This is a genomic window from bacterium (genome assembly GCA_026129405.1).
Taxonomy (GTDB): domain Bacteria; phylum Desulfobacterota; class Binatia; order DP-6; family DP-6; genus JAHCID01.
Genome location: JAHCID010000001.1, coordinates 454372 through 1372559, shown reverse-complemented (window position 1 = coordinate 1372559; position 918188 = coordinate 454372). Strand labels below are relative to the sequence as shown.

Sequence of the window (918188 nt, the reverse complement as noted above, 5' to 3'; positions counted from 1 at the left end):
ACGAGGTGAGGTGCAAGCAGGCGCAGGCCGCCCTGCTCGAGAAGGTCACCAAGGCCCAGACGGATCTCGAGCGCGCCCGCACCGATTCGGCCGTTGCCGCCGCCATGCGGGCGCAGGCAGAGCTGACCAAGCTGCGCGAGCTGCTGTCGACGACCACGACGACCAGCACGACCACGACGACCAGCACGACCTCTCCGCCTCCCGCATGATGCCAGACGCCGCCTCGCGCGGCGATCCGGTCGCCGTTGCGCCCCGGCGACGGCGCGTGGCGCAGCCGCCACGCCCTCGGGCCCCGCGCCGCCGCCGCCGCGGCGTCGCACGAGCGGCACGGCTCTTGGAACCCGATCCCCCGAACGTCCGCCACCACAGGAGGGATCATGACGCTCAAGCTGCTCGGCATCGGTCTCGTGCTCGCCGACTTCCTCGCCCTGACCGGCTATGCCGTGTACCACCACGGCTATCTCGCCTTCTTCGACTTCCAGGCGATGAACGCGATCCAGCTGCAGATCTTCGTCGACCTGGCGATCGCGCTCGGCTTCGTCACCGTCTGGATGTGGAACGACTCCCGGGCGCGCGGCATCGCGGTGATGCCCTACCTCGTCGCCACGCTGCTTCTCGGCAGCATCGGCCCGCTGCTCTACCTGCTGCGACGCGAGGCGCGGGCGACCGTGCCGGCGACCGTCGCGCCGCGCGTGGCCCGCGCCTAGGTCACGCCGCGCCGGTGCGGCGCAGGAGCGCCGTCAGCGCCGGCATGAGGTCCGGATGGGCCGCAACCACGAGCGGCGACGGCCCGTCCGCGACCTCGAGGCGCACCACCTCCGCGCCGGCCGCCGCGGCGATCACCATGCCGGCGGCGACGTCCCACTCGGCGAGCGCGGCCTCGTAGAACGCGTCGAGGTGGCCCGCGGCGACCCAGCACAGGTCGAGGGCCGCCGAGCCGCCGCGGCGCACGTCGCGCACCGCCGGCAGCACCGCGGCGACGGTCGCCGCCTGGCGCGCGCGGACGGCGGGCCGGTACTGGAAGCCCGTGCCGACGAGCGCCATGCCGAGGTCGGCGCAGCGGCGCACGCGGATGGGACGGCCGTCGCACGTCGCCAGACCGCCGCGCACGCCGGCGTAGCAGCGGTCGCGCGCCGAATCGTGGACGACGCCGACGGCGAGCTGGCCGTCGACCTCGACGCCGATCGAGACCGAGAAGGCCGGGAAGCCGTAGAGGTAGTTGGTGGTGCCGTCGAGCGGGTCGATGATCCAGCGCACGCCCGTCGTGCCGGGGCGCGCCGTGCCCTCCTCGCCGAGGATGCCGTCGTCCGGCCGCGCGGCGGCGATGCCGGCGACGACGACGCGCTCGGCCTCGCGATCGACCTCGCTCACGTGGTCGGTCGGCGAGGCCTTGGTCTCGACATGGAGCACGCGCCCCAGGCCGGCGCGATGCACCGCCGCCGCCTCGGTGGCGAGGCGGACGGCGAGATCGCGCAGCGGCTCGAGCGGAACGCGCATGGCGCGAGGGTAGCGGCGCCGGATGCCCCGCGCGAGCCTCGCTCAGGCGTATTTGCGCAGCTCGAGGCGCGCCACCATGCCGCGATGCACCTCGTCGGGGCCGTCGGCGATGCGCAGCGCGCGCCCCATCACCATGAGGAGGTTCAGCTCGGGGTCGGCCATGCCCTGCCCGCCGTGGATCTGCACCGCGGCGTCGGCGACCATCTGCAGCACGTTCGGCGCCACGACCTTGATCGCCGAGATGTCGGTGAGCGCCGCGAAGACGCCGTGGCGGTCGAGCGCCCAGGCGGCCTTCAGGGTGAGCAGGCGCGCCTGGTCGATCGCCATGCGGCAGTTGGCGATGATGTCGCGGTTGCCGCCGAGGTTCACGAGCAGCTTGCCGAACGCGACGCGCGACAGCGCACGCCGGCAGAGGCGCTCGCGCGCACGCTCCGCCGCGCCGATGGCGCGCATGCAGTGGTGGATCCGGCCCGGCCCGAGACGTCCCTGCGCGATCTCGAAGCCGCGGCCGGGGCCGGCGATGAAGGCGTCCTTCGGCAGGCGCACGTTCTCGAAGCGCATCTCGGCGTGGCCGTGCGGCTCGTCGAGCTGGCCGAACACGGGGACCATGCGCTCGATCACCACGCCGGGCGCGTCGAGCGGGCACAGCACCATCGAGTGGCGCTGGTGGCGCTCGGCGCTCGGGTCGGTGACGCCCATGAAGATGAGGAACTTGCAGCGCGGATCGCCGGCACCGCTGGTCCACCACTTGCGGCCGTGGAGGACGACGTGGTCGCCCTCGACCGTACAGGTCGCCTGCATGTTGGTCGCGTCGCTCGACGCGACCTCGGGCTCGGTCATCGCGAAGGCGGAGCGGATGGTGCCGTCGAGCAGGGGGCGGAGCCAGCGCTCCCGCTGCTCGGGCGAGCCGTAGCGCAAGAGGACCTCGGCGTTGCCGGTGTCGGGTGCGGCGCAGTTGAAGACCTCGGGCGCGAGGAAGCTGCGGCCGGTGATCTCGGCGATCGGCGCGTAGTCGCGGTTGTCGAGCCCCGCGCCGAACGAAGACTCGGGCAGGAAGAGGTTCCACAGCCCGGCGGCCTTCGCCTCGGCCTTCAGCTCCTCGACGATCGGCGGGATGCGCCACTGGCGCCAGTCGTCGCTGCGGGCGAGCTGGCCGACGTAGGTCGCCTCGTTCGGCACGACGCGCTCGGTGACGAAGCGCTCGACGCGGGCGATGTAGTCCTGGGCGCGGGGGGAATGCTCGAAGTCCATGCCCGCCTTCCTGCGCCGCCGGGGCGGGACGGTGCAACCCTTTTGCTACGGCGCGGTGGCCGGAAGGTCCGCGGGCGGCGGGGCCGGCGGCACGGGCTCCGCCGGCGCCGGGTCGTCGCCGAACGACCAGCAGGCCGGATTGAGCTTCTTCTCCATGGTGTCGAGCGGCGTGCCGCTCAGCCGGCAGGTGCATCCCGCGAGTGCGACGGCGAGGAGCGGCGCCCACCTCATATGCCGAGCACCTTCACCACCACGCGCTTTTTCCGCCGCCCGTCGAACTCCATGTAGAAGACCTGCTCCCAGGGGCCGAGATCGAGTACGCCCTCGGTGATCGGCAGGATCGTCTGGTGGTGGATGATGGTGCGCTTCAGATGGGCGTCGGCGTTGTCCTCGCCCGTCTGGTGGTGGCGGTAGTCGCCGACCGGCGCCAGCTTCTCGAGCCACTCCATGACGTCGTGCTTCAGGCCCGACTCCTCGTCGTTCACCCAGATCGCGGCGGTGATGTGCATCGCCGACACCAGGCAGAAGCCGTCGCGCACGCCCGACGCCGCCACCACGTCGGCGACGCGGTCGGTGATGTTGACGATCTCCTTGCGGCGGGAGGTCGTGAACCAGAGGTAGTCGGTGTGGGCGCGCATGACGCCGACCCTACCACCTCAGCGCAGCGCGGCCAGCGCGTCGCGCAGCACGGCGATCGTGGCCGCGGGCGCCTCCAGCTGCGGCTCGTGGCCGATGCGCGGCAGCACGGTGAGGCGTGCGCCGGGGATCGCGGCGGCGATCTCGCGGCCGACGCGCACCGGGATGACGCGGTCCTCGTCGCCGTGCACGACGTGCACCGGCATGCGCAGCCCCGCGAGCACCGGCGCCGGCTCGGCGCGATCGAGCGCGCGCAGCAGATCCCGGACGTAGGGCGGGCGGCCGAGCACGCGCCAGCCCTCCCAGTAGCGCTCCATGGCGGCCTCCGAGGGCACGAAGCCGCGGTGGAACGTGTCGCGCATGATCGTGCGCCGCAGGCGGCGGCGGAACGAGACGGCGGGCATGAGCGACGCGACGCCGGGGAGGCGCAGCATGCCGAGGCCCGCCGGCATCGGGAACGGCAGGCCGAGCGAGCAGATCGACACCGCGGCGCGCACGCGCTCCGGCTCGCGCGCGGCGAGCATCAGCGCGACCCCGCCGCCGAGCGAGTTGCCGGCGACGACGCACGGCCCGACGCCGGCGGCGTCGAGGTAGTCGCCGACCGCCGCCGCCATCTCCTCGACCCGCAGCGGCCGCGACGGGATGTCGGAGAGACCGTGCCCCGGCAGGTCGATCGCGTGCACGCGCGCCTCGGCCGCCAGCGCCGGCACGACCTCGTCCCAGCTCGAGCCGTTGTCGGTGACGCCGTGGATCAGCACGAGGTCGGGCCCGGCGCCCGTGACGCGCACGCGCAGGCGCCAGGTGCGCGTCTGCACCAGCTCCGCGGCGGGCACGGCGGCGCGGGCGTCGGCGAGCGAGCAGATCGCGGCGGTGGGCATGCCGGTCGCTAGCAGCCCACGGGCGGCGGCAACGCGCGCCGCATGCGGCGATGCGGACCCACGGTGGGCACGTCGAACACCTCGGATTCGACCGTCCAGCCGCAGCGGCGGTAGAAGTCGATCGCGGCGACGCGGGCGTTGCACCAGAGCACGTGCACGCCGGTGGCGGGCGGGATCGTCGCCTCCGCGAAGCGCAGCAGCGCCGCGCCGAGCCCGCGGCGCCGGCGGTCGGCGCGCGTCGCCATGCCGCGCAGCTGGTAGGCGCCGGCGCCCTCCCACGCCTGGCGCATGAACGAGGCGCAGGCGACGGCGGCCGCGTCCTCGAACGCCCCCAGGTGCCAGGTGTCGGGCGCGTCGTCGCCGTCGAAGCGGGCCGTCGCGAGCGGCAGCCCGGGCCGCAGCTCGACGTGGCGCAGGGCCAGGATCTCGTCCAGCGTCGCGCGCCGGATCGCCGGCGTCACGGGACGATCGCGTCGGCCTCGATCTCGATGAGCGCCGCGTCGTCGATGAGCTTCGCGACCTGGACGAGGGTCGTCGCCGGGCGGACGTCGCGGAACACCGCCCCATGCACCTCGGCGACCTCCTGCCAGCGCGCGATGTCGGTCACGTAGAGCCGCGTGCGCACGACGTGCTCGAGTCGCCCGCCGAGCGCCTCCAGCGCCGCGGCGATGATGTCGAGCGCGCGCCGCGTCTGCGCGCCGAGCGAGGGCGCGAAGGTGCCGTCGGCCTCGATGCCGACGGTGCCCGTGACGGCGATCGTGTTGCCGGCGCGGACGGCGCGCGAGTAGCCCATCTTCGGCTCCCACGGCGAGCCGGTGCTCGCATGCGTGCGGCCGCCCCGCTCCTCGGTGGTGATCTTCACGTCAGCCACGGCGTGCCTCCCGCATCGCCGCGCGCAGGCGGTCCGTCGCCTCGCGGTCGATCGCCAGCGTGAGCTCCCACAGGTCGCCGGTCAGCACGACGCCGTAGTCGCGGCGTGCGCCCTCGACGGAGACGTACTCGTCGAGCACGTCGTCCAGCACCTTCTCCGCCGGCCGCGCGAGCGGGTCGCCCCAGCCGCCGCCGCCGCCGTAGTGGTACTCGTAGCACTCGCCGGCGTCGTGCTGGATGTAGCCCGCGGTGTCGCCGACCTCGTGCCGATGTGCACCGCCGACGCGCACGTCGAGCTTGTTCGGCGCCCCGTTCTTGCCGCCCGCGATGCCGGGCATCGGGTACTCGCGGCCGACGACGTAGGTGTAGATGGTGGCCGGGACGAGCACCTGCTTGCGGTAGAGGCTGCCGCAGTTGCCGCGGAACTCGCCGGCGCCGCCCGAGTCGGCCTCGTAGTCGCGCCAGAGCTGGCGCACCGGGAAGATCGCCTCGTTGATCTCGGCGGTGGCACGGATCAGGTTGCCGAAGGAGACGTTCATGCCGCCCCAGCCGTCCTGGCCCTTCACCGCACCGCAGTACGCGGCGAAGGTGTCGACGGAGTGGTCGATGAAGAGCTGCCCGGTGGCCGGGTGCTTGCCGAAGATCACCGTCGGCATGCCCATCTTGTAGACCTGCGGGCAGCTGCGCTCGGGCACCGCGCGCTCGAGCGCCTTGGCGATCGCCTCGCCGACCTCGGTGCCGGGATGGTGCGTGCCCGCGGCGACCGAGCGGCCCTCGGGCGGGTTCAGGCAGCAGCCCTTCGGCACGACGAGGTCGATGGAGTCGAAGAAGCCCTCGTTCTTCGGGATCGTCGGATCCATCATCGTCGCGAGCTGCGCGACCACGTAGCCGCGCGTGTTGCCGAAGGTCGAGTAGGCCTGGATGTCGGGGCGGTCGTCCGAGCCGGTGAAGTCGATGGTGAGCCTCGGCCCGTCGACGGTCACCTTGCAGTGGATGTGGATGTCCTTCTTGCCGTGCGGATCCTGGTCGACGTAGGCGTCGGATTCGTAGACGCCGTCCGGCCAGCGCGCGACCTCGGCCTGGAAGCGGCGCTTGGCGTAGGCGATGACGTCGCGCACGGCGGCCTGCACCGCCTCGGTGCCGAAGCGCGCCAGCACCTCCTGCAGGCGGCGGACGCCGAGCTGCGCCGCGCCGACCTGGGCGCGGAGGTCGCCGAGAAAGGTCGGCGTGCGGTTGTTCACCGCCATCATGTACTCGACGTCGTCGCGCTTCACGCCGGCGTCCCAGATCTTCACCGCGGGGAAGCGCACGCCCTCGGCCCAGATGTCGGGCGCGTTGACGTTGTAGCCGCCGGGCGCGCCGCCGCCGGTGTCGGCGTGGTGGCACTGGATCGACGCGATCAGCACGCACCGGCCGTCGTGGAAGACGGGCGCGAAGACGTTGTAGTCCGGCAGGTGGCCGCCGCCGTGGTACGGGTCGTTGGCGACGACGACGTCGCCCTCGCGCAGCCCGTCCGCGCCGAAGAACTCGACGGCGAAGCGCACCGGCAGCGTCGACGACAGCATGAACTGCGGGATGCCGACCGACAGCGCCGCGAGCTGCCCGGCGGCGTCGAGGATGGTCGCGTTGCGCTCGTTCGACTGGTTCAGGATCGGCGTCGTGGCCGTGAGGCTCACGTGCGTCGCCATCTCGTAGCAGATCGTCTCGAACGCCCCGAGGACGATCTCGCTCGTCACCGGATCGCCCTTGCGCCCGGCGCCGCCGGCGCGGGCACGCGCGGGGGCTTTCCCGGACGCCCGTGCGGAGGCTTTCGCGGACCGCGAGCGGACGGAGCGCAGGGACGGACGCGGGGCCGGGGGCATGGGGTCGGCTACACCGAAAGCGCCGCGGCCGACAAGCCGCGGCAGGGCGTCACGCCGCCAGCGCGTCGAGCAGCGCCTGCACCGACGTCTGCGACGGCAGCGTGAAGCGCGCCTGCGTCGCGAGCACGGCGCCGCCGCGCTCGACGGCGCCGGCGAGCGGATCGACGAGCACCGGGAAGTCGCCGCGGCCGAGCGTCGCGAAGGCGTCCTCGTCGGTGGTGTCGTCGCCGACGTAGAGCACCGCGGCGCCGGGGCGCTGTCCCGCGAGCCAGCGCACGGCGTCGCCCTTGTTCGGCAGGCCCTCGGGACGCAGCTCGAAGACGCGCCGGCCCGGCACGACCTCCCAGCCCGCCGGACAGTGCGCCCGCACGGCTTCCTCGACGGCCGCCGTCGCCGCGGGATCGGCGCCGCGCACGTGCAGCGCGACGACCGGGCCCTTGCGCTCGAAGCGCACGCCCGGCGGGGCGCCGATCGCGACGTGCAGCGCCGCCTCGAGGACGTCGGCATGGCGCTCGGCGACCATGGTCCACGCGTGCGACACGGTGCCGTCGGGCTGCCGCCGCGCGGCGCCGTGCAGCCCCGACAGCCAGGCGCCGGCGACCCCCGCGAGCTCCTCGACCTGCGGCAGAGGCCGTCCCGAGACGACGCCGACGAGCGTGTCGGCCCGCTGCGCCAGCGTCGCCAGGCGCTCGAGCACCGCGGGCGCCACCTGCGCCAGCTCGGGGCGCTCGACGATCGCCGCGAGCACCCCGTCGACGTCGAACACGGCCACGAGCCCGCGCGCCTCGCGCGCGGCGCTCACCTCGCCGGGCACGAGGGGCATCAGTGGGGCCATCCAGCAAGATGTTGCGGAGGATCGTGCGGGCCGCAAGCCGTATTGACGCCGGCGCCGTGCTCCTGCACGGTCCGTGCGTGAGCCGGCTGCTGGTGGTGTCCAACCGTGCGCCGGTCGAGCTCGTGCGGGAAGGTGGGACGCTGCGCGCGAAGCGTACCGTCGGCGGTCTCGCCACGGCGCTCGACGACGCGCTCCGCAGCCGGCCCGGCACCTGGATCGCCTGGGTCGGCCCGGTCGAGGACGGCCTGCTGCCGCCCGCGCGCACCGAGCTGCCCTACCCCGTGCGCGCCATCCATCTGAAGGAGCGCGAGCTCGACAACTACTACGCCGGCTTCGCGAACCAGGTGCTGTGGCCGCTCTGCCACATGTTCCCCACGCGCTGCGTGTTCAACCCCGCCTTCTGGACCGCGTACCGCCACGCCAACGACCGCTTCGCGCAGGGCGTGCTCGCCGTCGCACAGCGCGACGACCAGGTGTGGGTGAACGACTTCCACCTCTGCCTCGTGCCGGGAATGCTGCGCAGCGGTCCGGTGCCCCTCCGCGTGGGGATGTTCTGGCACATCCCGTTCCCGCCGCCCGCGGTCTTCGGCATCTGCCAGTGGCGCGACGCGCTCCTCCAGGGGCTGCTCGGCTCCGACGTGATCGGGCTGCAGACCGAGGACGACGTCGACAACTTCCTCGCCTGCGTGCGCCAGTTCCTCGACCTGCCCGTACACGGCACCGTGGTGCGCACGCCGGAGCGCACGGTGCGCGTGGTGGCGCTCGGCATCGGCATCGACGCGTACCGCTTCGCCGCGCAGGTCCGCGAGCCCGACGTGATCGCGCACGCCGACCGCCTGCGCTCCACGCTCGGGGCCGAGGTGGTGATGATGGGCGTCGACCGCCTCGACTACACGAAGGGCATCGTCGAGCGCCTGCTCGGCTTCGAACGTTTCCTCGAGCGCCAGCCGAAGTGGCGCCGTCGGGTCTGCCTGGCGCAGATCACGGTGCCGTCGCGCTTTCGCGTCCCCCAGTATCGCGAGATGAAGCGCGAGATCGACGAGACCGTCGGCCGCATCATCGGGCGGTTCACCTTCGAGGGCCGCTCGCCGCTCGCCTACCACTACATCGGCTTCGACCACGAGCAGCTCGCGGCCTGGTACCTCGCAGCCGACGTCGCGCTGGTGACGCCGCTGCGCGACGGGATGAACCTGGTCGCGAAGGAGTACGTCGCCTGCCACGAGGATCGGGAGGGGATCCTGGTCCTGTCCGAGTTCGCCGGGGCGGCGAAGGAGATGCGCGAGGCCCTCCTGGTGAACCCCTACGAGCCCGAGGCCATCGGCCGCGCCATCGAAGAGGCGGTGCACATGGGGGCCAGCGAGCGACGCCGTCGCATGCGCGGGCTGTCGCGCCGGGTGGCGCAGCGCGACATCCGCTGGTGGACCACCACGTTCCTGGCCCTGCTCGAAGGCCGCGACGTCGCCCTGTAGCCCGCGCGGCGCGTGACGCCGCCGCCGCGACGGGCTAGAGAAGCCGGCGGACCATGGACCTCCTCGACCGGCTCCGCCCGCCGTGGCGCCACTCCGACCCCGTCGTCCGCGCTGGCGCCGTGCGCGCCATGGGCGACGACGAGGCCGAGCGTCTCGCCACCATCGCCGGGGAGGATCCCGACGCCCGCGTCCGCCGGGTGGCGATCGAGAAGCTCGCCGACCCCGAGGTCCTCGCCCGGGTGGCCGAGCGCGACGCCGACGAGAGCCTGCGCGCGCTCGCGGCCGATCGCCTGCGCGGCCTCCTCGTCGCCGAAGCCGCATCGGACGCGCCGGCCGAGCGTTGCGCGGCGGCGCTCGCACGGCTTACCGACGAGCGCAGCCTCGGCGCGGTGGCGGCGGGCGCGGCGCATGCGGCGATCCGCGAGGCGGCGCTCGCCCGTGTGACGAGCGACCGCGTCCTGCGCGACGTCGTGCGCCAGGCCACCGACGCCGCGCTCCGCCGCGCGGCGCTCGAGCGCATCGGCGAGGTCGCGATCCTGCGCGGCCTCGCCGTCGGGGACCTGCCGGCCGAGCTCGCCGTGCGGGCCGTCGAGCGCCTGGGCGACCCCGACGCGCTCCGTGCCGTCGCCGCCAACCGGGCCGCGCCCAAGGCCGCGCGCGAGCGGGCCCGGGCCTTGCTGCCCGATGCCCCGCCGCTCGACGACGAGGGCGACGTCGCGGCGCCGGGCCGTCCGGCCGAGATCGCCGGCGTGGTCGACCCGCGCGAGGCGGCGGCCCACCGCGCGCGTCTCGCGCTCGACGAGGCGCGCCGGGCCCGCGAGGCGCTGTGCGCGCAGGTCGCCGCCCTCGAGGGTCCCGACGCGCTCGCCGCGCTCGCCCGGGCACGCGAGACGTGGGCCAGGCTCGACCCCGTGCCGCCGGCGGAGCACGAGGCGTACACGCGGCGGTTCCGCGAGGCCTGCGACGCCTGCGTCGCGCGCGACCGCGACCGCCTGGCGGGGGCGGCGTCGCACGAGCGGCTGCTGCCGCTCGTGCGCGAGGCCGAGTCGCTCGCCGGATCGCTGCCTCCGCCACGCCCGAAACGGTGGAACGACCTCGAGGAGCGGTGGACGGCGGCGCGCGGCGCCGAGCCGGCCGGCGACGCCGTCGCCGAGCTCGAGCGCCGCTTCGCGGCCGCGAAGGAGCGCGTCGGCGAGCACCGGCAGCAAACCGACGCGGAGCGCACCGCCGCCCAGCAGGACAACCTGGTGCGGCTGACGGCGCTGCACGCCCGGCTCGAGGAGCTGGCCGCGGCCGAAGCGGTGAAGCCCACGACGGGACGCCGCGAGCTCGGTCTCGCCGACACGGCGATCGCCGAGCCCGGCCCGCTGCCCCCGGGCGAGGTGCGGGCCGCCTGGATCGCGCGGCTGACGCAGGCCCGCGACCGCCTCGGGCAACGCCTGCGGCAGGACACGGAGACCGAGGAGTGGCGCCGCTGGGCGAACGCCACTGCGCAGGAGGAGATCATCCAGCGCGTCGAAGCGCTGCTCGAGGCGAACGACCTGGCCGAGGGCGTTCGGCAGCTCGGCCGCCTCCAAGACGAGTGGGCGCAGGTCGCGACCGCGACGCCCGAGAAGTCCCGGCCGCTCTGGGAGCGCTTCCGCACCGCGCGCAACGAGCTGCGCCGCCGCTGCGACGCCTGGATGACCGAGAACCTCGCCCGCAAGCGCGCCCTCGTCGAGCAGCTGGCGGGGGTGGCCGAATCGACGAGCTGGAACGAGACGAGCGAGCTCGTCCGCCGGCTCCAGGCGGAGTGGAAGGCGATCGGTCCGGTGCCGGGCAAGCACGCGCGCGCGCTCTGGCAGGAGTTCCACGAGCCCTGCGACCGCTTCTTCGCGCAGCGCAAGGAGCACTTCGCGCGCGTCGACGCCGTGCGCGGCGGCAACGCCGAGCGCAAGACCGCACTCTGCGAGCGCGCCGAGGCGCTCGCCGACTCGAAGGACTGGGACGCGACCACCGCCGTGGTGAAGAAGCTCCAGGCCGACTGGAAGCAGCTCGGTCCCGCGCCGCGGGCGCAGGAGGAGGCGCTGTGGCAGCGCTTCCGCGCCGCCTGCAACCGTTTCTTCGACCGCCGCAAGCGCCGCGACGAGCTCGAGCACGAGGAGGAGCTGGCCAAGGGTCAGGCGCTGTGCGCACGGCTCGACGCCGTCGCCGAGGCGCTCGGCGGCGACAGCCCGCCGGCGGCGGACGGCGTGCGGACGGCCGTCGACGAGGTCTGGGGCGAGTGGCAGCGGCTCGACCTGGGCACCGGCAAGGACGTCCGGCCGCTGCGCGAGCGGCTGCACGCCGCCTGCGAGCGCCTCTTCGGCGCGGCCCCCGAGGGCCTCCGCGGCAGCCGTCTCGATCCCGCGGCCACGTACGCGCGGCGCGAGAAGCTGTGCCAGCGGATGGAGAAGCTCGTGCCTTCGGCCGACCCCGCGCCGAAGGCCGCGGCGTCGCTGGCCGAGATGGCGGCGGCGCTGCGCGATCGGCTCGCGACCAACACGATCGCCACCGGCCGCGGCACCGAGGCGATCCGCGCCGACGCGAGTCAGGAGGCGGAGCGTCTCGCGCAGAGCTGGGAGCAGCTCGGCCCCCCGCTCGACGACGCCGCGCGCGCCCTCGCGGAACGCTTCGCGGCGGCGCGGGCGAAAGCGCGGCGGGGCTAGCAGCCCCGCCGCGCAGCCGTCACCCCTTCTCGGTCGCCGCCAGGATCTCCTGGAGGCGCTCGGCGGTGTTGCCGGTGAAGCTCGACGACGCGAGCAGATCGCGCGCCACTGCGGGCTGCCGGATCACGAGCTCGGTGAACGCCGCCTTCAGCCCGCGGTACTGGAGCTGCGGATCCTGGATCGCCTGGGCGCGCTGGAATGCCGCCACCGGATTCTCCGGGGCGAGGTTCGCCACGACGGCGAAGAGCGCCGCATCGCTGCGCTCCGTCTCCGGCAGCTGATCGAGCCAGAGCGCGGCCCGGCGGGGCTCGTCTATCGACCACGTCGCCGCCACCGTCTGGATCGCGGCAGCGCGCAGCATCGGATCGCCGATCGTCAGCGCCGCCGCGGCTGCGGCGGCCGGAGCGGAGCTGGCCCAGACGTCGTAGACGGTGGCGATCATGTCCGCGTTGCCGGTCTGGTAGTTGACGGCGTACTCCGCGGCGGCCGCGGGATCGACGCGGCTCCAGCCGGCGAGCGCACCCCGCACGGCCGCCTGGCGCACGAAGTCGTTCTCGATCGACTCGGCGAAGGCGATGGCCGCCGTCGCCTGCTCGGCCGCGAGGCGCATGGCGGTGAGACGCGCGGCCTCGGCGAGCAGCTCGGCCTCGGGGCTCTTCGGCCCGACGACCTCGTGGCCACCGTCCTCGGCCGTCTCGGGCGCGTTCAGGAGATCCGCCTCGCTGATCCCCAGCTCGGCCATCGTCTGGTTGCGCCGGATGGTGTGCTCCTCCTGGAGCGTCCGCTCGGCGAGCACGAGCTGCGCCGCGGCGCTCTCGGGGTCGGTCTGCGCCATCGCCGACAGGGCGGCGTTGAGCGCCATCGCCTGCTCGGTCGGCTCCTTCAGGCCGGAGGCCCACGCCACGGCGGCGGTCGGATCCGACTTCGCCCAGATGCCCGCGACCCAGGCGAGCGCCTGCTGGCGGCGGAACGGCGAGGTGATCTGCTCGGCGAGACGCAGCCCCTGCATCGGATCGCGCTCGGCGAGCGTGCGCGCGACCTGCACGAGCGTCGACGCCTGATTGTCGTCTTCGAGGAACGTGGTGGCCAGCTCGAGCGCCGTTTCGGGATCCTGGCGCGCGAGCATGGTGGCGAAGCGCGTGACGAGATCGCGCACCGCCGGCGAGGCGACCACGCTCGGCGGCAGGTTGCCGAGCGCCTTCGCGAACGCGCCGGCGAGCACGTCGAGCTTGTCGAGCTCCCCGTTCACTTCTAGGGCCATGAGGTACTTGCGGATCGCGCCCGGGTCGAGCTGGAGCCATTCGTCCAGCAGGGCCGCGATCACCGCTTCGCGCTCGGCGGCGTCGTGGATGCGCATGGCCCGCGCCATCTTGCGACGGAACTCCGCCTGGTCGGGGAGACCGCCGTCCTCCGCCCCGGACGACGCGACGCCGTCCGGGGTGGCGGGAGCCGTGGCCGTCTGCTCGGCCACGGCTCCCGCCGGTGTCTTCGACTGCTGGGCCGGCTCGGAGAGAAGGAGGAGACCGCCCGCGATGACGGCGACCCCCGCTGCTGCTGCGAACCCGATGATCTTCTTGTTGCTCATTGTGTGATTCCCCCCCGAGCCGGTCCGAATCAGTCGACCTTCACGATCCTGGACGCCGATGCCATGTTGCCGGCCAGGTCGGTGGCCATGGCCAGAACCTCGATCGAGCTGGTGCCGCTCGAGAGCATCGTCGCCGAGTCCTGGGCCGACAGGACGGCCGTCCAGTCCTTGCCCTTCACCGTCGCCGACAGCAGCATGCCGCCGACGCTCACGTCGACCTTTTCGATGCCGCTCTTGTCGCTGACGGCACCGAAGAAGGAGACGATGCCCTTCTGGATCTTGGCGTTCTTGCCGACCGACAGTGCGGGCGGGATGTCGTCCGCCACGGCCCACTTCTTGAGGCGGCGGAGCTTCCAGTCGAACACCTCGCCCTCGAGCGCCGGCGCGAGCGGCGGATCGTAGCGGTGCCGCGTGCCCTGCTCGTAGGCGTAGGCGATGGAGAGAACCTTCGGGTCGTCGAAGAGGCGGCCCGTGACGTTCATCGTGAGCGGCTCCTTGTTGGCCGGATTCGTCGTGCTGTACTCGAGGACGCCCATCGGCACCGTGACCGCGGGCAGGAACATGAAGTTCACGAGGTCACGGCCGATGATGGTGCCGCCGGTCGCCGTCTTGTTCGGCCACATCGGCCACACGACCGCGTCGAGACCCTCGTCGTCCATCCAGGTCTCGAACGCGTTCTTCTGCTGGCCGCGTGCGGTGTAGTGCTCGACGCCCACTGGCGAGCCGAAGGGGATCGCCGGACCGTCGCTGTAGAGGCCCGTCGACGAATCGAGCGTGTACATTGCGTTGCGCACCGCCGCGCTGATGCTGCTCACCAGCGCCGCGCGCGCGATGACCTTCGGCGCCAGCGTCTGGTAGGTGTCGCCCGGGGCGGGCACGATCGTCTTGATCAGCTCGCGGTAGGAGTACGCCGCGACGTTCGTGCTGTGCGGGGAGTTGAGGAGCTGGGTGACCGGCGCACCCGCGCCGCGGTTGTAGGTCGTGCTGACCGGAGGCGGCATGAAGACGTAGTTGACGGTCGCGCCGAGCGCCTCCATCTCCGCCTTCGCCGACTCGACCACCGCGCGCACGAGCGCCGTCGTGGTCTGGGCCTGGGTCGTGTTCGTCGTCGAGCCCGGCAGCGACGGGGTCGGGTGCGCCATGCCGACGTAGGTGCCGATGATGCCGATCTTCTTACCGGCGAGGGTCGCGCCGTTGAGCGCGGCCGTGAAGCCCTTCTCCGGCACCGGCCGCTTGTCCTCGAGAATCGGCAGGATGGGCGACCAGATGTCCTGCGGATCCTTCTTGCCGACGACGTCGCGGACGATGGCGTTGTCGATCGCGGCGCGCGTCATCGGACCGATCACGTCGCGCTCGGGCGCGAGCGGAATGATCTTGTCGACCGTGATCGAGCCGCCGCTCACCTTGTAGGCGACGAGGCCGTTGCGGTCGCCGGGGTTGCGGATCGAGCCGCCCGTTTCACCGCCGAAGGTGAAGTGGGTGAGATACGCGCCGCTGGAGACACCCGAGCCGCCGCTGCTGCCGCCCGGCAGCGCGCCGGTGAGGTAGCAGCTGCGAACCGTGCCGCGGATCTGCGACGTCGAGCTGACCGCCGAGCTGGCCCAGGTGTCCATGTTCGCCTGGCCCATGAACAGGCCGCCGGCCTGCTTCAGCATCGTGATCACGTTCGACTGGCTCGGCGTGGTCAGGTCCCGCCAGCCGTTGTGGCCGCCCGTCATGTAGAAGTCCTTGATCGAGAACGACCCCTTCACGAGGTACGGGATGCCGTGCAGCGTCCCGAGCATGACGCCCTTCTTGCGCAGGCGGTCGGACTCGGCGGCGTCGTCGAGCACGTTGTCGTTCGAGTAGAGGATCGCATTGAGCGGCTGCGGCGGCGAGACCGGGCTCGTCACGTTGTAGGCCTGCTGGCGGCGCAGGAACATGCTGACGAGCTCGACGGCGCTGAGGCCGTTCGAGTTCATCGCGGCCTGGATCTCCGGGATCGTCGCCGAGCCGAGCTCGAACGTCTGATCGGGATCGCGGGGCGGGCGCGGCGGGCGCGGCGGCCGCGGCGGGCGCGGTTCGCGCGAGTCGTCCTGGACGACCTGCTCGCCGCCTCCGGGGCTGGGATCGTCGCTCCCGTTCTCCTGTCCAAAGGAGAGTCCCGGGTTGAGGACGAGTCCGAGGAGACACGTGGTCGTGACCACGCGTCCGGTTCGCTGCAAAAGTCTCGTGAGCTGCTTCGTCATGTCCATCTCCTCTGGATGGCGGAGTGCGGGTTGATCCACTGCGACGCCGTCGTCGCGTCGCTGTGCAAGGCACGGGCCACGGATGCCGCCGCATCGGGACTAACCGCGGACCGATCGGGCGCGCGCACCGCCCGACTCACGAGCATTGTGCTGTGCAGGATGGAGGCAGCGCGGTGCTGCGCTGCGCGCTCCGCGTCGGCGGCGGAGCCGCAACGAGACCGGGGGGGACGATCGTGCGTGCGATTCGTCGCGATCGAGTTGCGAAATGCGTGCCCCGGAAAAGCCCCAGGGAATCCGCCCCGCGCGAGCACCGACGACCAAACCGAGTTGCGGACGCCGACCACGCGGCGCCGCAGGCGTCTCCCATTCATGCGTCGCGACGCACGATCGCAGGAGATCGATATCTGACTTGCTGGCGATCAGCGGCGCCCGGTGCGGGTTGCCGCGCCCGCGCTACGCCCGCGGCCGGACCTTCGGGAGCGTCACCTCGTCGTCCACCTTCGCGAACGTCACCTCGACCGGGAGGCCGATGCGCAGAGCCTCGTTCGCGCAGTCGACCACGTTCGCGTGCAGGCGGATGCCCTCCTCGAGCTCGACGATGGCGACGTTGTAGGGCGCGTCCGCGAAGAAGCCCGGGTGCTGCGGGCGGTGGACCACGATGAACGACCAGATCGTCCCGCGGCCCGAGAGCGGCGTCCAGGCGTGCTCCTCGGCGAGGCACTTCGGGCACAGAACGCTCGGCGGGAAGCGGAGATGGCCGCACGCCGTGCAGCGCTGGACCGCAAGCTGGCCGCGCCGTGCGTGCTCCCAGTAGGGGGCGCCGTCCTCGGTGATCGCGGGCAGGGGCTTGTCGATCTGGAACATCAGGGGGCTCCGTGCTCGGGGCCTGCGTGCGCAGCGAGCGTGCCGAGGTAGACGTCGAGCAGGCGGACGAAGGCCGCCGGTTGCTCCAGCATGGGGAGGTGGCCGCAGCGCTCCAGCACGTGGAGCGTCGCGTGCGGGATGCGGGTGAGCAGCGGCGTGCTGCGCGCCATCGGCACCAGGCGGTCCTGGCGACCCCAGACGATCGCCACGGGCTGGCGCACCTGCTCGAGCGCGAGCGACGGCGCAGTCAGCACGCCGGTGAGGGCCCGCGCCACCGCGCGCGCGAACTGCGGGAAGTCGTCGGCGACGAGGCGCTCGGTGAGGATGCGGCCGCGCGTCGCGTGCAGCAGCCGGGCGCGGTCGTAGAAGCTCTGGCGCAGCGCCTCGGGCAACGTCGCGCGCAGGAGCTGCGGGGTGAGCGCCTGGAGCGCCAGGCCGGCGACGCGGTACGCCGGCGGGTAACCGTAAGCCGGCGCGGCGAGCGCGAGCGCCTGCGTGAAGCGCGGGTAGCCGACCGCCAGCTCGAGCGCGACGTGGCCGCCGAGCGAGCTGCCGACGACGACGGCCGCCTCGACGTCCAGCACGCGCGCCAGACTGCGCAGCACGCCGGCGAAGAAGTCGATCGTGTACGGCGCGTCCGGCTTGGCCGAGGCGCCGTGTCCCGGCAGGTCGGGCGCGATCACGCGCCAACGGTCGGCGAACGCCGGCATCACGTGCTCCCAGACCGCGTGCGACGCGCTGAGACCGTGGAGCAGCAGGAGGGCCGGCCCGCGACCGGCCTCGGCGACGTGGAGGCGGATGCCGTCGGCGACGACGTCGCGGTGGCGGATCGCGTCCCTCATCGCGGGCTCACGGTCGTCGCAGGATCGCGCACGTGTACGCCACCGTCGGCGGCGGCTCGTGCGGTGCCCCGCCGTACCCGGTGACGAGCGACAACGAGACGTCGGGAACCTGCGTGGTCGAGGTGCCGCGTACCTGCCGCACGGCTTCGGCGACGTGGTTCATGCCGGAGAGATGTCCTTCGGAGAGGAGCCCGCCGGCGGTGTTGCAGGGCAGCTTGCCTCCGACCGTGAGGCCGCCCGAGGCGGCCAACGGGCCGATCTCGTCCCAGTCGCAGAAGCCGTAGTGGACGAGGTCGTGCACCACGCGCGGCGTGAAGGCGTCGTAGAGCTGTGCCACGCTGATGTCCCCCGGCCCGCAGCCGGCCATGCGATAGGCCTGCTCGCCCGCCTTGCGGCCGCCGCCGCGGCCGTCGTCGTACGGCCGGATCACCTCCGACGAGTGCACCTGGCCGACGCCGGCGACGAGCGCGGGCGTCTGCTTCAGGTCGCGTGCCCGCTCCGCCGTGGTGACGACGAAGGCGCCGCCGCCGTCGGTGAACAGGCAGCAGTCGAGGAGGTGCAGCGGCTCGTTCACCCAGCGCGAGGTCTGGTGATCCTCGAGCGTCATCGGCTTCTGCATCTGGGCGTAGGGGTTCGCCTGGGCGTGCTTGCGCCACTGCACGGCGACGTGGCCGTAGTCGGTGCTCGCAATCCCGTGGTCGTGCATCTGGCGACGCGCCAGGTGCGCCATGAAGGTGATCGCGCCGACGTCGCCGTACGGGATCGCCCAGGGCGAGCCGAAGAGCTGCGGGATGATGCCCTGCGGGTTGGTCTGCGTGCCGAAGCTGCAGAGCACCGTCTCGCAGAAGCCCGCCTCGATCGCCATGACCGCGGTCTGGAGCATGCCGATGGGCGTCGCGCCGCCCATGTCCATGGTCGCGCAGTACGTCGGCGTGATGCCGAGGAACGCCGCGGCGCGCGAGCCCCAGCCGTGCTGCTCGCCCATCTGCGCCGGCATCATGACGAGCACGCCGTCGATGGCGTCGCGCGCGACGCCGCAGTCGTCGATCGCGCGCTTCGAGGCCTCGAGGCAGAAGCCCATCGCGCTCGTGCCCGGCACCTTGCCGAAGCGCGAGAGGCCGATGCCGGCGATGGCGTAGCGGTCCCGGAGCCGCGCCGGGTCGCGCATGCCTCAGCCCCTCGGGAGCGCCAGCGTGGCGCTGCCCACGACCTTGCGCTCGCCGGACTGCGTCTCGGTCCAGATGTCGCAGTCGACCACGCGCGTGCCGTTCTCGTCGCGCACCGCGGTGACGGTGCCCTTGCAGGTGACGACGTCGCCGGGCCACGTGAGCTTGGCGAAGCGGGCACGCAGCTTCTTCACGTTGCCGACCCCGGCGGCCTGCACCGCGAACTCGCCGAGGAAGCCCATCGACAGCATCCCGTGCGCGAACACGCCCGGGTAGCCGGCGTTCTTCGCGAACTCGTCGTCGACGTGCATCGGGTTCGGGTCGCCGGCGGCGGGCCCGTACTCCTTCAGCATCTCCCTGGTGATCGGCCCCTTCACGAGGGGCGGCAGCTCGGTGCCGACCTGAACCGTCTTGGGATCGAGCGCCATCTCACATCCTCTTCGAGATGATGACGTTGCGGGAGTAGAAGACCGGCTCGCCGGCGACGTCCCTGGCTTCGGTCTCGAGGACGATGAAGTCGAGGATGCCGCCGGAGCCCTGCTTCTCGTAGATGTCGCCGATACGGCCGGTGAGGGTCAGCGTCTCGCCCACCGCGAGCGGCCGCAGGTACTCGAACTCCTGCTCGCCGTGGACGAGGGTCATGAAGTTGAGCCCGAGCTCGAGGAACGTGTTCATGCCGCCGGCCATCGCCTGGGCCATGAACGCGATGGGATAGGTGGGCGGCGCGGTGGCGCCGGGGCCGCGGTAGGCCGGGTTGTCGTCGCCCAGCGCCTTCGCGAAGGCGGCGACGTGCTCGGCCTCGATGGTGGCGGTGCCCGTGGAGAGCTCCCGCCCGATCAGCTCTTTCGACGGTGGCATGGGATCGGTCCTCGTGGGTCGTACGATCGACCGACCGAGGTATGGCGAACGCCGTCGCGCGCTGTCAAGGCGACGCGGGCCTCCCGCCGCACCCCTGGGCATGGAGCACCTGCGATCTTGACGCGCGGAACCCGCCTGATCGAACGTCGCCGCCCGGAGGATCGTCCTCATGACCGCACGACGGATCGTCTCGGGCGTCGTCGGCTGCGCGCTGCTCGCGGGGATCGTCGCTCCCGCCGGCGCCCAGGTCCGCCGCCGCATCATCACGACCGAAGGATCGATGGCCGTCCAGTCGCAACCCTTCGTCGTGAAGGGCGACATCCGCTGCCCCGACGGCTTCGCCGTCCAGCTCCAGGGACGCGCCAGGACCGTCACACGCCGCCGCAGTTCGGCGGCGTCGACGAAACCTGCTGGGTGAACCCGCTGGCGGACGTCGCGGAGACGGTACGCTTCGTCCCGGTGGGCGACTGCGTGTTGTGTGCGCCGCTCCCGCCGGGCACGACGACGAGCGGCGGCGTCTCGCGCTCGCCCGCCGGCGACGCCGGCCGCAGCACCGCAGGTGGCAGCGGCGCCCTGCCCTCCAGCTCGGGACACGTCGGCGACTGACGCCGCCGACGCGGGCCGCGCGATCAGCGGGTCGGCCGCGTACCCGGGTCGCGGGCCAGGGCGATCACGACCGGGGCCAGCGCGAGCACACCGACCGCCAGCCAGAAGAACGGCCGAAGCAGGGTCGTCATGTCGAGCGGCATCGAAGCATCCTCCTCGTTCGAAATCGAACGTCTGTTCGATATCGAGGGTGCGGCCGCCAACGCCCTGTGTCAAGCCGTAAAAGCCGCGTCAGTCCTGGCTGGCGACGTCATCGAGAAACAGGATCGACTCGCGCTCCGCGGCCTCGCCGCGGCGCAGGTCGGCCGACGCCAACGCATCCCGCAAGGCGCGGTAGAGCGCGATCGACGCATACAGCGCGCGGATGCAGGCGTCGCGGTCGTGGCCGGCGACCGTCGCCTCGAGCGCCGGCCGCCAAGCCCCGGCGCGCGACTCGAGCCGCCGCACGCCCTGCGGCCGATGCCCGGTCGCGACGGCGACGAGCGGGCCGAGCGCGACGCGGCGCAGGAGCGCAAGCCCGTCGATCACCTCGAGCAGCTCGCCGCGGGCGATCTTGCCGGCGACGTAGTGCACCCAGACCCAGAAGCGGTCCTCGATCCACTGGAGATCGGGCGCCGGCCAGCGCGCGACGCCCTCGTCGAGCGCACGTCGCATGCGCGCCTCCCGCTGCCAGAGGATCAGCGGATCCTCGACCCGCGCCGCCAGCTCGGGCAGGGCGACGAACTTGAGGTCGACGTGCAGCAGCGGCGGCCCGTAGAGGCAGATCAAGAGCCGCGGCTCGCCGACGTGCTCGCCGGTGAAGGCGGCGAGCAGCGGCCCGAGCCGCGCAGCCAGCGCCGGGGCCTCGGCCAGAACGGCCGCGTGCGCAGCCGGCTCGACGGCGACGACGAGATCGAGGTCGGAATGCACGTCCACCCCGCCCTGCGCGAACGAGCCGCCGGCGGCGACGCCGACGACGCGCGCATCGTCCTCGAGGATCGGCAGCGCCTCTGCCACGAAGCGAACGAGCCGCTCGCGCGCGCCGGCATCGTCCATCAGTCGAGCCCGAGCGTGCGCAGGGCGACCTGGATGACGTGCTCGCGCACGCGCGCCGCGACGGCGGGATCGTCGAGACCCTTGCCGAGCATGCGGCGGTACACGCCGTCGTTGACGATGTGCCAGTGGACCAGCGCGTCGACGGTGATCATGAAGAGGACCGGGTCGATGTTCTTCACCTGTCCGCGCAGCTCCGCGGGCTTCAGCTGTCCCTCGGTGAGGCCGAGCCAGCGATCGGCGATGCGAGCGTCGGAGGCGGCACGCGGCGGGCTCTCGAGCATGGTACGGCAGCCGAGCTGCACGTAGGCGCGGTTCTCGACGAAGAGGTCGAAGAGATCGCCGAGCGCCTTGCGGGTCGTCGCGCGCAGGTCGCCGCTCTCGCCCAGCGCCTGCACGACGATCTCGCGCACCTGGGCGTGCACGCGCTGCTGCACCTCCTCGTAGAGCGCCTCCTTCGACGCGAAGTAGTGGTAGAGCGTCGAGACGCGGATGCGGGCCTGGCGCGCGATGTCGCGCACGGACGTGCCCGCGAGGCCGCGTCGCGCGAACGTCTCGGCCGCCGCCCCGAGGACGCGCTCGCGCGTGCGGTCGCCCGTCGCTCCCGCCGGGCGTCCGGGCCGGCGCCCGGGCCGCTTCGCGGCCTTCTTCTTCACCGCCGGCACGTTGCGGCTCCGTCGCTCATCGGGAGCCTCTCAGCAGGTCGCGCCGCACGCCGTCAAGGCGCCGCCGGACCCGTCTTGTCGGCCGCAGCGCACGGGAGTAGCGTCCGCCCAGACGTCTCGGACGTGAACGAGGAGGGCGTTGGCCATGATCTCCAACTGCTCGATTCATCGCCTCGCACCGCTCGACCCCGCGGTCGATCCGGCCTACACGGACGGTCCGCCGCCGCGGCCGCATCCGCCGTCGCACGCGGGCGAGGTTCGGATCGACTGGCCGATCGCGCGCATCCCGCCCCAGCTCGACGGCTTCACGACGATCTCGCTCGAGGTCCTCGAAGACGCGATCGAGCGCGAAGCGATGCGCGAAGAGCGGGTCTGAGCGGCCCACCGCGCGTGCGGGACGCGCGCGTCGCATCGGTGCGCGCGCCGCGTGACGCGGCGCGGTTGACGCCTGCGGCGCGGCGGTGTTACGCGCCGCGACCATGCGACTCGACGGCAAGGTCACGATCATCACGGGCGCAGCCCAGGGCATCGGCCGGTCCTACGCGGAGCGGTTCGCGAAGGAAGGCGCGACCGTCGTCGTCGCCGACCTGCGGGTCGAGGCCGCCGAAGAGGTCGCCGCCGCGTGCCGCGCGCAGGGGCGCGACGCACTCGCGATCGCGCTCGACGTCGGGGACGAAGCGTCGACGCTGGCCTGCGCCAAGGCCGTGCACGAGAAGTTCGGGCGCATCGACGTCCTCGTCAACAACGCCGCGATCTACTACGACCTCGACCGCACCGAGAACACGCTCGCCTACTTCAACAAGGTCATGTCGGTGAACCTGAACGGCGTATGGCTCATGAGCCGCGCCGTCGAGCCGATCATGAAGCGCCAGCGGCAGGGCAAGATCATCCACCAGTCCTCGACCGCGGCCTACATGGGCAACGTCGGCATGGTCGACACCGAGGACCCCGACCTGCCGATGCCGCCGTTCCACTACAGCGTCGCCAAGGCCGGCGTCTCGGGCCTGACCAAGTACATGGCCGGCGCCCTCGGGCCGTGGGGTATCAACGTCAACGCGATCGCCCCGGGCGTGACCATGACCGACGCCACGAAGAAGATCGTGCCCGACTACCTCCTCCAGGGCCTCGTCATGTACAGCGCGCTGCGCAAGCCCCTCCAGCCCGAGGATCTCGCGGGCACCGCCGTGTTCCTCGCCTCCGACGACTCGAGCATGATGACCGGGCAGGTGCTGGTGGTCGACGGCGGCATGATCATGCTCGGCTGACGGCCGAGCGGCGGCGGTCCCAGACCTACCGCTCTCAGACCCGCCGGTCGCGGCCCGCCCAGTACGGCTCGCGCAGCTGGCGCTTCAGCACCTTGCCGTTGGGGTCGCGCGGCAGAAGGGCCGTGAAGTCGATGCTGCGCGGGCACTTGTAGTCGGCGAGCCGCTCACGACACCACGCCTGTACCGCGTCGGCGTCGAGCCCGCTGCCGGGACGGGGCTCGACCACGGCCTTCAGCGACTCGCCCCAGCGGTCGTCGGGCACGCCGAAGACGGCGCAGTCGACGACGTCGGGATGCGCGACCAGGGCGGCCTCGATCTCGGCCGGATAGACGTTGACGCCGCCGGTGATGACCATGTCGTGCTTGCGATCGGCGATGAACAGGTAGCCGTCGGCGTCGAGCCAGCCCATGTCGCCGACGGTGAAGAAGTCGCCGCGGAACGCGCCCGCCGTCTTCTCCGGCGCGTTGTGGTAGCTGAACTTCCGGCCGCCGAGCGTCGAGAGATAGATCGTGCCGACCTCGCCCGGCGGACACTCGCGTCCGTCGTCGGCCAGGACCTTCACGGCGACGCCCGGCCACGGGCGGCCGACGCTGCCCGGCTTCCGGAGCCACTCGTCGGGCGGGATGATCGTGCCCGGCCCCTCGGTGGCGCCGTAGAACTCCCATACCGCGCCGTCGGGGAAGACGCGGAAGATGCGCCGCTTCACGTCCGGCGCACACGGCGCGGCGGCGTGGAGGATCCTGCGCACGCTCGAGAGGTCGTACCGAGCGCGCTCGGCCTCGGGCAGCTCGAGGATGCGGATGAAGTGCGCCGGCACCATGCACGACGTCGTCACCCGCTCCGTCGCGATCAGCCGCAGGCACTCGGCGGCGTCGAACTTCGGCATGATGACGACGGTGGCGCCGACGAAGAGGTGCTGCGCGCCGCCGGCGTTCGGCATCGTATGGTAGAGCGGTCCGACGACGAGGTGGACGTCGGCGGCGGTGAATCCCCACATCTCGACGATGCGCTTCTGCGACTCGAAGCCGAGCTTCGGGTCGAACGTCGGGTGCATGACGCCCTTCGGCTTGCCGGTCGTGCCCGAGGTGTAGACGAGCACGTTGAACCCGCCGACCGCGGCCATGGGCGGCGGCGCGTCGGACATGGCCGCGCACGACGTCTCGAAGCTGCCGGGCGAGGCGTCGGGCGACGAGACCAGCACGTGCTCGGGTGCCGGCCGCCCCGCCAGCGCCGACGCCGCGCGGGCCTCGTCCGCGAACGCCGCGTCGACGATCAGCACCGCCGGCTCGCTGTCGGCGAGGACGTGCGCGATCTCCTCGCGCCGCCAGCGGTGGTTGATCGGCACCGCGAGCGCGCCGAGCTTCGACGCCGCGTGGGTGCCGGCGTAGAACTCGGGCCCGTTCGGAAGCAGCAGCGCCACCCGCCCGCCGGCGCCGACGCCGTGCGCGGCCAGCACGTGCACCGTGCGGTTCACGAGCGCGTCGAAGGCGCCGTACGACAGCCGGCGCGCCCCACACACCACGGCCGTGCGCTCCGGCGTCGCGGCGGCGTGGGCGGCGACGCCGTAGATCATGCCGGCCGCCTCAGGCGGGGAACCACTTCTCGAGCGTCCCGTGCGCCAGCATGGCGACGTCGTGATCCGCGAGCTGGAGCTCGTCGCACACCTTCGTGAAGCCCGACACCAGCTCCGGCGTGCCGTCGTAGTGCGGCCAGTCGGACGCCAGCGCGACGTGGTCGGCGGGCAGGAAGTCGAGCGCGATCTTGATGTCGGTCTCCTCGCACGCCTCCACCGTGACCATCATCTGGCGCCGGAATATCTCCATCGGCGGCGTCTTCCACTGCGGCGCCTTGATCGCACCGAACATCTCGCGGTGCTCCTCGAAGCGCTCGAACATCGACGGGATCCAGCCGGCGCCCGCCTCGAGGACCATCGTCGGCATCTTCGGGAAGCGGTCGAACACGCCGCCCGACATCATGTCGTAGAGCGTGTGGATCATGTCGAGCGGGAAGCCGAGACACGATGCCGCCATGATGTCGGGCAGCCGGTAGCCGCGCGACGTCCCGAGCTGGTCCCACATCGGCAGCGGGTGCAGGCCGAGCTTAAGGCCGGTGTCGGTGACGATCTGCCAGATCGGATCGAACTGGGGATCCGAGTAGTGCGTGCCGTTCACCGGGTTCGTGCGGATGAACACCGCGGGCACGCCCATCGCGGCGACGCGCTTCACCTCGGCGACCGCCGCGGCGACGTCGGTCATCGGCAGCGCCGCGACGGGAATCAGCCGCCCGCCCGAGCCGGCGCAATAGTCTTTCGCGATCCAGTCGTTGTAGACCTCGCAGACCGCGGGCGCGATGTGCGGCAGGAAGGTGCCGCCGGAGAGCATGAAGGTCGGGAAGAGGACGGAGCGCGAGAGCCCGTGCCTGGTGTTGAAGGCGAGGCGCTCGGGGCCGACGATCGACCAGCTCGGCGCGTCGAGGATCGTGAAGCGCTCCTCTTCGCCCTCGGCGAAGACGCGCGCCAGCGGCTGCCCCATCGCGCACGCGAGGCCCATGCTCTGGAGCATGTCGCTCGGCCGGATGCCGCCGTACATGACGTCGAGATCGGCGATGTCGATGCCGTAGATGCGCTGGTGGAAGACGCCGCCCTCGTCCCGGTAGTAGCGCGGCGCCATGTCCCGCAGGTCCTTGGGCATGCGCTCGACCCACAGGTCGCCCGGTTCGATGACGTGGCCGTCGGCGTCGGCGAGCTCGGTGATCGTCATGGGCGCGGGCTACCGCGGTCGAGGTCCGGCTGTCAATCATCCGACCTAATCGAGCGATTCATGGCTGCCGGCAGGCCCCGGACCCGGCGCCGGCTTGTCGCGGCCCGGACCGTTCGCTAGCGGAGGGACGTGGTCGACGCGCGCACGCAGGTGAAGGCGATGAAGGAGATCGGGCGTTACGCGCTCGGTGTCGACTGGGCCGACGGCCACGACAGCATCTACCCCTACCGCACCCTGCGCCGCGCCTGTCCGTGCGAAGCCTGCGAGGCGGGCGGCGACGTCGCCCCGACGCCGGCAGAGGAGAAGCCGCGCGCCATCGAGCTCCTCGGCGACGCGAGCCTCTTCGTCTGCTGGAGCGACGAGCACGAGACGCTGCTCCTCACCACCGAGCTGCGCGCGCTCTGCCGCTGCGCCCGCTGCGCGGGCGAGCCGGACTACCCGATCTCGGGCGGCTGACCCGGGCCGCGTGCCCCGGGGCCTGCCCCCGCCGGCGCGGCGCCGCTCATGTGGTCGCGCTGGTAGAAGACGCGGTCGACGGCCGACAGCATGCCGACGCCGACCGTGAACAGACGCCGATCGCCCTGGCGCCGTGCGTAGACCGCGCCGCCGCTGCTCGTCATGGCGCCCAGGTCGAGACGCCGGCGGCGCTTGCCGGTCTCGACGGTGATCGTGGCACGGGGCGGATCGAGGCCCCAGTCCGACGGCTCGCCGGGCGTGAACGCGTCGACGGCACGCAGCTTCGCGAGCGTCGTGACGAGGTCGTCGAGCGCGCTCGCCGCCGCGGGCGTCGCCTGCATGCCGTCGAGGCGCCAGCCGCGGCCGCCCCGCTCGGCGCTGAAGGTGCGGTCGCCCTCCGCGACCACGACGCTCTGCACCGCGTGCGCCGCCACGCGCAGCACGCGCGGTCCGCGCATCGCCTGCTCGCCGGTACGCCGCGGCGGCGCCTCGATCACCGCGACCAGGCCGGCGCCGATCGCCACCAGCGCCAGCAGCACGAGCATGCGCCGCACGCGTCAGCCCCAGCGCCGGCGCAGCCCGACCACCACCGCGCCGGTCAGGAGGACGAGGCCGGGCAGCACGAGCACGACGCCGCCGAGGAGACGCCGCGCCTGCGCGTCGGTCAGCACGAGCGGCGACAGCGGTCGCGTGACCTCGGGCACCGTGCCCGCGCGCGCGCCGGCGGTCGCCTCCTCGCCGACGAGCCAGGCCACCGCGTTCAGCGCCACGTCCTTGTTGCCGAGGACGTCGAGGTAGGCGTCGGTGGCGAAGTCGGCGTCGCCGATGACGGCCAGGCGGCCGCGGCGCGCGTCGTTCCCGGGCTGGCTCCCGATCTCGGCGAGCACCATCACCGACAGCGGGCCGGGCACGTCCTTCGCGGCCCTGGTCGGCTCCTCGCCGCGGCTGGCGCGGCCGGCGTCGGCCATCGCCCATGCGCTCTCGCCGGTGCGCGCGATGCTTTCGGCGGCGACGCCCGGTACCTCACGCACGACGTCGACCGTGCGCGCGAACGGGAGGACGACGCCGCTGCCGATCGGGTTGGCGTCGGGCTCCGACAGCGGATTGCCGCGGCGGAACTGCTCGACCACCGCCGCCATGCCGTCGGTCCCGAGCACGCGCCGCTCGCGGTCGACGACGACGTCGTCGCCGAGACCGATGCCCATGGAGGCGAGCAGCCCGGCCAGGTTCGGCAGCGGCGCGGGATCGAGCAGGAGGAGCAGCCCGCCGCCGCCGCGCAGGTGGGCGGCGAGGCGCTCCAGCTCGACCGGCTGGAAGTCGTGCTCCGGCCCGGCGACCACGACGACGTCGGTCCCCTCCGGGACCGGGCCGTCGAGCAGCGAGACCGCGTCGGCGGTGAGATCGTCGGCGTCGAGCGCGGCGACGAAGCGGCCGAGCCCGCGCTCGCCGCCCCCCGGCGTGCGCTCGCCGTGGCCGACCGTGAAGGCGAGACGCTTCCGCTGCCCGCGCACGACGCCGAGGATGCCGCCCGCGAGCTGCTCCTCGGGCAGCGCCGGGACGACGCGCCGCCGGCCGTCGTACTCGACCAGCGCGCGACCGTACTGGGTCACGCCCGCGCTGCGCGCGCGCTCGGGGTAGCGGTCGAGGTCGAAGAGCTCGTACGTGACCTTCGGGTTCTCGGCCTGGACCCGTCCGAGGAGACCGGCGTACTCCTCGCGCGAGCCGCGCCGGTGGAAGACGGTGATCCGCAGCGGCCCCGCGACCTGCGCCAGCAGGTTGCGCGTCGCCGGCGCGAGCGACAGTTGGCGCTCGGCGGTGAGATCGAGGCGCCGGTTCGTGCGTTCCGCCACCACCTGGATCAGCCCGAGCGCGACCAGGAGCAGCCCCACCTCGAGCACGAGCTGCGACCAGCCGCGCGCGCTGCGCGAGGCCGTCACTTGAGCCCTCGCCAGCGGCGCGCGTCGAGCGCGAAGAACGTGAACGCGAGGAACGCCACCGTGAACAGCACGAGGTAGGCGAGGTCGCGCGTGTCGACGCCGCCGCGCATGAACACCGCGAAGCGGTCGAAGAGCGAGAACGGCACGAGCAGCCGCAGCGCGCCCTCCCCCATCGCCGCCTCGTTCCAGGTGAGGATCCAGAAGAAGAGCAGCACGCCGTAGGTCGCCGCGCCGGCGACGAGCTGGCTGTCCGTCAGCGCGGAGAGGAAAAGGCCGCAGGCCACGAACGCGGCCGCCAGCAGGAGGAGGCCGAGGTAGCCCGCGACGAGCGGCCCCGCGTCCACCGGGTAGAGCTGCGCGAGCAGGATCGGATGCACCACCGTGGCGAGGATGATCGACGCCAGGACGGCGAAGCAGGCGAGGAACTTCCCGAGGATGATCGCAACGTCGCGCACGGGATACGTCCACAGCAGCTCGAGCGTCCCCAGGCGGCGCTCCTCGGCGAAGAGGCGCATCGTCAGCAGCGGAACCAGCGCCAGCAGCAGCTGGCGCATGTCGTAGAACTGGTGCTGCCAGAGCCCGAGCGGCAGGTTCATGCCGCCGAAGCGCACGAAGAAGTCGAGGTTGGTGTAGAAGAAGTACCCCGAGAGCGCGAGGAACACCGCCGCGATGGCGTAGAAGAGCGGCGACGTGAAGTAGAGCGCCAGCTCCTTGCGCAGGATCGCCGTCACCGGGGGCGCACCAGCTCGAGGAAGACGTCCTCCAGCGCCCGCTCCTCCTGGCGCAGCTCGCGGACGCTCCACCCGCCCGCGCGCACGGCGTCGCCGGCGAGCCGCGCGAGGTCGAGGTCGGTCGCGGCGTCGAGCACGAAGGCGCCGTCGCGCGTCGTCACCTCGACGCCGGCGAGCGCGCGCAGCGCCGCGGCGACCGCGTCGGGCGGCCCGTCGACGCGCAGGACGACGCGCGCGCGGGCGCCGAGCCGCGTCGCCAGCTCGGCCGGCGTGCCCTCGCCCACCAGCCGGCCGCGCGCGATGACGACGACGCGCTCGCAGAGCGCCTCGACCTCCGAGAGGATGTGGCTCGAGAACAGCACCGTGCGCCGCCCGCGCAGCGCCCGCACGCGGTCGCGGATATCGACCACCTGCCCGGGATCGAGCCCGATCGTCGGCTCGTCGAGGATCAGGATCGGCGGGTCGCCGCAGAGCGCCTGTGCGAGCCCGACGCGCTGGCGGTAGCCCTTCGAGAGCGTGCCGACGCGGCGCCGCGCCATCTCCACGAGCCCGCAGTCGAGGAGCACGCGGCCGACGGCCTCGCCGCGCTCCGCGCGCGGCACCTTCTTGAGCCGCGCGACGAAGGCGAGATAGCCCTCGACGGTCAGCTCCGGGTAGTACGGCGCGAACTCGGGGAAGTAGCCGACCTGCCGGCGGCAGGCGAGCGGCTCGACGAGCGGATCGTGGCCGGCGATGCGCACGCGCCCGGTCGTCGGCGGAAAGATGCCGGCGAGCACGCGCATCGTCGTCGTCTTGCCGGCGCCGTTCGGCCCGAGGAAGCCGACGATCTCCCCCTCGCGCACCGTGAACGAGACGTCGTTCACCGCCTGCACGGCGCCGAAGCGCTTCGTGAGGTGCTCCACCTCGAGCATCGGACGCGCGGCGACCGTCATGCGTCAGGCGGCCGGCAGCGACGCCAGGAGAGCCGGGGTCAGCGCGTCGAGGTGCGCGAGGCGCGCGCTCGCCCCCGTGTAGTCCTGGTCGCGCGTGAGATCGCTCGGTACCACCACGACGCGCATGCCCGCTGCGCGCCCGGCCTGCAAGCCGCGCGGCGTGTCCTCGACGACGACGCACTCGGCCGGCGCGAGGCCGAGCGCAGCGGCGGCCGCGAGGTACGCGTCGGGCGCGGGCTTCGGCGCCGGGTAGTCCTCGCGCGCGACCACCGCGTCGAGGAGGCCGCCGAGGTCGCCGTGGCGCAGGATCACCGCGACCTCGGCCCGCGCGGTGTTCGTCGCCACCGCGAGGCGATGCCCGGGGTGCAGCCGCGCCAGCGCCTCGCGTGCGCCCGGCATCGGCGACACGCCGTCGGCGATGAGCCGTCGATAGACCACCGCCTTGCGCGCCCGCAGCGTCGCCGCGTCGAACCCGAGGCCGTACGTCGTGCACGCCCACTCGGGCCCGCCGGCGGCGGCGATGAAGCGCCCGCGGTAGGTCTCGAGGTCGATCGCGACGCCGTGCTCGGCGAGGACGCGCGCATACGCCGTCCATTGCAGCCGCTCGGTGTCCACGAGCGTGCCGTCGAGGTCGAAGAGGAGGCCCAGGACCGGCACGTCAGGCGAGCGACCACGTCTGCAGCGTGGCGTAGAGGTCGCGCCAGCGCCGGTAGCCGGCGTCGAACTCGGCCGCGAGCGCGGCGTCGGGCTCGACGGTGAAGCTCCGGGTCATCGCGGCGACCGCATCGGGGATCGACGGATGCAGGCCCGCGCCGACGGCGCCGAGGATCGCGCAGCCGAGGCTGGCGCTCTCGGGCACGCGCGCCACCGCGAGCGGCCGGGCGAGCGTGGTGGCGAGGACGCGCAGCACGGTCGGGCTCTGCGTGAGCCCGCCGCTGACGAGGACCGCGTCGGGCGACGTGCCGGCCAGCGCGAGGATCTGCTCGACGTTGCCGCGGATGGCGTAGGCGACGTTCTCGACGAAGGCGCGCAGCAGCTCGCCGCGGTCGGGACGGTCGATGTGCAGCAGCGGGAAGCGGAAGAGCACGCCCGCGGGCTGGAACGGGTTCATGTTGCGCAGGTCGAACACGGCCGGCCCGAGGTGGCAGAACATCGGGCGCGGGCCGCCGTCGAACGGCGCCATGGCCGTCTCGGCGGCGGCGTGCGCGGCGACGTCGTGGCCGCCGAACAGCAGGCCCAGCAGCCAGCGGTAGGCGCTGCCGGTGTCGCCGGCGTTGCTCTCCAGCACCCAACGGCCCTGGACGACGTGGCAGCTCGTCCACAGCGTGCCCGCCGGATCGAGGACCGGCGCCTCGGTGACGAGCTGCACGGGGCTCGTCGTACCGAGCACCGCGGCGAGCTGACCCGGCCGGTGCGCACCGCTGCCGAGGAGCGCGCTCTCCGTGTCGGCGCCGCCCGCGAACACCGGCGTGCCCGCGGGGATTCCCGTCGCCGCGGCGGCCGCCGCGGAGACGCCGCCCACGCGGGTGCCGGCCTCGCACAGCGGCGGCAGGATCGCCGCGGGGACGTCGAGCGTGGTGAGGATCTCGTCCGACCAGGCGCGCCGCGTGACGTCGTAGAGCATCGACTCGCCGGCGTTCGAATGCTCGCACACACGCGCGCCGCACAGCTCCCAGGCGATCCAGTCGTTCAACATGAGCAGCGACGCGACGCGACCCGCGTCGTGGTGCTTCTTGAACCAGTGCCAGCGCGCCAGCGGGAAGATGTAGGGCGGTGCGTGCCCGGTGATCGCGTGCAGCCGCTCCGACGACATCAGCTGCTGGAGCTCGAGCCCCTCCATGGCGGCGCGCGCGTCGAGGTTCGGGCCCGCGTAGAGCACCTCGCCGGCGGCGTCGAGGAAGACGCAGCCCTCGCGCTGGCTGGTGGCGACGACGCCGCGCACGCGCGCGTCGGCCGGCAGCTGCGCCAGGGCGGCGCGGGCGCAGCGCGCCAGCGCGCCCCAGAACTGCTCCGGATCGAGGTCGAAGCCGCGCACCAGCGGCAGCGCCGGATCGGAGAACGTCCGGTAGTGGAACGGCTCCTGCGCGCTCGCCAGCGGCTGGCCGCCGGCGTCGAACACGAGGCACCGGCCCGAGCCGGTCCCCGCGTCGAGCGTGACGATGCAGTCCACCCGTCACTCCCGGCCGGCGAGCAGCGCGGGGTTCGCGATCCAGCGCGGACGCCCGCCGGCGAGCCACTTCTCCATGGCGTCGACGACGATCTCGCTCTGGTGACGGGTGACGTCGAGCGTCGCGCCGCCGATGTGCGGCGTGCAGATGACGTTCGGCAGGGTGAGGAACCGGTTGCCCGGCTGGAGCGGCTCGTCGGCCAGCACGTCGAGTGCGGCGCCGCCGAGGTGGCCGCCGTGCAGGGCGTCGAACAACGCGTTCTCGTCGGTGAGCGCGGCCCGCGCCGTGTTGACGAGGAGCGCGCCACGCTTCATGCGGCCGAGCCGCTCGGCGTCGAGCAGGCCCTGCGTCTCCGCGGTGACGGGCGCGTGCAGGCTCAGGACGTCGCTCTCGGCGAGCAGCGTGTCGAGGTCGCAGAGCGTGACGCCGGGCGGCGGCGCGGTCACGAACGGATCGTGCGCCAGGAGCCGCGATTTGAACGGCACCAGGCGCGCGGCGACCTCGGCGCCGACGGCGCCGAGCCCGAGGAGGCCGACGGTGAGACCGCCCAGCTCGCGGCCCGTGAAGCGGGTGTAGAGCTGGAGGTAGTCGGCCGCCTGCTCCACGCGCCCATCGCCGCCGCGGTACGTCGCCTCGATGGCCGGCAGATGGCGCAGCAGCGCCAGCATGAAGCCGATCGTCAGGTCGGCGACCGCGTCGGCGTTGCGTCCGGGCGTGTGGAAGACGGGGATGCCCTTCTTGGTCGCGAGCTCGACGTCGACGTTGATCGGCTCCCCGCGGCAGACGCCGATCATCCGGAGCGGAACCGTGTCGAGCACGTCGGCGTGGACGAGGTCGGCCTCGACGATGAGGACGTCGGCGCCGACGGCGGCGATGTGCTTGGCGAACTCGCCGCCGTCGAACCAGATGTGGTGCCGCGCCTTCCAGTCCTCGTGCACCACGGACATGTGGCGCTCGAGGCGTGCCCTGGCGGCGGGATCGAAGGATGCGGTGATGAGGGCGCGCATGCGGCTCCTTGATGGGTCGTTCAGGCGCCGAGCAGCGTGTGCACGAGGTGCAGCACGTGGGCACGCACCTGCTCGCGCAACGGCGCTTCGCGCACGCTGCCGCCGAGCAGGCTGCGGTACGCCTGGCTGTCGAGGAGGTAGACGAGGACGACGGACTGCAGCGAGAGCATGAAGAGCCGCGACTCACCGGGCTGGCTCGCCTTGCCGAAGCGGGCGAGCCAGGCGTCGAACATCGCCCAGGCCGGCTGGAGGACGTCACGCTCGAGCCCGCCGTCGGCCTCCTGGTCCTCGACGATGCGGCGGACGAGGAGCCGGGTGACGTTGGGATGGTCGGCGAAGTAGTCGAACAGGTCGGACATGACCCGCTCGACGGCGCCGTGGCGATCGAGCTGGGCGTCGTGCACGCCCTGCACCGCGCGCCCGAGCAGCTCGGTGATGTGGTCGAAGACGTTGCGGAAGACGGCGAGGTAGAGCGTCTCCTTCGACGCCCAGTGGTAGTGGAGACTCGAGATGTTGACGCCGGCGCGGGCCGCGATCTCGCGCGTCGACGCACCGGCGAAGCCGCGCGCCGCAAACACCTCCTCGGCGGCGGCCAGGATGCGCGCCTTCGTGGAGCGGGGCGCCTCGCGCGCCTTGTCGAGGGCGGTCTTGCTCACGCCGGCCGAGTGCTTAGAGCGACCGACCGAGCGCGGTCAAGCGAACCCGGCCGGCAGGCGCAGGCGCACGCGCCGTGCGGCGTGCGTCGTCCCGCTCCTCCCCACGAGCGACGATTCTGCGGCGCTCCGCCCGCTGAATGACGTGCCACGCGGCGCGCAGGGGAGGATACCGCAGCGAATCGGCGGCGGTTTCGTGGCGCGGCATTTGCTGTTTCGCGTGGCGCGGCGTCTGCCCCGCCGCGCGAGTCATGGCGCGACGCTCGACCCGATCCAGCAGCGGCCACACCATCCTCGTCGTCGACGACCAGGAGGACACGCTGCTCTCCGTCCAGAGTCTCCTCGAGCGGGAGGGCCATCGCGTGCTCCTCGCCGACGGCGGCGACGCGGCGCTCGCGGTGCTGCGCGAGCACGACGTCGACCTGATGATCCTCGATTATCTGATGCCGCGCATGACCGGCGCCGAGCTGGTGCGCCTGGTCCGCCGCTTCGATCCGTACCTCCAGATCGTGCTCCAGACCGGCTACGCCGGCGATCGACCGCCGCGGGCGATGCTGGCCGAGCTCGACATCCAGGGCTACCACGACAAAGCCGACGACCCCGAGAAGCTGCTCACGTGGGTCGCGGTGGCGCTGAAGGCGCATCGCCTGGTGGCGACGCTGCGCGAGCGCGAGCGGCTGCAGAGCGAGCTCGTCGCCAACTGCTCGCACGAGTTCCGCACGCCGCTCAACATCGTGTCCGGCTACGCGTCGCTGCTCGCCAACGGCGACTTCGGCCCGCTCCCCACCGACGCGCAGGCGCCGCTCGCCTCGATCCAGCAGGCGGTCACGAACCTCAACGACCTCGTGAACGACTTCCTCGCGCACGCCAAGCTCGAGGCCAGCGTCGCGGCGGCGGCGCCGGACTGGCTCGACGTCGGCGAGCTCGTCCGCGAGCTGGAGACGCTCGCCAGCGTCCTGCTCGAAGACAAGCCGATCACGTTCCGCGCCGTCTGGCACGGGACGCCCGCCCGCCTCCTCGCCGACGGGACCAAGCTGCGCACGGTGCTGCGTAACCTCATCGGCAACGCCGCCAAGTACACCGACCGCGGCAGCGTCACGCTGCGCGTGACGGACGCGGGCGACGTCGTCCGCTTCGCCGTCGAGGACACCGGCCCGGGCATCGCACCGGCGCACCAGGAGACGATCTTCGAGCCGTTCCGTCAGATCGACGGCTCCTCCACGCGCACGCACGGCGGCGTCGGGCTCGGCCTCGCGCTCGCGCGCAAGCTCACGCGGCTCCTCGGCGGCGACCTCGTCGTGCACAGCACGCCGGGTGCAGGCTCGACGTTCACGCTGACACTGCCGGCCGCCGACGTCGAGCGCGGCTCGGTCGACCGCCTCGACCGCGCCGCCGCCGGCTGAACGAGGCGCGACGTGAGCACGCCCGAGGCGCGCACCCACCCCGGCCTGGCGGCGCGGCCGGTGGCCGGTGCGCGCGCGGTGCCGTGGGCCGCCGTGATCGGCGTCCCGTGCGCAGCCGGCCTCTACGTCCTGGCCTCGCCGCCGCACGCGTGGGCCGGGCTCGGCTGGCTCGCCCCCGGACTCCTCGTGTGGTCGCTGCGCGGCCTGCGACCGCGCGCCGCCGCCGGCGCGGGCTTCGTCTTCGGCATGCTCGCCGCGTGGGGCATCACGGGCTGGGTCGTGGGCGCGGCGCAGCGCTACTTCGACGCCGAGCCGCTGCGCGCCGGCGCCGTGGGCCTCGGGCTCTGGCTGTGGTGCGGCGGCCTCGGCTTCGCCGTCTTCGCCGGCGCCTGGGCGCGCGTCGAGGCGCGCACCCCGCTCGCGGCGCGCGGTCTCGTCGCGGCCTGGCTGTGGGTGGCGATCGAATGGGTGCGCGCGACCGCGCTGAGCGGGCTGCCCTGGGCGCTGCTCGCGCACACGCAGTTCCGCCACCCCGAGGTGCTGCGGATCGCGGACCTCGGCGGCGCCTACGCGGTGTCGTTCGTGATGGTCGCCGCCAGCGTCGCCGTGGCCGAGGCGACGGCGGCGCCGCGCCGGCGCGCGCTCGCACTGCTCGCCCCGGGCGTGCTCCTCGCCGCGACGCTCGCCTGGGGGCTCCGCCCGCCGCCCGCCGCCGCGGGACGGGAGCGGACGCTCGTCCTCGTCCAGGGCAACGTCGACAACGGGCTACGCTGGAACCCGACGTACTTCGCCCGCACGCTCGGCGCCTACGTCCGCCTGTCGGGCGACGCCACCGCCTCCGCGCGGCCCGACCTCGTCGTCTGGCCCGAGAACGCGGTCGATTTCTACCTCGACGCCGAGCCCGGGCTCGTCCCCGCGCTCCGCGGCGTCGCGCGCCGCACGCAGGGCGGGCTCCTCTTCGGCGGCCCGCGGCTCGCCGGCACCGCCGAGGCGCGCAACGCCGTCCATCACATGACGCCGGACGGCGCCGTCGCCGCGGTGCACGACAAGCAGCACCTCGTGCCGCTGGCGGAATGGATGCCGTGGGCCGCCGCCTCGGGCGAGGAGCCCGCCTACGCGCCGGGCAGCGACGCCGTGCCCGTCGCGGCGGGCGACGCGCGGCTCGGGGTCGTCGTGTGCATCGAGGCGATCTTCCCGCCGCTCGTGCGACGGCTGGCGGCGCAGGACGTCGGCATGCTCGTCGTCGTCGCCAACGACGCGTGGCTCGACGCCGGCGACGGCGCGGCCCTGTGGCAGCACTTCGCGGCGACGCTCCTGCGTGCCGTGGAGACCGGACGCCCGCTCGTCCGCGCCGCCGGCACCGGCATCACCGCCGCCGTCGAGGCGGACGGCCGCATCGCCGCCCTCCTGCCGCCGCACGAGGCGGGCACGCTGCTGGTGCGCCTGCGCGACCGCACGGGCACGACGCCCTACGTGCGCTTCGGCGACGCCTGGATCGCGCTCGCCGGCGCGGGCCTGCTCGCGCTGCACCTCGCGCGGCGGCGGAGGCCGACGTGAGCGTCCGGCTGGTCCGCGGCGCCGTGGTCGCGACGAGCACGATGATGCTCGCGCTGCTCGCCGTCGTCGGCTGGAACTCGACGCAGTGGGTGGGGCGCACGTTCCCCGGCTTCCTCGTCCTCGGCAACCGTGTCGTGCCGTCGATCGCGCTGCCCGAGTGGACGGACGGGCCGCCCTCGCGTTTCTTCCAGCACGAGGTCGTGGCGATCGACGGCCGGCCCGTGGCCTCGGCCGACGCGCTCTACGAGCACGTGGCCGCGTCGCCGACCGGCACCGCGTTCGTCTATCGCCTGCGGAGCCCGGACGGCACGGAGCAGGTGCTCCGGGTCGGCTCGCGGCGCTTCGCCGGACGCGACTACGTCTTTCTCTTCGGTGCCTTCGTCTGCCTCGGGCTCGTCTTCTTCGGGACGGGCGCGTGGGTGGCGTTCGTCGCGCCGCGCACCCCGGCGAGCGTCGGGCTCCTCAGCTCCGGCGCCGCGGCCGGCCTGTTCGCGCTCACCGCCGTCGATCTCTACGGGCCATGGTGGTTCGTGCGCCTGCACGTCCTCGCCGAGACCTGGCTCGCCGCGGCGTTCCTGCACCTCGCGACCGTCTTCCCGACCGATCGCTTCGGAACCCGGCGGCGGCCGATCCTGGTCGCGCTCTACGCCGGCTTCGGCGTCGTGGCGCTCGTCTACGAGGCCGCGCTCGACACGCCGCGCGCGTACTCGCTCATGCACCTGCTCGTCACGGCGGCGCACGGGCTGGCCGCGCTGCTCGTGATCGTCGCCGTCGTCCACGACTATCTGCGCAGCCCGTCGCCGCTGGTGCGCCGGCGCATCAGCGTCGTCGCGCTCGGCACCGCGGCGGGCATGCTGGCGCCGGCGGTGACCATGGGGGCGTCGGCGCTGCTCGGCGGCCGCGTCGCGGTGAACCTCGGCGTGCTGCCCGCGCTCCTCTTCCCGATCAGCGTCGGCTACGCGATCGTCAAGCAGGACCTGTTCGAGATCGACGTCCTGCTGCGCCGCGCGACCACGTACGTGATCGTCATCGCGCTCGCCGCCGGCGGCTACCTCGGCCTGCTCGCGGTGATGGCGACGCTGCTGCCGGGCAACGGCACGCTCGCCGCGGCGACGCCGCTGTCGGCGGTGGTGAACCTCGCCATGATCCTCCTGCTCTGGCCGCTCCAGCGGCGCGTACAGGCGGCGGTGGATCGGGTCTTCTTCCGCGGCGGCTACGACTCGGAGAGCGCGCTCGCCGCGCTCGGCCGCGGGCTCGCATCGGCGCACACGCGGCACGACGTCCTCGCGCAGGCCGAGCAGGCCCTCGCAACGACCGTCTGCCCGACGCAGTGGGCGACGTACTGGGACGACGGCGACGGCGGCTTCCGGCGCATCACGGGCCTCCACGGCCCCGAGCACCTGCTGCTGCCGCCGGCGCTCGCGGCCCGCGCGGCCGAGGGCCGCATCCTCACGCGATACGAATGGGACGACGGCGTCCGCACCCTGCCCGCCGTCTGGCGCGGGCAGGGCACCGAGCTGCTGATCCCCATCCGCAGCTGGGGCCCGCCGATCGCCTTCCTCGCGCTGGGCGGCAAGGCGTCGGGGCATCCGTACGGCACCTACGACGACGCGTTCCTGCGCGCGGCGGCGACCCAGCTCGCGCTCGCGCTCACCAGCGCACAGGCCTTCGCCGAGCTCGAGGCGCTGAACGCCCGGCTCGAAGGGCAGGTCCGCGACCGCACGCGCGCGCTCGAGAGCGCCAACGCCGAGCTCAACGAGTCGCTCGACGAGCTGCGAAGCGCCTACACGCAGCTCGAGAAGAACCAGACGAGCCTCCTGCGCGCCGACCGGCTCGCGACGCTCGGCCGCCTCGCGGCCGGGATCGCCCACGAGGTGAACACGCCGCTCGGCGCCGTGCACAACTCCCTGCGCGTCACCACGGACCTCGCCCAGGAGTACCTCGATTCGATCGACGACCCCGGGGTGACGCGCGACGACCACCGCGCGATCGCCGGCGAGCTCCTCGAGGCGGCCACGGCCGCGGCCGGCTGGGCACGCAAGGCGTCGAGCTTCATCGCCAAGGTGAAGCTCCACAGCCGCGAGACGCCGTCGGACGGGCGCAGCGTCTTCCGCGTCACCGACGTGATCGCCGAAACGGAAGCCCTGCTGTCGCACCGCCTGCGCGCCGCCGAATGCCGCCTGACGCACACCGCGGGCGGCGACCTCGCGCTGCGCGGCGACCCCGCGCGTCTCGGCCAGGTGCTGGTGAACCTCGTCGGCAACGCCATCGACGCGTACGAGGACCATGGCGTCCGCGACGGCGTGGTGGCGATCGCGCTCGAGCGGACGGCGGACGCCGTGCGGTGCACGGTCACCGATCGGGCCGGCGGCATCCCGCCCGACGTCCTGCCGCGCATCTTCGACGAGCTCTATACGACGAAGGAGCCCGGCCGCGGCACCGGCCTCGGGCTCTGGATCGCGCGCCAGCTCGTCGAAGAGACCTTCGGGGGCACGCTGACGGTGGTCTCCGCGCCCGGCGCGGAGACGCGCTTCACCATCGCGATGCCGGCGAGCCGCGTCGTCGACGCCGACGCACGCCCCGCGGCGTGAGCCCTGCGGGACGCCGTGCGCCGCGGCCCGCGCGGCCCGCAGCGTGTGCCATCGGCGCCCACCGACTGCGCCAGGCGGCACGTGCCACTCGCCGTCGTGGCACACCTCCGCAACCTCCCGGAGCCGATTTCCCCGAGAATCCGGCAGCGGCCCGCTCTGGCCCGGGGCGTGCAAAGTCGTCATGCAGCCACGCGGGATCGGGCAACCCCGCAGTGCGCACCGACACGGAGGACGACACGGAATGCGAACCTCGCTCGCGGCGCTTCTGATCACGACCATCGCCATGCTGCTCGGCCCGCAGGACGCGACTGCCGGCTGCGGGTGCGACAAAGCCCCCCCGCCGCGCGTCTCCATCCGCCCGTTCGTGGCCTATGCGGATCAGACGATCTCGATCTTCCACTCGTCGCTGAGCGAGGGGCGGAAGTACGACGTCCAGTTCGAGACCGCCTACGGCTGGGGCAACGCCTGGAGCCGCGCCAAGGCGATCAAGCGCAAGGACTTCGCGGATCGCCAGCGGAAGAACCAGATCCGCGTCCGCGTGCCGAATCTGCCCTTCGGCCCCTGCAAGGTGACGGTGTGGGAGGACGGCCGCCGGCTCGCGACGTTCACCGACGACAAGCTCACGATCACCGGCCGGCCGCTCCAGGTCCACGAGTTCACCGAGGCGGTGAACAAGCCGACGTACCGCGCCGGCGTGGACCGCTTCGGCACCATCTACATTCCGGTCGACGTGAGCCAGGTGTCGAACGCGACCCGCTTCACTGGCGCGGCGCTCGGCTTCCCGGTGACCTTCGGCGCCGTCGACGTCGTCATGTACAACGAGCAGGGCTTCCTCATGCAGATGCTCGACCCGAAGTCGCCCGGGCTATTCGATCTGTATCGCGGCGAGGGCGACATCAGCGACGTGCTGAGCTACTGGCGCCACGAGTTCCGCACCTACAAGGAGCAGCACCGCTGGGCGGACCGCTTCGCCACCAGCGACGACGAAGAGTGGCACGACGACGGCACGCCGCACATCGAGCACGACCGCGTCGTCGTCGCGATCACCGGCCGCATGGCGAACGGCTACCGGCCCGCGCCGGGCGCCACCCCGCCCTTCCAGCTCATCATCATGTCGGACCCCGAGGAGCGCAACTGACGACCGCGGGACACGGGAGGCGATCATGCCGCACGCCCGCATGCTCCGGCGCGCGCTCTCCATCGGCATCCTCGCGCTCGGGACGCTCGCGCTCGTCCAATCCCTCGCCTGGCGCGGCGCCGCGTTCCCCGGCTTCTTCGTGATGCCGAACCGGGTGATCCCGTCGGCGGGCCTCTCGGACTGGCCCGGCGTCGCGACGGGCCGCCCGCTGTACCAGCAGGTGCTGGTCGCGGTCGACGACCGGCCCGCCGCAGCCGCCGCCGACGCCTACCGGGCCGCCGGCGACGCGGGGCCGGGCGGTGCCGTGCGCTACACGTTCACCGACGCGGGCCGCGAGGAGACCCGCACGGTGCCGGCCCGCACGTTCACGCCGCGCGATCACCTGCTCGTCTTCGGCGCGTACTTCGTGACCGGCCTCGCCTACCTCCTCCTGGCGGCGATCGCGGGCGAGCGCTGGGAGCTGGGCGCGGCGTTCCGCGGCTTCGCGGTCTTCGGCTGGATCGCGGCGGTGTTCGCCTTCACGGCGATCGACCTCTACGGCCGCGGCACCTTCTTCCGCCTGCACGTGCTCGCGGAGACCGGGCTCGTCGCGGGCGCGACGCAGCTCGCGCTCGTCTGCCCGCGCGATCTCCTGGCCCGCCGGCCCCGCCTGCGGTCCGTGATCTGGGGCGGCACGCTGGGTCTCGCGCTCGCCTACGAGCTCTTCCTCTACGACCCGCGCGCCTACGTCGTCTTCCACAACGCCACCCAGGCGCTGGCGGCGATCCCCGTCCTCGCGTTCGCGACCGGCCTCGCGTTCTTCCTCGGCCGCGCCGCGGCCGAGGCGCGCCGCCGCGGCATGCGTGCATGCCTCGCCGGCGCCATGGTGGGCATCGTCGCGCCGGCGTTCGTCTTCGGGCTCTCCGGCCTGTCGGGCGGCCTGGTGTCGGTCACCGCGGCGGCCTGGCTCGGCTTCGTGTTCCCGGTGCTGAGCCTGCCGGCGGTGCGCAGCAGGAGCGTCGCGGCGGCATAGCGCGCCCGGTCAGGGCGCCGACGCCGGCACCGCGCGCAGGACGACGGTCGCGTCGGACATGGTCGGAATCCGCACCACGAGCTCCGCGCCACCGCCCGGCGGGATCGTCCACGACTCCGCGGCCAGCGCCGCCGACGCGTTGAAGCGCGCCGCCGGCACGTCGGCGAAGTCGGCGTAGCGATACAGCCGGTAGCCGACGGACGGATCGGGGATCGTCACCGTCGCCGTGAGGGTGATCGGCACCGGCGCCGGGGGGACGTCCGACGGATCGGGGATCTCGGGCTCGCCGTCGCGGTCCGAGGTCAGGCGAACCGGGATGGTCACGCCGTCGAGGTCGGCGACGCCCGTCACCGCGACGGCGTAGTTGGGCGGCCGGTCGCGCAGCGAGTAGACCGCGCCGTCCGAACGGTTCGCGGCGCGGCGTGACTTCGGCAGGCGCCAGAGACGGTAGCTGAACACGAACGGCGTCGTCTGCCCGGGCGCGCCGAACAGCCCGTTGTCGCTGAAGGTGAGCACGTCGCTCGCGAAGGCGCGGTCGGCGTGGCGCGCGAGCGAGCGTCCCGAGCCGACGCCGATCACGGGCACGATGTGGTCGTAGGTCCGATAGCCGGGCAGCGGCTCGCCGAGGATGCGCACGTTGTTGAGGACGCCGACGATGACCGGGCGCCCGCGCAGCAGGTTGCTCTTCACCCACGCGAAGAAGGACGGCACCGTACGCTGCGTGCGGTCGTAGAACGTCACGGTCTCGAGCCGCATGGCGCGCGCCGCCGCGACGTCGTTCACGCCGAGCAGCAGCTGGCTGTCGGGATTCGACTGCGCGACGCCCGGCGAGGCGATCGCCCGCGCCGTCCACTGGGACGTGTACTGCCCGAAGTAGAGGCCGGCGCTGAGGAAGCTCGTCTCGCCGCAGTACCCCGAGTTGGCGTTCCACTGCTGCCGCGGCGGGATGTCGAGCCCCTGCGCGAACCGCGTCGGGATGGGCGAGCCGATGCGAGCGCCGGCGCCGGACGGCCGGATCGCGGCGCCCGCGAGCGCGACGACCGCGAGCAGCAGCGTGACGCGGGGCGCACGACTCAATGGACGATCCCCTCGTGCATGGCGGCCATGAGGCCGGGGTTGTCGCGGTAGTCCACCGGCACGCCGACCACCACGGGTCCGGGCTGCGCCATCGCCGCACGCAGCACCGCACCGACGGCGTCGGCGGACTCGATGCGCATCCCGGCGGCGCCCATCGATTCGGCGAGCCGCACGACGTCGACCGGGCCGAAGCGCACCGCAGCCTCGCGCCCGTACGCCGCCACCTGCTGGATGCGCACCATGTCGTAGGCGCCGTCGATCCAGACGAGGTGCACGAGGTTGCAGCGCAGCCGCACCGCCGTCTCGAGCTCGACCGCGGAGAAGAGAAAGCCGCCGTCGCCCGACACCGAGATCACCGCCGCGCCGGGATCCGCGAGGCAGGCGGCGATGCCCCACGGGAGGCCGACGCCGAGCGTCTGCTGGCCGTTGCCGATCAGGATCTGGCGCGGGCGGTGGGCCACCAGGTGGCGCGCCATCCAGATGTGGAACGAGCCCATGTCGGAGCAGAGCGTGGCGCCGTCGTCGAGCAGCTCCTGCAGCGCATGCACGATCCGCAGCGGATGGACCGGCGTGCCGCCGTGCCTGGTGGCTTCGGCGGCGAGCGCGGCGAAGCCCGCGCGGATCTCGGCGAGCAGGGCGGCCTGCGCCGGCTGCGGCCGCGCGCGCACGCGGGCCGCGAGCGCGGCGAGCGTCGCCGCGACGTCGCCGAAGAGCTCGACGTCGGGTCGATACGCGCAGTCGGGATCGGCGGGCACGGCGTCGAGATGGACGAGCGTCCGGCGACGGTCGCAATTCCACAGCGCCGGGTCGTACTCGACGGGATCGAAGCCGACGGCGAGCACGAGATCGGCGTCGTCGAGCAGGCGATCGGCGGGCTGGTTGTGGAAGAGGCCGACGCGGCCGCCGAAGCAGTCGACGCGCTCGGGCGGCACCGCGCCCGCGGCCTGGTAGGTGCCCGCGACCGCGAGCCGCGCCCGCGCCAGCAGCGTGCCGAGCGCGGCGGCCGCGGCCGGCCGGCCCGCGAGCATGCCGAGCAGCAGCACGGGCCGCTCGGCCGCGTCGAGGAGACGCGCCGCCTCGGCGATCGCCGCGGGGTCGGCGGCGCCCGGCGCGGGTACCCGGGCCGGGGTGAGCACCGAGCCGACGGCCGGCGCCTCCATCACGTCCTTCGGCAGCCCCAGGAACGCCGCGCCCGGCCGCCCCGACTCCGCGGCGCGGAACGCCGACGCCAGCGCCTCGGACACCGCACCGGGTGCGTCGATCTCGGCGGCGTACTTCGTCACCGGCCGCATCAGGGCGACGGCGTCGAGGCTCTGGTGGGTCTGCTTCAAGCGCTCGGCGACCGGCACCGCGCCGCCGAGGGCGACCACCGGATCGCCCTCGGTGCTCGCGGTCGCGAGCCCGGTGACGAGGTTCGACACGCCCGGGCCCGAGGTCACCAGCACGACGCCCGCGCGGCCGGTGAGCCGCCCGAGGCCGCCGGCGATGAAGGCCGCGTTCTGCTCGTGGCGGCAGACGACGGTCTCGATGCTCGTGTCGGCGAGGGCGTCGACGACCGGGGCCACCTTCGCGCCCGGAATCGCGAAGACGTGCGTCACACCCTGCGCCTCGAGGCTGCGCACGAGGAGCCGCGCGCCGGTATCGGCCACGCTCACGACCGCCCTCCGGGCTCCGCCGCCGCCCACGTCCGACCCCACCGCATGCGCCGGCAGCGTACCGGCGCCCGGCGCGAGTCGAAAGCACCGACCGGGACGCCGAGCCGGCGCGGCCACGGCGAGCCGCAGCCGCGGGCCGGGCGGCGCTCAGTGGACGATCTTCTTGCGCACCGCGAAGCGGACCAGCTCGGCGGTGTTGTGGAGATCGAGCTTCTCCATGACGTGCTTGCGGTGCGTCTCCACGGTGTTGATGGAGACGTTCAGCAGGCTGGCGACGTCCTTGTTCGTCTTACCCTCGGCGATCAGCTGCAGGACCTCGCGCTCGCGATCCGTCAGCAGCGCGAGGTTGTCCTCGACCTCCTTGCCGGTCGGGTCGCCGAGGTAGCCGGCGAGGAGCACCTTCGACACCGACGGACTGAAGAACGAGCCGCCCTGCCCGACCGCCTTCACGGCCTTGATCAGGTCGAGGTCCTCGGAGTCCTTCAGGAGGTAGCCGCGCGCGCCGGCCTTCAGGCTCTGGCGGACGTAGACGTCGTCGGAGTGCATCGTCAGCACCAGCACCTTGGCGCCGTCGACGCGCTTCGTGATCTGCCGCGTCGCCTCGATGCCGTTCAGCTCGGGCAGCGCGACGTCCATGACCACGACGTGCGGCCGCATGCGCTGCACCATGTCGACGGCGGTGCGGCCGTCGCCGGCTTCGCCGACGATCTCGATCTCGTCGTCGGACTCGAGGATCTTGCGCAGGCCCTGACGAACGACGGTGTGGTCATCCACCAGCAGGACGCGAAGCTTCGGCATGGTTCGACTCCTCGGCGGACGGCGCCGCGGCGGCGGCCTCCGCGGCGGCGGTGCGCTCGGCCAGCAGACGCGCCAGCATGTCGGCGCGGGCCTCGTGGTGGCGGAGGGCGACGATCTCCTGCACCAGCTCGGCCAGCTTGCGATCGGCGGCGCGGCGCACCGCCTCGAGCTGCTTCGCGTGGCGCTGGCGCAGCGCCTCGAGCGCGGCCTCGGCCTGCTTGAGACGCCGCTCGAGCGTGCGGGCACTCGGCGCCTCCGGCGCCGGCGGTGCGACCTTGGGAGTCGCGGGCTTCGCCACGGTCTTCGCGGCGGCGGAACGACGGTTGCGCTTGCGCTTGCGTGCGGACATCGACGATCGCCTCAATAGATCTTCGGTTCGCCCGTCGGGCGGGTCTTCCAGCGCTTGTGCATCCAGAGCCACTGCTCCGGATGCCGGCGCACCATCTCCTCGAACACGCGCGAGAAGCGCTCGGTGTTGTGTCGGACGTCGGCGACCATGTCCCCCGTCCGCACGACGTCCATGATCGGCAGGACGTGGACCGTATGTCGAGCACGATGCCCGTCGCGCACGATGAAGACCGGCACGACGGGGGCGTCGGCGCGCAGCGCGATGCGGGCGATGCCCGAGTTGGTGCTGGCGGGCAGCCCGAAGAAATCGACGAAGACGCCGAGACCGCGGGTGGAGTTCTGGTCGAACGGCAGCACCAGCAGCTGCTTGTCGCGCAGCGCCTTCAGGACCTCGCCCGCGGCGCGGCTCTTGCGCACGAGGCGCGTCCCGGCGCGCGCCCGCAGCGCGTTGAACCAGCGGTCGACGAGCGGGTTCGCGATGGCGCGATGGACCATGGTCACCGGATGCCCGCGCCGCCCATGCGCGAACACCAGGAGCTCCCAGTTGCCGAAGTGCCCGCTCAGGATCATCACGCCGGTCGGGCGCTCCCAGCCGATCGCTTCGGACCACCAGGCTTCGTCGGCGAAGCGCACCACGTCGCGGAGGCGCGCGTCCGACAGGCGCGGCAGATGTGCGAGCTCCGCGGCCATGCGCCCGAGGTTCAGGAACGACGCGCGCAGGATGCGGCGCCGCTCGGCCGGCGTCTTCTCGGGGAACGCGATCGCGAGATTGATCGCGCCGATGCGGCGATGCGGAACGTCGAGCGCCCACGCCACGAAGGCGACGGCCTCGCCGACGCGCAGCCCGACCCACATCGGCAGCACGCCGAGGACGCCGACGACGACGCGCACGACGCCGTACTCGAGCCACTGGCGCCAGCGCGGCGGCTGGCGCAGGCGTCGCGACCGCCGACCGCCCGCCGGCCGACGGCGCTGCGGCGCGGACGTCGCGGGCGGCCGTCCCGCTGCCAACGCCATGGCGGGGCTCTCTATCAACGCCGCCCGGGTTTGCAAGTTTGCCTCGCGCGACGCGAATTGCCGTGCATTCGTGTTGCCTTTCGAGGAGACGACATGCTAGACCCCGCCGCGCTTCGCGGGCCGGGGGGCAGTTCCGTCGCACGGCACCGGAGTGTTACGCGCTTTCGCGAGAGAGAAGGAGACGGTCCCGTGGCTCAGGGCAAGGTCAAGTGGTTCAACGGGCAGAAGGGTTACGGCTTCATCACGACGGACGAGGGTGAGGACGTCTTCGTCCACTACTCGGCCATCTCCGGCAGCGGCTTCCGCTCGTTGGATCAGGGGCAGCGGGTGGCCTTCGAGGTCACGCAGGGGCCGAAGGGGCTCCAGGCGGCGAACGTCAGCAAGATCGACTGACGTCCCGCACGCGGGAGCGGCTGCACTGGCGCCGCTCCCGTCACGGTCCTTCGCGCGCTTCGGCGCGCACCGATGCGCCGCCTGTCACCGTCTTCGCGTCACCTTTTGGTGAGCGGCGCGTCCGCCAGTGGCGTCCGGCGTCCGCCCTCGCAGCGGCGCATCCAGCCGTTCGCGTCGGACTCCGTTGACACCTGTGGGGGGTCACGAAATCCTCCGGCGTTCCATCGCTTTTCCGGAGGTCGTCATGCCGCTTCGTCCGCTCGTCCCCGCCCTGGTCCTCTTCACCGGTCTCGCGCTCGGCACCGCCGGCGCCCAGACCTGCGCGCCCGCGTGCTTCGGCGGGGGCGGTCCCGCCGCCACCGACTGCATCGTCGGATGGGGTGGCGTCAGCGCGGCGACCACGATCTGCGTCGACGGCGAGGCGTGCGATGGGGACGGCGTCGCGGACGGCGTCTGCACCTTCCCGCTGACTGCGTGCCTCGACGTCGACGGCAGCTGCGGCGTGACCAGCGTCACCAGCGCGAAGGTGGCGCCGAAGAACCTCGCCGCCGGCGCGGCGCTCCAGAGCGCCATCCAGGCGCTCACCCCGGGGCAGTGTACGACGCCCGGCTTCGCGGTGCCCGTGAAGCGCTCCAACGGCCTCGGCAAGATCAAGGACGGCAAGGCGAAGCTGAAGGTCACGGTGGTCGCCGACGGCAAGAAGGACCCCGACAAGATGACCCTCGTCTGCAAGCCCGCGGCGCCGTCCTTCGCGCGCGACATCCAGCCGATCCTCACGGCGACCTGCACGAGCTTCACGGGCTGTCACGCCGGCCAGGACGTCGAGAACTCGACGAACGGCACGGGCGGCGGTCTGAACCTCGATCCCGACGTCGCATACGCCGAGCTCGTGAACGCCCCCTCGGCCACCGGCGGCAAGCTGCCCGAGGTCAAGCCCGGCAGCATCGCCAAGAGCTTCCTTGCCAAGAAGCTCCTCGGCATCGGCCTCAAGCCGCCGGCGATCGACATCAAGATGCCGCAGAGCTGCGGCGTCGAGCCGACGATCCCGTGCCTGACCGACGCCGAGCTCTACCGCATCCTGGCCTGGATCCAGGCCGGCGCGCCGGCCTGACGACGGCGCGTCACTGGAGCTCGGGACGCCACGAGCCGTCCCGGACCCAGCGCACGTAGGCGGCGAGCGCCGCGACGTCGCCGGCGGGCAGGAAGCGCCCGTACGCCGGCATCTTCACGCGCTGGCGCTCGAAGAACACCCCGCCGACGGGATGGTCGGCGATGCGCGGGACGCGGCCGTCGGCGATCCACGCGCGCAGCTCGGCGTCGTCGGCGACCAGCTCGTCGAAGTCCTCGCCCCAGAAGCCGGGGATATAGCCCTTGAACGAGCCGGGGTTCAGCACGCCGCCGGCGCCGAGCGGGCCGTGGCAGCCGAAGCAGTCGAGCTCGAGGGCCAGCTCGTAGCCGCGCTCCTGCGGCTTCAGGTCCTTGCCGTGCGGCAGCAGCTGGCCCGAGGTCGCGCGCAGATAGACGACGAGGTCCTCCAGCTGCGCGTCGGTGACGAAGCCGCGGTACGCCGGCATGTGCAACGCCGCGGCCTGCATCTGCGCGACGTAGTCGGGATCGTCGAGCCGGCGGCGCGGCGCGCCGTCGAGGACGTACTCGCGCAGGTCCTGCGGCGTCTTCACGTACATCATCTGCGTCTGCTCGGTGAACGCCGGAACCTCGCCCTCCTTGCTGCCGGGATTCGCGACCCCGCCGATGCCGTCGGGGCCGTGGCAGCCGAAGCAACCGAGCTGGCCTGCGAGCCGCCAGCCGCGCGCCGCCGCCGTCTCCTCGGACGGCGACACCAGCTCCCGCGCCCACGGCCAGAGCAGCCAGGCCGACTGCGCCGCCACCACCACGGCGAGCACCAGCGCGAGCAGCATCCAGCGGCGAGCGGGCGTCGTCATGCGTTCTCCTTGATCCGCGCGGCCGCCTTCACGATGATCCCCGCATGCCGCGCCACCAACATAGCCGGTGCCGGCGCGCGTTGCTCGTGCCGGCGCTCGCCGGCGCGATGCTCGCCGCCTCATCGGTCGCTCCGCCGCCCGTCCGGGCCGCCCAGGCGGACGACCTGCTCGCCGCCGCCGCCCATGCCGCCGCCGCGCCGATCCCCGTCCGCGCCACCGCCACCGTCGGGCGCGACGGCGCGAGCGACGCCGGTGTCGTGCTCCAGCGCGGCCGCGTGCGCTACGTCGAGACCAGGGCCGGCACCCGCGCGCTCGTGAAACCCGGGAAGGTCGTCGTGCGCGACGGCGCCCGCCTGCGCAAGGCCGCGCCCGACGCGACGCTCGACGGCAGCAACGTGCTGCTGTCCGACCTCGCCGTCGTGAGCCCGCTCACGCGCCGCACGCCCCAAATCAGCGACACCGGCCCGATGGGCACCGTCCTCACCTGGGCGCCGCCGCCGCCGTCGCCCTACGCGCTCGTCGTCGAGACCTTCGACCCGGCGCAGTCGGCGGTCACGCGCACGAAGTACTACGAGGAGTCGATCAGCAACCTCGTGAAGATGCGCCGCGACGCCGGCTACACGAGCGTCGGCGGGCGGCCGAAGCCCGGCGAGATCGTGATGGACACCGTACGGCCGGCGTCGACGACGACGATCGCGCTGGCGTGGAGCGAGGCGCCGCAGGCGCCGGCGCTCGGACTCGACCTGCTGCGCGGGCCGTCGCAGCTGGCGCCGTAGCCGCCGAGGCCGACGGTCGGCCGCCGCACCTTCCTGCGCCGCACCGGCGCGTGCGCCGCTGGCCGCCGCCGCTGGTACGACGTCGGCGTCGGCTGCGACCTCGATGCCGGCCGGATCGAGAACGGGCGCGCGCCGGTGGCCGACCCGGCGCTGAGCGGCCGAGCCCGCCGCTCAGACGCTCAGGTCGACGCGCAGCTCGGCCGCCACCTTCTCGAGCGCCTCGCGCAGCGAGCGCGGATCCCGATCCGGCGGCACCACGAGGCGCAGCCGCATCGTGTACATCGGCGTGCCCGTCTCGGGCTCCGGCCGCAGCTCGGACTGCAGATCGAGGATGTTCGCCCCCTGGTCGGCGACGATGCGCGCGACGCGCGCCACGATGCCTGCCTTGTCGACACCGGTGACCACGCACTCGAGCGGCGTGCCGCGCGGCGGCGTGGTGTCGGGCACCTCGTCGAGCGGGCGGAAGAACACCGTCAGGCGCTTCTCCCACTCGAGGCGCTTGCAGCCCGACGAGAGGCGTCGCTCCACCTCCTCGCCCTGCCCCGACAGCAGCAGGAGGACCGCGAACTCCGAGCCGAGGATCGTCATGCGCGAGTCCTCGAGGTTGCAGTCGCAGTCGTAGATCAGCTCGGCCAGATCGGCCACGATGCCGGGACGATCGCGACCGATCGCCGACAGCGCATACCAGCGTCGCATCAGGTGCTCTCCTCGTCGGGGTGCGGCAGCATGATGCGCGCCGCGGCGGCGGCCGCTCCGAACCCGTTGTCGATGTTGACGACCGTGAGACCGGCGGCGCAGCTCGAGAGCATGCCGAGCAGCGCGGCGAGTCCCTTGTAGCTGGCGCCGTAGCCGACGCTCGTCGGCACGGCGATCACCGGCCGCTGCACGAGCCCGCCGACGACGCTCGGCAGCGCGCCCTCCATGCCCGCGACCACGATCAGCACCGACGCCGCCCACAGCCGCTCGCGCTCCGCGAGCAGCCGGTGCAGGCCGGAGACGCCGACGTCCCACAGGCGCTCGACCGTGAGACCCATGGTCTCGGCGCACAGCGCCGCCTCCTCGGCGACCGGCAGATCGGCCGTGCCCGCAGCGACGACCAGCACCGTGCCGGTGGCGCCCGGCAGGTGCGGCCGCGCGCGCCGCACCGCGACGCGCGGCAGCGGTGCATAGGTGAAGCCGGGCACCGCCGCGACGAGCGCCGCGCCCGCCTCGGCGGCGAGCCGGGTCACGAGCACGTTCGCCTCGGTGGTCGCGAGCCGCTCGGCGATGGCGATCACCTGCTCCGGCGTCTTGCCCTCGCCGAAGATCACCTCGGGCACGCCGGTCCGCAGCCCGCGGTGATGATCGACACGCGCGAACCCGAGGTCCTCGAAGGGCATCGTGCGCAGGCGGGCGAGGGCCTCGTCGACGGGACACGTGCCGCGGGCGACCGCCTCGAGCAGCGCGACGAGTTGCTGGCGGTCCATGGGCGAAGGCCACCGTTAGCCCCGGGGCTCCGTACGGGCAAGCCGTCGTCGGGCGCCGTCAGCGGAAGTGGTCGAAGCCGCCCCGGCGGAGCCGCACGGGCCGGCCCTGCGCGTCGACCAGCCGCACGGCGGGACGCCCCGCGTGCACGCGGCCGACGGCCGTGAGCCGGCAGCCGAGGTCGCGCAGCGCCGGCAGGCGGCCGGGCGGCACCGCCGCGAGGAGCCTGTAGTCCTCGCCTGGCCGACGCGACGAACGCCGGCGCCGCCGCGTCGAGCGCGCGGCGGCACGCCGGCGCGACCGGCAACGCCGCCGCGTCGAGCTCGATCGCGACGTTGCTCGCGCGGGCCACGTGGCCCGCGTCCTGGAGCAGGCCCGTCGCTGACGTCGACGGCGGCGTGCGCGACGCGGGCGAGCGCACGGCCGGCCGCGAGCCGCGACGGCACGGCCGGCCGGCGCACGCGGCGTCGGCGCAGCAGCGCGCACGGCGAGCCCGGCGCCGCCGAGCGTGCCGGTGACGAGGAGCAGGTCGCCGGGCGCGCCGCGGCCTGCGTGACGACCCGGCCCGGGGCCCGCCGAGGAGCGCCACCGTGACGACGAGCCGCCGGCCTGGCGGCGAGGTTGCTGCCGACGACGGCCGCGCCGGCGCGCCGCGCGTCGGCGACGAGCCCGCGCATGACGCCGCCCAGCACCGACGCCGGCAGCGACGGCGGCGCCTCGATCGCGACCAGCGCCGCCACCGGGGTGCCGCCCATGGCGGCGAGGTCGCTGGCGTTGACGCGGAAGGCGCGCCGCCCGAGCGCGGCGGGCGTCTCCCAGCCGAGTCGGAAGTGTGTGCCCTCGGCGAGGGCGTCGATGGTCCAGAGGAGCGGGCGGCGGCCGGAACGGAGAGCCGCGGCGTCGTCGCCGGGTCCGACGAGGACGCGGCCGCCCGCCGCGTGCAGGCGCGGCAGCAGGCGGCCGAGGAAGCCGTGCTCGCCGAGGTCGCGGAGGCGGCGCGGCATCGGCCGTCTCAGCCGAGGAGCGACTTCACCTTCTCGAAGAAGCTCTTCGAGAGCGGGTGCACCTCTTCGCCGGATATCTTCGCGAACTCCTCGAGCAGCTCGCGCTGCTTCGGCGAGAGCTTGCGCGGGGTCTCGACGATGATGCGCACCACCTGGTCGCCGACGTCGTAGCCCGACGCCGGGTCGGGCACGCCGAGACCGCGCAGGCGAAAGGCCGCCCCGCCCTGCGTCCCCGCCGGCACCTTCACCTTGCGCGCGCCGTTCAGCGTCGGCACCTCGACCTCGGTGCCGAGCGCCGCCTGTGCGAAGCTCACCGGCACGTCGCAGACGACGTCGTTGCCGTCGCGCTGGAAGATCGGATGCTCCGCGACCTGACAGAGGATGTAGAGGTCGCCCGCCGGACCGCCGCCCGCCCCGGCCTCGCCCTCGCCGCGCAGCTTGAGACGCGAGCCGGTGTCGACGCCGGCCGGCACCTTCACGCTGAGCGTGTGCTGCGTGCGCTGCACGCCGCCGCCGCTGCAGTCGGGGCACGGATTCGCGATCACCTGGCCCTGGCCGTTGCACGCGCCGCAGGTCTTCGCGATCGAGAAGAAGCCCTGCTGGAAGCGGATCTGGCCGGAGCCGCGGCACTGGCCGCAGGTCTTCGCCTTCGTCCCCGGCTTCGCCCCCTGTCCGCCGCAGGTGGCGCACGGCGACATGCGCGGGATCTCGATCTGCTTCTCGGCGCCGCGCGCGGCCTCCTCGAAGGTGAGGTCGAGACGGTACTGCATGTCCTGGCCGCGGCGCGCACGCGTGCGCCCGCCGCGGCGACCGCCGGTGCCGAAGAAGTCGCCGAACAGGTCGTTCAGCATGTCGTCGAAGCCGGCGGCGAACCCGGCCCCGAAGTCGAAGCCGCCGCCCTGCTCGAACGCCGCGTGCCCGAAGCGGTCGTACGCGGCCCGGCGCTCGGCGTCGCAGAGCACCTGGTAGGCCTCGTTGAGCTCCTTGAAGCGCTCCTCCGCTTCGCGGTCACCCGGGTTGCGGTCGGGGTGGTACTGCAACGCGAGCTTGCGGAAGGCCTTCTTCAGCTCGTCGTCGCCCACGCCTCGGGAGACCCCGAGCACCTCGTAATAGTCGCGCTTCACGTCCACCCCGAATACACGGAAGGCCCCCACCCGCGTCTCCGCGAATGGGGGCCCCCGCCGGTCATCGGTCGCACGGCCGTCTCACCGGGCCGCGCACCTACTCCTTCACTTCTTCGAACTCCGCTTCGACGACGTCGTCCTTCGGCTTCTCGCCGCCGGCCGCGCCGTTGGCGGTGCCGCCGTCGGCGCCGTCACCGCCGTCCTTCGACGCCTTGGCGTACATCGCCTCGGCGAGCTTGTGCGACGCGCGGGAGAGCTCGTCGGCGGCCTTGCGGATCGGCTCGGGGTCCTGCGACTCCATCGCCTTCTTCGCCTCGGCGAGCGCCGTTTCGACCGTGGCCCGGCTCTCGGCGTCGAGGCCGGCACCGTGCTCACCCAGCGTCTTCTCGGTCTGGTAGACGAGCCCGTCGAGCTGGTTGCGCGCCTCGACGACCTCGCGCCGCTTCTTGTCGTCGGCGGCGTGCGACTCGGCCTCCTTCACCATGCGCTCGACCTCGTCCTTGGAGAGGCCGCTCGACGCGGTGATCTGGATCGACTGCTCCTTGCCGGTGCCGAGGTCCTTGGCGCCGACGTGGACGATGCCGTTGGCGTCGATGTCGAACGTGACCTCGACCTGGGGCACGCCGCGCGGCGCAGGCGGAATGCCGACGAGATCGAACTGGCCGAGCAGCTTGTTGTCGGCAGCCATCTCGCGCTCGCCCTGGAAGACGCGGATCGTCACCGCGGACTGGTTGTCGGCCGCGGTCGAGAACACCTGGCTCTTGCGGGTGGGGACCGTGGTGTTCTTGTCGATGAGCTTCGTGAAGACGCCGCCCAGCGTCTCGATGCCGAGCGAGAGCGGCGTGACGTCGAGCAGGAGGACGTCCTTCACCTCGCCCTTCAGCACGGCGCCCTGGATGGCCGCGCCCATGGCGACGACCTCGTCGGGGTTGACGCCCCGGTGCGGCTCCTTGCCGAAGAGCTTCTTCACCCGCGCCTGTACGGCGGGCATGCGGGTCATGCCGCCGACCAGGACGACCTCGTCGATGTCCTTGGTCGAGAGGCCCGCGTCCTTCAGCGCCGTGATGCAGGGCGCGTCGAGCCGATCGAGCAGGTCGCCGCAGAGCGCCTCGAGCTTCGAGCGGCTGAGCTTCATGTTGAGGTGCTTCGGACCGGTCTGGTCGGCGGTGATGAACGGCAGGTTGATGTCCGTCTCGCTCGCTGACGACAGCTCGATCTTGGCCTTCTCCGCCGCCTCCTTGAGACGCTGGAGCGCCATCCGGTCGCTGCGCAGGTCGATGCCCTGGTCCTTCTTGAACTCGTCGGCCAGGTAGTCGATCACGCGCTGGTCGAAATCCTCGCCGCCGAGGAACGTGTCGCCGTTGGTCGCCTTCACCTCGAAGACGCCGTCGCCGATCTCGAGGATCGAGACGTCGAACGTGCCGCCGCCCAGGTCGAAGACGGCGATCTTCTCGTCCTTCTTCTTGTCGAGACCGTAGGCGAGCGACGCCGCGGTGGGCTCGTTGATGATGCGCAGCACCTCGAGGCCGGCGATCCTGCCGGCGTCCTTCGTGGCCTGGCGCTGGCTGTCGTTGAAGTACGCGGGGACGGTGATGACCGCCTGCGTGACCTTCTCGCCGAGATGATCCTCGGCGGTCTGCTTCATCTTCTGTAGGATGATGGCCGAGATCTCCGCCGGGCTCTGCTTCTTGCCGCGGATCTCGACCCAGGCGTCGCCGTTGTCGCCCTTCACGATCTTGTAGGGCAGGACCTTGGCGGCCTTCTGGACCTCTGCATCGTCGTAGCGGCGGCCGATGAGCCGCTTGATCGCGAAGATCGTGTTCTCGGGGTTGGTGATGGCCTGGCGTCGGGCGATCTGCCCGACGAGCCGCTCCCCCCCTTCGGTGAACGCGACCACCGACGGGGTGATGCGCGCCCCTTCGGCGTTCGTGATCACGATGGGGTCGCCCCCCTCGAGCACCGAGACGCACGAGTTCGTGGTCCCGAGATCGATTCCAATCACCTTGGGCATGTACGGTTCTCCTCGTCGGGCGCTTTAATCACCACCCTGGGGGTTGGCAAGGTTGGGATTGCCCTTTGCGACGGTCACCAGCGCGGGTCGCAGCAGGCGCTCGTGGAGCCGGTAGCCGGGCTGGTGCTCCTCGATCACGGCGTTGGGCGGATGCTCCGCGCTCTCGACGTGGGCGACGGCCTCGTGATGGGCCGGGTCGAACGCCGCACCGTGGGACGCGATGCGGGTCACACCGTGGCGCTCCAGCACGTCGAGGAGCGACTTCACGACCATCCCGACCCCCTCCACGAGGGCGCCCTGGGCGGCCGCGCCCGTCGCCTTGAGTGCACGCTCGAGGTTGTCGACGACGGGGAGCAGATCCTTCACCAGCGCCTCGTTGCCGTAGCGCACGGCATCGCCGCGCTCGCGCTGGGCGCGTCTCTTCACGTTCTCGAGGTCGGCCCGCTCGCGCACCCAGCGGTCGTTGGCGGCACGGGCCTCCTCGCGGGCGGCCGCCAGATCGGCTTCGAGCGCGGCGATCCGATCGGGGGGGGCGCCGGCTTCGGCTCCGGCGGTCTCGTGGGGGTCCTTGCGATCGTCGTGATCCGTCATGGCATGGGTGCCCGGGCGCACGGCGGCCGGCGGGCGTCGGGGCAGCTAGGCACCAGAACCCTGTTTGTCAAGGTTGCGGTCGCAAAGATCGGGTGGTAGCCGGCGGGAATCAGCGTCCTCGAGATCGCCACGCCCGCGTACGTGCTGCGGACTCGCTCCTACGGCGAGTCGGACCGCATCGTCACCTTCATCACCCGCGACCACGGCAAGCTCACCGGGATCGCGAAAGGGGCGAAGAACTCGCGCAAGCGCTTCGGGGGGACGCTGGAGCCGTTCGTCAACGTGCGGGTCGTCTTCCGCCTGCGCCCCGCGTCCGACCTGGCGTTCCTGCTGCGCTGCGAGCTGATCGCCCCCCTGCGGGGGTTCACCGAGGACCTCGACCGCTGGGCGGCGGGAACCTACGTCCTCGAGCTGACCGACCGCATGGTGATGGGCCGCGAGCCGGGGGCGGAGGTGTACGGCCTCGTCGGCGAGGCGCTCGCGCTGCTCGACGCCGGCACGCCGCCGCCGCCGCTCCTGCGCGCCTTCGAGATGCACCTCCTCGCGGCCAGCGGCTGGGCGCCGGCCATCGACCGCTGCCGGGACTGCAACGCCCCGGCCCAGGACGGCGGCATGCTCTATCTCGACGCGCACCATGCGGGTCTCCTCTGCCGCGGCTGCGTGCCCGAGGATCATCCCGTGCGGCCGGTGCGGGGCGCGGTGGCGCTGGCGCTGGCCCTGCTCGCCGACGGACCGCTCGCGGGTGCGAGCCAGCGCGCCGCGGCGCTGTCCGACACCCGGCCGGGGGCGCCGTCGTGGGCATCCGAGATGCACGCCGTCGCCGAGCAGCTGGTGGGCTCCGTGACGCACGGTCCGCTGCGCTCGCGCGCGTTCCTGGGCGGCCTCGTGCGCTGACGTCCGGCGCGCCGATGTGCGTTGATTACCGCTACTTCCTCCGGTAGCAACCGTCCTTCCGCAGGGAGGACGCCGATGGCACGACCGCAGACCCGCGCCCGTACGAAGCCGAAGGGCACCGCCAAGCGCGCCGGCAAAGGCGCTCCCGGAAGGGCGCACGGCAAAACCCGCACGGCGGCCGCTAAGGGTGCCGGACGCCGCTACGTCTATGCCTTCGGCGGCGGCCGGGCCGACGGCCGGGCCGAGATGAAGGACCTGCTCGGCGGCAAGGGCGCCAACCTGGCCGAGATGGCGAAGATGGGGCTGCCCGTGCCGCCCGGCTTCACGATCTCGACCGACGTCTGCACCTGGTACTACGCCCACGGCCGCTCGTATCCCGGCGTGCTGCGCGCGCAGGTGCGCGAGGCGCTCGCCAAGGTCGAGCGCGCCACCGGCAAGAGGTTCGGCGACCCGCGCCAGCCGCTCCTGGTCTCCGTGCGCTCCGGCGCACGCGCCTCGATGCCGGGCATGATGGACACCATCCTGAACCTCGGCCTCAACGACACGACCGTGCAGGGGCTGATCGCCGAGACCGGCAACGCCCGCTTCGCCTACGACTCGTACCGCCGCTTCGTGCAGATGTACGGCGACGTCGTCCTCGACCTGAAGCCGCGCACGAAAACCGAGGAGGATCCCTTCGAGGTCGCGCTGCACGAGAAGAAGCGCCAGCGCGGCGTGACGCTCGACACCGACCTCGACGCCGACGCGCTGCGCGAGCTGGTCTTCGAGTTCAAGGCGCTCATCAAGATGCGCAAGGGCGTCGACTTCCCGGAGGACCCCGAGGAGCAGCTCTGGGGCGCCATCGGCGCGGTCTTCGGCTCGTGGAACAACGAGCGCGCGGTGATCTACCGTCGCCTGAACGCCATCCCCGAGAGCTGGGGCACCGCCGTCAACGTGCAGTCGATGGTGTTCGGCAACATGGGCGAGGGCTCGGGCACCGGCGTCGCCTTCACGCGCGATCCGTCGACGGGCGAGAACGCCTTCTACGGCGAGTTCCTCTGGGACGCGCAGGGCGAGGACGTCGTCGCCGGCATCCGCACGCCGCTGCCCATCGCGCAGATGAAGGCCGAGAACCCGAAGATGTACGGCCAGCTCGAGAAGGTCCGCAAGACGCTCGAGAAGCACTACCGCGACGTCATGGACATCGAGTTCACGATCCAGCAGGGCACGCTCTACATGCTGCAGTGCCGGGTCGGGAAGCGCACCGCGACCGCGGCGGTACGCATCGCCGTCGACATGGTGAAGGAGCGGCTCATCAAGCCGGCCGAGGCGATCGCGCGCGTCGACCCCGAGCGGCTGAACGAGCTGCTGCGCCCCGTCTTCGACGCCGACGCGAAGACGCAAGCCGAGCGCGGCGGCACGCTGCTCGCGAAGGGCCTCAACGCCGGGCCGGGGGCGGCGAGCGGCGTCGTCGCCTTCCACGCCGAGGACGCCGAGCGCCTCACCGCGGCGGGCAAGCGCGTCGTGCTGGTGCGCAACGAGACCTCGCCCGAGGACATCCGCGGCATGGCCGCGTCCGAGGGCATCCTCACCGCGCGCGGCGGCATGACGAGCCATGCCGCGCTGGTCGCGCGGCAGATGGGCAAGGTCTGCGTCGTCGGCTGCGACGCGCTGCAGATCGACTACGAGGCCGGCACGCTGCGCATCGCCGGGCGCGACGACGTGCTGCGCGAGGGCGACGCCATCTCGATCGACGGCTTCACCGGCCAGGTGTTCGCCGGCGACATCCCGACCCGCCCGAGCGAGGTCGTCCAGGTGGTGATCGACCGCACCCTCGACCCGAAGCAGGCGCCGACCTACCAGCTCTACGCGCAGCTCATGAAGTGGGCCGATCAGGTGCGCACGCTCGGCATCCGCGCCAACGCGGACCAGCCCGACCAGTGCGAGCAGGCGGTCGCCTTCGGCGCCGAGGGCGTCGGCCTCTGCCGTACCGAGCACATGTTCTTCGGCGAGGAGAAGATCCTGCCGATGCGCGAGATGATCCTCGCCGAGACCACCTCGGAGCGCCGCGCCGCGCTGGACAAGCTGCTGCCGCTGCAGCGGGCCGACTTCGAAGGCATCTTCCGCGCCCTCGCCGGCAAGCCGGTCACCATCCGCACCATCGACCCGCCGCTGCACGAGTTCCTGCCGCACAGCGAGGAGGAGCAGAAGGAGCTGGCGGCGGCGCTCGGCATCCCGTTCGAGAAGGTGCGCACGCGCGTCGAGGCGCTGCACGAGTTCAACCCGATGCTCGGCTTCCGCGGCTGCCGGCTCGGCATCGTCTACCCCGAGATCACCGAGATGCAGGCGCGGGCGATCTTCGAGGCGGCGGTGAACGTGAAGAAGAGCGGCGTCGCGGTCGCGCCCGAGGTCATGATCCCGCTCGTCGGCCACCCGAAGGAGCTCGTGCTCCAGGCGGCCGTCGTCCGCCGCGTCGCCGACGCGGTGATCAAGGCCGCCGGTGTGAAGCTGCCCTACCTCGTCGGCACCATGATCGAGGTTCCGCGCGGCGCGATCGCCGCCGGCGCGATCGCCGAAACGGCGCAGTTCTTCTCGTTCGGCACCAACGACCTCACGCAGACCACGCTCGGCGTATCGCGCGACGACGCGGGGCGGTTCCTCACGCCCTACGTGAACGACCTCGAGATCTACCCGCGCGATCCGTTCCAGTCGCTCGACGCCGACGGCGTCGGCGCGCTCATGCGCATCGCGGTCGAGCGCGGCCGCAAGACGCAGAAGGCGATCAAGCTCGGCATCTGCGGCGAGCACGGCGGCGATCCGGCCTCGATCCGGCTGTGTCAGGAGATTGGCCTCGACTACGTCTCCTGCTCGCCGTTCCGGGTGCCGATCGCGCGCCTCGCGGCGGCGCAGGCGGCCATCCCGCGCTAAAGATCGGCCGACCACCGGCCGACACCAACAGGGCGGTCGGCACGGCGTCTCCATGCGTGCCGGCCCCACGAGGAAGGCATGGGGTCCGACGTGCAGGCGCGGGTATTCGGGGTTCTCGGCGACCCCGTCGACCATTCTCTCTCGCCGGCGATGCACAACGCGGCGTTCGCCGCGCGCGGCCTGCCGCACTGCTACCTGCGCTTCCGCGTCGCGCCGGAGCAGCTACCCGACGCCCTCGACGAAGCCCGGCGGCTCGGCGTCCCGGGGCTGAACCTCACGGTGCCGCTCAAGGAGACCGTGCTGCCGCTGTGCGACGCCCTCACCGCCGCCGCGCGGCGCGCCGGCGCGGTCAACACCTTGACGCTGCGCCGTGGCCGTATCGCCGGCGACAACACCGACGGCCGCGGCTTCGTGCGCGCCCTGCCCCGCGGGCTGCGACTGCGCGGCTCCCGGGTCGTCGTGATCGGCGCCGGCGGCAGCGCACGCGCCGTCGGTGCGGCGCTCGTCGACGCCGGCTGCGCCCGTCTCACCATCGCCAACCGCACGCCGTCGCGCGGCGCCGCGCTGGCCGAGCGGCTCGCGGCGCTCGGCGACGCGACCATCGCCGCCGTGGGACTGGGCGGGCTGGAGACTCGCGCGATCCTCGGCGATGCTGCCCTGGTGGTGAACACGACCCCCGGGGGCCTCACGGGCGAGACCGTCGCCGTCCGTCACGCCCTCACCCCGCGGTCGTGCGTGTTCGTCGATCTCGTCTACGGCCCGCGGCCGTCGCGCTGGCTGCGTGCCGCCGCGAAGGCCGGACGCCGCACGCAGGACGGCGCCGGCATGCTCCTCCACCAGGGTGCGCTCGCCTTCGCCGGCTGGACCGGCGGTCCCGCGCCGGTGGCGGCGATGGCGTTGGCGCTGCGTAGTGCGGGGCTCGCCTTGCCGGGCGTCGCCGCGTCGCGCAGCGTCGGAGCGCACGCATGGCGATGACCTCGCGGCTCGGCGACCTGCTCACGAAGCGCGGCGATCTCTCCGCCGAGCAGCTCGCACAGGCGCTCGACGCGCAGCGCGAGCACGGCGGCGCGCTCGCCTCGCACCTCGTGAAGCTCGGGTTCGTCACCGAGGAGAAGCTGCTCTCGTACCTCGAGCGCGAGTACCGCCTGCCGATCGTCGACCCGCTCTCGCTCGAGATCCCGCGCGAGGTGCTGTCGATCATCCCGCAGGCGCTGGTCCAGAAGCACCACCTGATTCCGACCAACCTCGTGCGCTCGACGCTGACCATCGCGATGGCCGATCCGTCGAACCTGATCGCGATCAACGAGATCAAGTTCCTCACCGGCTACGACGTCAAGGTCGCGGTCGCGGCGCCGGCCGCGATCCAGGCGGCGATCGAGCGCCACTACTCGGGCGAGACGCAGTTCGAAGAGGTCCTGAGCGCCCTCGGTAACGAGAACGTCGAGGTCGTCAAGACCGACGACGACGTCGACCTCCAGGAGCTCGAGCGCGCCACCGAAGAGGCGCCGGTCGTCAAGCTGGTCAACGCCTTCCTCACCGACGCGATCCGCAAGCGGGCCAGCGACATCCACATCGAGCCGTACGAGAAGATGCTGCGGGTGCGCTTCCGCATCGACGGCGTCCTCTACGAGATCATGCAGCCGCCGCTGCGCCTGAAGAACGCCATCACCTCGCGCCTCAAGGTGATGGCCCAGCTCGACATCGCCGAGCGCCGCCTGCCGCAGGACGGCCGCATCAAGATGAAGCTGCAGGGCAACAAGGAGATGGATTTCCGCGTCTCCGTGCTGCCGACCATGTTCGGCGAGAAGGTCGTGCTGCGCCTCCTCGACAAGTCGAACCTCCAGCTCGACATGACCAAGCTGGGCTTCGAGGAAGAGGCGCTCAGGTGGTTCAAGGAGGCGATCTACAAGCCGTACGGCATGGTGCTCGTGACCGGCCCCACCGGCAGCGGCAAGACGACCACGCTCTACTCGGCGTTGGCCGAGCTCAACAAGGTCGCGAACAACATCTCCACCGCGGAGGATCCGATCGAGTTCAACCTCGTCGGCATCAACCAGGTGCAGATGCACGACGAGATCGGCCTCAACTTCGCCGCCGCGCTGCGCTCGTTCCTGCGCCAGGACCCCGACATCATCATGGTCGGCGAGATCCGCGACTTCGAGACCGCCGAGATCGGCGTCAAGGCCGCGCTCACCGGCCATCTCGTCCTCTCGACGCTGCACACGAACGACGCGCCCTCGACGATCAACCGCCTCCTCAACATGGGCGTCGAGCCGTTCCTGGTCGCGAGCTCGGTGAACCTGATCCTCGCCCAGCGTCTCGCCCGCGTCATCTGCCCCCAGTGCAAGGAGGACGAGCCGGTCCCGACGGAGATGCTGACGCAGCTCGGCTGGTCGGGTGAGCCGTTCGTCCCGCAGCACGGCGTCGGCTGCCCGAACTGCGGCGGCACCGGCTACAAGGGCCGCATCGCGCTCTACGAGGTGATGCCGATGTGGGACGACCTGCGCGAGCAGGTCCTCTCCGGCGCGACGGCGCTCGATCTGAAGCGCGCGGCGATCCAGGGCGGCCTCAAGACCCTGCGGCAGAGCGGCCTCGAGCACGCGGCGGCCGGCACGACGACCGTCGAAGAGGTCCTGCGCGTCACCATGGCCGATTGACGGCCGCGCGCGCGTTGCGGCGTCGCACGTGAACGCCGCGCAACGCCGTGCTGCACGCCGGCGCAGACGCCGTACGGCGGGTGCAACGTCCCTGCACCGTTTTGTCCCGCCCGTGGCGGCGTCGATGGCGCGCCGACGCTGCGATGACGGCCGGCAGCGGCGAAACCGCGCGGGCACGCGCCCCTGCGCGTGGCACGCGGCCTGCTTTCTGCGCTGCGATGCCGACGATCGAAGCGTTCCTGCGCGAGATGGTGGAGCGCGGTGGGTCCGACCTCCACATCACCACCAGTGCGCCCCCGATGATCCGCCTGCACGGCCATCTACAGCCGCTGGCGCATCCGCCACTCACGGGCACCGACACCAAGAACCTCAGCTACAGCCTCCTCACCGAGGCCCAGAAGAAGAAGTTCGAGGAGACCAACGAGCTCGACTTCTCCTTCGGCATCCGCGGCGTCGCCCGCTTCCGCGGCAACATGTACTACCAGAAGGGCGCGGTCGGCGGGGCGTTCCGCACGATCCCGCACGAGGTTCCGCAGCTCCATCAGCTGAACCTGCCGCCCGCGGTCTCCGAGCTGACGAAGCTCCCGCGCGGCCTGATCCTGGTCACGGGCCCGACCGGCTCCGGTAAGTCGACGACGCTCGCCGCGATGATCGACAAGATCAACCGCGAGCGCCACGACCACATCGTCTCGATCGAGGACCCGATCGAGTTCGTCCACGAGCACAAGAGCTGCCTCGTGAACCAGCGCGAGGTCTTCGCCGACACGACGGGCTTCGCGCCGGCGCTGAAGCACGTGCTGCGGCAGGACCCCGACGTCGTGCTGGTCGGCGAAATGCGCGACCTCGAGACGATCGAGTCGGCGCTGGTGGTCGCCGAGACGGGTCACGTCGTCTTCTCGACCCTGCACACCAACTCGGCGGTGCAGACGATCAACCGCATCATCGACGTCTTCCCGCCCCACCAGCAGGCGCAGGTGCGCCAGCAGCTCTCGCTGGTGCTCCAGGGCGTGATCTCACAGCAGCTGGTGCAGCGCCGCGACGGCAAGGGCCGCATGCTCGCCGCCGAGGTGATGATCCCGAACCCCGCCATCCGCAACCTCATCCGCGAGGAGAAGGTCCATCAGATCTACTCGCAGATGCAGGTCGGCCAGCTGAAGTTCGGAATGCAGACGATGAGCCAGGCGCTCGTCGCCCTAGTGCAGAAGAACGCGATCTCCCCCGAGGACGCGGTGTCGCGCGCGACCGAGCCGGACGAGGTGCGCCAGATGCTCGGCCTCGGCCAGGCCCAGAGCCTGCGCGCCGGCGCACGCGCCTAGCGTCTCCCGCGGAAAGGACGACCGATGGCGATGTACAAGTGGGCCGGGGTCTCGCCGAAGGGTGAGACGCTCGCCGGCGAGATGGAGGCGACCAGCCGCGAGGCGGTGATCATCCGCCTGCGCACGCAGCGCATCCAGCCGATTCCCGCCAAGATCAAGGAGAAGGGCAAGGGGCTCGACTACGAGCTCAAGCTGCCGTCGCTCGGCGCCGCGGTGAAGGGACGCGACATCGTCATCTTCACGCGCCAGTTCGCGACCATGATCAACGCCGGCCTGCCGATCATGCAGTGCCTGCAGATCCTCGCCGGCCAGACCGAGAACAAGGTCTTCCGCAAGACGATCAACGACCTGCGGGACGACGTCGAGTCGGGCAGCACGCTCGCCGACGCCGCCAAGAAGCACCCGACGGTGTTCAGCGAGCTCTACACGAGCCTCGTCCAGGCCGGCGAGATCGGCGGTATCCTCGACACGATCCTGCAGCGCCTGGCGCAGTACCTCGAGAAGGCCGCGCAGCTGAAGAGCAAGATCAAGGGCGCGATGATCTACCCGGCCTGCATCGTGATGGCCGCGGTGCTGGTCACGGCCATCCTGCTGATCTTCGTGATCCCCGTGTTCGCCGAGGTCTTCCAGAGCTTCGGCGCCGACCTGCCCGCGCCCACGCAGTTCGTGATCAATCTCTCGAACTTCGTGATCGCCTACGTCTGGTACCTGGCGATGATCCCGGTGATCGCCGCCGTCGGCTTCCGCATGGCCTACCGCACCGACAAAGGGCGCATGCAGATCGACCGCATCGCGCTGCGCATCCCGGTGTTCGGCGAGCTGATCCGCAAGTCGTCGGTGGCGCGCTTCACGCGCACGCTCTCGACGCTCGTCTCGTCGGGCGTCCCGATCCTCGACGCGCTCAACATCACGGCCCGCACGGCGGGCAACAAGGTGATCGAGAAGGCGCTGTTCGAGGCGCGGCAGAGCATCGCCAGCGGGCGCACGATCGCGGAGCCGCTGATCGAGGCGAAGGTGTTCCCGCCCATGGTCTGCCAGATGATCGCGGTCGGCGAGACCACGGGCGCGCTCGACGCCATGCTCGGCAAGATCGCCGACTTCTACGACGACGAGGTCGACAACACGGTCGCGAATCTCATGTCGCTGCTGGAGCCCGCCGTGATCCTGTTCCTCGGCGTGGTGATCGGCGGCCTCGTGGTCTCGATGTACCTGCCGATCTTCAAGCTCGGCTCGGTGATCCAGTAGCGGGGCGAGACGGTCACGATCATGGCACCCGTTACGACAGTGACGATGGCCGCGAGCCGTTCCGCACGGCGGGTGCGCGGCACGACAGGGAAAACCCCAACGGCCTCACGCGCAGGGCGCGATCGCCACGCGAATGGTCGATGGCACCGGGCTTGCTCCTCGTGGGAGCAGCGCCGGGACGGCGGTCTCGAACACTAGAGTCGGGACGATCATCAACACGAACGGAGGAAGAGCATGCGTAAGACGGTTTCCAAGTTGAAGAGGAAGAAGTCGAAGGGCTTCACGCTCATCGAGCTTCTGGTGGTGGTGGCCATCATCGGCATCCTGGCCGCCATCGCGATCCCGCAGTTCGCGGCGTACCGCGAGCGCGGCTTCCGCAGCCGGGTCCAGACCGACCTGCGCAACGCCGCGACCGGCCAGGAAGCCTACTTCGTGGACGAGAACGAGTACCTCGCCGGCGACTGCGGCGGTCTGCCGGGCGTCTCCGTGTCCGACGGCGTGACCTGCTCGTGCACGGCGACGGCTACGTCCTTCGACTGCACCGCCGAGCACGCGTCGGCCCCGGGCAGCTGCACCTGGACGAGCAGCCCCGCGGCAGGCTCGCCGAACATGACCTGCAACTGGACGAGCTGACCGACGTCACCTGACGCGAGCCGGGGGGGCGGGTTTCACCCGCCCCCCCGTTTTGCTTTTTGGGCGCGCACCCCGCCTTCAAGAACCGACGCGCGCGATCCGATAGAGCCCCCGCGACCGCAAGTTGACCCCCTGCCGCACGCCCGCTAGCCGTGACGCCGCATCTCGCCAGCATGCTCCCGCTTCCGGCCTCGCTGCCGCAGCCCACGTGGCTGACCATCGGGTTCGCCTTCTGGGTGGGCGCGGCCATCGGTAGCTTCCTCAACGTCTGCATCCACCGCATTCCCGAAGACGAGTCGGTCGTCACGCCCGGCTCGCGCTGCCCCTGCTGCCGGACGCCGATCGCCTGGTACGACAACGTCCCCGTCCTGTCCTGGCTGCTGCTGCGCGCCCGCTGCCGAACGTGCGCGGCACCGATCGCGGCGCGCTACCCGCTGATCGAGCTCGCCACCGGCCTGCTCGCCGTCGCCGCGCTCTGGCGCTTCGGCTGGACGCCGTGGGCCCTCGTCGCCTTCGCGCTGACGGCGACGCTGCTGCTCGTCACCTGCATCGACCTCGACCACCTCTTCATCCCGGACGAGGTGAGCCTGCCCGGCATCGGCATCGGGCTCCTGGTGTCGGCCTTCGTGCCCGGCGGCGTCGGCCTGTGGAGCGCCGGGCTCGGCGCGCTCGTCGGCGGCGGCGTCCTGTGGCTGGTCGCCTGGAGCTACGAGCGCGCGACCGGCGTCGAGGGCATGGGCTTCGGCGACGTCAAGCTGCTCGCCATGATCGGCGCGTTCCTCGGCTGGCAGGCGATCCCGCTGATCCTCGTCATCGCCTCGCTCACCGGCTCGGTGGCCGGCGTCGGCGTGCTCTTCACCGCCCGTGGCCGCGCCGAGCGACGGCGCGTCGTGCGCATGCTCGGCCGCCGCGCGTTCTTCCCCTGGGTGCGGCGCGCGATGCGCACGACGGCGATCCCGTTCGGACCGTTCCTCGCGCTCGGCGCGGTCGTGCTGCTGTACTGCCCCGAGCTGGGGCTGCCGTTGACGCTCGGCTGAGCGCGCGTCGCCGGCCCAACAATCCGCGCGCGCCCCCTCCCGTCGGCGCCGCGCCCCCGCTACTCCTCGTCCGTGCACGCGTCGCCCCGCCCCGGCGGCGTGCCCTCGGGAGGCGTACATGCTGATGCGGGGCGGGGGCTTCACCCTGGTGGAGCTGGTGGCGACGATGGCGCTCGCGGCCGTCGTCCTCGGGACGAGCGCGGTGTCGCTGCCGCCGCTGCTCGCGAGCGTGCGGCTCGGCGCGGCGGCGCAGCGTCTCGCAGCCACGCTGCGCCAGGCACGCGGACGGGCGCTCGAGCGCAACGTCCGGATCGAGGTGCGCCTCGACCCGGCCCAGCGCAGGTGGCGCGTACGCGAGTGGGGCGGGATCGACGTCGAGTCGCACCAGCTGCCGGCGGGCGTGACCTTCGCCGGCCTGCCGGCGAGCGGCCAGGTCCGCTTCGGCACCACCGGCACCTCGGACAACGCCACCATCACGCTCGCGGCGGGTAGCGGCGTACGCCGCGTGATCGTCAACCAGCGCGGCCGGGTGCGGGTCCTGTGAGCGGCACGCGCGGCGCATCGGTGGTCGAAGCGTTGGCCGCGCTCGTCCTCGCGGCCACCGCAGCGGCCGGGCTCGCGGCCGCCGCCGCGACGGCGGCGTTCCACGTCCGCCTCGCCCGCGAGCGCACGGCCGCGCTCGGGCTCGCGGTCGACGCGCTCGAGGTGCAGCGTGCCGGCGCGCGCGGCAACGGCGACGACGCGCCCGTCGTCGCCGGCACGGCGTTCGTGCGGCACTGGACGGCGGGCGACGGCCGCGGCGAAGCGACGCCGCTCGCCGCCGACGTCGGCTGGGCCGCCGGCGGCGTCGGGCTCACGAGCGAGGTCTTCCCGTGAGCCGGGAGCGCGGCATGACGCTCGTCGAGCTGCTCGTCGCCGCCGCGCTCGCCGGGCTCGTGCTCGGCATGCTCGCGCTGGCGATGGGCGGCGCCGCCCGGCTGCTCGTCGTGCTGGGCGCGCGGGTCGAGGCCGAGGACACGGCGGTGATCGCCACCGAGGCGTTCGCGTTCGACGTCCGCCGCGCCGGCTTCGATCCCGCCGCCGCGGGCATCGAGGCGCTCGCCGGCGCGGCGCCCGATCGCCTGGTGCTCCAGGCCGACCTCGACGGCGACGGCCTGCTCAACGCCTCCTCCGCCGAGGTGACGCGCTGGCAGTGCCTCACCGGCCCGCCACGCCTGAACCGCGTCATCGGCGCGCAGTCGTTGCCGCTCGCGGCCGACGTCCGCGCCTGCCGCTTCCGCTTCCTCGACGCGAGCGGCAACCAGATCGTCGCGCCGGCCGCCGGCCTGCCGGCGGCCGACCGTGCGCGCGTGCGGGCGCTGGTGCTGGAGCCCGCCCTTCCGGGCGGCCTCGCTGCGCTGGCGGCTCGGCGCGCGCTGTCGCGCTGCGGACGGCGCCAGAGACCAGGGCGCGCACACTGCCCCGCGCCGGGCGTCGCGCAGACGGATTCTCGGCGGGCGGCGCGGCGCCGCGCTGCCCGCCGCGCTGGTCGCCGTCGCCGTCGCGCGTTGCCCCCGGGTCGGCGGTGGCTGACCTCATGCACACCCAGGCGGTGCTCACCCGCAACTGCTGCGCTGCCGCGCGCGCGCTGGTGAAGGCCGACGGCTGCCTCGCGTCGGTGGTCGCGGGCCTGGCGCCGGGCTACGTTCGACGCCGAGCAGGCGGGGCCGGAGGCCGCCGGAACCCCGGACGATGGCGTCCTCGCCGCCCCCGCTGCACCGTCGTCGCCGACGCCGCGCCCGGCCCGGCCGTACCGGCGCGCGCACGCTGCTCGCCGTCGAGGGACGCGCCGGCGGCGGCCGGTTGCTCGACGCCGTCGTCCGCCGCGCCGACACGCCGGGCGTGCCTGCCGGGCCTGGCTCGACGCCGCGGTCCCGATCGATCGCCGGCACGCTTCGCTGGGCTCGACGGCCGCGACCCGGCACCCTTCGACCCGGCGTGGGCGGCTGTCGCCGCGGCGCTGCTCGCGCCCGCTGCACTGCTCGACGCCTGATCGCGAGCGGGGCGCCCACGACGTCTCGCCCACGCCGGCCGCCGATCGCCGTCGGCGGCCCGCCGATCGCGGCGCTCGTCGCCCGCGCCGTCGCCGCCGGAGCCGTCGCGGGGGCCGTCCTCGTCCCCACCCCGCCCGCCACCCCGGCCCTGGCGCTGGTGACGGGCGACCTCGTCGTCGCCGGGCCTGCGCACGGCGCGGGGCTGCTCATCGTCGACGGTCGCCTGGACATCACCGCGCCCTTCACGTTTATTGGCGCGGTCGTCGCTGCGGATGGGGTGCGGGTGACGCATGCGGGAAGCCTCGACATCGCCGGGGCGTTGTGGATCGGCGCCGGCTCTCCGGAGCCGCTCGACGTCGACGGTACGGCTCGCGTCACGGCGAGCGCCGCAGGCCTCGCCGTCGCAGACGCCATGCTGCCCCTGCCCCGCCGCGCGGTGGTCGCGGGCGTACACGACCCCGGATGAACGCCGGCGCGCTCAAGCTCGGCGGCAGCGCGGCCGATATACCTGCCGAAGCCCCCGGCCGGCACGGCGGAGCGGCACCACCCGACCATGAGCGAGCAGCGCATGACCGACGTCCAGCCCACCGCCTCCGGAGCCGTGAAGCCCCTCGTCCTGGTGGTCGACGACAGCGACGAGAACTGCCGCATGGTCGAGACGCTGCTGAAGGCCCGCGGCTTCGGCGTCGAGACCGCCCCGGACGGCCCGAGCGCGCTCCGCGCCCTGGAGCGCCGGCGCCCCGACATCATCCTCCTCGACGTCATGATGCCGGCCATGAGCGGCATGGAGGTCCTCGACCGCATCCGGTCGAACCCCCAGCATGCCAGCATCCCGGTGATCCTGGTCACCGCCAAGTCGGGCGACGAGGACCTGCTCGAGGGCTACAAGTTCGGCGCCGACTACTACATCACGAAGCCGTTCTCGCCCCGGCAGCTGCTCTACGGCATCGGCCTCGTCCTCGGTCGCGAGTTCCCGGACTGACGCGGCCGCTCGATCCGGCGCCGCCGGCCGGCGCCCCGCCGGTCCGTGAGCGACACGTCGCCGTCGAGCTCGAGCGCCCCTCGATCCGACACGTGATCCGCGCGAGCGTCACGAGCCGATAGCGGGCCGAACGGCGACGTCCGCGCGAGCACGAGGGCCCCGAAAGGCTTCGCTCTCCCCGTCCCGCCTTGCCCCTCTGCGACCGGGCCGGATACACGCGAAGGACCGTGTCGCTGTTCGTCACCTTCGAGGGCGTGGAGGGCTCCGGGAAGTCCACCCACGTCCGCTTGCTCGCCGAGCACCTGCGCGCCGCCGGCCGCACGGTAGTCGAGACCCGGGAACCGGGCGGCACGCCCGCCGGGGCGGCGATCCGGCGCCTGCTGCTGGGCGACGACGCCGTCCCGCTCGAGCCGCTCGCCGAGCTGCACCTCTATTGCGCCGATCGCGCCCAGCACGTCGCGACGGTGATCCGTCCCGCGCTCGCCGCCGGGCACGTCGTCCTGTGCGACCGCTTCTCCGATTCGACGCTGGCCTACCAGGGCCACGCGCGCGGCCTCGATCTGCCGACGGTACGCACGCTCGACGCCCTGGCCCGCGACGGCCTCGTGCCCGACGTCACGTTCCTGCTCGACTGTCCGCCGGACGAGGGCCTCCGGCGCGCGCGCGGGCGCGACCACGGCACGGACCGCTTCGAGAGCGCCCCGCTGGCGTTCCACGAGCGCGTGCGCACGGGCTTTCTCACCTTGGCCGCCGAGGAGCCGGGGCGCTTCTGCATCGTCGACGTCACGCGGGCGAAGGACGGGGTCGCCGGCGCGATCGCGCGCGAGGTCGAGCGGCGGCTCGGCGCCGGCGTCGCCGCAGGGACGCGCTCGTGAAGCTCGGCGACGTCGCCGGCAACGCCGCGGCCGTCGGCCGCCTGCGCGCGGCCGTGCGCGACGACCGGCCCGCCGCAGCCTACCTGCTGCACGGCCCCGCCGGACTCGGGAAGCGGCGGATCGCCGACGGCTTCGCGGCACGTCTCCTGTGCGCGACGCCCGACGGCGACGACGCCTGCGGCTCCTGCGCGCAGTGCACACGCGTCGCGGCAGGGACGCATCCCGACCTGAAGGTCGTCGAGCGCGACCAGGAGCGGCGCGACATCCGCACCGAGCAGGCACGCGAGCTGACGCGCTGGCTCGGGCTGCGGCCGCTGATGGCCGAGCGCAAGGTGGCGATCATCGACGACGCAGAGTGCCTCAACGAGCACGGCCAGAACGCGCTCCTGAAGACGCTCGAGGAGCCGCCGGGCGCGGCCGTTCTCGTGCTCGTCGCCACCCGTGCGACGCTGCTCCTGCCGACCGTGCGCTCGCGCTGCCAGCGCATCCGCTTCGACCCGCTCGAGCCCGCGGAGGTGACGGCGCTGCTCGTCGCCCGCGGCGTCAAGGCCGACGCCGCGGCCACGATGGCCGCCCGCGCCGAGGGCTCGCCCGGCAGGGCGCTCGCGCTGATCGACGACGCCGACGCCGGTCTGCGCACGACGATCCTCGAGCGGCTCGCCGAGCTGGATCGGGCGGCGGCCGTCGACTGCTCGGCGCTGGCGCAGGCGATGGCCAAGGGCGCCGTCGACGCCGCGCTCGACGTCGTCGTGGCCTGGTACCGCGATCTCCTGGCCGTCGCCTGCGAGGGGGACGCCGCTCGCCTCCGCAATCCCGACGTCCGGGCGGCGCTCGCCACGGCCGCCGCCCGCACCAGCGTCCCGGCCGTGCTTCGCCAGCTCGAATGCGTGTGTGATACCGTCGACGCCGTACAGCGCAACGCGAACCGGGCGCTCGCCCTCGAGACCCTGCTGCTCGATCTGCGGCGGATCGAGCGCGACCCGGCAGGTCAGGCCGCATGAACGAGGACGAGACCACTTCCCCGAAGGCGATCCTGGTGGTCGGCGTCCGCTTTCGCCCGGCCGGGCAGATCTACGACTTCGATCCCGGCCTGCTGCACCTCGAAGTCGACGACCGCATCCTCGTCGAGACGGAGCGCGGCGTCTCGCTGGCGACCGTCGCCGTGCCGCCGCGGCTACGCCCGACCGGGCGTGCGCTGCAGCGGGTGGTGAAGAAGGCCGACGGGCGCGACCTCGCACGCGAAGATCGCGCCCTCCAGCGCGAGCGCGATCTCCGCGCCACCGCGCTCGCGCTCTTCAAGAGCCGCCGGCTGCCGCTGAAGCTCGTGAAGGTCGAGAGCACGCTCGACGGCGGTCGCGTCACCGTGTTCTTCGCCGCCGACGAGAAGCAGGAGGTCCGCGACCTCGCCCGCGACCTCGCGCAGACGCTGCACACTCGCGTCGAGCTGCGCCAGATCGGTTCGCGCGACGAGGCCAAGATGGTCGGCGGGCTCGGCGTCTGCGGGCGCGAGCTGTGCTGCTCGTCGTGGCTGCGCGAGTTCGCGCCGGTGTCGGTGAAGATGGTGAAGGCGCAGGGTCTGTCGCTGAACCCGTCGAAGCTGGCCGGCCAGTGCGGTCGCCTGAAGTGCTGCATGCGCTACGAGTACGACACGTATCAGGAGCTGCGCCGATCGCTGCCGGCGATGGGCGCGCAGGTGGAGAGCGTGAAGGGCAACGGACAGGTCGTGGCGCAGAACCTCCTCAAGCAGACGGTCGTGCTCCGGCTCGCCGACGGCGAGCGCGTCGAAGCCGGCCTGGAAGACCTCGTCGCGCGCCGGGGGTCGGATGGCTGACGCGCCGATCTACTTCACGACCCCCATCTACTACGTGAACGCGGAGCCCCACCTGGGGCACACCTACACGACGGTGGTGGCGGACACGCTGGTGCGCTTCTGGCGCCAGCGCGGGCGTGACGCGTTCTTCGTCACCGGCACGGACGAGCACGGCGACAAGATCGCGCAGGCCGCGGCGAAGGCCGGCGTCACGCCGAAGGCCTTCGCCGACCGCGTGAGCGGCCTCTTCCGCACGACGTGGGAGCAGGTGGGGCTGACGCCGGGCTGGTTCGTACGTACCACCGACCCGTCGCACACGGCCTTCGTGCAGCGCGTGCTCGCCGGGATCCATGCGCGCGGCGACATCTACTTCGACCGCTACACCGGCCTCTACTGCTACGGCTGCGAGCGCTTCTACCAGGAGCGCGAGCTCGTGGGGGGCCTCTGCCCCGACCACAAGGTCGCGCCCACCGAGATCGCGGAGGAGAACTACTTCTTCCGCATGGGCCAGTATCAGGATCGCCTCGTACGGCTCCTCGAGGACGAGCCCGAGCGCATCCAGCCCGACGGCTATCGGCGCGAGGTGCTCGCGCTGCTGCGCGAGCCGATCGGCGACCTCTGCATCTCGCGCCCGAAGGCGCGCCTCACCTGGGGCATCGATCTGCCCTTCGACGACCGCTACGTCACCTACGTCTGGTTCGACGCGCTGCTGTCGTACGTGAGTGCGCTGGACGCCGCCGGCCGTCCCGAGCTGTGGCCCCACGCGCACCACCTGATCGCGAAGGACATCCTGAAGCCGCACGCGATCTTCTGGCCGACGATGCTGATGGCCGCCGGGATGCCGCTCTACCGCCGTCTGCACGTGCACGGCTACTGGCAGATGAACCAGGACAAGATGTCGAAGAGCCTCGGCAACGTCGTGCGCCCGCTCGACATGCAGGCGCGCTACGGCATGGACGCGTTCCGCTACTACCTGCTGCGCGAGATGGCGTTCGGGCAGGACGCGGAGTTCAGCGAGCAGGCGCTCGTCACGCGGCTCAACGCCGATCTCGCGAACGGCCTCGGCAACCTCGCGAGCCGCGTGCTGGCCATGCAGCAGCGCTACGTCGCCGGCGTCGTGCAGCCGGCCGCTCCCGAGGGACCGGACCTCGCGTTGCGCGCGGCGTTCGTGGTCGCCCGTCGCGAGCTCGACGAGCACGTCGCCGGGCTCGCGTTCCATCGCGCGCTCGAGGCGGTGTGGCGCGCGCTCGATCACGCCAACAAGTACGTCACCGAGACGGCGCCCTTCTCGCTCGCGAAGGATCCGGCGCAGAGGCCGCGCGTCGGCGCCATCCTGCGCGAGCTCTGCGAGGCGCTGCGGGTGACGGCGCAGCTGGTGGCGCCGTTCCTGCCCGAGACCGCGGCGCGGCTCGGCGCACAGCTCGGGCTCGATGCGGGGACGCTCGCGGACCTGGGCAGGCCGTGGGGCGAGACGTTCGCCGCAGGCCACCGGACGAGCAATCCGGAAGCGCTGTTCCCGCGAATCGAAGCCGTCCCGGCCTGACCGGCGCGCGGTCCAACCGAGCGATCCGGCAGACATTTCGCCCAGGTCGAGGGCGTCGCAGAAAGTGCTTGAAAACGATTTTCAAAATCGCTACTGTCCCGATCAGTCCAAGGGGGACGGCAGCAGATGATCCTGTGCGTGTGCCGCGGCGTTTCCGAGCATGAGGTGATCGAGGCCATCCGAACGGGTGCCCGCGATCTCGACGACGTCTCCAGGCGCTGCGACGGCGCCGGTACCGACTGCGGCTCCTGCCAGGCCCACATCGCCTTCCACCTGATCGACGGTTGCCCGCGCCGGAGCGCCGCCGCCTAGCGACTCGTTCTCACCCGGCTTTCCGCTTCGTCCACGATCGCCGATCGGCCGGACGACGCATGGGTGTACCCTGCTGGCCCAGTCTGGCCCCCTGTGGTAACGCGAGAGCCGACTTCGCACACCACGAGGAGGGCGGCATGAAGGGCAGCAAGAAGGTGATCGACGCTCTCAACGACGTCCTCTCGGGAGAGCTCGTGGGGATCAACCAGTACTTCCTGCACGCGAAGATGTGCAAAAACTGGGGATACGAGCGGCTCTACGAGGAGAATCGGAAGGAATCGATCGAGGAGATGAAGCATGCCGAGGATCTGGTCGACCGGATCCTGTTCCTGGAGGGCGTCCCCAACCTCCAGAAGCTCGGCAAGCTGAGCATCGGCGAGACGGTCCCCGAGCAGCTGAAGGCGGATCTCGCCCTGGAGATGGACGCGGTCGCGCTGCTGAACCGCTCCATCGCCACCTGTGTCGCCGAGAGCGACAACACCTCCCGCGAGCTGCTCGAGGAGATACTCGAGAGCGAGGAGGAGCACGTCGACTGGCTCGAGACCCAGCTGGGTCTCATCGCCAAGCTCGGAGAGACGACCTACCTCTCCGAGCAGATGCGCAAGTAGCCGGCCGCTCCGGACGCGCCCGCGGCCAGCGGCGCACCCCGACAGAGGAGGCGCGCGACGCCCGAGCCCCGGGAGGATCGGTGCTCCTCCCGGGGCCGCAGCGCCCAGGTGGTCGGCTCAGCCGACCTTCTTGAAGTAGTCCTTCGAGCCGGTCGGGTCGGGCTTCATCGTGTCGCCGCCCGGCTTCCAGTTGGCCGGGCAGACCTCGCCGTGCTTGTCGGCGAACTGGCCCGCCTGGACGACGCGCAGCGCCTCGTCGACCGAGCGGCCGATCGGCAGGTCGTTGATCGTGATCGAGCGCACGGTGCCCTTCGGATCGATGACGAAGAGGCCGCGCAGCGCGACGCCGTCGGGCAGCAGCACGCCGTAGTCGGACGCGATCTTCTTCGTCACGTCGGCGAGCAGCGGGATGGTCACGCCCTGGATGCCGCCCTCCTTACGGGGGGTGTTGGTCCAGGCGAGGTGCGAGAACTTGCTGTCGATCGAGGCGGCGACGACCTCGCAGCCGATCTTCTGGAACTCCGGCGCGCGATCGTTGAAGGCCAGGATCTCGGTCGGGCACACGAACGTGAAGTCGAGCGGATAGAAGAACAGGATCAGCCACTTCCCCTTGTAGTCGCTCAGCGACACTTCCTTGAACGCGCCGTCGACGACGGCCTCAGTCTTGAAGTCGGGGGCGGGCTGCTGGACGTGGGCGGCCATGGGTACTCCTCCTCGGGTGCCGTGGCGCGTTGGACCATGGAAGCGACGGTCTACACGCGGGTTCCACACGAAACGAGAATCGTTATCGGAAACTCGATGTGTGACGCGACGCCGCGTCCCTGTCAACGGGGCGGCAGCGCCTCGAGCAGCACGACGGGGATCGGCACGACGCGCGCGCGCACGTACTCGCCGAGGCTCTTCGCCTGCGGATCGACACGCAACGACGCGGCGACGCCATCGCCGAGCAACCCCTTCACGATGAAGTTCAGCGCCAGCAGGTTCGGCAGCGCGTAGCGCTCGACGGCGAGCCCGCGCGCCTCCGGCAGCAGCTCGCGAAGTCGATCGGCCGTCAGGTACCCGGCGAGCCAGCGGTAGGCGGGCTCGCTGCGCACCCAGAGGCCGACGTTCGCGTTGCCGCCCTTGTCGCCCGAGCGCGCGCCGCAGATGGTGCCGAGCGGAACGTCGCGCGTCGGGCCTGCCGGCACGTCGCCCGCCGGTGCCGCGGCCGGCGGCGGCGCGGCGTGGCGATCGGGCGGCAGCACGGGCGCGATCGGGACGCGCTCGTCGCCGAGCACGACGACCTGCTCCACGTCCGTCGACGGCACCAGCGCCGGCCAGTACACGCCGATCTGCGACTCGCCCTGCGGCAGCGTCGTCATGAAGAACCCGGGATAGCTCGCGAGCGCCATCTCGACGACGTGGTTCGAGAACGCCGCGCGGCTGACCTTCGCCGCGTCGGGATCCTTCACCGCGATGGTGAGATACGCGAAGGCGGCTTCGTTGCTCGCCGGATCCGGCCGATCCGCGCGCGACAGCGACACGCGCGTTTCGGCGAACTGCTCGCGCCCGCCCACGGCCGCCCACAGCGTCTCCTCCGCGAGCCGCGCCTTCTCCTCGACGTCGAGCCCGGTCAGCACGAACGTCATGCTGTTCTTGTAGCCGCCGGGGTAGTTGATGCAGACCTTCGTGGTCGGCGGCGGCGGCGTGCCGCGCACGCCGGAGACGCGCACGCGGTCGGGGCCTTCCTGCGCGAGCCGGATGGTGTCGAAGCGCGCGGTGACGTCGGGGTTCGGGTAGTCGAGGCCCTGGATCTCGTAGAGCAGCTGGGCCGTGACCGTACCGACGCTGACGAGCCCACCCGTCCCCTCGTGCTTGGTCACGACGAAGCTGCCGTCCGCGTGCATCTCGGCGATCGGGAAGCCCGCATGGCGCAGGTCGGGGACCTCGCGGAAGAAGCTGTAGTTGCCGCCGGTGCACTGCGCGCCGCACTCGATGACGTGTCCGGCGACGACGGCGCCGGCGAGCCGATCCCAGTCGTCGCGCTTCCAGTCGAAGCGCCATGCCGCCGGGCCGACGGTGAGCGCGGCGTCGGTGACGCGGCCGCAGATCACGACGTCGGCGCCGCGCCCGAGCGCCTCGGCGATCCCCCAGCCGCCGAGATACGCGTTGGCCGAGAGCACCGGCGAACGCAGCTCCGCGAGCGACGTGCCGCGATCGAGGTGCGCGAGCGGCTCGCCGCGCGCCTGGAGCGCGGCGAGCTTCGGCATGAGGTCGTCGCCTTCGACGTGCGCGACCACGGCGTCGAGGCCGAGCTTGCGGTAGAGCGCCCGCACGGCGTCGGCACAGCCGCCGGGGTTCAGGCCGCCCGCGTTGACGACGATGCGGATGCCGCGCGCCTTGCAGGTCGCCGCGACCTCCTCCAGCTGGCGCAGGAACGTGCGCGCCCAGCCGAGCGACGGGTCGCGCAGCCGATCCTTCAGCAGGATCATCAACGTCAGCTCGGCGAGGTAGTCGCCGGTGAGGACGTCGATCGGGCCGCCCTCCACCATCTCGCGCGCCGCGCTCAGGCGGTCGCCATAGAAGCCGCTACAGTTTGCGATGCGCAGCACGTCGGCCATGGGGAGGCTGGTCTTAGGCGCCCGGGACGCCGGGGGTCAACGGCCTCGACCTCACTCGGCCCACGCCGGCTTGCGCTTCTGGGCGAACGCCGCCATGCCCTCGGCGGCCTCCGGCGACGCGAACAGCTCGGCGATGCGCGCCTCGGTCCAGGCGAAGGCCTCGTCCATCCGCATCCGCGGGACCGTGCGCACCAGCCGCTTCGCCTCCCCCACCGCGATGGGGCCGCCGAGCGCGATCGCATCGACCTCCTCCTGCACCGCCGTCATCAGCCGGTCGATGGCCACGACCCGATGCAGCAGCCCGTAGTCGCGGGCCCGCGAGGCGTCGAAGCGCTCGCCCGTGAGGAAGAGGCGCATCGCGTGGTGCGGACCGATCTTCGGGAGCACCACGACGGAGATCATCGCCGGGATGACGCCGATGCGAACCTCGCTGAAGCTGAACATCGCCCCGTCCGCCGCGATGGCGATGTCCGCGGCCGCGACCAGCCCGAGCCCGCCGCCGAAGGCATGGCCGTTGGCGGCGACGATCACCGGCTTCGGCCCGTCCCACATGGTGCGCAGCACCCGCACGAACGGGTTCTCCGCGCCGCCGCCGATGGCGCCGCCCCCGCCGCCCTTCAGATCGGCGCCGGCGCAGAACGCCGGACCCGTCCCGGTGAGCACGACGGCGCGGACGGCCGGGTCGTCCATCGCCGTCCCGAGGTGCCCGAGCAGCTCCGTGACCATCGGTCCGGAGAGGGCGTTGCGGCGCTCGGGCTCGGCGAGCGTGATCCAGGCGGCGCGCCCGTGGACGTCGTAGCGGGTGACGGTCTGGGGAACGGGCTCGGAGGTCGACATCGCCGGGTTGAAGCACGCCGGTGCCCGTCCCGGCAACGCCGGTCCGGCCGCTCAGGCCTCGAGGGCGGGGTCGGCCTCGACGATCACCAGCACCGCGTCGGGATCGACCATCTGCCCGACCTCGACGCGCACCTCGCGCACGACGCCGTCGGCGTGGGCCGCCATCTCGTGCTCCATCTTCATGGCCTCGAGCACGAGCAGCACCTGGCCGCGCGTCACCCGCTCGCCGGCGGCGACGTGTACCGCGCGCACGACGCCGGTCATCGGCGCGACGCAGCCGCCGGCGACCTCCTCGGCCCGCGCGGCGGGGAACACGGGCAGCTCGCGCAGCTCGGTGGTCCCGAGCAGCGAGTGCACGACGGTGACGTCGCCCGAGGCGGCCGTCTCGTAGCGCCGCCGCAGGCCGTCCAGCTCGACGACGAGGCCGCCCGCGTCGCGCGCGACCACGGCGGCGCGCCCGCGCAGCTCGCCTGCTTCGACCCCGACGGTACCGTCGCCGCCGACGACGTACTGCACCGCGATCTCGTCACCGCCCACGCGCCACTCGACGCGCTGCGGCCGCCAGCGGTTGTTGCGCCAGCCCGACGGCACGCTCGGCGGCACGGGGCTCGCTGCGGCGTCGCGGCGGCGCGCATGACCCTCGAGCGTGGCGACGATGGCGTGCGTGCGCACGACCGTCGGATCGGACGCGGCGGTCCGCGCCGCCGGCGGCAGGTGCCGCTCGACGAAGTGCGTGTCGAGCGCGCCCGCCGCGAATGCGGAATGGCGCAGAACCGCGAGCAGGAAGTCGCGGTTGGTCGTCAGCCCGGCGACACCGAGCCGGCGCAGCGCCGCCTCGAGCCGCGCGATCGCCTCGGCGCGGTCCGCGCCGTGCGCGATCACCTTCGCCAGCATCGGGTCGTAGTGGACGCCGACCTCGGAGCCGACCGCGACGCCGACGTCCCAGCGCACGCCCGGCACGTCGGGCGCCGACCACAGCGTCACGCGGCCGCTCGCCGGCAGGAAGTCGTGCGCCGCGTCCTCGGCGTAGAGGCGCGCCTCGATCGCGTGGCCGTCGATCCGCAGCGTCTCGGGCCGCACGCGCAGCGGCTCGCCGCGCGCCACCTCGATCTGCAGGCGGACGAGGTCGAGCCCGGTGACGCACTCGGTGACCGGATGCTCGACCTGGAGGCGCGTGTTCACCTCGAGGAAGTAGAACGCGCCGTCGGGCGCCAGGATGAACTCGACGGTCCCCGCGCCGACGTAGCCGATGGCGCGCGCCGCCGTCACCGCCGCCTCGCCGAGCCGCGCGCGCAGCGCGGCGTCGACCGCGGGCGACGGCGCCTCCTCCAGCACCTTCTGGTGCCGGCGCTGGATCGAGCACTCGCGCTCGAAGAGATGGATCGCCGTGCCGTGCGCGTCGCCGAAGATCTGCACCTCGACGTGCCGCGGGGAATCGACGTAGCGCTCGAGGAGCAGCGTCCCGTCGCCGAACGCGTGCTCGGCCTCGCGCCGCGCGGCCGCGAGCGCCGCGGGCAGCGCGTCGGCCGCACGGACGACGCGCATGCCCTTGCCTCCGCCGCCGGCCGAGGCCTTCACGAGGACGGGGAAGCCGACGGTCGCCGCCGCCTTCACGAGCGCGGCGTCGTCGCCCTCGGCGCCGGGCACCACCGGCACGCCGGCCTTGGCCATGATGCGCTTCGCCTCGATCTTGCTGCCCATGGCGCGGATGGCGGCGGGCGTCGGCCCGATGAAGGTCAGGCCCGTGTCGGCGCAGGCCTGGGCGAAGTCGGCGTTCTCGGCGAGAAAGCCGTAGCCGGGGTGGACGGCGTCGGCGCCGGTACGCCGGGCGGCGTCGAGGAGGCGGTCGGCGACGAGATACGACTCGCGCGCCGGTGCCGGGCCGATGCGGACGGCCTCGTCGGCCTCGGCGACGTGCGGCGCACCGGCGTCGGCGTCGGAGTACACGGCGACGCCCGCGATGCCCATGGCGCGCAGCGTGCGCAGCACGCGGCGGGCGATCTCGCCCCGGTTCGCGACCAGGACCTTGGTGACGGGCGGCACGGCCGGCTTCCTACGCGAGTCCGGGCCGCGAGGCGAGGGATCGGCGTCAGATCGGGAGGCGGGCCAGGGCCCGCAGCCCGCGCCGCCGCGCCCCCTCGAAGACCGCCAGGGCGGCGACCGTCGCCAGGACGAGTCCCGCCGTCATGATCGCGAGGTCTGCGGGCGCCGGCGTGCCGCCGTGGCGCACGGCGCGCAGCAGGCGGCCCACCGGCCAGGCCTCGAGCGCGACGACGCCGGCGATGACGCCGAGACAGGACAGCATGTAGACGATCGCCCCGAAGCCGGTGGCGATCTGGGCCGCGTTGCGCGTGTCGAGCTTCGCGTGCACCGCGCCGAACGCCAGCCCGAGGCTCACGATCGCGGCGAGCATCGAGGGCAGCGTCAGCAGGAACGCGACCGTCACCACCCCCGGCACGCCGAGCAGCGCGTTCGTCGTCGCCACCAGCGCCGCCGCGAAGCCGACGAGCGGCAGCCAGCCGAGCCAGAACTTGCTCCACCAGAGCTTCGCGAGCCCGACCGGCGCGGTGCGCAGGATCCACCACGCGTGCCCCTCCATGCTCGGCATCGGGTAGACGAAGCGCACGGCGACGGCGGTGGTGACGAACGCGCCGAGCCCGAGGTTCAGCACGGTCGCCATCTCGCGCATCGCGATCGCGAGCGGCGTGTCGCCCTCGAGCGGCAGCGCGGAGAAGTTGAAGAGGTAGATGCCGACCAGCGCGCAGAGGAGCAGCAGCTGCGACCACTGGCTCGGGTCGCGCAGGAACACGGTCGCGTCCTTCGCGAGCACCAGCCCGAAGAGGCGCGGCAGCGGGCGCACCAGCACGGCCAGGACGCGGCCGAGCGGGCGCTCGGCGCTGCCGGCGCGCACGCGGCCCGTCTGCGCCGCCGACCACGCGCGCAGGAAGCCGAGCTCGACGACGGTGGCGCTCACGAGGAAGAGCATCACGGCCGTGCTCGCCAGCATGCCGAGGAAGAAGAGCGGCGTCCCGTCGCGCGCGCCGAGCAGCGGCAGCAGCACCTCGGCCGCCCACGTGCTCGGGAACCACGGCGACCCGGCGCTGCCGGCGCCTGCCAGGAAGGCCGCGAGCCCGACCAGTCCCGACGGATGCGCCAGCCGCTCGGGCTCGAGCAGCCGGATGGCGACGACCGCACCGGCGAGCAGCAGCCCGGAGGCGATGAGCAGCGCGTCGCGGGCGCCGCGCGCCGGGAACACCAGCACGAGCGCCGTCGTCACCAGGACGCCGATCGCCGCGGGGATGACGAGGAACAGCGCCAGCACGGCCAGCGCGGCGAGGTAGAACGTCGGCCCGGCACCGTAGACCACGCCGTATGCGATCAGCGCGGGCAACCCGACCAGCAGCACCATCCACGACGACGCGATCAGGGTCTCGAGGAAGCGCGCGTGGTGCAGGCGCCGCCACGGGAGCGGCGCCGCGAGCAGCGGCACGACGTCGCCCGAGAGGTAGAACGTCGTCAGCGCCGTCACCGTATTGCTGACGAGGAGCACGCCCAGGAACGAGAGGAAGAGCAGGACCAACAGGCGCTGCGTCAGCAGCGGGCCGAAGTCGCCCAGGGTGTGGAAGTAGCCCAGGACGCGCACGCACACGACGAAGCACGCGATCCAGAATCCGGCGGTGGCCCCCAGCAGGACCACGGCCCGCCAGGGATGCGCGCGCATGGCGTTGCGCGCGGCGAGCCAGCGCGGCGCGCACAGCGCCAGCGTGCCGGGGACGCTCATGCCGACGCGCGCAGCACCGGGGCACGCAGGATGTCCAGGAACACGGCTTCGAGCGTCGCGTCGCCGCGGTCGTGCGCACGGCCGGCCTCGGCCGCGGCGCGCGCCCGCAGCTCGGCGAGCGTGCCGAGCGCCACCAGCCGGCCGTGGTCGAGAATCGCGATGCGGCTGCACAGCTCCTCGGCGACGGCGAGGCTGTGCGTGGAGAGGAAGATCGTCACGCCCTCGCCGGAGAGCCGGCCGAGGCGGCGACGCAGCTCGAGCGCGCCCTCGGGATCGAGGCCGACCATCGGCTCGTCGAGGACGAGGATGCGCGGCCGGTGGATCAGCGCCGCCGCCAGCGCAAGGCGCTGCTTCATGCCGTGCGAGAACGTCTCGACCAGCTCGCCCGCCTGCGCGACCAGGGCGAATTCCTCGAGCAACGCGTCGCCGCGCCGCGCCGCCTCGGCGGCGCCGAGGCCGTAGAGGCCGCCGACGAAGCGCAGCAGCTCGGCACCCGTCAGCTTGTCGTAGAGATGCGGCCGGTCGGGCAGATAGCCGGTGATCGCCTTCGCGGCCTCGGGCGCGCGCCGGATGTCGTGCCCGCCGAGCAGCACCGTGCCCGCCGTGGGCTCGAGCAGGCCCATCATCATGCGGATCGTCGTCGTCTTGCCGGCGCCGTTGCGGCCGAGGAAGCCGAAGACCTCGCCCGCGCCGACGTCGCAGCGCAGGTCGTCGACGGCGACGAGCGCGCCGTAGCGTTTCACGAGACCGTCGAAGCGGATCACGAGGCCCCCTCCCCTGCCGGCGTCACGTCGTCGACCGAGATGAACGCGAGCCGGCCCACCACCTGCGCCAGCTCGAGATGGCGCTCGGGCCCGCCGTCGAGCAGCTTCACGTGCGTGGCGTCGGCCGGCATCTGATCGAAGACGGCGTCGGCGCTGATCCAGCGGCCGGACAGCCAGAGCTCGGTCCAGGCGTGGTAGTAGAAGCCGTCGTCGAGATAGACGGCCCCCGCGGCGACGCGCGCCGGAATGCCGGCGGCGCGCGCCAGCGCCGCGAGCAGCACCGCGTGCTCGTTGCAGTCGCCGCGCATGGTGCGCAGCACCTCGCGCGCGCTCGGCACCGTCATCGTCGGCTCGGGCGTCATGCGCGTGTGCACCCAACCGACGAGCCGCGCCGCCTGCCGCACGGCATCCGTCTCCTCGCCGACGATCGACCGCGCCCGCGCCACGATCGTCGGGTGGTCCGACTCGATGAACGGCGACGCCGCCAGCCACGGCCGCACGACCTCGGGGACGTCGGCCGGAGCGCCCTCGGCCGGCGGCGGCTCGCGCACGACGGTGAGCACGCCGGCGGCCATGCGCTGGCGCGGCGGTGCCTGCGGGATGCGGCTCGCGGCCTCGCCCGTGACCCGCAGCACGAGCCGTGCCCGCTCACGCGGCGCCGCCACCGTGCCGCGGAGCGGGATGCGGGTGGAGACGGCGATGTCGAGCGGCGCGGCGTCGTCGATGCCGGCGAGCGCCTGCGCGCGCGGCTCGGCGCGCAGCTGGAAGCCCATCTGCGCCTCCTCGCGCACGACGCTGCCGTCGTCGGCGACCCAGACGCGCGCCTTCATGCCCTGGTGCTCCTCGACCAGGCGCAGCACGCTGCGTCCGTCCAGCTCCTCGCGCGCCTCGACCAGCGTCGACACCGGCTCGTTGCGCAGGGTCATCGGGCTCAGCACCTCGTGCGCGTAGCGCGTGCCGGGCGCCGGCGACGCCGCCGCGATGCGCGGCCGGAGCATGCCGGGGAGATGGATCGGCTCGGCGAGCGGCAGGGTCAGCGTCTCGCCGCGGCCCTCGGCGCCGTAGCGGGCCTCGAGGGTCCGGCCGTCGCTCTCGCCGGTGGCGGCGAAGGTCGCTGCGGGCGAGGTCAGCACGAAGCGGAAGCGGCGCAGGGCGAAGGCCGCGTCGGTCTCGGCGTCGAGCGTCGTGGTCACGCGCTGGGGCGTTCCCAGCATCGCGAGCACGAACGTCGACTCGTCGCGGAAGCGCCAGCCGTCGTCGGTCCGCGTCGTCTGCCGGCGCGTGTGTCCGATCTTGTGCACGCCCTGGTAGAGCCCGAACCACTCGTCGCGCCCGCCCGCGGCCTCGACCGGCGCCGCCGCGAGGCCCGTGGCGTCGAGCCCGGGGGCAGGCGTCTGCCGGGCCACCAGCAGCGCCGCCATCGCGAGCCAGACGGCGACGGCGGTGAGGGTCGGTAGGTGTCTCACGCGGCGCGGCTCCGAGCCGACCCTTGGACTATAGCGGCGGTCCCGGATTCACTCGAACGCGCCGGCCCGCGCCCGCGCGGCCGCCACCACCTCGGGCGGCACCGGGTCGAAGCGGGCCGAGCCGGCGCGGAACGCCCCAGGCATGAGGATGCGGAAGAGCCATGCGAAGCGGTAGCGCCCGGGTACCCAGATCTCGTGCCGCCGCTCCTCGACGGCCCGCAGCACGGCCGCCGACACCGCCGACGCCGGCCACTTGCGGCCCTGAAACGCCGCCGGCTCGTCGACCTTCTCCCATATCTCGGTGTCGACCGGCCCGACGTGGATGACCGCCGCGTGCACGCCGGAGCCCTGGAGGTCGAGCCAGAGGCCCTCCGTGAACCCGGTCAGGCCGAACTTCGAGGCGGCGTACACCGACTCGCGCGGCGGCGGCAGCTTGCCGGCGACCGACGAGACGTTCACCACGCAGCCGCCGCCCTGGCGCAGCATGGCGGGCAGCGCCGCCAGCGTGAGCCGCATGGGCGCGAGCAGATTGACGGCGATCGTCTGCTCGAGGTCGCCGGGCGTCACCGCGTAGATCTGCTTGTGCTTCGAGATGCCGGCGTTGTTGACGAGCACGTCGAGCCGGCCGAGCCGCGCCGCCGCGGCGCCGACGATCGCCGCCGGAGCGTCGGGCGCGGCGACGTCGAGCGCCAGCGGCTCGATGCGCACCCCGCGCGCCCGGCACGCCGCGGCCACGTCGTCCAGCAGCGCCGCCCGGCGTGCGACCAGCACGAGGTCGGCGCCGCGCGCCGCGAAGTCGAGCGCCACCTGCCGGCCGATGCCCGACGACGCTCCCGTGACGACGACGACCCGCCCGCGATGATCCATTGCGAGCGTCTCGCCCGCCGCCGTCGCCGCGGTCAAGCCGCACGCCGCGCGGCGCGACCGGCTTGACCGACCGCGGGCGCACGTCTACCCCTCGCGGCGCGTGGAACGGCGGCGGCGACCCTGGGCGTGGCTCGTCGCCGTGACCGTCCTCCTCCTCGGCTACCAGACGGTCTCCCACGGCATCTTCGTCGGGCGCTTCTTCGCGCTCGACGACTTCTGGGTGCTGCACGACGTCGCCGAGCTGCGCGGCCTCGCCGACGTGTTCGCGCCGTCGCACGGCTGGCTCCAGTATCGCCCCCTCACGACGGTCGCGTACTTCGGCGTCCAGCAGGCGCTCTTTGGGCTCGATCCGACGCGTTGGCAGATCGTGCACCTGGCCGCGCACGCCCTCGCCGCCCTCCTCGTCTGGGCGATCGCCCGCCGGCTGCTGCGCGGCGACGGCCCGGCGCTCGCTTGCGCGCTCTTCTACACGGCCGCTCCGGGACACACGGTGGCGGCGCGCTGGCTGGCCTACTTCACCATGACCGGCGCGGCGCTGGTCGTGCTGCTCGGCGTGTGGCTGTGGCTGCGGGTACCGCCGCACCGGCGTGGGCTCGCGGCGCTCGCGACCACCGGGCTCGGGCTGCTCGCCAGCGAGCACGCCGTCGTGCTGCCGGCGCTGCTCACCCTGCTCGCGCTGCTCGTCGAGCCGCGCGACCGGTGCGCGGCCTCGCTGCGTGCGCTGCGGCTGCCGTGGCTGCTCGTCGCCGCGGTGACGGCGGCGAAGCTCTGGTGGGGTCACGTGGTCCTGCCGGCGCGCCATCCCGTCGGCGCCAGCGTCTTCTGGCAGCACTACGGCCTCGACTTCGACCCGGCGACGACGCTCGAGAGCCTCGGCCGTTACGCCCGGGTCGCCGCCACGGCGCTGTGGCCGTGGGCGTCCGAGGCGCCGGCGCTGCGGGCGCTGGGGGCGATCGTGCTCGCGCTCGCCACGGTGCTCGGCGCCCTCGTCCTCGTGCGCCCCGCGAGCGGCCGCGCGCTCCGCCTCCTCGCCTTCGGAGTCGCCGCCTTCGTGGTGGGGATCGCCCCCGTCCTGTTCCTGCCGCAGCACTTCGCGTCGGCCTACGTCGGCATCGGCGCGTTCGGGCTCGCGGTGGCGGCGGCGGCCCCGCTCGCCGCGCTGCCGGGGCGGCTCGCGACGGCGGCCTCGCTCGGCGTCGCGTTCCTCGTCGTCGCGTACGAGGGACGCTTCGTCCTGCCGGCCACGATCCTCGGGCCCGAGATCCGCGGCATCGAAGGCAGCGCGCGCGACGCCGCGGGCTGGCTGCGCGCCATCGACGCGGCGGCGGCGGGACGTGCGGACGTCCGCGAGGTCGTGATCCCGGAGAACTGGGCGAACCACCTGACGTTCGACCTCGGCGAGGCGCATCGGCTGTTCCTGTGCGCGCCGTACCGGGTGCGCACGGTGCTCGCGCCCGCGAGCGAGCCGCCGCGTCCGTGGCGCGCCGTCGTGACCTCGCTCGGCGACCGCAACGGGCCGCCGTGGCCGGACCGCCCGTGCCCGGCCGGCCCCCCGGCTCACATGCGGAACACGCCGTAGCCGCGCGCGCCGGCGATCGGCGCGGAGTGCACCGCCGACAGCGTGATGCCGAGCACCGTGCGCGTGTCGCGCGGGTCGACGATGCCGTCGTCCCACAGGCGCGCGGTGGCGAAGAAGGCGTTCGACTCGCGCCCGATCTGCTGCTCGACCATGGCGCGGAGCCCGCGGTCCTGCTCCTCGTCGAACGCCTGGCCCGAGCGCTCCGCCGCCTGCCGGCGCACGATCGAGAGCACGCCCGCGAGCTGCTCGGGACCCATCACCGCGATGCGGTGGTTCGGCCACGCGAACACGAAGCGCGGCTCGTAGGCGCGGCCCGACATGCCGTAGTTCCCGGCCCCGTACGACGCCCCGATCATCATCGTGAGGTGCGGTACGGTGCTGTTCGAAACCGCGTTGATGAGCTTGGCGCCGTCCTTGATGATGCCGCCCTGCTCGTAGCGGCTGCCGACCATGAAGCCGGTGATGTTCTGGAAGAACAGGATCGGCGTGTCGGTCTGGTTGCACAGCTGGATGAACTGCGCGCCCTTCTCCGACGACTCGGAGAAGAGCACGCCGTTGTTCGCGAGGATGCCGACCGGGTAGCCGTGCACGTGTGCGTAGCCGCAGACGAGCGTCGTGCCGTAGGTCGGCTTGAACTCGTGGAAGCGCGAGCCGTCGACGATGCGGGCCAGCACCTCGCGCACCTCGAACGGCCGGCGCACGTCGAACGAGGTCACGCCGAGCAGCTCGTCGGGGTCGTAGCGCGGCTCCTCTGGGGCGACGCGCTTCGACCAGCCGAGCTTCCTCCAGTTGAGCTGGGCCACGATCTCGCGGCCGAGGCGGATGGCCTCGCGCTCGTCGGCGGCGAGGTAGTCGCTGACGCCCGACACGCGGCTGTGCATCTCGGCGCCGCCGAGCGTCTCCTCGTCGACGTCCTCGTGGATCGCCATCTTCACCAGCGGCGGGCCGCCCAGGAACACCCTGGCGCCGCCCTTCACCATGACCACGTAGTCCGACATGCCGGGCACGTAGGCGCCGCCTGCGGTGGACGAGCCGAAGACGAGGCAGATGGTCGGGATGCGCTCCTTCGAGCGCCGCGTGATCTCGCGGAAGCCCTGCCCGCCCGGCACGAAGGTCTCGGCCTGGAACGGCAGGTCGGCGCCGCCGGACTCGGTGAGGTTGATGATGGGGAGCCGGTTCTGGGCGCAGATCTCCATCGTGCGCCCGCTCTTCTTCACGCTGTACGGATTCAGCGAGCCGCCCTTCAGCGTCGGCTCGTTGGCGGTGACGACGCACTCGACGCCCGAGACGACGCCGATGCCCGAGACGATCGACCCGCCGAGGCCGAAGTCGGTGCCCCAGGCCGCGAGCGGCGCGATCTCGAGGAAGGGCGAGTCGCGGTCGAGCAGCAGCTCGATGCGCTCGCGCGCCATGAGCTTGCCGCGCGCGTGGTGCCGCGCGACGTACTTCTCGCCGCCGGCGGCGCGGACGATCGCGAGCTGCTCGTCGAGGATCGCGAGCTGCTCGAGGAACGCCTCGCGGTTCTGGCGATAGCCCTCGGAGCGGGTGTCGGCGTGCGAGCGCAGGACCTCCATCGGCCCCGGGGGTGTAGCCCGCGGCGCCGGCCCCGCGCCAGCGCCGCGGGCGGCGTCACGATCCCGTGTCCACCCAGCCCACGATCTGCCCGTCGCCGAGACGCACCCGCGCGGAATCGGGGATGCGCCGGGCCGCGACGTAGTCGTTGGCGTCGAGATGGACGGTGGTCGTCCGCCCCGCGACGACGTCCACGGGGACCGTGACGGTCCCGTACTCCTGCGCGCTCGCGATCACGCGATAGCGTCCCGGCGGCAGGAGCACCTGGTCGGGCTCGGTACGTAGACCGTCGCTGTTGACGACGCGCCGCTCGAAGATTCCGTCCTGGCTGCGCACCTCGTAGGGCGTGTGCACGGCGACGTCCGGGTCGACCCGCGTCGGCGATTCGGTGACCTCGCGGCTCGAGTAGACGACCAGCATGCCCGTGTGGGCTTGCGCGGCGGCCACCTCGTCCGGGGCCGGGCCAACCACCCGATCGACCGTGGAGCCCGGCATGGAGGCACAGCCCGTCACGGCGACACCGAGAGCCACCGCGACGGTGAATGTCCGGTACATGGCGATTCCCTTCCGGCGTGCGATCACGCCTGCCCCCATGCCGATGCACGCCGCGCGCCAGCGCCGGGACGAAGACCGGTCGGGCTGCGGACGCCGGCGCGGCGGCGCCGCACCGACGGCCGCGGCCGCGGCGCGGGACCGCACGCCACACCTCGCTACTCGTCGCCCTCGGACCCTTCGTCGGATCCGCCGTCCGGGTCGTCGCCGGGATCGATCGGCTCGTCGTCGGGAGGGTCGGCCTCGCCCGCGAAGCAGAGATCCTCGGCGCGGTCGAGACCGAGGAGCGCCACGGGATAGCGATCGCCGTCGATGAGCACCACCCCGGAAAGGCCGGGGCACCTCGCCGGCCCCTCGAAGCGGGCGTGGAGACGCGGGCGCCCGAGCTCCGCGCAGCGCTCGGTGACGATGCGCATGCGCACCCGCCCGCCGCGCACGCGGACCCGCAGCCGGGAGATCGCGCAGCCGGCGAGCTCCCCGGCGTCCAGGTCGAGGAGCGGGTCCGTGTCCTCCTCGCAGGAGAACGTCCGGGCGTCGACGAAGACGGTCTCGTCGCAGGGGACCTCGTCGACCTCGCGTGCCGCCGCGCCCGCGACCAGCGTCAGGCACCCGAGGAGACCTCCCGCCAGGGCCATGGCGATGCGCATGGAGGCTCCATCGCCCCGATCGGCCCGGCCCGTCAACGGACTTAGGTCGTAGGCCGCCGTGACGTCTTCGTGACCGGGACCTCGGCGGACGCGGGCTTGTCACACGGGCCCGTCCGGGCAAAAGCTCGTCCCCATGACGGCGCTCGGGGACACCAATCAGCTGGAGCGGCTCGACCGGGAGCTGGAGACGATCCTCACGTCCTTCGACACGAACTACGCGTGGCGATACGGCAACGTGAAGGACGGGCTGCGCGACCTCTACGAGAAGGCGAAGCGCGACCAGTGGAACGGCACCACCCAGCTCAGGTGGGACACGCCGGTCGACCCCAGCGTCGACATCCTCCCCCGCCAGATCAACCCGCTGAACGGCTATGCGCCGTACGAGCGCCTCACCGAGAAGGAGAAGGCGCGCCTCCAGCACGCCTCGGTGGCGCTGCAGCTGTCCCAGTTCCTGCACGGCGAGCAGGGCGCGCTGATCGTCGCGTCGCAGCTCGTCGGCGCGGTGCCGTGGATGGACGCGAAGTACTATGCCGGCACGCAGACGATGGACGAGGCGCGCCACGTCGAGGTCTTCGGCCGCTACCTCACCGAGAAGCTCGAGTGGCAGTGGCCGGTGAACGAGAGCCTGAAGGAGCTGCTCGACGCCTGCATCACCGACAGCCGCTGGGACTTCAAGTACCTCGGGATGCAGATCATCATCGAGGGCCTGGCGATGGCGGCGTTCGGCAACCTCTACCACCTGACCTCCGAGCCGCTCCTCAAGGAGCTGATCCACTACGTGATGCGCGACGAGTCGCGCCACGTCGCCTTCGGCGTCCTCTCGCTGCGCGACTACTACGCCGACATGCCGGAGAACGAGCGCCGCGAGCGCGAGGACTTCGTCATCTACGCCTGCGAGCTGATGCGCAATCGCCTGGTCGGCGACCAGATCGCGAACGCGATGGGCTGGAACCGCGAGGAGGTGAAGCAGCAGGTGCTGGCGTCGCCGCCGGCGCTCGCCTTCCGCTCGATGCTGTTCGCGCGCGTGGTGCCGAACCTGAAGCGGCTCGGCATGCTCACGCCGCGCGTGCGGACGTCGTTCGCGGAGCTCGGCATCCTGCAGTTCGAGGACGCGGATCCGGAGGAGCAGGACCGCGCGCTGGGGCTCGCTTAGAACCCCACCATCTTCGCCACGTACTGCATCATCACCTCGTCCGCCCCGCCGCCGATGGAGATGAGGCGGGTGTCGACGAAGGCGCGCCCGGCGGCGCTCTCCTTCATGTAGCCGAAGCCGCCGTGCAGCTGGATGCACTGATCGGCGACGGCGCGCACGGTGCGGCCGCAGACGAGCTTCGCGAGCGAGATCTCCTTGGTGGCGTCCTCGCCGCGGACGCGCTTGCGCACGCACTCGTGCGTGAGCGCCTTCGCCGAGGCGATCTGCGCCAGCATCTCGACGAACTTGAACTGCGTCACCTGCATCTTCGAGAGCGGCTTGTTGAACAGTACCCGCTGATCGCACCACGCCTTGGTCTCGTCCCAGAGCTGCTCGGAGCCGGCGAGGCTGCTGACGCAGGCGACGAGGCGCTCGTCCTGGAACTGCATCATCTGCTGCTGGAAGCCGCGGCCGATGTCGCCGATCGTGTTCGAGACGGGGACGCGCACGTCCTCGAAGAAGAACTGGCCGGTGTCCGAGCCCCAGTTGCCGATCTTGTCGAGCAGCCGGTAGCTGATGCCCTTGGTGTCGGTCGGCACGACGATCTGCGAGAAGCCGCCGTAGCCGGCGTCGGGATCGTTCACCGCCAGCAGACACATCCAGTCCGCGGTCGCGGCGTTGGTGATGTAGATCTTGCTGCCGTTGATGACCCAGTGGTCGCCGTCGCGCACGGCGCGGGTCTTGATGCCGGCGACGTCGGAGCCGGCGTCGGGCTCGGTGACGGCGATCGCCGCCACCATCTCGCCCTTGATCGCGGGCACGAGGTACTTCCGGCGCAGCTCGTCCGTGCCGAACTGATGCAGCGAGGGCGTGGCCATGTCGGTCTGCACCGTGATGCCCATGGCGACGCCGGCGTTGTCGCAACGCCCGACCTCCTCGAACATCACCGTCGTGTAGCTCCAGTCGAGCCCGGAGCCGCCCCACTTCGGATCGTAGCGCAGCCCGAGCATTCCGAGCTCGCCCATCGTTCCGAAGAGCGCCTTGTCGATGCGGCCGCGCTCGTCGAACTCGCGTGCACGCGGGACGAGCTGCTCCTGGACGAAGCGGCGGACGGTCTTGCGAAAGGCCTCGTGCTCGGGGGTGCCGTAGATGTCGGCGGACATGGGCCGGGGTCTTAACCCGAGGCGTCCGGTCGTGCCACCCGCAGCACCCACCTGCTCAGGGCGAGGCGCGGCCCTTGAAGAAGCCCGGCTCGTTCTTGATGACGCCGCCGGTCTCGAAGATCGCCTCGAAGCAGACGCCGCTTTCGATCTGGAGCTGCGTGCGCAGCGGCAGCGCCATCGGCGGCGCCGGGATGCCGAAGGGACGGTTCGAGAGCGCGCCCCCCTTCCCCTTCAGCAGCATCTTCGCCTTGCCGGCGTTACCGCTCTTCAGCTTCATCGAGACGAGGCCGTCGCCGGTCGCGGCACCGTTGTTGTAGTCGAAGCCGCTCGCCCTGCCGCGCCAGCAGGGACGCGAGCCGCAGAGGCCGCCCGCGGGAGCGGTCGCGCGGAAGACGAGCTGCGTCGTCGGCGTGGACTGGTCGTAGACGCAGAGGGTGACGTCGCTGGTCGCGGTCGGGTTGCCGAGGTCGGCAAGGGTCGTGGCGGAGCCGGCGGGCCACTTCCACTTCACGATGTCCTTCGACGGCGGAATGCCGTCGGTGAACTGGAGCGCGCCCTTCTCCGGCTTGTCGGCGAGGCGGCAATCGAGCCGCGGTGCGGCGACGCACCCGAGCGCGGTATCGCACTGGAGGCACGGCGTGCAGACGACCGGGGCACCGCCCGTGCAGGTTCCCGCGACGCAGGTGTCGGGTGCCGTGCAGGCGTTGCCGTCCGAGCAGGACGTGCCGTCGGCGACGACGAAGCCGCCGCATACCGAGCTGGTGCAGACGTCGCCCGCCGTGCACGGGTTGCCGTCGTCGCACGGCGAGCCGTCGGGACCGCAGGTCGCGCGAACCGGGGACGCCGACACCAGTGCCGCGAGCACGGCCACCACGAACAGGCCAATCAACCGTCGATGCATGGCGCCTCCGGGCCGGAGACCCTAACCCCGACGCCTCGGAGGCGTCAAAGAATTTTCGCGCCCGCCTGCGCACTTGCAATGCGCTCCGCCAGATCCCGCGGATCAGATCGGCCGCAGCCGCTTCGGCAGGGGCGCGCGATGAAACCCATGCCACGGCTGCGAGCGGGCATGGGGCGGCAACGGCCACGGCTGGCGACCCTCCGCCGCCGCGGCCGTCGCCTCCGGCAGCAGTGCGGACAGCGGCGACGCCAGCTTCGCATTCGGGGCCGCGCCGTCGACGCGCAGCACCGAGCCGCTGACGAACGCCGCCGCAGGCGACAGCAGGAAGACGATCGCCGCCGATACCTCCGACTCGGTACCGAGCCGCTGGAGCGGGACGGCGAGCCCGAGCAGCTGGAGGAAGTGCTGCATCCAGTCCGGATAGGTGTCGAGGCCCGACGACGCGATCCATCCCGGCGCCACGGCATTCACCCGCACGCCGGACGACGCCCACTCGACGGCCGCCGTCTCCGTGAAGCTCACCATGCCCCAGCGTGCCGCGCCCGAATGGCCCATGCCCGGCATGCTGCCCCACATGTCCGCGACGATGTTCACGATCGCGCCGCCGTGATCGACCATCCACTGCGTGAAGCACTCGCGCGCGCAGAGGAAACCGCCGGTGAGGTTCGTACGCACGACGGTCTCCCAGCCCTTCTGGCTGATCGACGCGAGCGGCGCGGCGAACTGGCCGCCGGCGTTGTTGACGAGCCCGTCGATGCGCCCGGTGCGCGCCAGCGTCGCCGTCACCATGTCGCGCACCGCGCTCTCGTCGCGGATGTCGCACGGCATCGCGATGGCCGTGCCGCCGTCGTCGGCGATCTCCGCGCACACCGCCGCGAGCCGCTCCGCCTTGCGACCGACGAGCACGACCGCCGCTCCGAGCGACGCCAGCTCGTGTGCCGTGCAGCGCCCGATGCCGCTGCCGCCGCCGGTCACGACGTGGACCTGGCCGGCGAAGAGGTCGGGACGGAAGATCGAGTCGTAGGACATGCGCGCGCCTCCGCGGCGCTTCTAGCACCGGGACGTGCGGCCCGCGCCACCGGCGTCAGCCGGCCGCGAGCCGGGCGCGCAGCCACGCCTCCGCCTCTGGCAGCGTGGCGAAGACCGCGCTGGGACATCCGAAGCGGGCGCGCAGGGCCACGGCGCCGCTGCCGTCGAGACGAGCGGCCAGCGCCGGCGGCACGACGGCAGCGAGGCCGACGCAGCGGTCGGCCATCTGCGCACGCCGGGCCCGAATTTGCGCGCTCTCGAGCCGCACGACGGCCGGGTCGTGCCGGTGCACCGCGCGACGGCGATCGTGCAGCAGCGCGAAGCGCTCCGCCCGCCCGCACCAGCGCGCCACGTCGTCGTGGTAGCGGAGCGCCTCGAGGACGCCGACCGGGCCGTCGAGCGTCACCCGCACGAGCGGCCAGTCGCGCTCGTCGACGGTCACGCCGGAGTTGACTCGCACAGTTGAAAATGAAAATCAATTTCGTAAACGTACAACGGCCGAGGCGCCGGACGCCCGAAAGGAGAATCTTCATGTTCGGCGCTGTGTTACCTCCTTCCATCAGCGTGGTTCCGCTGCTTGCCGGGAGGCCCGAAGAGACCCTCTGGAGCACCCCCGTGGCGGTCGTGCTGGCGGCCGGAACCGCCGTCGTCGGCGCGCTCGCCTGGAGCGGACTGCGAACCCTACGCACCGCCCCCCCGCCACCACCACCGCGCGGCGGCCGCCCCACTACGGCGACGCGCCGCACGCGGGCGGGCGGATGACCGCCGCCGAGCCGATGGACGTCGTGATCGTCGGCGCCGGGTTCGCCGGGCTCGGGACCGCCGCCGCCCTGCGCCGGTTCGGCGTGCGCCGCTTCGTCGTGATCGAGCGCGGCTGGAACGTGGGCGCATTCTGGACCGGCGTCTACGATCGCCTCCACCTGCACTCGCCGTGGCACGATCTGCCCGAGGACGGCGGCCTCGTGCGCCGGTATCCGATGTACAAGTCGCGCGACGAGGTGCTGCACTACCTCGACGCCTACGCACACCGCTTCCGCCTACACGCGCGCGTGCGCTGCGGCGACACGGCGATGCGCATCGCCCGGGCGCCCGCGGCCGACGGCTGGATCGTCGAAACGGCGCAGACTGCCTACCACGCACGCTACGTCGTGCTGGCCACGGCGATGAACCGCGAGCCGACGATGCCGGAGGTGCCCGACCGTCCGGCCTTCCGCGGCCACGTGCTGCACGCGGCACGCTATCGCAACGCGCTGCCCTTCGCCGGGCAGCGCGTGCTGGTCGTCGGCAGCGGCAACTCCGCGGCCGAGATCGCGCTCGATCTCGTCGACCACGGCGCCCGTGCCGTCGATCTCTGGGTACGCGGGCCGCGCCACTTCCTGCCGCGCTCTCGCATGACCGCGCTGTTCCTGGTCTCCCGTCTGCTCGGCATGTCGTCGCCGCGGGCGCTCGATCGTTTTCAACGCGTCGCTCCGGGGACGCCGCCCTTCGCACGCGTCGTCCGGCAGCGCGACCGCCTCGCCGGCCGCATCGGGCTCGATCTGTCGCGCTACGGGATCCGGCGGCCCGCGGCAGGCCCCTTCACGGAAATGCTCACGCGGGGCCGCGTGCCCGTCTTCGACCGCGGCACCGCGCGCGCCATCGGCGAGGAGCGCATCGGCGTCGTCGACGGCACCGCGCGCCCCCTGCGCGGCTTCACCGCGCACGGCGTGCGGCTCGGCGACGGCGAGACGCACTACGACGCGGTGCTGTTCGCCACCGGCTTCGCGCCGCGCCTCGAGCCGCTGCTGCCCGACCATGCACGCCTGCTCGGCCCGCGCCCCGGCGGACGCGCACCGCGCATCGACGCGCAGACACGCTCGACGGTCGAGCCGACGCTGTTCGCTCCGAGCTTCGGGGTGTCACTGAACGGCGGAGCCGGCCTCGGCCGCTTCGGATGGGCGGCCGGGGCGCAGATCGCCGCCGAGCTGGCGGCCGGATCGCGCCTGGCGACGCCGCCGCTGGCTACGCCGGCGGCGCGTGACCGGCGTCAGCGCGCGGCCACGGCCCGGGCCGGCGCGGCTGGCCGGCGCAGCCGCGCCGCCGGCGCGAGCCCGAGCCAGACGTAGAAGTTCGCCGGCGTGCGCGCCACGTCCTTCTGCTTGTTCCAGGCCGCGACCTTCTCGCAGTAGGCGTCGCTCTCGCGGTCGCGCAGCCGATCGAGCACCGCCAGCGCCCGCAGCGACTGGCTGCCCTTCTCCCAGTCGTTCGGACACGACGTGACGAGGTGCCGCGTGAGCTTCTCGACCGCGCCGCTGTCGGTGAAGTGCACCTCGAGCGGCGTCGAGCGACAGACGAGGGGCCGCGACTCGTAGACCATGCAGCGGTTGGTCGGAGCGTCGAGATAGGCGCAGTGGCCGCGCTTCCACGGCAGCGCCATGACCGCCTTGGTGTCGCCGATCCTGGCCCACCAGCCGTGGCGCTTGTCCATTCGGATGTCGCCGAGCTTCACGAGCCGTACCAGCTCGGTGACCGGGCGCCCGGTGCCCTCGAGCATGCGCCGGACGTCGCCGTCGGTGACCGGGACGAAGGTGCCGCGGCAGCAGTTGCCGCAGCCCGAGCACTTGAAGGAGAGCAACCGCCGCCAATCCCGCTCCGCCATGCGTGCCGTTGTAGCAGCGATCGGGGACGCACTCACGTCCCGAGGCTCGCTTCGACGCGCCGGCGGAGCGGGAGCGACGTCAGTCGAGGCGCTCGATGATCGTGGCGTTGGCCATGCCGCCGCCCTCGCACATCGTCTGCAGGCCGAAGCGGCCGCCGGTGCGCTCGAGGTTGTGGAGCAGCGTGGTCATGAGGCGGGCGCCGCTGCAGCCGAGCGGATGCCCGAGCGCGATGGCGCCGCCGCTCGGGTTGACGCGGTCCATGTCGGGATCGAGCTCGCGCTGCCAGGCGAGCACGACGGGCGCAAATGCCTCGTTGATCTCGACCAGGTCGACGTCGCGCAGCTTCATCCTGCCGCGTTCGAGCGCGTGCTTCGTGGCCGGGATCGGCGCGGAGAGCATGATCACCGGATCGACGCCGCCGAGGGCGAAGGCGTGGAAGCGGGCGCGGGGACGCAGGCCGAGGGCCTTGGCTTTCTCCTTCTCCATCACGAGGACGGCGGCCGAGCCGTCGGTGATCTGGCTCGAGTTGCCGGCGGTGATGACGCCGTCGGGTTTGAACGCCGGCTGGAGCGACGCCAGCTTCTCGGGCGACGCGTCGGCGCGCACGCCCTCGTCGTGCGTGATGGTGTCGCGCGAGCCGTCCTCGCGCCGCACCTCGATCGGTGCGATCTCGGCGTCGAACCAGCCGTTGCGCGCCGCGGCCGCCGCCTTCTGGTGCGAGCCGACGGAGAAGGCGTCGAGCTCGGTGCGCGGCAGCTTCCACTTCGCGGCGATGATCTCGGCCGACATGCCCTGGTGCACGAGGCCGTGCGCGTCGTAGAGGTTCGCCTCTTCGTAGCGACGGCGCATCGTCGGCCCGAAGGGCTGGCCGCCGGCGGCGACGCTGGTCCCCATCGGGATGCGGCTCATCGACTCGACGCCGGCGGCGATGACGGCGTCGTAGGCGCCGGCGATCACGCCCTGGGCCGCGAAGTGCAGCGACTGCTGGCTGGAGCCGCATTGCCGGTCGACGCTGGTCCCGCACACCGTCTCCGGGAAGCCGGCGGCCAGCGCGGCGTTGCGCGCGACGTTGATGCCCTGCTCGCCCACCTGCCCGACGCACCCCATGATGACGTCCTCGATCACGGCCGGGTCGATCCCGGTCCGTTCGACGAGCGCTTTCAGCGAGTGCGCCGCCAGGTCGACGGCATGGACGGGGTGGAGGGCTCCGGTGTGCTTGCCGCGGCCCAGCGGGGTGCGAACGGCGCCGACGATGACAGCTTCACGCATGGGGATCTCCTCGCAGACTCATGATGGATGGCGGACGCGGCCGGCCTCCGGAACGGGACCGGTCCTCCTGGTTAGCCCGGCCGCTCGGCCGGGGAAAGCAACGCGGGCGGCCGCTCAGCGGCCCTGGAAGCGGGGCTCGCGCTTCTCGAAGAACGCCGCGACGGCCTCGCGATGGTCCTCGGTGTGGTGGGCCAGCGCCTGCATCGACGCCGACAGCTCCATGATCGCGTCGAACGTCTGGGTCACGCCCTCGCGCAGCAGGCGCTTCGTCATGCGCAGCACGTCGGGCGGCTGGCGGCAGATGCGGGCGGCGAGCGCCCGGGCCTCGCCCATCAGTATCTCGCCCGGCACGACCCGGCTGACGAGGCCCCACGCGAGCGCCGTCTCGGCGTCGATGGTGTCGGCCGTGTAGAGCAGCTCGGCGGCCCGTGCCATGCCGAGCACCCGCGGCAGCAGCCAGGCGCCGCCGTCGCCGGGCACCAGGCCGACGCGCAGGAAGGTCGCGCCGAAGACCGCCGACTCGGCGGCGATGCGCGTGTCGGCGAGACAGGCGACGTCGTTGCCGAGGCCGATGGCGGGCCCGTTCACGGCCGCGATCATCGGCACCTCGAGCGTCCACAGCGCCCGCACCATGCGGTGGATGTTGTGGCGGTAGCCGTCGCGGACGTGGACGCCCGGCCCTGCGAACGGCCCGCCGCGATCGCGCATCGCCTTCAGGTTGCCGCCGGCGGAGAAGGCGGAGCCCGCGCCGGTGAGGACCACGCAGCGGACCTCACGGTCGGCGTTGATGCGGGCAGCCGCGGCGGCGAAGCGGTCGCCGTCGCCGGGCTCGCCGAGCGGGTTGCGCTGCTCGGGCCGGTTGATGGTGAGCGTCACCACCGGCCCGTCCCGAGTGACGAGGAGGGAGTCGGCTTCCATGGGCCGGGACCGTAGCCCGGGCCGCCGCGGGTTGTCACCCGTGGGCCGGGACGCCGTGCGCGTCCCGGCCCACGGGCAGCGGTCAGAGGCTCTTCGCCAGGGCCTTCGTATCGTTGGCCAGCGCCGTGATCACGGCCAGGAGCTGGTTGCGCAGCTCGGCCGGGATGGTCTTGCGCCCCTTCAGCGAGCGCAGCGGCTTGCCCAGCGCCCGGTAGCGGGTGCTGATCTTGCGCAACAGCGAGCGCGCCTGCTTGCGGTTGCCCGCGTCGATCGCGGCCCGTGCCTTCTCCAGCAACCCCTCGATCTTGCCGAGCTGCTTCTGGAGCTTCGGAGCGGCGGCGCCGAGATCGGGAGAGCCGGCGATCGCGTCGCCGAGGTCGCCCACGCGGCACCCGATCGAGGCGAGCGTCGCGCCGCTGCCGCAGGACGGCGGCAGGGTGGTCGACGTCGTGGTCGGCGGTGCTGCCGTCGAGGTGGTGGTCGTCGCCTCGATCTCGGTGGTCGTGGTCGTCGAGGTGGTGGTCGTCGTGACCGTGGGCTCGGTCGTCGAGGTCGAGGTGGTGGTCGTCGTCTCCGTGGGCTCGGTGGTGGTCGTCGTCGAGGTGGTGGTGGTCGTGGTCTCGAGACCGGCGACCTCGATCGTCAGGAAGGGCAGCCGTCCGCCCGCCACGCCCGGCGGCGAGACGTCGTCGAGCGAGGTGCCGGTCGGCGAGTCGTCGGTCGCGAGGAGCACGCCGAAGGCGGGGGCGCCGCCGGCGAGCATGGCCTTCAGCACGTCCGTCACGTCGAGGTCGAACGACAGCGCGCCCGTCTCCTGCAGCGTGGCGTCGGTGACCACGCCCGGCAGGATCGCGCCGATCGGCGAGCTCGCGGGCGGTGCGAAGTCGGCCGTGGTCACGATGCCGTCGCCGACGTAGGCGAACGCCTGTATCTCGTCGGCGGCCGTGCCGTCGAAGGTCGCGCCCGGCCCGAAGGTGGTGAGCACGTCGTCGATGGTGACGGTGAGGGTGGCGCTCGTGATGTCGTCCGGATCCACCTCGGCCAGGGGCTCGAGCGGGAACTCCGCCATCGCCCGCAGCTCGAGCACGTTCTCGATCAGCGCCACACCGAGCGGCTGCTCGCCGGCGTCGCCGGTGCCGTCCGGCGGGGTCGACGGGTCCATGCCCGCGAAGAACCAGCCGTCGCCCACCGAGTCGTAGTCGGCGCCGGTGGAGCCGTCGAGCACCACCGTACCGGCGTTCACCGTGCCCGCGAGGCATGCCGCCGCGAGCAGGGTCGTCCATCGTCCGATCGTCGTCATCGTTCCCTCCTGGTGCGATTGGTCGTGCGTCTCTCTTCGCCCGAACCGGCCAGCACGACGCCGTGGACGCGCACGCGGATGCCCCACCGCGCGAGCCACGCCGCCAGCACGGTGCCTTCCGCACCGCCGCCGACGATCTCGAGCTGCGCCGACGTGCCGCGCGCGCGGTTCCCCCCGCGCATCGTCACCCCTCGACCGCCTCGAGGCCGCCGAAACGGGTGTCGTACGTGCTCCGATGCAGGAAGCGGAGCATGACCTGGTCGTCGAGCTTTCCGTGGAAGACCGCGTTGTGCCACCAGACGTTGTCGAACAGCGGCCCGCCGTCGTGGACCTCGGCCTGGCAGTTCAGCTGGAGACAGCGGAACCGCCCCTCCTCGGTGCGGTCGTCGAGGTCGAAGACGTAGAACAGGAGCGCGCAGCTCGGATTCGCGCGCAGCGCCTGCACCACGGCCGCGTCTTTGTGCAGCAGCGAGGTGATGCTGTAGGCGTCGAAGTCGGCTGCGGTCTCGTAGTAGCCCTTCAGATACTCGATGCCCGCGTCGTAGATGCCGCGCGCCCCCTCTTCGGCGTGCGACTCGTACAGGGCGCGGAACTCCTTCGTCTTCGCGTCGAGCCGATCGGGGTGCGGGAGCAGCCCGCAGATGATCGAGTGCATGGTGACGCCCGGCCCGACGCCGGGCTGCTGCACCGACACGATCGGCGCGACGCCGACGTGGGGCGAGCCGTGGCGGTTCAGCATGGTCCAGTGCCGCAGCTTCACCTGCCACTCGAGGAACTCGGTGGGCATCGGAGCGGCGCCGGACGTGAAGGCCTTCTTCAGCAGCATGGGGTTCTCCTAGAGGAAGCGCAGGGGGTCGCAAGACCCGAGGACGCGTACGACGAGATCGTCGCCGTCGCGGGCGACGCGGGCCTCGACGCCGAAGACGTCGCGCAGCATGTCGTCGCGAATGACGCGGTCGGGCGCACCCGCCGCGTAGAGACGGCCGCGGTGCATCACCGCGACGCGATCGGCCACCCAGGCCGCGTGCTCGAGGTCGTGGAGCACGACGACGATCGTCACCTGCCGGACGTCGCGCAGGTGGCGCATCAGCACCAGCAGCTCGCGCTGGTGGCGCAGGTCGAGGGCCGCCGTCGGTTCGTCGAGCAGCAGCAGCGGCGCCTCCTGACAGAGCACCATGGCGAGCCAGGCGCGCCGGCGCTCGCCGCCGGACAGCGTCTCCATCTTGCGGTGGCGCAGGTCGAGGACGTCGACCGCCCGCATGGCCTCGCGCGCCGCCGCGAGGTCGTGCTCGCGCAGCGGCTCGAGGAAGCCGCGGTGCGCGTGCCGTCCGCTGCGCACGAGCTCGCTCACGGTGAGGCCCTCGGGACACGCGGGCTGCTGCGGCAGGCGCGCGACGCGCAGCGCGAACGCACGCGTGCCGAGGCGCGCGGCGTCGTCGCCGTCGAGCTCGACGCGGCCGAGCCGCGGCTCGAGCGCGCGGCCGAGCGTCGCGAGCGCCGTCGACTTGCCGGAGCCGTTCGGCCCCACCAGCGCCAGGATCTCGCCGCGACGCACGGCGAGCGACAGGTCGCGCAGGGCGTCGCGCTCGGCGGTCGGATGCCGCACGTGCACGTTGCGCAGCGCCATCACCGGCGCCGGCGCAGCGCTCGCGGGCGCGCTCACGCCAGCTTTCTCCACAGCACGAACAGGAAGTACGGACCGCCGACGAGCGCCAGCAGCGCGCCCACCGGCAGCTCGAGCGGCGCCGCCACCATGCGCGCCGCCGTGTCGGCGAAGACCACGAGGGCCGCGCCGCCGAGGACGCACAGCGGCAGCAGGACGCGATGGTCCGGCCCGACGAGCACGCGCACCCAGTTCGGGATGACGAGCCCCACGAAGCCGACGAGCCCCGCCACCGACGCCGCGCCCGCGGCGAGGAGCGCCGCGAGGCACGACGCACCGACGCGCGCGCGCCGCACCGCGAGCCCGACGCCGCCGGCGCTGTCGTCGTCGAGCAGCATGAGGTTCAGCGTCCGCGTCGAGAGCAGCGCCAGGCCGCAGCCGACCACGACCGGGCCGAGGATGAGGAGCACCTTGTCCCAGCCCACGCCGTTCAGCGAGCCGATCGTGAACGAGACGAACGCCGGCGCGCGATCGGCGAAGAAGAAGGTCACCAGCGAGATCATCGCGAACAGGATCGCCTGCACGGCGACGCCCGAGAGCACGATGCGCAGCGGCCCGGTGACGCGGCCCCCACCCCACGCCGCGGTCAGGAGGGTCGCGACGGCGAGGAGCCCGCCGACGAACGCCGCCACGGGCAGGAGCGACGGATGCTGCGGTCGGAGGACGATCGCGAGCAGGCCGCCGAGACCGGCGCCGGCCGTGACGCCGAGGAGGCCGGGGTCGGCGAGCGGGTTGCGTACCGCGGCCTGCATGAGCGCGCCCGCGACGCCGAGCGCGGCACCGACGAGCGCACCGTTGACGACTCGCGGCAGCCGCACGCTCCAGAGGACGGCGTACGCCGGATGCGCCGGGTCGACGAGTGCGGCCGGCAGCTCGGCGAGCGGCACGTTGGCCGCGCCGAGCGCGCCGCCGAGGACGACCGCGACGGCGAGCAGTCCGGCCAGGACGAGCGTCCAGAAGCCGGGCCGGTCCCGCAGCCGCAGGAAGATCTGGCGGACGGTGGCGTACGCTCGTCTCAACGAGCGGCTCCCACCTTCGGCGCCGCCAGATCGTGGAGGTGCTTCGCCGCCTCCGGCATGGCGAGGCCCGGGTTGATGGAGAACATCGCCGAGGGCAGGACGTGCACGCCGCCGGTCGCGGCGCCGCGCAGCCCGGCCCACGGCCCGCCGCCCTCGAGGCGCTGCGTGAACGCGGTGCGGATGGCCTCGGGATCGCCGTGCGCCACCAGCATCACCACCTCGGGCCGCATGCCCGCGAGCACCTCGTCGCTCACCTGGACGAAGCCGGGGAAGCGCTCGCTGCCGCTCACCGCCGCCCCGACGTTGTCGTAGCCGACCTGCGACGCGAGATCGCCGATCCAGGTGCGATTCGAGACCACGAGGAACGAGCCCGGGGCACCGAAGAGCACCAGCGCCGGCGTGCGCTTCGGCAGCGCCGCATCGGTGACGCCCCTCTTCGCGGTCTCGACGAGCGCCGCCATCCTGGGCTCCGCGCCGACCTTCCGGCCGACGAGCAGCAGGCCCTCGAAGGTGTGGTCGAGGGTGTCCGACTCGACGAGCAGCACCTCGGCGCCGCCGCGCGCGAGGTCGTCGCGGCGCGCGCCGTGCATCTGCGCGTCGGCGACGACGAGCGTCGGCCGCGCCTCGACGAGCTTCTCGATGTTGGGATTGTGCGGGTTGCCGAGGTCGAGCCGCTTCGGATCGGGCGTCTCGTGCATGCTCCGGCGCACCGAGGCGACCACGTCGACGTTGCCGCCGATCTCGACGAGCGCGTCGGCGACGTAGGGAACGAGCGTCGCGACGCGCATGGGCGCGCCGGCGGCGAGCGCGCCGCTCGCAGCGGCGAGCAGCGCGAACGAAAGGGACACGAGCTTCATGACGACACCTCCGCACCGCCGCCGAGCACGCCGTGCAGCAGCGTGAACCGCGCCAGGCGCGGTCCGTCGAGCTCTTCGCGTTTGCCGCGATAGAGGTAGATGAGCAGGAAGGGATCCGCGCTCGCGGTCTCGCGCAGCGCGAAGTAGAGGACCCGGCGCCCGGAGCGCGCGTGCACCTCGTCGTGCGAGCGCACGTGGCCGAAGCGCGCCAGCGCGATGTGCCAGTGATAGGCGTCGGTGATCGCGTTCAGATGCCCCTCGGCGATGCCGTAGGCGTCGAAGTCGCAGATGGCTTCGAAGAGGCTCGGCCCGGCCGGCGAGATCACGCGCAGGGGGGAGAAGCCCCGCAAGGCGTCGAAGAACTCCCGGTGCGTCATGCGCATCTCCTTTCGTCGAGGCTCGTCAGTACTTGCCCTGGACGCCGAAGAGGTAGGCGGCCGGGCCGGCGAGCCGGCCGCCCGCGGTGACGGGGCCGAACTCCTGGTCGAAGACGTTCTCGCCCTGCACGAAGAACGCGAAGTGCCGGCCGATGCCGATCGCCGCCGCGAGCTGCTTGGGGCCGCCGTCGGGGATCCAGTTGAACGGATAGAGCGTCACCTTGAAGTTCCAGAGCCAGTGATTGCGGGCGATGAAGTCCTCGCTGTTCGCCACGTCGGTGAAAGCGTCGTCCTCGTACTCGCCCCAGATGCGGGCGGCAATGCCGTAGCGCTTGTGGACGTAGCCGAGCGACGGCAGCACGCGGTTGCGCGGGCGGAACGGCAGATCGTTGCCGTCCTCGCCGGGGATGCCGTTCTGGTTCTCGGTGTCGAGGAAGGCGTAGCCGAAGCCCGGTCGTACGTCGTGCTCGGTCTCGATCTCGAGGAGCTGGGGAATCGACACCTCGAAGCCCAGCTCGAGGCCCTGCGTGATCGCCTTGGCGAAGTTCTGCGTCTGGAAGCGCAGGCCGGAGCCGAGAAACGGCGCCGGGTCGGGACGGCAGCCGGGCGGGATGCCGGGACGCTGGCAGACGTTCACCAGCTCGAAGCCGATCAGATCCGAGAACTGGTGCCGGAACAGGGTGAGGAAGCCGTCGAAGCCCCGGAAGCGGAACTGGGCCTCGAGCTGGAACGCGAGGTCGGTCTCCGGCTGGAGGTCCGGGTTGCCGAGCAGCGCGTAGAGGCCGCCGGCGTTGACGTCGACGCCGTAGAGCTGGGTCAGATCCGGGGCCCGGAAGCCGCGGCCGACCGTGGCCGAGAGGCGCGTCCACCACGCCGGACGGTAGGTCACCGTCGCACGCGGATTGACGTCGAGCCCGTAGCCTTCGTGCACGTCGAAGCTCGAGCCGACGAGCAGGCTCCATTGCTCCGACAGCAGCACGTCGGACTGGAGGAACGGGCTCACCTGCCAGACGCTCTGGTCGACGTGCGGCCTCAGCTCACCTCCGTTCTCGTCGTGGACGACCTCCGTCGTCTGATCGAGCGTCTGGTAGCGACCGCGCGAGCCGACCGTGACGAGATGGCTGTCCCACAGCCCGCTCCACGGCCCCAGCTCCTTCGCCCAGCGCGACTCGGCCTCCCAGTCGACGTACTTCGAGTCCTCCTGGAAGCCGACGAGGTCGTTGTGGCGATCGAAGGCGTAGCGGTTCGCCCAGGTGGTGAGACGGGCCCCGGGCCCGGTGTCCCAGCGCCACTCGCCGCCGAGGATCCAGTTGCGGTTCTTGCTCTCGGGGTTCGTCTGCTGCTGGAACGACGGGAAGAAGGTGAAGCCGTGCTCGGGCGCGGCGTCCCAGTCGAGGCGCAGGTTCACCTGGTCGCGCTTCTGCAGCTCGTTCTCGTTCTCGCCCGAGAACTGCGCGCTGACGTCGCCGAACTGCTCGAAGAGCTTGAACTCGTCGTGCAGGCCCGAGAGGAAGTAGCGCACCGGCCCGAGCTGCCAGCCGTGGCTCACGGCATAGAACTGGCGATCGAACGAGCCCCACGACGCCACGCCGTCGGCGGTCGGCACCGGGCCGCCCTGGCGCGTGATGATGTTGATCACGCCCGCCATCGCGTCGCTGCCGTAGAGGCTCGAGGCCGGACCGCGGATGATCTCGACCCGCTCGACGTTGTTGGCGGGGATGTCGCGCAGGTCGACGACCCCGTCGATGCCGCCGCGGAAGCGGCGGCCGTCGGTGAGGATCGCGACCTTGTTCGGATCGGCGCCCTGCATGCGCACGGTGCTGGCGCCGAGGCCGAACTGCTCGTTGCGCCGGACGTAGATGCCCGGGATCTCGCCGAGCACGTCCTGCAGGTCGATGGTGGCGGTGTTCTCGATCCGCTCTTTGGAGATCACCTGCGTCGGGACCGTCGCCTCCCACTGCTCGGTGGCCATCTTCGTGCCGGTGACGACGACCTCGGCGAGCGGCGTGGCGAGGACGGACTCCGCGTCCTCGGGCGAGCGCGGGTGCGCGGACACCGGCTCGTCGTCGGCGGGACCGACCTCGGGCTCCGGAGCGAGGCCGGCGTCGTCCGGCGACGGGGGCGTCAGCACGTCCTCCCGCGCCGGCGACGGCTTCGTGCGCGTCCCGGTGTCGTCCGGCGCCGGCGGCGTCTGCGCCGCCACGACGGTCACCAGGGCGATCACGACGACGCTCGCACGGACGCTGCGGATCAAGAGGCCGGCAGGCACCCGAGGACTACCGTGTCCTTGTCCGGCTTGCCGCCGGCGGGCTTGGCGCGGACGACGAGCTTCGTCTTGCCGGGGCGCAGCTTCTTCCCCTTCTTGCGCAGCGGCACGTCGATGCGCACCGGCGCGGTGCAGCCGGGCGAGCTGACGCTCGCGAGCGCGGCGTCGAGGCGCTCGCGGTTCGCGCGATCGCGCTTCGAGCGTCCCGGCTTGCGCACCGCCGGCGCGAGGCTCGGCGTGGCCGAGCAGGCCGGCAGCCGCGCATCGGCGACGCCGAGGCACACGCCGACGTCGAAGCCGCAGACGCCCTCGGTGGGATCGGCGTCGCAGGCGGGATCGTTGTCGGTGCAGATCTGCTTCGTGGCGATGTTGCCCGACCCGTCACGCACGGGCAGGCCGAAGGCGATGCTCACGAGGCACTCCATCGGCTTGGTGCCGCCGAGCAGCGAGTCGTAGCGGCAGACGTCCGAGCAGCCGTCCACCGAGACGCGGTTGCCGTCGTCGCACTCCTCGTCGCAGGACGGCTCGACCACGCCGTTGCCGCACAGCGGCTCGCCGACGCAGATGCCTCCCGTGCAGACGTCGCCGCTGGTGCAGGCGTTGCCGTCGTCGCACGTGCCGGTGATCGGCGTGCCGAAGCACACGCCCGTGGTGCAGGCGTCGCCGGTGGTGCAGACGCTGCCGTCGTCGCAGCTCTCGCCCTCGTTGGTGGGCGTGTTCGTGCAGCCGGTCGCGGGATCGCACGCGTCCGCGGTGCAGATGCTGCCGTCGTCGCACACGGTCGGGCCGCCGGGGACGCAGACGCCGGCGCCGTCGCAGACGTCGCCGGTGGTGCAGGCGTCGCCGTCGCTGCACGCGCTGCCGGCGCTCTCGAGCTGGCAGCGGCGGCTGCAGCAGTCCCCGTCGTCGGTGTTGCCGTCGTCGCAGGTCTCGCCGGGATCGGGGACGCCGTTGCCGCAACCCGGCGGGGGCTGCTCGTTCACCTCGATGATGAGCTGCGGCATCTTCGAGCCGGCGGACGTCTCGCTCGGCTCACCCGACGCCGAGCCGCCCCGGCCGTCGTCGAGCGAGGTGCCGGTGGGGCTGTCGGTCGTGCGCCAGAGGACGCCGAGGTGCGTGCTGCCCTCGGCCAGCGCCTGCACCAGCCGGGCGCGGGCATCGACCTCGAAGAACACGGCACCCGTCTGCTTCAGGGTGGCGTCGGTGATGTTCCCGCCGATGCTCACCGTCGTGAATCCCTCGTTCGTGTTCTTGAAGTCCGACGTCAGCGCGACGCCGTCCCCGGCATAGAAGTAGACGCGGATGCTGCTCGCGGCCTTCCCGCTCAGCTCGGTGCCGGGGCCGAGCGTGGAGAGCACGTCGTCCACGTTGAAGCGCAGCGTCACGGCCACGATGTCGTCCGCCGCCACGTCGGCGAGGGACGCGAGCGGGAACTCCATGACGGAGCGCACCTCGGTCACGTCGCCCTTTAGCACCACCGAGAGCGGGTTCTGGCCGAAGTCGGGATTGCCGTCCTTCGGGACCAGCCCGGGGAAGCCGTCGACGATCCCGTCCCAGGCGGCTCCGGGTGTCTCGTGGTCGAGAACCAGTGTCGCCGCCGGCGCAGCGGCGACGACGGCGAGGAGCAGCGCGAGCGCGGTGGTGAGCGGGAGGAAGCGAGGCATCAGGTGTTCTCCGATCGATCGAGTGGAGTGGAGTGGCCGGCAACGCCCGCCCGGACGCGGCAGCCCGGGACGGTGGGTCGGGTGCGATCGCCCATCGGCGGCCGCACGGTCAAGTGCTGCGGCGGGCGACGGTTGGTCGTTCGCTGGCTGCTTCGATGGGAATCACGACGATGCGCTTGCAGCGTCGGCACTTCACCTCGACGCCCCGATCCGTCAGCCGCGCCAGGAGATTGCCGCAGTCGCACCGCGCATCACGCGCCTCGGGCCCGCCGTCACACGGCTCTGCCATCGTCTCCGCTCCTCGCCGCATGATCAGTGGAGGAGGCGGTCCTCAGCCGGCGCGTCGCCGCCGTGGAAGGCCACCTGCGTGCCCCATCGCGCCCGCAGCGCCTGGAACGCGGTCTCCTGGCGCGCGCGCGCCTCGCCCTCGGTCTGGTCGAGGATCAGGAGGAGGCAGGGAGCCCCGCAGCGACCGAGCAACCACAGGGACGGCCGGCCAGGATGCGCCTCGTCGCCGGCGTCGTGGAAGGCTGCCGCGGCCAGGGCCGGGACCTGAACGTGCAGATGGGCCGTGGGCTGGCGCACGTGGAGCCATCCCCCATGCACCTCGAAGGCATCGGCCGAGCAGAAGAGCTCCACGAAGCCGCTACAGCTTCGCAGGATGGCCCGTACCGGACCCAGTGAGGCGGCATCCGCCAGCAGGGCCGCCGCCGCGGACGGTACATCGAGGCGCTCCATCATCATCCGAATCCCCCGGTTGAAAGTGAAAACCATTTTCAATAACGTGCCTTTGTCGACAAGGGATGAAACGGAACATCGATTGGATTTTCTTCGCCCGGGCGTCCGACCACGCAGCCCGCACGGCATCCGCCTCTCCGGCCGCGGCCCGTACAAGAACACCGTTGAAACTGAAAACCAATTTCAGTATTGATGCCGGGCCCATGCCGCCCTGGAGCTTCGCGCGCTCGACCGTCGCTCGCCTGTCGCAGGCTCTGCGCTGCCGCGACGCCGCCGAGGTACTCGGCGCGGGTCGCATCGCTTCCACCGCCCTGGCCCGCGCGCACACCGATGTGCGCGCCGCGGCCCGCGCCGCAGCGTCCATGGTCGAGGCGATCCTCCTTGCGCCCGACGCCGAGCTTCCCGCGGCCGTGCGCGCGCGGCTCGAAGCCGCGAGCCGCGACCTCGCCGCGCTCGAGGGCGATTGCGCAGACGGCGGGCTCGCCTCCCTGGCGGCGCGGCTCGACGACGTCTGGGCCGACCTCGCCCGGCTCGTGGCTGCGCCGGTCGAGATGCGTCCCCGGGTCGACGACGCCGTGCAGGACTACCTCGCGCGCCACCTGGACGGCCAGGTGACGCTGGGTGAGCTGGCACGCGCGCTCGGCTACAGCCCGAGTCACGTCTCGACGGTCATCCGCCGGGTCACGGGCGAGCGCTTCACCGCCCTGCGCCGCAACATCCAGCTCGACCGCGCCTGCTTCCTGCTCCGCCGCGGCACCTCGGTGAAGGAGGCCGCGCTCGCCGCCGGCTTCGCCGACCCGGCGTACTTCAGCCGCGTCTTCGCCCGTCGCTTCGGCATGCCGCCGAGCCGCTGGGCCACCGCCCCACGCTGAGCGGCCGCTGGCGTCGCGCCGGCGCGCGGACGATCCTCGACGCGATGCCGCGCGCCCTCCCCGTCCTGCTCGCGGCGCTCGTCGGCGTCGCCGCCTGTCGGGCGCCGCGACCGCCCGCGCCCGAGTCGACGGGGCCCGGCGTCGACGCCGCCACGTGGCTCCGCCCGCGCGACCGTCGTGCGACGCCGGGCCCCGACGTCCTCGCGCAGGCGGCGCGGGCACGGATCGTCCTGCTCGGCGAGCACCACGACCGCATGGCGCACCATCGCTGGCAGGCCCAGGTGATCGCAGGCCTGCTGGCGCGACGGCGGCACGTCGTCGTCGGCTTCGAGATGTTCCCACGGCGCGCGCAGCCGGTCCTCGATCGCTGGATCGCAGGCGGGCTCGACGCCCCGAGGTTCCTCGCCGACGTCGACTGGGATCGCGTCTGGGGATTCCCGGCTCGGCTCTACCTGCCGCTCTTCGAGCTGGCGCGCGCGAACCGCCTGCCGATGGTGGCCCTCAACGTCGAGCGCGCGCTCGTCGGCCGCGTCGCGCGCGAGGGCTGGGAGGCGATCCCCGACGCCGAGCGCGAGGGTCTCGGGACGCCCGCCCCTGCGGCGCCGGCCTACGCCGCGACGCTGGCGGAGACGTTCGGCGCGCACGGACACGCGGCCGACCCCGATCCCGCCGCGGCCCGGCGCTTCGTCGAAGCCCAGCTCACCTGGGACCGGGCCCTCGCCGAAGCGCTCGCCGCGGCCGCCGCCGCATATCCCGACGCCGTCGTGGTCGGCGTCATGGGCAGCGGCCATCTCGAGCGCGGCTTCGGCGTGCCGCACCAGCTCGCCGCCCTGGGCGAGCGCGACGTGGTCGTACTGATCCCCTGGGACGTCGAGCGCGACTGCGGGCGGCTCGCGCCCGACGTCGCCGACTGGGTCTTCGGCATCGCCCCTAGCGCCGAGCCGGCGCCGCCGCGGCTCGGCATCGAGCTGGCGCCGGGCGACGGCGGCGTACGCGTCGTGCGCGTGGAGGCAGGCAGCGTCGCGGCGGCGGCCGGCCTGCGGCCGGGCGACGTGATCGTCGCGGCGGCCGGCGCCGTGACGCCGCAGCCGAGCGCCTTGCGCACGATCGTCGAGGGCCTGGCCCCGGGAACGTGGCTGCCGCTCGACGTACGGCGCGGCGGGCGCACGCAGACGCTCGTCGCGCGCTTCGGGCCGGCGTCGTGATCCGGCGCCTCGCCCTCCTCCTGGCGCTGCTCGCCACGCCGGCCGCGGCGGCGCCGCGCATCGATGTGCAGGCGGACGTCGACCCCGCTGCGCGCCGCATCGAGGGCACCGTGCGGCTCACGGCGACGGGACCCGCCCCGACGCGCCTCACGATACCCGCCGCGGTCAGCGTCGACGCCGTAACCCGCGACGGCGCCGTGCTCGACGTCGAGCCGGCCGCCGGCGCAACGCTCACGATCCCCGTTCCCGCCGGGACGCATTCGCTCGTCGTCCGCTACCGCACGGCGCTGGGCACGCTCAAGGGTGCCGACGGCGACGCGCCGGTCGCCGGACCGACCGACGCCTACCTGCCGCCGGGTACGTGGCATCCGCTGCCCGACGCGCCCTTCGCCTGGCGCCTCTCGGCGACGGTGCCCGCACCCCTGCGTGCCGTCGCCCCGGGCCGCCTGGACGATCACGCGACACGCGACGGCCGCGACGCCACGGTCTTCACCAGCGAGCACCCGGGCGACGACCTCGCGCTGTTCGTCGGCCCCTACGTCGTCGCCGCGCGCCGGCACGGCGCGATCGTGCTGCGAACCTGGCTCCATCCGGAGGTCGCGGGCGTCGCCGACACGTACCTCGCCAAGGTCGCCGGCTATCTCGACCTCTACGGCGGCTGGATCGGCTCCTATCCCTATCGTCGGTTCGACGTCGTCTCCGGACCGCTGCCGCTCGGCCTCGGCTTTCCCGGTCTCACGTATCTCGGCGTGCGCGTGATCGGCCTCCCCTTCATCCCCGACACATCGCTCGGGCACGAGGTGCTGCACGCCTGGTGGGGCAACGGGGTGCGCGTCGGCGACGGCGGCAACTGGGCCGAGGGGCTCACGACGTTCATGGCCGATTACACCTTCGTCGAGCGCCAGGGCGCCGCCGCGGCGCGCGACCTGCGCCTGCGCTGGCTGCGCGAGCTCGCGATCCTGCCCGCCGCCGACGATCGCCCGCTGCGCGACTTTCGCGGCCGCCGGCACACGGCGTCGCAGGCGACCGGCTACCACAAGGCCGCGTTCGTCTTCGCCATGCTGCGCGACACGATCGGCGCCGACGCGTTCGCCGACGGCATCCGCCGTTTCTGGACCGTCCACCGCTTCGGCGCGGCGACGTGGCACGACCTCGCGGCCGCGTTCGGCGCCGCCGCCGGCATGCCGCTGGGCGACTTCTTCGCGCAGTGGGTGGACCGGCCCGGGGCGCCGACGCTCGCCGCGCGCGACGTGCGACGCACGCCGGACGGCGTCGCGCTCACGCTCGGGCAGACCCCGCCGCCGTACGCGCTCGGAGTTCCGCTCGCCGTCGAGACGGACACCGGCGCGGCCTCGCGTCTCGCCCGCGTCGACGGCGAGCACACGCCGGTCGCGATCCCCACCGCGGCAAGCGCGCGCCGGGTGGTCCTGGATCCCGCGCTGCGCCTGTACCGCCATCTCCCCGCCGACGCCGTGCCGCCCGTGCTGCGCGCGGTCGCGTTCGACCCGGCGGCGGCGGCCGTCGTGGTCGGCGACGCCACCGCGCGTGACGCCGCGGTCGCCGTGGCACGCGCCCTCCTCGAGCGCGAGGCGTCGCCCGTCGCCACGCTGCCGGCGGGTCCCGCGCTCCTCGTCGGCGACACCGCCGCGATCACCAGGACGCTCGCGGTCGCAGGCCTCCCGCCGATCCCGAAGGAGGTCGCGGGCCGCGGCAGCGCGCGCGCCTTCACGCTGCGACGCGCGAACGGCGCGCCGCTCGCGGTCGTCGCGGGCGACGATGCCGCCGCGCTCGCCGCCGCCGCACGCGTGCTGCCGCACCTGGGCGCGCAGAGCTGGGTGGTGCTGGACGGCGGCCGCAGCACGGACCGCGGCGTGTGGCCGGCGGGCGACGGCAGCCCCGCCGTCGCCGTACCGTGAGCGTCAGACCTGGTGGACGCCGGACTTCGTGCGGGCGGGCACAACGCCGCGCCGGCCTTCACGGCACTCGGCGCAGATGCCGTACAGCTCCATGCGGTGGCGGCTCACCACGAAGCCGAGGAAGCGCGCGATGCGGTCCTGGAGCTTCTCGAGCTCCTCGCTGTTGAACTCGACGATCTTGCCGCAGCGCTCGCAGATGATGTGGTCGTGGTGCTGGTGCTCGGCGGCGGCCGGCTCGTAGCGCGCCTGGCCGTCGTCGAAGTGTCGCTCGTCGGCGAGCCCGCACTCCTTGAGGAGCTTCAGGGTGCGGTAGACGGTGGCGTAGCCGACGCGCGGATTCACCTTCTTCACCGCGGCGTGCAGCTCCTCGACCGAGAGGTGCTTCTCGGTCTGGAAGAAGATCTTGGCGATGTCGTCGCGCTGCGAGGTGGACTTGAGCCCACGCTCGCGGAGCGCCTGCTCGAAATCCTGCATGCGTCCGCGCTGGGCCACTGCCGCGTCCGTCAGGCCGCACCCCGCCGCTCGAGCAGGCGGCGCAGCTCCGGCGACACGTAGTGGGGCTCGAGGTCGCGGCCCGCGAGCCCGTCGAGCAGCACCTCGACGCGCTCCGCCGGCGTGGCATGACGGTCGAGGAAGACGACGTCCTGCCCGCGGACGACGGCGCGTCCGCTGCGTACGCGATAGCCGACCTCGCGAAGGAGGATCTCCTCCCGCACCTTCACACCCAGGCGATCGGCCAGGGTCTTCAGCTCGTCCAACAACGCCTCATCCCGCCGCGGCACGCCGCATATGTCGCCGGGCGCCCGAGGTTTTGCAAGATGCCCCGGGAGCTTGCGCGCCTACCGCCCGCGGGCTACAGCCGGCCATGAGGTCACGCTGGTGATCAAGACGATCCTGGTCGCGCTGGACGGCTCGCAGCACGCCGAAGGGGCGTTCGAGTACTCCGCCTGGCTCGCCGAGCGCCTGAAGGCGCGGCTGCTCGGGCTGCACGTCATCGACATCGTCTCGATCGAGGGCTCGTTCCTGCACGACGTCTCGGGGTCGCTCGGCTTCGAGCCCTATCTCGACTTCTCCTCGAAGATGCGCGAGGCGCTGCGCGAGCGCGGCCAGGTCCTGCTCGACACGTTCACCACCCGCTGCACGGAGCGCGGGCTCGCCCACGAGACCGCCATGCCGATGGGCATCGTCGCCAACGAGATCTGCGATCAGGCCCGTACCGCCGACCTCGTCGTGCTCGGGCATCGCGGCGTCAACGAGCAGTTCTCGACCGGGCTCCTCGGCGGCGCGACGGAGTCGGTGGCGCGCAAGTCGCCCAAGCCCGTCCTGGTCTCGCCCGCGCAGTTCCGCCCCATCACGCGCCCCCTGCTCGCCTACGACGGCTCGCCACGCGCCAGCGCCGCGATGCACGCGGCCGGCGAGGTCGCGTCCAGCCTGGGGCTGCCGCTCACCGTGATCCACGTGGGGCGCGACGACGCCTCGGCCGACGGCGACCGCGCGCTCGACGAGGCGAAGCGCTACCTGGCGCCGTACGAGCTCGACGTCACCTACCGCCGGCTCTCGGGCCCGCCGCACCAGCGCATCGTCGACGTCCTGCGCGACGGCGGCTTCGACCTCCTCTTCATCGGCGCGTACGGCCACTCCCGCATCATCGAGATGGTCCTCGGCAGCACGACCGAGTTCGTGCTGCGCAACAGTACGTGCCCGGTCTTCCTGGCGCGGTAGACGCCGGGGCCGCGGGCTACCCGGCGCGCGACGCGGACCGGCCCCCGGCGAGCGGCGGGGACCGGAAGCAAGCGTGGCGCGCAGTGCTCGTCGCGGGCGGAAACCCGGTCCCGCTCGGCGCCGCCCGGAAGGCGGAAGCCGAGATGGTCGTGGTCGTCGCGGAGGGGCCGGGAGCCGTAGCAGATGCGCCACGCCGAGCGCCCGCCCTCGCAGGGGGCGGCGGCAGGCCGACGAGCTGGTCGACTACCTCACGAAGCGCCTTGCATGCTTCTCAGCAACGGCGCACCCGGACCCCGTCGGGCGACCCGCGACCGGACGTGCAGCGGCGAGTGGGCGCGTCGGATCAGGGACGGTCGCCGTTGTGGGGCGGCTGCTCGTCGCCTTCGTTCCAGGGACGCAGGCGCGCGATCCGGGCCTCGAGCGCACGCGCGGTGCGCTCGATGCGGCGCAGCTCCTGCTGGAACGTCGGGTGGGTCGTCACCCGCTCGATCGACGACCGGACGACGTCGTCGACCTGCTTCTGGAGCGCGCCGAGGCGCTCGGCGACCTGTCCCAGCTGGCCGGTGCGCTGCGGCGCCGCCGCGCGGATCACCTCGATGCCACGGTCGACGGCACCGGCGATGCCCTGGAGCGCGGCTTCGCCGTGCTGGATGAGGTCACGCATGACGCGCAGCGAGAGGAGACCCGTCTTCTTGCGCTCCTCTTCGAGGATGATCTGCGCGAACGTGACGGCGGTGAGGTCTTCGCCGCTCTCGTTCTCGAGGATCTTGACCTCTTCGCCGGCCTTCACCCAGCGGGCGATCTCGTCGAGGGTGACGTAACGGCTCTCGCTCGTGTCGTACAGCTTCCGGTTGCTGTAGCGCTTCACGAGTCGGGGCATAGTGGGTCCCGGTTAGCACAGGCATCTCCGGGGGTAAACCGCTGAGACACACTGCGACAGGGCGCTGCGATGACTGCGGATCATCCGTTTGCGGATGGGTGGGCGCGCGCGCAGGTTCGAGGGCGAGGAGCAGCCGGGCGACGGCAGGCGTGGACCGGCACGCCGATCGCCCGGGCCGGGCACGCAGGCGTACGGACGCGACCTAGGCGCGCGCGCCGCTGCGGGCACGCGCCGTGAGGAAGCCGCGGGCCATGTCGGCGACGATCTCGCGCGCCGTCGCGAGCGGATCGGGCGCGTCGCGCACCGGCCGGCCGATGACGAGGTAGTCGGCGCCGGCGTGCATCGCCTCGCCCGGCGCCATGACCCGCTTCTGGTCGGCCTTCTCCGCCGACGGCGGCCGCACGCCCGGCGTCACGATGAGGAACGACGGGCCGCACTTCTTCCGGATCTGCGCGATCTCGAGCGGCGACGCGACCACACCGTCCATGCCGGCGCGGTGCGCGAGACGGGCGAGGCGCACGACCTGGCTGTCGACCTCGTCGGCGACGCCGACCAGCTTGAGGTCGCGCTTGCCGAGGCTGGTCAGCACCGTGACCGCGAGGATGCGCGGGCGGCGCAGCCCCTCGCGGCGGCACACGCGCGCCACCTCGGCGGCGGTGCGCTCCATCATCTCGAGGCTGCCCGAGGCGTGCAGGTCGAAGAAGCGCACGCCGAGCCGCGCCGCCTCGACGCCGGCCTTCGCGACCGTGTGCGGGATGTCGTGGAACTTGAGATCGAGGAAGACCTCGCGGCCGCGGCGGTGGATCATGCGCACGACTTCTGGGCCGGAGTGCAGGAACAGCTGCTTGCCGACCTTGAAGACGGCGATCTCGGGCGCGAGCAGGTCGACCAGGCGCTCGGCTTCGTCGAGCCGCTCGACGTCGAGCGCGAAGATGAGGCGGGTGCGGATGCCGTCGGGAGTCCGCGGCCCGCTCACCGGGGTCCCACCATCGCGGCGACGTGCGCCGCCGCCTCGCCCACCGGCACCTCGGTCGCCTCCTTCGCCGTGCGGGCCTTCACCTCGACGCATCCCTTCTGGAGCGATCGCGCTCCGACCGTCACCCGCACGGGCAGGCCGATCAGGTCGGCGTCCTTGAACTTGACGCCCGGCCGCTCGTCGCGGTCGTCGAGCAGCGTGTCGACGCCGGCCGCCTCGAGCTCGGCGCCGATCCTCTCGGCCGCCTCGCGCAGCGTCGCGTCGCTCGCCTGCACCGGCACCACGAGCGCACCGTACGGCGCCAGCGCCGCCGGCCAGACGATGCCGGCCGCGTCGTGGTTCTGCTCGATGGCCGCCGCGACCGTGCGCGTGATGCCGATGCCGTAGCAGCCCATCTCGATCGCGTGCTCGGCGCCCTTCGCGTCGAGGTAGCTCGCGCCCATGGCCTTCGAGTACTTCGTGCCGAGGTAGAACACCTGGCCGACCTCGATGCCGCGATGCGCGGCGTAGACGCCGGCGTCGCAGCGCGGACAGGAGTCGCCGGCGCGCGCCTGGCGCAGGTCGGCGAAGATGACGGACGGAAAGTCGCGTGCCTGCTCGACGCCGATGAAATGCGCCTCGTCGGCGTTGGCGCCGGTGACCGCGCCGCGCATGCCGTGCAGCGAGGCGTCGGCGACGATCGTGCCCGTGCGCAGGCCGACCGGCCCGGCGAAGCCGACCGCGGCGCCGGTGACGCGGCGGACGGTCTCCTCGTCGGCGAGCGCGAACGTCCCGCCGAGGACGGCGCCGAGCTTGGTCTCCGACACCTCGTGGTCGCCGCGCACGAGCGCTGCGACCGTGGCGCCGTCGGGTGCGACGTAGATCAGCGTCTTCACGAAGCGCTCGGCCGGAACGTCGAGAAAGGCGCTGACCTCGGCGACGGTGCGCTTGCCCGGGGTGGCGACCTGCTCGCGCGCGCCGCCGGCGGCGGCGGGCGGCGGCAGCGGCCGCACCTCGGCCTTCTCGACGTTGGCGGCGTAGCCGCACTGCTCGCAGGAGACGATGGCGTCCTCGCCCGACTCGGCCAGCACCTGGAACTCGTGCGTCTGCGAGCCGCCGATCGCGCCGCTGCCCGCCTCGACGGCGCGGAACGTCAGCCCGCAGCGCTCGAAGATGCGCGTGTAGGCGTCGTACATGACGCGGTACTCCCGCTGCGCGTCCTCCACGTCGGTGTGGAACGAGTACGCGTCCTTCATGATGAACTCGCGGCCGCGCATGAGGCCGAATCGCGGCCGTACCTCGTCCCGGAACTTCACCTGGATCTGGTAGAGATTCTTCGGCAGGTCGCGGTACGAGCGCACCTCGCGACGGACGAGGTCGGTGACGACCTCCTCGTGGGTGGGACCGAAGCAGAAGTCGCGATCGTGGCGGTCGCGCAGGCGCAGCAGCTCCTTGCCGTAGAGGTCCCAGCGCCCGCTCTCCTGCCACAGCTCGGCCGGAATGACGGCCGGCATCAGCAGCTCCTGGGCGCCGGCGCGGTCCATCTCGTCGCGCACGATGCTCTCGACGCGGCGGACGGCGCGCAGGCCGAGCGGCAGGAAGTCGTAGATGCCGCGCGCCACCTGGCGGATCATGCCGGCGCGCACGAGCAGCTTGTGGCTCACCACCTCGGCATCGGCCGGGTCGTCGCGGAGGGTGGGGGCGAAGAGGCGGCTCGTGCGCATCATGGCGGGCGGTCCCCTGTACACCATGCGCCGCCGCGGTGCACCGGCGGCGAGCGGGTCAGACGTCGCCGTCGAGCCAGGCGAGGATGGCGGCGCGGTCGCGGTCGAGCTCGGGCGGCGGACGGCGCTCGGTCCGCTCGGGCACGTCGCCCAGCTTGATCGGGTTGCCCGCGACCCGCAGCGCGCCGATCTGCGGGTCGGCGACGTCGAGGACCATGTGGCGGGCCGCGACCTGGGGCTCGCGCACGACGTCGGCGACGGTGTTGACGGGCGCGCACGGGACCCCGGCCGCCTCCAGCCGCTCCAGCCACTCGGCAGCCGGCCGCGTGGCGAAGACCGCCCCGAGCGTCGCGGCGAGGCCCTCGACGTGGACGCGCCGGTCCTCGGCGGTGCCGAAGCGGGGGTCGGCGAGCAGGTCGCGCCGGCCGACCGCGTCGCACAGACGCGCGAAGACCTCGTCGTGCCCCGCGCAGACGACGAACGGCCGGCCGTCGCCGGCCTCGAAGGCCTGGAACGGCGCGATGTTCGGATGCCGCGTACCGAGCGGCCCGGGGATCGCGCCGGTGACGAGGTGGGTCGTCAGCGCGTTCTCGAGGATGGCGAGCTGGCAATCGAGCATGGCGACGTCGACCATCGTGCCGCGCCCCGTCTCGCGCCGGCGCCAGAGCGCCGCCTGGATGCCGAGCGCCAGGAACAGGCCGGCGGTGATGTCGCCGATCGACACCCCGACGCGCGCCGGCGGTCCGCCGGGATGGCCCGTGAGGCTCATGACGCCGCCCATCGCCTGCACGACCATGTCGTACGCCGGCCGGTGCGCCAGCGGACCCGTGTGCCCGAAGCCCGACGTCGCCGCGTAGACGAGGCGCGGCCAGCGCGCCGCGAGCACGTCCGGCCCGAAGCCCAGCCGCTCCAGCGTCCCGGGACGGAAGTTCTCGACCAGCACGTCGGCGCGGCCGAGCAGCCGCTCGAAGACGACGCGGTCGGCGGCGGCCTTCAGGTCGAGCGCGATCGATTCCTTGTCGCAGTTGAGCGCCGAGAAGTAGAGGCTCTTGCCGCCGACGAACGGGCCGATGTCGCGGGCGTCGTCGCCGCGGCGCGGGCGCTCGACCTTGACGACGCGGGCCCCGAGGTTGGCGAGCACCATCGTCGCGTAGGGGCCGGCGAGCACGCGTGTCAGGTCGACGACGACGATGCCGGCGAGCGGGCGCGCGTCGGTGGGGGTCACGGCTTGGGTGCGGCGGCCTTCTCGTGCTCGGCCAGGCATTGGAGCGCGAGCCCGCCGTGGCTCCAGGCGGCGCCGGAGGCCATCGCCATCGCGACGAAGATGGTCTCGGCGATCTCGGCGGGCGCGCAGCCGGCGGCGGCCGCCTTCTTCACGTGCGCGTCGATGCACCACGGGCACTGCGTGATCTGCGCGATCCCGAGCGCGATCAGCTCCTTCGTCTTCTTCGGCAGCGCGCCGTCGGCGAACGCCTTGCCGTCGAACTCGAGCCAGGCGCGGTAGGCGTCGGGCACCAGCTCGCGCATGCGCCGGAACACGGTCTTCACGTCGACGTCGTGGAACTGCATGGGCACCTCCTCGGAGATCGGACTCGGCCTCGTTGTGCCTCGTCCGCTCGGGCGAGCGCCAGCGCAGTTTGACGGCCGCACGGGGAGCGTCTAGCGCCGCATGGCATGGACGGCGACCTCGACGCAGTGCTGGATCGCCTGGAGAAGCTCGACCGGGACGGCGACGCCGAGGGGCTGCGCCGGACGTTGGCGACGGCGCGCAAGCGCTACCCGCAGGCCGTCGAGCTGCGCGAATGGGAGGCGACGGTCGCCTCCGACCAGGGCCGCTTCGCCGACGCGCTCGCGATCCTCGACGAGGTGCTGGCGGCGGAGCCCCAGCGGCCGTGGGCGCGGCGCGAGCGCGCGGCGGTGCTGCTCGACCTCGGGCGCTTCGCCGAGGCGCTCGCGGGGCTCGAAGCCCTGCCCGCCCGCGGCGCGCGGCGGCGGCAGGACCGCCTCGACCAGGCGAGCATCCACGCCGACCGTGCCGTCTGCCTCGACCGTCTCGGGCGGCCCGGCGAGGCCGACGCGCAGTACGCCGAGGCCGCCCGCCTCGACCCCACGGGACATCCGCTGCCGCTGCGCCTGGGGCGCGCGGAGTTCGAGCGTCTGGTCGCCGACGCGCTCGACGACGTGCCCGAGCGCTTCCGCAGGCTGCTCGACCAGGTCGTGGTCACGGTGCAGGACTGGCCCGGTCCCGACGAGGAGGATCCGCTCCAGCTCGGGGTCTACGTCGGCGTCGCGCGGACCGAGCGCACCAGCGCCACCGCCGACCACCTCGACCACGTCGTCGTGTTCCAACGGCCGCACGAGCTCACCTGTCGCGACGCCGAGGCCCTGCGGCAGGAGGTGGCGCGCACGGTCGTGCACGAGATCGCGCACCACTTCGGCATCGAGCACGAGGACATGGGCGAGTACCGCTGACGTCCGCGTTGACCGCGGCGACCGCGGCGCCCACTGCGACGCCGTGGCGAGCGCGACGATCGTGGTCCACGGCGGCGCCGGGCGCGACGACCCCGCGTCGCGCGGCGCGCGCCGGGCCGGCGTCCTCCGCGCCGCCGAGGCCGGCTGGACCGTGCTGGCCGCGGGCGGCAGCGCGCTCGACGCCGTCGTCGCGGCCACGGTCGTCCTCGAGGACGACCCCGCCTTCAACGCCGGGCTGGGGTCGGTGCTCACCGACGACGGCCGCGTCGAGATGGACGCGTCGCTCATGGACGGCGCCAGGCTCGCCGCCGGTGCCGTGGGCGCGGTCTCCGGCGTCGCCAACCCGATCCGCCTCGCCCGGGCCGTCCTCGCCGAGGGCCGCGAGGTCCTGCGCGTCGGTCCCGCCGCCGCGGCGATGGCGGCGCGGCACGGCCTCCGCGTCGTGGCGCCGGAGGCGCTCGTCACCGAGGCGGCCCGGGCGCGCTGGCGCAGCGCCGTGCCGGCGTCGGGCGGGACGGTGGGCGCCAGTCGCCTGCGACGCCCGCGGCCGCCTCGCGGCCGCCACCTCGACCGGCGGCGTCGCGGGCAAGCGCGCCGGCCGCGTCGGCGACTCCGCCGTCATCGGCGCCGGCACCTGGGCCGACGCCCACGCCGCGATCTCCTGCACCGGCCCCGGCGAAGCCATCATCCGCCTCGCCCTCGCCCACCGCGTCGCCGGCACCATCGCCACCGGCGCCACCCCCGACGCCGCCGCCCGCGAAGCCCTCGCCACCCTCGGGTCGACCCTCGGCGCCGCCGCCGGCCTGATCGCGCTCGATCCCACCGGCCGCATCACCGTCCACCACACCACCCCCTCGATGCCGACCGCCTGGCGCAATCCGACGCACGCGGAGGCACGACCGTCGTCCACCTGATCCGCACGCGCCTGCGCGGTCCCCACCCCCCACGCGGCGCCACCCGCCGCGAAGCGGGTGCCCGCGGCCGGCGCCTGCCGTCAGCCCGCCTTCGCCGCGTCGAGCAGCCGCGACAGGTGCGACGCCGGCGTGGCGATGTGACACCGCGCCCCGCCGTGCACCAGCCCCACGACCTGCGCCGCCCCGTCGACGAGCGGCGACCCGGAGTCGCCCGGCGTCCCCTGGATGCTGGTGAAGAGCGCGTCCGCCAGCGACGGCAGCGATTCGCAGGTGCCGATGCGGTCGACGCGCGAGTCCTGCCAGCGCGGGTTGTCCGGGTTGCCGGCGAAGTAGAGCACGGTGCCGACGATCGGCGGCCGGCGCGACGGCGAGCGGCGCCACCGTCGCCGGGCGGTCGAGCGCCAGGATCGCCTGGTCGGAGACCTCGTCGATGCGCGTCAGCCGCGCCGCCCGCGTGGTGCCGTCGGCGAAGCGCACCTCGAGCCCGTGCTCGCTCTCGACGCAGTGGAGGGCGGTCGCGACGAGGTCGGCACGCTCGGCGACGACGCCGCCGCAGCCGGCCGGCAGCACGACGACGGTCGCCGCCGTGACCGTCTGGCGCACGCCGCGCGGCACCGGCAACGGGTTGGCCGCGGCCGGGCCGACGCCGAGCCCGGCGACGAGCGCCAGCACCGCCGCCCGCATCACCGCTCCGCGAGCCAGCGCGCCAGCGCCGGTCCGGTGCGCTTGCGCAGCTCGGCGTTCAGCCGGAAGCGCTCCAACGCCTGCTTCACGGCGCGCGCCGCCTCGGGGACGGGATGCGCCGCGAAGAACTCGCGCACCTCGCGGGCGTAACGCGGCTCGCGCAGCGACGGCGTGGCCTCGACGAGGCGCGCGAGCATGAGCGGGGGGAGGCGCTTCTTGATCGCCGACCAGCGCTTGCAGAGGAAGCTCCAGGCGGCCTCACGCGCGTTGGGGTTGCCGAGGAGGCGCATGATCACGAACGCCATGTCCTGGGTCGGGATCTCGGCGCCGAGGAGCGCGTCGAGCGTACGCTTCACCTGGGCCGAGCCGCGGAAGGACGCCAGGTGGATCAGGAAGCGCCGCTGCTCGTGCGGGGTGCGCGCGACGGCCACGACGTCGCGGTACCTCTCGTACAGCGCGGCGTCGCCGACGCGCGCCGCGAGCGCGACCACGGGCTCGGCGAGGTTCGGCTCGAGCGCGCTGCGGTCGGCGAGATACGCCTCCAGACGACGCCGCGCCTCCTCGAGCACCGCCGGCACCTCGGAGATGCCGCCGACGAGGCGCACGAGCGCGGCGCGGCGCAGGCGCACCGGATCGGGCTCGTCGGGCTCGGCCGTCCACCCGAGCTCCTCCAGCGCCGGCCCGAAGCGGCGCGCCACCCAGCCGCGGAGCTGCGCCTGCACGAGGCTGCCCGGCGGCACCACCTGCTCGTCGAGTGCCGCGAGCGCACCGGACACGCCGTCGAGCACGTCGTGGTCGGGCTCGGCGCCGAGCGCGTCGACGATCTCGAGGAAGCTGTCGATCGGCGCGCGGCCGGCGCGCACGAGCGCCCACTGGTCGCCTCCGAGAGCCATGCGCTCGACCGCCGTCAACGTGCCGGACAGATCCGCGAGCAGCGCGGCGCGGGTGGGCGCGTCGTGCAGCACGCGGTAGAAGCCGCCGGCGGCGGCGTTGCCGAAGATCCACGGGACGCGCCCGCCCTCGAGCGCGAGCGTCTGCTGTGCCCTGTCGGCGAGCGTGCGCTGCCGGCGCTCCTTCGGCAACTTCAGCACGAGCGGCACCGGCCAGCGCACGCGCCGCTTCGCCGCCGGCACGCGCGGGTCGACGAAGAAGCGCTCCTGCTTCACCTTGAGGCTGCCGCCGTCGGCGGCGAGCGTCACGAGCGGGAAGCCCGGCTGCGCGATCCATGCCTGGGCGACGCGGGCGACGTCCTGCCCCGACGCCTCCGCGAGCGCGTTCCACAGGTCCTCGGCGACCGCGTTGCTCTCGCGATGGCGGTCCATGTAGAGGCGTACGCCCGCGCGGAACGTCTCGGGCCCGAGCCAGTGCTCGAGCATGCGCACGACGGCCGCGCCCTTCTCGTAGGTGATGAGGTCGAAGTTCTCGGTGGCCTCGGCGACGCTCCGCACCGGGGCGTAGATCGGGTGCGTGTTCGCGAGCGCGTCGAGCCCGAGCGCGCCGGACCGGCCGTGCTCGAAGCTCAGCCACATGCGCCACTCGGGCTTCCACTCGTCGACGACGCGGTAGGCCATCCAGGTGGCGAACGCCTCGTTCAGCCAGAGGTCGTCCCACCACGCCATGGTGACGAGGTCGCCGTACCACATGTGGGCCAGCTCGTGCGCGATGACCTCGGCGGCGCGCTTGCGCTCGGGCAGCGAGGCGGTGGCGGGATCGAGGAGCAGCAGCGTCTCGCGAAAGAAGACGGCGCCGGGATTCTCCATCGCCCCCGCCTCGAAGTCGGGCACGGCGACGAGGTCGAGCTTGCCGTACGGGTACGGGATGCCGAACCACGCCTCGAGCCGCTCGAGCGCCGCGGCACCGGCCTCGAGCGCGAACTCGGTGAGGTGCCCCTTGCCCGGCACGTGCCAGATGCGGATCGGCGTGTCGCCCGACATGCGCACGGCGCTCGCCTCGAGCGGCCCGACGCCGACGGCGAGGAGATAGGTGGAGAGCGGCGGCGTGGTCGCGAACTGGAGGCGCCGCCGGCCGCCGCCGAGGGCCTCTTCCGCCTCGAGCGGCGCGTTCGACAGCGCCGTGTCGCCGGGCGCGACGGTGACCGCGATGCGTAGCCGTGCCTTCCACGCCGGCTCGTCGAAGCACGGCATCACGCGGCGCGCATCGGCCGCCTCGCACTGCGTGAAGGCGTAGCGCCGGTCGCCGGAGGCCGCGGCGTAGAAGCCGCGCAGATGCCGGTTCAGCGGCGCGTGGTAGCGCAGCACGACGCGCGCCTCGCCGGCGGGCACGGCGGCGCGCGTCGCCAGCGTCACCGTCTCGTCGTACTTCGACGCCCGCACCCGCGCAGGCATCGTCGTGTCGCCGGCGTGGACCGTCGCCTCGTCGACGACGAGGTCGGCGGCGTGGAGCGTGATCTCCTTGCGCGGCTTCGCGAGCGACAGGGTGATCGTCACCTCGCCGCGAAACGTGCCGGCCTCGAGGTCGGGCTCGAGGTGCAGGTCGTACAGGCTGGGCCGCACGTCGCGGGCGAGGCGGAAGCGGGATGGACGCGTGGCCGTCGGCATGCCGACTCGACTACCGGCGGCCCCGGGGGAAGGCAACGGCGGGCGCCGGCTTGTCGCACCGGGCACGCCCTGCCACACAGGCGACATGCCGCGCGCCATCGCCCTTCTCCTGCTCGCTCTCGCGCTCCCGGGCGCGGCGACGGCCGACACCGTCGTCGGTCGCGACGCCCGCACGGCGCTCGCGCTCACCGTCTACTCCGGCCAGGACCTCGCCATCGTGCAGGAGACCCGCACGGTGGCGCTCGCCGTCGGCGCGCAGGGCCTGCGCTTCGACGACGTCGCACCGCAGATCGACCCGCGCACCGTCGCGGTGACGCTGCCGGACGGCGTGCACGTCCTCGAGCAGAGCTTCCGCTGGGACCTGCCGACATCGCAGGCGCTGCTCGCGCGCTGGATCGGCCGCGAGGTGGAGCTGGTCGAGACCGACGAGCGCCTGCGCACCCGCGTCACCCCGGCGACGCTGCTGTCGCTCGACGGCCCGACGCTGCGCCTCGCCGACCGCATCGCGATCGCGCCCCCGGGCTCGCTCCGCCTCCCGCCCGTGGCCGGCGAGGAGGTCTTCACCCGCCCGACGCTGCGCTGGCGGCTCGACGCCGCGCAGGCCGTGAACGGCCCCGTGCAGGTGTCGTACGCGACCGCCGGGCTCGGCTGGAGCGCCGACTACGTGGCCCAGCTCGACGCCGAAGAGACCCGTGCCGACGTCACCGCCTGGATCACGCTGCGCAACGACGGCGGCACGGCGTTCGACGACGCGCGCGTGGCACTCGTCGCCGGCGACGTCCACCGCGCCGCCGAGCCCGAGCGCGCCATGTTCGGCATGGTCGCGCGCGACATGGCGATGGCCGCGGCGCCGTCGGCCAAGGTCGCCGAGACCGGCTTCACGGAGTACCACCACTATGCGCTCGAGCGGCCGACGAGCGTCGCCCCGGGCGAGACCAAGCAGGTCGAGCTGTTCGTCGCGCGCGGCGTCGGCGTCGCGAAGCGCTACGAGACCCGCGGCGCGGCGCAGTGGCTGCGCGGCCCGCAGCGCGATCAGGGCAGGGACGTCCCGGTGCGCGTGATCCTCGACGTCGCCAACACGAAGCCGAATCAGCTCGGCCGCACCATGCCCGCCGGCGTCGTACGCTTCTACGCGCCCACGGCCGGCGGCGCGCCGGCGTTGGTCGGCGAGGACCGCATCGGCCACACGCCCGACGGCAAGACGCTCGAGCTCGAGGTCGGCGACGCGTTCGACGTCACCGCGACGCGCACGCAGACCGACTTCCGCCTCCTCAGCCAGGAGCCCTGGCAGGCGGAGAGCGCCTACGAGGTGGTGCTGAAGAACCGGCGCACCACGGCGGTCACCGTCACCGTACGCGAGCCCGTCATGGGCCAATGGGAGGTGCTGTCGTCGAGCCTGCCGGCGAAGAAGCTCGACGCCACGACGCTGGCGTTCGACGTGCCCGTGGCCGCCGGCGGCGAGACCACGCTCACCTGGCGCCTGCGCGTCGGCGGCTGAGCGATGCTCCTCCTGGTTGACTACTCGAGCCTCCTCTACCGCGCCTTCCACTCGCTGCCGGAGTCGCTGCCGGCGCGCGGCGTGTACGGCATCCTCGGCATGCTCGCGCGCCTGGTGCAGGACCGCCGCCCGCGCGGGCTCGGCATCTGCGTCGACGACGACTGGCGACCCGCGTTCCGCGTCGAGGCGCTGCCGTCGTACAAGGCCCATCGCGTCGCCGAGGTCGAGGCCGAGGCGGACCCGGTCGCCGCCGACGAGGCGATCGGGCGCGCGGTGCTGCAGGCGATCGGGGTCGCGGTGCTCGGCGCCGAGGGCTACGAAGCCGAGGACGTCATCGCCACGCTCGCGGCGCACACCCGGGCGCGCGTCGAGGTGGTGTCGGGCGATCGCGACTGCTTCGCGCTGGTGGAGGATCCGCACGTGTCGGTGCTCTACCCGGTGCGCGGCGTCAGCGAGCTCGCGGTGATCGACGAGGCGGCGGTGACGAAGCGCTACGGCATCCCGGGGCGCGCCTACCTCGACTTCGCGCTGCTGCGCGGCGACCCGTCGGACGGGCTGCCGGGCGTCGCCGGCATCGGCGAGAAGACGGCGGCGCAGCTCGTCGCCCGCTACGGCTCGCTCGACGCCGTCCTCGCCGCGCTCGACGCCGGCGACCGCGCCCTCAGCCCGGCCGTCGCGCACAAGCTCGCGGCCGGCCGCGACTACCTCGCAGCGGCCCGCCGCGTCGTGCCGCCGTGCGGGGCGGTCCCCCTACCGGCGATCTCCCTCGACCTGCCGACGGCGACCGCGCACCCGCGTACCCTGGCCCGCCTCACCGCCGAGCACGGGTTGCAGACGCCCGTGGAGCGATTCGCCCGCGCATTGGGTCTCGCCACCGCGTCCGCGTGACGCGACGGCGGCACCGGTGTAGCGTCGCCGTGCCGTGGCGCGCGAGGATCGCTGGCAGCATCTGGTGACCGGAGCCTTCCAGATCGACGACGAGCTCGCCGTCGCCCCGGTACCGAACGCGGTCACCCGCCGCCGTCTCGTCGCCCGCTACCTCGACAGCGTGCTCGAGGTCTTTCCCGCCGATCTCGATCCGGTCGAGGATTTCGAAGGCTACGCGGTCCGCCGGCTGGCGCAGTCCGTGCGGCGCGCGCTCGGCCTGGTGCCGCCGGCGCGTGGCCGGCGTCAGCGCGCTGGGGACTCGCCGCGCAGCACGGCGCCGAGCTCGCCGGGTGCGAAGCGGATGCCGATGAAGAAGGGTCCGAACAGCGCGAACCGCGAGCTCGCCGGATCGAAGCGCATCTCGTAGACGAGCTTCTTGAAGACCAGCGGGTCGTCGGCGAACAGCGAGACGCCCCATTCCCAGTCGTCGAGCGCCACCGAGCCCTGGATGATCTGCTGCACCCGGCCGGCGTACTTGCGCCCGATCTCGCCGTGCCCCTTCATGAACGCGCCGCGCTCCGGCCCCGAGAGGTCGTACCAGTTGACCTGCTCCCCGCGCCGCTTCGACATCGGGTAGAAGCAGAGGTAGCGGCGATCGGGCACGGCGGGGAACAGGCGCGGGCGCGCGAGCTTCGTCATCTCGGCGTGCAGCGCCTCGTCGAAGCCGTCGCTGCCCGGCGTCCTGCCCTGCCGGGCGAGCGTCGCGGTCGCGTGCGCGGTGAGCTCGTAGGTGCCGAGCTCGACGACGGCGAGGTAGGAGTAGGTCGGCACGAGGAACGCGCGCAGGCGCGTGCGGTTCCACGCCGTCTGTACCGCGCGCAGCGCCTCGAGGTCGCGCCGGAAGTGGACCAGGCAGAGGTCGCCCTTCTGCGAGACGAGGGCATACGGCGCGCCGTGGCCGTCGCCGGGCGCGGTCAGCGCGGCGAGCGTGTCCGTCGCCTCGGCGGTGATCGCGTCGCGCTCGGCGTCGGGCAGCGCGTTCCAGCGGCCCCAGTCGAGCGCGAACATCTCGTGCAGCGTGTACCACCCCTCCAGGGTGACGGGCGCGTCCGCCATGCGTCGGTTCTAGCCGGGCCTCCGCGCGGTTTGAAGCGGCCCGGGAATCGGGGCAAGAGCGAACGGTCCCATGCGGCTCGTCCTCTCCTGGCTCGCGACGCTCGTCTTTCTGCCCGCGTTCGGTCTCGTGATGGTGGGATTCGACGTCGCCCAGCGCATCGCGCGGCTCTTCGGCCAGCGCCCGCAGGAGTACGTCGCGAGCGCGCTCCAGTGGACGCTCGTCCACACCTTCGGCATCTGCAACGCCCGCCTGCGCGTCGAGCGCGATCCGGGGGTGCAGCCCTGGGCGTCGTACGTGATCGTCTCGAACCACCAGAGCATGTTCGACATCCCGATCCTGGGTTCGCTCTTCTTCTCGAACTTCCCGAAGTACGTCTCGAAGCGGTCGCTCGGGAAGTGGATCCCGTCGGTGTCGTACAACCTGCGCCAGGGTGGCCACGTGCTGATCGACCGTGGCGACGCGCCCGGCGCCGTCGAGGCCATCCGCGCGCTCGGGCGGCGCGTGGCCGCGGGCCGCGCGTCGGCGATGATCTTCCCCGAGGGCACGCGCGCGCGGCACGGGGAGCTCGGCCGCTTCAAGCCGGCGGGCACGCTGGCGCTGCTCGAGGAGACGCCGGCGACGCCGATCGTCGCGGTCGCGATCGACGAGTCGTGGCGGCTCCTGCAGCACAACTTCCTGCCGGTGCCGTGGGGCGTGCGCGTGCGCGTCTACATCGGGGCGCCGATCGAGCGCGCGGCGGGCGACGACCCCGCGCGGCTGCTCGAGCGCGTGCGGGACGAGATCGCGGGGGTTCTCGCCCGCTGGCGCGACGAGCGGGTCGAGACGCGCCGCGCGTCGTAGCCACGCATGCCCGAGCTGCCCGACGTCACCGTGTACGTGGAGGCGCTCGAGCGACGCGTCCTCGGCGAGCCGCTGCGCGGCGTGCGCCTCGCCAGCCCCTTCCTGCTGCGCTCGGTGGAGCCGCCGCTCGGCGCGACGTCCGGCAAGTCGGTCATCGGCGTCCGGCGTGTCGGCAAGCGCATCGTGCTGGGGCTCGAAGACAATCTCTTCCTCGTGCTGCACCTCATGATCGCCGGCCGGCTGCGCTGGCGACCGCCCGACACGAAGCTCAACCGCAAGCTCGGCCTCGCCGCGTTCGACTTTCCCGCCGGGACGCTCGTCCTCACCGAGGCGAGCACGCGCAAGCGGGCCGGCCTGTGGTGCGTGCACGGCGCCGAGGCGGTCGCGGCGTTCGACGCCGGCGGCGTGGAGCCGCTGGACGCCGACGTCGCGACCTTCGCCGCGGCGCTGCGGCGCGAGCGCCATACGCTGAAGCGCACGCTCACCGACCCGCGCCTCTTCGCCGGCATCGGCAACGCCTACTCCGACGAGATCCTGCACCGCGCCCGCCTCTCGCCGGTCACCCTGAGCGACCGCCTCGGCGACGACGAGGTCGCACGCCTCCACGCCGCCACGCAGACCGTGCTGCGCGAGTTCACCGCCCGCATCCGCGCCGAGGTGGGCGACGGCTTCCCCGAGAAGGTGACGGCGTTCCGCGACGACATGGCCGTGCACGGCCGCTACCGCCAGCCCTGCCCGGTCTGCGGCACGCCGGTCCAGCGCATCGTCCACGCGGAGAACGAGACCAACTACTGCCCGACCTGCCAGACCGGCGGCCGGCTGCTGGCCGACCGCTCGCTGTCGCGGCTCCTCAAGCAGGACTGGCCGCGCTCCCTCGACGAGCTCGAGGAGCGGCGGCGCGGCGGCTGAGCCGGGGCGCTTTCCGGTTGCCGGCCCGCGCCGGCCCGTGGGATCACACCGCCGTGCGGATCACCCGACGCGACCTGCTGCGCACGGGCGGCGTGCTCGCCGCCGGCCTTGCGGCCCCGCGCGTCGCCCGCGCGACCCCCGACCTCGGCCTCGCACGCGGCGGCGCCGTTCCCCACCGGCGTCCTCGCCGGCGACCGCCGGCGCGCCATCACGCTCGTCGCGCGCGTCGACGGCGTCCCCGACGGCGGCCGCATCGGGGTCGAGGTCGCGCGCGATCCCGGCTTCGCGCAGGTGATCGCCCGCCGCCGCGTCCCCGTCCGCGCCGACGCGGCGTTCGTCGCGCGCGCCGAGGTGGCGTCGCCGCGGCTGCGCGGCGACGCGCCGTTCTGGTACCGCTTCTTCACGCGCGACGTCGCCTCGCCCGTCGGCCGCTTCAAGCTGCGTCCCGCCCCGGCCGCGACCGCGCCGCTGCGCCTCGCGTGGTTCTCGTGCCAGGGCTGGCCCGCCGGCTACTTCGGCGCCCACGCCGCGATGGCCGCGGAGGACCTCGACGTCGCGCTGTCGCTCGGCGACTACGTCTACGAGCTCACCGACGACCGCGGCCCGCGCGTCGACACGATCGGCCCCGACGGCGACGGCTTCGCGCAGACGCTGGACGAGTACCGCGCCAAGTACCGCCTCTACCAGAGCGACGCGGACCTCCGGGCCATGCACGCCGCCCACGCCTTCCTCGCGATCTGGGACAACCACGAGCTGGCGGACGATTCGCCCGGCCACGTGCAGGGCAAGCCGATCCGCGTGCCGCTCGCGACGCGCATGGCGTACGGCAAGCGCGCCTTCTTCGAGGCGCTGCCGATGCGGCGAGCGCACCTCGACGCCTTCCACCTCTATCGCTCGATCCGCCTCGGCGCCCACGTCGAGCTGTTCCTGCTCGACATGCACTCCTACGCCGACCCGCCGACGCAGGGGACGTATCTCGGCGCCCGCCAGCTCGGCTGGCTCCTGCGCGGGCTCTCGCGCTCGCGGGCGACGTGGAAGATCGTCGCGTCGACGACCGTCGTCGCCGGCACGGACCTCACGCCCGGCAACCCGATCAACCTCGGCCAATGGGACGGCTATGCCGCCGAGCGCCGCACCATCATGGAGCACGTCCTGCGCGAGCGCATCACGGGCGTCGTCACGCTGTCGGGCGACCTGCACACGTTCATCGCCGGCCAGGTGACGACGACGGGCCGCGCCGACGGCACGCCCGCCGCGGTCGACTTCACGGGCGGCGCGATCACCTCGCAGGGCCTGCTCGACACCTGGCCGCCGCGCCCCGACCGCGAGACGCTCGCCGCGCAGCTCGAAGCGCAGGGCCGCGCGGTGAACCCGCACCTGGCGTTCCTCGACCTGCTGGCCAAGGGCTACGGGCGCCTCGAGGCCGACGCCCGCGAGCTGCGGGTCACCTTCCGTGCCGTCGGCACGGTGCTGGAGCCGTCGAGCCCGGTGCGCGACCTCGTCCGCTTCCGCGTCCGCCCGGACGCGCCCGTCATCGAGACGCTGGCCTGAGCCGACCCGCGCCGCGCCCGGCGCCTCAGCGCCGGACGACGACCTCGAGGTCGCCCTCGCGACCGGTCACCTCGACGGCGGCCCCGAAGCGACGGCGGTGGACCGAGAGATCGACGCGGGCGTCGCACACGCGCAGGCCGACGACGTCGACCCGATCGAGCCAGGGGGGCAGGGTCGCGTGCGTCAACGTCACCCGGCGCTGCCAGGCGTCGACCTCGAGCCCGAGCGCCGCCTGGAGCAGGAGGAGCACGCTCGCCGCCGCCCACGCCTGCGGCTTGCAGGCCACCGGATACGGCACCGGACCGCTGCGCTCGCCACGCGCGAAGCCGCAGAACAGCTCCGGCAGGCGGGGGCCGTCGAGCGCGAGCCCCGCGTGGAAGAGTGCGTCGAGCAGCACCGCGGCGCGCTCGGTCGCGCCGTAGCGCGCGCAGCCGGCGGCGACGAGCGCGTTGTCGTGCGGCCACACCGAGCCGTTGTGATAGCTCATCGGATTGAAGCGCGGCGTGCCGGCGCCGAGGGTGCGCACGCCCCAGCCGCAGAAGCTGTCCTCGCGCAGCAGGCGCGCCATCACGCGCTCGGCGCGCTCGGGCGCCGCGATGCCGGCCCACAACGCATGCCCCGCGTTCGAGGCGACGACGCGGCACGGGCGCTTGTCGCGATCGAGCGCCAGCGCGTAGGTGCCCTCGTCGTCGAGCCAGAAGGCCGTCTCGAAGCGGGCACGCAGCGCCTCGGCGCGGGCTCGCCAGGCGTCCGCCGCGGCGACGCGGCCCGTGCGCAGAGCCAGCTCGGCCATGTCGCGCAGCGCCGCGAAGACGTACGCCTGCACCTCGACGAGCGCGATGGGCGGCTCGGCGAGCCCGCCGTCGGCGTGGGAGATGGCGTCGTGCGAGTCCTTCCACCCCTGATGGACGAGCCCGCTGCCGGCCCGGCGGGCGTACTCGACGAAGCCGTCGCCGTCGCGATCGCCGTACGCCTCGATCCAACCGAACGCCGCCTCCGCCGCCGGCCACAACGCCTCGACGAGGGCCAGGTCCGCCGTCCGGCGCGCGTAGGCCGCGAGCAGGCAGAGGAAGAGCGGCGTCGCGTCGACCGTCCCGTAGTAGCGCCCGAACGGCACCTCGCCGGTCGCCGCCATCTCGCCGCAGCGCAGCTCGTGCAGGATCTTGCCCGGCTCCTCGTCGCGGCGGGCGTCCTCGTGACGGCCCTGGAGCGCGGCGAGCGTGCGCAGCACCGCGGCGGCGAGGTCGGGACCGAAGGCGAGCGTCTCGAACGCGGTGACGAGACCGTCGCGACCGAACACGGTCGCGAACCACGGGATGCCGGCCTGCACGTAGCCCGCGGCCGGCGTGTCGGTGCGCAGCATCGCGAGGTCGTCCAGGGAGCGGCGCATCCAGGCGTCGAAGGCCTCGTTGCTGGAGCGGATGCGGGCGAGCTCGCCGACCCGGTGGCGGCGCTCGGCGCGCAGCCGGGCGATCGCCGCGTCGGGCCCGCAGGGCTCCGCCGCCTCGCCGCCCGTGACGCAGCCGATCGACACCACGAGAACGGTCTCGCCGCGCGGGGGCAGGTCGAGGAGGAAGTGCACGCCGCCGGGGCGTACGTCGGCGGGCGGCGGCTCGCAGGCGAGGCGCATCTCGCGCGTCACCCCGTCGAGCCCCAGGTAGCGGACGCGGATGCCGTCGCGGCGCACCTCGGGCTCGGCGAGCGTGCCATGGCGCGCGCGCTCGACGCCGCGCACCTCGAACTCGTCGGCGAAGTCGGCCGCCACGAGCAGGGAGAGGCGCACGCGGAGCGGCTCCGCCGCGTAGCTGCGCACGTGGACGCGCTCGTGCAGCACGGCGTCGCACAGGACCTTCGTGCGCTCGAGCGCGACGACGTCGCGTTCGAGCACCACCTCGCCGTCGCGGCGCTCGTCGCCGTTGGCGAGATGCGAGACCAGCGTCGAGCCGCGGGCGCCGGGCGCCGAGCTGAGCAGGACGGGCAGCCCGTCGTTCAGGCGCAGCTCGAAGCGCGACAGGAAGCGGGTCCCGCGGTGGAACAGGCCGTAGGGCTCGACGCCCGCCGGCGGCACGTCGCCGGCGTCGTCGAAGATGGCGAAGCTGTCGCGGTGGCTGAGGACGAGGCGCGGACGGCGCGCGGCCAGCGCCGACGCGAGCAGATAGTAGTCCGTGCCGATGCGGATGCGTTCCGGGGTCGGCATGTCGGGACCTCACATGGGGGCGAGGGTCGCGCCGCCGCGGCCGGCGGCGCGCGGCCGACGCCCGCTCGGGGCGGCCGGCGCCCGGACGCGCGCGAACAGGTCGAGGTAGCGTTGCGCCATGATGTCGTCGGTGAAGCGGGTTTCGAAGGCGGCGCGGCAGCGCGCACGGTCGAGCGCCGGCAGGCGGTGCACCGCCGCGACCAGCTCGTCGTCGGTCTCGCGGACGAAACCGGTGACGCCGTCCTCGACGATCTCCGGCACGGACCCGCGGCGGCGTGCGACCACCGGCGTGCCGCAGGCGAGCGCCTCGATCATCACGAGGCCGAACGGCTCGGGCCAGTCGATGGGGAAGAGCAAGGCGGCGGCACCGGCCAGGAGCGCGCCCTTGCGGTCGTCGCCGACCTCGCCGAGGAACTCCACCAGCGGGCCGTCGAGCAGCGGCCGGATCTCGGTCTCCCAGTAGGCGCGATCCACCGCGTCGACCTTGGCGGCGATCTTCAGCGGCACGCCGGCGCGGCGCGCGATCGCGATCGCGGCGTCGGGCCGCTTCTCGGGCGAGATGCGGCCCATGAAGACGAGGTACGATCCGGACGCGAGGGAGGGTGCGTACAGGCGGCGCGGCAGCCCGTGGTGGACCGTGCCCATCCAGGCCGCCGCCGGCATCGGCCGGCGCTGGGCATCGCTGATGGAGACCAGCCCGACCTCGGGGTAGTCGGCGTAGAGCGGCCATATCTCCGGAATGTCGAGCCGGCCGTGCAGCGTCACCAGCGTCGGCGTCCGCACCCAGCGGGTGAACGGCAGCCCGAGGTAGTCGGTGTGGCAGTGGATGACGTCGAACGCCGGGGCCCGGCGGTAGACTTCGCCGAGCATGCGCACGTGCGGCGCCAGCGGGTCGCGGTATGCGGCGTCGAGGCGCAGCGCGCGGCGACAGGGCGCCCACAGGGCCGCCCCCGTCCGCGAGTCGCCGCTCGCGAACAGCGTGACCTCGTGCCCCGACCGCACCAGCGCCTCGGTGAGATACGAGACCACCCGTTCGGTTCCGCCGTACAGAACCGGGGGGACCCGTTCGTAGAGAGGCGCCACCTGAGCGATCCGCATGGGAAGCCCGTCCGCAGGTCGTCGTCCCGCAGCAAACGGGGCCGGCGGGCCGCCGTCAAGCCGGGTCGATCACCGCCTCCGCGAGGCCGGGCGCAAGTTGACCCTCGTCCGCCGCCGCGTCAGGATGCGCGATTCCCATGAGCACGCCGCAGCGCCGTACGGACGTCCGCAACATCGCCATCATCGCCCACGTCGACCATGGGAAGACGACGCTCGTCGACGCCATGCTGCACCAGTCGGGCGTCTTCCGCGCCAACGAGCAGGTGGCCGAGCGCGTGATGGACTCGAACGCGCTCGAGCGCGAGCGCGGCATCACGATCCTGGCGAAGAACACGACGGTCCACTTCCGCAGCGTCCAGATCAACATCGTCGACACGCCCGGCCACGCCGACTTCGGGGGCGAGGTCGAGCGCACGCTGGCGATGGTCGACGGCGTGCTGCTGCTGGTCGACGCCTCGGAGGGGCCGCTGCCGCAGACGCGCTTCGTGCTCGGCAAGGCGCTCGAAGCGGGGCTCGAGCCGATCGTCGTGCTGAACAAGATCGACCGCGCCGACGCCCGCACCGCCGAGGTGCTCGACGAGATCTACGGCCTCTTCATCGACCTCGGCGCCGACGAGCACCAGCTCGAGTTCCCCGTCCTCTATTGCATCGCACGCGACGGCACCGCGACGCGCGACCTCGCGTCGCCCGGCACCGACCTGCAGCCGCTGTTCGAGACCATCGTCGCGCACCTCCCCGGCCCGATCTCGGAGGCCGGCGCGCCGACCCAGTTCCAGGCCAACAACCTCGGCTACGACGACTACGTCGGCCGCCTCGCCATCGGCCGCCTGCGCGGCGGCGAGCTCGTCGCCGGCGGGCAGTACACGCTCTGCAAGGTCGACGGCCGCCAGCTGCCCGCCAAGGTGACGCGCCTCTACGGCTGGCAGGGGCTCAAGCGCACGGAGATCCCGAAGGCCGTCGCGGGCGACATCGTCGCCATCGCCGGCGTCGAGGAGATCGGCATCGGCGACACGCTCGCCGACAAGGAGAGCCCGGTCGCGCTGCCGCCCATCCGCATCGACGAGCCGACGATCGCCATGCTCTTCGGCATCAACACGAGCCCGTGGGCCGGGCGCGACGGCAACCGCGTCACCTCCCGCCAGGTGCGCGACCGCCTGCTGACCGAGATGCACCGCAACGTCAGCCTGCGCGTCGAGGAGACGGAGACGACCGACACCTTCCGCGTCCTCGGCCGCGGTGAGCTCCAGCTCGCGGTGCTGATCGAGACCATGCGCCGCGAGGGCTACGAGCTGCAGGTCTCCAAGCCCACGGTCGTCGTGCGCGAGCACGAGGGCGTGGTCGAGGAGCCGATGGAGCTGCTGCTCGTCGACGTGCCGGAGGAGTACGTCGGCGTCGTCACGCAGCTCCTCGGCGTGCGCAAGGGCGTCATGACGAAGATGGAGCCGGTCGGCAGCGGGCGTGTGCGCTGCGAGTTCTCGGTGCCGTCGCGCGGGCTCATCGGCTTCCGCTCGCAGTTCCTCACCGAGACGCGCGGCACGGCGACGATGAACGCGCTCTTCGGCGGCTGGGCGCCGTGGCACGGCAACATCCCGGCGCGCACGAACGGCGCCATGGTGTCCGATCGCGACGGCGTCGCGACGCCCTACGCGCTCTTCCACCTCCAGGAGCGCGGCGTGCTCTTCGTCCCGCCGGGCACGCCCGTCTACGAGGGCATGGTCGTGGGCGAGTACTCGCGCGACGTCGATCTCGAGGTGAACGTCTGCCGCGAGAAGAAGCTCACCAACATGCGCGCCTCCGGCCACGACGAGGCCATCCGCTTGACCCCTGCGCACCTCATGGGGCTCGAGGACAGCCTCGCCTGGATCGACGACGACGAGCTCGTCGAGGTGACGCCGAGCACGGTACGGCTGCGCAAGCGCGAGCTGCGCTCGAGCTTCCGCCCGAAGGGCCAGCGCAGCAACCGCGAGCAGCAGCCGCCGCTGCCGCGCGCGGCGGCGGCGCGATAGGCTGCCGGCGCTCTCGCTCGCGGCCGGGGTCGCGGTCGGCTGCTCGGAGGTTTCTTCGTGGACGGACGCCGCGCCCGAGCTCAACGTGCGCGCGCGACGAACACCACTTCGCCGCAGACGAGCCACGGGAAGTGCCGCAGCGCCGCGTGCGCCAGCCGGCCGCGCACGCCCGGCATGACGAACAGCTGCTCGGGTCCGGTCGCGCGGAAGGGGCTCACGACGAGGTTGTCGGCGTCGACCCACAGCCCCATGATCTTCGGCGGGCGGAGGTCGTTCGGATATTCGCCGACGACGTCGAAGCCGGCGCGATCGAGGAAGGCACGCAGCTCGGGGCGGGAGAAACGGTACTCGGCGAAGCCCAGCTTCATGCCGAGCCGTCGCCGCCGCCAGGTGACGAGACGCAGCAGGTGGTTCACCACCAGCCGCCGGAAGAGATTGTTGAACGGCACCGCGCAGACGAGGATGCCGCCCGGCTTCAGCATGCGCCGCAGCTCGCGCAGCCCGGCGTCCGGCCCGGCCTCCTCGTGCTCGACGACGCCGAGCGAGATCACGCCCGACGCGCTGCCGGTACGCACCGGGGCGCTGCGGGTGTCGGACTGGAGGATCGGCAGCGCGGTGTCGACGCCGCGTGCGAGGCCGATCGCGTCGTGGCTGATCTCGAGCCCGACGCAGCGGTAGCCGAGCCTACGCAGGTAGATCGGCCAGCGCGCCGTGCCGCAGCCGGCGTCGACGATGACGCCCTCCCTCGGCAGGTGGGCCATCATGACGTCGTGCAGCATCTCCTGCCGGCAGGTGCTGGTGCCGTCCTCGCCCTCGATCCGCCATGCGGCCTGGCTCCACTCGATCGGGCTCAGCGCGTCCCAGAGGTAGACCTTGAAGCTCATCGCAGACGACTCACCGTGGAGCCGCCGGGTCGTATCCGCGGCCCCTCCGCGCTGTCAATCGACGAGCCCCGCGAGCGCCGCCGCGATCTCACGCAGCGGCGGCAGGCCGGTGAGACGGCGCAGGAACGCCGCGAAGTGCCCGGTGTCGTTGGGCGCGAACCCGAGCAGCGTGACGGTGAACGTGCCCAGCACGAAGGTCCCCGCGATGCGCATGGCACGTCGCACGGGCGACGGCGACGGCGGCCCGACGCGGCGGCGCCACTCCCCCCAGCCGATGACCGCCGCCGCGTTGAGGACGCCCCAGCACAGGACGGGCAGGAAGTGGATGAGCGCGGGCTTCCCCGACAGGAACGGTATCCCGGCCCAGTGCCACAGCACGCTCACCCCGAACGCCCCCGCCACCGCCACGCTGCGCCGCTCGCGACCGCCGAGCGGGATGTAGACGTAGCGGATCAGCCAGTTCGTCATGGTCGCACGCCACGCGCGCCAGAGCTGGGCCGGATTCTCCGCGAGCAGGGTGCGCGGCCAGTTCGGCCGCAGCGTGACGCCGTAGAGCAGCGCCGCCCCCTCGGCCATCATCCAGATGGACATGAGGTAGAGCGCGCTGCGCAGGTAGGCGAGCCCGCACCAGCCCCACAGCGCCAGCGTCTCGGTCGTGGCCGAGCCGGTGGCCGGAACCACCGGCAGGTGCATCGCCGCCGCGACGCCGACGATGCCCCACGCCAGCCGGCGCTGCGCCCCGCCGAGGTCGGCCTGCACCGGGCCTGCGAGGTTGCGGCCGTGGAACTCGTCGTACACCTCCACCGCGCCGAGGCTGTTCGTGTAGAAGCCCTGGTAGCAGGCCCAGTCGGCGAGCGACGCGGGGCGGCCGCGTCGCGTCTCCACGACCAGGCTGATGTGGCGCAGCGCCACGAACGCCAGCGGCCCCTGGGCGGAGAGGCCGGCGAGCACGTTGTCGCTGCGGATCACGAAGCAGGTGGCGTAGCCGGCCAGAAGGACGCCGCCCTGGACCAGCGTGGTGACGACGTCGCTCCAGCCGAGCCCGACCCGCAGCAGGAGGAACCCGACCAGCGACGTCCCGAAGGCGACGGCCATCGGCAGCGGACCGAGATGCGCCAGCAGCACGACGAGGCTCACCGCCGCGAGCCCCGCGACGCGCCACGGCGTCGGCAGGCGGACGAGCACCTGCCCGGCCGTCACCGCGAAGACGAGGTGATCGAAGCGGCTCATGAGGTCGAGCGGCTCGCGCGACGGGTGTTGCACGAGCCAGACCGCGAGCCCGACGGCGACCAGCGCCGCCGCCGCCAGCCCCGCACGCCCCAGCCGCTCGATCAGGGCGACGAGGGGGCGGATCGCCGCCACCGCCAGCGCGAACGCCAGGAGGAAGACCGCCGTGGTCGCGAGCCCTCCGCCCCGCTGCGCAACTGCCTGGGCGAGCCATGTGACGGGCGCAGCGAGGAGGTCCTGAGCAGGCATCGCCGGTGGGTCTCGCGCACTAGCACGGCAGCCCGCGGGACGAGAAACTACTTGAGCTTCCTCGTTCTTCCGGGTTAGGTGGATCCTCCCGCCGGAAGCGCCGCAATAGCGGAGCTGTGTCCGGCGGCCGTCAGGAGGGGATCGATGGCTCGGATCGCGTTGGTGAAGCTCTTCACCGGGCTCAACCTGGCAGTGTCACAGCTGTCGGGAGAGCTGCAGCGCGCCGGCCACGACAGTCGCATCATCTACTTCAAGGACTTCCTCGTCGTGCCGCTCGAGGAGGCCCCTCGCTACGAGGTCAGCGACTACCCCGGCGTGCTCGTCGGTGCGCGCGCGCGCGAGTCGGTGTGGAACTGCTACCGGCCGGTGTCGGAGCAGGAGTACCAGCTGCTCTTCGCCGAGCTGCGCAAGTTCGATCCGCAGATGATCGGCCTCAGCCTCACCTCGCTGCCGATAAAGCCGGCGGCCGAGGTGACGCAGCGCCTCAAGGCGGAGTTCCCGAACGTGCCGATCATCTGGGGCGGCTCCGGGCCGACGCTCGAGCCCGACCGCTGCATCGCGTTCTGCGATCTCGTCTGCGTCGGCGAGGGCGAGCAGGCCCTCCTCGACCTGGCGCAGCGCCTCGACGCCGGCGCGCCGCTGACCGACGTTCCCGGCGTGTGGGCGAAGGCGCCCGACGGCACGGTCGTCAAGAACCCCGGCCGGCCGCTGATCGAGCTCGAGGACCTCGCCATCCCCGACTTCGATCCGGTGCGGACGATGCGCATCAACGACGACCGCATCTCCTACGACGTCTACCCGCCGAACCTCGGCACCCAGTACATCATCATGACCACGCGCGGGTGCCCGTTCTCGTGCTCGTTCTGCATCGAGAGCGTCTACCAGGACAAGTTCGGCAAGAAGAACCATCTCCGCCGTCGCTCGGTCGACGTCGTCATGAAGGAGCTGGTCGAGGCGAAGAAGAAGTTCCCCTTCATCCGCTCGGTGATGTTCTACGACGACGTCTTCACGACGCACCCGCGCTGGCTGAAGGAGTTCTGCGCCCGCTACAAGCGCGAGGTCGGCCTGCCCTTCTGGTGCTACACATATCCCACCACCACCAAGAAGGACGAGATCGAGATGCTGCACGACGCCGGCTGCGTCTCGATGACGATGGGCATCCAGTCGGGCAGCGAGGAGATCCTGACCAACGACTTCAACCGCCCGGTCGCGCGCACGAAGGCCGTCGAGGCTGCGCAGATCCTGCTCGACGTCGGCGTCGAGTGCTACTTCGATCTCATCACGCGCGTGCAGTTCGAGAGCGAGCGCCACGCCCGCGAGACGTTCGAGTTCCTCTGCGACCTACCGGTCGGCATGAAGACCGTCGGCTTCGGGCACATGACCGCCTTCCCGACCTACGGCTACACCAAGAAGGTCGAGGCCGAGAACGCGCGCGTCTCGATGAGCGACCGCGAGTACGCCTACTGGCATCGCCTGTACCTCCTCACCCGCACGCCGATGCCGCGGCCGCTCGTGCGCCTGGTCGGCAAGGTGCCGCTCTTCCGCCGCTTCCCGCGCCTCATCGACCCGATGCTGCCGAAGGAGCTGCCGAGCTTCTTCCTCGGCGGCGACGACGGCCAGGAGTCCGAGATCATGAACCTGCCGCACGCGCAGGCGGTGATCCCGGGCGGCGAGCTCGACCGCGGGCTGCCCGGCGCGTCTTCGAGCCTCCAGTAGGCGGCGCGGACGCCCCGCGCCTCGACGACGGGACGCGACGTGGAGCCGGTGGCCGAATCGCGCCTCGGGCGCGTGGTCGTCGGAGCGGCGCCCGTCGTCCTCGCCGGGCTCGCCTATCACGGCCTGCGGCTGACGTTCTTCAACGCGGACGACTTCTTCCACCTCTACCAGGTCGCCGACGGCCACACGCTCGAGCGCCTCTTCCAGCCGCACGGGGGCCATCTCCTCGCCGTGTGGCACCTCGTCTTCGCGGGCTTCTTCCACCTCTTCGGCATCGACGCGACCCGCTGGGGGCTCGCGGTGCTCGCCACCCATCTCGTCAACACGGCCCTCCTGTGGGACGTCATCCGCCTCCTCACGGGCGCGCCGCGCCTCGCCGCGGTGCTGGCGACGTGCTGGGCGACCGCCGCGATCCAGGACGGCACGCTCGGCTGGTACTCCGTCTACGGCCAGGTCCTGGCCACGACGTTGCTCCTGCTGACGCTGCGCTCGATGCAGCGCCGGCGCGAGGCGCGGCCGGTCCCCTGGCCGACGCTCGCCGCCTGGTGGGCGGCGCAGATGGCGGCGGCGATGTGCTTCGGCATCGGGCTCGCGGTGGCGATGGCCCTGCCGGTCGTCGCCCTCGTCTTCCTGCCCGCGGGCGCGCTCGACCGCCCGCGCCGCCTGGCCCTGTGGTCGTTGCCGGTGGCGCTGATCCTCGTCTGGATCGCGGCCATGCTGCCATTCGTGGGGCCGGGCTCGGCGACGGCGGCAGCCGGACCGAAGCTGCTCGGCGTAACGCTGCTCTACGGCCCGCGCTTCCTCGTGGAGCTGATCGGCACGAGCGCGTCGACCGTCGTGCTGGCCCCGTTCACCCGGGCGACGCTCTTCCCCGCGCCGATCGCGGTCGCGGCGGCGCTCGCCTGCGCCGCGCTGGTCGGCGTCACGGCCTGGCGCCGGCCTGCGACCCGGCGCACGCTGGCGGCGCTGCTGGTCGTGATCGTCGTCGGCTACGGCTCGATCGCGGCGGGGCGCGCCGCGCTCTATGCCGCCTTCTCGCAGGTCGTCCAAAGCGGCGCGTACGGGCCGATCGAGCCGCGCTATCACTATCTCGGCACGGCGGTGCTCGCGGCGACGCTCGGCACGGCCGTCGCCCCATGGCTGGCCGCGGTCCCGGTCGCGCTGGCGAGCGGCGCGTTCATCGTCTTCGCCGGGGCCACGGCGGCGGCCCTCGTCCTGGCACCGCTGCCGCTCGATCACCACGACGCCGCCCGCCGGGCCGTCTGGCGCCTCTTCGTCCAGCTCGGCCAAGCGGCCAAGGACGCGCCGCCCGGGGCGACGATCCGGGTGCCGAACAAGCGCTTCACGCCGGTCGGCGTCATGGTGGTCCGGGACGACGCGGCCTTCCCGGGCATCGCCGCGGTGTTCCTCACCTGGCGCCCGGACGGGACCCTCGCCGACCACCGCATCCTGTTCGAGGTGGCCGATCCCGCCGTCCTCGCTCGGCTCCAGGCCGATCCGGCGGCGCCGATCGCGCGCATCGTGACCGCGCCGGCAGCCCCCACGCCGCCGCCCCCGCGACCCTGACGGCACGGGGCCCCGCACGGCGCAACGCGTGGCGTCCGCGCTTGCCGCAGCGCGGCCGGGTCCGGTAAAGCTTCCGCCCCTATGGCGGAGCAGAAGGCCACCAACATCGTCTGGCATCAGGGCGCGGTGACGCGCGACGACCGGCAGAAGCTGAACGGCCACCAGGGAGCCACGATCTGGCTCACCGGGCTGTCCGGCTCCGGCAAGTCGACCATCGCGGTCGACCTCGAGAAGCGGCTCGCCGAGCGCGGCGTGCGCACCTACATCCTCGACGGCGACAACATCCGACACGGGCTCAACAAGAACCTCGGCTTCTCGCCCGAGGACCGCACCGAGAACATCCGTCGCATCGGCGAGGTCGCGAAGCTCTTCACCGACGCGGGCGTCGTGGCGTTGACGGCGTTCATCTCGCCCTACCGCGCCGACCGCGACCAGGTCCGCGCGATCATGGGCGACGGCGACTTCGTCGAGGTGCACGTCGACTGCCCGGTCGAGGTCTGCGAGCAGCGCGACGTGAAGGGTCTCTACAAGAAGGCCCGCGCCGGCGAGATCAAGGAGTTCACCGGCATCTCGGCGCCCTACGAGGCCCCCGAGAAGGCCGAGCTCAAGATCAACACCGCCGGCCAGTCGGTCGAGGACAGCGCGAAGCAGATCCTCGCCTACCTCGAGTCGAAGGGCGTCGTCCCCAAGGCCTGACCGTCGCGGCCGCTAGCGCGGCTGCATGTTCATCAACGCGCCGCCGCCGGGGGAGAGGAAGACCTTTCCCCCGGGGGCGAAGCGCACCACGGGCTGCTCGGTCTTCGCGTCGAGCACCGCGACCGTCCCCTGCGGGACGCTCGCCTGCCACTTCTCGCGCCAGGCGACCGCCGCCTCGCGGCGTGCGTCCTCCGACTTCCGGTACCAGTCGGGATCGACGCGGACGACGAGCACGCGCGGATTGGCGCTGTCGCGCTCGACCTCGGCGACACCGAGCTTGCCGCGCGCATCTGCGGCGCCCAGCTCCGCCACCACTTCCTCCGGCGTCGCGGCCGCGCGCAGCGGCGGTGCTGCCGCCAGCAGCGCGAGCACGATCGCCACCCAGAGACCCGACGCCATGGCGCTGTTCATGTCGACCTGACGCCATGAATCGACGTCGGATTCGATACCCTTCGTGAGCCGCGACGTGTCATGGGCCCCACCGGGGGGACCAGGCCATTCGACAGGACGCACGCTCAGCCTAATGACCCGTTGACAGGGTACAAACACGCTGGCTATTCGTTCGGCTCCCCCTGGGGGTGTGCCTCATGAAATTCGGAAGCCACGCAGACGCCGAGTTGGATGACATCGACCTGCGCATCCTCGCCGCGCTCCAGGAGGACTGCCGCACGCCGCTGACGCGGCTCGGCGAGCGCGTCGGCTTGAGCGCGCCGTCGGTGCTCGAGCGCATCAAGAAGCTCGAAGCCGCGCGCGTGGTGACCGGCTACCACGCCGCCCTCGACGCACGGCGTCTCGGGCTCGACGTCACGGCGTTCATCGGCGTGCTGGCGAGCAGCGCCGACCTCATCGCGCGCTTCGAGGAGTGCATCACGGCGATGGACGAGGTGCTCGAGTGCCACCACGTCACCGGGGAGTTCACGCTGCTCCTCAAGGTGAAGACGGCGGACACCTCGAGCCTCGAGCGCCTCATCAGCCGCATCCGCGCGCTCGACGGCGTGTCGCGTACCGATACCAGCGTCGTGCTGTCCACGCTGGCCGAGCGCGCCCAGATCCTGCTGCCCGCGGCGACCGAGGCCGCGACGCCGCCGATGCCCAAGCGACAGAAGCGCAACGGAGAGCGCAATCAACTTCTCCGCGGAGCCTGATCCCATGAGCTACCTTCGCGATCCCCGCATCCACCACGACGCGTGCGGCGTCGGCTTCGTCGCCAACGTGAAGGGCGAGCGCTCGCATCAGATCGTCGAGCGCGGCCTCCTGGTGCTGCGCAACCTCACGCACCGCGGCGCCTGCGGCTGCGATCCGCTCACCGGCGACGGCGCCGGCATCCTGATCCAGCTTCCCGACGCCTTCCTGCGCCGCGAGGCGAAGAGCGCGCGCATCCACAACCTGCCCGGACCCGGACGCTACGGCGTCGGCATGGTGTTCCTCCCCGAGGAGGTCAACCAGCGCAACGAGTGCGAGCGCATCCTCGAGAAGGTCATCCGCGAGGAGGGGCAGACGCCGCTCGGCTGGCGCAAGGTGCCGGTGAACGTCGAGGCCCCCGGCCCGCAGGCGCGCAGCGTGATGCCGAAGGTGCGCCAGATCTTCGTCGGCGCCGGCCGCGACGCCGACACCCAGGAGCAGTTCGAGCGCAAGCTCTACGTGATCCGCAAGCGCGTCGAGCACCTGGTGCGCACCTCGACCATGCCCGAGGCCGATCGCTTCTACGTGCCGAGCCTGTCGTCGCGCACCATCGTCTACAAGGGCCTGCTGCTGCCGGAGCAGATGCCGGCCTTCTACCACGACCTGGAAGACCCGCTGTGCGTTTCGGCGCTGGCGCTCGTCCACCAGCGCTTCTCGACCAACACGTTCCCGTCGTGGGACCGCGCGCACCCGTACCGCTACGTGGCGCACAACGGCGAGATCAACACGCTGCGCGGCAACGTGAACTGGATGAACGCGCGCCAGGCGATGTTCGCGTCGGACGAGTTCGACGACGTCACCAAGCTCTTCCCGATCTGCGACCCCGCCACCAGCGACTCGGGCAACTTCGACAACGCGCTCGAGCTGCTCGTGCACACCGGCCGCTCGCTGCCCCACGCCGTCATGATGATGATCCCCGAGGCGTGGCAGAACCACGAGGGCATGAGCGCGACGAAGAAGGCGTTCTACCAGTACCACTCGTCGCTCATGGAGCCGTGGGACGGCCCGGCGTCGATCGCCTTCACCGACGGCACGGTCATCGGCGCGATCCTCGACCGCAACGGCCTGCGGCCCTCGCGTTACGTGGTCACGAAGGACGGCTTCGTCGTCATGGCGTCCGAGGTCGGCGTGCTGCCGATCGCGCCCGACAACGTCGAGCACAAGGACCGCCTGCAGCCCGGCCGCATGTTCCTCGTCGACACGGCGCAGGGGCGCATCGTCGGCGACGAGGAGCTGAAGGAGTCGATCGCGACGCGGAAGCCCTACCGCACGTGGCTCGACATGCATCTCCGCCTGGTGGGCGACCTGCCCGCGCCGGCCGACGTGCCGCCGGCCTACATGCCCGACACGCTGCTCACGCGGCAGCAGGCCTTCGGCTACACGATCGAGGACCTCCGCATCCTCATGACGCCCATGGCCCTCAACGGCCAGGAGGCGGTGGGCTCGATGGGCACGGACACGCCGCTCGCGGTGCTGTCCGACAAGCCGCAGCTGCTGTTCGCATACTTCAAGCAGCTCTTCGCCCAGGTGACGAACCCGCCGATCGATCCGATCCGCGAGGAGCTGTTCATGTCGCTCGAGACCACCGTCGGTCCCGAGCAGAACCTCTTCGAGGAGACGCCGGAGCACTGCGGCCAGCTGCGCCTCACGAGCCCCATCCTCACCAACGAGGAGCTGGCGCAGGTGAAGGCGCTCGACGGCGTGCCGCTGCGCGCGACCACGCTGCCGATCCTCTTCCACGCCGGCCTCGGCGGCGAAGGCCTCGAGGCGGCGCTCGACGAGCTGTGCGAGCGCGCCTCCGACGCCATCGCCCAGGGCTACACGATCCTCGTGCTCTCCGACCGCGGCGTCACCGACCGCAAGGTGGCGATCCCGAGCCTGCTGGCGACGGCCGCCGTGCACCATCACCTGATCCGCGAGGGCACCCGCATGCGCTGCGGCATCGTCGTCGAGTCGGGCGAGCCGCGCGAGGTGCAGCACTTCTGCCTGCTGCTCGGCTACGGCGCGGGCGCGGTGAACCCGTATCTCGCCTACGAGACGCTGCGTGACATGGAGATGGAGGGCGTCATCCGCGGCGTCGACCAGGACGAGGCGCTCTACAACTACCGCAAGGCGATCGACAAGGGCGTCCTCAAGGTCATGACCAAGATGGGCATCTCGACGCTGCAGAGCTATCGCGGCGCCCAGATCTTCGAGGCCATCGGCCTCGGCCGCGAGGTCGTCGACCGCTACTTCACGCGCACGGCGTCGCGCATCGAGGGCATCGGGCTCGACGTCATCGCCGAGGAGGCGCAGCAGCGCCACGACCACGCGTTCAAGGTCTCGCCGGCGCTCGACGGCGAGCTCGACGCCGGCGGCCAGTACCAGTGGCGCCGCCGCGGCGAGCACCACATGTACAACCCGAGCTCGATCGCCAAGCTCCAGCACTCCGTGCGCGCGGGCAACTACCGCATGTTCAAGGAGTACTCGACGATCGTGAACGACGAGAGCCGGCGGCTGTGCACCATCCGCGGCCTGCTCACGTTCAAGCCGGGCAACCCGATCCCACTCGACGACGTCGAGCCGGCGTCGGCGATCGTGAAGCGCTTCAAGACCGGCGCGATGTCGCTCGGCTCGATCAGCCGCGAGGCGCACGAGAACCTCGCCATCGCGATGAACCGCCTCGGCGGCAAGTCGAACACCGGCGAGGGCGGGGAAGACCCCGTCCGCTACCTGCCCGATGCGAACGGCGACTCACGCCGCAGCGCGATCAAGCAGGTGGCATCGGGCCGCTTCGGCGTCACCAGCTACTACCTCGTCAACGCCGACGAGCTGCAGATCAAGATGGCGCAGGGCGCGAAGCCCGGCGAGGGCGGGCAGCTCCCCGGCCACAAGGTCGACGAGTACATCGCCAGGATCCGCTACTCGACGCCGGGCGTCGGCCTGATCTCGCCGCCGCCGCACCACGACATCTACTCCATCGAGGACCTGGCGCAGCTCATCCACGACCTCAAGAACTCCAACGACCGCGCGCGCATCAGCGTGAAGCTGGTGGCCGAGGTCGGCGTCGGGACGGTCGCGGCGGGCGTGTCGAAGGCGAAGGCCGACGTCGTGCTCATCAGCGGCTACGAGGGCGGCACGGGCGCGTCGCCGCTGACGTCGATCAAGCACGCGGGCATCCCGTGGGAGCTGGGGCTCGCCGAGACGCAGCAGATCCTGGTCGCCAACGACCTGCGCGGCCGCATCCGCGTCGAGACCGACGGGCAGCTGAAGACGGGCCGCGACGTCGCGGTGGCGGCGCTGCTCGGCGCCGAGGAGTTCGGCTTCGCGTCGTCGGCGCTGGTGGCGTCGGGCTGCATCATGATGCGCGTCTGCCACCTGAACACCTGCCCGGTGGGCATCGCCACCCAGGACCCCCGCCTGCGCAAGAAGTTCGAGGGCAAGCCCGAGCACGTCGTGAACTTCATGACCTTCATCGCCGAGGAGCTGCGCGAGATCATGGCCGAGCTCGGCTTCCGCAGCATCGACGAGATGGTCGGCCGCGTCGACATGCTCGACGTGCGCGACGTCTCGGCGCACTGGAAGGCGCGCGGCGTCGACCTGTCGGCCATCCTGCACCAGCCGGACGTGCCGGCGTCGGTCGCGATCCGCTGCGTCGGCGAGCAGGACCACGGGCTCGCCACCGCGCTCGACAACACGCTCATCGCCAAGGCGGCGCCGGCGCTGGCGCGGCGCGAGCCGGTGGTGATCGAGTCGCCGATCCGCAACGTCAACCGCACCGCCTGCACGATGCTCTCGGCGGAGGTGTCGCGGCGCTTCGGCGAGGCGGGCCTGCCGCCCGAGACCATCAAGCTCGAGTTCAAGGGCTCGGCCGGCCAGAGCTTCTGCGGCTGGCTCGCGCCGGGCATCGCCGTCGAGCTCGAGGGCGACGCCAACGACTACTTCGGCAAGGGCCTCTCGGGCGGCCGCGTCGTCGTCTACCCGCCGAAGGAGGCGACGTTCGTCCCCGAGGACAACATCATCGTCGGCAACGTCTCCCTGTACGGCGCGACCGGCGGCGAGGTCTTCCTGCGCGGCCAGGCCGGCGAGCGCTTCTGCGTGCGCAACTCCGGCGCGACGGCCGTCGTCGAGGGCGTGGGCGACCACGGCTGCGAGTACATGACGAAGGGCCTGGTCGTGGTGCTGGGCGCCACGGGTCGCAACTTCGCGGCCGGCATGTCCGGCGGCGTCGCCTACGTGCTCGACGCCGACCAGCTGTTCCGCTCGCGCTGCAACGCCGGGATGGTGAGTCTCGATCCGCTGAGCGACGCCGACGCCGCCACGGTGCACGAGCTCATCCGCCGGCACTACGAGTACACGCGCTCGGGCGTGGCGTGGCGGTTGCTGTCGGGGTGGGAGGACGCGCGAGCGCAGTTCGTGAAGGTGCTGCCGACGGAGTATGCGAAGATCCTCCAGCAGCAGCACCTCGACGCCGAGGCCGCGCGCCTCGCCTCCATCTGAGTAGAGCGAGCAACCAATGGGAAAGATCACGGGATTCCTCGAGTACGAGCGGCAGGGTCCGCACAAGGAAGCGGTCGCCAGCCGGCTGAAGCACTGGAAGGAGTTCGAGGAGCCGACGCCCGAAGAGACGCTGCGCCTCCAGGGCGCGCGCTGCATGGATTGCGGCATCCCCTTCTGCCACAAGGGTTGCCCGCTCGGGAACGTCATCCCGGACTGGAACGACTTCGTCTATCGGAACCGCTGGCGCGACGCGATCGAGCGCCTGCACTCGACGAACAACTTCCCCGAGTTCACCGGCCGCATCTGTCCGGCGCCCTGCGAAGAGGCCTGCGTCCTCAACATCAACGACTCGCCGGTCACCATCAAGAACATCGAGAAGCACATCATCGACGTCGCCTGGCGCGAGGGCTGGATCCAACCGCTGGTGCCGCCGCGGCGCACCGGCAAGCGGGTGGCGATCGTGGGCTCGGGGCCGGCCGGCCTCGCCTGCGCGCAGCAGCTCGCACGCGCCGGGCACCTCGTCACGGTGTACGAGCGCGCCGACCGGATCGGCGGGCTCCTGCGCTACGGCATCCCCGACTTCAAGATGGAGAAGTGGCTGATCGACCGCCGCATGGCCCAGATGCAGGCCGAGGGCGTGTCGTTCGTGCCGAACGCCCACGTCGGCGTGAACATCTCCAGCGAGCAGCTGCGACGCGAGTTCGACGCCATCGTCATCGCCGCCGGCTCGACGCGCTCGCGCGACCTCCCCGTCCCGGGCCGCGAGCTGAACGGAATCCACTTCGCCATGGACTTCCTGCCGCAGCAGAACAAGGTCGGCGCCGGCGACACCGTCGAAGGCCAGATCAAGGCGACGGGCAAGCGCGTCGTGATCCTCGGCGGCGGCGACACGGGCTCGGACTGCCTCGGCACCTCGAACCGCCACGGCGCCGTGTCCGTGCACCAGTTCGAGCTGCTCGCCGAGCCGCCGAAGAACCGCCCCGCGCTCACCTGGCCGAACTGGCCGATGATCCTGCGCACCTCGACGTCGCACGAGGAGGGCGTCACGCGCGACTTCGGCATCAACACGAAGGGCTTCAGCGGCGACGCCGACGGCAATGTGAAGAAGCTCCACGGCGTGCGTCTCGAGTGGAGCAACGACAACGGCCGGCCGGTCATGAAGGAGATCCCGGGCAGCGAGTTCACGCTCGACGCCGACCTCGTGCTGCTGGCGCTGGGCTTCGTCGGTCCCGAGGCCGACTCGGTGATCGGCCAGCTCGGCTGCACGCTCACCGACCGCGGCAACGTCCAGGCCGGCCCGGACTACCAGACGAGCGTCCCCGGCGTCTTCGCCTGCGGCGACGCGCGGCGCGGGCAGTCGCTCGTCGTGTGGGCCATCTGGGAGGGCCGCGAGGCGGCCCGCGGGGTCGACGCCTACCTCATGGGCGAGACCCAGCTCCCGGCCAGCCCCGATCTGTGATCCGGACGCGCGGGCGGCCCCGTCGCCCGCGCATCCCGCACGGCGCCGGCGGCCGACGGCCCGGCGCCACGGTCATTCCGGCGACTGCGTCTCAGCCGCGGCGGGGCTGTGCCAGGCGCGGCACAAAGCCCCGGGGCGAGCGCGAAGGCGCCTGCTCGTGGCGACGGCACGTCTTTTGCGTCGAGCGGCTGCACATGGCTCCCCGCACCGCCTCCCAGGTCCTCATCGCCCGCCGCTATCTCGAGCGCGGCTTCCTCGACACCGCGATGCGCCTCATGGTGCGCAATGCCGCCTCGGTGGAAGCCGGAGACTGGGCCTTCCTGGTCGAGCGCCTGATGGAGCGCGGCCGCATCGTCGACGTGGTGCAGGTCTGCGCCCTCGGCGGCGTCGAGCTGCCGCGCGAGCAGCTGCTCGCGATCGGCGACACCCGCCTCCGTGCCCGCGACTTCGACGGCGCCAAGCTGCTCTACGAGATCGCCGACGCCGACACCCCGCGCTGGGAGCACTTCGTCGACGTCCTCACCTCCCTGCCCGGCCAGGAGCGCCTCGCGCTGCAGCTCGCGGAGCGACATCTCGTCTCGCTGGCGCGCGCGAGCTGAGGGTCGCGTCTCAGTAGGGCGTACCGCCGCGGCGCTCGTTGCGGAGCGCGCGCGCATACCACTCGAGCTCGTCGACGAAGCGCTTCGTGCGGCGCTCCCAGGCGGGATCGGTGGGCGTGCCGTCCTCACCGAACGCGTCCCGCACCTTCGGAACCGGCAGCGTCGACGGGATGCTCGGCATCCCAAGCTCGGCCAGCATGATGCGCAGCTGGATCGCGGCACGCACGCCGCCGAAGGAGCCGGCCGAGTACGAGACGATGGCCGACGGCTTCCAGAACCACTCCTCGAGGAAGTGGTCGAGGAGGTTCGCGAGCCCTGGCGGGACGCTCTGGTTGTACTCCGCGGTCACGAGCACCACGCCGTCGGCGCGGCGAATGTCCCCGGCGAGCCGCTCGAGCACCGGGGGCGCGCTGCCGCGGGGCCACTCCTTGTACATGCGGTCGAGGAGCGGCAGCGCCAGCTCCTTGGCGTCGAGCAGCACGACCTCGTGGCCGCGGGCTTCGAGCGTGCGCACCATGAAGCGTGCAGCGCGGATGCCCTGGCGCGCGGTGCGCACGGAGCCGTAGACGACGAGAAAGATCACTCCGTTCCGGCTCGCACGCGCCGGAGTCCCAATCAACCGCTGCCGAGGCCGAGACCCGCGACGAATGCCGGCAGCTCCGCCAACGTCGCGAGCCGCGCGGGGCTCCAGGGCGCGTCGCCGACGGCGACGAAGGCGACGCCCGCCGCCTCGGCGGCGAGCAGGTCGCCGCGCGCGTCGCCGACGTAGAGCGCAGCGGCGGGCGCGACGCCGAGACGCACGAGGCACTCGGTGATGACGTCGGGGTGCGGCTTCGGGCGCGGCACGTCCTCGATGCCGACGGCGGCATCGAGGAACGCGCCGAGGCCGAAGTGCTCCACGACGCCCGTCACCGTGCGCCCGCGGTTCGTCGCCATGCCCAGACGATGCGATCCACGCAGCGTGCCGAGCACGTCGAAGAGCCCGGCCGCGGGGGCCATGAGCGCGTAGAACGGGGTGTAGTCGATGGTGCGCCCGAGCTCGCGGGCACGCTCGAGCCGGGTGGGATCGTCCGCGAACATGCGCTCGATCACCTCCGGCCCGGAGAGGACGTGCGCCGCCGCCTCCAACGACGCCTCCATCGGCCCCAGACCGAGGGCCGACCGGATCGCGTTGTAGTAGGCGACGTTGGCGTCCCAGGAATCGAAGAGGACGCCGTCGCAGTCGAAGACGACCGCCGAGCGCACGCTCGGCGGTCTAGTCGTAGTCGAAATCTTCGAGAGGGGGCTGTGGCCCGGGCACGATGCCCGCGATGTCCGGATCCTCGCCGTTGGCGACCTGCGGACGATCGAGCTTGGCGGCGTCGCGCTCCCGCCGCTTCTCTTCCTTCTTGGAGCGCTTCTCCGCGCGCCGCTGCTCTTTTTGTCGCTTGGTGACCGACGGACGACGGCTTGCAGCCATTTACCCTCCTGGACGGATCAGAACCTCGGACGCCCGCCGCCGCCCCCGCGGCCCCCGCCGAAGCCGCCGCGGCCGCCACCGCCGCCACCGCCGCGGCCGAAGCCACCGCCACCAGGGCCACGTCCGCCGCCACCGCCACCGCGGTCCGGACGCTCCATCGCCTCGCTGACGCGCAGCCGGCGGCCGCCCAGCTCCTGCCCGTCGAGGGCCGTGATGGCCGCCTGGGCATCACGGTCGGAGCCCATCGTCACGAAGCCGAAGCCCCGCGACCGTCCCGTCGCCCGGTCCATGATGATGGCGACCTCGCGGACCTCACGCCCGTCGCCCCCGAAGGCATCCTTCAGCTCGTCCTCCGACAGCTCGAAGGACAGGTTCCCGACATACAGCTTCGTGCCCACTCGACGTTCTCCTCTTTCCGTTGCCAATGCCATTCGCTGGAATACGTCCGAGCGGGCGGATCCAGAAACTGGCGTGGGGCTTCGTTGCCAGTAGTGCGGCTATCATCGGCAGGGTGGAGCCGCAAGATGGACTTTTCCGTCCATTCACCCGGGTTTACAGGTTCGCGGCAACGGGTGTAGGGCGACGGGGAGTCCGAAGGGAGGTCCACCATGAGCCCCGAGATCGAGGAGGAGATGGACGTCGCCAGCGTCGATCTCCCACCGCGGTTGGGCCCCGTGCTCGACAAGCGCGCCGTCCACGAGCCGATCCGCCGCCTGAACCCACGCTCGCCGCTGACCGTCGCGCCCGACGCGAGCCTCGCCGAAGCGGTGCGCATCATGCGCGAGCGGCACGTCGGATGCGTCCTCGTGGTCGAGGCGGGATCGGGGCGCGTGATCGGCATCCTCACCGAGCGCGACCTGCTCCTCAAGCTGGAGGCCGCCGACCTCGAGCGCCCGGTGCATCTACTGATGACGCCGAACCCGGAGACGCTGAGCCCCGACGATCCGATCGTCTACTGCCTGCACCGCATGAGCGTCGGCGACTACCGGCACGTGCCGCTCGTCGACGCCGCCGGGCGCGCGGTCGGCATCGTCTCGGTGAAGGACATCGTGCACTACCTGGTGAGCTTCTTCGCGGGCGACGTCCTGACGCTGCCGCCCGACCCGGTACGCGACGAGGGCTGGCTGCGGCGCGACGGGGCCTGAGGCACCGTCACTCCCAGGGATAGCCGTCGAAGGGAAAGTCGGGGCAGCGCACCGCGTAGTCGTCGCGGTCGGTGCCGCGTCCCCACACGACCAGCTCGTGGTGGATGCGGCAGCGGTCGCGCGGCGTGGCGAGGCGCGGATCGCGCGCGACGGCGTCGAGCACCGCGGTGCGCGTCACCTCCTCGCTCACCATGCGCAGACCGCCGCCCGCCGGCGTGTCGAGCACGAGGCAGCGCGGGGCGCCCGGCGCCGGGTCCCAGCGCGTCCACGCCGTCGCGCTGCCGTCGCGGCCCTGGCCCGGATCGCCGCCGACGGCGAGCTGCGTCCAGTACGACGCCATCTGCGCGCCGAGGACGTTGCGGCCGCCGAGGTTGTCGTCGTCGAACACCGCGTTCGCGGCGCGACCGAGATCCCAATGCCCGAAGACGAACGGGATCTCGAAGCCGTGCGCGGCGCCGAGCAGCTGCGAGAGATCGGTACCGAAGACGGTCGGCTCCTCGTCCCAATCGAAGCGATAGACCCACACGGGGGTTCCCGCCGCGGCGAGGCGCGCAGCCGGCTCGTCGGCGCCGGTCGCCTTCCACATGCGCGAGTGGTACTCGGCGCTGAGGTCGTACCAGCGCGGATCGCGGATGCGCGGGAAGAGCCCGAAGAGCTTCCACACGCGCGCCGGGTCGTTGGCCATGAAGAGCTTCATCTCGTCGCGGTTCGTGCCGACCATCACGGGTACGGCGGCATGACCGCCGGCGCGCGCCAGCAAGTCGAGCGGCTCCTCGGTGGGGATCACGGTCCCCTCACGGATCACGAGCGGCATCTGGATGAGCCCGCTGCCGCCCTCGCCCGGCGGGTAGGCGCGCATGATCGACGCCGCGGGCAGCGCCCGCATCGCCGCGCCGAGCGCGCCCGGCGCGGCGGCGTCGACCAGCGCCCGCGCGGCGGCGGGGTCGGCGGCCTCGTGCTCGGCGACGAGAAGCCGCGCCAACGCGTCGGCGCTGCCGTTCGCGGGGCCGGGCGAGGGCGCGGCCTGGCGCCCCTCCGCCGCGTCGATGGTGGCGAAGTGCAGGCCGCCGCTCTGGGCGATCGCCCGGTGGAAGAGACCGCGTGCGGGCGGCGCCACGAGCAGGCCGAAGACGTCGGTGGCACCGGCCGACTCGCCGAAGATCGTGACGTTGCTGGGATCGCCGCCGAACGCGGCGACGTTGTCGCGCACCCATTCGAGGGCGCGAATCATGTCGAGCGTGCCGAAGTTGCCGCTGCGGTCCTCGGGGCTCGCGTCCGGCGACTGCACCGCGGGATGGCGGAACCATCCCATCGGACCCAGGCGGTACTGGATCGCGACGACGACCACCTGCTGCGTCTGCGCGAGATGTCCACCGTCGTAGAAGCGCGTCGTGCCGATGGTGTTGCCGCCGCCGTGGATCCAGACCATCACCGGCCAGCGTGCGCCGGCGATCGCCTCGGAGGCGACGCGCGGCGCCCAGACGTCGAGCGTCAGGCAGTCCTCGTCGCCGACCACCTCGCCGGCGCCGCCGGTCACGCCGCCGAAGATGCTCGCGTACTGGACGCACGCCACGCCTGGCGCCAGCGCCTCGCGCACGTCGCGCCACGGCGCCGCCGGCGCCGGCGCGCGCCAGCGGCGCGCACCCGTGGGCGGCTCGGCGTACGGCAGGCCGCGCCAGGCGTGGCTGCCGTAGCGGCCGGTGAAGCCGACGACCGGGCCTGCGGGTGGCGTACGCTGCGAGGTGGGATCGACGCTGATCGGCGGCGCGCCTCGCCCGCAAGCGAGCAAGGCAGCGAGTCCCAATGCCAGCAGCGGGCCACGTCGCATGCGCCCGTGTCGCACGCCGCGCCGCCAGCCGCCAGCCGCCAGCCGCGCGTTGTCCTCGATGCGACGCCTCTGGTACTCGGCGCGACGGAGGTTCGTCGGATGTATCAGGAGATCGAGTACGCGGTGGACGACCCGGTCGCCACCATCACGCTCCACCGCCCGCAGGCGCTGAACGCATGGACGATGCGCATGGGCGCCGAGGTGAAGCATGCGCTGGCGGCGGCCGAGAACGACCCGCGCGTCGTCGGCATCGTGATCACCGGCGCCGGCCGCGGCTTCTGTGCGGGGGCCGATCTGAACGACCTGCGCAGCATGACCGAGGGCCAGGCACCGGCCGATCCCTCCGCCGAGCTCGCCGCCGACCCCGGCGACCCGGAGGCCGGAGCGTCGTTCCGCGGCACCTACACCTACGTGATCTCGGTGCGGAAGCCGGTGATCGCGGCGATCAACGGCCCGGTCGCCGGCATGGCGATCCCGATCGTGCTGGCCTGCGACCTCCGCTTCGCCTCCGACCGCGCCACCTTCACCACCGCCTTTTCGCGTCGCGGGCTGATCGCCGAGTGGGGCGTCAGCTGGCTGCTGCCGCGCGTCGTCGGCACCGCGCACGCGCTCGATCTCCTCTTCTCCGCCCGCCGCGTCGACGCCGAGGAGGCGGCGCGCATCGGGCTCGTCAACCGCGTCGTGCCGCACGACGAGCTGCTTGCGGCAACGCGCGCCTACGTCGCCGACCTGGCCGCCAATTGCTCGCCCGCGTCGATGGCGGTCATGAAGCGGCAGGTCTGGCAGCACTGGGAGAGCGAGCTCGGCCCGGCCGAGAAGGAGGCGATCCGCCTCATGCTCGACAGCTTCAATCGGCCCGACTTCCGCGAGGGCGTCGTGTCGTTTCTCGAGAAGCGGCCGCCGCGCTTCCGCCGCATCGGCGAGACCGAGGCCTGACGCCGTCTCCGGAGGCCGGCCGGCGGTGCACCGACGGTCCGGCGCCGGCGCCGGCCGTCAGTGCGGCTCGCCGGCGGCGCGGGCGCGGGCGAGCCGCGTCGCCTCGTCGGCCGCGAGGTGGCGCGCCGCTGCGGCGAGGCAGGCTGCACCGAGCAGGCCGGCGACGAGCGCGAGCAGCAGCGCGGTCCGCAGGTCGCCGGTCGCGACGCTCAGCCGGCCGACGACGTAGGGCCCGAGCGCCAGACCGATGAAGGTGACGACCATCAGATAGGCCGCCGACGCCGTGCCGCGCATGCGCGGCATGACGAGGTCCTGCACGGTCGTCGCGCCCGGCCCGATCCACAGGCTCGATGCGGCGGTGGCGAAGAAGCTCAGCACGAGGCCGAGCGTCGTATGCTCCGTCGTCAGCATCCAGGCGGCGAGCGGCGCGCCGAGGAGCCCGCAGGCGACACCGACGTGGAGCCGTCCCGCCGGCCAGCGACGGCGAAGCCGATCGGCCCACAGCCCGCCCAGGGTCGTGCCGAGCCAGCCGCCGGCGGCGGCCGCACCGCCGAGGACGAGCCCCGCGCGGGCCGCGTCGAGCCCGTGCACGCGCATGAAGAACGCCGGTAGCCAGAAGCCGAGCGCGTAGCCGACGAAGGCGAGCAGCGCGAAGCCGAGGCCGGCGAGGACGAGCGACGGCGTGCGCGTGAGCAGCGCGAACGTCGGCCGATCGCGGCGCGCGAGGGCCTGGAGCCAGGAGACGCCGGCATAGACGCCGACGCCGAGCGCCAGCCATTGCGCCGGCGTCCCGAGCCAGGCGACGAGGCCCCACGCCGCGGCGGTGACGAGGACGGCGACGGCGAGATTCACGGCGAGCGCCCGCCCGCCGAGCCGCGCCATCGTGAGCAGCGTGAAGGGCGGCAGCACCGCGAGCAGCTCCTCGCCGCAGGCACGGAACGGATGCGGATGCGGCGGCACGACGATCCCTTCGCCCTGCCCCCGCAGCGGCTCGCGCAGCGTCGCCACCCAGCCCGCGAGCAGAAGCCCGGGCAGCCCGACGACGAGGAACGCGACCTGCCAGCCCCGCAGCCCGAAGGGCGTCGGTCCGCCGCCCCAGGCGGCGTCCCAGCGGTCGACCACGAGGCCGCCGATGCCGAGACCGAGGCCCGCGCCGATGTAGATGCCGCTCGAGTAGATCGCGAGCGCGGTGGCGCGCCGCTCGGGAGGGAACCAGTCCGAGAGCAGCGAGTAGGCGGCGGGCGCCGCGCTCGCCTCGCCCACCCCGACGCCGATGCGCGCCGCGGCCAGCTGCCCGAACGTGCGCGCGAAGCCCGAGAGCATCGTCATGCCGCTCCAGGCGGCGAGCCCGACGGCGATCAGCCGCCGCCGGTCCCAGGTATCGGCCAGTCGCCCGAGCGGGATGCCGAAGACGGCGTAGAACACCGCGAACGCGGTCCCGTAGAGGAACCCGAGCTGCGCGTCGGAGATACCGAGGTCGGCGCGGATGCGCTCGGCCAGGATCGCGAGGATCTGCCGATCGAGGAAGTTGAAGACGTAGACGAGGACGAGGATGCCGAGGACGTAGCGGGCATAGCGCCGATCCGGGGTCATCCGGCGGCCCGCACGACGAGCCGGTCGAGCCCCCAGAACGCCCGGCGCAGCACCCCCGGCGGCCGCTCGTTGCGCCGCAGCCGGGCCGCGAGCCGGCGCACGACGCGGGCCCGCGCCGCGTCGTCGCCGCACAGGCGCCGGACCGCCTCGTCGAGCCCGTCGTGCGCACGGGTCGGGAAGAGGATCGGCACGCCCTGCTCGGTCGGGAACGCCGTGCCGCAGGGCGCACAGCGCAGCGCCATCGGCGCGGGCGCGAGCGGGCCGCGGCAGTCGGGGCAGCGCAGGCACCCCAGGAGCGCCGCCGCGACCCGACGGTCCGGCGCCGGCGGCGGGGTCGCCGGTCGCAGCTCGGGACGCAGCGTCCACGCCGCGTGCGAGGCGAGAAGCTCGTACGACTCCCGCTCCAGCTCCGCCTCGGTGCCGATGAGCCAGCGCGCCAGCGCCCGCTCCGCATCGGCGTCGAGCGGCGGACGCAGCGTCGTGCCCGGCTGCACCTTCACCAGCAGGATGCCCATCGTGCCGGGTCCGTGCGGGCGCGGCGTCGCGGCGCGCACGAGGGCCGCCACCAGCGCGTCGACGTCCTGGATCGCCGCGAAGGCGGCGTCGATCCAGGCACGCGGCCAGAACGGGCTCGCGGGCGCGTCGAGGTACGAGAACAGCGCCTCGTGCCGCAGGTCGGCGCCGAAGAAGGCGTGGAACTCGCGCGCGAGAAAGAAGTTGCGCTCGACGTGCGGCACGCGGGTGTCGATGCGCAGGTGTGCCAGCAGGCGGGCCAGGCGGCCGGGGGCGAGCGCCTCGAGGCTGGTCATCACCACCGCGCGGCGCGCGACGCGCACCAGCTCGGCGAGCGCCTCCACCGGGCGCACGAGGTGCTCGAGCACCTCCGAGGCGAGGACCACGTCGAAGGAGTCGTCCGCGAACGGCAGGCGGCTGACGTCGAGCGTGACGCCGTGGTCGAGCTTGCCCAGGCGCTCGGTGCCGCCCGGCAGGGTCACGGCGTGGTTGACGTCGGCGTAGTAGGCGTCGGCCCCGTGGCGCTCGCGGACGAGGCACGGGACGTGGTCGAGACCGGCGCCCACCTCGAGGAAGCTCTCCACCGGCAAGCGCTCGAGCCAGCGCAGTATCTCGAGCTTGCGCACGAGGTGCTCGAAGCCCTCCTTGCCGAGGCGGGCCGGGCGGCCGTCCGGGCCGTAGACGAGGCTCGAGGCGTCCACCGCATCGATGCCGGCACCGGCCCCGTCGCGCAGGTAGGCGAGGGTCTCGGGCGCCGCGGACGGCTGCGCGTCGGCCATGGGGCGCCGAGGTTCTGACACAGCCGAGCCCATGAGGGCCAGCCGCGCTCAGCGCAAGGTGACGTCGAGGGGGTCGGGGAACCCGGCCTGATGCATGAACGGCTGCGCCGCGCCGGCGAGGGCAGCGGCGATGAGCAGGACGCGAACCACCTCGTAGACGACGCGCATGCCGCCGGTCGGGCGTTCCAGGAGGCGGAGTCCCCCTCCGCGCGCCGGCCGCGCCGCGGCGCCGTGCCCGTTCGCCGACATCGCCCGTGCGGACGCGTCGAGGCGCATCGCTGTGTCGTCAGGCCGCCGCACGCGCGACGCCGGCCTCGCGGACGACCGCCGCGTACAGCTCCACGAGGCCCGCCACGATCGCCTGCTGCTCCTCGGGAGACAGCGTCGCGAGATGGGCGCCGGGCCAGGTGCCGTACGGCGGGTCGCCGATCGCGACCCAGATGCGGCGGAAGGCGTCGCACACGGGCCCCGCGGGCGGCTCGCCCTTGAAGGCGCGCCGGAACAGCGAGAGGGCGCGGTCGAGGCGTTCCTGCGGCTCCTGATCGAGCGCCGCCAGCGCAGCGAGCGCCGCGCTCAGTCGCTCGATCCGATCCTCGGTGGTGATCTCGAAGTCGACGAACATCCGACGACACCTCCCCGGGGCACCCCGCCCGGGGCGCGCCATCGTTCGGTCGCGTAACAATCCCCGTGCCGCGAGTGCGCGTCGTGCGGACGTGGATTCCGTCGCGCGCCGCCGTCAGGAGGATGCCGAGGCGGCGCTGCCCTGACGCCGTCCGTGCCCCGGCGCTGGTCGACTCCGGGCGACCGATGCCGCATCCGGCATGCGGCGTGCCGCCGGCGGCTATGGGGGCGAGCGGCGCGCGCGTCAGCCGTTGCGCAGCGCTTCGGCGGCCGAGCGCAGCGCGACGATGAAGGCGGGACGGCGCTCCGGCGGCAGGCTGCGCCACGCCGTCAGCACGCGCACGAGGAGCGGATCGGCGCCTGCGGCCATCGCCACGGCGTCGTAGATCGGGACCGGATCGGTGAGGATGCCGCGCTCGAGCAGCTGGCGCTCGTCGGCACCGAGGTCGTCGCCCGCGAGCCGCTCCAGCTCGGCGCGCAGGGCGCGCTCGACCCGTGCGACGACCAGCATCGGCGTGTGGCGGGCGACGCCCTGCTCGAGCCGGCTGATCGCCCCCTGGCTGCACCCGGCCAATCGGCCGAGCGTCTCCTGGGACATTCCCAGGGAGGTGCGGACACGTCGCACCCGGCTGCCCAGCGCGCGGAGCCAGGCACTCCAGTCGAACGCCGGAACCTCCGGCCGCAGTGCATCGAACGACACGTCCCTACCTAAAGAGGGGAGTGTCAAAACCCACGGCCGATTACAAGGGAATGGGGTATCTCACACCATCAGGCCGCGCGCCGTGTAAAGCGGCAAGTCGAGCGGCGAGAGGAGCCCCGGCCGGGCGGCACATACCGCCGGAATGGCGTTGAGGAGACGGAGCGCCGTCGCCACCAGACCGCCGGTGTTGTGATCGCCGTCCTCGCCCTCGAAGGCGAGATCGCAGACGAAGCGGGGCGAGCCCTCGACGACGACCCGGTAGCATCCGCGGCTGTCGCCGACCGGCTGCGGCCAGTCCGGCGCCAGGTCGTCGCGCAGGCGCGTGACGTGCTCCAGGACGATGCGCGGCCTGCCGCCGACGAGGCCCTGCACCTCGAAACGCAGCGCCGCCATCGTGCCGGCCGGAACGTGGCCGGGGCGAATGTCGAAGGCGCGCTCGGTCGGGATCTTCTCGTAGATCTCCCGTATCTCCTCGACCTCGACCCCGAGCCCGGCGGCGAGGATCTTCACCACCGAGCCCCAGGCCAGCGTGAGGACGCCGGGGATCAACAGCAACGGGGTGTGATCGAGGGGCTTCGCGAAACCCATCGTCTCGAAGAGGACGGTCGGCTGGTCGTAGGTGTCGTAGTTGACGATCTCCATGACCCGCACCGAGTCGACGCGCTCGCAGGCGCTCATGAGGAGCAGCGGCAGCGCGTCGTTCGCGAAGCCCGGATCGATGCCGGACGTGTAGCAGGAGGTGTTGCCGTCGCGGCACGCCTGCTCGAGCTGCTCCACCATGTCCGCGGGCGCCGCCGGCGGATAGACGAGGGGGACGAACGAGGACGACACCACGTTCTTTCCCGCGCGCAGGATGCGGCAGATGTCCTCGATCGCCTCGGCCGGCCGCAGATCCGCGGTCGCCGTGTAGCAGACGCAGTCGGCGTCCTGCGCGAGCAAGGCCTCCGCGTCGGTGGTGGCGCGCACGCCGACCGGCGCCAGACCCGCGATCTCACCGGCGTCGCGCCCGGCCTTGGCGTCGCTCGACACCCACAGCCCGACCAGCTCCAGCTCGGGGTGATTGATGATCGCGCGCAGCGCGAGCTTGCCGACGTTGCCGGTCGACCACTGGATCACGCGGTAGGGCATGGCCGGGCTGTAGCGCGGCACCGGCGCCGCCGACAACCCGCCTCGGTGCACGAACCCAACCTTGACAGGGTAACGCGCCGTTCCGTAGGGTCGCGAGTCGCTGTGCATCCCTTCCCGGCGCCGCACGCCGCGACGGCGAGCCCCATCGCCTACTCGGCTCCCGCTCCCGTGAGCGTGCGCGCCCTGCAGCCGCGCTCGCGCCGAAGGGCGCGACGCGGCACCGACGGATCCAGCGCTCGTCCCCGGTCGGGGGGCCGGCCGAGCGCGGCGGATCTGCGGAGACGCCGATGTCCATCAACGTGGCCCTGCACCATGCGACGCGGTACCGCTACGACCGTCAGGTCCAGCTGTACCCTCAGACGATTCGGCTCCGACCCGCCCCGCACGCGCGCACGCGCATCCTGAGCTACTCGATCAAGGTCGAGCCCGAGCCGCACTTCCTCAACTGGGTGCAGGACCCGCAGAGCAACTGGCTCGCGCGGGTCGTCTTCCCCGAGCTCGTCGAGGAGTTCACCGTCGACGTCGATCTCGTCGCCGAGATGGCGGTGATCGATCCGTTCGACTTCTTCCTCGAAGACGCGGCGGAGCAGGCGCCCTTCCGCTACTCCGAGGCCGAGGCCAAGGACCTGCGCCCGTACCTCGAGACCGAGCCGGCGGGGCCGCGCCTCCAGGCGCTGCTCGCCTCGATCGACCGCACCCCGCGACGCACGATCGACTTCCTCGTCGACCTGAACCAGCGCCTGCAGCGCGAGATCGGCTACGTCATCCGCATGGAGCCCGGCGTCCAGTCGACCGAGGAGACGCTCGGCCTCGCCAGGGGCTCGTGCCGCGACTCGGGCTGGCTGTTGGTCCAGGTGCTGCGCCACCTCGGCCTCGCCGCGCGCTTCGCGTCGGGCTACCTGATCCAGCTGAAGGCCGACGAGAAGGCGCTCGACGGGCCGTCGGGCACCGACCACGACTTCACCGACCTGCACGCCTGGGCCGAGGTGTACCTGCCCGGCGCGGGCTGGGTCGGACTCGATCCGACCTCGGGCCTGTTCGCGGGCGAGGGACACATTCCGCTCGCCTGCACGCCGGATCCGTCGTCGGCGGCGCCGATCAGCGGCATCGTCGGCGGCGACTTCGAGTGCGACTTCGGCTTCGAGATGAAGGTGGAGCGCATCCACGAGGATCCGCGCGTCACCCTGCCCTACAGCGAAGCGCAGTGGGCCGCGATCAGCGCCGCCGGACATGCCGTCGACGCGCGCCTCGCCGCCGGCGACGTGCGCCTCACCATGGGCGGCGAGCCGACCTTCGTGTCGATCGACGATCCCGACGGCGACGAGTGGAACGTCACCGCGCTCGGGCCCGACAAGCGCCTCCTCGCCGGCGACCTCGTGCGGCGCCTGCGCGACCGCTTCGCGGACGGCGCGCTGCTGCACTTCGGCCAGGGCAAGTGGTACCCGGGCGAGCCGCTGCCGCGCTGGGCGCTCGGCTGCTACTGGCGCCGCGACGGCGAGCCGATCTGGACCGACAAGTCGCTGGTCGCCGACGATCGCGTCTCCGACGGCATGACCGCCGCGCACGCCGAGCAGTTCATCACCGCGCTCGCGGTGCGTCTCGGCATCGAGCCCGAGCGCTCCATCCCGGCGTGGGAGGACATCTGGTACTACATGGCGCGCGAGCGCCGGCTGCCGGTGAACATCGATCCCCTCGACCACAAGCTCGACGACAAGCTGGAGCGCGACCGGCTGGCGCGCGTTTTCGAGCAGGGGCTCGGCAGCATCGTCGGCTACGCGCTGCCGCTCGCGCCGACCGGCTGGACCTCGCACGTCGGCTGGCAGACCGGCCGCTGGTTCCTGCGCACCGAGCGCATGTACCTCCTGCCCGGCGACTCGCCGATGGGCCTGCGCCTGCCGCTCGACTCGCTGCCCTGGCTGCCGGAGGGCGAGCGCGCCTTCGCATGGGAGACCGATCCGATGGCGCCGCGCCGCACGCTGCCGCCGCGGCTCCAGCTGTCGCGCAAGCCGGGCGAGAAGAAGGACGCGCCGGCCATGGAGCCGCTGCCGCCGGGCTTCCTGCGCACCGCGCTCTGCGTCGAGCCGCGCGACGGCCGCCTGCACGTCTTCATGCCGCCGGCGCCGTGGGCCGAGGCGTATCTCGACCTCGTCGCCGCGGTCGAGGACACCGCGCGCACGCTCGGCATGCGCGTGCTGATCGAGGGCTACCAGCCGCCGCACGACTTCCGCATCCGCAAGCTCGAGGTGACGCCCGACCCCGGCGTCCTCGAGGTGAACATCCATCCCGCCGACCACTGGGGCGAGCTCGAGGAGCACGTCGTCGGGCTCTACGAGGAGGCGCGCCTCACTCGTCTCGGCACCGAGAAGTTCATGGTCGACGGGCGTCACAGCGGCACCGGTGGCGGCAACCACGTCACCATCGGCAGCGCGTACCCGTGGGACAGCCCGCTCCTGCGGCGGCCCGATCTCCTCGCGAGCCTGCTGGTCTACTGGCAGCACCACCCGGCGCTCTCGTACGTCTTCTCGGGCCTCTTCATCGGCCCGACGTGTCAGGCGCCGCGCATCGACGAAGCGCGCCACGACCAGCTGCACGAGCTCGAGATCGCGATCGCCGAGCTGCCGCGCGAGGGCACGCCGCCGCCGTGGCTCGTCGACCGCATCTTCCGCCACCTGCTCGTCGACGTCAGCGGCAACACGCACCGCGCCGAGTTCTGCATCGACAAGCTCTACGATCCCGAGAGCGCGCGCGGGCGGCTCGGGCTCCTCGAGCTGCGCGCGTTCGAGATGCCGCCGCACGCGCGCATGAGCCTCGTGCAACAGCTCCTCCTGCGCGCGCTGATCGCACGCTTCTGGGAGACGCCGTACCGGCGGCCGTTCGTCCGCTGGGGCACGATCCTGCACGACCGCTTCCTGCTGCCGCACTTCCTCGCCCAGGATCTGCGCGACGTGCTGGCCGAGTGCCGCGACGCCGGCTTCGACCTCGATCCCGAGTGGTTCCGCCCGCATCTCGAGTTCCGCTTCCCGCACGTGGGCAGCGTCGCCTACGCCGGGCTCGAGCTCGACCTGCGCACCGCGCTCGAGCCCTGGCACGTCCTCGGCGAGGAGGGCGGCACGGTGCGCTACGTCGACTCGTCGGTCGAGCGCCTCCAGGTGCTGGTGCGTGCGATGACCGACACGCGCCACGTCGTCACCTGCAACGGCCGCCCGCTGCCGCTGCACCCGACGGGCACCGCCGGCGAGTTCGTCGCCGGCGTGCGCTATCGCGCCTGGCAGCCGCCGTCGTGCCTGCACCCGACGATCGGCGTGCACTCGCCGCTCGTGTTCGACGTCGTCGACATCTGGGCGGGCCGCTCGATCGGCGGCTGCGTCTACCACGTGGCCCATCCCGGCGGACGGGCGCACGAGACGCGCCCGGTCAACGCCTACGAGGCCGAATCCCGCCGCATCGCCCGCTTCTTCCGATTCGGGCACACCCCGGGCACCATGGTGGTGACGCCCGAGCGACCGCATCCCGACTTCCCCCTGACGCTGGACCTTCGACGTTGAGCCGCGACACCGCCCGCCCCGCCGCCGAACCCGCGCTGCGCCTGCGCTACGCGCCGCCCGAGCGCGCGTACGACGAGATGCTCGCGGGCGCGGACCAGCCGCGCGAGCACTGGACGACGTTCGTGCGCGCGATCGAGGGGCTCGGGCCGAACGCGCTCGCGCGGCGCTGGGACGAGGCGCGGCGCCTCCTGCACGAGAACGGCGTCACCTACAACGTCTACGGCGACCCGCGCGGCGTCGAGCGCCCGTGGGAGCTCGACCCGCTGCCGCTCGTCCTCGACGGCGACGCCTGGCGCACGCTCGAGGCGTCGCTGGCACAGCGCGCGCTGCTGCTCAACCTGATCGTCGCCGACCTCTACGGCCGCCAGCGCCTCCTGCGCGAGGGGGTCTACCCGCCCGAGCTGGCGTTCGCCCACGCGGGCTATCTGCGCCCGTGCCATGGCCTCGAGGTTCCGCAGGGCACGTGGCTCACGCTGCACGCGGCCGACATCGCGCGCGCGCCCGACGGCAGCTGGCGTGCGCTCGCCGACCGCACGCAGGCGCCGTCCGGCGCCGGCTATGCGCTCGAGAACCGGCTCGTGCTGCGCCAGACGCTGCCCGAGCCGTTCCGCGACTGCCGCGTGCTCCGCCTCGCGAGCTTCTTCCGCACGCTGCGCGACACGCTGCGCGGCCTCGCCCCGCGCCACCGCGAGAACCCGCGCATCGTGCTGCTGACGCCGGGGCCGTACAACGAGACCTACTTCGAGCACGCGTATCTCGCGCGCTATCTCGGCTTCGCGCTGGTCGAGGGCAGCGACCTCACCGTGCGCGATCGCGCCGTCTTCCTGAAGACGCTCGGCGGCCTCCAGCCCGTCGACGTGATCCTGCGCCGCCTCGACGACGACTTCTGCGATCCGCTCAGCCTGCGCGCCGACTCGTCGCTGGGCGTCCCGGGCCTCGTCGAGGCCGTGCGCGCCGGCACCGTGACCGTGGCGAACGCGCTCGGCAGCGGCGTCGTCGAAACGCCGGCGCTGATGGCGTTCCTGCCGCAGCTCTGCCGGCGCCTGCTCGGGGAAGACCTGACGCTCGCCTCCGTGCCGACGTGGTGGTGCGGCACGCCGGACGGGCTCGCATACGTCGAAGCCAACCTCGAGCGTCTGGTCGTGAAGCCGGCGTTCCCCGGCGGCGGGCAGGAAGCCGTGTTCGGCGCGGCGCTCACCGCGGTCGGTCGCGAGGCGCTGCGCGTGCGCATCCGCGCGCGACCGTACGCCTGGGTCGGCCAGGAGGAGATGGCGCTCTCGACCGCGCCGGTGTGGACCGGCGGCGGCGTCGAGCCGCGGCCGATCGTCCTGCGGACCTTCCTCGTCGCCAACGACGGCCGCTACGAAGCGATGGCGGGCGGGCTGACGCGGGTCGCGCCCCAGGCCGGCTCGCTCGTCGTCTCGATGCAGCGGGGCGGCGGCAGCAAGGACACCTGGGTCCGCTCGCACGGCCCGGTCCCGCCCGTGACCCTGCTCCGGCCCGCGGGCGCGCCCATCGAGCTCACCCGCGGCGGCAGCGAGCTGTCGAGCCGCGTCGCCGACGACCTCTTCTGGCTCGGCCGCTACACCGAGCGCGCCGAGGGCCAGGCGCGCCTGCTGCGCGCCATCCTGTCGCGGCTCGGCGACGAATCCAGCGCCGGCGCGGAGGTGATGTCGCTGGTCGACGCCTACGCCGACCAGGCACGTCTCGCGCCGAGCTACGCCTACGAGGCGAGCACCGACGGCCCGCGCCTCAGCGAGCGCGCGCTGGTCGCGGCGGCGTTCGAGCCGCCGCGCGGACGCTCGGTGCGCGCCGCGGTCGCGGCGGCGCAGCGGCTCGGCGCCGTCGTGCGCGATCAGATCTCGCTCGACACCTGGCGCACGCTCGGGCTGCTCGAGCGCGACGTCGCGCAGCTGGCGTCGGGCGGCCCGTTCGCACCCGGGGTCGCGCTCGCGGTGCTGAACCGTCTGGTCCTCGGCCTGGCGTCGTTCAGCGGGCTGGCGATGGAGAGCATGACGCGCGGCCAGGGCTGGCGCTTCGCCGACATGGGTCGGCGCCTCGAGCGCGCGCTGCACACCGCGGGGCTCCTGCGCACGACGCTCGGGCGCCCGCGCGACACCGAGGGCCCGCTGCTCGACGCCCTCCTCGACGTGCTCGACCTCGGCATCACCTACCGGCGCCGCTACCTCGGCGCCCTCGAGCTGGTGCCGGTGCTCGACCTCGTCCTCCTCGACGAGACCAGCCCGCGCTCGGTGGCGTTCCAGCTCGTCGCGCTCGAGAAGCACGTCGGCCGCCTGCCGCGCGACGAGACGCGCGCCATGCGCAGCGCCGAGGAGCGCCTGGCGCTCACCAGCACCACCCGGCTGCGCCTCGCCGACGTCGGCGCGCTCGCCGTCGTCGATCCGACGGGACGCCGCGCCCACCTGACGGGTCTGCTCGCGGCGCTCGACCAGGACCTGACGGCGCTCTCCGACGCCATCACCCGCAGCTACCTCAGCCATGCGGAGACCTCGCGGCCGCTCGGTGGGGGCACGTGAACTACCGCGTCACGCACACGACGACGTACCACTACGAGGACGTCGTCTCCGTCTGCCACAACGAGCTGCGCCTGACGCCGCGCAGCGGCCGCAGCCAGACCGCCCGGCGCACGCAGCTCCTCGTCGACCCGGCGCCGGCGGTGCTGGCGTCGCATCTCGACGTCTTCGGCAACGTCGTGAGCTTCGTCGCCGTGCAAGAGCCGCACCGCAAGCTCGTCGTCACCGCCAAGAGCGACGTCGAGGTCACCGCGCGCCCCCCGCTCGATCCCGACGACGCGCCGCCGTGGGAGCAGGTGCGCGACCGCATCCGCACCGACCGCACGGCCGAGGGGCTGTCGGCGTATCAGTTCGTCTTTCCGTCGCCGCAGGTCACCTGGGGCGAGGAGCTGGTCGACTGGGCCCGCGTGTCGTTCCGGGCGGGCCGCTCGCTCCTCGACGCCACGCTCGACCTGGTGCACCGCGTCCACGCCGACTTCGCCTACGACCCCCACGCGACGACGGTCTCGACGCCGGTCGCGGAGGTGTTCGCCGCCCGCCGCGGCGTCTGCCAGGACTTCGCCCACCTCGCCATCGCCTGCGTGCGCGCCATGGGCCTGCCCGCGCGCTACGTGAGCGGCTACATCCTGACGACGCCGCCCGAGGGTCAGGAGCGCCTCGTCGGCGCCGACGCCTCGCACGCCTGGCTCGGCGTCTACATCCCGGGCGGCGGCTGGATCGACGTCGACCCGACCAACGACTGCATCGCCGGCGAGCAGCACGTCACGCTGGCGTGGGGCCGCGACTACGGCGACGTCGCCCCGCTGCGCGGCGTCGTCCTCGGCGGCGGCGCCCACACGATGCAGGTGTCGGTCGACGTCGTGCCCGCACCCGAACGCGCGGCGTGATCCGCGCCGGCGCACCGCCCCAAGCCGCAGGCCGCGCGCGCGGCTTGGCTGGCGGGGCGGCGTCTGCCAGGAAGCCTCGTGTCCCGGACGCAGGCGATCGCCCGTGCCCGCGAAGCGGCGACGGCGCCGCTCACCGCGGGGCTCGTTCTCACCGTGGCCGCGGTCGCCTTCGAGGCGCTCGCCGTGCCGACGGTGATGCCCGCGGTCGTCGGCGAGCTCGGCGACCTCGACGCCTACGGCTGGATGTTCAGCGCGTTCTTCCTCGCCAACGTCGTCGCGTCGGTCGCGGCCGGCCAGGGCATCGATCGCCTCGGCCCGCTGCCGCCGTTCGCGGCCGGCATGGGTCTGTTCGCGCTCGGGCTCGGCGCGGCCGGCAGCGCGACCGGCACGCCGACGCTGATCGCGGCGCGCGCGATCCAGGGGCTCGGCGGCGGCGCCCTGTGGGCCGTCGTGTACGCCGTGGTCGCCCGTGCCTATCCCGCCGACGCGCGGCCGCGCATGCTCGCCGTGCTGTCGACGGCGTGGGTCGTGCCGGGCCTCGTCGGGCCGGCGCTCGCAGGCGTGGCCGCGGATCATCTCGGCTGGCGCGTGATCTTCGTCGGACTGATTCCGCTCCTCGGCGTCGCGACGGCGCTCGCGGTGCCGGCGCTGCGGCGCGTGCCGCGCGCGGTGCCGACCGAGGCCGACACCGCCCGGCGCGTCGCCGCCGCCGTCGTGCTCGCGGCCGGCGTCGTGCTGCTGCTCGTCGGGCTCGAGCGCCGCGGCCCGCTGCTGCCGTGCCTGGCGGGCGGCGTGCTGCTCGCGCTCGCCGGGCTGCGGCCGCTCATGCCGCCAGGGGTGTTCACGCTGGCGCCGGGGCTGCCGGCGGCGATCGTCGTCGTCGGGCTCGTCTGCGTCGCGTTCTTCGGCGCCGAGCCGGGTGTTCCGCTCCTGGCGACGGCGCTGCTGGGGCAGTCGGCCACGGCGGCGGGGCTGGCGCTCACCGGCGCGACGCTCACCTGGACGGCCGGTGCATGGCTCCAGGCCCGCCTCGTGCGCACACGCAGCCGGCGCGCGCTGGTCGCGAGCGGGTGCGCCGTCATCGCGCTCGGCGTCGCGGCGGCGGCGGCGAGCGCCGCCGGCAGCGCGTCGATCGCGTTCGTGTGGGGGGCGTGGAGCCTCGCCGGCCTCGGCATGGGGCTGACGCACGCGACCGTCAGCCTCATCGTGCTCGAGGAGGCGCCGGAGGGCGGCGAGGGCACCGCGTCGGCGGCGATGCAGCTCGCCAACGTCATCGGCGCGGCGCTCGGTGCCGGCGTGCTCGGGGCGATGGTCGCGACGGCGAACGACACGCGCGAGGGACTCGTGCGCGGGTTCGCCGCCGTGGGCGCCGCGGCGGTGCTGGCGACGGCGGCGGCACGCCGCCTGCCCGCGTCGCCCGCCCGCAGCAGCGACGCCGCCTGACACGACGGGCGCGGTCGTCGCCCGGCGCCTCGACGCCGGCCGGGGCACACGAACCGGGCGTGGACGACCGCCGAGCACCCCGGGCGGCATGGCCCGAGCGATCCGTCGCTGCTAGCTTCGCGCCATGGCCTACGGCTCCGCCAAGCTCCGCCTGCCCACTCCCGAGGAAGCCCTCCCCGGCCGCGCCGCGCGCATGCGCGTGCCGGCGAAGCACTACGTGCTCGGCACGCCGCTCGAGCCGCCCTACCCCGGCGGCATGCAGCAGGTGCAGCTCGGCATGGGCTGCTTCTGGGGGGCGGAGAAGATGTTCTGGCAGACCCCCGGCGTGTACTCGACCTCGGTCGGGTACAGCGGCGGCGTGACGCCGAATCCGACCTACGAGGAGGTGTGCAGCGGCCGCACCGGCCACGCCGAGGTCGTGCTCGTCGTCCACGACCCGACGCAGGTGAGCTTCGACGACCTGCTGAAGGTCTTCTGGGAGGGCCACGACCCGACCCAGGGCATGCGGCAGGGCAACGACGTCGGCACCCAGTATCGCTCGTCGCTCTACTGGACGACCGAGGCGCAGCGCGAGGCGGCGGAGGCGTCGCTGGCGGCGTACCAGGCGGCGCTCGCGAAGGCCGGTCTCGGGACCATCACCACCGAGCTGCGCCCGGCGCCGACGTTCTACTGGGCCGAGGAGGACCACCAGCAGTACCTGGCAAAGAACCCGTGGGGGTACTGCGGCCACGGCGGCACCGGCGTCGCCTGCCCGGTCGGCCTCGGAGTCGCGCAGTGAGCGACGTGCTGACGCCCACCGAGCCGCTCGTGCCGAGCGACGGCATCTCCCTCGCCGCCTGGACCGCCGGTCCCCCCGGCGGCCCGCTCGCCCTCCTGGTGCACGCCAACAGCCTCTGCGCGACCACGCTGACCGAGCTGGCGCGCCCCCTCGCCGCCACCCATCGCGTCGTCGCCTGGGACATTCGCGGCCACGGCCGCTCGAGCGTGCCCGCCGACCTCGACGCCTACGCCTGGGAGCGCTTCGCCGACGACCTGACGGGCGTCGTGCGCCGGCTCGGCCCCGTCGACCTCGTCGCCTGCCACTCGTTCACCGGCTCGTGCGCGCTGGTCGCGGGCGCGAAGTCGCCAGGGCTGTTCCGGCGCCTCGTGCTGATGGACCCGGTCCTGCTGCCCGCCGATCCCGAGCGCGCCGCCGCGCTGGCGAGGGGCACGCGCGAGAAGGCGCCGCGTACGTTCCCGGGCCCGATCGACGAGGCGGTGGCGACGCTGCGCCGCAACCGCCTGTTCGCGCGCTGCACCGAGGAGTCGGTGCGGCACTACGTCGAGGACGGCATGCTGCTCGGCGCCGACGGCACCCGCACGCTGCGCTGCTCGCGCGACGTCGAGGCGGCGGTGTACGAGCGCCGGCTCGGCGGCGAGCGCCTCGTCGAAGCTGCGGGCGCGGGCCGCATCCCCGTCCTGCTGCTCCATGCCGAGGAGCGCCGCGTGGTCGAGCTGGCGCCGACGGAGCGGCGCTACGCCGAGCAGGTGGTCGCGGCGAGCCCGGGCTCGACCCTGACGGAGGTCGCGGGCGTGGGCCACTTCATGCCGCTCGAGGCGCCCGAGCGCACCGCCGAGCTGATCCTCGCCTGGGGACGGTGAGGCTCGACGCCCCACACCCCGACTGGTAGAGCCCGCGCCATGCGACACCTCGCCACCGCCGCCCTCCTCGCGCTCGTCACGGCGCTCCCCGCCCTCGCCGACGACCTCGTCATCAAGCAGCGCACGACCATGGGCTCGGGCGGCGAGCAGCGCACCCGCGAGGAGACGCAGTACGTCACCGACACGCTCGTGGTGGTCGAGAGCCCGGACTCGCGCACGCTCGTCGACCTCGACGGCGAGCGCATGACGATCGCCGACAAGGACAAGAAGAGCTACTTCGAGATCACCTTCGCCGAGCTCCAGAAGCAGGGCGAAGCGGTGCAGAAGAAGATGGCCGAGCTGCCGCCCGAGGCCCGCCAGCAGATGGAGGGCATGTTCGGGAAGGGTGAGCCGGTGGTGGTGACGCCCACCGGCAAGACCGAGAAGATCGCCGGCTACACGGCCAAGGAGTACGCCCTGAAGGGCGGCCCGTTCAGCGGCACGGTGTGGTCGACGGAGGACATGCCGGTGCCGGTGGCGATGACGAAGTGGCGCGAGCTGTCGTCGAAGTCCGCCGCGCACCAGGGTCCGGCCGAGCAGCTCACGAAGGCGCTCGCCCAGATCAAGGGCGTGCCGCTGCGCACCACGCTGACGACGCGCATGGGCGGCGGTGAGCTGCTGAACGCCACCGAGGTGCTCGAGATCTCGAAGGCGTCGCCGCCGGCGGACGTGAAGAAGATCCCCGACGGCTTCACGCAGACTCCCGCGCCGCGCCTCGAGTAGGCCGCGGAGCGGCCTTGGGGTCAGGGGGCGACGCTACGCGTCCGGCCGCGCCGCCCGCAGCGCGAGGCCGGTCGCGACCGTCGTCAGCTCCTCGCCGCCGCGCAGGCGCTCGGCGCCGAAGCGCGCCGCGAAGATGCGGCGCACCGCGGGCACGAACGCCGAGCCGCCGGTGAGGAACACGACGTCGACGTCGCGACGATCGACGCCGCCCGCCGCCAGCACGCGATCGACGCACGCCGCGATCGCCTCCAGCTCCGGCGCGATCCAGGCCTCCATCGCGGGGCGCCCCACCTGGGCCGCCAGCGCGACCGGCGGATCGCGGAACGCGAAATCGGCCTCGCCGTGCGCCGACAGCGCGCGCTTCGTGCGCTCGACGGCACCGTGCAGCTGGAAGCCGAGGTCGTCCTCGACGAGGTGGCGCAGCGCCGCGATCTTCTCCGGCTCCAGCGCCTCGTGCTCGAGCGCACGCAACGTCTCCTGCGTCTCGCGCGTCTTCAGGAACGAGAGCCGGTCCCAGCGCTCGACGTCCTCGAAGATCCACGTCGGCATGGGCAGCTCGCGCCCGAAGGCCGTGCGCCGCAGCGAGCCGAGCCCGAGCCCCGGCGCGGCGAGGTGGCGGATCAAACGCGCGTCGAAGGCGTCGCCGGCGCGCGCCACGCCCTCGACGCCGAGGATCTCGCTCGCCGACGGGCCGAGGCGCACGAGCGAGAAGTCGCTCGTGCCGCCGCCGAAGTCGCCGATCAGCACCAGCTCGTCGTGGTCGAGGCGCTGGCGGTAGCGGTGCGCGGCGGCGAGCGGCTCCAGCTCGAAGCTGACCGGGCCGAAGCCGGCCTGCTCGACGGCGAAGCGCAGCCGGTCGCACGCGAAGCGATCGTCGTCCGGCTCGTGCGCCCCGGCGAAGCGCACCGGCCGGCCGACGGTGACCGGGCCGTCGACCGCGGCGCCGAGCTGCTCGCGCGCCGCCAGCCGCAACGGCCGCAGGAAGAGCGCGATCAGGTCCTCCAGCCGGTACTGCACGCCGAAGAGGCTCGTCGCCGTGAAGCGGCGGCTCGCGAGGTGCGACTTGATCGACTGGATGAGCCGCCCGCGCCCACCGGTCTCGAGGTAGGCGCGGATCGCCGCCGGCCCCGCCGAGACCCGCGGCGGCAGGCCCGTCTCGCCCGGCAGCTCGGGATCGACGTAGAGGATCGAGCGGAACGTCGCCGTGCGCGCGTCGCCGTCGCCGTGGGTGGCGAGGATCGGCTGGCCGTCCGGACCGACGACGGCGACGGCGCTGTTGGTGGTTCCGAAGTCGAGGCCGAGCACGGGGGGAGCATTCGTCCCCCAATCCGGACCCGCCGGCAACCTCGACGGGAGGTGCCTTCTGCTCTGGCGCCCAACGATCGCCGATGCGACAACGGTCGGGACGCTCCGGCGTCCCCGCCCCGCATGCACACATCCCTCGCTGCCGCCGCCCTCCTCCTCGCCCTCACGACGTCCGCCGCCGCGCGCGACTGGACCAGGCCCGGACCCTACGCCGTCGGCGTGCGGACGCTCACGTACACGAAGACGTCGGTGACGACCGGTGCGCCGCGCGTGCTCGCGACGCGCGTCTGGTACCCGACCGTGAAGCGCTCGGGCACGCCGTCGCCGCTCGGACTCGTCGACGCGAAGGTGAAGAAGGGCCGCTTCCCCCTCATCGTCTACTCGCACGGCAGCTGCGGCGATCCGGACGAGGCGACGTACCTGACGATGGCGCTCGCCAGCTGGGGCTTCATCGTCGCCGCGCCGCCGCATCCCGGCAACACGCGCGCCGACGGCTTCGGCGCGTGCCTCCAGGCCTTCGCCGACTCGGCCCGCAACCGCGTGCCCGACGTCCGCTTCACGCTCGACAGCGTGCTCGCCGAGAGCACGACGCGGACGTCGCCCTTCGCGAAGCGCATCCGGCCGACGGGCATCGGCATCACCGGCGGCTCGTACGGCGGTTTCACGACGCTGTGGTCGGCGCAGCAGGACACGCGCTTCACCGCGGCGATGGCCAACGTGCCGGGCGGCGCCGACGTGATCGCGCCGCTCGGCATTCCGCTCATGGTGCAGGGCGCCGAGAAGGACGAGATCGTCCCGTTCACGCCCGAGTCGGAGAAGGCCTTCGCGAGGGGGGCGGGGCCGCGCTACCTCGTGAAGCTGCTGGACGCCACGCACCTCAGCTTCTTCGACGACTGCAACGGCTGTCCCGCGACCAACGTGCCGCAGGGCGAGGCGCATCGCCTGATCGTGCGCTACGCGGTGCCGTTCTTCACGCGCTACTTGAAGAACGGGCGCGCCGCCGGGCGCGCGCTCACCAAGCCGGTCGCGGGCGTCGAGCTCACCGCCGAGCCGTGATCGCGGCGGGCGGCCGCGCGCGGGCTCAATCGGCCGGCAGGACGTTCGAGTGCCGCGCGTCGTGCTGGTACATGGGCCAGTCGGCGAGCAGGGGACCGGGCGTGCCCGGGACGTTCCAGATCAGCAGCTGGTGCTCGATCGGGTCGACCCAGAGGATATCCTTCAGCCCGTCGCCGTCGAGATCGGCGATGGCGGGCGTCGAGAAGCGGCGGTCGTCGACGGCGGGCGGGATCGGGAGCGTCGTGCTGCGCTGGTCGCCGCTCGGGTCGACCACCGGGATGGGCTTCGGAAAGCCCGGGAGGAGCGAGCCGTCGAGTCGCTGCACGACGACGGCTTCGCGCAGGCGCCGGCCGGCCGGCCCGCAGCGCCGGCAGGTGTCGCCGACCACACCGGCGACGAGCTCTTGCACGCCGTCCCCGTCGACGTCGCCGATGGCGACGCCGCCCACCAGCGTCGCAGCGGTCTCGAAGATGGTGTGGCGCAGGGGGAAGCGCATGTCCGGGGTGCGCTGGCGGTACGAGACGAAGGCGCCCGTCTCGGCCTCGCCGCCGGCGAGGCCGCGGACGTAGGCGTAGGCCTCGGCGGCACCGTCGCCGTCCAGGTCGGCGAAGCTGAGCGCGCCGCTCGACGGCCGCTTCGGACGCGCGAACGGCATCGCCCGCAGGGCCTTGCGCCGCCCATCGATCGCCACCGAGCGCGGCTTCAGCTTCACCTGCTTGCGGTCCTCCTCGAGCCACACGACCTCCAGGCGCCCGTCGCCGTCGAGGTCGGCCATGGCGACGTGCCCGAGGGGTTGGATGGGGCCGGCGAGCGCCGTGAGGACCCTGCCGTCGATACGTCGCAGCTCGGCCATCCCCCGCGCCCGCACCTTGCCGTTCGCGCTGCGCTGATGGTCGACGCGCGCGATCTCGGCGACGCCGTCGCCGTCGGCGTCGCCGACCGCGCTGGCGTGCGCGCCGAAAGACGAGACGATGGGCGCGCCCACGAACGATCCGTCGCCGTCGATGACGCGGATGCCCGTGAGCCCGGTGCAGACGATCTCGTCGACGCCGTCCCCGTCGACGTCGCCGGCGGTGAGCCAGTCGTGGGCGCCGGCGGCGAACACGTCGACGGCGACCGGGAAGCCCGGGAGCAGCTCGCCGGCCGCGCTCCAGGCGAAGACGTCGGTGCGGTTCGTGGCGATCACCTCGGGCGCGCCGTCGCCGGTGATGTCCGCGACGATCGGCGAGCCACGCGTGGTGACGTGCGGAAGGGCCAGCGTGGTCACGCGCTGCGGCCAGCCGGGGCGCACGCTGCCGTCCGGCTCGAACACCACGACCTCGTCGCCGGAGCCGACGAGGATCTCCATCACCCCGTCGCCGTCGAGGTCGGCGACCGTCAGGTACTCCGAGTCCTCGACCGGCACGAGCTGCCGCGGCCAGCCGGGGCGCAGCGTCGGGTCGATCACCACGCCGTAGCGGACCTTCTCCACCGTGCCGTCCGCGCTCTCCACCAGCAGCCGGAAATCGAAGCGGTCGCCCTGCACCAGCGCCGAGGCGTCGAGCGTCGCCAGGACGCCGTCGACCACCGGCGTCTCGGCGACGGCGGGCGACAGGCCGACGGCGGTCCACTGGTTCGGGTCGATCGCCGGCCGCCGGTACAGGACCCGGTAGCGGACGAAGCCCGGGCCGCCGGCCGTGCCGCGGATCTCGACCGGGCCGGCGGGCACGCCCGCGAGGAGCCTCGGCTCGGTGATGGCCGCGTACTCGACGTCGACGCTCACCATGTCGACGAACGTCTCGGCGCCGCGCTGGGCGGTGAGGCGCAGCACCCAGCGGCCGGCCTGGAGCGCACCGGCGTCGAAGGAGGCGAGCACCCCGTCGTCCACCTCGGCCGTGATCGGGCCCGCGATCGGCACCCAGCCGTCGGGGTCGCCGTCGGCACGATAGTCGAGCCGGTACGACTCGAAGCCCGGCCCGCGCGCCGTGCCGACGACCTCGATGCTGCCCGGGGCGACCAGCGTCACGAGACCGGGCGAGGCGATGTGCGCCTCGAGCGGCGGCGCGGCCGCGAGCGCCGCCGCCACGTCGAGCCGCCCGTAGCCGGCGGCGACGTCGAACCCCGGCGGGCCGGTGTCGAGCGCCGTCGTGCGCAGCAGCTGGCGCACCTGCTCCACACGCAGCCCCGGATCGTACGCCAGCAGCAGCGCCGCGGCGCCGGCGACGTGCGGCGCCGCCATGCTCGTCCCGGCGAGCCGCAGGTATTTGAGACCGCCGTGCGTGAGGGTGAGCGCCTTGTCGCGTGCCGCCGCCGGCACGATGAACGCGCTCTGCAGCGACAGCACGCTGGAGCCCGGGAAGGCGGCGGGGGGCGGCGGGTCGCCGCCGCCGGGCGCCGCGACGTCGACGCCGATGCCGAAGTTGGAGAAGTCGGCGCGGCCGTCGAGGCGGTTCGACGCCGCGACCGCGATGGTGGCCGTCGACGCCGCGATGAACGCACGGCGAACGTCGGTGCCGCCGTTGCCGGCCGAGGCGACGATCACCACGCCCGCCGCGTGGGCGTCGGCGAGGGCGGCGGCCAGCGCCTGCGTGCGCGGCGCCGTGAGGCTCAGGTTGAGGACGTCGGCGCCATTGTCGACGGCGTAGGCGACGCCGCGCACCAGGTCGGACACGAAGCCGGTGCCGAGCGGGCCGAGCACGGCCACCGGCATCACCGTCGCTTGGTGGGCGACGCCGATCACGCCGATGCCGTTGTCACCGGTGGCGGCGAGGATGCCCGCGACGTGCGTGCCGTGGCCGTTCTCGTCGAGCGGGCTCGGGTCGTTGCCGTAGAAGTCCCAGCCGCGCACGTCGTCGACGTAGCCGTTGCCGTCGTCGTCGATGCCGTTGCCGGGGATCTCGCCGGGGTTCGCCCACACGTTCGCGGCGATGTCCGGATGGGTGTGATCGATCCCGGTATCGACGATCGCGACCACCACGCCGGCTCCCTTGGCGACGTCCCAGGCGGCGGGCGCGCCGATGCGTCTCAGGCCCCAGAGATCGTCGAAGGGCTGCCCCCAGCTGCCCTGGCTGGCGAGGAACGGATCGTTCGGCAGCGCGGCGATCTCGACCACCGCGTCGGGCTCGCAGCTCGCGACCGCGGCGTCGCGCGCCAGCTCCGCCGCCACCGCCGCCATGTCGGGGTCGCGTCGCAGCTCGACCACCCAGGTGCGGCTCCAGTCGGTGACCCGCGGCTCCGCGACCGATCGCCGCCGCCGCTCCGGGAAGCGCGCCTGCGCGGCACGACGCCGCGCGCGTGCCGTCGCATGGGGCTCGGCGTGCAGGTCGCCGCGGCGAACCGGGATCAGGGGGCGGATGCCGCGCACGCCGCGCGCGCGCAGCAGCTCCGCGAGCCGGCTGCCCGGGGGCAGCCCGGTGATCGACTGCCCGGCCGCCCAGCGACAGGCGAGACAGACGTCGACGCCGTCGCGCAGGCGCAGGATGACCCGATCCGGCGTGCGGGCGACCCGGCCCGCGACCCCGTCCCGGCTGGCCTCGGCGGCGGCGCCGGCCTCGGCCGACGCGCGGCCGGGAGTCGCGCACGGGGAGACGAGAACGAACAGCAGCAGCGCGACGCGACCACCCAGCATCTCGGACCTCTCTCGGGCAGGGTGACCGTAACGTGTCGCGTCATCCCCTGTCCATGGGATTCTGCGCCGCAGCGACGAAATGTGCGCCTGCGGGAGCGGAGGCTCCGAGGGCGGAGACTCGCCGCGCCCCGGGACGGTCACCGGCCGTCCCGGGGCGATGGGCCCTGGAGGGGTTCAGGGCCCGTGACGACTAGCGATCATCCTGCGCCAGCCGCAGCTCGAGGGGGCCGTTACGGAGCGCATCGAACCAGGACGTCTCCCAGCAGGTGCCGTCGGACGAGCGGATCTGGGCGAGCACCCCGAGCGCCGCCGGAAGCGGGCCGGGATCGAGCCCCTCACCGCGCGCGCGCAGCTCGACCCGCGCTTGGCCGGCCGTCCCCGCCTGCAGCGTCATCGACCGGACGCCGTCCTGTCGCCCGACACGATCACCGTAGCGATAGCCGCGGCGCAGCCCGCGCCAGCAGGGACGGCCGTTGCACCGTCCGCCGGCAGGAACCCGAACGCTGGCGAGAAGCCTGCCGAATCCGAAGCCATCGTGGACGCACACCTCCCACTCGGTCGCCCGACGTGGATCGCCCAAATCCGAGATGTCGACCGACGTGGCGGGCACGAAGCGCAGTCGCAGCGCGTCGTCGCGATCACGAACGGCGTCGGCGACGCGCAGCTGCGAAGCCGCCGGGATCGGCTCGCAAGCGAAGCTGGCCCGATCGACGCAGCCCTGGAAGAAGTCGCACGACCGGCACGGGCCGCAGTCGATCGGCTCCCCCTCGTAGCAGAAGCCGCCGAAGCAGGTTCCATCGCCGGTGCAGGCGTCGAAGTCGTTGCACCGGGTGCCGTTCGGCGCCGTAGTCCCGATACAGACGCCGGCGATGCAGGTGTCGTCCGTGGTGCAGGCCTCGAAGTCGTCGCAGGGACCGGACACCTCGGTACGCTCGCACGAGCCGGCACCGTCGCACACGCCGTGCATGCACACGTTCCCGTCGTCGCACGTGCTGCCGGCGGGATCGGGCCGGCAGCTGCTCGAGCAGCAGTCGCCCGCGTCCCGATTGCCGTCGTCGCACCCCTCACCGGGGTCGAGTCTGCCGTTGCCGCATCGCGACCCGGTGACGAAGAGCGTGAAGGTGGACGAGGAGCAGCTCATCGTCCCGGTGAAGCTGGCACCGTCCGGTGCGACCACGCCCGCCAGCTGCGCGGGGCGGCAGAAGCCCTCACCGCCCTCGACCACGAATGCCCCGGACACGGAATCGACGCTCCCCGCCAGGGTGCCGGCCGACAGCACGCAATCGCCCTCGACGAATAGGCTGGAGCCGGCGGTGGTGAACGTCATGCGACAGGCGAAGAGCGGGCTGTTGGACGTGAAGCCGATGCCGACGTGCCACGGACCGGAGACGTCGATGGCTCGAGCCACGGCCGGTAGGAACAATCCGAGCACGGCCACCATCCATGTCGTTCGTCGCATCGTACCCTCCCTCCTTCTCGCCGCCCCACCGGCGGCATGCGTGATGCGGGTGAGGCTACGAGAGCGACGCGCGACGGTGGAAGGCCGTGCGGTGCCCGCGGACACGGATCCTCGGGCGGCGTCACGCGACCTCGTGCGCCACACCGGGCAGCATGAAATGCCCGTCTTCCACCGCCACCTTGCGCTCGTCGGCGAGCCGGCCGAGGGCGCGGCACACGGCGCTGCGGGAGCTGCCCGCCAGGCGGGCGAGCTGGCCGTGCGTGAGTCGGATGCTCAGCCGAAGCCCATCCCCGGACTGCTCGCCGAAGTCCCGCCCGAGCCCGAGGAGGGCAAGGCGCACGCGCGCCGCGAGCGGCATGGTCGCGAGAACGGTGCGGTCGTGCAGATGCCGCGACAGCGCCCGGGCGCTGTGCGCGAACAACCGCAGCATGCCGGACGCAGGCAGCCGGCCGAGCGCGGCGGTCACGGTCGCCCGGTCGAAGCAGGCGACGGCGGCATGCTCGTGCGCAACGGCGCGCGCAAACGCCACGTTGCCGCCGGTCAGCCGTACGAACTGTCCGGCCGCGACGATCTGCACGATCGGCCCGGTGCGCGGCACGCCGACCTCCACGCGCACGGAGCCCTCGAGGACGAGCCCGACGTCATCGCCCTCGATCAGATCGTCTCCGCGTGCGGCCCAGACGACGCGGGCCGAGCCGACGAGGAGGTCGACGGCCTCGGCCGTCAAGCTCAGGCTCGCGCAGAGCCCCATCAGTACCTCGCGTGTCCGGGCCCGCAGCACGGTGGCGCTGCGCGGCCCGTGGCTCGGGCGCACGAGGCACGACGCCGGGGGGGCTGCGGGACCGTCGGGCGTCGGCACGACGAGATACCCTCCGCACCTGGCGAGACGCCCGCGCGCCCGCAGGCGGATCATCGCGTGGCGTACCGAGGTCGGTGCGGCCGCCACGAGCTCACCCAGATCCTGCGACCTGAGGCGCACGCCGATGCGCGTGCGGCCGTCCCCATGCGGCACGCCGTGGGCACTTGCCAGCACAGCCAGCCGGTGCTCGAGGCGATCGTCGAGCCGTCGCACGAGATCGAGGCAGCGGTCCACGAGCAGCCCCGACACCGCGCGCCAGCCGTGCGAGACGAGGCGCAGGCGATGCGCGGGCGACAGGATCGCCAGCACCCGCTCCACCACCTCGCGGCCGATGGTCGCCACCCGGGCCGGTCCGTGCGCGACGGCCCGGAACTGGCGTCGTGCGGCGGCGTCGAACGACCAGGGGACGCCGCAGATCCCTCCGGGCTCGACCAGCTGCACGGCGACGCAGCGGCGGTTCCAGCCCCGGCACGCGAGCTTCACTGCCCCGCGCACGACGAGGTACACGCGATCGTGGGCGTCGCCCGCCCCGAAGATCTCGCGCCCGGCCCCGAAGGGGACGGTACTGCGCACGCAATCGACGAGGACGTCGGTTGCAGGCCCGGGAAGACCGACGCGCCGGGCGAGCGTGTGCAGCGCGGCGAGCAGGTACGGGTCGGTGGGACGTTCGAGGCGAGTCGTCATGCCCAACGGGAGTGACTTTCGAGGGCACGCGGGGACTCCGGACGTCACGCGACGGCGTCATGGATGATCCAACGGACGGGCCGCTTGGCGTCGGGACGGTAGACGAGGCACCGGCCGTAGCTCAGCGAGCGGTCGAGATGTGCTGCCAGATCTGGAAGCGCCCTGCGGAACGTGTCGACGACCCTTCGGATCGACTTGCGGGCGGCGAGGCGCGCGCACTCGCTGCCAGCGCCCGCCTGCCAGGGCTTCCCGCGCCGTCCTCTATCGCCGGACAGCCGCGCCGCGATCCGGGCCGCTTCGTGCCGCGCCGCCTCGGCCGCGTCGATGTCGCCGCATTCGGCCGCGGCGCGGGCCTCCTGGGCGAGCCGCCGTTCCTCCTGGCGGAGACTCCTCGCGGCGCGGGCATCGCAGCCCGACGGCACGCCGGGCGACACTTGTGCCGATCCCCCGCACAGCTCGACGGCATCGATCTCGATACCCGGCTGGCGCAACAGCTGCACGAGGCGATGGAGCCCGGCGGCGTCCTTTACGACACACCGCTGGCGATCGAACTCGATCTCCCAGCAGGAGCCGGGCCGCATGAAGCCCACGACCAGCGATTCGAGGCCGGGCTCGTGCAGCGACACCGCCGGCAGGGCCTGCTGGATGCGTTGCACGCGCGCCGCGAGCGCCGACAGCCCGAGCTGCGCCGCAGTAGCCGCCGCGGCCGTCAGCAGCGCGCGGACACCCGTCGGCGGATTGGCAACGCCCCGGTCGAGGAGCATGCCGGCGTAGGCGACCTGCGTACGTGCCCGCCACTGCAGGAGGCCGCAGCTCGCCTCGAACGCCAGCGCGGCGTCGAAGTGCTCGGCGGCGTCCTCGTGCCGGCCGAGCGTCGCGGCGAGCAGCCCGAGATAGTGCCGCACCGGCGCGTACACGGCCGCCGGGGGCAGGGTGACCAACGAGGACGCGAACGGGAGCATCGCCACGTAGAACTGCGCTGCGCGCCCGCGGTCGCCAAGGAGGGTGCAGGTCTCCGCCAGAAAGGAGAGGGCAGCAAGCCAGGTCGGATTGCGGTCGGCGTTCCAGCGTCCGTCCTCCAGGACCACCTCGTAGACACGGCGCGCGTCGTCGAGCCGGCCGGCCTCGGCGTACGTGACCGCGAGCGCACTGTGCGCTGCAGGTGCGAGCGTGGGGAACGCGGCCGCCAGGTCGTGCAGCGCGTGCACCAGCTCGTCGTGCTGGCCGAGCATCCACTGCAAGGCACCCACCTGGACGCCGAAGAACAGCACCGCGTTCGGGTTGTGGGCCTGCTGCCCCTGGCAGAGCGCCTCGTCGGCCCCGCCGCGCACCGCGGCGAGCTCGCCGCCGGCAGCGGCGAGACAGGCGGCCGCCGTCGCGACGAGCCAGCAGTAGTACGGCTGCGGCTGCGCACTCGCGGCGTCGCGCGCCGCCGTCAGGGCGAGGCGGGCAACCTCGAGCTCGCCCCCCTCGAGCGCAACCAGCAGCCGGAACATCTGGCCTTCCACGACCCGACCCGGATCGCGCAGGCATTCGCCCAGCGCCGCCAGCTCGTAGGCGAGGGCGCGGCGCTCCCGCATGCTCTCGGGAGTCCACAGCGCCCAGTGCGTCGAGCGCAGCACGCCGGCCAGCACGTCGGGGCGGCCGAGTCGGCGCGCCATCGCGAGCGCGGCGCTGGCGAGCGGCACGCGCTCGGCGGCGCGCGGCGAGAACGTGAGCTCCTCGGCGAGGCGCGCCATCGCGAGCGCGCGCTCGGCCGTAGGCCCCTCGGGCAGGATGTCCAACACCTCGGTCAGCAGCGCGACGAGCGTCTCGTTGGCGCTGGTGACGCCGAAACCCTGCAGGCTGCCGGCAAACCCCAGCACGGCGCGCGCCAGCACGAATGGCGCTCCGGCACGGCGGGCACTCTGCACCGCATCGAGCGCGAGGCGATGGGCCGAGGCCGCGTCACCTGCGCGCCAACGCGCGTGGGCCAGCGCCGTCGTGAGCTCCGCCCGCAGCGCCTGCGCGCCGGGCACCTCGCCGGCGACCATCTCGAGAGCGGCGTCGAGTCGGTCCACGACGTCCCCCCATCGCCGGCCGCGGACCGCCGTAGCGGCGTCGTCGACGGCGAGCGCCACCGCCGATCGCGCCGGCGGCGAGAGCGGCGCAGCCGCCAACGCCGTCGCCAGCACGGCTTGCTCGTGCGCCCATGCGTCGTAGCCGCGGGCGCCATCCAGAATCCCGACCATTTCGACTTGCATACGAGGAAGATAGCCGTCGCGCTCGACGACGTATCCGGTCGCCCCGTCGCACGAGATCTCCGCGCCGACCGCCTCCGACTCCGGACCGACCACGACGATCAGCGGAATCCGGGATGCCCCGCTACGCAGCGCCGCCAGCAATGCGCGACCTTCGCCACCGCGAAGGCGGTGGTCGACCACCACCGCCCCAAAGCCACCGTGCGTGACGCAGGCGAGGGCGGCATCGCCGGTGTCGACGCGGACCACGTGCAACCCGAGCCCGCCGCCGTCGAGCGCCTGCTCCATCGCGCGCCCGGCTACGTCGTCGTTTGCGACCAGCAGCACCCTGGCGTCCATGGCCTCTTAAGGCCCGCCTGTCCGCAACCTCCGCGGGCAGCGACGAGCCTCCGCTCCCTGCCGAGGAGCCTGCCCGCTCCAGCGGGAACGCGTCAACAGATTTCTGCGCGTATTGCATCCGTCCCGATCCAATCCGCTCGCACATAGCACCGCACGCGCGCGTGGGATGCGCGCCGGCCTCCGCCCGGCGCGGAGCGAGCGTCACGCGCCGTCCGTGCGCGCGGACGCGACGGCGCCGACGCGGCCCTGGTGCACGGAGCGGGCGCGGAGCCGCCCGGTGCGCTCGCGGATCGCTACTCGCGCACGAGGATGTGCGCCGCGCAGACGCTGCCGCCGCCCATCATGTGGCAGAGGCCGGCCTTCGCGTTCGGCACCTGGCGCTTGCCCGCCTCGCCGCGCAGCTGGAGCGTCGTCTCCCAGATCTGCGCGAGGCCGGTGGGACCGCCGGGATGGCCGCGGGCGATGAGGCCGCCGTCGGTCGAGAACGGCACCTTGCCGCCGGGACCGAACCAGCCCTCCTCGATGCCCTGCTCGGCCTCGCCCTCGCGGCAGAAGCCGAGCAGCTCGTAGTACTCGAGCTCCTCGATCGCGAAGGCGTCGTGGACCTGGACGAGATCGATGTCCTCCGGGCCCAGACCGGACTGCTCCCAGAGGTCCTTCGCGGCGTCGCGGCTCATCTGGGCCGGTCCGACGACGGGGCCCATGAAGAGGTGGCCGCGCTCGTACTTCTCGCTGCCGAGGTGCGAGGCGGCGATGGTGACCACCGGACGGTCCGGCTGGTACCTCTTCGCCAGGTCGGCGCGGCAGACGATCGCCGCGGCGCCGCCGTCACCGATCGGGCACGACATCATCGCGGTGAGCGGCCAGGCGACCATCTTCGCGGCGAGGACCTTCTCCGGCGTCACCGTCTCCTGCGCCTGGCGCTGCGCGAACGGGTTCAGCGCGCCGTAGTTCCAGTTCTTGGCGGCGATCTTCGCGAGGTGCTCGGGCTTGGTTCCACGCTCGTGCATGCGGCGCGTCGCCCACATCGCGAAGAAGCCCGCGGGCAGGATGGCCTCGTCCATGTCCTGCGGGTTCGGCATCGAGCCCATGACGTTCGTCATCTTGTCGAAGCCGAGGACGAGGACGCGGTCGTACCAGCCGGCGGCGACGGCCATGTAGGCCTCGCGCAGCGCGCACGAGCCGGTCGCCGAGGCGTTCTCGATGCGCTGCACCGGCACGCCGGTGACGCCCAGCTCCTTCACCGTGCGCACGCCGGCCATGGGGGTGAGGAAGATGTGGCCGACGTAGACGGCGTCGATGTCGGCGAAGGTCATGCCGGCGTCGTCGAGCGCGGCGAGGCCGGCGTCGCGGCCCATGACGCTGTGATGCGTCTCGTAGTTCATGCCGAAGCGGGTCATCCCCACCCCGAGGATCGCGACCTTGTTCCTGTCCATCGTGCTCAGCTCCCCGCCGGCTTGAACCGGATGATGACGACTTCCTGCCCGTTCTCCTCGCGGAGGCCTTCGAGCTCGCCGGTGAGGGGCATGCCGATCGTGTAGTCGTCCCGCTTGCCCGCGAGCGGCACCTGGAGCCGCGGCCCTTCCGGCAGATCGATCTGCCCGACGCCGTAGCCCTCCATGTGCTCCATCTTCATGGAGCCGAAGAGCGGCATGTGCACCCAGGTGTAGGCGTAGAGCGTGCCGCGGGCGGGTACGCGCGCCTCCTTGGTGTTGCGCGAGAGGCACTTCGCACACACCAGGCGCTGCGGGAAGAAGTACTCGCCGCAGTCCTCGCACCGGGTGCAGATGACCTCGGGCGCGGCGGCGTGGTCGTCGGGGATGGTGAAGTACCCGGGCTTGATCGGCACCCGGAGCGTGGCCTGGCTCATGGCGGCGGGGAAACTGACACGGCCCCGGCCGCGATGTCCAGCGCTGGGCGAACGCTCGTTTGGGCGGCGGACCCGCATGGCTCGGCGGCCCGCCGCCGCGTATCGTCGCGGCGATGAGCATCGCGCAGGAATACGGCGCCGTCGCCGCCCGCTACTACGATCCGGCCCACGGCGACCTCCGCGGGCGCCACGACGTCGCGTTCTACGGGCGCCTGGCGCGTGAGGCGGGCGGCGCCGTGCTCGAGGTCGGCTGCGGCACGGGTCGCGTGCTGCTCCCCATCGCCCGCGACGGCGTCGCCTGCGTCGGCCTCGACGCCCACGACGCCATGCTGGACGTCCTGCGCGCCAAGGAGCCGCCCGCGAACCTGCGGCTCGTCCGCGCGCCGATGCAGGGCTTCGACCTCGGCGGCGAGCGCTTCGCCCTCGTCTACTCGGCGTTCCGGGCGTTCCAGCACCTCTACACGGTCGACGACCAGCTCGCCTGCCTCGCCGCCGTGCGCCGCCACCTCGCCCCCGGCGGCCGCTTCGCGTTCGACGTCTTCAACCCCGACCTGACGCGTCTCGCGGCGCACAGCGAGGACATCACCGAGGACGCGAGCTTCGCCGACGGCGACGACACCATCGGGCGCTGGATCGGCATCGAGCGCGACTACGCCACGCAGGTGCAGCAGGTGACCGTCCGCTACCTGCGCACGCGCGCCGGCCGCCCGCTCGATACGGAGGAGGAGACCTTCGGCATGCGCTGGTTCTTCCGCTTCGAGCTGGAGCACCTGCTGGCGCGGGCGGGGTTCGCCGTCGAGGCGCTCTACGGCGACTTCGACCGCCGCCCGTTCGAGGGCGACAGCCCGGAGATCGTGCTGGTCGCGCGCGCGGCCTGACCCGTTCCGGTTGACCCGGCGGGTCTGCCGGCCGTATGCGCGCCGCGCATGGGGCGCCTGCTCGCGCTGCTGGACGACGGCGACGCGGCCGGCCGCGCGCTCGGACTGCGCGCCTTCGAGGTGATCCTCGTCCTCGTCGTCGCGGCCGAGTACTGGGCGCGCGCGATCCCGAAGTGGGGCCTGCTCGCGCCCGCGTACCACGGGCATCTCGCCCTGGCGTCGGTGCTGTGCCTCGTGGCGCTGCGCCGCGCGTGGCGACGCCCAGCGCTGGCGGCGCTGGCCGCGAGTCACGCCATCCTCGTCTGGCGCGAGTTCCCGGCGACGGGGAACCACGCCTACCTCGAGGTCGTCTTCTTCGCGCTGGCGGCGCTGTGCGCCACCGGTACGCGCGACGACGACGCGCTCGCGCACCGCGCGATCCGCTGGCTCGTCTGCGTCGTCTTCTTCTGGTCGGCGGCGCAGAAGCTCGCCTACGGCTACTGGACGAACGGCGCCTACCTCGCCTTCTCGCTCGACAGCGCCGGCTTCCGGCCGGTGCTGGCGTGGCTCATCGACCCGGCCGAGCTGGCACGGCTCTCGACCTACCGCGGCCGGCCGGGCGACGGTCCGTATCTCGTCGCCGACTGGCGGCTGCTCGGGGTCTCGAACGGCACGTGGGTCGTCGAGCTGGCGCTGGCGCCGCTCTTCCTGTGGCGGCGCACGCGGCGAGTGGCGGCGCTGCTCGGGCTCGGGCTGCTCCTCGGCATCGAGGTGGGCGCGCGCGAGATGTTCTTCGGGCTCGTGTTCGCGAACGCCATCGCCCTCTACCTGCCGGGGACGTGGCATCGCCGGGCCGTGCCGCTCGTCGCGGTGCTGCTCGCCGCGCTGACGCTCTCACGTCTCGGCGTCCTGCCGGAGATGGTGTTCCATTGAAGACCCGCGTCGTGCACGCGGCGCTCGCGCTGCTGAGCCTCTGGCCGCTGGCCCAGATGGGGCTCGTGGCCCGCTGGGACGTGAGCCCGTGGAAGCTCGCGGGCTGGGGCATGTACGCCACGCCGCGCTTCGACATGGTCGGCATGGAGGTCTACGGCCGCCTGCCGGACGGCGGCGAGCAGCAGCTCACCGACGCCGCGCCGGCGCTGCGGGCGCAGGCCACGGCCTTCCTCGAGAGCTACCGCTGGCTGCGCGACCTCGCACCGCACGCGCGCTTCGCGCGCGCGGTGCTGGCGGCGAACCCGCAGTGGACGGCCGTCCGCCTGGTGCTGTTCCGCCCGACGTTGGATGCGCGTACCGGCATGGTCGAGCTGACCCGCGCCGAGTACGCGCACCCCCGTCGTTAGCGGTTCGTCAGGCCGTCCTCAGGGATTGCACTGGACGAAGTAGCGGGACGTCGCCGAGCCGTTCAGCGCCGCCGAGCAGGACGGCCGGCCGTTGCAGCACGACCCGATGCCGAGCGGCGGGCACGACACCGGCTGGCAGCCGTCGCCGTCCTCGCCGCCCGTCCCGAAGCAGGTCGAGTAGCCGGTGAAGCTGTTCACCGAGTACGGCGCCGCGAGCGAGCAGACCAGGTCGACGTTGTTGTTCGGCCGGTTGATGGTGACGCTGCACCCGGTCGGACCGTTCTGCGCCGCGGTGCCGCCCGGCCACTCGGCGGAGTCGAAGGGACCGCCGTTGTTGCTCGTCACGGTGAAGGTGAACATCTGCCCGGGGCACTTGCAGAGGCCGCCGTTGCAGGAGTTGGTGAGGCAATCGCCGTTGCTCAGGCAGGAGCGGTTCAACGCGCAGTGGGCGCAGCTCGGCCCGCCGCAGTCGATGTCGGTCTCGCTGCCGTTCTTCACGCCGTCGGTGCAGGTCGGCGACTGGCACAGATTGCCGATGCAGATGCTGCTCGCGCAGTCGCCGGCCACGTTGCAGGCGCCGCCGGGGCCGCAGCCCGGACACCCGCCGCCGCAGTCGAGGCCGGTCTCGGTGCCGTTCTTCACGCCGTCCGAGCAGGTCGGCGCCTGACAGACGTTGCCCGTGCAGACGCCGCTCAGGCAGTCGGACGCGCCGACGCAGCCCTGGCCGGCGGGGCAGGCGCCGCAGAGCGGACCGCCGCAGTCGACGCCGGTCTCGGCGGCGTTCTTCACCCCGTCCGAGCAGGTCGGCGCCTGGCAGACGTTGCCCGTGCACACGCCGCTCGTGCAGTCGCCGCCGTCGAGGCACGACCCGCCCGGACCGCAATCCGGGCACGAGCCGCCGCAGTCGACGTCGGTCTCGCTGCCGTTCTTCGCCCCGTCGGTGCACGTGGGCGTCTGGCAGACGTTGCCGGTGCAGACGAGGCTCTGGCAGTCGATGTGGAACGTGCAGCCGAGCCCGTTGCCGCAAGGCGGGCAGGAGCCGCCGCAATCGACGTCGGTCTCGCTGCCGTTCCGGGTGCCGTCGTTGCACGCCGGCCCCTGGCAGACGTTGCCGGCGCAGACGCCGCTCTGGCAGTGCGCCGCCATGCCGCAGCCCTGCCCCGCCGGGCACGGCGGGCAGACGCCGCCGCCGCAGTCGACGCCGGTCTCGCCGCCGTTCCTGATCGCGTCGCCGCACGTCGCCGCCTGGCAGACGTTGCCCGTGCACACGCCCTCGACGCAGTCGGTGCCGACGAGGCAGCCCTGGCCGGTGGCGCAATCGGGACAGGTCTGGCCGCAATCGACGTCGGTCTCGCTGCCGTTCTTCGTGCCGTCGTTGCAGCTCGGCGCCTGGCAGACGTCGCCGGTGCACACGCCGCTCGTGCAGTCGGTGAAGGCGCCGCAGGCGCTGCCGGGACCGCACGGCGGGCAGACGCCGCCGCCGCAGTCGACGTCGGTCTCGCTGCCGTTCTTGACGGCGTCGCCGCAGGCGCCGGGCTGGCAGACGTTGCCGGTGCAGACGCCGCTCACGCAATCGCCGGCGCCGTTGCAGCCCTGGCCGTCGGCGCAGTCGCTCGGACACGCGCCGCCGCAGTCGACGTCGGTCTCGCTGCCGTTCTTGACGGCGTCGCCGCAGGTGGGCGCCTGGCAGACGCCGCCGGTGCAGACGCCGCTCTGGCAGTCGGCGGCGACGATGCAGCCGGCGCCGGCGCCGCAGGCGCCGCACGAGCCGCCGCAGTCCACGTCGGTCTCGCTGCCGTTGCGGGCGCCGTCGCTGCAGCTCGGGCAGGTCGTCGGCACGCCGCGCTTCAGGATCAGCTTGTAGCCGCTGCCGTTGACGCGGTGGAGGACGCTGCTGCCGCTGCCGGTCGCGTACCGGGAGCAGAGGCGGTGGGTGGAGCCGTCGGCCGCGTTGGTGATCGTCAGCACGGTGACGACGCCGCCGGGGCCGGGAGGCGTCGCGATGTCGAGGCCGCCGAGGCCCCTGGCGACGATCTTCGCCAGCTTGCCGCCCTTCACGACCGCGGACTTCACCGCCGTCGGGCCTGCCGGCGCCGAGCCGTTGGCGAACTTGAGCGTCGTCGGGCTGGCCGACTTCCAGGGCGACGGCAGGACGAGGACGGCCTTGTTCGCCGGCGTATCGACGTAGTGGACCTCGAGCGAGGCGCCGATCTGCGCCGGCGTCGCCGACGCGCCGAAGTGCACGTTGGGGTCCTTCTGGAGCGACTTCAGCGTGTGCTTGCCCAGCGCGGACTGGCTGATCGAGACGCTGGAGCCGATCACGCCCACGTCGGTCGCCCACGAGCTGACGGCGACCCACAGACCCGCCGCCGCGATCGTCGTCGCGGCGAGCACCCGGACCATGCTGCGATTCTTCTGCACGCGATTCCCCCTGGCTGCGATCATTCGAGACACTGGACGAAATAGCGGGCACGGGCGGAGCCGTTCAGCGCGGCCGAGCACGACGGCCGGCCGTTGCAGCACGAGCCGATGCCGGCGGGCGGACAGGACACGGGCTGGCAACCGTCACCGTCCTCGCCGCCGGTGCCGACGCACTGCGAGTAGCCGGTGTAGCCGGCCACCGAGAACGGCGCCTGGATGGTGCACACGAGGTCGATGTTGCCGTTCGGGCGGTTGATGGTGACGCCGCAGCCGGCCGGGCCGGACTGCGACACCTGGCCGCCCGGCCACTCGGCGGAGTCGAACGGGCCGCCGTGGTTGCTGTCGACGGTGAAGGTGAACGTCTGGTTGCCGCAGCTGCAGCGGCCGTTCGGTGCACAGCGGCCGCTGGCGCAGTCGGTGCCCGCCTGGCAGGTGCCGCCGAGCCCGCACGCCGGGCACGACGGCCCGCCGCAGTCGACGTCGGTCTCGGTGCCGTTCTTCGCACCGTCGGTGCACGTCGGCGGCTGGCAGGTCCCGGCGGTGCAGATGCCGCTGACGCAATCGCTCGGCGCGTGACAGCCGAGACCGTTGGCGCAGCGCACGCAGTTCGGCGCGGAGCCGCCGCAGTCGACGTCGGTCTCGGCGCCGTTGGCGACGCCGTCGGCGCAGTTCGGCACGCGGCAGAAGCCGCCGCTGCAGACGCCGCTCGGGCACTCGGCGCCCGTCGAGCAGGGCGGCTGGCAGATGCCGCCCGAGCAGCCGCCGACGAGGCAGTCGGTGCCGAGGAAGCAGCCCTGGCCGGTGGCGCAGCCGGGGCAGCTGCCGCCGCCGCAGTCGGTGCCGGTCTCGGCGCCGTTGTGGACGCCGTCGAAGCACGTCGGCGCCTGACAGACGCTCGCCAGGCAGACGCCGCTCGGACACTGCGTCCCGGAGGTGCAGGCCGGCGTCAGGTCGGCGAAGATCGAGTAGTACTGCCCGTTGCGCGACACCTCGAGACCCGAGAGCGAGAGGCCGACGAACTCCGGCAGCGGGAAGCTCTCGAGCGCGCCGGCGATGTCGGGCAGGAACGACGCCATCACGCCGGGGATGAACGCCTGGAGCGCCGCCTCGGCGACGCCGAGCGGATTGGAGAGCAACGCGACCACGACGTCGGTCGCCTGCGGCGGCGTCAGCACGAAGCCGATGCCGCCCGGTTGGAACGCCAGCTCGAGCCCGAGCCGCGTGTCGACCGCGAGCTCGAGGTGGATCGTCTCCGTGGGCAGGCCCGCGTCCTGCACGAACTCGACGCGCACCTGCGCCATGCGCAGCTCGCCGAGCTCGCCCGTCGGGCCGGAGGCGCCGGTCAGGATCGGCGCGAGCGTCGGGGCGACGCGGATGGTGAGCGGCGTCGCCGGGGGCAGCGTCGCGAACGGCGGGAACGCCGCCGCCAGCAGTCCGGCGCTGACGGGCACGGGCCCGCCCCCGAGGTCGATCGTCGTGACCGCGGTCTGCAGGAGCCCGCTCTCGATCTGCGAGCGCAGCAGCTGGTTGAAGCCCGACGTCGAGATCGCCAGCCCGAGGCCGTACGGCAGGTGCTGCACGGGCGTCGTCGCGGCGAAGGCGGGGAACGGCTCGGCCACGTGATAGGTGGCCGTCAGGCTCGGCGCCGACGGATGCCGCACGAGCGTCGTCGCGGTGAGGTTCGCGGCGAGCGTGATGCCCGCGGGATCCTCCACGATCGACGTGAACGGCGCGTAGAGGTCGATGCCGAGGCCGCTGCCGACGGGGCCGGCGATGTCGATGCCCGCCAGCGCGGTCTCGATCGCGCCGGCGATCGGCGTGTTGCCGTTCGCGTCGACCTGGTTGAGGAAGGTCTGCATGCCGTCGGCGAAGAGCGCGCCGACGTCGCCGATGGCGCTGCCGATGAGCGACTCGGTGAGCGCGCCGAAGAGGCCGCTGCAATCGGTCTGGTAGGTCGTGCCGCTCGCCTGCACGGCGACGGGGCCTACCTGGCTCACGTCCACCTTCGTCGGCTGCGAGGCCAGCGGGGAGAGGTCGTAGTCGCCGAAGATCGTGATCGTCGGCACGGTGAGGTGCAGCTCGCAGTGGATCGGGATGCCGCTCGCGCTGTCGATGTTCACCGTGACGCGCAGGTCGTGGATGGTGATGTCGCCGTCGATGGCGTTGGTCTGCGAGTCGAGCGCGATGCCGACGGGACCGATCTGGGGCGGCGGGGTGCCGCTGATCGAGACGTCGACCGAGCCGAAGCAGAGGCTGCCGAGCGGCGCGTAGCAGTAGTCCTGCATGACCGGCGTGCCGGGGGTGACGAGCGTCGACGGATCGATCGCGACCAACGTCGTCGCCATCGGCTCGATGGCGTCGAGACCGCGGTCGTTCAGGCGCAGGCCGACGCCGTTCGGCGACGGGCTGCCCGCGGGGATCGACACGCCGCGGATGACCACGACGCGATCGAAGGCGGTGCGGCCGTCGTGGTTGCGCACGAGACGGGCATGGATCGGGTTGAAGACGGCGGCCGCGGAGAGCGGCACGCTGGTGGCGAACGTGCCGCCCGGCTGGAGCGTCACGGGCGCGCCGTTGATCGTCAGCGCGGCGCCGGCCGGGCCGACGCCCGTCGTGTGGCCGGTGACGCCCACCGAGCCCGCGCCCGAGAAGACGCCGTGCACCGGCGCGTCGATCGTCACCGTGAACGGCACGCAGGCGGGGCAGCTGCCGCCGCCGCAGTCGACGTCGGTCTCGGCGCCGTTGCGAATGCCGTCGGCACACGTGGGGACCTGGCAGACGCCGCCCAGACACACGCCGCTCGCGCAGTCGGCGGGCACGGTGCAGCCGCCGCCCGGGTTGCACGGCGGACACGGACCGCCGCAATCGACGCCCGTCTCGGCGCCGCTCTGGAGGCCGTCGGTGCAGCTCGGGACCTGACAGACGCCGGCGGTGCAGATGCCGCTCAGGCAGTCCGTCGGCCCGCTGCAGCCCTGGCCGGTGGGGCACGCGCCACACTCACCGCCGCCGCAGTCGATGCCGGTCTCGTTGCCGTTGCGCGTGCCGTCGGTGCAGTTCGGGCACGGCATGGCGACGCCCTTCTTGAGGATCAGCTTGGTCGTGGCGCCGCTGGCGCGGTGGATGACGCGGCTGCCGAGGGACCCGCGATAGAGCGAGCACATGCGATGCCGCGAGCCGTTGCCGGCGTTGTCGATGGTGAGGACGGTGTAGACGCCGCCGCTCCCCGGCGCGGCGCCGATGTCGAGGCCGCCGAGCCCGGCGCCGAGGAGCTTCGCGAGCTTGCCCTGCTTGATGGTCGCCGCCTTCACCGGCGACGGTCCGTTCGGCGCGAGCCCGTTCTTGTAGGTCGCGACGCTGCCGCTGTTGCCGAACCACGGCGCGGGCATCGCCAGCACGCCCTTGTTGGCGGGCTGGTCGGCGTACCAGATCTCGAGGCGCCCGCTCAGCTCGCTCGCACCGCTGCTCGGTCCGAACTGGATGCCTGCGCCCTTCTGCAACGACTTGACGAGCTGCCGGCCCGTCGTCGTGCGGCTGATCGAAACGCTCTGGCCAGTGACGCCGGCGTCACCGGCGAGCGCCCCGGGTGCCGCGACCGCGCTTCCCAGCGCGACCAGGGCTGCGAGAAGGATCCGCCCGACCATTCACATCGCCTCGGGCCCCGGATTCGAGCGCGGCCGCGCCCGGTGGGGCGGCGCGGGTCTACCAAGTGGGGTACGGGATCCGCAAGCAATTTCGCACCTCCCACACAAACGCCCGTTTGTGCAGGCGCCGCAGCCGGTGGGTGCGCCCGGAGCGGGCTCAGCCCGCCCGGCGCCCCGCGCCGGCGGCGACGAACTGCGTGGTCGTGCGCTCCAGCTTGTCGCTGAGGATACGCGTGAGGTTCAGGAACACCTTGGACGCGATGCGCGGGTAGCGGCGTTGGATGCGCTCGAGGAATCGCTGGTCGACGGCCAGGACCTCGACCTCGCCGTCGGCGACGACGTCGGCCGTGCGCTCGTTGTGCCGCACGAGGCCCATCTCGCCGAAGACGTCGCCCCGGGCCAGCTCGGCGACGCGCCGGCGCTCGGGATCGCCGGCCCAGACCTCGGCGCGGCCGTTCAGGAGCACGAACATCGCGTCGCCCTCCTCGCCGCGCCGCACGATCGGCTCGCCGGGCCGGTAGCGGCGCAGGTCGCCCATCAGCACGACGACGCGCGCCTGCGACGGCCGCAGCCCGCCGAAGAGCGGGATCGTGCGGGCCGGGTCCTCGCCGAGCTTCACGCCGACGAGGTCCCAGAGCGTGATGATCTTGAACGTGGCGAGCAGCGCCGGCAGCAGCACCAGGTTCGCGACCAGCGCCGCGCCCAGCGTCACGCTCGAGAGCACGCCGAAGTTCTGGATGGGCACGAAGTTCGAGAAGGCGAAGGTGAGGAAGCCGAGGAGCAGCGCGACGCTCGTCGACACGATCGGCACGCCCACCGACGTGAGCGTACGTGCGATCGCCGCCGCCTGGTCGGTCTCGCCGCGCAGCTCACGGTTGAGCCGCGCCATGTAGTGGATGGTGTTGTCGATCGCGATGCCGAGCGTGATGGCGGCGATGAGGCTCGTGCCCTGGTTCAGCAGGATGCCGAGCCAGCCCATGACGCCGAAGAAGAGGACGATCGGCAACACGTTCGGCAGGATCGCCAGCGCGCCGATGCGCACCGACAGGAACATCACCGACATGACGACGAAGATCGTGCCGAGCGCGATGGCGAGGCTCTCGACCTGGCCCTGTACGATCGCCGACGTCGTGCCGGTCATGAGGACGAGGCTGCCGGTCAGGTGGACCTGGAACTCGGCGGGAAAATGTTGCGCGACGAAGGCACGGATCTTCGCGAGCGTCGCCTCCACGGCGCGCGAGCCCGAGAGGCTCGTGCGTACGAGGATGCTGGTGCTCGCGAAATCCGGCGTGACGACGCTCTTGAAGGTGTCGGGCGTCTGCCGCACCAGCTTCAGCGCCGGCTCGAGCATCGCCGGGTCTTCCCAGAACGACTTCGGTTTCTCCGCCGGCTTGATCTGTCCGTGCTCGTCGACGACGAGGTCGTTGCCGGCGGTCGACGCGAGCCCTGCGTCGAGCAGCTCCAGGTAGTCGACGAGCGAGATGGACGAGCTGATCCCCGGCAGCGTCCGCAGGTACGTCTGGAGCTCGTTCACGAGCCACAGGCTCTGCCAGCGCGCCATGGACCCGGAGCCGTTGCCCTCGATCACGATGTAGAAGGGGTTCGAGCCGACGATGTCGTGGTTGATGACCTCGTTGGCCTGCCGCACGCTCGAGCTCGGCGTGAAGTAGTTGAGGAAGTCCGAGTCGACCTGGATGCGACGCATGCCGGCGAGCGCCACGACCGTCACGACCAGCGCGCCGACGGCGATCGCGCGCCGCGAGCACGAGACGACGCGCGCGACGCGCGTCAGCACGGCGACCAGCGCGGGCGAGCCGTCGGCGGCGCGCGCGGCGGCACGCTCCGTCGGCACGAGCGCCAGCACGGCCGGCACGAAGAACAGGCACACGATCAGCAGGAAGACGGCGCCGACGACGGAAAACAGGCCGAACTCCCAGATCGCCGGGATGCGGTTCACCATGAGGGCGCCGAAGCCGATCGTCGTGGTGAGGACCGAGATCGACAGCGGCATGGCGACCTGGCGCAACGCCTCCTGCACCACCTCGCTGCGCGGCCGGCCGCGCTCCGCCTGCTCGTAGTACCGCGCCATCACGTGGATGGCGTACGAGCTGCCGATCACCAGGATCAGCGGCGGCAGCACGAAGGTGCCGAGCGAGATCGCGTGCCCGGTGGCGACCATCACCCCGAGCGTCCACACGAGCGCCATGCAGACGGCCGCGAGCGGCAGCAGGACGCCGCGCTTGGTGCGGAACGAGAGCCAGAAGACGAGGACGATGAGGCCGAGCGCGAGGGGCGTGAAGCGCAGGAGATCGCCGCGCATGAGCGCCACCGCCTCGGCCTTCACGTGGGCCGCGCCGGTGAAGTACCAGCGCTCGGGTCCCTGCTCCGCCGCGAGGATCTCGTCGATCCGGTGGTCGAGGCCGTTGGCGAGGTACTGGGCGTCGGTCATGGGCGCGAAGAACACGTTGATGGCGGCGCCCTTCGCGTTCGGCGCGATCAGGTTCTCGCGATACAGCGGCATGGCGAGGAGCTTCGCCTGGAGCGCGGCGACGTCCTCGGGCGTCGGCGGCAGGCGCGGCAGCAGCGGCGGGGGCGTGAAGACGTCGGCGGCGATGTCCTTCGCGTTCGTGATGCTCAGCACCGACTCGACGCCCGGCAGCTTGCCGATGGCGGTGGTGACGCGGCCGATCTTCTCGAGCGTCGCCGGCGCGAAGACGTCGGCGGCGACGACGCCGACCACCCCGACGTCGTCGCCGCCGAAGCGCTGCCGCACCTGGTCGTAGAAGGCGACCTGCGGATCGCCAGCGGGGAGCACGCTCTCGAGCGAGCTTTCGATGCGGATGCGGGCCGCGAACGACCCGAGGACAACCGTGAGCACGAGGACCGCGGCGACCACCCGCCGGGGATGCGCCACGATCCAGCTTGCCAGCCGGTCCATGTCGCGGCGGACTATAGCGGAGGACGCCCAGCCGACGCACACGGTGCGCCTTGCATGCCCCCGGCCGCCCCCGGACAACCGCCGTCGTGCCCCGCGTGTCCGTCCTCCTCCCCGCGCGCGATGCCGCCGCCACACTTCCGGCCGCGCTCGCGAGCCTGCGCCGGCAGACGTGCACGGACTGGGAGTGCGTCGTGGTCGACGACGGCTCGACCGACGGGACGGCCGCGTGCGCCGCCGGCGACGCGCGCGTCGTCGTCCTGCGCACCCCGGCCCGCGGCCTCGTGGCCGCGCTCGCGACCGGGCTCGCCGCGTGCCGGGGGGAGCTCGTCGCGCGCTTCGACGCCGACGACCTCATGCGCCGCGACCGCATCGCGCGTCAGGTGGCGGCGCTCGACGCCGACCCGGGCCTGGCCGGCGTCGGCGCCTGGGTGCGCTTCTTTCCGCGCCGGGCGATGAGCGACGGCCTGCGCGCGTACGAGGCCTGGCTGAACGGTATCGACGGCCCGGCCGCCGTACGGGCCGAGGCCTACGTCGAGTGCCCGCTCGCGCATCCCACCTGGATGCTCCGCCGCCCCGTCCTCGCTGCGTTCGGCTGGCGCGCCTGCGCCTGGCCGGAGGACTGGGACCTCGTGCTGCGTCTCCTCGCCGCGGGCCATCGCCTCGGCGTCGTGCCGCGCCGCCTGCTCGCCTGGCGCGACCACCCGGCGCGGCTCACCCGCACGCACCCCGCCTACACCCCGGCGGCCCTCACCGCCTGCCGCGCCCACTTCCTCGCCACCGGCTTCCTCGCCGCGAGCCCGCGCTACCACCTGTGGGGCTACGGCGGCACGGGCCGCGCCCTGCGCGCCGCGCTGGCTGCGCACGGCCGCACGCCGGCCGCGATCGTGGAGCTGCATCCGGGGCGCCTCGGCCAGCGTATCCACGGCGCCCCCGTGGTGGCTCCCCCGGCGCTGGCGACGCTGCCGCGCCTGCCGCTGGTGGCGTCGGTGGCGGGACCGGCGGCGCGCGCCGAGATCCGCGCGTTCTGCATCGCGCAGGGATGGTGCGAGGGGACCGACTTCGTCTGCGCCGCGTGAGCATCACGGCGACGCCCGCTATGCTGCCGGTCGTGATCGCCTCCGCCGGCCGGGCGATGCCGTGGCTCTGGATCGCGGCCGCGCTCCCGCGTCGTCGTCGCCGAGCCCACGGCGAGCGGATGGTTCGCGGTGCCGGTGCGCATCGTGCGCTGGGACGTCCTGCGCGAGTGAGCGAGACGGCCTCGCCCGACGCTGCGCGGCATGGCGTCCGCGCGGTCGTATCGGGAAGTTCCTTATGGACGCTCCCGCACACCCGTTGCTACGACCGTCGACGTGGAGTGCCCGCCCCGACGGCGGGCGATCGAAGAAGGGGGACCCCGTGAAAAGTTGGATTCGGTCCGTCGCGGCGGTGCTCGCCGCGCTCGCCGCCTCGCCGGCGATCGCCGCGGACATCGCGCGCTACATCCTGCCGCCCGGCAACTTCGGCGGCGTGCCGTTCACCGTGAACTCCACGGACCAGCTGGCGCTGTACGCCGGCCTCACGCCGCTGCGTGACAACATCACCAGGGCGGACATCGACCAGTACTTCCTGCCCGAGGACTTCTCCCCGATCGGCGCGACGCACGTCGAGAACACGGGCCGCCCCGGGCTGACGCTGATCTACGACGCCTGGGGCATCCCGCACGTCTACGGCGAGACGCGCTACGACGTCTCCTTCGGCGCCGGCTGGACGACCGCGCGCGACCGTGGGCTGCTGATCCAGCTCGGCCGCGGCCCGGCGCGTGTCGCCGTCGCCGACGTCCCCAACATCGACGCCTTCGGCCTCGTGACGAGCCTGCAGACGTTCACGCCGAGCCCGGAGGCCGAGGCGCTCGTCACCGCGCAGCGCAAGCTGCTGCTCGACGTGTACGGCGCGAAGGGCCAGGAGATCCTCGACGACGCACAGGCGTACGCCGACGGCATCAACGCCTACTGGGCCGCCAACGGCATCTCCGAGCCGACGGCGACCGTGAACGACGTCATCGCGGTGACCGCGTTCATCGGCTCGATCTTCGGCGCCGGCGGCGGCGGCGAGGCGGCCAACGCCGATCTGCTCGCGCGGCTCCAGCAGCAGCTCGGCGACGAGGTCGGCCACAAGGCCTGGGAAGACGTGATGCTGGCCGACGACCCCGAGGCGCCGACCACGATCAAGAAGCGCTTCAAGTACGGCCCGCTGACGGGCGGTCCGGTGAGCGGCTCCGTGGTGCTCGACGCCGGCTCCATCCAGAGCGTCAACCCGCGCGTACCGGCCGCGACGGCTGCCGCCGCGCCGGCGCGCCTGCGCGCGTCGAACTTCCTCGTCACCGCCCGCTCGCGCTCCGCGAACAAGCACACGCTCGCGGTGATGGGCCCGCAGCTCGGCTACTACTACCCGGAGATCGTGCAGCAGATCGATCTCCACGGCCCCGGCTTCCAGGCGCAGGGCGCCGCCGTCCCCGGCCTGGCGATGTACATCCTCATCGGGCGCACGCCGAACTACGCGTGGAGCCTCACGTCGGCGGGGCACGACGTGCGCGACGTCTTCGTCGAGGAGCTCTGCGTGCCCGGCGGCGGCGCACCGACGCGTGCCACCAAGTCCTACCTCTTCAACGGCGAGTGTCGGGCGATGGAGACCTTCAACGCCGGCCGCCTCGGCACCAACGACCTCGTCTACAACCTCACGGTGCACGGGCCGGTGTTCGCGACCGCCACCGTCGGGGGCAAGCCGGTGGCGCTCTCGCGCAAGCGCTCGACCTTCGGCCGCGACGTGCTGAACCTCGCCGCCCTGAAGGACATGACCGAGGGTAAGGCGCGCACCCCGTCGCGCTTCTACCGGGTCGCGAACCAGTTCGGCTTCACGTTCAACTGGGCGTATGTCTCGCGGCGCGCGACGGCGTACTTCAGCTCCGGCTACCTGCCGATCCGCGCCAAAGGCCTCGATCGCCGGCTGCCGACGCTCGGCACCGGCCAGTACGAGTGGGGCAAGAAGTTCCTCAGCCGCGGGCGGCATCCGCACGCGACGTCGGGCCCCGAGGGGCTTCTCCTCAACTGGAACAACCGCTCGGCCCCCGGCTTCATGCACGGCGACGACGAGCCCTACGGCTCGGTGCAGCGGGTGGAGAACTTCGACAAGTGGCCGGAGCGCGTCGCGATCACGGACAACGTCGGCATCATGAACCGCGCCGCGACCGAGGACGTGAAGTCGTCGGCATGGCCGGTCGTCAGCCGCGTGCTGCGCACGGGCCCCGCGCCGACGCCGCGCGACCAGGAGATCCTGGATCTCATGGACGACTGGATCGCGCGTGACGCCCCCCGCATGGACGTCGACGGCGACCTCCTCTGGGACGAGGCCGGCCCCGTCATCATGGACGCGATCTGGCGTCCGATCGCCGACGCGGTGATGTCGCCGGTCTTCGGGCCGCTGATCCCGAACCTCGACAACGTCCGCAACCTCGACGGCCTCGAGGGCGCGTCCTACGTCGACAAGGATCTGCGCAAGCTGATGAAGGAGCTCGTGATCGGGCCCTTCCACCTGTCCTACTGCGGCGGCGGTGATCTCGACACCTGCCGCAACGCCATCTGGCAGGCTATCCACAACGCCGCGAACGCCACGGCGACACAGCTCGGCCAGCCCGAGCCGTCGCTCTGGCGCCGCAACGCGCAGCGCACGGGCTTCAGCCCGGGCCTCCTGCCCAACACCTTCCCGACCACGAACCGGCCGACGTTCCAGCAGGTCCTGGACTTCGAGCCGAAGTGACCGGCACGGCCGGCGTTCGCTCTTCTGCGGCGAACGCCGGCCCGCCGCGGTCCGCGACGCCGCACCGACCACCCTTGTCCGCTCCCGCGGGATCGGGCTACCTGTGCCGGTCCGCGACCTCCATGCCGGCGGTCGCCGCGAGGAGTTCCCATGCGAGCCGTCGTCGTCGATCAGTGGATGGAGCCGTCCGCGCTCCGCGTCTCCGAGCTGCCGTCGAAGCCCTGCGGCAGTGGGCAGCTGCGCGTCGCCGTGAAGGCCGCGGGCTGCAACTTCTTCGACATCCTCATGGTGCGCGGCCAGTACCAGATGAAGCCGCCGTTCCCGTTCGTACCCGGCGCGGAGCTGGCGGGCGAGGTCATCGAGGTCGGGCCCGGCGTCGAGGGGTTCCGGGTCGGCGATCGCGTGCTCGCGTCGGCCGGGCTCGGGGGCTTCGCGGACGAGGCGGTGATCCCCGCGGTCGCCGCGTACGCGATGCCCGGCGGCATGTCGTACGCGGCGGGGGCGGCGTTCCCGATCGTCTACCCGACGTCGTACGCGGCGCTCGTCTTGCGCACCACGCTGAAGCCGGGCGAGACGCTGCTCGTGCACGCCGCCGCCGGCGGCGTCGGCATCGCCGCGGTGCAGATCGGCAAGGCGCTCGGCGCCCGGGTGATCGGCACCGCGGGCGGGCCGGAGAAGCTGGAGGTCGTACGCCGGGTCGGCGCCGACGTCGCCATCGACTATCGCGCCGACGACTGGGCCCTGCAGGTGAAGGAAGCGACCGGCGGCAACGGCGCCGACGTCATCTACGATCCCGTCGGCGGCGAGGTCACCGACCAGTCGCTGCGCTGCATCGCCTGGAACGGCCGCCTCCTCGTCATCGGCTTCGCCAGCGGGCACATCCCGGCGGTGAAGCTGAACCGCGTCCTGTTGAAGAACATCGCGCTGATCGGCCTCCACTGGGGCGCGCACCAGATGTACGAGCCGCAGCGCATCCCCGAGACCTTCGACGCCCTCTTCCGCCTCTACCGCGAGGGCCGGGTGGAGCCGGTGATCTGGAAGACGTTCGGGCTCGAGCATCTGCCCGCGGCGCTCGAGGCGCTGGGTTCGCGCCAGAGCTTCGGCAAGGTGATCGTGACGCCATGACCACCGCGCGCTTTCCCGAGGGCTTCGTCTGGGGCACCGCCACCGCCGCGCACCAGGTGGAAGGCGGCAACTGGAACAACGACTGGTGGCAGTGGGAGCACACGCCCGGCTCCCCCTGCAGCGAGCCGAGCGGCGACGCCTGCGACCACTTCCACCGCTACCCCGACGACGTCCGCCTCGCCGCCGCGCTCGGCTTCGGGGCCTATCGCTTCTCCGTCGAGTGGAGCCGCATCGAGCCCGAGCCGGGCGAGTTCTCCGTCGCCGCGCTCGACCACTACCGGCGCATGTGCGCGAGCTGCCTCGAGCACGGGCTGCGGCCGATCGTCACCTTCCACCACTTCACGACGCCGCGCTGGCTCGCGGCGCGCGGCGGCTGGATCGAGATCGACACCGCCCAGCGCTTCGCCGACTTCTGCGATCGCGTCATGCGCCACACCGGCGACCTCGTCGACCGTGCCTGCACGCTGAACGAGCCCAACATCGTCGCCACCTTCGGCTTCCAGTGGGGCGTGTTCCCGCCCGGCCAGCGCGACCGCGCGCTGCGCCTGCGCGCCAACGAGGTCTTCGTCGCCGCGCACCGTGCCGGTCGCGCCGCGATCAAGGCCGCACGCCCGGCGCTTCCGACGGGCCTCACGCTGGCGATGCAGGACCACCAGGCCATCCCCGGCGGCGAGACCGCCCGCGACGCCGAGCGCGCGGTGATGGAGGACGTCTACCTCGAAGCCGCGCGCGGCGACGACTTCATCGGCGTGCAGACCTACACGCGCATCCGCTTCGGGCCGGACGGGATGCTCGGGCCCGAGCCGGGCGTACCCGTCACGCAGATGGGCTACGAGTTCTGGCCGGAGGCGCTCGAGGCGACGATCCGGCGCGCCTGGCTGGTCGGCGAGGGCACGCCGCTGCTCGTCACCGAGAACGGCATCGGCACCGACGACGACGCGGCCCGCGTCTGCTACGTGCGCCGCGCCCTGCGCGGCGTGCTGGCGTGCCTCGCGGACGGCATCGCCGTCCAGGGCTACGTCTACTGGAGTCTGCTCGACAACTTCGAGTGGGTCTTCGGCTACCGCCCGACGTTCGGGATCGTCGCCGTGGATCGGACGACCCAGCTGCGGACGCCGAAGTCGAGCGCCCACTGGCTGGGAGCGATCGCCCGTGCCAACGCGGTCACGGACGATTGAAGAAGCTACTCGCTGCGAACCGGCGCGCCCATCAGCGTCAGGGCGTTGAACAGCAGGTCCCAGCTTCCTGCCGCGGCATAGGCCGTCAGCTCCTCGGGCGTACAGCGAAACGGCAGGTCCGGGTTCTCCCAGTATTCGATCGCCTCACCGTCGACGTACAGGCGATGGGCTACGGCTGCTGCGGTCTCCATTGTCGAGCCTCCTACCAGGGCGACGTATCCGCCACGGAATTCGTGTCGAACCGCACACCGCGGAAATTCCCGCAGAGGCGGACGGCGCCCGAGTTGACCAGGTGGACGATCGTCGCCACGACTTCCTCTTCGGAGCGGGCGGCTTCACCGACCGCCGTCACCAGATCGAGCAGCGTGACCTCGTGTCCCATCGCCATGATCTCCTCGTCCTCGCTACGCGGAAGTCAGCAATACGGGTGCCAGAAGGCCGGAATCGTCCCCGCGCGCGCGATTCCGGAACACGGGACACAAAATATGCCGAAAGTTCGTGCACCCGGCCGGTGCTGCCGCTCAGGGAGGCAGCCGGCGGGACGTCGTGCGCGCCGACGCAGTGTAACCGCCTTGGCACCTGGGTTGGCCACGTGCGACGCATGCGCGTAGCAGGCTGGTTGCGCGGTCGTTGCCACCCGTACCCCAAACGGCTGAGGGGCGTGGGGTGTGTCGTCGGGTAGGATCCGGACATGGTGCATTCAGAACGCTCGGAGGCATTGGTGGGGCGGAGCGAGGGGATGGCGCTGACGGCAGTCGGCGCGTGTGAGACGTGTGGCGTGACGTTCCTGGCACAGCCCGGACACGCGAGCAGCGTGCGCGAGATACTGCGCGTGCACCGCAACGTGTGCCCCGGCGGCGACCGCTCCACCGAGGTGGTCGCACCCGCGGAGACGCTTCCGCCGACGCTGCGTCGTAGCTAGCCTCCCGCGACGCTGGCGTCCTGCCGGTGTGCGGCGACGGCGGCCGCCCGCCGCGGGGGTCCGGTTGCACCCACCGGTTGCACCCACCGGGCCCATCGGGGATGTAACCGCGATGTCCACCCCGACCGGCCCCGCGTTGATGGAGAAGCTGGTCGCGCTGTGCAAGCGGCGCGGCTTCATCTTCCAGTGCTCCGAGATCTACGGCGGCATCAACGGCTTCTGGGACTACGGTCCGCTCGGCGTCGAGCTGAAGAACAACCTGCGCGACGCCTGGTGGGACGTCATGGTCCGCAACCCGCCGCCGGGACCGGACGGACGCGAGGTCGAGATCGTCGGGCTCGACTGCTCGATCATCTCGCACCCGAAGGTATGGGAAGCGAGCGGCCACGTCGGCGGCTTCGCCGACCCGATGCAGACCTGCCGGCATTGCAAGCGCCTCTTCCGCGCCGACCACGTCGACGAGCTGCTGGACGAGGCGCCGTGGGTGGCCGCCCTTCTGGAGCAGGCCGAGCCGGGCCCGAACCCCGGCACGTGGATCCCGCGCCGCGACGCCTTGAAGCGCTGGGCCGACACGCGCGGCAAAAAGCTCGCGCCGGGGCTCGCGCTCGTGCGCAAGCCCGCCGAGGTGACGGCGCTCCTCAACGAGGACGACGCCGTCGACGCCAAGACGCTGCTGCGCATCGTCGGCAGCGAGACCTACCTCGGCGGCGACGGTGCCCTCCCCTGCCCGAACTGCGGCGGCGACCTCACCGAGCCGCGGCAGTTCAACCTCATGTTCGAGACCTGGGTCGGCGCCGTGCGCGACGAGGAGAACAAGGCGTACCTGCGTCCCGAAACCGCGCAGGGGATGTTCTACAACTTCAAGAACGTCCTCGACTCGACGCGCGTGAAGGTGCCGTTCGGCATCTGTCAGGTCGGCCGCAGCTTCCGCAACGAGGTGACGCCGCGGAACTACATCTTCCGCTCGCGCGAGTTCGAGCAGATGGAGCTGGAGTTCTTCTGCCACCCATCCGAGGCGACGCGTTGGTACCAGTACTGGCGCGAGGAGCGGTACCGCTGGTGGTGCTCGCTCGGCCTCGCCGGCAGGAACCTGCGTCTCCGCGACCACGAGCAGGACGAGCTCGCGCACTATGCGAAGGACTCGGGCGGCTGCTGCGACGTCGAGTACGCCTTCCCCTTCGCAGGCGAGAAGGGCTTCACCGAGCTCGAGGGCATCGCCTACCGCTCGAACTACGACCTCACGCAGCATCAGAAGCACAGCGGCGTGAAGCTCGAGTACTTCGACCAGGAGAAGAACGAGCGCTACGTGCCGCACGTGATCGAGCCGGCGGCGGGCCTCACCCGCGGCCTCCTCGCCGTGCTCTGCGAGGCCTACACCGTCGACGAGAGCCGGCCGTCGCCCGAGCTGATGCGCTTCCACCCGAAGCTCGCGCCGATCAAGGCCGGCGTCTTCCCGCTCGTGAACAAGGAAGGGATGCCGGAGATCGCGGAGAAGATCTACCGCGACCTGCGCCGCCACGTCGGTCCCTGCCAGTTCGACGCCAAGCAGAGCATCGGCAAGCGCTACGCCCGCATGGACGAGGCCGGCACGCCCTTCTGCGTCACCGTCGACGGGCAGACCGTCGCCGACCAGACGGTCACGGTGCGCGACCGCGACACCGGCGCGCAGCAGCGCGTGGCCGCCGATCAGGTCGTCGCCTACGTCGCCGAGCGGGTCCGGTAGGCGTCGGCGCCGGCGGCAGGTTCCTCCGCGTCCCGGCGGGTTCCACCCGGATGCGCTCCGCCGGGCGTACCTCCGCGCAGGAGGTGCCCGCATGCGTTCCCCCCGGCACCTTGCTGCGTGGGCGCGATCAGCCCCAGCGTTGCCGCGCGAAGCGCCCCGCCAGCCATCCGCACACGACCAGCTGGAGCGGATGGTAGAGCATGATCGGCAGCAGGATGACGCCGAGCGCCGGGTCGGCGCCGAAGATGAGGCGCGCCATCGGCACGCCAGAGGCGAGCGTCTTCTTCGAGCCGCAGAACAGGCCCGCGATGCGGTCCGGCAGCTCGAAGCCGAGCGCCCCGGTCGCCGCCCAGGTGACGCCCATCACGACGGCCAGCAGCACGACGGAGAACCCCGCCGACGCCCCGAGCGTGACCGTCCCCGACGACCACACCCCCGCCTGCACCGAGTCGCAGAAGGACGTGTAGACGAGCAGCAGGATCGTCAGCCGGTCGACGACGCCGATCCGCGCCTTGTGGCGCGCCGCCAGCTCGCCCAGCCAGGGCCGCAGGAGCTGCCCGACGGCCAACGGCACGACGAGCCAGCGCACGAGGTCGAGCATCACCTCCGCGAGCGGCAGCGTCTGCCCCGCCTTGCCGAGCGCCAGCTCGAGCCAGAGCGGCGTCAAGACGATGCCGAGGAGGCTCGACAGCGTCGCGTTGAAGACCGCCGCGGGCACGTTGCCGCGCGCCGCCGCCGTCATCGCCACCGAGGACGATACGGTCGACGGCAGCGCGCACAGGTAGAAGAGGCCGACACGCAGGTCCGGGGTCACGCGGCTTCCGAGCAGGGCGAGCGCCAGGAGCCCGACCAGGGGGCAGAGCAGGAACGTCGCCAGCTGCACGACGAGGTGGAGCCGCCATTTCAGCGTCCCCGCCGCGAGCGCGCGCAGCGGCAGCCCGAGGCCGTGCAGGAAGAAGATCAGCGAGACCCCGAGCTTGTTCACGAGCTCGGGATGGAGCGACCCGCCGCTGGCTCCCGGCTCCGGATGGATCCACGCCAGCACGACGGCGACGACCATCCCGATCAGGAACCAGTCGACACGCGGCACCAGGCGGCTCCTACACACGTCGCGAGCCTGACGCACGGGGGGGCCGGCCGCGTCGCGGCGACGACGGGGCCGGCGGCGATCACGCGGGCTTCAGCGACGCCATGTCGATCACGAACCGGTACTTCACGTCGCTGCGCAGAAGCCGCGCGTAGGCCTGCTCGATGTCCTGCATGCGGATCATCTCGACGTCGGCGCGACGGCTGACGCGTCTGGTCTTGACGGTTCGGCGGCACGAGGTGAGCCTCCGGGCATGCGCACCGTCCTCCTCGCCGTCCTGCTGACGCTCGTCGCCGCCGCGGGTCCGGCCCCCGCCGCCACCCGGGCCGAGAACCCCTACCCCGGCTACCAGAGCGCCGTCTACGGCAACCCGGCCAACTGGCTCTGCCGCCCGGACACGGACGACGTCTGCGACCACGACCTCGACGCCAGCATCGTGAAGGCGAACGGCAAGGTGTCCGTCCAGCGCTGGAAGGCGGCGCGCAAGCCCAAGTTCGATTGCTTCTACGTCTACCCGACCATCTCGACCGACCCGACCGGCAACAGCGATCTGATCCCGGGCGCCGAGCAGGAGCTGTACGTCGTCCGCCAGCAGGCGGCGCGACTCGGCAGCGTGTGCCGCGTCTTCGCCCCGGTCTACCGCCAGGTCACGCTGACGGCGCTGATCTCCATCCTGGGCGGCAACCCGATCCCGTCCGATCAGGCGCTGGCCGCCGCCGACGTGCTCGACGCCTGGAAGCACTACATCGCCAACGACAACCAGGGACGCGGCGTGCTGCTGATCGGCCACTCGCAGGGCGCCGGCCAGCTGACGACGCTGCTCCAGAACGAGATCGACGCCAGCCCGCTCCTGCGCCGCCGGCTGGTGTCGGCCATGCTGCTCGGGACGAACTTCCAGGTGCCGATCGGAGCCGACGTCGGCGGCTCGCTCCAGAACATCCGGCTCTGCCGCCGCGACGCCGACGTCGGCTGCGTGATCACCTACTCGTCCTTCCGCGACGGCGCGCCGCCGCCGTCCAACAGCCTCTTCGGCCGCCCGCTCCAGCCCGGCTGGGAAGCCGCTTGTACGAATCCCGCCTCGCTGCGCGGCGGGACGCGCGCGCTCCACCCGTACCTGCCGCGGGACGGACGCTCGCTCCCGTCGCTCCCGACGCCGCCGCCGATCGAGTGGGTCGATCCGGCGCGCGGCGGCCCCATCACCACGCCCTTCGTCACGCTGCCGCGCTGGATGGAGGCGACCTGCAAGAAGCGCGACGGCTTCGTCTACCTCGCCATCGCGAGCACCGGCAACGACGCGCATCGGGTGGACGACCTGCGCGGCGCCGAGCTGACGCCGGACTGGGGGATGCACCTCGTCGACGTCAGCGTCGCGATGGGCGACCTGGTCGCGATCGCGAAGCGCCAGGGCCGCACCTGGTGCGCGGCGAACGGCTGCCGGCGCTGAGATCCCGCCGGCCGCGGCGACGTGGTCCGGCGCGCCGTCAAGCGGCGGCCGCCGCTGGGGCCATCGTGAGCGGCAGCGTGGCGACGCCGAGGTCGTGCGCGAGGCGTGCGGCGAGGGCATCGCGGGCCGCCGGGTCGCGGGCGACGAGCTGGGCGCAGCCGTCGCCCTGGGAGCCGACGCCCTTGCCACCGTACGCGAGCTCGGTCACGGCCGGGTGCTCCAGGACCGCGTGCAGACGCGGCGCACGCAGCTCGGGACACGCCGGCGCGACCCGAGCGTCGAAGAGCGCCTGCGCCTCGGCCATCGTCGCGCCGAGCGCGGCGGCGTCGCCGGCCGCGAGCGCCTCCTCGGCGCGTTCCACGAGGTCGAGGTTGCCCGGGCCGAGGGCGTCGCGCACGCCGGCGGCCAGCGTGCCCGGCGCCGCGGGGTAGCAGGCGTTCAGATCGGCGAGGATGCGGCGCGTGTCCTTCGCGGCGCGGAGGTCGACGACGAGGAGGTGCAACGGCGCGCCGACCGGGATCGGCCGCACGTCGAAGGCGGCGCCGTCGAAGTCGAGCCGCGTCGTGCGCCGGCCGAACGCGCACACCTGGTCCATGAGGCCGCAGGCGGAGCCGGCACGTCGCTCGCCGGCGTAGGCGAGCCGCATCTCCTCGCGCACGTCGACGTCGAGCCCCCAGGTGCGGGCGAACGCGCGCGCCACCAGCACCGACACCGCCGCCGACGACGACAGCCCCTTCCCGAGCGGCAGGTCGTTCGCGACGATGCGCAGCCGCAGCCCGCCGACGTCCCAGCGCTCGCGCACGATGCTCGCCACGCCGGCCGCGTAGCTCCAGAAGCCGCCGGCGCGTGCGGCGTCGGCGAGCGACCGGAGCGGCAGGCGCACGGGCTCGGCGTGCGTGCCGTCCGGGAGCATGCTGGCGAGCTCGAGCGCGTCGTCGAGCGGCTCGGCCTCGGCCCCGAGGCCCTGGTCGGTGGCAGTGACGAGGCAACGGCCCGGCACGATGGCGGGATGCGTACGCCGGTATGCGCCGGCCCAGTCGGAGTGCTCGCCGAGGAGACACAGCCGCCCCGGCACGAAGAGCGACGTCATCCCGGCAGCTCGAGCCGCGTGCCCGCCGCGAGCGCCGTCCCGGGCCGGTCGTGGGTCGCGCCCGGGAGGACTATGCGGTCGACGACGACCGGCTCGCCGAAATGGCGCACGACCGCGAGCGTCGTCGCACGCCCGGGCGCGCGGTCGAGCATCGCCCAGAACCCCGGAAACAGCACGGGACAGCGCAGCCGCTCCGGCTGCGGCGCGAGGCGCAGCGCGCGGCCGGGCACGTCGAGCGCGGAGCCCGCCAGCGCGTGCGGGATCGCCCAGGCCACGGGATGCGTCATGTAGATCGACTCGGGGTCGCCGCGCAGGCCGCCGCTCCACGCCCAGCCTTCGAGCCAGAGGCGATCGTAGAGCGTGCGCAGCGTCTCGAGCCCGTCGTCGACCAGCCCGAGGTAGAGCTGCGCGCAGGCCTGGTAGGAGACCACCTGCCAGACGTAGGTGAACTCCTGCCCCGCCGGCAGGCCGGCACGGAAGGGGTGCTCGACGAGCGCGCCGTCGAACGTCGCCTCGGCCCATGGCAGCGCGGGGCGCGCAGGATCCGTCTGCGCCGCACGCACCAGCACGCGATGCTGGTGACGCAGATGGCTCGCCGCCCGCGCCGGGTCGACGACGGGATCGAGGCCGATCCAGCGCGCCGCCCAGTCGCCGGCGAGCGCCGCGGTGAAGAGCGTGTCCTTCGCCGGCGTGCTGCGAAAGAAGCCGCGCGCGTCCCACAGCTCCTCGTCGACGACGCGGCGGCACGCGGCGCGGCGGGCCGCGTACGTCGCCGCGCACGCGGGCTCCATGTGCACCGCGAGGTCCTCCATCGCCGCGCAGGTCGCGAGGTAGAGCGTCGCCGTGTAAACGAAGGCGCCGGGGAAGTCCCAGACGTCGTACGTCGTGCCGCCCTCGGGCACCCCGTGCGGCGCGATGCCGGCCAGGTAATCCATGCCGCGGCGGAGCGCCGGCCAGAAACGCTCGAGGACGTCGCGCCGGCCGGTGACGCGCCAATGGCGCGCGACCTGGAGCACGAGCGACATCGTGAGATCGGTCCACTCCTTCGCGGGCAGGAAGTCCTTGATGAACATCGGCCAGCCGTAGGGCACGTCGGTGGTGCCGAGGCCGAGGTCGCAGTTGCCGTTGCCGTGCGGAACGGCGCCACGGGCGTCGGCGAGTCGGCGGAACGCGTCGAGCTCGGTCAGGTCGAGCTCGGAGAAGAAGGTCGCGGTGTACGGGTGGGCGGCGAGCCGCTGGTCGTTCGTGCCGGTGAGACCGCCCATCGGCCAGTGCCAGTCGACGCCCTCGATCGTGTAGAGCGTGCCGTCCTTCGGCACGACGGTGTTGGCGAGCGTCGCGTCGAGCGCGTTCTCGAGCGGACGCACGAGCCATGCCGGCAACGTACCGTCGCGCAACACCGCGCCGAGCTCCCCCGACGCCGCGGCCAGCCGCGCCTCCTCGCGCAGGACGTGCGCGGCGACGGCGTCGGCCGAGTCGAACCAGCGCTCGTAGACGTGGCCGACGCGGACGCCGTCGTGCGGCCCGGCGCCGCGATGGCGCCACAACGACGGCTCGGTGACGTGGTCGGGCATCCACCACACCAGCACCCAGCGCACCACGCGCGTCGCACCGGGCGGCACGACCAGGCGCGCGGCGACCGCGGCCGCGGGGCGCCAGCCGCCGTCGGCGCCGCGCCGTCCGCGATGCGGCGAGCGCAAACGGCCGTCGAGGGCGAAGTCGTCGAGGACGCTGGCGGCGGCCGCGCCGGCGTCCCAGCCGTCGCAGACGGTGATCTCGACGCCGTCGTCCTCGGCCACGAGCAGGAGGTGCTCGCCGACCACGCCCGCGCGGTGCGAGCGCGCGTCCCAGCGCTGGTCGGTGCGGAAGCGCACGCCGCGTGCGCCAACGACCCGTGCCGGCTCCTGCCAGTTGCCGGCGACGCTGTCCCACACCACGCGGCGCCGGACGCCGCGCATCTCCTGCTCCGGCCCCAGCTCGGGCCCGAGGTGCCCGCTGCCGCCGCGGCCGAGGACGTTCTCCCACGACAGCAGCACCGCCGCCGGGGCGGCGTCGGCCCCCGGGTTCGTCAGCGCGACGCGGAAGGAGGCCGCCGGCAGCGTCGAGTCGCGCAGGTCGTGCGGCACGTGCGGCGTGAAGCCGGAGACGACCGGGACGACCGGTAGCGGATCGTCGATGCGCAGCGTGAACGACGGCAGGGTGCCGGTGAACGTGGTGCCGGCGACGTTACGGGCGTTGGCGTACTCGCCGTCGTGCCGGCGGCGCAGCATCGCGACCCCGCCGGGCCGGGTCCACAGCGCCTGGAAGGCGCCGCGCACGCCGCGCAGCGGGTGCATCCAGTCGTTCTGGCAGCGCAGCTCGCCGAAGCCGCCGTCGGTCTCGAACGAGACGCCACCGCTGCCGATGCCGCCGAGCGGGAAGCCGCGGGCGGCGCGGGTGTCGACGTAGGCGCCGGTGGCGGGGTCGAACCCGGGGGTACGCGGCATGGCGCGGGGGCGTAGCGCCGCGCGTGGGGAAGCGTCAAGGACGGGGCCGACGATCGCCGGCCCCGTCCCCGCGGGCGTCAGGGCGCCTCTCGCGACGTGCCGTGGCTACTTCGCGTTGGCGAGCTCGTCGTCGATGACGGCCTTGAACTGCTCGAAGGGCTGCGCGCCCACCAGCAGCCGGCCGTTGATCACGAACGACGGCGTGCCCGTGATGCCGAGCGCCTGGCCCTCGGCCATCTGCGCCTTCACCAGCGCCTGGGTCTTCTTGTTGTCGTAGCAGTCGTCCCACTTCGCCTTGTCGACGCCCATCGGCGCGAGGATCTCCCAGCTCTTCTCCTTCACGTTCTGCGGCGTGAAGTCCTTCTGCTTCTCGAAGTACGAGTGGTAGAGCTTCCAGTACGCGTCGGTCTTGCCCTGCTGGAGCGCGCACTCCTGCGCGATCGACGCCGGCTCGGCCCACGGATGGAAGGCGAGCGGAAAGCTCTTCACGTAGAGCTTCACCTTGCCGTCGTAGTCCTTGAGGACGTTCTCCTCGAGCGTGGTGTAGCCGCGCAGACAGAAAGGGCACTGGTAGTCGGTGTACTCGACGATGGTGACCTTCGCGTCCTTCGGCCCGAGGAACGGACGGTCCTTCAGGTCGATCTTCGCCATCACCGCCTTCGACGGATCGACCGTGACGTCCTCGATGGTGCCGAAGATGACGTACTTGCCGTCGGCCGACGCGATGAACTGCTCGGTGCGAACCTGCGGCGCGGTGCCCATCTCGAGGGTGCCCTGCTTCGCACCGCTGAGCGGCGCGTCCTTCACGTCCTTCACCGTGATGTTCACGGACGGGGGCACGTTCTTCTTCTTGCGGTAGTACTTGACGATCTTGTCCGTATCGAGGCCGGCCTGCTGGGCCAGGACGGGCCCGACGGCGGCGGCGAGCCCGAGCACGGCGGCCAGGGCGAGGAAACGGGTGCGCATCGAGAGTCTCCTTTCGAGATGGGCGACCGTCCCTGCCTGCCCGCGATCCCCTTGAGGGTCAAGCACGGGGCCTTGCTGGGCTCGGAGGGCGATGGCTAGGGTGCCTGCATGCCGCGTGCGCTGCGCCTCTCCCTGCTGGCCGCCTTCCTCGTCGCCCTGCCCGCCCTGGCCGGGCTCACCCCCGCCCTGCACGACAAGCTCGAGCGGGCCCAGTACGTCTACATCCAGTCCGAGCGGAAGGGCGGCGGCTGGTCGCTGCCGTCGGAGATCTGGTTCTTCGTCGACGGCGACACGGTCTACGTCGGCACGCGGCCGACGTCGTGGCGGGTGAAGCGCATCCAGGCCGGGCGCACGAAAGCGCGCATCGCCATCGGCAACCCGAGCGGCACGGCGTTCGAGGCGACGGGCGCCCTCGTGAAGAACCCCGCCGTCGAGAAGCAGCTCATGGAGGCCTTCGCGAAGAAGTACCCCGCGGGATGGGCGAACCACGCCAAGGGCTTCGAGGAAGGCTTCAAGAGCGGCGAGCGCGTGCTGGTCGGCTACACGGCGAACTAGCGATGCCCGGCGCGCTCGATCCCACCGCCGTCTCGCTCGCCGGCCGCGTCGCCGCCATCACCGGTGCGGGGGCCGGGATCGGCGCCGGCATCGCCCGCGCCTTCGCGGCGTTCGGCGCTGCCGTCGTCGTGCTCGAGCGCGACCCCGCCACCGCGACGCGCACCGCCGACGCCATCGGCGCAGCGGGCGGCACGGCGATCGCGATCCCGGTCGACGTCCGAGACGGCGACGCCCTGCACGCGGCGCTCGACGCCACCGTCGCCCGTTTCGGCGCGCTCCACGTCATGGTCAACAACGCAGGCGGGACGTTCCACCAGCCGTTCCTCGAGAGCGGTGAGAAGGGCTGGGACGCGCTGCTGCGCCTCAACCTGAAGACCGTGCTCGCCGGGACCCAGCTCGCGGCGCGCCATATGGCGGCGACCGGCCACGGCGGCAGCATCGTCAACGTGGTCACGATCGAGGCGATGCGCGCCGCGCCGGGCTACGCGGCCTACGCAGCGGCCAAGGCCGGCGTGGTCAGCTTCACGCGCACGGCAGCGGTCGAGCTCGGCCCGCACGGCATCCGCGTGAACGCGCTCGCGCCGGACATCTGCCTCACCGAGGGGCTCGCCGCGATGGTGCCGGCCGAGGAGCAGGCGCGCTGGCCGCACATGATCCCCCTCGGACGCGCGGGGTCGCCCGACGACCTCGCCGGGGCCGCGGTGTTCCTCGCCTCCGACCTCGCGCGCTACGTGACCGGCGTCACGCTCCACGTCGACGGCGGCACGCACGCCGCCGGCGGCTGGTGGCGCGAGCCGGCCGACGAGCAGTGGCTGCTCGGTCCGCCGCGCCGCCGCGCGTGATCTACGCGGCGGCCCGCCCCGGCACCGTCACGATGCGCGCGAGCTGATCGAGGACGGCGGGGACGCTGTCGACCACCCTCGTCGCGCCGAGCCGGCGCGCCCGCCGCTGCGTGCCGGGACGCGGCGAGTAGACCACGGTCGGCGCGCGCTCCAGCACGGCCACGACCCATCGATCGCCGCTGCCCGTGACGTCGTGGGCTTCGGAGGTCGGCTCGGGATCGAGGACGACCGCTTCGGCCGCCCCGCCGCCGCGGAAGAACGCCAGGGCGTCGCCGGCGGTCTCGACGCCCTCGGCGAGGCAACCGGCGGCGCCGAGGACGCCGATCAGGGACGCGCGCCGGACGCGATCGGGCTCGACCACGAGGACGCGCGGCTCGGGGGTGCCGCGCACGATCTCCATGAGCATCTCCTTTGTCGACTGCGCTCCCGGCTCGCGCCCCGGGTCGCGACCGCCTCGAGCGCAAGCCGTGTGCCACCGATCGACGTCCGGAGCGCGGAGAAAATTCCCGCCCCGGCACCTGCGACGCGGGCCGAGTCTACAAATCGACTTCCGTCGCCTTCCCGCCTACGACCTTCGGGCCGTGCGTCTTGACCCCGCCGACCCCGGCGGTTACCCCCGGGCCCCATGTTCGATCCGCAGGAGCTGCGTCGCGTGATGGGGCTGTTCGCGACCGGCGTCACCGTGCTCACGACGCGCGACGCGCACGGCCGGCCCTACGGCCTCACCGCGAACGCCGTCAGCTCCCTCTCGCTCGAGCCGCCGCTGCTGCTCATCTGCATCGACAAGAAGGCCGAGACGCATCCGCACTTCCTCGACTCGAAGTGCTTCGTCGTGAACATCCTCGGCGAGCACCAGGAGGCGATCTCGACGAAGTTCGCCAAGTCGGGCGGCGACAAGTTCGGCGACCTGCCGTACGCGACGAACCAGAACGGCGTGCCGATCCTCGAGGGCACGCTCGCGCATCTCGAGTGCTGCATCGTCGAGACGCACGAGGGCGGCGACCACGTGATCCACATCGGCGAGGTGCACCACGCCGAGAGCCGCGGCGGCGATCCCCTGCTCTTCTTCCAGGGCCGCTATCGCCGCGTCGCCGAGTAGGCGGAACGTCAGCCCATCAGGCGGACGATGAACGACTGGCTGCCGGTCGCGAGCAGCCGCCCGTTCTCGCCCCACAGGTGGATCAGCCCGTGGCCGAAGCCGTGCTCGATGGCGAGCACGCGGATGTCGCAGAGGATCCACTCCGACGGGAACACGTCGACGATGCGGATGGTGTTGTCGAGGCTGTTGCCGCCCGCCCAACGGCCGAGCGCGTGGCTGATGCCCGACGGCATCCAGTCGGCGATGATGGCGAGCGCCGCCGCCGAGGTCTCGAGCCCCTCGGGGATGCGCACCCACAGGGCAGAGCGGCCGTCGCTGCTCGGCGTGCCGTCCTTGTCGGCGCCGTAGCGTCCGAGGGCGACGCGCAGCTCGACGCGCGCGTGGATGGTGCGGTCACCGCCGTCCATCATCGGCGCCGGCCGGCACTCGCCGGGCGGCGGCACCTGCGGCATGCGCGCCCAGGTGCCGTGCACGTCGAGCGTGCGGCGGCCGAGCGAGGCGTTGACGGTGAAGATCTCACGGTCGCCGACGTGACCGGTCGCACGCGCCTGGGTGTTGTGCTTGCCGCTGACCGGCACCGTCACGTCGAGGTCGAGGATCTCGGGCGGCCGCGCGTACGAGAGGTACTGCGCCGTCGCCCACACGAGCTGGCGTCCCGTCACCGCCTCGAGCGCCGTCACGGCGGCGCCGAGCCCGCAGCCGCCGAAGAGGAACCCGGCCCAGCGCACGCAGACGCCGGGCTCGACCGGCAACACCCAGCGGTGCGGGTTGTGGGTGGCGCGGAGGCCGAGGAACTCCTGGGCGTTCATCGCCCGGGCGAGGTTCCGGGACGAGACCCCCGAGTCAAGGGTGCGCGCCGGGTGCACGCCGAGGCGGCCCCGCGGGCAGACGCCGCGGTCCGTCGGCTCGTGCGCGCACGGCGGCGTCACTTGCCGGTCGAGCCGAGGCGCTCGAGGGCGAACACGCTCGGCGCGATCGGCACGCGGCGCTGGTGCACGGACCGCCCGGGCGGCGCCGTCCCTGCGATCGTGGCGCGGCCGGCCTTCTGGTTCTCGGCCAGGACGTAGCCCATCGATGACGACGGCAGGATCAGCTGCTCGCCCCCGGCCTCGATCGGCTGGCTCGCGTAGGCGAGGAACTGGAGGCTGCGCAGCAGCCCGCCCTGGGCGTCGAACTTGCGGCTGGTCGCGCCCTGGAACGTCTCCTGGTCGACGCCGAGCTCGATCTTGGCGAAGAGGTAGTAGGGATCCTTGGGCGTCGCCTCGACGACCCACAGCTTGCGCCGCACCAGCACCGGCGCGACCGGCGCCCACGCGAGGCCCTTCCAGGCGGGGTCCTGGTAGCCGACGACCTTCTGATCCGCCGGCCAGTCCTCGTCGATGCCGCCGTCGGGACGCGCCGTGCGAGCGGTCTTGCCCGCGAGACTCGCCGGATCGGCGAGCACGAGCGCCTCGCGCTCGCCGACCAGCTTCCAGGTGAAGTCCTCGGGCTTGCCGTCGAAGAACGAGCCGTCGTCCTGGCTCAGGTCGGAGCCGAGGAAGCCGTCGGAGCGGTTCGCCGGCGAGATCTGCCGCACGCGGCGCAGCGCCGGGACGTAGGTCCAGGCCTGGTCGCGCTTGTCGGCGTCGCGGAAGCGCCAGGAGAGGCTGGCGGTGCCGTTCAGGTCGGCCGGCGAGCCGACGATCGCGCGCTGCTGCGCCGCGAGGTCCAGGGGATTGTCCTTCGGGGCGCGTGAGGGCGGCACGCCCTCCCAGAAGAGGATGTCGCTCTCGAGCACCGCCTGGCGCTCGAGGCCGCCCTTGCCGACGAAGTCGAGGGCCAGGAGGTCGTGGCTGCTGCCGATGCGCCAGAACGCGTAGTAGGCGTTCCAGATCGCCTTCACGCCGGCCTGCGGATCGGCGGCCTCGACGCGGAACGGAAGGCCGTAGAGACCCCGGGCGGGCTTCTGGGTCGCCGTCTCGACGATCGTGCCCCGCTCGTCCACCCCGAGCCTGGCGGCGTTGCGGCCGGACGCCTCGGCGAAGGCGGCCTCCCAGGGCGGACCCGGGGGCCAGGCGGCGACCGCATTCGTGTACTCCCCGGCCGCATAGCGGGCGAGGACCTCCGGCGGGAGCAACCCCTCGGCCGAGGCCGCAGTCGCCTCGTCGAGGCTCTGTCCCGGCTCCGGCCCGGCGGCGGAGACGCCTCCGCCGGCGGCGAGGATCGTGAGGGCCACGAGGGTCGGGGCGAGCCGTGCGCGCATCGGGCCCTGATAAACCGGGCGAGCCCACGGGGCCAGGACGCGCGCGCTTTGACATCCCGGCCGGGGGAGCGTTAGCACCCGATCGCCATGAGCAACGCATGCCTGCTTCTGCTGGCCCTGGCCACGATCGAAGTCCTCGTCTTCGCCGTCATCGTCGGCCGGGCACGGGGCAAATACGGGGTCCCCGCGCCGGCCACGTCGGGGCACCCGACCTGGGAGCGGCTCAACCGCGTCCACCAGAACAGCATCGAGCATCTGGTGGTCTTCATGCCGCTCTTCCTCCTGTACGCGACGGCGGTCGACCAACGACAGGCGGTGGTGATCGGCATCATCTTCGTCGTCGCCCGGCTGCTCTACGCCGTCGGCTACGCGCGGGAGGCGAGCAAGCGGGCGGTCGGATCGCTGCTGACCTTCCTCGTCGAGATCTGGATGGCGGTCCTGGTCGTGATCGCGCTGCTCCTGCGGCTCGCGCGGTAGACCCTCGTGGCCCTGGTCGAGGTCACGCGGCCGCGGCCGCACGTGGCGGTCGTCGAGCTCAACCGGCCGGAGCGCCTGAACGCGCTCTCGTTCGACACCGTCGTGCCGCTCCTCGAGGCACTGGCGGGGCTGCGCGGCGAGAACGACGTCTGGGTCGTGATCCTGGCCGGCGCCGGGCGCGGCTTCTGCTCGGGCCTCGACCTCGAGGACCACGGCATGCCGCCCGGCTGCGACGGCCTGCCGATGTCGCGCATCGCGATCCGCGCGATGGAGACGTTCTCGAACCTGGTGCCGACGCTGCGCAGCCTGCCGCAGCCGGTGATCACGGCGGTGAACGGCCCCGCCTACGGCGGCGGCCTCTGTCTGGCGCTCGGCGGCGACATCCGCATCGCCGACGCCGCCGCCCGCTTCCGCAACGCCGGCATCAACAACGGCCTCACCGGCACCGAGCTGGGCATCAGCTGGCTGCTGCCCCGGCTCATCGGGGCGGCGCACGCGTGGGACCTCATCCTCTCCGGGCGCGAGGTGCTCGCCGACGAGGCGCTGCGGCTCGGCCTGGTGTCGCGCGTCGTCCCCGAGGCGGAGCTGCGCGACGCGGCGCTCGCCCTCGCCGAGCAGATGTGCGGCTACAGCCCGCACGGCCTCGCGATGACGAAGAAGACGCTGTGGTCGAACCTGGAGGTGGGCAGCCTCGAGGCGGCCATCGACCTCGAGAACCGCAACCAGCTCCTCGTCCGCATGACGACCCAGAACCTCCAGGAGGCGATCACGGCGCGCCGCCAGAAGCGGCCGCCGCGCTACGAGGACTAGGCCGGGAATGGGTCTTGCCGGCTCTGGGGGCCGGCGCTAAGAGCCCGCGCCAGGAGGACCCTCGTCATGCGCCGCTTCACCCTCGCCCTCACCCTGCTCGCCGCGCTCGCGGGCGCGGCGGCCGCCCAGACCGCCATCGAGCTCAAGAAGGAGCTCCTGCCGCGCATCAAGAAGGCGCAGGCGGAGGGCAAGGATCTCGGCCCGGCCGCCGAGTACTTCAAGCAGGGCGACGAGGCCCTCAAGAACGGGCTCCAGGAGGAAGCCGAGGAGGCGTTCAAGAAGGCCAAGGAGGCGATGCCGCCGGAGTGAACGCCGGCTTCGTCTATCGCGAGCGCATCCGGCCGGCGGCCGCCGGCGTGCGCGTCGACGCCTGGCTGGCCGCCCGCTACGCCCATTCGACGGCCGACGAGTGGCGGCGTCGGATCGCCGAGGGGCGCGTCGAGCTCGACGGAGCGCCGACCGCCCCGGACGCCCGCCTCCGTCCCGGACAGGAGCTGACCTGGCGGCGCCCGCCCTGGATCGAGCCGCCCGTCCCGCTCGGCTTCGCCGTGCTCGCGGCCGACGCCGATCTGCTGGTCGTGGCGAAGCCGGCCGGCCTGCCGACGGCGCCCGCCGGCGGCTTCCTCGCGCACACGCTCCAGACGTGCGTCCAGCGGCGCTTTCCCGAGGCCACGCCCGTGCACCGGCTGGGCCGCGGCACCTCGGGCCTGGTCATGTTCGCGCGCTCCGACCGCGCCCGGCGGCAGCTCGCGCGCTGCTGGCGCGAGGGCGCCGTCGAGCGTGACTATCGCGCGCTGGTGCGCGGCGACCTGGCGGCGGCGCTCGCGATCGACGTACCGATCGGCTCGAGGCCGCATCCGCGGCTCGGCCGTGTCCACGCCGCCGACCCCGGCGGCCGCGCCGCGCGCACCGAGCTCCGGCCGCTGCGACACCGCGACGCCGGCACCGTCGTCGGCATCGCCATCGCCACCGGCCGGCCGCATCAGATCCGCATCCACTGCGCCGCCGCCGGCCATCCCCTCGTCGGCGATCCGCTCTACGGAACGGGCGGCGTCCCGCCTCCCGACGCGACGGCCCTCCCCGGCGACGGCGGCTACCTGCTGCACGCGATCCGCCTCGCCTTCCCGCATCCGGCCGACGGGCGGCCCGTCGTCGTCGAGTGCGCACCGCCGCGCGCGCTCCGCGTCTGACCGCCGTGCGCACCCTCGTCCCCTCGATGGTCGCGCTGCCCGACTTCGGGGTGGCCGCCGTCTTCCTCATCACCTGGATCGACCCGACCTTCTTCGGCGAGAAGATGGTGACCAGCCTCGTCATGGTGATGCTGCTCGAGTTCCTCGTGGTGCACTCGGCGGGGTTCATGGGCGCCATCGTCCACGGCGACGGCAAGCGCAGCACGCGCATCCTCATGCTGCTCGGTCTGACGCTCGTGTACGGCCTCTTCGCCGCCGGCTTCGCCGTCGGCATGGGTAGCTGGTGGCCGGTGCAGGCGATGGTGCTGCTGACGCTGAACCGCATGACGCCGCTGCTCATGGGGCCGGCGCCGGACGCAAGCGCGATCGATCCGGTGATGGCGTCGTGGGCGGCGAGCGTCGTGTTCTACCTGTTCAGCGTCCTCGTCGGCGTGACGGCCGACGTCCCGCCGCTCGGCATCACCCCGGAGGTGATCGCGGCCCAGGGCATGACGACCGGCGGCGAGTGGCCGGAATACCCCTACAAGCCGATCGCCTCGGGCACGATCTACTTCACGCTCCAGGGCATCTGGGAGCTGCTGCTCGGCTGGTGGGCGTCACGGGGCGTGGCGGCGGGCGCCGCGGCGCGCCCCGGCCGGCGGTGGCGCTAGCGTCCCGGCTTGGCGTGCTCGGCGGCGTCGAGCGCGGCGGCGGGGTCGTGCGACAGATCGGCGCGCAGGAACGCCTCGTTCGCCGGCAGCGCCACACGCAGGTCGTCGAGCCGCTGCACCGCGAGCTCGAGCGGACCGGCGGCGACGGCACCGAGCAGATGGCCGCCGGCCGTGTGCTCGTCGGTGATGAAGTGCAGGTGGTAGCCGGGCACCTCGAACGCCTTCGCGTAGGCCGGCGACCAGAAGCCGACCGCGGTACCCACGACGTCGCGCAGGTGGAACTCGGGCTGGTGCGCCGCGGCCTCGGCCAGCGACACGCCCTCGGCCGTGCGACACATCGCGCGCGTGTGTGCGTGCGCGAAGCGGCCACGGACGCGCAGCGCATAGAAGAGGTTCGCGGAGTCGCGCAGGGCGTCGAAGGCGGCGAGGAGCGACGCGAGGTCGGGCGCGGCGGCGAGCGTCCGCGTCCGCGCGGGGCGGAAGTGCGTCACGACCGCGAACGGGCTCGACGCGTCGTCGCCCGCCGCGTGGACGGTGCCGTCGGAGCGCACCTGCCAGAAGCCGCCGTCGACGACGACCATCTCGCCGTCGATGCCCTCGAACGTGCCGAGGCCGAAGTCGCCGTGGCGGCGCAGCTCGCCGATCGTCACCGCACCGCGGTAGATGCCCTCGACGAGCGCCGTCGAGGTCGACACCTGGAACAGCGTGTGCTGGCCGAGGCCGAGGTGCTCGGCGAGCGCGCTGCGCACGATGTGCTCGAGCGGCTCGCCCGTCTCGCGCCGGCGCGCCTCGAGGGCGCTCCACAGGGCCGGCGAGAGGCGCAGGTGCAGGCCGCGCACGCGGGGCTCCGTCAGCCGCGCTTGCGCAGCACGAGGTACGCCGAGCACGGCGTCGCCGCCGGATCGGACGCCAGCGCCTGCTCACGCGCGTGCAACCGCTCGAGCAGCTCGGGCGCCTCGCGCTCGATGGCCGCGACGTCGAGGTGGACGAGCAGCGGGAACAGGCGTCCGGCGTACGTTTCCTGCACGACGTCGAAACGCGCCCGCGCGGCGGCGACGATCTCGTCGGAGCGCGCGGCGCGGAACGGGGCGATCTGCTCCGGATCGCTCGCCTCGATCGCGGTGGTGCCGTGGCGGAAGCGCTCCGGTATCTCGCGCAGCGCCTGGCCCACCAGCGCGAGCCGTGCCGGCGCGTACGCCTGCCGGCGCTCGCCGACGTAGCAGCCGATGCCCAGAAGCCCGCCCGGGCGGAGCGCCAGCGCCACCTCGTCGAGCACGAACTCGAGGTTCAGCACGCGCGAGAGGCCGCCCGCGAGCAGCACGACGTCGTAGTGGCGCCGGTGCAGCTCGAGGAAGTTGAGGTCCTGCTGGAGGAAGCGGACGCGGTGTGCGCGCGCGGCGAGCCGCGTACGCAGGCGCGCGATGCGCGCCGGGCTCGAATCGACGACGTGCAGCGACTCGCTGCCGCCGGCGCGCAGCCACGTCTCCGCCTCGTCCTCGTCCTCGCCGCCGACCAGGAGCGCGCGCTCGAACGGGCCGCGCGCGGCCATGTCGTCGAGCCACGAGCGCGCGGCGTCACCGGTGAGCGCGCGGTTGGCCCAGGGCTTCGCGGCGCGGATGCGCGCGGCGACGATCGGTGCGTAGCCCCAGCTCGCCTCCCACTCGAGATCCTCGCGGGTGCGACGCTGGTAGATCGGATCGGCCGGCGTCACGCGCATCGTCTCCACACGACGCGGCGGCAGCGCGGGGCGGGCGGCGGTGACGCGCGCGAGGGGCGGCATGGTGCGCAGGCCGAGGCCGATCGTGTCGTCGCCCGTGCGCGGACGCCACACCATGAGGACGAAGTCGGCGAGCCCAGGCATGCGGCGGGCGACCTTGTCGAGCGTGTCGAGCGTCTTCATCGCGCGGTTCCAGTGCAGCCGCTCGAGGAAGCGCGACCAGCCGGGCGTGCCCCACAGCATCGATACGCCGACGGCGCGCTCGAACTCGAGGTACTGGCCGCACAGCCGGCCGATGTTCTTGTACGTGCACTCGAACGTATGCTCGTACGGCACCGGCGTGTCCCAGAAGCGCTTCTCCTCGAGCGCGCGCGGGCTCACCGTGCGCTCGAGCCGGTAGACCGCACGGCTGAGGCGCACCGCGAGGCTGCCGTAGTTGACGAAGCTCACGACGAAGCGGCCGTCGGGCTTGAGCACGCGGATCATCTCGCGCAGCCCGGTGTCGGGCGCCGCGAGATGGTCCATGGCCGAGTCGATCAGCACGCGGTCGAAGGTGTGGTCGGGATAGGGCAGCGCCTCGGCGATGCCGCGCACGAGGTGCAGGTCGACGCCGAACTCGCCCATGTGCTCGCGCGCCTTCAGGAGCATCCCCTCCGACGGCTCGAGCACGTGACACTCGAGCCCCTGCGCCGCGAGCCGGCACGAGTGCACCGCCTCCGCCGCCGCCACCTCCAGCACCTTCCCCGACGCCCCGAGGAGCGTCTGCTCCACCGGCACGCGCATGAGGCGGTCCATGATGAAGTGGTTGTCCCGCCCCATCGGCCACTGCTCCCGCAGCGGCACCGGGTCCCAGGCCCCCTGGATCTCGAGCTCGTCGGCAGTCGGCGCGGACATCAGTCGTCGGGATGGAGCCGCGCGGCAGCGCAGCGAACGCGAACCCTAACGCCCCACCACCCGGCTAGGCAACCCCGCACGCCATCCCCACCCCGAGCAGCGCACGGGAGCCCGCGCGCAAGAGCCACTCAGCGGATCATCCGCAGCCGATCCCAGATCTGCGTCGTCGCCGAGTTCATCGCCTGCCGGTTCGCCTGCCCCAGCGCGCTCTGCGCGAACGCGTTGCTCGCCTTGCCGATGCCGAAGACGCTGAACCCGCTCGCCGCCGTCACCGCCGTGAAGCTGCCGTTGGCGACGACGCTGCCGGCGAGGCGGCCGTTCTGCGGGTTCACGATCTTGATGTCCATGGCGACCATGCCGGTGCGCTTCGCCTTCTTGTTGTCCCAGGTGGGATTGGCGAGCCCGAGCGCCGTGCCGGCGATCGCCGCCTCGGAGCTGCCCGCGATGGCGCCGGCGATGCCGACCGCCGCGCCGAGCGCACCGAGCGAGCCGCCCGAGCCGCTGCCCTCGGCCTCGGCGACCTCCTGGAACTCGGTGATCGAGCCCTTCAGCACGAACGGCCCGACCTCGCCCGCCTTGCGGTCCACGAGCTTCGCCGGGCTCGAGCGGTTCTGGAAGTAGTGGTCGTAGTCGATGATGATGACGTTGCCGACGTTGCTGAGCGCGGTCGTCAGCTGATTGGCGACGGCGTTGCCGACGTTGCCGGTGACGCCCGCCGGCGGCGGGTTGTAGGCCTCGGCCTTCGGGCCTTCGGGCAGGAGACCCCACCCCCACGGCCCCCAACCGTAGCGCTGGCCGGGCACGCTCGGCGCCGAGCCGCCGCCGCCGCCCTCGGCGTCGAAGGTCATCGGCTCGACCGTGACGACGTAGCGCGGGAACGCCGCGTCGTAGGGAATGCGCACGACCTCGACCTGCGACGCCTCCGGCGCCTGATCGGTCGCGCGTGCCGACTGCTTGTCGACCGTCGCGTTGCTGCACGCGCCCGCCACGACCACCAAGCCCATCAGGAACAGATTCCGCATGCGAGTTCCTCCAGTCACGGCGCCCACCGATAGCAGACGCCCCGCGGGGTTTCGAACCCGGCGCCCCGGCTTGTCGCGACCGCGCCACCCGCATACAGCCGCCGCATGCGCGCTCTCTTCGTCGCTCTGCTGCTGGCGTTCGCGCTTCCGGTCGCGGCCGCCGATCCGCCCACCCCACGCCTCCGCTTCGGCATCCAGACGCCGCCGCAGAACACCACCTGGGACGACCTGCGCGCCATCTGGCAGGAGGCCGACCGGCTCGGCTTCCACAGCGCGTGGCTCTACGACCACTTCATGCCGATCTTCGACTCGAACGAGGACGGTCCGGTGCTCGAAGGCTGGACGACGCTGGCCGCGCTGGCGCGCGAGACGACGAGCCTGCGGATCGGCCTCCTCGTCGACGGCAACACGTACCGCAACCCCGCCCTGGTCGCGAAGATGGCGACCACGATCGACCATCTCAGCAACGGCCGCGTGCAGCTCGGCATCGGCGCGGGCTGGTTCGAGCGCGAGCACCAGGCGTACGGCTTCCACTTCGGCACGGCGCGGGAGCGCGCGCGGCGCCTCGACGAGGCGCTGCAGGTGATCACCAAGCTCTGGGACGAGAAGCACCCGACCTTCGCGGGCAAGTACTACACGCTCGACAGGGCGCCGTTCGCGCCGGCCAACGTGCAGCGGCCGCATCCGCCCATCGTCATCGGCGGCCAGGGCAAGGAGTGGATCGTGCCGCTCGTGGCGCGCTACGGCGACGCCTGGAACGCCGTGACCGGCGTCACCCTCGACGGCATCCGCGAGCGGCGCGCCATCATCGCCGCGGAGTGCGCGCGCATCGGCCGTGCGCCCTGCCCCACCGAGGTCTCGGCGCTCGTGCCGCTGGTCGCGATCACGAACGTGCCGCTCGCCGGGCCCGCCGTGCGGCTCGGCGCCCGCCTTCTCGTCGGCAAGGACGTCGCCGACGCGGTGATCGCCGACGCGCCGGAGACGATCCGCGAGCGCCTCGCCGCCTATGCCGACGCCGGCGTCACCGAGGTCGTCCTGAGCCTCCGTCCGCCTTTCGATCCGCGCCTGCTCCAGCGCTTCGCGGAGGAAATCATGCCGGCTTTCTCGCCGCCGGAAGGCCCGAAAAACCGGCGTTGACAGGGGTTCGGGGGGACGTGTAGTCCGTCGGGCCCGGCGCCAAACAGGGGGCCATCGGGGGCTCCCAGACGGGCGGCGCCGAAGCGAGGGACCAGGCACCTGCCATGCGGATCAACATGCCGGGAATTCGGGACCGCCGGGACGTCGACCGGCTCCTCACCACCTTCTTCCGGGACCACGACCAGGAGCCGGCGTTCAAGCGCGCCATGTCGTCGATCAGCCGCTTCTACGCCCTGCGGCCTCCCCGGGTGACCTGGTTCGAGTGGCTCGACTGGGGCAAGACCGGCGGCCGCTGCTACGAGGACGGCAAGATCCACCTGGTCCACCCCGAGAACTGGAAGCGGGGGCGCAAGTACAACAGCGAGCGCCAGTGGATCCAGACCGTCTACCACGAGATGGGCCACTACGTGCTGTGGGCGGACGCCGAGCGGAAAGCCGACGGGTTCGCCTACAAGTTCGTGCGCGGGGTGTCGGCGGGGACCCGAACCAACGGCGCGTCGGGTCGGCCGGCCGCTAACCAGTCACGTCCTCGCCGCCGTCGACGCCGATCACGTTCCCGCTGATCCAGCGCGTCCCCGGCAACGACAGCGCGACGATCGTCCCGGCGACGTCGTCGGGCTCGGTGAGGCGCCCGCCCGGGTTGCGCCGTCGCGCCTCGGCGAACATCACCTCGGCGACCGGGATCTTGCGCGACGCCGGCGTGTCGGTGACGCCCGCACGGATCGCGTTCACGGCGACGCCCTCGCTGCCCAGCTCGAGCGCCAGCTGCCGGCAGTGCGACTCGAGCGCCGCCTTCGCCGCCGACACCGCGCCGTAGAACGGCATCACCCGCGTCCCGCCCGAGCTGGTCATCGCGAAGACCCGGCTGCCGTCGCCGACGAGCCCGCGCGCGTGCAGGTCCTGCACCCAGTAGACGAGGCTGTGCGCCATCACGTCGAGCGTCATCTCGAGCTGGGCCTTCGTCGTCTGCTGTCCGGGCACGCCGCTGACGAACGCCTTCAGCGTGCCGAACGCGAGCGAGTGCAGGAGGACGCGCAGCGGCCTGCCGCCGGTCAGCTCGCGCAGGCGGTCGCAGACCCAGGTGCGCTTCTCGGCGTCCGCGGCGTTGACGTTCCATAGATGCGCCTCCACGCCGGCGGCGCGGCAGTCGGCGGCCACCGCCTCGGCGAGCGGCAGCGTCGCCTTGCGATCGAGATGGACGCCGGCGACGTGCATCCCGTGCCGTGCGAGCGTCCGCGCCGCCGCCGCCCCGAAGCCGCTCGACGCCCCCAGGATGAGCCCCCACTCGCCCGCGAACGGCCGCCACGCCTGCATCGCGGCGGAGCCTAACCAACGGTTGTCCGCGCGGCAACGTACGCGGTAGGGTCCGGCGCGTGGGAGGCAAGGGAGATCGGCCGGCCGGCCTCGAGAACCGCTGGTGGGTCGATCAGCAGCGCGATTCGAGCGGCTACGTGATCGAGACGCCGCGCGTCCCGCTCAAGTTCTTCCGCACCGGCATCGGCTACGACCAGGATCGCGCTCAGCGCCGGCTCACCGATCTCAACCTCAAGTGGTTCGACGAGGCCGAGTGCCCCGAGAGCGGCTGGGGAATGCTGCACCTGCTCGAGAAGCAGCGCGTCCCCGAGCCGCGCGTCGAGAAGGTGAAGAAGGCGTTCACGATCCCGACGGGCGCGCGCGCCATCCTCGTCGATTCCGGCGACGCGCTCCGCGCGATCGTGACCATGCTGCCCCTCGGCGCGCGCCTCGTCGAGGTGCGCATCGGCACCGACTCGTCGTTCGACGCGTGGGTCGCCGGCGAGTGGGTGCGCGAGGTCACCTTCCGCAACGCCGAGGAATGCCTGCGCAAGGCGCCGCGGCTGGTGACCGAGTACCTGACCACGGCGCGCGGCGCGCCGATCGCGTAGCCGACCGCACCCGGCGCGCCTCGCCGCCGCCGCGGCATGGGCGCCCCTTGAGCCTGCCGCAGCCTTTGGTCTATGAGCCGCGAACAGCGTTTCACACAGGGGGGGACACCCGTGGCGACAGACGACGAACTGGCGAAGCAGCGGGTCCAGGAGGCCGTGTGGGAGTGGACGCAGCGCCTGCTGGTCCTCGCCGTCACCTTCGGCTTCGGGTACTTCGCGGCGTGGGTGTTCTACGGCTACGGGCCCGACGGCGCGCCGGCGCTGCGCGACCTGCGCACGAAGCACGAGGCCGAGATCGTCGACCGCAAGAACCGGCAGGTCGACATCGAGGGGCAGCTGACCGTGGTGCAGGGCAAGCTGACGGGCTGCCAGTCCGACCTCCAGAAGGCGCGCACGTCCCTCGCCGCGGCGCAGAGCGCCGCCCAGGCCGCCGGCCGCCCGGCGGAGTAACGACCGTCCCCGGGCCCGCCACGGTGGCGGGCCTGCGCTTCAGACGACCTGCCGCGCGCGCAGACCGGCGATCGCGTCGGCGTCGAGCCCGAGCAGGTCGTGCAGGATCTCGTCGGTGTGCTCGCCGATCTGCTCCGGCCCGAGCCGCCGGACCTCGCCCGGTGTCTCCGACATCTTCACGACCACGCCCGGCGCGACGACCTCGCCGAGCTTCGGGTGCGGCAGGCGACGGATCATGTCGCGCGCGAGCAGCTGGGGATGCGTCAGCAGCTGGTCGACGGTGTAGATCGGCGCGCACGGCACGCCGGCGCCGTCGGGTCCGAGCGCCGCGACGACTTCGTCGACGGTGCGCGCAGCCACCCACTCGGCGACGATGCCGTTGATCTCGTCGGTGTTCGCGAGTCGCCCGCTGACGCCGCGGAAGCGGGCATCCTCGCCCAGCTCGGGGCGGCCGATCGCGGTCGCCAGCGCGCGGAACAGCTTGTTCGACGCCACCGCGATGACGAGCCAGCCGTCCTTCGCCCGGAACGAATCGTACGGCGCCGTCCCCAGGTGACGGTTGCCCACCTGCTTCGGCATGCGGCCCGACGCCGCGAAGATCGCCGGCCAGCTGTCGAGCAGCGAGAACATCGCGTCCTGGCTCGACACGTCGATCGCCTGGCCGCGCCCGGTCGCCGCCCGCGCGACCAGCGCACCGAGGACGCCGACCGCACCGAACAGGCCCTGCACGTAGTCGCCGAGCGAGCCGCCGCCGCGGGTCGGCGGGTTCCCCGGGAAGCCCGTCAGCGACATGAAGCCGCTCGAGGCCTGGGTGATGATGTCGTAGGAGGGCCGGTCCTTCCACGGTCCCGTTTGCCCGAAGCCCGACAGGCTCGCGACCACGAGCCGTGGATGCTCGCGGCAGAGAGCCTCGGGCGCGAGGCCCCAGCGCGCCAGCGTGCCGCCGGCGAAGTTCTCGACCACGACGTCCAGGTGCGGCAGGAAGCGGCGGAAGAGCGCGCGCCCCTCCTCGTGCCGGAGGTCGAGGGTGATGCCCTTCTTGTTGCGGTTGAGCGCCAGGAAGAACACCGGCACGCCGTCGACCGGCGGATAGCCGTAGCGCCCCTCGTCGCCGCCCTTCGGCGCCTCGACCTTCAGCACCTCCGCGCCCATGTCGGCGAGGATCGAGGTGCAGTACGGCCCGGCGAGGAAGCGCGTCAGGTCGAGGACGCGGATGCCGTCGAGCGCGCCCACTACTGGCCGTCCTTCAGCTGCCGCTTCCAGTCGAGGATGCGCGCCTTCGCGCCCTCCGCCTCCGCCTCGGGGACCATGTCGGCCTGCTGGTAGAGCCGCGACAGCGTCGTGTGCGCGAGGACGTCGTCCGGCGTCAGCTCGACGAGCTTCTTGCCGGCCTCGATCGCCTCGGGATGGCGACCGAGCTCGGCCAGGGCCAGGGCCAGGCCCTGCCAGGCGTCGGCGAACCCCTCGTCGAGCGCGATCGCCTCCCGGTACCTCGCGATGGCGTCCTCGGTGCGGTCCTCGGCGACGAGATCCACCGCGGCGTCGAACAGCTCGTACTTGTCGGCCACGGGCTCGACGTAGCCCGCCGTCGCGGGATCCGGCAAGCGGGGTCGCCCGCCGGGGGTCGCTCGCATTGACAGGCCCGAAGCCCGCTCCCTACCCTCGGGCGATGTCCCTCGAGGCCGCGCTGGCGGCGGCGATCCGCGCGACGGCTGCGGGCGCCGCGCTCGACTTCGAGTCGTGGGCGCTGCGCGTCTTCGCCCACCAGCTCGCGCACGACCCGCCCTACCGCGACTTCTGCCGCCGCCGCGGCGTCACCCCGGCGACGGTCGCGCGCTGGCAGGACGTGCCGGCCGTGCCCGCCGCCGCGTTCAAACGGCTCGAGCTCGCCTGCGGTGCGCCCGAGGCGACGTTCCGCTCGAGCGGCACCACGCAAGGCCCCGACGCGCGCAGCCGCCACCTCGTGCCGCACCTCGACCTCTACCGCGCTTCGGCGCTGACGGGCTTCGCCCGCGCCGTGCTGCCCGACGGCGAGCGCCCGCACGCGCTCTTTCTCCTGCCGCCGCCCGACGTCCGCCCCGACTCGTCGCTCGTCCGCATGTGCGCCTTCGTCGGCGAGGCGCTCGTCGACGGGCACGAGTGGCTCGCCGACGCCGGCGGCCTCGCGCTCGACCGCCTGACCGAGCGTCTCGCGGCGCTGTCCGCCGACGGGCGCGCCGTCCTCGTCGCCGGACCGACCGCGGCCTTCGCGCGCCTGTTCGCGACGGACCGCCGCTTCCGCCTCGGCCCCGGCAGCCGGATCATGGACACGGGGGGCGCCAAGGGGATGGATCGGCCGTTGTCACGTGCCGGCTTCCTGCGCGCCTGCTGGAGCCACCTCGGCGTCGCCGGCTACTGGTGCGTCAACGAGTACGGCATGACGGAGCTCTGCTCGCAGTACTACGACAGCGCGCTCGCCGACCGGCTCGCCGGCCGCAGCCTCGACGCGCGCCGGCTCGTGGCCCCGCCGTGGCTGCGGACGCGCGTGCTCGATCCCGACACGCTGGACGAGGTGCCCGCCGGACGCCCGGGCATCCTCTGCCATCACGACCTCGCCAACGCCGGCTCGGTGTCGGTCGTCCTCACCGAGGACCTCGGACACACGGTCGGTGACGACGGCTTGGCGGTGACGGGGCGCGTACCCGGCGCCGTGCCGCGCGGCTGCGGGCTGCTGCTGGCCGAGCTGGCGGAGGGTGCCGCGACGTGACCGCCGCTTCCCCGCGGCCTGGCGCGCTGCACGCGGCGATCGACCGCGCCGTCGTCGCGCGCGCCGCGCTGCGGACGCGGCCCTTACGCGAGACGGCGACGGCGCTCGCGGCCGCCGCCCGCCGCTGGGCCGGCGACGACGCCTGGCGCGCGCCCCTCGCGGACGAGGCCGCGCTCTCGCCCGCCAACGTCGACGCTGCCGTCGCCATCGCCGCGGCAGCGCTCGATGCCGACGCGCTCGCAGCGCTCGCCGACGCCGAGGGGCGCGAGGGAGCCGCTCCAAGGCTCGTCGCCGAGGTGCTGGCGTCGAACGTCCCCGCCCTCGCGCTCCCGGCGATCGCGCTCGGCTGCCTCGCCGGCGGCGCGACGCTGGTCAAATCCGGCCGCGCCGACACCTCGTCCGCCGACGCGTTCCACGCCGCGCTGGCCGCGGTCGACCCCGAGCTGGCGGCGACCGTCGTCACCGCGTCGTGGCGCGGCGGCGACCCGGAGGGCGCGGCGGTGCTGGCGCGCGCCGACGTCGTGGTCGCGAGCGGCCACGATGCGGCCATGGCCGCGCTCGCGACGCGGCTCGGCGACCGCCTGGTGGCGAACGGCAGTCGCACCAGCGTCGTGGCCCTGGGAGGCCCGGCGCGCGACGACGTGGCCGCGGCGATCGCGCGCGACACGGCGCTGCACGACCAGCGCGGCTGCCTGTCGCCGACGACGGTCTGGGTCGCCGGCGAGGTCGCGGCGTGGGCCGAGGCGCTGGTCGCAGCCCTGGTCGACGCCGCCCGCGTGCTGCCGCCGGGCCGGCGCCGCTCGCGGTGCGCGCGGCCGTGCGCACGGCGCTCGCCGCGGCCGAGTTCGCGGGCGCGCGTCCTCGCGGCGGGCCCCTGGGGCGCGGTGCTCACGGGCGGGACGCTCGACCTGCCCGGCGCGCGCACGCTGCACGTCCGCCCCCTGCCGTCGGTCGACGCGCTGCCCGCGCTGCTCTCGGGCGTCGAGTGCGTCGGCGCGCACGGCGGCGGCCTCGACACCGAGGCGCTGCGCGCACGCGGCGTCGCGCGCGTCTGCCTGCCGGGCCGCATGCAACGGCCGCCCATCGCCTGGCCGCGCGGCCAGCGCGCGCCGCTGGCGACGCTGCGCGGCCGCCCGGGAGCGCCGCGCATCCTCGTGGAGGCGACGTGACGGATCTCGCCGCGCTCTTCCGCCGGCACGTCTGCCAGACCTCGGACGCCCCGATGGGCCTGGTGGTAGGTGAGGCGCGCGGCGCGATCGTGTGCGACGCCGGCGGCGGCGAGTGGCTCGATCTGCTCGCAGGCATGGGCGTCGCCAACGTCGGCCACGCGCATCCCGCGGTGGTCGCGGCGATCACGGCGCAGGCGGCGCGGCACCTGCACGTCATGGTCTACGGCGAGATGGTGCAGGACGCGCAGGTACGGCTCGCGACGCGCCTGGCGACGCTGCTGCCCGCGCCGCTGTCGGTCACCTACTTCACGTCGAGCGGCGCGGAGGCCGTCGACGGCGCGCTCAAGACCGCGCGCAAGCACACCGGGCGCCGGCGCTTCGTCGCCTTCGAGGGGGCGTTCCACGGCGACACGTGGGGGGCGCTGTCGGTCGGCGGCAACCCGCTCTACCGGGCGCCGTTCGAGCCGCTGCTGCCCGAGGTCGCGTTCCTGCCCTTCGACGACGTCGCCGCGCTGGAGACGATCGGCGACGACGTGGCCGCGGTGATCGTCGAGCCGGTCCAGGCCGAGGGCGGCGTGCGCATCCCGTCGCCGGACTTCCTGCCGGCGCTGCGCCGCCGCTGCGACGCCACCGGCGCGCTGCTCGTCTTCGACGAGGTGGTGACGGCGTTCGGGCGTACGGGGCGGCTCTTCGCCCTGGAGCACTCCGGCGTGGTGCCCGACCTGCTCGTGCTCGCGAAGGCGCTCGGGGGCGGCATGCCGCTCGGGGCCTTCGTCGGCTCGCCGGCGATCCTCGGCACGCTCGCGCACGATCCGCCGCTGGCGCACGTGACGACGTTCGGCGGCCACCCCGTGTCGTGCGCCGCGGGCGGCGCGGCGCTCGACGTGCTGCTGCGCGAAGGCCTCGTCGCACGCGCCGCCGCGCTCGGCGAGCACCTGCGGACCGCGCTGGCGGCGCACGTTCCCCGCGGCGGCCTCGCCCGGGTGCGCGGCCTCGGCATGCTGCTCGGGCTCGAGTTCGCCGACGCGGCCGCGTGCGCCCGCTTCGTCGCCCGGGCGCGCGACGCGCGGCTGATCCTGGGCTGGACGCTCCACCGCGACGTCGTCGTGCGGCTGGCACCGCCGCTCGTGCTGACGGACGACCAGGCGGCCGACGCGCTCGGGCGCATCGCCGCCGCCCTCGGCTAGATCAGGCGGGCGGCGCGCCCTTGAAGTTGGTGCGCAGCACGAGGTCGGCGAGCGGCACCGTCACGTTGAAGTTCCACTTCTGCATCAGCTCCGGCGTGTGGTGCAGGGCGTGGAAGCGACGCAGCCAGCGGATCGCGGGGCTGCGGCCGATCGGGTTGTCGTCGGCCAGGTGGTACGAGAGGTGCAGCCACTCGTACGCGACCGTGTAGCCCATCGTCGACGCCACCCAGAGCAGCGCGACGTTGTGGCCGACGAGGAACCAGAGCGCGAGCGTGATCGGCAGCGTCGTGAAGAAGATGGCGACGATGCCGTAGAATGGGATCAGCACCAGCCGGAACTCGCGCGTCGCGCGCATGGCCATGTCGTTGCGCACGAAGATGACGTGGTGCTCGGGCGTGTGCCGCCAGAACAGCACCTCGAGCGGCCAGGTGCGGCGGTGCAGGATGTTGCGGTGGATGTACCACTCGTTGAAGTTGATCAGCACGAGCACGATCGGCACCGTCAGCCACTCGCGCCAGCTGGGCTGCTCGAGCAGCGCCAGCGACGCGACGATCGCCCCGATGCCGACCAGCGAGGGGAACGCGAGGTGTCCCCACGGGCTGTACCACCACGGGATGCGTGCGACGGCCTCGGCCCGCACCCGGTCCCGCTTCGTCGGCGGCTGGGTGATCTCGAATGCGCGGGTGTCCGTCCTCTTCGTCAGCACCGGGCGATACTAGGCCGGAGGCCCCGCGGCAGACAACGCCTGTCCGGGGCCTCCGGCCCGCGAGCGGGCGGCCGTCAGGGCGGGCAGGACACGGCGGGAGGGGCCTTCGTCGCGGTCCACTTCTTGCCCGCCTTCCACCTCACGCGGCCACCGAACGCGAAGCAGTAGCGCCGCCCGCCGATGCGCAGCTCGGCCTGGACGGGCTGGACGTCGGCGTCGAGCGCCACCCCGAGGTCGCCCCGGGCCGCGATCTTGATCTGCTTGCCGGGCTTCAGCACGACCGCCGTCACCGGCGCAGCGCCCCTCAGCCGATAGCCCTTCTCGGGCTTCTTCCTCGAGAGCGGCCCCCACGCGCCGGCCGGGAGCGTGAACGTGCGGTCGAAGCCGGTGCCGCGCAGGCGCAGCGCCCCGCCGACGAGCGTGGGGTCGTCCGCCGTGCCGAGACCCCTTCCTGCGGTCACGCTGCGATCGTTCGAGAGCAGCGCGAGGCGCGTGGGCAGGAGCATCAGCTTCTGGCCCGAGAGCATCTCGCTCGGCAGCGTCGTCGACGTGGTCGAAGTGGACGTCGTCGACGTGGTGGTGGTGGTCGTCGTGGTCGGCTCGACCACACTCGCGATCTTCGCACCGAACGTGAAGCCGAGCAGCTGGCACCCGTTGCCGACGTCGTCGGGATACTGGTAGCTGCCGTCGGAGCCATACGTCGTGCCGCCGTCTTCCCCCGCTGCGTCCTGCACGTAGACGCCGATTCCAGTAGCGCCGGGAAGGGCTGGGGCCCCGATCGTCACGGTCACCGTGACCACTGCGCCGGCAGCGAAGTCCCCCTGGACGCCGGTGACGTAGCTCCCGTCGTCCCAGAGGTTGACGGCGTACTGCCCCGCATCCTCGACCTGGAACACGACGTCGAACGTACACTGCATCTCTTCGCGATCGATCGAGAGGATGGTCGCGTTCTTCTCCGCCGCAGCCGGCGTCGCCAGTGCCAGCACGCACGCCGACGCAATCCCGAACCGCCGCAGCTTCCACCACTCAGCCATCGCACACCTCCCGATACCGGGTATGGTATCGGCGAGGCGTTCCGGGTGTCGAACGGCTGCCCGGGGCGCAGCGCCCCGGGCAGCCGCCATGGCGTCAGTCGTCCTCGTGCTCGAGGACCTCGGTCTTCTTCTCGATCACGCGCGGCGGGGGCGGCGCCGCCCGCTCGACGTTCGAGCGGGTGGACTCGTAGGTGGAGTGCTCCTCGACGCTGCCGTCGCCCGTGCGACGGGTCGTGTGCTGCTCGACCGAGTTGGTCTGCTTCTCGGTCGCCGGGGGCGGCGGAGGCGGAACCTCCACCGCCATCGAGCGGTGCTCGTACGTGCGCTGCTCGGTGACGGTCTCTCCGGCGAGTACCATGCCGCCGCTCAGTGCGATGGCGGCGGCGCTCAGGATGATCGTCTTGCGCGGCATCACTTGTCCTCCCTGTCGGTGGTCGTGGAGTCGTAGCTGCGGCGGATCACGGTCGAGCTGTCCGTCGTGTCCGGGCTCGGGGCCGCCATCGTCTCGGTCGTCGTGGTGCGCCGGACGATCGTGCGGTCGTTGGAGCAGCCTGCGGCGCAGATCGCCGCGAACCCCACGAGCAGTGCCGTGGCCTTCAGGTTCATGGTGTCCTCCTGGGCAAGGGGGACGGTGCAGAAGGCGTGCCGTCGCTACGACTGCGACTTTCCAGGCCTGCCGCAGGCGGCGGCATGCGCAGTTCTACAAGCGGGGACGCGCGGAGGCGCTCAGCGACCGGACAGCCGCGCGAGGATGACGTCGGGACGGATCACCGCGTCGGTCGGCGGCATCGGCACGCGCACGGCGAGCGTGATGGAGCCCTTCGGCCCCCAGAAGAAATAGCTGAACGACAGCAGCCGCGGCGGGCCGGGGAGGAGCTCGACGCCGAGGAAGCGCGGAATGCCGCGGTCGTGCGGCCACAGCTCGCCCGCATGATAGAGACCACGATCGGCGATGCAGATGACGCCTTCGCGGCGCGCGAGGCGACGCGTACGGCCCCGCTCGCCGGACTGGATCGCGAGCCCGACGAGCCCGAAGAGCAGCGTGACCCCGCCCCCCAGGGCGGCCGCGGGAACGAGGTCGCCGCGCACGTCGCCGCCCTCGGCGACGCGGATGCCGAGCATCAGCGCGACGACCAGGCCCGAGATGGCGGCCCCCGCGATCGTCGCGATGCGCGCCGCAGCGGGCTGCGCCGCGAGCTCCTGCGCGAGGTGCGCACGCCAGACCTCGGGTGGCACGATCCAGAATGCGATGTAGTCACCCGCCGCCATCGCGTCGACGACCGAGCGATCCTTGCGCACGCCGAGGTGACGAGCGGCGGCGAGGAGGAGCGCGACGATGCCCAGCGTGAGGCAGACGCCCGCCACCGCGGGCCCCGGCCCAGGCCCGAGGTACGTCGCACCGGCGACCGCGCCGGCGAGAAGCACGAGCCCTGCGAGCGCCCAGCGCCATGCCGTGCGCTCGGCGGCGAGCGGCAGCCGAGACGGCAGCGGCTCGGACAGGCTCATGCGGAGGCGCTCCCGACGGCGCGGTCGCCGACACCGCGGCGCGCGGGCTCGGCGGCCACGGGGATGTCCACCCGCCCCGCGCCGACGATCGGGAGGACCGTCACTGACAGCCTTTCGCCTTCTCCACGCCGGTACAGACGTTCCTGCCGCGGTGGCCGACGGCGCGATCGGTGCCGGAGCCGCCGTGGAGCGTGTCGTCGCCCTTACCGCCGAGGAGGACGTCGTCGCCGGCGCCGCCGTGGAGACTGTCGTGGCCCGGACCGCCGACGAGGACGTCGTTGCCCGGTCCACCGTGGATCTCGTCGTCGCCGCCGCGGCCGAAGATGCGGTCGTTACCGCCGCCGCCGAGGAGGAGATCGGGGCCCTTCGTGCCGACGATCCTGTCGTTGCCGGGGGTGCCGATGCGGACGGAGGTGATCGGGTTCTCGCAATCGCCCGCGATCGGCCCGGCCTTGTCCCATGCGACGTTCCACGCGCCGGCGTCCGGGTCCTTGCCGTCGGGGAACGGCTGCGCCTTCGGCCGCGGATCCGGGCTCGGGTCGACCGCGAACGCGGACGACAGCGTCACCGCGAAGCCGGGGCAGCCGCCCTCGGGGCAGTCGACGTCGCGCCCCGCCCAGCCGCAGATGGCGGAGTCGTCGGCCATGCACTCGGCGTGCATCGGATCGCTCTCCGGCAGGCTGCACTGGCAGCGGTCGTCCTTCCAGGCGCAGAAGCTCGGCGGCTGGCACTTCTTGCGGCGCACGTCGCCGAAGGCCTGCCCGTACGCCGTGAGGTCCACCGTCACGGTGAGGATGCCGGTCCGCGCGTCGTAGATGCGGGTCCAGCCGGCGGGCCATGCGACCGGCGTCGGCGCGAGCGGCGAGCTCGCGACCGACATGCCGAGCGCCGAGACCTTCTGCGCGGCGTCCCAGCTCGGATCCTTGCCGACGTACATCTGATACGCCTGCCGCGTGCTCGGCTTCGCATAGAGCAGGAACACGTTGTAGGTCTGCCCCGGCTCGAAGACCGTGAAGTTCGTGATGCCGCCCGCCGCCTCCTGGCGTGCCTGCGAGACGGTGGTGTCGATGTAGTAGACGCCGTTGTTCACGGTGAGGCTGTTGCGCTGCCACATCGCCTCGCCCATGAGCTGGATGCTGCGCGAGCGGTCGTCGAGCTTCTTCGCCTTCTGCTCCGCCTTGGTCAGGTACTGGCGGTAGAGCGGTACGCCGTAGCACCGCTGGTTCGTACACACCCGGTTCCACGTCCCCGGACAGGCCTCGGTCACCGCGCACTGCGGATAGACGACGGTCGACACGTAGTCGTACGGCGTCGTGCGCGACGTCAGGTCCGACCGGCACTGGATGGTCTCGACCGGCGCCGCGAAGAAGGAGTCCTCGTTCACCGTGGTGGTGCCGACGAGGCCGGTGAGCGAGCCGTCGTCGTCGTTCAGCACCGTCTGGCGGTCGACGTCGGTGAAGCCCGTGAACATCCCGCCCGAGCGCGTGCAGTAGCGGTCGACGACCGCCGCAGGATCGGTCTGGAAGGTGCCGGGCAGGAACGACGGCTCGATCACGAAGTGCCGGATGTCGACGTCGTCGAAGAACAGGTTCCGCGAGCGGAAGGCGGGCGGATAGTAAAAGCCGTTCGGCTGCTTCCAGCCGATGGCGGCGTTCGGCAGATAGCACGCGTCGCCGCGCCGCGGGACGCCGAGCGTGCGGCCGTACGCGGGATAGTCGCCGGCGGGACAGTTGCCGTTCACGAGGTCGCAGCCGACGAGCGGCGTCGTCCTCACGTCGAGATAGGCGTTCGACTCCTGGTAGGCCGGGCCGTCGTAGATGTTGAAGAGGCGCTGGCCGGCGCCGAAGTTGCTGATCGGGAAGGCGACGCCCTCGGCGCGCGACAGGCAGTTGTCGCCCTGCCCCGTGTCGCAGGCGAGGCCGCCCTTGGTGTTGAAGGGGCCGCCGGCGCCGGCGAACGGATTGTCCGGCTGCGTCTCGCCGATGAAGACGTTCTTGCGCGCCAGCGCCCAGTGGCCGCCGATGGTCGAGGCCTCGGTGTAGTCACCGCCCGTGATGAAGGTGAGGCCGCCGTTCTGCACGTCGGAGATGACGCTGTTGACGACGAGATACCACTGCGGGCGCAGCCAGATCGCGGCGAAGTTCGTCTCCGTCCAGTTGAAGGCCGAGGTGTAGCGGTCGAGGACCGTGACGGCGCAGTTCTGCTGCGCGCCGTTGCCGCACTTCGCCACCGTGGCGCAGTCCTCGCCGGGACGGCACAGGGTCGCGAAGCGGCCGCCGCCCTGGTCGACGACCGGATAGTAGCTCTGGCCGGCCGGGCTCGACGCCGACGGCGCCAGCGAGTTGGCCACCGCCGGGATCGACGTGTCCGGGCTCTCGTTGATGCCGTGGCACACGGCCGTGTTGCCGACGACGTTGAACGAGTTCATCGCCGTCGAGCAGAAGTTGCCGTGGAAGCGCTTCAGCGGCGTGGTCGCGGCGCGGTCGAGGTTCGCCTGCATGGCGGCGTACGAGTCCCACGTCTGGTGGCGCGAGCCGCCGCTGTTGGCGCCGGGCACCAGCCAGTAGCAGGCGCCGCACGAGGTCGCGCCGACGGCCATGTTGCCGACGAACTCGTTCCAGCCGTTCATGATCCAGAACACCGACGGGTGGTCCCAGTCGGAGTGGTAGGGCACGTACTCGCCGGCGCCGTCGGGTGCGGCGAGGATGCCGGGCACGCGGCGCGGGTTCTGCGCGTTGTCGATCGCGGCGCGGGCGAGAACGCCGAGGTTGGCGTGGAACCTGTTGTCGATCTCGGTGCCGTCCTCGATGTAGTAGCCGTGCCCGATCGACTTGTAGCCGACGTTGCGCTCGAGCGTGACGCCGTGGGTCGCGTGCACCACGTAGAAGCGCGTCATGGAGTCGTGGACCGAGCAGTCGCGCACGAAGGTATCGCCCGGCACCTTGCGCGCCATGTGGAAGTGCACCGGGTAGTGGCCGAGGCGACCGCCCTGGCCGAGCTGCTGGAACTCGACGCCCTGCACCTGGAACTTCTTGAAGCCTGCGCGCGCGATCGTGTGGCCGCCGAAATACTTGCCCGGCGCCTCGGCGTAGAACGCGTCGCCGTAGGCGTCGCCGGCCGAGACGATGCGGATGCTGCGCGTGAGCAGCCCGACCGCGGCGCGGGTCTCGGCCTCGTCGAAGTCGATGCCGATGCGCGCCGGCACGGCGGCGAGCGAGTACTTGGCGCCGTTGTGCGCGTAGTCGAGCGGGCGATCGAGGGTCAGCGTGGTCTTGTCGGCGGACACGCCCGTGATCGTCCGCTGCTCCGAGTGGCCGGGAAGGTAGTCGGTCGTGGTGACGACGATCTCGCTGCCCTCCGCCCAGTCGACGGCGCGATCCACCTTGATCGACGGCGCGCCCTTGGCGACGGTGCCGTCGAGGCGACGCCAGCTCGTGCCCGAGTCGGTCGGGTCGAGCGGCGTGTAGGTGGCGCCCTGCTTGCCGAAGAGCTGCAGCGTGCCGCCGTAGCCGACGCCGAGCACCTTGTAGCCGAAGAAGCCCTTGGTCACGCCGCCGTCGTCGTAGGGCAGCGGGTGGTACTGGTAGAAGTAGTCGGTGACGCCGCCGGGCAGCGTCTGCTCGGACCCGCCGTTCGTCGCCCACACCGTCGGATCGACGCCGCAGATGCCGCCGGGAGATTTGCAGATGGCGCCCTGTCCGCCCTGGCTCTCGGTACCGAACGGCTCGGCGCCCTGGTCGGGGCCGTAGAGATGGATCGTGAGCCTGCCGCCCGCGGTGCCGATGGGCTGCGGCACGCCGGCGATCAGCGAGCCTTCGTTCTCGACGATGATCGACGACGCCCAGAACGCGATCACCTCGTCGGCGAAGGTGAGCGTGCCGCCGCCGTACACGTTGACGTTGCCGTAGTGGTAGGTGCCCGCCCCCACGGTGCACGGCCCGACCACCTCGAGATCCTCGCCGCTGCCGGCCGGCAGCGCTTGCGGCGTATCGCCGCCGCCGGCGGGACATTGCACCGCACGCGCGACGTCCCCCCCAGCGCACAGAGCCAGAACCCACACGCCCATCAGCCAACGCCGCACGCGAAGCATCGCGACCCAGCTTGCCGCACGGTCCGTTCCGGCTTCAAGCAGCGCGCCGCCGCACAGCCGCCGCGCCGCCGCCACCCGCATGACCGCCGCGCATGCAGCAGGCACGCACGGCCGCGAGGATTCGGGCGCGGATCGCCCAGGCCTGCTATGGAGCCCGCATGGAATGTCGCCGGCTGGCCGCGTACGTCCTCTTCTTCCTTGCCGCCCTGCACGCCGGGGTGAGCGGCGCCGCGGGCCGCACGCTGACGATCCCGGACGCCTTCACGCCCGTGCTGGTCGGCTTCGTCGGCGACCGGACGGCGCCGGTGAAGGCCACCGACGGGCGCTGGCACGTCGTCTACGAGCTCTGGCTGACGAACGCCCGACCGGTGCCGGCCACGCTGACGCGACTCACGGTCCTCGACTACGACCAGCAGAGCCGCGTGCTCGCGACCCTCGAGGGCGCGACCCTGCGCGAGGCGATGCACGACCTCGCGACCCGCCCCGTCACCGACCTCTCGCTCGCGCCCAACGAGTCGAAGCTCGCGTACGTCGCGCTGGCCTTCGACGCCCTCGCCACGGTGCCCGATGCGATCGTGCATCGTCTCGAGGGCACCGGCGCCGCCAGCCCCGCGGCGCGTGCACCGGCGCCCATGCGCTATCTCGCCGCCCCCTGGGACATCGCCGAGACGACGCCGGTCGTGCTGGGGCCGCCGCTCGCCGGCGACGCCTGGGTGGTCGCGAACGGCTGCTGCAGCGGGCGCGGCGCGCATCGCGGCGCGATCCTCCCCGTCGGCGGCCGCCTGCGCGACGCGCAGCGCTTCGCGATCGACTGGATGCGTGTCGACGCCGAGGGCCGCCTCCTCCGCGGCGACCCGGCCAAGGTCGAGAGCTACCTCGCCTACGACCAGCCGCTGCTCGCCGTCGCCGACGGCACCGTCGTCGAGGTGGCAGACCGCTTCGACGATCAGCTCCCGGGCTCGCTCCCCGACCCGCAGACCGTCACCATCGAGAACGTCGACGGCAACCACGTGATCCTCGACATCGGCAACGGGCTCTACGTCTTCTATGCCCACATGAAGAAGGGCAGCGTGCGCCCGCAGCGCGGCGAGCGCGTACGGCGCGGGCAGGAGATCGGCCGCCTCGGCAACACCGGCAACTCGTCGGCGCCGCACCTCCACCTGCACGTCATGAACGCCCCCTCGGCGCTCGCCGCCGACGGCCTGCCCTACGTGTTCGACCGCTTCACCCTGCGCGGCACGCTCGACGCCGAGCGCTGGTACGACGCGAAGAGCACGCTCGAGGAGACGTATCGTCTGCTGCCGGCCAGCGGCGGCGCAGGCCCGCGCCAGGACGAGCTGCCGCTCGATCTCGACGTCGTCGACTTCCCCGCCGCACCGTAGCGCCCGCCCGCGCGGGCGCCGCGCTCAGCTCGGGAAGGCGACGTCCGGGAACGCCCGCCGCAGCTCGCGCTTCATGATCTTGCCGTTCGCGTTGCGCGGCAGCGTCTCGGGCCAGAACGCGACCCGCACCGGCACCTTGAACGCCGCGATCTTCTGCGACACCCAGTGCCGCAGCTCCTGCTCGTCGGCCTTCGCGCCGGGCTTCAGATGCACCACCGCCGCCGGCTCCTCGCCGAGCGTGTGGTGCGGCAGGCCGACGACCGCGGCGTCCATCACTGCGGGGTGGTCGTAGAGCGCGTTCTCGACCTCGACGCAGTAGATGTTCTCGCCGCCGCGGATCAGCATGTCCTTCGCGCGGTCGACGATGTAGAGGAAGCCCTCCTCGTCCATGCGCGCGAGGTCGCCGGTCTTCACCCAGCCGTCGACGAAGGTCTCGGCGGTGGCCTGCGGCTTCTGCCAGTAGCCGCGCACGACGATCGGGCCCTTGTACCAGAGCTCGCCCACCGCTCCGACCGGCAGGCGCTGGCCTTCGGGCGACATGATCATCGCCTCGCCGGTCATCGACGGCACGCCGCAGCTGGTCGGGCGCAGCAGGTAGTCCTCGGCGTAGTTCGAGACCGCCGTCGCCGAGGTCTCGGTCATGCCCCAGCCCTGTCCCGGCTGCACCTTCGGGAAGCGCTCGCGGATGCGGCGCACGAGGTCGCCCGCCGCCGGCGCGCCGCCGTACGACAGGGTCTCGAGCGACGACAGGTCGTAGGCGTCGAACCTCGGATGCTCCAGGATCTGCCAGGCGATGGTCGGCACGCCGCCCGCGCTGGTGACGCGCTCGCGCTCGATGAGCCCGAGCGCGGCGTCGACGTCCCAGCGCCGCTGCATGACGAGCTTCGCACCGCCCATCGCCGACGGCAGCATGACGGCGAAGCACCCGGTCGCGTGGAAGAACGGCACCGAGAGGAGGATCGCCTTCTGCGGCGCGTCCGGATCGGGCAGCGGCGGCCGCTCGCCGCGCCGCAGGTACGTTCGCGCCTGCGCGTTGGCCGCGTTGAGCATGTTCGAGACGATGTTGCGGTGGCTGATGACGGCGCCCTTCGGCTTTCCGGTCGTGCCCGAGGTGTAGAAGATCGTGACGTCGTCGTCGGGCTCGATCGGCAGCTCCGGCGGCGCTTCCTCGCGCAGCCCCGCCCAGTCGTTCGGCCGCCCGAATACGGCCTCGAGCCGCTCCACGCGCGGGTCGGCGACGTCGTCGGTCGTGCGCGCGACGTAGATCCTGCGCAGCGCCGGGCAGGCGTCGACGTGCTCGCGCACGCGCTCCCAGCGCTCGACGTCCATGATGGCGATCGAGGCGCCGGAGTCGACGAGGCCGTACTCCAGCTCCGGCCCCGTCCACCAGGCGTTGAGCGGCGTCACGATGGCGCCCGCCAGCACCGCGCCCCAGAAGGCGATCGGCCACTCGGGCAGGTTGCGCATGAGGATCGCGACGCGGTCGCCCTTCTGCACGCCGTCGGCGACGAGGCGCCGGGCGAGCGTCACCGCCGCGGCGCGATAGGCGGCGTAGGTGACGCGGTCGTTCTCGTAGACGAGGGCGTCGCGGGCCGCATGGCGCGCGGTCCCGGCAAAGACCTCGCGCAGCGTCGGCGGCGCGTTCTTCCACACCTTCGTGCGCACGCCGCGGATCGTCGCCTCGGTGATCTCGAGCGGGCTGCCGGGCTGGTTCAGCAGCGCATGCGCGTCGGCGATCGACATGGCCGGAAACCTGGGCGGCGTGGCGGAACTCGGCTGATCCACGAGCGGACCTCCTCGGGTGCGGGCGGTGGGGGCCCATAATGGAGCGGGCGAGCCCCGGATGGGAAGCGGGTATGCGGGTCCGCCGACGCGGCGAAGGACCGGTAGACGGCGGCGACGCGATTGACACCCGGACGCCGGCCATGTGCAGGTTCGCCGATGCGGCGCCCCGCTCCCATCACGCTCTCGACCCGGCGAACGCTGCTGGCGTGCGCCGGTGCGCTGGCACTGTGGCTCGGCACCGCCGCGGCGACACGCGCCGCGACCTGTCCGACCAGCGTCGACGCGGCGGCCTTCGCGAGCGCGGCGCAGCTGCGCGCGTGGGTCGAGGCGGTGAACGCCTACGGGCCGCGCATCCTCGGCAGCCCCGCGCACGACAAGGCCATCCGCTGGCTCGCACGCGAGGCGAAGTCGATCCGGGGCGCCACGACCTCGTACGACCGCTACCGCATCTGGCGCTGGCTGCCGCGGACGCGGATGCAGAAGGGTCCGGGGCTCGACATCGCGCGCGCCGGCGGCCTCACGATCACGCCGGCCGGCGGCGCGACCGTGCGGGTGCCGGTCGCGGGCGCGGTGCACTGGTCGAGCCCGACCCGCAAGCAGGGCCGGCGCGGACCGCTCGTCCGTCTCGACGCCGACGCGCCGATCACCGCGGCGAACGCCCGGGGAAAGATCGTCCTCGTCGACTTCCCGAAGAGCGCGATCCCGTACGTCCTGTTCCAGTTCGTCGGGCTGTACATCACGCCCGACATCCTGAACGACCCCGGATCGTACGACCGGCCCTATCTCGGGGGCGGCGTCCTGCACGACACGCTGCTCGCCGCCGGCGCAGCCGGCGCGGCGGGCGTCGTCTTCGCCTTCGACGTTCCGCGGGAGCAGGTCGCGGGCTACTACGATCCCCACACCGGGACGATCTACGGCGTCCCGGCGGTGTTCGTCGGGAGCGCGGAAGCCGAGCAGCTGCGGGCCGCGGCGGCGCAGGGCGGCGCGGCGGCGATCACCGTGCGCGCCAAGGTCGGCCGTGGCTCGACGAAGAATCTGGTCGCGACCGTGCCCGGTACGAGTCCCGAGAAGATCTCGCTGATGGCGAACACCGACGGCAACTCCTGGGTGCAGGAGAACGGCATCGTCGGGATGCTCGCGCTGGCCCGCTACTACGGCAGCCTGCCGATGGAATGCCGCCCGCGGACGCTCGAGCTGGCGTTCACCAGCGCCCACGACGCCATCGTCCAGGACGGTGGCGAGCGCTACGTGCGGACGCTGAATGCGGAGTACGAGCAGGGCCTGGTCGCGTTCGGCTTCGCGATCGAGCACCTCGGCACGCGCGAGATCCTCGCCGTCGGCGAGGGCGCCGACCGCCATCTCGCCTTCAGCGGCCTCGGCGACGTGCTCCTCTTCGCGGCGGGCGACAGCGACGTCCTGAAGGAGGTCGCCGTCTCGGCGGCGCAGCGCCGCAACCTCGATCGCACGGCGGTGCTCCGCGGCGTCGACGTCCCCGACGAGAGCCGCGTGCCGCCGCTCTGCTCGCTCGGCGGGCTCGGGAACTTCTACCACCGCAATCTGATCCCGACCCTGGCGATGATCTCGGGACCGTGGTCGCTCTACGATCCGGTGTTCGGCGCGGAGGCGATCGACTTCGAGCGCATGCGCAGCCAGCTGCTCGCGGCGGGCGACGCGATCCTGGCGCTCGCGGCGCTGCCCCGCGACGAGATCGCGGGCGACTATCTCGCGTTCCGCACCCGCGTGGCCCAGGGGGCGCCGACCTGCGCGCCCGAGATATATCCCCAGTTCGGACCGCGTCCGTCGAAATGACCGCCGCAGCCGCGCGGCTTCAGCTCGCGGGCGGCGTCCCGCGCAGCTCGGCCGCCGCGTCCTGGACACGCCGGGCGTCGACGGCGGGGTCGACCTCGGGCCAGACGCGCGCGACGTTGCCCTCGGCGTCGACCAGGAACGTCACGCGGTCCGTCAGCACGACGAACTTGCTCGGCACGCCGTACGCCGCCGCGACGTCGCCCGACTCGTCCGCGACCAGCGGGAACGGCAGATGGTGCTCCGCACGGAACGCGCGATGGCGCTCGGCGGAATCGCGCGACACGCCGAACACGACGATGCCCGCCTGCGCCAGCTTGTCGAAAGCGTCGCGGAAGGCGCACGCCTGCGTGGTGCACCCGGGCGTGCCGTCCTTCGGGTAGAAGTAGACGACGGCGAGCTTGCCGCGCACGTCGGAGAGCCGCACGGGCTTGCCGTCGGCGTCCTCGCCGACGAGGTCCGGCGCCTTGGCGCCGACCGGCAGCAGCCCGACGCCGCCGTCCGGGCGCCGCGTCTGGCCGCAGCCGGCGACGAGCAGCACCGCGACGAGGGTCGCGGCGACGAGGGAATGCGGGCGCGGGCGATCCATCGGCACCTCCGCGAGCGCACATCGCCGAGCCGCGGCGCGCTGTCAACGCGGCTCGGCGCGCGGATGGGCCTGCGACACGCGGATGCGCCACTGCCCGTCCGGCTGGCGCTGGAACACGTCGAGCCCCTGCTCCTCGTCGACGCGCTCGCCGGCGATCCCCGCGCCGGTGCTCCGCGCCGTCCAGACGAGGCGCACGGCCGCGAGGTCGCCGTCGACCATGATCTCGGTGATGGCCGGCGGATCGTAGCGTAGGGTCTCGTCGGTGCGTGCGAAGAGCCTGCGGAAGCCCGCGCACATGGCCGCGTGGTCGCGGTCGGGTCCGCCGGGGAAGGTCAGCACGACGTCGGGCGCGAAGAGGTCGCACACCGCGCGCAGGTCGCGGGCGTTCCAGGCCTGCGGCCACGCCGTCAGGCGGGCGCGGATGGCCTCGGCGTCGCGGGCGGGATCGTGGCCGCACGCCGCGAGGACGACGAGCAGGGTGCAGGCGGTCGCCAGGTTGCGTCCGTTTCCCATCGCGTTCGACCCTAGCGCTTCGCCCCCTGGATCAGCCACGTCCCGTCGCGCCGCACCAGCGCGTTGCTCACCCGCAGCTCCATACGGACCTCCTGCCCGGTCGCGGCGTCGCGGAAGGCGTCGCGGCGGGTGAACGTCGCCAGCGCGGTGTCGCCGTCGATGGCCACGACGACGTCGCTGAAGTCGACGTCGAGGTGGTCCGCGTTCGCCAGATAGCGCGCGAGCGCGCCGCGCAGCCGCGGGTCGTCGGCGACGTGGATGCGATCGAGGCGTCGCATGTCCTCGGCCTCGAGCGCCTGGCGGTACTCCTCCAGCAGGCGGCGGATCGCGTCCTCGTCGGGGCTCGCGGCCGCCGCGCTGGCCGGCGCCAGCAGGTGCCAGCGCCCCTCCTGGTCGCCCGGCGGCGGCGCCGGCTCGTCGGGAAACTCGCCCATGCTCTCCATGAGGCGGCGGAAGTGATCGGCATCCGCCATGGGCTGGAGGCGCACCAGCTCGTCGATCTCGGCGGCCTCGAACTTGACGCCGAGCCGGCGCACCAGCCTGGCGGCGAGGCGATTGTGCATGACGGCGAAGGTCTCCTCGGAGCCCTCCTCCTCCTCCGTCTGCGTGAGGCTGCCGCGCGCCGGGTCGACGACCTCGACCATGAGCTTCCAGCGCCGGCCCACGACCGAGAGCGTTCCGGAGATCATGCGCTCGATGCCGAGCCGGCGTGCCGCCTCGATCTCCGAGACCTCGTCGCGGTCCTGGACGAAGGCGATCTGCTGCTTCGACATCACCTCGATGGCGCCGAAGCGGTTCAGGATCGCGTTCAGCCGATCGCGTGTGACCACGACCGCCCATCCCGGGGCGTCGCCCTCGGCGCGCACGTTCATGACTCCGACGACGAGGCGAGTGGGGTCGTTGGGCGGCACGATCGGGAGGAAGTCGAAGACGTCGATGCTCGACGAGAGGATCTGCCCGACCAGGGCGAGCCCGCCGGCGAACGTCGCCACGCGCCGATAGACCCGGAGGCGCCGCGACTTCACCCCCGCGAGACGCGGAGCCGCATCGGCGACCGCCTCGACGGCGCTCGCCGCCGCAGCGGCGAGATCCATGCCGCCGCCGTCGGCCGGCGACGCCAGCGCGGCGGAGTCGGCCGCGTCCGGAGGCGCGGCGCCGGCGGGGCGTCCGGTGGCCTCGAGATCGAGCGGCGGCCACGGCTCGTCGCCCTGCGCCAGCGCCGCGCCGATGCCCGCCCGCAGCGCCGCGATGCCCGGATGGCGTCCGCTGCCCGTCCAGTCACGCAGGTCGATCGGGGCCGCCGCCCGCGCACGCACCGGCGGCAGCACGTCGTCGAGCAGCACGGAGACGAGGACCTCGCGCCGTGCGCCCTCGCGTGCGACCGTGCGCATCCACGGCAGCTCGACCGAGCACGCCGACCACGCCACCACGACGCAGCGGGCGCGGCGGGCCGCGTCCGGCCCGCGGGCGGTGTCGTCGGCCGCGTCGACGTCGACGGCGGCGGCACGCAGGAGGCGCAGGAGCGCCTCGGTCCGGGCGTCGTCGCACGGCGAGCAGGCGAGCACGACGTCGCTCATCGCCGCGTTCCTTGACTCCGGGTCGAGGCGCGTCCTACGCGGGGGCGCGCGAGCCAGGGAGGGCACGCGGTGCGGGACCATCGACCCGAGGAGGAACGACGCCGGCCGCGGGCGACGGCCGCCCTGCCGCTGCTCGCCTTGCTGCTCCTGCTCCCCGCCACGGCCACGTCCTCCGGCGCGACGTCACTCGTGGGCGAGATGGCGCGGGCGTTCGACCGCCGCATCTTCCCCACCCCCGGCGGCCGCTTCACGCAGCTGGTGACGCCGGTCGTGCAACGGCTCGCCCTGGCGGGCATCGACCTGCCGCCGATCGCGACCAGCCCGTCGTTCTACTGGAGCTACGACGCCGACGGCGTCCCGACCCGCTCGCGCGGCGCGCTCGGCTCGATGTTCGCCGAGCGCGCGAGCACGCTCGGCGCCCGCCGCTGGGACGTCGGCCTCGCCGTGCGTCACGCGGACCTCGAGAAGTTCGACGGCGCGCCGCTCGCGAACCAGCTCACGGTCACCAGCCGGGTGCCGTTCGGCGACGGCGTCGTGCGCCAGCGCTTCGCGGCGGCGGACTTCCGGCTGCGGCTCGACATGCTCGACGTCGCGGTCACCTACGGCGTCACGGATCGCTGGGACGTGAACCTCCTCGTCCCCGTCGTGGTCTCGGACCTGACGCTCGCGGGCGAGGCGACGGCACAGGTCGCGGGCTCGTTCGCGGGCCCGCCGGTGCACGAGGCCGTCGGTGTCGACGGCACCCGCGCCGGCGTCGGCGACCTCCTCCTGCGCACGAAGTATCGCTTCCTCGACCACGGCGCAGGCCGGCTCGCCGCGCTCGCCACGCTGCGCCTGCCCTCCGGCGACCCCGACGACTTCCACGGCACGGGCGACACCCGCCTCGGCGCCGCCTTGATCGCCTCCCGCGATTTTCGTGGCAACGATCTCCACCTGAACCTCGGCTGGGTTCTCGATGCGACCGACCTCCAACGCTCCCGCGCGACCTACGCCCTCGGCGTCGCCATCCGCGCGGCCGAGCCGGTGACGCTCCTCCTCGACCTGCTCGGCGCCTCCACCGTCGTCGACGACGAATTCACCGTCGCCGACGGCCGCTTTCCCCAGCAGTACGGCTTCGACGAGCTCGTCCGCGGCCGCGCCAACGGCGTCGTGTACGCGGCCATCCCCCGCGCCGACGTCGTCAACCTCGCCGTCGGGACCAAGATCGCCCTGGGACCGTGGTTCGTCACCGCGGTCTCCGCGGTCGTCCCGCTGACGCGCGATTCGCTGCGCCCGGACGTCATGGTGGCGTGGAGCCTGGAAGCTGCGTTCTGAGCTTCTCGCTCGGGAGGAGGACGAGCTCGCGCATCACCGTGACCGTGCCGCCGTCCTCGAAGCGGAACTCGACGCAGACGAGGACCGAGGACCGCTCCTCGGCCCTGAACGCCGCCATGATCGCCTTCCGGGCCAAAGCGTTGAACCGCAGCTGGACGTCGATCTCCTGCGTGCCGGCGGGCGTCGCGGCGAGGCGACGCACGCGACGCCGAACCTTCTTGGCCACCAGCGCCCCGGGCACCTCGAGGCACGCGGCCGGCTCGCCGGCCGCCGCCCCGGGCAGGAGCGCGCGCGCCGAGCAGCTCACCGCACGGCGAACCGTCGGGTCGGTGTTCGTGCACAGCACGCTCGCCGCCCGTGCTCCCGGTGCGAGGCCGCGCCGGCCGACCGTGCGCGCGCGGCGGGCGAGCGTCGCCTCGCAGAAGCGCACGCTGCTGCACGCGCCGGCGCGGCAGGCGTCCATCGTGCAGGGATCGCCGTCGTCGCAGGCGGTGTCGGGCGGCGCGAACACGTCGCCGGGGCAGACGGCCGAGGCGCCGTCGCAGGTCTCGGCGACGTCGCACGCGCTGGAGGCGGTGCGGCAGATCTGGCCGGGGCGAGCGAACCGGCACCCCGTGCAGCAGGGTCCGTCCGGCAGACCGGGCTCGCCGCACTGCTCGCCCGGATCGGCGACGCCGTTGCCGCACGCGTCGGCCCAGCACGCGCACTCCCCACGCTCGCAGAACGCGGCGCCGTCGCAGCCGGCCAGCGCGCACGGCGTGCGGTCCGGCTTCGCCGGGCCGGCCGGACAGACGGCGGCGCCCGCCGCGCACTCCGCCGCCTCACGACAGGCGTCGGCGGCGCGGCAGGTGACGCCCGCGTTGCCCGGCAGCGCACGGCACACCCCGTTGCCGTCGCACTGATCGCGCGTGCAGGGATCGCCATCCGCCGCGCACGGCGTCCCCACGGGGGCGAACGCGTTGGTCGGAGTGCACACCCGATCGACCTCGACGTCGGGTCCGTTGCACGGGTTGCCGTCGTCGCAGGGTGGCCCGTCCGGCGCGTCGCACCTCGCCGTCTCCTCGTTGCAGACCCCGCTCGAGACTCCGGACGCGGCGGCCTCTGCGCACGGTGTCCCGGCGTGCAGGGTGCAGCGGCCGGCGGCGTCGCAGCGATCGCGGCCGTTGCAATGGACGCCGTCCGTACACGGCGCACCGGCTTCGGCCAGGCGACACCGGGCGTCGCAGCAGCAGCGGTCCTCGGGCCGCGCCCAGTCGCACTCCTCGCCGACGCCGACGACGCCGTCGCCGCAGGCGCCCGGCGCGGTGGCGATGCCGTAGACCGTGCTCGTGGTCTCGCCGGCGACGAAGACCCGGCCGTCGGCGCCGACCGCGAGGCCCCGCGCGCGCTTCAGGACGGCGTTCTGCGCGCCGAGGCCCGGGGTCGCGACCTCGGGCTCGCCCTGGACGAGGACCACGTGGGTCCAGCCGTCGGCCGTCGGCGTGAGACGGACGACGTTGCTGCTCAGCTGCCCGGTCACGTACACCCGCCCAGCCGGGTCGACGACCACCTCGCGGGGAGCGTCGAGCGGCGGGCCGCGGAGCAGCTCGGTGATCTCGCCCGCCGGCGACACCCGCAGCACGTTGTCGCTCGCGACGCCGGTCACGAAGACGTTGCCGGCGGCGTCGACCGCGAGGCCGAACGGCTGATCGAGCAGCGCCCCGGCGGCTTCTGCCCGCGCCTGGTTCACGATCTCGCTGCGCACACCGTCGGGCGTGACGCGCAAGACGTTGTCGCTCGCCTCGCCTGCGGCGTAGAGGGTGCCGGCGGCGTCGACGGCGAGGCCGCGCGCGGCGGCGAAGGTCGCGCCCGCGCCGTCCCCGCTCGCGTCGAGCACGGTGACGGGCGTACCGCCGGCGGCCGGAACGCGAACCACGCGGTCTTCGGTCTGGAGCGAGACGAACACGTTGCCGGCGGCGTCGATCGCGGTCGCGTACGGCCGCGAGAGATCGGCGATCTTCCGGCGCACGCCGGCTGGCGTCACGCGAAAGACGGTGTTGCCGAGACCGTTGGCGACGACGAGCGTGCCGTCGGTGCTCACCGAGAGGCCGCGGGCGCCGTGCACGGCCACGCCCCCGCCGCCGGCCGCGTCGAGCACCGTGGTCACGCAGCCGCCCGGACTCACGCGCAGCACCGAGCTGGTGGGGTTGGAGGCGACGAAGAGGTTGCCGCGCGCGTCGAGCGCCAGCATGAACTGGAGCCCGCCGAGGAAGTCGGCGCACGCCGCACCGCCGCGATCGCCCTCGAGGCAGACGCCGGCGGCCATGCCGCACCCGTCCGCACCGGAGACCGCCGTCGAGCCGCAGCAGCGCTCGGCTTCGCACGCGCCGCAGGCCCCGACCCCCGGGCCGCAGCAGCACCGCTGGAGCACCTTGGTCGGCGTGGCTCCGACGGCGGCCCAGGCCAGATCGCTGTGCAGAAATGACACTATGACAGCGATCATGGACCAGACCAGCACGATCATGTCGCCGACTAGTCCAACCCCGCGCCCGAATGCAAGGTTGGCTGTCGCGCGTCAACGGAACTGTGCGACCACGCTGCGTCCGCCGCGTGGTCAGGCGTCGCGGGCGGCGAGGAACTCGCGACCTTTGCCGACCTCGGTGTTCACGACGACGCCGTCGCGGCAGAGCGGGCATGCCTCGGCGGGCCACGAGTCGAGGGCGAGCGTGACGAGCGCACTCAGCGCGGGCACGCCGAGCTGCTCCGCGGTCACGTCGCCGCGATTCACGAGCGCGACCACGCCGACGACCTCGCCGCCGGCGGCGCGCACGGCGGCGATCGCCTGCGCCACCGAGCCGCCGGTGTTGAGGATGTCCTCCACGACGAGCACGCGCCGGCCGCGCACCAGCTTGTCGTAGCCGCGTCGCAGGCCGAGCCCGCCCTCGGGCAGCTTCTCCGCGTAGACCGCAGGCAGATCCAGATGATGTCCGATCCACTGCGCGAGGATGATGCCGCCAAGCGCCGGTCCGCAGACGATTTCGGCGTCCTGCGGTCGCGCCCGTTCGGCGAGCAGCGCGCACAGCTCCGACACGCGCCGGGTGTCGGGATACACCGCGTCCTTGTTCACGTAGGCGCTGCCGTGGCGGCCCGAGGTGTAGACGACGTGGCTGCCGCGGATGACGGCGCCGGCGTCGGCGAGGATGCGCTCGGCGCGCGTCACGCCGGCGCTCCGGCGCCGTCGCCGCGCTCGGCCGTCAGCTGCGAGCGCAGCCAGGAGTCGATGAACGCGTCGAGATCGCCATCGAGCACTGCGTCGGTGTTGCCGATCTCGGCGTTCGTGCGGTGGTCCTTCACCATCCGATAGGGGTGCAGGACGTACGAGCGGATCTGGTGGCCGAAGCCGATCTCGGTCTTGCCCTTCTGGAGCTGGGCCACCTTCTCCTCCTGCTTCTGCCGCTCCAGCTCGTAGAGCTTCGCACGCAGCATCTTGAACGCCGTCGCCTTGTTCTTGTGCTGCGAGCGCTCGTTCTGGCAGGCGACGACGATGCCGGTCGGCAGGTGGGTCAGGCGAACGGCCGAGTCGGTCTTGTTGACGTGCTGGCCGCCGGCGCCGCTCGAGCGGTAGGTGTCGATGCGGAGGTCGTCGTCCTTGATGTCGATCTGGATGTCGTCGTCGAGCTCGGGCATCACGAGCACCGACGCGAACGACGTCTGGCGGCGGGCGTTGGCGTCGAAGGGCGAGATGCGCACCAGCCGGTGCACGCCCGACTCGGCCTTGGCGTAGCCGTAGGCGTAGGGCCCCTCGATGGCGACCGTGGCACCCTTGATGCCGGCACCCTCGCCGGGCTGGACCTCGAGCAGCTCCACCTTGAACCCGCGCCGCTCGCCCCAGCGCAGGTACATGCGCAGCAGCATCTCGGCCCAGTCCTGGGCCTCGAGACCGCCCGCGCCGGGGTGGATCTCGATCAGGGCGTTGCCGGCGTCGTGCTCGCCGCCGAGGAGCTGCTGCAGCTCCAGGGCATCGAGCGACGCCGAGACGGCGTCGACCTTGGCGCGCAGCTCGGCCAGCGCGTCGGCGTCGCCCTCCTCGGCCATCTCGAGGAAGATCTGCGCCTCGTCGACGTCGCCGCGCTGCTTCCTCCAGCCGTCGATCGCGGCCTGGACGCGGGCGTTCTCGCGGGTGACGGCCTGGGCGCGCTCGGCGTCGTTCCAGAAGTCGGGGTCGGCCGCCTGGAGGCTCAGCTCGCCCGCGCGGCGCTCGAGTTGGGGGAGGTCAAAGATGCCTCCCGAGCTCGGCCACACGCTCCTCGAGCGTGCGAACGGACTCACGCAGTGTCGCCAGCTCGACGGCGGGATCCACGACCTTGCCCTGTTCCATGACGGGGCGTTGTAGCGGGGAGCGCACCGGGACGCGAGGGCCGCCGTCTTTGACTGCGCCCGGCTGACCGACTACGCACTCGCGCGGAGGTCTCCGCCGATGACCCGACTCGTGGTGGCCCTGCTCGTCGCCCTCTCGCTCGTCGCCCCGCGGCCGGTGCGGGCCGCCGAGGAGCTGCTCGTCTTCGCCGCCGCCAGCCTGACGAACGTCCTCCAGGAGGTCGTGCAGGCGTTCGAGAAGACGAGCCACGATCGCGTCACCTTCAGCTTCGGCGGCTCCAGCGACCTCGCACGCCAGATCGTCGCCGGCGCACCGGCCGACGTGTTCTTCTCGGCCGACGTGGCGCAGATGGAGCGTGTCGTGAAGGTCGGCGCCGTGCAGCAGGGCGACGTGCGCGAGCTGCTCACGAACAGCCTCGTGGTGATCGTCCCGACGAACGCGACCACCACGATCGACGGCGCCGGCGACCTCGCGAAGGTGAAGCGCCTGGCCCTCGCCGATCCGAAGGCGGTGCCGGCCGGCGTCTACACGAAGCAGTGGCTCGAGAAGGCCGGCACCTGGAAGGCGACCGAGCCGCACGTCGTCCCCACCGTCGACGTCCGCGCCGCGCTCGCCGCCGTCGCCACCGGCGCCGCCGACGCCGCCGTGGTCTACAGAACGGACGCGGCGATCGAGCCGCGGGTGCGCATCGCGTACGCGGTCCCCGCCGCGGACGGGCCGCGCATCGTGTACGCGGTCGCGCCCGTGCAGTCCTCGCACAAGCTCGACGAGGCCAAGGAGCTGGTCGACTTCCTCGCCTCACCGGCGGCGCGCCCGGCCTTCGAGCGCGCGGGGTTCGGCGTCCTGCCGTGAGATGACCGCCGGCGACATCGGCGTCGTCGTCTTCACCCTCGAGGTGGCGGCGCTCGCCACGCTCGTGATCCTGCCGCCCGGGGTCGCCCTGGCGCTGCTCCTGGCGCGCTGGCGCGGGCCGGGCACCGGCCTCGTCGAGACGCTGTGCTCGCTGCCGCTCGTGCTGCCCCCGACGGCGGTCGGCCTGGCGCTGCTCGAGGTCTTCGCCCGACGCGGCGTCCTCGGCGGCTGGCTCGAGGGGCACGGCATCACCATCGCCTTCACCTGGAAGGGCGTCCTCGTCGCCACGGCGGTGATGGCGTTCCCGCTCCTCGTACGCACCGCGCGCACCGCGTTCGAGGAGGTCGACCCGCGCCTCGTCGGCATCGCGCGCACGCTCGGCTGCGGGCCGGTGTCGGCGTTCTTCCGCGTCACGCTGCCGCTCGCGTGGCGCGGCGTCCTCGCCGGTACGGTGCTCGCGTTCGCGCGGGCGCTCGGCGAGTTCGGCGCCACGGTCATGCTCGCCGGCAACATCCCCGGACGCACGCAGACGCTGTCGCTGGCGATCTTCCAGGCCGTGCAGATCGGCGACGACGAGCGCGCCCGCGCGCTCGCGGGCGTCACCGTCGGGCTCGCCTTCGCGACCCTGTGGGCGGTCGAGTGGCTGGTGCGGCGACGGGAGCGGCGGCCGTGATCGCGCTCGACGTCAGGCTGCCGCTGGCGCGGTTCACGCTCGCGGTCGACGTCACCCTGGGCGGCGACGGCGTGACCGCGGTGATGGGCCCGTCGGGTGCGGGCAAGACGTCGCTGCTCGAGGCGGTCGCGGGCCTGCGCCGCGCCGCGCACGGGCGCGTCGTCGTGGGCGACGCCGTCTGGCAGGACGGCCGCACCCGCCGCCCCCCCGAGCAGCGCCGCGTCGGCTACGTGCCGCAGGACGCCGGGCTCTTTCCGCACCTCTCGGCGCGCGCGAACGTCGCCTTCGGCGCCCGCGTCGACGCCGCCCGGCTGGCGGAGATCGTCGACACGCTCGAGCTCGGCCCGCTGCTCGCGCGGCGCCCGGGCACGCTCTCCGGCGGCGAGCGCCAGCGCGTCGCCCTCGCCCGGGCGCTGGCGCACGCGCCGGCGCTGCTGCTGCTCGACGAGCCGCTCGGCGCGCTCGACGTCGCGCTGCGCGAGCGCATCGTCCCCTGGCTGCTGCGCCTGCGCGCCTCCTGGCAGGTGCCCGTGCTGTGGGTCACGCACCAGGTCGGCGAGGCGCTGGCGCTCGCCGACACCGCGCTCCTCCTGCGCGACGGCCGCGTCGTCGCCCAGGGCGCGCCGGGCGATCTGCTCGGGATCGCCGCCGGCGAGCGCGATGGCGGCGTCGAGAACCTGCTGCCGGCGACGATCATGGAGCACGACGTCGCCGGCGGCATCTCGCGCGTCCGCCTCGGCGACGGCCTCGGGCTCAGCATTCCGCTGCACGCCGACCGCCCCCCGGGCAGCGCCGTCACGCTCGGCGTGCGCGCCGAGGACGTGCTGATCGCGATCGCGCCGGTGCAGGGGCTCTCGGCCCGCAACGTCGTCGCCGCAACCGTGCTCGACGTCACGCGCGCCGGCGCGGACGCGCTGGTGCGCTGCGTGCCCGCCGGCGGCAGCGCCTGGCTCGTGCGCTGCACCCCCGCCGCCGTCGCCGATCTCCGGCTGCACACGGGACGCCCGGTCTGGCTCGCGCTGAAGAGCCACTCCGTGCGGGTCGCTTGAGCGAGCTCAGCTCCCGCGTCCGCCCGCGGCCGCCGCGTCGATGACGCGCCGGGGCAGCGTGCCCCAGCGGCTCCGCCCCCGCGGCTCCGCGAGCAGGCGGCGCCGCAGCGTGTCGGCGTCGAGGTCGAGCGCCGCACACGCGTTCAAGAACGAGAAGGGATGTTCGAGATCGTCCGCCGCGCACCAGGCCACGGTCTCCTCGAACAAGCGCTTGCCCGCCTTCGAAACCCCCACGTCCCGCCGCTTCAGGATCGACACCGCGTCGTCGAGCACCGCCGCCACCAGGGCCCGGGCGGGATGCACCCCGATCCGCCGCGATCCCTGCACCGGAGGAATCGCCTCGTCGCCGCGCACGGCGTGTCGCGTAGTGAACATCGTGTCCCTCCCGTCGGATGAGCGTCGGTCGGGACGAAAGGCAGCAAGGGGCGTGCCCCGGTCGGCGGGGCATCATGGTCCGGGGCGGGTGCGTGGGCGCGTGGTACGGCGAGCCGCGGGTGGAATGCGGACGACTACCCCGCCCGCCGCCGCGCGCCCACGCCCAGGAACGCCACCAGCACCGCCGCACACGCCCACACGAACACGTTCCCGTACTGCGCGTAGAACGTCTTCACGCCCGGCCACGTGACCTCGTCGACGTACCAGAGCGTCTCGTACAGCGGGCTCGCCCAGCGGATGTGGCCGGTCGCGTCGATGAAGGCGCTGATGCCGGTGTTGGCGGCGCGCACCATCGGGGTGCGGTTCTCGATGGCGCGAAAGGACTCCTGGACGAGATGCTGCCACGGGGCGGAGGTGCGACCGAACCAGGCGTCGTTGGTGATGTTGACGAGGACCTGGGCACCCGCGTCCACGAAGCGGCGGGGCAGCTCGGGGAAGATGCCCTCGTAGCAGATGAGGGTGCCGAGCTTCGCCTGCGGGATCGTGAACACCGTCGGGTCGATGCCGGCGCCGATCTGGCCCACCGCGGTCACGATCTGGGGGACGAAGAAGAGGATGCGGCGGAAGGGGACGTACTCGCCGAACGGCACGAGCTGGATCTTGTCGTACGTGCCCTGCTCGCTGCCGTCGGGGCCGAGCAGGAAGGCGCGATTCAGCTGCTCGATCCTGCCGTCTTCCACGCGGAAGGCGGGGCTGCCGAAGAGCAGCGGGATGCGGACCTCGCGCACCAGCTCGAGGAGGTCCTGGCGCCACGGCGACGGCTCCTGGAAGAAGAACGGCGCCGCCGTCTCGGGCCACACGACGAGATCGGGCTTCAGCCGCGCCGCCTCGCGCGTGAGCGTCGCGTAGCGCGCCATGGTCTCGGCCTGGAAGGCCGGATCCCACTTGCGGTCCTGCTCGACGTTGCCCTGCGCCACCGCGACCGTCACGCGGCCCGCGGGCGGCATGGCGGCGAGCTGCCCCTTGCGCCAGGCACCGACCGCCGGCAGGACGCCGACGAGAATCGTCAGCACCGCGAGCGGCGGCCCGACGCGCAGGACGCCGCGGCCGCGCTCGCGCAGCACGCCGGCGACCACGACGTTGAACAGCACGAGCACCGCCGACACGCCGTAGACGCCGGTCACCTCGACGATCTGCACCAGGTTCGAGAAGCGCCACTGCGAGTAGCCGAGCGCGGCCCAGGGGAAGCCGATGAAGAACCAGCCGCGCACCCACTCGAGCGTCACCCAGAGCGCCGGCGCGAGCCACAGCGCGGGCAGGCCGCGGCGCTCGAAGAAGCGCAGCCCGGCGGCGAAGGCGCCGTGGTAGCACGCGAGCACCGCCGACATCGCCACCAGCAGCACGACGCACACCACCGTCGGCAGCGGCGTGTAGTGCGAGATCGTGTGCACGATCCAGTAGCAGGTGGCGAGGAAGAACGTCATGCCCGCCACCCAGCCGAGCGCGAACGCGGAGCGCACCGAGCGGCCGTGGGTGGCGAGCAGCAGCGGCACGAGACCGATCCACGCGAGCGGCGTGACGTCGAGGCTCGGGAACGACGCCGACAGGAGGAGGCCGCTGCCGGCGGCGTAGGCGAGGCGGCGCCAGCGGCCGTCGGGGACCGGCGTCTCGAGCTGGGCGACGAGGGGCCCGCCGGCGCCGTTGCGGCCGACGTGGACCGTTTCGGCGCCCGACTGGCGTGCGGGCTCCGCCGTCACGCGGCGCTCCGGTGCGGCGGCGCGAGGATGCGCCGCAGCGCGCGCTCGCGCCGCTGCATGCGACGCGCCTCCGCCGGCGAGCCCTCGTGGTCGTAGCCGAGGAGATGCAGCAGCCCGTGCACGAGCAGGCGATCGGTCTCGCGGCCGAGCGTCGCGCCGCGCTCGGCCGCCTGCCGGCGGGCGGTGTCGACCGAGATCACGACGTCGCCGAGGAGCCCTGCCGGCCGCGCCCCCTCGCCTTCGCCCTGCGCGAACGACAGCACGTCGGTGGGACGGTCGCGGCCGCGCCAATCGCGGTTCAGCCCATGGATGACGGCGTCGGAGCAGAGCACGATGGACAGCTCGGCGTCGGGCAGCGCGAGGGCGCGCAGCAGCCGGCGGGCGTTGCGGCTCACGCGACCCGCCAGCTCCGGCACGCGCCGCCCGCGCATCGCGACCACGACCTCCACGCCGTCACTCGGAGCGGTCGGCGCCGTCGTAGGCGGTGATGATCTCCTGCACGAGCGGGTGCCGCACGACGTCGCGCTCGGTGAAGGTGACGAAGCGGATGCCCTTGATGTGCGCGAGCAGGCGCGCCGCCTCCTTAAGGCCCGACGCCTTGCCGGCCGGCAGGTCGACCTGGGTGACGTCGCCGGTAATGACCGCCTTCGAGCCGAAGCCGAGGCGCGTCAGGAACATCTTCATCTGCTCGCTCGTCGTGTTCTGCGCCTCGTCGAGGATCACGAACGCGTCGTTCAGCGTGCGGCCGCGCATGAAGGCGAGCGGTGCGACCTCGATCGTGCCGCGCTCGATGAGCTTGCGCGCGCGGTCGTAGTCGACCATCTCGTTGAGCGCGTCGTAGAGCGGGCGGAGATACGGGTTCACCTTCTCGGCGAGATCGCCGGGCAGGAAGCCGAGCTTCTCGCCCGCCTCGACCGCGGGCCGCGTCAGCACGATGCGCTGGAAGTTGTTGCGCATGAGCTCGGCGACGGCCATCGCCATGGCGAGGTACGTCTTGCCGGTGCCGGCGGGGCCGATGCCGAAGACGATGTCGAAGTGGCGGATGGCCTCGATGTAGCCCTTCTGCGCCAGGCTCTTCGGCGTGATGGTCCGCTTGTGGGCGGAGATGAAGACGGTGTCGAGGAAGATGTCGCGCAGGCGCGCGCCGCGGTCGGCCGAGAGGATGCGCGTCGCGTAGTCGACGTCCGAGGCGTAGATCGGATAGCCCTGCTCGAGGAGCCCGTAGAGCTGCTGGAGCACGCGGGTCGCCAGCTCGGCCTCGACGGCGTCGCCGTGCACCGTGACGGTGCCCTCGCCGGCGTGGAGGCGCGCGCCGGTCGCCTTCTCGACGATCTTCAGGTGCTCGTCGTGATGGCCGAGCAGCTCCCGGAAGAGCGCCGGATCGTCGAAGCGCAGGGACGCGGGGGCGACGGCGGGTTCGCTCAAGTTCGCAATCCGCTTCAGCGGGCGCCGAGCAGCTCGCGCGCGGCCGCGATCGCCGAGTCGATCTTGCCCGGCTCCTTGCCCCCTGCCTGCGCGAAGTCGGGCCGGCCGCCGCCCCCGCCGCCGACGAGCGGGGCGAGCTGCTTGATGATGTTGCCGGCGTGATAGCGCCCGACGAGATCCTTCGTGACCGTCGCCAGGAGGATGGCCTTCTCGCCCTGCGCGGCCCCGAGCACGACCACGCCCGAGCCCAGCTTGTCGCGCAGGCGGTCCGCCATCTCGCGCAGGCCCTTGTCGTCGAGCCCCTCGACCTTCGTCGCCAGCACCGTGATGCCGTCGACCTGCTTCGCGTCGGCCATGAAGTCGCGCGACGCGCCGCCGGCGAGCTTCGCCTGCAGCTCGCCGATGCGCTTCTCCTGCTCGCGCAGCTGGCCGAGGATCTTCTCCAGCTTGGCGCGGGCCTCGCCCTCGCCGGCCTTGAGCAGCGACGCGAGGTCGCCGAGCAGCTCCTCCTGCCGGCGCACCGCCGAGATCGCCCCGGCGCCGGTGCTCGCCTCGAGGCGGCGCACGCCGGCGGCCACGCCGCTCTCGTCGCGCAGGCGGAAGTAGCCGATGTCGCCCGTGCGCTGCACGTGCGTGCCGCCGCACAGCTCGACCGAGAAGTCGCCCATGCGGATGACGCGCACACGGTCGCCGTACTTGTCGCCGAAGAAGGCGAGCGCGCCCGCCTTGATGGCGTCGTCGTAGGACATCTCGTCGACGGCGACGTCGGCGTTGGCGCGGATCATGGCGTTGACGTCGTCCTCGATCGCCTGGAGCTCGCCGTCGTCCACCGCCTTGTGGTGGTTGAAGTCGAAGCGCAGGCGGTCGGCGCTGACGAGCGAGCCCGCCTGCTTCACGTGGCCGCCGAGCCGGTTGCGCAGGGCGGCGTGCACGAGGTGGGTCGCGGAGTGGTTGAGGCGCGTGGCCTCGCGGCGCTCGGGATCGATCGTGAGGCGGACGCGGTCGCCGACCGCGATCGCTCCCTGCCGCACGACGCCGCGATGCGCGACCACGGTGGGCGCGACCTTCACCGTGTCGTCGATCTCGACGCGCGTGCCGGCGTCGGTGACGACCCAGCCGCGGTCGCCCGTCTGGCCGCCCGACTCGGCGTAGAAGGGCGTCTCGGCGACCACGACGTCGACGTGGGCGCCCTCGCGCACGGGTCCCGTCGCGGTCTTGCCGTCGACGAGGAGCGCGAGCACCTCGGACTCCCACTCGGGGATGCGATCGCCGACGAAGCGCGTGCGCACGTCGCCCGCGGTGGCGATCTCGGCGCTGCCGGTGGCGTCGGCGAAGCGCTGGGCGCCGCGGGCACGCTCGCGCTGCGCCGCCATCTCGCGATCGAAGGCGGCCTGGTCGACGGTCATGCCTTCGCCCGTGAGGATGTCCGCGGTGAGGTCGAGCGGGAAGCCGTAGGTGTCGTAGAGCTTGAACGCGACGTCGCCCGCCAGGACCGTGCGGCCCGCCGTGCGTGCCGTCTCGATCTCGCCGGCGAGGAGCGCGAGGCCGCGGTCGAGCGTCTGCGCGAAGCGCTCCTCTTCGGTACGCACGACCTCGGCGATGCGCGCATGCCCGTCGACGATGGCCGGATACGCGTCGCCCATCGCGTCGCCGACGGCGCCGGTGACGTCGAACAGGAACGGCCGGTCGATGCCGAGCAGCTTCCCGTGCCGCGCCGCGCGCCGCAGCAGGCGGCGCAGCACGTAGCCCCGACCCTCGTTCGACGGCAGGATGCCCTCGGAGACCAGGAACGTCACCGCGCGGGCGTGGTCGGCGATCACGCGCAGCGAGACGTCGCTCTTCTCGTCGCCGCCGTAGCGCACGCCCGAGAGCTTCTCGGCGCGCGCGATGATCGTGCGGAAGAGGTCGATGTCGTAGTTGCTGGCGACGCCCTGGAGGATGCCGGCGATGCGCTCGAAGCCCATGCCGGTGTCGACGTGCTTCGCCGGCAGCTCGGAGAGCACGCCGGAGGCGTCGCGATTGTTCTGGATGAAGACGAGGTTCCAGATCTCGAGATAGCGCGCGCAGTCGCCGTTGACGGCGCAGCGATGCGGCTGGCCCTGCTTGTCGCAGGCGGCGGGGCCGCGATCCACGTGGACCTCGGAGCACGGGCCGCACGGGCCCGTGTCGCCCATCTCCCAGAAGTTCTCGTCCTCGAAGCGCGAGATGTGCTCGGGCGCGATGTCGGTCCGGGTGCGCCACAGCGCGTCGGCCTCGTCGTCGGTGGTGTAGACCGTCGCGTAGAGCTTGTCCTTGGGCAGCTTCCAGACGCCGGTGAGGAGCTCCCACGCCCAGGTGATGGCCTCGGCCTTGTAGTAGTCGCCGAACGACCAGTTGCCGAGCATCTCGAACAGCGTGTGGTGGTACGTGTCGCGCCCCACCTGCTCGAGGTCGTTGTGCTTCCCGCTGATGCGAAGACAGACCTGGCTGTCGGCAGCACGCACGTAGGGCCGGGTCTCGCCGCCGAGGAAGACCTGCTTGAACGGGACCATCCCCGCGTTCGTGAAGAGGAGGCTCGGGTCGTTCTGCGGCACCAGCGGGGCGCTGGGCACGATGGTGTGGCCACGCTCGCGGAAGAACTCGAGAAACGCCTGCCGGATCTGGCTCCCGGTCACGTTGCTCGGTTTATCGGCTCGTCCGACGAGCGGCAACCGCGACGGCCGCGTGAATACCTCCGGCGCAGCGTCGTCCCAGGCACATGGCGATGGCGGCAGCGCGGTGGCTGGTGCTGGGCGCGGTCCTGGCGGCTCTTCCGGCCTGGGCCGGACCCGAGCCGACAGCGACCGCATCGCCGGACACCCGTCCGGTGCTCGGCGCCGGGCATTCCGCCACCCTCGCTCCGGACCACCCCGTGCCAAGCGCGGACGTCGTTGCCCCCGACGACGTCTCCTCGTGGGCCGTGGCCCGCCCCCTCGGGTTTCGGCTCACGGCGCGGGGTGGCCCCGGAGCGAGCGTCCCGCCGAGCGCTTCTCTCGCGCCGAGCACGCGGCTCGCCTGGACGTCGTTCCGGCGCAAGCAGCCGCCCGTCGGCGACGGCGACGACCCCGCCTGTCCCTCCTGACCCGTTGGTGGCCGCCCCTGCGGGCGGCCCGGTCGGTACCAGACGCCACCTTCTCGATGCCCCTGGAGGGACAGTCCGATGATGCACGCAGTCATCCGCAACGGCGTCGACGCGCTCCACCTGATCGGCGCCGTCGACGGCTACACGCTCGAAGCCCTGAAAGAGCACACCAGCGCGCTGGCACGCGGTACGGGCACCGCGCGCTTGGAGATCGAGGTCACGCCCGAAGACGAGGTCGCGCTGGCGCGCCGCGCCGGCCGCTGGCTGCTCCGCCTCGCGGCACGCGGCGTCGCGGTCGAGATGCGCGAGCACCCGCCCAGCTGACGGCTCAGGCGAAGCAGCCGCCGTCCACCCGCACCTCGGCCCCCGTCATGTGGGCGCCGTCGTCCGACGCGAGCATCGCGACGACGCCCGCGACGTCGGCCGGGGTGCCGGAGCCCTTCGGCGCCATCACGCGCTTCACCAGCTTCCAGTCCGCGCCCTCGGGCGGCTGGAACTGCGCGAAGATCGGCGTCGCGATGTCGCAGGGCAGGACCGCGTTCGCGCGCAGGCCCTGCTTCACGTAGTCGATCGCGATCGACTTGGTGAGCGCCAGCACGCCGCCCTTCGAGGCCGCGTAGGCGCCGGCGTAGGGCTGGCCGTGGACGGCGGCCGTCGAGGCGACGTTGACGATGTTGCCGCGCGTCGCGAGGAGGTGCGGGATCGCGGCGCGGCAGGTGAAGAACGTGCCGGTGAGGTTCACGTCGATGATGCGCTGCCAGTCGGCGGTGCGCACCTCGTGCAGGCGGTCGGCGCGCAGGATGGCCGCGACGTTGACGAGCGCGTCGAGGCGACCGTGCCGGGCGAGGCACGCCGCCAACGCGGCCGCCACCGCGGCCTCGTCGCTGACGTCGCAGACGTGCGTGTCGGCAGCGAGCGTCCCGCCGAGCGCGGCGAGCCCGTCGGCCTGGACATCGAGGAGGAAGAGCGTGGCCGCCTCGGCCGCGAGCCGCTCGGCGACGGCACGGCCGATGCCCGAGGCGGCACCGGTGAGGAGGACGACGCGATCCTGGAAGCGATCCACGGGGCGGGACCATAGGGGAGCGGGCATCCGCCGCTCAAGCCCGCGCCGTGTCAGCGTCCTGACAGCGCCCGCGGTTGAGACCTCGACGCCGCCCTGGCGTCGTGGACGGGATGCGCCCGCTTCCCGCCACTGCCGTGCCGCCGCCCGTCGCCGCGCCTGCGGCGCCGGCCGAGCCGGCGACCGTCCCGACCGCCACCCGCCGCCGCACCATCGTCGCCGGCATCGCCGGCAACGTGATGGAGTGGTACGATTTCGCGGTCTACGGCTACTTTGCGCCGACGATCGGCGCGCACTTCTTTCCCGCCGACAGCCAGGTCGCCTCGCTGCTCTCCGCGTTCGGCGTCTTCGCCGCCGGCTTCCTCATGCGGCCGTTCGGCGGCATGGTCTTCGGGCACGTCGGCGACCGCTTCGGCCGCAAGACGGCGCTGCTCGTGTCCGTCGCCGCGATGGCGGTGCCGACGTTCCTCATCGGCGTGCTGCCCGACCATGCGCAGATCGGCATCGCCGCGTCGGTGCTGATGGTGGCGCTGCGGCTCGTGCAGGGGCTCGCCGTCGGCGGCGAGTACACCTCGTCGGTCGTCTATCTCGCGGAGGGCGCGCCGGCCGCGCGCCGCGGCTACATGGCGAGCTGGAGCGTGTTCGGGGCGGTCGCCGGCATCCTCCTCGGCTCCGCGGCGGGCGCGCTCGTGACCAGCCTGCTCTCGCCGGCGGCGATGCACGCGTGGGGCTGGCGCGTGCCGTTCCTGCTCGGCATCTCGGTCGGCTTCGCGGGCGTCGTCATCCGGCGCCACCTCACCGAGACGGCGCCGCCCGCCGTCGCCGGCTCGACGTCGCCCGTCGTCGAGGCGCTGCGCGCGCACTGGCCGGCGATGCTGCGCGTCGCGGGGTTCAACGTGCTGAACGGCGTCGCGTTCTACCTGCTCTTCGTCTACGGGGCGACGTGGCTCACCGAGGTCGTGCAGCTCGACGCCGGCCGCGCGCTCCAGATCAACACGATCAGCATGGTCGTCCTGCTCGTGCTGATTCCGCTCGCGGGCGCGCTCTCGGACCGCATCGGCCGCAAGCCGCCGCTGGTGGCGGCGTGCGCGCTGCTGTTCGTGCTGGCGTGGCCGCTCTTCTGGCTGATGCACCATCCCGATCCGCAGCTCGCGCTCGCGGGGCAGGTGGCGTTCGCGCTGCCGATCGCGCTCTTCCTCGGCGTCGGGCCGGTGGCGATGACGGAGCTGTTTCCGGCGCGCGTGCGCTGCAGCGCGGTGTCGATCGGCTACAACCTGGCGCTGGCGATCTTCGGCGGCACCACGCCGCTCGTCGCGACGTGGCTCATCCACGCCACCGGCGATCCGCTCGCCATCGCCTGGTACCTGATGGCGGCGGCCGCCGTATCGCTCGGCGTGATCCTCGGGCTGCGCGAGACGAAGGGGCTGGAGCTCGGCTGACGCCTCAGCTCGGCGCCATCCCGCGCAGCAGCATCTCCATCAGCTCGAACGGCGCGCCCGTCGGCAGGTTCATGAGCGGCAGCGCGACGCCGTGCCGGCGCCACTCGGCGAGGCGCTCCTTGCAGTGCTCCGGCGGGCCGCAGATGGCGATGGCGTCGATGAGCTCGTCGCTGACCGCGGCCGCGGCCTGCTGGCGCTCGCCCTTGTCGTAGAGGTCGCGCACGAAGTCGGCGTTCTCGCCGTAGCCGTAGCGCGTGAACATCTGGTGGTAGTAGACGCCCATGCCGCCGATGTAGAACGACACCGTCGGCTTGATCATCGCGCGCGCGGCGGCGACGTCGGGCAGCGGGATGATGGCCACGAACGGCGCGATCTCGACCGCCTTCGGATCGCGGCCCGCGGCGCGCGCGCCCTCGTCGAGGAGCGTGCGCCCGTCGCCGAGGTGCTGGTACGGCCAGAACGTCGGCACCCAGCCGTCGGCCTTCGCGCCGACCACCTCGCGGATCGCCTTCTCCTGGAGCGACGCGACGTAGATCGGGATCTCCTTTCGCAACGGCGTCATCTCGAGCTTGAAGTGGCGCGCGTCGAAGAGCGTGCTCAGCTCCGGCGACAGCCGGCCACCGCGCCAGAGCGTGCGGCAGATCTCGATGGTCTCCTTCAGGCGCGTGAGCGGCTTCGCGTACTTCTGGCCGTGGAAGTTCTCGATCACGACCTTGCCGCTGGTGCCGAGGCCGAGGATGGCGCGGCCCTCGGATATCTCGTCGAGCGTCGCGACGCTCATCGCGAGCAGCCCTGCCGAGCGGCTGAAGACGTTGGCGATGCCGGTCGCGAGCTTGATGCGCTTCGTCCCCAGCGCGATCTCGGTGAGCAGCTGGAACTGCTCGTAGGCCCACGCCTCCGGGATCCAGATCGAATCGTAGCCGAGGTCGTCGGCGAGCTGCGCGGCGCGCAGGATCTGCTTGCGGTCGTAGCTCTTCCAGAAGGGGACGATGCCGATGCGCTCCATGGCCGGGACCATGCCGCCCCGGGACCGACGAAATCAAGGTGTGCTCGCCCCGGAGGCGCGTGCTAGCGTCCCCGGTCGCCATGACGGACATCCCCCGCCGCGTCGACCTCGCGGGCTGCCTCAACTTCCGCGATCTCGGCGGCTATCCGACCGCCGACGGCCGCCGCGTCCGCTGGCGCCAGGTCTTCCGCAGCGACGGCCTGCATGCCCTCACCGCCGAGGACGTCGCCCGGCTGCGCGACGAGATCGCCCTCGGCGACGTGATCGACCTGCGCTCGACCCCGGAGCTGCAGAGCGAGGGCCGCGGCCCGCTCGAGAGCGAAGCCATGCGCTTCCACCATCTTCCGCTCTTCGACGGCGCCATGGCCGAGAGCCGCGAGGCCGCCGCGAGATACACGCTCGCCGACCGCTACGTGCTGATGGCCGAGTTCGCCCGCGGGCCGATCGCCCGCGTGATCGACACGCTCGCCGCCACCGATGCGCCCGCCGTCTTCCACTGCGCCGCCGGCAAGGACCGCACCGGCGTCATCTCGGCGCTCATCCTCGGCCTGCTCGGCGTCGACGACGAGGTGATCGTCGCCGACTACGTCGCCACCCGCGAGAGCCTCGACGGCATCGTCGACCGCCTGATGGCGCTCGAGGGCTACCGGCGCATGCTCGATCTGCTGCCGCCCGACACGATGCACGCCGATCCGGAGACGATGCTCGAGTTCCTCTCGCGGCTGCGCGCGTCGCACGGCTCGTTCGCCGGCTACGCGCGGGCGGCGGGGCTGTCGGGCGAGACGCTCGGTCGCCTGCGGGCGCGGCTCGTGGAGTGAGGCGGGCGACGCCTACGCCAGCACCGCGTCGCGGAGCGCCGGCAGCACCACCTCGACCGGCCCGTCGAGCTTCCAGTCCGCCACGGCGTCGTACGGCGTCTCGCTCGCCGTGAGGATCGCCGTCCTGGCGCCGCCGTCGCGCGCCGTCGGCAGCATGACGTTGATCGGGCCGACGACGAGCGACGTCCCCGCCGCGACGAAGAGGTCGCACGTGGCCGCCGCGCGCAGGGCGCGCTGGAGGTCGGTCTGGACGAGCGACTGGCCGAACGAGATCGTCGCCGGCTTCCACGCGCTGCCGCACGCGCACCGCGGCACGGCGACGCCCGCCTCCCACTGCCGCTGCGCGGTCGCCCGCGGCGCGCGGGCGCCGCAATCGAGGCACTCGACGGCGGAGTCGGTGCCGTGGATGTTCACGAGGCGGTCCGCCGGCATGCCGCTGCGCTCGTGGAGACCATCGACGTTCTGCGTGACGAGGAGCACGACGCGGTCGGCCGCCGCGAGCGCGGCCAGCGCCAGGTGCGCGGAGTTCGGCTGGGCGGCCTGGATGACCTCCCAGGTCTCGCCCTTGTAGCGCCAGTAACGCGCGCGGTCGTCCTCGCTGGCGACGAACTCCTGGATGGTGACCGGGCGGTAGCGGGCCCAGCGTCCGCCGGGCGAGCGGAAATCCGGGATGCCCGACGCCGTCGACATGCCGGCGCCGGTCAGCACGACGACGCGACCGGCGCTCCGCCAGGCCGCCGCGAGCGCGTCGAAACCCGGCACGCCTCAGCCCACCCGACGGCGGGCGCCGAGGGCGCGGAGCCGATCCTGGAGCATCATGCTGTTCGCGATCACGATCGCGCGTTCGGTCGACGACAGCCCGCGCCAGACTCGGCGCGTGGCGGTCGACGAGGGCCCCGAGCGCGGCGGCAGCTGGAGCGAGATGCGCGCGCCGGCACGGGCGGCGAGCATGCACTCGTCGAACGCGAGGCTGCGCGTCGGCGGCGGCTCGGCGGGGCGCTGGAAGATGCGCGCGTAGGGGTTGGCGCGCAGCGCGAAGCGCGACCAGACGCCGTTCCGCGCGACGAGCAGCCGCGCACCGACCTCGTGCTCCAGCATGCGGAGGAGCGCCTCGCGGTCCTGCGGCATGACGCTGGCGAGCACGAGGACCAGACGCGGGAAGAGGCGATCCTCGTGCATCTCCGCGACCATGCGGCGCGCCTCGGCCAGCGCCTCGCGCAGCCGCTCGAGGTCGGCGGCGGCGATCACGCGTCCGCCTCCTCCTCGGCCGCGAGCTCCAGGATCTCCTCGTGCACGGACAGCAGCGCCGCCGCTTCCTCGGGCGTCAGGAGATCGACGGCCTCGCCCATCGCCGCTTCCATCTCGCGCAGCAGCGGCTCGGGGAAGCTCGCCATCAGCGCCGTGGCCTGGATCGTCGACTGGGTCATCTCGTCGCGCGACACCACCGGCAGCGGCCGCTCGGCGTCGAACACGCGCACGTACAGGCTGGCGAGCGGGTTCGCCTCGCCCACGCGGCCGTCGCCCGCTTCGACGCTCAGCCGGCGCGCTTCGACCTCGCGCTCGAGGACGCCCAGCACCGCTTCGCGGTCCTGCACCGGGAGGCGGCGAAAGAACTGGAGAAGGCGCGGCAGATAGGTCTGGGCGGACATATCCGTCAGGACGCCGCTGGCGGCGTCGATCAGCGTCGCCAGCGTATCCAGAGGATTCACGGATCCGGGACCGCGACCCCTCATGGACACGCGGTCTCCAGCAGATCGAGCTTCGAGTCAAGACGACATCACGAACCGGCATCCCTACTCACGGCAGCATGGCGTACGCGGGCACGGTCAGGAACTCCGCGAAGGCCTCGCTCGTCACGAGACGATCGAGGAGCGCCGCCGCCTCGTCGATACGGTTGCCCGCGGGACGCGGCAGCTTCGCGACCTCCTCGTCGCGCAGGGCGCGATAGAGGTCGAGGTCGAGCACGCGGCCGTCGGCGAGGCGGGCACCGTACTTCCGCCACTGCCACAGCTGGCTGCGCGCGATCTCCGCGGTGGCGGCGTCCTCCATGAGGTCGTACAGCGCGACGGCGCCGCTGCCGCGCAGCCACGCCTCGACGTACTGGACGGCGACGGCGACGTCGTTGCGCACCCCCGCCTCGGTGATCGTCCCGCCCGGTACGCGCAGGTCGAGGAGCCGTGCGGCGTCGGGCACGACGTCGTCGCGCTGGCGATCCTTCTGGTGCGGCCGCGTGCCGAGCACACGGTCGAAGGCCTCCTGCGCGATGGGCACGAGATCGGGATGGGCCACCCACGTGCCGTCGAAGCCCGCCCCGGCCTCGCGCTCCTTGTCGGCCTTCACCGCGGCCATCGCCCGCGCGTTCACCTCGGCGTCGCGGCGGCTCGGGATGAACGCGGCCATGCCGCCGATCGCGTGCGCGCCGCGGCGGTGGCAGGTCGCGACCAGGAGATCGGTATAGGCGCGCATGAAGGGGACGGTCATGGTGACCTGCGCGCGGTCGGGGAACAGGCAGTCGGGCCGGTCGCGGAACTTCTTGATGGCGCTGAAGATGTAGTCCCAGCGGCCGGCGTTGAGCCCGGCCGCATGCTCGCCCAGCTCGTGGAGGATCTCCTCCATCTCGAAGGCGGCGAGAATCGTCTCGATGAGGACCGTCGCCCGCACCGTGCCGCGGGGGACGCCGAGCGTCTCCTGCGCGGCGACGAAGACGTCGTTCCAGAGCCGTGCCTCGAGATGGCTCTCCATCTTCGGCAGGTAGAGATACGGTCCGCTGCCGCGCCGCCGCTGCTCGGCCGCGTTGTGGAAGAGGAAGAGACCGGCATCGACCAGGCTCGCCGACACGGGCTCGCCGTCCCGCAGGAGGTGCTTCTCGACGAGGTGCCAGCCGCGCGGCCGCACGACCAGCGTCGCGGGCGTGGGGCCGAGCGTGTAACGCTTGCCCTCGGGACTGACGAAGTCGATCGTGCGGCGCAGCGCGTCCTGGACGTTCGCCTGGCCCGCGACACAGTTGCCCCAGGTCGGCGAGTTCGCGTCCTCGAAGTCGGCCATGAAGACGCGCGCGCCGGAGTTGAGCGCGTTGATGATCATCTTGCGATCGACCGGACCGGTGATCTCGACGCGCCGGTCGTCGAGGTCGGCCGGCGCCGGCGGCACCGTCCAGCTGCCGTCGCGGACGGCGCGCGTCTCGGCGAGGAAGTCGGGACGCTCGCCCGCGGCGAGGCGCGCCTGCCGCGCCTCGCGCTGCGCCAAGAGCTCGCGGCGGCGGGCCTCGAAGCGCACGCAGAGTCCCTCGACGAACGCGAGCGCGTCCGCGGTGAGGACGCGCGACGCCTCGGGCACCTCGGGCCCGCGCACGACCAGCGTCATCGTCCCACCCGCAGCGCCGCGAGGCCGGCTTCGGCGACGACGACGTCCTGGTCCTGGGTGCCCGAGCCGACGCCGATCGCGCCGATCACGTGGCCGTCGGCCACGATGGGCAGGCCGCCGCGGACGTTGATCAGCTGCCCGTCGGTGGCGACCGCGAGCTTCGCGCCGAGGTCCTCCGGCATGCCGCCGCTCGCGGCACGCGACGACGCGGCGGTGACCGCCTTGCGCGTCGCCGAGCGCTGGCTCAGCACCTTGGCGCCGTCCATGCGCACGAACGCGAGCAGGTTGCCGCCCGCGTCGACCACGGCGATGCACTGCGGGACGCCGATCTCGGTGGCCTTCGCGACCGCCGCCTCGAGGACGGCGAGGGCACCGGCGTGGGTCAGCTGCAGGGTGGACTGGACGTGGGCAGCCATGCCCAGAGGCTACGACGAAGGCGGCTCGAGTACCACCGCAAGCGCCGTGACGCCGACCGCGAGGCGGCGGTCGGCGGCGATCACGACTTCCCGCGGTACTCATCCCACATGACGCGCGCGGGCGTGCCGTCGAGGAGCGACGTGGGGCTCTGCTTGTCGATGTGGCCGATGAGGCCGTTGTAGATGCCGTAGCCGACCAGCTCGCGCAGCCGCGGCGCGAAGCCGCGCGCGATCTCGCGCGGGATGCCGAGCTGCTGGTTCTCCTGCTGGCGGATCCAGCCGGCGCAGTAGTTCATGGCGATGCCGGTGCGCCGCGCCTCCGTCCCGTTCGCCCCGCCGCCGTGCCAGAGGCTGCCGTGCCAGACGAGGACGCTGCCCTTCGGCATCTCCGCGGCGATGCTGTCGTAGCGCTCGCCGAAGCTCGGCGAGTGGTCCCACAGGTGCGAGCCGGGGATGATGCGGGTCGCGCCGTTCGCCGCGGTGAAGTCGGTGAGCGCCCACATCGTGTTGCAGACGGTGGGCACGTGCGGCTTCGGGATCGGCAGCAGCTGGTCGTCGGCGTGGATGGGCTGGGCGCGCTCGCCGGGCAGGATGCCGATCGACGACAGCGACGACACGAGGCAGCCGGGGTCGAGCACGCCCTCGACGATCGGCAGCACGGCGGGGTGCACCGGGATGCGCTCCCAGAGCGCGCCGTGGACGAGCAGGTTGTAGACCCGCAGCGTCTTCGCGCCCTCGAACGGATTGCGCGCCGGCCTGACGTCGCGCTCGCGCTCGATGCGGTGGAGGTCGGCCTCGAGGGCGTCGATCAGCTCCGGCTCGACGGCGCGTTCGAGGATCGTGTAGCCGTCGCGGGCGAGGCGGTGAAGGTGGGCGGAGACGTCCATCGCCGCCTTCTAGCCCAGGTCCGCCCGGCGGCGGTATCCCGCCCGCCAGGATCGCCCGTCGTCGATGGCGTCGCCGCCTGGCCGCCGCGCCGAGCGCAGGGCGTTGTCGGCGGGGACGCGACGGCACTATGGTCGCCGTGTGCCCGCTCTCGACGATCGCCCCTTCGACGCCGACAACCACTACTACGAGGCCCTCGACGCCTTCACGCGGCACCTCGATCCCCGCCTCGGGCCGCGCACGGTGCAGTGGGCGGAGATCGGCGGCCGCCGCTACCACGTGATCGCCGGCCGCGTGAGCCGTGCGGTCGTGAACCCGACGTTCGATCCGATCGCGAAGCCGGGCGCGATGCACGACTACTTCCGCGGCAACCCCGAGGCGCGCTCGCCGTTCGAGTTCCTGCGCGACCGCGAGCGCATCCGCCCGGAGTACCGCGACCGCGACGCCCGCCTGCGCGTGCTCGACGAGCACGGGCTCTCCGGCGTCTGGCTGTTCCCGACCCTCGGCGTCCTCTACGAGGAGCTGCTGAAGGACGACCCCGACGCCGTCGGCATCACCTTCCGCGCCTTCAACCGCTGGCTCGAGGAGGACTGGGGCTTCGCGTACCGCGATCGCATCTTCGCCGCGCCCTACCTGACGCTGGCCGATCCCGGCTGGGCGGTGGAAGAGCTCGAGTGGGCGCTCGCGCGCGGCGCGCACGTCGTCTGCATGCGCCCGGCCGCACCGGTGACGCGCAGCGGCCCGCGCTCGCCGGCGGACCCGATGTTCGACCCGTTCTGGGCCCGCGTGAACGAGGCCGGCGTCACCGTCGTCGCGCACGCCGGCGACAGCGGGCAGACGAGCCACGGCTACGCGCGCGACGGCTTCAGCTCCTCGTTCGAGGACTACCTCGGCCCCAACGTGAAGCTCTTCCACATCGAGCGCGCCATCCACGACTTCCTCGCCACCCTGATCTTCGAGCGCCTGTTCACGCGCTTCCCGAACCTCCGTCTGGCGTCGGTCGAGAACGGCTCCGACTTCCTCGGCGACCTCTTCCGCAAGCTGCGCGCGACGGCGCACAAGTACACCGGCTGGTTCGCCGAGGACCCGGTCGAGACGTTCCGCCGCCACGTCTGGGTGAACCCCTTCTGGGAGGACGACGTCGGCGAGGTCGTGACCCACATGGGGCCCGAGCGCGTCATCTTCGGCTCCGACTGGCCGCACATCGAGGGCATGCCGAAGCCCCTCGACTACGCGAAGGAGCTGGCGGCTTTCGATGCCGCGACGCAGCGACGCATCCTGGGCGAGAACGCCCGCACCCTCAACGCGCTGCGTCCCGGCTGAGCACCCGGCGAGCCGACCCAAACGGCCGTTTGCGCGCGCGGCCCGTTTCCGTGTTTGAGGGACGGCGTGACGATGAACCTCGCCGACATGTGGGAAGCCGTCGCCGCCGAGCTGCCGGACGCGTCCGCGCAGATCCACGGCGACCGGGTCAGCACGTACCGCGAATTCGAGGACCGCGCCGCCCGTCTCGCCGCCGCCTTCGCCGCGCACGGCGCCGGCGTGGGTACCAAGGTGGGCATGTACCTCTACAACGCCCCCGAGTACCTCGAGACGACCTTCGCGGCGCTGAAGCTCCGCGCCGTCCCGGTCAACGTCAACTTCCGCTACCTCGCCGACGAGCTGCACTATCTGCTCGACAACGCCGACGCGGAGATCCTCGTCTACCACGGCGCGCTCGCCGAGCGCGTGCAGGCGGTGCGGGATCGACTGCCGCGCCTCCGGCTGCTGGTCCAGGTCGAAACCGCCGACGCCGACCGCCTGCCGCTGCCGCCGGGCGCGGTGCGCTACGAGGATCTGATCGCGGCACACGCGCCGGCGCCGCGCATGCCGCGCGACCCGCACGATCACATCTTCCTCTACACCGGCGGCACCACCGGCCTGCCGAAGGGCGTGATGTGGACGCACGCGGACCTCTTCAAGCAGTTCTCCGCCGGCTACATGGCGCTCGGCGGCGACGTGCCGACGACCGTCGAGGGCGTCGGCGCGGCGGCGAAGACGATGCGCGACATGGGCGTTTCCGGCCCGCAGATCGCCGGCCCGCCGCTCATGCACGGCATGGCGTGGTTCACGGCCATGAGCCGCCTCATGACCGGCGGCACCGTGGTGACGCTGACCGACCGCTCCTTCGATGCGCACGAGCTGTGGCGCGCCGTGCAGGAGCATCGCGTGAACATGTGCGTGATCGTCGGCGACGCCTTCGCGCGCCCGATGATCCGCGCGCTCGAGGAGGCGGAGGCGCAGGGCAGGCCCTACGACGTCTCGTCGCTCATGGTCCTCGTGTCGGGCGGCGTCATGTGGACGCCGCAGAACAAGACGCCGTTCCTCGACCGCGGCATCGGCATGCTGATGGACGGGCTCGGCTCCAGCGAGGCGACCGGCATCGGCATGATGATCTCGACCGCCGGCGACGATCCCGCGCTCGGCCGCTTCATGCCCAACCCCGGTACCCGCGTCCTCACCGAGGACGGTCGCGACGTGCAGGCCGGCTCGGGCGAGATCGGGCTGCTCGCCGTCACCGGGGCGCTGCCGCAGGGCTACTACAAGGACCCGGCCAAGTCGGCGAACACCTGGAAGACGATCGACGGCGTGCGCTACTCGTTCCCCGGCGACTGGGCGCGCATCGAGGCGGACGGCAGCATCACGCTGCTCGGCCGCGGCTCGGTGTGCATCAACACCGGCGGCGAGAAGGTCTTCCCCGAGGAGGTCGAGGAGGCGCTGAAGCTGCACCCCGACGTCGAGGACTGCATCGTCGTCGGCGTGCCGGACGAGCGCTGGGGGGAGGCCATCGCCGCGGTGGTGCAGCCGCGCGGCGGCGCCGCCCCGGACCCCGCGGCGCTGGTCGCCTTCACGCGCGAGCGCCTGGCGGCGTACAAGTCGCCCAAGCACGTCGTCACCGTCGCCAAGCTCGTGCGCAGCCCGGCGGGCAAGGCGGACTATCGCTGGGCGCGCGACACCGCGAAGGCCGCGCTCGGCGCCTGACGCGTCCCCACCGGGCGCCGCTCACCACCCGCGAGGGGCGGCGCCCGTCCAGGCGAGCGCGAGCAGCGAGTCGCCGCGCGCGGGATCGACGGCGGCGAACAGCGCCTGCGCGTCCGGCGTCACCGGCGTGGCGCGCCGCGGCGCTCCGATCGGCCGGCCGCGGCCGCGACACACGAAGGTCGCGGGATCGAAGCGCTCGGCGCCGTGCACGGTGGCGAGCGCCCGGCCGACGTCGCGATGCCACGCCGACGGCACGCGTCCGACCTGCGGCACCGCACCCGGCAGCCGCGGCAGATCGCCCAGCGCCGTCGGATGGGCGACCCGTCCGCACACGAGCGCGGACACGGGCGACGGCTCGTCGCCCGCGACGACGCGCGTGCCGAGCGCGCGCACGAGCCCGCGCCGGCGGTGGGCCTCGGCGACGCACGCCAGGCCGACGAGCTGCACCTCCTGTGCCGGCAGGCGCGGCAGATCGAGGCGGCGCCGCTCGCCGAGCGCGAAGCCGACGAGCACTCTGCCCTCGAACGCCAGGGCGACGCGCCCGAGCCGCCGGAGCAGCGCGCGCGGATGATCGGGATCCGCGTCGTGGTGGGTCGCGGCGAAGAGCGCGACCATGGTGTCCTCGAGCCCGCTCGTCACCCGTCGCGACGACACGACGTGCACGACGGGCTCGTCGGCGCGACGTCCCGACACGGGTTGCCGACTAGCAAGATTGGTCCGGTGACTGCAAGCGGCGCCGTATCCGCCGACGGCACGCTCAGACCGCATGACGCTGCACCAACGCCAGCACGTCCGCCCATCGGCCGACGAAGCAGCTCCCGCACGCCAGATGGTGCGTCGCGAGCACCGCGTCGGCGGCCGCCGGCTCGACCGTGCGGGGGTCGCATGCCCGCCCATCGGGGGAGACGAGTCGCGGCCGTTCCTGCCAGGGCCGAACGCGACCGATCCGTTCGTCGCACACGGCACAACGCCGCGACTCCCACCAGCGCCGATCCGGCGCGCGCTGCCCTCGTTCCATCTGCTGCTCCACTCGCTCGTCGGGGTGCGGGCGACGCCCGCACACGTGGGTGGGCGAGACGGGCGACGCTAGTGGCCGGCGTCGGCGACGACGTGGGCGCGACCCGGACGGAGACGCTGCCGCACGCCGGTGCAATCCCTCGCCTGGCAACGCCAGCGGGCGACCAGGCGCGGCGCCCGCGCGGCCGGGACCGCGCGAACGATCGGCCGGCCCGGCTCCCCCGGGAGGGGTGCGAGGTCCGCCAGTCGGGAGCCGAGCGCGACCCCGGAAGCCGCGAGGCCGACCCGCCCGACGTGCGCGCCGGGGTGGTCCCCCGACGTGAGCCGCGCGAGCACCAGCCCGGGCGCCAGCCCCAGGAGGAGCGCGATCAGCAGGCCGAGAAGCGCACGCACCACGTCGCCTGGTGCCCTACTCCTGCCCGTGTACCCCGGCAACGGTCCGGGCGCCCGCGGGCCGCGATCCGGCTTCTGCCGACCGCCTGCTTGCACTCTGCGCGCCGGCATAGATGGTGGTAGGGTCGTGACTACTCGCCTGCTGTTCATTCTGAGCTCCGAGCGGTCCGGGTCGACCCTGACCCGGGTGATCCTGGGCGCCAACGGGCGCGTGGTCGCGCCCGCGGAGATGTTCCTCATGCGCTACCCCGACTTCCACAGCTTCCTCGAGCTCAAGTCGGTGGCGATGGAGAGCCTGGTCGAGTTCTTCGACCTGGTCGGCCAGCCGAAGAGCGCCGCCGAGATCACCGCCCACTGCCGCGATCTCGACATGCTCGAGGTCTACCGCTGGCTGCTCTCGTTCCTCGGTCCCGAGCAGATCCTGCTCGACAAGACCCCCGCCTACGCGAACGACGGCGAGACCCTGCGCCGCTCGCGGCCGCTCGATCCGTTCTACATCTGGCTCGTGCGCCATCCGCTCGCCGTGATCGAGTCGCACGTACGCCTGAAGCACCGCGAGCACCACGACGGCTCGCCGCGCGGCTGGGCCCGCTGGGCGCGCGACAGCGTCGTCGAGGGCTTCGACCAGTATCTCGCGGGGGGCCTCTCGCCGCTCGCCCGCCAGCGCGAGATCAAGTGGGTGCTCCAGCAGACGATCATCCGCGAGTTCCTCGCCTGGGTCCCCGAGGATCGGCAGTGCCGCATCCGCTTCGAGGACCTCGTGACCGATCCGGAGCGGCAGGTGGAGCGGCTGTGCGCGGCGATCGGCGTGCCGCTCGAGCCCGCCATGCTCGAGGCGTGCGGGGCCCGCAAGGTGATGAACGTCCACCTCGGCGACCCGAACTTCCACAAGCACGACCGCATCGACCCGGCCATGGCGAACGGCTGGCGCGAGCTCTTCTCCGAGGACCAGCTCACGCTCGAGACGCGGCGCCTCATGGACGCGATCGACGTGGCCCGCTGAGCACGGGAGGGGGGGCGGCGTGAGCGCGCAACGACACGCGGAGAAGACGTACTCGGACGGGCACCCGCTCGATGCGGTGCACTACCGTGAGTTCAAGATCCTCCTGAAGCCGGACCACTTCACCGAGGCGCACCACTTCAAGCAGTTCGGCAAGCTGCTGCGGCACGCGGCCGAGGAGCTCGAGGTCGCGCTCTTCACCGATCAGGTGGAGTCGACCGAGAACCAGGTGCGCGAGGTCGTCTTCTACGACACGCACGATTTCGACCTCTACAACCAGCACTTCATCCTGCGCCGCCGCACCCGCTTCGAGGACGGCTTCCCCATCGCCACGCCCGAGCTGGCGCTCAAGTTCCGCCATCCCGACGTCGACGTCGCCGCGGCGGTCGACGTGCGGCCGCACGGCGCGGGCGAGGCGCGGATCAAGTTCAAGGAGGAGCTGCTGCCGCTCACCGACCGCCTCGGCGGCATGCGCTGTCTCTACTCCCACAACGCCGTCCTCGAGCTGCCGCACGACGACGTCGACGCCGCGGTGAAGCACCCGACGACCACGTTTCCGTGCCTGCACGGCGTGCAGCTCTGCGAGCGCACGCTGGCGCTCGTGAACGACGTCGCCGTCGAGGAGGTGCTGCACGACCTCGGCGAGCTGCACTTCGGCCACGGCATCGCGGCGAAGGCCAACGTCGCGGTCTGGCGGCGCCGGGCCGACGAGAAGCCGCTGGTCGGCGAGTTCGCCTTCCAGTGCAAGTTCGCGCGCGGCGACGAGCTGCACTCCAAGGCGAGCCGGCGGGCCGAGAAGTTCTTCGTCGCCCTCCAGCACGGCGTCCGCGACTGGGTCCAGCTCGGGACCACGAAGACGCGCATCGTCTACGCGATGGGCGCCGGCGGCGTGCGCAACCGTGAGTGACGGTTCGGCGGCGCCGGCGCCGCCGCCGTCGCTCGCCGAGATCTTCTCGGCCTTCCTCGTGATGGGCGCCACCAGCTTCGGCGGCGGCGTGGTGGCCTATCTGCGGCAGGGGCTCGTCGTCCAGCGCCGCTGGCTCGACGACGACGCCTTCATGTGCGCGCTGGAGATCAGCCAGACGCTGCCCGGGCTGAACGCCACCAACATGAGCATCCTCGTCGGCAGCCGGCTGCGCGGTGTGCCCGGCGCCGTCGCGGCCTTCCTCGGCATGTGTCTCCCCGGCAGCGCGCTGCTGTTCGTCCTGGGAGCGCTCTACGGCGCACACGGCGCGAAGCCGGCGGTCACCGCGGCGCTCGCCGGCGTCGCCGCCGCGGCGACGGGGCTCCTCCTCGCCACGACCTATCAGCTCGGCCGCAAGGAGATGAGCGGCGTCGCCGACGTCGCCTTCGTGGCGGCGACTACGGCGGCGGTCAGCGTCTTCCACGTCGCCCTGCCGATCGTGCTCTTCACGCTCGGCCCGCTCGCGATCTGGTGGTACCGGCCCCGGCGCGACGCATGAGCACGCTGCTCCAGATCGCCGGCGCGTTCGGCGTCCTCTCGCTGCTGGCCGTCGGCGGCGGCGCCGCCGTGCTGCCCGAGATGAAGGCTTCGGTGGTCGCGGCGCACCACTGGCTCACCGCCGACCAGTTCGTCGAGATATACAGCCTCGGCCAGCTCGCGCCGGGGCCGAACATGCTCATGGTGCAGGTGATCGGCGAGCGCATCGCCGGAGTCCCCGGCGCGTTGGTGGCGCTGCTCGGGTTCTTTCTGCCGGCGAGCGTCCTCACTTACGCCACCGGGCGGCTCTGGGACCGGCTCGAGGGCTGGCCGTGGCGCGAGTCGATCCAACGCGGTCTCGCGCCGATCTCGATCGGGCTCATGCTCGCCGGCACCATCACGATCGGGCGCATCGCCGTGAACGACCCGCGCACGATCGCCATGGCCGGCGCCGTCACCGTGCTGCTGCTGTGGCGCAAGCCGAACCCCGCCTGGCTGATCCTCGGCTGCGGCGTTCTCGGCTGGGCCCTGCTGCGCGGCTGAGCGCGACGCCCGCCGGGTCAGGGCACGGGCGGGGGCGGCGCGCTCGCCGTCGCGTCGACGTACTGCGGCGCCGTCGCGACCGGCGGCTCCTCGGCCTCCGGCTCCGGCTTCGGGATGCGGACGCGCGCGAACTCGGTGGGCTCCGTGCCCTGCACGAAGGGCTCGAGGCGCGCGGGCGTCCCCGCGGTCGCGCGCAGGCCCGACCAGGGCTCGACGTTCACGAAGAGCACGTCCTGCGGGACGGTGAAGTCGCCGATGGGGACGTCGGCCAGCGCGCGGGCCATGAAGTCGGTCCAGATGGGCGTGGCCGCCCGGCCGCCGGTCTCGCGCGCCCCCATCGGGCGGGCGTCGTCGTAGCCCACCCACACGCCGGCGAGCAGCTCGGCCGTGTAGCCGATGAACCAGGCGTCCTTGGCGTCGTTCGTCGTCCCGGTCTTGCCCGCGGCCGGCCGCCCGAGCGACGCCGCTTCGCGCCCCGAGCCGCGCGTGACGACGCTCTCGAGGAGGCTCGTCATCACGTAGGCCGGGGCCGGGTCCATGACCTTCGTACGGCGCTCGCCGAGCGTGCCGGGGAACGGCACGCGCTCGCCGGCCGCGTTGCGCACCTCGGTCACGAACACGGGCTCGACGCGCTCGCCGAGGTTCGGAAAGACGCTGTAGGCGGCGACGAGGTCGAGCAGGGTCACCTCGTGCGTACCGAGCGCGATCGACAGGTTCTTCGGCAGCGGACCGGGGATGCCGAACTTCACGAAGGTGGCGAGCGCATCGTCGAGGCCGATGCCGTCGAGGAGCCGCACGCTCACCGTGTTGAGGGAGCGGGCCAGCGCCTCGCGCAGGCTCACGCGCCCGTAGTAGCGGCCGCCGTAGTTCTGCGGGCTCCATGCGCCGCGCCCGCGCCCGAAGGTGATCGGCCCGTCGAGGACGCGCGAGGTCGCCGTGAAGCCGTGCTCGAGCGCCGCGGCGTAGACGAGCGGCTTGAACGCCGACCCGGGTTGCCGGCGCGCCTGCGTCGCGCGGTTCCACTGGCTGCGGGCCGGATCCCAGCCGCCGACGAGCGCCGTCACCTCGCCCGTCCCGGGCACCATGGCGACGAGCGCGCCCTCGATCGTCGGCTCGGCGGCGCGTGGGCGGCCGCGCCGGTGCGGCTGGCGCCGGTCGACCACCACCAGCCCGTCGCGCAGCGCCGCCTCGGCCTTGGCCTGCATGCCGAGGTCGAGCGCCGTCCATACCGTGAGCCCGAGCTGGCGGGCGGCGTTGCCGTAGTGCTCCTCGAGGACGCGGCGCACGTGCTCGACGTACCAGGGCGCGGCGAGCACCGCGGGCGGCGTGCGGCGCGGAGCCAGCACCGTCGGCTGCTCGCGCGCCGCGAGCCACTCGACCGTCGAGAGGAAACCCGCGCGGTGCATGCGCGCGAGCACCCACTCCTGGCGCGCACGGGCCCGCTTCGGGCGACGGTCGGGGTCGTAGTGCGTCGGCGCGCGCGGCAGCGACGCGAGCAGCGCCGCCTCCGCCGCGGTCAGATCGGCGACGTCCTTCGCGAAGAACGCCTCGGCGGCGGCCTGGACGCCGTAGGCGCCGCGGCCGAAGTAGATCTGGTTCAGGTAGAGGGCGAGGATCTCGTCCTTCCCGAGCACGTGCTCGAGGTGCAAGGCGAGGACGAGCTCCTTCGTCTTGCGCGTCCAGCTGCGCTCGGGGCCGAGGAGCAGCGCCTTCACGATCTGCTGCGTGATCGTGCTGCCGCCCTGCGCGACGCCACCGCGCTGGAGGTTCACCCACGCCGCGCGCGCGACGCCGCGCACGTCGATGCCCCAGTGGCCGTAGAAGCCGACGTCCTCGGCGGCGAGGAACGCCTGCCGCACGTGCAACGGCACCCGCGCGAGCGGCACGGGGAGACGCCGCTCCTCCCACAGCTCGCCGACGAGCGTGCCGTCGGCCGCCAGGATGCGGGTCACGCCGGGCGGGTGGTACTCGCGCAGCTGCTCGACCTCGGGCAACGCCTGGAGGGTCGGGGACAGGAGGGCGCCGGCAGCCGCGAGACCGCCGATCGTGCACGCTGCGACCACCCACGTCCCGGCGATTCGCAGCGCACTCCTCTGCCCCAGCCGCGCCACCGTGGAGGATCCTTCGGGAGCGGTACGGGGTCGGCCGCCTCTTGGCAAGACGTTTGTTCGACGTCTGCCGGCGGGCGGCGGGCGCCCCGATGGGCCGAGCTGGGATCAGGCGGCGCGGCCGACGGCGCCGTAGCGTGCGAGCACGCGATCCAGCTCGGAGAAGTCTATGGGCTTGGCCAGATAATCGTCCATGCCGGCGGCGAGACAGCGCTCGCGATCGCCCACCAGGGCGTTGGCGGTCATGGCCACGATCGGCACCCGCCGTCTCGAAGCGGCCTCGACGGCACGGATGGCGGCCGTCGCCTCGAGCCCGTCCATCTCCGGCATCTGCATGTCCATGAGGATCAGGTCGAAGGGCTCGGCGCCTGCACGCTCGACGGCGACGCGACCGTCGTCGGCGACGACGACCGTATGGCCGCGCTTCTCGAGCACACGTACGGCGACCTGCTGGTTCACCCGGTTGTCCTCGGCCAGCAGCACGCGCAGCGGCCGCACGGCCGGCGAGGGAACGACGGGCGCGGCGGTCGCCGCGGCGACGTCGGCGCGGCCGAAGTGGGCGGTGAAGTGGAACGTGCTGCCGCGGCCCGGCGTGCTCTCGAGGCCGATGGCGCCGCCCATCAGCGTCACCAACTGGCGCGTGATCGCGAGGCCGAGCCCGGTGCCGCCGAACCGCCGCGTCGTGGTGTCGTCGGCCTGGGTGAACGCGGCGAACACCCGGTCGACCTGCTCCGGCGGGATGCCGATGCCGGTGTCGGCGATGGCGAAGCGCAGCGCGACGCCGTCGGCGTCGGCGCCCGCGCGCTCGACGCTGACGCGCACGGCGCCCTCGGGCGTGAACTTGACCGCGTTGCCGAGGAGGTTGACCAGTATCTGGCGCAGGCGGCCGGGATCGCCGGCGAGCCCGTCGGGCACGTCCGCGGCGACGTCGCAGCCGAGGGTGAGGCCCTTCTCGTCGCAGATCGGCGCGAAGGCGCGCAGCGTGTCGTCGAGCAGCGGGCGCAGCGCGAACGGCAGCGTCTCGAGGCTCAGCTTGCCGGCCTCGACCTTGGAGAAGTCGAGCACGTCGTTGATGACGGTCAGCAGCGCCTCGGCCGACGAGCGCACCGTCGCGACGTGCTCGCGCGCCTCGTCGCTCATCTCGCTCTCGAGCGCGAGCCGGGTCATGCCGAGGATGCCGTTCATCGGCGTGCGCAGCTCGTGGCTCATGGTCGCGAGGAACACGGCCTTCGTGCGTGCCGCGTCGAGCGCAACGTCGCGGGCGCGCTTGGTCTCCTCGAGCGCCGCCTGCCGGTCGGTGACGTCCACCGCCGTGCCGATCCAGCCGAGGCGGCGGCCGTCGCTCCCGCGGCGCGGCAGCGTCGTCACCAGGATCCAGCGCCACGCGCCGTCGGCACGCCGCAGGCGGACCTCGCCCCGCCACACCTCGTCGGGCGCGGCCGCGCGCGTGCGCAGGCGTGCCAGGCCCTCGGCGTCGACGTGCGCCTGCCAGGTGGGCGCGGGGACCGGCGCGTCGAGGCCGAGGAATTCGCGCGTCGCGCGGTTCGCGAAGACCAGGGTCTGCGCGAGGTCGGCGAACCAGATCATCACCGGCGCCGACTCGGCCAGCGTGCGGAAGCGTGCCTCGCTCTCCGCGACCGCGGCCATCGCCGCCGTGCGCGCCGCACGCTCGCGCGCCAGGGTCGCCGCGGTGAGGATCGAGAGCGGCATGCCGATCAGCACCGCGACCCCGAAGTTGGCGATGCCCGAGTCGACGCCGCGCACCAGCATCACGTTGGCGAGCGCGCAGGCGGTCGCGGTCGCGGCGACGATCGCCTGCGGGCCGACGCCCCACGGAAACACGCTGGCCGTCAGGAAGGGCAGCGCGGCGGTGATCAGCACCGGGGTGAAGACCACCTGCCCGACGATGCCGATGGCCATGTTGGCGACCAGCGACAGGGTCGTGCCGAGGACCGCCAGCCGTACCACGGCGTCGTCCGCCAGCGGGCGCCGCAAGCGCAGCGCCACCGAGAGGCCGACCAACGCCGCGACGGCGCGCACGGCGGTGATGCCCGCCAGCCCCGGGCGCCCATTCACGAGGTCGATGGCCTCGAAGAGCGTGTTGCTGCCGACGGCGCACCACGCCAGCATCGAGACCCGGCGGATGAACGACGCCGGATCCGGGGCGACCGGCGCGACGGCGGCTGGCTGGACGGGACTCGGCGACATGGGAGAACGGATGGCCCACGGCTCGGGGGGCCTCGGCTCGCTTTCGGCCGTCCGGCGACCGGACTTGAGGCCCACCCGGGGCCGCCCGCGTCACGAATCGGGCGGAACGGCGTTCCACGGCACGGAACGTCGCACGACGAGCGCCATGCCCGCCCGCGGGCGGCGCCGGAGGAAGGTCTCCATGGATCGCACGCTGTCCCCCCGTTTCCCCATCCGCCTCGTGATGGGCCTCGCCCTCGCGACCGCCGCCCTGCCGGCCGCCGCGGCCGCACGGATCGCCTGCGGCGACGTCCTCCCGCCGGGCACGACCGTCGTGCTCACCCAGGACGTCGGCTCCTGCGACGGCGGCGACTGGGCCCTCGCCGTCGACGGCGCCGTCCTCGACCTGAACGGCCACACCTTCTCCTGCGCCGACACGGACGGCGACGGCGCGGTTCCCGACGGCATCGTGCTGTTCGGGCGCGGCGCGGTCCTGCGCAACGGCACCGTCCGCGGCTGCTACGCCAACGTCTTCCTCGCCGGCCGCGGCGGCCATCTGGTCGAGGACGTGGTCTCGACCGGCGCCGCCGAGGACGGGGTCCACGTCCAGCCGCGCAGCAATCGCAGCCGCATCCAGCGGACGACGTCGAACGCGAACGCCGACGACGGCTTCGAGCTGCGCGGCAGCCGCAACCGCGTCGAGGGCTGCGTCGCCGACGACAACGGCGAGGACGGCATCGACGTCGCCGAAGGCGCCCGCAACACGGTCGTGTCGAGCGCCGCCGCGCGCAACGTGCAATCCGGCATCGACGTCGGCGCCCCGGCGACGCGGGTGCTCGCGAACACGGTGCGCGACAACGGCGGCTTCGGCATCGAGGTGCGCAGCCGGCGCAACCGCGTCCTCGGCAACACGGCGAGCGGCAGCGGCGGGGGTCCCGACATCGTCTCGCGGCGCTGCCGCGGCAATCGCTTCCGCGACAACGTCGTCGCCGCCCCGGGCGTCTGCGTGCGGTGACCCCGCGCGCCTCGCCGCGGAGCGGAGGCGATGTTATGGGGCTCGCCCATGCTCCCTGCACATCCGCTTCGCGGCGCGGCCATGGTCGCGCTGCTCGCCCTCGTCGCGGCCACCGGCTGCTCGATCTCGGCCAGCTCGGTGAGCATCTCGGAATCGATCGGCACCTCGTCCGAATCGATCTCGGGCTCGAGCGCCAGCTCGTCGCGCAGCGACACCGACCGCTACCGCGAGGACGTCGCGGAGTACACCAAGGCGTACGTGCAGTCGGGCGGCCAGTACGACGCCTTCCAGCGCACCCTCGCCGACCTCGCGCGCAAGCGCGGCATCAGCGACTGGGAGAGCAGCAAGGCGACCTGGGTCGGCGTCGGCCAGGGGCTGGCGCGCGCGAAGGTGTCCGAGGTCGCGCTCGACACCTGGAAGACGAACCTCGCGGGCGACGACGACGCCAAGCGCCGCGCCATCGAGAGCGGCTACCGCCACCCGGGGGACTAGCGATGCGGGCGGCGCTGGCGGCGGTGGGCGTGCTGGCCCTGTGCGCGGGCGCCGCCGCCGGCCCCACCGTCGACTGGCTCTACGTCGAGGGCAACGAGGGCGGCTCGAGCGGGGGACACGCCGCGCTCACGGTCGGCGACGAGGCGTTCCACTTCCAATATGCACGCGGGCTGCTGCGGCTGGTGCGCGAGGACGCCGCGACCGCCGAGCGCCGCTATCGCCTGCTCGAGAACCGCCCGATCCACCGCTACCGCGTCGCCCTCGACGGCGCCGCGGCGGTCGCCCTCCGCGACGCGCTCGTGCGCCGCGAGCTGGCGCAGGACCGCCAGCTGGCGCGGCTCGACGCCCTCGCCGCCGATCGCGCGCTCCTCGGGCGCCTCGTCGCCCGCGCGCGGCGAGACGGCGACCACGCGTGCCCGGCGTCGGGCTCTTCGTCGCGCGGGATCCGGCGGCGGAGACGCCGAGCCCGCCCTGGTCACGCTGCGGGCGACGGTGGCCGCGCGGCTCGGCCCCGGCGCCGTCGCCGAGCGGCGCGCCCGCCTGGCCGCCTGGCGGGCGGCGCTCGCGCCCGACGCCGCCGTCGACCTGCCGCCGCCCACCCCCGACGACCCCGGCCCCGCGCACTGGACGTTCGCGCAGCGCTGGCAGGACGCCACCGCCGCCCGACGCGCGCTGCGGGCGCTCGCCGCCGCACGGCGCCTCGATCCCGCGGCCGTCACCGACACGGGCGTCCCGCTCGGCCCCGGCGACGCCGCCCGCGTGGCCGGGCTCGAGCACGTGCTGGCCACGCGCCTCGTCGTGCTGGTCGAGCGCGCGCGTCCGGAGCAGGCCGGCGCGCTCGTCCTCGGGCTGGCGCGGCTGGCGACGCTCGAGCGCTCGCGGCACAGCGGCCGCTGGATCGTGCTCGACGGCTTCCCCGCCGACGCCGCGGTCTTCGACGCCGCCGCCGTCGCCGCTCGGCGTGCCGATCTGCTGCCGCTCGCCGCCGAGGCACGCCGTCGCTTCGAGCACGCGCACGCCGCCCTCGTCGCCGCCCCGTCCGACGGCGGCTTCCCGGAGGCCGACTTCGCCGCCTTCGAAGCCGCCGCCATGCGCCGCACCGAGCTGGCGGGCGCCGTCGCCGACGGACGGCCGCTGCGGGTGCGCGGCGGCCCGCTGCTCCCCGACCGCGCCGCGGACGTCCGTCTCGCGCCGCCGCCCTGGCCCGCCGATCGCCTGCAGGCCGCCCTCACCGCCGCCGCGGCGCGCGAGCGCCGATACGGCGCGGCGCTGCAGCGCCAGCTCGACTACGACCTCGTGGGACACAACTGTGTCACCGAGCTGCTCGCGCTGGCGCGCGCCGCCGCGCCGGCGACGCGGCTCGACGCCCCGCTCGCCTTCATCCCGTTCGTCGCGACCCGCGCGGTGGCCCGGCAGTGGCCGATCACGGCCGCGACCACCCTGCCCTCGCGCCGCCAGGCGACGCTGGCGGCGCAGGCCCCCGGCCCCCGCCGCTGGCTGCGCGAGGGCAACGTCCTCACCGCCACCGCCTACCGGCCGAGCCCGGACGACTCGCTCTTCCTCTTCTTCACGGACGACGTGGTGGCGGCGCGGCCGCTGCTCGGCGCCGCCAATCTCGTCGTCGCGCTCGGCGGCGCGGCCCTCGCCCTGCCCCTGGCGCCCTTCGACGGCGGAGCCCGCCTCGGCGCCGCGCTGCGCGGCGCGTTCTGGAGCCTGCCCGAGCTCGCCTTCTGGAGCGTCCGCAAGGGCTCGTACCCGCTCCTGCCGCCGGAGCCGTCGAACGCGCTTCAGTCCGGCGCCGAATCGACCGAGATCTCTGCATGCGGCGGCTTCGCGCCCACGGCCTCGTGCTCGTCTGGGCCCTCGTGACGTCCGCCGACCCGGAGCGCTCGCTCGACGACTGGCAGACGCTCGGCGAGTTCCCCACCGCCGCACGCTGCGAGCAGGCGCGCGGCGCGGCGCTGGACCAGGAGGCGACCCGCCGTATCGGCGCGCTGGCCCTGACCGAGGTGCAGAATCCGGTGCGTGCCTCGGCCTACGCGCGCGCGCTCCAGCGCGTCGACCGGCGCTTCCGCTGCGTCCAGCGCTGACGCGCGTCACCCGGCGCGCGTGCCGCCCGGCGTGCGCCGCGCCAATCAGACGCCCGAGCTCACACCCCGACGATCGACACGAAGCTCACACACCGCCCCGGCGCGCCGCCGAGGTTGTGCGTCAGCCCGAGCTTCGGGGCCTTGATCTGGCGCGGGCCGGCCTCGCCGCGGAGCTGGAGCCACATCTCGTACATCATGCGCAGCCCGCTGGCGCCGATCGGGTGGCCGAAGCTCTTGAGGCCGCCGTCGGGGTTCACCGGCTGGGGGCCGTCGCCGTCGAAGCGGCCGTCCATGACGTCCTTCCAGCCGTGGCCGCGCGGGGAGAAGCCCATGTCCTCCATCAGCACGAGCTCGGTGGGCGTGAAGCAGTCGTGGACCTCGGCCATGCTGATCTCTTCGCGCGGGTCGGTGACGCCGGCCTGCTTGTAGGCGTCGGCCGAGCTGGCGACGACCTCGGGGAAGGTCGTGAAGTCGTAGTCGGGCGAGTAGTAGCCGTGCGCGGGGCCCGCGGCGAAGGAGAGCGCCTTCAGGAAGATCGGGTTCTTCGAGTACTTGTGGGCGTCCTCCGCGCGGCAGAGGACCGCCGCGGCGGCGCCGTCGCTCACCCCCGAGCAGTCGAAGACGCCGAGCATGCCCGCCACCGGCGGCGCCTTGGTGATGGTCTCCATCGGCACCTCCTTCTTGAACTGCGCCTTCGGGTTCTTGGCGCCGTTCTTGTGGTTCTTCCATGCGATGCGGGCGAGCACCTGCTTCAGCTCGGCCTCGTCGACGCCGTACTTCTTGGCGTAGGCGGGCGCGAGCAGCGAGAAGGTCGCGGGCGCGGTCATGTTCGAGAGCGTGCCGTCGTTCGGCGGGTTGCCGATGACGAGACCGGAGAAGCCCGAGTCCTTCAGCTTCTCGACGCCGATCGCCATGACGAGATCGTAGGCGCCGCTGGCGACGGCGTAGGCGGCGTTGCGGATCGCCTCGCTGCCGGTGGCGCACATGTTCTCGAGCCGGGTGACGGGGCGGTACGGGATCTTGAGCGCCTCGGAGAGCATGAGGCCGGACGTGCCGCTCGCCATGGTGCCGAGCCAGTAGGCGTCGACGGCGTCGGCCTCGACGCCCGCGGAGCGGTAGGCCTCGTGGGCGGCGTCGACGAGGAGGTCTTCCGGCCCCTTGTCCCAGTGCTCCCCGAACGGGGTGCAGCCCATGCCGACGATGGCGACCTTGTCCTTGATCCCGTTGCTGGCCATGCGGGCTTTGTAGCCCGCGCCGCGCCGGCGGCGCCACCCTGCCCGTCAGCGTGCCGCGGCGCGGGCGCGGGCCACCATGAAGGCGACGGCGTCGTTCATGCCCACCGGCTCGAGCGTCACCCCGGGGTGCGCACGCGCGAAGACCCGGAAGACCTCGTCGCAGAAGCCCTGGCCGACGACGTCGACGCCGGTGAAGTCGAGCGTCACGTGGGTGAACTCGGGCAGCCGCGCGACCAGGCGCTTCGCCTCGGAGCGGGCGACGAGCGTCTTGCCGAAGGCCGCCAGCCGGATCGTCGCCCGCGTACGCAGGAACGCCAGGCTCTCGGGATCGGTGAAGGCCGCGAAGACGTCCTGGAGCCGCGGCACGTGCCCCGGGACGAGCACGAAGCCCACGCGGGTCCCGCGGCGCACTTCGCTGCTGCCGATGCCGCTGTCGCCCGCGACGTTGTCGACCACCCACGCCACGCCCTGGCTCTCCAGCCGGAAGCGCGACACCGCCTTGGAGGTGAAGAACAGCCCTTCGCCGCTATGGCGCGCGGGGTCGCTCGTCAGCTTGCCCTGCTCGAGCTGGACGATGGCGTCCGCGGGGGTGGCGTAGCCGAACTCCTCCGCGACGCGGCGGAAGACGCCGACGCCGTCGTCGGTTATCGTCATCGCGGTCGCGCCCCCGGCCTCGAAAGCGACGGTGACCGCGGCGCCGCGGCCGCCCGAATGGTCGATCGCGTTGTTCAGCATCTCCGAGGCGGCGTACGCGAAGGTGTGCGCCTCGTCGGCGCCCAGCGGGCGGATCGCCGCGATGTCTGCGGCGATCGCGTCGATCGCCGCGTGCTCGTCGAGACCGGCCAGGCGGAACCGTCGCCGGATCGTGCGCAGCCCGTAGCGGGACGCGCGCCCCTTGCCGCGCCGCTCGAGGACGCCGGCGAGCACGAGGGCCTGGAGGAGCCGGTGCGCCGTGGCGGCCGACACCCGCAGCGCCGCCGCCACGTCGCGGTTCTGGACCTCGCCCCGGCGGGCCGTCAGGTCACGGACGCGGTCGGTCGGAGACGGAGGCGGCATGAGGCGATCCTTGCAAAATCACCTCACACTGTCGAGGCGATCATTTCGTAATCACCTCACGCCAGGAGCTCGCGGGCCAGGGTCAGGATCTGGATCTCCGTCGTGCCCCCGCCCAGCTCGATGAGCTTGGCGTCGCGCGCCAGGCGCTCGACGACGTACTCCTCCATGTAGCCGTTGCCGGCGAGGATGTGGATCGCCTCGAAGGCGACGAACGTCCCCATCTCGGCGCAGTAGAGCTTGCCGGCGCAGACGTCGGCGACGGACTCGCGCAGCGGGCGGCCGGCGAGCCAGTCGGCGTAGACGATGCGCCGGCTGTTCGCCACCGCCACCCACATACGCGCGAGCCGCTGCTGCACGAGCTGGAACTCGGCGATGGGCTTGCCGAACTGCCGCCGCTCCTTCGCGTAGTCGCGCGCGATCTCGAAGCAGCGCTCGGCGATGCCGTACGACAGCACCGAGAGGCCGCCGCGCTCCTGGGCCAGGCTCGACTTCACGTGATCGCGCTTGCGCACGCCGCCGCCGAGGACGCGGTCGGCCGGGAGGCGCACGTCGTCGAGGAAGATCTCGCCGGTGGGCGAGCCGCGCATGCCCATCTTCTTCATGGGCGGGCCGGTGGTGAGACCGGCGTCGCGGCGGTCGACGAGGAAGGGCTGGATCGTGCCGTCCTGCTCGCCGCCCTGCACGCGCGCGTAGACGAGGAAGACGTCGGCGAAGGGGGCGTTGGTGATGAACGTCTTGCTGCCCGCCAGCACGTAGTGGTCGCCGTCGCGCCGCGCGGTCGTCTGCATGCCGCCGAGGGCGTCGCTGCCGGCGCCGGGCTCGGTGAGGCCCCAGGCGCCGATCTTCTCGCAGCGCATCACCGGGATCGCCCATTCGGCGACCTGCTCGGGCGTGCCCTTGCCGATCACGTTGGCGCCGAAGAGGCCGGTGCTGGCGCCGTAGCTGAGCGCGAACGACGGGCTCACGCGCGCCATCTCGACCACGAAGGTGGTGCGCGCGAAGCGGGCGACGTTGGCGTCCAGCCCGGCGCCGCCCTCCCCCGGCTCGCGCGAGCCCGGCCGCGGCACCATGGCCTCCAGGCCGAGCGTGCGGTGCATCGTGCGCATGAGGTCGTAGGGCAAAAGCTCGCCGCGCTCCATGGCGGGCACGTGCGGCTCCAGCTCGCCCGTGAACCAGCCGCGGAAGGTGTCGCGCAGCATGCGCTCGGTGTCGTTCAGCTCGAGGTCCATGGTTCGCGTCTCCTTGTGCGGCGCCGACCCTTAGCCGGCCCCGGGCCGCGGTGCCACGGGCGCGCGTCGGGCCGCTCGGCTACGGTGCGCGCATGCTGCGCACGACGGCGCTCTTCCTCGTCACCGCGGTCGCCGAGATCGTCGGCTGCTACCTCCCCTACCTCTGGCTGCGCGCGGGCGGCTCGGCATGGCTGCTCGTGCCGGCCGCGGCGAGCCTCGGCCTCTTCGCCTGGCTGCTGACGCTCCACCCCGAGGCCGCGGGACGGACCTACGCCGCGTACGGCGGCGTCTACGTCGCGACGGCCGTTTGCTGGCTCTGGCTGATCGAGGCACAACGACCCGACCGCTGGGACGTGCTCGGGGCCGGCATCTGCCTCGTCGGCATGGGCGTCATCTTCTTCGGCCCCCGAACGCCCTGAGACGCCCCGCCCGAGGATCCATTGGACGCCCCTGCCCTGCGCGTCGAGCAGCTCGTGAAGACCTACCGCCGCGGCGTGCGTGCGGTCGACGGACTGTCGTTCGAGGTGCCGCGCGGCAGCATCTTCGGGCTTCTCGGTCCGAACGGCGCCGGCAAGACGACGACGCTCAAGATCCTGAACACGCTGATCCCCCCGACGTCGGGCCGGGCGAGCGTGCTGGGCTTCGACGTGGTGGCGCAGGGCCTCGAGGTGCGGCGGCGCATCTCGGTGGTGATCCAGGAGTCGGCGGCGGAGATGTTCCTCTCGGTACACGACAACCTCCTCACCTATGCCCGCTTCCACGGCGTCGACGCGCGTCTGGCGAAAGCCCGCGCCGCCGACCTGCTCGAGCGCTTCCAGCTGGCGGCCGAGGCCGAGCGCAAGGCGATGGACCTCTCGGGCGGCCAGCGCCGGCGCGTGCAGGTGGCGAAGGTCTTCCTGGTCGAGACGCCGGTGATCTTCATGGACGAGTTCTCGACCGGCATGGACCCGATCCTGAAGCGCGCGGTGATGGAGATGCTGCGCGGCGAGGCCGCCCGCGGCCGCACCATCGTGCTGACGACGCAGATCCTGAGCGAGGCCGAAGAGCTCTGCGACGACATCCTCATCATGAACCACGGCCGCCAGGTGGCGCGCGGCGACCTCCACGCGCTGAAGCTGCTGTCGAGCGGCATGAAGGAGGTCGCGATCACCTTCGAGCGCGTGCCGCCCGGGCTCGAGGCCGAGCTGCGCGCGCTCGCGCCGCTCCACCTGCGCATCACCGACACCACCGTCGAGCTGGGCGTGCGCATGCCCGAGGCCGAGATCCTGGCGCTCGTCAGCCGGCTCGCCGCTCGCGGCAACGTGCTGCATCTCGAGATGGGCGGCGCCAGCCTCGAAGACGTCTTCGTGGAGCTGATGGCGAAATGATGTCCGCGATCGCCGCCGTGGTGCACCGCGAGTCGCGCATCCGCGTGACCAACGCGACCTTCATCTTCTGGGACCTGCTCTCGCCGCTCGCCTACCTGCTCGTGTTCGGCGTCGGCATCGACGCCGCGCTCGGGCCGCCGGCGGCGATGGGCGGCGTCGACTACAACGCCTTCTTCCTCGGCGGGGTGCTCGGCATGGCGAGCTTCACGATCGCGTCGAACACCGCGTGGTCGTTCTTCATGGATCGCGACAACGGCATCTTCTACGAGATGCTGACGTATCCGCTGAGCCGCTCGCAGTATCTGCTCGGCAAGGTGCTCTTCAACGTCGGCGTCGCGCTGCTCCAGGCCGCGATCGCGGTCGGGCTCGGCGCCGTGCTGCTCGGCATCCCGATCGTGTGGAGGTACCTGCCGCTCTTGGTCGTAGCGGTCGCGGTCGGCACCGCGGGCTGGTTCTTCTTCTACGCGATCTTCGCCCTGCGCATCCGGCGCAACGACGCCTTCAACACCGTCACCTCGATCTTCTACTTCGTGTTCCTGTTCGCGAGCTCGATGTTCTACCCGCTGGAGCCGTTGCCGGCGTGGTTCCAGGCGGTCGCGCTCGCGAACCCGATCACCTGGCACGTCGACGTGCTGCGCTTCGCGACCATCGGCATCGGCGCGCCGGCGGCGCTCTGGTGGCAGGGAGCCGCCTTCACCGCCTTCGCGGTGGCGTGCTTCGCGGCGGCGACGCGCATCCTCGACCGCCAGGAATAGCGGTCAGAGGTCGTCGGCCGGCAGGTAGCGGATGCGCTTGTGCACGTCCGTGTTGATCGAGTGGTACGGCTGCGAGAGGTTCGCGGCGGCGAACAGCGTCACGCGCATGTGCTCGGCGTCGTCGTTACCGATGGCGTCGGTGAAGATCGGCAGCAGGTACTCGACGCCGAGCCGCGACGGCTTCATCAGCTGCGGGTCGTACAGCTCGGGGTGCACGCTGCGGGCGTGGATGTGGCCCCAGCGATCGCGGAAGCGGTTGGCGTCCCAGTCGGCGACGTGAAAGCCGTTCTCGGCGTCGTACTGGAGGATGGCGACGGCGTTGTTGCGGCCCTCGGCCAGCATCTCGACGGACTTGGCGCCGAGCAGCGCGGCGTAGAAGCGGTCGAAGAGGATCGGCCGACCGCCGCGCTGCGTGTGGCCGACCTTACGAGTGAAGACGGCCTCGCGCGCCGAGTTCCCGCGCCGATAGCGCTGGAAGTACTTGTCGCCGATCATCTGGATCAGCTTCGAGCGCAGCGCCTCCGCGGCGCCGGAGAGCACGACGTTGCCGGCCGGGTCGGCCGTCCGCGTCTCGGCACCGAGCTCCCGCCCCTGCTCGTCGACGATGCCCTCGCCGCACACGATGACGACGTTCTTCTGGAGGTCGTAGAGGTGCTTCACGCGCTCGCACAGGTGCTCCAGGTCGAGCGGGTGCTCGGGGATGAGGACCATGTCCGGGCGGCCGTAGGCGCTGCCGAGCGCGATGTAGCCGGCGTGCCGCCCCATCACCTCGACGATGGCGATGCGGCGGTGGCTCTCCGCCGTCGTGCGCACGCGATCGACGCCGGTGGCGGAGACGTAGACCGCGGTCGCGTAGCCCGGGGTCACGTAGTTGATCATCTGGCCGAGGTCGAAGCGCGTCGTGGCGCGGGTGCGCTTGTAGCGCACGCCGTGCCGGGCGGCGGGGTCGTGGCTGCGCACCCACTCGTCGGGCTCGCTCGGGTAGTTGAGGCCGAGATCGTTGTCGATCGTCTTCGGCGTCAGCACCACGGGGAAGCGCTCGGCGATCGGCTGCAGGCCGTTCAGCGTCCCGTCGCCGCCGACGCAGATGAGCCCTTCGATGCCGAGCCGAGCCAGACGCGTCGCGACGAGGTCGATGTCGTCGCTGCGGCTCGAGTCGACGAAGTCGCGCGACGAGCCGATCAGCGTGCCGCCCTTGGTCGGATCGAGCTCGGGGATCTCCTGGAACAGCGGGTTCAGGTGCACGTGCGGCACGCGCGGATTGAACAGCGAGTTGAACCCCTTGATGAGCCCGTAGATCTCGATGCGCAGCTGGTTCGCGCGCACGACCGCGCCGTGGATCGTGGCGTTCAGGGCGGGCGTGTCGCCGCCCGCCGTCAGGATGCCGATGCGCTTCATGCAGGGATCGAATGCCGGTCGCCGTCACGATCCATGAGCAAGGGTCGTGCCCCGGCGCGGGGACGCGCGCAAGCCCGCACGCTCGACCGGCGGCGGGAGCGGCAAGCGCCCGCTGCCCAGCGTGCGGGCAGCGGCTGCAATCGGCGCGGGCGCCGGCGCGGGCTCAGCGGCCCGGCCGCGCCTTCCAGAAGTAGTTGTGCACGCCCTGGGCGGTGAAGAGCCGCCGGAAGGTCATCTCGAGATGGTCGCCGATCGCGACCGTCTTCGGGTCGACGTCGGTCAGCTCGCAGGAGAAGCGGCCGCCGCCCTCGTAGTCGACGAACGCCGCCACGACCGGCGGCTGGAGCGTGTAGGCGAGATGGTCGAGGGTATAGGTGGCGATCCGGCACGAGGTGTCGGCGAAGCGCTCCTCGCGCATCTGGTCGACGGCGCCGCACTTCACGCACACCCGCTGCGGCGGCAGATGCCCCGCCTGACATTGCGTGCAGCGCGAGCCGACGAAGGCCAGCTTCCAGCGCTCGTGGCGGCGCATCGGCGGCGCCGCCGGCCGCTCCGGATCGGGCCGCCGCGGGGCCTCGAACGGCAGGATGCCGCGCCACTTGAGGTAGGACTGGTACGGCAGGTCGTTGCGCTTCGACGCGATCCAGCGGTCGACGCTGCGCACCGGCGGCTTGTCGGCGATGCGCGGCGTCGCCTCGAAGACCAGCGCGTCGGCGCCGTCGGCTTCGCAGACGAGGAGGATGCGGTCGCCCGGCCTGGCGCCGTCGAGGGCGCGCGCGAGCAGCAGGCCGGCGTGCGCCGTGCCGGTGCGGCCGACGCTCGCCGCCAGCGTGTCCGCGAGCTGCTCGGGCCGAAGCCCGAGGGCCTTCGGCAGACCGGCCATGCTGCGCGGATTCGTCCCGTCGAGGATGACGGTCGTCAGCGCGCCCGGCTCGACCCCCGCCTGCGCCAGCGCGCGCTTCGCGACGTCGAGGATCGCGGGCGCCATCGTGTCGGCGGTGAAGCGCTCCTCCCACTGGCGCGGGAAGCGGTCGTCGGGAAGCCGCCAGGCGTCGAGGATCTCGATCGTCGCGGAGGCGCGCCCGGTGCAGCGCGCGATCGCCTCGTCGTCGGGACCGGTGACGAACGCGACCGCGGCGTCGCCGCCCTGGCTCTCGCGCCCGCCGCCCGGCGCGCCGACCGCGACGTCACCGGCACAGACCAGCGTCCGGCGGCGGCCGCCCGCGAGATCGAGGCCGAGCAGCAGCGCCGCCGTGCCCATGCGCGACGAGGTGCCCAGCTCCGCCGAGAGCATCGCCTCGGGCAGGTCGAGCGCCGCCTGGATCGTCGCCGCGTTCAGCTTCTCGGCATACGGCGGGCTCAGCGTCGCGAAGAGCAGCGCATCCGGCACGACGTCGCCCCGCACCGCGTCGCGCCCCGCCTCGACCGCCATCGACACCGCGTCCTCGTCGAAGCTGGCCACGGCGCGCTCGCCCTTGCCGCCGCCGAGGACCGCACGCGTGAGCCGGAAGAACGGGACGTAGCTGCCGTAGCGGACGATGCCTGCCATCGGCGGGGTTCTAGCTCGATCGCACCGAGAGGCGCCACCGATGTCGCGTCGGTTGCCCACCTCCGTTCCCTGTGGTGTGCTACCCGCTGCTCGATGGCCCGAACCCTGTTGGACAGGTGGTCGCGCGCGTCGCGCGTGGCCGCCCTCCTGGCCTGCACGACTCTCGCCTGCGGCAGCGATACGCGCTCGACCCCGATGGAGTGTGACGTCGTCCCGTCCGCGCGCGAGACGTCCGTCGATCCCGATCAGCTCCCGCGCTACGCGCTGTCGTCGCTGATCCACTCGGCGGCGCAGGGCCGCGACGTCGAACTCGCGTGGCGGGACGGCGACGGCCTGACGGCGCACCCGCGCGGACCCGCGCCGGCGGTCGTGCTGCCCGCACCGCTGGCCTTCGGCGCCGGCGGCGACGACCGACTCGTCGTCGACGTCACCACCGAGCGCGACCTGGAACTCGAGGTCGCATGGTCCGACGGCGCGTGTAGCACGCCCGGGCCGCCGTGCGTGGCGCGGAGGCGCCTGCCCGGCCCCGGACGACACCGCGTGCCGGTCGACCTCACCGGCCGCACCGGCGCGCCGCGCGACCTCGAGGTGCGTCTCCCGACGGACGCCGGCCCGGTCACGCTGCACGGCATACGCGCCGGCACGTACGACCCGGATCCCGACCCGGGCACGAGCGCCGCCGCAGTTCCGCTCATCGGTCCCGACGACGAGGTCGACGTCTTCGCCACCGCCGAAACGACGACGCCGCGCCACGACCCGGGTGACGGGCTGCGCCTCCTGCCGCGCGAGCACCACGCCGGCACGCCGTACCGCGCGTGGTTCGCGTTCGGGCTCGAGCGACCGGCAGCGGAAGCCCGCTACCTCGTCGCAGAGCTGGACACCCCGCCCGGCACACGGCTGGAGGCGTACTTCGCCGGGTCGGTGTGCAGCTATTTCATGGAGACGTGTCGTCTCGGGATGGTCGAAACGGCTCCGGGAACGTTCGTCGTCGACCTGGGTGCGCACCCGTGGTGGCACGGCACGATCGCGGCTCTGCGCCTCGATGTCACCGCACCGGCCCCCACCCCCCTCTTGGTTCGCCGCGCGGCATTCGTCCCCCGCGACGAGTATCGTGATCGCCTCGCTGCCCAGACGCTACCGCTCACCCTGCTCGGCGGCGAGCACCCGCCCGCCATCGTGACCACGAATCAGGCCGCGGTCACGCCGCGCCCGGACGGCACCGTCGAAATCCGGCTCGACGAGCCGGCTGCCGGCGTGCCGTTCCAACCGTGGCTCTTGCTGCCCGTGGACGCGACGGCGGACGTCGCGCGCCTGCTCGTCCTCGAGGGCGACGACGTGCCCGACGGCCCGCTCACGGTGCACTTCGCCGGATCCGGCTGCCCGACCCTGTCGGAGGACTGCCGGGCCACGGTGCCCCGCAACATCTTCGGCGAGCCCGTGATCGACCTATGGGACGCGCCCCGCTGGCGCGGCACGATCGAGGCGCTGCGCTTGAACCTCCCCGGCGCACCCGGGAGCCGGTTCGTCGTCCGCTCCCTGCGCTTCGCGCCGCCGCTCACGACGACGACCTTCACCGCAGGCGACACGGATTACCGCGGCCCGCGCGAGCTGGCTCGGCTCGACGGCCTGCACCTCGGATGGCGGATTCCGGCCGGCCAGACCCTGGAATGCCGCTTCCGCGCGCTGCAGGCGCGTGAGGTCGCACCGGACACCGTCACGCTGCGCATCCCGGCCCTGCCCAGCGTGCTCGACTTCGCCCGGGCCCAGGTCGGGTGGATCGGCGAGGACGGCACGATCGAGCCGGCCGCGGACTACACCGACTCCTTCGCCACGCCGCGCGCCGCGTCCTGGATGCCGATCGTGCTGCGCCGCCCGACGGGTCGCGTGCAGGGCCTCCGCGTCGTCGTCGCATGCAGCGAGAACTGCGACTCGCGTGCGCAGCCGGGACGCGTCGTGCAGCTCGCGCGGCCGCTGTACCATGTTCCCGCCGACGAGCCGGCCGCACGCCCGCGCCATCTCCTCCTGGTCTCGCTCGACACCGTCCGCGCCGACCTCCTCGCGCCGTACGGCGGGTCCGCGGCGCTGGCCCCGTTCCTGAACGGGCTGGCGACGCGCGCGACGGTCTACGAGCAGCTCTACGCGGTCGACACCTGGACGCTCCCGACGCACGCCGCCATGCTGACGGGGCGTCACCCCGCCGACTTTCCGGCGCGACGGCATGCTGGTCTTCCCGCCGACGTGACGACCCTCGCGGACCACCTCGGCGCGCGCGGTTGGAGGTCGGTGGCGGTGGCGGACGGCGCCCTCGTCGCCGCCACCTTCGGGCTCGACCGCGGCTTCGAGGTGTTCGACTCGCGTCACGAGCCGTTCGAGCGCAAGCACGAGGCGTTCGTGACCCGGGTCGCCGACGCGACGGCGAGCGGCGCGCCGGTATTCGCCTTCCTGCACACCTACGCCGTACACGATCCCTACTCGGTGGCGCCGGGGCCCGGCCTCGACTGGCTGACCCGCGCCGGCGTGGGCACCATGGCCGTGCCGTTCCTCCAGATCGGCGCGCTCCTCGACCAGGCGGGCTTTCTCGCGCATGCCGAGGAAGGCGCGCGGCGTCTGCGCGCACGCTACGAAGCCGCCCTGCACACGCTCGACCGCCAGCTCGAGGCCGTCTTCGCCGACCCGCGCCTCGCGGACTTCCTGCGCGACGCCGTCGTCGTCTTCACCTCGGATCACGGAGAGCTCTTCTACGAGCACGGGGGACTCGGGCACTTCACGCAGATACCGTACCCCGAGCTGACCCACGTGCCCCTGATGGTGCACGTGCCCGGGCAGTCCGCGGGACGGCGCGACGCGACGCTCCGCTCGCAGATCGAGATTCCCGGCCTGGTCCTCGAGGCGCTCGGTCTGCCGAACATGCTGCCGGCCACCGCGCCGTGCGCGGAGCACGGGCACCCGGTCGCCGTCGGCACCGGGGTCGGCGTCGCGCCGTATCCCGCGAGCACGCATCTCGCGACCGGCGTGTTCGCCGACGGTTGGGAGCTGATCCGCATCGTCGAGCGGGCGACCGGCACCCTCGCACACGAGGAGACGCTGCCGCTCCCGCGCTTCGCGGGCGCGGCCGCCACGGCCCCGCTCACGGCGATGCGCGAGACCGCGACCTGCCTGGAGCGGCGGATCCTCCAGACCCCCGCCCAGGCGCCGGCGCAGCCGGCGCTGCCCCAGGAGCAGAAGGACCGGCTGCGCGCGCTGGGCTACGTCTTCGACTGAGCCGCTACTTCTCGCCGAGCTCCGCGTCCATCGTCGGCGCGCGGAGCCACTTGCCGATGTCCTCGCCGAGCACCTTGATGCAGCGGCCGAGGACGGCGCACGAGCCCTTCCAGTTGCCGAACGCGCCGCCGCCGGACGAGCGGCGGGCGCGGAAGGTGCCCTGCACCTGGCCGTTCTCGAGCAGGCGGCCGCGCAGCGAGACGAACTTCGCGTGGCCGATGAAGGCGTTGCCGGAGCTGACGGCGTCCTTGATCTCGACCAGCAGCACGCGGCCGGGCGTCTTGTCGGTCACGTCGGCGGCGAGCTCGACGGTGATCCCCTGGCCGGCGGCGCCTTCCTTGATGAAGTCGGCGAGGCGCGTGTCGAGCTCGCACTCGGCCTTCACGTTGGCGGCGATGTCGTTGTCGACCGCGTAGGGCACGGGCTTCGGAACGATGATCGTCTGCGCCGCGACCGGCGCGGCGAGGACGGCGAGCGCGAGGGCGGCTGCCCCGAGGCGGTGGTGCATGGTCGTGTGTCCTTCCCCCCGTGCGATCGTCGAGGACCGCAGGGCGCCGCCGCTCTAGCAGGCGACCCGCGGGCACGCTACACCGCACCGCCATGACGTTTCGGGCGCTCCGCCGCGCGCTCGCGGGCGCGCTGGCCGGCGCCGTCCTCGGCTCGACCCCGACCCTGCGCGCCGCCGGGCCGACCGACGGTCCGCTCTTCCCCGCGCCGACGCGCGACAAGACGGGCTACGTCGACCGCTCCGGGCGCATGGTCATCGCGCCGCAGTGGGACGACGCCGAGCCCTTCGCCGAGGGGCTCGCCGCGGTCGGCACGCGCCACCGGGAGACCGACGACGGCGTCTCGCGCACGGTGTCGCGGCAGGGGTGGATCGACCGCAGCGGGCGCGTCGTCATCCCGCTGCGCTGGGACGGCGCCGGCGACTTCTCCGACGGCCGCGCGCGGGTGAAGCAAGGGGCGAAGTACGGCTACGTCGATCGCAGCGGCGCCGCGGTCGTGCCGCCGCAGTATGACGACGCCGCACCCTTCTCCGAGGGCCTCGCGGCGGTGAAACGCGACGGCCGCACGGGTTTCATCGACACGAGCGGCAAGCTCGCCATCCCCTTCCGCTTCATGCGTGCCGCCTGGATCGCGAGCTTCAAGGACGGCCGCGCCTGTGCGTTCGAGGGCGACTACGACGACGACGCAGCGGGATACGTCGACCGCACCGGCGCCATGGTGATCCCCGCCCGCTACGCCTGGGCGCAGCCGTTCGCGGAGGGGCTCGCGATCGTGCGCACGACGCTCGACGCGCCGATCAGCGTCATCGACCGCGACGGCCGCACGGTGATCGAGACCGGCGCCGGCGACGCGCTCTCGTTCAGCGAGGGCCTCGCAGCCGTCCGCACGCCGGCGGGCTGGTCCTACATCGACCGCAGCGGCGCGGTCGTCATCGGGCCGCTGCCGTACCGCCACGTCGGCGTCTTCGTCGACGGCCGGGCGGGCGTCTGCCGGGGGAGCGCCTGGGGCTTCATCGATCGCGCCGGCCGCGAGGTGATCCCCACCACCTGGGCGGGCGTCTCCCGCTTCCGCGACGGGCTCGCGCGGATGGAATCGGGCAGCCTCTTCGGCGGGCTCCGCGTCGAGTACATCGACCGCGAGGGCCGCACCGTCTGGCGCGCGCGGTAGTGTCCCGATCTTCGGCGACGAGCTTCGGACTCCGGACACCACCAAGCGCGCACGACCCGTATTCCCAAGCCCCCGAGTTCCGGCTAGCTCGCGAGCAGGACACCACCGGCGCGGCATGCGGGCCGCCCGGGCAGCGGGCCGCGCGCGGCCCAAGGAGACACCATGCGCAGGATGCTCGTTTCGCTGGCGCTCGGCTTCGCGCTGGCTTCGGCCTCGTTGGTCTCGGCGGCGGACGAGAAGGCCGACGCGACGGTCTCGTTCGAAGGCGGCTCGATCGCGGTCGGCATCGGCTACAGCTGGGGGAGCGGCACCCTCCACTACAAAGGCGCCAACCACGCGCTCAAGGTCGAAGGGCTGTCGGTGGGCGACGTCGGGATCACCGACGTGTCGGCCTCCGGCAAGGTCTACAACCTGAAGAAGCTCTCCGACTTCGCGGGTACCTATACGGCCGTCAGCGCGGGCGCCGCGGCCGGCGGCGGGGGCGCCATCAGCGAGATGGTGAACCAGAACGGCGTGCGCATGCGCGTCGAGTCGACGACCCAGGGCGTGAAGTTCAAGCTCGGCGTCGATGGGCTCAAGGTCAGCCTGAAGTGACGCGCGATGCGCGGGGCGGCCGCCCGTCCCGCGCACCGGCGCCCGATGCGCCGAAGGATGAATCCTCGCGGCCTCTAGCCGAAGCGCACGCGACGATGCTAGCGGGGGCCACCACGCACACGACCGGCGTCCGCGCGCGCGGGAAGCTCCGGTCCGGGAGGCAGACATGCGCTGGTCGGCATCGATCCTGGTCCATGCGCTCCGCACGGCGGGGCTCGCGCGCGCCGTCGCGGTGATGAACGGCATCGAGTCGATCACGCCGAGCCGGTGATGCGGCTCCGACGCCTCGCCGCGGCGCTCGTCGTCGTCGCCGTCGCCGCCTTCGCCGCGGCGACGCCGGCGCGCGCCGCCGACGATCCGCTGCCGTCGTGGAACGACGGGCCACGCAAGCAGGCCATCCTGCGCTTCGTCGAGGAGACGTCGCGTCCGGGCCCCTCGTTCGTGCCCGTCCCCGAGCGTATCGCCACCTTCGACAACGACGGCACGCTCTGGGTCGAGATGCCCTTCTACACCCAGCTCGCCTTCGCGATCGCGCGTGTGAAGGCGCTGGCGCCGCGGCATCCCGAGTGGACGACGAAGCAGCCGTTCGCCGATCTCCTCGCCGGCAACGTGAAGGGCGCGCTCGCGGCGGGCGAGCCGGCGATCGTCGAGCTGGTGATGGTGACGCACGCGAACACCACCACGGCCGAGTTCGAGCGGATCGTCACCGACTGGATCGCGACCGCCAAGCATCCGCGCTGGGACCGCCCGTACACCGAGCTCGTCTACCAGCCGATGCTGGAGCTGATGGCCCACCTGCGCGCGAACGGCTGGAAGACCTACATCGTCTCCGGCGGCGGCGTCGAGTTCATGCGGCCGTGGACCGAGCGCGTGTACGGCGTGCCGCCGGAGCAGGTCGTCGGCAGCTCGGCGGTGACGAAGTGGCAGGTGGAGCCGTCGGGCCCGGTGCTGTTCCGCGAGGCGAAGATCTTCTTCGTCGACGACGGCCCCGGAAAGCCCGTGGGCATCAACGCCTTCATCGGCCGCCGCCCGCGCCTCGCCTTCGGCAACTCCGACGGCGATCAGCAGATGCTCGAGTGGACCGCCGCCGGCGACGGGCCGCGCTTCATGGGCCTCGTCCACCACACCGACGCCGCGCGCGAGTACGCGTACGACCGCCGGTCCGACATCGGACGGCTCGACGAGGCCCTGGGCGAGGCGACCGCAAAAGGGTGGAGCATCGTCGACATGCAGCACGACTGGAAGCGCATCTTCCCGTTCGAGTGACCGAAGCAGGAGGGACCATGACACGTCACACCGTCGTCACCACCGCACTGCTCGCGGCGCTGGCGCTCGCGGCGCCCGCCGCCGCGCAGCAGGCCGCGGCACCGTCCGGCAAGAAGCCGAACATCCTCGTGATCATGGGAGACGACATCGGGTGGTTCAATCCGAGCGTCTACAACCGCGGCATGATGGGCTACACGACGCCCAACATCGACCGCATCGCGCACGAGGGAGCGATGTTCACGGACTGGTACGGGCAGCAGAGCTGCACCGCCGGCCGCGCCGCCTTCATCACCGGCCAGTCGCCGATCCGCACCGGCCTCACGAAGGTCGGCCTCCCCGGCGCCGACGTCGGCCTCCAGCCGCAGGACCCGACCATCGCCGACATCCTGAAGCCGCTCGGCTACGCGACCGGCCAGTTCGGCAAGAACCACCTCGGCGACAAGGACGAGTTCCTGCCGACGCAGCACGGCTTCGACGAGTTCTTCGGCAACCTCTACCACCTGAATGCCGAGGAGGAGCCGGAGAACCCGGACTACCCGAAGGATCCGGAGTTCCGGAAGCGCTTCGGCCCGCGCGGCGTCCTGAAGGCGACCGCCGACGGCAAGATCGAGGACACCGGCCCGCTCACGAAGAAGCGCATGGAGACGGTCGACGAGGAGTTCCTCGGCGCGGCGCTCGACTTCATCGACCGGCAGCACAAGGCCGGCAAGCCGTTCTTCTGCTGGTTCAACTCGACGCGCATGCACATCTGGACGCACCTGAAGCCCGAGTCGGACGGCAAGACCGGCCTCGGCATCTATCCCGACGGCATGGTCGAGCACGACGCCCACGTCGGCCAGCTCCTCGAGAAGCTCGACGAGCTCGGCATCGCGAACGACACCATCGTCGTCTACACCACCGACAACGGCGCCGAGGTGATGAGCTGGCCCGACGGCGGCACGACGCCGTTCCGCGGCGAGAAGGCGACCAACTGGGAGGGCGCCTTCCGCGTGCCGATGCTGATCCGCTGGCCGGGCACCATCCCGCCGAACACCGTCCGCAACGAGATCTACGCGCACGAGGATCTGCTGCCGACGTTCGCGGCCGCCGCGGGCGAGCCCGACGTCGTCGCGAAGGCGCTGAAGGGCTACGCGTCGGGCGGCAAGACCTTCAAGGTCCACCTCGACGGCTACAACCTGCTGCCGTTCTGGAACGGCGAGACGAAAGCCGATCCGCGCGAGCAGTTCCTCTACTGGAGCGACGACGGCGACCTCATGGCCATCCGCGTCCGGAACTGGAAGCTGAACTTCCTCGAGCAGGAGGCCACCGGGCTCGCGGTCTGGGAACGCGAGTTCACGAAGCTGCGCGCACCGGACATCTACAACCTCCGCGCCGATCCGTTCGAGCGCGGCAAGGAGAGCTTCTTCTACGGCAAGTGGAAGGCCGACCGCATCTTCCTCCTCGTGCCGGCGCAGGCGATCGTCGGACAGTGGCTGGCGAGCTTCAAGGAGTTCCCGCCGCGCCAGAAGCCCGCGAGCTTCAACCTCGACGAGGTGATGGCGAAGCTCTCGAAGCCGACGAAGGACTGATGCCCGCCCGCGACGCGATCCAGGACCTCCAGGCCCGCATGGGCCGCTCGATCATCGGCCAGGAGGCGGTGATCGAGCGGCTCGTGATCGGGCTCCTCGCCGACGGGCACCTCCTCGTCGAGGGCCTGCCCGGCCTGGCGAAGACGCGCGCGGTGAAGAGCCTGGCCAGGCACCTCGATGCGCCGTTGTCGCGCATCCAGTTCACGCCCGACCTGCTGCCCTCGGACGTGACCGGCAGCGAGGTCTACGTCGAGGCCGGCGGCGGCGGCGAGTTCCGCTTCCAGCCCGGCCCCGTGTTCAGCAACCTCGTCCTCGCCGACGAGATCAACCGCGCGCCGGCGAAGGTGCAGGCGGCGCTGCTCGAGGCGATGGAGGAGCGGCAGGTGACGGTCGCGGGCAAGACGCACCCGCTGCCGCCGCTCTTCCTCGTCATGGCGACGCAGAACCCGATCGAGCAGGAGGGCACCTATCCGCTGCCCGAGGCGCAGATGGACCGCTTCCTCATGCACGTCACGATCGGCTACCCCGACGAGGACGCCGAGCAACGGATCGTGCGCCTGGTGCGCGGCGAGGAGGCGGCGGCGCCCGCGGTCGAGAAGGCCGCCGAGGCGCCGATCCCGCAGCAGGCGGTGTTCGACGCCCGCGCCGAGGTGCACGCCGTCGCCGTCGCGCCGGCGATCGAGCAGTACGTCGCCGACCTGGTGTTCGCGACCCGCTACCCGGAACGCTACGGCGACGAGCTCCGGGGCTGGATCCACGTCGGCGCGAGCCCCCGCGGCAGCCTCGCGCTCGACCGCTGCGCGCGCGCCAGGGCGTGGCTGGACGGCCGCGACCACGTGACGCCCGACGACGTGCGCGCGGTGCTCGGCGATTGCCTGCGCCACCGCCTGATCCTCTCGTACGCGGCCCGCGCCGACGGCCGCACGACCGACGACGTGCTGAAGGAGATCGCGGCCCGCGTCGCCGTCGCGTGATCGCCATGGACGCGCCCGGCGTCTACACCTCGCTCGACGAGCTGGTGCGGCTGCGGCAGTACACGCGCGGCTTCTCCTTCCTGCCGCGCCAGCCGCTGCATTCGCTCCTCGCCGGCCGCCACGCCTCCCGCCTGCGCGGCCGCGGGCTCGACTTCGCCGAGCTGCGCCGCTACCTGCCCGGCGACGACGTGCGCACCATCGACTGGCGCGTCACGGCGCGGACGCGCAGGCCCTGGGTCCGCATCTACACCGAGGAGCGCGACCGCCCGCTGCTCCTCGTCGTCGACCAGCGGCGCCACATGTTCTTCGGCAGCCGGCGAGCGATGAAGTCGGTGGCCGCCGCCGAGGCGGCGGCGCTCGCCGCCTGGCGCACGCTCGGCGCCGGTGACCGCGTCGGCGCGCTCGTCTTCGACGACGCCGAGGTGACCGAGCTGCGCCCGCAGCGCAGCGAGGCGCAGGTGCTGCGCATCCTCAACGCCGTCGTGGCATGCAACCGCGCGCTGCGCGTCGACGCGCCCGGCGACGCCGATCCGGGCATGCTGAACCGCGTCCTCGCGCAGGCCGCACGCGTCGCGACGCACGACCACCTCGTCTGCCTCGTCACCGACGGCGACGGCACGGACGCCGCGACGGCACGCCTCGTCACCCGCCTCGCCGCGCACAACGACGTGCTGCTGGTCGCCATCCACGACGTGCTCGAGTGGACCCTGCCCGACGCCGGCCGGCTCGTCATGGGCGACGGCGGGCGCGAGCTGGAGGTCGACACCGGGGACGCGGACCTGCGGCGGCGCTTTGCCGACGAGTCGACGACCCGCCGCGCGGCGCAACGCACCCTGGCGCGGCAGCGCGAGATCCCCGTCCTCGCCGTCGACGCGGGCGAGGACGTGCTCGCACAGGTCCGCCGCCAGCTCGGCCGGGCCGCGCGATGACCGACGCGACCAGCCTCGATCGGCTCGCCGACGTCGTGCTGCCGCCCGCGGTGGCATGGTGGCCGCCGGCGCCGGGCTGGCTCGTCGCCGGCGCGGTCGTGGTGGGGCTCGTGCTGCGCGCGGCCTGGACGGCCCGGCGGCGCCGGCAGGCGAACGCGGCTGTATCGCCGCGCGGCGCGCCGAGTGCCGTCGCCTGCGCGCGGCGGGCGCGCCGGCCGAGCTGCCGGCGCTGGTGAAGCGCACCGCGCTCGCGGCCTTCCCCCGCACCACGGTCGCGGCGTCGAGCGGCTCCGCCTGGCTCGCCTTCCTCGACGCCACCGGCGGCACGCAGGCGTTCACCGCCGGGCCGGGCGCGGCGCTGGTGCCGCTGGCCTACGATCCGCGCGCGGCCGTCCGCATGGAGCGCGCCGACGCCGACGCGCTCTTCGACACGGTCGAGCGCTGGATCACGGAGCACCGGCCGTGCTGACGCTCGCGCTGCCGTGGCTGCTGGTGCTGCTGCCGCTGCCGCTCCTCGTGGGCCGCGTGCTGCCGCCGCACCGCCAGCCCCGCCGGGCGCTCGCGGTGCCGTTCCTGGATCGTCTGGCGACGCTGCTGGGACGGCAGCCCGCCGCCGGCGCGGCCGTCGTCACGGGTCCAGCGCTCCAGCGCGTGCTCCTCTGGCTCGTGTGGGTCTGCGTCGTCCTGGCGATGGCGCGCCCGCAGTGGCTCGAGCCCGCGATCATGAAGACGGTGCCCACCCGCGACCTGCTGCTGGCCGTGGACCTCTCGGGCTCGATGGAGACGCGCGACTTCACCGACGCCTCGGGCGCCACCGTCGATCGCCTGACCGCCGTGAAGGAGGTCCTCGACGACTTCCTCGCCAGGCGGCGGGGCGACCGCGTCGGCCTCGTCTTCTTCGGGTCGGCGGCGTTCGTGCAGGCGCCGTTCAGCGAGGATCTGACCGCGCTGCGCGCCCTCCTCGGCGAGGCCCAGGTGCGCATGGCCGGCCCGCAGACGGCGTTCGGCGACGCGATCGGGCTCGCGCTCACGGTCTTCGAGCAGCACGACGGCATCCCGGACAAGGTCCTCATCGCGCTCACCGACGGCAACGACACCGGCAGCCAGGTGCCGCCGGCGCGCGCCGCCGAGATCGCGAAGGCGCGCGGCGTCATCATCCACACCGTCGCCGTCGGCGATCCCGCCGCCGCCGGCGAGCAGGCGCTCGACGAAGCGACCCTGCGCGCGGTCGCGGCCGCGACCGGCGGCGAGTACGCGCGCGCCGACGACCGCGCCGGGCTCGCGGCGATCTACGCCAGGCTCGACGCCCTGCGCACGCGGCCGGCGGAGCGCGTCAGCCACCGCCCGCGTGTCGACCTCTTCTGGGTGCCGCTCGGCGCGGGGCTGCTCCTCGGCCTCGCATATCACCTCGCCTGGGTGGTGCGCCGCGGCCTCGCCGTCCGTCGCACGCCGGCCCCGGTCGCCGCGGCGCTCGCGGCGCTGGCGCCGTTCCACTTCCTGCGTCCGTGGTGGCTGCTCGCGCTCGTCGCCACCGTCGCGCTGTGCACGGCGATCCGCGCGCGGCTCGACGAGCGCCGCGCCTGGCGCGGCGTGATCGCACCCCATCTCCTGCCCCATCTCCTCACCGGCGCCGACAGACGGCGCGGCGTGCAGCCGGTGCACCTGCTCCTCCTCGTCGGCGTGGTCGCGACGCTCGCCGTCGCCGGGCCGACGTGGCGGCGCGAGCCGTCGCCGTTCGGCGGCGACGAGGCGGCGCTGGTCGTCGTCCTCGAGGTGACGCCGACCATGCTGGCCGAGGACGTGCAGCCGTCGCGGCTCGCGCGCGCCGCCCACAAGGTGCACGACCTCCTCGCCGAGCGGCCAGGCACCAGGACGGCCCTCGTCGCCTACGCCGGCAGCGCGCACCTCGTCCTCCCGCTCACCACCGACGCCGGCCTCGTCGCCGGCTTCGCCGATGCGCTGTCGCCCGACGTCATGCCGGTCGACGGCGAGGCCACGGGCGAAGCGCTGGCGCTCGCCGACCAGCAGCTGCGTCGCGCCGGCGTCCCGGGCTCGATCCTCCTCGTCACCGACGGCGTGCCCGAGGGCGAGACCGCACGGCTCGGGCGCGATCACGCCCCGGTGCAGATCCTCGCCGTGGGCGCCGACGCCGGCACGCCCGCGCCGCCCGCCGGCCCGCCCGCCCCACCGCTCGATCGCGCCGCCCTCGGCCGCGCCGCGCAGGCGCTGGACGCCACGGTGACGAGCGTCACGCCCGACGACGGCGACGTGCGCGCGCTCGCCCGCCGCGTGCAGACGCGACTGGTGTCGCCGCCCGGCGCGCCCGCACCGGGCGAGCGCTGGCACGACGCCGGCTGGCCGCTGTCGTTCGTCGTCGGTGCGCTCGTGCTGGTGTGGTTTCGGCCGGGATGGGTGGTGCCGTGGCGCTGAGGTGGCGGGCGCGGCTCGCCGTCGCCGGTGTGGTCGCGCTCGGGCTCCTCTGGGCCCGCCACGACGCCGGCTCGCTCGGCGCCATGTGGCTGACGCCCGACCAGCGCGGCGCGCTGCTCCTGGGTCGCGGCGACGCCGCCGCCGCAGCGGGCCACTTCCGGGATCCGGCCTGGCGCGGCGTCGCGCTGTACCGCGCCGGCGCCTTCGCCGACGCGGCGGCGGAGTGGGGCCGCGTGGGAGGCGCCGACGCCGCATTCGACCGCGGCAACGCGCTCGTGATGAGCGGGAAGTACGACGGCGCCATCGCGAGCTACGACGCCGCCCTGGCGATCCGGCCCGACTGGAAGGCGGCGCGCGCGAACCGCGCCGTCGCCGCCGCCCGCCGCGACGCCCTGGCGCCGCCGGCGGACGACGAAGGCGGCACGGGCGGCCGGGAGAAGCCCGACGCCATCGTCCTGGACGGCCCGAGGAACGCGGGCGGACCGGCCGAGCCCTCGGATGCGAGCGCCGGGGCCGACGACGCCGGGCAGCAGGCGCTCTGGCTGCGCCGCGTGCAGACGACGCCCGGGGACTTCCTGCGCGCGAAGTTCGCGTTCCAGGCGAGCCGCCGGCCGGCGGCAGGCACGCCACCCGCGGAGGCTGCCCCGTGAGACGGCGGCGCGTCCGTGCGGGATGGCTCCTCGGCGTGCTCCTCGCCGCCGGCGCGGCGCATGCCGACGACGGCGTGCGGCTCGAGGCCGCGCTCACGACGACGGCGCCCGTCCTCGTCGGCCAGCAGGCGACACTGGCCGTGACGCTCTCCGCGACCGCACCGTTCGCCGGCTCGCCGATCTTCGCGCTGCCGCGCATCCCCGGCGCCGTGCTGATGCAGGCCGATCCCCACCCGGTGCTCGGCTCGGCCACGATCGACGGCACGACCTGGCTCTCGCAGCGCCTCGAGCTGGCGTTCTACGCCCTGCGTCCCGGCGCGTTCACGATCCCTGCCGTCACCGTCCGCTTCGGCACGACCGGCGCGCCCGGCGCCGCCGCGATCCCGCACGAGCTCGCGACCACGCCCGTCGCCGTCACCGCCGCGCTGCCGCCCGGCGTGGCGGCCGGCGACGACGTGGTCGCGACCACGCGGATGACGATCGACGAGCAGTGGACGCCCGCGCCCGGCAAAGCCCGCGTCGGCGACGCGTTCACGTGGACCGTGACCCGCACCGTCGCCGGCGTCCCCGCCATGCTGCTGCCGCCCCTGCCGATCGGCGAGGCCGGCAGCCTCGCCGCCTACCCGAAGCCGCCGCAGGTGACCGACCGCAGCGAGCGCGGCGACCTCGTCGGCACGCGCATCGACACGATCACCTACGTCTGCACGCGCGCCGACCGCGTCACGCTGCCCGGGGTGACGTTCCGCTGGTGGGACCTCGGCGCCGCCGAGCTCGCCGAGCGGACGCTGCCCGCGGTCACGTTCGAGGTCGCGGGCGCGCCGCCGTCGCCGGCGACGTGGGCCGTATGGGCGGCGGCGATGGCCGGGCTCGCAACGATCCTGTGGTGGCGCCGGCACGCGCTCGCGGCGTCCTGGCGGCGGCGGCGTAGCGCCTGGGAGGCGAGCGAGCCCGGCCGCTTCCGAGCCCTCGAGCGGGCATGCCGCAGCGGCGGCGCCGCCGCGATCTGGAGCGCCCTCGTCGCCTGGCTCGCGCTTCGCCACGCGGGTCCCGGCTGCGCCACCGTCGCCGACGACCTGCTGGCCCACGACGCCGACCCGGAGCTCCGCCGCCAGGTGACGGCGCTCCTGGACGCGCTCGCCGCGGGACGCACGCAGGTCGGCGGCGCGGCGCTGGCCGCGGCGCTGACCCGCCATCGTCGCACCCTCGCACAGCGGCGCCCGGCGCTCGCCACCCTGCTGCCCGACTTGAACCCGTCCTGACCCGCGAGGCACACAGGGCGCGGTGCCGCGCCTCCTCCTCGCTCTCGTCGTGGCGCTTCCCGCCGCCGCCGCGCCCGTGCCGGGGCGCGTGGACGCGCCGGGCTGGGTCGGCGGCGCCGCCTGCGCGCGCTGTCACGCGGTCGAGACGAAGGCGCGGCAGGGCTCGCACCACGACCGCGCCATGGAGACGCCGACGCCCGAGACCGTCGAGGGGCGCTTCGACGGCGCCAGCTTCACGAAGGACGGCGTCACCAGCACGTTCTCACGGCACGAGGGTGCGTACATGGTGCGTACCGACGGTCCCGACGGCGCGCTGCACGACTATCCCGTCGCGTGGACGTTCGGCGTGGAGCCGCTCCAGCAGTACCTCGTCGCCATGCCGGGCGGACGCCTGCAGGCGCTCGGCATCGCCTGGGACGCGCGACCGAAGGAGGCGGGCGGCCAGCGCTGGTTCCATCTCTACCCCGACGAGCACATCGACCACCGTGACGAGCTGCACTGGACCGCGGCGCAGCAGAACTGGAACTTCACCTGCGCCGAGTGCCACTCGACCAACCTCGTGAAGGGCTACGCGGCCGCGACGGACGCGTTCACGACCACGTGGACCGACGCCAACGTCGCCTGCGAGGCGTGCCACGGCCCGGGCGCGGCCCACGTCGCCTGGGCCGAGCAGCGCGCCGGCGGCAGCGAGGCGAAGGCCGCCGGAGGCGACGCGCCGGCAGCCGCTCCGAGCCCGGCGGCCGCTCCTGCGAGCCCGCCGCCCACCGGCACGCCGCGCTACGGGCTCAGCGTCGCACTGCGCGACGACGCCACCTGGACGTTCGCGCCCGGCGCCGCGATCGCGCACCGCAGCGCGCCGCCGTCGCCCGTCCAGCTCGAGACCTGCGGGCGCTGTCACGTCCGCGGCGCGCAGCTCTGGCCCGACGACGCGCCGGGCACGCCGCTCGCGCAGACCCACCGCGTGTCCCTGCTAGACCCGGGGCTCTACCACGCCGACGGCCAGATCGACGGCGAGGTGTACGAGTACGGCTCCTTCGTCCAGAGCCGCATGCATGCGGCCGGCGTGCAGTGCAGCGACTGCCACGATCCGCACTCGGCGAGGCTGCGCGCGCCGGGCAACGTCCTCTGCGCGCGGTGCCACGCGGCGCCGACCTTCGACGTCCCGGCGCACCACCACCACGCGCCCGGCTCACCGGGCGCGCAGTGCGTGTCGTGCCACATGCCCGAGAAGCTCTACATGGTGGTCGACGGCCGCCGCGATCACTCGTTGCGCGTGCCGCGGCCCGACCTCACGGCGGCGATCGGCACGCCGAACGCCTGCACCGCCTGCCACGGCGATCGGCCGGCGACCTGGGCCGCGGCGCAGGTGGCGGCGTGGCGCGGCCCGCAGAAGCCGGCGCCGTGGCATTGGGGCGAGGCCATCCACGCCGGACGCACCAACGCCGCGGGAGCGCTCGATCTCCTGCTGCGCGCAGCGAACGACCGCGGCGTGCCGGCGATCGCACGCGCGACGGCGGTGGGGTTGCTCGGCGGCCAGCGCGGCGGGCCCCGCCTCGGGCCGGCGCTCATGCAGGCGAGCCGCGACGCCGACCCGCTCGTGCGCCGCGCCGCCGCCGAGGCGGCGCCGATGGTCCTGGCGCCGCCGGAGCGCGTCGCCCTGGCCGGCCCGCTGCTGCGCGACCCGATGCGCAGCGTGCGCTTCGAGGCCCTCGGCAGCGTGCTCGACGTCCCGGCCGCGCAGCGCACGGGCATCGCCGCCGCGGACCTGGACCGCGTCATCGCCGAGTATCGCGCCAGCCAGACGTACAACGCCGACCGCGCCGAGAGCTGGTTCAACCTGGGGCAGCTCGACGCCCGCCTCGGCGACGCCGCGGCGGCGGAGAAGGCGCTCGGGACCGCCATCCGGCGCGCGCCGGCCTGGGCCGCCCCGTACGTGCAGCTCGCCGACCTGCAGCGCGGGAGCGGACGCGAGGCCGCGGCCGAACCGCTCCGCCGCGCGATCGCCGCGGCGCCGGGATCGGCCGAGGCGCAGGCCGCTGCTCGGCCTCGCGCTCGTGCGCCGGAAGCGCGCCCACGCCGGGCGCCCGCGCTGCGCCGCGCCGCGGAGCTGGCGCCGGACGAGCCGCGCCACGCCTGGGTCTACGCCATCGCGCTGCACGACGGCGGCGATCCGAAGGCGGCGATCGAGGTGCTGCGCCGCGCGCAGGCACGGCACCCGAACGTGCCCGACCTGCTCGCGACGCTCGCGCAGTACTCGGCCGAGACCGGCGACCGCGCCGGTGCGCTCGCGTGGGCACGGCGGCTCGCCGACCTGACCGGCGACCCCGCGGCGCGGCGGATGGTGGAGATGCTCGAGCGCCGGCCTTGAGGGGCGTCAGCCGCGCGCGGCCGGCGCGACCTCCTCGGCGAAGGCCTGGAGCTCGTCGAGCACGTACGGCGCGAACGTCATGAAGACGAAGTGCGTGACGCCCGCCTTGCCGTAGCGTGCGATGGTCTCGAGGCACTCGTCCTTGCCGCCGATCATGATGCTCTCGCGCGCCGCCTCGGGCGTCGTGCCCCGCATGCCGGCCACCAGCTGCTGCACGAACGCCTCGCGCTCCGCCGAGGCACGGTAGCAGAGCGGCAGCATCACGCTGTGCTCGATCCGGGCCGGATCGCGCCCGACGCGGTCGCCGTGGCGGCGGATGACCTCGATCTTGTGCGCCATGACCGACGCCGGTCCCGCCATGTTCCACATGTCGGCATACTGCGCGACCAGACGCAGCAGCACCTTCTCGCCGGTGCCGCCGATCAGGATCGGCGGATGCGGCGTCTGCACGGGACGCGGGTTCCCCATCGCGTCCTCGACCGTGTAGTGCTTCCCGCGCAGCGTCGTCTTCGGCTGCGTCCACATGCCGCGGATGATCCGGAGCGACTCCTCGAGCGCTTCCAGCCGGCCGCGCACGGTCTCGAAGTCGATGCCGAACGCGCGATGCTCGGGCTCGAACCAGCCGGCGCCGATGCCGAGGACGAAGCGCCCGCCGCTGGCGTGATCGAGCGTCGCCCCCATCTTCGCCGTGAGGCAGGGGTTGCGGTACGTGTTGCCGTTCACCATCGCGCCGAGACGCGCGCGCTTCGTCACCTGCGAGAGGGCGGCCAGCGTCGTCCAGCCCTCGAGACACGGCCCCTCGGGATCGGTGAAGATCGGGAAGAAGTGGTCGAACACCCAGAGCGAGTCGTAGCCCCAGGCGTCGGCCTTCGCCCACGCCTCGGCGAGCTGCGCGAAGGTGACGTTCTGCTGGCCGGTCTGGACGCCGAAGCGCAGGGGTTGGGTGGTCATGCCGCGGGCGTAGCCGCGGGCGTCGCGCGACACAACCCCGCGCGCCGGCGGCCGCGCCGTGATCTCGGCTCAGGGCCGCTCCCAGGTGCACACGTCGCCCTCCTCCCCGGCGATGAGGCGGCTCAGCTGCTTCGCGCGCTCGTTCGTGAGCTCCTGCTGGGTGCGGCACGTGCACATGGGCGCGACGGAGCCCCGCGCCGGATCGCCGGCCGGGTACAGCAGCGCGATCTGCGCGTCGCGGAACGCGACCCACGCCCGCTGCGCCGCCTTGATCCGCTCGCTGAGCGCCGCGTCCTTCGCGGCACGGGCGAGCGCGTCCTCGTAGACGCGGTTCAGGAGGATGTCGGTGGCCTTGGCCAGCTTGCAGGCCTGGGCGGTCGCCTCGTCCTCCGCCTCCGCGAGGGCCGGGGCGGGGAGGAGCGGCACGAGGGCGAGGAGAAGGGCGCGAGCGACGCATCTCATGCCCGGCGGGTAGCGCAGGGCGGTGGTCGGCGGCAAGCCTCCGCGGGCCGCTGGCATCGCACGGGCGTGCACGGTAGCCGTGAGAGCCATGACCCGCCGCACCGTCGCGCTCTGCCGCCTCCTCGTCGCGCTCGCCATGCTCGTCGCCGCCCGCCCGCTCCTCGCCGGCGAGGCCGTCGACCCCAACGCCTGGACCGTCGGCATCGACGGCATGATGTGCCCCGACGGCTGCGGCCCGACGGTGAAGAGCAAGCTCGAGGACGTCGACGGCGTCGAGACCGTCCGCGTCGATTTCGAGCACAAGGCCGCGATGGTGACCACGAAGCCCGGCGTCACGCTGACGCAGGCCGCGTGCGCCGAGGCGCTCGAGGGCACCCCCTACACCGTCTCGCGCGTCGATCCGCCGGCGGCGCAGTAGGCCGCCCACGCCGGCGGGTAGCGCCGGTCAGAGCTGGCGGCCGGCGCGATCGGGCACGCGGCGCAGGGCGGGGACGTCGGGCGCGCCGACGCTGCGACGACAGAAGCGCACGAGCGTCGCCACGATCTCCTCCTCGCTCGCGGTCTGCCCGGCGACGGGCGACAGCGGCCCCACCAGCGCCTCGGCGATGGCGCCCACGACGGCGGCGGCGCTGAGCTCGACGTTCTGCTCGGGGATCTCGCCGGCCGCGACCGCCTGGCGCAGCAGGCCCGCCATGTGCCGGCAATACGTGCGCCGGTAGGCGAGCCGCTCGGCGTCGACGAGCGGCTCGACCGGCTCGTGCAGCAGCGCCCACGCCAGGCGCCGGTGCCGCAGCGCACCGCGCGCGTGCGCCGCGACCGCGGCTTCGAGCCGCGCGACGCAGCCCGCCGTCGACGCCGCCTCGTCGACGGCGGCCATGTCGCGCTTGGCGGCGTCGCGAAAGACGTCGACGAAGAGATCGGCCTTCGACGGGAAATGCCGGTACATGGCCCCTGCGGCGACGCCGGCCCGCGCGGCGATCGCCTGCACGGACGCGGCGGCGTAGCCGCCCTCTTCGAGCAGCGTGCGCGCGGCGTCGACCAGGCGCGTGCGGGTCGGGACGCGCGGCGACCCGCCGCGGCGCGGCCCCCCCCCCCTGCCGCCCCCCCCCCCCCCCCGCCCGCGCGGCTGCGAGCGCGCCTTCACGCGCCCGCGCCGCCGCCACACCGGCGCGCCCGCGCCGCGCGTCGTGCCGCCGCCGCGAGCGCTCACGCCGGCGCTCCCGGCCCGTCGATGAGCGCGTGCAGCGTCCGGTGGAAGTGCACGATCGCGGCCTCGAAGAGCCCGAACGTGAAGACCTCGTTCGCGCCGCTGGCCAGGCCGCGCTGGATGGCGCAGGCCACCTCGCGGTCTTCGGCGCCGCCGCGCTCGACGAGCGCGCCCGCCTGCGCGAGGTAGGCCTGCGCCGGCGCGTCGTCGGCGGCACGATCGCTGAGCAGATACGTGGCGAAGCGCGTGCGGTCGACGGCGAGCGGCTCCAGCATCACGACGAAGATGCGCGCCGGGAACGTCGCCACCATGACGTTCGGGAAGAGGTGGTAGACGTAGGTGAGCTTGCCGTCGGCGGAGCGCTCGGCGGGCGACACGGCCCGCAGCTTGTCGATCGCCCGGAACGGGAAGGCGACCCGGCTGTTCGGCCCGAAGCGCTCGACGACGTTCACGTTGTCGAACTGGAGCGGGAAGAACGTCCCGGGGTGCGTCGAGCGGATGTGATAGCCCTCGAGGAAGCCCTCGACGACCACCTTCCAGTTGGCCGGCACGTCGATCTCGCCGAAGCCGAGGAGGCGGAAGCGCGACGGGATCAGCGTCGGCAGGTCGCCCGGCTCGGCGCCCGGCGCGTCCTGGGTCACGAAGACGAGGCCCTCGCGCTCGACGGCGGCGACGGGCACGAGGCCCATGGCGCGCTCGTCGAGGCCGGGGAAGCCGTGCCGGTCGGGCACGTGACGGAGCGCGCCGTCGAGCTCGTAGGTCCAGCCGTGGTAGCGGCAGACGAGCGCCCGCTCGCAGCCCGCGCCGTCGTCGGCGAGCGGCGTGCCGCGATGACGGCAGGCGTTGCGAAAGACGCGCACGCGGCCGTCGTCGCCGCGCACGGCAACGAGCGGCGTGCCGGCGGCCGTGCGCGCGACGTAGGAGCCGGGCTCGGGCAGCGCCGCCGAGGGACAGAACGGGGTCGGATGGCGGCGCAGCACGCGGGTGCGCTCGGCCGCGAAGCGCGCCTCCGAGCGGTAGTGCGCGACCGGCTCCCGCCAGACCGCGTCGCCGAGATCGGTCGTCTTGCGGTCGAGGTGATCGAGCAGGCGCTGCACCACCGTGGGGTCGTCGGCGAGGGGCGTCATCGCGTCACGCCCCCGTCCCGCTGCGCCAGGCGCCTGCGGCATACGCGTCGAGTCCGCCGGCGAGCTCGCCGCTCGCGATCGCGCGCACGCCGTGGTGGTACTCGGCGAGGAGCGCGGCGTCGAGGTCGAGGCTCCACTGCTCGTGGGCGGAGCGCCGGTCGGTGCGCAGCGCCGCCTGCGGCCGCGCCGCGATCTCGCGCGCGAGGGTCACCGCTTCCGGGAGCGCGCGGCCCGGCGGCACGAGCCGATTCGCGAGACCCATCCGCAGCGCCTCGTCGCCCGAGACGCCGCGTCCGGTGAGGATCAGATCGAGCGCGTGGCTCTGCCCCACGAGGCGCGGCAGGCGGACCGTGCCGCCGTCCATCAGCGGGATGCCCCAGCGCCGGCAGAAGACGCCGAACACCGCGTCGGTCGCGGCGACGCGCAGGTCGCACCACGCCGCCAGCTCGAGCCCGCCCGCGACCGCGTAGCCCTCGACCGCGGCGATCACCGGCTTGTCGAGCAGCATGCGCGTCGGGCCGACGGGCCCGTCGCCGTCCGGCGCGACGCGCGTGATGCGGGCGGCGTCGCCCGCGCGCATCGCCTTCAGGTCGGCGCCGCAGCAGAAGCGGCCGCCGGCGCCGGTGAGCACCGCGACGGCGAGTGCGGGATCGGCGTCGAAGCGGCGGAACGCGTCGGCGAGCGCGTCGGCGGTGGGACGATCGACGGCGTTGCCCACCTCGGGTCGATCGAGCGTGACGACGACGATGGCGCCGTCGGCTTCGTAGTGTACCGGCATGGTCGCGCCCTCCTGGTTGGCGGTGAACCGCGATTCACATCGGTAGTGAATGCGGATTCACGAGTCAACCGGGACGCAGCGCGGCGCGGTCCCCGAACCCACCCGCCCACGCGCGAGAAGCGCCGGCCGACGTCCGGCGGCGCCGACCGCGCGGCGCCGCGCGCGACGCGGCGACGGTCGAGCCCGCCGCGCGCGCCCGCGGCGCTTCCGTTGGCGGACCGGATCATGTCCGATGACGCCATGGGAAGCCCCCGCGACGAAGCGAGCGGAAGACGCGGCACCAGCGATGCACGCCGGCGCGGCGGCGGTGCGCCGCCGCAGGGTCGCTGACGATGGCGGTCCTGCGCGAGATCGCGTCCGACCTGTGGGTGGCGGAGCGCCCCCAGCGGTTCTTCGGCCTGGAGGTGGGCGCGCGGATGACCGTGATCCGCCTGCCCGAGGGCCGCCTGCTGCTGCACTCGCCGCTGCCGCTCGACGGCGCGTTGCGCGCGGAGCTCGACGCGCTCGGCTCGGTCGCGTACGCCGTCGCGCCGAACCGCGTCCATCACCTCTACGCCGGCGACGTCGCGACGGCGTATCCCGGCGCGCGCCTGTGGATCGCGCCCGGCCTCCAGCTGAAGCGTCCCGACCTCCGGTACGTCGATCTCCTCGGCGACGAGGCGCCGGAGGAATGGCGCGGCGAGGTCGACCAGACGTTCTTCCGCGGCCGGCCCTACGAGAACGAGGTCGCCTTCTACCACCGCGCGAGCCGGACGCTCGTCACCTGCGACCTCGCCTTCAACTTCCGCGAGCGCACCGCGACGGCGACCCGCCTGCTGATGTCGCTGGTGCGCAGCTACGGCTACTTCGGACCATCCAAGCTCGATCCGCTGCTCATCCGCGACCGGGAAAAGGCGCGCGCCAGCCTGGAGCGCATCCTCGCATGGAACTTCGACCGCGTGATCGTCGCCCACGGCGACGTGCAGGAGCGCGACGGCAACCGCTTGCTGCGCGAGGGCTACGCCTGGTTGCTGCGCGGGTGACGCCGGCGCATCGCGCGCCGGCGTCCCCACGCGTCGTCCTCAGAGGAACGCGCCGCTCGGCGAGCCGAGGGCGCAGGGGAACGGCAGCACGCCGCTGACGTTGGCGTCGACCGTACCCGTCTCGACGGCGTCGACGAGCCCGGCGGGGTTCGACATGGCGCCGCCGACCCAGTCGCGCAGCAGGACGCCGGCGGCGGTGCCCGTGTTCCAGTCGGCCTGGTTGAGCTCCCCGTGGATGTGGGTGTGCACGCCGCGGATCCAGCTGAAGATCCCGGGCGTGCCCTGCACGCTGCAGTAGTTCGCGCGCAGCGCGTTCACGAAGGCGCCGTTCGACGGGAACAGCGTCGTGTTCCGCTGTGTGTTGTCGATCTGGTTCGAGACGTTGAGCATGCGCTGCTCCGGCGTGCCGAGGAGGCGCGGCGACGTCGCCAGCTCGAGGTTGTCGAATATCTCGGCGCAGCTCGGGTCCTTGCAGTACGGTGGCAGGAACGGGAGCGTGTTCCAGCCGGGGTACGTCGCCGGCAGCGTAACGGCGCCGATCGCGATCACGCCGAGCGGCGTGCCGTTGTCCATCGCCAGCGCCGCGTCGGGCACCGAGGTCGAGTGGATCCAACCGAGGTCGTCGAGCACCCAGTGGTAGTTGTAGGCGGCACCGTAGCCGCCCGCCGAGCTGCCCGCGAACACCATGCGCGGGCGGTCGGCGCGGTAGCCCTGCGGGTCGTCGGCGTCCATCACCGCCCAGATCACGTCGCGCACGTAGCCGAGCGCGGCGCGAACGTTCAGCGCGCCGTAGCGGTGCACGGTCATCTCCGGATACGCGGTCGGCACGCCGCCGCCGAGGTGCAGGTCCTGCGTGCAGTACGGCAGGCCGACCTTGGTCCAGTTCTGGAACGGGTTCGTCGCTTGCGTGCTCGACATCATGCCGCCGTTCGGCAGCGTGTCGCTCATCGCCTCGAAGAGGTCCGGGCTCCTCGCCGCGCAGCTCGGGCCGTCGGCGCAGAAGCCGCCGCCCGACATGTGCACGACGACGTTCTCGACCGGGAAACCCACGGGGGCGAGGCGCATGTCGAAGGCGTAGTCGCTGCCGTTGCCGCAGCGCGAGCCGAAGACCGCGTGCGGCAGGACGACCTTGACCGCGACGCCCCGCGCGGGCACCGGCACCGCGGCGCGCGGGCCGCAGTCGAGCGCGAGCGGCGTCGTCACGCCGTGCGCGGTGGCGACGAGGCAGCGCGACTGCGCGAGGGCGCGCGACGCGTACACCGCCGCGTCGGTGGCGACGAGGCTCGCGAGCGGCGTCGGGCAGCGGCCGCCGATCTTGGCGACCGACCTGGCTTCGCGTGCCGCGATCTTCGCGGCCACACCGGCCGCGTCGCACGGCCTGCCGGCGCCGGCGTTGCGGATGCAGGTGCTCTGCTGCTTCATCGCGTAGTCGATGAGGCCCTGGCCCTCCTTCCACGCGCCGTCGAGGCACTTGCGATCGCCGGCCGACGCCGAGCCGTACGCGGCCCCGTGCGGGCCGCCGACACTGCGCGCCGCGAGGCTCGCCACCGCGCGCGTACAGGCGCTCGCGAGACGCTCGACGAGGCCGGCCGGCGTCAGCACGGGCCCGTAGCTCGCGGCCTGCACGGTCGCCGGGTCCGGACACTTGGGCAGCACCTTGCCGCCGATGCGCGCCATCTCCTTCACCAGCTTCGGATCGGTGTCGGGACAGGCGGCGCTGGCCGTCTGGTAGCACTTCTGCGCCAGCTTCGACGCCTTCTTCACGCAGCTGCGCAGCGTGTCGCCGGCGGTCTTCTCACACAGCTGGCCGGGGGTGAGGCCGGCGAAGGACGCGGCCGGGGCCGCGAGGAGGGCAAGGAGCGTCACGACGGGCGGCGTTCGCATTCGGGTCCTTTCACGTCCGCGGAGGCGCCGCGGGCTCGAAGGGGCGAAGCCTAGACGCCCGCCTTCGATGGCCGCAACGCAATTCCACGCCATGCACCGATCGGCTGCCGCGCGGCCGCCGGCAGGCCGTCCGATCGGGGGCGTCTCCACGCCCACATGCGCGATGGGACGGCGCCGGCGCGGAGCGCCGGGCGCGCTGGTCAGTGCCCCGAGTCGGGGAGCGGCACCACGTCGGCAACGACCTCTTCGGGGAAGCCGCGCGACAGGAGCAGCCGCCAGGCCCGGGGCGGATCGGCGGCGCGCGCGTGCCCGAGCGCCCGCCGCGCCCAGACGGCCTCGGACTCGCCGCCCCGCGACTCCGCCACCGCCGCGTCGATCAGCGCCGTGGCGACGCCGCGCGCCTCGAGGTCGGCCGCGATGCGCAGGCTCCCGGCTCCGCGGCGGCGTAGGGTGCGCGCCCGGTCGAGGGCGAGCTGGGCGTCGTTCACCCAGCCGAGCTCGGTGGAGCGCGCGACGGTCTTCGCCGCCGTCTCCACCTGGTAGCCCTTCGCGACCAGGCGCTCGGCGAGATCGGCCGCGGACCGCGGCGCCCGCCGGAGCACGCCCGCCGCCACGTCGAGCGGCGTGGGCGTGCGCCGGGGCGCCTCGCGATCAGAAGCGGTCGACCTTGATCGACTCCTCTTCGACGGCATTGGTGTCGTGGTCGAAGTCGTCCCAGCGCGAGTCGCTGGTGGACGAGATGCCGCGCGCCTTCAGCGCGAAGTCGTCCGGGTTGGTCGCCTGCGCCATCGCTTCCTCGAAGGTGATGAGGTTCTCGCGCCAGAGGCCCATCAGCGACTGGTCGAACGTCTGCATGCCGTAGGTCGTGAAGCCGCGCGCGATGACGTCGCGCAGCTCGCGCGTGCGCTCCGGGATCTGGATGCACTCGCGCACCAGACCGGTGGAGACGAGGACCTCGACGGCGGGCACCATGCCGGTGCCGTCGGCGCGCGGCACGAGACGCTGGCTGATGATGCCCTTGATGATGCTGGCGAGGATCAGGCGGGCCTGACCGCGCGCATGCTCGGGGAACGCGGAGATGACGCGGGTGACGGTCTCCGTCGCGTCGAGGGTGTGCACCGTGGACATGACGAGGTGACCGGTCTCGGCCGCGAGGATGGCGGTCTCGATGGTCTCGAGGTCGCGCATCTCGCCGACGAGGATGATGTCGGGGTCCTGGCGCAGCGCACCGCGCAGGCCGGCCGCGAAGCTCGTGCAGTCGGCGCCGATCTCGCGCTGGGTGATGATCGAGAGGTCGTCGCTGTGCAGGTACTCGATCGGGTCCTCGATGGTGATGATGTGCTTGTCGGTGGCACGATTGACGTGGTCGATCATCGCCGCGAGCGTGGTCGATTTGCCGCTGCCGGTCGTCCCCGTGACGAGGATGAGCCCGCGGTGCTCCTCGGCGATGCGCTCGATGACCGGCGGCAGGTGCAGCTCGTTCACGCGCCGCACGCGCGCCGGGATCAGACGCAGCGCCGCCTGGAGCGCACCGCGCTGATAGAACACGTTGACGCGGAAGCGCCCCAGCTCGGGGGTGCCGTAGCCCACGTCGACCTGGAGGTTCTCCTTCAGCCGACCGACGTGGTAGTCGTCGAGCAGCTGCTGGGTGAGCGCCACCATGGCGTCACGATCGATGTGACCGCCGTCGTCCCAGCGCGTGAGCGTGCCGTTGATCCGGAAGATGGGCGCCGTGCCCGCCTTCAGGTGAATGTCCGACGCGTTCCGGGTGACCGCCTCGCGCAGGATCGCATCCAGCTCCACGTGTGCTCAGTCCTTTCCGCCCCTCCCCCGCCGCGCGGCACCCTCTGCCGCGCGGCCTCCTTCTGCACCGTTGGACTCCTCGATCGGCGCCCCAGCCGATCCGTTCCCCGTGACCACGTCGGCCTTGAGACCGTACTTCTCGCGCACGCGCGCCTCGATGGTGGCGGCGACGTCCTTGTGCTCGCGCAGGAACTCGCGCGCGTTCTCGCGGCCCTGTCCGATGCGATCGCCGCCGAACGCGTACCAGGCACCCGTCTTCTCGACGATGCCGTGCTCGGCGGCGATGTCGAGCAGCTCGCCTTCCTTCGACACGCCGACTCCGTAGAGGATGTCGAACTCGACCTCGCGGAACGGCGGCGCGACCTTGTTCTTCACCACCTTCACCTTGGTGCGGCTGCCGATCACCTCGTCGCCGTGCTTGATGGCGCCGATGCGACGGATGTCGAGCCGGACCGAGGCGTAGAACTTGAGCGCGTTGCCGCCGGTCGTGGTCTCCGGGTTGCCGAACATCACGCCGATCTTCATGCGGATCTGGTTGATGAAGACGACGATGGTCTTCGACTTGGAGATGGTGCCGGTGAGCTTGCGCAGCGCCTGCGACATGAGGCGGGCCTGGAGCCCCATCTGCGGGTCGCCCATGTCGCCCTCGATCTCGGCACGCGGCACCAGCGCGGCGACGGAGTCGATCACGAGCACGTCGATGGCGCCGGAGCGCACGAGCGTGTCGGCGATCTCGAGCGCCTGCTCGCCGTGGTCGGGCTGCGAGATCAGCAGGTCCTCGCTCTTCACACCCAGCTTGCGGGCGTAGCCGACATCGAGCGCGTGCTCGGCGTCGACGAAGGCGCAGATGCCGCCGCGCTTCTGCGCCTCGGCGACGAGGTGGAGCGCCAGCGTGGTCTTGCCCGACGACTCCGGCCCGAAGATCTCGATGACGCGACCGCGCGGGACGCCACCGATGCCGAGCGCGATGTCGAGCCCGAGCGACCCGGTGGGCAGGGCGGCGATGTCCTGCTGCGCGAGGCCGTCCTCGCCCAGCTTCATGATCGCGCCCTTGCCGAACTGCTTCTCGATCTGGCTGAGCGCGAGGTCGATCGCCCGCTCGCGGTTCACGTCGATGCCCATCTTGGAAGTCCCTCCCCGCCGCCGTCACGTCCTGTGACGGGTCTCGAATGGCGCCCACTCTACTCTGCGCGTTTCGGAGTCTCCAGCCGTGGCCGTGCCTTTCTCCGGAGCATTCGCGCCCCACGCGGTCAGCCGCTGACGACGCCGAGCGGCACATGTGCCAGCGGCTCGTAGGTCGAGCCGCCGGCGCCGAGATGGCTGCGGAAGAGCGTCAGCGCGTCCGCCGTCCAGGCGCCGAAGGGAGCCGTCCCGACGGCCGCGAACGCCGCCGTCACCCGGGCCACGCCGCGCGGCGAGCGGACGCGGGCGAGCGTCAGGTGCGGGCGGAACGGCCGCGCCTCGTGCGGGAAGCCGAGCGGCGCGAGCGTGCGCTCGACGTCGGCCGCGAGCAGCCCAAGGTCAGCGCAGATCGCCGCCCACCCCGGCCCAGAGGACGCGCGGCCGCGCTGGGGCCGGGGAAGCGGCGCCGAGGCCGCCGGCCGCGAGCGCGAGCGGCCCGTGGCGGGCGGCGACCAGGCGCAGCGCGTCCTCGATCGACGCGATCCGTGCGGACACCACCTCGCCGAGGAAGCGCAGCGTCAGGTGCAGCTTGGCGGCGTCGCTCCAGCGCACGTCGGCCCGCGGCGCGGCGGCGCGCAGGCGCTCCTGCGCGCACGCCAGCGCGGCGCGGACGTCCTCCGGGACCTCGACGGCGACGAAGCAGCGCATCGGACGACGGCGCCGCGCTAGCAGCCGCGCCGCCCGCCGGCAACGCCGAACGCGCGCCGTTGCGTCGCCCGCAGCATGCCGGCCAAGGTGCGCGCCAGAGGAGGCCCGCATGTCCGTCGCCCTCGTCCGCTCGCCCCCGGCGGCACGCTCGCCCGCCACCATCGCTGCGCTGTGCGGCGGCGCCGCCGTCGCCGGTGCCGGCGCCATCCTGCTCGGCCTGTCGGCCGGCCCCACGCCGATCGACGGCTGGCGCCTCGCCGCACGCTGGACGGCCCGCGTGTCGTTTCTGCTCTTCATGCCGGTCTACGTCGCCAGCGCCTGGTACCGGCTCGCGCCGGGCGCGGCGTCGCGCGGCCTCATGCGCCGGCGACGTGCCGCGGGGCTGGCGTTCGCGACCGCGCACACGCTCCACCTGGCGGCGCTCGTCACCTTCGTCGTCCTCAGCGGGAAGCCGCCCGAGCCGATCACCATCGTCGTGGGCGGCGGCGCCTACCTGACGATGTTCGCGATGGCGGCGACGTCGACCGACGCCGCCGTACGCCGGCTCGGCCGCTCCTGGAAGCGGCTGCACGCCTTCGGCATCCACTACCTCTGGTTCGTGTTCGCCTTCTCGTACTACGGCCGCGTCGCCAAGGGCGACGCGACCTACGTGCCGCTGCTGGCGCTCGCGCTGGGCGGGCTCGGGCTGCGCGGCGTCGCACGCTGGCGCGCCGGGCGCGGCTGAGTGCCGAATACGCCGCGGCGTTACGGAAGTGCGCTGGCCTCGACTCCGGCAAAGGCACGCGCCAACCACAGGGTCACGATCATGAGCACCCCGTAGAAGCCGATCGCCAGGAGCGTCGGCACGATCCAGTTCGTGAGGGCATAGAAGAAGCCGCGATAGTACTTCGACGTCCGCGTCCGGTAGAGCAGGCCGTGAACGACGGGCGATCCCATCCGCTGGGCGAGAACCGCCGGATCCCAGAGCTGGCGCATCGCATTGTTTATGCGCCCCTCGAGATGCCTCCCGCTCTCCATGAGGACGACGAGCAGGGCGACGACCAACGCGAACCGGATGGGCGTAGCCACGAGCGCATTGGCCCAGGGTGACAGCGGGCCGGGCACGAGTTCGGCCAGGAGGTGCGCCTTCGACCCCACGGTGTCCCCGCCCAAGCCCCGCTCGGCGATCGGCCAGTTGGGATCGACCCACGGCAACGCGAGCAGGACGAGCGACGCCAGCAGCGTGGCGAAGTACACGACGCGCCTCGCCCAGACCCAGTCCCAGGCCAGCTCCTGGTGCTCGGCCCGGGCCGCAGCGAGCGCCACGTCCGGCGGCGTCAGCGCGCGGACGCCGCCCAGTGCGCTCGTCTCGCGATAGACGCCGGGCAGCACGATCGGCGCGTAACCGTCGGATCGCGAGCGGATGCGCTCGAAGACGCTCTCGTGAATCATCGGACCGCTGTTCGAGCCGTGCGCGGCGGCGACCGGCAATCCGCCGCGAAGCGAATGCATCATGTGGGCGAGGTCGCCGCGAAGCGTCGCCTTCTTCGCGTTCCGCGCGAGGATGTCTGCGATCCTGCGGGGCTTGTACCGATAGTAGCCACCGACGACGCCGCGGCGTGAGTCGTTCATCCGATCGAGATGGCGCGCGCGCTCCCGGATCCGCTGCCGCTCGGACGCCTCCAAGTGGAGGCCGTAGACCGACGCCCGATCGATCATCCAATCGAGGGCCTTGTAGGCGAGCCCGTCCTGCGCGTACCCCCCGCCGACGTCCGAGTGCATGCCTGTGAACCAGACCTGGCTGATCCGCTGTTGGTCGATCGGGGGAAGGCTCGCCCCGGGCGGTGTCCAGGACCCATGCTGGTCCAACGGTGGGCCGTTCTCGTGGTCGAGGTGCTCTTCGTCCCAGAGAAGGGGATGGAAGGAGTTGCGCTCGTCGTCGAGGGCAATCGCATGGCATCCTCGCCGGACTCTGCTCGACATGAAGCGATCGGGCATCGACAGGGGCCACACCCAGTGGTCGACGGCGCGGGTGATCTCCTCGATCGGCCCGCCGTACGCCGCCACGGTATCCCAGACGCCGACGAACTCGACGGTCGCCGGCACGTTCCCGCTCGGAGGATCCCGCAACACCCAATCCCGCAGCCGACGCAGCGGGCCGACGAGACCCAGGCTGACGTCGAAGCGCTTGCGGAAGCGGCGATACGCGGCGGCACTGGCCTTCACGAGCGCCGCCTCGTCGCCCGCGTACGGGACGATGCCTTGGTCCGCGATGAAGCCCGCCAGCACGCGGGCGGTGAACGCGCCGCGGCTGAACCCGAAGCAGTAGATGCGGTCGCCCGGGGCGTGGTTCCGGCAGAGAAAGCGGTAGAGGTCGAGGACGTTGCGCTTGAGCCCGATGCCGAAGATGCCGGTAACGGCCGCCAATGGCCGAAACGACGACGTACCGATTCCGTCGTCGTAATATGCGACCTGCGCCGTCGGATCGCTCCGATCGAGCGCTTCGTAGAGCCTCCACACGTTCGTCCGGAAGAGCTTGGCGGCACTGTTGCCAGTTCCGTCGGACAGCAGGACGATGTTCTTGCCCATCTCGCCCTCCAGGCTCGGATCTCCCGTGCGGAACGCCACTGCAATCCGGAGGCCGCCGATCGGACCGACCATCGCGCCCGGGGAGCGTCGATCTCTCGCTCCCCGCGTCCAGGAACACGGAGCGCCGGTCTGCGAAAACGGACGGCCGAGCGGAGCGCGCGGCGGTCGCGTGTGATTCGGACCGATCCGTGGCAGAGCGATGTCATGCCGATACCGCCGTCCCGTGCGCTCTCCGCCCGCTCGTCGTGGCTCGTGCTCGCACTCCTGCTGGCTCCCTGGACAGCGGCGCCCGCCGCGGCTCAGGCGACACGCACCTGGGTTTCCGGGGTCGGCGACGACGCCAACCCGTGCAGCCGCACCGCACCCTGCAAGACCTGGGCAGGCGCGATCTCGAAGACCGCGAACGGCGGCGAGATCAACGCCCTCGATCCCGCCGGCTACGGCGCCGTCACGATCACCAAGAACATCGTCATCGACGGCGGCGGCGTGCACGCTTCGATCCTCGCCTCGTCGACGACCGGCGTCATCGTGAACGGCACGAACGTCCGTGTCGTCCTGCGCCGGCTCAGCATCAACGGCGCCAGCGATGCGCCGTCGCCGGGGGTCACCGGCGTGCGCTTCCTCCAGGGCGCCGAGCTGCACGTCGAGGACTGCGTCATCGAGAACTTCTCGCAGCTCGGCATCTCCGCGGAAGGGTCCGGCAACCTCCACGTCGCCGACACGGTGATCCGCAACATCGGCGGGGCCGGGATCCGGGTGACGCCCGGCGGCGGCACGCCGCGCGTCACCGTCGAAGGCTCACGCCTCGCCACGGTGGGGATCGGGCTGCGCGTCGCGGGCTCGCTCGTCGCCCTCGCGCACGACACGAGCGTCACCGATTCCTCCGCCGCCGGGTTCTGGGCCGAGAACGGGGCCGAGCTGCACCTGCACGACGCGGTGGTCGCGCACAGCGGCGTCGGGGTACAGGCGAGCGGCGGCGCGGTGATCAACACCGCCGGGCTCACCGCCGTGAACAACGCCGGCGGCGCCTTCCTCGCCGAGGCCGGCGGCGTCATCGTGCCGTTCGCCGGCGAGCTCATCACCGGCAACCCGGCCGGCGGACCCTCGACGTGCGAGATCGGCGGCGCCTCCTCGCCGGTGGCCTGCCTCGGCGGCGGGGATCCCGTGTGCCCGACCCCGGTCTGCCCCACCCCCGAGTGCCCTGCGCCCGTCGTCCAGGCGTCGCTCGGGAACTGCAAGAAGTGCAAGACGAAGGGGACGAAGATGGTGTGCACGGGGTGCGGGATCGACCTCCAATGAGCGCGCCCCGCCCCCGCGTCACCGCCGGTTGCGGAAGAGCGCCATGTCGCGCACGGACATCCCGAGCACGTGGCGACGGATCCACTCCAGCGCGATCTGCGACGACAGCAGCTTCACCCAGTCGCGCGTGCCCCACAGCTTGTACTGCGCGGTGACGACTCCGTCGGCGGTCGCGAGGCCGAAGCACACCGTGCCGATCGGCTTCTCCGCCGTGCCGCCGTCGGGCCCGGCGATGCCGGTGATGCCGATGCCAACGTCCGCGCCGAGGGCGCGGCGCGCGCCGGCGGCCATCTCGCCCGCCGTCTCCTCCGCGACGGCACCCACGGCGGCGAGCGTCGCCGCCGACACCCCCAAGAGCGACTCCTTCGCCTCGTTCGAGTAGGCGACGACGCCGCCGCGGAACCACTTCGAGCTGCCGGGCACGTTGGTGAGGCGATGGCCGACGAGGCCGCCCGTGCAGGACTCGCCGAGCGCGACGGTGAGGCCGACGTCACCGAGGAGGCCGCCGACCACCTGCTCGAGCGTCGTCGCCGCGCCCTCGCCGTAGCAGAACGGGCCGATCGCCGCCTTCAGCTGGTCGCCGATCTCCTGCAGCTGCGCCGCCGCCGCGGCCGGCTCGCCGTGCACCACGAGCCGACACGAGATCTCCGGGAAGCTGGCGCGGAAGGAGAGCCGCCCGCGGTCGGACGGAACCACGCCGGCGACCAGCTCGTCGAGTCCCGACTCCGTGATGCCGAAGGTCTGGAAGACGCGCGCCAGGTACACCGCCCCGCCCCGCTGCGCGCGGATCCACGGCAGCACGACCTCCTCGACCATCGCCTTCATCTCGCGCGGCACGCCGGGCAACACCACGATCGACGCGTCGCCGACCGCGATGCGGTAGCCGGGCGCCGTGCCGAGCGCGTTGGGGACGATCGTCGCGCCCTCCGGGACCAGCGCCTGCTTCAGGTTGTTGAGCGGCATGTCGCGGCCCGACGCCGCGAACCACTGCCGCATCTTCGCCGCCGACGCGGCGTCCTCCACGAGCGGCACGCCGACCACGCGCGCGACCGTCTCGGTGGTGAGGTCGTCGGCCGTCGGGCCGATGCCGCCGGTCGAGATCACGACGTCGCCGCGCTCGAGCGCCTGGCGCCAGGCCCACGCGAGGCGATCGGGGTAGTCGCCGACGGCGAGGATCGTGGTCACGTCGACGCCGACCTCGAAGAGCTTGTCGGCGATCCACGCGGCGTTGGTGTCGGCGATGCGGCCGGTCGTCAGCTCGTCGCCGGTGGAAAGGATGACGGCGCGTTCGATCACGGGAGAACCTCCAGGAGCAGGCGGGCGACGAGGCCCGCATAGACGCCGGCGACGAGGTCGTCGCCGACGACGCCCAACCCCCCGGGCCAGGAGCGGTCGACGACGCCGGCGGGAAACGGCTTCCAGACGTCGAAGAGGCGGAAGAAGACGAACACCACGGCCGCCGCGGTCCAGGTGGCCGGTACGAAGCACGACGCGACGATCATGCCCGCGATCTCGTCGATGACGATCTTACCGGCGTCGTGCCCGAAGAGCGGCTCGGCGCGGCCGGCGGCCCAGATCGCGATCGCGATCAGCGCGGCCACGGCGGCGGCCCAGAGCCCCGGGCCGCCGCGCGCGTGGACGAGCCCGAGCAGGGGGATCAGCGGCACGGCGACCAACGAGCCCGCGGTCCCCGGCGCGACGGGCACGTAGCCCGCTCCGCCGCCGGTCGCGAGGATCACCACGAGCGCGCGCACGGCCGATGGCTACGGGGTGCCCTCCGCGCGGTCAAGGCATGCCGGACGCGACTTTCCAAACCTGCGCGGAGTTGATACCCCGCGCCCCATGCTGACGACGCGGCAGGTCGCGTGGATGGTGGTGCGGAGCGCCGCCCGGGAGCAGGGATGATGAGCGGGCTCGCACGCGAGCGCGACGTCGCGGTGGAGGCGGCACGCGAGGCCGGCGCGCTGATCCGCCGGTACTACGACGGCACGGTCGAGAACCTGCGCACCGAGGACAACCCCCTCACGCTGGCCGACCGCGACGCCAACGACTGCATCCACCGGCTGATCTCGCAGGCCTTCCCCGCCGACGGCTGGCTCTCCGAGGAGACCGCCGACTCGAAGGAGCGCCTCGAGCGGCCGCGCGCGTGGATCGTCGACCCGCTCGACGGCACCAAGGAGTTCACGCAGCACATCCCCGAGTTCTGCGTCTGCATCGCGCTGGTCGAGAACGGCCGGCCCGTCGTCGGCGTCGAGTACAACCCCGCCGCCGACCGTCTCTACGTCGCGGTGAAGGGCCAGGGCACGACGGTCAACGGCGCGCCGGCGCGGGTGAGCACGCAGGCCGACGTCGCCCGGGCCGAGGTGCTCGCGAGCCGCTCCGAGGACAAGCGGGGCGAATGGGACGTCTTCAAGCCGCTGTGCAAGGTCGTGCTCACCGGCAGCGTCGCGTTCAAGCTGGCGGAGATGGCGACCGGCGCCGGCGACGCCACCTTCACGCTGACGCCGAAGAACGAGTGGGACATCTGCGCCGGCTCGATCCTCGTCGAGGAGGCGGGCGGCAAGGTGACCGGGCTCGACGGCCAGCCGCTCGTGTTCAACCAGCCGTCGCCGCTGCGGCCGGGCATGGTGTCGTCGAACGGCGTGCTGCACGACGCGCTGATGCGCCTCATCGCCGAGTACGGCGAGCAGGCGAAGCCGAAGAGACGCTGAGCCCGCGCCGCGCGCCCGTCCGCTCTCCGTCGTCGCACGCGCCGCGGGCGCGCGCCGCGTTGCTCCTCGTCCTCGCGCTCGGCTGCTCGTCGCGGACCGAGGGGCCGCCGCGCGATCCGCAGGCAACGCGTGCGCCCGATCTCGTCGACGTCGCGAGCCTCGATCCGACGCTCGAGCTCGACGTCCGCTACGCCACCGCCAACAACTTCGTCGGCCGGCCGGTCTATCCCGCCGGCACGCGCGTCTGGCTCCAGCGCCCGGCGGCCGAGGCCGTGGTGCGCGCCCATCGGCGTCTCGGCCAGTACGGCTACGGTCTCGTGCTCCTCGACGGCTACCGCCCGTGGTCGGTGACGCGGCTCTTCTGGGAGATCACGCCGCCGGCGCAGCGCGCCTACGTCGCCGACCCGGCCCAGGGCTCACGGCACAACCGCGGCTGCGCGGTCGACGTCACGCTGTACGACCGCACGACCGGCCGCCTGGTCGGCATGCCGAGCGAGTACGACGACTTCTCCGGCCGCGCGCACCCCGACTACGAGGGCGGCACGCCCGAAGCGCGCGCGCGCCGCGAGCTGCTGCGCCTCGCCATGGAGAACGAGGGCTTCACCGTCTACCCCGCCGAGTGGTGGCACTACGACTGCGACGGCTGGGAGCAGTGGCCCGTGCTCGACGTGCCGATCGAGACGCTGGGACGCTAGCGCAGCCGGCGGCGGCGCATCACTTCCATCGCGACCGCCGGCAGGTCGGTGATGAGACCATCGACCCCGAGCTCGAGCAGACGGTGCATCTCGACCGGCTGATTGACGGTCCAGACGTGCACCTCGAGCTCGAAGCGGTGCGCGGCCTCGAGGAACGGCGTGGTGACGATCTCCATCCCGTCCCAGGCCGGCGGAACCTGGAGCGCGACGGCCGGGGGCACGTAGCCCTCCCACCGGTTCTCGCGCAGGCGGCCGACGAAGTCGGCGACCTCCTCGGCCGAGAAGCTCGTCAGCATGTCCGGCGCGGCGGCGCGGATGCGCGTCCCGATGCGGGAATGCTCGGCCGCGAGCAACGTCTGCCTGCGCGCGCCGTGACGGTCGAGCACCGCGAGGACGGCCGCTTCGATCGCCGGCTCGTCCTGCTTGATCTCGATGTTGAGCGGGACGCCGGGATGGGCCGCGAGGAGCGCGTCGAGGGTCGGCACGACGATGCCCTTGCCGCGGTGCGGATGGCTGCCGTCGGGCGCGCGGTGCTGCCAGCCGGCGTCGAGCGCCTGGAGCTGCGCCAGGGTCATGGTGCGGACGGGGCCGCTGCCGTCGGTGGTGCGATCGACATCGGGGTCGTGCAGCACGACGACGTGACCGTCGGACGTGGCGTGCACGTCGAGCTCGAGGCGATCGGCGCCGAACGTCAGCGCCGCCGCGAATGCCTCGAGCGTGTTCTCGGGCCACGTCCCCGAGGCTCCGCGATGGGCGAAGAGGCGGGGACGGGGCCCGTCGAGATAGCGCAGGGGCCTACTCCGCGCGGCAGGCGCTGGGCGACAGCGCCACGCGCACCGGCGAATCGGTCTCGGGGAGAGCGGCCAGGTGCTGCGTGACCGTGCCGCGCACGCGCTCGAACGAGCGCCGGAGATGCGCCGGCACCGCGGCGTCGCGGGCCAGGCGGATACGCATGGGATCGAGCTGCTCGCCGTCGAGCGCGACCTCGTAGTGGAGGTGCGGACCGGTGGCCAGGCCGGTCGCGCCGACCCAGCCGATCACCTGCCCGCGCTCGACCGTGCGGCCCTCCTGGATGCCGGGGGCGATCTCGCTGAGATGGCCGTACGTCGTGGTGACGCCGTCGCCGTGGGTCAGACGCACGGCGATGCCGAGGCCGCCGCTGCGCCCCGCCTCGATCACCGCGCCGCCCGCGGCCGCCCGCACGGGCGTGCCGCTCGGCGCAGCGAGATCGACGCCCAGGTGCGGGCGGGTGCGGTGGAGCACGGGATGGAAGCGCTCCCACGAGAACTCGGAGCTGATCTCGGTGAACTCGACCGGATAGCGCAGGAAGGTACGGGCGAGCGACTCGCCGTTGGGCGCGTAGTAGTTGCTGCCGTCGTCGTCCTCGAACAGCACGGCCGAGTAGGTCCGGCCGCGGGTGACGATCTCGGCGCCGAGGATCTGGCCGGTGAGCGGCTTCTGGCGGCCGACCTCCCAGATGTTCTCGTAGATGACGCGGAACTCGTCGCCGGGATCGAGCCGCTCGATCTCGACGTCCCAGCCGAACACCTCGGCCATCGACGCCGCGATGCTCGGCGGCACGCCGGCGTCGATCGCGTCGTCGCGCAGGCCCTGCGAGATGCGCCCGGCGATGCCCTGCACCTCGCGCACGTACGGCAGCGCCTCGACGCGGGCTTCGAGGGCGCCGTCGTCCTCGCGCTCGAGGACCAGGAGCGAGCTGTCGTCGATCTCGTAGCGGATCGAATCGAGCGTCCGGGTGGCGCGATCGAAGCGCAGCGTCAGGCCGCGGCGGGGACGAATCTGCCGCAGGTCGTAGACCTCCTCGGCCGCACCCAGCCACTCGCGCGCCGTACTGACGCCGATGCCGCGCATGTAGAGGAGACGCTCGACGCTGTCGCCACGGCGCACGTGGACGTGCTCGTCGATGACGCCGCGCGATCCGAAGCGCGGCGGCTCGGGCGCGCGCACGACGCGCCGGGCGCTCTTGCCGGCGTAGCGACGCCGCCACGCGGTGCCGGTACGCGCCGTGGCCTTGCGACCCGCCGATGCGCGCGCCGTGGCGCCGGCGCTCGTCCTCGGGGCGGGCTTGCGCGCCGCAGACTTCGGCGCGACCTTGCCAGGCCCTTTCCCGACGGGCTTGCGGGCGGTCTCCCTGGCGCTGGCCTTCGTCTTCGCTTTGGCCGGGGCGGCCTTCTGCGCGGGCTTCTTCGGGTCGGCCTTCTTCGGGTCGAGCTTCTTCGCCGCCGGCTTGGACGACGGGCGGATACTCTTCGACGCACGCGCCAGCGATGGGAAACACATCGCGACCACGCACAGGATCAGGATCACGGGTCGCACCATGTGCGACCGCGTCCCCATCAGGTTTCGGCGTCTCGACACGTCGTCGGTCCTCCGATCCCGCCGCGCTGGGGAACGCGACGAACTCGTCACTGGAATTTCGCTGCGGAGCTTGCGGCGCGCGCAAGCTGCCAAAGGGCCTCCCGGAAGTCAATCTTCGGCGTTGCAACAAACGCGGAAACCTGCACCCAGAGCGCCTCCGCCGCACCCCACCACGCCGTCTTCCACTCCGGGTCCCGCGTCGCCACGACGCGAGTCATCGTCTCTTCCATCACCCGCAGCCGTGCGTCGAACGCGTCGAACGTGGCTGCGATCCGTTGCACGTCGGTGCCAACGGCGACGAGCCGCTCGCCGTCGGCCGTCGCGCGCCGCTGCGTCGCGGACGCGATCTCGGCCGCGCTCGCGAGCTCGTCGCGCAGGCGGTCACGCGCCTCCGCGAGGCCGTCGAGGTCGCGGCTCGCGTCGTCGAGCCGGCTGCCGAGCCCCGCCAGACCGCGCTCGAGGGCAGCGCGCAGGCCGGCGGCTTCGCGGTGGACCAGGTCCTCGATGCGACGCCGGTCCGTTGCGCCGCCCTCCGCGGCGGTGCGCACTGCCGCCTCGGCGGTCTCGGCGGCGCCCTGCAGCTCGCGGCGCACGCCGGCGACGGCGTCGGCGGCGACGGCCGCCGCCTGCCGGGCCGCCGCGGCGTCCGCGCAGGCCCGGGCGACCTCGTCGCGCAGCGCCGTACGGTCGCCTTCGACGGTTTCGACCCGCGTCCCGATCGCCGCGACGGCGCTCTCGACCACCGCGAGCGCCTCGCGCGACACGGCCTCCCCGGCCCGACCGGTCAGCCCCTCCACCGTGTCGCGCAGGCGCTCGAGCTGCACGCGCAGGGACTGCTGGCCCTGCTGGAGATCGTCGACGCCGTCCGCGAGCGGCCGCTGCCCGGCGACGACCGCGGCCAGCGCCGCCTCGAGCTCGCGGCGCGTCGCCGCCAGCGCCTCGTCCCCGGGGCCGGCGACGAGGCCTTCCAGCTTCGCCGCGGCGTCGCCCTGCGCCGCGGCCAGGCGGGCCATGGCGCCCTCGGTGTCGGCCTGCGCCGCCGTCAGGCGGGCGACGACGTCGCTCAGCGATTGGCGGCGGGCGGCGTCGTCCGCGAACGTCGTCTCCCACTGCGCCTGCACGGCGCCGAGCTGCTCCACGAGCCGCGCCAGCCGGGCCACCTCGTCGCGCAGGCCCTCGAGCTCGGCGGCGGCGGCCGCCGCTTCGAGCGGCGCGATCGTGCCCACACCGCCGCCCGCCTCCAGGCGTTCGACCGCGGCGCGCAGCGAGGCGACGTCGTCGGCCGCGCCGTCGGCCGCGAGGCGGGCGATCTCGACCCCGAGACGCTCCAGCACGGCGTCGACGTCGGCGGAGGCTCGATCGGCCCGCTCCATCGCCTGGATCGCGGTCGTGCGCACGGCTTCGACCAGGCTGCGCAGGTCGCGGGCGGCGCGATGGCCGTCGGCGGTGACCGTCGTCACCTCGTCGCGCAGGAGGGCGACGGCGGTCTCGAGCTCGTCGAGCCGCTCGGGGCTCGACGCCGGCGAGGGGCCGCCCATCGACAGACCGTGCTCGTCGAGCCGACCGACGAGATCCTGCACCCGCTCCTGGCACGCGTGGACCTGCGCCAGCATGGCGTCGCGGTCGGCGGTGAAGCGGGCGATGAGCCCGCCCAGGGCCACGCCCTTCGAGTCCTCGCGTCCGGCCGCCATCAGAGCGACTCCGCCGCCGCGGGCGTGCCGGGTGCCGCGGGCACGGCGTCCCTCCCGAACGTACGCTCCAGCAAGGGGCGCACGCGGGCGAGGAGCGTCTCGCGCCGCACCGGCTTGGGCAGGTAGTCGTCCGCGCCGGCACCGCCGCCGCCCGCGAGCAGCTCGGGCGCGTCGGGCCTCGTCAGCATGAGGATCGGGACGACGGCCGTCGCCGGGTCGGCGCGCAGCCGCCGGCGGACCTCGACACCGTCCATGCCCCGCGAGCCGCCGTCGAGCACGACGACGTCGGGACGCTCGAGCGCGGCCATCGCCAGGGCTTCCTCGCCGTCCTGCGCGGTGAGGACGACGAGCCCGAGCTTCGCCGTCTCGAGCATGAGCCGGACGACCTGGCGCAGGCTCGGCTCGTCGCCGGCGACGAGCGCCCTGAACGTGCGCGCCGGCCGCTGGGCCGCAGCGCGGGAGGCCGCCGGCGCCCGCGGGGGATCGGACACCGGGCCGGCAGCGGGCACGGCCGATCGCGGCGCCGCCATCGGCTCGGTCGGCGCTGGCTCGTCGGCCCCGTCGGTCGGGACCTGGACGACGCGCAGGACCTCTTCGGGCGTCGTGACGCCGGCGGCGATCTTGGCGATCGCGTCCTCGCGCAGCGTGCGGCGCGACTCGCGCCGCGCCTGGCGGCGCAGCTCGCTCTCGCCCAGGTCGCCGGCGATGATCCTGCCGATGGCCGGGCCGACGGGGAGCACCTCGTGGACGCCGATCCGGCCGCTGTAGCCCGTGCCGCGGCAGCTCCGGCAGCCGCGGCCGCACCGCAGCCGGCCGCGCTGCGCCTGGAGGCCGAGCATGTCGAGGACGTCGTCGGGCACCTCGTGCGGGCCGGCGCAGTCGCGGCACACGCAGCGTACGAGTCGCTGGGCCATGAGCAGCGTCACCGACGAGGCGACCGCGGACGGCGAGATGCCGAGGTCGATGAGGCGCGTCACCGCGGAGGCCGCGTCGTTCGCGTGCAGCGTGCTCAGCACGAGGTGCCCCGTCTGCACCGCCTCGAAGGCGATGCGCGCGCGCTCGGCGTCGCGCATCTCGCCCGCGAGGACGACGGCGGGATCCCGGCGCAGCACGCCCGCGACGGTGAGGCCCCGGCTCTCGTCCGCCTCGACCCGACGCATCCCGTCCCGCTGGTACGCGATCGGGCTCTCGAGGGCGACGACGGCGCGGGCCGGCGAGACGATCTCGCGGGCGAGCGCGCACAGGGTCGTCGTCCTGCCGCTGCCGGTCGGCCCGGTGACGAGCACCATGCCCTGCGGCTGGGCGATGGCCTCGCGTACGAGGCCGAGATCGCCGGACGGGAGGCCGAGGTCCTCCATGCTGCGCACGGCGCGCGTGGCATCGAGGATGCGCAGCGTGACCTCCTCGCCGTGCGGCGTGGGCAGGCTCGAGACGCGGACGTCGAGCGTTCGTCCCTGCCACCGCACCTGGAGACGGCCGTCCTGCGGGACGCGGCGCTCGGTGAGGTCGAGCTTGGCCATCACCTTGAGGCGCGCCATGAGCGGGCTCTCCACCCACTTCGGAAAGCGCAAGCCCTCTTCGAGGATGCCGTCCACGCGGTAGCGCAGCGTCGGCCCGTCGGGGCCGGACTCGAGGTGGACCTCGCTGGCGCCGGCCCTCGTGCCCTCGATCAGGATCATGTCGGCGAGCTTCGCGACCGGCGGGAGGTCGGCGTCGCCCGCGATCGTGCGCAGATCGGCGCCGGCCTCGTCCTCGAGCGCGACGAGCCCAGGCTGCTCGGGCTCGGATCCGCCGCTCCCGAACCGCTCGCGCGCGTCCTCGATCCGATAGGCGGCGGCGATCGCCTCGCAGAGCGCGCCACGGGGTGCGACCAGCGGCGTGACGCGCTTGCCGGTGGCGAACTCGACCGCCTTGATGGCGTCCAGGTCGAGCGGGTTCGCCATCGCCAGCTCGACCCTGCGGTCGTCGAGCGCGATCGGCAGGACCTCGTGCTGGAGCGCCAGGGCGTCCTTCAGGATGCCCACGGCCGCGGGCGCGAGCGTCAGGCCCGCCGGCTCGACGCGGCGGAGCTTCAGCGCGTCGGCCAGCACCGTCGCCAGGTCGGCCTCGGGCACGAGGCCTTCGCGCGCGAGGAGGTCCGCGACGGCGAGGCCCTCGGTCTCGGTCGCCTGCTCGAGCCGCTGCGTATCCACCGGGGTCAGGTGCCCGCGCCGCTGAAGGAAGCGGAGCAGCGCCCGCCGTCCGTTCAGCCCCGGTCCCATGAAAACCCCACCCGCATCCGAGGCCCTCCATCGGCCGTTTCCGGGCCGAACTTGAGCCCGGCCGCCTCGCCGAACGGGGCCTCCGTATCCAACCTCGACTCGCCCGGACGTGTCCCGGCAGCCGTCGCGGGCGGACGATTTGCCGCCCCCCGGGGCCCGGTGTTAACCACCGGGCCATGCGGCTGGCCGCGCTCGACGTCGGCGACGTCCGCATCGGCGTAGCGGTGAGCGACGAGCTCGGGCTCACGGTCCGGGGCGTCGCCACCATCCGCCGGGTCGGCGGGCAGCGCGACCTCGACGCGATCGCCCGCACCCTCGCTCCGTTCGCGCCGTCCCGGGTCGTCGTCGGGCTGCCCTTCAACATGGATGGCAGCGAGGGGACGCAGGCGGCCCGGGTGCGGAGGTTCGTCGCCAAACTCGAGCCCCACCTCGGCATCCCGATCGCACTCTGGGACGAACGGCTGACGAGCGTCGCCGCCGAGGAGGCGCTGCGGGCCGCCGGGCTGCGCCGGGACCGGCGCAAGGCGCTGATCGATCAGGAGGCGGCGGCGGTGATCCTCGAGTCGTACCTCGCCCGCGCCACGTGAGCCGCGCCCGCCGCATCCTCCTCGCCGCGGCGGCGGCGGTGGCGGCGCTCGCCGCCAGCGCCGGTACCGTGGCGGTCCTGCTGCACCAGCCCGGCCCGCCGCTGCCGGCGCCGGTGATGGTCAGCGTCGGCGAGGGCCGGCGCTTCCGCGACGTCGCCCAGGACCTCGCGGCGCGCGGCGTGCTGCGCCACCCGCTGCTGCTCGTGCTGTGGGCGCGCGTCACGGGGCGCGACCGCGCCGTGCGCTGGGGCGACTACCGCATCGGCGCCCCGCTGACGCCGCTCGAGCTGCTCGCGCGCCTCGAGGGTCCGCCCGATCCGGTGCAGGCGGTGACGATCCCCGAGGGGCTCACCGTCGACGAGGTCGTCTCGCTGCTCGCCCTGCACGGCTACGGCGCGGAGGAGAGCTTCCACTGCCTGCTCGACGACCCCGCCTTCCTCGCGGCCGAGGAGCTGCCCGCCGAGGGCGCCGAGGGCTACCTGTTCCCCGACACCTACGTCCTACCCCTGGCGACGCCGCCCGAGCGCATCCTGCACACGATGCTCGAGCGTTTCCGCGCGGTCTTCACGCCCGAGATGGAGAAGAAGGCGGCGGCGCTCGGGCTCGATCGGCAGCAGGCGGTGACGCTCGCCTCGCTGGTCGAGGAGGAGACGGCGCGGCCGGAGGAGCGCCGCCTGGTCGCCGCCGTCTTCCTGAACCGGCTCCGCCGCGGCATGCCGATGCAGTCCGATCCGACGGTGCTCTACGGACGCGCGCCGGGCGACCGCCGCATCACGCGCGCCGATCTCCGCCGGCCCACGCCGCACAACACGTACACGATCCGCGGCCTGCCGCCGACGCCGATCGCGAACCCCGGCCGCGCCGCGCTGGAGGCGGCCGTCGACCCGGCCCCGGTCCGCCACCTCTACTTCGTCGCCCGCGGCGACGGCTCGCACGAGTTCAGCGACGACTTCGGCGCACACCAGGCCGCCGTCGCGCGCTGGCAGCGCCGCTGAAGCGTCTCAGTGGGCCGTCCCGGTGGTGCGCATCTGGTCGAGGACGAGGGTGGCCTTGCGCTGGAGGTTCGCGTCACGCGAGTGCACCGAGAGGTACTCGACGATCTCGACGAAGCGCTCCCCCGACTCGCCCGCCATGATGCCCTCGAGCGCCGGTGGGTCGAGCCGGTAGAGCGTGCGCAGGAACGAGCGGCGCAGGCGGCTCTCGCGCTCGAGCGCGCTCAGCACGACCTGGGTCGCCTGGTTGCGCATGGTGCCGTCGTCGTCGAGCGTGGCGACCTCGAGCAGCTCGGGGAAGGTGGCGGTGCCGTCCTCGAACTGGAGCGTCCCGCCCTCGGGCAGCTTGACCGGACGATGCTTCGTGAAGGCGCGCGACAGCTCGAGCGGGAACGCCGCCTTCGCGGGCAGCGTGGTCGTGGTCGTCGTGCTGCCGGTCGCCACCGCGGTGGGCGGAGTGACGTCCGGGCCGCCGAGCAGCACGATCGCCAGCAGGCGGCCGTCCTTGGCGTAGCTCAGGGTGAAGTTCTGCGCGCCGAGGAGACGCGGCAGCGCGTCGGTGAGCGGCACGGCGTCGAACTCGGTCGTGACGTCGCGCGGCTCGCGGACGCTGCCGCGCACCACACCGCCGCCCGCCTGCGCGATCGCCGTCAGCGCGTCGGCGAGCGGCACCTGCTCGAAGCGCACGGTCAGGCGATCGTCGCGTAGCGTGACCGCCGGGGGCGTCGCGGCCGCCGCCACCGACGCCAGCAGGACGAGGCCCAGCAGCGCACGCGCCATCGTCATTGGCCCCCCCCGGACTGATTCAGCTGGCGCAGCAGCGCGAACCCGCGCGTGCGCACCTCGTTGATCTTGGTGAACGTCGACACCTGCGCGACGAGCTCGCGCGCGTTGTCGCGGGCGACGGCGCGCACGACGTTCTCGAGCGTATGATCGTCGATGTCGCCCAAGGCCTTGATGGTGGCCTCGCGCAACGTCGGCTCCGCCTCGACGCCGCCGAGACCGGCGCGCAGCGCCTCGCTGCGGATGCCCGGGTCGCTCTCGCGCAGGCTGGTCTCGAGCAGCTGCTGGAGGCTCGCCGAGTCGCCGCCGCCGAGATGCTGCGAGAGCCGGCTGCCGGGCAGGATCGGCACCCGGTGCTGCATCAGCTCGGCGGTCGAGAGCGCGTTCGGCGCCGCGTCGCCGGCGCGCACGACCTGCGTCGCCGGCACCGGCTCCTGCGGGCCACCCAGCAGGCGCAGCGTCTTCACCGAGCCGTCCTCGCGAAACGTCAGGGTGAAGTTCTGCTCCCCGAGGAGACGGCTGAGCCCTTCATAGAGCGGCACGTCGGCGAACTCGGCGCTCACCTGCCGCGTCCCCACCGGCGCGCCGCGCACCTCCGCGCCGCTCGCCGCACTGAAGAGCGCGATCACCTCGTCGAGGGAGACGTCGTCGAGCTGTGCGGTGAGACGCTCCTCGCGAAGCTGGATCACGCGGCCGGGCGGCGGCGTGGGCGCAGGCGGCGGGGCCGCGGCGGCGGCGCGGCGGCGGGAACGGAGCGGGCGCCGGCGCGGGCCTGCCGCCGCCCACCGGTGCGGGACGCGAGCTCGCTGCGGCGTCCGGGGCGGCACTGCCGCGTCGACCGCCGGGCGGCGCGGCCGGCGGCGGAGCGGCGGCCGGGGACGGTGGGAGCGCGGTGACGGCGTCGGGCGCCGCCGGTGCCTGGTGCGAAGCCGGCGCGGTGGCCCCGGCGAGCGGCTTTCCCCGCCCGCAGCGACGGGCACGTCGCCCGGCTTCGCGCCCGCCGTCCCGGACGGAGGCGCTTGCGGCGTCGCGCCCGGGACCACGACGGGAGACTCGTCCGGGCTCGCTGCTGCCGCAGGCGCCGCGCCCGGCTTCGCCTCTGCGACGGGGGCTCGGCTCGGCCCGGCCGCGCCCGGTGGGGCGTCGGCAGGCGGCGCCGGCGCGGGTGCCGGCACCGGCGCGATCGGCTGCGCGCCGGGAAGACCGGGGACGCCGGGCGCGGCCGCACCCGGAACCGCGTCGGTCGCGCGCGACGGGCTCGCCGCCGCGACGACGAGCCCGAGCGCGAGCCAGCGGAGCGCAGCGGTCAGGAGCGACCTCCGGACTGCACCCGGCCGCCGATCAGCCGGCACGCGGTGCGCGCCCGCACCCGGACGCGGCGCGGTCGGGACCGCACGTTCAACACCACGCAGAGCGGCCGCGCGGGCGCGCCGTCGATCTCGACATCGACGCAGCATCGCACGCTTCGGGCCTTCCCGGATACCGCCGCATGGGCGGTCCCGGTCACGACGAGCGGCAGCGTCAGCGCTCCGAGCACGAGCATCGATCCGATGAATCCCATCTCGCCTCACCTCCCCGGGCGGGGCCTGCACAGCATGCGGGCGGCCCGCCCGGCGGGCAAGATCTTGCCCCGGAGGGTTTGCGCTTCGCCCGCTCTTCGCCTAGGACGAAGGCCGTGGTGACGCCCCGGCAGAAGCAGGTGCTCGACTACATCCGACAGTACAACGCCCGGCACGGCGTCTCGCCGACGCTCGAGGAGATCGGCCAGCATCTCCACCTCGGCTCGCTCGCCACCGTGCACAAGCATCTCCGCGGGCTGGAGGAGCGCGGCGCCATCCGGCGGCTGCCGCGGCAGAGCCGGGCGCTCGAGATCGTCGAGCCGGCGGCGGCCGACGGCCGCGCCGTGAAGGTGCCGCTGCTCGGGCGCGTCGCGGCCGGGACGCCGATCGAGCCGATCGAGGAGCGCGAGACGGTCACGCTGCCCGAGGAGCTGCTCGGGCGCGGCGAGACCTTCACGCTGCGGGTGAAGGGCGACTCGATGATCGACGACGGCATCCTCGACGGCGACATCGTCATCGTCGAGCGCCGCAGCGAGGCGGCCAACGGCGCCACCGTGGTGGCGCTCGTCAACGGCGAAGCTACCGTCAAGCGGTTCCAGCGCAAGCGCGGGCGCATCCACCTGATCCCGGCCAATGCCGCGCTCGAGCCGATCGTCGCGCGCGAGGACGAGGTCGAGCTGCGCGGCATCGTGATCGGGCTGCTGCGCAGCTATCGATGACGCCGTTCGCGCTCTACGTGCACGTGCCGTGGTGCCGGCACGTCTGCCCGTACTGCGACTTCAACGTCCACGCCGCCGCGCGCGCGCCCGAGACCGCCGACGTGCCGGCCTACGTCGCCGAACTCGCGGCCTGGGCCGGCGATGCGCGCCTCCGCGGCCGCACCGTCGCGAGCGTCTTCTTCGGCGGCGGCACGCCGTCGCTGCTGTCGCCGGCGGCGATCGCCACGGTGTTGGGCGCCGTCGCCTCGCGCTTCGGGCTCGCGCCCGACGCCGAGGTCACGCTCGAGGCCAACCCGGCCACCGTCGACGTCGAGCGGCTCAGCGGCTGGCGGCGCGCCGGCGTGAGCCGCCTGTCGCTGGGCGCGCAGTCGTTCTCCCGAGCGCTCCTGCGCACGCTGGGACGCGATCACGCACCCGACGACACACATGCCGCCGTCGCCGCCGCCCGCACCGCCGGCTTCGTCAACGTCAGCCTCGACCTCATCTACGCCGTCCCCGGCGCCACGCTCGCCGACTGGAGCGCCGACCTCGACGCGGCCCTCGCGCTCGGTCCCGAGCACGTCTCCTGCTACGCGCTCACCTGGGAGGAGCGGACGCCCTTCGCGACCTGGCGCGAGCGCGGGCGTCTCACGCCGGTCGACGAGGACGTCGAGGCCGCGATGGCCGAGCGCGCCGACGCACGCCTCACCGCGGCGGGCTACGCCCGCTACGAGATCTCGAGCTGGGCGCGGCGGGGGCACGCGTCGGCGCACAACCAGCGCTACTGGGACGGCTCGGACTACCTCGGGATCGGCCCGGGCGCGCACTCCTTCTGCGCCACGCCGGCGCCGGGCCGGCGCTGGTCGAACCACCGCCCGCCCGACGCCTGGCGCACCGCGGTCCTCGCCGGCGGCACGGCGATCGCGGACGACGAGACGCTGACGCCGGCACAGGCGCGCGCCGACTTCGTCGTCACCGGCCTGCGCCGGCTCGCCGGGCTCGATCTCGGCGAGTTCCAGCGCCGCTTCGGCACCGAGCTCGCGTGCGTGTTTCCACACGTCACGGCGCTCGAGCGCGACGACCTCGTCCGGCGCGACGCCGAGCGCCTGCGCCTCACGCCGCGCGGGCTCCGCTTCGCGGACACGGTCGCGGCGACGTTCGTGTGAGCCGGGCGGCGCGCGCCGCCGCGGCTCACACCGTCGTCGCTCAGTAGCGGTAGTGCTCGGGCTTGTACGGCCCCTCGACCGGCACGCCGATGTACTCGGCCTGCTTCTCGGTGAGGACCGTGAGCTTCACGCCGAGCTTCTCGAGATGGAGGCGGGCGACCTCCTCGTCGAGCTTCTTCGGCAGCATGTAGACGTTCTTCTCGTAGCTTGCGTTCCGCTCCCACAGCTCGAGCTGCGCCAGCACCTGGTTCGTGAACGAGGCGCTCATCACGAACGACGGATGGCCCGTGGCGCAGCCGAGGTTCAGGAGGCGTCCCTCGGCGAGGATCAGGACCGAGTGGCCGTCGGGGAAACGCCACTCGTCGTACTGCGGCTTGATGTTGATGCGCTCGATGCCCGCGATCCTGCCGAGGCCGGCCATGTCGATCTCGTTGTCGAAGTGACCGATGTTGCCGACGATCGCCTTGTCCTTCATGCGCGCCATGTGCGCCGCGGTGATGATGCCGAAGTTGCCCGTGGTGGTGATGAAGAGGTCGGCGCGCTCGACGTAGTCCTCGACCGTGGCGACCTCGTAGCCCTGCATCGCCGCCTGGAGCGCGCAGATCGGGTCGATCTCGGTGACGATCACGCGGCAGCCCTGCCCGCGCAGCGACTCGGCGCAGCCCTTGCCGACCTCGCCGAAGCCGCAGACGACGGCGATCTTGCCGCCCAGCATGACGTCCGTGGCGCGGTTGATGCCGTCGATCAGCGAGTGGCGACAGCCGTAGATGTTGTCGAACTTCGACTTCGTCACCGAGTCGTTCACATTGATGGCCGGGAAGAGCAGCGTGCCCTTCTTCGCCATCTCGTAGAGGCGGTGGACGCCGGTGGTCGTCTCCTCGCTGACGCCCTTGATCGCCGGCGAGATGCGCTGCCACACGCCCTTGTCCTCGCCCTGCACGCGGCGGACGAGATCGAGGATGACGCCCCACTCCTCGGGGTCGTTCGCCGGATCGAACGCGGGCACCGCGCCGGCGCGCTCGAACTCGAGGCCCTTGTGCACGAGCAGCGTCGCGTCGCCGCCGTCGTCGACGATGAGGTCGGGGCCCTTGCCGTCGGGCCACACGAGGGCCTCGTACGTGCACCACCAGTACTCCTCGAGCGTCTCGCCCTTCCACGCGAAGACCGCGGCGCCGGCGGGCTTCGCCTCCGTGCCCGTGCGGCCGACGACGACCGCCGCGGCGGCCGAGTCCTGGGTCGAGAAGATGTTGCACGAGACCCAGCGGACGTCGGCGCCGAGGTCCATCAGGGTCTCGATGAGGACGGCGGTCTGCACGGTCATGTGGAGGGAGCCCATGACGCGCGCACCGGCGAGCGGCTTCTTGTCCGCGTAGCGGGCACGGATGGCCATCAGGCCGGGCATCTCCTGCTCGGCGAGGCGGATCTCCTTGCGGCCGAGCTCGGCGAGGGCGAGATCCTTCACCTTGTAGGGAAGGCGGGACGCGGCAGTGGCCGCGCGGGCGGGCTGGCTCATCGTGGGCTCCTTCTTCCGACCGCGAGGCCGGATCATCCGTTCATCCGGATGAACGCTTGTCACCGCTTTCCTCTGTGATGTCAAGGTCCCAGAGGACGCGACACGGTCCCGCGCGTGCGCTACATCCGCCGCATGACCTGTGCGGGATGTGATCGGATCGCCCGGATGCGCGAGGGCAAGGACGAGGACTTCGTCGCCGAGCTGTCGGAGTCGTTCGTGGCGCTCGCCGACGAGCAGGCCTATCGCGGCTACTGCATCGTCTTCCTGCGCGACCACGCCGACGCGCTCGACGAGCTCTCCTACGAGCGCCAGCAGAAGCTGTTCGAGGACGTGATGCGGGTGGCGAAGGCGCTGCGCGCCGAGGTCGCACCCGAGCGCATCAACTACGCCTGCCTCGGCAACTTCCTCACCCACGTGCACTGGCACGTGATCCCGCGCCAGGCCGACGATCCGGAGAAGCAGCACCCGATCTGGGTGCGGCCGCTGGCGGAGCGCCTGAAGCCGCTCGCCGGCGGCGAGAAACGCACGCTGATCGCGGCGCTGCGCAAGCGGCTGGGCCGCTGACGCCCCGGGCGCGCGTCGGCGCGCGCCCGGAACGCACCCTCGCTACTTGACGCCGGTGGCGCTCTTCAGCGCGGCGACGCGATCGATCTTCTCCCAGGTGAAGCGGTCGCCGTCCGGCACGCGGCCGAAGTGGCCGTAGGCCGCGGTGGGCCGGTAGATCGGCTTCTTCAGGCCGAGCTGCTGGATCAGCGACGCCGGCTTGAAGTCGAAGACCTCGCGCGCGGCGGCGGCGATCTTCTCGTCCGGCACCTTACCCGTGCCGAAGGTGTCGATGAGGACGGACACCGGATCGGCGACGCCGATCGCGTACGCGACCTGCACCTCGCAGCGCGCCGCGAGCTCGGCCGCGACGATGTTCTTGGCGACGTAGCGCGCGTAGTACGCGGCGCTGCGGTCGACCTTGCTCGGATCCTTGCCGCTGAAGGCGCCGCCGCCGTGACGCCCGTAGCCACCGTAGGTGTCGACGATGATCTTGCGGCCGGTGAGGCCGCAGTCGCCCTGCGGGCCGCCGACCACGAACTTCCCCGTTGGGTTGATGTGGTAGACGGTGTTCTTGTCGAGGAACTCCGGCGGGATCACCCGCTTCACGACCTCCTCGACGATGCCTTCCTTGATGGTCGCGTCCTTGACGCTGTCCTTGTGCTGGTTCGAGACGACGACCGTCGTCGCGCGCACCGGACGGCCGTCCTTGTACTCGACCGACACCTGGCACTTGCCGTCGGGCAGCAGCCACGGCAGGTCGCCGCTGCGGCGGGCCTCGGCGAGGCGCTGGCCGATGCGGTGCGCGGTGTAGATCGCGAAGGGCATGTACTCCTTCGTCTCGTCGCACGCGTAGCCGAACATCATGCCCTGGTCGCCGGCGCCCTGCTCCTTGTGCAGGCCCTCGCCCGCGGTGACGCCCTGGGAGATGTCGGGCGACTGCCGCTCGACCGCCGACACGACCGCGCAGCTGTCGACGTTGAAGCCGCTCTCGGGGGTCGTGTAGCCGATGTCGCGGATCACCGACTTGGCGATCTCGCCGAACTCGGCGCGACCCTTCGAGGTGATCTCGCCCGCGACCACGACGAGGCCGGTCTTGATGAGGGCCTCGCAGGCCACCCGGCTGTCGGGGTCCTGCGCCAGCAGCGCGTCGAGGATCGCGTCGGAGATCTGGTCGCAGACCTTGTCGGGATGGCCTTCGTTCACCGACTCGGAGGTGAACACGTAGTCCTTGAGCATGGCCGGGCGTTGTAACCCGGCCCCCTCCGGGTCGGCAAGCCGGTCTGCCGTGCGGTCCGCCGTGCCGCGGCACGGGCCGCGGCTACTCGGGCTCGTTGAAGCGGGCCTCGATGAGCGCCCGGATGGCCTCCATGGCCTCCACGGCCTCCGGGCCCTGGGTGGTGACGTCGATCGTGCTGCCCTGCTCCGCCGCCAGCATCATGATCCCCATGATGCTACGGCCGTTGACGACCTGGCCGTCCTTCTCGACCGTGACCTCGGCGTCGAAGCGGCTCGCCGTCTGCACGAGGAGCACGGCCGCCCGGGCGTGCAGCCCGAGCCGGTTCTGGATGGCGAGCCCGGCCCGCAGCGGCATGCCGTCGCTCACGACGCTGCCGTGACGCAGAAGATGTGCTCCTGCCCGTAGCGGCGGATGAACTTCGCCAACGCCGGCGCCTCCATCTGCACGCGCGCGCTGGAGAGCTTCACCAGCATCGGCATGTTGACGCCCGCCACCACCTGCGCGCCGGTCTCGCGCGCGACGGAAACGCTGAGGTTCGTCTGCGTGTCGCCCAGCATGTCGGTGACGATGAGCACGCCGTGTCCCTGATCGACCTGCTGGACGGCCTCGACGATGCGCGCCCGGATCGTCTCGGGGCCGTCCTCGGGGGCACTCGTCACCGCTGCGACGTGCTGCTGCTTGCCCACGACGCTCTCCAGGGTGCGCAGCAGGGCCTCGCTGAGCTCCCCGTGGCCGACGACCACCAGACCGACCATTCGACCCGATCCTAGCCTCCGGGCGCGCACCCCTTCAAGGCGAAGCACCGCGGGCGCAGGCCGCGCCGGTGCTCAGTGGGCGACGTCGCGGTGGCGGACGAGGACCCGGTGCCCGTGCTGCTGGAGGCGGTCGCGCAGCTCCTCGACCAGCGCCACCGAGCGGTGCCGGCCGCCGGTGCAGCCGACGGCGATGGTGAGATAGCTCTTCCCCTCCCGCTGATAGCCGGGGAGCGTGAACTCCAGCAGCGACATGACGCGCTCGAGGAACGTCTGCGTGTCGACGCGGTCGAGCACGTAGTGCGCCACCGCCGGATCGGTGCCGACCTTCGCGCGCAGCTCCTCGACGAAGAACGGATTCGGCAGGAAGCGACAGTCGAAGGCGAGGTCGGCGTCGGTCGGCAGGCCGTACTTGTATCCGAACGAGACCAACGAGATGGTGAGGCTGCCCTCTTCGGGGCTGGCGAGCCGCTGGCGCAGGGCGTCGCGCAGCTCGTGGACGGTGAACGCGCTCGTGTCGATCACCCGGTCCGCGACCTCGCGCAGCGCGCGCAGCTTCTCCCGCTCGCGGCGGATGCCGTCGGCGAGCGAGCCGCCTTCGGCGGCCGGGTGCGGGCGGCGCGTCTCGCTGAAGCGACGCTGGAGGACGTCGTCGCTGGCGTCGAGGTAGAGCACCTCGAGCCGCACGCCGGCGTGGCGCAGCTCGTCGAAGACGCGGGGGAAGTCGTGCAGGAAATGCCGCTCGCGCGCGTCGATGCCGAGAGCGACGCGGCGCACCTCCTCCATCGACGTACCCCACAGCTCGACGAAGCGCGGCAGCAGGGCGACCGGCAGGTTGTCGATGCAGTAGAAGCCGAGGTCCTCGAGGACGTGCAGCGCCGTCGTCTTGCCGGAGCCCGACAGGCCGGTGACGACGATCGCGCGCAGGCCGGCGTTCATGCCGCGATCATTGTGCCCGTCGACGCCTGCTCATGCACGCTGGACGGGCCGTCAGGTCCGATCCCGGCCCCCGCCTGCCGCTCGCGCGTCGATGCGGGCGGCGAAGTCGGCGGCGCTGTGCCGTCCCCGCCAGCGCAGGAGCTGGTTGCGGGCCGCGGTCTCGATCAGCAGCGCGATGCTGCGGGCCGGCTGCACCGGCAGCCGCACGACCGGGAGCGCCACCTCGAGGAGCGAGATCGTGTCGTGGGCCAGGCCGAGCCGGTCCGCGCCGGGCGCCCACTCGCTCAGCTCGACGACCAGGTCGATCCGGTGCTCGTCGAGCGTCGCGAGCGTGCCGAAGAGGGCCTCGACGTCGATGACGCCCAGGCCGCGGATCTCCATGTGATGCCGGAGCAGCTCGGCGGCCCGGCCGCGCAGGACGCTCGGCGAGATGCGGCGCACGAGGACGGCGTCGTCCGCCACCAGGCGATGGCCGCGGGCGACGAGATCGAGCGCCGCCTCGCTCTTGCCGATGCCGCTGCGGCCGGAGATCAGGATGCCGAGGCCGTGCACCTCGACGAGGTCGCCGTGCATCGTCGTCTCCGGCGCCAGCTGCTCCTCGAGCCACGCCGCGGCGAGCCGGATGAACTCGCCCGTCCGCAGCGTCGTCGTCAGCACCGGAACGCCGGCTGCCGTGGCCGGCTCGACGAGCGCCGCGGGCGGGAGCGTGCCGTTCGTGACGACGAAGCACGCGACGCCGGCGGCAGCCACGGCCGCGACTGCGGCGCGCGCGCCCTCGGGCGTCAGCGTGGCGAGATAGGAGACCTCGCTGTTGCCGAGCACCTGCACGCGATCGGGGTGCAGCTGCGGCAGGTAGCCCGCCAGGGCGAGGCCCGGCTGCTGGAGCCGCGGCTGCGCGATCGCTCGCCCGAGGTCGCGGTCGCCGGCGACGAGCCGGAGGTCCATCCCCGCCTCCGCGGCCGCGAGCAGCCCGGCGACGGTGACCATCTCAGTACCGCGCGTCCTCGTCGCGGATCGTCTGGTAGATCGCGGCCGCGTCGCCGGCGGCGAGCAGGCGCTCGCGGAAGCTCTGGTCCTTCAGGAGACGCGAGATGCGGGCCAGCGCCTTCAGGTGCGCCCCGGCGGAGTCCTCGGGCGCGACGAGCAGGAAGAAGAGGTGCGTCGGCTTGCCGTCGAGCGACTGGAAATCGACGCCGGCCCGGCTGCGCCCGAAGGCGGCGAAGACGCGGCGGATGCCGGGCAGCTTCCCGTGCGGGATCGCGACGCCGTCGCCGAGCGCCGTGCTGTTGAGACGCTCGCGGTCTTCCAGGGCCTGGACCAGGCGGGTGCGGTTCAGCTCAGGGTACTGGGCGGCGACCCGCCCCGCCAGCTCCTCGAGGACCTCAGACTTGGACCGGGCCTCCAGCTCCGGGACGACCAGCTCCTCGGGGAGGATGTCCTCGATCTTCATGGGCGCGTACTAGCGCCCCGGAACGGGCTTGACGAGACCCAGCCGCCCGTCGGGCCGCCGGTAGACGATGTGGAGGCGCTCGTCCGCCTCGTTGGTGAAGCAGATGAAGACGGGCTCGGTCTGCTCGAACCGGGCGATGGCCTGCTCGACGGTGAGCAGCGGCAGCATGACGCGCTCGGTGCGCGGCAGCGTCTTCTTCGCCTTCGCGGGCTTCGTCGCCTTCGCGGCCTCCGGCTCCGGCAACACCTCGCGCACGCTCGCGACGCCCTTACGGTCCGCACGCTTCGCCTTCAGCTTCTGCGCCTGGTGCGCGAGCTTGGCGACGGCGAGGTCGATCGCCGAGTAGAGATCGTGCGTCGTCTCCTTGGCGACCATCGACACGTGCTGCGCCTGGAGCGTGATCTCCGCCAGGTGGCGCGACTTGATGACGCTCAGGATGACGTGCGCGTCGCCCGGACGCCGCAGGTACTTCTTCACCATGTGCGTGACCTTGCGCTCGGCATGGTCGCGCAGCGCCGGCGTCGGGTCGACGTGGCGGAACGTGACGGTGACTTGCATGCAGCCCCTCCCGCACCCCGGGCGCGGATCTCGCGCTCAGTACACCTGCTTGCGCTTCGACGACGGCAGGATGCCCATCAGCTCGCGGTACTTCGCCACCGTGCGGCGCGCGATGTCGATCTGCTCCTTCTTGAGCAGCTCGGCGATGTACTGATCGCTCAGCGGCTTCCGCGCGTCTTCCTTCGCGATGATGCCGCGGATCTTCTCCTTCACGCTCTCGGCCGAGATCTCCTCGCCCTGCCCGCTGCGCAGGCTCGAGGTGAAGAAGTACTTGAGCTCGAAGGTGCCCTGCGGCGTGTGCACGTATTTGCCGGCGGTCGCGCGGCTGACCGTGGACTCGTGCATGCCGATGTCGTTCGCGACGTCTTTCAGCACCAGCGGGCGCAGCATCGACACGCCCTTCTCCAGGAACTCCTCCTGGAACTTCACGATGCTCGAGGTGACCATGTAGAGCGTCCGCTGGCGCTGGTGGATCGACTTGATGAGCCACGCCGCCGCCCGCATCTTCTCTTGGATGTAGCTGCGCGCCTCGGACGTACCGCCGTTGCCGAGCATCTGCTTGTAGAACGACGACACCCGCAGCCGCGGCAGACCGTCCTCGTTCAGCGTCACGACCCACTCCTCACCGACCTTCTGCACGTAGACGTCGGGGGTGACGTAGCGGGTCTCGCCGTCGTGGTAGTCACGGCCCGGCTTGGGCTCGAGCACCGAGATGATCTTCGTCGCCTCGGCGATCTGCTCGACGCCGACGCCGAGCTCACGCGCGAGGCGGTCGAAGCGGCGGCTCTCGAGCATCGGCAGGTGGTCGCGCACGATGCGGGCCGGCAGCGAGTCGTCGTCGGAGCCGAGCTGGCGCAGCTGGATCAGCAGGCACTCGGCGAGGTCGCGCGCGGCGACGCCGGGCGGATCGAACTCCTGCACGCGGCGGAGCGTCTGGTCGACGAGCGTGGTGTCCGGCCACACGTTGCAGAGGAAGGCGATCTCGTCGACGGACAGCGTCAGGTAGCCGTCCTTGTCGAGGCTGCCGACGATGAGCGCGCCGATCTCCTTCTCGTCGTGCGACATGTCCGAGAGGCGGAGCTGCCACATGAGGTGGTCGGGCAGCTGCGTGCGCTTCACGAGGACGTTCTCGAGCGCGGGGCGGCGCTCGTCGTCGTCGTCGGCCGCGCCGCCGCTCATCGAGCCGTGCAGGTCGTTGCCGTAGTTCTCCGCGAAGTCCTTCCAATCGATCTGGTCGATCGTGGAGGCCTGCGGGATGTCGTCGCTCGTCTCCTTCGACTGCTGCTCGACGGCCCACTCTTCGGTGGCCGGCGTCTCGAGCCCGTCGACGGTCGGAACCTCGGTGTCGATCTTCTCCTCGGTGAGATTCTCTTCGAGGACCGGGTTCTCGGTGAGCTCCTGATCGATCAGCGACTCGAGCTCGGCACGCGACACCTGGAGGATCTTGATCGCCTGCCTCAGCTGCGGCGTCATCACCAGCTGCTGCGTCAGACGATGTTGGAGCGCGATCCGGGTGTCCACGATCTCGGTTACCTGAGGCGCAGCATACTACAGTCGGAATTTCTCGCCGAGGTATATCTCCCGCGCGCGCCGACTCGCGGCGATGTGCGCGGGCACCCCTTCTTCGAGCACCGCGCCTTCGTTCACGATGTACGCGCGATCGCAGATTCCGAGCGTCTCGCGCACGTTGTGATCGGTGATCAGGACTCCGATGCCTCGCGTCTTTAACTGGGTGACAATGCTCTGAATGTCAACCACGGCGATGGGATCGATGCCTGCGAATGGCTCGTCGAGGAGCATGAACGACGGGCTGATGACGAGCGCGCGCGTGATCTCCAATCGGCGACGTTCTCCGCCCGACAGCGAGTAGGCCTTGCTCTTTGCCAGGCGCGCGATGCCGAGCTCGTCGAGCAGCTGCTGGAGGCGCTTGCGACGCTCGACGGCGTCGAGGTCGAGCGTCTCGAGGATCGCGAGGATGTTCTCTTCGACGGTGAGCTTGCGGAACACCGACGCCTCCTGCGGCAGATAGCCGATGCCGCGCCGGGCGCGCTCGAACATCGGCAGCTCGGTGACCTCCTCGCCGCTCAAGAGCACGCGGCCGGCGTCGGGACGCTGCAGCCCGACCATCATGTGGAAGCTCGTCGTCTTGCCCGCGCCGTTCGGACCGAGGAGACCGACGACCTCGCCGGCGGCCACCTCGATGCTGATGCGGTTCACCACGCAGCGGCCGCCGAACGACTTGGTGAGTCCCTCGGCGCGCAGCAGGGCCGCGCCGGCGCCGTTCACGGCGTCGTCCCCGCCGCCGTGGTCTGCGCGCCCTTCTTCCGGCGCCCGTCGCCGCCCCCGCCGTTCTGCTTCTCGTCGGGGTAGAGCACGGCCTTCACCCGCCGCCGGCCGCCCTCGACCACGCTGCGGTCCTCGTCGAGGTAGACGATGACCCGATCGCCCGCGACCTCGTTCGGTCCGTCGTGCAGCACGGGGTTCTCGGTGAGGACGAAGGTGCGCGCCGCCTGATCGTAGACCGCACGCCCGCCGACCGCCCAACGCGTGCCCTGGTCGATGCGGACGCTGCCCTGCGCGACGATCTCCTTCACGCGCGGATCGCCGGTCGCGGCAGGCCCGGGCGCCGGCGGCGCCCGGCGCGGCGGCGGCCGGGGCCGGGTCGGCGGCCGCGTCCTCCGGCCTGGCCGCCTCCTTGCTGCCGCCGAGCTTGCCCGCGGGCCGCTCGTCGTCGGCGAGCGTGATCGTCAGCGTGTCGCTCTTCAGCTTGACCTCGCCCTGCACCACCTCGACCAGGCCGCGGTAGACGACGACGTTCGCCTTGTAGTCGTACTCGAGGCGGTCGGACGTGACCGTCACCGGCCCCTTGCCGCTGCCGAAGCCGCCGAAGCCGAGGAGACCGCCCCCGGCCGGCGCCGCCTCGCGTGCGGGCTGCGCCGCCGCGGAACAGACGAGCACCGTCACCGCGAGCAGCAGTCCGATCTCAGGACCGCTTCGCATCGTCCTTCAGCACCGTGCGCACGTCGCCCTGGAAGCGGACCAGCTGCGGCGTCACGTCGACCTCCATGCCGTGCGCCGTGAGATCGAGGTCGCTCCCCGTGATGGTGACGTCGCCCGGCACCGTGATCAGGTCGCGGGTGCGATCGTAGGTCGCCTCGTCGGCGTTGAGGACCATGTCGTCGAGCTTCAGCACCACCGAGCCGCGCAGGACCATCGACTCGAGCTCGCGATCGACGAGCACGAGGCGCCCTTCGGTCCCGGTGAGCTCTCCCCGGCGCTCGCCGTCGTCGATCGAGAAGGTGACGCGCGGCCGGCGCACGACGACGGCGTTCTGCTTGTCGAAGTACTGCGCGTCGTCGGCCGTGATCTCCCACACCGTCCGGCCGTCCTTGACCTTCACACGCTTGAAGAACTGCATGCGCTGGGCGACGTCCGGCAGAAGACCCGCGCCCAGCTCCGCGATCGACTTCTCCGCCCGGCCGACGCTGCGCCACACCTGGACACCGAGGCCCAGGAACGCCAGGGCCACCACGACGAGGAGACCGGTGCGCAATCGCGAGCGTGACAAGGCGGCTCCCAAGTCGGCCGAGCTACCACGGGGTCCACGGGGAGTAAAGGTTGCACGCGCGCACAACCCCGCGGATCCACGGCCTTCGAGGCCGTGCGCTCTCACTCCTCGTCGGTCTGCCGCCGCCAGCGTTCGTGCCACCACACCCACTCCGCCGGCGCGCGCCGGATCGCGTCCTCGATCGCCGCCGTGAAGCGTGCGGTGAGCCCGACGATCGCCCCACGCCCGCTCTCGCCGGCCGTCGGGATCGGTCGGATCGTGATGACGTGGCCGCCGTCGACGCGCCGGCGAATGAACGCGCCGACGACCGGCACCCGCGTGCGCAGCGCGATGATCGCCGGCCCGGGCGGCGTGTGCGCCGGCCGCCCGAAGAACGGCACGAAGACGCCGGCACCGCGGCTGTCCTGATCCATGAGGATGCAGACGATGCGATTGCGCTCGAGCGCGGCGCGCACCTGCGGGAGGAAGTCCGGCGCGTCGCGCAGGAGTATCTCCATGCCCTGCTCGCCGCGGAAGCGGCGGATGAGCGCGTCGAAGCGATCGTCGTTCACCTTGCGGGCGACGACCGACAGCGGGTAGCCGCGTGCGGCCATCGTCGCGGCGAGCAGCTCCCAGTTGCCGCAATGCCCGGTGATGGCGAGCACCCCGCGGCCGCCGCCGCGGAGCGCGTCGAGCTCGGCGAGGCCGTCGATGCGCACGTAGTCGGGCGCGGCCGCGAGGCGGCGCGCGAGGCCGAGCTCGGCATACGACTGCCCGGTGTGCTCGAAGGTCGCGCGTACGAGGGCCGCGCGGGCGGCGGCGTCGAGCGCGGGGAACGCGAGCGCGACGTGCGCGAGCGCGAGCCGCCGCGTGCTGCCGAGAGCCCGTGCGCCGCGCGGCCGGGCGTCGAGCGCCAGCCCGACCTCGGCGGCAGCGCGCCGGCCCTATGCGCGACGCCGCCGATCGCGCGCGCGAGCGGCGTTTGCGCGGGCCGCGGGTCGCGCGCCGGACGCGTTTCCACAGCGAGCGCCGCCGCTTCGGGGGGGCGACGCGCATGCTCGGCTGCGCGGGCAGGGCCGTGTCGCCGGGGTCTCGCACGACGCCCGTCGCTAGCACGCGTCCGCGCGCAGCGGCCAGTCGCCGCGACCCGCCCGGGAGTCGGAAATCTGCTCGCACCCCGCACCCACGGCCGAACCGGCAGCCGCGGCGTCGCGCTCGTGCGCCCGACGCGGCGGCATGCGCCGCGTCGGCTGCACGTCGATCACCCCGCCGGCCGGGCTTCGCGAGCCGGCGGGGGGCTCGACGCCGCGTCGTGCGGCGTCACCGTGCAGAGCAGCTCCCAGACGCCGTCGCGCCCGCAGACCTCCACCTCGATGCGGCGCTCGCCCGGCCCGAGCCGCACGTCGAGCACGAAGCCGGCCCACGCCGCCTCGGGCAAGGTCGGGAACGCCGCGGCGACGTGGGGCGGTGGCGGCCGCGCCGCGCGACGAACACGGCGCCGTCCCGCGTGCGCGTGCGCAGCCCGGCGAAACGGCGCACCGTCGCAGCGCGAGCACCAGCCCGCGAGGCGGACGTCCTCGCTCGCGCGCAGCCAGACGGACGAGGGCGTCGATCCAGAAGAAGTGCGACGCCGACGCCGGCGTGACGCCCGGCACGCGGCCGCCGCCGCGTGCGGTGCGGCATCGGCGGGCGGGCGCACGCAGCTCGTCGCGCTCGGCGCGCAGGCGGATCGTCCACGCCACGGCGTGCGGCCGCGCAGCTCGCTCCACACAGGCCTGCCGACCGTGCGCAGCGGCGGCACGCGGCGTCCGGCAGCTCCCACTGGCACGCGAGGAAGGCGGAATAGTCGCGCAGCGCGAAGCCCGGCGCGCGCGCCGGCGCCACCGGCGCGCGAACAGCAGCGTGCGGCGCGAGCCGCTCGCCCGCACGATGCGGCGCCATGCGCACGCGGTGCGCCCAACGGTCGCGCCGGCGCGCCGGCGCGCCGATCATGCCCGCGAGCGCCGGCGGCAGCGCGAGCCCGAGGGCGTCACGCAGCCAGCCCGCGGTCTCCGCCACGGGCGCGACGAGGCCGCGCGCGCCGGCGATCCGCCGCAGCCGCTCCGCGTCGAGCTGCGGTCCCGCCGTCGCACAGATCGTGGCGACGTCGGCGAGCCAGCGCACCGGCGCCACGGGGCTCCAGCGCAGGCCGTGCCCACAGGCGAGGAGCAGCTCGTCGGTCGCGCAGAGGGCGCGCGTGTCGCGGCCGGCGAGACGCAGCGGCTCCGCCGCGTCCCACGACGCCGCGTCCTCGTCGAGCGTCCCGCCGAACTCGTTGAAGACGCGCCAGTGCAAATCGACCGCGCCGCCGTCGGCGTGCTGGAGATCGGCCGAGTGCCGGAACTGCAAGCGACGCTCGACGTCGGGCCGGCGCGCCGTCCAGCCGTCGCCGCGGAGCAACGCCACCGCCGCGGCGGCGTGCGCGGGCGGCACGAGGACGTCGAGGTCGTCCATCGGACGCACGCCCTGATCGCCGTAGTAGCGCGGGCCGACGGCGCCGCCCTTCAGCACGAGCGTCGGCACGCCGGCGGCGGTGAGCCGATCGAGCACCTGCGCCGCGGCCCGCACCTGCAGCTGCGTGCGTACCCAGTGCCAGCGGTAGACGCCGGCGAGGCGCGCGAGGTCCGCGTCGGCGACGCCGTGCTTCGCGAGCGTCCGGTAGAGGAGCGGCAGCAGCCGAAACGATGCCGGGTCGACGTCGTCGAGATCCACGCGGCGGCGCCAGCGGCGCCAGGCCGAGATCGCGTCCGACCCGCCGCGCAGACACGCGCCGAGCAGCAGCTCCTGATCGGGCGTCGGCCAGCAGGACGACGTCATGGAGACCCCGTCATGGCCGTCGTCCCGCGACGCGCTCGCGCGCGATCCGGAGGTAGTCCGCGGCGACACGCGGATCGACGCGGGCGCGGTTGCGATCGTGCAGGCGACGGCGCAGCACGAGCGTATCGAGCACGCGCCAGCGCAGCCCGCCGTCGCGCGCGCCGACGAACCACGCGACGAACTCCGCGCCGCGGGCGGCGAAGCCGGCATGGCGCGCGAAGGCGTCGCGCCAGATGAGCATGCCTCCGGGCAGCATGGCCGCGCCGAGGGGCTTGCAGCGCATCGTCGCGGCGACGGCGGCGTCGAGCTCGGGGGTGAAGAACTCCTCGACCAGCCCGAACACGGCGTCGAGCTCGGGCGCCGCTTCGAGCACCGCGCACAGCCCCGCGAGCCGATCGTCGGGCCAGAGATCGTCGGCGTCGAGGAAGGCGAGCAGCGGATGGCTCGCCGCCGCGGCGCCCCGGTTGCGCGCCGGGCCGACGCCGGACGGCGGCTGCGCGATCACGCGCACGAGCGGGCCGCGCGAGCGCGCGACGGCGACGGAGTCGTCCGACGAGCCGTCGTCGACGACGACGATCTCGCCGACGCGATCGCCCTGCGCGAGCACGCTGTCGAGGGCCGCGCCGAGGTGACGGGCGCCGTCGCGTACCGGCACGACGACGCTCACGCGCGCGCCGGGTGCGCGGGTCACGACGCGCCCGCGTGCCGGCGCGCGGCGGCGCGCGCGACGCGCAGCATGGCGGTGGCGTGACGCTGGACGTCCGTCATGTTGCTGGCGTGGATGCGCCGGCGCACCGACACCTCGGGGAGGATCGCGCGGCGCATGCCGGCCGCCTGCGCGCGCATCATCCACTCCGTGTCCTGGCCGTAGCGGTAGGTCGCGTCGAAGTCGCCGACGCGCGCGAACACCGTCCGGCGTATGGCGAGCGCGCTCACGAACGCGACCAGCGACGGCCCGTCGAGCAGCGCCGGGCGCAGCCAGGAGGGTCGTTCGCAGCCGGCGTCGAGGAATATCTGCGTGTGGCACAGCGTCCAGGCGACGTCGGGCTCTGCCGCGAAGCGGGCGGCCTCGCGGGCCAGCTTCTCGGGAAGCCACACGTCGTCGGCCTCGAGGAAGGTCACGATCTCGGCCGTCGTCTCGCGCACGCCGCGGGCGAGCGCGGCGGCGACGCCGGCGTTCTCCTGGCGCACGAGGCGCGCCTGCGGCGCGCGCGCCGCGGCGAGCGCGCCGGAGCCGTCGGTCGAGCCGTCGTCGACGACGACGATCTCGTCGGGCAGCAGCGTCTGGGCGCGGAGGCTGGCGAGCGCCTCCGCAAGATACGTCCCGCCGTTGTAGATCGGCATGACGACGGCGACGGTCGGCCGCGTCATGTCGCCGCCAGGATCGCGTCGAGCGCGGCGGCGACGCCGGGGAGCGTGGTTCCGAGCTGCAGCTCCCAGACCGGCATCGTGCGCACGAGACCGGCGAGCGCGGCGAGCTCACGACCGCCGCCGCCCGGCAGCTGGAACACGGTGCTCGGCGCCAGCGCCGCGAGCGCCGCGCCGGCCGTGCCGCGCTGCGCCCGCGTCTCCGGCGTCCCGGTGATGCGCGGCAGGACGACGCCGGCGATCGGCAGCGCGTGCGGCAGGCGCGCGGCATGCCGCGGGCGCAGGTCGACGAGGGCCTTCTCGTCGCCCCGCGGCGCCACGACGACGTCCGGCGCGAGCGCCGGCAGCCGCGCGAGGCCGTCGGGCGTGAGCTTGCCGAACGAGTAGAGCGCGTGCGCGGTCCGCGCGGGCGCGTCGACGACGACGTAGTCGTCGCCGAGGAGATCGAAGCCGGCCGCGAGCGCCGCGAGCGCGGTCGTCGATTTGCCCGAGCCGCTGCGCCCCGGGAGCAGCACGCAGCGGCCGCCGCGGCCGACGGCGGCGGCATGGGTGAGCGTCAGGCCCGCGTCGGCGAGCCACGCGTGCAGCAGGTCGCGCAGCGGCGAGCCCTGCTGGTGCACCGGCAGCGCGGCGGCGGCGGCCCACCAGACGGCGCGTCGCTCGACGCGATCGACGAGCCCGAGACAGCGATCCTGCGGTTGCAGCGTCGCGCCGATGCGCGCGCTCGTGGCGCCGGGCAGCTCGCCGCGCCGGAGATGCGACGGCAGGCTCCACGGAAACGGCGGCGGCTCGAGGCCGCTCGTCGCACCGTCCCAGCACTCGACGACGAGCGCCGGCGCGGCGGCGGGCGCGCTTCGCCGCTGCGCGAGCGCGCCGCCGAGCAGATCCGCCAACGCCGCGCCCGCGGCGCGCACCGTGACCGCATGCCCGGCGATCGCGTACGTGCGCTCGACGGCGCCGGCCGCATCGATGGCCGCACGCGCGACCCGTCGCGTCCGGGCGAAGAAGGCCAGGGACGGATCGTCGGCTGCGTGCGCTTCCACCCGCCTCGACTCAGCGTGCGACGGGCTTCACGTGCGGCCAACCCGCGTCCGCCACCTCGTGGATCGGATCGGCCAGCAGCAGCTCCTGCATGTCGGTGAAGCGTCCCAGCTCGGGCGCGCTCCATGGCCGCCGCGCGCCGTCGGCGACGCCCGCGACCGCGAGGGGCAGCGCCGGCGCGACGTCGTCGGCGGTCACGAGTTCCTCCGCGACGAGCGTATCGAGGAGCGCCGCCACGACCGGCGCGGCGTCCTCGGGCGCGACGTCGTACGCCGCGGTCACCGCCGCCACCGCGTCGGCGACGTCGCCGCCGCGGACCACCACGTCCCACACGCACGCGCCCGCCTCGGTGAGGCTGTAGTAGGTGCCGTACTCCAGGTGGATCAGGATCGCTTCGCGCTCCACGGTCTCGTGGACGACGTTGGGCCCGTTCACCCGGTAGCGGCTCCCCATGGTGTTGCGCCTCTACCACACGGCCGGGGAGGGCGCACGGCGGGACGGCCCCCCGGCGTCCGCGCCGTCCCACGGGACACGGACGATGGACACGCCTCGCGGGCGACCGGGGAACGCGTTGGTCGTGACGAGAGCGGGCGCCGCGGCTCGTGCTCATGCTCAGGCACTTGCGAAGCCCCGCGGTGCTGGACGTGTGCGCGACGGATCGGGATGCTCGCGCCCGACCATGTCCATCGTCCGATGCCTCGCCGGAGCCGCGCTCGCCCTGCTGATCGTGCTCGGCGCCGGCCCCGCGTCCGCCGCCTGCGTCTGCGGCGACCGCGACGGCTGTCTGTCGGCCGGCCTCTGCTTCGGCAGCACGCCGGGCGACGGCTGCTTCGACGCGAAGACGTGCAAGATCGTCGTCGGCAGCCATCTCGACGAGACGTGCTGCTGCGTGTGCAGCCGGCCGATCGGGCCCATCGGCTGCAACTACGGCCGCGTCGGGCTCGCGCTCTCGCTGTCGTTCGGGTGCGGCTCGATCACGCTGCCGGAAGAGGTCGACGCCGTCCGGGCCGAGGTGCTGGCGAAGCTCGCGCGCGCCGACCTCGCCTGCCGGGCGCAGAAGAACGCGGCGCGGCGCGCGAACCTCGCCGTGCGCCAGATCGGGCTGTTCCGTCGCAAGCTCTACCGCGCCGCGCGGCGCGGGAAGATCACCCGCGACTGCGCGGACGGCGCCGCCGCGGCCATCGACGCGTTCGTGCGCGGCGTCCGCCAGGTCGAGCAGGGCGAGGCGCCGGGATCGACCACGACCACCACGCTCCCGCCCACCGCCTGCCTCGTCACCTTCGGCGCGACGTCCTCGCCGAGCGAGGTCGACGTCCGCGTGCGCTGCGACGGCAGCGGCGGCCCGTTCCAGCGCTTCCAGGTCGTGCTCGGCGGCGGCCGCGCGCTCACGAACTCCGTCGCGCCTCCGCTCTTCACGTGCGCCGCCATCGAGAGCCCCGCCGGTGAGGCGATCCTGTCCTGCCGCGGCACGTTCGCGCTGGGCGAGGAGATCGTCGCGCGCATCCGGACGGGCCCGCCGCCGGCGCCGGCCATGCCGGCGCAGCTGTTCGTGTTCGACGCGGCGGACGCCCGGCTCGGGCCCTTCCCGGCGACCGGGCCGTGAGCGCGCGGCGCGTGCGAACGGCGCCCGGGCCGACTATGTGATCGGGCGCGGGCAGCACGGGTCGCCGCAGGGGGGGGGGGGGGATGATGCAGGGAAATTCGCCGGGCCGGGTGCTGTTCGCGAGCCTCATCGGCACCACGATCGAGTTCTTCGACTTCTACATCTACGCCACGGCGGCGGTGCTGGTGTTCCCGCACCTGTTCTTCCCGGCGACGGATCCCGCGTCGGCCACGCTCCAGTCGCTCGCCACGTTCGCGCTCGCGTTCTTCGCGCGGCCGGTCGGCTCGGCGGTCTTCGGGCACTACGGCGACCGCATCGGCCGCAAGGCGACGCTCGTGGCCGCGCTGCTGACGATGGGCCTCTCGACCGTGCTCATCGGCCTCCTGCCGACGTACCAGACCGCGGGCCTGCTCGCGCCGGCGCTGCTCGCGCTGTGTCGCTTCGGCCAGGGCTTCGGCCTCGGCGGCGAGTGGGGCGGCGCCGTCCTGCTGGCTACCGAGAACGCGCCGCCCGGCAAGCAGAACTGGTACGGCATGTTCCCGCAGCTCGGCGCGCCGATCGGCTTCATCTTCTCGTCGGGCGTCTTCCTCGTGCTGACGCACTACCTCAGCGACGAGGCGTTCCTCGCGTGGGGCTGGCGGGTGCCGTTCGTCGCCAGCGCTGCGCTGGTCCTCCTCGGGCTGTGGGTGCGGCTCAACATCGAAGAGACGCCGGCGTTCCGCCGCGCGCTCCACAACCACGAGCGCGTGCGCGTGCCGGTCGCCGAGCTGTTCCGCCGTCACGGCGCACGGCTCGTCCTCGGCACGTTCGCCGCCGTGGCCACGTTCGTCGTGTTCTACCTGATGACGGTGTTCACGCTGTCGTGGGGCACGAGCGAGCTCGGCTACTCGCGCCAGCATTTCCTGCTCCTGCAGATCGCGGCCATCGTCTGCTTCGGCCTCACGATCCCGCTGTCGGCCCGGCTCGCCGACCGCTTCGATCCGCGCTCGGTGCTGATCGCCGCCGCCGCGAGCCTCGCGCTCTTCGGGTTCGTCTTCGCGCCGCTGCTGGCCGGCGGCACCGACGGCATGGTGCTCCTCTGCCTGTCGCTCGGCCTCGGCCTCATGGGCCTCACCTACGGGCCGCTCGGCGCCGCCCTGGGCGCGCTCTTCCCCACCGCGGTGCGCTACACGGGCGCGTCGCTCACGTTCAACTTCGCGGGCATCGTCGGCGCCTCGCTGACGCCCTACGCGGCGACGTGGCTCGCGCAGGCGTACGGGCTCGCGGCGGTCGGCTGGTACCTGTCCGGGATGAGCGTCCTGACGCTCGTCGCCCTGCTACTGCTGTCGCGCGGGGCGATGTCGGCGCGTCACTGAGCGCGCGGCGCGATGCGCGGCCGCGCCGGTTGAGACCGCGCGTGCCGCCCGCAATCATGGACGTCGCTATTTTGCGATCTGCCATGGAGCGCCCCATGCCTCGCGTCGTCGCCCTGCTCACCGTCCTCGCAGGTCTGCTCTCCGCGGCGACGTCGGGTGCAGCGAACGTTCCGATCGCCGGCGGCAAGCTGACCGTCGTGAGCAAGGGCGCCGCCGGCAAGGCGAAGGTCGTCTTCGTCGTCAAGGACGCCGCCGTCGCGAAGGGTCCGGGCCGCGATCCGGCCCGGATCGCGGCGACGCTCGACGTCGCCTACGACGGCGCGAAGGGCGTCTTCCGCATGCCGCAGGGCGCGGGCTGGATCCTCAACGGCCCGCGGGTCGCCAAGTACGTGAACAAGGCCGCGCCCGAGGACGGCGCGGTGAAATCGAGCCTGCTGAAGCCTGGGGCGCTGCTCAAGATCGTCGCCGGCAGCCTCGGCGACACGCCGCTCGACGTCGCCGCCGCTCCGACCGGCAGCGTCTTGGTCGCGACGACGATCGTGAACGACGGCGAGGAGACGCGGCTCTGCACGCGCTTCACCGGCTGCCGGCACAAGGTCAGCCCCGACGGGCGCCAGCGCAAGCTGGTGTGCACGCTCGGCACCGGCGACCCGGACTGCCCCGCGGCCCTGCAGGCCTGCCCCGCCGCGCCGCCGCCCGCGGGCGGGTCGTATCCCGGCTGCACGACGAGCGTGCCGAGCGGCGAGACCTGCACGCTCGTCTGCGCCGACGGCTACACGAAGCTCGGCGTGACGGACCCCGCGTGCTTCGACGGCAGCTTCACGGGCGCCGACACGTCGTGCGAGCCGGCGACCTGCGCGCCGCTGGATCTCCCTGCGATCGCCAGCGACTGCGTCACGGCACCGACGGGCAGCGAGTGCACCGTAGGCTGCGCGCCCGGCGCGCACCGCACCGACGGCGGCACCGGCGACACGACGACCGCGACGTGCACCGGCGTCGGGCCGGGCACGTCGACGTGGAGCTTCGCCACGTTCACGTGCGGTCCCGACCCCTGCCCGACCGCACCGCCGCCGCCGGCGGGCGGGTCGTTCCCCGGCTGCACGACGGACGTCCCGAGCGGCACCACGTGCACGCTCGCGTGCGCCGCCGGCTACACGAAGACCGGCACGGCCGATCCGGCCTGCACGTCCGGCGCCTTCGCGGGCGGCGACACGACGTGCGTGCCGGCGACCTGTGCGCCGCTGACGCTTCCGCTCGTCGTCAGCAACTGCGGGACGGCCCCGACCGGCAGCCAGTGCACGCTGGGATGCGCGCCCGGTGCACACCGCAGCGACGGCGGCGGCGGTGCCACGACGACGGCGACCTGCGCCGGCGTCGCCACCGGCGCGTCGGCCTGGTCGCACGCGACCTTCACCTGCGAGGCCGATCCCTGCCCCGCCGTGCCGCCGCCGCCGACGGGTGGTGCGTATCCCGGCTGTGCCGCGCCCGTGTCGAGCGGCCAGACATGCGCACTCGCGTGCGCCGCCGGATACTCCAAGTCCGGCGCCAACGATCCGATCTGCATCTTCGGCGCCTTCACGGCGATCGGCGAGACTACCTGCGTGCCGGCGACGTGCGCGCCGCTGAACGTCGCGCACGTCGTCAGCGACTGCGGCACGGCGCCGACCGGGAGCACCTGCGCCGTGCAGTGCGCCCCCGGTGCGGTTCGCACCGACGGCGGCGGCAGCACGTCGGTGAGCGCCACCTGCAGCGGCGTGAGCGCCGGCGCGTCCGTGTGGAGTCACCCGACGTTCACCTGCGCGCCGGAAGACTGACGTTCGTCAGCGCGCGCTTGCTGCGGGCGGTGCGCGTCGGCGCCGGCGCCGCGGTATCCTCGTCCTTCGGACGCAGCCCGACGCCGAGGCAGCGGCCTTCGCCGTCGACCGCCGTCGTCGCGCCGACGCAACTTCCGCTCGCCGACAGGCCCGCACCGACGCCGAAGAGATCGACGCGCGCCGAGACCCCGCGCTCCTTCTGCTTCGCGTCCTGCTTCGCGTCGATCCTCGGCGACATCGCGAGGTACTCGCGGCCGTCACTGCGGGAGGCCAGCACCGGCGGCTGCCGCTCGGCGGGCTCGTTCTTCTTCTCGGGCTCGTCCTTCTTCTGGACGCCGACGCCGAGGCAGCGCGCGTCGCCGTCCACGCCCGAGACCAGTCCCGTACAGCGGGAGCCCATCGAGAACCCGAGCTCGAGCCCCATGATGCTTCCACCCGCCGAGAAGCCGGTCGTGGCGAGCTCGTCGCTGCGCACCGACGGGACCAGCCGCAGATCACCGGCGCTGCCGACCGGGATGCTGCAGCCCGCAGTCACGAGCGAGAGGATCGCCAATGCCGTTCGACGATTCATCACCGCCTCCTCGCCGCCCCCGAAGGGACCGACCGACTTCGACCCTGCCGGATCCTCCCGACGCGACAACCCCCAAAACCGACGAGGCGATGCGTGGGCGGAGGACGTGGCGTGTGGGCCAGGCGCCGCTATACGACGCCGGCGCGCAGCAGGTCGTGGAGGTGGATAACCCCCGCCGGGCGGCGCGTCTCGTCGAGCACGAGGAGCGACGTGATCGAGTGCCGCTCCATCAGCGCCACCGCCTGGCCCGCGAGCGCGCCCGCGGCGATCGTCTTCGGGTTGCACGTCATGAGGTCGCCCGCGGTGAGCGCGCGAATGTCCGCGGCGCGCGAGAGGCCGCGGCGCAAGTCGCCGTCGGTGACGATGCCGAGCAGCTCGCCGCTCGGGTCGACGACGGCGGTCATGCCGAGGCGCTTGCCGCTGATCTCGCCGATCGTCTCCTCGAGCGACGCGGCCGCCGGCACGCTCGGGAGCTGCGCGCCCTTGTGCATGAGGTCCTCGACGCGCGTCAGGCGTCGGCCGAGCGCGCCGCCGGGGTGCAGGAGCGCGAAGTCGTCGGCGGAGAAGCCGCGCTCCTCGAGCAGCGCGACGGCGAGCGCATCGCCGAGCGCCATCGCGACCGTCGTGCTCGACGTGGGTGCGAGGCCGAGCGCGCACGCCTCCTCCGGCACACTCACGTCGAGCGTGACGTCGGCGACGGCGCCGAGCGTCGACTCCCGGCGTCCCGTGATCGCGATCAGCGGCAACGACAGGCGGCGCACGACCGGCAGCAGGCGCACCAGCTCCTCGGCCTCGCCGCTGTTCGACACCGCGAGCACGACGTCGCCGCGCGCGACCACGCCGAGATCGCCGTGGCCGCCCTCGCCCGCGTGCAGGAACAGCGCCGGGGTGCCGGTGCTGGCGAGCGTCGCGGCGATCTTGCGGCAGACGATCCCCGATTTGCCGATGCCGGTGACGACGACCTTGCCGCGGCACGCGAGGAGCAGGTCGAGCGCGCGGTCGAAGCCGGCGTCGAGACGGTCGCGCACGGCCTCGAGGGCGCGCAGCTCGACGTCGAGCACGCGGCGGCCGCGGCGCTGGCGCTCGGACATCACGCGCGTACCACGCGGGCGAGGGCGGCAAGCTGCGCGAGCAGCGCCGGCACGTCGGCGAGCCGCAGGCTGGTCGCGCCGTCGGACAGCGCGCGCTCCGGCTCCTCGTGTACCTCGAGGAAGACGGCGTCGCAGCCGGCGGCGACGGCCGCACGGGCGAGCGTCGGCACGAGATCGCGGTCGCCGCCCGACGCCGTGCCGAGGCCGCCCGGCCGCTGCACGCTGTGGGTGGCGTCGAACACCACCGGGCAGCCGGTCGCGGCCAGCACCGGGATCGCGCGCAGATCGGCGACGAGGTCGTTGTAGCCGAAGGCGAAGCCGCGCTCGGTGACGAGGACGTCGGGGTTGCCGGTCGCGCGCGCCTTCTCGACGACCTTCGCCATCTCCCAGGGCGAGAGGAACTGCCCCTTCTTGACGTTCACCGGCTTGCCCGCGCCGGCGGCGGCGAGCACGAAGTCGGTCTGGCGGCAGAGGAAGGCGGGCGTCTGCAGCACGTCGACGACCGCGGCGACCGGCGCGATCTGCGCGCTCTCGTGCACGTCGGTCAGCACCGGCAAGCCCGTCTCGTGGCGCACGTCGGCGAGAATGCGAAGCCCCTCGTCCATGCCGACGCCGCGGAACGAGCCCAGCGACGTCCGGTTCGCCTTGTCGAAGGACGACTTATAGACCAGCGGCATGCCGGCCGCGGCCGCCATCGCGGCGAGCGCCTCGGCGTGGCGCAGCGCCGCGTCGCGCGACTCGATGACGCACGGACCGGCGATGCAGGCGAGCGGCGCGCCCGCGCCGATGGTGATCGCGCCGACGCGCGCGGTGCGGGCCACTACCGCTTGACCACCTTGAGGCCGCCCAGGAGCGGCGTGTCGCGCCGGTAGGCGCGCTGCTGGAGCGCCGCGCGCACGAAGCCCTTGAAGAGGGGGTGGCAGTCGACCGGCCGCGACTTGAACTCGGGGTGGAATTGGCTGCCGAGGAACCAGGGATGGTTCTTCAGCTCGACGATCTCGACCAGCGCGCCGTCGGGCGACACGCCCGAGCACACGAGCCCCGCCTGCTCGAGCTGCTCGCGGTACGAGCTGTTGAACTCGTAGCGATGGCGGTGGCGCTCGCTGATCTTCGACTTCTTGTACGTCTTGCGCGCCAGCGTGCCGTCGGCGAGCGTGCACGGGTACGCGCCGAGGCGCATGGTGCCGCCCTTCTGCGTCAGCCCGCGCTGATCGAGCATCAGGTCGATCACCGGGTGCGGCGTCTTCGGGTCGACCTCGATCGAGTTGGCGCGCTCGAGCCCGCAGACGTGGCGCGCGAACTCGATCACCGCCATCTGCATGCCGAAGCAGATGCCGAAGAACGGCACCTTCTTCTCACGCGCGTAGCGTACCGCCGCGATCTTGCCCTCGGTGCCGCGCGGCCCGAAGCCCATGGGCACCAGGATGCCGTCGGCCTGCGTGACCGCGTCCGGAATGCCGTCCTGCTCGATCTTCTCGGAGTCGACGTGCGTCACCTCGACGCGGCACTCGTTGGCGATGCCGCCGTGGACGAGCGCCTCGTTGAGGCTCTTGTACGAGTCGGTGAGCTCGACGTACTTGCCCACCATCGCGATCTTCACCGTGTCCTTCGGGTTCTTCCACGCCGTCGCGATGCGCCGCCACTTGGACAGGTTCGGCGTGCCAGTGAAGCAGTTGAGCCGCTCGACGATACGCTCGTCGAGGCCCTCGCTGTGCAGCGTCAGCGGCACCTCGTAGATGTTGGCGACGTCGGGCGCGCTGATGACGCGGTTGTCGTCGACGTTGCAGAAGAGCGCGATCTTCTGCTTCACCTTCTTCTCGAGCGGGTGCGTCGCGCGGCAGAGCAGGATGTCGGGCTGGATGCCGTAGCCGGTCAGCTCCTGCACGCTGTGCTGCGTGGGCTTGGTCTTGAGCTCGCCGGCCGAGGAGATGAACGGCACCAGCGTCAAGTGCAGGTAGAGCGCGTTCTCCTTGCCGACGTCCCAGCCGAGCTGGCGGATGGCTTCGACGAAGGGCAGGCTCTCGATGTCGCCGACGGTGCCGCCGACCTCGCCGATGCAGACGTTGTAGCCCTCGGCGGCGGCGCGCACGCGGCGTTTGATCTCGTCGGTGATGTGCGGGATCACCTGCACCGTGCCGCCGAGGTAGTCGCCGCGGCGCTCCTTCTCGATGACGGTGTGGTAGACGACGCCGGTCGTGAAGTTGTTGACGCGGCCCATGCGCGTCGAGACGTAGCGCTCGTAGTGGCCCAGATCCAGGTCGGTCTCGGCGCCGTCGTCGGTGACGAAGACCTCGCCGTGCTGGAACGGGCTCATCGTGCCGGGGTCGACGTTGATGTACGGGTCCATCTTGACCATCGTCACGGTCAAGCCGCGCGCTTCGAGCAGCGCGGCGATGGACGCCGACGCGACGCCCTTGCCGAGCGACGACACCACGCCGCCGGTCACGAAGATGTACTTCGTCTTCGACGCCTGCTGCTTGCTCATGCCGCCCCCCCGTTCGTCAGCAAGGCCCGCGCGCGCTCCAGATCCGCGGGCGTGTCCACCTCGACGAGCGGCGCGTCCGCCGGCCACTCGACGACTCCGATCGCGATGCCGTGCTCCAGCGCCCGCAGCTGCTCCAGCGCCTCGCGCCGCTCGAGCGGCGACGGCGGCAGCGCCGCCAGCCGCAGCAGCACGTCGCGCCGGTACGCGTAGAGCCCGACGTGCCGCCAGCCGAACGGCTCGCCGGCGCCGCGCACGCCGTCGCGGTCGTGCGGGATCGGCGCGCGCGAGAAGTAGAGCGCGCGTCCGTCGGCGCCCCAGACGACCTTCACGACGTGCGGCGAGCACCACTCGGCCTCGTCGTGGATGGCGCTCGCGAGCGTGGCCATGGGCAGCGCCGGCTCCGCCGCCATCCGTGCCGCGAGCCGCTCGACCATCGCGGGATCGAGCAGCGGCAGATCGCCCTGGACGTTCACCAGCACGTCGGCGTCGAGCCCGCGCGCCACCTCGGCCAGGCGATCGGTGCCCGACGGATGCTCCGGCCGCGTCAGCACGACCTCGACGCCGATCGCGCGCACGGCGTCGGCGATGCGGGCGTCGTCGGTCGCCACCAGCACGCGCGCGATGCCGCGCGCCCGTCCCGCGCGCTCGGCCACGTGGCACACCATCGGCCGGCCGCCGAGGTCGGCGAGGGCCTTCCCGGGCAATCGGGTGGAACGGTAGCGAGCGGGGATGATGGCGACGGTGACGGGTTCCATGTCGCGGACCTGTGGCCGAGCAGCGACACGGGACGACCGCTCGCCGCCCACGCGCGACGCCCGGCACGCCTCGCTCCCGACCCGGCTACGGCGGCGGACTATAGGAGCCGGTCGGGGGAGGGTCAATTCGGGGCCCGCGGGTTGTCTCCGGTGCCCGGAGTGCGCACTACTCGACGTCATGGCCAGCTCTCCGCACGTCATCGACGTCGCCGACGCGGACTTCGAGCGCGAGGTGCTCGAACGCTCGAAGGCGACGCCCGTCCTCGTCGACTTCTGGGCGCCCTGGTGCGGACCCTGTCAGGCGCTGGGGCCGATGCTCGAGCGGCTCGCGGCGCAGCACGACGGCGCCTTCGTGCTCGCCAAGGTGAACGTCGACGTCGCCCAGGAGGTCGCCGCGGCGTTCGGCATCCGCAGCATCCCGGCGGTGAAGGCGTTTCGCGACGGCGTCCTCGTCGGCGAGTTCGTCGGCGCGCAGCCCGAGCCGGTCGTGCGCCAGCTGATCGACGCGATCCTGCCGACCGAGGCGGACCGACTGGTCGCCGCCGCCGCGAGCCTGCCGCCGGCCGAGGCCGAACCGACGCTGCGCGCCGCCCTCGAGGCCGACCCCCGGCATCCCCGGGCCCTCCTCGCCCTCGCCGAGATGCTCGGGGCCCGCGACGCCACCGACGAGGCCCTCGCGCTGCTCGAGCGCGTCGCGCCGCCGTCGCCGCTGGTCGCCGACGCGGAGCGCCTCTCGCCGCGGCGCTGCGCACGCGCCGCGACGGCGCCGGCGACGAGGCCGCGCTGCGGGCGCGCATCGCCGCCGATGCGAACGACCTCACGGCCCGGCTCGCGCTCGGTCGCGCGCTCATCGCCGGCGGCCGCCACGAGGACGGCCTCGCGGAGCTGCTCGTCGTCGTGCAACGCGACCGCCAGCTGGAGGACGACGGGGCGCGCAAGGCGATGGTCGACACCTTCGCCGTGCTGGGCAACGATCACCCGCTCACGGAGCGATTCCGCGGCGAGCTGGCGAAGGCGCTGTTCCGGTAGCCGGACGCGTGGCCGCCGCGCAGCCATGCCGGGAGGCGGCCACGTCTTGTCGCCGTTTCGGGGCTCGGCTACAGCCCCCGGCATGCGCATCTCCGCCAGACTGATTGCCGCCCTGGCGTTGCTCGCGGCTCCGGTCGCGAGCCAGGCCCACATCACGGCGTTCCGTGCCACGCTCGACACGGCGCAGGAGGTGCCGCCGGCGAGTGCACCTGCCACCGCCGGCGGCACCGCCTTCCTCGCCGTCGACGAGGCCGCGGGTACGCTCTCGTACGTGGTCACGCTCCGGAGCCTCACCGGCAACCCCGTGCTCGGACACGTCCACGTGGGCGCGCCCGGCGTGTCGGGTCCGGCGGTCGTCACCCTGCCCGTCCTGCCGCCCGCGAACGGTACGGCCGAGGGCCTCGTGTCGCTCACCTCCAACGACCTCGACCGCTTCGCGGCGATCACCACGCCGGGCAACGAGATGTACGTCAACTTCCACACGGCGGCGAACCCGGCCGGCGAGGTGCGGGGGCAGATCGAGGCCGGCGGCTGCAACTGCGCCATGCTGGGCTGGAAGAACTTCAAGGAGTGCGTGCGCGAGGCCTGGAAGGCGCTGCCGAAGGACCAGCGGCGGGCCGCGAAGGCGGCGAAGGCGTTCGCCAACAAGGCGGCCTGCGGCAAGACGAAGGGCAAGAAGAAGGCCGTCCGCTGCTGCGCCGCGGCCTCGAGCGATCCGGCGAACCTGATCGGCGGCAAGATGTGCGCCCTCGTCCCCGCGAAGCAGTGCACGAAGCTCGGCGGCACGGCGACGACGCCCGCCTCGTGCGCGGCCGGCTGCTCGGTCTCGGGGGCCTTCCTCGCGCCGGAGATCGACTGATGGACCTGACGCTCGGCCCCGACGAGCGCGCGCTCCAGCGCCAGGTCCGCGCCTGGCTCGGGAAGAACGTCCCGCAGCGCGAGCCCAAGACGGCGGCCGCGGTCGCGGGCGGCGCGCCCGACGCCGCGCGCCGCGAGCAGGCGCGCATCGCGCGCGCCAAGGCCTGGCAGAAGAAGCTCTACGCCGCGGGCTACGTTGCCATGGGCTGGCCGCGCGAGTACGGCGGCCAGGGCGCCGACGTCATGCACCAGACGATCGTCAACGAGGAGCTGGTGCGCGCCCGCGCGCCGCAGCTGATCGGCGGCATGGGCATCCAGATGGTCGGCCCGACGTTGATCGCGTACGGCAGCGAGGAGCAGAAGCGACGCCACCTGCCGCCGATCCTCAGCGCCGACGAGATCTGGTGTCAGGGCTACTCGGAGCCGGGCTCCGGCTCCGACCTCGCCTCGCTGCGCACGCGCGCCGTGGTCGACGGCGACGACTTCGTCGTGAACGGCCAGAAGATCTGGACCTCGGGCGCGCAGTACGCCGACTGGATGTTCTGCCTCGTGCGCACCGACCCCGACGCGCCCAAGCATCGCGGCATCTCCTACGTGCTGATCGACATGAAGTCGCCCGGCATCACCGTGCGCCCGCTCGTCCAGATGACCGGCGACCCGGGCTTCAACGAGGTCTTCTTCGAGGACGTGCGCGTGCCGCGGACGAACCTCGTCGGGCAGCTGCACGACGGCTGGACGGTCGCCAACGCGACGCTCCGCCACGAGCGCAACATGCTCGCCTCGACGACGCGCACGCAGCAGCTCCTGAAGGAGCTGCTCGCCCGCGCCAAGCGCGAGACGCGACACGGCAAGCCGGCGTCGCAGGACCCGCTCGTGCGCCAGCGCCTCGCCGACCTCGCCATCCGCGTCGAGACGATGAAGCTCGAAGCCTATCGCCAGCTGACCGACGCGCTCCGCAAGCGGCCGGCCGGCATCAACGCCTCGGTGAACAAGCTCGTCACCTGCGAGCTGAACCACCAGCTCGCCCGTGCGGCGATCGAGCTCATGGGCGACTACGGCTGGCTCGACAAGCGCGACTCGCGCGTGCGCGACGACGGCAGCTGGCCCACCGACTACATGTTCGCGCTCGGCCTCATCATCGGCGGCGGCACCGCACAGGTGCAGAAGAACATCATCGCCGAGCGCGGCCTCGGCATGCCGCGCGAGCCGCGTCCCCGGGCCGCGTCGTGATCGACTTCGGGCTGTCCGAGGAGCAGGAGGCGCTCCAGCGCGCCGCCCGCGAGTTCCTGGCGCGCGAATGCCCGCCGGAGCTCGTGCGCACGACGGCGAGCCTCGACGACGGCGTGCCGCGCGGCCTCTACCGTCGCATGGCCGAGCTCGGCTGGCTCGGCCTGGTCGTGCCCGAAGCGCACGGCGGCCTCGGGCTGGGCACGCTCGACCTCGCCCTCGTCCTCGAGGAGCTGGGCCGCGCCGCGGCGCCGGGCCCGTTCCTCGCGACGCAGCTCGCGATCCGCGCGCTCCTGCTCGCCGGCACGCCGGCACAGAAGAAGAGCTGGCTGCCGCGGCTCACGGCGGGCGAGGCCTTCGCCACGCTGGCGCACGTCGAGGAGAGCGATCGCCACGATCCCGCGGGCGTCCAGCTGACGGCGCAGAAGGTGCGCGGCGGCTTCCGCCTGCGCGGCACGAAGCTCTTCGTCCCCGAGGCGCCGGGCGCCGATCTGTTCGTCGTCGCGGCGCGCACGCGCGCCGGCGCCGGCGAGACCGGCGTGTCGCTCTTCCTCGTCGAGCGCGGCACGAAAGGCGTCGGCGTGAAGCCGCAGCACGGCGTCGACGTCACCCGCCGCACCGGCGAGCTCGTGCTGCGCGACGTGAACCTGCCGGCCGACGCGCTCCTCGGCCGCCTGCACGACGGCTGGCCGGCCCTCGCCCGCCTGCTCGATCTCGCCGCGGTGGGCATCGCCGCCGACTGCCTCGGCGGCGCCCAGCGCACGCTCGAGATGGCGGTCGCCTACGCCGGCGTGCGCGAGCAGTTCGGGCGCACGATCGGATCGTTCCAGGCCATCAAGCACATCGCCGCGGAGATGGTCGCCGACGTGGAGCCGGCGCGCTCGCTCGTCTGGTACGCGGCCCACGCCTGGGACGCGCGGCCGCGCGACGCCGCCCGCGCGGCCGCCATGGCGAAGGCCAGCCTCGCCGAGGTCTACACCCGCACGGCGCGGCGTTCCGTCGAGATCCACGGCGGCATCGGCTTCACCTGGGAGTTCGACCTCCAGCTCTGGTTCAAGCGCGCCCACGCGAACGAGCTGGCGTTCGGCGATCCCGCCTGGCACCGCGAGCGCGTCGCCGCGCTGATCGGGCTGTAGCCGGCGGCGTCAATCCGCCGACACCCCCGAGCGGCGGTCGAAAGACATCCCGCCGATCGACCGATACTCCCCGGAGATGGGAGCGCCGTCGCCAGCCAACGTGTCGTCGGACGCCCGTGCGACCGCCCGAGCCGTGCTCGGGCCGACCGGCATCCTGTGCGCGTTCCTGGGGCTCGTCTACGTGGTCGCGCCCCCGCTGGTCCCCGGCTGGCCGTACGCCGCGGCGCTCCTCGTCACCGGGCTCGCCCTCGTCGCCGGCGCGACGGCCGTCGTGCGCGTGCCCGCGGCCGGCGTCCCGTTCCTCATGGGAGCGTGCGGGCTCCTGGTACAGGCGATGGCGCTGGTGTTCGTGGGTCAATCCGGTGACCCGGCACAGACCGTGGTCCTGGTCGTCACGCTGCTCGGCGCGGCGGCCTGGCTACCGAGCGTCGCGGCGACGGTGATCACGATGGCGGCCGGCATCGGCGGTTGGGCGGTGCTCGCACGTGCCTTCCCGCCCATGGCGCAGCTGCACTGGGGCGCGAATCTCACCTCGACGGCGGCGCTCGGCATCGCGATGACCTGGGCCCGCTGCCGCGAGCTGCGGCGCGAGCAGGCGGCGCTGGCCGAGGCTCGCGACGCCGCAGCCCGCATGCGCCGCCTCGTCGAGCACCTCCCCGCCGGCGCGATCCATCTCGAGGGCGAGCGCCTCGTGCAGAACCGCGCCACCCAGGCGATCACGGGATGGTCCGCCGACGACCTCCCCACCCTGGACGAATGGTTCGTGCGCGTCTTTCCCGAGCGCCCGCACGTGATCCGCGCGATCTACGAGCGCGACCGGGCCGCGGGCTTCCCGGAGTCACGCGTCCTGCCGATCACGCGGCGCGACGGCGCCGTGCGCATCGTCGAGTTCGCGGGGCACGAGAACGGGCGCGACGAGATCTGGCTGCTGCACGACGTCACCGAGCGTACGACCGCGGAGGAGAAGTTCCGCGTGCTCTTCGAGCAGTCGTCGGACGCGATCCTGCTCTTCGACCGCGGCCGCATCGTCGACTGCAACGACGCCACCCTGCGGACGCTCGGGCTCACCGACCGGCGACAGCTGATCGGCCACCATCCGGCCGAGTTCTCGCCGGAGCTCCAGCCCGACGGCAGCCGCAGCGCGGATCGCGTGATCGAGCTGCGGGCCCGGGTGGCGGCCGCGCAAGGCCCCGTGCGCTTCGAGTGGCTGTACCTGCGGGGCGACGGCGGCACCGTTCCCGTCGAGGTCACGGTGACGCGCGTCACGCTCGGCGACCGGCCGATGCTGCTCGGCGTGTGGCACGACCTCACCGAGCGCAAGCGCACCGAAGAGGTGCTGCGACGCTCGCTCGACGACGTCGCCGCCGCCCGCGGCCGCGCCGAAGAGCAGGCCGACGCGCTCGCCCGCCAGGCGCACGAGCTCGAGCTGGCGCGCAACGCCGCCCTCGAAGCGACGCGGCTCAAGTCGGAGTTCCTCGCGACCATGAGCCACGAGATCCGCACGCCGATGAACGGCGTCATCGGCATGACCGGCCTCCTGCTCGAGACCGATCTCGACGACGAGCAGCGGGACTTCGCCGACACCATCCGTCGCTCCGCGGAATCCCTGCTGACGATCATCAACGACATCCTCGACTTCTCGAAGATCGAGGCCGGCAAGCTCGCCGTCGAGCTGCATCCGTTCGAGCTGCGGCCGGCGGTGCTGGACGTCCTCGACCTCATGGGCCACGACGCGAGCCGCAAGTCCCTCGCGCTCGACGTCCGCCTCGATCCGTCCCTCCCCGCCTGGGTGACGGGCGACGCGGGCCGCGTGCGCCAGGTGCTCCTGAACCTGGTCGCGAACGCGGTGAAGTTCACCGAGCACGGCAGCGTGCACGTCGAGGTGGCGCCGGCCACGTCGACGAGCAACGGCTGCGTCGTCCGCTTCGCGGTCACGGACACCGGAATCGGCATCGACCCGCAGCAGCAGGACCGGTTGTTCGAGGCATTCACGCAGGCGGACGGGTCGGCCACGCGGCGCTATGGCGGCACCGGGCTCGGCCTCGCGATCTCGAAGCAGCTGGTCGAGCTGATGGGCGGCACGATCGGCGTCACCAGCGCGGTCGGCGCGGGCAGCACGTTCTGGTTCGACGTCCCGTTCACGCTCGGCCCGGCGCGCGAAGCGTCGCCGGCGCTCGCCGTGCCGGAGGCGCCGCGCAGCGCCGGGGTGCGCGTGCTCGTCGCCGAGGACAACCCGGTGAACCAGCGGCTCGCGATCGCCCTCCTGCAGCGCATGGGCTGCCAGGCCGACGGCGTCGGCAACGGGCGCGAGGCCGTCGAGGCGCTCGCCCTGGTCCCCTACGACCTCGTGCTGATGGACTGCCAGATGCCCGAGATGGACGGCTTCGAGGCCACCGCGGCGATCCGCGCGCGCGAGGCCGCCGGCGCGCGGCGCACGACGGTCCTGGCGCTCACCGCCAACGCCATGCAGGGCGACCGCGAGCGCTGCCTCGCCGCCGGCATGGACGAGTACCTCGCGAAGCCGGTGCGCTACGAGGCGCTGCGCGAGCTGCTGGGACGCTTCGTGCATCTGCCCGAGCGTCCGGACCCCGCGGCCGAGCCCGCCCGCGTCCCGGCGCCGCCGTCCGTGCCCGACGCGTGAGGCCGTGCCGGCGCGCTCAGAGCGTGACCGCGTCGACGTAGCACCAGCCCCAGCCCTCGCCCGGCTCCAGGGAGCGCATGATCGGATGGCCGCTCGCGTGGAAGTGCGCCGTCGCGTGCTTGTTCGGCGACGAGTCGCAGCAGCCGACGTGGCCGCAGCTCTGGCAGAGGCGCAGGTGGATCCAGCGATCGCCGCTGCGCAGGCACTCCTCGCAGCCGCGGGCGCTCGGATGGACGGTGCGCAGCTGGCCCACGTGCTCGCACCCCGCACCAGCCGGCGCGCCGCCTGGCCGTAGCCGGCGACCACCACGTGGTTCGCCAGCGACGGATGCTCGGCCGGCAGCGGGGGCGCCGCGTCGTCCTCCGGCAGGCGCGCCGGACGTCCGAGCCGCGCCGCCACCCTGCCCCCGACCGCCGTGAGGAACGGCGTCGCGACCATGAGGACGACCGTGGCGGCGATGAACGCCTGGGCGCCCGCGCCGCCGAGACCGGCCGGGGTGAGTCCCAGCCCGCGGCCCGAGCGCTCCAGCACGAACGAGAACTCGCCGACCTGCGCCAGCATCAGCGCCGCCGCCGCCGCGACCGCGGGCGGCTGGCGCAGGACGCCCACCGCGACCCCGGTGGTCGCGACCTTGACGAGGAGGACCGCCGCGATCGCCGCCAGCACGAGCGGCAGGTGCTGCGCGAGGAAGCCGAGGTCGAGCAGCATGCCGACCGACACGAAGGACGTCGCACTGAAGAGGATCTGGAGCGGCAGTATCTCGCCCAGCGCATGCCGGCTGAAGCGGCCCTCGCTGACGACCAGCCCGGCGAGGAAGGCGCCCAGAGACAGGCTGACGCCGGCCAGGTTGGTGAGGAAGGCGGTGCCGAAGCAGATCGCGATCACCGTCAGCAGGAACAGCTCCGGCGAGCACGTGCGCGCCACCTGCTCGAGCACGATCGGCATGCCCTTGCGCGCCACCACGAGCACCAGCGCGATGATCGCCGCTGCCTTTCCGAGCGCGACCAGCAGCTCGGTGATCGAGCCGCTCTGCCCGCCCAGCATGGGAACCACGAGCACCATCACGACCACGGCGAGGTCCTGGAACACGAGCAGCCCGAGAGCCACCTGTCCCTGCGGCGAGCTCGTCTCGTTGCGGTCGGCGAGCAGCTTCAGGACGATCGCGGTCGAGCTGAGCGCGACCAGGAACCCGGTGAACAGCCCCGTCGCCCAGTCGATGCCGCACGCGAGCAGGAGGAGCATGGTCGCGAGCGACGCCAGCACGACCTGGAGCCCGCCGCAGCCGAAGATCACCCGTTTCATCGCCGCGAGCTTCTCGAGGCTGAACTCGATGCCGATGGTGAACAGGAGGAACATGACGCCGATCTCGGCCGCGGTGTCGACGGTCGCGTGATCGCGCACGAGGCCGAGCGCGTTCGGGCCGATCAGCACGCCGGCGACGAGGAAGCCGACGATGGGCACCAGGCCGAGTCGGAAGCAGACGTAGGCGATGCCCGCGCTCGCCAGCACCAGCGCGATGACCTCGGTGAGGACGTCCTGCGACATCAGGCGGGCGGCGCGAACTGTGCGCGGTACGGATAGCGCGTGACCTCGACCCAGCCGAGCCCGCGGTAGACCGGCTCGCCCATCACCGACGCCTGGAGCGCTCCCACCTGCGCGCCGAGATCGAAGCCCGCGTTGCCCGCGAGCGTCGTGACCAGCGCCGCGAGCCCGCGCCTGCGCGCCGCCGGGACGGTACCGACCCAGTACACGCCCGAGACGCCGTGCGTGACGATGGTGAGCGCGCCGGCGACGGGCGTCTCGCCGTCGAGCGCGAGGAAGGCGACGATGTGCGGCGCGACGGCGGTCTCGAGGCGCGCGAACAGCGCCGGCGCCACGTCGAGCGGCATGCCGTACGTGGCGTAGGCTTCCGCCTGCACCTGGGCGAAGGCGGCGACGTCGGCCATGGTGACGACGCGCCGAACCGTCACGCCGGCGGGCGGCACGGGATCCGGCAAGCGCGCGTGCAGAACCATGCCGGGCGGATCCCCCATCCCGACCATGCCCGCCGCTTCCGCGACGGCGTCGAGATCCGCGTCGGCCCGCCCGCGGGCGAGGACGCTGAAGCCGCGCCGGTGCGCGCGGAAGAAGCGGCGCGCGCGGTCCAGCACCTCGTCGGCCGGCACCCGCGGGTCGATGCGCATCACGCCGTTCACGAGCACGGGCATGGGATGCCCTCCGGCGAAGCAGAGCACACCGCCCTCGTCGAGCACGACGCCGCCGGCCCGCCGTGTGAAGTCGCGCTGCGCCTCGGCGTAGTTGAGGTCGGCGCGTCCGACGATCTCCTCCGGCGTCACGCGCATCGGCTATTTCAGGCGCGGGGTCGGAGCAAGGTAGGCGATCGGGGTAGCCAACGTTCCCGGCGCCCGGAAAAGCGCGGGGGCGCCGCCGCGGCGGGCAGCAGGCTGACCACGGCGCGGGCAGCGGGCGTCGCTGGATGCCGCCAGACCGCGCAGGACCGGCACCTGGGCCCTGGCAACGCTCTTGCAGTGCGGGAGGTCATGCCACGCGCACGCAGGAGAAGGATCTTCGTCGACGGCGAGCCTCTGACCTCGACCGTCCTGCCGTCCCAGTACTTTCGCGGTGACCGCCGCGCGGAGCTCCAGCCGGAGAAGCGGCTCATGCTGGCCGTCCTCGAGGACGCCATCACGCTGTACATCCGCCACCCGGAGCTGGCCGCGGAGAGCGTCGCCTGGGTCGAATCCGACGACATCGGCTGGCCGTACGCCTTCGGCAACGTCTGCGACGCGCTCGGACTCGATCGCGACGCGGTCCGCACGGCCCTGCGCCGGCGCCGCGCCGAGCGCACGGCTCCGCGCTTCGCCGCCTGATTTCCGCGCCATCTTGACGGAGTATGCCGCCGCGGCATGCTCCCGTCATGGAGCGCGGAAAGAAGCCGGAGGACGTGGTGGACGATCCGGTGGCGGAAGCGTCCGACGAGTCGTTCCCGGCAAGCGATCCGCCTGCGTGGACGCCGGTCGACGGCGTCGCCCGCAACGGTGAGCTCGCGGACGAGGCGGACGACGAGCCCGCCGACGAGCGCTGACCTCACGTGCCCCGTCCCCTCGTCCTCGTCCCCACCTACGACGAGCGCGAGAACCTGGCGCCCCTGGTCGCCGCCATCCGACACGCCGGCGCGGCCCGCTGGCCGTTCGCGGTGATGGTGCTCGACGACGCGTCGCCGGACGGCACCGGCGCCGTCGCCGACGCGCTCGCTGCTTCGCACCCGGGCGAGGTGATCGCCGTGCATCGGCCGGCCCGCGCCGGCCTCGGGCGTGCCTACGCCGACGGCTTCGCCCGCGCCCTCGCTGGCGGCTGGGATCCGGTCTTCCAGATGGACTGCGATTTCTCGCACGACCCGGCCGTGCTGCCGGCGCTGGCGGCGGCGCTGCACGACGCCGACGTCGCCATCGGCAGCCGCTATGTGCCCGGCGGCGCCATCCCGGACTGGCCGTGGCCGCGCCGCATGCTGTCGGCGGCGGCGAACCGCCTCGCGCGCGCCGCTCTGGGCGGCGGACTGCGGGATTGGACGAGCGGGTTTCGCGGCTTCCGGGCCGAGGCGCTGCGCGCCCTCGACGTCGGCGCGCTGCGCAGCGACGGCTACGGCTACCAGATCGAGCTCGCGTGGCGGAGCCTGCGGGCCGGGCTGCGGGTCGCCGAGGTGCCGATCGTCTTTCGCGACCGCACGCGCGGGCGCAGCAAGCTTTCCCGCCGGACCGTGATCGAGGCGGCCTTCCTGCTCGCCCGCCTGCGCACGGCGTCGTCGGGTCTGGCGCCCCGAGCGGTGACGGCATACGGTTCGGCCGTGACCGCCCACCGCCAGCGCGCGTCCACGCCTCCGTCGTGAGCGATCCGCTCGCCGACGATCCGCGCGTCGCCCTCGCCCAGGAGCGGACGCTCCTCGCCTGGGTGCGGACGGGCCTGGCGCTCATGGGCTTCGGCTTCGTCGTGGCCCGCTTCGGCGTCTTCCTGCACGAGCTCGGCGCCGCGCGGCCGGCCGGCGTCCCGCCCGGCGGTCACTACTCGGTGTGGTTCGGCTCGGCGCTGGTGGTCCTCGGCGTCGGCGTGAACGCGCTCGCGGCGGCGCAGCACGTGCGCCGCCTGCGCATGCTGTCGCGCGGCCAGCTCTTCGCCCCGCGGCCGCACTTCGGCGTCGCGGTCGCGCTCGGCCTCGCGGTGGTGGGAGTCGGCATGGCGCTGCATCTGCTCGTCCTCGGCTGACGCCGGCCGCATGACGCTCGTCTATCTCCACGGCTTCGCCTCGGGCCCGGGCAGCACGAAGGCGCAGTGGTTCCGCGCCCGGCTCGCCACCCGCGGTGCGACGCTCCAGGTCCCGGACCTCGCACCCGACTTCCGGGCCATGACGATGACGAGCCAGCTCGCGATCGCGGAGGCGCTCGTCGGCGACGGCCCCGCCATGCTGATGGGCTCGAGCCTCGGCGGCTGGCTGGCGACGCTGGTGGCCGCGCAGCGGCCCGACGCCGTGCGCGGCCTCGTCCTCCTGGCGCCGGCGTTCGGCTTCGTGGCGCGCTGGACGGAGCGCCTCGGGGCGACGGCGATCGCACGCTGGCGCGCGGCCGGGACGCTGTCGGTGCCGCACTACGGCCTCGGCCGGCACGCCGACCTCGGCGTCGGCTTCCTGGACGACGCCGCCCGCTGGCCGGCCGAGCCCGATCCCGCCGCCCCCGCGCTCGTGCTAGCCGGCCGCCGCGACGACGCCGTGCCGTTGCCGGCGGTCGAATCGTTCGCGCACCGCCGCCCGCAGCGCCGCCTCGTGGTCTACGACGCCGGCCACGAGCTGACGGAGGTGCTGGAACCCATGTGGGGCGAGATCGAGGCTTTCCTGGTCGCACACGGCGCGCTGGCCGCGCGGGCGTAGCGAGCCGCCCGCGGCGCGGACACGGCGTCCTACCGCCCGCGCGCACCGCGCCAGAGCGCCGCGAGCCCGTCGCGCCGCACGACGCCCAGCGCCCGGCGCAGGACGCGCGCCGGCGTGCCCGCGACGCGGCTGCGGCGCACGACGAAGGGCTGGTGCGTCCACTCCGGCAGCGCCGGCAGCGTCGCGACCTTCTCGAACACGGCCGCCCGCTCGGCGAACTCGTCGCGCAGCCGCCACGCGGGCTCGGCAGCGAGGAAGTCGCGCAGCACGGCGCCGGTCCACAGGTGGACGTCGTCGACGACCAGCGTGCCGCCGACGCGCAGCCGATCCGCGGTGTAGAACCAGTCGATGAACGGGGTCGGGAAGCCGTGGCCGCCGTCGATCAGCACGACGTCGAGCGGCGTCGCCGCGAGCCGCGGCAGCGCGGTCTCGGAGCGCTGCGTACGGAACGTCGTGCGCGCGAGGTCGACGCCGTGCCCGGCGCACCAGGCGCGGATGCGCCCGACCTCGCCGTCGGCCGGCGTGACGCAGGTGTGCACCGCGCCGGCGGCGGCGAAGACGACGGTGCTCATGCCCGCACCCGTCTCGAGCGTGTGCATGCCGGGCCGGACGGTCGCCGCGAGGAGATGCAGCACCTCGTCGGACGCCTGCAGCGACACCGGATTCCAGCCCTCGTCGGTGTGGAAGGCCGGCGCCTCGCGCAGCAGCGCGGCGAGGTCCATCAGCTCTTCTGATCCGAGGGCCGCACGAGGACGTCGTGCACCTGCACGTGCGGCGGCTGGCGCACGATCCAGAGGATCGCCTCGGCGACGTCCGCCGGCTGGAGCGCGCGCATCTTCCGGTACGACGCGGCGCCCGCCTCGGCGTCGCCCGACCAGACGCCCGCGAACTCGGTCTCGACGTGCCCCGGCGACACGCAGGAGACGCGGATCGCGCTGCCCTCCGCGCGCAGCTCCTGGCGCAGCGCCTCGGTGAGCGCACGCACCGCGAACTTCGTCGCCGGGTAGACGCCCGACTGCGGCGACGGCACGCGATGCCCGGCCATCGACGAAACGTGCACGATGTGGCCCGCGACGCCGCGCCGCTCCATGTCCTGCACCGCCTCGCGGGTGGCGATGCAGAGCCCGAGCACGTTGACCTCGAGCATCTCGCGCCAGAGCGCCGTCGCGCCGGTGGTGAGCGGCGCCTGGCGGCCGAGCCCGGCGTTGTTGACGAGCACGTCGACGCCGCCGAAACGCTCGCGCGCGAGGCCGATCATGGCGACGATCTGCGCCTCGTCGCGCATGTCGGCGACCGCGACCGCGACCTCCGCGCCCCCGGCCCGCAGGTCCGCTGCGAGCGCCTCCAGCCGATCGGCGCGGCGCGCGGCGAGTGTCACGCGGGCGCCGGCCGCAGCGAAGGCGCGCGCGACGGCGTCGCCGATCCCGCTCGAGGCCCCGGTGACGACGACGCTGCGGCCGGCGAGGTCGGTGGACATCGTGGGGAACACTAGGGCGGCGTCGGCGGCGGGGTCAATCGGGCCGGGCGCGGCTTGACCTCCCCCGGCGAATCGGATGACTCTCGCCGCTTTCGAGGAGGATCCATGCCCATCGATCTGAGCGCCATCGGCAAGAAGCTCGGCTCCGTCACCCACACCTACACGCAGCGCGACGTCATGCTCTACGCGCTCGGGGTGGGCTGCGGCACCGACGACCTCAAGTTCACCTACGAGCGCGAGCTCGAGGTGCTGCCCACCTTCGCGGTGATCCCGTCGTTCCCCGCGATGCTGAACCTGGGCGGCGCGCTGCAGGTGAATCCCGCGATGATCCTGCACGGCGAGCAGGGCATCGAGGTGCCGGCGCCGATCCCGACCGAGGGCACCGTCGTCACCACGCCGACGATCAAGGCCGTGTACGACAAGGGCAAGGGCGCCGTCGTGGTGGTCGAGACCGAGTCGGTCGACGAGAAGGGCAAGCTGCTCTTCCGCGCCAGCTCGTCGATCTTCGCGCGCGGCGAAGGCGGCTTCGGCGGCGACCGCGGGCCCAGCGGCCCGAAGAACGTCCCGCCCGGCCGCGCCCCCGACAAGGTGATCAGCTACCAGACGCTGCCGCAGCAGGCCCTCGTCTACCGCCTCTCGGGCGACATGAACCCGCTGCACGCCGACCCGCAGTTCGCGGCGATGGGCGGCTTCGACCGTCCGATCCTGCACGGCCTGTGCACCTACGGGCACGCCGGGCGCGCCGTGCTGGCCGCCTACTGCGACAACGATCCCAAGCGCATGACGAAGTTCGAGGTGCGCTTCTCGGGCGTCGTCTTCCCGGGCGAGACCATCACCACCGAGATGTGGGAGGTCGAGAAGGGCAGGGCCATCGTCTTCCAGGCGAAGACCGAGCGCGGCGAGGCCGTGCTGTCGGGCGCCTCGGCGGAGATCACGGCCTGAGACGCGCGGCGGGCCTCCTCGCCGCCGGAGTGGCGCTGGGCGCCTGCGCGAAGCAGGCGCCCGAGCCGCCCCCGCCGGTCCGGTTCTCGGACGAGATGCAGGAGGAGCGCCTGCCGCCGAGCACGACGGCGGACTTCTCCATCGGCCGGATTCGCGATACGCGCAGTGCCGACGGCATGGCGCTCTTCGTCGAGGGGACCGTCCGCAACACCGGCTCGCGGCCGAGCCGCGACGTCACCGTGTCGGTGGCGGGCGTCGGCGCCGGCGGCAACGTCATCGTGCGCGTGAAGACCCAGCCCACCCCACAGCTCATTCCCCCCGGCAGCAGCGCGAGCTGGCTCGTGCGGCTGCCGAACGACCCCGGCATCCGGACGTTCCACGTCGAAGCCATCGGGAGGTGACACCATGAATCCACCAGCCGGACGCATCCAGCTCGGCGAGCGCGTGACGATCCCCGGCGGCCAGCAGGGCCGCGTCAGCACCGAGCGCCTGATCGCCACCAACGGCGCCTGGAAGTACGACGTGATCCTCGACGACGGCGCCGTCGTCGAGTGCCTCGACTACGAGCTCCGCCGCGCGCCGCAGGCCTGAGCCGTGGAGCTCACCGAGCTGCGCTACGAGGTCGCGGACGGCGTCGCGACGGTGACGCTCCACCGTCCCGACAAGCTGAACGCGTTCACCGTCCGCATGATGTCGGAGATGCTCGACGTCTTCGATCGCATCGACGCGGACGACGACGTGCGCGCCGTGATCGTCACCGGCGCCGGCCGCGGCTTCTGCGCCGGCGCCGACCTCTCGAGCGGCGGCGACACGTTCGACTACGGGGAGCACGCCGAGCGCGACGCCCATCGCGACGGCGGCGGGCTCGTCACGCTGCGCATCTTCGAGTCGAAGAAGCCGGTCATCGCCGCGATCAACGGGCCGGCGGTCGGCGTCGGCGTCACCATGACGCTGCCGATGGACATCCGCATCGCCTCCACCGCCGCCCGCTTCGGGTTCGTGTTCGCCCGCCGCGGCATCGTGCCCGAGGCGGCGTCGAGCTGGTTCCTGCCACGCATCGTCGGCATCAGCCAGGCGGCGGAGTGGTGCTACACCGGCCGCGTCTTCCCCGCCGAGGAGGCGCTGGCCGGCCGGCTCGTGAGCCGCGTCGTTGACCCCGAGGCGCTCATGGACGCCGCCCGCGGCATCGCCCGCGAGATCGCGGACCACGCCGCGCCCGTCTCCGTGACGCTGACGCGCGCGCTCCTGTGGCGCATGCTCGGCGCCGACCATCCGATGGCGGCGCACGAGATCGACTCGCGGCTCATCTACGAGCGCGGCCGCTCGGCCGACGCGGCCGAGGGCGTCGGCGCGTTCCTGCAGAAGCGTCCCGCCGTCTTCCCGATGCGTCCCAGCACCGATCTGCCCGACGTCTGGCCGTGGTGGCCGGAGCGGAAGTTCAGCTAGCTCGCGAAAGGAGCCTTCCCCATGGCCGTCACGCTCACCGACTCCGACACCGGGGCCACCATCGGCACCATCACCGAGGAGCAGCTCGCACAGCTCGTCGAGCACCTCGAGGAGGAGACGCCCGAGGACCAGGACTACTGGATCGACGGCGCCACGCTCGACGCCCTGGAAGAGGAAGGCGTCGACGCCGCGGTGATCGGCCTCCTGCGCGCGGCCGTCGGCGACCGCGACGGCCTCGAGGTGCGCTGGACCAAGGGCTGACGCGCCCGCCGGTCGTGCCGGGGCCGCCCCCCGTTGGCCCCTCCGGCACGACGCCGATTGGCTCCCGACGGCCCTTCCCTGGGCCAATTGGCTCCTCCTATGCTCGGGGCGTGTTCGACGTCGCGTTCCACCCCGATCGGCAGGGCCCGGCGCCGATCGCGCGCCAGCTCGCGGATCATCTCGCGGGGCTGATCGCGGCAGGGCGGCTGGCGGCCGGCAGCAAGCTGCCGGCGTCGCGCGAGGTGGCGACGTCGCTCGGCGTGGCGCGCAACACCGTCACCGCCGCGTACGAGATGCTGGCGACGCGCGGCCTCGTGACGGCGCACGTCGGCCAGGGGACCTTCGTCGCCGTCGCGACGCGCGGGCCGGCGGCGCCGGCCGCCGCGACGCCGCGCGAGTTCGCCTGGGACGGCCTCCTCGCACGCAGCGCGCGCCTGCGGCTGCCGGACATGCTGCTGCGCTCGGAGAGCGGCCCGCCGCTGCCCTTCGACTTCCGCGGCGGCCGCGTCGAGCCGTCGCTGCTGCCGGCCGCGGACCTGCGCTGGGCGTTCGCGCGCCCGTTCCAGCAGCGCGCGCGGCTCGCGGCGCTCGCGGGACACGCCGACGCGCACGGCTGGCCGCCGCTGCGGGAGGAGATCGCCCGCCACCTCGCCGGCCGCGGCCTCGCCTGCGACGCCGCCGACGTCGCCGTCGTGGGCGGACTCCAGCATGCGATCGACCTCGTCGCGGGCCTCCTCGTCGAGCCGGGCGACGCGGTGGTCGTCGAGCAGCCGGGTTACTTCGGCGCGACGCTGGCCTTCGCCGGCCGCGGCGCGGACCTGCTCGGCGTCGAGGTCGACGACGAGGGGCTGCGCACCGACCGGCTCGCCCGCGTGCTGCGCCTGCGCCGGCCGAAGCTCGTCTACGTGACGCCCGCGACGCAGAGTCCGACCGGCGTCGCGCTGAGCCCGGCGCGGCGCGCCGAGCTGCTCGCGCTGGCCGACGAGCACCAGGTGCCGATCTTCGAGGACGACTACGACAGCGACCTCCGCTACCGCGGCCCCGCGCTGCCGGCGCTGAAAGCGAGCGACCCGGCGGGTCAGGTGATCTACGCTGGCACGTTCTCGAAGATCCTCTTCCCGGGGCTGCGCGTCGGCTACGTCGTCGCCGCGCGGCCGCTGCTCGCGCGGCTGGTGACGATGCGCTGGCGTGCCGACTTCGGCGGCGGCGTGGTCGAGCAGGCCGCGCTGGCGACGCTGCTCACGACGCGCGGCCTCGATCGGCATCTGCGCCGCGTGCGCCGGCTCTACGCCGAGCGGCTGGAGGTGCTCGCCTCGACGCTGGCGCGCACGATGCCGCCGGGCGTCCGTTGGCGCGCGCCCGCGAGCGGGCATCACCTGTGGGTCGGGCTGCCGGCCGGCGTCGATCCCGACGCGCTCCACGAAGCGGCGCGCGCCCGCGGCGTCGCCTACACACGCGGCGAGGTCTTCTTCGCCGACGGCCGCGGCGGCGATCAGCTCTCCCTGGCGTTCAGCGCGCTCGACGCGGCCGCGATCCGCGAGGGCGTCGGCCGCCTGGCGGCGGTGCTGCGCAGCCTTCTGCCCGCGGGCGCCCGGGCGACGTCGCGCCGGGCTGCGCACCGGCCGGCCGCGCACACCCCGACCCGGAGGCGACATGGCGCGCACTGAACCCATGGATCCCTGGCGCTGGGGCCTCGCCATCGCCGCGGTGGCCAATCTCGCCAACGCCGCCTGGATGCTCGTCGAGCCGGCGGACTGGTACGCGCGGCTGCCCGCCGGCGTCCCCGACACCGGCCCGCTGAACGTGCACTTCGTGCGCGACATCGGCAGCGCCTTCGCGATGATGGGCGTCGCGCTCGGCTGGGCGGCGTTCCGCCCCGCGCTGCGCGCACCGTTCCTCGCGCTGACGGCGCTCTTCTACGTCCTGCACGCCCTCGTCCACGTCACCGACACGCTCGCCGGGCGCCTGCCGCCCAGCCACTGGCTCGTCGACACGCCCGGCGTCTACGCGCCGGCGGTCGTCATGATCGTGCTGGCGGTGCTCGCGACGCGCGGCGCGGAGCGGACATGACGAACGCGCTGCGCCTCGGGCTCGGCCTCGCGCTGGGCGCGCTCCTCGCGGCGCTCCCCCTGCTGCACTTCGGATGGGGCGGCAGCCACCACGCCGCCTCGAAGGAGGACTCCCATGCATCCCACGCAACGTCTCACGTCCATTGAGACGCCCCCCAGCCTCGGCGTCCGCTTCGTCTACTGGCTGCTGAAGCGGAAGCTCGGCAAGGTGATCACGCCCTGGAAGGTCGTGTTCGCGCGCCTGCCGCACGCGATCCCCATGCAGCTCGGCCTCTACTGGGCGATGGAGCGCCTGCCGCTCGACCCCGATCTGCAGCTGCTGGTCCAGATGCAGACGGCCCAGTCGAACGACTGCGCGTTCTGCGTCGACATCGGCCGCGCCATCGCGCTCCAGCGCGGCCGCAATCTCGAGAAGCTCGACGCCGTCGCCGACTTCCGCACCGACCCGCGCTTCACCGAGCGCGAGCGTGCCGCCCTCGCCTACGTCGACGAAGCCACGCGCCGCCGCACCGTCGCCGACGAAACCTTCGCGACGCTGCGCCGTCACTTCGACGACCGCGAGATCGCGGCGATCACGTGGATCAACGCGGTCGAGAACTACTTCAACATGATCAACGTCCCACTCGGCATCGAAAGCGACGGCCTCTGCCTTCTGCCACGGCAGGCTCCGACAGCAGTCGCAGGCTAGGTCCAAAGGCGCGGTCGTAAGCCCAAAGGAGCCGCAGCGCGAGCGCGAAGCGCAACGCGCCGCCCCCCCGGTGCGGTGTTGCGAGCGGGGGCGGCGGGGCGCGGGCGAAGCGCCTGGTGATGTTCCCGGCACCCTCGCCCAGCCGGAGACGTACCGACCGCCGGGACATCGCCCGAAGCGAAGCCCGCGCCCCGCCGCCCCCCGCGCCCCCCGCCGCACCGGGGCCCCCCTGCTTGTGACTCGCGACCCGATGCCGGATCCTCCCCCCCATGCAGGCGGTCGTGCGGGCGGAGACGGAGACCGCGGCGCCGTGGGGCGCGGCGGTGCGGGCGGTGGCGCTGCTCGAGATCGCGGTCAGCGCCTGGACGGCGATCGGGGCGGCGGCGTTCCTCGCCACGATCGGATGGCCGGAGCTCTCGCGTGGGGCGTGGGGGCCCGGGGTCGCGTGGGTGATCGTGGACATCGGGCTCGCCACCCTGACGGTGCTGGCGGCGCTCGGGCTGTCGCAGCGGCGCGGATGGGCGCGCTCCTGGATGCTCTGGCGGTCCGCGACCGACGTCGTCGCAACGCTCGCCTGGTCCGCGGCCGGCCGCCACACGGCGTCGCTGCTCGCGCTGCTCGCGGGCGGCGGCCTGACCCCGCCCGGCGGCCACATGCTGGCCGACGCGCGCCTGCTGGCCGGCGTCGCGGCGATCGCCGTGCTGGCGTGGCCGCCGGCCGGCGTGCGCTTCACGCCCGCCGGCCTGGCGCTGCGCGTGGCGATCCCCGCCCTGCTGGCAGCGCGCACCGCGGCCGGGCTGCTCCAGCCGCTGGTGCGCTGAGCGCCGGCGTCAGGATTCGACGCCGCGCAGACCGTCGATGCTGCGCGCGTTGCGCTCGCGACGATACGCGGCGATGCCGTCCGGTCCCTTGCGCTCGGCCCACTGCGTGAGCTGCGTGCGCTCGCCCTCGTAGCGCATGCGCGGCACGCCGTAGCCGCACGAATCGGCGATCCGATCGAGCTCGACGACGATGACGCTGCGCACGCCGGGATGCGCGGGGAAGCGCGCGAGCAGCTCGGTGAAGCGGGCGTCGGCCGGCTCGATCACCGTGCCGCTACCGTAGAGCCGCAGGATCTTCGGTGGCCCCTCGAAGGCACAGAAGAGGATCGTGACGCGGCCGTCGTCGCGCAGATGGGCGATGGTCTCGACGCCGCTGCCGGTGAGGTCGAGCCACGCGACCGTCGTCGGCCCGAGGACGGCGAAGGTGTCGAGGCCCTTGGGCGACACGTTCACGTGGGTGGCCGGATCGCACGACGCGGTCGCGACGAAGAAGACGTGCTGGCGTGCGATGAAGGCGCCGAGATCGTCGTCGAGGGCGTCGAACGTGCGTCCCATGGCGGTGGGTTCTAGGAGAGCGTGCCGGCCAGGGGAACCGAGCGGCGCCGCCCGCTTGACCGCAGGCGAAGAAAGAGCGAATAGAGTCGCGCGTCGTCAGCGGCCGCACTCCTCCACCACCTGGGCCGTCCCGGGGCCATACGCCTCGGGACGGCCCCCCGGGCCGAGCGGCTGTGTACCGGGGTCGTCGGGCTCGACGCGGCGCGGCCTCGTCGAGCGTACCGTGGCCCGGCTCGCGCTCGACCTCGACGACCGCAGCCGTGACGTCCGCACGCTCGGGCTGATCGCGCCGACGCGCGACGTGCGCACGATGCTCGGCTGCCTGCGCGTCGAGCTCGAGGCGCAACCGCCGCGCGCCGCCATCCGCCAGGTGCTGGTGCGCGCCGAGCCCGAGGTCATGCGCCCGACGCAGCTCGGGCTGTTCGCGCCGCCCGGCCCGGCGCCGGAGCGACTCGCCACCACGCTCGCGCGGCTCGGCGTGCTGTGCGGCCCCGATCGCGTCGGGGCGCCGGGCGTGGTCGACACGCACCGCCCGGGCGCGGCGGCGATCGTCCCGTTCGTGCCCCCGGCGCCGGCCGTCGCCCCGCCGGCGGAAGTCACCTGTCGCCTCGTCGTGCCCCTGCGCCCGCCGCGCCGCCTCGACGTGTTCACCGAGCGCGAGCGCCCGACCTTCGTCCGCGGCCCGGGGCGCGGCGGCCGCGTGGTCGGCGTCGCCGGCCCGTGGCGCGTGCAGGCGGCCTGATGGACCGACGCGCCCTGCGCACGCGACTACTTCGACCTCGAGCTCAGCGACGGCGGGCTCTACCGCTGCTACCGCGAGCTCGGGCCTGGCGCCTGGTGGGTCGACGGCGTCTACGACTGACGCCGCCGCGGTTCCGTCGTCAACGCGTCGTCGTCGGCGCAGCGCCGGTGAAGACCTCGGGGCGACCCGGGCCCCAGATGGCCTCGCCCGGCTTCACCCTCTTGGCCTTGGCGTCGCGCGTATAGGGCACGTACACCTCGACCGCGACCCCGCCGATGTGCTCGATGCGACCCTGGACCGCGTCCATCAGCGCGGCCCCCTCGGTCGGCGCCATGCGGCCGCCGGCGACGATGCACGTGGCCTTGATGCGCTTCGCGGCCGCCTCCTCGCGCAGGCCGGCGACGAGCTTGCCGATCACCTGCTCGGAGGTCGGGTGCTCGACGTTCTCGGGCTTGGCCACGGCGCCCTTGAACTCGCCGTCGGTCATCATCATGCCCGCGAACGGATAGAGCTCTCCCGTGTCCTCGATCTGTTTCAGGGCGAACGGGATGCAGCGGTTCGCGAGCTGCTCGATGTCGTTGCGGGTCGCCTCGTCGATCTGCGGGTGACCGCCGGGTCCGGCCGAAGCGCCGATCGCCCCGGCGGACGACGTCGATGCGGGCGGCGGCGTCGACCTGCTCTCGGACTTCGCGCCCCCTGTCGCCCCGCAGCCCACCAGTAGGGCGCTTCCCAGCGCCACGGCCATCACTCGTCGCATCCTTGCTCCTCTTCCTGGCTGCTGCCGCGACGGCGCGCTCAGGAACCCGACTGACCGTAGCTGCCGAACGTCTTCTCGCTCTCGAAGTACAGCACCTTGCCGTCCGGCGTCGCGCCGATCACGGCCTTGGCCTTGTCGACCGCGTGACCCGTCACCGGGTCCTTGGCGCTGCGGACGGCGGCATCGGTGCCGAGCCGCCCCTTACACATCTCGCAGCACCCGTAGTAGGTGCGGCCGTCGACCTGCACGGGAATCTGGTCGCGCTCGAAGACGGTGTCGTTGACCATGCACACCTTCTGCGGCTCGACGCGCTGGAGGCTGGAACCTGCCGCCGCGGCGACTCCCGCGAAGGCCACGAGGGCCACGAGCGCGGTCGCGAACACGGATCGACGGTGGACGATCGTCATGACGTGCTTCTCCTTGCTGCCTCTCTGCCGTGCTGCGGGCCGGGGATCAACCCGGGACGCGCAGCGTCAGTCGTCGTCCTCGCAGTCGTCCTTGCAGCTGTCGTAGGTGGAATGACAGCCGGAATCGCAGTCGGCGTAGCTCTGCGACTCCTGCATGTCGCCGGAATCGCGCACGAGCTGACAACCGGACTTGCAGGAGCGCAACTCCTCCTGACAACCCTGCTTGCAGTGCTCCTTCGCCTGATCCGCCGCCGCCGTACCCACCGCCGCGAGCAGCAGACCCAGGACCATCGCCAACCCCGGTACACGTCGCATGGCCGCATCCCATCGCGAAACCCGGGGCGCGGTGCAAGCAGATGCGCCCTCGCGGCCCGCGCAGGCCTTCGATAAGCGTCCGCCATGCGCCTGCGTCAGGTGGTCATCGCCGCCCGCGACCTCGACGCCACCGTCGCCGATCTCGAGGCGGTGCTCGGCCTGAAGGTCGCCTACCGCGATCCGCTGGTCGCGACGTTCGGCCTCGTCAACGCCGTGCTGCCGGTCGGCGACGCCTTCCTCGAGGTGGTCTCGCCGACCACCGCCGGCGCCCCGGCCCGCCGCTTCCTCGATCGGCGCGGTAGCGACGGCGGCTACATGGTGATCCTGCAGTCACGCGACCTCGACGCCGATCGCCGCCGCGTGGCCGCGCTCGGCGTGCGCGTCGTCTGGCAGGGCGACCTGCCCACCATTCGCGGCACGCACTTGCATCCGTCCGACGTCGGCGGCGCGATCCTCTCGCTCGACGACGCGACCCCGCCCGCGTCGTGGCACTGGGCAGGGCCGTCCTGGGAAGAGCACGTACGCACGGACGTCGTGCACGACGTCGTCGGCGTCGAGCTCGAAGCGCCCGACCCCGCCGCGCTCGCCGCATGCTGGAGCCAGATCCTCGGCCGTCCGGTCGCGAGCGACCACACGATCGCCCTCGCCGGTGCGACGCTCGCCTTCGTGCCCGGCCCGACGACCGGCGTGCGCGGCTACGCGCTCGCCGCGACCGACGCGCCGGCGGCGCGGGCCCGGGCGCGGGCGCGCGGGCTCACCGCCGACGGCGACACGATCGTCGTCGGCGGCACCCGCCTGCGCCTGCTCGACGCTCAGCCCGGCGCGACCAGATAGCGTAGGATCGCGTTCACGATGGCGAGCACGATCGCCCCGATGAACGCGGCACCGAAGCCGTCGATGTGGAAGCCCGGGACCAGCGCCGAGGCCATCCACAGGAGCAGCGCGTTCAGGATCAGCAGGAAGAAGCCGAGCGTCACGACCGTGAGCGGCAGCGTCAGCACGAAGAGCACGAGTCCGATCGTCGCGTTGACGAGCCCGATCACCACCGACGCCAGGAGCGCCGTCCCGAACCCCGCCACCCGGAACCCGGGCACGACGTGCGCGACGATCAAGAGCCCGAGCGCGCTCACGAGCCAATGGACCAGGAACCGCATCGCCCCTCCCCCGCGGGGCGTCCATGCCCCGCTGCCGGCGCATGGGAGCACCCGGGGCGGGGGCGAGGCAAGCGGCGCGGAGCCTTCCTTGACGACACGCGGCACGACGCCGTATCGCCTCAGCCCGCGTGAGCTCCGACCCCGAGTCCCTGCTGCGGGTCCGCGCCGACGATCCCGCGTACCGCGCGCAGGCCGAGGCGGAGGGCCGCTTCTGGCAGAACGTCCACCCCTTCAGCCTCGAGGCGTTCGAGGGCCACTTCGGGGAGGGCCACGCCGACCGCTACACCAACCTGCGCTTCACCGGCGATCGCGCGGTGCCGTGGTGCGACGTCGTCGTCCGCTACGGCCCGTTCCACGACGGCCTCGCGCTCGGCACCGGCGAGCTGCACGTCGAGGCGCGCATCCTCGAGTCCAACCCGACGCTGCGCCTCACGTTCGTGGACCTCAGCGCCGGGGCGCTCGCACGCCGCGAGCGCACGCTCGGCGCGCGCTTCCCCGGCCGCGTCACGACGCGCCTCGCCGATCTGAACTTCCTCGACCTCGCGCCCGAGAGCCTCGACGTGGTGGTGACGTCGGGCACGGTGCACCACGTGACCAACCTCGAGTACCTCGCCTTCCAGCTGAACCGCGCGCTGCGGCCGCGCGGACACGTGTTCCTCCAGGACTACGTGGGCGAGAAGCGCTTCGACTTCTCGCCCGCGAAGCGCCGGCTCTACGAGATCCTCTACGACCGGGAGCTGGCGCACACGCCCGGTCGCGGGCGCGACGTCGTCTGGAGCGACCAGAGCGATCTCTCCCCGTTCTGCGGCGTACGCTCCGACGAGGTGCTGCCGGTGTTCCGTCGCTTCCTCGACCAGATCCACCTCGGCACGTCCGGCACGTTGCTCGTGCCGCTGATGCGCTCGCGGCCCGCGGGTGCCGCCGGCATCATCGAGTCGGCTTCACGCTGGCAGATCCTGCGCGGGCACCTGCATCGGCTCGTGCGGGGCAAGCGGCGCTCGTTCCAGGCGCTCGTCGCCGACCGCTTCCTCGACGAGCTCTTCCTCGTCGGCGAGGCGGCGAGCGACGCCGGTCTGGTCCCGCCGGGCACGGCGTTCGCGATCTACCGCAAGCGCACCGGTTGACACTGTCTACATCGCGACGTAGACACCGTCTACATGGGAGTCGCCGCCCGCGTGCTCGCGCCGCGCGACCAGCTGGTCGCCGCCGCGCGCCGCCTCCTCGACGCGGACGGCCTCGAGGGCATCGGCCTGCGGCAGATCGCGCGCGCCTGCGGCGTCTCGCACGGCGCGCCGCTGCGGCACTTCCCGACGCTCGCGCACCTGCTCGCCGCCGTCGCCGCGCAGGGGTTCTGCGAGCTCCATGCGTCGGTGGGCGCCGCGGTCGCCGCCGCCGGCGCGCGCGCGACGTCGCTCGCGCGCCTGCGTGCCGCGAGCCGCGGCTACGTCCGCTTCGCGCTCGCGAATCCCGGCGTCTTCGGCCTCATGTTCCGGCCCGAGCGCTTCGACGCCGACGATCCCGACCTGGAGCAGGCGGGCGCGGCGGCGTTCGGCCAGATCGTCGAGCTCGCCGCCGCCGCCCAGACCGCCGGCCTGCGCCCCGACGTCGCCGCGACCGAGCTCGCCGCCGCCTGCTGGGCGTCGGTGCACGGCCTCGCCCAGCTCTGGATCCAGGGCTCGCTCCAGGGCGCGACGCACGACGGCGCCCGGCTCGACACGCTCCTCGACCTCACCCAGGACCTGCTCCTCGACGGCATCGGCGCGCCGCGCACGACGAAGAAGCCCGCGCGACGCAGGAGGACCGCACGATGACGACCAACGTCTATCTCGCCGACAACTTCGCCCCCGTCCCCGACGAGCGCACCGACACGGTGCTGCGCGTGACCGGCACCATCCCGCCCGAGCTGCAGGGCCGCCTGCTGCGCATCGGCCCGAACCCGCCGCCGGGCACCGCGGGCGAGAGCTACCACTGGTTCACCGGCGCCGGGATGGTGCACGGGCTGCGCCTGCGCGACGGGCGCGCCGAGTGGTACCGGCGGCGCTACGTGCGCGACGACAAGGTCTGCGAGACGTTCGGATGGCCCGCGGCCCCGCGCCCGGAGAACGCCCCCAACGACGGCGCCGTCAACACCAACGTCATCGCGCACGGCGGCCGCGTCCTCGCCATCGTCGAGGGCAGCAGCCTGCCGATGGAGCTGACCCCCGACCTCGAGACCGTCCGCCGCACCGACTTCGACGGCACGCTCGGTGGCCCGTTCACCGCGCACCCGAAGCGCGATCCCACGACCGGCGAGCTGCACGCCGTCGTCTACAGCTGGGAGTGGGACACGCTGCGCTACCTCGCCGTCGGCACCGACGGCCGCGTCCGCCGCCGCGTCGACGTGCCGGTCACGGGCCGACCGATGGTCCACGACTGCGCGATCACCGCGACGCAGGTCCTGCTGCTCGACCTGCCCGTCCACTTCGACATGGAGATGGCGATGGGCGGCGCGTCGTTCCCGTACCGCTGGCATCCGGAGTACGGCGCCCGCGTCGGGCTCCTGCCGCGCGACGGCGACGCGAACGCAGTGCGCTGGGTCGAGGTGCCGATCGGCTACGTCTTCCACCCGCTGAACGCGTGGGACCTGCCGGACGGGCGCGTCGTGGTCGACGTCGTGCGCCACCCGAGCATGTTCGACAATGACCAGGCCGGCCCCAACGACGGTCCGCCGCACCTCGTGCGCTGGACGCTCGATCCGGCGAGCGGGCGCGGGACCGAGCGGCCGCTCGACGATCGCGGCGTCGAGTTCCCGCGCCACGACGAGCGCCGCGTCGGCCAGCCGATCCGCTGGGGCTACGCCGCCACCTTCGATCGCCTGCAGCACGGCCCCGCCTACCAGTACGACCTCGAGACGGGCGCGGTCGCCGTCCACGACTACGGCAAGGGCCGCGCGACGCTCGAGCCGATCTTCGTGCCGCGCACGCCGGACGCGGCGGAGAACGACGGCTACGTGCTCTCCTACGTCTACGACGCGACCGCCAACACGAGCGACGTCGTCATCCTGCACGCGCAGGACTTCGCCGGCGTACCGGTGGCGACGATCCACCTGCCCGACCGCGTCCCGTTCGGCTTCCACGGCAACTGGGTGCCCGACCCGGCGTGACGCCCGCGGCGGGCGGTCGTCGTGCCGACGGCCGCCCGCCCGTTGCCCCACGCCCTCGCGATCGCTAGACCGCCCGCATGCGACGCTTCCCGGTGGTCCTCCTGCTCGCGACCCTCGCCGCAGCCTGCAGCACGCCCACGCCGAAGGAGAAGGGCGAGTGGAAGGCCACACGGCCGTCGGCGGAGGCGCTCGCCGCGGCACGCGACGAGTGCACCGACGAGGCCACCCGCGAGACCTCGGTCAGCGGCGGCAGCGGCACGCTCAGCAAGGCCGCCATCGGCTTCTTCCTCGACTGCATGAAGAGGAAGGGCTGGGCGCTCGACACCGTACCGGCGACGACGCCTTGAGAGCGCGACGGGTCGCCGGGCCCACTCGCGACGACGTACGCAGGCGGGGCGTCGGGAGCGCGCGGGAGCGCGGGCCGCCTTGAAGCGCATCCTCATGCGCACTACCATGCGCATCGTATGCCTCCAGGGCGCAAAGGGCGGCCGGGCGGCGCCCGCAAGGCCCCCACCAACCTCTCGCTGCGAGCCGATCTCGTCCGGCAGGCGAGAGCGCTGCAGCTGAACCTGTCGGACCTCCTCGAGCGTGCCCTCGAGCGGGCGATCGCCGACCGCCTGCGTGAGCGGTGGCTCGCGGACAACCGCGAAGGGATTCGCAGCTACAACGCGCAGGTCGAGCAGCGGGGCGTGTTCAGCGACGGGTGGCGGCGCTTTTGATGGCCCAGTTCGACGTGTTCCGGAACCCGCGCGGGGGAACGTTTCCGCTCCTGCTCGACGTCCAATCCGAGCTCCTGTCCGAGCTGGCCACGCGAGTCGTCGTGCCGCTGGCCCCGGTCCGCCAGTGGCCGGCGACACCCCTCACCCGGTTGAACCCGATGGCGAGGCTCCGGCAGGTCGACTACGTCCTCGTCTTCCAGGAGCTGGCGGCCATCCCGAAGGCCGCCCTCGGCCCCACGGTCGGCTCGCTCCGCGCTCGGCGCGACGACATCGTCGGCGCGCTCGACCTGCTCTTCACCGGCATCTGACGCCTCCGCTCGCCCGCACGACGAGCCATCGCACTCACCCGGCGAGCGCCACGTCGACGACGATCGGGAGATGGTCCGAGCCGTAGGCCGCGCCGACGCGACGATCGAGCACCCGCAGCGACGGCGACGCGAGCGCGTGGTCGATCGGGATGCGCAGCAGCGGCCACGCGCCGGCGGGCCAGCTCGCCTGGAGGCCGAAGCCGACGCGGCTGTCGCGCAGGCCGCCGTCGCGCAGCAGGCGGCCGAACCACGGCGACCACGGCGTCACGTTGAGATCGCCGAGCACGAGCGCCGGTCCCGACGCCATGCGTGCCACGCGCGCGAGCGCCGCGAGATGCGCGTTCCGCTCCGCGAAGGCCGCGAGGCCGACCGGCGGGATCGTATGAGTGGCGACGAGCGTCAGCGCACCGCCGCCGAGCGGCAGCTCGGCGATCACCGTCGGCATGTCGAGGTCGTCGAGCCCCACCACCTCGCCCCGCACCAGCGCCACGCGCGAGAGCAGCGCGATGCCGAAATCGTCCTCACGCGGCTCGGCGAGCGTGTGGCGATGGTCCGGCAGCCCCGTCCGCAGCGCCTCCCACCACCCCGCGTCGACCTCCGCGGCGACGACGACGTCGGCGGCGGCCGCGCGGATGACCTCGAGCCCCGCCACGTGCGCCGGGTTCACGCGCAGGACGTTCGCGAACAGCACACGCAGGCGCGGCGCCGCCGCGTCGGCGACGCCGCCGGGGCTCGCCGGCGACGCCGCCACGACGGCGTTCACGAGCGCACCCGCCACGAGCAGCACGACCGGCTTCCAGCGGCGCATCGCGGCGGCGATCAGCGCCAGCAGCGCGAAGCCGGTGGCGTACTGCACGCGGAAGTGGGTCGTCAGCTCGAGCGGCCAGGGCGACGCGGGAACGAAGGCCGTCGCCGTCACGAGCGCGAGCACGGCGGCGACGACGTCGAGAACGCCCCGGAGCGTCGGGCGGGAGGCGCGGGGCGACATCCGTGCCCGCGAGGCTTCCCGTCGGATGCGCCGCGGTCAAACGCTCCGGGCGCCCCAGGCACACCTCCCGCCGGGCGCGCCGCGGGCGGGGTCGGCGCGCCGGAGCACGACGACGTGTCGCAGGGCGCAGGGCATCGACGCCCCCTACAGCCCGAGCCGCGCGCGCAGCTCGCGGCGCGCACCGTTCAGCCAGCCCTGCTCGTTGATGTTCCCGCTCGCCGCGAGCAGCGCCTCGACGGCGGCGAGACGCGTCGCCAGCGCCTCCTGGTCGTCCGGATCGGCGGCGAGCACGACGTCGGTCAGACGTATCGCCTCGGCGTGCCGATCCTCCGCGACCAGCGCGGCGGCGCGCACCGCGATCGCGCCCGTGCCGCCGAGCAGCGTCACCAGCTCGCGGTACGTCGCCGAGGGCGAGACGCCGTACATCGTCGCCGGGTTCTCGTCGAACCAGCCGAGGTAGCCCTCGTAGATGCCGCGCACCGTCCACGCGACGGCGCCGTAGCCCTCGCCGACGGCGAGGTGGGGCGGCAGCGTGATCGCGTCCATCAGGGTGTAGACGTCGGTGCCCGCGTTCATGCCGCGCACGGTCGCGTCGTGCACGTAGAGGAGCGCGTCGCGGTACTGCTGGATGCGCGCGCGCACCGTGTCGGTGCCGTAGATCGGCCCTTCGTGGCTCGGCGCCAGCACGGCGGGCTGCCACGACTGCACCAGGTCGAGCGATTCGACGTAGTCGAGCGCCCAGCGCGGCTTCGTGCCGCGCAGCGTGTAGAGGTTCGGGAAGGAGCCGTAGATGTTGTCGCCCGGGAATGCGATGCCGGCCTCGGGAATCCATACCGACAGGTGGTCGTAGGTCTCGCCGGGGGTGTGCACGAGCTGGAACGTGAGGCCGCCCAGCCGGAACTCGCAGAAGCGCTCGAAGGTCGTCGTCGCCAGCAGGGGCGCGGCGTAGTTGTCGACCGGCGCGTCCGGGGCGAGGAACGGCACGCGCGGCAGCCCGAGCAGGACGGAGAACTGCTCGGCGCTGCGATGCCCGAGCACGCCGTTCAGCCGCCGCTGGTAGTGCAGCATCTCGGTCTGCTCGGCCTGCGCGATCACCTGCGTGCCCTCTTCGCGCCACAGCGCCACGCCGCCGGTGTGGTCGCTGTGGCCGTGGGTCAGGATGACGTAGCGGATCGGCCCGTCGGCGACGGCGCGCAGCGCGGCCACGTGCGACGGCGCGAACAGCGACAGCGAGGTGTCGATGACGACGTTGCCCTCGGGCGTGGTCACGAGGAACGTGTTGCCGAAGCCCGGCGCCATGTAGACGCCCTCGGCGACCTGGACGACGCCCGCCGAGCCGACGGGCGTCGGGCCGGTGGGAATCGGCCGCGTCGGCGGCACGCCGACGACGAGGCGCCCCGGATCCTCGGAGCAGTGGAGCCGCCCCTGCGTCGTGGCGACCAGGCCGTCGACGAAGCGATGCGTCGCCGCGCGCACGATCGCGACGTCGCCACGGCTCGGACAGGCGTCGGCGAAGCGGCGCTCGACGCGCGCCATCTTCGCCTCGAGGCGCGCGTCGCACGCGGCGTTGGACGGCGCCCGGCCGGTACGCGCGGCGCGCGTCTCCGCCGCGACGCGACACCCGGCGTGGGCGGCGGCGAGGGCGAGCTTGCGCAGGCGGCACTCGGTGGCGGCGTCCTTCGCGGCGCCGGCGACGGTCGCGACGAGGAGGAGCAGGGTGACGGCGAGGGTCCGGACGGAGGAGGCACGCATGCGCGCCCAGCCTTAGGACAGGAGCCCCAGAACGGTCGACCGGAGCGGCCCGAGCCGCAGCGCCAGCCCCGTCACCGGTCGCTTCCGGGGGCGGAAGCACGGCTTGCCAGAAGGCGAACACAAGGCGAATATCACCCCATGCCCCCCGCCGACTACGTCGAGCTGCGCTGCCGCAGCGCCTTCAGCTTCCTGCGCGGGGCGTCGCTGCCGGAAGACCTCGTCGCGCGTGCCGCCGACCTCGGCTGCGACGCGCTGGCGCTGGCCGACCGCAACGGCGTCTACGGCGCGCCGCGCTTCTTCCAGGCCGCGAAGCGGGCCGGCCTGCGGGCGCTGGTCGGCGCCGACGTCACCGTCGCCGGTGCCGGCCAGCTCCTGCTGCTGGTCGAGGACCGCACCGGTTACCGCAACCTGTGCCGCCTCCTCACCGAGGGGGCGCTCGGCCGCGCGAAGGGCGACGCGCAGGTCGGCTGGGACGTCCTCGAGGCGCACGCCGCCGGGCTCCATTGCCTCGCCGGCGGCGCCGACGGCCCGCTCGCCGGCGCCGACGCGGGCACACACCTGGGCCGTCTGTGCGACATCTTCGGCGCGCGCCTCGCGGTCGACGTGCAGCGCACGCGCGAGCGCGACGCCGAGCGCCTGGCGCGTCGCCTCGCCGACCTCGCCGACGCGCGCGGCGTGCCCGTCGTCGCCACCGGCGACGTGCGCCACGCCGAGCCCGCGACCAAGGCGCTGCTCGACGTGCTCACCTGCATCCGCCTCGGCACCACGCTCGACCGCGCCGGCCGGGCGCTGCTCGGCAACGCCGAGCGCCACCTGCGCACGCCGGCCGCCATGGCATGACCGCGCACGGCATCGCCGGAGCCGCGCAGGACGAGATCGTGCTGGCGATCACCTCGTTCGCGCTCTACGGCTTCCCCGAGTCGCACGCCGCGAGCTTCGCGCTGCTCGCCTACGCGTCGGCGTACCTGAAGGCGCACCACCCGGCGGCGTTCGCCTGCGTGCTGCTGAACGCCTACCCGATGGGCTTCTACCACCCGGCCACCCTCGTGCAGGACGGCATGCGGCACGGCGTGCCGTTCCTGCCGGTCGACGTCGCGCGCTCGGCGTGGCGTTGCGTGCCGGAGCGGAAGGAAGGCGTGCTCGGCGTGCGCCTCGGCCTGCGCTACGTCGCCGGGCTGCGGCGCGAGGCGGCCGAGCGCATCGTCGCGGCGCGAAGCGCGCATGGGCCGCTCGCCTCGATCGCCGCGGTGGCGCAGGCGGGCGCGCTCCGGCGCGACGAGATCGAGGCGATGGCGCACGCCGGTGCGTTCGCGTCGCTCGGCATGACGCGGCGGGAGGCGCTGTGGCAGGCGGGCGCCGTGGAGCGCGACGCCGGCTCGCTGCTGGCCCGCGTGCGCCCTTCTGCGGCGGCCGCGCCGCTGTCGCCGATGACCGCCTACGAGGAAACCGCCGCCGACTACACCGCCACCAGCCTCACCACCGGCCCGCACGTGATGCGCTGGCTGCGCGCAGAGCTCGACGCCCGCGGCGTCGTCCCGGCCGCCGACCTCGCACGACGGCGCGACGGCGGCGCCGTGCGCGTCGCCGGCCACGTCATCGCGCGCCAGCGCCCCGGCACCGCGAAGGGCATGTGCTTCCTCACGCTGGAGGACGAGACCGGCACCGCCAACGCCTTCCTCACCCCGCCGCTCTTCGAGCGCTGGCGCCTGCTGCTGAACACGTCGTCGCTGCTCGAGGTGCAGGGCCTCGTCGAGCAGCGCGACGGCGTCACCCACGTGCGCGCGCTGCGCCTGCGCCGGCTGCACGCGCCGGAGCACCTGCCGGCGGGGCACAACTACGGGTGAGACGGCGCGCGACCGCCGCTACGCGGCGACCAGCACGGTCGTGTAGAGCGCGTCGTCGCCGTGCCGTCGCACCTGGGTCGACAGCCGCGTGCGCGGCCGTGGGACGGCGACCCCTGCGGCGCCGAGTCCGTCGATGTGCAGCACCACCGCCGCCGCACGACGCTGCGGCCCGGGCATGCTACGCAGCGATCTCGTGCGCGTGCATCGATCGCTCTCGTTCGTCCTCGGCCTCCTCGCCCTCGCCGGCTGTGCCGCCCGCGGCGCCGCGCACAAGCAGCCGCCGACGGCGCCCGTGCCCGCCCCGGGCAACCCCACGCCCGTCTATCCCGACGAGGCCCGGCGCCGCGGGCTCGAAGGCGTCGTCGAGGTCGAGGCCGAGGTGCTGCCGACGGGATCGGTCGGCAACGCGCGCGTGCGCACGGGCGGCGAGCCGCTCGGCAGCGCCGCGCTCGCGGCGGTGCGCCAGTGGCAATTCCAGCCGGCGCGGCGCGACGGCAAGGCGGTCTCGGCGCGGGTCGTGATCCCGGTCCGCTTCCGCCTCGAGATCCGGCCCTGGCGCCTCGTCGCCTCGGTGCCGGGGCACGACGGCACGCTGCGTCCCGCCGACGCGACCTTCCCCACCCGCCGCGCCTGCGAGGACGCCGCGCTCGCGACGGCGGGCGACGTCCGCGGCTGCGTCATCGACGTCGGCGCGCCCGACGAGGCGGTGGTCCCGATCGCCCAGGTGACGGACCCGCCGCCGCCCGGATGGGTCGTGCTGCTGCTCGCGCCGGGCGCGACCGGCGGCGTGCCGCTCACTGCGGCGCCGCTCGACCAGTGGCGCGTCGTCGGCAGCTTCGTCGGCCAGCGTGTGTGCGACGGCCAACGGACGCTCGAGCACGCCACCCCCGCGGTGCGGGGCGTGGCCAAGCGCAGCCTCCGCTGCGCGCCGCCGCCCGCCCCGCGCGTGGCTCAGTAGAGCCGGGCGAGGTCGTCGCCGTAGCGCTCCATCACCTTGCGGCGCTTCAGCTTGAGCGACGGCGTGAGCAGACCGTTCTCGGTCGTGAAGTCCTCGCTGACGACGGCGAACGCCTTCACGCGCTCGAAGCCCTTGATGTCGCCGCTGTGCGCCTCGAGCTCGCGCTCCAGCAGCTCGACGACGCGCGGGTCCTGCGCCAGATCGCCCAGCGTGTGCCGACGCTCCTCCGCCCAGCGGCGGAGCGCGTCGGGATCGGGCACGATCAGCGCGACGTTGTGCGGCCGGTTGTCGCCGTAGACGAAGATGTTGGCGATGAACGGCGACAGCTTGAGCTTCTCCTCGATCGCCGCCGGCACGACGTACTTCCCGTTCTCGAGCTTGTACTGCTCCTTGATGCGGCCCGTGATCCAGAGATAGCCTTCCTCGTCGAGCCGCCCGAGGTCGCCGGTACGCAGCGCGCCGTCCGGGCGCAGCGCCGCCGCGGTCTCCTCGGGGCGCTCGTGGTAGCCCTGCATCACGTTGGGCCCGTGGACGATCACCTCGCCGTCGGGTCCGCCGCCGGTGACGCTCGCGTCGATCTCGATGCGCACGTGCGGGATGGCGCGGCCGACGCTGCCGAGCTTGCGTGCCCCGGGGTGGTTCGCCGTCGCGATCGGGCTCGTCTCGGTGAGGCCGTAGCCCTCGTAGACGGTGATGCCGAGCGCGTCGATGAGCTCGCCGACCTCGCGCGCCAGGGCGGCGCTGCCGCTGACGGCGTAGCGCAGCCGCCCGCCGAAGCGCGCCCGCACGGTCGAGAAGATCAGCCGGTCGGCGAGCGCCAGCAGCACCTGGTCGCCGACGCCGGGCGACTCGCCGCGCCCGCGCCGGATCGCCGCGTCGACGCCGCGCGCGAACAACCACTGGATCGGCGCCGGCCGCGACGCGATCTGCGCACGCACCCCGTCGTAGATGCGGTTGAAGATGCGCGGCACCGCGAACAGGACCGTGGGCTGCACGGCCGCGAGATTCGGGATCAGGTGCTTCACGTCGTCGTTGACGGCGATCGAGCAGCCCATGCTGACGAGGCCGTGCAGCTCGCAGGTCTGGCCGAACGAATGCGCCCACGGCAGGAAGGCGAGCGAGCGGTCGTCGGGCGAGAACGTGAAGACCTCGTGGATGGCGTTGATGTTCGAGGTGATGTTCGCGTGGCTCAGGATCACGCCCTTCGGCATGCCCGTGGTGCCGGAGGTGTAGATGAGCCCCGCCGTGTCGACCGGAGCGGGGAACACGGGCGGAACGGGGCGCGCGCGGCCCGCCGCCAGCAGCGCCCCCCACGAGTCGGACCGCTCCGCCGGCGCGTCGAGCGCGACCACGTGCTCGAGCGCCGGCAGCTCGTCCCGCATGGCGCGCAACCGCGCGACCGCGCCGTCGGTGGCGGCGAGCACCACCCGCGCGCCGCAGTCGCGCAGGATGAACTGCCACTCCGACGGATGCTGCGCCTGGTACATCGGCACGTATGCCGCGCCGCGGCCGTAGGTGGCGTAGCACGCCGCCGCCCACTCGACGCGGTTGTCGGCGACGATCGCGACCGTGTCCCCCGCCCGCACGCCGAGCGCGGAGAGCCCGCCGCGCGCCGCCGCCACCTGCGCGTGGAAGTCGCCGTAGGTTAGCCACGACCACGACTCGCCAGCCTTCACGCCGAAGAGCGGCCGCGCCGCGAAGGTGCTGCAACTGCGCTCGCAGAGCTCGACGAGCGACGCGAGCTGCGTCCCGCTCACGTCGCGCGCCCCCCGTCCACGCTCCAGATGCCGGGCCCGCGCGCCGCGACGTAGAGGAAGACGAAGCAGTACAGCGCCGCCAGCTCGCCGCCGTTCTGGATCGGCAGCAGCGCCTGGAGGCCGTGCGCCATCCAGTACGCGCAGGCCATGAGCCCGCTCGACAGGAAGGCGGCCCAGCGCGTCTGGAGGCCGATCATCACGAGGAGCCCGCCCACGAGCTCGATGAGACCCGCCGTCCAGATGATGGCGGCCGGCGGCGGCGGGTCGACCGGCGGCATGGGCGGGACCCCGAGGATCTTCTGCGAGCCGTGCCACATGAAGAGGAATCCGACCACGATGCGCATGAGCGCGTAGGTCTGGGGCTCCCAGGGCCGCATGAACGTCGCCATGCGCCGCTTTTCGACGGCGACGGCGGCGCAGTCAACGTCCCTCGCACCACGCGGCCGTGCGCGCCCGTCGTTGACGCGCCCGACGGCGCCGGGCCTAAGTGGCGAGGTGCCGCCCGAGACGCCCATCGCGCCGCCGTTGGCCGCGCTGCTGGCCCTCGAGATGCGCGCGGGCCTCGAGCTGCTCGGCCTGCTGCCGGCCCTGCCCTGGCTGCGGGCCGCCCATCGCGGCTGCGGCAGCCCGGTGCTGGTCCTGCCCGGCTACCTCGCCGACGACGTCGCGACGCGCGCGCTGCGCTGGTTCCTGCGCGACCGCGGCCACCACGTCCACGGCTGGCGGCTCGGCCGCAACTTCGGGCCGGCCCCCGAGACCGTGCAGGGTCTCGCGGCACGCCTCCTCGCGCTGCACGCGCGGCACGAGCAGCGCGTCGCGCTCGTCGGCTGGAGCCTCGGCGGCATCTACGCCCGCGAGCTGGCGCGGCACTTTCCCGACCACGTGCGCCAGGTCATCACGCTCGGCTCGCCCTTCCGCGATCCCAACGCCACGACCGTCGCCCGTCTCCAGCGGTTCGGCATCGGGCCGCGCGCCGACGAGCGCTTCGCCGCCTTCGTCGACCGCCTGCGCGAGCCGTTGCCCGTGCCCTCGACCTCGATCCTCAGCCGCACCGACGGCATCGTCGCGTGGCGGAGCTGCGTCGAGGTGCCGGGGCCGAACCGCGAGACGATCGCCGTCGAGTCGAGCCACGCCGGCATGCCGCACCATCCCGCGGTCCTGCTCGTCGTCGCCGAGCGGCTCGCACAGGCCGACGGCGCTTGGCGGCCCTTCGACCCGGACACCGCGGCCCGGTGGCCGCTGCTGCGCGCCTGGCCGCTGCCGGCATGACTGCGCCGCTGCGGCGTCGCTTCGGCAGACGACATGCGCGACGCGCATCTTTCATGCCGAAACGAATTACGCGCACACCGATGCTCCACGCGTGAGTGGACCGGGCGCCGCGGCGGGCACGGGCACGGTCGCTCAGCGCGTCCAAATCGCCGTTGACGCAAGGTTCCCATTGACGCCGAGGGGTCCGGCGCGGGAAGCCGGGCGGCATGATGGGACGTGTCCGTCGCGCTGCGCTACTCGCCCTCCTCCTCGCCGCCGCCCCTGCCGCCGCCTTCGTCACCTTCGAAAGCGGCCCCGTTCGCCCGCTGGCTCTGTCCGCGGATGGGACCCGGCTGTACGCGGCGAACACCCCCGACAACCAGCTCGAGGTCTTCGACGTCGGGCCGGGCGGTCTCACCCACGTCGCCTCCGTGCCGGTCGGCCTCGAGCCGGTCGCCGTCGCCGCGCGGTCGGCCGGCGAGGTGTGGGTCGTCAACCACCTCTCCGACAGCGTCAGCATCGTCGACGTGGTCAGCAACCCGCCGCGCGTCGTGCGCACGCTGCTGGTCGGCGACGAGCCGCGCGACATCGTGTTCGCCGGGCCGGGCCGCACGCGCGCCTTCATCACCACCGCGCACCGCGGCCAGCACCGCACGCACGCGTCGATCTCGGCGGTGCCCGGCGCCGGTGACCCGCAGCTGACCACGTCCGGCGTGGGCCGCGCCGACGTCTGGGTGTTCGACGCCACGAGCCTCGGCAGCGCCCTCGGCGGCGTACCGATGCGCATCGTGACGCTGTTCGGCGACACGCCGCGCGCGCTCGCGACCAGCCCCGACGGCAACACCGTCTACGCGGCGATCTTCAAGTCCGGCAACGGCACGACGATCATCGCCGAGCCGATCGTCTGCGACGGCTTCGCCGCCGCCGGCCCCTGCGTCGAGGACGGCGTGACGCTGCCGGGCGGCCTGCCCGGCCCGAGCACCAACGTCGAAGGCAAGCGGGCGCCCGAGACCGGGCTGATCGTGAAGCACGACCCCACGACCGACCAGTGGCTCGACCAGCTCGGCCGCGACTGGGGCGCCGCGGTGCAGTTCGACCTGCCCGACGAGGACGTCTTCGCGATCGACGCGAGCACGCTCGCGCAGACCGGCGTCTACACCGGCGTCGGCACGACCCTCTTCAACATGGTCGCCAACCCGGTGAGCGGCGCGGTCTACGTCTCGAACACGGACGCCCGCAACGAGGTGCGCTTCGAGGGGCCCGGCATCTTCGGCGGCACCACCGTGAACGGCCACCTCGCCGAGTCGCGCGTCACCGTGCTCTCCGGCAACGACGTCACGCCGCACCACCTGAACCCGCATATCCCCTACGCCACGCGCCCGGCCCCGGCCGGCGTGAAGCAGCACAGCCTGGCGACCCCGGTCGACATGGTCGTCTCCCCGGACGGCGCCACGCTCTACGTCGCCGCGTTCGGCTCGGCCCGCGTCGGCGTCATCGGCACGGCCGCGCTGGAGGCCGGCACCTTCGATCCGACGACGGCGAGCGGCGGCTACATCCCGCTCTCGGGCGGCGGCCCTGCCGGCCTGGCGCTCGATCCGTCGTCGCCGCGGCTGTTCGTCCTCACGCGCTTCGACAACGCGGTCTCCGTCGTCGACCTCGGCAGCCGCGCCGAGACGCAGCGCGTGTCGCTGCACAACCCCGAGCCCGCGAAGGTCGTCCAGGGGCGGCCGTTCCTCTACGACGCGCAGCTGACGTCCAGCAACGGCGAGGCGGCATGCGCGAGCTGCCACATCTTCGGCGACATGGACGACCTCGCCTGGGACCTCGGCAACCCCGACGCGCTCGTCAAGACGAACCCGATCCCGATCAACCTCGGCATCGCCGTCACCTCGGGCGTCTTCACGCTCGACTCGCCGATCAACGGCACGGGCAACCTGAACGACTTCCACCCGATGAAGGGGCCGATGACCACGCAGACCCTGCGCGGCATGGACGGCAGCGGCGCCATGCACTGGCGCGGCGACCGCGCCAACCCGCCCGGGACCCCGGGCTCGGCGTTCGACGAGGTCGTCTCGTTCAACAACTTCAACGAGGCGTTCCCCGGGCTGCTCGGCCGTGAGGACGAGCTGCACCCGGCGGACATGCAGAAGTTCACCGACTTCGCGCTCGAGATCATGCTGCCGCCGAACCCGATCCGGCCGCTCAGCAACACGCTGACGACGGCGCAGCAGAACGGCCGCAACTTCTACTTCGGGCCGCGCCTCTCCGACGGCATTCCCGGCAACATCCTCGGCGTGCCGCTCGGCTTCACCTGCGAGGGCTGCCACCGCCTCGACGCCGCCCAGAAGTTCTTCGGCACCGACGGCCGGGCGAGCTTCGAGAACGAGGTGCAGATCGTCAAGATCCCGCACCTGCGCAACCTCTACCAGAAGGTCGGCATGTTCGGCGGCCTCGACACGCACTTCACGCTGCCGCTCGACACGCCGCACCAGGGCCCGCAGGTTCGCGGCTTCGGCTTCCTGCACGACGGCTCGGTCGACACGCTCTTCCGCTTCTTCAACGCGACCGTGTTCTCGAACACGAGCGTCGGCGGCTCCGCCGTCGGCTTCCAGAACGCCACGCAGCGCCGGGAGATGGAGCAGTTCATGCTGGCGTTCGACACCAACTTCGCGCCGATCGTCGGACAGCAGACGACGCTCGACGCGAGCAACGCGGCGATCGTCGGGCCGCGGCTCGACCTGCTCGTCTCGCGCGCCGCGGCGGGCGAGTGCGACGTCGTCGTGAAGGGCGTCGTCGCGGGCGAGGCGCGCGGCTTCCTCCGCCAGGCGGGCGGGCTGTTCGTCTCCGACCGCGCCGACGACCTCGCCCTCAGCGACGCCGCCGTGCGGGCTCTGGCGGCGCCCCCGGGGCAGGCGCTCACCTGGACGTGCGTGCCGCCGGGTGAGGGCCTTCGCGCCGGCGTCGACCGCGACCTCGACGGCTACCTCGATCGCGACGAGCTCGACGCCGGCAGCGATCCCGCCGATGCGAGCAGCTTCCCCGGCCAGGCGCCCAACCTCGCGCCGATTCCGACGAAGAAGCTGTCGCTCTCCGACGCCTCGGCGGCAAAGCGCGGCATGTCGTTCGCGTCGTCGACGAAGGGCCTCGCGCCCGGGGCGCAGATCGCCCCGCCTGCGCGCGGCGGCGCCGGCGATCCGACCGTCCACGGCGGCGCGCTGGTGGTCTACAACGCCGCCGGTCTCACCGCCGACGAGGCGTCGCTGACGCTCCCCGCCTCGGGCTGGACGGCGCTCGGCAGCGCCGCGAACCCGAAGGGCTGGCGCTACCGGAACCCGAACGGCCCGGTGCGCAACCTGGTCATCAAGGCGAACACGCTCACCGCCAAAGTGCGGGGGGCGACGTTCGGCTACACCCTGAACGAAGCCCAGCAGGGCAAGGTCGGGGTGCTGGTCCGCCTCGGCGCGGACGACGGCTGGTGCGCCGCCGCACCGGCGCGGGCAGCCGGCAACCCGCCGTCGACGGCGAAGTTCGACAAGCCCGGCAAGTTCGTCAGCGCCAAGCTCGTGGCCGCACCGGCCGAGTGCGCGGCGCTGCCGAGCGGCGGCTCGCCGAGCGGCGCCTTCCTCGAGTGACCGTGGGCGCGCGGCCGGGGGAGCCGTCCCCCGGCCGCGCGCGCGGCTTCCGCTCCCGCGCGCGGCGACGGCTCTCCCGGCCGCGCGCATCCCGCTTCGGCGCGCTACCCGCGCCTACGACCGGCGCGTCGCGCCCGCCCGGACCCGGCGCCGCGGAAGCGTGTGGCGCTCACTCGAAACGCAGCGCGCGGCAGGCCGCCTTCTGCTGAAGGCGGCGCGCCAGGTTGGCGACGTGCTTCCTGCCGTTGTCGACGTTGACGACGACCGTGGCGGAGCGCGTACCCTGGCGGTTCGCCACCGCGAACGTGCGCCAGCCCGGGATGCGTCCCGTGTAGCCGTACACGAGCCCGCACGGCAGGCGATACGCGAAGATGCCGAGCCCGGAGCGGCTCGTACCCGGCCCGGGCGGAAAGCCGTCGCCGCGCACGAGGCTCGCGAGGCTCTGCTCGACGAGGGCGTCGGGGAACAGGCGTCCCGCCATGCGTGCGCGCAGCACACGTCCCACCTCGACCGGCGTCGAGATCATGCCCGCCGCCGCCCAGGTCCACGACGGCGAGATCGCGTCCGTCACCTTGCGGATCGGTCCGTACTCGGTGCGCTTGAAGTGATAGCCCTCGGTGCGCGGCGCCGGCAGCTCGTTGCTCGCCGGCAGCGCGGTCCGCTCGAGGTCGAGCGGCGCGGCGACGCGGGCCGCGATCACCGCCTCGAGCGACATGCCGGTCGCCGCCTCGACGATGAGCCCGAGCACGATGGCGTCGGTGCGCGAGTAGCCGAACGCGCTGCCCGGGGGGAACAGCAGCGGCAGCTGGGCGACGTAGCCCGTCAGCTGCTGCGGCGGCACGTCGGCGAGCGGATCGGCCCTGACGTCGGCCGCGAAGGCGTCGGTCGCCGTGTAGTCCGGGATGCCGCTCGTCTGCTGGAGCAGCTGGCCGACGGTGACCACCGCGCCCGGTCCGAGGAGGCCGGGGACCCAGCGCTCGACGGTGTCGCCGAGCGCGAGCACGCCGTCGCCCACCAGCGCGAGGACGACGGACCCGGTCACGACCTGGGTGACGTCCGCGAGACGGACCTGGGCGCCGACCTTCAGCCGCTCGGCCTTCGGCACGTTCGCGTAGCCGTGCAGGATGTTCTCCCGCTGCGCGGGCGTGACGATCTCCACGGCGGCGCTCGGCGCCCCGCCGTCCACGACGGCGCGTGCCGCCTTGAAGACGGCCCGATACGAGGGTGCACCCGCCCATGCCGGCGCGGCGTGTGCGGCGATGGCGCCCAGCAACGCGAATCCCGTCCGCCCCCACCCGGTCCGCATCGCCCCTCCATGCCGGCGGGCCCCGGCGAGCGCAAGCCGATCAGTCCATCAGGCGACGCAGCGCGCGGCAGCGTTCGGCGATCTGCGCCTCGAGCGCGACGAGCGTCTCGGCGCTCCCCGGCGGCGTCGCACGCGCGACCGCCTCGCTCAGCCAGACCGGCTCGGGATCGCCGCCGAGCAGACGTTGCCACTCGCCGCTCGCGCGCAGGCCGCTCCATCGCGCCCAGGCGAGCGCGGCGCCGAGCGGACCGTGCGCCCGGCCCTGCGCGCAGGCGCAGAGGACCTGCGCGATACCGGCGGGCAGGCCCCACTCGTCGAGGAGCTCGGGCAGGCGGGCGAGCGCGGGCTGTCCGAAGATGGCGCGCTCCGCGTCGTCCCAATCCGTCGTGCCGGCGACGACCCGGCCCACGACCCGGCGATAGCGCTCGGGCTCCGCGCTCTGGAGCGCGACCGTCGCCATGTTGTGCAGGAGGCCGCAGAGATAGCCGTCCTCGCCGCCGCCGTGGCCGGCCCGCTCGAGCACCATCTGCGTCCCCGCGGCGGTGCCGAGCGCCTGCTCCCAGAGCATCTGATCCACCGGCTCCCAGCGAGCGAACAGCGTCCGGGCGAACTGCCCGACGGCGAGATTGCGCACGCCGCGCATGCCGAGCAGGCCCAGCGCTTCGGTGATCGAGCCGACGGCCCGCCGCCGTCCCAGCGCCGGCGCGTTGGCCGCGCGCAGGAGGTGGGGAGGTAGGAGCGGATCGAGCGTGACGGCGTCCGCGAGCGCCGCGAGGTCTCCCCGCTCGTCGTCGGTGGCGGCCACGATGCGCGCGAGCGCGGGCGGAAACGTGGGGACGACGAGACGACCGGGCTCCGCGCCCGGCGACGCGGCGGGCACGGGGGACGGCGCGTCGGCGGGCGCCGCCAAACGGATCGCGGGCACCGGGCGCGTCGCGCCGGCGTCCGGGGCCGGCCCGCGAGCGCGCCCGAAGCGCAGCGCCGTAAGGTCGGCCAGCGTGTGGACCAGCTCCACTTCACGCAGGCTGAAACGCCGCCCGCGGCGGCGGCCGACCCACAGCCAGCCCACCGGCCCGCTGGCCGTCGAGACCGGCCAGGTGCACGACGTGCCGGCGAGGCCTTCCAGTCGGGTGAGCAGATCGCTTGCGCGCAGCCCGCACGGCAGCGGACAGGCTCCCCAGGTGCTCGCCAGGACGTGGCACCCGCCGACCCGGAGGCCGAGGCCGGCGGCATCGCCGTCGGCCAGCACCCCAAGCGCCGAGACCACGCCGTCGACGGCGGCGCGGGCGTCGCCGCGACCGAGGGCGGCCATCGTCTCGCGAAGCAGCTCGGCGGCGTACTGGGGCTCTGCGGAGGTCATGCCGGGGGCGGGCGACGAGGCCGGAGGACGGGAACGGAGGGCAGCGACCCGTCCTTGGGACCCGGCCTCGTCGCCGGGGTGTGTGGTGTGGCCGCTCGCAGGTGCAGCGCCCATGCCGGCGCGGACATGGCCTCCCCTGCATCCGGGGCCGGCGTCTGCCGCAGCAGGCGATCGGGTGCCGATCCAACCCATCGTGCTTCCGGCTCCTTTCGCGCCTCTCATGCGGTGCCGCGTGGAGGAGGTGCGACGGGCTACCCCGTCCCGGCCGAGCGACATCACCTGTCGCCGTCGCCGCCGCGGAGCCCGCGCACGCCACCAGCGGGCGCGCCGCCGGCCTATGGGCGTCGATTCCGTGCCGCAGCGTCATCGCCGTGCCGGCCGGCGTCCAAGTCGGCGATCCGCCGATCCGGCCCGTCGCACGGCCGCGTACGGCGCGCGGCGCCGCACCGTCCCGGGGGTCAATCCGCGCCGGCGAACGCCGCCGGGTCCTGGGCGTAGAACACGCGCAGCTCTTCGTACAGCTCGGGATGCTTGGCCCGCAGCTGGCGCGACTTCTCGAAGAAGCATTCCGACGCCACCGCGAAGAACTCGGCGGGATTCGTCGCCCCGTAGTGGTCGAGGACCGACACGCGCCCGGCGGCCGCGTCGGCGCGCAGGGCGTCGTACTCGGCCGAGAGGACGCGCGCCCAGGCGACGTACATGCTCCGGCGCGGCAGCGGCGGTGCGCCGTCACCGGCGCCGTCCTCCTGGTCGAGCTGGTGCGCGAACTCGTGCAGCACGACGTTGTGGCCGTCGTGCACGTCGGCGGCGCCGGCGAGAACGTCGTCCCACGACAGCACGACGACGCCGCGCACCCAGGATTCGCCCAGCCGGGCACTGGCTCCCTCGTGCACGATGCCGTCGGGCCCCAGCTCCAGTACGGGCGCGACGTACGCGTGGGGATAGACGAGGATGCTGGAGCACTCGGGATAGTAGTCGGTCTCCCGGTGCAGGAGCAGAACGCACGCCTGCGCGGCGATGGTGACCCGGATCTCGTCGCTCAGCTCGAGCCCGCCGCAGCCCTCGAACCGCTTCTCGGCCAGGAATACCTGCACGTGCCCCAGCAGCTCGCGCTGATCCTCCGCCGACAGCCGCCGATGGATGGCGACGTTACGCGCGATGATCTCGCGCCACGCGTCGGGCACCGGGGTCGCCCGCAGCCGCGCGCGACGCCGGCGCCGCAAGCCGAACATGCCTGCGTGCTACCACGGAGCCGTCGGGCTCACGAATCGCGCGGCCCGCGTCGTGACGCCAGCCACGCGAGCCCTGCACCCGGCGCCGTGAATGCGAGCGTCACGAGCAAGACCGCGGGGGGCGGCCATCGGCGCGGCGGCCGCGCGCAGCCGAGGGCCGGAAACCCCGGGCCGCAGAGCGCCTGCATGACGAGGACCGAGCCGACGGCGTTCCAGGCGACGTGCTGCCCGACCGCGGCGGCGATCCCGACGGCCCCAACCGCGATCCGCGCGACGGAACCCGCCGGCGCCGCGAGCGCCCAGCCGAGCCCGACCCCGGTCGCGGCCGCGAACACCGCATGCACCGGCCCGCCGACGAGGCCGCGCACGGCGATGCCCTGCTCCAGGCCCGGCCATCCGCCCTGGAGCGCCGCCAGTGCGAGGTACTGGAGGTTCTCGTGCCAGGTGAATCCGAGGCCGACGAGCGCGCCCCAGACGAGGCCGGCGCGCGGCCCATCGAACGCCTCGCGGCGCAGCGCGACGACGAGCGCGAGGACGAGCCCCTTCGCGGTCTCCTCGACGAGCGGCCCGACGAGGATCGGCACGCGTCCCGCGCCGAGCGCCCCCCGGGCGAGCGCGACCTCGTTCGCGCCCGCGGCCAGCGACGCGGCCAGCACGGCGCCGCCGAGAAGCGTCGCGGCGACGACGTCCCATGGGGGGCGCCGCCGCCCCGCCGCGAGCAGTACGACGAGCGTCCACGCCAGCGCCGGCCCACTCGCCGCCGCCAGGACGAGGCCGGGGGTCGACGCCGCGCCGAGCGCCGCGCCCGCCGCCAGCGCGGCGACGAGGAGCCGGAGAGCGATGTGCGGGGGGCGAGGGGGCATTGACCTGAGCCGGCGAACTGGGCGACTCCGGTACCCGAACATCGGTCGCTTTCCCACGCTGCTGGGGAGCGACGTCGCCGTCCAGGCACTCGATCGACACGGGAGGCCACGATGGGATTGATCGACTTCGTGATGAGCGCCGGCGAGAAGCTCTTCGGCGGCGAGGCGACGGCGGCGGCTCCGCCGCCCGACGAGGCCGTGCTCTCGAAGCGCGCCACCGCCCTCGAGGCGCACGTGCGCGGCCTCGGCCTCGCCGCGGACGACCTCAAGATCAAGGTCGCCGGCGACACCGCCGTGGTGAAGGGCCGGGTCGCCAGCCAGGAGGTACGCGAGAAGATCGTGCTCGCGATCGGCAACACGGCCGGCATCGCGCGCGTCGACGACCGGCTCGAGGTCACCGCCGCCGCGCCCGAAGCCCGCTACGTCACCGTGCAGAAGGGCGACACGCTCTCGAAGATCTCGAAGACCGTCTACGGCGACGCCAACCGCTACCAGAAGATCTTCGAGGCGAACCGCCCGATGCTGAAGGACCCGGACAAGATCTATCCGGGTCAGGTGCTGCGCATCCCGGAGTGACGGCCCCGGTCAGAGCTTGGCGATCACGGCGTCCGTGAAGGCGGTGCACGTCGCGCTGCCGCCGAGGTCGCGCGTGCGCACACGGCCGTCCTCGAGCACGGCATTGTAGGCGCTCTTGATGCGCTCGGCGATGGCCTCCTCGTGGAGGTGGTTCAGCATCATCACGCCGCTCATGAGACAGGCCAGCGGATTGGCGACGTCCTGCCCGGCGATGTCGGGCGCCGAGCCGTGCACGGCCTCGAAGACCGCCGCGTCCTCGCCGATGTTGGCGCCCGGCACCACGCCGAGACCGCCGACCAGACCGGCGCAGAGGTCGCTCACGAGATCGCCGTAGAGGTTCTCCATGAGGAGGACGTCGAAGCGCGTCGGATCCTGCACGAGCTTCATGCAGCCGGCGTCGATGATCGTCTCCTCGTAGGCGATGTTCGGGTACTCCTCCTCGTAGATCGTGCGCGCGCAGTTGAGGAAGAGGCCGTCCGTCAGCTTCATGATGTTCGCCTTGTGGAACACCGTGATCTTCGCGCGGTGGCGGCGGGTGGCATAGCGGAACGCGAAGCGCGCGATGCGCGTGCAACCCTTCTCGCTGGCGACCTTGAGCGACGTGACCACCCCCGGGATCACCTCGTTCTCGATGCCGCTGTAGAGGCCCTCGGTGTTCTCGCGCACGATCACGAGGTCGACGCCGTCGTAGCGTGACGCCACGCCGGGCAGGTTCCGGACCGGGCGCACGGCGGCATACAGGTCGAGCTTCTGGCGGAGCTGGACGTTGACGCTGCGGAATCCCTTGCCCACCGGCGTGGTCACCGGCCCCTTCAGCGCCACCTTGTGGGTGCGGATCGCCGTGAGCGTCTCGTCCGGCAGGACGTCGGCGTGTCCCTGCTCGACGGCCGTGGCGCCGGCCGGGACCTCGATCCAGCCGGCGTCGAACCCGGCCGCGTCGAGGACGCGCCGCGTGGCCTTCGTGACCTCCGGACCGATCCCGTCACCCGCGATCAGCACCACCGTATGCTTCGCCATGGCTCTCCTCTTTGCCCCCGGGCAACCGCCGCTCACCATACGCGCGTCGTGTTCCACGGAACAGCGCACGGCAACCCGCAGGGCGTCGCGGCACCGGGCGGGGAGGGAAGCGTCGCCCGAATGATGGCGCCCGACAGATTTGTCCGCCGCCACGCGCAGGGCTCACGGCAGGTGCCTGTGCGCCGGCGCGCAAACGTGCGTCGCACGCGGGAAATCCGCAGCCTCCGCAATGGCACGCGTCTTGGACTGGGCCCCTCCGGCGCTCGCAACACTTCATCGACGGAGGAGAACTCGAATGCGCAGGACGTGGAAGACGCTCACGATCGGATTGGCTCTGGGGCTCGGCATCAGTGCGGCACATGCGGCGGAGGAGCCCTTCGCCGATCTCGACAACAACGGTGTCTTCTCGGAAGGCGACGTTCGGATCGGCAAGGCGCTGGCCAACGACGGCCAGTTCTCGACCGACAGGGCCGAGGCCAACTACAAGCCCCCGCTCGGCCCGGTGAGTGTCGTGTTCCCTGGAAAGTTCGTTTCCAAGAAGCGGGCGCTGATCGTCAAGGCGTCCGGCAACATCATCGTCAACGGCGACCTCTCCGCCTCGGGCTCCGGCGGCGTCATCTTCCTCGTGTCGAGCGGCGGGTCCGTACGCATCGGCGACGGGGTTCGCTTCACGACGGACAGCATCCTCCAGGTGGTCGGCATGCAGGACGTGACGGTCGGCGGCCGCTGCAACCTGCGCAGCAAGAGCGGCTCGTTCGCGATGGTGTCGATCGCCTCGCAGGAGGGCGACGTGACGGTCGGCGACGGCTGCCAGCTGGGCGCCGGGGGCATGGTCGAGGTCACCACCGGCGACCTCACCGGCGGCAACGTGCGCATCGGCAAGGGCTCGCGCCTGGTCGCCGGCAGCGGCTCGCTGCGCGTCACCGCGGGCGGCGACCTCCAGGTGACGGACTCGACGCTCAACGGCCGCGACGTCCTCATGGGCTCGCACCGCAGCACGCGCACCAGCCGCAGCGCCGGCAAGGCGGGTCCGGGCTACGCCTCGATCCGCGGCAGCCAGATCCGCAGCAGCGGCGACGGCTCGGTGCACCTGTTCGCGAGCGGCGGCAACGGCAGCACGCTCGACATCACCAAGACGTCGGTGAAGTCGAAGTCCCGCAACGGCGTGCGCTACGACGCCGACGTCATCGTGCGCTGACCTCCGTCCGAACGTCCCGAACGCCGCCGGCCGCCGGATCCGTACGGATCCGGCGGCCGCGTGCGTTCTACCGGGACGCCGCTAGCGGATCTGGCGCGAGGCGACGACGACCTCGCCGCTGGCGGCGAGCAGCGTCATGCGGAATCCCGACGAGACCTCGCTGCGCTGGTGGGCGCGGTCGACCTCGAGGATGAAGCGCTGGAGCGCGGCCTGGAGCTGCCCGATGCGCTTCGGGAGCTTCCGGCCTCCGCGGCGCAGCTCGTTGCGCGTGAGCGCCGCGAACTTGTCGCACTTCTTGAGCGCCTTCATGAGCGGCGAGCGGCGCTTCTTCAGGCGCAGCGACAGGTCGACCGCCGGCGCACCGACGACCGTCGCCCGTAGCGCGTCGAGCTTGCACAGGACGCCGTCGATCGAGATCGCGTCGGTGTAGGTGCAGCCGATCGCGGGGATGCAGGCGTCGGTCGTGCAGGCGTTGCCGTCGTTGCAGTCGAGCCGCGAGCAGGGGCAGCCGCTCGGGTCCGCGCCCTCGCCGGGGTCGGCGGGGCAGAAGTCGCAGGCGTCGCCGAGCCCGTCGTGATCGCTGTCCGCCTGGTCCGGATTCGGCGCCGAGGTGCAGTTGTCGCAGGCGTCGCCGACGCCGTCGCCGTCGCCGTCGTGCTGGCCGCCGTTGGCGACGCCGGGGCAATTGTCGCAGGCGTCGCCCGCGCCGTCGTCGTCGCTGTCGGTCTGATCCGGGTTGGCGACGCTCGGACAGTTGTCGAGGAACACGATCCGGCTCGGATGGCTCGTGGCGTCGTAGCGCAGCGAGACCTGCTTGGCGCCGCCGCAGCGGTTCAGGACCGTCACCTCGAACCCGAGCTGGTCGCCCACGGCCAGCGTGCGGCTTGCCGGCGTTCCCTGGATCGCGATCGGAATCTCCAGACGCGGCGACGGGCTGCTGTTCTTCGGCGGCAGCGAGGCGTTGGTCAGCGCGCCCGAGCCCAGCACGACACGCTCCCCGCTGGCCGTCTTGCGCAGCAGGGTCACGGTCACGTCCGCGCAGCCGGAGATGCCCTGCGTCCCGCTGCCGAGGAAGACGGTCACCTGCGCCTGCCCGACGTTCACCTTGAGCGGACCGGCCGCGGGGAGACCGAGGAACGGCCCGAGCACGAGGTTGTTGCGGTCCGACACCGAGGTCGCGATCTCGTACGCGTTCGACCGCGTGGGCGCGGTCGGCAGCAGCTGGAGGATCGAGGACGTCGCCCCACGCCGCAGGTACAGCGTGGTGTCGTCGGGCGCGGCGTGGACGGCGGATGCGAGCCCGGCGAGGGCCAGCGTCACGGCGGAGGCGAGGACGCGCTGCTTCATCGGGGCCGGAGGAGAGCAACGGGCATGCCGCATGGGCCCGTTCGGCCATCTGTGATTCCGCGACCTTGGACGTACGCCATCTCGCCCCGATCGTGCATGATCGCCCGACCGGGAGCCGCTGACCGTGCGTTGCAGCGAGCTCTCAGCTGCTGGAGCGCAGCCCGTCGAGCGCCCCGCCCACCCGCAACGTCAGCGCCTGCAGGACTTCGGCGAGGTCGGCCCGCACCTTCCCCTTGCGCGCCGCCTTGCGCACCGCGCGCTCGAACGCCCGCAGCTGGCTCCGCGCCCGCCGCAGCTTCGGCTTCGGCTTCTTCGCCGTCGTCGCCTGGCCGAGCGCGCTGTCGGCGCGGTCGAGGAGCTTCCCGAGCCTGGTCACCAGCCGGACGCCGCCCAGCTCGTCCGCCGGGTGCGTCGCCAGCACCTCGTCGAGCGCGACGAGCCCGCAGCGCGCCGCCTCCTGGTTCGTGACCGGGGCGTCGCACGGGTCGGGCGGCAGCGTCGTCGTGGTGCTCGCGGGCGGCGCGGTGGTGGTGGTCGTCGTCGCCGGCGTCGTCGTGGTCGTGGGCTCGCCACCCAACGTGGTGGTGGTCGTGGTCGCGGCCGGCGGCTCGGTCGTGGTCGTCGTCGTGCCGCCCGGGGGTGCGGTCGTCGTCGTCGTCGAGCCTTGCGGCACGGTGGTCGACGTCGTCGTGGTCTGCGACAGCGTGGTGGTGGTCGTCGTGATCGGCGGCGCGGTGGTGGAGGTCGTCGTCGGGGGCGGCGCGGTGGTCGTCGTGGTGGTGCCCGGCGGCAGCGTGGTGGTCGTCGCCTGGCAGGCGGCGCCGCAGCAGGGCAGCTCGGGGAGGTCGTCGTCCACGTAGGTGAGGGGCGGGTTGATCTCGAAGGTGGCCCCGTTGACCTGACAGCCGGGAACGCCGTCGCGCCGCAGCACGCGGTTCTCGCCGGTGGGGGCGAGAAGCCGGCCGCCGATCTCGCAGCTCTGTCCGACGCGCAGCACGTTGTTGCCGAACGGCTGCTCCGGGTCGGTGGCGAAGCCGCCGTTCGTCGCTTCGCTGCGCACGGCTACGCTCGTGCCCCGCATGCGCACGATGCACGCCTGGAGGTCGAGCGCGCCGGCGCCGCCGGCCGAAGTCGTCCCGCCGGCCACGCGCAGCTTGCCGGCCGGCATGACGTCGATCGTGCCCGTGGCGTCGAGATCGATCGTCCCGCCGTAGGCGGTGCTGCTGGCGTCGACCACAGCCGACACCTCGAGAAGGCTCCCCGCGTCGACCCCGAGCCGACCGCCCTGACTGAACGGGCCCGGCCCCTGGAGCGAGACGGCAGCGCCGATGCGGACCTGCCCGCTCGCGGCGATCGCCAGCTCCCCACCGGTGCCGTCGGGGATGTTCGAGGATTGATGCGCGACCAGATCGACCGGCGCGGTGATCGTGACGTCGCCGCCGGCATCGATCGTGACGAGTGCCCCCGAGCCGCCTTCCTCCTGGCTCGCCGAGCCCCGGCCGGCGCCGAAGATGGGGCCTGCGAGCGTGGTGCTGCCGCCCGAGCGGAGCTCGATCTCGCCGCCGGCGCCGTAGGTGCCCGTGGCGTTGACCTCCAGTCTGCCGCCCGGCGCAGCGAGCGCGACGTTGCCCGACTCGCCGATCAGGCTGACCGAGCAGAAGCTGCAGTCGCCGCCCGTCGCCTGGACGGCCGCCGCCACGGTGACCCCGCCCGCGGCGAGGAACGCCACGCCGCCGCCGCTGCCCTCCCCCGAGTCGTTCACCTGGTTGCCGCCGCGGGCGTCGATGCCGCCGGCGACGGTGAGCGATCCGGTCTCGGCGAGCGCCGAGACCTGCCCGCCGAAGCCGAGGCCGTTCGAGGCCCGCACGTTGATGATGCCGAGCGCGATGTAGGTCCCGGCGCGCAGCTCGATGTCCCCGCCCTCGTGGCTTCCGGGCGCCTCGATGCGCGCCGCGGGATGCATGTCGATGCGCCCGCTCGCCGTGACGTCGATCTCCTGGCCGCGCCGGTAGGCGAAGCCCGGGCTGCTGTCGTCGAACTCCGCCGCGGTGATGCGCGCGTCGTTCTGGAAGACGACGTCGTGCACGTTGGTGATGGCGATGCCCACCGGGGTCGTGCCGGGGATGGTCACGCGAGCGCCTGCGGAGAACGTCAGGTCGCGTCCCCCGAGATCGAACCTGGCGCCGCTGGTCAGCGCGCAGGAGCCCGAGACCACGCACGGGTTGGCATTCGCCGCGCACAGCTGCTGCCCGCCGCACTGCGCGCGAGCCGGATCCGCGAACGCCACGCACACGACCACGATCGAAAGCACGAGGGCCCGCAGAGCGCCGATCCGCACGCGCGCATCCCGAGCAACCCGCATGCCCGAAAGCGTACCGCGCACGGGCGTCCGCACGAGGCGGTGCGCTGCGCCGTTGCGCCATCGCGCAGGTCTGCGCCGCGGCCGGGACGATGGGGCACGACGGCTACGACCATCGGGCGACGTCGCAGGCTGGTCCTCCCGACTCGGAAGTCCGTTGCCAGAGGGCGGGTGGGATCGCGTCGTCCGGCGAAGCGCGACGTCGCCGCAGGCGGTCGCCATGGCGAGCAGGAACGCAGCCGGGCGACGCGGGATCAGCGCAGCGTCGCGCGGAGCGAGCCGATCTCGGTCTCGGCGCCGGTCACGAGCACGACCAGCGGCGCCGCGACCGCGGCGGTGATCCTGCCCTTCCGCTCCGCCTTCGAGAGATCACGGGCGAGCATGCGCAGCTCGCGCACGGCGCGCTTGAGGCTCGGCGACACCTTGCGACCCTGACGCGCCCGGTCGAGGAAGCGGCGCGCGCGCGACACGCGTCGTTCGAGTCTGTGCACTGCGCGCGTCCCGCCCAGCTCCTGGGGCGGAGTCTCGACGAAGGTCGCCGACACGAGGTCCAGGCGGCACCCGACCGCGTCGAAACCGACGAGCGGCGCGTCGAGACACGACACCGGCGGTGCGGTGGTGGTCGTGGTCGGGACGGGCGCGGTCGTCGTGGTGGTCGTCGCCGGCGGCGCGAGCGTCGTGGTGGTGCTGCTCACGGTCGTCGACGTGCTCGTCGGGCTCGTCGTCGGCGTCGTGGTGCTGCTCGTGCTCGTCGTGGTGGTCGTCGTCGGGCTCGTCGTCGGCGTCGTGGTGCTGCTCGTGCTCGCCGTGGTGCTCGTCGTACTCGTCGTCGACGTCGTGGTGCTGCTCGTGCTCGCCGTGGTGGACGTCGTCGGGCTCGGGGTGAGCGTCGTGGTGGTCGGCGGCGGCAGCGTGGTCGTGGTCGTCGTCGACGGGGCGACGGTCGTCGTGGTGCTGGCGGGCAGCGTGGTGCTGGTGGTCGTGCTGGACGTGGTCGTCGTGGTGGTGGACGCGAGCGTCGTCGTGGTCGTGGTCGGCAGCGTCGTGGTCGTCGTCGGGACCGGGCAGCCGACGCAGCACGGCAGGTCCGGATTCTGGATGATGATCCGTTGCGGCGACGACGCCCCGGTGACGGTGGGGAACACGTCCCGGTACTCGATCCGGTTCATGGCCGACGCCGTCAGCTTCCCGGCCATGAGCATCGCCGCGCTCGCACGCAGCCGGATGCTGCCGGACGGGAACGGCAGGGTCGGGTCGCCGGTGGCGAGGATGGTCGCGCCGGCCTGCATGGTCAGCGTGCAGCCCGTGACGGCGACCAGACCGCCGATGCCGGTGGACGCCGCGTCCGCGCGGATGGAGCTCGTCGCGGCCAGCGTGACCGCACCGTCGCCGCGGAGGTCGACGTCGCCCGCGAAGTAGCCGCCGCGGGCGTCGGCCGAGCCGGCGAAGGTGAGAGAGCCCGCCGAGGCCACGTCGATCGCGCCGCCGGAGGCCTCCGAGCTCATCCCGCGCGTGGTGATGGCCCCGTTCAACGTCACGGCGGTTCCGCCCTCGATGGAGAGCCCCCCGCCGTCGCCCACCGTCCCGCCGGAGAGATCGACCTTGCCGACCACGGTGACCGCCCCGCCGGCGACGATGCTGAGATCGCCACCGAAGCCGCTGTACTCGAGCGTCCCGTTGGTCGCGCTGACGACGTCGCCGTCGAGAACCACGTCGCGCAAGGCCGCCACCTCGACGATGCCGCCGGCCCCGCCGAAGGACATCGCGGTCGCGTCGATGTCGCCGGCGGCGGTGGTCTTCACGTCGAGGCCGGCGTCGAGCAGGAGGCTGCCGCCTTCCTGCCCGCGCACGTCGATCGGGCTGCGCAGCGTGATGCTCCCGTTCGCCGTGATGTCGACGCTGCCGCCGTAGGCCGAGTCGCCGGAGCCGGCGGACGCGTTGATCACGTTCGGGATCCCGCTCGTCCCGAGATCGACGTCGCCGCCCGCGACGATGGACACCTGGCCGCCGTCGGCGGTGCTCACGCCCCCGTTGTTCGCGACCAGACGTCCCACGGCGAGCACGTCGCCTGCGAGCGTCGCGAGCTCGATGATGCCGCCCCCGGACCCCGAGGCGACGTCGATGCGACTGCTGGCGGCGAGGGTGATGCTGCCGAGCGCACGCAGCGTCACGCTGCTCGGCCAGCCGCCGTTGTTCAGGATGCGCGCGTTCTGCTCCAGCGTGATGCTCGCCGCGTTGACGATCTCGAGGGCGCCGCCGCCGCTCACCTGGAGCTGACGGCCGGACGCGATGGTGAGCGCGCGACCGCCGAGATCGCAGGTCGTCACCGGCGCGGTGAACGTCACGTTGGCGTTCACCACGCAGGGACCGGCGCCCGCGGCGCAGAGCGAGGTCGCGCCACACTGCGCAGCCGCAGAGCGCGCCCCGAGGAGCAGCACCATGACGAGCAGGGCGACGAGCGGGCGGAGCGGGCGCATGGAAAACGAAATCGCGCTCTCCGTAGCGCCCCGATGCGTCCGTGCGCAACCCGTTCGCAGCCGCCTTGGGGTCCGCCGCGGCGCTCGCCCGTCCGTCCCCGGATGGCCGTGGTTCGGCGGGATGCGTACGACGCGACGCGGCCGGCGCCCGGACCTCTTGTCGCCGCGCGGCCGGTGGCGCTAGAGGGCCCCATGGCGACGGCGACGCTTCCCACCCCGCGCGAGTTCCTCGACGAGTGCATCGAGTTCAAACGCACGCAGCCCGCGCCGGGACGGCTTTTCATGGCCCTGCTGCAGGGCACGCTGACGCGCCCGCAGCTCGTCGCTTGGGCGAAGGACATGTACCACTTCGTCCAGCCGGGCATCCCGGCGCTCACCGCGTGGCTGGCGCACGCGCCGACGACGGTCGAGCGCGACAGCGCCCGTCTCATCGCCCGCAATCTCGCCGGCGAGCTCGGCTTCCTCCAGGAGGCCGACCACCGTGACCTCTACGTGAAGTTCCTCGGCGGGCTCGGCGTCGGCGAGGACGAGGCACGCGCGCACCTGCCGCTGCCGACCACCATCGGTGCCGCCTGCGCGCTCGGAGCCTTCTGCCGCTCGTCGTTCGAGGAGGGACTCGGCAGCTTCGGGCTGGGGCTCGAGCTCCAGGTGCCCGGGCGACCGAACGGCGCGGCGATGATCGCGCGCGGCCTCGGCCGCTACGACATCCCGGAGGACGCCCTCGAGTTCTATCGCATCCACGTCGAGGCCGAGGAGGAGCACGGCGCCAACGCCGAAGCCGCGCTGGCGCCGTTCGTGCAATCCGCCAATCAGCAGGCGCTCATCCGTCATGCGTTCCGCTGGACGGCCACCGCGCTCTCCGGCATGCAGCGCGGTTTCGACGCCTATCTCGACGCTTGAGACATCTCGTCCTTCCGCAGGTACGCGCGACACGCTAGGGTCGTTCCCGGAGCCGATCCAGCGGCGACGGGGGCGGTGGCGATGGGACGGGCGGCTCCGCGACGACGTGCCCACCCCCACCGCAACCCGCTTCCGCGATCAACGCCTCGACGTCTGGCGCGGTCTCTGTCTCGTCGACGTCGTGCTCGTCCACCTGGCGTTCGCGGGCATCGGCTTCCCCGAGCCGCTCGACAGCGCGGTGAAGCACTGGTTCCGCTTCGCGGCGGGCGGCTTCGTCTTCCTCGCGGGGATGACGGTCGCCACCGTCTTCGCGCCGCAGGTGCGGCGCTCGCCCGCCGATCGCCGGCGTGCCTACCAGCGACTCTGGCGCCGCGCAGCACTGCTGGCGGCGCTCGAGATCGGCGCCGCCCTCGCCTACCGGCTCATCGACCCGCTGCGCTACTATCCGACCTCGCCCGCACCCTTCTCGCTCGACGACGTCGTGGCCCTGGTGCTGTGGCAGCGGCCGGGCGTGACCGGCGGCATCCTCCTCCTCTACGCGCTCATCCTCGGCGCCATGCCCGCCGTGTTCGAGGTCTGGCGGCGCTTCGGCAACCTGCCGATCGCGCTCGCGAGCGCCGGACTCTACGTCGCCGCGGTGGCCACCGACGGCGCGCACTGGCCGCGCGGCGAGTTCCCGGTGATCTGGTGGCAGCCGATCTTCTTCGCCGGCTTCCTCTCGGCCGACGTCTACGCGAGCATGCGCGCGCGGCCGCGCCTGGCGCTCGCCTGGGCGATGGGCGGCACCGCGGCGTTCATGGTGGCGTTCCTCGGCTACAACGGCCCGAGCCTCGGGATCACCATCGTCGCCGAGCGGCTGCCGCTCGACTTCGCGAAGAACCCGCTGCGCCCCGGGGCTCTACTCTGGTACCTCGCCATCACCCAGGTGGTGCTCGCCTGGACGCAGGTCGCCTGGCAGCGTCTCGACGGCGGCCGGGTGGCAGGGGTCCTCGCGCTCCTCGGACGACACAGCCTGCTCGTCTACACCGCGCACGTGTTCACCGAGGTGCCGGTGCTCGAGGTCGCCTGGGTCTGGTGGCCGTCGGCGGCGGTGCGCACCGCCCTGGCCGGCCTCGACCTCGTGGCGCTCGTCGCACTCTGCGTCCTGGTCGAAAGCCGCGTCGCCCTGCCGTCCCTGGTCGCATGGTCACGCGAGCTGCCGTGGGCCCGCCTGGCTCGCGTGGGCGCGACGGCAGCCGCCGGCGCCGCGATCGTCTCGACGATCTGGCTGCACGACCCGAACACCTCGGGCCTCCAGCTCACCGACCTCGACCCTGCGGCGGCGCCCGAGCTGCGCGACGAGCCCGCCGTCTCCGTGGAGCCGGGCGACGCCGTCTCCGAGGAGCCGAGCGAGGTCCTGTCCATGAATCTCGAGGACGCCGTCGGATAGCTGCGACGCGAACCGGACCGACCGCCGCGCGCCCGCGTCGACACGACCGAGCTCACCCGGACGGACGGCGGTGTGCCGACGCATCCCCCGCGTCGCTCGCGAGCCGCTTCGGCCTCGCGAGCGTCGCCGGCGGCCGTAGCGTCCTCAGAATAGCGACAGCTGTCGCCGCAGCCCCGCCAGGTCGTCGAAGTCCGGGCCCTCGAGGAAGCGCAGCACCGCGTCCGCGATCGGCTTCAGCTGCTGGGTCACGTAGTGATCGTGGTCCGGCGGCGCCGTCAGCGCGCCCTCGGGCTCGGGGCCGTTGCGCGTCACCACATAGGTCACGATGCGGCCGGCGTCACCCTCGCTGCGCTTGCGGGCGGCCTTCACGTGGGCGGGCGTGATCTTGGTGTAGCTCTCGAGAGGCTTGCGCACCGCCTTTCGATAGGTGAGGCGGTCGTCGAAGGTGCCGGCGCGCAGGTCGGCGACGAAGCGGCGCACGAAGTCGGCCGGCGGGCGGTCGCGCAGCACCAGGCCGAGCAGCTCGCGCTGGAAGTGGCGGGCGACCTCGCTCCAATCGCGACGCACGGCCTCGAGGCCGACGATCTCGAGCTTCTCGCCGGTGAGGCCGGCGTAGCGCTTCTTGCTGCCGGTGGCGCCGCCGCGGATCTCGGGCATGAAGAAGCGGGCGTAGACCTTCTCGAACTCCAGCTCGAGCCAGCTGCGGACGCCGAAGTCGCGCTCGAGGCTGCTCGCGACGGCGGCTTCGATGGTCGCGCGCAGCGCGGTGCCGCGAGCGGTGGCGGCGGCCGTGTCGGGCTCGCCGACGTCGAGGAAGAGCGAGTCGGTGTCGCCGTAGACGACGCTCGCGCCCGCGGCCTCCGCCGCCGAGGCCGCGAGGCGGATCACATGCTGGCCGGCGACCGTGATCGCGTTGGCGACGGCGGGCGAGAACAGGCGCGACGCCGGCGCGCCCAGCACGCCGAAGAGCGAGTTCATGAGGATCTTCGTCGCCTGGGCGCCGATCGCGTCGCCGGCAGCGCGGGCGGCGGCACGTTCCTCCCAGAGACGGGCGACCAGCTCGGGCAGGATGCCGGGCTCGTCGCAGCGGAACGCGGCGCCCGACGGCGTGCGGCGCAGGTCGGCGCCGGGTGCGGGATCGGCGACGTGGGTAAGCGGATCGATGTCGAAGGTGCGGATGAGGCTCGGGTAGAGGCTCTTGAAGTCGAAGACGAGGATGTTGCGGTAGAGGCCGGGGCGGGACTCGAGGACGAGGCCGCCGGTGATGCCGGCCGCGTCGGCGGCGCGCGAGCCGTCGACCGACGGCGCCACGCGGCCGCGTTTGCGCAGCGCGCGCAGGTAGAGCGAGTCGACCGCGGCGATCTGCGCGCTGACGCGGTCGAGCTGCATGCCGGTCATGGCGCTGCGCCGCACCGTCAGCTCGACGAGGTGCGTGCGGCCAAGCAGCTCGAGGACGAGGCGGGCGTCTTCGAGATTGTACGCCGCGAGGTGCGCGGGGTCGGTGGCGTAGGCGTCGGCGATCGCGGCACCGCGGTGGTCGGGGCCGAGCAGCTTGCCCTTGCCGAGCAGCGTGCGGGCGGCGGTCTCGAGGCGGTAGTCGTCGAGACGCAGATAAGCGCTGCGCAGCAGCGCGAGGCCGTCGAGGACGACGCGGCCCTCCAGCACGGCGCGCGCCTCGCGCGTGAAGCTCTGGTCGCGCTGCAGCACCAGCTCCTCGTCGCCGCGGCCGAGCATCAGCGTGCGGCCGTGCCGATGGGCGATGCGCAGCAACACGGTGAGGTCGAAGTCGCAGACGTTCCAGCCCGTCAGCACGTCGGGATCGACGGCGCGCACGTGGGCGAGGAAGCGGTCGAGGCACGCCACCTCGTCGGCGACCACCTCGGCGCCGGCGACCGGACGGTCGTACACCATCCATACCCGCTCGCCGCCGTGGCCTGCGACCGCGATCGACCACAGGCGGCTGCCGTCGAGGCTGGTCTCGATGTCGAGCGAGAGCGTGCGCAGGGTCGGGAGGAACTCGGCGGGCGCGAGCGTCGGGTTGGTGTAGACACGGCCGACGCCGGGGCGGGTCTCGAACGGACCGTCGACCGTGAACGACCCGCGCAGGTCGCGGTCGATGAGGAAGCGGTAGGCGAAGCGGAGGTCGGCCTCGAAGCACTCGACGCCCACGCCGGCGAGACGGCGGCGCAGGTGCGGGAGGTCGGCCGGCGTCGGCACCTCGAGGCGCGACATGGGCGCGCCCGCGAAGCTCGTGAGCCCGGTCGCGACCACGGTCGCGCCGCGCACCGCCGTCGCGTCGTCGGTGCGGACGAAGCAGTACGGCGTCAGTCGATCGTCGACGATGAGCGCCGGCTCGCCGTCCTCGAGGACGCTCCACAGGTGGACGGCCGGCCGGCCCGCGCGCACGCGGTAGGTGGGCGTGAGGACGAAGCCGCGCGCGGACACGGCGCGATTATCGGGGGCCGTCGGCGCCGGCACCAGTGGCCGCGGCGGGAGCCGTCGGCGGCGGTGCGGCCGCGGGGACCGGCACGACGGGCGCGGCAGCGGCGGCGGCCGCGCCCGCGTCGATCGCCGCGTCGCCCCGCTCCGCCGCGGCGATCAGCGCCGCGGCGATGGCGTCGTAGTCGCCGCCGAAGTGGTGCCCGCCCGGCAGCGCGACGACGGTCGCGAGCCCGGGCGGCAGCTCGGGGCACAGGCTCTCGTCCTCGTCGCTGCCCTGGACGCACAGGATCGGCAGGCCGCGCAGGCGCAGGACCTCGGGGCCGACCGGGTAGGCGTCGTCGCCGCCGCCGCCGAGCCAGTCGCTCAGGTGGAACGTGAAGTCGGTGTGGGTGCCGGGGCCGAGGAGGGCCACCAGCGCGACGCGGGCGCGCAGCTCGTCCGGCAGGCGGGCCACGAGGAACGGCAGCACGTCGGCGCCGCGGGAGTAGCCGGCGAGGATCACGCGGCGCTTCTGCTTCGCCGCGAGGTAGTGGCGCAGCAGGCGCGCGAGATCGGCGGCGGCGCCGTCGGGCGTACGCGGCGTCCAGTAGTACTCGAGCGAGCTCCAGCCGACGACGGGGATGCCGTGGCCGGCGAGCGCGTTGCCGAGATCGCGGTCGATCGTCGCCCAGCCGCCGTCGCCGGTGAGGATGACGGCGAGGAGATCCGTGCGCGGGCCGACGGCGGGGACCTCGACGAGCGGCAGGTCGGCGACGGAGGCGCCGGCCGACTGCGCGACCTCGCCGAACTGCGCCAGCGCCAGCGCGGCGACGCCCGTCACCAGCCGGGTGGCAGGCTCACGCTTCGCGTGCGGCACCGCGCGCACGAACGCGTCGGCGGCGCAGTCGCGCGGCCCGTCGACGACGAGCCACGGCGCGAACAGCTCGGGCGCCGGCGCGAGCTGCCACTCGTCGGCCGCGGCGCCGGGCGTGGTCACGAGCCCGCGCAGCGTGCCCGGGCGGCGCGGCAGGGAGAGCGTCGGGCAGAAGCCGACGCTGACCGCGCCGGCGAACATGCCGGGATTGCCCTGCGCCACCGCCGCGTAGACGAAGGCGCCGCCGGCGCCGATCCCGACCAGCACCGGCCGGCGGTACGCCGGCAGCCGCAACGCCCGCTGCACCACCTGGCTCAGCACCTCGAGGTCGGCGGCGATCCAGGCCGCGTCGCCGGGCGTGTCTCGGAGCCCCCGGCGGTACGACGGCAGATCGATGCCGACGACCGCGGCGCCGCGGGCGGCGAGCTTGCGCGCCGTCTCCGCCAGCCCCGGCCCGAACCCGGCGTCGTCCGAGACCAGCAGCACCACGCGCCGCGCCGGGCTCGACGGCATCCACAGCGCGACGGCCCCGAACGGCGCCAGCTCGAGCTGCGACGGCGGGCCGCAGGAGAGGAGCGTCACCGCGAGCGTCGCGGCGAACGCCGCGCGCCGGATCATCGCGCCACCACGCCCGTGATGCCGCCCGAGACCAGCGTCGCGACGTCGGTGAGGACCCGCGGCAGCGCCAGCCCGCCGGGCGACGCCAGGTAGCGCGGCTCCCATACCGGATCGAACTTCTCCTTGTACTGGCGCAGGCCCTGGAAGTTGTAGACCTGCGCGCCGTGGCGGAACAGGTACGCGCCGGCGCGCGTCCACAGCGGCGCGAGCCGGCGCGCCTCGAGCCCGGAGAGCGGCGCCATGCCGAACGCGAACCAGCGCCAGCCGTCCGCCTTCGCCCACAGCAGCAGCTCGGTGAAGAGGAAGTCCATGAGGCTCGGCGGGCCGTCGGGCCGATGGCGCATGAGATCGACCGACACCTCGTGCCGATCGGCGCCCTGCCACAGCGTCGCGAACGCGACCAGCCGGCCCTGATGGTGCACGAGCGCGTGCGGGAGCTGCGCCAGATAGCGCTCGTCGAAGCGGCCGAGGGAGAAGCTCTTCTCGCGCGTCCGCTTCGACGTGAGCCACGCGTCGGACACCTCGCGCAGCGCGGGCAGCAGCGCCGGCACGGCGTCGGGCGCGACGATCTCGAAGGTGCAGCCGTCGCGCCTCAGGCGGTTGTAGGTCGTGCGCAGGCTCTTGCGCGCGCCGCCTTCGAGCCCGAACGCGGCGAGGTCGACGCGCGCGAACTCGCCGAGCTTCTGCAGGGCGAGGCCGAGCTCGAGGTAGACGGGGAGCAGCGCCGGCCCGACCTCGTAGAACGCCGGCAGGGCACCGTGCCGGTCGCAGAGGTCGCGAAAGCGCCACGCCAGCTCGCGCGCGTCGCCGCGCGGCGCCACCGGGTCGCCCATCGCGACCAGCGTGCGGCCCGACGCCGCGTACATGACGAAGCCGTCGCCGCGCTCGTTCCAGCAGAAGCGCTTGTCGCCGAGCAGCGCGAGATGGGCGTCGGGCGCCCGCGACGTGCGCACCACCGCCCGCACGCGCTCCGCCTCGTCCGCCGCCGCCACCGGCGCGGGCATGCCGGCGGGGCGCAGCAGGCGCAGCCCGCCCCACACGAGGAGCGTCATCGCCGCCGCCACCGAGGCGCGCAGCGCCCGCGACGCGCCGGCGTCGAACGCGAACTGCCACCAGAGGTCGTGCGCGTACTCGACGTGGCGCCAGGCGACGAGGAGCAGCCAGCCGGTCCCGACGACCACCAGCGCCACCGCGACCAGCCACGGGCGCGTCAGGGTCTCGGCGCGCAGCGCGGCCCGGCGGTGGAAGCGCCGATGGCATGGCAGCAGGGCGCCGAGGACGAGCGCCAGCGCGAGCGCCGTCTCCCAGTCGAGCGCACGCAGGAGCGCCGTGACGACGCCCGCGGCGAGAAGGCCGACCGTGAGGCTCCAGGCGACGTCGAGCCGCTGCTGGAGCCCGCGCGCGAGCAGCATGAGGAGCACGCCGACGACGCTCGCCGCGAGGTGGGAGAGCTCGACGACCGGCAGCGGCACGTGGGCGCCGAGCACCTCGAGCCGGCCGTGCGTCGTCGGCAGCGCGCCCGTCGCGACCAGCACCGCACCGACCATGAAGGTCGCCGCCGCGAGCGTCGGCGGAACCAGCGCCGACGCCGCGGTGCCGAGCGCCCCTCCCACGCGTCGCACGGCGCCGGCGTACGGCCGCGCCTCGTGGATGCCGAGGAGCAGCACGCCGACGGCCAGCGGGATCAGGTAGTAGGCGACGCGATAGACGACCAGGCTCGCCAGCACGGCCGGGCTCGCCGCCGCGTCGCCGAGGAGGAAGAGCAGGCTCGACTCGAAGACGCCGAGCCCGCCCGGCACGTGGCTCAGGAGCCCGGCCAGCTGCGCCAGCACGAAGGCGCCGAGCAGCGCCATGAACGACGGCGCCACCCCCGCCGGCAGCAGCACCCAGAGCACCGCCGCCGCCGCGATCCAGTCGGCGCACGAGAGCACGACCTGGGCCGCGGCCATGCGCAGCGAGGGCAGCCGCAGCTCGTAGGTACGCCAGCGCAGCGGCGCCCGCACCACCGCGCACGCACCGAGGTAGAGCACGAACGCGAGCAGCAGCACCGTCCCGAGGACGCGGCTGGCGACGAGCGGCACGACCGACCCCGGCAGCCCCTCGAGCAGCAGCGCGACGCCGGCGATGGGCAGGAAGCCCATCCAGAACGTCAGGCTCGTGAAGACGACGACGGCGCCGATGTCGGCCGCCGACAGCCCGAAGGCGCCGTAGAGCCGCAGCCGGATCGCGCTGGCGCCGAGGAACGCGGGTCCGATGTTGTGGCTGACGACGTAGGCGACGAACGACGCGAAGGCGGTGCGCCGGTACGGCAGCGGGCGCCGGATCCAGCGCAGCGCAAGGACGTCGTAGCCGGTGAGGAGGACGTAGGACACGGCGCCGGCCGCGAGCGCGAGCGCGAAGCGCGCCCACGGCACGGCGCGCACCTCGGCCACGATCTCGTGCCAGTGGTACTGGCGCAGCTCGTGGTGCAGCAGGAGCAGGACGAGGGCGAACAGCCCGACCGACAGGGCGGTTCCCGCCTGCTCGAGGCGCCGGGTCACGCGCCGCGGAGCTCGAGGACGGCGCCACGCACGGCGGCGAGGCGCGGGGCGAGATGCACGATGCGGAGCTCGTCGGCCAGCTCGGCGGCGCGCTCGACCCCGCACGGCGTGGCGCCGCGGGCGAGCGCGACCTCCGCACCGCCGAGCAGCGCACCGACGAGGCCGCTGCGCGAGCCGATCAGCTCCGCGAGGTTGCGGGCCTCGGCGAAGCAGCCCGCCGCCTCGCCCAGCCGGCCGCGCCGCACGAGGACGTCGCCGCGCGCGAGCAGCACGAGCAGCTGGCGGAGCCGGCCGCCGAGCCGGCCCACCAGCCCCGCGGTGATGCGGTCGGCGCGGTCGACGTCGCCGATCGCGAGCAGGGCTTCGCCGACGAAGCGGGTGTTCAGCTGCATCGTGCCGGCGGCGGCGAGCCCCTTCTCGATGCGATCGACGTAGGGCGCCGGGTCGAACGTCTCGCCGAGCCGCGTGCGCGTCAGCATCGCCAGCGAGGCCGCGGTGGCGTAGGCGTTGACGTTGGCGATCTGCTCCGCGAGGTCGAGCCCGAGATCGGCCCAGCGGCGCGCCTCCTCGTAGTCGCCGCGCAGGTAGTGGATCGGCGCGAAGAGCGTCGCCATCGCGGTGCGCATGGTGCGGTTTCCCGACTGCAGCGCCAGCGCGTTGGTGTGATAGCCGTTGTCGAGGACCTCGTCCCAGCGGTCGCTCGCGTAGCGGGTGATGTCCCGCACCCAGAGCGTGCTGAGGTACATCTCGCCGGTCGTGAGCCCGTCGCGCTCGAGCTCGGCGAGCGTCTCGGCCACCGCCGCCTCGGCCTGCGCGAAGCGGCCGTCGGCGGTGTAGTTCATCGCGACGCCGCGCACGATGCGCTGGACGACGTCGCGCAGCCCGAGCCGCCGCGCCAGCGCGAGGCCCTCCTCGGCCATGTGGAGCCCGGTCTTGTAGTCGGCCTCGGGGCCCATGATGGTGAGCACGCCGCGGAAGTAGCGCAGGTTCGCGACCTGGGCCGGCTGCCCGAGCATCTCCGCGAGCTCGACGCCGCGGCCGGACGCCCGCTGCGCCTCGCAGACGTCGTCGCCGCCGAAGAACACGGTGAGGCGGGCGAAGCCGGCGGCGCCCGCGAGCGCAGCGCGGTGGAAGTGCCCGTCCTCGCGCTCGCCGAGCACGCTCTCGGCGAGCTGCCATGCCTGGCGGTAGTACTGCGAGGCGACGCGGTACGACGGCAGGCGCTCGGCCTCGGTCGCGGCGCGCAGCAGGGCGTCGACGGCCTTCACGTGGTCGTCGCTGTGCGCGTAGTGGTGTGCGAGCAGCGCCGCGTGCTCGGCCGGCCGATCGGCGTCCTCGCCTTCGAGCATGCGGCCGATGCGCTCGTGCAGCTGGCGGCGCTGGCGCAGGAGCAGGGTCTCGTAGGCGATCTCCTGGGTGAGGCTCTCGCCGAAGCGGAACTCGTCGGCGGCGAGGAGGTTCTTGCGGTGGAGGAGCCCGCGCCGCTCGAGCTCCTCGAGCTCGCGCGGCACGTCGAGCTGCTCGCCGGCGAGCAGCTCCTCGAGCTGGCTGCGGCGGAACTGGCGGCCCAGCACCGCCGCCACCTGCACGATGCGCTTGGCCGCGGCGCTCAAGCGATCGAGGCGCGCGGCGATGACCTCCTGGATCGTGCCGGGGATCGGCATCTCGCGCAGCGCCCGCGTGAGGCGCACGTGGCCGTCCTCGCAGACGAGCGTGCCGTCCTCGCACATCCCGCGCACCAGCTCCTCGGCGAAGAACGGACTGCCCGCCGCCCTCGCGACCAGCACCGGCGCGAGGTCGGCGGGCAACGTACCGCCGGCGACCGCCTCGGCGATGCGCCGGACGTCGGCCTCGTCGAGGCGGCGCAGGAGGAGCTGCGAGAACGCGGTCGCGATCTGGAACGTCGGCGCCGTCTCCGGGCGATGCGTGAGCAGCACCAGCACGTGGGCGCTGTGGAGCCGCCGCATGAGATCCTCGAGCAGCTCGCGCGACGGCTCGTCGATCCAGTGCAGGTCCTCGAGGACGATCACCACCGGACGCCGCGCCGCCTCGCCCATGATGAGGCGCGCGACGGCGTCGAAGGTCTCGCGCTTCAGCTGGTCGGCGGGCTGGTCGGCGAGTTGCTCGATCGGCAACGAGAGGAAGCGGCAGAGGACGGGATACGTGCGCTCCACCTCCTCGTAGGGAACGCCGAAGCGGCGCGAGACCTTCTCGCAGGCGACCTCGACGTCGTCCTCCCAGTCGAGATCGAACCAGGTCCCCATCATGCTGAGGAAGGGGTGGTAGGGCAGCCCGTGCAGCATGGAGGCGCAGCGGCCCTCGAAGAGCGCGGCCGACTCACCGGCGAGCCGCTGCCGGAACTCGTGCACGAGGCGCGACTTGCCGCTACCGGCGTCGCCCACGACCGCGATCACCTGCATGCCGCCGTCGCCGAGCCGCAGGTAGGCGTCTTCCAGCCGCGCCAGCTCGCCGGCGCGGCCGACGAACGGGGTCAGCCCGCGCGCCTCGGCGATCGACATCGCCGCCGCCGGCCCCCGCCAGTCGCGCACCGCGTAGGCCGCGACCGGCTCGCTCTTGCCGCGCAGCGCGAGCTGGCCGATGGGCTCGACCTCGAAGTGCCCGCGCACGAGCCGGTGCGTCGACTCGCTGATGAGGATCACGCCGGGCTCGGCGGCAGCCTCGAGCCGGGCGGCGAGGTTCGTCGTGTCGCCGATCGCCGTGTACTCCATGCGACGGTCGTTGCCGACGGTGCCGGCGACGACGGGCCCGGTGTTGACGCCGATGCGCAGCTCCAGCCCGGCGTCGTGGCGCGCGCGCAGGCGCTGCGACAGGGCCTCGACGGCGTCGCGGATGGCGAGCGCCGCGCGCACGGCGCGGTGCGGGGCGTCCTCGTGCGCGACCGGCGCGCCGAACAGGGCCATCACGCCGTCGCCCGCGAGCTGCGTCACCACGCCGCCGCGCCGGTAGACCTCGGACACGGCGACGTCGAGGTACTGCTCGATGAGCTCGTGGAAGTCCTCGGGGTCGAGACGATCGGCGATCGCGGTCGAGCCGACGAGATCGCAGAACAACACCGAGACGACCTTGCGCTCGCCCTCGACCGGCCCGGACGCAGCGACGACGGTGGGACCGCCGCCGGCGTCGCGACGTCGCGCCAGCACGCGAGCGACCGGATCGGCCGGGGACGGCGCCGCGTCCCCTTCGACCCCGGCGCCGCAGTCGGGGCAGAAGCGCCACCCTGCCTGGAGGATCGCTCCGCAGCTCCCGCAGTGCGACGCGACGCGAGCTCCACAGGCGTGGCAGAACGGTTTGCCCGCGATCAGATCGACGCCGCACGTGACGCAGCGCATGGAGGGCGGGTACGCCGCGTCCCCGGGCAAGTCAACTTGCGATGAGGACAGGGGCGCCATTCGTGCGCGCGAGCGTCGACGTCGTGACGCTCGTGGGACCGCGAGCCCAGGGCGCACGGTCGCCGGATGCTGGCATGGCGGTTGCTGCCCGCAGCACCGATGGCCCTTCCAGCAGCCGCCGTGTCCCAGGTGACCCGCCGGCGCACGTGGGACACGCCCCAGCGGTCGCCCGTCCTCGAGCGCTTCTACCGCGAGCTGATGGCCGTCGAATCGCTGCCGTCCGCACCCGAGGTCGCGCAGCGCATGCTGGTGGCCATCAACCGCGAAGACGTCAACCTGCGCGCCCTGGCGCAGCTCATCGAGCGCGATCAGTCGCTCGCCGCCCGCCTGCTGCGCCTCGCGAACAGCGCGCTGTTCGCGGTGCGGACGCGGGTCACCGGCATCTCGCACGCGGTGACGCTGCTCGGCTTCGCACGCGTCCGCGACCTGGTGCTCGGCCTCAGCGTCTGGGGCGCCCTCGAGGGCTCGACCGCGGACAGCCGTCGCTACCGCAAGAAGATGTGGCATCACACCTCGATGGTGGCGTCGGCGGCGAAGCTGCTCGCCGAGCGCATGCGCGCCGACGGCGGCCAGGCCTTCACCGCCGGCCTCCTGCACGACGTCGGCAAGCTCGTCCTCGGCCTGCGGCTCGGCGAGACCTACTGGTCGCTGCTCGACGATGCCGGCGAGATGGGCGGCGCCGCCGTGGCCGAGCACGAGGCCTTCGGCTGCAACCACGCCACCGTGGGCGGCTGGCTGCTCCAGCTCTGGGGCATGCCGCCGGCGCTCGTCGAGCCGGTCGCGCTGCACACCGAGCCGCTGAACCCCGAGTTCGGCCTCGACCTGCCGGCCATCGTGGCGATGGCCGATCGCCTCGTGCACTCGACCGACGCGAGCGGCGACATCTCCCGCCAGGACATCCTCGACGAGCTCCGCGCCTTCGCGCCGGGCCTGCTCGACGCGGATTCGTGGAAGGAGATCTGGACCGCGCTCCTGAAGGAGCAGTCCTCGCTCGGCGGCATGTTCGAGGACTGACCCGGACTACGGGTTCGCCGGTGCCGCGCCCGACGCCGCCTCGCGCAGCTTGCGGCCGGCCTCCTCGAGCTGCTTCCCGAGCGACTCGCCGATCGTCCGCAACGCATCCCCGGCCGCCGCGCCCGCCGCGCGCATGCCGGTGTCGACCGACTCACGGCGCAGGTCGCTCCGGCGCGCCTCGAGCCGGGCGATCTCGGCGTCGAGCGCGGCCCGATCGTCCTCGTCCTCGCGCAGCGCCTCGGCACGCATCGCCGCGATCTTCGCGTCGAGGCGGGCGAAGGCCGCCTCGACGTCGGCCGCCGCCGCGGGCGACGGGTCGTGACGGTAGGCCGCGAGCGCCTCCTCGACGTGCTCGACGTCGCGCGACGCGCGCTCGCCGCCGCAGCACCCGGTCATGACGAAGGCGGCCAGGAGGCCGCTCAGGAAGGCGATCAGGACTCGCATGGGCGGGATGTAGCACGCAGGCGCGGCCGGGCGAACGACTCTCATGGCGTCGCGACGCGGCCCCAGACCTCGGCCAGCCCGCGGCGCGCGACCCACGTCTCCAGCGCGGTACGATCGACGTCCGGGCCGGACACCCGGAGCATCGCGTGGATGTCGCGCACGTGCTTCTCCGAGCCACCCTCCCGGTCGTACTCGAGCGTACGCACGATCACGTACTCCGGCGGCGCCACCCGGACGACCTCGGCGTCGACGGCCGGCTCGCGGGCGCGCGCCAGGTGTCATCCGTCGCAGGACCGCCTCGTACTCGGGCGTCCAGGACGTGTCGTCGGGGCGCACGATCGACGCATGCGACGGGCCGCGTACGACCGCCACCGGCCGCGGGTGGCGTCGGCCCGGCGACCGCGCGCCGCTTGGCGCGGCTCACGCCCCGGCGACGTCGGCCCGCTGCGCCCCCGTCACCGCCAGGAGATCCGCGACCCGGAGCTCCAGATCGAGGCCGCGGACGCCGGCACTCACGTGTACCGTGCCCAGCAGCTCGACGCTGTCGTCGATCCACACGTCGAACGGCTTGCCGACGAGCATGAGCGCCGAGATGCCGCCCACCTGGAGCCCCGTCAGCTTCTCCGCCTCGCGCTGCGACGCCATCCGCACCGCCTTCGTCGCCACGGCGCGGGCGCAACGCTTGAGATCGAGGTGCATGGCCGCCGGGATCATGACGAGGCACGGCCGCCCGCCGTCCTCGCGCAGCACGACCAGCGTCTTCCACACGCTGTCGAGCGGCGCCCCGAGGAGCGCGGCCACCTCGACCGCGTCGTGGAACTTCCGCCCAGCGTCGTACTCGACCGCGCGGTACGCGATGCCGCGCGCGTCGAGCAGGCGCATGGCGTTGGTGCGCGTGGGCATGCGGCCCTGCCCGCCTTACGCCAGCCCGCGCGCCTCCATGCCCCGCTGTTTCGCCCAGCGGTAGTCCGGCTTGCCGCTGGGACTGCGGACCATCTCGTCGACCACGACGAACGTCTTCGGGAGCTTGTAGCGGGCGAGATGCTGGCCGGCGAAGTTGGCGAGCTCGGCGGGCTCGAGGCGGGCGCCGGGGCGCGGCTGCACGACCGCCGTCACCTGCTCGCCGAAGCGCTCGTCGGGCGTGCCGACGACGACGGCGTCGTAGACCTGCGCGTGCTTGCGCAGCACCTGCTCGATCTCCTCGGGGTATATCTTCTCGCCGCCCGAGTTGATGCAGACCGAGCCGCGGCCGAGGACGTTGATCGAGCCGTCGGGGTTGTACTGGGCGTGATCGCCGGGGACGGCGTAGCGCGTGCCCGCGATCGCGACGAAGGTCTTCGCGGTCTTCGCCGCGTCCTTGAAGTAGCCGAGCGGCATGTGGCCGACGCGGGCGAGCCAGCCGGTCTCGGTCGAGTCCTGCGGCAGCTCGCCGGAGAGGTCGCTCGTCAGGATGAGCGTGTTCGACATGGCGAACTTGCCGGTCTTGGCGTCGTCGCCGGCACGGGTGGCGAGCGAGCCGTGGGCGCCGGTCTCGGACGAGCCGAAGCCGTCGACGACCATCGCGTGCGGCACGAGCTCGAGCAGCGCTTCCTTCATGTGCGGCGACAGGATGGCGCCGCCGGAGCCGATGACGAACAGGCGCGACAGGTCGTAGGCCTTGCGCCGCAGCTCGTCGACGATGGGGCGCGCGAAGGCGTCGCCCACCAGCGTCAGCGTGTTGCAGCCCTCGCGCTCGACCAGCGTCAGCACGTCGACGGGATCGAGCTTCTCGGGCTTGCCCTGCAGGACGACGGTGCCGCCCTTGTGCAGCGACCCGAAGGCCAGCCACTGCGCCGCGCCGTGCATGAGCGGCGGCGTGGTCAGCGTCCGCATGAAGCCGCCGCTCGAGACCGCCTCCTGCGCGAGATCCCCGACGCTCGCCGCCCCCGGCATGCCCGGTGCGCCGCCGGTCATCGCCGCGTGGTAGATGTCCTCCTGGCGCCAGAGGACGCCCTTCGGCGCGCCCGTCGTGCCGCCGGTGTAGAGGATGTAGAGGTCGTCGGACGACGGCTCGACCGGCGGGCGCGTGTCGGGCGCGGCGGCGAGGGCCGCCTCGTAATCCTGGGCTCCGGGCAGCAGCGGATGGCCGGACTCGTCGGCGACCTGGAGCAGCAGGCGCAGCTTCGGCAGCCGGTCGCGCAGGCGCGCCAGCACCGGGGCGTAGCGGGCGTGGTAGACGAGCGCCGTGCACTCGGCGTCGGCCAGCAGGTAGAGCAGCTCGTCGTCGACGTAGCGGTAGTTGACGTTGAACGGCGCGACCCGCGCCAGGTACGCGCCCAGCATCGACTCGATCCACTCGGGGCAGTTCAGCATGTAGATGCCGAGGTGGTCCTGGCCCGACTCGTGCCCGGCCAGCTCGCCGCGCTCGCGGCGGCAGCCGAGGCCGGCGGCGTGCAGCACGTTGCCGAGCCGGCGGGCGCGCCCGGCCAGCTGGCCGTAGGTGAGACGTTGCGTCGGGGTGACGATGCACTCGCGGTCGGGGGCTCCGGCTGCGATGGCCTGCTGGGCGAGTCCGAGATTCATGGACCGGGTACCAAGCATCGCCCGGCGCCGACGGCAACCGCGCAGCGCGTCGCCGGGGCGCGGACTCGTTGAACCGCTGCGAGCCCGGCGCTATGGGCCCACGATGCGCTCCGTCTGGATTCCCAAGGCCGGTCCGCCCGAGGTGCTCGAGCTACGCGAGGCGCCCGATCCGGTCCCGACCGCCGGCCAGGTGCTGCTGCGCGTCCGCGCCGCCGGCGTCAACTTCGCCGACGTCTCCGCGCGCATGGGCTTCTACCCCGACGCGCCGCCGTTCCCCTGCGTCGTCGGCTACGAGGTCTCCGGCACGATCGAGCGCCTCGGGCCGGGCGTCGAGGGCTTCGCGCCCGGGCAGCGCGTCCTCGCGCTCACCCGCTTCGGCGGCTACACGGACATGCTCGCCGTTCCCGCCGCACAGGTGTTCCCGATGCCCGACGCGATGAGCTTCGAGCAGGGCGCCGCGATCCCGGTGAACTACCTGACGGCGGTGCTGATGCTCTACCGCTTCGGCAACCTGCAGCCGGGCGAGACGGTGCTCGTGCACGCCGCGGCGGGCGGCGTCGGCCATGCGGCGCTCCAGCTGTGCAAGGCGGTGGGCGCCCGCGTGATCGGCACGGCATCGGCGTCGAAGCACGCGGGGCTCAAGGCCGCCGGCGTCGCCGAGTGCATCGACTACCGCAGCGAGGACTTCGAGCAGGCCGTGCGACGCATCACCGGCGGGCGCGGGGTCGACGTCGTGCTCGACGCCACGGGCGCCTTCCGCAAGAGCTACCGCTGCCTCGCGCCGCTCGGGCGTCTCGTGTGCTTCGGACTGTCGTCGGCGTCGAGCGGCACCGAGCCGAGCAAGCTGCGCGCGCTGGCGGCGATCGTGAAGCTGCCCTGGTTCCATCCGATCAAGCTGATGAACGACAACAAGGCGGTCATCGGCGTGAACCTCGGCCACCTCTGGGAGCACATCGACATGCTGCGCCGCGAGATGCGGACGCTGATCGACGGCTTCGAGAAGGGCACGATCGCGCCCGTGGTCCACGCGGCGGTGCCGCTCGCCGAGGCGGCGAAGGCGCACCGCATGCTCCAGGAGCGGGTGAACGTCGGGAAGGTGCTGCTGGTCTCGTAGCACGTGGTCTTGTCGGCCTGCGGGAACGCCGATACGGTTCGCGCGCCGAGCCGTGCCGACAGCGTCCCGTACCGTCGTCGCGAAGAGTCCGCTGTCCTACGCGGCAGCGCTCGGCTCCGCCGCGGCGGCGCTCGCCCTCCGCGTCGCGCTCGATCCGCTGCTCGAGGACCGGCAGCCGTACGTCACCACCTACGCCGGGATCGCCTTCGCCGCCTGGTTCGGCGGGGCCCGCGCCGGACTGCTCTCCGCGGCGGCCTCGTTCGCCGGCGTCGGCCTGCTCTTCGTCCCACCGCGCGGCGTCTTCGGCTACGCCACGACCGGCGACCTCGTCGGCGCCGGCGCGTTCTGCTTCACCAGCACGATCGTCCTCCTGGTGACGACCCGAATGCGCGCCGCCCAGGCCGCGGCCGAGGACGCCGCGGCGCGCGCGCTCGCCAGCCAGGCCGCGCTGGCGACCGAGATGGAGGAGCGACGGCGCGTCGAAGAGGAGCTGCGAGCGAGCCAGGAGGGCCTGCTCGTCGCCCAGCAGGCGGCCGAAGCCGGCACCTGGGACCTCGACCGCAGCACCGGCCACCTGCGCTGGTCGGAGCACCACCGCGTCCTCCTCGGGCTGCCGCCCGGAACGCCGCCCGCGGTCGACGTCTGGCTCGAGGGCGTCGATCCGCGCGACCGCGCCGCCGTCGCGCGGGTGCTCGGCAGCGAGGCGAGCGTCCTGCGCGTGACGTTCCGCATCCACCACCCCGAGCGCGGCGAGCGCTGGCTCGCGAGCTGGGGCCGCACGTGGACGCCGCGCCACGGCGGCCCGCCGCGCATGGCCGGCATCACGCGAGACGTGACGGACGAGAAGCGCGCCGCCGACGCGGTCCAGGCGGGCGAGGAGCGCCTGCGCCTCGTCGCCAAAGCGGCGCGCATGGCGATCTGGGATCTCGATCTCGCGACCGGCCGCATCGAGGGCTCGGCCGAGACCGGCCCCCTCTTCGGGCGTCCCCCCGACCGCCTGCACGACGACGTCGCCGGCTGGGCGCGTCAGATCCATCCCGAGGATCGCGCCGAGACGGTGCGCAGGCTCGAGGGCATGCGCCACGGCCGCGAGTACCACGCACGCTACCGCATCCAACCCGACGACGGCGGCCCCGTGCGCTGGCTCGAGGGCGTCGGCGCGCCGCTCTGCGACGAGGAGGGCCGGCCGGTGCGCGCCGTCGGCTGCGTCTTCGACGTGACCGAGCGGATGCAGGCCGAGACGGTCCTGCGCGAGCAGACGGCGCTGCTGCAGACCATCGTCCACCGCCTGCCCGTCCTCATCGCCTACCTCGACACGGACCTGCGCTACCGCCTGAACAGCGAGAGCTACACCGACTGGTTCGGGCTGCCGCTCTCGGAGGTCACCGGTCGCCACATCGGCGACGTGGTGGGACCGACGGCGATGGAGACGCTCGGGCCGCACCTGCGGCGGGCCCTCGACGGCCATGCCGTGCGCTTCGAGGCCGAGGTCGCATACACCCGGGGCGGGGCGCGCTGCATCGAAGCCGCCTACGTCCCGCACGTGGTCGACGACCGCGTCCTCGGGCTCGTCGTCTTCGTGCACGACGTCACCGCGCGCCGCCAGGCCGAGGACGCGCTCCGCCGTGCCGATCGCGCGAAGGACGAGTTCCTGGCGATGCTGGGGCACGAGCTGCGCAACCCGCTCGCCTCGGTGCGCAACGCCATCGTCACCGCCCGTCTCGATGAGGCCCACCGCGAGCGCGCGCTCGAGATCGCGGACCGGCAGACGGACCAGCTCCGCCGTCTGGTCGACGACCTCCTCGACGTCGCGCGCGTGACCCAGGGCAAGATCACGCTGCACACCGAACCCGTGCTCCTCTCCGAGGTCGTGCAGCGCGCGGTCGAGGCCGCGACGCAGGCCGTCGAGGAGCGTGGCCAGACGCTCGCGGTGTCGCTGCCCGCCGAGCCCGTCGTGCTCGAGGCGGACGTCGCCCGCATCCAACAGGTGTTCGGCAACCTGCTCGCAAACGCGAGCCGCTACACGCCGGCCGGCGGACGCATCGAGATCAGCGCCGCCACCGGCGCCGAGGTCGTGGTCCGGGTGCGCGACACGGGCTCCGGCATCCCCGCCGACGTGCTGCCGCACGTCTTCGACCTCTTCGTGCAGGCCGAGCGCCCGCTCGACCGCGCCCACGGCGGCCTCGGCGTCGGGCTCACCGTCGTGCGCCGGCTGGTGGAGCTGCACGGCGGACGGGTGACGGCGCACAGCGCCGGGCGCGACGCCGGCAGCGAGTTCGCCGTCGTGCTGCCGGTCATGGCGTCGCACCCGGACGAGCACGACCCGCCTCGCCTGCCGCACGGGACGACGCACGGCTCGCGCGTCCTTCTCGTCGAGGACAACGCCGACGCCGCGGACGCCGTGCGTATGCTGCTCGAGCTGCTCGGGCACCAGGTGCGCGTGGCGAGCGACGGGCCCTCGGCCCTCGCACAGCTCGCCGCCTCCCTACCGGACGTCGTGGTGCTCGACATCGGGCTCCCGGGCATGGACGGCTACGAGGTCGCGCAGCGCATCCGCGCCGACGCGAGGACGCGTCACCTGCCCATCGTCGCGCTCACCGGCTACGGGCGGACGGAGGACGCAACGCGCGCCGCCGCCTCGGGCATCGACCGCCACCTGGTGAAGCCGGTCGATCCCGACGCGCTGCATGCCCTGCTCCTCCGGCTGCGCACGGACGCGGCGGCGGCGAGCTAGTTCGGCCACGCGACCCAGTCGGAGTCGGGCCGCTCCGGCATGCCGAGCGGCGTGTCGATCACGATCGCGCCCTCGATGAGCGACGGCCAGTCCGGCGGCACCATCTGCGCCTCCTGGGCGGCGAGCACCGCCTGCATGCGGCGCAGCTGGTCGGGGCGCGCGGCCGAGAGGTCGTGCTGCTCGGTCGGGTCGCTCGTCAGGTCGAAGAGCCAGGTACGCGGCGGATGCTCCGAGACCTGGAGCTTCCAGCCGTCGGCGAGGACGCTGCGGTAGTGGCCCGAGCGCCAGAAGATCGCCTCGTGCGTGCGCGCGCCGGGCTCGCCGCGGGCGAGCGCGACGAGGTCGATCCCGTCCATCGTGCGGTCGTCCGGCAGCGGCGCGCCCGCCGCCGCGGCGGCGGTGGCGAAGAGGTCGACGTGCGCGACCGGTGCGTCGACGCGCGTTCCCGGCGCGATCTTCGCCGGCCAGCGCGCGAGGAACGGCGCGTGCACGCCGCCCTCGAAGAACGTCATCTTCCACCCCCGATACGGATGGTTCAGATCCGGCAGGCCGAGGTAGCTCGCGCCGCCGTTGTCGCTCGTGAAGACGACGAGCGTATCCTCCTCGAGCCCGTTCGCGCGCAGCGCGTCCAGCACCGTGCCGACGGCGCGATCGAGCGCGCGGATCATCGCCGCGTAGACGCGCAGCGTGTGGTTCTCGATCTGCGGCAGCGCGTCGTAGTCGCTGCGCAGCGCCTGGAGCGGCGTGTGCGGCGCGTTGAAGGCGAGGTACATGAAGAACGGCCGGTGGCGGTTCGCGGCGATCGCGCGGGCCGCCTCGTCGGCGAGGTAGTCGGTCAGATAGGCGCCGGGCGTGAAGCGCGGACCGTCGTCCTTGCGGACGTTGAAGGACAGGTTCGCCCACAGGAAGCGGTCGATCGGGTCGAAGTCCTGCACGGAGCTCACGCCCGAGGGATCGTCGACCGGCAGGTAGAGGGCCGCGCCCTGGTAGAAGCCGAGGAACTCGTCGAAGCCGCGGGCGGTCGGGCGCATCGGCGGCGCCTCGCCGAGATGCCACTTGCCGAGCGCCAGCGTGTGGTAGCCGGCGTCGCGCAGGAGCTCCGCGATCGTGATCTCGCTCGCCGGGATGCCCTGCTGCGCCAGCGGGGGCACGTCGGCCTCGCGCTCGCCGTAGTAGATCGGCGGCCGCGGCTGGTCACGGTTCATCCAGGCGACGAGGCGCATGAACTGCTTCGGCGCCGGCGTGAACTCGAAGCCGAAGCGGGTCGGGAAGCGGCCGGTCATGATCGCGGCGCGCGACGGCGCGCAGGTGGCGTTGCCGGCGTAGCCGTTCGCGAAGGTGACACCCTCGCGCGCGATCGCGTCGATGCGCGGCGTCGGCACCGCGCCGTCCGCGACGCCGCCGCCGGCGACGGTGAGGTCGTTGTAGCCGAGGTCGTCGGCGACGATGAGGATCACGTTCGGCGGCCGCTCGGCGGGCGGGGTGGCCGGCCCCGGCTCCCAGGTCACCGCCGCGGTCGGACCGATCGGATCACGCCAGCGATCGAGCCGGCCCGGGAGCGGCAGAAGCAGCGTGTCGCTCTTCAGCCAGACGACGGCTCCGGCGACGACGACGAGGCCGGCGGCCGTGGCGAGGAGGCGCCGCCACCTCATCGCGACGTCCGCGGCGCCGCCAGGGCCAGCACCGCGCGCTCGACGACGGCCGCCGCCCGCGGCACCCCGAGGCGGCGATCGACGCGCAGGTCGTCCCAGGTCTCGAAGCTGGTGAGGAGGTCGACGGCCTCCAGCCGGTCGGCCGGCGCGCGCCGCAGCTCCGGCAGGCGCGTGCACAGGTCGTCGCGCAGCACCCGGCGCATCCGCTGGTGCCGCTGCTGCAGGAACGGCGACCGCCAGCGCAGCAGGTTCGCCGAGCGCTTGTAGGGCGCGATGCGCTCGAACAGCGCCACCCGCTGCCGCACCAGGGCCCGCACGCGCTGCGCCAGCGTGCCGGTCGCCGCCGGCGCCGTCAGGATCCGCACCGCCTCGCCTTCGAGCCGTCCGTCCATCGCCCGGTACAGCGACTCCATCTCGGAGAAGTGCCGGAACACGCTGCGGATGCCGACGCCCGCCCGGTCGGCCACCTGCCGCGCCGTAGGCTGGAGCACCCCCTCGCCGATCAGGTCGAAGAGGGCCCCGACGATGGCCTCGCGGCTGCGCTCGCTGCGGCGCACGCGCCCGTCGAGGGCCGGTGCCGAGGGGGTCGCCCGGCGGCTCACGGCCGCCGCACGGCCAGGGGGAAGCGTGCGAGATACGCGCATATCGCCACACGGTATGCCATATCCCGCGAGCGATGCTCGCCCCCTCGACGAACGACGCCTACGCCGGCGCCCCGTGGGCCGCGCACCTGCTCGCGATCCTGGGCATCCTCGCCATCCTCCCGGGCATCGTCCACATAGCCCTGCCCGACGGCGGCGCCGGAACGATCGCCGGCATAGACCTCGGGGCCTGCCGTCCCGCCATCGTGGGCTGCTTCGCCTGGGCGGGTGCGACGCAGATCGTCTTCGGCGCGACCATGCTCCTCGTGGCGCTCCGCTACCGCAGCCTCGTGCCGACGCTGTACGTGCTGGTCCTCGTCGAGCGCGGGCTGCACGCCCTGAACGGCTGGGTGCTGAAGAGCTCGGGCCATCATCCCCCCGAACACTACGCCGTCCTGGTCGCGCTGCCGATCCTGCTCGCCGGCCTGGTCGCGTCGGCCCGACCCCGCGTCGCCTGAGACGCCCTTGCGGGCTCCCCGGCCCGCCGCGTACATCCGGGGCGCGTCGGCCCGCCGCCGCGACGGAAGGAGACGATCTCGAATGCCCACCGCGCTGCGCGTCCTCACGCTCGTGATCGGAGCGGGTTTCACGCTCCAGGGGCTCGGCTGGCTGGTGGCACCGTCGCGGGCCGCGGAGGGCCTCGGCATGCCGCTGCTCGACGGCATGGGGCGCAGCACCCAGGTGGGCGACTTCGCCGCCTTCTTCCTCGTCGGCGGCCTCTGCATGGTGCTCGGCACACGGCCAGGCGGCCGTCGCCTGCTGCACGTCGCCGCCGGGCTCCTCGGCGCGGCGGCGGTCGGGCGCACCGTCGCCTGGGTGGTGCACGGCGCCGCCTTCGCGGCGCTCTTCATCACGGTCGAAGCGCTGGTGTGCGTCCTCTGCCTCGCCGCTGCCCGGAGGACGGCGTGACGGATCCCGAGCGGGCGCGGTGGAAGCAGCGTCTCGAGGCGCTGCGCGACGAGACCATCGGCCGCGACCCGGCGCGCATCGAGCCGAACCGCACCGACCACGCCTCGACCAGCGACGAGGACGCCCAGGCGCTGAGCGAGATGCACCAGGTGCTGGCCTCGAAGCGCAACCAGGGCCAGGCGGAGCGGCTGCGCGAGATCGCCGGTGCGCTCGACCGGCTGGCGCGCGACCCGGACCTCTTCGGCCTCTGCGCCGACTGCGAGGAGCCGATCCTGCCGGCGCGCCTGGAAGCGATCCCCTGGACGAGCCGCTGCGCCTCCTGCCAGGAGCGCCTCGACCCGCGCCGGAGCGCGACGCGCAAGTCGCTCACCGACTTCTCCTGAGCACCGCTAATCGTCGCGCCGCACGCGGCCTTCGAGCGCGTCCCACAGGGGCGCGAACGCCGCGTCCGGCGCGAACCGTCGCCGTGCGTGCGCCGCGGCGGCGCCGGCGGCCGCACGCCAGGCGACCTCGTCCTCGAGCAGCCGTCGCGTCGCCGCGACGAACGCCTCCGCGTCCGCCGCGACGGCGACGCCCGTGCCCTCCCCCGCATCGACGCCCGCCGCGCCCGCCGGCGTGGTCACGACCGGCCGCCCGTGGCACAGCGCTTCGACCAGCTTCACCTTGAGCCCCGTGCCGCTCGGCACGGGCACGAGGACGACGCGGCTCGCCGCGTAGGCGTCGTCGAGCGACGGCACCACGCCGCGGAACGCGACCCCCGCCGGCCGCACGCCGATCTTCGCGATGACGTTGCCGCACACGACGAGCTCCGCGGCCGGCAGCGCGGCGCGCAGGCGCGGCCACACCTCGCGCAGCAGCCATTCGAGGCCGACGACGTTGATGTCGTTGTACGACGCGGCGACGAGACACTGGCTCGTCGCGGCGGCGAGCGGCGCCGGCGCGACCGGCTGCGCGTGCGGCACCGTCAGCACGGCGTCCGGCCGCACCAGGGTGCGGAGGACGCGCGCGTCGTCCTCCTGGATGGCGAGCACGAGGTCGGCGCGCGCGAGCCCGCGGCGCTCGGCGCCGCGCGTGGTGTGGAACCATTGCGCGCGCAGCCCGGCCTCGCCGTAGGCGGCGACCCGCCGGTGCATCAGGTCGTGCGTATCGATCACCACGCGCGGCGGAGACGCGAGCGCGCGCAGCGCGGGGATGCAGGCGGAGAGGAAGACGTACTCGACGAGGACGACGTCCGGCCGCCACGCCGCCGCGAAGCGGGCGGCGCGGTCGCGGAACGCCGGCGGGCACCAGCCGTCTGGGCGATGCGGCAGCGTCGGCGCCAGCCGTCGCAGCAGGCGCTCGGGCCGGCTCGGCCGCGGCGGCGCGATCTCCTCGGCGATCTCGAAGGCGTCGAGCCCGGTGCGCATCGCCGCGACGTCCCACTCGCCGCGATCCTCCGCCGGCAGCATCAGCATCGCGACCGCGGCGCCGCGCGCGCGCAGCCAGGCGAGCATGTCGTGGATGCGGCGGCGGTTGCCGGCCGTCGGCGGGGCGAACGGCGTGTTCGAGAGGACGAGGATGCGCATCGCGCCCGGCGTCCCTTCGCATCTCGGCGGGACGCGATCCAGCCGTGGCGGTCACCCCCGCCGGGCGCCGCGCAGCAGCCCGAGGCCGTAGGCGAGGTCGTGTCGCGCCTGGCAGGCGGCGAGGAACGCGGCCGGATGCGCCGACGCCGCGCCGCCCGGGCGCCAGCCGCGCAGCGCCGGCAGGAGGCCGCGGCGCATGCCGCGCGCGATCCGGCGCCACGCGGGGCGGCGGTCGTCGAGCGTCTCCAGCACCGCGTCGGAGACGCCCTGCCACCAGAAGCGGTCGAGAAACCAGCGGCGGTCGAGACGGCTCGCCGGCACGTGGTGCGCCACCGCGGCGGCGGGGTGGTAGTAGCAGGTGTAGCCGCGCCGGCGCAGGCGGCGCTCGACCAGGATCTCCTCGTTCGACAGCAGCACCGAGCCGACGCGCCCGAGCTCGGGCGCGAAGCCGCCGACCGCCTCCAGCGCCGCACGCGCGAAGGCGAGGTTCGCGCCCGCGATGTAGCGCGGCTCCTCGAGCACGCCCGGCGCCGGCGTCCAGTCGACCACCGTCAGGTACGGCAGCAGCGCGTCCGACAGCCACGCCGGGCGCGGCGCCTCCCAGATCGGGTCGACGCGGCCGCCGGCGCAGCCGGGCGTCGGCCGCTCCTCCTCGAAGACGGCGAGCAGCGTTGCGAGCCAGGCCGGCGAGGCGATCGCGTCGTCGTCGAGATAGGCGACGAAGGGCGCGCCGGCCGCTCGCAGGCCGGCGTTGCGTGCGTGCGCGAGGCCGCGCCGGGCCTCGTGGACGGCGATCAGCGGCACCGCGCCCCGCGCCGCCGCGGCGATCACGGCCGGGGTCTCGTCGCGCGAGGCGTTGTCGACGACCACGACCTCGTAGGCGTCCGGGACGAGCGTCTGCGCGGCGAGGCTGCGCAGGGCCTTCGCGAGGTACGCCGCACGATCCTGCGTGCAGACGATGGCGCTGATCCGCGGCGGCATGCGCGCGTCAGCCCGCCCGCGACGGGCGCAGGCCGGTCCGGGCCAGGAGCAGGCCGCTGCGCAGCAGGATGCGCCAGGTGTCGCCGTCGAGCGGGCGGCGGCGCAGCAGCGCGGCGGCGTGCTTGCGGGCGAGCGGCGCGTTGCGCCAGCGCAGCGCGCTCTCGGCGTGGCGGCGATGATAGCTCGCGAGCAGCGTCTCCGGCGCGGCGCCGCTCGCCCGCGCGAGCCCGGCGAGCACGCGCTCGACCTCACGCTGCTCCTCGCCGCTGCGCGCCGCCGTCGCGCGCACGCTACCGCCGTGCCAGCGCCAGAGGTTCAGCGGCTCGGCCACGAAGCCGACGTCGGCGAGCCGTGCCATGCGCACCCACAGGTCCCAGTCGCCGGCGAGACGGAACGACGGGTCGACGCCGCCGGCGGCGTCGTACACGGCGCGCCGGAAGACGACGCCGCTGGCGCTCGAGATCACGTTCCAGCACGCCAGCCAGCGCAGCTCCTCGGCGCCCGGCGCGACGTGGTCGCGGCGCCAACGCTCCGCATCGAGGTCGCGCCACCAGACGCCGGACAGGTCCTCGGCGACGCCGCGCGCGTCGAGCCGCCGGAAGGCGCAGTGGACGAGCCCGACGTTCGGGTGGGCGTCGAGCACGCCTGCGCAGCGCGCGAGCAGCCGCGGATCGGCGCTGTCGTCGGCCTCGGCCATCCACACGTACGCGCCGCGGGCGAGCGCGATGCCGCGCGCCCACTGCCGGAACGGATTGCCGCCGTTCTCCGCGTTGCGCACCAGGCGGACGCGCGGCGGATCGACGTACTGCTCCAGCACCGCGACGCTGTCGTCGGTGGACGCGTCGTCGAGCAGGATGACCTCGAAGTCCCGGCGCGTCTGCGCGAGGATGCTCCGCATCCGCTCCGGCAGCAGCGCCGCGTAGTTGTAGTTCGGCACGACGACCGAGACGCGCGGCGCGGCGGCGGACACGACGCGCCACCATAGCCCACCGCGCCGGGGCGGCGCGACGGCCGGGCGGCCGCCGCCCGGCATGGCGCGACGATGGTCCTCGCGGCGGCGCCGTGCGGGCCGCGCCGCCTGGCAAGGCGGCGCGGCTTCTGCGAGGAGGCGTTGCCGTGCCGGCCTCCCATTCCGCCGCCCGATCGGGCCTCGCCTCCCGCCGACCCCTCGCCGCCACGCTCGCGCTGGTCCTCGCCGTCGCCTGCGATCGCTCCGGGCCACCGCCGGCGACGCCCGCGGACGGCGTCGCCGACGCGCGCGGCCACACGGCACCCACCGACCGCACCGCGGCCCGCAACGCGGCCGTCGCCGCGGCACTGCCGCTCGACGACCAGCAGGACTTCCTCGACGCCCGCCGCGGCCTGGTCGCGAGCGATCCGGAGGTCGAGATCACCGGCGCGGACGGCCGCCGCATCTGGAGCACGCGCGACTACGCCTTCGTCACCGGCGAGGCGCCGCCGAGCGTCGACCCGAGCCTGTGGCGACAGGCGAAGCTGAACGGCATCCACGGCCTGTTCGAGGTCGCGCCGGGCATACACCAGGTCCGCGGCTACGACCTCGCGAACATGTCGATCATCGCGGGCAGGACCGGGTGGATCGTCGTCGACCCGCTCGGCTCGCACGAGACCGCCGCCGCCGCGCTGGCGCTCGCGCGCCGCCACCTGGGCGAGCAGCCGATCCGCGCCGTGATCTTCACCCACAGCCACGTCGACCATTTCGGCGGCATCGACGGCGTGCTGCCCGACGCCGCCGCGCGCGCCGGCGTGCGCCTCATCGCCCCCAAGGGCTTCATCGAGGAGGCGACGAGCGAGAACGTGCTCGCCGGCCTGGCGATGGGGCGGCGCGCGACGTTCATGTACGGCATGCCGCTCGCGCGCAGCCCGCGCGGCCACGTCGACACCGGGCTCGGCAAGCAGCCGTCGCGCGGCGGGCTCTCGATCGCCGTACCGACCGACCTCGTAGACCGCACGCCGCAGGCGATGGACGTCGACGGGGTGCCGTTCGTGTTCCAGTACACGCCGGCGTCGGAAGCCCCCGCGGAGCTGACGTTCTACCTCCCCGGCGCGAAGGCCTTCTGCGCAGCGGAGATCGCCACGCACACGATGCACAACCTCTATACGCTGCGCGGGGCGAAGGTGCGCGACGCGCTGCGCTGGAGCGGCTATCTCGAGGAGGCCATCGAGCTCTTCCCCGACGCCGAGGTCGTGTTCGCGAGCCACCACTGGCCGGTGTGGGATCGGCCGCGCGTGCGCGCGTTCCTCGAGCAGCAGCGCGACATGTACCGCTACATCCACGACCAGACGCTGCGTCTCGCCAACGCCGGCGCCACGCCGCTCGAGATCGCCGAGCAGATCGAGCTGCCGGCGTCGCTGCGCACGGGCTTCGCCACCCGCGGCTACTACGGCACCGTGCGCCAGAACGCGCGCGCCGTCTACCAGAGCTACTTCGGCTGGTACGACGGCAACCCGGCCAACCTCGACCCGCTGCCGCCGGTCGAGGCCGCCACCCGCTACGTCGCCGCGATGGGCGGCGCCGCGGCGGTGCTGGAGAAGGCGGACGCGGCGTTCGACGCAGGCGACTACCGCTGGGCCGCGACGCTCCTGAACCACGTCGTCTTCGCCGAGCCCGACGACGCGACGGCACGCGAACGCCTGGCCGCCGTCTACGACCAGCTGGGCTACCAGGCCGAGTCGGGCCCCTGGCGCGACGAGTACCTCACCGGCGCGCTCGAGCTGCGCCACGGCCCGCAGGGCTCGGCCGTCGATCCGGTGGAGGCGGCGAACCTCCTCCTGCACCTGCCGCTCGCGGACTTCTTCGCGTCGCTGGCGGCGCGCGTCGTCGGCCCCAAGGCCGACGGCGCCGACACGACCCTGAATCTCACCTTCACCGACCTCGACGAGACCTGGGTGCTGACGCTCGCGAACGCCGTCCTGCACGCGGCCCGCCGCGACCCCGATCCGGCCGCCGCGGCCACCGTGCGCCTGACGCGGCCGTTCCTGGTGCGCCTGGTGACCGGTCAGTCGGGGCTCCGGGAGCTGGTGTTCTCGGACGAGTTGAAGGTAGATGGCAGTCGAATGGCGCTTCTTTCGTTCCTGATGCTGCTCGAACGGGCGGGCAGTACGCCCTTCCCGATCGTCACTCCATGACGCCGCGGCCCGCCACGACGACCACACGTGAGGCGGGCCGACTTCGAAGGTGGTGGGACGACCGCGGCGTCCGGCTGGAGGTCGTCGTGCTCGGCACGCTGGGGGCGATCAACGCGCTCCAGGCGGTGGTCCACCGGCGCTGGTACGCCGACGGCAGCGCCTTCCTCCTCACCATCCTGACGACGGGATCGTTCTTCGACTTCGGCTGGACCCGCATCGCCGCGCTGGACGTCACCCAGCTGCCGGTGGTCGTCGCCCGCCGACTGCTCGGGATCGACGATGTCGCGACGCTGTCGGTGCTGCTCGGGCTCGGTCTGTTCGGCCACCGCGTGCTCGCGCTCGCGCTGTGCGCCGTCGCGCTGGGACGCCGGTCGGCATGGCTCTGGTGCTTTCCGGCCTTCTCCCTGCTCGTGACCGATCCCGCGACCTCGTTCTTCGTCGTGTCCGAGGCGCACTTCGCCGCATCGGCCTACTGGGTCACGTGGTCGGCACTCGTGCGCCGCGAGCGCTTCGGGATCGTGCACGGCGCCCTGCTCGTCGTGTATCTTGCGTTCTTCGCTACCCGTCGACGGTGGTGCTCGGACCGCTCCTCGGCTGGCTCACGCTTCGTCGTCTCGCCGCCTGCCCGCGCGCGCGGCGCGCCGAGCGGATCACGCTGCAGCTCGGGCTCGGCCTGGAGGGCCTCGCCGTCGCGGTGGGCGCCGTGGCGGTGGTCGCGCCCCTCACGCCCCGGGAACCGGAGCGACTTCTTCGGGGCCGCCGTCGTGCTCGCACGCAACCTCCCTGCCTGGAGCACCGCCCCTGGGCGCCCGACTGGGTCCCGACCTATTGGATGCACCATCCGGGGCGGCTGTTCCTGCTCCTGGCCCCCATGGTCCTGTCGCTCGCCGGCGCGCTCGCCAGCCGGCACGAGCCCAGCCGCGCGGCCGCGCGGCGCATGGCCCTAACAGGTGCTCGTCGCCCTGATCGCCGTGGTCGCGTGGCAGGTGCACGGTGCGATGACGTGGCGACGCTACCTCGCGCAGTATCGTCTCGACCTGCAGACGCGAACGGGCTTCGTCGCCTTCGAGGACACGGCGCTGGCGCGCACGCCGCTGCGCGCCCTGTCGTGGGGCTGGACGCACCCGCCCACCAGCGTGCTCCTCCAGGCGATGGACGGCGAGCCGGTGCGCACCGTGATCGAGAATCCTGCCGGCCAGCCGCACCAGCTCTTCGATCCGCGCGACGCCGCACAGTGGCCCGACCTCTCCCCCCTCGGCGTGGAGACGCCCGTCCGCCCCGGCGCGACGCCGGCACCCCGTTGACGCCCACGCCGCCCGCACATAGCCCGGAGGTCATGGGCACCTCGTACGATCGCAATCTGGGCATGGATCGACGCGGCTTCCTGCGTGCCGGCACGCTGGCCGGCGCCGGCCTGCTCGCGACGTCCACGCGCGCCGCGACGCCGTCCGACACCGAGCCCGCACGGGTCCGCGCGCAGCGGGCGCTCGGCAAGACCGGGCTCCGCGTCTCCGACGTCTCCTTCGGCGGGAGCCGGCTGCGCGAGGGCCAGGAGGACGTCGTGCGGCACGCGCTCGACCGCGGCATCACCTACTTCGACACGGCCGAGAGCTACGGCGACGGCGTCTCGGAGCGCGTCGTCGGCAAGGGGCTCGGGGGGCGGCGCAACGACGTGATCGTCGGCTCGAAGGTGACGGCGGCGGCGACCGGCAGGAAGGCCGAGTTCATGCAGGCGCTCGAGGGCAGTCTCCGCCGCCTCGGCACCGACCGCATCGACCTCTACTTCAACCACGCGGTGAACGACGTCGCCCGCATGCAGAACCCCGAGTGGCAGGCGTTCGTCGCGGACGCGAAGCAGCAGGGCAAGATCCGCTTCGCGGGCATGTCGGGCCACGCCGGCAACCTCGTCGAGTGCCTCGACTGGGCGCTCGACCACGACCGCGTCGACGTGATCCTCGTCGCCCACAACTTCGGCCAGGACCCGGCGTTCTACCAGCGCCTGCTGCGCGACTTCGACACCATCGCCGTCCAGCCCGAGCTGCCGCGCGTGCTGGCGAAGGCGCACGCGAGGGGCGTCGGCACGCTTGCGATGAAGACGCTCATGGGCGCACGCCTGAACGACATGCGGCCGTATGAGACCGGCGGCGCAACCTTCGCCCAGGCGGCCTTCCGCTGGGTGCTCGCGGGCGCGAACGTCGATGCGGTCGTGGTCTCGATGACCGGGCGCGAGCAGATCGACGAGTATCTCGGGGCGTCGGGAGCGACCGCGCTGCGCCAGGGCGACCTGCCGCTGCTCGCGCGCTACGCCGGCGCCCGCCGCGACGACTGGTGCCGCCACGGATGCGGTCTCTGCGAGACCTCGTGCCCGCAAGGCGTACCCATCGGCGAGGTGCTGCGCACCCGCATGTACGCGCGCGACTACGGCGACGCCGATTTCGCGCGGCGCGAGTACGCGCTCCTCGGCGCCGGCGCCGCCGCCTGCCTCTCGTGCGCGGCGCGACCCTGCGCCGGCGCCTGCCCGCACGGCCTGGCGCCCGAGGTCCTGGCCGGCGCGACGCACCGCCTCCTCGCTTGAGGGGCGCCGCAGGACGCGCCGGATCGGCGCAGCGCGCGTTGACGGTCCGGAAGCCCGTGCGCTACGCCCCGCCGCATGCGGACCTCCGCCTTCGTCCTTCTCCTCGTCGTGCTCGCCGGCGTCGCGACGCCGAGCGCCGCCGCTCCCAAACGGGGCCTGCGCTGCAGCGACGGCCAGTTCGTCTCCGACGCGCCGCTCTTCGCGGGCGGTACCGCGCCGGCGGTGATCGACGTCGCGGGCCGCTTCGTCACGATGGACGGCTGCGGGCGCGCCACCGCGCGCGTGAAGCGACGGCCCGACGGCTGGCACGTCCGCGCGCGCTGGCGCCGCTGCGGCGACGTGCGCCGCGTCCGCCTGCACGGCATCGTGCCGCCGGGCGCCTGCGCGAAGATGGGCGGCACGGTGAAGGCGCGCAGCCCGGTGACGACGACGTCGCTCGCCGCCGAGCGCGCCGTCCGGCTCCTCGTCTTCAGCCGCACCACCGGCTTCCGCCACCCGTCCATCGCCGACGCGCATCGCGTGCTCGGCGCGCTCGGCCCGCGCGATCGCATCGTCCCGACCATCAGCGAGGACCCGACCGTGTTCACCGACGAGGGCCTCGCCGCCTTCGACGTGGTCATGTTCGCGAACACGACCGGCGACATCCTGGACGACGAGCAGCAGGGCGCGCTCGAGCGCTTCATCCGGCGCGGCAAGGGCTGGGTCGGCGTCCACGCCGCGGCCGACACCGAGTATACCTGGCCGTGGTACGGCCGCCTCGTCGGCGCGTACTTCACGCGCCATCCGCTCCTGCCGGTCGAGGTCGAGGTGACGACCGAGGACCACGACCACCCGTCCACGGCGCACCTCCCCGAAACCTTCGTCTTCACCGACGAGATATACAACTTCGACCGCAACCCGCGGCAGGACAACGCCATCCTGCTCACCGTCGACGAGGCCGGCTTCATCTTCCCGAACTTCCCGCCGGGACCGAACATGGGCGAGGACCACCCGATCGCCTGGTACAAGGAGTTCGAGGGCGGACGCTCGTTCTACACCAACCTCGGACACCGCCCCGAGAGCTGGAACGACCCGCGCTTCGTGCGCCACCTGCTCGAGGGCGTGCGCTGGGCGGGACGGCCGGTGTCGTGGAGCCGCATGATCCTCACCGATCGTGCGGCGAATCCGATGTCGATGGCGGTGACGCCGGACGGACGCGTGTTCTACGTCGAGCGCACCGGCGAGGTATGGGTGTGGTCGCCGGCGACCGGGCGTGCGACGCTCGCCGGCACGCTTCCCGTCGACACCAGGGCCGAGAACGGCCTCCTCGGCATCGCCGTCGATCCGCAGTTCGCAAGCAACGGCCGGCTCTACCTCTACCACTCGGCGCCGGTCACCGATCCGCCGCCGCCCGGCCCGCGCGGACGGAACACGCTCTCGCGCTTCACGGTGCGGGCGGACGGCACGCTCGACCTCGCCTCCCGACGGGACATCCTCGAGGTGCCGAGCGAGCGCGAGTGCTGCCACGAGGGCGGCGGTCTCGCCTTCGGCCCCGACGGCTCGCTGTTCCTCTCCGTCGGCGACAACACCGATCCGTTCCAGGCGAACGGCTACGCCCCGCTCGACGAGCGCCCCGGCCACGAGCGCGAGAACTCGCAGCGCACGGCGCAGAACCCCTTCGACCTGCGCGGCAAGATCCTGCGCATCCGCCCCGACGGCTCGATTCCACCGGGCAACCTCTTCCCCGCCGACGGCAGCGAGGGCCTGCCGCAGATCTACACCATGGGCTCGCGCAATCCCTTTCGCATCGCCGTCGACCAGGTGACCGGCCGCCTCTTCTGGGGCGAGGTCGGACCCGACGCGTTCGTGGACTCGTCGCGCGGGCCGCGCGGCTACGACGAGATCAACGTCGCGTCCTCGCCCGGCAACTACGGCTGGCCGTACTGCATCGCCGAGAACCTCGCCTACGCCGACTGGGACTACGTGACGAGCTCTTCCATGGGCGCGTTCTCCTGCGACGGCCACCGGCCGGCGGTGCTCGCATACGACTACACGACGGTACGCTACCTCCCGCTCGGCAACGCGCTGCCGGCCGAGGGCGCGTTCTTCAGCGGGCGCACGGCGATCGCAGGCACGTTCTATCGCCGTCCTTCGGGCGACGCCCCGTGGGCGCTGCCGGCGCCGTGGGCCGACACGCTCATCATGACCGACTGGACGCGCGACGTGATCGCGTCGGCCGACATCGGCGCCGACGCCGAGCTGCGCTCGCTGCGCCGCCTGCTGCCGTGGGAGCAGTTTCTGCGTCCGATCGACGTCGAGACCGGCCCGGACGGCGCGGTCTACGTGCTCGAGTACGGCAGCGGCTACTTCGGCGACAACAGCGACGCGCGCCTGTCGCGCATCGAGTACTCCGACGACGGCGACCTGCGGCCGGTGGCGCAGGTGAGCGCGTCGGCGCGCTACGGCGCCGCGCCGCTCGCCGTCACGTTCTCGGCCGAGGGCTCACGCGCGCCCGGCCAGGGCGACGAGATCGCCCGCTACGAGTGGGACTTCGACGGCGACGGCCGCGTCGATGCGCGCGAGCCCGTCGTCCGCCATACGTTTCGCAGGAACGGCGCCTACGCCGTGTCGCTCGTCGTCGTGACCGACACCGGCCGGCGCAGCTTCCCCGTCGTCACCGATCTCATCGTCGGCAACACGGCGCCGGTGGTCGAGATCCTCTCGCCCGTCGACGGCGCCACGGTCCGCAACGGCACGCGCCTGCAGCTCCAGGGTCGCGTCGTCGACGCCGAGGACGGCACGCCCCCGTGCAACAGGCTCGGGTGGGACATCCGTCTCGGTCACAACGCGCACACGCACCCGCTCAGCGTGCAGCTCGGCTGCGCCCCGACGATCACCGTATCGGTGCCGCCGAGCCACGGCCAGGCGACGAACCTCTTCCTCGCCGTCGAGCTCAGCTACACCGACGGCGGCGGCCCCGGCGGGGAGCCGCCGATCACCGGACGCGACGGCATCCGCATCAACGTACTGCCGGCGTCGCCGAGCGGCGCCTTCCTCGAATGAGCAGCCGCCCGCGTCGTTCGATCCGCCGGCGGCGCTCTCGACGGCTGCCGCGAGAGAGCGAGCGCGCTCGATTCGACGCTCGATTCGAGAGGAGGGGCGGCTCGAGACCGCCCTGCATCATGGGATGAGGGAACGCCCGGACGCTGCCCAAGGCATGCTCACCTGGGCCGAGCGCCGGGCGCCCCGTTGGTCGCTCAGCGTTCCTCGGGATTGGCCGGACCGCCGGCCCGGGCGAGCAGCTCGCGCAGGGCCTTCCAGGCGAGCGCGCTCGGGCGAGCGTGACCGTTCTCCCAACGGCTCACGGTGGACACCGTGGCGCCGAGCTCATGGGCCAGCTCCTCCTGCGTCATGCTGAGCTGCGCGCGGATGCCGCGAACGACTTCCGCCGCGTTCGACGTAGGGGGGCGCCGGGTAGCGGTCTCGAGGTTGGTGGGGGTGGTCTCGGGTGTCATCGCTTGTTCTCCATTGCACGCCGTTCCAGGGTGCACTCCGCCAGACGAAACCTGCGCGGATGATGTGTCAACGGCGTGGCTCGCCAAAGGTAACGCTCGTCCCCTGCGCTCGACAGCTTCCGTTCATTAGACCGGTCGGTCGATCGCCCGAATTGCCGGTCCCAGTCGCATCCGCCCCGCGCCTGACGGCCCAACCGACCATGTGGGTTCGATGGCGAGCCGCGTGATTTCCTTTACCACCGCGACGCCGCACCGGAAGCCCGGTCGTCACGCGACCAGGATGGGCCGATCCGGGGGCACACGAAGCCGAGTCGGTGCCTAGCGCTGCACGTACTCGGCGACGCGATACGGCCCGGTCGTGCCGATGAAGCGCGCGATGTCCTCGCGCACGACGCGCTCGCCCTCGGGCGAATCGAAGAGCCCCGTCCGCCAGGCCTCGTCGGACGGGAAGTGCAGCGCGGCGAAGCCGTCCCACTCCTCACCCGTGTCGCCGAGGCGGCGCTCGACGACGCTCGTCACGTAGCGCGACATGCCGGGATGGTGCCGCAACGCCAGCGGGACGTGCGTGCCGAGCCAGTGCGCGACGAACGCCTCGTGCGTCATGTCGGGGCGCCGGCGCAGCGGGCAGAGCATCTTGATGCCCGGCGAGCGCGCGCCGCGCGGCGTCGCGGGCGCCGGCGCGCGCTGCACGTGCTCGGTCGTGAGGTAGGTGTCGGCGCCGGCGAGGAAGCGGGCGACGTCGCGCCCGATGGCGCGGCGCCCCTCGTCGGAGTCGTAGAGCCGCTGCTCGTAGTCTTCCAGCGTGTCGAACGAGAGCTCGCCGACGCTGTCGTACGCCGGGAACCCCGCCGGCACCTGCTCGACGACGTTGACCACGTACCGTCGCATGGTCGGATGATGACGGAGCGCGAGCGGGACGTGACCTTCGAGCAACAGCTCGGCGTAGCGCGCCGGCGTCAGCTCCGGCCGGCGCCGACAGCAGAAGATCAGCTTGACCACGACGCCAGGGTGTCCTGGTAGAGCCGCTCGACCTCGGCCATGAGGCGGTCGACGTCGTGCACCGAGAGCCTGCCGGTCTCGATCGGCGGGTGCACGACGACGTCGATCTCCGACGGCCGCGCGATGATGCCGTGCTTCGGCAGCGCGTCGACCGTGTTGCGGAAGACGATCGGCACGATCGGCACGCCGGCGGCGATCGACAGGTGGAAGGCGCCCTTCTTGAAGGCACCGAGCTTGCCCGTCGCGCTACGCGTGCCCTCCGGCGCGATGGCGAGCGACAGCCCCTCGCGCAGCGCCTGCACCGCCGGCGCCAGCGCCTGGATCGCACGCTCGCGGTTGAAGCGGTCGATGAAGACGACGCCGGCGAGCGCGAACACCGGCCCGAAGAACGGGTTGCTCTTCACCTCCTGCTTCGCGATCGCGACGAAGTCGCGGCGCAGGAGCCGACACAGGAGCAGCGTCTCGACCGCGCTCTGGTGGTTGAACGTGAACACGGCCGGCCGCCGCGCCCAGAGGTGCTCCTCGCCCTCCACGTTGAGGTGGATGCCGGCGAGACCCGTGCCGAGCTCGCCCCAGATCGTCGCGGCGACGTTGATCGCCGCGCGCCAGCGTCCCTCGAGCACTGCGACCGGTACACCCATCAGCAACGACGGCACGAGGCTGCCGAGCGCCAGGCCCGTGCGCACGACCTCGACGGGTCCGGGCAGGCCGCGCGTCGTGAACGTGCGCTGCGGCCAGCCGCGGCGCACCGCCTCGGCGGCGAGACCGCGGTTCGGGTTCGTGGGCCGCGGCCTCCCCACCGCCTCGAGGAGCGGCAGGTCCTCGTCGCTGTCCGTGTAGAAGAAGCTCTCCGCCATCTCGACCCCCCGCTCCCCCGCCAGCGCCTCGGCGGCCACCCGTTTCCCCACTCCGTAGCACGGATCGCCCGCGATCCGTCCCGTGAACACCCCGTCGGCGACGCCGAGCCGCGTACAGAGGACGTGCTCGATGCCGAGCTCCCGCGCCACCGGATCCGTCTGGTAGGGCGTCGCCGAGGAGACGATCGCCACCGTGTGCCCCTTGCGCCGGTGCGCCGCCACGAGGACGCGGGCCTCGGGGTAGAGGTCCGCCGCGAGCCGCTCTGCGAAGACGCGGTCGCCCAGCTCGCGGAACGCCGCCTCCGATTCGCCCCGCAGGAGGGCGAGCGTCTCGGTGACGAAGTCGCTGAAGGGCAGCTGCCCGAGCTGGAAGCGCAGGCCCGCGAGCATCGTCAGGCCGAGGCCGGTCGCGCCGATCCGCCCGGTGACGATGCCGTCCATCACGAAGGTGAGGACCGAGAAGCCGGCGATCAGGGTACGATCGAGATCGAAGAAGGCGCCCACGTGCGATCCCGAGGGACTCGCCTCGATCTCGCGCACCAGATCCGCCATCGTCGACACGGTGCGGCGAACATAGCGCCGGCCCGCGCGGACGGTCCAGCGCTACCACTCGACGGCGGGTTGGGACTAGACTTCTGGCGGCGTGGCCATGGGGATCCCGCAGCTTCGCAGCGAGCCCGAGCAGGCGCGTCGCGTCGTGTTCCTGCTCGACGCCTCGAGCGGCATCGAGCGCCGTCTGCTGCTCGAGCACATCCACGACAATCCGCCGCCGGGCCCGTTCGAAGCGATCGCGATCCCACCCTCGCGCCGGCACCGGCGTCGGCGCGATCTCGATCGCCGGCTCGAGGCCGCGGTCGCCGCCGACGACGATCCGCTCTTCACGCCCCTGCGGGTCGCGTGGATGGCCGTCAAACGCCCCGGCGGCCCGCGGCGCCGGCTGCTGCGGCTCCTCATGACCGGCGATCCGCGTGATCCGGGCGCGCTGCGCCAGATGCTCGTGAAGCACAAGCCCGGCCGCTGCCAGGTCGTCTTCGGCGACGCCGCGCGCCTCTCCGAGCTGCGCGAGCGCTGGCGCAAGGCCGGCGGCGCCGGCGGCAGCGAGACGACGGGACTCGCCGACTTCGTCGCGCGCCAGGCGGCGCTGGCGCTCGAGCGCGCGGAGCGCCGCATGCGCGGGCTGCGCTACAAGGTGCCGCGCTTCGTCCACGAGGACATCCTCGCCCGCCCGAACTTCGCCGGCGGCGTCGCGCGGCTGGCACAGCAGCTCGGCCGCCCGCCCGCCTCGGTGCGGCGCGAAGCCGAGAGGTACCTGCACGAGATCGCGGCGACGCACAGCCCGTACGTCATCGACGTCGTCGCGCAGCTGATCCGCCTGCTCTACACGCAGGCGTACGGCGAGGCGCTGCACTACGACCGCGCCGAGCTGGAGCGCGTCTACGCCCTCGCGCAGCGCTATCCGGTGGTGTTCCTGCCGTCGCACAAGTCGAACCTCGATCATCTCGTGCTCCAGTACGCGCTGCACGAGAACGGCCACCCGCCGAACCACACCGCCGGCGGCATCAACATGAACTTCTTCCCGGTGGGACCGCTCGTGCGGCGCAGCGGCGTGTTCTTCATTCGCCGCACCTTCAAGGACAACCTGGTCTACAAGCTCGTCCTGCGCCTCTACATCGACTACCTCATCGAGAAGCGCTTCCCGCTCGAGTGGTACATCGAAGGCGGGCGCTCGCGCTCGGGAAAGCTGCTGCCGCCGCGCTTCGGGCTGCTCGCCAACGTCGTCGACGCCTACCGCCGCGGCCGTAGCGAGGACGTGTTCCTGATCCCGGTCGCGATCGCGTACGACCAGATCCAGGACGTCGGCGCCTACACCGCCGAGCAACGCGGCGGCACGAAGGAGCGCGAGAGCTTCGGCTGGTTCGTCGGCGTCGTGCGCGGGCTGCGCCGCCGCTTCGGCGACATCTACATCCGCTTCGGCGAGCCGCTCTCGCTCGCGAAGCTCGTCGGTCCGGTCGATCCGCTCGCCGACCACGACACGCAGGCCGATCACGACGAGGACACGCTGGCGATCCAGAAGCTGGCGTTCGAGATGTCGGTGCGCATCAACGCGGTGACGCCGATCACGCCGACCGCGCTGATCGCGCTCGCGCTGCTCGGCCGCGGCGACCGCGCCATGAGCGTGCCCGAGCTGGTCGTCGCGCTCGGCAACCTCGTCTTCTACGTGCGCCGCCGCGGGCTGCCCACGACGGTGCCCCTCGACCTCGACACGCCGGCGGGCGTGCAGGCGATCCTCGACGAGCTGGTCGCGAACGGCGTCGTCACGGTCTACACCGGCGGCCCGGAGCCGGTGTACGCCGTCGCGCCGCAGCAGCACCTAACCGCGGCGTACTACCGCAACACGGTGATCCACTTCTTCGTCAACGCCGCGATCGCCGAGCTCGCGCTGCTGCGCGCCGCCGAGGACGACGTCGGCGACCGGCGCACCGCCCTCTGGGACGAGGCGATGCGCCTGCGCGATCTCCTCAAGTTCGAGTTCTTCTTCCAGGAGAAGGACCGCTTCCGCGTCGAGCTGCGCGACGAGATCGTGCTGCACGACCCGAAGTGGGAGTCGGCGATGCTGGTCGGCGCCGACGCGATCCGCACCGTCGTGCGCCGCTTCCGGCCGTTCAACGCCCACCGCGTCCTGCGCCCGTTCCTGCACGCGTACCTCGTCGTCGGCGACATGCTGGAGCGCGAGGATCCCACCGCGGCCTTCGACCAGAACGCCTTCGTGAGCCGCTGTCTCGGCCTCGGCCAGCAGTACCTGCTCCAGCGCCGCATCGGGAACGCCGAGTCGATCTCGAAGGTCCTGTTCGAAACGGCGCTGCGCCTGGCGAAGAACCGCGGCCTCCTCGACCCCGGTCCGCCCGACCTCGCGGTCCGGCGGCGCGCGTTCGCCGCCGAGATCCGCGCCGTCGTACGACGCGCCGACGCGATCGAGGTGCTGGCGCAGTCGCGCGTCGCCGGCCTCATTCCCTGACACCGAAGCGAGGATCGCATGTCGACCACCATCCGCCCCGCCACCGCCGCCGACCGCGACTTCGTCGCCTGGACCATCCTCGCCGCGTCGCGCTCGCACCTGCCGCGCGGCGCGTGGGACATCAGCCTCGACGCGCCGGAACCCGACGTGCTCGCGTTCATCGAGCGCCTGACGCGCGTCGAGCCGGCGACGTTCTGCCACTGGCGCGGCTTCCTGCTCGCCGAGGTCGACGGCACGCCCGCGGCGGCACTGTCGGCGTACGACGCGGCCCGCGTCGCCGACGTCGACGCCGCGGTGGCAAGCGAGCTGTCGGCGATGGACTGGACGCCGGAGCAGATGCTCGCCGCCGACGCGCGCTTCAAGCCGTTCCTCACCTGCGTTCCCGACCAGCCCGCCGGCACCTGGATCGTCGAGTGGGTCGCGACGCGACCGGAGTTTCGCCGCCGCGGCCTGGTCGACGCCCTGCTCGAGGAGATCCTCGCGCGCGGCCGCCGGGCCGGCTACCGCGACGCACAGATCTCCATTCTCATGGGCAACGACCCGGCGCGCCGCGCCTACGAGAAGACCGGCTTCACGCTCCAGCGCGAGCGCACGCACCCCGAGTTCGCGGAGCTCATGGGCTGCCCGGGCATCGCACAGTACGGCCGCACGCTGTAGGCGCGGCATGCGCCGCCGAGCGGCGTCGACTCCCCGCGGTTTGACGGCCGGCCCGCCCCCGCACTAGTCCCCCGGTCCTCGGAAGGAGGACCGATGGGACTGCTCGATGGAAAGGTCGCGATCGTCACGGGCGCCGGGCGCGGGCTCGGCCGCGAGGAGGCGCTGGCGCTCGCCGCGGCCGGCGCGAAGGTCGTCGTCAACGACATCGGCACCTCGCTCGCCGGCGAGGGCACCGACGCCTCGCCCGCGCAGCAGGTGGTCGACGAGATCGTGAAGGCCGGCGGCACCGGCGCCGTGAACGGCGAGGACGTCGGCTCGTGGGACGGCGCGCGGCGCACGATCGAGCAGGCCTACGACACCTACGGACGCCTCGACGTCGTCGTGAACAACGCCGGCGTGCTGCGCGACCGGATGATGTTCAACATGACCGAAGAGGAGTTCGACCTCGTCATGCGCGTCCACTGCAAGGGCCACTTCGCCATGACGCACCACGCGAGCACGCGCTGGCGGGCGGCGGCGAAGGCGTCGGGCAGCGTCTTCGGCCGCATCGTCAACACCTCGTCCGAGGCCGGGCTCATGGGCACCGCCGGCAACAGCAACTACGCCATGGCCAAGGCGGCGATCGCGGCGCTGACGATCAGCACGGCGCGCGAGATGGGCCGCTACGGGGTCACCGCGAACTTCATCGCGCCGCGGGCGCGCACGCGCATGACCGACTCGATGCCGAACAGCTCCATGTTCGACAAGCCGGAGAGCGGCTTCGACGCCTTCCATCCGGCGTGGCCGGCGCAGCTCGTCGTCGCACTCGCGAGCGAGCAGGCGGGCGACGTGAACGGCCAGGGATTCATCGTCTGGGGCGGCAACGTGACGCTCGTCCGCGGCTGGCACGTCGTCGGCTCGATCGCGCGAAACGACGCGTTCAGCGCCGCCGACATCCTCGCGCGCAAGGACGAGCTGTTCGGCGACAACCCGCGCGAGCCCGTGTTCATGTAGCCCCGGCGCCGCCGCCCGTCACGTCGTCGAATGCCAGCCGCGGTTCGAGCGTCGAAGGGATCGTGCCCCCTCCCCTCCGACCAACGGGCGGTCGCGCGCATCGTGGCGCGCGGCCGCCCCGGCGATGATCTCCCGAAAGGAGGGTCGGCGCCGCAAGACGGTGCTCGCCGTCTTGTGCCTGCTACTGCTCCTCGCGGCGCTCGTACTGCGCGGACGACGCGCCTGGTTGGGATCCCCTGCAGCGCACGCGCCCCGTCCTGCGCCGGTGAGCGCGGGGTAGCCGCGCGCTCACGGCAGCCTCCGTCGCCGCGCTCCGTCAGGAGCCGGCGGCGAGGGCGGCGTCCGCCGCCTGGGCGACGGCGCCGAAGACGAGGGCCAGCGCGCCCGGCTCGATCGTGCGCGCCGGCACGCCGTCCGGCGTGTGGAAGAGCGGGAACGTCCCCGAGAACGACAGGACCGGCGCGCCACGGCCCTGCCGGAGCGCGCCCTCGCCCGCGAACGTACCCGACGACATCGGCACGAACCCCGCCGGCGCCAGCGCCGCATGCACGGCGGCGCGCGCCGCCGGATCGAGATCGTCGGCAACCAGACGCAGCGGTGCGAGCACGCGGCCGCCCTTCCCGTCGTCCGCCATCGCCGCGAGGCTCGCGCCGAGGTGGATCACGAGCCGCGGCGCCGGGCCTCGGGGCGGCGGCGAGCAGCGCCGTCCCCTCGACGGCACGACGCAGAAACGTGCGGCGCGTGAGCAGCCGGCGGTGGCCTCCCATGCGGGAGCGCTATCACGATCGCCCCCGCGAGCGGCACACGCGGTGCCGAGCCCATCCCGAGCACGCGCGGGCGTGGCACAGCGGCGGACCGGGTGCTACGCAGCCGCATGGCCTCGTCGATCCCGCGTCGCGCACCGGCGCGCGCCCCCGGGAGGCCGGCCTGAGCCTGCGCGCCGATGTGGTCGTCGTGGGCACCGGCGCCGGCGGTGGTCCGGCGGCGGCCGTCCTCGCCGAGAAGGGCCTCGACGTCGTCGTCCTCGAGGCCGGGCCGCGCGTCGAGGCCGGCGACTTCACGGGCGACGAAGCCGAGATGACCGCCCGCCTGTGGGCGCTGGGCGCGACCGACGCCGGCATGACGCTCTACGCCGGCGCCTGCGTCGGCGGCTCGACGGTCATCAACGACGCGCTCTGCTTCCGCCCGCCGCCGGAGATCCTCGCCGCGTGGCGCGACCGGCACGGGCTCGCCGGCTTCACCGAGGCCGCGATGGCGCCGTTCGTCGACGCCGCCTGGGCCGACGTGCACGCCGAGCCCACCGGCTCCGACCACATGAACCGCAACGCCCGCCTGCTCGAGCGCGGCGCCAAGCGGCTCGGCTGGGCCGCCGGCGCCGCGCCGCGCAGCGTGCGCGACTGCGTGAACCTCGGCCTGTGCAACTTCGGCTGCCCGAGCAACGCGAAGCAGTCGACGCTCGTCACCTACGTACCGCGCGCGGAGCAGGCGAAGGCGCGGGTGCTGGCGTCGACGCGGGTCGAGCGCCTGCGCCTCGGCGCGGGCGCCGTCAGCGCGGTGGAGGCCCGCGGCGCCGACGGCCGGCCGCTCGTCGTCGAAACCCCGCGCGTGTGCCTCGGCGCCGGCGTGCTCGGGACGCCGCCGCTCCTGCAGCGCAGCGGGATCGCGGCGGGCGACGGGGTGACGGTGCATTCGAGCACGCACGTGTCGGCGCGCTTCCCCATGCCCGTGCACGCCTACTACGGACCGACGATGGCGTTCGTCGTGCACGAGTTCAGCGACGTCAACGGCAACCGGGGGCCGGGCGTCATGATCGAGAGCGTGGCGGCGTCGCCGCTCGCGACCGCCACCGCCCTACCCGGCTTCGGCCCCGCCCACGCCGACGCGCTCGCGCAGCTGCCCCACCTCGCCCGCGCGCTCGTCGTCGCCCACGATCGCAGCCGCGGCCGCATCGACGCCGAGGGCCGCGTCGCCTACGCGCTGCTGCCCGAGGACATGGAGCGGCTGCGCGTCGGCATGCGCGAGTCGGCGCGCGCCTACCTGGCCGCGGGTGCCGACGAGGTGTGGCTGCCGGTGAACGGCCTGCCGCCCGTCCGCAGCGAGTCCGACCTGGTCACGATCGACGCCGCCGCCCGCCGCCCGGGCGACTTCGCCCTGCTCTACGCCGTGCACCTCTTCGGCGGCGCCGCGATGGGCGACGTGTGCGACGAGGCCGGCGCCGTGCGCGGCGTGCGCGGCCTGTGGGTGGTCGACGCCTCCGGCCTGCCGACCAACACCGGGGTCAACCCCCAGATCACGATCATGGCCAACGCGCTGCGCGTGGCGCAGGGGATCGCGTGACGCCCGCGGTGGCGCACGCCGCGGCGGCGCTCGACCGCCGCACGTTCCTGCGTCTGGCGGGTCTGGCGGCCGCGGCGGGGCTGGTGCCGACCGGCTGCGGCGGCGGGCAGGCGCCGGCCGCAGGCACGACGCTCCAGGTGCTCTCGTCGCGCCAGTACGCGACCCTCACCGCCGCGGCGGCGCGGCTCGTCGGCCCGCGCGGCGCCGCGCTGATCCGCGATCGCGCCGTCGACCCGGCGGCGGCGGCCGACGCGCTGCTCGCACGCTCGCCGCTCGTCGGCGGCCTCGTCGCACAGGCGCTCACGGTGCTCGAGTTCGGCGTCTGGCCGCTCCTGCCGAAGCTGCGTCCGTTCACCGCGCTCGACGACGACGCGCAGGACGCCCTGCTGCGCGACTGCATGACGTCGTCGATGGACCTCAAGCAGGCGCTCTTCGCCGGTGTGCGCGGCATCGTGATGGGAGCGTTCTACGGCCAGGCGGCAACGCAGCCGCTGACGCACTACCCCGGGCCGTTCGGGCTCGGCGCCGTGACCATCGCCGACGCGATGCAGCCGCTCGACGAGCCCGAGTAGCCTTGCGGCCGCCGGCGCGACCCCCCTCGCCAGGTAGCGGGACCTCTGCTAGCTCCGGACGATGCTCGACGCGGCACAGCGCGCCCACTGGACCCGTCACGGATGGCTCCACGTCCGCGACTTCCTCGCGCCGGACGAGACGCGCGCGCTCCAACGCCACACCGAGGAGATCACGGCCTGGCCGGAGGAGCCGGGACGGTGGATGCGCTACTACGAGCGCCGTGCCGGCCAGACCGACGGCAAGATGCTGGCGCGCATCGAGAACTTCGTTCCCTACCATCCCGAGCTCGCCGAGATGGTCGCGGGCACGCGCATCCGCGAGCTGCTCAGCGACTGCCTCGGCGAGCCCGTCGTTCTCTTCAAGGACAAGATCAACTTCAAGCTGCCGGGCGGCGCCGGCTTCGCGCCGCACCAGGACGCTCCCGCGTACAAGGACTTCGGCGTCGAGCACCACCTCACGGTGATGGTCCCGGTCGACGCCTTCACGCTCGACAACGGCTGCCTCGAGATGGCGCGCGACGGCGCGTCCCGCGTCCTACTGCCGCAGAAGCCCGACGGCACGCTCGCCGACGGCGTCCTCGAGCGCTACGAGCTCGAGCCGCTGCTCGCGACGCCGGGCGACGTCATCGTCTTCGACGCCTGGGTGCCGCACCGCTCCGGTCCGAACCGCTCGGCGGGGCCGCGGCGCTCGTACTACCTGACCTTCAACCCGGCGGCGGCGGGCGACCACCGCGCCGCCTACTACGCGCGCAAGCGCGAGTGCTTCCCGCCCGAGTACGAGCGCCGGCCCGGCGTCGACTACGGCGCCCTCGGCGCCCAGTTCAACCTCGGCAACCCGTTCGATTGAGCGGCCACGGGCACGCGCTCCGGAGCGTCTCGCGCCGCCGCCCGGGCGCGACGCGGGGCCGTGCCGCGGCCGCGAGCCCGCGGCAGAGCCCGCGGCCCGTCGCACTGAGTTTCCTGGCAGCGCCGGATGCCTGGTTATGGATCGCGCCGGAGCCCCGCGCGGCGCCGCCCGCCGGGCGCGGCCGGCTCGTGGTCGCGGTCCTCGTCGTGGTCGCGGTGGTGGCGGCGGTGCGCCTGCTGCCCGTGAACGCCTGGCTGCTCGCGTTCGTCGGCTGGATGCGCGACGCAGGCGCCGCCGGCATGGCGGTCTACGTCCTCGCCTACGTCGCCGCCTGCGTGCTCTTCGTGCCCGGGCTGATCCTCACGCTCGGCGGCGGCTTCGCCTACGGCGTCGCCGCCGGCGTGCCGCTCGTGTGGGTGGCGGCCAATCTCGGTGCGGCGGTGGCGTTCCTCCTCGGGCGCACGCTGCTGCGCGAGCGCATCGCGGCGCGGGTCGCCGGCGACGCCCGCTTCGCGGCCATCGACCGCGCCGTCGGGCGCGAGGGCTTCAAGGTCGTGCTGCTGACGCGCCTGTCGCCGGCGTTCCCCTTCAGCCTCTTGAACTACGCCTACGGGCTGACGACCGTGTCCTTCCGCGACTACGCGCTCGGCTCGCTGCTCGGCATGATCCCGGGGACCGCGATGTACGTGTACCTCGGCTCGCTGTTGACGAGCGTCACGCAGATCGCGGCGGGCGCGCCGGCGGGCAATGCGGCGACGCAGGCGCTCACCTGGCTCGGTGCCGCGGCCACCGTGGCGGTGACGGTCGTCGTCACCCGCCTCGCCCGGCGCGCGCTCGACGAGGCGACGGCGGCGTCTCCCGGCGGCGCCGCCGTCCCCATCCATCGCACGCCCCACGACCCCGCCCGGCCTCTCGTCCTGCCCGACGACACGCACAACCGCGCGCTCGTCGCATGCGTGCACCCGCCCGGACGGCGGAACCCGACGCCGAGCGGCCGCTACAACCTCGTCGTCGTGGGCGGCGGCACGGCGGGGCTGGTCGCCGCCGCGGGCGGCGCCGGGCTCGGCGCCAAGGTGGCGCTGGTCGAGCGCGCCCTCATGGGCGGCGACTGCCTCAACACCGGCTGCGTGCCGTCGAAGGCGCTCATCGCCTCGGCCCGCGCCGCGGCCGCCGCCCGCAGGGCCGACCGGCTCGGCGTGCGGGTCGGCGCCGTCGACGTCGACTTCCCCGCCGTCATGGCCCGCCTGCGCGCGCTGCGTGCCCGCATCGCGCGCAACGACTCCGTCCAGCGCTTCGAGCAGCTCGGCGTCGAGGTGCACCTCGGCGACGCCCGCTTCACCGGCCCGCGGACGATCGAGGTCGACGGCCGGACGCTCGCGTTCTCGTGCGCCGTCGTCGCGACCGGGGCCCGCGCCGCGGTGCCGCCCATCCCCGGCCTCGCCGAGGCCGACTTCCTCACCAACGAGACCTTGTTCGAGCTGACCGAGCTGCCACGCCGCCTGGTCGTGCTCGGCGGCGGCCCGGTCGGCTGCGAGATGGCGCAAGCCTTCGCCCAGCTCGGCGCGACGGTGACCCTCGTCACCGACGCCGCCCATATCCTCCCGCGCGAGGACGCCGACGCCGCCGCGGTCGTCGCCCGCCGCATGGCCGCCGACGGCGTGCGCCTCGTCACCGGGGCCACCGTGACACGCGTCCTCCGCATCGACGGGGCCACGCGCGTCGACTGGCGCGCCGGCGACGTCGCCGACACCGCCACCGGCGACCGCCTGCTCGTCGCCGCCGGTCGGACGCCCAACCTCGGGGGCCTCGGCCTCGAGGCGGCCGGCGTCGCCTACGGTCCACACGGCGTGACGGTCGACGACCACCTCCGCACCACGAACCGCCGCGTCTTCGCCGCCGGCGACGTCGCGTCCCGCTTCCGGTTCACGCACACCGCCGACGCCCTCGCGCGCATCGTGCTCACCAACGCGCTCTTCCTCGGGCGGCGGAAGGCGAGCGCGCTCACCGTGCCCTGGTGCACGTACACGTCGCCCGAGCTCGCGCACACCGGGCTCTCCGCCGCCGAGGCGCAGGCACGCGGCATCGCCACGACGACCCTCACGCTGCCGCTCCACGACGTCGACCGCGCCATCGTCGAGGACGACGACGAAGGGTTCCTGCGCGTCGTCGTGCGCAAGGGCAGCGACGCGATCGTCGGCGCGACGCTGATCGCGGCGAACGCGGGCGACGTCGTCTCCGAGCTGACGCTCGCCATCGTCGCCGGCGTCGGGCTCGGCACCGTCGCCAACGTCATCCACCCGTATCCGACGCAGGCCGAGGTCGTGAAGAAGGCCGGCGACGCCTACAACCGCACCCGCCTCACGCCGACGGTGAAGTCGCTGTTCGCGTGGTGGCTGGCGCGCAATCGCTGACCACATCCCCACCCGAGGAGCCGTCGATGCAGGCCGTCGCCGTCCATCCCGCCACGCGCGAGGTCGCGCTGATCGATCATCCCGAGCCGCGGCTCGAGTCGCCGACGCAGGTGAAGCTGCGCATCCTCGAAGTCGGCGTCTGCGGCACCGACCGCGAGATCGCGCACTTCCAGTACGGCACGCCGCCGGCGGGCAGCGAGTGGCTGGTCATCGGCCACGAGTCGCTGGGCGAGGTCGTCGAGGTCGGGCCGGACGTGCAGGGGCTCGCGCCCGGCGACCTCGTCGTGCCGATGGTGCGCCGCCCGTGCCCGCACCCGACCTGCCTCGCGTGCACCGCCGGCCGCCAGGACTTCTGCTACACGGGCGACTTCACCGAGCGCGGCATCAAGGGCCGCCACGGCTTCATGACCGAGCTGGTGGTCGACGAGGCGCGCTACATGAACCCGGTGCCGCGGGCGCTGCGCGACACCGCGGTCCTCGTCGAGCCGCTGACGATCGCCGAGAAGGCGCTGATCCAGCTCTGGCAGGTGCAGGAGCGGCTGCCGTGGGCATGCCCGGTCGTCCCGGGCCAGGCGCCGGGGCACTGTCATACGGCGATCGTGCTCGGCTCCGGGCCCGTCGGCCTCCTCGGCGCGCTGGCGCTGCGCGCGGCCGACTTCGACGTCCACGTCTTCTCGCGCGCCGCGGCGCCGAACCCGGCCTCGGAGCTGCTGGCGCAGGTGGGCGCGCACTACGTATCGGCCGCGGACGAGCCGATCGCCGCGCTCGCGCAGCGGCTCGGTAACGTCGACCTCGTCTACGAGGCGACCGGCGCCGCGCAGATCGCGTTCGACACCCTCGCCGTGATGGGCGCCAACAGCGTCTTCATCTTCACCGGCGTGCCGGGACGCCGCGGGCCGATCACCATCGACGCCGACGGGCTCATGCGCGACCTCGTGCTGAAGAACCAGATGGTCTTCGGGACCGTGAACGCGAGCCGGGAGGCGTTCGCCGCCGCCATCCGCGATCTCGGCGTCTTCGAGCACAAGTGGCCGGGCGTGGTGCGCCGGCTGGTGACGGCGCACTGGCCGGTGACCGCCTTCCGCGACCTGCTGCTGTCCGATCCCGCCGGGATCAAGAACGTGGTCTCGCTGGCGGCCTAACGGTCGCCCGCGGGCGCCGCCGCCGCCGGCGTGCAGGTGACGTCGGTCTCGCCGTGCCGCCCGAGCACGGCCTCGTCGCCGAGGATGCGGAAGGTCAGGGTGCGGCCCTGATAGCGCATGCCGCGCACGCCCGGGCGCGAGACCGCGATCTCTTCGGGCGCCGACCCCACCTGCACGACGGCGGCAGGCAGCTGGGTCAGGTCGTAGAGGCGTACCGTCACGGGGCCGGCTGCCCCACAGTCCCAGGCCGTCGGATCGGGGACGCGGAAGAGGCCGGCCGCGACCTGCAGCGTGGTGATGCGGAGGTCATAGGTCGTCTGCACGCAGCGGACGAGGTCGGGCGCGCTGGCGCAGGCGTCGCGCGTGCGGAGCCACTGCTCCTGGGCCGCGATCTGCGCGCTGCGCTGCGGCTCGGAGAACGCCCGCAGCGCGTCCGCGTACACCTGGCTCATGCGGCGATCGAGGTCGGCGAGCGCGCCGTTGTGACAGAGCAGCGTCTCGACCGGGCCCTGGGCACGGTCGCAGTCGAACGACGGCGTCGCGGCCGGCGCCGGCACCGGGACGAGGAGCGCGAGCGCGACCACGAGCGGGCCGAATCGTTCGCGACGCCGTTGCCCTTCCGCCACGCCCGACGTGTCGCGCGCCGGGCCGTCCCCTTCAAGCCGCGGCGCGTCCCGCTTCCGGCCTCTCGGAGCGGACGCCGCTCGCGGGATGCAGGCGCGGGAACCGGCCACCCTCCCGGGGGCGGCCCGACCTGGTGCGCCGCTTGCTGCGGACGTGCGTCATGGAGCGCGTTCGCCACCGGCTGTGGTCGACGCTGCGCCGCTTGGCGCACCACGTCATCCCGCATCGCTACCGCCCGCGCTTCGTGCGTCGCATCCACACGGTGTGTCCGGCGACGGGCGAGGTCGCCCAGATCGACATCGAGCTGGCCGTGCAGCCGGGCGAGCGGCACGTGATCCGCTGCTCGCTCCACCCCGACGGCACGGTGCCGTGCGACGAGGCCTGCCGGCGCAATCCGCGGATATGGGAGGGGCCGGCGGACGTGCTGCTCATCCTGCCCCCGGGCCGCGGCGTGCCGAACGAGAAGGACTGACGCGGCCTACGCGCCCGCCGCCGCGGTCGCCCCGGCGCGCACCGCCGCCACCAGCTCCAGCTCGGGGCAGTGCTTGGCGACCCAGGACATCTCGAAGTCGCTCTTGAAGAGCATGAGCGGCTTGCCGTCGGCGTCGAGGCAGACGGCGACGTTGCTGCGCCGCGCGACGTCGTCGAGGTCGACGCCCGGATTCGCGATCCAGCGCGCGTGCCGGTAGGGCAGCGGCGAGAACGTCGCCTCGACGCCGTACTCGTCGCGCAGGCGGTGGCGTACGACGTCGAACTGGAGCGGCCCGACGGCGCCGAGGATCGGGTCGGGATCGCGCAGCGCGTGGTCGGACAGGAGCTGCACGGCGCCCTCCTCGGAGAGCTGCTCGAGCCCCTTGCGCAGCTGCTTGCGGCGCAGGGCGTCCGGCAGGCGCACGCGCACGAAGTGCTCGGGCGAGAAGCGCGGCAGCGCTTCGTAGCGGATCGGCTCGGCCTCGTAGAGCGAGTCGCCGACGGCGAGCTGACCGCCGTCCCACACGCCGACGATGTCGCCGGGGAACGCCTCGTCGACCGTCGCCCGCTCGCGCGACTGGAGCTGCATGACGCGGTTCACGTTGAGCGGCTTGCCGGTGCGCTCGTGGACGATCGTCATGCCGCGCTCGAAGCGTCCGGCGCACACGCGCACGAAGGCGATGCGGTCGCGGTGCTTCGGGTTCATGTTCGCCTGGATCTTGAAGACGAACCCCGAGCAGGCGGGGCCCTCGATCGGCACCGGACCGCCGTCGGACTTGCGCGGGCCGGGCGGCGGGCACAGCTCGACGAAGCGCTCGAGGAACGGCTCGACGCCGAAGTTGGTGATGGCGCTGCCGAAGAAGACGGGCGTCACCTCGCCGGCGAGGAACAGGTCCTGGTCGAACGGGTAGCCGGCGGTCTCGAGGAGGTCGAGCTCGGCGCGCAGCGTCCTGCGTGCGCTCTCCGGCAGCGGGCTCGCGGCGTCGGCGGCGAGGCTCGCGACCGTCTGCGGCACGCGACGCGCGCCGCCGGCGCCGCGGTCGAAGAGCAGCAGCGACTCGCTCCAGCGGTCGAAGACGCCGCGGAACGTCTCGCCCATGCCGACCGGCCACGTCGCCGCCGTCGCCGGGATGCCGAGCACCTCCTCGATCTCGTCGAGCAGCTCGAGCGGCTCCCGTCCCCAGCGGTCCATCTTGTTGACGAACGTCACGATGGGGATGCGCCGCATGCGGCACACCTTGAAGAGCTTGATCGTCTGCGGCTCGACGCCCTTGGCGGCGTCGAGCAGCATCACCGCGCAGTCGGCGGCGACGAGCGTGCGGTAGGTGTCCTCGCTGAAGTCGTCGTGGCCCGGGGTGTCGAGCAGGTTCACGCACAGCCCCTGGAAGGGGAACTGGAGCACGCTCGTCGACACCGAGATGCCGCGCTCCTTCTCTATCGCCATCCAGTCGCTGGTGGCGTGCTTCGCGGCGCCGCGGCCGCGCACCGAGCCCGCCTCGCGGATGACGCCGCCGTAGAGCAGCAGCTTCTCGGTCAGCGTCGTCTTGCCCGCGTCCGGGTGCGAGATGATCGCGAACGTGCGCCGCCGCGCCGCCTCGCGGGCGACCTGGGCCTGCTCGGGCGTCATCGGACCGGGGACCTCGGGGAAGACGGGGGAGACATCGGGTGGAACCGGCAAGGGATACCTGCGGGCCTCCTACCGGGCAACCGCGCGGTTTGCGGCGCCGCATCCGCCGGCCCACACTCCGCCCACACCGCATCACGGAGGAGGGCCACGATGCTGAAGCTGTACCACGCGTCCCAGAGCCGATCGGTCCGGCCGCGCTGGCTGCTCGAGGAGCTGGGTGTCCCCTACGAGGTCGAGCGTCTCTCGCTCTCGGCGGGCGACCACAAGAAGCCCGCGTACCTGAAGCTCAACCCGAACGGCCAGGTGCCGACGCTGGTCGACGGCGACCTCGCGCTCTTCGAGTCGGCGGCGATCTGCCAGTACCTGACCGACAAGTACCCCGAGAAGGGCTTCGCTCCGCCGGCCGGCACGCCGGAGCGCGGCCGCTACTACCAGTGGATCCACTACGCCATGTCCGGGCTCGAGCCGCCGGCGGTGACCATCTTCCTGCACACGATCATGAAGCCCGAGGCCGAGCGGCTGCCGCAGCTGGTCGGGCCGGCGCGGGAGACGCTCGTGGGCGCGGTCGGCGTGGTCGACGCCGCGCTCGCCGGCCGCGAGTGGCTCGTCGGCGACCGCATCGGCACCGCCGACGTCATGGTCGGCTCGACGCTCGTCTGGTGCGCGATGATGGGGCTCCTCGGCGACGACACGCCGCACGCGAAGGCCTACCTCGAGCGCATCGCGCAGCGCCCCGCCTACCAGCGCGCCGGCGCCGACTGACGCGACACGGGCGGCTCTCCGCGCCGGCGGGAGCCGCCCGTCTTGTAACAGGCCCGGCGTCCCGGTCATGCAGAACGCGTGACCACGTGCCCGCTTCCCGATCGCAGCGCCGAGTGGCTCGAGGCCGACGGCCTCGGCGGCTTCGCGTCCGGCACCGTCGACCAGATCCGCACACGGCGCTACCACGCGCTGCTGCTCGCGGCGACGGCCCCGCCGACGGGCCGCATGGTGCTCGTGAACGGGCACGAGGCCTGGGTCGACACGCCCCACGGCTCCTTCGCGCTGACGAGCCAGCGCTACGCGGGCGACGTCGTCGCCGGCGACGGCGCGACGCGGCTCACGGCGTTCACCACCGAGCCCTGGCCGACGTGGACCTGGACGCTGCCCGACGGCACCCGCGTGCGCCAGGAGCTGGTCGTGCCGAAGGGCACGGCCGCCGCGGTGCTCGCCTGGTCGCTCGTCGCCCCCGCCGACGACGTGCGCCTGCGCGTCCGCCTGCTGCACTCGGGACGCGACCACCACGCGCTCCATCACGAGAACCCGGCCTTCCGCTTCGACCCGACGACGGAGGACGGCGCCCTCGTCTGGCGTCCCTACGACGGCGTGCCCGCCGTCGCCGTGCGCGCGAGCGGCATCTACGAGCACGCGCCGGACTGGTACCGCCGCTTCCTCTACACCGAGGAGCGCGCGCGCGGGCTCGACTGCACCGAGGACCTGGCGACGCCGGGCGTCTTCCACTTCGCGCTCTCGCCCGGCGAGGCGACGCTGGTCCTCACGACCGCAACGACGCCGGCGCAGGATTCCGTCGCCGTCCGCCACGCGGAGCGCGTCCGCCGCGTCTCCCTCGGCCCGCGGCTCCATCGCGCCGCCGACGCCTACCTCGTCGCGCGCGGCAACGGGAAGACGATCGTCGCCGGCTACCCGTGGTTCACCGACTGGGGCCGCGACACGTTCATCGCCCTGCGCGGGCTGTGCCTGGCGACGGGACGCTTCGACGACGCGCGCGCGATCCTTTGCGAGTGGGCGCATCAGGTGTCGGACGGGATGCTGCCGAACTGCTTCCCCGATCACGGCGACGCCCCGCAGTGGAACACCGTCGACGCGGCGCTGTGGTTCGTCGTCGCGGTGCACGAGTATCTGCGCCGGGCGCCGACGATCGATGCGCGTGACGCGCGCCTGCTCCGCGGTGCCGTGGCGTCGATCCTGGTCGGCTACGCCACCGGCACGCGCCACGGCATCCGCGCCGACCAGGACGGCCTCCTCGCCGCCGGCGCGCCCGGGCTCCAGCTCACCTGGATGGACGCGCGCGTCGGCGGGCACGTCGTCACGCCGCGCATCGGCAAGCCGGTCGAGATCCAGGCGCTGTGGCTGAACGCGCTGCGCGTCGGCGCCGGCTTCGACGACCGCTGGGCGGCGCTCGCCGTGCGCGGGCGCGCCAGCTTCGAGGCGCGGTTCTGGAACGAGGCGCGCGGCTGCCTCTACGACGTCGTCGACGTCGACCATCGGCCCGCCACCGCCGACGGCAGGCTGCGGCCGAACCAGATATTCGCCGTCGGCGGCCTGCCCTTCTCGCTGCTCGAGGGCGAGCGCGCGCGGCGCGTGGTGGAGGTCGTCGAGGCGTCGCTGTGGACCCCGCTCGGCCTGCGCACACTCGCGCCGGGCGAGCCGGGCTACGTCGGGCACTACGGCGGCGGCCCGGAGGCGCGCGACGCCGGCTATCACCAGGGCACCGCCTGGCCGTGGCTCCTCGGCGCGTTCGTCGAGGCCTGGGTGCGCGTCCGCGGTGACACGCCCGAGGCGCGGGCCGAGGCGCGGCACCGCTTCCTCGCGCCCGTGCTCGCGCACCTCGATCAGGCGGGGCTGGATCACGTCTCGGAGATCGTCGACGGCGACGCGCCGCACACGCCGCGCGGCTGCCCGTTCCAGGCGTGGTCGGTCGGCGAGACGCTGCGCCTCGCCGAGCTCGTGCTGGCCGACGACACGGCGCGCGCCGGCGTCGCCTGCTGACGGCGGGGCAGCGTCCCCGGCGGATGCGCCGTCACGCCCCGGTCCCCCTCCCCGGCGAGCCGTGCTAGCGTCGACACCCGATGCCGCGTCCCCGACCGATCGAGGATCACGGAGTCATCGGCGACCTGCACACCGTCGCCCTGGTCTCGATGGACGGCTCCATCGACTTCCTCTGCGCGCCGGCGTTCGACTCGCCGTCGGTGTTCGCGGGCCTGCTCGACGCCGAGCGCGGCGGGAGCTTCCAGCTCGCGCCGGTGCTCGACGACCCGACGCACAAGCAGCTCTACCTGCCCGACACGAACGTCCTCTTGACACGTTTCCTCGGCGAGGACGGCTCCGCCGAGATCTCCGACTTCATGCCGGTCGAAGACGCCGGCATGGCCCACAACATCGTGCGGCGCGCGAAGGCGGTGCAGGGCGACGTGCGCTTCCGGATGCGCTGCGCGCCGCGCTTCGACTACGCGCGCGCCACACATACGGCCGAGAAGCGCGGCAAGACCGTCGTCTTCCGCAGCGGCGGCCCGCAGGGCGGCCTGGCGCTGCGCCTGCACGCCGACGTACCCGTCGAGCTGCACGACGGCGACGCCGTCGCCGAGTTCACCCTGCGCGAGGGCGACGCCGCGGCGTTCGTGCTCGAGGAGCTGATCGACGGCGACGACACGCCGTGCGGCGGCTCGGACTACGCCACCGACGCGTTCAAGAGCACCGTGAATTTCTGGCGCCGCTGGATCGGCCGCGCGACCTACGGCGGCCGCTGGCGCGAGATGGTGCAGCGCTCGGCGCTGACGCTGAAGCTGCTGACGTCGCGACCCTACGGGTCCATCGTCGCCGCGCCGACCTTCGGCCTGCCCGAGCAGATCGGCGGCACGCGCAACTGGGACTATCGCTACACCTGGATCCGCGACGCGTCCTTCACGCTCTACGGCCTCATGCGTCTCGGCTTCACCGAGGAGGCCGCCGCCTTCATGCGCTGGATCGAAGCCCGCTGCGACGAGCTCGCGGCCGACGGCTCGCTCCAGATCATGTACGCGATCGACGGCCGGCGCGTGCCGGACGAAGAGGACCTGCCGCACCTCCGCGGCTACATGGACTCGCGGCCCATACGCATCGGCAACGCCGCCGCCGACCACCTGCAGCTCGACATCTACGGCGAGCTGATGGACGCCGTGTACCTCTACGACAAGTACGGCGCACCGGTGTCGTTCGACCTCTGGCGCAACCTGCGCCGGCTGGTCGACTGGGTGTGCGCCAACTGGCAGCAGCCCGACGAGAGCATCTGGGAGGTGCGCGGCGGACGGCGCGAGTTCCTCTACTCGCGCGTGCTGTGCTGGGTGGCGGTCGACCGCGCGATCCGGCTCGCCCGCCGGCGCTCGCTGCCGGGCCCGATCGCCCGCTGGCACGAGGTCCGCGACACGATCTACGAGAGCGTCTTCGCCTCGTTCTGGGACGCCGACCGCAAGACGTTCGTGCAGTATCCCGGCGCCCGCACCGTCGACGCGGCGTCGCTGCTGATGCCGCTCGTGCGCTTCCTCTCCCCGACCGACCCGCGCTGGGTGTCGACGCTGCGTGCGATCGAGCAGAGCCTGGTCGCCGACTCGCTCGTGTACCGCTATCGGCTCGACGCCGAGTTCAGCGACGGGCTGCCGCCCGGCGAGGGGACGTTCTCGATGTGCTCGTTCTGGTACGTCGAGTGCCTCTCGCGGCTGGGCGACCTGCCGAAGGCCCGCTTCTTCTTCGAGAAGATGCTGGGCTACGCCAACCACCTCGGCCTCTACGGCGAGGAGCTCGGCCCGCGCGCGCGGCACCTGGGCAACTTTCCCCAGGCGTTCACCCACCTGGCCCTGATCAGCGCCGCGTTCGACCTCGACCGCCGGCTCTCGGCCGCAGGACACCCGGGCTGACACGACCGTCGCGCTTGAGACTGCCGGCGGTTCGACCGTAACCCGGACGGAGGACCGACATCGGAGCGGGCGGACCGGGAGCAGCGAGGGGGGGGACAATGGCGGATCGCACGACGGCCGAGCGCCGGCGCCTCGACGAGGACGCCCGCCGCGAGAAGGACTGGAAGCGCTGGGGGCCGTACCTGGCCGAGCGACAGTGGGGCACCGTGCGCGAGGATTACTCGGCGACCGGCGAGTGCTGGGACTACCTGCCGCACGACCACGCCCGCAGCCGCGCCTATCGCTGGGGCGAGGACGGCCTGCTCGGCATCACCGATCGCCAGGGCCGCCTGTGCGTCGCGCTGGCGCTGTGGAACGGCCGGGACCCGATCCTGAAGGAGCGGCTCTTCGGCCTCACCGGCCCCGAGGGCAACCACGGCGAGGACGTGAAGGAGTGCTGGTTCCATCTCGACGCGCTCCCGAGCCATGCCTACCTGAAGGCCGTCTACCGCTACCCGCAGGCCGCGTATCCCTACGAGCACCTCGTCCAGGAGAACCGGCGACGCACCCGCCAGGACCCCGAGTTCGAGCTCCTCGACACGGGCGTCCTCGACGGCGGCTGCTTCTGGGACGTCACCGCCGAGTACGCGAAGGCCGCGCCCGACGACGTCCTCCTGCGCGTGACCGTCGCCAACCGCGGCCCCGAGGAAGCGACGCTCCATCTCCTGCCGCACGTCTGGTTCCGCAACACCTGGAGCTGGGGGCGCACGGGCGAAGGCTACTGGCCGAAACCGCACATCGCGCGCGTCGACGAGGCCACGCTCGACCTCGAGCATGCGAGCCTCGGCCGCTTCCGCTTCCACTGCGAGACGCCGCCACGCGACCTCCTCTTCACCGACAACGAGACCAACCAGGAGCGCCTCTTCGACGCGCCCAGCGCGTCGCCGTGGGTGAAGGACGCGTTCCACCGCTGGCTCATCGACGGCGAGCGCGGCGCCGTGAACCCGGGCGGCGTGGGCACGAAGACCGCGGCGCACTACGTGCTCACCGTGCCGGCCGGCGGCGAGACCGTGCTGGCGTTCCGTCTCGTCGCCGAGGGCGAGGCGCCGGCACGGCCGTTCGGCGCCGAGTATCGGCAGGTCTTCGCCGCCCGCCTCGCCGAAACCGACGCCTTCTACGACGAGCTGCTGCCGACGACGATGACCGACGCCGAGCGCCAGGTCGCACGCCAGGCCTACGCCGGCCTCCTGTGGACGAAGCAGTTCTTCCACTACGACGTCACCGCCTGGCTCGAGGGCGACCCCGCGCAGCCGTCGCCGCCGGCCGCGCGCCTCACCGGCCGCAACCACGAGTGGCGCCACCTCTACAACCGCGACGTCGTCTCCATGCCCGACGCGTGGGAGTACCCCTGGTACGCGGCGTGGGACCTCGCCTTCCACATGATCCCGTTCGCGAAGCTCGACCCCCACTTCGCGAAGGAGCAGCTGATCCTGTTCCTGCGCGAATGGTACATGCACCCGAACGGGCAGATCCCGGCCTACGAGTTCGCCTTCGGCGACGTGAACCCGCCGGTGCACGCCTGGGCCGCGTGGCGCGTCTACAAGATGACCGGGCCGCGCGGGGCGCGCGACCGGCGCTTCCTCGCGCGCGTCTTCCAGAAGCTCGTCCTCAACTTCACCTGGTGGGTGAACCGCAAGGACGTCGAGGGCAACAACCTCTTCGGCGGCGGCTTCCTCGGGCTCGACAACATCGGCGTGTTCGACCGCTCGCGACCGCTGCCGGACGGCGGCTACCTGCAGCAGGCCGACGGCACAGCGTGGATGGCGTTCACCTGCATGATGCTGCTGTCGATGGCGCTCGAGCTGGCCGACGGCGATCCCGCCTACGAGGACATGGCGTCGAAGTTCTTCGAGCACTTCATCGCCATCTCCGACGCCATCAACAACGTCGGCGGCACGGGGCTGTGGGACGAGGAGGACGGCTTCTACTACGACCAGCTGCACTGCAACGGCCGCGCGATCCCGTTGCGCGTGCGCTCGCTCGTGGGCTTCGTGCCGCTGATCGCAGTGAGCTCGCTCAAGACCTCCACGATCGAGAAGCTGCCCGGGTTCAGGAAGCGCATGCACTGGTTCCTCGAGAACCGGCCCGAGCTGGCGTCGCAGATCACCTGCCTCGACGTCTGCGCGACCACCGGCGACCGCCTGCTCGCGATCCCGTCGCGCGCCCGACTCGAGCGCATCCTGCGCTACCTGCTCGACGAGACCGAGTTCCTGTCGCCCTACGGCGTGCGTTCGCTCTCGCGTCACCACCGGGAGCACCCGTTCACGTTCGGCACCGACGGCAGCACGCAGTCGGTGCGCTACGTGTCGGGCGAGTCCGACACCTGGATGTTCGGCGGCAACTCGAACTGGCGCGGGCCGGTGTGGTTCCCGCTGAACTTCCTCATCATCGAGGCGCTGGAGCGCTACCACCACTTCTACGGCAGCGGCTTCACGGTCGAGCTGCCGGCGCGCTCGGGACGCTACGTCGGTCTCGACGTCGTGGCGCGCGAGCTCCAGCGCCGCCTCGCGGCGCTCTTCCTTCCCGACGCCAGCGGCCGCCGGCCGTGCCACGGCAACGACCGGCGCTGGGCCGACGACCCGAACTGGCGCGACCTCGTCCTCTTCTACGAGTACTTCGACGGCGACGACGGCCGCGGCTGCGGCGCCAACCACCAGACCGGGTGGACGTCGCTGGTGGCGCCGTGCCTCGAGGACCTCGCCCGCGAGCGGGAGGCCCAGCGGTGAGCGACGCCGCACCCGTCGCGCGCCGCGGGAGCTGCGAGCCGACACCGGCCGTCTCGGGCGAGACCCCGGCGGCGCGGGTCAGAAAAGCAGGAACGGCGCGACCATCGCGCCCAGCGAGACCCCGGCGCCGAGCAGCGTCAGGGCCATGCCGGCCGCCTGGGCCTCGGTCGCGGGCGCGTCGTCACCCACGGCCGGCGCGCCGGCGTTGCCCGGCAGCCCGTCGAACTCGGCCAGCGCGCGCGCAGGGCTCGTCGTGGCAGGCGGCGGCGCCGCGTTGCCGGCGGGGGCGGTGACATGATCGGCGTGGAGCCCCTCGCGCGGTCCGCAGGCGACGAGCGCGACGCCGAGCAGCCCCGCGGCGACGGCCGCACGGGCAGGCGTCGTGCGACGCCGGCGCAGGGCAGCGGATCGAGCGGTCATCCGTAGATCTTCCGGTAGAGGGTGCGGCGGTTGATGCCGAGCGCGCGTGCCGCGGCGGCCTTGTTGCCGCCGGTGGCGTCGAGCACCTGGCGCACGTAGGCGCGCTCGATCTGGTCGAGCGGCACGATCCCGTCCGGCCCGCCCTCGGCACCCGCGACGATCGCCGACGGCGCGCCGAGCTCGATGTCCTCGGGCAGGATGCTGTCGTGCTGGGCGAGCGCGACGGCGCGCTCGAGGACGTTCGCCAGCTCGCGCACGTTGCCGGGCCAGTCGTGATGGACGAGCCGGCGCATGGCGGCCGCCGAGACGCCGACGATCTCGCGCCCCCGGTCCTCGCGCCGCGAGGCGGCGCGCCCGAGGAAGTGATCGACGAGGGCGACGACGTCCTCGCGACGCTCGCGCAGCGGCGGCAGGTCGATGCGGATGACGTTCAGGTGGTAGTAGAGGTCCGGTCGCACCCGGCCCTCGCGCAGCAGCGCTTCGAGCGGCCGGCTGGTGGCGACGATCAGGCGCGGCGCCGCGTCGGCCTGGCCCGCTCCCGACTCGAGCGCGTCCCGCAGCCGCGCCTGCACGCCGAAGGGCAGCTCGCTGATCCCGTCGAGCAGCAGCGTGCCGCCGCCGGCGGCGGCGAAGGCCCCGCCGCGCCCGGCACCCGCGGCGTCCGGCTCGCCCTCGGCGCCGAAGAGCCGCTCGCCGGCGAGGTCCGGCGGCAGGGTGGCGCAGTCGATCTCGACGAACGGCCGCGCGGCATCGCCGCCGGCCGCGTGGACGAAGCGCGCGAGCACGCTCTTGCCCGCCCCGGGCTCGCCGCAGAGCAGGACGGTCGCGCGCGACTGCGCGGCCCGGCGCGCCGTCTCGACGACCTTGCGCATGGCCGGCCCCTCGGCCACCAGCTGGCCCGGCCCCTGCGAGGGCCGCGTCGTACGCAGGCGGACGATCTCCCGTCGCAGCTGCTGGTCCGTGAACGCCCGCTCGATGGCGAGCAGCAGCACCTCGAGCTTGAACGGCTTGGCGACGAAGTCGCACGCGCCGGCCTTCACCGCCGACACCGCCATCTCGATGGTGCCGAACGCGGTGATCAGGAGGACGAGCTGCGAGGGCCGCCGCGCCAACACGGCCTGGAGGAGATCGAGGCCGCGGAGCTCCGGCATCTCGACGTCGCTCACGAGGAGGTCGAAGTGCTCGCGGGTGATGCGCTCGAGCGCCTCCGTCGGCGACGTCATGCCGACGGTCTCGTAGCCGTGCTCGTCGAGGCTCTCGCAGAGGAAATCGACGACGCCGGCGTCGTCGTCGAGCACGAGGATGCGGCGGCCGGCCCAGGTCTCGTTCATCCCACGACCTCCTTCACGCCTCCGGTCTCGCCGAGCGGCAAATGCACCTCCACGCGGGTTCCCGCACCGGGGGTGGAGCGCAGCGCGATCGTGCCGCCGTGATCCTCGACGATCGCCTTCACCACCGCCAGCCCGAGGCCGGTGCCCTGCGCGTCGGGCCAGCTGCTGAAGAACGGCTCGAACGCCCGCGCCGCCGCCACCGCGTCCATGCCGGCGCCGTCGTCGTCGACCACGAGGCGGACGCTGTGCCGCTCCGTCGTGCCCCTGGCGTGACGAAAGCGCGCCGCCGTGAGCGTGAGCCGAACGCTGCCGCCGGGTCTGGCCGCCTTGAGCGCATTGCCGACGAGGTTCAGCACCACCTGCTGCACGCGATCCGGATCGGCGCGCACGGCGGGGAGGTCGCGATCGTACTCGAACGCCAGCGTCACCCGGCGGCGCCGGGCTTCGGTCTCGAGCAGGTCGAGGACCGCGTGGGTCGCGGCGGGGAGGTCGGCGTCGGCCATGCGCGGCGCGCTGCGCCGGGTGACGCCGAGCAGCTGCTCCACGATGCGCGTGACCCGCTCCGCCTGCGCCACGATGATGCCCGCCTGACGCTTCACCTCCGGCGACGAATCGGCACGCTCGAGCAGGCTGCGCGCGCGGCCGGCGACCACCTGGAGCGGCGAGCCGATCTCGTGGGCGAGCCCGGCCGACAGCTGCCCCACGGTGACGAGCTTGTCGGCCCGCTGGAGTCCCTGCTCGAGCGCGCGCCGCGATTCCGTCTCCGCGGCCAGCTTCGCGCGCGTCGCCTCGAGCTCGGCGGCCATGGCGTTGAACTCCTTCGCCAGGGCGCCGATCTCGTCGTGCCGCGGGACCGGGACGCGCGCGCTCAGCTCCCCCTGCCGTACGGCCCGCATCCCGCCCGCCACCGCGGCGAGCGGACGCCGCACCCAGGCGCGCACGAGCCACCACACCACGAGCGCGAGCGCCGCCACCTGCGAGGCGAACGAGACCAGGATGGCCCGCCGCGTGGCCGTGAGATCGGCCCGCAAGGCGTCGAGCGGCCGCGCCACGGCGAGCGTCCCGAGATTGCGGCCGGCCTCCGTCCGTAGCGGCAGCGCGGCCGCGAGGAACTCCGTATCGCCGACGAAGCGGACGATCGGCTGGGCGTCGACCTGCACCGCGCGGATCAGCGGCTCGACGACGCCGCGGCTGGCGTCGCTCCCCGAGGAGTGCTGGGTGACGCCCCCCGCCGCGTCGAGCACGAAGATGTCGATCGTGTCGTCGCGCAGGTCGATGCCGTCGAGGACCGCCTGGACGTCGCCCGCCTGGGCGTCGCGCAGCGCCTGCTCGATGGCGACCTGGAGGGCCGCGGCCAGCACCCGGAGCTCCTGCTCGGCCGTCGTGCGCAGCTCCTCGCTCTCCTTGCGCATCTGCTCGACGCCGCTGGCCGCGATGACCGCCGCGCAGGCCAGAATGACGCCGAAGGCGAGTCGGGTGGCGAGACGCACCCCGCTTATGTGGCAAAAATGCACATGTGCGTCAAGATTAACCTTTTCGGTATGGACTCCGCACGGTGCCTCGTGTAACGCCTCGGTCCCATCACCATGTCCAAGCAGTGGTTCAGGCAGTGGACGGCACCCTTGCTCTCGAGCCTCGCCCTCGCGGCGTGCTCGACCCAGCCCCCGCCGGAGACGCCCCAGAGCTTCCCGGTGGCGGCTCCCGGCCGCGCCACCGCGACCTGGCAGCGCGAGTACGTGGGCGAGGTGCAGGCGATCCAGCGCGCCGACGTGCTCGCCCGCGTCAAGGGCCGCATCGAGTCGGTGGCGATCGACGAGGGGCAGCCGGTCGCCGCGGGTCAGCTGCTGTTCTCGATCAGCGACCGGGAGCTGCAGCAGGAGCTGCGCCGCACGCGGGCCGCGGTCGCGAGCGCGGCGGCCGAGCTGAAGGCGGCGGAGACGGAGCGCGCCAGCGCCCGCATGCTGCTCGAGAAGCGCATCGTCGCGCCCGCCGAGGTCGCCCTCCTCGACGCCAGGATCCAGGCCCTGGCGGCCAAGCTCGAGGAGGCGAGGGCTTCCGAGGGCCAGGCGGCGATCAACCTCGGCTACGCCGAGGTACGCGCCCCCTTCGCCGGGGTGGTCAACCGCCTCGCCAGGAAGGCCGGCAGCCTGGTCGACGACGGCGACCTCCTGACGACGGTCACCGACGCCTCCGAGGTGTTCGTCTACTTCCGCGTCCCCGAGAGCGAGTACCTGCGCTACGTCGCCACCAACGGCGAGGGCCGCTCGAAGGAGGTCGCGTTCGTGCTCGCCGACGGCACGCGCCTCCCGGCCGCCGGCGTCGTCGACACCGTCGAGACCGAGGTCGACCGCAGCACCGGCACCATCGCCTTCCGGGCGCGCTTCCCCAACGAGCGCAACCTGCTGAAGCACGGCAGCAGCGGCAAGGTCGTCGTCACCTCCTTCGTGAACGACGCGATCACCATCCCGCAGAAGTCCACCTTCGAGGTGCAGGACCACCTCTACGTCTACGTCGTCGACGCGGACGGCACGGTCCGGGCCCGCAAGATCGTGCCCAAGGTGCGGCTCGACGGCACGTTCGTCATCGAGTCGGGCATCGACGCGAGCGAGCGCTTCGTCGTCGAAGGCATCCAGAAGCTGAAGGACGGCACCAAGGTCGCCGTCCGCCCCGACGCGCCCGACACGGCGCCGGTGCTCTGAGGCGCATCGCCCATGCGGGACACGTTCACGCGCCGGCCCGTCCTCGCCATCGTCATCTCGATCGTGGTCGTGCTGCTGGGGGCCATCGCCATGGTGCGCCTGCCGGTCGCGCTCTTCCCCAACGTCGCGCCGCCCGAGGTCAACGTCACGGTGGAGTACACCGGGGCGAGCGCGGAAACCGTCGCCAAGGCCGCCGTCTTCAAGCTCGAGCGCGCGATCAACGGCGTGCCGGGCATGAAGTACATGAGCAGCGACATGGGCAACGACGGCGTCGGCATCGTGCAGGTGCTCTTCCAGACCGGCACCGATCCCGACGTCGCGGCGATCAACGTGCAGAACCGGGTCAACGCGGTGATGGGCGAGCTGCCCGCCGAGGTCATCCGCAACGGCGTCAAGATCGCCAAGGAAGAGAACGCGATGCTGCTCTACTTCAGCATCACGAGCTCGAATCCGGAGCACGACCAGAAGTTCCTCTACAACTTCGCCGACCTCAACGTGCTCGCGGAGCTGAAGCGCATCCCGGGCGTCGGCTACGCCGACATCCTCGGGGCCAAGGAATACGCGATGCGCATCTGGCTGAAGCCGGACCGCATGCAGGCGTATCAGGTCGCCGCGGAGGACGTGCTCACGGCGCTCGAAGCCTACAACGTCGAAGCCGCGCCCGGGAAGATCGGCGAGAACAGCGACCGCGGCCACACGCCGCTCCAGTACACGATCACCTACGCGGGCAAGTTCGGCAGCGAGGCGCAGTACGGGGACATCCCGCTGCGCGCGACCGCCGACGGCCAGATCCTCCGCATCAAGGACGTCGCCGAGGTGGAGTTCGGCACGACCTACTTCGACGTCGAGGCCAAGTTCGACGGCCGGCCGGCCGCGGCCATCCTGCTGAAGCAGCTGCCCGGCTCCAACGCCACCGACGTCGTCGCCGCCGTCAAGCAACGGCTCGCCGAGCTGAAGGCCGAGGTGTTCCTGCCCGGCATGGACTACCACTTCAGCGTCGACGTCAGCCGGTTCCTGGACGCGGCGCTGGCGGAGGTGGCGCGGACGTTCGCCGAAGCCTTCGTCCTCGTCGCCATCGTGGTCTTCGTGTTCCTCCAGGACTGGCGCACCACCTTGATCCCGGCCCTCGCCGTGCCGGTGGCGCTGATCGGCACCTTCCTGTTCCTCCAGCTCCTCGGCTTCTCGCTGAACCTCGTCACCCTCTTCGCGCTCGTCCTCGCCATCGGCATCGTCGTCGACAACGCCATCGTGGTGGTCGAAGCCGTCCACGCGACGATGGAGCGCGAGGGGCTCGGCCCGCGCGCGGCCACCGAGCGCGCCATGGGCGAGGTCGGCGGCGCCATCGTCGCCATCACCCTGGTGATGGCCTCGGTGTTCCTGCCGATGGCGTTCATCAGCGGGCCGGCGGGCATCTTCTACCGGCAGTTCGCCCTGACCATCGCCGTCGCCATCACGCTGTCGGGGATGGTCGCCCTGACGCTCGCGCCCGCTCTCTGTAGCGTGATCATGCGACACCGCGACCGCACCGCCGCGCACGGCGGCGGACGGCTGCGCCGGGGGTTCGCGTGGTTCGACCGGACCTACGCCCGGATCGAGGACCGCAGCTGCGACCTCGTCGGCCGCGTCGCGCGCCATCGCCTCGCCACGACGGCGATGCTCGGCGCCTTCCTCGTGGGCGCCGGCGTGGTGTCGATCATGGTGCCGCGCGGCTTCATCCCGACCGAGGACCAGAGCTACTTCTACGGCAACGTGACCACGCCCCCGGGCGCGACGCTCGAGCGCACCAAGCAGGTGATGGACGCCATCGAGCAGGCGGGGCGCGGCGTCGAGGGCGTGGAGAGCATCGCCACGCTGGCAGGCACCAACGTCCTGTCCGACGGGACCGGCGCGAGCTACGGCACCGTGCTCGTGAACCTCCGTCCCTGGCACGAGCGCGCGCGCAGCGTCGTCGAGGTCATGGCCGACGTCGAGGCGCGCACGCGCGACATCACCGGCGCCGAGATCGAGTACTTCCAACCGCCGCCGATCCCCGGCTACGGCAACGCCGGCGGCTTCGAGGCCCGGGTGCTCGACAAGACGGGTACCGGCGACCTGCCGCGTATGGACGAGGTGGTGAAGGGCTTCGTCCGCGACCTCGAGGCGAATCCGCAGATCGCGAGCGCGTTCACCATCTTCGACGCCAGCTATCCGCAGTACGCGGTGCAGATCGACATGGACAAGGCGGCGCAGAAGGGCGTCACGATGCAGAACGCCCTCGGCACGCTCCAGACGCTGCTCGGCAGCGAGTACGCCACGAACTTCATCCGCTTCGGCCAGATGTACAAGGTCATGGTCCAGGCCGAGCCCGAGCAACGCGCCGTCCCGGAGGATCTCTTGAGGCTCCAGGTGCGCGGCGCCCACGGCGACATGGTGCCGCTGGCGGCCTTCGCGACGCTCCAGAAGACTTACGGCGTCGATCAGCTCACGCGCTACAACATGTATCCGTCCGCAGAGGTGAACGGCGAGGGCCGTCCGGGCGTGAGCAGCCGCCGCGTGCTCGAGGCGGTGCAGGAGACCGCGCGCGCGACGCTCCCGCGCGGCTACGCGATCGACTGGGCCGGCATCTCGCGCGACGAGATCAACGCCGGCGAGCAGGGCCTCGTGATCTTCTGGATATGCCTCGTCTTCGTCTATCTGGTGCTCGCGGCGCAGTACGAGAGCTTCCTCCTGCCGTTGGTCGTCGTGCTCTCGCTGCCGCCGGGCGTCTTCGGCGCCTTCCTCGGCCTGCAGCTCGCCGGCCTCGACAACGACATCTACGCGCACATGGCGCTCGTCGTGCTGATCGGGCTGCTCGGCAAGAACGCCATCCTGATCGTCGAGTTCGCCGAGCACCGCCGGCGCGACGGCGCCGAGGCCCTCGCCGCGGTGCTCGACGCCACCCGCCTGCGCCTGCGCCCCATCCTCATGACCTCGCTCGCCTTCTTCGCCGGCCTGCTGCCGCTCGCGATGGCGACGGGCGCCGGCGCGGTCGGCAACCGCACCGTCGGCACGGCGGCGGCGGCCGGCATGCTGCTCGGCACGGTGTTCGGCGTGGTGCTCGTCCCCGGGCTCTACGTGCTCGTGCAACGCTTCGCCGCCTGGCTGTCGGCCCCGGCCGCCGCACCGGCGCACGAGGGCCGCGAGAGCCACGAGGGCCTCGCACGTCCCGTCGAGCCGCTGCGCACATGAGCCGGCTGGTCCCGATCCTCGTGCTGGCGCTCGCGTGCGCCGGCTGCGCGCTGCGCGCGCCGGACGTCGCGGTTCCGGCGCCGCCGCTGCCCGCGGCGTTCGACGGCGACACGGGCGGCGTCAGCGCGGCGCGCACCACCTGGCGCGACTGGCTCGGCGACGACGATCTCGCCGCGCTCGTCGCGGAGGCCCTCGCGAGCAACCAGGATCTGCACATCGCGCTCCAGCGTATCGAGACGGCGCGCGCGGCCGTGCGCGCCGCCACCGGCGCGCTGCTGCCGCAGGTGGGCCTCAACGTCGGCGCCGGCATCCAGAAGTTCGGCCTCTACACGATGGACGGGGCCGGCAACCGCGGCACCGAGATCGCCCCCGGCCGCCTGATCCCGGTGCGCCTGCCGGACTTCACGCTCGGTCTCGAGGCGTCCTGGGAGGTCGATCTGTGGGGACGGCTGCGCAGCCAGCGCGAAGCGGCGCTCGCCCGCCACCTCGCGAGCGTCGACGGCACGAACCTCGTCCTCTCGGCGCTCGTCGCCGACGTCGCCTCGGCCTACTTCGACCTGCTCGCGCTCGATCAGATCGTCGCCGTGCTGCACACCTCGGCGTCGCAGCAGGCGGAGGCGCTGGAGATCGTGCGGCTCCAGAAGGAGGCGGGGCGCGCGAACGAGCTGGCCGTGCAGCAGTTCGAAGCCCAGGTGGCCGACACGCAGGCGCGCGAGCGCGACGTCGTCCAGCAGGTGGTCGAGACCGAGAACCGGATCAACGTGCTGCTCGGGCGCTATCCGCAGCCGGTGCCGCGCAAGCGCGAGCTCCTCTTCGCCGATCCGCCCGCGCCGCTGTCGACCGGCGTGCCGTCGGACCTCCTGCGCAACCGCCCCGACGTCCGCGCCGCCGAGCTCGCGGTGCGCGCGTCGGAGCTCGACGTGCAGGCGGCGCGCGCGGCGTTCTTTCCCACGCTCACGATCACGGCCGGCGCCGGGTGGGACGCCTTCAACACCGCCTTCCTCTTCCGCACGCCCGAGTCCCTGGCCTGGTCGGCGGCCGGAGGCCTGGTGGCGCCGCTCGTCAACCGGCTCGCGCTCGAGGCGCAGTTCATCGGCGCCCGCGCGAACCAGATCGAGGCGCTGTACGAGTATCAGCGCACGCTCCTCGTCGCCTTCACCGAGGTCGTGAACGCGCTCTCGAACGTCCGCCAGTCGGACGAGCTGCTCGCCTCGCGGCGGCGGCAGAAGGCCGCGCTCGAGCAGTCGATCGACACCGCCGACGCCCTCTACCGCGCCGGCAAGGCGACCTATCTGGAGGTGCTGCTGGCGCAGGAGAACGCGCTCCAGGCCGACGTCGATCTGGCCGAGGCGTTCCGTCGCCGGCGGGTGGCGAACGTCGCCGTCTACAAGGCCCTCGGCGGCGGCTGGCGGTAGGCGTACGCGGGGCCGCAGGGCACCAGCTCGACGGCGCGGCCCTCGGTCGCGACCGCGCGGCAGGGGCCTGAAGACGCTTTCAGGCGGGACCCGCCTCGGCTAGTACTCCGCGCCGTGCGGGCTCTCCTCCTGGGTCTCTGCGTGGCGATCGGCCTCGGCCTTCGCCTCTGGAGTGCCAACACCACTCTCGCCCACGGCGACGAGTACCACTACGTCGGCGATGCCGGCTGGTCCGTGGTCGCCGTCCCGGGCGACTGGCGCTGGGACTTCGTACGCTCGCACGCCGTCGAGCATCGCTACATCGACTGGAAGCGCAGCGTCCTGTGGCCATGGGCGAACGAGCGCACGGCGCGGGCGGGGCATCCGTTCCTCTTCCCGCTGGTCACCGGCACCGTGTTCGCACTGGCGCCGCCGGCGACCCCGGACGTGGCGCTCCACCGCGGGCGCGTGGTCAACGCCGTCGCCGACGCCTCCACGATCCTGCTGCTGCCGCTGCTGACGGGCGGGCTCGGCGCGCCGCCCGCCGCCGGCCTCGTCGCGGCCGCGCTGTACGCGATCTTCCCGCCGGCGGCGACGTACGCCGGCCTCGCGCTGCTCGAGCCGATGGCCGCCCCGCTCGTCGTCCTGGCGATGGCGCTGCTGCTACGCCGGCGGGATCGGGTCGGGCCAGCCGTCGGCGCGGGCGTGGCGACGGGGCTCCTCGTCAACACCGAGACCTGGAACGTCGCGCTGCTGCCGGCGATCGGCGCGGTGCTCCTCCTGGAGCGGCCCCGTCGGGTGCGCGACGCCGGCGCCTGGCTGGTGGGCGCCGCCGCGACGTTCCTCGCGGTGACGACGCCCACGGCATGGACGGCGGCCGCCACCAGCGACGCGTTCCGCGTGCTCCGCTGGGACGTCGCCGCGACCCTGCGCCACAATCTCGGCTTCCTCGCCGACACGCAGGGCTACTACTTCCTCGGCTTCGCCAAACACGGCTTTCCGCCGGCGCGGGCGTTGGCGAGCGTCCACGGCGTGCTCACCCCCGGCATGCTCGCGCTGTTCGCGGTGTCGACGCTCGCGACCGTCCTGCGCCGGCGCGGGCGCGAGCTCGTCGTGCTGTATCTCCCGGTCCTGCTGCTGCTCGCGCTCACCCCACCGAGCGACGGGATCTTCCGGCTGTACGCGGCGTTCCCGCTCGCCTGCGCGGCGATGGGGACGGCGCTCGCCGGCCTCGGTGCGCTCGGTCGCACGGCGCTCCTCGTGCCCGCCACCGCCGTCGGCCTGCTGCCCATCCTGCCCGATCGTCTCAACGACATCGGCCAGGTGAACCTCGCCAACATGCTGCTCGTGAACCCGAGCGTGAAGGCACCCTACAACTTCTACACCGCTACGAACCCGCTCAGGATCAATCTCGCACCCGGCATGGAGATCACGCGGCGCCTCTGGCTGCCGCCGGGACGCTACGACGTCCGCGTCCTGGTCGACGGATGGCCCGAGGTGAAGCTCGACGACCACGAGATCATCGCGGCGGACGTCACCTTCGGCCCGCGCAAGCGCGGCGACACCGTCGATCTCGACGGCTGGATCCACACGCTGCGCCTCTCGTCGCCCGTCGCCGTGTCGAAGTACGGCGCGGTCGTCATCCGGCCGACGCCGCCCGAGAATGATGCGTCGAGCCCCACCACCACCGCGCCGCCGACCAACGCGCCGTCGTCCGACTAGCGCGCCGCGCACGTGCACGTGCACCTGCGAGTAGACAGGTGCGCGAAGCGAGCGTATGGAAAAGTCATGGCTCCCGATCGAGGCACACACAGGCCTCTCCGGCGCGAGCCGGCGATCGGGGTCGGGGGACGGCACCGGCGGTCGCCTCCCGGCGGTGGGTTGGGACCCGCCATTCCGCGTGCGCCGAAGGAAGGAGGTGATCCAGTGACGAAATACCCTACGGTGATCTGTGAGGTGGTGACCTCCTAGGGTCGATCCGCTTCAGCGTCGCTGGGTCATTCCTACGGGGACCCAGTCACCACCGAACCCCGACGGCGCCCGCACTCACCGGCGGGCGCGGCGCATCCCGCGCCGCGATGGGCCGTCGGGGTTCTTTTTTGCCCGCGTTTCGGGGCCTGCGCTTTGGCCCTGCTCTTTTCGGCCCGCTCCCTTCGGCCCGCTCCTTGTCGCCCGCGCGCCCGTGGGCTACGCACCCGTCCCGGGCATGTCGCTCGAAACGCTCACGACGCTCTCGACGACGTTCATCGTCTCGAGCGGCGTCCTGCTCCTGGTCGGATGGGCGCTCATCCGCGGGCCACGCGCCGTGAACGCACATCAGGCGGTGATGCTGCTCGCCACCGCCTGCGCCGCGCTGTTCCTCGTCGCGTACGTCTCGCGTTGGGCGCTCCACGGCTCGAAGCCGTTCGACGGCACGGGCGCGTGGCGTGCGATCTACCTCGCCATCCTGATCCCGCACGTGATCCTCGCGATCGCCGTCGGCCCGCTCGCGCTGCGCCTCATCTGGCTCGCGCGCTCGCGGCGCGACTTCGCCGCGCACCGTCGCCTGGCGCGCGTGACGCTGCCGATCTGGCTCTTCGTCGCCGGCAGCGGCTGGGCGATCTACTGGATGCTCTACCACATGACCTTCTGACGGAGGCCGCCATGGCGCTCTCGACCGCCGCACCCGACCCCACCCGACTCGTCGTCCTCGACCCGGCCCGCGGCGACGCCATCGAGGAGCTGGCGATCGACGACGTCGGCGCGGTCGACACGGCCGTCGCGCGGGCGCGGGCGGCGCAGCCGGGATGGGCCGCGTGCGACCCGCGCGCGCGCGCCCGCATCCTGCGGCGGGCGCGACGCGAGCTGGCGCGTGACCGTCGCGCGATCCTCGAGCGGCTCGAGCGCGAAACGGGCAAGGCGCGCTGGGACGTCGTGGGCGAGCTGATGGGCATCTGCATGGACCTCGGCTGGCTCGCGCGCCGCGCCCCGCGCTGGCTGCGGCGGCAGAAGGTGAGCACGCGGCCGCTGTTCGGCAAGCGCGGCTACGTCACCTGGAAGCCGCGCGGCGTGGTCGGGATCATCAGCCCGTGGAACGCGCCGCTGAACCTCGCCCTCGGCGACGCGATCCCCGCGCTGCTCGCCGGCAACACCGTCGTCATCAAGCCGTCCGAGCTGGCGCCGCTGGCGGTGCGGCGGGCGGTGGAGGCGATGAACCGCGCGCTGCCGCCGGGCGTCCTCCAGGTGCTGATCGGTGCCGGCGAGACGGGGGTGGCGCTCGTCGACCGCGTCGACCTCGTCTGCGTCACCGGCTCGCCCGAGACGGGTCGCCGCGTGATGGAGCGCGCGAGCCGGCGGTTGACGCCGGTCCTGCTCGAGCTCGGCGGCAAGGACCCGATGATCGTCCTGCGCGACGCCGACCTCGACCGCGCCGCATCCGCCGCGGCGTGGGGGGGCTGCATGATGACCGGCCAGGTGTGCATGTCGGTCGAGCGCGTGTACGTCGAGGCCCCGGTGGCGGCGGCGTTCACCGAAAAGCTCGTCGCGCGCATGCGCGCGCTGCGCGTCGGCCCGAACGGCGCTGACGCCGACATCGACTACGGCCCGTTCACCCACCCGCGCCAGGTCGACATCGTCGAGCGCCAGCTCGACGATGCCCGCGCGCGCGGCGCCCGGGTGCTGACCGGCGGCAAGCGCCTCGAGACGACGGCGGGCGTCTTCTTCGAGCCGACCGTCCTCGCCGACGTCGACCAGTCGATGGCGATCATGCAGGAGGAGACCTTCGGCCCGGTGATCCCCGTGCTGCCCGTCGCCGACGCCGAGGAGGCGATCCGCCTCGCCAACGACAGCTGCTACGGCCTCAACGCCAGCATCTTCACGGGCGACGTCGAGCGCGGCATGGCCCTCGCCGCCCGTCTCGAGAGCGGCAACGTCTGCGTCAACGAGTGCGTCCTCTCCGCCGGCGTCCCCGCCCTCCCCTTCGGCGGCGTCAAGCAGAGCGGCATCGGCACCCGCCACGGCGGCGCCCCCGGCCTCCACCAGTTCTGCGTCCCCCAGGCGATGCTCGTCGAAGCCCGCAAGCGCAGGCACGAACCCACCTGGTTCCCCTACTCCCCCAAGAAGGCCAAGCAGATCGAACGTCTGATCGGCCTGATGTTCAGCTGGCGCTAGAACGCCACGCCGCAGGGGGCGACGCCCCTCCGGGCCTCACCGGAAGAGCGACACGTACTCCCCGTACCCCTCCTTCTCCAGATCGGCGACCGGGATGAAGCGGAGCGACGCGCTGTTGATGCAGTAGCGGAGCCCATCCGGACCAGGCCCGTCCGCGAACACGTGCCCGAGATGGCTGTCGCCGTCCTTCGAGCGCACCTCGGTGCGGCTCATGAGCAGCCTGCGGTCCTCGTGCTCGACGATGCGGCTGGCGTCGACCGGCTTGGTGAAGCTCGGCCAGCCCGTACCGCTGTCGAACTTGTCGCGCGAGCTGAACAGCGGCTCGCCGCTGACGACGTCGACGTAGAGCCCGTCGCGCTTCTCGTCCCAGAACTCGTTGCGGAACGGCGGCTCGGTGCCCTCGTTCTGCGTCACCTCGTACTGCATGGGCGTCAGCTTCTTGCGTAGCTCGCCGTCGCTCAGCTCCGTCCGGCCGGCGGCCGGCGTCTTCGGGTCCTTCTCTGCCTCGTCGCGCACCGTAACCTCCCGCTCCGCGCCCCACGCTTCGTCGAGGAAGCGGTCGCGCCCGGAGCCGTAGCGATAGTAGCGATACCGGATCGGGTTCTTCCTGTAGTAGTCCTGGTGATACTCCTCTGCCGGCCAGAAGCGCTCGAACGCGACGACGTCGGTGACGATCGGCTTCGCGAACCGGCCGCTGGCGGCGAGGCGCTGCTTCGACGCCTCGGCGAGCCGCCGCTGCTCCCCGTCGTGCACGAAGATCGCGGAGCGGTACTGGGCGCCGCGGTCGACGAACTGTCCGCCGGCGTCGGTCGGATCGATCTGCCGCCAGAACACCTCGAGCAGCGTCTCGTACGAGACGCGCGCCGGATCGTAGCGCACGAGCACGGCTTCGACGTGGCCGGTGCCGCCCGCGGAGACCTCCTCGTAGGTCGGGTCCTGCTGCGATCCGCCGGTGTAGCCCGAGACGACCTCCAGCACGCCGGGCAGCTTCTCGAACGGCGGCTCCATGCACCAGAAGCAGCCGCCCGCGAACGTCGCCTCGCGGTGATCGACGGTCGCGGCGGGAGGGCGTGGCGCGTCGGAGGCGGCGCCGGCGGTCACCGGAGCCACGAACGCCACGACGAGGGGCAACAGCAGCGCGGATGCGGAGCGCATGAGCGGCACGACCTCCTCCATGAAGCCCACGGCCGCAGCTTCTGCAACGGCCGCCGCAACGGTGCGACGCCGGGGACGGGAACGCGTCACGCGCTCGCGCCACCGGAGGGCGACGGCTAGAACCTCGCCGTGATCGATCGCTTCCGCGAGCCGGCGCTGCTGCGCCACGGCCGGCTCCGCATCCTGCACGAACCCATTCCCGGCCCCCTCACGGCCATCGCCGTCGCCGTGCGCGCCGGCTCGCGCTTCGACGGCGCGCATCCGGGCATCGCCCACATGGCCGAGCACATGCTCTTCCAGGGCACGCACCGGCGCGACCAGGCCGCCATCAACCGCCATGCCGGCGACCTCGGCGGCGAGCACGACGCGGACACCGGCTACGAGGACATGTCGCTGCACTGCGAGGTCTTCAACGACGACGTGTCGCACGCGCTGACGCTGCTGGCCGAGCAGCTGTTCCACTCGACGGTTCCGCCCGAGCGCTTCCGCAAGGAGCGCCGGGTGGTCATCGACGAGATCCGCGGCCGCCAGGAGGACCCGGCCAACGCGCTCCACGAGAGCGCCTGGGCGCGGTTCTATCCCGGCGCGCTCGGGCATCCGATCTGCGGTACGATCGGCAGCATCCGGCGCATGACGCCGGGCGCGGTCCGCGGCTTCGTCGCGCGCCACTTCACGCCGGCCAACATGGTCGTGTCGGTCGTCGGCGGCATCGACCGGCGGCAGCTGCAGAAGGCGATCGCGACGGCGTTCCCGGCGCGCGGCGGCGAGGCGCGCCCGTGGCCGTCGCGCCCGCGCCCGAAGACCACGGGGCTGCTGCGCCTGCGGCGCCGCGACCTGTCGCAGACGTATCTCGTGCGCATGTCGGCCGCGCCGGCCGAGGCGCGTGACGTCCTCGCGCTGTCGCTCGCGCTCGAGATCGTCGGCGCCGATCCCGACGCACGGCTGTTCCAGGAGGTGCGCGAGCGGCACGGCCTCGGCTACGACGTCGGCGCCAGCGTCGAGCACGGGCCCGACTGGGCGGTCGCGGTCGTCTCGGCGAGCGCCGCGCGCGCACACGAGGACCGGCTGCGCGAAACCGTCGAGCGCACCTGCCGCGAGGCGGCGGAGGGCTTCTCCGACGACGAGCTGGCCCGCGCGCGCAAGAAGGTGCGCTTCCGCTTCGCGCGCCTCGCCGACTCGCGTCTCGACCGCGCCGTCTCTCACGCCACCCGCGCCGTCTGCGGCCTGCCGACGCTCGCCCATACCGCACGGCTGCTGGCGCACATCCGGCATCACGAGGTGGAGGAGGCATGGCGCCGCACGCTGGCTGCGCCGACGCTCACCGCGGTGCTCGCCGGCTGAGCGCCGGCGGCCGCGCGCGGGTCTGCGCGCTCGTCGCGGCCGTCGTGCTGCTGGCCGCGCGCGGCGCGGACGCAAGTGAGCCGCCCGTGCCGCTCGGGCCGTGCGGCCCCATCGACCGCCTGCACGCCGCCGTCGAGCTGCGCGCGATGCAGCTGCGCCGCCTGAAAGGTACGCCGCTCGCGCACCTCGGCCTCGTGGCCTGGCGGGACGGCGTCGCCGTCCCGATCCCGTTCCAGGTCGACGAGCGCCGCGGCAGCTGGATGGCCATGTCGAGCGGGCCCGAGCCGAGCACCGACGACACGCCCGGCAGCGTCGACGCCGACGACGTGCTCGTCTTCATGGCCTGCGACGCCGGCGGGCGCGCTCCCGGCGGCACGCCGGCCGCCACCGCGGGGCGCGAGATCCGTATCGACGATCCGCGCACCGGCACGACCGCGTGGGCCTACCTCATGGTGGCCGACGATCCGCCGCGCACCACCCGCCGCTACGTCGACTACGACCCGCAACACGACATGGTGCGCACCGCCGGCTGGCGCATCGGCATGATCCAGGCGCTGCCGGAGTACCTGGCACTCGGGCTCGGCGGTCCGCTCGGCCCGAACATCCTCGACGGCCTGCGCCTCCGCGCCGAGGCGCGCCTGCGCGGCAACCTCGCCCGCTTCACGCTCTCGGAGCGCGACGGCGAGCACGCGCTCGCGGCGTGGACGGCGGGACCGGTGCGCGTCGTGCGGCGCTCGCGCCACGCGATGCAGATCGGGCTCGGCCTCCACCTCGCCGCCGGCTACGCACACACCTACTTCTACGCCCTGCACGCGTACGGGCCGGGCAAGCTGAAGCTGCCGTTCTCGCCGTCGGTGTTCTTCAACGACATCCGCGCCTTCGCCGGCGCCGACCTGCACGACCTCGAAGGCTGGCGTTATCTCGCCGCAGGCGTACCCGCCCCGGGCTTCGCGATCGACGGCACGATGGATGCCGCCGAGCGCGCGTTTCGCGGCGCGGGCTCGTGGTTCGCGCTCACGCACCCGGGCGCCGCGGTGGTGGTCTCGCTATGGCTGTCGGACAACCTGCGCGCGGCGATCCCGCTCGACCTCGTCTACCGCGACGACGCGGCGACGGCCGCACCGCCCGAGCGCGTGCGCGGCTCGGTGCCGTTCGTCGGCATCGAGGGCCGCGAGGCCCAGCGCCTCCAGGCCGGCCGCTACGAGTTCGCGCTGCGCGTCTATGGCATCCCCGGCTGGAAGCCCGGCGACGAACGGCGGCTCCTCGCCGATCTCGACGCGCCCCTGCGCGTCCACGTCACCCGCCCAGTAGAGTTCGGAGCCGGGCCCGGCGCGCGTCGCTGAGGTTGCGCACCGGCTGGCGATCGCCGCTCGACAGGTCGGCGATCGTCCCCGCCTCGAGGTCGAGGCGCAGACGGTGGCCGGTCACGAACGTCGCGGGCGCGTCGACCTCGAGCGGCGGTACGCCCGCCGCGAGGAGCGCGTCGTCGAACCCGTCGGCGAAGCTCGCGGCCACCGCCGCGACCACGCCGGCCGCGCGCAGCGCCCGCGCCGCGAGCTCGCCGCCCGGACCGAGGCCGAGCAGCTGGCCCGCGACGAGGACGTCGCCCGGCGCGAGCAGCGCAGCGAGCGACGGATCGAGACCGGCGAACAGCAGCGCGGTCGCTTCGGCAGGCGCGCGGTCCGCCGCGTGCGCGGGTAGGACGTCGTGCGCGCGCAGCCGATCCGCGAAGCGCCACGCCCGGCCCGTGAGGACCGGCAGGCGCGGCTCGTCGCTCACCGCCCGGCCGGGGCGGCGAAGGTCCAGCGCGGGCCGGACCGCACCGAGACGAGGCGGTCGGGGTTGCGCAGCATGACGCGGGCCTCGTCGGCGGTGATGGCGCGGCCGAAGATACGGTAGCGGCCGTGCTCGCCCACCTGGTTGTTGGCCCAGTCCGCGAGCTCCTCGGGGGCCGGCAGACGCCCCAGGCGACGGGCACACTGACGCACCACGAATCCGAGCATGATGCGCAGCTGCGGGGCGTCCCCCGGGTTCATCGGGCGGAGCTTGTCCCACGGCCCTCGCGCGGCCGTCAAGACACTCCGGCGCCGTAAGACGCTCCGGCGCCGTCGCTTGACTCCCCGGGGGCGCGCCAGCATGGGACAGGGGTGAGTAACGAGACCCCAGCGGCGGAGCCGCGGACTTTCGCGAGCTTCGACCTGCCGGAGCCGGTGATGGCCGGCATCGTTGCCGCCGGATTCACGCACTGTACCCCCATCCAGGAGAAGGTGCTGCCGATCTCCCTGGCCGGCCGCGACGTCGCCGGTCAGGCGCAGACCGGCACCGGCAAGACGGCCGCCTTCCTGATCACCGTCTTCACGCGGCTCGTCCAGGGGAAGCGCCGCGGCGGGACCGGCCCGCGGGCGCTCGTCATCGCGCCGACGCGCGAGCTGGTCGTGCAGATCTCCGAAGACGCCAAGCTGCTCGGCTCCGGCACGGATTTCGCCATCCAGGCGGTGTTCGGCGGCGTCGACTACAAGAAGCAGCGCGACAACGTGCAGGCCGGCGTCGATCTCCTGATCGGCACGCCCGGCCGCCTCATCGACTACCACAAGCAGCGCGCGCTCGATCTGCGCCACGTCGAGATGCTGGTCATCGACGAGGCCGACCGCATGTTCGACATGGGCTTCATCAAGGACCTGCGCTACCTGCTGCGCCGGCTTCCGCCCTTCGACCAGCGCCAGTCGATGCTCTTCTCGGCGACGCTCAGCTACGACGTCATGGAGCTCGCCTGGGTCTTCATGAACGAGGCCGAGAAGGTCGCGATCCAGCCCGAGCAGGTGACGGCCGAGAAGATCGAGCACCTTCTCTACCACGTCGGGCTCGACGAGAAGCTGCCGACGCTGGTCGGGCTCCTGCGTCGTCTCGGCGAGAGCGCCCGCGCGCTGGTGTTCGTCAACATGCGACGCACCGCCGAGCGGCTCGAGCGCGTCCTCGAAGCGAACGGCATCGCGGCGGCGGCCATCACCGGCGACGTCGAGCAGCGCCGCCGCCTCAAGATCCTCGCCGACTTCAAGGAAGGTCGCCTGCCGATCCTCATCGCCACCGACGTCGCGTCGCGCGGGCTGCACATCGACGGCGTCACGCACGTCTTCAACTTCGACATCCCGCTCGACGCCGAAGATTACGTCCACCGTGCGGGACGCACGGCGCGGGCGGGCGCGTCGGGTCACGCGATCAGCCTCGCCTGCGAGGACTACGTGCAGGGCCTCGAAGCCATCGAGGGCTACATCGGCTTCAAGCTGCCGCACGACTTCCCCGACGAGGAGCTGCTCGCCACGGCGGTGGTCCTGCCGCCGCGCCGCGAGCGCCGCGAGCGCGGATCGGGCGCCCCGTACGATCGCGGTCGCCCCGGCGGCCGCGGCGGTCCGATCCGGCGGACGCGGCCGCAGCGGCGGCGCGGCGCGCGGGCGACACCACGCCGGCGAGCGCCCGGCGACGCCGCTCCCGGCGACCGAGCCCGCCGCCTCGCTCCGGCGAGACGGCGACTGCCACCGCCGCGGCCGAAGGCGGGGCGGCGAAGAAGCACCGGCGCCGGCGCGGCCACCGGCGCGGGGCGGGCGCTGCCGCGACCCCGGCCGGCGGGAGCCCAGCGCGGGCGGCGCGCCCGAGCGCGCCGCCGACGCCGACCACTCCACCGGCGAGTGAGCCCGGCGCCTGCGGGCTGTCCCGCCCGCGGACCGCAGTGTAGGACCGGGGCATGCTCCGTGCCCTCCTCACCGTCGCCGTCCTCTGCGCGCTCGTCGCCTCGACGCGTCCGGCCGGTGCCGTCGTCGAGCCCTGTCGCGACGACGCGCGCAAGCTCTGTCCCGACATCGAGCCGGGCGGCGGCCGGGTCCTCGCCTGCCTGCGCCCGAAGCTCGACAAGCTGTCGCCCGGCTGCGCCCGCGTCATCAAGGGCTCCCTCGCGGCCGTGCGCGCCGCCTGCGAGAAGGATACGCAGCGCCTCTGTGCCGGCCTCGCGCCCGGCGGCGGCCGCATCGCGACCTGCCTGCGCGAGCATGCCGCCGAGCTCGACCCGACGTGCCGGCGCATGCTCGACATGCGCAAGGACGGCACGCCCCGCGCCGCGAACAAGAAGGACGCCGCGGCCAACTGACTACCAGGACACGCGACGCGGCCGCGGAGGTCGCCCCCCGCGACCGCGTCCGGCGCACGCTCGGGTGGTCCCGTCACGCACCGTCCGTCCGTACGGCGGCACGAGACCGCCGCGCGACCGGACGCTGGCCAATGGCTCGTCCACAGTATCGGCGATCCCGCTCGGATCCTGAAGCGAAATCTCGTCGAGGCGTCCACTTCCTCGCCTGCGACGCCCGGAGCGCGACGGGGTTCCGGCGTCCCCCCGGACGATGCTCAGCGGGTACGCCCGAGCCCGTTCGCGTGATCGCGCATCATGCAGCGGTCCATCACGACGAGCAGGCCGGCCGCGCGCGCCCGCGCCGCCGCCGCCTCGTGCACGACGCCGTCCTGCATCCAGATCGCCCGCGCGCCGACGGCGATGGCGTCGTCGACCACCGGGGGCACCAGCTCGGAGCGACGGAAGACGTCGACGACCTCGATCGGTCCTGGCGCCTCGCGCAGGCTCGGCCAGCAGCGGAGCCCGAGCACCTGCTCGACGTTCGGGTTCACCCCGACGACGTCGTAGCCGACCGCCACGAGATACGATGCGACCCGGTGCGAGTCCCGCTCCGGGCGGGGGGAGATGCCGACGACGGCGATGCGGTGAAAGTCACGCAGGATGCGCGATGCGACCTCGACGCTCATGGCACCTCCTCGGGCTCGGCGATGACGCGATGCTCGATCGCGCCGATGCCGGCGATCGTGATGCGTACCAGATCACCCACCCGGAGGAAGGCCCCGTCCGCCACCCCGACGCCGGCCGGCGTGCCGGTCGTGACCACGTCACCGGGCTCGAGCGTGCACACGGTGGAGAGGATCTCGACCAGCGTGAAGCAGTCGAAGATCAGATCGGCCGTGGTGCCCGCCTGCCGCACGACGCCGTTGACGCGGGTCTCGAGCGCGAGCGCGTGCGGGTCGTCGATGGCGTCGGTGGTGACGATCCACGGCCCCATCGGCCCGTGGGTGTCGAACGACTTGCCGAGCGTCAGCGTCGGCGCCCTGCGCTGCCAGTCGCGCACGCTGACGTCGTCGACGATCGTGAAGCCGCCGATCACCTCGCGCGCGCGGCCCCTCGGCACGTGCCGGCAGCGCCGGCCGATCACGAACGCCAGCTCGCCCTCGTAGTCGAGCTGCGTCGACACGCGCGGCAGCTGGATCGGATCGAAGGGCGGGTTCACGCAGGTGACCTGCTTGTTGAAGAAGACCGGGAACGCGGGCGGCTCGCGCTTCGTCTCCGCCGCGTGCGAGGCGTAGTTGAGGCCGACGCCGAGGAACTTGCCCGGGCGCGGGATCGGCGCCTCGAGATGCACGTCGGCGAGCGGCAGCCGCGGCGCCGTCGCCAGCGCGGCGCGCACCGGCGCGAGGTCTACGAGCAGTGCGGCGACGTCCGGGGCAACGCCGGACGCGCCGGCGAGATCGGCGATCGTGTCGTCGTCGACCACGACGCCGGGACGGGTCCGGCCGCGATGCGTGAAGGTCGCGAGGCGCACGCCGCCTCGTATGCCCGGCGTCCGCGCCGGGTCAAACCCGTTGCGCCAGGCGCGCGAGGCGGACGTCGCCCGCCGGGAAGCGCGCCAGCGTACGCGAGAAGCCGCGCACGAACTCCGCCGCCATCGAGGTGCGCAGCCCCCACTCCTCCGGCGTCTCCTGGCGCTGCCGCCAGGCCGCGAGGCCGAGGCGGCGCACGGCGCGCGGGAAGCGGTCGGGCGTCTCCCAGTCGAGCCAGCGACACTCGAGATAGGCGAGCGGCGCGCCGAGGCCGGCGAGAAGCGCCGGCCACTCGCCGTAGAGGCCGGCGTCGCGGGCACGCGAGCGGCGCAAGAGGAGCGCCGTCGCCTCGCGGTCGAGCACGAACGACGGCACCAGCCAGTCGACGCGGCCCTGGAGCCCGAGCTGGTCGGCGAACAGCCGGTTGACGATGCCCTCGGTAGCGACGAGCGGGCGATGGTGCGTCTGGTGCGCCTTCGGCGTGCGACCGAGCAGGAGGAGACGGCGACGCAGCGCGGCGCGGAGGACGGCGTCGAGCTCGCGCCGTCCACGCAGCACCCAATGGATGGCGCGGTCGAAGTCGAGGTAGTGCACGCGCCCGGTGCCGGCGACGAGCGCCCGCCGCAGCGCCAGCCGATAGAGCGGCCCGCGCAGGTTCGCCGGCGGGGCTCCGGCCCAGACCCCGGCGTGCTCCAGCTCGGCGACCAGCCGCGGGCTGGTCGGGGGGCTCGTCGTCACCGCGACCTGCGCGTAGCGGGTCTGGAGCCAGGGGAGCGTCCGGTGGACGAGCGGCGACAGGGCCCCGGTCGGGTCATGGAGGGTCGCCGCGAGCGCAACGTCGCGCGGCGATTGGGGGCGGCGGGCGACCATGCGCGGGCGGGGAGAAAACCCTGCCGGCCCGATGCCTGTCAACGCGACCGACACGGCGGGTGCTCCTCATTCGGGGGTCGGCCCGTCACAATGATGGCCGGTGCGGAACCCGTACGCGATCGGCGAGACGATCTACCTGCGGCCCATCGAGCCGGCCGACGCGGCGGAATGCCACTCCTGGCTGAACAACACCGAGGTCCGGCGGGGGCTCGCGACCCGGACGACGCCGCACACCGAGGCCTCGTCGCGCGCCTTCATCGCCAGCCTCGACCCGGCCCGGGACCAGGTGTTCGCGATCATGACCCGGGGCGACGGCATCCACGTCGGTACCTGCGGGCTCCACGAGATCGACGCCACCAGCCGTCACGCCCGCCTCGGCATGGTGATCGGCCGCAAGGACCACTGGGGCCGCGGCTTCGCCACCGAGGCCATCGTCCTGCTCTGTCAGCACGCCTTCGAGACGCTGAACCTGCGCCGCCTGTGGCTGTCGTGCTACGCCACCAACGATCGCGCGCTGCGCCTCTACCGGCGCCTCGGCTTCGAGGTCGAAGGGCGCCTGCGCGAGCACGCGTTCATCGAAGGGCAGTACGTGGACGAGCTCCAGCTGGGGATGCTGCGCGGCGAGCTGCGTCCGCTCGTGTGACCAGCGCCGCCCACGCGAAGAGCGCGAGGGCGATCCACTGGCTCAGCGTCAGCGGCACCACGGCGATCGGATAGGCCGCGGCGTCGTAGGCGCGCACGCCGTCGAGCGCGAAGCCGACCGGCAGCCACAGCAGCAGGAAGGCGCGGAAGAGCGCACCCGGTCGCCGCGGCGTGCGGTCGAGCGCGTGCAGGGCGGCGAAGATGGCGAGGCCGGCGACCGCCGCGTAGAGCTGCGCCGGATGCCGCGCGACGCCGTCGCCCGGCATCGTCACCGCCCAGGGCACGTCGCTCGGCGTGCCGAGACAGCAGCCGGCGAGGAAGCAGCCGAGCCGCGTGCAGGCCATGCCGAGCGCGATCCCCGGCGCGCCGGCGTCGAGCCCGCGCCACGGGTCGATGCCCCAGCGGCGGAAGGCGAGAAACGCCGCGAGCACCGCTGGGATCGCGCCGCCGTACATGACGAGACCACCGCTGCTCCACGGACGCAGGATCGCGGTCCAATCGCCGGCGAACGCGGTGGGGTGCTGCGCGACGTAGAGGAGCCGCGAGCCGATCACCGCGACCGCCGCCGTGACCAGCGCCACGTCCTCGAAGCGGCGCGGCGGGATGCCCCGCCGGGCCGCGAACGGACGCACCGCGAGCGCTCCGGTCACGAACCCGATGCCGAGGCAGAGGCCGTAGGCGGACACCGAGAGCGGCCCGAGGTCGAGATGCGGATGCATGCGGCCCCCCACGACTACCCAAGCTCGGGTGTGGTTGCGAGCAAGCCATCTGCTTGAGAGTCGCGCGCGGCGCCCACACGATCGACGTCCATGCGCCTACTCCTGTTGCTCGCCCTCGGCCTCGCCCTCCTCGATTGCGGTCCCAAATCGCAGCAATGCAGTGACGCCACCGACGGTGGCCAGGCCTGCTCCAGCCGCATGCCGACGTGCAGCGGCATCGACCGATGCGGCCCGACCTACGAAAGCGATCCGAGCGAAAACTGTATCTGCGTCGAGGCGCCGCCGTGCGATCAGCAGGACCGTCTCTCCTGTCACGAAGGCGGGTGCGCGGCGGGCGAATTCTGCGGCGCCGTCGGTACCGACGGCGCGGACTTCCAGATGTCCGCACAGGCGAGCCCGTTCACCGTCCCGCCCGGGGTGGCGACGGCGTTCACGAACCTGGCGCTCGACGAGGTGATCATCATCACGGCGGGCGGCTACACGCAGTACGGCAACGAGGGCGAGGCCGGATGCAGCGGTACGCCCGACGTCCTGCCCGACGGCACGCGCAGCGTCTCGGGCGTCCCCTGCACCCCGGCGAAGAAGGCGTGCAGCGGCGGTTGCGCCGTGAACGACGCGCACATCGGCGAGCCGATCGCGAAGATCGGCGACGGCCCGTGGTTCGCCGTCGGCTACGGCGTCATCCACAAGGTCGGGCACAACGGCCCGAGCGAGCACGGCCAGCTCTGGGTCGCGTACAACGACGAAGGCGACTTCAGCGGCAACGGCGGCGAATACTTCGTCCACGTCGAGCGCGTGACCGGCTGCGGCTGCCAGTCGATGGGCCCGATCACCACGGGCCAGACGAGCGCCGTGTGCGGCGGCGTGCCGAACAGCATGCCCGTCACCGCGGCGGCGTTCGCGCCGCCGCCGGGCGCGACGTTCGCGCTCAGCACGACCACGCCGGGCCAGAGCGCCATGCACACCGCGACCTTCGACACCGGCGTCGACCAGACGCAGGGCTACTCGGCGACGATCACCTACCCCGACGCCTTCGCCTTCAACGGCTTCACGGCGCTCGGTCCGGTGAACACCCGCGTCGGCACGTACGCGATGGACTTCGACTTCGACGGCCGGCCCGACTTCACCACCTGGATCCGCTCGACCGGCGCCGACACCGCGTATGCCGACATCGACCTCAGCGGCTCGCCGACCGCGGCCGACGCCATAATCACCCGCGCCGGCAACGTCTTCAGCGTGGTCGCGCCGAACGGCGGCGACGAGGACGCCGGCCAGTCGCTGACGCCGCCCTCGCGCGTCACGGTGAAGCTCCTCGCGGGCATCCTCGTGAACCCGCCCGGGCCCGGCGATTTCGGCATCTCGGTCACCGTGACGTCGGTCGACCCCGACACCGGCGGGGCCGACGACGGCCAGGGCACGGCGCCGGAGTCGTTCACCGTCGAGCAGATCGTCGCGGTCGGCTGCAAGACCGACCTCGACTGTGACGACGGCCGGGCCTGCACCACCGACACCTGCGGCGGCGGCTTCTGCAGCCACACGCCGATCAGCGGGTTCGCGGGCGCCCTCTGCGCCCTCGACGACCTCCTCGCCGACGGCCTCTGCGGCGCCGACCCGGTCGACGCCGGCCTCGACGGCGCGATCGACGCGAAGGTCGGGAAGGCGAAGAATCTCCTCGCCGCGGCCGAAGCGCAGACCAAGGCCAAGAAGCGCCTCGCGGGGATCAAGAAGGCGGAGAAGCAGCTCGCCGCCGCGGCCCGCGCCGTGAAGAAGGCCGCCAAGAAGAAGAAGATCACGACCGCCTGCCGCGACACGCTCGCGGCGATGATCACCGCGCGCAAGAACGTCGTGAAGGCGCTGCGCGCCTCCTGACCCCGCTCGACCGGTCCGCGCCTCTACGACGGATTGCCCACGAGCTCGCCGTACGAGGCGCGGATCAGGTCGGCGTCGCCGAGGCCGAACGCGGCCAGCAGCTCGGCGACTTGGGCGCGACAGCGCACGTCGTCGTGGTCGGCGTCGACCACGGCCTCCAGCTCGAGGAACGTGCCCAGGCCCTCGACGTCGTCGAGATGGATGCGGACGTTGTCCAGCAAGAGGATGCGACGCCGCTTGCGGACCGTGACGAGAGGATCGGTCTTCGGCACGAGACAGCGGCCGGCCTCGTCGTCGCGCACGGGCGTCCGCGTGTAGTCGCTCGACCGCACGCCGGCGGTCTCGGCGCGGTCGTAGTGGATCAGGTACGCGCCGTCGCGACTCGTGCGCAGCTTCACGCGACGGCCGCCGTCGAGCGCGTAGTAGCGGTCGACCTGCGCGTCGACGCCGGTGTCGCGGGCGCCGAGCCGCAGCGCGATGGCGCGCGCGGCTTCCAGATCGGCGACGCGCGCCTTCGCCTCGACGTTGCGCGGCACGGCTACGGCACGAAGCGGCGCAGCGCCGCGGTCACGGCCGCGGGGTCCTCGAGCGGCGGCCAGTGCCCGACCTCGGCCAGCTCGACGCGCGGGGCGTCCGGCAGGCGCTCGGCGACGCGCGCGATCATGTGCGCGCCCGAGACCGGATCGCGCATACCCCACACGAAGCCGCGCGGGATCGGCGTCGTCTCGAGGGCGCCGACCCAGCGCACCTCGTGCGTGCGGCGGTCGCGGATGTACTGGATCAGCCGGTGGCCGAGGCGGTGGCCGTCGCGCCGCGCGACGGCCACCCATTGCGCGTGCAGCGCCGCGGCGTCGGGCTGGCGCGCGTAGGTGGCGCGCATCGCCTGCGCCCACGGCTCCTCGGACACGACGGCCGACAGCTGCGGGCCGTGCTCCGGATCGAGGAGGAGGAGCTGGCCGGGCTGCGGGCGGTGGAGCGCGGGATAGAGGCCGCCGTTCAGGAAGACGACGTTCGTGATCCGCGCCGCCCCCCTGCCCTCCGCCTGACGCGCGAGCAGCTCCTGCGCCACCGAAACGCCGTAGTCGTGGGCGACGAGCGCCGTCTCGGCGACGCCGAAGCGGCACCACAGGGCTTCGGTGGCGTCGGCCTGCTCGTGGATCGTGTAGTCGTGGTCGGCCGGCTTGTCCGAGTCGCCGAAGCCGAGGAAGTCGAACGCCAGGACGCGGCGGCGGCGCACGAGGTCGTCCCAGAGCGCGTGCCAGTCGTGCGACGAGGTCGGGAAGCCGTGCAGCAGCGTGCACCAGGCGCCGCGCCCGGCGGTGCGCACGAAGAGCGCGCGGGGCGAGTCGTCGAGGTCGACCGCGAGGCGCTCGCCGCGGGCGAGCCAGTCGTCGAACGTCATCGAGGCCGGATGCTAGTCGCGCGCCGCGCGAACGGGAAGACGCACCGGGATGGAGCCGCCGGCCCGCGCGGGGGGAGCGCGGACCGGCGGCCGTCATGAGGGGGTTTTACTGGGGTGTCGGCGTGCCGCTCTGGGCCATCGCCTTCTGGATCTGCTGCGCCGCGGGGCCCATGACGCGGCCCTGGGGCAGCTGCGAGATGTCGACGCCGAGGCGCGACATCAGCACCGGGTAGGACTCGACCGGATCGACCTGCGGCGTCGCGTCGAGGGGCGGGATTTTCGCCATCGCCTTCTCGATGTAGGGCGCCAGCTCCTCGGCCTTCTTCTTCGCGCGGGCGTCGTGGCGCGCCTTGAAGTCGGGCTGCACCTTCTGCGCGAAGAGCTCGAGGGACGAGCAGATGTCCGCGTGGCGGTTGTTGCCGCCCTGCTGGATGAAGATCGTCTGGTCGACGCCGACCTCCTCGAACGTCTCGAGGTTCCGACGCACCTCGTCCGGGTTGCCGATGCCGCCGGTCGGCATCGCCGGGAACGGCGGCGCCGCCTTGAAGGCCTCCCAGACGTTCGTGTGGCCGGGCGTGTGCGTGCCGGTGATGTAGTAGTGCGCGAGGGCGAAGCCGAAGAACTTGAAGCCCTCGAGGCCCTGCGCCACCGCGGTCGCACTGTCCTCGTGGCACATGAATCCCGTTACCATGGCGATGTTCGGGTTCACGCTGCGACCGATCGGCGTGCACTCCTTCTTGAAGGTCTCGTAGTACTCCTCGACCCAGTACTTCGCGTCCGACGGGTCGATGAAGGCGAAGGTCAGCGCGCCGATGCCCAGCTTCGCCGCGAGGCGGATGGTGTCGCGGTTCGAGCACGCGACCCACAGCGGCGGGTGCGGGCGCTGGAGCGGCTTCGGCACGACGTTGCGCGCCGGCATCGAGAAGTGCTTGCCGTCGTAGCCGGGGTACGGATTCATCGCGAGCATCCGGCAGGATTCGCGCACCGCCTCCTCCCAGGCCTCGCGCTTCTGCATGTAGCCAACGCCGTAGCCCTCGAGCTCGATGCGCGAGCTCGATTCGCCCGTGCCCCACTCGACGCGGCCGTCGCTCACGAGGTCGAGCGTCGCGATGCGCTCGGCGACGCGCGCCGGGTGGTTGTAGCCCGGCGGCATCAGCGTGATGCCATGGCCGAGACGGATGCGCTTCGTGCGCTGGCTGCACGCGGCGAGGAAGACCTCGGGTGCCGACGAGTGCGAGTACTCCTCGAGGAAGTGGTGCTCGACCTCCCAGGCGTAATCGATGCCGAGCCGGTCGGCGAGCTCGACCTGGTCGAGCGCTTCCTTGAAGAGGCGGTGCTCGTCGCCGTCGTTCCAGGGACGCGGGATCTGGTGCTCGTAGAAGATGCCGAACTGCATCGTCAGGTCTCCCTTCAGCCGCCGGCGCCGAGCAGCTTCTCGATCGCGACGCGGCTCTGCTCGCGACGCATCTCGCTGAAGACGGCGAAGCGCTCCTTGGCGGTGTCGAGGGCCATCTTGACGAAGGCGCCGTTCTCGCCGGTCTGGACGCGCTCGAGCTCGTGCTCGACGTAGCTCAGGTGGAACTTCTCCTCCGCCATGACGCTCTCGAGGAGCCGGACGTCGTCCGGGCGGTCGAGGGCGCGGAGGTGGGTTTCGAACTGGTTGAAGGCGATCTTCTCGATCGCGTTGATGCCCGCGAAGACGATGATGCGGCGGAGGTCGGGCGGCAGCTGCTCGACGAGCCGGCGCTGCTGCTCGAACTCCTCGGGGCTGTTGGCGAAATAGCCCTCGACCTCGGCGGGCAGCGGCTCCGGGGTGACGCCGAGCCGGTAGATCCAGTCGGTGAAGACCTGCGAGTGCCGCTCCTCGTCGCGGAAGTGGATCTCCATCGCCTTGTGGAGCTTGCCCTCGGGCTGCATCTCGGCGAGCAGGCGCTTCAGCGCGACCACACCCGCGTACTCGCCGACGCGGTACTGCTGCAGGATGTGGGCGTGCGCCTTCGGATGACGCGTCACCTCGCGGAAGGCGGCAATGCCGTAGTCGACCGCGTTCTCGGGGGCGCTGCTGGACTCATCGGCCATCGTCGGAAGGTCCTTTCCGTCGCGTCTCACGCTGCTGGTCGCGCCGGGCACGGGTCACCAGGTCGCGCAGCTCGACGTGCAGGGCGTCGAGGTCGAAGGCGTCGGGGTCGAGCAGCCACTGGAGGAAGATGCCGTCGAGCGCGGCCACCGAGATGGCGGCGAGCCGCGAACGCCGGGCCGCGTCGGGGATCTCGGTGCGCAGGCCGGCAGCCCACAGATCGCGGATGTTGCGGTACAGCTGCTGGAGGCGCTCGCGCAGCTCCGGGCGTCCCTCGACGCTCTCGAAGATCAGGTAGAGCGTGACCCGGCGCAGCGCCGGGTGGTGACGCATGGTTTCGGAGAAGAAGCGCCAGCTCGCCTCGGCGCGCGCCTCGAACGAGGGCAGGTCGAGGATGTCCTGGATCGGCCCCTGCGCGACCTGCTCGAAGACGCGCTCGGCGACCCGCAGGAGCAGCTCCTCCTTCGAGCCGAAGTGCCAGAGGATGCTGCTCTTCGCGACGCCGACCCGCTCGGCGAGGACGTCGAGCGAGGTGCCGTGGATGCCGCGGGTCGCGAGCAGCTCCATGGTCGCGGTCAGGATCGCCTCTTCGGTACGAACGCCGCGCTCCTGGCGCGCACGCCCGCCGCGGCGGGCGGCGGTGGGCTCATTCGGGACGGCGCGGCGGGCATTCATTGAACTGACCGTTCAGTACAATTCCAACGGCGCGCCTGTCAATCGGAATCCGGACGGGACGGCGCGAGGCGGTCACGCCCCGCGCCGTCCCGGGACTACTTCACTTGGTGTAGGTCCCGTCGCAGCCGGCGAAGCCTTCGGCGCAGTAGTAGCTGCCGAGGAGGATGAACATCTCGTCCTCGGTGGTGACGCCGCCGCGCAGCTGGCAGGCGTCGCAGACGCCGTCGCCCGCGCCCGGCGAGCTGTCGCACTTCGAGTTGAACGCGGTCACCGGCTGCGAGCAGGTCGGCGTGCCGCACCCGCAGGCCTGCCCCTTCTTCGGACCGCCGAGGCACATGATGCCCTCGTCGCGATACTTGCCCCCCGACTGCGGGTAGTAGCACTTGCCGCCGAGGAAGTTGCTGTTCGGCGGCGAGAGCGAGTTGTGCTTCACCTCGGCCGGATCGTCGGCGCCGTTGTCGAACACCGCGCAGAACTTGAAGCGCCGGCTGGCGGGATCGTTGCCGTCGAGCGCGAGGGGCGGATCGAAGCGCAGCTGCGCCGGATCGTTGTACGACGTGGTGATCATGATCGGCGGCGTGGGCTCGGGGTTGCAGACCTCGCCCTGACGGCTGCTGCACGACACCGGGATGCCCGGTCCCCAGACCTGGAAGAGCTCGCCGCGCTTGTGCGTGTGCGAGCTGAGGTCGGTGATGCGCGCGCCCTTGTCGAAGGTCACCGTGCGGCAGTACGTGCGCTTCTGATACGGCGGCACGTTCTGCACGAAGATGTCGGTGGCGTCGAAGATACCGAGCAGCGGGTACTTGCGCTCGGTCTGACGCGCGAAGAAGAGGTTCAGCCACTGCTGGTTCGTCACCGGCTTGTCGGTGACGTTGAAGGCGTGCGAGTTCCACACGATCACGCCCTCGATCGGCAGCTGCGAGAAGACGCCCTCCGGATACTGGCGCTCGAGGTACGGCTGCTGCGAGCCGCTGAACTGCGGCGCGGTCGGACCGTCACCGACGCCACCGCCGCCGTTGAAATCGGGCGGCCCGTAGCTGAAGTCGCCGTCGGGCGAGCTGGGGTCGAACGAGCACGCGAGCGACGTCTTCACCTTGCCGTGGCACTCGCCGCCGTCCGCGCAGCTGCCGCCCGTCGGCGCCGAGACGTCGGGCTGCGTCGGGTTGCAGGCGACGCCGTGCTGCGAGCCGCCGTGACACTGGAACTCCCAGAGGCCCGCGTTCTCGGCGAGCTGCTCCGGCGTGTAGAGGCCGCCGCCCGAGTAGAGGTCGTAGGCGCCGGTGTAGATGTGGATGATGCTGTGGTGCGAGTTCGGGTCCTGCGTCAGCTCCTGACGCTTGTAGTGGATGCACTGCTTGCTCGGACCGCCGAAGAAGGGCGAGCACGGCCCGACGACGTCCGCGGGGAAGACCCCCGCCTCGAGCAGCGGCCGCAGGTTGTAGTAGGTCGGGTAGCAGACCTCGTTCTCGCCGTTGTAGCCCTCGACGGTGTTCTTGGCAGCGACCGTCCACGGCGGCGCGAGCAGCTGCACGCCCACCGCCGGATCCGGCGCGGCGGGCGGCTCGATCTGCGGCGGCGACGGCGGCGGCAGGCACGAGTCGAGGAGATCCTCGGTGTTCGGCGTGCTGACGTCGCGCTGGGCGCCGTACTGGATCCACAGCCGCAGCGCCTCGAGCTCCTCCTTCGAGATCGGCGGCAGGCCGGACGGCATCGGCGAGCCCTCGTCGCCGTCGATGCCGACGGTGGCCAGCTTCGCGGCCTCGGGACCGAGCGTCGCCGTCGCCAGCTTGCGGTACAGGAAGCTGTTCTTGGGCGAACCGGGCTGGACGCGCTTCTCGCCGCTCAGGGGCGACACCACGTTCACGAGATTGTCGTAGGAGACGTCGTCGGTGAGCTTCAGCCCACCCTGTGCGGCGGCGCCGTGGCAGGCGGCCTGCGTGCACCCGTTGCGCTCGAAGACGACCGCCTGGATCGCCTCGAACGTCGTGTCGTAGGTCTCGCAGGGACACGCGGCGGGCGCCGGGCTGCCCTTGCCCAGGACCTTGGCCTTCTTGGTGGAGACGGTGCCGAAAACGGCGCAGAAGCGAGCCTCGCCGATGCGCAGCGTGACGGTGACGACGCTCTGCGGCCCGCTGACCTCGTAGGCCATGCGCTCCTTGCCGCCGACGATCGTGATCGCCCCGCCGCTCTTGCGCTGTTTGAGGACGATCTGACGGATGCCGCCCGCGACGCCCTTCTTGTCGGTGTATCGCCAGCCCTTGCCCTTGGGCAGCTGGCGCCAGTTGCTGCCGAGCCGGATGAGCCCCGAGTTGCCCTCACCCGGGCCGCCGGTGATGCGCAGGGTGCTGCCGGCGAAGTTCGGATCGGGGATGCCGTCGAGCGAACCGCTCCAGGCGCCCTTGAAGCTGACCTTGCGCTTCTTCGGGTTGCTGCTGCCGGCAACCTCGATCTTCGCGCCGGCCAGCGGGTACTCGGGCCCCGCCGCGAGCACGGGAGCGGCGACGATCAGGGACGCCAGGAACGACAGGGACAGGACACGGGCTCGACGCATGAACGATCTTCCCCCCTCTGAGATATCGGCTACCCGAAAGCGGTGAGACGCCTCAACACGAAAGCGCCGAGGCGACCTCAATGCGGTGCATCCGGCAGCCCGCGGGCATCCAACGGCGAACACCGCCCGACGCACTGCGGCGGGCGCCCCTCCTCGAGCCGGCGCTTTCCGGCCGCCGGCCTTCTCATCGGCCGGCGCGTACCCGCTCCGCCAGGAAGTCGCGCGTGCGCGCCGAGGCTCCGGCGTCGCCGTCGACCGGGAACGGGGCCGCGAGGAAGTCCGTGGCCCCGGCGGCGACGAGACGCTCCAGCTGCTCGCCGACGGCCGCCTCGTCGCCGACGAGGGCGACGTCGGCCGGACCGCCGGCCCCCTCGCGGTCGAGCATGGCGCGATACGACGGCAGATGCCCGTAGATCTGGAAGATGCGGGACGCCGACTCGCGCGCCGCCGCCACCTCGCGCGTCACCGCGACCGGCAGGCCGACGACGATCCGAGGCGCCGGCCGGCCCGCGGCGGCGGCGGCCTCGCGGATGCGCGGAGCGGTGTGCTCGCGGATGGTCTGCGGACCGGTCATCCAGGTGACCGTCCCCTCGGCCTGCCGACCGGCGAGGGCCAGCATCTTCGGGGCCAACGCGGCGAGCAGGATCGGCGGTGGCGTGGCACCGGGCAGCGCGAGCGGAGCGTGGACCCGGTACTGCGTGCCGTCGAAGTCGACGCGGCCCTCGTGCAGCAGCGGCCGCAGCACGGCCAGGTACTCGCGACAGTGCGTGTAGGGCTTGTCCCACGACATGCCGAGCATCGTGTCGATCACCATCTGGTGCGAGAGCCCGATCCCGAGCGTGAAGCGCCCGCGTGCCGCCGCGGCGGCCGAGATCGCCTGCTGCGCCATCGCCACCGGATGCCGCGGATAGGTGGGCACCACCGCGGTGCCGACCTCGATACGCTCCGTCGCCCGCGCGCAGAGGGCGGCGCCGAGGATGGCGTCGAGGTCGAAGATGTTGGCGAGCCAGCAGCTCGCGAACCCGTCGCGCTCGGCCGCCTGGGCCTGGGCGATGACGTCGTCGAGGGTCGCGGGGCCACCGGAGAGGGAGCCGATCCCGATGCCGATACGCATGGGAAGCGCGTACCCTGGATCGACGCCCCAGGAAACAGCCGTCACGGGCGGCACGGCGAGCCGATCGCCGTGCCGCCCGCACGGCGATCAGAGCAATCCGACGGTGCAGCTGAAGCCGGGGAGCGGAATGGCGACTCCCTGCGGCGTGTATGCCTGCTCCACCGTGCAGCCGTACTCCGCCGCGGTCGGCGCAGGCTGCCCAGTGCAGAGATCGAAGCTGGCGCGGAACAACTGCGTGCCGCCGAGCACGTTGCCCGGCAACGACGGCGTGATCACTTCGCGAATGGCGTAGTCGAGATCGTTCGCGGTGTGCACGAACCCCGTCGGCAGGTTCGTGATGCGCGCCCGCACCGTCGCCTGGTTGCCGAAGCCGGGCAGGCTCGCCCTGCCGTCCGGGTAGTCCACGAAGACGACGATCGAACCGACGTTCACCCCGCCCGGCTTCGCGTAGGTGATCGTCGTCGCCTGCTGCGCGCCGCTCGGGCTACAGAAGCCGATGCGACAGTTCGACGGGCAGGCGTCGCCGTCGTCGGTGTTGCCGTCGTCGCAGGTCTCGTCGCCCTCGACGCGGCCGTTACCGCACACCGCCGGCTCGATGGTGCAGGTCGAGGAGCACCCGTCCCCGTTCTCGGTGTTGCCGTCGTCGCATTGCTCGACGCCCGAGTGGAAATACCCGTCACCGCAGCGCGCGTTCCTGCAGCCGGCGACGCAGGCGTCGTTGTTGTCGTCGTTGCCGTCGTCGCACTCCTCGCCCGCTTCGGGGATACCGTTGCCGCAGACGGGCGTGCCGCCGATCGTCGTGGTGGTGGTCGTCGTCGGCAGCGGCGCGATCGTGGTGGAGGTGATGGTCGTGGTCGTCACCGGCCCGCCACCGTCGAGGGACGCGACGACGAGGGCGACGCACTGGTCGACGATGGCCCCGAGCGCTGCCGAGTCACCGACGGTCGTGCAGTCGTTGCCGCTCTTGGCTTCGAGCTTCGCGAAGCAGCCCTTGGCGGGGTCTGCGCCACCGGTGAACTTCGCCGTGGCCTTGTCGACACAGCTCTTCGCGTTCGGATCGACGGGCTTACCGGGCGTGAGCGCCAGCTGGTGGCACTTCAGCAAGCCCGTGGCCTTCGTCGCGACGCACTTCCGCTTGCCGACTCCGCACTTGCCCTGCGTGATCGGCGCAGGATCGAGCGTCGAAACGAGCTGATCGACGCAGGCGTCGACCAGCGCCTCCACCGCGGCCGTGTCGTCGGTCGTCGCACAGTCGTTCGACGCCTTGCCCTCGAGCTTCTCGAAGCAGCCCTTCGCCGGCTCGCTGCCGCCGTCGAACTTGCGCTTCACCTTGTCGACGCAGCCCTTGTCGTTCGGATCCGGCACCTTGCCGGGCGTCGCCGCGGTCTGCTCGCACTTGAGCAGTCCCGCGATCTTGCCGCTGACGCACTTCACCTTGCCCGCCCCGCATTTGGTCTGCGCGGCGAAGGCTGGCCCGGACGCTGCCGCGAGGGCCAGCAGCGTGAGCGTCGTGACGAACGAAACGCGAGTCGTCGAAGCCATGGGTCTTCCCCTCCCTGGGAAGCGACCCGATAGCAGTCCGGCGTTACCTGGCGGTGTCGGCTCGGCGAACCTTGCCGCCATCCGTCATGGGATGGTCACCGTGCACGTGAACCCCGAGACGTCGTAGCCCGAGCCCTGGGGGTTGAAGGCCTGCTCGACCCGACACTTGTAGTCGCTCGCCACCGGCAGCGTCTGGCCGGAGCAGCCGTCGTAGTTGATGCGGAAGAGCTGCGCGCCGTTCAGGATGTTGCCCGGCAGCGTCGGCGAGAGCACCTCGCGGATGGCGTAATCGAGGTCGTTCGCGGTGTGCACGAAGCCGGTCGGCAGATTCGTGACGCGCGCACGGACGGTCGACTGGTTGCCCATTCCCGGAATGCTGACGCGCCCGTCCGGGTAGTCCACGAACACGACCATGGACCCGATGTTCCCCACCCCGGTCGGCTTCGTGTACGTGACCGTCGTCTGCTGGCTTCCCGAAGGGCTGCAGAAGCCGATGCGGCAGTTCGACGGGCAGGCGTCGCCGTCCTCGGTGTTGCCGTCGTCGCAGGTCTCGTCGCCCTCGACGCGGCTGTTGCCGCACACCGCCGGCTCGATGGTGCAGGTCGGGGAGCACCCGTCGCCGGCCACGGTGTTGCCGTCGTCGCATTGCTCGACGCCCGAGTAGAAGTACCCGTCCCCGCAGCGCGCGTTCTTGCAGCCGGCGACGCAGGCGTCGTTGTTGTCGTCGTTCCCGTCGTCGCACTCCTCGCCCGCCTCCGGGATGCCGTTCCCGCAGACCGGCGCGACGGTCGTCGTGGTGGTCGAGGTGGTGGTGGTCGTCGACGTGCTGGTCGTGCTCGTCGTCGACGTGCTCGTGGTGGTCGGGATCGTGGTGCTCGTGGTCGTGCTCGTCGTCGACGTGCTCGTGGTCGTCGGGACCGTGGTGGTCGTGGTCGTGCTCGTCGTCGACGTGCTCGTGGTCGTCGGGATCGTGGTGCTCGTGGTCGTGCTCGTCGTCGACGTGCTCGTGGTCGTCGGGATCGTGGTGCTCGTGGTCGTACTCGTCGTCGACGTGGTCGTCGGGACGGTCGTGGTGGTGCTCGTCGTCGAGCTCGTGCTCGTCGACGTGGTGGTGGTCTGCTCGAGCGTCGTCGTCGTCACCGGAGTGCCGGGCGCGAGCGCCACGGTACACGTGACCTCGGGCACGGGGTTCGCGTTCGCATCGACCGGATCCTGCACGAAGCAGCCGACCGCACTCGCCGGCGGCTGGCCGGCGCAGTCGAACTGCACCTCGAAGACGACGCCGGGCTGGATGCCGTCGCCGAGAATGCCCGGCTCGTCGGCCAGGGACACGATACCGACCGTGAGGGTCTCGTCGACCGCGTCGGCATCGAGATCCTTGTCGTTGCCCAGCACGAGCGAGTCGGGTGCGATCGCGAAGATGCGCTCCTGCACCGAGGCGTCCATGCGGGAGCCGGGGATCGAGAGGGTCGGACCGTACGTGAGGTTCACCAGCGCCGCGTTGAGATCACGGCCGAGGTTGTCGTAGCTCACGCGCACGGACGCGCGGATACCGAGCGCCGGATCACAGAGGCCCGGCTCGGTCGTGGTGGTGGTGGTCGTCGTCGAGGAGGTCGTCGACGTCGTCGTGGTCGTCGTGGTCGGCAGGGTCGACGGCACCGTGGACGACGTGGTTGTGGTCGAGGTGGTGCTGCTGGTCGACGTCGTGCTCGTCGTCGGGACGCTCGGCGGCACGTTCGTCGCCTTCACGCCGTCGGCCCGAATGGTGCGAGCCGCGAAGACGCCGGCGAGGGACGCCCCCTGCGTGATCGAGAGCCGCGCCTGCGGCGCGCAGAAGAACGCCGAGACGGTGGCGCGGCGCGAGAACCGCGAGCGGTTGCCGGCGGCGACGATGCGTACGTCGGAAGCGGACACGATCGCGCCCGGGGCCGGCCCGGTGACGCTTCCGGTGCCCAGGTCCACGCTGCCGACCACCGTGACGGTCGCCGCGCCGGCGAAGAGGAGCCCGGCGCGGCGGCTGGTGCGAATGTCGCAGAACACGTAGTCGCCGCCGCTCAGGACCGCGCGGCCCTTGCCGGCTCCGCCGCCCTCGATGCGCAGCGAGCCGTAGACACCGGGCGGCAGCGTGCGGGTCTCGTCGTGACCGACGATGATCGGATTCGAGCGATCACAGGCCGGGATCTGGTCCGGGATGCCGCAGGCCTCGGCCACATCGGGCATGATGCGCCCGCCGAGCGGCATGCCGAGCGCACAGCCGGCCCCCGTCTCGGCGACGGTGTCGGCGACGAGCGCCCCGCAGCGGGACTTCGGCGACAGGCGCACGCGCGACGCGGCGACGGTGCCGCCGGGCGCGACCAGCGGACCACGCACCCACAGGATGCCGTCGTTGACGCCGACGTCACCGGTCTGCAGCTCGAGCGATTTCGCGCGCAGGGACTTCTCGGCGAAGAGCGCGTAGCTGCCGAGGTCGGTGCTCGGTCCCGCTGCCGCGACGGTGGAGATGCCCGCGAGCACGAGCAGCGCCGTGCCGGCCGTCCGGAGTCCTGTCCTCATGTCCTGTCCCTCCTACCTTCGCTCGAACCTGGATCTGGTCACTGCTTCGCGACGCGCACCGTGCAGGTGATCGCCAGCGGATTGCTGTGGATGTCGTTCGACGACTCCACGCGGCACGTGAAGTCGTCGGCCGCGATGCGCGCGCCGTCGGTGCAGTCGAACTGCACGGCGGCGGTGTCGCCCGGACGCACGCCGTCGTTGAACTCGGAGGGCGTGTCCGCGAACGATGCGACCACCAGGTAGAGATCGCGCGCCCCGGCCGCGTCCGCGTCGTGGGCGACTACGCGCACGTCGCCCGGCTGCTTGCCCTGGAGCGCGCTCACGCGCTGCCGAACCGTATCGGCGGAGCCGGTCCCCGGCAGGCTGACGCTCGCCGGATACACGACGACCAGCTTCGCCGCGTTGAGGTCGTAGTCCGTCTCGCGGACGTCGTAGTCGATCGAGACGACGGCGCGCACGCCGTCCTTTCCGACGCAGACCGAGCTGGCGTCCGGGGCGGCCAGGGCCGCCCCGGACGCCAGCAGCACGAGTGCCACGGCGCGGATCATCATGCTCAGTTCGCGCTGACCCGCACGGAGCACGCCGCAGGCACCTCGCTGCCGTTGATGTCGTTGGCGCTCGTCACCGCGCAGGTGAAATCGGATCCGGCGAAGTTGGCGCCCTCGGCGCAGTCGAACCGCACCTCGACCTGGTCCCCCGGGGGGATGCCGTCGCCCTTGATCTCCGGCGTGTCGGCGAACGACAGCAGGCCGACGGTGAGCAGGTCGTCCGTTCCGTCGGAGTTCACGTCCTTGTCGTTGCCGATCGCGATGAGATCGCCCTCGTTCCCGCTCAGGATGGTGATGCGCGCCTGCACGGACGGCTCCTGCGCCTTGCCGGGAATGCTGACACCGACCGGATAGCCGAGATCGAACGTGATGGCGTTCAGGTCGCGCTCCGCGGGATCGTAGGCGACCGATACCGTGATGCGGTACCCGACCGCCGGGTCGCAGGAGACCGCCGCTACCTTGCACGCGTCGCAGCCGTCCGACGGATCGTCGTTGCCGTCGTCGCACTCCTCGACGCCCTCGTGCACGAAGCCGTCGCCGCACGTCGCCAGCTTGCAGCCCTCGACGCAGGCGTTCGTGTTCGACAGGTCGGCGTCGTCGCACTCCTCGGGCGCCTGCACCACGCCGTCGCCGCACGCGGAGACGGTGCACGCGTTGGTGCAGCCGTCGTCGTCGATGTCGTTGCCGTCGTCGCACTGCTCCGAGCCCTGCACCACGCCGTCGCCGCACACGATCGGCGTGCTGTAGAGCGACTCCGCGAGCAGGGCGGCCGTCTGGCGCGCGGAATCGATCACGCAGTCCGGGAACGGCGAGCAGGTGCCGATCCGCTCGAGATCGACGCCGCTGCACGCCCGCGTGAGCGCCGCCCGCCGCGCATCGGCACCGGCCGACGCGGGCTGGATGGCGCTGAGACACGCCGTCGGCCCGAAGGCACACTGGCCGACGTCGCCGACCTTCTGGCACACCGTCGCCTGGCGGAGCATCGCCTTGACGAGCGCGGTGTGCGCCTTCGCGATGGCCTTGTGGCACTTCACCAGCGCCTTCTCGCCGCCGAGCGTCGGGCTCCCCAACGCGGTGCCCGCGCCCTCGCTCAGCGCCGTGCCGATGGACGTCGACAGCGACCCGACCGGGTCGTTGTTGCGGAACAAGCCGCGCACGGGCTCCGTTGCGGCGCAACGCTTTTCGATCAGGCCCGCGCCCTTCGACATGAGCGACGCGCCGTCGACCGCGTTGCAGTCGGCGGTGGTCTTACCCGCGTCACGGCTCTTGTGACACTTGTCGACCTGCTTCAGCCCGGCCTTGATGGCCTTGCCGGAGCGCGACACGATCGCCGTCCGACACTTCTTCGACGCCTTGCACTCCTTCGACACCTTGGCGTCGCTGGACGTCGGAACCACGAGCCCGACGCTCGCCACGAGCGCGACGATCGCGATGACGTTACGCATGAATCCCCCTGTTCTTCTGGGTCTCAGTCACGGGTGTAGGACACGAACTTGAAGGCGCCGTTCGCCTCGATCACCGATCCCATCTGGAGCCGACGCTCCTCGCCGCCCTCGTCGGCCAGGGTCAGCAGGATGCGGCCGTGGCTCGTGTACCAGGCGTACGACTTCACGCCCTTGAGGAAGGTGACCTCCTTGACGGTGAAGCGACGGCCACCGTAGTCGTTCAGGAGCGCGAGCTCCGTGTAGAGCGACTTGCCGTCGAGAAGGTTCCACCAGAACTCGGACTCCTGCTTGTCGACGATGCGCGGCGGCGCGCCCGGCTCGACGAAGCCGGGCATGATGATCTTCAGGTACTCCCGCCGCGTGACGCGCAGCTTGCGCACGCCGTCGGCGTCGTTCGCCTCGAACGCCTTCAGCAGGCGCACGATCAGATCGTCCATCGACGGTGCCGCCGCCCGATCGAGCCGTACTCGATCGGGCGGGGGCACCGCAGCCGGTGCCAGCGCGGACGAGAGACAGACACCACTCAACAGGGCGGCCACCACGAAGGTCCTCATAGCGTCTCCATGAATCGTCAATGTTTGCAATGCGACTTTCGTACTAGCGTTGGCGCGAAGAACGCGACGGCCGGGGAGGGCTGCGCCCTCCCCGGCCTGCGTTACGGCAAGGCGCTCGACGCGCTCAGTTGACCGGGAACACCGCCCAGGGCGCGAGCGCCCAGCTGGTGCCACCGGGCTGGAACGCGCCGCGGTAAGCCGTGTTCTGGAAGAACGCGTCACCGAACTGGGTGGCGCAGTTGATGCCGCCCGCCGACGCCGGGCTGGCCGCCGGCGGCACGGTGATCATGCCGGTCGGCGTCGCGCAGTCGACCTGCGGATCGATGCCCGTCGTCACGTTGCGGCCGCTCGTCCACAGGCCGAGGAGGTCGGCCGCGGTGCAGGTCGACCCGGTGATGTTCGCCGAGTCGAGGGTGACCACGTTGTTGAAGAACATCGTGCTCCAGAGACCGGTGTTCGAAATCAGCGAGCACGAGCCGGTGTTGCCGGTCGCGAAGCGCAGCGAGGTCTCGTTGTGCTGGATACGACCGCCGGCCGCGCGGAAGCCCTCGACGATCGTGTTCGCGATCCGGCCGGAGGTGCCGCGGCGAAGCAGCATACCGAACTGGTTCACCGGCCCGCCCGGCGGCAGCGTCTGATCCGCCGTGCCGCAGAGCGTGACGTTGCAGAACGCCGGGTTCGACACCGGCGTCGCGTTGAAGTTGTTCTCGTTGTTGTCGGCCTCGATGCCGTTCGAGCCACCGCTCTCGACGCGGTTCGCGTCCTGCCACACGGCCGCGAACTGCACGGCGCCGGTGAAGCCGAGCTGCCAGTCGAGGCCGTCGTCGCCCTGCGCCGACGCCAGCAGATAGCGGCTCTTCACGTTGCCGCCGAACCACTCGTGGGCGTCATCGAGGCCCGCGTGCGCATGCACGTGGTCGATGACGGTGCCCTGGCCGAGCGCGTTCATGGTGAAGAGGTTGAGCTCGTTGTCGATGCCGACGACCTTGCCGGCGAACTCGACGCGGACGAACTGGACGACGCCGCTCGAGTCGTTGTCCTCGAGGCCGCCGAAGGGCACCGCGTCGAGACCCTCGGAGAGACCTTCGCCGCCGGGCACGTTCACGCGGGCGCGGCCGTTCAGAACGATACCGCCCCAGTCACCGACGCCCTTCGGGTTACCGACGGTCCCGACGATCGCCTCGTTCTGGTCGCTGGTGAAGGTGATGGGCGCGGCCTGCGTGCCGGTCGCGTTGATCTTCGAGTCGCGCAGGAAGACCAGCGCCGAGACGGACGCCGGCGCCGTGGGCGCCTTCTTCGCGATGACCTTGACGCCGCTCTGGATGCTGAGCGTGACGCCGGGCTGCACGAAGATCACGCGGTCGATGCGGTAGGTGCAGCCGCTCAGCCACACCTGCGACGTGTTGATGTTCGACGTGATGTCCCGGAGACCGCCCGGGCAGGTCATCTGCTGCGGAGCGCCGCCGCAGAGCGGGAACACCGTCTCGCCGCCCGACACCGTGAGCAGACAGGCCGAGACGTCGGCCGTATTGATCACGCCGTCACCGCCGGCGAGGTCGCCGCACTGGAGCACCCCGAGGCCGCCGCAGAGGCCCACCGGGTCGGGCGGGCCGACGGCGACGTCGAGGAGCAGCGTGCAGTCGCCGGCGTCGATGCCGCCGTTGTTGTTGAGGTCACCGCAGGTCGCGGCCTGCGCGATGGGGGTCCATGCGGCCAACATGAGGGCCGCCGTCCCCGTGAGGATTCCCTTGACGAGAGTGTTCATGTCTTCAGTTCTCCTTGGGGAACGCTTACTGGACCACGTTGACCGAGCAGGTGACGTTGACGGGGTTGCCCACCGCGGTCACCGCGTTGCCGATCGAGCACAGCGTCGCACCCACCTGCGTCACGCAGGCGTTGTCGGCGGGGCAGCAGTCCTCGGGCGTGCCGGCGCCGATGGAGCCCATCGGGAACGACGTGCAGACCGGCGGCGTGTAGGCACAGTCCTCGCCACCCGGATCGTCGCCGTCGCCGTTGCAGCAGCCGATGACGTTCTGGTTCCGGTTGCAGATGTTCTCTTCCAGCGCGAGGCAACCATCGAAGGTGATCGTCAGGAGGAGGCCGGTGTTGAACTCGTCCTCGCTCGACGCGAGGCCCATCTTCAGGTCGGTCTCACGGTCGTTGGCGAGGAACAGGTAGTTCCCGGGCGTCCCCTGGTTGACGACGATCGCGTTCTGGATGAGCGACGACTGCCCGGTGCCGAACAGGCCGCTCTGGAACTGCGGATAGTCGAGGTTGATGTCGGCCGCCGCGAAGGGCTGGTCGGCGGTGACGGAGATCGTCACGGTGCGGGTCGCGAGGAACGGCGAGCAGGTGTTGCCCTCGAGCTCACAGGCGCTGTTGCAGCCGTCGCCCGAGATCGTGTTGCTGTCGTCACACTGCTCCGGGTAGGTGATCGAGCCATCGCCGCAGACGGGGCTCGCCGGCGTGCTGTAGATGTCGCGCGCGATCGTCTGACCGGCCTGGATCGCCGAGTTGATCGCGCACGCCGGGAAGGGCGTGCACGTGCCGAGCGTGGCCGGATCGACGCCCTGACACGCCTTCGCGATCGAGAGCTGCGCCTTGGCCACGCTCTTCGCACCCGGGTTCACGCAGCCGGCGTCGATCGCACCGAAGGTCGTCCCGACCTTGTCGATGCCGCCCTGGCACTTCGTGGAGCCCTTGATGATCTCGTTGATGATGCCCGCGCGGCTCTTGGCGACGGTCGCCTGACACTTCTGGAGCGCGGGCGCCAGCGTGCCGTTGCCGAGCGTCAGAACCGCGTTGCCGATCAGCACGGTCTCGCCCGCGGCGAACAGGGCGTTCGAGGCATCGTCGCCGGGGTAGTTGCCCAGGACCGGATCACCCGCGAGGCACGCCTTGGTGATGCTCCCGGCGATCTTGGTCTTCGACGCCGGGTACTTGCCCTTGGGATCGAAGGCGCTCGTAGCGACGTCGTTGCAGGGGCCATGCGCGAGGCCCGCCTTGGTCTGGCCGGCGTGACACTTGTCGACGTTCTTCAGCACCGTCTTCGCGAGCAGCGCGCCGCTCTTCGCGATCGTGCCCCGGCACTTCCGCGACGCCTTGACGTCCGCGGACGCCGGAGCCGCGAGGCTCAGGGCGAGCGTGCCCATCGCGAGCACGGCTGCGGTCCGCCCCAGGGCGGGCCGAAGCCTCCAATGGATGTTCATGCGCTTCCTCCTCCGTTCAGCGTGGTGGGGTGGTCGACCCAGCGGGTTCGACCTGTTGGGTTGAGTGACGGAAGGCTAGCTAACATCCCGATGTTGCCCCCACGTGTCCCGCGAGCGAATTTGCGTCGGGCACGACGTCGACGACGGGAGCTCGCATATCCGGCGATCGTTGCTTGCGTGTTACGAGGCCTTGTAATCGCCGCGACACGGCCCGGCCCAATCCGCATCGCGCAAGGTTCGTCGGCGCGTAACGCAGGCGAAACACAAGCCGACTAGTAGAGCCGCGCTCATCCGAGAGGAGTCGACATGGTGGGATTGATCGCGCGGGCGGCGCTGTGCCTCGCACTGGCACTCGTGCGCCCTGCGCTGGCGCAGGACGCGCCGACTGAAGCACCGGCGGCCGGCACGGGCACGGTCTCCGGCACGATCATCGACAGATCGTCGGGTGAGCCGCTGATCGAGGCGGGCGTCGAGGTCTTGGGCACCAAGGCGAAGCTCGTGACCGACCTCGATGGGAAGTTCTCGGTGAAACTCCCTGCGGGAACGTACCAGCTACGCGTCTACGCGCCGCTGTATCAGGGCGTCCGCCTGGAGAACATCCACGTGAAGCCCGGCGCCACCACGCGTGCAGACGCCGCCCTCGCGCCGGCGGCGGCCGCCGGCACCGAAGTGGTCGAGGTGGTGGCGCAGGCCGCGAAGGCGGCGGAGGCCACGCAGCTCATCAAGCGCCAGAAGGCCGCCACGGTGCAGGACAACATCAGCGCGGAGATGATCAAGAAGTCGCCGGACTCCGACGCCTCCGAAGTCGTGCAGCGTGCGCCGGCCGTCACCGTGAAGGACAACAAGTTCATCGTCGTGCGTGGGCTCGGCGAGCGCTACAGCACGGCGCAGCTGAACGGCAGCCGCCTGCCCAGCACCGATCCGCAGAAGCGTGTCGTGCCGCTCGACCTCTTCCCCGCCGAGTTCCTCGACGCGCTGTCGATCGTCAAGTCCTATACGCCCGACCTCCCGGGCGATTTCTCCGGCGGTCTGGTGGAGATCGACCTTCGTGAGTTCCCGGAGGAGCTCGAGTTCAACCTCGGATTCGGCACCGGCGTGAACACGTCGACGACCTTCAAGCGCTTCCGCACCTACGAGGGCGGCAAGCTCGACTACCTCGGCTTCGGACGCAGCTTCCGCGACATCCCGAACACGATCGGCGATCAGCTGCTTCCGGCCGGCCTGGGCCTCGGCGAGCAGAAGCTCTACGGCGGCTCGTTCCGCAACATCTGGGACGTGGACTCGATGACCGCGCCCCCGAACGCGGGCATGAACTTCTCGGTCGGCAACAGCTGGGGACCGTTCGGCTTCGAGCTCGCCGGCACCTACGGCACCGAGTACAAGACGCGACGCCGCGTCATCGACCGGCTCTTCGTCAACGCCGCCGCGCCGGATGCGACGCCCGAGATCCGTCTCGAAGACGATTTCGTCTACGACTCGAGCACCTTCGAGACGACGCTCGGCGGCATCATGACGTCGGCGTACAAGCTCAACGACAACAACAAGTTCACCCTCCGCACGCTGATCAACCGCAACTCGTACGACAACGTGCTCGAGGGCAGCGGCGAGTCGACGCAGTTCGGGCCGACCGTCACGGTGCTCAACACCCGCCTGCGCTACACCGAGGAAGAGCTCGACTACGGGCAGCTCGGCGGCGAGCACAGGCTGGCGCCGTGGCTGGAGATGAACTGGCGGACCGCACTCGCCCGCACCACGCAGTACATCCCCGACAGCCGCTCCTACAGCTACGCGCAGCAGCTCGGCCTGCCGCCGACCTACCTAAACGATCCGACCAGCGGCCTGCGGCTGTTCTCGGAGCTGGCCGAGTACATGACCGACACCCAGGTCGACTTCCGCATCCCGTTCACGACCGGTCTGCCCCGCACCGACGTGTGGAGCGGCCTGCCGGCGTCGTTCAAGTTCGGCCCCGCCTACACGTATCGCGATCGCACCTACGCGCTGCGCCGCTTCCTGTTCCGCGCCGGCGCGCCCGAGAATCTGACGTTGCCGCCGGAGCAGCTCTTCGATCCGGACGAGATCGGGCGCGGACTCGTGTTCAGCGAGCTGACCGAGGCCCGCGACAGCTTCGGCGCGACCCAGGAGATCATCGGCGGCTACGGCATGTTCGACCTGCCCATCGTGCGTGACCAGCTACGACTGATCGCGGGCGTGCGCGTGGAGTATTCGCTGATCCGCCTGAACACGGCGTCCGACATCAACGGCCAGCCCACCGTCATCACGAAGAAGAACCTCGACCCGCTGCCGGGCATCAACCTCGTCTACAGCCCGCGCTTCGACATGAACGTGCGCGCCGGGTACAGCCAGACCGTCGCGCGGCCCGAGTTCCGGGAGCTGAGCCCCGTCCTCTTCCCCGAGCCGCGCGGCCTGCGGCAGTTCCAGGGTAACCCGGGCCTCGTCCAGACCAACATCACGAACTACGAGCTGCGTTGGGAGTGGTTCTTCACCCCCACGGAGCTGCTCTCCGCCGGCTTCTTCTACAAGCAGCTCGAGCAGCCGATCGAGGCCACGGCGATCACCGTCGGATCCGGCGTCGTCGACTCGTTCGCCAACGTCGACTCCGCCAACCTATGGGGCTTCGAGTTCGAGTCCCGCAAGGACTTCGGTTTCCTTACCTCGTGGCTCCAGCCGCTCAGCCTCACGGTGAACGTGGCCTACATCAACTCGACCGTGACGCAGGCCACCGGCGAGTTCGAGGTGCAGACCGCCGCCAACCGCGCGCTCCAGGGCCAGTCGCCGTTCGTCGTGAACGCCGCCCTCGACTACAGCCCGAGCTGGATGACGGCCCGGCTCTTCTACAACACCGCCGGCAACCGCATCCTGAACGTCGGCGCCTTCGGCCTGCCGGACCTCGTCGAGCTGCGGCGCGACCAGCTCGACGCGGTGTTCGTCTTCCCGCTGAACGACATCGTGGGCGCGCCGATCAACGCCAAGTTCGGCATCGAGAACATCCTCAACGATCGCTACGAGATCGTGCAGGGCTCGGCGTTGCAGTCGCGGTGGCTGAACGGGACGAAGTTCTCCCTCGGCGTCAGCTACTCCTACTGACCCGGTCACGCGGTTTTTACACTCCCGTAATCGAGTCGTCGGCTCGTTCTGGCACAGTACGTCGAGGTTCTGGCTCCAATGCAGGATGACACTTTCTCCGCGTTCAGCGGGTACGGCGGATCAGAGCAGGAGCAGCGGAACTGGCTGCGCTCGTTCGCGGCTTCCTCGGTCGTCTACGTCGCCGTCGGCGTCCTCATCGCGGTCCTCTCGACGAAGACGATCATCGAGCAGCAGAAGCCCGTCGAGCTCAAGTTCGTCGAGAAGGTGGTGAAGGAGCCGCCGCCGCCGGCCGCTCCTCCCGCACCGGTCGCGGCTCCACCGCCGGCGGCCGCCGCTCCGATCGTCCGCCCCGACCAGAAGATCCGTCGCCTCGACAAGCCGCCGCCGCGCAAGGAGCTGACGGCGCCGAAGGAGATGCCGAAGACGCCCCCCAAGGAGGCGGATCCCAGCCAGGACAAGGGCATCGCCGTCTACGGGGACGCGACCAAGGGGGATCCCGCGGGGCTCGAGGGCGGCCAGCAGGGCGGCATCGCAGGCGGCACCGTGGGCGGCGCCATCGCCCTGCCCGAGGACGCCGTGCCGCCGATGCCCGACGGCGGTAACGTGAAGCCGGCGTATCCGCAGGAAGCGCGCTCCACGGGCAAGCAGGGGACGGTCATCCTCAAGGTGACGATCCTCGCCGACGGCTCGGTTTCGAAGGTCGAGGTCCTACGCGGCGACGAGCCCTTCGTGAGCTCCGCCATCGCCGCGGTGAAGACCTGGAAGTACAAGCCCGCACTGCACAAGGGACAGCCGATCACCGTGTACCGGATCATCCAGATTCCCTTCAAATTGACCGCCTGACCGCGCCAGGCACCGCAGACCGCCAAGAAAGGATCGGATCATGGGTTTCGATTTCTCGGAGATGTGGGCGCACATGGGATGGCCGGCGCTCATCGTCGCCGCCGTCCTCCTCGTCATGGGCATGGCGTCGCTCACCGTCTTCATCGAGCGGATCATCACGCTGCGCCGCTCGCGTGCCGCCTCGAAGAAGTTCGCGGCCGAGAGCGGGAGCCACCTCCGCGCGGAAATGGTCGATCAGGTGATCGCCGAAGCGTCGGAGTACGAGCACGGCCACCTGCCCCGCCTCGTCCGCACCGGGCTCGCGACCTACAAGCACGCGCGCGAAACGCTGGACGTGTCGGCGCTGTCGCCGGCCGAGCGTACCCGCCGTCACATGGAGCGCTACCTCGAGGACACCGGCGCCGATCTGCGGCGCGGCCTCTCGGTCCTCGCCTCCGTCGGCTCCGTTGCGCCGTTCGTCGGTCTGCTCGGCACCGTGCTGGGCATCATCTCGGCCTTCCAGGGCATCGCGTCGAGCGGCTCCGGCGGCCTGTCGTCGGTGTCGGCCGGCATCTCCGAGGCGCTGATCGAGACCGCGCTCGGCCTCGCCGTCGCCATTCCGGCGGTGCTCGCGTTCAACTACCTCTCGACGCAGATCTCGCGCGACGAAATGATCCTCAACTCCGCAGCGGGCGAGCTCCTCGACTCGATCGAGGGCTGGGCCGAGGCCGAGGCGCACCGCCAAGGGACGCAGCGTGAGCTGGTGGCGTAGGAAGAAGCGTCACGGCGCCGAGGTGGCGCCGGACATGAACGTCACGCCGCTCGTCGACGTCGTCCTCGTCCTCCTCATCATCTTCATGGTCGTGATGCCGCAGATGGACAAGGACGTGAAGGTCGAGCTGCCGGGCATCTTCAATCCGGATCCGGACGTCGAAGGGAACCTCGATCCGTTCAAGGTCAGCGTCCCGAAGTGGGGCGAGTTCCACTTCAACGGCGAAGAGTACGACCTCGACGGGCTGATGGCCGTCCTCGGCTCCGAGCGCGCCAACGATCCGTCGCGCCGGCTCGTGCTGCGCGGTGACGCCACCCTCAAGTACGGCGACGTCCGCCTCTTCATGGCTCGCGCGCAGCAGATGGGCTTCCCGGGCGTGAACTTCATGGTCGGCGAGAAGCACAAGGCCGGCACGCGCCCGAACGCGGGCTACGGCGACCAGCCGACCGCGCCGCCCGCGGCGGAAGGCTCGGCGGCGGCGCCGCCGGCCGGCACGGAGGGCTGAGCCATGGCGATGACCATCGGGAGCGGCGGGCCGAGCAAGACGCCGACGCCCGCCATGAACGTGACGCCGCTGGTCGACGTCGTCCTCGTGCTGCTCATCATCTTCATGGTGATCACGCCGCTGCTCACGAAGAACTTCTGGATCCATCTCCCGAAGCAGGAGAAGGAAGAGATCGAGAAGCAGGACCTGCCCGACGATCCCGACCCGCCGCTCGTCCTCAAGATCCTTCCCGAGAGCAAGATCCAGGTGAACGGCGTCGACGTGGGCTACGAGGAGCTGCCCGAGCGCCTGAAGCGCATGTTCGCCGCCCGCGATGACCACATCCTCTTCTTCGACGCCGCCGACGACGCGGAGTACGGCTTCGCGGTCCGCGTCCTCGACCAGGCCCGCGAAGGCGGCGCCGTGACGATCGCGCCGCTCACCGTCGCGCTCAGCGAGAACGCCGCACTCGGAACGCCCGCCGATGCCGGCGCCCCGCCGGCGACCGCCGCCCCCTGACGCGTTCGGGCGGCGCATCGCGCACCGCCCGGCGGCGGCGCGCGCTTGACGCCTTCGCGAGCCGCGGGCTAACCCCTCGGCCGCGTCATGCGCGGCTCCCTGCACGGCCTTCGCGTCCTCGACCTCACCGGCGAGCCCGGCTTCCTCACCGGGATGCTGCTCGGCGAGATGGGCGCAGACGTCGTGAAGGTCGAGCCGCCCGCCGGCGATCCCGCGCGACACCGCGGGCCGTACTGGGGCGAGGTCGCCGACGTCGAGCGCTCGCTCGTGTGGCTCGCGATGAACGGCTCGAAGCGCGGCCTGACGCTCGATCTCGACGCGGCGGCGGGCGGCGACCTCTTCCTGCGCCTCGCCGAACGGGCCGACGTCGTGCTCGAGACCGAGGCCCCGGGCCGCCTCGCCGCGCGCGGCCTCGGGTGGGATGTCCTCCACGCACGCAACCCGCGCCTCGTCCTCGCCTCGCTGACGCCGTGGGGCCAGACCGGACCCTACGCCGGCTGGCGCGGCTCCGACCTCACCGTCATCGCGATGAGCGGCAACCTCCACTGCACCGGTGATCCCGACCGCGCGCCGCTGCGCTGCTCGCTGCCCGTGTCGCACTTCCACGGCAGCATCGAAGCCGCCGTCGGCGTCGCGTTCGCGCTGCTCGCGCGCGAGCGCACCGGCGAGGGGCAGCACGTCGACGTCGCGATGCAGGAGGCGATGGTCATGCCGAACATGGCCACGGCGTCGATGTCGATGATGACGGGTAATCGCGGCGCCCGCGCGGGCGCGTTCTTTCGCCAGACGAAGAGCGTGCAGCGCGAGATCTGGCCGTGCGCCGACGGCTACGTGTCGTTCGCGCTGCGCGGCGGGCCGGCGCGCGTGCCGGGCCTCGTCGCCATGACGAAGTACATGAGCGAGCACGGCATGGCTTCCGAGAAGCTGCGCGCGACGGACTGGAAGGCATACAACCACAACCTCCTGTCGCAGGACGAGGTCGACGCGCTGTCCGCCGAATTCGGCGCCTTCTTCCGCACGAAGACCATGACCGAGCTGTTCCAGGCCGCGTGCGAGCGCAACCTCATGCTCGCGCCCGCGAACACCTCGCGCGAGATCGTCGCGTCGGAGCAGCTCGCGGCGCGACGCTTCTTCGTCGACCTCGAGCATCCGGGCCGCGGCGTGCTGCGTCTGCCCGGCGCCTTCGCGCAGATCACCTCGGACGATGCCGACGCCACGACCGTCGCGGTGCGCGGGCCGGCGCCGCGCCTCGGCGAGCACACGGCGGCGGTGCTCGGCGAGATCGGCGTCGATGCGGCGGTGCTGGCGCGCCTGCGCGCGGAGGGCGTCCTGTGACGACGACACCGCACGGCGGCCTCCTCGACGGCTTCACGATCCTCGAGTTCGGCGGCGGCGCCGCCGGCCCGGTCGCAACGCGCTACTTCGCCGACCACGGCGCGACGGTGATCCGCGTCGAGTCGCGCCAGCGCCCCGACTTCCTGCGCATCCTGAAGCTCACGCCCGACACCAAGGGCGGCCTCGACGGCGGCGAGCACTTCGCCGTCCTGAACGCCAACAAGCGCTCGGTGGCGCTGAACCTCGGCAAGCCCGAGGCGGTGGCGATCGCGCGGCGTCTCGCGCTCGTCGTCGACGCGATCGCCGAGAACTTCGCGCCCGGCGCCATGGCGAAGTGGGGCCTCGACTACGCCTCGCTCGTGCGCGAGCGGTCCGACCTGGTCATGATCAGCACCTGCCTCAACGGGCAGACCGGGCCGCAGCGCTTCTACCCCGGCTTCGGCGGCCAGGGCTCGGCGCTGTCGGGGTTCAACCACCTCACCGGCTGGCCCGACCGCGAGCCGCTCGGCCCCTACGGCACGATCACCGACTCGCTCTCGCCGCGTTTCGCCGCGCTGCTGCTCGCGGGCGCCCTCCTCCACCGCGGCCGCACCGGCCGCGGCCAGCACATCGACCTCTCGCAGGTCGAGGGCGGCATCACCTGCCTCTCCGAAGCCATCGCCACCTTCACCGCCAACGGCGAAGTGCTCGGACGCATGGGGAACCGCTCGCGCCACGCCGCCCCGCACGGCGTCTTCCGCTGCGCCGACGAGGACGGCCGCGAGCGCTGGATCGCGATCGCGGTGCACGACGACCTGGCCTGGGCCCGGCTCGTCGACGCGCTCGGCTCGCCCGGCTGGGCAACGCCTCCCGAGCTGGCGACGGCGGCAGGGCGCCTCGCGGCCGTCGACGGGCTCGAGGCGGCGCTGGCGGAGTGGACGCGCCCGCAAGCCGCGCGCCCGCTCGCGGAGCGGCTCCAGGCCGCCGGCGTCGACGCCGCCCCCGTCCTCGACCTCCGCGACGTGCACGACGACCCGCAGATCGCGCATCGCGGGCACTTCGGCACCGTCCGCCACCCGGTGCTCGGCGACCATCCCGCCGAGACGCACGCCATCCGCTTCTCGGCGATGGCACCCGCACTGCGCACGCCGGCCCCCCGCCTGGGCGAGCACACCGACGCCGTCCTGCGCGATCTGCTCGGGCTGCCCGACCACGAGATCACGAGCCTGCGCGAGGCCGGCGTTCTCGAATGACGCAGGCGCCAGGGAGCGGCGTCGAGTTGACACCGACGGCTCGTCCCCTATTAACCTCGTATTCCCATGGCGGAGGAACGGATCATCACGGAGGCGCGCCAGGAAGCACGGCGTATCATTCACGAGCTCGCGCGCTCCATCGACCGCCGCCTCGGGGTCGAGGTGCGGGACGTCCCGGGGCAGGAGCGTCTCCAGGTGTCGCTGACTCATGGGGCCAAGCACGGTCACATCGAGCTGGCCATCCCTGCCGTCCTCGCCTCGACGGGTGACACCGTTGCCCGCAACGAGCTGCGCCTGAAGATCAAGCGGGCGTCGGACTCGTTGCTGTTCCGTCCGATGCCCGACCACCGCCTCTCGGTGAAGCCCATTCCGCCTCCGGGCGGCCAGGGCGGCCAGGGCCGCGGCGGACACGGCGGCCCGGGCCGCGGGCGCCGCTAGCCGACCGGGGCGCAGGCGCGGCCGTGATCCTCGCCGGCGACATCGGAGGCACCAACACCCGGCTCGCGCTGTTCGGCGATCCCGCGGGCGAGCCGGAGAATCTCCAGACCTTCTCCAGCCGGGCCCACGCCGGCCTCGGTGAGATCGTCGCCGCCTACTGCGCCGGCCTCGCGCATCCCCCCGGCGCCGCCTGCTTCGGGGTCGCGGGCCCGGTGCGCGACGGCGTGGGCCGGGTGACGAACCTGCCGTGGACGGTCGACGCCGCCGCGCTGGCGACGCAGCTCGGCACACGCGCCTGGGTGATCAACGACCTCGAGGCCAACGCGCACGGCGTGGCCGTGATGCCGCCCACCTCCCTCGTCGAGCTCCATGCGGGACGGCCCGAGGCGTCGGGCAATCGCGCCATCATCGCCGCCGGCACCGGGCTCGGCGAAGCCGGCTTGTACTGGGACGGCGTCACCCATCAGCCGTTCGCCTGCGAGGGAGGCCATGCGAGCTTCGCACCCGGGTCGCCGCTCGAGGACGAGCTGCTCGTCTGGCTGCGCGCGAAATACGCCGGGCACGTGAGCTGGGAGCGGGTCGTGTCGGGCATGGGCATCGTCAACCTGCACGACTTCCTGCGCCAGCGCGCCGGCCAGCCCGACCCCGAGTTCATCGCGGCCGTCCGCCGCAGCGGGGGCGATCCCGGCGCGGCGATCTCGAACGCCGGGCTCGCCGGCACCGACCCGATCTGCGTCGAGACGCTGGACTGGCTCGTGGCCCTCTACGGCGCCGAGGCCGGCAACCTGGCGCTGAAGCTCATGGCGACGGCCGGGCTCTACGTCGGCGGGGGCATCGCGCCGCGCATCCTCGACAAGCTGCGCGACGGGCGCTTCGCCGAGGCCTTCCTCGCCAAGGGCCGCATGCGCGCGACGGTGATGGAGGCCATCCCGGTGCGCGTCATCCTCGACGACCACGCGGCGCTGCGCGGCTCGGCGCGCTGCGCCGCGCTGCGGCTCGGCGGCAGCTGAGCGCGCGTCAGCGCTTGCTCCTGCCCGCCGCGGCGGCCGGCTTGCCGCCCTTCGCCGCCGGGGCCGCCGCGCGCGCGACGGCGGCCGCCTCGGCCGCCGCCTTCTGCCGCAGGTAGTCCTCGTAGTTGCCGTGCCAGCGCACGGCCTGGCCGTGGCCGACCTCGATGATCTGCGTCGGCAGGCGATCGAGGATGTAGCGATCGTGCGCGACGATCACCACGGTGCCGCCGTACGACAGCAGCGCGTCGAGCAGCACCTCCTTCGCGGCGAGATCGAGGTGGTTCGTCGGCTCGTCGAGCAGCAGGCAGTTCGACGGCTCGAGCAGCAGCTTCGCGAGCGCGAGCCGGCTGCGCTCGCCGCCGGAGAGCACGCCGACGCGCTTGTCGACCGCGTCGCCGGAGAAGAGGAAGGCGCCGAGAAGACCGCGCACCTGCGGCGCGGTCTCGACGTCGGATACGCTCAGCATCTCGTTCAGCACCGTGCGGTCGCCGTTCAGCGACTCGGCGTGGTCCTGCGCGAAGTAGCCGAGACGCACGTTGTGCCCGAGCTCGCGCGTGCCGCCGTCGAGGGCGAGGACGCCGGCGAGGAGCTTCAGCAGCGTCGTCTTGCCGGCACCGTTGGGCCCGACGAGCGCGACCTTCAGCCCGCGCTCGATCGCGACGTCGATGCCGCCGTATACCTCGCGCTCGCCGTACTGCTTCTTCGCCCCGTGCAACGTCAGCGTGATGCGGCCGCCGCGCGGCGCCTCGGGCAGCTTGATGCGCAGGACGCGCTCGGCGTGGCCGTCGGGCGGCGGCAGGCGGTCGATCCTCTCGAGCTGCTTGATGCGGCTCTGCACCAGCGCCGCCTTCGACGCCTGGTAGCGGAAGCGCGAGATGAACGACTCGATGCGCTCGATCTCCTCCTTCTGGTTCTCGTACGCCGCCCGCGCCAGCTCGAGCCGCGTCTCGCGCTCCTCGAGGTAGCGGCTGTAGTTCATCGCGTAGTCGGTGACCTTGCCGTGCAGCACCTCGGCGATGCGGTCGACGGCGACGTCGAGGAAGTAGCGGTCGTGCGCGACGAGGACGACGGTGCCCGGGTAGCTCGCGAGGAACTCCTCGAGCCAGTTGCGCGCCTCGAGGTCGAGGTAGTTCGTCGGCTCGTCGAGCAGGAGCACGTCGGGCCGCCGCAGCAGCACCTGGGCCAGCGCGACGCGCATCTGCCAGCCGCCCGACAGCGCGCCGACGTCCTTGTCCATGTCGCCGTCCTGGAAGCCGAGCCCGCGCAGCACCGTCTCGGTCTCCGACTCGAGGTCGTAGCGGCCGCGCAGATCCCACTCCTCGCAGACGGCCATGTAGCGGTCCATGATCGCCTGGTAGTCGTCGGCCGACGGATCGACGGTCGCGAGCTGATGCTCCAGATCCTCGCGCCGGCGCTCGAGCTCGTGCAGGTCGGCGAACGCCTCGAGCGCATGGTCGAGGACGCTCGTGCCGCCGAGGCCGAGGATGTGCTGCGGCAGGTAGCCGACACGGGCGCCGCGCGGCATCGCGATGGTGCCGGCGTCGGGCTCGAGCCGGCCGGCGATCATCTTGAGCAGCGTCGACTTGCCGGCACCGTTCGGGCCGGCGAGGCCCACCCGGGCGCCGTCCGGGATGCTCCAGACGACCTCGTCGAGCACCACCTGCGGCCCGTACCGCTTGCTCACGCCGGCGAGAGACAGCATCGAATCCGCGAGGATGCCCGCCGGGCCCGACCCGGGCAAGCCGGCGGGCGCCGGCGCCGGCCCGGGCGCACCGGCGACCGCGGATCACGCCGTGGCGGCGTAGGCGGCCACCGGCTGGGCGATGCCGCGCAGCGGGACGGCACCGACGGGACGCAGGGTGACGCCGGGCAGGTCGCCGACCGCGTCCCGCGTCGTCTGCGTGACGAGGATCGCCGTGCCGAGCTCGCGCGTCTTCACCTGGAGCCGGGCCGCCTGGTTCACGGCGTCGCCGACGATCGTGTAGACGACGCGCTGCCGGGCGCGGATGTTGCCGGCGATCATCTCCCCCGTGCAGATGCCGATGCCGGCCTCGAGCGGATCCGGGCCGGCGGCGAGCGCCCGTTCGACGTCGATCGCCGCCAGCACCGCGCGCCGCGCATGATCGGGCAACGGCCGCAGGGGTCCGCCGAACACCACGACGACGCCGTCGCCCAGGAACTGCGTGATGACGCCGCCCTCGCGCTCCGTCACCTTCTCGACCGCCGCGTAGTAGCGATTCAGCACCTCGACGACGGCGCTCGCGGCCATCCGCTGCGTCATGTCGGTGAAGCCGCGCAGGTCGACGAACATCGCCGTCGCGTGCACGAGCTCGCCGCCCCGCCCGACGCCGCGCTCGAGCGCCGCCCGCGCGACCATGGGGCTCACGTAGCGACCGAACAGCTCGCGCGCACGGGCGGCGCTGCGCAGCTCGTCCACCATGGCGTTGAAGTGCTGGTTCAGCTCGCCGAGCTCGTCGGTGCTGCGCACGGGCACGCGGACGTCGAGCTCGCCGGCGGCGACGGCGGCCATGCCGGTGCGCAGCGCCTGCACCGGACGGTTGATGAAGCGCGCCACGAGAAACGCCATCACCGTCGACGCCAGCGTCGTGATGGCGACGAGATACAGCTGCGCGCGCACGACGTCGTCCCAGATCGGCGCCAGCCGGTGCGCCCAGCGCAGCTCGACGGTCAGATCGACGAACAGCATGAGCAGCAGCGGCAGCACCGCGGTCAAGAGGAACGTCGCCGCGAGGCGCAGCCGGATCGGCACCCGCAGCACGCCTTCGCGCTCCAGGCGGCCGTCGGGGAAGAACAGCGGGATCTGCCGGCGCCAGTGGAACTCGCCGACCAGGAACGCGAGCGCCGACGTCACCGGCCCGCCGACCAGCCCGATGCCGACGAGGATACGCAGGCTCTCGAACAGCCCGACCCCGAGGATCAGCTGGTTGACGAAGTAGAAGACCGCCGCGACGTCCCAGGCGACGAGGCTCAGGATCGCGTTGGCGAGCGCGGCGTTCAGCACGCGGCGGCGGATGTCGAGGGGAACCTCGGCGGGATCCGCCCCCGCGCGCAGGCGTTGCTCCCACTGGCGGATGGGGCGCGTGAAGCGCACCCCGAGCCACCAGTTGCCGACGACGAGCGTCGCCGTCACGCCGACGAAGACGACGAGCGCCTGCGTCGACCCCGGCGCCGGCCCACCGCCGAGCGGGTCGACGTAGTTGAAGTAGAGATAGACGGCGATCGCGCCGACGAGGTTCGCCGGCACGATCGAGAGCGCGGTCGTCCGCCGGAGCAGCCCCGGCGGGGCGTCCGCAGGGACTGCCACGGCCACGGCGCTCAGCTACGGCAGGTAGGCGCGGATCTCCAGCAGGCCGGCGACGCCGGAGAAGTTCGCCGAGCCGTTCACCTTCCGCTTCCCGACCTCCTTCACCGTCGTGTCGGCGTCCGGATAGAGATAGAATGGCACGGAGACGCCGAAGCTCAGGTTGTGGTTCAGGAAGTACTCGAGCCCGAGCTGCACCGAGCCGGCGACGCTGGGGCTGTCGATGGTGACCTTCGGCGTGGCGACGCTGCGGGCCGCGGTCCCGGTCGAGTTGATGACGTCGATCCAGCCGCGCTTGTCGTTGATCGTGAACTGGGCGTAGCCGACGCCGGCGCGCACCGACGGCACGAGCCGTCCGCCGAGGAACGGCCAGCGGAAGCGCACCATCGGCAGCACGGTGAAGTTCGAGACCTCGGCCATCTTGCCGTAGGGCGACCCCTCCATGTTGGGGTCGGTGTTCATGAGCTGGACCTCGGCGCCCCAGTGGCGGTCGAAGTTGAGGCCGAGCCCGCCGCCGAGCGTGGCGTTGAAGTCGCCCGGCGCCTCCAGGGTGAGCGGCCCGCCGAAATCCTTGCTGAACTGCTCCGTGTGGCCGCCGAAGAAGTAGAGGTAGAAGCGCAGGTCGCTGGTGTCGAAGGGACCTTCGTCGGCGAGCAGGAACGTGCGCTTCTTGGTGCCGTCGGGCGAGCCCTGCTGGCCCGGGAAGAGCCGGATGTGCGCGAGCGTGTTGATCGACGACAGGTTGAACTCGTCCTGCGCGCGCCGCACCACCTTGCCGTTGGCGTTGCGGTAGGTGAACTCCGCCGTCTGGTTCGGATAGATGAGACCCTGCACCGACAGACCGACCGCGACGTTGGGCGACACGAAGTAGTCGAGACCGATCGCCACCGAGCCCGCGATGGTGCTCTCGTCCGCTTCCAGCTTGACGCGCGAGTTGCCGTTGTCGTTGACGTCGTTGATCGACCAGCCGAGGCCGGCGCTGGCCCACGGAACCCAGGGGCCGCCGTCGATCGGCAGGCGGAAGCGGGCGCTCGGCAGCAGCGTGATGTTGCTGTACTCGCGCACCTTGCCGAGGCTCTTCGAGCGTACGTCGGGCTCGGTGCCGTGGCCCTGGAACTCGACGCTCCAGTGCTCGTCGATGTTGTAGCCGCCGCCGCCGCCGAGCATCACGTTGATGCCGTTCGGCGTGTCGAAGAAGAGATCGCTGACGATGTGCGTGTCGACGATCGCGGTCTCGCCGCTCTGGAACCAGAAGTAGAAGCGCTCCGCGTCCCAGAAACGCGCGACGTTGCTCTCCGCGCGCTTCTGCGTGGCCGCCTCGGACCCGGCGTCGTGGTCGTCGGCGCGGACGCCGTCCGCACCGAGCAGCGCCATCGCCGCCAGCACGAGCACCCCCGCTCGACTCCACTTCCGCTGCCCAACCCGCCGCCGCATACGACCCCCCCTCGGCAAACCGACGCGCCGCAGCTCGACTACCAGACGGGCCGCGGGGTGGACAAGCTCGGAACCGCACCGCCCCCCGGCGGGGCAGGGCGACGCTCAGTCGGCGGGCCGCAGCCGCAGCCCCGCGGGCAACGCCTCGTCGAGCAGGCGAGCCTGCTCGCGCGCCTCGAGGGCCACGGGCTCGCGCACGATGCGGGCGTTGCGCGCGCCGTCGGGTAGGGCCTCGAGCCGCGCGGCGACGCGCTCGCGCAGCGCGGCGTCGAGGTCGCGCTCGCGGTCGCCGGTGGCGCGCGCGATCTGCGTCAACGCGAACGCGGTCGCACCCGGGCGCGTCCACTCGGCGCGGAGCAGCCGCTCGGCGAGCGTCGCGGCGACGTCGCGCGGCACGATCGTGTTCTGCGGCCCGTAGATCGGCACGCGGGCGGCGAGCCGGGCGAGCGCCCACAGCTCCTGATCGGTCGTCCTGCCGCGGGCGGCGTTCGCCGCGAGCACTTCGGAAAGCTCACTGCGGGTCGCCGCCGCGAGCCGCTCGCAGGCGCCGATCGCCTGCCACATCTCGCGCAGCTCCTGCGGCCCGGGCCGCGGGCCCTTCGTCTTCTTCTTGAGCAACGCCGACGCGACCTGCTGGTACAGGTGCTGCTGCTGGCGCGCGGCGAGGCCGCCGGCGGCGCGCTTCCACAGGTTCCACCACTCGGCGCGGCCCTGGACGGCGCGCGGGTGGCGGAGATCGGCGCCGAGCACGCGCCACAGCCGGCCGACGCGGATCTCGTCGCCGGGGTCGCCGAAGCCCGGCCGCAGGAGGAAGCCGGCCAGATTCAGCCAGCGCGTCTCGTGCTCCGGCGTGCGGGCGCGCGCCGACTCGAGCTCCCACAGCACGTCCCAGAGGGCGCGGATCGCGGCCAGCGGCCAGGCGTCGCGGCCGGCGTCGAGCGCGCCTTCGAGGCGCCGCATGAGCGTCACCGGGTCGTCGCCGCCGGCGAAGGTCGCACGCAGGATCGCCGTCGCTTCCTCGAGCCGCGCGGGCTCGACGACCAGCACGCCCTCCCCGCCCTCGGCGTCCGGCGGCGGCGCCTCGGCCGCGACCACGTCGCGCAGGCGGAACTCGAGCCGCCAGCGGTGGTCCGTCTCGCGCGAGCGACACCACACCTCGAGCGTGCCGATCTCCGTCAACAGCACTTCCAGCTGCACGGGCAACGCGCGCTCGACGAGCTTCTTGCCGAAGCGCAGCACGGTGCGAATCGGCGGCAGCGCCCGCATGGCCTGCGCGTCGATCGCGACCAGATCACCGGTGCGCTCGCCGCTGCGATCGACGGCGGTGAAGAGCGGAAAGGAGACGGGACGGTTCGCGAGCATCTCGAGGTCGTGGCCCTCGATCGCCACGCGCTCGCCCGCGTCCATGCCGCGCGGCACGAGGCAGAGCGCCTGCTCCCCGGACAGCCCGAGGTAGTAGCTGCGCGCCGCGCCGCTGCCGATGCGTACGCCGTCGCCGCGGCGCACGAGGCCGAAGTAGGCGGCGCCTCGCGCGACGGCGAGCTGGAGCGACTGCCCTTCGAGCACCGCCGGGCGCCACGCGCCGTCCGGCGCGTGCCAGCGGCCGATCACGTCGGCGACACGGTCGCGTACGACCTCCGGCTCGCAGGCGCCGCCGTTGAAGAGGATCGCGTCGGGCCGCACGAGCGCGCGCTCGGCCTCGCCCGCGGCCTCCCGCTGGCGCTCGAGGAAGTCGGCGACGTGGCGCGTGATCTCCGGATCGCTCGCGAACGGCAGACCCCACTCGCGCAGCGCGAGCCCCGTCTGCCGGCGCGGCCGGGCGTCGCCGCCGACGGACGGGAAGAAGCCGTCCAGCACCGTCGCCTCCACCTCGGCGCGCGCCAGGTCGTCGTGCAGCGTGCCGCCGACGACGGCCCCGCTGCGCCCCGGCACGGTGACGCGCACGGCGCCCAGCGTCGGATCGTCGAGCAGCCGCTCCTTGGCGGCGCGGCACTGGCTGACGAGCGCGTGGAAGCGGCCGGAGTCGAGCGGCGTGCCGCGCGCGAGCCGCGCCTCCGAGGCGCGCGCGAGCGCGATGTCCATGTTGTCGCCGCCGAGCAGCAGGTGATCGCCGACCGCGGCGCGCTCGAGCGTCAGCTCGCCGCGGCCCTGGCGCGCGGCGATGAGCGAGAAGTCGGTCGTGCCGCCGCCGACGTCGACGACCAGTACGAGCGGCGTCGCCGTGACCCGCGCCTTCCAGTCGGCCTCGTGCGTGCCGAGCCAGGCGTAGAACGCCGCCTGCGGCTCCTCGAGCAGCACGACGTCGGGCAGCCCCGCCTGGCGCGCCGCCTCCAGGGTCAGCTCGCGCGCCACCTCGTCGAACGACGCCGGCACCGTCAGCACGACGGCCTGCTCGGCGAGCGACGCGGGGAAGGTCGCGTCCCACGCCTCGCGCAGATGGCCGAGCACGCGCGCCGACGCCTCGACGGGCGATATCTTCGCGACCTCGTCGCCCGCACCCCACGGCAGTATCTTCGCGGTGCGGTCGACGCCGCCGTGGCACAGCCACGACTTCGCCGACGCCACCAGCCGCCCCGGCACGCGGGCGCCCTGCTCGCGCGCGAACACGCCGACGCACCAGTCGCGGTCCGCCGCCCAGGGTAGGTCGAGGCTTCCCGGGGGCACGTCGTGCGCGCCGGCGAGGTAGACGAACGACGGCAGCGTCGGCCGCGGCTCGACGCGTCCCGCGGCCACCAGCTGCGGCACGTCGAAGACGTGGATCGTGCGGCCGCCCTGCGTGTCGACGTAGGCGCACGCCGTGTTGGTGGTGCCGAGGTCGATGCCGACCAGATAGCGCGCCGCCATCGCCGGCCGCCCCGGCGCTAGGCGTCGGCCTGCTGGCGGAGGTTGAACTCCACCTTCCAGCGGCCGCCGCCGGCGCGGGCGTCGCACCAGATCTCGAGCGTGCCGATCTCGGTGACGTGGGCGCGCAGGCGCACGGGGACGCTGTGGCCGGCGTCGCCGTCGAGCGTCGCCTCGAGCGGCGCCAGCTCCTCCAGCTCGCCCGGCTGCCAGCCCTCGACGACCGTGCCCGGCACGTCGTGCCGCCGCACCGACGAGCCGAAGAAGCGGAACTCCGCCGGCTCGCCGACGACGAGGCCGAACTCGGCGTCGGGCAGGACGGCGTCGCTGCCCTCCTCCATGCCGAACGGCGCCACGCACAGCGCCTTCACCGGCGGCGCCATGCCGGGCACCGCCGGCATCGCCGTCTCGACGCCGACGTAGTACGCGCGCGCCGTGCCGCCGCGGATGCGCACGCCGCGGCCGCGGCGCGCGAGCCCGTACACGGCCGCGCCCTGGGCGACGGCGAGATCGGCGTGGTTGCCTTCGAGCACGCGCACGCCGTCGCCGCGCCACGACGCCAGCGCGTCGAGCATGCGGTCGCGGAAGCGTGCCGCATGCGTGACGCCGCCGTTGAACAGCACCGCGCTCGGGCCGTCCGGCGCCAGCTCGCGGTGGCGGCCGAGAAAGCCGGCGACGTGGCGGGTGACGGCGGGATCGCTGGCGTAGTCGAGACCGATCTCGCGCAGACCCGTGCGGCGCGCGGCGCGCGGGCGCTCGTCGCGACCGCAGAGGGGGAAGAAGCCCTCGACCAGCGTCTGCTCGACCTCGTCGCGCAGCACGTCGGTGCGCACCGCGCCGCCGACGACCTTGCGCGAGCGGCCGAGGACGACGATCGGCGCCTTCTCGGGCGCACCGTGCGCGAGCAGCTGCTCCTTGGCCGCACGGCAAGCGTGGATCAGGCCGCGGAACTGCCACTCGTCGAGCGTCGTACCGGCGTCGGCGAGCCGCTGGCGCACGACGTGGGCGAGCGTCAGGTCCATGTTGTCGCCGCCGAGCAGGATGTGGTCGCCGACCGCCTTGCGCTCGAGGACGAGGCTGCCGTGCTCCTCGCCGACGGCGACCAGCGTCAGGTCGGTGGTGCCGCCGCCGAGATCGCAGACGAGGATGACGTCGCCGACCCGGACCTTCTCGCGCCACCCGCCGCCGCTGGCGCCGAGCCAGGCGTAGAACGCCGCCTGCGGCTCCTCTATGAGATGCGCGCCGGCGAGCCCGGCCTGCTCCGCCGCCCGCACCGTCAGCTCGCGCGCCGCCGCGTCGAACGACGCCGGCACGGCCAGGTGGACGTCCTGCTGCGCCAGCGGCTCGGGCATGGCCGCGTCCCAGGCGGCGCGGAGGTGCGCGAGATAGGCCGTCGCCGCGTCGACGGGCGAGCGCTTCGGCACGTCGTCGGGCGCGCCCCACGGCAGGATCGGCGCCGTCGGGTCGGCGCCGGCGGCGCCCAGCCAGGACTTGGCCGACGCGATCACACGCCCCGGCACCTCGGCGCCGCGGGCACGGGCGAGCTCGCCGACGACGTCCGTCGCCTGAGCCCAGGGCAGCGCCAGGCCCTCGGGCTTCATCTCGCCCGCCGCGGGCAGGTACACGAACGACGGCAGCTGCGGCCGCTCGGCGACCGTACCCGCCGATACGAGCTGCGGGATCTGCAGCACCTGCACCGCCGGCGCGTCGACGTCGCCGTCCTCCGCCCGGGTGTCGACCCAGGCGAGCACGGAGTTGGTCGTGCCGAGGTCGATGCCGACCACGTAACGGGCGTCGGCCATCACGCGTCCGTCAGGCGATCTCGACCTCGGCCGGGGCGATGATGCGCGGGTCGAGACCGGCGCGCGGCGGGATCGTCGCGCTCGCGGCCTTCCAGCCGGGGTGACGCAGCACGCCCTTGAACGGCGGCTGCCCCTGCACGTTGCCGGTGAGGCGGATGGTGGCGGGATCGAAGCCGGCGGGGACCGTGACCGTGTCCTCCTCCTTGCCGGCGAGAACGGGCTCGAGGCGGACGTAGCTCTGCAGCGCCTTCGCGCACGACGCGTGGATGCCGCGCGTGGCGGCGCCGACCTGCTCGTCGGAGTAGGGGCCGATGTCCTCGGTGAGGAAGTCGACCAGGCGTCCTTCTTCCTGGAGGGCGGCGAGAAGGCGGAGCGCGGTGTGCTCCGGCGGCTCGACCGGCTTCGGCGACGGCTTCGCCGGCGCGAGCGCGGCCTTCGCGGCCGGCTCGGGTGCGGCGCCCGCGGCCGCCTTCGGGGCGGTGAGCGCGGTCAGCAGCGTCGCCAGCAGCGGCGCCCCGCAGATGGCCGCGACGAACGGCATGGCGGTCTGCGGATCGACGCCGAGCTGGCCGAGGGCCCACCAGTTGCCGCCGCCGACCACGACACCGAGGAGCAGCGCCACGACGATCGGGGACATCCGTCAATGCCTACGACACGATCCCCGCCCCGGCAAGCCGCGCGGGCCCGCGGCTCAGGCGTGCGCGACGAGGTAGGCGAAGGGACGATCGTCGAGCGGGCGCTCGATGCCGGCGCCGCGGAAGCCGGCGGTCGGCAGCATGCGCAGGAGCACCCCCACGGTCTCGAGCGGCAGCTCGGGCGGCGCAGGCGACTCCACTCCGGGCACCGCGCAGCGCAGCCCGATCACCAGACGCCCGCCCGGCGCCAGCACGCGACGCAGCTCGCGCAGGCCGTCGAGCGGCCAGTCCCAGAGGTGGAGATCGTTGACGACGAGCGCGCGGGTGAACGTGCCGTCGGCCCAGGGCAGCGACGCCACCGCTCCGACGCGCAGGTCGACGGCCCGGTGCCCGACCTGGCGATGCGCCGCCCGCACCACCCCCTCGGACGCCTCTACGCCGGCGACGAAGCGGGCGCCGCGCGCCCGCGCCAGGGCGAGGCCGAGGCCGGCGCCGAAGCCGACCTCGAGAACGTCGTCGTCGAAGCCGACGTCGAGGAGGTCGACGGCCCGCCGGCTGAGGATGCGCTCGGCGGCGCCGGGGGGCGCGGCGGGCGCGCAGTGCGGCCCGACCGGCCACCGGAGGTCCATCGGTACGGCGTGATCGGCGTCGAACGACGTGGCGGCGCAGCCCATGCGTGCGGAAGAGCAAGGCGGGTGCCAGCGGCGGGCGGTGCCCGGACGCCGTGGATCCGGGGCGCCGATACGCAGGCCGCAAGATCGGCGTGGCGGTGCCGCAGCGTCGATGCTGCACGTCGGCCACGGGGCGCGATGGCACGCCGGCGCCAGCCGCGTCATGGGCCGGGGTGACGATCGAGGCCGCACCGCGCCGCTCGGTTCGCGGGCGCCACCCCGGCCGTCGACGACACACCGCCGCATGGCCCGTCGGTCCGGCTTGCATTCGCCCTGCGTTCCCGACGTGATGCCCGGTCGATGCCTCTCTTCGAGCGCTACGTGCGCTGGCTCGTCCGTCGCGCCTGGCTGGTCCTCGCCCTCGTCGCCGTCGCGACCGCGCTCGTGGCGAGCGGGCTGTCGAAGCTGCGGACCGAGTTCTCGGTCGAGGCGAGCCTCCCCGAGGAGCATCACTTCGTCCAGATCGACAAGACCATCCGCAAGGAGTTCGGCGGCCGGCACGCGCTGATCGCTGCCGTCGTGCCCAGGCAGGGCGACGTCTGGACGCCCGAGACGCTCGCCGTCGTGCGCGACTTCACGCTCGGGGCCCTGAAGCTCCCCGACGTCATCGCGCAGAACGTGGTCAGCCTCGCCGCCCCGTCGGTGCGCCACGTCGAGGATCGCGACGGCAACATCACCGTCGACTACCTGATGCGCGACGTCCCGCAGACGCCCGAAGAGATCGCGGCGCTGCGCCGGAACCTCGAGTCCGATCCGTCGCTCCGGGGCATGCTCGTCACCGACGACCAGAAGGCCGCGATCGTGGCGATGGACTTCTGGGAGGGGCCGCAGTCACAGGACATCGCGCAGCGCGTGCTCGACCTGATCGCGACGTTCGAGGGCCGCGGCGTCGACATCTACGCCGCCGGCGAGCCGATCGTCGCCCTCACCGACCTCGGCCAGTCGGCGCTGATCGCGAAGCGCATCCCGGTGACGTTCATCGTCATCGCGCTGATGCTCCTGGTCTCGTTCCGCAGCGTCCAGGGCATGATCATCCCGATGCTGACGGCGACGCTCAGCACGGTGTGGGCGCTCGGTCTCATGGGGCACACGGGCATCGTGATCGACACCTGGAACGTCGCGGTGCCGATCCTGCTCATCGCCGTCGCCGCGGCGCACTCGGCGCAGATGCTGAAGCGCTACGTGGAAGAGGTCGTCCGCACCGGCGACAACAAGCAGGCGGTGATCCGCTCGACGGTGAAGATCGGGCCGGTGATGATCGCCGCCGGCGCGACCGCGGCGCTCGGCTTCATGTCGCTGGCGCTGTTCGGCGTCCGCTCGATCGCCAACCTCGGCCTCTCCTGCGGCTACGGCATCGCGAGCGCGGTCCTGCTCGAGCTGACGTTCATCCCGGCGCTGCGCGCCGTGCTGCCGGCGCCGAGACGCCTGCCGCCCGAGGGCGGCCTCACGGCGAAGCTGCTCGAAGCCATCCATCGCGGCGTCGTGCGCGCCCAGGGTCGCGCGGTGCTGATCGGAACCGGCGTGGTGCTCGTGCTGGCGGCGATCGGCATCGCCAACATCCGCACCTTCGGCCCGACGCGCGAGTACATGCCGCACGACAGCCTCTCGCGGCAGAACCTCGAGAAGATCGAGGAGCACTTCCAGGGAACGGTCAACATGACCGTCCTCTACGAGGGCCCTCCCGGCACCACCAAGTCGCTGCCGGTGCTCCGGCACATCGCGGCGCTGCAGGAGGTCCTGGAGCAGGACCCGATCGTGCTGCGCACGGCGTCGATCGCGGACATCGTGAAGACGCTGCACCAGACGTTCAACGCCTCCGACCCGAAGCCGTACCGCCTGCCCGACGACCAGGAGCTGACCGCACAGCTCATGTTCCTCGGCGAGTCGCCGGCGTTCGAGCGCTTCAGCGACCGCGCCCAGACGAAGACCCTCGTGGTCGCGTACCTGCACGACGACGACTCCGCGCAGGTCGGCCCGCTCGTGCGCCGGCTCGAAGAGTGGGTGGCGAAGAACCCGCCGCCCGACGGCGTGGAGGTGCTCATCGCCGGCGGCTTCGCGCCGACCGTCCTCGCCGTCAACGAGCACACGACCTACGGCAAGATGCTCAACATGCTCGTCGTGCTCGCGGTGATCTACCTCGTGTCGTCGGCGATCATGCGCTCGGCGGTGGCCGGCCTCTACGTGCTGACGCCCATCGTCATCACGGTGCTCGTGCTGTTCGGCGGCCTCGGCTGGACCGGCGTCCGCCTCGACATGGGCTCGTCGTCGGTGATCGCGATGGCGGCCGGCGTCGGCGCCGACTACGCGATCTACTTCCTCTTCCGCCTGCGCGAGGAGCACCAGCGCTTCCCCGACGACCGCGACGCCGTCCACGAGGCGCTGCGCACGTCGGGCCGCGCCGTCATCTTCGTCGCCGCGAGCATCGGCGCCGGCTTCGCCGTCATCGCGGTGTCGCCGTTCCTCGGCATGAAGCTCTTCGGCACGCTGATGCCGGCGGCGATGGTCGTCGCCTGTCTGGCGTCGCTCACGGTGATGCCGGTGATGGCGCTGCGCCTGCGGCCGCGCTTCCTCTTCGGCGATCCGGCCGAGCACGTGGACGTCGCGAGCGCCGCCGAGCCGGCACCGGCCCGGTAGCGCGGGCGCGCAGACGCCCGGCGCCGGCCCGACCCGCCGGCGTCGGTGAAAGTTCCGTGACACGCGCCCGCCCGGAGGCGATCGCGCGGCGATCGTCCTTGCCCGGCGGAAACGAGCGTCGCACAGTGCCTCCCGCCCGCCGCGGGCACCCGATGACCACCGCCCCCCGGCCGTCGTCCGCCGCCGTCGTCCGCATCGCGGGCGGCGTCGCCCTCGCCCTCGCCGTCGCCGTGCACGGCGCCGAGCCGGGCCCGCTCGTGCGTATGGACGGCGACCGGCTCAGCGCGCGGCTCGCCGACGTGCCCCCCGCCGAGATGCTGGAGCTGCTCCGCAGCGCGACCGGCGCCGAGGTACGCGGTGCCGGCGCCGACCCGGCGCCGGTGAGCGTGGCGTTCGACGACCTGCCGCTGGACGAGGGGCTCGTGCGCCTGTTCGGCAGCCGCAACTTCACCGTGGTCTTCGGCGACGACGGCCGCGTGCGCCGGGTGACGCTCCTCGGCGCGACCGCCGACGAGCCGCCACCCGTGATCGCACCGGCGGTCGCCGCGGCCCCCCCGGCCGTTCCGGTGGTGCCCCCGTCGCCGCACCGGCTGCTGAACCGCTCGGTGGCGCTGCCCGTCGGCAGCCGCATCGCCCGACACATGGGCACCGCGCAGGCGACCCTCCAACAGCTGCTCGACGTCGCGCTGCACGACCCCGACGCGTCGCTACGCGCCGAGGCCGTCCGTGCCGGGCTCGGCGGCGTCGAGCTCCAGGACGACCTGCGCGCCACGATGACGCAGGCCCTGGCCGGCGTCGACGACGACACGCTGCGGGAGCTCGTCGAACGCCTGGCCCGCGAGCGCGCCCCCGAGATCGCCGAGCAGGTGGCGACGACGTCGCGCATCCCCGAGCTGCGCGAGCGCAGCCGCGCCGTCCTGCGCGACCTCGCGGCGATCCCGCCGGCCGCCCCCTGATCGAGCCGGCCGCGGCCTACCCGCCCAGCAGCGCCCGCTTCAGGTCGGCGTCCACCGGATCAGGCCCGAGCCATACCGCGAGGAGGGCGCGGCCGAAGTCGGCACCCTCGATCGTCCCCCGCCGGACGTCGTTCACGGCGACCTCCGTATGGCCGCCGGCCACCGTGAGGTCGATGCGGTCGCCCACCTCCGCGGCGGGGAAGAGCGACTCGAGGCGGGTGAGGCGGCTCTGGAGGGCCGGCAACGCGTCGCCGGCGTTGCGCGCGAAGGCCTCCGAGACGGCCTCCGCGATGCGCGACGCGCCGAGCGCCCGCAGCATGTGGAGCCGCACGCGGCGCGGCCCCGCGCCGTCCAGGACCTCCGCGGCCGTGTGCGCCGGGTGCGGCAAGTAGAGCGCGGCGACGTAGACCTCGAAGAACCACCGCGTGCGCACGCCGGCGCCGGAGAGGTGCAGCGTCTGCCCGGCGACGTCCGTCGTGTCGGCCACCGCGACCCCGGCGACGTCGCGCGCGGCGGCCGGCGCCGCCGCGAGGGCGAGGCACATCGCGAGGAGCAGCCGTGCGAGTGGGAGCGCCACCGGCACGACGAGCATGGCACGGTCACGCGGCCTTGCCAGCAACCCGTTGGCGCGCCCATGGCCCGGCGTCTCGACAGGACCGCAGGCCCCGGCGTAGCAGGGCGCATGACCCACGCCCGTCTCGGCCACACCGGCCTCAAGGTCTCCCGCATCTGTCTCGGCACCATGGTCCTCGGCCGCTGGGGCAACGCCGATCACGCCGACTGCGTGCGTATCATCCACCGCGCGCTCGACGAGGGCGTGACCTTCATCGACACCGCCAACCGCTACGGCATGGGCGAGTCGGAGGAGATCGTGGGCAAGGCGCTGCGCGGCCGGCGGAGCGAGGCGGTCGTGGCGACGAAGGTCTTCATGCCGGGACCGGGCGGTCCGCTCGATCGCGGGCTGTCGCGCCGCCACGTCATGATGCAGGTCGAGGACAGCCTGCAGCGGCTCGGCACGGACTGGATCGACCTCTACCAGATCCACCGCAACGACAAGGACACGCCGCTCGAGGAGACGCTGTCGGCGCTCTCCGACCTCGTGCGTCAGGGCAAGGTCCGCTACCTCGGCGTGTCGACGGGAACGCTCGCCGAGTCGCGCTCGATGTACTTCGGCGGCTGGAAGATGGTCGAGTCGCTGTGGATCAGCGAGCGGAAGAACCTCGAGCGCTTCGTCTCGACGCAGCCGCCCTACTCGATCCTGCGCCGTGAAGCGGAGCGCGAGATCTTCCCCGTCTGCCGTGCGCACGGGTTCGGCGCGATGGTCTGGAGCCCGCTCGAGGGCGGCTGGCTCGCGGGACGCTACCGCAAGGGCCGGCCGGCGCCGGACGACTCGCGGGCGAAGAACCAGACCGAGTTCGGGGCGTTCGTCGCCGAACAGTTCGACCAGACGTCGGCGCGGGGCCAGCGGCGGCTGGAGATCGTCGAGACGCTGGCCGGCCTGGCCGAGGAGCTGGGCGTGCCGCTGGCGCATTACGCCCTCGCCTGGGTGCTGCGGAACCCCGACGTCACCTCGGCGATCGTCGGCGTGCGCGAGATGCGACACCTGGAGGACGCGATCAGGGCCGAGTCGGTCCGTATCCCCGACGAGCACCTGCGGCGCATCGACGCCCTGGTGGGGTTCGGGGAGAACGCGTAGCCGCTCGCGCCCGGCGGCTACCCCGTCCTGTCCAGGGCCCGCGGGCACACCGCGGGGCGGAGGCCGGCGCCCGGGGTCGCACCCGGGACTGGAGTTTTCGCGCCCGGGCGCTTAGAGCAACCGACGCCGATCGGATCCTCCCCCCCCCCCCGGAGGCCACCCCCGATCGCCCCCGTGTACATGGCCAAGCCGAAGCGTCCCCCCGAGGAAGTCCCCGCCCCCAAAGCCAGCCCGGTGCCGACCCTTTCGGACCCCCTGGCCGAGTCGACGGACGCCACGCGAGCGCCCGCCGCCGCGACCGGCCCCTACGACGAGGCCGTGCGCGCCGGCGCGGAGCTGCGCCAGAAGCCGTACGCCGCCTCCCCGACCATCCAGGTCATGCGCCAGCACGCCAAGGACCGCATGACGGTCTGGGAGCGCATCGACGTGGTGAAGGACCCCGGCACGCAGCCGACGGTGCTGTGGCAGAACTGGGGCAAGAACCTCGACGGCGCCTCGCTGGTGACGACGGTGGTGAAGGTGCGCGGGCGCGACGTCGCGCTCTACGGCCACGACTTCACCGTCCGCGCCGGCTCGATGGACGCCACCAACGGCCGCAAGCTCGCCAACCTCATCTACATGGCGGGCGAGAAGGGCATGCCGCTCATCGGCATGAACGACAGCGCCGGCGCCTTCGTGCCGGCGGGCATCGGCGGCCTCGACGGCTACGCCGAGGCGTTCACGGCCCTGCGCAAGATCAGCGGCGTGGCGCCGAGCATCATGTGCATGTTCGGCTACAACGCCGGCGGCGGCTCGTACCTGCCGCGCCAGGGCAGCTTCATCATCCAGGCGGCGAACACGTTCTTCGGCCTCACCGGGCCGGGTGTCATCAAGAGCGTGCTCGGCGAGGACGTCACGCCCGACGATCTCGGCGGCCCGAAGGTCCACGGCGCGAGCGGCGTCGCCGACCTCACCGTCCCCGACGAGGTGGGCGCGCTCAAGACCGCGGTGCGTCTCGTCGGCTACCTGCCCGACTCGAACGCCGTCCCGCCGCCGTTCCAGGAGACCAGCGACCCGATCGCCCGCGAAACCGGCGAGATCGACACGCTCCTGCGCAAGGCCTTCAACTCGCCGACCGGCTTCAACACGCCGGTCGACGTCTCGATCATCATCGAGCGCGTCTGCGACCACGGCGACTACTTCGAGATGCAGCCCGACCGCGCGCGCAACGCCATCACCGCCTTCGGGCGCCTCGGCGGTCACGTGGTCGGCTTCATCGCCAACAACAGCGCCGTCGCCAGCGGGCAGATCGACGTCGACGCGGCCTACAAGATCGCGCGCTTCGTCCGCTTCTGCTCGATCTACAACACGCCGGTCATCTTCATCGAGGACACGACGGGCTTCCTGCCCGGGCGCGACCAGGAGACGCGCGGCATCGTGCAGGCGGGGCGCGCCATGCTCGACGCCATCATCGACATCCGCACGCCGCGCATCCTGCTCATCCTGCGCAACGCGTTCGGCGGCGCCTACGCGGCCTTCAACAGCTACGCCACCGGCGCGAGCCTCGTCCTCGCCCTGCCGACGACGCGCGTCGCCGTCATGGGCACCGCCGGCAAGGAGTTCGTCTACAAGCAGGAGCTGAAGGACGTGCGCGACGAAGCCGCGCGCATGCGGAAGGCGGGCACGCCGGCGGCCGAGGCCGCCGAGTGGCTGAAGGCGAAGGAGACCGATCTCAACCAGCGCTACGAGCGCGAGCTCATGAACCCGCGCGAGGCGCTCAGCCTCGGCTCGATCTCGGAGATCGTCATGCCCGGCGACCTGCGCCAGGTGCTCGCCACGAACCTGGCGTTCTTCCTCCGTCACTACGTCCCCGGACCGATGCAGTCCGTGCAGCGGGAGTTCCACTGATGCCGGCCACGAAGCCCGCTCCCACCCCGGGCGCGAACGCCCTCGTCCACCGCGACCGTCGTCTCGCCGCCGCCGCCTCGGCGTGGGTGCGATCGTTCGCCTGCGAGGACATGGGCGTCCTCATCGTGTGCCGCGGGCCCATCCGCAAGGAGGCGATCGACGTCTTCCGCGAGATGGGCATCACGCGCATCGGCATGTTGCTCTCCGAGAAGGACAGCATCGTCTTCCCGCGCGCGCTGTCGCCGGAGCTGCGCATCATGAGCCCCGAGCACGTGCATCCCGTGCCGGACTACACCGGGACGACGCGCGAGGAGCGCGTCCAGCGCATCGAGCAGATGATCGCCATCTGCCGCGAGCACGGCTACCAGTGGATCTTCGCCGGCTACGGCTTCATGGCCGAGGACGCCGACTTCGTCCGCCGCCTCGAAGAGGCCGGCATCGGCTTCATCGGACCGTGCTCGTACACGCAGATGGCGGCGGGCGCGAAGGACGAGGCGAAGCGCACCGCGATCGCGAACCAGGTGTCGGTCACGCCGGGCATGAACGACGCGACGGTGCGGACGCTGCTGCGGAAGTACCCCGACCGCGCCGCGCTCGCGAACGCGGCGCGGGACGCCGGGCTCGACGTGCCTGCGCTCGCCGACCAGAAGCTCGAGCCGGCGGCGCTCGCCGAGAAGGTGCTCGAGGCGTCGTATCGAACACGCGTCGACCTCTTCTCGATCGAGGAGCTGGGCGAGACGCTGCGCCTCGAGGCCGAGCGCCTGCTCGCCGACCAGCCCGGCCGGCGCTTCCGCTTGAAGGCCATCGGCGGCGGCGGCGGCAAGGGCCAGCGCATCCTCTCCGACGCGGCGCAGGTGCCGGCGCTCGTGCGCGAGGTGCTGAGCGAGGTCAAGGCGACCGGCGTCGGCGACAACAAGAACATGCTGCTCGAGCTGAACGTCGAGCAGACGCGCCACAACGAGATCCAGATGCTCGGCAACGGCACCTGGTGCGTGACGCTCGGCGGCCGCGACTGCTCGCTGCAGATGCACGAGCAGAAGCTCGTCGAGGTGTCCGTCACCGTCGAGGGGCTGCAGCAGGCGGTCGCCGCAGCCGAGCGTGAGGGCAACGCCACCAAGGCGAAGGCGCTGCGCGACGACCTCGACGTCCTGGGGCGCATGGAGGCCGAGGCCGAGCGCTTCGGCCTCGCCGTGAAGCTCGACTCGGCGTCGACCTTCGAGTGCATCGTCGACGGCGCGCGCCACTACTTCATGGAGGTGAACACGCGCATCCAGGTGGAGCATCGGGTGTCCGAGCTCTGCTACGCGCTGCGCTTCGCCAACCCCGACGACGCGGGCGACTTCTTCGACGTCCATTCGCTCGTCGAGGCGATGGCCATCATCGCCAGGCACAAGACGCGGCTGCCGCGCCCGACGCGCGTCCAGCGCGAAGGCGCCGCGCTCGAGGCGCGTCTCAACGCGACGGACCGGGCGCTCTCGCCCGCCGCCGGCGGCGTCATCATGTCGTGGTCCGACCCGATCGACGGCGAGATCCGCGACGATCAGGGCATCTGCCTGAAGAACCCCGACACCGGGCTCTTCATGCGCTATCGGCTCGCGGGGGCGTACGACTCGAACGTCGCGCTGCTGCTCGCCACGGGCGCCGACCGCGTGGAGAGCTGGAACCGGCTGCTCGAGGTGTTCCGTCGCACGCGCATCCGCGGCCTCGACCTCGCGACCAACCAGGAGTTCCTCTACGGCATCCTCTCCTGGTTCGCGCACCGCGATCCGTGGGCGAAGCCGACGACCCGCTTCGTCGTGCCCTACATCACGCTGGTCGGGCTGCTCGAGGAGCAGGCGCAGTCGATCGACCTCGACTGGGTGTTCCAGCAGCTCGCCCGCCGCGCCGTCGGCGCCGCGGCACCGGCCGCCCTCGCCGAGACCCAGCGCATCATGGCCCTCAAGGAGACGCTGCTCGAGCGGCCGATCCACGCGCTCTTCGACGAGCCGCACTTCCTGTCGGCATGGCTCTCCCAGCATCGCGCCGACTACGCGATCGACGACGGCCGCGTCGTCTGGAAGCGCAACCCGATCGAGATCCTCGCCGCCACCTATCACCTGCTCGACCTCGATACCCCGGACGCGGCCGCCGCCCACCGCATCTGGGACCACGACCGCGAGCTGCTCGACACCGCGCTCGCCTTCTACCGGCGCCTCGGCGCACGCCTCCCCGCGGGCACCGACTGGCGATCGCTCGACGCGGCCCTGGCCGACGCGGCGCCGGCCTTCGGCCTCGACGCCGGCACCTGGGAGAAGGTGCGGGCGGCGCACGCGGGCCATCAGCTCGGGCTCGAGATCCTCGGCCTCCTGCCGCTCATCGGCGCGCGGGTGGGCTTCGAGGACCTGCGCGTCGACGACGATCTCACGATCGATATCCCGGAGCGGCTGCTCGACCCGAAGCTCCAGGACGCCACGCGCAAGGTGCTCGTGCCACCGCCGGCGACCAAGAGCGACGAGATCGTCGCCGCCATGGGCGGCACCTTCTACGATCGCGAGGCGCCGCACCTGCCGCCGTATCTCGCCGCCGACAGCGAGTTCGAGAAGGGCGACGCGCTCTACATCATCGAGGTCATGAAGATGTTCAACAAGGTCTACGCGCCGTTCGCCGGGCGCGTGGACGCGGTGATGGCCGAGAACGCGACCGTCGTGCGCAAGGGCCAGCCGCTCTTCAAGATCACGCCGCGCGAGGTCGTCGTCGAAGAAGACCCCGTGGAGCGGGCGAAGCGCATCCGGGCCGCGACGGACGCCTATCTCGAGCGGCTCTGAAGCGCCGCCGCCCGCAACGGCGATTGGTACAATCGCGCATCCGGGCATCGGGCCGGACCGCCGCAGGGCACAGCGGTCCGGGCTGGCACGCGAGCGGCTATCCCCGCATGTCGCGTCGATCCTCCGCTCGCCCGCCCCACGCCGGGCACGCCCCGGACGCGGCGCGCCCCGAGACCCCGTCCCGGGATCGCCCCTCGACGAAGCCGCCCGTACGCGTGCCGCCACCAGCCGAACCCGTGCACCCGCTGCCCGACGCCCCCGTCGGCGAACCGATGCCGCGCCGGCCGGGCCACTGAGCGTGCATGCGCCTCCTCGGCGATCCCGCGGACCCGGTGAAACGTCCGCCCGACGAGCCCTCCCGCAGGGGGCCGATCGACGAGCCGCCGGCCCCACCTCCCGGGACGCCGGACGCCCCGGCGGGGGACCCGCCGCCGCCTCGCCCCGGCCGGTGGGCAGCCGGACGGTCGAACCCGGTTGCCGCGCGGCGCCCGGGCACGGTAACTCCCGCCCTCGACGCCCGATGCCGCCCAGCCTCGAGAGGCTCCGCGAAGACACCACGCCGCTGCTCGTCGATCGTGCGCGCGCGGGGCTGTGGCTCTGCCTCACGTCGATCTCGCTGTTCGCGATCGCGGATCAGTTCGTCTATCCGACGATCGTCGCGCAGCTGTACGGGGTGAAGAGCATCCAGATCGCGACGGCGATCGCGGCCTTCGGCGCGTTGCACGGCCGCCCGAGCCGCCGCCGCGCCGTCGCCACGGCCGCCGTGACGGTCTCGATCCTCTGCATCACGTCCGCCTGGTCGGGCGTCATCACGCACGACGCGGCCACCACGCCGGTGCTCCTCGTGGTCCTCGCCATGGGCGCGGCGACGCTCCTGCCCTGGGGCATGGGACCGCAGCTCGTCGTGCTCTTCGTCGCGCTTGCGAGCACGCTCTGGAACCAGCGCGTCGTCACCGGCTCGCTCGACCTGACCGGGCTCCCGGTGGCGCTCGTCATGGGCTCGATCGCCGCGCTCTACGCCGCCTACGCCTCCGAGCGCTACCACCTGGAGCGCCGGCGCGCGGAAGAGGCCGAGGCCGAGGTGCGCGCGCGGCAGCATCAGGCCGAGCTGGCGCAGGCGGCGCGGCTCAGCACGCTCGGCGGCATGGCGGCGGGCCTGGCCCACGAGATCAACCAGCCGCTCGCCGCGATCGTCAGCTACGCGCGCGGCTGCGCGCGCCGCATCCAGGTCGGCGACGCCCGGGACGCGGCGTTGCTCGAGGTGGTCGACGAGATCTCGACGCAGGCGCTGCGTGCGGGCGAGGTCCTGCGCCGCATCCGCGAGTTCGTGCGGCACACGCAGATGCCGCGTCTCCGCGTCGACCTGAACGCGCTCGTGCGCGAGGCGCTGCACTTCGCCGCCGTCGAGGCGAACGAGCTCGGCATCGCGCTCGAGCTCGACCTGGCCGACGAGCCGCTCGACGTCGAGGCCGACGGCATCCAGATCGAGCAGGTGATGCTGAACCTCGTGCGCAACGGCTTCGAAGCCATGGCGCAGACCGCCGGCGAGCGCCGCCTGCGCATCCAGACCCGCGAGACCGACGACGGTGCCGCCGAGTTCGCCGTGCACGACACCGGCGAAGGTGTCGCCGCGGCGATCGCCGGCCGTCTGTTCGATCCGTTCTTCACCACGCGACGCGATGGGCTGGGGCTCGGGCTCGCGATCAGCCGGACGATCGTGGAAGCGCACGGCGGCCGGCTGTGGACGACGCCGAACGATCCCCGCGGCTCCACGTTTCGCTTCACGCTGCCCGCGGTATCGGGCAACGCAAAGGACGCGGCCTGATCATGCCGACCGACCCCACCGTCTTCGTCGTCGACGACGATCCGGCCATGCGCGATTCGTTGCGCTGGCTGCTCGAGTCCGTCGGGCTCGCCGTCGTCACCCATGCGACCGCCACCGACTTCCTCGGCGCGCGCGACCCGGACGCGCCCGGCTGCCTCGTGCTCGACGTCCGCATGCCGGGCATGAGCGGCCTCGACCTCCAGACCGAGCTGGTCCGCCGCGGCGACGAGATCCCGACCATCGTCATCACCGGACACGCCGAGGTGCCGATGGCGGTGCGCGCGGTGAAGGCGGGCGCGCTCGATTTCATCGAGAAGCCGTTCAGCGATCAGCTGTTGCTGGACCGCGTGCGCCAGGCGATCGACGTCGACCGGCGGCAGCGCGAGCAACGCGCACGACGCGACGAAGCCCGCCGGCGGGTGGCGCTGCTGACGGCGCGCGAGCGGGAGGTGATGGACCTCGTGGTCGCAGGCCGCGCCAACAAGGAGATCGCCGCCGCGCTCGGTCTCTCGCCGAAGACGGTGGAGGTTCACCGCGCTCGCGTGATGGAGAAAATGGATGTCGATTCTCTAGCCGAGCTGATTCGCGTGGCCCTCCAGGCGGCCGGCGATCGCTGACGGACGCGTCAGAAGAATGGGTCAGGGAAAACCCCTATTGCGATCGGGAATCGTCTGAATTGCTCCGCGGTTAGGTGCCGTGTCAGTGGGGTGGTCCTACGCGGAACGTCCAGGGATTGTCAGGCACATCGCATCAGGTGACCGACGAGCGGATCGACGTCTTCGCCCACGTCGCCGCAGCCTCCGACGAGCTGATGCTCGACGAGACGCCGGAGCCGATCGCCGACCAGAGCCTTCTGCCCCCGGCCACGGACGACGACACGGATGTCGACGCCCCGCCGGCCCGCAGTGACGCCGGCGCCGAGACGCACCGCGGCATCGAGATACTCGACCCGGTACGTCTCTATCTTCGTCAGGCCGGACGCTCGCGTCTGCTGAGCCGCGACGAAGAGGCGGCGGTCGCGCGGACGATCGAGCAGGCCGAGCAGGATCGCGACCGTCTGGTGCTCGGGTCGCCGTTCGCGCTCCGCTGGGTGCTCGACGCGGCCAACGCACTGCGGCAGGGCACCATCTCCGCCGACCACGTGCTCGCACCGGTCGAGGAGCCGAGCGCCGCCAAGGCGATCGAGCGACGGCGCCTCTTCCTGGCCCGCGTCTCGCGCCTGCGCCGCCTCGTCCGCGAGCGGGCCGCCGCCCCGGCGCGACGTCGTACCGCTCTCGGCGAGCGCGTGGACCAGGCGATGCTCGGGCTCGGCATCGCGCGGAGCCACGTCGACCGCCTGGCGACCGACCTGCGGCGCATGCACGCGTCGGCGGACCGCGACCTCTGTCTGGCCGACGTCGACGTGCGCGGGATGCACCGCTCGCTCGAGCACACGGCGGGCCTCTCGCCGGAGGCCCTCGGCCGCCTCGTCGCCGGGGTGGAAGACGCCGAGGCACGCGCCCGGCAGGCGCGCGAGTCGCTCGTCGAGGCCAACCTCCGTCTCGTGGTCTGGGTGGCGCGGCGCTACATGCACCTCGGCCTCCAGCTCCTCGACCTGATCCAGGAGGGCAACATCGGCCTCATGCGTGCGGTCGAGAAGTTCGACTGGCGGCGCGGCCATCGCTTCTCGACCTACGCGACCTGGTGGATCCGCCAGGCCATCACCCGCGCGCTCGCCGATCAGGCGCGTACGATCCGCGTCCCCGTCTATCTCGGCGAGCTCATGAGCAACCTCGCCGGCGCGGCCCGCGGCCTCGCACAGCAGCTCGGGCGCGAGCCCGGTGCCGACGAGCTCGCGGGTCGCATGGGGCTTCCCGAGGACGAGGTGCGCTGGCTGCTCCGCGTCGGCCACGAGCCGGTGTCGATCGACGAGCCGCTCGGCCCCGGCGACGACCGCCAGCTCGCCGACACGATCGCGGACGAGGACGCGACGGGGCCCTCCGACGTCGCCACCCACAGCAGCATGCAGCGCGCGATCGCGAGCGTGCTGCAGACGCTCTCGCCGCGTGAGGCGCAGGTCCTGCGCATGCGCTTCGGCATCGGCGAGCGCACGGATCACACCCTCGAGGAGGTCGGCGCGCGCTTCGCCGTCACACGCGAGCGCGTCCGGCAGATCGAGGCGCAGGCGTTGCGCAAGCTGCGCCACCGTACGCGGGCCATGCTGCTGCGTCCCCTGTACGACGACTGACGGGCTGGCCCCCGCCCCGCCGGCCTGTCAGCCGGGCTTCGCCGATCCGTAGCGGGGGTTCGCGACCGCGAGCTTCTCCTCGGTCGTCGCGCGCAGGTGGGCGCGCACCGCCTCGCCGAACGGTCCAGCGTCGGCGTCGCCGGCGCGAATGCGCTCGGCGAGACGTTCATTCGCCCCGCGCACGGCGTCGCGCAACGCCGCCAGCGTGCCGTCGTGCGCCGCTGCGCCGAGAAGCGACGCCAGCCGTGCGTGCTCCGCGCGCAGGTGCGACTCGCCCTGCGCCATCTCGCGCTCGACGATCGACAGCACGTTGGCCGCGACCAGCGCGTGGAATCGCCGTCGGCCCTCGAGCTGCGGCAGGAGGTCGTCCTCGAGAAACGCCCGCACGGCGGCGAGCAGCTCGGCGGCGGAGGGGCGGTCCTGCATCAGGCTCCCATCAGGTCGAGTAGCTCGAGCTCCATCTCGACCGTACGGCGACCGAGGCTCGCCAGCTCGACGTTGCGCACGCCGTTGAGGAACGTCTGCGCCTGCATGATGCAGATCACCGCCCACTTGAGGTTGCCGAACACCTCCCACCAGCGCGCCACCGCGGGATCGACGGCATCGCCGCCGGCCGCGGCGTAGGCGGCCCAGAAGCGCTCGCGGTCGCAGAGCCCGCCGACGGGACGCTCGTCGGCGCCGAAACGCCACGAGCGCACGCATAGCCAGCCGACGTCCTCCATCGGGTCGCCGAGATGCGCCAGCTCCCAGTCGAGCACCGCGCGCAGGCCTTCCGGCCCGAACAGCACGTTGCCGATGCGGTAGTCGCCGTGGACCAGCGCGACGCGTCCCGCCGGCGGCAGGCGGCGGCCGAGCCAGCGGATCGCCAGCTCGAGCACCGGGTGCGGATCGGGCGCCATGCCGTGCAGTATCTGCGCGAAGCGCTCGAGCTCGGCCTCGGCCGGCGTCGCCCCCTCGACGGGACGCGCGAGGCCGGCGTCGGCGCCGGCGTCCATGCGGTGGATCGCGGCGAGCGCCTGCGCCAGCTGCTCCGGCAGCGCCGCGCGCGCGCCGGCGTAGGCCTCGTCGCGCAGGAGCCGGCGCGCGAGCGCCTCGCCCTCGACGAAGTCCATGAGGAAGAAGGACGAGCCGAGAATGGCGGGATCGTCCTCGCACCAGTGGACGCGCGGCACCGGCACGCCCGCGTCGGCCGCGGCACGGAGCAGCTGGAACTCGCCCTGGCGGCTCGACTCGATGACGTGTCCGGGCGGATCGCGGCGCAGGACGAGCCGGCTCGGGTCGGTCCCCGCGAGGGTCACGAGCCACAGCTCGCGCGACGCGCCGCCGGCGAGCCGGCGCACGCCCTCGATGCGGGCCGCGTCGCCCAGCTTCGGCCGGAGATACGCGGCAAGCCGCTGCTGCAGCTCAGCCGACGTGGTCGAGATACTCCGACCAGCCGTAGCCGACGCGGTCGCCCCATCTCCACTCGGTGAGGCCCTCGGCGATACGCGTGGTCACGCCGTTGCGGCGGTTGCGCAGCGGCACCATGGCGAGCACGCGGCCCTCGACGATCTGCGGCGCGCCGCCGTCCCCGGGCTGGAGCGTGGCGCGCAGCGTGCGGTGCAGGCTCTCCTCGCCGAGCTCCGTCTCGACCTCGACCGACGCGATGAACCGTCCCTCGACGCCGGGCTCGTAGAGAAACCCGCCCTGCACGACGCTGCCGTCGCGCTGCACGGTGCGGGCGGCGGCGATGCCCGCGTCGAGGCCGAAGTTCATCGTCAGCCAGCGGTAGTGGTCGGGCGCCTGCCAGTAGCGCGGTCCCCACGAGCGGTCGCGCAGGCCGTAGCCGTCGATCGCCGTTTCGACGCCGTCGAGGACGAGACGGCCGACCGCATGCCCGTGCTGCTCGAGGTGGCCGCGCGCGAACTCCTGCCCGGCGCGCTCGCTCCTGACGCTCACCCACCGGCCGTCCGCGTCCTGCTGCCGCGGCTCGCCGCCGTGGGCGCGCGCGACGGCCGTGTACGTCAGCTCGAGCGTCGCCGGGACGTGCGGGTTCTGCGTGAACGCGGCCTTCGGATCGAGGAGCTCGAGCGGCCGGGCGAGGAGGCAGACGTTACCCTCGTAGCGGATGCGGTGCTCGCGCATCGGCGCCCGCACCTCGAAGCGCAGGCCGCCGCCCTCGAAGCGCGCGTTGTCGGCGATCTTCGGGCGCGCGTACATGAAGCCGACGTGGCCGTCGGGGAGGTACAGGCAGATCGTCATCTCGGCGTAGTGCTCGTTCGGGCGGTTGCCGAGACGCACGAAGCCGCCGAGACGCGCGCGCGGATCGTAGAAGTTGTAGTAGGCGCTCTCGTTGTAGTTCTCTTCGCCGGTGTTCGGGTGCATCAGGTCGTCGGCATCGAGGCAGACGAGTCGCGCCTTGGCCATCTCCAACTCCTCTCGCGGCTCCGTCAGCGGGGGAAGGCTTCGAGGACGCCGCCGTCGACGGGGATGACGGCGCCGGTGGTCGGCGTCTGGTTCGAGGCGAGGAACACGACCGCGTTGCCGACGTGCTCCGGCAGCACGCGGACGCGCAGCAGGTTGCGCTGGCGGTAGTAGTCCTGCAGCTCGCTCGGATCCATGCCGCGCGAGCGCGCCCGCGCCGGCCCCACCTCGGCCCACAGCCCCGACGGCCGGCTGCCGTCGCCGAAGACGGCGTCGGCGTTGATGAGGTTCACGCGGACGCCGATCGGCGCCAGCTCGAGCGCGGCGACGCGGCCGAGCTGGTGCGCGCCCGCCTTCGACGCGCTGTAGGCGCCGAAGTCTGCGCCGGGCGCGAACACGTTCTTCGACGAGTTCACGATCACGTTGCCGCCCGTGCCCTGGCGGCGCAGGAGCCGGGCGCCCTCGCGCAGCACGAGGAAGTAGCCGACGGTGTTGACGTCGAGCACGCGCCGGAACGCCGCCGGGTCGAGCTCCTCGATCCGGCTCACGTGGGCGACGCCGGCGTTCAGCACGAGGACGTCGACGCCGCCGTAGCGCCGGCAGGTCTCGGCGAAGCCCGCCACCACCGAGTCCTCGTTGGTGACGTCCATCGGGATGCCCGTCACGAGCCCCTTGCCCTTGGGGTCGAGCTCGCGGCACCCGGCCGCGAGCCGCTCGGCGTCGATGTCGGTGAGGACGACGTGCGCGCCCGCGGCGACCAGCTGGCGGCAGATGCCGAAGCCGATCGCGCCGACGGCGCCGGTCACCAGCGCGACCTGGCCGGCGAGCGGCGGCTCCTTCGCCTTGCCGAGCTTCGCCTGCTCGAGGACCCAGTACTCCATGTCGAAGAGGTCGCCGTCCGAGAGCGCGGTGTAGCGGCCGACGTCGTTGGCCACCGCCTTCGCGCGCACGGTGTGCTCGGTGATGTCGGCGGCGATGCGCGCGTCGGCCTTGGTGCGGCCGGCGGTGAAGATGCCGACGCCGGGCACCAGCACCACGCGCGGCGTCGAGTCGAGCTTCGTGACGCGGCCGCCGGCGCGGCCCTTCTGCGCCTCGACGTAGGCGTCGTAGCCCTCGCGGAACTGGCGGACCGCCGCGAACACGCGCTCGCGCAGGGCCGCGTCGTCGTCGAGCGGCAACGACGGCTCGAGCACCACCGCCGTGCCCTTGGTGCGGATCACGTGGTCGGGCGTCAGCGGGCTGGTCGCGGCGAGCGCCGCGGTGTCGGGGCGGGCCAGGTGGCGCAGCGTCGACTCGTCGACGCGGTAGTCGAGCACCCAGCGGCGCCACGGGCGGTCGTCGTCGCCGCTCGGCTCGGCGAGCGCGCTGCGCAGCACCGGCGCCAGGCGCGCGGCGGCGGCCTTTGCGCGCTCGAGGTCGACCGTCACCTGCACCGTCGTGCGCGCCTTCGCCTTCTGCTGCTTCGCCACGAAGCGCTCGGCGCGGTCGACGCCGGCGATCATGCGCTCGTACGCGGTGCGGGCGTCGTCGGCGAAGGTGAAGAGGCCGTGGTTCAGGAGGACCAGCCCCTCGACCGACGGGTCGCGCTCGTAGACCTCGGCCGCGAGCTTGGCGAGCGCGAAGCCGGGCATGACGTAGTCGACGACGCTCCAGCGCGGCCCGAACGCCTCGCGCACCATGGCCGCGTTCTCGCCGGGCGGCTGGTTCGTCACCACGAGGGCGATGTCGGCGTGGGTATGGTCGATGAAGCGGTGGGGCAGGAAGGCGTGCAGCAGCGTCTCGACCGACGGGTTCGGCGCCCCGGCGTCGAAGAGATGCGTGCGCAGCTGATTCACCATCTCCTCGTCGGAGAGCGACGGCAGCCCACGCAGGCGGCGGAGGTGGCGGAGGTCGACCGCCGGCAGGCCGGGGGGCTCGATGGAATCGAGGTCCCAGCCGCTCCCCTTCACGAACAGCGCCGGGATATCGTCGCCGACGAGCGTCGTCACGGTGCCCTTCAGCGACGTGTTGCCGCCGCCGTGCATGACGAGGTCGGGGTCGCGCCCGATCAGGCGCGACGTATAGACGCGCAGCGCCAGCTCCTCGCCCCACGTCGGCGCGAAGCGATCGCGGAATTCCTCGGCTTCGCGGTCCGACCAGCGACTCTCCATGTCCCGTCGAGACTAGGCGGGCTTGCGGCGCCTTTTCAAGCTGCGCTAGTCCCAGGCGCACTCGCGAAGGAGGTCCCGTGGCCGCACTCACCGCCGACGATCGTCTCGCCATCCAGGAGATCATCTCCCGCTACTGCTGGATCATCGACCACGGCCGCTGGGACGAGATGCCGGGGCTGTTCACCCCCGATTGCGTCCTCGACTTCGGCAGCCTCATGGGACGCCACGAGGGGCACGACGGCGTGCGCACGCTCGCCGGCATGATCGGCGGCACCGGCCTCATGATGCGCCACTACGTGACCAACGTCGTCATCGAGGGCGACGCCGAGCGCGCCCAGGCCGACACCTACGTACTGGCGCTCACCGGCCCCGGACCGGGCAGCTTCATGCAGACGACCGGCCGCTACGCCGACGACTTCGTGAAGCGTGACGGTCGCTGGCTCCTGCACCAGCGCGTCGCCGTCATCGAGATGCCCGGCGCGCGCTGAGCGCCGGCGTCACTCCTCCGCGGTCTTCTTCTTGCGGCCGGAGCCCGGAGGCCGGCCGGGGCCGCGCTTGCCGACGGTGCGGGGGCGGCCCGGGCCGCGCTTCTTGCGCCGGCCGTTCGTGGTCGCCTTCTTCGCCGAGGCCTTCGATCCCGTGAGACCGGCGAGCAGACCGGACAGCGCCGTGCCGACCTCCTTCTTCACCATGTCCCGGATGACGGTCACGAGGCTCTTCTGTCGCGGCATGCAGACCTCCCTTGGGGCGATGCTGTCGGCGTCGTAGCCCAGTCCTTCCGATCGTACAATCCCGCTCGTCACCCGAGCAGCAGGCTTTCGAGGAACACGAACAGCGAAAGCAGCACGAACAGCATCCCCAACGTGGGCGTCATCGCGCGAATCCACTGGAACGGGGTGTAATGCTCGTCGATATCGCGCAGAACGAACGCGTACGCGACGACGGATTGCGCACACCCGATGTGCGTCCAGCAACCGCCGAGCGCGTAGCCGGCGATCTGCGCCATCGCGAAGTAGTGGATGAGCTCGACCGGCAGATGCTCCAGCGCGCGGGCGGCGAAATCGGCGACGACGTTGTTGTCGAGCATGGCCGACAGCAGCGTGGCAGCGGTGAACTGGATCCAGGCGACGATCGCGGGGCCGATGGTGGCGATGCCCCGATCGAGCAGCGCTGCCATCTGCGCGAAGAATCCTGCCGCCTGCAGCAGCGTGATCGAGAGGAACAGCGGGAACAGGAAGTAGTACTCCGCGAACTCGTGCCGTGCCTCGCGCAGGGCGAGCGCGCGCATCCCCGGGAGACTCGCGATGCCGAGAAACGCCACCGCGAATCCGGCGAACGAAGCCCAGAACAGGGGCACGTGATGATCCTGACCGTGCCACACGAGGAGGAGCAGGAACGGCAGGAACGCGAGTCCGCCGACGCGCTGGGCGAGGACGCGCCGGCGACGGGTGGCTGCGAGCGCGGCCTCGACCGGATCGTCCGCGCGCTCCGCGGCGGCGCGGCCGCCACGGGCTTCCGCGACGTAGTGTCGGTCGAGCGCGCTCGCGAGGTCCTCCGTCAGGAAGCTGCCGAGGAGCCGCCGGCGCGTGCCGGCCTCCACGCCTTCCGCCACGAGCGCCGCCCCGAGGGGCTCGCCCCGGCGCAGGCGCGCCAGCACCGAGGCATGATGTGCACCCAGCGCCGCCGCGTTGCTCTCGACGTGCTCGACCGGGGTGGGCACGTCGCCGTGGCGCGCAGCCTGCAAGAAGCGCACGTCGGCGGCGTGGCGGTCGACGACGTCGAGGCCGGCGAGATCGACCTGCCGCCCGCGCAGCGCGCGGCGCAGGCTGAGCGCCACCACGACCCAGCTCGCCAGCGCGAGCGGCGCGCAGTAGCGCAGGAAGAAGGCGTCGTCGAGATGCGGATGCAGGTTGGCCTTCATGATGAGGTTCGGCGGCTCTCCGTACGCGAGCCACATCCCGCACACGGTCGTGACGACCGTGGAGATGATGACGGAGTAGATGACGTCGGGCGTCCCTGCGCGTGCCAGAAACAGGATGATGACGAGCGTACGGATCGTGAGCCCGATCATGGACACGCCGTCGAGGATGCCGGACGAGAACGCGACCAGCGCCGTGATCGCCGCCACCGTCGGCACGACCGCGCCGCGGAAGCGCGACAGCAGCGCGAAGCTGACCGTTTCCAGGAGACGCGTCTGGGAGATCACCGCGACGAAGTAGGTGAGCCCCAGAATGAACAGCATCGTGTGCGCGTGCACGATGCCGTCGAGCCCCTCGAGCGTGAGGGTGTGCTGCGCGAGCGCGCGCCAGAACGGCGTCCAGCCCTCCTGCGCGACCGTCGCCCGCATCGCGGACCCGGGCCACCAGACGCCCCAGAACGTCGCCAGCACGACGAGGACACCGCCGTAGGTGAGCGCGTTCTTGTCGATGCGCCAGCGGATCGAGCCGAACACGAAGAGGCCGAGGATCAGCGCGAACACCTCGGCGCCGAGGAGCCACAGCGGCAGCGGACCCAGCCGGGCGACGCCCAGGACGGCGAGCGCCGCCAGCACGCAGCCGGCGACGAACTTGGGCGAGGAGACGTCGACGGTTCCCGAGGCGGCGGACTCGCTCATGCAGGCATAGCTCCCGTGGCGATGGTGGCGGGTGACGTGCCGAGTACGCGCCGGCCGCCCGTCGGGCAAGCGTTCCGCCCGGTCGCGTGCGCTTGCCGCGCGAAGCGGCCCCGGGTTAAGCCAGCGAACGACCGATCGTCCGCCGATGGAGGTCCTGCGCCCGTGAATCTCAGCTTCAGTCCCGAATACGAGCGGTTCCGCGAGGAGGTGCGCGCCTTCCTGCGCGAGAACTGGACGGCCGAGGACGCGGCCGCCGGTCCCGACCCCGACAGCCCCATGGCCATGATGGGCGCCGGCATCCGCACCGACGAGCGCGCCACCGCGCTGCGCAGAAAGGCGATCGAGCGCGGCTACCTCTATCGCGCCTTCCCGCGCGCCTACGGCGGCTCCGAGCAGCCGCCCGACCCGCTTCGGGCGACGATCATCGCGGCGGAGTTCAAGAAGGCGAAGGCGCCGTTCGAGATCATGGGACAGGGCCCGAGCATGCTGGTCCCCACCCTGCTCGAGCACGGCACCGAGGAGCAGAAGCGCTTCTTCGTCGAGAAGACGCTGCTCGGCCACATCCGCTGGTGCCAGGGCTACAGCGAGCCCGGCGCGGGCAGCGACCTCGCCTCGCTGCGCACGAAGGGCGTCCTCGAGGGCGACCACTGGGTCGTCGACGGCCAGAAGATCTGGACGTCCAACGCCAACGACGCGCAGTGGATGTTCGCCCTCGTCCGCACCGAGCCGGAGGCGCCGAAGCACGACGGCATCACCTACATGCTGATCGACATGCAGACGCCCGGCCTCGACGTGCGCCCGCTGCGCCAGATGACCGGCGACGCCGACTTCAGCGAGGTCTTCTTCGAGAACGTGCGCGTGCCGGCGAGCAGCATCGTCGGCAAGCGTGGCCAGGGCTGGCAGGTAAGCCGCTCGACGCTGAAGCACGAGCGCGCCCTCATCGGCAGCGCCTCGCTCCAGCGCCGCACCTTCGACGGCGTCCTCATGATGGCCCAGGCGCTCGAGCGGGGCGGCCAGCCCGTCATCAAGGACCCCAACATCCGCGCCCGCATCGTCGACATCGAGGCGCGCATCGTCACCGCCGAGCGCCACGGCGACCGGCTGCTCACCATGGGCGCCCGCGGCGAGGACCCGGGCATGGCCGCGATGGTGACCAAGCTCTACGGCACGCAGCTCGGGTACGACGTCGCCAAGCTCGCGATGGACGTCATGGGCGACAAGCAGATGCTGTCGCCGGGCGAGCCGAACGCGCCGGCCATGGGCATGTTCACCGTCGCGTACATGTGGTCGCTCGGCATCCTCATCGCCGGCGGCGCCGCCAACATCCAGCGCAACATCATCGCCGAGCGCGGGCTCGGCATGCCCCGCGACCCGAGGAAGTAGCGTCATGGATTTCGGACTCTCCCAGGACCAGGTCCTCCTGAAGGACACCATCCGCCGCTGGCTCGACGACGAGTGCCCGACGACGCGCGTGCGCGCCGTCATGGAGTCGCCGGGCGGGCACGACCCGGCGCTGTGGCGCGGGCTCGCCGAGCTCGGCGTCGCGGGGCTGCAGATCCCGCCGGCGCTGGGCGGCGCGGGGCTCGAGCTGCTCGACGTCGCGCTCGCGGCCGAGGAGCTCGGCTGGGGCTGCACGCCGGGGCCGTTTCTCGCCTGCGCCAGCGCCGTCGCGGCGCTGCTGTCCGTCGGCGACGCCGAAGCCCATCGTCGCTGGCTGCCCGGCGTCGCGGCCGGCGAGACGATCGCGACCCTGGCCCTGGGCGAGGACGGCGACGTGTGGGAGCCGTCGCAGCTGAAGGTGCGCGCGGCGGGCGGCACCCTCGACGGCACCAAGGTCCTGGTCCCGGCGGCGACGATCGCCGACGTGTTCGTGGTCGGTGCGCAGGACGCCGACGGCCCCGGCCTGTGGACCGTCGAGCGCGGCGCCCCCGGGCTCACCGTCGAGGCCCTGCAGGCGACCGACATGACGCGGCAGGTGGGCAACGTCACCTTCGCGAAGACCCCCGCGACGCGCGTCGCGAGCGGCCGCAGCGCGCTCGATCGCGCCCGCGACGCCGCCGGCATCCTCCTCGCGGCCGACGCCTACGGCGGCTCGCGCCGCTGCATCGACATGACGACCAAGTACGCCCTCACGCGCGAGCAGTTCGGCCAGCCGATCGGCGCCTTCCAGGCCGTGAAGCACCAGCTCGCCGACCTCGTCATGGAGGCCGAGCCGTCGATGTCGCTGTGGTGGTACGCGGCGCACGCCTGGGACCACATCCCGAGCGAGGCGCCGCGCCACGCCGCGATGGCGAAGGCGCACCTCACCGACCTCTACGACCGCGTCACCCGCATCTGCACCGAGCTGCACGGTGGCATCGGCTTCACGTGGGAGTACGATCTGCACCTGTGGTTCCGGCGCGCCATCTTCGATCGCGCCTACCTGGGCTCGGCGACGTCGCACCGCCTGCGTGCCGCCGACCTTTCCGGGTGGTGATGTCGCTGCAGACGATCCACCCGAGCGCCTGGATCGCGCCCAGCGCGCAGCTCTACGGCGCGATCACCATCGGCGCCGGCTCGTCCGTCTGGCACAATGCGGTGATGCGTGCCGAGTGCCACGACATCCGCATCGGCCGCGCCACCAACGTGCAGGACTTCGTCATGATCCACGTCGCCTACGAGGGCGGCACGGCGATCGGCGACTTCTGCTCGATCGCCCACCACACGACGCTGCACGGCTGCACCGTCGAGGATGAGTCGCTCGTCGGCATCGGCGCGACGATCATGGACGGCGTCGTCATCGGGCGCGGCTCGATCGTCGCGGGCGGGGCCTTCGTGAAGGAGCGCACGATCGTGCCGCCGGGCTCGATCGTCGCCGGCGTCCCCGCGAAGGTGATCCGCCAGCGCGACTCGGCGCGCGAGAACCGGCTCAACGCCTGGCAGTACCACCGCAATGCCGCGCACTATCGCAGCGGCATGCATCGCGCCTGGGACGGCGACGAGTATCTCGCCTGGCTCCAGGAGATGCAGGCGGCGATCGCGTCGGACGCGGACCTGGCGCTTCCGCTCGACTGACGCAGCCTCGCTGGACGCCGCAGCGCGACCGTCAGCCGCGCAGGCGCGGATCGCTCGACGCGTCGGCCACCGCGACGGCCCGCGCCGCGAGCGGCGCGGTCACGCGCATGCCGGAGAGGTCGGGCGTCAGGTCCGTGCCCATCAGCGCCCGCTTCAGGATGCCCTCGGCGATGACCGCGAGCTTCGTGTAGGCGAGCACCAGGTAGAAGTCGACGGCGCCGACGTCGCGCCCGCTGCGCTCGGCGTAGACGCGCACGAGCGTCTCGCGCGGGCCGAAGCCGTGATCGGCCGTCACGTGCGGAATGCCGGCCACCTGCGTTTCACCCGGCTGCGGCCAGTACATGAGGAGGTAGCCGAGGTCGGCGAGCGGATCGCCGAGCGTCGCCATCTCCCAGTCGAAGACCGCGACGATGCGGCCGGGATCGGCGGGATCGAGCGCGACGTTGCCGAGGCGGAAGTCACCGTGGACGATGGTCGCGGGCGGCGACACCGGCACGGCGGCGCGCAGGCGCCGCAGCGCCTCCTCGACGTCGGGCAAGGGCGCCGTCCGGTTGCCTTCCCACTGCTTGCCCCAGCGCTCGACCTGGCGCGCGAGATAGCCGTCGGGCTTGCCGAAGTCGGCGAGGCCGGCGGCTTTCCAGTCGACGGCGTGCAGCTTCGCGAGCGTCCCGGCCAGCGCCGGGCCGATGCGGGCACGGTCGGCGTCGGCCTCGGCGAAGCCGGCGGGCAGCTCGTCGTGGACGACGATGCCGGCGCGATGCTCCATCACGTAGAACGGCGCGCCGTTGACGTCGGCGTCGCGGCAGAGCGCGATCGGGCGCGCGACCGGCACGGCGGTGTCGGCGAGCGCGGACAGGATGCGGAACTCCCGCGCCATGTCGTGCGCCGTCGGCAGCACGTGGCCGAGGGGCGGCCGGCGCAACACCCACGTCCGCGCGCCGCCGCGCACCAGATAGGTGAGGTTCGAGCGGCCGCCGCTGATGAGCGTGAACGCGAGCGGCACGTCGCCGTCCGGCACCCGGGTGCGGAAGAAGTCGGCGACCCTGGCCGCGGCGATGCCGGGAACCTCCGCCGTCATCCCGTCACCTCGTCGCCGACGACGGCGCCGTCCTTCATCGTCACCGTGCGGTTGCCCCAGCCCGCGGCGCGCTGGTCGTGCGTCACCATGACGATGGTCGCGCCGCGCGAGCGGTTCGCGTCCTGCACCAGCGACAGGATCTGCTCGCCGGTGCGGGTGTCGAGGTTGCCGGTCGGCTCGTCGGCGAGGATCAAGAGGGGATCGACGACCAGCGCCCGCGCCACCGCCACGCGCTGCATCTCGCCGCCAGACAGCTCGTCGGGGCGATGCCGGCGGCGGTGGCCGAGGCCGACCTGCTCGAGCACGGCTTCGACCTTCGGCCGCACCTCGCGCTGCGCGCGACCGTCGAGCAGCAGCGGCAGCGCGACGTTCTCCTCCGCGGACAGCGTCGGCAGCAGGTTGAAGAACTGGAACACGACGCCGATGTGGCGACGCCGGAAGATGGTGATCGCGTCGTCGCTCATGCGCGCGATCGAGGTGCCGTCGATGAGGATGTCGCCCGCCGACGGCTGATCGAGCCCGCCCATGAGATGCAGCAGCGTGCTCTTGCCGGAGCCGCTCGGGCCGACGACCGCCACGAACTGGCCGGGCGCGATGTCGAGCGAGACGTCGGACAGGGCGCGAACGTCGGCGTCGCCCTGCCGGTACACCTTCTGCACGCCGCGCAGCGAAATCATGCTGGGAATGGTCGCACCAGGACTCGAACCTGGGACCTCCTGCGTGTGAAGCAGGCGCTCTAACCAACTGAGCTATGCGACCACAGCCAGAGGAGCCCGGGGTCGTACTCGAATCGCTCCGGGCGGTCAACGCAGCGACGGTGCCGTGACGCATGGAACCTGCGCGCTTGTGACCCGCGGGAGGCGTCCCTAGCCTCGACGACGACCCATGCGTCGGCCGCTGCTCTTCGTCGCGCTGCTCGTCGTCGCCGCGACGACGTCCGCCGATCCGGGCGGACGCCGTCCCAGCCGCCCGCCGGGTCCCGGGCCGGGCTACGGCAACGGCCTCGACATCTGGGTGCCGATCGATCCCTACGAGCACGAGCGCACCTGGTTCATGCACCGCTCCGACCGCTCGCTGGTGCCGCCGGCCGTCAGCATCGATCGTGATCCGTACGTCTGCGATCTCGACCAGCGTCGCTTCGCCGATCGCGAACGCTTCGTAGCGCACCTGCGCGGCGAGCACGGCATCCCGCGCGACGACATCCGTCGCGGCATCTACCAGGTCGACGGCCTCGTCCACTTCGCCGCGGAGTGACCCCGATCGGAGGCCGATGCATGCCCGACTCCGGGGCCTCTCCGGGTCCTGAAGGTGGTTGACCGTTGACGCACCGCGTAGTACCTCGGGTCTCCTGGGGACGGCGCAGGCCGTTCTCGACCACCGCAGAGGAGGAGAACATGGCAGAGAGCATCACCGCCCGTCTGACGTCCCTCGACGTGCGCGCCGCCGCGCAGCGCGTGCAGGCCGAAGGAGAGCGGCTCGTCACCCGCATCGGCAAGGACGCGCGCGACCTCGTCACCGCCGCCCGCACGCAGCCCACCGAGCTGATCGCCGACGCCCGCCAGCGCGCCACGCGCGCGGTCGAGACCTTCGCCAGCGAGCGCGCGCGCCTGCGCGAGCTGCTCGTGCAACGCCTGGGCGAGCTGGGCGACGTGTTCGCGCGTCGGGTCGGCGTCGCGTCGACTGAGCAGGTCGAGGCGCTCGCACAGCGCATCACCGAGCTCGAACGTCGCATCGACACGCTCGGCAAGCACGAAGCCGCCTGAGCGCGGCCCGGAGCGATCCGGGCTTCACGACCCCCGCGTCGGCCCGCCCCGGCGGCGTCCGACGCGGGTGCGGCGGCGACGGACATGACCGAAGCCGCCGCCCCCCGGCGTCTCGACACGCAGCCGATCGCCGGCGCGCACGTCGAGGCCCACCTTGCCGGGCAGCGCGATCCCGCGTCCCCCGCGTACGAGGACGTTGCGCCCCCGCGATCCCGGCCCACCGCCGGCGAGCCCGTACGGGCACTCGGTGCGACGCTCGGTCAGCAGCGTCACGTGCGCCGGCACGAGGAACTCGATCTCGCGCACGATGCCGTCGCCGCCGCGGTGCCGGCCCGCGCCGCCGGAGCGCGGCCGCAGCGCATAGCGACGCACGCGCAGCGGGTAGTACGCCTCGAGCGCCTCGATCGGCGTGTTCATCGTGTTCGTCATGTGCGTGTGGACGCCGGACGCGCCGGCACGCGTCGGCCCGCCGCCCGCGCCGCCCGCGAGCGTCTCGTAGTAGGCGAAGGCACGGTCGCCGACCGTCCCGCCGAGCGCGACGTTGTTCATCGACCCGCAGCTCGCCGCGGGGATGCGGTCGGGCAGCGCCGGCGCGAGCGCGCGCAGCAGCACGTCGACGATGCGCTGCGAGGTCTCGACGTTGCCGCCCGCGACCGCCGCGGGCGGGCGGGCGTTCACGATCGAGCCGTCGGGCGCGACGATCGTCAGCGGCCGCGCGAGCCCCTCGTTGGGCGGCACCGCTTCGCCCGCCAAGGCGGCGAAGACGTAGAGCACCGCCGAGCGCGTCACCGCGAGGTTGGCGTTGAGCGGTCCGCGCGACTGCGGCGCGCTGCCGCTGAAATCGACGTGCGCACGGCCGCCGCCGAGCCGCACCGCGACGCGCAGCGGGATGCGTGTCGCCCCCATGCCGTCGTCGTCGAGCACGTCGTGGGCGCGGAAGGTGCCGGCCGGCAGGCGGCGGAGCGCCGCACGCAGGACGGCCGCGGTGTAGTCCTTGAGCGCGGCCATCTCGCGTGCGAGCCGCGCGGTGCCGCCCGGACGCGCCGCAAGCTCGCGCAGCCGCTCCGCGCCGACGCGCAGCGCGGCCCACTGCGCGGCGAGATCGCCTTCGCGCTCACCCGGCACGCGCGTGTTCGCGAGGAACAGCGCCAGCACGTCGCGCACCATGCGGCCGCCCGCGACGAGCCGCACCGGCGGCAGGCGCAGGCCTTCCTGGAAGACGTCGGTTCCGAGCGGCATCGAGCCGGGGGCCATGCCGCCGATGTCGGCGTGGTGCGCACGGTTGGCGACGTAGGCGAACGGCCGCCGCGCCCCGCGGGCATGGACCGGCATGACGACGGTGACGTCGGGCAGGTGCGTGCCGCCGGCGAACGGGTCGTTCAGGACGACGACGTCGCCGGGCCCCATCGGCATCGCGGCGATCGCCGCGCGTACCGACAGCGGCGTCGCCCCGAGATGCACCGGGATGTGCGCCGCCTGCGCGACGAGCCCGCCGCCGGCGTCGAAGACGGCGCAGGAGTAGTCGCGACGCTCCTTGATGTTCGGCGACAGCGCGGTACGGCCGAGCGCGACGCCCATCTCCTCGGCGATCGCCGCGAGACGATGGTTCGCGACCTCGAGCGCGACCGGATCGAGCTCAGCCACGCGCTGCCTCCGCGCCGGCCCGCGGGGACGCAGGCGCCTCGAGCAGGAGCCCGCCCGTGCGGTCGAGCGACGCCCGCCACCCGGGCGGCACGACCGTGGTCGCGCTGTACTCGCAGACGATCGCCGGCCCGCGCTGCGTCCATCCGGCGGGCAGCGTCTCGCGGCGCAGCACCGGCGTGCGCACGGCGCGGCCGTCGAACACGACGCGCCGCTGGAGTCGCACCTCGGGACGCCCGCGCCGGCGCGGTCCGTCCGCCGGCGGCCGTCCGCCGCCGCCATGCGCACGCACGCGCAGGGTGACGACCTCGAGCGGACGGCTCGCGTCGGCGTGCCCGAAGCGGCGCTCGTGCAGCCGGTGGAACGCCGCCCGCCAGCCGCGTCCGTACGGCACCGCGATCTCGTACGACTGGCCGGCGTAGCGCACCTCGAGCGTCGCGGTGCAGCGCGCCGCGGGCACACCGTCGCGGGCCAGCGCGGCGCGCGCCTCGCGCTCGAGGGTCACGAGCCCGCGGCGCAGGACGGCGTCGGGCGGCTCCACCCGACGCAGCGTCTGGCCGACGTCGCGGATGAGATCGGCTGCGACCATGCCCCACGCCGACAGCAGACCCGGATGGGGCGGCACCCACACGCGCCGCATGCCGAGCGCACGCGCGAGGTCCGCCGCGTGGAGCGCGCCCGCGCCGCCGAACGCGACCAGCGTGAAGAGCCGCGGATCGAGCCCGCGCTCGACCGTGATCACCCGCAGCGCGCGCTCCATGGCCGCCGTCACCACGGCGACGACGCCGGCCGCCGCCTGCTCCACCGTGCCGCCGAGCCGGCGCGCCAGCGGCGCGAGCACGCGGCGTGCGCGCGCCGTCTCGAGCCTCATGGCGCCGCCGAGGAACTCGGTCTCGACGAGCCGGCCGAGGACGAGGTTCGCGTCGGTGACCGTCGGCCGCTCGCCATGTCCGTAGCAGGCCGGGCCCGGATCGGCGCCGGCGCTCTCCGGGCCGACGCGGAGCGCGCCGCCGGCGTCGATGCGCGCCAGCGAGCCGCCGCCGGCGCCGACGGTATGGATGTCGATCGTCGGAATGCGCACCGGCACGCCGCCGGCGACGGTCTCGGTGCGTGCCGCGAGCGGACCGTCGACGACGCTGACGTCCGTCGACGTGCCGCCCATGTCGAGCGTCAGGATCCGCACGATGCCCGCGCGGCGCGCGCGCGTCGCCGCACCGACGACGCCGCCGGCGGGTCCGGAGAGCACCGTGCGCACGGGCTCGGCGACGGCGGTCGCCATGCCGATGAGGCCGCCGTTCGACTGCATGACGCGCAGCCCGCCCGGAACGCTGCGGCCCAGCGTCCCGAGGTGCCGCGCCATCAGCGGGCCGACGTAGGCGTTCACGACCGTCGTCGCGGTGCGCTCGTACTCGCGGTACTCGCGCAGCAGGCGGTGCGACGCCGTCACGTGCAGGCCGAGCGGAGCGAGCGCGCGGCGCAGCCGCTCCTCGTGTGCCGGGTTGGCGTACGCATGCAGCAGGCAGATCGCGATCGCCTCGGCGCCCGCCCGGCGCACGTCGGCGGCGAGCCGCGTAGCCGCCGACGCGGCGAGCGGGCGCTCGACGCGGCCGTCGGCCAGCATGCGCTCGTCGACACCGAGCCGGCGCGCCGCCGGGACGAGCGGCTCGGGCAGCGCCGGCTCGAGCGCGTACAGCGCGGGCCGCGTCTGACGGCCGATCGCGAGCACGTCTTCGAAGCCCGCCGTCGTGAGCAGCACGACGCGCGCCCCTTTGCGCTCGAGCAGCGCGTTGGTCGCGACCGTCGAGCCGTAGTGCAGCACGGTCGCGGCGTCGGCTCCGAGCCGGCGCAGCCCCTCGCGGACGGCGCGCGCCGGATCGTCGGGCGTCGAGCGGACCTTCACGACGCGCAGGCGACCGCCGGCGACGGCGACGAGGTCGGTGAAGGTGCCGCCGGTGTCGGCGCCGACGAGGACGACCGGGCTCAGGCGGCGCTCGAGCTCTTGCTCTCGGACTTGCTCGGCTTGGCCGGCTTCGTCTCCGCCTTGGCGGACGGGGTGCTGTCGGACTTCGACTCCGAGGACGACGTCCCGCTGCTCTCGCTCTTCGCGGACGACTCGCCGCCGCCCTTGCCGGAGCGGGCGTAGTCGGTGACGTACCAACCGGAGCCCTTCAGCTGAAAGCTGGTGCTCGAAATGAGCCGCTTGACCTTACGCTTGCACGTCGGACACTTGCCGATCGGGTCGTCGGTGATCCGCTGAGTGATCTCGAAATCGCCGCACTTCTCGCACCGGTACTCGTAGATCGGCATGCGGCGGCTCTAACCACCGGCCTCCCCCCTGTCAACGCGAAGCCGCGGCGCGAGACGCGCGCGCACGGTCGCCGCGTCGAGCCCGGCCACCCGCCATCGCTTCTCGCGGCCGCGCGCCCCGGACTCGAGCACGACGTCGCGCGGCGGGACGTCGAGGAGCCTCGCGATCAACGCCTGCACGGCGGCGTTGGCCGCGCCCTCGACGGGCCGAGCCCGCACCCGCAGGCACAGGGCCGTGCCATGGAACCCCGCAAGCTCGTCGTGACGCGCGCCGGGCCGGACGTGCACGCGGAGGATGCACCCGTCCGCGTCCGCCAGGACCCAGTCGCCGGGATCAGGCAAACGGCAGCATCGCCGGCACGGCGGAGATGCGGTCCGCCAGCTCGTAGAGGCTCTGGACGACGAAGATGCGCAGGAACTGGATCGCCAGGATCACCACGAGCGGCGAGAAGTCGATGCCGGCGGCATAGACGAAAGGCAGCCAGCGCCGCACCTGGTAGAGGACCGGCTCGGTGACCGCACGCAGGAAGCGCACGATCGGGTTGTACGGATCCGGGTTCACCCAGGAGAGCAGCGCCGAGATGATGAGGACCCAGAAGTACAGGGTGAGCAGCGCGTCCAGGATGGACGCCACCGCGAACGTGAACTGACGCAGCAGGACGCCGGGCACGAACGGCTCAGGCCGCCGCCAGCTCGCGGGCGCGACGGGTGGCGGTCTCGACCGCCGTGATCACCGCCTCACGGAAGTGCAGATTCTCGAGCGCCCCGAGTCCCGCCAGCGTCGTGCCGCCCGGCGAGGTGACCATGTCGCGCAGCTCGCGGGCGGAGAGCCCGCTCTCGCCGAGCATCGCCGCGGCTCCGCCCAGCGTCGCATGGGCGAGTTGGGTGGCGAGCGTCTGCGACAGCCCGCCGCGTACACCGCCTTCGATGAGACACTCGGCGAAGAGATAGACGAAGGCCGGCCCGCTGCCCGACAACGCAGTCACCGCGTCGAGCAGGTCCTCGCCGGTGATCGCCACCGCCTCGCCGACGGCCTTGAACAGCTTCAGGGTGGCCTTCATGTCGGCCGGTGTGGCGCGGGCGCCGGCGACGGCGACCGAGATGCCCTTCCCGACCAGCACGGGGGTGTTCGGCATCACCCGGACGACCCGCCCCTGTCCCCCGAGACCCGCCTCGAGCCGCCGCAGGGGAAAGCCGGCCGCGATCGAGATGAAGAGCTTCTTCGGGTTGGCCTCGGCCCGGATCTCCTCGAGGACCTGGGCCATGGCCTGCGGCTTCACTGCCAGGATGACCGTCTGCGAGCCGCGGACGAGGTCGCGGTTGTTGCGCGTGCCCTCGATCTTGTGGGCGCGCTTCAGGCGACGCACCTGGGCGTCGACCGGGTCGCTGACCCAGAGATCCGCAGGCTTGTAGCGCTGCGCGTCGAGAAAGCCCCGGATGAGGGCCGAAGCCATGTTTCCCGCGCCGATGAAGCCGATCTTCTTCATGAACCCTCCCGCCACGGAGCGCTCCTCCGGGGACCGAAGAGCGCGCGACCCAGCCTCACGAGCGTGGCTCCTTCCTCGATGGCGAGCGAGAAATCGTCGCTCATTCCCATGGAAAGGTGGGGCATTTCAACCCCGAGCGACCTCGCGGTCGCGTCCCGCAGCGCCCGGACCGCAGCGAAATGCGCCCGGACCGCCTCCGCGCCAGCCCCTGCCGGTGCGATCGTCATCAACCCGAGCAGCTCGAGGGATGGCATCCCCACGACGACGCGCGCCAGCTCCGGCAGCGCTTCCGGCAAGACGCCCCGCTGCCCCGCGCGGCCGGCGGCGTTCACCTGGATCAGGACCGGCAAGCGGCGGCCCGCGGCGGCGGCCTCCTCGCCCAGCGCCCGTGCCACGGCCGGGGTGTCGAGCGACTGGATCACGTCGAACACCGCCACGGCCGCGCGCACCTTGTTGCGCTGGAGGCCCCCGACGAGATGCCAGCGGCCGGCGCCGACCTGCAGGCGCTTGGCGCGGGCCTCCTGGACGTAGTTCTCGCCGAGGTCCGTCAGGCCGCCGGCGAGGGCCTCACGCACCACCTCGGGCGGCATCGTCTTGGTGACGGCGACGATGCCCACCTCGTCCGCCTTCCGCCCAGCGCGCCGCGCGATTGCGGCAACCTCCGCACGCACCGCCGCGATGCGATCCACCGCGGCGTCTGGCTCGGCAGGCACGTGCGCATGCTCGTGGCGGGTCGGCTGCGAGTCAAGTTGCCGGCACCGGGGACGCATGGTAGCGCCGGAGGGGCGTCATGTGGCGCCGTACGGCGTGGTGGGTTGCTGGGCTCGTGGTGGCGGCCGGCTGCCTCGCTCCCCGGCCAACACCGCGGAGTCCGAGAGAGGAGGCCGGCCCCGCGCAGGGGGTGGTAGGTCGTGCCTCTGCCGCACCGCGCCAGGCGACGTCCGCACGCTCGCCGCTGCTCGCCGCGGTACGCCAGCGGCCCGAGCTCGGCGACCTCGCGCTGCACCTCCGTGCGACGCAGGCGGCAGCGCGCGACGACGCCGACACGGCCAGCAGCTTCGCGCGGCGGCTACGCGCCAATCACCCCGATTCGATCTGGCTCGGCTCCACCGCGGTGACCGTCGGCCGAGTTCGACGTCGAACCGGCGACCTGCCCGGGGCGGCCGAGTGGTTCGTGCTGGCGCGCAGCCGTCTCGCCGGCAGCGACCCACGCGCGACGCTGGCGACGCTCGGTCTTGCCGAGATCGCCTACGCCCGCGGCGACGATGCCGACGCCCTCGACCTCGCAAGCCAGGTCCGTACCGCCCGCCCGAAGAGCCTCGCCGCACGCCGCGCCCGACGCATTGCCGAGCGCGCCCGGCAGCGCCAGCCGGCGCTCGGCCTCACCCCGCAGGCACGGATCACGGAAGCCGGCCTGCGACTCGACGAGGGCGACTCCCGGGCGGCGCTCGACGCGGCGATGGCGGTGATCGCCACCGATCCGCCGCCCCGCCTGCGTGCAGAAGCGCTGTGGGTGCGGGCCCGAGCCGAGCGGGCGCTCGGGGGCCGCAACGTCGCCGAGGAGATCTGCCGCGAGCTCGGCGCACACGCCCCGGCCGACCTCGGCAGCCGCGCGCTCGCCGCCGCCGCACGCTGGCGCTGGAACGACGACGACGACGCGGGCGCGCAGGTGCTCTTCCGCGAGCTGCTCGCACGCTTCCCGGACGGGCGCGAGGCGCCGGAGGCGCTGTACGCGATCGGGCGCATCGATCAGGAGGCGGGACGCTTCGACGCCGCCGGCGCGGCCTACGGCGAGGTGGCCGAGCGCTGGCCGGCGTCCCGCAACGCCGACGACGCGCGCTGGCGTGCCGGCTGGGTACAGTATCTCGCCGGCAACCCGGCCGCCGCGGCCGAGCACTTCGCTGCACTCGCGGACGACAGCCCACGCGCGACGCGTATCGCCGCGGAGTACTGGGAGGCGCGCTCGCTCGAGGTGCTCGGCGATCCGCGCGCGCCGGCGCGCCTCCAGCACGTCGCCGAACATCATCCGACGACCTACTACGGCGCCCTCGCCCGTCTGCGACTCGGCATGCCCGCGCCGGTCGCCGACCCGGAGCTGGTCGTCGCCGCGTCGCGGCCCGCGTTTCCCGAAGACCTGGGCGGTCCGCACGCCGACCGTGCACGGGCCTTGTGGGAGCTGGGCTATTTCCGCCTCGCCCGGCTCGAGATCGACGCGCTCGCGGACGCCGCCCCCGCCGAATCGGTTCTCGCCGCCTACGCCGCCGTCGACGCGCCAGGCGCCGCGTTGCGCGTCGCCCGCAGCCGCGTCCTCGGCTCCGACCGCCAGTACCTCTACCCGCTGGGATACTGGGACGTCGTCCGCGAGCAGGCGGCGGCGCGCAACCTCGACCCGCTGCTGGTGACCGCGCTGATCCGCCAGGAGAGCCTGTTCACGCCCGACGCGGTCTCACACGCCGACGCCCACGGGCTCATGCAGCTCCTGCCGGGGACGGCGCGCGAGGTCGCCGCCGCCACCGGCATGCCGCCGCCGGACCGCGCTGCGCTCCACCGCGTCGGCACCAACGTCACGCTCGGCACGGCGCTGCTGCGCCGGCTGCTCGACCGCTACCAGGGCTCGCAGGTGAAGGCGCTGGCCGCCTACAACGCCGGCGTCGACGCGGTGACCAAGTGGGAGCGCCGCTACGGCGAGCGGCCGGAGGACGAGTTCGTCGAGCTGATCAGCTTCCGCGAGACACGCGACTACGTGAAGTCGGTGCTCCAGCACTATGCGACCTACCGCGACCTCTACGTGCCGGCCCCGAGCCCGCTCGCGACCAGCGACGGCAGCCCGCCGAACGCGCCATTCGACATGATGACGATGACGTCGCCGGGCGTCGCCGATCCGACGAGATAGTCGCGGATCGCCGGTACGCCGTCGAGCGTGCGCGCGGGGATGCCCCGCTGGCCGAGATCGCCCGCCATCGTCTCGGGATCGAGCCGCTCCTCGACCGGGATCGGGTCGTTCGCCTTCGCGAACACCGCGGCCAGCACCACCTCGTCGGCGGTGCCCAGCGCCTCGGCGTACTCCCGCTGGAACACGCGGCGCCGGCTGGTGTTGGAGCGCGGCTCGAACACGGCGCGCAGCCGGCGTCCCGGATAGCGCAGCCGCAGCGCCGCGAGCGTGCCCGCGACCGCGGTCGGGTGGTGCGCAAAGTCGTCGATCACCGTGATGCCGCGCCGCTCGCCGACGACCTCCTGCCGGCGCTGCACGCCGCGGAACGCCGACAGCGCCTCCGCCGCCGCCGCGAAGCGCACGCCGGCGCGCTCGGCGAGCAGCGCGACACCGAGCGCGTTGCGCGCGTTGATGACCCCGGGCACGCGGAGCGCGAGCTGGCCGAGGACGGCGGCGCCGTCGCGTACCGTACAGCGGGTGATCGTCCCGTCGTCGGTGAGATCGGTGATGCGGTAGCGGTTGTCGGCGCCGAGCCCGTACCAGCCCACGTCGGCGGTGGTGTCGCGTGCGACGTCGCGAAGGTGCGGGAAATCGCCGCAGGCGACGAGGAGCGCGCCGGGCGCGAGCAGCCCGAGGAGCTTGCGGAACGCGGACTTCACGTGGTCGACGTCGCGGTAGATGTCGGCGTGGTCGAACTCGACCGCGCCGATCAGCACCGCCTCGGGGCGGTAGTGGAGGAACTTGGCCTCCTTGTCGAAGTAGGCCGAGTCGTACTCGTCGCCCTCGATGACGAACCAGGGGCTCGCACCGAGGCGTGCGTTGGCGCCGAGATCGCGCGGCGCACCGCCGATGAGCCAGCCGGGATCGCGCCCGGTCTGCTGGAGCACCCACGCGAGCATGCTCGCCGACGTCGTCTTGCCGTGCGTGCCGGCGACGACGAGCGGCTTGCGCGTGACGAGGAAGAGCTCCTCGACCGCCTGCGGGAACGACATCGTGCGCAGGCCCTGCTCGCGCGCCGCCGTGGCCTCGGGGTTCGTGCTGCGCACGGCGTTGCCGCACACGACGAGGTCGACGCCGCGCAGCCGCGCGGGATCGAAGCCGCTCTGCACCGGTACGCCGAGCGCCTCGAGCAGGGTGCTGGCCGGCGGATAGACCTGCTCGTCCGAGCCCGTGACCTCGTGCCCCGCCTCGCGCAGCAGGCCGGCGAGGCCGCTCATACCGACGCCGCAGGCCGCGATCAGATGGACCTTCATGTGCCCCTTCGTCGTTGGCCGTCAGGCGTCGAGCGCCGCCCAGATTGCGTCGTGGATGCGCGGGCGCACTTCGCGGATCTTCTCGTTGTTGCGCGTCGGGTGCACGCGGTTCGTGAGGAAGACGACGTGCGCGTCGCGCTCGAGGTCGACCCACACCGACGTGCCGGTGAAGCCGAGGTGGCCGACGGCGTGCCGCGAGACGCGCGCGCCGGCGCTCGAGCCGGTGGCCGACGGCGTGTCCCAGCCGAGCGCCCACGTCGAGCCGGGGACGGACGTCTCGCGCGTCCACATCTCGCGCACGAGCGCGGCGGGCAGGAAGTCGTCGTCGCCGTGCAGGCAGGCGCGCAGGCGGGCGAGCAGCGTGTGGACGTCCATCGCCGTCGAGAACAGGCCCGAGTGGCCGGCGACGCCGCCGATCGCCCAGGCGTTGTCGTCGTGCACCTCGCCGCAGAGCACCTTGCCGCGCCAGGGGCAGCGCTCGGTCGGCGCGATCATCTCGGTCACCGGCACGAGCTTCTGCACGCGCAGCTTCGAGAGGTCGACGAAGCCGGTCGCGCCGAGGCCGAGCGGCCGGAAGATGCGGTCGTGGCAGACGCGGTCGAGGCTCGCGTGCGACAGTAGCTCGATCAGCTCGCCGAGCAGGATGAAGCCGAGGTCGCTGTAGACCGCGCGCGTACCCGGGTCGTACTCGAGGCGCTCGCGGTGGATGCGCTCGTAGACCGTCTGCCGCGCCCCCTGGCTGCCCATGTAGTTGAGGCGGCCGTGCCGGGCGTCCTTCTGCACGTCCTTGAAGAACGGCCGCCAGGCCGCGAGTCCCGAGGCGTGACAGAGCACCTGCCGGATGGTGACGTGGGTCTTGCCGTGTACGCCGAAGTTCGGGACGAAGCGGGTGATGCGGTCGTCGAGCCGCACCTTGCCGTCGCGCACGAGGCGCATGAGGGCGACGGTGGTCGCCAGCGGCTTGGTGAGCGACGCGAGGTCGAAGACCATGTCCGGCCGCATCGGCATCCGCTCGGGATCGAGGCTGCGGTGGCCGAAGGCGGCGTGCCAGACGATTTCGCCGCCCTGGGCGACCAGGATCACCGTGCCCGGGAAGGCACCGGCACGGACGGCCTGCTCGAGCACCTCGGCGGCAGCGCCGAAGTCGCGCGGCCGCCGATCGGGTCGGGGAGCCGGCATCGTCATGCGACCGCGCCCTCGAGGGCGCGCAGACGGCCCGCGTCCGCGTCCAGCTCGACGAGCGTGCCGAGCGGGAGGGCGAGGTTCTCGACGTCCGACTCGGCAGGGTCGTGGCCCGCCGGCAGCCCGAAGGCGACGGGGAAGTGGGCGCCGGTGAAGGCGTCGCGGGCGACCGCCAGCGCGTCGAGCCCGTCCTGGGCCCGACAGGCGGCCATGCTGCCGAAGACCACGCCGGCGATGCGATCGAAGCTCCCGGCCTGCCGCAGCTGGGTGAGCAGGCGGTCGAGGCGGTACGGCCACTCGTGGACGTCCTCGAGGAAAAGGACGGCCCCGTCGAAGCGCGGCGTCCAGGGCGTGCCGAGCAGCGTGACCAGCACCGAGAGGCAGCCCCCGAGCAGCGGGCCCCGCGCGGTGCCGGGCCGGATCGTGACCGGCGCCTCCATCTCCCAGCGGTAGTCGGGTTCGGTGAGGAGGCGATGCAGGTGCTGGAGGGAGCGAGGCAGGAGGCCGCGGGCGACGTCGGTCGAGATCATGGGGCCGTGCACGGCGCCGACACCAGCCTCGACGAGCGCGCTCAGGAGGGCGGTCGCGTCGCTGTAGCCGACGACCGGCTTCGGTGCTCGGACGAGGGTCTCGAGGTCGAGACCTGGCACCACGCGTTGGCTGCCGTAGCCGCCGCGCGCACAGAACACCGCGTGGATACCCTCGTCGTCGAGCATGCGCTGGAGGTCGCTGCGGCGATCGTCGTCGGAGCCGGCCAGGTAGCCGCGGCGCGCGAGGACACGCTCGCCCACGACGACCCGGAATCCGAGCCCTTCCAGCACCCCCACACCCACCGCCAGCCGTTCCGCGTCCACCGCCCCCGAAGGCGCCACCACGCCCACGGTATCGCCGGTCCGGAGTCTGCCGGGTTTTCCGATCGGCGATCTCCTCAACCTCGCGCCCGTGTATCGACAAGGCGATGGGGAGTCAACGCGTGAATCGGCGCTATTGCAAAACCAACTCCACGCATCTAAGTGACCGATCGTGCGGCCGTCTCCGGCGCAGATCGCTCGCGTGGTGGACGCCCTCGTGCGGCGCCTCGTCGAGGCCGACGTGGTCGCGCTGACCGCCGGGGAGACGGTCGTGCGGGAGCGGTTCACCGCCCTCCTCAACGCCAACTTCGACACCGCGGAGGAGATCGAGAACCAGGCCCGCGCCGAAGCCGAGAAGCTGGTCCGGCAGGGCGCCCCCGGCGTACGTCGCGAGGATCTCGACCTCCGCCGCGTCGAGCAGCTCGTGAAGCAGCGCATCGCCAAGGCCCGGGGGTTCGACCTGTGACCCTGTCCGAGGGACGCCTCTCCCATCTGGCGCAGTCGATCCTGAAGGCCGTCGTCGGCGGCAAGCTCGGCACCGTGCGCAACGAGCACCGCTTCCTCGTGGAGGTCAAGAAGATCCTCCTCGAAGCCTTCGACAGCGATGGGCGGCTCGACCAGGCGGTGCGCGCCCGCATGCCGAAACGCGTCCTCCCCGGCAGCCGGGAGTGGGACGTCCTCTATCAGAAGTACCTGGACGAAGAACGACGCAAGCTGTCGGGACGCTGAACCGCCTCGGCGCTTGACTCGCGGGGCGCGGTGATTAGTTTGCGCGCGCCGCGCGGGCGATTCCGTGCGGTGCTGGGCCGCGTCCGCGCCCCGGCGTTCCCGGGAACCCCCGCATTCGACGAAAGGAGCATTCGGCAATGAAGATCAGGCCTCTTCACGACCGTGTGGTCGTGAAGCGACTCGAGCAGGACCTCGAGAAGACGAAGGGCGGCATCATCATCCCCGACACCGCGAAGGAGAAGCCCCAGCAGGGCAAGGTCGTCGCGATCGGGAAGGGTAAGGTCAACGAGGACGGCAAGACGTTCCCGCTCGACGTCAAGGTCGGTGACACGATCCTCTTCGGCAAGTACTCGGGCTCCGAGATCAAGGTCGACGGCGAGGAGCACCTGATCATGCGCGAGGAAGACATCCTCGCGATTCTGGAGGGCTGAGCAATGGCTGCGAAGATCATCAAGTTCCACCAGGACGCGCGTGACCGCATCCTGCGCGGGGTCAACGTGCTCGCGGATGCGGTGACGGTCACCCTGGGGCCTCGCGGCCGCAACGTCGTCATCGAGAAGTCCTTCGGCGCGCCGAACGTCACCAAGGACGGCGTGACGGTCGCCAAGGAGATCGAGCTCGAGGACAAGTTCGAGAACATGGGCGCGCAGATGGTGAAGGAGGTCGCCTCGAAGACCTCCGACGTCGCCGGTGACGGCACCACCACCGCGACCGTGCTCGCCCGGGCCATCTTCACCGAGGGCCTCAAGATGGTGGTCGCCGGCCACGACCCGATGGCGCTGAAGCGCGGCATCGACAAGGCCGTCGCCAGCGTCACCGACGAGCTGAAGAAGCTCTCGAAGCCGACCAAGGAGCAGAAGGAGATCGCCCAGGTCGGCACCATCTCCGCCAACAACGACCCGACCATCGGCGACATGATCGCCGAGGCGATGAGCAAGGTCGGCAAGGAAGGCGTCATCACGGTCGAGGAGGCCAAGAGCCTCGAGACGCAGCTCGAGGTCGTCGAGGGCATGCAGTTCGACCGCGGCTACTCCTCGCCGTACTTCGTGACCGATCCGGAGCGCATGGAGGTCGTCTTCGAGGACGCCCTGCTCCTCATCCACGAGAAGAAGATCTCGTCGATGAAGGACCTGCTCCCGCTGCTCGAGCAGGTCGCCCGCTCGGGCAAGCCGCTCGTCATCATCGCGGAAGAGGTCGAAGGCGAGGCGCTCGCGACGCTCGTCGTCAACAAGATCCGCGGCACCCTCAACACCGTCGCGGTGAAGGCGCCCGGCTTCGGCGACCGCCGCAAGGCCATGCTCGAGGACATCGCCATCCTCACCGGCGGCAAGGTGATCGCCGAGGAGCTGGGCGTGAAGCTCGAGAACGTGACGCTCAACGACCTCGGCCGTGCGAAGCGGGTCGTGGTCGACAAGGACAACACCACGATCGTCGACGGCGCCGGCAAGAAGGCCGACATCGAGGGCCGCATCAAGCAGATCCGCGCCCAGATCGAGGAGACGACGTCCGACTACGACCGCGAGAAGCTCCAGGAGCGCCTCGCGAAGCTGGTCGGCGGCGTGGCGGTCATCCGCGTGGGTGCCGCGACCGAGATCGAGATGAAGGAGAAGAAGGCCCGCGTGGAAGACGCCCTGCACGCGACCCGGGCGGCCGTCGAAGAGGGCATCGTCCCCGGCGGCGGCGTGGCCCTGATCCGCGCCAGCGCCTCGCTGGAGAACCTCGAGACCTCCGAGGAGGAGCAGTTCGGCGTCCGCATCATCCGCCGGGCGATCGAGGAGCCGCTGCGCTGGATCTCCAGCAACGCCGGCAGCGAGGGCTCGATCGTCCTCGACAAGGTCCGCGGCGGCAAGGGCGGCTTCGGCTACAACGCCGCCACCGAGACCTTCGAGGACCTCCTCAAGGCCGGCATCATCGACCCGACGAAGGTCGTCCGCACGGCCCTCCAGAACGCCGCGTCGGTGGCGAGCCTCCTGCTCACCACCGAGGCCATGGTCGCCGAGAAGCCGAAGGACGAGTCCGTGCCGGCGATGCCCCCGGGTGGTATGGGCGGCATGGGTGGCATGGGCGGCATGATGTAGGAACGAAGCCGCGCGGGCCGGGAGCCCGTGCGCATTGCGCGAGGGCTCCCGGCCGCAGGGTCGGGAGCCCCCGCCGTTTCGGGGGCCCGTTCGGGACCGCGCGACGCCCGGGCGACCGAGGCCGCGACCCGCCAAGGCTTTTGTTGACAGCCCCGACCGGCCCCGATAGCGTCGCCACCTTCCTCCTTCTTGGCTGGCTGATTACCGATGTTCGACTCCCTGGGTGAGAAGTTCGACCGCCTGTGGCGCAAGCTTCAGGGCCAGGGACGGGTCACCGAGAAGAACATCGAGGAGGCGCTGCGCGACGTCCGGCTCGCGCTGCTCGAGGCCGACGTCAACGTCGGCGTCGTCCGCGAGTTCGTCGAGGCGGTCAAGAAGGACGCCCTCGGCCAGGAGCTGCTGCGCAGCCTCACGCCCGAGCAGCACTTCATCAAGCTCGTCCACCGCGAGCTGCAGCGCGTCCTCGGCGAGCAGCCCGTCGGGCTCGAGCTGGGCGGGCAGTCCCCGGTCGTCATCATGCTCGTCGGCCTGAACGGTGCCGGCAAGACGACCACCACCGGCAAGCTCGCACGCTGGCTGCGCGACGAGCGCGGCCGCCGGCCGTATCTCGTGCCCGCCGACGTCTACCGTCCCGCCGCGATCGAGCAGCTGAACCTGCTCGCGGCGCAGCTGAAGCTGCCGGTGCACGCGTCGACGCCCGGCGGCGATCCGGTGGCGATCGCGCGCGGCGGCGTCGCGGCGGCCCGGGTGCAGGGCGCCGACGTCGTCCTCGTCGACACCGCCGGCCGCCAGACCGTCGACGAAGACCTCATGGGCGAGCTCGAGCGCCTGCGCGGCGTGCTCGAGCCGCGGCAGATCCTGCTCGTCGCCGACGCGATGACCGGTCAGGACGCGGTCGCCACGGCGCAGGGTTTCGCCAAGCGCCTGCCGCTGACGGGCGTGATCCTCACCAAGATCGAAGGCGACGCCCGGGGCGGCGCCGCGCTGTCGCTGCGCGCGGTGACCGGCAAGCCGATCGTCTTCGTCGGCACCGGCGAGAAGATGGAGGCCCTCGAGCCGTTCCATCCCGACCGCATCGCTTCGCGTATCCTCGGCATGGGTGACATGCTGTCGCTCATCGAGCGCGCCGAGAAGGCGTACGACAAGAGCCAGGCCGAGGCGCTCCAAAAGAAGCTCAAGAAGAACTCCTTCGACCTCGAAGACTTCCGCGATCAGCTGCGCGCGGTGAAGAAGATGGGCTCGGTCACCGAGCTGCTCGGCATGATCCCCGGCATGAAGAAGATGCTGAAGGGCGCCGAGCTCGACGGCGCCGAGGACGAGCTGAAGCGCGTCGAGGCCATCATCGACTCGATGACGCGCGAGGAACGGCGCGACATCCACATCCTGAACGGCAGCCGCCGCAAGCGCATCGCGATGGGCAGCGGCACGTCGGTCGCCGACGTGAACAAGCTCCTGAAGCAGTTCCAGCAGACGAAGAAGGTCCTCCGCAAGCTCGGCTCCGGTGGACCCATGATGGGCGGCATGCCTCCGGGCCTGCTCCGCTAGAAGAAGGAAGACGACGGCATGGTGAAGATCCGGCTCGCCCGGCACGGCAGTAAGAAGCACCCGTTCTACCGCATCGTGGTGGCGGCCTCGGAGTCGCCGCGCGACGGGCGCTACATCGAGCAGGTCGGGCTCTACGACCCGACCAAGACGCCCGCGTTCGTGCGGCTCGACCACGCGAAGATCCAGGCCTGGCGCGCCAAGGGCGCGCAGCCGACCGACACCGTTCGCGAGCTGATCGAAAGCTCCACACCGGCACCCGCGACCCCGGAGGCCGCTCCCGCATAACCCGACAGGTCTCCGGCCGACTCCAGAGGAGCGGCGATCCCCATGAAGGAACTGGTCTTGTTCTTGGCCAAGCACCTCGTGAACCATCCCGAGGCCGTAGAGGTGAAGGAGACCGAGGGGGACGCCGCGTCGATCCTCGAGCTGCGGGTCGCGAAGGACGACATCGGCCGGGTCATCGGGAAGCAGGGACGCACCGCGAAGTCGATCCGCACCATCCTGAATGCCGTCGCGTCCCGCACCAACCGCAAGGTCGTCCTCGAGATCATCGAAGAGAAGTGATCGGCCCGCGGGCATGACCCCGGCTCTCCCGGGAACCCGCGTCGACGCCGATCCCGACGCGGTCGCGGTCGGCGTCGTCGCCAACGCGCACGCGCTGCGTGGTGCGATCCGCCTGCGACCGTATCAGCCGCCGGCGCCCAGCCTCGCCACCGGCCCCGAGGTGCTCCTCGAGCGCAACGGCGCCTGGAGCACGGTGCGCGTCGCCAGCGCGGCACCGCAGCCGAACGGCACGCTGCTGGTGCAGCTCGACGGCGTCGCCGATCGTGACGCGGCCGAGGCCCTGCGTGGAACCCGGGTCCTCGTCCGCGCCGCCGACCTGCCCCCCGCGGACGAGGACGAGTTCTACTGGCACGAGGTCGTCGGCTTTCGCGTCGAGACCACCGACGGCGAGACGCTCGGTACCGTCCGCGAGACCCTGTCGAACGGGCTGCACGACGTCTGGGCCGTCGATGCGGGCGGCCGCGAGCACCTCGTGCCCGTCGTCGCCGACGTCGTCGACACGATCGACCGCCCGCGACGGCGCATCGTCATCCGGCCGCTGGCCGGCATGCTGGACTGACCCTGCGCGTCCACGTCGTCAGCGTGCTCCCGGAGCTGCTCGGGTCGCCCCTGTCGGGCGGCCCGCTCAAGCGTGCCCGCGAGCTCGGCGTGCTCGAGGTGCACCTGCACCACCTGCGCGACTTCGCCGGCGGCAAGCATCTCCAGGTCGACGACGAGCCGTACGGCGGCGGCCAGGGCATGGTGCTGAAGCCGGAGCCGCTCGTCGCCGCGATCGAGCACGTCATGGCCGCCGATACGCCGCGCCGGATCCTGCTCGCCGCACGCGGCCCGCGGCTCGATCATGCGCGCCTCGCGGCGCTGGCGCAGGAGCCCTCGCTGCTCCTCGTCTGCGGGCGCTACGAGGGCGTCGACGAGCGCCTCCTCGACTGGATCGACGAGGAGCTGTCGATCGGCGACTTCGTCCTGAGCGGCGGCGAGCCCGCGGTCGTCGTGCTGCTCGACGCCATCGCCCGCCTGCTCCCGGGGGTCCTGGGCAACGCCGCCTCGGCGCCGGACGACTCGTTCGCCACCGGCCTGCTCGAGCACCCGCAGTACACCCGCCCGGCCGATTTCCATGGACGCACGGTGCCGCCCGTCCTGTCGTCCGGCGACCACGGCGCGATCGCGCGCTGGCGCCGCGAGCAGAGCCTGCGCCTGACGCTCGCGCGCCGCCCGGACCTCCTCGCGACGACCACCCTGTCCGACGCCGATCGCGCCTTCCTGCACGGGCTCGGATGGCGCGCTCCCGAGGAGGGCCGCCGTGGCTGACCTCTACGTCGCCCTCATCCACCACCCGGTACAGGACAAGAACGGAGCCGTCGTCACCACGGCCGTGACGAACCTCGACGTCCACGACATCGCCCGCTCGTGTCGCACGCTCGGCGTGCGCGCCTTCTACTGCTGCACCCCGGTGGAGACCCTGCGCCGCCTGGTCGACCGCATCCTGCGACACTGGGAGGTCGGTCCGGGCGCGATCTACAACGAGAATCGCAAGGACGCGCTGTCCCTGGTGCGGCTGGCCCCAGACCTCGACGCGGCCATCGCCGAGATCGAGCGCGAGACCGGGCAGATGCCACGGCTGGTGGCCACCAGCGCCCGCCCCGGCCCCGACCGCCTCGGGTTCGCGACCATGCGGGAGCGGCTCGAGCGCCCCGGACGGCCGGAGATGCTGCTGCTGGGGACGGGCTGGGGGCTGGCGCCGCCGGTGCTCGACCGGGTCGACGATCTCCTCGAGCCGATCGCGGGGGTCGACGGGTACAATCACCTGTCGGTCCGCGCGGCGGCGGCGATCATCCTTGACCGTCTCCGCCACGGTCGCTAATAGTGCCGGTTTCCATGACTCCCATCGACCGGATCGAAGCGGAGCAGCTCCGCAAGGACGTCCCGGTGTTCAAGCCCGGTGACACGGTGAAGGTCCACGTCCGGGTCGTCGAGGGCGACAAGGAGCGCATCCAGGTGTTCGAGGGTACGGTCATCAGCCGTACCGGCACCACGAACCGCGAGATGTTCACGGTCCGCAAGACGTCCTACGGCGTCGGCGTCGAGCGCATCTTCCCGGTGCACTCGCCCCGCATCGACCGCATCGACGTGGTGACCCGCGGCGCCGTCCGGCGCGCCAAGCTGTACTACCTGCGCGAGCTCACGGGCCGCGCGGCGCGCGTCGCCGAAGACGTGCGGGCCACGGCGCGCGCCAAGGCCGACGAGACGGCCAAGTCCTGACGCCACGGCGGCGCGCCCGCGCCGCCCGCCGCCCCGACGTCCGGAGCCGCGCCTCAGGCGCTCATGCGCGAGGCGCCTTCGAAGCTGGCGCCTTCGCGAATCACCAGCGCACGCGTCTCGACGTCGCCGAAGAGACGCCCGCCGGCGCAGATCTCGATCCGGCTCGCGCCGACGATCTCGCCGCGCACCTCGCCGAGGATCACGAGCCGCTCGGCACGCACCGTCGCCTGCACGACGGCCTGCGGTCCGATGATGAGCAGATCCGACGAGCGGATCTCGCCCTTCAGCTTGCCCTCGATGCGGGTCGGGCTGACGAAGGACAGCTTGCCCGTCACCTCCGCGTCGGGCCCGAGCGAGACGCGCACGTCCTGCCACTGATCCGGAGCCCGTCCGCCCTGAGGTGCCGTACCCATCGTCATGTGCGGAGGCGGAGTATAGGGAGGCCGCGCCTGGCTGTAAACGCAGCGCGTAGCGGACGCGTGCTCAGCTGGTCGCGACCGGATGCACGTGACACGCCACGGCGTGCCCGCTGCGCCCGGCCTCGAGCGGCGGCACCACCTGACGGCACACCTGGATCGCGTCGGGACAGCGCGGATGGAAGGCGCACCCGGGCGGCGGCGCGACCGGGCTCGGCGGCTCGCCGCGCAGCGGCGGCGGCCCGTGCCGGCGATGCGGATCGGGAAGCGGCACCGACGACAGCAGCGCCCGCGTGTACGGGTGATGCGGATCGCGATACACGCGCTCGCGCGGCCCCACCTCGACGATGCGGCCGAGGTACATGATCGCGACGCGATCGCTCACATGCTCCACCACGCGTAGATCGTGGGAGATGAAGAGCATGGTGAGACCGAGACGACGCTTCAGGTCCTGGAGCAGGTTCAGGATCTGCGCCTGGATCGACACGTCGAGCGCCGACACGGCCTCGTCGGCGACCACGAATCGCGGCTCGACGGCGAGGGCGCGCGCGATGCCGATGCGCTGGCGTTGCCCGCCGCTGAACTCGTGGGGGTAGCGGTCGATGGCCTCCGCCGGCAAGCCGACGAGCGCCAGCAGCTCGCCGACGCGGTCGCGTCGCCCGGCGCGCGTGCCGATGCGGTGGATCACCAGCCCCTCGCCGACGATGTCGCCGACGCGCATGCGGGGGTTCAGCGAGCCGTACGGATCCTGGAAGACGATCTGCATCGCCCGGCGCATGGCGCGCAGCTCTCCCGGCGGCAGATCGAGCAGCGAGCGGCCCTCGAAGCGCACGTCGCCGCTCGTCGGCTCGAGGAGCCGCAGGATCAGCCGGCCGAGCGTCGACTTGCCGCAGCCCGACTCGCCGACGAGCCCGAGCGTCTCGCCCGCGCGAATGGTGAGCGTCACATCGTCGACGGCACGCACGGCGGGACGCTCGCGACGCCAGAACGGCACGCGCAGCGGGAAGTACTTGCGCAACCCGCGGACCTCGATGAGCGGCGTCACGCCCGGATGCATGCGACCTCGTGATCGGGGGCGTGGCCCTCGAGCGGCGGCACCACGTCGGCGCAGGCAGGGACGACGTCGGGACAGCGATCGCGGAAGGCGCAACCGGATGGCAGGTGGCGCAGGCCCGGCACCTGGCCCGGGATCGTCTCCAGCCGGTCGGTGTGACGGCCGAGCGCGGGCATCGAGCGCAGCAGGGCGCGCGTGTACGGATGGCGCGGCCGATCGAAGAGGTCGACGACCGGCGCGTGCTCGACGATCCGCCCCGCGTACATGATCGCGACCTCGTCGGCCTGCTCGGCGACCACGCCGAGGTCGTGCGTGATCAGCAGCATCGCCATGCCGCGTCGCTCGCGCAGCCGGCGCAGCAGCTCGAGGATCTCCGCCTGGATCGTGACGTCGAGCGCCGTCGTCGGCTCGTCGGCGATGAGGAGCGCCGGCTCGCACGAGATCGCCATCGCGATCATCACGCGCTGACGCATGCCGCCCGACAGCTGATGCGGATAGTCGAGGGCACGCCGCGCGGGCTCCGGGATGCCCACCTCGGCGAGCAGCGCCGTGGCGCGGTCCCACGCCGCACGACGCCCGAGGCGGTGGTGCAGCCGCACGGCCTCGGCGATCTGGCTGCCGACCGTGAGCACGGGATTCAGCGCCGTCATCGGCTCCTGGAAGATCATCGCGATCTCGGCGCCGCGCACGCAGCGCATCTCGCTCTCGCGCAGCGCGAGCAGATCGCGGTCGCGAAAGCGGACGCGCCCGCCGGCGATGCGGCCCGGCGGCGGCAGCAGACGCAAGATGCACAGGGCCGTCATGCTCTTTCCGGAACCCGACTCGCCGACGAGCCCCAGGACGCGCCCGGGCTCGAGGCGAAAATCGACGCCGCGAACCGCGACCGCCGGCCCGTCCGGGCCGGGGAACTCCATGCGTAGATCCTCGACCGCGAGCAGCGACATCAGCCGGGCGTCGCCACGCCGTCGAGCGGCTGCACCGCCGGAACGACCGGCGGCGCGAACAGGTTGGCGTCGATCTCCGCGTTGCGCTCGATCTGATCGTAGGCCAGCGACGCCGTCGCACCCGACAGCGGCGCGGCGACCTCGATCGTGTGCGGGAAGCCGTCGCGATGATCGCCGAACGCGAGCTGCATGCTGACGACCCCTTCGCGCGCCTCCTCGGCGCGGACGAGATCGAGCGTCGCGCCCGAGAACCACAGCGTCTGTACCCCGTCGGCGAAGTCGAGCGTCACGGCGTATTCGTCGCCGCGCAGGGCGAGCCGCGGCTCGGCGATCGGCTCGCGCGCCGGTGCGACGCCGAGCAGGATGTCGACGAGATCGGGCACCGTGACCGGCGCGCCGAGGAAGCGGGCGAGATTCGCCGGACTCGCCTCGCCGTCGTAGCGCACGCCGCGCGACGGCGGGTAGACCCACAGCAGCGGACCATCGGTGCCGACCGCGAGCGCCAGGCCGAACGGCGACATCACGTCCATGCGCACCGACTCGGGCCGACGCACAAGCACCGCCTCGCGCGTCCACACGCCCGCGAGGCCGGCCTTCACGCGCGCGCGCGCACGCAGCGAGGTCGTCGCCGCACGCCGGGCGGCGAGCGACTCGAGCAGGGCAGGGGCCGACGTGGCCTGGACACGGCTCGGGAGCGGGCGGAAGAGCGTGCATCCGCCGACCAGCGCCGCCATCGCCACGAGCCCGACGGCCCGTCCCGCCCCCCGCCCGCGCACCGCGCTCAGAGCCGCCAGCCGCCCGTGGCGACGGAGCCGCCCAGCAGCTGGATCTTGCCCTTGATGCGCTCGATCTGCGCGCTCTCCTTGGAGCGGCCGAGCGCGTCCTTGTAGACGCGGAGCGCGTCGTCGTTGCGCCCGAGACGATGGTAGGCGTCCCCGAGGTGCTCGACGATCGTGGGATCGTCGCCCGCCAGCTCGACGGCGCGCTCGAGATGCTCGACCGCCTGATGGTAGTCGCCGCGCTGGAAGTACACCCACCCGAGGCTGTCGATGTAGATGCCGTCGTTCGGCTCGAGCTCGAGCGCGCGGCGGATCAAGACCTCGGCCTCGTCGAGCCGCACGTTCATGTCGGCCCAGGTGTAGCCGAGGTAGTTGAGCGCCGCGGCGTTGCGCGGATTGATCTCGATCGCGCGCTGCATCTCGGCGACGGCACGGTCCTTGTCGCCGGCTTCGTCGTAGGCGGCGCCGAGCGTGAAACGATAGCGGTCGTTGTCGGGCGCCGCCTGCACCATGCGCTCGAGCACCGCGACGGCGTTGTTGTAGTCCTTCTGCTCCCGATAGAGCGACGCCAGGTAGCTCATCAGCTCGGGGGTGTCGGGACGGACCTTCAGCGCCTCCTCCACGATCTTCACGGCAGCCGCCATGTCGGTCTTCTGTACGAGCCACGCGCGCCGGATCTGCGCGTCGGTCCAGTACTCGGACTCGGGCGGAACCTTCGCGAACTGATCGATCGCGCGCTGATCCTGATCGAGCTCGGCGTAGACGGCGCCGAGGTAGTAGCGCACGCGGGTGTTCTCGGGCTCGGACGCGAGCACGAGGTTGAACTCGGTCACGGCACGGTCGAGCTCGCCCTTCTCGAAGTAGATGAGGCCGATCTTGGTGCGCGCCTCGCGCGGATCGTCGTCGACCTTCTCGAGCTCGCGGAACTGCGCCAGCGCCTCGTCGAGCCGCTTCTGGCCGACGTAGAGCCCGCCGAGGCGACGGCGCACCAGCACGCTCTGCGGGTTCATGGCGAGGATGCGCTCGTAGAGCTCGACGGCGTCGGGCGTCCGTCCCTGGAGCTCGTAGGTGACCGCGAGGTCGGTGAGGATGAGCTCCGACTGCGGGCTCAGCTTCAGGGCCTCGAGGTAGTACGTCTCCGCCTTGTCGAGCTGCCCCGACGCCGCGTGCACGCGCCCGAGGTAGTAGAAGCCGAGGATCGAGCCGGGGTTGCGCGCGATCAGCCGGCGCAGCGTCGAGACCGCCTTCTCGGTGTCGCCCTGCTTGCCGTACAGCGCGCCCAGGTAGAGGTAGGCCTCCTGGCTCTCGGGATCGAGCTGGAGCACGCGCTCGTAGGCGGCGACCGCCTCGTCGTCCCGGCCGAGCGACGACAGCACGCCGGCGAGGAGTGTGATCGCGTCGACGTTGTCGGGCTCGGCGGCGACGACGTACTCGCACTCGGCGCGCGCGTCTTCGAGCCGGCCGGCGCGCACGTAGAGGGTAGCGAGGCGCAGCCGCAGCATCGGCGTCTCCGGATCGGCCTTCACCGCCGCCTGGAACGCCTCGAGCGCCGTCTCGACGTCGTTGCGCTGGAGCGCGACCTCGCCGCGCAGGAAGGCCCCCATCGCGGCGGCTTCGGGCGGCAGCGGGACGGCTGGTCCCAGGCCACCCGAGCGCCGGATCTGTGCGCAACCGCTCGCCAGGGCGACGGCCAATGCACACGCGGCCGCGGTACGGGTTCTCATCGGCCTCGTTCGTCTACCATGTCGCCCAGGTTCCGGAAACGCAAACCCCGTGCCGACCGTCGCCGCACTCGTCATCGCCGCCGTTTCACCCGCGCGGCGACCGCGGTGCGGGCGGCGCGGCGAGGACTCGAAGGTCCGCCCTGCTGCGCACCGATCCACACCGTGCCGCCGCGGAAGTGCTCCTTCTTCCAGATCGGAACGATCTCCTTCAGGCGATCGATCAGCCAGTGGCAAGCCTCGAACGCTTCCGTCCGGTGGCCGCCGCTCACTGCGATGCCGACGCTCGCCTCCCCGATCGGCACCACGCCGATCCGGTGCACCATCGCCACCTTGCGCAGCGGCCAGCGGCGACGTGCCTCGCCGGCGAGCGCCCGCATCTCCTTCACCGCCATGCGCCCGTACGCCTCGTACTCCAGCCGCAGCACCCGGCGACCGACGTTGACGTTGCGGGTGGTGCCGAGAAACAGCACCGATGCGCCGGCGCGCGGGTCGGCGACCGCCGCCAGCAGCGCGTCCGGAGCGATCGGGACGTCGACGACGGCGAACCGGCTCATGCGCCTCCGCTGACCGGCGGGAAGACGGCCAGCTCGTCACCGTCGGCGAGCCGCTCGCTCGGCTCCACGTAGCGCTCGTTCACGGCGAAGCGGACGCGCGTGCGGCGCAGGTCCGGGTGCTCCGCGATCACCGACGCCCACAGTGACGCCGGAGTGCTGCCCGGGGCGACCGCACGATCGTCGCCGGGACCGAGACGCTCGCGCAGCGACGCGAAGAAGCGAAGCCGGATACGCACCCCGTCACCCCCGCACCAGCGCGACCATGTGCTCCAGCTCGGGCACGAGCAGCTTCTCGAGCGCCAGGGCGACGGCTGCGGTCGAGCCCGGCAGCGACGCGACGATCGTCCGCGCCGCGACGCCGGCGACGGCGCGCGACAGCATCGCCGCCGGGCCGACGTCGGCGTACGAGAGCTGCCGGAACAGCTCGCCGAAGCCGTCGATGCGTTTGTCGAGCAGGCCCGCGACCGCCTCGTAGGTGCCGTCGCGGGGCGCCAGCCCCGTGCCGCCGTTCAGGATCACGGCCTCGACGGTGTCGTCGGCGAGCAGGGTCCGCACGTGCTGGCCGACGAGCTCCGGCTCGTCCGGCAGGATGGCGTAGGACACGATGCGATGCCCGGCGGCGAGGAGCAGCTCGCGTGCCCGCGCGCCGCTGGCGTCGGTCTCGGGCGTGCGCGTGTCGCTCACGGTCACGAGCGCACAGCCGACGGAGCGCCGGGCATGCGCCCGGTGCGAGCCCGTGCTCACCGCCGCGTCCTCAGTAGCCCGTCCGGCGGGCGGCCGGCTCGAGCTTGGTGCCGCAGGTCGTGCCGCACTGCTGGCAGACGTACTCGTGCCGCTCCCCGTCGAGGAGCACGAGGAGCAGGCGCTTGCGCACCGGCATCGCCTGCCGGCAGCGCGGACAGTGGAGCAGGCTGGCTTCCAGCGAGCCGTACGCGTCCGGCGGCTCCGGTCGCCGAGGAGGCCTGCCCAGCATGGGGTCCGTCTAGCGCGCCTTCCGGGCACCGGCAATCCACGACGGAGGCTCATGCATCCGTGGTTGCACCCCTCCAGACCCGCTGTTACCAGTTGCCGTCCCGTGCCCACCGTCTACATCGAGACCTACGGCTGCCAGATGAACGTGGCCGACACGGAGCTCGTGATGGGCACGTTGGGTGCGCGTGGATGGACCCGCGTCGCGCAGCCGGAGCGGGCCGACGTCATCCTGCTCAACACCTGCGCCATCCGCGACCACGCCGAGGCCCGCGTCCTCGGGCGCCTCGGCGACCTCGGCCGCTACAAGCAGGCGCGCCCCGAGGTCCGCATCGGCGTGACGGGCTGCATGGCGCAGCATCTGCGCGGCAGGCTGCGCGAGCAGGCGCCGCAGGTCGACCTCCTCGTCGGGCCGGACGGCTACCGCCACCTCCCCGACCTGCTCGAGGCCGACGCCAGCGACCCGCACGTCGGCCTGCGGCTCGATCCCGACGAGACCTACGCCGGCCTCCCCGTCGCCCGCGCGCAGGGCGTTCGCGCCTGGGTGACGGCCATGCGCGGCTGCGACCGCTTCTGCACCTTCTGCATCGTGCCCTACGTCCGCGGCCGCGAGCGCAGCCTACCCGGGCCGGTGCTGGTCGAGCAGGTGCGTGCGCTCGCCGCCGACGGCGTGCCCGAGGTCGTCTACCTGGGCCAGACGGTCAACGCGTACCGCCACGCGGAGTGGGACTTCGCTCGCCTCCTGCGCGAGACGGCGGCGGTGCCGGGCATCCGCCGCATCCGCTTCACGTCGCCGCACCCGACGGAGATGTCGCCGGCGGTGATCGACGCGATGGCCGAGTGCCCGCAGGTGATGCCGCAGCTCCACCTGCCGGTACAGTCCGGCTCGGACGCCGTCCTCGCCCGCATGCAGCGCGACTATACCGTCGCCGAGTACGAGCGTCTCGTCGACACGCTGCGCGCCCGTATCCCCGGCCTCGCCCTCTCGACCGACGTCATCGTCGGCTTCCCCGACGAGACCGACGCCGACTTCGCCGCCACCGAGGCGCTCATGGCGCGGGTCCGCTACGACAGCGCGTTTCTGTTCCGCTACTCGCCGCGCGAGGGCACGCGCGCCTGGAAATGGGACGACTCGGTACCCGACGCCGAGAAGGGCCGTCGGCTCGAGCGTCTGATCGCGCTCCAGGAGGCCATCGCCGCCGAGCGCAACCGCACGCTGATCGGCTGCGAGCGGGACGTGCTCGTCGAGGGACCGGCGAAGCGCCCCGACGGCTGGATGACCGGCAAGACCCCCGACTTCCGGACGGTCGTCCTCCCCGGTCCCGTGGCGCCGGGCCAGGAGGTTCGCGTGCGGATCGAATCCGCCACGTCGCACACGCTCACCGGGAGACCCGCATGAACGCCCGCCTCGTCACCGCCGTCGTCGGCACGCTCACGATCCTGTTCGGCCTCGCCGGGCTCTTCTACCCGGCGATCGTGATGAGCTTCGCGAACCTCTCGCCCGTCACCGAGTCCATGCGCGCCGCCGCGCTCGGCGAGGTGCGGGCGATCTACGGCGGCACGTTCACCGTGCTCGGCGCCTTCACGCTCCGCTGCGCCACCAACCCGAGCCTGCATCGGGGCATGCTGCTCATGATCTCGATCCTGTGGCTGGGCATCTTCGGCGGGCGCATGGTCGGCGTGGTGATCGACGGCAACCCCGGGCTGCTGCCGTGGGCGGGCGCCGCGCTCGAGATCCTGGCCGGCGGGCTCCTCCTGATGGCCGCAATGAGCCCCGCCGAGCCCGACCCCGCGCAGGGACCGCCGCTGTGAGGCGGGCCCGCGCCGCCGCCCTGGCGGGGCTCCTCGCCGGGATCGCCCCGACCCCAGCCCCGGCGGCCGAGAACCCGGTCGCCTTCGAGGCCGCCGCCTACACCCTGAAGGGCCGGACGGCGGCCGGCACCTGGACCCGTCGGGGCGTCGTCGCGGCCGATCCCCGGGTTCTCGCCATCGGCACCCACATCCGGATCGAGGGCGCCGGCCATCTGTCCGGGGTGTACCGGGTCGAGGACACCGGCTCGGCCGTGCGCGGGCGCGAGATCGACATCTACGTCCCCACCGCCCGGGAGGCGCGGAGCTTCGGCCGCAGGACGGTCCGGGTGCACGTCCTCTCGCGCGGCGACGGCGACCTCGACTGAAGCCTCGCACCGAGCACGGCGACGCTCACGGCGTTCTCGGTTGAACGCCCGGTCCGGCCGCGGCTATGGTCGATGCTCCATGTCCACTACGCATCGCGCCCTCGCCGCCTGGGTCGACGAGGTGGCACGTCACACCGAGCCTTCCCGCATCCACTGGTGCGACGGATCGGACGCCGAGAACGAGCAGCTCATCCAGCAGATGCTGGGCGACGGGACGCTGCACCGCCTGAACGAGCGTGCGTACCCGAACTCGTACCTGCACCGCTCCGACCCCTCCGACGTCGCGCGCACCGAGCACCTCACCTTCATCTGCTCCGAGCGCCAGGAGGGCGCAGGCCCGACCAACAACTGGATGTCGCCGGCCGACGCGCAGGCGAAGGTCGCCCCGCTCTTCAAGGGCGCGATGCACGGGCGCACCATGTACGTGATCCCCTACGTCATGGGACCGCTCGGCTCGCCGCTCTCGAAGGTCGGCGTCGAGATCACCGACAGCCCGTACGTGGTCGCGAACATGCGCATCATGACGCGCATGGGGCAGAAGGCGCTCCTGCAGCTCGGCAGCGACGGCGAGTTCGTGAAGGGCCTGCACTCGCTCGGCGATCTGTCGCCCGACCGCCGCTTCATCTGCCACTTCCCCGAGCGCAAGGAGATCTGGTCGGTCGGCTCGGGCTACGGCGGCAACGCGCTCCTCGGCAAGAAGTGCTTCGCGCTGCGCATCGCCAGCGTGCAGGCGCGCGAAGAGGGCTGGCTCGCGGAGCACATGCTGATCCTCGGCCTGGAGAGCCCCGAGGGCGAGACCACGTACGTCGCCGCCGCGTTCCCGTCGGCGTGCGGCAAGACCAACCTCGCGATGCTGGTGCCGCCGGCGAGCCAGAAGGGCTGGAAGGTGTGGACGGTCGGCGACGACATCGCCTGGCTGCGTCCCGGCCCCGACGGCCGCCTGTGGGCGATCAACCCCGAGGCCGGCTTCTTCGGCGTCGCGCCGGGCACCTCGTCGAAGACCAACCCGAATGCGATGGCGAGCCTGCGCGGCAACTCGATCTTCACCAACGTCGCCGTCACCGACGACGGCCAGCCGTGGTGGGAAGGCATCGACGGATCCACGCCCGAGCATCTCGTCGACTGGCGCGGCAAGGACTGGACCCCGGCGTCGGGCGAGAAGGCCGCGCATCCCAACTCGCGCTTCACCGCGCCGGCGCGCCAGTGCCCGTCGATCTCGCCCGAATGGGAGAATCCACGCGGCGTGCCGATCTCGGCGTTCATCTTCGGCGGTCGCCGCGCCCGCACCGCGCCTCTCGTCTTCGAGTCGTTCGACTGGAACCACGGCGTGTTCGTCGCCTCGGCGGTGGCGTCCGAGACGACCGCGGCGCAGAGCGGCGCGGTCGGTGTCGTGCGCCGCGATCCCATGGCGATGCTGCCGTTCTGCGGTTACCACATGGGCGACTACTTCGCGCACTGGCTGCACATGGGGACCGCCGTGCCGAAGCCGCCGCGTATCTTCCACGTCAACTGGTTCCGCCAGGACGAGAACGGCAGGTTCCTCTGGCCCGGCTTCGGCGAGAACCTGCGCGTGCTGAAGTGGATCGTCGCACGCTGCAAGGACGGCGGCGACGCGGTGGAGACGCCCATCGGCCTCGAGCCGGCGGCGAACGCCATCGACACGAACGGGCTCGCGTTGCACGACGGGACGCTCGGCAAGCTGCTCCAGGTGTCGCACGACGACTGGCGGGCCGAGGTCGATGGGCTCGGCGAGTTCTACGGCAAGCTCGGCGGGAAGCTGCCCGACGAGCTCGCGTCGCAGCGGCAGGCGCTGGCCAAGCGGCTCGGCTGATCGGGCAGCGCGGCCGCGACCGCCGCGTCTCGCGATCGGTCATAGCTCAGCCGTCGGCGCGGCCGCCGCGCGCGATGCGGAGCTCGCGCTCGAGACGGGTGAAGATCGCCATGCCCTCGCTGCCGAGCGCGGGCCCGATCTGGACGGCCACGGCGCCCTTGGCGAGGGTACGGCCGACCTCGTAGCCGGAGGGGAAGGGGCCCGTGGCGACGAGATCGACGGCGGCGCCGATCGCCAGGCGCAGCTTCTCGAACTCCGTGAACTCGTTGCGTACGACGATGGCGCCGACGCCGGCCTCGGCGAGCAGCGGGCCGACGAGATCGTAGCGCAGCGGCCGATCCGGCAGGCGGATCCACACCGGGATGTCGCTCGCCCCCACCAGCGTGGTCGCGAAGTGGGTGAGCTGCTCCGGGCCTTCGAGCGGCGCCAGCGTCGCATCGACCCACGGTTCCGCGAGCTGCACCTCGACGGCCGCCGCGCCCGCCGCGTTGAAGGCGCGCGCCAGCTGCACGAGCTCCTCGACCGTGCTGCCCGCGATGCTCGCGATCACGGGCCGATCGTCCTCGGCCGTCAGCTCGCGCACGAGCGGCATCAGCTTGTCGAAGCCCGGATTGTGCAGCGAACGGAACTCGGGATGCACGAACGGATGCACGGTCGTCGTGCGCAGGACGAGGGCACCCGTGCGCGAGCGTACGAGCCCGCGCAGCTCGCCGGCGGTGATCGCCGTGCCCACGGCGTTCATCACGCAGAACGGCAGGATGACCCCGCCGACGCTGGCGCTCAGATCGACGTCGCTCACGCGCTACTTCTTCTTCACCCGCGCGCGCGCGGCGGCCGTCTTCTTCGCCGGCGGGCGCTTCTTCGCCGCGCTCTGGGAGACCGCCTTGCGGGCAACCGCCTTCGCGGGCGCGCTCTTGCGGGCAGCGACCTTCTTCTTCGCCGCGCCCCTGCTCGCCGTCGCCACCACCCGCTTGGCCGTGCTCCTGGCCACCTTCGGGGACGCCTTCTTGGCCAGCTTCCTGGCCGCCTTTTTGGCCGCCTTCCCGCGGGCGGCCTTCGTCGTGGGCAGCGGGCGCGAGCGTGTCCGCATCGAGCCGCCGGCGGCCTTCTTCGCGGCCGCCGTGGGGCTGGCGGCCTTCTTCGTACGCGGTTTCGCGCGCGGCTTCGCGACGGCCGGTGGGGACGCCGGGCCGTCCGGCGGCGTCGCCGCCTTGCGGACCGGCGACGCCGCCACGGCCGCCTCGCGCGCGAGGTCGGGCCCGGCCGCAGCGGGCTCGCGCACGTGCACCTCGCGCTCGACGAAGTCCAGGCTGGCGTCGTCCCAGTGGAACGCACGCGCCTCGCCCTCGATCCGCGCGTCGGAGACCACGAGGTAGGCGACGTCGGGATAGGCGGGCTCGTCGCCGAACATGGCGCGCGCGCGGTCCTCGCCCGAGAAGTACGAGCCGGTGATCGGATGCGAGTGATAGAATACGGCGAGCCGCGCCCCCGGCTCCTCGCCGGCATGGAGCACCGCGAGCAGCTCCTTCGGCTCCGGGGTGTAGCCGCGCGTGCCGTCGCGCGGGTTGTTCACCGCATCCTCGGCATGGAGACGGCTCTGGATGTTAGTGAACCGGTGGACCACGTCGGCCCCGTCGCGCGCGACGATCGCGCCGCAGCACTCTTCCGGATGGGTCTCGCGCGCGTGCGCCAGGATGGCGTCGAGCGTCGCGCGATCGATGCTCAGCGGCTCCATGCAGCGTCTCCTTCGCGCCCGCGTCGGACGCGGGCGCGGATCGTGCCCGCGAGCGTGGCGTTGACGGGCGTCGGAATGCCGTGCGCCGCGCCGCGGGTCGTGACGTGACCGTTGATGGCGTCGATCTCCGTCGGCCGCCCGCGCTCGAGGTCCTGGAGCATCGACGACCGGTGCGCCGCGGTCGACGGCACGAGCTTCGCGTAGAACAGCTCGCGATACCCGGCCGCGTCGGGCCACGGCAGGGCGACGCCCTCGGCCTGCGCGACCGCGAAGGTCTCGGCGATGACGGCGTCCATGATGGCGCGGGCGTCCGGGTCCCGGGCGAGGTGTCCGTATGGGACGCCCAGCAGCGCGCCGAGCGGATTCAGCGCGGCGTTGTAGAGGACCTTCGCCCACAGCTCGGTGGCGATCGCGTCGGTGGCCGCCGCGGGGACGCCGGCCGCATCGAGGATCGCGGCCCAGCGTCGCGCGGCCGCCTGGCACGTGCCGTCGCCGGACTCGGGGCTGCCCAGCAACGTCGGGGCGGCATGCACGGTGACGCGCACGTGCCCCGGCGCGGTGACCTCGGCGCCGAAGATCACGCGCCCGCCGATCACCCGCGACGCGCCGACGCGCGCCGACGCGCGCTCGAGGTTCCCGAGCCCGTTCTGGAGCACGACGAGCATCCCGATGGGCGCGAGCAGCGGAGCGACCGCCGCCACCGTGGCCTCCGTGTCCCAGCTCTTCACCGTGAGGAAGATCGTCGGGAACGGCCCGCGCAGCGCCGACGCCTCGGTGACGCACTCGAGGTCGCCCACGTGATGGGTGCCGTAGAGGCCGTCGATCGCGAGCCCGTGCCGGCGGACCGCGTCCAGATGCTCGCGCCGGCCGAGGAGCGTCACCGGCCATCCCCGGGCGGCGAGCAGACCGCCGAGCACCGACCCGAGCGCGCCCGCGCCGGCGACCAGCACGGGCGACGGACGCTCCGTCCCCGCCATCGCGCGCACGATACGCGTCCCCCTAGGGGCGAACAAGGTGGACGGCGCGGACGGAACGTCCGCGCTACGCCACGGGCTCGGGCACCTCGCGCTCGGCCGTGCGCAGCCGCGGCAGCTCGGCGCCCGAGGCGAGGAACACCGCGCTGCCCACGAGCCCGCCGAGCGCGGTCACCGCGAACCACAGGAGTCCCATCGTCACCGCGATCGAGTCCTCCACGTGGACGTGCGTGAGGAAGTAGAGGTAGCCGCCCTCGCGCACGCCGAACCCGCCGATGCTCACCGGCAGCGCCATCATGAGGCTCAGGATCGGGTGGATCACGAGGCAGTAGGCGAACGGCAGCTCCGTCCCCGCCGCCCGCGCGAGCAGCCACTGCACGAACACCTGGAGCAGATGGAAGACCAGCGACACGGCCGTCACGCGCAGGAGGAGCCCCGAGTCGCGCCAGAAGGGGGCGAGGTCGTCTTCGACCTGCCGGCGGAGTCGGTTGTGCACCGGCAGCACGCGCACGAGGCGCGGGCACGTCCACCACACCGCGACGAGCACCAGCCCTCCGGCAATGCAGGCAGCGCTCAGCAGCCAGGGGAAGTCGTAGCCGGGAAATGCGATCAGCGCCGCCGCGCCGAGGGCCATCAGGATGGCGAGGCCGCTCAAGCGATCGAAGATGACGGAGTTCAGCGCCAGCACCGGACGCCGGCCGCCGCCGAGATAGAGCCCGCGGGCGAGGTCACCTCCGATCGTGCTGAGACCGAAGACGTTCAGGAACATGCCGATGTAGTAGTAGCGGACGTAGTCACGGTACGGCGCGTCGAGTCCGACCGAGCGTCCCAGCAGCGACCACCGATAGGCGCTGACCGTCTGCCCGGCCAGGTAGACGAGCGTCGGCAGGACGAGGGCGCTGGCATCGACGGCGCTCAGGGCCTCGAGGAGGTCGGTGCGATCGACGTCGTAGAGGATGTAGGCGATTACGCCTGCGCTGACGCCGATTCGCAGCGTCCAGTCGGCGACCGTTCTCACACGTGACACGACACGATTGTCGCGATTGTCGGCGCATTTGCAATGACGCTCGGGTCCAATCTTCCTTGACTGCGTTGGGCGACCCCAGCTAAGGCGCAGGCCCGATGACCGAGGCTGGACGGGACACGACCGACCTCGTGGTCGTCGGAGGCAGCGTCGGTGGCATGGTCGCCGCCATCCTCGCCGCGGACCGCGGCTGCCGCGTCGTGCTGGTCGAGCGCCAGAAGGAGCTGGGCGGCGGCGGCGGCGCCGGCGAATCGCTGGCCGCGCCCGGGAGCCGTTTCCAGGCGGCCGCCGGCATCGACGACGGCCCGTCGTGTCTGGTGTCCGATCTGGAGTCGGTGTCGGCCCATCATGCCGACACGAGCCTCGCGGCCGCCCTGGCGGGCGAAGCCGCGCCCCTGCTCGCCTGGCTCGCCGATCGCTGTGGGCTCGCGGTCACGCTGGCGCCGGGAACGCCGCCCGGCCACACGGCTCCGCGTCTGCACGCGCTGGGCGCGCAGGGAGGGGCCGACCTGGTCGCCGCGCTGGTGCGCGTCGTCACGCGCCATCATCGTCTCCGCGTGCGGCTGGGAGCCGAGGTGCTCGACCTGGAGCGCGGCGACGACGGGAGCGTGCGCGGCGTCGTCCTGAAGCCCGAGCGTCGCGGCGCTCCCGCCCTCCACGGACGCGTGCTCCTCGCCTGCGGCGGGTTCGCCGCCGACGATGCGGCCATCGCCGCCCACTGCCCCGCGGTCGCCGCGCTACCGTACCTCGGACCCGACGGCGCCCGCGGCGACGGCCTCCGTCTCGCACGTGCCGCCGGCGCCGCGACGCGCGGTCTCGACGCCTGCGAGATCGCGCCCTTCCTCTCGCTGCCCGGTCGCCTCACCGTGCCGCCGGCGCTCGCCGCCTGCGGCGCCATCCTGGTCGATCAGAGCGGACGCCGCTTCGTCGCCGAGACCGCCGAGCCGCTGGCGCTCGCGCAGCGGATCCACGCGCTGCCCGGCCACGTCGCCTACCTCGTCTTCGACGACCGCGTGGCCGCCGCCGTATCGGCGAGCGATCCGTTCTTCGAGCACGTGGTGATGCCGCGCACCGCGCGACGCGGCGGCTCCGTCGGCGATCTCGCGAAGCAGTTCGAGCTCGACGCCACCCACCTGGCGCTGACGCTCGAGAACTACGACGCCAACGTCGAGCTGGGCGGCGATCCCTTCGGCCGCGAGCGTACCGACGCGCTGGAGCCGCCGCTGCACGCGATCCGCGTCACCCCGGGCCGGCGGCGGACGCTCGGCGGCGTCGTGGTCGACGGACGCGGCCGCGCGCTGCGCGAGGACGGCACCGCGGTCCCCGGCCTGTGGGCCGTCGGCGGCGTCACGGCTGCGCTCGCCGAGGAACCGGCGCTTCCCGGTCTCGAGGCGCTCCAAGCCCTCGCCCTGGGACGTCTCGCCGCACTCGACGTCGTCGCGGCGGCGGACGCCGAGTGAGGCTCAGTTCCGGCTGGCCTGTCCGAGGACGCCGCCGGTGACGGTCAGGTTGACGAGCGCGAAGAACAGCTCGTCGATCGACGCGTAGACGAACCGTCCCGGCTCGCCGCCCTGGCGGAAATCTTCCGCGCGCGGGCTCCAGCCGCGCAGCTCGTCGCCGTACACGGGATAGACCGCGCGTCCGACGCGCAGCCAGGTGCGCGCTGCCGCCGGCATCGTCGGGGAGACCTGGGAGTTCATCCGAAGAACACCGACTTACGTCGCTGCTTGAGCCGCGTCACCATGGCCTGGAGACGGCGGCGCAACGCGACGGCTTCGATACGTGCCCGCAGCACCCGACCCTCCTCCTCGACCGGACCGAGCCGCAGCGGCTTGCCGAAGCGGATGAACCACTTCGTCGGCAACGGCACCGCGCCGAGCAGGCCGAGGATGGGGAAGAAGGGCGTGATGGGTACGTACGGCATGCCCATCAGCCGCCCGATGCCTTCGGCGCGTCCGACGAGCGGATAGATCTCTTCGGCGCCGACGACCGCGACCGGTACGACGGGCACGTCGAGCGACAACGCGAGCCGCGCGAACCCCGGGCTGAACGGCCGCAAGCGATAGCGCTCGCTGAACGGCTTCGCCACGCCGGCGACGCCCTCGGGGAACAGCAGCACCGCTTCGCCCGCCTCGAGGAGCCGTCGCGCGTTGTCGCGATCGGCGATCGCGCCGCCGACCTTGCGGTAGAACGCGTCGACGGGTGCGACCTTCGCGACGAAGCGGTCGTAGAGGAAGCGCAGCGGACGCCCGCAGTGGATGTCCGCCGCCGTGACGATCATCGCGCCGTCGAACGGCACGGCACCGGAGTGGTTCGAGATGAGGAGAACGGGGCCGTCGCTGGGGAGATTTCGGGCCCCGCTGACCTCGATGCGCCAGTAGCGATCGTGGAGGAACTTGAACACCGGCGTGACGCGCTCGCGGAACGCGAGGTCGAGGCCGAACGTATCCACACCCGACCTGCCGTCGGGTCGGCCGACGTCGAGCGAGATCGACGATGCCATCCCGCGCACGCCCCTGCCTCCGCCGCGCACCGGTTGCTGCTCCTCGCGCGCTCTATACTCATGCCCCGTGCCGAGCACAAGGCGGCGACGCTCACGCGAGCGCGACGGTCGCCGTGCCGATGACGAGACGATCGCCTTCATCGCTCTCGATCCACACGTCGAGCTCGACGGTGCGCGCGTCGTCGTGCTTCTCGGTGACCGCACCGCACAGGCGGAGCCCGCGATCGGGCCGCACGATCGCGCGAAACGTCGTGCCGAGGCGGCGCAAACCGCCCGGACCTGCCCAGCCGTCTATCAACGTCGTCAGCAGACCCATGCTCATGTTGCCCGGGGCGATCATCCCCGGCAGGCCCTCGCGCTTCGCGGCCTCGTCGTCGGTGAAGCGCGGAAAGTGGATGTCGGCGGCGCGGGCGTAGGCCCGTACCTGGTCGGCCGGGAGCTGCAGCGCCATCGGGCCCAGCTCGTCGCCCTCGAAGACCTCGTCGTACGATCGCGTCGCGGCCATGGTCACACCTTGTAGAGGAAGCGGTTGTCCACGTGCGCGACGAGATCGCCGCGCTGGTTCGTCAGCGTGAGCCGCAGGACCACGAAGACCATGCCGCCGCTGCGCCCGGTCTTCTCGTAGACGTCGTGGATCGTGGAGACGATCGTGATGCGGTCGCCGGGGCGGATGGGCGCGCCGAGGTCGACGTCCTTCCCCGCGTCGAAGCTCATCTGCCCGCGGAAGAAGGCGGGCATGTCGTCGGGGAACATCTTGTGGCCGCGGTACGTGACGACCCAGGTGGGGTGGGCGACGAGGTCGGGCCCGTCCTCGACGTAGCAGGGGTCGGACGCCCCGAGGGAGCGGGCGAAGGCGATCAGCGTCGCCGCCTGCACGGGCTCGTGCTCGGAGCGGTCGAACTCGCGGCCGAGCAGGGAACGGTCGAAGTCCAGCGCCATGGCGCCGCGAAGCTAGGGCAGCCCCGGCGACGTGGCAAGGCGCGCGGCTACCGCCGGACCACCCCCTACGGCCGGATCACATAGAACGCGTTCACCGGATGGCCGAGCTCGAGCGGGTCGACGCGCGCGAAGCCCGCCGCCGTCGCCATCTCGCGCAGGAGCGGCTCCGGCAGCCCGAGCGTACCGAGGCCGGCGCCGCCCGGCTCCGAGAGCGCCGACGACATGCACGACAGCACCGAGACGCCGTACATCATCGGCGCCATCGGGTTCTTCGCGACGTTCTGCTCGTACGTCGGCAGCGCTCGGATCTCGGCCACGAGCCAGACGCCGTCCGGCGCCAGCGCGGCCCGGAGGCGCCGCGTCATGCCCGCGGGATCGGTCATGTCGTGCAGGCAGTCGAACGTGGTCACGAAGGCGAGGCTGCCGTCGGCCGGCAGCGGATCGTGCCGCGCGTCGTGCCAGTGCACGTTCGTGACGCCGGCCTCGCGGGCGTTCTCCGCCGCGCGCGCGAGCGCGAACTCGGAGATGTCCCAGCCGTGGAAGGTCGAGCGCGGGAAGGCCTTCGCCATTTCGACGAGCGCGACGCCGCCGCCGCAGCCGACGTCGCCGGCCGCGCACCCGGCCTCGAGCCGCGGGACGAGGCCCTCGATGCCCGGCAGCACCAGCGGCACGAGCATGGTGCGGAACCAGGACGCGAAGTTGCGCTCGATACCGCGCGCGCCGCCGGGTCCGAAGGCGTCGTAGGGCAGGCCGCGGCCGGTGCGGAAGGCCTCGGGCAGACGGTCCACCACCGAGAGCATCTCCGGGAGGTTCCCGAAGAAGCCGCCGCCGAACGCGGGCGACTGCTCGTCGGCCAGCACTGCGACGCCCTCCGGCGAGAGCGCGAAGCGGTCGTCGCCACGGCGGTCGAGGACGCCCGCCGCGCCCTGCTGGTGCAGCCACTCGCGCACCCAGCGCTCGTCGAGCCCGGCACGCGCCGCGAGCTCGGCGCTCGTAACCGGCTCGCCGTCGGCGAGCGCGCGATAGAGGCCGAGGCGATCGCCGAGGTGGATCATGACCGACGTCATGGCGCCGCCGAAGGCGTCGAAGACGTGCTTCGCGAAGCCCTTCAGCCGCTCGAAGTCGAGCGCCTCCATCAGCCCTCCAGCGTGAAGTAGAGCGCGCAGCCGACGCTCTGCCCGGCGCGCCAGGTCATGCGGCCGAGATGCAGGCCGGGGCCGAGCTGACGGATCTCGCCGAGGATCGCGCGCAGGGGGAGGAGGTTCTCGGGCACGTCGTAGTCGAGCAGCAGGCACGGGCCGGTGCCGTCGTGCGCCATGCCGGGCTCGAGGCGATAGGCGGCGAACGCCAGTTGTCCTTCGCCGACCCCCCAGCGGTTGGCGCCGTGGTCGCCGTCGAACGACTTGCCGCGCCAGACGTTGAGCGGCGTGCGCAGCACGGCGTACACCAGCTCGCGCAGGCGGGCCGGCAGGCGATCGATGCCGATGACGCCGCAGAGCGCGCCGTGGTAGCGGCCGCGCAGCGAGGCCGCGTCGGTGGCCGCCATACCGGCGAACAACGCGTCCAGCTCCGTGCGGGTCATGGCGCCGAGGGTGCGGGCGTCGACGGCCTCATCGCGGGCGGGCCGCGGCGAGACGGGGATGCGAAGGGCATGCTCCATGACGTCACTCCATCATGACGGCGATGCGTTCGGCCAGTGCGGCGATGGTCAGCGAAGGCGGAATGCCGGGCGCCCGCGGGTAGACCGATCCGTCGGCGACGTAGAGGCCGGGGTGTCCGAAGACCTGACCACGATGGTCGACGACGCCCGTCTCCGCCGACGTCGCCATCGCGGCGCCGCCGAGCGGGTGCACGGTGGCGATGCGCGGCGCACCGCGGCCGTTGGGAGGGTTGGTGAAGAGCCAGCGCGGGCCGTAGTGGCGCGCCACCTCGGCCAGCCGGTCCTCGATCTCGGCGAACAGCGCCGGATCGACCGAGCGGCCCATGTCGGTGCGCAGCCCGCGGCCGTCGAACTCGAGCCTGCCGCGCGACGCGTCGCGGCCCATGGCGAGGAGCCCGACGGTGCGCGCCAGACGCCGGCGAAGCGGGCCCGGGATGGGCAGGCCCGCGAGCGGCGTGCCGACCTCGCCGACGATGTATCGCTGCCCCGCCTCGCCCGTGATCGGGACGAAGGCGTTCAGCGCCGGACCGCGGCTGGCGTCGGCGAGCATCGACGCGCCCGTGCCGAGCGCGAGCAGGTCGCCGTTGGGCGAGAAGCCGCGGCCGAGCGCGGCCGGGACGCCCGGCAACGTCCGGTGATGATCGCGGGCACGGAAGAGCAGGCGGATCGTGTTGAGCGACCCGGCCGCGAGGACGAGACGCGGCGCCGTGACGTTCAGGTCCTGGCCGCTGCGATGATCGTGGTAGCGCACGCGCCAGCCGTCGGCGGTGCGATCGAGCGCGCGGACCTCGCACAGGGGTCGCAGCTCGGCGCCGTGGCGCAGCGCGACCTCGACGTAGGTCAGGTCGAGCGTGGTCTTCGCGCGCGTCTCGCAGCCGATGATGCAGCAGCCGCAGTGCGTGCAGGTCGATTGCGCGACGCCGGCGGCGTTCACGACCGTCTCGGGTGCGTCCGGGTCGCGGCCGAAGACCACGCCCAGCTCGGGATAGCGCGGCGCCCCCAGGCCGGCGGCGACGGTCGCGCTCGCGAATGCCCGGTTCTTCTCGGGCAGCTGCGACGCCGGCAGCGGCGTCGGCCGCAGCATGGCCCGCACGCGATCGACGTGCCCGCGCATCTCGGCGGCGTCGATCTCGGGCGGGAACGCGCCCCAGAAGGCGTCGTCGGGCGCCTCGAGGACGTTCGTGTAGATCAGCGAGCCGCCGCCAACACCGCTGCTCGTCACGACGTCGAGGTGACGGAAGGCGTGCACCTCGTAGAGGCCGCGGCGCGACAGCAGCCACTCGCGCGCCCGCACCCCGCGCGTCCAGCGCACGCTACGCAGCGCGCTCGCCCAGCCGCCGAGGCCGCGCGGGAACTCGCGCCGCTCCCGGGCGTCGTGCGCGCGGCCCGCGGGACCCCACCACGGACCACGCTCGAGAACGAGGACGCGCAGCCCGCGCTGGGCGAGGCGCGCCGCGATGACGGCTCCGCCGAAGCCGGAGCCGATGACGAGGACGTCGGGCGTCATGGGCGCCCCAGGGTGGCCCGAGCCGAGGGGTCCGGGCAAACGCCTCGAGGGGCGGCGCATGCGTTCCGTCGCCGGGACGCGTATGAAACGAGGCGTGCCGTCGCCCGTCCGTCCCGTCCGATCGCGCTCCGGTGCGCGCCTGGGCGGGTGGCCCGGCGCGGCGCTCCTCGTGCTGCTGTCGGCGTGCGGGAGCACGCCGCCTCCCGGGTGGCTCCTCGTGACCGCGGTGACGATGCACGAGGCCGTCGTCACGGGCTCGGGCCGCGCGCCGCGCGCCGTGTCGTGCACCGGCCCGGACGGCGCGAGCGCGCGAGCCGCGATCACCGAGCCGACCGGCCGCGTATGGCGGGCGCGCGTGGGGGGCCTCACGCCCGCCACGCGCTATCGCTGCAAGGTCACGCGCAAGCAATCCTCGTCGCGCCTCGTCCGCTTCCGCACCGCGCCCGGCGCCGACGACACCGTCACCTTCGCCGTCGTCGGCGACACCGGCGACGACAGTCCCGAGGCGACGGTGCTCGCCTGGCAGCTGGCGCGAAACCCGCCCGACTTCGTCCTCCACGTCGGCGACCTCGCCTACCCGCACGCGACCGCTGCCGCCCTCCAGCAGCGCTTCTTCCGCATCTACCGCGCGCTCCTCACCCGCACCGTGTTCTACGCCACCCCCGGCAACCACGACTTGTCCACCGCCAGCGCCTTCCGTCCGATCTTCGCGCAGGAGACGCTGCCGCGGAGCCCGCACGACGCCCAGTACGCGTTCGACTGGGGCCCGCTCCACCTGGTGGCGATCTCGTCGCGCGAGGTGGGACCCGACGCAGACGCCGAGCGCCAGTGGATTGCCGCCGACCTCGCGCAGGCGCGCGAACGCCCCTGGCGGATCGCCTTCCTCCACGACCCCGTCTACTCGCCGGGGAGCAAGTACACGGTACGCGGCCTGCGCCGGACGCTCGTCCCGATCCTCGAGGCCGGCCGCGTCGACCTGCTCATCACCGGCCACGAGCACCTCTACGCGCGCGCCGACGCCTCGTGCGTCCACGACCCCGCCGCACGAATGCTCCAGATCGTCACCGGCGGCGGCAGCGCCGATCTGGACCACGCGGATCCTGGTCCGGCGTTCCCGGTCGTCGTCAGCCGCACGCAGTACCTGCGCGTGCGCGCCACGCCGCGCACGCTCGACGTGAAGGCGATCGACCTGGCCGGCCGCATCGTCGACCGCTTCCGGCTGCACCGTGACCGCTCCGGCCCCTGCCGACGCGACGGCTGGCCCCCGTCGCGGGTACCACGGCAGTAGCGCAGCGCCGGAGCGCACGCTACGAGCACACCATGGCGGGCGTCCACCACGTCTTCCTCAGCGTCAAGGACATCGAGCGCTCGCGTACGTTCTACGCCCGCCTCATGCCGGCCCTCGGTTACGGCGGCCGCTGGGACATGGAGACCGGCACCGGCTGGCTGAGCCCCGGCGGCAGCTTCTGGATCAAGCAGGCCGCCGCCCGCTACGCCGGCGACACCTTCTCGAAGGATCGCGTCGGCCTCTGCGAGGTCGCGTTCCGCGCCGACGACCGCGCGCACGTCGACACCGTGGCCCGCGACGTCGTCGCCTTCGGCGGCACGATCCTCGATCCGCCGCGCGAGTACCCCGAGTACGTGCCGGGATACTATGCGGTGTTCTTCGCGGATCCGGACGGCATCAAGCTCGAGCTGGTGCACCTGCCGGGCTGACGGCGTGCGGGTCGCGGCCGCAGCGCAGCCACGTCGATCGAGGTCGCATGCGCCGAACGTGCCGTCGCTTCGCAGATCGGGGCTATGCTCGTCGCATCGTGGCTCAATCGTGAACGAGGTTCAGCTCACGTAACCGGTGCGCATAGTCGAAGGGGAGGTCGGGCACCTCGCATCTCGATGTCCCATCGAGAAAACGCCTGGCAGCCTCGGACAACGCCACCCGCGTTATCCCCGAGACCTTCGCAACGACCGCGTCCGCCTCCATACCCGACCCGCCGTCCACGCCTGCCTCGACTCGGACTGCACATAGGCACGCACGACATCGGCGAAGGCACCCGGCGGACCATCGTCCCGAAAGAACGGCTCCAGCGCCTTCGTCACCGTGATGGCCTCGGGCTCCGTGAGATGCACCTCTCTCCGAAGTGCGTCGCGCAGGGCTGCGCGATAGCGAGCACACGCCGCCTCGAACTCATCGACCGCATCCATGATCGGGCCCGTATGCGTGCGCCCGGGGGGGTCGGAGCAAGCCCCGCGGACACCCGGCCGGCTCGCGGCGATCCATACGCGTGCATCTCCACCCCGGCGAGAAACTGGTCCTGCACGCACACGATGCGCGCGTGACGCGAAAAGCGCGGACCCGTTGGCATGCTCACCAGAGGCGTTCGCCCCCAGGTTTGCGGTGGCCCCCTCACCGGTCGGCGGGGAAGTCGGTCCGCGCTACAACGGGTCCGCGCAGTTCGGAGGGCACGCCCCATGCGCGTCGTCCTCAAGGCCCGATCGCTATGTGGGGGGGGGAGGGCCGCTGGCGAGACATCCTGCACAACGAGGTCGCTGGGGTTGCTGCACAATGAGATCGCCGGCGGGCTTCAACGGGGCCGCGACCATGCGGTCGCGGAAAGTGCATCGTCGTCGTCCGGCAGTGCTGGAGCACCTTGCGGCTTCAACGGGGCCGCGACCATGCGGTCGCGGAAAGCCGGCGCGACGCTGTGGCACACCGCGCGCCTGGACGAGCTTCAACGGGGCCGCGACCATGCGGTCGCGGAAAGGTGAGCTGGGCGCCGCCGAAAAGGACCGAGGTCGTCCCGCGCTTCAACGGGGCCGCGACCATGCGGTCGCGGAAAGAGGCTCGAGCGCGGCCATCCCCCATCCACCCACGCCGAGCTTCAACGGGGCCGCGACCATGCGGTCGCGGAAAGGCGAAGCGCGCCATCGATGCCGCGCGCGACGCGGTGAGGCTTCAACGGGGCCGCGACCATGCGGTCGCGGAAAGGCGTAGAGGTCGTGGACGGTCTGGTTGCGCATCGCGACGCTTCAACGGGGCCGCGACCATGCGGTCGCGGAAAGGCGACCAGGCGGCGGTCGGCACGATGACCGCCGCCTCGCTTCAACGGGGCCGCGACCATGCGGTCGCGGAAAGCGGGGCAGGATGCCTCTCCGGCAACTCGTGCCGGGATGCTTCAACGGGGCCGCGACCATGCGGTCGCGGAAAGGCGGCGCAGTGCAGTTACCGGCGACGCCAGGCCAAGGTGCTTCAACGGGGCCGCGACCATGCGGTCGCGGAAAGCCTCCTGAATCTTGACCGGGTCGAGCTTGTCGGGGCGGCTTCAACGGGGCCGCGACCATGCGGTCGCGGAAAGGGGCGAGGCGACGGCGTATCGTGCGCTCATCGACCCCGCTTCAACGGGGCCGCGACCATGCGGTCGCGGAAAGCTCGCGCTCGAGGCCCTGGGCGAAATCGAGCGCGGCCTGCTTCAACGGGGCCGCGACCATGCGGTCGCGGAAAGGCGATGAGCGCGGGTCCCGAGGCCGCCTCGCAGACGTTGCTTCAACGGGGCCGCGACCATGCGGTCGCGGAAAGTCGAGCTGACGGTGATGGTGAAGAGCGCGGTGAGCGCGCTTCAACGGGGCCGCGACCATGCGGTCGCGGAAAGCTCATGGCCCGCGAGGGCCTCTCGATGCGGGCCGCGGCGCTTCAACGGGGCCGCGACCATGCGGTCGCGGAAAGCAGCACGAGATGGCGCTCGCGCGTGTCCGGGCGATCGCTTCAACGGGGCCGCGACCATGCGGTCGCGGAAAGCCGCGCACGCGACGCTGCGCGAGACGTACGCCGCGCTGCTTCAACGGGGCCGCGACCATGCGGTCGCGGAAAGCGCAGCCGACGAGCGGCTGCGACACGAACCCGAAGTCGCTTCAACGGGGCCGCGACCATGCGGTCGCGGAAAGTCATACCGACCGTTTCGCCGATCCGCTCCCCAATCGGCTTCAACGGGGCCGCGACCATGCGGTCGCGGAAAGGAGGTGCCGTAGCCGGCGAGCATGTCGGCCGAGCCCGCGCTTCAACGGGGCCGCGACCATGCGGTCGCGGAAAGATGACGTTCCAGTCGCGGCCCTGGCCGGCGCCGTCGCTTCAACGGGGCCGCGACCATGCGGTCGCGGAAAGCCGCGCACCGCTGGCAGCGGCGCGCCCTGCGCTCGGCGCTTCAACGGGGCCGCGACCATGCGGTCGCGGAAAGGCGGACCATGCGGCGGCGACGGCCCGCGTCGAGTGCCGCTTCAACGGGGCCGCGACCATGCGGTCGCGGAAAGCGGGATCGGCCGCGTGCCGTGCGAGGGCGCCGTTGAGGCTTCAACGGGGCCGCGACCATGCGGTCGCGGAAAGCCGCGTCCCGGAAGTCGGAGGCAGAGAGACCTTGGTCGCTTCAACGGGGCCGCGACCATGCGGTCGCGGAAAGCTGACATGCCGGGCAACCACTTCACCAAGTACGACCGGCTTCAACGGGGCCGCGACCATGCGGTCGCGGAAAGCAGCTCGTCCACGGCCACCCGCAGACGAAGTTCGTCGTGGCTTCAACGGGGCCGCGACCATGCGGTCGCGGAAAGAGGCCGCCCGGCAGTCCGACCGCCCGTACGGGTTGTCGCTTCAACGGGGCCGCGACCATGCGGTCGCGGAAAGGAGCCCGACGTGCCGGTCCTGCACCGCTTCGTGCGGGAGCTTCAACGGGGCCGCGACCATGCGGTCGCGGAAAGGCGCCGCCGAGATCCCGGACCTCGCCGTCGCGCTCGTGCTTCAACGGGGCCGCGACCATGCGGTCGCGGAAAGTCACCCGGGGCACGGTCACGACGCAGGCGTGGGCGGGGCTTCAACGGGGCCGCGACCATGCGGTCGCGGAAAGGCGCTTCGCCGGCGTCGTCCTCCAGACGCCCATCGCCGGGCTTCAACGGGGCCGCGACCATGCGGTCGCGGAAAGGCGAGATGGTGGGCCGCGCGCTGCACCAGGTGCTCGCGCTTCAACGGGGCCGCGACCATGCGGTCGCGGAAAGGCCGCGACGCTCTCCGTGCTGATGACGCTGCTCGCGCAGCTTCAACGGGGCCGCGACCATGCGGTCGCGGAAAGGCGTGCGCGGCGCGGGCGGTCTCGATGCCGAGCGGGGCTTCAACGGGGCCGCGACCATGCGGTCGCGGAAAGACGCGCACCGCTGGGACGATCCCGACGAGCCGGGCGTGCTTCAACGGGGCCGCGACCATGCGGTCGCGGAAAGGCGGCCCGTGCTCGCGTCCCGCACGCCCAGGTCCTCGCTTCAACGGGGCCGCGACCATGCGGTCGCGGAAAGACGATCGTGCGAGGGGACACCGTGCCGCTGCGGTTCGCTTCAACGGGGCCGCGACCATGCGGTCGCGGAAAGGTCTGATCGACTGGCCGATGACCGAGCGCGAGTACGTGCTTCAACGGGGCCGCGACCATGCGGTCGCGGAAAGCTGCGCCAGGACGCGATCCCCTCGACCGGGAAGTTGCTTCAACGGGGCCGCGACCATGCGGTCGCGGAAAGACGCGCTCACCGTCGAGGGCGTGTCTCTGACGGCGCTGCTTCAACGGGGCCGCGACCATGCGGTCGCGGAAAGGCGGTCGGCCGGACGTAGACGTAGACCTGGGGCGTGCTTCAACGGGGCCGCGACCATGCGGTCGCGGAAAGACGCGCTCGGGCGCGGCGTGCCGTTCGTCATGGCCGAGCTTCAACGGGGCCGCGACCATGCGGTCGCGGAAAGATCGACCTCCTCGACCAGACGCGGCACACGTTCCGCTCGCTTCAACGGGGCCGCGACCATGCGGTCGCGGAAAGCGGATCGCGTGCACCTGGTCTCCGCCCTACGGCGGGACGCTTCAACGGGGCCGCGACCATGCGGTCGCGGAAAGCCGCCGACCACGCGACGAGTCGCCCGCCGTCCAGTGCGCTTCAACGGGGCCGCGACCATGCGGTCGCGGAAAGCCCGACAACGTGATGGAGGCGCTCCGTCAGTCCTATGCAGCTTCAACGGGGCCGCGACCATGCGGTCGCGGAAAGGTGGCTGATCGGAGCCCGCTCCTCCCGCCGATCGCCTGGCTTCAACGGGGCCGCGACCATGCGGTCGCGGAAAGGAGGAGATCCCGCCCGTGCACCCGGACCAGGTGCTCGCGCTTCAACGGGGCCGCGACCATGCGGTCGCGGAAAGCGCGCCCGCGCGGGGAGGACGACGAGGGCGGCCCGGCTTCAACGGGGCCGCGACCATGCGGTCGCGGAAAGCCTCGCCGTCGAGCACGAGCGCCACCCGCTCGCGCTCGCTTCAACGGGGCCGCGACCATGCGGTCGCGGAAAGACCTCGACGTCTACGACGACGCACAGATCGAACGCCAGCTTCAACGGGGCCGCGACCATGCGGTCGCGGAAAGTCGAGCGCCTCCAGGCGACCTTCCGGTCGATCCTCGCCGCTTCAACGGGGCCGCGACCATGCGGTCGCGGAAAGTCGCGCGGGATGGTCGGATACTTCGCGAGCTGGGCGACGCTTCAACGGGGCCGCGACCATGCGGTCGCGGAAAGCCTCGTTGACCGTCGTGTCGACGACGTCGAAGGCGTCGCTTCAACGGGGCCGCGACCATGCGGTCGCGGAAAGGCTTGTCGCGGTACTCGGTCTCGTTGTCGACGGAGACCTTCAACGGGGCCGCGACCATGCGGTCGCGGAAAGCTGCCAAGGCCGACCTCTACCAGGGGTCCCCGAAGCACCTTCAACGGGGCCGCGACCATGCGGTCGCGGAAAGCGGCGCGTGAAGCTCAGCACCGGTCAGTCCGGATTGACCTTCAACGGGGCCGCGACCATGCGGTCGCGGAAAGGCCATGCTCGCGGCGTTCCTCGTGGCCGGCGTGCCGTTCCTTCAACGGGGCCGCGACCATGCGGTCGCGGAAAGTGGACCAGCCGCCGTCGGTGCGCTGGCCCGAGGAACTCCCTTCAACGGGGCCGCGACCATGCGGTCGCGGAAAGGCCCACGACGCGCAACCCCTCCGGAACCCAGCGACCGGACCTTCAACGGGGCCGCGACCATGCGGTCGCGGAAAGCTGCTGTGCTTCCGGGCTCCGCGACGGCCGTGATCTCCCTTCAACGGGGCCGCGACCATGCGGTCGCGGAAAGGATCTGTTGCTCGCGATCCGCAACCTGGGCATCCCGCTCCTTCAACGGGGCCGCGACCATGCGGTCGCGGAAAGATGTCCGTCGTGGGGCGCGCATACGTGCGGCTTCAAGCCTTCAACGGGGCCGCGACCATGCGGTCGCGGAAAGGAGTGCGACGGCGGCGCGTGGCGCCTGACGGCCATGCACCTTCAACGGGGCCGCGACCATGCGGTCGCGGAAAGCGGGGACACGACGTGGACCGCCACCTCCTGCGGCTCCCTTCAACGGGGCCGCGACCATGCGGTCGCGGAAAGACCGCGAGGGACTGCGCGCGCTCGAGGAGCCACCCTTCCCTTCAACGGGGCCGCGACCATGCGGTCGCGGAAAGGATGCCCAGGGCCCGTGACTGCTTCTCCACCTCAACGCCTTCAACGGGGCCGCGACCATGCGGTCGCGGAAAGGGAGGTCGTGGCCGCATGGGTGTCGCTTCAGGGCACGCCCTTCAACGGGGCCGCGACCATGCGGTCGCGGAAAGGGGGCCTGTGGGGTACCATGCCGGACGTCATGATAGCCCTTCAACGGGGCCGCGACCATGCGGTCGCGGAAAGTTCGGGAAGGCGAGCCGATCGCTCAGACGATCACGTCCCTTCAACGGGGCCGCGACCATGCGGTCGCGGAAAGGTCCCACGGGCTGCAACCCGTTCACCGACTCCCACACCCTTCAACGGGGCCGCGACCATGCGGTCGCGGAAAGGGCCCTTCTTGCCCCCCGGCACGCCCACGCCGAGGTTCCTTCAACGGGGCCGCGACCATGCGGTCGCGGAAAGCTCGTAGGAGTCCTTCCAGTCCCACAGCAGGACCGAGCCTTCAACGGGGCCGCGACCATGCGGTCGCGGAAAGGCGGGGAGTTCACGCGGCTCTTTGCCGTCATCGGCAACCTTCAACGGGGCCGCGACCATGCGGTCGCGGAAAGGGGCCCTGACGGAACCCACTGATTGTCAAAGACCGGAGGGCGACTTTGCGAGCGACCCCCGTGCGGACGCCGCAGTCGTCGTCCCAGGCCTGGCCCCTCGCCGTCAAGAGTCTCCTCATTGCGCGATATTGGGAGGCCGCGAGTGCCCACCGGCGAATTGCCGTCACCTCGCCGCTCGTGCGGGTCTACCGCGTCTCGAAGCCGGGATACGTCACGATTTCGCCCATCAGCACTCGCGCCAGGAGCCGAGCCTGAATCTCCAGGATGCGGCGATAGCTCACTCGATAGCCAAAGAGCGGGTGCGTCACCAGGGTGTCGATCCGTTGCTCGTATGCCCGGATCATTCCCTTTCGGCCCGATGGCGTGAGGCCGACGGCTCGTCCGGCCTGGATGAAATCGTCGCGTCCGACCATGCGAGTGTTGATTGCGCTCAGCACGGCGGAGTCCGCGATCAACGGGCGGAACATCTCCATCATATCCAACGCGAGTGCCGGGCGGCCGAAGCGCGGCTGATGATAGAAGCCCACGAACGGGTCGAAGCCGATCGTGGCGCACACGATCGTGACGTCCTTGACCAGCAGGCTGTAGGCGAACGACAGGAGCGCGTTCACCGGGTCTCGCGGCGGGCGCCGGTTGCGGCCATCGAGATCGAGCGGCGGTAGACCGTCGCCGTCTTCCTGCTTGAGGAGTCCCCCGAACTCCTGGAAATACATTCGGGCCGCGGTCCCCTCGATCCCGAGCAACTCGGCAAGGTCCTCGGCCTCCCCCGCGTCGGCTGCGAGGCGGCGCATCCGCTTCAGGACGAGCGCCGGCGGCTCGATGTGGTTGCGCTGCAGCAGGGTGCGCTGGTTTCGAATCTTCGACGCGACGATCGCGCGCGCAATCCGCAACGCGAAGCGTCCGTCCTCGGATCGTCGGAACTGCTCGCGGCGCAGGAAGACGTTCTTGAGACCGATTCCCTGAGTGAGGCCGTAGAACCAGCCGCCAAACGAGAAGTGTGCGATCGGGCGATCGGCCCAGCACAGGCCCTGGACGGCAGCCGCGGTGAGCTGAACGTTGCCGAATACGTTCACCTGCGAGATCTCTCCCACTCGTGCCTCCTGGACGAGCTTCCCGCGCTCGCGAACCTGGAGTACCTCGCCGCTCTTCCCGATGCTGAGCCCATGACCGGTGACATAGAGCGGACGCAGATCGTCGCGGGCCGGGACGAGCCGCCGGACCGGATCACTCGACGCCTGGTGGATGTCCCCACCGGAGACACCCGCAACGTCGAAGAGCGGTAGCTGCTCCGCGTGGTCGAGCTCGCGCAGCCTTGCGGCCGCGGCGGTCTCGTCCGGGAGGCACACGGGCACCAGCGAGCATCGAGGGCACTTCGGACTATCGACGAGCGGGGGCGGGATCGCTCCTCGGCTCGCCACCGACCGCGCCGCCGCAGCGGCGGCGCGGACATCGGCTTCGAGCTGCTCATCGATCCGAACACGCACGCGCTGGCGTGTTCCGTCGTAGTATAGAACCGCCTCGTCGCATTCGTAGCCGTTCGCACGGAGGATCAGTGCCTGTGCACCGACCTGGATGCGATCCGCATCCCATGGCTCCGGCCCGTCGATGCCGTCGCGCGGCCTCCCCTTCTTGTAGTCGACGGGTGTCACGCGTGAGCCGCTCCCCTCGACGACGTCGATGACCGCGATCAACTTGAGCTCGTCGCTGGCCACCGAGACCGAGCGCGAGCGCACCGGGCGGTCGTCACCGTCGCCGGCCGGCGGCAGCGGGTCGGCCTTGCGTTCGAGCTTCTCGTGGCGCTGCGAGCCCTCGACCGTGTCGACGCTCTCGACGAACACCCGCTCGACCCATTCGTAGAAGAAGAGCCGCGGGCAGTACACGAACTCGTTGAGCATCCGGGCGGGCAGGTACTCCGGAAGCTCGACGGTTCGGGCGGGCGACGCCGCCAGCGGACCTCGCCGCTGCATCTTCTCGCCGGGAGGCACCGCGCGCGGCGAGCCCATCATCGCCCCCCGGACGGGCGGTCGACGACGATGCACGGGCTGTCGATGGGCGAGTACGCTTTACCCAGTGCGGTGATGACGCGATCGCCGCGCCCCTCGACGGGCCCCAGATCGACGAAGAGCACCTGATCCTCGCGATGATCGATGATCTCGCTCAGCGCGTGCCGGCATCGCACGAGGTCCGTCGGCGTGAACTGACACTCGAAGATCGAGTACTGCAGGTGATCGCCGAAATCGCGCATCGTGCGGTAGACGAGGCGCAGGCGCCGATCCTCGCAGATGTCGTAGCAGACGAGATACGTGTTCCTCATCGGGATCCACCGCGGGCCAGCAATGCCCACCGGGTCACGATCCGTTGTAGGGCTGCGTGGCAGCGAATGGCAAGACCAGTGTCTTCTCGCATTCGGTAGATAGAGGGGTGATGCGCCAGAATTGACGTCGTAGCCCGGAATGCCCTATGCCGACCCGCGCCGTCAGCGGCTGTCAAGCCTGCGTGCTAGGACGCCTCGCGGTTCGACGATGCGCATCACATTCGGTCTCGCCCTCGATGTCCCGAGCCACCCCGAGCCTCTCGGCGAGCGAGAGGCCGCGCACGGCGAGCTTCGCGTGGGGCCCCTCGGATTTCTCACCCTGCTCGAGACCCACTGCAGCCTCGGGGGGAGCGAGGGGAGCGATCCAATCCGCATCGGGGAGTATCGCAGGTGCCTGGAGCGCGCCGACGACGGCAGGCGATTCTACTCGGCATCCCTTGCCGCAGACCCGCTCGGCGTGGCCTGGACGCTGTTCCGCTGGCGCGAGGAGATCCTGCTTGCCGGCTGGGACGGCAGCGCGACGTCCGCTTCGCCGCCGCGCCTTCGCGACTTCGCGGCCGTCGAAGCCGTCCGCTCCGCCTTGCCACCGGACCCGAGCCCGGCCGAACGTCTCGCGCGGCTGGTCGACGAAATCCCCCGGCGGTCCCTGCCGATCGCAGGCGTCGAGATCCTCGACGATCCCGCCGGCCTTCCCGCACTCTGGCGCCGGGCGCTCGATGCTCTCGCCGCCCGCGGCATAGCCATCGAGCCCTCCCGCGCGCCGTCGGGGAACGCGCCCGGCGACCTCGGGCACCTGCAGCGCACGCTGTCCGGGGCGAGCGGTCCCGCGCCAGCCCGGGGCGACGGCTCGCTCCTCCTGCTCGCGGCGAGCAGCGACGTCGAAGCCGCCGAGGCGACGGCGAGCTGGCTCGCCTCGCAGAGCGGTCCCGCCGTGGTCATCGACGCGGCGGGCGATGCGCTCCTCGACCAGGCGGTTCGTCAACGCGGGCTGCCGTCGGCCGGCGCCTCGGCGTCGTCGCGGCTCCGACCCGCCCTCCAGGTGCTGCCGCTCGCGCTCGCACTCCAGTGGGAGCCGGTCGACCCCAATCGGGCCCTCGAGCTGCTGTCCCTCCCGGTCGGTCCGGTGCCGCGTGCGGCGGCGCTGAGCCTCGCGCGCGCGATCGCCGGGAGCCCGGGCATCGGCGGAACGCCATGGCACACGACGCTGGCGTACGTCGCCGAGCGGATGCGCGAAGCCGGCGCGGCCGCCCGGAGCATCGACGCGCTCATGCAGGAGATCCGGGAGTGGACCCAACCCGTGCGCTTCCGGACCGACGACGGGATGCCACGGGAGGTCGTCGCCGCTACCTGCGCGCGGGTCGCGCGGTGGCTCGCCGGACGCATTGCGACGAGCGGCGACGACGACGTGCTCTGGGTCGCCCTCGGCGCAGCCCGCGAAGCGAAGCGGCTGGCGGAGACGGACTCGCAGCCGCGTCTCACCCCGCCCGCCCTGCGCCGCCTGCTCGATGCGGCATCCCAGGCCGGAGCCCCCCACCCCGGCGCGACGGCCGAAGCGGGCCACGTACCGTGCGTGTCGTCGCCCGCCGCGATCCTTGCCTCGGTCCCTACCGTCGTCTGGTGGGACTTCACGGCGGCCGGCGTCCCGCCCGTCGCACCATCGCCGTGGTCGATCGCGGAGCGCGCGGCGCTCGCGCGCGAAGGCATCGCGCTGCTCGACCCCGCGGCGGACAGGCTGCGACGCACCCAGGCCGATCTGACCCCGCTTCGCGCCGCGAGCGCGCGCGTCGTGCTGGTGGCGCCGGAGCGTCGCCGCGGAGAGCCGGCCACACGGCATCCCCTCTGGGACCGCATCACCAGCGGGTTCGGGGGCGACTACGCCGCGGTCGTGGTGCAGGCGCGAGACTGGCTCGGCGGCACCCTGCCCTCGGCCCCCGTCCCCCGACGACCCCTCGCGCGCCCGAAGCGCTGGTGGCGCCTGCCCGCCGGAGCCCTGTCGTCGTCACACGAGCATCACTCGTTCACCAGCCTGAACGCGTTCATCAACCACCCCTTCCAGTGGGCGCTGCGATACAAGGCACGCATCAAGGCCGGCTTCACGGCCCGGCTCGCCGACGACAACCTCCTGCTGGGCTCGCTGGCCCACGGCCTGATCGCCGAGGCCGCCGGCGATCCGACCCTGGCCGGCGCCGGGATCGACGCCATACGTGCCGCACTCGAGAGACGCCTCGACGTCGCGCTGGCGGGCGAGGGCGCGGTGCTGCTCTTGCCCGGACGCGGCGCCGACCGGCGCAAGCTGCTCGATCGCAGCGCGCGCGGTGCGCTCGTCCTGCTCGACGCGGTTCGCCGCGGCGGCTGGCGCATCCTCGGGTTCGAGCACGCACTCGACGGCGCATTCGACGGCGGCGCGCTCGAGGGACGTCTCGACGTGGCGCTCGAGCATCGGGACGGCCGGCGCGGCGTCATCGACGTCAAGTGGGGCGGGCGCAAGTATCGCCGCGCCGAGCTGCGCGAGAACACCGCCCTGCAGCTCGCGCTCTACGGTCACCTGCTCGCACGCAGCGGCCAGCCGTGGCCGGCATCGGCCTACCTCGTGCTCGACCCACCGACGCTGCTGAGCGCCGACGCGAGCGCGTTTCCCGGCGCGGTGCACGTCACCGACACGGCCGGCGCTCCAGCGGACCTGTGGGCCACCGTCGGCCCGACGTGGCGCTGGCGCCGGGCATTGCTCGAGCGCGGCTGGATCGAGATGACCGCGGGCACCGAGCCCGACGACGATTCGGCGCCGCCGATCGGCTGCCGCCTCACCCAGACCGAGTGCCGCTTCAACGACTACGCGTCGCTCACCGGCTTCGTACCCGAGGAGCACCCGTGATCCGCATCGTCAGTGCGGGAGCGGGCAGCGGCAAGACGTTCCGCCTGACGCAGGAGCTCGTGGACGCTCTCGACCCGTCCATGGCAGGCACCGCGCGGCCCGAAGGCGTCGTCGCCACCACGTTCACGCGCAAGGCCGCCGCCGAGCTCGGCGAGCGGGCACGGCGTGCCGCGTTCGCGCGAGGCCTCCCCGAGCAGGCCGATCGCCTCGCCGGCGGGATGCTCGGCACCGTCAACAGCGTGTGCGGCCGGCTGCTGGCGCGCTTCGCGTTCGAGGCCGGTCTTTCGCCCGAGCTGCGGGTGATCGAGGAGCACGACCAGGCGCTCCTCTTCCGGCAGGCGCTGCACGAGGTGCTCGAGCCCACCCTGATCGACGACCTGCTCCGGCTCGACCGCGCCTTCGGCTTCGACCGCTCGCCGCCGGGCGAGGAGCGCAAGGACTGGCAGCATCGCGTCCGAGCCATCATCGACGCCGCCCGCTCCAACGCGCTCGACGCCGCTGCGGTGCGCGCCTCGGGGCGGCGCTCGTGCGAGTCGCTGCTGGCGCTCCTTCCGCGCACGGATGCCGCGGGAGACGCCGCCCTCGATCGCGAGCTGCGCGACGCCGTCGAGAGCGCCCTCGCAGCTCTCCCCGCCCCGGGCGACGAGACCAAAGCGACGCGGGACTATGGCGACGAGCTGCGTGCCGTCCTGGTGTCGCTGCGGCGCGGAGAAGCCCTGCCGTGGAGCACCTGGGCACGACTCGGAAAAGCCGAGCCCGGTCGCAAGAGCCAGGCGAGCTCAGCGCCCGTCCGACTCACCGCCGCACGCCACGCCGAGCACCCGCGACTCCGCGACGACCTCACGCGCTACGTCACCCAGGTCTTCGAGCTGGCAGCACGCAGCCTCGACACGTACCAGGCATGGAAGCGCGAGCGCGGGCTCGTCGACTTCGTCGACCAGGAGGCGCTCGTGCTGGGCCTCCTCGGGCGCGCGGAGGTCCGCGCCGTGCTGGCGGCGGAGCTCGACGTCACCTTCGTCGACGAGTTCCAGGACACCAGCCCGATCCAGCTCGCCGTGTTCCTGGAGCTCGCCCGCCTCGCGCGACGCTCCGTCTGGGTCGGCGATCCGAAGCAGTCCATCTACGCCTTCCGGGGCGCCGATCCGCTGCTAATGGACGCGGTGGTCGGCGCCGCCGGTCGGGTCGACCCGGCGGACATCCTCGCACGCTCGTATCGCGCCCGGCCGGCATTGGTGGCCTGGACGTCGGAGCTGTTCGCCGGCGCGTTCGGCGAACGCTGGCCGCGCGAGCGCATCGTCCTCGACCCCGTGCGGGACGAAGCAGCCGGTCTACCCGTACCGCTCCAGACCTGGGTGCTGCCCGCGAAGAACACCGAGGGGGAGTCGGCCGCGCTAGCCGCCGGCATCGCCGTGCTGCTCGGCCTTCGGGATGAGCCCCCCGTCCACGTGGTCGATCCCGCAACCGGCGCGGTTCGCGTCGCGCGTCCCGGCGACGTGGCCATCCTCTGTCGCACCAATGACAGCTGCGCCGAGGTGGCGGCCGCGCTGGAGCGAGCCGGCATGCGGGCGGCACTGGCACGCGCCGGATTGCTGCGCACACCCGAGGCGATCCTGACGCTCGCCGCCATGAAGCTGCTCCTCGACGCCCACGACACGCTGGCGCTCGCGGAGATCGTCTCCCTCACCCGCGACGATCCGGAGCCGGAAGCCTGGCTCGTCGATCGGCTCGCCCACCTGGCCGCCGGACGGCCGTCCGAAGCGTGGGCCGCCGACCATCCCATCGTGCAGGCTATCGCGGCGCTGCGAGCGGAGCTGCCGTGGCTCACGCCCGCCGAAGCGCTCGATCGCGTCGTCCACGTCATCGACGCTCCCCGGGTCGTCCTCTGCTGGGGGAGACGCGATCAGCGCCTGGGCAATCTCGACGCGCTCCGCCGCCTCGCCGGCGCATACGAGGAGCGCTGCACGCGGCGCGGAGCCGCGGCCACGGTCGCGGGGCTCCTAGCCTGGCTCGACGAAACGGCACGACAGCGACTCGACGAGCAGAGCGAAGGGCTCGGCGACGACGCCGTCGTCGTCTTCACGTGGCACGGCGCCAAGGGGCTCGAGTGGCCGATCGTCGCGGTGGCCGACCTCGACCAGAAGCCGCGGGAGCGACTGTGGGACGTCGGCGTCACCAGCGACCGCGAGACGATCGACCTGGGCGACCCGCTCGCCGGTCGCTGGATCCGCTTCTGGCCGTGGCCGTACGGCGGACACCGCGTCGGTCTGTCGCTCGCCGACGCCGTCACCGCGTCCGGCGAGAAGGCCCGGGCCGAATCGGCCGCGCGCGACGAGTACCTGCGCACACTCTACGTCGCGCTCACCAGGGCACGCGACGTCCTCGTGCTCCCCGTCCGTCCGGGCGGCGCGGCGCGCCTGCGCCACGCGGGCCTCGACCCGCTCTTCGCGCCGGACGGCATCGTTCGCTTCGGCCTGCCGCGCGAGCCCGGCGTCCACGTCGTCGCGATCGGCGACGGCGACGTGCGAGTCCCGGTCGAGACGCGCACCTTCGCCGCGGTCGCGACGAGCCCGCGGTCCGACGACGCCTCGGAGCTCTGGTTCGCACCCGCGGCGGTTCCGGCCGCCGGCTCGCGGCCCGCTGCGCGCCGGCAAGCCTCGGCACTGCCGCCGCTCGCGGTGACGGCAACCGTTTCCGAGACGCTGCTCGTCGGCCGGCGGCTCACGCTGAACGGGGATCCCGACGAGGAGCCGCTCGGCAACTGCCTGCACGGCTTCCTGGCCGCCGACGACCCGTCGGCGCCCGACGCCCAGCGCCTCGCGCTCGCCGCGGGGCTCCTCCGCCGCCACGGCATCGCCGGCGCCGTCCCGGAATCCGAGATGCTTCGGCGCGCCACGGAGCTGCGCACGACCCTGGGGAAGCGCTACCCGGTCCGACGCTGGCTGCGCGAGTGGCCGATCCGTCTCCGTCAGGGCGAGACGATCGTGTCCGGGTTCGCCGACCTCGTGCTCGACACGGACGCCGGCTGGGTGGTCGTCGATCACAAGTCGTTCAAGGGCGGCCGGGAGCAGTGGGCGGCGAAGGCGGCGGAGCACACAGGGCAGCTCGCAGCGTACGCGGGGGCGATGCGGGCGGCGTCGGGGCGGGCGGTGGTCGGCGTGTGGCTGCACTTCGTGGTGGGCGGGGGGTTGGTGCGGGTGGAGGTCGGCGGCGGGGAAGACGTGCCCCGCCACTCGCCGGAGCCCATTCGGCACTCGCAACTTGCCAAGCAAGGATGAATCAGCCATAAAAGTGCCGTCGCATGAGCTAGCAAGAATCGCTGATAAATCAGCGCGATGCGCACTTGCATCCAACAAGGGAGTGATCCTTACGGGACCTGCTCAGTCCGGGAAAACGACCCTGGCCCGTCGCCTCCTTCGCGACAGACCCTACTGCTCCCTCGAGGACCCGGACGAGGAGCAGCACGCCGCCAGCGACCCACGCGGCTTCCTCGCGCGATTCCCCGACGGCGCCGTTCTCGACGAGGCCCAGCGCTGTCCCGACCTATTCCGCTACCTCCAGGCGATCCTCGATCGCGACGCCCGGATGGGCCTCTTCATCCTCATCGGCTCGCAGCAGATCCAGCTCCTCGAAGCGATCACCCAATCGCTCGCCGGGCGCGTCGCCATCCTGGAGCTACTGCCGTTCTCCCTGGCCGAGCTGCAGGACGCGGGGCGGGAGCCGGCGAGCCTCGACGAGCTGCTGTTCCGCGGCCTCTTTCCGCCCGTCCACGACCGGCCGGTCGATCCGCGGCGCTGGTACCTCGACTACCTGCGCACGTACGTCGAGCGCGACGTTCGCCGGGTCGCCAACATCCGCGACCTCACGACCTTCGACCGCTTCTTCCAGGCCTGCGCATCGCGCACGGGCCAGCTCGTCAACGTCACCTCGCTGGCCGCGGATTGCGGCGTCGACCAACGCACGGCGCTCGAGTGGCTGTCGGTCCTGGAAGCGAGCTACGTGCTCTTCCGGCTGCCGGCGAACGAGCCCAGCTTCCGCAAGCGCCCGGTCCGGACGCCGAAGCTGTACGTGATCGATCCCGGCCTCGCGGCTGCGGTCATCGGCATCCGCAGCGCTCGCGACCTCGCCCGTCACCCGGCGCGCGGGGCGCTCTTCGAAACCTGGGTCGTCACCGAGCTCCTGAAGGCCCGCTACAATGCCGGGCTGCCGGCGAACCTTTCGTTCTGGCGGGATCGTGCCGGCAACGAGATCGACGTCCTGATCGACGAGGGCGAGCGTCAGGTGCCGGTCGAGGTGAAGGCGAGCAGAACGCCGTCGCCGGCCTGGCTGACCTCGCTGCGCGCGCAGGTGGAGCGCTCGACGGCGAGCTTCGGCCCACCAACACTCGTCCATAGCGGCGACGTGTCGAGCGAACGCTCGGGCGTGCGTCTCGTGTCGTGGCGCCGGATCCGCACGCTGGCGCCGGATGCCGACCCGGAGGAGCCGTCGTCGGTCCGGGAAACTCCGAGGGCCCACGACATGGAAGCAAACCTCGACTACGCCACGTTCTTCCGCACGCTCACCGGCACCGAGCCGTATCCGTATCAGCAGCGTCTCGCGGACGGACCGTGGCCGGAGATCGTCGAGATACCGACCGGACTCGGCAAGACCGCCGCGGTGATCGTCGCCTGGCTGCACCGGCTGCTCCGCGCCGACGCCGCCACGCCGCGCCGCCTCGTCTACTGCCTGCCGATGCGCGTCCTAGTCGAGCAGACCGCGGGCACCGCGCGCCGCTGGCTGGACGCCAGCCGCGCGCTCTTCGACGACGCCGGCATCGCACCGCCGCAGGTGTACCTCCAGATGGGCGGCGCGCGCGACGACGCCTGGACGGGGCAGCCCGAGAGCCCGGCGATCATCGTCGGGACGCAGGATCTCCTGCTGTCGGCCGCGCTCATGCGCGGCTACGGCGTACCGCGCGCACGTTGGCCGGTGCCGTTCGCGCTCCTGCACACGGATGCGCTGTGGGTCTTCGACGAGGTCCAGCTCATGGGCCCCGGCCAGGCGACGTCCGCACAGCTCGAAGGCCTGCGGCGGTCGCTCGGCATCCCGCACGACACGCGCAGCCTCTGGCTCTCCGCCACGCTGGACGAGCGCTGGCTGGCGACGGCCGACTTCGCGGCGCATCTGCCGGGCGCGGTCCGGCTCTCGCTCGACGACGCCGACCGCGCCCACCCCGACGTACGGCGGCGCCTCCATGCACCGAAGACGGTGGCGCGAGCCCGGACACGGCTCGACGTCGAGAGCGCCAAGCGCGACGCCGCGGGCTACGTCACCGCGCTCGCAGCCGAGGTGCTGAAGGCGCATCGCCCCGGAACGCGCACGCTCGTCTTCCTGAACTCGGTGGCGCGCGCGCAGGCGCTGTACCAGGAGCTCGACCGCCAGAGCCTCGAGCCCGACCTCGTGCTGGTCCACGCCCGCTTCCGCCCCGGCGATCGCCTGGCCGCCGAACGACGCCTGACGGCGCCGCCGCGCGAGGCGGGCACGATCGCCGTCTCCACGCAGGCGCTCGAAGCCGGCATCGACGTGAGTGCCGCGACGCTCTTCACGGAGCTCGCGCCGTGGCCGTCGCTGGTGCAGCGCTTCGGCCGCGCCAACCGCTACGGCGAGCTCGACGACGCGACGGTGCGCTGGATCGACGTCGCGAGCGAGGAGAAGCTGCCGCTCCCGTACACGGCCGCAGAGCTCGACGACGCCCGCGCATGCCTGGCGTCGCTCACGAGCGCGAGCCCGTCGGCCCTCCCGCCCGCTCGCACCGAGCCGAAGCCGGGCCTCGTGCTGCGACGCCGCGATCTGCTCGATCTCTTCGACACCCAGGCCGACCTCTCCGGCTTCGACATCGACGTCTCCCCATACGTGCGCGACGCCGACGAGCTCGACGTCGCGGTGTTCTGGCGCGACCTGTCCGCCGCCACGCCGGCCGAGGCGCCGGCTCCCGAGCGCGACGAGCTGTGCCGCGCCGGGCTCTCGGAGCTCGAGACGTACCGCAAGCGCATCCGCGTCGAGGTTGGCGCGATCCGCCGTCGCGATGCGCTCGACGGCGCATGGGTGCCGCTCGATCGGCGCGCGCGGCCGGGCGAGACGCTGCTCCTCGACGCCGCGCTCGGCGGCTACGATCCGCGCCTCGGCTTCCTGGCGTCGAGCCGCACGCGCGTGGAGCCGATCGCGCCCGAGGAGCCGCAGCCCGCCGAGGACTACGACGCCGACTGGCGGAGCTGCCAGATCCATCCCGTCGCCCTCGAACGGCACCTCGTCGACGTGGAGGACGAGGCGCGCGCCCTGTGCGACGCGCTCGGCGCCTCTGTGGAGCGCGCGGCGGTAGAGCGCGCCGCGCGCTGGCACGACGTAGGCAAGGTGCATCCCGTCTTCCAGAAGACGCTGCGGAGCTGCACGGCGGTCGCCGGCCTCGCCGCCGGCGCGCTCGCCAAGTCGCCCTGCTCGGGGCGACACGAGCGCCGCCACTTCCGGCACGAGCTGGCCTCCGCGCTCGCCTGGATCGATCAGCACGACGGCGAGCCCGACGCCGATCTGGTCGCGTACCTGGTCGCGGCCCACCACGGGAAGGTGCGCATGGGGCTGCGCGCGCTCCCCGACGAGCGCGCCCCCGAGGATCCGGCTAAGCGCTTCGCGCGCGGCGTCTGGGACGGGGATCGCCTGCCGGGGCTGCAGATCGGGGAGCGCGAGACGGTGCGCTCGGCGGTGCTGCGGCTCGACGTCGCCGAGCTGGGCGGCGGCGCGGCGGGGCGGTCGTGGGCGGAGCGGGTGCAGGGGCTCGTCGCGCGGTACGGGCCGTTCCGGCTGGCGTGGATGGAGGCGCTGGTGCGGGTGGCGGACTGGCGGGCGTCGGCGCGCGAGCAGGTTTGGGGGGATGAGGGGGTGGATCTGCTGCGGGTGGGGCGGGCGGATGCGGCGTGAGGCGATGCGGCCACGCGGTGGTCCAATGATGCTCGTGCGAATCGAGCAAGCGATTCTGCTCGTCCGCGGCCACAAGGTGATGCTCGATGCAGATCTGGCGCTCCCCTACGGCGTCGAGACCAAGGTGCTCGTCCAAGCCATCAAGCGGAACCTGAGGCGGTTTCCTTCCGACTTCATGTTCCGTCTCACGACATCGGAGCTCGACGATTTGAGGTCACAGATTGTGACCTCAAAGTTCGTGGGGCGGGCGCTGGTATCCGCCGTATGCCTTCACCGAGCAGGGTTTGGCGATGCTGTCGAGCGTCCTCCGCAGCGATCGGGCAGTTCACGGCAACATCATGCGGACGTTCGTGAAGCTGCGCCGCTTGCTGGCTACGCACGCGGACCTTGCCCGCAAGCTCGACGCGCTGGAGCAGAAGTACGATCGGCAGTTCAAAGTCGTGTTCGACGCGATCCGCGAGCTGATGACGCTGCCGGAACCGAAGCAGCGGCGGCGGATCGGGTTCGGGGCGGAGGTGAGGGCGTGAAGCTGCAGGACGATGACCGTCGTCGAGGCGAGCAAGTGAACGCGCGTTGGACAGACGAGAGCTGACGTGACGAGAGCGCACGAGCGTGACCGAGGTCGGAACAGGGGGAGTGGGCAGAGTGAAGGCGACTGACTCCCGCGCGGACAACTTCACCGCGTTCTTCAAGACCGCGACCGGCGGGTTCACGCCATACGACTGGCAGCTCCAGGTTGCCGTCGATGGCTTGCCCGACGTGCTTCGCGTTCCTACGGGTCTTGGAAAGACGGAGGTCGCGCTCGCGTGGGCGTGGCGCCTCCTGGTCGACAAACAGCCCGAGCCCCTGCACCTCGTAGTCTGTCTGCCAATGCGCAGCCTCGTGATGCAGACCGTGCAGCGCTTGAAGGGCTACTTCGAGGCGCTCAGAGCCAACACGCCGGAGATCGAGATCGGCGTGTATCAGCTCATGGGCGGCACGATCGACGAACAATGGGCGCGATGGCCGGACACGCCGTGGGTCCTCGTCGGGACGCAGGACCAGCTGCTGTCGCGTGCGTTGAACCGCGGCTACGCCATGAGCCGCTTCGAGTGGCCGGTCCACTTCGGCCTTCTGAACAACGACTGCCGATGGCTCATTGACGAAGTCCAGCTCATGGGGCCGGGCCTGTGGACGACCTCGCAGCTCGACTGGATGCGAAGGAAGCGGTTCCGGTCGTTGAGGCCGTGCCTAACGACGTGGATGAGCGCCACCGCAGGCACGTCGTTTCTTAGCACCACCGACCGAACGCGCGAGGAACTTGGCGAGCCGTCGGCGGACCAAGTTGCATTCGAGAGCAAGCTGAAGGCCGCGCTCGTCGACGACCAGGGTCTCTCGTGGTGGCGAGCCGCGAAGCGCGCTGTCGAGTGGTGGAGCGGCACGTCGCCGAACGTGAGCGGCAGCAAGAGGTCAAGGACTGCGAGGGTGTCGACCGAGAACGCAGTCACACCCGACACCATCGCCAGGGCTGTGGTGGAGAAGCATGAGCGGGGCGCGCTTTCCCTCGTCATCTGCAACACCGTGGACATGGCGCGTGAGGTGTTCCGCGCGCTGTCGGTGACGCACAAGGTGCTGTTGACCTCACGGTTCCGGGGCGAGGACCGCAGCCGACATGAACAGCGACTCCTCGAGTTCGACGCCAACCGGAAGGCAGGCAAGCTACCGAAGGACGACCCGGGACTCATCTGCGTAAGCACGCAGGTTATCGAAGCGGGCTTGGACATCTCCGCGCATCGCTTGTGGTCGGAGCTCGCGCCATGGCCTTCGGTGCTCCAACGTCTGGGTCGTCTCAATCGAAAGGGAGACGATCAAAACGCCCGTGCGTGGGTTTGGGAGACACCGCAGGAGGGCGGGCGCGGGAAGGCCGAGCGCATCGGGCCCTACGAGAGTGCTGACATCGACCGCGCGAAAAAGCTCGTCGGCGCGCTCGCGCCCGCTACCCAGCAGAAGGCCTTCGCAGCGGCGATCGACGACCTGAATGAGAAGGACGTGCGCGAGGCGCTGCAGCCGAGACCAAGCCCGCTTCCGCGCGCGCTCGATGCCCACGGGCTGTTCTCCACGGAGCGCGACGTCCACGGCGGGTTCACCGACGTCAGCGCTTTCGTGCGTGGCACCGATCCAGACCTCGACGTGACGGTGTTCTGGCGCGACTGGTCGGGCGACGTCCCTCCACCCAGCGACGACCTCGACGGACCTTTGCTGGAGCCGGCGAACGAAGGGTGCCCCGTGTCCTTCGTTCGCGTCCAGAAGATGCTGGAGAACGACAAGGGCAAGGCTTGGCTGTGGGACGACGAGGCGGACCACTGGGTGCGTGTGAACTACTGGGACATCCGCCCCGGCATGCTCGTCATGCTGAAGCGCGAGATCGGCGGCTACGACGTTACCGAGGGCTGGACCGGAGACAAGTCGAACGTCCTCGCCGAAGTGCCGCGCGCCGGGCGTGGAGCTTCCCTGCGCGACGATACCTGGACCGAGGTCGGCTACTGGTCGCGACTCGAGGACCATCTCGCCGACGCACGGCGCGAGGCAGAGGCGCTGTGCGAGACGCTCGCGCTGAACGGTCATACGCGCACCGCGGTCATCGAAGCGTCCGGGCTTCACGATCTTGGCAAGGCACATCCCCAGTGGCAGACCGCGTTGGCTGATCGCTCCGGCATCCCCGATGAGCCGCTCGCCAAGAGCCCACGCGTGCTGGCCGTCGACGTGGTGGGCGAAGCCGTTGCGGTTCGAAGTCAGATCCTTCGGCTTCGGCCGGCAGCGCTTTCGCTGCCTGATGAAGCGCGACGACGCGGCCGGGAAGATGTCGTCCGACTTCGCTGGGCCATCGACGACAAGCTCGGAGAGGACGAGCTGAATTCGCTGCGAGCGATATCCGGCGTTCGCTGGGCAGGTCACATCCAGTTCCGCCCCGGCCTGCGCCACGAGGTGGCCTCCGCGCTCGCGATGTGGCGAAGGTACCGCGACGGCGGCGCCAACTACCCAGCCCTCGCCGTCTACCTGGCAGCGACGCACCACGGGAAGGCGCGCACCGTGCTCAGATCGACGAGTGGAAAGGGTGATGACGTGTTCGGCGTGCGAAGCGAGCCTCGCACGCTGGTGCTCGGCTCCGACCAGTGGCCGCTCGACTTCTCCGTCGCGAAGGACGGAGCCGAGGGCCGCTGGGAGGGCAACGAGTTCGTGCTGACGGGGCAAGGCTGGACTGGCCTTGTTGCCGATCTGCTCGGCCCATGGCGGCCCGAGGACAAGGGCAGTGCCGGCGTCGTGCCGGAAACCGAGCCGCGCCATCTCGGCCCATTCGCCCTGGCCTATCTGGAGGCGCTTGTTCGTGTCGCGGACAGGCGTGCCAGCGAGAAACCTAGCGCGAGCGTCAAGCCAAGCGAGGTGCGTCGTGGCGGCTGAGCTTCGACTTCCAGTCGTGGCACTGCCTGGCCTGTCGCCCGACAGCCTGGGCAACTACCTTGCGTCCCTCGGCCTCTCGCGTGTGCTCAGTCGGAAGTGGCCGCCGACTCGCATCGCGTGGCGCGACGAGGTGCTCCAGATGGTCGGTGGGCCCTCGACCCTGGACGAGCTGGTTAACGAGCTGCTGCAGGTCGCGAGCGACCGGGCGTGGACCCCGTACGACAAGGCTTGGTCCAACGCTCAGCAGAAGGGCACGAAGACGAAGTCTGGCGAGCCACTCGCGTTGTGGCAGGCCTCGGCCCCCGAAGGTCTCCTCGCGCTGTCCGCCGCTCACGCGGTCCCACATGCGCACGTAAGCCTCAACCCCCTTCTCCGTAGCAGCGGCGGACGGAGGGACTTCGAGAATGGGTGGAAGGCCGCCGTGGATGCGCTTGCCGGACCGCCGAAGAAGGGTGCAGACCCCAGGCGCGACTCGCTCTCGGCGTTGCTGATGGGGCTGCCCGTTGATTGGCTATTGGACAAGCTCAACGCCGGCTCATGGTTCGCTGACGCGACGAAGCTCTACAACAGCGGTCAGACACCAGCCCGGGCCAGCCAGACCTCCCCCTGGGCGATGGCGCTCGCTTGTGAAGCGCTGGCGCTTCTCGCCGGTGGGGCGTCCCGAAGGCTCGGCGCGCGCACGCGGGCCGTCGGCGCGTTCCCTTTCGTCACGCAGCCTGTCGCCGCGAGCGCCGAGAACGAGGCCGATCGCCTCCGCTGTGAGATCTGGGCGCCGCTCTGGGCCCGCCCGATGACGGTTCCCGAGGTGAGCGCGCTCTTCCAGCGCGGCCGCGCCGAGTTGGCCGGGCGAGGTGCCCTGACGCCGGCCGCGTTCGCGACGGCCATCCACAAGCGAGGCGTGGACGCAGGCATCGACCAGTTCCGCCGCTTCACGCTCGGTAGGACGACGAGCCGGAAGTCGGTCGAGCCTCGGCTGGAAGGCCGGTTCTCGCTCGCCGCAAGCGCCGTGAGCGCGTCGATCTCGCTCGTGCTGGAGCGCGCCACCATGCTGATCGAGCAGCGCGGCTTCCCTCGCGATGGCAAGCGGTTCGCGGGGCTGCGAGGGCCCATCGAGTCCGCGCTCCTCGACGTCGCCGCCGCGCCTGATCGCCCCGATGCCGGCATTGCTCTGCTCGACGCGGTCGTCTTCGCGCTTGATCGCATCGATCACAACCGCAGCTTCCGCGAGAAGCGGGTCCAATGGCAGCCCCTGCCCATCGAGTGGCTCCCCTCATTGTTCGAGGACGAGGCACCCGGAGTCGAGGCCCGCCTCGCGTTGGCGCTGGTGTCGGGCTTCCCCGAGGCGCTGCCCTTCACCGCCTTCCGCTTCGGCGTTTCTTGGACGTTGGATGGCGAGGTCGATGGACGCGCGCGCCCCCGCCGCTTCGAGCACGCGAAGGTTGCACCGCCTCGCTGGGTCTGGAGACCGGGCGATATCTCCCGCGCCATTGGCGCTGTGCTCGCTCGAAGGCTGCTGGAAGAGCCGAAGCTGGACTTCCCTGGTACGCGCTGGCGCGGTCGCGCGCCGCTCCCAGCATCGGCGGACCACCTGCGCCGCTGGCTCGCGGGCGACGTCGACGAGCCCCTCCTGACGGCCTGGCTCTCCCGCCTCGCGCTCTTCGACTGGAAGCTTGTCCCGAACGAAGTCCGCGCGCTCGCGGCTCGAGCGCCTGCGTCCCGGAGCGCTGACGGTGAACTCGCGTTGCTCGGGCTCGTACAACCCCTCGTTGACCGGCGCCGCCTCGTCGTCGACGCGGTCTCGCCTGAGGACCTCCTCGACGACGAGCGCGGCGCCCGCACGCCCGGGGCAGCGCGCTCCCTCGTCACGCTCGTGCGGTCCGCCAACCTTGATTCCGCCGCGCGCCTCGCCGCCAGCCGCTACGCCATGGCGGGAGTCCGCCTCGCCACCTTCGACGCGAGCTGGCGGACCCACGACCCGGACCGCCTCGTCGCGGCTCTCCTCTTCCCCCTCTCGGGCCGCGAGCGCGCGACCCTGGTCGAACGCTGGCTGCGTCCCCGACGCCGCCCACAAGGAGACGTTCATGCCCAAGACGCTCAACCCCGCTGATGTCCTGAAGGGATACTCCCCGCTGATCCTGACCGCGACGCTCGAACCCGTCGCGGGTGACCGCTTCCAGCCAGCGGGTTTCCCCGAGATCGGCCACGTCATCTACAAGGCGCCCCGCAAGAACGGCACCGTCGAGCAGGTCTGCATCGTGGACAGCGCGGCGAGCATGGCGAATCACCTCGAGTCGGTCTGCCAGCGCGGCGCGCACGACCTGGACTTGGTCGAGGAGCTGAACGGCCTGCCCCACATCCGCTGCGTCACGAACGCGTCGGAGGGGGCTGAACCGACCCAGCATCGCGAGGTCGTCGTCACGAGCCTCACCGAAGGGCACCGCATCGCGTCCTCCTACTTCCTCGACGGCTACCCTTTGGCGGGAGACAAGAAGGCAACCGGCAAGTTCGACCAGGACCTCATTTCGAAGTTCGGGATCGTGCTTCCGAATCCGAAGGGTAAGAAGGCCCACCCCCCGGCCAGCCAGTGGTGGAAGGTCTTCAAGACGATCTTCGCACTTGACCCCAACTCCCTCGTCCACGGCGTGCTCTTCCCGCAGTGGCAGATCAAGATACCTCGCGCGCTCACCGCCCACCTCGAAGCGTTCGGCGCGGGGCGCGTGGATCGCTCCGGCGTGAAGTTCGATCGGCTCCGCAAGACCACCTCGGGCCAGCCGATCTTCGCCGCCGATGACGCCACCGCGGAGTCGATGCGAGCCACCTTCGTGCTGGACGTAAGCCTCATTCGCTCCTTCGGGCGCAGGAAGGGCGCCGAACAACTCGGCATCTCAGACAAGCATCAGGAGCTGCTCGTGGCACTCGCGCTCTGGAAGGTTCAGAAGCTCCTCGAGCAGCCGTTCCGCTACCGCTCGGGCTGTCACCTTCGTCGCACGGCGCTCCAGAGCGAGGGCGAGGATATCGTGCTCGCGGTGAACATCCAGGACGCGATCACGGTGGCCGGCTTCGGCGAGCAGGGCATCACCGACGTCTTCTGGCCGCGGGAGGAGCTGTACCGCGAGGGCGCCGAGAGCGGAGACAAGCCCCAAGAGGACGATGACGGCTCCGAGGGTGAGGACGACGAGTAATGCGCGTCGTCCTCCGCCAGGCGTTCCCACTCGGTCGCTTCCACGCAACACCGTGGCGGGTGAATCCTTACGACGATCCGCACGGGGAGTGGCCGCCGAGCCCGTGGCGTCTGGTCCGTGCGGTAACGGCCCGCTGGTACCAGTGGGCCCGCGAGATGGGCAAGGATCCAGAGCGACCCCAACACATCGCGGATCTCGAAGGTCTCCAGGCTGCGCTCTGCAAGAGCACGTATGCGTTCCACCTCCCACCGTCGGCGGGGAGGGGTATCCCATTGAGGCAGTACCACCCCACCACCTTCGGCTGGAACCCGGCCGGGAGGAAGAAGCCTGGTACCCGCAGCTACGGCATCAGCCTCGTCCAGGACAACTACTGGTGCGTCCCACCCGATGAGCCCGTCTGGTGGTTCATCGAGAGCGACGCTTGGACCGACGACTTGGTGGCGGCGCTCAGCGCATGCGTCGAGCGACTGACCTGGTTCGGTCGCGCCGAGACGTTCACGCGCGTACTCGTCACACTCACGGAGGACAGTATTCCGGAGCCGAACTGCACGCTTCGTGACGATCGCATGGCTGGCGCCATCCCTGTCCTTGTGCCGCTTCCGAACGCGACGCGCGAAGACATCGAGCGCACGACCGACGACGACAAGGCGAAACAGCGCAGCGTCCCGCCCGGAGCGATCCGGCGCTACGCCGATCGGCCCCCTCGGCCGCCCGTCCGCGAGCGGCGACGATCACCTGCCCACCAGGAGAACCTCCACCTAGTGCAGCTCGCCATCGGGTGGAACGTGGCCCCTCAGGCACGGGCCGTCGCGCGCCTCACCTCGCGCTTGCGGGGCGCGGTGCTGCGCGAACTGCTGCGACTCAAGACCGGAGACCCGAAGGCGACCTGGAGCCGCACGAGCCGCGACGTGCGCGAGACGATCGCCCATATGGTGGGAAAGCACGCCGACGGCACACCGCTTTCGGGGCACCGCCACACCGAGTTCTTCGCCTGGTGCGAGGACCACGCGCCGACGCGCCTGTTGGTGTGGCGAGGCTCAGCCGCGCTCGACGCGGACGAGCAGGAAGCGATCTTCCGGGCCGCCTCCCGCGACGTATCCTGGGCCGCGCCCGGGATGGACGCCGATGAGTGGAAGGTGCGGCTGATCCCGCTGGATCGTTCGGTCCCACCTCCTCCCGGCTTTGACGAAAGGGCGTCGCTCGTCTGGGAGTCGGTCACACCATACGTCCCGCCGAGGCACCACCTCCGGGGCGGCAAGGAGCGCGAACGCGAAACGCTCGCCGCGCAAATCCGGCGCGAGCTTCAACAGCGAGGGATCCCCGAGGACATCGCGTACGAGCCCATCGGCCCTCCGTGCTGGGTCTCCGTTCATCTACCGCGACGAGACGCGAGCCAGCGCGCGTTCATCGGCGATCGCCTCGGCCAGCGCGTGCGACTGACCTTCCCCGAGCCGATATCTGGGCCCCTCCGCCTCGGGCACTCCAGCAGCTTCGGCCTGGGGTTGTTCCGGCCGGTGGCTCAGCATGAAGGTCTTCCACGCTCGGTAACGCCAGTCACGGCTGCCCAACAACAGCATGCAGCGGACGGCGCTGCGGGCCGCCGCTGATGCTAAGCGTTGGGCGGCGTAGCGACAGGAGGCGATGATCGACGATGCAGAAGGTGGCTGCGTATCTCTTCGAGCACTCGGGGTGGTCGGCCTTAGCTGCAGAAGAGCGGAAGCGAGTAGAACAACTCGTGAACGACCGGGTGGCCACTTGGCTGCGATCGAAGGGTGGCGATCCTGCCGTCACATCTGGAGGCTACAAGCCGGAGGATGGGAGCATAGGAACCTATCGCGTCGCCGATGCGGCAGATGGCGACAGCACTTGGTGGATGCTGGAACTGCACGAGGATGCCCCAGCCGGTCGCCGTTTTTCTGTCGCTGTATCGGTCGTGCGAACCAATGAGCGGGTCGTTGTTTACGTTACGCTGGAGACCGGCTGGACCACGACCCACATCATGCCGGTGGAAGTGGACCCGAAGTGCCCACGGATCGTTCGCGATCTCCTCGCTCTGCCAGTGACTTGGCGCCATGGCTCGTCGGTCCTGCAAGGGTGTCAGCGCGCTAACAGCTTCGACGCGGGTGAGCTTCTCGCCAACACGATTTCCGATCCACAGCGAACCGTACCAATCGTTCTCATCAGTACCCATGGCGGCTACTGCTCGCTCCCAGACCTCGACGTCAAACTCAGCCATGACCTTGTCGGGCTCGCGAACGTCTTCATCGTGAACGATGAAGCGTCCTGGGCTCTCAGGGATGCTCTCGGGCCTCAATGGGGCTGCTACCGGGGCGCGGTGCGTCTGTTTTGGCCGCACTTTTCGAGAGTGGACGATCGTTATCGTCACCCGCTTTGGACCGCGGAGCGCCTCGTCTCCGCGTCGGATGATGCGGTGCAAACGCGGGAGCGTTTTCGTCGGCAGCTTCGCGCACTCCTGTTCCGTACGTCTGCTGTAAGCGTCATCCGCCCGCCGGAGATCGACGCGATACGGGATGCAGGTAGCCGAAGGGCGCTGCTGGAGCACAAGGAACGCGCCCAGTCGCTTGAAGAATACAGGGCCCTGGCGGACCTGTATGCTGTCGAAAACGACGCCCTCCGACAGGATCGCGATGAACTGCGAAGCAGGGTGGAGGAGTTAGCGGCGGAGGTATCCCGCCTGGACGGGGATCGTCAGGCTTTGTTGAGCCATCTCAACGCCGCGAAGGCGAAAGAGGCTTCGGGCCTTTCCCCCGATGATATCGCGCCCGACAGCCAGGAGCAGGGCGAGACCACGCCCCCAGAGCCGGGTGAGATCCGTTTCTACAAGAAGACGTACGCCAAGCCTGGGTACGACGTTGTTGTTCCCGTTGGCGACTGCGGCCACAACAAATGGGAGGGCGCTCACGCGGCAGACAAGGCACGCAAGGGCATCGCGCGCCTCGAGGGGGAACGAAGCTGGCAGACCCTTCAGCATTGCGCGTCGTGCACTGGCGGGGGCATGTGGAGGGTCCGCTGGTAAGGTGTGCGACTCGACACCTGATCTGACACCGCCGGGTCCCGGTGCCCCATCCCGATCGCTGTCTAATGGCATCACCATGCCGCCAGCGGCAGGCCTAGGACACGTTGCCGAGCTACTTCGCCAGCTCCAGCAACCCGACCTTTGCCTCGATGAGTTTCTGGTCCCTCCTCATCCCCATTCTCCTCTTGCCCCGCCGCCCGCGGGCAAGGACACCGGGACCCTGCAGTACGCTGTCAGGTCAGGTCGTAGCTATCGCACGCCATGAGCGCCGTTTTGCTGATCGGCGCCGACGTTCGCGCGATCGAGGGCGTCAGCGACGCGTCGACACGAGTCTCCCGCCTCGGCCAACAATTCGGCGCGCATAGCTGAGCGCCACCATGCACGACCTCCACCTCCCCGGCCTCTCCCCCACCCCCATCGCGCGCTACCTCGCCGCGCTCGGCCTCCTCCGCCTCGTCGCCGAGCAGCACGACCCCGACGCCCGCGCCCTCTGGTCATCCGACACCTTCGTCCTCCGCAGCACCCTCGACGCCGACGCCCTCCGCCGCTTCCTCCTAGAGACCTACCGCCCGAGCCCCGTCATCGCGCCCTGGAACGGCGGCAGCGGCTTCTACCCGAAGGACAACCGAGCCGCCCTCGACGCCATCCGCAAGGGCAACGCCGCGCGCTTCGCGCTCGTCCGCGACGTGATCGCCGCCGGGCGCGCCGTGGTGAAGCGCTTCGCCCTCGGCGCGAGCCCGAAGGCCGAGGACAAGGCCGCCTTCCTCGCCGCCATCCGCGCCACCTTTCCCGACGACGCGCTGCCCTGGATCGACGCCGCGGTACTGCTCGGCGCCGACGATCCGCGTTATCCGCCGCTGCTCGGCACGGGCGGCAACGACGGCCGCCTCGACTTCACCAACAACTTTCTCCAGCGGCTGGTCGAGCTGTTCGATCCCGCCATGGGCGTCGCGCGCCCCGACGCGGCAGCGTGGCTCGAGGGCAGCCTGTTCGGTACGCCCATCCCGGGTCTCGTGTCGTGCGCCATCGGGCAGTTCGCGCCCGGCGCCGCCGGCGGACCGAACGCCACCAACGGCTTCGAGGGCGGCTCGATCGTCAACCCCTGGGACTTCGTGCTGGCGCTCGAGGGGTCGCTGCTCCTCACCGCCGCCGCCACCCGTCGCCTCGAGTCGGCCGCCGGCGGCGCCCTCAGCTACCCCTTCACCGTGAGGCCCACTGGCGCCGGCTCTGGCGCCGCCGACGTGGCCGACGAGCAGCCGGCGCGCGGCGAGATATGGCTCCCCATCTGGACGCGCCCCGCCACGTACCGGGAGATCGCCGCGCTCTTCCGCGAAGGCCGCGCCACCGTGGGACGACGCACGGCCGCCGACGGCTTCGACTTCCGGCGTGCCGTCGCGTCGCTCGGTGTCGATCGCGGCATCGACGCGTTCGCGCGCTACGCCTTCGCCATGCGCTCCGGGCGATCGTTTCTCGCGACGCCGCTCGGGCGCGTTCGCGTGCGTCGGGAAGCCGAGAGCGATCTCCTCGTCGACCTCGACCGCGACGGCTACCTGGAGACGCTCCGCCAGGCGGCACGCCGCGACGAGTGCCCGGCCGCGCTCGCGTCCCACGTCCGGCGGCTCGAGAACGCCGTCTTCGCGATGCTGGGACGCGCGACGCCGCGCCGGCTCGCCGTGCAGAACGTCCTCGTCTGCCTGGGCGCGATCGAGCGCGCCGCCGGGGCGAGCCGCTTCGCCCGCGAGACGGCGCGCATCCGCCCGGTTCCCTGGCTCTCCGAGGGCTGGGCGATCGCTGCCGACGACGGCAGCCACGAGCTCCGTCTCGCCGCCGCGCTGGCCGGAGCGTGGGGCTGGCCTTGCCCATTCCGGGCCCACGTCGCCCCGGTCGGCCCGAGCGACCGCCGCGGATGGGAAGCGCCGGAATGGGAGCCGGGCAGCGCGCTGGCCACCTTCGGCGATACGATCGAATCCCTGGCGGCGACGCTCGACCGGCGGCTGCTCTCCGCGGAAACCGCCGCCGCGCCACCGGCCATCGATCCGCTCGACGGGCGCTGCCGCGCCGACGCCGCCGCGCTCGCGGCCTTCGTCCGCTGTGACGTCGACCTCGCCCGCCTCTGCGACCTCGCGGCGGGACTCGCGCTCGTGCGGATGCCGGCGACCCTCGGCCGGCGAGAGGAGTCGGCGGGCGCGACGGCAGGAACGTCCGCCGCCCTCGCGGCGCTGGTCACGGCATTCTCGCCGCCCGCCTTGCTCTCCCACCTGAAGCTCCTTCCTGTCGGCGCCACGCTCCCGCGACCGCGCCGAGTCGTCGCGCTGCTCCGCGCCGGCCGCACCGGCGGCGCCGTCGCGCTCGCGTGGCGAACGTTGCGCCTCGCCGGCATGCCGCTGCCCGAGCCGGCGCCCGATGCCGTCGAGTCGGACGGCGCCCGGCTCGCGGCGGCTCTCCTGTTTGCCCTCGAGCCGGCAAGCGTCGCGGAGCTGGCGCGGCGGCTCGTGGAGCCGATCGACCCAGCCAGCGAACCACCGACGAAAGGATCACCCGCATGACCACCATCGACACGGCTCTGTCCGCCGCTCCGCGCCTGCTCCTCGAAGCCGACCTGCGCCCGCTCCAGGGCACCCGCTTCCAACCGACCGGCTTTCCCGACCTCGGACCCGCCACCTACGAGGACGCCGACGGCCGGCGCATGCTCCTGCTCGAGTCCGCGCAGAGCGTCGCGAACCGGCTGGAGACCGTGTGCTGGGACGCGGTCGCGGACGACTGGCTGGCGCCGCTGCGCGGGCTGCCGCTCGTGAAGGTCGTCGACGAGGCGGGGAAGCCGCTCACCAACTCCGTGCTCGAGGCGCACCGGCTGAACTCGCCTTACATCCTCGAGGGCAAGGACCGCAGCGTCTTCGACCGGCTCAAGGCCGAGCTCGCCGATATGGAGGAAGGCGCGGTCGACATCCGCAAGCTCGCCGCGGTCCTGCTCCGGCTCGACGTCAACGCGCTCCTCCACGGCGTCTTCATCGCCAAGCAGGAGCTCGCCGGCGGACGCCTTCGCCTGCCGCGCGCGCTCTCCGGGTTCATCGAGGCGGCGGACGTGTCGGTGGCGCAGAGCGGCGGCGTCAAGAACGACGCCGTCAACCCCTCCGGCGACACCTCGAAGGGCTTCGGCAACGTGCCCTACGCGCGCGAGGAGTTCACCGCGAAGCGCATCGTCGCCTACTTCAACCTCGACCTGGCGCAGATCCGCGGCTTTGGGCTGGGCGCCAACGTCGAGGCGCTCCTCGTCACGCTCGCGCTCTACAAGGTCCGCCGCTTCCTCGCCGAGGGCCTCCGCCTGCGGACGGCGTGCGATCTCGAGTGCACCGAGCTGCGCGCGACGCGCCCCGCGGGCTTCGTCGTGCCCGAGCTGGCGGCGCTGGCGGAGGCGCTCCCCGGTCTGATCGACGCCGTCGCGAAGGAGAGCCGCTTCGCCGACCCGCGCGTCACGGTCGTCACCTGGAAGAAGAAGTAGCCCCGGTGCTGGCCATCGCCTTCGAGTTCCCCGCCGGTCGCTATCACGCGACGCCGTGGGGCCGGCACGTGAACGAAGCCGACGTCGGCTGGCCGCCCGACCCGTGGCGCATCGCACGCGCGCTGCTGGCAACCTGGCGCCGCAAGGCGACGCCCGACGAGGTGCCGCGCGAGACGCTGGCGCGGCTGATCGAAACGCTTTCCGGCGAGCTACCGGGCTACGCGCTTCCACCCGCGGTTCATGCCCACACCCGCCACTACATGCCGACGCGCGAGGGCCGGGCCGAGAAGACGACCCTCGTCTTCGACGCATTCGCGCGCTTCGGAGCCGACACCCGCCTGGTGGCCGTGTGGAATTCGCTTCGTCTCGACGGCGACGAGGAGCGCGCGCTCGATCTCCTGCTCGCTCGCCTGTCCTACCTCGGGCGCGCCGAGAGCTGGGTCGAGGCGCGACGCCTGCCCCAGTGGAACGATCCGCTCGATACGTGCCCCGCCGGGGACGGCGTCGAGACCGCTGCGTCGGACTCGCACGATCTGGTGACGCTCCTCGTCCCCCGCTCGCCGGCCGAGTACGCGGCGCTCCGAGCGCGGACCCTTGCCGACGCCAAGCAGCGGCGAGCAGGCAAGAAGGAGATGGACGCGATCGTCGCCACCCTGCCGATCGACTGGCTGGCGAGCCTCGAGGTCGAGAGCGGCGCGCTACGGGCGGCGGGATGGAGCGCCCCTCCGGCGGCGCGCGCCGTGCTCTACACGCGCCCGACGAGCGCGCTCCAGCCGGCGGCCGTCCCGCGAGTCCGGACGCGGAGGAGCCACACGCGAGTCAGGGTTGCGCGCTATGCGGTGTACGGCAAACCGCTGTGCCGCGTCGAAGACGCCGTGCGCTTCGGCGAGCGGATGCGGCGGGCGATCATGGGACGGTGTCGTACGATCCTCGGCCCCGAGAGCCTGCCCGAGGTCTTCTCCACCCACGGCCCGTCGGGCCATGCGCACGCGTTCTACCTTCCCGAAGCGCACGAAGGGGCGCGGCCCGGCCTCGCCGGCCGCGTCCATCATGCGATCGTCTTCGCAAAGGCAGGCTTCGACCGTAACGCCGTCGCCGTCCTCGAAGGCCTCCGACGAGTGGCCGACGCCGACGGCCGCGCCTGGCAGGTGATCCTCGAAGCGGTAGGCGACCTCCCTGCCTTCGCGTCGCCGCTGCTCCGCCACGCACAAGAGTGGCGCTCCGTGACCCCGTATCTCCATCCCTGGCACCGCAAGCCGCGCTTCGACGCTCCGGACCAGATCCGCCGCGAGCTGCGCGAGCGCGGCCTCCCCGATCCCACCGCCGTCGAGCCCGTCGCCGAGATCGCCGTCGGCGGCCGCATGCTGCGACCGATCCACTTCCATCGCTTCCGCTCCAAGCCGGGCCTGACGCAGCCGGATCGGCAGGGCAGCTTCTGGACGCTTCGCTTCGCGGAGCCCGTCCCCGGTCCGCTGGCGCTCGGCTTCGCCTGCCACTTCGGCCTCGGGCTGTTCGCCCCTCTCGAGTGACATGACACCTTAACCGAGAGCGTCAGGAGGCCCACGAGGCTCGATCGAATCACGTTCGACGCGTCCGTGACGGGCCGCGGGCACAGCGATCCGCGGGCACTGCTCGGCCGCATGCCACCTCGCGAGGACCCACCTCCGGTGCCGCCGGAAGCCGCGCAGCTCGTGCGCGACTTGAAGCGCCGCCACTATGCCGGCTGGCCCGACGAGCCGCTGCCGGCGCTCTGCGGCCTCACGCCGTGCGAGGCCGCCGCCCACCCGGCGATGCGCGCGCAGCTCCGCCTGCTGCTCGACGACATGGAGCACGGCGAGAGCGCGGCGCTGCCCGAGCAGCGCTTCGACTTCGACGAGCTGCGCCGAGCGCTCGGCTTCGTCTAGCTCGCCGGCGCGGGCCGCGGCGGCCGGAAGTCCACCGCGCGGCACCGCCCCGCGCGCAGCTCGCGCACCAGATCGTCCATCCCCCGGATGTCCGCCTCGAGCTCCGTCGCCACGATGCCGACGAAGCTGACGAGGTGCGCGTCGCTGCCGCCGTAGCCGGCCCAGCCCTGCGCGGCCATCATCGCGGCGACACGGTCGTCCTCGCCCTTGCGGCTGCCCCCGTTCAGCGCTTCCACGGCGACGACGCCTTCGAGGTGCGGCTTGGTCTCCAGGTGCGCGCACAGGCCGACGGTGGGACGCCCCGGGTGACACGGCAGGGCGACGCCGCCGAGACGCCACACCTCGGAGATCACCTCCTGCGCGGGCAGGCGCACGTTGGTGAAGTCGAAGCGTGCGAGGATGTCCTCGTTCACGCCGTAGACCAGCATGTGGCCGTACTCGGTCTCGACCTCGGCGGCGTTCAGGATGAGGAAGCCGTAGCGGTCTTCCAGGTCGCGGAAGTCGCGGCCGAGCTCGAACTGGCGGTGCTCGGTGAGGACGATGCCGTCGAGCGGCCGCTCGGCGCGCTTGCGCTGCAGCAGCTTGAGATAGGCCTCGACGGGGGCACGGCTGTCGTCGGAGCGCTCGGAGTGGAGGTGCAGGTCGAGGATCATCGCGCGGCCCGCGACCGTAGCCAGGCGGTCCGGCCGGGGCAACCCGCGCGGCGGCCGTCGCACCTGCGCGGTGTGGCCGGCACGTTTGACCCTCACGGGACGTGGGCCTACTGCTGCAAACGTGGCGTCCGCGTACGACCGTCTGGCCGACGTACTCCGCGCGCTCGAGGCCGAGTCGGTGGCGTACGTGCTGTTCGGCGGCCAGGCGGTGAACGCCCACGGCATCATGCGATTCACCGGCGACATCGACCTCTTCGTCGACCCGACGCCCGACAACGTCGAGCGCCTGCGCCGCGCCCTGCGCCGCGTATGGAACGATCCCGACATCGACGACATCCGCGTCGAGGACCTCGCCGGCGAGTATGCCGTCGTCCGCTACGGGACGCCGGACGACTTCGCCATCGACCTGACGGCGCGCATCGGCGACGCGTTCGCGTATGGCGACGTCGAGCATCAGCCGCTCGTCGTCGCCGGCGTGCCCGCGCGGGTAGCGACGCCGCGGATGCTCTACCGGATGAAGAAGGGCACGGCCCGCCCCCATGATCGGGCCGACGCGGCGGAGCTCCGGCGGCGCTTCGGGCTGGAGGACGAGTAGGTGCCCGTCCACAGGTTCCGCACGTTCGAGGAGGCTCGCGACGCCCTCTGGCTTCCCAGCGGCGACCCTCGCATCCTGGCGCGGCTGCGCCGCCTCGCGCAGCTCGCGCGCCCGGCGCCGATCCGGCGCGGCGTCACCCGCTTCCGGACCATCGCCGACGCAAAGGCGGGCCGGTTCGTCGCGGACCCGGACTGACGGTCAGGCCGGACGGAACTTCGCCAGGGTCGTCCCCGGCGCGACATCGTCGAACACCACCTCGACCGCCATGCCGATGCGAACCGCGTCGGGCGCGCAGCCGACTATGTTGGTCATGACCCGCGGCCCCTCGGCCAGCTCGACGATCGCCAGCACGTAGGGCAGCTCCTCGCGAAATCCCGGCGCCTGGTTCTGGTGCGTGACGGTGAAGCTGTAGACCGTGCCCCGCCCCGAGCAGCGCAGCCACTCGGTCGCCGGCGACATGCAGTGCGTGCACAGCGCACGCGGCGGGAAGCGCACCGTGCCGCAGTCGCGGCAGCGCTGGACGTAGAGCTCGTGGCGCGCGAGCGCCTCCCAGTAGCCGCGCGACTCCTCGTCGATGCGCGGCAGCGGCTTCACGTAGCGCTTCTCGCTCATGCGTTCCCCAGCAGCATGGTGACGCCGCTGTGGCGCTGCCCGAGCATGCCGCCCGTGCCGTGCACGAGCGCGACCTCGCAGCCCGCCACCTGTGCCGCGCCGCGCTCGCCGCGCAGCTGCCGCACCGCCTCGACGACGAGGAAGATGCCGCGCATGCCGGGATGGTTCGACGACAGCCCGCCGCCGTCGGTGTTGGTCGGCAGCGCGCCGCCGAGGCGCAGGCGCCCGTCGGCGCAGAACGCCCCGCCCTCGCCGAGCTGGCAGAAGCCGAGGGCCTCGAGCGTCGCCAGCACGGTGATCGTGTACGAGTCGTAGACCATGCAGAGGTCGACGTCGGCGTGGGCGACGCCGGCGCGCGCGAAGGCGAGCGGCCCGGACTGGCGCGCGGCGATGTCGAGGAGGTCGCGGTCGCCGATGCCGTGATGGCGCACCGCCTCGGCGGCGCCGAGGATCGTCACGGGCCTCGCCTTCAGGTCGCGCGCCCGCTCGAGCGACGTCAGCACGAGCGCGCCGCCGCCGTCGGAGATGAGGCAGCAGTCGAGGAGATGCAGCGGCGACGAGATGATGCGCGACGCCAGCACGCCCTCGACCGTGATCGGGTCGCGATACTTGGCGTGCGGGTTCAGCGCCGCGTGGTGGCGCATCGTGACCGCGATCTCGGCGAGCTGCTCGCTCGTCGTGCCGTACTCGTGCATGTGCCGCTGCGCGACCAGCGCGTACGAGCCGACGATGGTGGGGCCGTAGGGCAGCTCGAAGTGGTCGGCGGGGTCGCCCATGCCGCCGCCGCCCGTGCCGATCGCGAAGCGCTCCGACGCCGCCGTCGAGCCGTAGGTGACGAGCACGACGTCGCACAGCCCGGCGTCGATCGCCGCCGCCGCGTGCAGGCAGTGCGACACGAACGACGAGCCGCCGATCGCCTGCGAGTCCATCCAGCGCGGGCGCAGGTTCAGGTGCTGGGCCAGCGACAGGATGCCGATCGGGCCGACGCCGCTCGTGCACAGCCCGTCGACGTCGCGCAGCGACAGCCCCGCGTCCTCGAGCGCGCCGCGCGCGCTCTCGGCGTGCAGCTGGTACGCGGTCTTGTCCGGCGCGAAGCGGGCGGGGTGCTCGTAGACCCCGGCGATGGCGACGTTGCGCCACGGCGCCGTCACCCGATGCCCTCCGCGAACTCGACGAGGAGCCCGGCGAAGCGCTCGTGCTGCTCGAGCGGCGCCTGGTGCCCGGCCTGCGGGAGGATCTCGAGCCGGGCGCCGGCGATGCCCGCCGCCAGCTCGCGCGAGCGCTCGGGGGGCGTCACCTGGTCGTCGGCGCCGCCGACGACCAGCGTCGGCACGCGGACGCGGCCGAGCAGCGGCACGCCGTCGAACGCCTGGCAGGCGAGGAGGTCGCCGAGCCGCACACGCGGGTCGGTCTTCACCTGCTCCATCCAGGCTTCCTTCATGAGATCGAGGCCGGTCGACGGCGAGAACGTCTCGGTGGTGAACTGCTGCGGCAGCCGGCCGCGCGAGACGTCGCGGCTGATGGCGATCGCGCCGGCGAGGCCGTCGAAGCGGGCCGCCGTGCACACGAGCACCAGGCCCGCGATCGCCTCCGGCTCGCGCGCCGCGGTCACGAGGGCCACGGCACCTCCCATGCTGCGCCCGACGAGGATCGGCTTGCACGGGCCGAGCGCCCGCCGGAAGCGACGCACCAGCTCGGCCATGTGCTCGATCGAGCCCGGACCTTCGACGCCCGGCGAGCGCCCGTGCCCCGGCTGATCGAGAGCGACGGCGTCGTGCGTCGCGCCCAGCCCATCCAGCTGGCGGCGCCACATGCCAGCGTTGCTGCCCGCCGCGTGCAGCAGGACGAACGGACGGCGGCGCTCGAATGCCGGCGGCGCATCCGGCAGCGTGGTGCGGCCGGTGTGCAGGTAGTGGACCGTGACGCCGTCGAGGTCCACGAATTTCGTCGCGGGCGGGCTGGGCAAGTTCTGCCCGGTCTATGGCCGGCCGGCGCGGGGTGTCAAATTCTCCGCGCTCGCCGCGGCGCTTCAAGCTCCCTCACGCCCCGGCCGATACCCCGTCTAGCCCCATGTTCACCATCATCGGCCTGCTCGTCGTCTTCGGTTGCGTCCTCGGGGGCTTCACCATGGTGGGCGGGCCCATGCACGTGCTCGTCCAGCCGGCGGAGCTGGTGGTGATCGGCGGCGCGTCGCTCGGGACGCTGATCGCGGGCGCGCCGGGGAAGATGCGCGGCCGGCTCTTCGCCACCATCGGCAAGGCGTTCAAGAGCACGGCGCCGAGCAAGACCGACTACGTCGATCTCCTGAAGCTCCAGTACGAGCTCTTCACGTTCATGCGCAAGAACGGCGCGGTGGCGCTCGACGAGCACGTCACCGAGATCGAGAAGAGCAGCATCTTCAAGAAGTACCCGTCGTTCCTGCATCGCCACCACGCGGTCGAGTTCTTCCGCGACGCGCTGAAGCAGATCGTCAACGGCACCGCGTCGGCGGACGAGCTCGACATCCTGCTCGACGCCGAGCTGGAGACCCACCACGAGGAGGTCGCGATCCCGGTCGGGCTCCTCAAGACCACCGCCGACGCCCTCCCCGGCCTCGGCATCGTCGCCGCCGTGCTCGGCATCATCGTCACGATGGGCCATCTCGACGCCGGCCCCGAGGAGATCGGCCACCACGTCGCCGCCGCCCTCGTCGGGACGTTCCTCGGCATCCTGCTCTGCTACGGCCTGTTCCATCCGATCGCGAACAGCGCCGAGCTGCAGGAGGTCTCGAACGGCAAGTATCTGAAGTGCATCAAGGAGGGCGTGGTCGCGTCGCTGCGCGGCGCCGCCCCCATCGTCGCCGTCGAGTTCGCGCGCAAGGCGATCTTCTCCGACGAGCGCCCGACCAGCGAAGAGACCGACGCCGCCTGCCGTGCGGTGAAGCAGGCGGCCGGCTGATGGCCGACGAGCCGCGCCCGCGCATCGTCGTCAAGAAGAAGGGCGGTCACGGCGCGCACCACGGCGGCGCCTGGAAGGTGGCCTACGCCGACTTCGTGACGGCGATGATGGCCCTCTTCATGGTGCTGTGGCTGCTGACGCAGGCCGATTTGAAGCTGCGCCAGCAGATCGCGCAGTACTTCCGCAACCCCGGCGTGCTGGTCGGCGGCGCCATGATCAACGCCGAGATGAACGAGTCGCGCAGCCGCGAGCCCAAGGTCATCTCGATGGACGTGACCGTGGTCTCCGGCGACGCCGAGGAGGAGCTGCTCCAGAACCGTCTGCGCGAGATCGAGGAGATCATCGAGCAGAAGGCGACCGAGGACCCCGTTCTCGGGGAGATCAAGGATCAGGTCCTCGTCCAGGTGACGGAGCAGGGCCTGTCGATCCAGGTCATCGACAAGGGCCGCACCATGCTGTTCGACGTCTCGTCGGCGGAGCTGAAGCCGCCCGTCGTGAAGCTGCTGTCGAGCATCGCCGGCATGCTCGGCTCGATGCCGAACCCGATCTGGATCGGCGGCCATACGGACAGCCGGCCGTATCCGAGCGCCTCGGCCATGACCAACTGGGAGCTGTCGTTCCGCCGTGCGGACGCCGCCCGCCGCATCCTCGAGGCCAACGGGCTGCGCCGCGGTCAGGTCGAGCGCGTGCAATCGTACGCCGACAGCGAGCCGGTGATCCCGGAGAACCCGCTCGCGGACGAGAACCGGCGCCTGTCGATCCTCGCCGTGCGCACGCAGGCGCCGCCGCCCACACCCACCGCCGCGCCGGGCGAGGAGCCCGTCGTACTTCCGCCCGACCCGCTGCCGGGCACCACGGCCGCCGTACCCGTCGGCTGACGAACCCGAGGAGACCCCTCGCCATGCGCCCCACCGCTCTCATCGCAGCCGCTCTCGTCGGCCTCGTGACCACGGCCCACGCCGACGTTCTCTGCCGCAAGAAGTCCGGGGTCGCGCTCATCCGACCCGACGCCTGCCGCAAGAAGGAGACGGCCGTCGATCCGGCGGCGCTCGGCCTCGTGGGCCCGACCGGAGCCGCTGGAGCCGCCGGAGCCACCGGCCCGGAGGGCCCGGCGGGACCGCCAGGGCCCAATGCCGTCCGGGCCTGGGCTCACGTCGACCCCAGCGACCCCTCCCTCGTGGCGGCCAGCGGCATCACCGGAGTCGCACGCGCCTCGACCGGCGTCTTCTGCCTCACACCCCAAGCCGGAGTCGACGCCGACACCAGCCTCCTCGGCGTGTCGGTCGACTACTACCACTCGTCCGGCGCCCAGAACTTCGCCCAGATATCGTATCCCCAGCTCAGCTGTGCTGAGGGGACCTTCGAGGTGCGGACCTTCGACGGGACCGGGAGCCTCGCGAACACGGTGAGCTTCGTGCTCGTCGCCTACTGAGCGCGCGGCGTTTCCCTGGCGCGGCGCGACGGCTACGCTGCCGTCGTGCGCCGACGCGATCTGGAAACGCTGGAGCTGCCGCGCGTCCTCGAGGCCGTGGCGGCGCATGCACGGTCGACGGCCGGCCGCGACGCCGTACGCGCCCTGCGACCCACCATCGAGCTCGCCGAGGCCCGCGAGCGCCTGGCGCGGCTCGGCGAGGCCACGGCGCTCGGCGACGAGGCCGGCGCCATCCCCACCGCCGACGTGCCGCTGCTCGCACCCGCGCTGGCGCAGGCCGCACCCGCCGGCGCGGCGCTGGAGAGCCGGCGGCTCGTCGAGGTGCGCGACGTGCTGGTCGTCGCACGACACGTGCGCACGCACCTCCGCCACGACCTCGACCGCTTCCCGCGGCTCGCGGCGCTGGCCGACGCCCTACCCGAGGCGCCCGAGCTCGAGGCCGAGCTGCTGCGTACGCTCGACGAAAGCGGCGAGGTACGCGAGGACGCGAGCCCGGCGCTGGCGCAGGCGCGTCGCGCCTCACGCGACCTGCGCGCCAAGCTGGAAGCGCAGCTCGAGCGCGTGGTGCACGATCCCGCGAACGCCGGCGTCGTCGGCGACGACTACGTCACCGTGCGCAACGGGCGCTACGTGCTGCCCATCCGCACCGCGGCGGCATGGAGCTTCGAGGGCGTGGTGCAGGACCGCTCCTCGTCGAGCGAGACCGTCTTCGTCGAGCCGCTGTTCGCCGTCGAGCTGAACAATCGCCTCGTGCTCGCGGCCCGCACCGAGGAGGAAGAGGAGCGCCGCGTGCGCGCGGCCCTGACCCACCTGGTGCGCGTGCACGCCGAGCCGCTGGCCGCGCTCGAAACGGCGCTCGCGCGCGTCGACGCGCTCGCCGCGGCCGCCGCATTCGCGCGACGGCACGGCGCCACGGCGCCGGCCCTGGGCGGCGACGTCGTCGACCTGCCGGGCGCCCGCCATCCCCTGCTGCTGCTCAGCGGCCGGCCGGTGGTGCCGGTCGACATCCGGCTCGATGCCGGCCAGCGCGGCCTCGCGATCACCGGCCCCAACGCCGGCGGCAAGACCGTCGCCCTGAAGACTATCGGCCTCCTCGGCCTGATGGCGCAGTCCGGGCTGTTCGTCCCCACCGCCGAGGGCGCGCGGCTGCCCTGCTTCGGCGCCGTGCTGGCCGACGTCGGCGACGAGCAGTCGATCGAGCACGATCTGTCCACGTTCACCGGCCACGCCGAGAACCTCGCCGCGATCGCGCGCGCTGCCGGCCCGGGGAGCCTGGTCCTCCTCGACGAGCCGGGTGCCGGCACCGACCCCATCGAGGGGGCGGCGCTCGCGGTCGGCGTCATCGAGGATCTGCTCGCGCGCGACGCGCGCCTCGTCTTCACGACCCACTTCCCGCAGGTGAAGACTTTCGCGCTCGCCGAGGCCAGCCTGGCGCTCGCCGCCTTCGACGTCGACGCGACCACCGGCTCGCCGCGCTACCGGCTCGACTACCACGCCGTCGGCCAGAGCTTCGCGCTCCCCATCGCGCGGCGACACGGCATCCCGGCGCGCGCGCTCGAGACCGCCGAGCGTCTCCTCGCCGGCGAGAGCCGGGACCTCGCGCGTGCCGTCGCCCGTCTCGAGGAGAGCCGCAAGGCGCTCGACGCCGCCCGCGAGACCGCGCGCGAGGAAACCGCGAAGCTCCGCGCGGCGCAGGCCGAGATCGAGACGCTGCGCGCCGACCTGCGCGCCCGCCAGCGCGCCCGCTGGAGCGAGGACCTCGACGCCTCGCGCCGCTTCCTGCGCGAGCTGCGCCTGGAGGGCCAGGCGATCCTCGACGCGCAGCGGGCGAAGCCCGACGCGGCGGCGCTGCGCCGCTTCGCCGCCGACGCCGCCGCCCGCGTCGAGGCGATGGCCGTCGCCGAGGTGCCGCCCGAGGCCAAGGCGCCCGGCCGACCGCCGCGGGTCGGCGACGTCGTCGAGGTGGTCGGCCGCGGCATCCGCGGTGAGCTCGTCGAGGTCGCGGGCGAGCGGGCTCGCGTGCAGCGCGGCGGGCTGCGCTTCGAGGTGCCGGTCGATCAGCTGCGCCTGGTCGAGGGCGCCCCGGCGCGCGAGCGGGTCGTCGTGCGCGTCGAGCAGCCGGCCGCGGAGATGATGCGCGGCGAGATCAATCTCGTCGGGCAGCGCGCCCGCGAAGCCGTCGACGCGCTGTCCGGCTTCCTCGACCGCGCCGTACGGACCGGGCTCGGCGAGGTGCGCGTGGTGCACGGCGTCGGCAGCGGGGCGCTGCGCAAGGCCGTGCAGGAGTTCCTCGCCAGGAGCCCCTACTGCGTGAAGTTCCGCGACGCCCACCCCGAGGCCGGCGGCCCCGGGGTCACGGTCGCCGAGCTGGCGTGAGACGCGGGGCCGCGGCCCCGCCCCGGCGTCACGGTACCGTCAGCGGCATCGTGTGGACGAACGTCCCCGCGGTGCTCTGCACCTCGAGCGGACACGCCCCCACGGCGCCCGGCGGCACGGCGACGGTGAGCTCCGTCGGCGTGGCCGTCAGCACCGGCGTGGGGATGCCGCAGATCGTGACCCCCGTCACGGTGACGAAGTCGCAGTGGCCGAGCAGGGTGACGAGGTCGCCGACCGCGGCCGTCTTCGGAGTGAAGTCGTCGATGCAGGCACAGCTCGCGCCCGCGACGCCGCAGCACACGCCGACGTTGTTCAGGTCCGACAGCACGACGTCGCCGATGAAGCTCCCCGTCAGCGTGTTGCCGTGGCCGAGACGGATGCGCGAGCCCGGTGCGCACACCTTCGCGGCGATGCTGCTCTGCCGCCCGAACGACACCGTGCCCGCGCCGTCGACGAAGATGCGGAGGTTGCCGCAGCCCGTGCCGACGACGGCGCCGTTGTTGGTCTTCCAGAAGCCGCCGTTCGGGATCGACACCGACACGCCGGGCGCGAGGACGAGGACGTTGCGGCCGCCGCGGAACGAGCACATCGCGTAGTCGCCGGTGCCGAGCGAGAGCCGCGCACCGTTGTTCGCGATCACGAACCCGTAGGCACCGGGCGCGAGGTCGCACTGGCCGTTGCCGGGCAGTACGTCGAACGCGCTGCAGTCGGCGTTCGGGTTGGCCGTCACCGCGCGGGAGGCGTCGCAGGCCGGAAAGGGCGCCGGGAAGCCGCAGGCCGTCTCGATCGCGGTGAGGTCGGGCTGGCAGCTGGCACTGCAGCTGTTCGGTACGATCGGCGTCGCGAACGGCTGCGGCGGCGGCTGCGCGATGGTGACGTTGGCGAGCGGCCCGCCGCCGTTGCGGAAGACCTGGAAGGCCTGCGCGCCGGGCTTGGTGAAGTACTGCGCGTCGGACACCGACTGGGTGCCGTCCGCGAACGACACCTCGTCGAGCCGCATGGTGCCGCAGCTGTCGCCGGGCAGGTTGCTCGCGCAGTTCACGCCGACGTGGCAGCCGCCGCTTATGGCCATGTCCTTCAGCAGCGCCTTGCGCATGGCCAGGACGAAGTAGTGGGTGGGATCCCGGTCGAGCGGCTGCGCGCTCGCCGCGCCGGCCGCGAGGACCAGCGTCGCCGCGACGATTCCGATCACGATGCGCCTCATCGTCCCCATCTCCTCAGTTCACCGTGAGCGTGGTCGACGCGGTGTAGGTCCCGGCCGTGCTGTCGAGCTGTACCGGGCAGGCGCCGGCGGCCCCGACGGGCACCTGCGCCGATATCTCGGTCGGCGTGACGACCGTGAACGACGCGGCGAGACCGCAGATGCGGACGCCCGTCGTGGCCGCCATGTCGCAGGAGCCGACCAACGTGACGGTGTCGCCGACCATCGCGGTGTGCGGCGAGAAGTCGTCGAAGCAGGCGCACGCGGTCGCCGTCGGCAGGCAGCAGTGGCCGCGATTGTTCGAGTCGGCGGTGACGGTCTCCGCGATGAAGCGGCCGGTGAGATCGTTGTTGTGGCCGATCAGCATCGTGCGATCGGGGGCGCAGAAGTCGCCCTGGATCGTCGCGTTGCGGCCGAACGCCGAATCGCCGAAGCCGTGGAGGCGCACGGTGATGCCCTTGCACCCCTGGCCGAACGTCGAGTCGTTGTTGATGCGCAGGTTGCCGATGATGTCGATGACCACCGGCGCCGCGATGCTCGTCGTCGTGCTCTTCCCGATGATGAGGTCGCACACGACGTAGTCGCCGCCGGTCAGGCGCAGCAGCGCGGCGTTCTGCACGTTCAGGTCGCCGTAGGTCCCGGGCGACAGATCGCAGCGGCCGTTGCCGGGGAGCGCGTCGGGGACGCCGATGCAGTCGCTCCCCGAGATCGCCTTCACGGGCTTCGTCGGATCGCAGACCGGCGTGACCGCGGGGAACCCGCAGGCCACGGCGAGATCGCCGTTGTCGGGAACGCAGCCCTGGTTCACGGTCCGGCAGCTCGGGTTTCCGTCGCCGTCCAGGTCGGGGAGGATCGGCAGCACGAGCGGGTCGCTGCCGTCCGGCTTCGAGCCGGGCAGGCGAACGACCAGGTTCGGCAGGCCGTTCACCTTGTTGGAGAACAGCTGCCAGACGCTGGCGCCCGGCCGGTTGAACTTCGCGACGTCGGCCGCAAGCTGGGAGCCGTCGGCGTAGAAGACGTTCTCGTTCGTCGTGACGCCGCAGCTCGAGTTCGGGTTCGGCTGCGCACAATTGACGCCGATGTTGCAGGCGCCGAGCAGGGTGATGTTCTTCAGGCCGGCGTTCTTCATCGAGAAGATGAAGTACCGGTTCAGGTCCGTCACCAGCGGCGGGTTCGCCGCCGCCGCGACGCCCGCCAAGAGGAGGCTTCCCCCCACCACCGCCGCCATTCGCACGCGCATGAATCCTCCTCGGGTTGTGCCGCGGGACCCAGCAAGAGCGATGCCGCCTGCCGGTGCGCATCGCTGCGCGTGCCGCGCGGCGTCCGACGTGCATTTTCGTGCGGCGACGGCCCGGAACGGTGCGGATCCGGCCGGTGAGCACGCCGGCCGCGCGCACGCGGGGACGCGGCCCGGCTGCGAAAACGCGGCGCGGGAGGGACGCCGTACGGCGCACCCTCCCGCGCGTGGTCGGATCGATCGTGGGGCGGGCCGCCCCGGATCGATCAGCTCACCGTGAGCTTGTGGCTGGCGATGAAGGTGCCCGCCGAGCTCTCGACCTCGACCGGGCAGGCGCCGGCCGCACCGGCGGGGACCCGGACCTGGATCTCGTTCACGCCCTGCGCGACGATGGTCGCCGGGATCGCGCAGATCTTGACGCCGCTGACGCTCGAGAGCGAGCAGCCGCTCGTCAGCGTGATGACCCCGCCGACGGACGCCGTCGTCGGCGTGAAGTCGTCGAAGCAGGCGCAGCGGCTGCCGCAGCAGCGCCCGCGGTTGTTCGAGTCGGAGTTCACGACGTCGCCGACGAAACGCCCGAGCAGGTCGTTGTTGTGCCCGAGGCTGACGTTGCGCTGCGGGGCACACAGGAACATCGACACCGAGGCGTTGCGGCCGAAGCTCACCGCACCGCCGCCCGCGGCGTTGACGGTGAAGTCGCCGCACTGCGCGCCGAACGTCGAGCCGTTGTTGACGCTCATGTTGCCGGAGACGTTCACGGTCGAGAGCGCCTTCACGGTCGAGTTCGTGTTCTTGCCCATGTTGACGCTGCAGAACTGGTAGGTGCCGCCGTCGAAGCTGATGCTGGCGCCGTTCTGCACGGTCAGGTTGCCGTAGGTGCCGGCGGGTAGATCGCACTGCCGGTTCCCCGGGCTCGAGTCGGGCACGCCGACGCAGTCGCCGCCGGAGCTGACCACCACGGTCTTCGTGAGGTCACACGCCGGGAACGGATTCGGCAGGCCGCAGAACGCCTCGAGGTCGCCGAAGTCCGGCACGCACTGCTGGCCGACGGTCTGGCAGCTCGGGACCCCGTCGCCGTCGAGGTCACCGAGGATCGGCAGCGACAGCGGGTTCGCCCCGTTCGGCCCGGGACCAGGCTGGCGGATGGTCACGTTCTGCGGGCTGTTCACCCGGTTGCTGAAGAGCTGGAAGATGTTGGCACCGTTCTTCGGCCAGCGCGTGAAGTCGGCGGCGATCTGCGAGCCGTCGGCGTAGAACGAGTTCTCGTGCGTCGCCGAGCCACAGCTCGAGTTGGTCGACGGCTGGGCGCAGTTCACCCCCGTGTTGCACGGCGACAGCACGTCCATGTTCTTCAAGCTCGCGTTGCGCATCGCGAAGATGAAGTACGAGTCGAGGTCGGTGCGTAGCGGTTGTGCCTCCGCCAACGCCGGCATCACGAGGCCGAGCAGGCCAACGCCCAGGCTTCGGACCGGATTCGGAACACGGATCGTCGAACGGTTCATGGCAGCCCTCCTTCAGGAAGTAGGTGCCGCCGAGATCCGCCCCGACCACGCCCCTCCCGGAGCGAGGAGCCCCGTACCCACCAGCACGGGATCGAACGACGTCCGGACATCGCCGGGGTCGCCCTCGACGGGCATGTTTCCGCCGAGGACGACGTTCGCAGATTGGCACATGTGTCACGGGGCGGGGATCCGCGAAGGACCCCGCCCCGTGGCGTGCGATGCGCCGTGGCCGCTCAGGGCACGGTGAGCTTCAGGGTCGCGATGAAGGTACCGGCCGAGCTGTCGACCTCGACCGTGCACGCGCCGGCGGCGCCGGCGGGAACCTGGACCTGGATCTCGTTGACCCCCGGCGAAACGATCACCGCCGGGATGCCGCAGATGCGCACCTCGGTGACGCTCGCCAGCGAGCAGCCGCTCTTCAGCGTGACGATCCCGCCGACCGGCGCGTGCGTCGGCGTGAACTCGTCGAAGCAGGCGCAGCGCCCGCCGCAGCAGCGCCCGCGATTGTTCGAGTCGGCGTTGACGACGTCGCCGACGAAGCGCCCGAGCAGATCGTTGTTGTGCCCGAGGCTGACGTTGCGCTGCGGCGCGCACAGGAACATGGTCACCGAGGCGTTGCGGCCGAACGCCACCGAGCCGCCGCCTGCCGCGTTCACGGTGAAGTCGCCGCACTGCGCGCCGAACGTCGAGCCGTTGTTGACGGAGACGTTGCCGCCGATGTTCAGCGTCGCGGCCGACTTCGCGGTGCTGTTGGTGTTCTTGCCGATGTTGACGCCGCAGAATTGGTAGGTGCCGCCGTCGAAACTGATGCTGGCGCCGTTGTTCACGTTGAGATTGCCGTAGGTGTCCGGCGGCAGGTCGCACTGGCCGTTCCCGGGAATCGAGTCGGGCGCGCCGATGCAGTCCTTGCCCGGCTGCACGAGGACCGTCTTCGCGGGGGCGCAGGCCGGGAACGGCTTCGGCAGGCCGCAGAACGCCTCGATGTCGCCGAAGTCGGGAACGCACTGCTGGCCGACCGTCTGACAGCTCGGGACCCCGTCGCCGTCGAGGTCACCGAGGATCGGCAGCGACAGCGGGTTCTCGCCGTTCGGCCCGGGGCCAGGCTGCCGGATGCTCACGTTCTGCGGGCTGACGAGGAAGTTGCTGAACAGCTGGTAGATGTTCGCGCCTGCCTTCGGCCAGCGCGTGACGTCGGCCGCGATCTGCGAGTTGTCGGCGTAGAACGAGTTCTCATGGATCGCGACCCCGCAGCCGGAGTTCGTCGCCGGCTGCTTGCAGTTCACCCCCGTGTTGCACGGCGACAGCACGTCCATGTTCTTCAGGCTCACGCTGCGCATGGCGAAGATGAAGTACGAGTTGAGATCCGTTCGCAGCGGCTGCGCCATGGCCCAGGCCGGCACGAGCGAGAGAGCCAGTGCGGCGAGCCAACCCATGCGGTCACGCGACGAGTTCATCGGAGCCCTCCTTCCGCAGTGCGAGAAGAGTGATTGCCACGGAGCCCGCCACCACGCCCCGTCAGCCACCCGCTCCGAGGACCGACACCCGTGCCCGTAGCACGCACCAGCCCGTCTGCCTAGGTCACCAGAAGACGCGCGATCGAGAAAGACGTTATGTGCTTCCCGAGCCCAGGAGCGCGCCGAGATCGTCGCGACCGAACGTGTAGCGGGTCGCGCAGAAGTCGCACACGACCTCGGCGGCCGGCGCCTCCGCCACGAGCTCGGCGAGACCCTGCGGGCCGAGCGCGGCCATCGCACCCACCACTCGCTCGCGATTGCAGCGGCAGCGGAACCGGACCGGCAGGCGCTCGAGCGTGGGCACCGTCTCGCCGAGAAGCGCCCCGAGCATTCCCGCGGCGCCGAGCCCGGCGCGGACGAGCTCGCTCGGGGCCGGGGCGTTCTCGACCCGGGACGCCAGGCGCTCGAGCACGTCGTCCGGCGCGTCGGGCAGGGCCTGGAGCAGGTACCCGCCCGCCGCACCGACCCGCCCGTCCGCCTCGATCCACACGCCGACGGCCACGGCCGAGGGCGTCTGCTCGGACTGGTCGAGATACGAGGCGAGGTCGTCGCCGATCTCGCCGGAGACGATCGGGACGATGCTGCGGTAGAGCGTGCCGCCCGCGAGCGGCAGCCGCATCACGCAGAGGACGCCGCGCCCGACCGCGCCGCCGACGTCGAGCTTGCCGGCGCGGGGTGGGAGGTGGATCTGCGGCCGGCCGACGTAGCCGCGCACGTCGCCGTCGGGCGTGGCGTCGGCGAGGACGCCGCGCAGCGGCCCGTCGCCGCTCCACTCGAGCGAGAGCCGCTCGTCGCGCTTCAGCGTGCCGGCCAGAAGCATCGCGCCGGTGAGGGCGCGGCCGAGCGCCGCGGTCGCGGTCGGCAGGGTGCCGTGCCGCCGGCGTGCCTCGTCGACGAGCGCGGTCGTCTCGGCGGCGAGCACGCGCACCGCGCCCCCGGCCACGAGGGCACGGACCAGCTCGTCAGCCACCGCGCGAACCGGTCTCGGCCGCGGCGACCAGCTCGGCGGCGAAGGTGCCCGCGTCGACGTAGCCGATGAAGCGCTTGCGCTCCTTGCCGTCGGGGCCGAGCAGCACGTACGTCGGCACGCCGGGGACCTCCCAGCGTCGCATGAGCGCCTCGGTCGCGGCGTCCTGCTCGGTGACGTCGGCCTTCAGCGACGCGTACGCCTCGGCGGCGCGCACCACGCCGGGATCGCGGAAGGTCGTACGCTCCATCTCGCGGCAGGGCAGACACCACGCGGCCTGGAAGTCGATGAGCACCGGACGACCCGCCGATACGGCGCTCGCCAGCGCCGCCTCCGAGAACGGCGTCCACACGATCGCACTCTCCCGCTCGGCCGAGCCAAGCCCGACGAGCCCGAAGACGATCACCGCGACGCCGGCCGCACGACGCGCCCAGCCCAGCGCCGAGCCGCGGCTGCCGACGAACCCCTGGACCACGCCGGCCGCCACGAAGAGCGCCGCCCACGCCAGGCGCACGGCCCAGGGCGGCAGGAGCGGCGTCGCGAAGTGGATCGCGAGGCCCAGGAGCAGGAAGCCGAAGAGCCACTCGACCCACGCCAGCCACGCGCCGCTGCGCGGCAGGCGGCGCAGGCGTCCGGCCAGCGCCGCGAGCGCGACGTAGGGCAGCCCCATGCCGAGCCCGAGCACGAAGAAGAGCGTGAAGCCGAGCGCCGCCGACTGCTGCGCGCCGACGAAGAGGAGCAGGGCGGCGACGATGGGGCCGATGCAGGGCGCGCCGACGACGCCCATCGTGAGCCCCATGAAGAGCGCGCCGAGATAGCCTTCGCCGGCGCGTCCGGCCCACTGCAGCACGGCCGAGGGCATGCGGATCTGGTAGAGCCCGAAGTTGCCGAGCGCGAGCGCGGCCATGAGGAGCGCGATGCCGCCGAGGACCGCCGGCTGCTGCATCGCCGCACCGAAGAGCGAACCGGTGAGCGCCGCCGCGACGCCGAGCCCCGAGAACGTGAGGCAGATGCCCAGCACGTACACGACCGCGTGGGGCACGGCGCGGGTGCTGTCGGTGCCCGTGCGGCCGCCGAAGAAAGCGACGGTCACCGAGATGAGCGGGTAGACGCAGGGCGTGAGGTTCAGCGCCAGACCGACCATGGCGATCCACAGGAACGTGAGGCCCCAACCGAAGCGGGCGACGAGATCGGCGATCTCCTGTCCGCCGTGCACCGTGCCGCCCGGCGTGCCGACCGCCGCGGCGTCGGGCGGCGCGGCCTCGAGCTCGACGGTCTGCGGCGGCAGACAGGTGGTGTCGCTGCACGCCTGATAGCGCAGCGTCGCGCGCAGGGGACCCGCGCCCGGCGCCGCGCTGCCGGAAAGCGGCGCCGTCGCACGCACGGTGCCCTCGAAGAGCAGCATCGGCTTGCCGCCGGAGAAGGCGAGGGGACGATCGACGGGCTCGGGCCAGCGCACCGGACCTGCCGTGACGCCGTCGGGCGGCGCGAGCGCCAGCGAGGTCGGGATCAGGAACTCGTCGCGCGGCTTCGTCGCGTTGACGTGCCAGCCGGGTGCGATGACGAGCTCGACGGTCGCCTCGGCGGCGGTCGCCCGCAACGAGGCACGGACCTGCTCGTCCGCGTGGGCGACGCCGAGCAGCAGCGCGACCGCCAGGGCGGCCCCGCCGCCTACCGCGAAGAGGCCGGCCGGGCGCCGGCGGACGACGGATCCGAGCGCGCGCACGCCGCTAGCGGATCGGCACGACCTTGGCCGGCTCGGGCTCCGTCGTCGTCCGGGGCGCCGGCAGCGGGCCCGAGAGCGGCACCGAGTCGACGATCTCGAGGCCGTGCCCGGGCAGGCTGACGAGGCGGAGCGGGTTGTTCGTGAGCCAGCGGATCTTGCGCACGCCGACGTCGCGCAGGATCTGCGCGCCGATGCCGAAGTCGCGGAAGATGCTCTTGCGCTGCGACGCGAAGCCGCTGCTGGGCGCGCTGGCGCTGCTGCCCTCGGGCAGGTCGAACTGATCGAGCCCGCGGCCGGGACGACGCAGGTAGAGGATGACGCCGCGCCCCTCCGCCGCGATGTGCTCCATGGCGCGGTGGAGCAGCGCGCGCGTGTCGCGCAGGCTGTAGCCGAAGATGTCGCCCGGCAGATACTCGAGATGCGGGCGGACCAGCACGGGCGCGTCGCCGCGCACGTCGCCGAGCACGAGCGCGAGATGCTCGCAGTCGTCGATGTCGGTCGTGTAGACGCGGGCACGGAAGTCCTTGCCGTAGCGCGTCGGCATGGGTGCCTCGGCGACGCAGTGGACGAGCTGCTCATGGGCGCTGCGATAGGCGATGAGGTCGGCGACGGTCGCGATCTTGAGCCGATGCTCGGCAGCGAACCGCTCGAGGTCCGGCAGGCGCGCCATGCTGCCGTCGTCGCGCATGATCTCGCAGATGACGCCGGCGGGTGCGAGACCGGCGAGACGCGAGAGATCGACGGCGCCCTCGGTCTGCCCGGCGCGCACGAGCACGCCGCCCTTGCGGGCACGGAGCGGGAAGACGTGGCCGGGCGTGACGACGTCGCCGGGGCCGGCGTCGGGCCGGATCGCCGTGCGGATCGTGATCGCGCGGTCGGCCGCCGAGATGCCGCGACCGATGCCGTTCTTCGCGTCGATCGAGACCGTGAACGCGGTGCCGAGCGGCGAGCGGTTCTGCCGCACCATCATCGAGAGCCCGAGCTGCTCGCAGCGGTTCTCGGTGAGGGACAGGCAGATCAGGCCGCGGCCGTGCGTGGCCATGAAGTTGATGTGCTCGGCGGTGACCTTGTCGGCCGCGACGCAGAGGTCGCCCTCGTTCTCGCGGTCCTCGTCGTCCATCAGGATGATCATGCGCCCGGCGCGGATCTCCTCGAGGGCTTCCTCGATAGGGACGACGTGCGAGCCGGCGCGGCGCGGAGCCATCGGGGTCGGATGATAGCCACGGGCCCCCGGCGAGGCCAGCGAGGCGGTTTTTCGTTGCCGCCCGCGAATCCCGCATGTTAGCCCCGGCCCATGCGGACCCCGGCTTTCCTCTGCGCAGCCGCTCTGGCCGTCGCGATACCCGCCCTCGCGTTGGAGCCGTCGGCCGTCGAGAAGGCCGCCCGGTCCGAGGCCACCCGGGGGCTCAAGGCCATCACGAAACGCCTGGCCGGGCCGGGCTACATGGGCCGGGACAACGCCACCCCCGAGTCCTCGAAGGCGCAGCGCTACCTGATCCGCAAGCTGCGACGGCTGGGGGAGGGCGTCCACGGGGGCCGTGCCTACGACGCCTACCGGCAGCCGTTCGTGCGCGGGGACAACATGGGGACCAACCTCGTCGCCGTGATCCCCGGCCGCGAGCTGCCGAACGAGGTGGTCCTCGTCGGCGGCCACTACGACCACCTCGGCACGCGCAGCGACGCCAACGGCGACTGCCGCTCGCGCGGCGTCCCCGGCGGGGTGCGCTGCCCCGGGGCGACCGACAACGCCGCCGGCACGGCGATCGTCCTCGCCATCGGGAAGGCCATCCGCTCGCTGCCCGAGCCGCCGCGCCGCACCGTCGCGCTGGTCCTGTGGGACAGCGAGGAGGACGGTCTCGTCGGCTCGCGCTACTGGGTGTCGGACGAGCCGCTCATCCCGCTCGCGCAGACCGTCGCCTACGTGAACTTCGATCTCCAGGGCTCGAACCTGCTGCCCTCGCTCGCGCGCACGAGCTTCGCGGTCGGCGCCGAGACCGGCGGCAGCGCGCTCGGCGGCTTCGTCGCCGGCGCGGTGGCGAAGGAGGACATCGACACCGCGCCGGTCAGCTACCTCTTCGGCGAGCTGCGCAGCGACTACGCGAATCTCGTGCAGTACGGGCGCGTGCCCACGGTCTTCTTCGGCGACTCGTCGGGCCCCTGCTACCACCACGTCGGCGACACCATCGAGAACGTCGACTTCGCCAAGCTGCGCCTGCAGAGCCGCGTCGGCTTCCGCACGGTGATGGCGATCGCGGAGGCGGACGAGCGCCCGCCGTTCGTCGACCCCGCCACCATCCCGCCCGTGACCTACGCCGACGCCGTCTCGATCGAGCGCGTCTTCCGCCGCGCCGACCCGGACGTCCCCGTCTACTTCACCCCCGCGGACCAGCTGCTGCTGCGCCGGATCCAGGCCGACCTGGCCGGCGTCGTCGGTGCGGGTCCCGCGGCGTTCGACGGCACGGCCATCGGCGTCACCGCGAACGCGGCCCTCCAGGGCATCGCCGCGATCGGCCGCATCCCCTGCGGCGCGTTCTCCGTGCGCCGGCGGTGACCCGGCGGCGCGGGCGACCGCCCGACGGCTACTCGACCGTGACGCTCTTCGCGAGGTTGCGCGGCTGATCGACGTCCGTGCCGCGGTAGACCGCGACGTGGTAGGCGAGCAGCTGGAGCGGGATCGTCAGCAGGATCGGCATCAGCAGCTCGTTGGTACGCGGCACCGTGAGCACCTCCCAGGCGACGTCCTCCAGCTCCTCGCTGCGCTCGTCGGTGACCACGATGATGCGCCCGCCGCGCGACTCGACCTCCTTCAGGTTGGAGAGCGTCTTCTGGAAGACCGCGTCGTGCGGAATCAGCACGACGACGGGCATCTCCTCGTTGATGAGCGCGATCGGGCCGTGCTTCATCTCGCCCGCCGGGTAGCCCTCGGCGTGGATGTAGGAGATCTCCTTCAGCTTGAGGGCGCCCTCGAGCGCCACCGGGTAGTTCACGCCGCGGCCGATGTAGAGGAAGTCCTGCGACTGGCCGTACTTCTTCGCGACCCGCTCGAGCAGCTTCTCGCGCGCCAGCACGTCGCGCACGTGATGCGGGAGCGCGACGAGATCGCTCACCAGCTGGCGCCCGCGCTCGGCGTCGATGACGCCGCGGCGGCGGCCGAGGTGCAGCGCGAGGAGGTAGAGCGCCGTCAGCTGCGTGGTGAACGCCTTCGTGCTGGCGACGCTGATCTCGGGCCCGGCGTGCGTGTAGAGCGTCGCCGTCGCGCGACGCGCGATCGACGAGTCGACGACGTTGCAGATGGCCAGCACCGGCGTGCCGTGCTCGCGGCCCGTCTCGACCGCGGCCAGCGTGTCGGCCGTCTCGCCCGACTGCGACACCACCATGAGCAGCGTCTTCTCGTCGAGGATCGGGTCGCGGTAACGGAACTCGCTGCCGTAGTCGACCTCGCACGGGATGCCGGCGAGGCGCTCGATCAGGAACTTGCCGACCAGGCAGGCGTGCCACGCCGTGCCGCACGCGACCAGCACGCAGCGCTCGACGTTGGTCGGCAGCTTCGCGGTGACCTCGACGTCGAGCTGCACGTCGCCCTCTTCCTGCAGGAGGCGGCCGCGCATGGTGTCGATGATGGCCTGCGGCTGCTCGTGGATCTCCTTCAGGAGGAAGTGCTTGAAGCCGCCCTTCTGTGCGGTGACGGCGTCCCACGCGACCACCTTCGGCTCGCGCTCGACGGGCGTGCCGTCGAAGGTCGTGATCTCGACGCCCGCGCGCGAGACGTCGGCGACCTCGCCGTCCTCGAGGAACACGACCCGGCGCGTGTACTCGAGCAGCGCCGGGATGTCGGAGGCGACGAAGTTCTCGCCCTCGCCGAGCCCGAGCACGATCGGCGTCGCGCTCTTCGCGGCCATCATGTGGTTCGGCTCGTCCTCGGAGAGCACGACGATCGAGTACGAGCCCTCGAGCTGCCTGATCGCGCGCCGCGTGGCCTCGGCGAGGCCGAGCCCCTGCTCGACGAGCTCGTCGATCAGGTGCGAGATCACCTCGGTATCGGTCTCCGACGCCATCTTGCGGCCCCGCTTCGCGAGCGCGTGCCGCAGGTCGAGGAAGTTCTCGATGATGCCGTTGTGGATGACGACGATGCGGCCGGCGCGATGCGGATGCGCGTTCTGCTCCGAGGGCCGCCCGTGCGTCGCCCAGCGCGTGTGGCCGATGCCCGGCGTGCCGCCGAGGGGCTGGTCGCGCAGCAGGGTCTCCAGATTGTCGAGCTTGCCGACCGAGCGGCGCACCTCGATGTGACCGTTCGTGAACGCGGCGAGGCCTGCCGAGTCGTAGCCGCGGTACTCGAGCTTGCGCAGCCCGGAGAGCAGGACGGGGGTGGCCTCCCGCGGGCCGATGTATCCGACGATGCCGCACATGGTTCTAACGTCCTCGCCGCGGGCGGGGCCTTCGCTTGCGCCCGACCGCGGTCTTCCGGCCGCCGGCCGTGCCGGCGGGCTTGCGTCGCTTGCGGGCGTCCTTCGCCTGCATCGCGACACGCTTGGCCGCGGTCTTCGCGGCGCCGGCCTTCGTGCTCCCGGCCTGCGTCTTCCCGGCCGGCTTTTTCGCCGACGTCTTCTTCGTCGACGTCGTCTTCACCGGCTTCGTCTTCACCGGCTTCGTCGCCACCGACGTCGTGGCCACCGGCTTCGTGGCGCCCGCCTTCGGGCGCGCGGCCGCCGGCTCCGCGCCGGTGGCGCGCGCACGAAAGCGCGCGACCCAGCCCTCCACGAAGCGCGGGGGAACGCGGCTCACGACCAGCGCGCCCGGCGGGACGTCCTTCGTCACCGTGGTGCCGGCGCCGACGTAGGCGTCGTCGCCCACCGTCACGGGCGCGACCAGCTGCGTGTCGCTGCCGATCTGCACGCGCGCCCCGATGCGCGTGCGGTGCTTCTCGAAGCCGTCGTAGTTGCAGGTGATCGTGCCGGCACCGACGTTGGTGTCGGGCCCGATCTCGCAGTCGCCGAGGTAGGTCAGGTGGTTCGCCTTGGTGCGCGGGCCGACGTCGGCCTTCTTGCACTCGACGAAGTTGCCGATGTGCACCTGCTCCGCGAGCCGCGTTCCCGGGCGCAGGCGCGCGAACGGCCCGATGATCGCGCCGGCACCGACCTCGGCCTCCTCGATGACGCAGGAGAAGCGCAGGTGGACGCCGTCGGCGAGCACGGCGTCGGTGATCCAGGCGTTGCCGTCGAGGCGGCAGTTGCGCCCGATGCGGGTGCGCCCGCGCAGGGTCACGTTCGGACCGATCACGGTGTCGGCGCCGATCTCGACCTCGGGCCCGACGTAGGCGGTGGCCGGATCCTCGAACGTCACGCCCGCGTCCATCCAACGCAGGGCGACCTCGTCCCGGCGCTGGGTCTCGAGGCGTGCCAGCTCGGAGCGGGTGTTGATGCCCGCGACCTCGTCCGGCCGATCGCTCTCGACCGCGACGACGCGCTTGCCGCCGCGTGCCGCCAGGCCCACGACGTCGGTCAAGTAGAACTCCCCCTGCGCGTTGTCCGACCGCAGCTCACCAAGGAGCGGGAGCAGGACGTCGGTGCGAACACAGTAGAAACCCGGATTGACCTCGGTGATCGCCTTCTCGGCCAGCGTCGCATCGCGTTCCTCGACGATGCCGAGCACCCGCCCATCAGGCTCGCGAACGATCCTGCCATAGCCCTTCGGATCTGGGAAACGCACCGTGAGCAGCGTGAGGTCGGCGCGCTCGCGCCGGTGCGTCTCGACCAGGCGGGCGAGCGTCTCGCGGCGGATGCGCGGGGCGTCGCCATAGAGGATGAGGACGTCGCCCGCGAAGCCCTCCAGCGCCGGCACCGCGCACTGGACGGCGTGCCCGGTTCCGCGCTGCTCCGCCTGGTGCGCGAATGCGAGGCCGCGCAGGCCCGCGCGCGCCGCCTCGGCGCGGACGGCGTCGGCTTGATGCCCGACCACGACCGCGACCCGGTCCGGGTCGAGCGAGCCGAGCGCATCGAGCACCCAGCGCAGGAGGGTCCACCCGCCCAGCTCGTGCAGGACCTTCGCCCGCTCCGAACGCATGCGGGTGCCGAGCCCCGCCGCCAGTACGATGGCCCCCAGCCGATCCCCGTCCGCCACGGGCGCGGCGGTATCACATTTCGCCCTCCCCGTGCATGCCGCAGACGCCGGCGACTTGCTCGCCGGCGCGACCGGGCCTAAAGCGAGGGTGGAACGATGAAGCACGGTCTGCTGGCGGCGGCGGTGATGATGGCGGTGGTGGCGGCGACGGGATGCAAGGCGCCGAAGCGACCCGAGGTCCAGAGCGCTCCGCCGCTCGTGGCCGACGAGGATCGTCTCCCCTGGGCAGCGGACGAGCCCTGGTTCGTCGTCATTCGCAAGTCCTGCCGGACCCTCGACGTCTACCGGATGGGCGCGCGCGTCCGCAGCTACTCGGCCGTCTTCGGCATGGGCGGCATTCGCGACCCGAAGCTCTACGAAGGCGACCGGCGCACGCCCGTGGGTCTCTACAGCATCGTCGAGAAGCGCCGGCACCCCCGCTGGGGCCACTTCTTCCTGCTCGACTACCCGAACGAGCGTGACAACCGGCGGTATTGGGTGGCGCTGAGCGAGGGCGCGGTGCCCGCCGGCGCCGGCGTCGGCGGCGCGGTCGGCATCCACGGCACCGACAAGCCGAACCTCAACCGGCTGAACGTCGACTGGACGTGGGGATGCATCTCGATCGCCAACGCCGACGTCGAGGACCTGAACGCGCTGATCCCGGTCGGCACCCCGGTGCTGATCGAGCCGTAGCGACGACGCTCAGCGTTCGCCGACGAGGTAGGTGGCCCCGGCCGGGCCGGCGAGCGCCGTGTGCACCGTCCCGCACGGCAGCATGAGCCGGTCGCCGGGACCGAGACGCAGCGACTGCCCCTCGGCGCCGAAGGTGATCTCGCCCGCGACCACCCACAGGCTCTCGTCGTGGTCGTGGCTGTGGGGCGCGTAGGACGCGCCCGGCCCGTCGGTCCAGCCCCAGACGCGAAACCCCTCGGCCTCGAGCGTCCGCCGCAACGCCGCTTCCGTGGGGGCACCCCCACCCGCCCAGGCGATGCGTTCGAGCCGCATGATCCGCGACTAGACCAACGCGGCACGCGCGTCGATGGGGGGTCGCTCGCCCCGCGCCGCCGCCTGCGCCCGGGCGCGCGCGCGGCCGAGACGCGCGCTCAGCTCGACACGACAGGCCTCCATGGTCGCCGCGCTCGCGTCGGGCGGTACGAGCATCGCCTCCTCGAAGGCGACGACGAGACGCGCGAACGGCAACGGCAGGATCGTCTCGTCCCAGGAGCGGTTGTGGAGCGCGGGCGTCGACCACCAGGCACCCGGCACGATCGGCAGGCCGGTCTCGCGGGCGAGCAGCACGGCGCCGAGCTTCGCGACCCGAGCCGGCCCCCGCGGCCCGTCGACGATGATGCCGGCGCTGCACCCGGCGTGGCCGCGAATCTCCTCGATCATCGCATCGAGCGCCGCGCGGCCGCCGCGCGTGCTGGAGCCGCGCGCGGCCCGCAGGCCGAAGCGCGCCATCGTGTCGGCGATGAGGTCGCCGTCGCGGCTGGCGCTCACCATGACGACGCCGTCGCGGTCGCGGAAGTGGAAGGGCAGGTAGAGCAGCCCCTCGTGCAGCCCGGCGAAGATGATGGGGTGTCCGACGCGGAGGAACTGGTCCTCGTGCTCCTTGTCCACGAAGCGGATGCGACACGAGCGGAAGAGGACGTGCGAGAGCAGGAAGAGCGCCCGCGGCACCGACCAGCGCAGCAGGCGGACGCCGAGCGAACGGCGCTTGCGGATCGACGACGACGGCTCGGGGGCATCCATGCGGAAAAACGGGCCCGTCCGGATGACACGGGCACCGACCCCGGGCAACACCGTCCCGCGTCAGCCCGCCGTGAGCGTCGCGACCACCGCCGCCGCCACCTCGCGCTCGCGGCCGGCGAAGAAGTGATCGGCGCCGGCAAGGACGACGGTACGGGCGCCGCCCCCCGCCGCCGCTTCCAGCGCCCGTCGCGCATCCGGCGGACAGTAGGTGTCGCAGTCGCCGACGACGATCGTCAGCGGCGCGCGCAGCCCGCCGGCGAAGTCCCACGCCGCCAGGCTCGCCGGCGGCGCGATCGCCACGACGTGCGCGACGCGCGCCGCTCGCGTCGCCGCCCGCGTCCCCACCAGCGCCCCGAACGAGTAGCCGGCGACGGCCAGCGGCACGTCCGCCGGCAGCGCATCGCCCAGCGCGGCGACGGCGGCGAGCACGTCGTCGACCTCGGCGACGCCGTCGTCGTAGCGGCCCTCGCTCTCGCCGACCCCGCCGAAGTCGAAGCGCAGCGTCGCGACGCCGGCCGCAGCCAGCGCGCGCGCGACGGCGACGACGACGCTGCCGTCCATCGTCCCGCCGTACTCGGGGTGCGGGTGGCACACGACGGCTCCCGTCGTGGCGCCCGCGGGGATCGCGAGGCGGGCGTCCAGCCGGCGCGGCGACGCGCCGATGCGGATCGCCCGCTCCGCGACCGTCATCGCGGACTCAGGCGGTGAGCGCGGCGACCTGCATCATGAGGGCCATGTCGCCCTCGATGCGCAGCCGGCCGGTCATGAAGGCTTCCTGCCCGTTCAGCTTGCCCTGCTGCATGGCGACGAAGTCGGACAGCTTCACCTTGAGGACGGCGCGCGGCTTGTCGGCGCCGTTGAACATCATCTCGACCCTGAGCGGCTCGCCGTCACGCGCCAGCTCCTCGACGATCGTGCCCTTGATGCCCTTGGCGCGGCCGCTGTTGTCGGGGCGCCCGGGACGGCTCTGCGGCAGCAGGATCGCGAGATCGCCACCGTTGCGGCCGAGGATGCAGTCCTTGAAGTCCTCGACGGACAGCGTGAACGTGAGCACCGACGGCCCGGTGCCCTCGGTGGTGGTCATCTTTCCTTCCTTGATCTGGACGTTCCACGACCCGCCGCCGTCGCCGGTCAGGTTGTACTGGATGGCGAAATCCTGCGGCACGGCGCCCCCGCTCGCGCGCTGGGCCTCGAAGCCCATCGGCAGGAGGTCGCTGAAGAACTGGGCAGGGGTGACGTTCTCGGGGACTGCGGGCTGATCGGCCATGGCTCTGACTCCTCCGTTGAAAGATGGCTGGAAGGGACTTCGCTGCCACGACACGGCGCGGCGGGCAACCGCCCGCGCGCGAGCGGCCAGGGGCCGCCCCCGAACGGCCCCCCGCAAGGCTCAGGGGCAGTCGTGGGTGAAGCGCCAGCCGACGACCGCCCCGTTCATCACCACCGACACGTCGTACACGGCTCCCTGCACGAGCGGCTCGCGGGGGAGCACGACCACGGCGGAGCGGGCGGCGAGCACGTTGCGGGCGGTCGACTGGCTGCCGGCGTCCGGGTTCACGTACGTCCCGCCGTCGTACACGCAGTGCGCGACGGGCGTGCCGTCGCGGAGGAGCGAGGTCACGCCGAGGGCGGTCAGGGTGCCCGACGGGCCGGCCAGAACGAGGAGCGGCGGTCCGGTCGGGGGCGTGTAGCCGGGACAGCTCGCCAGCGGATCGGGGAACTCGCCGCCGGCGTAGCGCCCGAGCGGCAGCGTCGTCCCGTTGCCCGGGAACACGACGGGGAAGGGCAGGCCGAGGTCGCCGCCGGTGCGGCCGCGGATCACGTCGAGCACCGCCGCGCTCTGCACGTCGCCCCCGTCCGCCTCACTGTAGGCGCCGTAGCCGCTCGTCGCGAGCACGGGGTCGAGGACGCCGATGGCGTGGAAGGGACCGGTCATCCACAGGTCGACGGCCCACGCCACCGGCGGGTGGGCGTCGCTCGTGCCGGCGACGTTGCCGTTCTGGGCGGCGAGCAGGCCCGCCTCGCTGAAGAACGGGCTGATCGGGTTCTCGGAGTGCCCGACGACGTCCTCCTTCACGGCGTACTTCGCGTGCGCGGCGGCGCCGGCGGACCAGTCGGGGTTCTCCGCGACCGGCGGCAGCCCGGCGAGCCCGCGGAAGCCGTTCACCGTCGCCCGCCAGTCGCCGAACGACGAGCCCCTGCAGCGATCCCCGCCGCCACCCCCGCCGTCGCAGGTCGCGCGGCAGGAACGGAAGGCCGTCCGACAGGCGGCGCGGCCGTTGCTGCGGTCGACGAAAGCGGTGCCGCGGCAGGTCTTGCGCGGAGACGGCTCGAGGCCGCGACAGCCCTTGCGCGCCGCCGCGAACGTCTCCGCCGCCTCCCGCAGGCAGCCCTTGCGCGTGCTCTTGCACGCGGCTTTGCAGGGATCGGCGGCCGGCGCGTCGCCCGGGGCGAGCGTGAGGACGAGCACGGCGGCGAGCGCAGCGACGGCGGCGTGCATGCGGCAAAGCCTGGCACGCTCGATGCCGAGTCTAAAGCGCGATCTCAGGTCGCACCGCCGCCACGCGCCGCTGCGAGCAGCCGCTCCATCTCGGGCAGCCAGGCTTCGAGCTCGCCCTCCGACTCGACGCGGATCTCGAGCTTGCCGTTCGGCAGCTTCCGCACCGTGCCCGGGTGTGCCGGCTTCAGGGGGATGACGACGTGCTCGCGGTGGATGCCCAGCCGCTCGAGCACCTCGAAGATGCGCTCGATGACCGGCAGGGTGACGGCCGTGAGAGACATGCCGCGGAGCTAGCGGCTCGCCGCCGGCGCCTCAAGCGCCCGCGCGGTTTGACATCCCGCCGGCCCGGACCGCAGATCGAACCCCGCATGAGCCTTCCCCTGCTCGCGGGCGCGTTCATCGCCACGCTCGTGGTCGCCTACGCCGCCTACGGGCGGCTCGTGGCCGGGCCCTACCGCCTCGACGACGCCACCGAGACGCCCGCCGTGCGCCTCGAGGACGGCGACGACTTCGTCCCGACGCCGCCCTTCTACCTCTTCGGCCAGCACTTCAGCGCCATCGCCGCCGCCGGCCCGATCGTCGGGCCGATCGCCGCCTGCCTGCAGTTCGGCTGGCTGCCGTGCCTCCTCTGGCTCGTGCTCGGCGGCATCTTCATCGGCGCCGTACACGACTTCAGCGCGCTCGTCGCCAGCGTCCGCCACCAAGCGCGCTCGATCGCCGAGATCGTCCGGGAGCACCTCAGCCCGCGCGCGTGGGTGGCGCTCATGTGCTTCATCTGGCTCGCGCTCATCTACGTCATCGTCGCGTTCACCGACGTCACCGCCGGCACCTTCGTCGGGCGCATCGAGGAGCTCGACGGCGTGCCGGTGACCTTCGACGCCGGCGGCGCGGTCGCCTTCGCGAGCACGTCGTATCTCATGCTGGCCATCGCGATGGGCCTGCTCCAGCGCTTCCTGCGCCCGCCGCTGTGGCTGCTGACGCTGGTCTTCGTCCCGGCGACGCTCGGCGTGGTGTGGCTCGGCACGCAGTGGGCGTCGATCGGCGTCCTCGCGGTGGAGAACCCGCAGAAGGTGTGGGGCGTCGTGCTCCTCGCATACTGCTTCGTCGCCTCGCTGCTGCCGGTGTGGCTGCTGCTCCAGCCCCGCGGCTACCTCGGCGGCTTCGTCCTCTACCTGGTGCTCGCCGCCGGCGTGATCGGCATCTTCTTCGGCGACTTCACCGTCGCGCAGCCGGCGTTCAAGGGCTTCGAGGTGGGCGGCATGACCGGATCGCTGATGCCGTTCCTCTTCGTGACCATCGCGTGCGGCGCGTGCAGCGGCTTCCACGGGCTCGTGTGCGGCGGCACGACGTCGAAGCAGATCGCGCGCGAGTCGCACTGCCGCCCGGTCGGCTACGGGGCGATGCTGTGCGAGACGTTCGTCGCGCTGATCGCGCTGGTGACGGTGATGATCGCGCTGCCCGACCGCCCGGGGCCGCCGGGCGCCATCTACGGCCAGGGCATCGGCCAGTTCACGGCGGTGCTGATCGGCCGCGAGCACCTCCTCGTCGCGACCGTGTTCGGAACGATGGCGTTCTCGACCTTCATCTTCGACACCCTCGACGTCGCGACCCGCCTCGGCCGCTACATCCTCCAGGAGCTGTTCGGCACGCGCGGGCGCGCCAGCGCGGTGCTCGCGACCGCGGCCACCGTCGGCGTGCCGCTCTTGTTCGTGCTGTCGGCGCCGCCGCCGGCGCCGGGCCGCCCGGCCGCGTACATGGCGTTCTGGACGCTCTTCGGCACGTCGAACCAGCTGCTCGCCGCGCTGACGCTGATCGGCGTGACGGTGTGGCTGAAGCGGACCGGCCGTCCGTCGTGGTTCACCTGGGGGCCGACGGCGTTCCTGCTCGTCGTCACCGTGTGGGCCCTGCTCGTGCAGGCGCACACGGGGCTGACGACGTTCCGCCAGCCGGACGGCAGCCTCGCCTGGCTGTCGCTCATGAACGGCGTCGTCGCGCTGGCGCTGCTCGCGCTCGCGGGGCTGGTCGTCGCCGAGGCGGTCGCGGCGCTGCAGCGCCCGCGCACGGCGGCGACCGCCGCGGCCTGAGCACGACCGCCACGCGACGCGGTCGAGTGGCTCAGACGAGGCCGAGACGCACGGCCTCGGCGCCGAGCTCGGCACGCCGGTGCGCGCCGATGCGGTTCATCATGCGCCGGATGCGGTCCTTCACCGCATCGGCGCTGAGATGCACGCGCTTGCCGATCTCGCCGTTCGAGAGGCCTTCGGTGATGCCGCGCAGGATCGCGACGTCGGTGTCCGAGAGACCGAGACGACGCGTGACGTCGGCCACCAGCGCGCGCCGCACGTCGGCGAGGAACGCACCGGGGCTCTTGCCCTCGACGGAGGTGCTGAAGATGACGCGTGCGACGGCGTCGTGCAGCGCGTGCGCGAGCCGCGTGCGCTCCTCGAGCAGCACCAGACGCCCCGCCTGCTCCTGGTTCTGCGCCTCGAGCCGCGCCACCGAGGTGACGTCGCGCGCGATGCCCTGGATGCCGACGAGACGCCCGTCGCGATGGACGCCGCGCGGGCGATCCTCGAGAAGCAGCGACGTCCCGTCGGCGCGCAGCACCTCGGTGCGCACCGTCACCGTCTGCTCGGGATCGCGGCACATGCTGTCGAACACGGCCTGCGCCGCCGGCAACGCATGCGGCGCCACGATCGCGGAGAAGTGGCGACCGAGCAGCCGATCGGCCGACAGGCCGAGCTGCTGCGCGCCGCCCGGGTTCACGTAGGTGAAGCGTCCCTCGAGATCGACGGCGTACGCGAGGTCACCGCACGCATCGACGAGCGCATCCCAATCGGGCTCGAGCCGGACCTCCCTCGCATCACCGCTCTCGGACGACTGCAACATGGCGTCGCGCCCGTGTTAGCCAGGTTGATGTACGTCGACAAGTGCCGACGGCGCGAACGGCGACTTCGACCGCGCAGGTGCGATCGCACGAGCGCCGAAATGCAAGAAATGCGGCCGGGCGGCGGTCAGCGAACCGCGTCGAAACCCGTCACGTCGCGCCCCACGATCAACGTATGCATGTCGTGGGTCCCCTCGTACGTGTTCACGGTTTCGAGATTCATCATGTGCCGGATGACGGGATACTCGTTGACGATGCCGTTGGCGCCGAGGACGTCGCGCGCGAGGCGCGCGATGTCGAGCGCCTGCTGCACGTTGTTGCGCTTGGCGAGCGACACCTGCTGCGGGCGCGCGCTGCCGGCGTCCTTCAAGCTGCCGAGCCGCCACGCGAGCAGCTGCGCCTTCGTGATCTCGCTCAGCATGTGCACGAGCTTCGCCTGCACGAGCTGGAAGCTCGCCAGCGGCTTGTCGAACTGCGTCCGCCCCTGCGCGTAGCGCAGCGCCGTCAGGTAGCAGGTGCGCGCCGCGCCGACGGCGCCCCAGACGATGCCGTAGCGCGCCTGGTTGAGACACGAGAACGGGCCGCTGAGCCCGCGCGCCTCCGGGAACATCGCCGACGCCGGCACGCGGACGTCTTCCAGCACCAGCTCCGAGGTGATCGACGCGCGCAGCGAGAACTTGCCCTTGATGTCCGGCGCCGAGAATCCCGGCGTGCCCTTCTCGACGAGGAAGCCGCGGATGACGCCGTCGTCGTCCTTCGCCCAGACGGTGGCGACGTCGGCGATCGAGCCGTTCGTGATCCAGCGCTTGGTGCCGTTCAGCACGAAGCCGGCACCGTCGCGGCGCGCCCGTGTCTCCATGCCGCCCGGATCGGAGCCGTGGTCGGGCTCGGTGAGGCCGAAGCAGCCGATCGCGCGGCCCGCGGCCATCTCGGGGAGCCAGCGCTGCTTCTGCTCCTCGGAGCCCCAGCGCCAGATCGAGTACATCGCCAGCGACCCCTGTACCGACGCCATCGAGCGCAGCCCCGAGTCGCCCGCCTCGAGCTCCTGGCAGATGAGCCCGTAGGCGACGGCCGACATGCCGGCACAGCCGTAGCCCTTCAGGTGCGCGCCGAACATGCCGAGCTCGGCCATCTTCGGGATGAGCTGGCGCGGGAACTGCTCCTTGGCGTGTGCTTCCTCCAGGAGGGGCCAGGCCTCGCGCTCGACGAACTGGCGCACCGACGCCGCCGTCATGCGCTCCTCCTCGGTGAGCAGGTCCGCGATCCCGTAGTAGTCGACGTCTCCGGTGGCGAGCATGTGCGTCTCCCGATGGCCTCAGGGTTGGAGCGCCGGCGCCCGACTGCTAGAAGCAATACTGAACTTCGGACGGCAACGCATTAGCAATGCACCTGGAGACCCTGAAGGTTTTTTGCGACGTGGTGGAGACCAAGAGCTTCTCCACGGCGGCGTCGCAGAACTTCGTCACGCAGTCCGCCGTCAGTCAACAGGTGCGCATGCTCGAGGAGCGCTACGGGCGGCGGCTGCTCGAGCGCACGCGCGGCAACGTCCAGCTCACGCCCGCCGGGCAGATCCTCTACCAGGCGAGCAAGGAGATCGTGCAGCGCTACCAGGACATGGAGACCCGCCTCCAGGCCGCGAGCAACGTCGTCGCCGGCCAGGTCCGCATCGGCACGGTGCACTCGATCGGCCTCTACGAGCTGTCGGCGCCGATGAAGGCGTACATGAAGGCGCACCCCCAGGTGCACCTGCACCTCGAGTACAGCCGCTCCAGCAAGATCTACGAGGACGCGCTGCGCGGGAAGATCGACCTCGGCATCGTCGCCTACCCGAGCAAGAAGCCGGGCGTGTCGGTGATCCCGTGGCGCCAGGATCGGCTCGTGCTCGTCTGTCCGCCGGGCCATCCGCTCGCGAAGCATCGGACGGTCTCGCTGCGGAAGGTTTCCGGCGAGCCGCTGGTGGGATACGAGCGCGACATCCCGACCCGGCGCGAAACCGACCGCATCCTGCGGCGCTACGGCTGCGAGGTGCGCTACGTCATGGAGCTCGACAACATCGAGACCATCAAGCGCGTGGTCGAGATCGGGCACGGCGTCGCCGTCCTGCCCGAGCCGGCGATCCGGCCCGAGGTGAAGGCGCGTACGCTGGTCGCCGTGCACATCGCCGACGAGACGTTCTTCCGTCCCATCGGCATCATCCACCGCCAGGGGAAGCACTTCTCGCCGGCGGCGGAGAAGTTCATCGAGTTCCTGCGCGTGGGGGAGCAGTGAGACGCGCCGTCGCGCTGCTCCTCGTCCTCGCCGCCGCCGCGTCCTGCGCCCGCAGCGGGCCGAAACCGGTGAAGGGCGGCGAGACGGCGTGCGTGCGGCTCGCCGGCGAGCGCCAGATCCGCGGCGAGGTCCTGTGCGAGGACGCCTGGTCCTGCTACCGGCCGCCGTTCGGCCCGCTCGACCGCATCGGCCTGCGGCGCATCGGCCCGTGCGAGCCGTCGATGGGCCCGGTCGTCCTCTACCTTCCCGGCATGTACATGAACGGCGAGGTCGGCGGCACCGACGCCAACACCGACATCCGCCTGTACCTCGCCCAGGCCGGCATCCCGACCTGGGGGCTCGACTGGCGCACGCACGCCGTCTCACCGCAGGCCACGCCCGAGGACCTCGCCGTCCTCGGCCGCTGGACCGACGACACCTTCACCGAAGACGCCGCCTGGGCCGCCGGCTTCGTGCGCGGCACCGACCGCGGCCCGCTCTTCGTCGCCGGGTTCAGCTGGGGGGCCCGCGCCGCCTACACGCTCGCCGCCCGCGGCGACGAGGCGCTCGCCGGCCTGGTGATCCTCGACGGCACCCCCGCGTCGATCGGCGCACCGGCCGGCGCCCCGGCGGCCATGGAGATCGGCGGCCTGCCCTGGGATCAGCGCGAGCGGCTGCTGCGGGCGGTGATCGCGGCGCCCCAGAACCCGTCGCCCGTTCCCGGCTACCGGACCGCGGGCGCGGCCCTCGCCGACGAGCTGTGGAACGCCCCCGGCTTCGGCGCTCCCGGCGGCCTCAGCGCCGCCCGCGACGGGGTGAGCAACGTCCAGGTCCTCGCCCGCCTCCTCGACACCTACGACCGCTGGTGGCCGCGCGGCACCCTCGGCGGGTCGCCGCCGAAGCCGCGCCAGCCGATCCGCGTGCTCGCGTTCGCGGGCGAGAACGAAGGCGCCGAATGGGTCGAGCGCGTGCGCGCCGGCGCGGTGGCGTTCGGCGCCGAACGTGCGACCGTACGCACGCTGCCGCTGCACGGGCATCTCGACGTCCTCGCCGGCAGGCTCTCCGCCGAAGAGGTCTACGAGCCGACCCGGCGGTGGATCACCGCACCGTCCGACGCGACGCCCGCCGCGCAGCGATAGCTCGCGCGTCGCCGCCGGCGCGCCCGCGGTACCTCGTGTCCCGTGACGGTCACACGATCGTGACCACGTCGTGATCGCGCCCGCGGCGTCCCCATGGCTCCCTGCCGCCGACGCAGGGCGCAGTGCCGATCGACCGCGCCGCGGCGATCGCGCGCTGCCTCCGGAGAACACACGAGGACGAGGGAGTCAGCATGGAATCTCATGAGGATCGCATCAGCAACGACTCGGGGAACGACACCATCCACGACGTGATCGCCGCCCGCCTGTCGCGGCGCGACGTGCTGCGCGGCGGGCTCGCCGTCGCAGGCGCGGGACTGCTCGGCATGGACGCGCTCGTACGCGCCGTGCCGGCGGAGGCCAAAGCGAATCGGCCGGGACGGCTCCTGGGCTTCGAGAGCATTCCGATCTCGACCGCCGACACCCTGGTCGTCCCGCCGGGCTACAGCGCCAGGGTGCTGATCGCCTGGGGCGACCCCGTCTCCGACGGACCGGCGTTCGCGCAGGACGCCAGCAACACCGCGGCCGATCAGGCCCAGCAGTGGGGCATGAACAACGACGGCCTCGTCTTCTTCCCGATGAAGGGCAACGGGAAGTACGGCGGCAAGGGCAAGCGGCGCGGCCTGCTCGTGCAGAACCACGAGTACACCGACGACGTCCTGTTGTTCCCCGACGGCACGGAGGGCTGGGACGCGGCGAAGACCGCGAAGTCGATCGCGGCCCACGGCGTCGGCATCGTCGAGCTCGCGAGCGTGAAGGTCGGCCGCCGGCGCGAGTGGCGGGTCGTGCGTCCGTCGTACTACGGGCGGCGCATCACCGGCGCCACCCCGTGCGGGGTCACCGGGCCCGCCGCCGGACATGCCCTGCTGAAGACGAGCGCCGATCCCACCGGCACGCACGTCCTCGGCACGCTCAACAACTGCGCCATGGGCTGGACGCCGTGGGGCACCTACCTGACGTGCGAAGAGAACTTCAACGGCTACTTCCGCAAGGTGGGGCCGCAGACGCCGATGGAGCGCCGCTACGGCATCACCGCCGCGGGCTTCGGCTACCTCTGGCACACCACCGACACCCGCTTCAGCGTCGACGACGAGCCGAACGAGCCGAACCGCTTCGGCTGGGTGGTGGAGATCGATCCGTTCGACCCGACCTCGACGCCGCAGAAGCGCACGGCGCTCGGACGCTTCAAGCACGAGGGCGCGTGGGTGCAGCAGGCGCGTGACGGCCGCGTGGTGGTCTACTCGGGCGACGACGAGCAGTTCGAGTACATCTACCGCTTCGTCTCGGCCGAGCCCTGGCGTCGCATGCGCCGCCTCGGCGAGAGCCCGCTCGATCGCGGCACGCTGTACGTCGCCCGCTTCGACAGCAACGGCCTCGGGGAGTGGATCCCGCTGACCCCCGAGCACCCGGCGCTGGCCGGCTGGACCGCGGCCCAGATCGCCATCGACACCCGCTCCGCCGCCGATCTGGTCGGCGCGACGCCGATGGACCGGCCCGAGTGGATCGACACCTTCCCGCGTACGCTGACCGGCATCGCTACGCTCACCAACAACAGCGCCCGCGGCATGCCGGGCACCAACCCGCGCACCGGCCTGCCCAACGCGGGCATCGACGCGACCAACCCGCGCGGCGGCCCGTCGGCCACGAATCCTCCCGGCAGCGGCAATCAGTACGGCCACCTGCTCACCTGGAGCTACCGACGGGACTGGACCGAGAACACCTTCAGGTGGGACATCTACGCGCTCGCCGGCAACCCGGCGGCGGCAGTATCCGACGGCTCGAACTTCACCGGCGACGCGTTCGGGTCGCCCGACGGCATCTACGTGGCACCGAGCGGCCGACTCTGGATCCAGACCGACGTCTCCGGCAGCGCCATCAACCCCGAGGCCCGCGGCGCCACCTACGCCGCGTTCGGCAACAACCAGATGCTCTGCTCCGATCCCACCACCGGCGAGGTGCGTCGCTTCCTCACCGGCCCCAACGTCTGCGAGATCACCGGCGTCTTCGTCACGCCCGACGAGCGCACCATGTTCGTCGGCATCCAGCATCCGGGCGAGGCGCCGGTGGGCGCCAACGACGCGGCCAACCCGAAGCGCTACAGCGCCTGGCCGGACTTCGACGCCGGGCAGCGCCCGCGCTCGGCGACCGTCATCATCACCAAGGACGACGGCGGCCCGATCGGCTCGTGATCCCGGCCGGGGCAGCGGTCGACGGTTGCCGCCCCGCCGCCGTCGGCCGCTGCCCCGCCGCCCCGCCCCCGCGCACTCCCCGTTGACTCCCGGGAGGGCCCCCGCGATAGTCCGCCGGCCATGTCCAAGGTTCGTGTCGCCGTCGTAGGGGCCACCGGCATCGCCGGACAGCAGGCCCTGGTCGCTCTCGCCGATCACCCCTGGTTCGCGGTGACCACGGTGGCGGCGTCGACGCGGACCGCCGGCAAGCCCTATCGCGACGCCATCCGCGACCAGAACGGGGCCCGTCTCTGGTGGTGCCGCGAGGAGCCCTCGCCGAAGGTGCTCGACCTCGTCGTCCAGGACGCGTCCAAGCTCGATCCGGGCTCGGTCGACCTCGTCCTGAGCCTGATCGAGGCCGACGCCGCCCGCGAGCTCGAGCCGAGATACGCGGCCGTCGTGCCGACGCTCTCGAGCGCCTCGGCGTTCCGTTACGAGGACGACGTCCCGATCCTCGTGCCCGGCGTCAACATGATCTCGCACCTGCCGCTCATCGAGCGGCAGCGCAAGCAGCGCGGCTGGAAGGCCTACGTGCTGCCGCAGTCGAACTGCACGACCGTCGGCCTCGTCATCTCCCTGAAGCCGCTCGTCGATGCCTTCGGCGTCCGCCGCGTCCTCCTCACCACCATGCAGGCGATCTCCGGCGCCGGCCGCGCCGGCGGCGTCCTCGGCCTCGACATGGTCGACAACTTCGTCCCGTACATCCCGAAGGAGGAGGAGAAGGTCGCCAAGGAGACGGGGAAGATCCTCGGCATCCTCGGCGAGGGCGGCATCAAGCCCCACCCGGCGCCGGTCGGCGCCACCTGCACCCGCGCCGCGGTGCTCGACGGCCACACGGCCGCGGTCTCGGTCGAGACCGAGACGCCGTGCACGCCCGAGCAGGCGGCCGAGGCCATGCGCGCGTTCCGCGGCGACTACGGCGGCCTCGGCCTGCCCTCCGCGCCGGCGAACCCGATCGTCGTCCACGACGATCCGTTCCGGCCGCAGCCGCGGCTCGACCGCGACCTCCAGGGCGGCATGGCGACCAGCGTCGGGCGGCTGCGCCCGGAGCCGGCGCTGCAGAACGGCCTCAAGTACGTCGCCCTCTCGCACAACACGCAGATCGGCGCGGCGAAGGGCCTCGTGCTCGTCGCCGAGTACCTGAAGCACGCCGGCATGCTGTAACGCCGGATGCCGTGCCCGGCACCGGCGAGCCCATGGGCGAGGCGCTCGAGATCCGTCGCGCGACGGCGGGCGACCGCGAGGCCGCCGTGCGGCTCCTCGCCGCGCAGCTCGCGGAGCACGACATCCCGGCTCCGCGCCCGCAGCTCGAGAAGGCCATCGACGGCATGCTCGCCCGCGAGGAGCGCGGCGCCATCCTGCTGGCCCTGCGCGACGGCGCGCCGATCGGCCTCGCGGTCATGTCGCAGACCTGGACCGTCGAGCACGGCGGCACCGCCATGTGGCTCGACGAGCTGTACATCGAGCCCGCGCACCGCGGCGGCGGCATCGGCGCGCGCCTGCTCGACGCGGTCGTCGCCGAGGCGCAGCGGCGCGGCGCCCGTGCGCTCGACCTCGAGGTGACGGCCGACCATGCGCGCGCCGCGAATCTGTACGCGCGGCGCGGTTTCCAGCGTCACGACCGCGTGCGCTGGGTACTGCGGCTGACCTAATCCCCCGCGGCGGCGGCGGCGCCCGATGCGAGGGGCAGGGACAACGTGAAGCAGGTTCCCCGTCCCGGAGCGCTGTCGACCCCGACGCGACCGCCCTGCGCCTCGGCCAGCGTCTTCACGATGAAGAGGCCGAGACCGGTGCCGCCGCCGTCGCGGGCGGCGGCGGTCTGCTGGTAGCGATCGAAGAGGTGCGGCAGCCGTGACGCCGGGATGCCGGGGCCGGTGTCGGCCACCTCGATCGTGAGCATCCCCGCGCGCAGCGTCGAGCGGAGGGTCACCGCACCGGCGCGCGGCGTGAACTTGAGGGCGTTGTGGAGCAGATTCGTGACGATCCGCTCGCAGGCAACGCCGTCGGCAGCCGCCGGCGGAAGCGACGGCGCGAGCTGCATCACCAGCGACACCCCGCGACGCCGGGCCTCCGTGTCGTATTGCTGGCAGACCCGCGCCACGACCTCGTTCACCGCGACGGCGTCGCGGGCGAGGCAGAGGCGTCCGGTCTCGATGCGCGAGGCGTCGAGATAGTTCGTCAGCAGCCCGTGGATTGCGCGCGCGGTCGCCGTCACGCGGCGCACGAGATCCTCGGCCTGCGGGCCCGGACCGCGGGCGAGCTCCTCGGCCAGCATCTCGCTGTAGGCGAGGATGACGCCGAGGGGATTGCGGATGTCGTGGCTCAGCATCGCGAGGACGTCGGCGCGCTGGCGCTCCATGCGGTGCTTGAAGAGCGCCACCTCCACGGTGGAGCGCAGCTCGCGCTCGTGGAACGGCTTCAGGACGTAGCCGAACGGCTCGGCGAGCCGGGCGCGGGCGAGCGTGGCGTCGTCGGCGTAGGCGGTCGCGAAGACCACCGGGATGCCGAAGCGCGTGTGGATGGCGCGGGCCGCGGCCACGCCGTCCATCGCGCCGCGGAGACGGATGTCCATCAGGACGAGGTCGGGACGCAGCTCGTCGGCGCGGCGGATCGCGTCCTCCCCGGAGTAGGCGACGCCCGCGATCTCGTAGCCGAGACCGCGCAGCAGGTCTCCGGTGTCGATCGCGGTGATGCCTTCGTCCTCAACGACGAGCAGCCGTCCGGAACTTCGGCTCTCGGGCATCAGGGTCCTCCAGGGGCAGGGTGAGCACGAAGGCCGTGCCACCGTCCGTGGTCGCGGTGAGCGCGCCGCCCAGCTGGTCGGTGAGCGTGGCGACGATGCGCAACCCGAGCGTGCGGCCGGTGCGTACGTCGAAGCCGGTGGGAAGCCCGACCCCGTCGTCGCGCACCGCGAGCCGGTGACGGCCGTCGGGCTCCTGCGCCAGCGTCACCTCGACGCACCCCGCACGCCCGTCGGGAAAGGCGTACTTGAGGGCGTTCGAGAGCAGCTCGCTGACGATGAGGCCGCACGGCACGGCCTGCTCGATCGGCAGGGCGACGGCGCCGGCATCGACGCGCACGCGCACGGCCCCGGCGTCGCGCTGGTAGACCTTGGCGAGATGGCTCACCAGCTCGCGCGCATACGCGCCGAAGTCGACGCGGGCGAGATCCTGCGACTGGTAGAGCTTCTCGTGCACCAGCGCCATCGAGCGGACGCGGTTCTGGCTGTCGGTGAACAGCGATCGCGCCTCCGGACTCGGGAGGGCCCGGGACTGGAGGCTCAGGAGGCTCGATATCACCTGCAGGTTGTTCTTCACGCGATGGTGGATCTCGGTGAGCAGCACCTCGGCCTGTTCCTTGGCGGCGGAGAGATCGTCGACCAGGTCGAGGTTCTCGAAGCGCAGGCGGATCGACTCGGCGATCGACTGGTGCATCTGCCGTGCCGAGTTCATGAACATCGCCGTGCAGGCGGTGAACATGAGCGCCATCGACATCCCCATGGCGTCGCCGCGCAGGAGGAGCTGGACGATGACCGGCAGCGTGATGGGCGGCAGGAACACCCAGTAGGCCGTCACCACGGGCGCCATCACCGCCGCCGCGCCCACCGCCATGCCGCCGAGGACGTAGGTGAGGAAGACCTGATGGACGAGCGGCACCACCGGAAAGAGGAGGACGCCGGCGACGCCCCAGCCGACGCCGCTCGCGAAGGCGCCGGCGACGAACCGGCGGCGCCACGCGCCGGCGGCGGCGACCCCCGGGCCGGTGCGGCGATACGCCCAGGCGAGGAGGGCTCGCCCGACCGACACGCCCACCATCAGCGCCACCCACCCGAGGAGCACCGCGTGCGGCGCGACCGACCAGAGGACGACGGCCACGAGCGCGACGTTGAACAGCCCGACGACCTGCGACGCGACGCCCTGACCGTAGGCGAGCGCCACCTCCTCGGCGAGGATGCGAGCGTCGCCGTCGTGGTGGGGAGCGCTGCCGTCGGACCGCATGGAGGTGCGCCTCGAAGCCCAGATACTAGGTAGCGATCCGGCAGAAGTCGAACCGGGCGGGACGTCGCGCTCGTATCGGCTCGGGGCTCAGTCGACGATCACGTTCGGCCGCCCGAGCCCCGCTGCCTCGCAGCCCGCGAGGTAGAAGTCGAGGACGAGCCCCGCGTCGATCACCATCTCGACGCTGCCGTCGGCGGTGAGGTTCAGGTTGGCGCCGGTGATCGCGAACCACACCTCGGTGGGCTCCGTGTTCTGCTCGGGAACCACGAGCGTGTGCACCGAGCCGGCGGGCTCGTAGAGATAGGAGCCCGCGGTGTTGACGAAGTCCGACTCGCGGTAGCGCCAGGCGCCGCGGGTCGTGAAGGCGAACACGCCGCCGGTGTGCTTGTGCGTCTGCACCGTTGCGCCCGGCGCGAAGCGGTTCCGGATGACCCACAGGCCCTCCTTCACCTTGATCTGCAGGACCTTGATTTCGATGCCCTGGTCGATCGTCAGGTAGGGCAGGCTCGCGTCGTCGCGATGGACGGCCGTGGGGATGGCTTCCAGCATGGCCGCGACCGTAGCATCGGCCGGCAAGCGGCGTCACGCCCCGACCGCTCGCTCACGGGATCGTCTTCGTCATGGGCACGAAGGTGATCGTGACGCCGTCGCCGACGGGATGCTCGATCGGCGTCCCGGCGATCCATCCGTGCGCCGCGTAGAGGCGCACGCCGGGCAGCGTCGCCATCAGCGCCAGGCGCGTGAATCCCTCCGTGCGGGCCGCGGCCTCGCAGTGCGCGAGGATGGCGCGTCCGAGACCCCGGCGCGCATGGTCCGGGTCGACGAAGAACGCGCGGACGCGGGCGGCGTCGACGGCTGGATCGAGCAGCCCGGCATCGCGGTCGACAGCGGCGTCGCCGCCGAACAGCGTCCGGCGGCGGCTCCAGCCCCCACAGGCGACGAGCCGCTCGCCCTCGGCAGCCACGAAGTAGGTGCCGTCGTCGAGGAGCTGGGTGTCGACGCCGAACGCGCCGCGCAGCGCGCCCTCGACCTGCGCCGGGGTGTAGTCGGCAGCGCCCAGCGCCCGTGCCGAACGCGCGATCAGCGCCTCGAGCGCGGGGACGTCGGCGCGGGTCGCGAACCGGAGGCGGACGCTCATGCCGGCAGCCTCCACCGTCTCCAGGCCACGGGATGCGGCGGCGCCGCGACACAGAAGCCCGAGGCCAGCGCGAGGGCCCTCATCGGGGCTCTCTGCGGGAGGCACGCCAGAACTCGACCTGGAAGCGCACCGGTCCGAGCGGCTCGACGTGATGCGCGACCTCGGGCAGCACGACGCCCGGCTGCGCCGGCGACAGCTCGCGCGCGACGCCCAGCGCGTCCACCACGTAACGCAGCCGCCCCTCGTGCACGACGATCCGCGCCCACACGCCCGGCCGCGTCGTGTGATCCCTGCGCAGGGCGTCGGGTACCGTCGCCTCGGTGAAGACCGGCGTCTCCCTGTAGGGCGCGAAGCCGGCGGGGATCTCGAAGGCGTCGCAGCGCGCGCAGTCGAGCGGGACGCCGAGCCGGCTGCGACGGCCCTCCTCGGTGACGACCCAGGGACGGAGGGTGAACGGCGGCCGATGCCGGACGTGCTGCGGATGCCCGCAGGCGAGGAGCGCGACCCAGTCGCCCTCCGCGTCGGTCGTGAAGCCGGTGATCGGCCGCTGCATTTCGGCTCCCCTTGGGGTCCCCCCGGGCGAGCGCGCGCCCGAGGGGTCGACCGCCGTGGCTCAGCCGGGCGTCCGCTCGAACGCCGGGATGCCGTCGGGGACGTGGTGGAAGCTCTGCTTGTCGACGGTGAAGATCACCATCTCGGGTGCCCCGAAGACGCCGGGATCGTCGAGCGTCCCGACCTTCAGGATGGTGACGCCCGGGAAGCCCGGCGAGCGCGTCATGATGTGCGTGCCGCAGTCGCCGCAGAAGTCGCGCGTCACGGCGTTCGGGATGTCGCGGCGCGTGAACTGCTTCGGTGCCCCCTTCGTGTAGGCGAAGCCGTCGTCCGTGAAGCCCATGACGACGTTGGGATGGCCGCCCGAGATGTACTGGCACTCGCGACAGTGACACTGGCCCTTGAAGAGCGCCGCGCCGCTCGCCTCGTAGCGCAGCGCGCCGCAGTAGCATCCGCCTTGCATGCCCATGGGGAACCTCCTGGCCCCGAGTCGTAGCCGGACCGCCGACGCACGCCAACCGCGCCGGTGCCGTGCCCCGCTCGCCGTCACGCCGCCGGCGCCGTCACCCGAGTGCGTGCAGCACGTGCGGCCCGAGCACCAGGACCGCGATGACGAGCGCGCCGGCCGCCGCCAGGAGCACGGCGCCGGCGGCGACGTCCTTCGCGTGCGCCGCGATCGGGTGGAAGGTGGGCGAGGCGACGTCGGTGAGGAACTCGAAGGCCGTGTTGAGCGCCTCCGCCGTCCACACCGACACGATCGCCAGGACGATCCAGCACCACTCGCCGGCGCCCAGCCCGAGCCAGAGACCGAGCGCGGTCACGACCACGGTCGCCACCGCGTGGATCCAGGCGTTGCGTTGCGAGCGGATCATCACCTGGATGCCGGTGAGGGCGCACTTCAGGCTGCGCAGGCGCCCCGTGAACGTGAACGCGTTCGGCTGGCCCATGGCGTCTCCCACGCGCGGGAGACTAGTCCACGGGCGCGCCGGCGGTCACGGGGTGCGAAAACGCTCGGTGGCGCGGGCGCGGGCCTTGGCGGCTTCGACCTCGCGGTCGCGCGGCGGCGACGTCGTGACCAGCGAGTCGAGCAGCCGGTGCGCGGCCCGTGTCACCTCGTGGACGGCGTGCTCGAACGCCGCCTCGTTCGCCTTCGACGGGTGCGTGAAGCCGCTCAGCTTGCGCACGAACTGGAGCGCCGACGCGTGGATCTCCCCGTCGGTGGCAGGCGGCTGGAAGTTGTACAGGGTCCGGATGTTGCGACACATGGGCGACTCCTATCGGTTTGCGGGATCGTCTCTCCGATCAGACGTCGTTCGGCGACGGCGCGGATCGACGAAACACCCACGATCGTCCGCAACGCCGATCCGGGCATCGCGGCGGACGTGCGGCTCGATCGGCGGCGCCTTCGCGACCGGGCTCGCCAGACCGACGCGCGTGGCGGAGCAGCGCTCGGGCGATCGTCACGAGACGTTTACGACGTCGACCGCATGGACGTAAACGCCGTGTGTCATCTCTGCGTGCCAGCGACACGCGCTCTGCGAGTGCGAGGAGGACGCACAGATGAACGACGACACTCCCGGCAACGCCCACTCTGCCACGGAGACGACCGACGACGAACCCACTTCCCAAACCGGCATCGCGCGCCGCACCGTCCTGAAGGGTGCGATGGCGACGGCGCCGCTGCTCCTGCTCGGCCCGTCCCTGCTCCAACCCCGTAGGGCATACGCCGCGGGCAACGTCGGCCCGAGCACGACCACCGAGCCGTACATGATCCCGAGCGTCGCCGGCGTGCGGATCGTCTCGCTCCTGACAGTCGGCGACGGCGTCGGCGGATACCGCATGGTCGGCATCCCCGACGGCCTCGGCGCGTTTCAGAGCAAGCGCGGCGAGATCACCCTGCTCATGAACCACGAGATCAGCAGCGGCGCGCCGGGCGCGGTCCGGGCGCACGGCTCGAACGGCGCCTTCGTGTCGCGCTGGACGATCGACAAGAAGACGCTCGCGGTCACGTCCGGCGCGGATCTCACGCCCTCGCCGAACCACGTCTACCGCTGGGACCGCACGCAGAAGAGGTGGTTCCAGGGCACCACGCGGTGGGAGCGGTTCTGCTCCGCCGACCTGGCGAGCGCGAAGGCGTTCGGCAGCCAGAGCCACGGCACCCGCGAGCGCATCTTCCTGAACGGCGAGGAGACCACCGACGGTCGCGCCTGGGCCCACGTCGTCACCGGCGCCCACGCCGGCGAGAGCTGGGAGCTGCCGCGCTTCGGCCGCCTCGCGTGGGAGAACGCGGTCGCGAGCCCCAGCGCCCAACGCAAGACGATCGTCATGTGCCTGGACGACTCGAGCGCCAACGGCTTCCCGACCTCGACGCCGAACGCGACCGACTACCCGAGCGAGGTCTACGTCTACATCGGCGAGAAGCAGAAGGGCGGGCACCCGGTCGAGGCCGCCGGCCTCACCAACGGCAAGCTCTACGGCCTCCGGGTGACGCGCACCGACGGCTCGACCGTCCTCGGCGAGCACAACGACCACGGCCTCGGCACGACGAGCTTCGTCGGCTCGGCTCGCTTCACGCTGGTCGAGGTCGGGCCGGGCGGCGACGTCTCCGGCTTCGCCAACGCCGCCCAGCTCGAGCAGGAGTCGATCGACAAGAAGGTCTGCCGCTTCCAGCGCGTCGAGGACGGCGCCTGGGACCCGCGCAAGAAACACGACTTCTACTTCGTCACCACCGCCAGCCTCACGACCAACTGCCGGCTGTGGCGGGTCCGCTTCGACAACGTCGAGAAACCCGAGAAGGGCGGCACGCTCACGATCATGCTGAAGGGCGACGAGGGCCATCGCATGCTCGACAACGTCACCATCGATCGCCGCGGCCGCATCCTGATGGACGAGGACCCGGGCAACAACGGGCGTCTCGCGAAGCTCTGGATGTACGACATCGCCAAGGCGAAGCTGACCCAGGTGGCGGAGCACGACCCGAGGTTCTTCGACGCCAGCATCCCGAGCAACCCCGACTTCCTCACCCAGGACGAGGAATCGTCGGGCCTCATCGACGCCGAGGATCTCCTCGGCAAGGGCTGGTTCCTGTTCGACGTCCAGGTCCACAAGGTGAGCGCCGACGCGGAGCTGGTCGAGGGCGGGCAGCTGCTCGCGCTCTACGTCGATCCGAAGCTCGGCTGAGGCCCGCCGTGCACGGTCCAGTGGGTCTCGCCCTCCTGCTGGTGCTGGCCGGCGAGGTGGCCGCCGCCTCGCCGGACCAGCAGTGCACGGCCGCGAAGCTGAAGGCGGCCGCCCGCACGGCGGCCGCCTTCGCCAGATGCAGCGCACGAGCCGTGGGCAACGGCACGTCCGTGGACGCGACCTGTCTCGCGCGGGCGACGGCGAAGCAGGCGCAGACGTTCGCCAAGGCTGAGGCGCGCGGCGGCTGTCCGACGATCCGTGACACGGCCGCGATCGCCGGCATCCTGGGCGGCCTGGTCGCGTTCGCCGACACGGAGCTCGGCGACGGCGGCACGGCCGCCGGCCGACGGTGCGCCTCCAGCCGGCGCACGGCCGCCGGCGCCCACCTCGGCGCGACGCTGCGCTGCCGCGCCGTTCGCGTGCAGGCCGGAAGCCCGCCCGACGCGGCCTGTCTCGATCGCGCGGACGCGAAGCTCGCACGCGCCTTCGCCAAGTCCGGCGCTCCGGGGAGCTGCGCCACCAGCGCCGACGCGCCGGCGACCCGCGCAGCCATGAACGCCGTCGCCGCCGGGGTCGTCGCGGCGCTCTCGCCGCCGCCGACCACGAGCACGACGAGCACGACGTCGTCGACCCTTCCCGGGACCTCGACGACCAGCACGACGATAGCGGGGACGGTGCGCTTCGCCGCCGACGTGCAGCCGATCTTCGACGCCGACTGCACCGTCTGTCACACCGGCGCCTTCGCGCCCGTCGGCCTGGACCTCTCCCCGGGGTCGTCGTGGGTCCATCTCGTCGGCGTCGGCAGCGGCGAGTGCCCCGGCACCCAGCGCGTCGCTCCGGGCAGCCCGGAAACCAGCTACCTGATGCACAAGCTCGCCGGCAGCGGTCCGTGCTTCGTCGGCTCGCCGATGCCGCTGCACCGCTCGCCGCTGCCGCCGCACCAGCAGGCGCTGATCGCGACCTGGATCGCGCAGGGCGCAGCCAACGACTGACGCCCGGCGATGACGCGTGACGTCCGCGGTTGACGCTGCGCCGACCACTGGCGTAGCGACGGCCCATGCTGGCGGAGCACGATGGCGGGCGCCTCCGCGCGATGGCGGAGCGCTACCGGCGCCCGGACTGGGTGCGACGGCTGAACGCCATGGCCGACTCCGTCGGCGGCGACGCGCGACGCATCGTGCCGTTCGATCCCGGCGCGCTGCTCGCCGACGCCGAGGCGTCGATCGGCCCCGGCCCCGCCGGCGACTTCGGCGACCCGCTGTGGCGCGAGCGCTTCGCCCAGCTCGCCGGCGCGCTCGACGCCGCGCCGATGCACGTCGTCGGTCGCCTGATGACGCGCCAGGAGCTGGTGCGCGCCGCACGCACGCGCCTGCTGCTCGGTCGCGAGCTCGTCGCGCAGCCCGCCATCGCCGGCGAGCGCATCGTCGCGCCGACGATCGTCACCGGCCCCGCCCGCTCGGGCACCACGATCCTCTTCGAGCTGCTCGCGCTCGACCCGGCGCTGCGCGCGCCGCTCGCCTGGGAGGGCCTCCACCCGCTGCCGCGCGACGCGGCCGAGCGGCCGGCGTGGAGCGAGTGCGAGCAGGAGCTGTGGACCGACGTGCAGCCCGAGTTCGCCGCGATGCACGAGCTGCGCTCGGACCTGCCCGTCGAGTGCGTGACGCTGACCATGCCCTCGTTCGCGGGCCCGCACTGGCTGATGGTCGCGCAGCCGGTCGGCACGTGGATGCCCGACGTCGAGGTCAACTACGCCTTCCACCGCCGCCTGCTCCAGGTCCTCCAGCACGGCGCGCCGGCGCGCACCTGGCTCCTCAAGACGCCCGGGCACCTGATGACGCTGGAGGCGCTGTTCGCCACCTATCCCGACGCGTGGATCGTGCAGACGCATCGCGATCCCGCGAAGACGATGCCGTCGACGGCCAGCATCACCGCGCTCGTGCAGTGGATGCGCACCGACCACGTCGACCTCGCGCTACTGGTGCAGGCCATCGCCTCCGCGTTCTTCTACGGCCTCAATCACAGCGTCGAGCTGCGCCGGGCGAGCCCGTGGCGGGAGCGCTTCGTCGACGTCCACTTCGGCCACCTGCTGCGCGACCCCGTCGACGCCCTGACCCGCGCCTACGCCGGCATGGGGCGCGCGCTCACTCCCGAGCACGCGGAGCGCGTCCGCGCCTACCTGCGCCACAAGCCGAAGGGGAAGTTCGGCACGCACCAGTACGCGCCCGAGGACTGGGGCATGACGGCGGCGGGGCTGCGCGCCGACCTGGCACCGTACGTCGAGCACTTCGGCGTCGCGCTCGAGGGCTCCTGATGAGCGACATCCAGACCGAGACCCGCGTCGCCTTCCGCGCGCTGCTGGACACGCTCGCCGAGGTCGACCGCCGCTGGGCCAGCGCCGAGTGGAACCTCATGGGCGAGGCGGACGTCACCGGCGCCCACCGCGCGATCCTGCACCTGCTCGAAGGCGGCATCGCCACCTTCTTCGAGTCCGACCCGGCGCGCCCGCGCTTCCAGCGCATCGTCTCGCCGACGCGGAAGTTCACCGGCGACAACGCCGACGCGATCTACCACGACGCCGCCGTCAGCCCCGAGCACGTCTACGTCGTGCGCGGCCGCATGGACGGCGCGGTCTACGTGTCGATCACCGTCGAGTGCGACGCCGAGGACGGCGGCATGGCGAGCCGCACCGCCGGCGTGATCAACGAGTCGGGCTTCGACGTCGACGCCGAGGGTCGCTTCGAGGTCCGCCTGGGCGGCCCGCCCCAGGCGCGGGGCTGGCTCGGCCTCGAGCCAGGCGCGACGCGCATCACGACGCGCCACTACTACGAGAACCCGACACCGGCGGCGGCCGACCCCGCGCGCAACGCGGCTATGGAGATCGTCCGCCTCGAGCCCGGCCCCACGCCGCCGCCGCCCGACGACGCCGCGATCGCGCGCGCCATCCGCCGCGTGGCGACGTTCGTGCGCGCCCGCACCCTGGGCCAGCCGCCGATGGCCAACTCGACGCCGCCGCCGTTCGTGTCGCTCGTCCCCAACCAGTTCCCGCCGCCGGTGCCGCCCGGCAACTTCGGCCTCGCCGCCTTCGACGTCACCTATTCGATGGCGCCCTTCGTCATCGGTCCCGACGACGCCCTGGTGATGACCGGCCGCTGGCCGACGTGCCGCTGCGCGAACGTCTCCTTGTGGAACCGCTTCCTCCAGACGCTCGACTACGCGAACCGCCCCGCGTCGCGGAACCGTGCCCAGACGGCGCTCGAGCCCGACGGCAGCTTCCGCATCGTGCTGGCGCACCGCGACCCCGGCCACCCGAACTGGCTCGACACCGAGGGGCGCACCTACGGCATCGTCTTCTGGCGCTTCATGCTGGCCGAGGGGCCGGTCGAGACGCCGCAGGCAGAGGTCGTGCCGTTCGCCGACCTCGCCCGGCGGTAGCGACGTCAGTCGCGGTCCGGCGCGCCCGGCGGGAAGAACCCGCGATAGGGCCGCGCCTCGTCGACCGCACGCGCGAACGACGGCCGCGCCAGCAGCCGCCGCCGGTACGCCTGCGCGTGCACGTGCGACGCCGGGATGGGATGCACCCAGTCGGCGTAGAGCAGCGCCGGCGCCGCCGCGCACTCGGCCAGGCTGAACCCGCCCGCCGCCCACTCGCGCTCCGCCATGTGGCCGTCGAGCCAGGCGTAGGCCGTGTCGAGCAGGGCGCGCGCCTCGGCGACGCCGCGCGGATCGCGCGCGTCCTCGGGACGGATGAAGTCGAACACGATGCGCTGCATCGGCGTCATCACGTAGTCGTCGAAGACGCGGTCCATCGTGCGCACGAGCAGCGCGGCCTTCGCGTCGTCGGGCACGAGGCGCACCGGCCCGGGGTGATGCAGGCCCAGGTGCTCGACGATGATCGACGACTCGACGACCGTGCGGTCGCCGTCGACGAGAATGGGCATGCGCTGGAGGGGCCAGCGGGCCGCGAAGTCGGCGAGGATCTCGTCCTCGGCGCCGGAGAGCAGCCGCAGCTCGAAGGGCAGGGCGTTCTCGTAGAGGGCGATCAGCACCTTCTGGCAGTACGACGAGAAGGGGTGGGCATAGAGCGCGAGCGTCATCCGCCTGCCCCCCGGCCGCGCTCCGCTTCCATCGACGCGCTCCACGTCGGCGCCGCCTCCCGGATGATGCGCATCACCTCGGGCGGGATGTCCGACGCGCCCGTGAGCGGCCGCACGTCGAGCACGTCGTCCGTGCCCATCCCCACCGGGCAGCGCAGCGCCCACGCGATCGCCTCGTCGAGCGAGTCGACGTCGACGACGTAGAACCCGCCGACCAGCTCCTTCGACTCGGCGAACGGCCCGTCGAGGACGCGGCGCGTCCCGCCCGAGGCCACGACCCGCGCCCCCGACGCCGCCGGGTTGAGCCCCTCGGACGCGACCAGGATGCCGGCCCGGTGCATCTCCTCGTTGAAGCGCATGTAGGCGACGAGCATGGCCTCGTCGAGCGGCCGCTCGGAATCGCTCGGGCCCTCGCCGCGCCCGGCGGTGATGACGAATCGCATGGTGTCCTCCTTCGACGGGACGACGATCCAGCGGGCCGGCATTCGACACGGGCGAGGCATCGAGCCGTAGGGCCGGGCCCGAGCGGCTTCGTCGCCGCGGCGTCGAACGTGTCGCCGGACTGGCGCGGCAGCCGTGCGCCGCCGGCGTCCATGCGGAGCGGCGACGGATCGGATCACCCTACGGCGTCCCCAGAATGAGCCCGCTGGTCGGGCAGCCGGTCCCGGCCGTCACCAGCACGTGCTCCACGTCCGGCACCTGGTTCACCGACGTCCCACGGATCTGCCGCACCGCCTCGGCGATGCCGTTCATGCCGTGGATGTAGGCCTCGCCGAGGAGGCCGCCGCTGGTGTTGATGGGCAGCGTGCCGCCGATCGAGAGGTTCTCGACGGTCGCGAAGTCCTTCGCCTCGCCGCGCTTGCAGAAGCCGAGCTCCTCGAGCTGCACGAGCACGAACGGGGTGAAGTGGTCGTAGAGGAAGGCCGTCTGGATATCCGCCGGGCGCAGGCCGGAGTCGGCCCAGAGCTTCGCGGCGACGACGCCCATCTCGGGGAGGCCGGTGATCTCGGGGCGATAGTAGCTCGTCATCATCTCGCCGTCGTCCGACGCGCCCTGTGCGGCGGCGAGGATGGTCGCGGGACGCCGGCGGAGATCGCGCGCACGCTCGGGGGTGGTGACGACGAGGGCGACGCCGCCGTCGCTCTCCTGGCAGCAGTCGAGGAGGCGCAGCACGGGCTCGACGATCCAGCGCGACGCCTGGTGATCCTCGAGCGTGATCGGGCGCTGGTGGAACCAGGCGGCGGGATTGTTGGCGGCGTGCTTGCGGTCGACGACCGCGATGCGACCGAAGTCGGCGTTGGTGACGCCGTACTCGTGCATGTAGCGGCGCGCGGCGATCGCCACCCAGCTGGCCGGCGAGAGCAGGCCGTAGGGGCCGTACATGTCGAGGAACGACGGCAGCTTCGCGCTCTCCATGCCGGGACCGCCGAAGCGCATGCCGGAGCGCTCGTTCATCGCCCGCCAGCACACGACGACGTCGGCGGCGCCGGTGGCCACCGCCATCGCCGCCTGCATCACGACGGCGCACGCGCCGCCGCCGCCGTACGGGATGCGCGAGAACAGCGACAGCTTCGGGATGCCGAGGCTGCGCGCGACCTCGCACTCCTCGCTCGTATCCATGGTGAAGGTGACGAGGCCGTCGACCTCGCGCGGCACGAGCCCGGCGTCGTCCAGCGCCGCTTTGATCGCCTCGCAGGCGAGCTGCAGCTCGCTGCGCCCCGACGCCTTCGAGAACTCCGTCGCGCCGATGCCGGCGATGGCGGCGCGGCCCCGCAGCGTGCGCGTCATCGCAGCGGCAGCCCGATCACGGCCGTGCCGGCCATGTGGTCGCCCTCGGCGGTGGCGGCGCGGAACGCGATCTCGACGATGCCCTCCGTACCCTCCTGCGACTTCCCCGTGACCTCGCCGGTGAACGCCAGCGTGGAGCCCGCATAGGCCGGCACGCCGAGGCGGATGGCGATCTTCCGCACCATCGTCTCGGGGCCGGCCCAGTCGGTGAGGAAGCGGCTCGCGTAGCCGTTGTCGGTCATGATGTTCATGAAGATGTTGGGCGAGCCCTGCGTCGCCGCGTAGTCGCGGTCGTGGTGCACGGGCATGAAGTCGCGCGTCGCGATCGCGCCGGCGACGACCACGGTGGCGGTGACGTCGATCGTCATGGGGGTGACGGCGTCGCCGACCTGGACGGCGTTCCAGTCGAGGGTCTTCACGCGGTGCTCCCGAGGGGGCGGAACTGCGGCAGCGAGACGCCGTCGAAGTGCGCGACGTACGCCTCGACCGGCATGCCGATGGTGACGTCGGCGGGATCGACGTCGGTGAGGTTCGAGACGATGCGCGTGCCTTCGTCGAGCTCGATGAGCGCGACCACGTACGTGCCCTCGAACCACGGCCACGGCGGGTGGCGCGGCAGCACGAAGCTGTAGACCGTGCCGCGCCCGCTGGCCTCGACCGCGTCCCAGGCGAGGGCGTTGCAGTGCGGGCACATCGGACGCGGCGGATGGCGCAGGCGCGCGCAGCCGGTGCAACGCTGGATCAGCAGCTTGCCGTCCGCGAGCGCGTCCCAGAACCACTTCGTGTCCGGCGTCGTCGCCGGCGGGACCCGATAGCTCATCCGAGCAGCTTCTCCAGATCGGGCTTGAACTTGAGGATGCGGAACATCTGCCGGCCGACGACCTCGCCGGCGGCGTCGCGGAAGGTCGTCACCCAGGTGACGAAGTAGCCCGGTCCGAGCCGCGTGCTCTTCCGCTCCGAGATCGACTCGATGACCATGGTCGAGGTGAGCGTCTCGCCGAGGCGGAGGTAGCGGACGATCTCGAACTCCGAGTTCGTCGCCAGCGTGGCGATGAAGCCGGCCTCGTCGAGCGGCGTCAGCGGGTTCTTGCCGAACTCGACCGGCGCGCCGCCGCGGGCGGCGATGCCGGTGATCTTCGGCGTGGCCATGGTCCAGGTCTGGAGCATCATCGGCGGCGCGACGATGCCGCCGAAGCGCGTCGTCGCGGCGAAGGCCGGGTCGACGTAGACGGGATCGTGGTCCTCCATCGCCGTGGCCCAGTGGCGGATCATCGGCTGGTTCACCGGGTCGGGCGCCACCGAGGGCGTGCCGATGACCTGGCCGACCAGGGCCCGCATGCCCGCGACGGCTTCGGCTTCGCGGCGATCGTCGTCGGACGTCGCTTCTTCGGAGGGCGGCATACCGGCCGCCATGTGCCACACCCACGGGCTCGGCGTCGACCCGAGCGGGGTCTATTTGGCCACGAAGTACATGGCCTGGATCCAGATGCGGCCGACGCGCGCCGCCGTCAGCCGCGGGTACTGCGCGGCGAGCCGGCGCTGGCCTTCCGCCTCCCCCATCCGCCCCGCCTGCACCGCTTCGGAGAGCTGCCAGGCGGCGGCCTCGATCTCGCGGCAGCGGCGCTCCGCGTCCTCGAGGACGGCGGGCGTCGCGTGGGGGAACATGGCGCGCCAGCGCTCGACGATCGGCACCCCGCGCCGCGGGCCGAACTCCTGCCACTCGCAGAAGGCGCGGTCGAAGTCGGCGTCTCGCAACGGCATCGGCGATCCGCCCGCTCCCGTCGCGAGCGCGCGGCGGCGCACCGCGAGCAGCGTCGCCAGGAGCGCGCAGCCGAGCCCCACCGCCGCGGGGAAGAGGACGGTCGTCGCGTCGACGCGCTCGAGCGCCAGGACGACGAGCAGATTGCGCAGCGCGGCCAGCGCGAAGAACCCCGCGCTCTCCTCGTGCGGGCGTGCCCAGCCGCGGCGCACCGTCGGACCGAACCCGAGGAGGTCGACGAGGGTCAGGATGACGACGGCCGAGAGCGGATCGGCCGTCACCAGCCAGCACGGCAGCGCGGACACCGCCGCCAGGAAGAAGGCCCAGTCGGTGCGGGTGGCGCCCGTGTCGGCGTGCCGCACCCAGGCGAGCAGCGCGACGGCGGTCGTGATCGCCGCCGACACCCCGATCGGCCACGCCCCGACGCCGGCGCCACCCGCGAGCTGGGCGAAGAACACGACGAAGGTGCCGAGCGCCCAGATCACCCACGAGAAGACGTGCGGCTTCGCCGTCCCGCGCCAGACGAGGCGCAGGTAGGGCAGGAACATCGCCAGCGTGAGGGCGACACCGGCGGCGCCGAACGCGCTTGCGGGCACGGGAGGTCCTTAGTCGGCACGCCGGGCAGGAGCTACTGCCGACGGGCGAGGGCACGCTCGACCAGGGCGAGCCGCCCCCGCCAGGGATCGGGCGTGACGCGCGCGCCCGTCGCCGTGAACAGCATCAGGTCGAAGCCCGCGGGATCGAAGCGCGGCCAGGCCGGCAGGCCCGGACCGTTCGGGTCGCCGTGGCGGACGAAGTTGGCGAAATAGCCATGGACGAGCGCCGCCATACGGCGATCGGCGTCGGTCACGGCCGATCCGTAGCGGGCGTCGAGGCGAGCGAACACGTAGGCCAGCTCGCTCGCGTGGCCGGCGCTGTCCGTCTGCGCGCGCAGCGCCTCGGCCACGTAGTCGAAGCGATAGAGCCAGGCCGGCGCCCCGGCCTGCGTCATCGCGCGTGCGACGAAGCGGGCCGGCTCGTGCATGGTCAGGTCCTCGGCGACGAGCGCCGCGACCATGGCCGTCCCGAGGCTCCCGCCCGGATCGTAGGCGCGGCGCGCCTGCTCGGCGTCGGGGCCGAAGAAGTCCGCGGGGGGCGGGCCGGCGCCGAGGTCGTCCTGGGTCGTGCCGATGACGAGCGGCACGGGCGCGAACGCGCCGCGACGAAACGCCGCCTCGGGCTGCGCGGTGACGATGACGCCGTCGCGGACCGGGCCGCCCGTGTACGTCGCCGGCAGGTCGAGCAGCGCCGCCATGCCGAGATCGCCGCTGACGCGCTCGGCGGGCAGCGCGCGCAGGGCACGGAGCGCGGCGGCGTCGGTGCCCGTGATGCCGGCGCTCGCGGCGAAGGCGAGGCCGCTGGCCTCGGCGGACGGCAGCGAGCCCGTCGTCGCCGAGAGCGCGCGCTGCGGCAGCAGGTACGTCCGTCCGCCGCCCGACAGCACGGCGGCGCGCCGGAAGAGCCCGCGCGCCGCGGGCGACGTCAGCAGATGGATCACCGCGATGCCGCCTGCCGACTCGCCGGCGACGGTCACCGCGTCGGGATCGCCGCCGAACGCCGCGACGTTGCGCCGGACCCACTGGAGCGCGGCGAGCTGGTCCATGAGCCCATAGTTCGCGAGCGGCCCCTCGTGGGCGGCGGTGAGCGCCGGATGGGCGAAGAACCCGAGGCGGCCGAGACGGTAGTTGATGCCGACCAGCACGACGCCGTCGCGCGCGAAGGCGCTGCCGTCGAAGAGCGGCACCGACGCCGCGCCGCTGACGAAGCCCCCGCCGTGGATCCAGACCAGCACCGGCAGCCGCCGCCCGGGGCCGGCGGAGGCGGGACGCCAGACGTTGAGGACGAGGCAGTCCTCGGCGCGCGACGAGCCGGACGCCCCGGCGTCGCCGGGAGCCGGCAACTGCACGCAGTCGTGGCCGTAGGCGGTCGCGTCGCGCACGCCGGGCCACGGGACCGCCGGCTGCGGCGCGCGCCAGCGCAGGTCGCCGACGGGCGGGGCGGCGTAGGGGATGCCCTTGAAGGCATCGACGCCGCCGGCCGTCATGCCGCGGAGCACCCCGGCCTCGATGCGCACCTCCGGCGCCGCTGCGGCCGCCGCGCCCGCCGCGACCAGGACGAGGACAAGGAACGCCGTCGCGGGCCGCCGCACGCGCGTGGCCATAGCAGAGGCGCGCACGCCGGACGATCCGCCCGTGCTACACCGCCGGCATGTCCCTCGCCGTCGACGTCTTCTGGTCCTTCCGCAGCCCGTACTCGTACCTGGCCACGCCGCGCCTGGTGGACATCGCCGCTCGCTACGAGGTCGACGTCCGCGTCCGCCCGGTGCTGCCGATCGCGGTGCGCATCAAGGACTTCTTCACCAACGTGAACCCGCTCTGGCCGCCCTACCTGATGCGCGACACCTACCGCATCGCGCAGTTTCTCGGCCTGCCCTACGGCTGGCCGCAGCCCGACCCGATCGTGCAGGACTACGCCACGCGCCAGGTCTCGCCCGAGCAGCCGTACATCTACCGCCTGACGCGGCTCGGCGTCGACGCGACGCTGCGCGGCCGCGGGCTCGCGTTCGTCGACCAGGTGTCGCGCCTCATCTGGGGCGGCGAGCCGGACTGGAACGAAGGGACACGCCTCGCCGACGCCGCCGCCCGCGCCGGCTGCGACCTCGCCGTCATGGACGCGGCGATCGAGGCCGAACCCGCCCGCTACGACGCGATCATCGCCGCCAACCAGGAGGCGCTCACCGCCGCCGGCCACTGGGGCGTGCCGACGATGGTGTTCGAGGACGAGGCGTTCTTCGGGCAGGACCGCATCGAGCTGCTGCTGTGGCGCCTGCGCCAGCGCGGCCTGCGCGAGCGCGCCTAGCGCAGCGCCAGCTTCACGAGCGCCGCGCCGAGCAGCAGGAGCAGCGCGACCCACACGCGCGGGCCCATCATGAAGCGCGTGCGGCTCATCGGGAACGACGTCGTCGCCGGCATCGCGGCGTGCTTCAGCACGTGCACGGACGAGAACCGGTCGGAGACGACGAGCTCGATCATGTCGCGGCGGCTGCGGTAGCGCATCATGCCGACGAGCGACCAGCGCGGCGGCGGCTCGACGCCCCAGGTGTCGACCACGTCGCCGATCGGGAAGCCGAGGAAGGCCGGGTGTCCCCCGCGCCGGAAGAGCGCGCGCACGAACGGCGCCGTGTAGCCCTCGAGCAGCTGGCGCCCGGTCTGCAGCTCGCCCGTGACCGGGTTCGGCACCTGCTCCGCGTGCAGGCGCACGAGGTTCAGCATGTGGAACTCGCCGCCGTCGTCGGCCGCGAGGAAGGCGCGGATGTGGCTGCGCTCCGCCGGCGTGCCGAGGCTCTTGGCTTCGAGCTGGCCCATGAAGCGCTCGACCTCCGCGGGCGTGAGCGGCCCGCGCCAGTTCTGGTACCAGCCGAGGAAGCCGGCGTAGAGCAGCAGCGCGACGAGCCAGACCATCAGCCGAGCCAGACCGCCGTGCGCTCGAAGCACCAGAACGCGGCCAGGATGCCCATCGCGTAGATCGCGGGCCGGCGCGCCCAGGCGGCGGCCGCCGGCAGCGCGCGCCACGCCAGGGCGCCCGACGCCAGCACCGCCGCGATGAACGCCAGCTGGCCGAGCTCGATGCCGGTGTTGAACGCAAGAAGCGCGAGCGGGATGTCGCCCGGCGGCAGCCCGGTCTCGGCGAGGGCGCCGGCGAAGCCGAAGCCGTGCAGCAGGCCGAAGCCGAGCGCGACGATCCAGGGGAAGCGCCGCATCGCCGTGTCGCCGCCGTCGCGGGTGAGCTCCACCGCCAGCGCCAGCACGCTGGCCGCGATCAGCACCTCGATCGGACGCGACGGCACCGTCGCCAGGCCGAGCGCCGCCGCCGACAGCGTGAGGCTGTGTCCCACCGTGAACGCCGTCACCGCGGCGAGCAGGGCGCGCGGCGTCGCGAGCAAAAGGAGAAGCCCGAAGACGAAGAGGAGATGGTCGGGGCCCGAGAGGATGTGCTCGACGCCGAGCCCCACGTAGCCGCGCACGACGTCCCACGCCGTCGGCTGCGCCGGCACGACGAACGCGTCGTGACGCGGCGAGAGCACGACCTGGATCGTCGGCGCACTCGGCTGCTCGATGCGCAGGAGCGCGTTGATGCGCGCGGCGTCGAGATCCTGCACGCGGATCGTCTCGCCGACGAGGCCGGCGGCGCCGCAGTCGATCGTCCAGCGCAGGGTCACGTGCTCGAGCGTCGCCTCCGGCGGGCTCGCGTCGCCGGGGCGGCAATGCGCGGGTAGGATGGGCCGCACGTCGGCGCCCGGAAGACGCTGGGCCGACGTGCGCCAGGTCACCGCGAAGCGGCCGTCGCCGGTGCCGTCGAGCGAGAGCAGGGCGGGGTCGAGCCCGTGCCCGAACGCCGCGCGCACGGGCAGGAGGCAGAGGAGGAGCAGGAGCCCCCTCACGAGCGGCTCCGCGCGTGCCAGGCGGCGGACTCGATCTGCAGCGGGTGGCGGTCGCGCAGCGCCCGCAGCGTCGCCGCGAAGCGCTGCGTCCGCTGCTCGTCGAGCCAGCGTTCGGCGAGCCTGCCGCGCACCGTCTCGATCGCCGGCAGCGTGCCCGGCGTGCGCGACGCGACCCACACGAGATGCCAGCCGTACGCGGAGCCGATCGGCGCGCTCCAGGCGCCGATCGGCGCGGCGGCAACCCGCTCGGCGGCGCCGGGACCGAAGCGGCGCCGTAGATCGGCGGGGGATTGCTCGCGGAGGTAGGGCGGCGCGGCGAACGTCTGCCCGCGCCGTGCGCCCTCCGCGGGCGGCGTGCCCCCGCGGCGCAGCGTCGCCAGCAGCGCCTCGGCGTCGGCGTAGTCGGGCACGAACACCTGCCACAGCGTCACGCGCTCGGGCAGGCGGTAGTCGTCGGCGTGGCGGCTCCAGAACGTCGCCAGGTCGGCGTCGGTCGGGGGCTGCTCGCCCTCGCGCGAGGCGAGGAGACGCATCTTCTGGACGAGCATGCGCCGCACGACGAGGTCGGTGCGGTCGAGCCCGAGCGCCCGGGCCTTCGCCAGGAGGGCGTCGTCGTCCGCGGCGGCGTCCGGCTCGAGCACGTGCATCTGCTCGACGAGCCAGTTGCGCACGCTGCGGTCGCGATCGAGACCGCGCGCCAGGGCCTCGCGGTAGAGCACCTCGTCGTCGATCGCGCGCTCGATCAGTCCGGCCTCGTCGGCGGCGGTGGCGACCAGACCGGCCTCGCGCGTGTGCGCGCGCCGCAGCCGCTCGACGTCGCCGGCGCTGACGACGATGGGGACGACGTCGGGTGTCGCCGGCGCCGGCGCCGCAGGCCCGCGCACGAGCACGAAGAGGACGGCGCCCCCGGCGAGGAAGTGGAGCAGGGGCTGGCGCAGGAGCCGGCGCATCGACCGTCAGAAGCTCGTCTTCAGCTTCGCCCCGGCGACGCGCCAGTACGGCGTCACCACCACACGGCTCGGCCCGGCCGCGACCGACACCTCCATGAAGTGATCGGTGAAATCGGCGCCCGGCAGCGCGACCGGCACGGTGCGCAGGCGCAGCTTCGTGGTGCCGCCGCCGACGCGATCGAGCCGCAGCGTGCGCACGCCGCCGAGGCCGCCGGCGGCGTCCTGGTAGCGGAACGAGCCGTTGCCCGCCGCCCGCATCGTCCCGGCGGGGATGGTGACGGTGAAGACGTCGTCGTCGTCGCGCAGCGCGATGGTGAGGTCGTGCGCCGCGGGATCGAAGCCGACGGGCGTACCGCCGAGCTGGAGGCGGAGGTCGACGAGCTGCCGGCCGCTGCGCCGATGCTGCTTCACGCCGCCGCGCAGGCGGACGACGCCCTCGGGCCGGTACCAGATCGGCGACGACCAGGCGCGCTCCTGGATCGTCTTCGCCACCGCCGGGTTGCAGCACTCGCTCCACGCGGACGGGACCCCACCGGGATTCGCACAGTCGATCCCCTGCGCGTTGCAGAGATACGTGCTCCAGCGGCAGGTCGGGTTGTCGAGCACGCGGGCGTAGTAGAAGGCGCGCTGCGACGGATCGAAGTCGGGATCGCTCCACACCGCGCAGAGGGAATCGTAGCCGGGCCCCGACGGCGTGCACGTCTGCGTGTCGACGGTCGCACCGGTCCTCGATCCCGCGACCTCGAACACGCGCTCGCGCGACTGGCCGTCGGCGCCGACCCAGCCCTTCACGATCTGCACGCGCTGGAGCGGCGCGGACACGACGCCCGGCGCGCCGGGATCGCGGAAGGCCAGCACCCCGAAGCGCGGGCTCGTCTTGCCGCGCACGGGTCCGATCTCGCCGCCCATCGGCACGCCGCCGGCGTATGCCTTCTCCACGAAGTCGGGATCACCGCAGCGCAGACCGCTCTCGCGGCCGGCGAAGAAGCGCACGACCGGCCGCCCGCCGCTCGTGCCGTACACCTCGCGGCGGCGCATGGCGGCGAAGATGGCGTCGCGCGAGTTCTCCTCGGCCCAGACGACGGCGAGCCCGCCGGGCGTCGCCTCGATGCCCGCCGGCGTCACCCGCTGCACCATGTAGAGGGGCTGCGCATGGTCACGCAGACCGACGTGGCCGAAGTCGCCGAAGTCGGCCTCCTCCGTGCTGCCGGGCGTGGCGTTGTGGCCGTCGGTGCTGCCGACGAAGCCGAACTGGAACGGGTTGACGCCCATGCGCTCGTCCTCGAGCAGCCCCTGCTCGAGGACGTTGCGGACATAGTTGAGCGGCGGGAACGCCTGGTTCGGATCGGATACGGGGGCGAAGAGCTGGAGGCGGTTCAGCTTCTCGAAACCGCACTCCTCGTCGGTGCTGCCGCCGATCCCGGTGCGGCACTCGGAGTCGCCCTTGTGCTGGTTCATCTCGACGACCGGCTCCATGCCGGCGCGGAACGCCGCCTCGTCCGGCGTGAGCGGTGCACCCCCTTCGCCGACCGGCGCGAACATGAGGCCGCCGCTGACGTTCGGGTTGTGCGGGATCGCCAGCACGTCGCAGCCGGGCAGGCCGTCGAGGCACTGCGTGCGCAGCGCGTTCCACAGGCCCGTCGCGGTGTACTCCTCCATGAAGCTCGTCGGCAGCGCGGGCACGACGGCGTTGCGAAAGACGACGTTGCGGTGAAGGTTGTTGCCGCCCGGCTGCGCGCTCCACTCGTAGGCGACGAACGTCGTCAGCGAGCAGGCGTCGGTGCGATCGTAGAACTCCTCGGCCGCGGCCTGGGTGTCGTCCCAGACGAGCGACGCCTGCGCGAGGCAGTCGACGCCGCCCGGTCCGCACCACGAGAAGCGCTGCGGCGGCGTCGCGACGCCGTAGCCGAGGAGGAACTGGATCACGCCGATCGGCGGCAGGAGCGACGGCAGCGGCGGGGGCGGCGTCGCCAGCTGGTTGCGCGCGCCGACGCACTCGGCGGAGTCGTAACCCGGCAGGCCGGGGGTGAGGCAGATATGGATCTCGCCGAACTGCTCCGCGTGATCGGTGACGGCGACGAAGTCGAGCGGCCGGCGCAGCTGCGCCGTGCGCGTCGGCTGTCCCATCCCGTCGTAGGGCGGCAGGCCCACGGCCTCGCCGCGCGCGAAGCGGTAGGCGCCGCGCGGCGTCTCCTGCGTGCCGGCGAAGACCGCGTCCGACGAGTAGGCGGTGTGGATGTGCGTCTCGCCGAAGAACGGCTGTCGGAACGGATCGGCGTTGGCGCAGGGCTGACGTACCTCCGTGCGTTTCCACGGGAACGGCGCAGCGAGCGCCGGCCGGGCGGCCGGCGGCACGGTCCCCCAAACGAGCCCCCAAACGAGCCCCAGAGCGGATGCGACGACGAGACGGGCGGCGCGTGCAGCCATCATGTCTCCCCCCGCGCGCACCTTCGCGCGGAGCGCCCCGCCGGATCAAGCAGATTCTTGCAGACCTGCTGCCATAATCCGGCGCGGCGCGGCATTCAGCCCGCCGCGGGGTGCGCGCCGAAGCCCACCGTCTCGACGAGGAGCTGTCCGGCGAGCCCGGCGTCGCGGTGGACGGCGGCGGCCTGGTACTCCGGCGACTGCGTCAGGCGGAAGAAGGCCGGGCGGCTCGGGTACGCGACGACGACGACCGCGTCCCACAACTCCTCGGCCGCGCCCAGTGCGAGCAGCGAGACCCTGCCGCCGTAGATCAGGCGACCGCCGGCGGCCTCGAGCAGCGGCGCGAACGCCATGCCGTAGCGCTGGAACGCCTCGCGGCCGGACAGCTCCGCGTCGCGCCCGTCGGGATAGGCCGCCCGCTCGCGGAACTTGAGCAGGTTCAGCATCGCGATCGGCCCCTCGTATCCAGGCTCCTTCAGCGCCGCGATCTGCGCGTCGTCGGGGTGCAGGCGGTTCTCGATGCGGATCGTCATCGCGTGCCCTCGTCCCACATCGAGAGCACGTGTCCCTGCTCCGGTCGGGCCTGCCCCTCGAGGACCTCGCGGTAGGCGCGCTCCACGGCGGCGGGGCCGTACCCGCGCACGACCTCCAACCAGGCGTCGCTCGAGGCGACGAAGGCGCGCCAGGCGTCGCCGAGACGCTCCTCGAGCCCGGCAGGCCCCCACTCCCGCGTGCGCTTCTCGATCTGCGCCGGAGCGAAGAAGAACGTGGGCGGGGCGCCCGGCAGATCGCGCGACGGGCGGCGTCCCTGCCAGTGCGTGGCGCCGACGACGGCGCTGTGACGCAGGTTGTCGCCGACGTGGCGATGCAGCGTGTCGACGACCGCCCGGTCGCCGGAGTGGTCGACGAAGACGATCGGCTCGTCCGCCGGCAGCGTCGCGATGGCGTCGTACTCGACGACGCCATCGTAGTACGGCAGGCCCCGGACGAAGTCGGCGTTGCGCGCCGAGGTGAGCCCGATCACCCGGCCGCGCCGGTGGCGACGGAGCTGCGCCGCCAGCGCGATGGCGGTCTTGCTCGACGCGCTGGAGACGACGAACGTGCGCGCGCCGAACCCGCCGTTGTCGCCGAGGAAGTCGTCGACCAGGAACGAGGTCATGAAGAGGCCCCGCAGCAGCAGGAGCTGATCCTCGCGGGCCGGGTCGTAGAGGGCGTCGGTCGTCGTGCGCAGGTACTGGCGGTAGACCGGCGCCGTGTCGGCGCGGTGCGGAGCCAGGTCGGCGAACTTGGCGGCGTCGGCGTCGCCGGCGTCGACTAGGAGGTGCGTCGCCATGGGGAAGAAGCCGAACACGCGCTCGCCCGCGCGGACGTCGGCGTGGCGCGACGCGAGCACGTCGCCGAAGCCCATGACGGGAATGCGGCCCCAGCCGTCGTCCGCCGGGAAGAAGCGCCAGTAGCCGAGCATGTCGCCGATGACGGCGTAGGTGACGTTGTTGGCGGTGAGCGCGAACCGATCGACGCGCAGCAGCACCTGCCCGGGGCCCGGCGCCGGCTCGGGCGCCGCGTCGATCACGCGGCAACGACGCCACTCGGCACGATCCACGAGGAAATCGGAGCTCATCTCGGGGCCTCCTTCCAGGTCGCTTTCTGGCAGCGCTAATGCCAATATGGTGCTGGTCGCGTCAACCCGGCGCGCCACGGGAGGTCATCGCGCGCATGGAGACCCGTTCACCCGGGCTGGGGAATCCGGATTGGACCGACAACTGGACGACCGGCGGCCACGTCCTGCACATGGAGATCATGTCCGGCCGCTACGTCTGGCTGGCCCAGGGCGCGTGCTCCGTCGAGCAGTACGAGCGGCTCGCGCTGCCGGAGGGCTTCATGCGCACCGGCATCGGCCGCGCGGTCGCCGACGCGGCGTACTTCGCCCGCTCGCCCGACGCCGACGCCGACGGCCCGGTCGAGACGATGGAGGTCGACGGCGTGCGCTTCGCACGCGTGGCGCGCCCGGGACGCCCCGAGCCGCCGCGCGAGGGCCTCTTCGTGCTGCCCGTGCACAAGCACCACCGCGTCCTCTACCGGGCCGGCCGCACGATCGAGGTGCTGCGTGCCGACGACGGCGGCGACTACCTCCCGCTCGTCGCGGGCGCCCGCATGGCGGCGAGCGACATGGACGGCCGTCCGCGCGTCCTGCCGGACGGCTGGGTAGTGCGCGAGGTCGCGCTCGACGCCGACCTCGTCGTCGATCTGCCCTGCCCGACGCGGGTCACGTTCTTCACGAGCGGCGACTCGTTCCAGGGCCCGGTCCGCCTGGGACGCTGAGCCTCTCACGCCGGGTCCGACGGATTGCGCGCCGCCTCGAGGTCGGCGTTGCGACGGCGGATGCGGTCGAACGACGCCTGGTGCGTCAGCAGCCAGAAGCGGTTCGCGCGCACGGCATACGCGACCATGCCGGCGAGGTCCGCCGGCGGCAGCGGCACCGTGCCCATCATCGCGGCGATCTGCTCGATCGGCAGGCTCGGCGGCGGCTTCAGGCCGAGCGCCGCCGGCGCGTTGCGGGTGGACTCGAAGATGCGCGTCGCCACCAGCTCCGGGCAGACGCACGTGACCCCGACGCCCGTGCCCTTCAGCTCGAGGTAGAGCGACTCGGACAGGCCCACCACCGCATACTTGGTGGCGTGGTACGAGCCGAGGAGCGGCGACGGCACCAACCCCGCCTCGGACGCGGTGTTGACGATGTGCCCCTCGCCCTGCCGCACCATGAGCGGCGCGAACGCGTGCACGCCGTAGGCGACGCCGAGGAGGTTCACGTCGACCACCCAGCGCCACAGCTCGGGCCGCGTCTTCAGGTTCGGCCGGCCGACGGCGACGCCCGCGTTGTTGCAGAGGAGGTGCACGGCGCCGAACGCCTCCAGCGCGCGGTCGCGCAGCAGCGTCACCTGGGCGGGATCGCCGACGTCGCAGCGCACGCCCAGCACCTTCGCGCCCCGCGCCTGCAGCCGCGCGACCTCCGCGTCCAGCGCCGCGGGATCGACGTCGGCCATGACGACCGCCATGCCCTCGGCGACGAAGCGCTCCGCGAGCCCGAGCCCGATGCCGGACGCCGCACCCGTGACGACCGCCGTTCGACCGTTCAGCTCCATGCCGGCGCTTTATGCCAACAGCGGCGCCGCGGAGTCCACCGTGTTATTGCGTGCGTTGTGCCAATACAGGTAGACGGGCGAGCCATGCAGTTCCTCCGCACCCCGGACGAACGCTTCGCAGGCCTCCCCGACTTCGCCTTCGCCCCGCACTACGTGCAGGTGCCCGACGGCGAAGGCGGCACGCTGCGCGTGCACCACCTCGACGAAGGCCCGCGCGAGGGCCGCACCGTCGTCTTCCTGCACGGCAACCCGTCCTGGTCGTACCTCTGGCGCAAGGTCGTCCCGCCCTTCGTCGCCGCCGGCTACCGCTGCATCGCGCCCGACCTCGTCGGCCTCGGGCGCTCGGACAAGCCGGTGCGCTACGAGGACTACACCGTGGCGCGCCACGTGGCGTGGATGCGGAGCGCGCTCTTCGACGCCCTCGCGCTGTCGTCGGTCGATCTCGTCGCGCAGGACTGGGGCGGCATCGTCGGCCTGCGCCTCGTCGCCGAGCTGCCGGACCGGTTCCGCACCGTCAGCGCGGCGAACACGGGCATGCCGACGGGCCAGGGCCCGTTCAGCCGGTTCCTGCGCGAGTGGCCGGCGATGGCGAAGGCGATGCCGGAGTTTCCGGTCGGGACCCTCGTGCGCTCCGGCTGCGCGGACGGCCTGACGGACGAGATCGCCGCGGCCTACGACGCCCCCTTTCCCGACGAGACGTACAAGGCCGGCGCCCGCAGCTTTCCCGCCCTGATCCCGCTCACGCCGGACGATCCGGCGGTGCCCGATCAGCTCGCGGCCTGGACGGTCCTCGAGACGTTCTCGCGCCCGCTGCTGTGTGCCTTCAGCGACAAGGACCCGGCGAACCGCGGCGGCGACCGCATGCTGCGCGAGCGCATCCCGGGTGCGCAGGGCCAGCCCCACACGACGATCGCGGGCGGCGGTCACTTCCTCCAGGAGGATCGCGGGGAGGAGCTGGCCCGCGTCGTGCTCGACTTCCTCGGGACGCGCTGACGGCGCGCGCGCCCGTGGCGGCGCCGCCGCGGACTTTTTCCCAAGACCCCCGTCCCCGGAACCGCTACAGGGGCTCCATGTCGAACACCGAACCGACGCTGCCCCCGGGGATGCTGCTCTACCAGATGTCGATCGGGCACTACGTGTCGCGCGCGCTCCATCTCGCGGCGAAGCTCGGCATCGCCGACCGCCTGGCCGACGGGCCGCGCGACGCCGGCACGCTCGCCGCCGAGGTCGGCGCCCACGCCGCGGCGTTGCACCGCGTGCTGCGGCTGCTGGCGAGCGGCGGCCTCTTCACCGAGGATGCCGACGGGCGCTTCGCCCTGACGCCGCTCGGCGAGGCGCTGCGCACGGGCGTCCCCGGCTCGATGCGCGCGATGGTGCTGCTCTTCGCCGGCACGCGCATCCAGGACAGCTGGAAGGAGCTCGAGTGGTGCGTGCGCACCGGCGAGCCGGCGTTCAAGCGCACCGACCCCGACGGCGACGCGTTCGCCGCCATCGCCAAGGACCCGGAGCAGATGGCGGTGTTCGACGAGGCCATGGCGACGTTCGCGCCGATGACCGCCGCCGCGGTGGCCGCGGCGTACGACTTCTCGCGCTTCGGTACCCTCGCCGACGTCGGCGGCGGCAACGGCGCGCTGCTCGCGGGCATCCTCGCCGCCAACCCGGCGCTGCGCGGCCTGCTCTTCGATCAACCCCACGTCGTCGCGCGCGCCGGCGTCGCCGCCGCGGACCTCGGAGATCGCCTGCGCGTCGCCGGCGGCAGCTTCTTCGACGCCGTGCCGGCCGGCGCCGACGCCTACCTGCTGAAGCACGTGATCCACGACTGGAACGACGAGCGTGCGACCGCGATCCTGCGCAACGTCCGCGAGGTCGTGCCCGCAGGCGGGCGCCTGCTGATCGTCGAGGGCGTCTACCCGGTGCGGGTCGACACCTCGCTCGCGAGCCGCGGCGCCGCGGCCAACGACGTCAACATGCTGGTGTGCACCGGCGGGCGGCAGCGCTCGGAAGCCGAGTTTCGCGCCCTCTACGACGCCTCCGGATTCCGGCTGACGCGCGTCGTGCCGACGATGGCGCCGGTGTGCGTGATCGAGGGCGAGCCGGTGGGGTGAGCTCCCCCGCATCGTGACCGGGGCGCGCGATCACACCTCGATCTTCAGCCCGTGGCGCCCGCCGACCTCGGCCAGCTGGTCGAGGTCCGGATCCACCGGCGCCACCTCGCGCGCCATGTCCGTGAACATCCTCGAGGCGCCGAGGCGCGACGTCAGCGAGACCATCGCGGCGTCGCCCTTCCCGAAGCGGAACCAGTGCGCGGTCCCCGCGGGGACGTGCACCAGCGTCCCGGGCGGCGCGGTCCTCGCCTCGGCGTCGATGCCGAACTCGATCTCGCCGCGGAGCACGAAGAACGCCTCGTCCCAGGGATGGCTGTGCGGCGGCGGGCCGCTGCCCTCGGGTCCCTGCTGGTGGAAGATCTCGTAGCTTCCCGTCGCTTCACCCGACGCCAGGATGGTCAGATGCTCGCCCACGAGATCGAGCGCGGGCGGGTAGTCCTCTGGAGCGACGACGATCGGCCTGGCAGCCATGCGGGTCTCCCTTCACGTCATGGGACGGTGCGACGATCGCACGGAAGCCGCCCGTCGGCGGGCGTCACGTCCGCCACGGCAGCTCGATCACCTCGCCGTCCGGCAGCTTCACCGTGCCGCCGCCCGGCATGGCGGAGACGAACTCGCTCGCCGTCTCGGCAAAGAGCTGATGCACCTCGCCGGGCGGCAGGACGAGCGTGTCTCCCGCGGCCCAGCGGACCGCGCGATCGCTCACGGTCGCGCGGCCGCTGCCGCTGAGGAACAGCACGACCTCCTCGGTGTCATGGCTGTGCGGCGGCGTCGCCGATCCCGCGTCCATGCGGCCGCGCCACATCTCGACCTGACGCGCCCCCGAGGTCGGCGTGGCGACGCCGGCGACGTGGTTGCCCTCCAGGCTGTGGACCCGATTCTGCGCTCCGCGGAAGACGGCCATGCCCGCCGTTCTGCCTCGCGCGGGCGGCGCACCGCAACGGCTCGAGCTCGCCGCGGCAGCCTCGTCTCATCGCAGCGATCGGCAGCGCAGCTCGGGGGCATCGTCCCCCCACCGGATCGTCGCCTCGCCTCGGTGCTCCCAGTAGCTCTCGTTGCGTCCCTCGTAGCGCGCGCCGCTGCCGCTCGGCGCCTGGTACATGAGCGACGTCTCGCCGGCGTGCTCGGCGATCAGCGTCGCCGGATCGGTCTCGAAGAACGTGACCGCGAACTCGCTGGCGGCGTTGTCGTCGCACTGCCAGGTGAAGGGCCCTTTCGACGGCACGAGCCGGAAGCGCGCCTGGAGCTCGGCGATGCGCCGGCGGTAGGCGTCGCGGACGCAGGCGACCTCGTCCTCGGCCTTCCAGCAGTCGTCGCGCCGCTTCACCCAGCCGTGCTGCTCGGCCTTCGCCGCTGGCGGCGTCTTCTTCGAGGCGGCGGCGTAGACCTCGGCCATGCGGCGATCGAGCGCGGCGAGCGCAGGGTCCCGGCGGATCATCTCCTCGATCCCGCCGCCGGCAGCGGCGCTGCCCTCGGACGCGAAGCCGGCCAGAAGCAGCAGCGCGACGGCTCGCCACATGTCCCGATCCCTACCACCGACCGTCGCGCCGGTGCACGGCCCTACACCGGCAGCGGCCAGTCGTGCACGGGCGCGCCGGTCGCAGCGAGCGCACGATAGCGTGCCAGCATCCGCCTGAGAGCCGTCGGCCGATCCGCCGTGCCCTCGAAGGCCGCGAGCGCCGCGGTCTGCCAGCGCGCTCCGGTGCGACGTCGCGCCGTGCGCGCCGCGATCGCCGCGAGCAGGGGATCGACCTCGTCGGGTGCGACTCCGGCGTCGCACAGCGCCGTGCGCGCCAGCGGCAGGAGCTCCGGCACCAGCGTCGCCACCGAGCAGCGGCGCGGCGACGGCGCCTCGTCGTGCGGCCACAGCAGCTCGGCGTCGACGCCGTGGCGGGCGGCCGCGTAGAAGTTGCGACGCGCCTGCCCGAACGTCAGGCGGGTCACCAGCCGATCCGCATCGGGCGCGAGCGCCAGCGTCAGGCCGAGGAGGAAGGCCGTGTTGGCGAGCATGTCGATCACGGTCGGGCCGGCGGGCAGGGCGCGGAACTCGATGCGCAGGTGGCCGCCGCCGGCGGCGTCGTAGACGGCGCGATTCCAGCGCCAGACCGTGCCGTGATGCAGGCGCAGCTCCCACAGCTGCGGCACACCGCCGGCAGCGCGCACCGCGTCCGGATCCTCGGCGTCGACCGCGGCGAGCAACGGTGCGTGCAGCGCCACGCTCTCCGCGAACAGCTCCGCAGCGCCACGCCGCACCCAGCCGTGCCCGAAGGTGACGCGCGCCGGGCGCCAATCCTCGGGCTCGGCGTCGACGCGATCGTCGACCGACTGCCGGTAGAGCGCCACGCGCGTCTCGTCCCACAGGCGGTGCCCGAGGAACGTGGGCGAGTTCCCGGCGACGGCGAGCACCGGTGCGGTGGCGATCTGCGCCGCGTTGTAGGTGCGGGCGAACGCTGCGGGCGACACGCGCAGATGCACCTGCCACGAGGTGTTCGCCCCCTCGGCGGTGACGTCGTCGTACGTCGTCGTCAGCGGCTCGGGTCCGTCGATCGCGATCGTGAACGCCTCCTGGCGCAGGCGTCGCAGACCGTGCGAGAGCGCCCGGTAGCGCGGGCTCTCGGTGATCGCGGCGGGCGTCAGGTCGTCGGGACGCAAGGTGGGCAGGATGCCGATCGCGACCGGGCCTGCGCCCTGCGCGGCGGCGGCCACCTCGAGCGCTCCGAGCACGTCGTCGAGGTCGCGGCGGAGGGCCGCGAAGGGCCGCCCGCGGAGCGGCACCGGTGCGGTGTTGCACTCGATGTTGAAGCGGTCCGCCTCGAGCGTCAGGCGGGGATGCGCGGCGGCATCGAGGACCGCACGATTGCGCGGCAGCGGCCGTCCGGCGGCGTCGATCAGGCACAGCTCGAGCTCCGCCCCCACGGTGGTCGGTCCCTCGCCGAAACCGGGGCGACCCAGCAGGGCGTCGAGAGCCGCGACGCCGGCGCGAAGCCGGGCGGAGAAGCGCTCGAACTCCGCCTCGGTGAAGCTCTCACGATCGATCTCGCGTCCCATCCGCAGCGTGGTCGTACCAGCCTTCGCGCCGCTGTCCAGGCTCCCTCTGATGCGAGCGGGTATTCCCAGCCGTCGGACGGCGCCGCTCGCAGCGTCGCGCGCCTGCCACGCAGCCCCGGCGCGGCGGCGTCTTCTCGATGGCACGCCGCTGGCTTCGCGGATCGAGTGGAAGGAGGACCGTCATGGCCGGAGAGCTTGCGAAGATCGTGGAGCAGCTGAAGACGCAGCGGGACGAGCTGCGCGTCCGCCTGCATCTGGCGAAGGCCGACGCCCGCGACGAGTGGGAGGCGCTCGAGAAGCGCTGGGAGCATCTGCGCGCCGAGACGGCCGTCGTCGGGCGCGAGGCAGGCCACGCCGCCGGTGACGTCGGCGCCGCGACCCGACTCCTCCTCGAAGAGATCCAGCGGGGCTACCAGCGCATCCGGGCGCTGCTGTGACCGCCCCGCCGGCGGCGCTCAGTACTTGACGACGGCGCGACCGACGACGGCGCCGGTGCGGAGCAGCTCGAGGTTCGCGTTGATGTCCTCGAAGCGGATGACCTTCACCGCGTGCCGGACCTTCCCCTGCCGCGCGAGTGCGACCACCTCGGCGAGGTCGTTGTAGTTGCCCCAGAACGAGCCGTGGTAGGTGTACTCGCGCGCGACGAACGGGAAGAGCGGTATGTCGATGCGATCGCCGACGAGCCCGACCGATGCGTAGTGGCCGGCGATGGCGAGCAGGCCGAACCCGAGCTGCAGCATCTCCGTCGCGCCGGCGCAGTCGATCACCGCGTCGACCTCGCCCTGCCCCGCCAGCCGGGTCAGCTCCCTGCGCACGTCGTCGAGCGACCGCCCCCGCGTGCCGACGACGTGATCGGCGCCGAAATCCCGGGCGATGGCGAGCTTCTCCTCGTTGCGCGCGAAGGCGACGACGGTGGCGCCGCCGCCGAGCAGCTTCGCGTACTGCACGGCGTACGAGCCCAGCCCGCCGACGCCGAACACGGCGAGGACGCGATTCGGCCCGAGCGCCCCGGCGTCGCGCAGCTTCTTGATGCCGCGATAGGGCGTGAGACCGGCGTCGGTGAGCGGCGCGAGCTCCTCGGCCGAAAGACCGAAGCGCGCATCGACCTCGATCGCGTAGCGCGCGGGGACCGGCACGTACTCGCCGTAGCCGCCGTACGGACCGAAGCCGGGCCAGCGCCCGTGCGCGCAGATGTGCGTGTCGCCGCGATGGCAGTGGCGGCACGTCTCGTCGCCCCAGCCGCCGACGACGACCACCTGAGCCCCCTCCTGGAACCCCTTCACCAGGCTGCCGACCTTCTCCACCGTGCCGGCGATCTCGTGCCCGGGCGTCACCGGGAACGTCATCTCGGCATACTTCCGGAAGTAGCCGTCGACGAGCTGCACGTCGGTGCGGCACATGCCCGCGGCGCCGACCTTCACCAGCACCTCGTCGGCGGCGAGATCCGGGATCGGCACGTCTTCGAGCACGAGGGGCTGGTCGTAGGCGTGCATCCGAGCGGCGCGCATGATGGTTCTGCATACCGATCCTCCGGAAAGAGGCAATCGGATCGGGGCCGAATTCAGCCGAGCGACGCGAGGTCGGGGTTGAACGCGACTTCCCAGAGGTGTCCGTCCGGATCCTGGAAGTAGCCGGCGTAGCCGCCGTAGAACGTCGCCCGCGCCGGCGTGACGACGCGCGCCCCGGCGCGCTCCGCCTGCGCCATCACCGCGTCGACCTCCGCCTGCGAGTCGACGTTGTGCGCGATCGAGAACTCCGTCGCGCTCCGCGGCCCGACGGGCAGGCCGGTGTCGGCGGCCAGGCTCCGCCGCGGCCACAGCCCGAGCCGCAGCCCGGCGTGGAGCTCGAAGAACGCCGCGGCACCGTTTTCGATCTCGGTGCCGACGATCCCCTTCGTCGGGAGACCGAGGCCGTCGCGGTAGAAGCCGACGGCGCGCTCGAGGTCGTCGACGGCGAGCGTGATGAGGGTGACGTGGGGGTGCATGGGATGAGGGTAGCATGGGCCCTCTCGGCGATGCGGACGGAGACGGCGACGTCGCGGCCGGCCCGATGCCGTCGCGGCCCTGCACGCCGTCGGCGGCAGGCGTCACTCCACCGCCGCCGTCCCGCACGCCCGTCGCACCGGGCACGCCGGGCAGCGGGGCGCGCGCGCCACGCAGACGGTCGCCCCGAGGTCCATCAGTGCCTGGTTCCAGTCCGACGACCGCCCGCGCGGCACCAGCGCCTCGGCCAACCCCCAGATGCGCTTCGCGCGCCGCGACGACTTCGCCTTCCCGCGCACGCGGAACACGCGACCGATGACGCGGTCGATGTTGGTGTCGACCGTCGCCACGTCGCGGCCGAACGCGAGGCTCGCCACCGCCGCGGCGGTGTAGCGCCCGATGCCGGGCAGGCGTCGCAGGTCGCGCGCCTCCGACGGGAACACGCCGTCCAGCTCCGCGACCACGTGCTGCGCTGCGGCGTGGAGATTCCGCGCGCGGGCGTAGTAGCCGAGGCCGGCCCAGCTGTCGCGCACGGCGTCGGCGGGGGCGGCGGCGAGGTCCTCGAGGGTCGGATAGGCCGCCAGAAAGCGCGGGAAATACTCGGCTACCCGGACGACCTGGGTTTGCTGGAGCATGATCTCCGAGACCAGCACCGCGTAGGGATCGGTCGAGCCGCGCCAGGGGAGGTCGCGCTTGTGGCGGCCGTACCAGCGCAGGAGCCGGCGACGGAACGCCTTCGCCGTATCCGAGAGCGCAACGGGTTTGCGCTGGGGACTCGCTCGGCGACGCGTTACACTACGGGCCATCGATGGGTCGGCTTCGCGACGGGTTGATCGAGTGGGCCGCGCGGCACCTCACCAAGCCGCGACGCACCTACCTGCGCATCCTGCCGACCAACGCCGAGCAGCTGCGGGCGACGGCGCACAAGGGCGACGTCATCCTCGTCGACGGCGATCAGCGCGTCAGCCAGGTCATCAAGTACATGACGCAAAGCTCGTGGTCGCACGCGGCGCTCTACGTCGGCGACGAGCTGTGGAAGCGCTTCCCGAGCCGGCGCGCGGAGCTCGAGCTGCAATACGGCGCCGACGCGCGGCACCTCATGGTCGAAGCGCTCATGGAGAGCGGCGTCATCGCGTCGCCGGTCACCAAGTACGTGCACCTGAACCTGCGCATCTGTCGCCCGGTCGGTCTCAGCGACGAGCACCGGCAGCGGGTCGTCGACGAGCTCATCGCGCAGCTCGGCGAGCGCTACGACGTCGACAACTTCCTCGAGCTCGCGCGCTACTTCTTCCCCGTCTCGCTGATCCCGAGCCGCTTCCGCCGTCGGGCCCTCGAAATGGGCAATCAGCTCACCAAGGAAGTGATCTGCTCGTCGATGATCGCGCGCGCGCTGCAGAACGTCGGCTATCCGATCCTGCCGCAAGTGACGCCCGTCGACGGTCCGTCGCCCGACGGCTGGCTGCACCGCCTCGGCCTCCGCCGCGCGCCCTACCCGGCGTTGTTCCACCGCAACCGCCCCCAGCTGATCACGCCGCGCGACTTCGACCTGTCGCCGTACTTCGCGATCGTGAAGCTGGGGGCGATCGAGACGCGGTTCGACTACCGGCGCATCCGCTGGGCGTGAGCGCACCCGACCGTCCTAGCGCACGAACGGCGACGCATAGCGCGCCTTCCCTCCCAGCTCCTCGGCGATCACCAGCAACCGGTTGTACTTCGCCGTCCGCTCGCTGCGCGCCGGCGCACCGGTCTTGATCTGGCCCGCGTTGGTCGCGACCGCGAGGTCGGCGATGAAGGCGTCCTCGGTCTCGCCGGAGCGGTGCGAGACGACGTTCGTGTAGCCGGCGCGGGTGGCGCGGGCCATGGTCGCGCGCGTCTCGGTGAGCGTGCCGATCTGGTTCACCTTGATGAGGATCGAGTTGGCGATGCCGTCGGCGATGCCCGCGGCGAGGATCTTGTCGTTGGTGCAGAAGAGATCGTCGCCGACGAGCTGCACCGTCTTGCCGAGCTTCTCGGTGAGGAGCTTCCAGCCCTGCTTGTCGTTCTCGCCGACGCCGTCCTCGATCGAGACGATCGGGTACTTGCCGCACCACGCCTCGAAGAGCGCGACGAGATCGGCCGGCGTCTTCGCCGGGCCGCCGGCCTTGTGGAAGACGTAGCCGCCGTCCTGCCACAGCTCGCTCGAGGCGCAGTCGAGCGCCAGCGCGACGTCGCGCCCGGGCTCGAAGCCGGCGTCGCGGATCGCACCGACCAGCAGATCGAGCGCCTGCTCGTGGCCCTCGAGCGCGGGCGCGAAGCCGCCCTCGTCGCCGACCGCGGTGACGAGGTTCTTCTTCACCAGCGCCTTCTTGAGGACGTGGTAGACCTCGACGCCCCAGCGGACCGCCTCGGCGAACGTCGGCGCGCCGTGGGGGACGATCATGAACTCCTGGAAGTCGATGTTGTTGTCGGCGTGCTTGCCGCCGTTGATGACGTTCATCAGCGGGACGGGAAGCAGCGTCGCGTCGGCGCCGCCCATGAAGCGGTAGAGCGGTTGGCCGGCGGCGATCGCCGCCGCACGCGCCGTCGCCAGCGACACGGCGAGCAGCGCGTTGGCGCCGAGCTTCGCCTTGTTCTCCGTGCCGTCGAGCGCGATCATCTTCGCGTCGACGAGGTTCTGATCGGCCTCCAGGCCCGCGAGCGCCGGCGCGATCGCGCCGTTGACGTTGGCGACCGCCTTCGCGACGCCCTTGCCGGCATAGCGCTTGGGATCGCCGTCGCGCAGCTCCACCGCCTCGCGCTCGCCGGTCGAGGCGCCCGACGGGACCGCCGCGCCGGCGATCGCGCCGCCCGCGAGAGAGACCGTCGCCTCGACGGTGGGGAAGCCGCGGGAATCGAGGATCTCGCGGGCACGAACAGACTCGATCTTGGCCATGGGGAGCGACTCCTGTTGCCGACTGAAGGACTGGACGGTTTACTGCGGGCCCGCGGTGCGGACCACGATGATCCACTTCTCCGAGAACCCGGGGCTGACGCCGAGCACGCGCTCGAGCCGCAGGCCGGCGGCGGCCACCTCGGCTTCGAGCTGCTTGCGGGTGAGACGGTTGGTGGTCTTCTTCGTGAGCCCCAGGAAGCGGCGCACGGCGCGCGACATCGTCTTGAACGTGTAGGGATGGCAGACCATTCCGATCACGGGGCCGCGCGTGGCCGCCGCGAACGTGCGCAGCACCGCGACGCGGCGGTCCGGCGGCAGGTGCATCAGGAAGCGGCTCACGACCACGGCGTCGACGCTCTTCGCACGCACCGGCAGCAGCTCGACGTCGCCGAGCAGGACGTCGACCGGCTGCGCGCGTCCGCGCGCCACCGCGAGCATGTTCGGCGAGATGTCGGCGCCGACGACGCGGAAGCCGCGGCTGCGCAGGAACGGCGCCAGGATGCCCGTGCCGCAGGGCGCGTCGAGCACCAGCCCGCCGGGGGTCACGCCCTCGAGCGCGCGGGCCAGCGTGCGCTCGAGCATGCGCAGGTTCCAGCGCCGCAGGGGGCTGCCGTACCGGCGGCGCTCGTAGCGTTCGGCGTCGAGCGTCCGGTAACCCCAATGGGCGTCATAGGTCGGCGCATCCGGGCGGGCCATGCGGGATCGCGGACCCTACCGCTCCGCGGGGCACCGCGTCCAGCGTGGGGCCCTGCGGCATGAGCGCCCGCCGCGAGGGAATGCTGCTGGTCGGCGTCTGCCTGATGCTCTACCTGACGGGCGTCGGCGAGGTCCCCTTCTATACCCGCGGCGAGCCCCGCGAGGGGATGGTGGTCCAGGAGATGCAGCGGACGGGCGAATGGCTCGTGCCCGCCCGACCCGACGGCGACCTCGCCCGCAAGCCGCCGCTCTACTACTGGCTCGGGGCCGTCGCGCTGGCCGTGCTGCCGGAGCGCGCCGAGTTAGCGCTGCGCCTGCCGTCCGCGATCGCCGCGACGGCCGGCGTCGCGGCGACGTGGACCGCCGCGCGGGCGGCCTTCGGTCCCGCTGCCGCGCTGCCGGCGGCCGCCGTCCTGGCGACGTCGTTCGAGTGGGTGCGTGCGGCGACCTCGGCCCGCGTCGACATGGTCCTCGGCGGCGCCCTCGCGATCACGTTCGCCGGCTTCACGCTCGCGCTCGTCCGCCGCGGGCGCGGGCCGCTCGTGCTCGCCACCGCCGGCGCCGCGTTGGCCGCGCTCGCGAAGGGTCCCGTGGGGCTCGCGCTTCCGGCGCTCGCGATCGGCGCGCTCATGGCCGTGCGCCGGGACCGTTCGCTGCTCGCGTGGCTGCGCCCGATCCACGTGCTCGGCGTCGCCGGCGCGGTCGCGGCGCTCTGGTACGGCGCCGCGCTGATGAAGTACGGGGCCGCCTTCTTCGAGGTGGTCGCGAAGGAGAACTGGCTCCGCTTCATCGACACCGACGACGCCAAGACCGGCCACGCGCACGGCATCCTCTACCTCCCGCTGCTCGGCCTCGTCGGCCTCCTGCCATGGACCCCGCTGCTGCCGCTCGCCGCGGTGCCGCCGCGCCGGGGCGACACGCCGGCGGCCCGGGCCGCGGCGTTCGCGCTCGCGTGGGCGGTCGTGACGCTCGTCTTCTTCTCGCTCGCCGACGCGAAGCGCAGCGTCTACCTGCTGCCCGCGTTCCCCGCGTTCGCGCTGCTCGTCGGTGCGGCGCTCGCGGGGCCGCCGCCGACGGGGCGCGTGGCGACGGCACTGCGCTTCACGACGGCGCTCTACGCGCCCGTGCTGCTCGTGCTCGCCGCGGCGGTGGTCGCGCTCGCGGCGGGTGTCGACGTCGTCGCGCCGTTCCGTCCGTGGCTCGATCCGCGCGACGCGATCGGCGCCGACGTGGTCGAGGATGCGATCTCCGCCGTCGGCTCCCTGTTGGGGCCGCTCGCGATCGCGGCCGGCATCGCGAGCGTCTTTCTCGCGCGCGCCGCGCGGGCGGCGGACTGGCGTCGCGTCGTCACCATCCTCGCCGTGCTGGCGCTCGGCTGGACGATGGCGTTCGACGCCTTCGTGCACCCGCCGGTCGCCCGGACGCGCAGCCTCGCCGCGTTCATGCGCCAGATCGACCGCCGCGTGCCGCCCGCCGCCACGCTGCACGCCTTCTACAAGCCCGACCCGGGGATGCGCTTCTACGCGCCGCGGCCGGTGCAGCGCTGGGGCGAGGCGACCGACGACCCCAGCTATCTCCTCCTGTGGGAGGACGAATGGCAGCGCTGGCGCGATCGCGCAGGGCGGCCGTTGCGCCCGCTGCTGGTCAGCGACGCGCGCGACGCCAGCCGCGGCAGCCTCGCGCTCTTCGTCGTCCGGCCGAAGGGTCTCGTGCCGGCACCCGAGCCGTCAGAACGGGTAGTCGATCCCGGTGAAGATGGACATACCCTCCGTCCCCTGCCCGACGTCGACGAAGGCGACGATCTGCGGCGCGACGATGCCGCGGAACCCTAGCCCGTACACCCAGTGCAGGTCGTCGACCGGGCTGTTCGTGACCCCCTTCCACACCTGCCCGGCCTCGACGAACGGCGCGAGCTCGAGCTCGGCCTTCACGCCGAAGAGCCGCCGCTGATAGACCCGCGTCCGCAGCTCGGCGGTGCCGAGCGAGCGGTTGAAGCCGATGAAGCGGTCGCCGCCGTAGCCGCGCAGCGTGCGCCGGCCGCCCAGGCTGCTGCGCTCCCAGAACGGCGTGTCCTTCGGGCCCGACACGTAGTCGGCGAGCGCGCGCAGCGCGATGATCGGGTTGCGCTTCTCGCCGCGCAGCGGGATGAAGCCGCGCGTCTCGAAGCCGAACTTCATGTACGACGTCTTGCTGCCGAGCGTACGGTCGGCGGCGTCGACGTAGATCTGCGACAGCGCGCCCTGCGTCGGCAGGTCGATCGAGTCGCGCGTGTCGTAGGCGACGGCGAGCTTGTGCGCCCAATACACGCCGGCGTCGAGGCCGCGCGCGCGAACGTCGGTGCGCGGGTTGCGCCGGAAGCGGGGCGCGTCGATGAACGGCACGCCGTCGACCTGGCCGTGCGCCACCGCGTAGCGTCGGATGCGCATGCGGTAGGAGACGTTGACGGTGGGGACGATCCAGAAGCCGGGCGTGGCGTCGGCGAGGAACTCCTCGCCGGTGTAGTTCGACTCGTCGTCTTCACGCGACGTGTTGCCGAAGCCGTAGAAACGCTCGGTCGAGTCGCGCTCGTAGCCCGCCTTCGCGAGGAAGAAGGCGCGCTTCTCCCACAGGCCGCGATCCGCGTACTCGAACTCGTAGTTCTCGTCGATCGTCGTCGACTTGCCGACGGCGAGGGAGTAGCGCCGCGTGTCGCTCGGGTACCCGAAGAGACGGAGGGTCGGGAAGACGCCCTTCGTCTCGTTGTAGCGGACGTCGGGCGCGAGCATGTATTTGATCTCGTCCTTCTCGTCGAGAAGGAGCCACACGCCCATCAGGCCGTAGGTGTTGCCCTCGTTCGGATCGAGGATGATCTCGGGCACGGGGACGAAGCTGGTCTTCTCGACCCCGGGCGGCGTCCACGGCAGCTCGAACGCGGTCGCCGAGGTCGCGAGCGCGGCGAGCAGCGCGAGCGCGCAGGCTGTCAGGAGGCCGCGGGTACCGGGTAGTTGGCGAGGATCCATCGGTCACCAAAACGGGCGAGGACGTGGAACGGTGCGGGAACCAACCCGTCGGGTCGATCGCGACGCTTCTGCGAGTCGCTCACGAACACGAGCCGCTCGCCGCTCTGCCAGCGACGGTCGAAATCGGCGCGGCGCAGGAACATCTCTTCGGTCTTGCCCTCCAGGTACGTCGGCGGGACGAATCCCGGCGGCTCGAGCATCTCGATGCGACGGCCGCTGTAGAATACCAGCCCACCGACGATCTGATACTCCTCCGGCGACTCGAACACGACCGGAACCGCCTCGGGAACATGCTCCCGCACCACCTGCCCGACCGGCTTCCACGAGAAAAGCGGCTCCGCCACCGCCTGCGCCCGGAGCACGATGGCCGCCAGCGGCACGCCGACGAGCGCGAACCCGGCCGCGACCAGCCGCGGGCGGCGGCGGCGGACCGCCGTCGCGAGGACCAGTCCGCCGGCGCTGGCCGCGAGCGCCGCCGGGACCACCAGCGGCAGGAAGTCCGGCACCTGCGTGATCCAGTACACCCTGGAGAGCAACGACGTGCCCGCGACCAGGCCGGTCAGCCCTGCCCCGGTGAGCAGCGCCGCGACGAGACCGAGCCACCACCACGGCGCCGAGCCGACCGCACCCGTCCGCAGCCGTTCCAGCGCGTGCGCCGCGAGCAGCGCGACGGCCGGCAGCGCGGGAAGGCTGTAGTGCTCGAGCCGCGACGGCGGCAGCGAGAAGAACCCGACGACGCCCGCGAGCCAGACCCAGGCGAGGACGGCACCGCGCGCCGCCGGATCGCCGCGGCGCAGCCCGCGCCACGCCTCCGGCAGCGTGAACGGCACGACCAGGATCCAGGGCGCTGCGCGAAAGAGGAACGCCGCCCAGAAGAACGGCAGCGGGTCGCCCTCGGAATCGCGCGGGAACTTCTTGTCGAGGAAGAACAGGAGGTGCTGGTTGACGACGTAGTCCCAGGCGAACCCCGGATGCTCGAGCGCGACCAGCACGTGCCAGGGCAGCACGACGAGCGCGAGCACCGCGAGCCCGAGCCCGGGACGCATCCGCCGGATGGCCGCGAGCCCGTGCTCGCGCAGCATCACGACGCCGATGGGAATCCCCGCGACGACGATCGGCACCAGCCCCTTCGCGAGAACCCCGACGCCGAGCAGCCCGTAGAGCGCGACCAGGTTGCGCGTGCGCGCCGCGGCCGGTCCGTACTCCGCGCGATGCCAGAAGAGGATCGCACCGACGGTCGACACGATGATGAACGAGTCGGGACGCAGCGTGCGGGCTTCGAGCGCGAAGCCGATCGTCGTCGCGAGGATCGCCCCGGCCCACAGGCCGGTGGTCACGCTCCAGATGCGCGCGCCGAGGCGACAGGTCCAATAGACGGTGACCATGGCGACGGCGATCGTCGAGAGGCGCGCCCACTCGGTGAAGCCGACGAACGAGAACGCGAGCGCCGTCGTCCAGTAGGCGAGCGGCGGCTTGTTGAGGAACAGCGTCCAGTCCATCGTCGGCGTGACGAAGTCGCCACGCAGCAGCATCTCGCGAGCGACCTCGGCATACCGTCCCTCGTTGTCGAAGAACGCCGGCCGATCGAGGTGCAGCGCGAGCACCGCGGCCGTGGTGAGCGCGATGAGCGCCGCGGCGATTCGCCCCGGCTGCTCCACGTCCTCCCGCGCCCCCACGCAGCGCTCTTTAGGGAGCCGCGAACGAAAGTCAACGCAAGTCCGGAACCGCCTTGCGCAACCCAGGGACGACCGGTAGGGATACGCGAATTCCTTTGGAGGAGCGAACGATCGCATGGAGGCGCTAGCGCGGGCCGAACGGCCCTCACGCGTCCGGATGATCGAGCTCACGCGTGAGTTCGAGGCCCAGCGGGAAGAGCTGCTGGCGGCCTGTGAACGCGTGCTCGAACGGATGCAGCTCCTGAACGGCGAGGAGCAGAAGTCCTTCGAAGCCGAGATGGCCGACTATCTCGGCGTGCGCTACGTGCGCGGCGTCGCCTCCGGCACGGACGCGCTGCGCTTCGCCGTGCGTGCCGCCGGCTTCGGCGCCGGCGACGAAGTGCTGATCCAGGCCAACGCGTTCATGGCCGCCGTGGAGGCGCTGCACGACGCCGGGGTACGCCCGGTCGCGACCGACGTCCGCCTCGAGGATCTCGGCCCCGACGTCGACGACCTGGCGACGCGCATCGGGCCGCGCACGCGGGGCATCCTCGTCGTCCACATGTACGGCTTCCCGGTCGACATGGCGCCGCTCCTCGAGATCGCCCGCCAGCGCAACCTGAAGCTCGTCGAGGACTGTTCGCACGCGCACGGCGCGACGCTCGACGGCAAGCGCGTCGGCGGCTTCGGCGTCGCCGGCGCCTTCAGCCTCGGTGTCGTGAAGAACCTCGCCGCCTACGGCGACGCGGGTTTCGTCAGCACCGACGACGGTGAGCTCGCCGCCCGCATCAAGCTGCTCGGCACGCATGGCCAGGTGAAGAAGAACGAGCACGCGTTCTACGGCGGCAACAGCCGGCTCGACGAGCTGCACGCCGGCATGCTGCGCGCGAAGCTCCGTCTGCTCGACGTGCGCAACGCGCGCCGCCAGGCCATCGCCGCCCACTACTCCGAGCGCCTGCGCGGGCGGATCGTCGTCCCGCCCGCCGACGCCCGGCGCACGCACGTCTTCCACCAGTACGTCGTGCGCACGCAGCGGCGCGAAGCCCTCCGCCGGCATCTCGAGAACGCGGGCGTCGAGACCGGCATCCACTATCCGGTTCCGATCCACCGCCAGCCCGCCTGGGAGAACGCCTTCGGCGTCGGCTCCGCCCTGCCGCGCAGCGAGCAGGTCGCCCGCGAGATCCTCTCGCTTCCCGTGCACCCGGACCTCACCGACGCCGAGGTCGAGCACGTGGCGGACGCGACGGCACGGTTCTTCGACTGATGCCCGACGCCGCACCGCGGCCCGCGCTCTCGATCGTCGTTCCCGTCTACAACGAGGAGGGCAACGTCGTGCCGCTGCACGACGAGCTCACCGCCGTGGCGACACGGCTCGGCCGGCCCTGGGAGCTGCTCTTCGTCAACGACGGGAGCCGCGACGAGACGCTGCCGCGCCTCCGGGCGCTCACGGCGCAGAACCCGCACCTGCGCGTCGTCGACCTCGACGGCAACTTCGGCGAAGCATCGGCGCTGTGCGCGGGCTTCTCGGTGGCGCGCGGCGAGGTCGTCGTCACCCTCGACGGCGACGGCCAGAACGACCCGCACGACATCCCGAAGCTGCTCGCGAAGCTCGACGAGGGCTACGACGTCGCGAGCGGCCGGCGGCTGCACCGCGAGGAGGGCTTCTTCCTGCGCGTCCTGCCGTCGTGGGTCGCGAACCGGCTGATCGTGCTGGCGACGCGCGTGCCCGCCTACGACTGCGGCTGCGGGCTGAAGGCGTACCGGCGCCGCTGGCTCGAAGGCGTGCAGCTGCCGCGCGGGTTCAACCGCTTCCTGCCGGCAATCCTCGGCGTCGACGGCACACGCGTCGCCGAGATCGAGACGCGCGACCGCCCGCGCGGCTCCGGGCAGTCGCACTACGGCTTCTCGCGGGTGCTGGTCGTGCTGCGCGACCTCCCGTCGCTGCCGTTCCTGTGCCGGCGGCGGCCGGCGGGGCGTACGACGGCGAGCTTCGCCGGCGTCGGCGCGGCGCTGCTCTCCGTCGGCGCGGCATTCGCAGCCTTCCGGCTGCGCCTCGCGCCGGCCGTGCTCGCGGCGTTCGGCGCGGCGGTGGCGACGGCGGTGCGCCACAACGTGCTTCGCTTCGTGCAGGCCCGGGAGGCCGGGGTGTTCCGTATCAGGAGGGTTCTGGATGGCAGTTCGGCAGCCGAGCATCGCGATCGCGGGCGTGGGGTACTGGGGCAAGAACCTGCTCCGCACCTTCCGCAAGCTGCCTTCGGCACGGGTCGCCGCGGTCTGTGATCTCGATCCCGCGCTGCTCGAAGCGGCGCGCAAGGATCATCCCGACGTCGAAACGACGTCCGACTACGCCGCGCTCCTCGCGCGTTCCGACGTCGACACCGTCGTGGTCGCGACGCCGCCCTCGAAGCACCACGCCATGGCGCTCGCCGCGCTGCGCGCCGGCAAGCACGTCTGGGTCGAGAAGCCGCTCGCGCTGACCGCGGCCGATGGCCGCGAGCTGGTCGACGCGGCAAAGGCCGCCGGCACCATCCTCTTCGTCGACGAGACGTTCCTCTACGACCCGATGGTCCGCGAGATGAAGAAGCTCGTCGACGAGGGCGTGCTCGGCGACGTCTGGCACCTCTCCTTCGAGCGCCTCGGCATGGGCCGCATCCGCCGCGACTCGAACGTGTGGTGGAACTCCGCGCCGCACGACCTGTCGATCCTCTTCCATCTGGTGCCGCGGCCGGTGGCGCGCCTGCAGATGCACCTGCACACGTATCTCCAGCCCGGCGTCGCCGACATGGCGGTGTGCGACCTCGAGCTCGAGGGCGGCGTCTCGGCGCACGTCTACCTCTCGTGGCTCCACCCGGAGAAGACGGCGAAGGTCTTCGTCATCGGCAGCGAGCGCATGCTCGCGTACGAGGGGCGCTTCGAGAAGCGCGCCGTCACGCTGTTCGACTACACCATCGATCGCACGGCCCCGGCGACGAGCGCCGGCTCCGCACCGATCGTGCCGATCACCAACTTCGCGGGACGCGCCCTCGAGATTCCAACCGGCGCCGAGCCCCTGGGGCTGGCGGCCGAGCACTTCGTCGAGTGCGTGCGCACGGGCACCGAGCCGCTGACCAGCGGCGCCCGCTCGCTCCGCGTCGTCGAGGCGCTGGAGACGGCGGATCGTGCAGCCATCCGCGGCGGCCGCGTCTAGCCACCCCGCGCCGCCGCACCGGACGCCGCCCCGCGTCCGGATGCGCACGGTCATCGGCGTCGCCGTCGGGACGGCGCTCCTCGCCTTCGTCCTCTACCACGCGGGTTTCGCGGCGGTCTGGGACCGCCTGCGCGGCCTCGGCTGGTGGAGCCCGCTGATCCTCCTGCCCTACGCGATCATCAGCATCTTCGACGCGCTGGGCTGGCGGCAGACGCTCGACCCGGCCGCGCGCCGGCGCGTGCCGTTCCATGCGCTCTACCTGACGCGGCTGTCGGGCGAGGCGGTGAACAGCGTCACGCCGACCGCCGCCCTCGGCGGCGAGCCGGTGAAGGCGTGGATGCTGCGCACGTGGGGCGTGCCGTCGTCCGCGGGCATGGCGTCCGTGGTGATCGCGAAGACGGCGCTGATCGCGTCGCAGAGCCTGTTCACCGCGATCGGCGTGGGCGCGATCCTCTACCGCCTCGGCTACGGCGCCCTCGCCGCCGGCTGGCTGACGGTGCTGGGCGTACTGTCGATCGTCTTCACGCTCGGACTCGTGTGGATGCAACGCCGCGGGCCCGCGGCCGCGACCTGGCGCTGGCTGCGGCGGCTCGTCCCGCGTGCGGGCTTCGTCGCACGGCTGGAGCACGGGGCGACCGCGCTCGACGCGCGGCTCGCCGAGTTCTACCAGGGCGGGAGCACCGCGTTCGTCGCCGCGAGCCTGTGGTTCCTCGCCGGCTGGCTGACCGGCGTCTTCGAGGTGCACCTCATGTGCGCGCTGCTCGGCCATCCCATCTCGTGGCTCGACGCGCTCATCATCGAGACCCTCGCGCAGCCGATCCGCGCGGCGGCGATCATCGTTCCGGGCGCGATCGGCACGCAGGAGCTGGGCGGCGTCTGGCTGGGCAGCCTGCTCGGCATGCCCGAGCCCGAAGCCGCCGCGCTGTGGGTCCTGAAGCGCGCCCGCGAGCTCGTCTTCGACGGGCTCGGCCTCGTCTATCTCGGCCGCATCGCGGGCCGCGGACGGGCGTTGAACCCGGCCTGAGCGCCCGCCTATCCTCTCGCGTCGTGGAGACGCGCACGCTCGGCGACACCGGCCTCGTGGTCACCCCGCTCGGGATCGGGCTCGCCGCCATCGGCCGCCCCGGCTACATCACGCTCGGCCGCGACCGCGACCTCGGTGCCGCACGCACCCCCGACGACCTGCGCGCGCGCTGCTTCGCCATGCTCGACGCCGCCCGCGCCGCCGGCGTGCGCTACGTCGACGCCGCACGCAGCTATGGGCGCGCCGAGGAGTTCCTCGGCGCCTGGCTGCGCGCGCGCGGCGTGGCGCCCGGCGCGCTCACGGTCGGCAGCAAGTGGGGATATCGCTACACCGCCGGCTGGACGATCGACGCCGTGGTCCACGAGGAGAAGGAGCTGTCGCTCGCCCGCTTCCGCGCGCAGCTCGCCGAGAGCCGCACGCACCTCGGCGCCTGGCTCGACCTCTACGAGATCCACAGCGCGACGCTGGAGTCGGGCGTGCTCGACGACCAGGCGCTGCGGGAGGCGCTGTGCGACGCGCGCGCCGCGGGCGTGTACCGCGCGGTCGGCCTCACGCTGAGCGGCCCCACGTCGGCCGCGACCCTGGCGCGGGCGCTGGCCGCGGGCGCCGGCGGGCGCCGCGTGTTCGACGTCGTGCAGGCCACGTTCAACCTCCTCGAGCCCTCGCTCGCCCCGCAGCTCGCCGCCGCGCACGCAGCCGGGCTCGGCGTCATCGTGAAGGAGGTGCACGCCAACGGCCGTCTCACCGCGACCAACGCGCGCCCCGCCGACGCCGCCCTCGTCGCCCGGCTCGCCACGGTCGCCGCCGCCGCGACCATGGGCGTGGATCAGCTCGCGATCGCCTGGGCGTTGCGCCATCCGTTCGTCGACGTCGTGCTCTCCGGCGCCGCGACGCCCGAGCAGCTGGCGTCGCACCGGGACGCCGTGGAGCGGCCGCTCGACGCCGCCACCGCCGACGACCTGCGCGCGGCCGCGGAGCCGCCGGAGCGCTACTGGAAGACGCGCGCCAGCCTTCCCTGGTCCTGACGCGCTTGCAATCGACAACGGGCTTGCCGCCGCGATTTCGGCCCAGATCTGAATGACGACCGGCCGGGACACCGCCGAGGCCGCCGCCCCCGTGGCGTCCCCCTTCGCCACAACGCCCTCAAGTTCACCGAGCGCGGCTTCGTCCGCGCACAGGTCGGCGTCGAGGAGGATGCCGTCGTGCTCGAGATCACCGACACCGGCGTCGGCATCGCCCCGGAGGATCAGGAGGCGATCTTCGAGGCGTTCCGGCAGAGCGCCGACGGGGTCGGGCGGCGAACCGGCGGCACGGGGCTCGGGCTCTACATCGTGCGCGTTTCGTGCGGCAGCTCGGCGGCACGGTGCGGCTCCGGAGCGCGCGCGGAGAGGGGACGACGTTCACCATCCGCCTGCCTCGGCGCGCGCGGCGGCGTGAGGAGCCCCCACCCCGCGCGCACCGGCCCCCGCGAGAGCCGGCGCGCAAGACGCAACGCCGGTTACGCCGCGGAGCGGAGGCGGGCGATCCGCTCCTCGAGGGGCGGATGCGTCGCGAAGAGCTTCATGAGCTTGCCGGGGCTGCTGATCTTCAGCGCCGCGAGCGCCGGCTGGGCGTCGGCCGGCTCGGTGATGTCGACGTTGCGGCGCAGGGCCTCGAGGGCGTCGATCATGCTCTGACGGCCCGCCAGGCGGGCGCCGCCGGCGTCGGCGCGGAACTCGCGCATGCGCGAGAACCAGGCGACGACGATCGAGCCGAGAATCATGAAGGCGATCTCGAGCACGATCTGCACGACGAAGAAGAGACCGTAGGAGATGTTCTCGTTGTCGTCGCGACGGGTGGCGTTGGCGACGCCCCAGGCGATGACGCGGGCGAGGAACATCACGAAGGCGTTCACGACGCCCTGGAGGAGCGTCATCGTCACCATGTCGCCGTTGGCGATGTGGGAGACCTCGTGGCCGAGGACGCCCTCGACCTCGGCGCGGTCCATGCGGCGGAGGAGACCGGTCGAGACGGCCACCAGGGAGCGGCTCTTGGTCGGGCCGGTCGCGAACGCGTTCGGCTCGTCGGCCTCGTAGACGCCGACCTCGGGCATCGGGATGCCCGCGCCCTGCGCCAGACGATGCACCGTCTGGAGCAGCTGCTGTGCGCCGGGATCGGCGGTGCTCGGGTCGATGACCTGCACGCCCATGGCGTGCTTGGCCAGGATGCGCGAGAGGCCGAGCGAGATGAACGCTCCGCCCATGCCCCAGACGAGGCAGAACGCCAGGAGCGAGTTGTAGTCTATGCCCTGGGCCGTGAGGTAGGGCCGGATCCCGAGCACGTTCAGGATCACCGAGATGGTGATCATGACGAGCAGGTTCACGGCCAGGAAGAGGACGATGCGCTTCGCCATCGAGATCTCCTTCGGTCGGTTGAGACGTCCCAGGATAGCTACGATTCACTCCGCGGACGAGTGGGGGGCGCGACCTTTCGTCGCAGCGGGCCGGAGCGCCCCGGCCAGGAGCACCAGGGTCACCAACCAGAAGACGTGGGCTCCCACCGCCGCCGCCGGGACGAGCAGGTCGAGGCGTCCGAGCAGGGCGAAGGCGAGGGGAAAGACGTACCAGTCGCGCGTCGTCAGGGGCGACAGGACCCCGTCGATGATGCGGTTCTGCCAACCACCGCCGCGATGCCGGCGGTCCTCCGTCACCTCGCAGGCGGTGATGACGACGAACGCGCCCAGGACGCCGAGCCCCAGCGCCACCAGCCAGCGCTGATCCGGCAGGGCCCCCTGGGCGCCGAGCCGCATGGCGATGCCGCCGAGGAGGGCCAGGTGGACGAGGGTGTCGCCGGCGACGTCGAGGGCATGCCCCAGCCGGCTCTCGCTGAAGCGCAGCCGGGCCAGCTCGCCGTCGGAGCAGTCGAGAACCCCGGACGCGACGATCCCGAGCACGCAGGCGATCACCGCGAGCGGGCCGGGGAGGGCGAGCGCCAGCCCCCCGGCGACGCCGAGCAGGACGCCGAGCACCGTGACCGCGTTCGGGGTGAGCGGCGTGTGCAGCAGCAGCGCCGTCACCGGGCGCGAGAAGCGCCGGTGCAGGACGCGATCGAGGTAGCCGTCGCGCGGGTTCTCGAGGCCGCGCAGCAGCGCGCGCTCGGTGGCGGCCCGATGGCCCGACGCCGGCCGCAGGATGCCGGTCCAGGGCGGGCGCGGCGCGACGCCGTTCGCGGCCAACGCCGTACCGGGTGCGACCCGCACGCGCGCGCCGCCGGCCTGCACCTCGACGACGTCGCCCGCCGCCGCGCGCGCCTGGAGGTCGCGCACGAGCGTCTCGTCGAGCACGCTGCCCGCGCCGACGAGGAGCCGCGGCTCCGCGTCGGCGGGCGCAGCCAGTACCGGCGCCCGGGTGACCGTGCAGCGGATGCGCGGGTCGTGCGGGGGAGGCGTCTCGCCGACGACGGTGCAACGCTCGATGCCGGCACGCTGGAGGACGAGGATCGTGCGCAGCAGCAGGGGGATGCCGGCGATGCGGCAGGCCGCGTCGCCCGGCGCGGTGAGGATGAACGCCTCCCGGATCACGACTCCCCGACGCGCGGCAGGATCTCGCGCTCGGCGCGGGCGACGTCGTCCGGGAAGTCGATCTCGATCCACGGCATGCCGTCGACGCGCTCGACGCCGATCGGCACGCGCGCCATCAGCGCCGGGTAGACCTCCTCGTGCTCGATGCCGGTGTCGCCGGCGGCGACGCGGGCGCCGAGGAGGTCGCCGAGCAGACGGGCGGCGTCGGCGTCGAGGCGCAGGAAGCCGATCGACTCGCCCATCAGCTCCCAGCCGGGCTCGCCGCCGCGTACGATGTTGTGCACGCGGCCGGCGCGCACGCAGAGCATCTGCTCCTCGCCGGTGTTCTCCTGGCTCGCGTCCATGAGGAAGCAGTTCGGGTGGGCGGAGCCGACGAGACGGCGCAGCATGGTCACCGAGCAGAGGACGTCGGCGTCCATCACGAGCACGGGCCGGTCCAGCCACTCGCGCGCCGTCCACAGCGAGAGGATCGCGCCCTCGCGGAAGCGGTCGTTGACGACCACCTCGACGGACAGGCCGGGCACTGGATCGGCGAGCGCGGCGGCGACGTGTTCGGCGCCGAACCCCGCCACCACCACCGCGTCGCGCACACCCGCGGCCGCCAGCCCTTCGAGCAGGCGACGGAGGAGGCTCTTCCCCCCGACCTGCAACAGACACTTGGGCCGTCCGCCGGAGGCCTCGAGCAGCCGCTTGCCGACGCCGGCCGCGAGGATGATCGCCGTCATCCGCTCCTCCGTGCGCCCGCCAGCACCTCGCCGAGCGCGCCGACGAAGCGCTCGAAGTCGGCCGCCGCGAGCGCTCCCATGTTGGCCACCCGGAACGCCTCGCGGGCGAACCAGCCCTGGCCTTCGTAGATGACGAAGCCGCGCGCCTTGAGGCCGTCGTGCAGCGCCGCGTAGGTCACGCCCGGCGGCAGCCGCAGCGAGGTGATGGTGTTCGAGCGCAGGGCGGGCGGCAGGACGATCTCGAGTCCGAGCCCCTCGCAGCCGTTGCGCACGATGCCCGCCGCCGCGGCGTAGCGCGCCTGGCGGCCGGCGACGGTCTCGTCCAGCAGCTCGTCCAGCGCCTCGTCGAGCGCGTACGCGACCTGCACCGCCGGCGTGAACGGCATCGGCGTGCGGGCGTAGGTCGCGAGCGAGAGATAGAGGCTGCGCGGCGGGTAGGCGACGAGGCGCTCCAGCACGGCGTCGCGCACGAGCACGACGCCGATGCCGGGGAAGGCCTGGACGCATTTGCCCGAGGTGCCGACGACGACATCGACGCCGTCGGCCTCGAGATCGAGCGGATCGCCGCCGAGCCCGCTCACGGCGTCGACGAGGCAGAGCTTGCCGTAGCGGCGCGCGAGCCGTCCCACCTCGCCGACCGGCGTGCGCAGGCCGGTCGTGGTCTCGTGGTGCACGACGGCGACGGCCTCGACGTCGGGGGCGCGCAGGGCCGTCTCGACCGCGCCGAGGTCGGGCGGCGACGTCCACGGCCCTTCGACGACGGTATGGGCGATGCGCTGCGCCTCGGCCATGCGCGCCATGCGCTCGCCGTAGACGCCGTTGGCGACGACGACGAGGCGGCCCTTCGGCGAGCAGACGCTCGACACCGCGGTCTCGACCGCGGCCGTGCCCGAGCCGGTCACCAGCGTCGCCGCGAAGCCGCCGGCGGGCGCGAAGGCACGCAGGAGCTTCTCGCGCACGGCGCCCAGCAGCGCGGCGCACTCGGGCTCGCGATGACAGAGGTCGCCGCGCCCGAGCGCCGCGGTCACGCGCGGCGACACGTTCACCGGGCCGGGGTTGAGGAGGATCATCGAGCCTCGGCTGCCTAGCATCGGGGGCCTGGGCGCGCCACCGGCTAGCAGCCCAGCACGCGCCCCAGGCGCTCGACGCCGCGGTCGATGTCGCGCTCGCGGATGCCCGAGAAGCCGAGCAGGAAGCCGCGCCGCCGCGGGCGCCCGTCGTAGAAGGCCGACAGCGGCGCCGCGACGACCCCCGCCTCGTACGCCGCCTGCGACAGCGCACGGTCGTCGGCGCCGGCCGGCAGCAGCGCCGCGAGCTGCATCCCGGCTTCGGTCGGCTCGACGACGAGACGGTCGCCGAGCCGTCGCCGCGCCGCCCGCACGAGTCGATCCTGGCGCGCGGCGTACAGCGTCCGCATGCGGCGGATGTGGGCGGCGAGCTGGCCGCCGGCGACGAACTCGGCCAGCGCCGCCTGGAGCGGCACCGGCACCGAGTGGCCGGTGTGCCGGATCGCGTTCTCGAACGCCGGCACCAGCTCCGGCGGCACCACCAGCCAGCCGGCGCGCAGCGCCGGAAACATCGTCTTGCTGAAGGTGCCGACGAAGACCACGCGCGTCGGGTCGAGCCCCTGCAGGGCGGCGAGTGGACGCCCCGAGAAGCGATACTCGCCGTCGTAGTCGTCCTCCAGGATCCACGTGCCGGTGCGCGCCGCGCGCTCCAGCAGCGCCAGGCGACGGGGCAGCGACATCACCATGCCGAGCGGGTACTGGTGCGACGGCGTCAGATAGACGACGCGCGCGTCGGGGCTGCGGCGCGTGCCGGCCTCGGGATCGAGGCCCTCCGCGTCGACCGGGACGGGGACCGGCCGCGCACCGGCGGCGAGCAGCGCGGCGCGGGCCCCGGGATAGCCCGGGTCCTCCATCCAGACCGGATCGCCGGGGTCGACGAGGAGCCGTGCGGCCAGGTCGATGCCCGCCTGCGCGCCCGCGACGACGATCACCTGCGACGGCTCGGCGACGACGCCGCGCGCCGCGCCGACGTAGGTCGCGATCGCCTCGCGCAGCGGCGGGTAGCCCGCCGACGCCCCGTAGCCCATGCCGCTGCGCGGCCGCCGGCGCGCGTGGCGGGCGACCACGCGCGCCCAGGCGTCGAGCGGGAAGGCTTCGGCCGCCGGGCAGCCCGGCATGAACGGCGTGCCGTCGGGGAACGGACCGCCCCGCGGCGTCGTCGCCAGCACCGCGCCGCGCCGCGACAGCGCCGCGGCGCGACCGGCGGGCGCTCGCGCGACCCGTGGACGCGGCGCCTCGAGCAGGCTCTCGGGCGTGAGCGGCGCGACGCGCGTGCCGTCGCCGACGCGCGCCGTGACGTAGCCCTCGGCGAGCAGCTGCGCGAAGGCGCCGACGACGGTGTTGCGCCCGACGCCGACGTCCGCCGCCAGCGTGCGCGACGACGGCAGGCGCGTGCCCGGCCGCAGCCGGCGCGCCAGGATCGCCTCGCGCAGGGCCGCGTAGAGCTGCGTCTGCAGCGACGCGGCCTCGGTCCGCTCGAGCGCCGGCACGCCGAGGATGTTCGCGGCGGTCGCCATGGGCGCCACGGTCGCACGCCAATGGCCCCATGGGAAGAGCCGGATTGGAGCTGGTAATGGGACCAATCGGCTGGGCAGGATCGCCGGCATGGAGACCTTCCCCGTCACCGAGCGCACCCGGGTCCGGCGGCTGCCCAAGCGGGCCACCCACGTCTGCGACGACGTCCGCGCCGTCCTCGACGCCGGCTTCGTCTGCCACCTGGGCTTCGTCGCCGGCGGCCGCCCGATGGTGATCCCGACGACCTACGCCCGCGTCGGCGACACCGTCGTCGTGCACGGCTCGGCGGCCAGCCGCACGCTCGAGGCGGGGGCGGACGGCGTCGACCTCTGCCTCGTCGTCACCCACCTGGACGGCGTCGTGCTGGCGCGCTCGGCCTTCCACCACTCGGTGAACTACCGCTCCGCGGTCGTCTTCGGGCGGGCGCGGGCGGTCACCGACGAGGCCCGCAAGCTGGCGGCGCTGCGCGCCTTCACCGAGCGGGTCGCGCCGGGCCGATGGGACGCGGTGCGCGAGCCGAACGCGCAGGAGATGAAGGCGACGCTGGTCCTCGAGCTGCCGCTCGCGGAGGCGGTGGCGAAGATCCGCAGCGGCGGCCCGATCGACGACGAGGAGGACCTGGCGCTGCCGGTGTGGGCGGGGGTGATTCCCCTCACCACCCGGCCGGAGACACCCATCCCCGCACCCGACTGCGCCGCGGGCACGGTGCCGCCGGAGGCGGTCCTCCCCCGGCTGGTGACTCGGGGGGGTCGGGGCTAGAACCAGCGCATGCGCCGGACGCTCGTCGCCTGCCTGCTCCTCGCCGCCACGGCCGCGCTGGCGACGGAGATCGAGAATCCGCCGCCCGCGGACATGGAGGCGTCGAGCCCGGAGATCGAGCCGGACGTCCCGGCCGACGCCGAGCCGTCCGCGCCCGAGGTCGAGCCCGACGTGCCCGCCGACGCCGAGCCGTCGGCGCCGGAGATCGAGCCCGACGTGCCGGCCGATGCCGAGCCGTCCGACCCCGACATCGAGAACCCGCCGCCCGCCGACGCCGAGCCGTCGATCACGCCGGACAGCGACGGCGACATCGACGATTGAGCACGCGCCGCCGCGCGCTCAACCCTTGCCGAAGGTGCGCGCGAAGAGCGCGTCGATCGCGCGCCGGCCCTCGTCGCGCAGGAAGCGCGTGCCGGTGCCGGTGAAGTGCTTCTCGCGGATCACCGGGTCGATCTCCGGCTCCCACCCGTCGCCCGACCAGCGGAACCAGCCGCGCCGCTCCTGGTCGAAGACGTGGCAGACCTTGTTGAAGAACTTGGCGTACTCGGCGCTGACGCCCGTGCCGCCAACGACCGTATCGTCGGGCTGGATGATGCCGACGAGGAAGATCTCGTGGCCGTTGTTCACCTGATGCCAGATGCTCTGCAGCACCTTGCGGAAGAGGGGCGTGTCCGGAAAGCGGCGATGCATGAGCTTGCTCACGTAGGACAGGCTCACGTCGCCCTTCTTCAGGTCGGCCTCGGAGAGCACGCGCAGCCCGCGCGTGCGCGCGTCGCTGTGGCCCTCGAAGGTGAAGTTCACCTCCTGCACGCCATGGCGCTCGGCCGCTTCGCCGAACGCCGCCTCGGCCCCCTGGGCGGCCCCGCTGAAGAGGATGCAGTCTGCCGGCGTCACGACGGGTCCCTCCAGAGGCGGGTTCTGTAACCGATCACCCCCTGGCGTCAAATGGGGGCCGTCGCGGAGCTACTGGTGGGCTTCGTCCCGGACCCGATCGGCGCCCTCGCGGGCGTTGGCCTTCGTCTGCGCCTCGTTCGCACGCCATGTCCGCTGCGCTGCGGAGGGGCCCTGGGTGAAGAAGTCGCGCGTCGTGCGGCCGAAGGTGAGGGCCCCGTCGCGGACGGCGCGGCCGCCGGTCTTGGCGGACTCCTCCACCACGCCGCCGACCTTGCGGCCGGTGTCGCCGGCGTGGACCGCCGCCACGGGAGCGGCGGCCAGGACGGCCAGGAGTGCGATTATCGTCGTGGGTCTCATACGCTCTCACTCCGAAGCGAGACGCGTGCCAGAGCGAAGGCCCGACGGTCCGCGGGGTTCATCGGGGCGGGTTGTAGATATTTCCCGCTGCCCGCGTCAGCCGACGCCGAGGGCGCGGCGCATGCGCGCCGTCATCTCGGTCGGCGTGTGCGGGATGCGCGGCCCGGGCGGGCCGCCCTCGCCGGGCTCGACGCGCACGTGCAGGAACACCGGCCCTTCGGCCGACGCCAGCTCCGGCGCCAGCGCACGCAGCGCGTCGGGCGTCGCCGGCTGCTCGACGCGGCGGTAGCCCGCAGCGCGTGCGACGGCGGCGAGGTCGACGACGTCGCTGATCGTCGGCTGGCCGCCCGTCGAGGCGTGCCGCCCGTTGTCGACGCACACGTGCAGCAGGCGCTTCGGCGCCCGCGCGGCGATGGTCGCGAGCGTGCCCATGTTCATGAGCACGTTGCCGTCGCCGTCGAGGATCACCACGCGCCGGTCCGGCTGCGCCAGCGCGATGCCGAGGCCGATCGACGACGCCAGCCCCATCGAGCCGATCATGTAGAACGAGCCGTCGGTGTCGCCGGCGCCGAACGCGGCGCGCGACATGTAGCCGTTCGAGCAGACGCGGATCGCGTCGCTCGTGTGCGGCACGAGGATCGCGAGCGCCTCCTGCACCGTCATGCTTCCGCTCCCGGGGATTGTCCGGCGCCCATGTGCGTGGCGGCAGGGCGGGCATGGGCATGGTCTACGCGTCGGTCGGCGGCGCGGTGCCGGGAAGCGACGACTCCACTGCGGTCGCCCGCCACGACGACGCGATCCTCGGTGCGGTGACGCTCGAGAACATGGGCCTCGTGCCGAAGCCGCTCGAGCGCACGATCCGTCCGTTCCGCGGGCTGCCGCTGACATCGCTGCGTCACGCGTGCCCCCCGACGAAGAGGCCCGGCTTCACGAGCAGCGCCACCGGCTTGCACGTCGCGCGCGCCGTCTCGGCCGCCCACGCGACGTCGGCGTCGAGCGTCGCCGGCTCGGGGGTGCGGAACGGGATGGCGAAGAGCGCCAGCAGCCGGTCCATCACCTCGCCCATGACGAGGTGCTCGGGCGCGTCCTTGCCCTCGTAGCCGCGCCAGGTGACGAGCAGCAGCACCGGCGTCTCGTAGGAGAGCTGCAACGAGCCGAGCGCGTTCAGCGACACGCCCAGCCCCGAGTTCTGCATGACGACGACCGGTAGCCTCCCGGCCAGGTAGGCGCCGGCGGCCACCCCGAGCGCGGCGTCCTCGCGCGTCTCGCCGTGGTAGACGCCGCGACGCTCCAGCTCCGCGATCACCGGCCCGACGAGCGAGCACGGCACGCCGGTGAAGAAGTCGAAGCCGACCTGCTGCAGCCGGTCGACGAAGGGACCTGGCGGGGCGACGGCCACGAGCGGCGCTTACGGCGCGACCTCGGCCCAGGCGCGCCGGTAGTCCTCGAAGCTGTCGACCTCCATCCAGCCCTTGTGGATCTCGACGGCGACGACGCGCTGGCCGCGGTCGATCATCGCCTGGAGGACGTGCGTGACGCTGGCGCGCTCGAGCCCCTCGGCACGCTGCGCCCGCAGCTCCGCGTACACCTCGCGCAGCGTGGCCGCGCCGGCGACGGAGAACAGCGCCATGCCGATGAACTCGCCGTGCGCGTCGGCCGGCGTGACCTCCGGGCCGATGCGCAGCACGCGGCTGCCGCCCTCGGGCGCGACGAAGCGGCGGCCGTTCGGCGCCGTCTCGGTGACCACGAGGTCGAGCGGCCCCGGCGGCAGCGGCAGCCCCGCGCGCTGCGCGTCGACGAAGGCGCGGTCGACGACCACGGCCACGTCGGCGTCGGAGCGCACCAGCGTCTCGAGAATGTGCTCCTCGAAGAGGATGTCGCCGTAGAGCAGCACGAAGGCGCGGTCGAGCTGCGCCTCGGCGCAGAAGAGCGACGCCAGCTCGCCGGTCTCGGCGTAGCGGTCGTTGTCGACGAAGCGCACACCCGGCGCCTGCACCTGCTCCTTCTTGTAGCCGCGCACCACGGTGACGTCGCGCAGCCCGAGCTCGGCGAGGGTCTCGACCTGGCGCTCGAGGATCGTCTTGCCCTTCACGTCGAGCATCGTCTTCGGGCGATCCTCGATCAGCGGCAGCATCTGCGGCTCGAAGCCGGCGGCGAGGATGACGGCGCGCGGCGGCTCCTCGCCGGCCCACAGGAAGCGGCGCTCGTTCGCCTTCAGCTCCGGCACGCCCACCAGGCGATAGACCTCGTCGAGCGGCACGATGCGGCTGCCCGCGCCCGCGGGTCGCCCCGCCTCGCGCATGGCGACGAGGACGTCGCGCATCGCCGGGATGGCGGCGCGCAGGGCCTGGTTGGCGAAGATCGCGAGCTTGAAGCCTGCCGCCTCGAGCTCCGGCGGCGTCACCTCGGGATACGTCGTCGGCACGGCGACCAGCGGCACCGAGAGGTCCCAGCGGTCGGCGAAGCGGCGCAGCTCGGCGAAGTCCTTCTCCTTCGAGTGGACGAGGACCGCGTCGGCGCCGGCGCGGGCGTAGGCGCGCGCGCGCGCGAGGGCCTCGTCGATGCCGAGGCCGACGATGAGCGCCTCGGTGCGCGCGATGACGACGAAGTCGCGACGCCGGCGTGCGGCGCAGGCGGCTTCGATCTTCCTCGCATGCTCGCCGGCGGCGACGAGGTCGCGCGAGACGCCGGCATAGAAGGAGCAGCGCTTCGGGAACTCGTTGTCCTCGATGCACATGCCCGCGGCGCCCGCCCGCTCGAACTCGGCCGCGGTGCGCATCACGTTGATGGCGTTGCCGTAGCCGTTGTCGCAGTCGGCGACGACGGGGATCGTCACCGCGTCGCAGATGCGGCGGACCGCGTCGAGCGTCTCGGTGAGCGTGAGGATGTTGGCGTCGGGCACGGCCTGCACGGCCGAGATGCCGAAGCCGCTGGCCCAGATGGCGTCGAACCCGGCCTCCTCGGCGAGCTTCGCCGAGAGGGCGTCGTGCGCGCCGGCCGCGAGCAACACGCCGGGTTGCCCGAGCAGCGACAGTAGAGCTCCTCGCATGGGGAAGGCAGGGCTGTATCGGAGGGCGGAGGGCCGGGCAAGTCGGGCGGACCCGACGGCTAGCGCGTGGGACCGCCCGGGCGATCGTGCTTCGGGTGGGTCGAGAAGCGCCGCATCAGCATGCGTCCGAGGCCCGGGAGGAGGCGCGTCGCGAGCCAGAAGGAGCGCACGTCGCGGCCGATCGGCCAGTGCACCTGCTTGCCGTGGACGGCGTCCCACACCACCGCGGCGACGTCCTCCGCCGTGATCCACTTGCTGAGGTTCTTGTTCACGGCGGGCGTGAACGCCTGCTCGGTGACCATGCCCGTGCGCACGATCGGCGGCATCACGTCGCAGACGGCGATGCCCTTCTTCGCCAGCTCCAGCGACAGCGCCTCGGTCAGCGCGCGCACCGCGAACTTCGACGCCGAGTACACCGCCTCCTCGGGGACGCCGTGGATGGCCGCCGACGACGACATGGTCACGATGCGCGCCCCCGGGGTCTTCTCGAGCAGGGGCAGGGCGGCGCGGATGCCGTGCAGCACGCCCATCAGGTTCACCTCGATCGTCAGGCGGTCGTCGGCCGCCGTCTGCTCGGCGAACGGCCCGCAGCGGAGCACGCCGGCACAGTTGAAGAGGACGTCCATGCGCCCGCCGGTGAAGCCGCCGAAGTAGGCGACGGCGGCGATCACGTCGTCGCGATCGGTGATGTCGAGCGGGCGCATGCAGCAGACCGCGTCGCCGAGCGACGTCGCGACGCGGTCGAGCCCCGAGGCGTCGCGGTCGAACAGCCCGAGACGCCAGCCGCGCTGCGCGAACAGCGCGGCGGTCGCGCGTCCGATGCCGGCGGCGGCCCCGGTGATGAAGATGCAGGGCGAGGTGGCGACAGCCATCGGATCGAGCGCGCTATCGCACGCCCGCACCGGTTTCAAATCCGCGCGCGAAAGGCCGCGGCGACGCGGAAAACGCCGTCGCGCCGGGCGATTCCCAAAAGTGGCGAGCCTTGCGCCTGGGCAATGCGTCATCTACAAGCAACACTTACCGCTCGGTCAGGACGCCTTGCGCTCCGCAACGTCGGAGAGAGCACGGGACTGCGCGCGCTCACACCGACTCCACGGAGGAACCGGATGCGAACCCTCTTCCTCAACCCCCCCTCGTACGACGATTTCGACGGCGGCGCGGGGGCCCGCTACCAGGCGAAGCGGGAGGTCTGGTCGTTCTGGTACCCAACCTGGTTGTCCTACCCGGCCGGCATGCTGCCCGGCTCGCGGCTGCTCGACGCGCCGCCGCTGCACATGCCCGCCGACGAGGTCGTGCGCATCGCGAAGGACTTCGACCACGTCGTCCTGCACACGAGCACCCCGTCGTTCCGCGCCGACGTGCGCACCGCCCAGGCGATCAAGGCCGCCAAGCCGGACACGACGATCGGCTTCGTCGGCGGCCACGTGACGGCGCGCCCCGAGGAGTCGCTCAAGTACGCGAGCGTCATCGACTACATCGCGCGCAAGGAGTTCGACCTCGCGGTGGTGGCGGTGGCCGAAGGCCGCAGGTTCGCCGACGTCAAGGGCATCAGCTACCTCGAGAACGGCGTCTACCAGCACAACGAGGAGCCGCCGCCGCTGACGACGACCGAGCTCGACGCGCTGCCGTTCTCGACCGACGTCTACGCGCGCGACCTCGACTACAAGAAGTACAACAGCCCGTACTGCCAGTACCCGTACGTGTCGCTGTATACCGGCCGCGGCTGCCCGGCGCGCTGCTCGTTCTGCCTGTGGCCGCAGGTCACCACCGGCCACAGCTACCGCACCCGCAGCGTCGAGAACGTGCTCGAGGAATGCTCGCACCTCCGGCGGCTCTTCCCCGAGATGAAGGAGCTGTTCTTCGACGACGACACCTTCACCGCCGACCCGAAGCGCGCCGTCGCGATCGCCGCGGGTCTCGGCAAGCTCGGCCTCACCTGGTCGACCAACTCGCGCGCCAACGTCGACCGCGAGACGCTGAAGGCGTTGAAGGACGGCGGGCTGCGCCTGTTCGTCGTCGGCTACGAGTCGGGCAACGAGCAGATCCTGAAGAACATCAGGAAGGGCGTCAGCGTCGAGCGCGCGCGCCGCTTCACGCAGGACTGCCACGACATCGGCATCCTCATCCACGGCACCTTCATCATGGGGCTGCCGGGCGAAACCAGGCAGACCATCGAGCAGACGATCCGCTTCGCGCAGGAGATGCAGCCCGAGACGCTGCAGGTGTCGCTCGCGTCGCCGTACCCGGGCACCGCGATGTACGACTGGGTGCGCGAGCACAAGTACCTCACCGTCGACAGCCTGGTCGACGAGACCGGCTACCAGAAGTGCACGGTGAGCTACCCCGAGGTCTCCGCCGACGAGATCTTCAAGGCCGTCGAGACCTTCTACCGCCGCTACTACTTCAGCCGCCGCTACATCTGGAAGTCGATCAAGAAGATGGCGAGCGATCCCGAAGAGGCGAAGCGCCTCCTCTCCGAGGGCAAGCAGTTCCTCGGCTCGATGTGGAAGCGCCGGCAGATCGCGGGAGGCGCACAGGCGACGGCCTGATGACCGTCCTCGTCGCCGTCGTCCTCGGCTGCTGCGCGATCGCGAGCGCCTACCAGCTGTTCCAGCTGGTGGCCGCGCACCGCTTCTTCCGGCGCGCGCGGCGGGCCGATCGCCGGCGGCCCGCGTTCCGGCCGCCGGTCACGGTCCTGAAGCCGCTGAAGGGCCCCGGCCTCGACCTCTACGCCAACCTCGCCAGCTTCTGCCGGCAGGACTATCCCGACTTCCAGATCGTCTGCGGCATCGACGGCCCGGACGATCCCGCCGTCGCCGTCGTCGAGCGCCTCCAGCGCGAATTCCCCGACGTCGACCTCGTGCTGTCGATCGGCCACGAGGCCGGCACCAACCGCAAGATCGCCAACCTCGTCCACATGACGCGGCACGCGAAGCACGACGTGCTGGTCCTCTCCGACGCCGACATCCGGGTGCGCCCCGACTACCTGCGCTCGATGGTCGCACCGCTCGTCGATCCGCAGGTCGGCCTCACCACCTGCCTCTACCGCGGCCGCGGCTACCACGGCCTGCCGTCGGTCATCGAGTCGCTCCTCATCAACACCGACTCGATCCCGATGTTCGTCACCGCCGAGTGGGTGCAGGGCCTCAAGAACGCGTACGGCGCGTCGATCGCGTTCCGCCGCGAGGCGCTCGACGCCGTCGGCGGCTTCCCCGCCCTCGCCGACTACCTCGCCGACGACTACCTCCTCGGCGCCTGGATCGCGCGCGCCGGGTGGAAGCTCGTGCTGCTCCCCTACGTCGTCGAGACCGTGCTCGACTCGACCACCATCGGCGACGTCTGGCGCCACCAGGTGCGCTGGGCGCGCACCTACCGCGCGCAGCAGGCGCTCGGCTGGTTCTGCTCGGTGATCACCCACGCCGTCAGCTGGGGCGTGCTCGCGGTCGTCGTGACCGGCGGGTCGCGCGCCGGCTGGACCGCGCTCGGCGGTGCGATCGCGTGCCGGCTGATCGGCCTGCACGGCATCATGCGCCTGCTGCGCGAGCGCGAGACGCCGCGCCAGCTCTGGATGGTGCCGCTGAAGGACCTCGGCTACACGGCGATCTGGCTCGTGTCGTGGCTCGGCCGCGACGTCGTATGGAGCGGCCAGACGCTGCGCGTGCGGCCCGACGGCAGCATGATCGCCGTGACGCCGGACATGCCGTCGCCGCTGGCCCCGCAGATCGAGACCGAGCCGGCGCAGCGCGCCGCCGCGAACTGAGCCGCGGCCGCCGGCCCCCGGCCGGTGTCGCCTAGGCCGCGTGGTGCAGCGGCGGCGCCGACGCCGACTGCGGCAGGGTCACGCGGAACGTCGAGCCCGCGCCCGGCGTGCTGTCGACCTCGACGCGGCCGCCCATCTGCTCGACGAAGCGCCGCACGATGTAGAGCCCGAGACCGGTGCCGCCGAAGCGGCGCGAGTCGGACTGGTCGGCCTGGCGGAACATCTCGAAGATCGTCTCGCGCTGCTCGGGCGCGATGCCGATGCCGGTGTCGGCCACCTCGATCACCAGCGCCGGCCCGTCGAGACGCGCCGCCACCGCAACCCGCCCCCGGGGGGTGAACTTGAGCGCGTTGCCGACGAGGTTGCGCAGCACGATGGAGAGCTTGCGCGGGTCGGTCGTGAGCGACACCGGCGGCACCTCGGGGCTCCACTCGAGCGCGACGGTAGGCCCGTGCGGCAGGCCGGCGCAGCTCTGCCCGAGCTCGCTCCAGAGCGCCGGCAGGCGCACGGTCTCGAGCCGCGCCTCGTCGCGTCCGGCTTCGATGCGGCCGATCTCGAGCGTGCTCTCGACGAGGTCGAGCAGCTCGCGCCCGGCGCCGTCGATGCGGGCGACGCAGGCGTCGCGCTCCTCACGCGGCAGCTCGGCGTCGCGCGCCATCTCGCAGAAGCCGAGGATGACGTTCAGCGGCGTGCGCAGCTCGTGCGACATCGTCGACACGAACTCCGACTTGAGGCGGCTCGCCGATTGGAGGTCGGCGATGAGCCGCGCGTTCGCGAGCGCGATGCCGGTGGCGTGCGCGATGCCGAGCGCCAGGCGCCGCTGCCGCGGCGAGAACGGCCCGCGCCGCTCGCGGTAGCCGACGCACAGGAGGCCGATCGTGACCTCGCCCCGGCGGATGGGCGCGACCAGCTTCGACGACACCTCCCAGCGCGCGAGCGACTCGGGCGCGAGATAGGGCTGCGCGTCGCGGTCTGCGATCTCGACGAGGATGCCGCGCCGAACCGCGTCGATCAGGCCGTGCATCGTGTCCGGCGTGAACTCGGTGCCGCCCAGGTCCCGCGCGACCTCGAGCCGCAGGCCGACGCAGCCGCGCAGGCGGAAGGCGTTGGTGCGCTCGTCCCACTCGAACGCGCTGCCCCAATCGCAGCCGAGGGCATCGACCGCCATCCACGTCACGCGCTCGAGCAGATCGGGCTGGTTGAGATGGGCGTTGAGCGTCTCGCCGACGTGCAGCAGCGCCGCGGCGGTCTCCGCCTCCTCCTCGGCCTGACGCTTCGACGCGCGCCGTGCGGCGTCGGCGCGCTTCTGCTCGGTGATGTCGCGCAGCGTCGCGGTGAACGTCGGGGGGCCGTCGCGATGGACGCGCGAGACGGTGAGCTCGATCGGGACCTCCTGCCCGTCGGCACCGAGCGCCGTCGTCTCGAGCCGGCGGCCCAGGATCGTGCTCGTGCCGCCGGCGAGATGGCGCGCCAGGCCTTCGCGGTGCGCGGCGCGGGCCACCGGCGGCAGCAGCAGGTCGGCGAGGTCGCGTCCGAGCACGTCGGCGCGCCGGCGCCCGAACAGCCGCTCCGCGGCCGGATTGAACTCCGTCAGCCGCCCGCGATGGTCCATGCCGACGATGGCGTCGAGGGCGGCCTCGAGGATCGCCGTGTTGGTCGCGGAGGTGCGCGCGAGCAGCGCGGTGCGGACGTGGAGGTTGCGCCGGTAGCGGTCGAGGTACCAGGCACCCCATACGGAGACGATCGTCGCAGCCAGCATCGCGAGCAACGAGAAGCTCGCGGTCTCGACCAACCCGCCGCGGAGCAGGTGGAGCACGAGACCGGCGAGCAGGGTCGTCGACACCACGAGCTGCGTGCGCCACGGCCAGGGCAGCAGCACGAAGAGGCCCATCGTCAGGCAGACCTGCCCGAGCGCGATGCGTTCGGGCGCGAGCGCGATGGCGCCGCCGTACCACTGCATGAGGAGCCCGAGGGTGACGCCCAGCGCGGCCGCCGGCACGGCCGGCGGCAGCGCCTTCACCCGGGCCGCCGCGATCGCCAGCGCGCAGGCCGCCAGCTCGATCGCATAGGCGCGCAGTGCGATCTCGAGGCGATCCGGATGGTAGTGCCGCTCGAGCACCACCGAGATGCCGACGAGCAGGAGAAAGAGCGCCGCGGTGATGTCGATGCCGCGACGCAGGGCGCGGTCGATCTCGCCGCGGTAGCCGGCGCCCAGATCGCCGTCGAGGTCGTTGGGCTCCGGAGCGGTCTCGCGATTCGCGTCTGCCATGCGCACCGCCCCCCGGCCCCGAGCGGGTCGGGGGACCCCGGAAGGATCGGCAGGCAGGGCCGCAGGCTTGAGGCGGGTAGGAAGATCCTGCCGGCGCCGGCGGGGCTCAGTACGTCAGGTCGAGGCGCACGAGACGCCGGCCGCGTCGCACCACCCACCCGACCCGACGGGGCTCCGTGAAGACCGGGCCCCAGAAGATGCCGTCGAAGCGCGACACGCTGACGCCGTCGATGCCGAGGGCCGGTCGCCCACGCGCCGGCGCCGCCTCCCAGGCGAGGTGCTCGCCCGGGTCGTCGAGGCGGGGGCGCCAGGCCTCGGCCCAGTCGCCGCGCAGCGCCTTGCCGTCGATGAAGAAGTGCCAGGTCGGCGACGGCTCGGGGTCGAGCGTCGCCGCCCAGGCGCCGTGCGAGGCGTCCTCGGCGACGGCGATGCCGTAGACGTTGCGGTACGGACCGTGCCGCACGCCATCGACGACGACGACGACGTCCGGCCGCTGCATCGCGTCCGGCCCGGCGCAGGCGTAGGCGATGTGCCGGCCGTCGGAGGAGAGCGTCGGCGGCGGCTGCGTCTCCCAGTACCGGGAGCAGATCACGTCGTCGACGGGCTTGCCGTCTCGCATCACCCGCCACTGCGGCTTCTCGCCCTCGAGGCGCTCCCAGTACGCGACCACCGGCGCCTTGGCCGCGACCGCGACCGCGATCGACGCGATCCGCGCCGCGTTCGCGAACTCGTCGCCGAAGGCCAGATGGATCGGCCCCGCCGTCTGCCATTCGACGTGCCGCCACACCCCGAGCACGGTGCCGTCGCGGGACAGCGTCCAGCCGTCGCGATCGGGCGCGAGCAGGAGCAGCGTGCCGTCGGCGAGCCAGCGCAGGACGTGCTGCGGCGCCAGCGTGGGACCGACGTTCTTGAACGTCATGCCGGGCGAGACCCTGCCTTCGGGCTTCGCGAACGGCTCGCGCGCGACGCCGTCGACGACGACGGCGATACGCCCGTCGTCGATCTGTGCCAGCCAGGCCACGTGCCGGCCGTCGGGGCTGAACGCGGGCGGCGTGGTGTCGATCCAGCGGCCCATGTCCCTGCCGTCGACCAGGATGACGGTGGGCCGGCGGTGCGGGACGCCGTCGACGACCTCCTCGGCGAGCCCGACCGCGGCGCCCCAGCGCGTGCCGTCGGGGCTCCACACGAGGGTGCCGGGCTGGTTCGCTTCGGTGGGAATCACCTGGCCGTCGATCACCAGGCCCACCTCGGCGGGCGGTTGCGTCGAGTCCGTCGCCCAGTAGCCGAGGCGGTGCGTCTTCGGGGCGAACTGCGGGTTCGTCACCTGCGCGAACCGGCGGCCCGGAGCCCCGCCCGCGACCACCCGGGCTCCGCCGTCGACGTCCTCGACGAAGGCGACCGTGCGCCCGTCGTCGGCCACCGCCACCGTGCCGCGCCGCCACCCGCCGGGGAGCTTCACGAGCGTCTCCTTGCTGGCGTCGAGGTCGAGGCGGTCGCCGCAGCCCCCACACCCGCCGACGAGCAGGAGCGCCAGCAGCAGCGCCGCCCGCCCGCCGCGGCTCGTTCCGACCCCCATCGCGCGGGTCTTCGCACGCGGCGCCCGTCGCCTGCAAAGCGAAACGCCCCCGCTTCTCCCGGCCCGTGCGCGTGCTACGTCCGTGGCTCGGGCCCGCGTCTCGCGGGCCACGAACCCGCCGAGGAGGATACGGCCATGACGATCGGACTGCGTCGTTCCATCATCACAGGGCTCTTCGCGACCACGTTTGCGACCGGATGGGTCTGCGGCACGCTCGGGTCCCGGCCGGCCGAGGCCCAGATGGGCGAGATGGGCGCGGAGATGATGAAGAAGGCCGGCGAGCAGGGCGGCACGCTCGGCACGGCGGCGAAGCTCGGCAGCACCATCTCGGACATGCAGAAGAACGTCACCGAGCTCCAGAAGAGCCTCGAGACGCTCAACGAGGTGAAGGCCGCGCTGGGCGGCTGAACCGGCCGTGCGTTGACCGCCGCCTCGCCCGCATCTACACGCGCGGGGCGAGGCCGGCGGCACCGCGCACGGGCGCGAGACCCCGCCGGCGGAGGAGGCCGCCGTGATGATCCCGCGCCGTATCGTCGAGAGCCTGCGAGTCGAGCCCGGTAAACGTCTACACCTCGCCGATCGCGATCCGGGGTGGGCGCTCACGAAGGAGCTGCGCACGCTCGGCAAGGAGGCGGTGAAGGAGCGCGCCGAGCGCATCCTCGCCGACAACCTGCGGACGCTCACCGCCGCGCAGGCGCTGCTCTGGGCCAGCAACAAGCAGGCCGTCCTCATGATCCTCCAGGGCATGGACGCCGCCGGCAAGGACGGCATCGTGAAGCACGTCATGTCGGGCATGAACCCGCAGGGCTGCGACGTCCACGCCTTCAAGCAGCCGACGCCCGAGGAGATCGACCACGACTTCCTCTGGCGCTGCCAGAAGCGGGTGCCCGAGCGCGGGCGCATCGGCATCTTCAACCGCTCCTGGTACGAGGACGTGCTCGTCCTGCGCGTGCATCCCGAGCGCGTGCCGCACGGCGCGCTCGCCGGAGCCAAGAGTCCCGAGAAGTTCTGGGAGCAGCGCTACGACAGCATCCGCGAGTACGAGCGCCACCTCGCGCGCAACGGCACGACGATCGTCAAGTTCTTCCTGCACATCTCGAAGGACGAGCAGAAGCGCCGCTTCCTCGAGCGCCTCGACGATCCCGACAAGCAGTGGAAGTTCTCCGTCGGGGACATCACCGAGCGCGGGTACTGGGACGACTACCAGCGGGCCTACGAGCTGGCCCTCTCCGCGACCAGCACGAAGCACGCGCCGTGGTACGTCGTGCCCGCCGACCACAAATGGATCGCGCGCGCCGTCGTGGCCGACGTCCTCGCGACGGCGATCGGGGATCTCGATCTCGCGGCGCCGCGGCCCGACAAGGAGCAGAAGAAGCGTCTCGCCGAGGCGAAGCGGTCGCTGCTCGCCGAATGACGCGGGCGGCGGCGCGGCGTCAGGCCGGCGCGGCGCGCGGCGCCGCCGCCAGGGCGGGGTAGGTCGCGAGCGTCACGTCCGCCGCCGCGAGCGCGGCGCGGACGCGCGGGCTCGTCAGCGCCGCGACCTCACCGGCGTGATCGTAGCCGCCCTGGTACGGCGCCATCACCGCCGCCTGCCCGATCGCCGGATGGCAGTAGAGCTCGCTCGTCCCCGGCGGCAGGGTGGCGAGGAGATGGAGCACGTAGGCCTCGTCGATGTGGCCGGTCTGGTGCATGCCGTACACGCGCTCGGTCGAGACGATGCCCGCGGCGCGCAGGCGCGGCGCGGCATACGCCGCGAGGGCGTGGAAGATGAGCCCCTCGCTCGTCTTGCGCAGCCGATGGCGCGGGTCCCAGCGCAGCGCCGCGGCGAGGCTCTCGCGCGAGAGCCGCATGGCCCGGATGCCGTAGGCCGGCGCCAGCTCCAGCAGCAGCGGCAGCACGAGCGGATGGAGGTGCATGTTGAGGTGGCCGTCGACGTGCGCGAGCGGCAGGCCGGTCGCGACGAAGGCGTCGAGCTGCGCGCGCAGCTCCCGCCGCAGCTGGGCGCGGCCCGCGCGCGAGCACCACGCCCAGGCGTAGCGGAAGCCGTTCAGCACCGGGGTGTCCTCGAACGTGCCGCGCGCGTTCACGAGACGGCGGATCGCGGCCGGCGGCGCGGCGGGCCGCCCCTGTGCGAGCACGAGGTGGAGGCCGACGGCGAGCGACGGCGTCGCCCGCGCCTCGGCCACCGCCTGCGCGACCGCGTCGCCGGTCACCATGAGGCTCGTGCTGGTGAGGATGCCCGCGCGGTGGGCGCGCAGGATGCCCGCGTTCACCTCGCGGGCGGCGCCGAAGTCGTCGCCGCTGACGACGAGGCGCCGGGATGCGGCCGCCGGCGACGTCACGCGAGCTGGTCGATGGGCGGCAGCGGCCCGCGCTGCAGGAGGTCGCCCACCGTGATGGAGAGCTCGTCGAGCCGGGCGGCGAGGGCGTCCGGGCCGTCGAGCGTCAGGACGAGGCCCTCCTGCGCGCGGTCGCGCAGCCAGGCCGAGAGGATGGTGCTGGCGTCGACGTCGCCGCGCTCGAGCGGCATGTCCTGGAAGCGGTCGTAGCGCTCGCGTACGACGCGGACCGCCGCGAGCAGGTCCGCCGCCGCCGCGACGCGCGACTCGAGCGCCAGGCGCCCCCCGAGCACGGCATAGAGCTGCGCCGCGCTGCGATCGGCCGTCGGCAGCAGGACGACGAAGTTCTGCCGCCCGACCACCCAGGCGAGCCGCTCGCGCCGGCGCCAGATGTCGTCGAGCGCGTCGAGGTCGCGCTGCGCGCGCGCCGCCGCCTCGAAGCGCTCCGCCGTCGCGGCCGCGTCGCGCTTCGCCGCCAGCGCCGCGCGCGCCTCGTCGTCGCGCCCCTCGAGGAAGGCGAGCGCGGCGTCGACGCTGCGACGGTACGCCTCGCGGCCGATGCGGTCGGCGCACGGCGCCGGACACGTGCCGACCTGGCCGAGGAGGCAGGGGCTCACGTCGGCCGCCGGTGCGAGGCGGTCGCCGCAGGTGCGCAGCCCGAAGACGCGCGCCAGCACCGCCTGCGCACGCTCCGCCGTGGCCCGGCTCGGGAACGGCCCGACGTAGACGGCGCGATCGACGCCGAGCCGCTGGGTCACCGACAGCCTCGGCCAGGCGTGCCGCACCGACAGCTTCAGGAACCCCACGCGCGGCACCTGCTTGCCGGCGCGGTTGTACGGCGGCTTCAGCTCGCGGATCTGCCGCATCTCGAGCAGCGACGCCGCCAGCTCCGAGCCCGTCTCGGTCAGACGGAAGTCGTGCACCTGGCGCAGCAGCTCGAGGGCCCGCGGCCTGTGCCCGCGCGCGTTCGAGAACCAGCTGCCGAGTCGGTCGCGCAGGCGACGGGCCTTGCCGACGTAGAGGAGGCGGCCGTCGTGGGCGAGCAGGTGATAGACGCCCGGACGCGCCGGCACGTCGTGCAGCTTCTCGCGCGGCACGTGGACGACGAACGGGCGGCCGTCGCTCGCCGCGCGCTCGAGGTCGAGCAGCTGATCGAGGTGCGCCACGCCGAGCGCCGCGGCACGCTCGAGGAGGACGCAGAGGATCTCGGCGGCGATGCGGGCGTCGCCGAGCCCGCGGTGGCGGTCGTGGCAGGCGAGGCCGAGGTGGCTCGCGACCGCATCGAGCGAGCGGCGGCGCAGGTCGGGCAGGAGACGCCGGGCCAGCCGTTGCGTGCAGACGGCCGGCCGCGCCAGCGGGCGGCCGAGCTGGGCGCGATGGGCCGCGTCGAGATGGCCCATGTCGAAGGCGGCGTTGTGCGCGACGATGACGGCGTCGCCGGCGAACTCGAGGAACGCCGGCAGCACGGCGTGGAGCCGCGGGGCGTCGGCGACCATCGCGTCGGTGATGCCGGTCAGCGCCACCACGAAGGGCGGGATCGGCCGCCCGGGATTGACCAGCGTCTGGAACGAGTCGCCGAGGCGTCCGTTCGCGACCCGCACCGCGCCGATCTCGGTGATGCAGCCGGAGCCCGGCGCGCCGCCGGTGGTCTCGAGGTCGACGACGACGAACGCGGTCGCGGCGAGCGGACGCGCGAGATCGTCGTGCAGGCGGGCGCGCCAGCGCCGGTCGTCCGCCGAGAAGCGGAAGCGCGGGTCCTGGCCGAGGAGCGCGGCGATGAAGCGGCCGCCGAACTCCGGATCGCGACCGCCGCCGCTGAACACCAGGGCGAACAGCTCGTCGACGCTGGCGCCGCTCGGGCGCTCGAGGAGATAGTCGTACAGCCGTTGGCGCATGCCCCGTCACCGCCCGTGCCGGCCGCCGCCGATCGCCGCCATCCGCGCCTCTGGTAGCGTCGCCCGCCGGCGCGTTCAAGTTGACCCGTTCGGGGGTGGACGGGGACGACGATGTACGGTACGCGTTCCGCGGTTATGGACAGCGACGGCCAAAGCCGTCCCACAACAGCGTAGCACCCTGGCGCGGTCGCGGGCCTCCGTCCCGCCTCGGGGTGCCATGGAGGACCCCCGCGCCATGTCGGCCGCCGCCGAGGAACGCCCTCTCGAGCTCGGGCTCACCGCGGCGGAGCTGCGCGAGGCGTGGCCGATCCTGTCGACCGAGGAGCGGCTCGAGGGTCTCTCGCTGCTGCGCCACGCCGAGGCCGAAGCGCTCTTCGTCGGCATGCCGACGGGCGACCAGGCCGCGCTCGTACTGGCCGCGCCGACCGAGCTGCGGCGCTCCTACGTGCGCATGCTCCGCCCCGACGACGCGGCGGACCTGCTCCAGGAGGCGCCGCTCGAGGACCGGGCCGGGCTGCTCGCGCTGCTCGACGAGCCCAGCCGCCGCGAGGTGGCCGCGCTCCTCGCCTACGCGGAGGACGACGCGGGTGGCCTCATGAGCCCCCGTTACGCGCGGCTGCGGCCCGAGATGAGCATCGACGAGGCCATCAGCTACCTGCGCCGGCAGACGCGCGAGCACATCGAGAGCGTCTACTATCTGTACGTCCTCGACGCCGATCAGCATCTCCTCGGCGTGGTCTCGTTCCGCGACCTGCTCTCCTCGGCGTCCGACAAGCGCGTGCGCGACATCATGCGCACCGACGTCGTCACCGCGCCGGAGGACATGGACCAGGAGGCGCTGAGCCGCCTCTTCCAGCAGCACGACTTCCTCGCCGTGCCCGTCGTCGACGCCGAGAATCGGATCAAGGGCATCGTCACGGTCGACGACATCGTCGACGTCGTCCAGGAGGAAGCCACCGAGGACATCCAGAAGCTGGGCGGCATGACGGCCCTCGATCGTCCCTACCTCGACACCGGCTTCTGGACGATGCTGCGCAAGCGGGCGGGCTGGCTCTCGGTCCTCTTCCTCGGCGAGCTGCTGACGGCCAGCGCCATGGGCTACTTCGAGCACGAGATCGCCAAGGCCGTCGTCCTCGCCCTGTTCGTCCCCCTCATCATCTCGAGCGGCGGCAACTCGGGATCCCAGGCGTCGACGCTGGTCGTGCGCGCCCTCGCCCTGGGCGAGCTGACGCTGCGCGACTGGTGGCGGGTGATCCGGCGCGAGCTCGCGGCGGGGCTCGTGCTCGGCTGCATCCTGGCCGCCGTCGGCTTCACCCGCATCGTCCTCTGGCAGGGTGCCTTCCAGATGTACGGCGACCACTACCTCCTCATCGCCTCGACGGTCGGGGCGAGCCTGGTCGGGGTGGTGCTGCTCGGGACCCTCGTCGGTGCGACGCTGCCGCTCTTCTTCGAACGCCTGGGGTTCGACCCGGCCAGCGCCTCGGCACCGTTCGTGGCCACGTTCGTGGACGTCGCCGGCCTGGTGATCTATTTCACCGTGGCGAGCCTGGTTCTCTCAGGCACTTTGCTGTGACCCGGACAACCGAGAGCGGCATGACGATGATCGCGCCACGTCACGGATGACGACGCCCCGCTCGCCCTACGAGCGCGTCGTCGTCGATACCCGCCCGCTCCGCACGATCCTGCTGGAGCTGGCGGTGCGTCCCGTCGTGCTGCTCGCGATTGCCGGGATGTACTGGTTCATCATCACCCGGCAGCCCCCCGAGGGGCTCTCCGAGGCCGGGCTGCGCTCGCTCGCGGTGTTCGCCGTCTGCCTGTCGCTGTGGGTGACGAGCATGCTGCCGCTGATGATCACGAGCCTGCTCGCGATCATCCTGCTGCCGCTGTCCGGCGTCATGCCCGCGAGCAAGGCCTATGCGCTCTTCGGCAACGAGGCGGTCTTCTTCATCCTGGGCGTGTTCATCCTGGCCGCGTGCCTCACGAAGTCGCGGCTGTCGACGCGGCTCGCGCTCGCGATCCTGAAGCGCTTCGGCCACACGCCGCGGACGCTGCTGGCGTCGATCTACCTCTTGAACGCCTTCATGTCGTTCTTCATGTCCGAGCACGCGGTCGCGGCGATGAACTACCCGATCATCCTCGAGATCGTCACCGTGCTCGGGCTGCAGAAGTACCGCAGCAACTACGCCCGCGCGCTCTTCCTCTCGATGGCCTGGGGTACGACGATCGGCGGCGTCGCCACGCTGCTGGGCGGCGCCCGCGCCCCGCTCGCGCTCGGCATGGTGAAGGAGGCCACCGGCCAGACCTTCACGTTCACCGAGTGGGCGCTCGCCAGCCTGCCGGTGACCTTCGGCATGCTCGTGGTCGGCTGGATCGTCATCGTCCGCTTCTTCCCCATCGACGTGCAGAGCATCCGCGAGGCCGACGAGCTCATCGCCGAGAAGGCGCTCGCGCTCGGCCGGCGCAGCGTCAACGAGACGCTGATCGGACTCGTCATGATCGGCACGCTCGCCGGCTGGATCTTCGGCGGCGAGGAGTTCGGCCTGGGCAACGTCGCCATCGGCGCAGTCGTCGTGCTCTTCGTCCTGAACCTGGTGCGCTGGGAGGACGTCGAGAGCTACGTGAGCTGGGGCATCCTGCTCATGTACGGCGGCGCCATCGCCCTCGGCTCGGCGACCAACAGCTCGGGCGCGGCCAACTGGATCTCGCAGAACACGATCTCCAAGTGGTCCGACAGCGGGCCGGTCGCGGTGGCGATCATCTCGGCGCTCTCGATCGTGCTCACCGAGCTCATGAGCAACTCGGCGGTCGTCGCGATGCTGATGCCGGTGACCCTCGGCGTCGCAACCGACTTCGCGATGGACCCGCGCGTCATGGCGATCGTCGTCGCCGTACCGGCCGGCCTCGGCTTCACCATGCCGATCGGTACGCCGGCCAACGCCATCGCCTACTCGTCCGGCTACCTCAGCATGCGCGACATGATGGTCCCCGGCGCGATCCTCGCCGTCGCCTCGTGGGTGGTCTTCAACGCCGTCGCGTGGCTCTGGTGGCCGGTGCTCGGCCTCTCGCTGGGCCGCTGACGTTGCATCGGCCCGGCGCGGCGGGCACGGCGAGAAGCCGTGACGCCGCTGTGGTACTTCGCCTACGGCAGCAACCTCTGCCGCGCGACCTTCGTCGACCGCCGCGGCATGCAGCCGCTGGCGGCACGGCCCGCGCGCCTCGACGGCTTCCGGCTTACGTTCGACCTGCCCGTCGGGCCGGGCGAGCGCGGCGTCGCGAACCTGCTCGCCGAGGCCGGCGCCTGCGTGTGGGGCGTCTGCTACCAGCTCGCGCCCAACGCCTGCGAGCTGCTCGACCGCAGCGAGGGCGTGCACGTCGGCTACTACGCCCGCGTCCCGGTCGAGACCGTGACGCAGGGCGGCGAGCGGCTCGCGGCCTTCGCCTATCTCGGCGAGCGCCGCGTCGCCGGGCGCAAGCCGTCGGCACGCTACCTCGGCCTTCTCCTCGACGGCGCGCGCGAGCACGGACTGCCCGCGGACTGGATCGCGGCGCTCGAGGCCCTCGAGCTGGCCGTCGACGAGCGCCTCACGACCTGAGGCGGCGGCGTGCCGGCCGGCACGCGCGACATCGGGGTGTCGGCAGACGAGACACCGTGTCGGCGCGCGTGACGGCCCGCACGCGAGCACCGTCCGGTCAGATCATCCCGTGCGTGCTTCAGGCGCTCGCGGCCGCCGCGAGCCGCGGCGACGCGTGGTCGCGGGCTTCAGCGTCGGCGAGCTGGCGGCGTGGGGCGTCGCCGGTGCGCTCGACTCCCACACGACGCTCGAGCTGGTCGCACGCCGCGCCGAGCTGATGGACGCGGCGACCGTCGCCGGCGGAGCCTCCCGGCGCAGGCGCCTGTTGCCTCCGCCGCGGACCGTGGTCTAATGCGCCGCCGTGGATCGCATGCGCGGGGACCGGTCGCTCACCGAGCGGATTCTGAACGTCCTGCGGCCCTATGCGTCGAACTGGACCGGGACCCTCGGTCGCGGCGACCTGGTGATCCCGCAGCGCGAGATCCCCCGCGTCATCCACGAGATCCTCGACGCCCTCGGCGACGAGGGCGCACCGCGCGAGGCCGGCGAGCGCGACGTCTTCGAGGTGCTGATGGCGAGCCAGCGTACGAGCTCCGTGCAGGACCAGGTCGCCGCCCTGCGCAGGCGCTTCCGCATCCTCGCGCGCTGAGCGGCGAGCGTGACCCGCCATCCGCTGCGCGGCGCGGCCGCGATCGTCGGGCTCGGGATCACCCCGCAGGGCAAGGTCTTCGGCACGGGCGCCGTCGGCTTCGGCGTCGACGCCGTGCGGCTCGCGCTGGACGACGCCGGGCTCGAGCGCGGCGACCTCGACGGGTTGCTGGTCAACCCGGGCCTCACCTGGGGCGACCAGAGCATGTGCTCGTTCCAGCTCCAGCAGGCCCTCGGCCTGCGCGACCTGCGCCTCTCGGCGACCATGAACCTCGGCGGCGCGACCGCGTGCGCGATGATCCAGCACGCGACCCAGGCGATCGCCGCCGGGCTGTGCACCACGGTCGCCTGCGTCTTCTCCGATGCGCCGCTGAAGCCGCCGTCCCCCGCCGGCGAGAAGACGTCGTCGGGCGCCGCCTACGGCTTCGCGCGCGGGCTCGAGGCGGCGTACGGCTTCTTCGGCGTCAACGCGATGTACGCGCTGGTCGCGCGCCGGCACATGGAGGTCTACGGCACGACGCAGGACCAGCTGGGCAGCGTCGCCGTCGCGCAGCGGCGCTGGGCCGCGCACAACCCGCTGGCGCAGCTGCGCGACAAGCCGCTCGGGCTTTCCGACTATCGCGCCTCGCGCTGGATCGCCGAGCCGTTCCACCTCTTCGACTGCTGCCTGGTCTCGAACGGCGGCCTCTGCGTGATCGTGACCAGCGCCGAGCGCGCCCGGGCGGCGAGGAAGCCGCCGGTGTGGGTGTGGGGCATGGGGCAGGGGCACCTCGGCGGCGACCCGGCCGAGACGCTCGCCTCTGGCGCCGTCCTGGCCAAGGAGCCGGCCTTCCGCATGGCGGACGTCGCGCTCGCCGACGTCGACGTCGTGGAGCTGTACGACTGCTACACCTTCACCGTGCTGGTCACGCTCGAGGACTACGGCTTCTGCAGGAAGGGCGAGGGCGGCCCGTTCGCCGCCGAGCACCACACCGGCCCCGGCGGGAAGCTGGCGCTCAACACCGGCGGCGGACAGCTGTCGAGCTTCTACATGTGGGGCATGACGCCCGTCTCCGAAGCGGTGATCCAGCTGCGCGGCGAGGGCGGCGCGCGCCAGGCGGCGAAGCACGACGTCGCGCTCGTCTCCGGCAACGGCGGCGTGCTGTCGACGCACTCGACGCTCGTGCTCTCGAGGCTGCCGTCGTGAGCACGCCGGCCGGCCCGCCGATCCCGGCGGTGACGCCCGCGCTGGCGCCGTTCTTCGCGGCCGCGCGCCGGCACGAGCTGGTGGTCCAGCGCTGCGGCGGCTGCGGCGCGCTGCGCTTCCCGGCCCGCGAGGTGTGCAGCCGGTGCCTGTCGCGCCAGGCCGACTGGGTGCCGGTCTCCGGCCGCGGCCGGGTGTGGAGCTTCGTCGTCATGCATCAGGCGGCGCATCCCTGGTTCGGGGCCCGCGTCCCCTATGCGGTCGTCCAGGTCGAGCTCGACGAGGGCGTGCGCATGATCTCGAACCTGAGGGACGTTCCCGCCTCCGAGGTGCGGATCGGCCAGGGCGTCGAAGTGGTCTTCGACGCCGTCGCCGAGGACGTCGTCCTGCCCTGCTTCCGCCCGCGCGCCGGCTAGCAGCCCGGACGCGCCCGGGGCACGGCGGCTCGTCCGGCCATCCGGACCGTTCGTCCCGCCCGGCTCGCCAAGGGAGCTGACGCATAGCAGTGTGGCGGCCTGGAACGGGGTCGGGGTATGTCCCCGGCATGGCCCCGCTCCCACTCGGGATGCCGACCAGCCGTCGCAACAAGATGCTCCTTCTGGTGCTCGGCACCGGGTGCGCGACGGGCATGCATCTCGGCCTGCTGCACTTCGTGCTGTGGCGCTCGTGGACGGCGCCGATCACGTTCGTCCTCGGCAGCCTGGTCTTCGCCGCCGTCACCTACGGGCTCTGGCGCTGGGTGTTCCCGCGCCTAGGCGGCCGCACGCTGCCCGCACAGGTCACGCGGCAGGTGATCGTCGCGTTCGTGATCTTCATCGCGCTCGGCTTCCTCGCCGCGTCGGTGGGCGCATGGCTCCTCGGGGCGCCGTCGCTGTTCGGCATCCCGGCCGGCCCCGAGCACCACATCACCGTCACGCCGGAGCGCCGCCAGCAGCTGGCGCGACTCTACGCGCTGCTGCCGGTGGTGCCGACCGTCCTCATCACGCTGATCGCGTACCACCTCGTCTGGCGCCAGGTCGAAGCGCTCCAGAGCCGCGCCCGCGAGCTCACCGAGCTGGCCGCGACGGCGCAGCTGGCCGCGCTGCGGGCGCAGATCAACCCGCACTTCCTCTTCAACAGCTTGAACTCGATCGCGCAGCTGATCCGCTCCGACCCCGACAAGGCCGAGGCCTGCGTCGAGCGGCTGGCGGAGATGTTCCGCTACATCCTGAATCGCGCCGAGAAGGAGTTCGTCCCGCTGGGCGAAGAGCTCCAGATGACGCGCGCCTACCTCGACATCGAGCGCGCCCGGTTCGACGAGCGCCTGCGCGTGCGCACCACGATCGACCCGAAGAGCCTGCGCCAGATGATCCCGAACCTGATCCTCCAGCCGCTCGTCGAGAACGCGCTGAAGCACGGGCTGTCGCGCAAGGTCGGGGTCGGCACCGTGTCGATCGACGCCCACGTCGACGGCGACACGCTCACGCTCACCGTCGGCGACGACGGCCTCGGCATGTCGGGCCCGATCCTCGACGACGTCTATCACCGCGGCGTCGGCCTCTCGAACCTGCGCCAGCGCCTCGAGCGGCTCTACGGTCCCGCGCATCTGCCGGACATCGAGAGCGCGCCGGGGCGCGGCACGGTCGTGCGACTGCGTCTGCCCGCGGTACCCGCCGAGGCGGCCTGATGACGAGCGCATCGCTGCGTACGCTCGTCGTCGACGACGAGAAGCTCGCTCGCGATCGTCTCACCGGCTTCCTCGCCGAGCTGGGCGACGTCCAGGTGGTCGGCGAGGCGCGCGACGGCCTCGAGGCGGTGCGCATGATCGAGGAGTCGCAGCCCGACCTCGTCTTCCTCGACGTGCAGATGCCGGGCATGGACGGCTTCGAGGTCCTGAAGAACCTGCGCGGCCCGATGCCGCAGGTGGTGTTCTCCACGGCCTACGACGAGTACGCGATCCGCGCCTTCGAGGTCGAGGCGATCGACTACCTGCTGAAGCCGTACGGCCGCCAGCGCGTCGAGGCCGCCGTCGACCGCGTCCGCCAGCGGCGCGCGACCGGCGCACAGGGCCAGGAGCTCGAGTCGATGCTGCGCCGGCTCGCCGACGGCAAGGCCCCCCAGTACGTGACGCAGGTGCCCGTCTACAGCGGACGGCGCATCCTGCTCCTGCCGGTGGAGGAGGTGCGGTGGTTCGGGGTGGAGCACCGGCTGGTCTACGCCCACAACGCGGAGCGCGGGTTCATGACGAACTACACGCTGCGCGAGCTCGAGGAGCGTCTCGACGCGGCCGTGTTCTTCCGGGCGCACAAGGCGAGCCTCGTGAACCTGCAGCACGTGAAGGAGATCGTTCCCTGGTTCGGTGGTCGCTACAAGCTCGTCATGCGCGACCAGGCGAACAGCGAGGTCGCCGTCAGCCGCAGCGCGGCCCGCACCCTGCGCTCCCGCCTCCACTGGTGAAGCCATCGCTGCCCGGCAGCGATCCGCACCCGCTTTGACAGCCTCGCGCCGCCGTTTCTAATCGACCCTCGCCCTTCGGCCCCACATCCATGCCCTCCCTCGTCCTCGAGGCCACCACCAGAAGCCGGTTTCCCCGCATGCTCGGCGCCTTCGGCGTCTCGGCAGTGGTGCACGTCGTCCTCATCCTGCTGCTGATCTTCGACGTGGTCGGGGTGGGCGGCGGCTTCGGCATCGGCATCGGCCCGGGCGTCGGCATCGGCTCCGGCGGCGGCGTGGGTCTGGGGGACAAGGCGCGGCGACAGATCTTCTCGCTCGAGGACCTGCCGGAGCTGGTGCGCCCGAGCGAAGCGAAGCAGGACGACGACGTGAAGGATCTCATCGCCGAGACGCGCAAGCCGGACGCGGTGGTGATCCCGCAGCCCGCGCGGCCGAAGGCGGTGGCGTCCACGGCGGCGAAGAAGACCGGGCCGGTGGTCGCGTTCGCGCGGCCGGCCAAGCCGGTGGGCATGGGCAGCGACCTCGGCTCGCGCTTCGCGTCGAAGGGCTCGGGTACGGGCGGCCTCGGCATGGGCGGCGGCGGAGGCGGCTTCGGCATCTCGCTCGGCACCGCCTTCGGCAAGTACGTCGGCACCCTGCGCAAGGGCGGCCTCGACGTCGCGATCGTGGTCGACGCCTCGGGCTCGATGCAGAACGTCATCGACGATCTGAAGCGCCGTCTCGGTGACATGGCCTTCACGATGCAGCGTCTGGTGCCGTCGGCGCGCATCGGCGCCGTCGTCTACCGTGACAAGGCCGACGACAAGATCGCGACCGCGCCGCGCCAGAGTGAGGACTTCGTCGTCAAGTGGTCGGACCTCACGCTCAACACGAAGAAGGTCCAGAGCTTCCTCGGCGGGATCGTCGCCGAGGGCGGCGGGGACTGGAAGGAAGCAGTACTCGACGGCCTCCAGGCCGCGATGCGCCAGCTCTCGTGGCGGCCCGACGCGAAGAAGGTGATCGTCCTGATCGGCAGCTCGCCGCCGCACGACGAGGACCGCGCCGCCATCGCCTCGCTCGCTTCGGAATGGGTCGCGAAGGGCGGCGTCATCAGCACCGTCGACGTGAGCCAGCGCCTGCACGAGGAGCACGAGAAGAAGCTCCACCGCTGGCTCTACGGCGAGGAGCCCACCGAAATCTCGTCGCTGCCGGACTTCTACGCCGAGGTGAAGCAGAGCTTCGGCCAGATCGCCCGCTCCGGCGGCGGCGACTCGATCGCGCTCGGCGAGGGCGGAGCGCTCATGCGCCACGTGCTGGTCCTCGCCTTCGGCACGCAATGGGAGAAGGACGTGACCCGCGTCGCACGCGGGAAATCCTGAGGAGCATCGATGGATCCGACCACCGTCACCACGCTGGCGTCGCCGACGCCGACCACGCTGCCCGGCGCCGCCCCCGATCTCGGGATGCTCGCGGCACCGGACCCCACGCAGGACCTCGACGTCATCGCCCTGATCCATCAGGGCGCGCTCTCGACCTATCCGCTGCTCCTCTGCTCCATCCTCGTGCTCGCCATCGCGCTCGAGCGGCTCTGGAGCCTGCGCGGCGTCATCGGCTCGACGGCGCGCCTCACCGCGTCGGTGGTGCCGCTGCTCGCGCGCGGCGACTGGAAGGCGGCGCTCGCTTCGGTCGGCGCGCACAACGCCTGCCCGGCGCGCCGCATCTACGGCGACGTGCTCGAGGACGGCAGCGCCATCCCGGTCGACGAGCTCGAGAAGGTGGCCCAGGAGCGCACCTACGAGGAGGTGCAGGGTGCGACGTCGAACCTGTGGATCCTCGGCACCATCGGCTCGGCGGCGCCGTTCATCGGCCTCTTCGGCACGGTGCTCGGCATCATCCGCGCCTTCCACGCGATCGCGCTCGCGGGCACCGGCGGCTTCGCCGTCGTCGCCAGCGGCATCTCCGAAGCGCTCATCGCGACCGCGCTCGGGCTCGCCGTCGGCATCATCGCGGTGGTGCTCTACAACTACTTCATGGCGCGCGTGGACCGCATCGAAGCGGCGCTGCGCATCGGCAGCGGCCGGGTGATCGAGGCGGTGGTCGCCGGCCGGAGGGCCAATGGCGTTCAGTAGCCCCGCCGCCGGCGGCGGCCGCCGGCGCATCATGGCGGAGATCAACGTCACGCCGCTGACGGACGTCTTCCTCGTCCTGCTCATCATCTTCATGATCACCACCTCGGCGATGATGAAGCCGGCCGACGTCGAGCTGCCGGAGACCGCGCAGGAGGAGCAGGAGACGAAGGGCGTCATGGTGACGATGACGCCGTCGCGCGAGATCTACGTGAACGACCGTCCCGTGCCCGGCGACGACGCCGCGCTCGCGGCGGTATTGAAGGACTCGCTCGCGCGCTCGTCGGAGAAGGTCGTGATCCTCGCCGGCGACCGCGAGGTCGTGCTCGGCGAGGTCGTGCGCGTCCTCGGTCTCGCCAAGGAGGCGGGCGCGAGCGGCTTCGCCCTGGCCTCGGAGTGACGCGCCTCGGGACGGCGTGGCGGCGCGCCGCCCCGGCGCTGGCCGCGGCCCTGCTGCTGGCGGTCGCCGCACCGGCGCGGGCGCAGGACGTACCCGGGCTCGAGGCCCGTGCGCGGCGCTTCTACGACCAGCTCGAGAAAGGCCAGAAGGACGCCGCCGCGGCGGCGTTCCCGGACCTCGAGCGCGACCTCGCCGCCGCCAAGCAGAAGCTCGAGGACGAGCTCAACCGCCAGCGCGACGCCGTCGTCGAGCGCGACGGCGACATCGAGCAGCTCTTCGAGAGCCAGGCCTACCGCGACGCCGAGGTGCAGGGCCTCGTCGTCGGCTACCACCTCGCGTGGGTACGCTATCAGGGCGCCAACCTCGTCGCCGACCCGAAGCGCAAGCGGTCGCTGCTGACGAAGTCGGTCGAGAGCTTCGAGCCCTACACGAGCGGCGAGGTGCCGCCCGACATCCAGGCCGAGGCGACCTACGGCCGCGGCCTCGCCTACCTCGACCTCGGCGACTGGGCGAAGGCGCGCGCCGACCTGCGCGAGGCCGCAGGCATGCCGCGCACGGCGCAGAAGGCGAAGGTCGCGCTCGCCGAGGTCGACCGCCGTGCCGCCGGCGGCAAGGAAGCATCGAGCGAGCCGCCGCCGCCCGACCCGAACGACCCCGAGGTGCTCGCGGGCAAGCTCGCCGACTGGCTGCCGAAGGCGCCGAACGACGCCTCCCTGCAGAAGGACGCGTTCGATCTCGCACGTGGCCTCGCCGCCCGCGGCGGGCCGTGGCCCGACCGCATCGGTGGTCTCGTCGCCGAGAAGCTCGGCAACGGCGCGCCCGCCGGCATCCGCTCGAGCTGGGGCCTCTACCTCGCCGCGCAGCTCGCGCTCGATCGGGGACGCTGCGGCGACCTCGCCCCGCTCGTCGCCGCCAGCGCCGCCGCGCAGGACGCGGGCCGCGCCAGGTGGCGTCCCGAGATCCTCTACATGCAGGCCGGGTGCAGCCTGAACGCGGGCCGGGCGAGCGAGGCCGTCGAGACCTTCGCCGTGCTCGTGCGCGAGTACCCCGACAGCCCGCGCGCCCGCGAGGCCGCGTACTACCGCTTCCGCGCCCTCGACGTCGCGCGCCAGGGAAAGCCCGCGCTCGACGCCGAGTTCCAGCAGGCGCTCGAGACCTACCTCGCCGGCAAGCCGAGCGCCGACGGTGCCGCCGAGGCGCGCTGGCTCCTCGGCGACCTCTACCGGGCGAAGGGCGACTGCGCCCGCGCCGCCGCCGAGTGGACGAAGGTCGCCGGCGGCGCCTACGCGTCGAAAGCGCGCATGGGCGTCCTCGAGTGCAAGGTCGGCGCGCTCTCGCCGAAGACGACGCAGGAGGAGCGGGCCGCGATCGTCGCCGGCTTCCGCGAGATCGTGAAGACCACACCGGCCAAGGGCGCCGACGAGGACATGGTCGCGCGCGCGGCCCTGATGGGCGCGCTGGTCGCCGCCGCCTCGACGCCCCCGGACGACGCCGCGGTCGTCGAGCTGCTGGGCGGCTTCGAGGAGAAGTACCCGAACGCGAAGGAGCTCTACCCGCGCGTGCACGGTGCACGGCTCGAGTCCCGCGTCGCCACGGGCAAGCTCGACGGTGCCGACGCCGACCTCGCCGCCTGGCTCACCACCGACGGCGACAAGACGAAGACGCTGCGCCGCCTCGGCAAAGACCTCTCGCAGCGCGCGCAGACGGCGACCGGCGCCGAGAAGACGCAGGCGCAAGCGCTCGCGCGCCGCGTCTACGAGGCGCTCGCGCAGGCGAGCGGCGCGCCGGCCGACAAGATCCTCGTCGCCGACCTCGAGCTGCGCGGCGGCGACCCGGCCGCGGCGCGCAAGCTCTACGACGAGATCCTGATCGCCGATCCCACCTCGTCCGAGGCGCTGCGCGGCGCCGCCAAGGCGGCGGCCGAAGCGGGCGACCGCAACGGCGCACTCGCCTACTGGCGGCGCGTCCTCGACGCGGCGCCGGTCGGCGGCACCGGCTGGTACGAGGCGCGCATCGCCCAGGTCGGGCTGCTGCGCGACGGCGGCATGCTCGCCGAGGCCTGCCAGGTGCTGCGCTCGTCACGCGGTCGCGCCAGCAGCGCGGGCGGCGATCAGCTCGCCGCCCGGCTCCAGGCGATGGCGCCCGAGGTCTGCCAGTAGCGCGTCACACGAGCTGCACGGGCCGTCGCCGCGGCACGGGACGCCGGCACGGCGGCGGCGGTTGCGCGCCGCGCGCGACCCGGGCGACAACCTCCCGCACGACCACCCGCAGCCGGACGACCCGATGACGGTGCGCCTCCCCTTCGACCTCACCGACCTCGACAACTTCGCGGACGGCTTCCCGCACCGCCTCTTCGCCGTCCACCGCCGCGAGGCGCCCGTCTACTGGCACGAGCCGACGGCGCACACGCCCGACGGCGAGGGCTTCTGGTCGGTGGCGACGCACGCCGAGGCGCTCGCCGTCCTGCGCGACCCGCACACCTACTCCTCGGAGCGCGGCGGCGAGCGGCTCGCGGGCGGCACGCTCCTTCAGGATCTGCCGATCGCCGGCCTCGTCCTCAACATGATGGACGGCCCGCGCCACGCCCGCATCCGCCGCCTGGTCTCGACCGGGCTCACGCCGCGCACGGTGCAGCGCCTCGAGGACGACCTGCGCCGCCGCACCCGCCGCCTCCTCGCCCGCATCGACGACGGCGCGCCGTTCGACCTCCTCGTCGACGTCGCCGCCGAGCTGCCGATGCAGGCGATCTGCATGCTGCTCGGCGTGCCCGAAGAAGACCGGCACGCGCTCGTTCGCTGCGTCGAGCACGTCTTCGATCACCGCGCCGGCCGCGAGGCGTTCGACACCTCGCCCGAGGCGCAGGCGGCGCACGCGTGGATGTTCGACTACGGCAGCCGGCTGATCGCCGAGAAGCGCGCGCGCCCGGCCGACGACATGCTGTCGGTGGTCGCGAACGCGACGCTGCCGGACGAGGACCCGCCGGCGCTGTCCGACCAGGAGCTCTACGCGTTCTTCAACCTGCTCTTCGCCGCCGGCTCGGACACGACCCGCAACGCCGTCGCGGGCGGCGTCCATGCCCTGGTCGAGAGCCCGGACGAGCTGGCGGTGCTGCGCGCCGACCCGGGCGCGCTCGCGACCGCGGTCGAGGAGATGCTGCGCTGGACGACGCCGTCGCCGTCCAAGCGGCGCACGGCGACGCGCGACACCACGCTCGCCGGCCACGCCATCCGGCCCGGCGACAAGGTGCTCTTCTGGGAAGGCTCGGCGAACCGCGACGAGCGCGCCTTTCGCGATCCGATGCGCTTCGACGTGCGCCGCGACCCGAACCCGCACCTCGGCTTCGGCCAGGGCGTCCACTTCTGCCTCGGCGCGAACCTCGCCCGCCTCGAGCTGCGCGTCGTCGTCTCCGAGCTGGTCGCCGCGTTCGCGCGCTGGGAAGCGGCAGGCCCGGTCGAATGGACGCGCAGCAACCGCCACACCGGCATCCGCCATCTGCCGATGCGGATGTGGCGCGCGGCTCACTCCACGCGCACGTAGAAGCCGTCGGTCTCGCCGGTCTCGACGTCCTCGACCGCCACCTGCGCGTCCCGCCACGCACCGGGCGGGTAGACGAGGTAGCGCACCTCGGTGCGTCCGCCCGGCACGACGACGCGGCCGTCGAGCAGCGCGCCGCGCACCTGTGGGCCGCCGCCGCCGGCGGCGATCGCGCCGTCGCGCGCGGCGCCGGCGAGCGGGTGGCCCTCGGTGCCGTCGGCGGTGAGGAGGGTGATGCGCGCGCCGGTGACGGCGACCTCGCGGTCGGTGCCGTTGCGGACGGTGACACGGATCAACGTCTGGTCGCCGCTGATCGCCGCCCCGCCGAGGTCGAGCCCCGCCTTCTGGGAGCCGATGCGCTCCAGCAGCAGCTGGAGCCCGGTCTCGGCCTGCGGGGTTTCGACGTCCGGCCGCTGCACGAGCGACTTGAAGCTGTAGCCGAAGCCGCGGCTGAACTCGAAGCTGGGCGCGACGCCGCCTTCGACCGGCTGCAGGGTCACGCCCCCCGGGTCGCAGTTGATGCGCACGTTGCCCTCGGCGGTGGTGCCGTCCGGGTTCGTCTTCACCCCGCGCAGCGACCCGGGGCGCTTGACGCTCGGCTCGACGACGCCGGTCACCGTGTAGCCCATGGTCGTGAGCGTGCGGTACGCGACCCGCGTCGCGCGGGCGCAGTCGAGGTCGGGGCGCCGGATCGCATACTGGGTCGGCGCCGGACACCCGGCGAGCAGGACGAGCAGCAGCGGCAGTGCCCGGCGCATGGCTCGCCGTGCTAGCGTCTCGCCGCGCGAGCGTCCACCACGGTGGACCGACCGGTCGCCATCCGCCATGATCCCCGCCTGCATGCGTCCCCAGGTGCACGTCGTCAGCCACGGTCCCCACTGTCTCGACGGCGTCACCGCCGCGGTCGCGGTCGCGCGCTACTACGGCGACCGGGCCGACGTGTTCCCGCACTTCGCCGCCAACAGCGAGGTCGACGCCGTCCTCCAGGGCCTCGCCATCGCCCCCGGCACGCCCGCCGAGCTGTGGATCACCGACATCTCCTGGCGCGAGGCGAGGACCGACGCCCATCTCCGCGACCTCGTCGCCCAAGGCGTCCGCCTCTACTGGATCGACCACCACCGCACCGCGCTCGAGCGCTTCGGCGCCGGCAAGGTCGACGTGCCGTTCACCGGCAAGGTGCTGAGCGAGGACTTCGCCGCCTCACGACTCACCTACGAGTATCTGACCGAGCGCCTGCACGGCGAGCGTCGCGCCGAGCGTCGCTTCGACGAGTTCGCCCCGGTGGTGGCGATGGCCGACGACAACGACCGCTGGCTGCACCGGGTGCCCGGCTCGCGCGAGCTGGCCTGGGTGGTGCGCGCGCTCGGCCCCGACGCGTACGACGACTTCCTCGCCCTCGACGCCGCCGTCACCTACACGCCGCGCATGCAGGCGGCGCGGGACCGCGTCGGCGAGGAGATCGCGCGCAGCTTCCGCGTCGCCGAGGCGAGCCGCATCGAGAAGCGGATCGGCGACGTCACGCTCGTCGCCGCGGTCTGCGACGGCCACCCGAGCGAGATCGGCGACGCGTGGGGCAAGCGCACGCCGGGCGCCGTCTTCGCGCTCTACGACGCGAAGAGCCTGTCGGTGAGCTTCCGCCGCTCGCCCGACTGCGACGTCGACCTGTCGCACGTCGCACGCGACCTCGGCGGCGGCGGTCACGCGGCGGCGGCGGGATGCGAGCTGCCGGAGCTGCGTGCGCTGCTCGCGGGCCTGATCCTCGAGCGCGTCGCCGGCACGCTGCCGCAATCGTGAGACGCCGAAGCGCGCGGCGGCTCACGTTCCACGCGTCGCACGGATCGCGGAGACACCCGTCCCAGTGGGAGCACGACGATGGTCGCAGTCGGTTCGCGATGATCGTCGCGCGGTTGGTTCGGTGGTCGCCGAGGGCCGCGAGTCGTTCGGAACGGCAGTGCTTTAGCGAATGCGTCGTGCCCGGTCAAGAAGAAATCTACGGTACGAGCGCAAATCCGCGTCGCGCGAACGACACGCGCGACGACGCGCGATGGATCGCGTGTTGCAGGCGAGCCGGTGCGGTGCCAGAAGCGGAGCATGACGAGGCGGCTGCGCGTCGGGGTGGTGTACGGGGGTCGGTCCGGCGAGCACGAGGTCTCGCTGCGCTCGGCATGGACGGTGATCGGCGCGCTCGATCCCGCGCGCTACGAGGTCGTGCCGATCGGCATCGGCAAGGACGGCCGCTGGCGCACCGGCCTCGAGAGCCTGCGGCTGCTCGAGGAAGCGCAGCGCGATCTGCGCCCGCTCCCCGACTACGGGATCGAGGTGCTCGTGCCGACCGATCCGACGCGCGGGGCGCTCGTTCCGCTGACGGGCGGGCCTGCCGGGCCGGGGCTCGACGTCGTCTTTCCGGTTCTGCACGGCACGTACGGCGAGGACGGCACGATCCAGGGGCTGCTCGAGCTGGCCGGCCTGCCGTACGTCGGCGCCGGCGTCGCGGCTTCGGCCGTGGGCATGGACAAGGCGCTGATGAAGGCCGTGTTCCGCGACGCCGGGCTGCCGGTCTGTCGCTCGCTGGTCGTGCACCCCCGGCACGAGCCCGCCGAGACGATCGCCGAGCGCGTGCTCGACGAGCTCGGCTTTCCCTGCTTCGTGAAGCCCGCCAATCTCGGCTCGTCGGTCGGCGTCCACAAGGTGAGCAGCGCCGACGGCCTCGCCGCGGCGCTCGAAGATGCGGCGGCATACGATCCCAAGGTGATGGTCGAGGAGGCGGTGTCGGCGCGCGAGCTCGAGGTCGCGGTGCTCGGCAACGCCGACGCCGAGGCGTCGGTCGTTGGCGAGATCCTCCCGTCGCACGAGTTCTACGACTACGTCGACAAGTACGTCGACGCCGGTGCCCGCCCGGTCATTCCCGCCGCCGTCCCGCCGGAGGTGAGCGAAGCGATGCGGGTGCTGGCGATCCGCGCCTTCCGCGCCATCGACTGCGCCGGCCTCGCCCGCGTCGACTTCTTTCTCGAGCAGGGCACCGGCCGCATCCTCGTCAACGAGATCAACACGATGCCGGGGTTCACCGCGACGAGCATGTACCCCGGCATGTGGGCCGCGAGCGGCGTGCCGATGCCGCAGCTCGTCGACCGCCTGATCGCGCTGGCGCTCGCCCGCCACGCCGAGCGCGCCCAGCGACGGCTCTCGTTCGCGCTGCCGTCGGCCGCCGCGACGGATCAGCGCAGCGCGACGACGACCGGCCGGTAGCCGCTGCGCTTCAGGTTGGTGGCGAGCCGGGTCGCGCGGCCCTTGTCGGCGAAGGCGCCGACCTGGAGCGCCTTGCCGACGACGCGGGCGTGATAGCCGCGCTTGGCGAGCTTCGTGCGCGCATCGAGGGCGCCGTTGCGGCTCCCGAACGGGCCCAGCTGGACCGTGAAACGCGCCGGGCCGGCGAGATGGCGCGGCAGCTCCTCGATGTCGCCCTCGTCCTCGGCGGGCGCCTTGCGACGGACGGCGAGCTGCGGAACCGGCTTCTTCGGGCCGGGTGCCGCGCGTACCTGCGCCGGCCGCGCGGGCTTCTTCGCCTGCAGCACCGGCGTCTCGGGCTCCGGCGGCCCACCGGGACCGAGGCCGATCTCGACCAGCGCCCGCGCGTCGCCCCAGAGATCCGTCGAACCGAGCAGCGCGATGACGATCTCGCGCTCGCCGTTGCGGGCCGCACCGACGAAGCAGCGCTTCGCCGGCCGCGTGTACCCGGTCTTGCCGATCACCTGGTACGACCAACCGGAGAGCAGCCGGTTGTGCGAGCGGACGGCGATCGTGAAGCGCTTGGTGGCGTCGACGGGCAGATCGGCCGCCGGCGTGGCGAGGATCGAGCGGAAGAGCGGGATCGTGAGCCCGTGGCGGAAGATGCGGGTGAGATCGCGCACGGTCGAGACGTGCCCGGGCGCGGTCAGGCCGTGCGGATTCGCGAAGTTCGAGCGCGTCGCGCCGAGGGCGCGGGCGCGCGCGTTCATCCGGGAGGAGAAAGCCGCCTGCGACCCCGACACGCCCTCGGCGACGACGACCGAGGCGTCGTTCGCCGACTTGAGCAGGACCGCGTAGAGCAGATCCTGGATCACCATCCGCTGCCCCGGACGCAGGCCGATCTTCGAGGGCGCGGTCGAGGCGGCGAACTCGCTCACCCGGACCGAGTCGCCGAGCCGGCCGCTCTCGATGGCGACGATCGCGGTGAGCACCTTCGTCGTACTCGCGGGCGGCAGGGCCTCGTCCGGATTGCGCTCGAAGAGCACCTCGCCCGTGTTCGCGTCGACGACGAGAGCGGCGCGAGCCTTGACGCGGGACGCCGCCGCGAACGCCGCAGGCGCCCACGTCGGCGCCATGACGACGACCGCCAGGACGAGCAGCAGGCTCGCCCGCACACCACCACGCATCACCACCACCTCCCGCGAAACCCAGCGGAGACGATCATGCCACGCAGCGTCGCGGGCGCTCAAGTCGGGACCTCCAGACCGCACCACGCGTCGCCGTCGTGCCGGGCCACCAGCAGCCCGACGTTGGGAACGACGCGCGACGGTCCCCACCTGCCGGTCACGTGGCGGACGAGCGCCAGCATCACGGCGCCGTGGCTCACCACCACGACGTCGTGCCCGTCGGCCGCGGCGGCGGCGGCGACGCGGTCGAGCGCCGCGCCGGCGCGCGCCACGACCTCGACGAGGGTTTCGCCGCCGGGCGGTCGCCAGTCCCAGTAGCAGGCCGGATCGAACCCCGGTCGCGGCGTCGCATAGGGCAGGCCGGCGAGCGCGCCGTAGCTGCGCTCGCGGAGGTCGTCCTCGACGTGCACCGTCCGCAGGGCGAGCTCCTCGGCCAGGATGTGGGCGGTCTGGCGCGCGCGCAGGTAGGGACTCGACACCACCCGCGCCGGCGCGAACGCGCGCAGCCGCGCGGCGGCGGCATGCGCCTGCATCCGCCCTTCGGGCGTGATCGGGATCTCCGGATGCGGCGTGAAGCACGCCGCTCGGTTCCCTTCGCTCTCCGCGTGGCGGACCAGCAGCACGCGTCCCACCCGCTCAGGCCTCGGCGTTGATGCGGTCGATCAGCTTGCGGCGCAGGCCGAACGCCGAGCGCCGCGCCTCGAACACCAGCCGCGGCAACGCGTTCAGCTCGGGCTCGGTCTCGCGCTCGTCGTCGAGCGCCTCGCACTGCTCGATCGTGCCCGACGCGACCAGCGGCGCGAACTCCTCGGCCAGGCGGCGGACGACCTCCGGCGCGAGCGGATGGTTCAGCCGGATCACCCACTTCGAGCCGACGTAGCGCGACGAGTGGTACAGCCGATAGAAGCCGGTGATCTCCTCGACCGCCTCGTCGACGTCGGTCGTCACCTTGAAGAGGGCCAGGTCGTCGGGACTGATGAGCCCCTTGCGCAAGAGGTGCTCGTCGACGTAGCGCTGCCACGTCTTCCAGTAGGTGCCGCGCGGGGCGTCGACGAAGACGATCGGCATGGGATGGCTCTTGCCGGTCTGCGCGAGCGTCAGCGCCTCGTAGCCCTCGTCGTGGGTGCCGAAGCCGCCGGGGAAGAGCACGAGCGCGTCGGCCTCCTTGATGAACATCAGCTTGCGCGTGAAGAAGTAGCGGAAGGTGACCAGCTTCGGGTCGTTCGAGATGAACTCGTTCGCGCCCTGCTCGAACGGCAGCCGGATGTTGAAGCCGAAGCTGCGCTCGCGTCCAGCTCCCTCCTGGCAGGCGCGCATGATGCCGTTGCCGCCGCCGGTGATGATCATGTAGCCGCGCTCGGCGATGCGGCGCGAGAACTCGGCCGCGGTGCGGTAGGTCGGCGTCCCGGGCGGCGTGCGCGCCGAGCCGAAGGCGCTCACCTTACGCACCCCGCGGTAGGGCGCGCTGACGCCGAGCGCATAGCGCAGCTCGCGCAGGGCGGCGTTGACGAGCTTCAGGTCGCCGAGGCTGGTGCGGTCGCGCAGGAGCTTGAGGCTCGTCTCGACCATCTCCCGCACCAGCGTCTCCTCGCGCGACAGCGCCTCGTCGCGCTGGATGCGGGGCAGGAGGTCCGGCAGCACCGAGCGGCGGCGGCGCTCGCGCGGCGCGCGGGCTGGAGCGGGCTTCGGGGGCATCCGGGCGTCATACTGCCCCGAAGGGGAACGGGTTGCGAGGCGACCCGGCCGGCCCCTATCCTCCGCGCGTGTCGTCCCCACGTGCGCTGCTCCGGACCATCCGGGACGAGCTGCGGCAACGCTTCCTCGAGCGCGACGCCCTCGTCGACGGCGCGCTCGTAGCCCTCCTCGCCGGCCAGCACGTCCTCGTCATCGGCCCCCCCGGAACCGCCAAGTCGATGCTCGCCGACGAGGTCTGCCGCCGGCTCGACGACGCCCGCTACTTCCAGTGGCTCCTCACCCGCTTCACGACGCCCGAGGAGCTGTTCGGGGCCGTCAGCCTGCGCGCCCTCGAGGCCGACGACTACCGCCGGCTCACCACGCAGAAGCTGCCCGAGGCCCACGTCGCCTTTCTCGACGAGGTGTTCAAGGCGAGCTCGTCGATCCTCAACACGATCCTCTCGGTGATGAACGAGCGCCGCTTCCACAACGGGCGCGAGGTGACGGACGTCCCGCTGCTGACGCTGTTCGGCGCCGCCAACGAGCTGCCCGAGGACGACGAGCTGCTGGCGCTGCACGACCGCTTCCTGCTCCGCTTCCAGGTCGACTACCTGCGCGAGGACTTCCGTTTCCTGAAGCTCCTCCAGGCCAAGCCGAGCGACGTACGCACGACGATCCCGCTCGCGACGCTCGAGGCGGCGCGCGCGGAGGTCACGGCGCTCGCGGTGCCGGGCGCCGTGCTGCGCGCCGTCGCCGACCTGCGCCGCGCGCTCGCCGACAAGGGCGTCGTGGCCTCCGACCGCCGCTGGGCGCAGTCGATCGGCGTCCTGCGCGCGCACGCCTGGCTGGCCGGGCGCGACGCGATCGTCGAGGGCGACCTCGCGTTCCTCGAGCACGTCCTGTGGCGCGATCCCGCCGAGCAGCCGGTCGTGCGCGACGCCGTCCGCGAGCTGATCCACGGCTGGGAGGACGAGGTGCGGGTGCTCGTCTACCAGGCGCGCGAGCTGCGCGACTACGCGTTCCGCGACTGGGAGCATCCCGAGCAGCGCAGCCGCGCGACCGTCGAAGCGCACACCAAGCTGCGCCAGATCGCGCAGCAGGTCGACGACCTCCTCGAGGGCGCGCGCCGCGGCGGCCGCGCCACGGCGACGGCCGAGGCGCTGCGCCAGGAGATCCTCGACATCCAACAGGAGATGCTGGTCCGGCTCTGATGGCACGCGCCGTCCTCATCCCGCCCGACGTCCACGCCTGGGTCGAGAGCGACAGCTTCGACCGCAGCGCGTTCGCGACGCTCGCCGCCGAGGCGCCGTCGTTGCGCGCGCTGCTCGAGGCCGGTGCGGCGCTGCTGCCGCACTTCCGCGCGCTCGTCGCCGACGTCTTCTGCCTGCTCTACAAGCTCGAGCCGCGCACGCGCGCCGCCGACGAGGTGGGGCCGTCGGCGGCGCTGAACGGCGTCCTCCTGGGCGGCCTGCGCGAGCACCCGCTCTTCGCGCCGCTGCGCGCCGAGACGCAGCTCGACGAGACCCGCGCCGGGCTCGCGACGGTGCTCCTCGGCGAGGAGCTGCTGGCGCTGCTGCGTGCCGAGCGCCTGCTGCCGCGCGGCGACATGGTCGACCTGTGGGATCTCGCCCGCAAGGAGGCAGAGGTACGGCGGCGCGCCCAGGAGCACGAGAGCCTCGGCGACACCGAGGCGAGCGAGGCGACGCGCGCCGTCGCCGAGCGCGCGACGCAGCAGGCCGCCGCGCAGCTGCGCCAGAAGGCGTCGCTCGTGACCGAGCGTTTGGGCGAGATGCCGGCGCGCGCACGCCAGGTCCTCGGCACCGCTGCCGGGGGCCTGCGGCGCGAGATCGCCGAGGCCGGACAGGAGGCGCACGGCTGGAGCACCGGCCTCGGCGCGGGCGGACGCTCGTCGCCGGGACGCGCGCTCGAGCTGGGACGCCGGCTCGCGCGCAGCCCGAAGCTGCGCCGGCTCGCGGCGCTCGTCGGCCGCATGCGCGCGCAGGCGATGGCGCTCCGCCGCCGCTCGCTCGAGCGGCCGAGCGAGGAGGTACACGCGGTCGGGCTGTCGGGCGAGCTGGATCGCCTCCTGCCGCCGGAGCTGCTCGCGCTGCGCCATCCGCTCCTGCGCCGCGACTTCGCACGCCGGCTCGTCGAGGGACGCCTCCAGGCCTATCGGCTGCGCGGCGTCGACGAGCGCGGACGCGGGCCGATGATCGTGCTCCTCGACGGCTCGGCCTCGATGGCCGGCGAGAAGGAGCTGTGGGCGAAGGCCGTGGCGCTGACGCTGCTCGAGATTGCGCGCCGCCAGCGTCGCCTGTTCCGCTTCGTCTGCTTCTCGTCGAAGGACGTGCCGCTGTGGACGCTCGATCTCAACCCGCGCGACCACCACGCCGTGCGCGCGGACCGCGCGCTCGACGTCGCCGAGTACTTCCCGGGCGGCGGCACCGACTTCGAGGCGCCGCTCGACGCGGCCGTCGAGACGCTGTCGCAGGCGCGCTACCGGCGCGGCGACGTCGTGCTCATCACCGACGGCGAGTGCCAGGTGGCTCCGCAGTGGCGCGAGCGCTTCCTGCGCGCGAAGCTGCGCCTCGACTTCTCGCTGTACGCGGTGCTGATCGACGTCGGCTCGAGCTCGCTCGACGCGCTCGGCGCGCTCGCCGACCGCGTCACCCGCGTCTCGCAGCTCTCCGAGGGCGCGGCCCGCGACCTCTTCCTCGCGGTGCGATGAGCGCGTTCGTGCCCGGGGCCCTCGCAGGCGTGCGCGTGCTCGACTGCGCCGATCTCTCCGGCGCGTTCGCGGGTCGCCTGCTCGCGGCCATGGGGGCCGACGTCGTGCTCATCGAGCCGCCGGGGGGCAGCCCGCTGCGGGCGCTGCCGCCGTTCTGGGACGGCCTGCCGCCGGCCGACGCCAGCGTCTTCCATTGGTGCTACGCGGCGGGGAAGGGCAGCGTCGTCTGCGACCCGGCGACGCGCCCGGGCCGTGCACGCCTCGCACGGCTCGCGGCGGCGGCCGACGTCGTCGTCGAGACGGGACCGCCGGGCGGCACGCTCGCCCGGCTCGGGACGGCACACCCGCAGCTCGTCGTCGCCTCGATCACGCCGTTCGGCCAGACCGGGCCGTGGCGCGACTGGCGCGCGACGGACACCGTCGCGCAGGCGCTCGGCGGCATGCTCGCGGTGAACGGCGATCCCGGCGGTCCACCGCTGCGCATGGCCGGCCTCCAGGCGTACCATCAGGCGGGCATCCAGGCGGCGATCGGGATCGTCGCGGCGCTGCTCGCCCGCGACGCCGGCGGCACCGGCCAGCACGTGGACGTGAGCCTGCACGCGGCCGTCGCCGCCGCGCTCGAGCACGTGCCCGGCCTCTTCCACCAGGACGGCCGCGTCGCGCAGCGGCAGGGCACGTTGCACTGGACGCGGCACTTCCGCGTCGGACGCTGCCGCGACGGCTGGGCGCTGCACTGCACGCTCGGCGACTGGACGACGTTGCGCGAGTGGATGCGCGCCGACGGCATCGACGACCCCGGCCTCGACGACCCCGCGCTCGAAGCGCCGGCGGTGCGGCAGGAGCAGGCCGAGCGGCTCTTCGGCGCGCTCGACCGCTTCGCGGCCCGATACACCGTCGCGGAGCTGCACGAAGGCGCGCGGCTCCGCCGCTTGCCGTTCGCCGCGGTGCGGGCGCCGGAGGCGCTGCTCCACGACCCACAGCTCGCCGCGCGCGGCTTCTTCGTGCCGCTCGACCACCCCGGCCTCGGCCGCCGCCTGCCGTTCCCGGGGGCGCCGTTCCGCCTCGGCGACCTGCCATGGCGCACGGCACCGCCACCCGTTCCGGGCGCCGACGACGCCCGCGTCGCACGTGCGTGGGGTACTAGATAGCCATCTCGATGGCGTCGTCCATGCGCGGTGCGGCAGAGTCCGCGTCGTTCACGCGTTTTTTCTTGACGTGCAGCGTCGTGCTGCGGGAAGGATTCCGGTCCGGAGGTTTCCGGATGCACCGTCTCACCACGTTCTGTCGCGCGTTTGCGCTCCTCTCGGCCATAGGGGCGTGCAGCGCGCACGCCGCAGGCAACGTGACCGCACTCGTCTTCGGCGGCTCCCTGCGAGTGACGGGCGACGTCATCGACAACGCGATCCGCATCGGCCCCGGCGCCAACCCGGACGAGTTCGAGCTCGAGGGGCTGAACGGCACCACCGTCAACGGACTGGTCGTGACCACCGTCGCGGGCGTCGTCCGCAACGTGAAGATCGACCTCTCCGCCGGCAGCGACGAGCTCTACATCGAGGACGTGCTGATCCCCCGGAAGCTCGAGATCCTGACGGGCCCCGGGGCCGACGTCGTCGACCTCACCGACTGCGAGGTCGGCGACACCACCCGCATCGCCACCGGATCCGACGACGACAAGGTGGTGCTGAGCACCGACGTGTTCCAGGGCCGCTTGATCGTTCAGACCGACGCCGGCGACGACAGCATCAGCATCGACCTCGTGACCGCGGCCGATCGCGTGCGCATCGCGAACGGGCAGGGCGACGACGACGTCACCATCGGCGGCAGCTCCGAGTTCCGCTCCAAGGTGCGGGTGCAGGCCATCGCCGGCAACGACACGATCTCGATCGACGACGCGCTGTTCGGCGCCCCCGCGCAGTTCACCTTCGCCGGTGGCGACGACGGGGCCACGTTCACGAACGCCACCTTCGCAAGCCGTGTCCTCGTGAACGGCGGCGCGGGCATCGACAGCTTCACCGACGGCGGCGGCAACACCTTCGCGCTGGGCCTCAGCATGAAGAAGGTCGAGACGCTGCTGCCGTAGCCCACCGCGGCGTCCCCTGCTACAGGCGGACGCCGTGTCCACGTCCGGGGGCCCCGCCGCGCCGCTCGCCGGCGTCCGCGTGCTCGACTTCACGTGGGTCGTCGCCGGACCGGTCGCGACGCGCACGCTCGCCGATCTCGGCGCCGAGGTGATCCGCGTCGAGCGCCGCGACTCGCCCGACTTCGGCCGGCGCCGCGGCGGCCTCACCGGCACGCTGATGCGCGGCAAGCAGAGCGTCGTCGTCGACCTCGCACGGCCCGAGGGCCGCACCCTGGCGCGCCGGCTGGCCCTGCGCGCCGACGTCGTCGCCGACAACTTCAGCGCCCGCGTCATGCCGAGCCTCGGGCTCGACCGCGCGAGCCTCATGGCCGAGCGTCCCGACGTCATCACCCTGCGCATGACCGGCTTCGGGCTCGACGGCCCGGACCGCGACCACGTGAGCTACGGCCCCACGCTCCAGGCCCTGTGCGGCTTCCCGCACGCGATGGCGTTCGCGGCGGACGCCCCGATCGGTCCCGGCTACTCGTACTCCGACGTCGCCGCCGGCAACCTCGGTGCGCTCGCCGTGCTGGCGGCGCTGCGCCACCGCCGTCGCACCGGCGAGGGCATGGAGATCGACCTCGCGCAGTACGAAGCGCTGGCGGCGCTGCTGGGCCCGCTGCTGCTCGCGGAGGGACCGATCGGCGCGCTCGGCAACGCCTCGCCCGAGGCGCCCGGTGCGCCGCACGGCGTCTACCCGTGCGCCGGCGACGATCGCTGGATCGCCCTCACGGTGCTCGACGAGGTCGCGTGGCGGGGATTCGTCGCCGCGCTGGGCGCGCCGGCGTGGACCGCCGACCCGCGTTTCGCCACCGGCGCCGGTCGCCTCCGCCACACCGAGGCGCTCGACGCCCACGTCACGGCGTGGACGCGGGCGCAGGACGCCGACGCCGCGATGGCGCTCCTCCAGGCGCACGGCGTCGCCGCGGGCCGCGTCGCCGACGCCGCCGACCTCTGCACGCGAGACCCGCAGCTCGCCGCCCGCGGACACTTCACCCACGTCGCCACGCCCGACGGCGACACGGTGCGGGTCGACGGCCCGGGCTTCCGGCTCTCCGCCACGCCCGCCGCGCCGCGCGGCCCCGGCCCGCTGCTCGGCGAGCACACCGACGCCGTGCTGGCGCGCGTGCTGGGCCTCGACGCGGCGACCATCGCCGCGCTGCGCGCGGCCGGCGTGGTCGCGTGACGCTGCTGCGGCCGCTGCGCCTCCTCCTGCGCGCGATGACCGTCCTGGCGCTCGTCGCGCTCGCGGGCATGGGCGTCGCATGGGTCGTCGGCACCGCCTGGATCCGCGCCGCCGAGCCCGAGCCGTTGCGTCTGCCCGACGGCGTGCCCGGCACCCTCACCACCGTCGACGAGCGCGCCGTGCACGTGATCGACACCGGCCAGGGCGCCGCTGCGCCGCTCCTCCTCGTCCACGGCTTCGCCGGCAGCACGATGGACTGGGAGGAGCACGTCCTGGCGCCGCTCGCGGCCGCACGGCGCGTGATCGCCGTCGACCTCCTCGGCATGGGCTTCAGCGCCCGCGACGAAGGGCTCGCCTACGGGCCAGACCTCTGGACGCAGCAGCTGGTCGGCGTGCTGGACGTGCTGCGCATCCCGCGCGCCGCGGTCGCGGGCCACGCGCTCGGCGGCGCGCTGGCGGCCCGGCTCGCCACCACCCACCCCGAGCGCGTCGAGCGGCTGGTGCTGGTGTCGACGCTGGTGCCGATCCCCGAGTCCGAGCAGTCGTGGTGGCAGCGCGGCCTCGCGATCCCCGGCGTCGGCGAGCTCCTGCTCGGCCGAACGGCATACCTGCCCGAAGGCCCCGGCTTCGCGCCCGGCTACACGGCGCGCGCCGCCGCCATCTTCCGCATCGCCGGGACGCGCCCCGCGCTGCTCGGGTTCGTGCGCGGCGACGACCATCCCGAGCGGATCGCCGAAGCCTACGCACGCATCGCCGTGCCCACGCTGGCCATCCACGGCACCGACGACGACGTCTTCCCCTGGGAGGCGGCGCATCACTATCTCCCCCGCATCCACGACGCGCTCGTGCTGCCGCTCGACGGCGTCGGGCACTGGCCGCTGCGTGACGCGCCGGAGCGGGTGCTGGCGGCGATCGACGGCTTCTTCGACCCGCACGCCTCGCCGCCGTAGGACCAGGGCGAAAATCCACCGTTCGGTGGACGTTCCGCCGGCGCGCGTGCGTATCCTCGCGGCATGGCGACCCGCGCTCCTCGCCAGAGCGGACCTCGCGGCCCGCGCGGCGTGGTGACGTTCCTGCTGACCGACGTCGAGGGATCGACCGCGCTGTGGCGGCAGGGAGCGCACGCCGCCACCCAGCTCGCCCGGCAGGCGGAGCTGCTGGCGGCGGCGGTGGCGCGTCACGGCGGCGTGCGGCCCCTCGAGCAGGGAGAGGGCGACTCGCTGGTCGCGGTCTTCGACCGCCCGAGCGCGGCGCTGGCGGCCGCGCTCGAAGGGCAACGCCTGCTGGCCGCCGAGGCATGGCCGGACGCGACGCCCCTGCGCGTGCGCATGGCGCTGCACAGCGGCGAGGCGGTGGCGCGCGACGACGGCACCTACGGCGGCACGAGCATCATCCGCGCCGCACGGCTGCGCGACCTGGCGCGCGGCGGCCAGGTGCTGGTGTCGGGCGCGGCGGCGGCGCTGGCGCGCGAGCACCTGCCGGAGGGCGCCACGCTGGCAACGTGCGAGCGCGTGATCCTCGCCGGCTTCGACGACGAGGAGCAGGTCCACCAGCTCTGCCACCCGGCGCTGGAGACCGCCCTCGGTCCCCTGCGGCGGCCGCCCGGCGGCGCGCTGACGGCCTGGCCGACGCCGCTGATCGGACGCACCCGCGAGCGGGCCGAGCTGACCGCGCTGCTCGCGGAGGCGCGGTTGCTCACCGTCACCGGCGCCGGCGGATCCGGCAAGACGCGCCTCGCCCATGCCGTCGCCGCGGAGCGGGCGGGCGAGTGGCCCGACGGCGTCACCTGGGTCGAGCTGGCGCGGGTCGCCGACGGCGCCCAGGTGGCGGGCGCGATCGCGGCCGAGTGCAGCCTCGGAGTCGTCCCCGGCATGGCGCCGCTGGAGGTGCTTCGCCGGGCGCTCGCCGCCCATCGGCGGCTCGTCGTGCTGGACAACTGCGAGCACGTGCTCCCCGCCTGCGCCGAGGTCGCCGACGCCTTGCTGCGCGCGGCGCCCGGGGTGACCCTCCTCGCCACCAGCCGCGAGCCGCTCGGCGTCTCCGGCGAGGTGACCTGGCGCATCCCCTCGCTCGACCTGCCGCCCGACGCCGCCCGGGCGCCGCAGGAGCTGCTCGCCTTCGATGCCACGCAGCTGTTCGTCGAGCGCGCCCGCGCGGCGCAGCCCGACTTCGTGCTCGACGCCGGCAGCGCCGCGGCGGTGGCGCGCATCTGCCGGCGTCTCGACGGCATCCCCCTGGCGCTCGAGCTGGCGGCGGCGCGCCTGCGCGCGCTGCCCGCCGAGCGTCTGGCCGACGCGCTCGACGACCGCTTCCGCCTGCTCACCGGCGGAGCACGCACCGCGCTCGCCCGCCAGCGGACGCTGCTCGCCTCGGTCGAATGGAGCCATGCGCTGCTCGACGAGGACGAGCGTGTGCTCTTCCGGCGTCTCGGCGTGTTCGCCGCGCCGTTCGAGCTCGAGGCCGCCGAGGCGGTCACGACCGGCGACGACCTCGATCCCTACGGGACGCTCGATCTGCTCGGACGGCTCGTCGACAAGAGCCTGGTGCAGCCCGCCGACGGCCGTTTCCGGCTGCTCGAGACGCTGCGCCAGTTCGCGCTCGAGCGCGCGGCCGACGCCGACGAGCTGGTCGAGCTGCGCGACCGTCACCTCGCCTGGATGCGGCGCCGTGCCGCCCGCTGGGACCTCGAGCGCGAGGTCGCGACGCGCGCCATCCTGGCCGAGGTGTCGCGGGAGATGCCGGACGTGCTGCAGGCGCTGGAATGGTCGCTGGCGCCGGATCGCGCGCCGGCGATCGAGCTCCTGCGCGCAGTCGAGGAGTACGGCGACGACACCGGCAATCTCGGGAACGTGCGCGCCGTCGCGGCGCGCGTGCTGCCACGGTTCGCAGAGGGATCGGCGGCGTGGCTGGACGCGCTCGCGCCGATCGCGGTCGGGCTGTTCTTCAGCGGCGACGTCCACTGGATGCCGGCCGCGCAGGCGGCCCTGGAACGCGAGGGCGCCCGGCTGCGCCCGGAGCGGCGCACGCGGCTCGCCGGCGCGCTCGGAAACGCCGCGCTCTATCGCGGCCGCCCCGAAGCTCTGGCCGCCATGCGCGCGGCCATCGAGGACGCTCGCCAGACGGGCACCCGTGCCGCGGAGCTCGAGGCGACCACGAACCTGGCGGTGCACCTCGCGGTCATCGGCGCCCACGTCGAGGTGCGCCCGCTCGTGGCATGGCTCGATCGCCACATGCCGGCGGACGCGCGGCGACACCGTACGGTCGACGCGGTACATGCGCTGACGGCGCTGTACGGCGGCGAGTTCGCGGCCGCGCGGCGCATCGTCATGCCGTCGCCGGGCATGGCCGGCGACCACGTCGGCGCCTCGATCGGGGCGCTGCTGGCCATGTGGACCACCGACGCCGGGCTCCTGGCCTGGGCCGAGCGCGAGATCGACCGCTTCACGGACGGCTTGTTCGTCGGCCTGCGTCACCAGATCCGCGGCTTGATTCCGCTGCTGGCCGGCGAGCCCGCGGCGGCCATCGCGCATCTCGAGGCGGCGAAGCACGCGCCGAGCCTCGCCAACCACGTCCTGTGGGCACAGATGCTCCTCGCCGAGGTGCATCTCGCGCTCGACGGCCCCGACGAGGCCGCGGAGATCGTCGCCCACATCGCAGCGCAGATCGAGGGCGGCGAGCTCCCGCTCATCGCCGTCGAGACGGGGCTGTGCGCCGCCGAGATCGCGCGCCGGCGGGGCGAGCCGATGCGCGCCGAGACGCACGCGCACGCCGCCCTCGCGCGGGCCGCCGGCAACGACCTGCGCCTCGCCGCCATCGATGCGCTCGAGACCCTGGTCGTGCTCGCCGCCGACGCGGGTGACGCGGCGCTGGCCGGCCGCCTGCTCGGCACCTGTGACGAGTTCCGACGACGGGCGGGCTACCGCTGGGTGCCGCTCCATCGGCACCGCACGCTCGAGGCGCTGCGGCCGGGTCTCGAGCCGATGCACCTCGCCGAGGGCGCGGCGCTCCCGCTCGCCGACGCGATCGAATACGCGCAGCGCGGGCGAGGCGAGCGCGGCCGGCCCGCCCTGGGCTGGGAGAGCCTGACGCCGAGCGAACGACGCGTGGTCGAGCTGATCGCCGCCGGCCTGCCCAACAAGGCGATCGCCGCGAAGCTGTTCGTCAGCGTCGCGACCGTCAAGACGCATCTGCTCCATGTCTTCGGCAAGCTCGGCATGCGCACACGCGCCGAGCTCGCCGGCGCCGCCATCCGACGCGCCGGCGAGAGGGAGTGACGACGATGCCACACCTGCCCGCGCCCACCCTGCTCGACGACACCGATCCGACCTTCTGGCAGGACGCCCACACGCCGCTGCGCGAGGCCCGCGAGCGGCATCCGCTCGCGCGTCTCCAGGCGATCGCGGCATGGGCGGTGCTGCGTCACGCCGACGTCGAGCGGCTGTTCACCGACCCCCGTCTACGGACCGCCTACACCGGCTTCAACGAGGGCGCGCTCGAACGGGTGCTGGGCGGCTTCCTCGCGGCGAGGGAAGGGGCGGACCATTCGCGGCTGCGCGCGCTGGTGATGCGCGCCTTCACGCCCCGTCGCATCGAGCTCGCCCGACCCTTCGTGCGTGCGGCGGCACGGCGACTGATCGACGCGCTGCCCGCCGGACGGCCGGTCGACTTCCAGGCGGCGGTCGCCGACCCGCTCGGGGCGCACGTCATCGCCCGCATCCTCGGCGTTCCGGAGGGCGACGAGGCGGTGTTCGGCGCCTGGACGGGGGGCCTCATGGCGGGCATGTCGCCGCTCGCCGACGCCGGCGTGCGGGCCGCCGCGGAGGCCGACGCCGTCGCGCTGCGGGCCTATCTCGGCGACCTCGCCGCGCGCCGGCGGAGCCGTCCGGGCGACGACCTGCTCGACGCCCTCGTCGCGGCCGAGGCCGACGGCCACCGCCTGTCGCCGGAGGAGCTGCGGGACGTGGTGATGAGCCTGATGCTCGGCGGCCACGAGACCGTGCGCAGCGTGCTCACCGTCACCACCTGGCTGGCGCTGGCGCATGCGGGAACACTGGAGCGCCTGCATCGCGAGCCGGAGCGCATCCCAGGGGCGGTCGAGGAGGTGCTGCGCTACGAGCCGCCCCTCCTCGGCGCACCGCGCGTGACGACCGAAGGGCTCGAGATCGGCGGCGTCGCCATCCCGGCCGGGGCGCGGGTGTTCCTCGAGATCGCCGCCGCCAACCGCGACCCGCGTCGGTTCACGGACCCCGACCGCTTCGACGTCGGGCGCGACGCGACCCACCATCTCGGCTTCGGCCGCGGCCCGCACTTCTGCGTCGGCGCCGCGCTGGCGCGGACCGAGGCGCAGGAGCTGCTCGCCGTCCTTTGCGAGGACCCGACGGCGCTGGCGCTCGTCGAGCCGCCGCGCTGGCAGGCGTTCTCGCCGGCCCGGCGCCTCGAGACCCTGCGGGTCCAGCGCAGCGTCAGCGGGCGATGAGGCGCCGCGCCTGCGCCGCCGCCGCCGCGCCGCCGAACGGCCGAGCGCGGCCGGGCTCCGCGCAGCGGCTCCCGCCGGCCCCGGCTTGCCTCGCGCCGCGCGGCGCCGCTACCCTGACGCCCATGCCCGGTCGCAACCGCGCCGTCGTCTCCGTCATCGGACGGGACCAGAAGGGCGTGGTCGCCCGCGTGTCCACCTACCTCGCCTCGACCAACATCAACATCGAGGACATCGAGCAGCGCGTGATGGAGGGCCTCTTCATCATGACCATGCTGGTCGATCTCACCGAGCTCGGCTGCACGCTCGACGAGCTCGTCGATGGGCTGAAGAAGATCGGCGAGGAGATCAACATGGAGGTGAAGCTCCGGCTGGCGGGCGGTCCGCCGGAGCGCAAGCGCGTCGCCGTGCTGGTGACGAAGGAGCCGCACTGCCTCGAGCAGCTGCTGCGCGACCGCGACGCCGGGCTCCTCGACGGCGACATCGTCACGGTGCTCTCGAACCACGAGGTGCTGGAGCCGCTCGCGACCTCGCACGGGCTGCCGTTCGCGTGGTTCCCGTCGACGGACAAGGCGGCGCACTTCGACTGGCTGCTGGATCGCCTCGTCGCCGCCAAGCCCGACCTCGTCGTGCTCGCGCGCTACATGCAGATCCTGACGCCGAAGGTGATCGACAAGTTCCCCTTCCGCATCATCAACATCCACCCGTCGCTGCTGCCGTACCACCCGGGCTCGAACGCCTACAAGCAGGCGTGGGAGGAGGGCGTGCGCGTCTCGGGCTGCACCGCGCACTTCGTCACCGAGCAGCTCGACGCGGGGCCGGTCGTGCTCCAGGACGTGTTCCACATCCGCGTCGGCGAGGACACGCTCGACGAGGTGCGGGCGCGCGGCCAGGCGCTCGAGGGCAAGGTGCTCTCGCAGGCGGTGCAGCTCTTCCTGAACGACCAGCTGGTGGTGAAGGACAAGAAGGTGATCTTCCGTCCCGGACGCTTCACCGGCGCCGGCGAGCAGAGCTGAGCCCCTCGTGCCGCCGGACGCGCCGCTGCCCGTCCTCTGGCACTTCCGGCTCTCGCACTACAACGAGAAGGCGCGCTGGGCGCTCGACTGGAAGGGCGTGCCGCACGCGCGGCGCATGCTCCTGCCGGGCTGGCACATCGCGCCGCTCCTCCTGCGCACCGGCCAGAAGCAGGTGCCGGTCCTGGTGCTCGACGACCGCACCATCCCCGACTCGACGGCGATCATCGCGGCGCTGGAGTCGCGCTGGCCCGACCCGCCCCTCTACCCCGCCGACCCCGACGCCCGCCGGCGCGCGCTCGAGCTGGAGGACTGGCTCGACGTCGAGCTCGGGCCGCACGTCCGCCGCGCCGCCTTCCATCGCGCCCTGCCGCACGCGGACTTCGCCTGCGCGCTCTTGACCGGCGGCACGTCGCGCACGCGGCGCGCGCTCTACCGCGCCACGTTTCCGTTGACGCGGGTGCTGATGCGCTTCGACATGGGCATCGACGACGCCCGCGCCGCCGACAGCCGGACGCGGACGCGCGCCGCCATGGATCGTCTCGCCGGGCTGGTCGGTCCGAGCGGCCATCTCGTCGGCGACGCGTTCAGCGTGGCCGACCTGACGGCGGCGGCGCTGCTGGCGCCGCTCGTCGGACCTGCCGAGTTCCCGTACCCCTGGCCGGACGGCGAACCCGAGGCGTTGCAGGCGCTGCGCCGCGAGGCGCGGGCGCACGCGATCGGTGCCTGGGTGCTCGAGACCTACGCGCGCCATCGGCCGGCGAGCTGCGCCGTCGCCGACGGCTGAGCGCACGGCGGCGGCGGCGCGTCACGCCACGCCGTGGGCGGCGGCGAGCAGGTCGATCGGATGCTCGACCCGCACCGGCATCCCCGCCGCGATCGCCCCGGCGCGCATCTGGAGCAGGCAGCCCGGATTCGCAGCGGCGACCACGTCGGCGCCGCTCGCGCGCACGCAGCCGAGCTTGCGCTCGAGGAGCCGCCGCGCCATCGCGGGCTCGGTCAGGTTGTACGTGCCGGCGCTGCCGCAGCAGAGCTCGGACTCGGGCAGGTCGACGAGCGCGACGCCGTCGATCGTGCGCAGGAGCGCCCGCACCTCGGCGCGCACGCCCTGACCGTGCGCCAGGTGGCAGGGGTCGTGCACGGCGAGGCGGGCGGGCAAAGCGGCCGTCGGCGCGGGCAGGCCCACCGACGCCAGCAGCGCCAGCGCGTCCCGCGACTTCTCCGCGACGCGCGCCGCGCCCGCGTCGTCCGGCAGCAGGTGGGGCAGCTCGCGCAGCAGCGCGCCGCAGCCGGCGGCGTTGCTGACGACCCAGTCGGCGCCGGTGGCGGCGAGGGTCGCGGCGAGGGCGCGGGCGAGCCGCCGCGCCCGCTCGGCGTCGCGCGAGGTGGAGCGGCAGCGCCCCGCAGCAGCCCTGCGCCGGCGGCACCAGCACGCGCAGCCCGGCGCGCTGGAGCAGCCGCGCGGTGCGGACGTTGGTAGCACCGAACAGCGTCTCCGCCACGCAGCCCGTCACGAGCACGGCGGTGCCGCGCGGCGTGCCGTGCGGCTCGAGGACGGACGGCAGCGATGCGCCCGCGGGAGGTGGCAGCGCCGCGGCGAAGGCGCCGGCGCGGCCGAAGCCCGCGCCCACCGGGCGCCGGCGACCAGCCGCGCGGGAGCCAAGAGGAGCCGGCGCAGCCCGCGCGTCGTCAGCACGCGGCCGAGCACGCGGCGCAGGACGCGCGCCGGCGCGGGCCGGAAGCCCTCGAGCCAGGGACGCGCCGCCTCGATGAGCTGGCCGTACGGCACCCCCGACGGGCAGGCCGTCTCGCAGGCGCGGCAGCCGAGGCAGAGATCGAGGTGACGGCGCACCTCGGGCGACGGCGCGAGGCGGCCCTCCTCGAGGCCGCGCAGCAGGGCGACGCGGCCGCGCGGCGAGTCGGCCTCGGTGCCGAGCTCGACGTACGTCGGACACGCGGACTGGCACAGCCCGCAGTGCACGCAGGTGAGGAGCTTCTCGGTCGCCACGAAGCGCACGTCGGCCGACTCTACGCGAAGGCGCGGGCGTCGGGCGAATCGCCGTCGCGTCGACGGGTTGCGAGGGGCGGAACGGCCATGGGGCGACCGCCGTGCGGCGGCCGCCCCATGTCGACGATCCCGGGGGGGCCGGGACCGTCCGCCGTCGGCGGGCGTCCATCGACCCGCCTGGGCCCGGAGACCCAGTGCGCGAGGCTCCCACGCGACCGTTCCTGCGGGAACGCGGCCATGTGCCCCGAGGCACTTTTCCGACTGCGCCCCTAGTGCCCGAGGGCACGCAGTGTCCGGGCACGGCCGATCCACCTTGCGTCGAGAGAGCCGCCCGTGCGAACTGCGCCCCCCATGAAGATCGGGGTATCGTTCGCCAACGCGGGTCCGTTCGCGTTCCCGGAGGCGCTCGTCCATCTCGCCCAGACCGCCGAGCGCGCGGGCGTCGAGTCGCTGTGGTCGGTGGAGCACGTCGTGATCCCGGTGGGCTACCAGTCCGCCTACCCGTACGACCGCTCCGGGAAGATGCCCGCCCCGGAGAACGTCCCGATCCCCGATCCGCTCCTGCCGATGGCCTACGTCGCCGCGGTGACGAAGACCATCCGCGTCGGCACCGGCATCCTGATCCTGCCGCAGCGCCACCCGCTCTACGTCGCCAAGGAGGCGGCCACGCTCGACGTGCTGTCGAAGGGCCGCGCCTTCCTCGGCATCGGCATCGGCTGGCTCGAGGAGGAGTTCGACGCGCTCGGCATCCCGTTCGGCGAGCGCGCGGCGCGCACCGCCGAGACCGTGCGCGCCATGCGCTCCCTGTGGAAGCCCGAGCCGGAGCCCTTCGAGGGCAAGTTCTTCCGCTGGGGGAGGCTCGAGTCGAACCCCAAGCCCGTCCAGGATCCGTTTCCCATCCACGTCGGCGGCCACACCGACCTCGCCGCGAAGCGCGCCGCGCGTTTCGGCGACGGCTTCTTTCCCGGCGTCGCCGACGTCGAGTCGCTGCGCCGGCTCCTCGGCGTCATGCGTGCCGAATGCGAGCGCATCGGCCGCGACCCGGCGTCCATCGAGGTCACGGGCGCCGGCTGGCGTCTCCAGCCCGACGACGTCCGCCGCATGGCGGACGCCGGCGTCCACCGGCTCGTCGTCCCGCCGCCCGCGTTCGACCCGGAGGGGATCGAGCGCGGGTTCGCGAAGCTGCACGAGAAGCTGATCGCGAAGCGCTGACGCGCGCCGCGTGGGCTAGAAGTCCTCGGCCAGGCGGGCCAGCTGCTCGCGCGCCCGGGCGATCGAGGCCTCGAGCGCGGCGCCGCCGAACTCGTCCTGCTCGACCGCGACGACGCGCGTGTCGGTGATGCCCATGAAGCGCAGCACCTCGCGCAGGTGGAGATCGGCGAAGTTGCGGCCGGCGTTGCGGCCGCCGTCGACGTAGCCGCCGTCGCCCCGGGCAGTGACGATGAGCGCGCGGACGTCGCGCAGGAGGCCGGCGTAGGGCTTGGGCGAGGCGGTGGGGTCGAACGCGAACGTGCGGCCGACGCGGACGACCTGATCGATCCACGCCTTCAGCGCGCTCGGCATGCCGAAGTTGTACATCGGCGTGCCGATGACGAGGCGCTGCGCGGCGCGCAGCTCGTCGACCAGGACGTCGCTCGGCGCGAGCGCGCCGCGGGCGGCGTGAAGGCGGCGGCGATCCAGGCCTCGGTGACGTGGGGGATCGGCTCGCGCCCGACCTCGCGGTGGACGACGGTCGCCGCGGGACGGCGTGCCCGCCAGGCGTCGACGAGCTCGCCGGCCAGCCGGCGGCTGTGCGAGTCGAGGCGCGGGCTGGCGTCGATGTGCAGCAGGTTGGTGTCCATGCGGTGAGGGTGCGGCCGATGGGCCCATGGGTCGAATCGATCGTTGCAATGGGAGGTCATTCGTTTGGAGAATGATCGCATGGCCCGCCTGCCGGCGATCAACGCGAACCTCCTCGTCGCTCTCGGGGCGTTGCTCGAGCACGACGGCGTCGGCGCCGCCGCACGTGCGGTCGGCCTGTCGCAGCCGGCCATGAGCAACGCCCTGGCGCAGCTCCGCGCGCTCCTCGGCGATCCGCTGCTCGTACGCGCCGGCAACCACATGCGACGCACGCCGCGTGCCGAGGCCCTGCGCGAGCCCTTGCGGGCGGGCCTCGCGGCGCTCGAAGGCGTGCTGACGCCGCCTGCCGCATTCGATCCGGCCCGCTGCGACGAGGCGTTCCGGATCGCGATGGCCGACCTCGCCGAGCTGGCGCTCGTGCCCCCGCTCCTGGCCCGCCTGCACGCCCAAGGCACCGCGCGCGACGCTGCAGGTGCTGCCGGGCCCGCTGCTCGACGTGGCCGCCGGCGTGGCCGACGGCTCGCTCGACGCCTCCGTCGGCATCGTCCGCGACGTGGCCGCGGCGCCGGGCCTCCACGTCCAGCGGCTGTTCGCGAGCCGGCTCGTCGGCATCGTCCGCCGCCGCCACCCGGCGCTGCGCGCCGGCCGCATCACGCTGCGCGACTACGTGGCGGCCGACCACGTCGTCGTCACCGAGCGCCCGGGCGCGTCGGGGGCGGTCGACGAGGAGCTCGCGCGCCGCGGCCTGCGGCGGCACGTCGCGGCGCGCGTGCCGCGCGCGCCGCTGGTCCCGCCCCTGATCGCCGCCTCCGACCTGGTGGCGGCGGTGAGCGACGACATCGCCGCCCCGTACGCGCGCCTGCTGCCGCTCGAGATCTTTCCGCTGTCCGTCCCGCTGCCCGTGGGCCGCGTCGCGCTGGTGTGGCACGAGCGCACGGCCCACGATCCCGCGCGTGCCTTCCTGCGCCGGCTGATCGGCGAGGCGGCGGCGGACCTGCGCCGCGTGCCGCCGCTCAGCCGCCGGCGAGCGCGCGCTCGATCCGCCTGACGGCGTCGTTCGCCTGCCCCTGGAGCCCGCCCGAGCAGCCCGTCCCGACCTTGCCCTTCTTCTCGAGCTTCGCGATCTGCTTCACGAACTTCTTGAGGCCCTTGCGCGCCTTCCGGAGGAGCGCCTTCCGCTTCTTCGTGCTGGCGGTCGCGGCCTTGGTGACCAGCCCACCTGCCTTCTCGAAGCCCCTCCGGCTCGGCGGGGTGTCGCCGCAGGCGGTGGGCAGCGCGCGCGCGAACGCGCAGGCGGCGCCGGGAACGCCGGTGCGATCGGTGTGCGCACAGCCGCCCGGGGCCTCGCAGGTGTCGTCGAAGCAGGGATCACCGTCGTCGCAGTCGAGCGGCGCGCCGCCGCCGGTGCAGACGCCCGCGGTGCAGGTCCCGCGCTGGGTGCAGACGTCGTCGCCGCACTGCGTGCCGTCGGCGAAGAGGCAGGCGGCGTTGCAGCACTCGGAGCCGTCGTCGCAGTCCTCGCCCGGGTCGAGCTCGCCGTTGCCGCAGCAGGGCTCCGAGGTGATCGAGCCGAGGTTCGGCACGACGTCGGTCGCGTTCTCGATGTTGCCCACGACCGCCGCGATGTTCACCCCGTTCGGGGCCTGCGCCGGCGACAGCGGAATCGTGACCGAAAGGCTCTGCGTCGCGAAGACCACCGGCACGTCGACCCGCTCGGTGGTGTCGATGATGCGCATCGTCGTGGTACCCGTCTCGGCGTCGTAGGCGTACAGGTCGACGAGCAGCTCGATGCCGAGGCCCGAGACCGCGCCGGCGGGATTCGAGTCGTCGGTGCGCGACGCCGCCCCGGTGGCCGGGTCGCGGTCGACGTCGATGTCGATGGCGCCGTAGACGGCGTTCGAGAGGAGGCTCGGCGGCGCGGTGATGGGCGCCGAGAAGTCCAGGCGGATGGTCAGGGAGGTGCCGCTCTGACAGGCGGAGAGCCCGACGAGGTCCACGCCCGGATACTCGCCGAAGTCGTCGCCGAGCGGATCGATCGCCGCGGCGGCGACGCTCGCCAGCAGGGCGAGGGCAGGGACGACTCCGGTCATTCGCATCGGCAACGCTCCTCGACGGGGCGCCGGACGCGGTCGCACCCGGCGTCGTGGTACCGACGCCGTGTTCCCTGGACAAGGCGCAGAGGCCCGGGCGTCCGCCGCGTCGATGGATGCGCCGCGGTCAGGGGGCCGGCGTGCAGCGCAGGTCGGCCCGGCGTCCGGCCTGGAACGTTCGCGCGCACGCGCCGCCGACCAGCTGGGCGCCCCGACCCACGACGATCCCGCCGCCGGGCGCGAGCACCTGCGCGCGGACCTGCGCCGCGGCCCCGATCCGCACGCTCGCCGGCGACGTTCCGCCGGCCCGCAGGCGGGGGGGCGCCGCGCCGGTGGCGGGCCCGATGCGCGCCGCTCGGCCGATGCGCATCGGGCCGGCGACGTCGATCGTCGCCCCGGCCGCGCCCTGCGCGCTGAGGACGGCGGCGCGGCCGAGCTCGAGGCCGCAGAAGACGTGCCGGCCCGGCGCGAGGAGGAGGCGGGAGCGGCTCGCCATGCGCAGCACGCCATGGGTGCCGGCCGGCAGCGTGCGGTCGGCGTCGCCGCGCGCTACGGTGACGTCCGCGGCCGCGGGGTCGCACGCCAGCGCCGGCACGGTGCACGCGACCGCGGGCGGCGCCGCGGAGGTCACCACGCCGTCGACGCCCGCGCTCCGTCGCCGCTCGAGCGCGGCGGCGTCGACGTCGAACACGCGGCTGCCGCCGCCGAGGACGACCTCGGCGCCGGCCAGCAGCGTGCCCGCTCCCAGCCGCGCACGGGCTCCGATCTGCGCGCGCCCGCCTTCACCGGTCGCCAGCACGTCCGCGTCGACGCTGCGCACGCGGCCGCCGAGGACGACGCGCTCCGCGGCCGAGAAGCTGCACGAGGCGCCGCCGTCGCGCAGGCAGGCGACCGCCCCGTTCTGCACCAGATTCGCGAGCCCGCACACGCGCGAGCGCGGGTAGTACGGACCCATGACGGCGGCGGCGGCGTCCGGGTTGCGCTCGTACGGGACGTACTGGCAGCCCTGCTCGAAGCCGTCGGCCGGGACCATGTTGCGGAAGTAGAGGCTGTGCGGCGTCGCCGGCAGGTCGGCCGAGAAGGGCAGAAACGTCGCGCCGGCGATGCGCTCGATGCGCGCGCGCTGCGACTCGGTGCCGACGACGTAGGTGTAGAAGCCGTCGGCGTCGAGCGGCGTGATGTCGTCGTGGCGGCAGCCGTAGTCGACGGAGCCGTCGGGCAGACGGTTCGCGACGAGCGGGAAGGTGAGCCGCAGCTCGCCGCTCGGACCCAGGCTGAAGAACGTGTAGGTGCACATCGACCAGTAGCGCACGTCCCACCGGCCCGGCGCCGGCCACGGCGCCGGATGCAGCCCGGGCGGCTGGCGCGGCGCCTTGCCGCGGATGACGATCACGTCGCGCTCCGGCGGCGGCACGATGCCGGTCGCGCCGACGTAGGCCGAGTCGGCATTGGGAAAGCCGCCGACGGACTCCTCGTTGGGCGGACGATAGAACCACCGCTCGCCGGGCAGCGTGTCGGCACGGTCGAGGCGCGCCGTCGTCGCCCCACCGCCCGGCCCGGCGCCCACGCCGCTGCCGCCCCGGTCCGCGCCGCCGCCGGCGTCGGCAGCGCTGCCGAGCCGCGCCAGCACCGCCACGTCGGCCGGCGTCGCGGACGCCGGCGTCGCACGGCAGGCCGGCACCTCGCGCGACTCGCCGCCGCGATGGAACCTGACCCGCGGCAAGGGGATGCGGCTGAAGTCGCTGTAGTCCGCGCCGGTCGCGCCGCCGGCGGGAAGGTAGATGCGATAGATGACCCAGCCGGGGTTGCCCTCCGGGGTGCCCACGGGCGACAGCGGCATGGTGTTCGGCTGTCCGGACGCGGCGTCCTGGCGCAGCGTCACGGTGAAGCGGCCGCCCGGCGCCGCCGGCTCCTGCCACGGATTCACGCTCCCGGGGTCGGGCATGAACTGGTAGTCGGCGAGCGACGAGCCGACGCCGTTGGCCACGAACGGGCTGCCCGACGACGGCTTGTCCGTGTAGACGTTGAGCGAGGCGTAGCGCGCGTCGGCGTAGACGCCGGAGATCTCGATCCGCAGGCCGTCCTGGACGGTGAAGGGCATCACCCAGTACGAGGCGATCGAGTCCGGATAGAAGACGTTGTTGGCGCCGGGCGCGACCAGGAACGGCCAGTCGCAGGGCGGGATCAGGATCTCGGCCCGCACCGTGCCGGCGAGCGCCGCCAGCGCGACCAGCGTCAGGCGTCCCGCGGTGCGCAGGCGGGCCGCGCCCCGCCGCATGGCCCGGATCACGCGTCACCCCGCCGCGAACGCGGCGCACGGGCGGCTTTCGCCGGCCTCTTCGGCGCCGTCTCGGGCGCCGGCCTGCCGCCGTCGAGCGCGCGCACCTTGCCGCGCCGGTCGAGCGCGCCGCTCGCCCAGATCGCCACCGCCGTGCGCAGAGCGTCGTGCCGCGAGACGCGGAGGCGATCCGCGAAGTCCGGCCGCATGACCTCGCGCAGGATGACGGCGAGGACGTTGAGCGCGATCTCGGCGTCCAGATCGCGACGCAGCACCGGGCGCAGCAGCGCCGCCCCGCGCTCGCGGCGCTGGAACCCGACCTCGCGGAAGCGCTGCCACGCGGCCGGATAGTCGGTCTTCAGGTCGCGCAGGAAGACGGGCGACAGCGACGCCTGGGCGCGCGACCAGGTGTCGAGCCAGTGCATGAACTGGCCGAAGCCGCCGCGGCGGGCCTCGGGGTCGGGCTCGGCCGCCTCGGCGGCCGCCAGCTCGACCGCCCAGCGATCGACGCAGGCGAGCGCGAGCGACTCCTTCGAGGCGAACTGCGCATAGAGCGTGGAGGCGCTCATGCGGAGCTCGGCGGCGAGCTCGCCCATCATCACCGCGCGGATCCCGACCTGCTTCGCACGGGCGCAGAAGAGGTCGAGGATCTGTCGGCGGACCTGCTCGGGATCGAGGCGGGGACGGCGCTTGGCTCCAGGCGTCGGCGGCACGCCTGGAGTAATATGAGTGCCCAAAAATTACCGTCAAGGACGAAATGCGCGGAACGGTCCGCGCCGGCCCTCAACGGCCGCCGAGCGCGCGCGTCAGGTCTTTGGTGAGGTTCTTCTGGTGCGCCTCGAGCGTGCCGCCGCCGATCTCGAGCAGCTTCGCGTCACGCCACAGACGCTCGACGGGGAACTCGCGGCAGTAGCCGGCCCCGCCCATGACCTGCATCGCATAGTCGGCGCACAGCTTGCCGACCGGGGCCGCGAAGAGCTTCGCCGCGTCGGAGCCGATGCGGGCGCGGCGGTCGGGCGCGACGTCGCGGGCGACGTTGTAGGTGAGCGCCTTCGCGGCCTCCATGGCGGCGTAACCGTCGGCGACGTAGCGCTGGATCTGGCCGTGCTCGGCGATCGGCTTGCCGAACGTCCGGCGCTCGGTGGCGTAGCGGAGCATGATCTCGACGCAGCGCTCCGCGATGCCGACGCTCATCGCGGCGAGCGTCAGGCGCTCCATCTCGAGGTTGCGCATCATGTGCACGACGCCGCCGCCGATCTCGCCGAGGAGGTTCGCCGCCGGCACGCGACAGCCGTCGAACACCAGCTCGGCCATCGTCGAGCCGCGCATGCCGAGCTTGTCGATGTGGTTCGAGGTCGAGAAGCCGGGGCAGTCGCGGTCGACGACGAAGGCGGTGACCTTGCCGTCGACCTTGGCGTAGACGAGGAAGCAGAAGCCGTCGCAGCCGTTGGTGATGTAGGTCTTCGTGCCGTCGAGCACCCAGGCGTCGCCGTCGCGGCGCGCGGTGGTGCGCATGCCGAGGACGTCGGTGCCGGCGCCGGGCTCGGTCATGCCCATGCCGGCGATCCACTCGCCCGAGAGGACCTTCGGCAGGTAGCGCGCGCGCTGGTCCGCGTCGGCGCAGTGGTGGAAGTTGTTCACGAACAGGATCGCGTGCGCGAGGTACGCGAGGCAGAAGCCGGGATCGTACTTCGACAGCTCGTGGTGGACGATCACCGCCGCGACCGCGTCCATGCCCGCGCCGCCCTGCTCGATCGGCACGGTGATGCCGAGGAGGCCGAGGTCGCCCATGCGGCGCATGAGCGCCGTGTTCAGCGTGCCCGAGGCGTCGTGCGCGGCGGCCTGCGGATCGACCTCGTCGCGCGCGAACGCGGCGACCGTCCGGCGCAGCAGACGGTGCTCCTCGGTCGGGTCGAAGAGGTCGGCGGCGGGCGGGACGGCCATCGCGCGAGACTGGCACCCTCGCCGCCACGGTTCAACGTTGCGCGGCGCGCTCCGCGCGGCGCCGGTTGTAGCGCAGGGACGACACCCAGGAGAGGCCGATGAAGCCGGCGCCGACGAGACCGGTCACGACCTCGGGCACGTGGGTCACGGTCTGGAGAAACATGATCGTGCCCAGCGCGATGATCGCCCAGAACGCCCCGTGCTCGAGGTAGCGATACTCGGCGAGCGTCCCCTCGTCGACGAGCATGATGGTCAGGCTGCGCACGAACATCGCGCCGATGCCGAGGCCGATGGCGATGACGAAGAGGTTGTTCGACAGCGCGAACGCCCCGATGACGCCGTCGAAGCTGAAGCTCGCGTCGAGCACCTCGAGATAGAGGAACGACGCGGCGCCCGAACGCGTCACCTCCGCGCCCGCCTCCGGCTCGCCGAGGAGCGCGGAGACGCCGTCGACCGCGATGTAGGTGAGGAGCCCGGCGATGCCCGCCGTGACGAACGTCAGGCGCTCGCCCTCGTGCAGCCAGCCCGAGATCGCCCACAGCAGCGCCAGCACGACGCCGATCTCGACCGCCTCGATGCGCCCGAGCCGCGCCAGCGGCGCCTCGACCATGCCGATCCAGTGGACGTCCTTCTCCTTGTCGAAGAAGTGCGAGAGCCCGACCATGGCGAGAAAGGCGCCGCCGAACGCGGCCACCGAGACGTGCGCGCTGGTGAGCGTGCGCGAGTAGGCGTCGGGGTCGGTCGCGGCCATCACCAGCGCGGCCCACGGGCTGATGTCCGCCACGACGGCGACGATCACCAGCGGGAAGACGATGCGCATGCCGAACACCGCGATGGCGATGCCCCAGGTGATGAACCGCCGCCGCCAGACCGCGTCCATCTGCCGGAGCACCGTCGCATTCACGACCGCGTTGTCGAACGAGAGCGACACCTCGAGCACCGCGAGGACGCAGACGATGAAGAGCGTCGACAGGGTGCCGGCCGCGGTTCCCGACGCCTCCCAGCCGACGAAGGCCCCTAGGGCGAGCCCGGCGAACGTGACGATGATCGAACCGCGGAAGTAGCGCATGGCGAGCGTGCGCGCGTACCACACGCGCCCGGGCGGCGGAACCGGCGTCTCGAGCGAACCGCCCCGGGGGGCTGCGGTCGCCGGACCTAGCGCGCGGCCGGCCCGCCGCCCAGCGACAGGTGCCGCGCCCAGCCCAGGGCGAGGGTGCGCTGGGCGGTGTCGAGCCGGCGCGCGACGGCGGCGTGCTGCGACGCCGCGAAGGTCGCCATCAGGTCCCGGTCGCGCCGGTGGACGAGCGCGCCGGGCCGCCCGAGATCCGCCCCGCCGCTGGCGCCGGCCGGGTGGCATCCGGCGCAGTGGGCCGTCCACACGGGCTCGGCCGCGGCCGCGTCGAAGGTCGGATGCGCGAGCGTCCAGAGATGTGCGACCAGGTCCCAGCGCTGCTGCACCGACAGGCTCTGCGCCCACTCCGGCATGCCGCCGCGGCGCCGGCCGACGGTGATCATGAGGAAGAAGTCCATCGGCGTCTCGACACGCATGAAGGTCGGGTCGGTGAAGTCGGCGGGCGTCAGGCCCGCCTCGCGGGCGTCGGGGCCGTCGCCGCGGCCGAGCGCACCGTGGCAACCGGCGCAGTTGTCTGCGAACAGCTCGCGGCCGCGCGCCGCCGACGGCTGCTCCGGTGGCAGGTGCTCGGGCACGACGCCCGTGCGCGCCGTCACCGCCGCGGCCAACGCCTCGATCCGGTCGGGCGCGTCGAAGCTGCCGATCGGGGCGTCGAGATGGCGCTGCACCGCGGCGATCCCTTCGGGTGGAATCCAACGCACGCGGTCGTTGATGTTGCGCAGGTCGGCGAGCAACATCTGCGCCTCCGCGATCTCGGCCGGATACTCGAGCTCCTCGCCGCCCTCGAACGCCTCCAGGTACTCGACGCGGATGGCGGCGACGAGGTCGAGCATGCGGCGGGCGTCGTCCTCGGGCGCGGCGGCGGCGAGCCGCGCGAGCACCAGCAGGAGCACCCACGCCGCGCGCGTCACAGCCCGCCCACGAAGCGACCGGGCGCGAAGATGCCGTCCGGATCGAACGCGGCCTTGACGCCGCGCATGAGCGCGAGACCGTCGCCCGGATCGCCCCAGCGGTCGAGGTCGGCGGCCGCGGCCGGCTCGGCCCGATGGACGACGCACGTGCCGCCCCGCCGCTCGGCCGCCGGACGCAGGCGGGCGACGAGGGGCGCCACGTGCTCGGCGCGCGCCACCGCGACGCGCACGACGCCGCTCGCCGCATGCGCGAGACAGCGCACGGCGGTCCCGCCCGCGCGCGCCGCCGTCTCGACCTCGCCCAGGACCGCGCCGGTCGACGCCGGCAGGTCGGCGAGCCGCAGGATGGCCGCCGCCGGTTCGCCGTCGAACGCCCCGAGACGCGCGCGCAGCCCCTGCGCCGTCGGCGACCCCGACGACGCGGCATCCCTGCGCCTCGGCGACGCGCCGCGCGCCGCCGACAACGCAGCTCGGCGGCGATGCCGAAGCCGACCGCCACGGCGGCACCGTCGCCCGGCCCCTCGGCGAGCCCGCCGGCGCCCGCCGCCTCCAGCCACAGGGGCTCGACCGCGTCGCGGATGGCGAGCGCGATGTTCCCCGCCTCGCGTCCGGAGCGACAGGCCACCACGATCGCGGTCTCGCCCGCGGGCCGCGGCCGCACCTTGAACGTCGCCTCCACGAGCACGCCGACGGTGCCGAGCGCGCCGACGTGCAGCTTCGGCAGGTCGTAGCCGGCGACGTTCTTCACCACCCGCCCGCCGCCCGCGACGAGGACGCCGCCCGCGCCGACCACCCGCAGGCCGAGGAGCAGGTCGCGCACCGTCCCCTGCGAGGCACGCAGCGGCCCCGACAGGTTCGCGGCCAGGAGTCCGCCGACGGTGGTGCGCTCGGGCCGCGGCGGATCGAGCGGCAGCCACTGTCCCGCCGACGCGAGCGCCGCCTGGAGCGCGGGCAGCGAACACCCGGCCTCGACCGTGACGGTCATGTCCGCGGCCTGGTGGTCGACGATGCGCCCCAGCCGCTCGAGCCGCACGAGGACCTCGAGCCGGCGGGGCGCGGCGCCGACGTCGAGATGGCCGCCACTTCCGCTGGCGACCAGCGGCGCGCGCTCCGCGACGATGGCGCGCAGCTGGTCGGCGTCGCCGGGACACACGACCGCCGGCGGCACGACGCCGCCGACCGCGTCGCCGGCCCGGCCGTCGCGAACATGCTCCGCACCGACGATCGCCGCCCACTGCTGCATGGCTCGCGACGGGGGCGTACCCGGACCCGTCCGGGCTGTCCAGCACACCTTGCTGGCAATCCTTCCGTGGCGTGCTATCGGAGCCCCACACCATCCACCACGAGGGGGAGAAACGCGATGTCCCAGCCCGCCTTCGGTCCGACGACGCTCCGCAACCTCCTCCACGACCACTGGGGGTGGCTGCTGGCGCTCGGCATCGTGCAGATGATCGCCGGCGTGCTCGCCGTCGGCGCACCGGTGATCGCCACCGTCGCCGTCGCCGTGTTCCTCGGCTGGCTCTTCATCTTCTCGGGCGTCTTCCAGCTGATCCACGCGTTCCGCGTGCGCGGCTGGCAGGGCTTCGCCCTCCACGTCCTCGGCGGCGTGATCTATGCCGTGGCGGGGCTCGTGCTCGTCGGAACGCCGATGCAGGGCGCGCTCACGCTGACGCTGCTGCTCGCCATCTTCTTCGTCATCGAGGGCGTCCTGCGCTGCATGCAGGCGCTGCGCCTGCGTCCCGGCCATCACTGGGGCTGGTTCCTCCTCGGCGGCCTCTCCGGCATCGTCCTCGGGGTGCTGATCTTCTCCGAGTGGCCGACCTCGGGGACGTGGGCGATCGGGCTCATGGTCGGGATCAACCTCATCCTGAGCGGCAGCACGCTGGCGTCCCTCGCCATGACCGTGCGCAAGGCCCCGACCGGGGCACCGGACGCAGCCCCCGTCCATCCCTGACCGCGGGGGAGGAGCCCGCGTCCACGACCTACGACAGCCGGCAGCGGGTCGAGCCCGCGGGTGGCGTTCCCTGCCTCGAATCGGGCTGCCTTTACCATGGGGCCACCCATGATTAGGCGTGCCTTTATCATGGGGCGGTTCTCGTCCATTGATAAAGGCAGCCAGGGCCATGGGTAATCGACCGGATATCCAGCGTCCATCAACCAGGGCGGGCACTTATGTCCGCCAACCCACCGGGTACCGGGCTTTCGTCCCCGCGGCTCTCCCTCCCCGACCGCCGGTTCATCTCGAGAGCCTGCACCCGCTCCTGTCGAAGGCGGATCGCGCCCTCGGACGCCTCGACGGCTCCATCCAGACGCTGCCGAACCCCGACCTGTTCGGCTTCATGTACGTCCGTAAGGAAGCCGTCCTGTCCAGCTAGATCGAGGGCACACAGAGCTCGCTGCAGGACGTGCTCTCCGCCGAGGCGCGGATACTGGGTCACGACGGGCCCGGCGACGTGGCCGAGGTACTGAACTACATCGCGGCGATGAACCACGGACTCGCACGCCTCGGAGAGCTTCCGCTCTCGGTGCGACTCATCCGGGAGATCCACGCGAAGCTCCTCCCCGGAGGGCGAGGCTCGCGCCTCACCCCCGGCGAGCTTCGCCAAAGCCAGAATTGGATCGGGCCCTCCGGCTGCACCCTCGCCGATGCGGCCTTCGTCCCGCCACCGCCACATGAGGTCCCCACGGCGCTCGGAGCCCTCGAGGCGTTCCTCCACCAGAGCGACGCGCTACCGCTGCTCGTGAAGGTCGGGCTCGCGCATGCCCAATTCGAGACCATCCACCCGTTCCTCGACGGCAATGGTCGCGTCGGCCGGCTGCTGATCACGTTCCTGCTGTGCGAGCGCAACGTCCTCGGGAAGCCGGTCCTCTACCTGTCGCACTACTTCAAGCGACATCGGCAGGAGTACTACGACCATCTCCAGGCGGTGCGGGACCGGGGAAGCTGGGAGGACTGGCTCCGGGTCTTCCTGCGCGGCGTCGACGAGGTCGGCGCCCAGGCGACCGAGACGGCGCGACGCATTCTCGCGCTGCGCGAGGAAGACCGGCTGCGCATCACGCACGGCCTCGGGCGCGCCGCCGGGAACGGACATCGCGTCCTCGATCACCTGTACGAGTTCCCGATCGTCTCGGTGCGTGAGGTACGACAGCTCACGGGCACGACGTCGCCGGCCGCGAATCAGCTCGTCACGCGGCTCGTCGAGCAGGGGATCCCTGAGCGAGTTCACGGGCCAGCGACGCAATCGGCGCTTCCGCTACGCCCGCTACATCCGCCTCTTCGACGACGCCGGGTCCGAGCCCACCTGAGGCGCTCCGCACGGTCGCCACGAGCCGGGTGCGAGGGCGGCGCACCCGTTGACCCCCACCATGGGTCCCGGGCTACACGAAAGCCACACATCCTAGCGCGAGGTGCAGCATGGCGACGGTCGCAGTCATCGGCTCTGGGGCTTGGGGAACGGCGTTGGCGAGCCACGCGGCGCGACGCGGGCATGCGGTGACGCTGTGGGCGCGCGAGGCCGAGGTGGTCGCCGACGTCAACGAGCGGCACACGAACACGCTCTTCCTGCCCGAGATCGGGCTGCCCGAGTCGCTGCGCGCGTCGACCGACGCGGCCGAGGCGCTGCGCGGCGCCGACCTCGTCGTCCTGGTGCCGCCGTCGCAGTACGTGCGCCGCGTCGCGGTGGACATCGCCGCTGTCGTGCCGCGCGACGCCCTCGTCGTGGTCGCCTCCAAGGGCGTCGAGGAGGGCTCGCTCGAGCTGATGTCGGGGGTGCTGCGCGAGGCGATGCCCGCCGTCCCGCCCGAGCGCCTCGGCTTCCTGTCCGGTCCCAGCTTCGCGAAGGAGGTCGCGCTCGGGAAGCCGACCGACGTGGTCGTCGCCAGCAGCGACATGGTCGCCGCGCGCGAGGCGCAGGCGCTCCTGCACGCACCCATGTTCCGCGTGTACGCGAGCAACGACCCGATCGGCGTCCAGGTCGGCGGCGCGGTGAAGAACGTGCTCGCGGTCGCGACCGGCGCCTGCGACGGCCTCGGGCTCGGCCACAACGCCCGCGCCGCGGTGATCACCCGCGGCCTCGCCGAGATGACGCGCCTGGGCGTGGCGCTCGGCGCCGATCCGCTCACCTTCCTCGGCATGGCCGGCGTCGGCGACCTCGTCCTCACCTGCACCGGCGACCTGTCCCGCAACCGCACGCTCGGCAGGGAGCTGGCCGCCGGCGCCGATCCGCAGGCCTACCTCGCGGCACGTCGCTCGGTCGCCGAGGGCTTCCTCACCGCGGCGGCGGCCTACGAGCTGTCGGTCAAGATCGGCATCGAGATGCCGATCACCTGCGAGGTGTACCACGTGCTCCACCATCGGCGGCCGCTCAACGAGGCGGTACGCCGGCTCCTCGAGCGCGAGTTCAAGGACGAGCTCTACGGCATCCGCGTCGGCGGCCGGTAGCTACGACGCCGCCTGACGCCGCGGTGCCCGGCTCTCCACGCAGACCTTCGCATCGGGGAAGATCTTGTGCGGGTTGGCGCGCTGCTCGGGGTCGAAGACGGCGCGCAGGCGCATCATCGCCGAGAGGTCGTCGGGCGAGAAGAGGAGCGGCATCTGGTCCATCTTCTCGACACCGATGCCGTGCTCGCCCGTGACGCTGCCGCCGAGCGCGACGCAGGCCTCGAGGATCTCGCGGCCGGCGGCGAGCACGCGCCGGACCTGGTCGCGGTCGCGCTCGTCGAAGAGGATGATCGGATGGATGTTGCCGTCGCCGGCGTGGAAGACGTTGCCGATGCGCAGGCGGTGGCGGGCGGCGGCAGCGGCGATCGCGCGCAGGATGTCGGGCACCTTCGTGCGCGGGACGACGCCGTCCTGGGTGCAGTAGTTCGGCGCCAAACGTCCCACCGCGCCGAACGCCCGCTTGCGGCACTTCCACAGCGCCTGGCGCTCGGCCTCGTCGCGCGCGAGGCGCAGCTCGCGAACACCGCGGGCGCGGCAGAGCGCGGACACCGACTCCATCAGCGGATCGAGCCCCACGGCCGGGCCGTCGAGCTCGACCAGCAGCACCGCACCGGCGTCGGTGGGCAGCCCCACGTGATAGGCGTCCTCGACCGCGCCGAGGATGAGGTCGTCCATCATCTCGAGCGCCGCCGGCACGATGCCCGCGGCGATGATGTCCGACACCGCCGCGCTCGCCGCCTCGACCGACTCGAAGACGGCGAGCAGCGTGCGCGTGTCCTCCGGCGTGCGGGTGAGGCGCAGGGTCGCGCGCGTGACGATGCCGAACGTGCCTTCGGCGCCGACCGCGAGCCCGACGAGATCGTAGCCGATGCGCTCCTCGACCGGGCCGCCGAGGCGCACCACCTCGCCCGACGGCAGCACCAGCTCGACGCCGAGCACGTGGTTCGTCGTCACGCCGTACTTGAGCGTGTGCGGGCCGCCCGAGTTCTCGGCCACGTTGCCGCCGATGGTGCATGCCGGCTGGCTCGACGGATCGGGTGCGTAGTGCAGCCCGTGGGCGCGGACGGCGTTCGTCACCCACTGGTTCACCACCCCGGCCTGGACGACGATGCGGCGGTTCGCGGTGTCGATCGACTCGATGCGGTTGAGACGGCTCGTGCACACCATGACCGGCGCCTGCACGGGCAGGGTGCCGCCGGAGAGCCCCGTCCCGGCGCCGCGCGGGACGAACGGGATGCCGTCCCCGGCCAGCAGCCGCACGACGGCGGCGACGGCCTCGGGCGTCGCCGGCAGCACGACCAGATCCGGCGTGGCGCGCTCGAGGGTGTAGCCGTCGCAGTCGTAGACCCCGAGCGCGTCGGGGTGGTCGATGACGCCGTCCGGGCCGACGAGGGCGCGCAGGCGGGCAGCCAGATCGCGCATCGGTGGTTTGTACGGCTCGGAACCCGTGTATACAAATCGCCCCGTGACCGCGGCGCCGGGCGAGTTCCAACCTCCGTATCGCCTCCTTCTTGGCCCTGGCCCGTCCGACGTCCACCCGCGCGTGCTGCGCGCCATGTCGGCGCCCCTCGTCGGCCATCTCGACCCCGCGTTCCTCGGCATGATGGAGGACGTGAAGGCGCTCCTGCGGATGGTCTTCGCCACCGCGAACGCGCTGACGCTCCCCATCTCGGGTACGGGCAGCGCCGGCATGGAGGCGTGCGTCGTGAACCTCGTCGAACCGGGCGACGAGGTTCTCGTCGGCGTGAACGGCGTCTTCGGCACGCGCATGGCCGAGGTGGCGGAGCGCTGCGGCGCGGTCGTTCGGCGCGTCGAGGCACCGTGGGGCCACGTCGTCCGCCCGGAGCAGATCGCTGCGGCGCTGGCGCAGACGTCGAATCCGAAGCTGGTCGCGCTGGTGCACGCGGAGACCTCGACCGGCGCCTGGCAGCCGCTGGAGGACGCGATCCGGCTGGCGCACGAGCACGGCGCGCTCTTTCTCGCCGACTGCGTCACCTCGCTCGGCGGCGTGCCGGTCGAGATCGACGCCTGGGGCGTCGATGCGGCGTACAGCGGCACGCAGAAGTGCCTGTCGTGCCCGCCGGGGCTGTCGCCCGTCACCTTCGGGCCGCGCGCGCTCGACGCGATCCGCGCCCGCAGGACGAAGGCGCAGAGCTGGTACCTCGACGTCGGCCTCCTCGCACAGTACTGGGGCGAGGAGCGCGTCTATCACCACACGGCGCCGATCTCGATGAACTACGCGTTGCGCGAGGCGCTGCGCCTGGTTGCCGAGGAGGGCCTGCCGGCGCGGTTCACGCGTCATGCGCGCAACCATCGCGCGCTGGTCGCCGGCCTGGAGACGTTCGGACTCGGGCTGGCGGCGGAGCCGGGCCACCGGCTGCCGATGCTGAATGCGGTCACGGTGCCCGCCGACGTCGACGAGGCGCGCGTGCGCGCGCGGCTGCTCGCCGACCACGGCATCGAGATCGGCGGCGGGCTCGGGCCGATGAAGGGGAAGGTGTGGCGGATCGGGCTGATGGGAGAATCGAGCCGGCGGGCGAGCGTGCTCGCGGTGCTGGCGGCGCTCGAGGAGGCGCTGGCGGCCGAGGGGCTGCGGGTGACGCCGGGGGTCGCCGTGGCCGCGGCGCAGGCGTCCTACGCGGCGGCGTAGGGCTCGTCGTCCTGCTCGCCGCGCTCGCGGCGAGCTGCGCCGTGCAGCGCGGGCCGCAGCCCGCGCTCGTGCAGCTGCGGGCCGCGCAGCTACCCGACTTCGGCGACGACGCCGACCTCGCGTCGCTGCGTCAGGCGATCGCCCGTACGCAGCCCGCGTGGCGCAAGCGGGGCGACGACGCGGCCGCGGCGTCGGCGAGCCGTCTCCTGGGCGCGCTCGCGGCAGGCGGCGACGCAGCCGCCCGCCGGCGCGCGATCGCGGGCGCGTTCCGCGTCCTCCAGGTGCGCGACCCGATCCTCATGACGGCGTACTACGAGCCCGAGCTGGCCGCACGGGTGCGGCCCGACGCGCGCTTCCGCTACCCGCTCTATGCCCGGCCGCCGGACCTCACTCCGAGCTCGGCCCCGGTCCGCGCCGCGATCGACGCCGGCGCGCTCGCGGGACGCGGCCTCGAGCTGGCCTGGACCGACGATCCGCTCGGCCTCTTCCTCCTCCACGTGCAGGGCTCCGGACGCCTGCGCTTCCCCGACGGCACCGTGCGCCCGGCGCTCTTCGCGGGCACGAACGAGAAGCCGTACAAGGCGCTCGCGCGGGTGCTCATCGAGCACGGCCACCTGACCCGCGCGGAGGCGACGGTGCCGGGCATCCGTCGCGTCATGGCGACGCTGCCGGCGGACGAGCAGCGCGCCCTCATGCAGGAGAACCCGCGCTACGTCTTCTTCAAGCTCGGCGCCGCGCCCGGCGATCCGGTCGGCAGCATGGGCGTCCCGCTGACCGCGGGCCGATCGATCGCGACCGACCCGACGCTCGTGCCGTCCGGCCGCATCGCCTACCTGGTCACCCCGTCGGCGCGGCGCTTCGTCGTCGCGCAGGACGTGGGCGCGGCGATCAAGGGCGCACACGTCGATCTGTTCGTCGGACCGGGCGAAGACGCCGAGGCGTTCGCCGGGTCGGCGCGCGATCGCGGGACGCTCTACCTCCTCGAGCCGGTCGCGCAGTGAATGGGCAGGCGCGTGGCATCGTCTCTGCAACTAGGGGTCGCGGTATCGGTGTATCCCCCGCCTCCCGAGGAAGAAGATGCAAAACACTCCCCGCTTCGACAATTTCCCTCCCATTCGTGGAATCCTGCTCGACGTCGACGGAACCCTGCTCGACAGCAACGTGGCGCATGCCGCGGCGTGGGCGCAGGCGCTCGGTGAGCACGGCATCCACGTCCCACCGGCGCTGGTGCAGCCGCTGGTCGGCATGGGCGGCGACCGCATCCTGCGCGCCGTGTGCGAGCGGGAGCCCGATCCGGAGCTCGCCGCCCGCATCCAGACCCGGCGTGGCGAGCTCTTCCGCGAGCGCTGGCTCCCGAGCCTGCGTCCGTTGCCGCACGTGCGCGAGCTGGTGCTGGCGCTGCGCCGTCGGGGCGCCCGTATCGTCGTCGCGAGCTCGGCCACGCGCGACGATCTCCCCCTGCTGCTCGAGCAGGCCGAGGTCGCCGACCTGATCGACGCCCACACCTCGGCCGACGACGCGCGCGCCTCGAAGCCGGCGCCGGACATCGTCCTCGCTGCGCTCCAGCGCGGCGGCTTTCCGGCGGCCGAGGCGCTCCTCGTCGGCGATACGCCGTGGGACGTCGAGAGCGCGCGGCGTGCGCGTGTGCGCTCCGTCGCGCTGCGCTGCGGGGGGTGGCCCGACACCGCGCTCGACGGCGCGATGGCGATCTTCGACGATCCCGCGGACCTGCTCGCGAACCTCGGCCGGCTGCCGGTGGGCGCGACGGCGATGCCGGCCGCGCCGCCGGCACCGTAGGCTACAGTCGGCCGCGCATCGCCCCGGCCGTGACCCGCGCGAGCAGGCGGCGCGGGGCGAGGCGCATGCCGACCGTCATGAGGTTGTTGAGAAGACCGTTGACGAGCACGCCGGAGCGCCCCTTCGCGGCCCGCACGGCCTGATCGGCGACGGCCTCGGCGGACATCCAGGCGAAGGCGGGAACCATGTCGGTCTTGGCCTTCGCGACCGCCTGGAATTCGGTGCGTGTGAACCCCGGGCAGACGCACAGGACGCGCACGCCGGTGCCCTCCATCTCGACGGCGAGCGCCTCGGACCAGGCGATGAGGAAGGCCTTCGTCGCGGCGTAGGTCGCGGTGTAGGGCATGGGCCCGTAGCCGGCGACGGAGGCGACGTTCATCACGAGCCCGCGTCCGCGGGCGACCATCCCCGGCAAGAGGCGGCCCGCCAACGCCACCGGCGCCCGCATGTTGAGCCGGACCTGCTCGACCTCGCGCTCGACCGGAAGGCGGAAGAACGGCCCGGAGGTGCCGAACCCGGCGTTGTTGACGAGCCAGTCGACGTCGAGACCACGCTGCGCCAGCTCGGCCACGAGAGCGTCCGGTCCGCCCGGAGCGCCGAGGTCCTGCGGCACGACGTCGACGGCGACGCCGTGCTGCGCGCGCAGCGTCGCCGCCAGCTCCTCGAGCCGATCGACGCGCCGGGCGACCAGCACGAGGTCGCGACGCTCGCAGGCGAGGCGGCGCGCGAGCTGCTCGCCGATCCCGCTCGACGCGCCGGTGACGAGGACGGCGTCGCGGCCCACGTCACGCCTCCTTCGGACGGAACATGCGTCCGGTCACGCGCGCGAGCAGCGTGCGCGGCAGGAACTTCGCGGAGGCGATCGTGAGCTTGTTGAGGATGCCGTTGACCACCACGCTGCCGCGCCCGACCGCGCGGACGGCCTCGTCGGCGACCTCGTCGGCGCTCTGCCAGACGAAGTCCGGCACGCTGAGGTCGACGCCCGCCGTGCCCTGGAACTCCGTCCGGGTCGCGCCGGGGCAGACGCACAGGACGTCGACGCCCGTGCCCGCGAGCTCGGCGGCGATCGCCTCGCTGAAGCTCAGCACGAAGGCCTTCGTGCCGGTGTACGTCGCCATGTAGGCGCTCGGGACGTAGCCGCCGATCGACGAGACGTTCATGACCACGCCGCGCCGGCGGCGCACCATGCCGGGCAGGAACCGTCCGGTGAGCTCCACCAACGCCTCCACGTTGAGCGTGATCTCGTCGAGCTCGCGGTCCAGCGGCAGCCGGTCGAAGCGGCCGACGGTCCCGAAGCCCGCGTTGTTCACGAGCCAGTCGACGTCGAGCCCGCGCGTCGCGATGTCCGCGACCAGCGTCGCGACGGCGCCGGACGCGGTGAGGTCGGCCGGCAGCACGTGCACGACGACATGGTGCGCGCCGCGCAGCTCGATCGCGAGGGCTTCGAGGCGGTCCGCGCGTCGGGCGACCAGGCCCAGCGCGCGTCCGTCGCGCGCCAGGCGTCGCGCCAGCGCCTCGCCGATCCCGCTCGACGCGCCGGTGACGAGCGCGATCTCCTCGCCCATGCCGCGCAGCTACCACGGTGCTCGCACCGTTGACAGTCCGGACGGGCCGGGCCATCCAGAGCCTCCCATGGCCAATTTGACCGCTCCCGAGTTCAACGGCGCGATGGACGTCCTGTGCGCCCACTTCGGCCTCGAGCGCCTGCGCGACCGCTTTGCCCAGATGGGAGCGTTCACGACCCGCCGCGGACTCAACTCGCCTGCCGCGCTGGCCGAGCGCGTGCACCGCCTCTCCGGCGGCCTGCGCCTGCGTGTCGCTTCGACGTTCGCCTTCTCCCAGCTCTGGGGCGAGATGCTGACCGCGCGCCTCGGCGAGGACGGTGAGAAGCAGCTCGAGGAGCTGGCCGACAAGGTGAACGCCTGCCTGACGCCGACCGAGACCGTCGCCGACGGACGCGAGGCCGAGCTCGATGCGGCGCTGGGCGCCTATCGCGAGAAGCTCGAGGGGCTGGCGGGCGCCGACGTCGCACGCTGGGACATGCTGCTGAAGGCCGTGCCCGCCGTCGCCGATCGGCTGCGCGGCGCCACCGCGAGCTGAGACCCACGGGCGGGCGCGACATGGCGCACGTCGTCCTGCCCGCCGAACGTCTGCCGGTCGCACATGCCGCCGACGTCGTCGTCGCCGGCGGCGGGGCGGCCGGCATCGCGGCCGCCGTCACGGCGGCGCGCCTCGGGTTGCGCACGGTGCTCGTCGACGACGCGTCCTTCCTCGGCGGCATGTCGACGGGCGGCTGTGTCGGCACGTTCTGCGGCTTCTACCGTCGCGAGCGCGACGCCAGCCTCGTCCGCCTGGTCGGCGGCTTCGCGGTCGAGGTGATGGATCGGCTCGCGGCCGACGGCCAGTGCTACGGTCCCGTGCCCTTCAAGGCCACCGGCGCGGTGCCGTACGTCCCCTGGGCGCTGAAGCGCCTCTACGACGACGTCGTGGATGCCGAGCCGAACCTGACCCTGCTGCTGCACGCCCGCGTCGTGCGGACGCTGGCGCGCGACGGACGCGTGGAGGCGCTCGAGGTCTCGACGCGCGGCGGGCGCGTCGCCCTGCAGGCGTCCTACGTGGTCGACGCCACCGGCGACGCGGCGGTGGTCGCCGACGCGGGCCTGCCCACCGAGCGCGGCACCGCGCTCCAGTATCCGTCGATGATGTTCACCATGCAGCACGTCGATCTGGAGGCGGCGCTGCCGACGCTGCTCGCGCTCGGCGAGCTGCTCGAGCGTCACTACGAGAGTGCCGGGCTGCCGCGACGCTCGGGCAACGTCATCCCGACCGGGCGGTCGGGCGAGGTGCTGGTCGCCATCAGCCGCGTCGCGGTCGGCGGCCGCGCGCCGGACGCGACCGACGCCGACGAGCTCACGCGCAGCGAGATGCTCGGCCGCGAGCAGGCCGACCGGCTGGGCGCGTTCCTGCGCGCGCAGGTGCCCGGCTTCGGCGAGGCGTTCGTCGCGGACGCGGCGCCGCGCCTCGGCATCCGCGAGTCGCGTCGCATCCGCGGCATCTACGCGCTCGGCGGCGACGACGTCCTCGGCGGCCGGCGCTTCGCCGACGGCGTCGCGCGCGGCGCGTGGCCGATCGAGCTGCACGCCGACGACGGGCGCACCGAGTGGCGCTTCCTCGACGACGGCCTCTGGTACGAGGTGCCGTATCGCTGTCTCCTGCCGGTGGGAACGCAGAACGTGCTGGCCGTCGGCCGATGCGTCTCGGCGACGCGCGAAGGTTTCGCGTCCGTGCGGGTGCTCGGCACGTGCTTTGCCGAGGGGCAGGCCGCGGCGGCGGCGATCGCGACGGCCCTGCCGCATGCAACCCCGCTCGCCGTCGTCGACGTCGACGCCGTCCGTGCCCGACTGGTGGCCATCGGGGCACTCTGACCCGCTATTTCTGCGTGTTTCGCACCACTTCGCGAGCTGATCGTCTTGAGTACATGGCGACCCGCCGGTACGGTGCGTCAGCAGGGGTCGAAAGGCGGCAACATGCTGGGTCGGATCGTCGTGGTCGCGTTGATGTCCATGGTGCTCGCTGCTCCTGCGTCGGCGGAGTACGACGAGGCGGCGTTCTTCGCGAAGGCGCATCCGTCGTACACCATCCCGACGCCCGGACCGCATGCGCTACCGGCGGTCATCGGCGAAGTGCAGATCTACCGCGTTCGCAAGGGCGATACCCTGATGGACCTCGCCCGCCTGTACGGGCTCGGGTACAACGAGATCGTCGAGGCGAATCCCGAGATCGATCCGTGGGTGCCGCCAGTCGGAGCGACGGTCCTGCTGCCGACGCAGTGGATCCTGCCCTGCTGCAGCTACAGCGGCGTCATCGTCAACATCCCGGAGATGCGGCTGTTCTACTACCAGCCCGGTCCGGAGGGCATGACCATCGTCCACACCTATCCGGTGGGTCTCGGACGCGACGACTGGCGTACGCCGGCAGGCAGCTTCCGCATCGCCGGCAAGACGGTGAACCCGACCTGGAACATCCCCGCCTCGATCCGCGAGGAGCACATCCGCGAGCGCGGCGACTACCGCACGTCGATCCCCGGCGGCGACCCGGACAACCCGCTCGGCAAGTACCGCTTCGAGCTGACGATGCCGATGTACCGCATCCACGGCACGAACATCCCGTGGGGCGTGGGCATGCAGGTGAGCCACGGCTGCATCCGGCTCTACCCCGAGGACATCGAGCGGCTCTTCCCGCTGGTCCCGGTCGGGGCGCCCGGCCAGTTCACTTACCAGACGGTGAAGCTCGGCTCGAAGGACAATGCCGTGTGGGCCGAGGTTCACGAGGACATCTACGGCTACACACCGGCGATCTTCCAGGAAGCCGAGAACCTGGCCGCCAAGCGCGGGGTCGGCGAGCGCGTCGACCGTGGGCTCCTCGAGCGCGGGCTCCAGGACGCGGGCGGCATGCCGTTCCGCATCTCCGGCACGCAGCAGCCCTCACCCGACGCGGCGACGCCGATGGCGTCGAGGGACCTTGCAGACGGAGCTGCGGATACGCTCGGCTGCCAAGCGCGAGCTGATTGATCTCACCGCTCGCGTGACGGAGCTGGTTGCCGGCTCCGGCGTGGACGAGGGCCTGTGCAGCGTCTACGTGCCGCACGCGACGGCCGCCATCGTCGTCAACGAGAACGACGATCCCAACGTGTGCGTCGACGTGCTCGACGCGCTCGATCGCCTGGTGCCGGACGGCATCTGGCGACACGATCGCGTCGATGGGAACGCGGCGGCACACATCCAGGCCACCATCCTGGGACCCGGCGAGACGATCCCCGTCCGCGCCGGGCGGCTGCTACTCGGAACCTGGCAGGCCGTGATGCTCGTAGAGCTCGACGGCCCGCGCGAACGCCGGGTCGTGGTGACGATCCGCTAGACGCGGATCGTCACGCAGTCGCCGTCTGGGCTTCCGGCACCGTGTCGTCGACGGGAACGGCCAGGTCGACGACCTGGGCCCGTCGCGCGACGAGACCGCGCTCACGCCACTCGCGCAGACCACGGCGGACGTAGTCCGCGTTGATCTCCAGCGTGTCGCAGATGTTCTCGAACGAGAAGAGCCAGCTCCGATCCGAGGAGATGACCCACTCGCGCGACTCGTCGAACATCTGCCTGCCACGTGGATCGCGCGCGTGCGCGTACTTCTGGTAGCAGTCGATGGCGTCCTCGAGCACGGCGAGCATCAGGAGACGCTCGCGCTCGAGACCGCCGGCGCGGCGGAACGCCGCAAAGTACTGGGCCGGTAGAAGAACGTCAGGTTCGAACAATCCAGCTAACCTATCGTGCCCGCCAGAGAATCCCCGCTTCCCCTTCGCCACCATCTACCCCTCCTGCACCCTCGCGACCTCTGGGGTCGCAACCGGGTGGGCCGGCGAGACAGCCCAGGAGTGTTAGCATCACCGGCGGCACAGCAGAACACACCTGGGTGATGAAAACCTTTGCGCCGCTGGATTAGGGGTTCTTATCGCGTCACGACGCAGAGCGCAAGGGAATTTTTCCAGAAGGATTTGTGGTCAACCGGAACTCGCCGCAGTGCCACGAAAGTGCCGTTCGGCAGCCTCCGACGGCCCGTTCCGCACCGGCGAATCCGGCGGCACGGGCGTTGCTCGGGGCCGCATGCCGCGCGCACTGGGCGTTGCCGCCCTGATCGTCCTGACCGGCGTCGCCCCGGCGACGGGCCGCCTGCTCGCGCCCCGGGCCGGATTGCCCGCGGAGGTCCCGGGCATCTCCGGCGTGCAGTTCCTGAGCCTCGACCGTACCGCGCTGGCCGACCTGCGCACGCGCAGCACCGCCCGGATTCCGGATTTTCCGCTCGCAGACGGCCGCCGCGCGACCCTCGTCCTGACCGGTGTCTCGCCCTTCCCGTCCGGGGCCCGCCTGGAGACGATGACCGCGCAGGGCCCGCGTACGCTCGCCCGACCCGACGTGGCCTACTTCACCGGCACCACGGTCGAGGATCCGTCCGCGCTGGTGCTCGTCGCCGCGGGACGGCGGCGCGTCAACGGCTTCGTCGCCGCCGGAGGAGACGTTCATCTCTTCGGCCCCGACCAGGCCGGCCGGCATCGCGTCTTCGCTCTGCGCAACGTCGATCCGACGGCGTTCCCGCGCCCGCGCGACTTCTGCACCAACGATCTCCGACCCGGAGACGTCGAAGCGCCGCCCGCGGATCGAACCGCACCGGTGACGGCGGCGACGCCCGTAACGGCGGAGACCGGCGCGCTGCGGCTGGCCGAGATCGCGATCGAGACCGACAACGAGCTGCGTGCGAAGTTCGCCAGCGCCGACGCGACGCTCGAGTGGCTCGGCACGCTGCTCGCCGCCGCGACGGCGATCTACGAACGCGACGTGAGCGTCCGTCTCGCGTTCAACTACGTGCGTCTGTGGGAGCCGGAAGTAACCGACCCGTGGAGCTCGACCAGCACGTCCGGCACGCTGAACGAGATGTTCATGCACTGGAACAGCCCCATCAACGGGCTGCTCGGATTCGATCGCGACGCCGTCCACTTCGTCTCGGGCAAATCGGTTCAGGGCGGGATCGCGTACCTCGACGTGCTCTGCAACACGTACTGGGCCTACGGGGTCTCGCAGGTGTACGGCAGCTTCGATCTCGCGAGCCCGAACAACATCTGGGACGTCGAGGTCTTCACCCACGAGCTCGGCCACAACTTCGGCTCGCCGCATACGCACTGCTACAGCCCGCCGCTCGACCAATGCTGGGGCGGGGAGTCGGGCTGCTACACCGGGCCACACGTGTCGTCCCAGGGCACGATCATGAGCTACTGCCACCTGCATCCCGGCGGGCTCGCGAACATCGACCTCGAGTTCGGGTCGGCGGTGAGCGCGCGCATCGCCTCGCGCGTCGCGGCAGCCGCCGCCTGCCTGCCGCTCGTGTCGACCTCGACGTCCACCACGACCACGACGATGGCCGACGCATCCACCACCAGCACGACCGCCGTCACCTCGACGACGGTCGCGACCAGCACCACGCTCGCCCCCGGGACGACCACGACCACCTCGCCGGCGCCGACGACCACCAGCACGCTCCCGCCGCCGACCGGGCCGAGCGACGGCGACGCGGACGGCGTGCCGGAGGCCTCGGACGCCTGCCCCGATACCCCGGCGGGGGACCTCGTCGATGCGGTGGGATGCAGCGTATGTCCCTGCGGCGGCCCGCGCGACGGCGGTACGTGGCGCGGGCGCGGGCGCTATCTGCGCTGCGTGCGCGCCGAGGTCCGCCGCCGCGCCGCGCGCGGCGCGGCGGCGCGCGACGCCTTGCGCGCGGCGCAGAAGTCGACCTGCGGACGCTACAGCGTCACACGCTGCTGCATCGGGTACGACGCGGGCGCGGCGACCTGCCGCCTCACGCGATTCGCGTCGTGCCGCACGCGCGCGGGGCGGGGTGAGGCCACGGAGGCCGGTCCCGGCAGCTGCCTCCCCACGCCGTGCGCGGGCGGCTGATCAGCGAAACGCGGTGTAGGCGATCAGCCGGGCGACGCTGGCGTCCCACTCGCCCTGCCACTTCTCGGCGATCGTGCGCGCCGGCGAGCGTCCCGTGGCGAGCTGCTCGCGGAGCCGCTCGAGGTAGATGCGCTCGTCGTCGCCGGCGGCGTTGCGACACGCCTGGCGCCGCAGCCCCTCCTCGCCGATCGCGAGCAGCTCGCGCGCCAGCTCGAGGATCGGGATGCCGCGTGCACGCGCCTTCAGGGCCTCGCGCGTGACGTCGCGGTAGATGTCGACGCACTCGTCGAAGGTCCAGCGCTTCACGAGGTCGCAGGCGGCTTCGAGGCAGTCGTCCTCGTAGAAGACGCCCTTCACGAGCGCCGGCAGCGCGAGCACACGGTCGGGCGGCTGACTGTCGGTGGAGCGGAACTCGATGTAACCCTTCAGGCGGACCTCGGGGAACAGCGTCGTCAGGTGCAGCTTCCAGTCGTCGAGCGTGGTGCGCTGCCCGCCTAGCCCGCGCTCGAGGAAGACGCGGAAGGGGATGCCGGTGATGCCGTCGGTAACGTACCGGCCGTCGCGCAGGATGAAGTACATCGGCACGTCGAGCGCCCACTGCGCGTACTCCTCGAAGGTGGCGCCGTCGCGGAAGCAGAACGGCAACAGCCCGCAACGCACGCGGTCCGTGTCGGTCCAGACGTAGCCGCGATAGCTCATCTGCCCGTTGAGATCACCTTCGGAGATCGACGAGTTGGCGAACATGGCGTTGAACAGCGGCGCCGTCGCCATGCCGACGCGCATCTTCCGCATCGCATCACGCTCGTCGCCGAAGTCGATGTTCGCCTGCACGGTGGCCGTCTGCTTCATCATGCGATGGCCGAGCGTGCCGACGGTCTCCATGTAGGCGCGCATCACACGGTAGCGCTGCTTCGGCACCCACTCGATCTCGTCGAGCCGGCTCACCGGCTGCATGCCGAGCCCGAGGAAGGCGATGCCGAGCTCCTCGCCGACGCTCGCGAGCTCGCGCACGTGCACCTCGAGCTCGTCCCTGGTGCAATGAATCGAGGGACACTGCTGCCCCGACAGCTCGACCTGGCCCCCCGGTTCGAGCGTGATCGACGCGCCCTCGCGCAGCAACGCGACGACGTGGCCGTCCTCTTCCTGCGGCTCCCAGCGATAGCGCTCGGCGAGGGAGCGGAGGAGCCGCTCGATTCCCCGCGCGCCTGCGTAGGGTGCGGCCGCGCCGGTGCGCGCGTCGACCGCGAGCTTCTCCCACTCCGTCCCGATCATCCAGGCGGGCCGCGGCTTCGCGGCGCGATGGAATTCCTCGACGAGGCGATCCACGGACGTGATCGGCTCGGACGCGCCGCTGGCGCGGAAGTCCGTCATCGCGGCGGACCCTAACGACGGCTCCCGGCCGTCGCAAGGCAGCGCGTGGGTCGGCACGACGATGGCGCGTCGTGCCGGGGCACGTCATCCGGCGGCGGCGCGCCGGCCGCGAGCACCGGTGCATCGCGCCGGGCATCCACCCGGCGCGACGCACCGGGTCGCTACTGGTTGCAGGTGAGCGCGGCCGGGCAGGAGCCGCCGCCGCAGAGCACACCGGCGCGGGCGGGCGACGCCCACCACGCGTCGAGGCAGCAGCCGACGTCCCGGATCGCGCTGGCGTACGGCCCGCTCAACGAACCCATGTCGTGGATGAGATCGCCGGGCCCGGTGCCATGGAGGCGCTTCTCGTCGGGATCGAGGAACAGGTCCGACACCTCGGCCTTTCCGCTCAGGGTACCCGTGCCGTCGTAGAACTTGAGGCTGCGGGCCTCACACACGCGCGAGCAGGCGCCACCGTCGGGGCAGGCGGGGCAATCCGAGTGCGCCGTGCACGCGACGCTCGGAGCGTTGCGGCACCACTTCGTCTCCGGCTCCACGCACCCGAAGTTGCCGCTCTGGAAGAAGCCACTGCATTCCGCGCTCGTGAGGCACGCCGGCGCGACACGACACTTCTTGGCGAGACACGCCGCCCCCGTCGGGCACTGCGCGCTGGTCGTGCACGACGGCTCGTCCGTCGGCATGCAGTGTCCGCCGAGGCAGAACTCCCCGACCCCGCACTGCGCGTTGGTGGTGCAGCTCGGCGCGTCGAGGTTCGTGCAGCGCCCCACCGTCCCGGGCCGGGTGAGGAGGAAGCGGTTCGTGTTCGGTGACGTGGGCTTGTTGGTCTCGTGCCCGCAGAGCGCGCGGCGCAGCGTCTCGGGTGCCGCCGGACCGCCGGGCGCCGTCACCAGGTGGGCGCGCAGATCGCGGCCATCGCACGGTTTGCCGTCCGGTCCGTTCGGACAGCTGGCCTGTCCCGGCGTGTCCATCGCCATCGCGACGGCGGTGGCGCGGATGTCGACGCCGTGCGCGAGCCCGTTGCTCTCGTACGGCGTCGCCGGCGGAACCTGGGTCGGATCCCACGACGGCACCTCGGGCAACGTGCGCGGGTCGAACACGATCAGGCGCGTGCGGTAGCCGTTTTCGGTGTAGGAGTGCTTCGAGCTGGGTAGATGCCAGCCGTTGTCGGCGAGGAACAGGAAGACGGTGTTGCGCGCGACGTCGGGCGTGACGCTCTCGACCCACGCGCCCGGGCACGCGGCGGGCGTCGCGATGTCGAAGCGGTTGCGGCCGTTGCTGCCGAGGCAGTGCGGCTGGCTCACCTGGTGGAAGAACTTGCGCAGCTCGCGGATGCCGTCGTCCATCCACCAGATGTTCGCGTACATCTCGTAGACGTTGCCGAAGTTCGTCTCGCTCATCGCGGTGACGGTCGGCGGACACGTGTTGCCGCTGCACAACGCGCCCAGATCGAAGAGGCCGCCGCGCGGGTAGGCGGCCCCGTAGCCGAAGAGATGCTCGCGGATCGGGCTCGGCGAGCGCAGCGGCTGGTGCGGAATCCGCGGCGCGTACCACAACATGAAGTTCTGCACGCGCGCCGCTGCCGGACTCGCCCCCGGGACGACGTACTGCATGCCGTCGAGGAACTGGAAGACGTCGCCGGTGCGGAACAGGTTGGTCGGCTCGTAGCTGCTGCCGGCCTCGGTTCCGCATTTCGGATAGCCGCCCGGCGTGTCCGCGACGCAGTTGGTGCGACCGAAGACGCGCTCGCCGGTACGCGCGCGCGCATCGAAGCCGTTGTCGCCGAGCGACGACGAGAGCTTGCCGCCGAGGAACGTGCAGTAGCCGCCGACCTTGTTGCCGGCGTTGTACGGATCGTCGGGCGAGGCGGGATCGCCGTCGAGCGAACGCAGCGAGGTCGCGATCGTACCGGACGCGTTCGCCGGACGCGGTACGCCGCCGAACGTGCGCTGGTAGCGGCCCGTCGCGATGCTGATGAGCGAGGGGAAGCACCACGAGGCGACGTTGTGCGCGACCGGGAAGACCGTGCCGTAGCCGGCTAGGACGTCGAGGTTCGGCGTGCTCGGCGCCCGCGTCGGCGTACCCGACTGCGGACTGCGACACTCGGGCGACGTGCCGTAGTGGCAGGCGCCGAGATCGTCGGCGATGGAGACCACGAAGTTCGGCCGAGGCGTCGGCTCGCCCGGCACGCACGCGACGCCGTCGGGGCAGACGCCGGTGATCGGACAGGCGATGCCGCCCGCACACATGCCGACCGCGGTGGCGCAGCACGGCTTCGCGCCCGGCTTGTGCTGGCTCGAGTAGAAGACTGCGGGCGGCTCACAGTTGCGCGCCAGGCGCTTGTCCCACTTGAGCAGCACGCGTGCGTGCGCGTCGCCCGCGGCGAACAGCACAGCACAACAGAGCACCAGCGGGCGCAGAAATCCCAAGCGGGGCATGGCCGAAAAGGCGTACTCGCCACCCCCTGGGGTGTCAACGGTTTTTTTGTGACGCTTCGGGTTGTTATGCTCTCTGCGTGCATCACTCTCGTGGGGTTGCGGCGGGGTTGGTGATCGTCGTGGCGCTGCTGTCGGGTTGCGATCGCTCCGATCGGCCCGAAGGTACGAGCGCGCAACCGGAGGCGACGCCCGTGGCAGCCATGTCGGCCTACGCAGGCTCCGCAGCATGCGCCGAGTGCCACGCGGTTCAGCAGCAAGCATGGCATCCGTCTTTGCATCGCCTGGCGATGCTTCCCGCCTCGGGCGATGCTCCGCTGCGTGCGCCGATCGATGCGGAGGGCGCACTCGCGCAGGGCGACGACGGCGCGCTCGCGATGCGCGCCGCGAAGCTCGGCCATCCCGAGGACGTGCGCGTCGAGTGGGCCCTCGGCCACGCCCGCGTCGAGCAGTTCGTCGGTCCACTGAAGGCGGGGCGGCTCCAGGCGCTGCCGATCGCGTGGAACGTCGTCGACGGCGGGTGGTTCGATCTCTTCACGAACGACCCACGCACGCCGGAGGACTGGGGCCACTGGACGAATCGCGGCATGAACGCGAACGCGCAGTGCCTGTTCTGCCACACGACCGGCTACGACAAGGGCTATCAGCCGGCGATCGACACGTACGACACGAAATGGGAGGAGATCGGCGTCGGCTGCGAGGCGTGTCACGGCCCGGGCCGCGAGCACATCGCGGCGGTGCGTGCCGGCACGCCGCGCGCGTACACATGGAAGACCGCCGAAGGCGAGCGCATGCTCGCCGCCTGTGGCGCCTGTCACGCACGCCGCGTGGAGCGCGCGCCGTGGACGCCCGGCGACCTCTTCCTCGACGCTTACGAGCCCGAGCTGCTCGATACCGACGCGTACTATCCGGACGGCCAGGTGAAGGAGGAGCTGTACGAGCTCGTATCGTTCCAGATGAGCCGCATGTACGCCGAGGGCGTCCACTGCTGGGACTGCCACGAGCCGCACACGGGCAAGACGCGGCGCGAGGGCAATGCGCTCTGTCTCGGCTGCCATCAGCCGCGCTACGGCGAGATCGGCCACACGCATCATGCGCCCGAGAGCACCGGCGCGCGCTGCGTCTCGTGCCACATGCCGATCACCGTCTACATGCAGCACGACCCGCGGCACGATCATTCGTTCCAGCGTCCCGATCCGCAGATGACGCTCGACCTGGGCGTGCCGAACGCCTGCAACGCGTGTCACGGCGACCACGATGCGGCATGGGCAGCCGAGCACGTGAAGACGTGGTTCCCCGACGACCACGAACGCGCGAAGCGCCGCGCGCTCGCGACGGCGATCACGCAGGGTCGCGCGGGCGAACCCGCCGCGGTGCCGGCGCTGCTGGCGCTCGTCGAGAGCGGCGGCCGCGACGGTGTGCGCCGTGGTAGCGCGGCGCGCCTGCTCGCGCACTTCCCCACCTCGACCGACGTCACCCCCGCACTGCTCGGGGCGCTGCGCGACGAGCAGCCGCTGGTCCGCGCCGGTGCGGCGTGGGCGCTCGGACAGCGGCCGCTGCTGACGCCGGACGTCCGCAGCGGCCTCGAAGCCGCGCTCACCGACCCGATCCGCGTCGTGCGCCTGCACGCGGTGCTCGCGTTGCGCAGCCTCGATCTGCCGGCGCTTCCCCCGGTCGTCGCCGCGGCCTGGGAGCGCGCCGCCGCCGAGTGGAAGACGAGCCAGGACATGGGCGCCGACACCCCGGAGGCGCGCTACAACCTCGCCATCTGGTACACCGCGCGCGGCCAGCTCGCCGACGCCGAGCGCGCCTATCGCGAGGCCCTGGCGCTGTGGCCGCGTTCGATCCAGGCCCGGCACAACCTCGCGATGCTGTTCGCGCAGCAGGGCCGCCTGCCCGAGGCCGAGACGGAGTTCCGCGCGCTCGTCGAGCACGACCCCGTCCCGCAGAGCCTCTTCGCCCTCGGCCTCCTGTACGGGCAGATGGGACGCTGGCGCGACGCCGCCGACGCGCTCGGCCGCTGCCTCGAGGAAGACCCGAGCTACCCCCGCGCGCGCTACAATCGTGCCCTGGCCCTCGCCCGCGCCGGCGAGACCAAAGCAGGGCTCGACGAGCTCGAGCGTGCCGCCGAGGACCCCGCCACGCGGCCGGAAGCGGTGATGGCGCTCATCGACATCGCGCGCCAGGTGAACGACAGGCCACGGCTCGAGCGCTGGGTGGCGGAGGCGGCCCGGCTCGACCCGAGCGTGATGGAGAACCCCGAGCTGGCGCCGCTCCTCGAGCGCTAGACCGGCGCCTACCTCCGGGCCCGCACGCCCTGCGGGCGTTCAGGTCTGTACGGCGCCGTCACCGGGGCGTCATGGGTCGGCGCGGGTGCCGGGGCGCTCGCCCCCTCCGACTCCGTCCCAATCGCCCAATTCCTGCGCATTCCGGAGCGCACGGCGACCTCGCAACCTCCCGTCCCTGCTGGACCTCCGCTGCCGCCGAATCGTGAGGTGCGCGTCCATTCTGCGACGGCGGTGAGGAAGGCACGATGTCTGCAACCACGAGCCGCCGTGGTGTGGTGCGGGTCGGTCCGGGGGGACCGGCTCCAGTGGGGTGGTGGGTTCTCAGTGTGGGTGCGGTGGTGTGGTGGTGATGCGGGGAGGCATCGGGGACGGGCGGTGACGGTGGTCGCCGCCCGTTCCCACTCCAGCGCTCAGCGCCGCGGCAGCCAGCGCGGCACGGCGTCGCGGTAGGCGCGATAGGCCTCGCCGAAACGGCGCAGCAGGCGCGGCTCCTCGACGCGCACGACCCAGAGGTGCGCGGCGATCGCCGTGGCGACGACGAAGAGCGCCGCGGACGTCGAGCCGGTCCACAGCGCCACGCCGGCACCGGCGACGATCAGGCCGGCGAAGAGCGGATTGCGCACCCGCCGGTAGGCACCGGCGATGACGAACGTCGGCTGCGGACCGCGCCGCGGCCGCCCGCGACCGGCGAGCAGCAGCGCGCTGCGCACCGCGAGGAGCGCCCCGGCGATCGCCACGAGCGCGCCGACGCCGCTCCGCACGCGCGCCTACGCCGCGTAGTGGCTGCGCCGCTTGAGCGCGATCTCACGCTCGAGGTGGAAGATCTCCACCTTCTCGACGGCGTCGTTCTTCTTCACGAACTTGTGCCCGCGCAGGGTCGCGCTCATGACCCCCAGATCGGGCCGTCCCGGATAGTCGGCGAGCGCGCGGATCTCTGTGCTCGCGAAGACCGTGTCGCCGGCGAAGATCGGCGCCGTGTGCCGGCCGGTGACGTAGCGGACGTCGCCGAGGGAGTTGTCGCCGACGTCGGCCGACGAGATACCGAGGCACAGGTTGAAGGGGATGCCGCCGAACACGATCAGCTGCCCGCCGACGTAGCGGTCCGGTTCCTGCTCGACCATCCACTGGTTGCAGTGCACCTGCGAGGTGTTGTCGAGGATACCCGTCAGCATGATGTGGTCGGTGGTGACGACGCGGCCTCGCGAGTGCTCGAGCACGTCGCCGGCGGTGAAGTCCTCGAAGTACGAGTCGGGGTTCGTCAGATGCGCTAGATCGCCGTAGCCGCGGCCGCGATCGAACGCGGGCAGGACGAGCTCGGCGTCGACGGCGTCGGGTGCCACCTCGCCGTCGTGCAGCTTGGCGTCGGGATCGCGCTTCCAGACCTGCACCTTGCGCTGGAACGTCAGCACGACCTTGCCGTCCTGGTTGCGGCCGGTCGTCTGGACGTGGACGACGCCGAGGCGCGGGTTGCTGCTCGAGCCCTTCACGCCGAGGACCTTGGTCTCGGCCTCCAGCGTGTCGCCGAGATACACCGGCGCGCCGAAGCGCATGTCGATGTACTCGAGGTTGGCGCGCGCGTTCTCGGAGACGTCCTCGACGCTCTGGCTGAACACCACGAGCATCACCAGCCCCGGGGGCACGACCAGGCCGTCGAAGCCGTAGGCGCGAGCGTAGCGCGCGTTCTTCGACAGCGGGTTGGTGGTCATGGAGAAGTCCGTGAAGAGGGTGAAGAGACCCTCGGTGACGGTCTTCCCGCCGCGGTGACGGTAGACGTCACCGGGCACGAAATCCTCGAGAAAATGCCCGCGGTGCTTACGGATGGTCGCCATCGGGCGCCCCACTTATCGGCCCGTCCGGCGGGTCGCAACACGGCGTCCCTGCCGACACGGGCCCGCCGCCGGCGCGGGTGCCGGCCAGCGGGTTCGGCCCGGCAACGCCGGGTCGACTTCGTCGCTCAGCCCATCCGACGGGCCTCGGTCGGCTCGTCGGCCTCGTCGTTGCCGCCGAGCGCCGCCACCGTCGCACGGACCACGGAGATTAGCTTCTGGCGATGCCGCTCCGGCATGCCGCGGAACAGGCGGATGATCTCTTCGAGCTCCGGCTCGCGTAGGACCTGCATCGCCGCGAAGCCCCCGCTGCCCGGGATGCGGCGGATGTCCGCCGCGAGCAGCTCGCGGGCCTCGTCCGAGAGCAGATCGGTGTCGATCGTGGCGAGCGAGCGGCTGAGCGCCAGGTGGATCTTCATCACCACCAGCAGCGGCGTGGCGAGGCCGCGCGCCGATTCGAGCCGGCTGACCGCGCCCTGGCTGACACCCGCCATACGGGCCACCTGCTCCTGCGAAAGGCCGAGCAGCTCGCGCACGGCACGCGTCTGGCGGCCAAGGCCGCGGATCCAAGCGGGCCAGTCGACCGCGCTGCTCGTGCCCACCGGAACGTCCTGCGTGTTCTCCATCGTCGTCATACCTTCCTGATGAGTCGCGGCCGGCGGGAAGAGCCGGTCAGCGCCCTGATGATCGTGATCAGATCGTCGCGCATGGCGTCGATCGACACGGGCCCCGTGTGACCGGGGGCGACTACCTGCGGAGCGAACAAGCGGTACATGACGGTCCCGACGACCGTCATGAGGATCTCGTGGGGGCGGACGGCCGACAGCGACTTCCCGGTGACCACCTCTTCGCGCATCGCGGCCTCGTGGAGCGCCATCCCCACGGGCGCGAAGAGCCCGGCGATCACCGGCGAGGCCAGCTGCGGGCCTGCCGCGATCTCGTGCAGGACCAGACGGAAGGCCGTCGGCCGCTCCCAGCCGTAGGTCGACAGCTCGACGGCCAGTCGCTCGAGCTTCTCGGTGAACGGGACTTCGGCCTCGAGCGTTTGACGATGCTTCGCGAGCAGGGGACCGAACGCTTCGTCCAGCATCGCCTCGTAGAGCTCCCGCTTGTCGCGGAAGTAGTAGACGATGGACGCGCGCCGGATGCCGACCTGCTCGGCGACGTCGGCGAGGCGGGTGTTGCTGTAGCCGCGATCGGCAAACAGCCGTTCGGCCGCCTCCAGGATCGCGGCCCGCGTGCGCTCGCCGCGGACCCGTGCTGCGCCGTCGCGATGATGCACCCGAGTCCCCTACCTGCCCGCAGGCAGACAATCAATACAGGATTTCCCTAGGGCGTCTCATACCCTGAGCAGATTTCGCGCGATCACCATCCGCTGTACCTGGGAGGTTCCCTCGTAGATCTGCAGGAGCTTCGCATCCCGCATGAGCTTCTCCACAGGGTACTCCTTCATATAGCCATAACCGCCGAAGATCTGGACCGCATCGGTGGTGATCCGCATCGCGTGGTCGGCGCCGAAGGCCTTGGCGTAGCTGGAGACGATGGGTGCAGGCGTCCCCGCGTCGATCATCCAGGCGGCCTTGTAGGTGAGGAGGCGCATCGCCTCCACTTCGATGGCCATGTCGGCCAGCATGAACTGGATCGCCTGGAACGAGGCGATCGGCTGGCCGAACTGCTGGCGCTCCTTCGCGTAGCGCGTCGACTCGTCGAGCGCGCGCTGCGAGATGCCGATGGCGATCGCGCCGATCTCGGGACGGCTGCGGTCGAACGTCTTCATCGCGATCTTGAAGCCCTCGCCCTCGTTGCCGAGCAGCGCGCCCTTCGGCACCGTCACGTCCTCGAACACGACCTCGGCGGTGTCGGCGGCGCGCTGACCGAGCTTGTTCTTCATGCGATGCTTCTTGACGCCCGGCAGATCCGCCGGCAGCACGAACGCGGAGATGCCGCCGTGGCGCTCCTTGCGGTCGCGCGTCGCGAAGACGACGTACCAGTGCGCGACGCTGCCGTTCGAGATGAAGTGCTTCGTGCCGTTGATGACGAAGTCGTCGCCGACGCGGCGATACGCCGTCGACATACCCGCGACGTCGGAGCCTGCGCCCGGCTCCGTGATGCAGAACGCCGCGAACGAGAACTCGTTCGTGAGCTGGCCGAGGTAGCGCTTCTGCTGCTCGTCGGTGCCGGCGATGACGAGCGGATGCGCGGCGAGTCCGTTGGCTGCCACGACGTTGGTGATGCCGGCGCAGCCGTAGTTGAGCTCCTCGAGCATCAGACACGTGTCGAGGACGCCGAGCCCGAGGCCGCCGTGCTCGCGCGGCACCTCGAAGTTCATGAGGCCGACCTCCCAGGCCTTGCGCGCGATGTCCTCGGGGAAGCGCTGCTCCTCGTCGTACTCCCCGGCCTTGGGGATGATCTCGGCGGCGGCGAAACGACGGGCGGTGTCCTTGAGCTGCTGCTGCTCCTCGGTGAGCTCGAAACCCAGCATCGGCTGTGTACCTCCGGAGGTCATGGGGGGGGCGGTGGTGGTCGGCGGTCGTGGTAGCCCGCCCGAGCGCGCTTGCCAACCCGGCGGATCGGCAAGTGGTTTTGCCGGCATCGCGCTGCATGACACTCACCGGGACCGCATGTATCCTCGCTGGAAGTCGATGACGGGCGGCGACCCAGCGCCCGGGAGGAGGTCACATGCGTGGTGTGGTGGCGTGGGCGATGGGAGCGCTCCTGATGGCGTCGGCGGTCGCGGCTAGCGCGGACCAGGCGACCCGGATCCTGACGGCCCACGGGCTGCGGGCGGAGATGGGGAAGAACCGGCGGCTGGCCGCGTACGTCTCGCGCAACGGCTATCCCGACGTGGCCGAGCTGAAGTTCCTGGCCGACCGCCCGCCGTGGGACAAGTACGAAGTCACGATCTACTACCTGGGCGACCGCCGCGAGGTGAGCTTCGCGCGGGCCTACATCCTCGGCGATCCCAGCATCAATCTGTCGCGCTACGAGCGCCAGCTGACCGACGACGACGTCGCCGTGCTCCAACCGCTGGCGCGCCAGTATGGTCCGAAGGGTACGACCGGCCCCGCGGCACGGGCCGAAGCCGCGGCCGAGCGGGCAGAGCGCGCTGCCACACGCGTCGAGAACGCCGCGGAACGCGCCGAGCGCGCGGCCGACCGGACCGAGGCGATCGTCGCCAAGCTCGACACGCGCTCGGGCTTCTACAAGTAGCGCGATCCCGATCGCCACGCCGGCGCCGGATCGCTCCGGCCAGCGCGGCGCCGGAGGCGGACATCCCGTCCGTCTGCGGCGCCGCGTGAGCCGGCCTCTCGACGCGAGGCGCGCCGTCGTCCATGGATCGACGGCAATGCTCGCATGCGGCCCGCCGACGCTCCGCCAGACGTCCGTTCGGGGAGCCCGATGACGGCCGGCGAGCGCCGTTTGGTCTGGACGTTGCGCCTCCTCGCCGTCGTCTTCGGCACCGGGGCGCTGGTCCTGCTCGCCCGTCCCGAGGAGTCCGTCCAGGCGCTCTCCGACCCGGGCCTGCTCCTCGGCTTGCGCGGTCTTCCCGAGAGCCCGACGCCGGTCTCGTCCGACTTCTGGTTCCCGCACGCCGTCGCCCACCTGGCGACGCTCGCGGTCCTCGCGTGGATGGCCTCCGAGGACGCGCCGCGCCGGCGCGGCCTGGTCGGCGCCGTCGTCGTGTCGCTCCTCGTCTGCTCGGGCACCGCGTGGCTGCTCTTCGTGCAGTGGGCGCGCGCCCTGCCGTTCCTCGCCACCGGGGTCGTCGATCTGGCGACCGCCGTGCTGTTGCTCGTTCTCCTGCGCCGCAGCTAGACGCCGCTGCCCGCAGCGCCCATCGCGAGCAGCCCGGCACCTGCCTGCACGGCGACCAGGGGCCGGATCGGCAGCACGCGCAGCGCGCTGTCGCGCTCGACCTCGGCCGCGAGCGCCGACAGACGCGCGTGCACCGCATCGGCGAGCGCAGCGTCGCCGACCATCACCGCGAGCCGGTGCAGCTCGCCGAAGTAGAGCAGGTGGTAGAACGTCGAGCACACCGTCGCGTCGATCGCCTCGGCGCGCGTCGCCTCGCGCGCGTATGCCACCGTCTCGGCCTCGGCCCGCTGCGCCGCGAGACGCTTCGGCAGCTTGCGCACGTAGTCGACGACGGAGCGCGTGAGCCGGTGATCCGGCGCCCGTTCACCGAGCGCCGCGACGAAGCCCTCCAGCTCGGCGTGCAGCGCGAGCCCACGCTCGATCCCGGCCCGCACCGCCTCGCGCCGGGTGCAGCCCGCCGGTGACGCGTCGTCGAGCGCCGGGGCGGTGTAGTAGGGCAGCTCGCACACCAGCGAGTAGGCGTCGCAGACGCGGCGGATCCAGTCGTCGCCACAGGTGCCGGCCTCGATCACCGTGGCGGGATCCTCGTCCAGCGTCCGGGCGAGGTACTCGTAGGTCTCGTCGATGCCGAACAGACCGTAGATCGCCGGCGCCAGCGTGCGCAGGTACGGCACCTCGGGCTCGCCGCGATGGAGCGGCAGACCCTGCGACGCGACCAGCGCGTGGTAGGCCGGGTAGAGGTCCGGACGGCCGTCCGAGACGTAGAAGTAGACGCCGCAGAAGCCGGCGTTGTGCAGCGAGTAGTAGACCCGCGGCCGCACCCGCTCCATGACGCGCATCACCGTGGCCGTTTCGGCCGTAGGCGTCGTCCAGCGCAACGTCTTGTAGAGCACGGGGAAGCTCCACTCGACCTGCTCGCGGTGCGGCGGGCGATAGAAATGGAGCGCGTAGCGCAGCGGCGAGAACGCGCCCTTGAACCAGCCCTCGTTCAGCACGAGACCGTCGGGGTCGGCGACGGGGATGGCGTGCAGCGTCACGTCGAGCCGCGTTCGCAGCGCGTCGTCCTCGCAGAGGAGCCGCGTGAGGAAGTCGATCGTCAGCGTGCCGATCGGTTCGTTCGGATGCGGCACGCCGAGCAGCAGCACCGGCGTACGACCGTGGCCGACGCTCAGCATCTCGATCGGGCGGCCCTCGGTCGAGGCGCCGACCTGCTCCATGCGCGCGATGCCGGGAAACTCCGCGCACAGCGCCGTCGCACGCGCGCGCAGCTCGTCGAAGCCGAAGAACTCGCGGTGATCGGGAACGCGGGCGAGGAGGGGGAGGATATCCGGCACGCCGTGCCCGCCGGGGGCGGTCGCCATGACCGCCCGATCTAGCGGAGGGGCGCGACGGCCGCCACGCCCCTCCGCCGGAGTCGCTACTTCAGCTGCTCGGACGAGTAGCCGAGCACGCGCCGGGCGATGATGAGCTGGTTGATCTGCTGCGTGCCCTCGTAGATGTCGCTGATCTTCGCGTCGCGCATCCACTTCTCGAGCAGGTGTGCGCGCGAGTAGCCGAGCGGCCCGAGGATCTCGACCGCCTTCTGGGTTACCCAGGTCACGACGAGGCCGGCTTTCGCCTTGCAGATCGAGGCCTCGAGATTGTTGTGGACGCCGTTGTCGAGCATCCACGCCGCGCGCCATACGAGCAGGCGCGCGGCCTGCACCTGCGCCTCCATCTCCATGAAGTCGCGCTCGAGCGCCGTCAGCTTGTGGAGCGGGGCGCCGTAGCGGACCGTGACCCCCTTCTCCTTCAGCGTGTCGCGCACGAAATCGAGCGCCGCGCGTGCGACGCCGATGGCGCTGGCGGCGACGATCGGGCGGGTGGCGTCGAAGGTCGCCATCGCGCCCTTGAAGCCGCCCGTCTTCTTCACCTCGGCGCTGCCGAGGATGTTGTCGAGCGGGATGCGGCAGTCCTCGAACACGATCGTCGCCGTGTCCGACGCGCGGATGCCGAGCTTGTCCTCGACCTTGGTCACGTACATGCCCGGCGTGTGCGCGTCGACGACGAAGGCGCGGATGCCGGAGCGGCCGGCGGAGCGGTCGAGCGTCGCCCACACGACGACGAAGCCGTCGGACTTCTCGGCCGCCATGAGGCCGCTGGTGCAGAAGATCTTGGTGCCGTTCAGGACCCAGTGATCGCCGTCGCGCACGGCGGTCGTCTGGATGGCGGCGCTGTCCGAGCCGCAGCCGGGCTCGGTGATCGCCATCGCGCCCCACTTGGGATCGCCGTCCCTGAAGCGCGCGAGGAAGCGCTCCTTCTGCTCGGGCGTACCGGCGGCCTGCACCGCCGCGCCGCCGAGGCCCGGGTTCGGGATCGAGAGGTAGAGGCCGACGTCGCCCCAGCACAGCTCCTCGACCGTGACGCACATGCCGAGGATGCGCTCGTTCGGACCCTTGTCCTTCTTCTTCGACGGCTTGTCGTCGCCGTCGGCGCCGCCCGTCATGGTCGCGCCCTTGGAGACGTTCCACATCATGGAGAGGAACTCCATGGGCTTCTCGTGCTCCTTCTCATCGGACTCGCGCGAGATGGGACGCATGGCCTGCTCGGCGACCATGTGCGTCATGTTGCGCATGTTCTTGATGCCGTCGGACAGATCGAAGTCGATCATGATCGTGTGCTCCTCTCGCCTCAGACGATGGCGACGCCGTCGATGGTGAAGAAGCTGCGCGCGTCGCGCAGGAAGAGCTCCACCAGGTGATCGCGGATGTAGCCGTGGCCGCCCAGGACCTGCAGCGCGTTGTCGCAGATCTTGAGGACCTGGTCGGCGGCGTACTGGCGGGCGAGGACGGCCTCGCGGGTCGCCGACTTGCCCTGATCGATGCGCCACGCCGCCTCCCAGGCGAGGAGGCGGATGGCGTCGATCTCGATCGCCATGTTCGAGAGCATGAAGGCGATCGCCTGCTTCTGCGCGATGGCGACGCCGAAGGCCTTGCGCTCCTTGGCGTAGTCGCGCGCGTAGTCGAACGCGGCGCGGCCGACGCCGACCGCGGCGGCCGCCGAGGCGACGCGGCTCGCGTCGATCATGCCCTGCACGTTGCCCTCGAGCCGCGCCGACGCCGGCACGCGCACGCCGTCGAGCGTCACCGGGAAGGTGTGCAGCGCCTTCACGCCCATGTTGAGCTCACGCTCGCCGACGGTGAGGCCCTTCGCGCCCTTCTCGACGAGGAAGGCGCCGAGGCCCTCGGGGGTCGCGGCGTAGACGAGGATCACCTCGGCCCGGTCGGCCAGCGGGACGAGGCACTTCGCACCGCTCAGCACGAAGTCGCCGCCCTGCTTCTCGGCCCTGGTCTGGAGATCGGTGGAATCGAAATCCCAACGCGGCTCGGCGAACGCTGCCGTGCCCGCGGTGAACGTGGCGCCGGCGAAGCGGGGCAGCCACTCCTTCTGCTGTGCCTCGGTGCCGAGCACGGTGAGGGGAACCGTCACGAGCCGCGGCGTCACGAGGTGCAGACCGAGGCCGAGGCTGCCGTAGGCGAGCTCCTCGAGGAGCAGGACGCCCGTCACCGCCGAGCGGGCGCTACCGTAACCGCCTTGCGCCTCGGGGATCGAGTCCTGCACGAGCCCCAGCTCCCAGCCCTTGGCGGGGATGTCGCTCGGCACCGCGCTCTTCTCGTCGGCCTCGCGCAGCTGCGGGCGCAGGACCTCGCGCGCGAACGACGACAGGGTCTGGCGAAGGAGCTCCTGCTCCTCCGTGGGTTGGAAGTTCACCATGCGTGCTTTGCCTCCTTCGGGGTTCGCGGCGGCGTCTGCCCCGCGGGGTCGGGACTCGGCCGGGGCGCGAGCCACTCGGCGAGCTGGGTGACGAGGGTGTCGAGGACCGCGCGCAGGTCGATCTGCTCGGGGTCCTGGTAGTGCTGGATCTCGGCGCCCATGATGCCGCCGGCGATGCTCGCGGCGACGGCTTCGGGGTCGACGTCGGGGCGGACGTCGCCGCGCGCCTGGCCCTTGCGGACGATGGCCGCGAGGTACGCCCGCATCTGGCGCATCATCTCGCGGAACTGGTCGGAGAGGCGCGGGTTCACGTCGAGCGCCTCGACCATGAGCGTGATCACGAAGCGGCGGTGGTTCGACACCGTCGCGTGGAAGAAGCAGGCGTCGATCACGCGCCGTAGGGCCCCGAGGGCGTCGGCGGACGGCATACCGACCGTGTCGAGCACCTGCTTCTGGAAGCCGCCGATGCGATCGGTGACGGCCGCGAAGAGCAGGTCTTCCTTGTCGCGGAAGTGGTAGTAGACCGCGCCCTTGGTGACGCCGGCCTCGCGCGCGATGCGATCGATGGACGTGCCCTGGTAGCCGAGGCGCGCGAAGCAGTCGATGGCGACCGCCATCAGCTGCTTGCGCGACGGCTGTGCGGAGGTCTGTGCGGCTGGCGCGGTCGCCCCGGCCCCTGCTCCTCCGCGGGTGCGCGCCCGCGACATACCGACCGTTCAGTACAATTCCACCTCCTTGCTGTCAACGCGTTTTTCCGTGGACGTCCGCCCGGGCCGAGCGTAGCGTTCGCCCCCGTCGCCGGGATTCCCCCCGCCCGGCGACCACGCAGAAAGGAGAAGCAGATGAAGAAGTTCCTGCTCGGGTTGTGCCTGCTGGCGCTCCCCGCGGCCGGGCACGCCGAGGAGGTCTGGCGCTGGACGGACGCCCACGGCACCACCCACTACTCGAACGTCCAGGCCCGTGTCCCGGCCGATGCGGAGGCCGTGAAGACCCGAATCGTCCGCGAGGTGTCCCGCATTCCCGACGCCCAGTCCGACCTGACGATGGCCGACGGGCGCATCGTCGAGCGGCAGGCCGCCACGTCCGGGCCTACCCGCCGGCGCGACAAGCGCATCTACAACCGCGAGCGTCTCAGCTTCGGCTGCTGGGCGACGAAGGTGCTCTACTTCGGCGGCTGGTCGCACGCCGACGACATCTCACCCGTGCTCAACTGCTACCCGTTCATGATGGGCAGTCCGGAGGCGTGGCTGAACGCAGCCAGGGCCGAGCTCGCCATCCGTCAGAACGGCATCGACCTGCGCTCGATGATCCAGGCGTGGGACGAGTCCCGCACCGCGGTGGAGTAACCCGCCTCCACCCCGCGGCCCGGTCTCGCCCGCCATGGCGCGACCGGGCCGCCAGAAGCGACCCGTCGCCCTCAGCCGCGCGAGTCACTGGCTCTTCGCGGTGCCCGACTTGCCCTCGGTGGCCTTCCACGTGAAGGCCTGCGTCGTCCCGAAGCCGCGCGCCGCCTGTTCCGGCGGCGTCACCGTGAACGTCACCGGTACGGCGACGGGCACGTTCTTCGCCGTCGCGTTGGTGAGCCCGTAGGACGCCAGCGAGCCCTGGAAGTCGCCCTTCAGGGTGAAGTTGAACTTGGTGTCGCCGGCCTTGGTGACGCCCTGCTTCAGGTTGGCGTTCAAGTGCAGCTTGTTGCCGCCGCCGAGGTTCGACTTGCCCTGCTTGTTCAGGGTGAAGACCCCGGTCGCGCCGCCGACGTCGACCGTGATCACGATGCCCGTCAGCGGGATGCCGGCGCCGACGTTCACCGTGCCCTTCCAGGTGATCTCGTCCTTGCCCTGCTTCTTGAAGTTGAGCTTGATCTGCGCGTTCTTCGTCACCGGCACGGTGAGCGGCGCGAAGTTCACCACCTGGGCGAGCTCGTTCTGGGTCATGCAGGCGATGGCCTTGGAGGGCAGGGTGACGACGTTCTCCGCCACCTTCTTCGCGTGCTTCGAGCTGCCTTGCACGGTGACGTAGGTGAGCAGGAGCGCCGAAGCGCCCGGGGCGAGCGTCACCGGATAGTTGAACACCGTCTGCCCCTGGCTGCCGATCGCGATCGAGGCGCGCGACGGAGCGCCGTCACCCTGCACGACGAAGCCCATGCGCGGCTGCAGCGAGCGGTTGTTGGCCGGCGTCTGCTGCGCGGTCGCGAACCAGTTGTCGGCCGCGCTGACCGACGAGCCGCCGGTCGAGGTCGAGGTCACGCGCGTGTTCGAGCCGGAGCCGAGCAGCCCGCGCAGGGTCAGGGTCACGCTGCGCTCCGTCGTCCCGGTGTTGGTGACGACGTTCAGCCAGCGGGCGAACTCGTCGTTGTTGGGCACGAAGACCTTGCGCGTGAGCGCGAGGTCGAAGGCCGGTACGTTCTGCGTCTGGAACGTGAGCTGGCGGTTCTTGCCGTTCTGCGGGCAGTCCTCGGCGAGCAGGCCTTCTCCGGTGTTGAAGACGATCGGGTTCGGCAGATTCACGCCGTTGACGGCGGAGACGAGGAGGCCGTTGAAGCCGTTGAAGGCGTTCGTCAGCGGGATGTCGACCTTGTACTGGACCGTGTAGACGGTCGTGAACCCGAAGAACGGCGTGAAGCCGATCCAGTAGCTCGTGACCGTGACCGGCTTCGTGTAGGTGGCGTCGGTGATGGCGCCGGATGCCGTCGAGTCGTCGAGCAACGGGTTGACCGCCGTGTTGATGTGGTAGCGAGTACCGTTCGAGTCGCGCAGCTCGACAGGCAAGGCCGCCGCCGTCGCTGCGATCGCCAGGACCGCTCCCATCACGAGACCACCGAGTGCCGAACGCATACGCGCCTCCTTCGTCGAGCCCACGTCCGCCGGCTAGCAAAGGCGGCGCGCCGGGACAACCTGCGCGCATGCCGGCGCGGTTGCTAGCGGCGGGATTGCTCGCCGTCCTCGTCCTCGTCGGATGCGATCGCCGGCGGCCGCCGAACGTCCTCTTCGTCACCATCGACACGCTGCGCGCGGATCGTCTCGGCTGCTACGGCTTCGGGCTCGCGATCACGCCGGCCGTCGACCGCCTCGCGCGCGAGGGTGTGCGTTGCAGCGACGCCATCACCAGCGCGCCGATCACGCTGCCCGCGCACGCGTCGATGTTCACCGGCCTGTTTCCGCCCGCGCACGGCGTTCGCGACAATGGGAACTACGCGTTGGCGCCAGAGGCGATGACGCTCGCCGAGCGGCTGCGCGACGCCGGATACGCCACCGGCGCCGTCGTTTCGGCGGCGGTGCTGGCGAAACGCTACGGCCTCGACCAGGGCTTCGACGCCTACGACGACGACCTGTGGGCCGAGGACGAGCCCGAGCTGTTCATGATCCGCGAGCGCCCCGCGGAGCGCACCGCCGCGCGTGCGGTCGACTGGCTCGAGCGTACGTCGCCCGACCAGCCGTTCTTCCTGTGGGTGCACTTCTTCGATCCGCACCAGCCGTACGACGTTCGCGCCGCCGATCTCGCCGCGATGGCGCCGACGCCGTACGACGCCGAGATCGCGCAGGCCGACCGCGGCCTCGGCACCCTGATCGCCTGGCTCGAAGAGCACGCTCGCCTCGACGACACGCTCGTCGTCGTCACCGCCGATCACGGCGAGAGCCTCGGCGAGCACGGCGAGCCCACGCACGGCATCTTCGTCTACGACGCCACGGTGCACGTGCCCCTCGTTTTCCGCTTCCCGCGCGCGCTGCCGGCCGGCCGCGTCTACGACGGCCCGACCCGTCACGTCGATCTCATGCCGACGATCCTCGGCCTGCTCGGGCTCGAACCGCCCGCAGCGACACAGGGCCTCGCGCTCGGCGACGCGCTCGCCGGCCGCATCCCGGCGCCGACGCCGGTGCAGTACGCCGAAGCCCGGCTCGCGGAGGAGGGCTTCGGCATGGCGCCGCTCTACGCGATCCGTCACGGCGGGCGGAAGTGGATCCGCGCGCCGCTGCCCGAGCTGTACGACCTCGGCGCCGACCCGAAGGAGCTCCGGAACCTCTACCCCGCCGAGGCCGCGCAGAGCCGTCCCCTCGATGCCGACCTGACCGCGCTCGACGAGGACAGCGCCCGCCTGGTCGCGAAGCTCGGTCTGAAGGCGACGACCCACCAGATCGACGCCGAAACGGCCGACATGCTGCGCGCGCTCGGCTACCTCGCGCCGCCGGAGCAGAAGGCGGAGATGCAGGGCATGGACCCGAAGGAGGGCATGGCGCTGTATGCCAAGCTCCAGCAGGCCCGCCAGCTCGCGCAGCTCGAGCGCTGGGAGGCGACGCGACATCTGCTCGACGAGGTCCTGGCGGCGTCGCCGCAGAACGTCACGGCACGCAACCTCATGGCTCTCGTCGACGTCCGCACCGGTGACCTCGACGGGGCCGAGCGTCAGTACCTTTCATCGCTGAAGCAGCAGCCGAGCCAGCACCGCGTGGTCGGCGCCCTCGGTGCGATCGCGCTCCAACGCGGCGATCTCGACGGCGCCGCGCGCCGCTTCGACGAGGCGCTCGTCCTGGCCCCCGGATTCGTCGAGGCGATGAGCAACCTCGGCTTCGTGGCCGCCGTGCGCGGCGACGACGCCGGTGCCGAGCAATGGTACCGCCGGGCGCTCGAGATCGACCCGAGCTACCCGCACGTCCACCGCCGCCTCGCCGACCTCTTCTACGATCGCAAGGACTGGCCCCGCGCCATGGCGAACTACCGCCGCGTCCTCGAGCTCATCCCGGACTCCTTCGCCGTCCTCATCCAGGCCGGCAACACCGCCCGGTTCCAGAACGACCCCGCGACCGCCGCCGCCTACTACCTGCAAGCCGCCCGCGTCCGCCCAGACTCCTGGATCCCGCCCTACAACCTCGCCTGCCTCCAGGCCCTCGGCGGCAACGTCGACGAAGCCACCGCCGCCCTCGAGCAGGCCTTCGCCACCGGCTTCGCCAACCCCGGTCTCCTCGAAGAGAACGAGGACCTCGCGCCCCTGCGCACGCTCGCTGCCTGGCCCGGTTTCATCGAACGCGCCCGGGCTGCAGAGGCCGCGGCCGCGACGAAGAGGAGTCCGCACGTCGGCGGCTGATGCCGGAGTGGGGGCTCGCACCGGCATGGCCCGTCTCCCACGCGCGCGCGCACCGGGCGGCGGCGTTCACATGCACGCGCCGCCGTCGACCCGCAGGACCTTCCCCGTGATCCAGGCCCCGTCGTCCGAAGCCAGAAACACCGCCGCTCGGCCGATGTCGCCCGGCTCGCCGACCCGTCCGAGCGGGATCGTCGACACGATGCCTTCGCCGACGAACCTGATGAGCCGATCCCCCATGTCGGAACGCACGAGGCCGGGGGCGATGGCGTTGACGCGCACGCCCGCACCAGCGACTTCCTTCGCGGCGACCCGCATGAGGGTGTTCACCGCCGCCTTGGCGGCGTGGTACGGCGCCCCGCCTGCCGAGGCCATGTCGGCACCGATCGAGGAGATGAAGATGAGCGCGCCCTTGCGCTCGATGAGCCGCGGCAGCACGGCGCGCGCGGTGTAGAAGGCGCCGTCGAGGTCGGTGGCCATCACCCGGCGCCACTCTCCCGGGTCGAGGTCGTGGACGGCGGCAACCCGACTCGCGACGCCGGAGTTCGCGACCGCGACGTCGAGTCGGCCGAGCTGGCCGACGACCTCGTCGACCATGGCCGACACCGCGGCATGATCGCTCACGTCGGCGGCGACGGTGAGGGCGCGGCGTCCGAGCGCACGCACCTCGTCGGCCGTCTGCTCGGCGGCGTCGCGGCCGCGACGGTAGTTGATCGCGACGTCGGCGCCCTCACGGGCGAACGCGAGGACGATGCCCTTGCCGATGCCGCGGCCGCCACCGGTGACGAGAGCGATCCTGCCGGCGAGTCGCCCCATCGGTTCGGCGTCGAATCGCTATGCGGGAGTCGCCGAGTCGGCCAGCACGGTGACCACGTCGTCGCGCACCTCGGCGAAGCCGCCGCCGATCTGGAAGCGCGCCTCGCCGCCGTCCTTCTTGTAGGACAGCTGGCCCTGCTCGAGGGTGGTCACGAGCGCGGCGTGGTCGGGCAGGATGCCGAGCTGGCCCCACCAGCCTGGCAGCGTCACCTCGCGCACCTCCTCGTCGACGAGCTCGCGCTCGGGCGTGAAGACGCGCAGTCGCAGGCGGTCGGCCATCAGGCGGCGAGCTTGCGGGCCTTCTCGATCGCTTCCTCGATCGAGCCGACCATGTAGAACGCCTGCTCCGGCAGATCGTCGTGCTTGCCCTCGCAGATCTCGCGGAAGCCGCGGATGGTCTCGGCGAGCGGCACGTACTTGCCGGCGAAGCCGGTGAACTGCTCGGCGACGTGGAAGGGCTGCGACAGGAAGCGCTCGATCTTGCGGGCGCGCGCCACCGTCTGCTTGTCCTCTTCCGAGAGCTCGTCCATGCCCAGGATGGCGATGATGTCCTGCAGATCCTTGTAGCGCTGCAGGATCGACTGCACCTGGCGGGCGACCTTGTAGTGCTCCTCGCCGACGATGTTCGGATCGAGGATGCGCGAGGTCGAGTCGAGCGGGTCGACGGCGGGATAGATGCCCTTCTCCGAGATGGAGCGCGAGAGCACCGTGGTCGCGTCGAGGTGGGCGAAGGTCGTGGCCGGGGCGGGGTCGGTGAGGTCGTCGGCGGGCACGTAGATCGCCTGCACCGAGGTGATCGACCCCTTCTTCGTCGTCGTGATGCGCTCCTGGAGCTCGCCGATGTCGGTGCCCAGGGTCGGCTGATAGCCCACCGCGGAAGGCATGCGGCCGAGGAGCGCCGACACCTCGGAGTTCGCCTGCACGAAGCGGAAGATGTTGTCGACGAAGAAGAGCACGTCCTTGCCCTCCTCGTCGCGGAAGTACTCGGCGACCGTCAGCCCGGTGAGGCCGACGCGGGCGCGGGCGCCCGGCGGCTCGTTCATCTGGCCGTAGACGAGCGCCGTCTGCGAGATGACGGGGCGGCCGTCGGAGAGCTTCGACTCCTGCATCTCGAGGAAGAGGTCGTTGCCCTCGCGCGTGCGCTCGCCGACGCCGGCGAACACCGCCACGCCGCCGTGCTGCTTGGCGACGTTGTTGATCAGCTCCTGGATGAGCACGGTCTTGCCCACGCCGGCGCCGCCGAAGAGGCCGATCTTGCCGCCACGCTGATACGGCGCGAGCAGGTCGACGACCTTGATGCCGGTCTCGAACGCGGTGACCGCCGTCTCCTGGTCGGTGAACGACGGCGTCTCGCGATGGATCGCCCAGCGCTTGTCGGTCTGGATCGGGCCGGCCTCGTCCACCGGCTGGCCGATGACGTTCATGATGCGGCCGAGCGTGGCGGCGCCCACCGGGACGGAGATGCCGTCGCCCGTGTCGCGCACCTCGATGCCGCGCACGAGGCCCTCGGTCGAGTCCATGGCGATCGCGCGCACCGTCTTCTCGCCGAGGTGCTGCGCCACCTCGAGCACCAGGTTCCACGGCTCGTCGCTGATGGCCGGGTTGGTGACGGTGAGCGCGTTGAAGATCGCCGGCAGGCTGCCGTCGGGAAACTCCACGTCGACGACGGGCCCGATGACCTGCGTGATACGTCCGTTGCTCGGCATTGGCGCGAATTACCCCTTGAGCGCTTCGGCGCCCGACACGATCTCCATCAGCTCGGTGGTGATGGTGGCCTGGCGGACGCGGTTCATCTGGAGCGTGAGGCGGTCGATCATGTCGGAGGCGTTGCGCGTGGCGTTGTCCATGGCCGTCATGCGCGCGCCCAGCTCGCTCGCCTGCGATTCGAGCAGGGCCTGGAGTATCTGCGCCTCGATGTAGCGCGGCAGCAACGCACCCAGCAGCTCGGCGCGCGGCGGCTCGAAGATGTAGTCGACGGCCGGCCCGGTCTCGCCTTCGGTCTCGAGCGGAACCGGCAGCAGCGGCACGACGCTCGGGATCTGCGCGATGGCCGAGCGGAACCGGCTGTAGATCAGATAGACCGCATCGGTCTCGTCGGCGGCGAAGCGCTCGGTCACCCGTGCGGCGACCTCGCGCGCCACCTCGACGATGGGCTCGTTGGCGACGCCGGTCTTCTCGCTGGTGGGCGAGGGCCCACGCCGACGGAAGTACTCGAGGCCTTTGCGGCCCACGACGTAGAGCGAGACCTCGGCGCCTGCCTTCTCGCGCAGGAAGCTCGACGCGAGCCGGAGGACGTTGGCGTTGTAGCCGCCGCAGAGACCACGGTCGCTCGTCAGCACGACGACGTCGATGCGACGCTCCTCGCGGCGCGCGAGCAGCGGGTGCGCCTCCTCGCCGAGGTCGGCGACGACGGCGCGGAACATCTCGCTCAGCTTCCCCGCGTACGGCCGCGCCCGCTCCGCGGCCTCCTGCGCACGGCGCAAGCGTGCCGCGGCCACCATCTTCATGGCCTTGGTGATCTGCTGGGTGGACTTCACGGAAGCCACCCGCTTGCGCAGGTCTTTGAGGCTGGGCATCGGGCGGGATCAGGCCGAGAAGACGGAGGCGAAGTCGGCGAGGGCCGTCTCGACGGCCTTCGTGACGTCCTCGGTGAGCTCCTTCTTGTCGCGGATCTGCGCGAACACCTGCGGGTGCTTCGCCTCCACGAAAGCGTAGAGCTCGCGCTCGTAGCGGCCGATGGCGCCGACCGGGTAGGCGTCGAGGTGACCGGCGGTGGCGGCGTAGATGATGAGGATCTGCCGCTCGACCGGCACCGGCTGGTACTGGGCCTGCTTCATCACCTCGGTGAGCCGCTCGCCGCGGGCGAGCTGGCGCTTGGTGGCGGCGTCGAGGTCGGAGGCGAACTGCGCGAACGCCGCCATGGCGCGGAACTGCGCCAGCTCGAGACGCAGCGGGCCGGCGACCTTCTTCATCGCCTTCACCTGCGCGTTGCCGCCGACGCGCGACACCGAGATGCCGACGTTCAGCGCGGGCCGGACGCCCGAGTAGAACAGGTCGGTCTCGAGGAAGATCTGGCCGTCGGTGATCGAGATGACGTTCGTCGGGATGTACGCCGACACGTCGCCGGCCTGGGTCTCGATGATCGGCAGCGCCGTCAGCGAGCCGCCGCCCTGCTCCTGGCTCATCTTCGCCGCGCGCTCGAGGAGGCGCGAGTGGAGATAGAAGACGTCGCCGGGATACGCCTCGCGGCCCGGCGGGCGGCGCAGCAGCAGCGAGAGCTGGCGGTACGCCGCGGCCTGCTTCGAGAGGTCGTCGTAGATCACGAGGGCGTGCCGGCCGTTGTCGCGGAAGTACTCGCCCATCGCGCAGCCGCTGTAGGGCGCGATGAACTGGAGCGGCGCGGGGTCGGACGCGGACGCGATGACGACCGTCGTGTACTCCATCGCGCCGAACTTCTGCAGCTTGTCGACGACCTGCGCGACCGTGGAGCGCTTCTGGCCGACGGCGACGTAGATGCAGTGCACGTCGCCGCCCTTCTGGTTGATGATGGTGTCGATCGCGACCGCGGTCTTGCCGGTCTGGCGGTCGCCGATGATGAGCTCGCGCTGGCCGCGTCCGATCGGGATCAATGCGTCGATCGCCTTGATGCCGGTCTGGAGCGGCTGCTTCACGGGCTCGCGGGCGATGATGCCCGGCGCCTTCAGCTCGATGCGCTGGCGGTGCGGGGTGTCGATCGGCCCCTTGCCGTCGACCGGCTGGCCGAGCGCGTTCACGACGCGGCCGAGCAGGGCGTCGCCGACGGGCACCTCGGCGATACGGCCCGTTCGCTTGACCTCATCGCCTTCCTTGATGGCCTGCGCCTCGCCCATCAGGGCGACGCCGACGTTGTCCTCTTCCAGGTTCAACGCCAGGCCGTAGATGCCGTGGGGAAACTCGATGAGCTCGCCGGCCGCGACCTTGTCGAGGCCGTAGACACGGGCGATGCCGTCACCGGCAGACAGGACGACGCCCGTCTCCCGGACTTCGAGCTGCTTCTCGTAGTCCTGGATCTGCTTGCGGATGATGTCGCTGACTTCCGCCGCGCGGATCTGCATCGCGTCAATTCCCCCCGGCCGGGCGGGTCAACCCTCGCCCCCGGCCATCTCGTTCGCCACGCGGGCGAGCTGCGTTCGAATGCTGCCGTCGTACACGGTGCCGCCGGCGTCGAGCACGACGCCGCCGAGGAGCTCGGCATCGACGTCGGTCGTGGGCACGACGTCGAGACCCACGAGCCGCCGCGCCAGGTCGACGATCTCGGTCTTCTCGGCCGGCCCGAGCGGCTGCGCGGTGCGGATGCGCACGCGCGCGCGGCCGAGGGCGCCGTCGACCATCGCCTCGAAGGCGCGCGCCACGTCGCCGAGGATCGGCAGGCGATCGCGGTCGGCGAGGAGGCGGACGAGGTTGCCGACGTCGGTCGACACGCCGAGCTGCTCGACGATCTCGCCGACGATGCGCCGGCGCGCGTCGAGATCGATGCCCGAGTTCAGCACGACGGCGCGGAGGCGCGGCTCGGCGAAGGCGTCGGCGACGCGGGTGAGCTCGTCGCCGGTGGCGTCGAGCACGCTGCGATCGGGCTCCAGGCCGAGCAGGGCACGGGCATAGCGTCGGGCGAGGCCGCCGTTCACGCCGAGGCTCCCGCGGAGCTCACGAACTCGCGCACGAAGCGCGCCTGGTCGTCGGGACCGAGGGCGCCACGCACCAGAGCGGTGGCTTCGCGCACGGCCTCGTCGGCCACCTCGCGCCGGACGTCGCGGAGGGCGGCGCGGGCCTCCTGGTCGGCGAGCAACCGGGCGTCGTTGCGGAGACGCTCCGCCGTGCGGCGCCCCTGCGCGACGAGATGATCGCGCTCGGTCTCCGCGGCGGCGCGCAGGTCGGCGCGGATGCGAGAGGTCAGGGCGGGAAGCTCGGCGAGGTCGCGGGCGATCTCGGCCTCGAGCGCCGCTGCTTCGGCGCGGGCCCGGGTCCCGGCGGCGAGGGCGTCGCGAATGCGCTCCGTGCGCTCGCGGAAGTACTCGACGATCGGCCCGCGCAGCTTCCACACCAGCAGCGCCGCGAAGAGCGCGAAGTTGATCGCCGGGAGGATGAGATCGGTGATCTGGGGGGCGTGATGTGCGCCGTGCTCGGTCATCGCACCGTCCTTCCCATCACGGCGCGGGCGACGTCGCCGGCGAGCGCCTCGACCTCAGAGCGCAGCGCGCGACGCGCGGTGGCGACGTCTTCGGCGATCCGCTGGCGCGCCTCGGCGATGGTCTGCTGCGCCTCCTCGGTGGCCTCGTTGACGAGGCGTCGGTGCTCGCTCTCGGCCGCGCGCAGGATCTCCTGCGCCTCACGCTGGGCCTCCGCCCGCGCCTCCGCGAGCTTGTGCGCGTGCTCCGCCCGCATGGTCTCGGCGCGGCCTTGGACCGACTTCGCCTCGGCGATGGCCCCTTCGGAGCGGATGGCGCGCTCCTTCGCCACGGCCATGGCCGGGTCGAACCAGAGGCGCTTCAACGCCACCCAGAGCACGAGGAAGAGCGCGATCTGGACGAAGAACGTATAGTCCGGCGGAATCTGGAGCATGCGGGATGGGGCGGAGCGAGGCGGTGAGGAGCGTGAAGGCGGGCTTACTTAGTGCCCTCGGCGCAGGGCTTCAAGGGGCGACGTCGGCACGGCCGTCTTTCGGCAGGTGCGCAACCTTGGCTTCCTTCGCAGGACGCTGCGCTTCCCCGCCCATCGTGCACTGACCTTCGAAGACGACGCCCTCGTGGATCACCAGCGTGGGCGCCGAGATGTTGCCGATGAGCTTGCCCGGAGCGCGAATCTCGAGGCGCTTGCGGGCCGTCACGTCGCCCGTGACCTTGCCGTGGATCACGATCGAGTTGCCGACGATCTGCGCGTTGATGACGGCGCTCTCGCCGATCGTCAGCGTGTCCTGGGCCGCGATCTCGCCCTCTACCTGTCCCTCGATGCGAACGGGGCCTTCGAACACCAGCTTTCCGGTGACCCGGCTTCCCTTTCCGAGAAAAGCGCTCGTCGCGCTGCCGTCCTCCGGCATGGGCCTGCTCCTCTCGCGCTCGCCCGCGGTCGCCACCTCGCCACCACTCGTCGCGGGGACGGGAGGAGGTCCGAAGCTCCGATCGTTACGCTCGCGATCCTTCCCGAAGATTGCCATCGACGTGCTCCGAAGGTGCTCCGGAAACCCTGGCCACAGGAGGCGCCCGTCCCGAAACGGAGCGCTTCTAGCACCGGGCTGCGCGGAGTGTCAAAACGGCCACGCGCGCAGCGTGGGAGCGCACTCGGCGCCCCTCAGACCCGGGATCCGGCGCGCAGGACGTCGAGCAGACGGTCGAGCTCGAGGTCGGAGTAGAACTCGATCTCGATGGTTCCGCCGCGCCCCTTCGGCGTCATCCGGACGCGGGTCCCGAGGGTGCGGGTGAGGTCCTCCGACAAGGCCCGCCAGTGCGGATCGGCGGCGACCTGTGCGGTGCGCGGGCGGCCGCCCTTCTTCGGCGCGTCGCCGCGCCGGACCTGCGCCAGGCGCTCGGCCTCCGACTTCGGGATGCCCCGGCTCACGATCTCGTGTGCGAAGGCCACCTGGGCTCCTGCCCCGGTCACCGAAAGCACCGCCCGGGCATGTCCGGCGGTCAGGTCACCGGCCTCGAGCTGAGCCTTCACCGGCTCCGGGAGGCTGAGCAGCCGAAGCGCGTTCGCCACCGCCGGACGGCTCTTGCCGACGCGCCGGGCCAGATCCTCCTGCGTGAGTCCGTACTCGTCGATCAGGTGCCGGTAGGCCTCCGCCTCCTCGAGCGGGGTGAGGTCCTCGCGCTGAATGTTCTCGATCAGGGCGAGCTCGAGCCGCTCCTGCGGCTCCGCCTCCCGAACCACGATCGGCACGTGCGGAATGCCAGCCTGCTGCGCCGCCCGCAGGCGGCGCTCGCCGGCGATCACCTCGTAGCCCTGGGCGGCGCGGCGCACGACGATCGGCTGGAGGACACCGTGATGCCGAATCGACTCCGCCAGGGCCGCCAGCGCTTCGACGTCGAAGTGCTTGCGGGGCTGATCCGGGTTGGCGCTGATGTCCGCCACCGCCACCTCGACGGGCGCCGCCGGCGATTCCGTCGCCGGGACCGGGGCCCCCGTCCCCGCGCCCGGCAGCAGCGCCTCCAATCCCCGACCGAGAGCCTTACGCATGAAAACCCCCAAGAATGATTGAGATCTACTCCGCGCCGCCGGCCGCCTGGCGGGCGATCGGTGGGGCGTTCCGTTGGGCGGCGACCTCGGCGGCGAGGGCGCGGTAGGCCACTGCTCCCCGGGACGAGGGATCGTAGCTCATGACCGACATCCCATGGCTCGGCGATTCGGAGAGACGTACGTTACGGGGAATGACGGTGCGGTAGACCTGATCGCCGAAGTGCGTCCGCACCTCCTGCTGGACCTGGCGGGCAAGGCTGTTGCGGCCGTCGAACATCGTGAGGACGAGGCCATCGAGGGCCAGCGTCGCGTTGAGGGCGTCGCGGACGCGGCCGACCGTATCGAGGAGGGCCGTCAGACCTTCGAGGGCGTAGTACTCGGCCTGGAGCGGCACGATGACGCCGTCGGCGGCGCGAAGCGCGTTCACGGTGAGCAGGCTCAGCGACGGCGGGCAGTCGATCAGGAGGAAGTCGTAGTCGTCGCGGATCGGGGCAAGGGCGTCGGCGAGGCGTTGCTCGCGTCCCTGGAGGTTGACGAGCTCGATCTCGGCGCCGACCAGATCCCGAGTCGCCGGCAGCACGTCGAGCTTCTCGACGCTCGTGCGATGGACGGCCTCACGGGCGGGGCGTCCACCGAGCAACACTTCGTAGATGGTGCCGTGGAGCGCCACCGTATGCAGGCCGAGGCCGGTGGTTGCGCTTCCCTGAGGATCGAGGTCGATCACCAGCGTGCGCAGGCCCTCCATCGCCAGGGCCGCCCCCAGATTCACGGCCGTCGTGGTCTTCCCTACGCCGCCCTTCTGATTCACCACCGCCACGACGCGCCCCATCGACAGCTGCTCCGGAGGCGGCTGTAGCATAGAGCTGTTGCCTGGGAAACTGCGCGCTCGACGCTGAATCAGGAAGCCGCGTCGGGCTTGCGGAAGCGCACCAGGATCCGCTTCTCCCCGCGCGGCAGCACGTAGTCTCGGGTCGATTCCAAGGCGAAGCCGAGCGCCACACCGACCGCGTTGGTACGCGCCAGCGACTGGTGGGGTGTTGCCATGACGAGCGCGATCCCTCCCGGCACCACCAGGGGGTAGGCGAGCGGAAGAAAGGCATCGGCGCGGACGGCCCGAGACACCGCGACGGTGGCCGCGTCCCGCAGCCCACGATCCGGCGCGTCCTCGGCCCGCCCAAGGATCGGATCGAGACCTGGAAGCGGAACCGTGCGCGCAACCTCCGCGAGAAAGCTCACCGGCCGCCGGCGGGACTCGAGAAGACTCACGCGGGCGTCGGGTCTGGCGCAGGCTACGACGACGCCGGGAAATCCGGCCCCGGACCCGATGTCCACGAGGTGTCCGGAGGTCGAAACCTCCGCTGCGACCGCCAAGGAGTCCGCGACGTGGCGGTCGACCAGGCTGTCCCGATCACGGTCCCCTGTGAGGTGGAACCGCCGGTTCCACAGCATCAGCAGATCGAGATAGCGGACCAGCCGCTCCGTGGAGGCGGCGTCCAGCTCTCTGTAGCCGACCTGGCGCGCGGCGCCGGCGATTCGCGACTCGGGCCGCTCCATCGGGAATCCTCCGCCTACGGTCGCGAATGCCCAGGATACTGCGGGACGATCCTCACGCGACGGAGCTTCCCCTCGGCTTCACGGCGCGTCGTGGCGCCTCCTCCCGCTCGTAGAGCGAGTCGGATGATGCGCCGATCTCGGGCGCCCGTCGGGCTGATGGCGACGCCAGTTCCCTTGGCAAGCGCCCGCTCCGCCGACCGATGCGCCATCGGAACCAGCGAACGCTCGCGGCGCTCCCGATAGGCCTCGACATCGGTGGTCACCTTGGCGGTGCGAACGTAGTCGCCGAACACGATGCGGCCCAAGACGTGCTCGACCGCGTCGAGGGTTTGCGCGTGGCGACCGATCACCGACCCATCGTCTGGTCCGACGACGCTCCCTGGCTCGTTCCCGGTGCTCCGGCTGACGTCGCAGGAGAGCTCGAGTCGACGCCGCACATCGACGAGGACCAGCGCGGCGGGCACGCCACGCTTTCTACTTGAGGTTTCCGGGGAAACCCCGGTCCCGGGTGTGACCCGGACGCGTGCCTTCCCCCCGCCCGACGGTCGCCCTACGCTCTCGCCCTCGAGCCGAGTCAGCCTACCCTCGATCGCCGCCTCGACCTCCAGCGAGTGCACCGCCCCGGCATCCGTCAGGCTTGGCGTAGCATCCAGTACTGCTGGGCGATGCTGAGGACGTTGTTCACCAGCCAGTAGAGCACCAGCCCGGACGGGAATCCGATGAACATGAAGGTGAACACCACCGGCATCAGCAGCATGATCTTCTGCTGTGTCGGATCTCCCTGCTGCGGGGTCAGCCACTGCTGGAGAATCATGCTGCCTCCCATCAGCAGCACCAGCACCGGGATGCCGATCCCGGCAACCATGAGGCGGTCCGGCGCGGCGAGGTCGTTGATCCAGAGCATGAACGGCGCGTGCCGCAGCTCGATGGAGTGCATCAGGGCGTTGTAGAGGCCGACGAAGATCGGGATCTGGAGCAGCATCGGCACGCACCCGGAGAGCGGGTTCACCTTGTTGCGCCGGTACAGCTCCATCATCTCCTTCTGGAGCGCGACCTGGTCGTCCTTATGGCGATCCCGCAGGCGCTGCATTTCCGGCTGGAGCTTCTGCATGGCCTTCATGCTGCGCAGCGACTGCTGCGTAAGCGGGATCGTGACCGCCTTCACACACGCCGTCAGCAGAATGATGTCGACGCCGTAGTTCCCGCTGATCTTGTGGAGCAGCTTCAGCGCCTGGAGGAGCGGGATCGCGATGAACCAGAAGTAGCCAAAGTCGAGGACGCGATCGAGCTGATGTCCGGCGTCCGCCAGCACACCGCGCTCCTTCGGTCCCACGAAGAGGTGGAACGACGCCCGCCCATCCACCGTCTCCTCGTCGATGCGCACGATCGGCGTCCCATCGGTCGCGCCGAGCAGTGCCTTCCCGGTCGTCGACGGAAGGCCGAGCACCACGAAGTACTGGGCAGAGAACCCTGCCCACACCGCGTTCTCGATCGTGGTGCTCTCTTCCTTCAGATCGTGCGGAGTTTTCGACGTGGTCTTGTCGTCCGCGAAGACGACCGCCGTCTCGTAGCCGGGCTGGTTTCCCCCGAGGGCGCCCTCACTCGCGACCGGGGTGAGGACCAGACCCACCCCGCCCCCCGCCACCGCGACGTGCATATCAAATAGATAACTATCTCCCTTGAAGCGCAGCGTCTTGCTGATCGGCTCCCCGCTGGGCAGGGTTCCCGACAGGACCACTTCGCCCTCGTCGGCGCCCGTCACGAGCAGCTCCGCGCGGTCGGCCGTGTAGCGGACACCGACGTCGCTGCCGCTCCCTACCTGCACCGTGAGGGGCAAGACGTCGCCGGGCTCGACGAGGTTCAGGAGCGGGCTCGACGGATCCACCGTGCGCCGGAAATGCGTCAGCAGACACTGCTCGAGCCGCCCACCCTGGAGGTTCAGCTGCGCCTCGAACAGATCGGTGCGGATCGACACACGGGCTCCCGCTTCGTCCGCCACCGGTGCCGCGAGGGCGCCCGTCGGCTTCGCCGGGGCTTCCGCCGGGTTCACCATCGTGAGCGGCTGCGGCGCCCGGGCCTCAGGCGCCGCCGGCGACCCCGCTTCCGGGGGCGGCACGGCGTGTTCGCGGTACGGACGGACGATGAACTGCTCGTATACGAGCAACAGCAGGAGCGAGAGGCCAACGGCCAGCCAGACGCGTCTCTGATCCACGGATCAACCTCGTCGGGACGGCACGGGATCGTAGCCGCCCGGATTCCAGGGGTGACAGCGCAGGAGGCGCCGAATCGCCAGACGGCTCCCCCGCCAGGCTCCATGCGTGCGCAGCGCTTCGAGCGCGAAGGTGGAGCAGCTCGGAGCAAAGCGGCACGCCGGTGGTAGGATCGGACGAACGAGCAGCCGGTAGGCATGCACCCCCGTCACCAGAACCGCCGCCCCGATCCGGTCAGCGCGCTGGTGCCAGCTCCAGGGCGCGCTCGATCTCGGTGACCGCTTGGGCATGGGTGAGGGTGTGGGCGCCGGGCTTCGCGATGACGACGATATCCACGGCCGTCGCCAGCGCCGCGCGACGACGCCGGAAGATCTCGCGAACATAGCGCTTCAAGCGATTGCGGGTGACCGCGTCGCCGACCCGCGAGCTCACGGTGATGCCCACGCGCGACTCGCTGGTTCGGGCGGGAACGCGGATGACCACGAAATGGGGCGTGTGCCGGCGTCGCCCCTCTCGCTGGAGGAGCAGAAACTCACGCCGCCGTCGGAGACGGGCGCTCTTCGGGAAGCTGGCGGAAGAGCCCGTCACGCCCGTCGCATCACCCCGGCTGCTTGGGAGGGATGCTGACGGTCAGGCGCTTGCGGCCCTTGGCGCGGCGGCGCTTGATGATGTTGCGCCCTCCGGGAGTGGCCATGCGCGCCCGGAACCCGTGGGTCCGCTTTCGGCGCCGGTTGCTCGGCTGATAGGTCCGCTTCATGGGAACCCGCAGTCAACATCACGGGCTCCTGCGCTTGTCAACGTCGATCGAGAGGAAGAGCCGATCGAACGGCTGGAGGCGACGCGCAACCGTGAGGCCCGTCTGCCTCCGTCGCCGGGTTCGACGCCGAACCCGGAGCGGAATCGCGTCGAACCGATCAGACCTCGGCGTCGGGATCGGGGCCTGGGTCCTCGCCGGCCGGCGCTTCGTCGGCAAGCGTCCCTTCGGTCGGATCCTCGACCACCGCCGTCGTCGCGTCGCTCTCGGCGTCGGCCTCCGCCAGGCGTGCGACCGAGGCCAGGCGCTCGCCCTCCTCGAGATCGATCAGCTTGACGCCCTGGGTATTGCGGCCGATGACCCGGATCTCGGCGGCCCGGATGCGGATGACCTTGCCGCCGCTCGTGACCAGCATGAGCTGGCCGTCCTCGCTGACCATGCGGACGCCGATCACCCGGCCCGTGCGGTCGGTCGTGCGCATCGTGATGATGCCCTTGCCGCCGCGGTGCGTGCACCGGTACTCGTCCATCGCGGTGCGCTTGCCGTAGCCGTTCTCGGAGACGGCGAGCAGCGCGTTGCCCGGCTCGACGAGGTCGATGGCGACGACGCTGTCCCCCTCGTCGAGCTTCATGCCCACGACGCCGTAGGTGGAGCGTCCCATGGGGCGGACCTCCGATTCCTCGAATCGGATCGCCTGCCCCTCGGCGGTCGAGAGGATCACCTCGCACTTGCCGTCGGTGAGCTTCACGCCGACGACCTCGTCGCCCGCCTCGAGCGCGATCGCGATCAGGCCCGACGGCCGCGGCGAGGCGTACGACATGAGGTCGGTCTTCTTCACGAGACCGCGGCGGGTCGCGAAGAGGAGGTAGCAGCCCTCCTGGAACTCGCGCACCGGTAGGAACGCCGACAGCTTCTCGTCGGCCTTCAGGCTGAGCAGGTTCGTCACCGCGCGCCCGCGCGCCGTGCGTCCGGCCTGCGGGATCTCGTGGACCTTCAGCCAGTACACCTTGCCCGCCGTGGTGAAGAACAGGATGTACGAGTGCGTCGACGCGACGAAGACATGCTCGACGAAATCCTGGTCGCGCGTGGTCGCCCCGATTTTCCCGCGTCCGCCGCGCCGCTGGGCGCGATAGAGCGTGACCGGGTTCCGCTTCACGTATCCCTCGTGGGAGATCGTGACGACCATGTCCTCTTCGACGATGAGGTCCTCGACGGAGATCGTCCCGACCTCCCCGACGATCTTCGTGCGGCGCTCGTCGCCGTACTTGTCGCGGAGCTCGGTCAGCTCCTGGACGATGATCTTCGTGATCTCGCTCTCGTCGCCCAGGATCTGCCGGTAGCGCGCGATCTGCGCCTCGACCTCGGCATACTCCTGCATGATCTTGTCGCGCTCGAGCCCGGTCAGGCGCTGGAGGCGCATGTCGAGCACGGCTTGCGCCTGGATCTGCGTCAGGCCGAGGGCCGACATGAGGTTCGCGCGCGCGGTCGGCGGGTCGGCGGCGGCGCGGATGATCTGGATCACCTGGTCGAGGTTCTCGACCGCGATCTTGAGGCCCGCGAGGATGTGGAGGCGTTCCTCGGCCTTGCGGAGGTCGTAGATCGTCCGGCGGACGATGACCTCGCGCCGGTGGCGCAGGAAGACCTCGAGCGCGTCCTTCAGGTTCAGCAGCTTCGGCCGGCCGTCGACGATGGCCAGCATGTTCACACCGAAGGACTCCTGCAGCGGGGTGTGCTTGTAGAGCTGGTTCAGCAGCACCTCGGCCACGGCGTCGCGCTTCAGGTCGATCGCGATGCGCATGCCCTCGCGGTCGGACTCGTCGCGCAGGTCGGCGATGCCGTCGAGCTTGCGCTCGTTCACGAGCTCGGCGATGCGCTCGATCAGCCGCGCCTTGTTCACCTGGTACGGGATCTCGGTGACGATGATCGCCGAGCGGCCGGTCTTCTCGTCGGTCTCGACCTCGGCCTTGGCGCGCATCGTGAGAATGCCGCGGCCGTCGTGGTAGGCGTCGCGGATCGCCTTCTTGCCGCAGATGAAGCCGTAGGTCGGGAAGTCGGGACCGGGGATGAACTTCATCAGCTCGTCGATGGTCAGCGCCGGGTTCTCGAGGAGCGCGATCAGCCCGTCGCAGACCTCGGTGAGGTTGTGCGGAGGGATGTTCGTCGCCATGCCGACGGCGATGCCGGCGGCCCCGTTGATGAGGAGGTTCGGGACCTTCGTCGGCAGGACGAGAGGCTCGGAGGTCGAGTCGTCGAAGTTCGGGACGAAGTCGACCGTCTCCTTCTCGATGTCGGCGAGCAGCTCTTCGGCGAGCTGGGTGAGACGGCACTCGGTGTAGCGGTACGCCGCGGGCGGGTCGCCGTCGACGGAGCCGAAGTTTCCCTGGCCGTCGACCAGCGGGTAGCGCACGTTCCACGGCTGGGCGAGGCGGACGAGGGCGTCGTAGACCGCCGAGTCGCCGTGCGGATGGTAGCGCTTCAGCACCTCGCCGACGACGCCGGCGCACTTCGAGTAGCGCCGGTTGTGCAGCAGGCCTTCGTTGAACATCGCGTAGAGGATGCGCCGATGGACCGGCTTCAGGCCGTCGCGGGCGAGCGGCAGGGCTCGACCCACGATGACCGACATCGCGTAATCCATGTAGGACGAGCGCATCTCGTCCTCGATGTTGACGGGTACCCGCTGCGGGTCGTGCTCCATCGCTCGGCGGCGCTCCTAGACGTCGAGGTTGCGGACGTTGAGGGCATTCTCCTCGATGAACTTCCGCCGGGGCTCGACCTCGTCGCCCATCAGCGTCGAGAAGATGATGTCGGCCTCGACGGCGTCCTCGATCTTCACCTGGAGCAGCGTGCGGGTGGACGGATCCATCGTCGTCTCCCACAGCTGCGAGGGGTTCATCTCGCCGAGCCCCTTGTAGCGCTGCATCTCGAGCCCCTTGCGGGCCTCGGCCATGATGCGCGCCAGGGCCTGGGACAAGCTGGGGACGCTCTCGGCCTTCTCCCCCTCGCCGAGGACGAACGGCGGATCGCCGGCCAGCGCCAGCTCGCGTGCGATGCGGCGGGCCTCGTCGAACTCGGGCGACGTCAGCAGCTCGCGGTCGAAGACGTTGCGGGTCTGGGCCCCGTTCGAGCGCGTCGACGCGACCAGGCGCAGGCAGCCGTGCTCGCGGTCGTCCTCGTAGCCGAAGCCGACCGGGACGATGTCCGGGGCCGTGGTCTGGAGGTATCGTTGCGCCGCCTCGACCACCTCATCCAGCACGCCACGGTCGCCGAGCGCGGCAGCGTCGAAGCGCGGATGCCGGGCCAGGGCGGCGACGATGTAGCGGTTGCGGCCCTTGCGCTCGAGGACATCGAGAACCTTCTCGAGCCGGATCACCTTCTTCACGAGCTGTTTGAGCGGCGTGCCCGAGAGCGCCGGTGCGTTCTGGCCGTGCAGGATGACGTCGCCGGCACCCAGCTCGATCAGGTAGTCCTCCAGCGCCGGCTCGTCCTTCAGGTACTGCTGCGACTTCTGGCGCTTCACCCGGTAGAGCGGCGGCTGGGCGATGAAGAGGTGGCCGCTCTCGATGACGTCCTGGAAGTGGCGGTAGAAGAACGTCAGGAGCAGCGTGCGGATGTGGGCGCCGTCGACGTCGGCGTCGCACATGAGGATGATCGTATGGTAGCGCAGCTTCGCGAGGTCCTTGTCGTCGCGGCCGATGCCGGCGCCGAGCGCCGTGATCAGGAGCTTGATCTCCTGCGACGAGAGCATCTTGTCGAAGCGCGCCTTCTCGACGTTTAGGATCTTCCCGCGTAGCGGCAGGATCGCCTGGTTCTTGCGGTCGCGGCCCTGCTTCGCCGAGCCGCCGGCCGAGTCGCCCTCGACGATGAACAGCTCGGACTTGGCCGGATCGCGCTCCTGACAGTCCGCCAGCTTTCCCGGGAGCGAGCCGCCGTCGAGCGCGCCCTTGCGCCGCGCGAGCTCCTTCGCCTTGCGGGTGGCCTCGCGCACCCGCGCAGCCTCGAGCCCCTTCATGACGACGCGCTTCGCCTCGGCCGGATGCTCCTCGAGGTAGATCGCGAGACGGTCGTTCACGAGCGTCTCGACGATGCCCTTCACCTCGCTGTTGCCGAGCTTCGTCTTGGTCTGGCCCTCGAACTGCGGCTCCGGGACCTTGACGCTGATCACGGCGGTGAGACCCTCGCGGATGTCCTCGCCCTGGAGGCTCTCGTCGTCCTTCTTCGTGAGGCCGTTCGAGACCGCGTAGGCGTTGACCGTACGCGTGAGCGACGAGCGCAGGCCGATCAGGTGCGTGCCGCCTTCGATCGTGTTGATGTTGTTCGCGAAGGCGTAGACGTTCTCGGCGTAGCCGTCGTTCCACTGCATCGCGATCTCGACGTCGACGCCGTCGCGCGTGCCCTGCAGGTAGATCGGCTCCTCGTGGATCGGGCTCTTGGCGCGGTTCAGGTGCTGCACGAAGGAGACGATGCCGCCCTCGTAGAAGAAGTCGTGCTCCTTGCGGTCACGCTCGTCGGTGATCGTGATACGTACGCCGCGGTTGAGGAACGCCAGCTCGCGGAGCCGCTGCGAGAGGATGTCGAAGCTGAACTCGGTGCTCTCGAAGATGAGCGCGTCGGGCTTGAAGGTGATGTGCGTACCGCGCTGGTCGGTGACGCCCGTCTCGCGCACCGGCCCCTCGGGCTCGCCGCGCTGGTAGCGCTGCTCGTAGACTTTCCCCTCGCGCCGGACCTCCATCTCGAGGAACTCCGACAGGGCGTTCACGACCGAGATGCCGACGCCGTGGAGGCCGCCCGACACCTTGTACGCACCCTTGTCGAACTTGCCGCCGGCGTGGAGCTTGGTAAGCACGACCTGTGCCGCCGACACGCCCTCGGTGGGATGGATGTCGACGGGGATGCCGCGCCCGTCGTCGACCACCGTCACGCTGCAATCGATGTGGATCGTGACGTCGATGCGGGTGCAGTAGCCGGCGAGGGCCTCGTCGATCGAGTTGTCGACGACCTCGTAGACCAGATGGTGGAGACCGCGTTCGCCGGTGTCCCCGATGTACATCCCGGGGCGCTTCCGGACGGCCTCCAGCCCTTCCAGAACCTTGATGTTGTCGGCGCCGTAGTCGGAGGCCTGGGGGCCTTGCTCGACCGGCCCCTGCGGATCCTGAGTGCTCATAGGCGTGCGAGGGGGAACGGAACTTTATACCGTCCCCGCCCCCGGGGCGCCACTTCGCGACCACGGTCCGCGGGCGTGTCGGCGAGAGCCGCCCGGGGACGTCCGAAGGTCCCCACTACAGGCGCATGGGCATGAGGACGTAGGTGTAGGTCGGGTCCTGGGAGCCGCGCAGCAGGCCCGGACCCACCTCCTCGGTGAGCCCCAGCTCGATGACGTCGCCCTGGGCATGCACGTTGAGGACGTCGAGCAGGTAGCGCCCGTTGAAGCCGATGCTCATCGACTCGCCGCCGTAGGAGGCCTCGATGTCCTCGCTGGCCTCGCCGAGATCGGGGTTGCTCGCCGACAGCTCGAGGCTGCCCTTCTCGAAGTGCAGCTTCACGCCGTGGGAACGCTCGCTCGCGAGCAGCGAGATGCGCCGGACGGCCGCCTGGAAATCGTCGCGGTTCACCTGTGCCCGGGCGCGGGTCGAGGCGGGAACCACCTGGCGGTAGTCGGGGAACTCGCCCTCGACGAGGCGCATGAAGAACGACAGCTGCGGCGTGTGCACGCGAACGTCCTTCTCGGCCACGACCAGGGTGAGCTCGGCCTCGCCCGTCTCGTCGAGGAGCTTGCGGACCTCGACCAGACCCTTGCGCGGCATGATGACCCCGCGCGGCAGCTTGGCGTCGGCGACCGAGCGATCGATCATCGCGAGGCGGTGACCGTCGGTGGCCACCATGCGCAGGATGCCGCCCTCGGCCGACTCGACGTATACGCCCGAGAGGTTGAAGCGGGTCTCGTCCTGCGAGACGGCGAACAGCGTCTTGTCGATCATCTCGCGGAGCGTACCCGCCGCGATCCGGATCGGGGTGCCCGTGCCAGCGTTGGCCCCGAAAGGCAGCTGGGGATAGTCCTTGGGATCGAGGCTGACGACCTTGAAGCGCGATCGCCCCGCGACCACGTCGACCCAGCCCGCCGTGCCGACCTTCAGCGTGACGTCCTCGGCCGCCAGCTCGCGCGCGATCTCGTAGACCTTGCGCGCGTTCACGGTGACGGCTGCCTGCTTCTTCATCTGGGCCGGCACCGTGACGCGGAGGCCGACCTCCATGTCGGTCGCGGTGAGCGCGATGCCGCCCTCGCTCGGCTCGAGCAGCACGTTGGCCAGGATCGGCTGCGGCGTCCGCCGCTCGACGACGCCCTGAACGAGGTGCAGCCCCCGTACCAGGTCGTCACGCTTCAGTGTGACTTCCATGCCTCACCTCGGAATTGGGGCGTTGTCCCCGTCATCCCCGATCCCGGTTACTTCCGATCTCCTGTGTTCTAAGAGATCCGTCGTCGCCGTAGGGCCTGTGGACGTCGTGGACAAACCGCGTCCGCTGGCGATTTTCCTAGTGGATCGGGCCGTCCTTTGTCCACACCGCGGAGCGGGATTGTTCACCGTCCGTCCTCCCGACGCAGCCGTTGCTCGAGCTGCTCGACGATGAGCTGGAATCCGACGTTGCTCTTCACACGATCGCGGGTGGCGTCGACGCCGTGCTTGATCGTGGTGTGGTCGCGTCCGAACAGCTCGCCGAGCCGCGGGAACGACGCACCGAGCAGGTGACGCGCGAGGTACATCGCGAGCTGTCGCGGCTCGGCGACGTGTTTGCTGCGCCGGCGTCCGAGCAGATCCTGTCGTCGCAGCCCATAGTGCTCGCACACGACCGTCGTGATCGCGTCGAACGTGATCGTCGAGGCCGCGCCTGCGAGGCTCGCCTGGAGCACGGCGCGGGCGTAGTCGATCGTCAGTGGGTGGTGCTGCAGCGATGCGTGCGCCGCGAGACGTGTGAGCGCGCCCTCGAGCTCGCGTACGTTGGAAGCGATGCGCTCGGCGAGAAACAGTGCGACCTCGGGTGGTAGGGCGACGCCGTCGAGCTCGGCCTTGCGCTGCAGGATGGCGACGCGCGTCTCCACGTCGGGCGGCTGGATGTCGGCGATGAGGCCCCACTCGAAGCGGCTGCGCAGGCGCTCCTCGAGCTCGGGGATGTCCTTCGGCACCTTGTCCGAGGTGAGGACGATCTGCCGGCGCTGCTCGTGCAGGGCGTTGAAGGTGTGGAAGAACTCCTCCTGGGTGCGCTCGCGCCCGGCGAGGAGCTGGACGTCGTCGAGGAGCAGCATGTCGACCTCGCGGTACCGCCGTTTGAACTCCTCCATGCGGTCCCGCTTCAGCGACGAGATGAGCTCGTTCATGAACGTCTCGGCGCTGATGTAGACGATGCGGGCGTCGGGATGGCGCTCGAGGAAGGCGTGGCCGATGGCGGTCGCGAGGTGCGTCTTTCCCAGCCCGACGCCGCCGTAGATGAACAGCGGGTTGTAGTGGTTGCCCGGACGACCGGCGACGGCGCGGCAGGCCGCGTGCGCGAACTGGTTCGAGCCGCCGACGACGAAGCTCGAGAAGGTGTAGCGCAGGTTGAGTCCGGCGCGGCGTGCGTTGGCGTCCTTGTCGCCGCGTTGGAGCGGGACCTCGGGGAAGAGCTCGCCCTGGCTGCGCTGGGCGACCTCGAGCGTCACCTGGCGCGCGCCGACGATCTCGCCGACGACCTCGCGCAGCTGCGCGAGATAGTGGTCCTGCACGCATGCCGCGACGAGACGGCTCGGCGCCTCGATGCGCAGCTCGACGGCATTGAGCGCCAGCGGCCGTAGCGGGCGGAGGAGATCACGATGATCGTTGGCGCTGACCCGGAGCGCGAGGCGCTCCTGGACCTCTCGCCACACCCGCTCGAGCTGCGTTGGCGCGCTGCGCAGACCCTTGTCCACCGCTGTCGTCGTGTCCGCCGCGTTGCCGGAAGGGTCGACCTTGTAGGCGATGCCATGCTCCCCACGCAAGGCCGTGCGGGCTTCATTGCGGCTCCGGGAGGGGCGTGTTACCCGCGCAACGTGGGCGACACCTCCGACAAGCTCTTCGCCGAGGCGCGCGCCGTCATTCCGGGGGGCGTCAACAGCCCGGTGCGCTCCTGGCGTGCCGTCGGAGGAAACCCCGTCTTCATCCAGCGCGCGCGCGGCGCAACCGTGACGGACGCCGACGGCGAGACCTACGTCGACTTCGTCGGCTCGTGGGGCCCGATGATCCTCGGCCACGCGCATCCCGACGTCGTGCGCGCCGTCGCCGAGCGCGCCAAGCTCGGGACCAGCTTCGGCGCGCCGACCGCGATCGAGATCGAGCTCGCCCGTCTGGTGAACGAGGCCATGCCGTGCGTCGAGCAGGTACGCCTCGTCAGCTCCGGGACGGAGGCGACGATGTCGGCGCTGCGTCTCGCCCGCGCGGCGACCGGGCGCGACGGCATCGTCAAGTTCGCGGGCTGCTACCACGGACACGTCGATGCGTTGCTCGTCCGAGCGGGCTCCGGGGCACTGACGCTCGGGGTGCCGGACAGCCCGGGCGTTCCGTCCGCGGTGACGGCGCTGACGCACGTCTGCGAATTCAACGACGTCGACGGCGTGCGGACCTTGTTGCGCGAGCGGGGGCAGGAGATCGCGGCCGTCATCGTCGAGCCGGTCGCCGGCAACATGGGCACGGTCCCGCCGGCCGGCGGGTTTCTCGAGGCGTTGCGCGAGGAGACTGCGCGCTGCGGCGCCCTGCTCGTCTTCGACGAGGTGATGACGGGCTTCCGCCTCGGCTTCGGCGGCGCTCAGGGTCTCTACGGCATCCGTCCCGACCTCACCTGCCTCGGCAAGGTCGTCGGCGGCGGAATGCCGCTGGCGGCCTTCGGCGGTCGCAGGGAGCTGATGCAGCAGATTGCGCCGGCCGGTCCCGTCTACCAGGCGGGTACCCTGTCGGGGAATCCGCTCAGCGTCGCGGCCGGGATCGCGACGCTCAGGTTCCTGCGTCAGAACGAGGGTGCCTACCGTCGCCTCGACGACCTCGGCCGCCTGGCGGAGGAAGGTCTCACCGCGGCGCTGGCTGCGGCCGGACGCACGGGCTGTGTGAACCGCGTCGGCTCGATGTTGACCCTCTTCCTCGGGGTGGACCGCGTGACGGACTACGCCTCGGCGACCCGGGCCGACACCGAGGCCTTCGGCCGATTCTTCCGCGGCATGCTGGACGAGGGTCTGTATCTTCCCCCGTCGCAGTTCGAGGCGATGTTCATCTCCCTCGCCCACGGCGAAGCCGACATCGACAGGCTCGTGCAGGGAGCGCGGCGGGTCCTCACGCGCTGACGGCCATGCCGCCGTCCTCCTCCATGGCCCGGTACGCGCGTGGGCTGGCGCTCGCGTTCGAGTTCGGCGGCGCCATCGTTGGAGGGGCCTTCGTCGGCTGGTGGATCGACGGGCGCTACGGCACCGCTCCATGGGCGACCATCGGGCTCACGGTGCTGGGGGCGGTCGGCGGCTTCGTCCGCCTCGTCCAGATGGCACGGCAGTTCTCGGCGGTCGACCGTGGACGCGAGCGCTAGCCGCTTCCAGGCGACGCTCTGGCTCATGGTCGTCGCCGTGGCCTTGCTGGCCTGGGTCCTGGGGCTGCCGTACGCGTGGGGGATTCTCGTCGGCGGGGCGGCGGTGGGTTTCTCGACGGCGATCTGGGCGGCGAGCCTGCAGATCATCCTGCGCGGAGGCCGCGTTCGCCTTGCAGTCGGCATCGTTTTTGTTAAAGTCGCCGCGGTTTTGGCGCTCGGGTGGCTGGCGCTGTACGGAGGGGCGTACCGACCAGACCCGATGGGCTTCGCCATCGGTGTCAGCTGCCTACCGATCGCCGTGGCATGTGAAGCGATCCGCATGCGGAAGGTTTGATGGATCATCATCCGTTCACATTTCTCTCCCATCTCCCGCTCCCCGAGCACACCTCGACGGCGATTCTCGTCTGTCTGATCCTCATCGTGTTCGCGCTCCGCGTGCGGCCGAAGCTCACCGACACGAGCAAGGCGATCGAGCCCGAGGACGGCATCACAGCGCGCAACGTCGCGGAGGCCTTCGTCGAGGGCATGTCGAGCATCGCCGAGGGCGTCATCGGGCATCACTACAAGCAGTACGTGCCGCTGCTGGCGACGTTCTTCGCCTTCATCCTGGTGTCGAACCTGCTCGGGCTCATCCCGGGCGTAAGCCCGCCGACCTCGAACAGCAACGTGACGTTCGCCCTCGGTGTGACCTCGTTCATCGCCTACAACGTCTATGGCTTGAAGGCGTCCGGGGCGAAGTACCTGAAGCACTTCCTCGGGCCAGTGCTGTTTCTCGCCCCCCTCCTGCTGGTGATCGAGCTGATGAGCCACGCCTTCCGGCCGCTCTCGCTCGGCATCCGGCTCTTCGCCAACATGTTCGCCGACCATGAGCTCATCCGCATCTTCACGGAGCTCACGTTCTTCGGCTTTCCGGTGATCTTCTATGTCCTCGGTACGCTCGTCTGCGTGGTCCAGGCAGTCGTCTTCACCATGCTGACGGCTGTCTACATCTCGGGAGCGGTGCACGAGGAGCATTGAGACGACGTTTTCGCTGCGGTCGCCGCCCGGTGGGAGCGGTAGAGGATAAGAGGAGAGGCAGGGCATCTTTGGCGACCTTGGGAGAGAAGCAATGCGAATGATTCGTACTTTGGGCCTGGCGCTCGGCACGATGGTGCTGACCGCGGGGCCCGCCCTTGCCGAGGAGGCCGCGTCGGGCGGCATGGACAAGGGCCTCACGGGCCTCGGCGTCGGTGCCGGTCTCGGCCTGGCGGCGCTCGGCGCCGCGCTCGGTCAGGGCCGCGCCACGGCGGCAGCGATGGAGTCGATCGGGCGCAACCCGGCTTCGACCGATCGCCTCTTCACGCCGCTGCTCCTGGGCCTCGCGCTCATGGAGGCGCTCGCGCTGTACCCGTTCGTGATCGCATTCCTCAAGATCCAGTAATGGCAGCGTGTGCCGGCCGCCCCAGGGCGGGGCGGCCGGTGCAGGTTCGTGTGTGGTGGTGGTCTGCTCCGTATACGACCGAATGACACACCCAGGTTGGGCGGAGGTGCGGTATGTGGTGGAACGTGCCTGAAGCGCACGACGAGGAGGCCGTCCAGACGGCCCCCCGGTCTCTGGCGGTAGCCGGGACCATGCAGCGGCGGCGGCGCACCGTGCTGACGCTGCTGCCCGTCACGTCGGTTCGTCCGAACCCGGAGCAGCCGCGCAAGCATTTCGCGGAAGAGAAGCTCCAGGAGCTGGCGACCTCGATCCGCGATCGCGGGCTGCTGCAACCGATCGTGGTTCGCCGCGTCGAGGGGGGATTCGAGCTCCTCGCCGGCGAGCGCCGGTTCCGGGCGTCGCAGCTGGCCGGCGTGGATCGCCTGCCGGCTCTGATCCGCGAAGGCGACGACCCCCTCGAGATCGCGCTGATCGAAAATATCCAGCGCGAAGATCTGGCGCCGCTCGAGGAGGCCGAGGCGCTGGCCCTGCTCATCGAGCGCCACGGCTACAGCCATCGGGAGGTCGCGGACCTCCTCGGCAAGAGCCGTCCCTACGTCTCCAACACCCTGTCCCTGAACCGCCTGCCCGAGCCGGTGAAGGCCGATCTCCACCGCGAAGGACGGGGCCTGTCGCGTGAGCTCCTCATGGGCGTCGCGCGTCAGGAGACTCCCGACGCGGCGATGGCCCTGTGGACGCGCCTCAAGCTGGACGTCATGTCGGTCCGGCAGTTCCGGGCCGAGCGGGCTGGTAAGGCCGTCACCGAGCGCTCGCCCGCCCAGGGCATTCTCCAGACGGCTCGCCGCCTGAACCGGGTCCTGCGCAGGCTCCTCGACGAGGGCCGAAGCGTGGACCCGGACGATCAGGCCAGCGTCGCCCGGATCCTGCGGCGGACCCAGCGCCTGGTCCAGCGTCACCTGTCCGCCCTCGAGCCGCAGCGCTGATCGCGGATCGGTGCTAACTCCACGTTGCGCCTTTCACCCGGTGGCGTGGCGTTTCGTTACTCGTGTTTCGACACCGGAAGGCAGTCGCAGCGTCGATCCCTCGTGTCGACGGGATTCTGACCGCGCGGAGAACCTGGCACGTTGCTGGCATCTCAGGGCTGCCATGGAGCACCGTGCAGAGCAGCAGGAGCGGAGCGCGGGATCGCGGAGCGGCGTCGAACTGGAGCCCGAGGCGGTCCTCCCTTCGCAGTTCTATTCCCGAGTCCTCATCGATGCGTCGCTTCAGCCCGAGAAGCGGCTGATGCTCGCCGTCCTCGAGGACGCGGTCGGCACGTTCCAGAAGTACGCTTCGACGCGTGACCGCACCGCGCAGCGGATGCTGACCGACGTCGAGGAATGGTTCATGGCCGACGAGCACGAGTGGCCGTTCTCGTTCGTGAACGTCTGCAATGCGCTGGGCCTCGAGGTCGAGTACATGCGCCGCGGCCTGAACGGCTGGAAGCAGCGCCACGACTCGGCCGCAGCCGAGGGCAAGGTCGTGCGTTTCCCGTTCCGTCGCGTGAACGGCTCGCGCCACGCCATCACCGGTCGCGCGGTCGGCCTGCGCAAGAGCGCCTGACGGCGCTCGAGATATCGCACCAGGTCCTCTGACGAGCGGGATCGAGTCGAGCAGGCGATCGCCTTCCCCCCCCAGGCCTTTCCTGCGATAAGGCATCGCGTCGCAGCGGACGTGATGATGCTCGAGCAACCACTCGTCCCCCGGGCCCTCCAGCGTCGGCTGGAGGGCCCGGTTCCTCACCTTCGTCCCGATCGGACGCCCCACGCGTGACGGTCCTTACAGAAGCGGACGTCGGCGTCGGATCGGTCGGTGGTGGTCTCGGCGCGTTGCTGCGCTGGATCCGCCCGACCTTCGACAATGCGCCCGGGCATCGGCCGGTCCTCGACATCGGCTACTTCGCCAATGTGGTCCCCGTGGCGCCGAACCTCGGGATCGCGATCTCGACCGACGGTGTCGGCACCAAGATCCTGGTCGCCGAAATGGCGCGCCGCTTCGACACGGTCGGCATCGATTGCGTCGCCATGAACGTGAACGACGTCCTCTGCGTCGGGGCGCGGCCGATCAGTCTGGTCGACTACATCGCGGTCGAGGTCGCCGACCCGGCGTTGCTGGGCCCGCTCGGCGAAGGGCTGGCGCGCGGGTGCGAAGAGGCGGGCGTCAACTGTCCCGGGGGCGAGCTGGCCCAGGTTCGGGAGATGCTGCGCGGCACCAGTCCGGGCCATGCCTTCGACCTGGTGGCGACGGCAATCGGCGTCGTGCCGCTGGATCGGGTCCTGAGCGGTCAGGCCGTCTCCCCTGGCGACGTCCTCGTCGGGCTGGAGAGCACCGGCCTGCACTCGAACGGCTTCACGCTCGCGCGCCGCGCGTTGCTCGAGACCGGCGGTCTCGCGCTCGATGCGGTGGTGCCGGAGCTCGGCACGACGCTCGCCGACGCGATGCTCGCGCCGACCCGCATCTACGTGCGGCCCGTGCTGGGGGTGCTCGACGCCGGCATTGCCGTCCGCGCGCTCGCCCACGTCACCGGCGACGGCCTGTTCAACCTGACGCGCACGACGCGTGCGGTCGGCTTCGACATCGAGCGATGGCCCGACGTGCCGCCGATCTTCCGCCTGATTCAGCGGCTCGGCGGCGTGCCCGACGAGGAGATGTGGCGGGCGTTCAACATGGGCATCGGCTTCGGGATCGTCGTTGCGCCGAGCGACGCCGACCGCACGCTGGCGTTGCTCGCCGAAACCGGCGTGCAGGCACACGTGCTCGGTATCGCCACCGACGATCCCGAGCGCACGATCCGCGTCCGACCGAAGGGTCTGGTCGGACGCGACGGGCGCTTCACGCTGGCCGGGTAGCCGTCGCGCGAAGCGTCGCCGCGCGTCAGAGCGGCTGGATCAGAACCTGAGCCACGCCCTGGCCCTTCATCTGAAGCTCGCGCGCTGCTCCCTCGGAGAGATCGAGCTCGCGATGGCGGATGAAGGGACCACGATCGTTGATCGTGATCAGGACCGACCGGCCGTTCTTGAGATTCGTGACGCGAACCTTCGTGCCGAGGGGCAGCGTGCGATGAGCGCCCGTCAGCAGGTTCGGATCGAAACGATCGCCGCTGGCAGTCTTGCGGCCCACGAACCCGGGGCCGTACCAGGATGCCTTGCCGATCCGCTCGGGCGGATAGTCGTCATCCGACACCAGATCGGCACGGGCCGGCACCGTCGTCAGGCAGAAAGCCAGTCCAAGGCAAAGCAAAAAGAGCCGGGGGATCGCTCCCCCGGCTCGTATGAGCACGGTCGTCATGGATCCCGCTCCTCGTACGCCTGCGAAGTTAGCTGACGGGTTCGGACCCCAAGAGCATGGCCCGTCCTGGCGTTGCCGCTGACCAGGATTCACCCCAGAGAACGCTGGGTCCTCCGCTCCCCGACTCGGGGATTCGGCGTGGGTATGTTTACTTAGATTCGGGGGGGCGTTCTGGCCGAAGAGGTACCCGCTGTCAAGGGCGCCGATCGTCCCTGGACGGAGGCGGATGACAATCTTGCACGTTGGTTACGACGTCCGGACGTTGGCGCGGTCGCGGGTTGTCAGGTCACTTTCGGCGTGTACGATCGCTCCATGGCCGGTCCGAACCGCCTCGCGCGCGAGACGAGCCCGTATCTTCTGCAGCACGCCCACAACCCGGTGGATTGGTACCCGTGGGGCGACGAGGCGTTCGCACGAGCACGAGCGGAAGATCGCCCCGTCCTGCTCTCGATCGGCTATTCGTCCTGCCACTGGTGTCACGTCATGGAGCGCGAGAGCTTCGAGGACGCGCACATCGCGGAGCTGATGAACGAGCTGTTCGTCAACATCAAGGTCGACCGCGAGGAACGGCCCGACGTCGACGACGTCTACATGCGCGCCGTCCAGCTGCTGATCGGTCGCGGCGGATGGCCCCTCACCGTTTTTCTCACGCCCGAGCGCAAGCCGTTCCACGGTGGAACGTACTTCCCGCCGCAGGATCGGCACGGGCTCCCCGGGTTCCCGCGCGTGCTCGCGGCGGTCGCGCAGGCGTATCGCGAACGTCGTGTCGACGTCGACAAGGCGACGGCGCAGCTCGTCGCCGGCGTGACTGCGTCGGACGAAGCCACTTCGCCGGGCATGGCTCTCGATCCGTCGCTGCCGCGCCGGGCGGCCGAGGCGCTGCTGGCCCACGTCGATACCGAGTGGGGCGGGCTCGGTAGCGCGCCGAAGTTTCCCCACTCGCAGATTTTCCAGCTGATGCTGCGGCAGCATCGCGCCACCGGCCGTGACGACCTGCTCGCCGCGGTCGTCCTCACCTGTCGATGCATGGCCGAGGGGGGGATGTACGACCAGATCGGCGGCGGCTTCCATCGCTACTCCGTCGACGCCCGTTGGCTCGTGCCGCACTTCGAGAAGATGCTCTACGACAACGCGCAGCTGCCGCGGCTGTATCTCGAAACCTGGCAGATGACGCGGGAGCCATTTTTGCGATCCATCGTCGAGGGCACGCTTGACTACGTGCTCCGTGAGATGACCCACAGCGACGGCGGCTTCTTCTCCGCCACCGACGCCGACAGCGAGGGCGAGGAAGGGCGCTTTTTCCTCTGGACGCCGGCGCAGGTGGCCGCGGTCGTCGATCCCGCCGACGTCGATCTCGTCACTCGCTTCTGGGACGTCACGGACGAGGGCAACTTCGAGGGCCGGAGCATTCCCCACCCCACCCTCACGGTGGAGCAGACGGCGAAGATGTTCGGGCGCTCTCCAGACGACGTGTTCGCCGCCCTCGCCGGGGCGCGCGCCGCACTCTACGCCGAGCGACAGCGACGGGTCCCGCCGCTGCGCGACGAAAAGATCCTGACCTCCTGGAACGCGCTCATGATCGGCACGCTCGCCGAGGCCGGTCGCGTCGTCGACGCGCCCCGATTCGTCGCCGCGGCCGAGCGCGCTGCGGAGTTCCTGTGGAGCTCGGTGCGCCGTGACGGCCGCCTGCTGCACCAATGGACGGCGGGCGAGGCGAAGCAGGACGGCTTCCTCGACGACCACGCATTCCTTGCCGCGGCATGTCTGGATCTGTTCGAGGCGACCGCCGACCGACGGCATCTCGAGCGCGCCCTCGAGCTCGTCGTGACGCTCGAGGCCCGCTTCCACGACTCGGCGGGCGGCGGATACTGGTTCACGGCCCACGACGCCGAGGCGCTCATCGCGCGCGGAAAGAGCGGCGCCGACGGTGCAATTCCCTCGGGGAATGCGACGGCGGCGGTCACGCTGCTTCGCCTGCACGCGCTCACGGCCGAGGATCGGTACCGCGAGCGCGCCGAGGAGATACTGAGGCTCTACGTCGAGGCCGCGACCCGCAATCCGTTCGGCTATGCGACCTGGCTTGAGGCATTGGAGCGCTGGTCCGAGGGCGCGACGGAGATCGTCATCGTCGGTCCGCGCGACGCTCCCGGCGCGCGCGAGCTGTGGCGCGTCGTTGCGGAGCAGTTTCTGCCGAATCGGGTCCTGCTTCGCGCCGATGCCGACGATCGAGATGCGCTCGCACCCGCACGAGACCGTCCGACGGTCGACGGCAAGCCCACCGCGTACGTCTGCCGGCACTTCGCGTGCGCCGCGCCGGTGCATACGCCGGAGGAGCTGGCAGCGTTGCTCGTCGCACCGCGTGCCGGGTGAGCGCCGTTACTCGCCGCGAAACTTCGGCGCGCGCCGTTCCCGTCGCGCGGCGAGGCCCTCCTGCAGATCGGCGCTCTGGCGCACGACACGATGCATCTCCTCGAGGTCGTCGCGGGACACGGTCTTGCGCAGCGCCATGCCTCGCTGGATGAACGCCTTCATCGTTCGCACCGACAACGGGGCATTCTGCGTGATCTGCCGTGCAAGGCCGAGAACCGTGGAATCGAGCTCCTCCGGCGGTACGACGCGGTTCACCATGCCGAGCGAGCGTGCGGCCTCGGCGGCGATCGCCTCCCCGGTGAAGAGCAGCTCGGCAGTCTTGGCGGATCCGATCACGTCGAGCAGTTTCCAGGTGAGGGTCACGGGAACGGCGAGCCCGATTCGCGCGAGCGGCATGCCGAAGCGCGCGGCGTCGGATGCGACCCGGATGTCGCAATAGAGCGCCAGCTCGCAGCCGCCGGCGACGGCGTCACCCTGGACGGCGGCGATCGTCGGCTGGGGGCAGCTCTCGAGGTCTTCGAGTATCTGCTCGAGCCCGCCGAGATCGGCCTCGCCAGCTTCACGCTGGGCCGCCATCTCGGCCAGGTCCATGCCGGCGCAGAACGCCGGGCCGTTGGCGCGGATCACGACCACGCGCACGCTCGGATCCTTGGCCACCCGGCGCAGCTCCCGGCTGAGCAGAGCGATCACGGAAGCGTTCAGCGCGTTCCGCTTCTCGGGGCGGTTCAGCGTGATCGTGCAGACGTAGTCCTCGGTGGAGCTGAGGACTTCGCGGGAGGCGCTCTTCTCGGCCATGGGGCCGAGGGTCTACCGTCTCAGAAGCGGTCCTTCAACGCACGCACCGCGGCGAACAGCGCCACCCGATCGCCCGCCGGGAGGTCGGGAACCCGGACCCGCGCCGACGCCGAGAGCTCCGGGCTGTCGACGCGCAGGAACGGGTTCGTCGCCTTTTCCTCGGCGATCGTGCTGGGGACGGTCGGCTTGCCGTCGCGACGCAGCGTCTCGACGGCCGCGAGCTTGCGCGTCAGGGCCTCGTTCCCCGGCTCCAGCTCGTGTGCGAACTGGAGGTTCTTCAGGGTGTACTCGTGCCCGCAATAGACGCGGGTAGCGTCGGGCAGGGCCGCGAGCTTGCCGAGCGACGCCATCATCTGGGCCGCGTCGCCCTCGAAGAGACGGCCGCAGCCGCCGGCGAAGAGGGTATCGCCGGTGAACACGGCCCCGGCCTCGGCGAAATAGTAGGCGACGTGGCCGCTCGTGTGCGCCGGGATGAGGATGGCACGAGCGCGCAGGCTGCCGACCTCGACCGGATCGCCGTCGCCGAGCTGGTTCGTGATCCCGGGGATGCGTGGGGCGTCGCCCGCCGAGCCGTACACGCGCAGGTTCGGCAGCGTGGCGAGCAGGTCGGCGTTGCCGCCGACGTGGTCGTAGTGGTGATGCGTCGCCAGTACCGTCGTCAGCCGCACTCCCTGCGCGGTCACCGCGTCCAGCACCGGCCCTGCCTCGGCGCAGTCGACCACCGCCGCCGCACGCGTCGCCGGATCGACGACGAGGTACGCGTAGTTGTCGCTCAGCTGCGGAATGGGAACGACGTCCACGCGGCTTGGACTCCCTAGGGCTGCTGCAGGTTCGTCGCGTGCGACTGCTCGGCCGGAATGCGGACGGCCTCGCCGCCGGTGGCGCGCTGCTCGAGGCGGAAGACGCGCTCACGCAGCCCGGCCGCCTCGACCGCGCGCGCAACCTGCTCGCGCGACAGGTCGCTCAGGCGGGCTTCCAGACGGGCGAGGCGATCGCGCAGCCCCGTCGTCTCCCCGGCGCGGGCGATCTGATCCTTGCCGGATTCGAGCACACGCGCCTCGACGCGGGTGAGACGCTCGCGCAGGGCTCCAACCTCGCCGAGCTTGCCGCCGACCTCACGTCCGAGGTCGGTCATGCGCTGATCGATGCGCTCGATGTGCTGGCGGACGCCTTCGGCGTCCGCGACCGGAGCGGCCCGCGGCGTCTCGCGCGCGATCTCGCTCGTGCGCTGCTCGGCGGCCTGGAGCCGCGCGGTGAGCTCGTCGAGCCGGACCTGCGCCGCCGCGGCGCTTTCGACGGCGTTGTTCGCCAGCGTCCGAACCGGCGCGACGACCTCGGCGAGGTCGTTCGTGTCGCGTTCCCCGAGGCGGCTCTCGAGCACCCCGAGACGCTCGTCGATGTCGTCGAGATCGCGGCGGATGGAGACCGCGAAGGCGCTGAGGATGGCGTCGAGACGCTCACCGAGCTGCTCGCCGACGGCGTCGACCAGGGTTCCGAACTGGTACTGCGCGGTGCGGCCGACGACTTCCAGCGTTCGTCCGGCGGCGCCAGCGAGGCTTTGCGCCTGGTCGAGCAGCGCCTGCCCGCTTCCCGTCAGCATGTCCTGGAGCGCAGCGAGTGTTCCACGCGACGGCTCATCCTTGACCCGTGCCATCCCGTCCTCCTTCCGCTCCCGCTGCGGCACATCTACGAGTACGGTTCGTGTCGCCGGCGGCGACGCCGCGTTAGAGCAAGCAGGGCGTACAAAATCAACTCTCGCCGACATGCCGTCGCGCGACGATCACGCGCGCGTCGCTGGATGCATTGCGTCCCAACGCCGTGCGTGAAGTGGTGTATGCGAAGTGCCCGTCACACGCGCGTCACACGCGCGCTCGCCGCCGCGTACGCTTGCGGCACAAGGCTGTGCACTAGGCGATCCCGACGGAACCCGCGTCGGTCGCGGCCCATTGCGTCGAAGGACTTATCAACACCGTGGGGAACGCGCCGATCCGGGCCCTGGAACGCATCCGGAGCGGAGGATGCGCCCGACTCGGATGCGTCGATGGTGACGATTTCTCAGTCAGCACAGAGCCTTAGGTATCAGGCGAAATCGCGTGGCGCCGCCGCGCTGTCCCCAGACTCGTCCCCAGGAGCTTCAGTAAGTCCCCAAGTTATCCCCAGGCCCCCGGTAGCTCGTGGCGACGGCATACAGCTCGGACGAGCCGCGGCGCGAGGCTTCGGGTCGGGTCGTGCGGACGTCGTGGAACTGCGTTCCGATGCGGGCGACGAGCTCGCGCTGGCTCGGGTTCGTGAAGAGCTTCACGAGCAGACGCCCGTCCGGGCGCAGGAGCATCGGCAGGACGTCGAGCACCGTGCCGACGAGGGCGGTGGCGCGCGCTTCGTCGGCGTCGCGAATCCCGGAGAGCTTCGGTGCGAGATCCGAGAGGACGACGTCGGCCGGGCGGCCGAGCCGCTCGCGCACGAGCGCGACGGTGGCGGGATCACCGATGTCGCCGCTCAGGGTTACGACGTTCGGTCCGAGCGGTGCGATCGCCTGAAGGTCGACGCCGACGACGCGCCCCCGCGGTCCCACGCGCGCCGCCGCGACCTGGAGCCAGCCGCCCGGCCAGGCACCGAGATCGACGACGTGATCCCCCGGCCGCAGTAGACGATAGCGGGCGTCGAGCTCCTCCAGCTTGAAGGCGCTCCGTGCCCGCAGGCCGGTGGCCTTGGCCTTGCGGTAGTGGGCGTCCTTGCGCTCGTAGCTCACCCGGCGCTCGGATGCCCGCAGCGCTCACTCGGGCGAATCGACGGGATCGTAGGACGGGTAGTTGCCGAAGGGATCGTCCTGCGGCTCGTGCCCGAAGATCGGCACCATGTCGGGCTGCGAGACGAAGAAGTGGATCGGCCGCATCACGAGCCACTCGAGCGTCCAGCCGACGGCATGTACCGGGTACGACGCCAGCAAGAGCGGATGCGAGTAGGCGTCGTTGTACGCGTCGTGCGCACGCGCCGTTCCACCCGCACAGGCCATCCCCACCACCACTCCGAGCACCACGAGAAGCTTCTTCATGTCCGTCCTCCAGGCCTGGGGCCGCAGCACCCTCGTCGACCGTAGCAGCGGCCCATGGCGTGCTCAAGCCGATTCGACCGGCGCTCCGAGGGCTCCGGACAGAAGTTTGACAGCGTCACGGCCCGGGAATACGACGGCGCGCGATGGGCCGGAGGTTCAAGCCGCTGGAGCCCTTCCGCGGCTGGCGCAAGCTCGCGGTGCACTCCTGGTATGGCACCGGCGACCCCAGCACCTATGCGCTGGTCGACATCCCGATGCAGGGCGCCATCGACTACATGGAGCGCCTGCGCCAGGAGACCGGCGTCCACATCACCCTGACCCACCTGGTGGTCCGCGGCGTCGCGCTCGCGCTGGCCCGCTTCCCGGAGATGAACGGCATCGTCGCGCACGGACGCATCTACCTGCGTGAGACGACGGACATCTTCATGCAGGTCGCGACCGGCGGCGGGGCCGAGCTGTCGGGCCTCAAGATCACCAGCGCCGACCAGAAGAGCGTCCTCGAGATCGCGCGCGAGGTCGAGGAGCGGGTGGCGCGCATCCGTGCCCGGCGCGATCAGCAGGTCGAGCGCACGAAGTCCATGCTCGACCGCATCCCGAGCCGCATCCTGGGGCGGGTGATGCGGTCGATCGCCTACCTCGTCTACGACCTCGACCTCGACCTCACCCGCTTCGGCATCGTGAAGGACGAGTTCGGCAGTGCGATGGTGAGCAACGCCGGAACGTTCGGGGTGGGCGTCGCGCTGGCGCCGTTGATCCCGTTCAGCCGTACGCCGATGGTCGTCCTGATGGGCGCCCTCGAGGACAAGGTCGTCGCCGTCGACGGGCGTATCGTGATCCAGCCCACGATCACGCTCGGGGTCACGCTCGATCACCGCGTGATGGACGGCTACCACGGCGGCCACATGATCCAGATATGCCGCGGCTACCTCGAGAATCCCGAGCCGCACGAGCTGCGGCTGCCGCGGCCGGTCGCCGCGGCTGCGGCGGCGGGCGCTATGCCCAGCCTATGACGCCGACCTGGCGTCCGGCCCCTGCGCCGTCGCGCCGGTAGGAGTACCAGCCCGCGTCGCACGCGGTGCACGGCCCGACCGACACGACGTCGCCGACGCCCGCCGCGTGCAGCAGCGACGTCACCGCAGCGCGCAGGTCGAGGCGATGGCGATCGCCGTCGGGCTGCCACGCGGCGGCCGTGCGCTCGCCGGTGCGCGCGACGAACGCCTCGCGCACCTCCGCCCCGACCTGGTAGCAGCAGCCGCCGATCGTCGGCCCGAGGCACGCGTGCAGGTCTCCCGGTTCGACGGCGAACCGCGCGCGCAACGCCTCGATCGCCGCCTCGACGACGCCTGCCGCGGCGCCGCGCCAGCCCGCGTGCACCGCCGCGGCGAGGCGGCGCTGTGGATCGACGAGCAGCACCGGCGTGCAATCCGCCGTGACGACGCCGACGAGAAGCCCGCGCGCGCCGGTGACGACGGCGTCCGCCGGCGGCCGCTCGTCCCAGCGCGCCGCCTCGACGACCGCCGTGCCGTGCACCTGGCGCGCCGTGACGACCGGCAGCGGCATGCCCGCCGCGGCTGCGGCCGCGTCCCATCCGTCGGCGCCCGCCGCGGCTCGGCCGAGGAAGCCGTGATGCAGGCCGGGCCACGTCCACCCGGGATGACGCAGCACCACGCGCGACGCTCAGCTCACCTGCACCAGCTCGACGCCCTCGGCGTAGGGCCGCCACTCCTCGAGCGTATGCAGCTTGTACGGCTTCTCGTAGAAGACGCGCCGGATGCCGACGTTGATCAGCACCTTGAAGCAATGGATGCACGGCGTGTGCGTGATGTAGATGTCGCCGTCGCGGATCTGCGCGCCGTTCTTCGCGGCCTGCGCGATCGCGTTGATCTCGGCGTGGATCGTGCGGAAGCAGTTCTCCTCGACCTCGCCCGACGGCGTCGTCGACTTGTAGACGAGGCAGCCGACGTCAAGGCAGTGCGGCATGCCGGCCGGCGCGCCGTTGTAGCCGGTCGCGAGGATGTTCTTGTCGCGCACGATCACGGCCCCGACCTTGGCCCGGCAGCAGGTCGACCGCTCGGCCACCTGGCGGGTGATGGTCATGAAGTACTGATCCCAGCTCGGTCGGTCGCTCATGGTCTCCTCGTCAGGGCAGGAGCCGGATCGGCTCCGGTACGAACGTCACGACGAATAGCAGCAGGCTGGCCACCGCGCCCAGCGTCCGGGCGGTGCCGAGGGGGCGGTCGTCGTCGAGCGGCGGCGGGTGGCCGAGCATCAGGAGGGACGTCAGGATCGCGGCCCAGACGAGCCACTCCGCACGCGTCAGGCCGAGCCAGACGAGGAAGCCGATCAGCAGCACCGAGATCACCCGCAGCCGTCCGCGGAACACCGCATGGAGGACGTGCCCGCCGTCGAGCTGGCCCACCGGCAGCAGGTTGAGCGACGTGACGAGCAACCCCGTCCAGCCCGCGAAGGCGACGGGATGGAGCACGACCCGCGACGACTCGACGTCGAGGACCATCCAGACGAGCCAGTGCGTGAGCAGCGAGTCGCCGAACTCGATCATGCCGCTCTCGATCGGCGCCGGCGCGATCGTCGAGTGCGCGAGCCCCCACGCGGTCGCGGCCACGGCGGGGACGAAGCCCGCCCACGGCCCGCCGGCACCGATGTCGAACAGCGCCCGCCGGTCCGGGAAGGGCGAGCGGATGCGGATGAATGCGCCGATCGTGCCCCAGATGAAGACGAGCGGCGGCGCCGGCAGGAAGTAGGGAAGGGAGGCATCGACGCCGTAGCGCCGGCAGAGGAGGTAGTGCCCCATCTCGTGCGCGAACAGGATCGCGAGCAGCGTCGCGGAGAAGGGCAGGCCGGCGAGCAGCAGCCGCAGCGAGGCCTCGAGCGGCGCGCCGTTCCAGAGCGCCCCCGCGACGGTCGTGGTGAGCGCCGTCACGACGAGAAGGACGAGGTGGAGGTACGGGAAACGCCCGCGACGTGCGACCGCGGTTACCGCCGCGGCCGGGCCGGGTACGGCCCGCTCCCACGTCGTCGAGCGCGGCTCCACGGAGCTCAGGCGCATCCCACGGCGACCGGCGTGCCGACGCCGGCGTCGAGCATGGTGCGGGCCGAGCCGTCGCGGACGGCGACCTCGAGGAGCCCCCAGCTGTTGATCAGCGCCACCGGCTGCCCGGCGTCGACGGCTGCATAGGCGGCATCGACCCGGGGCAGCGTCACGCCGGCGATGCTGACCGGTCCCGCGCCCGCTGGCAACGCTGGCTCCGCAATGTTCGTCACCAGGTTGCCGAAGTGGTCGACGTAGATCACGGTGCCGTGGAGGCGCGCTCCCTCCCGCCGGACGGCAGGGAGCGCGAGACGCACTGGATCGTCGACGCGCGGCCCGAGCGCGTCGAGGTCCGTCCCTGTCGCGATCGCCGCGGCGATCGGCGCGAACACGTCGCGACCGTGGAACGTGTGGCTGCGCGGCCGGAGGAAGAAGCGCTCCTCGGTGAGGACCACCGCGCGCCGGACGCCGTCCGCGAAGGCGAGCGCCAGGACGCCGTTGTCGGGGCCGACGAGGATGCCGTCGTCGATCTCGACCGCGAGCGCCCGCCGCGCGCTGCCGACGCCCGGATCCACCACCGCGACGTGGACGCTGCCCGGCGGGAACCAGGCGACGGCGTGGCGCAGCACGAGCGCGCCGGCGAACACGTCCTGCGGCGGGATGCCGTGCGAGACGTCGATCACCGCGACGCCCGGCGCACGCCGCGCGATCACGCCCTTCATGATGCCGACGAAGGGATCGGTGAGCCCGAAGTCGGTGGTGAGCGTGATCGCGCAGTCGCTCATGGCGCGTCGCCGAACAGGCGGCGCTCGACCAGGTCGCAGAGCACGTGGCCGACGAGGATGTGCGTCTCCTGGATGCGGTTCGAGTTCCGACCTGCGGACACGCAGAGCGTGAGGTCGGCCCTCTTCGCGAGCTCGCCGCCGGTGCCGCCGGTGAGCCCGATGGTGGTGACGCCGTGCTCGCCGCAGGCGTCGACGGCGTTCAGCACGCTGCGCGAGTTGCCGCTCGTCGAGAACGCGAGCGCGACGTCGCCGCGCCGGCCGAGTGCCCGCACCTGGCGCGCGAACACCTCGTCGTAGCCATAGTCGTTCGCGATCGCGGTCAGCGCCGAGGTGTCGGTCGTGAGCGCGATGGCCGCGAGCGGCCGGCGCTCGCGCTGGAGCCGGCCGACCAGCTCGGCGGCGATGTGCTGGGCGTCGGCGGCGCTGCCGCCGTTGCCGAAGAGCAGGACCTTGTTGCCGGCCGACAGGGCCTTGGCGACGGTATCGACGGCCTTCTCCAGATTCGCGGCCTGCTCGGCCGCGAACGTCTGCTGCACCTGGGCGCTCTCCGCGAAGAGGGCCCGGATATCGTCCTGGCTCGCCGACACGCTGGAAACCGTATGAGCGGCGTCGCGAGACAGTCAACCCGCGTGGCGCAGCCCGAAGCGGGCGGCGGCCATGTCGGCGATGGTCTCGCCGATGCTGAGCGACGCCGTGGCGGCGGGGGAGGGTGCGTTGAGGACGTGGATCATCCCGGGCGCTTCGACGATGCGGAAGTCGTCGACGAGGAGGCCGTTCGGCTCGACCGCTTGTGCGCGCACGCCGGCGCCGGCGGGCACGACGTCGTCCATCTGAAGGCTCGGCACGAGCCGCTGCAGCGATGCGACGAAGGCGCGCTTCGAGAACGACCGCCACACCTCCGCCATGCCCGTCTGCCAGTAGCGACCCGCCATGCGCCAGAAGCCACCGAAGCCGACCATGTCGCCGACGTCGCGCGGCGAGACGTCCACGTGCCGATAGCCTTCGCGTTTCAGCGCCAGCACCGCGTTCGGCCCGCACTCGACGCCGCCGCGCGCCATGCGAGTGAAGTGCACGCCGAGGAACGGGAACGACGGGTCGGGTACCGGGTAGATGAGGTTGCGCACGAGGTGGGCGCGCTCCGGGCGCAGCTCGTAGTACTCGCCGCGGAACGGCACGATGTGCAGGCCCGGCGGGACGCCGCACAGCCGCGCGATGCGGTCCGACTGCAGCCCGGCACAGTTGACGAGCGCGCCCGCGGTGACGGGCCCGACCGCGGTTTCGAGCACGATGCCGTCGGACGTGCGACGGCAGCCGACGACGCGCGCGTTCGTGCGGATGTCGCCGTCGTACCCGCGCACCAGCGTCGCCATCGTCTCGACCACGCGGGGGTAGTCGGCGATGCCCGTCTCGGGGACGAAGAGGCCCGCGATACCGGCGACGTTGGGCTCATGCTCGCGTAGCTCCTCGGCCGCGAGGCGGCGGATGCCGCGGAGGCCGTTGGCGTTGCCGCGGCGCTCGAGCTCGACGAGCGGTCCCAGCTCGCGCTCGTCGGTGGCGACGACGAGCTTGCCGCAGCGCTCGTGCATGACGCCGTGCTCGGCGCAGAAGCGGTACATGAGGTCGCGTCCGACGACGCAGTTCCGCGCCTTCGAGGAGCCCGGCTTGTAGTAGAGCCCGGAATGGATGACGCCGCTGTTGTGGCCGCTCTGATGCTGGCCGAGCGCGGCCTCGGCCTCGAGCACCACGAGCCGCGCCCGCCGGCGCCCGAGCGCCAGCGCCGTGGCCAGACCGACGATGCCGCCGCCGATGACGGCGACGTCGAAGCGGGCGCCGGACACGCGCGGCGTCAGCCCGCCTCGGGCGGCGTGGGCAGGTCGCGCTCGACGAAGTAGCGCAGCACGTCGGACGGCGCGATGATGCCGACCAGCTTGCCGGCACGGACCACCGGCAGGTGGTGGATGCGCCGCTCGCGCAGGACGGTGATCACCTCGTCGGTGGGCGCGAACTCGTCGATGGTGATAGCCGGCGCCGACATCAGCGTGCGGGCCGGCGTGTCGGCGGCGTCCTGACGGAGCAGCGCGGTGATGATGTCGCTCTCCGTCACCATGCCGACGACGGCTTCGCTGGCGTCGACGACGGGGACGCCGCTGATCGCTTCGCCGACGAGCGTCGCGGCGATCGCGTCGAGCGGCGTATCGGGTGCCACCGAGGTCACCCGCTCGGTCATGAGGTTGCGTGCGTGACCCTTCACGCCGGTGGCTCTAGCGGAGACGGTTCAGCGCGTCGAGCGACGCGGCCGCGCGGTGACACCCTTCGGGGTGGCCGTCGCCGGCGGCAGGACCCGGGGTCGGGGCGGCGGCGTCGGGATGGCGGCGAGGTTCGCCGAGCCCACCCAACCCTCGCATCCCGCGTCGTCGGTGCAGCGGATGCGGTAGCGCGTCCCCCCCGAGCCGCGCGGCTTCCAGGCGACGATGTCGACGACGGTGCCTTCGTCGAGCGTCATAAGGGCGGTGGTGCCGTTCTCGTCCGTCAGGGTGGCACCCTTGGTGCCGGGGCCCGCGGAGCGAATGGTGGCGCGATGGCCGACCGCGAGAACGGGTCCGTCCGAGCCGGCGCTTCGAGGACGGGGAATGCGCGAAGGGAAAACGGGACGCTGCGGAGTCGACACGCTAACGACCCCCTCCCGGACGGCGAAACTCTCTCGAACCCACGTCGCGCTCCTGGTCTGCCCCAGCCGGGGCGGCTTCAGACGTCGTCGCGATTGCCAGCGGGGAGGACGCGTTGCTCCCGGGGGGAGCGGCGCGAGGTCGCGCGCGAACAAGCCGACATCCGTTGACTTATATGGATAACCGCCGCGGCGCCAGTCGCACCCTGCCCGCGCATCTGCGCGGGCAGCGCAGACAGACGTGAATCCCCCCGCGGCCATCCCGGTAGCGCCGCACCTTTTCGGCGAAGCTGCCGATACTCAGGCAGCGGTCCGCCGCCGCCCGGCGGGTGCGCTCGAACGTTCTACAAAACGAGCTTCGTACGAGCCGGCCCCCGACGAAGCGCGGTGCCAGTGGGATGGCACCGCGCTTGCTTCTGGCTCCGAACGAGTCCGCACGCAGAGGAGGAGACGAGATGCTCGCCCCGACGACACGCCCGATCGCCTGCATCCCAGCCGCGCCGCGGACGATCATCCTCCTCGCCGTCGTGGCGTCGGTGCTCTCGCTCGCCGCGCCCGCTGCCGCGGGTCCGCGGGCCGCGGCAGCGTTGGCGCTCTGTGCCCGCGCCGACGCCCTCACGGGCGACGCCCGCGAAGCGATCCTCGACCGCGCCCTCGCCACGGCGGAGCGGGCGGTGGAGGCCAACGACGCCGATGCCGACGCGCACTTCGCCGTCTTCTGCGCCCTGGGCAAGCAGCTGCGGGACGAGGGGTTCGCCCTCACCGCGTTCGCAAAGCTGCGCCGTGCCCGCGCCGCCGTCGATCGCGCGCTGGCGCTGAACCCGGACCACGTGCCGGCGCTCGTCGGCAAGGGCGCCGCGCTGATCGAGACGCCAGCCATCGCCGGCGGCAACGCCGAGCGCGGCCGCGAGCTGCTCCGCCGCGCCCTCGAGCTCGATCCGGAGAACATGGCCGCGCACCTCTACCTGGCCCAAGCCGACGGCGGCCGCCCGCTGGCAGTGGCCCATAGCGGTCCCTGACCCGCTCAGCGCAGCCCGTACTCCTTCATCTTCTTCTGGAGCATGACGCGCGAGAGGCCGAGCGCGCGAGCGGTGTGCGAGACGTTGCCGCCGTGCGCCCGCAGCGCCTCGGCGACGTAGCCGCGCTCGAACGCGGCGCGCGCGGTCCGCAGCGAGCCGGTGGTCGCGTTGCCGTCCGTCGCCGGCGGCGGCGCGGGGGACGGTCGCGCGGCGGCCGACGGGCGCACGCCGCTGCGCAGTCGGGGCGAGAGGTGCTCCGGCTGGATCGCGTCGCCCGGCTGGGCGACGACCACCGCGCGCTCGATCTCGTTCTGGAGCTCGCGCACGTTGCCGGGCCAATCGTGCTGGACGAGGCGTCCCAGCACCTCCGGCGACAGCCCGGCGATGAATTTGTGCTGCCGCTCCGCGGCCGCCGCCAGCAGGTGCTGCGCGAGCACGGGAATGTCGTCGCGCCGCTCGCGCAGCGGCGGCAGGCGGATCGGGAAGGCGGCCAGGCGGTAGAAGAGGTCCTGTCGGAAGGTGCCGCGTGCGACCTCGCCGGAGAGCTCGCGGTTGGTCGCCGACACGACGCGGACGTCGACCCGCCGCGGGCGGGCGTCGCCCAGCGGCGTCACCTCGCCCTCCTGGAGGACGCGCAGCAGCTTCGCCTGCATCGGGAACGGCATCTCGCCGACCTCGTCCAGGAAGACGGTGCCGCCGTCCGCCGCCTCGAACAGCCCGCGCCGGTCGCGGTCCGCGCCGGTGAAGGCGCCGCGGCGGTGGCCGAAGAGCTCGCTCTCGAGCAGCGTCTCGGTGAACGCAGCGCAGTTGACGGCGAGGAACGGCCGGTCCGCGCGCGGGCTGGCGCGATGGATGCCGCGCGCGACGAGCTCCTTGCCGGTGCCGGTCTCGCCCTCGACCAGCACCGCGATCGCCGCCGGCGCCGCGCTCTCCATCAGCCGGAATACCTCCGCCATGGCAGGCGTGGTGCCGACGATCTCGACGAAGCGGTCGCGCCGGGCGAGGTCGCGCCGCAGCGCCACCACCTGCGCGCGCAACCGCTCCTCGGAAGCGCGCAGCTCCTCCCACAGCCGCGCGTTCTCGAGCGCGACGGCGACGCTGCCGCCGAGCGCCTCGAGCAGCGCGAGGTCGTCGTCGGTGAAGTCGCCGCCGTGGCGGTTGATGACCTCTATGACGCCGATGGTGCCGCGCGCCGTCGTCAACGGTGCGGCGAGGAGGTTGCGTGTGACCGCGCCCGTGCGGTGATCGACGCCCGGCCAGAAGCGGGTGTCCCGCGAGACGTCGTCGACCCGCTGCGGATGGCCGCTGCGGAAGACGGCGCCGGCGATGCCGTGCTCGGCGGGGAAGCGCAGCGTCGCCAGCTCGGCGGCGACGCTGGGATCGCTGGCCGTGTACGGGAAGTAGAACTCGTTCTGCTCGGGATCGTGCAGCAGGACGGCGACGCCGTCGCAGTCGAGCACGGTGCGGCAACGCTCGACGATGAGCGGCATGAGCTCGTCGAGCTCGGTCCGGGCCGCGAAGGCGCATCCGAGCTCGTGGAGCAGCCGCAGGCGGTCGGCCTCACGAGCCATGAGCGGCGATGCTAGCCTGCGAGCGGCGCGGCCTTCAACGTGGGACAGGCGCTCCGCGGTGCGGGCGGCACGGCTCTCCGCAACCGGCCCGCGGTTGCGTCTCGGATCGCAGGCGCTAGGCTCCGCCCGTGGCGACCTCGGCCGCGGTCCTCGACGTCCCCGCTTCGCCCGCCGTCCGCCCGGCGGCCCGCGGCTTCGCGCACTACGCCTGGTGGACGCTCGGGGCCACCCTCTTCGTCATCCTCTGGGGCGCCTTCGTGCGCGCCACCGGCTCGGGCGCCGGCTGCGGCAGTCATTGGCCGCTGTGCAACGGCGAGGTCGTGCCGCGCTCGCCGACCGCCGAGACGCTCGTCGAGTTCGGCCATCGGCTCACCAGCGGCGCGGCGCTGCTGCTGGTGATCGGCCTCGTCGTCGGCGCCTGGCGCCGCTTCCCGCGCGGCGACCTCGTCCGCAGCGCCGCCGCCTGGACGGCGGTCTTCATGGTGCTCGAGGCGCTGATCGGCGCCGGGCTCGTCCTGCTCGAGCTGGTCGCGGGCGACACGTCGACGGCGCGCGCCGTGTGGATGGCCGGCCACCTGATGAACACGTTCCTGCTGGTTGCGACCATGGCGCTGACGGCGTACTGGGCGGGCCGCGCCGCGCGGCCGCGCGGCGCGATGCCGCTCGGCGCCCGCATCGCGCTCGGCGCAGCGCTCGGCGGCGTCCTCGTGCTCGGCATCAGCGGGGCCGTGACGGCGCTCGGCGACACGCTCTTCCCGGTCGCGACCCGTGCCGAAGGCGCCGCGCTCACCTTCTCCCCGACGGCGCACCTCTTCGTGCGCCTCCGCATCTGGCACCCGACGCTGGCCATGCTGGTCGGCGCGCTGGTGTTCGTCGCGTCGCTGGTGACGCTGCGGAGCGTCCCGGGCGGCGGCGTCGCACGTCTCGCCGGAGCGGCCGTCGGCCTCTATGCGCTCCAGCTCGTCATCGGCCTCGCGAACGTTTGGCTGCTGGCGCCGATTCCGCTCCAGCTCCTCCATCTGCTGCTGGCGGATCTCCTCTGGATCGTGCTCGTCCTGCTCACGGCGAGCGCGGCGGCGGCACCGGCGTCGTCCTGACGGTTTCGCCTTGCCCGGCTCTGGTCCGTGGGCTAGGGTTCGGACCGTCGCGGGCGTAATTCAGTGGTAGAATGCCAGCTTCCCAAGCTGGACGTCGCCGGTTCGACCCCGGTCGCCCGCTCTCTTTTTGCTTCGCCGATCACGCACTTGCGTCGCGCTCTCGCGGCGCTCCTCGGCGGTCTCTTAGCTGGTGCCGGTTGGGCGTCTGGTCAGGCGCCTGAGTTGCTGCCGTCGACCAGCATGAGCCCGGCCAACATGTACCGACTCATCCCGCTGCAAGCATTGCTATGCCGAAGTGATGGCGCACCGGCTCGAGGCCCCGGGGCAGCTGAACACCGCAACGGCTTCGAGTGTTCGCACGCGCGCATACGGGGCTTGTACGCTAACGGTGTGTCTGGCTGACATCCCTTGATCGCAAGACAGGGATGGTGCGAAATTGCCTTAAACATGGCGCCATCGGAGTCAGCGGGCATTCGATTCGTAACGGCAGGCGAGGTGTCTTGTCCGACACCCGCCATAGGCTTCAGGAACGTCGCCAGGCGTCACATCGCTACGACTTCGACACTGATGCCGTCCACCGGCTCATCCGCGACATCTACGCGACCTCGGCTCCCAGCCATCCCGCGACCATCAACGTCGTCGAGGTGTATACGCTGGACAGGTTCTGCTCCTCGTTTCCATCCGCACAGACCGCGCATGTCCTGCTCGACTACGGATTCGTCGAACTACTGATCGACAATCTCACGGTCGAGCACCTGTCCGTGACCGACCAAGGGCTGGTGGCCGCATGGTTTCAGGCGGGTCAACCGGAACCCTCCGACGCGTTCGCTCGAGACATCGGCATATCGGGCTCGATGATCATGAGGGACATCGCCTGCAAACTGCTGGACGGCATAGTGAAGAACGACACCCACCGAGCACGACTGATGGACACGCTGTTGTGGTCAACTGACGATGGGGCGTAGGCCAGCCGAGGCCTATTACGATCGACTACGCCAAGAAGAGTGCGACAAGAACCTTCTGGACATCCTCCTGGAGAGGTCCGATGCGCATCGCGCCACAATTTCGGACCTCCTCGCGCAGGTTTGCGCTTTCGTCGCATGCCACGAGATCGCCCACGTCGTCTGGTCAAAGCTACAAGTTCACGAGTGGCTGGCAAGCAATGCTGGCCGACGGACCATCGCGATCTTCAACGAACTCGCAACTCTCGAACTACCGGCGGCGAACGGAGAAGAGATCGTCCAGATCGATCAGCATATCCAACACGCGCGCTCGCACGAGGAGGTCGCCAGGCGCGCAACCAGAGAGGCGAATGCAGCCCCCGGATGGCATCTCAGGGACTCCCGCATCCGCTCAATGCAGGAGGCGTAGACCAGTGATGACGCCCGGATCACGGCCGTAGTTCTTAAGCATCAAGTCTGCGCCATCTGAACCATCCGGGCCACAGCCACGAGGCCATCTCCGGGGTAGCGGGCCGCACCAAAGTCGGAACCACGGGCACTAACAGCGTCGCGCCGACACCTACCAATGCGCCGAGCAGGGCGCGCGGTTTCACCTTTTGCGTGACACCTCACGAGGGTGGTTGAGCGAGCGCTCGAAACTTCAGAGATTCTACCAATGGACCCCTCCTTTCGATGCGGTGAGTTCGGCGAGCGTGTGGCTGTTGTCGGGAGCGCATGCCAGTTGTACCCGCGGCAGGCTGTCAGTCATCTCGTCTCGACGAGGGCTACTTCGTCGGCTCAGAGGCGTGCCGCGAATGCCATGCGCCGGAGTACGAGGCGTGGTCCGGGTCGCTCCATCGGCTGCACCTCGTATCCCCGATCCCGTCCGAGATTCGTTGAGGCCTCACGAACCGCGGCGCGCTGATGACCAAAGTCTTCGAGGACGCGGCCATCCGCGCGAAGAAGCAGCTCCACTTGGACGTTCAGCGCGAGACGCGATGAGAGAATAGTTGCGTCCCCCGTTGCGGGCAGCTAACCTAACATCTTCGGCGATGGGGTTCGCCGTATAACTGCCCGAAGGGCTGATGACTCCTACCATGAGCAACAACGATGGTAGCGATCGCCCTTCAAACCGCCAGCCCCTCCCCCGTCGGTCCCGCAGGCTTGCGCGAGTTCGCGGCCATCGCGGCCAAGCTTGAAATCAGCGCGCTTTCCGTTGAGACCGCTGAGTTCGCCGATCGGGTCGCCGCGGGGCTCTTTTACGTAGCATGCGTCGGCCCGCTGACACGACCACTTGCCGAATCCCAACAGCGCATCACGGCGTTGAGGCAGGTCGCGGCATCTGCGGAGCACTCGCTGCGTGCCTTCGGCTCCTTGCTGACCGCAGAAGAGAGCCGACTTCGAGCCCAGTTCGTCGAACGACAGCAGGCATTCCGGATGCGCGTAGGCCCGGCTGCGCAGGAGGAACTCCGCAGCGTCATCGGGGCTGGCGAGTCGCATTCTCGCGTCAAGCGTTGGCGCGACGCGCATCAGGTTGCCCAGCACATCTATCGTCGCCTCCTCGATTCCTGGCGACAGGAAGAACAACCGATAGCCGAGGCCGCATATCGTTCCGCGATGAAATGGTTTGTCGACCTCGCCAACGATTTTCTCGCCAGGGTGGTCTCCCAGAGTGGTGGTCAACCAGCGGAGATACCGCCCGTTCTCGAAGCTGGACGCGGATTTCACGGCAAGAGCGGAATCTACTTCACGGAGCTAATATACATAACCAGCCGCTCTCCGGCGCGATGGTTCAGCGATCTGTTTCGGCTCCCGGGATTCTTCACCTCGACCCTCATGGAGCACCCCGTCGACTACCTGGATCGACTGATCGTCGCCAACTCGACTCGCGTGACTAGTGACCTCGACGACCAAGTGCGCGAGAGCCACCGGCGGCTCGAACAAGAGCTCCGCGAGCGAATCCGAGACGGCTATGGGATTGCTGAACGTACTCTACAGCGCGCCCAAGTGCAGCAACGGCGAGGCGCGGAAGCGACCGCCGAAGAGCGCGAGCGACTAACCGCAGCTCGAGAGGCGATCCGAGCGATTCTCCAACGGCACGGATACGCTCCATGAGCTTGTCGCTCTCACGCTTTGCCCTCGCAGCCCTCGGCGGACTCGCCGGCTGCGTCGCGCGTTACTGGCTCATCGACGTCGTGCAGACCCTCGCCAACCATGGCTTCCCGTGGGGAACACTCGTCGTGAATATCCTCGGGAGCTTCCTCATTGGCCTGGTAATGACGCTGTCTCTCGAGCGCGGGCTCGTCGGCGCCGACCTCCGCATCCTGCTGACGACGGGGTTCTGCAGCGGGTTCACGACCATGTCCACGTTTAGCTATGAGACGCTCGCGCTCCTCCGCGAGGGGGAGCGATGGCTCGCCATGGGAAACCTCGGCGTTACGTTCGCCGCGTGCCTTGGCGCCGTGTGGCTGGGAAGCATCGCGGCGCGTCTACTGTGAGGACATCATGAACATCATCGACGAAGGCAAGCTCTTACGCATGTTCATCGGAGAGTCGGACCGTTTCCACGGCAGGCCGCTCTATGAGCTGCTCGTGGAGAAGGCCCACACATTGGGGCTGGCAGGTGCCACGGTGTGTCGCGGAATCGCAGGATACGGCGTGCACAGTCGGATCCACACCGCCAAAATTCTCCGCCTGTCGGAGGATCTCCCGGTCATTCTCGAGATTGTAGACACGGACGAGAAAATCCGGGCAGCGCTCCCCGAGTTCGGCGCGATGATCGAGGCAGCAGGAAGCGGCGGACTCGTCACTCTCGAGAAGGCCGAGGTCATTCGATACGTGCACGGGAATGCCACGGAGTAAGCCCATCGACGTCGGGGCGCTTCTGCCGTGCAATAGGAAGCTTTCCGCTACGACCACTGCATCTGCCGCGAAGCCGGCGCTCGGTTCGGATGTGCCGCGGGAGCCGCGCCGGGCCATCTTCTTCGACGTGGAGAACGCCAGTCGCGCCACACACATCGCCGCCATGCTCGATCATCTCGGCCTGCCGGATGGGGGGCGCAGCTATGTGTCGGCAGTCGGCAATTGGCGTGTCGTCAGCGTCGAGACGTCACATCTTCTGTCGCGTGCCGGCGCGACGCTGCTTCACAGTGCGCCGGTCATCGGCGTGAAGGACTGGAGCGATCTGCGCATCGCAGTGGATGTAGGTCGCTGGCTCGGTGATGCCTTCGCGGGGGATACGCTGGAGATCGTCAGTGACGATCAGGCCTTCGACGCGGTCGGCGACGTCGCCGCGACCCGAGGCGTGGCATTTCGGCGGCTGTCCCTGCGCGCTCTCGATCAACGCCGAGAGGCGACTCCGTCGTCTGCGCGGAGCTACAACGAATGCAGCCGTCGACGCCGTTCCCACAGGCGCCGTCTTACGTGAACCTGCTTTGACAAGAGCAGAATCCACCTCATCAGGTGCGATCTCGACGCGGCGATCCTCCGCGATTGGTTCACGATCGCCTTGGAGTCTTGAGCGGCCTCACTCCCGCGGGCGACTGAGACACCTCTTCTCCGCTGGGACATGACTCGCTGGTTCGGACCTACCTGGCTTGGCCGGGGAATCGTCGGCATCGTGCTCGCGACCTTCTTCTCGGACGTCGCGCACGAAATGGCGACCGCCACTTTGCCGTTGTACCTGCAGACCATCGGATTTGGCGCCGCGGCCCTGGGTGTCATGGAAGGCTTCGCCGATTTGCTATTCAGCCTCTCCAAGCTAGTCGGCGGTTGGGTCGGACATCACACAGAGCACAAGCGCCGATGGGGCTCCCTCGGATACCTCGTCACGGCGCTTGGAACGGCATCACTTGCGCTGATGCAGACGTTCACCGGTCTTCTCGCGGCACGCTCGATCGCATGGCTAGGGCGCGGCTTCCGCGCGCCGCTCCGCGACTGCATGCTTGCCGATGAGGTCGGCCCCACGCACTTTGGCCGGGCCTACGGTGTCGAACGCGCCGCGGACATGCTCGGCGCGGTAGCCGGGCCCCTCCTGGCTGCGCTGCTTATCGCATTCGGCGTCGGCGTCTCCAGCATCATCCTGCTGACACTTGTGCCAGCCCTAGTGGCGGTCCTCTCGTTCTTCTCGCTAACCCGGGACCGCCCGGTCGCGGACGATGCACCGACTACGTCGGCGAGCCTCCGACTCCCGCGCCGCTTCTGGCTTTACCTCACCGGCGTCACGCTCTTTGGCCTGGGCGACTTCTCTCGCACCTTTCTCATTCTGTTAGCCGCCGCGACATTCGCACACGGCACTGGGTCCACACCGAGCACGCTATCGGTCCCCGTGCTTCTCTACGCCGTCCACAATGCCATCAGCGCTGCCGCGGCGTATCCTGCAGGCCGCCTCGGCGACCGCGGCTCCAAGCTCCGCGTTCTTGCCGGCGGATATGCACTCGGCGTTGTCACCAACATCCTGCTCGCCTTCAGTAGCGGTGCTCCCGCACTCCTTGTCCTTGCCATCATGTGTTCGGGTGTCTACCTCGCGACGGAGGAGACGCTCGAGAAGGCCGTCGCTGCCGAGATACTTTTGCGCGAGCAGCGAAGTCTCGGCTTCGGGGTTCTCGCCGCAGCCAATGCCGTAGGTGACATGGCTTCGAGCGTCACCGTCGGCCTTCTGCTCTCCGCGGGCCATACCGTGCTCGCCTTTCTCCTCCCGGCGGGTATGGGGCTCCTTGGCACGCTATGGATGGTGCACCTCGGGCGTTCGGAAGCACCGATGCTGGAGCCCGCGAGGTCTGCCTAGGAAAGCGCCGCTGTCCGATTGTGGCGGCAGTCCTTCGCCAAGGCCGCTGTCGTTCCACGCAGGACAGCCGAAATGCTGGTGCCGGTTGAGCAGCGGAGATCCGTGAAGCTCAGTGAAGCTCATACAAACCGTATCGAGACCTACGTTCTCGACTCTGCTGAGATTATTCCCACGGATCGTAGTCCTCCGGGCTTTCATCGAAGAACAGCTTCCCAAGCTGGACGTCGCCGGTTCGACCCCGATCGCCCGCTCTCTGCGTGCCACACATCAGGGGATTGCCCGGGAAGCCAGCGGGCTAGACTGACGCAAAAGTCCGCGGTAGACCCCTCGGAACAACGATCGACTCGGGCTGGCCGTCCACACGTCCGCCTGCGAAGGAAGGGCGCAGATGAGGCCCCCGCACATAGTCCCAAGCTCCCCTTCGGAACGATCCCACCGTCTCTCCGGAAAGGGGACACCTCGCATGCGAATGAAGGGCGTCCACATTGGCGCGCTCGTCGGCATGGTCCTCGGCGCGACGCTTTTCGGCTGGAGCAATGCGGACGCAGTGCTTTGCGTGAAGAGCAAGAAAGGCGTCATCGCCAAGGTGACGATCCGAGACGGTGCCTGCAAAAAGAAGGAGAGCGTCGGGGATGCGAGCGTCCTGCTCGGGCTCCCCACGACGACTACGTCCTCCACGACGACCACCACGTTGCCGGGAAAACGAGCCGCGCGGATCGTCGACAGTGCCGGCAACGACGTCGCCTGGGTGAACCCGAACGTCGGGTTGCTCGGCGAGGGGGTTTGGGCGCTGAGCACGATCGACGATCAGGCGATCACATTCCCCATGCGCAGCAGCGGCCCGGCCGTCATAGATGGCCTGAAGGCCCTCGGGTACGTGGAACCCCCAATCGCACGGGACGACTTCTTTTACGGGTTCGAGCACGAGGGGACCGATTGCGAAGGAGACCTCGTCGCACCATTTTTTAGTGCCCTCCTGCCTTTGAGTCAGGGCTACGGCGACCTGGTCAAGATCGCCTATCCCAGCATGGACGGTAGGAGCGGTTATGTGCTGACGTCGGAGCTTCACGTCGGGGTCTGGTCGCACGAGGATATCCAGGTCGCGTGTGCCACGCCTCCCGATCCAGCGCCCACGAACGTCGCTTGCAACGGTCCGGAATTCGCTCCCATCGGATCGGAGTACCCGTGCCAACTGGATTCGACGACCCAATGTACATGCCGCCGCTGCTGTGCGACGTTGCCGGACGTGCCGCTGCCTTTCTGGCGCGTGCAGACCATCGATCTAGGTTTGGGAGACAGCAGGCCCCCATTCAAGGTCGAGCACTGAACCGCGGAAGGACGTCAGTGAGGCCCCTCGCGCATAGTTCCAAGCTCTCCTTCGAACCCACTGCTTCTCCAGAAAAGGGACATCTCGTATGCGATTGAAGGGCGTCGAAGTTTGCGCACTCGCCGGCATGTTCATCGGCGCCACGCTTTTCGGCTGGAGCGATGCGAACGCCGTGCTTTGCGTTGCGAAGAACAAGAAGGGCGTCGTCACCAAGGTGACGATCCGAGGCGCGGCCTGCAAAAAGAAGGAGAGCGTCGGGGATGCGAGCGTTCTGCTCGGGCTCCCCACGACGACTACACTCCCCACTACGACCACCACGTTGCCGACATTGTCGGGAACACGACCGCGGATCGTGGACAGCGCCGGCAACGAGGTCGGCTCGCTGATGTCGTTCGGCAGCTTTGGGGTTGCGGCGCTGCGCACGATCGACGGTCAGCCGACCGTATTCCCCATGAGCACCGACGGCCTGGGCTTCTCATCCATATTAGACGACTTCCAATACCAGTTCGCACATCAGGGGGCGCAATGCGTAGGAGGCCGCTTCTCACTCACCGATAGTAGTACCGCCCTGTTTGCTGGCGACCTGATGAGGGTGGTCCTTCCCAGCGCGGACGGTAAGAGCGGCTATCTCTTCACGTCAGAGGTGGACGCCGAAGTCAGCACCGGCTCTTATTCGCAAGACGCTTTCGCCTACAAGTGCGCGACGCCTCCCGATACGGCGGCTCCGACCGTCACTTGCGACGACCTCGACCCTGCACCGGACCCCGTCGGCGTCGTTGTTCCCGTCGGATCGGCGTTCCAGTGCCATCCGACGACGATGTTCGGAGTGGAGACTGGCGCATGTACGTGCATCCGCTGCTGCGTGACGCATGACGTCCAGCCGCCCGATCCCGCAGTCAGTCTGTATCGCGTGGAGACCGTCGATTTGGGCTTGGGCAACGTCACGCCCCCCTTCAAGATCGAACGCTGATTCCGATGATCCGGGAAGTCTCTCGCGAGACTTCCCGAGTCGCCGTCCCATCGGGCGCTCGTGCACGAGACGTTCGTCATCATCGGTGGCGTGTGCTCGCTCTCCGCGAGCTTAAGGCCGCGGCGGAGACGGCGTTGGCTGCTGCGGCGTCTCCTGTGCATCGCCTTGGTAGCTGGTGCCGGTAGTGGTGCCGGTTGAGCAGCGAAACTCAGTGAAAGGCCGTGAAAGCCGTAGAAGCCCAAACGTGTGGTGTTCCCCGAGGGGAACACCACAGGTGCTCCAACCACGAGCGCCGGCTTGACGCGTGCGACCTTCGGCGGCCGCAGACCGAGCCGGAACACCCAAAAGTCGATCTGCGGACCACGCCGACGCCGACGGCCTGCTACCGGTGATTCCATCCGTGGTTCACACGAATGTCGCCGAGACGCCCGGACGGCGCGACCCCTCTTGCGCTACGGTCCCGCCCCATGCTGGGCACCATCGAACGAGTCCCACGGCCCCGTCGCCGCCTGGCGGCGGCCGTCGCGGCATCCGTCACCCTCATCGCCGGGTTCCTGCTCCCGGCCCGGCCCGCTGACGCCGCGGGCGTCACGACCCATGGCTGGATGGCCGTCGAGGCCATCGACCACGTGGCCGACCCCGAGCTGCAGGCGTTGCTGCGTGCGCACGCGCACCAGGTTCGGCTTGGCGCCATGCTCCCCGACGCCGGCTACTTCGGTGCCAACACGTTCGGCGAGGAGGCGCACTGGCAGCGCTTCATCGACGCGTACGTCGCCCTGATCCGCGCCAAAGGGTGCGACGATCGCGCCGAGCTCGTCGACCCCGCCGGGCCGTGCGCCGACTTCGTCGCCCACGTGATGGGCATGGCGGGGCACGGCATGGGCGACGAAGTGTGGGACTGGCTGTTCGAGCCGTACGGCGCCGACCTCGAGGAGTACTACCTCGTGCCGGGCAACTCGCTCTTCAGCGAGGGCGGTGCGGAGACGCAGATGGACCTCGTCGCGATCGGCGTGCACGGCATCCCGCGTCCCGTCATCCGGCCGCTGCCCGACCTCGACCTGCTCCTCCAGGCGTTCGCGGATGCCGGCCTCGCCGGGGTGACCAAGGAGCAGTTCGAGCTGGCCGCGCTCCCGGAGCTCGTGTGGGACGTCGAATCGCTCTGGGCGACGGAGCACCTGGCCGGCGTCCAGGCCTCGATGCCATGGATGTCGGCCAACATGAGAACCGCACCGGGCGGCGTCGACTTCGCCGCAGTCGCCATTGCCGGCTACTGGTCGTCGATCTGGCAGCGTCTACAGGGCCTCGAACCCGCGACCGCGGTGTCGATCACCCACCCGGCGCCCGGCCAGGACGACCTGCCCTCCACCGGCTGGGTGCGCACCTACGAGCCGGGCTCCGCCCGCGGGCGAGGCGGCGCGGTCACGCGGATCACCGCCGTGCTCACCGACTCGATGCCGTACCGGCGGCCGGGGGGCGCGCCGGTGTCCAACCAGCTGCCCGCGGGCACGATGACGATCACCGACGGGGCCACCGGCGAGGCCGTGCCGATCATGTCCGGCTACCCGCGGATCGTGCCGTACACCGCCGACCCCGGTGAGCACCTGATCGACGTCCAGCCCGCGGTCGACCTGCGCACCTGCGCCTGGCACCGGGTCGATGTCGGCGTGGCGACGCCGCTCATCGATGCCCGGGGCCGGCCCGTCGCGCCCTACTCGTGGCTCTTCCGCACCGCGTGCGCCCTGGATCAGTGCGCCGACCGCTCCGGACTCGCAGCCGCGCGGTGCCACCTCCTTCGCGGCCAAGCCTTGGATGCGTGCGGGGCCACACCGCCCCCACGGGTGCGCCGGCCACTCGAGCGCGCCGTCGAATGGGCCGATCTCGCGCTGGTCGAGAGCATGGAGCTGCGCCGGCATCGGCGGTTGCGCAACCTGCTGCGAGCAACGAAGCGAGCGCGAAATGCGCTGCAACACGCTGCGGCGAAAGGCGCGGTGGGCGCGTCTTGCGCGACGGCCCTCACCGACGTTCTCGATCAGGCTCGTGATGAGGTGCTTCCGATGCTCGACTGACGGTGCCGCGGAACGACGGCGGCAGAGCCCCGATCGCGCGCTCCTTCCAAGCGCGCGGGAGGCGTCCCGCGTCGCGTCAGCCCAGCTCGGCCAGCAGCGCCGCGGCGTCCTCCTGATCGCGCAGGTCGAAGCCGTCGGTGAATCAGCCGTGGGCCGGCGCGAGCAGGCTGCTCGTGTCGGCGCGCCTGCCCTGCCGTTGCCAGAGCCGTGCGAGGCCCATGGCAGCCCGCAGCCCGTGCAGCCGGTTCTCGTGCCGCCCCGCGATCTCGAGGGACTGCGCGAAAAACGCGCCTCCGCCTCGTCCTCCGCGCCGCCCCGGTCGACCACGATCTGTGCGTGCAGGCGGTGCAGCTCGGCGTCGACCCAGTGCGCGCCCTGACCCTCGGCGCGCACGAGGCCGAGCCCGACGTACATCGACGCGTCGTCGAAACGGCCGACCCGGCACAGGCGATCGGCGAACAGCGTGAGGAAGCCGGACGCGCCGATGCCGACGGCCACGACGTGCGCCAGGAGGAGATCGAGCGCATCTGCGGTGCGTTCGGCGGCGGCGAGCGCCTCGTGCCCGACCGCCTCCCCCGTGGCGAGGTCACCCTTCACGAAGTAGGCGGTTCCCAGCCCGACGAGCACGCGCGCCAGCTCCGGTGCGTTGCCGATCCGGGATGCCAGCTCGCGTGCGCGCGTGTGCGCCGCCTCGCGCGCGCCGCAGGTGGCCGATCGCCTCCTCGTTCGCCGACCGCTCCGCCGCGCGCTCGCCGGCGCGGCGATAGTGCGCGATCGCCTGCACGGCGAGTCCTGCCTGGTCGTAGTGGCGCGCGACCACCTCGGGCTCCGCCGCGGCCTGCTCGGGGAAGCGCTCGGCGTGAGGCGCCCCGCGGCGGTCGCGATGCGGCCGCGTACGCCGCTTGGGCTGACGACGCGATGGAGCGCGAGCGGCTCATGTCCGCCCTCGCGCACGTGCGTGCCGCGGTCCTCGATCACGAACGTCCCGGCCACCAGACGGCGCGTCGCGCGCGTGATGACGACGCTGTCGGGCTCCGCCGCGCGCTGTACGCGCGCCGCCATGTGGGGGACGTCGCCGAGGGCGATCATCGCGCTCGACGCGCCGCCGCCCATCTCGCCGATCACGACCGGCCCCGTGTGGATGCCGACGCGGGCGGCCAGGCGGATGCCGTGCTCGCGCTCGATGGCGTCGTTCGACGCCTGCAGCGCGCTCAGTATCTCGAGCCCGGCGCGCACGGCCCGCTCGGCGTCGTCCTCGTGCGCCTGCGGATAGCAGAAGTACGCGAGCAGCCCGTCCACTAGGTACTGGGCGACGTGTCCCTCCCAGCGCTCGATGACCGTCGACGCCGACTCCTGAAAAGCGCGGACGACGCTGCGCAGATCCTCGGGATCGAGACGCTGCGCGAGCGCGCTCGCGTCGGCGAGGTCGCACGACATGACCGTCAGCTGGCGGCGCTCGGCGGCGAGCCCACGATTCGCCGGCGTCGCGGCCGGCGCCGGCGATGGCGGCGAGTCGACGCCGTCGAGCGTCGCCTCCGCGAGCGCCCCGTCGAGGCTCCACTCGCCGTCGCGCAGCGCCAGGCGCCGGCGATCCAGCAGGTGGTCGACCGCTCCGACGAGCCGCAGCGCGTGCCCGTCGCCGTGGTCGAAGAGGGCGCGCGCGACGTCGCCGTCGAAGGGGTCCGGTGCCAAGCGGCGCACGAGGTAGGACGCGACCTGCTCGCGCGAGAGCCGACCGAGGGCGATCTCGCTGCACAGGCCCGCCGCGCGCAGCTGCTCTCGCGCCTGGACGAACGGATGGCCGGCGGTCACGCCGGCCGGCCGCCAGGAAGCAACGACGAGCAGCTGCGCCGGGACCGCACGGCGCGTGAGATGGGCGAGCGCGTCGATCGTCGAGGCGTCGCTCCAGTGGAGGTCTTCGATCACCAGCGCGAGCGGCCGCTCGGCAGCGAGGCGCTCCGCCACCTCGCTCAGCTCGAGCGGCCGACCTTCCCAGCTCGGATGCGCCGCGCGCGCAGGCCGTCGGCGGTGGCGTCGTCGACCCGCCCGGGGGAGCTGCAGGAGCCAGCCGAGCGGCGCCACCAGCGGTCAGCGTGCCGCGCGCTGCCCGACCGCGTCGGCCGCCGCGGTCGGCCGCGGATCGCGGAGCACCTGCCGCGCGCCAGCAGCTCCCGGAAGCAGGTCGGACGAGGGGGGTGTTCTGCAAACAGCGGCGACGACTGAGGAATTCGCGGAACTCCTTGACCGTCCGGGTTTCGCTGCGGTACGGCCGCGAACGGCTCGCCGGCACCGTCGAGAAGGTCGCTCCGGACCCTCGTTGCGGCATCGTCGGCGAGCCGCCCGACGGCGGCGACGCGCCGCAGGAAGTCTGAGGTTCGTATGCTACGCAGTCTGCTCGTCCTCGCGCTCACGGTCGCGACGCCGGCCCTCGCGATGAAAGCGCTGCCGTCGCCGACCGTCCAAACCGCGAACGGTCCGGTGACGGGCACGGTGACCGACCGCATGGGAGCCTTCCTCGGCGTTCCGTACGCCGCACCGCCGGATGGCGGGCTTCGCTGGAAGCCGCCGCAGGCGCCGGCTCCGTGGGCGGCCCCGCGCGACGCGACGGCGTTCGGCAACGCGTGTCCGCAGAGCGCCGGCACCGACGAGGATTGCCTGTTCCTGAACGTCTACGTTCCGACGAAGGCGCTGAAGCATCCGCGACGGAGGGTTCCCGTCATGGTCTGGATGCACGGCGGCGCCTACTTCCTCGGCTCCGGCAGTCAGTTCGATCCCACGAAGCTGGTGACGACCGGCGGCGTCATCGTCGTCACCGTGAACTACCGGCTCGGCGCGCTGGGCTTCCTGGCGCATCCGGGGTTGAGCGCCGAATCGTCCTACGGCGGCTCCGGGAACTACGGCATCATGGACCAGCAGCTGGCGCTGCAGTGGGTGCAGCAGAACATCGCCGCGTTCGGCGGCAATCCCAAGCGCGTGACGATCTTCGGCGAGTCCGCGGGCGGCAACAGCATGTTCGCGCATCTCGTCTCCCCGACGGCGAAGGGATTGTTCCGTCGCGTCATCAGCGAGAGCGGAACGTCCGAGCAGCGGCTGCCGACGCTGGCCGAAGCGGAGGCCACCGGGCGGACGTTTGCCGGCGCGGTCGGCTGCGCGGATCAGACGGCGGCATGTCTGCGCGCGCTGCCCGTCGCGACGCTGCTCGCGCAGCAGAGCCTGCTCGGCAGTCCCGCCCTGCTGGGCATCGCGGCGACGCCCAACGTCGACGGCTACGTGCTGCCGAAGTCGATCGATGCCGCGCTCGCGAGCGGCGAGTTCCATCGCGTGTCGGTGATCAACGGTACGAACCGCGACGAGATGCGCATCTACATCGGCCTGTACGTGAACCAGGTCGTCGGGCCGATCACGCCGTCTCAGCTGCCGGGGCTCACCGCGGTCTTCTTCGGAGCGAATACCGATGCGGTGCTGGCGGCATACCCGGCGAGCGACTACCCGAATCCCGACCTCAACTACACGGCGTTCCTGACGGATTACATCTTCGCCTGTCCGGCGTTCGAGGCCGACACGGCGATGGCGCGGTTCGTGAAGGTCTTCGCGTACGAGTTCGCCGACGAGAACGCGCCCACGCTGGGATTCCCCCCGGCGACTTTCCCGTACGGCGCGTCGCACGGCTTCGAGCTGCCCTATCTGTTCGACTACGCCGGCTTCGTCCCGACCTTCAGCGCCGACCAGCAGGAGCTGTCCGACCGCATGATTCGCGCGTGGTCCAGCTTCGCGAAGCGCGGGAGGCCGGGAGGGACGTGGAAGCCGCTCCGGCGCTCGGGCGACGGCTTCTTCGCCTCGCTCGTCCCCCCGCGGCCCGTCCGCCTGGCGGCGTCCGATTTCAGCGCCGCGCACAAGTGTACGTTCTGGCGCTCGCTCGCGGGCGGGTAGGCGACGTCCCGCCCGATCTCCTCGTCGCCTCCTCGCGGCTACTGACAGCCGAACTTCTGCACGCGGTCGTTGTTGCGGTCCACGACGAACACGTGCCCGTGGCCGTCGGTCGCGATGCCGGTCGGCGTGTCGAACGGCCCCTCACCGGTGCCCCGCTCCCCCACTCGCCGAGGTACGCCCCGCCGGCGTCGAAGCGCTGGACGCGGTTGTTGAGGAAGTCTCCGACGAAGATGCGCCCGCCCGGGCCGACGGCGATGTCGGTGAGGCCGTTGAGCTGCCAGGGCCGATGATGACAGGCGACGAGCGTCGGGACGAACCCCGTGCCGCCCGCGCCACGAGCGCTCAACCGCGCCGCGCGGCCTCGATCGCCGCGACGTCGATCTTCTTCATCGTCATCATGGCGTCGAATGCGCGCTTGGCCTCGGCGCCGCCGGCGGCCATGGCCTCGGTCAGCACCCGCGGCGTGATCTGCCAGGAGAGGCCCCACTTGTCCTTGCACCAGCCGCACATGCTCTCCTCGCCGCCGTTGCCGACGATCGCGTTCCAGTAGCGGTCGGTTTCGGCCTGATCCTCGGTGGCGATCTGGAAGGAGAAGGCCTCCGTGTGCGGGAACTGCGGCCCGCCGTTGAGGCCGATGCAGGGGATGCCGACGACGGTGAACTCGACCGTCAGCACGTCGCCCTGCTTGCCGTCCGGATAGTCGCTCGGCGCGCGATGCACGGCGCCGACGGCGCTGTCGGGAAAGGTCTGCGCGTAGAAGCGCGCGGCGGCTTCGGCGTCCCCGTCGTACCAGAGGCAGAGGGTGTTCTTGTTCATGGAGCGACTGTGATCGAAACGGCGCGGCGCCGGAAGGCGCCTCGTCGTCCGAACACTCGCGTCTGCAGCGCCGTGGCCGCCTCGACGAACGCCGCCGACACCGCCGGGGTGGCGAGCTCCGCGTTCATCATCAGGCCGATCTGCCGGCGGCCGTCCTCGGTGCTCAGCACGACGTCGCGGAAGCCGGGAATGGCCCCGTCGTGTCCGAAGACGGGCCCGGCCGGCGTCTCGATCACGAGGATCCCCAGGCCGTAGCCGAAGCCCCGATCGGTGGGGAACGGCGTCTTCATCTCGGCCAGCAGCGAGGGCGGCAGCAGGCGACCGCGCAGCAGGGCGCGGAAGAACTTCCCCACCTCGCCGAGGTCGGACACCAGCGCGCCCGCCGCCCACGCCATCGACGGGTTGAAGTCGGTGAGCTCCTGGGGCGGCCCCTGCGCCTGGCCGAGTGCGAAGGCATGGCCAGCCGCGTGCGGACCGGGAATGGTCGGCCGGTCGACCGGGAAAGGCGCTGTCACGCAGCCGCAGCGGCCGGAAGATGCGTCGGCGCAGCTCGTGGCCGAGCTCGTTCCCGGTGGCGGCCTCGACGATCATCCCGGCCAGCACGTAGCCGGTGTTCGAGTACGACCAGGCGGTGTCCGGCGGAAAGCTCGGGGGCCGGTCGGCGACCAGCGCGACGAGCTCGCGCGGCGTCCAGGAGCGGAGCCGCTCCTGCGGGTCGGTGAGCACGCGCAGGTACGGCCCCACGACGTACTCGGGTACGCCGCCGGTGTGGTTGAGCAGGCTGCGCACGGTCACCTGGGAGCCATAGGGCAGGATGCCCGGCAGCCAGTGCTCCACGGTGTCGTCGAGCGACAGCCGTCCTTCGCCGGCCAGCTGGAGCACGACGGTGGCGACGAACGACTTGGTGATGCTGCCGATGCGGTAGTTCAGCCCGGGGCGCATGCGCCGGTCGGTCCGCTGATCGGCCACGCCGCTGGCGACCTGGACGACGCGGCGGCCGTCGACGACTCGTGCGGCGGCGCCCGGCGCGCCGGCGGCGACGATCTGGCCCAGCAGGCGACGCAGCTCCTTGGCATCCATCCGGGGCGACGTCGCCGCCGCCATGCCCGTGATCCGCGGGGAGCCGGCCGCGGCCGCGAACCGGCCCGGCGTCAGCAGCAGCGCCCCCACGGCCACGACCGCCACCATCCCGCGCCGGCGGCGGGATCGCCGCAGCGGGCTCTTCATCGGTCGCCTTCGCTCTTCACGTGTTCGTGCACTCCCCGGCGAAACGCGCCATACCGCGGCATGCCGATCCGGTGAAGCGACATGGTGCAGAGGCGCGCACCCTGGCGTCGTACGATGCACTTGCGCGGGACTCGTTTCACATTGACAGCCCGACGACGCCCCGAGTACGCCGGCCCGATGGCGCGACGACTCCTTCCCGCGTGGAGCCTGGCGCTGCTGGTCGCCGTCGCTCCCGCGCCGGGCGTCGCGTTCGTGCCCATCGACCTCGGCACGAACCTCGCCGAGGCGCCGCGCTGGTCGGCCACCGAGGTCGGCGGCCGCGGGCTCGCCGACGGCAAGATCGCCGTCGCGATCGAGCCCGGCTTCGCCGCCGCCGTCACGCTCGCCGTCACCGGCGCGAATGCGCCGCAGGACGTCGCCGCCATCGAGCGCGCCGTGGTGGCGGCGTTCGCTGCCTGGGAGAGCCCGGCGCTGGCGTTCGAGCTGACGTTCGGCGGGCCGGTCGTGCGCGGCCGTACGCTGGGGGCGGAGATCGACGTCTTCGCCGTCGATTCCACCGATCCCGATTTCGCGGCCAGCGGCGCCAGCTTCGGTCTCGCGCAGATGGTGTGGACGGCGCGTCCCGATCGGCTGCTCACCAACGGCACGACGCTCGCCGGCAAGGTCATCCACGGGGCAGACATCCTGATCGCCAAGGACCGACTCGCCGCGGTGGCGCCGTCGTTCACGCGCGAGCGGCAGCTGCGCATCTTCCAGCGCCTGATGATGCACGAGCTGGGACACGCGCTCGGCCTCGCGCACCCGCACGACGGCCCGACCGTCAACTTCGACACCGACACGAACCCGAACAACGCCATCCTGGTCGACGCCGCGGATCCGCTCGCGACCGTGACGTCGTCGCCGAACCTCGACACGCTCGCGGTGATGAACCAGATCCCGAGCGACCTCGACGCGCTCTTCAACGTCTCGCTGCGCAACGACGACCGCGGCGGGCGCGACGTGCTCTACCCGGTGCTGGGCACGACGCAGGCGATCTGCCAGCCGATGGCGGAGGCCGGCTGCCGGAGCGCGCTGCGCTCGACCCTCCGGCTGCGCGACCTCGCCCGGGACCAGAAGGACGAGCTGGTCTGGCAGTGGCTCCGGGGCGATGCGACGTCGCTCGCGGACTTCGGCACGCCGACGAACGCCACCCGCTACTCGCTGTGCCTGTATCGCGGCGCGCTGTCCGCGCTGGTCGGCGAGGTGGCGCTGCCGCCCGGCGCGTCGTGGACGTCGCTCGGTGCCAAGGGCTTCAAGTACAAGAGCGGGTCGCGGACGCCGCACGGCGTACAAACCGCACTGCTGAAGCCGGGCGTCGCCGGCAAGGCGAAGGTGGTCCTCACCGCGAAGGGCCCGAACCCGCCCGACGGCCTGCTGCCGTTCGCTGCGGCTCCCGTGGTCGCGCAGCTGGTGCGCGCCGACACCATGGGCTGCGTCGAGGCGACCTACGACGCCGGCGCCGTCGCCCGGGACGACGGGAGTCTGTTCAAGGCGAAGATGATCCGCTGAGGCAGTGGCATGCTCCGTGCCGCCGAGGGATCCGTCGGCGGCCGATCGCGTGTCACGGCGTTCGGTCCCGAGGGCGCCGCCGGTGACAGGCCCGTAGCGTCCGTGTCTCTGGACGTTGCGTCCCCCAAAGCAGACATCCGGCCCGCACAGTGCCTGCACGGAGGCGTCTGCGCCGTCGGTCTCCTTCTTGCACACCCGCGCGCGTGACCCCGGCGCGCTCGACGGCGCGTTGCGAAGGAGACACGCTGATGAGTGGTCCGGCCGACAAGTATCAGTTCGATCTCTCCAGCCGCGGGCGTCCGACGGACGTCGCGCTGAGCGAGGTCTGGTATCCCGGCATCCAGAAGTACTGGGAGGCCTGCACCACCAAGCGCAGCGTCGACCCGATCCTCGGCGTTACGACGGTCGTCATCCACGCGACCGCGGGGGCCAGCTCCGAGGGCGCCATCTCGGTGATGAAGGCGGGTGACGCCTCGTTCCACTGGCTCGTTCCCGCCGAGAAGGAGCCGCAGCACGGGACCCTGGTCTGGGCGTGCGCCCCCGAGGCACGCGCAGCGTGGCACGTGCGCAATACCGCCAGCCATCCGAGCGTCAACGGCGGCGCCAAGCGGGTGAACCACTGGTCGTTGGGCATCGAGGTGGTCAACACGCAGAAGAACGACCCCTTCTCCGATTGGCAGATCGAGGTCACGGCGCAGATCGTTCGGTACTGCTGGAGCAAGTATCCGAACCTCGCCCACGTGGTCTCGCACGCGAAGCTCGACCCCAAGCGCCGTTCCGACCCCGGGTCGGCGTTCCCGTGGGCCGCCTTCAAGGCGCTGGTGTCGAAGGGATCAGGGAGTGACGGCCTTCCGGAGGTCGCCGCGGCGGCCACGCCGGCGAGCAAGGTGAAGGCGACGGCGGCCCCCGACGGGTTCTGCCCGCCGGACGCGGAGTAGGACGCCGCGGCCCCAGCGTTACCGCCCCGCGTGGCGCAGGCGGAAGAGGTACATCCCCACGGCCAGGGTCACCGCCCCGTAGGCGAACAGCACGCTCGCCGGCAGCGCGATCGCGGCCAGGCCGCCTTCGCGCAGGATCAGATCGTTGAGCCCGCGCATCGCCCAGGTCGAGAAGACGGCGGGGGCGACGCGGTTCATCCAATCGGGCTGCATCGACGGCGACCACCAGCAGCCGCCGACGGCCGACAGTACGATCACCACCGAGAGGCCCAGCGGCAGCGTCTGCTCGCGCGAGCGGGTGAGCCCGGCGACGACCATGCCGGCGGCGACCACCGCGAACACGCAGGCGACGGTGAGCACCAGCATCCCCGCCGGCGACGTCCCGAGCGAGACGCCGAATACCCAGTGGGCCCACAGGAGCAGGCCCAGCATCTGCACGACGCCGACGACGAGCCGTGCGGCGAGCTTGCCGAGCATGATGCGGGTGAAGCCCCCGGGCACGATCAGCAGTCGCGGCAGCGTCCCGGAGTCGCGCTCGTCGTGCATGCTCATGGACGTTCCGAAGACCACCGCGAGCAGCACGAACATCAACGCGAAGCCCGGTACGCGCTCCTCGAAGACCGAGACCTCGAGCTTGTTGCCGGTGAGGTTCTCCTCGCGCAGCGTGATCTTCTCCTCGGCGAAGGGATCGGCGAGCGCGGCCGCATCCTTGTCCATCAGGAGCAGGAGCACCTTCACGGTCTGGAGGTCGCTGCCGGCGGCGGGATCCGTCAGCAGCAGCAGCTCGCTCGAGACGCCCTGGAAGTACCGCTTGCTGAGCTTCGGCGGGAAGACGATCGCCGCCGCCGCTGCGTGCCGGTCGCGCACCAGCGCCTCGGCCTCGGGGCGGCTCACCTCGCGCACGTCGGCGTGCTCGCCGAGGAGCTTCACGAACGTCGTCGCCACGGGGCCCTGGTCCTCGTTCACCACGGGGACGAGCGGCGGACGGCGGTCCTCCGAATCGGAGCGATACAAGCCCTGCGCGATCACCGTGATCACGAGGACCGGCATCAGGAGCGCGAAGGCGAGCGCGTTGCGGTCGCGCAGGAAGACCCGCAGATCCTTGACGAAGACGGACCACATGCCGCTACGCCGTCCCGTTCACCTTCGCCCGCAGCCGATCGAGCAGCCCCTGGAACGAGTCCTTCGCGACCGCCGAGTCGAACTGGGCGCGGAAGTTCTTCGCGAGGCTGACGCCCTCGACGTCGATGTCGGTGGCGCGCCAGCCGCCCGGCGTGTGCCGGAACGTGTAGTCGACGGCGAAGCGATCGCCGGGCGTGACCACCTCGGTCGAGACGTGCGCCGTGTCGCCGTCGATCCGCTCCTGGTGGTAGGCGAAGTCGGGCGCGTCGAACAGCAGCAGCCGCTGGACGTAGGTGCGGACGAAGAAGTCGTGGAACAGGCCGAGGAATTCCTGCACCTCGGCGTCGCTGCGGCCCTCGAGATGCTTCTCGGCGGCCAGCCGGGCGAGCGCGTCGGTGTCGAGGAAGCCCCGGAGCAGATCGCTCAGCGCCGCGAGCTTCTGCTTGCGATCCTCCGGTCCGCGCACGATCTGGTTGCTGCGCTCGAGCACCTGGCGGGTGAAGGCCATCGGCCCGTCGTCGGCGCGCACGCCGCCGGCGCTCGCCAGCGCCAGCCCCACGGCGAGGATCGCGACGGTGCGCATCAGTCCCGCAACCCCTTTCCCGTCAGCTCGAGGAAGACGTCGTCGAGCGTCACCGGCGTGACGCGGGTGCGCACGATGCCGTGCCCCATCCTGCCCACGACCTGGTAGACGCGCGACAGCACGTGCTGTGCGCGGGTGGTGAAGACCCGGAGCTCGTGGCCGGTGGCGTCGACGGAGCGGACGCCCTCGATGGCCTCGATCGGCGCCGTGGTGGCGAGCGGCTGCATGAGCCGCAGCTCGATGATCTCGGTCGCGTGCGACAGCGCCAGCAGCTCCGGCAGCGTGCCGCAGGCGACGACGCGGCCCTGGTCCATGACGGCGATGCGGTCGCAGAGCCCCTCGGCCTCGGGCAGCTGGTGGGTGGTGTAGAGGATCGTCATGCCGCGTGCACGGAGCGCGCGGACCGCGTCGAAGATGTTGGCGCGCGACTGCGGATCGACTGCGACGGTGGGCTCGTCGAGCAGCAGGACGCGCGGGCTGCTCACCAGCGCGCAACCGAGGTTCAGGCGTCGTCGCATCCCGCCCGAGTAGATCGATACGCGGTCGTCCTTGCGCGCCGTGAGGCCGACGGCCTCGAGCGCGTCGGCGACGGCGGCGGGCCGCGTCCGGCGCGGCACGCCGTACAGCTCGGCGAAGAACGTCAGGTTCTCCGCGCCGCTGAGGCTCGGGTAGAGGCCTTCGTCCTGCGGCGCGACGTTCAGCAAGCGGCGGGCGGCGTCGACGTCGTGCACGACGTGCTTGCCGTGCACCCACACGTCGCCGCTCGTCGGTCGTAGCCGCGTCGAGATCATGGAGAGCAGCGTGGTCTTGCCGGCGCCGTTCGGGCCGAGGAGGCCGAAGATCTCGCCCTCTTGGATCTCGAGCGAAACGCCGCGCACGACCTCGCGCCCGTCGTACTCGCGACGCAGGTCGCGAAGCACGACAGCCGTCGAGACGGCGTGCAGGCGAGGACGTGGAACGGAAGCGGCCGGATGCGGACGCGTGGAGATCTTCACGAGGGGTTCTCCGGAGAGGGGATGGCGGCGGCGATGGGTCGATCCGGCTCGTCCATGATCCAGCCCAGCTCGGTGCGCCATTCCTCGTCGCGCGACTCGGCGGCCTCTCGAATGACGAATCGTCGTCGCTGGAGGTAGCCGTTGCGTGCGGCCGTGTAGAGGTCGAGGACGCTTTCTTCGACGTTGGCGAACGTCTGGAGCTTCAGCGAACGCTCGTTGATGGCGTTCACCACGGCACGTGCCTCGTCTGCGACGAAGGGAAGCACGAAGCCGAGCGGATCGAGGAAGCCGTCGGCGGTGGAGCCGATCGCATCGCGCAGGGTGAGCGGGGATTTCGCCGGCAGCACGAGGTACGGTCCCGCGCCGACGCCGTATAGGGCGAGCGTCTGCCCGAGGTCGGCGTTGCTGGGCTCGATGTGGAGCATCCCCGCGATGTCCATCAGCCCGCCGACGCCGATCGTGGTGTTGACGACGAAGCGGCCCAGCTCGCGGGCCGCGCCGATCGGCCGCGCCTGGAGCAGGTTGTTCACCAGGCGCCGGGGCATGTCGAGATTGTCGAAGGCGTGCCCGATGGCCCGCCGTGCCGCCGCGGGCATGACCTTCTCCCAGCCCGTGGCGGCCGGCTTCACCAGCCAGCCGTCGAGGACGTCGTGGTTGAAGCTGAAGACGACCTCGTTGAACGGGCGCCACGGATCGTAGTCGGGCGCGTCGTCGAGGTCGTTCGCGCGCGAGAAGAAATCGGACGCGTGGAACGACCCGTCGGGGTCGGGGACGCCCGGGCTGCGTGCGCAGCCGACAGCCACGACGAGCACGAGGATCGCGATCCCTTGTGCTGCTGTGACCTTTCGCCCGCCGCGATTCATGACATCTCCGCTCGCCATGTCGCGCGCACTCGGCGCGGAAACCACATCTCGAGCACTACGATGCAAAGATGCTGCCGTACGACGGCGCGCTACGACGGCAGGCGGCGTGACCCGCGTGGTGCCGACGGGCCGGCACGTCGGCACCACGGCCCACTCCGGCCCGTCCGCTGCACGCATGGTGCGCGATGCTGCCGGCCCAAGTCTGACGCGGTCATGAAAACGTGCGGCCCTGGGCCTGGAACGCCGCCAGGAACGGCGCGTAGTCCGCCGGCTGCTGCTCGGCGCGGATGCGGCCCGGGGGCAGCGTCACCCACGCCTGGGCGCTGCGCACCCAGATGTCGCCGACCGGCTCGACCCAGCTCCGGTCGTCGAGCGTACCCGTGCGCAGGCTGAGTATCCCGTTGGTCGGGACCTGCCCGTTCGCGATCCGGCCGCCGCAGCGGCCGCACGAGAGCCCGAAGCGCGTGGTGCCGGCATCCGACGTCCACTCGAAGCGCTGCGGTGCTCCCCGTGTGAACGCGAACGCCGCCTCCAGGATCGTGGCCGGCGTCGAGAACGCGCCGCCGCTCGTCCTCTGGCAGTTCGTGCAGTGGCAGTTGTAGACCATCAGCGGCGGCTGCGTGACGCCGTATCGCAGCGCGCCGCAGTGGCAGCCTCCCTCGAGCGGTAGCGAAACCATGTCGATGCCTCCTCGCCGCCCGCTATACGGGTGGACGAGCAGCGACAAGATCGGCGGCGGCGCTCGGCCGGCTCGAGGGCCCGGGTACGATCTGCCGCCTGCTCCTGAAGCGGCTCTTTCTCGGCAGCACGGAGGCGCTCAGCGCTCGCGCCCGCCGAGCGCCGCGGCGATCACCGCCCCGAGCTCGCGCAGCGCGCGGCCGCCGTCGCCGCGGTAGCTCGAGCCGTGCATGACCGCCAGCGTGCGCGGCGCCAGCGCGGCGAGGCGTGCGATGGTGGCGTCGGTGTGGGGCGTGTACGGCAGGTCGTTGGCGAACGGCGTGCTGCGATTGGCGAGGATGGCGTCGCGCGCGGGACCGACGATGTCGCCCTCGCTGAGCGGCGGCGGATCGGCCGGCTGGAAGAAGAGGTCCGAGCAGAAGAGCGTGCGCTCGGTCTGCTCGAAGAGGAGGCTCGCATCCCAGCCGTGCGGCACCTGCGGCGTGCGCAGGAACTGGAGCCGCCGGGTTCCGAGCTCCAGCACCTCGCCGTCCTCGAGCACCCGCGCCGGGCGGCCGGTGAAGTCGTTGACGCTCGTCACCGCGCCGACGAGGCCGCAGGCCGCCTGCGCGCGCGGCGCCACCGCGAGCCACTCGTTCAGCGCACCGGACTCGTCGCCCTCGAAGTGGCTGAAGGTGATCCAGCGCAGCGTCGCCGGATCGAGCACCGAGCGCACCGCCGCGCACGTCGTCGGGAAGAGCGCGCGGAAGCCGGTGTGGAACAGGAGCGGCTCGTCGTCGCGCACCAGGAACTGATTGAACTGCATCCCGTAGTCGGCATGGAAGGTGGAGATGCGGAAGACCGACGGCGCGATCTCGGTGATGGTGCTGTCCATGGCCCCCGTGTAGCGCGCGCCGCGCCGGCTGGGAACCGGCCGCTCAGCGGGCGAGGAACGCCAGCGCGTTGCGCCGCACGATGCCCATCACGGTGCCCTGCGGATTGACGCTCGGCGGACCGCCGAGCAACGAGGCGTCGGCGACGTGGAGCCCGGGGCGATCGTGGACGCGGCCGAAGGAGTCGACGGCGCTGCGGCGGCGGTCCTCGCCCATCGGGCACGACGCGAACAGGTGCAGCGCCACGACGCTGGTGCGGTCCGGCGGCAGCACCGGCGGGACGTCTGCCTCGCTGCGCAGCGGGCCGAGCCCAAGCACGCCGGGGTAGACCTCGGTCGCGCCGGCGGCGAGCAGCGTGCGGCAGAGCACGCGCAGGCCGTCGGCGAGCGTCGCCAGATCGTCGCGCTCGAGCCGGTAGCGGACGAGGGGATCGCGCAGTCCCGGCAGCACCCGCACCGAGCCGCGCCCGCCGGTCGACATGGCGTAGTAGAGCGCCATGCGGCTCGCGTCCGCATCGACGTCGTCGAGCCGCCGGCGATGCTCGGCGAGCGCGAGCGCGAGGAACGGCCGCGTGCTCACCGAGCAGCCGAGGCTGAGCCGCGGTGCCAGCGCCTTCACCTGCGCCGTGGCGATGCCGGCGTCGGGCGGGTTCACGGCGTCGGGGAAGCGCGCCAGCACGCGCACCATCGGGTGCAGCGCGAGCGTATCTCCGACGTTGCGGGTGACGCCGCTGCGCCGCAGCAGCGCCGGTGTCTGCACGGCACCGGCGGCGACGAAGACGGTGCGCGCGCGCAACGTGACGCGGCCGCCCGGTTGCTCGGCGAGCAGCTCCCAGTCGCCGCCGGTGCGTCGCAGTCGCCGCACGCGGGTGTCGGCGACGAGACGTCCGCCGGCGGCCGCGAGCCGCGGCAGGTAGGACGTCGTCATGCCGAGCCGGCGGCCGTCGCCGCCGGCGGCGTAGTCGGCGTAGCGGGGCACGTCGAGCGCGGCGAGGCCGAGACGGGCCGCGCCGTCGAGCAGCTTCTGCGACGCCGGCGGAGCCGCGTGGGGACGTGCGTGCACGCCCACGTCGCGCTCGCAGGCGGCGAGGTGCGGCGCCAGCGCGGTCGCGTCGAAGTCCTCGATCGCGAAGCGCCGCCGCCAGGCGTCGAGCACCTCGTCCGGTGGCCGGTGGTGCAGCCCGCTGTTGATCTCGCTGCCGCCGCCCACGCAGCGGGCTTCGGCGTAGGCGACGGGGACGCGGCCGATGGCCGCGAGGCCGCCGCCGCCGCGGTACTTCTCCGCCAGCTCGCGCAGCGAGTACGGGGGACACGCCGCGATCGGCGCCGGGCCCTCCTCGAGCACCACCACGTCGCGACCGGCTTCGGCGAGCAGCGCCGCGGTGATGGCGCCGCCCGGCCCGGAGCCGACGACGACGACCTCGGCGTCGAGTCCGCTAGGCGGCACGGATCTCGTCGTCGGCGTACCAGGCGAGCACGACGACGCTCTCCCAGTAGCGCACGAAGCTGCGCAGGACGCCGAGCCGGGCGTCGCGCCAGCGTGCGACCGCCGCCGCCTGCGCCCGGCGGTCGAGGCGCGCGAAGCGGCGGCCGGCGCGCCCCAGCGGGGCCGCGTCGAAGAGGTGCAGCAGGACGGCGAGCGGCAGCCGCATGACGTCGGGGGCGCGGCCGGCCTGCGCCAGCGCCGCCGCCGTGACGCGCGCCAGGCGCTCGGCGTCGGCGGGTCGGTCCGGCCAGCGCTCGGACACGATGGCGGCGGTGAGCGCGTGTACGATCGCCGCCTGCCGCCGCCGCATCGGGCGACAGTTCTACGCCGAGCCGGCGCCGCGCAAGCGGCGGCCCCGTCGGCCCGGCGCTCCTCTTCCTCCGCCACGAGGTAGAGTCGCATGCATCGTTCATCTCCCACCGCTCCCTCCCGGGCGCGCCGCCGCTGCGCGGCGATCGCGTCCAGCTCCAGCACCGAGCGGCTGTTCGCGAGTTTCTCCACCACGAGGGAGCGTGGCATGGGCATGGGCCTCGCGATCTGCCGGTCGATCGTGACGGCGCACGGGGCCGGATCGCGGTCGACGACGACGGCGCAGAGAGAGGGGCCCGCGTCTCCGTCACCCTGCCGGTCGCGGCCGAGTCTCGCTGACTCGTCTCACCCGGACGCAGTCATGCAGGGCCGGCACGAGCAGGCGCGCGGCAGCGTGCGTGTGCACGGCGGCTCTGCGCTGAAGCCCGTCGAGCGTCCTCACTCGCCGAGGAGGCGGCGACGGCGCATCCTCGGCGCGTACGACAGGCCGAACTCGTGCAGCGCGCGATCGCGGATCGCCGCCACCACCTCGGCAGGGGAATCGCACCACGTGACGCGGCGCACGTCCTGCGGATCGATGGTGCCGCCGCGGGCGAGCTCGTCGATCGTCCGGCGCAGCGGGCTCCAGAAGTCGGTGCCCATCACCACGACGGGAAAGTCCTCGATCTTGCCGGTCTGGATCAGCGTGAGCGCTTCGAAGGCCTCGTCGAGCGTGCCGAAGCCGCCGGGGCAGACGACGAAGGCGTACGAGTACTTCACCAGCATCACCTTGCGCACGTAGAAGTGGCGGAAGGTGACGAACGCGTCGAGGTAGGGGTTGGGCCGCTGCTCCTTCGGCAGCTCGATGTTGCATCCGACGCTGCGTCCGCCGACCTCGCGCGCGCCGCGATTCGCCGCTTCCATGATCCCCGGCCCGCCGCCCGTCATCACCGTGAAGCCCGCCCGCGCCAGGGCTGCACCGACGTCGCGCGCCATGCCGTAGTACGGGTGCGACTCGGGATATCGCGCCGAGCCGAACACCGTGACGCAGGGGCCCACGAAGTGGAGCGTGCGGAAGCCGCGGATGAATTCCCAGGCGATGCCGAGCACGCGCAGCAGCTCGGTGCGCCGCGACTGCGGCCCCTGGAGGAAGCGGATCTCCTCGCTGGCCGGGGGACACTTGCCCCATCGACGCTCCCCGGTGCGCGCGGCGCCGCTCATCGCCGCCTATCTCACGCCGCGTGCGCGGGCGACTTCGCCGCCGAGCGGTACTTCGACGCGTCCGTGGTGAAGCGCGCCTTGCCGTAGCCGTCGAGCAGGCCCTCCACGCGCCGCACGAGGAGCGCGTGCGCGACGTCGCGCACGAGCGGGATGCTCTCGGCGATGTCGTACAGCTTCACCTGCGCCGCGATGCCGAGGCCGACCGTCATGCCGATCGCCATGTCGAGGTTGTCGATCGGCACGCCGATCTTGTCGGCGATCGCGCGGTCGCCGCCGAGGAAGTGCTTCAGGAAGATCAGCTTCGCGAAGCGCCGCTCGACCTGATCGAAGAGCTGGCTCGCCCAGCTGTCGTCGTTCGGGAGGTAGGCGGCGAGCGTGGCGCGGATCAGCGGGGCGCAGGTCTCGTCGTCGAAGCCGTTGCGCAGCGTGGTGTTGCGCGCGGTCATCATGCGCACGACGCCTTCCGGTGTGTCGGCGAGCAGGTCTTCCGGCAGGCCGAGGAGGAAGCAGCGGTAGCGCGCCAGCTCGACCTGCGCGCGCTCGGCCGGCGTGAACTCGCGCCGGCCCTCGCCGATCAGGCGGAAGGCGAGCAGGAAGATCGGGATCAGGCCCGCCGGCATCTGGTCGACCTGCGGGATCGGCACGCCGTACACCGACGCGTCCCAGCGCCCGGAGCGCAGCACGTTGACGCGCACCATCGAGTGCATGAGCCGCACCATCGCGGCGGCCTTGAAGCCCTCGCCGTGGCGGCCCAGCGCGCCGGGCAGCACGGTACAGGCGAAGAAGTGCGCGGTCTCGCGCACGCGGCGGGCGGCGGTCTCGTTGCTGAGGGTGCCGGTCATCGCCATCGGCAGCGCCGAGTACTTGTTCAGGAAGGTGGCGATGAACGCGCCGCGGATGGCGTACGGCGAGACGTTGGCGGTGGCGTTCAGGTCGAGCCGCGCGCCCTCGCGCACGAGGTCCATGTCGACCCAGTCGGGCGTCTGCTCCATCGAGCGGATGAACGCGACCAGCTCGGGCGGCGCGTCCTCGACCTGCTCGACGCCGCGCTCGCACGCCTCCTGGAGCATGGCGATCAGGCGGCGGAAGGGGATCGCGGGCATCAGCGCGGCGTAGGCGTCGGCGACGACGTCGCCGAGCATCGTGTACGCGCGCACCAGATCGAGCTCGTAGTCCGTGACCGCGACGCCGCCGGGGGCGCGGTCCTGGACGATCGCCTGCGCGGGGTCGTCGGTGTACCGCTCCGGCATCGTGTCGAAATCGATCTGTCCGTAGAGCGACGGCAGCAGCGTCTTCTGGGCGGCGACCCGGGCGCGGACCTCGTCGAGCGTGGCGGTCATGGCGTCCACGATATGTGATAAGTGCTCAGATTCGAACTCGCCTTTGCCCCGGCCGCCGGCTGCGCCCGGCCAGGCACGACAAATGACGGAAAAGCCAAGAAGAATCCCCCGCCAGGCGCGCGCGAGCTCGACCGTCGACGCGATCCTGACGGCGGCGGTTCAACTTCTGGAGAGCGGCGGCGTCGAGCGGCTCACCACGAACCAGGTCGCCGAGCGTGCAGGCGTGAGCATCGGCACCGTCTACCAGTACTTCGCCGACAAGCAGGCGATCCTCTCCGCGCTCGCCGAGCGCAGCGCCGCCGCGGTGCGCGAGCGCATCGCCGCGATGCTGATCGAGCGCCCCGATCTCGGCACCGTGCGCCCGATCGTGCGCGCGCTCATGAGCGGTTTCGAGGGCTCGCCGTCGACGCGGCGGACGCTGCTCGACGCGCTCTTCCACCGCGGCGGCGAGGGTGTGCTCCAGCGGCATCACGAGGCGTTCTTCGCGGCGATCGCCGGCAAGGCGCGGCTCGACGTCGCGCTCACGCCCGAGTCCGCGTTCGTGCTGACGCACGCGGCGATCGGCCTCCTGCGCGCGGCGAGCGCGGAGCCGGAGCTGGGCCTCGATCCGGCAGCGCTCGAGGACGAGCTGGTACGCCTGATGGAGGCGTATCTCGGCGCGTTGGTGGCGGCAGGCCGCCGGGACGCCCTGCGCCGCCGGCGCTGAGCGGCCGGGCCGCCGACCCCTGCCGAGATGTGGGCGAGTGTCGGCGGTGTCGATGAAGCTCATCGCCGAGCTCGGGCAGGTGTCGCAGCACGCGCAGCGCCTCCGATCCTCGGATCGCCTCAGATGCCAGGGCCGGTGATGCGCATGGCGCCGAAGCCGAGACGGTTGATCGTGATCTCGCCGCCGATGCGGAACTGGCCGGAGAGGCTGGCGTCGATACGGGACATGGTGGGGGCTCCTTTCGTCGGGCACGGACCGGCGCGTGTGCGCCGCCCGGCCTGCGGTCTCCTTGCGCCCCGGCGTAAGCCGCGCAATGCGCCGCTGCTCAGGCCACCGGCCCCGACGCGACGATCGGCTCCGGGTGGTCCACCACGCAGCGGCTGCCGCTGTAGATCGACACCATGCAGCGGTTGCAGTGGATGCAGGTGCCCTCGGTCTGGATGCCGTCCTGCATGCGCTGGACGAGGTCGGGCTCGCGCAGGACGGCGCGGCCCATGGCGACGAAGTCGAAGCCGTCGGCCATCGCCCGCTGCACGGTCGCGAGCCTGTTGACGCCGCCGAGGAAGACGAGCGGCATCGCGACGGCCTCCCGCACCTGGAGCGCCATGGGCCGGAAGTAGCCCTCGGTGAAGGGGTACGACGGCATGAAGCGCTTGCCGAAGAGCCTGAACGCGAGCCGCGGGATCGGCGGCAGGACCTTGGCGAAGTCGGCGAGCGGCGCCTCGCCCTTGAAGAGATAGATCGGGTTCGCGAGCGACGAGCCGCCGGTCATCTCTAGCGCGTCGAGGTGGCCGTCGGCTTCCAGCATGCGCGCGAACGCCACGCTCTCGGGCGGCTTGAAGCCGCCGGGCACGCCGTCGTGCAGCGAGATCTTCGCCGTCACCGCCATGTGCGGCGGCGCCGCGCCGCGCACCGCCGCGACCACCTGGCGCGCGAAGCGGGCGCGGTTCTCGAGGCTGCCGGCCCAGGCGTCGCGCCGCTTGTTGAAGCGCGGGCTCAGGAACGACGAGAGCAGGTAGTTGTGGGCGAGGTGGATCTCGATGGAGTCGAACCCGGCCTCGGCCATGAGCGCGGCGCCGCGCGCGTAGTCGTCCGTCACGCGCGCGATCTCGGCGGGCGTGATGGCGTGCGAGAAGCGCATCGAGAGCGGACTGAACATGCGCCCGGGCGAGAGCGACGGCACGCCGTTGCTCTTCGCGTTCGCGACCGGGCCGGCGTGGCCGATCTGCCCGGCGACCAGCGCCCCTTCGGCGTGGACGGCGTCGACGAGACGACGCAGGCCCGGCAGCGCCTCGCGGCGCAGCCAGATGCAGCCGGCGTCGGTGCGGCCCTCGGGGGCGACCGCGAGGTAGGCGACCGTCGTCATCGCGACGCCGCCCCGCACCGGCCGCAGGTGGTAGCCGATCAGCTCCCGCGAGACGAGGCCGCCGGGCGAGACGCCCTCGAACGTCGCCGCCTTGACGAAGCGGTTCTTCAGCGTGAGCGGACCGAGGCGGGCGGGCGCGAACGGATCGGGCGGAGGAAGCATCGTCAGGGCGCCTCGGAGCGGGACGGGGTCGCCATCGGCATGCTTGTGCCGCGGGAGCGGCGGCGGGAGCAACCGATCGCCCGAGCGATGCGGCTCCAGCTCGGGGACGAACCTCGTCGCTGCCGCGGTCCGGACGAGCGACGCGGTGGCCCGTTCGTGTGCGCGACGCGTCCCCATCGTGTCGCCGCGCGGTGCCGGCGCGCAGCGCCTACTTCGCCTCGGCGCGGGCGCACACCGCCGTCGCGCCCGTGCCGAACGGGCCGAGATGGATCGCGAGCGGCCGCTCGCCCGGATCGGTGCCGAGCGCCGACGACCTCGCCTTCTTCGAGTCGATCACCGTGCCGCACACGAGCGTCGCCGTCCTCGAGAACACCGCCAAGTGGCGCAACGTCGAGCCCGCCGACGGGGTGTGGAGCTTCGCGGCGGTCGACGCCGACGTCGAATGGGCGCGCGCGCGGCGCTTCCTGGTGAAGGGCCATCCCCTGCTCTGGGGCAACGGCCCGCCGCTCGGCAGCAGCGGCGGGCCGCAGTGGCTCGTCGATCGCTTCCCGTCGCCCAGCCTGACCCCGAGCCAGCGCGAGGCGCTGCGCGGCTACCTCCGTCGCCACGTCGAGACGACCGTCGGTCGCCATCGCGGCCGGATCGGCATCTGGGACGCCACCAACGAGACGCTGAACCTCACCACCCCCTGGTTCATCGACCGCCTCGGCCACGGCATCACCGACGACGTCTTCCGCTGGGCCCACGCTGCCGATCCGGGCGCCACGCTCGTCTTCAACGAGTGGATCGTCGAGGTGTTCACCGGCTTCCCCACGCCCACGGCGGCCGAGGTCCGGGACCGCGTGCGTGCGCTGCTCGCGGCCGGCGTGTCGGTGCACGCCATCGGCCAGCAGTCGCACTACGCGCCGACGCTCGCGTACGTCGGCGTCCCCGTCGACCTCTCCGGCCGCACCCGCATCGACGACTATGCCGCGGCGCTGAACGCGCTCGCCGAGGCCGGGCTGCCGATCCACATGACGGAGACCAACTTCGTCCAGCCCGACGACCCCGAGCAGCGCGCGGCGCAGGCCGAGGGCATCATGCGTCTGTGGTGGGGCCATCCGTCCGTCGAGCAGATCGTCGTCTGGGGCATCTGGAACAAGGTCGCGGGGCGCGACGAGTTCGACGTCGGCCTGTGGGACGACGCGCGCCGGATCACGCGTCACGGCGAGGCGATGCTGTCGCTGTTGAACGATCGCTGGCGCACGCGCGCGACGCTGACGGCGGACGCCGCGGGAGCGGTGCAGCTCGACGCGACGCTCGGCGAGTACGTCGTCGAGTGGGCGGCGCCGGGCGGCCCGGCGCACGCGGCGTTCACGCTCGAGCGCGGTCCGGGGCGCGCGGTCGTGGTGGTCGGCGCACCGTAGGGCGGGCGTCGGATTTGAAGGCGGTTGGCCTGCGGCATACACGTTCCGCCGCATGCCGACGCGACGCGAGTGGGCCGCCGCGGCCATCGGCGTCGTCTTCGCGACGGCCCTGGCGTTCCTGCTGCCGCCGTACGAGGCGCCCGACGAGCCGGCACACCTCGCATACGCGAACTACATCGCCGAGCACGGCGAGCTGCCGTACCAGGACGATCCGGCGCGGCAGGTCTTCGGTCAGGGACATCAGGCGCCGCTCTACTACGTGCTCGCCGGGCTCTTCGTGCGCGTCGCCAAGAACGACGACCGCATTTGGGTGCGGGCGAGGCCCAATCCCGCGCACCGCTGGCACGGCGGCATGCGCACCGACGTGCCGAATTTCGCGCAGAGCGCGCTCGGCTTCCCGTCGACGCGCGACCGGCTCGGCTTCTACGGCCTGCGGCTGCTCTCGGTGGCGGCGAGCGCCGGAACGGTGTTGGCGGTCGGGGCCGCCGTGCGCGTCGTCCTGGGTGCGAGCGCGGGGGCGATCGCGGCCCTCCTGGTCGCGACGCTGCCCCAGTTCGCGGCCGTGTCGGCCGCGGTGACGGCCGACGACGTGACGGCCCTCCTCGCCGCGCTGTTCGCCTGGCAGCTGCTGAGCGGTCTCGTGCGGCCGGACGACACCCGGCATTTCACGCGCGCCGGCGTCCTGCTCGGCCTCGCGCTGCTCACGAAGAAGACCACGATGTGTCTCCTGCCCGGCACCGTGGGGGCCCTCGCGATCGCGGCGTCGGCCGGGGTGACGGACTGGCCGGGGGCGGTCCGGCGGGGGCTGCGCGTGCTGGTCCCGGCGCTGCTGCTCGCCACGCCGGTCTTCATCCGCAACGCGCTGCTCTATGGCGACCCGCTGACGGTCGACATGGAGCGCCGCACGCTGCCCTTCCTGGTGCTGGACCGCGCGCTCAGCGACGCCTACTTCTGGACCGACCTGCCGCGGCTCGTCGCGGCGTCGTTCGTCGGCGTGCTCGGCTGGATGAACGTCTGGCTGCCGGCACCCGTGTACTGGCTCTACGGCGCGCTCGCGCTCGTCATCGCCGGCGGGCTCGTGCCGCGCCTCACGCGCGGCGGCGCGGAGCGCACCGCGCTCGCCGTCGCGGCGTTCTTCGCCGTCGCGTGCTTCGGCGGGGTGGTGCACTACAACCGGTCGTTTCCCCAGCCCCAGGGGCGCTTCATGTTCGTCGTCGTCGCCTTCCTCGCCGTGCTGGCGGCGGGCGGGCTGCTCGAGGCCGCCCGCCGGCTGCGCCTCGACCCGGATCGACTCTGGTGGGGGCTGCTCGTCGTGCTGCTGGCGGTCGATGTCGCGACGATCGTGACCGTGGTCGACTTCTTCGCCTGACGCCGTCCAGCGCGCGCCGCGGGCGGGAGGGACGGCGACGACGAGCGGCGGCCGGGCGCGGAGACGCCCGGCCGCCGACGCCGTCGTGCCTCAGGCGCGCCGGCCGGCGAGCGCGTGCACGTCGGCGGCCGACAGCGGCTTGCCGCCGATGGCCCAGTCGCCGCCCTCGAACTCCTGGATGCGCACCCAGGTGACGCCGCGCATGGCCTCGCCCTCGACCTCGATCATGGCCTCGGTGACCTTCTGGATGAGGTCCTGCTTCTGCTTCGGGGTGAAGACGTCCTTGATGACGTCGATCGTGACGCTGGGCATGGGGGCCTCCTCGCATGGTTGGGCCGCCTCGAGGCGGCGTGATGTGCCGGAGCGTAGGACCGTCCGCCGGTGCATGCTTGCAGGCCGTCTGGAGAGTTTCGGGAGGTTTCTTGGAGAAACCCTGGCGCTGGCCTAACCTGCGGGCGTGATCTTCCGGTTCGACCGCTTCGAGCTCGACCTGGGCACGGTCGAGCTGCGGGAGAACGGCCGGCCGCTGGCGCTGGAGCCGCAGGTGTTCGCGGTGCTGGCCCTGCTGATCGCGCAGCGCGATCGCCTGGTCTCGCGTGACGATCTCGTCGCCACCGTGTGGGACGGGCGCGTCGTCTCCGACGCGGCCATCGCCAGCCGCATCAAGTCGGCCCGGCAGGCTCTCGGCGACGACGGCCGCGCGCAGCGGTTCATCAAGACGGTCCACGGCCGCGGCTTTCGCTTCGTCGCGCCGGTCGCGATCCCGTCCCAGGCGGTCTCCGCCCCGGAGCCGCCGCCCGAGGCCGAGCCGGCCGTCGATCCGGGTGCGCGGCCGTCGATCGCCGTGCTGCCGTTCCGCTTCATCGGCGAGCCGGGGCCGTACGCCGCCATCGCCGACGGTCTGCCCGACGAGCTGATCGCGGAGCTGGCGCGGCTGCGCTGGCTCTTCGTCACCGCGCGCGGCTCCTCGTTCCGCCTGCGCGCCGCCGACGTGACGCTGGAGGACGTGGGACGCCGCCTCGGCGTGCGCTACTGCCTCACGGGGACGGCCGAGATCCTCGGCTCGCACCTGACGGTCGCCGTCGAGCTCAGCGACACGCGCGACGCGCGCATCGTCTGGGCGGAGCGCTTCGACGGCGGCGTCGGCGACGTGCACCGCATCCGCGCCGACATCCGCGCGCGCGTGCTGATCGAGCTCGAGCTCCGCATCCCGCAGCACGAGGCGAACCTGGCGCGTCTCGCCGGCAGCGAGAACCTCGACGCGTGGGCGGCGTACCACCTCGGCCTGCAGCACATGTTCCGCTTCGACCGCGCCGGCAACGCCGCGGCGGCGGCGTTGTTCGAGCGCGCGATCGGGCTCGACCCCGGCTTCGCGCGCGCCCATGCGGGGCGCTCGTTCCTCCACTTCCAGTCGGCGTTCCTGCGTCACACGGCCGACCGCGACGGCGAGATCGCGCGCGCCCACCGCTGCGCCGAGCGCGGTCTCGAGCTGGAGCCGCTCGACCCCTTCGTCAACTTCACGATGGGGCGCTGCTACTGGCTGGTCGGCGATCTCGGCCGCAGCCTGCCGTGGCTCGAGCGGGCGACGGCGATCAGCCCCAGCTACGCGCAGGGCATGTACGCCCGCGCCTGGACGGAAGCCCTCGGGGGACGGCCCGACGAGGGACGCGCCCACGTCGACGTCGCCATGCGGCTGAGCCCGCTCGATCCCCTCCACTACGCCATGCTCGCCACCCGGGCGCTCGCGCACCTGGCGGAGGGCGACGACCCGACGGCGGCGGCGTGGGCCGAGCGCGCCGCGCTCGCCCCCGGTGCGCACGTCCTGATCGCGATGATCGCCGTCGCCGCGCACGCGCTGGGCGGCGACCCGGCCCGCGCCGCGGCGTGGGCGGCCGACGTCCGCGCCCGCGACGCCGCCCTCGGGCAGGCGGACTTCTTCCGCGCCTTCCCGATGCGCTCCGAGGCGCTGCGGGTACGCATCGCCACCGGCCTGGCGCGCTTCGGGCTCTGACGCGGCGTCGCCGGACCGCGTTCGCAGGTTTGGGATCGCTTGCCCGGCGGGTTCCCAGGGCTGGGTCCGTGCACGGAAGCCGACGGCGACCGCGCACGGGCACGGCGGTTGCTCCGCACCCGGACAGGCACGCTGCGGCGGCCGGGACGCCCCACGTATGCGCTCCCTCCTGACCCTCGCCTACAAGCTCCTCGTCACCGACCGGGCGAAGTTCGCGGCGCTGATCATCGGGCTGACCTTCTCGGTGTTCCTGATGGTGCAGGTGACGTCGATGTTCGCCGGCATCCTCCAGCGCGCGTCCGCGACCGTCGTCAACACGGGGGCGTCCATCTGGGTCATGGATCCGGCCGTGACCACGGTCGCGAACACCATCCCGCTGCCCGACTACGTCCTCGACGCCGTACGCAGCATGGACGGCGTGCGCTGGGCCGTGCCCCTCTACTCGGGCGCGGCGCTCGTCCGGCTGAGCTCGGGCACGTATCAGGCGGTGACGGTGCTCGGTCTCGACGATACGAGCCTCTTCGGCCGTCCCCGCCTGGTCGCCGGGCACATCGAGGACATCTACGCCGACGACGCCTACATCGTCGTGCGCGACACCGAGTACGGCAAGATGGAATCGCCGACGCTCGGGACGACGTTCGAGATCAACGACCATCGTGCCGTCGTCGTCGGCGTCGCCGAGGTTCCGCTGAGCAGCCTCTTCGGCGTGCCGACGCTGTACACGACCTACCGGCGCGCCATCCAGGACATCCCGTCGACGCGCTTCACGCTGTCGTACGTTCTCGTCGAGCCCAAGACGCCCGAGGCCGTCCCCGCCATCGTCGCGCAGGTGCAGGCGCTCGGCTATCGCGCGCTCACCGCGCGCGGCTTCCGAAGCCAGATCACGTCATTCTACACGTTTCGGACCGGCGTCGGCACGAACATCCTCATCATGACGCTGGTGAGCTTCCTCGTCGGGCTGTCGGTTTCGGGGCAGACGTTCTACACCTTCATCGTCGAGAACCTGGAGCGCTTCGGGGCGCTGAAGGCGATCGGCGCGAAGTCGCGCGAGCTCGTCCTCATCATCCTCTTCGAGGCCGTGCTGACGAGCCTCACGGGCTACGGGCTCGGCGTCGGGCTGGCCGCGCTGCTGATCGCGCTCGCGAAGCTGCGCCTACCCGACTACGCCGCGACGATCACCTACCTCAACCTCGCGCTCGCGTTCGTCATGGTCCTCGTGATCGCCGGCGTGTCGGGCTACGTCGGCGTGCGCAAGGTGATCCGCGTCGAACCGTTCGACATCTTCCGAGGCTAGGGATGCGCACCGTCGCGATCGAGGCGCGCGGCATCGTCAAATGGTTCGGTGAGGGCGACGCGAAGACGCTAGCCGTACGCGAGGTCGACCTCGCCGCCCGCTGCGGCGAAATGCTCTACATCGTCGGCCCATCCGGGAGCGGCAAGACGACGCTTCTCAGCATCCTCTCCGGGATTCTGCGGCCGAACGCCGGCACGGTCGTCGCCCAGGGCCGTGACATCTGGCGCCTCGACGACGACGCGCTCGCCGACTTCCGCCTGCACACGATCGGCTTCGTCTTCCAGGACTACCACCTGTTTCCGCGTCTCACGACGGTGGAGAACGTCGCCATCCCGCTGATCCTGCGCCGGCGGCCCTGGCACGCCGCCGTGGAGGCGGCGCGGCACTGCCTCGACGTCGTCGGCCTCGCACGCCGCGCCGAGCTGCCGCCGCTCAAGCTGAGCGGCGGCGAGCAGCAGCGCGTCGCGATCGCGCGCGCGATCGTGGCCGAGCCCGAGATCCTCATCTTCGACGAGCCGACGGCATCGCTCGACGGCGAGACCGGCCGTCGCATCGTCGAGTTCGTCCGCATCCGGCTGCTGGGACCCTCACGGTGCATCGTCATCGTGACGCACGACAACCGCATCGCCGAGTTCGCCGACCGGACGATCACGATGGAGGACGGGCGGATCACCGGCGAGGTCCGCGGAGGCTGATGCGCGTCCGGCTGATATTCGTCCTCTCGGCGCTCGGCATCGTGGCCGGTGTCGCGAGCGCGATCGTGTTCGCGATCCGGCAGACGCCGTTGCCGCCCGTATTCGACCCGCCCACGAGCCCCTACGAGCGCGGCGTCTACGCCAACGGCATCGTCGAGAGCGACCAGCCGAGCGGCGCGAACGTCAACGTCTTTTCCGAGGTGGCCGGCACGGTCACCTCCATTCTGGTGCGCGAGGGCGAGCGCGTGACGCGGGGCACGCCGCTCGTGCGCATCGAGGACTCCGTCCAGCGCGCCGTCGTCGCGCAGCAGAAGGCGCAGGCGGGCGCCGCGCGGGCCCTGCTCGAGCAGCTGCGCGCCGAGCCGCGCCCGGAGACGCTGCGCATCGCCGTCAGCCAGGTCGCAGCCGCGCAGGCGACGCTCGCGACCTCGAGCGACCAGCTCGCGAAGCAGCGGGCCTCCTACGCCGCCGATCCGCGCTCGGTGAGCAGGCTCGTCCTCGACGACGCGATCAACGCCGTCCGCGTCGCGCAGGCGAACCTCGACGTCGCACGGCGGCAGCTGGATCTCACCAAGGCCGGGGCCTGGATCTACGACGTCCGCAACCAGGCGGCGCAGTACCGGGCCGCGGCGGCGGCCGCGGCGGCGGCGCGCGCGCTGCTCGCGAAGTACACGATCCGCGCACCGAAGGACGGCACCGTCGTATCGGTGAACGCCGCGGTCGGCGGCTACGTCGCGCCGCAGGGGACGTACGACACCTACACGGAAGGGGAGACGCCGATGCTCGTCATGGCCGACGAGCACGTGCATCTGGCCGTGCGCGTCTTCGTCGACGAGATCCTGATCGCGAAGCTCGGCCGCGTCGACGCGCTCGAGGGTACGATGTACGTCCGCGGCACGGACGTGCATGTCCCGCTCGAGTTCGTGCGCGTGCAGCCCTACGTCACGCCCAAGATCGAGCTCTCCAACGACCGCACCGAGCGCGTCGATCTGCGTGTGCTGCCGATCGTCTTCCGCTTCGTGCGTCCGGCGGACATGGCGCTGTACCCGGGGCAGCTGGTCGACGTGTATGTCCGTGCGCGGTGAGCGACGCCGCCGGCGCCTTGTCCTGGCGCCGCTCCTGCTCGGCGCCGGCTGCGCCGTCGGGCCGGACTTCGCGCGGCCGCCGCCGCCCGTGCAGACGCACTACACCGCCGCGCCGCTGCCGGCGGAGACCGAGACGGCGGCCGGCCGCGCCCAACGCTTCGTCCCCGAGGCGGCCGTGCCGGCCGCCTGGTGGGAGCTCTTCCGCTCCCCCGAGCTGAACGCGCGCATCGCGCAGGCGCTCGCGGCGAATCCCACGCTCCGGGCGGCACAGGCGACGTTGCGCGCCAGCCGGGACCAGCTGCGCGCCGGCTACGGCGTCTTCCTCCCGCAGGTCGATCTCGGCGGCGGCGCGGTGCGCGAGCGGCCGTTCGTTCCCATCCCGGGCTCCGGGCGCGAGACCTTCGACGTCTACTCCGTCTCGGCGAGCGTGTCCTACGTGCTCGACGTGTTCGGCGCCGAACGTCGCGCGGTCGAAAGCCAGGGGGCGCAGACCGAGGCCCGGCTGTACGAGACGGCGGCGACCTATCTGACGTTGATCGCGAACGTGGCCAACGCGACCGTCGCAGAGGCGGGGTATGCCGCGCAGATCGCGTTCACGGGCAAGCTGATCGCCGACGAGCGCGAGCAGGTCGACGTCACCCGCGCGCAGGCGAACGCGGGTACGGTGCCGTGGGCGACCCTCTCGAGCCTCGAAGCGCAGCTGGCGGCGAGCGAGGCGCAGCTCGCGCCGCTCGAGCAGCAGCTCGACCACACCCGCCATCTGCTCGCGACGCTGCTCGGGACGGAGCCGGGGGCGTCAGGCGCCGCGCCGGTGTCGCTCGAGGACCTCGACGTGCCGCAGGACGTGCCGGTGACGTTGCCGTCGGTGCTCGTCCGCCGGCGGCCGGACATCCTCGCCGCCGAGGCGCAGCTCCACAGCGCCGCTGCCGAGGTCGGCGTCGCCACCGCCGCGATGTTCCCGCAGATCACGCTCTCGGGAAGCTACGGGTGGACGAGCACCGCGGCGGCGGCGCTCTTCAGCGGTCCGGCCGCCGCCTGGGTGTACGGCGCGCAGGTGGTGAGCCCGCTGTTCCACGGCGGCGAGCTCTGGTTCAAGCGCCGCGCCGCGATCGCGACCTGGGAGGCGTCGATGGAGACCTACCGCCAGACCGTGCTCGCCGGGCTGGCGCAGGTGGCGGACACGCTGGCGGCGCTCGAGCACGACGCGGCGCAGGTCGCCGCGCAGGTGCGTCAGGAGGCGGCGGCGCGCGAGGCCCGCCGCCTGATCGCCATCGACTATCGCTGGGGCGTCGCCGACTACGTCCAGCTCCTCATCGCCGACACGCAGTGGAATGCGGCGTCGATCGCCCGCATCGGCGGCCAGGCGCAGCGGCTCCAGGACACCGTGGCGCTGTTCACCGCGCTCGGCGGGGGGTGGTGGGACGTGCAGGATTCCGTGCTGGGCGCGGCCGGCAGCCCCCCGGACCCGTGACGGCGGCCGGTCGGTGCGCAGATGGCAACCCGTCCGACACGATCCCACCCCGGCGGTCGTCTCGCTCTGCGCACGGGTGGACCGGCCCCGCGGATTTCGAGTAAGCCCGTGCGTTCGAACGACCGGCGCATCGGGCCCGGTCGATGCTTCCAGCGGAGACCTCGTGCGATCTCGATTCCTGCTCCTCTCGTCGCTCTGTTCCCTGGTCCTGGCCGGTACGGCACCCGCCGCCGTCGTGCAGCCGAACGTCGGCTACCTCTCGATCCTGGAGGCGACGCCCGGGGACACCCTGACGCTCGTGCATCCCGAACGCGGCCAGGTCGCGAGCGGGCAGGTCGACGTCAACGGCAGCCTGCTGTTTCCGTTCCTGGAGCAGGGCGTCACCTACGCGATCGAGAGCGCCGGCGGCGGCGAGCCGCTCACCGGCACCGTCCTGCGCTTCGCGGATCATCCGCCGCAGTCGTTCTACGAGGCCCAGACGCTGACCGAGGGCTATCAGTACATCCGCATGCGCGACGGCACGCTGCTCGCCGCGACCGTGCGCCCGCCGCTCGGCAAGACCATGGCCGACGGGCCGTTCCCGACCGTCATCGAGTACTCGGGCTACAACCCGGCCGAGCCCGGCGCCCAGCCGTCGCAGCCCTCGGAGCTGATCACGTGGGCGCTCGGCTACGCCGTCGTCGGCGTGAACATGCGCGGCTCGGGCTGCTCGGGCGGCGTCTTCGGCATCTTCGACTACGCCACCACGGCCGACGGCTACGACGTCGTCGAGACCGTCGGCGTGCAGCCGTGGGTGCTGAACAACAAGGTCGGCATGGTCGGCCTCTCGTTCTCCGGCATCACCCAGACGTTCGTCGGCGGCGCGCGCCCGCCGCACCTCGGTGCGGTCGCGCCGCTGTCGACCATCGGCGACATCTACCGCGCGCCCGGTTACCCGGGCGGCATCTTCAACAACGGCTTCGCGCAGAGCTGGCTCGACGAACGCCGCCGCGACGCCGAGCCGGCGCCGGCCGGCGGCCAGGGCTGGGCCCGCCGGCAGATCGAGGACGGCGACACCGTCTGCCTCGACAACCAGAAGATGCGCCTCCAGCAGATCGACCCCGTCCTGCAGACGAAGGCGATGCCGTTCTACACGCCGTCGATCATGGAGGAGCGCTCGCCGGCGACCTGGGTGGGCCGGATCGAGGTTCCGATGTTCTACTCGGCCGCCTTCCACGACGAGCAGACGGGCCCCGACTTCGCCGCCATGCTGTCGCGCTTCCCGGTGCGGCCGGACGTGAAGGTGACGGTGCAGAACGGCGTGCACACGAGCCCGTTCGATCCCGAG

At 72.5% G+C, this 918188-nt stretch carries 836 protein-coding genes, 2 tRNA genes, 15 pseudogenes and 1 CRISPR repeat array (2 of these 854 only partly in view); of the genes and pseudogenes, 386 read left to right on the top strand and 467 right to left on the bottom strand.

What is annotated here, in order from left to right; all coding sequences use genetic code 11:
* Positions 1-209, top strand: the end of a protein-coding gene (locus KIT14_06300; protein ID MCW5890148.1) for a hypothetical protein. It extends 352 nt beyond the left edge of the window; the window shows 209 of its 561 coding nt (coding positions 353-561); the start codon falls outside the window, past its left edge; the stop codon is at positions 207-209.
* Positions 210-377: 168 nt separating this feature from the next.
* Positions 378-707 (top strand): DUF2834 domain-containing protein, encoded by a 330-nt coding sequence (locus KIT14_06295; GenBank protein MCW5890147.1) that lies wholly within the window; start codon positions 378-380, stop codon positions 705-707.
* A gap of 1 nt (position 708) precedes the next feature.
* On the opposite strand, the gene KIT14_06290 is transcribed toward KIT14_06295, so the two are convergent.
* From KIT14_06290 to otsB, 9 genes are all read right to left on the bottom strand, one after another.
* Positions 709-1497 carry an inositol monophosphatase gene (locus tag KIT14_06290; protein ID MCW5890146.1) on the bottom strand — a complete coding sequence of 263 codons (789 nt, stop codon included), beginning with the start codon at positions 1495-1497 and terminating at the stop codon, positions 709-711.
* Positions 1498-1539: 42 nt separating this feature from the next.
* Entirely contained in the window at positions 1540-2748 is a 1209-nt protein-coding gene (locus KIT14_06285; GenBank protein MCW5890145.1) for an acyl-CoA dehydrogenase family protein, read from the bottom strand.
* Between the two features lie 45 nt (positions 2749-2793).
* Complete coding sequence (locus KIT14_06280; GenBank protein MCW5890144.1) at positions 2794-2979, bottom strand: hypothetical protein; 186 nt, start codon at positions 2977-2979, stop codon at positions 2794-2796.
* Entirely contained in the window at positions 2976-3386 is a 411-nt protein-coding gene (locus KIT14_06275) for a secondary thiamine-phosphate synthase enzyme YjbQ (GenBank protein ID MCW5890143.1), read from the bottom strand. Before KIT14_06275 ends, KIT14_06280 begins: the two co-directional genes overlap by 4 nt.
* A gap of 18 nt (positions 3387-3404) precedes the next feature.
* Positions 3405-4262 (bottom strand): alpha/beta fold hydrolase, encoded by an 858-nt coding sequence (locus KIT14_06270; GenBank protein MCW5890142.1) that lies wholly within the window; start codon positions 4260-4262, stop codon positions 3405-3407.
* A gap of 8 nt (positions 4263-4270) precedes the next feature.
* Complete coding sequence (locus tag KIT14_06265; GenBank protein ID MCW5890141.1) at positions 4271-4723, bottom strand: GNAT family N-acetyltransferase; 453 nt, start codon at positions 4721-4723, stop codon at positions 4271-4273.
* Entirely contained in the window at positions 4720-5055 is a 336-nt protein-coding gene (locus KIT14_06260; GenBank protein ID MCW5890140.1) for a RidA family protein, read from the bottom strand. Before KIT14_06260 ends, KIT14_06265 begins: the two co-directional genes overlap by 4 nt.
* Positions 5056-5125: 70 nt before the next feature.
* Positions 5126-6868, bottom strand: coding sequence for a hydantoinase B/oxoprolinase family protein (locus KIT14_06255; GenBank protein ID MCW5890139.1), 1743 nt, complete (start codon positions 6866-6868; stop codon positions 5126-5128).
* Between the two features lie 175 nt (positions 6869-7043).
* The gene (gene otsB, locus KIT14_06250; GenBank protein ID MCW5890138.1) at positions 7044-7829 is read right to left on the bottom strand and encodes a trehalose-phosphatase; all 786 of its coding nucleotides are present in this window, start codon (positions 7827-7829) and stop codon (positions 7044-7046) included.
* An 8-nt stretch (positions 7830-7837) separates the two neighbouring features.
* On the opposite strand from otsB, the gene KIT14_06245 reads away from it, so the two are divergent.
* Together KIT14_06245 and KIT14_06240 are read left to right on the top strand one after the other, a co-directional pair.
* Positions 7838-9298: a trehalose-6-phosphate synthase gene (locus KIT14_06245; GenBank protein MCW5890137.1), complete on the top strand. Its 1461-nt coding sequence runs from the start codon at positions 7838-7840 to the stop codon at positions 9296-9298.
* A gap of 53 nt (positions 9299-9351) precedes the next feature.
* Positions 9352-11985 carry a DUF349 domain-containing protein gene (locus KIT14_06240; GenBank protein MCW5890136.1) on the top strand — a complete coding sequence of 878 codons (2634 nt, stop codon included), beginning with the start codon at positions 9352-9354 and terminating at the stop codon, positions 11983-11985.
* A gap of 19 nt (positions 11986-12004) precedes the next feature.
* Here the strand turns inward: KIT14_06240 and KIT14_06235 are convergent, their stop codons facing one another.
* From KIT14_06235 to KIT14_06205, 7 genes are all read right to left on the bottom strand, one after another.
* Positions 12005-13570 (bottom strand): hypothetical protein, encoded by a 1566-nt coding sequence (locus tag KIT14_06235; protein MCW5890135.1) that lies wholly within the window; start codon positions 13568-13570, stop codon positions 12005-12007.
* A gap of 29 nt (positions 13571-13599) precedes the next feature.
* On the bottom strand, positions 13600-15798 hold the full coding sequence (locus tag KIT14_06230) for a hypothetical protein (protein ID MCW5890134.1): 2199 nt from the start codon (positions 15796-15798) through the stop codon (positions 13600-13602).
* A 453-nt stretch (positions 15799-16251) separates the two neighbouring features.
* Positions 16252-16662: a Zn-ribbon domain-containing OB-fold protein gene (locus KIT14_06225; GenBank protein ID MCW5890133.1), complete on the bottom strand. Its 411-nt coding sequence runs from the start codon at positions 16660-16662 to the stop codon at positions 16252-16254.
* A complete protein-coding gene (locus KIT14_06220) occupies positions 16662-17504 on the bottom strand; it encodes an alpha/beta fold hydrolase (protein ID MCW5890132.1) in 843 nt (280 codons plus the stop codon). The genes KIT14_06225 and KIT14_06220 overlap by 1 nt, the downstream gene beginning before the upstream one ends.
* A gap of 7 nt (positions 17505-17511) precedes the next feature.
* Positions 17512-18672: a thiolase family protein gene (locus KIT14_06215; protein ID MCW5890131.1), complete on the bottom strand. Its 1161-nt coding sequence runs from the start codon at positions 18670-18672 to the stop codon at positions 17512-17514.
* A 3-nt stretch (positions 18673-18675) separates the two neighbouring features.
* Positions 18676-19098: a MaoC family dehydratase N-terminal domain-containing protein gene (locus KIT14_06210; GenBank protein MCW5890130.1), complete on the bottom strand. Its 423-nt coding sequence runs from the start codon at positions 19096-19098 to the stop codon at positions 18676-18678.
* 1 nt (position 19099) lies between these two features.
* Positions 19100-19528 (bottom strand): MaoC family dehydratase N-terminal domain-containing protein, encoded by a 429-nt coding sequence (locus KIT14_06205; GenBank protein ID MCW5890129.1) that lies wholly within the window; start codon positions 19526-19528, stop codon positions 19100-19102.
* A 169-nt stretch (positions 19529-19697) separates the two neighbouring features.
* On the opposite strand from KIT14_06205, the gene KIT14_06200 reads away from it, so the two are divergent.
* Both KIT14_06200 and KIT14_06195 read left to right on the top strand, forming a co-directional pair.
* Positions 19698-19946 (top strand): hypothetical protein, encoded by a 249-nt coding sequence (locus KIT14_06200; GenBank protein MCW5890128.1) that lies wholly within the window; start codon positions 19698-19700, stop codon positions 19944-19946.
* A complete protein-coding gene (locus tag KIT14_06195; GenBank protein ID MCW5890127.1) occupies positions 19943-20134 on the top strand; it encodes a hypothetical protein in 192 nt (63 codons plus the stop codon). The genes KIT14_06200 and KIT14_06195 overlap by 4 nt, the downstream gene beginning before the upstream one ends.
* Positions 20135-20365: 231 nt before the next feature.
* Here KIT14_06195 and KIT14_06190 read toward each other — a convergent pair whose 3' ends face one another.
* Together KIT14_06190 and KIT14_06185 are read right to left on the bottom strand one after the other, a co-directional pair.
* Complete coding sequence (locus KIT14_06190) at positions 20366-21169, bottom strand: oxalate:formate antiporter (GenBank protein MCW5890126.1); 804 nt, start codon at positions 21167-21169, stop codon at positions 20366-20368.
* A complete protein-coding gene (locus KIT14_06185; protein ID MCW5890125.1) occupies positions 21169-21831 on the bottom strand; it encodes a TetR/AcrR family transcriptional regulator in 663 nt (220 codons plus the stop codon). The genes KIT14_06190 and KIT14_06185 overlap by 1 nt, the downstream gene beginning before the upstream one ends.
* A gap of 145 nt (positions 21832-21976) precedes the next feature.
* Here KIT14_06185 and KIT14_06180 point away from each other — a divergent pair, with 145 nt between their 5' ends.
* Entirely contained in the window at positions 21977-22207 is a 231-nt protein-coding gene (locus tag KIT14_06180) for a hypothetical protein (protein MCW5890124.1), read from the top strand.
* A gap of 103 nt (positions 22208-22310) precedes the next feature.
* On the top strand, positions 22311-23096 hold the full coding sequence (locus KIT14_06175) for an SDR family oxidoreductase (GenBank protein MCW5890123.1): 786 nt from the start codon (positions 22311-22313) through the stop codon (positions 23094-23096).
* Positions 23097-23130: 34 nt separating this feature from the next.
* Here KIT14_06175 and KIT14_06170 read toward each other — a convergent pair whose 3' ends face one another.
* Entirely contained in the window at positions 23131-24669 is a 1539-nt protein-coding gene (locus tag KIT14_06170) for an AMP-binding protein (protein MCW5890122.1), read from the bottom strand.
* 10 nt (positions 24670-24679) lie between these two features.
* Positions 24680-25855 carry an amidohydrolase family protein gene (locus tag KIT14_06165; protein ID MCW5890121.1) on the bottom strand — a complete coding sequence of 392 codons (1176 nt, stop codon included), beginning with the start codon at positions 25853-25855 and terminating at the stop codon, positions 24680-24682.
* A 129-nt stretch (positions 25856-25984) separates the two neighbouring features.
* Between KIT14_06165 and KIT14_06160 the strand changes: the two genes are divergently transcribed.
* Entirely contained in the window at positions 25985-26311 is a 327-nt protein-coding gene (locus KIT14_06160; protein ID MCW5890120.1) for a DUF971 domain-containing protein, read from the top strand.
* Here KIT14_06160 and KIT14_06155 read toward each other — a convergent pair.
* The 8 genes from KIT14_06155 to KIT14_06120 are packed head-to-tail and all read right to left on the bottom strand — an operon-like array spanning position 26290 to position 33742.
* Positions 26290-26865: a DUF4340 domain-containing protein gene (locus KIT14_06155; GenBank protein ID MCW5890119.1), complete on the bottom strand. Its 576-nt coding sequence runs from the start codon at positions 26863-26865 to the stop codon at positions 26290-26292. The two genes, KIT14_06160 and KIT14_06155, sit on opposite strands and share 22 nt — an antisense overlap.
* Positions 26866-26868: 3 nt before the next feature.
* Entirely contained in the window at positions 26869-28248 is a 1380-nt protein-coding gene (locus tag KIT14_06150; GenBank protein MCW5890118.1) for a GldG family protein, read from the bottom strand.
* Positions 28245-28979, bottom strand: coding sequence for an ABC transporter permease subunit (locus KIT14_06145; GenBank protein MCW5890117.1), 735 nt, complete (start codon positions 28977-28979; stop codon positions 28245-28247). The genes KIT14_06150 and KIT14_06145 overlap by 4 nt, the downstream gene beginning before the upstream one ends.
* Positions 28976-29890 (bottom strand): ABC transporter ATP-binding protein, encoded by a 915-nt coding sequence (locus KIT14_06140; protein MCW5890116.1) that lies wholly within the window; start codon positions 29888-29890, stop codon positions 28976-28978. Before KIT14_06140 ends, KIT14_06145 begins: the two co-directional genes overlap by 4 nt.
* Before the next feature lie 24 nt (positions 29891-29914).
* On the bottom strand, positions 29915-30568 hold the full coding sequence (locus KIT14_06135; protein MCW5890115.1) for an HAD family phosphatase: 654 nt from the start codon (positions 30566-30568) through the stop codon (positions 29915-29917).
* A 1-nt stretch (position 30569) separates the two neighbouring features.
* Positions 30570-32081: an FGGY-family carbohydrate kinase gene (locus tag KIT14_06130; GenBank protein MCW5890114.1), complete on the bottom strand. Its 1512-nt coding sequence runs from the start codon at positions 32079-32081 to the stop codon at positions 30570-30572.
* Positions 32082-32084: 3 nt separating this feature from the next.
* Positions 32085-33086 (bottom strand): 3-phosphoglycerate dehydrogenase, encoded by a 1002-nt coding sequence (locus KIT14_06125; GenBank protein MCW5890113.1) that lies wholly within the window; start codon positions 33084-33086, stop codon positions 32085-32087.
* 20 nt (positions 33087-33106) lie between these two features.
* Positions 33107-33742: a TetR/AcrR family transcriptional regulator gene (locus tag KIT14_06120; GenBank protein MCW5890112.1), complete on the bottom strand. Its 636-nt coding sequence runs from the start codon at positions 33740-33742 to the stop codon at positions 33107-33109.
* A 248-nt stretch (positions 33743-33990) separates the two neighbouring features.
* On the opposite strand from KIT14_06120, the gene KIT14_06115 reads away from it, so the two are divergent.
* From KIT14_06115 to KIT14_06095, 5 genes are all read left to right on the top strand, one after another.
* Positions 33991-35142: a HAMP domain-containing histidine kinase gene (locus KIT14_06115; GenBank protein ID MCW5890111.1), complete on the top strand. Its 1152-nt coding sequence runs from the start codon at positions 33991-33993 to the stop codon at positions 35140-35142.
* Between the two features lie 12 nt (positions 35143-35154).
* Positions 35155-36699 (top strand): apolipoprotein N-acyltransferase, encoded by a 1545-nt coding sequence (lnt, locus tag KIT14_06110; protein MCW5890110.1) that lies wholly within the window; start codon positions 35155-35157, stop codon positions 36697-36699.
* The gene (locus KIT14_06105; GenBank protein ID MCW5890109.1) at positions 36696-39290 is read left to right on the top strand and encodes a hypothetical protein; all 2595 of its coding nucleotides are present in this window, start codon (positions 36696-36698) and stop codon (positions 39288-39290) included. The genes lnt (KIT14_06110) and KIT14_06105 overlap by 4 nt, the downstream gene beginning before the upstream one ends.
* Positions 39291-39531: 241 nt before the next feature.
* Positions 39532-40428 carry a hypothetical protein gene (locus tag KIT14_06100; GenBank protein ID MCW5890108.1) on the top strand — a complete coding sequence of 299 codons (897 nt, stop codon included), beginning with the start codon at positions 39532-39534 and terminating at the stop codon, positions 40426-40428.
* A gap of 25 nt (positions 40429-40453) precedes the next feature.
* Positions 40454-41440 (top strand): hypothetical protein, encoded by a 987-nt coding sequence (locus tag KIT14_06095; protein ID MCW5890107.1) that lies wholly within the window; start codon positions 40454-40456, stop codon positions 41438-41440.
* 9 nt (positions 41441-41449) lie between these two features.
* On the opposite strand, the gene KIT14_06090 is transcribed toward KIT14_06095, so the two are convergent.
* The 5 genes from KIT14_06090 to KIT14_06070 form a co-directional block, all read right to left on the bottom strand.
* Complete coding sequence (locus KIT14_06090) at positions 41450-42517, bottom strand: hypothetical protein (GenBank protein ID MCW5890106.1); 1068 nt, start codon at positions 42515-42517, stop codon at positions 41450-41452.
* Positions 42514-44172 carry an acetolactate synthase AlsS gene (alsS, locus tag KIT14_06085; protein ID MCW5890105.1) on the bottom strand — a complete coding sequence of 553 codons (1659 nt, stop codon included), beginning with the start codon at positions 44170-44172 and terminating at the stop codon, positions 42514-42516. Before alsS ends, KIT14_06090 begins: the two co-directional genes overlap by 4 nt.
* 147 nt (positions 44173-44319) lie before the next feature.
* A complete protein-coding gene (locus tag KIT14_06080) occupies positions 44320-44970 on the bottom strand; it encodes a response regulator transcription factor (GenBank protein ID MCW5890104.1) in 651 nt (216 codons plus the stop codon).
* The gene (locus tag KIT14_06075; protein ID MCW5890103.1) at positions 44939-45319 is read right to left on the bottom strand and encodes a hypothetical protein; all 381 of its coding nucleotides are present in this window, start codon (positions 45317-45319) and stop codon (positions 44939-44941) included. The genes KIT14_06080 and KIT14_06075 overlap by 32 nt, the downstream gene beginning before the upstream one ends.
* 11 nt (positions 45320-45330) lie before the next feature.
* Positions 45331-46335, bottom strand: a complete 1005-nt coding sequence (locus tag KIT14_06070) for a lysophospholipid acyltransferase family protein (GenBank protein MCW5890102.1) — start codon at positions 46333-46335, stop codon at positions 45331-45333.
* A gap of 189 nt (positions 46336-46524) precedes the next feature.
* Between KIT14_06070 and KIT14_06065 the strand changes: the two genes are divergently transcribed.
* Positions 46525-46728, top strand: a complete 204-nt coding sequence (locus tag KIT14_06065) for a cold-shock protein (GenBank protein ID MCW5890101.1) — start codon at positions 46525-46527, stop codon at positions 46726-46728.
* Between the two features lie 244 nt (positions 46729-46972).
* On the top strand, positions 46973-47839 hold the full coding sequence (locus tag KIT14_06060; protein MCW5890100.1) for a hypothetical protein: 867 nt from the start codon (positions 46973-46975) through the stop codon (positions 47837-47839).
* Positions 47840-47849: 10 nt separating this feature from the next.
* On the opposite strand, the gene KIT14_06055 is transcribed toward KIT14_06060, so the two are convergent.
* Positions 47850-48671 (bottom strand): c-type cytochrome, encoded by an 822-nt coding sequence (locus KIT14_06055; GenBank protein ID MCW5890099.1) that lies wholly within the window; start codon positions 48669-48671, stop codon positions 47850-47852.
* Positions 48672-48715: 44 nt separating this feature from the next.
* Between KIT14_06055 and KIT14_06050 the strand changes: the two genes are divergently transcribed.
* Entirely contained in the window at positions 48716-49447 is a 732-nt protein-coding gene (locus KIT14_06050; protein MCW5890098.1) for a hypothetical protein, read from the top strand.
* Positions 49448-49618: 171 nt separating this feature from the next.
* Here the strand turns inward: KIT14_06050 and KIT14_06045 are convergent, their stop codons facing one another.
* From KIT14_06045 to grpE, 6 genes are all read right to left on the bottom strand, one after another.
* The gene (locus KIT14_06045; GenBank protein ID MCW5890097.1) at positions 49619-50143 is read right to left on the bottom strand and encodes a hypothetical protein; all 525 of its coding nucleotides are present in this window, start codon (positions 50141-50143) and stop codon (positions 49619-49621) included.
* Positions 50143-50913 carry a nickel pincer cofactor biosynthesis protein LarB gene (gene larB / locus KIT14_06040; GenBank protein ID MCW5890096.1) on the bottom strand — a complete coding sequence of 257 codons (771 nt, stop codon included), beginning with the start codon at positions 50911-50913 and terminating at the stop codon, positions 50143-50145. The genes KIT14_06045 and larB overlap by 1 nt, the downstream gene beginning before the upstream one ends.
* 15 nt (positions 50914-50928) lie before the next feature.
* Positions 50929-51915: a hypothetical protein gene (locus tag KIT14_06035; protein MCW5890095.1), complete on the bottom strand. Its 987-nt coding sequence runs from the start codon at positions 51913-51915 to the stop codon at positions 50929-50931.
* Positions 51916-51923: 8 nt separating this feature from the next.
* Complete coding sequence (gene dnaJ / locus KIT14_06030; GenBank protein MCW5890094.1) at positions 51924-53045, bottom strand: molecular chaperone DnaJ; 1122 nt, start codon at positions 53043-53045, stop codon at positions 51924-51926.
* A gap of 91 nt (positions 53046-53136) precedes the next feature.
* Positions 53137-55050 (bottom strand): molecular chaperone DnaK, encoded by a 1914-nt coding sequence (gene dnaK, locus KIT14_06025; protein ID MCW5890093.1) that lies wholly within the window; start codon positions 55048-55050, stop codon positions 53137-53139.
* A gap of 24 nt (positions 55051-55074) precedes the next feature.
* Positions 55075-55641, bottom strand: a complete 567-nt coding sequence (gene grpE, locus KIT14_06020) for a nucleotide exchange factor GrpE (protein ID MCW5890092.1) — start codon at positions 55639-55641, stop codon at positions 55075-55077.
* 141 nt (positions 55642-55782) lie between these two features.
* Here grpE and recO point away from each other — a divergent pair, with 141 nt between their 5' ends.
* The 19 genes and pseudogenes from recO to bfr all read left to right on the top strand — a co-directional run bounded on the left by recO (position 55783) and on the right by bfr (position 74493).
* A complete protein-coding gene (gene recO, locus KIT14_06015; GenBank protein MCW5890091.1) occupies positions 55783-56535 on the top strand; it encodes a DNA repair protein RecO in 753 nt (250 codons plus the stop codon).
* 75 nt (positions 56536-56610) lie between these two features.
* A complete protein-coding gene (gene ppdK / locus KIT14_06010) occupies positions 56611-59442 on the top strand; it encodes a pyruvate, phosphate dikinase (protein MCW5890090.1) in 2832 nt (943 codons plus the stop codon).
* Between the two features lie 78 nt (positions 59443-59520).
* Entirely contained in the window at positions 59521-60417 is an 897-nt protein-coding gene (gene aroE / locus KIT14_06005) for a shikimate dehydrogenase (GenBank protein MCW5890089.1), read from the top strand.
* Positions 60414-62099, top strand: a complete 1686-nt coding sequence (gene pilB / locus KIT14_06000; GenBank protein ID MCW5890088.1) for a type IV-A pilus assembly ATPase PilB — start codon at positions 60414-60416, stop codon at positions 62097-62099. Before aroE ends, pilB begins: the two co-directional genes overlap by 4 nt.
* 218 nt (positions 62100-62317) lie before the next feature.
* Positions 62318-63415: a type IV pilus twitching motility protein PilT gene (locus tag KIT14_05995; GenBank protein ID MCW5890087.1), complete on the top strand. Its 1098-nt coding sequence runs from the start codon at positions 62318-62320 to the stop codon at positions 63413-63415.
* 24 nt (positions 63416-63439) lie between these two features.
* Positions 63440-64660 carry a type II secretion system F family protein gene (locus KIT14_05990; protein MCW5890086.1) on the top strand — a complete coding sequence of 407 codons (1221 nt, stop codon included), beginning with the start codon at positions 63440-63442 and terminating at the stop codon, positions 64658-64660.
* Positions 64661-64894: 234 nt separating this feature from the next.
* Positions 64895-65011, top strand: a pseudogene (locus KIT14_05985) (type II secretion system protein).
* Between the two features lie 455 nt (positions 65012-65466).
* A complete protein-coding gene (locus tag KIT14_05980) occupies positions 65467-66330 on the top strand; it encodes a prepilin peptidase (protein MCW5890085.1) in 864 nt (287 codons plus the stop codon).
* Between the two features lie 118 nt (positions 66331-66448).
* Positions 66449-66874: a GspH/FimT family pseudopilin gene (locus KIT14_05975; protein ID MCW5890084.1), complete on the top strand. Its 426-nt coding sequence runs from the start codon at positions 66449-66451 to the stop codon at positions 66872-66874.
* Positions 66871-67206 (top strand): hypothetical protein, encoded by a 336-nt coding sequence (locus KIT14_05970; protein MCW5890083.1) that lies wholly within the window; start codon positions 66871-66873, stop codon positions 67204-67206. The genes KIT14_05975 and KIT14_05970 overlap by 4 nt, the downstream gene beginning before the upstream one ends.
* Positions 67203-67964 carry a prepilin-type N-terminal cleavage/methylation domain-containing protein gene (locus tag KIT14_05965; GenBank protein MCW5890082.1) on the top strand — a complete coding sequence of 254 codons (762 nt, stop codon included), beginning with the start codon at positions 67203-67205 and terminating at the stop codon, positions 67962-67964. Before KIT14_05970 ends, KIT14_05965 begins: the two co-directional genes overlap by 4 nt.
* Before the next feature lie 343 nt (positions 67965-68307).
* A complete protein-coding gene (locus KIT14_05960) occupies positions 68308-68829 on the top strand; it encodes a hypothetical protein (protein MCW5890081.1) in 522 nt (173 codons plus the stop codon).
* Between the two features lie 102 nt (positions 68830-68931).
* Positions 68932-69345 (top strand): response regulator, encoded by a 414-nt coding sequence (locus KIT14_05955; GenBank protein MCW5890080.1) that lies wholly within the window; start codon positions 68932-68934, stop codon positions 69343-69345.
* Positions 69346-69578: 233 nt separating this feature from the next.
* On the top strand, positions 69579-70220 hold the full coding sequence (gene tmk, locus KIT14_05950; protein ID MCW5890079.1) for a dTMP kinase: 642 nt from the start codon (positions 69579-69581) through the stop codon (positions 70218-70220).
* Positions 70217-71221 carry a DNA polymerase III subunit delta' gene (gene holB, locus KIT14_05945; protein MCW5890078.1) on the top strand — a complete coding sequence of 335 codons (1005 nt, stop codon included), beginning with the start codon at positions 70217-70219 and terminating at the stop codon, positions 71219-71221. Before tmk ends, holB begins: the two co-directional genes overlap by 4 nt.
* Positions 71218-72051, top strand: a complete 834-nt coding sequence (locus tag KIT14_05940) for a stage 0 sporulation protein (GenBank protein ID MCW5890077.1) — start codon at positions 71218-71220, stop codon at positions 72049-72051. The genes holB and KIT14_05940 overlap by 4 nt, the downstream gene beginning before the upstream one ends.
* On the top strand, positions 72044-73573 hold the full coding sequence (metG, locus tag KIT14_05935) for a methionine--tRNA ligase (protein ID MCW5890076.1): 1530 nt from the start codon (positions 72044-72046) through the stop codon (positions 73571-73573). The genes KIT14_05940 and metG overlap by 8 nt, the downstream gene beginning before the upstream one ends.
* 126 nt (positions 73574-73699) lie before the next feature.
* Positions 73700-73885 (top strand): (2Fe-2S)-binding protein, encoded by a 186-nt coding sequence (locus KIT14_05930; GenBank protein MCW5890075.1) that lies wholly within the window; start codon positions 73700-73702, stop codon positions 73883-73885.
* 137 nt (positions 73886-74022) lie between these two features.
* A complete protein-coding gene (gene bfr, locus KIT14_05925; GenBank protein MCW5890074.1) occupies positions 74023-74493 on the top strand; it encodes a bacterioferritin in 471 nt (156 codons plus the stop codon).
* Positions 74494-74610: 117 nt separating this feature from the next.
* On the opposite strand, the gene KIT14_05920 is transcribed toward bfr, so the two are convergent.
* From KIT14_05920 to KIT14_05885, 8 genes are all read right to left on the bottom strand, one after another.
* The gene (locus tag KIT14_05920) at positions 74611-75195 is read right to left on the bottom strand and encodes a peroxiredoxin (GenBank protein MCW5890073.1); all 585 of its coding nucleotides are present in this window, start codon (positions 75193-75195) and stop codon (positions 74611-74613) included.
* Positions 75196-75317: 122 nt separating this feature from the next.
* Positions 75318-77093 carry a DUF1446 domain-containing protein gene (locus KIT14_05915; protein MCW5890072.1) on the bottom strand — a complete coding sequence of 592 codons (1776 nt, stop codon included), beginning with the start codon at positions 77091-77093 and terminating at the stop codon, positions 75318-75320.
* Positions 77094-77144: 51 nt separating this feature from the next.
* Positions 77145-77930 carry an enoyl-CoA hydratase/isomerase family protein gene (locus KIT14_05910; GenBank protein ID MCW5890071.1) on the bottom strand — a complete coding sequence of 262 codons (786 nt, stop codon included), beginning with the start codon at positions 77928-77930 and terminating at the stop codon, positions 77145-77147.
* A gap of 51 nt (positions 77931-77981) precedes the next feature.
* Positions 77982-79973 (bottom strand): ATP-grasp domain-containing protein, encoded by a 1992-nt coding sequence (locus KIT14_05905; protein ID MCW5890070.1) that lies wholly within the window; start codon positions 79971-79973, stop codon positions 77982-77984.
* 46 nt (positions 79974-80019) lie between these two features.
* Positions 80020-81711, bottom strand: a complete 1692-nt coding sequence (locus KIT14_05900; protein ID MCW5890069.1) for a hypothetical protein — start codon at positions 81709-81711, stop codon at positions 80020-80022.
* Positions 81708-82475 carry an ABC transporter ATP-binding protein gene (locus tag KIT14_05895; protein MCW5890068.1) on the bottom strand — a complete coding sequence of 256 codons (768 nt, stop codon included), beginning with the start codon at positions 82473-82475 and terminating at the stop codon, positions 81708-81710. Before KIT14_05895 ends, KIT14_05900 begins: the two co-directional genes overlap by 4 nt.
* The gene (locus tag KIT14_05890) at positions 82472-83941 is read right to left on the bottom strand and encodes a transglutaminase domain-containing protein (protein MCW5890067.1); all 1470 of its coding nucleotides are present in this window, start codon (positions 83939-83941) and stop codon (positions 82472-82474) included. The genes KIT14_05895 and KIT14_05890 overlap by 4 nt, the downstream gene beginning before the upstream one ends.
* Positions 83942-83989: 48 nt before the next feature.
* Positions 83990-84808 carry an SDR family NAD(P)-dependent oxidoreductase gene (locus tag KIT14_05885; protein ID MCW5890066.1) on the bottom strand — a complete coding sequence of 273 codons (819 nt, stop codon included), beginning with the start codon at positions 84806-84808 and terminating at the stop codon, positions 83990-83992.
* A gap of 100 nt (positions 84809-84908) precedes the next feature.
* On the opposite strand from KIT14_05885, the gene KIT14_05880 reads away from it, so the two are divergent.
* A complete protein-coding gene (locus tag KIT14_05880; GenBank protein MCW5890065.1) occupies positions 84909-86387 on the top strand; it encodes a hypothetical protein in 1479 nt (492 codons plus the stop codon).
* On the opposite strand, the gene KIT14_05875 is transcribed toward KIT14_05880, so the two are convergent.
* The 3 genes from KIT14_05875 to KIT14_05865 all read right to left on the bottom strand — a co-directional run bounded on the left by KIT14_05875 (position 86366) and on the right by KIT14_05865 (position 89158).
* Complete coding sequence (locus tag KIT14_05875) at positions 86366-87961, bottom strand: acyl-CoA carboxylase subunit beta (GenBank protein MCW5890064.1); 1596 nt, start codon at positions 87959-87961, stop codon at positions 86366-86368. The two genes, KIT14_05880 and KIT14_05875, sit on opposite strands and share 22 nt — an antisense overlap.
* Before the next feature lie 55 nt (positions 87962-88016).
* A complete protein-coding gene (locus KIT14_05870) occupies positions 88017-88454 on the bottom strand; it encodes a hypothetical protein (GenBank protein MCW5890063.1) in 438 nt (145 codons plus the stop codon).
* A 215-nt stretch (positions 88455-88669) separates the two neighbouring features.
* Positions 88670-89158 (bottom strand): hypothetical protein, encoded by a 489-nt coding sequence (locus tag KIT14_05865; GenBank protein MCW5890062.1) that lies wholly within the window; start codon positions 89156-89158, stop codon positions 88670-88672.
* A 133-nt stretch (positions 89159-89291) separates the two neighbouring features.
* On the opposite strand from KIT14_05865, the gene KIT14_05860 reads away from it, so the two are divergent.
* Positions 89292-90311 carry a ferritin-like domain-containing protein gene (locus KIT14_05860; protein MCW5890061.1) on the top strand — a complete coding sequence of 340 codons (1020 nt, stop codon included), beginning with the start codon at positions 89292-89294 and terminating at the stop codon, positions 90309-90311.
* Here KIT14_05860 and KIT14_05855 read toward each other — a convergent pair.
* From KIT14_05855 to KIT14_05840, 4 genes are all read right to left on the bottom strand, one after another.
* Entirely contained in the window at positions 90308-91453 is a 1146-nt protein-coding gene (locus tag KIT14_05855; GenBank protein MCW5890060.1) for an acyl-CoA dehydrogenase family protein, read from the bottom strand. The two genes, KIT14_05860 and KIT14_05855, sit on opposite strands and share 4 nt — an antisense overlap.
* Before the next feature lie 55 nt (positions 91454-91508).
* A complete protein-coding gene (locus KIT14_05850; protein ID MCW5890059.1) occupies positions 91509-92354 on the bottom strand; it encodes a hypothetical protein in 846 nt (281 codons plus the stop codon).
* Between the two features lie 102 nt (positions 92355-92456).
* Positions 92457-93383: an SDR family oxidoreductase gene (locus tag KIT14_05845; protein MCW5890058.1), complete on the bottom strand. Its 927-nt coding sequence runs from the start codon at positions 93381-93383 to the stop codon at positions 92457-92459.
* Positions 93384-93438: 55 nt separating this feature from the next.
* A complete protein-coding gene (locus tag KIT14_05840) occupies positions 93439-93825 on the bottom strand; it encodes a hypothetical protein (GenBank protein ID MCW5890057.1) in 387 nt (128 codons plus the stop codon).
* 316 nt (positions 93826-94141) lie between these two features.
* On the opposite strand from KIT14_05840, the gene KIT14_05835 reads away from it, so the two are divergent.
* On the top strand, positions 94142-95488 hold the full coding sequence (locus KIT14_05835; protein ID MCW5890056.1) for an NAD(P)/FAD-dependent oxidoreductase: 1347 nt from the start codon (positions 94142-94144) through the stop codon (positions 95486-95488).
* Here KIT14_05835 and KIT14_05830 read toward each other — a convergent pair.
* The 13 genes from KIT14_05830 to KIT14_05770 all read right to left on the bottom strand — a co-directional run bounded on the left by KIT14_05830 (position 95410) and on the right by KIT14_05770 (position 108099).
* The gene (locus tag KIT14_05830; GenBank protein MCW5890055.1) at positions 95410-96021 is read right to left on the bottom strand and encodes a YkgJ family cysteine cluster protein; all 612 of its coding nucleotides are present in this window, start codon (positions 96019-96021) and stop codon (positions 95410-95412) included. The genes KIT14_05835 and KIT14_05830 overlap by 79 nt on opposite strands.
* Before the next feature lie 79 nt (positions 96022-96100).
* Complete coding sequence (locus KIT14_05825; protein MCW5890054.1) at positions 96101-97291, bottom strand: thiolase family protein; 1191 nt, start codon at positions 97289-97291, stop codon at positions 96101-96103.
* Positions 97292-97405: 114 nt separating this feature from the next.
* On the bottom strand, positions 97406-98209 hold the full coding sequence (locus tag KIT14_05820; GenBank protein ID MCW5890053.1) for a crotonase/enoyl-CoA hydratase family protein: 804 nt from the start codon (positions 98207-98209) through the stop codon (positions 97406-97408).
* A gap of 82 nt (positions 98210-98291) precedes the next feature.
* Positions 98292-99509 (bottom strand): hypothetical protein, encoded by a 1218-nt coding sequence (locus tag KIT14_05815; protein MCW5890052.1) that lies wholly within the window; start codon positions 99507-99509, stop codon positions 98292-98294.
* Entirely contained in the window at positions 99506-99697 is a 192-nt protein-coding gene (locus KIT14_05810; protein ID MCW5890051.1) for a hypothetical protein, read from the bottom strand. Before KIT14_05810 ends, KIT14_05815 begins: the two co-directional genes overlap by 4 nt.
* The gene (locus KIT14_05805) at positions 99694-100335 is read right to left on the bottom strand and encodes a hypothetical protein (protein MCW5890050.1); all 642 of its coding nucleotides are present in this window, start codon (positions 100333-100335) and stop codon (positions 99694-99696) included. Before KIT14_05805 ends, KIT14_05810 begins: the two co-directional genes overlap by 4 nt.
* Positions 100336-100344: 9 nt before the next feature.
* On the bottom strand, positions 100345-101172 hold the full coding sequence (locus KIT14_05800; GenBank protein MCW5890049.1) for an ABC transporter ATP-binding protein: 828 nt from the start codon (positions 101170-101172) through the stop codon (positions 100345-100347).
* Positions 101169-102191, bottom strand: a complete 1023-nt coding sequence (locus KIT14_05795) for an iron ABC transporter permease (protein MCW5890048.1) — start codon at positions 102189-102191, stop codon at positions 101169-101171. Before KIT14_05795 ends, KIT14_05800 begins: the two co-directional genes overlap by 4 nt.
* Entirely contained in the window at positions 102188-103048 is an 861-nt protein-coding gene (locus KIT14_05790) for an ABC transporter substrate-binding protein (GenBank protein MCW5890047.1), read from the bottom strand. The genes KIT14_05795 and KIT14_05790 overlap by 4 nt, the downstream gene beginning before the upstream one ends.
* Positions 103045-103425, bottom strand: coding sequence for a hypothetical protein (locus KIT14_05785; protein ID MCW5890046.1), 381 nt, complete (start codon positions 103423-103425; stop codon positions 103045-103047). Before KIT14_05785 ends, KIT14_05790 begins: the two co-directional genes overlap by 4 nt.
* A gap of 25 nt (positions 103426-103450) precedes the next feature.
* Positions 103451-105694 (bottom strand): TonB-dependent receptor, encoded by a 2244-nt coding sequence (locus tag KIT14_05780; GenBank protein MCW5890045.1) that lies wholly within the window; start codon positions 105692-105694, stop codon positions 103451-103453.
* A complete protein-coding gene (locus tag KIT14_05775) occupies positions 105676-107355 on the bottom strand; it encodes a DUF4215 domain-containing protein (protein MCW5890044.1) in 1680 nt (559 codons plus the stop codon). The genes KIT14_05780 and KIT14_05775 overlap by 19 nt, the downstream gene beginning before the upstream one ends.
* A gap of 312 nt (positions 107356-107667) precedes the next feature.
* Positions 107668-108099 (bottom strand): hypothetical protein, encoded by a 432-nt coding sequence (locus KIT14_05770; GenBank protein ID MCW5890043.1) that lies wholly within the window; start codon positions 108097-108099, stop codon positions 107668-107670.
* A 59-nt stretch (positions 108100-108158) separates the two neighbouring features.
* On the opposite strand from KIT14_05770, the gene KIT14_05765 reads away from it, so the two are divergent.
* From KIT14_05765 to KIT14_05755, 3 genes are read left to right on the top strand one after another with little or no spacing between them, the layout of a single operon-like run.
* On the top strand, positions 108159-108965 hold the full coding sequence (locus KIT14_05765; protein MCW5890042.1) for a helix-turn-helix transcriptional regulator: 807 nt from the start codon (positions 108159-108161) through the stop codon (positions 108963-108965).
* 44 nt (positions 108966-109009) lie between these two features.
* Complete coding sequence (locus KIT14_05760) at positions 109010-110170, top strand: ChaN family lipoprotein (protein MCW5890041.1); 1161 nt, start codon at positions 109010-109012, stop codon at positions 110168-110170.
* A complete protein-coding gene (locus tag KIT14_05755; protein ID MCW5890040.1) occupies positions 110167-112086 on the top strand; it encodes a M1 family peptidase in 1920 nt (639 codons plus the stop codon). Before KIT14_05760 ends, KIT14_05755 begins: the two co-directional genes overlap by 4 nt.
* A 3-nt stretch (positions 112087-112089) precedes the next feature.
* On the opposite strand, the gene KIT14_05750 is transcribed toward KIT14_05755, so the two are convergent.
* Together KIT14_05750 and KIT14_05745 are read right to left on the bottom strand one after the other, a co-directional pair.
* Positions 112090-112560, bottom strand: a complete 471-nt coding sequence (locus KIT14_05750; GenBank protein ID MCW5890039.1) for a transcriptional repressor — start codon at positions 112558-112560, stop codon at positions 112090-112092.
* A gap of 29 nt (positions 112561-112589) precedes the next feature.
* Complete coding sequence (locus KIT14_05745) at positions 112590-112868, bottom strand: hypothetical protein (protein ID MCW5890038.1); 279 nt, start codon at positions 112866-112868, stop codon at positions 112590-112592.
* A 97-nt stretch (positions 112869-112965) separates the two neighbouring features.
* Here KIT14_05745 and KIT14_05740 point away from each other — a divergent pair, with 97 nt between their 5' ends.
* Positions 112966-113808: a universal stress protein gene (locus tag KIT14_05740; protein ID MCW5890037.1), complete on the top strand. Its 843-nt coding sequence runs from the start codon at positions 112966-112968 to the stop codon at positions 113806-113808.
* A 343-nt stretch (positions 113809-114151) separates the two neighbouring features.
* On the opposite strand, the gene KIT14_05735 is transcribed toward KIT14_05740, so the two are convergent.
* The 5 genes from KIT14_05735 to KIT14_05715 form a co-directional block, all read right to left on the bottom strand.
* Positions 114152-114688: a polyhydroxyalkanoate synthesis regulator DNA-binding domain-containing protein gene (locus KIT14_05735; GenBank protein MCW5890036.1), complete on the bottom strand. Its 537-nt coding sequence runs from the start codon at positions 114686-114688 to the stop codon at positions 114152-114154.
* 202 nt (positions 114689-114890) lie between these two features.
* The gene (gene pyrF, locus KIT14_05730; protein MCW5890035.1) at positions 114891-115757 is read right to left on the bottom strand and encodes an orotidine-5'-phosphate decarboxylase; all 867 of its coding nucleotides are present in this window, start codon (positions 115755-115757) and stop codon (positions 114891-114893) included.
* The gene (locus tag KIT14_05725; GenBank protein ID MCW5890034.1) at positions 115661-117367 is read right to left on the bottom strand and encodes a proline--tRNA ligase; all 1707 of its coding nucleotides are present in this window, start codon (positions 117365-117367) and stop codon (positions 115661-115663) included. Before KIT14_05725 ends, pyrF begins: the two co-directional genes overlap by 97 nt.
* 58 nt (positions 117368-117425) lie before the next feature.
* Positions 117426-118631 (bottom strand): CoA transferase, encoded by a 1206-nt coding sequence (locus KIT14_05720; protein ID MCW5890033.1) that lies wholly within the window; start codon positions 118629-118631, stop codon positions 117426-117428.
* Entirely contained in the window at positions 118589-118936 is a 348-nt protein-coding gene (locus tag KIT14_05715; protein MCW5890032.1) for a carboxymuconolactone decarboxylase family protein, read from the bottom strand. Before KIT14_05715 ends, KIT14_05720 begins: the two co-directional genes overlap by 43 nt.
* Positions 118937-119041: 105 nt before the next feature.
* On the opposite strand from KIT14_05715, the gene KIT14_05710 reads away from it, so the two are divergent.
* Both KIT14_05710 and KIT14_05705 read left to right on the top strand, forming a co-directional pair.
* On the top strand, positions 119042-119839 hold the full coding sequence (locus KIT14_05710) for a metallopeptidase family protein (GenBank protein MCW5890031.1): 798 nt from the start codon (positions 119042-119044) through the stop codon (positions 119837-119839).
* A 43-nt stretch (positions 119840-119882) separates the two neighbouring features.
* Positions 119883-120753 (top strand): annotated as a pseudogene (locus tag KIT14_05705) (isoaspartyl peptidase/L-asparaginase).
* An 80-nt stretch (positions 120754-120833) separates the two neighbouring features.
* On the opposite strand, the gene KIT14_05700 reads toward KIT14_05705, so the two are convergent.
* Complete coding sequence (locus KIT14_05700; GenBank protein MCW5890030.1) at positions 120834-121091, bottom strand: hypothetical protein; 258 nt, start codon at positions 121089-121091, stop codon at positions 120834-120836.
* 345 nt (positions 121092-121436) lie between these two features.
* Positions 121437-123995: a M1 family metallopeptidase gene (locus tag KIT14_05695; protein MCW5890029.1), complete on the bottom strand. Its 2559-nt coding sequence runs from the start codon at positions 123993-123995 to the stop codon at positions 121437-121439.
* A gap of 85 nt (positions 123996-124080) precedes the next feature.
* Between KIT14_05695 and KIT14_05690 the strand changes: the two genes are divergently transcribed.
* Positions 124081-125493 carry a DUF4139 domain-containing protein gene (locus KIT14_05690; GenBank protein ID MCW5890028.1) on the top strand — a complete coding sequence of 471 codons (1413 nt, stop codon included), beginning with the start codon at positions 124081-124083 and terminating at the stop codon, positions 125491-125493.
* Positions 125494-125496: 3 nt separating this feature from the next.
* Complete coding sequence (locus KIT14_05685) at positions 125497-126381, top strand: 5'-3' exonuclease (protein MCW5890027.1); 885 nt, start codon at positions 125497-125499, stop codon at positions 126379-126381.
* A gap of 282 nt (positions 126382-126663) precedes the next feature.
* Here the strand turns inward: KIT14_05685 and KIT14_05680 are convergent, their stop codons facing one another.
* Entirely contained in the window at positions 126664-127476 is an 813-nt protein-coding gene (locus KIT14_05680; protein MCW5890026.1) for a heme-dependent peroxidase, read from the bottom strand.
* Between the two features lie 70 nt (positions 127477-127546).
* Here KIT14_05680 and KIT14_05675 point away from each other — a divergent pair, with 70 nt between their 5' ends.
* The 3 genes from KIT14_05675 to KIT14_05665 all read left to right on the top strand — a co-directional run bounded on the left by KIT14_05675 (position 127547) and on the right by KIT14_05665 (position 130777).
* On the top strand, positions 127547-128317 hold the full coding sequence (locus KIT14_05675; GenBank protein ID MCW5890025.1) for a 1-acyl-sn-glycerol-3-phosphate acyltransferase: 771 nt from the start codon (positions 127547-127549) through the stop codon (positions 128315-128317).
* Between the two features lie 6 nt (positions 128318-128323).
* Positions 128324-129226, top strand: coding sequence for an Fpg/Nei family DNA glycosylase (locus KIT14_05670; protein MCW5890024.1), 903 nt, complete (start codon positions 128324-128326; stop codon positions 129224-129226).
* Between the two features lie 108 nt (positions 129227-129334).
* The gene (locus KIT14_05665; protein MCW5890023.1) at positions 129335-130777 is read left to right on the top strand and encodes an alkaline phosphatase D family protein; all 1443 of its coding nucleotides are present in this window, start codon (positions 129335-129337) and stop codon (positions 130775-130777) included.
* Between the two features lie 25 nt (positions 130778-130802).
* Here the strand turns inward: KIT14_05665 and KIT14_05660 are convergent, their stop codons facing one another.
* Positions 130803-132974 carry an amylo-alpha-1,6-glucosidase gene (locus KIT14_05660; protein MCW5890022.1) on the bottom strand — a complete coding sequence of 724 codons (2172 nt, stop codon included), beginning with the start codon at positions 132972-132974 and terminating at the stop codon, positions 130803-130805.
* A 9-nt stretch (positions 132975-132983) separates the two neighbouring features.
* Positions 132984-134072, bottom strand: a complete 1089-nt coding sequence (locus KIT14_05655; protein MCW5890021.1) for a glycosyltransferase family 4 protein — start codon at positions 134070-134072, stop codon at positions 132984-132986.
* A gap of 137 nt (positions 134073-134209) precedes the next feature.
* Between KIT14_05655 and typA the strand changes: the two genes are divergently transcribed.
* Positions 134210-136078, top strand: coding sequence for a translational GTPase TypA (typA, locus tag KIT14_05650; GenBank protein MCW5890020.1), 1869 nt, complete (start codon positions 134210-134212; stop codon positions 136076-136078).
* 80 nt (positions 136079-136158) lie between these two features.
* Here typA and KIT14_05645 read toward each other — a convergent pair whose 3' ends face one another.
* Positions 136159-136962, bottom strand: a complete 804-nt coding sequence (locus tag KIT14_05645; GenBank protein MCW5890019.1) for a methyltransferase domain-containing protein — start codon at positions 136960-136962, stop codon at positions 136159-136161.
* A gap of 54 nt (positions 136963-137016) precedes the next feature.
* On the bottom strand, positions 137017-138438 hold the full coding sequence (locus KIT14_05640) for a hypothetical protein (protein ID MCW5890018.1): 1422 nt from the start codon (positions 138436-138438) through the stop codon (positions 137017-137019).
* A 144-nt stretch (positions 138439-138582) separates the two neighbouring features.
* Here KIT14_05640 and KIT14_05635 point away from each other — a divergent pair, with 144 nt between their 5' ends.
* From KIT14_05635 to cysC, 3 genes are all read left to right on the top strand, one after another.
* Entirely contained in the window at positions 138583-140154 is a 1572-nt protein-coding gene (locus KIT14_05635) for a B12-binding domain-containing radical SAM protein (protein MCW5890017.1), read from the top strand.
* 48 nt (positions 140155-140202) lie between these two features.
* Positions 140203-141720, top strand: coding sequence for a hypothetical protein (locus KIT14_05630; protein ID MCW5890016.1), 1518 nt, complete (start codon positions 140203-140205; stop codon positions 141718-141720).
* 81 nt (positions 141721-141801) lie between these two features.
* Positions 141802-142416: an adenylyl-sulfate kinase gene (gene cysC, locus KIT14_05625; GenBank protein MCW5890015.1), complete on the top strand. Its 615-nt coding sequence runs from the start codon at positions 141802-141804 to the stop codon at positions 142414-142416.
* Between the two features lie 12 nt (positions 142417-142428).
* Here the strand turns inward: cysC and KIT14_05620 are convergent, their stop codons facing one another.
* Positions 142429-142827 carry a hypothetical protein gene (locus KIT14_05620; protein ID MCW5890014.1) on the bottom strand — a complete coding sequence of 133 codons (399 nt, stop codon included), beginning with the start codon at positions 142825-142827 and terminating at the stop codon, positions 142429-142431.
* Between the two features lie 176 nt (positions 142828-143003).
* Between KIT14_05620 and KIT14_05615 the strand changes: the two genes are divergently transcribed.
* The 4 genes from KIT14_05615 to KIT14_05600 all read left to right on the top strand — a co-directional run bounded on the left by KIT14_05615 (position 143004) and on the right by KIT14_05600 (position 150135).
* Complete coding sequence (locus KIT14_05615; GenBank protein MCW5890013.1) at positions 143004-143561, top strand: Lrp/AsnC family transcriptional regulator; 558 nt, start codon at positions 143004-143006, stop codon at positions 143559-143561.
* A 4-nt stretch (positions 143562-143565) separates the two neighbouring features.
* On the top strand, positions 143566-148077 hold the full coding sequence (gltB, locus tag KIT14_05610) for a glutamate synthase large subunit (protein ID MCW5890012.1): 4512 nt from the start codon (positions 143566-143568) through the stop codon (positions 148075-148077).
* A 16-nt stretch (positions 148078-148093) separates the two neighbouring features.
* Positions 148094-149536 (top strand): glutamate synthase subunit beta, encoded by a 1443-nt coding sequence (locus tag KIT14_05605; GenBank protein MCW5890011.1) that lies wholly within the window; start codon positions 148094-148096, stop codon positions 149534-149536.
* 194 nt (positions 149537-149730) lie between these two features.
* A complete protein-coding gene (locus KIT14_05600) occupies positions 149731-150135 on the top strand; it encodes a hypothetical protein (protein MCW5890010.1) in 405 nt (134 codons plus the stop codon).
* Positions 150136-150145: 10 nt separating this feature from the next.
* Here the strand turns inward: KIT14_05600 and KIT14_05595 are convergent, their stop codons facing one another.
* The 4 genes from KIT14_05595 to KIT14_05580 are packed head-to-tail and all read right to left on the bottom strand — an operon-like array spanning position 150146 to position 151992.
* On the bottom strand, positions 150146-150718 hold the full coding sequence (locus tag KIT14_05595) for an NAD(P)H-dependent oxidoreductase (GenBank protein ID MCW5890009.1): 573 nt from the start codon (positions 150716-150718) through the stop codon (positions 150146-150148).
* Between the two features lie 32 nt (positions 150719-150750).
* The gene (locus KIT14_05590; protein ID MCW5890008.1) at positions 150751-151380 is read right to left on the bottom strand and encodes an HAD hydrolase-like protein; all 630 of its coding nucleotides are present in this window, start codon (positions 151378-151380) and stop codon (positions 150751-150753) included.
* Between the two features lie 10 nt (positions 151381-151390).
* Positions 151391-151594: a hypothetical protein gene (locus KIT14_05585; protein ID MCW5890007.1), complete on the bottom strand. Its 204-nt coding sequence runs from the start codon at positions 151592-151594 to the stop codon at positions 151391-151393.
* Between the two features lie 17 nt (positions 151595-151611).
* Positions 151612-151992 (bottom strand): RNA-binding protein, encoded by a 381-nt coding sequence (locus KIT14_05580; GenBank protein ID MCW5890006.1) that lies wholly within the window; start codon positions 151990-151992, stop codon positions 151612-151614.
* A 210-nt stretch (positions 151993-152202) separates the two neighbouring features.
* On the opposite strand from KIT14_05580, the gene KIT14_05575 reads away from it, so the two are divergent.
* Positions 152203-152739, top strand: a complete 537-nt coding sequence (locus KIT14_05575) for a CBS domain-containing protein (GenBank protein ID MCW5890005.1) — start codon at positions 152203-152205, stop codon at positions 152737-152739.
* A gap of 7 nt (positions 152740-152746) precedes the next feature.
* On the opposite strand, the gene KIT14_05570 is transcribed toward KIT14_05575, so the two are convergent.
* Positions 152747-154567, bottom strand: coding sequence for a carboxylesterase family protein (locus KIT14_05570; protein MCW5890004.1), 1821 nt, complete (start codon positions 154565-154567; stop codon positions 152747-152749).
* A 99-nt stretch (positions 154568-154666) separates the two neighbouring features.
* Here KIT14_05570 and KIT14_05565 point away from each other — a divergent pair, with 99 nt between their 5' ends.
* Positions 154667-155503 (top strand): enoyl-CoA hydratase, encoded by an 837-nt coding sequence (locus KIT14_05565; GenBank protein MCW5890003.1) that lies wholly within the window; start codon positions 154667-154669, stop codon positions 155501-155503.
* 57 nt (positions 155504-155560) lie between these two features.
* On the opposite strand, the gene KIT14_05560 is transcribed toward KIT14_05565, so the two are convergent.
* The 6 genes from KIT14_05560 to KIT14_05535 all read right to left on the bottom strand — a co-directional run bounded on the left by KIT14_05560 (position 155561) and on the right by KIT14_05535 (position 160837).
* Positions 155561-157096, bottom strand: coding sequence for an MFS transporter (locus KIT14_05560; GenBank protein ID MCW5890002.1), 1536 nt, complete (start codon positions 157094-157096; stop codon positions 155561-155563).
* On the bottom strand, positions 157093-158388 hold the full coding sequence (locus KIT14_05555) for a methyltransferase domain-containing protein (GenBank protein MCW5890001.1): 1296 nt from the start codon (positions 158386-158388) through the stop codon (positions 157093-157095). Before KIT14_05555 ends, KIT14_05560 begins: the two co-directional genes overlap by 4 nt.
* 48 nt (positions 158389-158436) lie before the next feature.
* A complete protein-coding gene (locus tag KIT14_05550; GenBank protein ID MCW5890000.1) occupies positions 158437-158664 on the bottom strand; it encodes a hypothetical protein in 228 nt (75 codons plus the stop codon).
* 10 nt (positions 158665-158674) lie between these two features.
* Positions 158675-159010 carry a hypothetical protein gene (locus KIT14_05545; GenBank protein MCW5889999.1) on the bottom strand — a complete coding sequence of 112 codons (336 nt, stop codon included), beginning with the start codon at positions 159008-159010 and terminating at the stop codon, positions 158675-158677.
* 243 nt (positions 159011-159253) lie between these two features.
* Positions 159254-159709, bottom strand: a complete 456-nt coding sequence (locus KIT14_05540; GenBank protein ID MCW5889998.1) for a helix-turn-helix domain-containing protein — start codon at positions 159707-159709, stop codon at positions 159254-159256.
* Positions 159710-159769: 60 nt separating this feature from the next.
* Positions 159770-160837 (bottom strand): diacylglycerol kinase, encoded by a 1068-nt coding sequence (locus KIT14_05535; protein MCW5889997.1) that lies wholly within the window; start codon positions 160835-160837, stop codon positions 159770-159772.
* 287 nt (positions 160838-161124) lie between these two features.
* Between KIT14_05535 and KIT14_05530 the strand changes: the two genes are divergently transcribed.
* The 7 genes from KIT14_05530 (at position 161125) to KIT14_05500 (ending at position 171649) form a co-directional block, all read left to right on the top strand.
* Positions 161125-164382: a transglutaminase family protein gene (locus tag KIT14_05530; protein MCW5889996.1), complete on the top strand. Its 3258-nt coding sequence runs from the start codon at positions 161125-161127 to the stop codon at positions 164380-164382.
* A gap of 77 nt (positions 164383-164459) precedes the next feature.
* On the top strand, positions 164460-166919 hold the full coding sequence (locus KIT14_05525) for a circularly permuted type 2 ATP-grasp protein (GenBank protein MCW5889995.1): 2460 nt from the start codon (positions 164460-164462) through the stop codon (positions 166917-166919).
* A complete protein-coding gene (locus tag KIT14_05520; protein ID MCW5889994.1) occupies positions 166916-167803 on the top strand; it encodes a transglutaminase family protein in 888 nt (295 codons plus the stop codon). Before KIT14_05525 ends, KIT14_05520 begins: the two co-directional genes overlap by 4 nt.
* 78 nt (positions 167804-167881) lie before the next feature.
* Complete coding sequence (locus KIT14_05515; GenBank protein MCW5889993.1) at positions 167882-169246, top strand: MFS transporter; 1365 nt, start codon at positions 167882-167884, stop codon at positions 169244-169246.
* A gap of 124 nt (positions 169247-169370) precedes the next feature.
* On the top strand, positions 169371-170024 hold the full coding sequence (gene msrA, locus KIT14_05510) for a peptide-methionine (S)-S-oxide reductase MsrA (protein ID MCW5889992.1): 654 nt from the start codon (positions 169371-169373) through the stop codon (positions 170022-170024).
* Positions 170021-170887, top strand: coding sequence for an alpha/beta hydrolase (locus KIT14_05505; GenBank protein MCW5889991.1), 867 nt, complete (start codon positions 170021-170023; stop codon positions 170885-170887). The genes msrA and KIT14_05505 overlap by 4 nt, the downstream gene beginning before the upstream one ends.
* Before the next feature lie 39 nt (positions 170888-170926).
* Positions 170927-171649, top strand: a complete 723-nt coding sequence (locus KIT14_05500) for a DUF4412 domain-containing protein (GenBank protein ID MCW5889990.1) — start codon at positions 170927-170929, stop codon at positions 171647-171649.
* Positions 171650-171682: 33 nt separating this feature from the next.
* Here the strand turns inward: KIT14_05500 and KIT14_05495 are convergent, their stop codons facing one another.
* The gene (locus KIT14_05495; protein MCW5889989.1) at positions 171683-173425 is read right to left on the bottom strand and encodes an Hsp70 family protein; all 1743 of its coding nucleotides are present in this window, start codon (positions 173423-173425) and stop codon (positions 171683-171685) included.
* On the opposite strand from KIT14_05495, the gene KIT14_05490 reads away from it, so the two are divergent.
* Positions 173381-174010 carry a prolyl oligopeptidase family serine peptidase gene (locus tag KIT14_05490; GenBank protein ID MCW5889988.1) on the top strand — a complete coding sequence of 210 codons (630 nt, stop codon included), beginning with the start codon at positions 173381-173383 and terminating at the stop codon, positions 174008-174010. The genes KIT14_05495 and KIT14_05490 overlap by 45 nt on opposite strands.
* A gap of 25 nt (positions 174011-174035) precedes the next feature.
* Here KIT14_05490 and KIT14_05485 read toward each other — a convergent pair whose 3' ends face one another.
* From KIT14_05485 to KIT14_05460, 6 genes are all read right to left on the bottom strand, one after another.
* Positions 174036-177617, bottom strand: a complete 3582-nt coding sequence (locus KIT14_05485; GenBank protein MCW5889987.1) for a S8 family serine peptidase — start codon at positions 177615-177617, stop codon at positions 174036-174038.
* 190 nt (positions 177618-177807) lie between these two features.
* Positions 177808-179076, bottom strand: coding sequence for a hypothetical protein (locus KIT14_05480; protein ID MCW5889986.1), 1269 nt, complete (start codon positions 179074-179076; stop codon positions 177808-177810).
* 121 nt (positions 179077-179197) lie between these two features.
* Positions 179198-180619 (bottom strand): cyclic nucleotide-binding domain-containing protein, encoded by a 1422-nt coding sequence (locus KIT14_05475; GenBank protein ID MCW5889985.1) that lies wholly within the window; start codon positions 180617-180619, stop codon positions 179198-179200.
* Between the two features lie 44 nt (positions 180620-180663).
* A complete protein-coding gene (locus KIT14_05470; GenBank protein MCW5889984.1) occupies positions 180664-183198 on the bottom strand; it encodes a hypothetical protein in 2535 nt (844 codons plus the stop codon).
* A gap of 293 nt (positions 183199-183491) precedes the next feature.
* Entirely contained in the window at positions 183492-184634 is a 1143-nt protein-coding gene (locus KIT14_05465; GenBank protein ID MCW5889983.1) for a thiolase family protein, read from the bottom strand.
* 5 nt (positions 184635-184639) lie between these two features.
* Entirely contained in the window at positions 184640-185068 is a 429-nt protein-coding gene (locus tag KIT14_05460) for an OB-fold domain-containing protein (protein ID MCW5889982.1), read from the bottom strand.
* 113 nt (positions 185069-185181) lie between these two features.
* Here KIT14_05460 and KIT14_05455 point away from each other — a divergent pair, with 113 nt between their 5' ends.
* Genes KIT14_05455 through KIT14_05445 form a run of 3 tightly spaced genes read left to right on the top strand, consistent with a single transcriptional unit; the run spans position 185182 to position 187265 of the window.
* The gene (locus KIT14_05455) at positions 185182-185946 is read left to right on the top strand and encodes a class I SAM-dependent methyltransferase (protein MCW5889981.1); all 765 of its coding nucleotides are present in this window, start codon (positions 185182-185184) and stop codon (positions 185944-185946) included.
* Positions 185947-185994: 48 nt separating this feature from the next.
* Positions 185995-186858, top strand: a complete 864-nt coding sequence (locus tag KIT14_05450; GenBank protein ID MCW5889980.1) for a hypothetical protein — start codon at positions 185995-185997, stop codon at positions 186856-186858.
* Entirely contained in the window at positions 186855-187265 is a 411-nt protein-coding gene (locus KIT14_05445) for a hypothetical protein (GenBank protein MCW5889979.1), read from the top strand. The genes KIT14_05450 and KIT14_05445 overlap by 4 nt, the downstream gene beginning before the upstream one ends.
* An 18-nt stretch (positions 187266-187283) precedes the next feature.
* On the opposite strand, the gene KIT14_05440 is transcribed toward KIT14_05445, so the two are convergent.
* The 3 genes from KIT14_05440 to KIT14_05430 all read right to left on the bottom strand — a co-directional run bounded on the left by KIT14_05440 (position 187284) and on the right by KIT14_05430 (position 196265).
* Positions 187284-189668, bottom strand: coding sequence for a hypothetical protein (locus KIT14_05440; GenBank protein MCW5889978.1), 2385 nt, complete (start codon positions 189666-189668; stop codon positions 187284-187286).
* A 38-nt stretch (positions 189669-189706) separates the two neighbouring features.
* Positions 189707-193327, bottom strand: coding sequence for a hypothetical protein (locus tag KIT14_05435; protein ID MCW5889977.1), 3621 nt, complete (start codon positions 193325-193327; stop codon positions 189707-189709).
* A gap of 157 nt (positions 193328-193484) precedes the next feature.
* Positions 193485-196265, bottom strand: coding sequence for an MMPL family transporter (locus KIT14_05430; GenBank protein MCW5889976.1), 2781 nt, complete (start codon positions 196263-196265; stop codon positions 193485-193487).
* 86 nt (positions 196266-196351) lie between these two features.
* Here KIT14_05430 and KIT14_05425 point away from each other — a divergent pair, with 86 nt between their 5' ends.
* The 4 genes from KIT14_05425 (at position 196352) to KIT14_05410 (ending at position 202360) form a co-directional block, all read left to right on the top strand.
* Complete coding sequence (locus tag KIT14_05425) at positions 196352-197341, top strand: glycosyltransferase (GenBank protein ID MCW5889975.1); 990 nt, start codon at positions 196352-196354, stop codon at positions 197339-197341.
* A 319-nt stretch (positions 197342-197660) separates the two neighbouring features.
* A complete protein-coding gene (locus KIT14_05420) occupies positions 197661-200057 on the top strand; it encodes a penicillin acylase family protein (protein ID MCW5889974.1) in 2397 nt (798 codons plus the stop codon).
* A gap of 150 nt (positions 200058-200207) precedes the next feature.
* A complete protein-coding gene (locus KIT14_05415) occupies positions 200208-201182 on the top strand; it encodes an NADPH:quinone oxidoreductase family protein (protein MCW5889973.1) in 975 nt (324 codons plus the stop codon).
* The gene (locus tag KIT14_05410) at positions 201179-202360 is read left to right on the top strand and encodes a family 1 glycosylhydrolase (protein MCW5889972.1); all 1182 of its coding nucleotides are present in this window, start codon (positions 201179-201181) and stop codon (positions 202358-202360) included. Before KIT14_05415 ends, KIT14_05410 begins: the two co-directional genes overlap by 4 nt.
* Positions 202361-202365: 5 nt before the next feature.
* On the opposite strand, the gene KIT14_05405 is transcribed toward KIT14_05410, so the two are convergent.
* Positions 202366-202551, bottom strand: coding sequence for a hypothetical protein (locus tag KIT14_05405; protein ID MCW5889971.1), 186 nt, complete (start codon positions 202549-202551; stop codon positions 202366-202368).
* Positions 202552-202562: 11 nt separating this feature from the next.
* Entirely contained in the window at positions 202563-202742 is a 180-nt protein-coding gene (locus tag KIT14_05400; GenBank protein ID MCW5889970.1) for a hypothetical protein, read from the bottom strand.
* Between the two features lie 357 nt (positions 202743-203099).
* On the opposite strand from KIT14_05400, the gene KIT14_05395 reads away from it, so the two are divergent.
* Both KIT14_05395 and KIT14_05390 read left to right on the top strand, forming a co-directional pair.
* Positions 203100-203282: a hypothetical protein gene (locus KIT14_05395; GenBank protein ID MCW5889969.1), complete on the top strand. Its 183-nt coding sequence runs from the start codon at positions 203100-203102 to the stop codon at positions 203280-203282.
* A gap of 112 nt (positions 203283-203394) precedes the next feature.
* A complete protein-coding gene (locus tag KIT14_05390) occupies positions 203395-205005 on the top strand; it encodes a glycine--tRNA ligase (GenBank protein MCW5889968.1) in 1611 nt (536 codons plus the stop codon).
* A 127-nt stretch (positions 205006-205132) separates the two neighbouring features.
* Here KIT14_05390 and KIT14_05385 read toward each other — a convergent pair whose 3' ends face one another.
* Together KIT14_05385 and KIT14_05380 are read right to left on the bottom strand one after the other, a co-directional pair.
* Positions 205133-206098, bottom strand: coding sequence for a bile acid:sodium symporter (locus KIT14_05385; GenBank protein MCW5889967.1), 966 nt, complete (start codon positions 206096-206098; stop codon positions 205133-205135).
* A gap of 76 nt (positions 206099-206174) precedes the next feature.
* A pseudogene (locus KIT14_05380) lies at positions 206175-206285 on the bottom strand (NAD(P)-dependent alcohol dehydrogenase).
* Positions 206286-206528: 243 nt separating this feature from the next.
* On the opposite strand from KIT14_05380, the gene KIT14_05375 reads away from it, so the two are divergent.
* Positions 206529-207536 (top strand): DUF3089 domain-containing protein, encoded by a 1008-nt coding sequence (locus tag KIT14_05375; GenBank protein MCW5889966.1) that lies wholly within the window; start codon positions 206529-206531, stop codon positions 207534-207536.
* Positions 207537-207573: 37 nt separating this feature from the next.
* On the opposite strand, the gene KIT14_05370 is transcribed toward KIT14_05375, so the two are convergent.
* From KIT14_05370 to KIT14_05360, 3 genes are all read right to left on the bottom strand, one after another.
* Positions 207574-208626: a GHMP kinase gene (locus KIT14_05370; GenBank protein MCW5889965.1), complete on the bottom strand. Its 1053-nt coding sequence runs from the start codon at positions 208624-208626 to the stop codon at positions 207574-207576.
* Positions 208623-211112, bottom strand: a complete 2490-nt coding sequence (locus tag KIT14_05365) for a hypothetical protein (GenBank protein MCW5889964.1) — start codon at positions 211110-211112, stop codon at positions 208623-208625. Before KIT14_05365 ends, KIT14_05370 begins: the two co-directional genes overlap by 4 nt.
* Positions 211113-211217: 105 nt before the next feature.
* Entirely contained in the window at positions 211218-212078 is an 861-nt protein-coding gene (locus KIT14_05360) for a thioredoxin domain-containing protein (protein ID MCW5889963.1), read from the bottom strand.
* A gap of 108 nt (positions 212079-212186) precedes the next feature.
* Between KIT14_05360 and KIT14_05355 the strand changes: the two genes are divergently transcribed.
* On the top strand, positions 212187-212633 hold the full coding sequence (locus tag KIT14_05355; protein ID MCW5889962.1) for a hypothetical protein: 447 nt from the start codon (positions 212187-212189) through the stop codon (positions 212631-212633).
* 2 nt (positions 212634-212635) lie between these two features.
* Complete coding sequence (locus KIT14_05350) at positions 212636-213475, top strand: glucose 1-dehydrogenase (protein MCW5889961.1); 840 nt, start codon at positions 212636-212638, stop codon at positions 213473-213475.
* Between the two features lies 1 nt (position 213476).
* Here the strand turns inward: KIT14_05350 and KIT14_05345 are convergent, their stop codons facing one another.
* The gene (locus KIT14_05345) at positions 213477-213875 is read right to left on the bottom strand and encodes a hypothetical protein (protein MCW5889960.1); all 399 of its coding nucleotides are present in this window, start codon (positions 213873-213875) and stop codon (positions 213477-213479) included.
* 225 nt (positions 213876-214100) lie between these two features.
* Here KIT14_05345 and KIT14_05340 point away from each other — a divergent pair, with 225 nt between their 5' ends.
* Complete coding sequence (locus KIT14_05340; GenBank protein ID MCW5889959.1) at positions 214101-214574, top strand: flavin reductase family protein; 474 nt, start codon at positions 214101-214103, stop codon at positions 214572-214574.
* A gap of 8 nt (positions 214575-214582) precedes the next feature.
* On the opposite strand, the gene KIT14_05335 is transcribed toward KIT14_05340, so the two are convergent.
* Both KIT14_05335 and KIT14_05330 read right to left on the bottom strand, forming a co-directional pair.
* Complete coding sequence (locus KIT14_05335) at positions 214583-215383, bottom strand: thioesterase family protein (protein ID MCW5889958.1); 801 nt, start codon at positions 215381-215383, stop codon at positions 214583-214585.
* 116 nt (positions 215384-215499) lie between these two features.
* A complete protein-coding gene (locus tag KIT14_05330) occupies positions 215500-216816 on the bottom strand; it encodes a DUF1329 domain-containing protein (protein ID MCW5889957.1) in 1317 nt (438 codons plus the stop codon).
* An 87-nt stretch (positions 216817-216903) separates the two neighbouring features.
* Between KIT14_05330 and KIT14_05325 the strand changes: the two genes are divergently transcribed.
* The 5 genes from KIT14_05325 to KIT14_05305 all read left to right on the top strand — a co-directional run bounded on the left by KIT14_05325 (position 216904) and on the right by KIT14_05305 (position 219943).
* Entirely contained in the window at positions 216904-217293 is a 390-nt protein-coding gene (locus KIT14_05325; protein MCW5889956.1) for an MAPEG family protein, read from the top strand.
* A gap of 6 nt (positions 217294-217299) precedes the next feature.
* Complete coding sequence (locus tag KIT14_05320; protein ID MCW5889955.1) at positions 217300-218103, top strand: enoyl-CoA hydratase/isomerase family protein; 804 nt, start codon at positions 217300-217302, stop codon at positions 218101-218103.
* Between the two features lie 66 nt (positions 218104-218169).
* A complete protein-coding gene (locus KIT14_05315) occupies positions 218170-218412 on the top strand; it encodes a hypothetical protein (GenBank protein ID MCW5889954.1) in 243 nt (80 codons plus the stop codon).
* Positions 218409-219293, top strand: coding sequence for an RluA family pseudouridine synthase (locus KIT14_05310; protein MCW5889953.1), 885 nt, complete (start codon positions 218409-218411; stop codon positions 219291-219293). Before KIT14_05315 ends, KIT14_05310 begins: the two co-directional genes overlap by 4 nt.
* A 5-nt stretch (positions 219294-219298) precedes the next feature.
* Positions 219299-219943, top strand: coding sequence for a hypothetical protein (locus tag KIT14_05305; protein MCW5889952.1), 645 nt, complete (start codon positions 219299-219301; stop codon positions 219941-219943).
* On the opposite strand, the gene budA is transcribed toward KIT14_05305, so the two are convergent.
* The 3 genes from budA to KIT14_05290 form a co-directional block, all read right to left on the bottom strand.
* Positions 219940-220782 (bottom strand): acetolactate decarboxylase, encoded by an 843-nt coding sequence (gene budA, locus KIT14_05300; GenBank protein MCW5889951.1) that lies wholly within the window; start codon positions 220780-220782, stop codon positions 219940-219942. The genes KIT14_05305 and budA overlap by 4 nt on opposite strands.
* Positions 220783-220793: 11 nt before the next feature.
* A complete protein-coding gene (locus KIT14_05295; protein MCW5889950.1) occupies positions 220794-222554 on the bottom strand; it encodes a methyltransferase domain-containing protein in 1761 nt (586 codons plus the stop codon).
* A gap of 128 nt (positions 222555-222682) precedes the next feature.
* A complete protein-coding gene (locus tag KIT14_05290) occupies positions 222683-223576 on the bottom strand; it encodes a hypothetical protein (GenBank protein MCW5889949.1) in 894 nt (297 codons plus the stop codon).
* Positions 223577-223681: 105 nt separating this feature from the next.
* Between KIT14_05290 and KIT14_05285 the strand changes: the two genes are divergently transcribed.
* Positions 223682-224713 (top strand): TIGR03560 family F420-dependent LLM class oxidoreductase, encoded by a 1032-nt coding sequence (locus tag KIT14_05285; GenBank protein ID MCW5889948.1) that lies wholly within the window; start codon positions 223682-223684, stop codon positions 224711-224713.
* Between the two features lie 116 nt (positions 224714-224829).
* A complete protein-coding gene (locus KIT14_05280) occupies positions 224830-225276 on the top strand; it encodes a hypothetical protein (GenBank protein ID MCW5889947.1) in 447 nt (148 codons plus the stop codon).
* Here KIT14_05280 and KIT14_05275 read toward each other — a convergent pair.
* Positions 225227-226027 carry an SDR family oxidoreductase gene (locus KIT14_05275; GenBank protein ID MCW5889946.1) on the bottom strand — a complete coding sequence of 267 codons (801 nt, stop codon included), beginning with the start codon at positions 226025-226027 and terminating at the stop codon, positions 225227-225229. The genes KIT14_05280 and KIT14_05275 overlap by 50 nt on opposite strands.
* 59 nt (positions 226028-226086) lie before the next feature.
* Here KIT14_05275 and KIT14_05270 point away from each other — a divergent pair, with 59 nt between their 5' ends.
* Both KIT14_05270 and KIT14_05265 read left to right on the top strand, forming a co-directional pair.
* Entirely contained in the window at positions 226087-226617 is a 531-nt protein-coding gene (locus KIT14_05270) for a hypothetical protein (protein ID MCW5889945.1), read from the top strand.
* A 111-nt stretch (positions 226618-226728) separates the two neighbouring features.
* On the top strand, positions 226729-227067 hold the full coding sequence (locus KIT14_05265; GenBank protein ID MCW5889944.1) for a hypothetical protein: 339 nt from the start codon (positions 226729-226731) through the stop codon (positions 227065-227067).
* 39 nt (positions 227068-227106) lie between these two features.
* On the opposite strand, the gene KIT14_05260 is transcribed toward KIT14_05265, so the two are convergent.
* Together KIT14_05260 and KIT14_05255 are read right to left on the bottom strand one after the other, a co-directional pair.
* Entirely contained in the window at positions 227107-228300 is a 1194-nt protein-coding gene (locus tag KIT14_05260; protein MCW5889943.1) for a CoA transferase, read from the bottom strand.
* A complete protein-coding gene (locus KIT14_05255) occupies positions 228300-228635 on the bottom strand; it encodes a tetratricopeptide repeat protein (protein ID MCW5889942.1) in 336 nt (111 codons plus the stop codon). The genes KIT14_05260 and KIT14_05255 overlap by 1 nt, the downstream gene beginning before the upstream one ends.
* A 101-nt stretch (positions 228636-228736) precedes the next feature.
* On the opposite strand from KIT14_05255, the gene KIT14_05250 reads away from it, so the two are divergent.
* From KIT14_05250 to KIT14_05240, 3 genes are read left to right on the top strand one after another with little or no spacing between them, the layout of a single operon-like run.
* A complete protein-coding gene (locus KIT14_05250; protein MCW5889941.1) occupies positions 228737-229813 on the top strand; it encodes a long-chain fatty acid--CoA ligase in 1077 nt (358 codons plus the stop codon).
* Positions 229810-230982 (top strand): hypothetical protein, encoded by a 1173-nt coding sequence (locus KIT14_05245; protein ID MCW5889940.1) that lies wholly within the window; start codon positions 229810-229812, stop codon positions 230980-230982. The genes KIT14_05250 and KIT14_05245 overlap by 4 nt, the downstream gene beginning before the upstream one ends.
* Positions 230979-232169: an aspartate aminotransferase family protein gene (locus KIT14_05240; GenBank protein ID MCW5889939.1), complete on the top strand. Its 1191-nt coding sequence runs from the start codon at positions 230979-230981 to the stop codon at positions 232167-232169. The genes KIT14_05245 and KIT14_05240 overlap by 4 nt, the downstream gene beginning before the upstream one ends.
* Position 232170: 1 nt before the next feature.
* Here the strand turns inward: KIT14_05240 and KIT14_05235 are convergent, their stop codons facing one another.
* The 6 genes from KIT14_05235 to KIT14_05210 form a co-directional block, all read right to left on the bottom strand.
* Complete coding sequence (locus KIT14_05235) at positions 232171-232875, bottom strand: sterol desaturase family protein (protein MCW5889938.1); 705 nt, start codon at positions 232873-232875, stop codon at positions 232171-232173.
* 74 nt (positions 232876-232949) lie between these two features.
* Positions 232950-233909 (bottom strand): hypothetical protein, encoded by a 960-nt coding sequence (locus KIT14_05230; protein MCW5889937.1) that lies wholly within the window; start codon positions 233907-233909, stop codon positions 232950-232952.
* Between the two features lie 94 nt (positions 233910-234003).
* The gene (locus KIT14_05225) at positions 234004-234321 is read right to left on the bottom strand and encodes a hypothetical protein (protein MCW5889936.1); all 318 of its coding nucleotides are present in this window, start codon (positions 234319-234321) and stop codon (positions 234004-234006) included.
* Positions 234321-234515 (bottom strand): hypothetical protein, encoded by a 195-nt coding sequence (locus KIT14_05220; protein ID MCW5889935.1) that lies wholly within the window; start codon positions 234513-234515, stop codon positions 234321-234323. The genes KIT14_05225 and KIT14_05220 overlap by 1 nt, the downstream gene beginning before the upstream one ends.
* A gap of 120 nt (positions 234516-234635) precedes the next feature.
* A complete protein-coding gene (locus tag KIT14_05215; GenBank protein MCW5889934.1) occupies positions 234636-235415 on the bottom strand; it encodes a hypothetical protein in 780 nt (259 codons plus the stop codon).
* Between the two features lie 100 nt (positions 235416-235515).
* Positions 235516-236541, bottom strand: a complete 1026-nt coding sequence (locus tag KIT14_05210) for a hypothetical protein (protein ID MCW5889933.1) — start codon at positions 236539-236541, stop codon at positions 235516-235518.
* Positions 236542-239663: 3122 nt separating this feature from the next.
* On the opposite strand from KIT14_05210, the gene KIT14_05205 reads away from it, so the two are divergent.
* The gene (locus KIT14_05205) at positions 239664-240887 is read left to right on the top strand and encodes a M23 family metallopeptidase (protein ID MCW5889932.1); all 1224 of its coding nucleotides are present in this window, start codon (positions 239664-239666) and stop codon (positions 240885-240887) included.
* Between the two features lie 24 nt (positions 240888-240911).
* Here the strand turns inward: KIT14_05205 and KIT14_05200 are convergent, their stop codons facing one another.
* Positions 240912-242630: an acyl--CoA ligase gene (locus tag KIT14_05200; protein ID MCW5889931.1), complete on the bottom strand. Its 1719-nt coding sequence runs from the start codon at positions 242628-242630 to the stop codon at positions 240912-240914.
* Positions 242631-242828: 198 nt separating this feature from the next.
* Here KIT14_05200 and KIT14_05195 point away from each other — a divergent pair, with 198 nt between their 5' ends.
* The gene (locus tag KIT14_05195; protein ID MCW5889930.1) at positions 242829-244481 is read left to right on the top strand and encodes a hypothetical protein; all 1653 of its coding nucleotides are present in this window, start codon (positions 242829-242831) and stop codon (positions 244479-244481) included.
* A 19-nt stretch (positions 244482-244500) separates the two neighbouring features.
* Here KIT14_05195 and KIT14_05190 read toward each other — a convergent pair whose 3' ends face one another.
* Genes KIT14_05190 through KIT14_05180 form a run of 3 tightly spaced genes read right to left on the bottom strand, consistent with a single transcriptional unit; the run spans position 244501 to position 247157 of the window.
* The gene (locus tag KIT14_05190) at positions 244501-245067 is read right to left on the bottom strand and encodes a peroxiredoxin (protein ID MCW5889929.1); all 567 of its coding nucleotides are present in this window, start codon (positions 245065-245067) and stop codon (positions 244501-244503) included.
* Positions 245068-245109: 42 nt separating this feature from the next.
* The gene (locus tag KIT14_05185; GenBank protein MCW5889928.1) at positions 245110-245580 is read right to left on the bottom strand and encodes a nuclear transport factor 2 family protein; all 471 of its coding nucleotides are present in this window, start codon (positions 245578-245580) and stop codon (positions 245110-245112) included.
* An 11-nt stretch (positions 245581-245591) separates the two neighbouring features.
* The gene (locus tag KIT14_05180) at positions 245592-247157 is read right to left on the bottom strand and encodes a nuclear transport factor 2 family protein (protein MCW5889927.1); all 1566 of its coding nucleotides are present in this window, start codon (positions 247155-247157) and stop codon (positions 245592-245594) included.
* A 69-nt stretch (positions 247158-247226) separates the two neighbouring features.
* Between KIT14_05180 and KIT14_05175 the strand changes: the two genes are divergently transcribed.
* Positions 247227-248471 carry a transporter gene (locus tag KIT14_05175; GenBank protein ID MCW5889926.1) on the top strand — a complete coding sequence of 415 codons (1245 nt, stop codon included), beginning with the start codon at positions 247227-247229 and terminating at the stop codon, positions 248469-248471.
* Here the strand turns inward: KIT14_05175 and KIT14_05170 are convergent.
* The 3 genes from KIT14_05170 to prfB all read right to left on the bottom strand — a co-directional run bounded on the left by KIT14_05170 (position 248437) and on the right by prfB (position 252779).
* Positions 248437-250974: a hypothetical protein gene (locus tag KIT14_05170; protein MCW5889925.1), complete on the bottom strand. Its 2538-nt coding sequence runs from the start codon at positions 250972-250974 to the stop codon at positions 248437-248439. The two genes, KIT14_05175 and KIT14_05170, sit on opposite strands and share 35 nt — an antisense overlap.
* 90 nt (positions 250975-251064) lie before the next feature.
* Positions 251065-251670 (bottom strand): phosphoribosyltransferase, encoded by a 606-nt coding sequence (locus KIT14_05165; protein MCW5889924.1) that lies wholly within the window; start codon positions 251668-251670, stop codon positions 251065-251067.
* Positions 251667-252779, bottom strand: coding sequence for a peptide chain release factor 2 (gene prfB, locus KIT14_05160; GenBank protein ID MCW5889923.1), 1113 nt, complete (start codon positions 252777-252779; stop codon positions 251667-251669). Before prfB ends, KIT14_05165 begins: the two co-directional genes overlap by 4 nt.
* A 148-nt stretch (positions 252780-252927) precedes the next feature.
* Between prfB and modA the strand changes: the two genes are divergently transcribed.
* The 3 genes from modA to modC are packed head-to-tail and all read left to right on the top strand — an operon-like array spanning position 252928 to position 255402.
* Entirely contained in the window at positions 252928-253680 is a 753-nt protein-coding gene (gene modA / locus KIT14_05155; protein ID MCW5889922.1) for a molybdate ABC transporter substrate-binding protein, read from the top strand.
* Between the two features lies 1 nt (position 253681).
* Positions 253682-254353: a molybdate ABC transporter permease subunit gene (modB, locus tag KIT14_05150; GenBank protein MCW5889921.1), complete on the top strand. Its 672-nt coding sequence runs from the start codon at positions 253682-253684 to the stop codon at positions 254351-254353.
* Complete coding sequence (gene modC / locus KIT14_05145) at positions 254350-255402, top strand: molybdenum ABC transporter ATP-binding protein (GenBank protein ID MCW5889920.1); 1053 nt, start codon at positions 254350-254352, stop codon at positions 255400-255402. The genes modB and modC overlap by 4 nt, the downstream gene beginning before the upstream one ends.
* 6 nt (positions 255403-255408) lie before the next feature.
* Here modC and KIT14_05140 read toward each other — a convergent pair whose 3' ends face one another.
* The 5 genes from KIT14_05140 to alaS all read right to left on the bottom strand — a co-directional run bounded on the left by KIT14_05140 (position 255409) and on the right by alaS (position 261613).
* Positions 255409-255777 (bottom strand): hypothetical protein, encoded by a 369-nt coding sequence (locus KIT14_05140; GenBank protein ID MCW5889919.1) that lies wholly within the window; start codon positions 255775-255777, stop codon positions 255409-255411.
* Positions 255778-255911: 134 nt separating this feature from the next.
* Complete coding sequence (lnt, locus tag KIT14_05135; protein ID MCW5889918.1) at positions 255912-257534, bottom strand: apolipoprotein N-acyltransferase; 1623 nt, start codon at positions 257532-257534, stop codon at positions 255912-255914.
* Positions 257531-257965 carry an rRNA maturation RNase YbeY gene (gene ybeY / locus KIT14_05130; GenBank protein MCW5889917.1) on the bottom strand — a complete coding sequence of 145 codons (435 nt, stop codon included), beginning with the start codon at positions 257963-257965 and terminating at the stop codon, positions 257531-257533. Before ybeY ends, lnt (KIT14_05135) begins: the two co-directional genes overlap by 4 nt.
* Before the next feature lie 22 nt (positions 257966-257987).
* On the bottom strand, positions 257988-258968 hold the full coding sequence (locus KIT14_05125; protein MCW5889916.1) for a PhoH family protein: 981 nt from the start codon (positions 258966-258968) through the stop codon (positions 257988-257990).
* A 5-nt stretch (positions 258969-258973) separates the two neighbouring features.
* Entirely contained in the window at positions 258974-261613 is a 2640-nt protein-coding gene (gene alaS, locus KIT14_05120; GenBank protein MCW5889915.1) for an alanine--tRNA ligase, read from the bottom strand.
* Positions 261614-262137: 524 nt separating this feature from the next.
* Here alaS and KIT14_05115 point away from each other — a divergent pair.
* The gene (locus tag KIT14_05115) at positions 262138-262383 is read left to right on the top strand and encodes a hypothetical protein (GenBank protein MCW5889914.1); all 246 of its coding nucleotides are present in this window, start codon (positions 262138-262140) and stop codon (positions 262381-262383) included.
* A gap of 4 nt (positions 262384-262387) precedes the next feature.
* On the opposite strand, the gene KIT14_05110 is transcribed toward KIT14_05115, so the two are convergent.
* Positions 262388-263122, bottom strand: coding sequence for an SDR family oxidoreductase (locus KIT14_05110; GenBank protein MCW5889913.1), 735 nt, complete (start codon positions 263120-263122; stop codon positions 262388-262390).
* A 110-nt stretch (positions 263123-263232) separates the two neighbouring features.
* Here KIT14_05110 and KIT14_05105 point away from each other — a divergent pair, with 110 nt between their 5' ends.
* Positions 263233-264558: an MFS transporter gene (locus tag KIT14_05105; protein ID MCW5889912.1), complete on the top strand. Its 1326-nt coding sequence runs from the start codon at positions 263233-263235 to the stop codon at positions 264556-264558.
* A gap of 4 nt (positions 264559-264562) precedes the next feature.
* Here KIT14_05105 and KIT14_05100 read toward each other — a convergent pair whose 3' ends face one another.
* Positions 264563-265564: an LLM class flavin-dependent oxidoreductase gene (locus KIT14_05100; protein MCW5889911.1), complete on the bottom strand. Its 1002-nt coding sequence runs from the start codon at positions 265562-265564 to the stop codon at positions 264563-264565.
* 80 nt (positions 265565-265644) lie between these two features.
* Between KIT14_05100 and KIT14_05095 the strand changes: the two genes are divergently transcribed.
* A complete protein-coding gene (locus KIT14_05095; GenBank protein MCW5889910.1) occupies positions 265645-266382 on the top strand; it encodes a tyrosine-protein phosphatase in 738 nt (245 codons plus the stop codon).
* Between the two features lie 12 nt (positions 266383-266394).
* On the opposite strand, the gene KIT14_05090 is transcribed toward KIT14_05095, so the two are convergent.
* The 6 genes from KIT14_05090 to KIT14_05065 all read right to left on the bottom strand — a co-directional run bounded on the left by KIT14_05090 (position 266395) and on the right by KIT14_05065 (position 271048).
* The gene (locus KIT14_05090) at positions 266395-267144 is read right to left on the bottom strand and encodes a hypothetical protein (protein ID MCW5889909.1); all 750 of its coding nucleotides are present in this window, start codon (positions 267142-267144) and stop codon (positions 266395-266397) included.
* 3 nt (positions 267145-267147) lie between these two features.
* Positions 267148-267630, bottom strand: coding sequence for a hypothetical protein (locus KIT14_05085; GenBank protein ID MCW5889908.1), 483 nt, complete (start codon positions 267628-267630; stop codon positions 267148-267150).
* Entirely contained in the window at positions 267627-268091 is a 465-nt protein-coding gene (locus KIT14_05080; protein ID MCW5889907.1) for a hypothetical protein, read from the bottom strand. The genes KIT14_05085 and KIT14_05080 overlap by 4 nt, the downstream gene beginning before the upstream one ends.
* A gap of 88 nt (positions 268092-268179) precedes the next feature.
* Positions 268180-269745 carry a malate synthase A gene (gene aceB / locus KIT14_05075; protein MCW5889906.1) on the bottom strand — a complete coding sequence of 522 codons (1566 nt, stop codon included), beginning with the start codon at positions 269743-269745 and terminating at the stop codon, positions 268180-268182.
* Positions 269742-270161, bottom strand: coding sequence for a heme-binding protein (locus KIT14_05070; protein MCW5889905.1), 420 nt, complete (start codon positions 270159-270161; stop codon positions 269742-269744). Before KIT14_05070 ends, aceB begins: the two co-directional genes overlap by 4 nt.
* An 80-nt stretch (positions 270162-270241) precedes the next feature.
* Positions 270242-271048 (bottom strand): phytanoyl-CoA dioxygenase family protein, encoded by an 807-nt coding sequence (locus KIT14_05065; protein MCW5889904.1) that lies wholly within the window; start codon positions 271046-271048, stop codon positions 270242-270244.
* Between the two features lie 64 nt (positions 271049-271112).
* Here KIT14_05065 and KIT14_05060 point away from each other — a divergent pair, with 64 nt between their 5' ends.
* Positions 271113-272369 carry an amidohydrolase family protein gene (locus KIT14_05060; protein ID MCW5889903.1) on the top strand — a complete coding sequence of 419 codons (1257 nt, stop codon included), beginning with the start codon at positions 271113-271115 and terminating at the stop codon, positions 272367-272369.
* 72 nt (positions 272370-272441) lie between these two features.
* Positions 272442-274067, top strand: coding sequence for an AMP-binding protein (locus tag KIT14_05055; protein ID MCW5889902.1), 1626 nt, complete (start codon positions 272442-272444; stop codon positions 274065-274067).
* A 21-nt stretch (positions 274068-274088) separates the two neighbouring features.
* Here the strand turns inward: KIT14_05055 and KIT14_05050 are convergent, their stop codons facing one another.
* A complete protein-coding gene (locus KIT14_05050; protein MCW5889901.1) occupies positions 274089-274760 on the bottom strand; it encodes a hypothetical protein in 672 nt (223 codons plus the stop codon).
* A gap of 393 nt (positions 274761-275153) precedes the next feature.
* Positions 275154-275480 (bottom strand): hypothetical protein, encoded by a 327-nt coding sequence (locus tag KIT14_05045; GenBank protein MCW5889900.1) that lies wholly within the window; start codon positions 275478-275480, stop codon positions 275154-275156.
* Positions 275481-275604: 124 nt separating this feature from the next.
* Here KIT14_05045 and KIT14_05040 point away from each other — a divergent pair, with 124 nt between their 5' ends.
* The 4 genes from KIT14_05040 to KIT14_05025 all read left to right on the top strand — a co-directional run bounded on the left by KIT14_05040 (position 275605) and on the right by KIT14_05025 (position 278461).
* A complete protein-coding gene (locus tag KIT14_05040; protein ID MCW5889899.1) occupies positions 275605-276480 on the top strand; it encodes a sulfotransferase in 876 nt (291 codons plus the stop codon).
* A 19-nt stretch (positions 276481-276499) separates the two neighbouring features.
* Positions 276500-277384 carry a hypothetical protein gene (locus KIT14_05035; GenBank protein ID MCW5889898.1) on the top strand — a complete coding sequence of 295 codons (885 nt, stop codon included), beginning with the start codon at positions 276500-276502 and terminating at the stop codon, positions 277382-277384.
* Positions 277385-277445: 61 nt separating this feature from the next.
* Positions 277446-277940 (top strand): chromate transporter, encoded by a 495-nt coding sequence (locus KIT14_05030; protein ID MCW5889897.1) that lies wholly within the window; start codon positions 277446-277448, stop codon positions 277938-277940.
* Positions 277937-278461 carry a chromate transporter gene (locus tag KIT14_05025; GenBank protein ID MCW5889896.1) on the top strand — a complete coding sequence of 175 codons (525 nt, stop codon included), beginning with the start codon at positions 277937-277939 and terminating at the stop codon, positions 278459-278461. The genes KIT14_05030 and KIT14_05025 overlap by 4 nt, the downstream gene beginning before the upstream one ends.
* 17 nt (positions 278462-278478) lie before the next feature.
* On the opposite strand, the gene KIT14_05020 is transcribed toward KIT14_05025, so the two are convergent.
* Both KIT14_05020 and KIT14_05015 read right to left on the bottom strand, forming a co-directional pair.
* Positions 278479-280572, bottom strand: a complete 2094-nt coding sequence (locus KIT14_05020) for a PBP1A family penicillin-binding protein (protein MCW5889895.1) — start codon at positions 280570-280572, stop codon at positions 278479-278481.
* 105 nt (positions 280573-280677) lie between these two features.
* Entirely contained in the window at positions 280678-282777 is a 2100-nt protein-coding gene (locus KIT14_05015; protein MCW5889894.1) for a response regulator, read from the bottom strand.
* Between the two features lie 181 nt (positions 282778-282958).
* On the opposite strand from KIT14_05015, the gene KIT14_05010 reads away from it, so the two are divergent.
* Together KIT14_05010 and KIT14_05005 are read left to right on the top strand one after the other, a co-directional pair.
* Positions 282959-283771, top strand: coding sequence for a right-handed parallel beta-helix repeat-containing protein (locus KIT14_05010; protein MCW5889893.1), 813 nt, complete (start codon positions 282959-282961; stop codon positions 283769-283771).
* A gap of 48 nt (positions 283772-283819) precedes the next feature.
* On the top strand, positions 283820-284263 hold the full coding sequence (locus KIT14_05005; protein MCW5889892.1) for a putative lipoprotein: 444 nt from the start codon (positions 283820-283822) through the stop codon (positions 284261-284263).
* Here the strand turns inward: KIT14_05005 and KIT14_05000 are convergent.
* Entirely contained in the window at positions 284260-284673 is a 414-nt protein-coding gene (locus KIT14_05000) for a hypothetical protein (protein MCW5889891.1), read from the bottom strand. The two genes, KIT14_05005 and KIT14_05000, sit on opposite strands and share 4 nt — an antisense overlap.
* 82 nt (positions 284674-284755) lie before the next feature.
* On the opposite strand from KIT14_05000, the gene KIT14_04995 reads away from it, so the two are divergent.
* Together KIT14_04995 and KIT14_04990 are read left to right on the top strand one after the other, a co-directional pair.
* Positions 284756-286132, top strand: coding sequence for a hypothetical protein (locus KIT14_04995; protein MCW5889890.1), 1377 nt, complete (start codon positions 284756-284758; stop codon positions 286130-286132).
* Entirely contained in the window at positions 286084-286353 is a 270-nt protein-coding gene (locus KIT14_04990; protein MCW5889889.1) for a hypothetical protein, read from the top strand. The genes KIT14_04995 and KIT14_04990 overlap by 49 nt, the downstream gene beginning before the upstream one ends.
* A gap of 59 nt (positions 286354-286412) precedes the next feature.
* Here KIT14_04990 and KIT14_04985 read toward each other — a convergent pair whose 3' ends face one another.
* The 3 genes from KIT14_04985 to KIT14_04975 are packed head-to-tail and all read right to left on the bottom strand — an operon-like array spanning position 286413 to position 289873.
* Positions 286413-287588, bottom strand: coding sequence for an acetyl-CoA acetyltransferase (locus tag KIT14_04985; GenBank protein ID MCW5889888.1), 1176 nt, complete (start codon positions 287586-287588; stop codon positions 286413-286415).
* Positions 287589-287633: 45 nt separating this feature from the next.
* Positions 287634-288644, bottom strand: coding sequence for a DUF4325 domain-containing protein (locus tag KIT14_04980; protein ID MCW5889887.1), 1011 nt, complete (start codon positions 288642-288644; stop codon positions 287634-287636).
* A 56-nt stretch (positions 288645-288700) separates the two neighbouring features.
* Entirely contained in the window at positions 288701-289873 is a 1173-nt protein-coding gene (locus KIT14_04975; GenBank protein ID MCW5889886.1) for an acyl-CoA dehydrogenase family protein, read from the bottom strand.
* Positions 289874-289965: 92 nt separating this feature from the next.
* Between KIT14_04975 and KIT14_04970 the strand changes: the two genes are divergently transcribed.
* Genes KIT14_04970 through KIT14_04960 form a run of 3 tightly spaced genes read left to right on the top strand, consistent with a single transcriptional unit; the run spans position 289966 to position 291995 of the window.
* Positions 289966-290292, top strand: a complete 327-nt coding sequence (locus tag KIT14_04970) for a YnfA family protein (GenBank protein ID MCW5889885.1) — start codon at positions 289966-289968, stop codon at positions 290290-290292.
* Positions 290293-290313: 21 nt separating this feature from the next.
* Positions 290314-291240, top strand: coding sequence for an ABC transporter ATP-binding protein (locus tag KIT14_04965; protein MCW5889884.1), 927 nt, complete (start codon positions 290314-290316; stop codon positions 291238-291240).
* The gene (locus tag KIT14_04960) at positions 291237-291995 is read left to right on the top strand and encodes an ABC transporter permease (GenBank protein MCW5889883.1); all 759 of its coding nucleotides are present in this window, start codon (positions 291237-291239) and stop codon (positions 291993-291995) included. Before KIT14_04965 ends, KIT14_04960 begins: the two co-directional genes overlap by 4 nt.
* A gap of 3 nt (positions 291996-291998) precedes the next feature.
* Here the strand turns inward: KIT14_04960 and KIT14_04955 are convergent, their stop codons facing one another.
* Positions 291999-293393: a 6-phosphofructokinase gene (locus tag KIT14_04955; protein MCW5889882.1), complete on the bottom strand. Its 1395-nt coding sequence runs from the start codon at positions 293391-293393 to the stop codon at positions 291999-292001.
* A 163-nt stretch (positions 293394-293556) separates the two neighbouring features.
* A complete protein-coding gene (locus tag KIT14_04950) occupies positions 293557-294942 on the bottom strand; it encodes an OB-fold domain-containing protein (protein ID MCW5889881.1) in 1386 nt (461 codons plus the stop codon).
* Positions 294943-295137: 195 nt separating this feature from the next.
* Between KIT14_04950 and KIT14_04945 the strand changes: the two genes are divergently transcribed.
* Positions 295138-298203, top strand: coding sequence for a sulfatase (locus KIT14_04945; GenBank protein ID MCW5889880.1), 3066 nt, complete (start codon positions 295138-295140; stop codon positions 298201-298203).
* A gap of 4 nt (positions 298204-298207) precedes the next feature.
* Here the strand turns inward: KIT14_04945 and KIT14_04940 are convergent, their stop codons facing one another.
* Complete coding sequence (locus KIT14_04940) at positions 298208-298711, bottom strand: hypothetical protein (protein MCW5889879.1); 504 nt, start codon at positions 298709-298711, stop codon at positions 298208-298210.
* Between the two features lie 92 nt (positions 298712-298803).
* On the opposite strand from KIT14_04940, the gene KIT14_04935 reads away from it, so the two are divergent.
* From KIT14_04935 to KIT14_04880, 12 genes are all read left to right on the top strand, one after another.
* The gene (locus KIT14_04935; GenBank protein ID MCW5889878.1) at positions 298804-299877 is read left to right on the top strand and encodes a WG repeat-containing protein; all 1074 of its coding nucleotides are present in this window, start codon (positions 298804-298806) and stop codon (positions 299875-299877) included.
* Between the two features lie 162 nt (positions 299878-300039).
* Positions 300040-300471, top strand: a complete 432-nt coding sequence (locus KIT14_04930) for a DUF1134 domain-containing protein (protein MCW5889877.1) — start codon at positions 300040-300042, stop codon at positions 300469-300471.
* Between the two features lie 270 nt (positions 300472-300741).
* Entirely contained in the window at positions 300742-301737 is a 996-nt protein-coding gene (locus KIT14_04925) for a haloacid dehalogenase-like hydrolase (protein MCW5889876.1), read from the top strand.
* 17 nt (positions 301738-301754) lie between these two features.
* On the top strand, positions 301755-303305 hold the full coding sequence (locus KIT14_04920; protein ID MCW5889875.1) for an arylsulfatase: 1551 nt from the start codon (positions 301755-301757) through the stop codon (positions 303303-303305).
* Complete coding sequence (locus KIT14_04915) at positions 303305-304279, top strand: MoxR family ATPase (GenBank protein MCW5889874.1); 975 nt, start codon at positions 303305-303307, stop codon at positions 304277-304279. Before KIT14_04920 ends, KIT14_04915 begins: the two co-directional genes overlap by 1 nt.
* 5 nt (positions 304280-304284) lie before the next feature.
* Positions 304285-305208, top strand: coding sequence for a DUF58 domain-containing protein (locus KIT14_04910; protein MCW5889873.1), 924 nt, complete (start codon positions 304285-304287; stop codon positions 305206-305208).
* Positions 305205-305444, top strand: coding sequence for a DUF4381 family protein (locus KIT14_04905; protein ID MCW5889872.1), 240 nt, complete (start codon positions 305205-305207; stop codon positions 305442-305444). Before KIT14_04910 ends, KIT14_04905 begins: the two co-directional genes overlap by 4 nt.
* The gene (locus KIT14_04900) at positions 305441-305677 is read left to right on the top strand and encodes a DUF4381 domain-containing protein (GenBank protein ID MCW5889871.1); all 237 of its coding nucleotides are present in this window, start codon (positions 305441-305443) and stop codon (positions 305675-305677) included. Before KIT14_04905 ends, KIT14_04900 begins: the two co-directional genes overlap by 4 nt.
* On the top strand, positions 305671-307638 hold the full coding sequence (locus KIT14_04895) for a VWA domain-containing protein (protein ID MCW5889870.1): 1968 nt from the start codon (positions 305671-305673) through the stop codon (positions 307636-307638). Before KIT14_04900 ends, KIT14_04895 begins: the two co-directional genes overlap by 7 nt.
* Positions 307629-308288: a tetratricopeptide repeat protein gene (locus tag KIT14_04890; GenBank protein MCW5889869.1), complete on the top strand. Its 660-nt coding sequence runs from the start codon at positions 307629-307631 to the stop codon at positions 308286-308288. The genes KIT14_04895 and KIT14_04890 overlap by 10 nt, the downstream gene beginning before the upstream one ends.
* A complete protein-coding gene (locus tag KIT14_04885; protein MCW5889868.1) occupies positions 308285-309547 on the top strand; it encodes a BatD family protein in 1263 nt (420 codons plus the stop codon). The genes KIT14_04890 and KIT14_04885 overlap by 4 nt, the downstream gene beginning before the upstream one ends.
* 22 nt (positions 309548-309569) lie before the next feature.
* Positions 309570-311915, top strand: coding sequence for a hypothetical protein (locus tag KIT14_04880; protein MCW5889867.1), 2346 nt, complete (start codon positions 309570-309572; stop codon positions 311913-311915).
* A gap of 6 nt (positions 311916-311921) precedes the next feature.
* On the opposite strand, the gene KIT14_04875 is transcribed toward KIT14_04880, so the two are convergent.
* Entirely contained in the window at positions 311922-312866 is a 945-nt protein-coding gene (locus tag KIT14_04875) for an LLM class F420-dependent oxidoreductase (GenBank protein MCW5889866.1), read from the bottom strand.
* Between the two features lie 69 nt (positions 312867-312935).
* Complete coding sequence (locus tag KIT14_04870) at positions 312936-313328, bottom strand: DUF1311 domain-containing protein (protein ID MCW5889865.1); 393 nt, start codon at positions 313326-313328, stop codon at positions 312936-312938.
* An 88-nt stretch (positions 313329-313416) separates the two neighbouring features.
* On the opposite strand from KIT14_04870, the gene KIT14_04865 reads away from it, so the two are divergent.
* The gene (locus KIT14_04865) at positions 313417-313746 is read left to right on the top strand and encodes a heavy-metal-associated domain-containing protein (GenBank protein ID MCW5889864.1); all 330 of its coding nucleotides are present in this window, start codon (positions 313417-313419) and stop codon (positions 313744-313746) included.
* A 27-nt stretch (positions 313747-313773) separates the two neighbouring features.
* Here the strand turns inward: KIT14_04865 and KIT14_04860 are convergent, their stop codons facing one another.
* The 3 genes from KIT14_04860 to KIT14_04850 form a co-directional block, all read right to left on the bottom strand.
* Positions 313774-314472, bottom strand: coding sequence for a TetR/AcrR family transcriptional regulator (locus KIT14_04860; protein ID MCW5889863.1), 699 nt, complete (start codon positions 314470-314472; stop codon positions 313774-313776).
* Between the two features lie 62 nt (positions 314473-314534).
* Positions 314535-315662: a Rieske 2Fe-2S domain-containing protein gene (locus tag KIT14_04855; GenBank protein MCW5889862.1), complete on the bottom strand. Its 1128-nt coding sequence runs from the start codon at positions 315660-315662 to the stop codon at positions 314535-314537.
* Positions 315663-315666: 4 nt separating this feature from the next.
* The gene (locus tag KIT14_04850; protein ID MCW5889861.1) at positions 315667-316440 is read right to left on the bottom strand and encodes a crotonase/enoyl-CoA hydratase family protein; all 774 of its coding nucleotides are present in this window, start codon (positions 316438-316440) and stop codon (positions 315667-315669) included.
* Positions 316441-316772: 332 nt separating this feature from the next.
* On the opposite strand from KIT14_04850, the gene KIT14_04845 reads away from it, so the two are divergent.
* A complete protein-coding gene (locus tag KIT14_04845) occupies positions 316773-317462 on the top strand; it encodes a DUF4336 domain-containing protein (GenBank protein ID MCW5889860.1) in 690 nt (229 codons plus the stop codon).
* A 39-nt stretch (positions 317463-317501) separates the two neighbouring features.
* Here KIT14_04845 and KIT14_04840 read toward each other — a convergent pair whose 3' ends face one another.
* The 6 genes from KIT14_04840 to thpR form a co-directional block, all read right to left on the bottom strand.
* Complete coding sequence (locus KIT14_04840; GenBank protein MCW5889859.1) at positions 317502-319346, bottom strand: hypothetical protein; 1845 nt, start codon at positions 319344-319346, stop codon at positions 317502-317504.
* A gap of 200 nt (positions 319347-319546) precedes the next feature.
* The gene (locus tag KIT14_04835; GenBank protein MCW5889858.1) at positions 319547-319960 is read right to left on the bottom strand and encodes a regulatory protein RecX; all 414 of its coding nucleotides are present in this window, start codon (positions 319958-319960) and stop codon (positions 319547-319549) included.
* 37 nt (positions 319961-319997) lie between these two features.
* Entirely contained in the window at positions 319998-321149 is a 1152-nt protein-coding gene (locus KIT14_04830) for a PilT/PilU family type 4a pilus ATPase (protein MCW5889857.1), read from the bottom strand.
* Positions 321150-321155: 6 nt separating this feature from the next.
* Entirely contained in the window at positions 321156-322265 is a 1110-nt protein-coding gene (gene recA, locus KIT14_04825; protein MCW5889856.1) for a recombinase RecA, read from the bottom strand.
* Positions 322266-322399: 134 nt separating this feature from the next.
* The gene (locus tag KIT14_04820) at positions 322400-322681 is read right to left on the bottom strand and encodes a hypothetical protein (GenBank protein MCW5889855.1); all 282 of its coding nucleotides are present in this window, start codon (positions 322679-322681) and stop codon (positions 322400-322402) included.
* Positions 322671-322979, bottom strand: coding sequence for an RNA 2',3'-cyclic phosphodiesterase (gene thpR / locus KIT14_04815; GenBank protein ID MCW5889854.1), 309 nt, complete (start codon positions 322977-322979; stop codon positions 322671-322673). The genes KIT14_04820 and thpR overlap by 11 nt, the downstream gene beginning before the upstream one ends.
* Before the next feature lie 109 nt (positions 322980-323088).
* Here thpR and KIT14_04810 point away from each other — a divergent pair, with 109 nt between their 5' ends.
* Positions 323089-323703, top strand: coding sequence for a hypothetical protein (locus KIT14_04810; GenBank protein ID MCW5889853.1), 615 nt, complete (start codon positions 323089-323091; stop codon positions 323701-323703).
* A 20-nt stretch (positions 323704-323723) separates the two neighbouring features.
* Here the strand turns inward: KIT14_04810 and KIT14_04805 are convergent, their stop codons facing one another.
* Positions 323724-325619, bottom strand: a complete 1896-nt coding sequence (locus KIT14_04805) for a DUF2235 domain-containing protein (protein MCW5889852.1) — start codon at positions 325617-325619, stop codon at positions 323724-323726.
* A 132-nt stretch (positions 325620-325751) separates the two neighbouring features.
* On the opposite strand from KIT14_04805, the gene KIT14_04800 reads away from it, so the two are divergent.
* The gene (locus KIT14_04800; GenBank protein MCW5889851.1) at positions 325752-326846 is read left to right on the top strand and encodes a right-handed parallel beta-helix repeat-containing protein; all 1095 of its coding nucleotides are present in this window, start codon (positions 325752-325754) and stop codon (positions 326844-326846) included.
* 18 nt (positions 326847-326864) lie between these two features.
* Here KIT14_04800 and KIT14_04795 read toward each other — a convergent pair whose 3' ends face one another.
* Both KIT14_04795 and KIT14_04790 read right to left on the bottom strand, forming a co-directional pair.
* Entirely contained in the window at positions 326865-328142 is a 1278-nt protein-coding gene (locus KIT14_04795) for a competence/damage-inducible protein A (protein MCW5889850.1), read from the bottom strand.
* Positions 328139-328600: a phosphatidylglycerophosphatase A gene (locus KIT14_04790; GenBank protein ID MCW5889849.1), complete on the bottom strand. Its 462-nt coding sequence runs from the start codon at positions 328598-328600 to the stop codon at positions 328139-328141. Before KIT14_04790 ends, KIT14_04795 begins: the two co-directional genes overlap by 4 nt.
* 147 nt (positions 328601-328747) lie before the next feature.
* Between KIT14_04790 and KIT14_04785 the strand changes: the two genes are divergently transcribed.
* Both KIT14_04785 and KIT14_04780 read left to right on the top strand, forming a co-directional pair.
* Positions 328748-329557 carry a 3'(2'),5'-bisphosphate nucleotidase CysQ gene (locus KIT14_04785; GenBank protein ID MCW5889848.1) on the top strand — a complete coding sequence of 270 codons (810 nt, stop codon included), beginning with the start codon at positions 328748-328750 and terminating at the stop codon, positions 329555-329557.
* Positions 329558-329616: 59 nt separating this feature from the next.
* Positions 329617-330252: a M15 family metallopeptidase gene (locus KIT14_04780; GenBank protein ID MCW5889847.1), complete on the top strand. Its 636-nt coding sequence runs from the start codon at positions 329617-329619 to the stop codon at positions 330250-330252.
* Here the strand turns inward: KIT14_04780 and KIT14_04775 are convergent.
* The 4 genes from KIT14_04775 to tadA all read right to left on the bottom strand — a co-directional run bounded on the left by KIT14_04775 (position 330249) and on the right by tadA (position 336583).
* A complete protein-coding gene (locus KIT14_04775; protein MCW5889846.1) occupies positions 330249-330914 on the bottom strand; it encodes a glycerophosphodiester phosphodiesterase in 666 nt (221 codons plus the stop codon). The genes KIT14_04780 and KIT14_04775 overlap by 4 nt on opposite strands.
* A 133-nt stretch (positions 330915-331047) precedes the next feature.
* A complete protein-coding gene (locus KIT14_04770) occupies positions 331048-332592 on the bottom strand; it encodes a M23 family metallopeptidase (GenBank protein ID MCW5889845.1) in 1545 nt (514 codons plus the stop codon).
* 86 nt (positions 332593-332678) lie between these two features.
* Entirely contained in the window at positions 332679-334322 is a 1644-nt protein-coding gene (locus KIT14_04765; protein MCW5889844.1) for a hypothetical protein, read from the bottom strand.
* A complete protein-coding gene (tadA, locus tag KIT14_04760; protein MCW5889843.1) occupies positions 334322-336583 on the bottom strand; it encodes a Flp pilus assembly complex ATPase component TadA in 2262 nt (753 codons plus the stop codon). Before tadA ends, KIT14_04765 begins: the two co-directional genes overlap by 1 nt.
* Before the next feature lie 176 nt (positions 336584-336759).
* On the opposite strand from tadA, the gene ruvX reads away from it, so the two are divergent.
* Complete coding sequence (gene ruvX, locus KIT14_04755; protein ID MCW5889842.1) at positions 336760-337170, top strand: Holliday junction resolvase RuvX; 411 nt, start codon at positions 336760-336762, stop codon at positions 337168-337170.
* Positions 337167-338165, top strand: a complete 999-nt coding sequence (mltG, locus tag KIT14_04750) for an endolytic transglycosylase MltG (protein ID MCW5889841.1) — start codon at positions 337167-337169, stop codon at positions 338163-338165. Before ruvX ends, mltG begins: the two co-directional genes overlap by 4 nt.
* 6 nt (positions 338166-338171) lie before the next feature.
* Here mltG and KIT14_04745 read toward each other — a convergent pair whose 3' ends face one another.
* The 3 genes from KIT14_04745 to KIT14_04735 form a co-directional block, all read right to left on the bottom strand.
* On the bottom strand, positions 338172-338948 hold the full coding sequence (locus KIT14_04745) for a hypothetical protein (protein MCW5889840.1): 777 nt from the start codon (positions 338946-338948) through the stop codon (positions 338172-338174).
* Complete coding sequence (locus KIT14_04740) at positions 338945-339634, bottom strand: hypothetical protein (GenBank protein MCW5889839.1); 690 nt, start codon at positions 339632-339634, stop codon at positions 338945-338947. Before KIT14_04740 ends, KIT14_04745 begins: the two co-directional genes overlap by 4 nt.
* Before the next feature lie 617 nt (positions 339635-340251).
* Positions 340252-340488, bottom strand: coding sequence for a hypothetical protein (locus KIT14_04735; GenBank protein MCW5889838.1), 237 nt, complete (start codon positions 340486-340488; stop codon positions 340252-340254).
* Between KIT14_04735 and lexA the strand changes: the two genes are divergently transcribed.
* Both lexA and hemW read left to right on the top strand, forming a co-directional pair.
* Positions 340435-341223 (top strand): transcriptional repressor LexA, encoded by a 789-nt coding sequence (lexA, locus tag KIT14_04730; protein ID MCW5889837.1) that lies wholly within the window; start codon positions 340435-340437, stop codon positions 341221-341223. The two genes, KIT14_04735 and lexA, sit on opposite strands and share 54 nt — an antisense overlap.
* Positions 341220-342368: a radical SAM family heme chaperone HemW gene (hemW, locus tag KIT14_04725; protein MCW5889836.1), complete on the top strand. Its 1149-nt coding sequence runs from the start codon at positions 341220-341222 to the stop codon at positions 342366-342368. Before lexA ends, hemW begins: the two co-directional genes overlap by 4 nt.
* A gap of 40 nt (positions 342369-342408) precedes the next feature.
* Here the strand turns inward: hemW and ahcY are convergent, their stop codons facing one another.
* Positions 342409-343881 carry an adenosylhomocysteinase gene (ahcY, locus tag KIT14_04720; protein ID MCW5889835.1) on the bottom strand — a complete coding sequence of 491 codons (1473 nt, stop codon included), beginning with the start codon at positions 343879-343881 and terminating at the stop codon, positions 342409-342411.
* A gap of 114 nt (positions 343882-343995) precedes the next feature.
* On the opposite strand from ahcY, the gene KIT14_04715 reads away from it, so the two are divergent.
* Positions 343996-344445, top strand: coding sequence for an HIT family protein (locus KIT14_04715; protein MCW5889834.1), 450 nt, complete (start codon positions 343996-343998; stop codon positions 344443-344445).
* 42 nt (positions 344446-344487) lie between these two features.
* Here the strand turns inward: KIT14_04715 and metK are convergent, their stop codons facing one another.
* The 16 genes from metK to KIT14_04635 all read right to left on the bottom strand — a co-directional run bounded on the left by metK (position 344488) and on the right by KIT14_04635 (position 358628).
* The gene (gene metK / locus KIT14_04710) at positions 344488-345663 is read right to left on the bottom strand and encodes a methionine adenosyltransferase (GenBank protein ID MCW5889833.1); all 1176 of its coding nucleotides are present in this window, start codon (positions 345661-345663) and stop codon (positions 344488-344490) included.
* Between the two features lie 82 nt (positions 345664-345745).
* A complete protein-coding gene (locus KIT14_04705) occupies positions 345746-346018 on the bottom strand; it encodes an HPr family phosphocarrier protein (GenBank protein MCW5889832.1) in 273 nt (90 codons plus the stop codon).
* Positions 346019-346026: 8 nt separating this feature from the next.
* Entirely contained in the window at positions 346027-346419 is a 393-nt protein-coding gene (locus tag KIT14_04700; protein ID MCW5889831.1) for a PTS fructose transporter subunit IIA, read from the bottom strand.
* A gap of 72 nt (positions 346420-346491) precedes the next feature.
* A complete protein-coding gene (gene rapZ, locus KIT14_04695) occupies positions 346492-347355 on the bottom strand; it encodes an RNase adapter RapZ (GenBank protein ID MCW5889830.1) in 864 nt (287 codons plus the stop codon).
* 51 nt (positions 347356-347406) lie between these two features.
* Positions 347407-348342 carry an HPr(Ser) kinase/phosphatase gene (gene hprK, locus KIT14_04690; protein MCW5889829.1) on the bottom strand — a complete coding sequence of 312 codons (936 nt, stop codon included), beginning with the start codon at positions 348340-348342 and terminating at the stop codon, positions 347407-347409.
* 1 nt (position 348343) lies between these two features.
* On the bottom strand, positions 348344-348805 hold the full coding sequence (locus KIT14_04685) for a PTS sugar transporter subunit IIA (protein MCW5889828.1): 462 nt from the start codon (positions 348803-348805) through the stop codon (positions 348344-348346).
* A 9-nt stretch (positions 348806-348814) separates the two neighbouring features.
* Entirely contained in the window at positions 348815-349363 is a 549-nt protein-coding gene (raiA, locus tag KIT14_04680; GenBank protein MCW5889827.1) for a ribosome-associated translation inhibitor RaiA, read from the bottom strand.
* 36 nt (positions 349364-349399) lie between these two features.
* On the bottom strand, positions 349400-350872 hold the full coding sequence (gene rpoN, locus KIT14_04675) for an RNA polymerase factor sigma-54 (protein MCW5889826.1): 1473 nt from the start codon (positions 350870-350872) through the stop codon (positions 349400-349402).
* 39 nt (positions 350873-350911) lie between these two features.
* The gene (gene lptB, locus KIT14_04670; GenBank protein MCW5889825.1) at positions 350912-352363 is read right to left on the bottom strand and encodes an LPS export ABC transporter ATP-binding protein; all 1452 of its coding nucleotides are present in this window, start codon (positions 352361-352363) and stop codon (positions 350912-350914) included.
* Entirely contained in the window at positions 352347-352895 is a 549-nt protein-coding gene (gene lptC, locus KIT14_04665) for an LPS export ABC transporter periplasmic protein LptC (GenBank protein MCW5889824.1), read from the bottom strand. The genes lptB and lptC overlap by 17 nt, the downstream gene beginning before the upstream one ends.
* 137 nt (positions 352896-353032) lie before the next feature.
* Positions 353033-353827 carry a lysophospholipid acyltransferase family protein gene (locus KIT14_04660; protein ID MCW5889823.1) on the bottom strand — a complete coding sequence of 265 codons (795 nt, stop codon included), beginning with the start codon at positions 353825-353827 and terminating at the stop codon, positions 353033-353035.
* A 403-nt stretch (positions 353828-354230) separates the two neighbouring features.
* Positions 354231-355766 carry a nucleotidyltransferase family protein gene (locus KIT14_04655; protein ID MCW5889822.1) on the bottom strand — a complete coding sequence of 512 codons (1536 nt, stop codon included), beginning with the start codon at positions 355764-355766 and terminating at the stop codon, positions 354231-354233.
* 10 nt (positions 355767-355776) lie between these two features.
* Complete coding sequence (locus KIT14_04650) at positions 355777-356457, bottom strand: glycosyltransferase family 2 protein (GenBank protein MCW5889821.1); 681 nt, start codon at positions 356455-356457, stop codon at positions 355777-355779.
* Positions 356454-357137, bottom strand: a complete 684-nt coding sequence (locus tag KIT14_04645) for a glycosyltransferase family 2 protein (GenBank protein ID MCW5889820.1) — start codon at positions 357135-357137, stop codon at positions 356454-356456. The genes KIT14_04650 and KIT14_04645 overlap by 4 nt, the downstream gene beginning before the upstream one ends.
* Positions 357134-358177 (bottom strand): hypothetical protein, encoded by a 1044-nt coding sequence (locus KIT14_04640; protein ID MCW5889819.1) that lies wholly within the window; start codon positions 358175-358177, stop codon positions 357134-357136. The genes KIT14_04645 and KIT14_04640 overlap by 4 nt, the downstream gene beginning before the upstream one ends.
* Before the next feature lie 10 nt (positions 358178-358187).
* Entirely contained in the window at positions 358188-358628 is a 441-nt protein-coding gene (locus KIT14_04635; protein ID MCW5889818.1) for a PqqD family peptide modification chaperone, read from the bottom strand.
* A 226-nt stretch (positions 358629-358854) separates the two neighbouring features.
* Here KIT14_04635 and KIT14_04630 point away from each other — a divergent pair, with 226 nt between their 5' ends.
* From KIT14_04630 to KIT14_04620, 3 genes are all read left to right on the top strand, one after another.
* Positions 358855-359778: a hypothetical protein gene (locus KIT14_04630; GenBank protein MCW5889817.1), complete on the top strand. Its 924-nt coding sequence runs from the start codon at positions 358855-358857 to the stop codon at positions 359776-359778.
* 83 nt (positions 359779-359861) lie between these two features.
* Positions 359862-361133 (top strand): MHS family MFS transporter, encoded by a 1272-nt coding sequence (locus tag KIT14_04625; protein MCW5889816.1) that lies wholly within the window; start codon positions 359862-359864, stop codon positions 361131-361133.
* A 95-nt stretch (positions 361134-361228) separates the two neighbouring features.
* Complete coding sequence (locus KIT14_04620; GenBank protein MCW5889815.1) at positions 361229-362947, top strand: hypothetical protein; 1719 nt, start codon at positions 361229-361231, stop codon at positions 362945-362947.
* Here the strand turns inward: KIT14_04620 and KIT14_04615 are convergent.
* From KIT14_04615 to kdsB, 5 genes are all read right to left on the bottom strand, one after another.
* The gene (locus KIT14_04615) at positions 362925-363518 is read right to left on the bottom strand and encodes a hypothetical protein (protein ID MCW5889814.1); all 594 of its coding nucleotides are present in this window, start codon (positions 363516-363518) and stop codon (positions 362925-362927) included. The genes KIT14_04620 and KIT14_04615 overlap by 23 nt on opposite strands.
* 128 nt (positions 363519-363646) lie before the next feature.
* A complete protein-coding gene (locus KIT14_04610; protein ID MCW5889813.1) occupies positions 363647-364609 on the bottom strand; it encodes a KpsF/GutQ family sugar-phosphate isomerase in 963 nt (320 codons plus the stop codon).
* Entirely contained in the window at positions 364609-365430 is an 822-nt protein-coding gene (gene kdsA, locus KIT14_04605; GenBank protein MCW5889812.1) for a 3-deoxy-8-phosphooctulonate synthase, read from the bottom strand. The genes KIT14_04610 and kdsA overlap by 1 nt, the downstream gene beginning before the upstream one ends.
* Positions 365430-367094, bottom strand: coding sequence for a CTP synthase (locus KIT14_04600; protein MCW5889811.1), 1665 nt, complete (start codon positions 367092-367094; stop codon positions 365430-365432). Before KIT14_04600 ends, kdsA begins: the two co-directional genes overlap by 1 nt.
* Positions 367091-367849, bottom strand: a complete 759-nt coding sequence (gene kdsB / locus KIT14_04595) for a 3-deoxy-manno-octulosonate cytidylyltransferase (protein MCW5889810.1) — start codon at positions 367847-367849, stop codon at positions 367091-367093. The genes KIT14_04600 and kdsB overlap by 4 nt, the downstream gene beginning before the upstream one ends.
* A 178-nt stretch (positions 367850-368027) precedes the next feature.
* Between kdsB and KIT14_04590 the strand changes: the two genes are divergently transcribed.
* The 4 genes from KIT14_04590 (at position 368028) to KIT14_04575 (ending at position 374740) form a co-directional block, all read left to right on the top strand.
* Positions 368028-369737, top strand: a complete 1710-nt coding sequence (locus KIT14_04590; protein MCW5889809.1) for a CHRD domain-containing protein — start codon at positions 368028-368030, stop codon at positions 369735-369737.
* Entirely contained in the window at positions 369737-370966 is a 1230-nt protein-coding gene (locus tag KIT14_04585) for an acyl-CoA dehydrogenase family protein (GenBank protein ID MCW5889808.1), read from the top strand. Before KIT14_04590 ends, KIT14_04585 begins: the two co-directional genes overlap by 1 nt.
* The gene (locus KIT14_04580) at positions 370963-372099 is read left to right on the top strand and encodes an acyl-CoA dehydrogenase (GenBank protein MCW5889807.1); all 1137 of its coding nucleotides are present in this window, start codon (positions 370963-370965) and stop codon (positions 372097-372099) included. Before KIT14_04585 ends, KIT14_04580 begins: the two co-directional genes overlap by 4 nt.
* 133 nt (positions 372100-372232) lie before the next feature.
* The gene (locus tag KIT14_04575; GenBank protein ID MCW5889806.1) at positions 372233-374740 is read left to right on the top strand and encodes a PAS domain S-box protein; all 2508 of its coding nucleotides are present in this window, start codon (positions 372233-372235) and stop codon (positions 374738-374740) included.
* Positions 374741-374756: 16 nt separating this feature from the next.
* Here KIT14_04575 and KIT14_04570 read toward each other — a convergent pair whose 3' ends face one another.
* From KIT14_04570 to KIT14_04560, 3 genes and pseudogenes are all read right to left on the bottom strand, one after another.
* On the bottom strand, positions 374757-374993 hold the full coding sequence (locus tag KIT14_04570) for a UBP-type zinc finger domain-containing protein (protein MCW5889805.1): 237 nt from the start codon (positions 374991-374993) through the stop codon (positions 374757-374759).
* Between the two features lie 179 nt (positions 374994-375172).
* A pseudogene (locus tag KIT14_04565) lies at positions 375173-376285 on the bottom strand (cation:proton antiporter).
* Complete coding sequence (locus KIT14_04560) at positions 376285-377082, bottom strand: hypothetical protein (protein MCW5889804.1); 798 nt, start codon at positions 377080-377082, stop codon at positions 376285-376287. Before KIT14_04560 ends, KIT14_04565 begins: the two are co-directional and overlap by 1 nt.
* A gap of 198 nt (positions 377083-377280) precedes the next feature.
* Between KIT14_04560 and KIT14_04555 the strand changes: the two genes are divergently transcribed.
* The 5 genes from KIT14_04555 to KIT14_04535 are packed head-to-tail and all read left to right on the top strand — an operon-like array spanning position 377281 to position 379658.
* Positions 377281-377610: a hypothetical protein gene (locus tag KIT14_04555; GenBank protein ID MCW5889803.1), complete on the top strand. Its 330-nt coding sequence runs from the start codon at positions 377281-377283 to the stop codon at positions 377608-377610.
* Positions 377611-377657: 47 nt separating this feature from the next.
* Positions 377658-377825 carry a hypothetical protein gene (locus KIT14_04550; protein MCW5889802.1) on the top strand — a complete coding sequence of 56 codons (168 nt, stop codon included), beginning with the start codon at positions 377658-377660 and terminating at the stop codon, positions 377823-377825.
* Between the two features lie 6 nt (positions 377826-377831).
* A complete protein-coding gene (locus tag KIT14_04545) occupies positions 377832-378626 on the top strand; it encodes a polyprenol monophosphomannose synthase (GenBank protein ID MCW5889801.1) in 795 nt (264 codons plus the stop codon).
* A complete protein-coding gene (locus KIT14_04540) occupies positions 378623-379000 on the top strand; it encodes a DUF202 domain-containing protein (protein ID MCW5889800.1) in 378 nt (125 codons plus the stop codon). The genes KIT14_04545 and KIT14_04540 overlap by 4 nt, the downstream gene beginning before the upstream one ends.
* Before the next feature lie 10 nt (positions 379001-379010).
* Positions 379011-379658, top strand: coding sequence for an alpha/beta fold hydrolase (locus KIT14_04535; protein MCW5889799.1), 648 nt, complete (start codon positions 379011-379013; stop codon positions 379656-379658).
* A gap of 29 nt (positions 379659-379687) precedes the next feature.
* Here the strand turns inward: KIT14_04535 and KIT14_04530 are convergent, their stop codons facing one another.
* Both KIT14_04530 and KIT14_04525 read right to left on the bottom strand, forming a co-directional pair.
* Positions 379688-380380: a class I SAM-dependent methyltransferase gene (locus KIT14_04530; protein ID MCW5889798.1), complete on the bottom strand. Its 693-nt coding sequence runs from the start codon at positions 380378-380380 to the stop codon at positions 379688-379690.
* Positions 380380-381135 carry an SDR family NAD(P)-dependent oxidoreductase gene (locus KIT14_04525; protein ID MCW5889797.1) on the bottom strand — a complete coding sequence of 252 codons (756 nt, stop codon included), beginning with the start codon at positions 381133-381135 and terminating at the stop codon, positions 380380-380382. The genes KIT14_04530 and KIT14_04525 overlap by 1 nt, the downstream gene beginning before the upstream one ends.
* A 105-nt stretch (positions 381136-381240) precedes the next feature.
* Here KIT14_04525 and KIT14_04520 point away from each other — a divergent pair, with 105 nt between their 5' ends.
* The 10 genes from KIT14_04520 (at position 381241) to KIT14_04475 (ending at position 387362) form a co-directional block, all read left to right on the top strand.
* On the top strand, positions 381241-382077 hold the full coding sequence (locus tag KIT14_04520; protein MCW5889796.1) for a MaoC family dehydratase N-terminal domain-containing protein: 837 nt from the start codon (positions 381241-381243) through the stop codon (positions 382075-382077).
* Positions 382078-382106: 29 nt separating this feature from the next.
* Entirely contained in the window at positions 382107-382478 is a 372-nt protein-coding gene (locus KIT14_04515; protein MCW5889795.1) for a hypothetical protein, read from the top strand.
* A 4-nt stretch (positions 382479-382482) separates the two neighbouring features.
* Complete coding sequence (locus KIT14_04510; protein MCW5889794.1) at positions 382483-382668, top strand: hypothetical protein; 186 nt, start codon at positions 382483-382485, stop codon at positions 382666-382668.
* Between the two features lie 3 nt (positions 382669-382671).
* The gene (locus tag KIT14_04505) at positions 382672-383523 is read left to right on the top strand and encodes a crotonase/enoyl-CoA hydratase family protein (GenBank protein ID MCW5889793.1); all 852 of its coding nucleotides are present in this window, start codon (positions 382672-382674) and stop codon (positions 383521-383523) included.
* A gap of 21 nt (positions 383524-383544) precedes the next feature.
* Entirely contained in the window at positions 383545-383784 is a 240-nt protein-coding gene (locus tag KIT14_04500) for a galactosyldiacylglycerol synthase (GenBank protein MCW5889792.1), read from the top strand.
* A gap of 110 nt (positions 383785-383894) precedes the next feature.
* Positions 383895-385451, top strand: coding sequence for a PLP-dependent aminotransferase family protein (locus KIT14_04495; GenBank protein ID MCW5889791.1), 1557 nt, complete (start codon positions 383895-383897; stop codon positions 385449-385451).
* Positions 385438-385854 (top strand): hypothetical protein, encoded by a 417-nt coding sequence (locus KIT14_04490; GenBank protein MCW5889790.1) that lies wholly within the window; start codon positions 385438-385440, stop codon positions 385852-385854. Before KIT14_04495 ends, KIT14_04490 begins: the two co-directional genes overlap by 14 nt.
* Complete coding sequence (locus KIT14_04485; protein ID MCW5889789.1) at positions 385851-386000, top strand: hypothetical protein; 150 nt, start codon at positions 385851-385853, stop codon at positions 385998-386000. Before KIT14_04490 ends, KIT14_04485 begins: the two co-directional genes overlap by 4 nt.
* Positions 385969-386541, top strand: coding sequence for a carboxymuconolactone decarboxylase family protein (locus KIT14_04480; protein ID MCW5889788.1), 573 nt, complete (start codon positions 385969-385971; stop codon positions 386539-386541). Before KIT14_04485 ends, KIT14_04480 begins: the two co-directional genes overlap by 32 nt.
* Positions 386542-386810: 269 nt before the next feature.
* Positions 386811-387362: a hypothetical protein gene (locus KIT14_04475; GenBank protein ID MCW5889787.1), complete on the top strand. Its 552-nt coding sequence runs from the start codon at positions 386811-386813 to the stop codon at positions 387360-387362.
* 9 nt (positions 387363-387371) lie between these two features.
* Here KIT14_04475 and KIT14_04470 read toward each other — a convergent pair whose 3' ends face one another.
* Positions 387372-387917: a pyridoxamine 5'-phosphate oxidase family protein gene (locus KIT14_04470; protein MCW5889786.1), complete on the bottom strand. Its 546-nt coding sequence runs from the start codon at positions 387915-387917 to the stop codon at positions 387372-387374.
* Positions 387918-388140: 223 nt separating this feature from the next.
* Here KIT14_04470 and KIT14_04465 point away from each other — a divergent pair, with 223 nt between their 5' ends.
* Positions 388141-388659 carry a hypothetical protein gene (locus KIT14_04465; protein ID MCW5889785.1) on the top strand — a complete coding sequence of 173 codons (519 nt, stop codon included), beginning with the start codon at positions 388141-388143 and terminating at the stop codon, positions 388657-388659.
* Between the two features lie 139 nt (positions 388660-388798).
* Here KIT14_04465 and KIT14_04460 read toward each other — a convergent pair whose 3' ends face one another.
* From KIT14_04460 to KIT14_04450, 3 genes are all read right to left on the bottom strand, one after another.
* Positions 388799-389416 (bottom strand): hypothetical protein, encoded by a 618-nt coding sequence (locus tag KIT14_04460; GenBank protein MCW5889784.1) that lies wholly within the window; start codon positions 389414-389416, stop codon positions 388799-388801.
* A 38-nt stretch (positions 389417-389454) separates the two neighbouring features.
* Positions 389455-389781 (bottom strand): hypothetical protein, encoded by a 327-nt coding sequence (locus KIT14_04455; protein MCW5889783.1) that lies wholly within the window; start codon positions 389779-389781, stop codon positions 389455-389457.
* Between the two features lie 108 nt (positions 389782-389889).
* Entirely contained in the window at positions 389890-390138 is a 249-nt protein-coding gene (locus KIT14_04450) for a hypothetical protein (protein ID MCW5889782.1), read from the bottom strand.
* Positions 390139-390222: 84 nt separating this feature from the next.
* Between KIT14_04450 and KIT14_04445 the strand changes: the two genes are divergently transcribed.
* Positions 390223-390972 (top strand): VOC family protein, encoded by a 750-nt coding sequence (locus tag KIT14_04445; protein ID MCW5889781.1) that lies wholly within the window; start codon positions 390223-390225, stop codon positions 390970-390972.
* On the opposite strand, the gene KIT14_04440 is transcribed toward KIT14_04445, so the two are convergent.
* Entirely contained in the window at positions 390951-391292 is a 342-nt protein-coding gene (locus KIT14_04440) for a phage holin family protein (protein ID MCW5889780.1), read from the bottom strand. The two genes, KIT14_04445 and KIT14_04440, sit on opposite strands and share 22 nt — an antisense overlap.
* Before the next feature lie 128 nt (positions 391293-391420).
* Between KIT14_04440 and KIT14_04435 the strand changes: the two genes are divergently transcribed.
* The 6 genes from KIT14_04435 (at position 391421) to KIT14_04410 (ending at position 395461) form a co-directional block, all read left to right on the top strand.
* Positions 391421-392416 carry a class I SAM-dependent methyltransferase gene (locus KIT14_04435; protein ID MCW5889779.1) on the top strand — a complete coding sequence of 332 codons (996 nt, stop codon included), beginning with the start codon at positions 391421-391423 and terminating at the stop codon, positions 392414-392416.
* A 33-nt stretch (positions 392417-392449) separates the two neighbouring features.
* Complete coding sequence (locus tag KIT14_04430) at positions 392450-393103, top strand: TetR/AcrR family transcriptional regulator (GenBank protein MCW5889778.1); 654 nt, start codon at positions 392450-392452, stop codon at positions 393101-393103.
* Positions 393100-394434 (top strand): carotenoid oxygenase family protein, encoded by a 1335-nt coding sequence (locus KIT14_04425; GenBank protein MCW5889777.1) that lies wholly within the window; start codon positions 393100-393102, stop codon positions 394432-394434. Before KIT14_04430 ends, KIT14_04425 begins: the two co-directional genes overlap by 4 nt.
* 77 nt (positions 394435-394511) lie before the next feature.
* Positions 394512-394781: a hypothetical protein gene (locus tag KIT14_04420; GenBank protein MCW5889776.1), complete on the top strand. Its 270-nt coding sequence runs from the start codon at positions 394512-394514 to the stop codon at positions 394779-394781.
* Between the two features lie 117 nt (positions 394782-394898).
* Positions 394899-395153, top strand: a complete 255-nt coding sequence (locus KIT14_04415; protein MCW5889775.1) for a type II toxin-antitoxin system CcdA family antitoxin — start codon at positions 394899-394901, stop codon at positions 395151-395153.
* Positions 395153-395461: a CcdB family protein gene (locus tag KIT14_04410; GenBank protein MCW5889774.1), complete on the top strand. Its 309-nt coding sequence runs from the start codon at positions 395153-395155 to the stop codon at positions 395459-395461. The genes KIT14_04415 and KIT14_04410 overlap by 1 nt, the downstream gene beginning before the upstream one ends.
* Before the next feature lie 34 nt (positions 395462-395495).
* On the opposite strand, the gene KIT14_04405 is transcribed toward KIT14_04410, so the two are convergent.
* Positions 395496-396449 carry an endonuclease/exonuclease/phosphatase family protein gene (locus KIT14_04405; protein ID MCW5889773.1) on the bottom strand — a complete coding sequence of 318 codons (954 nt, stop codon included), beginning with the start codon at positions 396447-396449 and terminating at the stop codon, positions 395496-395498.
* A 144-nt stretch (positions 396450-396593) separates the two neighbouring features.
* Positions 396594-398201: an MBL fold metallo-hydrolase gene (locus tag KIT14_04400; protein MCW5889772.1), complete on the bottom strand. Its 1608-nt coding sequence runs from the start codon at positions 398199-398201 to the stop codon at positions 396594-396596.
* Positions 398202-398339: 138 nt separating this feature from the next.
* Between KIT14_04400 and KIT14_04395 the strand changes: the two genes are divergently transcribed.
* Entirely contained in the window at positions 398340-399041 is a 702-nt protein-coding gene (locus KIT14_04395) for a PHP domain-containing protein (GenBank protein MCW5889771.1), read from the top strand.
* Positions 399038-400045: a hypothetical protein gene (locus KIT14_04390; protein MCW5889770.1), complete on the top strand. Its 1008-nt coding sequence runs from the start codon at positions 399038-399040 to the stop codon at positions 400043-400045. Before KIT14_04395 ends, KIT14_04390 begins: the two co-directional genes overlap by 4 nt.
* An 18-nt stretch (positions 400046-400063) precedes the next feature.
* On the opposite strand, the gene KIT14_04385 is transcribed toward KIT14_04390, so the two are convergent.
* Positions 400064-400222 (bottom strand): hypothetical protein, encoded by a 159-nt coding sequence (locus KIT14_04385; GenBank protein ID MCW5889769.1) that lies wholly within the window; start codon positions 400220-400222, stop codon positions 400064-400066.
* Positions 400223-400244: 22 nt separating this feature from the next.
* On the opposite strand from KIT14_04385, the gene KIT14_04380 reads away from it, so the two are divergent.
* Positions 400245-401003 carry an energy transducer TonB gene (locus KIT14_04380; GenBank protein MCW5889768.1) on the top strand — a complete coding sequence of 253 codons (759 nt, stop codon included), beginning with the start codon at positions 400245-400247 and terminating at the stop codon, positions 401001-401003.
* On the opposite strand, the gene KIT14_04375 is transcribed toward KIT14_04380, so the two are convergent.
* Complete coding sequence (locus tag KIT14_04375) at positions 400997-402760, bottom strand: long-chain fatty acid--CoA ligase (protein MCW5889767.1); 1764 nt, start codon at positions 402758-402760, stop codon at positions 400997-400999. The two genes, KIT14_04380 and KIT14_04375, sit on opposite strands and share 7 nt — an antisense overlap.
* Complete coding sequence (locus KIT14_04370) at positions 402757-403149, bottom strand: DoxX family protein (protein MCW5889766.1); 393 nt, start codon at positions 403147-403149, stop codon at positions 402757-402759. The genes KIT14_04375 and KIT14_04370 overlap by 4 nt, the downstream gene beginning before the upstream one ends.
* Between KIT14_04370 and KIT14_04365 the strand changes: the two genes are divergently transcribed.
* A complete protein-coding gene (locus tag KIT14_04365; protein MCW5889765.1) occupies positions 403148-404029 on the top strand; it encodes an alpha/beta hydrolase in 882 nt (293 codons plus the stop codon). The two genes, KIT14_04370 and KIT14_04365, sit on opposite strands and share 2 nt — an antisense overlap.
* A gap of 209 nt (positions 404030-404238) precedes the next feature.
* Positions 404239-407049: pseudogene (locus KIT14_04360) on the top strand (hypothetical protein).
* A 760-nt stretch (positions 407050-407809) separates the two neighbouring features.
* Here KIT14_04360 and KIT14_04355 read toward each other — a convergent pair.
* The 4 genes from KIT14_04355 to KIT14_04340 form a co-directional block, all read right to left on the bottom strand.
* A complete protein-coding gene (locus KIT14_04355) occupies positions 407810-408946 on the bottom strand; it encodes a beta-lactamase family protein (protein MCW5889764.1) in 1137 nt (378 codons plus the stop codon).
* A 40-nt stretch (positions 408947-408986) separates the two neighbouring features.
* The gene (locus tag KIT14_04350) at positions 408987-410306 is read right to left on the bottom strand and encodes an HDOD domain-containing protein (GenBank protein ID MCW5889763.1); all 1320 of its coding nucleotides are present in this window, start codon (positions 410304-410306) and stop codon (positions 408987-408989) included.
* Between the two features lie 458 nt (positions 410307-410764).
* A complete protein-coding gene (locus KIT14_04345; GenBank protein MCW5889762.1) occupies positions 410765-411538 on the bottom strand; it encodes a zinc-dependent peptidase in 774 nt (257 codons plus the stop codon).
* 29 nt (positions 411539-411567) lie between these two features.
* Complete coding sequence (locus KIT14_04340; protein ID MCW5889761.1) at positions 411568-412401, bottom strand: PrsW family intramembrane metalloprotease; 834 nt, start codon at positions 412399-412401, stop codon at positions 411568-411570.
* A 111-nt stretch (positions 412402-412512) separates the two neighbouring features.
* Between KIT14_04340 and lysM the strand changes: the two genes are divergently transcribed.
* Positions 412513-412977 carry a peptidoglycan-binding protein LysM gene (lysM, locus tag KIT14_04335; GenBank protein ID MCW5889760.1) on the top strand — a complete coding sequence of 155 codons (465 nt, stop codon included), beginning with the start codon at positions 412513-412515 and terminating at the stop codon, positions 412975-412977.
* 9 nt (positions 412978-412986) lie between these two features.
* Here the strand turns inward: lysM and KIT14_04330 are convergent, their stop codons facing one another.
* Positions 412987-413994, bottom strand: a complete 1008-nt coding sequence (locus KIT14_04330) for an isocitrate/isopropylmalate dehydrogenase family protein (GenBank protein MCW5889759.1) — start codon at positions 413992-413994, stop codon at positions 412987-412989.
* Positions 413995-414289: 295 nt separating this feature from the next.
* Here KIT14_04330 and KIT14_04325 point away from each other — a divergent pair, with 295 nt between their 5' ends.
* On the top strand, positions 414290-415192 hold the full coding sequence (locus tag KIT14_04325; protein ID MCW5889758.1) for a hypothetical protein: 903 nt from the start codon (positions 414290-414292) through the stop codon (positions 415190-415192).
* Between the two features lie 81 nt (positions 415193-415273).
* On the opposite strand, the gene KIT14_04320 is transcribed toward KIT14_04325, so the two are convergent.
* The 3 genes from KIT14_04320 to KIT14_04310 all read right to left on the bottom strand — a co-directional run bounded on the left by KIT14_04320 (position 415274) and on the right by KIT14_04310 (position 421375).
* Positions 415274-416572: a thrombospondin type 3 repeat-containing protein gene (locus KIT14_04320; GenBank protein ID MCW5889757.1), complete on the bottom strand. Its 1299-nt coding sequence runs from the start codon at positions 416570-416572 to the stop codon at positions 415274-415276.
* Positions 416573-416681: 109 nt separating this feature from the next.
* Entirely contained in the window at positions 416682-418877 is a 2196-nt protein-coding gene (locus tag KIT14_04315) for a hypothetical protein (GenBank protein ID MCW5889756.1), read from the bottom strand.
* Positions 418878-419152: 275 nt separating this feature from the next.
* A complete protein-coding gene (locus KIT14_04310) occupies positions 419153-421375 on the bottom strand; it encodes a hypothetical protein (protein ID MCW5889755.1) in 2223 nt (740 codons plus the stop codon).
* A gap of 192 nt (positions 421376-421567) precedes the next feature.
* Between KIT14_04310 and KIT14_04305 the strand changes: the two genes are divergently transcribed.
* Both KIT14_04305 and opgC read left to right on the top strand, forming a co-directional pair.
* Entirely contained in the window at positions 421568-422275 is a 708-nt protein-coding gene (locus KIT14_04305) for an iron-containing redox enzyme family protein (GenBank protein MCW5889754.1), read from the top strand.
* Positions 422276-422381: 106 nt separating this feature from the next.
* Entirely contained in the window at positions 422382-423704 is a 1323-nt protein-coding gene (opgC, locus tag KIT14_04300) for an OpgC domain-containing protein (protein ID MCW5889753.1), read from the top strand.
* Between the two features lie 144 nt (positions 423705-423848).
* Here the strand turns inward: opgC and KIT14_04295 are convergent, their stop codons facing one another.
* Genes KIT14_04295 through KIT14_04280 form a run of 4 tightly spaced genes read right to left on the bottom strand, consistent with a single transcriptional unit; the run spans position 423849 to position 433507 of the window.
* Complete coding sequence (locus KIT14_04295) at positions 423849-426149, bottom strand: DNA polymerase II (protein ID MCW5889752.1); 2301 nt, start codon at positions 426147-426149, stop codon at positions 423849-423851.
* A gap of 7 nt (positions 426150-426156) precedes the next feature.
* Positions 426157-427617, bottom strand: a complete 1461-nt coding sequence (locus tag KIT14_04290; GenBank protein ID MCW5889751.1) for a virulence factor family protein — start codon at positions 427615-427617, stop codon at positions 426157-426159.
* A complete protein-coding gene (gene mprF / locus KIT14_04285; protein ID MCW5889750.1) occupies positions 427614-430157 on the bottom strand; it encodes a bifunctional lysylphosphatidylglycerol flippase/synthetase MprF in 2544 nt (847 codons plus the stop codon). Before mprF ends, KIT14_04290 begins: the two co-directional genes overlap by 4 nt.
* Positions 430154-433507, bottom strand: coding sequence for an AAA family ATPase (locus tag KIT14_04280; GenBank protein MCW5889749.1), 3354 nt, complete (start codon positions 433505-433507; stop codon positions 430154-430156). Before KIT14_04280 ends, mprF begins: the two co-directional genes overlap by 4 nt.
* A gap of 180 nt (positions 433508-433687) precedes the next feature.
* Here KIT14_04280 and KIT14_04275 point away from each other — a divergent pair, with 180 nt between their 5' ends.
* Positions 433688-434581, top strand: coding sequence for an HDOD domain-containing protein (locus tag KIT14_04275; protein MCW5889748.1), 894 nt, complete (start codon positions 433688-433690; stop codon positions 434579-434581).
* 6 nt (positions 434582-434587) lie between these two features.
* On the opposite strand, the gene KIT14_04270 is transcribed toward KIT14_04275, so the two are convergent.
* The 4 genes from KIT14_04270 to KIT14_04255 all read right to left on the bottom strand — a co-directional run bounded on the left by KIT14_04270 (position 434588) and on the right by KIT14_04255 (position 437605).
* On the bottom strand, positions 434588-435025 hold the full coding sequence (locus KIT14_04270) for a hypothetical protein (GenBank protein ID MCW5889747.1): 438 nt from the start codon (positions 435023-435025) through the stop codon (positions 434588-434590).
* Positions 435026-435066: 41 nt separating this feature from the next.
* Positions 435067-435237, bottom strand: coding sequence for a hypothetical protein (locus KIT14_04265; GenBank protein ID MCW5889746.1), 171 nt, complete (start codon positions 435235-435237; stop codon positions 435067-435069).
* Positions 435238-435445: 208 nt separating this feature from the next.
* Entirely contained in the window at positions 435446-435928 is a 483-nt protein-coding gene (locus KIT14_04260) for an aminoacyl-tRNA deacylase (GenBank protein ID MCW5889745.1), read from the bottom strand.
* 15 nt (positions 435929-435943) lie between these two features.
* On the bottom strand, positions 435944-437605 hold the full coding sequence (locus KIT14_04255; GenBank protein MCW5889744.1) for an acyl-CoA synthetase: 1662 nt from the start codon (positions 437603-437605) through the stop codon (positions 435944-435946).
* Positions 437606-437690: 85 nt separating this feature from the next.
* Here KIT14_04255 and KIT14_04250 point away from each other — a divergent pair, with 85 nt between their 5' ends.
* Positions 437691-438701 (top strand): zinc-binding dehydrogenase, encoded by a 1011-nt coding sequence (locus KIT14_04250; GenBank protein ID MCW5889743.1) that lies wholly within the window; start codon positions 437691-437693, stop codon positions 438699-438701.
* A 52-nt stretch (positions 438702-438753) separates the two neighbouring features.
* Entirely contained in the window at positions 438754-441435 is a 2682-nt protein-coding gene (locus KIT14_04245) for a response regulator (protein MCW5889742.1), read from the top strand.
* On the opposite strand, the gene KIT14_04240 is transcribed toward KIT14_04245, so the two are convergent.
* Together KIT14_04240 and KIT14_04235 are read right to left on the bottom strand one after the other, a co-directional pair.
* Entirely contained in the window at positions 441432-443087 is a 1656-nt protein-coding gene (locus tag KIT14_04240; GenBank protein ID MCW5889741.1) for a sulfatase-like hydrolase/transferase, read from the bottom strand. The two genes, KIT14_04245 and KIT14_04240, sit on opposite strands and share 4 nt — an antisense overlap.
* On the bottom strand, positions 443084-443689 hold the full coding sequence (locus tag KIT14_04235; GenBank protein MCW5889740.1) for a TetR family transcriptional regulator: 606 nt from the start codon (positions 443687-443689) through the stop codon (positions 443084-443086). Before KIT14_04235 ends, KIT14_04240 begins: the two co-directional genes overlap by 4 nt.
* 74 nt (positions 443690-443763) lie before the next feature.
* On the opposite strand from KIT14_04235, the gene KIT14_04230 reads away from it, so the two are divergent.
* The 3 genes from KIT14_04230 to KIT14_04220 all read left to right on the top strand — a co-directional run bounded on the left by KIT14_04230 (position 443764) and on the right by KIT14_04220 (position 445020).
* Entirely contained in the window at positions 443764-444186 is a 423-nt protein-coding gene (locus KIT14_04230; GenBank protein MCW5889739.1) for a hypothetical protein, read from the top strand.
* 82 nt (positions 444187-444268) lie between these two features.
* Complete coding sequence (locus tag KIT14_04225) at positions 444269-444637, top strand: hypothetical protein (protein MCW5889738.1); 369 nt, start codon at positions 444269-444271, stop codon at positions 444635-444637.
* Positions 444634-445020, top strand: coding sequence for a TraR/DksA C4-type zinc finger protein (locus KIT14_04220; protein MCW5889737.1), 387 nt, complete (start codon positions 444634-444636; stop codon positions 445018-445020). Before KIT14_04225 ends, KIT14_04220 begins: the two co-directional genes overlap by 4 nt.
* A 6-nt stretch (positions 445021-445026) precedes the next feature.
* Here KIT14_04220 and KIT14_04215 read toward each other — a convergent pair whose 3' ends face one another.
* Genes KIT14_04215 through KIT14_04205 form a run of 3 tightly spaced genes read right to left on the bottom strand, consistent with a single transcriptional unit; the run spans position 445027 to position 448153 of the window.
* Entirely contained in the window at positions 445027-446202 is a 1176-nt protein-coding gene (locus tag KIT14_04215) for a glycosyltransferase family 4 protein (protein MCW5889736.1), read from the bottom strand.
* A gap of 51 nt (positions 446203-446253) precedes the next feature.
* The gene (locus tag KIT14_04210; protein ID MCW5889735.1) at positions 446254-447183 is read right to left on the bottom strand and encodes a glycosyltransferase family 2 protein; all 930 of its coding nucleotides are present in this window, start codon (positions 447181-447183) and stop codon (positions 446254-446256) included.
* A 7-nt stretch (positions 447184-447190) separates the two neighbouring features.
* Positions 447191-448153, bottom strand: a complete 963-nt coding sequence (locus KIT14_04205; GenBank protein ID MCW5889734.1) for a glycosyltransferase — start codon at positions 448151-448153, stop codon at positions 447191-447193.
* Positions 448154-448368: 215 nt separating this feature from the next.
* On the opposite strand from KIT14_04205, the gene KIT14_04200 reads away from it, so the two are divergent.
* The 5 genes from KIT14_04200 to KIT14_04180 all read left to right on the top strand — a co-directional run bounded on the left by KIT14_04200 (position 448369) and on the right by KIT14_04180 (position 455947).
* The gene (locus KIT14_04200; protein ID MCW5889733.1) at positions 448369-450330 is read left to right on the top strand and encodes an MBL fold metallo-hydrolase; all 1962 of its coding nucleotides are present in this window, start codon (positions 448369-448371) and stop codon (positions 450328-450330) included.
* Entirely contained in the window at positions 450327-451277 is a 951-nt protein-coding gene (locus KIT14_04195; GenBank protein MCW5889732.1) for a hypothetical protein, read from the top strand. Before KIT14_04200 ends, KIT14_04195 begins: the two co-directional genes overlap by 4 nt.
* Positions 451278-451280: 3 nt before the next feature.
* Positions 451281-451634 carry a hypothetical protein gene (locus KIT14_04190; protein ID MCW5889731.1) on the top strand — a complete coding sequence of 118 codons (354 nt, stop codon included), beginning with the start codon at positions 451281-451283 and terminating at the stop codon, positions 451632-451634.
* A gap of 32 nt (positions 451635-451666) precedes the next feature.
* Positions 451667-452905 (top strand): aldo/keto reductase, encoded by a 1239-nt coding sequence (locus KIT14_04185; GenBank protein ID MCW5889730.1) that lies wholly within the window; start codon positions 451667-451669, stop codon positions 452903-452905.
* Positions 452906-452980: 75 nt separating this feature from the next.
* Positions 452981-455947: a ThuA domain-containing protein gene (locus KIT14_04180; GenBank protein ID MCW5889729.1), complete on the top strand. Its 2967-nt coding sequence runs from the start codon at positions 452981-452983 to the stop codon at positions 455945-455947.
* 194 nt (positions 455948-456141) lie between these two features.
* Here KIT14_04180 and KIT14_04175 read toward each other — a convergent pair whose 3' ends face one another.
* From KIT14_04175 to KIT14_04165, 3 genes are all read right to left on the bottom strand, one after another.
* Positions 456142-456399: a helix-turn-helix domain-containing protein gene (locus KIT14_04175; GenBank protein ID MCW5889728.1), complete on the bottom strand. Its 258-nt coding sequence runs from the start codon at positions 456397-456399 to the stop codon at positions 456142-456144.
* 318 nt (positions 456400-456717) lie between these two features.
* Positions 456718-457398, bottom strand: a complete 681-nt coding sequence (locus KIT14_04170; protein ID MCW5889727.1) for an EthD domain-containing protein — start codon at positions 457396-457398, stop codon at positions 456718-456720.
* Positions 457386-458816 carry an HAD-IB family hydrolase gene (locus KIT14_04165; GenBank protein ID MCW5889726.1) on the bottom strand — a complete coding sequence of 477 codons (1431 nt, stop codon included), beginning with the start codon at positions 458814-458816 and terminating at the stop codon, positions 457386-457388. Before KIT14_04165 ends, KIT14_04170 begins: the two co-directional genes overlap by 13 nt.
* An 88-nt stretch (positions 458817-458904) precedes the next feature.
* Here KIT14_04165 and KIT14_04160 point away from each other — a divergent pair, with 88 nt between their 5' ends.
* From KIT14_04160 to KIT14_04150, 3 genes are all read left to right on the top strand, one after another.
* Positions 458905-461271 carry a glycerol-3-phosphate 1-O-acyltransferase gene (locus KIT14_04160; protein MCW5889725.1) on the top strand — a complete coding sequence of 789 codons (2367 nt, stop codon included), beginning with the start codon at positions 458905-458907 and terminating at the stop codon, positions 461269-461271.
* A gap of 18 nt (positions 461272-461289) precedes the next feature.
* Positions 461290-461928: a GNAT family N-acetyltransferase gene (locus KIT14_04155; GenBank protein MCW5889724.1), complete on the top strand. Its 639-nt coding sequence runs from the start codon at positions 461290-461292 to the stop codon at positions 461926-461928.
* A 93-nt stretch (positions 461929-462021) separates the two neighbouring features.
* Entirely contained in the window at positions 462022-462921 is a 900-nt protein-coding gene (locus KIT14_04150; protein MCW5889723.1) for an SDR family NAD(P)-dependent oxidoreductase, read from the top strand.
* Positions 462922-463237: 316 nt separating this feature from the next.
* On the opposite strand, the gene KIT14_04145 is transcribed toward KIT14_04150, so the two are convergent.
* Positions 463238-463585 carry a hypothetical protein gene (locus KIT14_04145; protein ID MCW5889722.1) on the bottom strand — a complete coding sequence of 116 codons (348 nt, stop codon included), beginning with the start codon at positions 463583-463585 and terminating at the stop codon, positions 463238-463240.
* Positions 463586-463875: 290 nt separating this feature from the next.
* On the opposite strand from KIT14_04145, the gene KIT14_04140 reads away from it, so the two are divergent.
* The 5 genes from KIT14_04140 to KIT14_04120 all read left to right on the top strand — a co-directional run bounded on the left by KIT14_04140 (position 463876) and on the right by KIT14_04120 (position 470230).
* Positions 463876-465258, top strand: coding sequence for a GMC family oxidoreductase (locus tag KIT14_04140; protein MCW5889721.1), 1383 nt, complete (start codon positions 463876-463878; stop codon positions 465256-465258).
* Positions 465255-465830, top strand: a complete 576-nt coding sequence (locus tag KIT14_04135; GenBank protein MCW5889720.1) for a hypothetical protein — start codon at positions 465255-465257, stop codon at positions 465828-465830. Before KIT14_04140 ends, KIT14_04135 begins: the two co-directional genes overlap by 4 nt.
* A gap of 61 nt (positions 465831-465891) precedes the next feature.
* A complete protein-coding gene (locus KIT14_04130) occupies positions 465892-466677 on the top strand; it encodes a phytanoyl-CoA dioxygenase family protein (GenBank protein ID MCW5889719.1) in 786 nt (261 codons plus the stop codon).
* A 188-nt stretch (positions 466678-466865) separates the two neighbouring features.
* Positions 466866-469088, top strand: coding sequence for an FAD-containing oxidoreductase (locus tag KIT14_04125; protein ID MCW5889718.1), 2223 nt, complete (start codon positions 466866-466868; stop codon positions 469086-469088).
* Between the two features lie 26 nt (positions 469089-469114).
* Positions 469115-470230, top strand: a complete 1116-nt coding sequence (locus tag KIT14_04120) for a glucose 1-dehydrogenase (GenBank protein MCW5889717.1) — start codon at positions 469115-469117, stop codon at positions 470228-470230.
* On the opposite strand, the gene KIT14_04115 is transcribed toward KIT14_04120, so the two are convergent.
* Positions 470227-470856, bottom strand: coding sequence for a DUF1311 domain-containing protein (locus KIT14_04115; protein ID MCW5889716.1), 630 nt, complete (start codon positions 470854-470856; stop codon positions 470227-470229). The two genes, KIT14_04120 and KIT14_04115, sit on opposite strands and share 4 nt — an antisense overlap.
* 158 nt (positions 470857-471014) lie before the next feature.
* Between KIT14_04115 and KIT14_04110 the strand changes: the two genes are divergently transcribed.
* A complete protein-coding gene (locus tag KIT14_04110; GenBank protein ID MCW5889715.1) occupies positions 471015-471326 on the top strand; it encodes a hypothetical protein in 312 nt (103 codons plus the stop codon).
* Between the two features lie 6 nt (positions 471327-471332).
* Here the strand turns inward: KIT14_04110 and KIT14_04105 are convergent, their stop codons facing one another.
* The gene (locus KIT14_04105; protein ID MCW5889714.1) at positions 471333-472952 is read right to left on the bottom strand and encodes a peptide chain release factor 3; all 1620 of its coding nucleotides are present in this window, start codon (positions 472950-472952) and stop codon (positions 471333-471335) included.
* 153 nt (positions 472953-473105) lie between these two features.
* Here KIT14_04105 and KIT14_04100 point away from each other — a divergent pair, with 153 nt between their 5' ends.
* From KIT14_04100 to KIT14_04085, 4 genes are all read left to right on the top strand, one after another.
* A complete protein-coding gene (locus KIT14_04100) occupies positions 473106-473714 on the top strand; it encodes a glutathione S-transferase family protein (protein MCW5889713.1) in 609 nt (202 codons plus the stop codon).
* A 78-nt stretch (positions 473715-473792) separates the two neighbouring features.
* On the top strand, positions 473793-475721 hold the full coding sequence (locus KIT14_04095; protein MCW5889712.1) for a glycogen debranching enzyme family protein: 1929 nt from the start codon (positions 473793-473795) through the stop codon (positions 475719-475721).
* Positions 475722-475801: 80 nt separating this feature from the next.
* Complete coding sequence (locus KIT14_04090) at positions 475802-477622, top strand: glycoside hydrolase family 15 protein (protein MCW5889711.1); 1821 nt, start codon at positions 475802-475804, stop codon at positions 477620-477622.
* 98 nt (positions 477623-477720) lie between these two features.
* Positions 477721-480387, top strand: coding sequence for a glucosidase (locus KIT14_04085; GenBank protein MCW5889710.1), 2667 nt, complete (start codon positions 477721-477723; stop codon positions 480385-480387).
* Positions 480388-480465: 78 nt separating this feature from the next.
* Here the strand turns inward: KIT14_04085 and KIT14_04080 are convergent, their stop codons facing one another.
* The 3 genes from KIT14_04080 to KIT14_04070 are packed head-to-tail and all read right to left on the bottom strand — an operon-like array spanning position 480466 to position 483628.
* The gene (locus KIT14_04080; GenBank protein MCW5889709.1) at positions 480466-480807 is read right to left on the bottom strand and encodes a hypothetical protein; all 342 of its coding nucleotides are present in this window, start codon (positions 480805-480807) and stop codon (positions 480466-480468) included.
* Complete coding sequence (locus KIT14_04075; GenBank protein MCW5889708.1) at positions 480804-482138, bottom strand: sigma-54-dependent Fis family transcriptional regulator; 1335 nt, start codon at positions 482136-482138, stop codon at positions 480804-480806. The genes KIT14_04080 and KIT14_04075 overlap by 4 nt, the downstream gene beginning before the upstream one ends.
* Positions 482135-483628 carry a HAMP domain-containing protein gene (locus tag KIT14_04070; protein MCW5889707.1) on the bottom strand — a complete coding sequence of 498 codons (1494 nt, stop codon included), beginning with the start codon at positions 483626-483628 and terminating at the stop codon, positions 482135-482137. The genes KIT14_04075 and KIT14_04070 overlap by 4 nt, the downstream gene beginning before the upstream one ends.
* A 96-nt stretch (positions 483629-483724) precedes the next feature.
* Here KIT14_04070 and KIT14_04065 point away from each other — a divergent pair, with 96 nt between their 5' ends.
* The 6 genes from KIT14_04065 (at position 483725) to KIT14_04040 (ending at position 493587) form a co-directional block, all read left to right on the top strand.
* Positions 483725-484837 carry an efflux RND transporter periplasmic adaptor subunit gene (locus tag KIT14_04065; protein MCW5889706.1) on the top strand — a complete coding sequence of 371 codons (1113 nt, stop codon included), beginning with the start codon at positions 483725-483727 and terminating at the stop codon, positions 484835-484837.
* 12 nt (positions 484838-484849) lie between these two features.
* Positions 484850-488044: an efflux RND transporter permease subunit gene (locus tag KIT14_04060; GenBank protein ID MCW5889705.1), complete on the top strand. Its 3195-nt coding sequence runs from the start codon at positions 484850-484852 to the stop codon at positions 488042-488044.
* A complete protein-coding gene (locus tag KIT14_04055; GenBank protein ID MCW5889704.1) occupies positions 488041-489459 on the top strand; it encodes an efflux transporter outer membrane subunit in 1419 nt (472 codons plus the stop codon). The genes KIT14_04060 and KIT14_04055 overlap by 4 nt, the downstream gene beginning before the upstream one ends.
* 114 nt (positions 489460-489573) lie before the next feature.
* Positions 489574-491160: a hypothetical protein gene (locus tag KIT14_04050; GenBank protein MCW5889703.1), complete on the top strand. Its 1587-nt coding sequence runs from the start codon at positions 489574-489576 to the stop codon at positions 491158-491160.
* A 484-nt stretch (positions 491161-491644) separates the two neighbouring features.
* Positions 491645-492070, top strand: coding sequence for a DUF420 domain-containing protein (locus KIT14_04045; GenBank protein MCW5889702.1), 426 nt, complete (start codon positions 491645-491647; stop codon positions 492068-492070).
* Positions 492071-492081: 11 nt separating this feature from the next.
* Positions 492082-493587, top strand: a complete 1506-nt coding sequence (locus tag KIT14_04040) for an aldehyde dehydrogenase family protein (protein MCW5889701.1) — start codon at positions 492082-492084, stop codon at positions 493585-493587.
* A 36-nt stretch (positions 493588-493623) separates the two neighbouring features.
* On the opposite strand, the gene msrB is transcribed toward KIT14_04040, so the two are convergent.
* Positions 493624-494742, bottom strand: a complete 1119-nt coding sequence (gene msrB / locus KIT14_04035) for a peptide-methionine (R)-S-oxide reductase MsrB (protein ID MCW5889700.1) — start codon at positions 494740-494742, stop codon at positions 493624-493626.
* A gap of 129 nt (positions 494743-494871) precedes the next feature.
* Between msrB and KIT14_04030 the strand changes: the two genes are divergently transcribed.
* Both KIT14_04030 and KIT14_04025 read left to right on the top strand, forming a co-directional pair.
* Positions 494872-496083 carry an insulinase family protein gene (locus tag KIT14_04030; protein MCW5889699.1) on the top strand — a complete coding sequence of 404 codons (1212 nt, stop codon included), beginning with the start codon at positions 494872-494874 and terminating at the stop codon, positions 496081-496083.
* On the top strand, positions 496032-497426 hold the full coding sequence (locus KIT14_04025) for a hypothetical protein (GenBank protein MCW5889698.1): 1395 nt from the start codon (positions 496032-496034) through the stop codon (positions 497424-497426). The genes KIT14_04030 and KIT14_04025 overlap by 52 nt, the downstream gene beginning before the upstream one ends.
* Here KIT14_04025 and leuD read toward each other — a convergent pair.
* Entirely contained in the window at positions 497380-497862 is a 483-nt protein-coding gene (gene leuD, locus KIT14_04020; GenBank protein MCW5889697.1) for a 3-isopropylmalate dehydratase small subunit, read from the bottom strand. The two genes, KIT14_04025 and leuD, sit on opposite strands and share 47 nt — an antisense overlap.
* Positions 497863-498296: 434 nt before the next feature.
* Between leuD and KIT14_04015 the strand changes: the two are divergent.
* Together KIT14_04015 and KIT14_04010 are read left to right on the top strand one after the other, a co-directional pair.
* Positions 498297-499631 (top strand): annotated as a pseudogene (locus KIT14_04015) (DEAD/DEAH box helicase).
* Between the two features lie 191 nt (positions 499632-499822).
* Positions 499823-500221 carry a cysteine rich repeat-containing protein gene (locus KIT14_04010; protein MCW5889696.1) on the top strand — a complete coding sequence of 133 codons (399 nt, stop codon included), beginning with the start codon at positions 499823-499825 and terminating at the stop codon, positions 500219-500221.
* Between the two features lie 254 nt (positions 500222-500475).
* Here the strand turns inward: KIT14_04010 and KIT14_04005 are convergent, their stop codons facing one another.
* Genes KIT14_04005 through KIT14_03995 form a run of 3 tightly spaced genes read right to left on the bottom strand, consistent with a single transcriptional unit; the run spans position 500476 to position 502599 of the window.
* Positions 500476-500886, bottom strand: coding sequence for a CoA-binding protein (locus KIT14_04005; protein MCW5889695.1), 411 nt, complete (start codon positions 500884-500886; stop codon positions 500476-500478).
* A complete protein-coding gene (locus KIT14_04000; protein MCW5889694.1) occupies positions 500883-501731 on the bottom strand; it encodes a fumarylacetoacetate hydrolase family protein in 849 nt (282 codons plus the stop codon). Before KIT14_04000 ends, KIT14_04005 begins: the two co-directional genes overlap by 4 nt.
* Before the next feature lie 31 nt (positions 501732-501762).
* Entirely contained in the window at positions 501763-502599 is an 837-nt protein-coding gene (locus KIT14_03995) for a hypothetical protein (protein MCW5889693.1), read from the bottom strand.
* Positions 502600-502699: 100 nt separating this feature from the next.
* Here KIT14_03995 and KIT14_03990 point away from each other — a divergent pair, with 100 nt between their 5' ends.
* Positions 502700-503242 carry a GNAT family N-acetyltransferase gene (locus KIT14_03990; protein ID MCW5889692.1) on the top strand — a complete coding sequence of 181 codons (543 nt, stop codon included), beginning with the start codon at positions 502700-502702 and terminating at the stop codon, positions 503240-503242.
* On the opposite strand, the gene KIT14_03985 is transcribed toward KIT14_03990, so the two are convergent.
* Entirely contained in the window at positions 503172-503960 is a 789-nt protein-coding gene (locus tag KIT14_03985) for a prolipoprotein diacylglyceryl transferase (GenBank protein ID MCW5889691.1), read from the bottom strand. The two genes, KIT14_03990 and KIT14_03985, sit on opposite strands and share 71 nt — an antisense overlap.
* A gap of 90 nt (positions 503961-504050) precedes the next feature.
* Here KIT14_03985 and KIT14_03980 point away from each other — a divergent pair, with 90 nt between their 5' ends.
* The gene (locus tag KIT14_03980) at positions 504051-505829 is read left to right on the top strand and encodes a hypothetical protein (protein ID MCW5889690.1); all 1779 of its coding nucleotides are present in this window, start codon (positions 504051-504053) and stop codon (positions 505827-505829) included.
* A gap of 23 nt (positions 505830-505852) precedes the next feature.
* Here the strand turns inward: KIT14_03980 and KIT14_03975 are convergent, their stop codons facing one another.
* The 14 genes from KIT14_03975 to KIT14_03910 all read right to left on the bottom strand — a co-directional run bounded on the left by KIT14_03975 (position 505853) and on the right by KIT14_03910 (position 523442).
* Positions 505853-506365: a class IV adenylate cyclase gene (locus tag KIT14_03975; protein ID MCW5889689.1), complete on the bottom strand. Its 513-nt coding sequence runs from the start codon at positions 506363-506365 to the stop codon at positions 505853-505855.
* Positions 506366-506367: 2 nt separating this feature from the next.
* The gene (locus KIT14_03970; protein MCW5889688.1) at positions 506368-507231 is read right to left on the bottom strand and encodes an alpha/beta fold hydrolase; all 864 of its coding nucleotides are present in this window, start codon (positions 507229-507231) and stop codon (positions 506368-506370) included.
* A gap of 106 nt (positions 507232-507337) precedes the next feature.
* Complete coding sequence (locus tag KIT14_03965) at positions 507338-508627, bottom strand: LLM class flavin-dependent oxidoreductase (protein MCW5889687.1); 1290 nt, start codon at positions 508625-508627, stop codon at positions 507338-507340.
* 14 nt (positions 508628-508641) lie between these two features.
* Positions 508642-509310: a ferritin-like domain-containing protein gene (locus tag KIT14_03960; GenBank protein MCW5889686.1), complete on the bottom strand. Its 669-nt coding sequence runs from the start codon at positions 509308-509310 to the stop codon at positions 508642-508644.
* Positions 509300-509983, bottom strand: coding sequence for a TetR/AcrR family transcriptional regulator (locus KIT14_03955; GenBank protein ID MCW5889685.1), 684 nt, complete (start codon positions 509981-509983; stop codon positions 509300-509302). The genes KIT14_03960 and KIT14_03955 overlap by 11 nt, the downstream gene beginning before the upstream one ends.
* A 100-nt stretch (positions 509984-510083) precedes the next feature.
* Positions 510084-512534 (bottom strand): hypothetical protein, encoded by a 2451-nt coding sequence (locus KIT14_03950; protein MCW5889684.1) that lies wholly within the window; start codon positions 512532-512534, stop codon positions 510084-510086.
* Between the two features lie 184 nt (positions 512535-512718).
* Positions 512719-513648 (bottom strand): TIGR03564 family F420-dependent LLM class oxidoreductase, encoded by a 930-nt coding sequence (locus KIT14_03945; protein MCW5889683.1) that lies wholly within the window; start codon positions 513646-513648, stop codon positions 512719-512721.
* 87 nt (positions 513649-513735) lie between these two features.
* On the bottom strand, positions 513736-514872 hold the full coding sequence (locus KIT14_03940; protein ID MCW5889682.1) for a DUF4215 domain-containing protein: 1137 nt from the start codon (positions 514870-514872) through the stop codon (positions 513736-513738).
* Between the two features lie 402 nt (positions 514873-515274).
* Entirely contained in the window at positions 515275-516057 is a 783-nt protein-coding gene (locus tag KIT14_03935; GenBank protein MCW5889681.1) for a DUF4215 domain-containing protein, read from the bottom strand.
* Positions 516058-517781: 1724 nt separating this feature from the next.
* Positions 517782-518279 carry a hypothetical protein gene (locus tag KIT14_03930; protein ID MCW5889680.1) on the bottom strand — a complete coding sequence of 166 codons (498 nt, stop codon included), beginning with the start codon at positions 518277-518279 and terminating at the stop codon, positions 517782-517784.
* Positions 518280-518296: 17 nt separating this feature from the next.
* Positions 518297-519736, bottom strand: a complete 1440-nt coding sequence (locus tag KIT14_03925; protein ID MCW5889679.1) for a DUF4215 domain-containing protein — start codon at positions 519734-519736, stop codon at positions 518297-518299.
* Between the two features lie 23 nt (positions 519737-519759).
* A complete protein-coding gene (locus tag KIT14_03920) occupies positions 519760-520173 on the bottom strand; it encodes a hypothetical protein (protein ID MCW5889678.1) in 414 nt (137 codons plus the stop codon).
* A gap of 241 nt (positions 520174-520414) precedes the next feature.
* Positions 520415-522055 (bottom strand): hypothetical protein, encoded by a 1641-nt coding sequence (locus tag KIT14_03915; protein ID MCW5889677.1) that lies wholly within the window; start codon positions 522053-522055, stop codon positions 520415-520417.
* Positions 522056-522080: 25 nt separating this feature from the next.
* Positions 522081-523442 carry a DUF4215 domain-containing protein gene (locus KIT14_03910; protein MCW5889676.1) on the bottom strand — a complete coding sequence of 454 codons (1362 nt, stop codon included), beginning with the start codon at positions 523440-523442 and terminating at the stop codon, positions 522081-522083.
* A gap of 363 nt (positions 523443-523805) precedes the next feature.
* On the opposite strand from KIT14_03910, the gene KIT14_03905 reads away from it, so the two are divergent.
* From KIT14_03905 to glk, 9 genes are all read left to right on the top strand, one after another.
* Complete coding sequence (locus KIT14_03905) at positions 523806-526604, top strand: outer membrane beta-barrel protein (GenBank protein MCW5889675.1); 2799 nt, start codon at positions 523806-523808, stop codon at positions 526602-526604.
* Positions 526605-526682: 78 nt separating this feature from the next.
* On the top strand, positions 526683-527447 hold the full coding sequence (locus KIT14_03900) for an energy transducer TonB (protein ID MCW5889674.1): 765 nt from the start codon (positions 526683-526685) through the stop codon (positions 527445-527447).
* A 37-nt stretch (positions 527448-527484) separates the two neighbouring features.
* Complete coding sequence (locus KIT14_03895) at positions 527485-528198, top strand: MotA/TolQ/ExbB proton channel family protein (GenBank protein ID MCW5889673.1); 714 nt, start codon at positions 527485-527487, stop codon at positions 528196-528198.
* The gene (locus tag KIT14_03890) at positions 528182-528703 is read left to right on the top strand and encodes a biopolymer transporter ExbD (protein MCW5889672.1); all 522 of its coding nucleotides are present in this window, start codon (positions 528182-528184) and stop codon (positions 528701-528703) included. Before KIT14_03895 ends, KIT14_03890 begins: the two co-directional genes overlap by 17 nt.
* 3 nt (positions 528704-528706) lie before the next feature.
* Positions 528707-529201 carry a biopolymer transporter ExbD gene (locus KIT14_03885; protein MCW5889671.1) on the top strand — a complete coding sequence of 165 codons (495 nt, stop codon included), beginning with the start codon at positions 528707-528709 and terminating at the stop codon, positions 529199-529201.
* Positions 529202-529288: 87 nt separating this feature from the next.
* Positions 529289-530536, top strand: coding sequence for a CoA transferase (locus tag KIT14_03880; GenBank protein ID MCW5889670.1), 1248 nt, complete (start codon positions 529289-529291; stop codon positions 530534-530536).
* Positions 530533-531768 (top strand): CoA transferase, encoded by a 1236-nt coding sequence (locus KIT14_03875; protein MCW5889669.1) that lies wholly within the window; start codon positions 530533-530535, stop codon positions 531766-531768. Before KIT14_03880 ends, KIT14_03875 begins: the two co-directional genes overlap by 4 nt.
* A 66-nt stretch (positions 531769-531834) precedes the next feature.
* Positions 531835-532206, top strand: coding sequence for a hypothetical protein (locus tag KIT14_03870; GenBank protein MCW5889668.1), 372 nt, complete (start codon positions 531835-531837; stop codon positions 532204-532206).
* Between the two features lie 23 nt (positions 532207-532229).
* On the top strand, positions 532230-533216 hold the full coding sequence (glk, locus tag KIT14_03865; GenBank protein MCW5889667.1) for a glucokinase: 987 nt from the start codon (positions 532230-532232) through the stop codon (positions 533214-533216).
* Positions 533217-533223: 7 nt separating this feature from the next.
* Here glk and KIT14_03860 read toward each other — a convergent pair whose 3' ends face one another.
* The 7 genes from KIT14_03860 to KIT14_03830 all read right to left on the bottom strand — a co-directional run bounded on the left by KIT14_03860 (position 533224) and on the right by KIT14_03830 (position 543924).
* The gene (locus KIT14_03860; GenBank protein ID MCW5889666.1) at positions 533224-534918 is read right to left on the bottom strand and encodes an ABC-F family ATP-binding cassette domain-containing protein; all 1695 of its coding nucleotides are present in this window, start codon (positions 534916-534918) and stop codon (positions 533224-533226) included.
* Positions 534919-535002: 84 nt separating this feature from the next.
* Positions 535003-536547, bottom strand: a complete 1545-nt coding sequence (locus tag KIT14_03855) for an adenylate/guanylate cyclase domain-containing protein (GenBank protein MCW5889665.1) — start codon at positions 536545-536547, stop codon at positions 535003-535005.
* Between the two features lie 9 nt (positions 536548-536556).
* Positions 536557-537930, bottom strand: coding sequence for an outer membrane beta-barrel protein (locus KIT14_03850; GenBank protein ID MCW5889664.1), 1374 nt, complete (start codon positions 537928-537930; stop codon positions 536557-536559).
* Positions 537931-538077: 147 nt separating this feature from the next.
* Complete coding sequence (locus tag KIT14_03845) at positions 538078-540816, bottom strand: Hsp70 family protein (GenBank protein MCW5889663.1); 2739 nt, start codon at positions 540814-540816, stop codon at positions 538078-538080.
* 17 nt (positions 540817-540833) lie between these two features.
* Complete coding sequence (locus KIT14_03840) at positions 540834-542615, bottom strand: Hsp70 family protein (GenBank protein MCW5889662.1); 1782 nt, start codon at positions 542613-542615, stop codon at positions 540834-540836.
* 10 nt (positions 542616-542625) lie between these two features.
* The gene (locus tag KIT14_03835) at positions 542626-543252 is read right to left on the bottom strand and encodes a DUF2760 domain-containing protein (GenBank protein MCW5889661.1); all 627 of its coding nucleotides are present in this window, start codon (positions 543250-543252) and stop codon (positions 542626-542628) included.
* A gap of 54 nt (positions 543253-543306) precedes the next feature.
* On the bottom strand, positions 543307-543924 hold the full coding sequence (locus tag KIT14_03830; GenBank protein ID MCW5889660.1) for a class I SAM-dependent methyltransferase: 618 nt from the start codon (positions 543922-543924) through the stop codon (positions 543307-543309).
* Positions 543925-544221: 297 nt separating this feature from the next.
* Between KIT14_03830 and KIT14_03825 the strand changes: the two genes are divergently transcribed.
* Both KIT14_03825 and KIT14_03820 read left to right on the top strand, forming a co-directional pair.
* Positions 544222-546555 (top strand): MMPL family transporter, encoded by a 2334-nt coding sequence (locus tag KIT14_03825; GenBank protein MCW5889659.1) that lies wholly within the window; start codon positions 544222-544224, stop codon positions 546553-546555.
* Positions 546556-546707: 152 nt separating this feature from the next.
* A complete protein-coding gene (locus KIT14_03820) occupies positions 546708-547511 on the top strand; it encodes a hypothetical protein (GenBank protein MCW5889658.1) in 804 nt (267 codons plus the stop codon).
* Between the two features lie 16 nt (positions 547512-547527).
* On the opposite strand, the gene KIT14_03815 is transcribed toward KIT14_03820, so the two are convergent.
* Complete coding sequence (locus tag KIT14_03815) at positions 547528-548103, bottom strand: chalcone isomerase family protein (GenBank protein ID MCW5889657.1); 576 nt, start codon at positions 548101-548103, stop codon at positions 547528-547530.
* Between the two features lie 90 nt (positions 548104-548193).
* On the opposite strand from KIT14_03815, the gene KIT14_03810 reads away from it, so the two are divergent.
* The 6 genes from KIT14_03810 (at position 548194) to KIT14_03785 (ending at position 557950) form a co-directional block, all read left to right on the top strand.
* Positions 548194-549207, top strand: a complete 1014-nt coding sequence (locus KIT14_03810) for an aldo/keto reductase (GenBank protein MCW5889656.1) — start codon at positions 548194-548196, stop codon at positions 549205-549207.
* Positions 549208-549387: 180 nt separating this feature from the next.
* The gene (locus tag KIT14_03805; protein ID MCW5889655.1) at positions 549388-551094 is read left to right on the top strand and encodes an acetyl-CoA carboxylase carboxyltransferase subunit; all 1707 of its coding nucleotides are present in this window, start codon (positions 549388-549390) and stop codon (positions 551092-551094) included.
* Positions 551094-553898 (top strand): biotin carboxylase, encoded by a 2805-nt coding sequence (locus KIT14_03800; GenBank protein MCW5889654.1) that lies wholly within the window; start codon positions 551094-551096, stop codon positions 553896-553898. Before KIT14_03805 ends, KIT14_03800 begins: the two co-directional genes overlap by 1 nt.
* A 520-nt stretch (positions 553899-554418) precedes the next feature.
* Positions 554419-555723 carry a hypothetical protein gene (locus tag KIT14_03795; protein ID MCW5889653.1) on the top strand — a complete coding sequence of 435 codons (1305 nt, stop codon included), beginning with the start codon at positions 554419-554421 and terminating at the stop codon, positions 555721-555723.
* 2 nt (positions 555724-555725) lie between these two features.
* Positions 555726-556340, top strand: coding sequence for a response regulator transcription factor (locus KIT14_03790; GenBank protein ID MCW5889652.1), 615 nt, complete (start codon positions 555726-555728; stop codon positions 556338-556340).
* 137 nt (positions 556341-556477) lie between these two features.
* Entirely contained in the window at positions 556478-557950 is a 1473-nt protein-coding gene (locus tag KIT14_03785) for a sigma-70 family RNA polymerase sigma factor (GenBank protein ID MCW5889651.1), read from the top strand.
* Positions 557951-557977: 27 nt separating this feature from the next.
* On the opposite strand, the gene KIT14_03780 is transcribed toward KIT14_03785, so the two are convergent.
* The 4 genes from KIT14_03780 to KIT14_03765 form a co-directional block, all read right to left on the bottom strand.
* On the bottom strand, positions 557978-558376 hold the full coding sequence (locus KIT14_03780) for a hypothetical protein (GenBank protein ID MCW5889650.1): 399 nt from the start codon (positions 558374-558376) through the stop codon (positions 557978-557980).
* On the bottom strand, positions 558376-559290 hold the full coding sequence (locus tag KIT14_03775; protein ID MCW5889649.1) for a phosphotransferase family protein: 915 nt from the start codon (positions 559288-559290) through the stop codon (positions 558376-558378). Before KIT14_03775 ends, KIT14_03780 begins: the two co-directional genes overlap by 1 nt.
* 64 nt (positions 559291-559354) lie before the next feature.
* Positions 559355-560356 carry a hypothetical protein gene (locus KIT14_03770; GenBank protein ID MCW5889648.1) on the bottom strand — a complete coding sequence of 334 codons (1002 nt, stop codon included), beginning with the start codon at positions 560354-560356 and terminating at the stop codon, positions 559355-559357.
* Positions 560357-560379: 23 nt separating this feature from the next.
* Positions 560380-562503: a bifunctional aldolase/short-chain dehydrogenase gene (locus tag KIT14_03765; protein ID MCW5889647.1), complete on the bottom strand. Its 2124-nt coding sequence runs from the start codon at positions 562501-562503 to the stop codon at positions 560380-560382.
* Positions 562504-562580: 77 nt separating this feature from the next.
* On the opposite strand from KIT14_03765, the gene KIT14_03760 reads away from it, so the two are divergent.
* The gene (locus KIT14_03760) at positions 562581-562991 is read left to right on the top strand and encodes a nuclear transport factor 2 family protein (protein MCW5889646.1); all 411 of its coding nucleotides are present in this window, start codon (positions 562581-562583) and stop codon (positions 562989-562991) included.
* A gap of 9 nt (positions 562992-563000) precedes the next feature.
* On the opposite strand, the gene KIT14_03755 is transcribed toward KIT14_03760, so the two are convergent.
* Entirely contained in the window at positions 563001-563234 is a 234-nt protein-coding gene (locus KIT14_03755; GenBank protein ID MCW5889645.1) for a hypothetical protein, read from the bottom strand.
* 68 nt (positions 563235-563302) lie between these two features.
* Positions 563303-565117 carry a hypothetical protein gene (locus KIT14_03750; GenBank protein MCW5889644.1) on the bottom strand — a complete coding sequence of 605 codons (1815 nt, stop codon included), beginning with the start codon at positions 565115-565117 and terminating at the stop codon, positions 563303-563305.
* Positions 565118-565279: 162 nt separating this feature from the next.
* Here KIT14_03750 and KIT14_03745 point away from each other — a divergent pair, with 162 nt between their 5' ends.
* The 3 genes from KIT14_03745 to KIT14_03735 are packed head-to-tail and all read left to right on the top strand — an operon-like array spanning position 565280 to position 568171.
* Entirely contained in the window at positions 565280-566500 is a 1221-nt protein-coding gene (locus KIT14_03745; protein ID MCW5889643.1) for an acyl-CoA dehydrogenase family protein, read from the top strand.
* 4 nt (positions 566501-566504) lie between these two features.
* Entirely contained in the window at positions 566505-567593 is a 1089-nt protein-coding gene (locus tag KIT14_03740; protein ID MCW5889642.1) for an acyl-CoA/acyl-ACP dehydrogenase, read from the top strand.
* On the top strand, positions 567593-568171 hold the full coding sequence (locus tag KIT14_03735; protein MCW5889641.1) for a gamma carbonic anhydrase family protein: 579 nt from the start codon (positions 567593-567595) through the stop codon (positions 568169-568171). The genes KIT14_03740 and KIT14_03735 overlap by 1 nt, the downstream gene beginning before the upstream one ends.
* 31 nt (positions 568172-568202) lie before the next feature.
* On the opposite strand, the gene KIT14_03730 is transcribed toward KIT14_03735, so the two are convergent.
* The 3 genes from KIT14_03730 to KIT14_03720 all read right to left on the bottom strand — a co-directional run bounded on the left by KIT14_03730 (position 568203) and on the right by KIT14_03720 (position 570008).
* Positions 568203-569249 carry a phosphotransferase family protein gene (locus KIT14_03730; GenBank protein ID MCW5889640.1) on the bottom strand — a complete coding sequence of 349 codons (1047 nt, stop codon included), beginning with the start codon at positions 569247-569249 and terminating at the stop codon, positions 568203-568205.
* Positions 569246-569926: an ABC transporter ATP-binding protein gene (locus KIT14_03725; protein ID MCW5889639.1), complete on the bottom strand. Its 681-nt coding sequence runs from the start codon at positions 569924-569926 to the stop codon at positions 569246-569248. Before KIT14_03725 ends, KIT14_03730 begins: the two co-directional genes overlap by 4 nt.
* 8 nt (positions 569927-569934) lie before the next feature.
* Positions 569935-570008 (bottom strand) — tRNA-Val (locus KIT14_03720).
* 126 nt (positions 570009-570134) lie between these two features.
* Here KIT14_03720 and KIT14_03715 point away from each other — a divergent pair.
* Both KIT14_03715 and KIT14_03710 read left to right on the top strand, forming a co-directional pair.
* Positions 570135-570503, top strand: coding sequence for a hypothetical protein (locus KIT14_03715; GenBank protein MCW5889638.1), 369 nt, complete (start codon positions 570135-570137; stop codon positions 570501-570503).
* A gap of 140 nt (positions 570504-570643) precedes the next feature.
* The gene (locus KIT14_03710; protein ID MCW5889637.1) at positions 570644-571012 is read left to right on the top strand and encodes a hypothetical protein; all 369 of its coding nucleotides are present in this window, start codon (positions 570644-570646) and stop codon (positions 571010-571012) included.
* Positions 571013-571036: 24 nt separating this feature from the next.
* Here the strand turns inward: KIT14_03710 and KIT14_03705 are convergent, their stop codons facing one another.
* The 7 genes from KIT14_03705 to KIT14_03675 are packed head-to-tail and all read right to left on the bottom strand — an operon-like array spanning position 571037 to position 577217.
* Positions 571037-572656, bottom strand: a complete 1620-nt coding sequence (locus KIT14_03705) for a hydantoinase B/oxoprolinase family protein (protein MCW5889636.1) — start codon at positions 572654-572656, stop codon at positions 571037-571039.
* Positions 572649-574637, bottom strand: a complete 1989-nt coding sequence (locus KIT14_03700) for a hydantoinase/oxoprolinase family protein (GenBank protein MCW5889635.1) — start codon at positions 574635-574637, stop codon at positions 572649-572651. The genes KIT14_03705 and KIT14_03700 overlap by 8 nt, the downstream gene beginning before the upstream one ends.
* On the bottom strand, positions 574634-574960 hold the full coding sequence (locus KIT14_03695; GenBank protein MCW5889634.1) for a zinc ribbon domain-containing protein: 327 nt from the start codon (positions 574958-574960) through the stop codon (positions 574634-574636). Before KIT14_03695 ends, KIT14_03700 begins: the two co-directional genes overlap by 4 nt.
* Positions 574961-574969: 9 nt before the next feature.
* Entirely contained in the window at positions 574970-575278 is a 309-nt protein-coding gene (locus KIT14_03690; protein MCW5889633.1) for a DUF167 domain-containing protein, read from the bottom strand.
* Between the two features lie 16 nt (positions 575279-575294).
* Positions 575295-575618, bottom strand: a complete 324-nt coding sequence (locus KIT14_03685) for a YggT family protein (protein ID MCW5889632.1) — start codon at positions 575616-575618, stop codon at positions 575295-575297.
* Between the two features lie 19 nt (positions 575619-575637).
* Complete coding sequence (locus KIT14_03680) at positions 575638-576447, bottom strand: pyrroline-5-carboxylate reductase (protein ID MCW5889631.1); 810 nt, start codon at positions 576445-576447, stop codon at positions 575638-575640.
* Entirely contained in the window at positions 576444-577217 is a 774-nt protein-coding gene (locus tag KIT14_03675) for a YggS family pyridoxal phosphate-dependent enzyme (protein MCW5889630.1), read from the bottom strand. The genes KIT14_03680 and KIT14_03675 overlap by 4 nt, the downstream gene beginning before the upstream one ends.
* Positions 577218-577348: 131 nt before the next feature.
* Here KIT14_03675 and KIT14_03670 point away from each other — a divergent pair, with 131 nt between their 5' ends.
* A complete protein-coding gene (locus KIT14_03670; protein ID MCW5889629.1) occupies positions 577349-579340 on the top strand; it encodes a transglycosylase SLT domain-containing protein in 1992 nt (663 codons plus the stop codon).
* On the opposite strand, the gene KIT14_03665 is transcribed toward KIT14_03670, so the two are convergent.
* From KIT14_03665 to KIT14_03655, 3 genes are read right to left on the bottom strand one after another with little or no spacing between them, the layout of a single operon-like run.
* The gene (locus KIT14_03665; protein MCW5889628.1) at positions 579232-580632 is read right to left on the bottom strand and encodes a hypothetical protein; all 1401 of its coding nucleotides are present in this window, start codon (positions 580630-580632) and stop codon (positions 579232-579234) included. The genes KIT14_03670 and KIT14_03665 overlap by 109 nt on opposite strands.
* Positions 580633-580653: 21 nt before the next feature.
* On the bottom strand, positions 580654-581817 hold the full coding sequence (locus tag KIT14_03660) for a beta-lactamase family protein (protein MCW5889627.1): 1164 nt from the start codon (positions 581815-581817) through the stop codon (positions 580654-580656).
* Entirely contained in the window at positions 581814-582668 is an 855-nt protein-coding gene (locus KIT14_03655; protein ID MCW5889626.1) for an LD-carboxypeptidase, read from the bottom strand. Before KIT14_03655 ends, KIT14_03660 begins: the two co-directional genes overlap by 4 nt.
* Positions 582669-582837: 169 nt before the next feature.
* Here KIT14_03655 and KIT14_03650 point away from each other — a divergent pair, with 169 nt between their 5' ends.
* The 11 genes from KIT14_03650 to rplS all read left to right on the top strand — a co-directional run bounded on the left by KIT14_03650 (position 582838) and on the right by rplS (position 589840).
* On the top strand, positions 582838-583131 hold the full coding sequence (locus KIT14_03650; GenBank protein ID MCW5889625.1) for a DUF507 family protein: 294 nt from the start codon (positions 582838-582840) through the stop codon (positions 583129-583131).
* Positions 583128-583394: a DUF507 family protein gene (locus tag KIT14_03645; GenBank protein ID MCW5889624.1), complete on the top strand. Its 267-nt coding sequence runs from the start codon at positions 583128-583130 to the stop codon at positions 583392-583394. The genes KIT14_03650 and KIT14_03645 overlap by 4 nt, the downstream gene beginning before the upstream one ends.
* A 137-nt stretch (positions 583395-583531) precedes the next feature.
* On the top strand, positions 583532-583825 hold the full coding sequence (groES, locus tag KIT14_03640; protein ID MCW5889623.1) for a co-chaperone GroES: 294 nt from the start codon (positions 583532-583534) through the stop codon (positions 583823-583825).
* Between the two features lie 3 nt (positions 583826-583828).
* Positions 583829-585472 carry a chaperonin GroEL gene (gene groL, locus KIT14_03635; GenBank protein ID MCW5889622.1) on the top strand — a complete coding sequence of 548 codons (1644 nt, stop codon included), beginning with the start codon at positions 583829-583831 and terminating at the stop codon, positions 585470-585472.
* A gap of 207 nt (positions 585473-585679) precedes the next feature.
* The gene (gene ffh / locus KIT14_03630) at positions 585680-587017 is read left to right on the top strand and encodes a signal recognition particle protein (GenBank protein MCW5889621.1); all 1338 of its coding nucleotides are present in this window, start codon (positions 585680-585682) and stop codon (positions 587015-587017) included.
* 18 nt (positions 587018-587035) lie between these two features.
* Positions 587036-587302 (top strand): 30S ribosomal protein S16, encoded by a 267-nt coding sequence (gene rpsP / locus KIT14_03625; protein ID MCW5889620.1) that lies wholly within the window; start codon positions 587036-587038, stop codon positions 587300-587302.
* Between the two features lie 42 nt (positions 587303-587344).
* The gene (locus KIT14_03620; GenBank protein MCW5889619.1) at positions 587345-587581 is read left to right on the top strand and encodes a KH domain-containing protein; all 237 of its coding nucleotides are present in this window, start codon (positions 587345-587347) and stop codon (positions 587579-587581) included.
* A 13-nt stretch (positions 587582-587594) separates the two neighbouring features.
* The gene (gene rimM, locus KIT14_03615; GenBank protein ID MCW5889618.1) at positions 587595-588140 is read left to right on the top strand and encodes a 16S rRNA processing protein RimM; all 546 of its coding nucleotides are present in this window, start codon (positions 587595-587597) and stop codon (positions 588138-588140) included.
* A 2-nt stretch (positions 588141-588142) separates the two neighbouring features.
* Positions 588143-588889, top strand: coding sequence for a tRNA (guanosine(37)-N1)-methyltransferase TrmD (gene trmD, locus KIT14_03610; protein MCW5889617.1), 747 nt, complete (start codon positions 588143-588145; stop codon positions 588887-588889).
* Complete coding sequence (locus KIT14_03605; protein MCW5889616.1) at positions 588882-589442, top strand: RNA methyltransferase; 561 nt, start codon at positions 588882-588884, stop codon at positions 589440-589442. Before trmD ends, KIT14_03605 begins: the two co-directional genes overlap by 8 nt.
* 14 nt (positions 589443-589456) lie before the next feature.
* Positions 589457-589840, top strand: a complete 384-nt coding sequence (gene rplS, locus KIT14_03600; protein ID MCW5889615.1) for a 50S ribosomal protein L19 — start codon at positions 589457-589459, stop codon at positions 589838-589840.
* A gap of 53 nt (positions 589841-589893) precedes the next feature.
* On the opposite strand, the gene KIT14_03595 is transcribed toward rplS, so the two are convergent.
* The 9 genes from KIT14_03595 to KIT14_03555 form a co-directional block, all read right to left on the bottom strand.
* Complete coding sequence (locus tag KIT14_03595; GenBank protein MCW5889614.1) at positions 589894-590253, bottom strand: polymer-forming cytoskeletal protein; 360 nt, start codon at positions 590251-590253, stop codon at positions 589894-589896.
* Between the two features lie 70 nt (positions 590254-590323).
* On the bottom strand, positions 590324-591313 hold the full coding sequence (locus KIT14_03590) for an ABC transporter ATP-binding protein (protein MCW5889613.1): 990 nt from the start codon (positions 591311-591313) through the stop codon (positions 590324-590326).
* Positions 591298-592254, bottom strand: coding sequence for an ABC transporter ATP-binding protein (locus KIT14_03585; protein ID MCW5889612.1), 957 nt, complete (start codon positions 592252-592254; stop codon positions 591298-591300). Before KIT14_03585 ends, KIT14_03590 begins: the two co-directional genes overlap by 16 nt.
* Positions 592254-593030, bottom strand: coding sequence for a hypothetical protein (locus KIT14_03580; protein ID MCW5889611.1), 777 nt, complete (start codon positions 593028-593030; stop codon positions 592254-592256). Before KIT14_03580 ends, KIT14_03585 begins: the two co-directional genes overlap by 1 nt.
* A gap of 5 nt (positions 593031-593035) precedes the next feature.
* A complete protein-coding gene (locus tag KIT14_03575; GenBank protein ID MCW5889610.1) occupies positions 593036-594757 on the bottom strand; it encodes a tetratricopeptide repeat protein in 1722 nt (573 codons plus the stop codon).
* A gap of 71 nt (positions 594758-594828) precedes the next feature.
* The gene (locus KIT14_03570) at positions 594829-595311 is read right to left on the bottom strand and encodes a molybdenum cofactor biosynthesis protein MoaE (GenBank protein ID MCW5889609.1); all 483 of its coding nucleotides are present in this window, start codon (positions 595309-595311) and stop codon (positions 594829-594831) included.
* The gene (locus tag KIT14_03565; protein ID MCW5889608.1) at positions 595308-595547 is read right to left on the bottom strand and encodes a MoaD/ThiS family protein; all 240 of its coding nucleotides are present in this window, start codon (positions 595545-595547) and stop codon (positions 595308-595310) included. The genes KIT14_03570 and KIT14_03565 overlap by 4 nt, the downstream gene beginning before the upstream one ends.
* Before the next feature lie 4 nt (positions 595548-595551).
* Positions 595552-596055, bottom strand: a complete 504-nt coding sequence (locus KIT14_03560) for a MogA/MoaB family molybdenum cofactor biosynthesis protein (protein ID MCW5889607.1) — start codon at positions 596053-596055, stop codon at positions 595552-595554.
* Positions 596056-596065: 10 nt separating this feature from the next.
* Positions 596066-596284 carry a cytoplasmic protein gene (locus KIT14_03555; GenBank protein MCW5889606.1) on the bottom strand — a complete coding sequence of 73 codons (219 nt, stop codon included), beginning with the start codon at positions 596282-596284 and terminating at the stop codon, positions 596066-596068.
* A gap of 102 nt (positions 596285-596386) precedes the next feature.
* On the opposite strand from KIT14_03555, the gene miaB reads away from it, so the two are divergent.
* The 4 genes from miaB to KIT14_03535 all read left to right on the top strand — a co-directional run bounded on the left by miaB (position 596387) and on the right by KIT14_03535 (position 600288).
* On the top strand, positions 596387-597679 hold the full coding sequence (gene miaB, locus KIT14_03550) for a tRNA (N6-isopentenyl adenosine(37)-C2)-methylthiotransferase MiaB (GenBank protein MCW5889605.1): 1293 nt from the start codon (positions 596387-596389) through the stop codon (positions 597677-597679).
* Positions 597676-598092 carry a DUF4345 domain-containing protein gene (locus tag KIT14_03545; protein ID MCW5889604.1) on the top strand — a complete coding sequence of 139 codons (417 nt, stop codon included), beginning with the start codon at positions 597676-597678 and terminating at the stop codon, positions 598090-598092. Before miaB ends, KIT14_03545 begins: the two co-directional genes overlap by 4 nt.
* Positions 598089-598457, top strand: coding sequence for a 3D domain-containing protein (locus KIT14_03540; GenBank protein MCW5889603.1), 369 nt, complete (start codon positions 598089-598091; stop codon positions 598455-598457). The genes KIT14_03545 and KIT14_03540 overlap by 4 nt, the downstream gene beginning before the upstream one ends.
* Before the next feature lie 79 nt (positions 598458-598536).
* Positions 598537-600288 (top strand): phosphoenolpyruvate carboxykinase (GTP), encoded by a 1752-nt coding sequence (locus tag KIT14_03535; protein ID MCW5889602.1) that lies wholly within the window; start codon positions 598537-598539, stop codon positions 600286-600288.
* 46 nt (positions 600289-600334) lie between these two features.
* On the opposite strand, the gene KIT14_03530 is transcribed toward KIT14_03535, so the two are convergent.
* From KIT14_03530 to KIT14_03515, 4 genes are all read right to left on the bottom strand, one after another.
* Positions 600335-601087 carry a hypothetical protein gene (locus tag KIT14_03530; protein ID MCW5889601.1) on the bottom strand — a complete coding sequence of 251 codons (753 nt, stop codon included), beginning with the start codon at positions 601085-601087 and terminating at the stop codon, positions 600335-600337.
* A 3-nt stretch (positions 601088-601090) separates the two neighbouring features.
* Entirely contained in the window at positions 601091-602023 is a 933-nt protein-coding gene (locus KIT14_03525; GenBank protein ID MCW5889600.1) for a M67 family metallopeptidase, read from the bottom strand.
* Entirely contained in the window at positions 602011-603000 is a 990-nt protein-coding gene (locus KIT14_03520; protein ID MCW5889599.1) for a 2-dehydropantoate 2-reductase, read from the bottom strand. Before KIT14_03520 ends, KIT14_03525 begins: the two co-directional genes overlap by 13 nt.
* Positions 603001-603064: 64 nt before the next feature.
* Positions 603065-604024 carry a flippase-like domain-containing protein gene (locus KIT14_03515; protein ID MCW5889598.1) on the bottom strand — a complete coding sequence of 320 codons (960 nt, stop codon included), beginning with the start codon at positions 604022-604024 and terminating at the stop codon, positions 603065-603067.
* Positions 604025-604119: 95 nt separating this feature from the next.
* On the opposite strand from KIT14_03515, the gene KIT14_03510 reads away from it, so the two are divergent.
* Positions 604120-605481: an FAD-binding protein gene (locus KIT14_03510; protein ID MCW5889597.1), complete on the top strand. Its 1362-nt coding sequence runs from the start codon at positions 604120-604122 to the stop codon at positions 605479-605481.
* Between the two features lie 3 nt (positions 605482-605484).
* Here KIT14_03510 and KIT14_03505 read toward each other — a convergent pair whose 3' ends face one another.
* From KIT14_03505 to KIT14_03475, 7 genes are all read right to left on the bottom strand, one after another.
* Complete coding sequence (locus tag KIT14_03505; protein ID MCW5889596.1) at positions 605485-605721, bottom strand: hypothetical protein; 237 nt, start codon at positions 605719-605721, stop codon at positions 605485-605487.
* Complete coding sequence (locus KIT14_03500; protein MCW5889595.1) at positions 605718-606533, bottom strand: 1-acyl-sn-glycerol-3-phosphate acyltransferase; 816 nt, start codon at positions 606531-606533, stop codon at positions 605718-605720. Before KIT14_03500 ends, KIT14_03505 begins: the two co-directional genes overlap by 4 nt.
* A gap of 82 nt (positions 606534-606615) precedes the next feature.
* On the bottom strand, positions 606616-607029 hold the full coding sequence (locus tag KIT14_03495) for a hypothetical protein (protein ID MCW5889594.1): 414 nt from the start codon (positions 607027-607029) through the stop codon (positions 606616-606618).
* A 2-nt stretch (positions 607030-607031) separates the two neighbouring features.
* Positions 607032-607463 carry a MaoC family dehydratase N-terminal domain-containing protein gene (locus KIT14_03490; GenBank protein ID MCW5889593.1) on the bottom strand — a complete coding sequence of 144 codons (432 nt, stop codon included), beginning with the start codon at positions 607461-607463 and terminating at the stop codon, positions 607032-607034.
* Between the two features lie 65 nt (positions 607464-607528).
* Positions 607529-608599 (bottom strand): methyltransferase domain-containing protein, encoded by a 1071-nt coding sequence (locus KIT14_03485; protein ID MCW5889592.1) that lies wholly within the window; start codon positions 608597-608599, stop codon positions 607529-607531.
* Positions 608599-609123, bottom strand: a complete 525-nt coding sequence (locus KIT14_03480) for a hypothetical protein (GenBank protein MCW5889591.1) — start codon at positions 609121-609123, stop codon at positions 608599-608601. Before KIT14_03480 ends, KIT14_03485 begins: the two co-directional genes overlap by 1 nt.
* A gap of 4 nt (positions 609124-609127) precedes the next feature.
* Positions 609128-610630 carry a GMC family oxidoreductase gene (locus tag KIT14_03475; protein ID MCW5889590.1) on the bottom strand — a complete coding sequence of 501 codons (1503 nt, stop codon included), beginning with the start codon at positions 610628-610630 and terminating at the stop codon, positions 609128-609130.
* A gap of 94 nt (positions 610631-610724) precedes the next feature.
* Here KIT14_03475 and KIT14_03470 point away from each other — a divergent pair, with 94 nt between their 5' ends.
* Both KIT14_03470 and KIT14_03465 read left to right on the top strand, forming a co-directional pair.
* Positions 610725-611918 carry a metallophosphoesterase gene (locus tag KIT14_03470; protein ID MCW5889589.1) on the top strand — a complete coding sequence of 398 codons (1194 nt, stop codon included), beginning with the start codon at positions 610725-610727 and terminating at the stop codon, positions 611916-611918.
* 32 nt (positions 611919-611950) lie between these two features.
* Complete coding sequence (locus tag KIT14_03465) at positions 611951-612346, top strand: VOC family protein (protein ID MCW5889588.1); 396 nt, start codon at positions 611951-611953, stop codon at positions 612344-612346.
* Positions 612347-613210: 864 nt separating this feature from the next.
* Positions 613211-618739: direct repeats of the CRISPR family, unit length 35 nt; unit sequence CTTCAACGGGGCCGCGACCATGCGGTCGCGGAAAG.
* Positions 618740-618924: 185 nt separating this feature from the next.
* On the opposite strand, the gene cas1 is transcribed toward KIT14_03465, so the two are convergent.
* Complete coding sequence (gene cas1 / locus KIT14_03460) at positions 618925-620634, bottom strand: CRISPR-associated endonuclease Cas1 (protein MCW5889587.1); 1710 nt, start codon at positions 620632-620634, stop codon at positions 618925-618927.
* Positions 620635-620741: 107 nt separating this feature from the next.
* Positions 620742-621053, bottom strand: a complete 312-nt coding sequence (gene cas2, locus KIT14_03455; GenBank protein ID MCW5889586.1) for a CRISPR-associated endonuclease Cas2 — start codon at positions 621051-621053, stop codon at positions 620742-620744.
* 457 nt (positions 621054-621510) lie between these two features.
* On the opposite strand from cas2, the gene KIT14_03450 reads away from it, so the two are divergent.
* From KIT14_03450 to KIT14_03385, 14 genes and pseudogenes are all read left to right on the top strand, one after another.
* Positions 621511-623925 (top strand): PD-(D/E)XK nuclease family protein, encoded by a 2415-nt coding sequence (locus tag KIT14_03450; protein ID MCW5889585.1) that lies wholly within the window; start codon positions 621511-621513, stop codon positions 623923-623925.
* A complete protein-coding gene (locus KIT14_03445) occupies positions 623922-627200 on the top strand; it encodes a UvrD-helicase domain-containing protein (protein MCW5889584.1) in 3279 nt (1092 codons plus the stop codon). Before KIT14_03450 ends, KIT14_03445 begins: the two co-directional genes overlap by 4 nt.
* 37 nt (positions 627201-627237) lie before the next feature.
* Positions 627238-628371: pseudogene (locus tag KIT14_03440) on the top strand (ATP-binding protein).
* A gap of 69 nt (positions 628372-628440) precedes the next feature.
* Complete coding sequence (locus KIT14_03435; GenBank protein MCW5889583.1) at positions 628441-630873, top strand: CRISPR-associated endonuclease Cas3''; 2433 nt, start codon at positions 628441-628443, stop codon at positions 630871-630873.
* 25 nt (positions 630874-630898) lie between these two features.
* Positions 630899-631400 (top strand): annotated as a pseudogene (locus KIT14_03430) (ORF6N domain-containing protein).
* A gap of 118 nt (positions 631401-631518) precedes the next feature.
* Complete coding sequence (locus KIT14_03425; GenBank protein ID MCW5889582.1) at positions 631519-634311, top strand: DEAD/DEAH box helicase; 2793 nt, start codon at positions 631519-631521, stop codon at positions 634309-634311.
* Positions 634301-636418 (top strand): type I-U CRISPR-associated protein Csx17, encoded by a 2118-nt coding sequence (csx17, locus tag KIT14_03420; GenBank protein MCW5889581.1) that lies wholly within the window; start codon positions 634301-634303, stop codon positions 636416-636418. Before KIT14_03425 ends, csx17 (KIT14_03420) begins: the two co-directional genes overlap by 11 nt.
* Positions 636393-637493: a CRISPR-associated protein gene (locus KIT14_03415; GenBank protein ID MCW5889580.1), complete on the top strand. Its 1101-nt coding sequence runs from the start codon at positions 636393-636395 to the stop codon at positions 637491-637493. The genes csx17 (KIT14_03420) and KIT14_03415 overlap by 26 nt, the downstream gene beginning before the upstream one ends.
* On the top strand, positions 637493-639100 hold the full coding sequence (cas5u6u, locus tag KIT14_03410) for a type I-U CRISPR-associated protein Cas5/Cas6 (protein ID MCW5889579.1): 1608 nt from the start codon (positions 637493-637495) through the stop codon (positions 639098-639100). The genes KIT14_03415 and cas5u6u (KIT14_03410) overlap by 1 nt, the downstream gene beginning before the upstream one ends.
* Before the next feature lie 44 nt (positions 639101-639144).
* Positions 639145-640530 carry a hypothetical protein gene (locus KIT14_03405; protein ID MCW5889578.1) on the top strand — a complete coding sequence of 462 codons (1386 nt, stop codon included), beginning with the start codon at positions 639145-639147 and terminating at the stop codon, positions 640528-640530.
* A gap of 377 nt (positions 640531-640907) precedes the next feature.
* Positions 640908-643076, top strand: coding sequence for a type I-U CRISPR-associated protein Csx17 (gene csx17, locus KIT14_03400; GenBank protein ID MCW5889577.1), 2169 nt, complete (start codon positions 640908-640910; stop codon positions 643074-643076).
* On the top strand, positions 643073-644029 hold the full coding sequence (gene cas7u / locus KIT14_03395) for a type I-U CRISPR-associated protein Cas7 (protein ID MCW5889576.1): 957 nt from the start codon (positions 643073-643075) through the stop codon (positions 644027-644029). Before csx17 (KIT14_03400) ends, cas7u begins: the two co-directional genes overlap by 4 nt.
* A 5-nt stretch (positions 644030-644034) precedes the next feature.
* Positions 644035-645558: a type I-U CRISPR-associated protein Cas5/Cas6 gene (gene cas5u6u / locus KIT14_03390; GenBank protein ID MCW5889575.1), complete on the top strand. Its 1524-nt coding sequence runs from the start codon at positions 644035-644037 to the stop codon at positions 645556-645558.
* A 138-nt stretch (positions 645559-645696) separates the two neighbouring features.
* On the top strand, positions 645697-645933 hold the full coding sequence (locus KIT14_03385; GenBank protein ID MCW5889574.1) for a hypothetical protein: 237 nt from the start codon (positions 645697-645699) through the stop codon (positions 645931-645933).
* On the opposite strand, the gene KIT14_03380 is transcribed toward KIT14_03385, so the two are convergent.
* On the bottom strand, positions 645930-646586 hold the full coding sequence (locus tag KIT14_03380) for a PHP domain-containing protein (GenBank protein ID MCW5889573.1): 657 nt from the start codon (positions 646584-646586) through the stop codon (positions 645930-645932). The two genes, KIT14_03385 and KIT14_03380, sit on opposite strands and share 4 nt — an antisense overlap.
* Positions 646587-646707: 121 nt before the next feature.
* On the opposite strand from KIT14_03380, the gene KIT14_03375 reads away from it, so the two are divergent.
* Positions 646708-647181 carry a nucleotidyl transferase AbiEii/AbiGii toxin family protein gene (locus KIT14_03375; GenBank protein MCW5889572.1) on the top strand — a complete coding sequence of 158 codons (474 nt, stop codon included), beginning with the start codon at positions 646708-646710 and terminating at the stop codon, positions 647179-647181.
* Positions 647182-647376: a hypothetical protein gene (locus tag KIT14_03370; protein MCW5889571.1), complete on the top strand. Its 195-nt coding sequence runs from the start codon at positions 647182-647184 to the stop codon at positions 647374-647376. It abuts the gene before it with no gap.
* Positions 647377-647379: 3 nt separating this feature from the next.
* Here KIT14_03370 and KIT14_03365 read toward each other — a convergent pair whose 3' ends face one another.
* From KIT14_03365 to KIT14_03355, 3 genes are read right to left on the bottom strand one after another with little or no spacing between them, the layout of a single operon-like run.
* On the bottom strand, positions 647380-647793 hold the full coding sequence (locus tag KIT14_03365) for a Zn-ribbon domain-containing OB-fold protein (protein MCW5889570.1): 414 nt from the start codon (positions 647791-647793) through the stop codon (positions 647380-647382).
* Positions 647790-648944: a hypothetical protein gene (locus KIT14_03360; GenBank protein ID MCW5889569.1), complete on the bottom strand. Its 1155-nt coding sequence runs from the start codon at positions 648942-648944 to the stop codon at positions 647790-647792. Before KIT14_03360 ends, KIT14_03365 begins: the two co-directional genes overlap by 4 nt.
* Positions 648941-649759, bottom strand: coding sequence for an alpha/beta fold hydrolase (locus KIT14_03355; GenBank protein ID MCW5889568.1), 819 nt, complete (start codon positions 649757-649759; stop codon positions 648941-648943). The genes KIT14_03360 and KIT14_03355 overlap by 4 nt, the downstream gene beginning before the upstream one ends.
* Positions 649760-649863: 104 nt before the next feature.
* On the opposite strand from KIT14_03355, the gene motA reads away from it, so the two are divergent.
* Genes motA through KIT14_03335 form a run of 4 tightly spaced genes read left to right on the top strand, consistent with a single transcriptional unit; the run spans position 649864 to position 654538 of the window.
* Positions 649864-650730: a flagellar motor stator protein MotA gene (gene motA / locus KIT14_03350; GenBank protein ID MCW5889567.1), complete on the top strand. Its 867-nt coding sequence runs from the start codon at positions 649864-649866 to the stop codon at positions 650728-650730.
* Complete coding sequence (locus KIT14_03345) at positions 650730-651608, top strand: OmpA family protein (protein ID MCW5889566.1); 879 nt, start codon at positions 650730-650732, stop codon at positions 651606-651608. Before motA ends, KIT14_03345 begins: the two co-directional genes overlap by 1 nt.
* 23 nt (positions 651609-651631) lie before the next feature.
* The gene (locus KIT14_03340; protein ID MCW5889565.1) at positions 651632-652162 is read left to right on the top strand and encodes a hypothetical protein; all 531 of its coding nucleotides are present in this window, start codon (positions 651632-651634) and stop codon (positions 652160-652162) included.
* Positions 652163-652207: 45 nt separating this feature from the next.
* Positions 652208-654538 (top strand): Smr/MutS family protein, encoded by a 2331-nt coding sequence (locus KIT14_03335; GenBank protein MCW5889564.1) that lies wholly within the window; start codon positions 652208-652210, stop codon positions 654536-654538.
* A gap of 28 nt (positions 654539-654566) precedes the next feature.
* Here the strand turns inward: KIT14_03335 and KIT14_03330 are convergent, their stop codons facing one another.
* The 7 genes from KIT14_03330 to ribB all read right to left on the bottom strand — a co-directional run bounded on the left by KIT14_03330 (position 654567) and on the right by ribB (position 663889).
* Complete coding sequence (locus KIT14_03330; protein ID MCW5889563.1) at positions 654567-655742, bottom strand: hypothetical protein; 1176 nt, start codon at positions 655740-655742, stop codon at positions 654567-654569.
* A gap of 13 nt (positions 655743-655755) precedes the next feature.
* A complete protein-coding gene (locus KIT14_03325; GenBank protein MCW5889562.1) occupies positions 655756-656979 on the bottom strand; it encodes a hypothetical protein in 1224 nt (407 codons plus the stop codon).
* Positions 656980-657242: 263 nt separating this feature from the next.
* Complete coding sequence (locus KIT14_03320; GenBank protein ID MCW5889561.1) at positions 657243-658478, bottom strand: hypothetical protein; 1236 nt, start codon at positions 658476-658478, stop codon at positions 657243-657245.
* 233 nt (positions 658479-658711) lie between these two features.
* Complete coding sequence (locus KIT14_03315) at positions 658712-659932, bottom strand: hypothetical protein (GenBank protein ID MCW5889560.1); 1221 nt, start codon at positions 659930-659932, stop codon at positions 658712-658714.
* A gap of 154 nt (positions 659933-660086) precedes the next feature.
* Positions 660087-660962 carry an Hsp33 family molecular chaperone HslO gene (gene hslO, locus KIT14_03310; GenBank protein MCW5889559.1) on the bottom strand — a complete coding sequence of 292 codons (876 nt, stop codon included), beginning with the start codon at positions 660960-660962 and terminating at the stop codon, positions 660087-660089.
* Complete coding sequence (locus KIT14_03305; protein MCW5889558.1) at positions 660955-662685, bottom strand: thioredoxin family protein; 1731 nt, start codon at positions 662683-662685, stop codon at positions 660955-660957. The genes hslO and KIT14_03305 overlap by 8 nt, the downstream gene beginning before the upstream one ends.
* A gap of 4 nt (positions 662686-662689) precedes the next feature.
* Entirely contained in the window at positions 662690-663889 is a 1200-nt protein-coding gene (gene ribB / locus KIT14_03300; GenBank protein MCW5889557.1) for a 3,4-dihydroxy-2-butanone-4-phosphate synthase, read from the bottom strand.
* A gap of 90 nt (positions 663890-663979) precedes the next feature.
* Here ribB and KIT14_03295 point away from each other — a divergent pair, with 90 nt between their 5' ends.
* Positions 663980-665236 carry a M20/M25/M40 family metallo-hydrolase gene (locus KIT14_03295; protein MCW5889556.1) on the top strand — a complete coding sequence of 419 codons (1257 nt, stop codon included), beginning with the start codon at positions 663980-663982 and terminating at the stop codon, positions 665234-665236.
* Positions 665237-665264: 28 nt separating this feature from the next.
* Here KIT14_03295 and glmS read toward each other — a convergent pair whose 3' ends face one another.
* Entirely contained in the window at positions 665265-667091 is a 1827-nt protein-coding gene (glmS, locus tag KIT14_03290) for a glutamine--fructose-6-phosphate transaminase (isomerizing) (protein ID MCW5889555.1), read from the bottom strand.
* Between the two features lie 4 nt (positions 667092-667095).
* A complete protein-coding gene (gene glmU, locus KIT14_03285) occupies positions 667096-668784 on the bottom strand; it encodes a bifunctional UDP-N-acetylglucosamine diphosphorylase/glucosamine-1-phosphate N-acetyltransferase GlmU (GenBank protein ID MCW5889554.1) in 1689 nt (562 codons plus the stop codon).
* A 114-nt stretch (positions 668785-668898) separates the two neighbouring features.
* On the opposite strand from glmU, the gene KIT14_03280 reads away from it, so the two are divergent.
* Positions 668899-669474, top strand: a complete 576-nt coding sequence (locus KIT14_03280) for a L,D-transpeptidase (protein MCW5889553.1) — start codon at positions 668899-668901, stop codon at positions 669472-669474.
* Between the two features lie 9 nt (positions 669475-669483).
* Here KIT14_03280 and KIT14_03275 read toward each other — a convergent pair whose 3' ends face one another.
* The 6 genes from KIT14_03275 to KIT14_03250 all read right to left on the bottom strand — a co-directional run bounded on the left by KIT14_03275 (position 669484) and on the right by KIT14_03250 (position 673311).
* A complete protein-coding gene (locus tag KIT14_03275) occupies positions 669484-669786 on the bottom strand; it encodes a cupin domain-containing protein (GenBank protein MCW5889552.1) in 303 nt (100 codons plus the stop codon).
* Between the two features lie 9 nt (positions 669787-669795).
* Positions 669796-670533: a lysophospholipid acyltransferase family protein gene (locus tag KIT14_03270; protein ID MCW5889551.1), complete on the bottom strand. Its 738-nt coding sequence runs from the start codon at positions 670531-670533 to the stop codon at positions 669796-669798.
* 60 nt (positions 670534-670593) lie between these two features.
* The gene (locus KIT14_03265) at positions 670594-671223 is read right to left on the bottom strand and encodes an alpha/beta fold hydrolase (protein ID MCW5889550.1); all 630 of its coding nucleotides are present in this window, start codon (positions 671221-671223) and stop codon (positions 670594-670596) included.
* A gap of 7 nt (positions 671224-671230) precedes the next feature.
* Entirely contained in the window at positions 671231-671401 is a 171-nt protein-coding gene (locus tag KIT14_03260) for an SCP2 sterol-binding domain-containing protein (GenBank protein ID MCW5889549.1), read from the bottom strand.
* A gap of 519 nt (positions 671402-671920) precedes the next feature.
* Positions 671921-673030, bottom strand: coding sequence for a hypothetical protein (locus KIT14_03255; protein ID MCW5889548.1), 1110 nt, complete (start codon positions 673028-673030; stop codon positions 671921-671923).
* Positions 673031-673074: 44 nt separating this feature from the next.
* Positions 673075-673311: a hypothetical protein gene (locus tag KIT14_03250; protein MCW5889547.1), complete on the bottom strand. Its 237-nt coding sequence runs from the start codon at positions 673309-673311 to the stop codon at positions 673075-673077.
* 87 nt (positions 673312-673398) lie between these two features.
* On the opposite strand from KIT14_03250, the gene KIT14_03245 reads away from it, so the two are divergent.
* Positions 673399-675114, top strand: coding sequence for a carbon starvation protein A (locus KIT14_03245; protein MCW5889546.1), 1716 nt, complete (start codon positions 673399-673401; stop codon positions 675112-675114).
* Positions 675115-675145: 31 nt separating this feature from the next.
* Here the strand turns inward: KIT14_03245 and KIT14_03240 are convergent, their stop codons facing one another.
* Together KIT14_03240 and KIT14_03235 are read right to left on the bottom strand one after the other, a co-directional pair.
* Positions 675146-675919: a PAS domain S-box protein gene (locus KIT14_03240; protein ID MCW5889545.1), complete on the bottom strand. Its 774-nt coding sequence runs from the start codon at positions 675917-675919 to the stop codon at positions 675146-675148.
* Positions 675920-676044: 125 nt separating this feature from the next.
* Positions 676045-677214 carry an acyl-CoA dehydrogenase family protein gene (locus KIT14_03235; GenBank protein MCW5889544.1) on the bottom strand — a complete coding sequence of 390 codons (1170 nt, stop codon included), beginning with the start codon at positions 677212-677214 and terminating at the stop codon, positions 676045-676047.
* A gap of 86 nt (positions 677215-677300) precedes the next feature.
* On the opposite strand from KIT14_03235, the gene KIT14_03230 reads away from it, so the two are divergent.
* From KIT14_03230 to KIT14_03210, 5 genes are all read left to right on the top strand, one after another.
* Entirely contained in the window at positions 677301-678185 is an 885-nt protein-coding gene (locus tag KIT14_03230) for a LysR family transcriptional regulator (GenBank protein MCW5889543.1), read from the top strand.
* Positions 678182-679303, top strand: coding sequence for a hypothetical protein (locus tag KIT14_03225; GenBank protein ID MCW5889542.1), 1122 nt, complete (start codon positions 678182-678184; stop codon positions 679301-679303). The genes KIT14_03230 and KIT14_03225 overlap by 4 nt, the downstream gene beginning before the upstream one ends.
* Positions 679304-679494: 191 nt before the next feature.
* Positions 679495-681489 carry a PhoX family phosphatase gene (locus tag KIT14_03220; GenBank protein ID MCW5889541.1) on the top strand — a complete coding sequence of 665 codons (1995 nt, stop codon included), beginning with the start codon at positions 679495-679497 and terminating at the stop codon, positions 681487-681489.
* Positions 681490-681609: 120 nt separating this feature from the next.
* Entirely contained in the window at positions 681610-682692 is a 1083-nt protein-coding gene (asd, locus tag KIT14_03215; GenBank protein ID MCW5889540.1) for an aspartate-semialdehyde dehydrogenase, read from the top strand.
* Positions 682693-682703: 11 nt separating this feature from the next.
* A complete protein-coding gene (locus KIT14_03210; protein ID MCW5889539.1) occupies positions 682704-683180 on the top strand; it encodes a GNAT family N-acetyltransferase in 477 nt (158 codons plus the stop codon).
* Here KIT14_03210 and KIT14_03205 read toward each other — a convergent pair.
* The 8 genes from KIT14_03205 to KIT14_03170 form a co-directional block, all read right to left on the bottom strand.
* A complete protein-coding gene (locus KIT14_03205) occupies positions 683177-684271 on the bottom strand; it encodes a response regulator (GenBank protein ID MCW5889538.1) in 1095 nt (364 codons plus the stop codon). The genes KIT14_03210 and KIT14_03205 overlap by 4 nt on opposite strands.
* On the bottom strand, positions 684231-685526 hold the full coding sequence (locus KIT14_03200) for a hypothetical protein (protein MCW5889537.1): 1296 nt from the start codon (positions 685524-685526) through the stop codon (positions 684231-684233). Before KIT14_03200 ends, KIT14_03205 begins: the two co-directional genes overlap by 41 nt.
* 87 nt (positions 685527-685613) lie before the next feature.
* Positions 685614-686075, bottom strand: a complete 462-nt coding sequence (locus KIT14_03195; protein ID MCW5889536.1) for a 2,4'-dihydroxyacetophenone dioxygenase family protein — start codon at positions 686073-686075, stop codon at positions 685614-685616.
* 52 nt (positions 686076-686127) lie between these two features.
* Positions 686128-686664: a GNAT family N-acetyltransferase gene (locus KIT14_03190; GenBank protein MCW5889535.1), complete on the bottom strand. Its 537-nt coding sequence runs from the start codon at positions 686662-686664 to the stop codon at positions 686128-686130.
* A 79-nt stretch (positions 686665-686743) separates the two neighbouring features.
* Positions 686744-687217 carry a DUF3565 domain-containing protein gene (locus KIT14_03185; protein MCW5889534.1) on the bottom strand — a complete coding sequence of 158 codons (474 nt, stop codon included), beginning with the start codon at positions 687215-687217 and terminating at the stop codon, positions 686744-686746.
* A gap of 60 nt (positions 687218-687277) precedes the next feature.
* Positions 687278-687685: a GFA family protein gene (locus tag KIT14_03180; protein ID MCW5889533.1), complete on the bottom strand. Its 408-nt coding sequence runs from the start codon at positions 687683-687685 to the stop codon at positions 687278-687280.
* Positions 687686-687779: 94 nt separating this feature from the next.
* Positions 687780-688163 (bottom strand): diacylglycerol kinase family protein, encoded by a 384-nt coding sequence (locus KIT14_03175; GenBank protein ID MCW5889532.1) that lies wholly within the window; start codon positions 688161-688163, stop codon positions 687780-687782.
* A 45-nt stretch (positions 688164-688208) separates the two neighbouring features.
* Positions 688209-688481: a DUF2277 domain-containing protein gene (locus KIT14_03170; protein MCW5889531.1), complete on the bottom strand. Its 273-nt coding sequence runs from the start codon at positions 688479-688481 to the stop codon at positions 688209-688211.
* A 295-nt stretch (positions 688482-688776) separates the two neighbouring features.
* On the opposite strand from KIT14_03170, the gene KIT14_03165 reads away from it, so the two are divergent.
* The 4 genes from KIT14_03165 (at position 688777) to KIT14_03150 (ending at position 693828) form a co-directional block, all read left to right on the top strand.
* Positions 688777-690396, top strand: a complete 1620-nt coding sequence (locus KIT14_03165; protein ID MCW5889530.1) for a phytase — start codon at positions 688777-688779, stop codon at positions 690394-690396.
* Between the two features lie 20 nt (positions 690397-690416).
* Positions 690417-691388 (top strand): hypothetical protein, encoded by a 972-nt coding sequence (locus KIT14_03160; GenBank protein MCW5889529.1) that lies wholly within the window; start codon positions 690417-690419, stop codon positions 691386-691388.
* 65 nt (positions 691389-691453) lie between these two features.
* A complete protein-coding gene (locus KIT14_03155) occupies positions 691454-692707 on the top strand; it encodes a sulfotransferase (protein MCW5889528.1) in 1254 nt (417 codons plus the stop codon).
* A complete protein-coding gene (locus KIT14_03150; GenBank protein MCW5889527.1) occupies positions 692707-693828 on the top strand; it encodes a DUF1214 domain-containing protein in 1122 nt (373 codons plus the stop codon). The genes KIT14_03155 and KIT14_03150 overlap by 1 nt, the downstream gene beginning before the upstream one ends.
* 5 nt (positions 693829-693833) lie before the next feature.
* Here KIT14_03150 and KIT14_03145 read toward each other — a convergent pair whose 3' ends face one another.
* From KIT14_03145 to KIT14_03110, 8 genes and pseudogenes are all read right to left on the bottom strand, one after another.
* Positions 693834-694490, bottom strand: a complete 657-nt coding sequence (locus KIT14_03145) for a glutathione S-transferase family protein (GenBank protein MCW5889526.1) — start codon at positions 694488-694490, stop codon at positions 693834-693836.
* Complete coding sequence (locus tag KIT14_03140; GenBank protein ID MCW5889525.1) at positions 694487-694933, bottom strand: dehydrogenase; 447 nt, start codon at positions 694931-694933, stop codon at positions 694487-694489. The genes KIT14_03145 and KIT14_03140 overlap by 4 nt, the downstream gene beginning before the upstream one ends.
* Before the next feature lie 178 nt (positions 694934-695111).
* Complete coding sequence (locus KIT14_03135) at positions 695112-696278, bottom strand: lipid-transfer protein (GenBank protein MCW5889524.1); 1167 nt, start codon at positions 696276-696278, stop codon at positions 695112-695114.
* On the bottom strand, positions 696275-696646 hold the full coding sequence (locus tag KIT14_03130) for an acyl dehydratase (protein MCW5889523.1): 372 nt from the start codon (positions 696644-696646) through the stop codon (positions 696275-696277). Before KIT14_03130 ends, KIT14_03135 begins: the two co-directional genes overlap by 4 nt.
* Before the next feature lie 47 nt (positions 696647-696693).
* The gene (locus KIT14_03125; protein MCW5889522.1) at positions 696694-697098 is read right to left on the bottom strand and encodes a Zn-ribbon domain-containing OB-fold protein; all 405 of its coding nucleotides are present in this window, start codon (positions 697096-697098) and stop codon (positions 696694-696696) included.
* Complete coding sequence (locus KIT14_03120; protein MCW5889521.1) at positions 697095-697679, bottom strand: MaoC family dehydratase N-terminal domain-containing protein; 585 nt, start codon at positions 697677-697679, stop codon at positions 697095-697097. Before KIT14_03120 ends, KIT14_03125 begins: the two co-directional genes overlap by 4 nt.
* 384 nt (positions 697680-698063) lie before the next feature.
* Positions 698064-698585, bottom strand: a pseudogene (locus KIT14_03115) (hypothetical protein).
* An 80-nt stretch (positions 698586-698665) separates the two neighbouring features.
* Positions 698666-700237, bottom strand: a complete 1572-nt coding sequence (locus KIT14_03110; protein MCW5889520.1) for a carboxylesterase family protein — start codon at positions 700235-700237, stop codon at positions 698666-698668.
* Positions 700238-700284: 47 nt separating this feature from the next.
* On the opposite strand from KIT14_03110, the gene KIT14_03105 reads away from it, so the two are divergent.
* The gene (locus KIT14_03105) at positions 700285-700935 is read left to right on the top strand and encodes a DsbA family protein (GenBank protein MCW5889519.1); all 651 of its coding nucleotides are present in this window, start codon (positions 700285-700287) and stop codon (positions 700933-700935) included.
* Here KIT14_03105 and KIT14_03100 read toward each other — a convergent pair.
* The 6 genes from KIT14_03100 to KIT14_03075 form a co-directional block, all read right to left on the bottom strand.
* The gene (locus KIT14_03100; protein ID MCW5889518.1) at positions 700932-701537 is read right to left on the bottom strand and encodes a hypothetical protein; all 606 of its coding nucleotides are present in this window, start codon (positions 701535-701537) and stop codon (positions 700932-700934) included. The two genes, KIT14_03105 and KIT14_03100, sit on opposite strands and share 4 nt — an antisense overlap.
* Positions 701537-702517, bottom strand: coding sequence for a HupE/UreJ family protein (locus tag KIT14_03095; GenBank protein MCW5889517.1), 981 nt, complete (start codon positions 702515-702517; stop codon positions 701537-701539). Before KIT14_03095 ends, KIT14_03100 begins: the two co-directional genes overlap by 1 nt.
* Positions 702514-703467 (bottom strand): peptidyl-prolyl cis-trans isomerase, encoded by a 954-nt coding sequence (locus KIT14_03090; GenBank protein ID MCW5889516.1) that lies wholly within the window; start codon positions 703465-703467, stop codon positions 702514-702516. The genes KIT14_03095 and KIT14_03090 overlap by 4 nt, the downstream gene beginning before the upstream one ends.
* Positions 703468-703473: 6 nt before the next feature.
* Positions 703474-705897, bottom strand: coding sequence for a DUF3604 domain-containing protein (locus KIT14_03085; GenBank protein MCW5889515.1), 2424 nt, complete (start codon positions 705895-705897; stop codon positions 703474-703476).
* A 92-nt stretch (positions 705898-705989) separates the two neighbouring features.
* Complete coding sequence (locus tag KIT14_03080) at positions 705990-706418, bottom strand: DUF1330 domain-containing protein (GenBank protein ID MCW5889514.1); 429 nt, start codon at positions 706416-706418, stop codon at positions 705990-705992.
* A 2-nt stretch (positions 706419-706420) separates the two neighbouring features.
* The gene (locus KIT14_03075; protein ID MCW5889513.1) at positions 706421-707512 is read right to left on the bottom strand and encodes a DUF2855 family protein; all 1092 of its coding nucleotides are present in this window, start codon (positions 707510-707512) and stop codon (positions 706421-706423) included.
* 95 nt (positions 707513-707607) lie between these two features.
* Between KIT14_03075 and KIT14_03070 the strand changes: the two genes are divergently transcribed.
* Positions 707608-708213, top strand: a complete 606-nt coding sequence (locus KIT14_03070; protein ID MCW5889512.1) for a hypothetical protein — start codon at positions 707608-707610, stop codon at positions 708211-708213.
* 5 nt (positions 708214-708218) lie between these two features.
* On the opposite strand, the gene KIT14_03065 is transcribed toward KIT14_03070, so the two are convergent.
* Positions 708219-709034 (bottom strand): SDR family NAD(P)-dependent oxidoreductase, encoded by an 816-nt coding sequence (locus KIT14_03065; GenBank protein MCW5889511.1) that lies wholly within the window; start codon positions 709032-709034, stop codon positions 708219-708221.
* A gap of 84 nt (positions 709035-709118) precedes the next feature.
* Here KIT14_03065 and KIT14_03060 point away from each other — a divergent pair, with 84 nt between their 5' ends.
* Both KIT14_03060 and KIT14_03055 read left to right on the top strand, forming a co-directional pair.
* On the top strand, positions 709119-710027 hold the full coding sequence (locus KIT14_03060; GenBank protein MCW5889510.1) for a haloalkane dehalogenase: 909 nt from the start codon (positions 709119-709121) through the stop codon (positions 710025-710027).
* Between the two features lie 77 nt (positions 710028-710104).
* Positions 710105-711139 (top strand): methyltransferase, encoded by a 1035-nt coding sequence (locus KIT14_03055; GenBank protein MCW5889509.1) that lies wholly within the window; start codon positions 710105-710107, stop codon positions 711137-711139.
* A gap of 30 nt (positions 711140-711169) precedes the next feature.
* Here the strand turns inward: KIT14_03055 and KIT14_03050 are convergent, their stop codons facing one another.
* From KIT14_03050 to KIT14_03035, 4 genes are all read right to left on the bottom strand, one after another.
* A complete protein-coding gene (locus KIT14_03050; protein ID MCW5889508.1) occupies positions 711170-711610 on the bottom strand; it encodes a cupin domain-containing protein in 441 nt (146 codons plus the stop codon).
* A gap of 64 nt (positions 711611-711674) precedes the next feature.
* The gene (locus KIT14_03045; GenBank protein ID MCW5889507.1) at positions 711675-712043 is read right to left on the bottom strand and encodes a cupin domain-containing protein; all 369 of its coding nucleotides are present in this window, start codon (positions 712041-712043) and stop codon (positions 711675-711677) included.
* A 66-nt stretch (positions 712044-712109) separates the two neighbouring features.
* Complete coding sequence (locus KIT14_03040) at positions 712110-712658, bottom strand: MliC family protein (GenBank protein MCW5889506.1); 549 nt, start codon at positions 712656-712658, stop codon at positions 712110-712112.
* 41 nt (positions 712659-712699) lie between these two features.
* Positions 712700-714187: a glutamate--cysteine ligase gene (locus KIT14_03035; protein ID MCW5889505.1), complete on the bottom strand. Its 1488-nt coding sequence runs from the start codon at positions 714185-714187 to the stop codon at positions 712700-712702.
* Between the two features lie 182 nt (positions 714188-714369).
* Between KIT14_03035 and KIT14_03030 the strand changes: the two genes are divergently transcribed.
* On the top strand, positions 714370-714624 hold the full coding sequence (locus tag KIT14_03030) for a hypothetical protein (protein MCW5889504.1): 255 nt from the start codon (positions 714370-714372) through the stop codon (positions 714622-714624).
* 18 nt (positions 714625-714642) lie between these two features.
* On the opposite strand, the gene KIT14_03025 is transcribed toward KIT14_03030, so the two are convergent.
* The 3 genes from KIT14_03025 to KIT14_03015 all read right to left on the bottom strand — a co-directional run bounded on the left by KIT14_03025 (position 714643) and on the right by KIT14_03015 (position 716975).
* On the bottom strand, positions 714643-715695 hold the full coding sequence (locus KIT14_03025) for an NAD(P)-dependent alcohol dehydrogenase (protein ID MCW5889503.1): 1053 nt from the start codon (positions 715693-715695) through the stop codon (positions 714643-714645).
* Positions 715696-715748: 53 nt separating this feature from the next.
* Positions 715749-716171, bottom strand: a complete 423-nt coding sequence (locus tag KIT14_03020; GenBank protein MCW5889502.1) for a VOC family protein — start codon at positions 716169-716171, stop codon at positions 715749-715751.
* Between the two features lie 102 nt (positions 716172-716273).
* Positions 716274-716975 carry an A/G-specific adenine glycosylase gene (locus tag KIT14_03015; protein ID MCW5889501.1) on the bottom strand — a complete coding sequence of 234 codons (702 nt, stop codon included), beginning with the start codon at positions 716973-716975 and terminating at the stop codon, positions 716274-716276.
* Between the two features lie 2 nt (positions 716976-716977).
* On the opposite strand from KIT14_03015, the gene KIT14_03010 reads away from it, so the two are divergent.
* Entirely contained in the window at positions 716978-717793 is an 816-nt protein-coding gene (locus KIT14_03010) for a lipo-like protein (GenBank protein ID MCW5889500.1), read from the top strand.
* 15 nt (positions 717794-717808) lie between these two features.
* Here the strand turns inward: KIT14_03010 and eno are convergent, their stop codons facing one another.
* Both eno and KIT14_03000 read right to left on the bottom strand, forming a co-directional pair.
* Positions 717809-719080, bottom strand: coding sequence for a phosphopyruvate hydratase (gene eno / locus KIT14_03005; protein ID MCW5889499.1), 1272 nt, complete (start codon positions 719078-719080; stop codon positions 717809-717811).
* 39 nt (positions 719081-719119) lie between these two features.
* Positions 719120-719776: a class I SAM-dependent methyltransferase gene (locus tag KIT14_03000; GenBank protein ID MCW5889498.1), complete on the bottom strand. Its 657-nt coding sequence runs from the start codon at positions 719774-719776 to the stop codon at positions 719120-719122.
* 59 nt (positions 719777-719835) lie between these two features.
* Between KIT14_03000 and KIT14_02995 the strand changes: the two genes are divergently transcribed.
* Complete coding sequence (locus KIT14_02995) at positions 719836-721608, top strand: glycosyltransferase family 39 protein (GenBank protein MCW5889497.1); 1773 nt, start codon at positions 719836-719838, stop codon at positions 721606-721608.
* Here the strand turns inward: KIT14_02995 and KIT14_02990 are convergent.
* Both KIT14_02990 and KIT14_02985 read right to left on the bottom strand, forming a co-directional pair.
* Positions 721504-722775 carry a BamA/TamA family outer membrane protein gene (locus KIT14_02990; GenBank protein MCW5889496.1) on the bottom strand — a complete coding sequence of 424 codons (1272 nt, stop codon included), beginning with the start codon at positions 722773-722775 and terminating at the stop codon, positions 721504-721506. The two genes, KIT14_02995 and KIT14_02990, sit on opposite strands and share 105 nt — an antisense overlap.
* On the bottom strand, positions 722736-724451 hold the full coding sequence (locus KIT14_02985; GenBank protein ID MCW5889495.1) for a glycosyltransferase family 39 protein: 1716 nt from the start codon (positions 724449-724451) through the stop codon (positions 722736-722738). Before KIT14_02985 ends, KIT14_02990 begins: the two co-directional genes overlap by 40 nt.
* A gap of 157 nt (positions 724452-724608) precedes the next feature.
* Here KIT14_02985 and KIT14_02980 point away from each other — a divergent pair, with 157 nt between their 5' ends.
* The 6 genes and pseudogenes from KIT14_02980 (at position 724609) to KIT14_02955 (ending at position 729981) form a co-directional block, all read left to right on the top strand.
* A complete protein-coding gene (locus KIT14_02980; protein ID MCW5889494.1) occupies positions 724609-725694 on the top strand; it encodes a DegT/DnrJ/EryC1/StrS family aminotransferase in 1086 nt (361 codons plus the stop codon).
* Positions 725694-726710: a glycosyltransferase family 2 protein gene (locus KIT14_02975; protein MCW5889493.1), complete on the top strand. Its 1017-nt coding sequence runs from the start codon at positions 725694-725696 to the stop codon at positions 726708-726710. Before KIT14_02980 ends, KIT14_02975 begins: the two co-directional genes overlap by 1 nt.
* Positions 726601-727617, top strand: a complete 1017-nt coding sequence (locus KIT14_02970) for a Gfo/Idh/MocA family oxidoreductase (protein MCW5889492.1) — start codon at positions 726601-726603, stop codon at positions 727615-727617. Before KIT14_02975 ends, KIT14_02970 begins: the two co-directional genes overlap by 110 nt.
* A gap of 40 nt (positions 727618-727657) precedes the next feature.
* The gene (locus KIT14_02965; GenBank protein ID MCW5889491.1) at positions 727658-728641 is read left to right on the top strand and encodes a flippase-like domain-containing protein; all 984 of its coding nucleotides are present in this window, start codon (positions 727658-727660) and stop codon (positions 728639-728641) included.
* A gap of 23 nt (positions 728642-728664) precedes the next feature.
* Positions 728665-729666, top strand: coding sequence for an aldo/keto reductase (locus tag KIT14_02960; protein MCW5889490.1), 1002 nt, complete (start codon positions 728665-728667; stop codon positions 729664-729666).
* Positions 729667-729714: 48 nt separating this feature from the next.
* A pseudogene (locus KIT14_02955) lies at positions 729715-729981 on the top strand (hypothetical protein).
* Positions 729982-730139: 158 nt separating this feature from the next.
* On the opposite strand, the gene htpX reads toward KIT14_02955, so the two are convergent.
* The 5 genes from htpX to KIT14_02930 are packed head-to-tail and all read right to left on the bottom strand — an operon-like array spanning position 730140 to position 735509.
* Complete coding sequence (gene htpX / locus KIT14_02950; protein ID MCW5889489.1) at positions 730140-731033, bottom strand: protease HtpX; 894 nt, start codon at positions 731031-731033, stop codon at positions 730140-730142.
* Positions 731034-731078: 45 nt separating this feature from the next.
* Positions 731079-732200, bottom strand: a complete 1122-nt coding sequence (locus KIT14_02945; protein MCW5889488.1) for a CDP-alcohol phosphatidyltransferase family protein — start codon at positions 732198-732200, stop codon at positions 731079-731081.
* Positions 732197-732925, bottom strand: coding sequence for a phosphocholine cytidylyltransferase family protein (locus KIT14_02940; protein MCW5889487.1), 729 nt, complete (start codon positions 732923-732925; stop codon positions 732197-732199). Before KIT14_02940 ends, KIT14_02945 begins: the two co-directional genes overlap by 4 nt.
* Positions 732922-733995, bottom strand: coding sequence for an aminotransferase class V-fold PLP-dependent enzyme (locus KIT14_02935; GenBank protein MCW5889486.1), 1074 nt, complete (start codon positions 733993-733995; stop codon positions 732922-732924). The genes KIT14_02940 and KIT14_02935 overlap by 4 nt, the downstream gene beginning before the upstream one ends.
* A gap of 44 nt (positions 733996-734039) precedes the next feature.
* Positions 734040-735509 carry a PLP-dependent aminotransferase family protein gene (locus tag KIT14_02930; GenBank protein MCW5889485.1) on the bottom strand — a complete coding sequence of 490 codons (1470 nt, stop codon included), beginning with the start codon at positions 735507-735509 and terminating at the stop codon, positions 734040-734042.
* 88 nt (positions 735510-735597) lie between these two features.
* Here KIT14_02930 and KIT14_02925 point away from each other — a divergent pair, with 88 nt between their 5' ends.
* Both KIT14_02925 and KIT14_02920 read left to right on the top strand, forming a co-directional pair.
* A complete protein-coding gene (locus tag KIT14_02925; protein ID MCW5889484.1) occupies positions 735598-736266 on the top strand; it encodes a pyridoxamine 5'-phosphate oxidase family protein in 669 nt (222 codons plus the stop codon).
* 9 nt (positions 736267-736275) lie between these two features.
* On the top strand, positions 736276-736587 hold the full coding sequence (locus KIT14_02920; protein MCW5889483.1) for a hypothetical protein: 312 nt from the start codon (positions 736276-736278) through the stop codon (positions 736585-736587).
* A gap of 18 nt (positions 736588-736605) precedes the next feature.
* Here the strand turns inward: KIT14_02920 and KIT14_02915 are convergent, their stop codons facing one another.
* The 6 genes from KIT14_02915 to KIT14_02890 all read right to left on the bottom strand — a co-directional run bounded on the left by KIT14_02915 (position 736606) and on the right by KIT14_02890 (position 741438).
* Positions 736606-737175: a hypothetical protein gene (locus KIT14_02915; GenBank protein MCW5889482.1), complete on the bottom strand. Its 570-nt coding sequence runs from the start codon at positions 737173-737175 to the stop codon at positions 736606-736608.
* Between the two features lie 54 nt (positions 737176-737229).
* Entirely contained in the window at positions 737230-737517 is a 288-nt protein-coding gene (locus tag KIT14_02910) for a hypothetical protein (protein MCW5889481.1), read from the bottom strand.
* A gap of 96 nt (positions 737518-737613) precedes the next feature.
* Positions 737614-738405, bottom strand: coding sequence for a sulfopyruvate decarboxylase subunit beta (locus tag KIT14_02905; GenBank protein MCW5889480.1), 792 nt, complete (start codon positions 738403-738405; stop codon positions 737614-737616).
* Between the two features lie 7 nt (positions 738406-738412).
* Entirely contained in the window at positions 738413-738916 is a 504-nt protein-coding gene (locus KIT14_02900; protein MCW5889479.1) for a sulfopyruvate decarboxylase subunit alpha, read from the bottom strand.
* A gap of 9 nt (positions 738917-738925) precedes the next feature.
* Positions 738926-740566, bottom strand: a complete 1641-nt coding sequence (locus KIT14_02895; protein MCW5889478.1) for an isocitrate lyase/phosphoenolpyruvate mutase family protein — start codon at positions 740564-740566, stop codon at positions 738926-738928.
* A gap of 59 nt (positions 740567-740625) precedes the next feature.
* Positions 740626-741438, bottom strand: a complete 813-nt coding sequence (locus KIT14_02890) for an SDR family oxidoreductase (protein ID MCW5889477.1) — start codon at positions 741436-741438, stop codon at positions 740626-740628.
* A gap of 234 nt (positions 741439-741672) precedes the next feature.
* On the opposite strand from KIT14_02890, the gene hpnJ reads away from it, so the two are divergent.
* Together hpnJ and hpnI are read left to right on the top strand one after the other, a co-directional pair.
* Entirely contained in the window at positions 741673-743115 is a 1443-nt protein-coding gene (gene hpnJ / locus KIT14_02885; protein ID MCW5889476.1) for a hopanoid biosynthesis associated radical SAM protein HpnJ, read from the top strand.
* Complete coding sequence (hpnI, locus tag KIT14_02880; protein MCW5889475.1) at positions 743115-744326, top strand: bacteriohopanetetrol glucosamine biosynthesis glycosyltransferase HpnI; 1212 nt, start codon at positions 743115-743117, stop codon at positions 744324-744326. Before hpnJ ends, hpnI begins: the two co-directional genes overlap by 1 nt.
* A 31-nt stretch (positions 744327-744357) precedes the next feature.
* On the opposite strand, the gene KIT14_02875 is transcribed toward hpnI, so the two are convergent.
* Positions 744358-746595, bottom strand: a complete 2238-nt coding sequence (locus KIT14_02875) for a PAS domain S-box protein (GenBank protein MCW5889474.1) — start codon at positions 746593-746595, stop codon at positions 744358-744360.
* 106 nt (positions 746596-746701) lie between these two features.
* The gene (locus KIT14_02870; protein MCW5889473.1) at positions 746702-748171 is read right to left on the bottom strand and encodes a hypothetical protein; all 1470 of its coding nucleotides are present in this window, start codon (positions 748169-748171) and stop codon (positions 746702-746704) included.
* A gap of 135 nt (positions 748172-748306) precedes the next feature.
* Between KIT14_02870 and KIT14_02865 the strand changes: the two genes are divergently transcribed.
* Both KIT14_02865 and KIT14_02860 read left to right on the top strand, forming a co-directional pair.
* Positions 748307-748579, top strand: coding sequence for a hypothetical protein (locus KIT14_02865; GenBank protein ID MCW5889472.1), 273 nt, complete (start codon positions 748307-748309; stop codon positions 748577-748579).
* 106 nt (positions 748580-748685) lie between these two features.
* Complete coding sequence (locus KIT14_02860) at positions 748686-749585, top strand: polyphosphate kinase 2 family protein (protein MCW5889471.1); 900 nt, start codon at positions 748686-748688, stop codon at positions 749583-749585.
* A gap of 19 nt (positions 749586-749604) precedes the next feature.
* On the opposite strand, the gene hpnK is transcribed toward KIT14_02860, so the two are convergent.
* Positions 749605-750513: a hopanoid biosynthesis-associated protein HpnK gene (hpnK, locus tag KIT14_02855; GenBank protein ID MCW5889470.1), complete on the bottom strand. Its 909-nt coding sequence runs from the start codon at positions 750511-750513 to the stop codon at positions 749605-749607.
* Positions 750510-752405: an endonuclease gene (locus KIT14_02850; GenBank protein MCW5889469.1), complete on the bottom strand. Its 1896-nt coding sequence runs from the start codon at positions 752403-752405 to the stop codon at positions 750510-750512. The genes hpnK and KIT14_02850 overlap by 4 nt, the downstream gene beginning before the upstream one ends.
* Before the next feature lie 235 nt (positions 752406-752640).
* Here KIT14_02850 and mgtE point away from each other — a divergent pair, with 235 nt between their 5' ends.
* From mgtE to KIT14_02780, 14 genes are all read left to right on the top strand, one after another.
* Positions 752641-753978 (top strand): magnesium transporter, encoded by a 1338-nt coding sequence (mgtE, locus tag KIT14_02845; protein MCW5889468.1) that lies wholly within the window; start codon positions 752641-752643, stop codon positions 753976-753978.
* Between the two features lie 46 nt (positions 753979-754024).
* Positions 754025-755482, top strand: coding sequence for a DASS family sodium-coupled anion symporter (locus KIT14_02840; GenBank protein MCW5889467.1), 1458 nt, complete (start codon positions 754025-754027; stop codon positions 755480-755482).
* A 39-nt stretch (positions 755483-755521) separates the two neighbouring features.
* Positions 755522-755998 carry a gamma-glutamylcyclotransferase gene (locus KIT14_02835; GenBank protein MCW5889466.1) on the top strand — a complete coding sequence of 159 codons (477 nt, stop codon included), beginning with the start codon at positions 755522-755524 and terminating at the stop codon, positions 755996-755998.
* 154 nt (positions 755999-756152) lie between these two features.
* Positions 756153-756329: a hypothetical protein gene (locus tag KIT14_02830; protein ID MCW5889465.1), complete on the top strand. Its 177-nt coding sequence runs from the start codon at positions 756153-756155 to the stop codon at positions 756327-756329.
* Between the two features lie 9 nt (positions 756330-756338).
* Positions 756339-756626: a hypothetical protein gene (locus tag KIT14_02825; protein ID MCW5889464.1), complete on the top strand. Its 288-nt coding sequence runs from the start codon at positions 756339-756341 to the stop codon at positions 756624-756626.
* Positions 756627-756650: 24 nt separating this feature from the next.
* A complete protein-coding gene (locus KIT14_02820) occupies positions 756651-757811 on the top strand; it encodes a thiolase family protein (GenBank protein MCW5889463.1) in 1161 nt (386 codons plus the stop codon).
* The gene (locus KIT14_02815; protein MCW5889462.1) at positions 757808-758224 is read left to right on the top strand and encodes an OB-fold domain-containing protein; all 417 of its coding nucleotides are present in this window, start codon (positions 757808-757810) and stop codon (positions 758222-758224) included. The genes KIT14_02820 and KIT14_02815 overlap by 4 nt, the downstream gene beginning before the upstream one ends.
* A gap of 128 nt (positions 758225-758352) precedes the next feature.
* Positions 758353-759474, top strand: coding sequence for a sensor histidine kinase (locus KIT14_02810; GenBank protein MCW5889461.1), 1122 nt, complete (start codon positions 758353-758355; stop codon positions 759472-759474).
* Positions 759474-760244, top strand: a complete 771-nt coding sequence (locus KIT14_02805; GenBank protein ID MCW5889460.1) for a response regulator — start codon at positions 759474-759476, stop codon at positions 760242-760244. The genes KIT14_02810 and KIT14_02805 overlap by 1 nt, the downstream gene beginning before the upstream one ends.
* 89 nt (positions 760245-760333) lie before the next feature.
* Positions 760334-761599 carry a VWA domain-containing protein gene (locus KIT14_02800; GenBank protein MCW5889459.1) on the top strand — a complete coding sequence of 422 codons (1266 nt, stop codon included), beginning with the start codon at positions 760334-760336 and terminating at the stop codon, positions 761597-761599.
* Positions 761600-761608: 9 nt separating this feature from the next.
* Positions 761609-762349 carry a MotA/TolQ/ExbB proton channel family protein gene (locus tag KIT14_02795; protein MCW5889458.1) on the top strand — a complete coding sequence of 247 codons (741 nt, stop codon included), beginning with the start codon at positions 761609-761611 and terminating at the stop codon, positions 762347-762349.
* Positions 762336-762746: a biopolymer transporter ExbD gene (locus tag KIT14_02790; GenBank protein MCW5889457.1), complete on the top strand. Its 411-nt coding sequence runs from the start codon at positions 762336-762338 to the stop codon at positions 762744-762746. Before KIT14_02795 ends, KIT14_02790 begins: the two co-directional genes overlap by 14 nt.
* Positions 762743-764905 carry a hypothetical protein gene (locus KIT14_02785; protein ID MCW5889456.1) on the top strand — a complete coding sequence of 721 codons (2163 nt, stop codon included), beginning with the start codon at positions 762743-762745 and terminating at the stop codon, positions 764903-764905. The genes KIT14_02790 and KIT14_02785 overlap by 4 nt, the downstream gene beginning before the upstream one ends.
* Positions 764906-765029: 124 nt before the next feature.
* Positions 765030-766283, top strand: a complete 1254-nt coding sequence (locus KIT14_02780; GenBank protein MCW5889455.1) for a cytochrome P450 — start codon at positions 765030-765032, stop codon at positions 766281-766283.
* Here KIT14_02780 and KIT14_02775 read toward each other — a convergent pair.
* A complete protein-coding gene (locus tag KIT14_02775; GenBank protein ID MCW5889454.1) occupies positions 766265-767038 on the bottom strand; it encodes a hypothetical protein in 774 nt (257 codons plus the stop codon). The genes KIT14_02780 and KIT14_02775 overlap by 19 nt on opposite strands.
* Before the next feature lie 67 nt (positions 767039-767105).
* On the opposite strand from KIT14_02775, the gene KIT14_02770 reads away from it, so the two are divergent.
* Entirely contained in the window at positions 767106-768074 is a 969-nt protein-coding gene (locus KIT14_02770; GenBank protein ID MCW5889453.1) for a hypothetical protein, read from the top strand.
* Positions 768075-768371: 297 nt separating this feature from the next.
* On the top strand, positions 768372-769526 hold the full coding sequence (locus tag KIT14_02765; GenBank protein ID MCW5889452.1) for a D-alanine--D-alanine ligase: 1155 nt from the start codon (positions 768372-768374) through the stop codon (positions 769524-769526).
* Here KIT14_02765 and KIT14_02760 read toward each other — a convergent pair.
* From KIT14_02760 to KIT14_02750, 3 genes are read right to left on the bottom strand one after another with little or no spacing between them, the layout of a single operon-like run.
* Positions 769496-770692: a D-alanyl-D-alanine carboxypeptidase gene (locus tag KIT14_02760; GenBank protein MCW5889451.1), complete on the bottom strand. Its 1197-nt coding sequence runs from the start codon at positions 770690-770692 to the stop codon at positions 769496-769498. The two genes, KIT14_02765 and KIT14_02760, sit on opposite strands and share 31 nt — an antisense overlap.
* 59 nt (positions 770693-770751) lie before the next feature.
* Complete coding sequence (locus KIT14_02755; GenBank protein ID MCW5889450.1) at positions 770752-771315, bottom strand: histidine phosphatase family protein; 564 nt, start codon at positions 771313-771315, stop codon at positions 770752-770754.
* Between the two features lie 13 nt (positions 771316-771328).
* Positions 771329-772387: a TIGR00730 family Rossman fold protein gene (locus KIT14_02750; GenBank protein MCW5889449.1), complete on the bottom strand. Its 1059-nt coding sequence runs from the start codon at positions 772385-772387 to the stop codon at positions 771329-771331.
* Between the two features lie 68 nt (positions 772388-772455).
* On the opposite strand from KIT14_02750, the gene KIT14_02745 reads away from it, so the two are divergent.
* From KIT14_02745 to KIT14_02700, 10 genes are all read left to right on the top strand, one after another.
* Positions 772456-773577, top strand: coding sequence for an AAA family ATPase (locus KIT14_02745; protein MCW5889448.1), 1122 nt, complete (start codon positions 772456-772458; stop codon positions 773575-773577).
* Positions 773577-775094, top strand: coding sequence for a VWA domain-containing protein (locus KIT14_02740; GenBank protein MCW5889447.1), 1518 nt, complete (start codon positions 773577-773579; stop codon positions 775092-775094). Before KIT14_02745 ends, KIT14_02740 begins: the two co-directional genes overlap by 1 nt.
* A gap of 8 nt (positions 775095-775102) precedes the next feature.
* Positions 775103-776242, top strand: coding sequence for a CoA transferase (locus KIT14_02735; GenBank protein MCW5889446.1), 1140 nt, complete (start codon positions 775103-775105; stop codon positions 776240-776242).
* A 113-nt stretch (positions 776243-776355) separates the two neighbouring features.
* Positions 776356-777174, top strand: a complete 819-nt coding sequence (locus KIT14_02730; GenBank protein ID MCW5889445.1) for a hypothetical protein — start codon at positions 776356-776358, stop codon at positions 777172-777174.
* 34 nt (positions 777175-777208) lie between these two features.
* A complete protein-coding gene (locus KIT14_02725; protein MCW5889444.1) occupies positions 777209-778399 on the top strand; it encodes a CoA transferase in 1191 nt (396 codons plus the stop codon).
* Positions 778396-779349: an alpha/beta hydrolase gene (locus KIT14_02720; GenBank protein ID MCW5889443.1), complete on the top strand. Its 954-nt coding sequence runs from the start codon at positions 778396-778398 to the stop codon at positions 779347-779349. The genes KIT14_02725 and KIT14_02720 overlap by 4 nt, the downstream gene beginning before the upstream one ends.
* 111 nt (positions 779350-779460) lie before the next feature.
* The gene (locus tag KIT14_02715; protein ID MCW5889442.1) at positions 779461-782673 is read left to right on the top strand and encodes a hypothetical protein; all 3213 of its coding nucleotides are present in this window, start codon (positions 779461-779463) and stop codon (positions 782671-782673) included.
* Between the two features lie 5 nt (positions 782674-782678).
* Positions 782679-783875, top strand: a complete 1197-nt coding sequence (locus tag KIT14_02710; protein ID MCW5889441.1) for a cytochrome P450 — start codon at positions 782679-782681, stop codon at positions 783873-783875.
* Positions 783876-783997: 122 nt separating this feature from the next.
* Positions 783998-784888 carry an ACT domain-containing protein gene (locus KIT14_02705; GenBank protein ID MCW5889440.1) on the top strand — a complete coding sequence of 297 codons (891 nt, stop codon included), beginning with the start codon at positions 783998-784000 and terminating at the stop codon, positions 784886-784888.
* A 7-nt stretch (positions 784889-784895) separates the two neighbouring features.
* A complete protein-coding gene (locus tag KIT14_02700; GenBank protein ID MCW5889439.1) occupies positions 784896-785672 on the top strand; it encodes a glutathione S-transferase N-terminal domain-containing protein in 777 nt (258 codons plus the stop codon).
* 21 nt (positions 785673-785693) lie between these two features.
* Here the strand turns inward: KIT14_02700 and KIT14_02695 are convergent, their stop codons facing one another.
* Together KIT14_02695 and KIT14_02690 are read right to left on the bottom strand one after the other, a co-directional pair.
* A complete protein-coding gene (locus KIT14_02695; protein ID MCW5889438.1) occupies positions 785694-786368 on the bottom strand; it encodes a (Fe-S)-binding protein in 675 nt (224 codons plus the stop codon).
* 27 nt (positions 786369-786395) lie between these two features.
* Positions 786396-786902, bottom strand: coding sequence for a 4Fe-4S dicluster domain-containing protein (locus KIT14_02690; protein MCW5889437.1), 507 nt, complete (start codon positions 786900-786902; stop codon positions 786396-786398).
* A gap of 342 nt (positions 786903-787244) precedes the next feature.
* Here KIT14_02690 and KIT14_02685 point away from each other — a divergent pair, with 342 nt between their 5' ends.
* The gene (locus KIT14_02685; GenBank protein MCW5889436.1) at positions 787245-788105 is read left to right on the top strand and encodes an LLM class F420-dependent oxidoreductase; all 861 of its coding nucleotides are present in this window, start codon (positions 787245-787247) and stop codon (positions 788103-788105) included.
* A 15-nt stretch (positions 788106-788120) separates the two neighbouring features.
* Here KIT14_02685 and KIT14_02680 read toward each other — a convergent pair.
* Positions 788121-788734, bottom strand: a pseudogene (locus KIT14_02680) (NAD(P)H-dependent oxidoreductase).
* 79 nt (positions 788735-788813) lie between these two features.
* Between KIT14_02680 and KIT14_02675 the strand changes: the two are divergent.
* Both KIT14_02675 and KIT14_02670 read left to right on the top strand, forming a co-directional pair.
* Positions 788814-789017, top strand: a pseudogene (locus KIT14_02675) (LysR family transcriptional regulator).
* 187 nt (positions 789018-789204) lie between these two features.
* Positions 789205-789780: a hypothetical protein gene (locus KIT14_02670; protein ID MCW5889435.1), complete on the top strand. Its 576-nt coding sequence runs from the start codon at positions 789205-789207 to the stop codon at positions 789778-789780.
* On the opposite strand, the gene KIT14_02665 is transcribed toward KIT14_02670, so the two are convergent.
* From KIT14_02665 to KIT14_02630, 8 genes and pseudogenes are all read right to left on the bottom strand, one after another.
* Positions 789746-790828, bottom strand: a complete 1083-nt coding sequence (locus KIT14_02665) for a hypothetical protein (protein MCW5889434.1) — start codon at positions 790826-790828, stop codon at positions 789746-789748. The two genes, KIT14_02670 and KIT14_02665, sit on opposite strands and share 35 nt — an antisense overlap.
* Before the next feature lie 121 nt (positions 790829-790949).
* Positions 790950-793100, bottom strand: a complete 2151-nt coding sequence (locus tag KIT14_02660) for a hypothetical protein (protein MCW5889433.1) — start codon at positions 793098-793100, stop codon at positions 790950-790952.
* Between the two features lie 8 nt (positions 793101-793108).
* A complete protein-coding gene (locus tag KIT14_02655; GenBank protein ID MCW5889432.1) occupies positions 793109-793813 on the bottom strand; it encodes a TetR/AcrR family transcriptional regulator in 705 nt (234 codons plus the stop codon).
* A gap of 70 nt (positions 793814-793883) precedes the next feature.
* Complete coding sequence (locus tag KIT14_02650) at positions 793884-795044, bottom strand: acyl-CoA dehydrogenase family protein (protein MCW5889431.1); 1161 nt, start codon at positions 795042-795044, stop codon at positions 793884-793886.
* Between the two features lie 31 nt (positions 795045-795075).
* Positions 795076-796113, bottom strand: a complete 1038-nt coding sequence (locus KIT14_02645) for a DUF475 domain-containing protein (protein MCW5889430.1) — start codon at positions 796111-796113, stop codon at positions 795076-795078.
* An 86-nt stretch (positions 796114-796199) separates the two neighbouring features.
* The gene (locus tag KIT14_02640) at positions 796200-797069 is read right to left on the bottom strand and encodes a cytochrome c (protein ID MCW5889429.1); all 870 of its coding nucleotides are present in this window, start codon (positions 797067-797069) and stop codon (positions 796200-796202) included.
* A gap of 14 nt (positions 797070-797083) precedes the next feature.
* The gene (locus KIT14_02635) at positions 797084-797551 is read right to left on the bottom strand and encodes a hypothetical protein (GenBank protein ID MCW5889428.1); all 468 of its coding nucleotides are present in this window, start codon (positions 797549-797551) and stop codon (positions 797084-797086) included.
* Between the two features lie 305 nt (positions 797552-797856).
* Positions 797857-798330, bottom strand: a pseudogene (locus KIT14_02630) (FAD-dependent oxidoreductase).
* 117 nt (positions 798331-798447) lie between these two features.
* Here KIT14_02630 and KIT14_02625 point away from each other — a divergent pair.
* From KIT14_02625 to KIT14_02615, 3 genes and pseudogenes are all read left to right on the top strand, one after another.
* Entirely contained in the window at positions 798448-799041 is a 594-nt protein-coding gene (locus KIT14_02625; GenBank protein ID MCW5889427.1) for an HdeD family acid-resistance protein, read from the top strand.
* Positions 799042-799210: 169 nt separating this feature from the next.
* Positions 799211-800393 (top strand): annotated as a pseudogene (locus tag KIT14_02620) (Fic family protein).
* Between the two features lie 109 nt (positions 800394-800502).
* Entirely contained in the window at positions 800503-801528 is a 1026-nt protein-coding gene (locus KIT14_02615; GenBank protein MCW5889426.1) for an NAD(P)-dependent glycerol-3-phosphate dehydrogenase, read from the top strand.
* Here the strand turns inward: KIT14_02615 and KIT14_02610 are convergent, their stop codons facing one another.
* Positions 801529-802950, bottom strand: a complete 1422-nt coding sequence (locus KIT14_02610; GenBank protein ID MCW5889425.1) for an FAD-binding protein — start codon at positions 802948-802950, stop codon at positions 801529-801531.
* Between KIT14_02610 and KIT14_02605 the strand changes: the two genes are divergently transcribed.
* The 3 genes from KIT14_02605 to KIT14_02595 all read left to right on the top strand — a co-directional run bounded on the left by KIT14_02605 (position 802898) and on the right by KIT14_02595 (position 805975).
* On the top strand, positions 802898-804178 hold the full coding sequence (locus tag KIT14_02605) for an alanine--glyoxylate aminotransferase family protein (GenBank protein MCW5889424.1): 1281 nt from the start codon (positions 802898-802900) through the stop codon (positions 804176-804178). The two genes, KIT14_02610 and KIT14_02605, sit on opposite strands and share 53 nt — an antisense overlap.
* Positions 804179-804219: 41 nt before the next feature.
* Positions 804220-805179, top strand: a complete 960-nt coding sequence (locus KIT14_02600; GenBank protein ID MCW5889423.1) for an MltA domain-containing protein — start codon at positions 804220-804222, stop codon at positions 805177-805179.
* Positions 805180-805255: 76 nt separating this feature from the next.
* Positions 805256-805975 (top strand): HAD family hydrolase, encoded by a 720-nt coding sequence (locus tag KIT14_02595; GenBank protein ID MCW5889422.1) that lies wholly within the window; start codon positions 805256-805258, stop codon positions 805973-805975.
* Between the two features lies 1 nt (position 805976).
* Here KIT14_02595 and KIT14_02590 read toward each other — a convergent pair whose 3' ends face one another.
* Positions 805977-806759, bottom strand: coding sequence for an SDR family oxidoreductase (locus tag KIT14_02590; GenBank protein MCW5889421.1), 783 nt, complete (start codon positions 806757-806759; stop codon positions 805977-805979).
* Between the two features lies 1 nt (position 806760).
* Positions 806761-807540, bottom strand: coding sequence for an SDR family oxidoreductase (locus tag KIT14_02585; protein ID MCW5889420.1), 780 nt, complete (start codon positions 807538-807540; stop codon positions 806761-806763).
* Between the two features lie 67 nt (positions 807541-807607).
* On the opposite strand from KIT14_02585, the gene KIT14_02580 reads away from it, so the two are divergent.
* From KIT14_02580 to KIT14_02565, 4 genes are all read left to right on the top strand, one after another.
* Complete coding sequence (locus KIT14_02580) at positions 807608-808075, top strand: hypothetical protein (protein ID MCW5889419.1); 468 nt, start codon at positions 807608-807610, stop codon at positions 808073-808075.
* A 20-nt stretch (positions 808076-808095) separates the two neighbouring features.
* Complete coding sequence (locus tag KIT14_02575) at positions 808096-809400, top strand: FAD-dependent oxidoreductase (GenBank protein MCW5889418.1); 1305 nt, start codon at positions 808096-808098, stop codon at positions 809398-809400.
* A gap of 102 nt (positions 809401-809502) precedes the next feature.
* Positions 809503-810546 carry a L,D-transpeptidase family protein gene (locus KIT14_02570; GenBank protein ID MCW5889417.1) on the top strand — a complete coding sequence of 348 codons (1044 nt, stop codon included), beginning with the start codon at positions 809503-809505 and terminating at the stop codon, positions 810544-810546.
* A gap of 13 nt (positions 810547-810559) precedes the next feature.
* Positions 810560-810892 carry a secondary thiamine-phosphate synthase enzyme YjbQ gene (locus KIT14_02565; protein ID MCW5889416.1) on the top strand — a complete coding sequence of 111 codons (333 nt, stop codon included), beginning with the start codon at positions 810560-810562 and terminating at the stop codon, positions 810890-810892.
* Positions 810893-810902: 10 nt separating this feature from the next.
* On the opposite strand, the gene KIT14_02560 is transcribed toward KIT14_02565, so the two are convergent.
* Positions 810903-811280 (bottom strand): hypothetical protein, encoded by a 378-nt coding sequence (locus KIT14_02560; GenBank protein MCW5889415.1) that lies wholly within the window; start codon positions 811278-811280, stop codon positions 810903-810905.
* A 349-nt stretch (positions 811281-811629) separates the two neighbouring features.
* Here KIT14_02560 and KIT14_02555 point away from each other — a divergent pair, with 349 nt between their 5' ends.
* A complete protein-coding gene (locus KIT14_02555; GenBank protein ID MCW5889414.1) occupies positions 811630-813471 on the top strand; it encodes a hypothetical protein in 1842 nt (613 codons plus the stop codon).
* Here the strand turns inward: KIT14_02555 and KIT14_02550 are convergent, their stop codons facing one another.
* Both KIT14_02550 and KIT14_02545 read right to left on the bottom strand, forming a co-directional pair.
* Positions 813472-814842 carry a glutamate--cysteine ligase gene (locus tag KIT14_02550; protein MCW5889413.1) on the bottom strand — a complete coding sequence of 457 codons (1371 nt, stop codon included), beginning with the start codon at positions 814840-814842 and terminating at the stop codon, positions 813472-813474.
* A gap of 161 nt (positions 814843-815003) precedes the next feature.
* Positions 815004-817277 (bottom strand): sulfatase-like hydrolase/transferase, encoded by a 2274-nt coding sequence (locus KIT14_02545; protein ID MCW5889412.1) that lies wholly within the window; start codon positions 817275-817277, stop codon positions 815004-815006.
* A 287-nt stretch (positions 817278-817564) separates the two neighbouring features.
* Here KIT14_02545 and KIT14_02540 point away from each other — a divergent pair, with 287 nt between their 5' ends.
* Positions 817565-819562 (top strand): tetratricopeptide repeat protein, encoded by a 1998-nt coding sequence (locus KIT14_02540; GenBank protein MCW5889411.1) that lies wholly within the window; start codon positions 817565-817567, stop codon positions 819560-819562.
* A 410-nt stretch (positions 819563-819972) separates the two neighbouring features.
* Here KIT14_02540 and KIT14_02535 read toward each other — a convergent pair whose 3' ends face one another.
* The 5 genes from KIT14_02535 to KIT14_02515 form a co-directional block, all read right to left on the bottom strand.
* Positions 819973-820323, bottom strand: coding sequence for an isoprenylcysteine carboxylmethyltransferase family protein (locus KIT14_02535; GenBank protein ID MCW5889410.1), 351 nt, complete (start codon positions 820321-820323; stop codon positions 819973-819975).
* A 6-nt stretch (positions 820324-820329) separates the two neighbouring features.
* Positions 820330-821391 carry a MaoC family dehydratase N-terminal domain-containing protein gene (locus KIT14_02530; GenBank protein ID MCW5889409.1) on the bottom strand — a complete coding sequence of 354 codons (1062 nt, stop codon included), beginning with the start codon at positions 821389-821391 and terminating at the stop codon, positions 820330-820332.
* Between the two features lie 125 nt (positions 821392-821516).
* Positions 821517-822014: a helix-turn-helix domain-containing protein gene (locus KIT14_02525; GenBank protein MCW5889408.1), complete on the bottom strand. Its 498-nt coding sequence runs from the start codon at positions 822012-822014 to the stop codon at positions 821517-821519.
* A gap of 5 nt (positions 822015-822019) precedes the next feature.
* Positions 822020-822670 carry a TetR family transcriptional regulator gene (locus tag KIT14_02520; protein ID MCW5889407.1) on the bottom strand — a complete coding sequence of 217 codons (651 nt, stop codon included), beginning with the start codon at positions 822668-822670 and terminating at the stop codon, positions 822020-822022.
* Between the two features lie 57 nt (positions 822671-822727).
* Positions 822728-823870, bottom strand: a complete 1143-nt coding sequence (locus KIT14_02515) for an acyl-CoA dehydrogenase family protein (protein ID MCW5889406.1) — start codon at positions 823868-823870, stop codon at positions 822728-822730.
* A 197-nt stretch (positions 823871-824067) separates the two neighbouring features.
* Here KIT14_02515 and KIT14_02510 point away from each other — a divergent pair, with 197 nt between their 5' ends.
* Positions 824068-824598, top strand: coding sequence for a hypothetical protein (locus KIT14_02510; GenBank protein ID MCW5889405.1), 531 nt, complete (start codon positions 824068-824070; stop codon positions 824596-824598).
* Between the two features lie 189 nt (positions 824599-824787).
* Positions 824788-825204, top strand: coding sequence for a hypothetical protein (locus KIT14_02505; GenBank protein MCW5889404.1), 417 nt, complete (start codon positions 824788-824790; stop codon positions 825202-825204).
* Here the strand turns inward: KIT14_02505 and KIT14_02500 are convergent.
* Genes KIT14_02500 through KIT14_02485 form a run of 4 tightly spaced genes read right to left on the bottom strand, consistent with a single transcriptional unit; the run spans position 825201 to position 829574 of the window.
* Positions 825201-826565 (bottom strand): peptidase M14, encoded by a 1365-nt coding sequence (locus tag KIT14_02500; protein MCW5889403.1) that lies wholly within the window; start codon positions 826563-826565, stop codon positions 825201-825203. The genes KIT14_02505 and KIT14_02500 overlap by 4 nt on opposite strands.
* A gap of 56 nt (positions 826566-826621) precedes the next feature.
* The gene (locus KIT14_02495) at positions 826622-827854 is read right to left on the bottom strand and encodes an acyl-CoA dehydrogenase family protein (protein ID MCW5889402.1); all 1233 of its coding nucleotides are present in this window, start codon (positions 827852-827854) and stop codon (positions 826622-826624) included.
* Positions 827855-827874: 20 nt separating this feature from the next.
* Positions 827875-828957: an acyl-CoA dehydrogenase family protein gene (locus tag KIT14_02490; protein ID MCW5889401.1), complete on the bottom strand. Its 1083-nt coding sequence runs from the start codon at positions 828955-828957 to the stop codon at positions 827875-827877.
* Positions 828951-829574, bottom strand: a complete 624-nt coding sequence (locus tag KIT14_02485) for a TetR/AcrR family transcriptional regulator (protein MCW5889400.1) — start codon at positions 829572-829574, stop codon at positions 828951-828953. The genes KIT14_02490 and KIT14_02485 overlap by 7 nt, the downstream gene beginning before the upstream one ends.
* Positions 829575-829799: 225 nt before the next feature.
* Between KIT14_02485 and KIT14_02480 the strand changes: the two genes are divergently transcribed.
* Entirely contained in the window at positions 829800-830303 is a 504-nt protein-coding gene (locus KIT14_02480) for a DUF4124 domain-containing protein (GenBank protein ID MCW5889399.1), read from the top strand.
* 84 nt (positions 830304-830387) lie between these two features.
* On the opposite strand, the gene KIT14_02475 is transcribed toward KIT14_02480, so the two are convergent.
* Entirely contained in the window at positions 830388-831791 is a 1404-nt protein-coding gene (locus KIT14_02475; protein ID MCW5889398.1) for a hypothetical protein, read from the bottom strand.
* 95 nt (positions 831792-831886) lie between these two features.
* Here KIT14_02475 and KIT14_02470 point away from each other — a divergent pair, with 95 nt between their 5' ends.
* On the top strand, positions 831887-834037 hold the full coding sequence (locus tag KIT14_02470; protein ID MCW5889397.1) for a sulfatase-like hydrolase/transferase: 2151 nt from the start codon (positions 831887-831889) through the stop codon (positions 834035-834037).
* Positions 834038-834103: 66 nt separating this feature from the next.
* On the opposite strand, the gene KIT14_02465 is transcribed toward KIT14_02470, so the two are convergent.
* The 21 genes from KIT14_02465 to dnaA form a co-directional block, all read right to left on the bottom strand.
* On the bottom strand, positions 834104-834850 hold the full coding sequence (locus KIT14_02465) for an SDR family oxidoreductase (GenBank protein MCW5889396.1): 747 nt from the start codon (positions 834848-834850) through the stop codon (positions 834104-834106).
* A gap of 18 nt (positions 834851-834868) precedes the next feature.
* Positions 834869-835129 carry an ATP synthase F1 subunit epsilon gene (gene atpC, locus KIT14_02460; protein ID MCW5889395.1) on the bottom strand — a complete coding sequence of 87 codons (261 nt, stop codon included), beginning with the start codon at positions 835127-835129 and terminating at the stop codon, positions 834869-834871.
* On the bottom strand, positions 835129-836556 hold the full coding sequence (atpD, locus tag KIT14_02455) for a F0F1 ATP synthase subunit beta (protein ID MCW5889394.1): 1428 nt from the start codon (positions 836554-836556) through the stop codon (positions 835129-835131). The genes atpC and atpD overlap by 1 nt, the downstream gene beginning before the upstream one ends.
* Positions 836557-836565: 9 nt before the next feature.
* Positions 836566-837426, bottom strand: a complete 861-nt coding sequence (gene atpG, locus KIT14_02450; protein ID MCW5889393.1) for an ATP synthase F1 subunit gamma — start codon at positions 837424-837426, stop codon at positions 836566-836568.
* 9 nt (positions 837427-837435) lie between these two features.
* On the bottom strand, positions 837436-838944 hold the full coding sequence (gene atpA, locus KIT14_02445; GenBank protein MCW5889392.1) for a F0F1 ATP synthase subunit alpha: 1509 nt from the start codon (positions 838942-838944) through the stop codon (positions 837436-837438).
* A gap of 27 nt (positions 838945-838971) precedes the next feature.
* On the bottom strand, positions 838972-839514 hold the full coding sequence (atpH, locus tag KIT14_02440; GenBank protein ID MCW5889391.1) for an ATP synthase F1 subunit delta: 543 nt from the start codon (positions 839512-839514) through the stop codon (positions 838972-838974).
* Positions 839511-840017, bottom strand: a complete 507-nt coding sequence (locus KIT14_02435) for a hypothetical protein (protein ID MCW5889390.1) — start codon at positions 840015-840017, stop codon at positions 839511-839513. Before KIT14_02435 ends, atpH begins: the two co-directional genes overlap by 4 nt.
* Positions 840014-840448 carry an ATP synthase F0 subunit B gene (locus KIT14_02430; GenBank protein ID MCW5889389.1) on the bottom strand — a complete coding sequence of 145 codons (435 nt, stop codon included), beginning with the start codon at positions 840446-840448 and terminating at the stop codon, positions 840014-840016. The genes KIT14_02435 and KIT14_02430 overlap by 4 nt, the downstream gene beginning before the upstream one ends.
* A 70-nt stretch (positions 840449-840518) precedes the next feature.
* A complete protein-coding gene (locus tag KIT14_02425) occupies positions 840519-840923 on the bottom strand; it encodes a polymer-forming cytoskeletal protein (GenBank protein MCW5889388.1) in 405 nt (134 codons plus the stop codon).
* Positions 840924-841174: 251 nt separating this feature from the next.
* Positions 841175-842059 carry a ParB/RepB/Spo0J family partition protein gene (locus KIT14_02420; protein MCW5889387.1) on the bottom strand — a complete coding sequence of 295 codons (885 nt, stop codon included), beginning with the start codon at positions 842057-842059 and terminating at the stop codon, positions 841175-841177.
* A gap of 25 nt (positions 842060-842084) precedes the next feature.
* On the bottom strand, positions 842085-842888 hold the full coding sequence (locus KIT14_02415; protein ID MCW5889386.1) for a ParA family protein: 804 nt from the start codon (positions 842886-842888) through the stop codon (positions 842085-842087).
* 68 nt (positions 842889-842956) lie between these two features.
* The gene (rsmG, locus tag KIT14_02410) at positions 842957-843613 is read right to left on the bottom strand and encodes a 16S rRNA (guanine(527)-N(7))-methyltransferase RsmG (protein MCW5889385.1); all 657 of its coding nucleotides are present in this window, start codon (positions 843611-843613) and stop codon (positions 842957-842959) included.
* 14 nt (positions 843614-843627) lie between these two features.
* Positions 843628-844077, bottom strand: a complete 450-nt coding sequence (locus KIT14_02405; protein MCW5889384.1) for a hypothetical protein — start codon at positions 844075-844077, stop codon at positions 843628-843630.
* Positions 844078-844244: 167 nt separating this feature from the next.
* Entirely contained in the window at positions 844245-845825 is a 1581-nt protein-coding gene (gene yidC, locus KIT14_02400; GenBank protein MCW5889383.1) for a membrane protein insertase YidC, read from the bottom strand.
* A gap of 3 nt (positions 845826-845828) precedes the next feature.
* Positions 845829-846053: a membrane protein insertion efficiency factor YidD gene (gene yidD, locus KIT14_02395; protein MCW5889382.1), complete on the bottom strand. Its 225-nt coding sequence runs from the start codon at positions 846051-846053 to the stop codon at positions 845829-845831.
* Positions 846054-846057: 4 nt separating this feature from the next.
* The gene (rnpA, locus tag KIT14_02390; GenBank protein MCW5889381.1) at positions 846058-846411 is read right to left on the bottom strand and encodes a ribonuclease P protein component; all 354 of its coding nucleotides are present in this window, start codon (positions 846409-846411) and stop codon (positions 846058-846060) included.
* A gap of 10 nt (positions 846412-846421) precedes the next feature.
* Positions 846422-846580 carry a 50S ribosomal protein L34 gene (gene rpmH / locus KIT14_02385; GenBank protein MCW5889380.1) on the bottom strand — a complete coding sequence of 53 codons (159 nt, stop codon included), beginning with the start codon at positions 846578-846580 and terminating at the stop codon, positions 846422-846424.
* Positions 846581-846737: 157 nt separating this feature from the next.
* On the bottom strand, positions 846738-849272 hold the full coding sequence (gene gyrA / locus KIT14_02380; GenBank protein MCW5889379.1) for a DNA gyrase subunit A: 2535 nt from the start codon (positions 849270-849272) through the stop codon (positions 846738-846740).
* Between the two features lie 15 nt (positions 849273-849287).
* Positions 849288-851738 (bottom strand): DNA topoisomerase (ATP-hydrolyzing) subunit B, encoded by a 2451-nt coding sequence (gyrB, locus tag KIT14_02375; protein MCW5889378.1) that lies wholly within the window; start codon positions 851736-851738, stop codon positions 849288-849290.
* Positions 851739-851853: 115 nt separating this feature from the next.
* Positions 851854-852969 carry a DNA polymerase III subunit beta gene (gene dnaN, locus KIT14_02370; GenBank protein MCW5889377.1) on the bottom strand — a complete coding sequence of 372 codons (1116 nt, stop codon included), beginning with the start codon at positions 852967-852969 and terminating at the stop codon, positions 851854-851856.
* A 182-nt stretch (positions 852970-853151) separates the two neighbouring features.
* Positions 853152-854513, bottom strand: a complete 1362-nt coding sequence (gene dnaA, locus KIT14_02365) for a chromosomal replication initiator protein DnaA (GenBank protein MCW5889376.1) — start codon at positions 854511-854513, stop codon at positions 853152-853154.
* Between the two features lie 54 nt (positions 854514-854567).
* On the opposite strand from dnaA, the gene hemL reads away from it, so the two are divergent.
* From hemL to purM, 8 genes are all read left to right on the top strand, one after another.
* Positions 854568-855914, top strand: coding sequence for a glutamate-1-semialdehyde 2,1-aminomutase (gene hemL, locus KIT14_02360; GenBank protein MCW5889375.1), 1347 nt, complete (start codon positions 854568-854570; stop codon positions 855912-855914).
* Positions 855915-855937: 23 nt separating this feature from the next.
* Entirely contained in the window at positions 855938-856150 is a 213-nt protein-coding gene (locus KIT14_02355) for an AtpZ/AtpI family protein (GenBank protein ID MCW5889374.1), read from the top strand.
* A complete protein-coding gene (locus KIT14_02350) occupies positions 856134-856484 on the top strand; it encodes a hypothetical protein (protein ID MCW5889373.1) in 351 nt (116 codons plus the stop codon). Before KIT14_02355 ends, KIT14_02350 begins: the two co-directional genes overlap by 17 nt.
* Positions 856484-857167, top strand: coding sequence for a F0F1 ATP synthase subunit A (gene atpB / locus KIT14_02345; protein ID MCW5889372.1), 684 nt, complete (start codon positions 856484-856486; stop codon positions 857165-857167). Before KIT14_02350 ends, atpB begins: the two co-directional genes overlap by 1 nt.
* A gap of 91 nt (positions 857168-857258) precedes the next feature.
* On the top strand, positions 857259-857570 hold the full coding sequence (locus KIT14_02340) for an ATP synthase F0 subunit C (protein ID MCW5889371.1): 312 nt from the start codon (positions 857259-857261) through the stop codon (positions 857568-857570).
* 113 nt (positions 857571-857683) lie between these two features.
* Complete coding sequence (locus KIT14_02335) at positions 857684-858553, top strand: ParB/RepB/Spo0J family partition protein (GenBank protein MCW5889370.1); 870 nt, start codon at positions 857684-857686, stop codon at positions 858551-858553.
* 301 nt (positions 858554-858854) lie between these two features.
* Positions 858855-859172: a hypothetical protein gene (locus KIT14_02330; GenBank protein ID MCW5889369.1), complete on the top strand. Its 318-nt coding sequence runs from the start codon at positions 858855-858857 to the stop codon at positions 859170-859172.
* A 206-nt stretch (positions 859173-859378) separates the two neighbouring features.
* On the top strand, positions 859379-860458 hold the full coding sequence (gene purM / locus KIT14_02325) for a phosphoribosylformylglycinamidine cyclo-ligase (GenBank protein MCW5889368.1): 1080 nt from the start codon (positions 859379-859381) through the stop codon (positions 860456-860458).
* Positions 860459-860483: 25 nt separating this feature from the next.
* On the opposite strand, the gene KIT14_02320 is transcribed toward purM, so the two are convergent.
* The gene (locus KIT14_02320; GenBank protein MCW5889367.1) at positions 860484-860897 is read right to left on the bottom strand and encodes a septal ring lytic transglycosylase RlpA family protein; all 414 of its coding nucleotides are present in this window, start codon (positions 860895-860897) and stop codon (positions 860484-860486) included.
* 312 nt (positions 860898-861209) lie between these two features.
* On the opposite strand from KIT14_02320, the gene KIT14_02315 reads away from it, so the two are divergent.
* Complete coding sequence (locus KIT14_02315) at positions 861210-863267, top strand: thioredoxin domain-containing protein (protein MCW5889366.1); 2058 nt, start codon at positions 861210-861212, stop codon at positions 863265-863267.
* Between the two features lie 6 nt (positions 863268-863273).
* Here KIT14_02315 and KIT14_02310 read toward each other — a convergent pair whose 3' ends face one another.
* The 5 genes from KIT14_02310 to KIT14_02290 all read right to left on the bottom strand — a co-directional run bounded on the left by KIT14_02310 (position 863274) and on the right by KIT14_02290 (position 867114).
* Positions 863274-864062, bottom strand: a complete 789-nt coding sequence (locus KIT14_02310; protein MCW5889365.1) for an enoyl-CoA hydratase/isomerase family protein — start codon at positions 864060-864062, stop codon at positions 863274-863276.
* A gap of 20 nt (positions 864063-864082) precedes the next feature.
* On the bottom strand, positions 864083-864862 hold the full coding sequence (gene gloB / locus KIT14_02305; GenBank protein MCW5889364.1) for a hydroxyacylglutathione hydrolase: 780 nt from the start codon (positions 864860-864862) through the stop codon (positions 864083-864085).
* 14 nt (positions 864863-864876) lie between these two features.
* Positions 864877-865716: a hypothetical protein gene (locus tag KIT14_02300; protein ID MCW5889363.1), complete on the bottom strand. Its 840-nt coding sequence runs from the start codon at positions 865714-865716 to the stop codon at positions 864877-864879.
* Positions 865717-866196: 480 nt separating this feature from the next.
* Positions 866197-866811 carry an RlmE family RNA methyltransferase gene (locus KIT14_02295; GenBank protein ID MCW5889362.1) on the bottom strand — a complete coding sequence of 205 codons (615 nt, stop codon included), beginning with the start codon at positions 866809-866811 and terminating at the stop codon, positions 866197-866199.
* A 24-nt stretch (positions 866812-866835) separates the two neighbouring features.
* Entirely contained in the window at positions 866836-867114 is a 279-nt protein-coding gene (locus tag KIT14_02290) for a hypothetical protein (GenBank protein MCW5889361.1), read from the bottom strand.
* 143 nt (positions 867115-867257) lie between these two features.
* On the opposite strand from KIT14_02290, the gene KIT14_02285 reads away from it, so the two are divergent.
* Positions 867258-868124 (top strand): 2-oxo acid dehydrogenase subunit E2, encoded by an 867-nt coding sequence (locus KIT14_02285; protein MCW5889360.1) that lies wholly within the window; start codon positions 867258-867260, stop codon positions 868122-868124.
* On the opposite strand, the gene pgeF is transcribed toward KIT14_02285, so the two are convergent.
* From pgeF to KIT14_02245, 8 genes are read right to left on the bottom strand one after another with little or no spacing between them, the layout of a single operon-like run.
* Positions 868108-868779 (bottom strand): peptidoglycan editing factor PgeF, encoded by a 672-nt coding sequence (gene pgeF / locus KIT14_02280; GenBank protein MCW5889359.1) that lies wholly within the window; start codon positions 868777-868779, stop codon positions 868108-868110. The two genes, KIT14_02285 and pgeF, sit on opposite strands and share 17 nt — an antisense overlap.
* Positions 868780-868791: 12 nt before the next feature.
* Complete coding sequence (locus KIT14_02275; GenBank protein MCW5889358.1) at positions 868792-869244, bottom strand: dCMP deaminase family protein; 453 nt, start codon at positions 869242-869244, stop codon at positions 868792-868794.
* A gap of 10 nt (positions 869245-869254) precedes the next feature.
* Entirely contained in the window at positions 869255-870181 is a 927-nt protein-coding gene (locus tag KIT14_02270) for a site-2 protease family protein (GenBank protein ID MCW5889357.1), read from the bottom strand.
* Entirely contained in the window at positions 870172-870948 is a 777-nt protein-coding gene (locus KIT14_02265) for an SAM-dependent chlorinase/fluorinase (GenBank protein ID MCW5889356.1), read from the bottom strand. Before KIT14_02265 ends, KIT14_02270 begins: the two co-directional genes overlap by 10 nt.
* Positions 870945-871514 carry an SIS domain-containing protein gene (locus tag KIT14_02260; protein ID MCW5889355.1) on the bottom strand — a complete coding sequence of 190 codons (570 nt, stop codon included), beginning with the start codon at positions 871512-871514 and terminating at the stop codon, positions 870945-870947. The genes KIT14_02265 and KIT14_02260 overlap by 4 nt, the downstream gene beginning before the upstream one ends.
* Positions 871515-871568: 54 nt before the next feature.
* The gene (gene lhgO, locus KIT14_02255) at positions 871569-872786 is read right to left on the bottom strand and encodes an L-2-hydroxyglutarate oxidase (GenBank protein ID MCW5889354.1); all 1218 of its coding nucleotides are present in this window, start codon (positions 872784-872786) and stop codon (positions 871569-871571) included.
* 8 nt (positions 872787-872794) lie between these two features.
* A complete protein-coding gene (locus KIT14_02250; protein ID MCW5889353.1) occupies positions 872795-873175 on the bottom strand; it encodes a CBS domain-containing protein in 381 nt (126 codons plus the stop codon).
* Between the two features lie 48 nt (positions 873176-873223).
* Positions 873224-873451, bottom strand: coding sequence for a hypothetical protein (locus KIT14_02245; GenBank protein MCW5889352.1), 228 nt, complete (start codon positions 873449-873451; stop codon positions 873224-873226).
* Positions 873452-874068: 617 nt separating this feature from the next.
* On the opposite strand from KIT14_02245, the gene KIT14_02240 reads away from it, so the two are divergent.
* Complete coding sequence (locus KIT14_02240; protein MCW5889351.1) at positions 874069-874632, top strand: tetratricopeptide repeat protein; 564 nt, start codon at positions 874069-874071, stop codon at positions 874630-874632.
* A gap of 5 nt (positions 874633-874637) precedes the next feature.
* On the opposite strand, the gene KIT14_02235 is transcribed toward KIT14_02240, so the two are convergent.
* Positions 874638-876203: a sigma 54-interacting transcriptional regulator gene (locus KIT14_02235; protein MCW5889350.1), complete on the bottom strand. Its 1566-nt coding sequence runs from the start codon at positions 876201-876203 to the stop codon at positions 874638-874640.
* A gap of 128 nt (positions 876204-876331) precedes the next feature.
* On the opposite strand from KIT14_02235, the gene KIT14_02230 reads away from it, so the two are divergent.
* From KIT14_02230 to KIT14_02180, 11 genes are all read left to right on the top strand, one after another.
* Positions 876332-877300 carry a COX15/CtaA family protein gene (locus KIT14_02230; protein ID MCW5889349.1) on the top strand — a complete coding sequence of 323 codons (969 nt, stop codon included), beginning with the start codon at positions 876332-876334 and terminating at the stop codon, positions 877298-877300.
* Positions 877301-877349: 49 nt separating this feature from the next.
* Positions 877350-877421, top strand: a tRNA-Gly gene (locus KIT14_02225).
* A gap of 379 nt (positions 877422-877800) precedes the next feature.
* A complete protein-coding gene (locus tag KIT14_02220; protein ID MCW5889348.1) occupies positions 877801-878265 on the top strand; it encodes a hypothetical protein in 465 nt (154 codons plus the stop codon).
* Positions 878255-878671 (top strand): hypothetical protein, encoded by a 417-nt coding sequence (locus tag KIT14_02215; GenBank protein MCW5889347.1) that lies wholly within the window; start codon positions 878255-878257, stop codon positions 878669-878671. The genes KIT14_02220 and KIT14_02215 overlap by 11 nt, the downstream gene beginning before the upstream one ends.
* Before the next feature lie 680 nt (positions 878672-879351).
* A complete protein-coding gene (locus KIT14_02210) occupies positions 879352-880356 on the top strand; it encodes a hypothetical protein (GenBank protein MCW5889346.1) in 1005 nt (334 codons plus the stop codon).
* The gene (gene crcB / locus KIT14_02205; GenBank protein ID MCW5889345.1) at positions 880353-880739 is read left to right on the top strand and encodes a fluoride efflux transporter CrcB; all 387 of its coding nucleotides are present in this window, start codon (positions 880353-880355) and stop codon (positions 880737-880739) included. The genes KIT14_02210 and crcB overlap by 4 nt, the downstream gene beginning before the upstream one ends.
* A 7-nt stretch (positions 880740-880746) precedes the next feature.
* A complete protein-coding gene (locus KIT14_02200; GenBank protein ID MCW5889344.1) occupies positions 880747-881103 on the top strand; it encodes a DUF190 domain-containing protein in 357 nt (118 codons plus the stop codon).
* A complete protein-coding gene (locus tag KIT14_02195) occupies positions 881090-881668 on the top strand; it encodes a hypothetical protein (GenBank protein ID MCW5889343.1) in 579 nt (192 codons plus the stop codon). Before KIT14_02200 ends, KIT14_02195 begins: the two co-directional genes overlap by 14 nt.
* A 141-nt stretch (positions 881669-881809) precedes the next feature.
* A complete protein-coding gene (locus KIT14_02190) occupies positions 881810-883027 on the top strand; it encodes an MFS transporter (GenBank protein ID MCW5889342.1) in 1218 nt (405 codons plus the stop codon).
* A gap of 463 nt (positions 883028-883490) precedes the next feature.
* A complete protein-coding gene (locus tag KIT14_02185) occupies positions 883491-884354 on the top strand; it encodes a hypothetical protein (protein MCW5889341.1) in 864 nt (287 codons plus the stop codon).
* 88 nt (positions 884355-884442) lie between these two features.
* Complete coding sequence (locus KIT14_02180; protein MCW5889340.1) at positions 884443-885324, top strand: hypothetical protein; 882 nt, start codon at positions 884443-884445, stop codon at positions 885322-885324.
* A gap of 452 nt (positions 885325-885776) precedes the next feature.
* On the opposite strand, the gene KIT14_02175 is transcribed toward KIT14_02180, so the two are convergent.
* Positions 885777-886499: a hypothetical protein gene (locus KIT14_02175; GenBank protein ID MCW5889339.1), complete on the bottom strand. Its 723-nt coding sequence runs from the start codon at positions 886497-886499 to the stop codon at positions 885777-885779.
* Between the two features lie 117 nt (positions 886500-886616).
* Positions 886617-888827 carry an adenylate/guanylate cyclase domain-containing protein gene (locus KIT14_02170; protein MCW5889338.1) on the bottom strand — a complete coding sequence of 737 codons (2211 nt, stop codon included), beginning with the start codon at positions 888825-888827 and terminating at the stop codon, positions 886617-886619.
* A 942-nt stretch (positions 888828-889769) separates the two neighbouring features.
* On the opposite strand from KIT14_02170, the gene KIT14_02165 reads away from it, so the two are divergent.
* On the top strand, positions 889770-891320 hold the full coding sequence (locus tag KIT14_02165) for a carboxylesterase family protein (protein ID MCW5889337.1): 1551 nt from the start codon (positions 889770-889772) through the stop codon (positions 891318-891320).
* 38 nt (positions 891321-891358) lie between these two features.
* Here the strand turns inward: KIT14_02165 and KIT14_02160 are convergent, their stop codons facing one another.
* From KIT14_02160 to KIT14_02150, 3 genes and pseudogenes are all read right to left on the bottom strand, one after another.
* Positions 891359-891484 carry a hypothetical protein gene (locus KIT14_02160; protein ID MCW5889336.1) on the bottom strand — a complete coding sequence of 42 codons (126 nt, stop codon included), beginning with the start codon at positions 891482-891484 and terminating at the stop codon, positions 891359-891361.
* 26 nt (positions 891485-891510) lie between these two features.
* A pseudogene (locus KIT14_02155) lies at positions 891511-891729 on the bottom strand (hypothetical protein).
* The gene (locus tag KIT14_02150; GenBank protein MCW5889335.1) at positions 891663-893363 is read right to left on the bottom strand and encodes a serine hydrolase; all 1701 of its coding nucleotides are present in this window, start codon (positions 893361-893363) and stop codon (positions 891663-891665) included. Before KIT14_02150 ends, KIT14_02155 begins: the two are co-directional and overlap by 67 nt.
* Before the next feature lie 177 nt (positions 893364-893540).
* Here KIT14_02150 and KIT14_02145 point away from each other — a divergent pair, with 177 nt between their 5' ends.
* Both KIT14_02145 and KIT14_02140 read left to right on the top strand, forming a co-directional pair.
* Entirely contained in the window at positions 893541-894911 is a 1371-nt protein-coding gene (locus KIT14_02145) for a hypothetical protein (protein MCW5889334.1), read from the top strand.
* Positions 894912-895159: 248 nt separating this feature from the next.
* A complete protein-coding gene (locus KIT14_02140) occupies positions 895160-895849 on the top strand; it encodes an N-acetylmuramoyl-L-alanine amidase (protein ID MCW5889333.1) in 690 nt (229 codons plus the stop codon).
* Positions 895850-895867: 18 nt separating this feature from the next.
* Here the strand turns inward: KIT14_02140 and KIT14_02135 are convergent, their stop codons facing one another.
* The 9 genes from KIT14_02135 to KIT14_02095 form a co-directional block, all read right to left on the bottom strand.
* Positions 895868-896971, bottom strand: a complete 1104-nt coding sequence (locus KIT14_02135) for an ABC transporter permease (protein ID MCW5889332.1) — start codon at positions 896969-896971, stop codon at positions 895868-895870.
* 4 nt (positions 896972-896975) lie between these two features.
* Positions 896976-897554 carry an ABC transporter substrate-binding protein gene (locus KIT14_02130; protein ID MCW5889331.1) on the bottom strand — a complete coding sequence of 193 codons (579 nt, stop codon included), beginning with the start codon at positions 897552-897554 and terminating at the stop codon, positions 896976-896978.
* Complete coding sequence (locus tag KIT14_02125; protein ID MCW5889330.1) at positions 897554-898474, bottom strand: ABC transporter ATP-binding protein; 921 nt, start codon at positions 898472-898474, stop codon at positions 897554-897556. Before KIT14_02125 ends, KIT14_02130 begins: the two co-directional genes overlap by 1 nt.
* Before the next feature lie 71 nt (positions 898475-898545).
* Positions 898546-899361 carry a VacJ family lipoprotein gene (locus KIT14_02120; protein MCW5889329.1) on the bottom strand — a complete coding sequence of 272 codons (816 nt, stop codon included), beginning with the start codon at positions 899359-899361 and terminating at the stop codon, positions 898546-898548.
* Between the two features lie 262 nt (positions 899362-899623).
* Complete coding sequence (locus KIT14_02115; protein MCW5889328.1) at positions 899624-900091, bottom strand: GFA family protein; 468 nt, start codon at positions 900089-900091, stop codon at positions 899624-899626.
* A gap of 138 nt (positions 900092-900229) precedes the next feature.
* A complete protein-coding gene (locus KIT14_02110; GenBank protein ID MCW5889327.1) occupies positions 900230-900964 on the bottom strand; it encodes an MBL fold metallo-hydrolase in 735 nt (244 codons plus the stop codon).
* Positions 900965-901007: 43 nt separating this feature from the next.
* A complete protein-coding gene (locus tag KIT14_02105) occupies positions 901008-902849 on the bottom strand; it encodes a GMC family oxidoreductase (protein MCW5889326.1) in 1842 nt (613 codons plus the stop codon).
* Between the two features lie 345 nt (positions 902850-903194).
* Positions 903195-903956 (bottom strand): TIGR00730 family Rossman fold protein, encoded by a 762-nt coding sequence (locus KIT14_02100; GenBank protein MCW5889325.1) that lies wholly within the window; start codon positions 903954-903956, stop codon positions 903195-903197.
* An 11-nt stretch (positions 903957-903967) separates the two neighbouring features.
* Entirely contained in the window at positions 903968-905296 is a 1329-nt protein-coding gene (locus KIT14_02095) for a DUF2236 domain-containing protein (GenBank protein MCW5889324.1), read from the bottom strand.
* Between the two features lie 82 nt (positions 905297-905378).
* On the opposite strand from KIT14_02095, the gene KIT14_02090 reads away from it, so the two are divergent.
* On the top strand, positions 905379-906002 hold the full coding sequence (locus KIT14_02090; GenBank protein ID MCW5889323.1) for a TetR/AcrR family transcriptional regulator: 624 nt from the start codon (positions 905379-905381) through the stop codon (positions 906000-906002).
* Positions 906003-906327: 325 nt separating this feature from the next.
* Here the strand turns inward: KIT14_02090 and KIT14_02085 are convergent, their stop codons facing one another.
* Positions 906328-907530, bottom strand: a complete 1203-nt coding sequence (locus KIT14_02085; protein MCW5889322.1) for an NADH:flavin oxidoreductase — start codon at positions 907528-907530, stop codon at positions 906328-906330.
* A gap of 191 nt (positions 907531-907721) precedes the next feature.
* On the opposite strand from KIT14_02085, the gene KIT14_02080 reads away from it, so the two are divergent.
* Together KIT14_02080 and KIT14_02075 are read left to right on the top strand one after the other, a co-directional pair.
* A complete protein-coding gene (locus tag KIT14_02080; GenBank protein MCW5889321.1) occupies positions 907722-908936 on the top strand; it encodes an endo-1,4-beta-xylanase in 1215 nt (404 codons plus the stop codon).
* Positions 908937-908988: 52 nt separating this feature from the next.
* On the top strand, positions 908989-910305 hold the full coding sequence (locus tag KIT14_02075) for a glycosyltransferase family 39 protein (protein ID MCW5889320.1): 1317 nt from the start codon (positions 908989-908991) through the stop codon (positions 910303-910305).
* 90 nt (positions 910306-910395) lie between these two features.
* Here KIT14_02075 and KIT14_02070 read toward each other — a convergent pair whose 3' ends face one another.
* Positions 910396-910617: a tautomerase family protein gene (locus KIT14_02070; GenBank protein ID MCW5889319.1), complete on the bottom strand. Its 222-nt coding sequence runs from the start codon at positions 910615-910617 to the stop codon at positions 910396-910398.
* Between the two features lie 145 nt (positions 910618-910762).
* Between KIT14_02070 and KIT14_02065 the strand changes: the two genes are divergently transcribed.
* The 6 genes from KIT14_02065 to KIT14_02040 all read left to right on the top strand — a co-directional run.
* Positions 910763-912316, top strand: a complete 1554-nt coding sequence (locus tag KIT14_02065; protein MCW5889318.1) for a winged helix-turn-helix domain-containing protein — start codon at positions 910763-910765, stop codon at positions 912314-912316.
* 157 nt (positions 912317-912473) lie between these two features.
* Positions 912474-913610 (top strand): ABC transporter permease, encoded by a 1137-nt coding sequence (locus tag KIT14_02060; protein MCW5889317.1) that lies wholly within the window; start codon positions 912474-912476, stop codon positions 913608-913610.
* Between the two features lie 2 nt (positions 913611-913612).
* The gene (locus KIT14_02055) at positions 913613-914305 is read left to right on the top strand and encodes an ABC transporter ATP-binding protein (GenBank protein ID MCW5889316.1); all 693 of its coding nucleotides are present in this window, start codon (positions 913613-913615) and stop codon (positions 914303-914305) included.
* A complete protein-coding gene (locus tag KIT14_02050; protein MCW5889315.1) occupies positions 914305-915390 on the top strand; it encodes a biotin/lipoyl-binding protein in 1086 nt (361 codons plus the stop codon). The genes KIT14_02055 and KIT14_02050 overlap by 1 nt, the downstream gene beginning before the upstream one ends.
* Positions 915380-916861 carry an efflux transporter outer membrane subunit gene (locus KIT14_02045; GenBank protein MCW5889314.1) on the top strand — a complete coding sequence of 494 codons (1482 nt, stop codon included), beginning with the start codon at positions 915380-915382 and terminating at the stop codon, positions 916859-916861. The genes KIT14_02050 and KIT14_02045 overlap by 11 nt, the downstream gene beginning before the upstream one ends.
* A 163-nt stretch (positions 916862-917024) precedes the next feature.
* Positions 917025-918188, top strand: the 5' portion of a protein-coding gene (locus KIT14_02040) for a CocE/NonD family hydrolase (GenBank protein MCW5889313.1). The gene runs 1032 nt beyond the window's last position; the window shows 1164 of its 2196 coding nt (coding positions 1-1164); the start codon lies at positions 917025-917027; the stop codon falls past the right edge of the window.

Excerpts from the sequence above, each read along its gene's own strand:
- KIT14_02665 (MCW5889434.1), bottom strand. The coding sequence starts at position 790,828 with ATGCGAATGACCGGAGTCGTCCCTGCCCTCGCCCTGCTGGCGAGCGTC.
- KIT14_03175 (MCW5889532.1), bottom strand. The coding sequence starts at position 688,163 with ATGGGCCAGCCGAACGCGTTCACGTTCACGGGGCGCCTGCGCAGCCTG.
- KIT14_03520 (MCW5889599.1), bottom strand. The coding sequence starts at position 603,000 with ATGGCGGGGACGGAGCGTCCGTCGCCCGTGCTGGTCGCCGGCGCGGGC.
- KIT14_04910 (MCW5889873.1), top strand. The coding sequence starts at position 304,285 with ATGGACGCGCCCGGCGTCTACACCTCGCTCGACGAGCTGGTGCGGCTG.
- KIT14_04855 (MCW5889862.1), bottom strand. The coding sequence starts at position 315,662 with ATGACGCCCCTCGCCGACGACCCCACGGTGGTGCAGCGCCTGCTCGAT.
- KIT14_04950 (MCW5889881.1), bottom strand. The coding sequence starts at position 294,942 with ATGGCAGGCATCGTCCGCTACGGCAGCTACGTCCCGTTCTTCCGGCTC.
- KIT14_06280 (MCW5890144.1), bottom strand. The coding sequence starts at position 2,979 with ATGAGGTGGGCGCCGCTCCTCGCCGTCGCACTCGCGGGATGCACCTGC.
- KIT14_04330 (MCW5889759.1), bottom strand. The coding sequence starts at position 413,994 with ATGGCGAAGCATACGGTGGTGCTGATCGCGGGTGACGGGATCGGTCCG.
- KIT14_04770 (MCW5889845.1), bottom strand. The coding sequence starts at position 332,592 with ATGGTGCGACCCGTGATCCTGATCCTGTGCGTGGTCGCGATGTGTTTC.
- KIT14_05345 (MCW5889960.1), bottom strand. The coding sequence starts at position 213,875 with ATGGAGATCGTGCGCGGCACCCCCGAGCCGCGCGTCCTCGTGGTCGAG.
- KIT14_05635 (MCW5890017.1), top strand. The coding sequence starts at position 138,583 with ATGGCTCGGATCGCGTTGGTGAAGCTCTTCACCGGGCTCAACCTGGCA.
- KIT14_02170 (MCW5889338.1), bottom strand. The coding sequence starts at position 888,827 with ATGTCGTGCGACCTCGCCGACGCGAGCGCGCTCGCGCAGCGTCTCGAT.
- KIT14_02100 (MCW5889325.1), bottom strand. The coding sequence starts at position 903,956 with ATGAGCGGCGCCGCGCGCACCGGGGAGCGTCGATGGGGCAAGTGTCCC.
- KIT14_03330 (MCW5889563.1), bottom strand. The coding sequence starts at position 655,742 with ATGAGGCGCATCGTGATCGGAATCGTCGCGGCGACGCTGGTCCTCGCG.
- KIT14_06140 (MCW5890116.1), bottom strand. The coding sequence starts at position 29,890 with ATGCTCGAGGTGGAGCACCTCACGAAGCGCTTCGGCGCCGTGCAGGCG.
- KIT14_03510 (MCW5889597.1), top strand. The coding sequence starts at position 604,120 with ATGACCGAGGCTGGACGGGACACGACCGACCTCGTGGTCGTCGGAGGC.
- ribB (MCW5889557.1), bottom strand. The coding sequence starts at position 663,889 with ATGGCTCCGCGCCGCGCCGGCTCGCACGTCGTCCCTATCGAGGAAGCC.
- KIT14_03545 (MCW5889604.1), top strand. The coding sequence starts at position 597,676 with ATGAACGCCCGCCTCGTCACCGCCGTCGTCGGCACGCTCACGATCCTG.
- KIT14_02435 (MCW5889390.1), bottom strand. The coding sequence starts at position 840,017 with ATGACCGAGCACGGCGCACATCACGCCCCCCAGATCACCGATCTCATC.
- KIT14_05715 (MCW5890032.1), bottom strand. The coding sequence starts at position 118,936 with ATGCAGTTCCACGACGTCGACGTGAAGACCGTGTTCCGGCGCATGCGC.
- KIT14_03325 (MCW5889562.1), bottom strand. The coding sequence starts at position 656,979 with ATGCGCGTGCGAATGGCGGCGGTGGTGGGGGGAAGCCTCCTCTTGGCG.
- KIT14_04400 (MCW5889772.1), bottom strand. The coding sequence starts at position 398,201 with ATGCGTGCCTCCTCCGTCCGGACCCTCGCCGTCACCCTGCTCCTCCTC.
- KIT14_05365 (MCW5889964.1), bottom strand. The coding sequence starts at position 211,112 with ATGCCGCGTACCCCCGGGTTCGACCCCGCCACCGGCGCCTACGTCGAC.
- KIT14_03595 (MCW5889614.1), bottom strand. The coding sequence starts at position 590,253 with ATGGGTACGGCACCTCAGGGCGGACGGGCTCCGGATCAGTGGCAGGAC.
- typA (MCW5890020.1), top strand. The coding sequence starts at position 134,210 with ATGAGCACGCCGCAGCGCCGTACGGACGTCCGCAACATCGCCATCATC.
- KIT14_05070 (MCW5889905.1), bottom strand. The coding sequence starts at position 270,161 with ATGGCTGCCCACGTCCAGTCCACCCTGCAGCTGACCCACGCCGGTGCC.
- KIT14_03880 (MCW5889670.1), top strand. The coding sequence starts at position 529,289 with ATGCGCGGCTCCCTGCACGGCCTTCGCGTCCTCGACCTCACCGGCGAG.
- KIT14_02145 (MCW5889334.1), top strand. The coding sequence starts at position 893,541 with ATGGCGCGACGACTCCTTCCCGCGTGGAGCCTGGCGCTGCTGGTCGCC.
- dnaK (MCW5890093.1), bottom strand. The coding sequence starts at position 55,050 with ATGCCCAAGGTGATTGGAATCGATCTCGGGACCACGAACTCGTGCGTC.
- KIT14_06235 (MCW5890135.1), bottom strand. The coding sequence starts at position 13,570 with ATGAGCAACAAGAAGATCATCGGGTTCGCAGCAGCAGCGGGGGTCGCC.
- KIT14_04445 (MCW5889781.1), top strand. The coding sequence starts at position 390,223 with ATGCGCCTGCGTCAGGTGGTCATCGCCGCCCGCGACCTCGACGCCACC.
- KIT14_03265 (MCW5889550.1), bottom strand. The coding sequence starts at position 671,223 with ATGACGGTCGCGGAGCGGGCGATCCGCATCGGCGCGTCGCCGCGCCGG.
- KIT14_04480 (MCW5889788.1), top strand. The coding sequence starts at position 385,969 with ATGCATCCCACGCAACGTCTCACGTCCATTGAGACGCCCCCCAGCCTC.
- KIT14_02580 (MCW5889419.1), top strand. The coding sequence starts at position 807,608 with ATGGCCAATTTGACCGCTCCCGAGTTCAACGGCGCGATGGACGTCCTG.
- KIT14_04105 (MCW5889714.1), bottom strand. The coding sequence starts at position 472,952 with ATGACGCCCGAGCAGGCCCAGGTCGCCCGCGAGGCGGCGCGGCGGCGC.
- KIT14_02265 (MCW5889356.1), bottom strand. The coding sequence starts at position 870,948 with ATGAGCGACTGCGCGATCACGCTCACCACCGACTTCGGGCTCACCGAT.
- KIT14_02875 (MCW5889474.1), bottom strand. The coding sequence starts at position 746,595 with ATGGCAGACGCGAATCGCGAGACCGCTCCGGAGCCCAACGACCTCGAC.
- KIT14_02790 (MCW5889457.1), top strand. The coding sequence starts at position 762,336 with ATGGCGTTCAGTAGCCCCGCCGCCGGCGGCGGCCGCCGGCGCATCATG.
- KIT14_02185 (MCW5889341.1), top strand. The coding sequence starts at position 883,491 with ATGCGAATGAAGGGCGTCCACATTGGCGCGCTCGTCGGCATGGTCCTC.
- KIT14_05495 (MCW5889989.1), bottom strand. The coding sequence starts at position 173,425 with ATGCGGCGGCGCGGCGACGATGAAGCCCCAGCTGGCGAGCGCCATCGT.
- KIT14_06095 (MCW5890107.1), top strand. The coding sequence starts at position 40,454 with ATGCCGCACGCCCGCATGCTCCGGCGCGCGCTCTCCATCGGCATCCTC.
- KIT14_02925 (MCW5889484.1), top strand. The coding sequence starts at position 735,598 with ATGGAGACCTTCCCCGTCACCGAGCGCACCCGGGTCCGGCGGCTGCCC.
- KIT14_04415 (MCW5889775.1), top strand. The coding sequence starts at position 394,899 with ATGCCTCCAGGGCGCAAAGGGCGGCCGGGCGGCGCCCGCAAGGCCCCC.
- KIT14_06080 (MCW5890104.1), bottom strand. The coding sequence starts at position 44,970 with ATGCCGAAGCTTCGCGTCCTGCTGGTGGATGACCACACCGTCGTTCGT.
- KIT14_02510 (MCW5889405.1), top strand. The coding sequence starts at position 824,068 with ATGCGTGGTGTGGTGGCGTGGGCGATGGGAGCGCTCCTGATGGCGTCG.
- KIT14_02215 (MCW5889347.1), top strand. The coding sequence starts at position 878,255 with ATGGGGCGTAGGCCAGCCGAGGCCTATTACGATCGACTACGCCAAGAA.
- atpG (MCW5889393.1), bottom strand. The coding sequence starts at position 837,426 with ATGCCCAGCCTCAAAGACCTGCGCAAGCGGGTGGCTTCCGTGAAGTCC.
- KIT14_04875 (MCW5889866.1), bottom strand. The coding sequence starts at position 312,866 with ATGACCACCCAACCCCTGCGCTTCGGCGTCCAGACCGGCCAGCAGAAC.
- KIT14_03815 (MCW5889657.1), bottom strand. The coding sequence starts at position 548,103 with ATGCTCGTCGTGCCGGTGGCGCTCCCACTCGCACGGCTGCTCCTCGCG.
- KIT14_04520 (MCW5889796.1), top strand. The coding sequence starts at position 381,241 with ATGCCCATCGATCTGAGCGCCATCGGCAAGAAGCTCGGCTCCGTCACC.
- KIT14_02415 (MCW5889386.1), bottom strand. The coding sequence starts at position 842,888 with ATGGGGCGCGTCGTGGCGGTGGTGAATCAGAAGGGCGGCGTAGGGAAG.
- KIT14_02990 (MCW5889496.1), bottom strand. The coding sequence starts at position 722,775 with ATGGATCCTCGCCAACTACCCGGTACCCGCGGCCTCCTGACAGCCTGC.
- KIT14_06190 (MCW5890126.1), bottom strand. The coding sequence starts at position 21,169 with ATGGACGATGCCGGCGCGCGCGAGCGGCTCGTTCGCTTCGTGGCAGAG.
- KIT14_02975 (MCW5889493.1), top strand. The coding sequence starts at position 725,694 with ATGCCCGACGCCGCACCGCGGCCCGCGCTCTCGATCGTCGTTCCCGTC.
- KIT14_03490 (MCW5889593.1), bottom strand. The coding sequence starts at position 607,463 with ATGGCGCTGGACTTCGACCGTTCCCTGCTCGGCCGCGAGTTCGACCGC.
- KIT14_06220 (MCW5890132.1), bottom strand. The coding sequence starts at position 17,504 with ATGAGGGACGCGATCCGCCACCGCGACGTCGTCGCCGACGGCATCCGC.
- KIT14_03085 (MCW5889515.1), bottom strand. The coding sequence starts at position 705,897 with ATGATGGCTGCACGCGCCGCCCGTCTCGTCGTCGCATCCGCTCTGGGG.
- KIT14_02240 (MCW5889351.1), top strand. The coding sequence starts at position 874,069 with ATGCTCGCCCCGACGACACGCCCGATCGCCTGCATCCCAGCCGCGCCG.
- KIT14_06115 (MCW5890111.1), top strand. The coding sequence starts at position 33,991 with ATGGCGCGACGCTCGACCCGATCCAGCAGCGGCCACACCATCCTCGTC.
- KIT14_04490 (MCW5889790.1), top strand. The coding sequence starts at position 385,438 with ATGGCGCGCACTGAACCCATGGATCCCTGGCGCTGGGGCCTCGCCATC.
- KIT14_05370 (MCW5889965.1), bottom strand. The coding sequence starts at position 208,626 with ATGACGTCGCTCTTCGTGCCGGGGCGGCTGTGTCTCCTCGGCGAGCAC.
- KIT14_03770 (MCW5889648.1), bottom strand. The coding sequence starts at position 560,356 with ATGGCCAAGGCGCGACTCGTCTGCCTCGATGCCGACGACCTGATGCAC.
- KIT14_05980 (MCW5890085.1), top strand. The coding sequence starts at position 65,467 with ATGCTCCCGCTTCCGGCCTCGCTGCCGCAGCCCACGTGGCTGACCATC.
- KIT14_02895 (MCW5889478.1), bottom strand. The coding sequence starts at position 740,566 with ATGCGAGGAGCTCTACTGTCGCTGCTCGGGCAACCCGGCGTGTTGCTC.
- hemL (MCW5889375.1), top strand. The coding sequence starts at position 854,568 with ATGCTCCCCACGCAAGGCCGTGCGGGCTTCATTGCGGCTCCGGGAGGG.
- KIT14_05920 (MCW5890073.1), bottom strand. The coding sequence starts at position 75,195 with ATGGCCGCCCACGTCCAGCAGCCCGCCCCCGACTTCAAGACTGAGGCC.
- KIT14_06180 (MCW5890124.1), top strand. The coding sequence starts at position 21,977 with ATGATCTCCAACTGCTCGATTCATCGCCTCGCACCGCTCGACCCCGCG.
- KIT14_05585 (MCW5890007.1), bottom strand. The coding sequence starts at position 151,594 with ATGGCTGCAAGCCGTCGTCCGTCGGTCACCAAGCGACAAAAAGAGCAG.
- KIT14_02585 (MCW5889420.1), bottom strand. The coding sequence starts at position 807,540 with ATGGGCGAGGAGATCGCGCTCGTCACCGGCGCGTCGAGCGGGATCGGC.
- KIT14_02060 (MCW5889317.1), top strand. The coding sequence starts at position 912,474 with ATGCGCTCCCTCCTGACCCTCGCCTACAAGCTCCTCGTCACCGACCGG.
- KIT14_03945 (MCW5889683.1), bottom strand. The coding sequence starts at position 513,648 with ATGCGTATCGGCATCGGGATCGGCTCCCTCTCCGGTGGCCCCGCGACC.
- KIT14_02840 (MCW5889467.1), top strand. The coding sequence starts at position 754,025 with ATGACGACGCCCCGCTCGCCCTACGAGCGCGTCGTCGTCGATACCCGC.
- KIT14_04615 (MCW5889814.1), bottom strand. The coding sequence starts at position 363,518 with ATGAATCGTCGAACGGCATTGGCGATCCTCTCGCTCGTGACTGCGGGC.
- KIT14_05065 (MCW5889904.1), bottom strand. The coding sequence starts at position 271,048 with ATGGACGTCTCCGCCCACCTTCACCGCCTCGCCCGCGACGGCTACACG.
- KIT14_02150 (MCW5889335.1), bottom strand. The coding sequence starts at position 893,363 with ATGAAGAGCCCGCTGCGGCGATCCCGCCGCCGGCGCGGGATGGTGGCG.
- KIT14_05870 (MCW5890063.1), bottom strand. The coding sequence starts at position 88,454 with ATGCCGGGCTCCACGGTCGATCGGGTGGTTGGCCCGGCCCCGGACGAG.
- KIT14_04525 (MCW5889797.1), bottom strand. The coding sequence starts at position 381,135 with ATGTCCACCGACCTCGCCGGCCGCAGCGTCGTCGTCACCGGGGCCTCG.
- KIT14_03805 (MCW5889655.1), top strand. The coding sequence starts at position 549,388 with ATGGCCAAGCCGAAGCGTCCCCCCGAGGAAGTCCCCGCCCCCAAAGCC.
- KIT14_02890 (MCW5889477.1), bottom strand. The coding sequence starts at position 741,438 with ATGGCTGTCGCCACCTCGCCCTGCATCTTCATCACCGGGGCCGCCGCC.
- KIT14_05670 (MCW5890024.1), top strand. The coding sequence starts at position 128,324 with ATGCCCGAGCTGCCCGACGTCACCGTGTACGTGGAGGCGCTCGAGCGA.
- KIT14_04460 (MCW5889784.1), bottom strand. The coding sequence starts at position 389,416 with ATGCGACGAGTGATGGCCGTGGCGCTGGGAAGCGCCCTACTGGTGGGC.
- KIT14_04590 (MCW5889809.1), top strand. The coding sequence starts at position 368,028 with ATGGCCAGCTCTCCGCACGTCATCGACGTCGCCGACGCGGACTTCGAG.
- KIT14_04215 (MCW5889736.1), bottom strand. The coding sequence starts at position 446,202 with ATGCGCATCCTCGTCCTCTCGAACACGCCGTTCGCCCCGCCGACGGCC.
- KIT14_05470 (MCW5889984.1), bottom strand. The coding sequence starts at position 183,198 with ATGGACGCCAGGGTGCTGCTGGTCGCAAACGACGACGTAGCCGGGCGC.
- KIT14_03245 (MCW5889546.1), top strand. The coding sequence starts at position 673,399 with ATGAGCCTTCCCCTGCTCGCGGGCGCGTTCATCGCCACGCTCGTGGTC.
- KIT14_05060 (MCW5889903.1), top strand. The coding sequence starts at position 271,113 with ATGGCGTCGCCGCCTGGCCGCCGCGCCGAGCGCAGGGCGTTGTCGGCG.
- KIT14_05100 (MCW5889911.1), bottom strand. The coding sequence starts at position 265,564 with ATGGAGCGCATCGGCATCGTCCCCTTCTGGAAGAGCTACGACCGCAAG.
- KIT14_04940 (MCW5889879.1), bottom strand. The coding sequence starts at position 298,711 with ATGCACCACCGCCTCGGGGCAGCCGCCCTCGCGCTCGCCGTCCTCGCC.
- KIT14_06230 (MCW5890134.1), bottom strand. The coding sequence starts at position 15,798 with ATGACGAAGCAGCTCACGAGACTTTTGCAGCGAACCGGACGCGTGGTC.
- hpnI (MCW5889475.1), top strand. The coding sequence starts at position 743,115 with ATGACCGTCCTCGTCGCCGTCGTCCTCGGCTGCTGCGCGATCGCGAGC.
- KIT14_04970 (MCW5889885.1), top strand. The coding sequence starts at position 289,966 with ATGCTGCGCACGACGGCGCTCTTCCTCGTCACCGCGGTCGCCGAGATC.
- KIT14_04010 (MCW5889696.1), top strand. The coding sequence starts at position 499,823 with ATGCTCCGTGCCCTCCTCACCGTCGCCGTCCTCTGCGCGCTCGTCGCC.
- KIT14_02935 (MCW5889486.1), bottom strand. The coding sequence starts at position 733,995 with ATGATCCTCCTCAACCCCGGCCCGGTGAACGTGTCGCCGCGCGTGACC.
- atpB (MCW5889372.1), top strand. The coding sequence starts at position 856,484 with ATGGATCATCATCCGTTCACATTTCTCTCCCATCTCCCGCTCCCCGAG.
- KIT14_03575 (MCW5889610.1), bottom strand. The coding sequence starts at position 594,757 with ATGAGAACCCGTACCGCGGCCGCGTGTGCATTGGCCGTCGCCCTGGCG.
- KIT14_04210 (MCW5889735.1), bottom strand. The coding sequence starts at position 447,183 with ATGCCGCCGCGGATCAGCGCCATCGTCTGCACGCAGGATCGTGCGGCG.
- KIT14_05295 (MCW5889950.1), bottom strand. The coding sequence starts at position 222,554 with ATGTCCGCGCCGACTGCCGACGAGCTCGAGATCCAGGGGGCCTGGGAC.
- KIT14_05850 (MCW5890059.1), bottom strand. The coding sequence starts at position 92,354 with ATGCATCGACGGTTGATTGGCCTGTTCGTGGTGGCCGTGCTCGCGGCA.
- ffh (MCW5889621.1), top strand. The coding sequence starts at position 585,680 with ATGTTCGACTCCCTGGGTGAGAAGTTCGACCGCCTGTGGCGCAAGCTT.
- KIT14_04915 (MCW5889874.1), top strand. The coding sequence starts at position 303,305 with ATGCCCGCCCGCGACGCGATCCAGGACCTCCAGGCCCGCATGGGCCGC.
- KIT14_04155 (MCW5889724.1), top strand. The coding sequence starts at position 461,290 with ATGTCGACCACCATCCGCCCCGCCACCGCCGCCGACCGCGACTTCGTC.
- KIT14_05435 (MCW5889977.1), bottom strand. The coding sequence starts at position 193,327 with ATGGTCGGGCGGATCCTTCTCGCAGCCCTGGTCGCGCTGGGAAGCGCG.
- KIT14_02070 (MCW5889319.1), bottom strand. The coding sequence starts at position 910,617 with ATGCCCAGCGTCACGATCGACGTCATCAAGGACGTCTTCACCCCGAAG.
- KIT14_05430 (MCW5889976.1), bottom strand. The coding sequence starts at position 196,265 with ATGGACCGGCTGGCAAGCTGGATCGTGGCGCATCCCCGGCGGGTGGTC.
- KIT14_04635 (MCW5889818.1), bottom strand. The coding sequence starts at position 358,628 with ATGGGGAGCCGCTACCGGGTGAACGGGCCCAACGTCGTCCACGAGACC.
- KIT14_04225 (MCW5889738.1), top strand. The coding sequence starts at position 444,269 with ATGCCCACCGCGCTGCGCGTCCTCACGCTCGTGATCGGAGCGGGTTTC.
- KIT14_04685 (MCW5889828.1), bottom strand. The coding sequence starts at position 348,805 with ATGAAGATCGAGGACATCCTCCCCGAGGAGCTGGTCGTCCCGGAGCTG.
- KIT14_03340 (MCW5889565.1), top strand. The coding sequence starts at position 651,632 with ATGCGCCCCACCGCTCTCATCGCAGCCGCTCTCGTCGGCCTCGTGACC.
- KIT14_05030 (MCW5889897.1), top strand. The coding sequence starts at position 277,446 with ATGGGCGCCACCAGCTTCGGCGGCGGCGTGGTGGCCTATCTGCGGCAG.
- KIT14_04065 (MCW5889706.1), top strand. The coding sequence starts at position 483,725 with ATGTCCAAGCAGTGGTTCAGGCAGTGGACGGCACCCTTGCTCTCGAGC.
- KIT14_05555 (MCW5890001.1), bottom strand. The coding sequence starts at position 158,388 with ATGGCCGACGCGCAGCCGTCCGCGGCGCCCGAGACCCTCGCCTACCTG.
- KIT14_03900 (MCW5889674.1), top strand. The coding sequence starts at position 526,683 with ATGCAGGATGACACTTTCTCCGCGTTCAGCGGGTACGGCGGATCAGAG.
- KIT14_03970 (MCW5889688.1), bottom strand. The coding sequence starts at position 507,231 with ATGACGTTCGACGACTGGCTCGCCCGCGGCGAGCGCCTCGCGGTCGAC.
- KIT14_03725 (MCW5889639.1), bottom strand. The coding sequence starts at position 569,926 with ATGATTTCGCTGCGCGGCGTGCAGAAGGTGTACCGGCAGGGCGACGCC.
- gltB (MCW5890012.1), top strand. The coding sequence starts at position 143,566 with ATGAGCTACCTTCGCGATCCCCGCATCCACCACGACGCGTGCGGCGTC.
- KIT14_02130 (MCW5889331.1), bottom strand. The coding sequence starts at position 897,554 with ATGCGCACCGTCGCGATCCTCGCCGTGGGGCTGGCGCTGGCGAGCGCC.
- KIT14_05335 (MCW5889958.1), bottom strand. The coding sequence starts at position 215,383 with ATGAACGCCCAGGAGTTCCTCGGCCTCCGCGCCACCCACAACCCGCAC.
- rpmH (MCW5889380.1), bottom strand. The coding sequence starts at position 846,580 with ATGAAGCGGACCTATCAGCCGAGCAACCGGCGCCGAAAGCGGACCCAC.
- KIT14_03955 (MCW5889685.1), bottom strand. The coding sequence starts at position 509,983 with ATGAATGCCCGCCGCGCCGTCCCGAATGAGCCCACCGCCGCCCGCCGC.
- KIT14_05900 (MCW5890069.1), bottom strand. The coding sequence starts at position 81,711 with ATGAGCGTCCCCGGCACGCTGGCGCTGTGCGCGCCGCGCTGGCTCGCC.
- KIT14_05465 (MCW5889983.1), bottom strand. The coding sequence starts at position 184,634 with ATGGACAGGAACAAGGTCGCGATCCTCGGGGTGGGGATGACCCGCTTC.
- KIT14_04470 (MCW5889786.1), bottom strand. The coding sequence starts at position 387,917 with ATGGGACGCACGTTCGACGCCCTCGACGACGATCTCGGCGCCTTCATC.
- KIT14_02355 (MCW5889374.1), top strand. The coding sequence starts at position 855,938 with ATGGCCCGGTACGCGCGTGGGCTGGCGCTCGCGTTCGAGTTCGGCGGC.
- rpsP (MCW5889620.1), top strand. The coding sequence starts at position 587,036 with ATGGTGAAGATCCGGCTCGCCCGGCACGGCAGTAAGAAGCACCCGTTC.
- KIT14_06225 (MCW5890133.1), bottom strand. The coding sequence starts at position 16,662 with ATGTTCCAGATCGACAAGCCCCTGCCCGCGATCACCGAGGACGGCGCC.
- KIT14_04350 (MCW5889763.1), bottom strand. The coding sequence starts at position 410,306 with ATGACCTCCGCAGAGCCCCAGTACGCCGCCGAGCTGCTTCGCGAGACG.
- KIT14_03100 (MCW5889518.1), bottom strand. The coding sequence starts at position 701,537 with ATGGTCTGGCTCGTCGCGCTGCTGCTCTACGCCGGCTTCCTCGGCTGG.
- KIT14_03660 (MCW5889627.1), bottom strand. The coding sequence starts at position 581,817 with ATGACGATGCCGGCTCCCCGACCCGATCGGCGGCCGCGCGACTTCGGC.
- KIT14_04610 (MCW5889813.1), bottom strand. The coding sequence starts at position 364,609 with ATGTCCGAGCGCCAGCGCCGCGGCCGCCGCGTGCTCGACGTCGAGCTG.
- KIT14_06045 (MCW5890097.1), bottom strand. The coding sequence starts at position 50,143 with ATGCGACGCTGGTATGCGCTGTCGGCGATCGGTCGCGATCGTCCCGGC.
- KIT14_03200 (MCW5889537.1), bottom strand. The coding sequence starts at position 685,526 with ATGCGGTCCGACGGCAGCGCTCCCCACCACGACGGCGACGCTCGCATC.
- KIT14_02515 (MCW5889406.1), bottom strand. The coding sequence starts at position 823,870 with ATGCTGGGTTTCGAGCTCACCGAGGAGCAGCAGCAGCTCAAGGACACC.
- KIT14_05275 (MCW5889946.1), bottom strand. The coding sequence starts at position 226,027 with ATGCAGGCGTGGCGGCCGTTCGCGGGCGAGTGGGGGCTCATCCTGGGG.
- KIT14_06060 (MCW5890100.1), top strand. The coding sequence starts at position 46,973 with ATGCCGCTTCGTCCGCTCGTCCCCGCCCTGGTCCTCTTCACCGGTCTC.
- KIT14_05280 (MCW5889947.1), top strand. The coding sequence starts at position 224,830 with ATGCCGGGAATTCGGGACCGCCGGGACGTCGACCGGCTCCTCACCACC.
- metG (MCW5890076.1), top strand. The coding sequence starts at position 72,044 with ATGGCTGACGCGCCGATCTACTTCACGACCCCCATCTACTACGTGAAC.
- KIT14_04390 (MCW5889770.1), top strand. The coding sequence starts at position 399,038 with ATGACCGCGCACGGCATCGCCGGAGCCGCGCAGGACGAGATCGTGCTG.
- KIT14_05550 (MCW5890000.1), bottom strand. The coding sequence starts at position 158,664 with ATGCGCCTCGACGCGTCCGCACGGGCGATGTCGGCGAACGGGCACGGC.
- KIT14_02310 (MCW5889365.1), bottom strand. The coding sequence starts at position 864,062 with ATGGCCGAGAAGAGCGCCTCCCGCGAAGTCCTCAGCTCCACCGAGGAC.
- KIT14_02180 (MCW5889340.1), top strand. The coding sequence starts at position 884,443 with ATGCGATTGAAGGGCGTCGAAGTTTGCGCACTCGCCGGCATGTTCATC.
- KIT14_04005 (MCW5889695.1), bottom strand. The coding sequence starts at position 500,886 with ATGAGCGTCGAGGTCGCATCGCGCATCCTGCGTGACTTTCACCGCATC.
- modB (MCW5889921.1), top strand. The coding sequence starts at position 253,682 with ATGACCGCCGGCGACATCGGCGTCGTCGTCTTCACCCTCGAGGTGGCG.
- KIT14_03255 (MCW5889548.1), bottom strand. The coding sequence starts at position 673,030 with ATGCACGCCGCCGTCGCTGCGCTCGCCGCCGTGCTCGTCCTCACGCTC.
- rimM (MCW5889618.1), top strand. The coding sequence starts at position 587,595 with ATGACCCCGGCTCTCCCGGGAACCCGCGTCGACGCCGATCCCGACGCG.
- KIT14_04980 (MCW5889887.1), bottom strand. The coding sequence starts at position 288,644 with ATGCCGCCTCCGTCTCCGACCGACCGCGTCCGTGACCTGACGGCCCGC.
- KIT14_03075 (MCW5889513.1), bottom strand. The coding sequence starts at position 707,512 with ATGAGCTCCGATTTCCTCGTGGATCGTGCCGAGTGGCGTCGTTGCCGC.
- KIT14_04060 (MCW5889705.1), top strand. The coding sequence starts at position 484,850 with ATGCGGGACACGTTCACGCGCCGGCCCGTCCTCGCCATCGTCATCTCG.
- KIT14_05845 (MCW5890058.1), bottom strand. The coding sequence starts at position 93,383 with ATGTCCTACGACTCGATCTTCCGTCCCGACCTCTTCGCCGGCCAGGTC.
- KIT14_03675 (MCW5889630.1), bottom strand. The coding sequence starts at position 577,217 with ATGCGTCCCCGGTGCCGGCAACTTGACTCGCAGCCGACCCGCCACGAG.
- msrA (MCW5889992.1), top strand. The coding sequence starts at position 169,371 with ATGGCCTACGGCTCCGCCAAGCTCCGCCTGCCCACTCCCGAGGAAGCC.
- KIT14_04310 (MCW5889755.1), bottom strand. The coding sequence starts at position 421,375 with ATGCGCCCGCTCCGCCCGCTCGTCGCCCTGCTCGTCATGGTGCTGCTC.
- crcB (MCW5889345.1), top strand. The coding sequence starts at position 880,353 with ATGAGCTTGTCGCTCTCACGCTTTGCCCTCGCAGCCCTCGGCGGACTC.
- KIT14_05975 (MCW5890084.1), top strand. The coding sequence starts at position 66,449 with ATGCTGATGCGGGGCGGGGGCTTCACCCTGGTGGAGCTGGTGGCGACG.
- KIT14_04180 (MCW5889729.1), top strand. The coding sequence starts at position 452,981 with ATGCGGACCTCCGCCTTCGTCCTTCTCCTCGTCGTGCTCGCCGGCGTC.
- KIT14_02555 (MCW5889414.1), top strand. The coding sequence starts at position 811,630 with ATGCCGCGCGCACTGGGCGTTGCCGCCCTGATCGTCCTGACCGGCGTC.
- KIT14_05525 (MCW5889995.1), top strand. The coding sequence starts at position 164,460 with ATGCTCGCGGGCGCGGACCAGCCGCGCGAGCACTGGACGACGTTCGTG.
- cas2 (MCW5889586.1), bottom strand. The coding sequence starts at position 621,053 with ATGAGGAACACGTATCTCGTCTGCTACGACATCTGCGAGGATCGGCGC.
- KIT14_05830 (MCW5890055.1), bottom strand. The coding sequence starts at position 96,021 with ATGGCGGAGCGGGATTGGCGGCGGTTGCTCTCCTTCAAGTGCTCGGGC.
- KIT14_04345 (MCW5889762.1), bottom strand. The coding sequence starts at position 411,538 with ATGTTCGGCTTGCGGCGCCGGCGTCGCGCGCGGCTGCGGGCGACCCCG.
- KIT14_05860 (MCW5890061.1), top strand. The coding sequence starts at position 89,292 with ATGACGGCGCTCGGGGACACCAATCAGCTGGAGCGGCTCGACCGGGAG.
- KIT14_02800 (MCW5889459.1), top strand. The coding sequence starts at position 760,334 with ATGCCCTCCCTCGTCCTCGAGGCCACCACCAGAAGCCGGTTTCCCCGC.
- KIT14_05825 (MCW5890054.1), bottom strand. The coding sequence starts at position 97,291 with ATGCGTGAAGCTGTCATCGTCGGCGCCGTTCGCACCCCGCTGGGCCGC.
- hprK (MCW5889829.1), bottom strand. The coding sequence starts at position 348,342 with ATGGTCACCGTCGCCGGGCTGCTCGCGGCCGCGGAGGCGGGGATGGAC.
- KIT14_03885 (MCW5889671.1), top strand. The coding sequence starts at position 528,707 with ATGGCGATGACCATCGGGAGCGGCGGGCCGAGCAAGACGCCGACGCCC.
- KIT14_02085 (MCW5889322.1), bottom strand. The coding sequence starts at position 907,530 with ATGCTTCCTCCGCCCGATCCGTTCGCGCCCGCCCGCCTCGGTCCGCTC.
- atpA (MCW5889392.1), bottom strand. The coding sequence starts at position 838,944 with ATGCAGATCCGCGCGGCGGAAGTCAGCGACATCATCCGCAAGCAGATC.
- KIT14_05565 (MCW5890003.1), top strand. The coding sequence starts at position 154,667 with ATGTATCAGGAGATCGAGTACGCGGTGGACGACCCGGTCGCCACCATC.
- KIT14_02570 (MCW5889417.1), top strand. The coding sequence starts at position 809,503 with ATGCTGGGTCGGATCGTCGTGGTCGCGTTGATGTCCATGGTGCTCGCT.
- lptB (MCW5889825.1), bottom strand. The coding sequence starts at position 352,363 with ATGCGAAGCGGTCCTGAGATCGGACTGCTGCTCGCGGTGACGGTGCTC.
- KIT14_05735 (MCW5890036.1), bottom strand. The coding sequence starts at position 114,688 with ATGCCCCGACTCGTGAAGCGCTACAGCAACCGGAAGCTGTACGACACG.
- KIT14_02645 (MCW5889430.1), bottom strand. The coding sequence starts at position 796,113 with ATGCGCTACTTCCGCGGTTCGATCATCGTCACGTTCGCCGGGCTCGCC.
- KIT14_03240 (MCW5889545.1), bottom strand. The coding sequence starts at position 675,919 with ATGTTGCAGTCGTCCGAGAGCGGTGATGCGAGGGAGGTCCGGCTCGAG.
- KIT14_02940 (MCW5889487.1), bottom strand. The coding sequence starts at position 732,925 with ATGACGGCGATCATCCTCGCGGCCGGCGTCGGCAAGCGGCTGCTCGAG.
- KIT14_03780 (MCW5889650.1), bottom strand. The coding sequence starts at position 558,376 with ATGCAGGACCGCCCCTCCGCCGCCGAGCTGCTCGCCGCCGTGCGGGCG.
- KIT14_03060 (MCW5889510.1), top strand. The coding sequence starts at position 709,119 with ATGCAGTTCCTCCGCACCCCGGACGAACGCTTCGCAGGCCTCCCCGAC.
- KIT14_04085 (MCW5889710.1), top strand. The coding sequence starts at position 477,721 with ATGGCGGATCGCACGACGGCCGAGCGCCGGCGCCTCGACGAGGACGCC.
- KIT14_04395 (MCW5889771.1), top strand. The coding sequence starts at position 398,340 with ATGCCCCCCGCCGACTACGTCGAGCTGCGCTGCCGCAGCGCCTTCAGC.
- KIT14_05910 (MCW5890071.1), bottom strand. The coding sequence starts at position 77,930 with ATGTCGACCTCCGAGCCCGTTCCCCAGACCGTCACCCGCTACGACGTC.
- KIT14_04960 (MCW5889883.1), top strand. The coding sequence starts at position 291,237 with ATGATGTCCGCGATCGCCGCCGTGGTGCACCGCGAGTCGCGCATCCGC.
- KIT14_06055 (MCW5890099.1), bottom strand. The coding sequence starts at position 48,671 with ATGACGACGCCCGCTCGCCGCTGGATGCTGCTCGCGCTGGTGCTCGCC.
- KIT14_06205 (MCW5890129.1), bottom strand. The coding sequence starts at position 19,528 with ATGCCACCGTCGAAAGAGCTGATCGGGCGGGAGCTCTCCACGGGCACC.
- KIT14_03105 (MCW5889519.1), top strand. The coding sequence starts at position 700,285 with ATGTCCCTCGCCGTCGACGTCTTCTGGTCCTTCCGCAGCCCGTACTCG.
- KIT14_05105 (MCW5889912.1), top strand. The coding sequence starts at position 263,233 with ATGCGCCCGCTTCCCGCCACTGCCGTGCCGCCGCCCGTCGCCGCGCCT.
- KIT14_04625 (MCW5889816.1), top strand. The coding sequence starts at position 359,862 with ATGATGCAGGGAAATTCGCCGGGCCGGGTGCTGTTCGCGAGCCTCATC.
- metK (MCW5889833.1), bottom strand. The coding sequence starts at position 345,663 with ATGCTCAAGGACTACGTGTTCACCTCCGAGTCGGTGAACGAAGGCCAT.
- KIT14_02970 (MCW5889492.1), top strand. The coding sequence starts at position 726,601 with ATGGCAGTTCGGCAGCCGAGCATCGCGATCGCGGGCGTGGGGTACTGG.
- KIT14_05930 (MCW5890075.1), top strand. The coding sequence starts at position 73,700 with ATGATCCTGTGCGTGTGCCGCGGCGTTTCCGAGCATGAGGTGATCGAG.
- KIT14_02780 (MCW5889455.1), top strand. The coding sequence starts at position 765,030 with ATGACGGTGCGCCTCCCCTTCGACCTCACCGACCTCGACAACTTCGCG.
- KIT14_03525 (MCW5889600.1), bottom strand. The coding sequence starts at position 602,023 with ATGGAGCCGCTGAGCATCGATCGCGCGACGCTCGACGCCATCCTGGCG.
- KIT14_03570 (MCW5889609.1), bottom strand. The coding sequence starts at position 595,311 with ATGAGCCGGTTCGCCGTCGTCGACGTCCCGATCGCTCCGGACGCGCTG.
- KIT14_03220 (MCW5889541.1), top strand. The coding sequence starts at position 679,495 with ATGGAATCTCATGAGGATCGCATCAGCAACGACTCGGGGAACGACACC.
- KIT14_03905 (MCW5889675.1), top strand. The coding sequence starts at position 523,806 with ATGGTGGGATTGATCGCGCGGGCGGCGCTGTGCCTCGCACTGGCACTC.
- KIT14_04800 (MCW5889851.1), top strand. The coding sequence starts at position 325,752 with ATGCCGATACCGCCGTCCCGTGCGCTCTCCGCCCGCTCGTCGTGGCTC.
- KIT14_04785 (MCW5889848.1), top strand. The coding sequence starts at position 328,748 with ATGATGAGCGGGCTCGCACGCGAGCGCGACGTCGCGGTGGAGGCGGCA.
- KIT14_03320 (MCW5889561.1), bottom strand. The coding sequence starts at position 658,478 with ATGAACCGTTCGACGATCCGTGTTCCGAATCCGGTCCGAAGCCTGGGC.
- groL (MCW5889622.1), top strand. The coding sequence starts at position 583,829 with ATGGCTGCGAAGATCATCAAGTTCCACCAGGACGCGCGTGACCGCATC.
- KIT14_05225 (MCW5889936.1), bottom strand. The coding sequence starts at position 234,321 with ATGCCGCGCAAGACGATCATCCTGAGCGCCGCCGCCATCGCACTGAGC.
- KIT14_02610 (MCW5889425.1), bottom strand. The coding sequence starts at position 802,950 with ATGCGCGATCTGGCTGCCCGCCTGCGCGCCCTCGTCGGCCCGGACGGC.
- eno (MCW5889499.1), bottom strand. The coding sequence starts at position 719,080 with ATGGCCAAGATCGAGTCTGTTCGTGCCCGCGAGATCCTCGATTCCCGC.
- KIT14_05750 (MCW5890039.1), bottom strand. The coding sequence starts at position 112,560 with ATGCAGGATTTCGAGCAGGCGCTCCGCGAGCGTGGGCTCAAGTCCACC.
- KIT14_05875 (MCW5890064.1), bottom strand. The coding sequence starts at position 87,961 with ATGGAGGTCCTGCGCTCGCACGCCGACACCCGCTCCGAGGGCTATCGC.
- KIT14_03250 (MCW5889547.1), bottom strand. The coding sequence starts at position 673,311 with ATGTCTCTCACGGCCGTCACCCTGCCGGTCATCGAGCGCATCTTCGAG.
- KIT14_06165 (MCW5890121.1), bottom strand. The coding sequence starts at position 25,855 with ATGACGATCACCGAGCTCGCCGACGCCGACGGCCACGTCATCGAACCG.
- KIT14_02860 (MCW5889471.1), top strand. The coding sequence starts at position 748,686 with ATGATCCCGCGCCGTATCGTCGAGAGCCTGCGAGTCGAGCCCGGTAAA.
- KIT14_03505 (MCW5889596.1), bottom strand. The coding sequence starts at position 605,721 with ATGAACTCCCAGGTCTCCCCGACGATGCCGGCGGCAGCGCGCACCTGG.
- KIT14_06170 (MCW5890122.1), bottom strand. The coding sequence starts at position 24,669 with ATGATCTACGGCGTCGCCGCCCACGCCGCCGCGACGCCGGAGCGCACG.
- KIT14_04870 (MCW5889865.1), bottom strand. The coding sequence starts at position 313,328 with ATGAGATGCGTCGCTCGCGCCCTTCTCCTCGCCCTCGTGCCGCTCCTC.
- KIT14_03825 (MCW5889659.1), top strand. The coding sequence starts at position 544,222 with ATGCCTCTCTTCGAGCGCTACGTGCGCTGGCTCGTCCGTCGCGCCTGG.
- KIT14_04175 (MCW5889728.1), bottom strand. The coding sequence starts at position 456,399 with ATGACACCCGAGACCACCCCCACCAACCTCGAGACCGCTACCCGGCGC.
- KIT14_04055 (MCW5889704.1), top strand. The coding sequence starts at position 488,041 with ATGAGCCGGCTGGTCCCGATCCTCGTGCTGGCGCTCGCGTGCGCCGGC.
- KIT14_04025 (MCW5889698.1), top strand. The coding sequence starts at position 496,032 with ATGGCGCCGCACGCTGGCTGCGCCGACGCTCACCGCGGTGCTCGCCGG.
- KIT14_04410 (MCW5889774.1), top strand. The coding sequence starts at position 395,153 with ATGGCCCAGTTCGACGTGTTCCGGAACCCGCGCGGGGGAACGTTTCCG.
- ybeY (MCW5889917.1), bottom strand. The coding sequence starts at position 257,965 with ATGCGCGGGCGGCGCGTGCCGGAGCTGGCGGGTCGCGTGAGCCGCAAC.
- KIT14_04150 (MCW5889723.1), top strand. The coding sequence starts at position 462,022 with ATGGGACTGCTCGATGGAAAGGTCGCGATCGTCACGGGCGCCGGGCGC.
- KIT14_04320 (MCW5889757.1), bottom strand. The coding sequence starts at position 416,572 with ATGCGGCATGCCCGTTGCTCTCCTCCGGCCCCGATGAAGCAGCGCGTC.
- KIT14_02055 (MCW5889316.1), top strand. The coding sequence starts at position 913,613 with ATGCGCACCGTCGCGATCGAGGCGCGCGGCATCGTCAAATGGTTCGGT.
- KIT14_05325 (MCW5889956.1), top strand. The coding sequence starts at position 216,904 with ATGAGCAACGCATGCCTGCTTCTGCTGGCCCTGGCCACGATCGAAGTC.
- KIT14_03475 (MCW5889590.1), bottom strand. The coding sequence starts at position 610,630 with ATGACGCCCGACGTCCTCGTCATCGGCTCCGGCTTCGGCGGAGCCGTC.
- KIT14_02930 (MCW5889485.1), bottom strand. The coding sequence starts at position 735,509 with ATGGCGACCGCCGCGAACATCCTCGGCGTGCCGGCGCTCGAGCGGACC.
- KIT14_03835 (MCW5889661.1), bottom strand. The coding sequence starts at position 543,252 with ATGTCCCCGATCGTCGTGGCGCTGCTCCTCGGTGTCGTGGTCGGCGGC.
- KIT14_03155 (MCW5889528.1), top strand. The coding sequence starts at position 691,454 with ATGCTGGCGGAGCACGATGGCGGGCGCCTCCGCGCGATGGCGGAGCGC.
- KIT14_04440 (MCW5889780.1), bottom strand. The coding sequence starts at position 391,292 with ATGCGGTTCCTGGTCCATTGGCTCGTGAGCGCGCTCGGGCTCTTGATC.
- KIT14_04630 (MCW5889817.1), top strand. The coding sequence starts at position 358,855 with ATGTCCATCGTCCGATGCCTCGCCGGAGCCGCGCTCGCCCTGCTGATC.
- KIT14_02475 (MCW5889398.1), bottom strand. The coding sequence starts at position 831,791 with ATGCGTTCGGCACTCGGTGGTCTCGTGATGGGAGCGGTCCTGGCGATC.
- KIT14_03730 (MCW5889640.1), bottom strand. The coding sequence starts at position 569,249 with ATGACGGCGGAGGTTCCCGGCATCGCCGCGGCCAGGGTCGCCGACTTC.
- KIT14_03180 (MCW5889533.1), bottom strand. The coding sequence starts at position 687,685 with ATGGGCATGCAAGGCGGATGCTACTGCGGCGCGCTGCGCTACGAGGCG.
- KIT14_05330 (MCW5889957.1), bottom strand. The coding sequence starts at position 216,816 with ATGCGCGCACGGCTCGCCCCGACCCTCGTGGCCCTCACGATCCTCGCC.
- aroE (MCW5890089.1), top strand. The coding sequence starts at position 59,521 with ATGGGGTCCGACGTGCAGGCGCGGGTATTCGGGGTTCTCGGCGACCCC.
- KIT14_06285 (MCW5890145.1), bottom strand. The coding sequence starts at position 2,748 with ATGGACTTCGAGCATTCCCCCCGCGCCCAGGACTACATCGCCCGCGTC.
- KIT14_02105 (MCW5889326.1), bottom strand. The coding sequence starts at position 902,849 with ATGCGACTCTACCTCGTGGCGGAGGAAGAGGAGCGCCGGGCCGACGGG.
- KIT14_03920 (MCW5889678.1), bottom strand. The coding sequence starts at position 520,173 with ATGGACGATCTGATCGTGCGCCTGCTGAAGGCGTTCGAGGCGAACGAC.
- KIT14_02810 (MCW5889461.1), top strand. The coding sequence starts at position 758,353 with ATGGCCCCGCTCCCACTCGGGATGCCGACCAGCCGTCGCAACAAGATG.
- cysC (MCW5890015.1), top strand. The coding sequence starts at position 141,802 with ATGGCGGAGCAGAAGGCCACCAACATCGTCTGGCATCAGGGCGCGGTG.
- KIT14_05055 (MCW5889902.1), top strand. The coding sequence starts at position 272,442 with ATGAACCTCGCCGACATGTGGGAAGCCGTCGCCGCCGAGCTGCCGGAC.
- KIT14_06100 (MCW5890108.1), top strand. The coding sequence starts at position 39,532 with ATGCGAACCTCGCTCGCGGCGCTTCTGATCACGACCATCGCCATGCTG.
- KIT14_04280 (MCW5889749.1), bottom strand. The coding sequence starts at position 433,507 with ATGCGCTGCGTCACGTGCGGCGTCGATCTGATCGCGGGCAAACCGTTC.
- KIT14_02250 (MCW5889353.1), bottom strand. The coding sequence starts at position 873,175 with ATGACCGAGCGGGTGACCTCGGTGGCACCCGATACGCCGCTCGACGCG.
- KIT14_06050 (MCW5890098.1), top strand. The coding sequence starts at position 48,716 with ATGCCGCGCCACCAACATAGCCGGTGCCGGCGCGCGTTGCTCGTGCCG.
- KIT14_03495 (MCW5889594.1), bottom strand. The coding sequence starts at position 607,029 with ATGGCCGCGACGCGATCGTACGACGAGGTCTTCGAGGGCGACGAGCTG.
- KIT14_02110 (MCW5889327.1), bottom strand. The coding sequence starts at position 900,964 with ATGGACAGCACCATCACCGAGATCGCGCCGTCGGTCTTCCGCATCTCC.
- KIT14_04340 (MCW5889761.1), bottom strand. The coding sequence starts at position 412,401 with ATGCCCCCTCGCCCCCCGCACATCGCTCTCCGGCTCCTCGTCGCCGCG.
- KIT14_02905 (MCW5889480.1), bottom strand. The coding sequence starts at position 738,405 with ATGTCAGCGGCAGCCCGCGGAACGGACGGATCGTGCGCTCGAGCGGCT.
- KIT14_04075 (MCW5889708.1), bottom strand. The coding sequence starts at position 482,138 with ATGAACGAGACCTGGGCCGGCCGCCGCATCCTCGTGCTCGACGACGAC.
- KIT14_05410 (MCW5889972.1), top strand. The coding sequence starts at position 201,179 with ATGACCACCGCGCGCTTTCCCGAGGGCTTCGTCTGGGGCACCGCCACC.
- KIT14_04420 (MCW5889776.1), top strand. The coding sequence starts at position 394,512 with ATGCGACGCTTCCCGGTGGTCCTCCTGCTCGCGACCCTCGCCGCAGCC.
- KIT14_02340 (MCW5889371.1), top strand. The coding sequence starts at position 857,259 with ATGCGAATGATTCGTACTTTGGGCCTGGCGCTCGGCACGATGGTGCTG.
- KIT14_06075 (MCW5890103.1), bottom strand. The coding sequence starts at position 45,319 with ATGTCCGCACGCAAGCGCAAGCGCAACCGTCGTTCCGCCGCCGCGAAG.
- larB (MCW5890096.1), bottom strand. The coding sequence starts at position 50,913 with ATGGACCGCCAGCAACTCGTCGCGCTGCTCGAGGCGGTCGCCCGCGGC.
- KIT14_02425 (MCW5889388.1), bottom strand. The coding sequence starts at position 840,923 with ATGCCGGAGGACGGCAGCGCGACGAGCGCTTTTCTCGGAAAGGGAAGC.
- KIT14_05315 (MCW5889954.1), top strand. The coding sequence starts at position 218,170 with ATGCGCCGCTTCACCCTCGCCCTCACCCTGCTCGCCGCGCTCGCGGGC.
- cas7u (MCW5889576.1), top strand. The coding sequence starts at position 643,073 with ATGACCACCATCGACACGGCTCTGTCCGCCGCTCCGCGCCTGCTCCTC.
- KIT14_02095 (MCW5889324.1), bottom strand. The coding sequence starts at position 905,296 with ATGACCGCCACGCTCGACGAGGTCCGCGCCCGGGTCGCCGCCCAGAAG.
- KIT14_05710 (MCW5890031.1), top strand. The coding sequence starts at position 119,042 with ATGGACGGCGACCTCGACGCAGTGCTGGATCGCCTGGAGAAGCTCGAC.
- KIT14_02275 (MCW5889358.1), bottom strand. The coding sequence starts at position 869,244 with ATGAGCGACCGACCGAGCTGGGATCAGTACTTCATGACCATCACCCGC.
- KIT14_02245 (MCW5889352.1), bottom strand. The coding sequence starts at position 873,451 with ATGACGCTCGACGAAGGCACCGTCGTCGACATCGTCGCCTGGAAGCCG.
- KIT14_04945 (MCW5889880.1), top strand. The coding sequence starts at position 295,138 with ATGGAGTGTGACGTCGTCCCGTCCGCGCGCGAGACGTCCGTCGATCCC.
- pyrF (MCW5890035.1), bottom strand. The coding sequence starts at position 115,757 with ATGCGTCGAGGTGAAGGCCCGCACGGCGAAGGAGGCGACCGAGGTGCC.
- KIT14_02795 (MCW5889458.1), top strand. The coding sequence starts at position 761,609 with ATGGATCCGACCACCGTCACCACGCTGGCGTCGCCGACGCCGACCACG.
- KIT14_05675 (MCW5890025.1), top strand. The coding sequence starts at position 127,547 with ATGCGGCTCGTCCTCTCCTGGCTCGCGACGCTCGTCTTTCTGCCCGCG.
- KIT14_03145 (MCW5889526.1), bottom strand. The coding sequence starts at position 694,490 with ATGACGCTCGCGCTCTATGCCCACCCCTTCTCGTCGTACTGCCAGAAG.
- KIT14_03710 (MCW5889637.1), top strand. The coding sequence starts at position 570,644 with ATGGCAGAGAGCATCACCGCCCGTCTGACGTCCCTCGACGTGCGCGCC.
- KIT14_05695 (MCW5890029.1), bottom strand. The coding sequence starts at position 123,995 with ATGCCGACGGCCACGCGTCCATCCCGCTTCCGCCTCGCCCGCGACGTG.
- KIT14_05170 (MCW5889925.1), bottom strand. The coding sequence starts at position 250,974 with ATGATCGTGCTGGTCTGGTCCATGATCGCTGTCATAGTGTCATTTCTG.
- cas1 (MCW5889587.1), bottom strand. The coding sequence starts at position 620,634 with ATGCTCAACGAGTTCGTGTACTGCCCGCGGCTCTTCTTCTACGAATGG.
- htpX (MCW5889489.1), bottom strand. The coding sequence starts at position 731,033 with ATGGCGAAGCGCATCGTCCTCTTCCTGGCCGTGAACCTGCTCGTCATG.
- KIT14_03585 (MCW5889612.1), bottom strand. The coding sequence starts at position 592,254 with ATGTCGCTGCTCGCGGTCGAGGATCTACGCATGGAGTTCCCCGGCCCG.
- KIT14_04250 (MCW5889743.1), top strand. The coding sequence starts at position 437,691 with ATGCGCTCCGTCTGGATTCCCAAGGCCGGTCCGCCCGAGGTGCTCGAG.
- rsmG (MCW5889385.1), bottom strand. The coding sequence starts at position 843,613 with ATGGAGCGGCCCGAGTCGCGAATCGCCGGCGCCGCGCGCCAGGTCGGC.
- KIT14_03010 (MCW5889500.1), top strand. The coding sequence starts at position 716,978 with ATGGGTCGGCTTCGCGACGGGTTGATCGAGTGGGCCGCGCGGCACCTC.
- KIT14_03405 (MCW5889578.1), top strand. The coding sequence starts at position 639,145 with ATGCAGAAGGTGGCTGCGTATCTCTTCGAGCACTCGGGGTGGTCGGCC.
- KIT14_02920 (MCW5889483.1), top strand. The coding sequence starts at position 736,276 with ATGCGCCGGACGCTCGTCGCCTGCCTGCTCCTCGCCGCCACGGCCGCG.
- KIT14_03680 (MCW5889631.1), bottom strand. The coding sequence starts at position 576,447 with ATGAAGAAGATCGGCTTCATCGGCGCGGGAAACATGGCTTCGGCCCTC.
- KIT14_05220 (MCW5889935.1), bottom strand. The coding sequence starts at position 234,515 with ATGAACCTGAAGGCCACGGCACTGCTCGTGGGGTTCGCGGCGATCTGC.
- KIT14_06070 (MCW5890102.1), bottom strand. The coding sequence starts at position 46,335 with ATGGCGTTGGCAGCGGGACGGCCGCCCGCGACGTCCGCGCCGCAGCGC.
- KIT14_04305 (MCW5889754.1), top strand. The coding sequence starts at position 421,568 with ATGGCGACGGCGACGCTTCCCACCCCGCGCGAGTTCCTCGACGAGTGC.
- KIT14_02200 (MCW5889344.1), top strand. The coding sequence starts at position 880,747 with ATGAACATCATCGACGAAGGCAAGCTCTTACGCATGTTCATCGGAGAG.
- asd (MCW5889540.1), top strand. The coding sequence starts at position 681,610 with ATGTCCAAGGTTCGTGTCGCCGTCGTAGGGGCCACCGGCATCGCCGGA.
- KIT14_04735 (MCW5889838.1), bottom strand. The coding sequence starts at position 340,488 with ATGCTCGTGCTCGGAGCGCTGACGCTGCCGCTCGTCGTGACCGGGACC.
- KIT14_06200 (MCW5890128.1), top strand. The coding sequence starts at position 19,698 with ATGACCGCACGACGGATCGTCTCGGGCGTCGTCGGCTGCGCGCTGCTC.
- KIT14_05360 (MCW5889963.1), bottom strand. The coding sequence starts at position 212,078 with ATGCGCACCCGTTTCCTCGCCCTGGCCGCCGTGCTCGGGCTCGCCGCC.
- KIT14_02805 (MCW5889460.1), top strand. The coding sequence starts at position 759,474 with ATGACGAGCGCATCGCTGCGTACGCTCGTCGTCGACGACGAGAAGCTC.
- KIT14_03090 (MCW5889516.1), bottom strand. The coding sequence starts at position 703,467 with ATGCGCCGGCTCCTGCGCCAGCCCCTGCTCCACTTCCTCGCCGGGGGC.
- KIT14_03910 (MCW5889676.1), bottom strand. The coding sequence starts at position 523,442 with ATGGGCACGCTCGCCCTGAGCCTCGCGGCTCCGGCGTCCGCGGACGTC.
- KIT14_05765 (MCW5890042.1), top strand. The coding sequence starts at position 108,159 with ATGAAACGGAACATCGATTGGATTTTCTTCGCCCGGGCGTCCGACCAC.
- KIT14_03015 (MCW5889501.1), bottom strand. The coding sequence starts at position 716,975 with ATGGCCCGTAGTGTAACGCGTCGCCGAGCGAGTCCCCAGCGCAAACCC.
- csx17 (MCW5889577.1), top strand. The coding sequence starts at position 640,908 with ATGCACGACCTCCACCTCCCCGGCCTCTCCCCCACCCCCATCGCGCGC.
- KIT14_06125 (MCW5890113.1), bottom strand. The coding sequence starts at position 33,086 with ATGCGCGCCCTCATCACCGCATCCTTCGATCCCGCCGCCAGGGCACGC.
- KIT14_03795 (MCW5889653.1), top strand. The coding sequence starts at position 554,419 with ATGCCGCCCAGCCTCGAGAGGCTCCGCGAAGACACCACGCCGCTGCTC.
- KIT14_04120 (MCW5889717.1), top strand. The coding sequence starts at position 469,115 with ATGCAGGCCGTCGCCGTCCATCCCGCCACGCGCGAGGTCGCGCTGATC.
- KIT14_04705 (MCW5889832.1), bottom strand. The coding sequence starts at position 346,018 with ATGCCGCTGCGGGCCGGGCTCGCCATCCAGAACCGGCTCGGGCTGCAC.
- KIT14_02530 (MCW5889409.1), bottom strand. The coding sequence starts at position 821,391 with ATGGCGACCATCCGTAAGCACCGCGGGCATTTTCTCGAGGATTTCGTG.
- KIT14_02965 (MCW5889491.1), top strand. The coding sequence starts at position 727,658 with ATGCGCACGGTCATCGGCGTCGCCGTCGGGACGGCGCTCCTCGCCTTC.
- KIT14_04745 (MCW5889840.1), bottom strand. The coding sequence starts at position 338,948 with ATGACGATGGCGCGTGCGCTGCTGGGCCTCGTCCTGCTGGCGTCGGTG.
- KIT14_05940 (MCW5890077.1), top strand. The coding sequence starts at position 71,218 with ATGAACGAGGACGAGACCACTTCCCCGAAGGCGATCCTGGTGGTCGGC.
- KIT14_05140 (MCW5889919.1), bottom strand. The coding sequence starts at position 255,777 with ATGTTCACTACGCGACACGCCGTGCGCGGCGACGAGGCGATTCCTCCG.
- KIT14_05725 (MCW5890034.1), bottom strand. The coding sequence starts at position 117,367 with ATGCGCACGAGCCGCCTCTTCGCCCCCACCCTCCGCGACGACCCGGCC.
- KIT14_04160 (MCW5889725.1), top strand. The coding sequence starts at position 458,905 with ATGGGGATCCCGCAGCTTCGCAGCGAGCCCGAGCAGGCGCGTCGCGTC.
- KIT14_03025 (MCW5889503.1), bottom strand. The coding sequence starts at position 715,695 with ATGCGCGCCGCTCGGATGCACGCCTACGACCAGCCCCTCGTGCTCGAA.
- KIT14_04325 (MCW5889758.1), top strand. The coding sequence starts at position 414,290 with ATGCGCAGGACGTGGAAGACGCTCACGATCGGATTGGCTCTGGGGCTC.
- KIT14_03130 (MCW5889523.1), bottom strand. The coding sequence starts at position 696,646 with ATGACGATCGACGTCACCGCCACCGTGGTCGTCGCCGGCGCGATCGCG.
- ahcY (MCW5889835.1), bottom strand. The coding sequence starts at position 343,881 with ATGAGCCAGCCCGCCCGCGCGGCCACTGCCGCGTCCCGCCTTCCCTAC.
- KIT14_03620 (MCW5889619.1), top strand. The coding sequence starts at position 587,345 with ATGAAGGAACTGGTCTTGTTCTTGGCCAAGCACCTCGTGAACCATCCC.
- mgtE (MCW5889468.1), top strand. The coding sequence starts at position 752,641 with ATGTCGGCCGCCGCCGAGGAACGCCCTCTCGAGCTCGGGCTCACCGCG.
- KIT14_05285 (MCW5889948.1), top strand. The coding sequence starts at position 223,682 with ATGCGCGCTCTCTTCGTCGCTCTGCTGCTGGCGTTCGCGCTTCCGGTC.
- KIT14_04290 (MCW5889751.1), bottom strand. The coding sequence starts at position 427,617 with ATGATCCGGCGCGCGGCGTTCGCCGCGACGCTCGCGGTGACGCTCCTC.
- gyrA (MCW5889379.1), bottom strand. The coding sequence starts at position 849,272 with ATGGAGCACGACCCGCAGCGGGTACCCGTCAACATCGAGGACGAGATG.
- KIT14_02050 (MCW5889315.1), top strand. The coding sequence starts at position 914,305 with ATGCGCGTCCGGCTGATATTCGTCCTCTCGGCGCTCGGCATCGTGGCC.
- KIT14_03800 (MCW5889654.1), top strand. The coding sequence starts at position 551,094 with ATGCCGGCCACGAAGCCCGCTCCCACCCCGGGCGCGAACGCCCTCGTC.
- KIT14_03555 (MCW5889606.1), bottom strand. The coding sequence starts at position 596,284 with ATGCTGGGCAGGCCTCCTCGGCGACCGGAGCCGCCGGACGCGTACGGC.
- KIT14_04530 (MCW5889798.1), bottom strand. The coding sequence starts at position 380,380 with ATGGACCTCGCCGCGCTGCTGCGCGAGGCGCCGGCCTTCCACACCGAC.
- KIT14_03045 (MCW5889507.1), bottom strand. The coding sequence starts at position 712,043 with ATGGCCGTCTTCCGCGGAGCGCAGAATCGGGTCCACAGCCTGGAGGGC.
- KIT14_03050 (MCW5889508.1), bottom strand. The coding sequence starts at position 711,610 with ATGGCTGCCAGGCCGATCGTCGTCGCTCCAGAGGACTACCCGCCCGCG.
- KIT14_05570 (MCW5890004.1), bottom strand. The coding sequence starts at position 154,567 with ATGCGACGTGGCCCGCTGCTGGCATTGGGACTCGCTGCCTTGCTCGCT.
- KIT14_04185 (MCW5889730.1), top strand. The coding sequence starts at position 451,667 with ATGGGCACCTCGTACGATCGCAATCTGGGCATGGATCGACGCGGCTTC.
- KIT14_04655 (MCW5889822.1), bottom strand. The coding sequence starts at position 355,766 with ATGACGTCGTCCTGCTGGCCGACGCCCGATCAGGAGCTGCTGCTCGGC.
- KIT14_02190 (MCW5889342.1), top strand. The coding sequence starts at position 881,810 with ATGACTCGCTGGTTCGGACCTACCTGGCTTGGCCGGGGAATCGTCGGC.
- KIT14_04270 (MCW5889747.1), bottom strand. The coding sequence starts at position 435,025 with ATGCGAGTCCTGATCGCCTTCCTGAGCGGCCTCCTGGCCGCCTTCGTC.
- KIT14_04935 (MCW5889878.1), top strand. The coding sequence starts at position 298,804 with ATGACGTTTCGGGCGCTCCGCCGCGCGCTCGCGGGCGCGCTGGCCGGC.
- bfr (MCW5890074.1), top strand. The coding sequence starts at position 74,023 with ATGAAGGGCAGCAAGAAGGTGATCGACGCTCTCAACGACGTCCTCTCG.
- KIT14_05815 (MCW5890052.1), bottom strand. The coding sequence starts at position 99,509 with ATGACGACGATCGGACGATGGACGACCCTGCTCGCGGCGGCATGCCTC.
- KIT14_05685 (MCW5890027.1), top strand. The coding sequence starts at position 125,497 with ATGCTCCTCCTGGTTGACTACTCGAGCCTCCTCTACCGCGCCTTCCAC.
- KIT14_02285 (MCW5889360.1), top strand. The coding sequence starts at position 867,258 with ATGGGCCGGAGGTTCAAGCCGCTGGAGCCCTTCCGCGGCTGGCGCAAG.
- KIT14_05995 (MCW5890087.1), top strand. The coding sequence starts at position 62,318 with ATGCCGACGATCGAAGCGTTCCTGCGCGAGATGGTGGAGCGCGGTGGG.
- dnaN (MCW5889377.1), bottom strand. The coding sequence starts at position 852,969 with ATGGAAGTCACACTGAAGCGTGACGACCTGGTACGGGGGCTGCACCTC.
- KIT14_03055 (MCW5889509.1), top strand. The coding sequence starts at position 710,105 with ATGTCGAACACCGAACCGACGCTGCCCCCGGGGATGCTGCTCTACCAG.
- KIT14_02140 (MCW5889333.1), top strand. The coding sequence starts at position 895,160 with ATGAGTGGTCCGGCCGACAAGTATCAGTTCGATCTCTCCAGCCGCGGG.
- KIT14_02980 (MCW5889494.1), top strand. The coding sequence starts at position 724,609 with ATGATCGAGCTCACGCGTGAGTTCGAGGCCCAGCGGGAAGAGCTGCTG.
- KIT14_04955 (MCW5889882.1), bottom strand. The coding sequence starts at position 293,393 with ATGAAGCGCATCGGCATCCTGACGGCGGGCGGCGACACGCCCGCCCTG.
- KIT14_05390 (MCW5889968.1), top strand. The coding sequence starts at position 203,395 with ATGTCCACCCCGACCGGCCCCGCGTTGATGGAGAAGCTGGTCGCGCTG.
- KIT14_03000 (MCW5889498.1), bottom strand. The coding sequence starts at position 719,776 with ATGGCCCGCCCGGATGCGCCGACCTATGACGCCCATTGGGGTTACCGG.
- KIT14_05180 (MCW5889927.1), bottom strand. The coding sequence starts at position 247,157 with ATGAGCGACGTCGTGCTCGCCTGCTCGCCGTGCGACGACGCCCGGACC.
- KIT14_05405 (MCW5889971.1), bottom strand. The coding sequence starts at position 202,551 with ATGGAGACCGCAGCAGCCGTAGCCCATCGCCTGTACGTCGACGGTGAG.
- KIT14_04645 (MCW5889820.1), bottom strand. The coding sequence starts at position 357,137 with ATGACGCGGCCGACCGTCGCCGTCGTCATGCCGATCTACAACGGCGGG.
- KIT14_03195 (MCW5889536.1), bottom strand. The coding sequence starts at position 686,075 with ATGCTGGAAGCCATCCCCACGGCCGTCCATCGCGACGACGCGAGCCTG.
- KIT14_04905 (MCW5889872.1), top strand. The coding sequence starts at position 305,205 with ATGACCGACGCGACCAGCCTCGATCGGCTCGCCGACGTCGTGCTGCCG.
- KIT14_05615 (MCW5890013.1), top strand. The coding sequence starts at position 143,004 with ATGAAATTCGGAAGCCACGCAGACGCCGAGTTGGATGACATCGACCTG.
- KIT14_02540 (MCW5889411.1), top strand. The coding sequence starts at position 817,565 with ATGCTTCCCGCCTCGGGCGATGCTCCGCTGCGTGCGCCGATCGATGCG.
- KIT14_03465 (MCW5889588.1), top strand. The coding sequence starts at position 611,951 with ATGGCGGGCGTCCACCACGTCTTCCTCAGCGTCAAGGACATCGAGCGC.
- KIT14_03030 (MCW5889504.1), top strand. The coding sequence starts at position 714,370 with ATGGCCGGAGAGCTTGCGAAGATCGTGGAGCAGCTGAAGACGCAGCGG.
- KIT14_03740 (MCW5889642.1), top strand. The coding sequence starts at position 566,505 with ATGGATTTCGGACTCTCCCAGGACCAGGTCCTCCTGAAGGACACCATC.
- KIT14_04920 (MCW5889875.1), top strand. The coding sequence starts at position 301,755 with ATGACACGTCACACCGTCGTCACCACCGCACTGCTCGCGGCGCTGGCG.
- KIT14_03165 (MCW5889530.1), top strand. The coding sequence starts at position 688,777 with ATGAACGACGACACTCCCGGCAACGCCCACTCTGCCACGGAGACGACC.
- KIT14_04840 (MCW5889859.1), bottom strand. The coding sequence starts at position 319,346 with ATGCGAACGCCGCCCGTCGTGACGCTCCTTGCCCTCCTCGCGGCCCCG.
- KIT14_06175 (MCW5890123.1), top strand. The coding sequence starts at position 22,311 with ATGCGACTCGACGGCAAGGTCACGATCATCACGGGCGCAGCCCAGGGC.
- KIT14_06035 (MCW5890095.1), bottom strand. The coding sequence starts at position 51,915 with ATGCCGCGCCGCCTCCGCGACCTCGGCGAGCACGGCTTCCTCGGCCGC.
- KIT14_04925 (MCW5889876.1), top strand. The coding sequence starts at position 300,742 with ATGCGGCTCCGACGCCTCGCCGCGGCGCTCGTCGTCGTCGCCGTCGCC.
- KIT14_04485 (MCW5889789.1), top strand. The coding sequence starts at position 385,851 with ATGACGAACGCGCTGCGCCTCGGGCTCGGCCTCGCGCTGGGCGCGCTC.
- KIT14_05190 (MCW5889929.1), bottom strand. The coding sequence starts at position 245,067 with ATGGATCGCCCGCGCCCGCATTCCCTCGTCGCCGCGACCCTCGTCGCG.
- KIT14_03345 (MCW5889566.1), top strand. The coding sequence starts at position 650,730 with ATGGCCGACGAGCCGCGCCCGCGCATCGTCGTCAAGAAGAAGGGCGGT.
- KIT14_03715 (MCW5889638.1), top strand. The coding sequence starts at position 570,135 with ATGCGTCGGCCGCTGCTCTTCGTCGCGCTGCTCGTCGTCGCCGCGACG.
- KIT14_03235 (MCW5889544.1), bottom strand. The coding sequence starts at position 677,214 with ATGCTCGCCACCGGAGACGTCGACTACTACGGGATCGCGGACCTGCTC.
- KIT14_02195 (MCW5889343.1), top strand. The coding sequence starts at position 881,090 with ATGCCACGGAGTAAGCCCATCGACGTCGGGGCGCTTCTGCCGTGCAAT.
- KIT14_02550 (MCW5889413.1), bottom strand. The coding sequence starts at position 814,842 with ATGACGGACTTCCGCGCCAGCGGCGCGTCCGAGCCGATCACGTCCGTG.
- rplS (MCW5889615.1), top strand. The coding sequence starts at position 589,457 with ATGACTCCCATCGACCGGATCGAAGCGGAGCAGCTCCGCAAGGACGTC.
- KIT14_04405 (MCW5889773.1), bottom strand. The coding sequence starts at position 396,449 with ATGTCGCCCCGCGCCTCCCGCCCGACGCTCCGGGGCGTTCTCGACGTC.
- KIT14_02705 (MCW5889440.1), top strand. The coding sequence starts at position 783,998 with ATGCCCGGTCGCAACCGCGCCGTCGTCTCCGTCATCGGACGGGACCAG.
- KIT14_04560 (MCW5889804.1), bottom strand. The coding sequence starts at position 377,082 with ATGCGCGTGACGCCGGAGGAGATCGTCGGACGCGCCGACCTCAACTAC.
- KIT14_05025 (MCW5889896.1), top strand. The coding sequence starts at position 277,937 with ATGAGCACGCTGCTCCAGATCGCCGGCGCGTTCGGCGTCCTCTCGCTG.
- ppdK (MCW5890090.1), top strand. The coding sequence starts at position 56,611 with ATGGCACGACCGCAGACCCGCGCCCGTACGAAGCCGAAGGGCACCGCC.
- KIT14_02760 (MCW5889451.1), bottom strand. The coding sequence starts at position 770,692 with ATGCGTGGTGGTGTGCGGGCGAGCCTGCTGCTCGTCCTGGCGGTCGTC.
- KIT14_05620 (MCW5890014.1), bottom strand. The coding sequence starts at position 142,827 with ATGAACAGCGCCATGGCGTCGGGTCTCTGGGTGGCGATCGTGCTCGCG.
- KIT14_03140 (MCW5889525.1), bottom strand. The coding sequence starts at position 694,933 with ATGCGATTCGTCATCACCGCCGGGCGCGGCGAGGGCCCGAGCGATTCC.
- KIT14_06290 (MCW5890146.1), bottom strand. The coding sequence starts at position 1,497 with ATGCGCGTTCCGCTCGAGCCGCTGCGCGATCTCGCCGTCCGCCTCGCC.
- KIT14_05440 (MCW5889978.1), bottom strand. The coding sequence starts at position 189,668 with ATGGTCCGGGTGCTCGCCGCGACGACGATCGCGGCGGCGGGTCTGTGG.
- KIT14_04620 (MCW5889815.1), top strand. The coding sequence starts at position 361,229 with ATGCCTCGCGTCGTCGCCCTGCTCACCGTCCTCGCAGGTCTGCTCTCC.
- KIT14_02335 (MCW5889370.1), top strand. The coding sequence starts at position 857,684 with ATGTGGTGGAACGTGCCTGAAGCGCACGACGAGGAGGCCGTCCAGACG.
- KIT14_05605 (MCW5890011.1), top strand. The coding sequence starts at position 148,094 with ATGGGAAAGATCACGGGATTCCTCGAGTACGAGCGGCAGGGTCCGCAC.
- KIT14_03435 (MCW5889583.1), top strand. The coding sequence starts at position 628,441 with ATGGAAGCAAACCTCGACTACGCCACGTTCTTCCGCACGCTCACCGGC.
- KIT14_05560 (MCW5890002.1), bottom strand. The coding sequence starts at position 157,096 with ATGACCCCGGATCGGCGCTATGCCCGCTACGTCCTCGGCATCCTCGTC.
- KIT14_04240 (MCW5889741.1), bottom strand. The coding sequence starts at position 443,087 with ATGAGGTGGCGGCGCCTCCTCGCCACGGCCGCCGGCCTCGTCGTCGTC.
- KIT14_05350 (MCW5889961.1), top strand. The coding sequence starts at position 212,636 with ATGCCCGGCGCGCTCGATCCCACCGCCGTCTCGCTCGCCGGCCGCGTC.
- KIT14_04430 (MCW5889778.1), top strand. The coding sequence starts at position 392,450 with ATGGGAGTCGCCGCCCGCGTGCTCGCGCCGCGCGACCAGCTGGTCGCC.
- KIT14_03270 (MCW5889551.1), bottom strand. The coding sequence starts at position 670,533 with ATGGATGCCCCCGAGCCGTCGTCGTCGATCCGCAAGCGCCGTTCGCTC.
- KIT14_05500 (MCW5889990.1), top strand. The coding sequence starts at position 170,927 with ATGCGACACCTCGCCACCGCCGCCCTCCTCGCGCTCGTCACGGCGCTC.
- KIT14_02850 (MCW5889469.1), bottom strand. The coding sequence starts at position 752,405 with ATGCGCCAACGGCTGTACGACTATCTCCTCGAGCGCCCGAGCGGCGCC.
- KIT14_06295 (MCW5890147.1), top strand. The coding sequence starts at position 378 with ATGACGCTCAAGCTGCTCGGCATCGGTCTCGTGCTCGCCGACTTCCTC.
- KIT14_03110 (MCW5889520.1), bottom strand. The coding sequence starts at position 700,237 with ATGGCCACGCGCGTGCGGCGGCCCGCGACGGCGTTCCTTGTCCTCGTC.
- KIT14_03535 (MCW5889602.1), top strand. The coding sequence starts at position 598,537 with ATGTCCACTACGCATCGCGCCCTCGCCGCCTGGGTCGACGAGGTGGCA.
- KIT14_03185 (MCW5889534.1), bottom strand. The coding sequence starts at position 687,217 with ATGCAGCGGCCGATCACCGGCTTCACGACCGACGCGGAGGGCGACTGG.
- KIT14_05185 (MCW5889928.1), bottom strand. The coding sequence starts at position 245,580 with ATGGGAAACGGACGCAACCTGGCGACCGCCTGCACCCTGCTCGTCGTC.
- KIT14_02490 (MCW5889401.1), bottom strand. The coding sequence starts at position 828,957 with ATGGTGAACTTCCAACCCACGGAGGAGCAGGAGCTCCTTCGCCAGACC.
- KIT14_05535 (MCW5889997.1), bottom strand. The coding sequence starts at position 160,837 with ATGCCCTACCGCGTGATCCAGTGGTCGACCGGCAACGTCGGCAAGCTC.
- KIT14_04080 (MCW5889709.1), bottom strand. The coding sequence starts at position 480,807 with ATGACCGCTCGATCCGCTGCCCTGCGCCGGCGTCGCACGACGCCTGCC.
- KIT14_04535 (MCW5889799.1), top strand. The coding sequence starts at position 379,011 with ATGACGCTCGTCTATCTCCACGGCTTCGCCTCGGGCCCGGGCAGCACG.
- KIT14_05010 (MCW5889893.1), top strand. The coding sequence starts at position 282,959 with ATGGATCGCACGCTGTCCCCCCGTTTCCCCATCCGCCTCGTGATGGGC.
- KIT14_03040 (MCW5889506.1), bottom strand. The coding sequence starts at position 712,658 with ATGTGGCGAGCCGTCGCGCTGCTGCTTCTGGCCGGCTTCGCGTCCGAG.
- ruvX (MCW5889842.1), top strand. The coding sequence starts at position 336,760 with ATGCGGCTGGCCGCGCTCGACGTCGGCGACGTCCGCATCGGCGTAGCG.
- KIT14_05545 (MCW5889999.1), bottom strand. The coding sequence starts at position 159,010 with ATGTTCGTCGACTTCGAGATCACCACCGAGGATCGGATCGAGCGACTG.
- KIT14_05820 (MCW5890053.1), bottom strand. The coding sequence starts at position 98,209 with ATGGAAGCCGACTCCCTCCTCGTCACTCGGGACGGGCCGGTGGTGACG.
- KIT14_03135 (MCW5889524.1), bottom strand. The coding sequence starts at position 696,278 with ATGACGCGCACGCTGCGGGGCCGCGCCGCCATCGCCGGCATCGGCGCG.
- KIT14_05855 (MCW5890060.1), bottom strand. The coding sequence starts at position 91,453 with ATGTCCGCCGACATCTACGGCACCCCCGAGCACGAGGCCTTTCGCAAG.
- KIT14_06240 (MCW5890136.1), top strand. The coding sequence starts at position 9,352 with ATGGACCTCCTCGACCGGCTCCGCCCGCCGTGGCGCCACTCCGACCCC.
- KIT14_02315 (MCW5889366.1), top strand. The coding sequence starts at position 861,210 with ATGGCCGGTCCGAACCGCCTCGCGCGCGAGACGAGCCCGTATCTTCTG.
- KIT14_02770 (MCW5889453.1), top strand. The coding sequence starts at position 767,106 with ATGATCCCCGCCTGCATGCGTCCCCAGGTGCACGTCGTCAGCCACGGT.
- KIT14_03790 (MCW5889652.1), top strand. The coding sequence starts at position 555,726 with ATGCCGACCGACCCCACCGTCTTCGTCGTCGACGACGATCCGGCCATG.
- KIT14_04130 (MCW5889719.1), top strand. The coding sequence starts at position 465,892 with ATGCTCGACGCGGCACAGCGCGCCCACTGGACCCGTCACGGATGGCTC.
- KIT14_03985 (MCW5889691.1), bottom strand. The coding sequence starts at position 503,960 with ATGCATCCGCATCTCGACCTCGGGCCGCTCTCGGTGTCCGCCTACGGC.
- KIT14_05690 (MCW5890028.1), top strand. The coding sequence starts at position 124,081 with ATGCCGCGCGCCATCGCCCTTCTCCTGCTCGCTCTCGCGCTCCCGGGC.
- KIT14_05400 (MCW5889970.1), bottom strand. The coding sequence starts at position 202,742 with ATGGGACACGAGGTCACGCTGCTCGATCTGGTGACGGCGGTCGGTGAA.
- KIT14_04255 (MCW5889744.1), bottom strand. The coding sequence starts at position 437,605 with ATGCTTGGTACCCGGTCCATGAATCTCGGACTCGCCCAGCAGGCCATC.
- KIT14_05680 (MCW5890026.1), bottom strand. The coding sequence starts at position 127,476 with ATGGCGGACGCGCCCGTCACCCTGGAGGGGTGGTACACGCTGCACGAG.
- KIT14_04260 (MCW5889745.1), bottom strand. The coding sequence starts at position 435,928 with ATGCCCACGCGCACCAACGCCATGCGCCTGCTCGACGCGCGCGGCATC.
- KIT14_02165 (MCW5889337.1), top strand. The coding sequence starts at position 889,770 with ATGCTACGCAGTCTGCTCGTCCTCGCGCTCACGGTCGCGACGCCGGCC.
- KIT14_04975 (MCW5889886.1), bottom strand. The coding sequence starts at position 289,873 with ATGGACCTCGAGCTGAACGACACCGAGCGCATGCTGCGCGACACCTTC.
- rapZ (MCW5889830.1), bottom strand. The coding sequence starts at position 347,355 with ATGAACGCCGGCCTGCGCGCGATCGTCGTCACCGGCCTGTCGGGCTCC.
- KIT14_05865 (MCW5890062.1), bottom strand. The coding sequence starts at position 89,158 with ATGCGCATCGCCATGGCCCTGGCGGGAGGTCTCCTCGGGTGCCTGACG.
- KIT14_02625 (MCW5889427.1), top strand. The coding sequence starts at position 798,448 with ATGTCCCAGCCCGCCTTCGGTCCGACGACGCTCCGCAACCTCCTCCAC.
- KIT14_02270 (MCW5889357.1), bottom strand. The coding sequence starts at position 870,181 with ATGCGCCTGAGCTCCGTGGAGCCGCGCTCGACGACGTGGGAGCGGGCC.
- grpE (MCW5890092.1), bottom strand. The coding sequence starts at position 55,641 with ATGACGGATCACGACGATCGCAAGGACCCCCACGAGACCGCCGGAGCC.
- KIT14_02865 (MCW5889472.1), top strand. The coding sequence starts at position 748,307 with ATGACGATCGGACTGCGTCGTTCCATCATCACAGGGCTCTTCGCGACC.
- KIT14_03665 (MCW5889628.1), bottom strand. The coding sequence starts at position 580,632 with ATGAAGGTCCATCTGATCGCGGCCTGCGGCGTCGGTATGAGCGGCCTC.
- KIT14_05660 (MCW5890022.1), bottom strand. The coding sequence starts at position 132,974 with ATGCCGACCCCGGAACGCATCCGCATCGGCACGGACTACTATCTGCTC.
- KIT14_05645 (MCW5890019.1), bottom strand. The coding sequence starts at position 136,962 with ATGAGCTTCAAGGTCTACCTCTGGGACGCGCTGAGCCCGATCGAGTGG.
- KIT14_03950 (MCW5889684.1), bottom strand. The coding sequence starts at position 512,534 with ATGCGTCGAGCCCGTGTCCTGTCCCTGTCGTTCCTGGCGTCCCTGATC.
- KIT14_03860 (MCW5889666.1), bottom strand. The coding sequence starts at position 534,918 with ATGCTGTCTCTCGCCGGCGTGAGCAAGCGGTACGGGCCGCAGGTGGTG.
- KIT14_02480 (MCW5889399.1), top strand. The coding sequence starts at position 829,800 with ATGAAGAAGTTCCTGCTCGGGTTGTGCCTGCTGGCGCTCCCCGCGGCC.
- KIT14_02525 (MCW5889408.1), bottom strand. The coding sequence starts at position 822,014 with ATGGAGAACACGCAGGACGTTCCGGTGGGCACGAGCAGCGCGGTCGAC.
- KIT14_03980 (MCW5889690.1), top strand. The coding sequence starts at position 504,051 with ATGCGCCTACTCCTGTTGCTCGCCCTCGGCCTCGCCCTCCTCGATTGC.
- atpD (MCW5889394.1), bottom strand. The coding sequence starts at position 836,556 with ATGCCGAGCAACGGACGTATCACGCAGGTCATCGGGCCCGTCGTCGAC.
- KIT14_03035 (MCW5889505.1), bottom strand. The coding sequence starts at position 714,187 with ATGGGACGCGAGATCGATCGTGAGAGCTTCACCGAGGCGGAGTTCGAG.
- KIT14_03995 (MCW5889693.1), bottom strand. The coding sequence starts at position 502,599 with ATGGTCGCCCGCCGCCCCCAATCGCCGCGCGACGTTGCGCTCGCGGCG.
- KIT14_04045 (MCW5889702.1), top strand. The coding sequence starts at position 491,645 with ATGTCGCTCGAAACGCTCACGACGCTCTCGACGACGTTCATCGTCTCG.
- KIT14_05490 (MCW5889988.1), top strand. The coding sequence starts at position 173,381 with ATGGCGCTCGCCAGCTGGGGCTTCATCGTCGCCGCGCCGCCGCATCCC.
- KIT14_05460 (MCW5889982.1), bottom strand. The coding sequence starts at position 185,068 with ATGAGCCAGGCCACGCTCCGGGTGCCGATCAAGCCCGGGTACTTCACC.
- KIT14_03150 (MCW5889527.1), top strand. The coding sequence starts at position 692,707 with ATGAGCGACATCCAGACCGAGACCCGCGTCGCCTTCCGCGCGCTGCTG.
- KIT14_05475 (MCW5889985.1), bottom strand. The coding sequence starts at position 180,619 with ATGACGACTCGCCTCGAACGTCCCACCGACCCGTACCTGCTCGCCGCG.
- KIT14_04930 (MCW5889877.1), top strand. The coding sequence starts at position 300,040 with ATGCGCAGGATGCTCGTTTCGCTGGCGCTCGGCTTCGCGCTGGCTTCG.
- KIT14_05115 (MCW5889914.1), top strand. The coding sequence starts at position 262,138 with ATGATGCACGCAGTCATCCGCAACGGCGTCGACGCGCTCCACCTGATC.
- hemW (MCW5889836.1), top strand. The coding sequence starts at position 341,220 with ATGACGCCGTTCGCGCTCTACGTGCACGTGCCGTGGTGCCGGCACGTC.
- KIT14_06210 (MCW5890130.1), bottom strand. The coding sequence starts at position 19,098 with ATGGCGCTCGATCCCAAGACGGTTCAGGTCGGCACCGAGCTGCCGCCC.
- KIT14_03485 (MCW5889592.1), bottom strand. The coding sequence starts at position 608,599 with ATGGAGGCGCTCGACTTCGAGCGGCTGAAGGGCTTCGCGAAGCACGTC.
- KIT14_04385 (MCW5889769.1), bottom strand. The coding sequence starts at position 400,222 with ATGCCCGGGCCGCAGCGTCGTGCGGCGGCGGTGGTGCTGCACATCGAC.
- motA (MCW5889567.1), top strand. The coding sequence starts at position 649,864 with ATGTTCACCATCATCGGCCTGCTCGTCGTCTTCGGTTGCGTCCTCGGG.
- KIT14_05195 (MCW5889930.1), top strand. The coding sequence starts at position 242,829 with ATGCGGCGCCCCGCTCCCATCACGCTCTCGACCCGGCGAACGCTGCTG.
- KIT14_03125 (MCW5889522.1), bottom strand. The coding sequence starts at position 697,098 with ATGAGCTATCGGGTCCCGCCGGCGACGACGCCGGACACGAAGTGGTTC.
- KIT14_02605 (MCW5889424.1), top strand. The coding sequence starts at position 802,898 with ATGACGCCGTCCGGGCCGACGAGGGCGCGCAGGCGGGCAGCCAGATCG.
- KIT14_05575 (MCW5890005.1), top strand. The coding sequence starts at position 152,203 with ATGAGCCCCGAGATCGAGGAGGAGATGGACGTCGCCAGCGTCGATCTC.
- KIT14_05415 (MCW5889973.1), top strand. The coding sequence starts at position 200,208 with ATGCGAGCCGTCGTCGTCGATCAGTGGATGGAGCCGTCCGCGCTCCGC.
- KIT14_05230 (MCW5889937.1), bottom strand. The coding sequence starts at position 233,909 with ATGGCTGAGTGGTGGAAGCTGCGGCGGTTCGGGATTGCGTCGGCGTGC.
- KIT14_03315 (MCW5889560.1), bottom strand. The coding sequence starts at position 659,932 with ATGAACTCGTCGCGTGACCGCATGGGTTGGCTCGCCGCACTGGCTCTC.
- KIT14_05760 (MCW5890041.1), top strand. The coding sequence starts at position 109,010 with ATGCCGCGCGCCCTCCCCGTCCTGCTCGCGGCGCTCGTCGGCGTCGCC.
- KIT14_04510 (MCW5889794.1), top strand. The coding sequence starts at position 382,483 with ATGAATCCACCAGCCGGACGCATCCAGCTCGGCGAGCGCGTGACGATC.
- KIT14_04555 (MCW5889803.1), top strand. The coding sequence starts at position 377,281 with ATGCCACGCGCACGCAGGAGAAGGATCTTCGTCGACGGCGAGCCTCTG.
- KIT14_03260 (MCW5889549.1), bottom strand. The coding sequence starts at position 671,401 with ATGATGTTCAACGGCGCCGACAAGCCGCGCGCCGTCCTCAAGGTGAAG.
- KIT14_03280 (MCW5889553.1), top strand. The coding sequence starts at position 668,899 with ATGAAGCACGGTCTGCTGGCGGCGGCGGTGATGATGGCGGTGGTGGCG.
- KIT14_03735 (MCW5889641.1), top strand. The coding sequence starts at position 567,593 with ATGTCGCTGCAGACGATCCACCCGAGCGCCTGGATCGCGCCCAGCGCG.
- KIT14_03960 (MCW5889686.1), bottom strand. The coding sequence starts at position 509,310 with ATGGCCGATGAGTCCAGCAGCGCCCCCGAGAACGCGGTCGACTACGGC.
- KIT14_02505 (MCW5889404.1), top strand. The coding sequence starts at position 824,788 with ATGACGGCCGGCGAGCGCCGTTTGGTCTGGACGTTGCGCCTCCTCGCC.
- KIT14_02650 (MCW5889431.1), bottom strand. The coding sequence starts at position 795,044 with ATGGCCGTCCCGCCCGCCGCCGACCTCTTCGACCCGACCGAGGAGCAC.
- KIT14_04765 (MCW5889844.1), bottom strand. The coding sequence starts at position 334,322 with ATGGCGGCCGGACGCGAGGACTCGAAGGGCGTGGCCCTGGGCGGGCTC.
- KIT14_05290 (MCW5889949.1), bottom strand. The coding sequence starts at position 223,576 with ATGCGGAATCTGTTCCTGATGGGCTTGGTGGTCGTGGCGGGCGCGTGC.
- KIT14_05210 (MCW5889933.1), bottom strand. The coding sequence starts at position 236,541 with ATGGGCGAGGCGATGTGGCAGCGCAACAGCCTCACCGTGAACAACGGC.
- KIT14_04475 (MCW5889787.1), top strand. The coding sequence starts at position 386,811 with ATGCAGGCGGTCGTGCGGGCGGAGACGGAGACCGCGGCGCCGTGGGGC.
- KIT14_02320 (MCW5889367.1), bottom strand. The coding sequence starts at position 860,897 with ATGACGACCGTGCTCATACGAGCCGGGGGAGCGATCCCCCGGCTCTTT.
- KIT14_02235 (MCW5889350.1), bottom strand. The coding sequence starts at position 876,203 with ATGGCTCGTGAGGCCGACCGCCTGCGGCTGCTCCACGAGCTCGGATGC.
- KIT14_05775 (MCW5890044.1), bottom strand. The coding sequence starts at position 107,355 with ATGCCTCGCTTCCTCCCGCTCACCACCGCGCTCGCGCTGCTCCTCGCC.
- KIT14_04845 (MCW5889860.1), top strand. The coding sequence starts at position 316,773 with ATGGCGGTCCTGCGCGAGATCGCGTCCGACCTGTGGGTGGCGGAGCGC.
- pilB (MCW5890088.1), top strand. The coding sequence starts at position 60,414 with ATGACCTCGCGGCTCGGCGACCTGCTCACGAAGCGCGGCGATCTCTCC.
- KIT14_02775 (MCW5889454.1), bottom strand. The coding sequence starts at position 767,038 with ATGCGCCGGGCACTGCCGCTGCTGCTCGTCCTGCTCGCCGGGTGTCCG.
- KIT14_03750 (MCW5889644.1), bottom strand. The coding sequence starts at position 565,117 with ATGAGCGAGTCCGCCGCCTCGGGAACCGTCGACGTCTCCTCGCCCAAG.
- raiA (MCW5889827.1), bottom strand. The coding sequence starts at position 349,363 with ATGCAAGTCACCGTCACGTTCCGCCACGTCGACCCGACGCCGGCGCTG.
- KIT14_03925 (MCW5889679.1), bottom strand. The coding sequence starts at position 519,736 with ATGCGTAACGTCATCGCGATCGTCGCGCTCGTGGCGAGCGTCGGGCTC.
- KIT14_02750 (MCW5889449.1), bottom strand. The coding sequence starts at position 772,387 with ATGCCCCCGAAGCCCGCTCCAGCCCGCGCGCCGCGCGAGCGCCGCCGC.
- KIT14_05915 (MCW5890072.1), bottom strand. The coding sequence starts at position 77,093 with ATGGCCGACGTGCTGCGCATCGCAAACTGTAGCGGCTTCTATGGCGAC.
- KIT14_02765 (MCW5889452.1), top strand. The coding sequence starts at position 768,372 with ATGACGAGGCGGCTGCGCGTCGGGGTGGTGTACGGGGGTCGGTCCGGC.
- KIT14_02500 (MCW5889403.1), bottom strand. The coding sequence starts at position 826,565 with ATGGCGACCGCCCCCGGCGGGCACGGCGTGCCGGATATCCTCCCCCTC.
- KIT14_05215 (MCW5889934.1), bottom strand. The coding sequence starts at position 235,415 with ATGAGCCTGTCCGAGCCGCTGCCGTCTCGGCTGCCGCTCGCCGCCGAG.
- KIT14_04090 (MCW5889711.1), top strand. The coding sequence starts at position 475,802 with ATGCCGCGTCCCCGACCGATCGAGGATCACGGAGTCATCGGCGACCTG.
- KIT14_04370 (MCW5889766.1), bottom strand. The coding sequence starts at position 403,149 with ATGGCGACGTTCATGCGGCCCTGGGAGCCCCAGACCTACGCGCTCATG.
- atpC (MCW5889395.1), bottom strand. The coding sequence starts at position 835,129 with ATGGCCGACCGCCTGCGACTGCGCGTCTTCACGCCCGAGCGCGAGCTC.
- KIT14_02995 (MCW5889497.1), top strand. The coding sequence starts at position 719,836 with ATGAGCGCCCGCCGCGAGGGAATGCTGCTGGTCGGCGTCTGCCTGATG.
- KIT14_03120 (MCW5889521.1), bottom strand. The coding sequence starts at position 697,679 with ATGCCGCCCTCCGAAGAAGCGACGTCCGACGACGATCGCCGCGAAGCC.
- KIT14_03830 (MCW5889660.1), bottom strand. The coding sequence starts at position 543,924 with ATGGGCTGCGCCGCCACGTCGTTCGACGCCGATCACGCCGTACCGATG.
- KIT14_05095 (MCW5889910.1), top strand. The coding sequence starts at position 265,645 with ATGACGGACATCCCCCGCCGCGTCGACCTCGCGGGCTGCCTCAACTTC.
- lysM (MCW5889760.1), top strand. The coding sequence starts at position 412,513 with ATGGGATTGATCGACTTCGTGATGAGCGCCGGCGAGAAGCTCTTCGGC.
- KIT14_05005 (MCW5889892.1), top strand. The coding sequence starts at position 283,820 with ATGCTCCCTGCACATCCGCTTCGCGGCGCGGCCATGGTCGCGCTGCTC.
- KIT14_02545 (MCW5889412.1), bottom strand. The coding sequence starts at position 817,277 with ATGCCCCGCTTGGGATTTCTGCGCCCGCTGGTGCTCTGTTGTGCTGTG.
- KIT14_03230 (MCW5889543.1), top strand. The coding sequence starts at position 677,301 with ATGCACCTGGAGACCCTGAAGGTTTTTTGCGACGTGGTGGAGACCAAG.
- KIT14_02300 (MCW5889363.1), bottom strand. The coding sequence starts at position 865,716 with ATGGCACGGGTCAAGGATGAGCCGTCGCGTGGAACACTCGCTGCGCTC.
- KIT14_04195 (MCW5889732.1), top strand. The coding sequence starts at position 450,327 with ATGACGCCGCGGCCCGCCACGACGACCACACGTGAGGCGGGCCGACTT.
- KIT14_06270 (MCW5890142.1), bottom strand. The coding sequence starts at position 4,262 with ATGCCCACCGCCGCGATCTGCTCGCTCGCCGACGCCCGCGCCGCCGTG.
- tadA (MCW5889843.1), bottom strand. The coding sequence starts at position 336,583 with ATGGGACCGGGGCTGAACGGACGGCGGGCGCTGCTCCGCTTCCTTCAG.
- KIT14_05785 (MCW5890046.1), bottom strand. The coding sequence starts at position 103,425 with ATGACGCACCGGGAGTTCTTCGACGCCTTGCGGGGCTTCTCCCCCCTG.
- KIT14_04700 (MCW5889831.1), bottom strand. The coding sequence starts at position 346,419 with ATGGTCGGTCTGGTGGTCGTCGGCCACGGGGAGCTCAGCGAGGCCCTG.
- KIT14_05450 (MCW5889980.1), top strand. The coding sequence starts at position 185,995 with ATGGGGCGCCTGCTCGCGCTGCTGGACGACGGCGACGCGGCCGGCCGC.
- KIT14_06215 (MCW5890131.1), bottom strand. The coding sequence starts at position 18,672 with ATGCGCGACCCGGCGCGGCTCCGGGACCGCTACGCCATCGCCGGCATC.
- KIT14_02485 (MCW5889400.1), bottom strand. The coding sequence starts at position 829,574 with ATGGCGGTCGCCATCGACTGCTTCGCGCGCCTCGGCTACCAGGGCACG.
- KIT14_05340 (MCW5889959.1), top strand. The coding sequence starts at position 214,101 with ATGTTCGATCCGCAGGAGCTGCGTCGCGTGATGGGGCTGTTCGCGACC.
- KIT14_06275 (MCW5890143.1), bottom strand. The coding sequence starts at position 3,386 with ATGCGCGCCCACACCGACTACCTCTGGTTCACGACCTCCCGCCGCAAG.
- KIT14_04110 (MCW5889715.1), top strand. The coding sequence starts at position 471,015 with ATGGAGCGCGTTCGCCACCGGCTGTGGTCGACGCTGCGCCGCTTGGCG.
- KIT14_03755 (MCW5889645.1), bottom strand. The coding sequence starts at position 563,234 with ATGCCGCGACAGAAGAGCCTCGTGACCGTCATCCGGGACATGGTGAAG.
- thpR (MCW5889854.1), bottom strand. The coding sequence starts at position 322,979 with ATGCGCTGCTTCGTCGCCGTCGAGGTCCCGGAGGACGTCCGCGCCGCG.
- KIT14_03480 (MCW5889591.1), bottom strand. The coding sequence starts at position 609,123 with ATGGAGCATGCCCTTCGCATCCCCGTCTCGCCGCGGCCCGCCCGCGAT.
- glmS (MCW5889555.1), bottom strand. The coding sequence starts at position 667,091 with ATGTGCGGCATCGTCGGATACATCGGCCCGCGGGAGGCCACCCCCGTC.
- KIT14_05015 (MCW5889894.1), bottom strand. The coding sequence starts at position 282,777 with ATGTCGCCGAGTCCCGTCCAGCCAGCCGCCGTCGCGCCGGTCGCCCCG.
- KIT14_02710 (MCW5889441.1), top strand. The coding sequence starts at position 782,679 with ATGCCACACCTGCCCGCGCCCACCCTGCTCGACGACACCGATCCGACC.
- KIT14_02910 (MCW5889481.1), bottom strand. The coding sequence starts at position 737,517 with ATGAGACCCACGACGATAATCGCACTCCTGGCCGTCCTGGCCGCCGCT.
- KIT14_05955 (MCW5890080.1), top strand. The coding sequence starts at position 68,932 with ATGACCGACGTCCAGCCCACCGCCTCCGGAGCCGTGAAGCCCCTCGTC.
- KIT14_02075 (MCW5889320.1), top strand. The coding sequence starts at position 908,989 with ATGCCGACGCGACGCGAGTGGGCCGCCGCGGCCATCGGCGTCGTCTTC.
- KIT14_02430 (MCW5889389.1), bottom strand. The coding sequence starts at position 840,448 with ATGCTCCAGATTCCGCCGGACTATACGTTCTTCGTCCAGATCGCGCTC.
- KIT14_05835 (MCW5890056.1), top strand. The coding sequence starts at position 94,142 with ATGACCGCCGCCGAGCCGATGGACGTCGTGATCGTCGGCGCCGGGTTC.
- KIT14_05990 (MCW5890086.1), top strand. The coding sequence starts at position 63,440 with ATGGCGATGTACAAGTGGGCCGGGGTCTCGCCGAAGGGTGAGACGCTC.
- KIT14_06245 (MCW5890137.1), top strand. The coding sequence starts at position 7,838 with ATGTTGCGGAGGATCGTGCGGGCCGCAAGCCGTATTGACGCCGGCGCC.
- KIT14_04850 (MCW5889861.1), bottom strand. The coding sequence starts at position 316,440 with ATGCCGGTACACTACGAAGCCGACGGCGCCATCGTCGTCGTCACGCTC.
- KIT14_03415 (MCW5889580.1), top strand. The coding sequence starts at position 636,393 with ATGCCCAAGACGCTCAACCCCGCTGATGTCCTGAAGGGATACTCCCCG.
- KIT14_02330 (MCW5889369.1), top strand. The coding sequence starts at position 858,855 with ATGCTCGCCGTCCTCGAGGACGCGGTCGGCACGTTCCAGAAGTACGCT.
- KIT14_04040 (MCW5889701.1), top strand. The coding sequence starts at position 492,082 with ATGGCGCTCTCGACCGCCGCACCCGACCCCACCCGACTCGTCGTCCTC.
- KIT14_04450 (MCW5889782.1), bottom strand. The coding sequence starts at position 390,138 with ATGCGACGTGTACCGGGGTTGGCGATGGTCCTGGGTCTGCTGCTCGCG.
- groES (MCW5889623.1), top strand. The coding sequence starts at position 583,532 with ATGAAGATCAGGCCTCTTCACGACCGTGTGGTCGTGAAGCGACTCGAG.
- KIT14_04230 (MCW5889739.1), top strand. The coding sequence starts at position 443,764 with ATGCTCGCCCCCTCGACGAACGACGCCTACGCCGGCGCCCCGTGGGCC.
- KIT14_02615 (MCW5889426.1), top strand. The coding sequence starts at position 800,503 with ATGGCGACGGTCGCAGTCATCGGCTCTGGGGCTTGGGGAACGGCGTTG.
- KIT14_03365 (MCW5889570.1), bottom strand. The coding sequence starts at position 647,793 with ATGAGCGAGAAGCGCTACGTGAAGCCGCTGCCGCGCATCGACGAGGAG.
- KIT14_05395 (MCW5889969.1), top strand. The coding sequence starts at position 203,100 with ATGGCGCTGACGGCAGTCGGCGCGTGTGAGACGTGTGGCGTGACGTTC.
- KIT14_05805 (MCW5890050.1), bottom strand. The coding sequence starts at position 100,335 with ATGCTGCTGAAGAAGGCCTTCACGTCCGGCGCCGCTCCGATGCCCACC.
- KIT14_05455 (MCW5889981.1), top strand. The coding sequence starts at position 185,182 with ATGAGCATCGCGCAGGAATACGGCGCCGTCGCCGCCCGCTACTACGAT.
- KIT14_03810 (MCW5889656.1), top strand. The coding sequence starts at position 548,194 with ATGACCCACGCCCGTCTCGGCCACACCGGCCTCAAGGTCTCCCGCATC.
- KIT14_03870 (MCW5889668.1), top strand. The coding sequence starts at position 531,835 with ATGGCGGAGGAACGGATCATCACGGAGGCGCGCCAGGAAGCACGGCGT.
- KIT14_05200 (MCW5889931.1), bottom strand. The coding sequence starts at position 242,630 with ATGTCGATCGCCGACGCGCATGCGCTGCTGAACCAGCCCGGCAGCCCG.
- KIT14_03765 (MCW5889647.1), bottom strand. The coding sequence starts at position 562,503 with ATGGAGAGTCGCTGGTCGGACCGCGAAGCCGAGGAATTCCGCGATCGC.
- KIT14_03695 (MCW5889634.1), bottom strand. The coding sequence starts at position 574,960 with ATGCCGATCTACGAGTACCGGTGCGAGAAGTGCGGCGATTTCGAGATC.
- KIT14_02575 (MCW5889418.1), top strand. The coding sequence starts at position 808,096 with ATGGCGCACGTCGTCCTGCCCGCCGAACGTCTGCCGGTCGCACATGCC.
- KIT14_02660 (MCW5889433.1), bottom strand. The coding sequence starts at position 793,100 with ATGCGGCGGGGCGCGGCCCGCCTGCGCACCGCGGGACGCCTGACGCTG.
- KIT14_03275 (MCW5889552.1), bottom strand. The coding sequence starts at position 669,786 with ATGCGGCTCGAACGCATCGCCTGGGCGGGTGGGGGTGCCCCCACGGAA.
- KIT14_03020 (MCW5889502.1), bottom strand. The coding sequence starts at position 716,171 with ATGCACCCCCACGTCACCCTCATCACGCTCGCCGTCGACGACCTCGAG.
- KIT14_04990 (MCW5889889.1), top strand. The coding sequence starts at position 286,084 with ATGCGGCGGCTTCGCGCCCACGGCCTCGTGCTCGTCTGGGCCCTCGTG.
- KIT14_03065 (MCW5889511.1), bottom strand. The coding sequence starts at position 709,034 with ATGGAGCTGAACGGTCGAACGGCGGTCGTCACGGGTGCGGCGTCCGGC.
- otsB (MCW5890138.1), bottom strand. The coding sequence starts at position 7,829 with ATGGCCCCACTGATGCCCCTCGTGCCCGGCGAGGTGAGCGCCGCGCGC.
- KIT14_05720 (MCW5890033.1), bottom strand. The coding sequence starts at position 118,631 with ATGCCTGGCCGAGCACGAGAAGGCCGCCGCACCCAAGCCGTGACCCCC.
- KIT14_03070 (MCW5889512.1), top strand. The coding sequence starts at position 707,608 with ATGGAGACCCGTTCACCCGGGCTGGGGAATCCGGATTGGACCGACAAC.
- KIT14_02465 (MCW5889396.1), bottom strand. The coding sequence starts at position 834,850 with ATGGGGCGACTCGCCGGCAGGATCGCTCTCGTCACCGGTGGCGGCCGC.
- KIT14_03845 (MCW5889663.1), bottom strand. The coding sequence starts at position 540,816 with ATGGCGGCGCGCTATCTGGTCGGCATCGACCTCGGCACCACCAACACG.
- KIT14_04985 (MCW5889888.1), bottom strand. The coding sequence starts at position 287,588 with ATGGCCAGCAACGGGATCAAGGACAAGGTCGCCATCGTCGGCATGGGC.
- KIT14_05250 (MCW5889941.1), top strand. The coding sequence starts at position 228,737 with ATGTCCCTCGAGGCCGCGCTGGCGGCGGCGATCCGCGCGACGGCTGCG.
- KIT14_03205 (MCW5889538.1), bottom strand. The coding sequence starts at position 684,271 with ATGCCCGAGAGCCGAAGTTCCGGACGGCTGCTCGTCGTTGAGGACGAA.
- KIT14_05655 (MCW5890021.1), bottom strand. The coding sequence starts at position 134,072 with ATGCGGATCGCTCAGGTGGCGCCTCTCTACGAACGGGTCCCCCCGGTT.
- KIT14_03840 (MCW5889662.1), bottom strand. The coding sequence starts at position 542,615 with ATGGCCGACGCCCGTTACGTGGTCGGCATCGACCTCGGCACGACCAAC.
- KIT14_02870 (MCW5889473.1), bottom strand. The coding sequence starts at position 748,171 with ATGGGGGTCGGAACGAGCCGCGGCGGGCGGGCGGCGCTGCTGCTGGCG.
- KIT14_05205 (MCW5889932.1), top strand. The coding sequence starts at position 239,664 with ATGGAATGTCGCCGGCTGGCCGCGTACGTCCTCTTCTTCCTTGCCGCC.
- KIT14_04865 (MCW5889864.1), top strand. The coding sequence starts at position 313,417 with ATGACCCGCCGCACCGTCGCGCTCTGCCGCCTCCTCGTCGCGCTCGCC.
- KIT14_04600 (MCW5889811.1), bottom strand. The coding sequence starts at position 367,094 with ATGAGCAAGCAGCAGGCGTCGAAGACGAAGTACATCTTCGTGACCGGC.
- KIT14_02685 (MCW5889436.1), top strand. The coding sequence starts at position 787,245 with ATGAAGATCGGGGTATCGTTCGCCAACGCGGGTCCGTTCGCGTTCCCG.
- KIT14_05485 (MCW5889987.1), bottom strand. The coding sequence starts at position 177,617 with ATGCTGGGTGGTCGCGTCGCGCTGCTGCTGTTCGTTCTCGTCTCCCCG.
- KIT14_02090 (MCW5889323.1), top strand. The coding sequence starts at position 905,379 with ATGACGGAAAAGCCAAGAAGAATCCCCCGCCAGGCGCGCGCGAGCTCG.
- KIT14_03190 (MCW5889535.1), bottom strand. The coding sequence starts at position 686,664 with ATGAGCGTCCGCCTCCGGTTCGCGACCCGCGCCGACGTCCCCGCGCTC.
- KIT14_03590 (MCW5889613.1), bottom strand. The coding sequence starts at position 591,313 with ATGCATCCGGGCGTGACGCCGCTCATCGAGGTCCGCGGGTTGCGCAAG.
- lexA (MCW5889837.1), top strand. The coding sequence starts at position 340,435 with ATGGGCGGTCCCGGTCACGACGAGCGGCAGCGTCAGCGCTCCGAGCAC.
- modA (MCW5889922.1), top strand. The coding sequence starts at position 252,928 with ATGACCCGACTCGTGGTGGCCCTGCTCGTCGCCCTCTCGCTCGTCGCC.
- KIT14_05600 (MCW5890010.1), top strand. The coding sequence starts at position 149,731 with ATGGCTCCCCGCACCGCCTCCCAGGTCCTCATCGCCCGCCGCTATCTC.
- KIT14_04355 (MCW5889764.1), bottom strand. The coding sequence starts at position 408,946 with ATGCGGACCGGGTGGGGGCGGACGGGATTCGCGTTGCTGGGCGCCATC.
- KIT14_02210 (MCW5889346.1), top strand. The coding sequence starts at position 879,352 with ATGGTAGCGATCGCCCTTCAAACCGCCAGCCCCTCCCCCGTCGGTCCC.
- KIT14_02115 (MCW5889328.1), bottom strand. The coding sequence starts at position 900,091 with ATGGTTTCGCTACCGCTCGAGGGAGGCTGCCACTGCGGCGCGCTGCGA.
- KIT14_04500 (MCW5889792.1), top strand. The coding sequence starts at position 383,545 with ATGGCCGTCACGCTCACCGACTCCGACACCGGGGCCACCATCGGCACC.
- KIT14_04425 (MCW5889777.1), top strand. The coding sequence starts at position 393,100 with ATGACGACCAACGTCTATCTCGCCGACAACTTCGCCCCCGTCCCCGAC.
- kdsB (MCW5889810.1), bottom strand. The coding sequence starts at position 367,849 with ATGGAACCCGTCACCGTCGCCATCATCCCCGCTCGCTACCGTTCCACC.
- KIT14_02730 (MCW5889445.1), top strand. The coding sequence starts at position 776,356 with ATGCACCGTCTCACCACGTTCTGTCGCGCGTTTGCGCTCCTCTCGGCC.
- KIT14_03295 (MCW5889556.1), top strand. The coding sequence starts at position 663,980 with ATGCGGACCCCGGCTTTCCTCTGCGCAGCCGCTCTGGCCGTCGCGATA.
- KIT14_03915 (MCW5889677.1), bottom strand. The coding sequence starts at position 522,055 with ATGAACACTCTCGTCAAGGGAATCCTCACGGGGACGGCGGCCCTCATG.
- KIT14_05480 (MCW5889986.1), bottom strand. The coding sequence starts at position 179,076 with ATGCGACGAACGACATGGATGGTGGCCGTGCTCGGATTGTTCCTACCG.
- KIT14_02595 (MCW5889422.1), top strand. The coding sequence starts at position 805,256 with ATGCAAAACACTCCCCGCTTCGACAATTTCCCTCCCATTCGTGGAATC.
- KIT14_05640 (MCW5890018.1), bottom strand. The coding sequence starts at position 138,438 with ATGCCTGCTCAGGACCTCCTCGCTGCGCCCGTCACATGGCTCGCCCAG.
- KIT14_02420 (MCW5889387.1), bottom strand. The coding sequence starts at position 842,059 with ATGCGTAAGGCTCTCGGTCGGGGATTGGAGGCGCTGCTGCCGGGCGCG.
- KIT14_02135 (MCW5889332.1), bottom strand. The coding sequence starts at position 896,971 with ATGTGGTCCGTCTTCGTCAAGGATCTGCGGGTCTTCCTGCGCGACCGC.
- KIT14_04585 (MCW5889808.1), top strand. The coding sequence starts at position 369,737 with ATGGACCTGACGCTCGGCCCCGACGAGCGCGCGCTCCAGCGCCAGGTC.
- KIT14_03380 (MCW5889573.1), bottom strand. The coding sequence starts at position 646,586 with ATGATCCTCGACCTGCACCTCCACTCCGAGCGCTCCGACGACAGCCGT.
- KIT14_05770 (MCW5890043.1), bottom strand. The coding sequence starts at position 108,099 with ATGATGATGGAGCGCCTCGATGTACCGTCCGCGGCGGCGGCCCTGCTG.
- KIT14_04805 (MCW5889852.1), bottom strand. The coding sequence starts at position 325,619 with ATGGTCGGTCCGATCGGCGGCCTCCGGATTGCAGTGGCGTTCCGCACG.
- KIT14_05530 (MCW5889996.1), top strand. The coding sequence starts at position 161,125 with ATGTCCATCAACGTGGCCCTGCACCATGCGACGCGGTACCGCTACGAC.
- KIT14_03965 (MCW5889687.1), bottom strand. The coding sequence starts at position 508,627 with ATGCAGTTCGGCATCTTCTACGAGCACCAGATCCCGCGTCCCTGGAAC.
- KIT14_02740 (MCW5889447.1), top strand. The coding sequence starts at position 773,577 with ATGGCACGCGCCGTCCTCATCCCGCCCGACGTCCACGCCTGGGTCGAG.
- hpnJ (MCW5889476.1), top strand. The coding sequence starts at position 741,673 with ATGCGAACCCTCTTCCTCAACCCCCCCTCGTACGACGATTTCGACGGC.
- aceB (MCW5889906.1), bottom strand. The coding sequence starts at position 269,745 with ATGACGCTGGTCGTGCGCGGGCCCGAGGTGCCCGAGGCGTCGCGCGTC.
- KIT14_02290 (MCW5889361.1), bottom strand. The coding sequence starts at position 867,114 with ATGAAGAAGCTTCTCGTGGTGCTCGGAGTGGTGGTGGGGATGGCCTGT.
- KIT14_04365 (MCW5889765.1), top strand. The coding sequence starts at position 403,148 with ATGCGCCGCTTTTCGACGGCGACGGCGGCGCAGTCAACGTCCCTCGCA.
- KIT14_05790 (MCW5890047.1), bottom strand. The coding sequence starts at position 103,048 with ATGAAGCTCGTGTCCCTTTCGTTCGCGCTGCTCGCCGCTGCGAGCGGC.
- gyrB (MCW5889378.1), bottom strand. The coding sequence starts at position 851,738 with ATGAGCACTCAGGATCCGCAGGGGCCGGTCGAGCAAGGCCCCCAGGCC.
- KIT14_05355 (MCW5889962.1), top strand. The coding sequence starts at position 212,187 with ATGCCGCGTGCGCTGCGCCTCTCCCTGCTGGCCGCCTTCCTCGTCGCC.
- KIT14_05885 (MCW5890066.1), bottom strand. The coding sequence starts at position 84,808 with ATGGATCATCGCGGGCGGGTCGTCGTCGTCACGGGAGCGTCGTCGGGC.
- KIT14_02495 (MCW5889402.1), bottom strand. The coding sequence starts at position 827,854 with ATGATCGACTTCGATCTGTCCGACGGCATCAAGAACATGCGCAACATG.
- KIT14_04810 (MCW5889853.1), top strand. The coding sequence starts at position 323,089 with ATGTCCGTCGCCCTCGTCCGCTCGCCCCCGGCGGCACGCTCGCCCGCC.
- KIT14_04550 (MCW5889802.1), top strand. The coding sequence starts at position 377,658 with ATGGAGCGCGGAAAGAAGCCGGAGGACGTGGTGGACGATCCGGTGGCG.
- cas5u6u (MCW5889579.1), top strand. The coding sequence starts at position 637,493 with ATGCGCGTCGTCCTCCGCCAGGCGTTCCCACTCGGTCGCTTCCACGCA.
- msrB (MCW5889700.1), bottom strand. The coding sequence starts at position 494,742 with ATGCGCTCCGCATCCGCGCTGCTGTTGCCCCTCGTCGTGGCGTTCGTG.
- KIT14_03170 (MCW5889531.1), bottom strand. The coding sequence starts at position 688,481 with ATGTGTCGCAACATCCGGACCCTGTACAACTTCCAGCCGCCTGCCACC.
- KIT14_03820 (MCW5889658.1), top strand. The coding sequence starts at position 546,708 with ATGACCACCGCCCCCCGGCCGTCGTCCGCCGCCGTCGTCCGCATCGCG.
- KIT14_06260 (MCW5890140.1), bottom strand. The coding sequence starts at position 5,055 with ATGGGCTACTCGCGCGCCGTCCGCGCCGGCAACACGATCGCCGTCACG.